General features: G+C 72.1%; 797 protein-coding genes, 8 tRNA genes, 3 rRNA genes, 24 pseudogenes and 3 riboswitches (2 of these 835 only partly in view). Of the genes and pseudogenes, 488 read left to right on the top strand and 344 right to left on the bottom strand.

Annotation, left to right across the window (positions count from 1 at the left end):
- Positions 1-845 carry the 3' end of a BREX-2 system phosphatase PglZ gene (gene pglZ / locus GSY65_RS10105; protein ID WP_159767011.1) on the top strand. Its footprint begins 2,077 nt before the window's first position, so only the last 845 of its 2,922 coding nucleotides appear in the window; its start codon lies off the left edge, out of view; it ends in the stop codon at positions 843-845.
- Positions 846-916: 71 nt separating this feature from the next.
- On the opposite strand, the gene GSY65_RS10100 is transcribed toward pglZ, so the two are convergent.
- Both GSY65_RS10100 and GSY65_RS10095 read right to left on the bottom strand, forming a co-directional pair.
- On the bottom strand, positions 917-1,966 hold the full coding sequence (locus tag GSY65_RS10100) for a CBS domain-containing protein (protein ID WP_159767010.1): 1,050 nt from the start codon (positions 1,964-1,966) through the stop codon (positions 917-919).
- Positions 1,963-3,780, bottom strand: a complete 1,818-nt coding sequence (locus tag GSY65_RS10095) for a DUF262 domain-containing protein (RefSeq protein ID WP_159767009.1) — start codon at positions 3,778-3,780, stop codon at positions 1,963-1,965. Before GSY65_RS10095 ends, GSY65_RS10100 begins: the two co-directional genes overlap by 4 nt.
- Positions 3,781-4,007: 227 nt before the next feature.
- On the opposite strand from GSY65_RS10095, the gene brxD reads away from it, so the two are divergent.
- Complete coding sequence (gene brxD / locus GSY65_RS10090; protein ID WP_159767008.1) at positions 4,008-5,366, top strand: BREX system ATP-binding protein BrxD; 1,359 nt, start codon at positions 4,008-4,010, stop codon at positions 5,364-5,366.
- The gene (locus GSY65_RS10085) at positions 5,366-7,570 is read left to right on the top strand and encodes a DEAD/DEAH box helicase (protein ID WP_159767007.1); all 2,205 of its coding nucleotides are present in this window, start codon (positions 5,366-5,368) and stop codon (positions 7,568-7,570) included. The genes brxD and GSY65_RS10085 overlap by 1 nt, the downstream gene beginning before the upstream one ends.
- A 58-nt stretch (positions 7,571-7,628) precedes the next feature.
- Here GSY65_RS10085 and GSY65_RS10080 read toward each other — a convergent pair whose 3' ends face one another.
- Entirely contained in the window at positions 7,629-8,489 is an 861-nt protein-coding gene (locus tag GSY65_RS10080; RefSeq protein WP_159767006.1) for an LLM class F420-dependent oxidoreductase, read from the bottom strand.
- A gap of 191 nt (positions 8,490-8,680) precedes the next feature.
- On the opposite strand from GSY65_RS10080, the gene GSY65_RS10075 reads away from it, so the two are divergent.
- Positions 8,681-10,192, top strand: a complete 1,512-nt coding sequence (locus GSY65_RS10075; protein ID WP_236579724.1) for a family 43 glycosylhydrolase — start codon at positions 8,681-8,683, stop codon at positions 10,190-10,192.
- Between the two features lie 116 nt (positions 10,193-10,308).
- A complete protein-coding gene (locus GSY65_RS10070; RefSeq protein WP_201452502.1) occupies positions 10,309-11,757 on the top strand; it encodes a family 43 glycosylhydrolase in 1,449 nt (482 codons plus the stop codon).
- Between the two features lie 61 nt (positions 11,758-11,818).
- On the opposite strand, the gene GSY65_RS10065 is transcribed toward GSY65_RS10070, so the two are convergent.
- From GSY65_RS10065 to GSY65_RS10045, 5 genes are all read right to left on the bottom strand, one after another.
- On the bottom strand, positions 11,819-12,496 hold the full coding sequence (locus GSY65_RS10065) for a response regulator transcription factor (protein WP_159767005.1): 678 nt from the start codon (positions 12,494-12,496) through the stop codon (positions 11,819-11,821).
- Positions 12,493-13,761, bottom strand: coding sequence for a sensor histidine kinase (locus tag GSY65_RS10060; RefSeq protein ID WP_159767004.1), 1,269 nt, complete (start codon positions 13,759-13,761; stop codon positions 12,493-12,495). Before GSY65_RS10060 ends, GSY65_RS10065 begins: the two co-directional genes overlap by 4 nt.
- 117 nt (positions 13,762-13,878) lie before the next feature.
- Entirely contained in the window at positions 13,879-16,086 is a 2,208-nt protein-coding gene (locus GSY65_RS10055) for an MMPL family transporter (RefSeq protein ID WP_159767003.1), read from the bottom strand.
- Between the two features lie 301 nt (positions 16,087-16,387).
- Positions 16,388-16,732 carry a MazG-like family protein gene (locus tag GSY65_RS10050; RefSeq protein WP_159767002.1) on the bottom strand — a complete coding sequence of 115 codons (345 nt, stop codon included), beginning with the start codon at positions 16,730-16,732 and terminating at the stop codon, positions 16,388-16,390.
- A gap of 36 nt (positions 16,733-16,768) precedes the next feature.
- The gene (locus GSY65_RS10045) at positions 16,769-17,314 is read right to left on the bottom strand and encodes a DoxX family membrane protein (protein ID WP_159767001.1); all 546 of its coding nucleotides are present in this window, start codon (positions 17,312-17,314) and stop codon (positions 16,769-16,771) included.
- Positions 17,315-17,537: 223 nt separating this feature from the next.
- On the opposite strand from GSY65_RS10045, the gene GSY65_RS10040 reads away from it, so the two are divergent.
- Positions 17,538-17,864: a nuclear transport factor 2 family protein gene (locus GSY65_RS10040; RefSeq protein WP_159767000.1), complete on the top strand. Its 327-nt coding sequence runs from the start codon at positions 17,538-17,540 to the stop codon at positions 17,862-17,864.
- 102 nt (positions 17,865-17,966) lie between these two features.
- On the top strand, positions 17,967-18,962 hold the full coding sequence (locus GSY65_RS10035) for an aldo/keto reductase (protein ID WP_159766999.1): 996 nt from the start codon (positions 17,967-17,969) through the stop codon (positions 18,960-18,962).
- A 309-nt stretch (positions 18,963-19,271) separates the two neighbouring features.
- On the opposite strand, the gene GSY65_RS10030 is transcribed toward GSY65_RS10035, so the two are convergent.
- Positions 19,272-20,024 carry an SDR family oxidoreductase gene (locus tag GSY65_RS10030; RefSeq protein ID WP_159766998.1) on the bottom strand — a complete coding sequence of 251 codons (753 nt, stop codon included), beginning with the start codon at positions 20,022-20,024 and terminating at the stop codon, positions 19,272-19,274.
- Between the two features lie 160 nt (positions 20,025-20,184).
- Here GSY65_RS10030 and GSY65_RS10025 point away from each other — a divergent pair, with 160 nt between their 5' ends.
- Positions 20,185-21,846, top strand: a complete 1,662-nt coding sequence (locus GSY65_RS10025; RefSeq protein ID WP_159766997.1) for an alkaline phosphatase D family protein — start codon at positions 20,185-20,187, stop codon at positions 21,844-21,846.
- On the opposite strand, the gene GSY65_RS10020 is transcribed toward GSY65_RS10025, so the two are convergent.
- On the bottom strand, positions 21,833-22,879 hold the full coding sequence (locus GSY65_RS10020) for a Gfo/Idh/MocA family protein (RefSeq protein ID WP_159766996.1): 1,047 nt from the start codon (positions 22,877-22,879) through the stop codon (positions 21,833-21,835). The two genes, GSY65_RS10025 and GSY65_RS10020, sit on opposite strands and share 14 nt — an antisense overlap.
- A 99-nt stretch (positions 22,880-22,978) precedes the next feature.
- Between GSY65_RS10020 and GSY65_RS10015 the strand changes: the two genes are divergently transcribed.
- The 3 genes from GSY65_RS10015 to GSY65_RS10005 all read left to right on the top strand — a co-directional run bounded on the left by GSY65_RS10015 (position 22,979) and on the right by GSY65_RS10005 (position 26,735).
- A complete protein-coding gene (locus tag GSY65_RS10015) occupies positions 22,979-24,484 on the top strand; it encodes a multidrug effflux MFS transporter (RefSeq protein ID WP_201452501.1) in 1,506 nt (501 codons plus the stop codon).
- Positions 24,397-25,614 carry a serine hydrolase domain-containing protein gene (locus GSY65_RS10010; protein ID WP_443043200.1) on the top strand — a complete coding sequence of 406 codons (1,218 nt, stop codon included), beginning with the start codon at positions 24,397-24,399 and terminating at the stop codon, positions 25,612-25,614. The genes GSY65_RS10015 and GSY65_RS10010 overlap by 88 nt, the downstream gene beginning before the upstream one ends.
- 68 nt (positions 25,615-25,682) lie before the next feature.
- Complete coding sequence (locus GSY65_RS10005) at positions 25,683-26,735, top strand: small ribosomal subunit Rsm22 family protein (RefSeq protein ID WP_159766994.1); 1,053 nt, start codon at positions 25,683-25,685, stop codon at positions 26,733-26,735.
- A 240-nt stretch (positions 26,736-26,975) separates the two neighbouring features.
- On the opposite strand, the gene GSY65_RS10000 is transcribed toward GSY65_RS10005, so the two are convergent.
- Positions 26,976-27,194, bottom strand: a complete 219-nt coding sequence (locus tag GSY65_RS10000) for a DUF6243 family protein (protein WP_201452500.1) — start codon at positions 27,192-27,194, stop codon at positions 26,976-26,978.
- Between the two features lie 114 nt (positions 27,195-27,308).
- Between GSY65_RS10000 and GSY65_RS09995 the strand changes: the two genes are divergently transcribed.
- Positions 27,309-27,944, top strand: coding sequence for a TetR/AcrR family transcriptional regulator (locus tag GSY65_RS09995; RefSeq protein WP_159766993.1), 636 nt, complete (start codon positions 27,309-27,311; stop codon positions 27,942-27,944).
- A 211-nt stretch (positions 27,945-28,155) separates the two neighbouring features.
- Positions 28,156-28,902, top strand: a complete 747-nt coding sequence (locus GSY65_RS09990; RefSeq protein WP_159766992.1) for a bifunctional DNA primase/polymerase — start codon at positions 28,156-28,158, stop codon at positions 28,900-28,902.
- Positions 28,903-28,917: 15 nt separating this feature from the next.
- On the opposite strand, the gene GSY65_RS09985 is transcribed toward GSY65_RS09990, so the two are convergent.
- Genes GSY65_RS09985 through efeO form a run of 4 tightly spaced genes read right to left on the bottom strand, consistent with a single transcriptional unit; the run spans position 28,918 to position 33,331 of the window.
- Positions 28,918-29,976 (bottom strand): hypothetical protein, encoded by a 1,059-nt coding sequence (locus GSY65_RS09985; RefSeq protein WP_159766991.1) that lies wholly within the window; start codon positions 29,974-29,976, stop codon positions 28,918-28,920.
- Positions 29,933-30,808, bottom strand: a complete 876-nt coding sequence (gene efeU / locus GSY65_RS09980; RefSeq protein WP_159766990.1) for an iron uptake transporter permease EfeU — start codon at positions 30,806-30,808, stop codon at positions 29,933-29,935. Before efeU ends, GSY65_RS09985 begins: the two co-directional genes overlap by 44 nt.
- A gap of 4 nt (positions 30,809-30,812) precedes the next feature.
- Positions 30,813-32,156 (bottom strand): iron uptake transporter deferrochelatase/peroxidase subunit, encoded by a 1,344-nt coding sequence (gene efeB / locus GSY65_RS09975; RefSeq protein ID WP_159766989.1) that lies wholly within the window; start codon positions 32,154-32,156, stop codon positions 30,813-30,815.
- Between the two features lie 23 nt (positions 32,157-32,179).
- A complete protein-coding gene (gene efeO, locus GSY65_RS09970) occupies positions 32,180-33,331 on the bottom strand; it encodes an iron uptake system protein EfeO (RefSeq protein ID WP_159766988.1) in 1,152 nt (383 codons plus the stop codon).
- Positions 33,332-33,804: 473 nt separating this feature from the next.
- Here efeO and GSY65_RS09965 point away from each other — a divergent pair, with 473 nt between their 5' ends.
- Positions 33,805-34,449, top strand: a complete 645-nt coding sequence (locus GSY65_RS09965) for a PhzF family phenazine biosynthesis protein (RefSeq protein WP_159766987.1) — start codon at positions 33,805-33,807, stop codon at positions 34,447-34,449.
- 120 nt (positions 34,450-34,569) lie between these two features.
- On the opposite strand, the gene GSY65_RS09960 is transcribed toward GSY65_RS09965, so the two are convergent.
- The gene (locus tag GSY65_RS09960) at positions 34,570-35,238 is read right to left on the bottom strand and encodes a biliverdin-producing heme oxygenase (protein WP_159766986.1); all 669 of its coding nucleotides are present in this window, start codon (positions 35,236-35,238) and stop codon (positions 34,570-34,572) included.
- A 317-nt stretch (positions 35,239-35,555) separates the two neighbouring features.
- Positions 35,556-36,413: a type I methionyl aminopeptidase gene (map, locus tag GSY65_RS09955; protein WP_159766985.1), complete on the bottom strand. Its 858-nt coding sequence runs from the start codon at positions 36,411-36,413 to the stop codon at positions 35,556-35,558.
- Positions 36,414-36,480: 67 nt separating this feature from the next.
- Here map and GSY65_RS09950 point away from each other — a divergent pair, with 67 nt between their 5' ends.
- Positions 36,481-36,708 (top strand): hypothetical protein, encoded by a 228-nt coding sequence (locus GSY65_RS09950; RefSeq protein ID WP_159766984.1) that lies wholly within the window; start codon positions 36,481-36,483, stop codon positions 36,706-36,708.
- A gap of 19 nt (positions 36,709-36,727) precedes the next feature.
- On the opposite strand, the gene GSY65_RS09945 is transcribed toward GSY65_RS09950, so the two are convergent.
- The 3 genes from GSY65_RS09945 to GSY65_RS09935 form a co-directional block, all read right to left on the bottom strand.
- The gene (locus tag GSY65_RS09945; RefSeq protein WP_159766983.1) at positions 36,728-37,591 is read right to left on the bottom strand and encodes an MHYT domain-containing protein; all 864 of its coding nucleotides are present in this window, start codon (positions 37,589-37,591) and stop codon (positions 36,728-36,730) included.
- A gap of 362 nt (positions 37,592-37,953) precedes the next feature.
- Positions 37,954-39,240, bottom strand: coding sequence for an MFS transporter (locus tag GSY65_RS09940; protein WP_159766982.1), 1,287 nt, complete (start codon positions 39,238-39,240; stop codon positions 37,954-37,956).
- Positions 39,241-39,471: 231 nt separating this feature from the next.
- Positions 39,472-40,074, bottom strand: coding sequence for a hypothetical protein (locus GSY65_RS09935; protein WP_159766981.1), 603 nt, complete (start codon positions 40,072-40,074; stop codon positions 39,472-39,474).
- A gap of 119 nt (positions 40,075-40,193) precedes the next feature.
- Between GSY65_RS09935 and GSY65_RS09930 the strand changes: the two are divergent.
- From GSY65_RS09930 to GSY65_RS09920, 3 genes and pseudogenes are all read left to right on the top strand, one after another.
- Positions 40,194-40,559 (top strand): annotated as a pseudogene (locus GSY65_RS09930) (sialidase family protein); the annotation flags it as partial.
- A gap of 94 nt (positions 40,560-40,653) precedes the next feature.
- Positions 40,654-41,400, top strand: coding sequence for an NADPH-dependent F420 reductase (gene npdG, locus GSY65_RS09925; RefSeq protein WP_159766980.1), 747 nt, complete (start codon positions 40,654-40,656; stop codon positions 41,398-41,400).
- A 13-nt stretch (positions 41,401-41,413) separates the two neighbouring features.
- Positions 41,414-41,695: a hypothetical protein gene (locus GSY65_RS09920; RefSeq protein WP_380965957.1), complete on the top strand. Its 282-nt coding sequence runs from the start codon at positions 41,414-41,416 to the stop codon at positions 41,693-41,695.
- A gap of 73 nt (positions 41,696-41,768) precedes the next feature.
- On the opposite strand, the gene GSY65_RS09915 is transcribed toward GSY65_RS09920, so the two are convergent.
- A complete protein-coding gene (locus tag GSY65_RS09915; RefSeq protein ID WP_159766978.1) occupies positions 41,769-42,569 on the bottom strand; it encodes a site-2 protease family protein in 801 nt (266 codons plus the stop codon).
- Positions 42,570-42,769: 200 nt separating this feature from the next.
- Between GSY65_RS09915 and GSY65_RS09910 the strand changes: the two genes are divergently transcribed.
- On the top strand, positions 42,770-46,294 hold the full coding sequence (locus GSY65_RS09910) for an AfsR/SARP family transcriptional regulator (protein WP_159766977.1): 3,525 nt from the start codon (positions 42,770-42,772) through the stop codon (positions 46,292-46,294).
- Positions 46,295-46,392: 98 nt separating this feature from the next.
- Here GSY65_RS09910 and GSY65_RS09905 read toward each other — a convergent pair whose 3' ends face one another.
- From GSY65_RS09905 to panB, 3 genes are all read right to left on the bottom strand, one after another.
- A complete protein-coding gene (locus GSY65_RS09905; RefSeq protein ID WP_159766976.1) occupies positions 46,393-47,211 on the bottom strand; it encodes an ABC transporter permease in 819 nt (272 codons plus the stop codon).
- Entirely contained in the window at positions 47,208-48,233 is a 1,026-nt protein-coding gene (locus GSY65_RS09900; protein ID WP_201452499.1) for an ATP-binding cassette domain-containing protein, read from the bottom strand. The genes GSY65_RS09905 and GSY65_RS09900 overlap by 4 nt, the downstream gene beginning before the upstream one ends.
- Positions 48,234-48,453: 220 nt before the next feature.
- Positions 48,454-49,320 (bottom strand): 3-methyl-2-oxobutanoate hydroxymethyltransferase, encoded by an 867-nt coding sequence (gene panB, locus GSY65_RS09895; RefSeq protein WP_159766974.1) that lies wholly within the window; start codon positions 49,318-49,320, stop codon positions 48,454-48,456.
- Between the two features lie 202 nt (positions 49,321-49,522).
- On the opposite strand from panB, the gene GSY65_RS09890 reads away from it, so the two are divergent.
- The 5 genes from GSY65_RS09890 to GSY65_RS09870 all read left to right on the top strand — a co-directional run bounded on the left by GSY65_RS09890 (position 49,523) and on the right by GSY65_RS09870 (position 55,106).
- A complete protein-coding gene (locus GSY65_RS09890; protein WP_159766973.1) occupies positions 49,523-51,100 on the top strand; it encodes an MFS transporter in 1,578 nt (525 codons plus the stop codon).
- A 92-nt stretch (positions 51,101-51,192) separates the two neighbouring features.
- On the top strand, positions 51,193-51,828 hold the full coding sequence (locus GSY65_RS09885; protein WP_201452498.1) for a TetR/AcrR family transcriptional regulator: 636 nt from the start codon (positions 51,193-51,195) through the stop codon (positions 51,826-51,828).
- A gap of 244 nt (positions 51,829-52,072) precedes the next feature.
- On the top strand, positions 52,073-53,119 hold the full coding sequence (locus GSY65_RS09880; protein WP_159766972.1) for an endonuclease/exonuclease/phosphatase family protein: 1,047 nt from the start codon (positions 52,073-52,075) through the stop codon (positions 53,117-53,119).
- Positions 53,120-53,243: 124 nt separating this feature from the next.
- Positions 53,244-54,479, top strand: a complete 1,236-nt coding sequence (locus GSY65_RS09875; RefSeq protein ID WP_159766971.1) for an MFS transporter — start codon at positions 53,244-53,246, stop codon at positions 54,477-54,479.
- Between the two features lie 180 nt (positions 54,480-54,659).
- Positions 54,660-55,106: a VOC family protein gene (locus GSY65_RS09870; RefSeq protein WP_159766970.1), complete on the top strand. Its 447-nt coding sequence runs from the start codon at positions 54,660-54,662 to the stop codon at positions 55,104-55,106.
- Positions 55,107-55,233: 127 nt separating this feature from the next.
- On the opposite strand, the gene GSY65_RS09865 is transcribed toward GSY65_RS09870, so the two are convergent.
- The gene (locus GSY65_RS09865) at positions 55,234-55,857 is read right to left on the bottom strand and encodes a DUF305 domain-containing protein (protein ID WP_159766969.1); all 624 of its coding nucleotides are present in this window, start codon (positions 55,855-55,857) and stop codon (positions 55,234-55,236) included.
- Between the two features lie 34 nt (positions 55,858-55,891).
- The gene (locus GSY65_RS09860) at positions 55,892-56,557 is read right to left on the bottom strand and encodes a DUF3105 domain-containing protein (RefSeq protein ID WP_159766968.1); all 666 of its coding nucleotides are present in this window, start codon (positions 56,555-56,557) and stop codon (positions 55,892-55,894) included.
- A gap of 415 nt (positions 56,558-56,972) precedes the next feature.
- On the opposite strand from GSY65_RS09860, the gene GSY65_RS09855 reads away from it, so the two are divergent.
- Together GSY65_RS09855 and GSY65_RS09850 are read left to right on the top strand one after the other, a co-directional pair.
- Complete coding sequence (locus tag GSY65_RS09855) at positions 56,973-58,334, top strand: glutamine synthetase family protein (protein WP_159766967.1); 1,362 nt, start codon at positions 56,973-56,975, stop codon at positions 58,332-58,334.
- 260 nt (positions 58,335-58,594) lie between these two features.
- The gene (locus GSY65_RS09850; protein WP_159766966.1) at positions 58,595-61,597 is read left to right on the top strand and encodes a bifunctional [glutamine synthetase] adenylyltransferase/[glutamine synthetase]-adenylyl-L-tyrosine phosphorylase; all 3,003 of its coding nucleotides are present in this window, start codon (positions 58,595-58,597) and stop codon (positions 61,595-61,597) included.
- Positions 61,598-61,860: 263 nt separating this feature from the next.
- Here GSY65_RS09850 and GSY65_RS09845 read toward each other — a convergent pair whose 3' ends face one another.
- Both GSY65_RS09845 and GSY65_RS09840 read right to left on the bottom strand, forming a co-directional pair.
- The gene (locus GSY65_RS09845; RefSeq protein ID WP_159766965.1) at positions 61,861-62,724 is read right to left on the bottom strand and encodes a phosphatase PAP2 family protein; all 864 of its coding nucleotides are present in this window, start codon (positions 62,722-62,724) and stop codon (positions 61,861-61,863) included.
- 133 nt (positions 62,725-62,857) lie between these two features.
- Positions 62,858-63,892: a LacI family DNA-binding transcriptional regulator gene (locus tag GSY65_RS09840; RefSeq protein WP_159766964.1), complete on the bottom strand. Its 1,035-nt coding sequence runs from the start codon at positions 63,890-63,892 to the stop codon at positions 62,858-62,860.
- 462 nt (positions 63,893-64,354) lie between these two features.
- Here GSY65_RS09840 and GSY65_RS09835 point away from each other — a divergent pair, with 462 nt between their 5' ends.
- The 4 genes from GSY65_RS09835 to GSY65_RS09820 all read left to right on the top strand — a co-directional run bounded on the left by GSY65_RS09835 (position 64,355) and on the right by GSY65_RS09820 (position 69,513).
- Entirely contained in the window at positions 64,355-65,626 is a 1,272-nt protein-coding gene (locus GSY65_RS09835; RefSeq protein ID WP_159766963.1) for an extracellular solute-binding protein, read from the top strand.
- Positions 65,627-65,759: 133 nt separating this feature from the next.
- Entirely contained in the window at positions 65,760-66,764 is a 1,005-nt protein-coding gene (locus tag GSY65_RS09830) for a carbohydrate ABC transporter permease (protein ID WP_159766962.1), read from the top strand.
- A 13-nt stretch (positions 66,765-66,777) separates the two neighbouring features.
- Complete coding sequence (locus tag GSY65_RS09825) at positions 66,778-67,689, top strand: sugar ABC transporter permease (protein ID WP_159766961.1); 912 nt, start codon at positions 66,778-66,780, stop codon at positions 67,687-67,689.
- Positions 67,690-67,830: 141 nt separating this feature from the next.
- Entirely contained in the window at positions 67,831-69,513 is a 1,683-nt protein-coding gene (locus tag GSY65_RS09820; RefSeq protein WP_201452497.1) for a glycoside hydrolase family 13 protein, read from the top strand.
- A gap of 72 nt (positions 69,514-69,585) precedes the next feature.
- Here the strand turns inward: GSY65_RS09820 and GSY65_RS09815 are convergent, their stop codons facing one another.
- Positions 69,586-69,990: a hypothetical protein gene (locus GSY65_RS09815; protein ID WP_159766960.1), complete on the bottom strand. Its 405-nt coding sequence runs from the start codon at positions 69,988-69,990 to the stop codon at positions 69,586-69,588.
- 298 nt (positions 69,991-70,288) lie between these two features.
- Between GSY65_RS09815 and GSY65_RS09810 the strand changes: the two genes are divergently transcribed.
- The 3 genes from GSY65_RS09810 to GSY65_RS09800 all read left to right on the top strand — a co-directional run bounded on the left by GSY65_RS09810 (position 70,289) and on the right by GSY65_RS09800 (position 78,013).
- Entirely contained in the window at positions 70,289-71,671 is a 1,383-nt protein-coding gene (locus GSY65_RS09810; protein ID WP_159766959.1) for an alpha-amylase, read from the top strand.
- 157 nt (positions 71,672-71,828) lie between these two features.
- Positions 71,829-77,255: a pullulanase-type alpha-1,6-glucosidase gene (pulA, locus tag GSY65_RS09805; RefSeq protein ID WP_159766958.1), complete on the top strand. Its 5,427-nt coding sequence runs from the start codon at positions 71,829-71,831 to the stop codon at positions 77,253-77,255.
- 401 nt (positions 77,256-77,656) lie between these two features.
- Positions 77,657-78,013 carry a 5-carboxymethyl-2-hydroxymuconate Delta-isomerase gene (locus GSY65_RS09800; RefSeq protein WP_159766957.1) on the top strand — a complete coding sequence of 119 codons (357 nt, stop codon included), beginning with the start codon at positions 77,657-77,659 and terminating at the stop codon, positions 78,011-78,013.
- An 85-nt stretch (positions 78,014-78,098) separates the two neighbouring features.
- Here the strand turns inward: GSY65_RS09800 and GSY65_RS09795 are convergent, their stop codons facing one another.
- The 3 genes from GSY65_RS09795 to GSY65_RS09785 all read right to left on the bottom strand — a co-directional run bounded on the left by GSY65_RS09795 (position 78,099) and on the right by GSY65_RS09785 (position 81,390).
- Positions 78,099-78,791: a TetR/AcrR family transcriptional regulator gene (locus GSY65_RS09795; protein WP_159766956.1), complete on the bottom strand. Its 693-nt coding sequence runs from the start codon at positions 78,789-78,791 to the stop codon at positions 78,099-78,101.
- Positions 78,792-78,946: 155 nt separating this feature from the next.
- On the bottom strand, positions 78,947-80,887 hold the full coding sequence (locus GSY65_RS09790) for a hypothetical protein (RefSeq protein ID WP_159766955.1): 1,941 nt from the start codon (positions 80,885-80,887) through the stop codon (positions 78,947-78,949).
- A gap of 2 nt (positions 80,888-80,889) precedes the next feature.
- Complete coding sequence (locus tag GSY65_RS09785) at positions 80,890-81,390, bottom strand: alpha-N-acetylglucosaminidase N-terminal domain-containing protein (RefSeq protein WP_159766954.1); 501 nt, start codon at positions 81,388-81,390, stop codon at positions 80,890-80,892.
- Between the two features lie 119 nt (positions 81,391-81,509).
- On the opposite strand from GSY65_RS09785, the gene GSY65_RS09780 reads away from it, so the two are divergent.
- Entirely contained in the window at positions 81,510-81,983 is a 474-nt protein-coding gene (locus tag GSY65_RS09780) for a hypothetical protein (RefSeq protein ID WP_201452496.1), read from the top strand.
- 125 nt (positions 81,984-82,108) lie between these two features.
- On the opposite strand, the gene GSY65_RS09775 is transcribed toward GSY65_RS09780, so the two are convergent.
- From GSY65_RS09775 to GSY65_RS09745, 7 genes are all read right to left on the bottom strand, one after another.
- A complete protein-coding gene (locus GSY65_RS09775) occupies positions 82,109-83,683 on the bottom strand; it encodes a DUF1996 domain-containing protein (protein WP_159766953.1) in 1,575 nt (524 codons plus the stop codon).
- Between the two features lie 269 nt (positions 83,684-83,952).
- Complete coding sequence (locus GSY65_RS09770; protein ID WP_236579723.1) at positions 83,953-84,975, bottom strand: NAD-dependent epimerase/dehydratase family protein; 1,023 nt, start codon at positions 84,973-84,975, stop codon at positions 83,953-83,955.
- Between the two features lie 145 nt (positions 84,976-85,120).
- Entirely contained in the window at positions 85,121-85,732 is a 612-nt protein-coding gene (locus GSY65_RS09765) for a winged helix-turn-helix domain-containing protein (protein ID WP_159766952.1), read from the bottom strand.
- A gap of 332 nt (positions 85,733-86,064) precedes the next feature.
- A complete protein-coding gene (locus GSY65_RS09760) occupies positions 86,065-87,009 on the bottom strand; it encodes a DUF6891 domain-containing protein (protein WP_159766951.1) in 945 nt (314 codons plus the stop codon).
- Between the two features lie 93 nt (positions 87,010-87,102).
- Positions 87,103-88,134 (bottom strand): glutamine synthetase, encoded by a 1,032-nt coding sequence (glnII, locus tag GSY65_RS09755; protein WP_159766950.1) that lies wholly within the window; start codon positions 88,132-88,134, stop codon positions 87,103-87,105.
- Between the two features lie 552 nt (positions 88,135-88,686).
- A complete protein-coding gene (locus GSY65_RS09750) occupies positions 88,687-89,373 on the bottom strand; it encodes a hypothetical protein (protein ID WP_159766949.1) in 687 nt (228 codons plus the stop codon).
- Between the two features lie 219 nt (positions 89,374-89,592).
- Positions 89,593-89,952: an arsenate reductase family protein gene (locus GSY65_RS09745; RefSeq protein WP_159766948.1), complete on the bottom strand. Its 360-nt coding sequence runs from the start codon at positions 89,950-89,952 to the stop codon at positions 89,593-89,595.
- 206 nt (positions 89,953-90,158) lie between these two features.
- On the opposite strand from GSY65_RS09745, the gene GSY65_RS09740 reads away from it, so the two are divergent.
- Both GSY65_RS09740 and GSY65_RS09735 read left to right on the top strand, forming a co-directional pair.
- Positions 90,159-90,473, top strand: a complete 315-nt coding sequence (locus GSY65_RS09740; protein ID WP_159766947.1) for a hypothetical protein — start codon at positions 90,159-90,161, stop codon at positions 90,471-90,473.
- A 254-nt stretch (positions 90,474-90,727) separates the two neighbouring features.
- Positions 90,728-91,375 carry a DUF4360 domain-containing protein gene (locus GSY65_RS09735; RefSeq protein WP_159766946.1) on the top strand — a complete coding sequence of 216 codons (648 nt, stop codon included), beginning with the start codon at positions 90,728-90,730 and terminating at the stop codon, positions 91,373-91,375.
- A 224-nt stretch (positions 91,376-91,599) separates the two neighbouring features.
- Here the strand turns inward: GSY65_RS09735 and GSY65_RS09730 are convergent, their stop codons facing one another.
- Positions 91,600-92,817 (bottom strand): winged helix DNA-binding domain-containing protein, encoded by a 1,218-nt coding sequence (locus tag GSY65_RS09730; protein WP_159766945.1) that lies wholly within the window; start codon positions 92,815-92,817, stop codon positions 91,600-91,602.
- 230 nt (positions 92,818-93,047) lie between these two features.
- Here GSY65_RS09730 and GSY65_RS33685 point away from each other — a divergent pair.
- Positions 93,048-93,320 (top strand): annotated as a pseudogene (locus tag GSY65_RS33685) (hypothetical protein); the annotation flags it as partial.
- A gap of 32 nt (positions 93,321-93,352) precedes the next feature.
- Here GSY65_RS33685 and pspAB read toward each other — a convergent pair.
- The 4 genes from pspAB to GSY65_RS09705 form a co-directional block, all read right to left on the bottom strand.
- Complete coding sequence (gene pspAB, locus GSY65_RS09720; protein WP_159766944.1) at positions 93,353-93,985, bottom strand: PspA-associated protein PspAB; 633 nt, start codon at positions 93,983-93,985, stop codon at positions 93,353-93,355.
- Positions 93,986-93,991: 6 nt separating this feature from the next.
- Positions 93,992-94,915, bottom strand: a complete 924-nt coding sequence (gene htpX / locus GSY65_RS09715) for a zinc metalloprotease HtpX (RefSeq protein ID WP_159766943.1) — start codon at positions 94,913-94,915, stop codon at positions 93,992-93,994.
- A gap of 115 nt (positions 94,916-95,030) precedes the next feature.
- Positions 95,031-95,288, bottom strand: a complete 258-nt coding sequence (locus GSY65_RS09710) for an SCO2583/SCO2584 N-terminal domain-containing protein (RefSeq protein ID WP_159766942.1) — start codon at positions 95,286-95,288, stop codon at positions 95,031-95,033.
- Between the two features lie 489 nt (positions 95,289-95,777).
- The gene (locus GSY65_RS09705; protein WP_159766941.1) at positions 95,778-96,908 is read right to left on the bottom strand and encodes an FAD-dependent oxidoreductase; all 1,131 of its coding nucleotides are present in this window, start codon (positions 96,906-96,908) and stop codon (positions 95,778-95,780) included.
- A gap of 269 nt (positions 96,909-97,177) precedes the next feature.
- Between GSY65_RS09705 and GSY65_RS33240 the strand changes: the two genes are divergently transcribed.
- Entirely contained in the window at positions 97,178-97,603 is a 426-nt protein-coding gene (locus GSY65_RS33240; RefSeq protein ID WP_201452495.1) for a hypothetical protein, read from the top strand.
- A 176-nt stretch (positions 97,604-97,779) separates the two neighbouring features.
- On the opposite strand, the gene GSY65_RS09695 is transcribed toward GSY65_RS33240, so the two are convergent.
- Together GSY65_RS09695 and GSY65_RS09690 are read right to left on the bottom strand one after the other, a co-directional pair.
- Complete coding sequence (locus tag GSY65_RS09695) at positions 97,780-98,379, bottom strand: TetR/AcrR family transcriptional regulator (protein WP_159766940.1); 600 nt, start codon at positions 98,377-98,379, stop codon at positions 97,780-97,782.
- A gap of 230 nt (positions 98,380-98,609) precedes the next feature.
- Positions 98,610-99,206 carry a TetR/AcrR family transcriptional regulator gene (locus GSY65_RS09690; RefSeq protein ID WP_159766939.1) on the bottom strand — a complete coding sequence of 199 codons (597 nt, stop codon included), beginning with the start codon at positions 99,204-99,206 and terminating at the stop codon, positions 98,610-98,612.
- Positions 99,207-99,674: 468 nt separating this feature from the next.
- Between GSY65_RS09690 and GSY65_RS09685 the strand changes: the two genes are divergently transcribed.
- Together GSY65_RS09685 and GSY65_RS09680 are read left to right on the top strand one after the other, a co-directional pair.
- Positions 99,675-101,129, top strand: a complete 1,455-nt coding sequence (locus GSY65_RS09685) for an MFS transporter (RefSeq protein WP_201452494.1) — start codon at positions 99,675-99,677, stop codon at positions 101,127-101,129.
- Positions 101,130-101,226: 97 nt separating this feature from the next.
- A complete protein-coding gene (locus GSY65_RS09680; RefSeq protein ID WP_159766937.1) occupies positions 101,227-101,610 on the top strand; it encodes a winged helix-turn-helix transcriptional regulator in 384 nt (127 codons plus the stop codon).
- An 88-nt stretch (positions 101,611-101,698) separates the two neighbouring features.
- Here the strand turns inward: GSY65_RS09680 and glnA are convergent, their stop codons facing one another.
- Positions 101,699-103,108, bottom strand: coding sequence for a type I glutamate--ammonia ligase (glnA, locus tag GSY65_RS09675; RefSeq protein WP_159766936.1), 1,410 nt, complete (start codon positions 103,106-103,108; stop codon positions 101,699-101,701).
- A 197-nt stretch (positions 103,109-103,305) separates the two neighbouring features.
- On the opposite strand from glnA, the gene GSY65_RS09670 reads away from it, so the two are divergent.
- Positions 103,306-103,773 carry an RDD family protein gene (locus GSY65_RS09670; RefSeq protein WP_099963958.1) on the top strand — a complete coding sequence of 156 codons (468 nt, stop codon included), beginning with the start codon at positions 103,306-103,308 and terminating at the stop codon, positions 103,771-103,773.
- Positions 103,774-103,930: 157 nt separating this feature from the next.
- On the opposite strand, the gene GSY65_RS09665 is transcribed toward GSY65_RS09670, so the two are convergent.
- The 4 genes from GSY65_RS09665 to lipB form a co-directional block, all read right to left on the bottom strand.
- The gene (locus tag GSY65_RS09665; RefSeq protein WP_159766935.1) at positions 103,931-104,629 is read right to left on the bottom strand and encodes a DUF4191 domain-containing protein; all 699 of its coding nucleotides are present in this window, start codon (positions 104,627-104,629) and stop codon (positions 103,931-103,933) included.
- A gap of 318 nt (positions 104,630-104,947) precedes the next feature.
- Positions 104,948-105,151 (bottom strand): SCO2195 family GlnR-regulated protein, encoded by a 204-nt coding sequence (locus GSY65_RS09660; protein ID WP_159766934.1) that lies wholly within the window; start codon positions 105,149-105,151, stop codon positions 104,948-104,950.
- 346 nt (positions 105,152-105,497) lie between these two features.
- Positions 105,498-106,463, bottom strand: a complete 966-nt coding sequence (gene lipA, locus GSY65_RS09655) for a lipoyl synthase (protein WP_159766933.1) — start codon at positions 106,461-106,463, stop codon at positions 105,498-105,500.
- 143 nt (positions 106,464-106,606) lie between these two features.
- A complete protein-coding gene (gene lipB / locus GSY65_RS09650; protein WP_159766932.1) occupies positions 106,607-107,398 on the bottom strand; it encodes a lipoyl(octanoyl) transferase LipB in 792 nt (263 codons plus the stop codon).
- Between the two features lie 333 nt (positions 107,399-107,731).
- On the opposite strand from lipB, the gene GSY65_RS09645 reads away from it, so the two are divergent.
- Positions 107,732-109,171, top strand: a complete 1,440-nt coding sequence (locus tag GSY65_RS09645; RefSeq protein ID WP_159766931.1) for a regulator — start codon at positions 107,732-107,734, stop codon at positions 109,169-109,171.
- Between the two features lie 85 nt (positions 109,172-109,256).
- Here the strand turns inward: GSY65_RS09645 and GSY65_RS09640 are convergent, their stop codons facing one another.
- Both GSY65_RS09640 and GSY65_RS09635 read right to left on the bottom strand, forming a co-directional pair.
- Positions 109,257-110,666 carry an NAD(P)/FAD-dependent oxidoreductase gene (locus tag GSY65_RS09640; RefSeq protein ID WP_159766930.1) on the bottom strand — a complete coding sequence of 470 codons (1,410 nt, stop codon included), beginning with the start codon at positions 110,664-110,666 and terminating at the stop codon, positions 109,257-109,259.
- A gap of 262 nt (positions 110,667-110,928) precedes the next feature.
- Positions 110,929-111,852, bottom strand: a complete 924-nt coding sequence (locus GSY65_RS09635; RefSeq protein WP_159766929.1) for a TIGR01777 family oxidoreductase — start codon at positions 111,850-111,852, stop codon at positions 110,929-110,931.
- A 131-nt stretch (positions 111,853-111,983) separates the two neighbouring features.
- On the opposite strand from GSY65_RS09635, the gene GSY65_RS09630 reads away from it, so the two are divergent.
- The gene (locus GSY65_RS09630) at positions 111,984-112,472 is read left to right on the top strand and encodes a GNAT family N-acetyltransferase (protein WP_159766928.1); all 489 of its coding nucleotides are present in this window, start codon (positions 111,984-111,986) and stop codon (positions 112,470-112,472) included.
- Between the two features lie 193 nt (positions 112,473-112,665).
- Here GSY65_RS09630 and GSY65_RS09625 read toward each other — a convergent pair whose 3' ends face one another.
- Positions 112,666-113,850: a MarP family serine protease gene (locus GSY65_RS09625; RefSeq protein ID WP_159766927.1), complete on the bottom strand. Its 1,185-nt coding sequence runs from the start codon at positions 113,848-113,850 to the stop codon at positions 112,666-112,668.
- Positions 113,851-114,260: 410 nt separating this feature from the next.
- Between GSY65_RS09625 and GSY65_RS09620 the strand changes: the two genes are divergently transcribed.
- Positions 114,261-115,022, top strand: a complete 762-nt coding sequence (locus GSY65_RS09620) for a peptidoglycan recognition protein family protein (RefSeq protein ID WP_159775754.1) — start codon at positions 114,261-114,263, stop codon at positions 115,020-115,022.
- Positions 115,023-115,144: 122 nt separating this feature from the next.
- Entirely contained in the window at positions 115,145-115,435 is a 291-nt protein-coding gene (locus GSY65_RS09615; protein ID WP_159766926.1) for a hypothetical protein, read from the top strand.
- Here the strand turns inward: GSY65_RS09615 and GSY65_RS09610 are convergent.
- From GSY65_RS09610 to GSY65_RS09580, 7 genes are all read right to left on the bottom strand, one after another.
- The gene (locus GSY65_RS09610; protein ID WP_159775752.1) at positions 115,425-115,943 is read right to left on the bottom strand and encodes a DUF4240 domain-containing protein; all 519 of its coding nucleotides are present in this window, start codon (positions 115,941-115,943) and stop codon (positions 115,425-115,427) included. The two genes, GSY65_RS09615 and GSY65_RS09610, sit on opposite strands and share 11 nt — an antisense overlap.
- An 89-nt stretch (positions 115,944-116,032) precedes the next feature.
- The gene (locus GSY65_RS09605; protein ID WP_159766925.1) at positions 116,033-117,043 is read right to left on the bottom strand and encodes a helix-turn-helix transcriptional regulator; all 1,011 of its coding nucleotides are present in this window, start codon (positions 117,041-117,043) and stop codon (positions 116,033-116,035) included.
- 143 nt (positions 117,044-117,186) lie between these two features.
- A complete protein-coding gene (aceE, locus tag GSY65_RS09600) occupies positions 117,187-119,889 on the bottom strand; it encodes a pyruvate dehydrogenase (acetyl-transferring), homodimeric type (RefSeq protein WP_159766924.1) in 2,703 nt (900 codons plus the stop codon).
- Positions 119,890-120,493: 604 nt separating this feature from the next.
- Positions 120,494-121,135, bottom strand: coding sequence for a GntR family transcriptional regulator (locus GSY65_RS09595; RefSeq protein WP_159766923.1), 642 nt, complete (start codon positions 121,133-121,135; stop codon positions 120,494-120,496).
- A 248-nt stretch (positions 121,136-121,383) separates the two neighbouring features.
- Positions 121,384-123,195 (bottom strand): 2-oxoglutarate dehydrogenase, E2 component, dihydrolipoamide succinyltransferase, encoded by a 1,812-nt coding sequence (gene sucB / locus GSY65_RS09590; RefSeq protein WP_159766922.1) that lies wholly within the window; start codon positions 123,193-123,195, stop codon positions 121,384-121,386.
- Between the two features lie 67 nt (positions 123,196-123,262).
- Positions 123,263-124,651 carry a dihydrolipoyl dehydrogenase gene (gene lpdA, locus GSY65_RS09585; RefSeq protein ID WP_159766921.1) on the bottom strand — a complete coding sequence of 463 codons (1,389 nt, stop codon included), beginning with the start codon at positions 124,649-124,651 and terminating at the stop codon, positions 123,263-123,265.
- A gap of 289 nt (positions 124,652-124,940) precedes the next feature.
- Entirely contained in the window at positions 124,941-126,479 is a 1,539-nt protein-coding gene (locus GSY65_RS09580) for a leucyl aminopeptidase (protein WP_159766920.1), read from the bottom strand.
- Positions 126,480-126,815: 336 nt separating this feature from the next.
- On the opposite strand from GSY65_RS09580, the gene GSY65_RS09575 reads away from it, so the two are divergent.
- Positions 126,816-127,625 carry an endo alpha-1,4 polygalactosaminidase gene (locus GSY65_RS09575; protein WP_159766919.1) on the top strand — a complete coding sequence of 270 codons (810 nt, stop codon included), beginning with the start codon at positions 126,816-126,818 and terminating at the stop codon, positions 127,623-127,625.
- 36 nt (positions 127,626-127,661) lie between these two features.
- On the opposite strand, the gene GSY65_RS09570 is transcribed toward GSY65_RS09575, so the two are convergent.
- Entirely contained in the window at positions 127,662-128,459 is a 798-nt protein-coding gene (locus tag GSY65_RS09570) for an adenosylcobinamide-GDP ribazoletransferase (protein WP_159766918.1), read from the bottom strand.
- A 113-nt stretch (positions 128,460-128,572) separates the two neighbouring features.
- Between GSY65_RS09570 and GSY65_RS09565 the strand changes: the two genes are divergently transcribed.
- Entirely contained in the window at positions 128,573-129,352 is a 780-nt protein-coding gene (locus GSY65_RS09565; RefSeq protein WP_159766917.1) for a hypothetical protein, read from the top strand.
- On the opposite strand, the gene GSY65_RS33235 is transcribed toward GSY65_RS09565, so the two are convergent.
- The 3 genes from GSY65_RS33235 to cobT (GSY65_RS09550) all read right to left on the bottom strand — a co-directional run bounded on the left by GSY65_RS33235 (position 129,280) and on the right by cobT (GSY65_RS09550) (position 133,236).
- Positions 129,280-129,993 carry a hypothetical protein gene (locus GSY65_RS33235; RefSeq protein WP_201452492.1) on the bottom strand — a complete coding sequence of 238 codons (714 nt, stop codon included), beginning with the start codon at positions 129,991-129,993 and terminating at the stop codon, positions 129,280-129,282. The two genes, GSY65_RS09565 and GSY65_RS33235, sit on opposite strands and share 73 nt — an antisense overlap.
- Positions 129,994-130,111: 118 nt before the next feature.
- The gene (locus GSY65_RS09555) at positions 130,112-131,878 is read right to left on the bottom strand and encodes a phosphatidylglycerol lysyltransferase domain-containing protein (protein ID WP_159766916.1); all 1,767 of its coding nucleotides are present in this window, start codon (positions 131,876-131,878) and stop codon (positions 130,112-130,114) included.
- 236 nt (positions 131,879-132,114) lie between these two features.
- Entirely contained in the window at positions 132,115-133,236 is a 1,122-nt protein-coding gene (gene cobT / locus GSY65_RS09550; RefSeq protein WP_159766915.1) for a nicotinate-nucleotide--dimethylbenzimidazole phosphoribosyltransferase, read from the bottom strand.
- Between the two features lie 422 nt (positions 133,237-133,658).
- On the opposite strand from cobT (GSY65_RS09550), the gene GSY65_RS09545 reads away from it, so the two are divergent.
- A complete protein-coding gene (locus GSY65_RS09545; protein WP_159766914.1) occupies positions 133,659-134,564 on the top strand; it encodes a class I SAM-dependent methyltransferase in 906 nt (301 codons plus the stop codon).
- On the opposite strand, the gene GSY65_RS09540 is transcribed toward GSY65_RS09545, so the two are convergent.
- Positions 134,540-135,745, bottom strand: coding sequence for a bifunctional adenosylcobinamide kinase/adenosylcobinamide-phosphate guanylyltransferase (locus GSY65_RS09540; protein ID WP_159766913.1), 1,206 nt, complete (start codon positions 135,743-135,745; stop codon positions 134,540-134,542). The two genes, GSY65_RS09545 and GSY65_RS09540, sit on opposite strands and share 25 nt — an antisense overlap.
- A 123-nt stretch (positions 135,746-135,868) precedes the next feature.
- Between GSY65_RS09540 and GSY65_RS09535 the strand changes: the two genes are divergently transcribed.
- On the top strand, positions 135,869-136,081 hold the full coding sequence (locus tag GSY65_RS09535; protein WP_055715745.1) for a hypothetical protein: 213 nt from the start codon (positions 135,869-135,871) through the stop codon (positions 136,079-136,081).
- A gap of 121 nt (positions 136,082-136,202) precedes the next feature.
- On the opposite strand, the gene GSY65_RS09530 is transcribed toward GSY65_RS09535, so the two are convergent.
- Entirely contained in the window at positions 136,203-137,000 is a 798-nt protein-coding gene (locus tag GSY65_RS09530; protein ID WP_159775750.1) for a class I SAM-dependent methyltransferase, read from the bottom strand.
- Entirely contained in the window at positions 136,997-137,626 is a 630-nt protein-coding gene (locus GSY65_RS09525; RefSeq protein WP_159766912.1) for a DUF3043 domain-containing protein, read from the bottom strand. The genes GSY65_RS09530 and GSY65_RS09525 overlap by 4 nt, the downstream gene beginning before the upstream one ends.
- Positions 137,627-137,982: 356 nt before the next feature.
- Here GSY65_RS09525 and GSY65_RS09520 point away from each other — a divergent pair, with 356 nt between their 5' ends.
- The 6 genes from GSY65_RS09520 to GSY65_RS09495 all read left to right on the top strand — a co-directional run bounded on the left by GSY65_RS09520 (position 137,983) and on the right by GSY65_RS09495 (position 147,018).
- Entirely contained in the window at positions 137,983-138,759 is a 777-nt protein-coding gene (locus GSY65_RS09520) for a PspA/IM30 family protein (protein ID WP_159775748.1), read from the top strand.
- A gap of 35 nt (positions 138,760-138,794) precedes the next feature.
- On the top strand, positions 138,795-139,073 hold the full coding sequence (pspAA, locus tag GSY65_RS09515) for a PspA-associated protein PspAA (protein ID WP_159766911.1): 279 nt from the start codon (positions 138,795-138,797) through the stop codon (positions 139,071-139,073).
- A gap of 380 nt (positions 139,074-139,453) precedes the next feature.
- The gene (locus GSY65_RS09510; RefSeq protein ID WP_159766910.1) at positions 139,454-140,689 is read left to right on the top strand and encodes a sensor histidine kinase; all 1,236 of its coding nucleotides are present in this window, start codon (positions 139,454-139,456) and stop codon (positions 140,687-140,689) included.
- A 21-nt stretch (positions 140,690-140,710) separates the two neighbouring features.
- Entirely contained in the window at positions 140,711-141,400 is a 690-nt protein-coding gene (locus tag GSY65_RS09505; protein WP_159766909.1) for a response regulator, read from the top strand.
- 156 nt (positions 141,401-141,556) lie between these two features.
- Positions 141,557-144,679, top strand: coding sequence for an efflux RND transporter permease subunit (locus tag GSY65_RS09500; protein ID WP_159766908.1), 3,123 nt, complete (start codon positions 141,557-141,559; stop codon positions 144,677-144,679).
- Positions 144,680-144,822: 143 nt separating this feature from the next.
- Complete coding sequence (locus tag GSY65_RS09495; protein ID WP_159766907.1) at positions 144,823-147,018, top strand: protein kinase domain-containing protein; 2,196 nt, start codon at positions 144,823-144,825, stop codon at positions 147,016-147,018.
- A 197-nt stretch (positions 147,019-147,215) separates the two neighbouring features.
- Here GSY65_RS09495 and nadA read toward each other — a convergent pair whose 3' ends face one another.
- The gene (nadA, locus tag GSY65_RS09490) at positions 147,216-148,400 is read right to left on the bottom strand and encodes a quinolinate synthase NadA (RefSeq protein ID WP_159766906.1); all 1,185 of its coding nucleotides are present in this window, start codon (positions 148,398-148,400) and stop codon (positions 147,216-147,218) included.
- Between the two features lie 317 nt (positions 148,401-148,717).
- Between nadA and GSY65_RS09480 the strand changes: the two genes are divergently transcribed.
- The gene (locus tag GSY65_RS09480) at positions 148,718-149,074 is read left to right on the top strand and encodes a HesB/IscA family protein (protein ID WP_055512670.1); all 357 of its coding nucleotides are present in this window, start codon (positions 148,718-148,720) and stop codon (positions 149,072-149,074) included.
- 99 nt (positions 149,075-149,173) lie between these two features.
- On the opposite strand, the gene GSY65_RS09475 is transcribed toward GSY65_RS09480, so the two are convergent.
- Both GSY65_RS09475 and GSY65_RS09470 read right to left on the bottom strand, forming a co-directional pair.
- Entirely contained in the window at positions 149,174-150,796 is a 1,623-nt protein-coding gene (locus tag GSY65_RS09475) for a hypothetical protein (protein ID WP_159766904.1), read from the bottom strand.
- Between the two features lie 115 nt (positions 150,797-150,911).
- Positions 150,912-151,121: a hypothetical protein gene (locus GSY65_RS09470; protein WP_159766903.1), complete on the bottom strand. Its 210-nt coding sequence runs from the start codon at positions 151,119-151,121 to the stop codon at positions 150,912-150,914.
- A gap of 135 nt (positions 151,122-151,256) precedes the next feature.
- Here GSY65_RS09470 and GSY65_RS09465 point away from each other — a divergent pair, with 135 nt between their 5' ends.
- A complete protein-coding gene (locus GSY65_RS09465; protein ID WP_159766902.1) occupies positions 151,257-152,231 on the top strand; it encodes a carbohydrate kinase family protein in 975 nt (324 codons plus the stop codon).
- Between the two features lie 4 nt (positions 152,232-152,235).
- Here the strand turns inward: GSY65_RS09465 and GSY65_RS09460 are convergent, their stop codons facing one another.
- Positions 152,236-153,612, bottom strand: a complete 1,377-nt coding sequence (locus GSY65_RS09460) for a cysteine desulfurase/sulfurtransferase TusA family protein (RefSeq protein ID WP_159766901.1) — start codon at positions 153,610-153,612, stop codon at positions 152,236-152,238.
- Between the two features lie 283 nt (positions 153,613-153,895).
- Here GSY65_RS09460 and ctaC point away from each other — a divergent pair, with 283 nt between their 5' ends.
- From ctaC to GSY65_RS09440, 4 genes are all read left to right on the top strand, one after another.
- Positions 153,896-154,855: an aa3-type cytochrome oxidase subunit II gene (gene ctaC, locus GSY65_RS09455; RefSeq protein WP_159766900.1), complete on the top strand. Its 960-nt coding sequence runs from the start codon at positions 153,896-153,898 to the stop codon at positions 154,853-154,855.
- Positions 154,852-156,597 (top strand): aa3-type cytochrome oxidase subunit I, encoded by a 1,746-nt coding sequence (gene ctaD, locus GSY65_RS09450; protein ID WP_159766899.1) that lies wholly within the window; start codon positions 154,852-154,854, stop codon positions 156,595-156,597. The genes ctaC and ctaD (GSY65_RS09450) overlap by 4 nt, the downstream gene beginning before the upstream one ends.
- On the top strand, positions 156,594-156,992 hold the full coding sequence (locus GSY65_RS09445) for a cytochrome c oxidase subunit 4 (RefSeq protein ID WP_159766898.1): 399 nt from the start codon (positions 156,594-156,596) through the stop codon (positions 156,990-156,992). The genes ctaD (GSY65_RS09450) and GSY65_RS09445 overlap by 4 nt, the downstream gene beginning before the upstream one ends.
- Positions 156,993-157,121: 129 nt before the next feature.
- The gene (locus GSY65_RS09440; protein WP_159766897.1) at positions 157,122-158,369 is read left to right on the top strand and encodes a L,D-transpeptidase; all 1,248 of its coding nucleotides are present in this window, start codon (positions 157,122-157,124) and stop codon (positions 158,367-158,369) included.
- Between the two features lie 218 nt (positions 158,370-158,587).
- Here the strand turns inward: GSY65_RS09440 and GSY65_RS09435 are convergent, their stop codons facing one another.
- Positions 158,588-158,989, bottom strand: coding sequence for a hypothetical protein (locus GSY65_RS09435; protein ID WP_159766896.1), 402 nt, complete (start codon positions 158,987-158,989; stop codon positions 158,588-158,590).
- 154 nt (positions 158,990-159,143) lie between these two features.
- Here GSY65_RS09435 and ctaE point away from each other — a divergent pair, with 154 nt between their 5' ends.
- From ctaE to GSY65_RS09400, 7 genes are all read left to right on the top strand, one after another.
- Positions 159,144-159,764 (top strand): aa3-type cytochrome oxidase subunit III, encoded by a 621-nt coding sequence (ctaE, locus tag GSY65_RS09430; RefSeq protein ID WP_055715524.1) that lies wholly within the window; start codon positions 159,144-159,146, stop codon positions 159,762-159,764.
- Positions 159,765-159,862: 98 nt separating this feature from the next.
- Complete coding sequence (gene qcrC / locus GSY65_RS09425; protein ID WP_159766895.1) at positions 159,863-160,672, top strand: cytochrome bc1 complex diheme cytochrome c subunit; 810 nt, start codon at positions 159,863-159,865, stop codon at positions 160,670-160,672.
- A complete protein-coding gene (qcrA, locus tag GSY65_RS09420) occupies positions 160,669-161,727 on the top strand; it encodes a cytochrome bc1 complex Rieske iron-sulfur subunit (protein WP_159766894.1) in 1,059 nt (352 codons plus the stop codon). Before qcrC ends, qcrA begins: the two co-directional genes overlap by 4 nt.
- The gene (gene qcrB, locus GSY65_RS09415; RefSeq protein WP_159766893.1) at positions 161,724-163,364 is read left to right on the top strand and encodes a cytochrome bc1 complex cytochrome b subunit; all 1,641 of its coding nucleotides are present in this window, start codon (positions 161,724-161,726) and stop codon (positions 163,362-163,364) included. Before qcrA ends, qcrB begins: the two co-directional genes overlap by 4 nt.
- A 155-nt stretch (positions 163,365-163,519) precedes the next feature.
- On the top strand, positions 163,520-164,584 hold the full coding sequence (gene trpD / locus GSY65_RS09410; protein WP_159766892.1) for an anthranilate phosphoribosyltransferase: 1,065 nt from the start codon (positions 163,520-163,522) through the stop codon (positions 164,582-164,584).
- 295 nt (positions 164,585-164,879) lie between these two features.
- Positions 164,880-164,996, top strand: a riboswitch (SAM riboswitch).
- A gap of 163 nt (positions 164,997-165,159) precedes the next feature.
- Positions 165,160-166,530, top strand: coding sequence for an aminotransferase class V-fold PLP-dependent enzyme (locus GSY65_RS09405; RefSeq protein ID WP_159766891.1), 1,371 nt, complete (start codon positions 165,160-165,162; stop codon positions 166,528-166,530).
- A gap of 109 nt (positions 166,531-166,639) precedes the next feature.
- Positions 166,640-167,047, top strand: a complete 408-nt coding sequence (locus tag GSY65_RS09400; protein WP_159766890.1) for a hypothetical protein — start codon at positions 166,640-166,642, stop codon at positions 167,045-167,047.
- 126 nt (positions 167,048-167,173) lie between these two features.
- On the opposite strand, the gene GSY65_RS09395 is transcribed toward GSY65_RS09400, so the two are convergent.
- Both GSY65_RS09395 and GSY65_RS09390 read right to left on the bottom strand, forming a co-directional pair.
- The gene (locus tag GSY65_RS09395; protein ID WP_055516478.1) at positions 167,174-167,455 is read right to left on the bottom strand and encodes an Lrp/AsnC family transcriptional regulator; all 282 of its coding nucleotides are present in this window, start codon (positions 167,453-167,455) and stop codon (positions 167,174-167,176) included.
- A complete protein-coding gene (locus GSY65_RS09390) occupies positions 167,452-168,228 on the bottom strand; it encodes a rhomboid family intramembrane serine protease (protein WP_236579722.1) in 777 nt (258 codons plus the stop codon). Before GSY65_RS09390 ends, GSY65_RS09395 begins: the two co-directional genes overlap by 4 nt.
- Before the next feature lie 191 nt (positions 168,229-168,419).
- Between GSY65_RS09390 and GSY65_RS09385 the strand changes: the two genes are divergently transcribed.
- From GSY65_RS09385 to GSY65_RS09365, 5 genes are all read left to right on the top strand, one after another.
- Positions 168,420-168,659: a hypothetical protein gene (locus tag GSY65_RS09385; RefSeq protein WP_055541554.1), complete on the top strand. Its 240-nt coding sequence runs from the start codon at positions 168,420-168,422 to the stop codon at positions 168,657-168,659.
- 69 nt (positions 168,660-168,728) lie between these two features.
- The gene (locus tag GSY65_RS09380) at positions 168,729-170,072 is read left to right on the top strand and encodes an NYN domain-containing protein (RefSeq protein WP_159766889.1); all 1,344 of its coding nucleotides are present in this window, start codon (positions 168,729-168,731) and stop codon (positions 170,070-170,072) included.
- Between the two features lie 266 nt (positions 170,073-170,338).
- A complete protein-coding gene (locus GSY65_RS09375; RefSeq protein ID WP_201452491.1) occupies positions 170,339-171,373 on the top strand; it encodes a C40 family peptidase in 1,035 nt (344 codons plus the stop codon).
- Between the two features lie 315 nt (positions 171,374-171,688).
- Positions 171,689-172,726 carry a C40 family peptidase gene (locus GSY65_RS09370; RefSeq protein ID WP_159766887.1) on the top strand — a complete coding sequence of 346 codons (1,038 nt, stop codon included), beginning with the start codon at positions 171,689-171,691 and terminating at the stop codon, positions 172,724-172,726.
- 52 nt (positions 172,727-172,778) lie between these two features.
- Complete coding sequence (locus tag GSY65_RS09365; RefSeq protein WP_201452490.1) at positions 172,779-173,999, top strand: hypothetical protein; 1,221 nt, start codon at positions 172,779-172,781, stop codon at positions 173,997-173,999.
- 126 nt (positions 174,000-174,125) lie between these two features.
- On the opposite strand, the gene GSY65_RS09360 is transcribed toward GSY65_RS09365, so the two are convergent.
- A complete protein-coding gene (locus tag GSY65_RS09360; RefSeq protein ID WP_159766886.1) occupies positions 174,126-175,367 on the bottom strand; it encodes a glycosyltransferase 87 family protein in 1,242 nt (413 codons plus the stop codon).
- Between the two features lie 183 nt (positions 175,368-175,550).
- Between GSY65_RS09360 and GSY65_RS09355 the strand changes: the two genes are divergently transcribed.
- On the top strand, positions 175,551-176,693 hold the full coding sequence (locus GSY65_RS09355) for a glycosyltransferase family 4 protein (RefSeq protein ID WP_159766885.1): 1,143 nt from the start codon (positions 175,551-175,553) through the stop codon (positions 176,691-176,693).
- Between the two features lie 111 nt (positions 176,694-176,804).
- Entirely contained in the window at positions 176,805-178,391 is a 1,587-nt protein-coding gene (locus GSY65_RS09350; RefSeq protein WP_159775742.1) for a GMC oxidoreductase, read from the top strand.
- An 18-nt stretch (positions 178,392-178,409) separates the two neighbouring features.
- Here the strand turns inward: GSY65_RS09350 and GSY65_RS09345 are convergent, their stop codons facing one another.
- Positions 178,410-180,206 (bottom strand): AMP-dependent synthetase/ligase, encoded by a 1,797-nt coding sequence (locus tag GSY65_RS09345; protein WP_159766884.1) that lies wholly within the window; start codon positions 180,204-180,206, stop codon positions 178,410-178,412.
- A 349-nt stretch (positions 180,207-180,555) separates the two neighbouring features.
- On the opposite strand from GSY65_RS09345, the gene GSY65_RS09340 reads away from it, so the two are divergent.
- From GSY65_RS09340 to GSY65_RS09315, 6 genes are all read left to right on the top strand, one after another.
- A complete protein-coding gene (locus tag GSY65_RS09340) occupies positions 180,556-181,311 on the top strand; it encodes a metallophosphoesterase family protein (RefSeq protein ID WP_159775740.1) in 756 nt (251 codons plus the stop codon).
- Positions 181,312-181,394: 83 nt separating this feature from the next.
- Positions 181,395-181,835, top strand: coding sequence for an SRPBCC family protein (locus GSY65_RS09335; RefSeq protein ID WP_159766883.1), 441 nt, complete (start codon positions 181,395-181,397; stop codon positions 181,833-181,835).
- Positions 181,836-181,963: 128 nt separating this feature from the next.
- Positions 181,964-183,133, top strand: a complete 1,170-nt coding sequence (locus GSY65_RS09330) for an ArsA family ATPase (protein WP_159766882.1) — start codon at positions 181,964-181,966, stop codon at positions 183,131-183,133.
- Between the two features lie 57 nt (positions 183,134-183,190).
- Positions 183,191-183,697: a DUF5304 domain-containing protein gene (locus GSY65_RS09325; RefSeq protein ID WP_159766881.1), complete on the top strand. Its 507-nt coding sequence runs from the start codon at positions 183,191-183,193 to the stop codon at positions 183,695-183,697.
- A 95-nt stretch (positions 183,698-183,792) separates the two neighbouring features.
- Positions 183,793-184,746, top strand: a complete 954-nt coding sequence (locus tag GSY65_RS09320; RefSeq protein WP_159766880.1) for an ROK family glucokinase — start codon at positions 183,793-183,795, stop codon at positions 184,744-184,746.
- 158 nt (positions 184,747-184,904) lie between these two features.
- Complete coding sequence (locus tag GSY65_RS09315; protein WP_159766879.1) at positions 184,905-185,663, top strand: endonuclease/exonuclease/phosphatase family protein; 759 nt, start codon at positions 184,905-184,907, stop codon at positions 185,661-185,663.
- A gap of 113 nt (positions 185,664-185,776) precedes the next feature.
- On the opposite strand, the gene GSY65_RS09310 is transcribed toward GSY65_RS09315, so the two are convergent.
- Complete coding sequence (locus GSY65_RS09310; protein ID WP_159766878.1) at positions 185,777-186,496, bottom strand: hypothetical protein; 720 nt, start codon at positions 186,494-186,496, stop codon at positions 185,777-185,779.
- Positions 186,489-187,409 carry an alpha/beta hydrolase gene (locus GSY65_RS09305; RefSeq protein WP_159766877.1) on the bottom strand — a complete coding sequence of 307 codons (921 nt, stop codon included), beginning with the start codon at positions 187,407-187,409 and terminating at the stop codon, positions 186,489-186,491. Before GSY65_RS09305 ends, GSY65_RS09310 begins: the two co-directional genes overlap by 8 nt.
- 197 nt (positions 187,410-187,606) lie before the next feature.
- Between GSY65_RS09305 and GSY65_RS09300 the strand changes: the two genes are divergently transcribed.
- From GSY65_RS09300 to GSY65_RS09285, 4 genes are all read left to right on the top strand, one after another.
- The gene (locus GSY65_RS09300; RefSeq protein WP_159766876.1) at positions 187,607-188,398 is read left to right on the top strand and encodes a lysophospholipid acyltransferase family protein; all 792 of its coding nucleotides are present in this window, start codon (positions 187,607-187,609) and stop codon (positions 188,396-188,398) included.
- Positions 188,399-188,468: 70 nt separating this feature from the next.
- Complete coding sequence (gene macS / locus GSY65_RS09295; RefSeq protein WP_201452489.1) at positions 188,469-189,713, top strand: MacS family sensor histidine kinase; 1,245 nt, start codon at positions 188,469-188,471, stop codon at positions 189,711-189,713.
- A gap of 74 nt (positions 189,714-189,787) precedes the next feature.
- Positions 189,788-190,435 carry a response regulator gene (locus GSY65_RS09290; protein WP_159775738.1) on the top strand — a complete coding sequence of 216 codons (648 nt, stop codon included), beginning with the start codon at positions 189,788-189,790 and terminating at the stop codon, positions 190,433-190,435.
- Positions 190,436-190,621: 186 nt separating this feature from the next.
- Positions 190,622-191,650 carry a 6-phosphofructokinase gene (locus GSY65_RS09285; RefSeq protein WP_159766874.1) on the top strand — a complete coding sequence of 343 codons (1,029 nt, stop codon included), beginning with the start codon at positions 190,622-190,624 and terminating at the stop codon, positions 191,648-191,650.
- A 110-nt stretch (positions 191,651-191,760) separates the two neighbouring features.
- On the opposite strand, the gene GSY65_RS09280 is transcribed toward GSY65_RS09285, so the two are convergent.
- Positions 191,761-193,638: an anthranilate synthase family protein gene (locus GSY65_RS09280; RefSeq protein ID WP_159766873.1), complete on the bottom strand. Its 1,878-nt coding sequence runs from the start codon at positions 193,636-193,638 to the stop codon at positions 191,761-191,763.
- A 133-nt stretch (positions 193,639-193,771) separates the two neighbouring features.
- Entirely contained in the window at positions 193,772-193,828 is a 57-nt protein-coding gene (locus GSY65_RS34660) for a trp operon leader peptide (protein WP_159775736.1), read from the bottom strand.
- 135 nt (positions 193,829-193,963) lie between these two features.
- On the opposite strand from GSY65_RS34660, the gene GSY65_RS09270 reads away from it, so the two are divergent.
- The 3 genes and pseudogenes from GSY65_RS09270 to GSY65_RS09260 all read left to right on the top strand — a co-directional run bounded on the left by GSY65_RS09270 (position 193,964) and on the right by GSY65_RS09260 (position 197,583).
- Entirely contained in the window at positions 193,964-195,313 is a 1,350-nt protein-coding gene (locus GSY65_RS09270) for a class II 3-deoxy-7-phosphoheptulonate synthase (RefSeq protein ID WP_159766872.1), read from the top strand.
- A gap of 141 nt (positions 195,314-195,454) precedes the next feature.
- A pseudogene (locus GSY65_RS09265) lies at positions 195,455-196,960 on the top strand (IS1182 family transposase); the annotation flags it as partial.
- A gap of 389 nt (positions 196,961-197,349) precedes the next feature.
- On the top strand, positions 197,350-197,583 hold the full coding sequence (locus tag GSY65_RS09260) for a (2Fe-2S)-binding protein (protein ID WP_159766871.1): 234 nt from the start codon (positions 197,350-197,352) through the stop codon (positions 197,581-197,583).
- A 61-nt stretch (positions 197,584-197,644) separates the two neighbouring features.
- Here GSY65_RS09260 and bfr read toward each other — a convergent pair whose 3' ends face one another.
- The gene (gene bfr, locus GSY65_RS09255) at positions 197,645-198,124 is read right to left on the bottom strand and encodes a bacterioferritin (protein ID WP_055521109.1); all 480 of its coding nucleotides are present in this window, start codon (positions 198,122-198,124) and stop codon (positions 197,645-197,647) included.
- A 174-nt stretch (positions 198,125-198,298) separates the two neighbouring features.
- On the opposite strand from bfr, the gene GSY65_RS09250 reads away from it, so the two are divergent.
- Entirely contained in the window at positions 198,299-198,946 is a 648-nt protein-coding gene (locus GSY65_RS09250) for a sulfite oxidase-like oxidoreductase (protein ID WP_159766870.1), read from the top strand.
- Positions 198,947-199,002: 56 nt separating this feature from the next.
- Here GSY65_RS09250 and GSY65_RS09245 read toward each other — a convergent pair whose 3' ends face one another.
- The 5 genes from GSY65_RS09245 to thiO all read right to left on the bottom strand — a co-directional run bounded on the left by GSY65_RS09245 (position 199,003) and on the right by thiO (position 204,242).
- Positions 199,003-199,941 carry a deoxyribonuclease IV gene (locus tag GSY65_RS09245; protein WP_201452488.1) on the bottom strand — a complete coding sequence of 313 codons (939 nt, stop codon included), beginning with the start codon at positions 199,939-199,941 and terminating at the stop codon, positions 199,003-199,005.
- Between the two features lie 89 nt (positions 199,942-200,030).
- Complete coding sequence (gene pknB / locus GSY65_RS09240; RefSeq protein ID WP_201452487.1) at positions 200,031-201,938, bottom strand: Stk1 family PASTA domain-containing Ser/Thr kinase; 1,908 nt, start codon at positions 201,936-201,938, stop codon at positions 200,031-200,033.
- A gap of 106 nt (positions 201,939-202,044) precedes the next feature.
- Positions 202,045-202,839, bottom strand: a complete 795-nt coding sequence (locus GSY65_RS09235; RefSeq protein WP_159766868.1) for a thiazole synthase — start codon at positions 202,837-202,839, stop codon at positions 202,045-202,047.
- A 3-nt stretch (positions 202,840-202,842) separates the two neighbouring features.
- A complete protein-coding gene (thiS, locus tag GSY65_RS09230; RefSeq protein WP_159775732.1) occupies positions 202,843-203,043 on the bottom strand; it encodes a sulfur carrier protein ThiS in 201 nt (66 codons plus the stop codon).
- 23 nt (positions 203,044-203,066) lie between these two features.
- Positions 203,067-204,242: a glycine oxidase ThiO gene (gene thiO, locus GSY65_RS09225; RefSeq protein ID WP_159775730.1), complete on the bottom strand. Its 1,176-nt coding sequence runs from the start codon at positions 204,240-204,242 to the stop codon at positions 203,067-203,069.
- Positions 204,240-204,351, bottom strand: a riboswitch (TPP riboswitch). (Overlaps the previous gene by 3 nt.)
- A 52-nt stretch (positions 204,352-204,403) precedes the next feature.
- Between thiO and GSY65_RS09220 the strand changes: the two genes are divergently transcribed.
- The 6 genes from GSY65_RS09220 to GSY65_RS09195 all read left to right on the top strand — a co-directional run bounded on the left by GSY65_RS09220 (position 204,404) and on the right by GSY65_RS09195 (position 209,310).
- Positions 204,404-204,784 (top strand): hypothetical protein, encoded by a 381-nt coding sequence (locus GSY65_RS09220; RefSeq protein WP_159766867.1) that lies wholly within the window; start codon positions 204,404-204,406, stop codon positions 204,782-204,784.
- A gap of 32 nt (positions 204,785-204,816) precedes the next feature.
- Positions 204,817-206,046, top strand: coding sequence for an NAD(P)/FAD-dependent oxidoreductase (locus GSY65_RS09215; protein ID WP_159766866.1), 1,230 nt, complete (start codon positions 204,817-204,819; stop codon positions 206,044-206,046).
- 95 nt (positions 206,047-206,141) lie between these two features.
- Positions 206,142-206,507 carry an Rv2175c family DNA-binding protein gene (locus GSY65_RS09210; protein WP_159766865.1) on the top strand — a complete coding sequence of 122 codons (366 nt, stop codon included), beginning with the start codon at positions 206,142-206,144 and terminating at the stop codon, positions 206,505-206,507.
- 150 nt (positions 206,508-206,657) lie between these two features.
- A complete protein-coding gene (thiE, locus tag GSY65_RS09205) occupies positions 206,658-207,320 on the top strand; it encodes a thiamine phosphate synthase (RefSeq protein ID WP_159766864.1) in 663 nt (220 codons plus the stop codon).
- A gap of 107 nt (positions 207,321-207,427) precedes the next feature.
- On the top strand, positions 207,428-208,351 hold the full coding sequence (gene metF, locus GSY65_RS09200) for a methylenetetrahydrofolate reductase [NAD(P)H] (RefSeq protein ID WP_159766863.1): 924 nt from the start codon (positions 207,428-207,430) through the stop codon (positions 208,349-208,351).
- Positions 208,352-208,407: 56 nt separating this feature from the next.
- Complete coding sequence (locus GSY65_RS09195) at positions 208,408-209,310, top strand: SCO2102 family sporulation regulator (protein WP_159766862.1); 903 nt, start codon at positions 208,408-208,410, stop codon at positions 209,308-209,310.
- A 55-nt stretch (positions 209,311-209,365) separates the two neighbouring features.
- On the opposite strand, the gene GSY65_RS09190 is transcribed toward GSY65_RS09195, so the two are convergent.
- The 4 genes from GSY65_RS09190 to GSY65_RS09175 all read right to left on the bottom strand — a co-directional run bounded on the left by GSY65_RS09190 (position 209,366) and on the right by GSY65_RS09175 (position 215,035).
- Complete coding sequence (locus GSY65_RS09190; RefSeq protein ID WP_159766861.1) at positions 209,366-210,886, bottom strand: phytoene desaturase family protein; 1,521 nt, start codon at positions 210,884-210,886, stop codon at positions 209,366-209,368.
- A 501-nt stretch (positions 210,887-211,387) separates the two neighbouring features.
- Positions 211,388-212,020: a TetR/AcrR family transcriptional regulator gene (locus tag GSY65_RS09185; protein ID WP_159766860.1), complete on the bottom strand. Its 633-nt coding sequence runs from the start codon at positions 212,018-212,020 to the stop codon at positions 211,388-211,390.
- A gap of 35 nt (positions 212,021-212,055) precedes the next feature.
- A complete protein-coding gene (locus tag GSY65_RS09180; RefSeq protein ID WP_159766859.1) occupies positions 212,056-214,140 on the bottom strand; it encodes a YhgE/Pip domain-containing protein in 2,085 nt (694 codons plus the stop codon).
- Positions 214,112-215,035 carry an ATP-binding cassette domain-containing protein gene (locus GSY65_RS09175; RefSeq protein WP_159766858.1) on the bottom strand — a complete coding sequence of 308 codons (924 nt, stop codon included), beginning with the start codon at positions 215,033-215,035 and terminating at the stop codon, positions 214,112-214,114. Before GSY65_RS09175 ends, GSY65_RS09180 begins: the two co-directional genes overlap by 29 nt.
- A 175-nt stretch (positions 215,036-215,210) precedes the next feature.
- On the opposite strand from GSY65_RS09175, the gene GSY65_RS09170 reads away from it, so the two are divergent.
- The 3 genes from GSY65_RS09170 to GSY65_RS09160 all read left to right on the top strand — a co-directional run bounded on the left by GSY65_RS09170 (position 215,211) and on the right by GSY65_RS09160 (position 217,329).
- Positions 215,211-215,747: an SAV_6107 family HEPN domain-containing protein gene (locus GSY65_RS09170; protein WP_159766857.1), complete on the top strand. Its 537-nt coding sequence runs from the start codon at positions 215,211-215,213 to the stop codon at positions 215,745-215,747.
- Between the two features lie 132 nt (positions 215,748-215,879).
- The gene (locus GSY65_RS09165) at positions 215,880-216,650 is read left to right on the top strand and encodes a methyltransferase (protein WP_159766856.1); all 771 of its coding nucleotides are present in this window, start codon (positions 215,880-215,882) and stop codon (positions 216,648-216,650) included.
- 277 nt (positions 216,651-216,927) lie between these two features.
- The gene (locus GSY65_RS09160) at positions 216,928-217,329 is read left to right on the top strand and encodes a DUF3040 domain-containing protein (RefSeq protein ID WP_055716614.1); all 402 of its coding nucleotides are present in this window, start codon (positions 216,928-216,930) and stop codon (positions 217,327-217,329) included.
- A gap of 265 nt (positions 217,330-217,594) precedes the next feature.
- On the opposite strand, the gene GSY65_RS09155 is transcribed toward GSY65_RS09160, so the two are convergent.
- The 4 genes from GSY65_RS09155 to GSY65_RS09140 all read right to left on the bottom strand — a co-directional run bounded on the left by GSY65_RS09155 (position 217,595) and on the right by GSY65_RS09140 (position 223,241).
- The gene (locus tag GSY65_RS09155) at positions 217,595-220,012 is read right to left on the bottom strand and encodes a transglutaminase TgpA family protein (protein WP_159766855.1); all 2,418 of its coding nucleotides are present in this window, start codon (positions 220,010-220,012) and stop codon (positions 217,595-217,597) included.
- Positions 220,009-221,373 carry a DUF58 domain-containing protein gene (locus GSY65_RS09150; protein ID WP_159766854.1) on the bottom strand — a complete coding sequence of 455 codons (1,365 nt, stop codon included), beginning with the start codon at positions 221,371-221,373 and terminating at the stop codon, positions 220,009-220,011. The genes GSY65_RS09155 and GSY65_RS09150 overlap by 4 nt, the downstream gene beginning before the upstream one ends.
- The gene (locus GSY65_RS09145; protein ID WP_159766853.1) at positions 221,370-222,410 is read right to left on the bottom strand and encodes an AAA family ATPase; all 1,041 of its coding nucleotides are present in this window, start codon (positions 222,408-222,410) and stop codon (positions 221,370-221,372) included. Before GSY65_RS09145 ends, GSY65_RS09150 begins: the two co-directional genes overlap by 4 nt.
- A gap of 285 nt (positions 222,411-222,695) precedes the next feature.
- On the bottom strand, positions 222,696-223,241 hold the full coding sequence (locus tag GSY65_RS09140; RefSeq protein WP_159766852.1) for a beta-class carbonic anhydrase: 546 nt from the start codon (positions 223,239-223,241) through the stop codon (positions 222,696-222,698).
- Positions 223,242-223,661: 420 nt separating this feature from the next.
- Here GSY65_RS09140 and rsmH point away from each other — a divergent pair, with 420 nt between their 5' ends.
- The 16 genes from rsmH to GSY65_RS09060 all read left to right on the top strand — a co-directional run bounded on the left by rsmH (position 223,662) and on the right by GSY65_RS09060 (position 241,677).
- Entirely contained in the window at positions 223,662-224,618 is a 957-nt protein-coding gene (gene rsmH / locus GSY65_RS09135; RefSeq protein ID WP_159766851.1) for a 16S rRNA (cytosine(1402)-N(4))-methyltransferase RsmH, read from the top strand.
- A 111-nt stretch (positions 224,619-224,729) separates the two neighbouring features.
- A complete protein-coding gene (locus tag GSY65_RS09130; protein WP_159766850.1) occupies positions 224,730-225,377 on the top strand; it encodes a hypothetical protein in 648 nt (215 codons plus the stop codon).
- 191 nt (positions 225,378-225,568) lie between these two features.
- Positions 225,569-227,350 (top strand): peptidoglycan D,D-transpeptidase FtsI family protein, encoded by a 1,782-nt coding sequence (locus GSY65_RS09125; protein ID WP_328707528.1) that lies wholly within the window; start codon positions 225,569-225,571, stop codon positions 227,348-227,350.
- Between the two features lie 81 nt (positions 227,351-227,431).
- Positions 227,432-229,108 (top strand): UDP-N-acetylmuramoyl-L-alanyl-D-glutamate--2,6-diaminopimelate ligase, encoded by a 1,677-nt coding sequence (locus GSY65_RS09120; RefSeq protein WP_201452486.1) that lies wholly within the window; start codon positions 227,432-227,434, stop codon positions 229,106-229,108.
- Between the two features lie 4 nt (positions 229,109-229,112).
- On the top strand, positions 229,113-230,528 hold the full coding sequence (locus GSY65_RS09115) for a UDP-N-acetylmuramoyl-tripeptide--D-alanyl-D-alanine ligase (protein WP_159766847.1): 1,416 nt from the start codon (positions 229,113-229,115) through the stop codon (positions 230,526-230,528).
- Positions 230,525-231,598 carry a phospho-N-acetylmuramoyl-pentapeptide-transferase gene (gene mraY / locus GSY65_RS09110; protein ID WP_159766846.1) on the top strand — a complete coding sequence of 358 codons (1,074 nt, stop codon included), beginning with the start codon at positions 230,525-230,527 and terminating at the stop codon, positions 231,596-231,598. The genes GSY65_RS09115 and mraY overlap by 4 nt, the downstream gene beginning before the upstream one ends.
- Entirely contained in the window at positions 231,580-233,007 is a 1,428-nt protein-coding gene (gene murD / locus GSY65_RS09105) for a UDP-N-acetylmuramoyl-L-alanine--D-glutamate ligase (RefSeq protein WP_159766845.1), read from the top strand. Before mraY ends, murD begins: the two co-directional genes overlap by 19 nt.
- Positions 233,008-233,101: 94 nt before the next feature.
- On the top strand, positions 233,102-234,427 hold the full coding sequence (gene ftsW, locus GSY65_RS09100; RefSeq protein WP_159766844.1) for a putative lipid II flippase FtsW: 1,326 nt from the start codon (positions 233,102-233,104) through the stop codon (positions 234,425-234,427).
- A 33-nt stretch (positions 234,428-234,460) separates the two neighbouring features.
- Entirely contained in the window at positions 234,461-235,549 is a 1,089-nt protein-coding gene (gene murG, locus GSY65_RS09095) for an undecaprenyldiphospho-muramoylpentapeptide beta-N-acetylglucosaminyltransferase (RefSeq protein WP_159766843.1), read from the top strand.
- A gap of 24 nt (positions 235,550-235,573) precedes the next feature.
- Positions 235,574-236,377: a cell division protein FtsQ/DivIB gene (locus tag GSY65_RS09090; RefSeq protein ID WP_159766842.1), complete on the top strand. Its 804-nt coding sequence runs from the start codon at positions 235,574-235,576 to the stop codon at positions 236,375-236,377.
- Positions 236,378-236,656: 279 nt separating this feature from the next.
- Positions 236,657-237,847, top strand: coding sequence for a cell division protein FtsZ (gene ftsZ, locus GSY65_RS09085; RefSeq protein WP_159766841.1), 1,191 nt, complete (start codon positions 236,657-236,659; stop codon positions 237,845-237,847).
- The gene (pgeF, locus tag GSY65_RS09080; RefSeq protein ID WP_159766840.1) at positions 237,844-238,572 is read left to right on the top strand and encodes a peptidoglycan editing factor PgeF; all 729 of its coding nucleotides are present in this window, start codon (positions 237,844-237,846) and stop codon (positions 238,570-238,572) included. The genes ftsZ and pgeF overlap by 4 nt, the downstream gene beginning before the upstream one ends.
- Before the next feature lie 5 nt (positions 238,573-238,577).
- Positions 238,578-239,297 (top strand): YggS family pyridoxal phosphate-dependent enzyme, encoded by a 720-nt coding sequence (locus tag GSY65_RS09075; RefSeq protein ID WP_159766839.1) that lies wholly within the window; start codon positions 238,578-238,580, stop codon positions 239,295-239,297.
- A gap of 129 nt (positions 239,298-239,426) precedes the next feature.
- A complete protein-coding gene (locus GSY65_RS09070; RefSeq protein WP_159766838.1) occupies positions 239,427-240,068 on the top strand; it encodes a cell division protein SepF in 642 nt (213 codons plus the stop codon).
- A gap of 60 nt (positions 240,069-240,128) precedes the next feature.
- Complete coding sequence (locus tag GSY65_RS09065; protein WP_159766837.1) at positions 240,129-240,425, top strand: YggT family protein; 297 nt, start codon at positions 240,129-240,131, stop codon at positions 240,423-240,425.
- Positions 240,426-240,471: 46 nt separating this feature from the next.
- Positions 240,472-241,677: a DivIVA domain-containing protein gene (locus tag GSY65_RS09060; RefSeq protein WP_159766836.1), complete on the top strand. Its 1,206-nt coding sequence runs from the start codon at positions 240,472-240,474 to the stop codon at positions 241,675-241,677.
- A gap of 265 nt (positions 241,678-241,942) precedes the next feature.
- Here the strand turns inward: GSY65_RS09060 and ileS are convergent, their stop codons facing one another.
- Positions 241,943-245,086 (bottom strand): isoleucine--tRNA ligase, encoded by a 3,144-nt coding sequence (ileS, locus tag GSY65_RS09055; RefSeq protein WP_159766835.1) that lies wholly within the window; start codon positions 245,084-245,086, stop codon positions 241,943-241,945.
- 648 nt (positions 245,087-245,734) lie between these two features.
- On the opposite strand from ileS, the gene GSY65_RS09050 reads away from it, so the two are divergent.
- From GSY65_RS09050 to GSY65_RS09025, 6 genes and pseudogenes are all read left to right on the top strand, one after another.
- Positions 245,735-246,874: a TraR/DksA C4-type zinc finger protein gene (locus GSY65_RS09050; protein ID WP_159766834.1), complete on the top strand. Its 1,140-nt coding sequence runs from the start codon at positions 245,735-245,737 to the stop codon at positions 246,872-246,874.
- An 81-nt stretch (positions 246,875-246,955) separates the two neighbouring features.
- A complete protein-coding gene (gene lspA, locus GSY65_RS09045) occupies positions 246,956-247,567 on the top strand; it encodes a signal peptidase II (protein WP_159766833.1) in 612 nt (203 codons plus the stop codon).
- A gap of 82 nt (positions 247,568-247,649) precedes the next feature.
- Entirely contained in the window at positions 247,650-248,594 is a 945-nt protein-coding gene (locus tag GSY65_RS09040; RefSeq protein WP_159766832.1) for an RluA family pseudouridine synthase, read from the top strand.
- The gene (locus GSY65_RS09035) at positions 248,591-249,067 is read left to right on the top strand and encodes a GNAT family N-acetyltransferase (protein WP_159766831.1); all 477 of its coding nucleotides are present in this window, start codon (positions 248,591-248,593) and stop codon (positions 249,065-249,067) included. The genes GSY65_RS09040 and GSY65_RS09035 overlap by 4 nt, the downstream gene beginning before the upstream one ends.
- Positions 249,068-249,242: 175 nt before the next feature.
- Positions 249,243-250,829 (top strand): Na+/H+ antiporter, encoded by a 1,587-nt coding sequence (locus tag GSY65_RS09030; protein WP_159766830.1) that lies wholly within the window; start codon positions 249,243-249,245, stop codon positions 250,827-250,829.
- Between the two features lie 64 nt (positions 250,830-250,893).
- Positions 250,894-251,233, top strand: a pseudogene (locus tag GSY65_RS09025) (SDR family NAD(P)-dependent oxidoreductase); the annotation flags it as partial.
- A 138-nt stretch (positions 251,234-251,371) separates the two neighbouring features.
- Here the strand turns inward: GSY65_RS09025 and GSY65_RS09020 are convergent.
- A complete protein-coding gene (locus GSY65_RS09020; protein ID WP_159766829.1) occupies positions 251,372-252,487 on the bottom strand; it encodes a mechanosensitive ion channel family protein in 1,116 nt (371 codons plus the stop codon).
- Between the two features lie 106 nt (positions 252,488-252,593).
- Here GSY65_RS09020 and GSY65_RS09015 point away from each other — a divergent pair, with 106 nt between their 5' ends.
- Positions 252,594-253,163 (top strand): dienelactone hydrolase family protein, encoded by a 570-nt coding sequence (locus GSY65_RS09015; RefSeq protein WP_159766828.1) that lies wholly within the window; start codon positions 252,594-252,596, stop codon positions 253,161-253,163.
- Positions 253,164-253,205: 42 nt separating this feature from the next.
- Here GSY65_RS09015 and GSY65_RS09010 read toward each other — a convergent pair whose 3' ends face one another.
- From GSY65_RS09010 to GSY65_RS08995, 4 genes are all read right to left on the bottom strand, one after another.
- A complete protein-coding gene (locus GSY65_RS09010) occupies positions 253,206-254,909 on the bottom strand; it encodes an alkaline phosphatase D family protein (RefSeq protein ID WP_443043199.1) in 1,704 nt (567 codons plus the stop codon).
- A gap of 389 nt (positions 254,910-255,298) precedes the next feature.
- The gene (locus tag GSY65_RS09005; RefSeq protein ID WP_159766827.1) at positions 255,299-256,099 is read right to left on the bottom strand and encodes a DsbA family protein; all 801 of its coding nucleotides are present in this window, start codon (positions 256,097-256,099) and stop codon (positions 255,299-255,301) included.
- 111 nt (positions 256,100-256,210) lie between these two features.
- Positions 256,211-256,897, bottom strand: coding sequence for a hypothetical protein (locus GSY65_RS09000; RefSeq protein ID WP_159766826.1), 687 nt, complete (start codon positions 256,895-256,897; stop codon positions 256,211-256,213).
- Between the two features lie 62 nt (positions 256,898-256,959).
- Complete coding sequence (locus tag GSY65_RS08995; protein WP_159766825.1) at positions 256,960-258,309, bottom strand: DUF2252 domain-containing protein; 1,350 nt, start codon at positions 258,307-258,309, stop codon at positions 256,960-256,962.
- Positions 258,310-258,538: 229 nt separating this feature from the next.
- Here GSY65_RS08995 and dnaE point away from each other — a divergent pair, with 229 nt between their 5' ends.
- Positions 258,539-262,078, top strand: coding sequence for a DNA polymerase III subunit alpha (dnaE, locus tag GSY65_RS08990; protein ID WP_159766824.1), 3,540 nt, complete (start codon positions 258,539-258,541; stop codon positions 262,076-262,078).
- Positions 262,079-262,183: 105 nt separating this feature from the next.
- On the opposite strand, the gene GSY65_RS33230 is transcribed toward dnaE, so the two are convergent.
- Complete coding sequence (locus GSY65_RS33230; RefSeq protein WP_201452485.1) at positions 262,184-262,348, bottom strand: hypothetical protein; 165 nt, start codon at positions 262,346-262,348, stop codon at positions 262,184-262,186.
- 243 nt (positions 262,349-262,591) lie between these two features.
- Between GSY65_RS33230 and GSY65_RS08985 the strand changes: the two genes are divergently transcribed.
- The 4 genes from GSY65_RS08985 to GSY65_RS08970 all read left to right on the top strand — a co-directional run bounded on the left by GSY65_RS08985 (position 262,592) and on the right by GSY65_RS08970 (position 266,578).
- Positions 262,592-263,803, top strand: a complete 1,212-nt coding sequence (locus tag GSY65_RS08985) for an NYN domain-containing protein (RefSeq protein WP_159766823.1) — start codon at positions 262,592-262,594, stop codon at positions 263,801-263,803.
- A 178-nt stretch (positions 263,804-263,981) separates the two neighbouring features.
- Entirely contained in the window at positions 263,982-264,962 is a 981-nt protein-coding gene (locus tag GSY65_RS08980; protein ID WP_159775725.1) for an ABC transporter ATP-binding protein, read from the top strand.
- A 103-nt stretch (positions 264,963-265,065) separates the two neighbouring features.
- On the top strand, positions 265,066-265,890 hold the full coding sequence (locus GSY65_RS08975; RefSeq protein ID WP_201452484.1) for an ABC transporter permease: 825 nt from the start codon (positions 265,066-265,068) through the stop codon (positions 265,888-265,890).
- Between the two features lie 34 nt (positions 265,891-265,924).
- Positions 265,925-266,578 carry a DUF2567 domain-containing protein gene (locus GSY65_RS08970; RefSeq protein ID WP_159766821.1) on the top strand — a complete coding sequence of 218 codons (654 nt, stop codon included), beginning with the start codon at positions 265,925-265,927 and terminating at the stop codon, positions 266,576-266,578.
- Between the two features lie 166 nt (positions 266,579-266,744).
- On the opposite strand, the gene ybaK is transcribed toward GSY65_RS08970, so the two are convergent.
- The 4 genes from ybaK to GSY65_RS08950 form a co-directional block, all read right to left on the bottom strand.
- On the bottom strand, positions 266,745-267,245 hold the full coding sequence (gene ybaK / locus GSY65_RS08965; RefSeq protein WP_159766820.1) for a Cys-tRNA(Pro) deacylase: 501 nt from the start codon (positions 267,243-267,245) through the stop codon (positions 266,745-266,747).
- A gap of 63 nt (positions 267,246-267,308) precedes the next feature.
- Positions 267,309-268,049 carry an LON peptidase substrate-binding domain-containing protein gene (locus GSY65_RS08960; protein ID WP_159766819.1) on the bottom strand — a complete coding sequence of 247 codons (741 nt, stop codon included), beginning with the start codon at positions 268,047-268,049 and terminating at the stop codon, positions 267,309-267,311.
- Positions 268,050-268,060: 11 nt separating this feature from the next.
- On the bottom strand, positions 268,061-269,119 hold the full coding sequence (locus GSY65_RS08955; RefSeq protein ID WP_159766818.1) for a hypothetical protein: 1,059 nt from the start codon (positions 269,117-269,119) through the stop codon (positions 268,061-268,063).
- Between the two features lie 167 nt (positions 269,120-269,286).
- Complete coding sequence (locus tag GSY65_RS08950) at positions 269,287-270,870, bottom strand: oxidoreductase (protein WP_159766817.1); 1,584 nt, start codon at positions 270,868-270,870, stop codon at positions 269,287-269,289.
- Positions 270,871-271,052: 182 nt separating this feature from the next.
- Here GSY65_RS08950 and hisD point away from each other — a divergent pair.
- The 10 genes and pseudogenes from hisD to GSY65_RS08905 all read left to right on the top strand — a co-directional run.
- Positions 271,053-272,351 (top strand): annotated as a pseudogene (gene hisD / locus GSY65_RS08945) (histidinol dehydrogenase); the annotation flags it as partial.
- Between the two features lie 116 nt (positions 272,352-272,467).
- The gene (locus tag GSY65_RS08940) at positions 272,468-273,607 is read left to right on the top strand and encodes a histidinol-phosphate transaminase (protein WP_159766816.1); all 1,140 of its coding nucleotides are present in this window, start codon (positions 272,468-272,470) and stop codon (positions 273,605-273,607) included.
- Complete coding sequence (gene hisB / locus GSY65_RS08935; RefSeq protein ID WP_159766815.1) at positions 273,604-274,197, top strand: imidazoleglycerol-phosphate dehydratase HisB; 594 nt, start codon at positions 273,604-273,606, stop codon at positions 274,195-274,197. Before GSY65_RS08940 ends, hisB begins: the two co-directional genes overlap by 4 nt.
- Complete coding sequence (locus GSY65_RS33225) at positions 274,194-274,358, top strand: hypothetical protein (RefSeq protein WP_055536695.1); 165 nt, start codon at positions 274,194-274,196, stop codon at positions 274,356-274,358. The genes hisB and GSY65_RS33225 overlap by 4 nt, the downstream gene beginning before the upstream one ends.
- Positions 274,355-275,032 (top strand): imidazole glycerol phosphate synthase subunit HisH, encoded by a 678-nt coding sequence (hisH, locus tag GSY65_RS08930; RefSeq protein WP_159766814.1) that lies wholly within the window; start codon positions 274,355-274,357, stop codon positions 275,030-275,032. The genes GSY65_RS33225 and hisH overlap by 4 nt, the downstream gene beginning before the upstream one ends.
- A 3-nt stretch (positions 275,033-275,035) precedes the next feature.
- Positions 275,036-275,761, top strand: coding sequence for a bifunctional 1-(5-phosphoribosyl)-5-((5-phosphoribosylamino)methylideneamino)imidazole-4-carboxamide isomerase/phosphoribosylanthranilate isomerase PriA (priA, locus tag GSY65_RS08925; RefSeq protein ID WP_159766813.1), 726 nt, complete (start codon positions 275,036-275,038; stop codon positions 275,759-275,761).
- Positions 275,758-276,162 carry a RidA family protein gene (locus tag GSY65_RS08920; RefSeq protein ID WP_159766812.1) on the top strand — a complete coding sequence of 135 codons (405 nt, stop codon included), beginning with the start codon at positions 275,758-275,760 and terminating at the stop codon, positions 276,160-276,162. The genes priA and GSY65_RS08920 overlap by 4 nt, the downstream gene beginning before the upstream one ends.
- Positions 276,163-276,177: 15 nt before the next feature.
- Entirely contained in the window at positions 276,178-276,933 is a 756-nt protein-coding gene (gene hisF / locus GSY65_RS08915) for an imidazole glycerol phosphate synthase subunit HisF (RefSeq protein WP_159766811.1), read from the top strand.
- Between the two features lie 123 nt (positions 276,934-277,056).
- Complete coding sequence (locus GSY65_RS08910; protein WP_159766810.1) at positions 277,057-277,647, top strand: winged helix-turn-helix domain-containing protein; 591 nt, start codon at positions 277,057-277,059, stop codon at positions 277,645-277,647.
- A 48-nt stretch (positions 277,648-277,695) separates the two neighbouring features.
- Complete coding sequence (locus GSY65_RS08905) at positions 277,696-278,952, top strand: MFS transporter (protein ID WP_236579721.1); 1,257 nt, start codon at positions 277,696-277,698, stop codon at positions 278,950-278,952.
- 71 nt (positions 278,953-279,023) lie between these two features.
- On the opposite strand, the gene GSY65_RS08900 is transcribed toward GSY65_RS08905, so the two are convergent.
- Complete coding sequence (locus tag GSY65_RS08900; RefSeq protein ID WP_159766809.1) at positions 279,024-279,659, bottom strand: TIGR03085 family metal-binding protein; 636 nt, start codon at positions 279,657-279,659, stop codon at positions 279,024-279,026.
- A gap of 227 nt (positions 279,660-279,886) precedes the next feature.
- Between GSY65_RS08900 and hisI the strand changes: the two genes are divergently transcribed.
- The 11 genes from hisI to lgt all read left to right on the top strand — a co-directional run bounded on the left by hisI (position 279,887) and on the right by lgt (position 289,312).
- Entirely contained in the window at positions 279,887-280,333 is a 447-nt protein-coding gene (hisI, locus tag GSY65_RS08895; RefSeq protein WP_159766808.1) for a phosphoribosyl-AMP cyclohydrolase, read from the top strand.
- A gap of 11 nt (positions 280,334-280,344) precedes the next feature.
- A complete protein-coding gene (locus GSY65_RS08890; RefSeq protein ID WP_159766807.1) occupies positions 280,345-281,832 on the top strand; it encodes an anthranilate synthase component I in 1,488 nt (495 codons plus the stop codon).
- A 52-nt stretch (positions 281,833-281,884) separates the two neighbouring features.
- Positions 281,885-282,529 (top strand): TIGR02234 family membrane protein, encoded by a 645-nt coding sequence (locus GSY65_RS08885; protein WP_159775721.1) that lies wholly within the window; start codon positions 281,885-281,887, stop codon positions 282,527-282,529.
- Between the two features lie 165 nt (positions 282,530-282,694).
- Entirely contained in the window at positions 282,695-282,970 is a 276-nt protein-coding gene (locus GSY65_RS08880; RefSeq protein ID WP_159766806.1) for an HGxxPAAW family protein, read from the top strand.
- Between the two features lie 118 nt (positions 282,971-283,088).
- Positions 283,089-283,559, top strand: a complete 471-nt coding sequence (locus GSY65_RS08875) for a DUF2752 domain-containing protein (protein WP_159766805.1) — start codon at positions 283,089-283,091, stop codon at positions 283,557-283,559.
- Between the two features lie 173 nt (positions 283,560-283,732).
- The gene (gene trpC / locus GSY65_RS08870) at positions 283,733-284,542 is read left to right on the top strand and encodes an indole-3-glycerol phosphate synthase TrpC (RefSeq protein WP_159766804.1); all 810 of its coding nucleotides are present in this window, start codon (positions 283,733-283,735) and stop codon (positions 284,540-284,542) included.
- Between the two features lie 9 nt (positions 284,543-284,551).
- Entirely contained in the window at positions 284,552-284,893 is a 342-nt protein-coding gene (trpM, locus tag GSY65_RS34655; protein ID WP_417159086.1) for a tryptophan biosynthesis modulator TrpM, read from the top strand.
- Between the two features lie 186 nt (positions 284,894-285,079).
- Entirely contained in the window at positions 285,080-286,369 is a 1,290-nt protein-coding gene (trpB, locus tag GSY65_RS08860; protein ID WP_159766802.1) for a tryptophan synthase subunit beta, read from the top strand.
- A complete protein-coding gene (trpA, locus tag GSY65_RS08855; protein WP_159766801.1) occupies positions 286,366-287,184 on the top strand; it encodes a tryptophan synthase subunit alpha in 819 nt (272 codons plus the stop codon). The genes trpB and trpA overlap by 4 nt, the downstream gene beginning before the upstream one ends.
- A gap of 151 nt (positions 287,185-287,335) precedes the next feature.
- On the top strand, positions 287,336-288,112 hold the full coding sequence (locus tag GSY65_RS08850; protein ID WP_201452483.1) for a DsbA family protein: 777 nt from the start codon (positions 287,336-287,338) through the stop codon (positions 288,110-288,112).
- A gap of 126 nt (positions 288,113-288,238) precedes the next feature.
- A complete protein-coding gene (gene lgt / locus GSY65_RS08845) occupies positions 288,239-289,312 on the top strand; it encodes a prolipoprotein diacylglyceryl transferase (RefSeq protein ID WP_159766799.1) in 1,074 nt (357 codons plus the stop codon).
- A gap of 104 nt (positions 289,313-289,416) precedes the next feature.
- On the opposite strand, the gene GSY65_RS08840 is transcribed toward lgt, so the two are convergent.
- The 6 genes from GSY65_RS08840 to GSY65_RS08815 are packed head-to-tail and all read right to left on the bottom strand — an operon-like array spanning position 289,417 to position 296,373.
- The gene (locus GSY65_RS08840; protein ID WP_159766798.1) at positions 289,417-290,283 is read right to left on the bottom strand and encodes an HpcH/HpaI aldolase/citrate lyase family protein; all 867 of its coding nucleotides are present in this window, start codon (positions 290,281-290,283) and stop codon (positions 289,417-289,419) included.
- Positions 290,280-291,479, bottom strand: a complete 1,200-nt coding sequence (locus GSY65_RS08835) for a CaiB/BaiF CoA transferase family protein (RefSeq protein ID WP_159766797.1) — start codon at positions 291,477-291,479, stop codon at positions 290,280-290,282. Before GSY65_RS08835 ends, GSY65_RS08840 begins: the two co-directional genes overlap by 4 nt.
- On the bottom strand, positions 291,476-292,852 hold the full coding sequence (locus tag GSY65_RS08830; protein ID WP_159766796.1) for an ADP-ribosylglycohydrolase family protein: 1,377 nt from the start codon (positions 292,850-292,852) through the stop codon (positions 291,476-291,478). The genes GSY65_RS08835 and GSY65_RS08830 overlap by 4 nt, the downstream gene beginning before the upstream one ends.
- Positions 292,849-294,033 (bottom strand): ADP-ribosylglycohydrolase family protein, encoded by a 1,185-nt coding sequence (locus tag GSY65_RS08825; protein WP_159766795.1) that lies wholly within the window; start codon positions 294,031-294,033, stop codon positions 292,849-292,851. The genes GSY65_RS08830 and GSY65_RS08825 overlap by 4 nt, the downstream gene beginning before the upstream one ends.
- A gap of 7 nt (positions 294,034-294,040) precedes the next feature.
- The gene (locus GSY65_RS08820) at positions 294,041-295,291 is read right to left on the bottom strand and encodes an ADP-ribosylglycohydrolase family protein (protein WP_159766794.1); all 1,251 of its coding nucleotides are present in this window, start codon (positions 295,289-295,291) and stop codon (positions 294,041-294,043) included.
- A complete protein-coding gene (locus GSY65_RS08815; protein ID WP_159766793.1) occupies positions 295,288-296,373 on the bottom strand; it encodes an ADP-ribosylglycohydrolase family protein in 1,086 nt (361 codons plus the stop codon). Before GSY65_RS08815 ends, GSY65_RS08820 begins: the two co-directional genes overlap by 4 nt.
- A 609-nt stretch (positions 296,374-296,982) precedes the next feature.
- Here GSY65_RS08815 and GSY65_RS08810 point away from each other — a divergent pair.
- The 3 genes from GSY65_RS08810 (at position 296,983) to GSY65_RS08800 (ending at position 304,141) form a co-directional block, all read left to right on the top strand.
- Positions 296,983-297,711 carry a VIT1/CCC1 transporter family protein gene (locus GSY65_RS08810; RefSeq protein ID WP_159766792.1) on the top strand — a complete coding sequence of 243 codons (729 nt, stop codon included), beginning with the start codon at positions 296,983-296,985 and terminating at the stop codon, positions 297,709-297,711.
- A gap of 372 nt (positions 297,712-298,083) precedes the next feature.
- A complete protein-coding gene (gene gltB, locus GSY65_RS08805; protein WP_159775719.1) occupies positions 298,084-302,688 on the top strand; it encodes a glutamate synthase large subunit in 4,605 nt (1,534 codons plus the stop codon).
- Positions 302,681-304,141, top strand: a complete 1,461-nt coding sequence (locus GSY65_RS08800) for a glutamate synthase subunit beta (RefSeq protein WP_159766791.1) — start codon at positions 302,681-302,683, stop codon at positions 304,139-304,141. Before gltB ends, GSY65_RS08800 begins: the two co-directional genes overlap by 8 nt.
- 165 nt (positions 304,142-304,306) lie before the next feature.
- Here the strand turns inward: GSY65_RS08800 and GSY65_RS08795 are convergent, their stop codons facing one another.
- Entirely contained in the window at positions 304,307-305,236 is a 930-nt protein-coding gene (locus tag GSY65_RS08795; RefSeq protein WP_159766790.1) for a rhomboid family intramembrane serine protease, read from the bottom strand.
- A 220-nt stretch (positions 305,237-305,456) separates the two neighbouring features.
- Here GSY65_RS08795 and GSY65_RS08790 point away from each other — a divergent pair, with 220 nt between their 5' ends.
- Complete coding sequence (locus GSY65_RS08790) at positions 305,457-306,194, top strand: vWA domain-containing protein (protein ID WP_159766789.1); 738 nt, start codon at positions 305,457-305,459, stop codon at positions 306,192-306,194.
- Between the two features lie 63 nt (positions 306,195-306,257).
- On the opposite strand, the gene GSY65_RS08785 is transcribed toward GSY65_RS08790, so the two are convergent.
- Positions 306,258-307,226, bottom strand: coding sequence for an acyl-CoA dehydrogenase family protein (locus GSY65_RS08785; RefSeq protein WP_159766788.1), 969 nt, complete (start codon positions 307,224-307,226; stop codon positions 306,258-306,260).
- Complete coding sequence (locus GSY65_RS08780) at positions 307,226-308,365, bottom strand: acyl-CoA dehydrogenase family protein (RefSeq protein ID WP_159766787.1); 1,140 nt, start codon at positions 308,363-308,365, stop codon at positions 307,226-307,228. Before GSY65_RS08780 ends, GSY65_RS08785 begins: the two co-directional genes overlap by 1 nt.
- A 68-nt stretch (positions 308,366-308,433) precedes the next feature.
- On the opposite strand from GSY65_RS08780, the gene GSY65_RS08775 reads away from it, so the two are divergent.
- Genes GSY65_RS08775 through GSY65_RS08765 form a run of 3 tightly spaced genes read left to right on the top strand, consistent with a single transcriptional unit; the run spans position 308,434 to position 311,039 of the window.
- Entirely contained in the window at positions 308,434-309,219 is a 786-nt protein-coding gene (locus GSY65_RS08775) for an SDR family oxidoreductase (protein ID WP_159766786.1), read from the top strand.
- Positions 309,220-309,233: 14 nt separating this feature from the next.
- A complete protein-coding gene (locus GSY65_RS08770) occupies positions 309,234-309,848 on the top strand; it encodes a TetR/AcrR family transcriptional regulator (protein ID WP_055540542.1) in 615 nt (204 codons plus the stop codon).
- Between the two features lie 33 nt (positions 309,849-309,881).
- On the top strand, positions 309,882-311,039 hold the full coding sequence (locus GSY65_RS08765) for an acetyl-CoA C-acetyltransferase (protein WP_159766785.1): 1,158 nt from the start codon (positions 309,882-309,884) through the stop codon (positions 311,037-311,039).
- Between the two features lie 87 nt (positions 311,040-311,126).
- On the opposite strand, the gene GSY65_RS08760 is transcribed toward GSY65_RS08765, so the two are convergent.
- Genes GSY65_RS08760 through GSY65_RS08745 form a run of 4 tightly spaced genes read right to left on the bottom strand, consistent with a single transcriptional unit; the run spans position 311,127 to position 314,689 of the window.
- The gene (locus GSY65_RS08760) at positions 311,127-312,194 is read right to left on the bottom strand and encodes an NAD(P)H-dependent flavin oxidoreductase (RefSeq protein WP_159766784.1); all 1,068 of its coding nucleotides are present in this window, start codon (positions 312,192-312,194) and stop codon (positions 311,127-311,129) included.
- Positions 312,194-313,045: a CoA-transferase subunit beta gene (locus GSY65_RS08755; protein ID WP_159766783.1), complete on the bottom strand. Its 852-nt coding sequence runs from the start codon at positions 313,043-313,045 to the stop codon at positions 312,194-312,196. Before GSY65_RS08755 ends, GSY65_RS08760 begins: the two co-directional genes overlap by 1 nt.
- Positions 313,042-313,890, bottom strand: coding sequence for a CoA transferase subunit A (locus GSY65_RS08750; protein WP_159766782.1), 849 nt, complete (start codon positions 313,888-313,890; stop codon positions 313,042-313,044). Before GSY65_RS08750 ends, GSY65_RS08755 begins: the two co-directional genes overlap by 4 nt.
- Positions 313,883-314,689, bottom strand: coding sequence for an enoyl-CoA hydratase family protein (locus GSY65_RS08745; RefSeq protein ID WP_236579720.1), 807 nt, complete (start codon positions 314,687-314,689; stop codon positions 313,883-313,885). Before GSY65_RS08745 ends, GSY65_RS08750 begins: the two co-directional genes overlap by 8 nt.
- A gap of 53 nt (positions 314,690-314,742) precedes the next feature.
- Here GSY65_RS08745 and GSY65_RS08740 point away from each other — a divergent pair.
- Both GSY65_RS08740 and GSY65_RS08735 read left to right on the top strand, forming a co-directional pair.
- Positions 314,743-315,474, top strand: a pseudogene (locus GSY65_RS08740) (SDR family oxidoreductase); the annotation flags it as partial.
- A gap of 188 nt (positions 315,475-315,662) precedes the next feature.
- Complete coding sequence (locus tag GSY65_RS08735; protein WP_159766781.1) at positions 315,663-316,571, top strand: SDR family oxidoreductase; 909 nt, start codon at positions 315,663-315,665, stop codon at positions 316,569-316,571.
- 157 nt (positions 316,572-316,728) lie between these two features.
- On the opposite strand, the gene GSY65_RS08730 is transcribed toward GSY65_RS08735, so the two are convergent.
- Positions 316,729-317,694 (bottom strand): hypothetical protein, encoded by a 966-nt coding sequence (locus tag GSY65_RS08730; RefSeq protein WP_159766780.1) that lies wholly within the window; start codon positions 317,692-317,694, stop codon positions 316,729-316,731.
- Positions 317,695-317,844: 150 nt separating this feature from the next.
- Here GSY65_RS08730 and GSY65_RS08725 point away from each other — a divergent pair, with 150 nt between their 5' ends.
- The 5 genes from GSY65_RS08725 (at position 317,845) to GSY65_RS08705 (ending at position 324,971) form a co-directional block, all read left to right on the top strand.
- Positions 317,845-318,312 (top strand): chorismate mutase, encoded by a 468-nt coding sequence (locus GSY65_RS08725; RefSeq protein WP_159766779.1) that lies wholly within the window; start codon positions 317,845-317,847, stop codon positions 318,310-318,312.
- Between the two features lie 140 nt (positions 318,313-318,452).
- Complete coding sequence (locus GSY65_RS08720; RefSeq protein WP_159766778.1) at positions 318,453-319,088, top strand: response regulator; 636 nt, start codon at positions 318,453-318,455, stop codon at positions 319,086-319,088.
- A gap of 90 nt (positions 319,089-319,178) precedes the next feature.
- Positions 319,179-321,716, top strand: a complete 2,538-nt coding sequence (gene pepN / locus GSY65_RS08715; protein WP_159766777.1) for an aminopeptidase N — start codon at positions 319,179-319,181, stop codon at positions 321,714-321,716.
- A 436-nt stretch (positions 321,717-322,152) separates the two neighbouring features.
- The gene (locus GSY65_RS08710; RefSeq protein WP_159766776.1) at positions 322,153-323,541 is read left to right on the top strand and encodes a pyridoxal phosphate-dependent decarboxylase family protein; all 1,389 of its coding nucleotides are present in this window, start codon (positions 322,153-322,155) and stop codon (positions 323,539-323,541) included.
- Positions 323,538-324,971, top strand: coding sequence for a lysine N(6)-hydroxylase/L-ornithine N(5)-oxygenase family protein (locus GSY65_RS08705; RefSeq protein WP_159766775.1), 1,434 nt, complete (start codon positions 323,538-323,540; stop codon positions 324,969-324,971). The genes GSY65_RS08710 and GSY65_RS08705 overlap by 4 nt, the downstream gene beginning before the upstream one ends.
- Before the next feature lie 121 nt (positions 324,972-325,092).
- On the opposite strand, the gene GSY65_RS08700 is transcribed toward GSY65_RS08705, so the two are convergent.
- Entirely contained in the window at positions 325,093-326,901 is a 1,809-nt protein-coding gene (locus tag GSY65_RS08700) for a bifunctional metallophosphatase/5'-nucleotidase (protein ID WP_159766774.1), read from the bottom strand.
- A 194-nt stretch (positions 326,902-327,095) separates the two neighbouring features.
- On the opposite strand from GSY65_RS08700, the gene GSY65_RS08695 reads away from it, so the two are divergent.
- Together GSY65_RS08695 and pyk are read left to right on the top strand one after the other, a co-directional pair.
- Positions 327,096-327,800 (top strand): SIMPL domain-containing protein, encoded by a 705-nt coding sequence (locus GSY65_RS08695; protein WP_159766773.1) that lies wholly within the window; start codon positions 327,096-327,098, stop codon positions 327,798-327,800.
- A gap of 153 nt (positions 327,801-327,953) precedes the next feature.
- Complete coding sequence (gene pyk / locus GSY65_RS08690; protein ID WP_159766772.1) at positions 327,954-329,393, top strand: pyruvate kinase; 1,440 nt, start codon at positions 327,954-327,956, stop codon at positions 329,391-329,393.
- 13 nt (positions 329,394-329,406) lie between these two features.
- Here pyk and GSY65_RS08685 read toward each other — a convergent pair whose 3' ends face one another.
- The gene (locus GSY65_RS08685; RefSeq protein WP_159766771.1) at positions 329,407-330,192 is read right to left on the bottom strand and encodes a helix-turn-helix domain-containing protein; all 786 of its coding nucleotides are present in this window, start codon (positions 330,190-330,192) and stop codon (positions 329,407-329,409) included.
- 106 nt (positions 330,193-330,298) lie between these two features.
- Positions 330,299-330,373: transfer RNA gene (locus tag GSY65_RS08680), tRNA-Leu, on the bottom strand.
- 100 nt (positions 330,374-330,473) lie between these two features.
- Between GSY65_RS08680 and GSY65_RS08675 the strand changes: the two genes are divergently transcribed.
- Complete coding sequence (locus GSY65_RS08675) at positions 330,474-331,130, top strand: ANTAR domain-containing response regulator (RefSeq protein WP_055520077.1); 657 nt, start codon at positions 330,474-330,476, stop codon at positions 331,128-331,130.
- Between the two features lie 87 nt (positions 331,131-331,217).
- Here GSY65_RS08675 and GSY65_RS08670 read toward each other — a convergent pair whose 3' ends face one another.
- The 9 genes from GSY65_RS08670 to GSY65_RS08630 form a co-directional block, all read right to left on the bottom strand.
- A complete protein-coding gene (locus tag GSY65_RS08670; RefSeq protein WP_159766770.1) occupies positions 331,218-331,934 on the bottom strand; it encodes an ABC transporter ATP-binding protein in 717 nt (238 codons plus the stop codon).
- A complete protein-coding gene (locus tag GSY65_RS08665; protein WP_159766769.1) occupies positions 331,931-332,824 on the bottom strand; it encodes an ABC transporter ATP-binding protein in 894 nt (297 codons plus the stop codon). The genes GSY65_RS08670 and GSY65_RS08665 overlap by 4 nt, the downstream gene beginning before the upstream one ends.
- A 7-nt stretch (positions 332,825-332,831) precedes the next feature.
- Positions 332,832-334,655, bottom strand: coding sequence for a branched-chain amino acid ABC transporter permease (locus GSY65_RS08660; RefSeq protein ID WP_159766768.1), 1,824 nt, complete (start codon positions 334,653-334,655; stop codon positions 332,832-332,834).
- Between the two features lie 5 nt (positions 334,656-334,660).
- Entirely contained in the window at positions 334,661-335,593 is a 933-nt protein-coding gene (locus GSY65_RS08655) for a branched-chain amino acid ABC transporter permease (protein WP_159766767.1), read from the bottom strand.
- 112 nt (positions 335,594-335,705) lie between these two features.
- Positions 335,706-336,941, bottom strand: a complete 1,236-nt coding sequence (locus tag GSY65_RS08650; protein WP_201452482.1) for a branched-chain amino acid ABC transporter substrate-binding protein — start codon at positions 336,939-336,941, stop codon at positions 335,706-335,708.
- Between the two features lie 290 nt (positions 336,942-337,231).
- On the bottom strand, positions 337,232-337,837 hold the full coding sequence (locus tag GSY65_RS08645) for a Tat pathway signal sequence domain protein (RefSeq protein ID WP_159766765.1): 606 nt from the start codon (positions 337,835-337,837) through the stop codon (positions 337,232-337,234).
- A complete protein-coding gene (locus tag GSY65_RS08640; RefSeq protein WP_159766764.1) occupies positions 337,834-338,244 on the bottom strand; it encodes a hypothetical protein in 411 nt (136 codons plus the stop codon). Before GSY65_RS08640 ends, GSY65_RS08645 begins: the two co-directional genes overlap by 4 nt.
- Positions 338,245-338,311: 67 nt before the next feature.
- On the bottom strand, positions 338,312-338,797 hold the full coding sequence (locus GSY65_RS08635; protein ID WP_159766763.1) for a hotdog fold thioesterase: 486 nt from the start codon (positions 338,795-338,797) through the stop codon (positions 338,312-338,314).
- Between the two features lie 72 nt (positions 338,798-338,869).
- On the bottom strand, positions 338,870-341,149 hold the full coding sequence (locus tag GSY65_RS08630; protein ID WP_159766762.1) for an FdhF/YdeP family oxidoreductase: 2,280 nt from the start codon (positions 341,147-341,149) through the stop codon (positions 338,870-338,872).
- 221 nt (positions 341,150-341,370) lie between these two features.
- On the opposite strand from GSY65_RS08630, the gene polA reads away from it, so the two are divergent.
- On the top strand, positions 341,371-344,097 hold the full coding sequence (gene polA / locus GSY65_RS08625) for a DNA polymerase I (RefSeq protein WP_159766761.1): 2,727 nt from the start codon (positions 341,371-341,373) through the stop codon (positions 344,095-344,097).
- A 391-nt stretch (positions 344,098-344,488) separates the two neighbouring features.
- Here polA and GSY65_RS08620 read toward each other — a convergent pair whose 3' ends face one another.
- Entirely contained in the window at positions 344,489-345,337 is an 849-nt protein-coding gene (locus GSY65_RS08620) for a DUF4184 family protein (protein WP_159766760.1), read from the bottom strand.
- A 415-nt stretch (positions 345,338-345,752) separates the two neighbouring features.
- Here GSY65_RS08620 and GSY65_RS08615 point away from each other — a divergent pair, with 415 nt between their 5' ends.
- The 3 genes from GSY65_RS08615 to GSY65_RS08605 all read left to right on the top strand — a co-directional run bounded on the left by GSY65_RS08615 (position 345,753) and on the right by GSY65_RS08605 (position 348,855).
- Positions 345,753-347,507: a lytic transglycosylase domain-containing protein gene (locus tag GSY65_RS08615; RefSeq protein WP_159766759.1), complete on the top strand. Its 1,755-nt coding sequence runs from the start codon at positions 345,753-345,755 to the stop codon at positions 347,505-347,507.
- Positions 347,508-347,673: 166 nt separating this feature from the next.
- A complete protein-coding gene (locus GSY65_RS08610) occupies positions 347,674-347,808 on the top strand; it encodes an SPW_0924 family protein (RefSeq protein ID WP_159766758.1) in 135 nt (44 codons plus the stop codon).
- A 54-nt stretch (positions 347,809-347,862) separates the two neighbouring features.
- Positions 347,863-348,855 carry a DUF3068 domain-containing protein gene (locus GSY65_RS08605; protein WP_159766757.1) on the top strand — a complete coding sequence of 331 codons (993 nt, stop codon included), beginning with the start codon at positions 347,863-347,865 and terminating at the stop codon, positions 348,853-348,855.
- Here GSY65_RS08605 and hrpB read toward each other — a convergent pair.
- Positions 348,845-351,415, bottom strand: a complete 2,571-nt coding sequence (gene hrpB, locus GSY65_RS08600) for an ATP-dependent helicase HrpB (protein ID WP_159766756.1) — start codon at positions 351,413-351,415, stop codon at positions 348,845-348,847. The two genes, GSY65_RS08605 and hrpB, sit on opposite strands and share 11 nt — an antisense overlap.
- Before the next feature lie 104 nt (positions 351,416-351,519).
- Positions 351,520-352,377, bottom strand: a complete 858-nt coding sequence (locus GSY65_RS08595) for a class I SAM-dependent methyltransferase (protein ID WP_201452776.1) — start codon at positions 352,375-352,377, stop codon at positions 351,520-351,522.
- Positions 352,378-352,755: 378 nt separating this feature from the next.
- On the opposite strand from GSY65_RS08595, the gene rpsA reads away from it, so the two are divergent.
- From rpsA to GSY65_RS08575, 4 genes are all read left to right on the top strand, one after another.
- Positions 352,756-354,252, top strand: a complete 1,497-nt coding sequence (gene rpsA / locus GSY65_RS08590; protein WP_159766755.1) for a 30S ribosomal protein S1 — start codon at positions 352,756-352,758, stop codon at positions 354,250-354,252.
- Between the two features lie 160 nt (positions 354,253-354,412).
- The gene (locus GSY65_RS08585) at positions 354,413-355,351 is read left to right on the top strand and encodes a PAC2 family protein (protein ID WP_159766754.1); all 939 of its coding nucleotides are present in this window, start codon (positions 354,413-354,415) and stop codon (positions 355,349-355,351) included.
- 95 nt (positions 355,352-355,446) lie between these two features.
- Entirely contained in the window at positions 355,447-356,076 is a 630-nt protein-coding gene (gene coaE / locus GSY65_RS08580; protein ID WP_159766753.1) for a dephospho-CoA kinase, read from the top strand.
- Between the two features lie 49 nt (positions 356,077-356,125).
- Positions 356,126-356,506 carry a tetratricopeptide repeat protein gene (locus GSY65_RS08575; protein ID WP_055514151.1) on the top strand — a complete coding sequence of 127 codons (381 nt, stop codon included), beginning with the start codon at positions 356,126-356,128 and terminating at the stop codon, positions 356,504-356,506.
- Between the two features lie 82 nt (positions 356,507-356,588).
- Here GSY65_RS08575 and GSY65_RS08570 read toward each other — a convergent pair whose 3' ends face one another.
- Complete coding sequence (locus GSY65_RS08570; RefSeq protein WP_159766752.1) at positions 356,589-356,855, bottom strand: DUF6343 family protein; 267 nt, start codon at positions 356,853-356,855, stop codon at positions 356,589-356,591.
- Positions 356,856-357,039: 184 nt separating this feature from the next.
- Between GSY65_RS08570 and GSY65_RS08565 the strand changes: the two genes are divergently transcribed.
- Entirely contained in the window at positions 357,040-358,053 is a 1,014-nt protein-coding gene (locus tag GSY65_RS08565; RefSeq protein WP_159775715.1) for an acyltransferase domain-containing protein, read from the top strand.
- Between the two features lie 99 nt (positions 358,054-358,152).
- Positions 358,153-358,314 (top strand): annotated as a pseudogene (locus GSY65_RS08555) (DoxX family protein); the annotation flags it as partial.
- Positions 358,315-358,554: 240 nt separating this feature from the next.
- Here GSY65_RS08555 and GSY65_RS08550 read toward each other — a convergent pair.
- Positions 358,555-359,058, bottom strand: a complete 504-nt coding sequence (locus GSY65_RS08550) for an RNA-binding S4 domain-containing protein (protein ID WP_159766751.1) — start codon at positions 359,056-359,058, stop codon at positions 358,555-358,557.
- A gap of 61 nt (positions 359,059-359,119) precedes the next feature.
- Here GSY65_RS08550 and GSY65_RS08545 point away from each other — a divergent pair, with 61 nt between their 5' ends.
- On the top strand, positions 359,120-359,887 hold the full coding sequence (locus GSY65_RS08545; protein ID WP_201452481.1) for a uracil-DNA glycosylase: 768 nt from the start codon (positions 359,120-359,122) through the stop codon (positions 359,885-359,887).
- 81 nt (positions 359,888-359,968) lie between these two features.
- Positions 359,969-360,991: an alpha/beta fold hydrolase gene (locus GSY65_RS08540; protein WP_159766750.1), complete on the top strand. Its 1,023-nt coding sequence runs from the start codon at positions 359,969-359,971 to the stop codon at positions 360,989-360,991.
- Between the two features lie 219 nt (positions 360,992-361,210).
- Here the strand turns inward: GSY65_RS08540 and GSY65_RS08535 are convergent, their stop codons facing one another.
- Positions 361,211-361,615 carry a RidA family protein gene (locus GSY65_RS08535; RefSeq protein WP_159766749.1) on the bottom strand — a complete coding sequence of 135 codons (405 nt, stop codon included), beginning with the start codon at positions 361,613-361,615 and terminating at the stop codon, positions 361,211-361,213.
- On the opposite strand from GSY65_RS08535, the gene GSY65_RS08530 reads away from it, so the two are divergent.
- The 5 genes from GSY65_RS08530 (at position 361,608) to GSY65_RS08505 (ending at position 366,629) form a co-directional block, all read left to right on the top strand.
- The gene (locus GSY65_RS08530) at positions 361,608-361,820 is read left to right on the top strand and encodes a hypothetical protein (protein ID WP_159766748.1); all 213 of its coding nucleotides are present in this window, start codon (positions 361,608-361,610) and stop codon (positions 361,818-361,820) included. The two genes, GSY65_RS08535 and GSY65_RS08530, sit on opposite strands and share 8 nt — an antisense overlap.
- Before the next feature lie 231 nt (positions 361,821-362,051).
- Complete coding sequence (locus GSY65_RS08525; RefSeq protein WP_159766747.1) at positions 362,052-362,435, top strand: hypothetical protein; 384 nt, start codon at positions 362,052-362,054, stop codon at positions 362,433-362,435.
- Between the two features lie 84 nt (positions 362,436-362,519).
- Positions 362,520-363,251 carry a DUF7873 family protein gene (locus tag GSY65_RS08520; RefSeq protein WP_055542127.1) on the top strand — a complete coding sequence of 244 codons (732 nt, stop codon included), beginning with the start codon at positions 362,520-362,522 and terminating at the stop codon, positions 363,249-363,251.
- A gap of 711 nt (positions 363,252-363,962) precedes the next feature.
- Positions 363,963-365,942, top strand: a complete 1,980-nt coding sequence (locus GSY65_RS08515) for an FUSC family protein (RefSeq protein WP_159766746.1) — start codon at positions 363,963-363,965, stop codon at positions 365,940-365,942.
- Between the two features lie 465 nt (positions 365,943-366,407).
- Positions 366,408-366,629: a hypothetical protein gene (locus GSY65_RS08505; protein ID WP_159766744.1), complete on the top strand. Its 222-nt coding sequence runs from the start codon at positions 366,408-366,410 to the stop codon at positions 366,627-366,629.
- 45 nt (positions 366,630-366,674) lie between these two features.
- Here GSY65_RS08505 and GSY65_RS08500 read toward each other — a convergent pair whose 3' ends face one another.
- From GSY65_RS08500 to GSY65_RS08490, 3 genes are all read right to left on the bottom strand, one after another.
- The gene (locus GSY65_RS08500) at positions 366,675-368,633 is read right to left on the bottom strand and encodes an ABC transporter ATP-binding protein (RefSeq protein ID WP_159766743.1); all 1,959 of its coding nucleotides are present in this window, start codon (positions 368,631-368,633) and stop codon (positions 366,675-366,677) included.
- Positions 368,634-368,811: 178 nt separating this feature from the next.
- On the bottom strand, positions 368,812-369,276 hold the full coding sequence (locus GSY65_RS08495; protein WP_201452480.1) for a hypothetical protein: 465 nt from the start codon (positions 369,274-369,276) through the stop codon (positions 368,812-368,814).
- On the bottom strand, positions 369,267-369,944 hold the full coding sequence (locus GSY65_RS08490; RefSeq protein WP_159766741.1) for an ATP-binding protein: 678 nt from the start codon (positions 369,942-369,944) through the stop codon (positions 369,267-369,269). The genes GSY65_RS08495 and GSY65_RS08490 overlap by 10 nt, the downstream gene beginning before the upstream one ends.
- 285 nt (positions 369,945-370,229) lie before the next feature.
- On the opposite strand from GSY65_RS08490, the gene GSY65_RS08485 reads away from it, so the two are divergent.
- The 3 genes from GSY65_RS08485 (at position 370,230) to GSY65_RS08475 (ending at position 372,271) form a co-directional block, all read left to right on the top strand.
- Positions 370,230-371,090 (top strand): helix-turn-helix domain-containing protein, encoded by an 861-nt coding sequence (locus GSY65_RS08485; RefSeq protein WP_159766740.1) that lies wholly within the window; start codon positions 370,230-370,232, stop codon positions 371,088-371,090.
- A gap of 9 nt (positions 371,091-371,099) precedes the next feature.
- Positions 371,100-371,378 (top strand): DUF397 domain-containing protein, encoded by a 279-nt coding sequence (locus tag GSY65_RS08480; RefSeq protein WP_159766739.1) that lies wholly within the window; start codon positions 371,100-371,102, stop codon positions 371,376-371,378.
- Between the two features lie 77 nt (positions 371,379-371,455).
- Positions 371,456-372,271, top strand: a complete 816-nt coding sequence (locus tag GSY65_RS08475; RefSeq protein WP_201452478.1) for an SAM-dependent methyltransferase — start codon at positions 371,456-371,458, stop codon at positions 372,269-372,271.
- A gap of 189 nt (positions 372,272-372,460) precedes the next feature.
- On the opposite strand, the gene pdxR is transcribed toward GSY65_RS08475, so the two are convergent.
- Positions 372,461-373,903: a MocR-like pyridoxine biosynthesis transcription factor PdxR gene (gene pdxR, locus GSY65_RS08470; RefSeq protein WP_159766737.1), complete on the bottom strand. Its 1,443-nt coding sequence runs from the start codon at positions 373,901-373,903 to the stop codon at positions 372,461-372,463.
- Positions 373,904-373,950: 47 nt separating this feature from the next.
- Between pdxR and GSY65_RS08465 the strand changes: the two genes are divergently transcribed.
- Positions 373,951-374,445: a carboxymuconolactone decarboxylase family protein gene (locus GSY65_RS08465; protein WP_201452477.1), complete on the top strand. Its 495-nt coding sequence runs from the start codon at positions 373,951-373,953 to the stop codon at positions 374,443-374,445.
- Between the two features lie 198 nt (positions 374,446-374,643).
- Here the strand turns inward: GSY65_RS08465 and GSY65_RS08460 are convergent, their stop codons facing one another.
- The 3 genes from GSY65_RS08460 to GSY65_RS08450 form a co-directional block, all read right to left on the bottom strand.
- Positions 374,644-376,131 carry a glutamate synthase subunit beta gene (locus GSY65_RS08460; RefSeq protein ID WP_159766735.1) on the bottom strand — a complete coding sequence of 496 codons (1,488 nt, stop codon included), beginning with the start codon at positions 376,129-376,131 and terminating at the stop codon, positions 374,644-374,646.
- Between the two features lie 223 nt (positions 376,132-376,354).
- Entirely contained in the window at positions 376,355-376,834 is a 480-nt protein-coding gene (locus GSY65_RS08455; protein ID WP_159766734.1) for an anthrone oxygenase family protein, read from the bottom strand.
- A gap of 147 nt (positions 376,835-376,981) precedes the next feature.
- Complete coding sequence (locus GSY65_RS08450) at positions 376,982-377,665, bottom strand: DUF2293 domain-containing protein (protein WP_159766733.1); 684 nt, start codon at positions 377,663-377,665, stop codon at positions 376,982-376,984.
- Positions 377,666-377,754: 89 nt separating this feature from the next.
- Here GSY65_RS08450 and GSY65_RS08445 point away from each other — a divergent pair, with 89 nt between their 5' ends.
- Together GSY65_RS08445 and GSY65_RS08440 are read left to right on the top strand one after the other, a co-directional pair.
- The gene (locus tag GSY65_RS08445; protein ID WP_201452476.1) at positions 377,755-378,396 is read left to right on the top strand and encodes a uridine kinase; all 642 of its coding nucleotides are present in this window, start codon (positions 377,755-377,757) and stop codon (positions 378,394-378,396) included.
- A 230-nt stretch (positions 378,397-378,626) separates the two neighbouring features.
- The gene (locus GSY65_RS08440; RefSeq protein ID WP_159766731.1) at positions 378,627-379,055 is read left to right on the top strand and encodes a CBS domain-containing protein; all 429 of its coding nucleotides are present in this window, start codon (positions 378,627-378,629) and stop codon (positions 379,053-379,055) included.
- 107 nt (positions 379,056-379,162) lie between these two features.
- On the opposite strand, the gene GSY65_RS08435 is transcribed toward GSY65_RS08440, so the two are convergent.
- On the bottom strand, positions 379,163-380,290 hold the full coding sequence (locus GSY65_RS08435) for a magnesium and cobalt transport protein CorA (RefSeq protein WP_159766730.1): 1,128 nt from the start codon (positions 380,288-380,290) through the stop codon (positions 379,163-379,165).
- 284 nt (positions 380,291-380,574) lie between these two features.
- On the opposite strand from GSY65_RS08435, the gene GSY65_RS08430 reads away from it, so the two are divergent.
- Positions 380,575-381,372: a methyltransferase domain-containing protein gene (locus GSY65_RS08430; RefSeq protein WP_159766729.1), complete on the top strand. Its 798-nt coding sequence runs from the start codon at positions 380,575-380,577 to the stop codon at positions 381,370-381,372.
- Between the two features lie 158 nt (positions 381,373-381,530).
- On the opposite strand, the gene GSY65_RS08425 is transcribed toward GSY65_RS08430, so the two are convergent.
- Positions 381,531-382,508, bottom strand: a complete 978-nt coding sequence (locus tag GSY65_RS08425) for a carbohydrate kinase family protein (RefSeq protein WP_159766728.1) — start codon at positions 382,506-382,508, stop codon at positions 381,531-381,533.
- 1 nt (position 382,509) lies between these two features.
- Complete coding sequence (locus GSY65_RS08420; RefSeq protein WP_159766727.1) at positions 382,510-383,415, bottom strand: pseudouridine-5'-phosphate glycosidase; 906 nt, start codon at positions 383,413-383,415, stop codon at positions 382,510-382,512.
- A 98-nt stretch (positions 383,416-383,513) separates the two neighbouring features.
- Here GSY65_RS08420 and GSY65_RS08415 point away from each other — a divergent pair, with 98 nt between their 5' ends.
- Entirely contained in the window at positions 383,514-383,957 is a 444-nt protein-coding gene (locus GSY65_RS08415; RefSeq protein ID WP_201452475.1) for a VOC family protein, read from the top strand.
- 184 nt (positions 383,958-384,141) lie between these two features.
- Here GSY65_RS08415 and GSY65_RS08410 read toward each other — a convergent pair whose 3' ends face one another.
- A complete protein-coding gene (locus GSY65_RS08410) occupies positions 384,142-384,696 on the bottom strand; it encodes a methylated-DNA--[protein]-cysteine S-methyltransferase (RefSeq protein WP_159766725.1) in 555 nt (184 codons plus the stop codon).
- A gap of 100 nt (positions 384,697-384,796) precedes the next feature.
- Positions 384,797-385,669 (bottom strand): glycerophosphodiester phosphodiesterase, encoded by an 873-nt coding sequence (locus GSY65_RS08405; protein WP_159766724.1) that lies wholly within the window; start codon positions 385,667-385,669, stop codon positions 384,797-384,799.
- A 281-nt stretch (positions 385,670-385,950) separates the two neighbouring features.
- Between GSY65_RS08405 and GSY65_RS08400 the strand changes: the two genes are divergently transcribed.
- The 6 genes from GSY65_RS08400 to GSY65_RS08375 all read left to right on the top strand — a co-directional run bounded on the left by GSY65_RS08400 (position 385,951) and on the right by GSY65_RS08375 (position 394,300).
- Entirely contained in the window at positions 385,951-386,841 is an 891-nt protein-coding gene (locus GSY65_RS08400) for an MHYT domain-containing protein (RefSeq protein WP_159766723.1), read from the top strand.
- A 39-nt stretch (positions 386,842-386,880) separates the two neighbouring features.
- A complete protein-coding gene (gene uvrB, locus GSY65_RS08395; protein WP_159766722.1) occupies positions 386,881-389,019 on the top strand; it encodes an excinuclease ABC subunit UvrB in 2,139 nt (712 codons plus the stop codon).
- Between the two features lie 170 nt (positions 389,020-389,189).
- Positions 389,190-389,768 (top strand): TerD family protein, encoded by a 579-nt coding sequence (locus GSY65_RS08390; RefSeq protein WP_159766721.1) that lies wholly within the window; start codon positions 389,190-389,192, stop codon positions 389,766-389,768.
- Positions 389,769-389,819: 51 nt separating this feature from the next.
- Positions 389,820-391,796 carry a TerD family protein gene (locus GSY65_RS08385; protein ID WP_159766720.1) on the top strand — a complete coding sequence of 659 codons (1,977 nt, stop codon included), beginning with the start codon at positions 389,820-389,822 and terminating at the stop codon, positions 391,794-391,796.
- Positions 391,797-392,085: 289 nt separating this feature from the next.
- A complete protein-coding gene (locus GSY65_RS08380; protein WP_159766719.1) occupies positions 392,086-393,087 on the top strand; it encodes a TerC family protein in 1,002 nt (333 codons plus the stop codon).
- A 112-nt stretch (positions 393,088-393,199) separates the two neighbouring features.
- Positions 393,200-394,300 carry a calcium:proton antiporter gene (locus GSY65_RS08375; RefSeq protein ID WP_159766718.1) on the top strand — a complete coding sequence of 367 codons (1,101 nt, stop codon included), beginning with the start codon at positions 393,200-393,202 and terminating at the stop codon, positions 394,298-394,300.
- A gap of 91 nt (positions 394,301-394,391) precedes the next feature.
- Here GSY65_RS08375 and GSY65_RS08370 read toward each other — a convergent pair whose 3' ends face one another.
- Together GSY65_RS08370 and GSY65_RS08365 are read right to left on the bottom strand one after the other, a co-directional pair.
- Complete coding sequence (locus GSY65_RS08370; RefSeq protein WP_159766717.1) at positions 394,392-395,669, bottom strand: MFS transporter; 1,278 nt, start codon at positions 395,667-395,669, stop codon at positions 394,392-394,394.
- A gap of 121 nt (positions 395,670-395,790) precedes the next feature.
- Positions 395,791-396,837 carry a S66 family peptidase gene (locus GSY65_RS08365; protein WP_159766716.1) on the bottom strand — a complete coding sequence of 349 codons (1,047 nt, stop codon included), beginning with the start codon at positions 396,835-396,837 and terminating at the stop codon, positions 395,791-395,793.
- A gap of 99 nt (positions 396,838-396,936) precedes the next feature.
- On the opposite strand from GSY65_RS08365, the gene aroQ reads away from it, so the two are divergent.
- On the top strand, positions 396,937-397,410 hold the full coding sequence (gene aroQ / locus GSY65_RS08360) for a type II 3-dehydroquinate dehydratase (protein ID WP_159766715.1): 474 nt from the start codon (positions 396,937-396,939) through the stop codon (positions 397,408-397,410).
- 36 nt (positions 397,411-397,446) lie between these two features.
- Here the strand turns inward: aroQ and GSY65_RS08355 are convergent, their stop codons facing one another.
- The 5 genes from GSY65_RS08355 to GSY65_RS08335 all read right to left on the bottom strand — a co-directional run bounded on the left by GSY65_RS08355 (position 397,447) and on the right by GSY65_RS08335 (position 401,930).
- On the bottom strand, positions 397,447-398,235 hold the full coding sequence (locus tag GSY65_RS08355; RefSeq protein ID WP_159766714.1) for an amino acid ABC transporter ATP-binding protein: 789 nt from the start codon (positions 398,233-398,235) through the stop codon (positions 397,447-397,449).
- Complete coding sequence (locus tag GSY65_RS08350; RefSeq protein WP_159766713.1) at positions 398,232-399,149, bottom strand: amino acid ABC transporter permease; 918 nt, start codon at positions 399,147-399,149, stop codon at positions 398,232-398,234. Before GSY65_RS08350 ends, GSY65_RS08355 begins: the two co-directional genes overlap by 4 nt.
- The gene (locus tag GSY65_RS08345) at positions 399,146-400,045 is read right to left on the bottom strand and encodes an ABC transporter substrate-binding protein (RefSeq protein ID WP_159766712.1); all 900 of its coding nucleotides are present in this window, start codon (positions 400,043-400,045) and stop codon (positions 399,146-399,148) included. Before GSY65_RS08345 ends, GSY65_RS08350 begins: the two co-directional genes overlap by 4 nt.
- 456 nt (positions 400,046-400,501) lie before the next feature.
- Positions 400,502-401,158, bottom strand: a complete 657-nt coding sequence (locus tag GSY65_RS08340; RefSeq protein ID WP_159766711.1) for an MBL fold metallo-hydrolase — start codon at positions 401,156-401,158, stop codon at positions 400,502-400,504.
- A gap of 55 nt (positions 401,159-401,213) precedes the next feature.
- On the bottom strand, positions 401,214-401,930 hold the full coding sequence (locus GSY65_RS08335) for a maleylpyruvate isomerase family mycothiol-dependent enzyme (protein ID WP_159766710.1): 717 nt from the start codon (positions 401,928-401,930) through the stop codon (positions 401,214-401,216).
- A 223-nt stretch (positions 401,931-402,153) separates the two neighbouring features.
- On the opposite strand from GSY65_RS08335, the gene uvrA reads away from it, so the two are divergent.
- Positions 402,154-405,192, top strand: coding sequence for an excinuclease ABC subunit UvrA (uvrA, locus tag GSY65_RS08330; RefSeq protein ID WP_159766709.1), 3,039 nt, complete (start codon positions 402,154-402,156; stop codon positions 405,190-405,192).
- A 92-nt stretch (positions 405,193-405,284) separates the two neighbouring features.
- Here the strand turns inward: uvrA and GSY65_RS08325 are convergent.
- The 3 genes and pseudogenes from GSY65_RS08325 to GSY65_RS08315 all read right to left on the bottom strand — a co-directional run bounded on the left by GSY65_RS08325 (position 405,285) and on the right by GSY65_RS08315 (position 407,826).
- Positions 405,285-406,193, bottom strand: a pseudogene (locus tag GSY65_RS08325) (carbohydrate kinase family protein).
- A 78-nt stretch (positions 406,194-406,271) separates the two neighbouring features.
- Complete coding sequence (locus GSY65_RS08320; RefSeq protein WP_159766708.1) at positions 406,272-407,237, bottom strand: hypothetical protein; 966 nt, start codon at positions 407,235-407,237, stop codon at positions 406,272-406,274.
- 211 nt (positions 407,238-407,448) lie between these two features.
- The gene (locus GSY65_RS08315; protein WP_159766707.1) at positions 407,449-407,826 is read right to left on the bottom strand and encodes a response regulator; all 378 of its coding nucleotides are present in this window, start codon (positions 407,824-407,826) and stop codon (positions 407,449-407,451) included.
- 207 nt (positions 407,827-408,033) lie between these two features.
- Between GSY65_RS08315 and GSY65_RS08310 the strand changes: the two genes are divergently transcribed.
- The 15 genes from GSY65_RS08310 (at position 408,034) to pgi (ending at position 428,522) form a co-directional block, all read left to right on the top strand.
- Positions 408,034-409,422: an ABC transporter substrate-binding protein gene (locus GSY65_RS08310; RefSeq protein WP_159766706.1), complete on the top strand. Its 1,389-nt coding sequence runs from the start codon at positions 408,034-408,036 to the stop codon at positions 409,420-409,422.
- 86 nt (positions 409,423-409,508) lie between these two features.
- On the top strand, positions 409,509-409,688 hold the full coding sequence (locus tag GSY65_RS08305; protein WP_159766705.1) for a hypothetical protein: 180 nt from the start codon (positions 409,509-409,511) through the stop codon (positions 409,686-409,688).
- A 338-nt stretch (positions 409,689-410,026) separates the two neighbouring features.
- Positions 410,027-412,705 (top strand): PAS domain S-box protein, encoded by a 2,679-nt coding sequence (locus GSY65_RS08300; RefSeq protein ID WP_159775711.1) that lies wholly within the window; start codon positions 410,027-410,029, stop codon positions 412,703-412,705.
- Between the two features lie 302 nt (positions 412,706-413,007).
- On the top strand, positions 413,008-413,679 hold the full coding sequence (locus tag GSY65_RS08295; RefSeq protein ID WP_159766704.1) for a response regulator transcription factor: 672 nt from the start codon (positions 413,008-413,010) through the stop codon (positions 413,677-413,679).
- 267 nt (positions 413,680-413,946) lie between these two features.
- Entirely contained in the window at positions 413,947-416,019 is a 2,073-nt protein-coding gene (uvrC, locus tag GSY65_RS08290) for an excinuclease ABC subunit UvrC (protein ID WP_159766703.1), read from the top strand.
- Positions 416,016-417,068: an RNase adapter RapZ gene (gene rapZ, locus GSY65_RS08285; RefSeq protein ID WP_159766702.1), complete on the top strand. Its 1,053-nt coding sequence runs from the start codon at positions 416,016-416,018 to the stop codon at positions 417,066-417,068. The genes uvrC and rapZ overlap by 4 nt, the downstream gene beginning before the upstream one ends.
- Entirely contained in the window at positions 417,065-418,135 is a 1,071-nt protein-coding gene (locus GSY65_RS08280; protein ID WP_159766701.1) for a gluconeogenesis factor YvcK family protein, read from the top strand. Before rapZ ends, GSY65_RS08280 begins: the two co-directional genes overlap by 4 nt.
- The gene (gene whiA, locus GSY65_RS08275; RefSeq protein ID WP_159766700.1) at positions 418,126-419,115 is read left to right on the top strand and encodes a DNA-binding protein WhiA; all 990 of its coding nucleotides are present in this window, start codon (positions 418,126-418,128) and stop codon (positions 419,113-419,115) included. Before GSY65_RS08280 ends, whiA begins: the two co-directional genes overlap by 10 nt.
- A gap of 188 nt (positions 419,116-419,303) precedes the next feature.
- Positions 419,304-422,261: a M14 family metallopeptidase gene (locus GSY65_RS08270; RefSeq protein ID WP_159766699.1), complete on the top strand. Its 2,958-nt coding sequence runs from the start codon at positions 419,304-419,306 to the stop codon at positions 422,259-422,261.
- A gap of 269 nt (positions 422,262-422,530) precedes the next feature.
- Positions 422,531-423,541, top strand: coding sequence for a type I glyceraldehyde-3-phosphate dehydrogenase (gene gap, locus GSY65_RS08265; RefSeq protein WP_159766698.1), 1,011 nt, complete (start codon positions 422,531-422,533; stop codon positions 423,539-423,541).
- A 134-nt stretch (positions 423,542-423,675) separates the two neighbouring features.
- Complete coding sequence (locus tag GSY65_RS08260; protein WP_159766697.1) at positions 423,676-424,887, top strand: phosphoglycerate kinase; 1,212 nt, start codon at positions 423,676-423,678, stop codon at positions 424,885-424,887.
- Between the two features lie 6 nt (positions 424,888-424,893).
- The gene (tpiA, locus tag GSY65_RS08255) at positions 424,894-425,682 is read left to right on the top strand and encodes a triose-phosphate isomerase (RefSeq protein WP_201452474.1); all 789 of its coding nucleotides are present in this window, start codon (positions 424,894-424,896) and stop codon (positions 425,680-425,682) included.
- Positions 425,683-425,835: 153 nt separating this feature from the next.
- Entirely contained in the window at positions 425,836-426,066 is a 231-nt protein-coding gene (gene secG / locus GSY65_RS08250; protein ID WP_055514354.1) for a preprotein translocase subunit SecG, read from the top strand.
- Positions 426,067-426,290: 224 nt separating this feature from the next.
- Complete coding sequence (locus GSY65_RS08245; RefSeq protein WP_003957010.1) at positions 426,291-426,626, top strand: RNA polymerase-binding protein RbpA; 336 nt, start codon at positions 426,291-426,293, stop codon at positions 426,624-426,626.
- Positions 426,627-426,866: 240 nt separating this feature from the next.
- Positions 426,867-428,522 carry a glucose-6-phosphate isomerase gene (gene pgi, locus GSY65_RS08240; RefSeq protein WP_159766696.1) on the top strand — a complete coding sequence of 552 codons (1,656 nt, stop codon included), beginning with the start codon at positions 426,867-426,869 and terminating at the stop codon, positions 428,520-428,522.
- Between the two features lie 66 nt (positions 428,523-428,588).
- Here pgi and GSY65_RS08235 read toward each other — a convergent pair whose 3' ends face one another.
- Both GSY65_RS08235 and GSY65_RS33680 read right to left on the bottom strand, forming a co-directional pair.
- Complete coding sequence (locus GSY65_RS08235) at positions 428,589-428,813, bottom strand: SDR family oxidoreductase (RefSeq protein ID WP_236580192.1); 225 nt, start codon at positions 428,811-428,813, stop codon at positions 428,589-428,591.
- The gene (locus GSY65_RS33680) at positions 428,768-428,938 is read right to left on the bottom strand and encodes a hypothetical protein (RefSeq protein ID WP_236580278.1); all 171 of its coding nucleotides are present in this window, start codon (positions 428,936-428,938) and stop codon (positions 428,768-428,770) included. The genes GSY65_RS08235 and GSY65_RS33680 overlap by 46 nt, the downstream gene beginning before the upstream one ends.
- Here GSY65_RS33680 and GSY65_RS08230 point away from each other — a divergent pair.
- Positions 428,916-429,191: pseudogene (locus GSY65_RS08230) on the top strand (MFS transporter); the annotation flags it as partial. The gene GSY65_RS33680 and the pseudogene GSY65_RS08230 sit on opposite strands and share 23 nt — an antisense overlap.
- Before the next feature lie 107 nt (positions 429,192-429,298).
- On the opposite strand, the gene pgl reads toward GSY65_RS08230, so the two are convergent.
- From pgl to tkt, 5 genes are read right to left on the bottom strand one after another with little or no spacing between them, the layout of a single operon-like run.
- Complete coding sequence (gene pgl / locus GSY65_RS08225) at positions 429,299-430,081, bottom strand: 6-phosphogluconolactonase (RefSeq protein WP_159766695.1); 783 nt, start codon at positions 430,079-430,081, stop codon at positions 429,299-429,301.
- Positions 430,081-431,244 (bottom strand): glucose-6-phosphate dehydrogenase assembly protein OpcA, encoded by a 1,164-nt coding sequence (opcA, locus tag GSY65_RS08220; protein WP_159766694.1) that lies wholly within the window; start codon positions 431,242-431,244, stop codon positions 430,081-430,083. The genes pgl and opcA overlap by 1 nt, the downstream gene beginning before the upstream one ends.
- The gene (zwf, locus tag GSY65_RS08215; protein WP_159766693.1) at positions 431,241-432,779 is read right to left on the bottom strand and encodes a glucose-6-phosphate dehydrogenase; all 1,539 of its coding nucleotides are present in this window, start codon (positions 432,777-432,779) and stop codon (positions 431,241-431,243) included. Before zwf ends, opcA begins: the two co-directional genes overlap by 4 nt.
- 5 nt (positions 432,780-432,784) lie before the next feature.
- On the bottom strand, positions 432,785-433,903 hold the full coding sequence (tal, locus tag GSY65_RS08210; protein WP_159766692.1) for a transaldolase: 1,119 nt from the start codon (positions 433,901-433,903) through the stop codon (positions 432,785-432,787).
- 33 nt (positions 433,904-433,936) lie between these two features.
- Complete coding sequence (gene tkt, locus GSY65_RS08205; protein WP_159766691.1) at positions 433,937-436,024, bottom strand: transketolase; 2,088 nt, start codon at positions 436,022-436,024, stop codon at positions 433,937-433,939.
- Positions 436,025-436,391: 367 nt separating this feature from the next.
- On the opposite strand from tkt, the gene GSY65_RS08200 reads away from it, so the two are divergent.
- The 4 genes from GSY65_RS08200 to GSY65_RS08185 all read left to right on the top strand — a co-directional run bounded on the left by GSY65_RS08200 (position 436,392) and on the right by GSY65_RS08185 (position 439,806).
- Positions 436,392-437,387 carry a heme o synthase gene (locus GSY65_RS08200; RefSeq protein WP_159766690.1) on the top strand — a complete coding sequence of 332 codons (996 nt, stop codon included), beginning with the start codon at positions 436,392-436,394 and terminating at the stop codon, positions 437,385-437,387.
- Positions 437,388-437,464: 77 nt separating this feature from the next.
- The gene (locus tag GSY65_RS08195) at positions 437,465-437,827 is read left to right on the top strand and encodes a hypothetical protein (RefSeq protein WP_159766689.1); all 363 of its coding nucleotides are present in this window, start codon (positions 437,465-437,467) and stop codon (positions 437,825-437,827) included.
- A 58-nt stretch (positions 437,828-437,885) separates the two neighbouring features.
- Positions 437,886-438,992, top strand: a complete 1,107-nt coding sequence (locus tag GSY65_RS08190) for an amidohydrolase family protein (RefSeq protein WP_159766688.1) — start codon at positions 437,886-437,888, stop codon at positions 438,990-438,992.
- Positions 438,993-439,071: 79 nt separating this feature from the next.
- Positions 439,072-439,806 carry a nucleotidyltransferase gene (locus GSY65_RS08185; protein WP_159775707.1) on the top strand — a complete coding sequence of 245 codons (735 nt, stop codon included), beginning with the start codon at positions 439,072-439,074 and terminating at the stop codon, positions 439,804-439,806.
- Positions 439,807-439,830: 24 nt separating this feature from the next.
- Here the strand turns inward: GSY65_RS08185 and GSY65_RS08180 are convergent, their stop codons facing one another.
- From GSY65_RS08180 to GSY65_RS08170, 3 genes are all read right to left on the bottom strand, one after another.
- Positions 439,831-440,844, bottom strand: a complete 1,014-nt coding sequence (locus GSY65_RS08180) for a COX15/CtaA family protein (protein WP_159766687.1) — start codon at positions 440,842-440,844, stop codon at positions 439,831-439,833.
- 70 nt (positions 440,845-440,914) lie between these two features.
- Positions 440,915-441,685 carry an ABC transporter permease gene (locus tag GSY65_RS08175; protein ID WP_159766686.1) on the bottom strand — a complete coding sequence of 257 codons (771 nt, stop codon included), beginning with the start codon at positions 441,683-441,685 and terminating at the stop codon, positions 440,915-440,917.
- A 180-nt stretch (positions 441,686-441,865) separates the two neighbouring features.
- Positions 441,866-442,789 (bottom strand): ABC transporter ATP-binding protein, encoded by a 924-nt coding sequence (locus GSY65_RS08170; RefSeq protein WP_159766685.1) that lies wholly within the window; start codon positions 442,787-442,789, stop codon positions 441,866-441,868.
- A gap of 254 nt (positions 442,790-443,043) precedes the next feature.
- On the opposite strand from GSY65_RS08170, the gene GSY65_RS08165 reads away from it, so the two are divergent.
- The 8 genes from GSY65_RS08165 to GSY65_RS08130 all read left to right on the top strand — a co-directional run bounded on the left by GSY65_RS08165 (position 443,044) and on the right by GSY65_RS08130 (position 449,697).
- Positions 443,044-443,775 (top strand): helix-turn-helix transcriptional regulator, encoded by a 732-nt coding sequence (locus GSY65_RS08165; protein ID WP_159766684.1) that lies wholly within the window; start codon positions 443,044-443,046, stop codon positions 443,773-443,775.
- Entirely contained in the window at positions 443,772-445,196 is a 1,425-nt protein-coding gene (gene sufB / locus GSY65_RS08160; protein WP_159766683.1) for a Fe-S cluster assembly protein SufB, read from the top strand. The genes GSY65_RS08165 and sufB overlap by 4 nt, the downstream gene beginning before the upstream one ends.
- Positions 445,197-445,285: 89 nt before the next feature.
- Positions 445,286-446,518, top strand: coding sequence for a Fe-S cluster assembly protein SufD (sufD, locus tag GSY65_RS08155; protein WP_159766682.1), 1,233 nt, complete (start codon positions 445,286-445,288; stop codon positions 446,516-446,518).
- Entirely contained in the window at positions 446,515-446,835 is a 321-nt protein-coding gene (locus tag GSY65_RS08150) for a non-heme iron oxygenase ferredoxin subunit (RefSeq protein ID WP_159766681.1), read from the top strand. Before sufD ends, GSY65_RS08150 begins: the two co-directional genes overlap by 4 nt.
- Before the next feature lie 7 nt (positions 446,836-446,842).
- Positions 446,843-447,634, top strand: coding sequence for a Fe-S cluster assembly ATPase SufC (sufC, locus tag GSY65_RS08145; RefSeq protein WP_159766680.1), 792 nt, complete (start codon positions 446,843-446,845; stop codon positions 447,632-447,634).
- Positions 447,631-448,887, top strand: a complete 1,257-nt coding sequence (locus GSY65_RS08140) for a cysteine desulfurase (RefSeq protein ID WP_159766679.1) — start codon at positions 447,631-447,633, stop codon at positions 448,885-448,887. Before sufC ends, GSY65_RS08140 begins: the two co-directional genes overlap by 4 nt.
- Positions 448,888-448,903: 16 nt before the next feature.
- The gene (gene sufU, locus GSY65_RS08135; RefSeq protein ID WP_159766678.1) at positions 448,904-449,368 is read left to right on the top strand and encodes a Fe-S cluster assembly sulfur transfer protein SufU; all 465 of its coding nucleotides are present in this window, start codon (positions 448,904-448,906) and stop codon (positions 449,366-449,368) included.
- Positions 449,365-449,697, top strand: coding sequence for a metal-sulfur cluster assembly factor (locus GSY65_RS08130; protein ID WP_055514975.1), 333 nt, complete (start codon positions 449,365-449,367; stop codon positions 449,695-449,697). Before sufU ends, GSY65_RS08130 begins: the two co-directional genes overlap by 4 nt.
- A 70-nt stretch (positions 449,698-449,767) precedes the next feature.
- On the opposite strand, the gene GSY65_RS08125 is transcribed toward GSY65_RS08130, so the two are convergent.
- On the bottom strand, positions 449,768-450,679 hold the full coding sequence (locus tag GSY65_RS08125; RefSeq protein WP_236579718.1) for an AbfB domain-containing protein: 912 nt from the start codon (positions 450,677-450,679) through the stop codon (positions 449,768-449,770).
- 329 nt (positions 450,680-451,008) lie between these two features.
- On the opposite strand from GSY65_RS08125, the gene GSY65_RS08120 reads away from it, so the two are divergent.
- From GSY65_RS08120 to GSY65_RS08095, 6 genes are all read left to right on the top strand, one after another.
- A complete protein-coding gene (locus tag GSY65_RS08120) occupies positions 451,009-451,329 on the top strand; it encodes a DMT family transporter (protein ID WP_159766677.1) in 321 nt (106 codons plus the stop codon).
- Positions 451,329-451,865 (top strand): TetR/AcrR family transcriptional regulator, encoded by a 537-nt coding sequence (locus GSY65_RS08115; RefSeq protein ID WP_159766676.1) that lies wholly within the window; start codon positions 451,329-451,331, stop codon positions 451,863-451,865. The genes GSY65_RS08120 and GSY65_RS08115 overlap by 1 nt, the downstream gene beginning before the upstream one ends.
- 350 nt (positions 451,866-452,215) lie before the next feature.
- On the top strand, positions 452,216-453,205 hold the full coding sequence (dapD, locus tag GSY65_RS08110) for a 2,3,4,5-tetrahydropyridine-2,6-dicarboxylate N-succinyltransferase (protein WP_159766675.1): 990 nt from the start codon (positions 452,216-452,218) through the stop codon (positions 453,203-453,205).
- A 210-nt stretch (positions 453,206-453,415) separates the two neighbouring features.
- Positions 453,416-453,640: a hypothetical protein gene (locus GSY65_RS08105; protein WP_159766674.1), complete on the top strand. Its 225-nt coding sequence runs from the start codon at positions 453,416-453,418 to the stop codon at positions 453,638-453,640.
- A gap of 172 nt (positions 453,641-453,812) precedes the next feature.
- A complete protein-coding gene (locus GSY65_RS08100; protein WP_159766673.1) occupies positions 453,813-454,367 on the top strand; it encodes a SigE family RNA polymerase sigma factor in 555 nt (184 codons plus the stop codon).
- Positions 454,364-455,587, top strand: a complete 1,224-nt coding sequence (locus GSY65_RS08095) for a WD40 repeat domain-containing protein (RefSeq protein WP_159766672.1) — start codon at positions 454,364-454,366, stop codon at positions 455,585-455,587. The genes GSY65_RS08100 and GSY65_RS08095 overlap by 4 nt, the downstream gene beginning before the upstream one ends.
- A 15-nt stretch (positions 455,588-455,602) precedes the next feature.
- Here GSY65_RS08095 and dapA read toward each other — a convergent pair whose 3' ends face one another.
- Entirely contained in the window at positions 455,603-456,505 is a 903-nt protein-coding gene (gene dapA, locus GSY65_RS08090; protein ID WP_201452774.1) for a 4-hydroxy-tetrahydrodipicolinate synthase, read from the bottom strand.
- 283 nt (positions 456,506-456,788) lie between these two features.
- Between dapA and GSY65_RS08085 the strand changes: the two genes are divergently transcribed.
- A complete protein-coding gene (locus GSY65_RS08085; RefSeq protein WP_159766671.1) occupies positions 456,789-457,238 on the top strand; it encodes a phage holin family protein in 450 nt (149 codons plus the stop codon).
- A gap of 8 nt (positions 457,239-457,246) precedes the next feature.
- Positions 457,247-457,522, top strand: a complete 276-nt coding sequence (locus GSY65_RS08080; protein ID WP_159766670.1) for a DUF3618 domain-containing protein — start codon at positions 457,247-457,249, stop codon at positions 457,520-457,522.
- A gap of 51 nt (positions 457,523-457,573) precedes the next feature.
- Here GSY65_RS08080 and GSY65_RS08075 read toward each other — a convergent pair.
- Positions 457,574-457,771 (bottom strand): annotated as a pseudogene (locus GSY65_RS08075) (ribonuclease BN); the annotation flags it as partial.
- A 286-nt stretch (positions 457,772-458,057) separates the two neighbouring features.
- Here GSY65_RS08075 and GSY65_RS08070 point away from each other — a divergent pair.
- A complete protein-coding gene (locus tag GSY65_RS08070) occupies positions 458,058-458,849 on the top strand; it encodes an ArsR/SmtB family transcription factor (protein WP_159766669.1) in 792 nt (263 codons plus the stop codon).
- A 15-nt stretch (positions 458,850-458,864) separates the two neighbouring features.
- A complete protein-coding gene (locus GSY65_RS08065) occupies positions 458,865-459,608 on the top strand; it encodes an SRPBCC family protein (protein ID WP_159766668.1) in 744 nt (247 codons plus the stop codon).
- Between the two features lie 22 nt (positions 459,609-459,630).
- Here the strand turns inward: GSY65_RS08065 and GSY65_RS08060 are convergent, their stop codons facing one another.
- Positions 459,631-461,457 (bottom strand): endonuclease/exonuclease/phosphatase family protein, encoded by a 1,827-nt coding sequence (locus tag GSY65_RS08060; protein WP_159766667.1) that lies wholly within the window; start codon positions 461,455-461,457, stop codon positions 459,631-459,633.
- A gap of 369 nt (positions 461,458-461,826) precedes the next feature.
- Between GSY65_RS08060 and GSY65_RS08055 the strand changes: the two genes are divergently transcribed.
- The 5 genes and pseudogenes from GSY65_RS08055 (at position 461,827) to GSY65_RS08035 (ending at position 468,265) form a co-directional block, all read left to right on the top strand.
- Complete coding sequence (locus tag GSY65_RS08055) at positions 461,827-463,401, top strand: hypothetical protein (protein ID WP_159766666.1); 1,575 nt, start codon at positions 461,827-461,829, stop codon at positions 463,399-463,401.
- Between the two features lie 390 nt (positions 463,402-463,791).
- Complete coding sequence (locus tag GSY65_RS08050) at positions 463,792-465,264, top strand: alkaline phosphatase PhoX (RefSeq protein WP_159766665.1); 1,473 nt, start codon at positions 463,792-463,794, stop codon at positions 465,262-465,264.
- 534 nt (positions 465,265-465,798) lie between these two features.
- A pseudogene (locus GSY65_RS08045) lies at positions 465,799-466,311 on the top strand (TROVE domain-containing protein); the annotation flags it as partial.
- Between the two features lie 122 nt (positions 466,312-466,433).
- Positions 466,434-467,072, top strand: a pseudogene (locus tag GSY65_RS08040) (GntR family transcriptional regulator); the annotation flags it as partial.
- Positions 467,073-467,245: 173 nt separating this feature from the next.
- The gene (locus GSY65_RS08035) at positions 467,246-468,265 is read left to right on the top strand and encodes a 1-aminocyclopropane-1-carboxylate deaminase (RefSeq protein WP_159766664.1); all 1,020 of its coding nucleotides are present in this window, start codon (positions 467,246-467,248) and stop codon (positions 468,263-468,265) included.
- 144 nt (positions 468,266-468,409) lie between these two features.
- On the opposite strand, the gene GSY65_RS08030 is transcribed toward GSY65_RS08035, so the two are convergent.
- The 7 genes from GSY65_RS08030 to GSY65_RS08000 all read right to left on the bottom strand — a co-directional run bounded on the left by GSY65_RS08030 (position 468,410) and on the right by GSY65_RS08000 (position 476,004).
- Positions 468,410-469,615, bottom strand: coding sequence for a TerD family protein (locus GSY65_RS08030; RefSeq protein ID WP_201452773.1), 1,206 nt, complete (start codon positions 469,613-469,615; stop codon positions 468,410-468,412).
- Positions 469,616-469,846: 231 nt separating this feature from the next.
- Positions 469,847-470,836, bottom strand: coding sequence for a zinc-dependent alcohol dehydrogenase family protein (locus GSY65_RS08025; RefSeq protein ID WP_159766662.1), 990 nt, complete (start codon positions 470,834-470,836; stop codon positions 469,847-469,849).
- Entirely contained in the window at positions 470,833-471,657 is an 825-nt protein-coding gene (locus GSY65_RS08020; protein ID WP_159766661.1) for a carbohydrate ABC transporter permease, read from the bottom strand. The genes GSY65_RS08025 and GSY65_RS08020 overlap by 4 nt, the downstream gene beginning before the upstream one ends.
- Entirely contained in the window at positions 471,654-472,592 is a 939-nt protein-coding gene (locus GSY65_RS08015) for a carbohydrate ABC transporter permease (RefSeq protein WP_159766660.1), read from the bottom strand. The genes GSY65_RS08020 and GSY65_RS08015 overlap by 4 nt, the downstream gene beginning before the upstream one ends.
- Positions 472,589-473,959 carry an ABC transporter substrate-binding protein gene (locus GSY65_RS08010; RefSeq protein ID WP_159766659.1) on the bottom strand — a complete coding sequence of 457 codons (1,371 nt, stop codon included), beginning with the start codon at positions 473,957-473,959 and terminating at the stop codon, positions 472,589-472,591. The genes GSY65_RS08015 and GSY65_RS08010 overlap by 4 nt, the downstream gene beginning before the upstream one ends.
- 139 nt (positions 473,960-474,098) lie before the next feature.
- Positions 474,099-474,869 carry a DeoR/GlpR family DNA-binding transcription regulator gene (locus GSY65_RS08005; RefSeq protein WP_159766658.1) on the bottom strand — a complete coding sequence of 257 codons (771 nt, stop codon included), beginning with the start codon at positions 474,867-474,869 and terminating at the stop codon, positions 474,099-474,101.
- 325 nt (positions 474,870-475,194) lie between these two features.
- Positions 475,195-476,004, bottom strand: a complete 810-nt coding sequence (locus tag GSY65_RS08000) for an NAD-dependent epimerase/dehydratase family protein (protein WP_159766657.1) — start codon at positions 476,002-476,004, stop codon at positions 475,195-475,197.
- Between the two features lie 232 nt (positions 476,005-476,236).
- Here GSY65_RS08000 and GSY65_RS07995 point away from each other — a divergent pair, with 232 nt between their 5' ends.
- The 19 genes and pseudogenes from GSY65_RS07995 (at position 476,237) to GSY65_RS07905 (ending at position 498,230) form a co-directional block, all read left to right on the top strand.
- Positions 476,237-477,187, top strand: coding sequence for a 5-dehydro-4-deoxyglucarate dehydratase (locus GSY65_RS07995; RefSeq protein ID WP_159766656.1), 951 nt, complete (start codon positions 476,237-476,239; stop codon positions 477,185-477,187).
- A complete protein-coding gene (locus GSY65_RS07990) occupies positions 477,184-478,359 on the top strand; it encodes a hypothetical protein (protein WP_159766655.1) in 1,176 nt (391 codons plus the stop codon). Before GSY65_RS07995 ends, GSY65_RS07990 begins: the two co-directional genes overlap by 4 nt.
- Before the next feature lie 336 nt (positions 478,360-478,695).
- Positions 478,696-479,301 (top strand): TIGR03086 family metal-binding protein, encoded by a 606-nt coding sequence (locus GSY65_RS07985; RefSeq protein WP_159766654.1) that lies wholly within the window; start codon positions 478,696-478,698, stop codon positions 479,299-479,301.
- Positions 479,302-479,367: 66 nt separating this feature from the next.
- Positions 479,368-480,117, top strand: coding sequence for an MBL fold metallo-hydrolase (locus tag GSY65_RS07980; RefSeq protein ID WP_159766653.1), 750 nt, complete (start codon positions 479,368-479,370; stop codon positions 480,115-480,117).
- Positions 480,118-480,286: 169 nt separating this feature from the next.
- Complete coding sequence (locus GSY65_RS07975) at positions 480,287-480,997, top strand: GntR family transcriptional regulator (RefSeq protein WP_236579716.1); 711 nt, start codon at positions 480,287-480,289, stop codon at positions 480,995-480,997.
- Positions 480,998-481,059: 62 nt separating this feature from the next.
- The gene (locus tag GSY65_RS07970) at positions 481,060-481,971 is read left to right on the top strand and encodes a dihydrodipicolinate synthase family protein (protein ID WP_159766652.1); all 912 of its coding nucleotides are present in this window, start codon (positions 481,060-481,062) and stop codon (positions 481,969-481,971) included.
- Positions 481,968-483,698, top strand: a complete 1,731-nt coding sequence (araD, locus tag GSY65_RS07965; protein ID WP_159766651.1) for an L-arabinonate dehydratase — start codon at positions 481,968-481,970, stop codon at positions 483,696-483,698. The genes GSY65_RS07970 and araD overlap by 4 nt, the downstream gene beginning before the upstream one ends.
- 103 nt (positions 483,699-483,801) lie before the next feature.
- The gene (locus tag GSY65_RS07960; RefSeq protein ID WP_159766650.1) at positions 483,802-484,746 is read left to right on the top strand and encodes a carbohydrate ABC transporter permease; all 945 of its coding nucleotides are present in this window, start codon (positions 483,802-483,804) and stop codon (positions 484,744-484,746) included.
- Positions 484,743-485,645 carry a carbohydrate ABC transporter permease gene (locus tag GSY65_RS07955; protein WP_159766649.1) on the top strand — a complete coding sequence of 301 codons (903 nt, stop codon included), beginning with the start codon at positions 484,743-484,745 and terminating at the stop codon, positions 485,643-485,645. The genes GSY65_RS07960 and GSY65_RS07955 overlap by 4 nt, the downstream gene beginning before the upstream one ends.
- A gap of 202 nt (positions 485,646-485,847) precedes the next feature.
- Complete coding sequence (locus GSY65_RS07950; protein ID WP_159766648.1) at positions 485,848-487,026, top strand: Gfo/Idh/MocA family protein; 1,179 nt, start codon at positions 485,848-485,850, stop codon at positions 487,024-487,026.
- Positions 487,026-487,871 carry a PmoA family protein gene (locus tag GSY65_RS07945; RefSeq protein ID WP_159766647.1) on the top strand — a complete coding sequence of 282 codons (846 nt, stop codon included), beginning with the start codon at positions 487,026-487,028 and terminating at the stop codon, positions 487,869-487,871. Before GSY65_RS07950 ends, GSY65_RS07945 begins: the two co-directional genes overlap by 1 nt.
- Positions 487,868-489,418 (top strand): glycoside hydrolase family 43 protein, encoded by a 1,551-nt coding sequence (locus GSY65_RS07940; RefSeq protein WP_159766646.1) that lies wholly within the window; start codon positions 487,868-487,870, stop codon positions 489,416-489,418. The genes GSY65_RS07945 and GSY65_RS07940 overlap by 4 nt, the downstream gene beginning before the upstream one ends.
- Positions 489,419-490,011: 593 nt before the next feature.
- Positions 490,012-491,360, top strand: a pseudogene (locus GSY65_RS07935) (ABC transporter substrate-binding protein).
- A 141-nt stretch (positions 491,361-491,501) separates the two neighbouring features.
- Positions 491,502-492,317, top strand: a complete 816-nt coding sequence (locus tag GSY65_RS07930) for a rhamnogalacturonan acetylesterase (RefSeq protein ID WP_159766645.1) — start codon at positions 491,502-491,504, stop codon at positions 492,315-492,317.
- An 83-nt stretch (positions 492,318-492,400) separates the two neighbouring features.
- On the top strand, positions 492,401-493,708 hold the full coding sequence (locus GSY65_RS07925; protein WP_159766644.1) for a pectate lyase family protein: 1,308 nt from the start codon (positions 492,401-492,403) through the stop codon (positions 493,706-493,708).
- On the top strand, positions 493,708-494,826 hold the full coding sequence (locus tag GSY65_RS07920) for a pectinesterase family protein (protein ID WP_159766643.1): 1,119 nt from the start codon (positions 493,708-493,710) through the stop codon (positions 494,824-494,826). The genes GSY65_RS07925 and GSY65_RS07920 overlap by 1 nt, the downstream gene beginning before the upstream one ends.
- Before the next feature lies 1 nt (position 494,827).
- Positions 494,828-495,856, top strand: a complete 1,029-nt coding sequence (locus tag GSY65_RS07915; RefSeq protein WP_159766642.1) for a pectinesterase family protein — start codon at positions 494,828-494,830, stop codon at positions 495,854-495,856.
- Complete coding sequence (locus tag GSY65_RS07910; RefSeq protein WP_159766641.1) at positions 495,843-497,084, top strand: dienelactone hydrolase family protein; 1,242 nt, start codon at positions 495,843-495,845, stop codon at positions 497,082-497,084. The genes GSY65_RS07915 and GSY65_RS07910 overlap by 14 nt, the downstream gene beginning before the upstream one ends.
- A 33-nt stretch (positions 497,085-497,117) precedes the next feature.
- Positions 497,118-498,230 (top strand): right-handed parallel beta-helix repeat-containing protein, encoded by a 1,113-nt coding sequence (locus GSY65_RS07905; RefSeq protein ID WP_159766640.1) that lies wholly within the window; start codon positions 497,118-497,120, stop codon positions 498,228-498,230.
- A gap of 201 nt (positions 498,231-498,431) precedes the next feature.
- Here GSY65_RS07905 and GSY65_RS07900 read toward each other — a convergent pair whose 3' ends face one another.
- Together GSY65_RS07900 and GSY65_RS07895 are read right to left on the bottom strand one after the other, a co-directional pair.
- Positions 498,432-499,298 carry a hypothetical protein gene (locus GSY65_RS07900; RefSeq protein ID WP_159766639.1) on the bottom strand — a complete coding sequence of 289 codons (867 nt, stop codon included), beginning with the start codon at positions 499,296-499,298 and terminating at the stop codon, positions 498,432-498,434.
- Entirely contained in the window at positions 499,295-499,897 is a 603-nt protein-coding gene (locus tag GSY65_RS07895) for a SigE family RNA polymerase sigma factor (RefSeq protein ID WP_159766638.1), read from the bottom strand. The genes GSY65_RS07900 and GSY65_RS07895 overlap by 4 nt, the downstream gene beginning before the upstream one ends.
- A 269-nt stretch (positions 499,898-500,166) precedes the next feature.
- Here GSY65_RS07895 and GSY65_RS07890 point away from each other — a divergent pair, with 269 nt between their 5' ends.
- Positions 500,167-501,618, top strand: coding sequence for an NCS2 family permease (locus tag GSY65_RS07890; protein WP_159766637.1), 1,452 nt, complete (start codon positions 500,167-500,169; stop codon positions 501,616-501,618).
- 75 nt (positions 501,619-501,693) lie between these two features.
- Here the strand turns inward: GSY65_RS07890 and GSY65_RS07885 are convergent, their stop codons facing one another.
- Positions 501,694-503,145, bottom strand: coding sequence for a peptidoglycan D,D-transpeptidase FtsI family protein (locus tag GSY65_RS07885; protein WP_159766636.1), 1,452 nt, complete (start codon positions 503,143-503,145; stop codon positions 501,694-501,696).
- Between the two features lie 122 nt (positions 503,146-503,267).
- Positions 503,268-504,041, bottom strand: a complete 774-nt coding sequence (locus tag GSY65_RS07880; RefSeq protein ID WP_055514882.1) for an IclR family transcriptional regulator — start codon at positions 504,039-504,041, stop codon at positions 503,268-503,270.
- A gap of 144 nt (positions 504,042-504,185) precedes the next feature.
- Here GSY65_RS07880 and GSY65_RS07875 point away from each other — a divergent pair, with 144 nt between their 5' ends.
- The 6 genes from GSY65_RS07875 (at position 504,186) to GSY65_RS07850 (ending at position 510,359) form a co-directional block, all read left to right on the top strand.
- Complete coding sequence (locus GSY65_RS07875) at positions 504,186-505,715, top strand: aldehyde dehydrogenase (NADP(+)) (protein WP_159766635.1); 1,530 nt, start codon at positions 504,186-504,188, stop codon at positions 505,713-505,715.
- Between the two features lie 132 nt (positions 505,716-505,847).
- Positions 505,848-506,456, top strand: coding sequence for a DUF1349 domain-containing protein (locus tag GSY65_RS07870; protein WP_159766634.1), 609 nt, complete (start codon positions 505,848-505,850; stop codon positions 506,454-506,456).
- A gap of 176 nt (positions 506,457-506,632) precedes the next feature.
- Positions 506,633-507,349, top strand: a complete 717-nt coding sequence (locus tag GSY65_RS07865) for a DsbA family oxidoreductase (RefSeq protein ID WP_159766633.1) — start codon at positions 506,633-506,635, stop codon at positions 507,347-507,349.
- A gap of 90 nt (positions 507,350-507,439) precedes the next feature.
- Positions 507,440-508,528 carry an aminotransferase class V-fold PLP-dependent enzyme gene (locus tag GSY65_RS07860; RefSeq protein ID WP_236579715.1) on the top strand — a complete coding sequence of 363 codons (1,089 nt, stop codon included), beginning with the start codon at positions 507,440-507,442 and terminating at the stop codon, positions 508,526-508,528.
- A 48-nt stretch (positions 508,529-508,576) separates the two neighbouring features.
- Positions 508,577-509,182 carry a sigma-70 family RNA polymerase sigma factor gene (locus GSY65_RS07855; protein ID WP_159766632.1) on the top strand — a complete coding sequence of 202 codons (606 nt, stop codon included), beginning with the start codon at positions 508,577-508,579 and terminating at the stop codon, positions 509,180-509,182.
- Between the two features lie 79 nt (positions 509,183-509,261).
- A complete protein-coding gene (locus tag GSY65_RS07850) occupies positions 509,262-510,359 on the top strand; it encodes a maleylpyruvate isomerase family mycothiol-dependent enzyme (RefSeq protein ID WP_159766631.1) in 1,098 nt (365 codons plus the stop codon).
- Between the two features lie 149 nt (positions 510,360-510,508).
- Here GSY65_RS07850 and thpD read toward each other — a convergent pair whose 3' ends face one another.
- The 4 genes from thpD to ectA form a co-directional block, all read right to left on the bottom strand.
- Positions 510,509-511,396, bottom strand: a complete 888-nt coding sequence (gene thpD / locus GSY65_RS07845; protein WP_159766630.1) for an ectoine hydroxylase — start codon at positions 511,394-511,396, stop codon at positions 510,509-510,511.
- 5 nt (positions 511,397-511,401) lie between these two features.
- Complete coding sequence (locus GSY65_RS07840) at positions 511,402-511,800, bottom strand: ectoine synthase (RefSeq protein WP_099968708.1); 399 nt, start codon at positions 511,798-511,800, stop codon at positions 511,402-511,404.
- Between the two features lie 68 nt (positions 511,801-511,868).
- Positions 511,869-513,140: a diaminobutyrate--2-oxoglutarate transaminase gene (gene ectB / locus GSY65_RS07835; protein ID WP_159766629.1), complete on the bottom strand. Its 1,272-nt coding sequence runs from the start codon at positions 513,138-513,140 to the stop codon at positions 511,869-511,871.
- Between the two features lie 94 nt (positions 513,141-513,234).
- Positions 513,235-513,786 (bottom strand): diaminobutyrate acetyltransferase, encoded by a 552-nt coding sequence (gene ectA / locus GSY65_RS07830; RefSeq protein ID WP_201452472.1) that lies wholly within the window; start codon positions 513,784-513,786, stop codon positions 513,235-513,237.
- Between the two features lie 487 nt (positions 513,787-514,273).
- Between ectA and GSY65_RS07825 the strand changes: the two genes are divergently transcribed.
- Positions 514,274-514,528 carry a hypothetical protein gene (locus GSY65_RS07825; RefSeq protein ID WP_159766628.1) on the top strand — a complete coding sequence of 85 codons (255 nt, stop codon included), beginning with the start codon at positions 514,274-514,276 and terminating at the stop codon, positions 514,526-514,528.
- 140 nt (positions 514,529-514,668) lie between these two features.
- Here the strand turns inward: GSY65_RS07825 and GSY65_RS07820 are convergent, their stop codons facing one another.
- Positions 514,669-515,772 carry a pyridoxal-phosphate-dependent aminotransferase family protein gene (locus GSY65_RS07820; RefSeq protein WP_159766627.1) on the bottom strand — a complete coding sequence of 368 codons (1,104 nt, stop codon included), beginning with the start codon at positions 515,770-515,772 and terminating at the stop codon, positions 514,669-514,671.
- Between the two features lie 250 nt (positions 515,773-516,022).
- Between GSY65_RS07820 and GSY65_RS07815 the strand changes: the two genes are divergently transcribed.
- The 4 genes from GSY65_RS07815 to GSY65_RS07800 all read left to right on the top strand — a co-directional run bounded on the left by GSY65_RS07815 (position 516,023) and on the right by GSY65_RS07800 (position 519,852).
- A complete protein-coding gene (locus GSY65_RS07815) occupies positions 516,023-516,880 on the top strand; it encodes an ABC transporter substrate-binding protein (RefSeq protein WP_159766626.1) in 858 nt (285 codons plus the stop codon).
- Positions 516,881-516,883: 3 nt separating this feature from the next.
- Complete coding sequence (locus GSY65_RS07810; RefSeq protein ID WP_159766625.1) at positions 516,884-517,717, top strand: amino acid ABC transporter permease; 834 nt, start codon at positions 516,884-516,886, stop codon at positions 517,715-517,717.
- Positions 517,714-518,523 (top strand): amino acid ABC transporter ATP-binding protein, encoded by an 810-nt coding sequence (locus GSY65_RS07805; protein ID WP_159766624.1) that lies wholly within the window; start codon positions 517,714-517,716, stop codon positions 518,521-518,523. The genes GSY65_RS07810 and GSY65_RS07805 overlap by 4 nt, the downstream gene beginning before the upstream one ends.
- A gap of 237 nt (positions 518,524-518,760) precedes the next feature.
- The gene (locus GSY65_RS07800; RefSeq protein ID WP_159766623.1) at positions 518,761-519,852 is read left to right on the top strand and encodes an amidohydrolase family protein; all 1,092 of its coding nucleotides are present in this window, start codon (positions 518,761-518,763) and stop codon (positions 519,850-519,852) included.
- A gap of 15 nt (positions 519,853-519,867) precedes the next feature.
- On the opposite strand, the gene cobC is transcribed toward GSY65_RS07800, so the two are convergent.
- The 5 genes from cobC to cobM all read right to left on the bottom strand — a co-directional run bounded on the left by cobC (position 519,868) and on the right by cobM (position 525,840).
- The gene (cobC, locus tag GSY65_RS07795; RefSeq protein WP_159766622.1) at positions 519,868-520,953 is read right to left on the bottom strand and encodes an Rv2231c family pyridoxal phosphate-dependent protein CobC; all 1,086 of its coding nucleotides are present in this window, start codon (positions 520,951-520,953) and stop codon (positions 519,868-519,870) included.
- Complete coding sequence (locus GSY65_RS07790; RefSeq protein WP_159766621.1) at positions 520,943-521,872, bottom strand: sirohydrochlorin chelatase; 930 nt, start codon at positions 521,870-521,872, stop codon at positions 520,943-520,945. Before GSY65_RS07790 ends, cobC begins: the two co-directional genes overlap by 11 nt.
- Positions 521,873-522,032: 160 nt before the next feature.
- On the bottom strand, positions 522,033-523,778 hold the full coding sequence (cobJ, locus tag GSY65_RS07785; protein ID WP_159766620.1) for a precorrin-3B C(17)-methyltransferase: 1,746 nt from the start codon (positions 523,776-523,778) through the stop codon (positions 522,033-522,035).
- Complete coding sequence (gene cbiE, locus GSY65_RS07780; protein ID WP_159766619.1) at positions 523,775-525,016, bottom strand: precorrin-6y C5,15-methyltransferase (decarboxylating) subunit CbiE; 1,242 nt, start codon at positions 525,014-525,016, stop codon at positions 523,775-523,777. Before cbiE (GSY65_RS07780) ends, cobJ begins: the two co-directional genes overlap by 4 nt.
- A complete protein-coding gene (gene cobM, locus GSY65_RS07775) occupies positions 525,013-525,840 on the bottom strand; it encodes a precorrin-4 C(11)-methyltransferase (protein ID WP_159766618.1) in 828 nt (275 codons plus the stop codon). The genes cbiE (GSY65_RS07780) and cobM overlap by 4 nt, the downstream gene beginning before the upstream one ends.
- Before the next feature lie 398 nt (positions 525,841-526,238).
- Between cobM and GSY65_RS07770 the strand changes: the two genes are divergently transcribed.
- Positions 526,239-526,967, top strand: coding sequence for a ZIP family metal transporter (locus GSY65_RS07770; protein WP_159766617.1), 729 nt, complete (start codon positions 526,239-526,241; stop codon positions 526,965-526,967).
- Between the two features lie 23 nt (positions 526,968-526,990).
- Here the strand turns inward: GSY65_RS07770 and cobI are convergent, their stop codons facing one another.
- The 9 genes from cobI to GSY65_RS07725 form a co-directional block, all read right to left on the bottom strand.
- Entirely contained in the window at positions 526,991-527,722 is a 732-nt protein-coding gene (cobI, locus tag GSY65_RS07765) for a precorrin-2 C(20)-methyltransferase (RefSeq protein ID WP_159766616.1), read from the bottom strand.
- Positions 527,719-529,095, bottom strand: coding sequence for a cobyrinate a,c-diamide synthase (locus GSY65_RS07760; protein WP_159766615.1), 1,377 nt, complete (start codon positions 529,093-529,095; stop codon positions 527,719-527,721). Before GSY65_RS07760 ends, cobI begins: the two co-directional genes overlap by 4 nt.
- 7 nt (positions 529,096-529,102) lie before the next feature.
- Entirely contained in the window at positions 529,103-529,702 is a 600-nt protein-coding gene (cobO, locus tag GSY65_RS07755; protein WP_159766614.1) for a cob(I)yrinic acid a,c-diamide adenosyltransferase, read from the bottom strand.
- Entirely contained in the window at positions 529,702-531,774 is a 2,073-nt protein-coding gene (locus GSY65_RS07750; RefSeq protein ID WP_159766613.1) for a putative cobaltochelatase, read from the bottom strand. The genes cobO and GSY65_RS07750 overlap by 1 nt, the downstream gene beginning before the upstream one ends.
- Before the next feature lie 169 nt (positions 531,775-531,943).
- Positions 531,944-535,603, bottom strand: coding sequence for a cobaltochelatase subunit CobN (gene cobN, locus GSY65_RS07745; protein ID WP_159766612.1), 3,660 nt, complete (start codon positions 535,601-535,603; stop codon positions 531,944-531,946).
- Entirely contained in the window at positions 535,600-537,111 is a 1,512-nt protein-coding gene (locus GSY65_RS07740) for a cobyric acid synthase (protein WP_159766611.1), read from the bottom strand. Before GSY65_RS07740 ends, cobN begins: the two co-directional genes overlap by 4 nt.
- Positions 537,108-538,103 (bottom strand): cobalamin biosynthesis protein, encoded by a 996-nt coding sequence (locus tag GSY65_RS07735; protein ID WP_159766610.1) that lies wholly within the window; start codon positions 538,101-538,103, stop codon positions 537,108-537,110. The genes GSY65_RS07740 and GSY65_RS07735 overlap by 4 nt, the downstream gene beginning before the upstream one ends.
- 100 nt (positions 538,104-538,203) lie before the next feature.
- Positions 538,204-538,346, bottom strand: a riboswitch (cobalamin riboswitch).
- Positions 538,347-538,786: 440 nt separating this feature from the next.
- Positions 538,787-539,008: a hypothetical protein gene (locus GSY65_RS07730; protein WP_159766609.1), complete on the bottom strand. Its 222-nt coding sequence runs from the start codon at positions 539,006-539,008 to the stop codon at positions 538,787-538,789.
- 26 nt (positions 539,009-539,034) lie between these two features.
- A complete protein-coding gene (locus GSY65_RS07725) occupies positions 539,035-540,294 on the bottom strand; it encodes an inorganic phosphate transporter (RefSeq protein ID WP_159766608.1) in 1,260 nt (419 codons plus the stop codon).
- A 586-nt stretch (positions 540,295-540,880) separates the two neighbouring features.
- Between GSY65_RS07725 and GSY65_RS07720 the strand changes: the two genes are divergently transcribed.
- From GSY65_RS07720 to GSY65_RS07710, 3 genes are all read left to right on the top strand, one after another.
- Entirely contained in the window at positions 540,881-541,612 is a 732-nt protein-coding gene (locus GSY65_RS07720) for a class II aldolase/adducin family protein (RefSeq protein ID WP_159766607.1), read from the top strand.
- Between the two features lie 82 nt (positions 541,613-541,694).
- Complete coding sequence (locus GSY65_RS07715; protein WP_159766606.1) at positions 541,695-542,867, top strand: alpha/beta hydrolase family protein; 1,173 nt, start codon at positions 541,695-541,697, stop codon at positions 542,865-542,867.
- Positions 542,868-543,419: 552 nt separating this feature from the next.
- Complete coding sequence (locus GSY65_RS07710; RefSeq protein ID WP_159766605.1) at positions 543,420-544,682, top strand: hypothetical protein; 1,263 nt, start codon at positions 543,420-543,422, stop codon at positions 544,680-544,682.
- 33 nt (positions 544,683-544,715) lie between these two features.
- Here GSY65_RS07710 and GSY65_RS07705 read toward each other — a convergent pair whose 3' ends face one another.
- Positions 544,716-545,129 (bottom strand): VOC family protein, encoded by a 414-nt coding sequence (locus GSY65_RS07705; RefSeq protein ID WP_159775695.1) that lies wholly within the window; start codon positions 545,127-545,129, stop codon positions 544,716-544,718.
- Positions 545,130-545,364: 235 nt separating this feature from the next.
- On the opposite strand from GSY65_RS07705, the gene GSY65_RS07700 reads away from it, so the two are divergent.
- The 3 genes from GSY65_RS07700 (at position 545,365) to GSY65_RS07690 (ending at position 548,454) form a co-directional block, all read left to right on the top strand.
- The gene (locus tag GSY65_RS07700) at positions 545,365-546,963 is read left to right on the top strand and encodes an ABC-F family ATP-binding cassette domain-containing protein (protein WP_159766604.1); all 1,599 of its coding nucleotides are present in this window, start codon (positions 545,365-545,367) and stop codon (positions 546,961-546,963) included.
- A gap of 360 nt (positions 546,964-547,323) precedes the next feature.
- The gene (locus GSY65_RS07695) at positions 547,324-547,545 is read left to right on the top strand and encodes a helix-turn-helix domain-containing protein (RefSeq protein ID WP_006123601.1); all 222 of its coding nucleotides are present in this window, start codon (positions 547,324-547,326) and stop codon (positions 547,543-547,545) included.
- Between the two features lie 117 nt (positions 547,546-547,662).
- Positions 547,663-548,454: an enoyl-CoA hydratase/isomerase family protein gene (locus GSY65_RS07690; protein WP_159766603.1), complete on the top strand. Its 792-nt coding sequence runs from the start codon at positions 547,663-547,665 to the stop codon at positions 548,452-548,454.
- Between the two features lie 54 nt (positions 548,455-548,508).
- On the opposite strand, the gene GSY65_RS07685 is transcribed toward GSY65_RS07690, so the two are convergent.
- The gene (locus GSY65_RS07685; RefSeq protein WP_159766602.1) at positions 548,509-549,270 is read right to left on the bottom strand and encodes a nucleopolyhedrovirus P10 family protein; all 762 of its coding nucleotides are present in this window, start codon (positions 549,268-549,270) and stop codon (positions 548,509-548,511) included.
- A gap of 86 nt (positions 549,271-549,356) precedes the next feature.
- On the opposite strand from GSY65_RS07685, the gene GSY65_RS07680 reads away from it, so the two are divergent.
- Genes GSY65_RS07680 through amaP form a run of 5 tightly spaced genes read left to right on the top strand, consistent with a single transcriptional unit; the run spans position 549,357 to position 551,728 of the window.
- Positions 549,357-549,851: an Asp23/Gls24 family envelope stress response protein gene (locus GSY65_RS07680; RefSeq protein ID WP_159766601.1), complete on the top strand. Its 495-nt coding sequence runs from the start codon at positions 549,357-549,359 to the stop codon at positions 549,849-549,851.
- Positions 549,852-549,883: 32 nt separating this feature from the next.
- Complete coding sequence (locus GSY65_RS07675; protein ID WP_159766600.1) at positions 549,884-550,069, top strand: hypothetical protein; 186 nt, start codon at positions 549,884-549,886, stop codon at positions 550,067-550,069.
- Complete coding sequence (locus GSY65_RS07670; protein ID WP_159766599.1) at positions 550,066-550,440, top strand: hypothetical protein; 375 nt, start codon at positions 550,066-550,068, stop codon at positions 550,438-550,440. The genes GSY65_RS07675 and GSY65_RS07670 overlap by 4 nt, the downstream gene beginning before the upstream one ends.
- Positions 550,437-551,144, top strand: coding sequence for a DUF6286 domain-containing protein (locus GSY65_RS07665; RefSeq protein WP_159766598.1), 708 nt, complete (start codon positions 550,437-550,439; stop codon positions 551,142-551,144). The genes GSY65_RS07670 and GSY65_RS07665 overlap by 4 nt, the downstream gene beginning before the upstream one ends.
- A gap of 5 nt (positions 551,145-551,149) precedes the next feature.
- Complete coding sequence (amaP, locus tag GSY65_RS07660; RefSeq protein WP_159766597.1) at positions 551,150-551,728, top strand: alkaline shock response membrane anchor protein AmaP; 579 nt, start codon at positions 551,150-551,152, stop codon at positions 551,726-551,728.
- Positions 551,729-551,746: 18 nt separating this feature from the next.
- On the opposite strand, the gene GSY65_RS07655 is transcribed toward amaP, so the two are convergent.
- The 5 genes and pseudogenes from GSY65_RS07655 to GSY65_RS33665 all read right to left on the bottom strand — a co-directional run bounded on the left by GSY65_RS07655 (position 551,747) and on the right by GSY65_RS33665 (position 555,022).
- Positions 551,747-552,502, bottom strand: a complete 756-nt coding sequence (locus GSY65_RS07655; protein ID WP_159766596.1) for an SDR family oxidoreductase — start codon at positions 552,500-552,502, stop codon at positions 551,747-551,749.
- A 4-nt stretch (positions 552,503-552,506) separates the two neighbouring features.
- Positions 552,507-554,303 (bottom strand): glycoside hydrolase family 15 protein, encoded by a 1,797-nt coding sequence (locus tag GSY65_RS07650; RefSeq protein WP_159766595.1) that lies wholly within the window; start codon positions 554,301-554,303, stop codon positions 552,507-552,509.
- An 85-nt stretch (positions 554,304-554,388) separates the two neighbouring features.
- The gene (locus GSY65_RS07645) at positions 554,389-554,682 is read right to left on the bottom strand and encodes a hypothetical protein (protein WP_159766594.1); all 294 of its coding nucleotides are present in this window, start codon (positions 554,680-554,682) and stop codon (positions 554,389-554,391) included.
- Positions 554,679-554,798, bottom strand: a pseudogene (locus tag GSY65_RS33670) (sigma factor-like helix-turn-helix DNA-binding protein); the annotation flags it as partial. The gene GSY65_RS07645 and the pseudogene GSY65_RS33670, both read right to left, overlap by 4 nt.
- Positions 554,786-555,022 (bottom strand): hypothetical protein, encoded by a 237-nt coding sequence (locus tag GSY65_RS33665; RefSeq protein ID WP_236579714.1) that lies wholly within the window; start codon positions 555,020-555,022, stop codon positions 554,786-554,788. The gene GSY65_RS33665 and the pseudogene GSY65_RS33670, both read right to left, overlap by 13 nt.
- 27 nt (positions 555,023-555,049) lie before the next feature.
- Here GSY65_RS33665 and GSY65_RS07635 point away from each other — a divergent pair, with 27 nt between their 5' ends.
- Positions 555,050-555,550 (top strand): hypothetical protein, encoded by a 501-nt coding sequence (locus tag GSY65_RS07635; RefSeq protein ID WP_236579713.1) that lies wholly within the window; start codon positions 555,050-555,052, stop codon positions 555,548-555,550.
- An 8-nt stretch (positions 555,551-555,558) separates the two neighbouring features.
- On the opposite strand, the gene GSY65_RS07630 is transcribed toward GSY65_RS07635, so the two are convergent.
- From GSY65_RS07630 to GSY65_RS07620, 3 genes are all read right to left on the bottom strand, one after another.
- Complete coding sequence (locus GSY65_RS07630; RefSeq protein WP_159766593.1) at positions 555,559-556,374, bottom strand: SURF1 family cytochrome oxidase biogenesis protein; 816 nt, start codon at positions 556,372-556,374, stop codon at positions 555,559-555,561.
- Positions 556,375-556,483: 109 nt separating this feature from the next.
- Positions 556,484-556,717 (bottom strand): hypothetical protein, encoded by a 234-nt coding sequence (locus GSY65_RS07625; protein WP_159766592.1) that lies wholly within the window; start codon positions 556,715-556,717, stop codon positions 556,484-556,486.
- An 80-nt stretch (positions 556,718-556,797) separates the two neighbouring features.
- On the bottom strand, positions 556,798-557,793 hold the full coding sequence (locus GSY65_RS07620; protein WP_159766591.1) for a DEDDh family exonuclease: 996 nt from the start codon (positions 557,791-557,793) through the stop codon (positions 556,798-556,800).
- 351 nt (positions 557,794-558,144) lie between these two features.
- Between GSY65_RS07620 and GSY65_RS07615 the strand changes: the two genes are divergently transcribed.
- Positions 558,145-559,026, top strand: a complete 882-nt coding sequence (locus GSY65_RS07615; protein ID WP_159766590.1) for a sterol desaturase family protein — start codon at positions 558,145-558,147, stop codon at positions 559,024-559,026.
- Entirely contained in the window at positions 559,023-559,754 is a 732-nt protein-coding gene (locus tag GSY65_RS07610; protein WP_159766589.1) for a lysoplasmalogenase, read from the top strand. Before GSY65_RS07615 ends, GSY65_RS07610 begins: the two co-directional genes overlap by 4 nt.
- Positions 559,755-559,835: 81 nt before the next feature.
- On the opposite strand, the gene GSY65_RS07605 is transcribed toward GSY65_RS07610, so the two are convergent.
- From GSY65_RS07605 to GSY65_RS07590, 4 genes are all read right to left on the bottom strand, one after another.
- The gene (locus tag GSY65_RS07605) at positions 559,836-560,801 is read right to left on the bottom strand and encodes a CopD family protein (protein WP_236579712.1); all 966 of its coding nucleotides are present in this window, start codon (positions 560,799-560,801) and stop codon (positions 559,836-559,838) included.
- Between the two features lie 336 nt (positions 560,802-561,137).
- On the bottom strand, positions 561,138-562,577 hold the full coding sequence (locus tag GSY65_RS07600; protein ID WP_159766587.1) for a CoA transferase: 1,440 nt from the start codon (positions 562,575-562,577) through the stop codon (positions 561,138-561,140).
- A gap of 275 nt (positions 562,578-562,852) precedes the next feature.
- Entirely contained in the window at positions 562,853-564,370 is a 1,518-nt protein-coding gene (locus GSY65_RS07595; RefSeq protein ID WP_159766586.1) for a S8 family peptidase, read from the bottom strand.
- A gap of 88 nt (positions 564,371-564,458) precedes the next feature.
- The gene (locus GSY65_RS07590; protein ID WP_159766585.1) at positions 564,459-565,994 is read right to left on the bottom strand and encodes a S8 family serine peptidase; all 1,536 of its coding nucleotides are present in this window, start codon (positions 565,992-565,994) and stop codon (positions 564,459-564,461) included.
- A 388-nt stretch (positions 565,995-566,382) separates the two neighbouring features.
- Here GSY65_RS07590 and GSY65_RS07585 point away from each other — a divergent pair, with 388 nt between their 5' ends.
- From GSY65_RS07585 to moaA, 3 genes are all read left to right on the top strand, one after another.
- Positions 566,383-566,739 (top strand): DUF485 domain-containing protein, encoded by a 357-nt coding sequence (locus GSY65_RS07585; protein WP_159766584.1) that lies wholly within the window; start codon positions 566,383-566,385, stop codon positions 566,737-566,739.
- The gene (locus tag GSY65_RS07580) at positions 566,736-568,361 is read left to right on the top strand and encodes a solute symporter family protein (protein ID WP_159766583.1); all 1,626 of its coding nucleotides are present in this window, start codon (positions 566,736-566,738) and stop codon (positions 568,359-568,361) included. The genes GSY65_RS07585 and GSY65_RS07580 overlap by 4 nt, the downstream gene beginning before the upstream one ends.
- A gap of 370 nt (positions 568,362-568,731) precedes the next feature.
- Entirely contained in the window at positions 568,732-569,721 is a 990-nt protein-coding gene (gene moaA / locus GSY65_RS07575; protein WP_236580191.1) for a GTP 3',8-cyclase MoaA, read from the top strand.
- A 136-nt stretch (positions 569,722-569,857) separates the two neighbouring features.
- On the opposite strand, the gene GSY65_RS07570 is transcribed toward moaA, so the two are convergent.
- Entirely contained in the window at positions 569,858-570,097 is a 240-nt protein-coding gene (locus GSY65_RS07570; protein WP_159766581.1) for a hypothetical protein, read from the bottom strand.
- Positions 570,098-570,305: 208 nt separating this feature from the next.
- On the bottom strand, positions 570,306-570,704 hold the full coding sequence (locus GSY65_RS07565; RefSeq protein WP_159766580.1) for a DUF3099 domain-containing protein: 399 nt from the start codon (positions 570,702-570,704) through the stop codon (positions 570,306-570,308).
- A gap of 257 nt (positions 570,705-570,961) precedes the next feature.
- Here GSY65_RS07565 and GSY65_RS07560 point away from each other — a divergent pair, with 257 nt between their 5' ends.
- Positions 570,962-571,240, top strand: a complete 279-nt coding sequence (locus GSY65_RS07560; protein ID WP_159766579.1) for a GlsB/YeaQ/YmgE family stress response membrane protein — start codon at positions 570,962-570,964, stop codon at positions 571,238-571,240.
- A gap of 132 nt (positions 571,241-571,372) precedes the next feature.
- On the opposite strand, the gene tyrS is transcribed toward GSY65_RS07560, so the two are convergent.
- From tyrS to GSY65_RS07545, 3 genes are all read right to left on the bottom strand, one after another.
- Positions 571,373-572,641, bottom strand: coding sequence for a tyrosine--tRNA ligase (gene tyrS, locus GSY65_RS07555; RefSeq protein WP_159766578.1), 1,269 nt, complete (start codon positions 572,639-572,641; stop codon positions 571,373-571,375).
- A gap of 76 nt (positions 572,642-572,717) precedes the next feature.
- A complete protein-coding gene (locus GSY65_RS07550; protein ID WP_159766577.1) occupies positions 572,718-574,121 on the bottom strand; it encodes a TldD/PmbA family protein in 1,404 nt (467 codons plus the stop codon).
- Entirely contained in the window at positions 574,118-575,641 is a 1,524-nt protein-coding gene (locus tag GSY65_RS07545) for a TldD/PmbA family protein (protein ID WP_159766576.1), read from the bottom strand. Before GSY65_RS07545 ends, GSY65_RS07550 begins: the two co-directional genes overlap by 4 nt.
- A 240-nt stretch (positions 575,642-575,881) precedes the next feature.
- Between GSY65_RS07545 and fabG the strand changes: the two genes are divergently transcribed.
- The 3 genes from fabG (at position 575,882) to GSY65_RS07530 (ending at position 577,916) form a co-directional block, all read left to right on the top strand.
- On the top strand, positions 575,882-576,601 hold the full coding sequence (fabG, locus tag GSY65_RS07540) for a 3-oxoacyl-[acyl-carrier-protein] reductase (RefSeq protein WP_159766575.1): 720 nt from the start codon (positions 575,882-575,884) through the stop codon (positions 576,599-576,601).
- Positions 576,602-576,606: 5 nt separating this feature from the next.
- The gene (gene fabI / locus GSY65_RS07535; protein WP_159766574.1) at positions 576,607-577,374 is read left to right on the top strand and encodes an enoyl-ACP reductase FabI; all 768 of its coding nucleotides are present in this window, start codon (positions 576,607-576,609) and stop codon (positions 577,372-577,374) included.
- A gap of 158 nt (positions 577,375-577,532) precedes the next feature.
- On the top strand, positions 577,533-577,916 hold the full coding sequence (locus GSY65_RS07530) for a hypothetical protein (RefSeq protein WP_159766573.1): 384 nt from the start codon (positions 577,533-577,535) through the stop codon (positions 577,914-577,916).
- Here GSY65_RS07530 and GSY65_RS07525 read toward each other — a convergent pair.
- On the bottom strand, positions 577,891-578,586 hold the full coding sequence (locus tag GSY65_RS07525) for a FadR/GntR family transcriptional regulator (protein WP_159766572.1): 696 nt from the start codon (positions 578,584-578,586) through the stop codon (positions 577,891-577,893). The two genes, GSY65_RS07530 and GSY65_RS07525, sit on opposite strands and share 26 nt — an antisense overlap.
- Positions 578,587-578,677: 91 nt before the next feature.
- On the opposite strand from GSY65_RS07525, the gene GSY65_RS07520 reads away from it, so the two are divergent.
- From GSY65_RS07520 to GSY65_RS07505, 4 genes are all read left to right on the top strand, one after another.
- Positions 578,678-580,174: an MFS transporter gene (locus tag GSY65_RS07520; RefSeq protein WP_159766571.1), complete on the top strand. Its 1,497-nt coding sequence runs from the start codon at positions 578,678-578,680 to the stop codon at positions 580,172-580,174.
- Positions 580,175-580,492: 318 nt separating this feature from the next.
- The gene (locus tag GSY65_RS34295; RefSeq protein ID WP_099968646.1) at positions 580,493-580,609 is read left to right on the top strand and encodes an SGM_5486 family transporter-associated protein; all 117 of its coding nucleotides are present in this window, start codon (positions 580,493-580,495) and stop codon (positions 580,607-580,609) included.
- A 239-nt stretch (positions 580,610-580,848) separates the two neighbouring features.
- A complete protein-coding gene (locus tag GSY65_RS07510; RefSeq protein WP_159766570.1) occupies positions 580,849-581,073 on the top strand; it encodes a hypothetical protein in 225 nt (74 codons plus the stop codon).
- A 97-nt stretch (positions 581,074-581,170) separates the two neighbouring features.
- The gene (locus tag GSY65_RS07505) at positions 581,171-581,689 is read left to right on the top strand and encodes a SixA phosphatase family protein (protein WP_159766569.1); all 519 of its coding nucleotides are present in this window, start codon (positions 581,171-581,173) and stop codon (positions 581,687-581,689) included.
- Positions 581,690-581,820: 131 nt separating this feature from the next.
- Here the strand turns inward: GSY65_RS07505 and serB are convergent, their stop codons facing one another.
- Positions 581,821-583,032 carry a phosphoserine phosphatase SerB gene (gene serB, locus GSY65_RS07500; RefSeq protein ID WP_055524299.1) on the bottom strand — a complete coding sequence of 404 codons (1,212 nt, stop codon included), beginning with the start codon at positions 583,030-583,032 and terminating at the stop codon, positions 581,821-581,823.
- 171 nt (positions 583,033-583,203) lie between these two features.
- Positions 583,204-585,195 (bottom strand): streptophobe family protein, encoded by a 1,992-nt coding sequence (locus GSY65_RS07495; protein WP_159766568.1) that lies wholly within the window; start codon positions 585,193-585,195, stop codon positions 583,204-583,206.
- Between the two features lie 241 nt (positions 585,196-585,436).
- Here GSY65_RS07495 and GSY65_RS07490 point away from each other — a divergent pair, with 241 nt between their 5' ends.
- On the top strand, positions 585,437-587,956 hold the full coding sequence (locus GSY65_RS07490; RefSeq protein ID WP_159766567.1) for an ABC transporter ATP-binding protein/permease: 2,520 nt from the start codon (positions 585,437-585,439) through the stop codon (positions 587,954-587,956).
- Positions 587,957-588,050: 94 nt separating this feature from the next.
- On the opposite strand, the gene GSY65_RS07485 is transcribed toward GSY65_RS07490, so the two are convergent.
- Both GSY65_RS07485 and GSY65_RS07480 read right to left on the bottom strand, forming a co-directional pair.
- Positions 588,051-588,719, bottom strand: coding sequence for a transglycosylase SLT domain-containing protein (locus GSY65_RS07485; RefSeq protein WP_159766566.1), 669 nt, complete (start codon positions 588,717-588,719; stop codon positions 588,051-588,053).
- Between the two features lie 297 nt (positions 588,720-589,016).
- Positions 589,017-589,482 (bottom strand): annotated as a pseudogene (locus GSY65_RS07480) (S-adenosylmethionine:tRNA ribosyltransferase-isomerase); the annotation flags it as partial.
- A gap of 291 nt (positions 589,483-589,773) precedes the next feature.
- On the opposite strand from GSY65_RS07480, the gene GSY65_RS07475 reads away from it, so the two are divergent.
- From GSY65_RS07475 to chpE, 3 genes are all read left to right on the top strand, one after another.
- Positions 589,774-590,919, top strand: coding sequence for a GAF domain-containing sensor histidine kinase (locus GSY65_RS07475; protein WP_159766565.1), 1,146 nt, complete (start codon positions 589,774-589,776; stop codon positions 590,917-590,919).
- Complete coding sequence (locus tag GSY65_RS07470; RefSeq protein WP_159766564.1) at positions 590,912-591,553, top strand: response regulator; 642 nt, start codon at positions 590,912-590,914, stop codon at positions 591,551-591,553. Before GSY65_RS07475 ends, GSY65_RS07470 begins: the two co-directional genes overlap by 8 nt.
- A 158-nt stretch (positions 591,554-591,711) precedes the next feature.
- Complete coding sequence (chpE, locus tag GSY65_RS07465) at positions 591,712-591,960, top strand: chaplin ChpE (protein WP_099968636.1); 249 nt, start codon at positions 591,712-591,714, stop codon at positions 591,958-591,960.
- Positions 591,961-592,180: 220 nt separating this feature from the next.
- Here the strand turns inward: chpE and GSY65_RS07460 are convergent, their stop codons facing one another.
- Positions 592,181-592,963, bottom strand: a complete 783-nt coding sequence (locus GSY65_RS07460; protein WP_159766563.1) for a hypothetical protein — start codon at positions 592,961-592,963, stop codon at positions 592,181-592,183.
- Between the two features lie 149 nt (positions 592,964-593,112).
- On the opposite strand from GSY65_RS07460, the gene GSY65_RS07455 reads away from it, so the two are divergent.
- From GSY65_RS07455 to GSY65_RS07445, 3 genes are all read left to right on the top strand, one after another.
- Positions 593,113-593,904: an ABC transporter ATP-binding protein gene (locus tag GSY65_RS07455; protein WP_159766562.1), complete on the top strand. Its 792-nt coding sequence runs from the start codon at positions 593,113-593,115 to the stop codon at positions 593,902-593,904.
- A 145-nt stretch (positions 593,905-594,049) separates the two neighbouring features.
- On the top strand, positions 594,050-594,481 hold the full coding sequence (locus GSY65_RS07450) for an NfeD family protein (protein WP_201452470.1): 432 nt from the start codon (positions 594,050-594,052) through the stop codon (positions 594,479-594,481).
- A gap of 158 nt (positions 594,482-594,639) precedes the next feature.
- On the top strand, positions 594,640-595,587 hold the full coding sequence (locus GSY65_RS07445) for an SPFH domain-containing protein (RefSeq protein WP_159766560.1): 948 nt from the start codon (positions 594,640-594,642) through the stop codon (positions 595,585-595,587).
- A gap of 79 nt (positions 595,588-595,666) precedes the next feature.
- Here the strand turns inward: GSY65_RS07445 and GSY65_RS07440 are convergent, their stop codons facing one another.
- The 3 genes from GSY65_RS07440 to GSY65_RS07430 all read right to left on the bottom strand — a co-directional run bounded on the left by GSY65_RS07440 (position 595,667) and on the right by GSY65_RS07430 (position 597,689).
- On the bottom strand, positions 595,667-596,173 hold the full coding sequence (locus GSY65_RS07440) for an HNH endonuclease (RefSeq protein ID WP_159766559.1): 507 nt from the start codon (positions 596,171-596,173) through the stop codon (positions 595,667-595,669).
- A 153-nt stretch (positions 596,174-596,326) separates the two neighbouring features.
- Positions 596,327-596,866, bottom strand: a complete 540-nt coding sequence (locus GSY65_RS07435; protein ID WP_159766558.1) for a YbhB/YbcL family Raf kinase inhibitor-like protein — start codon at positions 596,864-596,866, stop codon at positions 596,327-596,329.
- 40 nt (positions 596,867-596,906) lie between these two features.
- Positions 596,907-597,689: a sporulation protein gene (locus GSY65_RS07430; RefSeq protein WP_159766557.1), complete on the bottom strand. Its 783-nt coding sequence runs from the start codon at positions 597,687-597,689 to the stop codon at positions 596,907-596,909.
- Between the two features lie 199 nt (positions 597,690-597,888).
- Here GSY65_RS07430 and GSY65_RS07425 point away from each other — a divergent pair, with 199 nt between their 5' ends.
- The 6 genes from GSY65_RS07425 (at position 597,889) to GSY65_RS07400 (ending at position 606,560) form a co-directional block, all read left to right on the top strand.
- On the top strand, positions 597,889-598,530 hold the full coding sequence (locus tag GSY65_RS07425) for a DNA-3-methyladenine glycosylase (protein ID WP_159766556.1): 642 nt from the start codon (positions 597,889-597,891) through the stop codon (positions 598,528-598,530).
- A gap of 537 nt (positions 598,531-599,067) precedes the next feature.
- Positions 599,068-600,594 (top strand): 16S ribosomal RNA (locus GSY65_RS07420).
- Between the two features lie 307 nt (positions 600,595-600,901).
- Positions 600,902-604,025, top strand: a 23S ribosomal RNA gene (locus GSY65_RS07415).
- Between the two features lie 105 nt (positions 604,026-604,130).
- Positions 604,131-604,247 (top strand): 5S ribosomal RNA (gene rrf, locus GSY65_RS07410).
- The 16S, 23S and 5S rRNA genes sit together here, the layout of an rRNA operon.
- Before the next feature lie 205 nt (positions 604,248-604,452).
- Positions 604,453-605,739, top strand: coding sequence for a hypothetical protein (locus GSY65_RS07405; protein WP_236580190.1), 1,287 nt, complete (start codon positions 604,453-604,455; stop codon positions 605,737-605,739).
- Positions 605,631-606,560, top strand: coding sequence for a tetratricopeptide repeat protein (locus GSY65_RS07400; RefSeq protein WP_201452771.1), 930 nt, complete (start codon positions 605,631-605,633; stop codon positions 606,558-606,560). The genes GSY65_RS07405 and GSY65_RS07400 overlap by 109 nt, the downstream gene beginning before the upstream one ends.
- A gap of 75 nt (positions 606,561-606,635) precedes the next feature.
- Here GSY65_RS07400 and GSY65_RS07395 read toward each other — a convergent pair whose 3' ends face one another.
- Positions 606,636-607,925 carry a DUF1015 domain-containing protein gene (locus GSY65_RS07395; protein WP_159766555.1) on the bottom strand — a complete coding sequence of 430 codons (1,290 nt, stop codon included), beginning with the start codon at positions 607,923-607,925 and terminating at the stop codon, positions 606,636-606,638.
- 114 nt (positions 607,926-608,039) lie between these two features.
- Between GSY65_RS07395 and GSY65_RS07390 the strand changes: the two genes are divergently transcribed.
- The 4 genes from GSY65_RS07390 (at position 608,040) to GSY65_RS07375 (ending at position 612,180) form a co-directional block, all read left to right on the top strand.
- A complete protein-coding gene (locus GSY65_RS07390) occupies positions 608,040-609,068 on the top strand; it encodes an HAD hydrolase-like protein (RefSeq protein ID WP_159766554.1) in 1,029 nt (342 codons plus the stop codon).
- An 81-nt stretch (positions 609,069-609,149) separates the two neighbouring features.
- Positions 609,150-610,196, top strand: coding sequence for a FecCD family ABC transporter permease (locus tag GSY65_RS07385; RefSeq protein ID WP_159766553.1), 1,047 nt, complete (start codon positions 609,150-609,152; stop codon positions 610,194-610,196).
- Positions 610,197-610,207: 11 nt separating this feature from the next.
- A complete protein-coding gene (locus tag GSY65_RS07380; RefSeq protein WP_159775687.1) occupies positions 610,208-611,257 on the top strand; it encodes a FecCD family ABC transporter permease in 1,050 nt (349 codons plus the stop codon).
- Positions 611,254-612,180 carry an ABC transporter ATP-binding protein gene (locus tag GSY65_RS07375; protein ID WP_159766552.1) on the top strand — a complete coding sequence of 309 codons (927 nt, stop codon included), beginning with the start codon at positions 611,254-611,256 and terminating at the stop codon, positions 612,178-612,180. The genes GSY65_RS07380 and GSY65_RS07375 overlap by 4 nt, the downstream gene beginning before the upstream one ends.
- Here GSY65_RS07375 and GSY65_RS07370 read toward each other — a convergent pair.
- Positions 612,164-612,511, bottom strand: coding sequence for a sterol-binding protein (locus GSY65_RS07370; RefSeq protein WP_159766551.1), 348 nt, complete (start codon positions 612,509-612,511; stop codon positions 612,164-612,166). The genes GSY65_RS07375 and GSY65_RS07370 overlap by 17 nt on opposite strands.
- A gap of 42 nt (positions 612,512-612,553) precedes the next feature.
- Between GSY65_RS07370 and GSY65_RS07365 the strand changes: the two genes are divergently transcribed.
- The 6 genes from GSY65_RS07365 (at position 612,554) to GSY65_RS07340 (ending at position 619,973) form a co-directional block, all read left to right on the top strand.
- Positions 612,554-612,847, top strand: a complete 294-nt coding sequence (locus GSY65_RS07365) for a hypothetical protein (RefSeq protein ID WP_159766550.1) — start codon at positions 612,554-612,556, stop codon at positions 612,845-612,847.
- Between the two features lie 58 nt (positions 612,848-612,905).
- Positions 612,906-613,721, top strand: a complete 816-nt coding sequence (locus GSY65_RS07360) for a TlyA family RNA methyltransferase (RefSeq protein ID WP_159766549.1) — start codon at positions 612,906-612,908, stop codon at positions 613,719-613,721.
- Entirely contained in the window at positions 613,718-614,623 is a 906-nt protein-coding gene (locus GSY65_RS07355) for an NAD kinase (protein ID WP_099965749.1), read from the top strand. Before GSY65_RS07360 ends, GSY65_RS07355 begins: the two co-directional genes overlap by 4 nt.
- 68 nt (positions 614,624-614,691) lie before the next feature.
- On the top strand, positions 614,692-616,269 hold the full coding sequence (locus tag GSY65_RS07350; RefSeq protein WP_159775663.1) for an IS1182 family transposase: 1,578 nt from the start codon (positions 614,692-614,694) through the stop codon (positions 616,267-616,269).
- 415 nt (positions 616,270-616,684) lie between these two features.
- Positions 616,685-618,427: a DNA repair protein RecN gene (gene recN / locus GSY65_RS07345; RefSeq protein ID WP_201452469.1), complete on the top strand. Its 1,743-nt coding sequence runs from the start codon at positions 616,685-616,687 to the stop codon at positions 618,425-618,427.
- 412 nt (positions 618,428-618,839) lie between these two features.
- The gene (locus GSY65_RS07340; protein ID WP_159766548.1) at positions 618,840-619,973 is read left to right on the top strand and encodes a glycosyltransferase family 4 protein; all 1,134 of its coding nucleotides are present in this window, start codon (positions 618,840-618,842) and stop codon (positions 619,971-619,973) included.
- 56 nt (positions 619,974-620,029) lie between these two features.
- Here GSY65_RS07340 and GSY65_RS07335 read toward each other — a convergent pair whose 3' ends face one another.
- From GSY65_RS07335 to GSY65_RS07325, 3 genes are all read right to left on the bottom strand, one after another.
- On the bottom strand, positions 620,030-621,679 hold the full coding sequence (locus tag GSY65_RS07335) for a PucR family transcriptional regulator (RefSeq protein ID WP_159766547.1): 1,650 nt from the start codon (positions 621,677-621,679) through the stop codon (positions 620,030-620,032).
- Between the two features lie 97 nt (positions 621,680-621,776).
- Positions 621,777-623,186, bottom strand: coding sequence for an FAD-binding oxidoreductase (locus GSY65_RS07330; RefSeq protein WP_159766546.1), 1,410 nt, complete (start codon positions 623,184-623,186; stop codon positions 621,777-621,779).
- 386 nt (positions 623,187-623,572) lie between these two features.
- Positions 623,573-625,375 (bottom strand): glycoside hydrolase family 15 protein, encoded by a 1,803-nt coding sequence (locus tag GSY65_RS07325; RefSeq protein ID WP_159775683.1) that lies wholly within the window; start codon positions 625,373-625,375, stop codon positions 623,573-623,575.
- 562 nt (positions 625,376-625,937) lie between these two features.
- On the opposite strand from GSY65_RS07325, the gene GSY65_RS07320 reads away from it, so the two are divergent.
- The 12 genes from GSY65_RS07320 to GSY65_RS07265 all read left to right on the top strand — a co-directional run bounded on the left by GSY65_RS07320 (position 625,938) and on the right by GSY65_RS07265 (position 639,744).
- The gene (locus GSY65_RS07320; protein WP_159766545.1) at positions 625,938-627,605 is read left to right on the top strand and encodes a CTP synthase; all 1,668 of its coding nucleotides are present in this window, start codon (positions 625,938-625,940) and stop codon (positions 627,603-627,605) included.
- Between the two features lie 119 nt (positions 627,606-627,724).
- Entirely contained in the window at positions 627,725-628,351 is a 627-nt protein-coding gene (locus GSY65_RS07315) for an NUDIX domain-containing protein (protein ID WP_159766544.1), read from the top strand.
- A 165-nt stretch (positions 628,352-628,516) separates the two neighbouring features.
- Positions 628,517-630,616: a tetratricopeptide repeat protein gene (locus tag GSY65_RS07310; protein WP_159766543.1), complete on the top strand. Its 2,100-nt coding sequence runs from the start codon at positions 628,517-628,519 to the stop codon at positions 630,614-630,616.
- Between the two features lie 166 nt (positions 630,617-630,782).
- On the top strand, positions 630,783-631,907 hold the full coding sequence (gene ald / locus GSY65_RS07305; protein WP_201452468.1) for an alanine dehydrogenase: 1,125 nt from the start codon (positions 630,783-630,785) through the stop codon (positions 631,905-631,907).
- Between the two features lie 416 nt (positions 631,908-632,323).
- A complete protein-coding gene (locus GSY65_RS07300; protein WP_079054846.1) occupies positions 632,324-633,460 on the top strand; it encodes a ParA family protein in 1,137 nt (378 codons plus the stop codon).
- Positions 633,445-634,038: a hypothetical protein gene (locus GSY65_RS07295; RefSeq protein ID WP_159766542.1), complete on the top strand. Its 594-nt coding sequence runs from the start codon at positions 633,445-633,447 to the stop codon at positions 634,036-634,038. The genes GSY65_RS07300 and GSY65_RS07295 overlap by 16 nt, the downstream gene beginning before the upstream one ends.
- Before the next feature lie 18 nt (positions 634,039-634,056).
- Entirely contained in the window at positions 634,057-635,256 is a 1,200-nt protein-coding gene (locus GSY65_RS07290) for a segregation and condensation protein A (protein ID WP_159766541.1), read from the top strand.
- Positions 635,253-635,915, top strand: a complete 663-nt coding sequence (gene scpB / locus GSY65_RS07285; protein ID WP_201452467.1) for an SMC-Scp complex subunit ScpB — start codon at positions 635,253-635,255, stop codon at positions 635,913-635,915. Before GSY65_RS07290 ends, scpB begins: the two co-directional genes overlap by 4 nt.
- 21 nt (positions 635,916-635,936) lie before the next feature.
- Positions 635,937-637,010 carry a pseudouridine synthase gene (locus GSY65_RS07280; protein ID WP_159766540.1) on the top strand — a complete coding sequence of 358 codons (1,074 nt, stop codon included), beginning with the start codon at positions 635,937-635,939 and terminating at the stop codon, positions 637,008-637,010.
- A 182-nt stretch (positions 637,011-637,192) separates the two neighbouring features.
- Positions 637,193-637,918, top strand: coding sequence for an NUDIX hydrolase (locus tag GSY65_RS07275; RefSeq protein WP_159766539.1), 726 nt, complete (start codon positions 637,193-637,195; stop codon positions 637,916-637,918).
- The gene (locus GSY65_RS07270; protein WP_159766538.1) at positions 637,918-638,940 is read left to right on the top strand and encodes an ADP-ribosylglycohydrolase family protein; all 1,023 of its coding nucleotides are present in this window, start codon (positions 637,918-637,920) and stop codon (positions 638,938-638,940) included. The genes GSY65_RS07275 and GSY65_RS07270 overlap by 1 nt, the downstream gene beginning before the upstream one ends.
- A 3-nt stretch (positions 638,941-638,943) precedes the next feature.
- A complete protein-coding gene (locus GSY65_RS07265) occupies positions 638,944-639,744 on the top strand; it encodes a nucleotidyltransferase domain-containing protein (RefSeq protein ID WP_159766537.1) in 801 nt (266 codons plus the stop codon).
- On the opposite strand, the gene GSY65_RS07260 is transcribed toward GSY65_RS07265, so the two are convergent.
- Both GSY65_RS07260 and GSY65_RS07255 read right to left on the bottom strand, forming a co-directional pair.
- Complete coding sequence (locus GSY65_RS07260; protein ID WP_159766536.1) at positions 639,661-640,422, bottom strand: nucleotidyltransferase domain-containing protein; 762 nt, start codon at positions 640,420-640,422, stop codon at positions 639,661-639,663. The genes GSY65_RS07265 and GSY65_RS07260 overlap by 84 nt on opposite strands.
- Before the next feature lie 21 nt (positions 640,423-640,443).
- A complete protein-coding gene (locus GSY65_RS07255) occupies positions 640,444-640,863 on the bottom strand; it encodes a Rieske (2Fe-2S) protein (RefSeq protein WP_159766535.1) in 420 nt (139 codons plus the stop codon).
- Positions 640,864-641,030: 167 nt separating this feature from the next.
- Here GSY65_RS07255 and aroH point away from each other — a divergent pair, with 167 nt between their 5' ends.
- From aroH to der, 5 genes are all read left to right on the top strand, one after another.
- Complete coding sequence (aroH, locus tag GSY65_RS07250; protein ID WP_159766534.1) at positions 641,031-641,393, top strand: chorismate mutase; 363 nt, start codon at positions 641,031-641,033, stop codon at positions 641,391-641,393.
- On the top strand, positions 641,390-642,475 hold the full coding sequence (locus tag GSY65_RS07245) for a prephenate dehydrogenase (protein WP_159766533.1): 1,086 nt from the start codon (positions 641,390-641,392) through the stop codon (positions 642,473-642,475). The genes aroH and GSY65_RS07245 overlap by 4 nt, the downstream gene beginning before the upstream one ends.
- Before the next feature lie 155 nt (positions 642,476-642,630).
- Positions 642,631-643,308 (top strand): (d)CMP kinase, encoded by a 678-nt coding sequence (gene cmk / locus GSY65_RS07240; RefSeq protein WP_159766532.1) that lies wholly within the window; start codon positions 642,631-642,633, stop codon positions 643,306-643,308.
- Positions 643,266-644,000, top strand: coding sequence for a lysophospholipid acyltransferase family protein (locus GSY65_RS07235; protein ID WP_236579711.1), 735 nt, complete (start codon positions 643,266-643,268; stop codon positions 643,998-644,000). The genes cmk and GSY65_RS07235 overlap by 43 nt, the downstream gene beginning before the upstream one ends.
- Before the next feature lie 108 nt (positions 644,001-644,108).
- Entirely contained in the window at positions 644,109-645,569 is a 1,461-nt protein-coding gene (der, locus tag GSY65_RS07230) for a ribosome biogenesis GTPase Der (protein WP_159766530.1), read from the top strand.
- A 115-nt stretch (positions 645,570-645,684) separates the two neighbouring features.
- Here the strand turns inward: der and GSY65_RS07225 are convergent, their stop codons facing one another.
- Positions 645,685-646,035, bottom strand: a complete 351-nt coding sequence (locus GSY65_RS07225) for a hypothetical protein (protein ID WP_159766529.1) — start codon at positions 646,033-646,035, stop codon at positions 645,685-645,687.
- A 167-nt stretch (positions 646,036-646,202) separates the two neighbouring features.
- On the bottom strand, positions 646,203-646,973 hold the full coding sequence (locus tag GSY65_RS07220; RefSeq protein WP_159766528.1) for a hypothetical protein: 771 nt from the start codon (positions 646,971-646,973) through the stop codon (positions 646,203-646,205).
- 539 nt (positions 646,974-647,512) lie between these two features.
- Between GSY65_RS07220 and GSY65_RS07215 the strand changes: the two genes are divergently transcribed.
- Positions 647,513-648,223 (top strand): LysM peptidoglycan-binding domain-containing protein, encoded by a 711-nt coding sequence (locus tag GSY65_RS07215; RefSeq protein WP_159766527.1) that lies wholly within the window; start codon positions 647,513-647,515, stop codon positions 648,221-648,223.
- Positions 648,224-648,298: 75 nt separating this feature from the next.
- Here GSY65_RS07215 and GSY65_RS07210 read toward each other — a convergent pair whose 3' ends face one another.
- Both GSY65_RS07210 and GSY65_RS07205 read right to left on the bottom strand, forming a co-directional pair.
- Positions 648,299-648,937 (bottom strand): ABC transporter ATP-binding protein, encoded by a 639-nt coding sequence (locus tag GSY65_RS07210; RefSeq protein WP_159766526.1) that lies wholly within the window; start codon positions 648,935-648,937, stop codon positions 648,299-648,301.
- Positions 648,934-649,257, bottom strand: a pseudogene (locus tag GSY65_RS07205) (ABC transporter permease subunit); the annotation flags it as partial. The gene GSY65_RS07210 and the pseudogene GSY65_RS07205, both read right to left, overlap by 4 nt.
- Here GSY65_RS07205 and GSY65_RS07200 point away from each other — a divergent pair.
- The 4 genes and pseudogenes from GSY65_RS07200 to GSY65_RS07185 form a co-directional block, all read left to right on the top strand.
- Positions 649,252-649,788, top strand: a pseudogene (locus GSY65_RS07200) (ABC transporter substrate-binding protein); the annotation flags it as partial. The pseudogenes GSY65_RS07205 and GSY65_RS07200 overlap by 6 nt on opposite strands.
- A gap of 172 nt (positions 649,789-649,960) precedes the next feature.
- Complete coding sequence (locus tag GSY65_RS07195) at positions 649,961-651,223, top strand: glycosyltransferase family 4 protein (protein ID WP_159766525.1); 1,263 nt, start codon at positions 649,961-649,963, stop codon at positions 651,221-651,223.
- Complete coding sequence (locus tag GSY65_RS07190) at positions 651,220-652,050, top strand: hypothetical protein (protein WP_159766524.1); 831 nt, start codon at positions 651,220-651,222, stop codon at positions 652,048-652,050. The genes GSY65_RS07195 and GSY65_RS07190 overlap by 4 nt, the downstream gene beginning before the upstream one ends.
- 65 nt (positions 652,051-652,115) lie before the next feature.
- Positions 652,116-653,126, top strand: a complete 1,011-nt coding sequence (locus GSY65_RS07185; protein WP_159766523.1) for a helix-turn-helix transcriptional regulator — start codon at positions 652,116-652,118, stop codon at positions 653,124-653,126.
- Here the strand turns inward: GSY65_RS07185 and ctaD (GSY65_RS07180) are convergent.
- Complete coding sequence (ctaD, locus tag GSY65_RS07180; RefSeq protein WP_159766522.1) at positions 653,035-654,768, bottom strand: aa3-type cytochrome oxidase subunit I; 1,734 nt, start codon at positions 654,766-654,768, stop codon at positions 653,035-653,037. The two genes, GSY65_RS07185 and ctaD (GSY65_RS07180), sit on opposite strands and share 92 nt — an antisense overlap.
- A 376-nt stretch (positions 654,769-655,144) precedes the next feature.
- Between ctaD (GSY65_RS07180) and GSY65_RS07175 the strand changes: the two genes are divergently transcribed.
- Positions 655,145-655,360 (top strand): I78 family peptidase inhibitor, encoded by a 216-nt coding sequence (locus GSY65_RS07175; RefSeq protein WP_159766521.1) that lies wholly within the window; start codon positions 655,145-655,147, stop codon positions 655,358-655,360.
- A 105-nt stretch (positions 655,361-655,465) separates the two neighbouring features.
- Here GSY65_RS07175 and GSY65_RS07170 read toward each other — a convergent pair whose 3' ends face one another.
- On the bottom strand, positions 655,466-656,485 hold the full coding sequence (locus GSY65_RS07170; protein WP_159766520.1) for a phosphatase PAP2 family protein: 1,020 nt from the start codon (positions 656,483-656,485) through the stop codon (positions 655,466-655,468).
- A 238-nt stretch (positions 656,486-656,723) separates the two neighbouring features.
- Positions 656,724-657,983: a glycosyltransferase family 39 protein gene (locus tag GSY65_RS07165; RefSeq protein WP_159766519.1), complete on the bottom strand. Its 1,260-nt coding sequence runs from the start codon at positions 657,981-657,983 to the stop codon at positions 656,724-656,726.
- Positions 657,984-658,306: 323 nt separating this feature from the next.
- Here GSY65_RS07165 and GSY65_RS07160 point away from each other — a divergent pair, with 323 nt between their 5' ends.
- Together GSY65_RS07160 and GSY65_RS07155 are read left to right on the top strand one after the other, a co-directional pair.
- On the top strand, positions 658,307-659,917 hold the full coding sequence (locus tag GSY65_RS07160) for an MFS transporter (protein WP_159766518.1): 1,611 nt from the start codon (positions 658,307-658,309) through the stop codon (positions 659,915-659,917).
- 81 nt (positions 659,918-659,998) lie between these two features.
- A complete protein-coding gene (locus tag GSY65_RS07155) occupies positions 659,999-661,186 on the top strand; it encodes an acyl-CoA dehydrogenase family protein (RefSeq protein WP_159766517.1) in 1,188 nt (395 codons plus the stop codon).
- A 39-nt stretch (positions 661,187-661,225) separates the two neighbouring features.
- On the opposite strand, the gene GSY65_RS07150 is transcribed toward GSY65_RS07155, so the two are convergent.
- The gene (locus tag GSY65_RS07150; RefSeq protein WP_159766516.1) at positions 661,226-661,669 is read right to left on the bottom strand and encodes a cell division protein SepF; all 444 of its coding nucleotides are present in this window, start codon (positions 661,667-661,669) and stop codon (positions 661,226-661,228) included.
- 314 nt (positions 661,670-661,983) lie between these two features.
- On the opposite strand from GSY65_RS07150, the gene GSY65_RS07145 reads away from it, so the two are divergent.
- The 3 genes from GSY65_RS07145 (at position 661,984) to GSY65_RS07135 (ending at position 666,112) form a co-directional block, all read left to right on the top strand.
- Positions 661,984-663,216 carry a DUF5685 family protein gene (locus GSY65_RS07145; protein WP_159766515.1) on the top strand — a complete coding sequence of 411 codons (1,233 nt, stop codon included), beginning with the start codon at positions 661,984-661,986 and terminating at the stop codon, positions 663,214-663,216.
- Between the two features lie 376 nt (positions 663,217-663,592).
- Positions 663,593-664,495: a S1 family peptidase gene (locus tag GSY65_RS07140; RefSeq protein ID WP_159766514.1), complete on the top strand. Its 903-nt coding sequence runs from the start codon at positions 663,593-663,595 to the stop codon at positions 664,493-664,495.
- Positions 664,496-665,032: 537 nt separating this feature from the next.
- Complete coding sequence (locus tag GSY65_RS07135; protein WP_159766513.1) at positions 665,033-666,112, top strand: S1 family peptidase; 1,080 nt, start codon at positions 665,033-665,035, stop codon at positions 666,110-666,112.
- 39 nt (positions 666,113-666,151) lie between these two features.
- Here the strand turns inward: GSY65_RS07135 and GSY65_RS07130 are convergent, their stop codons facing one another.
- Complete coding sequence (locus GSY65_RS07130) at positions 666,152-667,225, bottom strand: DUF3533 domain-containing protein (protein WP_159766512.1); 1,074 nt, start codon at positions 667,223-667,225, stop codon at positions 666,152-666,154.
- A 141-nt stretch (positions 667,226-667,366) separates the two neighbouring features.
- Here GSY65_RS07130 and GSY65_RS07125 point away from each other — a divergent pair, with 141 nt between their 5' ends.
- Positions 667,367-671,005, top strand: coding sequence for a DNA polymerase III subunit alpha (locus tag GSY65_RS07125; protein WP_159766511.1), 3,639 nt, complete (start codon positions 667,367-667,369; stop codon positions 671,003-671,005).
- On the top strand, positions 671,002-671,970 hold the full coding sequence (locus GSY65_RS07120; RefSeq protein WP_159766510.1) for a DNA polymerase Y family protein: 969 nt from the start codon (positions 671,002-671,004) through the stop codon (positions 671,968-671,970). Before GSY65_RS07125 ends, GSY65_RS07120 begins: the two co-directional genes overlap by 4 nt.
- A gap of 12 nt (positions 671,971-671,982) precedes the next feature.
- On the opposite strand, the gene GSY65_RS07115 is transcribed toward GSY65_RS07120, so the two are convergent.
- A complete protein-coding gene (locus GSY65_RS07115; RefSeq protein WP_159766509.1) occupies positions 671,983-672,357 on the bottom strand; it encodes a cupin domain-containing protein in 375 nt (124 codons plus the stop codon).
- 94 nt (positions 672,358-672,451) lie between these two features.
- Here GSY65_RS07115 and GSY65_RS34650 point away from each other — a divergent pair, with 94 nt between their 5' ends.
- Positions 672,452-672,898: a MarR family winged helix-turn-helix transcriptional regulator gene (locus tag GSY65_RS34650; RefSeq protein ID WP_159766508.1), complete on the top strand. Its 447-nt coding sequence runs from the start codon at positions 672,452-672,454 to the stop codon at positions 672,896-672,898.
- A 175-nt stretch (positions 672,899-673,073) separates the two neighbouring features.
- A complete protein-coding gene (locus tag GSY65_RS07105) occupies positions 673,074-673,940 on the top strand; it encodes an esterase/lipase family protein (RefSeq protein WP_159766507.1) in 867 nt (288 codons plus the stop codon).
- Between the two features lie 98 nt (positions 673,941-674,038).
- On the opposite strand, the gene GSY65_RS07100 is transcribed toward GSY65_RS07105, so the two are convergent.
- Positions 674,039-675,166, bottom strand: coding sequence for a lytic polysaccharide monooxygenase auxiliary activity family 9 protein (locus GSY65_RS07100; RefSeq protein WP_159766506.1), 1,128 nt, complete (start codon positions 675,164-675,166; stop codon positions 674,039-674,041).
- A 298-nt stretch (positions 675,167-675,464) separates the two neighbouring features.
- Between GSY65_RS07100 and GSY65_RS07095 the strand changes: the two genes are divergently transcribed.
- Positions 675,465-676,265, top strand: a complete 801-nt coding sequence (locus tag GSY65_RS07095) for a dienelactone hydrolase family protein (protein ID WP_159766505.1) — start codon at positions 675,465-675,467, stop codon at positions 676,263-676,265.
- A gap of 31 nt (positions 676,266-676,296) precedes the next feature.
- Here GSY65_RS07095 and GSY65_RS34290 read toward each other — a convergent pair whose 3' ends face one another.
- Positions 676,297-676,431 carry a hypothetical protein gene (locus GSY65_RS34290; RefSeq protein ID WP_258193464.1) on the bottom strand — a complete coding sequence of 45 codons (135 nt, stop codon included), beginning with the start codon at positions 676,429-676,431 and terminating at the stop codon, positions 676,297-676,299.
- Between the two features lie 138 nt (positions 676,432-676,569).
- Between GSY65_RS34290 and GSY65_RS07090 the strand changes: the two genes are divergently transcribed.
- Positions 676,570-677,229: a class I SAM-dependent methyltransferase gene (locus GSY65_RS07090; RefSeq protein ID WP_159766504.1), complete on the top strand. Its 660-nt coding sequence runs from the start codon at positions 676,570-676,572 to the stop codon at positions 677,227-677,229.
- 36 nt (positions 677,230-677,265) lie between these two features.
- Here GSY65_RS07090 and GSY65_RS07085 read toward each other — a convergent pair whose 3' ends face one another.
- Both GSY65_RS07085 and GSY65_RS07080 read right to left on the bottom strand, forming a co-directional pair.
- Positions 677,266-677,766 (bottom strand): DUF402 domain-containing protein, encoded by a 501-nt coding sequence (locus tag GSY65_RS07085; protein WP_159766503.1) that lies wholly within the window; start codon positions 677,764-677,766, stop codon positions 677,266-677,268.
- Positions 677,747-678,676, bottom strand: a complete 930-nt coding sequence (locus tag GSY65_RS07080; RefSeq protein WP_201452466.1) for a GNAT family N-acetyltransferase — start codon at positions 678,674-678,676, stop codon at positions 677,747-677,749. Before GSY65_RS07080 ends, GSY65_RS07085 begins: the two co-directional genes overlap by 20 nt.
- Positions 678,677-678,805: 129 nt before the next feature.
- Between GSY65_RS07080 and GSY65_RS07075 the strand changes: the two genes are divergently transcribed.
- Positions 678,806-679,174: a GntR family transcriptional regulator gene (locus tag GSY65_RS07075; protein ID WP_159766502.1), complete on the top strand. Its 369-nt coding sequence runs from the start codon at positions 678,806-678,808 to the stop codon at positions 679,172-679,174.
- Positions 679,175-679,191: 17 nt separating this feature from the next.
- Here GSY65_RS07075 and GSY65_RS07070 read toward each other — a convergent pair whose 3' ends face one another.
- Positions 679,192-679,959, bottom strand: a complete 768-nt coding sequence (locus tag GSY65_RS07070) for a DUF72 domain-containing protein (RefSeq protein ID WP_159766501.1) — start codon at positions 679,957-679,959, stop codon at positions 679,192-679,194.
- 112 nt (positions 679,960-680,071) lie between these two features.
- The gene (locus GSY65_RS07065; protein ID WP_159766500.1) at positions 680,072-681,166 is read right to left on the bottom strand and encodes a DUF5925 domain-containing protein; all 1,095 of its coding nucleotides are present in this window, start codon (positions 681,164-681,166) and stop codon (positions 680,072-680,074) included.
- Between the two features lie 112 nt (positions 681,167-681,278).
- On the opposite strand from GSY65_RS07065, the gene GSY65_RS07060 reads away from it, so the two are divergent.
- The gene (locus tag GSY65_RS07060; protein WP_159766499.1) at positions 681,279-682,694 is read left to right on the top strand and encodes a GH39 family glycosyl hydrolase; all 1,416 of its coding nucleotides are present in this window, start codon (positions 681,279-681,281) and stop codon (positions 682,692-682,694) included.
- 17 nt (positions 682,695-682,711) lie between these two features.
- Here the strand turns inward: GSY65_RS07060 and GSY65_RS07055 are convergent, their stop codons facing one another.
- The 6 genes from GSY65_RS07055 to GSY65_RS07030 all read right to left on the bottom strand — a co-directional run bounded on the left by GSY65_RS07055 (position 682,712) and on the right by GSY65_RS07030 (position 691,038).
- The gene (locus GSY65_RS07055; protein WP_159766498.1) at positions 682,712-686,521 is read right to left on the bottom strand and encodes a lipopolysaccharide biosynthesis protein; all 3,810 of its coding nucleotides are present in this window, start codon (positions 686,519-686,521) and stop codon (positions 682,712-682,714) included.
- Complete coding sequence (locus GSY65_RS07050) at positions 686,514-687,311, bottom strand: polysaccharide deacetylase family protein (protein WP_159766497.1); 798 nt, start codon at positions 687,309-687,311, stop codon at positions 686,514-686,516. The genes GSY65_RS07055 and GSY65_RS07050 overlap by 8 nt, the downstream gene beginning before the upstream one ends.
- Entirely contained in the window at positions 687,308-688,321 is a 1,014-nt protein-coding gene (locus tag GSY65_RS07045; RefSeq protein WP_159766496.1) for a glycosyltransferase, read from the bottom strand. Before GSY65_RS07045 ends, GSY65_RS07050 begins: the two co-directional genes overlap by 4 nt.
- Positions 688,318-689,163: a glycosyltransferase family 2 protein gene (locus tag GSY65_RS07040; RefSeq protein WP_159766495.1), complete on the bottom strand. Its 846-nt coding sequence runs from the start codon at positions 689,161-689,163 to the stop codon at positions 688,318-688,320. The genes GSY65_RS07045 and GSY65_RS07040 overlap by 4 nt, the downstream gene beginning before the upstream one ends.
- A 387-nt stretch (positions 689,164-689,550) precedes the next feature.
- The gene (locus GSY65_RS07035; protein ID WP_159766494.1) at positions 689,551-690,645 is read right to left on the bottom strand and encodes a GNAT family N-acetyltransferase; all 1,095 of its coding nucleotides are present in this window, start codon (positions 690,643-690,645) and stop codon (positions 689,551-689,553) included.
- A 3-nt stretch (positions 690,646-690,648) separates the two neighbouring features.
- The gene (locus GSY65_RS07030) at positions 690,649-691,038 is read right to left on the bottom strand and encodes a hypothetical protein (RefSeq protein ID WP_159766493.1); all 390 of its coding nucleotides are present in this window, start codon (positions 691,036-691,038) and stop codon (positions 690,649-690,651) included.
- 352 nt (positions 691,039-691,390) lie between these two features.
- On the opposite strand from GSY65_RS07030, the gene GSY65_RS07025 reads away from it, so the two are divergent.
- Entirely contained in the window at positions 691,391-692,197 is an 807-nt protein-coding gene (locus tag GSY65_RS07025) for an SGNH/GDSL hydrolase family protein (RefSeq protein WP_159766492.1), read from the top strand.
- 176 nt (positions 692,198-692,373) lie between these two features.
- On the opposite strand, the gene GSY65_RS07020 is transcribed toward GSY65_RS07025, so the two are convergent.
- The 4 genes from GSY65_RS07020 to GSY65_RS07005 all read right to left on the bottom strand — a co-directional run bounded on the left by GSY65_RS07020 (position 692,374) and on the right by GSY65_RS07005 (position 699,232).
- Positions 692,374-694,086 carry a serine/threonine-protein kinase gene (locus GSY65_RS07020; RefSeq protein WP_159766491.1) on the bottom strand — a complete coding sequence of 571 codons (1,713 nt, stop codon included), beginning with the start codon at positions 694,084-694,086 and terminating at the stop codon, positions 692,374-692,376.
- Between the two features lie 60 nt (positions 694,087-694,146).
- The gene (locus tag GSY65_RS07015) at positions 694,147-695,919 is read right to left on the bottom strand and encodes a HoxN/HupN/NixA family nickel/cobalt transporter (protein WP_159766490.1); all 1,773 of its coding nucleotides are present in this window, start codon (positions 695,917-695,919) and stop codon (positions 694,147-694,149) included.
- Positions 695,916-697,514, bottom strand: coding sequence for a tetratricopeptide repeat protein (locus tag GSY65_RS07010; RefSeq protein WP_159766489.1), 1,599 nt, complete (start codon positions 697,512-697,514; stop codon positions 695,916-695,918). Before GSY65_RS07010 ends, GSY65_RS07015 begins: the two co-directional genes overlap by 4 nt.
- A gap of 194 nt (positions 697,515-697,708) precedes the next feature.
- A complete protein-coding gene (locus GSY65_RS07005; protein WP_159766488.1) occupies positions 697,709-699,232 on the bottom strand; it encodes a DUF4331 domain-containing protein in 1,524 nt (507 codons plus the stop codon).
- A 456-nt stretch (positions 699,233-699,688) separates the two neighbouring features.
- Between GSY65_RS07005 and GSY65_RS07000 the strand changes: the two genes are divergently transcribed.
- From GSY65_RS07000 to GSY65_RS06990, 3 genes are all read left to right on the top strand, one after another.
- Positions 699,689-700,231, top strand: coding sequence for a sigma-70 family RNA polymerase sigma factor (locus GSY65_RS07000; protein ID WP_159766487.1), 543 nt, complete (start codon positions 699,689-699,691; stop codon positions 700,229-700,231).
- Between the two features lie 82 nt (positions 700,232-700,313).
- Positions 700,314-701,117: an anti-sigma factor gene (locus GSY65_RS06995; protein ID WP_159766486.1), complete on the top strand. Its 804-nt coding sequence runs from the start codon at positions 700,314-700,316 to the stop codon at positions 701,115-701,117.
- A 115-nt stretch (positions 701,118-701,232) separates the two neighbouring features.
- A complete protein-coding gene (locus GSY65_RS06990) occupies positions 701,233-701,499 on the top strand; it encodes a hypothetical protein (RefSeq protein WP_055541681.1) in 267 nt (88 codons plus the stop codon).
- Between the two features lie 30 nt (positions 701,500-701,529).
- Here the strand turns inward: GSY65_RS06990 and GSY65_RS06985 are convergent, their stop codons facing one another.
- Complete coding sequence (locus GSY65_RS06985) at positions 701,530-702,753, bottom strand: CaiB/BaiF CoA transferase family protein (protein WP_159766485.1); 1,224 nt, start codon at positions 702,751-702,753, stop codon at positions 701,530-701,532.
- Between the two features lie 109 nt (positions 702,754-702,862).
- Positions 702,863-703,637: pseudogene (locus tag GSY65_RS34475) on the bottom strand (ABC transporter permease).
- Between the two features lie 12 nt (positions 703,638-703,649).
- On the opposite strand from GSY65_RS34475, the pseudogene GSY65_RS06975 reads away from it, so the two are divergent.
- Positions 703,650-703,748, top strand: a pseudogene (locus GSY65_RS06975) (TetR/AcrR family transcriptional regulator); the annotation flags it as partial.
- A gap of 25 nt (positions 703,749-703,773) precedes the next feature.
- On the opposite strand, the gene GSY65_RS06970 reads toward GSY65_RS06975, so the two are convergent.
- From GSY65_RS06970 to hmgA, 3 genes are read right to left on the bottom strand one after another with little or no spacing between them, the layout of a single operon-like run.
- Positions 703,774-704,967 carry a type ISP restriction/modification enzyme gene (locus GSY65_RS06970; protein WP_159766484.1) on the bottom strand — a complete coding sequence of 398 codons (1,194 nt, stop codon included), beginning with the start codon at positions 704,965-704,967 and terminating at the stop codon, positions 703,774-703,776.
- A 12-nt stretch (positions 704,968-704,979) separates the two neighbouring features.
- On the bottom strand, positions 704,980-705,729 hold the full coding sequence (locus tag GSY65_RS06965; protein ID WP_159766483.1) for a GntR family transcriptional regulator: 750 nt from the start codon (positions 705,727-705,729) through the stop codon (positions 704,980-704,982).
- A gap of 28 nt (positions 705,730-705,757) precedes the next feature.
- Positions 705,758-707,083, bottom strand: a complete 1,326-nt coding sequence (gene hmgA / locus GSY65_RS06960) for a homogentisate 1,2-dioxygenase (protein WP_159766482.1) — start codon at positions 707,081-707,083, stop codon at positions 705,758-705,760.
- A 305-nt stretch (positions 707,084-707,388) separates the two neighbouring features.
- On the opposite strand from hmgA, the gene GSY65_RS06955 reads away from it, so the two are divergent.
- The 11 genes and pseudogenes from GSY65_RS06955 (at position 707,389) to GSY65_RS33220 (ending at position 719,304) form a co-directional block, all read left to right on the top strand.
- Positions 707,389-708,009 carry a TetR/AcrR family transcriptional regulator gene (locus tag GSY65_RS06955; protein WP_159766481.1) on the top strand — a complete coding sequence of 207 codons (621 nt, stop codon included), beginning with the start codon at positions 707,389-707,391 and terminating at the stop codon, positions 708,007-708,009.
- A gap of 131 nt (positions 708,010-708,140) precedes the next feature.
- Positions 708,141-710,396 (top strand): molybdopterin oxidoreductase family protein, encoded by a 2,256-nt coding sequence (locus tag GSY65_RS06950; RefSeq protein ID WP_159766480.1) that lies wholly within the window; start codon positions 708,141-708,143, stop codon positions 710,394-710,396.
- An 88-nt stretch (positions 710,397-710,484) separates the two neighbouring features.
- Positions 710,485-711,975 (top strand): CitMHS family transporter, encoded by a 1,491-nt coding sequence (locus GSY65_RS06945; protein WP_268978183.1) that lies wholly within the window; start codon positions 710,485-710,487, stop codon positions 711,973-711,975.
- Positions 711,976-712,015: 40 nt separating this feature from the next.
- A complete protein-coding gene (locus GSY65_RS06940) occupies positions 712,016-713,269 on the top strand; it encodes an MFS transporter (protein ID WP_159766478.1) in 1,254 nt (417 codons plus the stop codon).
- 100 nt (positions 713,270-713,369) lie between these two features.
- The gene (locus GSY65_RS06935) at positions 713,370-713,969 is read left to right on the top strand and encodes a hypothetical protein (protein ID WP_159766477.1); all 600 of its coding nucleotides are present in this window, start codon (positions 713,370-713,372) and stop codon (positions 713,967-713,969) included.
- A complete protein-coding gene (locus GSY65_RS34470) occupies positions 713,956-715,050 on the top strand; it encodes a class F sortase (RefSeq protein WP_328707486.1) in 1,095 nt (364 codons plus the stop codon). Before GSY65_RS06935 ends, GSY65_RS34470 begins: the two co-directional genes overlap by 14 nt.
- A gap of 225 nt (positions 715,051-715,275) precedes the next feature.
- On the top strand, positions 715,276-715,794 hold the full coding sequence (locus GSY65_RS06925) for a DUF3574 domain-containing protein (protein ID WP_159766476.1): 519 nt from the start codon (positions 715,276-715,278) through the stop codon (positions 715,792-715,794).
- 160 nt (positions 715,795-715,954) lie between these two features.
- Positions 715,955-717,343, top strand: coding sequence for an aldehyde dehydrogenase family protein (locus GSY65_RS06920; RefSeq protein ID WP_159766475.1), 1,389 nt, complete (start codon positions 715,955-715,957; stop codon positions 717,341-717,343).
- 114 nt (positions 717,344-717,457) lie between these two features.
- On the top strand, positions 717,458-718,543 hold the full coding sequence (locus GSY65_RS06915; protein WP_159766474.1) for a Zn-dependent alcohol dehydrogenase: 1,086 nt from the start codon (positions 717,458-717,460) through the stop codon (positions 718,541-718,543).
- A gap of 232 nt (positions 718,544-718,775) precedes the next feature.
- Positions 718,776-719,141: pseudogene (locus tag GSY65_RS33660) on the top strand (MFS transporter); the annotation flags it as partial.
- 1 nt (position 719,142) lies between these two features.
- On the top strand, positions 719,143-719,304 hold the full coding sequence (locus GSY65_RS33220; RefSeq protein ID WP_201452465.1) for a hypothetical protein: 162 nt from the start codon (positions 719,143-719,145) through the stop codon (positions 719,302-719,304).
- Between the two features lie 123 nt (positions 719,305-719,427).
- On the opposite strand, the gene GSY65_RS06905 is transcribed toward GSY65_RS33220, so the two are convergent.
- On the bottom strand, positions 719,428-720,420 hold the full coding sequence (locus tag GSY65_RS06905) for a DMT family transporter (RefSeq protein ID WP_159766473.1): 993 nt from the start codon (positions 720,418-720,420) through the stop codon (positions 719,428-719,430).
- Positions 720,421-720,680: 260 nt separating this feature from the next.
- Entirely contained in the window at positions 720,681-721,325 is a 645-nt protein-coding gene (locus tag GSY65_RS06900; RefSeq protein ID WP_159766472.1) for a TetR/AcrR family transcriptional regulator, read from the bottom strand.
- A gap of 63 nt (positions 721,326-721,388) precedes the next feature.
- Between GSY65_RS06900 and GSY65_RS06895 the strand changes: the two genes are divergently transcribed.
- The 5 genes from GSY65_RS06895 (at position 721,389) to GSY65_RS06875 (ending at position 725,507) form a co-directional block, all read left to right on the top strand.
- On the top strand, positions 721,389-722,540 hold the full coding sequence (locus GSY65_RS06895) for an acyl-CoA dehydrogenase family protein (protein WP_159766471.1): 1,152 nt from the start codon (positions 721,389-721,391) through the stop codon (positions 722,538-722,540).
- A gap of 72 nt (positions 722,541-722,612) precedes the next feature.
- The gene (locus GSY65_RS06890) at positions 722,613-722,900 is read left to right on the top strand and encodes a YiaA/YiaB family inner membrane protein (RefSeq protein ID WP_159766470.1); all 288 of its coding nucleotides are present in this window, start codon (positions 722,613-722,615) and stop codon (positions 722,898-722,900) included.
- A gap of 160 nt (positions 722,901-723,060) precedes the next feature.
- On the top strand, positions 723,061-723,687 hold the full coding sequence (locus GSY65_RS06885; protein WP_159766469.1) for a TetR/AcrR family transcriptional regulator: 627 nt from the start codon (positions 723,061-723,063) through the stop codon (positions 723,685-723,687).
- 378 nt (positions 723,688-724,065) lie between these two features.
- Positions 724,066-724,761 carry a glycoside hydrolase family 11 protein gene (locus GSY65_RS06880; RefSeq protein WP_159766468.1) on the top strand — a complete coding sequence of 232 codons (696 nt, stop codon included), beginning with the start codon at positions 724,066-724,068 and terminating at the stop codon, positions 724,759-724,761.
- Between the two features lie 107 nt (positions 724,762-724,868).
- Positions 724,869-725,507, top strand: coding sequence for a polysaccharide deacetylase family protein (locus GSY65_RS06875; protein ID WP_201452767.1), 639 nt, complete (start codon positions 724,869-724,871; stop codon positions 725,505-725,507).
- A gap of 158 nt (positions 725,508-725,665) precedes the next feature.
- Here the strand turns inward: GSY65_RS06875 and GSY65_RS06870 are convergent, their stop codons facing one another.
- Positions 725,666-726,127 (bottom strand): MaoC family dehydratase, encoded by a 462-nt coding sequence (locus GSY65_RS06870; RefSeq protein WP_159766467.1) that lies wholly within the window; start codon positions 726,125-726,127, stop codon positions 725,666-725,668.
- A gap of 139 nt (positions 726,128-726,266) precedes the next feature.
- Here GSY65_RS06870 and soxR point away from each other — a divergent pair, with 139 nt between their 5' ends.
- On the top strand, positions 726,267-726,743 hold the full coding sequence (gene soxR / locus GSY65_RS06865) for a redox-sensitive transcriptional activator SoxR (protein ID WP_159766466.1): 477 nt from the start codon (positions 726,267-726,269) through the stop codon (positions 726,741-726,743).
- A 365-nt stretch (positions 726,744-727,108) separates the two neighbouring features.
- Positions 727,109-727,630 carry a hypothetical protein gene (locus GSY65_RS06860; RefSeq protein WP_159766465.1) on the top strand — a complete coding sequence of 174 codons (522 nt, stop codon included), beginning with the start codon at positions 727,109-727,111 and terminating at the stop codon, positions 727,628-727,630.
- Between the two features lie 111 nt (positions 727,631-727,741).
- Here the strand turns inward: GSY65_RS06860 and GSY65_RS06855 are convergent, their stop codons facing one another.
- Positions 727,742-728,344 carry a hypothetical protein gene (locus GSY65_RS06855; RefSeq protein ID WP_159766464.1) on the bottom strand — a complete coding sequence of 201 codons (603 nt, stop codon included), beginning with the start codon at positions 728,342-728,344 and terminating at the stop codon, positions 727,742-727,744.
- A gap of 346 nt (positions 728,345-728,690) precedes the next feature.
- Between GSY65_RS06855 and GSY65_RS06850 the strand changes: the two genes are divergently transcribed.
- Positions 728,691-731,525 carry a penicillin acylase family protein gene (locus GSY65_RS06850; protein WP_159766463.1) on the top strand — a complete coding sequence of 945 codons (2,835 nt, stop codon included), beginning with the start codon at positions 728,691-728,693 and terminating at the stop codon, positions 731,523-731,525.
- Between the two features lie 42 nt (positions 731,526-731,567).
- On the opposite strand, the gene GSY65_RS06845 is transcribed toward GSY65_RS06850, so the two are convergent.
- On the bottom strand, positions 731,568-732,935 hold the full coding sequence (locus tag GSY65_RS06845) for a serine-threonine protein kinase (RefSeq protein ID WP_159766462.1): 1,368 nt from the start codon (positions 732,933-732,935) through the stop codon (positions 731,568-731,570).
- 154 nt (positions 732,936-733,089) lie between these two features.
- Positions 733,090-734,343: an exo-beta-N-acetylmuramidase NamZ family protein gene (locus tag GSY65_RS06840; RefSeq protein WP_159766461.1), complete on the bottom strand. Its 1,254-nt coding sequence runs from the start codon at positions 734,341-734,343 to the stop codon at positions 733,090-733,092.
- A gap of 224 nt (positions 734,344-734,567) precedes the next feature.
- Here GSY65_RS06840 and GSY65_RS06835 point away from each other — a divergent pair, with 224 nt between their 5' ends.
- Positions 734,568-735,329 (top strand): SDR family oxidoreductase, encoded by a 762-nt coding sequence (locus GSY65_RS06835; protein WP_159766460.1) that lies wholly within the window; start codon positions 734,568-734,570, stop codon positions 735,327-735,329.
- Positions 735,330-735,480: 151 nt separating this feature from the next.
- The gene (locus GSY65_RS06830; RefSeq protein ID WP_159766459.1) at positions 735,481-736,074 is read left to right on the top strand and encodes a TetR/AcrR family transcriptional regulator; all 594 of its coding nucleotides are present in this window, start codon (positions 735,481-735,483) and stop codon (positions 736,072-736,074) included.
- 252 nt (positions 736,075-736,326) lie between these two features.
- Here the strand turns inward: GSY65_RS06830 and GSY65_RS06825 are convergent, their stop codons facing one another.
- The 8 genes from GSY65_RS06825 to GSY65_RS06790 form a co-directional block, all read right to left on the bottom strand.
- On the bottom strand, positions 736,327-737,541 hold the full coding sequence (locus tag GSY65_RS06825) for an acyl-CoA dehydrogenase family protein (protein ID WP_159766458.1): 1,215 nt from the start codon (positions 737,539-737,541) through the stop codon (positions 736,327-736,329).
- A 6-nt stretch (positions 737,542-737,547) separates the two neighbouring features.
- Positions 737,548-738,594, bottom strand: a complete 1,047-nt coding sequence (locus GSY65_RS06820; RefSeq protein ID WP_159775671.1) for a phosphotransferase family protein — start codon at positions 738,592-738,594, stop codon at positions 737,548-737,550.
- A 184-nt stretch (positions 738,595-738,778) separates the two neighbouring features.
- Entirely contained in the window at positions 738,779-739,690 is a 912-nt protein-coding gene (locus GSY65_RS06815) for an MBL fold metallo-hydrolase (RefSeq protein ID WP_159766457.1), read from the bottom strand.
- Positions 739,691-739,995: 305 nt separating this feature from the next.
- The gene (locus GSY65_RS06810; protein WP_159766456.1) at positions 739,996-740,292 is read right to left on the bottom strand and encodes a hypothetical protein; all 297 of its coding nucleotides are present in this window, start codon (positions 740,290-740,292) and stop codon (positions 739,996-739,998) included.
- 135 nt (positions 740,293-740,427) lie between these two features.
- On the bottom strand, positions 740,428-740,751 hold the full coding sequence (locus tag GSY65_RS06805; RefSeq protein WP_159766455.1) for a DUF202 domain-containing protein: 324 nt from the start codon (positions 740,749-740,751) through the stop codon (positions 740,428-740,430).
- Complete coding sequence (locus GSY65_RS06800; protein WP_159766454.1) at positions 740,748-741,140, bottom strand: YidH family protein; 393 nt, start codon at positions 741,138-741,140, stop codon at positions 740,748-740,750. The genes GSY65_RS06805 and GSY65_RS06800 overlap by 4 nt, the downstream gene beginning before the upstream one ends.
- 10 nt (positions 741,141-741,150) lie before the next feature.
- Complete coding sequence (locus GSY65_RS06795; RefSeq protein ID WP_159766453.1) at positions 741,151-741,696, bottom strand: NUDIX hydrolase; 546 nt, start codon at positions 741,694-741,696, stop codon at positions 741,151-741,153.
- Positions 741,697-741,762: 66 nt separating this feature from the next.
- Positions 741,763-742,656 carry a DMT family transporter gene (locus tag GSY65_RS06790; protein WP_159766452.1) on the bottom strand — a complete coding sequence of 298 codons (894 nt, stop codon included), beginning with the start codon at positions 742,654-742,656 and terminating at the stop codon, positions 741,763-741,765.
- 303 nt (positions 742,657-742,959) lie between these two features.
- Between GSY65_RS06790 and GSY65_RS06785 the strand changes: the two genes are divergently transcribed.
- The 3 genes from GSY65_RS06785 to GSY65_RS06775 all read left to right on the top strand — a co-directional run bounded on the left by GSY65_RS06785 (position 742,960) and on the right by GSY65_RS06775 (position 746,197).
- The gene (locus GSY65_RS06785; protein ID WP_159766451.1) at positions 742,960-744,615 is read left to right on the top strand and encodes an FAD-binding dehydrogenase; all 1,656 of its coding nucleotides are present in this window, start codon (positions 742,960-742,962) and stop codon (positions 744,613-744,615) included.
- 255 nt (positions 744,616-744,870) lie between these two features.
- Positions 744,871-745,548: a molybdopterin-dependent oxidoreductase gene (locus GSY65_RS06780; RefSeq protein ID WP_236580188.1), complete on the top strand. Its 678-nt coding sequence runs from the start codon at positions 744,871-744,873 to the stop codon at positions 745,546-745,548.
- Positions 745,532-746,197, top strand: coding sequence for a cytochrome b/b6 domain-containing protein (locus GSY65_RS06775; protein WP_159766449.1), 666 nt, complete (start codon positions 745,532-745,534; stop codon positions 746,195-746,197). The genes GSY65_RS06780 and GSY65_RS06775 overlap by 17 nt, the downstream gene beginning before the upstream one ends.
- A gap of 106 nt (positions 746,198-746,303) precedes the next feature.
- Here GSY65_RS06775 and GSY65_RS06770 read toward each other — a convergent pair whose 3' ends face one another.
- Both GSY65_RS06770 and GSY65_RS06765 read right to left on the bottom strand, forming a co-directional pair.
- Entirely contained in the window at positions 746,304-747,701 is a 1,398-nt protein-coding gene (locus GSY65_RS06770; protein ID WP_159766448.1) for a GntP family permease, read from the bottom strand.
- Positions 747,702-747,809: 108 nt separating this feature from the next.
- Positions 747,810-748,325 carry a gluconokinase gene (locus GSY65_RS06765; RefSeq protein ID WP_159766447.1) on the bottom strand — a complete coding sequence of 172 codons (516 nt, stop codon included), beginning with the start codon at positions 748,323-748,325 and terminating at the stop codon, positions 747,810-747,812.
- Between the two features lie 141 nt (positions 748,326-748,466).
- Between GSY65_RS06765 and GSY65_RS06760 the strand changes: the two genes are divergently transcribed.
- Positions 748,467-749,192: a FadR/GntR family transcriptional regulator gene (locus tag GSY65_RS06760; protein WP_159766446.1), complete on the top strand. Its 726-nt coding sequence runs from the start codon at positions 748,467-748,469 to the stop codon at positions 749,190-749,192.
- Between the two features lie 23 nt (positions 749,193-749,215).
- Here GSY65_RS06760 and GSY65_RS06755 read toward each other — a convergent pair whose 3' ends face one another.
- The 4 genes from GSY65_RS06755 to GSY65_RS06740 all read right to left on the bottom strand — a co-directional run bounded on the left by GSY65_RS06755 (position 749,216) and on the right by GSY65_RS06740 (position 755,409).
- Entirely contained in the window at positions 749,216-749,689 is a 474-nt protein-coding gene (locus GSY65_RS06755) for a YchJ family protein (protein WP_159766445.1), read from the bottom strand.
- A gap of 32 nt (positions 749,690-749,721) precedes the next feature.
- Positions 749,722-751,110, bottom strand: a complete 1,389-nt coding sequence (locus GSY65_RS06750) for a M1 family metallopeptidase (protein WP_201452464.1) — start codon at positions 751,108-751,110, stop codon at positions 749,722-749,724.
- Positions 751,111-751,178: 68 nt separating this feature from the next.
- Positions 751,179-755,042, bottom strand: coding sequence for a Pls/PosA family non-ribosomal peptide synthetase (locus GSY65_RS06745; RefSeq protein WP_159775667.1), 3,864 nt, complete (start codon positions 755,040-755,042; stop codon positions 751,179-751,181).
- Positions 755,043-755,324: 282 nt separating this feature from the next.
- Positions 755,325-755,409 (bottom strand) — tRNA-Leu (locus GSY65_RS06740).
- A gap of 198 nt (positions 755,410-755,607) precedes the next feature.
- Between GSY65_RS06740 and GSY65_RS06735 the strand changes: the two genes are divergently transcribed.
- From GSY65_RS06735 to GSY65_RS34465, 3 genes are all read left to right on the top strand, one after another.
- Positions 755,608-756,933: a M20/M25/M40 family metallo-hydrolase gene (locus GSY65_RS06735; protein WP_159766444.1), complete on the top strand. Its 1,326-nt coding sequence runs from the start codon at positions 755,608-755,610 to the stop codon at positions 756,931-756,933.
- 187 nt (positions 756,934-757,120) lie between these two features.
- Complete coding sequence (gene chpH, locus GSY65_RS06730; RefSeq protein ID WP_055714145.1) at positions 757,121-757,354, top strand: chaplin ChpH; 234 nt, start codon at positions 757,121-757,123, stop codon at positions 757,352-757,354.
- 131 nt (positions 757,355-757,485) lie between these two features.
- Positions 757,486-758,421, top strand: a complete 936-nt coding sequence (locus GSY65_RS34465) for a chaplin (protein WP_159766443.1) — start codon at positions 757,486-757,488, stop codon at positions 758,419-758,421.
- A 71-nt stretch (positions 758,422-758,492) separates the two neighbouring features.
- Here GSY65_RS34465 and GSY65_RS06720 read toward each other — a convergent pair whose 3' ends face one another.
- The gene (locus tag GSY65_RS06720) at positions 758,493-758,681 is read right to left on the bottom strand and encodes a DUF5703 family protein (RefSeq protein WP_005485166.1); all 189 of its coding nucleotides are present in this window, start codon (positions 758,679-758,681) and stop codon (positions 758,493-758,495) included.
- A 48-nt stretch (positions 758,682-758,729) separates the two neighbouring features.
- Between GSY65_RS06720 and GSY65_RS06715 the strand changes: the two genes are divergently transcribed.
- Complete coding sequence (locus GSY65_RS06715) at positions 758,730-759,440, top strand: hypothetical protein (protein ID WP_159766442.1); 711 nt, start codon at positions 758,730-758,732, stop codon at positions 759,438-759,440.
- A 96-nt stretch (positions 759,441-759,536) separates the two neighbouring features.
- On the opposite strand, the gene GSY65_RS06710 is transcribed toward GSY65_RS06715, so the two are convergent.
- Both GSY65_RS06710 and GSY65_RS06705 read right to left on the bottom strand, forming a co-directional pair.
- Positions 759,537-761,864 carry a helix-hairpin-helix domain-containing protein gene (locus GSY65_RS06710; RefSeq protein ID WP_159766441.1) on the bottom strand — a complete coding sequence of 776 codons (2,328 nt, stop codon included), beginning with the start codon at positions 761,862-761,864 and terminating at the stop codon, positions 759,537-759,539.
- Positions 761,861-762,844, bottom strand: a complete 984-nt coding sequence (locus tag GSY65_RS06705) for an aldo/keto reductase (RefSeq protein ID WP_159766440.1) — start codon at positions 762,842-762,844, stop codon at positions 761,861-761,863. Before GSY65_RS06705 ends, GSY65_RS06710 begins: the two co-directional genes overlap by 4 nt.
- Positions 762,845-763,025: 181 nt before the next feature.
- Between GSY65_RS06705 and GSY65_RS06700 the strand changes: the two genes are divergently transcribed.
- Both GSY65_RS06700 and GSY65_RS06695 read left to right on the top strand, forming a co-directional pair.
- Positions 763,026-764,081 (top strand): LLM class F420-dependent oxidoreductase, encoded by a 1,056-nt coding sequence (locus GSY65_RS06700; RefSeq protein ID WP_159766439.1) that lies wholly within the window; start codon positions 763,026-763,028, stop codon positions 764,079-764,081.
- A gap of 233 nt (positions 764,082-764,314) precedes the next feature.
- The gene (locus tag GSY65_RS06695) at positions 764,315-765,103 is read left to right on the top strand and encodes a ferritin-like domain-containing protein (protein WP_159766438.1); all 789 of its coding nucleotides are present in this window, start codon (positions 764,315-764,317) and stop codon (positions 765,101-765,103) included.
- A 71-nt stretch (positions 765,104-765,174) separates the two neighbouring features.
- Here the strand turns inward: GSY65_RS06695 and corA are convergent, their stop codons facing one another.
- Complete coding sequence (gene corA / locus GSY65_RS06690; RefSeq protein ID WP_159766437.1) at positions 765,175-766,170, bottom strand: magnesium/cobalt transporter CorA; 996 nt, start codon at positions 766,168-766,170, stop codon at positions 765,175-765,177.
- A 251-nt stretch (positions 766,171-766,421) separates the two neighbouring features.
- Between corA and GSY65_RS06685 the strand changes: the two genes are divergently transcribed.
- From GSY65_RS06685 to GSY65_RS06665, 5 genes are all read left to right on the top strand, one after another.
- Complete coding sequence (locus GSY65_RS06685; protein WP_159766436.1) at positions 766,422-767,108, top strand: histidine phosphatase family protein; 687 nt, start codon at positions 766,422-766,424, stop codon at positions 767,106-767,108.
- Between the two features lie 96 nt (positions 767,109-767,204).
- Complete coding sequence (locus tag GSY65_RS06680; RefSeq protein ID WP_159766435.1) at positions 767,205-767,795, top strand: DUF3090 domain-containing protein; 591 nt, start codon at positions 767,205-767,207, stop codon at positions 767,793-767,795.
- Positions 767,759-768,595 (top strand): SCO1664 family protein, encoded by an 837-nt coding sequence (locus GSY65_RS06675; protein WP_201452463.1) that lies wholly within the window; start codon positions 767,759-767,761, stop codon positions 768,593-768,595. Before GSY65_RS06680 ends, GSY65_RS06675 begins: the two co-directional genes overlap by 37 nt.
- A 150-nt stretch (positions 768,596-768,745) precedes the next feature.
- Positions 768,746-769,975, top strand: coding sequence for a cysteine--1-D-myo-inosityl 2-amino-2-deoxy-alpha-D-glucopyranoside ligase (gene mshC, locus GSY65_RS06670; protein WP_159766434.1), 1,230 nt, complete (start codon positions 768,746-768,748; stop codon positions 769,973-769,975).
- A 357-nt stretch (positions 769,976-770,332) separates the two neighbouring features.
- A complete protein-coding gene (locus tag GSY65_RS06665; RefSeq protein ID WP_159766433.1) occupies positions 770,333-771,346 on the top strand; it encodes a superoxide dismutase in 1,014 nt (337 codons plus the stop codon).
- Between the two features lie 263 nt (positions 771,347-771,609).
- On the opposite strand, the gene GSY65_RS06660 is transcribed toward GSY65_RS06665, so the two are convergent.
- The 7 genes from GSY65_RS06660 to GSY65_RS06630 form a co-directional block, all read right to left on the bottom strand.
- On the bottom strand, positions 771,610-772,602 hold the full coding sequence (locus GSY65_RS06660) for a PAC2 family protein (protein ID WP_159766432.1): 993 nt from the start codon (positions 772,600-772,602) through the stop codon (positions 771,610-771,612).
- A gap of 156 nt (positions 772,603-772,758) precedes the next feature.
- Positions 772,759-773,430: a FadR/GntR family transcriptional regulator gene (locus tag GSY65_RS06655; RefSeq protein WP_159766431.1), complete on the bottom strand. Its 672-nt coding sequence runs from the start codon at positions 773,428-773,430 to the stop codon at positions 772,759-772,761.
- Positions 773,431-773,488: 58 nt separating this feature from the next.
- The gene (locus GSY65_RS06650; protein WP_159766430.1) at positions 773,489-773,749 is read right to left on the bottom strand and encodes a hypothetical protein; all 261 of its coding nucleotides are present in this window, start codon (positions 773,747-773,749) and stop codon (positions 773,489-773,491) included.
- 288 nt (positions 773,750-774,037) lie between these two features.
- Entirely contained in the window at positions 774,038-775,654 is a 1,617-nt protein-coding gene (locus GSY65_RS06645; RefSeq protein ID WP_159766429.1) for a glycerol-3-phosphate dehydrogenase/oxidase, read from the bottom strand.
- A 53-nt stretch (positions 775,655-775,707) separates the two neighbouring features.
- The gene (glpK, locus tag GSY65_RS06640; protein WP_159766428.1) at positions 775,708-777,246 is read right to left on the bottom strand and encodes a glycerol kinase GlpK; all 1,539 of its coding nucleotides are present in this window, start codon (positions 777,244-777,246) and stop codon (positions 775,708-775,710) included.
- A gap of 97 nt (positions 777,247-777,343) precedes the next feature.
- A complete protein-coding gene (locus tag GSY65_RS06635) occupies positions 777,344-778,144 on the bottom strand; it encodes an MIP/aquaporin family protein (RefSeq protein ID WP_159766427.1) in 801 nt (266 codons plus the stop codon).
- Between the two features lie 391 nt (positions 778,145-778,535).
- Positions 778,536-779,300 (bottom strand): IclR family transcriptional regulator, encoded by a 765-nt coding sequence (locus GSY65_RS06630; protein ID WP_159766426.1) that lies wholly within the window; start codon positions 779,298-779,300, stop codon positions 778,536-778,538.
- Positions 779,301-779,685: 385 nt separating this feature from the next.
- Between GSY65_RS06630 and metH the strand changes: the two genes are divergently transcribed.
- Positions 779,686-783,210, top strand: a complete 3,525-nt coding sequence (metH, locus tag GSY65_RS06625; RefSeq protein ID WP_159766425.1) for a methionine synthase — start codon at positions 779,686-779,688, stop codon at positions 783,208-783,210.
- Between the two features lie 59 nt (positions 783,211-783,269).
- Here metH and GSY65_RS06620 read toward each other — a convergent pair whose 3' ends face one another.
- Positions 783,270-784,847, bottom strand: a complete 1,578-nt coding sequence (locus tag GSY65_RS06620) for an IS1182 family transposase (RefSeq protein ID WP_159775663.1) — start codon at positions 784,845-784,847, stop codon at positions 783,270-783,272.
- A gap of 410 nt (positions 784,848-785,257) precedes the next feature.
- On the opposite strand from GSY65_RS06620, the gene GSY65_RS06615 reads away from it, so the two are divergent.
- The 3 genes from GSY65_RS06615 (at position 785,258) to GSY65_RS06605 (ending at position 789,684) form a co-directional block, all read left to right on the top strand.
- A complete protein-coding gene (locus GSY65_RS06615; RefSeq protein ID WP_159766424.1) occupies positions 785,258-785,953 on the top strand; it encodes an HAD family hydrolase in 696 nt (231 codons plus the stop codon).
- 460 nt (positions 785,954-786,413) lie between these two features.
- Positions 786,414-788,018: an ABC transporter substrate-binding protein gene (locus GSY65_RS06610; protein ID WP_159766423.1), complete on the top strand. Its 1,605-nt coding sequence runs from the start codon at positions 786,414-786,416 to the stop codon at positions 788,016-788,018.
- An 82-nt stretch (positions 788,019-788,100) separates the two neighbouring features.
- A complete protein-coding gene (locus GSY65_RS06605; RefSeq protein WP_159766422.1) occupies positions 788,101-789,684 on the top strand; it encodes an ABC transporter substrate-binding protein in 1,584 nt (527 codons plus the stop codon).
- Between the two features lie 99 nt (positions 789,685-789,783).
- Here the strand turns inward: GSY65_RS06605 and GSY65_RS06600 are convergent, their stop codons facing one another.
- Positions 789,784-790,455, bottom strand: coding sequence for a response regulator (locus GSY65_RS06600; RefSeq protein ID WP_159766421.1), 672 nt, complete (start codon positions 790,453-790,455; stop codon positions 789,784-789,786).
- Positions 790,456-790,469: 14 nt separating this feature from the next.
- Positions 790,470-791,414 carry a RecB family exonuclease gene (locus GSY65_RS06595; protein WP_159766420.1) on the bottom strand — a complete coding sequence of 315 codons (945 nt, stop codon included), beginning with the start codon at positions 791,412-791,414 and terminating at the stop codon, positions 790,470-790,472.
- 242 nt (positions 791,415-791,656) lie between these two features.
- Here GSY65_RS06595 and GSY65_RS06590 point away from each other — a divergent pair, with 242 nt between their 5' ends.
- From GSY65_RS06590 to GSY65_RS06580, 3 genes are all read left to right on the top strand, one after another.
- Positions 791,657-793,462 (top strand): site-2 protease family protein, encoded by a 1,806-nt coding sequence (locus GSY65_RS06590; protein WP_159766419.1) that lies wholly within the window; start codon positions 791,657-791,659, stop codon positions 793,460-793,462.
- Positions 793,463-793,532: 70 nt separating this feature from the next.
- The gene (locus tag GSY65_RS06585) at positions 793,533-794,435 is read left to right on the top strand and encodes a tRNA (adenine-N1)-methyltransferase (protein ID WP_159766418.1); all 903 of its coding nucleotides are present in this window, start codon (positions 793,533-793,535) and stop codon (positions 794,433-794,435) included.
- Between the two features lie 190 nt (positions 794,436-794,625).
- A complete protein-coding gene (locus tag GSY65_RS06580) occupies positions 794,626-795,195 on the top strand; it encodes a hypothetical protein (protein ID WP_159766417.1) in 570 nt (189 codons plus the stop codon).
- Between the two features lie 80 nt (positions 795,196-795,275).
- On the opposite strand, the gene GSY65_RS06575 is transcribed toward GSY65_RS06580, so the two are convergent.
- Positions 795,276-795,581 (bottom strand): ferredoxin, encoded by a 306-nt coding sequence (locus GSY65_RS06575; protein ID WP_159766416.1) that lies wholly within the window; start codon positions 795,579-795,581, stop codon positions 795,276-795,278.
- Positions 795,582-795,825: 244 nt separating this feature from the next.
- On the opposite strand from GSY65_RS06575, the gene arc reads away from it, so the two are divergent.
- The 6 genes from arc (at position 795,826) to prcA (ending at position 801,978) form a co-directional block, all read left to right on the top strand.
- Entirely contained in the window at positions 795,826-797,592 is a 1,767-nt protein-coding gene (arc, locus tag GSY65_RS06565; protein WP_055716078.1) for a proteasome ATPase, read from the top strand.
- A gap of 233 nt (positions 797,593-797,825) precedes the next feature.
- Complete coding sequence (gene dop, locus GSY65_RS06560) at positions 797,826-799,337, top strand: depupylase/deamidase Dop (protein WP_380966819.1); 1,512 nt, start codon at positions 797,826-797,828, stop codon at positions 799,335-799,337.
- 189 nt (positions 799,338-799,526) lie between these two features.
- Positions 799,527-799,742, top strand: coding sequence for a ubiquitin-like protein Pup (locus GSY65_RS06555; protein ID WP_159766413.1), 216 nt, complete (start codon positions 799,527-799,529; stop codon positions 799,740-799,742).
- A 119-nt stretch (positions 799,743-799,861) separates the two neighbouring features.
- Positions 799,862-800,374 (top strand): endonuclease VII domain-containing protein, encoded by a 513-nt coding sequence (locus GSY65_RS06550; RefSeq protein WP_159766412.1) that lies wholly within the window; start codon positions 799,862-799,864, stop codon positions 800,372-800,374.
- Positions 800,326-801,171 carry a proteasome subunit beta gene (gene prcB, locus GSY65_RS06545; RefSeq protein WP_159766411.1) on the top strand — a complete coding sequence of 282 codons (846 nt, stop codon included), beginning with the start codon at positions 800,326-800,328 and terminating at the stop codon, positions 801,169-801,171. Before GSY65_RS06550 ends, prcB begins: the two co-directional genes overlap by 49 nt.
- A 69-nt stretch (positions 801,172-801,240) precedes the next feature.
- Entirely contained in the window at positions 801,241-801,978 is a 738-nt protein-coding gene (gene prcA, locus GSY65_RS06540) for a proteasome subunit alpha (RefSeq protein ID WP_159766410.1), read from the top strand.
- Between the two features lie 114 nt (positions 801,979-802,092).
- On the opposite strand, the gene GSY65_RS06535 is transcribed toward prcA, so the two are convergent.
- The gene (locus tag GSY65_RS06535) at positions 802,093-803,109 is read right to left on the bottom strand and encodes a LacI family DNA-binding transcriptional regulator (RefSeq protein WP_159766409.1); all 1,017 of its coding nucleotides are present in this window, start codon (positions 803,107-803,109) and stop codon (positions 802,093-802,095) included.
- Positions 803,110-803,264: 155 nt separating this feature from the next.
- Between GSY65_RS06535 and GSY65_RS06530 the strand changes: the two genes are divergently transcribed.
- The 16 genes from GSY65_RS06530 to GSY65_RS06450 all read left to right on the top strand — a co-directional run bounded on the left by GSY65_RS06530 (position 803,265) and on the right by GSY65_RS06450 (position 820,459).
- Positions 803,265-804,524, top strand: coding sequence for an MFS transporter (locus GSY65_RS06530; RefSeq protein ID WP_159766408.1), 1,260 nt, complete (start codon positions 803,265-803,267; stop codon positions 804,522-804,524).
- 9 nt (positions 804,525-804,533) lie between these two features.
- Complete coding sequence (pafA, locus tag GSY65_RS06525; RefSeq protein ID WP_055517796.1) at positions 804,534-805,895, top strand: Pup--protein ligase; 1,362 nt, start codon at positions 804,534-804,536, stop codon at positions 805,893-805,895.
- A gap of 166 nt (positions 805,896-806,061) precedes the next feature.
- Positions 806,062-807,054, top strand: coding sequence for an FKBP-type peptidyl-prolyl cis-trans isomerase (locus GSY65_RS06520; RefSeq protein WP_159766407.1), 993 nt, complete (start codon positions 806,062-806,064; stop codon positions 807,052-807,054).
- 61 nt (positions 807,055-807,115) lie between these two features.
- Complete coding sequence (locus GSY65_RS06515; RefSeq protein WP_159766406.1) at positions 807,116-807,487, top strand: FKBP-type peptidyl-prolyl cis-trans isomerase; 372 nt, start codon at positions 807,116-807,118, stop codon at positions 807,485-807,487.
- Between the two features lie 147 nt (positions 807,488-807,634).
- A complete protein-coding gene (locus tag GSY65_RS06510; RefSeq protein ID WP_159766405.1) occupies positions 807,635-808,588 on the top strand; it encodes a helix-turn-helix transcriptional regulator in 954 nt (317 codons plus the stop codon).
- Between the two features lie 14 nt (positions 808,589-808,602).
- Positions 808,603-809,682 (top strand): helix-turn-helix transcriptional regulator, encoded by a 1,080-nt coding sequence (locus GSY65_RS06505; RefSeq protein WP_159766404.1) that lies wholly within the window; start codon positions 808,603-808,605, stop codon positions 809,680-809,682.
- A 77-nt stretch (positions 809,683-809,759) separates the two neighbouring features.
- On the top strand, positions 809,760-810,020 hold the full coding sequence (locus tag GSY65_RS06500) for a hypothetical protein (protein ID WP_159775661.1): 261 nt from the start codon (positions 809,760-809,762) through the stop codon (positions 810,018-810,020).
- A 10-nt stretch (positions 810,021-810,030) separates the two neighbouring features.
- Positions 810,031-810,225: a hypothetical protein gene (locus GSY65_RS06495; RefSeq protein WP_159766403.1), complete on the top strand. Its 195-nt coding sequence runs from the start codon at positions 810,031-810,033 to the stop codon at positions 810,223-810,225.
- 345 nt (positions 810,226-810,570) lie between these two features.
- Positions 810,571-810,858 carry a Sec-independent protein translocase subunit TatA gene (gene tatA / locus GSY65_RS06490; RefSeq protein ID WP_159766402.1) on the top strand — a complete coding sequence of 96 codons (288 nt, stop codon included), beginning with the start codon at positions 810,571-810,573 and terminating at the stop codon, positions 810,856-810,858.
- Positions 810,859-810,908: 50 nt separating this feature from the next.
- Positions 810,909-811,877 (top strand): twin-arginine translocase subunit TatC, encoded by a 969-nt coding sequence (gene tatC / locus GSY65_RS06485; protein ID WP_159766401.1) that lies wholly within the window; start codon positions 810,909-810,911, stop codon positions 811,875-811,877.
- 445 nt (positions 811,878-812,322) lie between these two features.
- On the top strand, positions 812,323-815,172 hold the full coding sequence (locus GSY65_RS06475) for a DEAD/DEAH box helicase (protein WP_159766400.1): 2,850 nt from the start codon (positions 812,323-812,325) through the stop codon (positions 815,170-815,172).
- A gap of 599 nt (positions 815,173-815,771) precedes the next feature.
- Positions 815,772-817,409 (top strand): sensor histidine kinase, encoded by a 1,638-nt coding sequence (locus GSY65_RS06470; protein WP_159766399.1) that lies wholly within the window; start codon positions 815,772-815,774, stop codon positions 817,407-817,409.
- Entirely contained in the window at positions 817,406-817,813 is a 408-nt protein-coding gene (locus tag GSY65_RS06465; RefSeq protein ID WP_055538138.1) for a roadblock/LC7 domain-containing protein, read from the top strand. Before GSY65_RS06470 ends, GSY65_RS06465 begins: the two co-directional genes overlap by 4 nt.
- A complete protein-coding gene (locus GSY65_RS06460; protein ID WP_159766398.1) occupies positions 817,810-818,217 on the top strand; it encodes a DUF742 domain-containing protein in 408 nt (135 codons plus the stop codon). Before GSY65_RS06465 ends, GSY65_RS06460 begins: the two co-directional genes overlap by 4 nt.
- A complete protein-coding gene (locus tag GSY65_RS06455; RefSeq protein WP_159766397.1) occupies positions 818,198-818,818 on the top strand; it encodes a GTP-binding protein in 621 nt (206 codons plus the stop codon). Before GSY65_RS06460 ends, GSY65_RS06455 begins: the two co-directional genes overlap by 20 nt.
- A 150-nt stretch (positions 818,819-818,968) precedes the next feature.
- Positions 818,969-820,459 carry a cytochrome P450 gene (locus tag GSY65_RS06450; RefSeq protein WP_159766396.1) on the top strand — a complete coding sequence of 497 codons (1,491 nt, stop codon included), beginning with the start codon at positions 818,969-818,971 and terminating at the stop codon, positions 820,457-820,459.
- Between the two features lie 27 nt (positions 820,460-820,486).
- Here GSY65_RS06450 and GSY65_RS06445 read toward each other — a convergent pair whose 3' ends face one another.
- Both GSY65_RS06445 and GSY65_RS06440 read right to left on the bottom strand, forming a co-directional pair.
- The gene (locus GSY65_RS06445) at positions 820,487-821,446 is read right to left on the bottom strand and encodes an RluA family pseudouridine synthase (protein ID WP_159766395.1); all 960 of its coding nucleotides are present in this window, start codon (positions 821,444-821,446) and stop codon (positions 820,487-820,489) included.
- A 56-nt stretch (positions 821,447-821,502) separates the two neighbouring features.
- Entirely contained in the window at positions 821,503-822,903 is a 1,401-nt protein-coding gene (locus GSY65_RS06440; RefSeq protein ID WP_236579710.1) for a hypothetical protein, read from the bottom strand.
- A gap of 894 nt (positions 822,904-823,797) precedes the next feature.
- Between GSY65_RS06440 and GSY65_RS06435 the strand changes: the two genes are divergently transcribed.
- Positions 823,798-824,601 (top strand): N-formylglutamate amidohydrolase, encoded by an 804-nt coding sequence (locus GSY65_RS06435; protein ID WP_159766394.1) that lies wholly within the window; start codon positions 823,798-823,800, stop codon positions 824,599-824,601.
- A gap of 33 nt (positions 824,602-824,634) precedes the next feature.
- On the opposite strand, the gene GSY65_RS06430 is transcribed toward GSY65_RS06435, so the two are convergent.
- Together GSY65_RS06430 and GSY65_RS06425 are read right to left on the bottom strand one after the other, a co-directional pair.
- Positions 824,635-825,480 (bottom strand): siderophore-interacting protein, encoded by an 846-nt coding sequence (locus tag GSY65_RS06430; RefSeq protein WP_159766393.1) that lies wholly within the window; start codon positions 825,478-825,480, stop codon positions 824,635-824,637.
- A gap of 218 nt (positions 825,481-825,698) precedes the next feature.
- Positions 825,699-826,628, bottom strand: coding sequence for a 5'-3' exonuclease (locus GSY65_RS06425; RefSeq protein ID WP_236580187.1), 930 nt, complete (start codon positions 826,626-826,628; stop codon positions 825,699-825,701).
- Positions 826,629-826,678: 50 nt separating this feature from the next.
- Here GSY65_RS06425 and GSY65_RS06420 point away from each other — a divergent pair.
- The 3 genes and pseudogenes from GSY65_RS06420 to GSY65_RS06410 all read left to right on the top strand — a co-directional run.
- A pseudogene (locus tag GSY65_RS06420) lies at positions 826,679-827,002 on the top strand (glycine betaine ABC transporter substrate-binding protein); the annotation flags it as partial.
- A 461-nt stretch (positions 827,003-827,463) separates the two neighbouring features.
- On the top strand, positions 827,464-828,042 hold the full coding sequence (locus GSY65_RS06415) for a helix-turn-helix domain-containing protein (RefSeq protein ID WP_159766391.1): 579 nt from the start codon (positions 827,464-827,466) through the stop codon (positions 828,040-828,042).
- 4 nt (positions 828,043-828,046) lie between these two features.
- Positions 828,047-828,769 carry a helical backbone metal receptor gene (locus tag GSY65_RS06410; protein WP_159766390.1) on the top strand — a complete coding sequence of 241 codons (723 nt, stop codon included), beginning with the start codon at positions 828,047-828,049 and terminating at the stop codon, positions 828,767-828,769.
- Here GSY65_RS06410 and GSY65_RS06405 read toward each other — a convergent pair.
- Positions 828,696-829,754 (bottom strand): TDT family transporter, encoded by a 1,059-nt coding sequence (locus GSY65_RS06405; RefSeq protein ID WP_236580186.1) that lies wholly within the window; start codon positions 829,752-829,754, stop codon positions 828,696-828,698. The two genes, GSY65_RS06410 and GSY65_RS06405, sit on opposite strands and share 74 nt — an antisense overlap.
- 287 nt (positions 829,755-830,041) lie before the next feature.
- Between GSY65_RS06405 and GSY65_RS06400 the strand changes: the two genes are divergently transcribed.
- Positions 830,042-830,974, top strand: a complete 933-nt coding sequence (locus GSY65_RS06400) for a LysR family transcriptional regulator (RefSeq protein ID WP_159766388.1) — start codon at positions 830,042-830,044, stop codon at positions 830,972-830,974.
- A gap of 232 nt (positions 830,975-831,206) precedes the next feature.
- On the opposite strand, the gene GSY65_RS06395 is transcribed toward GSY65_RS06400, so the two are convergent.
- From GSY65_RS06395 to GSY65_RS06385, 3 genes are all read right to left on the bottom strand, one after another.
- The gene (locus GSY65_RS06395) at positions 831,207-831,890 is read right to left on the bottom strand and encodes a gamma-glutamyl-gamma-aminobutyrate hydrolase family protein (RefSeq protein ID WP_159766387.1); all 684 of its coding nucleotides are present in this window, start codon (positions 831,888-831,890) and stop codon (positions 831,207-831,209) included.
- 45 nt (positions 831,891-831,935) lie between these two features.
- On the bottom strand, positions 831,936-833,375 hold the full coding sequence (gene eat / locus GSY65_RS06390) for an ethanolamine permease (RefSeq protein WP_159766386.1): 1,440 nt from the start codon (positions 833,373-833,375) through the stop codon (positions 831,936-831,938).
- A gap of 128 nt (positions 833,376-833,503) precedes the next feature.
- Positions 833,504-834,250: a FadR/GntR family transcriptional regulator gene (locus GSY65_RS06385; RefSeq protein ID WP_159766385.1), complete on the bottom strand. Its 747-nt coding sequence runs from the start codon at positions 834,248-834,250 to the stop codon at positions 833,504-833,506.
- Positions 834,251-834,335: 85 nt separating this feature from the next.
- Between GSY65_RS06385 and GSY65_RS06380 the strand changes: the two genes are divergently transcribed.
- The 4 genes from GSY65_RS06380 to GSY65_RS06365 are packed head-to-tail and all read left to right on the top strand — an operon-like array spanning position 834,336 to position 838,878.
- Positions 834,336-835,694: a glutamine synthetase family protein gene (locus GSY65_RS06380; protein ID WP_159766384.1), complete on the top strand. Its 1,359-nt coding sequence runs from the start codon at positions 834,336-834,338 to the stop codon at positions 835,692-835,694.
- A gap of 26 nt (positions 835,695-835,720) precedes the next feature.
- A complete protein-coding gene (locus GSY65_RS06375; RefSeq protein WP_159766383.1) occupies positions 835,721-837,115 on the top strand; it encodes an aldehyde dehydrogenase family protein in 1,395 nt (464 codons plus the stop codon).
- The gene (locus GSY65_RS06370) at positions 837,112-837,900 is read left to right on the top strand and encodes a 3-oxoacyl-ACP reductase (RefSeq protein ID WP_159766382.1); all 789 of its coding nucleotides are present in this window, start codon (positions 837,112-837,114) and stop codon (positions 837,898-837,900) included. Before GSY65_RS06375 ends, GSY65_RS06370 begins: the two co-directional genes overlap by 4 nt.
- Positions 837,901-837,960: 60 nt before the next feature.
- Positions 837,961-838,878: a DUF2510 domain-containing protein gene (locus GSY65_RS06365; RefSeq protein WP_159766381.1), complete on the top strand. Its 918-nt coding sequence runs from the start codon at positions 837,961-837,963 to the stop codon at positions 838,876-838,878.
- Positions 838,879-838,905: 27 nt separating this feature from the next.
- Here the strand turns inward: GSY65_RS06365 and GSY65_RS06360 are convergent, their stop codons facing one another.
- A complete protein-coding gene (locus tag GSY65_RS06360) occupies positions 838,906-840,108 on the bottom strand; it encodes an amino acid deaminase/aldolase (RefSeq protein ID WP_159766380.1) in 1,203 nt (400 codons plus the stop codon).
- Positions 840,109-841,559: 1,451 nt separating this feature from the next.
- Between GSY65_RS06360 and GSY65_RS06355 the strand changes: the two genes are divergently transcribed.
- Positions 841,560-842,588, top strand: coding sequence for a hypothetical protein (locus GSY65_RS06355; RefSeq protein ID WP_236579709.1), 1,029 nt, complete (start codon positions 841,560-841,562; stop codon positions 842,586-842,588).
- 212 nt (positions 842,589-842,800) lie between these two features.
- A complete protein-coding gene (gene mycP, locus GSY65_RS06350) occupies positions 842,801-844,006 on the top strand; it encodes a type VII secretion-associated serine protease mycosin (RefSeq protein WP_159775655.1) in 1,206 nt (401 codons plus the stop codon).
- A 60-nt stretch (positions 844,007-844,066) separates the two neighbouring features.
- Here mycP and GSY65_RS06345 read toward each other — a convergent pair whose 3' ends face one another.
- Positions 844,067-845,098 carry a serine hydrolase gene (locus GSY65_RS06345; protein ID WP_159766379.1) on the bottom strand — a complete coding sequence of 344 codons (1,032 nt, stop codon included), beginning with the start codon at positions 845,096-845,098 and terminating at the stop codon, positions 844,067-844,069.
- A 149-nt stretch (positions 845,099-845,247) separates the two neighbouring features.
- On the opposite strand from GSY65_RS06345, the gene GSY65_RS06340 reads away from it, so the two are divergent.
- On the top strand, positions 845,248-845,979 hold the full coding sequence (locus GSY65_RS06340; RefSeq protein ID WP_159766378.1) for an SseB family protein: 732 nt from the start codon (positions 845,248-845,250) through the stop codon (positions 845,977-845,979).
- A gap of 166 nt (positions 845,980-846,145) precedes the next feature.
- On the opposite strand, the gene GSY65_RS06335 is transcribed toward GSY65_RS06340, so the two are convergent.
- On the bottom strand, positions 846,146-846,529 hold the full coding sequence (locus GSY65_RS06335) for a DUF1844 domain-containing protein (protein WP_201452461.1): 384 nt from the start codon (positions 846,527-846,529) through the stop codon (positions 846,146-846,148).
- Between the two features lie 329 nt (positions 846,530-846,858).
- Between GSY65_RS06335 and infC the strand changes: the two genes are divergently transcribed.
- The 10 genes from infC to GSY65_RS06285 all read left to right on the top strand — a co-directional run bounded on the left by infC (position 846,859) and on the right by GSY65_RS06285 (position 858,114).
- Entirely contained in the window at positions 846,859-847,575 is a 717-nt protein-coding gene (infC, locus tag GSY65_RS06330; protein ID WP_236579708.1) for a translation initiation factor IF-3, read from the top strand.
- Between the two features lie 131 nt (positions 847,576-847,706).
- Positions 847,707-847,901, top strand: a complete 195-nt coding sequence (rpmI, locus tag GSY65_RS06325; protein WP_004933563.1) for a 50S ribosomal protein L35 — start codon at positions 847,707-847,709, stop codon at positions 847,899-847,901.
- Positions 847,902-848,013: 112 nt separating this feature from the next.
- On the top strand, positions 848,014-848,397 hold the full coding sequence (gene rplT, locus GSY65_RS06320) for a 50S ribosomal protein L20 (protein WP_033531708.1): 384 nt from the start codon (positions 848,014-848,016) through the stop codon (positions 848,395-848,397).
- Between the two features lie 295 nt (positions 848,398-848,692).
- Entirely contained in the window at positions 848,693-849,556 is an 864-nt protein-coding gene (locus tag GSY65_RS06315; RefSeq protein ID WP_159766377.1) for a TrmH family RNA methyltransferase, read from the top strand.
- A 52-nt stretch (positions 849,557-849,608) separates the two neighbouring features.
- Positions 849,609-850,754, top strand: a complete 1,146-nt coding sequence (locus GSY65_RS06310; protein ID WP_159766376.1) for a sensor histidine kinase — start codon at positions 849,609-849,611, stop codon at positions 850,752-850,754.
- A 138-nt stretch (positions 850,755-850,892) separates the two neighbouring features.
- On the top strand, positions 850,893-852,014 hold the full coding sequence (pheS, locus tag GSY65_RS06305) for a phenylalanine--tRNA ligase subunit alpha (protein ID WP_159766375.1): 1,122 nt from the start codon (positions 850,893-850,895) through the stop codon (positions 852,012-852,014).
- Complete coding sequence (pheT, locus tag GSY65_RS06300) at positions 852,014-854,533, top strand: phenylalanine--tRNA ligase subunit beta (RefSeq protein WP_159766374.1); 2,520 nt, start codon at positions 852,014-852,016, stop codon at positions 854,531-854,533. Before pheS ends, pheT begins: the two co-directional genes overlap by 1 nt.
- A gap of 377 nt (positions 854,534-854,910) precedes the next feature.
- Positions 854,911-855,906 (top strand): PP2C family protein-serine/threonine phosphatase, encoded by a 996-nt coding sequence (locus tag GSY65_RS06295; RefSeq protein WP_236579707.1) that lies wholly within the window; start codon positions 854,911-854,913, stop codon positions 855,904-855,906.
- A gap of 223 nt (positions 855,907-856,129) precedes the next feature.
- A complete protein-coding gene (locus GSY65_RS06290; RefSeq protein ID WP_159766372.1) occupies positions 856,130-857,470 on the top strand; it encodes a transcriptional regulator in 1,341 nt (446 codons plus the stop codon).
- 98 nt (positions 857,471-857,568) lie between these two features.
- Entirely contained in the window at positions 857,569-858,114 is a 546-nt protein-coding gene (locus GSY65_RS06285) for an NUDIX hydrolase (RefSeq protein WP_159766371.1), read from the top strand.
- A gap of 27 nt (positions 858,115-858,141) precedes the next feature.
- On the opposite strand, the gene GSY65_RS06280 is transcribed toward GSY65_RS06285, so the two are convergent.
- Both GSY65_RS06280 and GSY65_RS06275 read right to left on the bottom strand, forming a co-directional pair.
- On the bottom strand, positions 858,142-858,399 hold the full coding sequence (locus GSY65_RS06280; RefSeq protein ID WP_159766370.1) for a hypothetical protein: 258 nt from the start codon (positions 858,397-858,399) through the stop codon (positions 858,142-858,144).
- A gap of 364 nt (positions 858,400-858,763) precedes the next feature.
- The gene (locus GSY65_RS06275; protein ID WP_159766369.1) at positions 858,764-859,639 is read right to left on the bottom strand and encodes a 3-hydroxybutyryl-CoA dehydrogenase; all 876 of its coding nucleotides are present in this window, start codon (positions 859,637-859,639) and stop codon (positions 858,764-858,766) included.
- A gap of 190 nt (positions 859,640-859,829) precedes the next feature.
- Here GSY65_RS06275 and GSY65_RS06270 point away from each other — a divergent pair, with 190 nt between their 5' ends.
- The gene (locus tag GSY65_RS06270; protein ID WP_159766368.1) at positions 859,830-861,068 is read left to right on the top strand and encodes a glycoside hydrolase family 10 protein; all 1,239 of its coding nucleotides are present in this window, start codon (positions 859,830-859,832) and stop codon (positions 861,066-861,068) included.
- Positions 861,069-861,081: 13 nt separating this feature from the next.
- Here GSY65_RS06270 and GSY65_RS06265 read toward each other — a convergent pair whose 3' ends face one another.
- Positions 861,082-861,276 carry a DUF1918 domain-containing protein gene (locus GSY65_RS06265; protein WP_159766367.1) on the bottom strand — a complete coding sequence of 65 codons (195 nt, stop codon included), beginning with the start codon at positions 861,274-861,276 and terminating at the stop codon, positions 861,082-861,084.
- A gap of 83 nt (positions 861,277-861,359) precedes the next feature.
- Entirely contained in the window at positions 861,360-862,301 is a 942-nt protein-coding gene (locus GSY65_RS06260; RefSeq protein ID WP_159766366.1) for a DMT family transporter, read from the bottom strand.
- On the opposite strand from GSY65_RS06260, the gene GSY65_RS06255 reads away from it, so the two are divergent.
- The 3 genes from GSY65_RS06255 to GSY65_RS06245 all read left to right on the top strand — a co-directional run bounded on the left by GSY65_RS06255 (position 862,300) and on the right by GSY65_RS06245 (position 864,941).
- Positions 862,300-863,775, top strand: a complete 1,476-nt coding sequence (locus GSY65_RS06255; protein WP_159766365.1) for an aminotransferase-like domain-containing protein — start codon at positions 862,300-862,302, stop codon at positions 863,773-863,775. The two genes, GSY65_RS06260 and GSY65_RS06255, sit on opposite strands and share 2 nt — an antisense overlap.
- A 17-nt stretch (positions 863,776-863,792) precedes the next feature.
- Positions 863,793-864,230, top strand: a complete 438-nt coding sequence (locus GSY65_RS06250; protein ID WP_159766364.1) for a GNAT family N-acetyltransferase — start codon at positions 863,793-863,795, stop codon at positions 864,228-864,230.
- Positions 864,231-864,368: 138 nt separating this feature from the next.
- Entirely contained in the window at positions 864,369-864,941 is a 573-nt protein-coding gene (locus tag GSY65_RS06245; RefSeq protein WP_159766363.1) for a histidine phosphatase family protein, read from the top strand.
- 70 nt (positions 864,942-865,011) lie between these two features.
- On the opposite strand, the gene GSY65_RS06240 is transcribed toward GSY65_RS06245, so the two are convergent.
- Positions 865,012-865,794 (bottom strand): LysR family substrate-binding domain-containing protein, encoded by a 783-nt coding sequence (locus GSY65_RS06240; RefSeq protein ID WP_159766362.1) that lies wholly within the window; start codon positions 865,792-865,794, stop codon positions 865,012-865,014.
- Positions 865,795-865,878: 84 nt separating this feature from the next.
- On the opposite strand from GSY65_RS06240, the gene GSY65_RS06235 reads away from it, so the two are divergent.
- Positions 865,879-866,274, top strand: coding sequence for a DUF5997 family protein (locus GSY65_RS06235; protein ID WP_159766361.1), 396 nt, complete (start codon positions 865,879-865,881; stop codon positions 866,272-866,274).
- A gap of 36 nt (positions 866,275-866,310) precedes the next feature.
- Here the strand turns inward: GSY65_RS06235 and GSY65_RS06230 are convergent, their stop codons facing one another.
- Positions 866,311-867,108, bottom strand: coding sequence for a hypothetical protein (locus GSY65_RS06230; protein ID WP_159766360.1), 798 nt, complete (start codon positions 867,106-867,108; stop codon positions 866,311-866,313).
- Between the two features lie 227 nt (positions 867,109-867,335).
- Here GSY65_RS06230 and argC point away from each other — a divergent pair, with 227 nt between their 5' ends.
- From argC to GSY65_RS06205, 5 genes are read left to right on the top strand one after another with little or no spacing between them, the layout of a single operon-like run.
- Positions 867,336-868,364 carry an N-acetyl-gamma-glutamyl-phosphate reductase gene (gene argC / locus GSY65_RS06225; RefSeq protein ID WP_159766359.1) on the top strand — a complete coding sequence of 343 codons (1,029 nt, stop codon included), beginning with the start codon at positions 867,336-867,338 and terminating at the stop codon, positions 868,362-868,364.
- Positions 868,361-869,539 (top strand): bifunctional glutamate N-acetyltransferase/amino-acid acetyltransferase ArgJ, encoded by a 1,179-nt coding sequence (argJ, locus tag GSY65_RS06220; RefSeq protein ID WP_159766358.1) that lies wholly within the window; start codon positions 868,361-868,363, stop codon positions 869,537-869,539. The genes argC and argJ overlap by 4 nt, the downstream gene beginning before the upstream one ends.
- The gene (argB, locus tag GSY65_RS06215) at positions 869,536-870,447 is read left to right on the top strand and encodes an acetylglutamate kinase (RefSeq protein WP_159766357.1); all 912 of its coding nucleotides are present in this window, start codon (positions 869,536-869,538) and stop codon (positions 870,445-870,447) included. The genes argJ and argB overlap by 4 nt, the downstream gene beginning before the upstream one ends.
- On the top strand, positions 870,444-871,640 hold the full coding sequence (locus GSY65_RS06210) for an acetylornithine transaminase (protein WP_201452459.1): 1,197 nt from the start codon (positions 870,444-870,446) through the stop codon (positions 871,638-871,640). Before argB ends, GSY65_RS06210 begins: the two co-directional genes overlap by 4 nt.
- Positions 871,641-871,659: 19 nt before the next feature.
- Positions 871,660-872,196, top strand: coding sequence for an arginine repressor (locus GSY65_RS06205; protein WP_159766355.1), 537 nt, complete (start codon positions 871,660-871,662; stop codon positions 872,194-872,196).
- Between the two features lie 224 nt (positions 872,197-872,420).
- On the opposite strand, the gene GSY65_RS06195 is transcribed toward GSY65_RS06205, so the two are convergent.
- The 6 genes and pseudogenes from GSY65_RS06195 to GSY65_RS06175 form a co-directional block, all read right to left on the bottom strand.
- A complete protein-coding gene (locus GSY65_RS06195; RefSeq protein ID WP_443043287.1) occupies positions 872,421-873,158 on the bottom strand; it encodes an FAD:protein FMN transferase in 738 nt (245 codons plus the stop codon).
- Positions 873,159-873,219: 61 nt separating this feature from the next.
- Positions 873,220-873,798, bottom strand: a pseudogene (locus GSY65_RS34645) (FMN-binding protein); the annotation flags it as partial.
- Positions 873,799-873,882: 84 nt separating this feature from the next.
- Positions 873,883-874,614: pseudogene (locus GSY65_RS34640) on the bottom strand (FMN-binding protein); the annotation flags it as partial.
- A 121-nt stretch (positions 874,615-874,735) separates the two neighbouring features.
- A complete protein-coding gene (locus GSY65_RS06185) occupies positions 874,736-876,073 on the bottom strand; it encodes a ferredoxin reductase family protein (RefSeq protein WP_159775650.1) in 1,338 nt (445 codons plus the stop codon).
- Positions 876,074-876,218: 145 nt separating this feature from the next.
- Positions 876,219-876,806: a pyridoxamine 5'-phosphate oxidase family protein gene (locus tag GSY65_RS06180; protein WP_159766351.1), complete on the bottom strand. Its 588-nt coding sequence runs from the start codon at positions 876,804-876,806 to the stop codon at positions 876,219-876,221.
- Positions 876,807-877,448: 642 nt separating this feature from the next.
- Positions 877,449-878,279 (bottom strand): annotated as a pseudogene (locus GSY65_RS06175) (hypothetical protein); the annotation flags it as partial.
- A 234-nt stretch (positions 878,280-878,513) separates the two neighbouring features.
- Between GSY65_RS06175 and argH the strand changes: the two are divergent.
- The 4 genes from argH (at position 878,514) to GSY65_RS06155 (ending at position 883,169) form a co-directional block, all read left to right on the top strand.
- A complete protein-coding gene (argH, locus tag GSY65_RS06170) occupies positions 878,514-879,944 on the top strand; it encodes an argininosuccinate lyase (RefSeq protein ID WP_159766349.1) in 1,431 nt (476 codons plus the stop codon).
- A 92-nt stretch (positions 879,945-880,036) separates the two neighbouring features.
- A complete protein-coding gene (locus GSY65_RS06165; RefSeq protein WP_159766348.1) occupies positions 880,037-881,008 on the top strand; it encodes an aldo/keto reductase in 972 nt (323 codons plus the stop codon).
- 89 nt (positions 881,009-881,097) lie between these two features.
- Positions 881,098-881,649 carry a TetR/AcrR family transcriptional regulator gene (locus GSY65_RS06160; protein WP_159766347.1) on the top strand — a complete coding sequence of 184 codons (552 nt, stop codon included), beginning with the start codon at positions 881,098-881,100 and terminating at the stop codon, positions 881,647-881,649.
- The gene (locus GSY65_RS06155) at positions 881,646-883,169 is read left to right on the top strand and encodes an MFS transporter (RefSeq protein ID WP_159766346.1); all 1,524 of its coding nucleotides are present in this window, start codon (positions 881,646-881,648) and stop codon (positions 883,167-883,169) included. The genes GSY65_RS06160 and GSY65_RS06155 overlap by 4 nt, the downstream gene beginning before the upstream one ends.
- Before the next feature lie 261 nt (positions 883,170-883,430).
- Here GSY65_RS06155 and GSY65_RS06150 read toward each other — a convergent pair whose 3' ends face one another.
- Entirely contained in the window at positions 883,431-884,168 is a 738-nt protein-coding gene (locus tag GSY65_RS06150; RefSeq protein WP_159766345.1) for a hypothetical protein, read from the bottom strand.
- A 155-nt stretch (positions 884,169-884,323) separates the two neighbouring features.
- Entirely contained in the window at positions 884,324-884,998 is a 675-nt protein-coding gene (locus GSY65_RS06145) for a lysophospholipid acyltransferase family protein (RefSeq protein ID WP_159766344.1), read from the bottom strand.
- 330 nt (positions 884,999-885,328) lie between these two features.
- On the opposite strand from GSY65_RS06145, the gene GSY65_RS06140 reads away from it, so the two are divergent.
- The 3 genes from GSY65_RS06140 to GSY65_RS06130 all read left to right on the top strand — a co-directional run bounded on the left by GSY65_RS06140 (position 885,329) and on the right by GSY65_RS06130 (position 887,702).
- Positions 885,329-886,522, top strand: a complete 1,194-nt coding sequence (locus tag GSY65_RS06140) for a glycerophosphodiester phosphodiesterase (protein ID WP_159766343.1) — start codon at positions 885,329-885,331, stop codon at positions 886,520-886,522.
- A gap of 130 nt (positions 886,523-886,652) precedes the next feature.
- Positions 886,653-887,159 (top strand): RNA polymerase sigma factor, encoded by a 507-nt coding sequence (locus GSY65_RS06135; RefSeq protein ID WP_159766342.1) that lies wholly within the window; start codon positions 886,653-886,655, stop codon positions 887,157-887,159.
- A 45-nt stretch (positions 887,160-887,204) separates the two neighbouring features.
- Positions 887,205-887,702 carry a GNAT family N-acetyltransferase gene (locus tag GSY65_RS06130; RefSeq protein ID WP_159766341.1) on the top strand — a complete coding sequence of 166 codons (498 nt, stop codon included), beginning with the start codon at positions 887,205-887,207 and terminating at the stop codon, positions 887,700-887,702.
- Between the two features lie 82 nt (positions 887,703-887,784).
- Here the strand turns inward: GSY65_RS06130 and GSY65_RS06125 are convergent, their stop codons facing one another.
- Together GSY65_RS06125 and GSY65_RS06120 are read right to left on the bottom strand one after the other, a co-directional pair.
- On the bottom strand, positions 887,785-888,159 hold the full coding sequence (locus tag GSY65_RS06125) for a hypothetical protein (RefSeq protein ID WP_236580183.1): 375 nt from the start codon (positions 888,157-888,159) through the stop codon (positions 887,785-887,787).
- Between the two features lie 124 nt (positions 888,160-888,283).
- On the bottom strand, positions 888,284-888,643 hold the full coding sequence (locus tag GSY65_RS06120; protein WP_159766340.1) for a hypothetical protein: 360 nt from the start codon (positions 888,641-888,643) through the stop codon (positions 888,284-888,286).
- A gap of 489 nt (positions 888,644-889,132) precedes the next feature.
- Between GSY65_RS06120 and GSY65_RS06115 the strand changes: the two genes are divergently transcribed.
- The 8 genes from GSY65_RS06115 to GSY65_RS06080 all read left to right on the top strand — a co-directional run bounded on the left by GSY65_RS06115 (position 889,133) and on the right by GSY65_RS06080 (position 901,094).
- Positions 889,133-890,176: a methionine ABC transporter ATP-binding protein gene (locus GSY65_RS06115; protein ID WP_159766339.1), complete on the top strand. Its 1,044-nt coding sequence runs from the start codon at positions 889,133-889,135 to the stop codon at positions 890,174-890,176.
- Positions 890,173-890,904: a methionine ABC transporter permease gene (locus GSY65_RS06110; RefSeq protein WP_159766338.1), complete on the top strand. Its 732-nt coding sequence runs from the start codon at positions 890,173-890,175 to the stop codon at positions 890,902-890,904. Before GSY65_RS06115 ends, GSY65_RS06110 begins: the two co-directional genes overlap by 4 nt.
- Positions 890,905-890,988: 84 nt before the next feature.
- A complete protein-coding gene (locus GSY65_RS06105; protein WP_159766337.1) occupies positions 890,989-891,822 on the top strand; it encodes a MetQ/NlpA family ABC transporter substrate-binding protein in 834 nt (277 codons plus the stop codon).
- Positions 891,823-891,980: 158 nt separating this feature from the next.
- A complete protein-coding gene (locus GSY65_RS06100) occupies positions 891,981-892,619 on the top strand; it encodes a GNAT family N-acetyltransferase (protein WP_159766336.1) in 639 nt (212 codons plus the stop codon).
- Between the two features lie 122 nt (positions 892,620-892,741).
- Positions 892,742-893,950: a precorrin-6y C5,15-methyltransferase (decarboxylating) subunit CbiE gene (cbiE, locus tag GSY65_RS06095; RefSeq protein WP_159766335.1), complete on the top strand. Its 1,209-nt coding sequence runs from the start codon at positions 892,742-892,744 to the stop codon at positions 893,948-893,950.
- A 347-nt stretch (positions 893,951-894,297) separates the two neighbouring features.
- Positions 894,298-898,668, top strand: a complete 4,371-nt coding sequence (gene cobT, locus GSY65_RS06090) for a nicotinate-nucleotide--dimethylbenzimidazole phosphoribosyltransferase (protein WP_159766334.1) — start codon at positions 894,298-894,300, stop codon at positions 898,666-898,668.
- A gap of 311 nt (positions 898,669-898,979) precedes the next feature.
- Complete coding sequence (gene cobA, locus GSY65_RS06085) at positions 898,980-900,212, top strand: uroporphyrinogen-III C-methyltransferase (protein ID WP_159766333.1); 1,233 nt, start codon at positions 898,980-898,982, stop codon at positions 900,210-900,212.
- Between the two features lie 63 nt (positions 900,213-900,275).
- Entirely contained in the window at positions 900,276-901,094 is an 819-nt protein-coding gene (locus GSY65_RS06080; RefSeq protein WP_159766332.1) for a TrmH family RNA methyltransferase, read from the top strand.
- Between the two features lie 120 nt (positions 901,095-901,214).
- On the opposite strand, the gene GSY65_RS06075 is transcribed toward GSY65_RS06080, so the two are convergent.
- A complete protein-coding gene (locus GSY65_RS06075; protein ID WP_159775646.1) occupies positions 901,215-902,519 on the bottom strand; it encodes a serine/threonine-protein kinase in 1,305 nt (434 codons plus the stop codon).
- 638 nt (positions 902,520-903,157) lie between these two features.
- On the opposite strand from GSY65_RS06075, the gene GSY65_RS06070 reads away from it, so the two are divergent.
- The 3 genes from GSY65_RS06070 (at position 903,158) to GSY65_RS06060 (ending at position 905,068) form a co-directional block, all read left to right on the top strand.
- The gene (locus GSY65_RS06070; protein WP_159766331.1) at positions 903,158-903,358 is read left to right on the top strand and encodes a hypothetical protein; all 201 of its coding nucleotides are present in this window, start codon (positions 903,158-903,160) and stop codon (positions 903,356-903,358) included.
- 388 nt (positions 903,359-903,746) lie between these two features.
- Entirely contained in the window at positions 903,747-904,685 is a 939-nt protein-coding gene (locus GSY65_RS06065; RefSeq protein WP_159766330.1) for a phosphotransferase family protein, read from the top strand.
- 86 nt (positions 904,686-904,771) lie between these two features.
- Positions 904,772-905,068, top strand: a complete 297-nt coding sequence (locus tag GSY65_RS06060) for a TFIIB-type zinc ribbon-containing protein (RefSeq protein ID WP_159775644.1) — start codon at positions 904,772-904,774, stop codon at positions 905,066-905,068.
- 53 nt (positions 905,069-905,121) lie between these two features.
- Here the strand turns inward: GSY65_RS06060 and GSY65_RS06055 are convergent.
- The 5 genes from GSY65_RS06055 to GSY65_RS06035 all read right to left on the bottom strand — a co-directional run bounded on the left by GSY65_RS06055 (position 905,122) and on the right by GSY65_RS06035 (position 905,591).
- A tRNA-Val gene (locus GSY65_RS06055) sits at positions 905,122-905,193 on the bottom strand.
- Between the two features lie 34 nt (positions 905,194-905,227).
- Positions 905,228-905,299 (bottom strand) — tRNA-Val (locus GSY65_RS06050).
- A 34-nt stretch (positions 905,300-905,333) separates the two neighbouring features.
- Positions 905,334-905,405: transfer RNA gene (locus GSY65_RS06045), tRNA-Val, on the bottom strand.
- A 1-nt stretch (position 905,406) separates the two neighbouring features.
- Positions 905,407-905,480: transfer RNA gene (locus tag GSY65_RS06040), tRNA-Cys, on the bottom strand.
- Positions 905,481-905,518: 38 nt separating this feature from the next.
- Positions 905,519-905,591 (bottom strand) — tRNA-Gly (locus GSY65_RS06035).
- Between the two features lie 156 nt (positions 905,592-905,747).
- On the opposite strand from GSY65_RS06035, the gene GSY65_RS06030 reads away from it, so the two are divergent.
- The 3 genes from GSY65_RS06030 to GSY65_RS06020 all read left to right on the top strand — a co-directional run bounded on the left by GSY65_RS06030 (position 905,748) and on the right by GSY65_RS06020 (position 908,500).
- Complete coding sequence (locus tag GSY65_RS06030) at positions 905,748-906,791, top strand: chorismate-binding protein (protein ID WP_159766329.1); 1,044 nt, start codon at positions 905,748-905,750, stop codon at positions 906,789-906,791.
- Positions 906,788-907,609: an aminotransferase class IV gene (locus GSY65_RS06025; RefSeq protein WP_159766328.1), complete on the top strand. Its 822-nt coding sequence runs from the start codon at positions 906,788-906,790 to the stop codon at positions 907,607-907,609. The genes GSY65_RS06030 and GSY65_RS06025 overlap by 4 nt, the downstream gene beginning before the upstream one ends.
- 66 nt (positions 907,610-907,675) lie before the next feature.
- Positions 907,676-908,500, top strand: coding sequence for a GNAT family N-acetyltransferase (locus tag GSY65_RS06020; protein WP_159766327.1), 825 nt, complete (start codon positions 907,676-907,678; stop codon positions 908,498-908,500).
- Positions 908,501-908,651: 151 nt separating this feature from the next.
- Here the strand turns inward: GSY65_RS06020 and GSY65_RS06015 are convergent, their stop codons facing one another.
- Complete coding sequence (locus GSY65_RS06015; RefSeq protein WP_159766326.1) at positions 908,652-909,170, bottom strand: DsbA family protein; 519 nt, start codon at positions 909,168-909,170, stop codon at positions 908,652-908,654.
- A 255-nt stretch (positions 909,171-909,425) separates the two neighbouring features.
- Between GSY65_RS06015 and GSY65_RS06010 the strand changes: the two genes are divergently transcribed.
- The gene (locus GSY65_RS06010; protein WP_159766325.1) at positions 909,426-909,881 is read left to right on the top strand and encodes a hypothetical protein; all 456 of its coding nucleotides are present in this window, start codon (positions 909,426-909,428) and stop codon (positions 909,879-909,881) included.
- A 188-nt stretch (positions 909,882-910,069) separates the two neighbouring features.
- Positions 910,070-910,225, top strand: coding sequence for a hypothetical protein (locus tag GSY65_RS33215; protein ID WP_201452458.1), 156 nt, complete (start codon positions 910,070-910,072; stop codon positions 910,223-910,225).
- A 101-nt stretch (positions 910,226-910,326) separates the two neighbouring features.
- Here GSY65_RS33215 and GSY65_RS06005 read toward each other — a convergent pair whose 3' ends face one another.
- Together GSY65_RS06005 and GSY65_RS06000 are read right to left on the bottom strand one after the other, a co-directional pair.
- Complete coding sequence (locus GSY65_RS06005) at positions 910,327-910,887, bottom strand: CGNR zinc finger domain-containing protein (RefSeq protein WP_159766324.1); 561 nt, start codon at positions 910,885-910,887, stop codon at positions 910,327-910,329.
- Positions 910,888-911,301: 414 nt separating this feature from the next.
- Positions 911,302-911,715, bottom strand: coding sequence for an SsgA family sporulation/cell division regulator (locus GSY65_RS06000; protein ID WP_004002642.1), 414 nt, complete (start codon positions 911,713-911,715; stop codon positions 911,302-911,304).
- Positions 911,716-911,906: 191 nt separating this feature from the next.
- Here GSY65_RS06000 and GSY65_RS05995 point away from each other — a divergent pair, with 191 nt between their 5' ends.
- The 7 genes from GSY65_RS05995 to GSY65_RS05965 all read left to right on the top strand — a co-directional run bounded on the left by GSY65_RS05995 (position 911,907) and on the right by GSY65_RS05965 (position 920,262).
- Complete coding sequence (locus GSY65_RS05995; RefSeq protein ID WP_159766323.1) at positions 911,907-912,386, top strand: TIGR02611 family protein; 480 nt, start codon at positions 911,907-911,909, stop codon at positions 912,384-912,386.
- Between the two features lie 79 nt (positions 912,387-912,465).
- Positions 912,466-912,540 (top strand) — tRNA-Val (locus GSY65_RS05990).
- Between the two features lie 1,071 nt (positions 912,541-913,611).
- Positions 913,612-914,901 carry an ABC transporter substrate-binding protein gene (locus GSY65_RS05985; protein ID WP_159766322.1) on the top strand — a complete coding sequence of 430 codons (1,290 nt, stop codon included), beginning with the start codon at positions 913,612-913,614 and terminating at the stop codon, positions 914,899-914,901.
- Positions 914,901-915,899: a carbohydrate ABC transporter permease gene (locus tag GSY65_RS05980; protein WP_201452457.1), complete on the top strand. Its 999-nt coding sequence runs from the start codon at positions 914,901-914,903 to the stop codon at positions 915,897-915,899. Before GSY65_RS05985 ends, GSY65_RS05980 begins: the two co-directional genes overlap by 1 nt.
- A complete protein-coding gene (locus GSY65_RS05975) occupies positions 915,899-916,792 on the top strand; it encodes a carbohydrate ABC transporter permease (protein WP_159766320.1) in 894 nt (297 codons plus the stop codon). The genes GSY65_RS05980 and GSY65_RS05975 overlap by 1 nt, the downstream gene beginning before the upstream one ends.
- A gap of 13 nt (positions 916,793-916,805) precedes the next feature.
- Positions 916,806-917,408, top strand: coding sequence for a hypothetical protein (locus tag GSY65_RS05970; RefSeq protein WP_159766319.1), 603 nt, complete (start codon positions 916,806-916,808; stop codon positions 917,406-917,408).
- A 106-nt stretch (positions 917,409-917,514) separates the two neighbouring features.
- Positions 917,515-920,262 (top strand): exo-rhamnogalacturonan lyase family protein, encoded by a 2,748-nt coding sequence (locus tag GSY65_RS05965; protein ID WP_159766318.1) that lies wholly within the window; start codon positions 917,515-917,517, stop codon positions 920,260-920,262.
- Between the two features lie 111 nt (positions 920,263-920,373).
- Here the strand turns inward: GSY65_RS05965 and GSY65_RS05960 are convergent, their stop codons facing one another.
- On the bottom strand, positions 920,374-922,746 hold the 3' portion of the coding sequence (locus GSY65_RS05960; RefSeq protein ID WP_159766317.1) for an SCO7613 C-terminal domain-containing membrane protein. It continues 117 nt past the right edge of the window; the window shows 2,373 of its 2,490 coding nt (coding positions 118-2,490); its start codon lies beyond the right edge, outside the window — the gene reads right to left on this strand; its stop codon occupies positions 920,374-920,376.

Raw genomic sequence — 922,746 nt, 5'->3', positions numbered from 1 at the left:
ACCACGGTCACGTCGTCGACCGGCACGGCAGGAAGGTCGACGCCGCCGTCGAGCCCGCGTCCGCCCGGCACCGCCTGCCCGCCGACGGTCCCCTCACCGACCGGGAGATCACCCTTACCGGATCGCGCGTGGTGTGGCCCGCGCCCGGCGCGTCCATCGTGGCGCTGTGGGACGCCGACTCCCGCTACACCGCCCTCAAGGCCGGCTACCACGGCGGGGCCTCGCTCGCGGAGGTCACCGTCCCCGTGCTCGCCTTCCTGCCGTTCGGGGCGGAACCGCCCAAGGAGTGGCGGGAGTTGGGCGACCAGCGGCCCCTGTGGTGGGCTCCGGAGGAGGTGGGGAGGGCACCGCTGCCGGGTGACGCCACCACTCAGCTGCGCGTCGGGGCGACTCCCGCTGTGCCGAAGAAGCCGACGGGGAAGTCCCAGAAGAAGCAGGCGGAACTCGCGCGCACACACGAGGCGCTCTTCGAGGTGGAGCTGACCACCGGGGGAGACGACTCCCTTCTCACCCCGACCCTCGTCTCCCGGACGGAGGCGCTCGTGGCGGCGCTGCTCGACTCGGAGACGTACCAGGGGCAGCTCGGAGGTCTGGCCCGCAAGCCGCCCCAGGAGCAGGTCCACAAGGCGCTCGCCGCCCTGCTCGACGCGGGCGGCACCCTGCCCGTCACCGCGCTCGCCCAGCGCGCCGGCATGCCCGTCACCCGGGGCGACGGCTTCGCGGCCGTCCTGCGGCAACTCCTCAACTACGACGGCGTGCAGGTTCTGGAGACTCTGCCGGACGGCCGTACCCTGCGGCTCCACGAGGCACTGCTGCGCGAGCAGTTCGCCCTCGGAGGCGGCTGAGGACATGCTCGGGGTGCCTCAGCCCTTGGGCCTGAGGCACCCCGAGTGGTCCGTCCGTGTTGCTCGCTACCTCATGACGCGAACGCCCGGAGCACCTTGGCGAAGGTCGTCAGCTCGTCGATCATTTCCGGCGGAAGCGGCTTCTCGTCGAAGTGGGCGATCCGGTTCCGGATGTCCTTCACCCGCTTCAGCAGGCCGATGAACTGCTCCCGCGGCATGTTGGGCCACTTCAGGGCCTCCCAGTTGCGGTCGGCCTGCTCGGCGAAGGACTGCCTTGTCTGGTCGCCGTCCAGGAGTCTCAGGTAGTCGCCGAACATCAGGTCCGACACCTGGCCGGTGCGATGCTCCGGCCTCTTGTTCGTCTGGACCGCCTTGATGGTCTCCGTGTCCAGAGCCGCGCCCAGGCAGCGGCGCAACAGGGACTCGATGTCGCCCACGATGAAGAACGGGCGGGCCGCCCCCTCGAAGCGATCCGTGACGTCCGCGGCGGTGACGATGCCCGAGAGGCAGCCGTCGTCGCCGCGGACGAGCAGGTAGCCGTGCTCACGGATGACGGGGAGGGCGGCGAAGAACTCCTGCCGGGCGTCGGCGACGGGCAGTGAGTCCTTCTCCATCGCGTTGTCGAGGGTGGCCTCCTTGCCCGCCTCGTACATCTTCGCCACGGATCCCCAGGTGACGACGCCGTGGACCTGCGCCATGCCGGTGGTCACCGGGATCTGGGAGATGCCCTTGGTGCGCATCAGAAAGGTCGTCTGCGACAGGGGCGTGCCGGGGCCCACGGAGACCACGCCCCGCCGCGCGGACGGGATGTCGCCGAGCAGCAGCCGCTGGGGCAGGGCGTGCGAGGGCAGGGCCTCGTCCGTGGCGTCGGTCTCGTCCGAGTCGGCCGGCGTGCGCTGCGCGGGCACGGCCGCCAGCGGCACGACGTCGACCGTGGTGCGCAGAGCGCAGACGGCGAAGTCCGGCAGCGTGGTCAGCCCGGCGTCCGTCAGGGCCTGCGAGATCCGGTGCACCGTCCGGTGGTCGCGGACCCTGACCTGGAACAGGTCGAGGATCTCCTGCACGGACACGGTCCTGCCCTTGAGCGAGGCGAGGTCCGGCTCCTGATGCCTGGTCGTCATCGGGCGTCGTCCTCCGGCAGGTCGCGGAGCATCGTCCTCTTGCCCATGGCGGAGTGCACCAGGTCCTGCAACTGCTTGGAGCGGTCGCGGTAGAAGCGCTCGTAGTCGTTCTCGCGCAAGGCGTCCGGATCGATCAGGTGGGTGGTCAGGACGTCGTCGAACCACTCGGGACGCGTGTCGGACGCGGCGATCATCGTGGACACGTACGACGACGGCGCCCCCGTCATGTCCATGGCCGCGCGGTACGACAGGGGGGTCTTGTTCACGATCGAACTCGTGGGCAGACCCTGGCTGTTGCCCCGCCGGAACCACGTCTTGGGGAAGATCTGCCGCACGTCCACGCCGTACTCGTCCAGCCTGCCGGGGCTGAGCGGGGCGTCCGTGTGGTGCCAGTCCACCGCCCCCTGCTTGATCAGCAGGGCGTAGATCCCCTTGTAGGCGGCGCTGTTGCGGGTGGTGAGGGTGTCGAGGCGGTCGGCGAAGAAGAATGCCTCCGTGACCGTCTCGGGTGCCCTCTCATCCTGCGCGATCCAGGGGACGAGCTGCTCGACGTCCTTGGTGAAGCGCGTCTCCGTGGAGCCGCCGTACATCTCACCGAGCACCCCGCACCAGTACCACTGCTCGATCTTCTCCTCCGCCCCCAGACCGTCCATCGCCGTGTCGAGGATGGCGCGGACGGCCGCGAGCGGGACGAGCTGCGTCTTGTACGGCAGGTCGGCCGGGCGGACGATGCACTGCTGTTCCAGGAAGTCGCCCACCCAGGCGAAGGCGTCGGCGAGCTTGGGCGCCAGGCGGACGAAGTCGGCCAGGGGGAGGTCCAGCAGGTCGCGGCGCTTGCAGGACACCGTGGCCCCGAGGCCCGCCTGCTTGCGCTCCCAGGTGCGCACCAGTGCGATGGCCTGCAGGAAGTCGATGCTGCTCAGCCCGTTCTCCAGTCCGCTCTCGATGCGGCCGAAGACCGGGTACTTGCCCGCCAGCGCCTGCTTGATCTCCCGCCACACCTCGGGGAGCTGGTAGTAGTCCCCGGTCCGGTCCACGTAATCGCGGTCCCCGGCGTACGTCGCGGTGAGCAGTTCGAATACGTTCAGGGGCACACCGCCCGTGTTGACCCGCTCGAACACCGCGCAGACCGCGTCCATGGAGGTGGCGGCGCCCAGCCGGATCATCGGGACCTGGAAGGCGCGGACCTGCTGGAGGACCGCTTCGTCGAACTGGCCCCACAGGTCCCAGTTCCGGTCCTCGTCGGCCTTGATGTACGCCTTCTTCCACTCGTTCACGCGCTGGGCGTCGAAGACGAAGTGGAGCGGGAAGAGACCGGCCGCGCACTCGGCCTCGGTGCTGCTCAGATCCAGCACCACGGTGCGGTTGAAGTCCGTCCGGAGCACCTTGTCGGCCGGTACGGACACGACGGCCTCGTCGCGGTCCGCGGACGGTCCGACGGCCTTCGCGATGTCGACGTAGTACCACCGCTGGATGGGCTTGCCCCGGGAGTCCGCCGTCTCCACCGGGGCATCGAGCCACAGGGCCTGGAAGAGGGAGGTGAGGCGCTGCTGTCCGTCCAGCAGCAGGAGATCGGCCGCCGGGTCCCCGTCCGGTCGTGCACCAGTGAGGGTCCGGGACCGGAACCGGGTGGCGCCGCCGGTCTGCAGCGTCATCACGACGCCCAGCGGGTAGTCGAGGGTGACCGTCGCGATGATCGCCCGGATCCGGTCGTCGTCCCACTTCCAGTTCCGCTGGAAGTCGGGCAACTGTAAGGAGCCCGAGGCGACATCCGCCAGAACGTCCTTTAGCTTCACGTTGTCGAGGGCCGCCATGTGACTCCACTTCCCACCCTGATGCCTGTACGGAGAGTGATTCCATCAGCGCTTTCCGGTGACAGTCAACTGGTTCACAGAACAACGAGACAGGCGCGAGCATCGCCCGGACGGAGTTCGGCACCGTGGCCGTGAGGGGGGAGAAAGGGGGTTCTCCAGGTCACGAACCGGACGTCAGGAGACTTCCTCGAGGCCGCGTCGCACGGGGAGATGGAACACTGGTCCCCGTGAGCACCACCGGATCCAAGCGCCCCGCCCCGGTCAGCGCAGCCCGCCGCCGTACCGTCCTTGACGCCCTGCGCCGTGGAGCCGTGCCCGAGAGCGGGCTCGACCTGCTCGCGACCGGCCTCGACCGGTTCGAGACGGCCCTGGACGCCGAGCTGGACGCCGTGGCGTCCGGGGGGTCCGTGTTCAAGGCCGTACGGGGTGAGTACGGGTCCGGCAAGACGTTCTTCACCCGCTGGCTGGGTGAGCGGGCCAAGCGCCGCAACTTCGCCGTGGCCGAGATCCAGATCTCGGAGAACGAGACACCGCTGCACAAGCTGGAGACGGTCTACCGGCGGCTCACCGAGAGGCTCACCACGTCCAGCTTCCCGCCCAGCGCCCTGCGGCCCGTGGTCGACGCCTGGTTCTACGCCCTGGAGGAGGACGCCCTCGCGGCCGGCGCGACCGATGAGGAACTGCCGGGCGAGGTGGAGAGGCTGCTCATGGCGCGGCTCGCCGCGGTGTCCCGGCACGCCCCGTCCTTCGCCACCGCGCTGCGCGGCTACCGGGCCGCCCTCGTGGACGGGGACGAGGCGACCGCCTCGGCCGTCCTGGCGTGGCTCGGCGGCCAGCCGCATGTGGCGGCCGCCGCACGCAGGTCCGCCGGGGTGCGCGGCGACCTCGACCACTTCGGTGCCCTCGGATTCCTGCAGGGACTCCTCACCGTGCTGCGCGACTCCGGGCACACCGGGCTCTTCGTCGTGCTCGACGAGGTGGAGACGCTCCAGCGGGTCCGGTCGGATGCCCGGGACAAGGCGCTCAACTCGCTGCGGCAGCTCATCGACGAGGTGCACTCCGGCCGCTTCCCCGGCCTGTACCTCGTCATCACCGGCACACCCGCCTTCTACGACGGGCAGCAGGGCGTGCAGCGTCTGGCACCACTCGCCCAGAGGCTCGCCACCGACTTCACCACCGACCCGCGCTTCGACAACCCCCGCGCCGTACAGGTCAGGCTCCCCGGCTTCGACCAGGAGTCCCTCATCGGCCTCGGCGCCACCATCCGGGACCTGTACGCGGAGGCAGCGGCGTCGCCCGAGCGTGTGCGTACGGTCGTCGACGACACCTACGTCGCGGACCTCGCGCGGGCCGTCGGCGGGGCGCTGGGCGGGAAGGTCGGGGTGGCTCCCCGCCTGTTCCTGAAGAAGCTGGTCGGGGATGTGCTCGACCGCGTGGACCAGTTCGACGACTTCGATCCCCGGCGGCACTACCGGCTGACGGTCGCGAGCAGCGAACTCACGGACGTGGAGCGAAATCTGGCCGCCACGGTCTCCGACGGCTCCAGCGGTTCCGTGGCGGCCGACGACATCGACCTGGAGCTGTGATGGCGGTGGACGCGAGGAGCCCGGCCGGTGCGGGCCCGGGCGGGGACGGAGCGGACGTGCTCGACCGGCTCGATCCCGTCGTCCTGCACCACATCGTCAACACCCTCGGCTGGCCCGATCTGCGCCCTCTCCAGCGCGCGGCGATCACACCGCTCATGGACGGGCAGGACGCCGTGCTGCTGGCGCCGACGGCGGGCGGCAAGACCGAGGCGGCCTGTTTTCCGCTGCTGTCGGCGATGACCGAACAGAAGTGGACGGGCACGTCCGTCCTGTACCTCTGCCCGCTCAAGGCTCTCCTCAACAACCTGGTCGGCCGGGTCGACTCCTACGCCCAGTGGCTCGGGAGACGCGCGGCGCTCTGGCACGGCGACACCAAGGAGTCGCAGCGGCAACGCATCCGTACCGAGGCACCGGACATCCTGCTCACCACGCCCGAGTCACTCGAAGCGATGCTGATCGGCGTCAAGACCGACCATGCGCGGCTGCTCGGGGGCGTGCGGGCCGTGGTCGTCGACGAGGTGCACGCCTTCGCCGGTGACGACCGGGGATGGCACCTGCTCGCCGTGCTCGAACGGTTGGAGAGGGTCACCGGACGACCCATCCAGCGCGTCGGGCTCTCCGCAACCGTCGGGAACCCGGATCAACTGCTGCGCTGGTTGCAGGGCGCCGGCGCCGGAAGCCGCACGGGGCGGATCGTCGCCCCGGGGGTGCAGCTGCCTGTGCGAACCGGCGGAGCCGGGACGCCCGACCAGGCCGCGGCCGAACGACTCCCCAGGCCCGCCGGCGAGGTGGAACTCGACTACGTGGGCTCCCTGGAGAACGCCGCCAAACTGATCGCGGCCCTGCACCGGGGAGAGAAGCGGCTCGTCTTCTGCGACTCGCGCCGACAGGTCGAGGAACTGGGCGCCGCGCTCCGGGCCCGCGAGGTCACCGTCTTCCTGTCGCACGCCTCGCTCTCCGTCGGTGAACGCGCCCGCTCCGAGCAGGCCTTCGCCGAGGCACGCGACTGCGTCATCGTCTCCACCTCGACCCTGGAACTGGGCATCGACGTGGGTGACCTGGACCGCGTCATCCAGATCGACTCTCCGGCCTCCGTCGCGTCGTTCCTGCAGCGCATCGGCCGCACGGGCAGGCGACCCGACACCGTGCGCAACTGCCTGTTCCTCGCCACCCGCAAGGACACGCTGCTGCAGGCGGCGGGCCTGCTGTTGCTGTGGTCGCGGGGGTGGGTGGAACCGGTCGTCCCGCCGCCCGATCCCCGCCACCTGGTGGCCCAGCAACTCCTCGCAGTCACCTTGCAACAGCACAAGCTGGGCGACCAGTTGTGGGATCGCCAGTGGAACGGCCTGGCCCCCTTCGACGGATCCGCCGCCCCGATCCTGCGTTTCCTCACCGAGGAGGGCTTCCTCGACAGTGACGACGGCCTGCTGTTCGTGGGACCTGAGGCTGAACGCCGTTTCGGCAAGCGGCACTTCATCGAACTCACCGCCTCCTTCACCGCGCCGCCGCAGTTCACCGTCCTGTCGGGGCGCACGGAGATCGGCCGTACCGATCCGAGCGTCCTCACCGAGGAGCGGCCCGGACCGCGGCGGCTCCTGCTCGGGGGACGCAGTTGGCAGGTCACGTACGTCGACTGGCTCCGCAAACGCGTCTTCGTCGAACCTGCCGACGGCGGCGGCGTCGCCAAGTGGATGAACGGCGGCGTGGCCGGACTGTCCTACGCCCTGACGCGTGCCATGCGCGAGGTGCTGCTGGGCGCGGATCCGCCCGTCACCCTGACCCGACGTGCGCAGACCTGCCTGGCCGAGCAGCGTGAACTCGACGCACCCGACACCGTGCACCCTGGTGGCACGCTGGTGACCCGCGTGGGCAAGGACGTGCGCTGGTGGACCTGGGCCGGCTATCGCGCCAACGCGACGCTCGCGGCCACGCTGCAGGCGGTCACCGATCCGCTGCAACGGCCCACGGACAGCTGGCTGCGGTTGCGCGAGGACATCACCCCCGCCGACTGGCGCGCGGCCCGGGAGAACGTCGGGGACACTCTCGTCCTTCCCGACGTCGATCAGAGGGCCGTACGCGGCCTGAAGTTCTCCACCGCCCTCCCGGAACGTCTCGCCGTCGCCACGGTCGCGGCCCGCCTGGCCGACTTCGACAGCGCCCGCGCGGTGCTCGAAGAGCCCGTGCGCTTCCAGCGCACCGGCTGAATCGCGTCGGGGGCCCGTCTCGTACCGAAGGCGCGGGCGAGGGCCGCTTCGGCAGTGATCAGTCCAGCAGCGCCGCGAGCCGCCGCCAACTCTCCCTCGGCAGTGCGTCCCCCGTCGTCCCCTCGTCGAGCACCTGCAACGCCACCTGGTCCGCCCCCGCCGCGTGGAACTCGTCCACCCGTGCCCGGACGCGGTCCTCGTCGCCCCACGCGTACACCGCGTCGATCAGTCGGTCGCTGCCGCCGTCCGACAGGTCGGAGTCGGTGAAACCGAGGCGGAGGAAGGTGTTCGTGTAGTTGGGCAGGCCTAGGTAGAAGGAGAGGTGGGCGCGGGCGGTGGCGCGGGCGCGGGTCGGGTCGGCTTCCAGGACCACCTTCAGCTCCGGGGCCAGGAGCGGTCCGGCCCCCAGCGTCTCGCGTGCCTCCGCCGTGTGCTCCGGCGTCACCAGGTACGGGTGCGCGCCCGCCGCCCGGTCGCGGGAGAGGCGGAGCATCCTCGGGCCGAGGGCGGCGAGGACGCGGCGCTCCGCCGGGACGCCGGCCGCGTCCAGGGCGTCGAGGTAGGCGACCATCGCCGCGTACGGACGCCGGTACCGGTCGGTGAGCTGGGCGTGGCTGACGCCGAGGCCGAGCAGGAAGCGGCCGGGGTGGGCGGCCTCCAGGGCGGCGTACTCCGCGGCGGTGTCGGCGGCCTCGTACCGCCAGATGCTCTGGATGCCGGTGGCCACGGTGAGCCGGGACGTCGCCTCGATCAGCGGGACGGCGTGGCGAACGGTCGTGCTGCCGCCGAGCCATACCGTGTCGAAGCCCAGCTCCTCCAACTCCGCCGCTGCTTCGACCAGTTCGTCGCGCCGGGCCGGGTCCTCCGACCGCAGGCCCGCGCTCCAGATGCCGTAGCGTCCTGTGTGCTGTATCGCCATGAGGTCGCCAACTCGCCGCCCCGGGTGGTGTATTCCGGCGGGACCCCGTCAACGGCCGTACGTCCGGCACGAAAAACCGTCCGATCCATTGACGTCCCTCCTGCCTCACGCTTACCTTCTGGCCGAAGTTACGCACAGCGTTCGTAGTATCGAACACCCCCCCGCTGAGCCGCTCCCGGAAGGGACTTGCCGTGGTCCGCACACGCGTACGCCAGGTACGCCACTGGGTGACCTGGGGGGCCGCTCTGGTGGCCCTCCTCGCGTCGCTCCTCGCCGTCCAGCCCGCCCGCTCAGCCGCCGCGGCGGACGGCAGGCCGTTCACCAACCCGGTCAAGTCGCAGAAGGGCGCCGATCCCTGGCTGGAGTACCACAACGGCAACTACTACCTGGTGACCACCTCGTTCACCGGCGAGCTGACCATGCGGAAGTCGCCCACCCTGGCCGGGCTGAGTACCGCGCCGAGCGTCCAGGTGTGGTCGGACAGCACCTCCACCCGCAACTGGAACATGTGGGCCCCGGAGATCCACTTCTTCGACGGCAAGTGGTACCTCTACTACTCCGCCGGGCCGCGCGGCTCCGTCTGCTGCGACGACCAGCGCACCTACGTGCTGGAGAGCGCCGGGTCCGACCCGATGGGGCCGTACTCCTTCAAGAACCAGCTCGCCGGGTCCAACCTCGACCCGGGCGGCTGGCTGATCGACGCCAGTGTGCTCAAGCACCGCAACAAGCTGTACCTGCTCGGCAGCGGCTCGGCGGGCGGCAGCAAGCAGAGCCTCGTCATCGCGCCGCTCAGCAACCCGTACACCCTGGCCGGTTCCACCTTCACCGTGATCTCCAGCCCGACCCTGAGCTGGGAGACGCAGAGTGGTGAGGTCAACGAGGGGCCCGAGCCGCTGTACCGCAACGGGCGCACCTTCCTCGTCTACTCCGCCAGCGCCTGCTGGGGACCCGACTACAAGCTCGGGCAGCTGGAGCTGACCGGCTCCGACCCGCTGCTCGCCTCCTCCTGGACCAAGAAGCAGACCCCCGTCTTCCAGCGCAGTGACGCGGGCGGGGTCTACGCGCCGGGCCACAACGGGTTCTTCACCTCGCCCGACGGCACCGAGAACTGGATCGTCTACCACGCCAACGACGCGGCGACCGACGGCTGCGACAACGGCCGCACGACCCGCGCGCAGAAGTTCACCTGGAACGCGGACGGCACCCCGAACTTCGGCACCCCGGTCGCCCTCGGCACCACCCTCGCCGGCCCCTCCGGCGAGACGGCGACGACCCCGACCGCGTACACCCTCGTCAACCGCAACAGCGGCAAGTGCCTCGACGTCAAAGGCGGCAACACCGCCGACGGCACCGACATCGTCCAGTGGACCTGCAACGGCGGCGCCAACCAGAAGTGGCGCGTCGAGGACCGCGCCGACGACACCAGCCGACTCGTGAACGTCGCCACCGGCAAGGTCGCCGACGTCGCCGACTGCGCCACCGCCGACGGCACCGACATCCGCCAGTGGTCCTGGCTGGACAACAACTGCCAGAAGTTCCGCATGGTCCACCTCGGCGGCGACCACGTCCGGATCGTCAACGCCGCCACCGGCAAGGTCCTGGACGTCGCCGACTGCGGCACCGCCGACGGCACCGACGTACGCCAGTGGTCCTGGCTGAACAACAACTGCCAGCAGTGGCGGCTCGTCCCCACGACCGCCTGACCCGCCCGATCACCGGACCGCCTGACCGGCGGACTGCTCCGGCCTCGCCGACGCCGAGGCCGTCCGCCGCTCCACCCCGCACTCCCGCACTCCCGAACCCCGAAGGGCCGCACAACATGAGACGACTCGTCAGACGGGCCGTGGTGGCCGCCGCGGCGGCGCTCGCCGTGCTCACCGGCGTGACCACCCCCGCCCAGGCCGCCGCGCCCGCGTCGCCCGCCGTGACGTTCACCAACCCGGTCGCGCTCCAGCGCGCCGACCCGCACATCTACAAGCACACCGACGGCTACTACTACTTCACGGCCACCGTCCCCGCCTACGACAAGATCGTGATGCGCCGGGCCACCACCCTCCAGGGCCTCGCCACGGCCCCGGAGACGACCATCTGGACCAAGCACGCCAGCGGTGACATGGGCGCCCACATCTGGGCACCGGAGATCCACTTCATCGACGGCAAGTGGTACGTGTACTTCGCGGCCGGCGCCTCCAACGACATCTGGAAGATCCGCCCGTACGTCCTGGAGTCCGGTTCCGCCAACCCTCTCACCGGCACCTGGACCGAGAAGGGCCGCATCAGCCTGCCCCTGGACACCTTCTCGCTGGACGCCACCACCTTCACCCACAACGGCACCCGCTACCTCAGCTGGGCGCAGAACGACCCGGCGGTCGGCAGCGGCACCAACCTGTACCTGGCGAGGATGTCCAACCCCTGGACCATCAGCGGCAGCCCGGTGATGATCTCCAAGCCCGAGTACTCCTGGGAGACCGTCGGCCACCGCGTCAACGAGGGCCCGGCCGTCCTGCAGAAGAACGGCAAGGTCTTCATGGCCTACTCGGCCAGCGCCACCGACGCCAACTACTGCCTCGGCCTGCTCACCGCCGACGCCACCGCCGACCTGATGAACCCGGCGTCCTGGGCGAAGACGTCCACGCCGGTCTTCAGGAGCAACGACAGGACCGGCCAGTACGGGCCCGGCCACAACACCTTCACGGTCTCCGAGGACGGCAAGTCGGACATCCTCGTCTACCACGACCGCGACTACAAGGACATCAGCGGCGACCCGCTCAACGACCCCAACCGCCGCACCCGCTACCAGAAGCTGTACTGGAACGCCGACGGCACCCCCAACTTCGGCATCCCCGTCGCCGACGGCGCGACCCCGGTCCGCCTGTCCTCGTACAACTACCCGGACAAGTTCATCCGGCACTGGGAGTACCGCGCGAAGCTGGAGGGCGACGTCACCAACCTCGCCGACTCGCAGTTCCGGATCGTCACCGGCCTGACGGGCAGCGGCACGGTCTCCCTGGAGTCGGCGAACTTCCCCGGCTACTACCTCCGCCACAAGAACAACGAGCTGTGGGTGGAGAAGGACGACGGGACGGCCCTGTTCGACGCCGACGCCTCCTTCCACCAGCGGGCGGGTCTCGCCGACAGCGCGGCCGGGGTGTCGTACGAGTCGTACAACTTCCCCGGCCGCTACATCCGGCACTACAACAACCTGCTCTACACCCAGCCGGTCAGCACGACCATCGACCGGCAGGACGCCACCTTCTACAAGGAGTAGGCGCCGCGAAGGAGCCGAGAAGTGCCGGTGCACCGTGCCCCGACGGGGCACGGTGCACCGGTCATTCCGGCGGCACGACCTGCACCAGACCCGACTGGTACGCCATCACCACCAGCTGGGCCCGGTCGCGGGCGCCCAGTTTCGTCATCGCGCGGTGGACGTGCGTGCGCACGGTCAGCGGGCTGACGTGGAGCTTCTCGGCGATCTCGTCGTTGGACAGGCCCTCCGCCGCCAGGGACATCACCTCGCGTTCCCGGGAGGTGAGCGTGGCGAGCTCCTCGGGCGCGGCCAGCCGGGTGCCGGGGGCGGGCGCCGTGAGGAAGCGGGTGATCAGGGTGCGGGTGGCGGTGGGGGAGAGCAGGGAGTCCCCGGCGGCGACCGTACGGATGCCGTCGAGGAGGGCGTCGGCGGTGACGTCCTTGCCGAGGAAGCCGCTCGCGCCGGCCCGCAGCGCCTGGGCCACGTACTCGTCGATCTCGAAGGTCGTGAGGATCAGTACGCGGGTGTCGGACAGCTCCTCGTCGGCGCAGATCACGGCGGTGGCGGTGAGCCCGTCGGTGCCGGGCATCCGGATGTCCATGAGGACCACGTCGGGGCGGTGGACGCGGACCAGGTCGACCGCCTCCCGGCCGTCGGTGGCCTCGCCGACGACCTCCAGGTCCGGGCAGGAGTCGATGAGGATGCGGAAGGTGGCCCGCAGCAGGGCCTGGTCGTCGGCGAGCAGCACGCGAATGGTCATGGGGTCGGTTCGCCTTCGGGCTGGGGGGTGCGGGGGCGGGGGCGCAGCGGTAGATCGGTGGTGACCTCGAAGCCGCCTTCGGGGCGGTGACCGGCGCTCAGGACGCCGCCGACCGACTGGGCGCGCTCGCGCATCCCGATGAGACCGAAGCCGCGGCAGGAGCCGACCGCACGGCCGGGCGGAGCCATCCCGCTCCCGCTCCCGCTGCCGTTGCCGTCGTCGGTGACCGTGATCGTCAGATGGGAGTCCGCGTAGGCGAGGCGGATGCGCGCCGTGTCCACCCCGGCGTGCTTGCTGACGTTGGTGAGGGCCTCCTGCACGATCCGGTACGCGGTCAGGTCCACCCCCGGGTCGAGCGCGCCCGGGGGCCCCTCGGTGGTCACGGTGACCGTGAGACCGGCGGACGCGCACGCGGCGACCAGGTCGGGGAGCTGGTGCAGGCCGGGGGTGGGGGCGAGGGGCGCCTCCGGGTCGTCGGGCTGGCGCAGCACACCGACGGTGGCCTTCAGCTCGCGCAGCGCCGACGACGTGGTGGCCGTCAGGTCGGTGAGGATCCGGTGGGCCTGTGCGGGATCGGTGCGGGTGAGATGCGCGGCCGTGCCCGCCTGGGCGTTGGCGAGCGCCAGATGGTGGGCCACCACGTCGTGCAGGTCGCGGGCGATGCGCATCCGCTCCTCCGCCACCCGCAGGCGGGCCTCCTCCTCCCGGGTGCGCTCGGCGTGCTCGGCGCGGGCCTGCACCGACTTCAGATAGGCCCGCCGCACCTGGGTCGCCTTGCCCGTGACGAGGGGCAGCAGCAGCCAGAAGACGGGGCCGATCGTCCTGATCAGCAGGGAGAGGTGGTCCATGGAGTCGGCGAACACCGCCGCGAGCGTCGTCGCCGCGATGGTGGTGAGGCCGTAGAGGCGGGTGGTCCTGCGGTCGGTCTGGGTGGCCAGCCAGTACAGGGCGCCCATGACCGGTGCCAGCAGCAGGGGGGTGACCAGATAGCCCCGCGAGACCGCGACGACCGTGCACAGCGCGGTGATGACGAGGGCGGTGCGCGGGTGCGTGCGGTGCTTGAGCAGGGCCAGGCAGGAGGCACCCATGAGCGCGACGCCGATGTTGTCCCGGTCCGGCGGGTCGGCGCCCGGCAGGGTGAGCGCGCTGCCGAGGGTCGCGCAGCCCATCAGCGCCGCCGCCAGTACCAGGTCGATGAGGAAGCGGCTGCGGTCCGTGAACTCCTCCAGGCGGTCGGCGTAGCGCCGGTCCAGGCTGAAACTCATCGTGACTCCGGTCGGTGGGACTCGGGACCATCGTGGTCGACATCGGGGGCGCACGCCCCGGGGGCCGTCCGTGGTTTTCGCCACGGACGGCCCCCGGTGGGGGGTGGTGCGGCGAGGTCAGACCCGGGCCGCCGCGGGTTCGGCGGGCTCCGCGGGGCCGGGCTCCGCCTCGGGGTGGCGGCTGAGCGCCTCGCCCTCCACGTCCACGCGGGGCAGCACGCGGTCCAGCCACTTCGGCAGCCACCAGGCCCGGTCGCCGAGCAGCGCGAGCACGGCCGGCACGATCGCCATCCGGACGACGAACGCGTCGAACAGGACCGCCGAGGCCAGGCCGAAGCCGATCATCTTGATCATGGAGTCGCTCTCGCCGATGAACCCGGCGAACACCGCGATCATGATCAGGGCGGCCGCCGCGACCACCCGGGCGCTGTGCCGGAACCCGCTGGTGATCGCCTCGTCGGGCCGGTCGCCGTGGACGTACGCCTCCCGCATCCGGGAGACGAGGAACACCTCGTAGTCCATGGCGAGACCGAAGACGATGCCCACCAGGAAGATCGGCATCAGGCTCATGATCGGGCCGGTCTGCTCCACGCCCAGCAGCTCCGCGCCGTGGCCCTGCTGGAAGACCAGGACGACCACGCCGAGGGAGGCGAGCACCGACAGCAGGAAGCCGAGGGCGGCCTTGAGCGGCACGAGCAGCGAGCGGAAGACGACGAGCAGCAGCAGGACGGCGAGACCGACCACCACCAGCAGATAGGGGACCAGCGCCGACTGGACCTTGTCGGAGATGTCGATGTTCAGCGCGGTGGTGCCGGTGACCTCGTAGGTCGCGCCCGTCTCCGCCTCGATGCCGGGCCGCTCGTCCCGGATGACCGTCACCAGGTCCTTGGTCTTCTCGTCGGTCGGCGCGGTGGCGGGCACGGCGGAGAAGACGGCGGTGTCGCCGGCCTCGTTGAAGCGCGCGGGGGAGACGGACACGATGCCCTCGGTGGCGCCGATGTCCTTCGCGACCGTCTCGGCGGCGGCCTTGGCGTCGTCGGCGCCCCGGGCGTCCACGACGATCGTCAGCGGCCCGTTGAAGCCGGGCCCGAAGCCCTCGGCGAGCGCGTCGTAGGCGCGGCGCTCGGTGGTGGAGACCGGCTTGGCCTCGTCGCCGGGCATGCCCAGCTGGAGGTCGGTCATCGGTACGGCGAGCGCGCCGAGACCTATGACACCGAGGAGCAGGACGGGCACGGGACGGCGCAGCACGAACCGGGACCAGCGGGTGCCGCCGTTGTCGCCGCTCCTCTCCAGCCGGCCGCTCCTGCGGGCCTTGCGGGCGAGCACCGCGTTCGGCCAGAACCCGAGGACGGCCGGGACCAGGGTCAGCGCGATCAGTACGGCGACGACGACCGCTCCGGCGGCTGCCAGGCCCATCTTCGTCAGCATCGGGATGCCGACCACGGACAGTCCGGCCAGCGCGATGACGACGGTGAGCCCGGCGAACACGACCGCCGATCCCGCGGTGCCGGTGGCCAGCGCGGTCGCCTCCTCGGGCGTACGGCCCCCGGCGCGTTCCTCGCGGTAGCGGGAGACGACGAACAGGGCGTAGTCGATGCCGACCGCGAGGCCCAGCATCATCGCGAGGGTGCCCGTGGTGGTGGACAGGCCGAGCGCGTCGGACAGGGCGACGATGGCGGCCATGCTGATCCCGACGCCGACCAGCGCGGTCAGCAGCGGCAGCCCGGCCGCGGCGAGCGACCCGAAGGTGATCAGCAGGACGACGGCGGCGATGGCGACACCGATGACCTCGGCCGCGCCGCCCGCGCCGCCCCGCTGCGCGACGGCGTCGCCGCCCGCCTCGACGGTCAGCCCGGCGTCCTGGGCCTGGTGGAGGGCGTTCTCCAGGTGGGTCCTGCTCGCGTCGGCGAGTTCGTCGGCGCCGACCTCGTAGGTGACGGTCGCGTACGCCGTGGAGCCGTCCTGGCTGACGGCGCGTGCCTGGAACGGGTCGACGGCGTTCGCGACCTGCGAGCCGTCGGCCAGGTCGGCGACGGTCTCCTCGATCGCCTTCCTGTTCGCGGCGGCGGTGACCTTCTGACCGCCCGGCGCGACGAACACGACCCGGGCGGTGGCGCCGTCGGCGGTCAGACCGGGGAAGCGCTCCTCCATCAGGTCGAACGCCTTCTGGGACTCGATGCCCGGCATGGAGAACTCCTCCGCGGAGGCTCCCGGGGCCTTGACGGCGCCGATACCGACGGCACCGAGGACCGCCACCCACACGAGGGTGACGTACCAGCGTTTACGGAAGGCCAGCCGGCCCAGCCGATAGAGGAAGGTTGCCATGGGGCGCAGGTCTCCACGTCAGATGTCTGGGATACCCGCACAGACTCCCGTGGCGAGGCCCTCCGGGTCGTCGTGCGGCTGCCGACAATCCCGCCTACTCGTCACGCAGTACGAACCGGCCGCCGGATCACCCCCCGGTATGACCGTGCAGCCCGCGCGCCCCTCTCACCCGGCGCGCGGGGCGTCGCGCGACGCCTGACGAAGTCCCTCACGGCCGCCAGGAGGATGGAGCGTCGTCAGCTCACGGCCACGGCGATGCGGCGCGTCGTCGGCCCGGTGACCACGGTGATGCGGCGCGTCGTCAGCCGCGCCGGGCGTCCAGGGAGCGTTCCGCGACCCGGGCGAGGTGGGCGGCGAAGACCGCGCGGGCGTCCGGGGCGAGGGTGCGCAGCGCCACCATCGCCGTGATGATCACATCGCACAGTTCGGAACGTACGTCGTCCCAGCTGTGCGTGGTGCCCTTGCGCGGGTTGGAGCCGGTGACGCCGATCACCGCCTCGGCGACCTCGCCGACCTCCTCCTGGAGCTTCAGCAGCCGCAGCAGCAACAGCTCACGGCCGTCGTGCACACGGTTCGACTCCAGCCAGGAGTGCAGCAGTTCCACGGACTGCCAGGGGTCGCCGGGGGCGTCGTTCCGCTCGCTCATGGGCGCAGCTTGTCACGCCCGCGCCGAGCGGGGAGGTCACTCCTCGGACAACGCCTCCTGCTCGCCCTGCTTCTGCCGCCGCATCCGCCTGGTCCGGCCGCCGATCACCAGCGCCGTGGTGGCGGCCGTGAAGGCGAGCGCCGACGGCACCATCCAGCCCCGGTCGACGACATGGCGGAACGCGTGGTCGAGGGAGAGCCTGCCGGGACCGGCGATCGCCAGCGCCGCGGCGGCCAGGCCCAGGGTCGCGGGGTGCTCGTAGCCGCCGTTCGTGTTGAAGAAGCCGTTGGGGGTGTGCACGGCGGCGGCGCCCGCCATGGCGCCGGCCGCGGCGGTACCGGCGACGGGGGTCGCGAGACCGAGGGCGAGCAGGGTGCCGCCGCCGGTCTCGGCCAGCCCCGACGCGGTGGCGCTCGCCCGGCCCGGCGTGTACCCCACCGACTCCATGAAGGCGCCGGTGCCCTCGATGCCGTGCCCGCCGAACCAGCCGAACAGCTTCTGCGTCCCGTGCGCGGCGAGGACCCCGCCGGTCCCCAGGCGGAGGAGCAGCAGGCCCAGATCACGTCGGTCGAATGCGGTCACGGTGACTCCCGGAACGGACGGTGGCGATCGGACGGTTTCCCCTCCCGCGTCACCACCGTCGCACCGATGACCCGCCTCGGGGCCGCCCGCGCCGCCGTTCGAGTGGTGGGGAAGGGAGGGCCGGAGAGGTCCGGGGAGGTCCGGGGACGGGAGGGAAAGGCGCGGCCACTCCGTCGCGCGCGTCCGGTGGCGGGCGGGTAACGCCGGTGTGAGGCTGGCCGGCATGACGATCGCACCCGCCAGACTCAGTGATCCGACCGTCCGCGCCTTCGTCAACGCCGTGAACGCGCAGGACCGCGACGCCTTCATGGCCCTCCTCGCCGACGACGCGACCATGTCGGACGACGGCTCCGACCGGGACCTCGCGGACTGGACCGACCGGGAGATCTTCTCCTCCCACGGCCACATGGCGGTCCAGCGCGAGTCCGACGGCGGCCGCTCCCTGGTCGCCGACTACCGCAACGACACCTGGGGCGAGATGCGCACCACCTGGCGTTTCACGGTCTCGGACGACGGCAGGATCTCCCACTTCGAGACGGGCCAGGCCTGACTCCGCACCCGTACGCCCGGCACCCGTGACCCCTTCTGCGCGGCGGCTTCTCAGCGTGAGGGCTTGCCTTCGTGCGCGCTCCAACTCCTAGCGTCGCCTGACATGGAGACCACCACGTACACGAGGCCCCTCGGCCGCAGCGGCATCCAGGTCAGCGCTCTCGGCTTCGGCTGTTGGGCGATAGGAGGCGAATGGCGGTCCGCCGACGGGCAGCCGCTCGGCTGGGGCAAGGTCGACGACGAGGAGTCCGTGCGGGCCGTGCGCCGCGCCCTCGACCTCGGCGTCACCTTCTTCGACACGGCGGACGTCTACGGGACGGGCCACAGCGAACGCGTCCTCGGCCGCGCGCTCGGCCGGCGCCGCGCGGACGTCGTCGTGGCCACCAAGTGGGGCAACGTCTTCGACGAGCGCACCCGCACCCTCACCGGCCAGGACGACACCCCGGCCCACGCCCGCCGCGCCCTCACCGCCTCCCTCGACCGCCTCGGCACCGACCACGTCGACCTCTACCAGCTCCACCTGTCGGACGCCGACCCGGAGCGGGCGGCCGAACTGCGGGACATGTGCGAGGAGTTCGTCCGCGAGGGCCTGATCCGGGCGTACGCGTGGAGCACCGACGACGCCGACCGGGCCGCCGTGTTCGCACGGGGGCCGCACTGCACGGCCGTCCAGCACCGGCTGAACATCCTGCAGCCCGCCCCCGAACTCCTGGCCCTGTGCGAGGAGTCGGACCTGGCGAGCATCAACCGCAGCCCCCTCGCCATGGGTCTGCTCACCGGCCGGCACACCCCGGGGCGCCCCCTGGCGGCCGGTGACATCCGCAGCACCCCGCCCGCCTGGCTGCCGGGCTTCACCGCGGACGGCGGGGCGGACCCCGAATGGACCGGCCGGGTGGAGGCGTTGCGGGAGATCCTGACCAGCGGGGGCCGCACGCTCGCGCAGGGAGCCCTCGCCTGGATCTGGGCCCGCAGCCCGCGGACGGTGCCCATTCCCGGCTTCCGCTCGGTCGCCCAGGCCGAGGAGAACGCCGGTGCCCTCGCGAAGGGGCCGCTCACCGCGGACCAACTGGCCGAGGTCGACCGGGTCCTGGGGCGCTGAGCCGCACGGCGGTGGCCGGTGCGGCTTCCCGGCCCGCCCTCGGGGGGCGGGCGGTACGGCGGGGCAGCCGTCCCGTGTCCCGGTGCACACCTCGCGGTCCCACGCGAGGTCCGCCCCCTTCCGGAGCGCGGGACGGCTGCCCCATCCCCCCTCGGTGTGGTGACGGAAGCCATCTCCTCCAACTGTGAAGCCCAGATGTGAAGCTCCGGTGGAGGAGTGATGAGCATATGACATCCCACGTGCTCGAATGGCCTGGAGTAACACCTTCCGTTTGTGCAGGTTGAGTCCTGGACCAGTTCCCGCCAGGGCTCAGCCGCGCCCCACGTACGGCATCGTCGTCGCCAGCACCGTCGCGAACTGCACATTCGCCTCCAGCGGCAGCTCCGCCATGTGCCGCACGGTGCGGGCCACGTCGGCGACGTCCATCACGGGCTCGGCCATGAGCTGCCCGTTCGCCTGCGCAACCCCGTGGCTCATCCGCTCGGTCATGTCGGTCGCCGCGTTGCCGATGTCGATCTGCCCGACCGCGATGCGGTACGGCCGCCCGTCCAGCGACAGCGACCTGGTCAGGCCCGTCAGTGCGTGCTTGGTCGCCGTGTAGGCCACCGAGTGCGGGCGCGGCGCGTGCGCCGAGACGGACCCGTTGTTGATGATCCGGCCGCCGTGGGGGTCCTGCTCCTTCATCTGCCGGTACGCCGCCTGCGCGCACAGGAACGCCCCGTTGAGGTTGGTGTCCACCACGTGCCGCCAGGCCGCGTAGTCCAGTTCCTCCACCGGCACCCCGCCCGGCCCGAACGTCCCCGCGTTGTTGAACAGCAGGTCCAGCCGCCCGAACCGCTCCCGCACGGCGGAGAAGAGGGCCGCCACCTCCTCGGGGCGTGACACGTCCGTCGGGACGCACAGCGCCTCCCGTGTCCCGTCCGCCGTCCCGGTGAGCTTCTCCGCCCGCCGCCCCGCGAGCGCCACCGACCATCCGGCGCCGAGCAGTTCCCGGGCCACGGCCCGCCCGATGCCGGAGCCCGCACCCGTCACGATCGCGATCTTCGTTCCCTCGGTCCTCATGGGGCCGCAGCGTAGGGGAGGCGCCGCGGCGGGCCGGGCAGGAGGGGGCCGGGCATGGGGAACTCACGCGTCCGCCACCTGGCTGTTGTGTACAGGACAGAAGGTCGTCGAACCTGGCCACTCCAATGCTCAAGGACAACTACCTTCAGGAGACGGCCAGATGACCCACGCAGCCCACGGAGCGACCCCGCCGCGCTCGTCCCATTCGGCCGAACTGCGCGCCGCCGCACACCACTTCGACCGCCGCCGGTTCCTCACCCTGACCGGCGCAGCCGCCGCGCTCGCCCTCGCCACCAACCTCCCGACCGCAGGTGCCGCGGCCGCCGCCGAACTGGACCCGCGCCGCATCACCGAGAACCCCTTCACCCTCGGCGTGGCCTCCGGCGACCCGCTGCCCACCTCCGCGCTCCTGTGGACCCGGCTCGCCCCCGAACCGTACGAGCCCGACGGCGGGCTGCCCGCCGAACGCGTCCTCGTCCGCTGGGAGCTGGCCCACGACGAGAACTTCCGACGTGTCGTCAGACGCGGCACCGCCCTCGCCCACCCCGAGTTCCACCACACCGTCCACGTCGAGGTCGCCCACCTCGATCCGGGCCGCGTGTACCACTACCGCTTCCGCGCCGGCTCCTGGATCAGCGACACCGGCCGCACCCGCACCGCCCCCGGCCGCGGCCGGCTGTCCGACACCTCGGGGCTCTCCTTCGCGGCCGTCTCCTGCCAGCGCTACGACCAGGGCTACTACACCGCCTACCGGCACCTCGCGAACGAGGACGTCGATGTCGTCCTCCACCTCGGGGACTACCTCTACGAGTACGCCGTGAACGCCGCCGGAGGCGCCCGCAACTACACCGACCGCGTCCTGCCCGCCCACTTCAACCACGAGACCGTCACCTTGGAGGACTACCGGCTGCGGTACGCCCTCTACAAGACCGACCCCGACCTCCAGGCCGCCCACCGCGCGCACCCCTTCGTCGTCACCTGGGACGACCACGAGACCGAGAACAACTACGCCGGCGACGACGACGAGCACGACAGCCCGCCCGAGGAGTTCCTGCTGCGCCGCGCCGCCGCCTACCGCGCCTACTGGGAGAACCAGCCGCTGCGGCGCCGGCAGCGGCCCGACGGACCCGACATGCGCCTCTACCGCCGCTTCTCCTGGGGCCGCCTCGCCCAGTTCGACATCCTCGACACCCGCCAGTACCGCGACAACCAGGCCCAGGGCGACGGCTGGCAGACCCCCGGCCCGGAGTCCGCCGACCCGGCGCGCTCCATCACGGGCGACGCGCAGGAGCAGTGGCTGCTGGACGGCTGGGCCGACTCCGACGCGATCTGGAACGTCGTGCCCCAGCAGGTCACCTTCTCCCAGCGCCGCAACGCCGTCGGCGAGAACTACAAGGTGTCGATGGACTCCTGGGACGGCTACCGGGCCTCCCGCGAACGCGTCCTCGCCGGCGCGGACGCCGCCGGCATCGAGAACCTGATGGTCCTCACCGGCGACGTCCACGTCGGCTACGCCTTCGACATCAAGCGCGACTTCGACGACCGCTCCTCGCGCACCGTCGGCGCGGAACTCGTCGCCACCTCCGTCAGCAGCGGCGGCAACGGCTCCGACAAGCCCGCCAACTGGGACACCTACATGACCGCCAACCCGCACATGCGCTTCTACCACGGCCGCCGCGGCTACCTGACGGTCTCCCTCGGCCGGACGCAGGCCCGCGCCGACTTCCACGCCCTGCCGTACGTGACGACGCCGGACGCCGGACTCACCACGGTCGCCTCGTTCGCGCTGGAGGCCGGCAACCCGGGCCTCACACCGGTGTAGCGACCAGGTCGCCGTCCCGGTGGCCGTCCCCGTCCTCGCCGGGGTAGCGGACGCCGACGCGTTCCCGGATCGCGTCGAGCGTCCGCATCACCGCGAGGGTGCCGTCCAGCGGGACCAGCGGGGACTCCGTCTCGCCCGCGCGCAGGGCCCGCATCACCTCGGCGGCCTCGTGCCGGAGGCTGTTGCGGGGGCCGTCGGCCGGGTCCGCGGCGACGGTCTGCGGCTCACGGCCGTCGCGGTGCAGCACGAAGTGGTCCGGGAAGAAGAAGCCGTTCGGGATGTCGATACGGCCCTGCGAGCCGGTGACCGACGCCGAGGTGGCCGTACCCCCGACGATGGAGCAGTGCACCGAGGCGATGGCGCCGCTCTCCCAGGAGAGCAGTGCTCCGGTCTGGAGATCGACGCCCTCCTCCGAGAGCACCGCTCTCCCCGTGACGTCCGAGGGCTCCCCGAGCAGCAACTGCGCGAACGAGACCGGGTACACCCCGAGGTCCAGCAGCGCGCCCCCGCCCTGCTCCGGGTCCCGCAGCCGGTGCGACGGCGGGAACGGCCCCGCCAGTCCGAAGTCCGCCTGCACGGTCCGCACGTCACCTATCGCGCCGTCCCCCACCATCTGCGCGAGCCGCCGGACCAGCGGATTGCAGTACATCCACATGGCCTCCATCAGGAACCGCCCGCGCCTCCGCGCCAGGGCCACCAGCTCCTCGGCCTCCCGCACGTTCAGCGTGAACGGCTTCTCGCACAGCACGCCCCGGCCCGCCTCCAGGCACATCCCGGCGGCGACCCGGTGCGCCGAGTGCGGCGTGGCGACGTACACCACGTCGACGTCCTCGTCCTCGGCGAGCGCCCGCCACCCGCCGTACGCCCGCGGTATCCCGAACCGTTCGGCGAACGCCTTCGCCGACTCCTCGCTGCGTGACGCGACCGCCACGACCTCGGCGTCCGGCAGATCGACGAGGTCGGCGGTGAAACTCGCGGCGATCCCCCCGGTCGCCAGAATCCCCCACCGCACCCGTCCGTCGTCCCGCGCCATCGCCACCCCTGTCCTCGGCCCCGTGGCGCGGTCGTGATCCCGCCCACGTCGTACGAGCTGAGAGCATAGGTGGCGGACCGAACGGACTGGGAGGGGCACATGCCCGAGGGGCACATACCGGGCTCGGCGGCGGCCGAGCCGAACCCGCAGGCGGCCGCGCCGGAAACGGTGGCGGCGGCCGGGCACCCGTCGCCGGGCGCCGGCCCGACGGGACGGGAGGGGACCCGGCCCGACCCGGCACCGGCACGACGGGCCGCCGAACGCCCACCGTCGGAACCCGCCCCCGCCCCCTCGACGCCGACGCCGACGCAGCACCCCGGCCCGGCGAAGGCCACCCCCGCCGCCCTGCGCCGCACCGGTCTCCTCGTCACCCTCATCCTCGGTGGGCTCACCGCCACCCCGCCCCTGGCGATGGACATGTACCTCCCGGCGCTGCCGGAGGTAACCACCTCCCTGCACGCCCCGGCCACCACCGTCCAGCTCACCCTCACCGCCTGCCTCGCCGGCATGGCCCTCGGCCAGCTGCTGATCGGCCCCATGAGCGACCGCTGGGGCCGCCGGCGCCCCCTGCTGCTCGGCCTCGCCGTCTACGTGCTGGCCACCGCCCTGTGCGCCCTCGCCCCGACCGTCGAGACCCTCATCGCCGTCCGCCTGGTGCAGGGCCTCGCCGGCTCGGCGGGGATCGTCATCGCCCGCGCCGTCGTACGCGACCTGTACGACGGCGACGCCATGGCCCGCTTCTTCTCCACCCTGATGCTGATCTCCGGGGTGGCCCCGATCGTCGCGCCCCTCGTCGGCGGCCAGATCCTCCGCGTCACCGACTGGCGGGGCGTCTTCGTCGTCCTCACCGTCATCGGCGCCGCCCTCCTCGCGGTCGTGTGGGCGAGGCTCCCCGAGACCCTCGCCCCCGCCGAACGCCACGGCGGCGGTGTCGCCGAGACCCTGCACGCCATGCGCGGCCTGCTCGCCGACCGCGTGTTCATGGGCTACGTCCTCGCCGGCGGCTTCACCTTCGCCGCCCTCTTCGCCTACATCAGCGCCTCCCCGTTCGTGATCCAGGAGATCTACGGCGCCTCCCCGCAGACGTTCAGCATCCTGTTCGGCGTCAACTCGGTCGGCCTCGTCATCGTCGGCCAGATCAACGGCAAGATCCTCGTGGGGCGGGTGAGCCTCGACAAGGTGTTCGCGGTCGGCCTCGGCGTCATCATGCTCGCCGCGACCGCCCTGCTGCTGATGTCGCTGGGCGCCTTCGGCGAGGTCGGTCTCGCGCCGGTCGCCGCGGCGCTGTTCGTGCTGATGTCCGCCATGGGCGTCACCCTTCCCAACACCCAGGCGCTCGCCCTCATGCGGGTCAGGCACGCGGCCGGTTCGGCGTCGGCGCTGCTGGGTACCTCGTCCTTCCTGGTCGGCGCGATAGCGTCCCCCCTGGTCGGCGTCGCGGGCGAGGACACCGCCCTTCCCATGGCCGTCGTCCAACTCGCCGCGACACTGGTGGCCGCGACCTGCTTCGTGGCACTGTGCCGTCCTTGGAACAAGCGTACGAAGGCGGGGGAGGGGGTCATGCCCCTCCCGAGCGCGACCGAGCGGAAGGGGCAGGAGAGCTGAGCGCGCCGAGACTGCGCACGGACACCCCGGAACGGGCCGGACTCGACCCCGAGGAACTGCGCCATCTCGTACGCGAGGTGCGCGCGTTGACGGAAGGCGACCGGCCCCGGGCGCCCGCCGCCGTCGTCCTCGCCGGCCGCGGCCCCGTCGTCGCCGTCGAGGAGGCGGCGGGCTGGGCGGTCCGCTACGCGTCCTACGACGAACGCACCGACAGCGGGGTGGAACTGCCGCCCGGGTCCCGTGTCCCGGCGACCCCCGACACCCCCTTCGACCTGGCCTCCCTCACCAAGCTGTTCACCGCCGTGGCGGCGGTCCAGCAACTGGAGCGCGGCACGCTCGGCATCGACGCGAAGGTCGCCGCGTACCTCCCCGACTTCTCCGGGGCCGCCGCGCACGGCCTCACCGTCCGCCACCTCCTCACCCACACGTCCGGTCTGCGGCCCGAACTCCCGCTGTACGACTGCGGGTCCGCCGGGGCCCGGCTGGCGCTGCTGCGGCGCGAGGAGCCGACGACGCCGCCGGGCACGGTGCACCGCTACTCCGACCTCAACCTCCTGCTCCTCCAGCACGTCCTCGAACGCCTCACGGGCCGCGGCCTGGACGACCTGATCCACGCCGGCATCACCCGCCCCCTCGGCATGACGGCCACGGCCTTCGGGCCCTGCCCCGGCGCGGCGGCGACGGAGGACCAGCGCCGGCCCTGGGGCAAGGCCGAACGGGGCATGCTGCGGGGCGAGGTCCACGACGAGAACGCGTGGGCGCTCGGCGGGGTCGCCGGGCACGCGGGGCTGTTCTCGACGGCCCGGGACCTCGCGGTGTTCTCCCGCACCCTGCTGGCGGGCGGCTCCTACGGCCCCGCCCGCATCCTCGGCCCCGACTTCGTGGAGCTGATGCTGACGCCGCCGGGACTCGGGTTCGCGCTCGACCAGCCCTGGTTCATGGGCGAGCTGGCGGGCCGCGGGGCCGCGGGCCACACCGGCTTCACCGGCACGTCCCTCGTCCTGGACCAGGCCACGGACACGTTCCTCGTCCTGCTGACCAACGCGGTCCACCCCCGCCGGGGGACCTCGCTGAACGTGGCCCGCGCGGCGGCGGGGACACGGATGGCGCGGGCGGTGCGGGGGATGTGAGCGGGGCCGGGGCGAGGTCCGGCTCCGCGGCGGGCAGGCGGGTGGTCCGGTTCTCTTAGAATCCCTTCGTGAACGCCCCCCTCTCCCCGTCCGACACCCTCCGGACCGCCCTCGCCCACCTGCTCGACGGGCTTCCGCCGAAGGCGGCCGCGCAGGCGGTGGAGCGGCTGATCGTGAACTACCGGGGGCGGACCCCCACCGACGCGCCCGTGCTGCGGGACCGGGCGGACGCGGTGGCGTACGCGGCGTACCGGATGCCGGCCACGTTCGAGGCGGTGTGCGCGGCCCTGGAGGCGTTCGCGCGGGCCGTGCCCGACTGGGAACCCGGCAGCCACGTGGACGTCGGCGGAGGGACGGGCGCGGCGACCTGGGCCGTGAACGCGACCTGGACGGGCGGGCGCCCGGTGACGGTGCTCGACTGGGCGGAACCCGCGCTCGCGCTCGGCCGGGAGATCGCCGCCGCCCACCCGGACCTGAAGCCCACCGAGTGGCAGCGCTCTCGTATCGGATCGGCGCTCACCATCGAGAGCACCGATCTCGTCACCGTCTCCTACGTCCTCGGTGAGCTGACGGACGCCGACCGGGCCGCCGTGGTCGACGCCGCCGCGACCGCCGCGCAGGCCGTCGTGGTCATCGAGCCCGGCACCCCCGACGGCTACGCCCGCGTCATCGACGCCCGCGACCGCCTCGTCGCCGCCGGGTTCCACATCGCCGCGCCCTGCCCGCACAGCGCGGCCTGCCCGATCGTCCCCGGCGAGGACTGGTGCCACTTCGCCGCCCGGGTCAGCCGCTCCTCCCTGCACCGGCAGGTCAAGGGCGGCTCCCTGGCGTACGAGGACGAGAAGTTCAGCTACGTCGCCGCGACCCGCTTCGCCCCGGCCCCGGCCGCCTCCCGCGTGGTGCGCAAGCCGCAGATCCGCAAGGGCCAGGTCCTCCTCGACCTCTGCGCCACCGGCACCCCGACCCCCACCGGCACCCCGGGCGAGCCCGGCACCGGCCCTGTTCCCACCCTCGGCCGGACCACCGTCACCAAACGCCACGGCCCGCTCTACAAGGCGGCCCGCGACGCCGACTGGGGCGACGCCTGGCCCCCGCCGACCGGGGACGACGACCGGGACTGAGCCCTCGGTCCCCAGGGGGCCTTGCCCGACGTCAGGGGTGGGCCCGGCGCGTACGGCTGTGCGCCGGGCGGTGTCCGCCACGGGAGTGAGCGGGGCGGGAGCACTGCGGCAGCGCGCTCACCCCGACCGCCCTCTCGCCCGGCCGCCGCCGACCGCACCCCCATGACCCGCGCGCGCCGCCCCGTCGCGCACTCGCACCCCGCCCGCCCGCGAACCACGGCGTGCCGGACCCGCACACGTTCACGACGCCTCGCCGTCCGCTTCCGTCGCCTCCGTCCTTCCGGCGCCCTCCTCCGCGCGTTTCTCCTGGAGCTTGCGCAGCAGCTCCCGCTTCTGGGCCTGCGGGTCGACGCCGCCGCCGACCCGGCCGCCCCGCCCCCCGCCCCGCAGGGCCTCGCGGCCCAGGTTCCGGCGGGCGCCGCCCACTCCCAGCATGTTTCCTGCTCCACCACGGCTCATGACGGTCTCCTTCTCCTCATCGGGCCAACGCGTGACGATACGTTTCGTCTCGTCGTTCGACCGTTCCACTCTCAGGCGAGACGCACCGTCTTGTCAACCTGATAAATTCGGAGCATGGCCAACAAGACCGCCCCTGACTCCACCCGCCGCAGCGAGAAGTCCCGCCGCGCCATCTACGACGCCGCCCTCGCCCTCGTCGGCGAGGTCGGCTACCAGAAGACGACCATCGAGGGCATCGCCGCCCGCGCGGGCGTCGGCAAGCAGACGATCTACCGCTGGTGGTCGTCGAAGGCGGACGTCCTGCTGGAGGCGTTCCTCGACCTGAGCGCCCAGGCGGCGGAGGCGGCGGCCGGGCCCGAGGTCCTCGGGGAGGAGGCCCGGTACGAGATCCCCGACACCGGCGATCTGGAGGCCGACCTCAAGGCCGTGCTGCGCGCCACCGTCGACGAACTGCTCGACCCCAAGTTCGAGATCCCCTCGCGCGCCCTGGCCGCCGAGGGCGTCGTCAACCGGCAGCTCGGCACCGAGTTCGTCGCCAAGCTCCTCGAACCCCAGCTCCAGCTGTATGTGAAGCGCCTGCGCGCGGCACAGGAGCAGGGCGCCGTCTGCCCCGACATCGACCCGCGCATCGCCCTGGAGCTCTTCGTCTCTCCCCTGGCCCAGCGCTGGCTCCAGCACACCGGCCCCATCTCGTACGACTACACGGACGCCCTCGTCGAGTACGCCCTGTACGGCCTCGCCCCCCGCTGACGCCGTCACCCCCGCGCCGGTGTGACCAACCCGACCGAACCGGTCCCCGTGGCGGCCTCCAAATCCCGCTAAAGCGCGCGATAGCACACCATCCCTGTCCGTGCTCCGGCTTTCGCTCCGCCTACCCCGGACGGGCGCTCCGCTCCCCGGCGACGCAGGATGGTGGGACGATGAGGCATGCTGTCCGCACCACAGCGAGGCGAGGGGACAGATGAGCGCGACGTTCGGCGGCCGGACCGGTCGGCAGGGCAGGATCTCCGAGTGGCTGCGCGGCCGACGTGCAGGCCGCCCGCTCGACGAGACCCCCGACGCCGCCGGCCGTGAGGCGCTGCTGCTCGCAGCAGCCGCCGCCGGACTCCCGCTCGCCCCCGCCGCGCACCCCTCGGGCTACCGGTGCTCCTGCGACCGCGTCGGCTGTCCGACGCCCGCCCGCCACCCGGTGTCCTTCGCCTGGCAGACGCAGTCCACCACGGACCGCGCCCAGGTGGAGCGGTGGGCCCGGCACCAGCCGGAGGCCAACTTCATCACCGCGACCGGCATGGTCCACGACGTGCTCGACGTCCCCCTCGCCGCCGGCCGGCGGGCCCTGGAGCGGCTGCTCGCCTCCGGTGTGGAGGTGGGGCCCGTCGCGGAGTCGGAGTCCGAGGCGGAGGACGGACGGCTCCTCTTCTTCACCCACACCCGCGGTACCCCCGAGGACGAGGACGAGTGGTGGCCCTGCGAGCTGGACTGCCATCCGGAGACCATGGACGAGCATCCCGGTCTGCGCTGGCACTGCCGGGGCTCCTACGTCCTCGTGCCGCCCGCCCGGCTCCCCGGTGACGTCGCCGTCCACTGGGTCCGCGGCCCGGAGCACCCGCTGCCCGACCCGCTGAGCCTGCTGGAGATCCTCACCGACGAATGCGCCCGCCACGCGGCCGGGGAACCGGACCGCACGGCCTGGCCGCAGCACGGCTGACCCGTCCGGGCCGCGTCACTCGCCCTTCGCGGACGTGAGACCGCCCACCTGGCCGAGGAACCTCACCTGCTCGTCGGAGGCCGTCCGCGCCGGGTCCAGGACCGCCTGGTTGGAGACGAACTCCAGCGTCAGGGACTGCCGCGGCTCGCCCGTCATCAGCGCCCTGACGGCCGCGTCGTTGACGGGGATGTCCACTCCCTGCGCCGCCGTCTGCTTCTCGTAGTGGCGGGTCGTGAAGAAGACCAACGCACCGCCGTCCGTGGTGCGCAGCCCGACCGGCGCGTAGTCGCCGTTCGTGAGGGGCTCGTCGACGTACTGCCGCACGATGCCCGGCCGTTGCGCGTTCTTCTGGCGCTTCGCGCGCTCCTCCGAGGTGAACGGGCCGTCGGCGAAGAGGGCGCTGTCCTCCTTCAGATACGTCACGTACTTCTCGGGCAGCTCCGCCGGCGCCACCGACAGCTGGGGGTCGTCGGCGGCCACCACCTGCGCGTAGCCGTCCGCGTCCTTCTCGAACTGCGGGACGTCGCCGGCGGGCATGATCGTGAGGAAGGACACCTCCCACAGGTCGTCCAGACCGTCGCGGGTGAACACGAACAGCCAACGGTCGCCGTCCCGGCCCTTGTTGGCGGCCGCGTCGACCACGAACCAGCGGGGCCAGGCCGCCTTCTCGGGGATCGTGTACGTCACGTCGCTCAGCTTCAGCGGCACATGGTCGGGGTTGCCGCCCGGGTTGATCTTCGCGCCCGAGCGGAGCTTGCCGCCGTCGATGTCGGCGAGGGCACCGGTCACCCGCGCGGCGTCCCGGGACTGGTCGTACTCCTTGTCCGCCTCGTTGTACGCGGTGGTGAAGTCCTCCAGCGCGCGGGCCGCCTCGCCCCGGGTCGCCGTCGGGACGATCTCCAGGTCGCCGCGGACCACCACACAGCCGCTCGTCGTCAGCGACAGCACGGCCACCGCCGTGGTCAGCAGCGCCCCGCGGCCGTACGACCGGAGCCCGCGCCGCCCCCCACGCGCACGAACCGGACGAACCTCACGAAGCCTTCGTGTGTTCGGAACCCCGCGAACCCTGCTCATCAGGAACCTTCACCTTCCCCTTCCCGGAGGCGAACCCTACCGGGGCGAGGAACAGCGCGAGCGTCGGGACCAGATACAGGAGCCAGACCGTGACTTGGAGGACCGTCGGGTCGGGCTGGAAGTTGAACACGCCCTTGAGCAGGGTGCCGTACCAGCTGTCCGGCGGGATCGTCCCGGTGATGTCGAACGCCTTGTCCGTCAGGCCCGGCAGGAAGTCCGCCTCCTGGAGGTCGTGGAAGCCGTACGCGAGGACGCCGGCCGCGACCACGACCAGCATGCCGCCGGTCCACGTGAAGAACGTCGACAGGTTGATGCGCAGGGCACCCCGGTAGAACAGCCAGCCGAGGACGACCGCGGTGGCGAGGCCCAGCAGCACACCGATCAGCGGGCCCTCCGTGCCGTCGCTGGACGCCCGCACGGACGTCCACACGAACAGCGAGGTCTCCAGGCCCTCCCGGCCGACCGCCAGGAACGCGGTCGCCACCAGTGCGCCCGTGCCCAGCCGGAGGGCCGCGTCGAGCTTGCCGTGCAGCTCCGACCGCAGGTGCCGGGCCGTGCGCCGCATCCAGAAGACCATCCACGTCACCAGGCCCACCGCGATGATGGACAGCGAGCCCCCGAGCGCCTCCTGCGCCTCGAACGTCATCTCCTGCGAGCCGAACTCCAGGACGCAGCCGAAGCCCAGGGCGAGCGCCACCGCGGCACCGACCCCGATCCAGATGGGCCGCAGGGCGTCCCGGCGTTCCGTCCTCACCAGGTAGGCGATGAGGATGCAGACGACGAGACTGGCCTCCAGGCCCTCGCGCAGTCCGATCAGGTAGTTCGCGAACACGACGTCAGCCCTCCGTCGTCGGGGAGAACAGCGAACGGCCCCACCAGTCGTCCGCGTCACGGACACCCGGCGGCACGGCGAAGATCGCCGAACCCACGTGCTGGATGTACTCGTTGAGCGCGTCCGTGGCCAGGTTGCGCTGGATCGGGATGAACCCCGTGCGCACGTCCCGCTGGTAGGAGATGAAGAACAGGCCCGCGTCCAGCCGGCCCAGACCGTCGGTGCCGTCGGTGAACGAGTAGCCGCGGCGCAGGATCGTCGCCCCGCCGTTGGAGTCGGGGTGCGCGAGCCGTACGTGCGCGTCGGGCTTCATCGCCTTCAGGAACGGCTCGTCCCGCTCCTTCGCCCTGCCGACGGGCGCGCCCTCGCCCTTGTCGCGGCCGAAGATGTCCTCCTGCTCCTGCAGCGAGGTCCGGTCCCAGGTCTCGATGTGCATCCGGATGCGCCGGGCCACCAGGTACGAGCCGCCGGCCATCCAGGCGGGCCCGTCCTTCTCGTCCACCCACACGTGCTTCGTCAGCCGGGCGGTCTCCGTGCCCGCGATGTTGCGAGTGCCGTCCTTGAACCCCATGAGGTTGCGCGGGGTCTGCGCCTCCGGTGTGGTCGAGGAGGTCTTGCCGAAGCCGAGCTGGGACCAGCGCACCGACACCTTGCCGAAGCCGATGCGGGCGAGGTTGCGGATGGCGTGCACCGCGACCTGCGGGTCGTCCGCGCACGCCTGCACGCACAGGTCGCCGCCGCTGCGGGCCCGGTCCAGGTTGTCGCCGGCGAACTGCGGCAGGTCCACCAGGGCCTCGGGCCGCTGCCCCGCCAGACCGAACCGCTCGAACAGGGAGGGCCCGAAGCCGATGGTGAGCGTCAGCCGGGACGGCTTCAGCCCCAGCGCCTCGCCGGTGTCGTCCGGCGGCGCCTCCGCGAGCCCGCCGTACGCGCCGTCCCCGACCGCCTTCCCGGCGGTCATCCGGCGCGCGGCCTCCGTCCAGTCCTTCAGCATCGCCACGAACGCCTCGCGGTCGTCCGTCTCCACGTCGAAGGCGGCGAAGTGCAGCCGGTCCTGCACGGGCGTCGCGATACCGGCCTGGTGCTCGCCGTGGAACGCGATGGGACCGCCGGCCTCGGCCGGCGTCCGCCCGGTGTCCTCGCCGGGCCGGGCCACGGCCACGGCGCCCCCGGCGACGGCGGCGCCAAGCGCCAGCCCGGCACCGCCCCAGCCGATCAGGGCACGCCGCGACGGCGCACGCGAGCCGTCGGCGGCCGTGGTGCCCGTCGCCGTGGCGGGCGTGGTCCCGGTGCTGCCGGTGGCGCTGCCGCCGACGCCGTCCGTGGTGTTCTCGGTGGTGTCCGTCATGACTGCCGACTCTCTTCCGTCGCCTACTTCACGACCGCCGCGGCGAGCTGCGAGAGCGGCTCCGCGAGCGCGTTCACCGCGTCCGACAGCTCGTTCTGCTCGGCCTCGCCGACCTTGTCGTAGGAGACGAAGTCGTAACCCGTCCTGTCCGCGCGGTACTTGTCGAGCAGCGTGTTGAGCGCCGTGAACTGCTTGTCGAGTTCCTTCGTCAGCTCCGGGTCGTTCTCGGCGGCGACGGGCTTCAGCAGTCCGTACGACTCCTCGGCGCCCTCGATGTTCGCCTTGAAGTCGACCAGGTCGGTGTGCGAGTAACGCTCCTCCTCGCCGGTGACCTTGCCGGTGGCGACCTCGTCGAGGAGTTCCTTCGCGCCGTTGGCCATGGAGGTCGGGGTGATCTCCGCCGTGCCGACCCGCTTCTGCCAGTCCACCAGGTCCGCCACCAGCCGGTCCGCCAGCTCGGAGTCACGGTCGGTGAGCTTGCCGTCCTTCCACAGCGAGCGCTCCAGACGGTGCCAGCCGGTCCAGTCCTTCTCCGGGTCCTGGCCCTCCTCCAGCCCGTCCTCGCGGACATCGACCTTCGGGTCGATGTCGCCGAAGGACTCGGCGACCGGCTCGGTGCGCTCCCAGCCGATGCGGGAGGGCGCGTACGCCTTCTTCGCCGCCTCGACGTCGCCGTCCTTGACGGCCTCGGCGAACACCTTCACCAGCGGGATCGTCTCGTCGGCCTGCGTCTGCACGTACTTGCGGTAGGAGGCCACGGCCTCGTCCAGCCGCGGGTCGCGCTTCGCGACCTTGCCGGACCCGGTCGCGGTGACGTCCTGCCGTATGCCGTCGCCCTTCATGCCGGGCTTGCACGCGATCCGGTAGTCGCCCGCCTTCACCTCGGCGGTGACCTTCTGCCTGGTGCCGGGGCCGATGTTCTCGCGCTCGGTGACGACGCGGTCGTCGGGGAAGAGGAGGTAGACCTCGGTGACCTTCGAGCCCTTGTTCTCGATGTCCAGCTCGACGTGCCCCGCCGGGAACTCCTTCTTCGACACCTCGCACTTCGTGTCCGTCGCGGTCACCTCGATGACCCCGTCCGCGCCCGCGCTGCTCTTCTCGGTGCAGCCCGTGACGGCGGTCAGGGCCGCGACAGCCGTGGCGGCGGTGACGAGGGACAGTCTGAGGGGGCGCATTTCGGCTCCAAGGAAGGACACAGGGGACACACAGATAAGGTGAGGCTGCCCCAAGTTATCTGAGGCTTACCTCACCAAATGCCACGCCTCCAGTGAAGCCCGCCCCCCGGTGCCCGTACGAGCACAGCCCGATCACGGTGGCCAAAAACAGACCTCATGGGACGGTCAAGAATGGGTCAACTTTCTCATTAAACGGTCAAGAGTCCCGTTTCGGTGTGATCAAGGCATCATTGGCCGGGGGCTGGGGGAATCCCCGGCCGGCGGCCGACCCGCCTCCGGCGCCCGCCCCTCCTGGGGGCCGGCAGCCGGGCGGCGCGGCCATCGGGGGTGGCGCATGTGCCGCAGGGCGCAGGCCTGACCGACCCGCCCCCAACCGGCCCGACCGGTAGGGGAACTTGGTCCGGAGCTTGGTCCGCCCGCCGCGCGGCGCCCGGAAGCGACCCGGCGGTCCCGGTGGTGCTTCAATTCCGCATGTGACTGACTTCGATGTGCTGCGGGTGTTCTGCGGGCCCGGCGGCGGATACGGCAACGAACTGGGCGTCGTCCGCGAGGGCTCCGTGATGCCCGACCGCGCCGACCGTCAGGCGTTCGCCGCCAAACTCGGCTTCAGCGAGACCGTGTTCGTGGACGACCCCGAGCGCGGGATCATCGACATCTACACCCCCACGCTGCGCCTGCCGTTCGCAGGCCACCCCTGCGTCGGCACGGCCTGGCTCCTCGACGTACCCGAACTGGTCACCCCGGCCGGTGTCGTCGGCGCCCGGCTGGACGGCGAGTTCAGCTGGATCGAGGCCCTGCCGGAGTGGGCCCCGCCCCGCACCTTCCGCCAGTACGGCACCGCCGCCGAGGTCGACGACCTCACGGTCCCGCCGCCCGGCGAGTGGATCTACGCCTGGGCCTGGGAGGACGAGGCCGCCGGCCGGGTCCGCGCCCGCGCCTTCCCCGGCCGCGGCGACGGCGTCGACGAGGATGAGGCCACCGGTGCGGCGGCCCTCCAGCTCACCGCCCGGCTCGGCCGTGCCCTGAACATCACCCAGGGCACGGGCTCCCAGCTCCTGACGGCCCCGCAGCCGCACGGCTGGGTGGAGGTCGGCGGAAGGGTGTTCCTGGAGCGGTGAGCGGTGAGCGGTGAGCGGTGGGCAGGGGGCGGTGAGCGGCGGCGGTGAGGCCGGTCCGTCACGACCGCTCCGCCTCACGCTCAGGCGGTCAGGCCGTCAGGCGCTCGGGCGGTGAGGCGCTCAGGCGCTCAGGGAGAACTCCTCGCCCAGCGCCAGGAACACCGCCGTGTTCAGGGCGAACGCCCGCTTGCACTCGCTCACGATCCGCTGCTTCTCCAGATCGTCCGCCCGCACCCGGTCCAGCAGCTCGCGGTACCCCCGCTTGAACGCGGCCGGGTTCGCGATGTCCTCGAACACGTAGAAACGGACGCCGTCGCCCTTCCGCTCGAAGCCCCACGTCTTCTCGGCCCGGTCCCGGATGATCTGCCCGCCGGAGAGGTCGCCGAGATAGCGGGTGTAGTGGTGGGCCACATAGCCGCCGGGCCAGCTCCGCGCGCACTCGGCGACCCGCTCCGCGTACGCCTCCGTCGCCGGCAGCGCCGAGAGCGTCGAGCGCCAGCGCGGGCCGCGCAGATGCCCCAGGTCCCGTTCCAGCGCGGCCAGCCGCATCAGCTCCGGCTGGATGAACGGCCCGGCGACCGGGTCGTCGGCCAGGGCCCGCGCGCCGCTCTCCAGCGCCTCGTACACGAACCACAGCTGCTCGGTGTAGCGCGCGTACGCCTCGACGCCGAGCCTGCCGCCGAGCATGTCGCCCATGAACGTCGTGGTCTCCGCCTCGGTGTGCTGCTCGTGCGACGCGGTGCGGATGAGCGTGGAGAACGCCGTGTCCGAGACGACCGACGCGTGCATGTGGGCCTCCGATGCCTGGGGGGAGACGAGAAGCTGGCGCTCAGTTTCGGTGGTTAGGCTTACCTAAGTCAACAGGTTCCCGACTCCCTGTCGGTAAAAACGTTACCCCGGATCGTCACGACTCCCACATGGAAATGAGCGAGACGCCGGACACCTGTGAGCGAGTGGGACGCCGGACACCCGGAAGCGAGACGCCGGACACCCGAAGAAGCCCGCCTCGGCCGGGGTGCGGCGGGGCGGGCTCGGGCGGCGGGGCGCCGGGTGGGCGGGGTGGGCGGGGTGGCCGGGTCCGTGGGGCGGGCCGGCGGCCACCGGGGTCACGGGAGGGTGAGGATGTCCGCCCCCGTCTCCGTGACGACCAGGGTGTGCTCGAACTGGGCCGTGCGCTTGCGGTCCTTGGTCACGACCGTCCAGCCGTCGTCCCACATGTCGTAGTCGTGCGAGCCGAGGGTGAGCATCGGCTCGATGGTGAAGGTCATGCCGGGCTGCATCACGGTCGTCGCGTGCGGGGAGTCGTAGTGCGGGATGATCAGCCCGGAGTGGAACGACGAGTTGATCCCGTGCCCCGTGAAGTCGCGCACCACCCCGTAGCCGAACCGCTTGGCGTACGACTCGATGACCCGCCCGATGATGTTGATCTGCCGTCCCGGCTTGACGGCCTTGATGGCGCGGGTGAGGGACTCGCGGGTCCGCTCGACGAGCAGCCTCGACTCCTCGTCGACGTCACCCACGAAGTACGTGGCGTTGTTGTCCCCGTGGACGCCGCCGATGTACGCCGTCACGTCGAGGTTGACGATGTCGCCGTCGCGCAGCACCGTCGAGTCCGGGATGCCGTGGCAGATGACCTCGTTGACGGAGGTGCACAGCGACTTGGGGAAGCCGCGGTAGCCGAGGGTGGAGGGGTAGGCCCCGTGGTCGCACATGTACTCGTGGGCCACGCGGTCCAGCTCGTCGGTGGTGACGCCGGGGGCGATGTGCCGGGCGGCCTCGGCCATGGCACGGGCCGCGATCCGCCCGGCGATCCGCATCGCCTCGATCGTCTCGGGCGTCTGCACCTCGGGTCCGGTGTACGGGGTGGGGGACGGCCTGCCCACGTACTCGGGGCGGCGGATGTGCCCCGGGACGGAGCGGGCGGGGGAGAGCTTCCCCGGTGCGAGCAGCGACTGGCCAGACATGCCAGCGAGTTTAACCAGCGGTGGTGGGGGACCATGTCGGTGACGACTGGTGAAGGGAACTGAGGTCATGCCCCTGTTCAAGCGCCGCACGGCCGGCAAACCCGGTGAGTGGTTCTACTGCCTGGAACACAAGAAAGTGGAAGAGGGCCCGGACTGCCCCGGCAAGGACCGCATGGGCCCCTACGCCAGCCGCGAGGAGGCGACACGGGCCATGGAGACGGCCCGTGAACGCAACGCCGAGTGGGAGAACGACCCGCGCTGGCACGACTCCCCGTCCGGGAGGCCCGACGCCTGACCCCGCCGGGCTGGTCGCGTCACCAGTCCGAGGGAGTGGAGTGGCGGTCGTCGTAGGGGCGGTCGTAGGGGGCCGCCGCCGCGTGCCGGGCCGGGGTGGCCGTGCGGCCCCCGTGCGGCGCGGGCGCGGGTGCGGTCCCGTCCCACTCGTTGTCCCCCAGCACCATGTCGGGGTCGAACATGACGATGACGGCCGCGACCAGGAGGACGACGAGCGGACCGGCGAGCATCGCCAGGAGGAACGACAGCAGGCCGGCGGAGGACTGCGAGACGTCGGACCTGCCGGTGAGGTGCACCGAGACGGAGGCCATGCCCGTGTAGTGCATACCGGTCACGGCCACGCCCATGATCATGCTCGCGCCGAGGCTGGCCCACAGATTGTGGATGGAGACGGCCGCCCACAGGGCCGCGGTCGCGGCGGCGACGGCGACGCCGACGGACAGGCCCACCGTCAGGGTGTCGTAGTGGAGGGTGCCGTTGGTGTGTACCGCGGCCATGCCGAGATAGTGCATGGACGCGACACCGAGCCCGGTGACCGTGCCCGCCGCGGCCAGGGTCGCCGGCGAGCCGCCCCGGTAGCCGACGAGGAACACGCCGATCGCCACGACGCCGATGGCGACGAGCAGGCTGAGCAGGGTCTTGGTGGTGTCGTAGCTGACCAGCGCGCCCTCGACGCTGAAGCCGATCATGGCGATGAAGTGCATGGTCCAGATGCCGCAGCCGATCGACACGGCCCCCAGGGTCAGCCACCCCGCTCTGCGGTGCGGGCGTCTCAGTGACCGGGTCGTGCACCGCAGTCCGAGCGCCGCCCCGAGGCAGGCCATCAGATACGCCGCGACCGGGGTCGCGGCGCCGTAGTAAAAGTTGGAGACGGTGGCGTTCATGCGACTTCCCTTCGCGTGTGAGGACCGGCGGTGCCGCGACGGCGCCGTCCGCCGCACGGTGGGAGCCCGTGCGGTGCGGCTGTGAGCCCGTGTGGCTGTGAGCCTGTGCGGCTGTGGAGCGCAGAACGGGTGCGCTCCCGGTCCCTCCCCCCGGCGCCTACGGGATCCGGACCGGCTCGCTGGAGACGCCCGGAACCCGTGGCCCCCCGTCGGGGGACGGGACGGACAAGGCAGGCTCCGGGCGGCCGATTCAGGCCACGTGGCTGATTGGTGCATGATTCAATCACACAAACGGCATACTTCTCCCCTATCTGAAGAAGTGTTAGCTGAATGCTTTCTCCGGCACTCTTCGCCGCAATGCGTCAGGTGCGGGGTGGGCCGGCCAGAGCCCGGTCCTCGCGCAGACGTACCGCGTGCTCGTTCGTCCGAACGTCGTACGTCATCAGCTTCGGCAGGCACACCGCCAGCACCCCCACCGCCGCCACGCACAGCACCCCACCGGCCCACACGGACGCCCGCACCGAGGTCCACGCGGCCATCGCCCCCGCCCGCACCTGCCCCAACTGGGGCCCCACGGAGTACGACAGCAGCTCGATCCCGGCGAGTCGCCCGCGCAGTTCGTCGGGGATGGTCTGGTTCCACATGGCCGCCCGGAAGATCCCGCTGATCATGTCGAAGCCCCCGCCCAGCACCAGGAACGCCAGCACCAGCCACACGTCACGCGTCAACCCCGCCGCCACCACGGACACCCCCCACAGCGCCGCCGCCAGCACCACCATCCGCCCGTGCCGGTGCACCCGCGAGGTCCACCCGCTCGTCAACGTCACCAGCAACGCCCCGGCGGGCAGCGCCGCGTACATCAGCCCCAGCGACCACTCCGCGTCCAACTCGTCCGCCAGGAAGGGCAGTACGGCCAACGGCATGGCCAGGAACATGGCGGCGAGGTCGACGGCGTACGTCCCGAGCAGCTCCTTGCGGTTCCACGCGTACCGCGCGCCCTCCGCGATGGACCGCCACGACGGCTTCGCCGCCTCGTGCGACGCGGGGGACGGCGCCAGCCCCGCGGCCAGCGCGACGGACACGACGAACGTCGCGAGGCCCGCCGCGTACGCCCAGCCCAGCCCGGCGTACGCCACGACCACGCCGGCCAGGGCGGGCGCGGCGACCCCGCCGACGGTCCACCGCAGCGAGTTGAGGGACGCGGCGGCCGGCAGGTGCTCGTGCGGGACGATCCGGGGGACGAGGGAGTCCAGGGCCGGCCGTTGCACCGCGACGAGCGCGGAGGAGAGGGCGGCGACGAGGTACAGCGGCCACACGAGCGGCTCGGGCAGCAGGGCGTTCACGAGGAGCGCCGCGCACAGCAGCCCCTGCCCGGCCTCGGTCCACAGGATCAGGGCCCGCTTGTCGAGGCCGTCCGCGAGGGCCCCGCCGTAGAGCCCGAACACGATGAGCGGGACGAGTTCGACGGCGCCGATGGCCCCGACCGCCGCGACGGACCCGGTCAGCTCCTTCATCTGCACGGGAAGCGCGACGAAGGTCAGGAAGCTCCCGAAGTTGGTGATCAGGCCGGCCACCCAGAGCCGCCGGAAGTCCACGGAGACCCGCCAGGGCGCGAGATCCGGCAACAACGAGACGAGCCGCGAGGCCACCTTGGAGGGAGAGGGCGGCGGTGCCGCAGCGGCGGGGGAGGCATCCGGAGGGGATGAGGGGGCGGGGGCCGGGGGAGAGGCGTACTCATCGCCGTCGGGTCTGCTCACGCCGCCCCATGCTCAGCCGCGCCACCGCCCGGGGCAACCGGTTTTTCCGGCGGTGCACGAGAACGAGCCTGGTGAGTCGGGCGGGTGGGCCGGGTCGGTGGACCGGGTCGGTGGGACGGCCCGTCACCACCGGGTCGGCGGCGGTGACGTCAGGGCGTCCGCCAGCCGGGACAGGCGGTCACGCAAGCCGCCCCGTCCTCGGCGCCGGGGCACCACGTTCTCCCCGGCCGCCGCGCTGACCAGGTGCTGCACGGTGTCGAGGTCGACCTCCCGCTCGTCCGGCGCCACCAGCGCCTCGTGGGCCATCGCCGACAGCTCCCGGTGCCCGGTGTCCAGCGCGAGGACCGTCGCCCCGGCCCGCCGCGCGTCGTCGACCCGCTCCAGCAGACCGGCCCCCGGCGCGGAGGGCGCCACCACGAGCAGGGTCTCGCCCCGGCGGACCTGCGACAGCCGGCCCAGCCCCACCGCGAGGTGCGCCGGGCCGAAGGGGCGCGCGGCATGCCGTACGAGGGTGGGGGACAGCTCCGGGGTGCCGGACCAGGCCGCCTCGTCGACCAGGTGCGCCGCGAGGTGCCACGGCTCGTACTCCGCGGTGCCGACGAGTAGCAGTCCACCCCCGTACGACTCCACGGACCGCCGCAGTGTCCCCGCGAACCGGCGTGTCGCCCCCAGCCACTCGGTCCCGGCGAGCACCTCGCGCAGCAACGCGACCCGTATGGCGTCCATGCGCCAGCATCCTGCCGCAACCGGCCACTCGTGACCCGGCGTTCACCCCGAATTCGCCCGAGCCGGGCACGCACCGCGAGTCAGCCCCACGCCCACCACGCCTCGTGCCCCATGCCCGGGCCCCCGGCACCCGTGCCGACGCCTGATCCGCCGACGGCGGCGAGAGCCTGATCAAGCCGTTCCGGCCGCAGGCGGGCCTCGTCGGCCCGGTCGTGGAGGGCAGTCTCCTCCAGCTGCGCGACCCCGACCTGCTCCTTTGCTCCGGCCCGGCCGACCCCGGGTTCCGCGCCCTGATGACCATGCGGGCCGGCACCGACCACGGCACGACCTGGCGGGACGCCCACACCGTCGACGGGCTGCCCACCGCGTACTCCGACCTCGTCCGCGTCGACGAGCACACGGTCGGGCTCCTGTACGGGACCGGCGACTTCAGCGCGTACGAGACGGTCACCTTCCGCCGTATCCCCGTCACCGCCCTCCGATGACCGCCCTCAGCCGACCGTCTCCCCCGACCGCCCCCCTCCCGACCTGCGCCCACCTGATCCGACCCCGTCGTGACCGCGCACGTAAAGTCAGCCCATGACCTCTACCGACAGTGCACAGACGGCCCCCGGCACGCCCGAGACCCCCGGCGCGGCGCCCGCCAAGGCCCCGGCCAAGGACCCCTGGGACCTCCCCGACGTCTCCGGGCTCGTCGTCGGAGTGCTCGGGGGCACCGGGCCCCAGGGCAAGGGCCTCGCGTACCGCTTCGCCAAGGCCGGCCAGAAGGTGATCATCGGCTCGCGGGCCGCCGACCGCGCGCGGGCCGCCGCCGAGGAACTCGGCCACGGCGTGGAGGGCGCGGACAACGCCGAGACCGCGCGCCGCAGCGACGTCGTGATCGTCGCGGTGCCGTGGGACGGGCACGCCGAGACCCTGGAGTCCCTGCGCGAGGAGCTGGCGGGCAAGCTCGTCGTCGACTGCGTCAACCCGCTCGGCTTCGACAAGAAGGGCGCCTATGCGCTGAAGCCGGAGGAGGGCAGCGCCGCCGAGCAGGCCGCCGCCCTGCTGCCCGACTCGCGGGTCACCGCCGCCTTCCACCACCTGTCCGCCGTTCTCCTGGAGGACCCGGAGATCGAGGAGATCGACACCGACGTGATGGTGCTCGGCGAGGTCCGGGCCGACGTCGAGATCGTGCAGGCGCTGGCGGGCCGCATCCCCGGCATGCGGGGCGTCTTCGCGGGCCGCCTGCGGGGCGCCCACCAGGTCGAGGCGCTGGTCGCCAACCTGATCTCCGTGAACCGCCGCTACAAGGCGCACGCCGGGATCCGCCTGACCGACGTGTGAGCCGCCGCCGGGCATGGGGGACACTGGAGGCGGTGCGACCCCGTCGTACCGCCTCGTCCGACCGCCCTGTCAGGAGCCGACCCCCATGCCCGCCCTGCCCCCGCCCAGCCCGGCCCGGCGACTCGCCGTCTACGCCCTCGCCGTCTGTCTGCTCGCGACCACCGCGGCCGTGGTGTCCTTCGTCCGGGGCAGCTGGCTGGGTGTGGTGTGGGTGCTGATGGCCGGACTGTCGTCCAACATGGCCTGGTACTACGTGCGCCGGGCGAAGGCCGAGCGGCAGTCCGCCGCGCACTGAGGCCCTTCCCGCCCGGCACGGCTCCGCCCTCCCGTCACGGTCCTGGCCCGCCCTGCACGGCTCCGCCCTCCCGTCACGGACCGGTCAGGCACACGTCGCTGTCCGCGCGCCAGAAGCGGTACAGCCAGTAGCCGCAGTCGGAGAGCCGGCCCTCGATGCCGAGGCCCCGCATGAACGCGTCGATCACGTCCCAGAACACGCCGTTGACCGCCGGGATCCACAGCACCGCGAAGACGAGGAGCAGCCCGAACGGCGCGAGCGGCTCCACCTGGCGGCGGATCTTGTACGACAGCCAGGGCTCGATCACGCCGTAGCCGTCGAGGCCCGGCACCGGCAGGAAGTTCAGGATCGCCGCCGTGACCTGCAGCAACGCCAGGAACGCGAGGGCGAACAGGAACGCCGCCGGTACCCCGTCCGTCACCCCCAGCCAGAACGGCGCCGTGCAGACCGCGGCGAACAGCACGTTCGTCAGCGGGCCCGACGCCGAGATCAGGCTGTGCTTCCAGCGGCCCCGGATGCGGTTCCGCTCGATGAAGACGGCGCCGCCCGGCAGACCGATACCGCCCATGATCACGAACACGACCGGCAGCACGATGCTGAGCAGGGCGTGCGTGTACTTCAGCGGGTTGAGGGTCAGGTAGCCCTTCGCGCCGATGGAGATGTCGCCGCTGTGCAGGGCGGTCCGGGCGTGGGCGTACTCGTGCAGGCACAGCGAGACGATCCACGCCGACGTCACGAACAGGAAGACGGCGAGCCCCGGCTGCTCGGCGAACCCGGTCCAGGTGGCCCAGCCCGTGACCGCCATGACGGCCACGATCCCCACGAAGACGGGGCTGATCCTCCGGTCGCTCCGGCGGGACGCGGCGGTGGTCATGGGGCTCCTCGGGCTCGCGTGGACGTGTCGATCACTCGTACGGACTGCCCGACCGTACCGGGCGCACGACGAAAACGTCTCGCGGTCGCCTCCTGGTTCCTAGGAAGGTGGGGGCATGAAGGCGGGGGGCGTACGGTCGGGGACCGTCCGGGCCGTCCCCCCGCGGCGGACCAGCCACCGGCACCGAACCGACGGAGACAATGGACCCCGTGCGTTACCGCATCCTCGGCACCACCCAGGCGTCGCACGCCGACGGCACCCCCGTCCCGGTCGGCGGCGCCCGCCTGCGCGCCCTGCTGACCGTGCTCGCGCTGCGCCCGGGCCGGACCGTCACCGCGTCCGCGCTGGTCGACGAGGTGTGGGCCGGTGACCCGCCCGCCGACGCGAGCGGCGCGCTCCAGGCGCTGGTGGGCCGGCTGCGCCGGGTGCTCGGCCCGGACGCGATCGTGTCGGCTCACGGCGGCTACCGGCTCGCCGCCGCCGCCGACGACATCGACCTGCACCGCTTCGACCGGCTCGCGGACGAGGGCGCCCGCGCGCTGGCCGACGGCGACCCCGCCAGGGCGGCCGCCGTCCTCGACGACGCCCTCGCCCTGTGGCAGGACCCGCCGCTCGCCGACCTGCCGGACCGGACCGCCGAGGCCGCCCGCTGGGAGACCCGCCGGCTCGACGCCCACCGCGCCCGCCTCACCGCCGCGCTCGCCCTCGGTCGCGCCGGGGCCGCCCTGCCCGAACTCACCGCCCTCTGCGACACGCACCCCCTCGACGAGTCCCTCCAGTGCCTCCGTCTGCGCGCCCTGCGCGACACCGGCCGCCCGGCAAAGGCCCTGGCCGCCTATGACTCCGTACGCCGCCTCCTGGCCGACCGCCTCGGCACCGACCCGGGCCCCGAACTACGGGCCCTGCACGAGGAACTGCTGCACACCGACGGCACGACGGCCGCACCCTCCCCGGCTCCCGGGCGCCCCGCGCGCACGGAACCGGCGGCGACGGCTCCGCCCGCCCCGACCCGTCCGGCGTCCGAGGACGACTCCGGAGGGCGACGGGCCCCTCGACGGCCCGTGGACGGCGGGCCCGTCGGGCGACCCGCCGACGACCTGCCCGTCCCGTCACCCGTGGACGCCCGCCCCGGTCCGCCGTCCCCCGACGGCCGCCCCGGCCTGCCGGGCCTCGGGTGGCGTACGGGGGTGGCCGCTCGCCCGCGGGGCAACCTCCGGGCCCGGCTCACCTCGTTCGTGGGCCGGGACACCGACATCGACACCATCCGCACCGACCTGGCCGCGGCCCGCCTGGTCACCCTCCTCGGGCCCGGCGGCGCGGGGAAGACCCGTCTGTCCCAGGAGGCCGGCGAGGCGGTCGCGGCGTCCGCTCCCGACGGTGTCTGGCTCGCCGAACTCGCCCCCGTCGACGACCCCGCCGACGTCCCGGAGGCCGTCGTCACCGCCCTCGGCGCCCGCGAGACCGTCCTGCGCGGCGCCGGCGCCGAGGAGATGCGCGTGGTCTCCGACCGCCACGACGACCCCCTGGGCCGGCTCACCGAGCACTGCGCCAGACGCCGGATGCTGCTCATCCTCGACAACTGCGAACACGTCGTGGCCGCCGCAGCCCACCTCGCCGAGCATCTCCTCCAGCACTGCCCCGGCCTGACCGTCCTCGCCACCAGCCGTGAACCCCTCGGCGTACCGGGGGAGTTGGTGCGGCCGGTGGAACCCCTCGACCAGCCGCACGCCCTGCGGCTGCTCGCCGACCGCGGCGCCGCCGCCCGGCCCGGCTTCACCGTCGCCGACGACCCGGAGGCAGCCGCCGAGATCTGCCGCCGCCTCGACGGCCTGCCTCTCGCGATCGAACTCGCGGCGGCACGGCTGCGCATGCTGACCCCGCGTCAGATCGCCGACCGGCTCGACGACCGCTTCCGGCTCCTCACCTCCGGCAGCCGCACCGTCCTGCCCCGCCAGCAGACCCTGCGCGCGGTCGTCGACTGGTCCTGGGAACTCCTCGACGAGGAGGAACGCGACGTCCTGCGGCGGCTGTCGGTGTTCGCCGGCGGCTGCGACCTCCCCGCCGCCGAGGCCGTCTGCGGCCCGGCCGCGCTGGGGGCGCTCGGCTCCCTCGTCGACAAGTCCCTCGTCGTCGCGGCCCCCGCCACGGACGGCGAGATGCGCTACCGGCTCCTGGAGACCGTCGCCGAGTACGCGGGCGCCCGCCTCGCCGAGGCCGGCACCCGCCCCGCCGCCGAACGCGCCCACCGCACCTACTACCGCGAACTCGCCCGCACCACCGACCCGTTGCTGCGCGGACCCGACCAACGCCGGGCCAACGAACTGCTGGAGCTGGAGTACGAGAACCTCCGCACCGCCCTGCGGCACGCCATCGCCGAGCGCGACGAGCAGGAGGCGCTCTGCCTGATCCTGTCGCTGGCCTGGTACTGGCAGATGCGCGACCTGAAGACCGAGGCCCGGCACTGGGCCACCCAGGCCATGGCGCTCGGCCCCGACCCGTTCGCCCCGCCGGCGCGCCCGGTCCCCGACGTGCGTGAGGGCCTCACCGACAGCCCGCCGCCGATGCGTCCCGAGGTGCTCGACGAGGCCCGCCGGGCACTCCACCTCATCCATCTCGCCTGCATGGACATGGAGATCTCCGTCTGGGAGACCCCCGGCGGGCGGGAGAAGCTCCAGGTCATCCGGGACACCTACCGCGCGGGTCAGCCGCAGACCTGCCGTTTCCCCGGGTTCATGTGGTTCTACGCCGTCGTGCTCTCCGGCGACATGACGCGTCTGAAGGAGATCCTCGACGCGAGCATCGCCACCGCCCGCGACCTCGGCTTCACCTGGGAGCTGGCCCAGGCCCTGCACATGCGGGCCAACATCCTCGCCAACCGCAGCGACTGGGCCGGAGACGCCACCCGCGACGCCGACGAGGCACTACGGCTGTGCGAACGGCTCGGGGACGCCTGGGTCGCCGCCGAGGCGCTCGCGTCACGCGCCATGAGCCATGAACGCAAGGGCCGGTTCGACCTCGCCGCGGCCGACTACCGGCGGGCCATCGGCTACGCCGAGCGGATCGGCACGAACGCACACTCCGGGGTCCTCGGCGTCCGGCTCGGCAACGTGCTCCTGGAGTGCGGTGAGGCCGAACGCGGCGAGAAGATGCTGCTGGACGTCCTGGCACGGCACGACGGGCCCCGGGAGGCGCTCCCTGCCGCCCGCCTCTACCTCGCCGTCTGGTGCGGCCGTACCGGACGCCCGGACGAGGCGTGGCACCACATCACCCAGCTGCGCGAGGAGTTCGAGGCCGTCGACTTCGTGTTGTTCTCGGGCTACGTCCTCGGTCTTGAGGCATGGCTGATGACGCGGGAAGGACGGCACGCCGAGGCCCGCGAACGCGTCCTGGAGGCGTTCGAGCAGGCCGTGGACCCGCTGGCCCTGACGATCACCCCGCAACTGCCCGCCACCCACCTCGTCACCGCCGCCGCGGCCGTCGCGGGCGGGGACGGGGACGGCGGCGCCCGTGCCCGGGACGCGGCCCGGCTCCTGGGCGCCTCGGACGCTCACCTCCCGCCCGGCCACCGCCCCAGCCCGCTGGAGGCCGAGGGACGCGCCCAGTCGGAGGCCCGGGTCCGGGCGACGCTGGACGACGAGACGTACGAGGCGGCGTACGCCGAGGGCACCGGACTCACCCTGGAGGAGGCCGGCGCCCTGATCCGGCGCCCTGATTCCGCGCTCTGATCCCGCGCCCTGATCCGGCCCGGTGACCCATGCCGTGCCCCGGGGCCGTGGCCCAGCGGCCCGACTCAGCGGCGCGACTCAGTGGCGCGGCGGGCGGCTCAGCTCTTGGTGCGGAACTTGTGGATCGCGATCGGCGCCATGACCGCCGTCAGCGCCACGGACCAGCCGAGCGTGGTCATCGCGTCGTGGGCGACCGGCCCGCCCGTCATCAGACCACGTGCCGCGTCCGCCAGGGAGGACAGCGGGTTGTAGTCGGTGAAGCTCCGCAGCCAGCCCGGCATCGACTGCGTCGGGGCGAAGATCGACGAGCCGAACTGGAGCGGGAACAGCACCAGGAAGCCCATCGCCTGCACGGACTGCGCGTTCTTCAGCGTCACGCCCAGCACCAGGAAGATCCACATCAGGGACGAGCCGAAGACGACGGACAGGCCCACCGCGGCGAACAGGCCCGGCCAGTCCGTGATGTCGAAGCCGATGAGGACGGCGACGGTCAGCAGGATGGTCGTGGCGAGCAGCATCCGCAGCAGCTCGACCGCGATCTTCGCGAGCAGCACCGAGGACCGGCCGATCGGCAGCGACCGGAAGCGGTCCATGACGCCTTTCTGGAAGTCCTCGTTGAAGCCGGTGCCGACGCCCATGGCGATGTTCATGCCGAGCATCGCCATCAGTCCCGGGATCACGTACTGCACGTACTGCTCCTGGCCGCCGCCCAGCGCCTGCCCGATGGAACCGCCGAAGACGTACACGAACAGCAGGGCGAACACGATCGGCATGAGGACCGCGTCGGCGACGGACTGCGGGTCGTTGCGGATCCACAGCAGGTTGCGGCGCACCAGCGCGCCCGTGTGCCGGACCTGCGCACGCAGCCCGATCCGGCCGTCGGCGTCGCCGGTGGTGGGCAGGGTGGTGGTGCTCATACGGCGACCTCCTCGTAGGCGGGGGACGGGGCCGGGTCCTGCGGGGCACTGGCCCTGTGGCCGGTGAGGGACAGGAACACCTCGTCCAGGCTGGGCAGTTCGGTGCTGATCGAGCCGAGGGTGACACCGCGGGCGCTGATCACGCCGACGACGGCGGTGAGCTGCTCGTCGCTGAGCACCGGCACGTGCAGGGTGCCGTTCTCCACGTCGACGGTGGTCGTGGCGAGCCCGGTGATCCCGAGGTCGTCCAGTTCCGCGGCGAGCGGCCGCAGCCGTGCCGGGTCGGCCGGGCGGACCCGCAGGGTACGGCCCCCGACCTGCGCCTTCAGCTCCTCGATGCCGCCCTTGGCGATGACCTTGCCGCGGTCGATCACGGTCAGCTCGGAGGCCAGCTGCTCGGCCTCCTCCATGTACTGGGTGGTCAGCAGCACGGTCACCCCGTCGCCGACCATGCGCTTGACCTCGTTCCACACCTCGTTGCGGGTGCGCGGGTCCAGGCCGGTCGTCGGCTCGTCCAGGTAGAGCACGGCCGGGCGGCCCGTCATCGACGCGGCGAGGTCCAGCCGCCGCCGTATGCCGCCGGAGTACGTGGCCACCGGGCGCCCCGCCGACTCGGTCAGCGAGAACCGTTCCAGCAGCCCGTTCGCCCGGCCCCTGGCGTCCTTGCGGGACAGGTCCAGGAGCCGGCCGATCATGTAGAGGTTCTCGAAGCCGGAGAGCTTCTCGTCCACCGAGGCGTACTGGCCGGTGAGGCCGATCACCCGGCGCAGGGCGCGCGGCTGGCGCACCACGTCGTAGCCGGCCACGGTCGCCTGCCCCGAGTCGGGCGTGACGAGCGTGGACAGGCACCGGACGAGGGTGGTCTTGCCGGCGCCGTTCGGGCCGAGCACGCCCATCACGGTGCCCTCGCGGACGTCCAGATCGACACCGTCCAGCGCCCTGGTCTCGCCGTAGTGCTTGACCAGCCCCCGTACGGTGACAGCGCGGGTCGCGCCGCTGGGTTCCCTGTCGATTCGTGTCATGCGGATGACGGTGTCAGGCGGCACCGACAAACCACCGACAGGTCACCGACAGGCTCCCCGCGCCCCTGAAGGCGAGCGGGGCAGTGCCCGCCCGGCCGCAGCCCACCCCGAGCCGTCAGGTGCTCCCACGCCACAGCCCGCCGACTGGGGGAAGATCGGCGGGCTGCTCCGTACCGCAGTGGCTGTAGAGGCCGAAGGGCCCTGGTGGGGCCCTGGTGGACTAGTGGACCGAGTGCTCCTCCAGCGGGAACGTCCCGCCGACCACGTCCTCCGCGAACGCCTTCGCCGCGTCGGTCATGACGCCCCGCAGGTCCGCGTACTTCTTCACGAACTTCGGCACCCGGCCGCCGGTCAGTCCGAGCATGTCCGTCCACACCAGGACCTGCGCGTCGGTCTGCGCCCCCGCGCCGATCCCCACCGTCGGGATGTGCAGCACCCGGGTGACCTCGGCGGCCAGCTCCGCCGGGACCAGTTCCAGGACCACCGCGAAGGCGCCCGCGTCCTGCACGGCCTTCGCGTCGCGCAGCAGCTGCGCCGCCGCCTCCTCGCCCCGGCCCTGCACCCGGTAGCCCATCGCGTTGACGGACTGCGGGGTGAGGCCGATGTGGGCCATGACGGGGATGCCGGACTCGACCAGCAGCCGGATCTGGTCGTGCGACCGTTCGCCGCCCTCCAGCTTCACGGCGCCGACGCCGGCCTCCTTCACCAGCCGGGTCGCCGAGCGCAGCGCCTGCACCGGGCCCTCCTGGTAGGAGCCGAAGGGCAGGTCGCCGACGATCAGGGCACGGCTGGTGCCCCGTACGACGGCCGCCGACAGCATGGTCATCTCGTCGAGGGTGACGGGCACGGTCGTGTCGTACCCCAGGTGGCAGTTGCCCGCCGAGTCGCCGACGAGCATGACCGGGATGCCGGCCTCGTCGAAGACGGACGCGGTCATCGCGTCGTAGGCGGTGAGCATCGGCCACTTCTCGCCGCGTTCCTTGGCGAGGGCGATGTCGCGGACGGTGATGCGGCGCGTGCCCTTGCCCCCGTACAGCGTCTTGCCGCCGTCGGAGGGCTTCGTCTGGGCAGCCGAAAGCTGCGTCATTGCCACGGCTCCTTCATGTCATCTCGAGGCGCCCTGACGGCGTCCCCGGACCACCTCCATGGTGGCACCTCGTCCGGGCGAGGGCCAGACCAGGTGGGTGTGACCGTCCAGGCACCGGTCCAGGCACCCGGCACGTAAGACCTCGGTAAAAGAATTTCGATACGAGACGGTCCCGTATCGAAAATGGCCTACCCTCGAAGGCATGACCTCCGCAGCTCCTGAATCCCGGATACCGGAAGCGGTGCACCGGCGCCGCTGGGCGATCCTCGGCGTGCTGATGCTGAGCCTGCTGATCGTGGTGCTCGACAACTCGATCCTCAACGTCGCCATCAAGACGATCTCCACCCCCGCGCCGACCGGTCTCGGCGCCACGCAGAGCGAGCTGGAGTGGGCGATCAACGCCTACACGCTCGTCTTCGCGGGACTGCTGTTCAGCGCCGGCCTGCTCGGCGACCGGCTCGGCCGCAAGAAGGTGCTGCTCGGCGGTCTGGTCGTCTTCGGCCTCGGCTCGGCGCTCGCCGCCGGCTCCGGCTCGCCCGCGGAGCTGATCGCGTTCCGCGCGGTCATGGGCCTCGGCGCCGCCTTCGTCATGCCCGCCACCCTCGCCGTCCTGATGAACGTCTTCGACCGCGAGGAGCAGCCGAAGGCCATCGGCGTCTGGGCGGGCGGCGTCGGCCTCGCCATCGCCGTCGGACCCATCACCGGCGGTGTCCTGCTGGACCACTTCTGGTGGGGCTCGGTCTTCCTGGTCAACGTGCCGATCGTCGTCCTCGCGCTCGGCCTGATGCTCTGGCTGGTGCCGGACTCCCGCGACCCGAACCCCGGCCGGATCGACCCCGTCGGCGTGCTGCTCTCCGTCGTCGGTCTCGTGCTGCTCGTCTACGGCATCATCCGGGGCGGCCAGCTCGCCGACTTCACCGACGTCACGGTCCTCGGGACCATCGCCGCCGGACTCGCCGTCCTCGCCGCGTTCGTCGTGGTCGAGAAGCGCAGCGACCACCCGTCCATCGACATGTCGTTCTTCCGGAACAAGGTCTTCTCCGCCGCCATCGGCGTGATCGGCCTGGTCTTCTTCGCCCTGATGGGCGTGACCTTCTTCTCGGTCTTCTACACCCAGACCGTCCGCGGCTACTCCCCGCTCCAGACCGGCCTGCTGATGCTGCCGCTGGCCCTCGCCCAGCTGGTGTTCGCGCCGCGTGCCCGCCTCGTCGTCGACCGCTTCGGCAACAGCGCGGTGTGCACGGCGGGCATGCTGCTGATCGCCGGGATGCTGGCCGCGTTCGCCGTCCTCGACGCGGACACGCCGATCTGGGTCCTGGAGGTCGTCTTCTTCCTCATGGGTGTCGGCATGGCCCACGTCATGACCCCGCTGAGCGTCGTGATCATGCAGGCCCTGCCCCGCGAGAAGGCCGGCTCCGCGTCCGCCCTCAGCAACACCTTCCGCCAGGTCGGCGGCGCCCTCGGCATCGCCGTCCTCGGCTCGGTGCTGTCCACCGCGTACCGCTCGGGGATCGAGGGCGAGCTGCCGCCGGGCGCCCCGCACGCCGCCGCCGAGTCCATCGAGGCCACCCTCGGCTTCGCCGCCCGTCTCGGCGACCGGGGGGCGGCTCTCGTCGGCCCGGCCCACGACGCCTTCCTGCACGCCATGCACGTGACGGCGCTGTGCGGGGCCGCCGTGGCCGTCCTCGGCGCGGTCGCCATGGCCGTCTTCCTGCCGGGCCGGCCGAAGGGCGCTCAACCGGACGAGAAGGAGGCCGAGTTGGTGACGCAGGACCGCTGAGGTTCGGCCAACGGGGGTGGAGGGGGGCGCCCTTCGGGGCCGTGACCGGGAGAGAATCGACCCCGGTGCGACGACTAGAGACGGAGTGGACCGTGAGCCTCGCCGGAAGCCGGGCCCAGGACGGACGGGCCCGGGACGTGAGCCCCGTGCGGGGGCGGCCCCGCAGCGAGGCCGTGGAGCGTTCCATCATCGATGGCGTGATGAAGCTCCTGGAGGACGGTGTGCCCCTCGCGGAGCTGTCCATGGAACGGGTGGCCCGCACCGCCGGTGTCGGCAAGGCCACCATCTACCGCCGGTGGCGCGGCAAGGAGGAGCTGTTCGTCGACGTCCTGCGCGCCGCCGAACCGCCCGACCCGGTGCTGCCCGGCACCTCCGTGCGCGAGGACCTGGTCGTTCTGCTGGAGGCCGTCCGCCGCCGCGGACTCGCCAACCGCTCCTCGGCGATCCTGCACAACGTCTTCGCCCAGATGAAGTCCAGCCCCAGGATCTGGGACGCCTACCACGCGAACGTCGTCACCCCGCGCCGCCTGATCCTCGCCGACGTCCTGCGCCGCGGACAGGACAACGGCGAACTCCGCGCCGACGTCGACCTCGACGTCATCGGCGACCTCGTCCTCGGCCCGATGCTCGTGCGCACCGTCATGCGTCCCGACTCGCCGCTGCCCGAGGGCCTCGCGGAGGTCATGGTCGACACCCTGCTCGAAGGGCTCCGCCCGTCTGCGAGCTGAGTCACAGCGAATGTTCGCATTCCGTCACAGAGCTCACCCGTTCACCGCCGGTCCGGAACTCCGAACAGCGGGTTGCTCGTCCTCGTGCCCGTACGGCCGCCACGCGGCGGCAGGATCGACGGCGATCATCCCCTAGGGTCTAGGGGGTGTCGCGAAGTCCCGCACCCCACCCCGGTGTCGCGGACTTCCCGGCACTCCCCGGGTGCGGGGGGACGAGGTGCACGGCAGGTTGTGAGGCGACGGTATGGCGCAGGCGTACATGACGGAGACGGGCGGCGGCACGGGGCAGGGCCGCGAAGGATCCCGGCTCCGGCGCCTGCTCGGCCGGTGGTTCGGCGGCTGGAGAGGCGACCGCCGGATCTGGCGGCGCGGCATCGTCCTCGCCGTGCTCGCGCTGCTGACCGCGCTGGTGATGGTGCTGCACGCCCAGGTCCCCAACAGCGTGGGCAACCTGGGCAGTCTGACCGAGACGTTCCTGCCCTGGCTGGGCATCGCCATCCCGCTGCTGCTCGTGCTGGCGCTGGTCCGCAGGTCGGCGATCGCGCTGATCGCGGTCCTGGTCCCGACGATCGTCTGGCTGAACCTCTTCGGCGGACTCGTCACCGACAAGAACGGCGGAGGCGGCGACCTCATGGTCGTCACCCACAACGTCAACGCGGACAACGCCGACCCGTCCGGCACCGCCCGTGACGTCGCCGCCTCCGGCGCGGACGTGGTCGCCCTGGAGGAGCTGACGGAGACCGCGGCCCCGGTGTACGAGAAGGCGCTCGCGGCGACGTACCCGCACCACGAGGTCGTCGGCACCGTCGGGCTGTGGAGCAAGTACCCGATGAGCGACACCAGGTCCGTCGACATCAAGCTCGGCTGGGAACGCGCCATGCGCTCCACCGTGACCACCCCCGACGGCCCGGTCGCCGTCTACGTCGCCCATCTGCCCTCGGTGCGGGTGAAGCTGGAGGCCGGGTTCACCGCCCGCCAGCGCGACAAGAGCGCCGACGCGCTCGGCGAGGCCATCGCCGACGAGCCCATCCAGGACGTCGTCCTCCTCGGCGACCTCAACGGCACCATGAACGACCGCGCCCTGAACGCCGTCACCGCCCAGATGCGCTCCACCCAGGGTGCGGCCGGCAGCGGCTTCGGCTTCAGCTGGCCGGCGTCGTTCCCGATGGCCCGCATCGACCAGATCATGGTCCGAGGGCTGGAGCCGATGGCGTCCTGGACCCTACCGGCGACGGGCAGCGACCACCTGCCGGTGGCGGCACGGGTGACGATCACCACGTCGGGCCGCTGATCCCGCAGGTCAGCGGGGTGGGAATGGAGAACCGGGCGAGTTTGTTCCGTCAGTGAACATATGGTGGGAGGGAATCCCGAGGATTCCCTCCCACCGCTCGCCCTCCTCTCCGAAAGGCCTCCCCATGCCCTTGGCCCTGCTCGCCCTCGCCGTAGGCGCCTTCGGCATCGGTACGACCGAGTTCGTCATGATGGGCCTGCTGCCCGACGTCGCGGCCGACCTCGGTGTCTCGATCCCCGCCGCCGGCCACCTCGTCTCCGCGTACGCGCTCGGCGTCGTCGTCGGTGCCCCGCTGCTCGCCGCCGCCACCGCCCGCATGCCCCGCCGCACGGTCCTCATCGCCCTGATGGCCCTGTTCGTGGCCGGCAACGCGCTCTCCGCGCTCGCCCCCGACGAGCACTGGCTGCTCGCCGCCCGCTTCCTCAGCGGCCTGCCGCACGGGGCCTTCTTCGGTGTCGGCGCGGTCGTCGCCACCGGGCTCGTCGCACCGGAGTGCAAGGCCCGCTCGGTCTCGCTGATGTTCCTCGGGCTGACGGTGGCGAACATCGCCGGTGTCCCCGTGGCGACGCTGGCGGGCCAGGAGTTCGGCTGGCGGGTCACGTTCCTCGGGGTGAGCGCCATCGGCCTCGCCGCGATCGGATCGCTGGCCGCGCTGCTCCCGCACGACCACGCCACCGCGCCGGCGACCGGTCTGCGCGGCGAACTGGGCGCCCTGCGCTCCCTGCCCGTCTGGCTGGCCCTCGGCACGACCGTCGCCGGTTTCGCCGCGCTGTTCTCCGCCTACAGCTACATCACCCCGATGCTCACCGGCCCCGCCGGGTACGCCGACGGCAGCGTCACCCTGCTGCTGGCCCTGTTCGGCGTGGGCGCGACCATCGGCAACCTGGCCGGCGGCCGTCTCGCGGACCACTCGATGCGGGGCACCCTCTTTTGCGGCCTGACCTCCCTGGTCGTCGTCCTCGCGCTGTTCCCGGCGCTGATGGCCGCGCAGTGGAGCGCGGCCCTGGCGGTGGTCCTCCTCGGCGTCGCCGCGTTCGTCACCGGCTCGCCCCTCCAGCTGATGGTCATGGAGAAGGCCGCCGCCGCCCCGTCGCTCGCGTCCTCCGCCAACCAGGCCGCGTTCAACCTCGCGAACGCCGGCGGCGCCTGGATCGGCGGCCTCGCCCTCTCCCTGGGCCTCGGCACCACGTCCCCGGCGGTCGTCGGAGCGGGCCTCGCCGTCCTCGGCCTCGGGGTCGCCGCGATCGCCTACGCGGTCGACGCGCGCCGCGCGACCGCGACACGGTCCGCACAGCCGGCCGGTGGCCGCCTGGTGGCCTCGCACGTCCCCGGCCGGGAGTCGGAGGCGGTACGGGGCTGACGGGGCCCGCACCGCCAGGGACCCCCGGGGGCCGGCCCCTCGTCCCGGCGGAGCCCGTCGCCGTACCCGTCCCGCCCTCCGCCTCCGACCCCCGTCCCGCTCCCGCCCCGACCCGGTGGCGGACCGCCGGGTTTTCCGCTTCGGTGGGGGAGAACCGTCGGCGGCGACCCGGAGGACCAGATGGACTTCTCGCTCGAAGTGATCCCGCTGCCCGTGAGCGACATCGACCGGGCCCGGGACTTCTACCGGGACAAGGTCGGCTTCCACGTCGACATCGACCAGGAGGTCATGCCCGGCATGCGCATCGTCCAGCTGACGCCGCCCGGCTCCGGCTGCTCGATCGCGCTGGGCGACGCGATCTGGGAGATGGCCCGCGGCCCGAAGCCGGCCCCCGGCTCCTACCAGGGCCTCCAGCTCTGCGTCGCCGACATCGGGGCGGCCCGCGCCGAACTCGTCGCACGGGGGCTCGACGTCTCCGAACCCGTCCGGTACGCGCCCGACGACGGCGCCACGTTCATGTACTTCACCGACCCCGACGGCAACGGCTGGGCCGTCCAGGAGTACCGCCGACGCGCCACGGAGCCCCTGCACCGCGTCCTGACGGACCTGGCCGCGCGGGAGCGGTGACCACCGCCCTCCGCACGAGCCCCGCACACGGAGACCCGACACGGCCACCGCCGGCCCGCCCGACGTGATGCCGTACGGACCGGCGGGGGCGCGGGTGTCGTACCACGGGCGGGGTGCGGGTGTCGTGCTACGGGCGGGGTGCGGCGCCCCTGGCCTTCAGCAGGTCCGTCATCAGGGCGATCTCGGACTCCTGGGCGTTGACCATGCCCTGTGCCAGCTTCTTCTCCACGCCGACCGTGCACTTGGCGACGCAGCCCTCCGCCATGTGGATGCCGCCCTTGTGGTGGTCGGTCATCAGCTGGAGGAAGAAGATCTCGGCCTGCTTGCCGTTGAGCTTGCCGAGCTTGGCCATCTCGGCGTCGGTCGCCATGCCGGGCATCAGGGAGCCGTCCTCGCCGGAGGCCATGTCACCCATGCCCATCCAGGCCATCGGCTTCTGCGACGAGACCTTCGGCAGACCCCACAGGTCGAGCCAGCCGATCATCATGCCGCGCTGGTTGGCCTGGGTCTGCGCGATGTCGTACGCGAGCCGCCGGATCTCCTCGTCGTCCGTGCGGTCACGGACGACGTACGACATCTCGACGGCCTGCTGGTGGTGGACCGCCATGTCCCGGGCGAACCCCGCGTCCGCGGAGTCCGTGGAGGGGGCCTTCAGCCCGGAGTCGTCGCCGTCGGCGACCGCGTACGTGATCGCCCCGGCCGCGACGAGCACCGCCGCGGCCCCGGAGGCGATCCAACCGATGTGCTTCATCTGCCCCACTGTTCCAGATCGCGTTCGGCCGTCGTCAGGAAACGCCGTTGGTGCAGGCGGCGCCCGGCTCGGGCGTCTGCTCGCCCTGGACGAACTTCTGGAAGAACTTGTCCACGTTCGGGTCGGAGGCGCCGGTCACCGTGCGCTGGTGGCCCCAGGCGCTCAGCATGATCGGGTCCTTCTGGTCCTCTACCGGGCTCATCAGCGTGTACGGGGTCTTCTTGACCTTGGCCGCGAGCGCCTTGACGTCGGCGTCGGAGGCCTTGTCGTTGTACGTCACCCAGACCGCGCCGTGCTCCAGGGAGTGCACGGCGTTCTCGTTCTTGATCGCGTCGTCGTAGACGTCGCCGTTGCAGTTCTGCCAGACCGGGTTGTGGTCGCCGCCGACCGGGGGCGTCATCGGGTAGGCCACCGACTTGGTGACGTGGTTCTGGGTGAGCTTGGTGCTCCACGTCCTGACGCCGTCCGCGTCCGTCGTGAACGTGCCCTTGCCCTTGGCGTCGCTCGCCGTGGTGCTGTCGGCGCCGTCGTCGTCCGCCGAGCGGATCAGGACCGTGCCGCCGACGACGAGGCCGGCGACTATCACCACGCTGGCGCCGATCACGAGGATCCGGTTCCGGCGCTCACGGGAGCGCTCGGCACGACGCATCTCCTCGATGCGCGCCTTGCGCGCCGCGCTGCTGGTGTTCTTGGCGGCCATGGGTTGCGTCCTTAGTGGGGGATGAGGCGGATGGGACAGGGGGACCAGCTGATCGTAATTTGATGGGCTCCCCTTCGTAAACGAGGGACCCCGCCTCCCATGGTCGCCTGCGAGGAGGGTGGGGCGCGCGGTTGTGGCCAGGGCGTTACGGACGGGTGGGGCCGCTGTCGTACACCGGACGCCGCGGGCGTTACGCGGGGGCGCGCGAGCAGGCAAGATGGGCGGCAGAACGGTTGAGTGGCGCAGCGCGCGGTACATCTGCCGTACGCCTGTCGTTCAGCCCGTGGTCGGTCCGCCGATCAAGGTGCGCAACACGCGTGAAATGGTGTTGTGGTGGGATGCTCAGAAGCCCGACCGCATCCCGTCGCTCGGGAGCAGGACGGCCTGACCAGCAAGGAATGGGTGGAAGCGGAAGATGGACAAGCAGCAGGAGTTCGTGCTCCGTACCTTGGAGGAGCGCGACATCCGTTTCGTACGCCTGTGGTTCACGGACGTGCTGGGCTTCCTGAAGTCCGTGGCCGTGGCCCCCGCCGAACTGGAACAGGCGTTTGACGAGGGCATCGGCTTCGACGGCTCCGCCATCGAGGGCTTCGCCCGGGTGTACGAGTCCGACATGATCGCCAAGCCGGACCCGTCGACGTTCCAGGTCCTGCCGTGGCGCGCGGAGGCCCCGGGCACCGCCCGCATGTTCTGCGACATCCTCATGCCGGACGGCTCCCCGTCCTTCGCCGACCCGCGCTATGTCCTCAAGCGCGCCCTGGCCAAGGCCTCCGACCTGGGGTTCACCTTCTACACGCACCCCGAGATCGAGTTCTTCCTGCTGAAGGACAAGCCCCTCGACGGCTCCCGCCCCACCCCGGCCGACAACTCGGGCTACTTCGACCACACCCCCCAGAACGTCGGCATGGACTTCCGCCGCCAGGCGATCACCATGCTGGAGTCGATGGGCATCTCCGTCGAGTTCTCCCACCACGAGGGCGCGCCCGGCCAGCAGGAGATCGACCTGCGCTACGCCGACGCGCTCTCCACGGCGGACAACATCATGACGTTCCGCCTGGTCATGAAGCAGGTGGCGCTGGAGCAGGGCGTCCAGGCGACCTTCATGCCGAAGCCGTTCTCGGAGCACCCGGGCTCGGGCATGCACACGCACCTCTCCCTCTTCGAGGGCGACCGGAACGCGTTCTACGAGTCCGGCGCGGAGTACCAGCTGTCGAAGGTGGGCCGTTCCTTCATCGCGGGCCTGCTGAAGCACGCGGCGGAGATCTCCGCGGTGACCAACCAGTGGGTGAACTCCTACAAGCGGATCTGGGGCGGCACCGAGCGCACCGCCGGCGCCGGCGGCGAGGCCCCCTCGTACATCTGCTGGGGCCACAACAACCGTTCCGCCCTGGTCCGCGTCCCCATGTACAAGCCCGGCAAGACCGGCTCGGCCCGCGTCGAGGTCCGCTCCCTGGACTCGGGCGCCAACCCCTACCTGGCCTACGCGCTCCTGCTGGCCGCAGGTCTCAAGGGCATCGAGGAGGGCTACGAGCTCCCGCCGGGCGCGGAGGACGACGTCTGGGCCCTCTCCGACGCCGAGCGCCGCGCGATGGGCATCGAGCCGCTCCCCCAGAACCTCGGCGAGGGCCTGACGCTGATGGAGCGCAGCGACCTCGTCGCGGAGACCCTCGGCGAGCACGTCTTCGACTTCTTCCTGCGCAACAAGAAGCAGGAGTGGGAGGAGTACCGCTCCGAGGTCACGGCGTTCGAGCTGCGCAAGAACCTGCCGGTGCTGTAGGCGTGGGTCGCGGCGGTTCTCCTCGCTGAGCAGGCAGCCGGGGCCGGCGGTCGGTGACCGCCGGCCCCGCGTCGTGCCGCTCTCTTCTCTTCCCTGACGCTCGCGCGCGGACCGAGCCCCGCGCCCACGCACTCCGGTCGCGTCACCGGGGTGGGTGCCGCGCGTGGCGCCCGACCGGCGCTTCCCCCAGGTACTCCGGTTAGGCTCGGGCCGTACGACCTTGATCCTTGATCGGGCTCGATCGACACGGGAGGCCGGGGATGACGGCGCCGGGGCGCAGGAGCAGCACGTTCTCGCGACTGCTGCGGCACGGTTTCACGGACCCGTCGGCGGCCGAGCGGCTGCTGGAGGGTGCGGAGCTGGCGGCCGTACGCAGTGATCCGGTGCTGCTGGACGCCCTGGGGGCGACCGCCGATCCGGACCTCGCACTCGCGGGGCTCGTCCGGCTGCTGGAGGGGCAGCCGGACGCCACGGAGCGGCGGAAGGTGCTGGACACCCTGACCGCGGCGAAGCCGCTGCGGGACCGGCTGCTGGGCGTGCTCGGCGCGTCCGCCGCGCTGGGCGAGCACCTGGCCCGGCACCCGCACGACTGGCAGGCGCTCGTCACCTACGAACCGCAGGACCTGCATCCGGGGGTGGCGGAGTTCGAGCGGGGCCTCGCCGAGGCCACCGACCCCGTCTCCCTCCGGATCGCCTACCGCCGCTGTCTGCTGTCGATCGCCGCCCGTGACGTGTGCGGCACCACCGATGTCGCCCAGGCCGCCGCCGAACTCGCCGACCTCGCCACCGCCACCCTCCGCGCGGCCCTCACCATGGCGCGCGCGGCCGCGCCCGAGGACGCGGCGCTGTGCCGGCTCGCGGTGATCGCGATGGGCAAGTGCGGCGGCCACGAACTGAACTACGTCTCCGACGTCGACGTCATCTTCGTCGGCGAGACCGCGGACGGCGCCGACGAGCAGCAGGCGATCCGCGCCGCCACCCGGCTCGCCTCGCACATGATGCGGATCTGCTCCGAGACGACCGTCGAGGGCAGCATCTGGCCCGTCGACGCCAATCTGCGGCCGGAGGGCCGCAACGGCCCGCTCGTCCGGACGCTCAGCAGCCACGTCGCGTACTACCAGCGGTGGGCGAAGACCTGGGAGTTCCAGGCCCTGCTGAAGGCCCGCCCGGTGGCCGGGGACATCGGCCTGGGGGAGCAGTACGTCGCCGCGCTCGAACCCCTCGTGTGGAAGGCCGCCGAGCGGGAGAACTTCGTCGCCGACGTGCAGCGCATGCGCCGCCGGGTCGTCGAGAACATCCCGGCCGCCGAGATCGACCGCCAGCTGAAGCTGGGGCCGGGCGGACTGCGGGACGTCGAGTTCGCCGTGCAGCTGCTCCAGCTGGTCCACGGCCGCTCCGACACCTCGCTGCGCAGCGGCACCACCCTCGACGCGCTCGGCGCCCTCGCCGCCGGCGGATACGTGGGCCGCGTCGACGCCGCCCAGCTCGACGCCGCCTACCGCTTCCTCCGCTCCATGGAGCACCGCATCCAGCTCTACCGGCTGCGCCGCACCCACCTTGTCCCCGAGGGCGAGAACGACCTGCGGCGCATCGGCCGCTCGCTGGGCCTGCGCACCGAGCCGGTCGACGGGCTCAACCGAGAGTGGCGGCGCCACGCGGCCGTCGTACGGCGCCTGCACGAGAAGCTGTTCTACCGTCCGCTCCTCGACGCCGTCGCCCAGCTCGCCCCCGGCGAGGCCCGGTTGAGCGCCGACGCGGCCCGTGAACGGCTCGTCGCCCTCGGCTACGCCGACCCGGCCTCGGCCCTGCGCCACCTGGAGGCCCTGGCCTCCGGCGTCACCCGCAAGGCCGCCATCCAACGCACCCTCCTGCCCGTCCTGCTGGGCTGGTTCGCCGACTCCGCCGACCCGGACGCCGGACTCCTCAACTTCCGCAAGGTCTCCGACGCGCTCGGCAAGACCCCCTGGTACCTGCGGCTGCTGCGCGACGAGGGCGCCGCCGCCGAGAACCTCGCCCGGGTCCTGTCCGCGGGCCGTCTCGCCCCCGACCTCCTCATGCGCGCCCCCGAGGCCGTCGCCCTCCTCGGCGACGGCGACGGCGGTTCCGGCGGCCTCGAACCCCGCGGCCGCGCCCACCTCGAACAGGAGATCCTCGCCGCCGTCGGCCGCGCCGACAACGCCGCCCAGGGCGTCACGGCCGCGCGCGGCGTACGGCGCCGCGAACTGTTCCGTACAGCCGCCGCGGACATCGTCGGCTCCTACGGCACCGAGGCGTCCCCGGCCACCGCCGACCAGGGCGCCCTGGTCGATCTGGTCGGCGGCGCGATCTCCGACCTCACCGCGGCGACCCTCGCCGGCACCCTCCGCGCGGTCGTCCGCGAGGGCTGGGGCGACACCCTGCCCACCCGGTTCGCCGTCATCGGCATGGGCCGCTTCGGCGGCCACGAACTGGGCTACGGCTCCGACGCCGACGTCCTGTTCGTCCACGAGCCGTGGGAGGGCGCCGACGAGCAGGAGGCGGCCCGCGCCGCGAACACGGTCGTCGCCGAGATGCGCCGCCTGCTCCAGCTCCCCAGCGCCGACCCGCCGCTCCTCATCGACGCCGACCTGCGCCCCGAGGGCAAGTCGGGGCCCCTCGTACGGACCCTGAAGTCCTACGAGGCGTACTACCGCCGGTGGTCCCTGGTCTGGGAGTCCCACGCCCTGCTGCGGGCCGAGCCGGTGGCCGGGGACGAGGATCTCGGCCGCCGCTTCATCGACCTCGTCGACCCGCTCCGCTACCCGGCGGACGGCCTCGGGGACGAGGCGGTCCGCGAGATCCGGCGGCTCAAGGCCCGCATGGAGTCGGAGCGGCTGCCGCGCGGCGCCGACCCGACCCTCCACACCAAGCTGGGCCGCGGCGGTCTCTCCGACGTGGAGTGGACCGTCCAGCTCCTCCAGCTCCGCCACGGCCGGCGCGAGCCGGGCCTGCGCACCACCCGCACCCGGGCCGCGCTGCGCGCCGCCCGGGAGGCCGGCCTCGTCACGGACGAGGAGGCGGCGACGCTCGACGAGGCGTGGGTCCTCGCGACGCGCGTCCGCAACGCGGTCATGCTGGTCCGGGGGCGGGCCGGCGACACGTTCCCCTCCGACAGCCGTGAGGTGGCCGCGGTGGGCCGTTACCTGGGGTACGGGCCGGGTCATGTGGGCGACATGCTCGACGACTACCGCAGGACGACGCGGCGGGCCCGGGCGGTGGTGGAGGACTTGTTCTACGGCACGTGAGGGCGGGGCCGGGTGCCTGCGGGGGCGGGAGCCTACGGGGTCGGGGGTGCGCGGTGCGCCGGCGGGTGCGGGTGGTTCGTGGCTTCTCGCGCCCACGCGACGGAGCCGTATGTGTCACCGCCCCGCGCCCCTGAAGGCAGGTGCCTGTGGCCCGGTCCTCAGCCGGGGAGCACGGGGCGCGGCCCCGGTCGCTTCTCAGGGGCGCGGGGAACTGCGCGAACAACCACGACGAACCCGCACCCGCCCGCGCACCGGTACCGCTCCTACGCCTTCACCGGCGCCATCATCTCGCCCCCGTCACCCGCGCTCACCCGGCGCGGCAGCGCGTACGGCATCGATCCGTACCAGAGCCACGCCACCCCGTAGCCGAAGGCCAGGCAGAGCAGGCCGCCCACCGCGTCCAGCCAGAAGTGGTTGGCGGTGGCGACGATGACGACGAGGGTCAGCGCGGGGTAGAGGAGGCCCAGCACCCGCACCCACGGCACCGAGGCCAGCGCGAAGATCGTCAGGCCGCACCACAGGGACCAGCCGATGTGCATGGAGGGCATGGCCGCGTACTGGTTGGACATGTTCTTCAGGTCGCCGGACGCCATGGAGCCCCAGGTCTGGTGCACCACGACGGTGTCGATGAAGTGCTCGCCGGTCATCAGGCGCGGCGGGGCCAGCGGATAGAAGTAGTAGCCGACCAGGGCCACCGCGGTCGTCGCGAACAGCACCAGACGTGTCGCCGCGTAACGACCGGGGTGACTACGGTAGAGCCACGTCAGGACACCGAGCGTGACCACGAAGTGCAGCGTCGCGTAGTAGTAGTTCATGCCGACGATCAGCCATGTGACCGAGTTCACCCCGTGGTTGATCGTCTGCTCGACGGCGATCCCGAGGTGGTGCTCGACCTTCCAGATCCAGTCGGCGTTGCTGAGGGCCTGGGCCTTCTGCTCCGGGACCGCGTTGCGGATCAGTGAGTACGTCCAGTAACTCACCGCGATCAGCAGGATCTCGAACCAGAGACGCGGGCGACGCGGAGCCCTCAGCCGGTGCAGAAACCCCTGCTCCGGCGCGTCCGTGACGGAGCGCGGAGCGGCCTGCTCCCGGCCTTCCTCCAGTGTCGTCACGGTCGTCTCACCCATGGGCACAGAGTCTGCCAGATAAGCCATCCCCCACCGATCATCCTCTGGTCGGGTTCTCTCCGCACGTTCTCCGGGGGAGCGCCAGGGGCCGTCTCCTCCGTACGTACTGTCCCCGCCCTCCGTACTCTCCGTCTCAGGTACGACCGCGGTCCCCGGGTGCCGACGCGGTCGAGCCCCGCACCACCAGCTCCGGCATGAACACGAACTCGCTGTGCGGCGCCGGAGTCCCGCCGATCTCCTCCAGCAGCGTGCGCACCGCCGCCTGCCCCATGGCGGGGACCGGCTTGCGGATCGTCGTCAGGGGCGGGTCGGTGAACGCGATCAGCGGGGAGTCGTCGAAGCCGACCACCGAGATGTCCCGGGGGACCTCCAGGCCCCGCTGCCGGGCCGCCCGGATCGCGCCCAGCGCCATCATGTCGCTCGCGCACACCACGGCCGTGCAGTCCCGGTCCATGAGCGCCGTCGCCGCCGCCTGACCGCCCTCCAGCGTGTAGAGGGAGTGCTGGACCAGCTCGGTCTCGATGACCGCGGCGTCCAGCCCCAGCTGCTCCTGCATCGTGCGGACGAACCCCTCGATCTTGCGCTGCACGGGCACGAACCGCTTGGGGCCCAGGGCCAGGCCGATGCGGGTGTGGCCCAGCGACGCCAGATGCGTCACCGCCAGACTCATCGCCGCGCGGTCGTCCGGCGAGATGAAGGGCGCCTGCACCTTGGGGGAGAACCCGTCGACGAGCACGAACGGCACGCCCTGCGCGCGCAGTTGCTCATAGCGCTGCATGTCCGCGGAGGTGTCCGCGTGCAGCCCGGAGACGAAGATGATGCCGGCGACACCGCGGTCGACGAGCATCTCCGTCAGCTCGTCCTCGGTGGACCCGCCGGGGGTCTGGGTGGCGAGGACCGGGGTGTATCCCTGCCGGGTGAGCGCCTGCCCGATGACCTGGGCCAGCGCCGGGAATATCGGGTTCTCCAGCTCCGGGGTTATGAGGCCCACCAGACCCGCGCTGCGCTGCCGCAGCCGCACCGGCCGCTCGTAGCCCAGTACGTCGAGGGCGGCCAGGACGGACTGGCGAGTGGTCGCGGCGACGCCCGGCTTCCCGTTCAGGACGCGGCTGACAGTCGCCTCACTGACCCCCGCCTGGGCTGCGATGTCGGCAAGCCGTGTGGTCACAGCACCGGACTGTACCGGCCGGGCATCCGCTTGCCCACCGGCCCGGCGTCGGGTGCGGGTGGGGGTGCGGCCCACCGTGGGCTGCTGCGTCATCGCGGTCCCTCGTGATTCTGGTCGGTGTCCGTGGGGGCGCCCCTGCGTGAAGAGATGGCTTTCGCAAGAGCTGACGGGCTGATGATTCCCGTCCGCGCCCTGGTGTGGCAAGAGCTTGCAGAGTCTTTCACGGTAGTCCGCACCCTCCTTGATCGGCCTCGATGCCGGGTTGCGGGGCAGTTGAGCGCAGGTCACGGCGGAGTAACCATCACCGCTTCTTGCATTTTTTTGCAGCAAGGTCTTTCGTCCGGCTTACATCGCTGTTACGTTCGGCCACGCCCGGCGGCGGCAACGGCGCGCCGGCACTCGGAGGAAGTGGCGGACGGGGCCCTCCTCCAGCACACGGGCTTTAACCCTCAAGGAGATCTCATGCGGCGTGGCATAGCGGCCACCGCGCTGGTGGCGTCCCTCGCCCTCGCGGCGACGGCCTGCGGCGGAAGTGACAGCGGCGACTCGGCCGGCGGTCCGGTCACCATCACCTGGTGGGACACGTCCAACGCCACCAATGAGGCACCGACGTACAAGGCCTTGGTCAAGGAGTTCGAGGCCGCCAACAAGGACATCAAGGTCAAGTACGTCAACGTGCCCTTCGACCAGGCGCAGAACAAGTTCGACACCGCCGCCGGTTCCAAGGGCGCCCCGGACATCCTGCGCTCCGAGGTCGGCTGGACGCCCGCGTTCGCGAAGAAGGGCTTCTTCCTGCCGCTGGACGGCACCGAGGCCCTCGCGGACCAGGACAAGTTCCAGCCCAACCTGATCAAGCAGGCGCAGTACGACGGCAAGACCTACGGCGTCCCGTTCGTCACCGACACCCTCGCGCTGGTCTACAACAAGGAGCTCTACGCGAAGGCCGGCATCAAGGAGGCCCCCAAGAGCTGGGCCGACCTGAAGAAGGCCGCCGCCACCATCAAGAGCAAGACCGGCGTCGACGGCTACTGGGGCTCCACCCAGGCGTACTACGCCCAGTCCTTCCTCTACGGCGAGGGCGCCGACACCGTCGACGTCGCCGCCAAGAAGATCACGGTCAAGTCCCCCGCGGCCGTGAAGGGCTACGAGACCTGGCTGAGCCTGTTCGACGGCAAGGGCCTGCACAAGGCGGACACCACCGCCGACGCCTACGCCCACATCCAGGACGCCTTCGTCAACGGCAAGGTCGCCTCGATCATCCAGGGCCCCTGGGAGATCACCAACTTCTACAAGGGCGCCGCGTTCAAGGACAAGGCCAACCTCGGCATCGCCACCGTCCCGGCCGGCTCCGCCGGCAAGGCGGGCGCCCCGACCGGCGGCCACAACCTCTCGGTCTACGCCGGCTCCGACAAGGCGCACCAGGAGGCCTCGCTGAAGTTCGTGAAGTTCATGACCTCGGCGAAGTCCCAGGAGACGATCGCCCTGAAGAACTCCACGCTGCCCACGCGGGACGACGCCTACACCACCGAGGTCAAGGCCGACCCGGGCATCGCCGGCTACCAGACGGTCCTCTCCGCCGCCCAGCCGCGTCCCGAGCTGCCCGAGTACAGCTCGCTGTGGGGCCCGCTCGACACCGAGCTGCTCGCCATCGCCGGTGGCAAGAAGTCCCTGGACAAGGGTCTCGACTCCGCAGAGACCGCGATTGCCAAGCTGGTCCCGGACTACAGCAAGTGATCCCGTGTGGCCGCCGCGTCCGTCCGGCCCAGTCGCCGGACGGACGCGGCGGCCACCGGCCCGCGCACAGCCGGAAACGGCCCGCGTACCAGCCAGCCCGATCTTCCAGTGATCTTCCAGAAGGTGTCGAACGATGACAGTCGCCATCGACCGAGCGACCGGCAAGCGCCGCGGTGAGCCGGGCGGGCGCCCAGGTCCCCTGTCGCGTCTGAAGCACTCCTACCAGCGCCACTGGTACGCCTACGCGATGATCGCCCCGGTGGTCGTCGTGCTCGGTGTCCTCGTGGTGTACCCGCTGGTCCGCGGCTTCTACCTCACGCTCACCAACGCCAACAGCCTCAACTCGGCGCGCACCATCGGCGTCAACCACATCGAGGCGACGTACGAGTTCATCGGCTTCGACAACTACGCCGACATCCTGTGGGGCCCGACCGCCTACGACCGCTTCTGGTCGCACTTCATCTGGACGATCGTCTGGACGGCGCTCTGCGTCACTCTGCACTACGTCATCGGACTCGGCCTCGCGCTGCTGCTCAACCAGAAGCTGCGCGGCCGCACCTTCTACCGGCTGATCCTGGTGCTGCCGTGGGCGGTGCCCACCTTCGTCACCGTGTTCGGCTGGCGGTTCATGCTCGCCGACGGCGGCATCATCAACGCAGGCCTCGACGCCCTGCACCTGCCGACGCCGCTGTGGCTGGAGGACACCTTCTGGCAGCGGTTCGCCGCGATCATGGTGAACACCTGGTGCGGTGTGCCGTTCATGATGGTCTCGCTGCTCGGCGGCCTCCAGTCCATCGACTCCTCCCTGTACGAGGCGGCCGAGATGGACGGCGCGAGCGCCTGGCAGCGCTTCCGGTACGTCACCCTGCCGGGTCTGCGCTCGGTCAGCTCCACCGTCGTCCTGCTCGGTGTGATCTGGACCTTCAACCAGTTCGCCGTCATCTTCCTGCTGTTCGGCGACACCGCGCCCGAGGCACAGATCCTCGTGACCTGGGCGTACTACCTCGGCTTCGGTCAGCAGCCGCGTGACTTCGCGCAGTCGGCGGCCTACGGCATCCTGCTGCTGGCCATCCTGATCGTCTTCACCTCCGTCTACCGCCGCTGGCTGAACCGCGATGAGCAGCAGCTCGCGATCTGAGGCAGGAGCCCCCATGAGCACCACGACCGTCAAGACCCCGGCTCCGGCGGCCCCATCGCCCGTGCCGACCGCCGTCCCGCGCGCGTCGCGCGGGCGCGGTGAGCGCGGCCTCGCCGGCTCCCTCACCTCGCACGCCGTCCTCGTCGTGGCGAGCCTGATCGCGCTCTTCCCGATCGCCTGGCTGGTCTTCCTCTCCCTCGGCCCGGACAAGGACGACTACCTGCACCCCGGGCGCATCCCCGGCAAGATGACGTTCGACAACTACGCGTTCGTCCTGCAGAAGACGGCGTTCTTCGACTGGCTGGTCAGCACCCTCGTCGTGTCGCTCGGCACGACCGTCATCGGTGTGCTGATCTCCGCGACCACCGGCTACGCGGTCTCCCGCATGCGGTTCCCGGGTTACCGCAAGTTCATGTGGGTGCTCCTGGTGACCCAGATGTTCCCGGTCGCCGTCCTGATGGTGCCGATGTACGAGATCCTGTCGGAACTCCAGCTCATCGACAGCTACCTTGGTCTCATCCTCGTCTACTGCTCGACGGCCGTGCCGTACTGCGCCTGGCTGCTGAAGGGGTACTTCGACACGATCCCGTTCGAGATCGACGAGGCCGGACGCGTCGACGGGCTGACCCCCTTCGGCACGTTCGCGCGGCTCATCCTGCCGCTCGCCAAACCCGGGCTGGCGGTGGCCGCGTTCTACAGCTTCATCACCGCGTTCGGCGAGGTCGCCTTCGCCTCGACGTTCATGCTGTCGGACTCGAAGTACACCTTCGCGGTCGGCCTGCAGAGCTTCGTCAGCGAGCACGACGCCCAGCAGAACCTCATGTTCGCCACGGCGGTCCTCGTCGCGATCCCCGTGTCCGCGTTCTTCTACCTCGTGCAGAAGAACCTGGTCACGGGTCTGACCGCCGGTGGCACGAAGGGCTGAGCCCGCCACCTCGAAGACTCCCGTACGCCTCGCCGTACGGGTGGCGGCCGCGGTGTCCATCCGACCCCGCTGTCACCGCGGCCGCCTCGTCGACCGATCCGAGACCCGATGCCCCGCACCCCCTTACGTACCAAGGACGTCATGAGCCAGCACTCCGCCATCGACCCGGCCGACAACTCCGCGCTCGCCACGGTCGCCTCCCGCCGCGACTGGTGGCGGGACGCGGTGATCTACCAGGTCTACCCGCGCAGCTTCGCCGACAGCAACGGCGACGGCATGGGGGACCTGGAAGGCGTGCGCTCCCGCCTGCCCTACCTGCGTGACCTCGGTGTGGACGCCGTCTGGCTGTCCCCCTTCTACGCCTCCCCGCAGGCCGACGCCGGCTACGACGTCGCCGACTACCGCGCCGTCGACCCCATGTTCGGCAACCTGTTGGACGCCGACGCCCTCATCCGCGACGCCCACGGGCTGGGTCTGCGGGTCATCGTCGACCTCGTCCCCAACCACTCCTCCGACCAGCACGAATGGTTCAAGCGTGCGGTGGCGGAGGGTCCCGGCTCGCCGCTGCGCGACCGCTACCACTTCCGCCCCGGCAAGGGCACGGACGGCGAACTCCCCCCGAACGACTGGGAGTCGATCTTCGGCGGTCCGGCCTGGACCCGGGTGACGGAGCCCGACGGCACGCCGGGGGAGTGGTACCTGCACCTCTTCGCGCCCGAGCAGCCCGACTTCAACTGGGAGCACCCGGCCGTCGGCGACGAGTTCCGCTCCATCCTGCGCTTCTGGCTCGACATGGGCGTCGACGGCTTCCGCATCGACGTGGCGCACGGCCTGGTGAAGGCCGAGGGACTGCCCGACCTCGGCTCCCACGAGCAGCTCAAACTCCTGGGCAACGATGTCATGCCGTTCTTCGACCAGGACGGCGTGCACGACGTCTACCGCGAGTGGCGTCTGGTGCTCGACGAGTACGCCGGTGAGCGGATCTTCGTCGCCGAGGCGTGGACCCCGACCGTCGAGCGCACGGCGAACTACGTCCGCCCGGACGAGCTCCACCAGGCGTTCAACTTCCAGTACCTCGGCACCGCCTGGGACGCGGCCGAGCTGAAGGTCGTCATCGACCGCACCCTCGACGCGATGCGCCCGGTGGGCGCGCCCGCCACCTGGGTGCTGTCCAACCACGACGTGACCCGCCACGCCACCCGCTTCGCCAACGAGCCCGGCCTCGGCACGCAGATCCGCCTCGCCGGCGACCGCGAACTGGGCCTCAGGCGCGCCCGGGCGGCGACGCTGCTGATGCTGGCACTGCCCGGCTCGGCCTACGTCTACCAGGGCGAGGAACTGGGCCTGCCGGACGTCGTCGACCTGCCCGACGAGGTGCGCCAGGACCCCGCCTACTTCCGGGGCGCCGGCCAGGACGGCTTCCGCGACGGCTGCCGGGTGCCGATCCCGTGGACCCGGACCGGTTCCTCGTACGGCTTCGGCGCGGGCGGCTCCTGGCTGCCGCAGCCCGCCGAGTGGGGCGACCTGAGCGTCGAGGCGCAGACCGGCGTCGCGGGCTCCACCCTGGAGCTGTACCGCACCGCGCTCGCCGTCCGCCGTGAGCAGCCCCACCTCGGCGCGGGCGACTCCGTCGAGTGGCTCAAGGCCCCCGAGGGCGTCCTCGCCTTCCGCCGGGGCGACTTCGTGTGCGTCGCCAACACCACCGGGGAGTCGGTCACGGTCCCCGCGTACGGCCGGGTCCTGGTCGCCAGCGGCGAGCCGACCGTCGCCGGGGACGAGGCGAAGCTGCCGGCCGACACCACGGTGTGGTGGACGACGGCCTGACCGCAGGGACCACCGAGGCCCGCCGCCCCCGTCAGGGGTGGCGGGCCTCGCTGTTGCGCGCGGGCACAGCCGTCACCCCGTGACCCGGCCGCCGTCTCCCCGTGCGGCGGCCGTCACCGCGCAGACCGTCGCGGTCGCCGCGAGGCTCCCCAGCATGACCAGGCCCACACCGATGCCGTAGAGGCCGCTCGCGTCGTCCGACCAGTCGTAGAACGAGGCGACGGTCAGCCCGGCCGTGGTCCCGGCCACCGCGCCCACGAAGTACCGGTGCGACGCCGCCCAGTACACCGCCGCGAGCAGGGTCAGCACCAGCCCGATCACCTGCCACGCCGCGTACGGTCCGGTCGTCGAACCGTCGGGGTGCACGTCCCGCTGCTGGTCCCAGCCCAGCCACGCGGCCCACATCGCCGATGACGCCGCGGCCGACACCGGGACGGTCAACAGCTGTGCGGCGGGCTTGCTCTGTCGTCGAGTCATGCCGTCAGCCTCCCGGCCGCGCGGCACCGCCCGACAGGGCGCACCTACTCAGTTCGCCCCGAGTAGCCGCGCGGAGGGCTCCGCCGTTCCTCAACGCCCGTACCCGTGAGCACATTTCAGAGCGATGAAGAACGTGTGTCGGAAGGGTTGACCGTTCTACGAACTGGCTCGTACCTTCTGGGCGGTTGAAAGTTTTCAGCCGTCTTGCAGCAAGAAACGGCAACGGATCTTGCATGCCCCCTGGCTCCGAACTCCCCTTCGGAGCTCCCCAGGCCCCTTCAACGGAGAAGGACCCCACATGGCCAGCAGAACCCTCTCCGGCGTGCTCGCCCTCGCGGCGGGCGCGTCCCTCGCGCTCGCCGTCCCGACCGGCAGTGCCCAAGCCTCCCCGCCCGGCACCAAGGACGTCACCGCCGTCCTGTTCGAGTGGAAGTTCGCCTCGGTGGCGAAGGAGTGCACCACCACCCTCGGCCCCAACGGCTACGGATACGTGCAGGTCTCGCCGCCCGCCGAGCACATACAGGGCTCGCAGTGGTGGACGTCGTACCAGCCCGTGAGCTACCGGATCGCGGGCCGTCTCGGTGACGCCACCGCGTTCAAGAACATGATCGACACGTGTCACGCCGCCGGGGTGAAGGTCGTCGTCGACACGGTGATCAACCACATGTCGGCGGGCAGCGGCACCGGCACCGGCGGCTCGTCGTACAGCAAGTACACCTACCCCGGTCTGTACTCCTCGTTCGACTTCGACAACTGCACCGCGCAGATCACCAACTACCAGGACCGGGGCAACGTCCAGAACTGCGAACTGGTGGGCCTCGCCGACCTGGACACCGGCGAGGACTACGTCCGCTCCGCCATCGCCGGGTACATGAACACCCTGCTCGGGTACGGCGTCGACGGCTTCCGCATCGACGCGGCCAAGCACATCCCGGCCGGCGACCTCGCCAACATCAAGTCGCGGCTGACCAACCCGTCCGTCTACTGGAAGCAGGAGGCCATCTACGGCGCCGGCGAGGCCGTCCAGCCCACCGAGTACACGGGCAACGGCGACGTCCAGGAGTTCCGCTACGCGTTCGACCTGAAGCGGGTCTTCAACAACGAGAACCTCGCCTACCTCAAGAACTACGGCGAGGGCTGGGGCTACATGAACAGCTCCGTCGCCGGAGTCTTCGTCGACAACCACGACACCGAGCGCAACGGCTCCACGCTCAGCTACAAGGACAACGCCACCTACACCCTCGCCAACGTCTTCATGCTGGCGTACCCGTACGGCGCCCCGGACATCAACTCCGGCTACGAGTTCTCCTCCACGGACGCCGGGCCGCCCAACGGCGGCACCGTCAACGCCTGCTGGCAGGACGGCTGGAAGTGTCAGCACGCCTGGCCGGAGATCATGCGCATGGTGCCCTTCCGCAACGCCACGCGCGGTGAGTCCGTCACCAACTGGTGGGACAACGGGAACGACGCGATCGCCTTCGGGCGCGGCAGCAAGGGCTTCGTGGCCATCAACCACGAGTCGGGCAGCCTGACCCGGACGTACCAGACCTCGCTCCCGGCCGGTACGTACTGCAACGTCCAGAACAACACGACGGTGTCCGTGAACGGCTCCGGCCAGTTCACCGCCACCCTCGGCTCGAACACGGCACTGGCGATCTATGCCGGTAAGTCCAGCTGTTGATCCTCTTGTGCCGAACTGAAAGCACTTACTGGCGCTTTCAAGACTCTTGCTGAAAACCTTTCGGCGGCGATACGGTCGCGCGGGGTCGGACCCACCAGCGGGAGTTGTGCGGGACCTTCACAACGCCCCCCGAGCCGTCATCGCAAGGAGTCCCTCTGTGATACCGAGATGGCCGGCGCCGTCGAGGCGCCGTACCGCCCGTGCCGAACGGGCCGCCGTGGTCAGCGCGGTCACCGTGACCGCGCTGACCGCAGCGTTCGTCCAGCCGCTCGCGGCGGGGGCGGCCACACCGCCGCCGCCCCCGTCCGACGCGAAGCTGGCCGCCGAGCCCGCCCGCCACGACCTGACCCGGGAGCAGTTCTACTTCGTCCTGCCGGACCGGTTCGCCAATGGGGACCGGGCGAACGACAAGGGCGGACTGACCGGCACCCGCCTCGCCACCGGGTACGACCCCACCGACAAGGGCTTCTACCAGGGCGGCGACCTCAAGGGCATCACCCAGCGGCTCGACTACATCAAGGGCCTCGGCACCACCGCCATCTGGCTGGCCCCGATCTTCAAGAACCAGCCCGTCCAGGGCACCGGGGAGAACGCCTCCGCCGGCTACCACGGCTACTGGATCACCGACTTCACCAAGGTCGACCCGCACTTCGGCACCAACAAGGACCTTCAGACCCTCATCTCCAAGGCCCACGCCCAGGGCATGAAGGTCTTCTTCGACGTCATCACCAACCACACGGCCGACGTCGTCGACTACCAGGAGAAGTCCTACGACTACCTCTCCAAGGGCGCCTTCCCCTACCTCACCAAGGACGGTAAGCCCTTCGACGACGCCGACTACGCCGACGGGGCCAAGGCGTTCCCGAAGGTCGACCGGGACTCCTTCCCCCGGACGCCCGTCGTCCCGGCCGCGAAGAAGAACCTCAAGGTCCCGGCCTGGCTCAACGACCCGACGATGTACCACAACCGGGGCGACTCCACCTGGGCCGGCGAGTCCGCCACCTACGGCGACTTCGTCGGGCTCGACGACCTGTGGACCGAGCGTCCCGAGGTCGTCGAGGGCATGGAGAAGATCTACGAGAAGTGGGTCAGGGACTTCAAGATCGACGGCTTCCGCATCGACACCGTGAAGCACGTCAACACCGAGTTCTGGACCCAGTGGGCGACCGCCCTCGACGCGTACGCGGCGAAGAAGGGCCGGGACGACTTCTTCATGTTCGGCGAGGTCTACTCCGCCGACACCTCCGTGACCTCCCCGTACGTTACCCAGGGCCGCCTCGACTCCACCCTCGACTTCCCCTTCCAGGACGCGGCCCGGTCGTACGCCTCCCAGGGCGGCAGCGCCAAGAAGCTCGCCGCCGTCTTCGGTGACGACTACAAGTACACGACCGACAAGGCCAACGCGTACGAGCAGGTCACCTTCCTCGGCAACCACGACATGGGCCGCATCGGGACCTTCCTCAAGCAGGACAACCCGAAGGCCGACGACGCCGAACTGCTCGCCAAGGACCGGCTCGCCAACGAGCTGATGTTCCTCAGCCGCGGCAACCCGGTCGTCTACTACGGCGACGAGCAGGGCTTCACCGGCGCGGGCGGCGACAAGGACGCCCGCCAGACCCTGTTCGCCTCCAAGGTCGCCGACTACCTGGACGACGACCAGCTCGGCACCGACCGCACCCACGCCAAGGACGCCTACGACACGAAGGCGCCGCTCTACCGGCAGATCAGCGCGCTGGCGGGGCTCCGCAAGGCCAACCCGGCGCTCGCCGACGGCGTCCAGACCGAGCGCCACGCCGACGACGGCGCCGGCGTCTACGCCTTCTCCCGCACCGACGCCCGCACCGGCGTCGAGTACGTCGTCGCCTTCAACAACGCGGACGACGCCAGGTCGGCCACCTTCGCGACCGGTTCGGCGCACATGACCTTCAAGGGCATCTACGGGACGAAGGACCACGTCACGAGCGACGCCGACCGCAAGGTCACCGTCACCGTCCCGGCCGGCTCCTCCGTCGTCCTCAAGGCCGCGGGCAAGCTCGGCAAGCCCGCCGCCAAGCCGTCCCTCACCCTCAAGGCCCCGGCCGCCGGCGCCACCGGCACCGTCGAGATCGGCGCCGACGTCGACGGCGGACAGCTCAACCGCGTGGTTTTCGCCGCCCAGACCGGCAACGGCAAGTGGAAGACGCTCGGCTCCGCCGACCACGCCCCCTACAAGGTCACCCACACCATCGGCAAGGACGTCCCCGCCGGAACCGCCCTGCGCTACAAGGCCGTCGTGATCGACTCGGCCGGCCGCACCGCGAGCGCCACGGCGACCTCCACCACCGGCACCCCGCCCGCCCCCGAGATCCCCACCGCCTCCTCCCGCGACTACGCGATCGTCCACTACAAGCGCGCCGACGGCGACTACACCGACTGGCGGCTGTACGCCTGGGGCGACATCGCCGACGGCGAGGCCACGACCTGGCCCGAGGGACACGACTTCGTCGGACGGGACGCCTACGGCGCCTTCGCCTACGTCAAGCTGAAGCCCGGCGCCTCCGGCGTCAGCTACCTCGTCATCGACAAGGACGGCACCAAGGACGTCTCCGCCGACCGCTCCATCGACGTCACCAAGACCGGTGAGATCTGGGTCGAGCAGGGCAAGGAGGCCGTCCGCACGGAGAAGCCGACGGCCGAGTACCCCGAGCAGGACACGTCCAAGGCCGTCCTGCACTACCACCGCGCCGACGGCAAGTACGACGGCTGGGGCCTGCACGTCTGGGCCGGCGCCGCCAACCCCACCGACTGGTCCAAGCCCCTGGAGCCGGTGCGGACCGACGCCTACGGCGCTGTCTACGAGGTGCCCCTCGCCGAGGGCGCCACCAGCCTCAGCTACATCCTCCACAAGGGCGACGAGAAGGACCTCCCCGCCGACCAGGCCCTCGACCTCAAGGCCAACGGCCACGAGGTGTGGCTGCTCAGCGGCCAGGAGAAGTACCTCCTCCCGCAGCCCGCCCGGTCCGCCGCCGCCCTCGACCTGACCACCTCCAAGGCGGTCTGGATCGACCGGAACACCCTCGCCTGGAACGGCAACGACGCCGCCGCCTCCACCCAGCTGCTGTCCTCCCGCACCGGCTCGATCAAGGTGAAGGACGGCACGCTCACCAGCACCGACGAGCGCCGGCTGCGCCTGACCAAGGCGTCCCTCACCGACGCCCAGAAGGCGAAGTTCCCGCACCTGAAGGCGTACACCGCCTGGACCGTCGACCCCCGTGACCGCGACCGGGTCCGCGGGGCCCTGCGCGGCCAGCTCGTCGCCTCCCAGCGGGCCGCCAACGGGGCCGTTCTCGCGGCGACCGGCGTACAGATCGCCGGGGTCCTCGACGACCTCTACGACGGCTCCGGCGCCGACCTCGGCCCGACCTTCCGCAAGGGCCGCCCCACCCTCGCCGTCTGGGCGCCCACCGCCCAGCAGGTCTCCCTCGACCTCGGCGGCAGGACCGTGGCCATGAAGCGGAACGGCGCCACCGGCGTCTGGTCCGTTACCGGCCCGAAGTCCTGGAAGGGCAAGCCCTACCGGTACACCGTCAAGGTGTGGGCGCCCAGCGCCGGCAAGGTCGTCACCAACAAGGTCACCGACCCGTACTCCGTCGCCCTCACCACCGACTCCGAGCGCAGCCTCGTCGTCGACCTCGCCGACCGCTCCCTCGCCCCGCGCGGGTGGACCTCGTACGCCAAGCCGAAGGCGGTGCCGCTGAAGGACGCACAGATCCAGGAGCTGCACATCCGCGACTTCTCGATCGCCGACCGGACGGTCCCCGCCACGGACCAGGGCACCTACCTCGCCTTCACCGACAAGGACAGCGACGGCTCCAGGCACCTGCGGCGGCTGGCGAAGGCCGGCACCTCCCACGTGCACCTGCTGCCCGCCTTCGACATCGCCACCATCCCCGAGAGGAAGGCCGACCGGGCGACCCCCGACTGCGACCTCGCCTCCTACGCCGCCGACTCCGAGCAGCAGCAGGAGTGCGTCGCGAAGACCGCCGCGAAGGACGCCTTCAACTGGGGCTACGACCCGTACCACTACACCGTCCCCGAGGGCTCGTACGCGACCGACCCCAACGGCACGCGGCGCACGGTCGAGTTCCGCAAGATGGTGAAGTCGCTCAACGACGACGGGCTGCGGGTCGTCATGGACGTGGTCTACAACCACACCACCGCGAGCGGCCAGGCGAAGACCAGCGTCCTCGACAAGGTCGTCCCCGGCTACTACCAGCGGCTCCTCGCCGACGGCTCGGTCGCGACCAGCACGTGCTGCGCCAACACCGCGCCCGAGAACACGATGATGGGCAAGCTCGTCGTCGACTCGGTCGTCACCTGGGCCAAGGAGTACAAGGTCGACGGCTTCCGCTTCGACCTCATGGGCCACCACCCCAAGGCCAACATCCTCGCCGTCCGCAAGGCCCTCGACGCCCTGACCCCCGCCAAGGACGGCGTCGACGGCAAGAAGATCATCCTGTACGGGGAGGGCTGGAACTTCGGCGAGGTCGCCGACGACGCCCGCTTCACGCAGGCCACCCAGAAGAACATGGCCGGCACCGGCATCGCCACCTTCTCCGACCGCGCCCGTGACGCGGTCCGCGGCGGCGGCCCCTTCGACGAGGACCCCGGTGTGCAGGGCTTCGCCTCCGGCCTCTACACCGAGCCCAACTCCTCCGGGAGCAACGGCACCCCGGCCGAGCAGAAGTCCCGGCTGCTGCACTACCAGGACCTCGTCAAGGTCGGCCTGAGCGGCAACCTCGCGGACTACCGGTTCACCGACACCAGCGGCAAGGAGGTCAAGGGCTCCGAGGTCGACTACAACGGCAGCCCCGCCGGCTACGCGGACGCGCCCGGCGATGCCCTCGCCTACGTCGACGCCCACGACAACGAGTCCCTGTTCGACGCGCTGGCCTTCAAGCTGCCGAAGTCGACGAGCGCCGCCGACCGGTCGCGCATGCAGGTCCTCGCCATGGCGACGGCCGCCCTCTCCCAGGGCCCCGCCCTCTCCCAGGCGGGCACCGACCTGCTGCGCTCCAAGTCCCTCGACCGCAACTCCTACGACAGCGGCGACTGGTTCAACGCGATCCACTGGGACTGCCGCGACGGCAACGGCTTCGGCCGCGGCCTGCCCCCGGCCACCGACAACAAGGCCAAGTGGCCGTACGCCAAGCCCCTGCTGACCTCGGTCGCCGTCGGCTGCGACCAGATCGAGGGCACCTCGGCCGCGTACCGGGACCTGCTGCGGATCCGCTCGACGGAGGACGCCTTCTCCCTCGACACCACCGCACAGGTCCAGTCGAAGCTCTCCTTCCCGTTGTCGGGCGAGGACGAGACCCCCGGCGTGATCACCATGGAGCTCGGCGACCTCGTCGTCGTCTTCAACGCCACCCCCGAGAAGACGAAGCAGACGGTGACGGACCTCGCCGGTACGGCCTACGCCCTGCACCGGGTGCAGGCGGAGGGCGCGGACCCCACCGTCAGGTCCGCGTCGTACGAGGCGGAATCCGGCACGTTCGCCGTTCCGGGCCGGACCGTGGCGGTATTCGCACGCTCCAACCGGTAGGACGCCGGCTCGGGTGGTGCGGGCGGAAGGCCTGCACCACCCGAACCTCGGGGACGAGCAGCCGTATGAGTCTCACGGCCGACGAAGGACGCACCACCGTTCCGGCGGTGGACGACACGGCCGCCGGCCGTTGCGCCATGGGGGCGGTGCCGCGCGGAGCCGGACCCAGCGCCGTCCCCGTCGCCGACGCCGGCGAGGCCCTCGCCGATCTCGGCGGACCTCCCGCTCGGCACGGTCGCCCAGAGCCACACCCTGCTGCACTGCTTCCGAGCGGCACTGCTTCGGAGCTGCACTGCTTCGGACGGGACCGCGATGACGACATCGCGTTGCCGGCGCTCCGCCTCCGGCTAGGGTGAGCTGATCTTCCCAGCCGTGGGAACACCTTGCCGAGGAGCGCATCGATGCCGCAGATCACCGTGGACTACTCCGCCGTACTCTCCGACGGTTTCGACCGGGCCGCGTTCGCGAAGGCCCTGCACGAGGAGGTCGTACGGACCGCCGCGGCCAAGCCGGAGGCCTGCAAGACGCAGTTCCGGCGGACCGAGGACACGACGGTCGGACCCGACACCGAGGGGCACGGCGTCGTGCACGTCACGCTGGGCCTGCTCGCCGGCCGGACCGACGAGACGAAGGCGACGCTGACGGAGAACGTGCTGGACCTGCTCCGCGCGCACGTGAAGGTGGCCGAGGGCCTGGCCTTCCACGCGTCGGCCGAGGTACGCGACCTCGACCCCTCCTACCGCAAGTACGAGGTCTAGGGCGGATTTCGAAAGTACCGTCTGCCCTGCGGGCAGACGCCGCTCCTTTCGGAACACTCCCCAGCCGACGGGCCCGCGCGCCCTCCTACGGCTGCGCCAGGGTCACCAGGCGCCCCATCAGATCACCGAAGGGGCCGTCCTCCGGCTCGTTCGCGATCACCTGGCGCAATATCGCCGCCATGTCGTCGTCCGACGCCGCGCTCACCGCCATGAGCGCGGCGAAGTCGTGCACGAGCTGGATCTCCAGCTCGTGCCGGGGGATCTCACGGCCGTCCAGCCAGATCAGGGCGGTGGACTCGGCCAGGGATATCCACGAACGGATGAGCAGTTCGAGGCGCGCGGGCGGGTCCTTGATGTCGAGATGCGACAGGATCTGCACGTAGGCGGCCTGGCGAACGCCGTCGATCAGGGCGTTCGTCCGGGAGGAGCCGAAGGACGGGCCGCCGCGCATCAGGGCGGAGAAACCGGGTCCGTGCTCGTCGACGAAGTCGAAGAAGCGGCGCATCACCCGCAGCAGGCGACGTCCGAGCGGGCCCTCGCGGGGCTCCACGAAACGGTTCGCGAGATCCTCCGAGGCCCGCTTCAACGCGGCCTCGTACAGGCTGAGTTTGCCGGGGAAGTAGTGGTAGACGAGCGGCCGCGAGATACCGGCCGCCGTCGCTATCTCGTCGATGGAGACCTCTTCGGGCGAGCGCCGGCTGAAGAGGTCGAGAGCGACGCCGATCAACTGCTGCCGCCGCTCCTCCACACCCATCCTGCGGCGCCCACCGGTTCTCATACGAACACCTTACCGATTCATTCCGGCCTTCGAGCGGCCGGATCCGAGGGATCCCGGGGACCCAGGGTGTTCGGGGGTTCGGGGGGCGGAGGGTTCGGGGGATTCGGAGGGGACGACCGACGCGCGCGCTGATCACCCGTCCCGTGCGGGCCCGTTCACGGGGCGGCCGACGGAAGACCGCTGATCGTCCGCCCGTTGGCCAGCGTGCCCCGCAGCTCCGCCCGGAAGCCGTCCTCGGCCGGTACGGCGAGCACGTTTCCCGGCGCCGAGCCGGTCACCCCGCCGCCGACCTGGACGGAGACGGTGTCCTTCGCGCCGGCGGCGAGGAGGTACGACTCACCCGCCGCGGACTTCCACGGGGCGGCGGCGAGGACATGGGGGTCGGCGGGGCCGCACGCGGGGACCTCGTCGACGGCCGCTGTGACGAAGGCGCCGCCAGGGGTGTCGAACTGGGCCAGCACCCGGGTGCCCGCACCCCGCCAGGTCTCGGCGCGGGTGCAGACCCAGTCGGCGGTGCCGCTGCCGTCGGGCAACGGCTGCCGGGCGAACTGCCAGGCGTTCACGGCCCGCACGCCCTGCGACCGTGCGGCGGCCAGGGAACAGGCGAAGGGCGCCCACGCCTGCGGCGCCCGCGCGGCCTCCCGGGCCGGGGCCGACGAGGGGCGTCCCACGGTGAGGTGCGCGGGGACCACCTCGGACAGGTCGGTCAGCAGCCGGGTCCGCCCCGACGCCTCGGTCAGCTGCAGCACGTCCCAGGACCGGCACCTGCCGGTCCGCAGTGCCGGGCTGGCGAACGGCCCCGTCACCCCGTCCTTCGACAGCGCGAGCGGTGCCACCGCCCGCGAGGGCCGCGCCAGGTCCCGTACGGCGGCCTTCCGCACCCAGGGCGCCGTCAGATAGCGGACGTTGCCGTCGGCCCGGCCCAGGAGCAGCGCGGCGGCCCCGCCCCCGGTCGCCCCGTCGACACGGGAGAGGTCGAGGGCGGCGACGCCGGGGTTGTCGAGCGGCTCGGCGTAGCGGGCGACGCGCAGGCCGTCGTACAGGAGCACCACCCGCAGGGTGTCGACCTCGCCCGCGTACAGCAGCTGCGGCGGACCGGGCGGCGGGCCCGCCTGGGTGCCGGGGGTCACCGAGGTCTGCACGGACTCGCCGGGGCGGGCCCAGACGGCGAGCGCGCGCCGCAGCAGCGCCTTGTCGCCGGTGAGGTCACCGCGCGCCGGCCAGGTGGAGAAGTCCGTGCGGCCCGTCGCCTCCCAGGCGGTGGCCGCCACCTTCGTCAACCGGCCCGGATCGAGGGCGGCCTGCGCGGCGGGGTTCAGCGCGTACGGGGGAGCCGCCGCGCCGTCCGGGCCCCACGCGTCTCCCGGCAGACCCAGCAGCGCCCCGCACACCACCACCGCGCCGGTCGCGGCCAGCGCGGCCCGCACATGGTGACGGCGCCGCACGAGATCGGTCGGCCGGGCGTGCAGCGAGCAGGGGTCGAACTCGGGAGAGGCCAGCAGGTCGTACCGCTCGGCCGGTACGGAGGCGGCCTCCGCCAGCGCGGCCGCCGGGTCCTCGACGTCCGCCTGCTCCAGCAGGGCCCGGACCGCCGGGTCGGGCAGCCGCTCCAGCCCTCGCAGCACGTACGCGGCACGGGCCGCGGCCGACAGGGCCGACAGCTCCTGGTCCAGCGCGAGTTCATCGGCGCCGCCCGGCCGGGGGAACAGCCGCAGCCCCCACACCCGGGGCAGCAGCGGTGGCAGCTGGGACCGCCTGGGCCAGGAGAATCCGCGCAGCGGCGGCAGCCCCGCCTCCAGCGCGAGGCGGACGACCTGGAGGCGGACGTAGGCGTACCCCGGATCACGGTCCCGCCCCGTCGCCTGCGCCGGGATCAGCGAGGTCGAGCGGCGGCCCCTCGGCAGGGCCCGCTGGGTCAGCGAGTGCGCCGTCAGCACCCGCCGGTTGCGGCCCAGGTCCGATGGCAGCGTGAGAAAGGCGAGCCGTACCAGGCGCGGGTAGTGCTCGACGAGGGCGGCCTCCGCCTGGTCGACATCCACCACCGACTCTCGGTCGCGGGAACCTGCGGGGCGCGGGGCGACATCCTGTGACTGCACGTTCAGCAGAACGAGCGAATGGTGAGATGGTCACCTTGCCGCTCCACCGGGGTGGGGCCGGAGCGCCCGGTAGCTGCGGCTGGGGACGGGGGCGGGGGCGTACCGGGGAGTTCTCGGTCGGCCTCTTTCGGGGGCCGGGCGGGTGCGGGCCGGTGCCGTGGGCCGGCGTTCCGGGCGAGGTGGGCCCCGCACACGTACGTGAGGTACCCGTGCACGCCCACGAGCAGGGCGGCCGGTGTGGTGGCCCGTACCCGGACGCGTCCGGTGGCGCCGGTGACCCGGAACCGGTCGACGGTGCCGTCGCGGTCGAGGAGACTGAGCCGGAACTGCCCGGCATGACCGGGCAGCGGCCGATTGAGCGCCGAGCGCGCGGGAGCCGTATCGAAGACGGGGCCCCCGCCGGGGCTCTCCGCGGCGTGGGCCGGGGCCGACCCTTCCAGGAAGGCTCCGAGGCCGATGGCACCGGCCGAGCCCGGCACCGTGCGTCGCGACGGACTGCTCATGTCCGCGTGCCCCCTGCGTCGACAGTGGCGGCACGCTGACGGGGCGACCGTCCGTGAACAACGGTGCGCACGGAGCCGGCGCGTTCACGTCGCCGGAACGGACCCGGAGGTACGTACGAATGAGTGTGACGAGGAAGAGGCTGAGGCCGGCGGGGGGTGCGATCGGCGCGGTCGTGGCCCTGCTGGCGCTGACCGGCTGCGGCTCGGGCGACGACGAGGCCGCGGCGGTTCCCAGGACCGCCACCGGGACCTTGGAGCACATCGCGGGCGAGGTGGGCTGCAAGCCGGACATGCAGACCGACGCCGACACCATCCGCCAGGCCCTGTGCACCAACAAGGACGGCGAGTTCGACGGCAAGTTCGTCCTCGCGACCTTCGCCACCGACCGGGGCCAGGCGGAGTGGCTCGCCGGTGCCAAGGACTACGGCGGCTACTACCTCGTCGGCCGCAAGTGGGTCGCCGTCGGCGAGAAGAAGACGGTCGCGGGGCTCCAGGGCACCCTCGGCGGCGATGTGCAGGAAGGCTCGGAGCACATGAACCCCGGCGGCAGCCACAACGACAGCGGCACCCACGGCGGCGGCCACAGCGGATAGCCCGGGTACCGCTCCCGCCGGGCCCGGCCACGCGGGCCCGGCACACACACGGAAAGCCGGAAGCCGGCGGTGGGAACTCCCACCGCCGGCTCCGGTCGTTCAGGACCGCTTCGGTACTGCTACCGCTACTTGCAGTTCTGGCCGTTGTTGATGCAGTTGACCATCTTGTTCATCGTGTTCTGGTTGAAGAAGTTGATGAAGTCGTTGTGGTCGGTGATCGGCTTGTGCAGGTTCTCCGGGAAGGAGTCGACCGCGTACGCGTTCTTCACCTGTCCGTTCTGGATCTGCGGGGCCGGGACGTTGTAGACCAGGCGGACCTGGAGCTGGGGGATGGCCTTGAAGCCGTTGGCGCAGCTGCCGTCACCCTTGACGAAGCTCACGTGGGTGCGGTGGTTGGCGCTGTCGATGTTCTTGCCGTCCCAGCAGCTCTGGAAGAAGGACGTGCGCACCACGGAGCTGCCCTGCGGGCAGATCGGGTACTTGTCCGTCACCACACGGTTCTCGAAGCCCGTGCAGCTCCAGTTGGTGTTGGCGTTGCCCAGGCCGTTCACGAAGGCCTTCGCGTCACCGGTGATGATGCGCAGGGCCTGCGGCATCGCGACGACGGGGCCGCGCTTGTTGCCGACGAACTTCAGCTGGACCTGGTTCGGCTCGACGATCTTGCCGACGTTCTTGTCCTGGCCACCACCGGGCTTGCCCTGGTCGATGTCCTGCGTACCGTCCTGGATACGGATGACCGGCCAGAAGTACGACGACTTGTCGCCCTGGTTCTGGCAGGACGTCGCCGCGTTGGCCAGCTGCTGGTCGCTCGCGAAGGCGTTGTTGCTCTGGTTGCCGACGTAGTCGTGCTGGTGCTGGGCACCGTTGCTGACGCCGGGGGCCACGATCACGTTGTCCGAGTTGCGGAGCTCGTTCTTGTTGGTTCCGCAGTTCGTGGTGAAGGAGCCACGCGAGCCGCCGTTGCCGTTCGCGGCGAGACCGTTGCCGTTCACGCCCTTCGGGCCACCGTTGGGCTGGACCTGGTTGATGTTGATGAAGTCCCCGGCCACCGGGCCGTTGCCGCCCTGGCCCTGGTTCTGGCCGTTGTTGCCCTGCTGGCCGCCCTGCTGGCCGCCCTGGTTCTGGCCACCCTGGTTCTGGCCGCCCTGCTGACCGCCCTGGTTCTGACCGCCCTGGTTCTGACCGCCCTGCTGACCGCCCTGGTTCTGGCCGCCACCGGCGTTGGTCTGGGCCTGGTCGGTCTTGCTCTGGCAGGCAGCGAGCTGCGCCATGCCCTGCGGGACCTGACCGCCCACGCGCCGGATGTTGATGCCGATCCGGTCGATGGTGGCCGACCGCTTGGACTTCAGCGGGCCGAGGATGGCGTTGTTGACGAAGTTGGCGTCCCGGGACTGGGCCTGACGGGTCTCCGCCAGACGCTTGTAGGCCTCGGTGATCTGCCGGTCCAGCAGCGCCAGCTCCTTGGCGACTCCCGCGCGCGCCTGGCGGGGAACGCTGGTCAGCTTCTGGCCGACATCCGGGCAGGCGATGGTCGCCACCTGGGCAGCGGCCAGCGTGGCGTTCGGCTTGGACTTCGACTCGCCTGCTGAGGCGTAGAAGTTCGCCCAGACCAGACCGCCGCCCGCTACCGCGAGCGCCGCGGATGCGGCAATGGCCCGGACGGCCAGCGGCGAACGTCGTTTCCGTGTGTTGCGTCCCATGGAACTCCTCTGACTTCCTTGCGGGGCATCGAGGCGCCCGACAGGAGTGAAGCGGCTCCCTCACATACGCGGCGAGTCCCAGGAGTGTTCAGCGGACTCACAAATTGATGAGAGATTCGTGTGGAGAACGGGTTTCAACACCCGCCGCGCGACTGCCAGTTGCCACACGCTCACGGCGTGTGGGGCACGGGGGACGCCTGCGCGCAGGCACGGCGGGTGCGGGAGGGCGGAACCGGCGGCCGGCTCCCCGGCCGCCCTCCGCACACCCCCTACCCGCCCAGCACCTCGGCCTCCACCTTCGGGTCGAGACCCACCGCGGGCCGGTCGGGCCGCTGCGGCGCGACCCCGCCGAGGCTCAGCAGCCACTCCCAGGTGTCCCGCACGGTCTCCTCGACACCCCGGCACCGCAGCCCCTCCCGGACGGCACGGGAGACGTCCCTCCCGTGCAGCGCCCCGTGGAGGTCGCTGCCCTCCGGCGCCCACACGGGAAGCTGCGTCCACGGCTCGATCCCCGCCCCGAGCACCGTCTCCGCCGGGGTCCACCGCAGCTCCGCGGGCCCGCCCGTCACCCGCACACACGCGTCGAGGAGTTCCCCCATCGTCGTCGTCCCCGGCGGCCCGACCACGTCGTACGCCCCGCACGCCCCGCGTTCCACGGCGTCGAGGACCCAGCCCGCGAGATCACGGACGTCGATGTACTGGAGGGGGAGGTCACGCGGGCCGGGCGCCAGCACCGGTCCGCCGCGGGCGATCCGGCCCAGCCACCACGGCAGGCGCCCGATGTTCTCGTACGGCCCGAGGATCAGCCCGGCGCGGACCAGCAGCGACCGGTCCGCGCCGAACGCCTCGACGGCGGCCAGCTCGCCGCCCCGCTTGTCGCGGGCGTAGTCCGTCGGCCCGGCGTCCGCCGCCGCGCCCCGCACCAGGGGCGCGCTCTCGTCGGAACCGGGGGCCGGTGGCCACGCGTACACCGAGCAACTCGACACGTACACGTACCGTCCGGTCGTACCGGCCAGCAGGCGGGCCGTGTCCCGGACCGCTCGCGGCGCCGCCGACCAGGTGTCGACGACGGCGTCCCATCCGCCCTCGCCGGAGGCGGCGACGGCGGCCGAGGCGTCGACGAGCGCCGCGAGCCCGTCCGCAGCGGTGCGGTCGCCCAGCAACGACCGCACCCCGGCGGGGGGCTCGTGCCGTCCCCGGTGGAAGACGGTCACCTCCCAGCCGCGGGCCAGCGCCGACTCCACGACGGCGCGACCCACGAACTCCGTACCACCCAGCATCAGAAGTCTCATACCGCCGACTCTGCCCGCCGGGCGCCCGCCACGGAACGGCGCTCTGCTCTCAGAAGATCCGCCTGCCTGCCTGTCCGTCTGCGAGCCCGCCCGCCCGTCTGCCGCCCGTCGCCGGTTTCCGTCGACGGGCCTGGGCGAGTCGCCGTCAACGGGACTGCTGGGGCGCGTACTTGTAGCCGACGCGGCGTACCGTCTGGATCGCCTGGCGGTACTCGGCCCCCAGTTTCCGGCGCAGCCGGGCGATGTGGACGTCGACGGTCCGTCCGTCGCCCACGTGCCCGTAGCCCCATACCGTGGTGACCAACTGGTCGCGGGTGTGGACCCGGTGGGGATGCGCGACGAGGTGCGCGAGCAGCTCGAACTCCAGATAGGTCAGGTCGAGCGGCCGCCCGTTCACGTGGGCGGTGCGCTGCGCGGTGTCGACGCGGACCCCTTCGTGCCCGTCCCCCTCCCCGTCGGCCGGCCCCGCCTCGGCGAGGGCGAACGGCTGCACGGGCGGCTGCCGGTCGGCCGGCACGAGGACCAGGTAGCCGACCATCGGCGGCCGGCCCGGAAGCGTGGGCAGGGCGTGCTGCGGCGCGGGCAGCCAAGTGGTCCCCGGCGGCAGGAGGTCCACGACGTCGGCCACCTCGTCCCGGCCCACGGCACGCAGCCGGTGACGGGGCGAATCGGTGACGGGCGGAGCGCCCGCCGCGGCGGGACCCGGGGCGGCGGTCAGGGCGGTGGCGGCGGTCGAGAGAGAACGGGTGTTCGCCATGAGAGGTCAGCTCTTTCGCGCGAGAGGTTCGTCCGGGAGACCTCGGCGACCGAGTTCGTGGTCGGCCGCATCGAGGGACGTACGTCGTCTCGCGCCGACCGAAGGCCGGGGTGTACGGCTTTAGAGGGCCGGCGCGTTCATCGCGCGGCAACACACCCGGTCGAAGTCGTGGTGCTGACGGGACGGCCAGAAGGGCTCCAGGTCATGGCGACCCGTCGCGCGGCTGTTCCTGAGGCTGGCCATGGCCCCATTGAAGCAGACACCTCCGCGCGAGAGGACCCCGCTCTCACTCCTCGGACGCCCCCCGAGAACCGCCCTGAGGGGCCACCACCTCATCCCACCAGGCGTTTACTCCAGTCCAGGGGCGTGACGGTGATGCCCTGGGAGGGATCGCCGTCCCACTGGACGGACAACCCCTGTGCCGTGAGGGCCGCCACGACCTCGTGCCCGACGGACGTCGTCGTGGCGGCCGACCCGTCGAACCCGCCGTACAGCAGCGTCAATCCGTGTCCGGCGGCCGCGCTCTCGGTGCACTGCCAGTGGAAGAACACGAAGCCCCGGTCGCCGTCGGCGCTCTCGCCGCCCATCTCACCGATGCCGCAGGTGCGGCAGCAGGTGAAGTTCTCCCGGGCGGTGATCCCCGCGGCCCCAAGCGCCGTGAAGGCGCGGGTGATCCGCTCGGGGTCGGTGGTGCCCTCCCAGGTCTCCTGCTCCGCGATCCGCTCCGTCCACAACCGGTCCACGAGCAGGCGGGCCTGCGCGGGGGAGACGGGCCGGTCGTCGCCGTCGACCAGGTACTCCTCGGCGGTCTCGGTGAGCCGCGCCCGGTCGTCGTACCCGCACGCCAGCAGCTCCCGCACCCGCTCCTCGGTCTGTTCCCGCACCGGGTCCGGGAGTTCCGGCACGTCCTCGGGCGGGTCGTGGTCGAGCGGGGTCCAGTCGATGCCGCCGTCCCAGCCGTCCGCCCGCCGCGCCCAGCCGGTCATCGCCTCGGCGACCCGCTCCCGGTCGGCGAGGACCGTCCCGAAGAAACGGTCGCGGCCCTCCCGGTGCTCCAGCTGGTACTCCCCACTGCCGTGCTCGTGCCACACCTGGACGAAGACGTCCGGCACGTCCGGGATCCGCTGCACGACCAGGAACCGGTCGTCCGCGCCGCCGATCCGGTCCACCAGCTCCCGCAGCCCCGGGGCCGTGATCCGGGCGTGTTCCCGCCCGCTCTCCGTCTTCACCTTGATGGCCAGGCCGTCCGCGGCCGTGCCGCCCCCGTCGATCGTCATGCGGTCACCCTCGCACGCCCCACTGACAACGCCGGAGGGCGCCCACCGCGAACGGTGGACGCCCTCCACGACGTGACTCCGGGGCGCGGACGGTCAGACCTGGCCGGCCTTCTCCAGCGCCGAGCAGCAGGTGTCGACGAGGAGCCGCGTCACGACGTACGGGTCGACGTTGGCGTTGGGGCGGCGGTCCTCGATGTAGCCCTTGCCGTCCTTCTCGACCTGCCACGGGATACGGACCGAGGCGCCGCGGTTGGAGACACCGTAGGAGTACTCGTTCCACGGGGCGGTCTCGTGCAGGCCGGTCAGACGGTCGTCGATGCCGGCGCCGTAGTTCTTGACGTGGTCGAGCGGCTTCGAGCCCTCACCGAGCGACTCGCACGCGGTGATGATCGCGTCGTAGCCCTCGCGCATCGCCTTGGTGGAGAAGTTGGTGTGCGCGCCGGCGCCGTTCCAGTCGCCCTTGACCGGCTTGGGGTCGAGGGTCGCGGAGATGCCGAAGTCCTCGGCGGTGCGGTAGAGCAGCCACCGGGCCACCCACAGCTGGTCCGAGACCTCAAGCGGGGCCAGCGGGCCGACCTGGAACTCCCACTGGCCGGGCATGACCTCGGCGTTGATCCCGGACAGCCCCAGACCCGCCGCCAGGCAGTTCTCCAGGTGTGCCTCGACGACCTCACGGCCGAAGATCTCGTCGGCGCCGACACCGCAGTAGTAGCCGCCCTGGGGGGCCGGGAAGCCGCCCTTGGGGAAGCCGAGCGGGTAGCCGTCCTGGAAGAAGGTGTACTCCTGCTCGATGCCGAAGATGGGCTCCTGCGCGGCGAACTTCTCGGCGACCTCACGCAGCGCGGCACGGGTGTTGGACTCGTGCGGGGTGAAGTCGATGTTCAGGACCTCGCACAGGACGAGGACGTCGTCGCCGCCGCGGATCGGGTCGGGGCAGGTGAAGACCGGCTTGAGCACACGGTCCGAGGAGTGCCCCTCGGCCTGGTTCGTGGAGGACCCGTCGAAGCCCCAGATCGGCAGCGCGTCCAGACCGGCGGGCTCACCCGCGATGATCTTGGTCTTGGAGCGGAGCTTGGCCGTCGGCTCGGTGCCGTCGATCCAGATGTACTCAGCCTTGAAGGTCACGGGACACATCCTTCGGGGGTGGGTCACTAGGCGCATGTGCGGGTGCTGCGGCGCTGCGGCACTGAAACGCCGCGCTGATGCCGGGCAGCCTGCCAACACGCGATTTCCCGATCATTGCTCGCACGTGAACCCCGTGTTACCGGGCGTCGCTGTGGTGCGGCTCACGCCCCCGGAGCACCGACGTCGTTCCCGGGACTGTTCGCACCCGCTACGCGGCGACCGCGCGCCGAGCCGTATGCGAAAGAGGTGAGCGGAATGTTACGGGGCAGGGGCCCCGTTGGTCGCGGTCGGTGCCCCTGCCGGAAGCCGCCGGAAGCCGCCGAAGGGCTGGCGGGGGAGTCGTCGGGGAGTCGTCGGGAAGCGGCTGTGAACAGTGGCCGGGAAGTCGCGGGCGCCGGTGAGGTGCGTCCCGTTCCTGTTCGCGAATCAGGCAGGCGGCCGGCCACCCCCTCCGTAAGGTGGCCGACCCCCGGCCCGACCCGGTCCGGCGGGACCCGCTGCGGGCCGGCCCTACCGCTCCTGGCGGGAACGGCGGGGCCGGCGACCGTCGTCCTAGCCGACCTTCTCGATCAGCGCCCGGCGGATCAGGAACTTGCCGGGCTCCCGGACCTGTTCGAACGCGGAGTTGTTCAGCAGGACGCAACTGCCGGACACGGAGGTGACCTCCACGGTCGTGGACCTGCCGTTGTCCAGGTTGGTCACCTTCAGCGTCGTCCCGGCCGGGAACTGGTTGCTGGACGCGGCGGGGGCACCGCCCTCACCGGACAGGGTGACGGTGGACCCGTTGCAGACCTGCCGGCCGCCTCCGGTGGCGCCGTTGCCGCCGGCGTTCCCCGCGCCGCCCGCGTTCCCGGCGGCCTCGTCGCCCTGGGGGTCCTGAGCCGACCCCCCGGTCGCCGCGCCGCCGGGCTGCGCCGGCTGGGCCGCCTGGGAGTCCTGAGCCGACTCCCCGACGACACAACCGGACGCTTCCTGCTGCACCTCGATCTGCTTGATGACGGCCTCGCGGTTGGCGATGCGGGCCTCGGACTGCGCGTCCGGGGCCGCCCGCTGGCCGTCGATGAACTTCTGGTTGTTGCCGAGTGCGGTGGCGAGACCCTGGCAGACGCTGGAATCCGCCGCCGTCTGCGCCGCGTTCGAGGTGGCCGCCATGGTGAAGGCCCCGCCACCCGCCACCGCCGCCGCGCCGACGAACAGCGCGATCTTCTTCTTCGTACCGAGAGTTCTCCTGCGCGACATTCGCGCCTCCTGAGAGGTAGGGGAGCGTACGCCGCTATGTACGAGATACCGAACGAGGTTGCTCAATGGTGACGACGGCCTCCGAAGTAACCCGCGTCACACGCGAGTCGGCCCTGAGTGTGGCGGACCGCGGACCGCGGACCGCGGACCGCGGACCGCGGACTGCGGACTGCGGACCGGGGACCGAGGACCGAGGGCCGTCGGGGAGCGGTGGCGGGTCTACCGCGACAGCACGTCCCGTACGGCCTCCTCCGTGCGGGCCACCACCGCCGTACCGTCGTCCGCGGTGATGATGGGCCGCTGGATCAGCTTCGGGTGCTCGGCGAGGGCCGTGATCCACCGGTCGCGGGTGGCGGCGTCCCGTGCCCACTCCCTGAGGCCGAGTTCCTTCGCGGCGGCTTCCTGGGTGCGGGTGATGTCCCACGGTTCGAGCCCGAGCCGGTCGAGCACCTCGCGGATCTCGTCCTCGCTCGGGACGTCCTCCAGATAACGGCGGACGGTGTAGGCGGCGCCCTCCGCGTCGAGCAGGCCGACGGCGCTGCGGCACTTGGAACAAGCCGGGTTGATCCAGATCTCCATGGGCCCACCGTAGCCAACCGGTCCCGGCCCGCCGGAAGGCGTCCTGAGGCCCACGGAAACCCGTGTTCCACGCCTGTCACAGAGCCCTTCAAGTGCCGTCTGGCCAGGGGTGATTGTCAGTGGTGGGGAGTAAAATAGAAGCAGTGTTCGAGGGTTGCCGACGGGGGGACTTCCGGCGGCGCCCAGACCGCGACAGGAGGATGTCCGTGCCCGCTGCCGCACTGAAGTCGAAGCCGCTGCCCACCCAGTCAACCGCCAAGCATCCCGTCCTGCTCGACCTGCCGTACGAGCCCGTCGTGAAGCACACGCTGCCGCCGGGCCGTCCGCGGGAGTGGTACATCACGCACAACCGGCGTCTGAAGGCGATGCGTCTCGCCATCGCCCTGCTCGACTCCGGTGTCTACCTGCCGAACCAGGCGCGCAACGAGACGATCCGCACCACCGCCGAGGTGATCGGCGTGCATCCGCCGTCGGACACCACGTGCCACATGGTCCGCGCGCTGATGCGGTACTGCCGTTGAGGCCGTGGCGCCGCTGAGCCGGCCTTCCGGTGCCGTCCGCCCCTCGGGGTGGGCGGCACCGGTGCGTTGAGGCGTGGCGCGCGGGAAACGGGGTGATCTCCGGCTGTCAGGGTTGGCCGGAGATCGCCCTAGCCGTGCCCGCCGGGGGTCCATACGATGCGGTCGCCCCGCAGCCTTCACAGCTCTTTCACAGGTGTGCGGGAACGTCGTGCGTGTCTATTGACATGCGCATGTCTATGACAGGAGAACCCCCCATGGTTCGTGGTCTCCTCCTGGGCGGTGCCGTGGCCGCCCTGTTCGCCGGAGCGCTTCCCGCGCACGCGACGGACCCCTTCGACGACCCGCCGCCGGACAAGATCATCATCAAGGTCGCCACGGTGAACGGCTCCGGCTGTCCCGCGGGCACGACGGCGGTCGCCGTCTCCCCGGACAACACCGCGTTCACCGTGACCTACAGCGACTACCTCGCCCAGGTCGGCGGTGGCGCGCCCTCCACCGCGTTCCGCAAGAACTGCCAGCTCAACCTGCGCGTGCACGTGCCGGGCGGCTTCACCTACGCCATCGCGAGCGTCGACTACCGAGGCTTCGCCTCACTGCAGCGCGGGGCCAGCGGCACACAGAAGGCCTCGTACTACTTCCAGGGCTCCCCGGACACGGCCGCCCGGAGCCACGCCTTCAACGGCCCTCTCGAGGACAACTGGCAGGCCACGGACGAGACCGACTGGGCCCAGCTGGTGTGGGCACCGTGTGGTGTCGAACGCAACTTCAACATCAACACGGAACTGCGCGTCAACCGGGGTTCGTCGCCGGCGAGCAGCACGAGCTTCATGACGATGGACTCGACGGACGGGGACATCAGCACGATCTACCACCTGGCGTGGAAGGAGTGCCCGGCGAAGTGATCCGGGGTGCCGGGTGCCCGTGGCCGGGTGCCCGGCACGCCGTAGGCGTTCGGGCCGGTTCGCGGGGGTGCGGTCGCTTTCAGGGGCGGGGGGAACTGCGCGAGAACCCCCGAACCTTCCATGCCTGCCACGACCTTCCGTGCCTGCCACGACCATCCGCACCCGCTACAACCATCCGTGCCAGCCTGAACCATCCGCACTCGCCGCCACTGTCCCCGCCCACCTCAACCACCCGAACTCCCGGAAAACCAGGCGCCCGGCCCGCCCAACTCCTTCTCCAGCGGGGTCCGGAAGCGCGGCGTCACCCGTGTCTCGCCCACCCACGCCCGCAGCCGCTCGGCCTCCTCGGCGATCGCCTGGTGAGCCTCCGTGCCGATCCCGTCCGTGGTGAGCAGGCGCCACACGATCTCGCCGTCCGGCCGCTGGGCCCAACCGCCGACCACGCGGCCGTTCCACCACACCGTCGGCCCCACGTTGCCGCTGCGGTCGAAGAGGGCGGGGAGCAGTTCCGGCGCCAGATACCAGTCGCGTTCCCGCCAGCCCATCGCGGTCGGGTCGAGGGCCGGGAGCAGGGCGGCCCACGGCTCGGCCGGCGCGGCGACCTGGTCCTCGTCCCCGGCGACCACGTACCCCGTGCCCTCGTCCAGCGTCACGGCCCGCGCCCCGATCGCCGTGAGCGCCCGGCGGACCTCGGTGACCCGCCAGCCCGTCCACCACTTCAGGTCGGCCTCGGTCGCCGGACCGCACGCCGCCAGCCACCGCCCGAGGAGCGACGCCTGGGCCTCCGCCACGTCCAGCTCGGGATGGGCGGGGGCCACGGCCCAGCGGAACTGGCTCGACGTCCACGAACCGAGCGGCCGGCCACGCACCACCCTGCCCTCCACGCCGAGGACCCGCAGCAGCCGCGTCGAGACGGTGTGCACGCCCTCGTAGGGCTTGCCCGCCGCGTACACGAACCGTTCCCTCAACCGGGGCTCGTCCTCGGCCAGTTCCGCCGCCGTCGCCTGCCCGCGCCGGGCCAGCGCCGTGAGCGCCGACTCCTCGACCTCCTTCAGCCAGGCCGCGTCCGGCGCCCCGGCCACCGCCATGTCCTTCAGCAGCGAGGCCCGTTCCCTCGCGGCGACCGTGATGCCGGTCGAGCCGTGCACCACGGCGGTGAGACCGGCCGGGAACACGAACACGGTGTGCCGCATGCCGTGCATCCGCACCAACGTCCGGTCCGTGTACAGCGCCCGCTCGGTCTCGGCCACGGTCCGCCCCGGCTCGGCGAGCCGGGCGCCCACCGCGAGGTACACCGTCGCCGGGTCCGAGCCGTGCAGGGCCACCAGCGAGTCGGCGACCTCCTCCGGGCCCGCCGCCCGCGCGGATCCGGACAACCGCTGCCCCGCCCCGAGCCGTGCCCGCCGCTCGGCCGCCCCGACATACCGCCGTGCTTCCCCCATGCCGCCGCCTCCACCCGAACACCCGTCGTCAAGTCCCCCCCATCCTCCCGGACACCACTGACAATCACCCCCGCGAAGGCGCCCGGACCGCCCCACGGACCCCGGTATTCGGATGCGGGCGCATCGGCCCGCCAGCATCCTGGACGGGCACAGCCGAGCGTCCGGCACCGGATCGTGCGGGACGGGTGTCGCTGCCACCACCCACGCACACCCACCCAAGGAGGCCCGCCATGGGCACCTTGATCCTTTCGGCGACCGCGGTCCCGGTCGTCCTCGGTTTCTCGAACGAACTGCTCTGGCTCGCCGCGGTCGGGCTGCTCCACCTGTACATCCGCCACGGCCGCACCCGCGGTGGCTCGGCCGAGTCGTCGCCGTCGTCGGGCGGCGCCGCGCAGCCCGCCTCCTACCGGGCCTACCGTGAGCGCCGGGACCAGCAGGCGAAGTGGGAGCGCCGCTACCGCCGTGAGCGGCCCCTCGAGGGCCGTCGGCAGGAGCGGCAGCGGAGCGTGGACAGCAGGCCCGTGCCCCGGGGCGGTCACAGCCCCGGGGCACCCCACAGGGGGAACCACCGGCCGAGATCCGGTTCGATCCGCAGGTCCTCCGCGAGGACCGCCCTGACCCGCAGCTCCAGCGCGTTGTCGCGGCGGCCCGCCCCGCCCGGCAGCGGCGCGAACGGATAGAAAGTGCCCCGCTTGTAGAGGTAGACGAGCCCCAGCCGCCGCTCCCCGTCCTCGCCGCCCCGGAACCCGACCACCGAACACAGCAGCTGCGGACCGAACCCGCCGCCCTCCAGCGCGCTGTTGACCGTGTGCAGATCACCCACCAGGTCAGGCAGCTCCGACGGTCTCCGCCGGGAGACGAGCCACGAGTACCCGTACTCGTCCCGCACGGCCTCGACACCGGCCGCACCCCGCCCGGCGCCCGCGCCCGTATCGACGTCGCCCGTATCGGCGTCGCCCGTATCGGCGTCGAGCAGCGCCCGCAGCTCCCGCCGTACCTCGTCGAAGGCGGTGCCCTCGACGGACGCGAAGCAGACCGCGCCGGTCCCGGTCGGCGCGAGGGCGGTCGCGGCCTGCAGCGTCACCGCGGCGGACGGCAGGGCGAACAGCCGGTCCAGGTCCGGCGGCACCGGCTTCGTACGGCCGAGGAGCACGTCCAGCAGCCCCATGGCGGATCAGCCCGCCTTCCCCGGTCCGGACGCGGGGGCCTCGCCCAGCTCCACGGAGATCCTGCCCAGCTGGTCGAGCCGCTCCTCCAGGGGCGGGTGGGTGGCGAAGAAGCGCGCCAGGTCCGGCCGGCTGCCCAGGGCGGGGGTGAAGTAGAAGGCGTTGAACGCCTGCGAGGTCCTGAGGTCCCGTGTCGGGATCCGGGCGATGTCCCCGGTGACCTTGGTCAGCGCGGAGGCGAGCGCCGAGGGCCGCCCGGTGAGCAGCGCGCCCGCCCGGTCGGCGGCCAGCTCCCGGTACCGGGACAGGACCCGGATCAGCAGGAAGCTCAGCACGTACACGGCGGCCGAGACCCCCATCACCACGCTGAGGACGACGGCGGTGTTCTGGTCCCGGCGTCCGCCGAACATGTTGGAGTAGAACGCGAACCGTACGACCAGACCCGCCAGCACCCCCAGGAACGAGGCGATCGTCATCACGGCGACATCGCGGTGCGCCACATGCGACAGCTCGTGCGCCAGCACCCCCTCCAGTTCGTCCGTCTCCAGCCTTCTGAGCAGCCCCGTCGTCACGCACACCACTGCGTGATCGGTGTTCCGTCCGGTCGCGAACGCGTTTGGCATATCCATGTCCGCCACCGCGACCCGCGGCTTCGGCATGTCCGCGACCGCGCACAGCCGGTCCACCGCCCCGTGCAGCCGCGGATACTCCTCGGCCTCCACGATCCGCCCGCGCATGGCGAACAGGGCCACCCGGTCCGAGTACCAGTACTGCGCCCCCAGGAGGAGGGCCGCGACCACCACGACCAGCACCCACGACTTCAGCAGCGCGATCAGCGCGGCCACGAACAGCACGTACAGCAGACCGAGCAGGAACAACGTGATCGTCATCCGCGCGGTCAGCCGCGGATCACTCCGGAACCGGTTCGACATCCGTACCACCCCGCACTCAGGCAGGCACCCGTCCCGCCTTCCATTGTGCGCCCGGGAGGCGGCCACGGCCCCGGGAGGCGGCCACGGCCCCGAGGGCCGGCGCCGGGGGGCGGGCTCAGTACGAGGATCGGTAGTTGAGGTATCCGATCACCGCGATGAGCCCCGCCACGCAGCCGAACACCAGGAGCGTCGACACCCACGACGAGCGGCGCGGTGCGCGCGGCCCGGGATCGGCGCGGAAGGGCTGCGGCGCGGGCGGGTTCTCCTTCCAGCGCGCGGCCAGCATCCGGGCCCGCGCGGAGGGCTCCTTGTGCTCGGCGTCGTCCGCCCACCGGAGGTCGAACTCCCGCTCGCTGTCGTCCTGTTCGGGCATCCCCGTGTCTCCCCGTTGTTCATCGAACAGTCGTTCAGAAAACCATACGACGGTGCCCCCACCCAGGAAAGCCGGGACGGTGCGCCGCTCGAACGGTGCGCGCCCGGCCGCCGATCACCCGTCGCCAGTCCGTCGACAGCGCGTCGGCAGTCCGTCGTGCCGTGTCCCCGGCCGCCCGCCTGCGCGGCCAGAAGCCGGACTGGACCCCTGCCCCGAAGGTCCGGCGCTCCGAGGTCCTCGCGGGCCTGGTCTTCGCACGGGCGCTGATGGTGTTCTTCCCGAAGGTCACCACCGTGTTCCCGGCGCCGCCGGTCTCCATCGTGATCCTGACCGTGATCACCGTCGGCGCGGCCATCGCGGTGCCGACCGTCGGTGACAAGGGCGCCGATCGCTTCTTCCGGGGTCGGATGGCATCGTCGTCGGGCCACCGCGTGGCCGCCCCGCGGAACGCGCCGGGACGTCCCGCCGGCCCGGCCGTCGGGCGGCTTCTCAGCGGTAGTTCAGCTCCGCGAGCTCGGTGGCGAGCTTCCGCGGCAGGCCCGTCCTGCCCAGCAGGGGGAGCGCCAGGTTCCGAGCTCCTCTGGCCACGACGTTGCGGGTGGTGGCGATGCGCGTCATGCGGTCGGTGAAGGCCACCACTCGCTCCGCCACGGGGCGGCGACGCGCCTCGTACCCGTCCAGGTCCCCCTCGGCGAACGCCTGCCCCAGCGCGCGACCGTCCTGGATGCCGGTGTTCATTCCCTGTCCCCCCGCGGGACTGTGGACGTGGGCGGCGTCCCCGGCGAGGAGGAGCCGCCCCTCGCGGTACCGCTCGGCGATCCGGTGGTGCACCCGGAACCGCGAGGACCAGACCAGCTGCGTGATCCTCGCCTGGCCGGGTGCCCGCTCGTCCATCAGGTCCTGTAGGTAGGGCAGTCCGGGTGCCGAGGGGGCGTCGTCCACGGTGGCGACGATCCGGTAGCGGTCACCGGGCAGCGGCGCGACCACGGTGAGCCCGGCCGTGCCGAAGGTCAGCGAGACCTCACCCGATCCCGGCACCCAGTCCATCGCCACATCGGCGAGGACGAACGACTCCTCGTACGGGGCGCCCCGGAACCCGATTCCGGCCGCCTCGCGCACGACACTGTGCATCCCGTCGGCGCCCACCGCGTAGTCGGCGAGCAGCCGCGCGCCGCAGGCCGTCGTCAGCGTCACGCCGTCGTCCTCCTGGGAGACCGCCACCACCTCGTACGGGCGGTGCACATCACCGCCCAGGGCACGCAGGCGCGCGAGCAGCACGCTCTCGGTCTCGTACTGGGGAACCATCAGCGTGTACGGGTGGGGGGTGGGCAGCCCGTCGAACGGGACCGTCATGAGGGTGCGGGAGCTCTCGCGTACGGCGAACCGGTTGAGCCTCAGACCACGCGCGATCAGTTCCCGCGAGGCCCCCAACTCGTCCAGGATCTCGAGCGTCCGGGCGTGCACCACGGCCGCCCGTGAGGTGTTGGCGCCCTCCGACAGGCGGTCCAGCAGGACGTGGTCGACGCCGGCGGAGGCGAGTGTCACGGCGAGCGTCAGACCGGTGGGGCCTGCGCCGACGATCGCGACCTTGGTGTGAGCGGGCAGTGCGGGCCTGTTCATCGCGTCTCCCTGTGCCGTCCCGAAAGCCAACACCTGTTGGCCAACGCTTGTTGTCATGATGCCGCTGCCGGACCGGCAAGTCAACGCGTGTTGGCCGTGAGGGCAGGTATCCGGACACGAGGGCGACGCGGCCACCGCCGCGCGTACCGCCCGGCGGTCACGCGACGCCTCCGCCGCTCCGGGCGCGCGCTCCCGCCGTGCGGCCCGCCCGCCGCGCAGTCGCGCAGGGGTGGTTCAAGGGGCCGTTCCCTCATGCCGCGGCCCCGGGGGTGCCGTTCGCTGGACGGGACACTTGCTCCCCCGACCCCGAGCCGCCCCTGCGCTCCTACGCCGCCGGCCGGGTCGCGCGGGTCTGCGACGCCGCGCACGCCATGACCCCCAACCTCGGGCAGGGGGCCTGCCAGGCCCTGGAGGACCCGGTGGTCCTCGCGGACCGCGCCGACGCGAGCGACGGGCTGCACGAGTACGACCTGCTGCGCCGTCCCCGCACGCCGTACGTGGCCCGGAGGTGCCGGCTGGTCGGCAGGGTGGCCCAGTGGTCCTCCCGTGGCGCCGTGGCCCTGCGCGACGGGCTCGTGCGCGCGGCGCCGGCCGACGCCTTCCAGAAGTCCCTGAAGCCCCTGGTGGACTGGAGCCCGCCCGCGTGTGAGGACCGACGCCCGGAGTGGCCGTGTGAGGGTCGAGGGCCGGAGTAGTCGTGTGAGGGCCGACGGCCCGGAGTCGTCGTGTGAGGACCGACGCCCGGAGTGGTGGATGCGGGTCCGGGCCGATCAGGTCGCGTCCGGGCCGCGGGATGCGGAGGCCGCCCGCGGCCCGGTCCGCCTACTTCCCGTGCCGCTTGCCGCCGGTCGTCCCCGGGCCCGCGTCGTGATCAGGCGCCGGAGGTGTCCGGCCCCTGGCCGAGGACGGCGTCGATGGCCGGAGCGAGACCGTTCTCGATCTCCTCGTGCGTGAGGGCGGTCACGGCGGGGAGTCGCAGCAGGTAACGGGTCAGACCCAGGCCGAGAAGCTGGGCGGAGACCAGGCCGGCTCGGCGTGCGGCGAGTTCGGGACCCAGCATCGCGCTGATCGCGGGGGCGATCTGCGTCGCGAAGATCTCGTGCATGCGGCTCGCGGCGTGCTCGTTGGTGACCGCCGAGCGCAGGAGGACCAGGAGCGCGTCGTCGGCCGGGTCACCCTCCCAGCGCTCCAGGAAATGCCGCACCAGTGTCCGTGCCAGCTCGGTACGCGGAACGGCGGTCAGGTCCGGCAGGCGCAGGTCGATGGCGAGCGCGCTGTCGAAGAGCTGCGCCTTGCTGCCGAAGTAGCGCATGACCATGGACGGGTCGATGTCGGCGTCCGCGGCGACGGCCCGGATGGTGGTGCGTTCGTACCCCTGGGCCGCGAATCTCTCCCGTGCGGCGCGCAGGATGGCCGCTCTCGTCCGGTCGGAACGTCGGTCTGTGGTGCTGCTCTGAGCGCCCGAGGTCATGCCAACAAGAGTAGGCCAACAGCGGTTGGCTCTTCCGGGCAGGTGCCAGCCCGGTACCAGCCCGGTACCTGGCCGGCACCGCCGTACCTGGCCGTGCAGATGGCCACGTCCCGCGTTCGGCGCCGCCGCCTCGCCCTCGACGTGGCGTCCCGCCGTTCGCGGCCGGTGCGTCCCGGCGTGCCCCGGCGCGTCCCGGTGCGCCTCGATGCGTCCCGGCGCGTCCCGGCGCGTCACCGCGCTTCACGGCCACGAGGGAGCTGGAAGACGCCGCCGACGGCCGGAACGTAGAGGGCGAGGATCTCGCCGGGTGTCAGTCGCACGACGGCCGGGATCCGCAGCAGGTGGCGGCTGAGCGCGAGGCCGAGGAGCTGGGTGACGATCAGGCCGACCTTCTCCGCGTGCGGTCCCCCGAGTCCGGGGGCGACCTGCGTCGCGAAGATCTCGCGCATGCGCTCCGCGGCCCGGTCGTTGGTGACGGCGGACCGCAGCAGCAACAGAAGCGTGTCGTCGGCGCTTTCGTGCTCCCAGCGCACCATGAAGTGCCGTAGGAGGGCCTCCGCGAGGTGGTCCGCCGGGACGCCGGAGAGATCGGGAAGACGCAGGGTGATGTCGAGCGCGGCGTCGAAGAGCCGGGCCTTGCTCCCGTAGTACCGGATCACCAGTGCCGGGTCGATGCCCGCGTCGGCGGCGACGGCCCGGATCGTCGTGCGCTCGAATCCGTGCGCGGCGAAGTGCCGGCGGGCGACGTCGAGGATGACCGAACGCGTGCGGTCGGAGCGTCGAGGCGGCGGTGCCGACGAGGCGTTCTCGCGGGGTTCCACTTCCATGCCAACGAACGTAGGCCACCAAGTGTTGACTTTTTCAACCGCCCCCGTGCACTCTGTCAACAGATGGTGGCCAACAAGCGTTGGCAACAGCGAGGACCTGCTGAGAGGCGCCCCGCACCGGCGCTCCCGGAGAGGAGAGCGCCGGGAGATGGCGCCCCCTCAGCGGACTCGGTGATCGCCGCTCCCTCGGGCAGGCCGAACGGGCCTCCTGCCAGACGACGACCACCCGACATCCCCACGCCCGCTCGTGCGCGAGCGCGTGCCAGAGAGAAGCCCCCAGCGCTCCGTCGCCCACGCCGGGCAGGCACCTCGACGCCCCGGCCCCGCAACCACGCGAACGGCGCAGCGCAGCAGCCGGAAAGGACGCCTCCCGTGAATCGGAGACTCGTAGACCAAGGCCAAGGAACCGTGCGCCACGGAGCGGTTCTGGCCGTCACATGCCTCGCACTGGCGACCGTCGTGTCCGCCATGGCGTCTCTGAACGTGGCCCTGCCGGGCATCGCCCGCGAAACACACGCCAGCCAGACCCAACTCTCCTGGATCATCGACGCGTACAGCCTGGTCTTCGCCGCCCTGCTGCTGCTCGCCGCGACGCTGGGCGACCGCTTCGGCCGGCGCAGGGCGCTGCTGGGAGGTCTGGCTCTGTTCGCGGGCGGCTCGGTCGCCGCGGCGTTCGCCTCGGAGCCGGAGACCCTGATCGCCCTGCGGGCCGTGCTCGGGTTGGCGGCCGCGTTCGTGATGCCCGCCACCCTGTCCACCATCACGAGCACGTTCCCGCGCGAGCAGAGGACGCGTGCGGTCAGCGTCTGGGCGGCCGTGGCGGGAGCGAGCGCCGTCCTGGGACTGCTCGCGTCGGGCTCCGTGCTCGAACTGTGGTCCTGGCGCTCGGTCTTCTGGCTCAACGTCGTCCTGGCGGTCGTGGCCTTCGTCGGAACCTACGTCTTCGTGCCGGAATCCGCCGAGCCCGGAAAGCGGCGCGTCGACATCGTGGGAGCCACGCTGACGGTGGTGGGCCTGGGCATCCTGGTCTACGCGGTGATCGAGGCGCCGGAGCACGGGTGGGCGAGCACCGAGACCCTGTCGGGCATGGCTCTCGGACTCGTCGTGCTGGCCGGCTTCGTCGCCTGGGAACTGCGCCACCCGGACCCGCTGCTGGACCCGCGCCTGTTCCGCGACAAGCTGTTCGCCGCGGGAACCGTGTCGATCACCCTGCAGTTCTTCGCCTTCTTCGGCTTCATCTTCGTCGCCATGCAGTACCTGCAGCTCGTCCGCGGTTCCAGTGCCCTGGTGGCCGCGCTGAGTGTGCTGCCCATGTCCGCGGCCATGATCCCGAGCGCCCGACTCGCGCCCAAGCTGGCCGCGCGCGCCGGGGCGCGCCGTCCCTGGCTGGTGGGCCTCGTCCTGGTGGCCGTCGGGCTGGCCGTACTGGCCCCACTCGACGGCGGCAGCTCCTACTGGCTCATCCTGGCGGGCCTGGTTCCCCTGGGAGCCGGCATGGGCCTCGCGATGACGCCTGCCACGGCGGCCATCACCGACAGCCTCCCGTCCGACCTGCAGAACGTCGGATCGGCCGTGAACGACCTGTCCCGCGAAATGGGCGGAGCGCTGGGCATCGCCGTTCTCGGCAGCGTCCTCAACGCCGGCTACCGCGACACCCTCGACCTGGACGGCGTCCCCTCCCACATCGCCGAGGCGGCACACTCGTCCCTCGCGGCGGCCAACGTCGTGGGAGCCAGGACGGGCGACACCTCACTGATGGAGAACGCCCGTGACGCCTTCGCCTCCGGAATGCACCTCGCCCTGCTCACCGGGGCCGGGGCGGCGGTCCTCGGAGCCGTCGCGGTGGCCGTTCTTCTGCGCACGGCACACCGGCCGGCGGACACGCCCACCGATGCGGACCTCAGCACGGCCGGACAGCGGTGACTCTCCCCCTCCGGACGCGCGAGCCGCCGAGCCGCCTCACCCACCGCACGCCGCCGGAAGCCCCCGGACCCGCAGCCGAACCCGAAAGGACGCCGCAATGAGCATCTCCCCGCCGGACCGAACCGTCGACCAGCCCGTTCACCTGCCCGTCGACCGGCGCTCGCTCGCCTCCGCGCGGCGACGCGAGGGGGTGCTTGCTCTGAGCAGGGCCTTCGACCTGCTCGGTCCACCCGGAGCCGGACTGATCGTCGCCGTGCTGGGCCAGGGACCATCGGATTCCGCGCAGTTGCGCAACCGCCTCCGGGGGATCAGCGACGTCGAGCTGGCGATACGTCTCCACGACCTGATCGCCGCGGGCCTGGTGAAACGGATCCCGGCGACGGACGCCTCACACGGGGGCCGGTACGCCCTCGACGAGGCAGGCAAGGCCCTCGTCATCCCGTTGGCCGGCCTGCTGGTCTGGGCCGAGGACCACCTCTGAGCGCCCCCGACACCACCGGGAACCGCGCCCGGCACTCGAAACGGGTGTGGCCCCCCTGCACGCAGGGGGGCCACACCCGTTCCACGGATCACACGTCGAAGTACAGCTCGAACTCGTGCGGGTGCGGACGCAGCTGCAGCGGGGCGATCTCGTTCGCGCGCTTGAAGTCGATCCACGTCTCGATCAGGTCCGGGGTGAAGACGTCACCCTGGAGGAGGAACTCGTGGTCGGACTCCAGGCGGTCCAGGACCGCGCCGAGGGAGGTCGGGACCTGCGCGACGTTCGCGTGCTCCTCGGGAGCCAGCTCGTACAGGTCCTTGTCGATCGGCTCGGCCGGCTCGATCTTGTTCTTGATGCCGTCCAGGCCCGCCAGCAGCAGCGCCGAGAAGGCCAGGTACGGGTTGCCGGAGGCGTCGGGCGCGCGGAACTCGACGCGCTTGGCCTTCGGGTTCGAACCCGTGATCGGGATACGCATGGCCGCGGAGCGGTTGCGCTGCGAGTACACCAGGTTGACCGGGGCCTCGAAGCCCGGCACCAGACGGTGGTACGAGTTCACCGTCGGGTTGGTGAAGGCCAGCAGCGACGGGGCGTGCTTGAGGATGCCGCCGATGTAGTAGCGGGCGGTGTCCGACAGGCCCGCGTAACCGGCCTCGTCGTAGAACAGCGGCTGGCCGCCGCTCCACAGCGACTGGTGGACGTGCATGCCCGAGCCGTTGTCACCGAAGATCGGCTTCGGCATGAAGGTCGCGGTCTTGCCGTTCTTCCACGCCACGTTCTTCACGATGTACTTGAAGAGCTGGAGGTCGTCGGCCGCGGCGAGCAGCGTGTTGAACTTGTAGTTGATCTCGGCCTGGCCGGCGGTGCCCACCTCGTGGTGCTGGCGCTCGACCTGGAGGCCGGCCCGCTCCAGCTCCAGGGAGATCTCGGCACGCAGGTCGGCGAAGTGGTCGACCGGCGGGACCGGGAAGTAACCGCCCTTGTAGCGGACCTTGTAACCGCGGTTGTCCTCCAGCGCACCGGTGTTCCAGGCGCCCGCCTCGGAGTCGATGTGGTAGAAGGACTCGTTCGCCGAGGTGGCGAAACGCACGCTGTCGAAGACGTAGAACTCGGCCTCGGGACCGAAGTACGCGGTGTCGGCGATACCGGTGGACGCCAGGTACGCCTCCGCCTTCTTCGCCACGTTCCGCGGGTCACGGGAGTACTGCTCGCCCGTGATCGGGTCGTGGATGAAGAAGTTGATGTTGACCGTCTTGTCGCGGCGGAAGGGGTCCACGCGCGCGGTGGACAGGTCGGCACGCAGCGCCATGTCGGACTCGTGGATGGCCTGGAAGCCGCGGATCGAGGAGCCGTCGAAGGCCAGCTCCTCGGCCGGGTCGAAGGCCTCCGCCGGCACCGTGAAGTGCTGCATCACACCCGGCAGGTCGCAGAAGCGGACGTCGATGAACTTGACGTCCTCGTCCGCGATGAACTTCTTGGCCTCGTCGGCGTTCTGGAACATCCAGCTCCTCCTACTCCCGACCGTGCCGCCGGGGTGGTAGTTCGTTCGTGCGGCCAGTGCGGTGGCACACGCTGCACTCGACCCTAAGGACGGGTGATTTCTCGTACGTGACCCGTTTGTTTCGCACAAGTTAACCGGACATCCCCTACCTGACCCCACCTGTCCGAATGGCAGAACGGTCGCAGTACGGTGTTCGGGTGGACAAGAGGCAAGCAATCGGATCGTGGCTGTCCGGCCCTCGCGCCGCCGCCGAGGACGCGGGTGTCGACTTCGGATACCGGGGCGAGCAGCTCGGTCTGCCGGAGCAGGGGCCGGGCTCCATCGCCCGCCCGGGCCGCCGTCTGGGGGCCCTCGCCGTCGACTGGGGACTCTGCCTCTTGATCGCATACGGCCTGATCACCGACGGCTACGACCAGGCCACCAGCAACTGGGCCCTGCTCATCTTCTTCCTGCTCCACGTCCTCACTCTCGGCACGGTGGGCTTCACCCCCGGCAAGCGACTCTTCGGCCTCCGGGTGATCGCCCAGGACACCGGCACGGTGAACCCCTGGCGCGCCCTCGTCCGCAGCGTCCTGCTCTGCCTCGCCATCCCCGCCCTCGTCTGGGACCGCGACGGCCGCGGCCTCCACGACCGCCTGGCGCGGACCGTGGAGGTGCGGATCTGACGATCCGCACGGGAAGACGATCCGCACGGGAAGACGATCCGCACGAGAAGACGACCCGCACGAGAACGCGACACGCACGAGACACGAGAAGGGGGCGCCCGGAGTAATCCGGGCGCCCCCTTCGTCGTACGAGGAGAGCGGTGTCAGCCGGGGGCGGTCAGCGCATCTTCCCGCCGCGCGGCATCCGCATGCCCTTGGGCATCGGCCCCTTGGGGAGCGGCATGTTGCTCATCAGGTCGCCCATGGCGCGCAGCCGGTCGTTGGTCGCGGTCACCTGGGGGCCGGACAGGACGCGGGGCAGCTTCAGCATGGTCGTGCGCAGCTTCTTCAGCTCGACCTGGCCCTCGCCGGTGCCGACGATCAGGTCGTGCACCGGCACGTCCACCACGATCCGGGCCATCTTCCTCTTCTCGGCGGCCAGCAGGCTCTTCACCCGGTTCGGGTTGCCCTCGGCGACCAGGACGATGCCGGCCTTGCCGACGGCCCGGTGGACCACGTCCTGGTTGCGGTTCATCGCGACCGCCGGGGTGGTCGTCCAGCCTCGGCCCACGTTGTCCAGCACCGCGGCGGCGGCACCCGGCTGGCCCTCCATCTGCCCGAACGCGGCCCGCTCGGCCCGGCGTCCGAAGACGATCGCCGTCGCGAGGAAGGCGAGCAGGAAGCCCAGGATGCCGAGATAGATGGGGTGACCGATCAAGAAACCGATCGCGAGGAAGACACCGAAGGTGATGATTCCGACAGCCGCGAGTACAAGACCGATCTTTTTGTCGGCCCTGCGGGTCATCTTGTACGTCAGAGCGATCTGCTTGAGTCGCCCGGGGTTCGCAGCGTCCGCTGCGGGTTCCTTCCTCGCCATGGCACGAAGTCTACGTGTCCGGGAAAGCGAGGACGACGGCGGTGCCGGTGGGGTCCGGTGACCGGCGACGACGCGGGGGGAGCGGCGCCGGGCGGCGGCGGTGCCTCGGTGGTGCCCGGGTGATGCTGGGTGGTGCCTGGGTCGTGCCGTACGGCCACGGTGCGGTGCCTGAGCGGCCGTGGTGCGGATTGCGGCCGAGCCTTCCGGTGGGTCGGCTCGTACCCCGCTCACGGGCCCGTGGGTGGCCGGGACGGCGCCTTGCGCGGGTGGTGCCTCGTGCCGTGTGCCAGGAGGTGCGGTGGTGCCTCGTGCCGTGTGTCAGGAGGTGCGCGTGGAGACGGCGGCTTCGAGGACGCGCTCGGCCTCGACGCGGTCCTTGGCGCGGCGGCGGTCCTCCAGGACGGAGGTCCAGGCGTTGCGGCGGGCGGTGCGCTGGCCGCCACTGAGGAGCAGCGACTCGACGGCACGGAGTGCATCGGTGAACGACGGGATCGCCGTGGCGCGAACGGGCGCGGCCTGCATGATGAGGTTCCCCCTAAGGGATCGGTGTGCTGGCTGGGGCTGTACCGGGTGTGAAACCAGGGTCACTGATTGGTGTTACCAGGGCGTGACCGACCGGTCAAACGCCCATGAAGCCTGGATTGGCGGCATTCAAACCTCAACGCGGCCCCGACAGTGCCCCCAACTGGGAGAACGGTCAGGACCGCGGGCAACTGGCCATTACCAGCCAGTAGGTTCTTGTGCTCAGGTTCACACGTTTGCCTGGCACTGCGTGCCACTCGACTGGCCGCACACGTCCCGCCGCCCGGCCGCCGGGAAACGCCTCGGGGGGCCCGGAGCCGGGCCCCGGAGCCGGGGGAGGGGGCGGTCAGACGGCCTGCGAGGCGACGTAGGTGCCGCGCTTCTCGACCGCCATCCGGTACAGCCGGCCGGCGCGGTACGAGGAGCGCACCAGCGGGCCGGACATCACGCCGGAGAAGCCGATCTCCTCGGCCTCCTCCTTCAGCTCCACGAACTCGTGCGGCTTCACCCAGCGCTCCACGGGGTGGTGCCGGACACTCGGCCGCAGGTACTGGGTGATGGTCACCAGCTCGCAGCCCGCGTCGTGCAGCTGCTTGAGCGCCTCGCTGACCTCCTCGCGGGTCTCGCCCATGCCGAGGATCAGGTTGGACTTGGTGACCAGGCCGTAGTCGCGGGCCTCGGTGATGACCTTCAGGGAGCGCTCGTAGCGGAAGCCCGGGCGGATGCGCTTGAAGATGCGGGGGACGGTCTCGACGTTGTGCGCGAAGACCTCGGGGCGGGAGGCGAAGACCTCCTCCAGGAGCTCCGGTACGGCGTTGAAGTCCGGGGCGAGCAGCTCGACCTTGGTGTGACCGCCCTCGCGGCCGGCGGTCTGCTGGTGGATCTGGCGGACCGTCTCGGCGTACAGCCAGGCGCCGCCGTCGGGGAGGTCGTCGCGGGCGACGCCGGTGATGGTGGCGTAGTTCAGGTCCATGGTGACCACGGACTCGCCGACGCGGCGGGGCTCGTCACGGTCGAGAGCCTCGGGCTTGCCGGTGTCGATCTGGCAGAAGTCGCAGCGCCGGGTGCACTGGTCGCCGCCGATGAGGAAGGTCGCCTCGCGGTCCTCCCAGCACTCGTAGATGTTGGGACAGCCGGCTTCCTGGCAGACCGTGTGCAGGCCCTCGCTCTTCACGAGCTTCTGCATCGCGGTGTACTCGGGACCCATTTTCGCCCGGGTCTTGATCCACTCGGGCTTGCGCTCGATGGGGGTCTGGCTGTTGCGGACCTCCAGGCGCAGCATCTTGCGTCCGTCGGGTGAGACTGCGGACACATCGGCTCCCTGTAGCTTCGATTCTTCGGCGCACCCCAGGGTACGCCCGTGCGGTTGTCGCTTCCCGAGGTGGGCAACCTTCGGCTCTCGGGTCGCATTCCCCGGGCGTCCCGCCGGCGGCGGGCCCGCGGCCCGCCCGGACCTCACGCCGACGCGCGTTCCACGGCCCTCGGTCTGAGGTCCGCGTTCTCCAGGACGTCGCGCAGGTGCCTCTCGACGACGGGGAGGACCTCGGCGATGGTGATGTCCCGGCCCAGCTCCGTCGCGAGGGACGCGACGCCCGCGTCCCGGATCCCGCAGGGGATGATCCGGTCGAACCAGCGGTTGTCGGGGTTCACGTTGAGTGCGAAGCCGTGCATCGTCACGCCCTTCGCCACCCGGATCCCGATCGCCGCGATCTTGCGGTCCTCGCGCCGCTGCCCCGCGTTGGAGGGCGCGTACTCGGGACCGTTCAGCCGGGGGTCGAACTCGTCGTCGTGCATCCGGGGGTCGAGGTCCAGGGAGAGGCCGCCGAGCCGCTGCTCGACCGGGTCGCCCAGCACCCACACCCCGCTGCGGCCCTCCACCCGCGTCGTCTCCACGCCGAACTCGGCGCACGTGCGGATCAGGGCCTCCTCCAGGCGGCGCACATGGGCGACGACGTCCACCGGGCGCGGCAGCTTCTGGATCGGGTACCCGACCAGCTGGCCCGGTCCGTGCCAGGTGATCTTGCCGCCGCGGTCCACGTCGATGACGGGTGTGCCGTCCAGGGGGCGTTCGTTGTCGGCCGTGCGCCGGCCGGCCGTGTAGACGGGCGGGTGCTCCAGGAGCAGCACGGTGTCGGGGACCTCGTCGACGAAGCGCGCCGCGTGCACCCGGCGCTGCTCGTCCCATGCCTCCTGGTACTCGACTGCCTCCGTGCCGAACCCCATGCGGACGAACCGCAACCCACTCACGGCAAGCGCCTCCCTCGGCGGTACGGCCGTGCGGCGGTACCGCGATAGCTCTGTCAGGCGCGTGACGCGCCCACGCCACTGTACGACCGTAGGACCGCGTGATGTTCGACGGCCGTTCCACCGGCGTACGGGACGGACCGCCGGCGTACACCGCGAACCCGGACCGTCAGCCCATGCGGCCAATCCTCACACGATCGGATGAACCGACGCGGAAGTGTGCGATCGAGTGCTTACTCTCCGCTACATTCACGCCGTTCACAAGGCCGCAAAGGCTTCTCACCAGGCAATCCGGGCACCGCGCCGACACCCGGAAGGCAGGAGACCGCACCGCAGATGACGGAACGACCCGCGCAGCGCACCCCCAACCGCCAGCTCGCCGCCCTCATCGCAGAAGCGGGGTTCTCCAACGCGGGACTAGCGCGTCGTGTGGACCAGCTCGGTCTCGAACACGGCCTCGATCTCAGATACGACAAGACGTCGGTCACCCGCTGGCTGCGAGGCCAGCAGCCGAGGGGCACCACGCCCGCGCTCATCGCCGAGGTGTTCACCCGCCGCCTGGGCCGCAGGCTCACCGCACAGGACCTCGGTCTCGACGCCTGCGCCCCCGTGTACGCGGGGCTGGAGTTCGCCGCGACCCCCGAGGAGGCCATCGACATCGTCAGCGGTCTGTGGCGCAAGGACTCCGGCAGCCACGCCGAACTGCGCAAGATCGCGTTCACCCCGGCCGGACTCGTCGTCCCCAGCCGGGACTGGCTGATCGGCCGCGCCGACGACCGGGTGGGCCGGGGCGACCCGGCCGCCACCCGCGTCCCCCCGCAGGGCCGCCCCGCCGTCCCCCGGCAGCGCACCCAGACCGAGCGCGGCCCCGGCCAGAAGGTCACCCCCGGGGACATCGCCGCCCTCCGCTCGGTCGGCGAACTCTTCCGCGCCCTCGACAACGCCTATGGCGGCGGCCACGCCCGCCAGGCTCTCGTGCGCTACCTGGAGCACGAGGCCGAGCCGATGCTGCGCGGCGCCTACGGCGAACAGGTCGGCCGGCGGCTCTTCGCGGCCGCCGCCGACCTCACCCGCCTCGCCGGCTGGACCTCGTACGACATCGGAGCCCACGGCCTCGCCCAGCGGTACTTCGTGCAGGCGCTGCGCCTGGCGCAGGCGGCGGGCGACCGGGCGTACGGGGCGTACGTCCTCATCACGATGAGCCGTCAGGCGGTCTACCTGGGGCACGGACGGGAGGCCGTGCAGCTCGCGCGCGTCGCCCAGCAGGGCGTCGGGTCCGCCGTGCCGCCGGTCGTGCAGTCGCTGCTGCACGCCGTCGAGGCGCGCGGGCACGCGGTCCTCGGCGAGGTACGGGCCTCCACCGCCGCGCTGGTCCGCGCCGAGCGGGCCCTGGAGGCCGCCCGTCCCGGCGACGAGGTCCCCTACTGGGCGCGGTTCTTCGACGAGGCCCAGCTCGCCGACGAGTTCGGGCACAGCCACCGCGACCTCCAGCAGTACCGCGCCGCCGCCCAGCACGCCGAGCGGTCGCTGCAGCTGAGGGCGCCCGCCTTCGCCCGCAGCCGCCTCTTCTGCCGGGTGGTGCTCGCTTCCGCCCGCCTCGGACTCGGCGAGCTGGACCAGGCCTGCCAGTTGGGGGCGGAGGCCGCCGGGCAGGCCGCGGAGATGCGGTCGGTGCGCGCCGTGGAGTACGTCCGGGACTTCGAGCGCCGCCTGGAGCCGTACCGGGACGCCGCCCCGGTGAGGGGCTACCGGGACAAGGTGGCCGCCCTGCACTAGAGAAGCGCGCGGAGGTTCCAGCCGCACGTTCAGGGGCGCCCGGAGACGAGCCGGGCGCCCCTCGTCCTGCGTCGTCGTGCGTCGCTCAGGCGGCCGTCCTGAGCGCCTCCTCCACGGGGGTCGGGTGGGCGTCCAGATCTGTGAGGACGGCGTGGGCGGCCCGGCGGGCCGAGTGGAGGGCGCCCTGGACGGTGCTGGTGTCGCGGTGGTCGCCGCACACGTACAGGCCGGCCAGCAGCCGCACCGGGCGCCGCAGGTCGTACGGCGCCGGCATCGCGGGCACGGCCTCGGGCTCGTGACGCACCGCCAGCAGCTCCCACCGGGCCGTGGACGTCCGGTACAGGCGGGCCAGCTGGGCGCGGACGGTGGCGTCCAGGTGGGCCGCGTCCGGCGGTGTGCCGAGCACCGTGGAGCTGATGAGGGCGCGGCCCGCCGGTGCCCGGGTCGGGTCGACCCGGCTGACGACCGCCGTGTGCGAGACGGGCCCGCCGCGGTCCGCGTCGAGGAGCAACGCCCCCTCGCCCGGCGGGAGTTCGTCGGTGGCGTGGTGCAGAACGGTCACCGGGTGGAAGTCCGGAACGCGCAGCCCCGGCAGCAGTTCGGCTGCGGACCGGGCGTCCGTGGCCAGGACCACGGCACGGCAGGGCAGTTGGCCGTGGTCGGCCGTCGTCACCGAGGTCGTGCTGATCGCGGTGGCCCTGACCCCGGTACGGACGGTACCCGGCGGCAGGGCCGCGGCGAGCAGTTCCGGGACGGTGTCCGCGCCGCCCTCCGGCAGGCACAACCGGCCCGTCGCGAAGGCGTGCAGGGCCAGATCTGCACAGCGGCTGGAGGTCCGCAGGTCCGGGTCGGCGAGCAGGGCGGCCAGCAGGGGCCGGACGAAACCGTCGATCGTCCGCGGCGGGAAGCCGCGGGTCGCGAGGGCCTCGGAGACCGGCACCTCCGCGCGGGTGGCGAGCCGTTCCGGCGCGGTCGCGGCGAGCCGGGCCAGCGCCATGGCCAGCCGGGACTGGTCGGCGGGGGCGCCCAGCCGGCCCGTCCGGGTCCCCGCCGGCCGGCCCGGGAGACGGCCCTGCGCGCGGCCCGCGTTCCGGGGCAGCCTGGGGGCGCTTGCGAGGGCGCGCGCGGCTGTGAGTGCGCCCCTTGCGCTCCGCAGGGGCGGGGTGGCGCCGGCCCGGTGGTGGTGTCCGTCGGTGTACAGCAGGACACCCGGGGCGAACGGGCGCAGGGGCAGGGTGTCCAGGCCCGGCGTGCGGCGCAGTTCGGGGTAGGACGTGGAGAGCAACTGGGCGGTGCGGTCGAGGCGGAAGCCGTCGATCTTCTCGGTCGACATCCGGCCGCCGATGGCGGGCGCGGCCTCCAGGACGGTGGTCGTCAGACCCGCCCTGGTCAGATGTCCGGCCGCGGCGAGGCCGGCCACGCCGGCTCCGACGACGATGACGTCCACGGTCTGCGTGTCCGCTGAGTACGTCGATTGGTACACCGACTCAAGCACGTGCCCCTCCCGAGGTCGCGCGGCTGCTGGGGACGTCATGCCCTCAACAGCCTTCTGGAATACCTGAGTTCGGGACGAGGGTGCGGCTCTCGGGGCTGACCGGGGAAGTCGCGCGCGACCCTCGCACGGGGGCATGCCGGGCGGGTGCGTGCGCCCGGCGTCCCCACGGCGCCCCCGCGGGAGGGCGGGGGCGTGTGCGGACCGTCCGAGGGCGCCGGATGGCGCGCGGGGCCGACGGGCGTCGCGGCCGGCCGGCGGTGCGTCAGTCCGTCAGGGCCGCGCGGATCGCCGCCTCGATGTCGGGGTGCGTGAACACGAACCCCGACTCCAGCAGCCGGGTCGGCACGGCGCGCGTGCTGCCGAGGACGTCGGACGACATCTCGCCGAGGGCGAGCCGGAGGGCGGCGGCGGGCACGGGGAGGAGCGTGGGCCGGTGCAGCACCTTGCCCATCGCCTCCGTGATCTCCGCGTTGGTCCGCGGGGTCGGCGCCGTCAGATTGAACGGCCCGGACAGCGACGGCGTCTGCATCAGGTGGCGCAGCGCGGCGACCTCGTCATGGAGGGAGATGAAGCTCCAGTACTGCCGCCCGTCGCCCATCCGTCCGCCCGCCCCGGCCTTGAACAGCGGGAACAGCCGTCCCCAGGCGCCCCCGCCGTGTGCCACGACCAGCCCGGTCCGCGCGAACACCGTCCGCACCCCGGCGTCCTGCGCGGGCTTCGCCGCCCCCTCCCACTCCACGCACACCGACGGCAGGAACCCCGTCCCGGCCGGCGCCGACTCGTCCACCACCCGGTCGCCCGTGTCGCCGTAGAACCCGATCGCGCTGCCGCCGACGAAGACGCTCGGCGGCGCGTCCAGGGAGGCGACGGCCTCGGCGAGCACCGTCGTGCCGAGCACCCGGCTGCGCCGGATCGTCTCCTTGTACGCGTCGGTCCAGCGGCGCGCGGCGACTCCCGCGCCCGCGAGGTTCACGAGGGCCGCGCACCCCTCCAGTCCGGCCGCGTCGACCTGCCGGGTCTCCGGGTCCCAGCGGACCTCGTCCGCCGAGCGCGGCGCGCGCCGCACGAGCCGGCGCACCTCGTACCCGTCGGCGGTGAGGGACCGGGCCAACGCCGTACCGATCAGGCCGGACGCCCCGGCGATCACCACACGGGAACCGGGTGTCACGGGCGTATCTGTGTCCATGCCCCCATCCTGCCCCTTCGCGCGGCGAATCAACGGACCGGGCCCGCCGTCGGCCCGTCGTACCGCCGCGGGCGTGCCGCCTCCGGGTCGTGGCATTCGGGTCGCCGTGGTGCCCCCGTACAGTTGTCCGTATGCCGCTTCCGCACATAAGGGTCGCGACCTCCGACGACGAGGACCCGCTCGCCCGGCTCGACCGGGTCACCTGGTCGACGCTGCACTCGGTGCAGGAACGCCCCCGCCGGCCGTACAAGCCGTTCTTCGACGACCGGTTCGGTCCCCGGGACCACCTCGTCGCGGAACTCGGCGGCACCGTCGTCGGCTTTCTCCGGCTGGGCCGGCCCACCTCGCTGGACTGCAACGCGCACGTCCGCCAGATCCAGGGGCTCGCCGTCGCGGACGAGGCGCGCGGGGCCGGGGTGGCGCGGGCGCTGGTGCGGGCCGCGAAGGAGGAGGCACGCAGCCGGGGCGCACGTCGGCTCACCCTGCGGGTCCTCGGGCACAACACCCCGGCCCGGAAGCTGTACGAGTCCGAGGGGTTCGTGGTGGAGGGCGTCCTGCCCGAGGAGTTCCTGCTCGACGGGGCCTACGTGGACGACGTGCTGATGGGCGTTCGCCTCTGACGCGACGGTACCGCGACGCACCGGGCCGACGGCGTGCCACCGCCCTGATCCGGCGTCACGGCGGCGTGCCACCGTGCGCCGCGCATGACGGCGGGAAACCGCCACCCTCCCGCACGGCCCCACGCTCTCCTCGGCACCCTCTCCGGGTATGCCGTGACGCCGTGCTCGCGACACCGTCCCGTGACGCCGTGCCTCACGACGTCACGAGATCCCCGGTGTCCACCGCCTTCGTCGCGTTCGCCGCGCTGTTCGCCTCGGGGGCCACCTCGTCGACCGTCAGGACGTACCCCGTCTCCGCGTCGGACGTGGAGCGCGCGAAGACCACGCCGTAGACCTGGCCCTCGGGGGTGAGGAGGGGGCCCCCGGAGTTGCCGGGGCGGACGGTCGAGCGGATCGAGTAGATCTCGCGGGTGACCGCCTCCGTGTTGTAGATGTTGCGGCCGGTGGCGTCGATGCGGCTGGCGACCGTGGCCGCCTGGAGGTCGAGTCCGCCGTCCTCCGGGTAACCGGCGACGACCGCCGCGTCACCCCGCGAGGCCGTGTCGTCGAAGCGAAGGACCGGCGCCTCCAGGCCCGGTACGTAGAGCACGGCGACGTCCTTCTCCGGATCGAACAGCACGACCCGCCCCTCGAACGCCCGGCCCACGCCGCCCACCCGCACGCTCGGGTCGTCGATGCCCGCCACCACGTGCGCGTTGGTCATCACGTGCTCGCGCGCGTACACGAAGCCGCTGCCCTCGCGGCCCTGTGTCCCCGCGACGCCCTCGATCTTGACCGTGCTGCGCTTGGCGGCGTTCGTCGCCGCGGCCGTCACACTGTCCCCGGAGGGCTTGGCGACCTCGGCCGTCGCCTCGTTCTCGAAGGGGTTGAAGACCTGCGGGAAACCGGCCTCGGTCAGCGCGGACGTGGCGTTGGAGAACCAGGCCGGAGTGGTCTCCGGCATGGTGTTCTGCACGGCGCCCAGCAGCGCGGAGTTACGGATCGAGTTGGTCACCAGCGCAGACGACGAGGCCCCGAGGACGCTCGCGGCCACCCACGCCACGATGAGCACGGCGATCGAGTTGGCCGCCGCCCCTCCTATGCCGTCGGCCACGCGCAGCGGGCTGCGGTCTATCTCGCGGCGCAGCCGCAGCGCCAGCCGGCCGGCCAGCTCGTGCCCGATCACCCCCGGCACCAGCACGGTCAGCACCGCCGTGACCGTCGCCGCCGGGGTGCCCGGTTCCACCAGCTCCATCATCCACGGCAGCATCCAGACACCCACCACCGCGCCGCCCACGAAACCGGCGAGGGACACACATCCCGCGACCAGGCCGCGACGGTAACCGGACGCCGCGTAGGCCAGGATCACCAGCATCAGCAGGATGTCGAGCACGTCCACTCCAGCGCCTCTCTCTTTCGGGACCCAGTAGTACGCGTGGGGTGGGCGCAGTGATCAGTCACCCCCGCACGGCACGCCGCTGGCGTGCGGGAATCGGCCACCGGTACGCCCGTCCGCCTGAATCGTGAAAACGTCCCGGACCGGGACGATGGTTCCGATCCGTTCACCCGGGTGGCGCACTCCACAGGGCGGCGGGGGCGCACCGGGGTGAGGCTCGGTGCATGCGTGTGTTCCGGAAGTCGCGGGGATCGCCACGACGTCGGCCGCTCCGTGCGGGGCGGCGCCGAACACGGACTCCGCGCGGCCTCGCGGCCGTGCGAATACGGGGTCCGCACGGTGCCACCGCCGTGCGGACCCCGTCCGATCCCCGGCCCGCCCGTCACCGGGGCGCCCGGCACGGGCACCGACGCCTGCCGCGCCCCGTCCTCCTCGCGCTGGCCTGCCTGCCCGGCGTCGCCGCCGTCCTCGCGCTGGTGCTGTGCGCGATCGGCATCGACGGCACGGGCGGCCGGGCCCCGAGCCCCGTGGCGGCCCGGCCCTCCCAGTCGCACCAGGCGCATCACGCGCCCCGGCCGCCCATCGTCCCGAGGAGCCGCTGGCTCGCCGGGGACGGCCGCAGCCAGCCGCCCGCACGCTACGACGACCGGGTCGCCGCCGTCTTCATCCACCACACGGACTCACCGAACGGCTACGACTGCGCCGACGCGCCCCGCATCATCCGTTACCTGTACGCCGGCCAGACAGGCACCCGGGAGTGGGACGACATCGGCTACAACTTCGTCGTCGACCGCTGCGGCACCATCTACGAGGGCCGAGCGGGCGGCGTCGACCGCCCCGTCACCGGCGCCCACACCCAGGGCTTCAACCACCGCACCGCCGGTATCGCCGCCCTGGGCACCTTCACCGCCGGTGTCCCCGTGCCCCGGGCCATGACCGACGCGATCGCCGCCCTCGTCGCCTGGAAGCTCGGCCTCTCCGGCAGCGACCCCCGCGGCAGCGTGCGCCTGACCTCAAGCAACAGCCGCAGCCGCTACGCCGCCGGGACCACCGTCCTGCTGCCCACCCTCGCGGGCCACAGCGACGGCTACATGACCAGCTGTCCGGGCGCGGCCCTCGCCGAACGACTGCCCGCCATCAGGGAGCTGGCGGCCCGTCTCCAGGGCCGGTCGTGACCCCCCGGCCGGCCGCCGGTCCCGATCTCATGAGGTTCACAGACAGCCCGCCGGGCTCTCACAGACTTCTCCCAGATGCCCGCCCTACCGTCGTCGTGTCACGTCGACCGGAGGTGGGGAACATGATCGGCAACCGTACGAAGAGCCCGGCGCGCGCCGCGCGCCGCGCCTGGTCCGCGGCCCTGCGCAGCCCTTGGACGGTGGCCTGCGCGGCCGCCGTGGTCGTGCTCGGCCCGTCCGCCGTCACGGCCTCCGCGCTGGAGCGCGCCAACTCGGCCCCGCTGCACGGGGCGTCCGCGCCCGGACACCCGGCACACGGCGACGAGGGGGAGCGTCACGCGTCCCGGACGTACACCGCAGAGCCGGCCCAGGCGTATCTGCCGCGCGGCCACAGCAGGGGCGTCAGGGTCTGAAGCGCTCCCAGAGCTTCGGGTAGCGCTCGGCGAGCGCGGACTCGTCCTCGAAGTCGACCGGGGTGCCCTCCGGCTCGCCGGGCGCGGGCGGAATGCCGAGGTCCGGCGCGACGAGGCCGGTGAGCTGCTCGTACGCCTCGTCGGCGGCGTACCCCAGCTCCTCGCCGTCCCCGTCGATCTCCTCGTCGAAGTCGCCCAGCAGATCGGCGAGCGTGTCCGGGTCGTGCACCGCGCCCTCGAAGACCTCCCGGCCCTGGCCGATCAGCCAGCACCGGAAGAAGTCGAACGCGTCGTCGCTGGCGCCGTCGAGCAGCACCCAGGCGGCGCCCCACAGGTCCCAGGTGTAGGCGCGGTTGTAGCGGGACTCGAAGTGGCGGGCGAAGTCGAGCACCGCCTCCGGGTCCAGTCGGCCGAGCCGTTCCACGAGCAGGTCGGCCTGGTCCTCCGGGTCGCCCTCGGCGTCCTCCCGGGTCGTGTCCACCAGCTCCCAGAACTCCGTCTCGTCCATCACGGGTCCAGCATCGGGCCTCAGGGGGCCGGATGCACGTGGAGGACCACGGATCGGACACGCGCCGGGAACGGCCCGTGCGGCCCTTCTCAGTCCCGCGCCGCTTCCCGGTACAGCTCGGCGAGCCGTCGCGCGTCCTGTGCGAAGCGGTTCCGCAGGCCCTCGGGCGCCAGTACCTCGACCTCGGCACCCAGCGCCATGAGCTGGGCGTGGGCCACGTCCTCCGACTCGACCCGGAGCGTCACGGTCGTCCAGCCCCGTGCGTCGGGGGCGTCGTCCAGCGCCGCGAGGGCGTCCCGTGCCGACACGGGATCGACGACGTGCGGCAGCCTCCGCACGCCCTCCGGTGACAGCCGCAGGACGACCTCGGCATGCAGGATCGAGCGGGCGAAACGTTCCGCCTGATGGTCCCAGTACGCCGGCAGGTCGAAGTCCTCGTCGCGGGTGAAGCGCGCGTCCTCGGTCTCGACGGCGCTGAACCGGTCGATGCGGTACGTACGGAACGGAGCGGAACGGGTGCCGGGGCCCCCGGGGTCGGCGACGCGGGCGCACAGGTACCAGACGCCGGCCTTGAGGACGAGGCCGTACGGCTCCAGCCGCCGCTCGACCTCGGTGTCGCCCCTGCGGTAGCGGGCGGTGATCCGCCGGTCGTCCCACACGGCGTCCGCGACGGCGGGCAGCAGCTCCGGGGTCTTCGGCTCCTTGAACCAGCTCGGCGCGTCCAGGTGGAACCGCTGGGACGCCGTGCGCGAGGCGTCGCGCAGGGAGGGCAGGAGGGCCGCCGACACCTTCAGGCGGGCGGCGGAGGCGGCGTCCTCCAGACCCATCTCACGGAGGGCCCCCGGAACGCCGCTGAGGAACAGGGCCTCGGCCTCGCTGCGGGCGAGGCCGGTCAGCCGGGTGCGGTAACCGCCGCTCAGGCGGTAGCCACCGGCCCGCCCACGATCCGCGTACACGGGGACACCGGCCTCCGAGAGGGCCTGGGCGTCCCGGGTGACCGTGCGCTCGGACACCTCCAGCTCACGGGCCAGCTCGGCGGCGGTCATGGAGGGGCGGGACTGGAGAAGCAGCACCATCTTGATGAGCCGGGCAGCACGCATGGGTTCATCATGCCGGGCGCGGTGGGGGGAGGGACGTGGGGGTGCGTCGTCGGGTGCGGGTGGTGCGTGGTCGCGAACAGCCCCCACGCACCCGCACCCGACGACGCACCCCGCACTCCCCGTTCAGAAGGCGCCCGGCACTCTCACAGCCCGTACTTCTCGCGGGCCTCCTTCACCGCCGCCGCCCTCGTCTCCCCCCGCTTCGCCAGCTGCGCGAGCGCCGCCACGACGATGGACTGCGCGTCGACACCGAAGTGCCGGCGGGCCGCCTCGCGGGTGTCGGAGAGACCGAAGCCGTCGGCGCCGAGGGAGGAGTAGTCCTGCTCGACCCACTGGGCGATCTGGTCGGGAACCTGACGCATGTAGTCGGAGACCGCCAGCACCGGACCCTCGGCGCCCTGCAGCGCCTGACGGACGTACGGGACGCGCTCCTCGCCGCGCAGCAGCGCCGCGTCGGCCTCCAGGGCGTCCCGGCGCAGCTCGCTCCAGGACGTCGCGGACCACACGTCGGCCGCCACACCCCACTCCTCGGCGAGGAGTTTCTGCGCCTCGAGGGCCCAGTGGATGGCCGTACCGGAACCCAGCAGCTGGATGCGCGGGGCGTTCGCCGGGACGGTCACGCCCGCGGACTCGGCCGTGTTGAAGCGGTACAGGCCCTTGACGATGCCCTCGTCGACACCGAGACCGGCCGGCTTCGCGGGCTGCGGGAGCGGCTCGTTGTAGACGGTCAGGTAGTAGAAGACGTCCGGGTCCTCACCGGGCGCGGCCTCGCCGTACATCCGGCGCAGACCGTCCTTCACGATCGTCGCGACCTCGTACGCGAACGCCGGGTCGTAGGTGAGGGCGGCCGGGTTGGTCGCCGCGATGACCGGCGAGTGGCCGTCCGCGTGCTGCAGGCCCTCGCCCGTCAGCGTCGTACGGCCGGCGGTCGCGCCGACGAGGAAGCCGCGGCCGAGCTGGTCGCCGAGCTGCCACATCTGGTCGGCCGTGCGCTGCCAGCCGAACATCGAGTAGAAGATGTAGAACGGGATCATCGCTTCGCCGTGCGTGGAGTACGCGGTCGACGCGGCGATGAAGTCGGCCATCGAACCGGCCTCGGTGATCCCCTCGTTGAGGATCTGGCCGTTCTCGGCCTCCTTGTAGTACATCAGCTGGTCGCGGTCGACCGGTTCGTACGTCTGGCCCTTCGGGGAGTAGATCCCGAGGGACGGGAACAGCGACTCCATGCCGAAGGTGCGCGCCTCGTCGGGGACGATCGGCACCCAGCGCCTGCCCGTCTCCTTGTCGCGGACCAGGTCCTTGATCAGGCGGACGAAGGCCATGGTGGTGGCCACCTTCTGGGAGCCGGAGCCCTTGTCGAAGGAGGCGAAGGCCTTCTCTGCGGGGGCGGGCAGCGGAGCCACCGGGTGGACGCGGCGGGCCGGGGCGGGACCGCCGAGGGCGGCGCGGCGCTCCTGGAGGTAGCGGACCTCGGCGGAGTCGGCCCCCGGGTGGCCGTAGGGCACGACGCCGTCGACGAAGTCGCTGTCCCTGATCGGCAGGTCGAGCAGGTCCCGCATCGTCTTGAACTCGTCCACCGAGAGCTTCTTCATCTGGTGGTTGGCGTTCTTCGACGCGAAGCCCTCGCCGAGGGTGTGGCCCTTGACGGTCTGGGCCAGGATCACGGTCGGCGCGCCCTTGAACTCGACGGCCGCCTTGTACGCGGCGTACACCTTGCGGGCCTCGTGACCACCGCGGGAGAGGTGGAAGCACTCCAGGATCTTGTCGTCGCTCAGCAGCCTCGCCATCTCGACGAGCGCCGGGTCCTTGCCGAAGAAGTCCTGGCGGATGTAGGCGGCGTCGCGGGTCTGGTACGTCTGGACCTGGGCGTCGGGGACCTCGCGCAGCCGGCGGACGAGCGCGCCGGTGGTGTCGAGGGCGAACAGCTCGTCCCAGGCCGTGCCCCACAGGGTCTTGATCACGTTCCAGCCGGCGCCGCGGAACTGGGCCTCCAGCTCCTGCACGATCTTGAAGTTGGCGCGGACCGGGCCGTCGAGACGCTGCAGGTTGCAGTTGATGACGAAGGTCAGGTTGTCGAGGCCCTCGCGGGAGGCGAGCGCGAGCGCCGCCGTCGACTCGGGCTCGTCCATCTCGCCGTCGCCGAGGAACGCCCAGACGTGGGAGGCGGAGACGTCCTTGATGCCGCGGTTGGTGAGATAGCGGTTGAAGCGCGCCTGGTAGATGGCGGAGAGGGGGCCGAGACCCATGCTCACCGTCGGGAACTCCCACAGCCAGGGCAGGCGCCGCGGGTGCGGGTACGACGGGAGGCCGTTGCCGCCGGACTCACGGCGGAAGTTGTCGAGGTGGGCCTCGTTCAGCCGGCCGTCGAGGAAGGCGCGGGCGTAGATGCCGGGGGAGGCGTGGCCCTGGATGTAGAGCTGGTCGCCGGAACCGTCGGCTTCCTTGCCCTTGAAGAAGTGGTTGAAGCCCGTCTCGTAGAGCCAGGCCGCGGAGGCGAAGGTGGCGATGTGGCCGCCGACGCCGTACTTGGCGCCGCGGGTCACCATCGCGGCCGCGTTCCAGCGGTTCCACGCGGTGATGCGGCGCTCCATCGCCTCGTCACCGGGTACGTCCGGCTCGGCGGCGGTGGGGATGGTGTTGACGTAGTCCGTCTCGAGCAGCTTGGGCAGCGCGACGCCGTTGCCCTCGGCGCGCTCCAGGGTGCGACGCATCAGGTACGCGGCACGGTGCGGGCCGGCCGCCTTGGTGACGGCGTCCAGCGAGGCCTGCCATTCGGCGGTCTCCTCCGGATCCCGGTCGGGGAGCTGGTCGAGCGCGCTCGGCCGGATGGCGTTGGAGTCGGTCATTGCGCCGCCTTCCTCGGTCGAAGGGGGTTCCCTCATCGGCAAGGGTTCGGGGGTGCCCTTGGTCTTTGGCAGGACAGGGCTGGGGCCTGGGTGTGGTGTCGATGTGTGACTCCGTCGCATGGCCCGTCGGCGACTGTAACCCGCTGATCGATGATCGATCAAAGGGTTCCGGGGCAAAACCTCTTGATCACGAGAAAGTCGGCACGGGGTGCCTTCGGCAGAGACACCGGGTGCCGTTGCGGGGTGGGGTTTTCGCAGGTGGGGCGGCGTTTGAGCGGGGGTGCGCCCAATAGATCGGGGGTGGAGTGCGGTGGCGGGTGCGGGTGGGTGGAGTTTGTTCGAGCAGTTCCCCGCGCCCCTGAAAAGCGACCAGGGCTGCGCCAAGTGCTTTCCGACGGCGCCCATCCGATCGCGACGGCGACACGCGCGTGAAGGCCGGGCCGCATGCCCAGGCCTTCAGGGGCGCGGGGAACTGCGCGACAAGCCCTCACCCACCCGCGGCCGAGAGCGGACCCGAAGCCCTCACCCACCCGCGGCCGAGAGCGGACCCGAAGCCCTCACCCGCCGGCGGCCGAAAACACACCCCCCGGCCGCCCCCGGACCGCTACGCCGGGTCGTCGTCGGTGTGCGGGGCGCAGCCCAGCACGTGGGCCTTGACCAGGTCCGCGATGCGCGGGTCCCGGCGGCGGAACGCGGCGACCAACTCCTCGTGCTCCTCCGCGTAGGACTGCTGGACCGTGCCGAGCCAGCGGATGGACAGGGCCGTGAAGACCTCGATGCCGAGACCTTCCCAGGTGTGCAGCAGCACGGAGTTGCCGGCGGCCCGGACCAGCTCGCGGTGGAATGCGACGGTGTGCCGTACCTGCGACGTGCCGTCGGAGTTGCGGTCCGCCTCGTAGAGCGCGGCGACGTGCGGCTCCAGCGCCGAGCAGTCCTCCGCCAGCCGCTCGGCCGCCAGCTCCGCCGCGATCGCCTCCAGACCCGCCCTGACCGGGTAACTCTCCTCCAGATCCGCCGCCGTGAGGTTCCGCACCCGTACGCCCTTGTTCGGCGCGGACTCGATCAGCCGCAGCGACTCCAGCTCGCGCAGCGCCTCCCGCACCGGCGTCTGGCTGACCTCCAGCTCCGTCGCGATGCGCCGCTCCACGATCCGCTCACCCGGCTTCCAGCGCCCGCTCACGATCCCCTCCACGATGTGCTCGCGGATCTGTTCGCGCAGCGAGTGGACGACGGGCGCGGTGGTCATGCGGGCTCCTTCGGCGGGGGACTGAGCCCCAAGGGCGTTGACCCCTAGACAATAAAGCCGCCCTGCCGCCCGTGAGGGGCGCACGGGGGCGCTTTCTCCCAGGTGAGACGAGACTTACACGCTCCCATGATGGCCCCGTCTGTAAAGACCCTTACCGGCCGAGCCGCGCAGTCGTCAGGGCCGCGCAAAGACAGCGGTGCCCGTCCGGAAGCTCCGGACGGGCACCGTCGTACCGCGGTGGCGGACCCTTACAGGCCGAGCTCGACCTCGAACTCGCCCGCCTCCAGGATCGCCTTGACCGCCGTCAGGTAACGGGCCGCGTCGGCGCCGTCGACCAGGCGGTGGTCGTAGGAGAGGGTCAGGTACGTCATGTCGCGGACGCCGATGACCGTGCCCTCCTCCGTCTCGATCACGGCGGGGCGCTTGACCGTGGCGCCGATGCCGAGGATCGCGACCTGGTTCGGCGGCACGATGATCGTGTCGAAGAGCGCGCCGCGCGAGCCGGTGTTGGAGATGGTGAAGGTCGCCCCGGACAGCTCGTCCGGAGTGATCTTGTTGGCCCGGACCTTGCCCGCCAGGTCGGCGGTGGCCTTGGCGATGCCGGCGATGTTGAGGTCGCCCGCGTTCTTGATGACCGGGGTCATCAGGCCCTTCTCGGAGTCCACGGCGATGCCGACGTTCTCCGTGTCGAAGTACGTGATGGTGCCCTCGTCGACGTTGATCCGGGCGTTGATGGCCGGGTGGCCCTTCAGCGCCTGGGCCGCCGCCTTCACGAAGAACGGCATCGGGGAGAGCTTCACGCCCTCGCGGGCCGCGAAGGAGTCCTTCGCCTTGGCACGCAGCTTCATCAGCCGGGTCACGTCGACCTCGACGACCGAGGACAGCTGCGCCTGCTCGTGCAGCGCCTTGACCATGTTGTCGCCGATGACCTTGCGGATGCGCGGCATCTTGATGGTCTGGCCGCGGAGCGGGGAGACCTCCAGCACCGGGGCCTTCTTCGACGCGGCGGCGGGGACCGCGGCGGCCGGGGCCGGGGCGGCGGCAGCGGCCTTCGCGGCCTCGGCGGCGGCGATGACGTCCTGCTTGCGGATACGGCCGCCGACACCGGTGCCCTTGACGGACGCCAGGTCGACACTGTTCTCCGCGGCGAGCTTGCGGACCAGCGGGGTCACGTACGCACCCTCGTCCGTCGCCTTGGCGGCGGCCGGGGCGGCGGCCGGAGCCGGGGTCACCGGGGCGGGCGCCGGAGCCGGAGCGGCCGGAGCGGCAGCGGCGGGCGCAGGCGCCGGGGCGGCAGGGGCAGGCGCCGGGGCGGCGGGGGCGGCCGGCGCGGGGGCCGGAGCCGGAGCCGCGGGGGCGGCCGGCGCGGGCGCGGGAGCAGCCGGGGCCGGGGCCGGGGCGGCGGGCGCGGGCGCCGGGGCGGCGGCCGGGGCGGCACCGGGAGCGCCGATGACGGCCAGCTTGGCGCCGACCTCGGCGGTCTCGTCCTCGCCGACCACGATCTCCAGCAGCACACCGGAGGTGGGCGCCGGGATCTCGGTGTCGACCTTGTCCGTGGAGACCTCCAGCAGCGGCTCATCGGCCTCGACGCTGTCGCCGACCTCCTTGAGCCAGCGGGTGACGGTGCCCTCGGTGACGGACTCGCCGAGCGCGGGCAGGACCACGTCGGTGCCCTCGGCGGAACCGGCGCCGGCGGCGGCCTCGGCGGTCGGGGCGGGCGCGGGCGCGGCCTGCTCGGTGGAGGGCGCGGCAGCGGCGGGCTCGGGGGCCGGGGCCGGAGCCTCCTCGGCGGCCGGGGCGGGGGCGGCGGCGGGCGCGCCCGTGCCGTCGTCGATCACGGCCAGCTCGGCGCCGACCTCGACCGTCTCGTCCTCGGCGACCTTGATGGACGCGAGGACACCGGCGGCGGGGGAGGGGATCTCGGTGTCGACCTTGTCGGTCGAGACCTCGAGCAGCGGCTCGTCGGCCTCGACACGCTCACCCTCGGCCTTCAGCCAGCGGGTGACGGTGCCCTCGGTGACGCTCTCGCCGAGCGCCGGAAGGGTTACGGAAACCGCCATGGTTTCGGTTGCTCCTTAACGAATTGCGGAAGTCTGGATCGTCGCTTCGACGGGGTTCGACCGAGGGTCAGTCGTGCGAGTGCAGCGGCTTGCCCGCGAGGGCCAGGTGGGCCTCGCCGAGCGCCTCGTTCTGCGTCGGGTGGGCGTGGATGAGCTGGGCGACCTCGGCGGGGAGGGCCTCCCAGTTGTAGATCAGCTGGGCCTCGCCGACCTGCTCGCCCATGCGGTCGCCGACCATGTGGACGCCGACCACGGCACCGTCCTTGACCTGGACGAGCTTGATCTCGCCCGCGGTCTGCAGGATCTTGCTCTTGCCGTTGCCCGCGAGGTTGTACTTCAGAGCGACGACCTTGTCCGCGCCGTAGATCTCCTTGGCCTTGGCCTCGGTGATGCCCACGGAGGCGACCTCCGGGTGGCAGTACGTCACCCGCGGGACGCCGTCGTAGTCGATCGGGACGGTCTTCAGACCGGCCAGCCGCTCCGCCACCAGGATGCCCTCGGCGAAGCCGACATGCGCGAGCTGGAGCGTCGGGACCAGGTCACCGACGGCGGAGATGGTCGGCACGTTCGTCCGCATGTACTCGTCGACGAGGACGTAGCCGCGGTCCATGGCGACCCCGGCCTCCTCGTAGCCCAGGCCCTGCGAGACCGGGCCGCGGCCGACGGCGACCAGCAGCACCTCGGCCTCGAACTCCTTGCCGTCGGCGAGGGTGACCTTGACACCGTCCTGGGTGTACTCGGCCTTCGAGAAGAAGGTGCCCAGGTTGAACTTGATGCCGCGCTTGCGGAACGCGCGCTCAAGAAGCTTGGAGGAGTTCTCGTCCTCGACGGGGACGAGGTGCTTCAGGCCCTCGATGACGGTCACGTCGGAGCCGAAGGACTTCCACGCCGAGGCGAACTCGACGCCGATGACACCGCCGCCCAGGATGATCGCGGACTTCGGCACGCGGTCCAGGACCAGGGCGTGGTCGGAGGAGATGATCCGGTTGCCGTCGATCTCCAGGCCCGGCAGCGACTTCGGCACGGAGCCGGTCGCGAGGAGCACGTGGCGGCCCTGGACGCGCTGGCCGTTCACGTCGACGGAGGTGGGGGAGGACAGCCGGCCCTCACCCTCGATGTACGTGACCTTGCGGGAGGCGATCAGCCCCTGAAGGCCCTTGTACAGACCGGAGATGACACCGTCCTTGTACTTGTGGACGGCCGGTACGTCGATGCCCTCGAAGGTGGCCTTCACACCGAACTGCTCGCTCTCGCGGGCCTGGTCGGCGATCTCGCCCGCGTGCAGCAGGGCCTTGGTGGGAATGCATCCCCGGTGCAGGCAGGTGCCGCCGACCTTGTCCTTCTCGATCAGGGCGACGTCCAGGCCCAGCTGCGCCCCGCGCAGGGCCGCGGCGTAACCACCGCTACCACCGCCGAGGATCACTAGGTCGAAAACGGTGCTGGCGTCGTTCGCCACGTCACGTCCTCCATGCATGTGCGCCGTACGCCGGTCTCCAGTGACCGGGCGGCGGCTGGTGTCCGGCCGCTCTTCTTCGGCCCTGTGGTGGGGGCCCTGTCCTGCCGTGCCCCATCTTCGCACTTGTCGGGAGGGAACGAGACGCCGGGCCGGGGTGTGAGACACCACACGCTCACTTGTGAACCGGGCCGGGAATCCGGGGAACCCGAAGGGGCGCGGACGGCCGCGCGACCGGCAGCAGCCGGCCCGCGGTCGCCCGCGCCCCCGGGTGTCGCTCAGCCGCCGGGCGTCAGCCCAGGTCACCCGCGGCGGCCCGCTCGGCCAGCCGCACCAGCGTGCGCACCGCGGAGCCCGTACCGCCCTTCGGCGTGTAGCCGAAGGGGCCGCCCTCGTTGAAGGCCGGCCCCGCGATGTCGAGGTGCGCCCACGTGATGCCCTCGCCCACGAACTCCTTCAGGAACAGACCGGCGACGAGCCCGCCGCCGTAGCGCTCACCCATGTTCGCGATATCGGCGGTGGGGGAGTCCATGCCCTTGCGCAGGTGGTCCGGGAGCGGCATCGGCCAGGCGGCCTCGCCGACCTCCTCGGCCGCCTCGTGCACCACGGAGCGGAACGCGTCGTCGTTGGCCATGATGCCGAACGTCCGGTTGCCCAGCGCCAGCATCATCGCCCCGGTCAGCGTCGCCACGTCGACGATCGCGTCCGGCGCGTCCTCCGACGCCTTGGCGATCGCGTCGGCCAGCACCAGCCGGCCCTCGGCGTCGGTGTTCAGCACCTCCACCGTCTTGCCGCTGTACATGCGCAGCACGTCACCCGGCCGGGTGGCGGTGCCGGACGGCATGTTCTCGGCGAGGGCCAGCCAGCCGGTGACGTTGACCTCCAGACCGAGGCGCGCGGCGGCGACGACCGCGGCGAACACGGCGGCGGCACCGCTCATGTCGCACTTCATCGTCTCGTTGTGCCCGGCGGGCTTGAGGGAGATGCCGCCCGAGTCGTAGGTGATGCCCTTGCCGACGAACGCCAGGTGCTTGGTGGCCTTCGCGTGGGTGTAGGTCAGCTGCACCAGCCGGGGGGTGGCGGCGGAGCCCGCGCCGACGCCGAGGATGCCGCCGTAGCCGCCCTTGGCGAGCGCCTTCTCGTCGAGCACGGTCACCTTGATGCCGTGTTCCTTGCCCGCGCCCTGCGCGATCGCGGCGAACGCCGCCGGGTCGAGGTCGTTCGGCGGGGTGTTGATCAGGTCGCGGGCGCGGTTCAGTTCCTCGGAGACCGCGACGGCGCGCTCGGCGGCGGCCTTGTGGGCGCGGTCGCGCGGCTTGGCGCCGAGCAGGGCCACCTCGGCGAGCGGGCCCTTCGCGGCCTTCGCCTTGGCGGCGTCCTTGGCCTGACGGCCGTTCTCCTTGTAGGTGTCGAACGAGTACGCGCCGAGCAGCGCGCCCTCGGCGACGGCACCCACGGCGTCGGTGTCGGCGAGCGGCAGGGCGAACGCCGCCTTCTTCGAGCCGGCCAGGGCGCGGGCCGCGGCACCGGCCGCCCGGCGCAGCGTCTCCGCGCCGAACGAGCCGTCCGTGTCGGGCTGCGCTCCCAGGCCCACCGCCACCACGAGCGGCGCCTTGAAGCCGGAGGGGGCGGGCAGCTTCGTCACCTCGCCCTCGGCGCCCGAGGCGCCCAGGGTCTCCAGGAGGCCGGCCAGCCTGCCGTCGTACGCCTTGTCCACGGTCTCGGCACCCGGGGCAACGACCGGGCCCTTGGCGCCCTTCGCGACACCGACCACGATCGCGTCGGCGCGGAGGCCGGACGCGGCGGCGGTGCTGAGAGTGAGAGCAGTCACGGTGGTGAAATCTCGCTTCCGATTGAGTTCTGGGTAGCCGAACGGATGGGGTCGACGTGCCGGGCACGAGCCTAGGCCCTTGTTCGGTCCGTCGGATGTGGGGCGCGGGGCCGGCTCCGCACCGGCCGGCCGGACGGCGTTCGCTGCCACCAGCCTCCCTGACTTTCCGTCCCGCCCAAGCAGGGAGATCCCCATGACTTCGGGATAGGGGGAACCCTTGTCGCCCCGAGCCGTTGCCCCCCGCGGGCGGGTGTCGGTCGCGGCGGGTGTCGGCGCCCGCGCGGTGTCCGCGATCATCCTTGGGGTACCCCGCCGCCCGCCCTGGAGTCCTCGCGCATGAGACACGCCCCCGCCCGCAGCGCCCTGCTCACCCTGCTCCTGCTGGTCGGGGGTTGCGCCGCCGCCCCCGACGACGAGCCGGGCGGGAACACCGGCCCGGCGGCGGGCGACCGCTGGCGGCCGAAGCCCGGCACGGACTGGCAGTGGCAGCTGAGCGGGCGCCTGGACACCTCCGTCGACGTCCCCGTGTACGACATCGACGGCTTCGACCACTCCGCGGACACCGTCGCCGCGCTCCACGACGACGGCCGCAAGGTCATCTGCTACCTGTCCACCGGCGCCTGGGAGGACTGGCGCCCGGACGCCGACGCGTTCCCCCGGTCGGTGATCGGCGGGGGCAACGGCTGGGACGGGGAGCGCTGGCTCGACATCCGCCGTCTCGACGTCCTCGAACCGCTGATGGCCGCCCGGCTCGACATGTGCGTGGAGAAGGGCTTCGACGCGGTCGAGCCCGACAACATGGACGGCTACCGCAACCGGACCGGCTTCCCCCTGAAGGCCGCCGACCAGCTCCGCTACAACCGTCTCGTCGCCCGCCTCGCCCACGAACGGGGCCTGGCGGTGGGCCTGAAGAACGACCTCGACCAGATCCCCGCCCTCGTCGACGACTTCGACTTCGCGGTCAACGAACAGTGCGCCCAGTACGAGGAGTGCGACACCCTCACCCCCTTCGTCGACGCGGGCAAGGCCGTCTTCCACGTCGAGTACGAGAGGGAGACGGGCGACTTCTGCCCCGAGTCACGGCGGCTGGGGCTCAGTTCCCTGCAGAAGAAGTGGGAGCTGGGGCCGTGGCGGAAGGCCTGCTGAGCCGGGTGCGCGGCCGGCCGGCCACCGGTCCCGGGCTCACCCCAGGGTGAACACGACCAGTGCCGCCGTCGCCGCCGTCTCCGCGAGCCCTCCGAACACGTCGCCGGTCACCCCGCCGAACCGCCGGACGCAGTGCCGCAGCAGCGACTCGGCGGCGGCGATCCCGAGGACGACCGCGAGCACCGTACGGGCGAGGTCGTACGGCCCGAGGAGCGCGCCCGCGCCCGCCGCCGCGCACCCCACGACCGCGGCCACCAGCACCGCGCCCCGTACGGGCACCGCCCCCGCCACCGCCGCCCCCAGCCCCTCGGGCCGGGCGGCCGGGACGCCGGTGCGGGCGGCCAGGGTCAGGGCCAGCCGGGCGGTGGCCGCCGAGACGACGGCCGCGACCGTGCCGAGGGCCCAGGACTCCCCGTACGCCTCGGTGAGCGCGGCGACCTGGGCGAACAGGGCCAGCACGAGGGCGATGACGCCGAACGGCCCGATGTCCGACTGCTTCATGATCCGCAGCGCGTCCTCGGCGGGCCTGCCGCTGCCCAGCCCGTCGGCGGTGTCCGCGAGCCCGTCCAGATGCAGTCCCCGGGTGAGCACGGCGGGTACGGCGACCGCGGCCACGGCGGCGAGCAGCGGCCCCGCGCCCAGGAACAGCAGCAGCCCGCCGAGCGCCGCCGCGGCGGCGCCGACCACCAGTCCGGCGGCGGGCGCGCACAGCATCCCCACCCGCGCGGCGTCGCGGTCCCACCGGGACACCCGCACCGGCAGCACGGTCAGGGTGCCGAAGGCGAAGCGCAGGCCGTCGGAGAGGGTGGGCGCGGGAGCCGGGGTCGTGGACACCGGCGCAGGCTACCCGGCGCCCCGGACGGCGGGAACGGCGCCCGGGAGGCCGCGAGGGCCCGAACGGCAGCACTGCGCGGGGCGGCCGTGACGGATCGGAATAAAGTGCCCATATGGGTCACTGGTGGGAACGGAACATCATCGAGCCGGGCAAACTGCCGTTGCTCCTCGCGCTCACCGCGTTCGTCCTGACCTTCCTGATCACCCGTCTCATCACCCGTCTCATCCGGGCGGGCAAGGGCCCCTTCCGCAACATCAGCGGCAGCGGCGGCGTCCACATCCACCACGTCGTCCCCGGTGTCCTCCTCACCGTCGCCGGCGGCTTCGGCTCGGTGGCCTCCGACGGGCACGGCTTCGGCGCGCTGTTCTCCGCCGTGATCTTCGGCATGGGCGCCGGGCTGGTGCTGGACGAGTTCGCGCTGATCCTGCACCTCGACGACGTGTACTGGTCGGAGGAGGGCCGCAAGAGCGTCGAGGTCGTGGTGGTGACGGCGGCCCTGGTCGGCCTCGTCCTCAGCGGTTTCCTGCCGTTCGGCGTCAACGACCTCAGCGAGGCGGAACTCCAGGACCGTGGCGCCGCCATGCTCACCATCGGCACCAACTTCCTCGTCGCCCTGGTCGCCCTCAGCAAGGGCAAGGCCCGCACCGCGATCTTCGGGGTGATCATCCCGCTCGTCGCCGTCGTCGGAGCCGTCCGCCTGGCCCGCCCGACCTCCGCCTGGGCCCGCCGTTTCTACCGCCGCCGCCCGCGCGCCCGCGCCAGGGCCCTGCTGCGGTCCTACCACCACGACCGCCGCTGGTCGGGTCCGAGCCGCCGCTTTCAGGACTGGATCGGCGGCACCCCGGACCTGCCCTCCCCACCGCCCGCCCCCGACCGGGCGGAACGCCGCTGACGCACGGCCCGCAGCCCGCACAGCACCAGCACGGCCGCGATCGCCGCCAGGTGCTCCTTGCCCGCGAGGTTCTCCTTGACCAGCACCTCGACGATCATCGCCACGACGACCACGCCCGCCGTGGCGTACGCCCGCAGCCGCCACCCGAGGTAGACGGCGAGCCCCACCACCGCCGCCGACGGTCCGGTGTCGACGACCCGGGCATCCGAGCAGGGCAACCCCACGAGGGGCACGTCGGGGCCCAGCGCGACGCCCACGCGCGCGTACAGCGTGCCGGCCAGCGTCGCCAGGTACGCCACGGCCAGCGTCCGCCTCTTCCCGAGGCAGATCTCCGCGATCCCGAACACGAGCAGGATCTGCGCGAGCGCACCCCACACCGGCAGGTCCAGCGCCGGGACGAACAGGGAGAGCGGGGTGCGCAGCAGCGCCGCCCACAGCGGGTCCTCGGCCCGTACGGCGCCCACCTCCTCGATGAACCCGTAGCCCCAGGTCCGGCGGTGCACCAGGTGGACGACGGTCGCCAGGGCGACGGCGGTGACGGTCATCGGGACGGCCCGCAGCCGCCGGCGCGCCAGTGCCGGGCGCACGGCGGCGTACAACGGCCCCCACTCGGCGCGGGCCGCCCGCGTGACCCGGTTCATCCGCCGGCCCGTATCCGTGTCCGTCCTCGTCCCCATGTCCCGTGTGTCTGTTCCGTACGCCTCTTCCCGACGCGGGCGTCCGGCGCGTCCGTCGCCGGACGCCCGTGCTCCTACGCGGTCACCGGCGTGACTCAAGGTGTCTGCGGTGCAGCCACTTCGGCAGTCCCGGCGCCTCCAGGAAGCCCTCCGCGCGGGCCGCGGCGACGGCGATGCGCGGCAGGTCCGCGCTCTTCTCGAAGAGCAGGAACCGCGGCTCCCAGACGGGCCGGTACTTGGCGTTGGCCCGGTACAGCGACTCGATCTGCCACCAGCGGGAGAAGAAGCCGAGCAGCGACCGCCACAGCCGCAGGACCGGACCCGCGCCGAGGCGCGCGCCACGTTCGAAGACCGAGCGGAACATCGCGAAGTTCAGTGAGACCTGCGTGATCCCGATCTCCTCGGCCCGCTGGAGGAGCTCGATGACCATGAACTCCATCAGCCCGTTGTCGGCGTCGCGGTCCCGTCGCATCAGGTCGAGGGAGAGCCCGTGCCGCCCCCACGGCACGAACGACAGCAGGGCCCGCAGCTCACCGTGCCCGTCGGCGCACTCCAGCATCACGCACTGCCCGTCCGCCGGGTCGCCGAGCCGTCCGAGCGCCATGCTGAACCCGCGCTCGGTGGCCCCGTCCCGCCAGTCGTCGGCCCGCCGCAGGAGAACGGCCATCTCGCCGTCCGGGATGTCCGCGTGCCGCCGGATCCGCACGGTGTACCCGGCCCGCCGGACCCGGTTGTACGCCTGCCGCACGCTCCGCATGGCCCGTCCGTCGAGGGTGAACTCGGCGGTCTCGACGACGGCCTCGTCCCCGAGTTCCAGTGCGTCGAGCCCGTGCCGCGCGTACACGGTGCCGGCCTCTTCCCCCGCGCCCATCACCGCCGGGATCCACCCGTGCACCCGTGCCTCGACCAGCCACGGCCCGATGGCACCGGGCCACGCCTCCGGGTCGCCGATCGGGTCGCCGGAGGCCAGCGAGACACCGCCCAGCACCCGGTAGGCGATGCCGGCCTTGCCCGTCGGCGACCAGAGGACGCTCTTCTCCCGCCGCAGCGCGAAGTACCCGAGGGAGTCCCGGTCGCCGTGCCGCTCCAGCAGGGCCCGCAGCCTGTCCTCGTCCTCCTCGGTGATCGGGTCGACGGCCCTGCGGGAGCGGAAGGCGGCGTAGAACACGGCGAGGACCAGCAGGGTGCTGAGCACGTTGATGGTGACGTCCACCCAGGTGGGGGCGGTGATCCCCGCGAAGTCGGAGTCGTCGGAGGCGACCGAGACCAGCCGCAGGGCCCCGTACGCCCAGCGGTCCCAGAACGTCGACAGGTGCTCGTCGGCCGACTCGTTGGTGACGGTGACGAGGAGCGCCGCGAGCAGCGAGCAGCCCAGCAGGCCGCCGATCGCGACGGCCGCCGCGAGTCGGGGGTTCGACCGGTCGCCCTTGGCGTAGAACTCCCGCCGCCCCACGACCAGGGACGCCACGAACGCCGCGGTCAGGGTGAGCGACACCCAGTTCTGCGGGTGCCGCCTGATGTCCTCGAAGGTCATCGCGAAGACGAACAGCAGCAGGAACAGCGTGCCCAGGACGATGTTCAGGATCCACGCGGCCCGCTTCCGGCGCCGCATGGTGATCGCCAGGAACGTGGTGAACACGCCGGTCGCGAACCCCGCCGTCAGCAGGTAGGGCGTGAAGTAGTCGTTCGTGTTGTGCCGCCGCAGGTCCTGCCCCAGCGACACCCACACGGCGCCCAGGAAGTTGACGCACGCGACGACCCGCAGGTACCAGACCGCGCCCCCGGCGGCCCGCCGGGAGGCGACACCACCCCCGGGCTGCGCGGGTGTCGAAACCGGGACATTGGTCATGTTCGGGATCTTAGGGGCGCTCGGCCGGTCACCCCCGGGCTCTGCAGTGCCCTTCGGGTGACCGGGCGGCCGGGTGACCGGGTGACCGAGGGTGCAGGGGAGCGGTTGATCGGGCCGGACCGGCGCGGCCGGGCGTGGCCCGGTGGTGCCGAGCCGGCCCTGCGTCGCGCCGGCCCTTGCTGCGTCGCGCCGGCCCTTGCGTCGCGCCCCCGGTGGCGGACGCGCGCCGGCGGTGGCTACGTCGCGTCGTACTCCTCCGCGAGGTTCTTCTCCTCGGCCCCGCTGTCGCCGGCCGTCTTCTCCGGCTCCGCCGGCTCCCGCTCCGGCAGCTCCGCGGCCAGCGCCGCCGCGGCCTGCACCAGGGGCAGCGCGAGCAGCGCCCCCGCGCCCTCCCCGATCCTCACCCCGTGGTCCAGCAGCGGCTCGATCGCCATCCGGTCCAGCGCCTTGGCCTGCGCCGGCTCGCCGCTGCTCTGCCCGGCGAGCCACCAGTCCGGCGCCCGGAAGGCCACCCGCTGGGCGACCAGGGCGCACGCCGCGGACACCACTCCGTCGAGGATCACCGGCATCTTCCGCACCGCGCTCTGCAGCAGGAACCCGGTCATGGCCGCGAGATCGGCCCCGCCGACCGTCGCCAGCAGCTGCAACTGCTCCCCGAGCACGGGCCGGGCCCGCCGCAGGGCGTCCCGTACGGCCGCGCACTTGCGCATCCACGCCAGGTCGTCGATCGCCCGGCCGCCCCGCCCGGTCACCACCGACGCGTCGGTCCCGCACAGCGCGGCGACGAGGACGGCCGCGGCCGTGGTCCCGCCGACGCTGAGGTCCCCGAGCACGACCAGATCCGTCCCGGAGTCGGCCTCCTCGTCCGCGACGGCGACGCCCGCCCGGAACGCGGCCTCCGCCTGCTGGAGGGTCAGCGCGTCCTCGATGTCGATGCGGCCGGAGCCGCGCCGCACCCGGTGCCGTACGACGTCCTCGGGCAGCGAGCCTGGGTCGCAGTCCAGCGCCAGGTCGACCACCCGGACCGGCACGTCGAGCCGCCGGGCCAGCACCGCCACCGGGCTGCTGCCGTCGAGCACGCCCCGCACCAACTGGTCCGCCGTGCCCGCGGGCCGGGCGGAGACGCCCAGTTCGGCGACGCCGTGGTCGCCCGCGAACAGCACCACGCGGGCCCGGCCGATCGGCCGCACCGGCACGGCGGACTGCGCCGCCGCCAGCCACTCGCCGAGGTCGTCCAACCGGCCCAGCGCCCCGGGCGGCACGATCTGCCTCTCTCGCCGCGCCTCGGCGTCGCGGCGCACCCCGCCGTCGGGGCGCTCGATCAGATCGGTGAAGTCGTCGAGATTAAGCGAGCTCATTCGCCGAACAGTACCGGCAGCGATCGAACACGACCGCGCCATACCGGAACCCACCGCACACGAACCCACCCCGCCGCACCCGCGCTGCCGCGCCCGGACCGCTGCGCCCGGATTGCTGCGCCTGAATTGCTGCGCCCGGACCGCTGCGCCCGGATTGCCGCGCCCGGATTGCCGCGCCCGGATTGCCGCGCCCGCGTTGCTGCGCCCGCCCCGCCCCGCCCCGTCGCGCCCGCCCCGCCGCACCCGGACCGCCGTGCTCATCGCCCCGTCGCCCCCGTCACCGGCTCCCCGTCCGCGGGGTCGCCCCGGTGCCTCACCCCGCCGTGGGCACGTCGTTGCGCCCAGGACCGCGATCGGCTACGTACCGTTTTGGGGCGAATGCAGGCATATTCACGCACCCTTCCTCGTCCTCAGGAGCCGTCATGCCCCCCACCCCCCGGCCGGACCCCGGCCCGCCCGTCCCGGCTGCCGACCCCTTCCACGAAGAGCGCCGGGACGACTGCCCCTGGTGCGGATCGCGGTGGCTGCGCACCCGGCTGCGGGTGCCGGAGCGGCCCCGGCCCACACCGGGAACCTTCGTGGTGGACGAGTGCCGGGACTGCTCCCACGCCTTCCGGAACCCCCGGCCCACCGGCGACGCGCCGCTCCTTCGCCCCCACCGCCGCCCCGCCGAGGAGTACGGCGGCTCCGATCTCGCCGGCCGGCTGCGCCGCCTGCACCACCGCACCGCCGCCCGCGCGATGCTGCCGTACCCCGAGCCGGAGAGCTGGCTCGACGTCGGCACCGGGCACGGCCACTTCCCGGAGGTCGCGCGCGAGGTGCACCCGTACACCGCGTTCGACGGCGTCGACCCGACCCCGCGCGTCGAAGCCGCGCGGGCGGCCGGGCGGATCGAGGAGGCGTACCAGGGCCTCCTCGCCGACCCGGAGATCACCGCCCGGCTGCGCGCCCGCTACGACGTGGTCAGCATGGTCCACCACCTGGAGCACACCGCCGACCCCCGCGCGGAACTCCGCGCCGCCCGCACGGTCCTGCGCCCCGGTGGCCACCTCCTCGTCGACGTCGCGGCCCCCGCCCGCCCGTTCGGCACCCTGCCCCCGGGCCTCCGGTGGCCGGGCAGGGCGTACGACCGGCCCCGCCCGCTCCATCTGATCCCCCTGCGCAACCTCCTCGCCGAACTGCGGTCGCTGGGCTACGAGGTGGTCGCCACCCGCATCTGCGCCCCCTTCCCGCCCCGCGCGCACCGGATTGTCGCGCGCCGCACCGAACTTCCACCCGCCCCCGTGGCCCCGCCGCCCGACCCTCAGCCCCGCAGTGACAGCGCCTGACCCGCCACGACCAGCAGCACGTGCTCGCACTCCGTCGCGAACGCCGTGTTCAGCCGCCCGAGTTCGTCCCGGTAGCGGCGCCCGGAGGCGGTGGCCGGCACGATCCCCGACCCGACCTCGTTGGAGACGGCGACGACGGTCCGACGGGTCCGCCGCACGGCCTCCGCCAGCTCGGTCACCCGCGCCCGGAGCGCGCGTTCCCCACCGCCCGCCCACTCCGCGTCGTCCCACGCCCCCACCTCGTCCATGACGTCGGTCAGCCACAGGGACAGGCAGTCGATGAGCAGCGGCGGCCCGTCCTCGTCCTTCAGCAGGGGGACGAGGTCGCAGGTCTCGACGGTGCGCCAGGAACCGGGCCGCCGCTCCCGGTGCGCGGTGACCCGCGCCGCCCACTCGCCGTCCCCGTCGCGCGTGCCGCCCGTCGCCACGTACAGCACGTCCGGGAACGCCTCCAGCCGCCGCTCCGCCTCGACGGACTTCCCGGACCGCGCCCCGCCCAGTACGAGCGTGCGGCGCGGCACGTCCGGCACGTCCTCGTAGGCGCCCACCGCCAGCGTCGTCCCGTCCGGCACGGCGCGCGCGCCCGCCGCCGCGAGCCGGCGCGGCAACTCCCCGCCCGGCGGCACGTCGTGGTCCAGGTGGACGGCGACGACATCGGTGGTCGGCCCCACGGCGCCCGCCGCCCGCAGCCGCGCCAGCGCGTCCGGGCGCCCCAGGACGTCGGCGAGCACCATGTCGTACGGCTCCACCGCCTCCCCCTCCAGCCCGGCGGGCGCGCTCCCCGGCGGCAGATACAGCAGCCGCTGCCCGCCCGGCCCGGTCACCGCGTACCCGGTGCCCGGCGAGTCCAGCGGCTGCGCCCGCACCCGGTGCCCGGTCAGCAGCGCCAGTTCCCGCCCGTCCGGCACCCGCCCCGGCTGCGGCAGCCCCGCCGGCACCTCCACGGCGGGCCCGGCCTGCGGATGCGACAGCAGCACCTGCCGTACGCCGGTCAGCGAGCGCCCGGCGCGCGCGGCCGCGAGGGCGGCGCCGGGCGTGAGGTCGAGCAGCAGCGCGCCGTCCACGAGCAGCGCGGTCGCCCCGCGCGCGGCATCGCCGAGCGCGGTCGCGCACGTCGCGCAGGGACAGTCGGGGCGGGGCAGGCCCGCGGGGGCGCCGGTGCCGAGCAGTGTCAGTTCCACGCCCCGATCTTCCCGCGTCCCGGTGAACACCCGCAGGTCTTGTGCGTCCGACTAGGCTCAGGGGGAACCGGATCTTGCCCGGCGCCGGTGAGCGGTGCCGGGCCGGTACTTACGGAGGCTCACATGGCGGCATGGACGTGGCGGTTCGAGAAGGCCGACGGGACGGAGGTCCAGCCCGCGGTCCAGCCCGAGGAGTTCACGACCCAGGGGGATGCCGAGTCATGGATCGGCGAACAGTGGAAGGCCCTCCTCGAGGGCGGCGCCGACCAGGTCCGCCTCTTCGAGGACACGACTGAGATCTACGGTCCGATGAGCCTGCACGCACAGGAGGCCTGACAGCCCGGCGCACCTCCGCGCCCCCGCGCCCCTCGCCGGGGCGCGGGGGCGCGCTCGAACGACCACGGCGCAGCCGCGCAGGCCGGGCACCGCGCCCCGGGCGCGATCCGGACGTCAGGTCCTAGCCGCGCACCCCGCACAGGTGCAGCAGCGCCGCGACCTGCCGATAAGGGTCCGTGCGCCCGGCCCGTTCCTCCGCGGCGAGCAGCGCCTCCAGGGCCTGTGGGCTCTCCGGCACCACCGCGTCGTCGGCCGCGAGGTCCGTGAAGACCCGCACCCCGTACCAGGCGCGCAGTGGCGCCCCGATCCCCCCGAGCGTGTCCGTCAGCGCGTCCCGCCGGTCCGCCCGGACGTCGAGCCCCAGCCGGTTCCGGTACGCGGTCGTGTCGAACGCCGCCAGCGCGCCGGCCCAGTCCCCGGCGAGTCCCGCCCGCATCGCGAGCGCGTCGCCGTTGCGCACCAGCAGCGACAGCAGCCCTCCTGGCGCCAGCATCCGGGCCAGCCCCGCCAGCAGGGCGTCCGGCTCCTCGACGTACATCAGCACGCCATGGCAGAGCACCACGTCGAAGCCGCCCGGCAGGAAGTGCACACCGGTGTCCCGGCCGTCCCCCTCGACGATGCGCATCCGGCCGCGAATGCCCTCGGGCTCCGCCGCCAGCGCCTGGCGCGCCACGGCGATCAGCCGCGGCTCACGCTCGATCCCGGTCACCTCGTGCCCGGCCCGCGCCAGCCGCAGCGCCTGCGTGCCCTGCCCCATCCCGACGTCGAGCACCCGCAGCCGCTGCCCCACCGGGAAACGGGCGGCTATCTGCTCGTCGACCTGGCGGGCCACCAGCTCCTGTCGTACGACCTCACGCAGCGTCCCCAGCCGGTTGAGCCAGGCCTCGGCGGCGTCCCCGGAGAAAGCCGTCGTGCTCAGGGCCGCTCTCCGCGCTTGACCTGCGGCTTCGGCAACCTCAGGCGACGCATCTGCAGGGTGCGCATCAGGGCGTAGGCGACGACGCCCTTCTTGTTCTGGTCGGGGTAGCGGGTGTTCAGCTGCTTCTTCAGGCGGATCGCGAGACCGACCGAGTCGACCACGATCAGGATGATCACGAACAGCCACAGCAGCAGCGCGATGTTCTGCAGCGCCGGCACCCGCACCATGCTCAGCACGAGGATGAGGACGGCCAGCGGCAGGAAGAACTCGGCGATGTGGAAGCGCGAGTCCACGTAGTCGCGGGCGAACCGGCGGACCGGGCCCTTGTCCCGGGCGGGCAGATAGCGCTCGTCGCCGGTTGCCAGCGCCTGGCGCTGCTTCTCCAGCGCGGCGCGCCGCTCGTCACGGGAACGCTTGGCTGCCTCCTTGCGCGTCGTCGGCGTGTTGGCGACGCTGCGACGCTGGGACTGGGCCTCACTCCGCTTCGGAGTGGGCCGCCCCTTGGGGGCCTGCGGGTCACGGGTCTGCTTGGAGTCGGTCACCGACGCCTTCTCGGCGACCGCTTCCTTCTCGCTCTTGGCGCGGCTACGAAACACAAAACCCAAGGGTACGGGGTGCCGGGGCATGGACCCCAGCGCCGTGGGGAACGATCCGGCAACACCCGGCGTCTGTGCTGGGGACAGAACGGGACCGAAAGTGGACCGGGGAACCGGGGAAGACGGGAACGGGGGAGGTGCGGTGCGGATCCGTCCGTGCGGGAGCTGAGGAAAACCCGGGGTCCGCCCGTACTGGACCCCGGGGGCCACCTACTCCCTACGCCGGATCGGAGCCGTCCACAGTCGTCCTTGGGGAGGAGCGCATCCGCCCCCGAACAGTGCGGTAATGGATGTAGGGCCCGTACTGTGGGTTCTGTCGAGAGACCGGTGAGCTGGAGTCCGTCAGAAGGGGGCGCGCGAAGCCCATGAGCGGTGTCATGAAGCGTATGGGGATGATCTTCCGCGCGAAGGCGAACAAGGCCCTTGACCGGGCCGAGGACCCGCGCGAGACCCTCGATTACTCGTATCAGAAGCAGCTGGAGCTGCTCCAGAAGGTGCGGCGCGGTGTGGCCGACGTGGCCACGTCCCGCAAGCGCCTGGAACTCCAGCTCAACCAGCTCCAGTCCCAGTCCTCCAAGCTGGAGGACCAGGGCCGCAAGGCGCTCGCGCTGGGCCGCGAGGACCTGGCCCGCGAGGCGCTCTCCCGGCGTGCCGCGCTCCAGCAGCAGGTGACGGACCTGGAGACCCAGCACTCCACCCTCCAGGGCGAGGAGGAGAAGCTGACACTCGCCGCGCAGCGGCTCCAGGCCAAGGTCGACGCCTTCCGCACGAAGAAGGAGACGATCAAGGCCACCTACACCGCGGCCCAGGCCCAGACCCGGATCGGGGAGGCGTTCTCCGGCATCTCCGAGGAGATGGGCGACGTCGGTCTCGCCATCCAGCGCGCCGAGGACAAGACGGCGCAGCTCCAGGCCCGCGCCGGTGCCATCGACGAACTGCTCGCCTCCGGTGCCCTCGACGACCCGTCCGGTATGCACAAGGACGACATCCAGGCCGAGCTGGACCGCCTCTCCGGCGGGACGGACGTCGAGCTGGAGCTCCAGCGCATGAAGGCGGAGCTGGCGGGAGGCACGTCCGGGCAGCAGCAGGCCATCGAGGGCGGCCAGGGCTCCGCCCAGCAGCAGTCCCAGCGCCAGGACACCCCGCGCTTCGACAAGCAGTAGTCATCCCACGCAGTCCCGTGCCTGAGGAGGGCGACATGATCGTACGGATCATGGGGGAGGGGCAGGTGGAGCTGGCCGACAGCCACTTCGCCGAGCTGAACAAGCTGGACGACGAACTACTGGCCGAGATGGAGAGCGGCGACGGCCCCGGCTTCCGCCGCACCCTCCACGCCCTGCTGTCCAGGGTCAGGGAACTGGGCACCGCCCTGCCCGACGCTTCGCTGGAGCCCTCGGAACTGATCCTCCCGTCCCCCGACGCGACCCTGGAGGACGTCAGGGAGATGCTGAGTGACGACGGCCTGATCCCGGGCTAGGCCGTGTCGCGAAAGTCCCGTCTGCCCGGCGGCGTCCGGCACGCACGCTCGCCGCGTTGTCGGGATCGCCCCGATACCACCAGTGCCGGGGCGACCCTCCGCGGTGCGATCGCACGCACCGGACGCCGCTGGGCCTGCCCTTCGGGCAGACGACGCCACTTTCGGAACACGCTCTAGCCCACGGCCACGGGGGTGAAGGGGGCGCAGTCCTCCTTCAGGGGCGCCGGGGCACTGCGCGACGAGCCCTCACCGCCCCGCACCCGCCGACGCACCCGCCCTCCCGAGCCGGACGCCGCCCCGGCGGGGGCGAACCCACGGCCACCGCCTGGGGTGAACCCGTGGCTACCGCCCCCCGCAGGCGCCCCGTACCGTAAACGTTCGTGAGCACTCTCCCGCGCACCAGGACCTGGCTGACGGCGCACCCCCTCGCGCTGGACGCGGCCCTCGCACTCGGTGTCCTGACCTGCATGCTCGCCGGCTCCTTCGTCGACCCCCACGCCGAGCACCCCGACAAGTGGGGCACCCGCACCCCCGACGCCGTCGGCGTCACCCTCATGGTGCTCGCCGCCGCGGCCCTCGTCGCCCGCCGCCGCTCCCCCCTGCCCGTCCTGGCGGCGACCTCCGCGCTCACCCTCACCGAACTCGTCACCGGCGACCCCCGCGCCCCCGTCGCGATGGCCGCCGTCATCGCCCTCTACACCGTCGCCTCCGCCACCGACCGCCCCACCACCTGGCGCGTCGGCCTCCTCACCATGACCGTCCTGACGGCCACGGCCATGCTCGTCGGCCCCGCCCCCTGGTACGACCAGGAGAACATCGGCATCTTCGCCTGGACCGGCATGGCCGCCACCGCGGGCGACGCGGTCCGCAGCCGCCGGGCCTTCGTGGCGGCGATCAGGGAACGCGCCGAACGCGCCGAACGCACCCGCGAGGAGGAGGCCCGCCGCCGGGTCGCCGAGGAACGCCTGCGGATCGCCCGCGACCTGCACGACGTCGTCGCCCACCACATCGCCCTCGTCAACGTCCAGGCCGGCGTCGCCGCGCACGTCATGGACAAGCGGCCCGACCAGGCCAAGGAGGCACTCGCCCACGTCCGTGAGGCCAGCCGCTCCGCGCTGGGCGAACTCCGCGCCACGGTCGGCCTGCTCCGCCAGTCCGGCGACCCCGAGGCCCCCACCGAACCCGCCCCCGGCCTGGCCAGGCTCGACGAACTCGTCGGCACCTTCCACAGCGCGGGCCTCGCCGTCGACGTGGTCCGCGCCGACGAGGACAGCACTCTGCCCGCCGCCGTCGACCTCGCCGCGTACCGGATCATCCAGGAAGCCCTCACCAATGTGCAGAAGCACGCGGGGACGCAGGCGAAGGCCGAGGTCAGCGTCGTCCGTGTGGGACCGAACGTGGAGGTCACGGTCCTCGACGACGGTGCCCGCGGCCCCGCCGTCCCCGGCTCCGGCGGCGCGGGCGGCGGACACGGCCTCCTCGGCATGCGGGAACGCGTCACCGCCCTCGGCGGCACCCTGACCACCGGCCCCCGCTACGGAGGCGGCTTCCGCGTCCATGCGATCCTGCCGCTCACCAGCCGCACGGTCCGCGCGGAAGCGCCCGCGCGACCCTGACCACCGCACCGGGGGCCCCGTATGACCATCCGCGTCCTGCTCGCCGACGACCAGGCCCTGCTGCGCAGCGCCTTCCGGGTGCTCGTGGACTCGGAACCGGACATGGAGGTCGTGGGGGAGGCGTCGGACGGCGCGGAGGCGGCCCGTCTGGCCAAGGAGGAGCGGGCCGACGTCGTCCTGATGGACATCCGCATGCCCGGTACCGACGGCCTCGCCGCCACCCGGATGATCAGCGCCGACCCGGAGCTGGCCCACGTCCGGGTCGTCATCCTCACCACCTTCGAGGTCGACGACTACGTCGTGCGGTCCCTGCGGGCCGGCGCCTCCGGCTTCCTCGGCAAGGGCGCCGAACCGGACGAGCTGCTCAACGCCATCCGGGTCGCCGCCGGCGGGGACGCGCTGCTGTCGCCGTCCGCGACCAAGGGCCTGATCGCCCGCTTCCTCGCGCAGTCGGACGACCCCGCCGCGGACGGCGACACCGACACCGCCCGCTCCGAACGCCTCGCCACCCTCACCGTCCGGGAGCGCGAGGTCCTCGTGCACGTCGCCGCGGGCCTGTCCAACGACGAGATCGCCGAGCGCCTCGAAGTGAGCCCGCTGACCGTGAAGACCCACGTCAACCGGGCCATGGCCAAGCTCGGCGCCCGCGACCGGGCCCAGCTGGTGGTCTTCGCGTACGAGTCGGGCCTGGTACGCCCGAGGGTGGAGTGAACCCCACCCCGTAGTACTGCGGCCGGAGTATGCGCGGGATAAGGAAATGGACCTGCGGAGCGACGGAACGGAGTCCTCCATGGCCCAGGGTGTGGGGTGAGCGCACAGCGCCGCTCGTTTTCCGCTCCTGCCACAAGAAAAGAGATCCGGTCACCCATGTCCTGGCTGTCTCGGTTCAGCCTCGCGCAACGGGCCCTCGTCGGTCTGGTGTCGATCATCGCGCTCGTCTTCGGGGCGATCGCGATACCCCAGCTCAAACAGCAACTGCTGCCCACCATCGAACTGCCGATGGTGTCCGTGCTCGCGCCGTACCAGGGCGCCTCCCCGGACGTGGTCGAGAAGCAGGTCGTCGAACCCATCGAGGACAGCCTCGAGTCCGTCGACGGCATCACGGGCGTCACATCCACCGCCAGCGAGGGCAACGCCCTGGTCATGGCGTCCTTCGACTACGGCCCCGGCACCGATCAGCTCGTCGCCGACGTGCAGCAGGCCGTCAACCGGGTCCGCGCGCGGCTCCCGGACGACGTGGACCCGCAGGTGATCGCCGGTTCGACGGACGACATGCCGACCGTCGTCCTCGCCGTCACCTCCGACCAGGACCAGCAGGCCCTCGCCGACCGGATCGACCGTACGGTCGTCCCCACGCTGGAGGCCATCGACGGCGTCGGCCAGGTCACCGTCGACGGCGTGCGCGACGTCCAGGTCACCGTCACCCCCGACGACGCGAAGCTCGCCAAGGCGGGCCTGACCACGATGGCCCTCTCCCAGGCACTCCAGGCCGGCGGCGTCACCATGCCCGCGGGCTCCTTCGACGAGGACGGCAGCAACCGCACCGTCCAGGTCGGCGGCGGCTACACCTCGCTCGGGCAGATCGAGGACCTGCGGGTGCGCGGCGAGGGCGGCGGGAAGCCCGTCCGGCTCGCCGACGTCGCCACCGTCAAGGAGGAGGAGGCCAGGGCCGTCTCCCTCACCCGGACCAACGGCGAGCCCAGCCTCGCGGTCATGGTCACCATGGACCGCGACGGCAGCGCGGTCGCGATCTCCGAGGCCGTCGAGGACAAGCTGGCCGACATGCGCCGGGACCTCGGGTCGGGCGCCACCGTCACCGTGGTCAGCGACCAGGGCCCGGCGGTCTCCAAGTCCATCGACGGCCTGACCACCGAGGGCGCGCTCGGTCTGCTCTTCGCGGTCCTCGTCATCCTGGTCTTCCTCGCGTCGGTCCGCTCCACCCTCGTCACGGCCGTGTCCATCCCGCTGTCGGTGGTCCTCGCCCTGATCGTGCTGTGGACCCGCGACCTCTCCCTCAACATGCTCACCCTCGGCGCCCTGACCATCGCCATCGGCCGCGTCGTCGACGACTCGATCGTGGTGCTGGAGAACATCAAGCGCCACCTCGGCTACGGCGAGGAGCGCCAGGAGGCCATCCTCAAGGCGGTCCGCGAGGTCGCCGGCGCGGTCACCTCCTCCACCCTGACGACGGTCGCGGTGTTCCTCCCGATCGGCCTCACCGGCGGCATGGTCGGCGAGTTGTTCGGCAGCTTCTCCCTGACGGTGACGGCAGCCCTGCTGGCCTCCCTGCTGGTCTCGCTGACGGTCGTCCCCGTCCTGTCGTACTGGTTCCTGCGCGCCCCCAAGGGCACGCCGGAGGACGCCGACGAGGCGCGCCGAAAGGCCGAGGAGAAGGAGGCCAGGAGCCGCCTCCAGCGCTTCTACGTGCCCGTCCTGCGCTTCGCGACCCGGCGCCGGCTCACCAGTGTGGTCATCGCGGTGGTCGTGCTGCTCGGCACGTTCGGCATGGCCCCGCTGCTGAAGACCAACTTCTTCGACCCGGGCGACCAGGAAGTCCTCAGCATCAAGCAGGAGCTGAAGCCCGGCACCAGCCTCGCCGCGACGGACGAGCAGACGAAGAAGGTCGAGAAGCTGCTCGCCGGCACCGACGGTGTGAAGGACTACCAGGTCACCATCGGCTCCTCCGGCTTCCTGGCGGCCTTCGGCGGCGGCACCGACTCCAACCAGGCCTCGTACAGCGTGATGCTGGAGGACTCGGCGACCGCCGAGGACGTCCAGGAGCGCATCGAGGACGGGCTGAAGGACCTGTCCGGCGTCGGTACGACGACCATCGCGGCCGGTGACGCCTTCGGCAGCCAGGACCTGAGCGTGGTCGTGAAGGCCGCCGACGCGGACGTCCTGCGCAAGGCGTCCGAGCAGGTCCGGGACGCGGTCGCCACGCTGGACAACGTCTCCGACGTCACCAGCGACCTCTCCCAGAGCGTGCCCCGCATCTCGGTCCGGGCCACCGACAAGGCCGCCGCGGCGGGCTTCGACGACCAGAGCCTCGGCGCCGCCGTCGCCCAGGCCGTCCGCGGGACGACCAGTGGCCGGGCGATCCTCGACGACACCGAGCGGGACATCGTCATCAAGTCGGCGAAGCCCGCCGACACGCTGGACGAGCTGAAGAAGCTGCGGCTCGGCCCGGTGAAGCTCGGCGACATCGCGGACGTCGAACTGGTGGACGGCCCCGTCTCCATGACCCGGATCGACGGCCAGCGGGCCGCCACGATCACCGCGAAGCCGAAGGGCGACAACACGGGCGCGGTCAGCGCGGACCTCACCGCCAAGCTGAACGGCCTGACGCTCCCCGCGGGCGCCACCGCCGACATCGGCGGTGTCTCCCAGGACCAGGACGAGGCGTTCGCCTCGCTGGGCCTGGCGATGCTCGCGGCGATCGCCATCGTCTTCATGCTGCTGGTGGCGACCTTCCGGTCCCTGGTCCAGCCGCTGATCCTGCTGGTGTCCATCCCGTTCGCCGCCACCGGCGCCATCGGACTGCTGATCGCGACCGGCACCCCGATGGGCGTCCCGGCGATGATCGGCATGCTGATGCTGATCGGCATCGTGGTCACCAACGCGATCGTGCTGATCGACCTGATCAACCAGTACCGGCGACAGGGCTACGGCACCGTCGAGGCGGTCATCGAGGGCGGCCGCCACCGCCTCCGCCCGATCCTGATGACGGCCCTGGCGACGATCTTCGCCCTGCTGCCCATGGCCCTGGGCATCACCGGCGAGGGCGGCTTCATCGCCCAGCCGCTGGCGGTGGTGGTGATCGGCGGTCTGATCACCTCGACCCTGCTCACCCTGCTGCTGGTCCCGACCCTCTACACGATGGTCGAGATCCGCAAGGAACGCCGGGCGAAGAAGAAGGCCCTCAAGCGCGCGGGCGCCCCGTCCGCCGCGACGGAGCCCCGCTCCGAGCAGACGGAGACCGCTGGGGTGTGACATCCCGTTCCCGGCGCGGCCGGGCACCGGACCTGACGCGGTCCGGTGCCCGGCCGCCGCGCTTCCCCGGGTTACGTATCCTGACGCTTCACGGCTTCACGGCTTCACGGCCTGCACTGGGCGCACGGGGGAGGTATGCGGGCGTGCCGCTGCACAGCGACGACCCGAGATCGGTCGGCGGCTACCGGCTGGTCGACCGGCTCGGCACCGGAGGCATGGGCGTCGTCTACCGGGCGAGAACCCGGTCGGGCCGCGAGGTCGCCGTGAAGGTGGTGCACGCCCAGTACGCCGAGGACGCCATCTTCCGCACCCGGTTCCGGCAGGAGATCGACGCCGTGCGCAGGGTCAGCGGGGCCTTCACGGCGTCCGTCGTGGACGCCGACCCGGAGGCCGTGCGCCCCTGGATGGCCACCCAGTACGTGCCCGGCTCCTCGCTCGCCCAGCGGATCCGCGACGGGGGCCCGCTGCGGGACGGCGAACTGCGCCGCCTGGCCCTCGGCCTGGTCGAGGCGCTCCGCGAGATCCACCGGGCCGGTGTCGTGCACCGCGACCTGAAGCCGGCGAACGTCCTGATCGCCGAGGACGGCCCCCGCGTCATCGACTTCGGCATCTCCCGCGCCGCCGAGAACCACACCCTGACCGAGACGGGCCAGATGATCGGCACTCCGCCGTTCATGTCGCCGGAACAGCTCACCGACGCCCGCACGGTAGGCCCCGCCTCGGACGTCTTCTCCCTCGGCAGCCTGCTGGTGTTCACCCTCACCGCCCGGGGGCCGTTCGACGCCGACGGCCCTTATCTGACGGCGTACCGGGTGGTTCACGACGAGCCCGTCCTGGACGAGGTGCCGCAGCCGCTGCGCCCCGTCCTGGAGCGGTGCCTGGCGAAGCACCCCGCCGACCGTCCCGGCCTCGACGAGCTGGCCGAGGCGTTCGCGGCCGTCCTGCCCGAGGGCGACCCGCAGGAGACCGCGACCGTGACGCCGGCCGCGGACGTCCCCGCGGTGGCCCGGCCCGGCCGCCGGCCGCGGCCCGTGCCGGCCGCGGCCGGCACCGTCGGCGCGCTGGTCCTCGGGCTGACGGCGTATCTGCTGGGGCCCGGTTGGGCGGAGAGCAGTGGGACGAAGCCCTCCGAACCGCCCCCCGCCAGTCGCTGGGTGTCGCCGCCCGACGGCTGGAAGCCCTGGCAGACGACGGTGTTCGAGACCGCGGCGTCCGGCGCCCGGAAGCCGCTGCAGCAGGACGACGGCGTCATGACGGGCAGCGACCCCGAGTGCGTGGTCGAGGGGGACGCCGTCTACTGCGGGGGCAGTGGGATCCTGCCGGTCCGGGTGGACGGCCGCACCGGCAGGACTCTGTGGCGTGCCGACACCGCACCGACCGGTACGGAGCGCAGCGCGTACTCCTCCTCCGTCCTCGGCGTCCGGGACGGCACGGTGCTGGTGCGCCAGACGCTCAGCTCGGGGGCCCCGGTCCAGGACCCCTCGTACCTCCTCGCCCTCGACGCCGGGACGGGCGAGCGGCTGTGGACCCGTGAGATCACCAACGTCGACATCCCCCTCGTGCTCGCCGGCGGCCTCGTCCTCGCCCCGGAGACCGGCGGCCGCACGGCGACGGCCCGGTCGCCGCGCACGGGTGCCGCGCGCTGGAGGGTGGAGTACCCCGCCGACCACTACTGCGAGCAGACCGCGGCGGCGGGCACGCGGCTGTACGTGTACTGCATCCCCGGCACCCGGGCGGCGCGGACCGCGATCGGCAGCGCCCTGCTCGTGGCGGTGGACACCACCGACGGATCGGCCCGGCGGCTGAAGGTCCCGCTCGACGCCACCGTCCTCGGGGAGGACGGCGGTCGGGTGGTCCTGGCGATGGAGCGGGCCCCCGACACCTCGACGGACAGCGGCTTCACCGCGTTCGTGCTCGTCGACCCGGACACCGGGGACCGCACCACCACCAAGCTGTCCGAGCCGTACGGGGGAAGGCCGGCGCCTGCCGACGGGAAGGTGCTGTTCACCGAGTCCAGCGGCCGGGTCACCGCCGTCTCCCCGCGGACCGGCAGGCGGCTGTGGCGGGTCAGGACCAGCCTGGAGAAGCCGGGCACCCCGGTGTACGACCGGCGCACGGGCACCGTCTACCTCGTCAGTTCCAGCGGCCGGATCGCGGCCCTCGACCAGCGCGAGGGCACCCGGCTCTGGGAGACGCTGCCCCGCACGGCGCCCGCCCACCTCGGCTCGTCCCGGCAGCGGGCCGGGCTCTACGGGGGCGCGCTGGTCGTGGCGATCTCCGACGGCACCCTCTGCTCACTGGACCCGGCCCACCCCGAGCGGAAACCCGCCACGGGGTGAGCGCGCGGTCCCGGTGGGCCCAGGGCGTGTGTCGAAAGTCCCGTCTGCCCGGCGGCGTCCGGCACGCACGCTCGCCGCGTCGTCGGGATCGCCCTGGTACCGCCAGGAATCGGGGCAAACCTCCGCCGTGCGGTCGCACGCACCGGACGCCGCCGGGCCTGCCCTCCGGGCAGACGACGCTCCTTTCGGAACACGCCCTACGGCAGCGCCAGCATCCGCTCCAGCGCCAGCTTCGCGAACGCCTCGGTCTCCTTGTCGACCTGGATCCGGTTGACGAGGGTGCCCTCCGCCAGCGACTCCAGCGTCCACACCAGGTGGGGCAGGTCGATGCGGTTCATGGTCGAGCAGAAGCAGACCGTCTTGTCGAGGAAGACGACCTCCTTGCCCTCCGGCGCGAAACGGTTCGCCAGTCGGCGTACGAGGTTCAGCTCGGTGCCGATGGCCCACTTGGAACCGGCGGGGGCCGCCTCCAGTGTCCTGATGATGTACTCGGTGGACCCGACGTGGTCCGCCGCCGCCACGACCTCGTGCTTGCACTCGGGGTGGACGAGGACGTTGACCCCGGGTATGCGGGCGCGCACGTCGTTCACGGAGTCCAGGCTGAAGCGGCCGTGCACCGAGCAGTGGCCCCGCCACAGGATCATCTTCGCGGCCCGCAGCTGCTCGACCGTGACGCCGCCGCCCGGCTTGTGCGGGTTGTAGACGACGCAGTCCTCCAGCGACATGCCCATGTCCCGCACGGCGGTGTTGCGGCCCAGGTGCTGGTCGGGCAGGAACAGCACCTTCTCACCCTGCTCGAAGGCCCAGTCCAGGGCCCGCTTCGCGTTCGACGAGGTGCAGATGAGCCCGCCGTGCTTGCCCGTGAACGCCTTGATGTCGGCGGAGGAGTTCATGTACGACACCGGCACGACCTGCTCGGCCACCCCGGCCTCGGTCAGCACGTCCCAGCACTCGGCGACCTGCTCGGCGGTGGCCATGTCGGCCATCGAGCACCCGGCGGCGAGGTCGGGCAGGACCACCTTCTGGTCGTCGGAGGTCAGGATGTCCGCCGACTCGGCCATGAAGTGCACACCGCAGAAGACGATGTACTCCGCCTCGGGCCGCGCCGCCGCGTCCCGGGCCAGCTTGAAGGAGTCGCCCGTGACGTCCGCGAACTGGATGACCTCGTCGCGCTGGTAGTGGTGGCCGAGCACGAAGACCTTGTCGCCGAGCTTCGCCTTGGCCGCCCGGGCGCGCTCCACCAGGTCGGGGTCGGAGGGGGAGGGGAGGTCGCCGGGGCAGTCGACACCGCGCTCGCTCCTCGGGTCGGCCTCGCGGCCGAGCAGCAGCAGGGCGAGGGGCGTCGGCTGTACGTCGAGCTCCGGGGTCTGGGCGGTGGTCACGACACGCACCCTTTCTGTTCTGCGGCTCGCCGGCCCGGGGGAGCCGGCGGGACATGCGGGCTAGCCTTTTCGTCGAAATGACGCTATCTATCATAACCGCTTCACGTCACGTTGACGATGCCCATAGCGTCGATGTGACATGAATCCCGGTGGCCGGACCGGACGGCTGTGCTGCGGCCGGTGCCCACCGCGCGGGCCATGTGCGAGCATGAAGAAGGACGCGGTGGAAACCCGCTCGCCCCGGACGGAATGAATCCGGGACCCCGGCGGTTGCACTCGTCGGCAAGCAGTCTCCGTACAACCCGGGAGAGATGTAGATGTCCGTATCGGACGAGACCACCACCGTCACCGACGGCATCATCCTGACCGACGCCGCCGCGGCCAAGGTCAAGGCCCTGCTCGACCAGGAAGGCCGTGACGACCTGTCGCTGCGCGTCGCCGTCCAGCCCGGCGGCTGCTCCGGCCTGCGCTACCAGCTCTTCTTCGACGAGCGCTCGCTCGACGGTGACGTGGTCAAGGACTTCGACGGTGTGAAGGTCACCACCGACCGCATGAGCGCCCCCTACCTGGGCGGCGCCACCATCGACTTCGTCGACACCATCGAGAAGCAGGGCTTCACCATCGACAACCCGAACGCCACCGGCTCCTGCGCCTGCGGCGACTCCTTCAGCTGAGCACCCCCGCACGCCCGCACGGCGCGCGCCGAGCACGACGAAGGCGGCGCCCCCTTCCGAGGGGGCGCCGCCTTCGTCCGTTGCCGGCGCGGTGCGGCCCTACCGCGGCTGCATCTCCTGGACCTTGCCCTCGGGGATCTCCTCGCCGCCCGGCCCGACCACCTCGCGGACGCCCAGCGGCTCGTCCAGCCGCACGGTGCGCTCCATCGCCTTGGCGATCATGACGCAGACCCTGCCGGGCTGGGAGGTGCCGGTCACGGTGACCGTCACCTCGCCCGACTCCTCGGTCGCGGTGGCCTCGTACGTGCTGCACACCCCGCCCCAGAAGCTGACGGTCAGCTCCCGGCCGTCGACGGTGTAGCCCTGGACCGGGACGTTCCGCGACGCCGGGTCGGCCGGCGGCCGGTCACCGGGGACGTTCGGGTCCTCGGGCCCCTCGGTCGGCTCCCCCCGCGACGCGGAGGGGACCAGGTACCTCGGGTCGACGGCCGGGTGCGTCACCGTGAAGCCGGCCGCGGCCTTCTGCGGCCGCACCTCGAACAGCCAGGACGGCACCAGCGCCGGCCGGCCGCCGACCTGGTGGGAGGCCAGCCCGAACACCGCGCCCACCACCGGCACCGGCAGGGACCGCGACGGCGACGGCGCGACCTCCTCGCGGGCGGGACCCGCGCCCTTCTCCGAGTCGTTCAGCAGCTTCAGGGCCCGCTCCGCGTCGACCACCGGGTACGTGTCGCCCTTCACGGGCGCCTTCACCTGGCCGCTGCCGCCGACCACCGTGCCGTCGCCGCCCACCTGGAGGTTGGTCGCCCAGCCGTATGTGGGCAGCCCGCCGACCTCCGGGTCGGCGTTCACCACGCGGACGGTGCCGAGGAGCTGGGACACGTCGAGCTTGGCGTCGTCCTGGCCGACGGCCTTGAGGATCGGCGCCGCCGCCTTCCGCGCCGCCGCCTCGCCCACCGGGTCGGCGCCGCCGCCCGACGGCTCGACGGCGCAGACGTCCACCTTCCGGCAGTTGTCGGTGCCGGGCGTGAACCGGCTGAACGTCCAGGCGCCCGGCGCCTGCCTGCCGACGTTCAGGGTGGGGCCCGACCCGTCGCCCGTGGTGCCGACCCGCCAGTTCTCGCCCTCGGCTCGCGGCTCCCCCTCGACGCCCAGCGCCTTCGCGAGCCGCGCCACCTCGGCGGCCGTGACCTTGCCCTCGGCCCGGTAGACGGGTGCCGACTCCGGGCCGTCGGGCAGCTCGCCGTCGGCGCGGTAGGTCACCCCGTTGGGGTCGGGTTCACCAGGGGCGATGCCGTTCGGGCCGCTGCCGCCGTACCCGTCCAGCGCCAGTGGCGCAGGAGTGCCGTCGGACCCGGCCGAGCGCCCGGAGCCACCGCCGGACCCACCGGACGCGGTCGTCGCGAGGAGGGCCCCGCCACCGCCGACGAGCAGCACCGCCGCGGCCACGGAGGCCATGACCGCACGGGACCGGCGCCGCCCGGACCGTCCGGCGTCCTCGCTCCCGCCGGCACCGGCCTGCCCGACCTCGGCGACCTCGGGCACGTCGGCCGCGCGGGCCTCCCGCGCCTCGTCCTCACCGGCACCCGTGGTGCGGGCCTCCTCGGCCCCGGCCGGGGCGCTCTCCTCGACCTCTTCGGCCCGGTCCCCGGCGGCCCCGGTCTCCTCGGGCCGGGTGCCCTCGTCCGGGTTCTCGGGGTGGTCGGGTCGCTCGGCGTTCACCGCATCGCTCCTTCGGCTGGTCGTACACCGCCTCCCCCGTACGGGGGACAGCGATGGGACGCGGCGGAGGAGCCGACGGTTCCCCGTCCGCCGAGCGGACGCGCGGGCGGATCCCTCAGTCGCCGTAGACCGGCATCGCGTCCACCACCCGCGCGGAGGCCGCGGGGACCCGCACGCCGTGGATGAGCGAAGGGGACACCGGAGCCGTAATGACCTTCGCCGGAGCCGCCCAGTGCGGGGCCATCCGGGCGCAGTCGCCGCGCAGCGCCGCGAGGCCGCCGTCCGGGTCGAACGGGACGGTGCCGTGGATCTTGGGGTTCGTCATACCGGCACCGTATGCACCGTGAACCCCACGAAGAAAGACCTACTATCGGGTAGTTTTGCCTGCTTCTGAGGGCGTGGGCGACCCGGTAGCGTGAACTGTCAACCCCCTCTCCCTCCGCAGGAGTGTGTCCTCGCCGTGCGTATCGCAGTCTCCGGCTCCATCGCCACCGACCATCTGATGACCTTCCCGGGCCGCTTCGCCGACCAGTTCGTCGCGGACCAGCTGCACACGGTCTCCCTCTCCTTCCTCGTCGACCAGCTCGACGTCCGCCGGGGCGGTGTCGGCGCGAACATCGCGTTCGGCATGGGACAGCTCGGCACGAGGCCGATCCTCGTCGGCGCGGCCGGCTCCGACTTCGTCGAGTACCGCGCCTGGCTCGACCGGCACGGCGTCGACACGGCCTCCGTGCGCATCTCCGAGACCCTGCACACGGCCCGCTTCGTCTGCACCACCGACGCCGACCACAACCAGATCGGCTCCTTCTACACCGGCGCCATGAGCGAGGCCCGCCTCATCGAGCTGAAGACCGTCGCCGACCGCGTCGACGGCCTCGACCTGGTCCTCATCGGTGCCGACGACCCGGAGGCGATGCTCCGCCACACCGAGGAGTGCCGTTCGCGCGGCATCCCCTTCGCCGCCGACTTCTCCCAGCAGATCGCCCGCATGGAGGGCGAGGAGATCCGGATACTGCTGGACGGCGCGACCTACCTCTTCTCCAACGAGTACGAGAAGGGCCTCATCGAGTCCAAGACCGGCTGGACGGACGCGGAGATCCTCGGCCGGGTCGGCCACCGGGTGACCACCCTCGGCGCGCAGGGCGTCCGCATCGAGCGCGTCGGCCACGACCCGATCGAGGTCGGCTGCCCGGAGGAGGAGCGCAAGGCCGACCCCACCGGCGTCGGCGACGCGTTCCGCGCCGGCTTCCTCTCCGGGCTCGCCTGGGGCGTCTGCCTGGAGCGCGCCGCCCAGGTCGGCTGCATGCTCGCCACGCTGGTCATCGAGACCGTGGGCACGCAGGAGTACCAGCTGCGCCGGGCCCACTTCATGGAGCGGTTCACCAAGGCGTACGGCGACGACGCCGCCACCGAGGTGCGGGCCCACCTCGCGTGACGGCTCAGTCCACCCGGCGCACCACGTAGGCCGAGCCCCGCTCCGCCGCTTCCTCTCCGACGTACTCCTGGCCCCGCATCTCGCACCACGCCGGGATGTCCAGACGGGCCGCCTCGTCGTCGGAGAGGACGCGGACGGTGCCGCCGACGGGGACGTCCGCGATCACCTTCGCCAGCTCGATGACGGGGATGGGGCACCGCTTGCCGAGGGCGTCCACCACGAGGGCGTCCTCGCGCACCACGGCGGCCGGCGCCGGCGCGCCCAGCTTCTCCCGCACCGCCGCGACCGCCCCCGGCAGTGCCGCCAGGAACCGCTCCACGTCCTCCTCCGCCGTGCCCGGCGGCAGCGACACCCGCACGTTGCCCTCGCTCAGCACCCCCATGGCGCGCAGCACATGGCTCGGCGTGAGCGTGCTGCTCGTGCAGGAGGACCCGGACGACACGGAGAACCCCTCGCGGTCCAGCTCGTGCAGCAAGGTCTCCCCGTCGACATAGAGACAGGAGAAGGTGACGACACCCGGCAGCCTCCGCACCGGATGACCGACCACCTCCACGTCCGGCACCAGCGCCGGCACCCGGGTCCGGATCCGCTCCGTCAACTCCCGCAGCCGCACCGCCTCCGCGGCGGCCTCCGCCCGGACCGCGCGCAGCGAGGCCGCCGCGGCCACGATCGCCGGGATGTTCTCGAACCCGGCGGCCCGCCCCGACTCCCGCTCGTCCACAGGCCCTTGGGCCGCGAACCGCACCCCCTTGCGCACGACGAGCAGTCCCACCCCGGACGGACCGCCCCATTTGTGGGCGCTCCCGGTCAGCACCGACCAGGTCCCCTCGACCCGGCCCCACCCCAGCGACTGCGCGGCGTCCACCAGCAGCGGCACCCCGGCCTCCCGGCACACCGCCGCCACCTCGGCCACCGGCTGCTCCGTCCCCACCTCGTGGTTGGCCGACTGCAGGCACAGCAGCGCGGTGTCGTCCCGCAGGGCACCGGCGCAGGCGTCGACGGCCACCGCGCCGGAGCGGTCCGCGCCCACGCGGGTGACCGTCCCGCCCGCGGCCTCGTGGGCCTCCGCCGCGTGCAGCACCGAAGAGTGTTCGACGGACGACACGATCAGGTGGCGTCCCGCGCGCCGCCGCCCCGCGAGCACCCCCGCGATCCCGGAGTGCACCGCCCGCGTACCGGACGAGGTGAACACCAACTCGTCGGCCCGGCACCCCACCGCCTCGGCCGCCGCCTCGCGGGCGGCGTCCAGCAGCATCCGCGCCCGCCGCCCCTCCCGGTGGAGACGGGCGGGATCGGCCCACCCCTCGTCCAGGGAGGCCAGCAACGCCTGCCGTGCGACGGGGTGGAGGGGAGCGGAGGAAGCGGAGTCGAAGTAGGCCACAGGCCAACGCTAAAGCCTCGGGGAGGGGGAAACGGGGGCGCGGGGAGCCGGGCGAACACCCGCAATCCGCGTACACCCGCCAAACCCCCCGAACTGTCGAGCTATTACGTGCACGGCATGACCCGCGGAGTGTTGGGCCCCCCTCCCCGCGCGACCCCAAATCGCGTCCAGTAGGGTTTGGTCCGCATAAACATCCAAACCCCTGCCCGCCGCAGGGCGGCGACCGACCAGCGAGAAGGCCGCAGCCTGACCTGCGCGGGCGAGACTCTCGGGAAGGCGCTACGTGAGTCCCAACGGCTCCGACCGCTCGCCGCGGCGCCCGATGCGGCGGAAGCTGCTGCAGGCACTGACTGCGGGCCTGGTCCTGGCGACCGCCACCGGTTGCACATACAAGGACTTCCCTCGCCTTGGTATGCCCACCCCGACCACGGAAGAGGCTCCGCGGATCCTCTCCCTGTGGCAGGGATCCTGGGCGGCCGCGCTCGCCACGGGCGTACTGGTCTGGGGCCTGATCCTGTGGAGTGCTTTCTTCCACCGGCGCAGCCGCACCAAGGTCGAGGTTCCCCCACAGACCCGTTACAACATGCCCATCGAGGCGCTGTACACGGTCGTTCCGCTGATCATCGTCTCGGTGCTGTTCTACTTCACCGCCCGCGACGAGTCGAAGCTCCTCGACACGTCCAAGAAGCCCGACGTCACGGTCAACGTGGTCGGCTTCCAGTGGAGCTGGTGCTTCAACTACATCGCGAACGTCGAAGGCTCCACCGGCGACGCCGCCACGGACGCCAACCTCGCCGCGATCCCGGACCGGTACAAGAAGGACTTCCCGGCGAACGCCGGCGGCGTCTACACCTGCGGTATCCCCGGTGACAAGAACCCGCAGACCGGTAACCCCGGCCCGACCCTCTGGCTCCCCAAGGGCAAGACGGTCCGCTTCGTCCTCACCTCGCGTGACGTCATCCACTCCTTCTGGGTGGTGCCGTTCCTGATGAAGCAGGACGTCATCCCGGGCCACACCAACGCCTTCCAGGTGACCCCCAACCAGGAGGGCACCTTCCTGGGCAAGTGCGCCGAGCTGTGCGGTGTGGACCACTCGCGGATGCTCTTCAACGTCAAGGTCGTCTCCCCCGAGCGCTACGAGCAGCACCTCAAGGAGCTCGCGGAGCAGGGCCAGACCGGTTACGTCCCGGCCGGTATTGAGCAGACGAAGCACGAGAAGAACCGGGAGACGAACGTACTGTGAGCATCCTCAACGAACCTCAGGGTGCCGCGGCGGCGGGGTCCCACTACGAGGACGAGCTGCCCGTCCGGCGCCAGCGCCGCGGTGAGGTCGTCGTGAAGTGGCTGACGACCACCGACCACAAGACGATCGGCACGCTCTACCTGGTCACGTCGTTCGCGTTCTTCTGCATCGGCGGCGTGATGGCGCTCCTCATGCGCGCCGAGCTGGCCCGCCCGGGCACGCAGATCATGTCGAACGAGCAGTTCAACCAGGCGTTCACGATGCACGGCACGATCATGCTGCTGATGTTCGCGACGCCGCTGTTCGCCGGATTCGCCAACTGGATCATGCCGCTGCAGATCGGCGCGCCCGACGTGGCGTTCCCGCGGCTGAACATGTTCGCGTACTGGCTGTACCTCTTCGGCTCGCTGATCGCGGTGGCCGGCTTCCTCACCCCGCAGGGTGCGGCCGACTTCGGCTGGTTCGCCTACTCCCCGCTGTCGGACGCGGTCCGCAGCCCGGGTGTCGGCGCCGACATGTGGATCATGGGTCTGGCCTTCTCCGGCTTCGGCACGATCCTCGGCTCGGTCAACTTCATCACCACGATCATCTGCATGCGCGCACCGGGCATGACCATGTTCCGCATGCCGATCTTCACCTGGAACGTGCTGCTGACCGGTGTCCTGGTCCTGCTCGCCTTCCCGGTCCTCGCGGCCGCGCTGTTCGCCCTGGAGGCGGACCGCAAGTTCGGGGCCCACGTCTTCGACGCGGCCAACGGCGGAGCGCTGCTCTGGCAGCACCTCTTCTGGTTCTTCGGCCACCCCGAGGTGTACATCATCGCGCTGCCGTTCTTCGGCATCATCTCCGAGGTCATCCCGGTCTTCTCCCGCAAGCCGATGTTCGGCTACATGGGCCTGATCGGCGCGACCATCGCGATCGCCGGCCTCTCCGTCACGGTGTGGGCGCACCACATGTACGTCACCGGCGGCGTGCTCCTGCCGTTCTTCTCCTTCATGACGTTCCTCATCGCCGTACCGACCGGCGTGAAGTTCTTCAACTGGATCGGCACGATGTGGAAGGGCTCGCTGTCCTTCGAGACCCCGATGCTCTGGGCGACCGGCTTCCTGATCACCTTCACCTTCGGTGGTCTGACCGGTGTCATCCTGGCCTCGCCCCCGATGGACTTCCACGTCTCCGACTCGTACTTCGTGGTGGCGCACTTCCACTACGTGGTGTTCGGCACCGTCGTCTTCGCGATGTTCTCCGGCTTCCACTTCTGGTGGCCGAAGTGGACGGGCAAGATGCTCGACGAGCGCCTCGGCAAGATCACGTTCTGGACGCTGTTCGTCGGCTTCCACGGCACGTTCCTCGTCCAGCACTGGCTGGGCGCCGAGGGCATGCCGCGTCGTTACGCCGACTACCTGGCGGCCGACGGCTTCACCGCCCTGAACACGATCTCGACGATCAGCTCGTTCGTGCTCGGCCTGTCGATCCTGCCGTTCCTGTACAACGTGTGGAAGACGGCGAAGTACGGCAAGCCCGTCGGCGTCGACGACCCGTGGGGCTACGGCCGTTCCCTGGAGTGGGCGACCTCCTGCCCGCCGCCGCGGCACAACTTCCTCACCCTGCCGCGGATCCGCAGCGAATCCCCGGCGTTCGACCTGCACCACCCGGAGATCGCCGCGCTCGAACAGCTGGCGCAGGGCGCTCCCCGCGCCGACGAGCTCGCGGGCAGCGGCAGCGGCAAGGAGGCCGGCAAGTGAAGATCCAGGGCAAGATGTTCATCTGGCTGAGCGTCTTCGTCCTCGCCATGGCGATCGTCTATGGCGTGTGGTCGAAGGAGCCGGCCGGTACCACGGCGCTCTTCCTGGCCTTCGGCCTGTGCATCATGGTCGGCTACTACCTGGCCTTCACGGCCCGGCGGGTCGACGTGGGCGCGCAGGACAACAAGGAGGCCGACGTCGCGGACGACGCGGGCGAGCTGGGCTTCTTCAGCCCGCACAGCTGGCAGCCGCTCTCCCTCGGCATCGGTGGCGCGCTCGCCTTCATGGGCGTCATCTTCGGCTGGTGGCTGCTGTACTTCTCCCTGCCGGTCATCCTGATCGGCCTGTGGGGCTGGGTCTTCGAGTACTACCGCGGAGAGAACCAGAACCAGTAACACGCGCCTGGCGAGGGAAGCCCGGACACTCCGACAGGAGGTCCGGGCTTCCCTCTTTTGCCACGCCGCACGTCCCTCACTCGGCCCACTCGGCGCGCCGCACCGGACGGCCGTTCCTACGTTGAAGCCATGAGCACTACACCGCGAAACCGCACGGTCGTCAGCTGCATCCTGCTGGTCGTCTCGCTGGGAGCGGGCGTCACCGCCTGCGGTTCCGGCGGACACCCGCTCTCGGGCAAGCCGTACGACGCGGCCGACCAGGTCTCCTTCAGCACCCCCTCCGGCGACGGCGAGAAGGCCGACCCGGACAAGCCCCTGGAAGTCACCGCCGAGGACGACGCACGCATCACCGACGTCACCGCCGTGGACGCCGCAGGACGCTACGTGGCGGGCGAACTCTCCGCCGACGGCAGCCGCTGGCACTCCACCTCACCGCTCGCCGCCAACGCCCGCTACACGGTCCGGGTGAGCACCGAGGACGACGACGGCGCCCCCGGCCGCGAGGAGAGGACCTTCGACACCGGCCGACCGCTCGCCAAGAAGCGCCTGAGCGTCACCTTCGGACCCAAGGGCGGCAAGTACGGCGTCGGCCAGCCCGTCACCGCCGAACTCAGCAGCGCGGTCAAGGACAAGGCGGCCAGGGCCGTCGTCGAACGGGCGCTCAAGGTGGAGTCCACCCCCGCCGCGGAGGGCGCCTGGCACTGGGTCGACGACAAGAAGCTCCACTACCGGCCGAAGGAGTACTGGCCCGCCGGCGCCACCATCAAGGTCCGCAGCAACCTGGAGGGCATAAAGATCGGGGACCGTCTCTGGGGCGGCAAGGCCGAACCCCTGACGCTCACCACCGGCGACAAGATCGTCGCCGTCACGGACGCCGCCGCGCACCAGATGACCGTCTACAAGAACGACGAGGTGATCAAGGAGATACCGGTCACCACCGGGATGCCCGGCTACGACACCCGCAACGGCGTCAAGGTCGTCCTGGCCAAGGAAGGCACCGTGCGCATGACCAGCGCGAGCATAGGTGCGTCGGACTTCTACGACCTGATCGTCCACAACTCCGTCAGGGTCACCAACAGCGGCGAGTACGTCCACGCCGCCCCCTGGTCCACCGGCTCCCAGGGCTACGCCAACGTCAGCCACGGCTGCACCGGCATGAGCAGCGCCAACGCCGAGTGGTTCTACGACACGATCAACGAGGGCGACATCGTCAAGGTCGTCAACTCCGCCGGCGACACCATGGCCCCCTTCGGCAACGGCTTCGGCGACTGGAACCTCGACTGGCAGAAGTGGCGCGAGGGCAGCGCCCTGACGGCCGGCACCAAGCAGGCACCCCGCTCCGAGGTCCAGGCCCGCCTGCGCCCCGAATCGGCGTGAGGCGGGGGCCTCGCCCCGTCAGGGGCGCGGGCGGGTACCGCCCAGGGCGGGTTCCGAAAGGACCGTCGTCTGCCCGAAGGGCGGGCCCGGCGGCCTCTGGTGCGGGCGATCGCAAGGCGGAGGGTCGCCCCGATACCGGTGGTATCGGGGCGATCCCGACAACGCGGCGAGCGTGCGTGCCGGACGCCGCCGGGCAGACGGGACTTTCGCAACACGCGCTAGGCGCTCAGCGCCCGCTTCTCACGGAGCAGGGAGGCGAGCGCCGAGGCGAACTCCACCGGGTCCACCGGCAGCGTCACCGCCCCGTCCGCGCGGCTCCACGTCGCCAGCCACGCGTCCTGCGGCCGGCCGATCAGCAGCAGCACCGGCGGGCACGCGAAGATCTCGTCCTTGATCTGCCGGCACAGGCCCATACCTCCCATGGGTACGGCCTCGCCGTCGAGGACGCAGACGTCGATCCCGCCCTTGTCCAGCTCCTTCACGACGGCCGCGGGCGTCGCGCACTCGAGGAACTCCACGAACGGGACGTCCGGGGCGGGGCGCCGGCCGGTCGCCAGCCGTACTTGTTCACGGGTGTTGGAGTCGTCGCTGTACACCAGCACCGTGGCGGTCGGGCGCATTGTTCCTCCGTTACGCAGAAGATTCAGACGTCGTACGGACAGGGACCGATGCGCGGATGCTACTCCCTCGAAGACCACGTCAGCACCGGTGCGGAAGGCAGCAACACTCCGAACGGCACCCCCCGGAGTGAGGGCGGGATAAGCGACCGACATAATGTCGGTCGTGGCGACAGCAACGACAGTAGATACCGGGCACGCGCACCCGTCGGTCAACCGGCCGAACCTCACCAGCGTCGGAACCATCATCTGGCTGAGTTCCGAGCTGATGTTCTTCGCGGCCCTCTTCGCGATGTACTTCACCCTGCGATCGGTGACCGGTCCGGAGTTCTGGTCGGAGAAGGCCGACACCCTGAACTTCCCGTTCTCGGCGACCAACACCACGATCCTGGTGCTCTCCTCCCTGACCTGCCAGCTCGGCGTGTTCGCCGCCGAGCGCGGGGACGTGAAGAAGCTCCGGATGTGGTTCATCGTCACGTTCGTGATGGGTGCGATCTTCATCGGCGGTCAGGTCTTCGAGTACACCGAGCTGGTCAAGCACGAGGGCCTGTCGCTCTCGTCGGACCCGTACGGCTCGGTCTTCTACCTGACCACCGGCTTCCACGGCCTGCACGTGACGGGCGGCCTCATCGCCTTCCTGCTGGTCCTCGGGCGCACCTACGCGGCCAAGAGGTTCACCCACGAGCAGGCGACCGCGGCCATCGTCGTGTCCTACTACTGGCACTTCGTCGATGTCGTCTGGATCGGCCTCTTCGCCACGATCTACATGATCAAGTAATCGGGCGGACGAGCCGGGCGGACCGTACGCCCTTCTCGATCCCGAGAACGACCCTTCCAGAAGCACCGACGCAGAAGATCCTGACACCGGGGTAATCCGTGAAAAAGCTCTCCGCACGACGACGCCATCCGCTGGCGGCGGTCGTCGTCCTATTCATCGCGCTGGCGGCCTGCGCGGGGCTGTACACCGCCTTGGCGCCCGCGGACAAGGCGGTGGCCGAAGAAACCGCGCAGACCCTCACCATCGAGGAGGGCAAGAAGCTCTACGCCGTGGGCTGCGCGAGCTGCCACGGCACCGGCGGTCAGGGCACCTCCGACGGGCCGAGCCTGGTGGGCGTGGGCGCGGCCGCCGTCGACTTCCAGGTCGGCACGGGCCGTATGCCGGCGCAGCAGCCCGGCGCGCAGGTCCCGAAGAAGAAGAACATCTACTCGCAGGCCGAGATCGACCAGCTCGCGGCGTACATCGCCTCGCTGGGCGCGGGTCCCGAGATCCCGACCGAGAACGCGTACAACCCCGAGGGCGCGGACATCGCCGAGGGCGGTGAGCTCTTCCGGACGAACTGCGCTCAGTGCCACAACTTCACCGGCAAGGGCGGTGCGCTGTCCAAGGGCAAGTACGCGCCGAGCCTTGAGGGTGTCGACCCGAAGCACATCTACGAGGCCATGCAGACGGGCCCGCAGAACATGCCGTCCTTCCCCGACACCACGATGTCGGAGGAGAACAAGAAGGACATCATCGCGTACCTCGAAGCGGTCAACAGCAGCGACACCGTGGAGCCCGGTGGCCTCAGCCTCGGCGGACTCGGTCCGGTCAGCGAGGGCCTGTTCGGCTGGGTCTTCGGACTCGGCACGCTGATCGCTGTCGCCGTGTGGGTCGCCGCTCGGACCGCAAAGGCCAAGAAGTCATGAGTAGCCAAGACATTCCAGAAGAGAACCTGCCCGCTGAGCAGGGCGACGCGCACGGCGCGGTGAAGGTCGCGGACGAGGAGAACCCCTTCTCGGACCCCGGCCTCCCGCCCCACGAGCACCGGATCCAGGACATCGACGAGCGGGCCGCCAAGCGGTCCGAGCGCACCGTCGCCCTGCTGTTCACGGTGTCGATGCTCTCCACCATCGCGTTCATCGCCTCGTATGTCGCGATCCCCGTCGACAAGGCGATCTACGTCTGGCCGATCGGGCACATCAGCGCGCTGAACTTCGCGCTGGGCGTCACCCTGGGCCTGGCCCTGTTCTGCATCGGCGCGGGCGCGGTCCACTGGGCCCGCACCCTGATGTCCGACGTGGAGGTCGCCGACGAGCGTCACCCGATCGAGGCCTCGCCCGAGGTCAAGGCCAAGGTCCTGGCCGACTTCAAGCAGGGCGCCAAGGAGTCCGCGATCGGCCGCCGCAAGCTGATCCGCAACACGATGCTGGGCGCGGTGGCCATGGTCCCCCTCTCCGGTGTCGTCCTGCTGCGTGACCTCGGTCCGCTGCCCGGAACCAAGCTGCGGCACACCACGTGGGCCAAGGGCAAGAAGCTCGTCAACATGAACACGGGTGAGCCGCTGCGTCCCGCGGACGTCGCGGTCGGGTCGCTGACCTTCGCCATGCCGGACGGCCTGAGCGAGGAAGACCACGACTTCCAGAAGAACATCGCCAAGGACGCCCTGATGATCGTCCGGATCCAGCCGGACAACATCAAGTCCAAGAAGTCACTGGAGTGGGGTCACGAGGGCATCCTGGCCTACTCGAAGATCTGCACCCACGTCGGTTGCCCGATCTCCCTGTACGAGCAGCAGACGCACCACGTGCTCTGCCCCTGCCACCAGTCCACCTTCGACCTCGCCGACGCGGGTCAGGTGATCTTCGGCCCCGCGGGTCACGCCCTGCCGCAGCTGCGGATCACCGTCGGCGAAGACGGTTACCTCGAAGCCCTGAGTGACTTCGAAGAGCCCGTCGGTCCTGCCTTCTGGGAGCGCGGATGAGTACTGCAAGCACCACGGACGCGCGCGACAAGCGCGGGAAGGCACCGGCCGGCGAGCGCGTCGCCGACTGGGCCGACGGCCGGCTCGGGATCTACTCCCTGGCCAAGGCCAACATGCGCAAGATCTTCCCCGACCACTGGTCGTTCATGTTGGGCGAAGTGTGCATGTACAGCTTCATCATCATCATCCTCACGGGTGTGTACCTGACGTTGTTCTTCCACCCGTCGATGAACGAGGTGGAGTACCACGGCCCGTACGTCCCGCTGCAGGGCCAGCTGATGTCCGAGGCGTTCAACTCGACCATGCACATCTCGTTCGAGGTGCGCGGTGGTCTGCTGATCCGGCAGATCCACCACTGGGCCGCGTTGGTCTTCCTCGCCGGCATGTTCGTGCACATGATGCGCGTGTTCTTCACCGGCGCGTTCCGCAAGCCGCGTGAGGTCAACTGGCTGTTCGGCTTCCTGCTGTTCGTCCTGGGCATGTTCACCGGCTTCACCGGCTACTCGCTCCCGGACGACCTGCTCTCCGGTACCGGTGTCCGCTTCATGGAGGGCGCGGTCCTGTCCGTGCCGATCGTCGGCACGTACCTGTCGTTCTTCCTCTTCGGCGGGGAGTTCCCCGGCGGCGACTTCGTGGCCCGGTTCTACTCGGTGCACATCCTGCTGCTGCCCGGCATCATGCTCGGCCTGATGGTGGCGCACCTGATCCTGGTCTTCTACCACAAGCACACGCAGTTCGCGGGCCCCGGAAAGACGAACAACAACGTCGTCGGCATGCCGCTGCTGCCCGTGTACATGGCCAAGGCCGGAGGCTTCTTCTTCCTGGTCTTCGGTGTCATCGCGATCATCTCGGCGATCGCCACGATCAACCCGATCTGGACGATCGGCCCCTACCGTCCGGACCAGGTGTCGACCGGCGCCCAGCCCGACTGGTACATGGGCTTCTCCGAGGGCCTGATCCGTGTGATGCCGGGCTGGGAGATCAACTTCTGGGGTCACACGCTCGTCCTGGGTGTGTTCATCCCGCTGGTGATCTTCCCGCTGGTCCTGGTCGCGATCGCGGTCTACCCGTTCATCGAGTCCTGGGTCACCGGCGACAAGCGCGAGCACCACATCCTGGACCGCCCGCGCAACGCCCCGACCCGTACGGCCTTCGGCGTCGCGTGGATCACCTGGTACATGGTCCTGCTGATCGGTGGTGGAAACGACCTCTGGGCGACCCACTTCCACCTGTCGATCAACGCCATCACCTGGTTCGTCCGGATCGCGTTCTTCGTGGCTCCGGTCGTCGCGTTCATCATCACCAAGCGCATCTGCCTCGGCCTCCAGCGCCGCGACAGGGACAAGATCCTGCACGGTCGCGAGACCGGCATCATCAAGCGCCTGCCGCACGGTGAGTTCATCGAGGTCCACGAGCCGCTCAGCCAGGAGCAGCTGCACACGCTCACGGCGCACGAGCAGTACAAGCCGGCCGAGATCGGTCCCGCGGTCGACGAGAACGGCGTCGCCCGCAAGATCACGCGTCGCGAGAAGCTGCGGGCCAAGCTGAGCAAGGGCTACTACAGCGAGGACAACCAGATCCTCAAGCCCACCGTCGAGGAGTACAAGGAGATCACGAGCGGCCACGGCCACCACTGATCCCCCGCTTCGCCACACACGGTCGAAGGGCCCCCGTCCGATCTTCGGACGGGGGCCCTTCGCCGTGCCCGGAGCTGGATAGGGTGAGAGCTACCGATGACCTCGCGTCCGCGGGCGGTGACCGTCCCCGCGGCTACGACCACCAGGAGCGGCTGATGAGCGCTGTGACCCCCGCCGGAGGCGACACCGCGGCGGACCGTTCCTGGCCCCAGGTGCTGAACGCGCTTCTCGCCGGGCAGGACCAGGACGCCGGCGCCACCTTCTGGGCGATGGACCAGATCATGCGCGGTGAGGCGACGGACGCGCAGATCGCAGGGTTCGTGGTGGCGCTCCGGGCCAAGGGCGAGACGGTCGCGGAGATCACCGGGCTGGTGCGGGCGCTCTACGAGCACGCCAAGGTGATCGAGGTGTCGGGCCGGACCGTCGACATCGTCGGTACGGGCGGCGACGGCGCCAGGACGGTCAACATCTCCACGATGTCGTCGATCGTCGTCGCCGGTACGGGCGCCAAGGTCGTCAAGCACGGCAACCGGGCCGCGTCCTCGGCCTCCGGCGCGTCCGACGTGCTGGAGAAGCTCGGCGTCAATCTGGAGCTGACGCCGCAGCGGGTCGCGGAGGTCGCCGAGGAGGCGGGCATCACCTTCTGCTTCGCGGTGAAGTTCCATCCGGCGCTGCGTCATGTGGCCGCCGCGCGCGGGCAGTTGGGCATCCGTACGGTGTTCAACGCGCTCGGGCCGCTGGCGAACCCGGCGCAGGTGCGGGCCCAGGCGGTCGGCGTGGCCGATCTGCGGATGGCACCCATCATGGCGGGCGTCTTCGCCGAGCGCGGCAACTCGTCGCTGGTGTTCCGCGGCGACGACGGGCTGGACGAGTTGACGACCACGGCGACGTCGCGGGTGTGGGTCGTCCGCGACGGCAAGGTGACCGAGGAGGCGTTCGACCCCCGGGACGTGGGCCTGGAGCTGGTGCCGGTGTCCGCGCTGCGGGGCGCCGACGCGTCCTACAACGCGGACGTCGCACGGCGTCTGCTGGCGGGTGAGACGGGGCCGGTGCGGGACGCGGTGCTGCTGAACTCGGCGGCGGCACTGGTGGCGCTGGACCCGGGCAGCGGATCGCTGGCGGAGCAGCTGCGCGGCGGGATGGAGCGGGCCGCGGAGTCGATCGACTCGGGGGCGGCGCGGAAGGTACTCGACCGCTGGGTCGCGGCGACGAATCGGTAGGGCCGGACGCGGCAGGGTGAGGGCCGAGGGGTACGTCGGCGTGTGCGCGTCCGTTGTGGCGTGTCGCGCAGTTCCCCGCGCCCCTGAAGGGGATCGGCCCTGCGGCCCGCCCTTCATCCGGAAGAGCACGGGGCGTAGCCCCGGTCGCTTTTCAGGGGCGCGGCGAACTGCGTGAACAACCCTCACCCACCCGCACCCGCCGGCGAACCCGTACCCCCGAGTGACCAGGCGCTCTCATCCCGCTATCCGGACACGAGTTGCGGCGCGGCGATCACTTCGCGTACGTTCCTGGGCAGGTCATGAGTGACAGCCACAAGGCCCCGGCCGGCTGTCCGGCAACCCTCCGTCCGTGGCGGGGTGCCCCGGGTGAAGACCAGGTCGTAGGCAGCGAGGTCTACGGCAAGCGCGGACCCCTCGCACACTCGTGAGAAGTGTGGGGCCAGGGGTCCTGGTCGATCGAGGGAGCCTTCCGTGAGCAAGCGAATGCGATAGGGCCGCCGAGCCCCGCCTCCGCGCACCCCTTTTCCTTCCTCCGGCGTGCCCTTCTTCGGCATGCCCTCTCACGGGAGTTCCCCATGTCTGTCTCCAGCGTCTCCAGCCTTGCCGCCGACCCGTCCGTTTGTGCCCCGCTGTCCGTTCTCGGCCGCGATGTCACCGTCCCCCTCGTCACCGGCGGCGAGGTCACCTACGCCGCGCTCGACTACGCCGCCAGCGCCCCCGCCCTCCAGCGGGTCTGGGACGACGTGGCGGCGTACGCGCCGTACTACGGCAGCGTGCACCGGGGCGCCGGGTATCTGTCGCAGCTGTCGACGGACCTCTTCGAGAACGCCCGCCGCACCGTCGCCGCGTTCCTCGACTGCCGGGAGGACGACCAACTGGTCTTCACCCGGTCCACCACCGACTCGCTGAACCTCCTCGCCGCCGCGCTCCCCGCCGGCTGCCAGGTCTTCGTGTTCGAGACCGAGCACCACGCCTCGCTGCTGCCCTGGCGGGAGGCCCACGTGACGTACCTGGACGCGCCCCGGACGCCCGCCGAGGCCGTCGCCACGCTGGAGCGCGCCCTCGCCGACCGGGACCCTCACGGGCCCGCGCTGGTCTGCGTCACCGGCGCCTCCAACGTCACCGGGGAGATCTGGCCGGTGCGGGAGCTGGCCGCCGCCGCGCACGCGCACGGCGCGCGCATCGTGCTCGACGCCGCGCAGCTCGCGCCCCACCACCCCGTCTCCGTGCAGGACCTGGACGTCGACTGGGTCGCCTTCTCCGGGCACAAGCTGTACGCGCCGTTCGGCTCCGGCGTCCTCGCCGGGCGCGCCGACTGGCTGCGGCAGGCGGACCCGTACCTCGCGGGCGGCGGAGCCTCCCACAAGGTCACCCGGCGGACGGACGGGGGCGTGGACGTCGAGTGGCACGAGACCGCCGCCCGCCACGAGGCCGGCTCGCCCAACGTCATCGGCGCGTACGCCGTCGCCTCCGCCTGCCAGGCCCTCACCGAGGCCGGGTTCGACACCCTCGTCGCCCGTGAGCAGCATCTGATCGACACGGTCCGCGCCGGGCTCGCCGAGGTGCCCGAGGTGCGGGTGCTGTCCCTGTTCGGGGACGACGCCCCGCGGGTCGGTGTCATTTCCTTCGTCGTCGAGGGCTGGAACAGCTCCCACTTCGCCGCCGCCCTCTCCGCCGAGTACGGCATCGGCGTCCGCGACGGCCTCTTCTGCGCCCACCCACTGGTCCGCACCCTGCTCGGCAGCGACCCGCAGACCCAGGGGGAGTGCGGCGCGCCCGAGGCGGCGCCGGGCGAGAAGTCCCTCAACGCGATCCGGGTGAGCTTCGGCGCGGGCACGCCCGACGAGCACGTGGAGCGGTTCGTGCGCGCGGTCGGGGAGCTCGTCCGCGACGGCGCCCGGTGGAACTACCGCACCGTGGACGGCCGGTGCGTCCCCGTCACCTGACGCCGCCCGCGGCCACCCTGCCCCAAAGGACAACTGTTCGCAGGTGAAGAGGGCTGCCTAAGGTGGGTGGGCGGCCGGTCTTCGCGGCCGCTCACCACGGGGAGTTCGGATGAAGCACGGGATGAAGGGGCTCGCGGTCGCCTCCGCCATGACGGTGGGCATGGTGCTCGCGGGCGGGATCCAGGCGGGCCCGGCCGAGGCCGCCATGGGCGACTGCAAGCCGAAGGGCTCGCTCTGCCTCTGGGACGCCAAGAACTACCAGCACACCATGTCGTACTACATGGTGAAGGCGGTGCCCGACTACAAGTGCGGCAGGGGCGCGTGGAAGCCGCCGTACGCCGACCACCCCACCCACAAGCGGCTGCCGCGTTCGACGTGGAACCGGACCACCAAGACGTGGTACGGCAAGGACAGCCGGGGCAAGGACCGTCAGATCGTGCGCAAGACCGGGATGCGCGGGTCGACCGATCCGGACATCAGCGCCTACAAGTCGATCAAGAAGTGGTGCTGGAAGTGACATCGGAAGACGTCTTCCGGGCGGTCGCCGGACCGGTGTAGCGCTCCTTCGGCAGTTCGACGCGGCGGGCCCCCTCCTCGGAGGGGGCCCGCCGCGTGGTGTCCGTGCGACCGCCTCCGGCCCTGGTCAGCCGTCCAGGCCGATCGCGAACGCGGCCTCCAGGTCGTGCTGCGAGTAGGTCCGGAACGCCACGTGCGTGTCCGTTCCCTGCACCCCCGGGATCTTGCTGATGCGCCCGGGGATCACCTCGGCGAGGTCCTCGTGCGCCTTGACCCGGACCATGGCGACCAGATCGTACGTACCGGTCACCGAGAACACCTCGGTCACCGACTCGATCGCGGCGATCGACTCCGCGATCTCCGGGATCCGGTCCACGCTGGTCTTGATGAGCACGATCGCGGTGATCACGGCTGGTGTTCTCCCTCGGGGGCCGGAGCAGGGGCGTTCGCTGTCACTCTAGTCCTCCGTCCATAACGCCCCCACGCGTAGACGAACCCCAGTCCGAACCCGACGAGGTGCGCCAGATAGGCGACCCCCGGCCCGGACGTCTCCCGGCGCGCGGCCAGCCACTGCAGGGTCACCCAGAACGGCAGGGTCACCCAGGCGGGGAAGCGCAGCGGCAGGAAGAACAGGAACGGGAACAGGCTCGTCACGCGCGCCGCCGGGAACAGGAAGAGGAACGCGCCGAGGACGGCGGAGATCGCCCCTGACGCGCCCACCAGGGACTGCTCCGAGCCGGCGTGCGCGACCGCGTACGCCACCAGGGCGAGATACCCGCAGCCCACGTAGAACAGGGCGAACTCCACATGGCCCATGCGTTCCTCGGCCATCGCCCCGAAGACGAAGAGGAACAGCATGTTGCCCAGCAGGTGCAGCCAGCTGCCGTGCACGAAGAGGGCCGTGAGGGGCGTGAGGACCGCCCGGGGCGTGCCGGCGAAGAGTTCGACCGGTACGACACCCCAGCGGCGGAAGTAGGCCCGCTGCGCGGCGAGCAGCTCGTCACCGGCGCCGTACACGGGGTTCAGGCCCGCCGCCGGACCGATCAGGAAGACCAGGCAGCAGGCGACGATCAGTCCGTACGTCACCGGTGCCGCCTCGTTCCGTACGGGCCGGTCGAGCGGTCGCCGCGTCCCGGCGGCGGACCGGCGCCCGTATGCATGTGCGCTCCACTTGCCGATCATGAGCAGAGCATGACGTAACGGGACCCACCGGCACAGACCGCCTCGCCGCCGAAAGGGTTCGTCGTCACCGCCGGAGGCACTCCCCGGGCGGGCGGGCGGCGAGTACCGGTCAGGCCGTAGGGTTACGAGCCACACGCACCGGGAGTCCGGCGCGCGCATCACGGAGACTGGAAGAAGGAAGAGCAGCCACGATGACGGTTCCCCTGCCGACGGCCACGACCCGCTGGCGCTGCACCCTGTGCGGCAATCTCACGCGGTTCGACGTGACCCGCTCGTCCAAGGTCGTCGAGTACGTTCACCTGGACCTTGCCGGGGAGCCGAAGGTCGAGGAGCGCGAGGTGGTCAGTGAGACCATCGAGTCGGTCCGCTGCCGCTGGTGCAACGCCGTGGACCAGGTGGAACTGGTGGACAGGCCGGGCGCCGGCTCCTGAGGACGGGGTCCCCCGCTCGCGCGCGTCGGGAGCGGCGGAAGGGGCCCGCACGGAAATGGGGTGTGACGGATGGTGGAGACCGCAGGCGGGGGGCCGGGCGACGGCGCCGCTGAGGTGCTCGACCGTCCGCTGCCCGAAGGCGTGCGCCGGCGTGTCGTGCAGATCGTGTCGGACGGGTTCGGCGGCCTGACCGTCGCCGAACTGCCCGCACAGCTCCGGCAGTACGCCCGGTTCGCCCCGAACCGCCGGGTGAAGTTCGCGGGCAACGCCATGGCGGCCGCGGTCGAGAGCGACACGCTTTTCAGACAGCGGATCGGGGAGCGGTTCCGGGAGGCCCACCCGGAGCTGGCCGGCGCCCTCGACACCGGCGCGCCGCCCCCCGCCGCCGACCCGCTGGACGTGGCGGCCGCCGCGTACGTCCTGCGCCCCACGGGCTGGGTGAAGCTGGTCGCGGCGGCCGGCGAGGAGGCCCAGCGGGCGGACGCCGAGCGGGCCGACGAGGAGAGCCGCGCCGAACTGGAGCGGCTGCGCGAGCAGCTCGCCGAGGCCCGCGACCACACGAAGGCCGAGACCGAACGGCTGCGCCAGGAGCTGGAATCGGCCAAGAAGGACGCCGACTCCCTGCACCGCAAGCTCCGCGCGGCCGTCAGCGACGTCAAGCGCGGCGAGGCCGCCCTGCGCAAGCTGACCGCCGAGATGGAGACCCTGCGCGCCGAGAGCCACGCCCAGGTGTCCACCGCCGAGAGCGAGACCCGGCGGCTCAAGGCCCGGCTCGGTGAGGCGGAGGCCGCCCTGGAGGCCACCCGGCGGGCGGCGCGTGAGGGACGCAGCGTCGAGGACATGCGCGTCCGGCTGCTGCTGGACACCGTGCTGGACGCGGCCCAGGGGCTCAGACGGGAGCTGGCGCTGCCCCCGGTGTCCGTACGGCCCGCCGAGACCGTCGACGCGGTCGAGCCGGGACGGATGACCCCGAAGGACATCGCCGCCCGCGCCCTGTCCGAGCACGACCCGGCGATCCTGGACCAGTTGCTCGCCCTGCCGCAGGCCCACCTCGTGGTGGACGGCTACAACGTCACCAAGACCGGCTATCCCCAGATGCCCCTGGAGAAGCAGCGGTTGCGGCTCCTCGGGCAGCTGTCGCAGCTCGCCGCGCAGACCGGCGCCGAGGTCACCTGTGTCTTCGACGGGGCGGAGCTGGCCGCGCCCGTGCTGCTCGCCCCGCCGCGCGGGGTGCGGGTGCTGTTCTCCAAGCCCGGCGTCACCGCCGACGAGCTGATCCGCCAGCTGGTGCGTGCCGAACCGCCGGGCCGGCCGGTTATCGTCGCCTCCACCGACCGCGAAGTGGCCGACGGCGTCGCCAGGGCGGGCGCGCGGCCGGTGGCGTCGGCGATGCTCCTGAAGCGGCTTTCCTGACTTTTCGATCGCTTCCGCGCCAGCCGTAACGTACAGGTGGAATGACCGAATTGACGGAAGTGTTGCGCAACGTAGCGTCAATCGAGCATTACTGCATGTGTGTTGAGTGTAAATAGTGCGCCGAGGGATGCGATTTTTGCTGTGCGGGATTTGAAGTGATCACCGTTGGGTCACTAGGGTCTGGGCTCAAACCTCTGGACGGGTGATCGTTGCCGCCGGTCCCCCTTCGGGCGGGCGATCGCTCAGCAAGAAGGAGTTCACCTACCGTGGCGTCCCACCGTCGACCGAAGCAGCCGAGCCGTGCACGAGTGAGCGTGCTCACCACCGCCGCCGCCGCTGCCGTGGCACTGACCTCGCAGGCGGCCAACGCCGCCCCCAGCGACAAGCCGAGCAAGGAAGAGGTCAAGGCCAAGGTCGACGCGCTCTACGAGGACGCGGGCCGGGCCACCGACAAGTACAACGGGGCCAAGGAGAAGCAGGAGAAGCTCCAGAAGGAGATCTCCACCATCCAGGACAACGTCGCCCGCGGCCAGGAGGAGCTCAACGAGCTGCGCGAGGGCATAGGCCAGGCGGCCAGCGCCCAGTACCGCACCGGCGGCATCGACTCCTCGATCCAGCTGTTCCTCTCCGCCGACCCCGACGACTACCTGGACAAGGCCGCCACCCTGGACCAGTTGAGCGGCCAGCAGGTCGAGCAGCTGAAGAAGATCCAGGAGAAGCAGCGGGCGCTCGCCCAGCAGCGCCAGGAGGCGGCCGAGAAGCTGGAGGACCTCGCCGAGACCCGCGAGACCCTGGGCAAGAAGAAGAAGGAGTACCAGAGCAAGCTCGCCGCGGCGCAGAAGCTCCTCAACAGCCTCACGGCCCAGGAGCGGGCCGCGCTCGCCGAGGACGAGCAGCGCGCCAGCCGCGATGCCGGCGAACGCGTCGAGCTCGGCAAGGACGTCCCGGCCTCCGACCGCGCCGCCGCCGCGCTCGCCGCCGCCGACACCCAGCTCGGCAAGCCGTACGTCTCCGGTGGCAGCGGCCCTAACTCCTACGACTGCTCCGGGCTCACCCAGTGGGCGTACGCCCAGGCCGGTGTGTCGATCTCCCGGACCACGTACACCCAGCAGAACGACGGCACGAAGATCGGCCGTGACCAGCTCATGCCGGGCGACCTGGTGTTCTTCAACAACCTGGGCCACGTCGGCCTCTACGCCGGCAACAACACGGTCATCCACGCCCCCTACCCGGGCAAGGTCGTCCGCTACGAGTCGATGGACACCATCGGGTCCTTCCAGTTCGGCGTCCGCGTCGTCTGACGCCCCCACGGCTCGAACGAGGCCGGTTGTCACCCACCGTGACAACCGGCCTCGTTCTGCTTCAAGATCAGGACACAGCGCCGCCCGAACGGGCGAATTCCCGCACCTTTCCCTGACCCCGCGCCCCGCTGGTGACCTGCGCACCGGGCAGGGCGTCACGCTCCGTGCACGCGGAGGTCTTTGGGTGTGACCGGGTCGCGCGGCTACTGTCGGCCGCGCCTGCCTCACCCGCCGTGAGAACGCCCCCGTCAGGGGCCACCTCGACGCCGTACCGGGGGAGGGTCCTGTCCGCCGTCGAAGGGAGTGCGGCTTCCCGTGGGGTCCCACAGTCGTCTTGTACCGTCCGGGTTCGACCGGGGCGCGGCCGCCGCCCTGGGCGCGCTGTCCGCCGCGGCCGCCGCGCTCGGCGCCATCCCCGTCCAGCAGGCCGCCGCGGCGCCGCAGGACCACTCCACCCGTGCCGAGGTGGACCGGCTGTACGAGCAGGCCGAACGAGCCACCGAGGCGTACAACAAGGCCGACGAACGCGCCGACGAGCTGCGCGACCAGGTCGGCGCCGCCCAGGACGCCATCGCCCGCAAGCAGGACAGCGTCAACACCATGCGGGAGTCCCTCGGTTCGCTCGCCGGCGCGCAGTACCGCTCGGGCGCCTTCGACCCGTCGCTCGCCCTGCTGTTCTCCGCCGACCCGGACGACTACCTCGCCAGGGCCTCCGCGCTCGACCGGATCAGCACCCACCAGGCGGGCGAACTCCACGACCTCCAGCAGGCCCTGCGGGAGCTCGCCCAGAAGCGCCAGGAGGCCACCGGGAAGCTCGCCGAGCTGGAGAAGAGCCGCAAGGCCGTCGCCACGCACAAGCGGACCGTCGAACGGAAGCTCGCCCGGGCCCGCGCGCTCCTCGACTCCCTGCCCGACGAGGAGCGCGCGGAGTACGGCCGCGCCTCCCGCTCCGGCCGCGCCGCGATGGACCAGGAGATCCCCGGCCTCTCCGGGGCCGGCGCGCCGAACGCCCGCGCCGCCACCGCCGTCTCCGCGGCCCGCTCCGCCCTCGGCAGGCCCTACGTCTGGGGTTCCACCGGCCCGCACGGCTTCGACTGCTCGGGCCTGATGGTCTGGTCGTACGCCCAGGCGGGCGTGGCGCTCCCGCGGACCTCGCAGGCCCAGCGGTACGCGGGCACCCAGGTCCCGCTCTCCCAGGCCCGGCCCGGAGACCTGGTCACCTACCGCTCCGACGCCAGCCACGTCGGTATGTACGTGGGCAACGGCCAGGTCATTCACGCCCCCTACCCGGGCGCCCCCGTGCGCTACGACCCCGTCGGCATGATGCCCATCGCGTCGGTCACCCGGCCCTGACGCGGTCCCCCGCCGCGGCCGGGCCCGGCCGGGCCGCCGTACGATCGGGAACGTGGCTGGCCGACGGCGTGCGCTCGCGGGAGGCGCGGGAGTGTGTCTCGCGCTGACCCTGCTCGCCGGCTGCGGCGGCCCGGCACCCGACTCCGCGCGCGCCGATGTCGAGGCCATGCTCGACCGGCGGGCGGCGGCGGTCCTGCGGCGGGACGCGGCGGCCTACCGGGCCACCGAGGAGCCCCTCGCCACCACGCGCGGCCAACGGGCCACCGGGGCCGCCGAGTTCGCGAACCTCCACGAACTGCCGCTGGCCTCCTGGTCCTACGACCTCACCGGCTTCCGGCGCAACGGCGACCGGGCGACGGCCGAGGCGGCCCTGCGCTACCGGATCCGCGGCTACGACCGGGCGCCCCTCACCGCCGTACGGACGCTGACGCTCACGCGGGACGACGACGGCCGCTGGCGGGTCGCCTCCGACGAGCCTTCCGAGCGGGGCACCGAACAGCTCTGGGAGCAGGGGCCGGTACGGGCCGTCCGCGGCGAGCGGAGCCTGGTGCTCGGGGTGGGCAGGTCGGAGGCGAACCTGCGGGAGTACACGCGGCTGGCGGACCGGGCCGTGCCCGCCGTGACCGAGGCGTGGGGCGAGGACTGGGCGCGGCGGGTCGTCGTCCTCGTACCGAAGTCGCTGGAGGAGATGGCGGGGCTCCTCGGGGCGCCCGCGTCCGGCTACCAGGGGATCGCCGCCGTCACCACCGGTGAGGCCACAGGTGCGGCCGGGGCGCCCGCGGACCGGATCATCGTCAACCCCGACGCCTACGCGGTGCTCGGCGCGTCCGGCAAGCAGGTCGTCCTCACCCACGAGACGACCCATGTCGCCACCCGCGCCCACACCAACGCCGCCACGCCCCTGTGGCTCTCCGAGGGCTACGCCGACTGGGCCGGCTACCGGGCGACCGCCCGCACCGCGCCGGAGGTCGCCCCGGAGCTGCGCAGGGCGGTCCTGGCGGGGCGGGTCCCCGACGCGCTGCCCGCGGACGCCGACTTCGGCTTCACCGGCGACGGGGACCGGCTCGCCCGCGCCTACGAGGGCGGCTGGCTCGCCTGCCGGCTCATCGCGGACCGCTGGGGCGAGGAGCGGCTCGACGCGTTCTACCGCGCCGTCGGAGCCCACGGCAAGCGCCCCGGGGCCGTGGAGGGCGCCCTGAAGGACGTCCTGGGCACGGACCTCGCCGCCTTCACCGCCCAGTGGCGGGCGTACCTCCGGGACCAGCTCGGCTGAGCGCCGGGCTCCCGCGGGTGGCGCGCGCCGGGACTCACCTCCGCACGCGGCCCGGTGGGCGGCGCGCCCGTCCGTGCGCTGTGGTCCCGGCGGCGTCGACCGTCTCGGCCGTCGCGCCGGGCACGCTCAGGAGTTCAGCGACTCCCTGCTGCGCGCCGCCCGCCCCGGGACCGCGGCCCGGCGCGGGCGCGGCACCGAGCTCCGCCACAGTTCCAGGGCGGCGGCGAGGGCGGCCAGCACGAGGAGCCCGTTGCGGACGAAGAGAAGCGTGATGCCCAGCCCGTCGCTCATGACGACATGGGCGAACCAGATCGGGAACTCCAGCACCGTCACGAAGGACGCCATCAGGACCAGGACGGCCGGCCCCAGCATGCGCCCGGCCCGGAAGCACAGGCACACGGCCGCCAGGCCGACCAGCCACACCATGTACTGAGGGCTGATCACCCTGCTGGTCGCCGTGAACAGCAGCACCGCCGTGAACGCGGCGTCCGCGAGGGTGTGCGGGGCGAACAGCCGGGCCCGCACCCGCCACAGCAGCAGCCAGGCGAACGCCACCCCGCTGAGCGCCAGGGCCGCGTTGCTCACGACGTCGACATGGTCGCCGAGGAACTCCACGGAGCCGTAGTTCAGCAGCACCCGGCCCTCCCAGCCGAAGTGCCGGGCGACGTGGAGGACGAGGGCGCCCAGCGACTCCACCTCGGTGCCCCGGTCGCGCTGGAAGGTCAAGAAGGCGAACGCGCCGGGCATCCAGACGGCGAGGACCAGCGACAGGCCGGCCGCCGTGCCCGCCGCCCAGAGCCACGCCGTACGGCCGCGGGCACCCAGGAGCAGCAGGACCGGCCACACCTTCAGCAGGGCCGCGAAGGCCGTCAGCGCCCCCATCACGGCCGGACGGCGGCTTCCGGCGAGGAGCGCGGCGACGGCGACCGCGGTCACCATCACGTCGTAGCGGGCGTACACCGTCGGGCCGATCAGCGGCAGGCCCACCGCCCACACCCAGGCGCCGCGCCGGGACCGGCCCGGCCGGCCGCCGGTGTACAGGAGCAGGGCGAGCACCGCCAGGTCGGCGAGGAAGGCGAGGACGAAGAACGCGGAGGCGTACTCCAGGAAGGGCAGCAGCGCGGGGGAGAGGATCGCGAGGGCGGCGGCGGGCGGGTACTGCCACGTCACGTCGTCCAGCGGGTAGGTGCCGGTGCGCAGGGTGCCGTACCAGCCCTGGTAGATGACCGAGACGTCGGTGGTGACGTCCGGGCCCGGGAACACCCACACCTTGAAGACGAACAGCAGCAGCACCAGCCTGGTCGCGCCCCAGACCGCGAGCAGGCCGAACGGGGGCCGCCGTGTGCCCGTCATGTCCAGCTGAGCCATCCGATGCCCCTGTCCGCAGTGCCGCCGCGCCCGGCGTGTCGTATCCGCGCGGGTTCCCCACGATTGTGCGGGTGGGGGACATGATCTCCCGTCCGGCTGTGAGGCGGCGGTGAAGCCGGGGCGGATCCTGTGCGGGATGCCTCGCGGCGGCCGGCGCGGCCCCGTTCGGTAGGGTCGGCGGCGATGCACAAGACCCTGATCGTGACCAACGACTTCCCGCCCAGGCCCGGCGGCATCCAGGCGTTCCTGCACAACATGGCGCTGCGTCTGGATCCCGAGAAGGTCGTCGTCCACGCCTCGACCTGGAAGCGGAGCCGGGAGGGCGTCCGGGCGACGGCCGCCTTCGACGCCGAGCAGCCCTTCACCGTCGTGCGCGACCGCACGACCATGCTGCTGCCGACGCCCGGCGCCACGCGGACGGCCGTGCGGCTGCTGCGGGAGCACGGCTGCACGTCCGTGTGGTTCGGGGCTGCGGCCCCCCTCGGCCTGATGGCCCCCGCGCTGCGCAGGGCGGGCGCCCGGCGGCTGGTGGCCACCACCCACGGCCACGAGGCGGGCTGGGCGCAGCTGCCCGCCGCCCGGCAGCTGCTGCGGCGGATCGGCGAGGGCACGGACACGATCACCTACCTCGGCGAGTACACCCGCTCCCGGATCGCCACGGCCCTCACCCCCGAGGCGGCCGGGCGCATGGTCCAGCTGCCGCCGGGCGTGGACGAGAAGACCTTCCACCCGGACTCCGGCGGCGACGAGGTCCGCGCGCGGCTCGGGCTCACCGACCGGCCCGTGGTCGTGTGTGTCTCCCGGCTCGTCCCCCGCAAGGGCCAGGACACCCTGATCCGGGCGATGCCGGCCGTCCTCGCCAAGGAGCCGGACGCGGTCCTGCTGATCGTCGGCGGCGGGCCGTACGAGAAGGAGCTGCGCCGCCTCGCCGAGGAGACCGGCGTCGCCGGGTCGGTCCGCTTCACCGGGGCCGTGCCCTGGTCCGAACTGCCCGCCCACTACGGTGCGGGCGACGTCTTCGCCATGCCGTGCCGCACCCGGCGGGGCGGGCTGGACGTGGAGGGCCTCGGCATCGTCTACCTGGAGGCGTCCGCCACGGGCCTGCCGGTCATCGCCGGTGACTCCGGCGGCGCCCCCGACGCGGTGCTCGACGGCGAGACCGGCTGGGTCGTGCGGGGCGGTCACCCTGAGGAGGCCGCGGAACGCGTCGTCACCCTGCTCGGCGATCCCGAGCTGCGCCGCCGTATGGGGGAGCGGGGGCGGGCGTGGGTGGAGGAACGGTGGCGGTGGGACACGTTGGCCGAGAAGTTGGAGCTGTTGCTGTAGCGACAAAAGGGGCATCCAGTATCCCTGGTGGGAACGGGGGCGTCCGCCCATCCTGTGTGCATGACAGAGAAACTGACGCAGCATCAGCTTTCCCGCCGTCGCGTCGTCGGCATGGCCGCCCTCCAGGCGGCCGCCGCCCTCGGCCTCACCCGAGTCGGCCTCCAGTCGGCGCACGCCGTCGAGCCCGACGCCGTCGACACCTCCCCGGCCCTCGTGGTCGGCTCGGGGTACGGCGCCGCCGTGGCCGCCCTCCGCCTCGGACAGGCCGGCATCCGCACCGTCGTCCTGGAGATGGGCCGCCTGTGGAACACCGCCGGCCCGGACGGCAAGGTCTTCTGCTCGACCAGGGAACCGGACAGCAGGGCCATGTGGTTCAAGACCCGCACGGAGGCCCCGCTCGCCACCTTCCTGTGGCTGGACGTCGTCAACCGGGACATCGGCCCCTACCCCGGCGTCCTGGACCGGGTCCGCTACGCCGACATGTCGGTCTTCCTGGGCCGCGGCGTGGGCGGCGGCTCCCTCGTCAACGGCGGCATGGCCGTCACCCCGCTCCGGTCCTACTTCGCCGAGCAGTTCCCCACCGTCGACACCGACGAGATGTACGGCACGTACTTCCCGCGCGCCCGCGCCATGCTCGGCGTCAACACCATCGACCCGGCGTGGTTCGAGTCCACCGAGTGGTACCGCTTCAGCCGTGTCTCCCGCGCCCACGCCCAGAAGGCCGGCCTGCGGACCACCTTCGTGCCGAGCGTCTACGACTTCGGGTACATGCAGCGCGAGGCGGCCGGCACGGCGACGAAGTCGGCCCTCGCCGGAGAGGTCATCTACGGCAACAACCACGGCAAGCGGAGCCTCGACAAGACGTATCTGGCCGCCGCCCTCGGCACCGGCAACGTCACCATCCACACCATGGAGCGGGCCCGGGGCATCCGCAGGGAGAAGGACGGGACGTACGTCGTCACCGTCGACCGCGTCGACGGCACGGGCGCGGTCGTCGCGACCAAGGAGTACGGCTGCACGTACCTCTTCCTCGGTGCCGGGAGCGTCGGCACCTCCGAACTCCTCGTCCGGGCACGGGCCAAGGGCACCCTGCCCGCGCTGAACGCCGGCGTCGGCGCGGGCTGGGGCCCCAACGGCAACGTGATGCTCGGCCGGGCCAACCACCTGTGGGACACGGTCGGGGCGAACCAGTCGACCATGCCGGTGCTGGGCATCGACGACTGGGCCAACACCGCCAACCCCGTCTTCGCCGAGATAGCTCCGCTGCCCACCGGGCTGGAGCACTGGGTCAGCCTCTATCTCGCCCTCACCAAGAACCCCGAGCGCGCCTCGTTCACCTACGACGCCGCGAGCGACTCGGCGAGGCTCGGCTGGAGCGCCGCCCAGAGCGCGGTCTCCGTCTCCATGGCCAAGCAGCTCTTCGACCGGATCAACTCGGCCAACGGCACGATCTACCGGTACGACCTGTTCGGCTCGCCCAGCAAGGTGTTCGCCGACGACTTCACCTACCACCCGCTGGGCGGCTGCGTGCTGGGCAGGGCGACCGACGACTACGGGAGGGTCAAGGGCTACTCGAAGCTCTACGTCACCGACGGCTCGCTGGTGCCCGGCTCGATCGGCGTCAACCCGTTCGTCACCATCACCGCGCTCGCCGAACGCACGATGGCGCGGGTCCTCGCCGAGGACACCGCGCCGTAGTCGTGCTTCCGGGGCGTGCTACTTCGCGTAGATCGCCTCGATCTCGTCCGCGAAGTCCTTCGCCACCACGTTCCGCTTGAGCTTCAGGGACGGCGTCAGGTGGCCCGAGTCCTCCGTGAACTGGGAGGAGAGAATGCGGAACTTCCGCACCGATTCCGCCTTCGACACCGCGGCGTTGCCGTCGTCGATCGCGGCCTGGATGGCCGCGTTCAGGTCGGCGTCCGCGCTCAGCGACGCCGCGGTGGACCCCGCGGGCTTGCCGTGCTCGGCGGCCCAACGGCCCAGGAACTCCTCGTCGATGGTGACCAGCGCGCCCACGAACGGCCGTCCGTCGCCGACCACCATGCACTCCGCGACCAGCGCGTGCGCCCGGATGCGGTCCTCGATCACGGCCGGGGCGACGTTCTTGCCGCCCGCGGTGACGATGATCTCCTTCTTGCGGCCGGTGATCCTGAGGTAGCCGTCCTCGTCGAGGGTGCCGATGTCACCGGTGTGGAACCAGCCGTCGGCCAGCGCCTGCGCGGTCGCGCCCGGGTTGTTCCAGTACTCCTTGAACAGGTGGTCGCCGTGCAGGAGCACCTCGCCGTCGTCCGCGATGCGCACCACGGAGCCAGGCAGCGGCTGTCCGACCGTACCGATCTTCTGCCGGTCCCACGGGTTGAACGCCGTCGCCGCACAGGACTCCGTCAGGCCGTAGCCCTCCAGGACCGTGAAGCCGATGCCGCGGAAGAAGTGCCCGAGCCGCTCGCCCAGCGGAGCGCCGCCGGAGATCGCGTACTCGCCCCTGCCGCCGAGCACCGCCCGCAGCTTGCTGTAGACGAGCCGGTCGAACACCTTGTGCTTGATCTTCAGCCCGAGGGCCGGGCCCGACGGGGTGTCCAGCGCCCTGCTGTACGCGATCGCCGTGTCCGCGGCCTTGTCGAAGATCTTGCCCTTGCCGTCGGCCTGCGCCTTGGCCCGCGCGGAGTTGTAGACCTTCTCGAACACCCGCGGCACACCGAGGATCAGCGTCGGCCGGAAGGAGGCCAGCTCGTCCGTGAGGTTCTTGATGTCCGGCACGGTGCCCAGCTTGATCGGCGCCATCATCGGCGCGACCTGCACGAGCCGGCCGAAGACGTGCGCCAGCGGGAGGAAGAGCAGCACGCTGCACTCGCCCGTGCGGAACAGCGGCCGCAGCCGCTCCACCACGTTGCCGCACTCGGCGAAGAAGCTGCGGTGGGTGAGGACGCACCCCTTCGGGCGGCCCGTCGTGCCGGACGTGTAGACGATCGTCGCCGGGTCGTCGGCCTTCGCCAGCGAGCTGCGCTCCTCGACGGCCTGGTCGGTGACGTCCTGACCGAGGCGCCCCAGCTCCTCCACCCCGCCGCCCTCGATCTGCCAGACGTGCTTGAGCGCGGGCAGCCGGTCGCGCACCGACTCGACGGCGGCCGTGTGGGAGTCCAGCTCCACGATCACGGCGGTGGCGCCCGAGTCGGAGAGGATCCACTCCACCTGCTCCGGCGAACTGGTCTCGTACACCGGCACGGTGACCGCGCCGGCCGACCAGATCGCGAAGTCCAGCAGCGTCCACTCGTACCGGGTGCGCGACATCAGTCCGACCCGGTCGCCCGGCTGGACACCGGCGGCGATGAGCCCCTTCGCGGCCGCCCGCACCTCGGTGAGGAACCGGACCGCGTCGACGTCCTGCCAGACACCGTCCACCTTGCGGGCGATGACGGCGACATCGGGATGCTGCGCGGCGTTTCTGCGGACGATGTCGGTCAGATTGCCGTCCGCGGGGACCTCGTACAAAGCCGGAAGGCTGAACTCGCGCAAGACTGCTGCTCCTCATAGGGCGCCGGCGCCACGACGTACGCGTGTGATGCGACGGTGCGGTCCAAGGCTGGGGCTAGCGCTCAGGTCCCACTGGGTTCCTCACTGGTTGAAAACCTGAGCACGACTGGACTGCCCGGACGTTACCCGTCGGTATGGCTTCTCCGCGAGGGGGGTGCGGGGAGATGTTTTCCGCGTCACACGTACGGATTCTCCGGGAACAATAATCCCCACACTTAATGACTGACCAGTAACCGCAGGTTCGGTCGACTCTGTTCACCCCTGCCGCACCCGCCTACGCTTGATCGTCATGGCACCCACACCAGGCGGTAACCGCAGGACACGTATTCATGTGGTCAGTGACGTGCACGGCAACGCGCGCGACCTGGCCAGAGCCGGCGAGGGTGCCGACGCCCTGGTGTGCCTCGGCGACCTGGTCCTCTTCCTCGACTACGCCGACCACTCGCGCGGGATCTTCCCCGACCTGTTCGGCGCCGAGAACGCCACCCGGCTCGTCGAGCTGCGCACCGCCCGGCGCTTCGAGGAGGCCCGCGAACTCGGCGCCCGCCTCTGGTCGGGCATCGGCCAGGACCGCTCCGCCGTGATCGAGAAGGCCGTGCGCAAGCAGTACGCCGAGCTGTTCGCGGCGTTCCCGGAGCCGACGTACGCCACCTACGGCAACGTCGACATGCCGAGGCTGTGGCCCGAGTACGCGGGGCGCGGGACGACCGTGCTGGACGGGGACCGGGTCGAGATCGGGGGCTGGGTCTTCGGGTTCGTGGGCGGCGGACTGCGCACCCCCATGCGCACGCCGTACGAGATCAGCGACGAGGAGTACGCGGCGAAGATCGAGGCGGTGGGGGAGGTGGACGTGCTGTGCACGCACATCCCGCCGGAGGTGCCCGAGCTGGTGTACGACACGGTCGCGCGCCGGTTCGAGCGGGGGAGCCGCGCGCTGCTGGAGGCGATCCGCCGGACCCGGCCGCGGTACTCGCTGTTCGGGCACGTCCACCAGCCGCTGGCACGGCGGATGCGGATCGGGGCCACCGAGTGCGTGAACGTGGGGCACTTCGCCGGGAGCGGCAGGCCCTGGGCGTTGGAGTGGTGACCCCGCACGCGCGGTAGCCTTCACGCTGCACATACGTGCGCACCCACCTCCCTCACCGGAACGTCTCTGGAGGAGCCACGGCGATGGCGGAATTCACCAGTTCGAGCATCACGATCGAGGCTGCGGCGGCCGACGTCATGGGAGTGATCGCCGACTTCGCCCGCTACCCGGACTGGACGGGTGAGGTGAAGGAGGCCGAGGTCCTGAAGACCGACGACGAGGGGCGCGCCGAGCAGGTGCGGCTCGTCATGGACGCCGGGGCGATCAAGGACGACCAGACGCTGGCGTACACCTGGTCCGGGGCGAACGAGGTGTCCTGGACGCTGGTCAGGTCGCAGATGCTGCGGTCGCTCGACGGCTCCTACATCCTCAAGCCGGTGAGCGACACGGCGACCGAGGTGACGTACCAGCTGACCGTGGACGTGAAGATCCCGATGCTCGGGATGATCAAGCGCAAGGCGGAGAAGGTGATCATCGACCGGGCGCTGGCCGGGCTGAAGAAGCGCGTGGAGTCCGGGGCGTAGGTCCGTCCAGCGGGCCGCCCGCCCGACTCGCCCTGGTGACACGGGTGCCGTTCGAGTCCGCCCGCGGCACCCCGTTCGGGCGCTGGGTGGAACCCCCGCCCCCACCCGGTGGGTTACCGTTCAGCCCCATGCGCACCATCCTGATCACCGGGCAAGGCGGCAGTGGCCGTACGACGGTCGCCGCGGCCACGGCGGTGGCGGCGGCTCGGGAGGGCCGCCGCACGCTCGTGCTGAGCGCCGACCGGACGGACGGTCTCGGGGCGGTGCTGGGCACCCCGACCGGCGCCGAGCCCGTACGGGTCGGCCCCGGCCTCACCGCGTGGCGGCCCGACGCCGCCGCCGGCTTCCGCGCGGACCTCGTCGCGTTCCAGGAGCGCGCCGCCTCCGTGCTCGACCTGCTGGGCGCAGGCCGGCTGGACGCCGAGGAACTCACCCCGCTGCCCGGCGCCGAGGAGCTGGCCCTCCTGCGTGCCCTCCGCGACGCCGCGCTGTCCGAGGCGTACGACCTGCTCGTCGTCGATCTGCCGCCCCTGCCGCAGACGCTCGCCCTGCTCGGCCTCCCGGAGGAACTCCGCCGCTACCTGCGGAGGTTGCTGCCCGCCGAACGCCAGGCGGCCCGTGCCCTGCGGCCCGTGCTCGGCCGGCTGGCCGGGGTGCCGATGCCCGCGGAGTGGCTGTACGAGACGGCGGCCCGCTGGGACGTCGAGCTGGCCGCCGTCGCCGGGGTCGTCGACGACCCCGGCACGACCGTACGGCTGGTCGCCGAGCCCGGACCCGCCGCCGCCGACCACGTCCGGGTCGCGGGCGTCGGCCTCGCCCTGCGCGGCCTGTCCGTGGACGCCCTGGTCGCCAACCGGGTCCTGCCCGCCGACACCTCCGACACCTGGCTCGCGGGGCTCGTCGCCCAGCAGGACAAGACGCTGTCGGAATGGCGCGCCACCCACCCCGTGCGGGAGGTCGCCCACCTCGGCCGTGACCCGCGCGGCACCGACGACCTCACCGCTCTCGACGTACCCCCTGCGGGTGACAGGCCCGCCCGGGTCGAGTGGCCCGTCACCGACCGGCTCGCCGACGACGGCGTGCTCGTCTGGCACCTCCCGCTGCCCGGCGCCCTGCGCGACGAGCTGGACCTCGTACGGCGCGGCGACGAGCTGGTCGTCACCGCCGGGCAGTTCCGGCGCATCGTGCCGCTGCCCTCGGCCCTGCGCCGCTGCACGGTCGACGGTGCCGCCCTGCGCGACGGCGAGCTGAGGATCCGCTTCGCGCCCGACCCCCGGTTCTGGCCCCGCACCCGGTGAACCGCATACCCCCGTTCGGGTAACGTCGACGGTACGAACCGTAGGCAGGAGTCCGCCATGAGCGAAGAGCGCCCCCCGTCCGACGCCGCCCGTCAGGACGCGGCCGGCCAGGCCGCCGCGGACGAGTACGAGGTGCGGGCGGCGGACGCCGACGCCTGGGCCACCGCGTGCGAGGAGGACCTCGCCGCGGAGAAGGCCCGCCGCCGGGCGCGGTACGGGCCGCCGCCGGGCTCGGCCGCCGAGGAACTGCGCAAGCTCGTCGACACCGTCGCCGACAAGCTGTCCGGTCTCCAGTCGCCGCTGCTCGGCGCGGTGGCCGGCGGAGCGGCCCAGCAGATGGTCAGCCAGGTCGTCCAGCAGGCCAGGGCCGCCGTCGAACCCGTCATCGAACGCAACCCGGACGTCTTCGACCACCTCGCCGCCGCGGGCAGCGAACTCCTCGCCGCGTACCGCTCCGCCGTGGAGGCCCAGGAACGTCGCTGGACCACCCGCGACCCCGCCCACCGGGAACGCGGCGACGAGGACGGCGACCAGGGCCCCGGCGAACGCATCGACCTCGACTGACGCCGGCCTGTCCGCCCGGCGGACGACGGGAGCCCCGGCGCCGGGCCCTCGGGTACGGTTGGCCGTAGCGGGGCTCGACCGAAACTGAGGGATTCATGGGACTCACCATCGGCGTCGACATCGGCGGTACCAAGATCGCGGCCGGTGTGGTCGACGAGGAAGGCAACATCCTCTCGACCCACAAGGTGCCGACCCCGGGCACGCCCGAGGAGATCGTGGACGCCATCGCCGCCGCCGTCGAGGGCGCGCGAGCCGGACACGAGATCGTCGGCGTCGGCATCGGCGCTGCCGGTTACGTCGACCGTCAGCGCTCCACGGTCTACTTCGCCCCCAACATCGACTGGCGCAACGAGCCGTTGAAGGAGAAGGTCGAGGCCCGCGTGGGCCTGCCCGTCGTCGTCGAGAACGACGCCAACGCGGCGGCCTGGGGCGAGTACAAGTTCGGCGCGGGCAAGGGCCACCGGAACGTCATCTGCATCACCCTCGGCACGGGCCTCGGCGGCGGCATCATCATCGGCAACAAGCTGCGCCGCGGGCACTTCGGCGTGGCCGCCGAGTTCGGCCACATCCGGATGGTGCCCGACGGTCTGCTGTGCGGCTGCGGCAGCCAGGGCTGCTGGGAGCAGTACGCGTCGGGGCGCGCGCTGGTGAGGTACGCCAAGCAGCGCGCCAACGCGACCCCCGAGAACGCCGAGATCCTGCTCGGCCTCGGCGACGGCACGCCCGACGGCATCGAGGGCAAGCACATCTCCATGGCCGCCCGCCAGGGCGACCCCGTCGCCGTCGATTCCTACCGCGAGCTGGCCCGCTGGGCCGGCGCCGGTCTCGCCGACCTCGCCTCCCTCTTCGACCCGTCGGCGTTCATCGTGGGCGGCGGCCTGTCCGACGAGGGCGAGTTGGTCCTCGACCCCATCCGCAAGTCGTACAAGCGGTGGCTGGTCGGCGGCAACTGGCGCCCGGTCGCCCAGGTCATCGCCGCCCGGCTGGGCAACGAGGCCGGGCTGGTGGGCGCGGCCGACCTGGCGAGAGAGCCCGACCCGATCATGTGACACTCCGTCGGACACGGCCCCGCGCCCCCGGAAGCATCCCGGAAGGGGCACGGGGCCGTGTCCATGGGCGGCCGAGCCACGCGGTCACACCGAGCCACGCACCGCCCCCCGGCGCAAACGGACAAATACCCCCGGGCTCGGGGCGTATCTTGATCCCCATGGCGACGAACCCGCTGCCCAACTCCCGCACGAACCCCGACGGTTCGGCGACCATCCGCGTCCTCAGCTACAACATCCGCTCCCTGCGGGACGACACCGACGCACTCGCCCGGGTGATCAAGGGCTGCGCCCCCGACCTCGTCCTCGTCCAGGAGGCGCCCCGCTTCTTCCGCTGGCGCAAGAAACTCGCGCGGCTGGCCGCGGCCTGTGACCTCGTCACCCTCTCCGGCGGCGCCACCGCCTCCGGCCCGGCCCTGCTGTGCGGCCTGCGCGCCACCGTCGAGCACACCGAGGACGTCCTGCTGCCGCTCACCCCCGGCCTGCACCGGCGCGGCTTCGCCACGGCCGTGGTCCGCTTCGGCCGCGCCCGCCTCGGCGTCCTGTCGTGCCACCTCTCCCTGCAGAAGGACGAACGGTACGAGCAGGGCGGCATGCTCCTCGACCGTCTTGCCGCACTGGGCGTGGAGCACGCCGTCGCGGGCGGCGACCTCAACGAACGCCCCGACGGCCGCACCTTCCGGCGGCTGGCCGGCGCGCTCCAGGACTGCTGGGCGACCGCGCCCTGGGGCAGCGAGTACACCTCCACCCCCGCCGACCCCCACCAGCGCATCGACGCAGTCCTCGCCACCCCCGGCATCGAGGTCCTCGGCTGCGGTGTCCCCCTCGACCAGCCGGGGATCAGCCGGGACGACCTGCGGGCGGCCACGGACCACCTGCCGGTCCTGGCCGCCCTCAGAGTGCCCGCCGCGTCGTCCTGAGGGCCGTCCCGGCCCGCCGGACCCGGATCCGCTGCGGTGGACGCCGGCGCCGCGCACCACGACGAGGGCCCGTCCGGAACACGTCCGGACGGGCCCGCGTACGGCGGCGGGGGTCAGACGACCGCGCCCCGCCCCGGATCGTCGTCGTCCTCGTCGTCGTTCTTCATCCGCATCACCAGCGTGGCGAAGCCGCCGAGGAAGCCGCCGATGCCGAGGGTGGTCAGCCACCAGGTCATGTCCCAGCCCAGCAGCACCGCGAGCAGGAGCAGCACAGGGCCGCCGACCACGCCCAGCCAGGCGAACTTGGCCGTCGCGTCGGCCTCCGGCAGCGGCGGCGGCTCCGGCGGCACGAAGTGGCCCTCGCCGTCGTCGTCCTCGTCGTCGTCCTCACCGGTGTCCTCGCCCACCGGGTCGGGCACCGTGTAGTCCCGTGGACCGGAGCCGACACCGGGCGCGAACGCGACGGAGCTGCCCAGCGGCTTGGGAGCGGTGGGCCCGGCACCGTCCGCGGCGCCGGCCGCGGGCGCGTCGGAGCCCTCCCCCTCCTCCGGGTCGGCCTCCAGCAGCGCCAGGTCCTCCACCGAACGGAACGGCTTGGCACCCGGCGGGTCCGGTGGCTCCTCGCCGAACCCGGCGACGATGGCCCGCCAGGCGGCGTCCTCGTCGAACGGCACCTGCTGCTCCTCGCCCGGAGTGTCGCCGGAGGGGGCACCCGAGCCGCCCGAGCCACCGGAACCCGAGCCGCCCGAGCCCGGTCCGCGCGCGTCACCGTGGCGCTCGCCGAGGGGCGCGCCCTTCTCCTCCGGGTCACGCTCGGAGTCGTGCTCAGCCACCAGTGGCCGTCCCTTCCCTCTGCTCCATGGATCCCGCACCGAACCGCTCCGCGGACCCCGACCCGGACTGCTGTACGGATTCCGTCCCGGAGTCCTTCAGCGCCTCCGTCCCGGAGTCCTCCGGGGACTCCTCCCCGTCGGTCGCCTTCGCGGTGTCGGGCGCGGTGTCCCGCACGACACGGGTCATGAACGCCAGGCTCTCCTCGAAGACACGGTCCGCGTCGTGGTCCAACGTCGCGACGTGGTAGCTGTGTTCCAGCAGGATCTCCGTGACGTCCGTGGACGACACCCGGCTCAGCACGCGCGCGGAGTCGGCGGCCGGCACCACATGGTCCCGGGTGCTGCGCAACAGCAGCAGCGGCTGTGTCACCTGGGGCAGTTCACCGTCGACCAGCCGCAGGAAGGTCCGCAGGGAGTGCGCCGCGTGCAGCGGCACCCTGTCGTACCCCAGCTCCGTGACGCCTTCCTTGGCGATGTCGTCGGTGATCCCCCTGGTGCTGGGGACGAAGTGGCGGAGCACGGGCAGGGCGCGGGCCGCCAGGCCGTGCACCTCGTTGGCCGGGTTGACGACGACCACGCCGTCGACCGCGTCCCCGTGCTTCGCGGCCAGCCGCAGGGCCAGCGCGCCGCCCATGGACAGCCCGGCCACGAAGACCCGCGCACAGCGCTCGCGCAGGGCGCGCAGCTCACGGTCCACCTCCGCGTACCAGTCCTGCCAGCCGGTGATCCGCAGGTCCTCCCAGCGGGTGCCGTGACCCGGCAGCTGGGGCAGGACGACGGTCAGGTCGTGCCCGGCGAGGTACTCCGCCCAGGGGCGCAGCGACCGCGGGGAACCGGTGAAGCCGTGACAGAGGAGGACCCCGACCCGTCCGCCCTCGTGGCGGTAGGGCTCGGCTCCAGGAAGGACCGGCACGGTTCGGTCTCCTGTTCGTGAGAAGGGTGTGAAACGAGTCCCGGTGTGGTTCACCGTACGCGACCGCACTGACACCGACCAGGGGCTTCGGCCGGGGCAGGAGAGACGGGGGGCGGGGCGCCGGGCCGTTCGTCAGCCGTCCGGGTTAAGGTCTGATCCTCAGAACACAGAGAGGCACTCGGTTGTTGTACGGCGCGATGAAGGTCGCCATCGGGGGACCGCTCAAGGTCACCTTCCGGCCCTGGGTGGAGGGCCTGGAGAACATTCCGGCCGAGGGCGCGGCGATCCTGGCGAGCAACCACCTCTCGTTCTCCGACTCGTTCTTCCTGCCCGCGGTCCTCGACCGCAAGGTCACCTTCATCGCGAAGGCGGAGTACTTCACGACGCCCGGCGTGAAGGGCAAGCTCACGGCGGCCTTCTTCAAGGGCGTCGGCCAGCTCCCCGTGGACCGCTCCGGCGCGCGCGGCGCGGGCGAGGCCGCCATCAGGAGCGGCATCCAGGTCCTGGAGCGGGGCGAGCTGTTCGGCATCTACCCCGAGGGCACCCGCTCGCCCGACGGCCGCCTCTACCGGGGCAAGCCCGGCGGCCTCGCCCGCGTGGCCCTCGCCACCGGCGCGCCCGTCATCCCCGTGGCGATGATCGACACCGAGAAGATCCAGCCGCCCGGCAAGGTCCTGCCGAAGGTGATGCGGCCCGGCATCCGCATCGGCAGGCCCCTCGACTTCAGCCGCTACCAGGGCATGGAGCACGACCGCTTCGTCCTGCGGGCGCTGACCGACGAGGTCATGTACGAGATCATGAAGCTCTCGGGCCAGGAGTACGTCGACATCTACGCGACCGCCGCCAAGCGGCAGATCGCGGAGGCGGCCAAGGCGGAGAAGGACGCCGACAAGGCCGCGAGGGCCGCCCTCGCCAAGGCCGAGAAGGACCAGGCGGCCAAGGAGCGGTCCGATGAGGCCACGGACGACCGGGACAAGCCGGCTTCGTAGCGGTCGCGTTCGGCGGATACGGTCGCGTGCGGACCACGCGTCCGTCGTGGGTGGGGTGGGGGTCGGGCACATGCCGAGGCGCGAGAGAGTCATGAGGATGTCGGTCGAGCTGCCGCTGTGGCGCGCGCTCACCGGCTACCGCGTCCTGACGACGATCTACGCCGTCGGCCTGTTCGTCAGCGCGTACGGCACGTTCCCGCGCCCCTGGCTCGCGATCGCCTACTTCGTGGTGCTGGCCGGCTGGACCCTGGCGACCCTGCCCAAGGTCGCCAACGCGGCCAGCTGCACCAAACGGTTCCTCGCCGCCGACCTCACCATCGCGGTCGTCGGCATCCTGCTCACCCGGCTCGCCGACTCGCCGGAGCGGATCGAGGCCGGCGGCCCCACCCTGCCGTCGATATGGACCGCGGGCGCCGTCCTGGCCTTCGCCATCAAGGGCGGCTGGCGGTGGGCGGCCTTCGCCTCCACCCTCGTCGCCGCCGCCAACCTGGTCCACCGCGGCGCGCCCACCCGCGACACCGTCCACAACGTGCTGCTCGTGTGGGTCGCCGCCATCGCCATCGGCTACGTCGTCGAGGTGGCCCGCGCCTCCGAGCGCACCCTCGCCCGCGCCCTGGAGATCGAGGCCGCCACCCGCGAACGGGAGCGCCTCGCCCGCGACATCCACGACGGCGTGCTCCAGGTCCTCGCCATGGTGCAGCGGCGCGGCACCGCCCTCGGCGGCGAGGCCGCGGAGCTGGGCCGGATGGCCGGCGAGCAGGAGGTCGCGCTGCGCACCCTGGTCTCCGGCGGCCTCGTACCGGTCTCCCGGATCTCGGAGGACGCGGCCGAGGGGGCGTTCGTCCGGTTGGTCGACGAGCCGGACGCCGCGGAGTCCGGCGACGGCCCCGTCGACCTGCGCTCCCTGCTCGCCCCCTACGCCGGGGCGAAGGTCACCCTGTCCGAGCCGGGCGCCCCGGTGGAGCTGCCCGCGCCCGCCGCACGGGAGCTGGCCGCCGCCGTCGGCGCCGCCCTGGACAACGTGCGCCGGCACGCCGGTGAGCGGGCACGGGCCTGGATCCTGGTCGAGGACTGGACGGACGAGGTCGTCGTGACCGTACGGGACGACGGGCCCGGCATCCCCGAGGGGCGGCTCGCCCAGGCCGAGGGCGAGGGACGGCTCGGGGTGGCCCTGTCCATCCGGGGCAGGCTGCGCGACATCGGCGGCACGGCCGAGCTGATCTCGGTGCCGGGACAGGGCACGGAAGTCGAACTGAAGGTACCCAGGGCCTCGGAAGCACCGAAGGACACACGGGGGAAGGCGGAGAAGCGGTGACGGACAACGTGCTGGACGGACAGGAGCCCTCGGGCGTCGACGGGCGGGAACGGCCGGGCGACCCGATCAAGGTCATGGTGGTCGACGACCACCCCATGTGGCGCGACGCCGTCGCCCGCGACCTGACCGAGTCCGGCTTCGACGTGGTCGCCACGGCGGGCGACGGCGACCAGGCGGTGCGCCGCGCCAAGGCCGCCGCACCGGACGTCCTCGTGCTGGACCTCAACCTGCCCGCGAAGCCCGGCGTCCAGGTCTGCAAGGAACTGGTCGGCGCCAACCCGGCCCTGCGCGTCCTCGTGCTGTCGGCGAGCGGCGAGCACGCGGACGTGCTGGAGGCGGTGAAGTCCGGCGCCACCGGCTACCTGCTGAAGTCCGCCTCGACCGAGGAACTGATCGACGCCGTGCGCCGCACCGCCGTCGGTGACCCCGTCTTCACCCCCGGACTCGCCGGCCTCGTCCTCGGCGAGTACCGCCGTCTCGCCTCCGAGCCGACGCCCGCCGCGGGTGCCGACGAGCCGAAGGCGCCGCAGCTCACCGACCGTGAGACGGAGGTGCTCCGGCTCGTCGCCAAGGGCCTGAGCTACAAGCAGATCGCCGAACGCCTCGTCATCTCGCACCGCACCGTCCAGAACCACGTGCAGAACACCCTCGGCAAGCTGCAGCTTCACAACCGGGTGGAACTGGTCCGCTACGCCATCGAACGCGGTCTCGACGACGCGTAGCCGGCCGCCGGCCCTGCCGCCCCGGCCCGCGCGGATCGACAAATGCGCCCATAGATCAATCCGAGGAGTAAACCAACCGCCCGACAGTTCACCGGAATTGCCTCTACCCGGTCATGTCGAAGTGACCTGCGTCACCATTACGGTGCTGCGGAAGGCTTACGGCAACCGCGGTGAAGGGATATTTCCATGCGGGTCGGAGTACTGACCGGTGGCGGCGACTGCCCCGGGCTCAACGCCGTCATCCGGGCCATCGTCCGCAAGGGCGTTCAGGAGTACGGCTATGACTTCGTAGGCTTCCGGGACGGCTGGCGGGGTCCGCTCGAGAACGACACCGTCCGCCTCGACATCCCCGCCGTACGCGGCATCCTGCCGCGCGGCGGCACCATCCTCGGCTCCTCGCGCACCAACCCGCTCAAGGAGGAGAGCGGCATCCGCCGCATCAAGGACAACCTCGCCAAGCAGGAGGTCGAGGCGCTCGTCGCCATCGGCGGCGAGGACACGCTGGGCGTGGCCGGGCGCCTGTCGGACGAGTACGGCGTGCCCTGCGTGGGCGTCCCGAAGACCATCGACAACGACCTGTCGGCCACGGACTACACCTTCGGTTTCGACACGGCCGTGGGCATCGCGACCGAGGCGATCGACCGGCTGCACACCACGGCCGAGTCCCACATGCGGGTCCTGGTGGTGGAGGTGATGGGCCGCCACGCCGGGTGGATCGCCATCCACTCCGGCCTGGCCGGCGGCGCCAACGTCATCCTCATCCCCGAGCAGCGCTTCGACGTCGAGAAGGTGTGCGCCTGGGTGGCGTCCCGCTTCAGGGCCTCCTACGCGCCGATCGTGGTCGTGGCGGAGGGCGCGATGCCCAAGGACGGCCAGATGGTCCTGAAGGACGAGTCCCTGGACTCCTTCGGGCACGTCCGGCTCTCCGGGGTCGGCGAATGGCTGGCCAAGGAGATCGAGAGGCGCACGGGCAAGGAGGCCCGTACGACCGTCCTCGGCCACGTCCAGCGCGGCGGCACGCCGAGCGCGTTCGACCGCTGGCTCGCCACGCGGTTCGGGCTCCACGCGATCGACGCGGTCCGCGACGGGGACTTCGGCACGATGGTCGCGCTGCGCGGCACGGACATCGTCCGCGTCCCCATCGCCGACGCCACGGCCAAGCTGAAGACGGTGGACCCCGCGCTGTACGACGAGGTCGGCGTCTTCTTCGGCTGACCGGGGGAGGGGCCCGCGCGCGTTGCCGGGTGCGGGTGGTGCGTGGTCTCCCGCTCCGTTCCCCTCAGGGGCGCGACCAGCCTCCACCCACCCGCACCCGGCACCCGGGCCTACCGGGCCCGAAGGACCCGCAACCCGGCCACCAGCTCCCGCACCACGGTCACCCCGTCCAGCGTCAGCACCGACTCCGGATGGAACTGCACCCCCGCGAACCCGGGCCCGCGCAGTGCGTGCACCTCCCCGCCGCCGCTGCGGCTGACCTCCACCCCGCGCGCGGCCAGCTCCCCGGCCGCCGCGTCGTCGCAGCGCGCCACGAAGCTGTTGTAGAAGCCGACGACCTCCTCGCGCCCGAACAGGTCGACCGAGGTCTGCGCCCCCTGGTAGGGCACCTCCTTGCGCACGATCTCCAGCCCCAGCTCCGCCGCGATCAGCTCGTGCCCGAGACACACCCCGAGCACCCCGTGCCGATGGTCCCGGAGTACCTCGGCGGTCAGCCCCCGCAGGAACCGCATCTTCGGGTCGTCCGCGTCCCCCGGGTCACCGGGCCCCGGCCCCAGGACGACCACCCCGGCGTGCCCGAGCACGGCCTCCCGCAGCCCCGGCTCGTCGTAGCGCCGTACCGTCACCTCCAGCCCCGAGGACCGCAGCAGGTGCGCGAGCATCGCGGTGAACGTGTCCTCCGCGTCCACCACCAGCGCGTGCCCGGTCAGCTCCGCCGTGCGGTCCTGCATCCGCAGCCAGAACGGCGCCAGCGACGCGCGCCGCCCGTCCAGCGCCGCCCGCACCCGGGGGTCCTCCGCGAGCCCCGGCCGCGCCCGCTCCCGCTCCGGCCGTCCGGGCCGCACCCCGAGCGCCGCCAGCACCCCGGCCGCCTTGGCGTGGGTCTCGGCGACCTCGCCCGCCGGGTCGGAGCCCCGGACGAGCGTGGCGCCGACGGGCACCCGCAGCCTGCCGTCGGCCGCGATGTCGGCCGTCCGGATCAGGATCGGCGAGTCCAGGGTCTGCGCCCCGCCCTCGTCCCGGCCCAGCAGCGCGAGCGCCCCCGCGTAGTAGCCGCGCGCGACACCGTCCCGCCCGACGGGCTCGTACCGTTCGATGACCCGGCAGGCGTTCTGCACGGGCGACCCGGTGACGGTCGCCGCGAACATGGTCTCGCGCAGGACGTCGCGCACGTCCAGCGAGGAACGTCCGCGCAGCTCGTACTCGGTGTGCGCGAGGTGTGCCATCTCCTTCAGCCGGGGCCCGATCACCACCCCGCCCATGTCGCCGACCGTGCACATCATCTTGAGCTCCTCGTCGACGACCATCGACAGCTCCTCGATCTCCTTGCCGTCGGCGAGGAAGGCCAGCAGGTCCTCCGGCGTCGGCCCGCCGGCCGGATAGCGGTAGGTGCCGCTGATCGGGTTCATCACGACGGTCCCGCCGGACATCCGGACGTGCACCTCGGGGCTCGCCCCGACGAGGGTCCGGTCCCCGGTGTGCACCACGAACGTCCAGTACGCGCCCCGCTCGCCCTCCAGCAGCCGCCGGAACAGCGCCAGCGCGTCGGCCCGGCCGAAGCCCGGGATGCCGCCCTCGTACGTCCGCCGGATCACGAAGTTCGCGCCCTCGCCCCGCCCGATCTCCTCGCGCAGCACCCGGTCGACGATCCGCGCGTACTCCTCGTCGTCGACGTCGAAGCCCCCGCCCTCGACCTGCACGTCGTGCGCGGGCAGCCCGGCCAGCGCCCGCTCCAGCGGCAGCGCGTACGACTCCTCCGGCACGAGCACCGACAGGGGCGTGCCGTCGTCACGGACGTCGAAGCCCCGTTCGCGGATCTGCCGGAACGGGACGAGGGCCAGCCCTTCGTCGGGGAGGTCGGCGAGCCGCTCGCAGGTGGTGACCGGGCCGATCAGCACCTCCACGGTGTCGTGGTCGTGCAGGCCGGGGGTGCGGCGGCGCAGCAGCGCGAACGGTCGGGGGTCGTGCCGGAGCCGAGCCAGGTCCATGGGGTTCTCCTCGTGGCTGATCGGTGCGTGATCGGTGCGTGACCAGTGCGGTGGTCGAGGAGGGACGGCCCGGTGGTGGAAACACGGAAGGCCGCCCCTCGGGCGGCCTTCGCGAAGTCGTGCGTACGCGCAGTCAGTGGGCCGCCGGATGAGCGGTCCACCACCAGTTCTGGTTCGAGTGCGCGACCATGCGCCGCACCCTACCGGAGACGGTCCCGCGGACGCCACGAGCCGCGCCCGCGGGTCCCGTCCCGATCGAGCGGGGTCCGTCTCACTTGATGAGCAGGGGAATGGACGCCCGACATGACCCCGTAATGTGGACGTCGTGACCGTGAACGCTAAGTCCAGCGCGAGCGCTGGCAACACCTGGCGAGACCTGCCCGCGGCGCAGCAGCCCGAGTACCCCGACCCCGAGGCTCTGCGCGCAGTCGTTGCGGAGCTCGAGTCGTATCCGCCGCTCGTCTTCGCGGGCGAGTGCGACCAGCTGCGCGCCCGGATGGCGTCCGTCGCCAAGGGAGAGGCGTTCCTCCTCCAGGGCGGCGACTGCGCCGAGGCCTTCGACGCCGTCTCGGCGGACCACATCCGCAACAAGCTGAAGACGCTGCTCCAGATGGGTGCCGTCCTCACGTACGCGGCGTCCGTCCCCGTCGTGAAGGTGGGCCGCATCGCCGGCCAGTACTCCAAGCCGCGCTCCAAGCCGACCGAGACCCGCGACGGCGTGACCCTGCCCACCTACCGGGGCGACTCCGTCAACGGCTTCGACTTCACCGAGGCGGCCCGCGTACCGGACCCCGAGCGCCTGAAGCGGATGTACCATGCCTCCGCCTCCACGCTGAACCTCGTGCGCGCCTTCACCACCGGCGGCTACGCCGACCTGCGCCAGGTCCACGCCTGGAACCAGGACTTCGTGAAGTCGTCCCCGTCCGGCCAGCGCTACGAGCAGCTCGCCCGTGAGATCGACAACGCGCTGAACTTCATGCACGCCTGCGGGGCCGACCCGGAGGAGTTCCGCACCGTCGAGTTCTTCTCCTCGCACGAGGCGCTGCTGCTGGACTACGAGTCGGCGCTGACCCGCGTCGACTCGCGCACGGGGCACCTGTACGACGTCTCCGCGCACATGGTGTGGATCGGTGAGCGCACCCGGCAGCTGGACCACGCGCACATCGAGTTCGCGTCCAGGATCCGCAACCCGATCGGCATCAAGCTCGGCCCGACGACCACCGCCGAGGACGCGCTGCAGTACATCGATCGCCTCGACCCGGAGCGCGAGCCCGGCCGTCTCACCTTCATCGTGCGCATGGGCGCGGACAAGGTCCGCGACAAGCTGCCCGAGCTGGTCGAGAAGGTCACGGCCTCCGGGGCGACCGTCGCCTGGGTGACGGACCCGATGCACGGCAACACCTTCGAAGCGGCCTCCGGCCACAAGACCCGCCGCTTCGACGACGTGCTCGACGAGGTCAAGGGCTTCTTCGAGGTCCACAAGGCGCTGGGCACCCACCCCGGCGGCATCCACGTCGAGCTCACCGGTGACGACGTCACCGAGTGCGTGGGCGGCGGCGACGAGATCTTCGTCGACGACCTGCACCAGCGCTACGAGACCGCCTGCGACCCCCGGCTCAACCGCAGCCAGTCCCTCGACCTGGCCTTCCTGGTCGCGGAGCTGTACCGCGACTAGAAGGCTGATGAAGATCTTGGGTTCTGGCCCTGCCGTGTCAGCGGCAGGGCCAGACTCGTCATGTGGCGATGGGTGAGTGGGTCGGCGAGACGGTCGGGCCGGACGTGTGGGAGACCTGCCGGGAACTGATTCCGGCGGGGGAGTGTGTTCGCGTTCCTGGCCGAGCATCGTGGCGAGCTGTTCCCGGCTGAGATGTTCACGGACATGTACCCGTCGGCGAACGGACGGCCGAGCATGCCGCCGCAGATCCTGGCCGCCGCGATCACCTTGCAGGCCCTGCACGGGCTGTCGGACTTCGAGACGGTGCAGGAACTGCGGTGCGACCTGCGGTGGAAGGCCGCATGCGGGCTGGGACTTCACGACATGGCGTTCGATCCGTCGCTGCTGGCCTACTTCCGCCGCCGGCTGGCCCGTTCCGCCCGCCCGAACCGGATCTTCGAGGCCGTGCGCGAGGTCGTGAAGGCCACCGGCGTCCTCAAGGGCAGGCACCGCCGGGCGCTGGACTCCACCGTGCTGGACGACGCGGTCGCCACCCAGGACACCGTCACCCAGATCATCGCCGCCGTCCGCGCGGTGATCCGCGAGGTCCCCGGCGCCGAAGCGGTCGCCTCTGCGCGATGCACCGCGCACGACTACACCGGCCCGGGCAAGCCCCGCATCGCCTGGAACGACGAGCAGGCCCGCGCCGAGCTGGTCGACGCACTGGTCACAGATGCCCTGCGGCTGCTGGGCCACCTGCCCGACCAGCAGCTCGGCGACAAAGCCGCGAACGCGGTGGGCATCCTGGCCCTGGTCGCCGGCCAGGACGTCGAGCCCGCCGAGGACTCCGACGGCCGCGACGGACGCTGGCGCATCACCCAAGGCACCGCCCCGAACCGGATGGTCTCCACCGCCGATCCGGAAGCCCGGCACGTGCACAAGACCCGCTCCCACCGGCAGGACGGCTTCAAGGCCCACCTGGCCGTCGAGCCCGAGACCGGCTTGTACACCGCCGTCGCCCTGCGGCCCGGCGCCGGGCCCGAACACCACGAGGCCGCCGTCGGACTGGACCTGCTTGCCGAGGAGGACACACCGGTGGACGCCTTCGGTGATACCGCCTACTCCACCGGCGACGCCCGCCAGGCCCTGCACCGGGCAGGGCACCGGCTGTTCCTCAAGCCCGCACCGCTGCGGCCCGCCGTCCCCGGCGGCTTCACCCTCGACGACTTCGCCATCGACACCACCACCGCCACCGTGACCTGCCCGGCCGGACACACCGTGGCCCTGTCCGACCCCGGCGGGCAGCACCGCCAACGCAAAGCCATCTTCGGCAACTTATGCACCGGCTGCCACCTGCGCGAGCAGTGCACCAAAGCCAGGGCCGGACGCATCCTGACCATCCGCCCGCACCACGACCTCCAGACAGCCGCCCGCCACCAGGCCACCGACCCCGCCCGGCAGGCCGACTACCGCCGCTGGCGGCCACCGGTCGAACGCGCCGTCGCCTGGCTCGTCCACCACGGCAACCGGCGCCTGCGCTACCGCGGCACCATCAAGAACGACACCTGGCTCCACACCCGGGCCGCCGCCCTCAACCTCCGCCGACTGATCAACCTCGGACTCACCCACACCAGTGGCACCTGGCACATCGCACCAGCCGGTACATGACCGGAGGCCTGTCCGGCCTGACGGCCGGACAGCCCCTCACCAAGATCTTCATCAGCCTTCTAGTGCCCCGTCAGGCAACGTTCGCCCCGTCGCGACGCCTGGCACGCACTCCCGCCGCACCGGGCACAAGCCCGAGTACATCCCGTACGAGGACGTGCGCCCGGCACGCCGGGAGCACGCACCAAACGCCGCTCCTCGACGCGGGCAGAACGCCGCCTGCCGCGGCACCAGTACGGGCGTGACGACACAGTGGAGTGGGGCGCGGATCACATACGATCCGCGCCCCACTCCACTTTTGCGCTCCCTGGCCGCCGGGTAAGGTTAGGTTAGCCTCACCGATCATCGTTCGGGGTGGCGTGACGTATCGATCCCGGCGGGAGGTGGACCGCGTGTTCGTCTGCAGTTGCTTCGGTGTGACCGAGCAGCAGGTCAAGAAGCACGCGGCGGACGGCGCCTGCACCCCTCGCCAGATCGCGTCGGCCTGCAAGGCGGGCACGGACTGCGGTTCGTGCGTCCGCCGCATCCAGGCGATCCTCGGGAGGGGTGCCTGCCCGCGCCGTGAGTCGGCCGACCAGGGGCAGCCCGCCCTCTCCGAGGTGCGGCAACTCGAGGAAGCCGCCTAGGCCGCCCGAGCCGCCCGGCCCGTCCGGCGCGGTCTCTCGGACCGTCCCTCGACCCGAGGAATCAGCTCTCCGGCTGTTCGATCAGCTGTGCGATGTACAGCGCCTCGCCGAGCTTCTCCAGCAGCTCCAGCTGGGTGTCCAGGTAGTCGATGTGGTGCTCCTCGTCGGCGAGGATCGACTCGAAGATGTTCGCGGACGTCACGTCGCCCTTGGCCCGCATCACCTCGATGCCGCGCTTGAGGCGGTCGATCGCCTCGACCTCGATCTGCCGGTCCGCCTCGAACATCTCCTTCACCGTCTGGCCCACCCGGACGTGGAACAGCCGCTGGTAGTTCGGCAGGCCGTCCAGGAACAGGATCCGGTCGGTGAGGACCTCGGCGTGCTTCATCTCGTCGAACGACTCGTGCCGGGTGTACTTGGCGAGCTTCGTCCAGCCGAAGTTCTCCTGCATCTTCGCGTGCAGGAAGTACTGGTTGATCGCGGTCAGCTCGGCGGTCAGCTGCTCGTTGAGGAATTCGATGACCTCGGGGTCGCCCTGCATCGCAAAGGCTCCTTCCAAGCGGGGAACTGGGAGGTTGCGCCGCGATGATTGCACCGGCGTTGAAGATCGTCCAGTAAGTGCAAGCTTAGTAAGTTAGCCCAGCCTTAGTTTGTTTTGTCCGAGTCGGGCGGCCCCTGGTCATGTGCACGAGCCGGGGTCTGTCAGGATGGAGTCATGGGTCAGCCGGTGGGACGCGAGTCGGGAGATCGCGCATCTGAGAACGCGGCACAGCCGCAGCTTCCGCCGGGACAGCGACTCCAGCGCGGCTGGCCGGTGACGCACTACGGCCCCGTCCCCAAGTTCCGGCCCGAGCGCTGGGACTTCCGGGTCTTCGGCGCCACCGCCGACGGCGAGAAGCGGAGCTGGACCCACGACGAGTTCACCGCACTGCCGTACGCCTCCGTCGTGGCCGACCTGCACTGCGTGACGAAGTTCAGCATGGTCGGCGCGGAGTGGGGCGGCATCCCCGCCCGGACGATCCTGCGGACCGTGCCTCCGGCCGCCGAGGTCACCCATGTGATGGTGTGGGCCGAGTACGGCTTCAGCTCCAACCTCCGGCTCAGCGACTTCGCCTCGGACCGCACGATCTTCGCCACCCACAAGGACGGCGAGCTGCTCACCGCCGAGCACGGTTTCCCCCTGCGCCTCATCGTGCCCCACCTCTACGCCTGGAAGGGCCCCAAGTGGGTCCGCGGCATCGAGTACATGACCGCCGACCGGCGGGGCTTCTGGGAGGAGCGGGGCTACCACAACATCGGCGACCCCTGGCGCGAGCAGCGCTACTCCTACCAGGAGGAACCGGGGGAGGGCCCCGAACTCTGACCGGGGCCGGCCCGCTCCGGCCAGGGGCAGTAGTCCGAGCAGGTCCGGCCCGCTCCTCAGCCGTCGCGGAGCTTCTTCAGACGCTCCACGTCCGCCGCGTGCCCCTCCTTGCCGCCGGGGGTCTCGATGATCAGGGGGACGCCCTCGGTGGCCGGGTGGGTCATCAGCGCGCGGAACGGGTCCTCGCCGATGTGGCCGGAGCCGATGTTCTCGTGGCGGTCCTTGTGCGCGCCGACGACGTCCTTGGAGTCGTTGGCGTGGATCAGCCTCAGCCGGCCCTCGCCGACCGTGTCCACCAGCAGGTCCAGAGTCCGGTGCATGCCGTCGGGACCGGTCAGGTCGTGGCCCGCCGCGAAGATGTGGCAGGTGTCCAGGCAGACGCCGAGCTTCGGGTGGGCGTCGAGCGCCTCGAAGTACGGGCCGAAGTCCCACGTCCGCGAGCACAGGGAGGCGCCCTGGCCGGCGGTCGACTCCAGCAGCAGGTACGGGTCGTCGTCGTGGGTCAGCTCGTCCAGCAGCGGCAGGAGGTGTGCGCGCACCTGCTCCAGCGCGACCGAACGGTCCCGGCCGCCCGTCGCGCTCCCGGTGTGCACGACCACGCCCAGGGCGCCGATCTCCCGGCCCCGGCGCAACGAGTGCCGCAGCGACTCCACGGACTTCTCGACCGTCGCCTCGGTGTGCGAGCCGAAGTTGATCAGGTACGGGGCGTGGACGTACGCGGGGATCGACTCGGCCGCGCAGGCCGCCCGGAACTCCTCGTCCTGCCGCGGGTTGCCGACGGGGGTGGCCCAGCCCCGCGGGTTCGCGACGAAGACCTGCACGGTCTCGGCCCCCAGCTCCCTGGCGTACGCCAGGCCGACGGAGTTCAGCCCGCCGGCGACGGGCACATGCCCGCCGACGGGGTTGCGCGCGGCCCCGGGCACGGGGGCGAGGGGCGAGACGGGAGCGGACGCGGGGGAGGAGGGGCTGCGGCCGGGGGACTGCTCAGTACTCACCGCACAAGGGTGTCATGCGGCGGAAGCCACCCGGACGGCGGAGGGTTCCCCGGGGCCCCGCGCGGGGCCCCGGCCGCCGTGGACCGGGGTCAGCCGATCTCGATGGTGATCGTCGAGCCCTTGGGAGCCGTCTCGCCGCCGTCCACCGACTGTCCCTTGACCTCGTCGGCGAAGAGGCCGAGAAGCCCCCGGTCCTCGTCGACCTCGAAGCCCGCGTCCTCCAGCTTCCGCGTGGCGTCGTCGACGCTGTCGCCCACGACGTCCGGCACCTCGATCATCTCGGGACCCTTGGAGAGCGTCAGCGTGACCGTGTCACCCGCGCCGGCCTGCTTGCCCACGCCCGGGGAGATCTCGGCGACCAGGCCCTTGTCGAACTCGGAGTTGACCCGCCCCGGGGCGACCTTCACCTTCAGGCCCTCGCCCTCCAGCGTGGCGGTGGCGTCCTCGACCGAGGCGCCGGACACGTCCGGGATCTCCACCGGGGCGCCCCGGCTGACCACGAGCGCGACCGCCGAACCCGAGGACGCCTTGGTCCCGGCGCCGGGCTCGGTGCGGATCACCTGACCCCTGACGACCTCGTCGCTGAACTCACGCGTCACCAGACCCGGTTCCAGCCCGTCGCTCTTGAGCCGGTCCCTCGCCTTGTCCAGCCGGTAGCCCTTCAGGTCGGGCAGGGCCACGGTCTCGGGGCCCTTGGAGACCGTCAGCGTGACCGTGTCGTTGTCCCGGATGCGGTCGCCCGGCTCCGGGTCGGTGCGGATCACCTCGCCGCGCGTGACGGTGTCGCTGAACGCGCGCTCGACCGTGACGCCGAGCCCGGCACCCACGATCCGCTCCCTCGCGACGGCCTCCGGCTGGGCCAGCACCGCCGGGACCTTGGTGAACTGGCCCGAGTTGATGTACCAGATGCCCCCGCCCACGCCGAGGACGAGCAGCACGGCCGCGACGACCGCGAGCATCCCCCGCCGGGCCGGGGTGCCGCCTCCGCGCCGGGCGGGCGGCGGGGGCGTCTCGAACCGGCTCGTCCGGTTCATCCCGTCGAGCCCCGCCGAGCGGGACACCGTCAGCGACCGCGGGATGACGCTCGTGCGGTCCTCCGCGTTGTCGTGCCCGGCGGTCCTCGCCTGCGGCGGCACCGCGTCCAGCTGCTCGACGCTCAGCGCCGACCGCGCCTCGATCGTCTGCGCGAGCAGCGCGACCGCGTCGTACGGCCGCAGCTCCGGACCGCGGGCGGTCGCCGAGGCGACCAGCTCGTCCAGCTCGTACGGCAGGCCGGGCACGGCGGCCGACGGCGGCGGCACGTCGTCGTGCAGCGCGTGGTAGAGCACCTGGGCCGGCGTGTCCCCGCCGTGGGGTTTGCCGCCGGTGAGCATCTCGTAGAGCATCACGCCGCACGCGTACACGTCCACGCGGGTGTCGGTCGTGCCGTGCTCCAGCTGCTCCGGGGCCAGGTAGGCCACCGTGCCGAGCACGGTGCCCGTGGTGCTGGTGACGGTGTCCACGGCACGGACCAGCCCGAAGTCGGCGACCTTGACCCGGCCGTCGTCCCCGATCAGCACGTTCTCCGGCTTCATGTCGCGGTGCACGAAACCGGCGCGGTGGGCGGCGCCCAGGGCGGCGAGGATCGGCTCCAGGATGTCCAGCGCGGCCCGCGGCTGCAGGGCGCCCCGCTCGCGCAGCACGTCACGCAGGGTGCACCCGGCGACGTACTCCATGGCCAGGTACACGTACGACCCGTCGGTGCCCTGGTCGAAGACCCCCACCACGTTCGGGTGGGAGAGCCGCGCCACCGACTTGGCCTCGCGGATGAACCGCTCCACGAACGAACCGTCCGCGGCCAGCGTCGGATGCATCACCTTGAGCGCGAGCACCCGGTCCAGGCGGGTGTCCACGGCCCGGTAGACCGTGGCCATCCCGCCGACCGCGATCCGCGCCTCGACTCGATACCGGCCGTCGAGCACCTGGCCGACAAGCGGGTCCTGAAGGGTCGTGTCCACGCGGCTGAGTCTACGAGCCGCCGCGGACACCCCCACGCGTTCCGTGGCGGTGGGGGCGTACTGCAGCAGAGCTGTGACCGTCCCGCACCCGGCCGGGGGACCGCCCTCAGAACGCCGGCCGCTCCGGGTCCAGGCGGGCCAGGCCCTCGCCGGGGGACGACGCGCGGGCGAAGTGGCGCCGGGGGATGCGGCCCGCCCGACGGGCGAGGCGGCCCGCCTCCACCGCGTTGCGCATCGCCGTCGCCATCAGCACCGGCTCCTGCGCCCGCGTCACCGCCGAGGCGAGCATGACACCCGCGCACCCCAGCTCCATCGCGAGCGCCGCGTCCGACGCCGTACCGGCACCCGCGTCCAGGATCACCGGTACGCGCGCCTGCTCCACGATCAGCTGGAAGTTGTGCGGGTTGCGGATCCCGAGCCCGGACCCGATCGGCGACCCGAGCGGCATGATCGCGGCGCAGCCGACGTCCTCCAGCCTCCGCGCGAGCACCGGGTCGTCGTTGGTGTACGGCAGCACGGTGAAACCGTCGTCGACCAGGGTCTCCGCGGCGTCCAGCAGCTCGATCGGGTCCGGCAGCAGGGTCCGCTCGTCGGCGATGACCTCCAGCTTCACCAGGTCCGTGCCGAGCGCCTCCCGTGCGAGCCGTGCGGTGAGCACGGCCTCGCCCGCCGTGAAGCAGCCGGCGGTGTTGGGCAGCACCCGGATGCCCAGCCTGTCGAGCACCGAGAGCACCGAGCCGTGCACGGCGGCGTTCACCCGGCGCATCGCGACCGTCGTCAGCTCCGTGCCGGAGGCCACCAGCGCCCGCTCCAGCACGTCCAGGCTGGGCGCGCCGCCAGTGCCCATGATCAGGCGGGACGCGTAGGTCGTACCGCCGAGGACGAAGGGGTCGTCTGCCACGGGTCAGCCTCCTTGGACGGCGGTCAGGACCTCGACGCGGTCCCCCTCGCGCAGGAGCGTCGACGGCCACTGCGCGCGCGGGACGACGGTCTCGTTGAGCGCGGCGGCGACCCCGGACGGGGACGCGCCGAGCGTGTGGACCAGCGTGTCGAGGGCGGTGCCGGGCGCGACACGCCGGCGCTCCCCGTTGACGAGGACGGTCAGGGCGTCGGTACGGTCCGCGGCGCTCATACGGTCTGCTCCGAGAGTTCCCGGCGCGCGCCGGTCCTGAAGCGCAGCGGTGTGAAGTCCCGTGCCACCTCGGGCAGTTCACCACTGACCAGGACATGGGCCAGCACGTCGCCGGTGACCGGGGCGAGGAGGACGCCGTTGCGGTGGTGGCCCGTCGCGAGGAGCAGGCCGTCGAGTGCGGTGGGGCCGAGGAGGGGGGCGTTGTCAGGGGAGCCGGGGCGCAGTCCCGCGCGGGTCTCGGTGAGCGGCAGCTCGGTGATGCCGGGGACGAGTTCGTGGGCGTCCCGCAGCAGCTCGTACACCCCTCCCGCGGTGACCGTGGTGTCCCAGCCCAGCTCCTCGCTGGTGGCGCCGACGACGAGTTCGCCGTCCTCGCGCGGCACCAGGTAGACGTGGCTGCCGCGGACCACCGCCCGCACGGTCCGGGTCAGGAAGGGCGCGTACCGCTCCGGCACGGTCAGTCGCAGCACCTGCCCCTTCACGGGACGCACCGGCGGCAGCACGTCGTCCGGGACGCCCGCGAGCCGCCCGCTGTGGCTGCCCCCGGCCAGGACGACACGCCCCGCGGTCAGTCCGGTGCCGTCGTCGGCCCTGACCCCGGCGGCCCGCCCCCGGACCACGGACAGCTCCTCGGCCCAGGCCCGGTGGAACACGACCCCGGCCCGCTCGCAGGCCGCGACGAGGGCCCTGGAGAGCCGCCTCGGGTCGATCTGGTGGTCCCCGTCGACCCGCAGCCCGCCGCGGACGCCCGGTGCCAGCATCGGCTCCAGGCGGCGGCACTCGCGCCCGTTCAGCCACTCCGACTCCAGGCCCGAACGGCGTTGCAGGGCGTGCAGTTCACGCAGATGGGCCCGGTCGTCGGCGTCGAGGGCGACGGCGAGCGTCCCGGAGCGGCGGTAGCCGAGGTCGAGGCCGGTCGCCTCGGTCAGCTCGGCGGCGAAGTCGGGGTAGCGGCGCGCGGACTCCAGGTTGAGCCCCAGCAGGGTCTGCTCGCCGTGGTGCAGTTCCGTGACCGCGGCGAGCATCCCCGCCGCGACCTGGCCCGCCCCGCCGCCGGGCCCGGGATCCACGACGGTGGTGGTGAACCCGCGCTGGGCGGCCCGCCAGGCCGTCACCAGCCCGATGATCCCGCCCCCCACGACGAGGACGTCTGAGGTGTGCGTACGCGACATGGGCATCCAGCCCCTCCCTTCGCCGGCATGACCCGGATCAGGTTCGTACGGTCGGAGGCCGCCAGCCTCCCTCTCAGCCCGGTGCGCCCGGGCTCCCGCGAGTGCTCTACGGTGGCCCACCCTAGCCCGTGCCGTATCGCCCAGTAAGGGAGCCTCCCGCCATGGCCCGCTCGCTCGACGGACTCGTCCTCGCCCCCGTGGCCGACCAGGCCCCAGGTCAGGTCGGCACCCGCACACGGTTCGCGTACCACGAGAAGGACGGTCAGATCTGGGCCGACTACGCGGGCGGCGACGTCGTACGCGGCCATCTTCTGGGTACCCGTGAGGGTGACCGGCTGGACTTCCGCTACATCCAGTTGCGGACCGACGGGACGACCGCGTCGGGGCACTGCGTGTCCCGGGTGGTGGAACTGCCCGACGGGCGAGTGCGGCTGAAGGAGACCTGGGAGTGGGAGTCGCGGCCGGGCAGCGGGACGAGCACGGTGGAGCAGATCGAGGCGGCGGACGGCGCTGTGGAGCAGGGCACGGCACACGACCGCTGACTGACGGATCGTCAGGTGTCTATGGTGATCAGGTGAACGAGCAGACACGGGCAGCGGGAGGGACGACGGCACGCCGGGTCGTCGTCGTGGGTGCGGGCATGGCCGGGGTGCAGACCGCGGTCGCCCTGCGTGAACAGGGCTTCCCCGGCGAGGTGACACTGATCGGCGCCGAGCCGCACCAGCCGTACGACCGGCCGCCGCTGTCCAAGGCCGTGCTGCTCGGCAAGGCCGAGCACTCCGCGTTCGACGTCGACTTCGAGGCGCTCGGCATCGAACTCCGGCTGGGCCGCGAGGTCCTGGGCGTCCGCCCCGCCGCGCGCGAACTGGACACCGCCGCGGGGCCCGTCCCGTACGACGTGCTGGTCCTGGCCACCGGCGCCGAACCCGTCCGGCTGCCGGGCGTGCAGGGCGTGCCCGGCGTGCACCTGCTGCGCACGCTGGACGACGCCGAGCGGCTGCGCCCCGTCCTGGCCGAGCAGCGCGACATCGTCGTCGTGGGCGCCGGCTGGATCGGCGCGGAGTTCGCGACCGCCGCGCGGGAGGCGGGCTGCGCGGTGACCGTCGTGGAGGCCGCCGACCGGCCGCTGGCCGGGGCGCTGCCCGCCGAGGTGGCCGCGCCGATGACCGCCTGGTACGCCGACAGCGGCACCACGCTGCGGACCCACGCGCGCGTGGAGCGTGTCGAGCCGGGGACGGTCGTCCTGGACGACGGCTCCCGGATCCCGGCCGGTGCCGTGGTCGTCGGCATCGGGGCACGCCCCGCGACGGCCTGGCTGCGGGACTCCGGCATCGAGCTGGGTCCCCACGGCGACGTGATCGCCGACGACCACCTGCGCACCTCGGCGCCGGACGTCTACGCGGTCGGCGACTGCGCCTCCTTCCCTTCGGGCCGCTACGGCGAGCGCCTGCTGGTCCACCACTGGGACAACGCCCTCCAGGGCCCCCGCACGGTCGCCGCGAACATCGTCGGCGAGACGCCCGAGCCCTACGACCCCGTCCCGTACTTCTGGTCCGAGCAGTTCGGCCGGTTCGTCCAGTACGCGGGGCACCACCCCGCCGGCGACACCCTGGTCCGGCGCGGGGACCCCGCGGGCGCGGCCTGGACGGTGTGCTGGCTGCGCGAGGGGCGCCTGGTCGCCCTGCTCGCCGTCGGCCGGCCGAGGGACCTCGCCCAGGGCCGCCGCCTCATCGAGTCGGGCACCCCGATGGACCCCGCCCTGCTCGCGGACCCGGCCCGGCCCCTGAAGGCGGCGACAACGTAGCGCGACCGCCGCGCCCCGCCTCCACCTCGGCGTCCGCCCCCCGGAGGGCCCCACCCGGCTACCCACTGTCAGTCCCAGATGGCAGTCTTGGTGACGTGACCGAGATTGACGCAAAGATCGATGCTCTCGTCCCCGCGTGGCTGACGCTCCCCGACATCGCCGAGATGCTCGGCGTCGAGGTGACGCGTGTGCGGCAGCTGGTCAAGGAGGGCCAGCTCATCGCCGTACGCCGTGGTGAGAACCGCGCGCTGCACGTCCCCGCCGCCTTCATCGACGGGGACCGGGTCGTCAAGGGCCTGTCCGGCACCCTGACGCTGCTCAAGGACGACGGCTTCACCGACGAAGAGATGCTGGAGTGGCTCTTCACCCCCGACCCGAGCCTGCCCGGCACCCCGGCCCAGGCCCTCAGCGAGAATCGCGGCACGGAGGTGAAGCGCCGCGCGCAGGCGCTCGCCGTGTGATCACCGAAGGCTGAGAAGCCGCACCACCGGCAGGACCCGTACCACCGCACCACCTGAACAGCACCGTGCGGCGTGCGGCGGCCGGGCCCGCCTCGGCGCCCGGCCGCCGCACGCCGCACCGACACGGCACCGCCCACGGGGGACTCATCCATGACCGACGCCGCTGCCCGGCTCGCCGACGCCCGGCTCTACCTCTGCGTGGACGCCCGCGAGCGCCAGGGAGACCTCCCGGAGTTCCTCGACGCGGTCCTCGGCGCCGGCGTGGACATCGTCCAGCTGCGCGACAAGGGCATCGAGGCGGCACGGGAGCTGGAGCTCCTGGAGCTGTTCGCCGAGACGTGCCGCCGCCACGGCAAGCTGCTCGCCGTGAACGACCGGGCCGACGTGGCGCACGCCTCACGGGCCGCGCACCCGGGCGGCGCCGATGTCCTGCACCTCGGCCAGGGCGACCTCCCCGTGCCCGCCGCCCGCGCGATCCTCGGTGACGACGTCCTCGTCGGCCGCTCCACACACTCCGAGCAGGAGGCCGCGGCGGCCGCCGTCCAGGAGGGCGTGGACTACTTCTGCACGGGCCCCTGCTGGCCCACGCCCACCAAGCCCGGCCGGCCCGCCCCCGGCCTCGACCTCGTGCGGTACACCGCCGCGCTGGGCACCGACCGCCCCTGGTTCGCCATCGGGGGGATCGACCTCGGCAACCTCGACGAGGTCGTCGCGGCGGGCGCCCGACGGGTCGTCGTCGTCCGCGCCGTCACCGAGGCCGACGATCCCGCGGCCGCGACGGCACAGTTCGCCGCACGCCTGCGCGCCCTGTGACACCGCATGCCGTCCGGGTGTCCAAGGCGTGGACATCCCGACCGATAAAGCGGACAAAACGGGGTTCTCTGGTTGGGGGACGGGCCCGACCTGACTAACCTGCGGTTATGGCCCTAGGAACCGCCTCCACCAGGACTGACCGCGCACGGACGGTGCGGGACATGCTCGCCACGGGCAGGACCACGTACTCCTTCGAGTTCTGGGCCCCCAAGACCGAGAAGGGCGAGCGGAACCTGTGGAACGCCCTCCGCAGGGTCGAGGCGGTGGCCCCCAGCTTCGTCTCCGTGACCTACGGGGCGGGCGGTTCCACACGAGCCGGCACCGTCCGGGCGACCGAGCAGATCGCCGCGGACACCACGCTCACCCCGGTCGCGCACCTCACCGCCGTCGACCACTCGATCGCCGAACTGCGCAACATCATCGGCCAGTACGCGGACGCCGGTATCCGCAACATGCTCGCGGTCCGCGGCGACCCGCCCGGCGATCCCATGGCCGACTGGGTGCCGCACCCCCAGGGCCTGACGTACGCCGCCGAACTCGTCCACCTCATCAAGGAGTCGGGTGACTTCTGCGTGGGCGTCGCGGCCTTCCCGGAGATGCACCCCCGGTCCCCCGACTGGGACTCCGACGTGGCCCACTTCGTGGACAAGTGCCGGGCCGGCGCCGACTACGCGATCACCCAGATGTTCTTCCACCCGGAGTCGTACCTGCGTCTGAGGGACGCGGTCGCGAAGGCCGGCTGCGAGACCCCGGTCATCCCTGAGGTCATGCCCGTCACCAGCGTGAAGATGTTGGAAAGGCTGCCCCAACTCAGCAACGCGGCCATCCCGGACGCCCTGAAAGAGCGGATCGTCACAGCCAAAGACGATCCGGCCGCTGTACGCTCCATTGGCATCGAGTTCGCCACGGAGTTCTGCGCGAGGCTGCTGGACGAGGGAGTCCCAGGACTTCACTTCATCACCCTGAACAACTCCACCGCGACTCTGGAAATCTACGAGAACCTGGGCCTGCACCACCCACCGAGGGCCTAGACCGGTCGCACTCGCGTACGACACACTGCGTAGCGGCCACAGGGAGAGGGGCGTACATGGGCTGGACGGTCCTCTACATCGCGTTCGGCGTCGTAGCGTTGTGGCTGCTGGGCGAGGTGTTGCTGCAGTACAAGGCGCGGTTGCGGTGGAGGCTGCTCGCCTTCGTCGGGTTCCTCTGTGTCGTCCTCGGCGTCCTGATGCCCAACGTGATCGTCATCGGGGTCGGCGCGATCACCTTCGCGGTCGGCCAGACGTACGTGACCCTGTCGTTCCGCCGGGGCTTCGAGGCGGGGTGGGCCGTCCGCCCACGCTCCGGTGAGGGCGCGGAGGCCCCCGCGGGCAAGCCCGGCAAGAAGCGGCGCCGGGGCGAGCCGGAGCGTCAGGACCCGGGCCTGGAGGTCTCCGACCTGCAGACCTCGACTGCCGGAACGTACCAGCAGGACGACGACCCGCTGGACCAGGACGACGACGTCTTCGTACGCCCGAAGTCCGCCCCCTCCGGCGCGGCCACCGTGTACTCGCCGGAGCCCATGCCCGACGACACCAGCACCTACGGCGTCTACCGCGACGACGACACCGCGTACGCCGCGGCACCGGGCCAGCCCTACGCGAACGCCGACCAGGCCCAGGACGAGGCCTTCGCCTACTACGGCTACGACCAGCAGGGTTACGGCTACGACCAGTCCCAGCAGCAGTACGCCGCCTACTCCGACCCGTACATCGGCACTCAGACCTACGACGCCACCGCCTCTTACGGCCAGCAGGGGTACGGCCAGCAGGGGTACGGGCAGGACCATTACGGCGACGGCGGGTACGCCGGCGAGACCCCGCCCGGCGGGGTCTGGGTCCCGCAACAGCGCAACACCGACGACCCGTTCGGGTCGGATCTCCCGTCGGACCAGTCGTACCCGTACCAGGGCAACGGCAACGGGTACGACGAGCAGCAGTACCGTTTCTGACCGGCTGTTCCCGGCCGGCACGGCGTACCCGGCCGGTTGCGGCGGCCGCCCGCCGTCACTGTGAGCCGCGGAAGCCCGGTCCTTCCACGATCAGGCCCGCCACCAGGGAGCCGGACATGCCGGCGTGCGGCAGACCGCCGCCGGGGTGCGACCAGCCGCCGACCGTGAACAGGCCCGGCAGGGCCGTGGTGTTGGACGGCTGCAGGAGACTGCCGTCGCCCGCGGCCAGTGCCGGGGCCGGGACCGCGCCGCCCGTCGCGCCGGTCGCCCGCTCGATGTCCGCGGGGGTGCGCACCTCGTGCCAGAGGAGCCGGTCGCGCAGACCCGGCACCGCCCGCTCGGCTGCGTCGATCACCGCCTGCGCGTACTGCTCGAAGAACTCCGACCCGGCCGTGGGTCCGTCCCCGCCGGATCGGGCGGGCACCACCGCGCCGAGCACGATCGCCTCGTGCCCGGGGTCCGGCACCCAGGCCGGATCGTCCGGGCGCACCACCGTCACCGTGGGCCGCGCGAGCGTCCCGGACGAGGTGCCGAACAGCAGGTCGAGCTCGCCGTCGCGGTCCTCCGCGTGCACCACCGTGCGGTGCGCAGTGCCCTCGGGCCGGCCCCCGCGCAGTGCCAGCAGCACGGTCAGCCGACTCGTCCGCACCCGCTGCGCCGGCACCTCGCCGGGGCCCCGGACGACGGACTGCCGTACCGCGCGGTCCAGGACCTCGGGCGCGACCCCGGCGACCACGAAGTCCGCCTCGGCCACCGTCCCGTCCGCCCACTCCACCCCGGCCGCCCGGCCGTCCTTCTCCACGATCCCGGTGATCTCGGTGTCGAAGACGAACTCGACCCTGCGGGCCAGGCACCGCTCGTACACGGCCCGCGCCAGCTCCCGGAGCCCGCCCCGGACGTACCAGACGCCGAAGGCGTGCTCCATGTACGGCAGGACAGCGGCGCTCGCGGGGGTGGTGCGCGGGTCCAGTCCGTACGCCAGGGCGTGGCTCTCCAGCAGGGCCGTCAGCCGGGGGTCTCGCAACTCCAGGGCGCCGACCTCGGCGAGGGTGCCGGCACGGCGGGTGCGCAGCAGCCGCTTGTGGGGCACCGCCGGGTAGGGCTCGCGTTCGGCGAGGACCTGCCAGTCCGGCCACAGCGGCTCCTCCAGGAGGGGCCGCCGGGTGCGGTCCCAGGCCTCGCGGGCCCGGACCAGGAAGTCGCCCCAGCGGTCGCCCGCCCCGGGGCCGAGCGCCGTGTTCAGCGCGGCGACCACGCCCGCGCGGGAGGCGTTCGGCAGTCGCAGGTCCGTGCTGTCGGCGAAGACGTGCCGTGCGGCCGGGTCCACCTGGACCAGCTCGACGCACTTCTCCAGCGGCTCCTTGCCGGTCTTCAGGAACAGGTCGCGGTAGACGGCGGGCAGGGGCAGCAGCGCCGGGCCCGTGTCGAACGCGAAGCCGTCGCGTTCGTACCGGCCCACCGCACCGCCGTAGGTCGTCGTGCGCTCGTACACCACCACCCGGTGGCCCGCGACGGCCAGCCGGGCGGCTGCCGCCATGGCGCCGAGACCGGCGCCGATCACCGCAATCCTTGCCATGCCTGCGACCTTAGCGGGCGCCGCCGACAACCGGTCCCCGGCCCGTGCGCAGGCCGCACAGGGCGCACCGGCACCGGGCGAGTATCCGCGCGGACGTCGCCGGGCCCAGAGGGGCACCGGGCGGTGTGGGGGTGAGTGCGCAGGGCTGAGTACGCGTACCTACGGGGGGAGATGAGTAGCCGCGCGGATGGGCTCACTTCCGCGTGGAGGGGAGAGTTGAGGCACGGGACGGGCGTGGTTCCGGAACCGCCGGCACGGGGCGGCGGAACGGACCCCGCGCTCCGACCGCTCCTTCCGCGGGCGGGGTCGAGGCTTCGACGGTCGGCGGGAGCGAGACACGGGGGAAAGGGGAGCGGGGGACGCGGGGGAACGAGGGGGAACGGGGACGCGCCGGTTCGAGGTGGCCCGCGGGGGACGCGGCCACTGCGCACCGGCGCTCTCGTTCGTTCGCGTACGGGCGGGCGCCCCGGTGCACGGCGCGGGCGCCCGCCCCGGTGGCGGCTACCGGTTGCCGCCGACCCGGCCCTGCAGCAGCCGCGACAGCGCCGCGTGCACGTCGTCCAGGGAGCGCTCCGGCTGGAAGGCCTTCCAGTCCAGGGCGGCCACCAGGACCATGCCGACCAGGGCCGACGCCGTGAGACCGATGTCGATCTCGTCGCTCAGCTCGCCCTCCTCGACGCCCTCGCGGAGCACCTTCTCCACGACCGCGACGGCCTCCTGCCGGACGACCATGAGCGTGGACTGCCACGCCCGGTTGGTCCGCCACAGCTCGGCCACGTACAACTGCGTGAACGACGGGTAGCGGTCGATGAAGACCAGTCCGGCCCGGATCATCGCGTCCAGGGCGTCGACCCTGCTGCCGCCGCCCTCGGCGCTGCGGTCGGCCGCGTCCCGCAGCGACGCGGTGAGGAGCCCCACGCCGTGCCGCAACAGCTCCTCGAAGAGGACCGACTTGCTGGCGAAGTTGTAGTAGACGGTGCCCTTGGCCACGCCGGCGCGTTCGGCGATCTCGTCGACCGTCGTGGCGGAGAACCCCTGCTCCGCGATGAGCGTGACGGCCGCCTCGTAGAGCTTCTGCCGGGTCGCCTCGCGGCGGCCCCCGCCTGCGCCGCCGGGGGCGTTGCTGCTTTCCATGGCCCTGATTGTCACAGGAACCGTGCGGTGCGCGGTCACAGCGTCAGCTCCGGGTGCAGTCGGTCGAGGGTCCACACCTGCTTGCGGCGGGCCGACACGGCGGTCAGGGCGAGCGCGCCCGCGGTGAAGGCCACCAGCACGGCGCACGCCTGCCAGACCGGGCCCAGACCGCCGCCGGTGATCAGCCGCCGCAGGGCGTCCACGACGTGGCTCATCGGCAGGAACGGGTGGACGGCGTTGAAGAAGTCCGGGCTGGTCTGCACGGGGTACGTGCCGCCCGCGGACGTCAACTGGAGCATCAGGAACGCGAGGACGAGGATCCGGCCCGCGGCCCCGAAGCGCGCGTTCAGCCACTGCACGATCGCCGCGAAGCACGCCGTCACCAGGAACAGGAAGCCCACCGTCCCGGCCGCCCGCGCCATCTGCAGGCCCACCGCCCAGTGCAGCACCGCCATGAGCGCGACCGTCTGCAGCACACCGAGGGCGGCGACGGGCAGCCAGCCCGCCAGCGCGATCCGCCAGGCCGGGGAACCCGCCGCGAGGGCCCGCCGGTTGAGCGGCGGGATCAGCATGTACGCCACCATCGCGCCCACCCACAGCGACAGCGGGATGAAGTACGGGGCGAACCCGGTGCCGTAGTTGGGCGCCTTGTGGAGGTCCTGGGCGGCCAGGCGGACCGGGTCGGCCATCACCTCGGTGCGCCGGTCGCGGTCCTGCTCGTCGTAGTCCGGGATCCGGTCGGCCCCGTCGTGCAGCCCGCCCGCGAGCTTGCCGGAGCCGTCGGCCAGCTTGTACATGCCGCCCTTGAGGTCGTTCGCGCCGGTCTTCAGGTCGCCGACGCCGGTGTCGAGGTCCTCGGCGCCCGTCCTGGCGGCGCCCAGACCCGTGTGCAGCGTCCTGGCGCCCTTGGCGACCTTCGTGGCGCCCTTGTTGAGGGCGTTCACCTTGGTCACGGCGTCGTCGAGGTCCCCGGACAGGTTCGGCGCGGCCTTCGCCAGGGCGCGGGCCTGCCGCTCCAGGGTCGTCAGGTCCTTCTTGAAGGCCTTCAGGTCACCGTCGTAGTTCTTCACCACGGTGTTGACGTCCTCGGCGAGACGGGCGGCCTCCCCGGCCGCCTCCTTCGCCTTCTTCAGGTCCGCGCAGGCCGCGTCCGGCAGCGCCGGGTCCTCGCAGCGCCGCTGGTAGACGTCGTCGAGCGTGTCGGAGGCGGTCCGGGTGCCGGTCGCGGCGGCCGGGGCCGTGGTCACGAACGCGGAGAGGTGGTTGCGGATCGTCGCCGCCGAGTCGGCGACCAGGGTGGCGGTGTCGGCGATCGTGTCGCTGTTCTCGTCGAGGAAGGGCCGGACCTGGTCGGCGGACTTGTTGACCTTGTCGGCCAGGCTCCGGGTGCCGTTCGCGACCTGCTGGGCGCCGTCCTGGAGGTCGCCCGCGCCCTGGTCCAGGTCGGAGAGGCCACCGGACAGCTTGCCGCTGCCGTCCTTGGCGGCCTTCAGCCCGTCGGCGAGGTCCTTGGAGCCCTTCTCGGCCTTGTCGATGCCGCCCTTGAGATCGTCGGCCCCGTCCGCGGCCTTCTGCGTCTTGTCGTGGATGTCGGAGAAGGAGATGAAGATGCGGTCCAGGAACGACCGCGACGTCTTCGTCGACGCCGCCGTCCGCACCTCGGAGAACACGGTCCGGGAGATCTGCCCGACGATGTAGTTGTTCGCGTCGTTCGTGCGGACCTGGAGGGCGCCCGTCTCCGGCGCGTCACCGGAGCTGGACGCGATGCGCCGGCTGAAGTCCGACGGCATGGTCAGCGACAGGTAGTACGTGCCGTCCTCGACGCCCGCGCGGGCCTGCTCGGCGCTCACCTCGTGCCACTCGAAGGTGTCGCTGTCCCGCAGGCCCCGGGCGATGTCGTCGCCGGCCCTGAGCTTCTGCTTGCCGACCGACGCCCCCGTGTCGTCGTTCACCAGCGCCACCGGGACGCGGTCCAGCCGGTCGTAGGGGTCCCAGAAGGACCACAGGTACAGCGCGCCGTACAGCAGCGGCAGCAGCATGAGCGAGGCCAGCGCGGCGCGCGGGAGCTTCCCGCGCCCGAACCGCCTGAGCTCAAGCGAGGCGAGTCTCGGCGAACGCATCGCCCATCTCCTTGTCGTCGTCGCCGCGGTCGCTCTCGGTGCCGGCCTCCGTGCCGGCCTCGGCGCCGGCCCCGGTCGCGGCGGCTGCCTCGGTGTCGGTCGTGGCGCCGGTCTCGGTCTCCGCGTCGGTCGTGGCCCCGGTGCGGGCCCCCGTCCCGGTCTCCTTCTTCTTCGCCGTGGACACGACGAGCGCGTCCTGTGGGGCCTCGCTGCACACCGCCACGACCGTGGTCCCGGCCTCGGTGAGGGAGCGCAACAGGGCCCACACCCCGGTCCGTTCGGCCTCGGAGAGTTTCAGGTCGGTGTCGTCGACGCCGAGCAGGCGGGGCCGGCCGATGAGGGCCAGGGCGAGCGAGAGCCGCAGTGCCTCCACCCGGTCCAGGTCGCGCACGGCGGTCCGGTCCCCCTTGGGCAGCGAGGCCCGGTCGAGCCCGGCGGCGGCCAGCGCGGCGTCGATCCGGTGCTCTGCCTCGGCCGCCCGCTCACGGCGGGGCCGCAGCAGTCCGCGCAGGGAGCCGTCGAACCGCCGCCGCAGCAGCGCGCGTTCCCGCAGGTGCTCCCCGACCGTGAGCGCCGGGTCGAGGTCAGTGACACCGGGGACGTGCGCGAGGGCACTGACCCGGCGGACGGCGGCCATCTGCTTCGGCAGCCGCAGGGCGCCCACCGTGGCGTGCCCCTCGCTCGGTTTCATCCGCCCGGTGAGGGCGAGCAGCAGACAGGTCCGGCCCGACCCCGAGGGACCCTCGACGGCGATCAACGAACCCGGCTCGGCCTCGAACCCCACCCCTCGGAACACCCACCCGCGCGGGCCCTTCATGCCGAAGCCCTCGGCGCCGACGGCGACGCCGCCGCCCTCCCCGGTGGGCGCCGCGGCCGTCGTGGGCGGCTCGTCCATGTGCTCCGGACCCCCTCGTGCCTTTTGAACTGACTGGTCAGTGCAAAAGTACCCCGAACCTTCGATCGAGGCAAAAGCCCAGGTCGGTTCGGATTGTCAGTGGCATACCGCACGATGGGCACATACGGCACCCCGTGTCGGGGCATGCCGTCACGCAGACGACAGGAGGTTCGTCATGGCCACGTACCACGCAGCAGCCGGCAACCGGCGCCGTGCCACCGGCCCTGCCCCCTCACTGACCGGCCCGGCGAGCGACGTGCACCCCGTGCTGCGCCGGGCGACCGCCCCGCCCGCCGCCCTCGACCTGCTCGCCCAGGCCCGCGCCGGCCTCGACGAGGCGTCCGCCCTCCAGGCCCCCAACGAGCGGTACGCGACGGCCCACCTGGCCGCCCTGCGCACCGCGGCCGCCGTGCTCGCCGCCCGTGGCCGCCCCGAGCCCACCCCGAAACGGCGGGCGAAGATCCGCAGCGCCTGGGAGGTGCTTCCCGAGATCGCACCCGAACTCGCCGAGTGGAGCGCCCTGTTCGCCTCCGGCGCCGCCCGCCGGGCGCGGGCCGAGGCGGGCATACGGGGCGCGGCGAGCGCGCGCGAAGCCGACGACCTGATACGCGACGTGGCGATGTTCCTGCGCCTGGTCGAGCGGACACTGGTGCTCCAGCCGGTCCTGCCCCAGCCCCGGGACGGCGGAGGAGGCGTCCCGGACGCGGGCTGACCGACTGTCCCGGCGCCGCCCATTAGGGTTGGGGGCACCCGCGTCTCCGTCACGGCCCCGGCCGCCGACGGAACCAGCAAGCCCACCGCTCCGCCGCACACCAGGCGGTGCCGCGCCGAGGAGTCAACTGCCGTGTCGGACCCGTCGCGCCCCCGCGCCTCCCTCCGTACCGCCGTGGTCTGGGACGTTCTCCAGGACGCCCTCGAGCGCCGTGTGAAGGCCACCGGGCGGGAGTCGCTCGACGTGCTCGACACCGGCGGCGGCAGCGGCAGGTTCGCGGTGCCCGCGGCCCGCCTCGGTCACCGTGTCACCGTCGTCGACCCCAGCCCCAACGCGCTGTTCGCACTGGAGCGCCGGGCCGCCGAGGCCGGCGTCGCCGACCGGGTGCGGGGGGTCCAGGGCGACGCCCACGGCCTCTTCGACGTCGTCGAGCGCGGCGGCTACGACGCGGTGCTGTGCCACGGCGTCCTGGAGTACGTCGACGACCCCGCCGAGGGCCTCGGCAACGCGGTCGCCGCGCTGCGCCCCGACGGCATCCTCAGCCTGCTCGCCGCCGGACTGGGCGGCGCGGTGCTCGCCCGCGCCCTCGCCGGGCACTTCAAGGAGGCCAGGCAGGCACTCGACGACCCGAACGGACGCTGGGGCGAGGGTGATCCCGTACCCCACCGTTTTACCGCCGAGCAGCTGACCGCGCTCGTCGAGAACGCGGGCCTCGCGGTGACCGCCGTCCACGGCGTCCGGGTCTTCGCCGACCTCGTCCCCGGTGTCCTCGTCGACACGGAACCGGGCGCCCTGGACGCCCTCCTCAAGCTGGAGGCCGCGGCCGCGGAACTGCCCGCGTTCCACTCCGTGGCCACGCAACTGCACGTGCTCGGAGAGGCCCGGGGGGCCGCCGAGGCGTGAGCGTCTGCGGTGCCGTGCCCCCTGATCAGGGGCGCGGCGGCGGATGGAGTACGCCACAGGCCCCCCGATCGGGCGCTCGGAGCCGTATGATCGAGGGAGACCGTCCGGCATGACGGGCCGTTCGCTGGGGAATCCACACCTCAGCGAGTCGGGGTGCCATGGCGGGTTCCGGTTGGCGAATTGGCGTAGAGGGGCGGGTTTCAAGGGGGCGATTCCCTGCCTATCCTGAAGAGGACCCCCCGGGTCGCCCCGGCGACCGCACGATGAGGAGGACTCCGTGCCGCTCTCAGAGCACGAGCAGCGCATGCTCGAGCAGATGGAGCGAGCGCTGTACGCCGAAGATCCCAAGTTCGCGTCAGCGCTTGAGGGAAGCGGGCTGCGTACGTACACCCGGCGGCGGGTCTACCAGGCGGTCGCTGGCTTTCTGGTGGGTATCGCGCTCCTCATGGCCGGAATGGTCGCACAGCAGATCTGGGTCAGCGTGGTGGGATTCCTCGTCATGCTGGGCTGCGCCGTGCTCGCCGTCACCGGTTGGCGCAAGGCCCCCAAGCCGGGTGAGCAGCCCACCGGTCCCACAGGCTCCGCCGGTGCTCGTCGTCAGACACGACAGCGCCGCTCCATGATGGATCGAATCGAACAGCGCTGGCAGCGCCGCCGCGACGAACAGGGTGGCCACTGAGCCCCCCGGGTCGCCGGGACCTCCGCCAGACCTGAGGACAGACGAAGGGTGACCTCCCCGAGGGAGGTCACCCTTCCTGTACGCCCACCATCGAACACCGGGCGCCTCGCGCCGCCGCGTGCCCGTTCCCCGCATCACCGCTCGCCGGCCCCCGCGCTCCGGTCCCCGGTACGAACCCGCTGCCCCGGGTCCCCGACATGAGTCTGCCCCCACCGGGCGAACCCGGTGGGGGCGGACTCCTGCGGACCTTGGTCGGAGCAGGCGCTCAGTTGTTCTGGCCGGTCGGGGCCGACGGCCGGCGCAGGGTCGGGCGGCGGGCCGCCAGTTCGCTCGTGAAAGCCGACCAGCGGGCCGAGACCCCCCAGAGCACGCGCACGGTGGAGCGGGGCAGGAAGAGCGCCCGCAGGCGGGGCCAGCGGCCCACCTGGGCCCGCAGCCCGGCCGCCACCTCGTGCGCGTCCTGAGCGAGCCCCGCCGGCACCTGCGGCCGCGGAGCGTAGAGCACCTGTTCTATGGCCGCCGCCAGCCGGTGTACCGCCGCCTCGGCCCCCGGTTCGAGCCGACCCAGCCGGACGATCCGCGCGGCGGCCTTGCGGGGCGTCTGCGACTCGTCCGGCGCGATCCCGTAGTCCCACGCCGTGTCGGTCACCTCCTGCCAGACCCCCAGGGCATGCGCCGCGGCCTCCTCGGGCGTCCGTCCGTGCGCGCCCAGCCGCACGGACCGCATCCGCATCCGCCACAGCATCGGCAGCAACGGAAGGGCGAGCAGCGCGAGCGCCCCCGGCACGATCAGCAGCGTCCAGGGGGAGAAGAACACCAGCCCCCAGAACCCACGCTCCTCGTCGTCGGAACCCGGCAGGGCCGCCGCCGACTCGGACGAGCAACCGCCCTCCAGACGCACCTGCTGCGCCGTGCAGCTCTCGCTCTCCGACGGCGCCGCGGACGGCGCCGTGGACGCCGAATCCGACGGCCGCGGCACATCGGGCAGGCCGTTGTCACCGGACGACTCGGGCTGGGTGTACTCGGGCGTCGTGCCCCGGTTCGGGGTCGGCTCGAAACGGGTCCAGCCCACACCCTCGAAGTACAGCTCCGGCCAGGCGTGCGCGTCCCGCAGCCCCACCGACATCGAACCGTTCGCCTCCGGCGTGCCCGGCGTGAAGCCCACCGCGACCCGGGCCGGAATGCCCAGCGTGCGGGCCATCGAGGCCATCGCGAAGGAGAAGTGGACGCAGAAGCCCTCCTTGTCCTCCAGGAACCGGGCGATCGCCCGCGAGCCGGTGCCGCTCTGCACCTCGGTGTCGTAGGTGAACTCGCCGCTGAACGCGAACCAGTCCTGGAGCTTCACCGCCCGCTCGTAGTCGTTCGCCGAGCCCGCCGTGATCTCACGGGCGGTCCGCGCCACCACCGGCGGCAGCGACGGAGGCACCTCGGTGTACTCCCGCTTCAGGGCGGGCGGCGGCTCCGGCGCAGCGGCCAACTGCTTGGCGGTCGGCCGCACGATCAGGCTCCTGACCGTGTACTGCACGCCCTTGGTGTCCTGGCCGTGGTCGCCGACGAGCGTGCGTCCCACCGGCTCGTACCGCCAGTCGCCGTCGATGTCCACCGACGTCACCGGATACGGCATCGGCAGCCAGTTCTGCGCGTAGTCCTTCGCCGCCGCTATCCGCGTCTCGATCTCGTTCCGCTTGACGTCCGGAACCAGGCCGTTCGGGGTGCCGAAGTCGTCCGGGACGCCGGTGATGGACCGCTCCGTCGGCTTCCACGAGGTGCCGTCGAAGTCGTCCAGGGAGACGATCCGCAGATACATCTCCTGGATGTTGTCGGTGTTCGTGCGGTACGACAGGACCTGGCGGTCCTGGTCCACGTTCAGGCTCTCGCTCAGCTGGACCAGCGGGTTCACCGCGGAGATCGTGCCGCCGCCCCCCGAGCCCGCGCCGATCCCGGAGCCCGCGCCGCCCAGCAGCCCGCCGTCCAGAGCGGGCAGCCCCAGCGGCGCCACCAGGGCGATGCCCAGCGCCACCGCGCCGATCCGGCGCCCGGTGCGCACCGGGGCGACGGCGCCGCCGGTCTCCGTACCGGGCGGGCGCGCGGCGCCCCCGAAGACCCGGCCCCACTGCGAGAGCCGGTCACGGCTCTCGGCCAGCAGCAGCATCAGATAGCCGACGGAGGCGATCAGGAAGAACAGCCACGCGGCGCCGTCCGACAGCCCCGCCGCCACCGAGTAGAGCGCCAGCAGCGGCAGACCGGCCGGGGCCGCGCTGCGGAACGTCACCGCGAGCGCGTCGACCATGAGGCCGATGAGCAGGACACCGCCGATCACCATCAGCTGGATGCCGTCGGTCAGCGGTGCCGGGATCGCGTACCGGCCGACGTCGTCGGCGCCGCTCCGCAGCAGCGAACCGAGGTGCTGGAACGCCTCCGGGCCCGGGAGCAGTCCGGCGACGGCCTGCTCCCGGGCGAAGACCAGGGTGAGCATCACCAGCATGACCAGGGCCTGCGCGGCCACCGTCAGCGTCCGGGCCAGCGGCACCCGCCGGGCGAGCGCTCCCACGCCGCTCTGCACGGCCAGCATCACGGCCGCCTGGACGATCCACGTCTCCGGGTCCACCAGCGGCAGCAGGGCGCACGCCGCCATGATCGTGGCGGCCCAGGCGCACAGCGCCAGCCTCGCCCGACCGCTCATGACCGTCCCTCCGTCCCGATCCCGGACACCAGACCGCCCCGCTGCCGGTCCGCCTGGCGCCACAGGTCCGTCAGCGAGGCGCCGCGCGGCACGCTCAACGCCGTCCAGCCCGCCTCGTGCAGCAGGCGCAGCGACTCCTCGCCCGCGCTCTCGCCGCCCGCGGGCGGCAGCTCGCCCGACTCACGGGCCCAGACGTCGCTGTCCAGCAGGAAGGCGATCGCCCCGCCGCTGCGCCGCCGCATCCTGCCGATCAGCCCCGCCTGCTCCTCGTCGAGGTCGCCGAGGAAGGCCACCAGCAGCCCCTCGTTCCCGCCGCGCAGCACGTCGTACGCGGGGGAGAGGCCCGTGCCGTCGGAGTGGTCGATCACCGCGAGCGTGTCCATCATCAGCCCGGCCGCGTCGGCGGACTCCTGGCTGGAGCCGGCGAACCCGTCGGCCCCCTCGCCCGGCACCGAACTGCCGGTGTCCGTCAACAGCCTGACGGAGTAACCCCGTTCGAGCATGTGCACCAGCATGGACGCGGCGCCCGAGACGGCCCACTCGAAGGCCGAGTCGGGGCCCGCGCCCAGATAGCCCACGGCCCGGGTGTCCAGCAGGACGGTGCAGCGGGCGCGCTGCGGCTGCTCCTCGCGGCGCACCATCAGCTCGCCGTAGCGGGCGGTGGAGCGCCAGTGCACCCGGCGCAGGTCGTCGCCGCGCCGGTAGCCGCGCGGGATCACGTCGTCCTCGCCGGCCAGCGCCAGCGAACGCTGCCGCCCGTCGCCGTACCCCTTCGCCTCACCGCCCAGCCGCACCGGCGGCAGCGCCTCCACGCGCGGGATCACCGTCAGGGTGTCGAACGTCGAGAAGGACCGGGTCAGCTCGCACATCCCGAACGGGTCGGTCAGCCGCAGCTGGAGCGGCCCCAGGGGGTAGCGGCCGCGCAGATCGGAGCGGACGCGGTACGACACCTCGCGCCGGCCGCCCGCCTCGACCCGGTCCAGCACGAACCGGGGACGCGGGCCGAGTACGTACGGCACCCGGTCCTGCAGCATCAGCAGCCCGGTGGGCAGCCGCGAGACGTTGTCCATCCGCAGATGGACCCGGGCCTCGCTGCCGGCGGGCACCCGCGCGGGGGAGAGGCGCCGGCTTCCCGCGACCCGGTAGCGGGTGCGGTACAGCACGGTCGCGCAGACCAGCGGGAGGACGGCGAGCAGCAGCCCGACCCGGAGCAGATCGCTCTGCCCGAGGACGTAGGCGCATATCGCGGCCGCCACTCCGGCGGCGAGAAAGGAGCGCCCCCGCGTGGTGAGCCCGGCGAGAGCCGTGCGCAGCCCGCCCTTGTCCTGCTCCGGGGCGGGAGCGGGCCCCGCGGTGGTCATCCAAGCCTCCGCGGCGGCTGCTGCGGATACGCGGGCGCCGAGCGGACGGAACCGAGACCGCCCTGCGCCGGCGCGGCCTGCGGCACGGGTGTGCGCTGCAGGATCTCCTGGACGACCTGCTCGGGCGTCCGGCGGTTGAGCTGGGCCTGCGCGGTCGGCAGCAGCCGGTGCGCGAGGACCGCCACCGCGAGGGACTGGACGTCGTCCGGCAGCGCGTACTCCCGGCCGCTCAGGGCGGCGGTCGCCTTCGCCGCGCGCAGCAGATGCAGCGTGGCGCGCGGCGAGGCGCCGAGTCTGAGGTCGGGATGGGTGCGGGTGGCGCCGACCAGGTCCACCGCGTAGCGCCGGACCGTTTCCGCGACGTGCACACCGCGGACGGCCTCGATCAGCTTCACGATGTCATGGGCGTGGGCCACCGGCTGCATGTCCTCCAGCGGCGAGACGCCGCCGTGGACGTCGAGCATCTGGAGCTCGGCCTCCGGGCTGGGGTAGCCGACGGAGACCCGGGCCATGAAGCGGTCCCGCTGGGCCTCGGGGAGCGGGTAGGTGCCCTCCATCTCGACGGGGTTCTGCGTGGCCACCACCATGAAGGGGTGGGGCAGTTCGTACGTCTGTCCGTCGATCGTGACCTGGCGTTCCTCCAGGGACTCCAGCAGCGCCGACTGCGTCTTCGGCGACGCGCGGTTGATCTCGTCGCCGATCACGATCTGCGAGAAGATCGCGCCCGGCTTGAACTCGAACTCCTTGCGCTGCTGGTCCCAGATGGACACACCCGTGATGTCCGACGGCAGCAGGTCCGGCGTGAACTGGATACGCCGTACCGAACAGTCGATGGACCGTGCCAGTGCCTTGGCCAGCATGGTCTTGCCGACGCCGGGGACATCCTCGATCAGAAGATGTCCCTCGGCGAGCAGCACTGTCAGCGAAAGCCGTACGACCTCAGGCTTGCCCTCGATCACCGCCTCGACCGAACTGCGGACTCGCTCCACAGTGCTGGTCAGATCAGTGAGGCTCGCTCGATCGTCATAGGTCGTCACCCGGCCCTCCTCGGCCCGTTCTTTCTCCGGGCCGACGCTCTGCGATGCGGACCGGCCCACCCCGAAACACGGGCATCACGCGCGAACAGTTCCGCGTGTTGCCACACGTGCATTCTTGCTGCCGTTACCGATTCGTGTCACTCGCCTGTGGACAACGGCCGGCGATTTGCCGGGCTTGCACCGTCTCGCACGCCAGGATGCCAGGAGATTGACAGGAACCCGGGACGGCGGAAACCCGTCCGGGGGTGGGGGAGGGGCCGGTGCGAGGGGCCGGTTCGACGCCGCTCAGGCGCCGTCGACCTCCCGCAGCAGACCGGTCTTCACGTCGAAGACGAAACCGCGCACGTCGTCCGTGTGCAGCAGGAACGGGTTGGTCCGCACCCGCTGCATGGACTGCCGTACGTCCTGGTCGACGTCCCGGAAGGACTCCACGGCCCAGGCCGGGCGCTGGCCGACCTCGACCTCCAGCTCGGTGCGGAAGTCCTCGGTGAGGGCCTCCAGGCCGCAGCCGGTGTGGTGGATCAGGACGACGCTGCGGGTGCCCAGCTTGCGCTGGCTGATGGTGAGGGAGCGGATCACGTCGTCGGTGACCACGCCGCCGGCGTTGCGGATGGTGTGGCAGTCGCCCAGGTCGAGGCCGAGGGCGGCGTGCAGGTCGAGGCGGGCGTCCATGCAGGCCACGACGGCGACGCGCAGAACGGGGCGGGCGTCCATGCCGGGGTCGGTGAACGCGGCGGCGTACCGCCCGTTGGCCGCGACCAGCCGGTCGGTGACGGTGTCGCCGCCTATGGCGCCTTCGGATGCGGTGGGAACTGATGCGGAGGTCGTCATAGGCATGACGTTACTGGCCACGGGCGCCGATGGCGCTTTGTGAGAGGGGACAAAGAACGTCATTGAGGGTTGTTGTGAGGTAACCCACAGGGGTGGCGGGATTGCACCACTCCGAGTGATTTCTCGGCTTTCCGGGCTTCACCTCGGGAGCGGCGTCGCGACGCGCAGGCCGGTTGATTGACCGCGAGGAGCCGTGGACTAAAGTGACGCGGAGCGGGAGGCGAGGACCCCCTGCTGGACTGACATCCCCGAGAGATCCGGCCACTGCCCGGCATCTCCCCGCGTGCGCGGCGCGTACGTACGGCTCGGCCTCCTCCCGCTCCCGGTCGGCCGGCACTCTCCGGCGCCGGCGGACCTCCCCTTCCTGAGCGGGCGGGGACCCGGCGGTGCGTACGGGCCCGCCGGACCTGAGAGGGCCCCTTGACCGAGAGTCGACACGTTCCCGTCATGCTCCAGCGGTGCCTGGACATGCTGGCCCCGGCCCTCACGGAGCCCGGCGCCGTCGTGGTCGACTGCACCCTCGGGCTCGGCGGCCACAGCGAGGCGCTCCTCACCCGGTTCCCCGAGGCCCGGCTCGTGGCCCTTGACCGGGACAAGGAGGCGCTGCGCCTGTCCGGGGAACGGCTCGCCCCCTACGGCGACCGCGCCACCCTGGTGCACGCCGTCTACGACGAACTCCCCGACGTGCTCGCCCGCCTGGGCATCTCCCACGTCCAGGGCGTCCTGTTCGACCTCGGCGTCTCCTCCATGCAACTCGACGAGGCCGACCGCGGCTTCGCCTACGCCCAGGACGCCCCGCTCGACATGCGCATGGACCAGACGACCGGCATCAGCGCCGCCGAGGTCCTCAACACCTACCCGCCCGGCGAACTCGTCCGGATCCTCAGGGCGTACGGCGAGGAGAAGCAGGCCAAGCGGATCGTCTCCGCGATCGTGCGCGAGCGCGAGAAGGAGCCCTTCAGCAACAGCGCGCGCCTGGTCGAGCTGATCCGCGACGCCCTGCCGCAGGCCGCCAAGCGCACCGGCGGCAACCCCGCCAAGCGCACCTTCCAGGCCCTGCGCATCGAGGTCAACGGCGAACTCACCGTGCTGGAGCGGTCGATCCCCGCCGCGGTCAAGGCCCTCGCGGTCGGCGGCCGGATCGCCGTGCTGTCGTACCACTCGCTCGAAGACCGCCTCGTCAAGCAGGTGTTCGCGGCGGGCGCCGCCTCCACCGCGCCCCCCGGACTGCCCGTCGTCCCCGAGCGCTACCAGCCGCGGCTCAAGCTCCTGACCCGTGGTGCCGAACTTCCCACCGAGGAAGAGGTCGCCGAGAACCGGCGTGCCGCCCCCGCACGGCTGCGCGGGGCGGAGCGCATCCGGGAGGACGTCGAGTGAGTCGTACGACGCGGCCGGAACACAGTGCGTGAAGGGGACGGTGGTGGGTCCGAGAACCGAACTCGCCGGCGCCGGAAGTGAGTCCGAGAAACGAACGGACGGGGAGGGTGCGTGAGCAGGAAACCCGAACTGAGGGGGCGGGCCGCACGACTCGCGCGGCTCCTGCCCGCCGGCTCCGGCCGGGCCGCCCGCACCCCGTTCGTCCTCCTCGTCGTCGTGCTCCTGGGCGGCGGCCTCATCGGCCTCCTCGTCCTGAACTCCGCGCTGAGCGAGGGGTCGTTCCAGCTCGACGACCTCCAGGACGACGTCAAGAGCTACACCGACGAGGAACAGGCGCTCCAGCGGGACGTCGACGCCTACTCCGCCCCGCAGGCGCTCCAGCGCCGCGCCCGCGAGCTGGGCATGGTGCCCGGCGGCGACCCCGCCTTCCTGGAGCCCGACGGCCGCGTCAAGGGCGTCCCGAGCCCCGCGGCCCCGCAGTCACCGGCGAGCCTGCCCCTGGTCCTCGCGCCCGAGGCACTCGCCCCCGCGTCCGGCGGTCCGGCCCCCACGCCCACACCGACCCCCACACCGCCCCCCACGCCCACGTCCACGCCGACCTCCTCGCCGTCGGACTCGCCGGCGCCCCCCGGGACGGTCCCCGGAGCCGCGCCGGGCACCGGCCCCGACGCCGCGCGCGGCGTCGCGCCCGGAGCCGTACCCACCCCCACCGGCCCGTCCGCACGGTCCACCCCGCTCTCGACGAACCCCGGCAGGTGACGGAAGTGGTCGATTCAGGCAGGCAGCCGCCCCGCCGCCGCGTACCCGGCCCCGCCCGGCCGGTGCGTCCGGGCGGCCAGCAGCGCCGCCCCGGCCCCGGCGCCCGGCCCGCGGGCCAGCGGCGTCCGGGCACCCCTCGGCCGCCGGCCCGGCGCACCATCCGCCTGGGCAGCCCCCGCCCCCGGCTGCGCATGGTCAGCCTCGCGCTCACCCTGGTGATGATCGCCTTCGTGGTCCGGCTGCTCCAGGTGCAGGCCGTCGACGCCGGCGAGTACGCGGCCAAGGCCGACCGGAACCGCTACGTCGGCCGGGTCCTCGCCGCCGAGCGCGGCGGGATCACCGACCGCAACGGCGTCGACCTAGCGATCAGCGCGGACGCCAACGACATCACCGCCGACCCGACGATGTTCACGCGCGACCAGCTCAAGGTCGGTGACGGCCCCGAGCAGGCGGCCGCGCTCCTCGCACCGATCCTCGGTGCCGACCAGGACACCATCGCCGGGAAGCTGCGCACCGAGAACACCCGGTACGTGCTCCTCGCCCGCCGCCAGACCCCCCAGGTCTGGAACCAGATCACCGATCTGAAGGCAGCCCTCGTCAAGAAGGCCAAGGACGACCCGGGCACCGTCAACGTGCTGGCCGGCGTCTTCCAGGAGCCCAGCAGCAAGCGCGTGTACCCCAACGGCGACCTCGCCGCCGGGATACTGGGCTGGGTCAACGCCGAGGGCAAGGGCGGCGGCGGCATCGAGCAGCAGCTGAACCGCGACCTGTCCGGCAAGAACGGCAAGATCCGCTACGCCCAGTCCGGTGGACGCCTCGTGCCCACCGCGGGCTCCACCGAGACGCCAGCCGTGGCCGGCTCCGACGTCGAGCTGACCATCGACCGCGACATCCAGTGGGCCGCGCAGAGGGCCATCGCCGAGCAGGTGAAGAAGTCCAAGGCGGACCGTGGCTATGTGATGGTGCAGGACACCCGCACCGGCGAGATCCTCGCCATGGCCAACGCGCCCGGCTTCGACCCCAACGACCTCACCAGGGCGAACCCGGACGCCCTGGGCAACGCGGCCCTCCAGGACGCCTACGAGCCCGGCTCCACCGCCAAGGTCATGTCGATGGCCGCCGTACTGGAGGAGAACGTCGCCACCCCCGAGACGCATGTCACCGTGCCCAACCGGCTGCACCGCGGCGACCGCCTCTTCAAGGACGACATCGACCACCCGACCTGGTACCTGACGCTCAACGGCGTGCTCGCCAAGTCCAGCAACATCGGCACGATCCTCGCCACCGGCGAACTCGGCAGGAACCAGCGGGAGTCCAACCGGATCCTCTACTCCTACCTGCGCAAGTTCGGCATCGGCAGCTACACCGGGCTCGGCTTCCCCGGTGAGACGAAGGGCATCCTGGCCGACCCCGAGGACTGGTCGACGTCACAGCAGTACACGATCCCCTTCGGCCAGGGCGTCTCGATAAACGCCATGCAGGCGACCTCCGTCTACTCGACGATCGCCAACGGCGGCGTCCGCGTGGCGCCCACCCTCGTCCGGGGCACCAAGGGGCCCGACGGCCGCTTCACCCCCGCACCGAAGCCGAAGAAGACCCGGGTGGTGAGCGAGAAGACGGCGAGGACCCTGGCCAGGATGCTGGAGTCCGTCGTGGACGACGAGGAGGGCACCGGCACCAAGGCGCGCATCCCCGGCTACCGGGTCGCGGGCAAGACGGGCACCGCGAACCGCGTGGATCCGGCCACCGGCAGGTACCGCGGCTACACCTCGTCGTTCGCCGGCTTCGCACCCGCCGACAAGCCGCGGATCACCGTGTACTGCGCCATCCAGAACGCCACCAAGGGCAACTACTTCGGCGGCCAGATCTGCGGACCCATCTACAAGGAGGTCATGGAGTTCGCCCTGAAGACCCTCCAGGTCCCGCCGACCGGCGCCGGGCCCGCGAACCTGCCCGTCAGCTTCACCCCGTGACCCGCCGCCCGGGCGACCCCCGACCCTCCTGACCCTCCCTGATCCACCCACTGATCAGCGCAACCAGCCAGGAACGCACTCGTGACCATGATCACTCCCGATCCCGGGAACCACGCCTTGCCACCGCCCTCGCCCAAACCCTCGCTTCGCTCCGGCGGGGGTGTGCCCGGTACGCTCACCGCCGTGCCACACGCTGATCAGTCCCAAACCACCCAGAAGGGCGTTTCCGTGACATACCCCGGACCGCCCAGGCCGGCCCAGGTCTCCGCCACACCCCTCGCGGAACTCGCCGGACACCTGGGTGCCGCACGGCCGGAGACCGGGGAGGCCGCCACCGGGGTCACGGGCATCACCCACGACTCCCGCGCCGTCCGCCCCGGCGACCTGTACGCCGCCCTGCCCGGCGCCCGGCTGCACGGCGCCGACTTCGTGAACCAGGCGGCCGGCCTCGGCGCCGCCGCGGTCCTCACCGACCCGACCGGGGCCGAGCGCGCCGCCGCCACCGGGCTCCCGGTCCTCGTCGTCGACGACCCGCGCGGACGGATGGGCGAACTGGCGGCCACGATCTACGGCCGGCCCGGCCGCGACCTGCTCCAGATCGGCATCACCGGCACCTCCGGCAAGACCACCACCGCGTACCTCGTCGAGGGCGGTCTGCGCACGGTCCGCTCCACCGGCCTCATCGGCACCGTCGAGATGCGCATCGGCGACGAGCGCATCAAGTCCGAGCGCACCACCCCCGAGGCCACCGACCTCCAGGCCCTCTTCGCCGTCATGCGCGAACGCGGCGTGGACGCGGTCGTCATGGAGGTGTCCAGCCACGCCCTGGTCCTCGGCCGGGTCGACGGCTGCGTCTTCGACGTGGCGGTGTTCAACAACCTCAGCCCGGAGCACATGGAGTTCCACTCCGACATGGAGGACTACTTCCAGGCCAAGGCGAGGCTGTTCACCCCGGAGCGCAGCAAGCTCGGTGTCGTCAACCTCGACGACGAGTACGGCCGCCGGCTCACCAAGGAGGCCTCGGTCCCGGTCGTCACGTTCTCCGCCGACGGCCACCCCGACGCCGACTGGCGCGCCGTGGACGTCGAGGTCGGCCCGATGGACTCGACGTTCACCGTGCTCGGCCCGAAGAACGAGCGGATCACCGCGAGGTCGCCGCTGCCGGGCCCGTTCAACGTCGCCAACACCCTCGCCGCCATCGTCGCCCTGGCCGTCGCCGGGATCGACCCGCAGACCGCCGCCGACGGCGTCGCCGCCGTGCCGGGGGTGCCGGGCCGCCTGGAGCGCGTGGACGCCGGGCAGCCCTACCTCGCCGTCGTCGACTACGCCCACAAGACGGACGCCGTCGAGTCGGTTCTCAAGGCGCTGCGCAAGGTCACCGAGGGCAGGCTGCACGTGGTGCTCGGCTGCGGCGGCGACCGGGACCGCACCAAGCGCGCGCCGATGGGCGCCGCCATCGCCCGCTTCTCCGACACGGCCGTACTGACCTCCGACAACCCCCGCTCCGAGGACCCCCTCGCGATCCTCGCCACCATGCTCCAGGGCGCGGCCTCCGTGCCGGTCCACGAGCGCGGCGAGGTCCTCCTCTTCGAGGACCGGGCCGCCGCGATCGCCGCGGCCGTGGCCCGCGCGCGGCCCGGCGACACCGTGCTGGTCGCGGGCAAGGGCCACGAGCAGGGCCAGGACATCGCCGGCGTGGTCCGTCCCTTCGACGACCGCCAGGTGCTTCGCGCAGCTATCCAGCAGACCCAGGGATGAACTTGTGATCGCCCTCTCTCTCGCCGAGATCGCAGAAGTCGTCGGCGGGCAGACGCACGACATACCGGATCCGTCGGTACGTGTCACCGGACCCGTCGTCCGGGACTCCCGTGAGGTGGAGCCCGGCAGCCTCTTCGTCGCCTTCGTCGGCGAGCGCGTGGACGGCCACGACTACGCGGCCGCGGTCGTCGAGGCGGGCGCCGCCGCGGTGCTGGCGTCCCGCCCCGTCGGTGTGCCCGCGATCGTCGTGACCGACGTCCAGGCCGCGCTCGGCGCTCTCGCCCGCCACGTGGTGCGCGCACTCGGCACCACGCTCATCGCCCTCACCGGCTCCGCCGGCAAGACCAGCACCAAGGACCTGATCGCCCAGGTCCTGCGGCGCAAGGCGCCGACGGTGTTCACACCCGGCTCCCTCAACAACGAGATCGGCCTGCCCCTCACCGCGCTCAGCGCCACCGAGGAGACCCGTTTCCTCGTCCTGGAGATGGGCGCCCGGGGCATCGGCCACATCCGCTACCTCACCGGTCTCACCCCGCCCGAGGTCGGCCTCGTGCTCAACGTCGGCACCGCCCACATCGGCGAGTTCGGCGGCCGCGAGCAGATCGCGCAGGCCAAGGGCGAGCTGGTCGAGGCCCTGCCGCCGGCGAGCGAGGGCGGCATCGCGATCCTCAACGCCGACGACCCCCTCGTCCGCGCGATGGCCTCCCGCACGAAGGCCAAGGTGGTCCTGTTCGGAGAGTCCGGCGAAGCGGACGTACGCGCAGAGAACGTACGGCTCACGGACGCGGGACGGCCCGCGTTCCGCCTTCACACACCCTCCGGTGCAAGTGATGTGACCATGCGCCTGTACGGTGAGCATCACGTGTCGAACGCGCTCGCCGCGGCCGCCGTCGCCCATGAGCTGGGCATGTCCGCGGAAGAGATCGCCACCGCGCTCTCCGAGGCGGGCTCCCTCTCCCGTTGGCGGATGGAGGTCACCGAGCGCCCGGACGGCGTGACGGTCGTCAACGACGCCTACAACGCGAACCCCGAGTCCATGCGGGCCGCTCTGCGCGCGCTCGCGGCCATGGGCCAGGGGCGGCGGACCTGGGCGGTGCTCGGCAAGATGGCCGAGCTCGGGGACGAATCGCTCGCCGAGCACGACGCGGTCGGACGGCTCGCCGTCCGGCTCAATGTCGGCAAGCTCGTCGCGGTCGGGGGCAGGGAGGCCTCGTGGCTGCAACTGGGCGCATACAACGAGGGTTCGTGGGGTGAGGAGTCGGTGCACGTGTCCGACGCACAGGCGGCGATCGACCTGTTGCGCAGTCAGTTGCGCCCGGGGGACGTCGTACTCGTGAAGGCGTCCCGGTCGGTCGGGCTGGAGAGTGTGGCGCAGGCGCTGCTCGACGGCGGCAACGAGGGTGAGGTTGCCGCGCGATGATGAATCAGATCCTGTTCGCAGGAGTCATCGGTCTCTTCCTGACCCTGGTCGGCACTCCGCTGCTGATCAAGCTGCTGGCCCGCAAGGGCTACGGCCAGTACATCCGTGACGACGGCCCGCGCGAGCACGCCAGCAAGCGCGGTACGCCGACCATGGGTGGTATCGCCTTCATCCTGGCGACGATCGTCGCGTACTTCCTGGCCAAGGTGATCTCGGGCCAGCCGCCGACCTTCTCCGGTCTGCTGGTGCTCGGCCTGATGGCCGGCATGGGCCTCGTCGGCTTCCTCGACGACTACATCAAGATCGTCAAGCGCCGTTCGCTCGGTCTGCGCGCCAAGGCCAAGATGGCCGGCCAGCTGATCGTCGGTATCGCCTTCGCGGTCCTCGCGCTGCAGTTCCCGGACGCCCGCGACCAGACGCCGGCCTCCACCAAGCTCTCCTTCGTGCAGGACTTCGGCTGGTCCATCGGCCCGGTGCTGTTCGTGATCTGGGCGCTGTTCATGATCCTCGCGATGTCGAACGGCGTGAACCTCACCGACGGCCTCGACGGCCTCGCCACCGGCGCCTCCGTGCTCGTCTTCGGCGCGTACACCTTCATCGGCGTCTGGCAGTTCCAGGAGTCCTGCGCCAACACGCAGACCCTGACCAACCCGGCCGCCTGCTACGAGGTGCGCGACCCCCTCGACCTCGCGATCGTCGCCTCCGCCCTGATGGGCGCCTGCCTCGGCTTCCTGTGGTGGAACACCTCGCCCGCGAAGATCTTCATGGGCGACACCGGTTCGCTCGCCCTCGGCGGCGCCCTCGCCGGTCTCGCGATCTGCTCCCGCACCGAGCTGCTCCTCGCGCTCCTCGGCGGCCTGTTCGTCCTCATCACCATGTCGGTCGTCATCCAGGTCGGCTCGTTCCGCCTGACCGGCAAGCGTGTCTTCCGCATGGCACCGCTCCAGCACCACTTCGAACTCAAGGGCTGGTCCGAGGTCCTCGTCGTGGTGCGCTTCTGGATCATCCAGGGCATCTGCGTGATCGTCGGACTCGGCATCTTCTACGCGGGATGGGCGGCCGACAAGTGACCGACTGGCAGGGCAAGCACGTCACCGTCGCCGGGCTCGGCGTCTCCGGCATCCCCGCGGCCAAGGCCCTGCACGGCCTCGGCGCCACCGTCACGGTCGTCAACGACGGCGACGACGAACGCGCCCGCGCCCAGGCCGCCGAGCTGGAGGCGCTCGGCATCACCGTGCGCCTCGGAGACGGCGCCACCCTGCCCGAGAGCACCGACCTCGTCGTCACCGCGCCCGGCTGGCGGCCCGACAAGCCGCTGTTCACCGCCGCCCGCGAGGCGGGCCTGGAGATCTGGGGGGACGTCGAGCTGGCCTGGCGCCTGCGCGGCCCCGACGCGGCGCCCTGGCTGGCCGTCACGGGCACCAACGGCAAGACCACGACCGTCCAGATGCTCGCCTCGATCCTGAAGGCGGCGGGGCTGCGCACGGCGGCCGTCGGCAACATCGGGGTCTCGCTCCTGGACGCGGTCCTCGGCGACGAGGAGTACGACGTCCTCGCCGTGGAGCTGTCCAGCTACCAGCTCCACTGGGCGCCCTCCCTGCGCGCCCACTCCGCCGTCGTCCTGAACCTCGCCCCCGACCACCTCGACTGGCACGGCTCCATGGAGGCGTACGCCAAGGACAAGGGCCGCGTCTACGAGGGCAACCGGATCGCCTGCGTCTACAACGTCGCCGACAAGGCCACCGAGGACCTGGTGCGCGAGGCGGACGTCGAAGAGGGCTGCCGCGCCGTCGGGTTCACGCTCGGCACCCCGGGCCCCTCCCAACTCGGCGTCGTGGACGGCATCCTGGTCGACCGCGCCTTCGTCGAGAACCGGCAGAAGAACGCGCAGGAACTCGCCGAGGTCACCGACATCGACCCGCCGGCCCCGCACAACGTCGCCAACGCCCTCGCCGCGGCCGCCCTCGCCCGCGCCTTCGGCGTGCCCGCCAAGGCCGTACGGGACGGCCTGCGGGCCTTCACCCCGGACGCGCACCGCATCGCGCACGTGGCCGACGTGGACGGCGTCACGTACGTCGACGACTCCAAGGCCACCAACACGCACGCCGCGCAGGCCTCGTTGGCGGCCTACGAGCCGATCGTGTGGATCGCGGGCGGACTCGCCAAGGGCGCGACGTTCGACGAGCTGGTCGCCGGGGCGGCGAAGCGGCTGAGAGGCGTCGTGCTGATCGGCGCGGACCGCGCGCTGATCCGCGAAGCGCTCGCGCGACACGCCCCGGAAGTGCCGGTCGTGGACCTCGACCGGACAGACACTGGGGCGATGCTCGCGGCTGTCCGCGAGGCACGGGCGCTCGCACAGCCGGGCGACACGGTGCTGTTGGCACCGGCCTGCGCGTCGATGGACATGTTCGTCAACTACAACAGGCGCGGGGACGCGTTCGCGCAGGCAGTGCGCGAACTCGCCGCCGCGGACGGCTGACCGGCCCGCCCGTGCCTGGCGGGGGAGCTGGGCGAACCTGGGAGGGAACGCGTGACACGGATGTCGTCGGTGCGCCGCGGGAAGGGCGCCCCCGATGCCCAGTAGCCGTACCGGCCGTCCTCCCGTCCAGCGCCTCACCCGCAGGCCGCCCGTCCCCCGCCCGTCCCGCGAGAACCCCGTACGCCGGCTCCACACGCGGGCGCGGCGGGCCTGGGACCGTCCGCTCACCGCGTACTACCTGATCCTCGGCGGCAGCCTGCTGATCACCGTGCTCGGCCTGGTGATGGTCTACTCGGCCTCGCAGATCACGGCGCTGCAGAAGTCGCTGCCGGGGACCTTCTTCTTCCGCAAGCAGTTCCTCGCGGCCTCGATCGGCGCCCTGCTGCTGCTCGCGGCCTCGCGCATGCCGGTGAAGCTGCACCGGGCGCTGGCCTACCCGATCCTGGCCGGCTGCGTCTTCCTGATGGCCCTGGTCCAGGTGCCGGGGATAGGGCAGTCGATCAACGGCAACCAGAACTGGATCGCCGTCGGCGGCTCGTTCCAGATCCAGCCCAGCGAGTTCGGCAAGCTGGCGCTGGTGCTGTGGGGAGCCGACCTGCTCGCCCGCAAGGAGGACAAGCGGCTGCTGACCCAGTGGAAGCACATGCTGGTGCCGCTGGTGCCGGTGGCCTTCATGCTCCTCGGGCTGATCATGCTCGGCGGCGACATGGGCACCGCGATCATCCTCACGGCCATCCTGTTCGGCCTGCTGTGGCTGGCCGGGGCGCCGACCAGGCTGTTCGTCGGCGTGCTGTCCGTCGCCGGACTGATCGGCTTCGTCCTGATCAGGACCAGCGAGAACCGTATGGCCCGGCTCGCGTGCATCGGTGCCACGGAACCGGGGCAGGGGGACACCTGCTGGCAGGCCGTGCACGGCATCTACGCCCTCGCCTCGGGCGGAATCTTCGGCTCCGGGCTCGGCGCCAGTGTGGAAAAATGGGGCCAACTCCCGGAAGCGCACACCGACTTCATCTTCGCCGTCACCGGTGAGGAACTGGGCCTCGCGGGGACGCTGTCGGTGCTCGCCCTCTTCGCGGCTCTAGGCTATGCGGGTATCCGCGTGGCCGGACGCACGGAGGACCCCTTCGTCAGGTATGCCGCGGGAGGCGTGACCACCTGGATCACCGCTCAGGCAGTGATCAACATCGGTGCGGTGCTCGGTCTGCTGCCGATCGCCGGAGTCCCGCTCCCGCTGTTCTCCTACGGGGGTTCCGCCCTGCTGCCGACCATGTTCGCCATCGGGCTGCTGATCGCCTTCGCACGCGACGAGCCCGCTGCGCGGGCGGCGCTTGCGATGCGGCAACCCCGCTTTGGTAGAAAGCGGGGCGGCGGCCCTTCGGGGCGGCCCGGGAGATGGAACACGATGCGACGGCGCGCCTGAACGGCGCGTCCGTCCGGAGAGCGGTGAATTTCGGTGCATGTCGTCCTCGCCGGTGGCGGAACCGCCGGTCACATCGAGCCCGCGCTCGCCCTCGCGGACGCCCTGCGCAGGCAGGACCCGACCGTGGGCATCACGGCCCTGGGCACGGAGCGCGGCCTTGAGACACGCCTCGTCCCCGAGCGCGGCTACGAACTCGCGCTGATCCCCGCCGTGCCCCTGCCACGCAAGCCCACGCCCGAGCTGATCACCGTGCCCGGCCGGCTGCGCGGCACGATCAAGGCGACCGAGCAGATCCTGGAGCGCACCAAGGCGGACTGCGTCGTCGGCTTCGGCGGCTATGTCGCCCTGCCCGGCTACCTCGCCGCCAAGCGCCTCGGCGTGCCGATCGTCGTCCACGAGGCCAACGCCCGCCCCGGCCTCGCCAACAAGATCGGCTCCCGGTACGCGGCCCAGGTGGCCGTCTCCACCCCGGACAGCAAGCTGCGCGACTCCCGCTACATCGGCATCCCGCTGCGCCGCTCCATCGCCACCCTCGACCGCGCCGCGGCGCGCCCCGAGGCCCGCGCCCTGTTCGGCCTCGACCCGAACCTGCCGACGCTGCTGGTCTCCGGCGGCTCGCAGGGCGCCCGCCGCCTCAACGAGGTGGTCCAGCAGGTCGCGCCCTACCTCCAGCAGGCCGGGATCCAGATCCTGCACGCGGTCGGCCCGAAGAACGAACTGCCGCAGGTGCAGCAGATGCCGGGGATGCCCCCGTACATCCCGGTACCGTACGTGGACCGGATGGACCTCGCGTACGCCGCTGCCGACATGATGCTCTGCCGTGCGGGCGCGATGACCGTCGCCGAGCTCTCCGCCGTCGGGCTCCCCGCCGCCTACGTCCCGCTGCCCATCGGCAACGGCGAACAGCGGCTGAACGCCCAGCCGGTGGTCAAGGCCGGCGGCGGACTGCTGGTCGACGACGCGGAACTGACCCCCCAGTGGGTCCAGCAGAACGTCCTGCCCGTGCTCGCCGACCCGCACCGGCTGTACGAGATGTCCCGCGCCGCCAGCGAGTTCGGCCGCCGGGACGCCGACGACCTGCTCGTCGGGATGGTGTACGAGGCGATCGCGTCGCGCCGCTAGGGGCGCGGCAGAAGGCAGGGGAGCGTGGCCGGACCGACCACCGCCGAACGCGGCGCGGACGACGATCTGGACTCCGGCCCGCTTCCACGACGCCGTCCGCGGCTGCCCGGCCCCCGGGTGCTGATCGCCGTCGCGGTCGCCCTGGTGCTGCTCGGCGGGGTCTCGCTCTGGGCCCTGTACGGCTCGTCGTGGCTGCGGGTCGAGCAGGTCTCGGTGTCGGGCACCCGGGTCCTCACCGAGGACCGGGTGCGCGAGGTGGCCGAGGTGCCCCTCGGCGAGCCGCTGATTTCCGTGGACACCGACGCGATCGAGTCGCGATTGACGGAGAAATTGCCCCGAATCGACGTGGTTGAGGTCATTCGTTCCTGGCCTCACGGAATCGGGCTGAAAGTCGCTGAACGCACTCCGGTCCTGATTGTCGAGGCCGCCGGAAATTCGGGCAAGTACGTCGAAGTCGATGCGAAGGGTGTTCGTTTCGCCACCGTTTCGCGCGCTCCGAAGGGCGTTCCCGTGCTGGAAATGGCGCTGTCCCGTCCGGGTTCCTCCGCCGCGAGTCTGCGGCGGTTCGGCGAGGAGCGGCTCGTGCGCGAGGCGGTGCGGGTCGCGGGCGACATTCCGGCCGCGGTCGCGCGGGACACCCGGGTCGTCAGGGTCCGCTCCTACGACTCCATCTCGCTGGAGCTGGACGGGGACCGCACCGTCGCCTGGGGGAGCGCGGAGAAGGGGCGTGCGAAGGCGCGTGCGCTCAGTGCTCTGATGGAAGCCGCCCCCGACGCGGGGCACTTCGACGTGAGCGTCCCCACGGCCCCTGCGTCATCCGGGAGTTGACGCATATCCGTGCAGGCCAGCACCCTGGTTGGGCACCGCTACGGCTGATCACATAGGGTGAAAAGAAAAACGGGAGGTTCGGCGTGTTCGTTGAACGTGCGCCACTTGTCGACTTAGTGTCCTGTTCGGAAGAGTCCAAGGAACAGACACACTGGTAACCCTAAACTTCAGCGTTAGGGTTCGGGTCGGCGTTCGGACCGTCCCACTTCGGCATCAGTCGTCGGATCGCGGGTACCCCGCGAGGCGGCGACACGTAACTCGAGGCGAGAGGCCTTCGACGTGGCAGCACCGCAGAACTACCTCGCAGTCATCAAAGTCATCGGTGTCGGCGGCGGTGGTGTCAATGCCATCAACCGGATGATCGAGGTCGGTCTCAAGGGCGTCGAGTTCATCGCCATCAACACCGACGCGCAAGCTCTGTTGATGAGCGACGCCGACGTCAAGCTCGACGTCGGCCGTGAACTCACCCGCGGACTCGGCGCCGGCGCCAACCCGGCGGTCGGCCGCAAGGCCGCCGAGGACCACCGCGAGGAGATCGAGGAGGTCCTCAAGGGGGCCGACATGGTCTTCGTGACCGCCGGCGAGGGCGGCGGCACCGGCACCGGCGGCGCGCCCGTCGTGGCCAACATCGCCCGCTCGCTGGGCGCCCTCACCATCGGCGTGGTCACCCGCCCCTTCACCTTCGAGGGCCGCCGCCGCGCCAACCAGGCCGAGGACGGCATCGCCGAGCTCCGTGAAGAGGTCGACACCCTCATCGTCATCCCGAACGACCGGCTGCTGTCCATCTCGGACCGCCAGGTCTCGGTGCTCGACGCCTTCAAGTCGGCCGACCAGGTCCTGCTCTCCGGCGTCCAGGGCATCACCGACCTCATCACCACCCCCGGTCTCATCAACCTCGACTTCGCCGACGTCAAGTCCGTCATGTCCGAGGCCGGCTCCGCCCTCATGGGCATCGGCTCGGCCCGCGGCGACGACCGCGCGGTGGCCGCGGCCGAGATGGCGATCTCCTCGCCGCTGCTGGAGGCATCCATCGACGGCGCCCGCGGGGTGCTGCTCTCCATCTCCGGCGGGTCCGACCTCGGTCTCTTCGAGATCAACGAGGCCGCCCAGCTGGTCAGCGAGGCCGCCCACCCCGAGGCCAACATCATCTTCGGCGCGGTCATCGACGACGCCCTCGGCGACGAGGTCCGCGTCACGGTCATCGCGGCCGGCTTCGACGGCGGACAGCCGCCGGCCAAGCGGGACAACATCCTCGGCTCGGCCGCGGCCAAGCGGGAGGAACCCGCCCCGGTACGCGCCGCCGAGGCCCGCCCGTCCTTCGGCTCGCTCGGCAGCGTCAAGCCGAAGGAGGAGCCGGCGCCCGCCCCCGAGCCGGTGAGCGAGGTGCCCGTCGCCCCGCCGGTCCCGCCGTCCCGGTCCTACATGGACAGCGCGGCGGAGGAGCTGGACGTACCGGACTTCCTCAAGTGATAGGACAGCGCGAGGACGTGAGCGGCGCGCACTTCGCCTTCACCGACAGGTGGGGCGGGGTGAGCGCCGCTCCGTATGAGGAGCTCAACCTCGGCGGGGCGGTCGGGGACCACGCCGCCGCCGTGACGGCCAACCGGGAGCGGTCCGCGAGGTCGCTGGGCCTCGACCCCGGCCGGGTCGTCTGGATGAACCAGGTGCACGGCGCGGAGGTGGCGGTGGTCGACGGACCGTGGGGCGCCGCCGACATCCCCTCCGTCGACGCGATCGTCACCACCGGGCGCGGTCTCGCGCTCGCCGTGCTCACCGCCGACTGCGTGCCCGTGCTGTTGGCCGACCCCGTCGCCGGGGTCGCGGCCGCCGCCCACGCGGGTCGCCCCGGCCTGGTCGCCGGGGTCGTCCCCGCCGCCGTCAAGGCCATGATCGGACTCGGCGCCGACCCCGCGCGGATCGTCGCCCGCACCGGCCCCGCCGTCTGCGGCCGCTGCTACGAAGTGCCCGAGGCGATGCGCGCCGACGTGGCCGCCGTGGAGCCGACGGCGTACGCCGAGACCAGTTGGGGCACGCCCTCCGTGGATGTGAGCGCCGGAGTGCACTCCCAGCTGGAGCGACTGGGGGTGCACGACCGGAAGCAGTCACCGGTGTGCACGCTGGAGTCGCGTGACCACTTCTCGTACCGCCGCGACCGCACCACAGGGCGACTCGCGGGATATGTCTGGCTGGACTGATGGGCATGACCGACCGTAAGGCACAACTCGCCGCGAACCTGGCGAAGGTGGAGCGTCGCATCGCGGAGGCGTGCGCGGCCGCGGGGCGCGAGCGCGAAGAGGTGACCCTGATCGTGGTCACCAAGACCTACCCCGCGAGCGATGTGCGGATCCTGTCGGAACTCGGTGTGCGTCACGTCGCCGAGAACAAGGACCAGGACGCGGCCCCCAAGGCGGCGGAGTGCTCGGATCTGCCCCTTGTGTGGCACTTCGTGGGGCAACTGCAGACCAACAAGGTCCGTTCTGTGGTGCGTTATGCGGATCTCGTGCAGTCCGTCGACCGCTCCCGGCTCGTCACGGCGCTGTCGAAGGAGGCGGTCCGGGCCGGACGCGAGGTGGGCTGCCTCATCCAGGTCGCCCTCGACGCGGACGACAGCGGTCGCGGGGCGCGCGGCGGCGTCGGGCCGGACGGGATCGAGGAGTTGGCCGACCTCCTCGCCGCCTCCCCGGGGGTGCGGCTCGACGGTCTGATGACCGTGGCGCCGCTCACCGGTGAGTACGCGGGGCGCCGACGCGAGGCGTTCGGGCGGTTGATGGATTTGTCGACCGACCTGCGCCGCGCCCATCCGGCTGCGAACATGGTCTCCGCGGGGATGAGTGCGGACCTCGAGGAGGCCGTGGCGGCGGGAGCGACACATGTGCGCGTCGGCACTGCGGTACTCGGAGTCCGTCCCGGGCTCGGGTAACGTCGCCAAGAAGTCGGACCACAGCAGAAAATATGGTCATTCCGTCGAAGGGCGGGCGCAACGACCTCGTGGATCGCGGGCACTTGGGAAGTCGTCAGTCGATCCACCACAGAGCGGAGGACTCAGAGCATGGCCGGCGCGATGCGCAAGATGGCGGTCTACCTCGGCCTCGTGGAGGACGATGGGTACGACGGCAGGGGATTCGACCCCGATGACGACTTCGAGCCCGAGCTCGACCCCGAGCCCGAGCGGGACCACCGGCGCCATGAACCGGCGCACCAGTCACACCAGTCACATCAGTCCCAAAGGGACGAACCGGTGCGAGTGGTGCAGCCCCCGGCGCAGCGCGAGCCGGTGTCGCACGCCACTTCGCTCCCCGCGGAATCGGTGCGACCCGCCCGGATCGCGCCCGTGGCGTCCATCACACAAGACCGTTCCAGTCTGGAGAAGAACGCACCGGTGATCATGCCCAAGGTCGTGTCCGAGCGGGAGCCGTATCGGATCACGACGTTGCACCCGCGGACCTACAACGAGGCCCGTACCATCGGGGAACACTTCCGTGAGGGCACCCCGGTGATCATGAATCTGACTGAGATGGACGACACAGATGCGAAGCGACTTGTCGACTTTGCGGCAGGTCTGGTGTTTGGTCTTCACGGCAGCATCGAGCGGGTGACGCAGAAGGTGTTCCTGTTGTCGCCTGCTAACGTCGATGTCACGGCGGAGGACAAGGCCCGCATCGCAGAGGGCGGGTTCTTCAACCAGAGCTGAGACGCACCACCGGAAACAGCAGTACAGGCAGCACGGAACGGGGAGAGGGAAACACCGGACATGAGCGTGGTCTTGACGATCCTCTACATCGCGCTGACGGTGTTCTTCATCGTGCTGATCTTCCGGTTGGTCATGGACTACGTCTTCCAGTTCGCCCGCTCATGGCAACCCGGCAAGGCGATGGTGGTCGTTCTGGAGGCCACCTACACTGTCACTGATCCACCGCTCAAGCTTCTGCGGCGGTTCATTCCGCCGCTGCGTCTCGGGGGCGTGGCGCTCGACCTGTCCTTCTTCGTGCTGATGATCATCGTTTTTATCCTGCGCACGGTAGTGGCCGGCGCGATGGGAACGATGTGAGAGATGCGGTCTTGCCGAATGCCGACGACTACGTTGAGGTGAAGAGATGCCGTTGACCCCCGAGGACGTGCGGAACAAGCAGTTCACGACCGTCCGCCTCCGAGAAGGCTATGACGAGGACGAGGTCGATGCCTTCCTCGATGAGGTCGAAGCCGAACTGACGCGCTTGCTTCGTGAGAACGAGGACCTGCGCGCCAAACTCGCCGCGGCCACGCGCGCTGCTGCCCAGAATCAGCAGAACATGCGCAAGCCCCCCGAGCCGCAGGACCAGCAGCAGGGTGGCATGCAGCAGGGCGGTATGCAGCAAGGTGGCATGCAGCAGGGTGGCATGCAGCAGCAGGGCATGCGGGGTCCCGGCGCTCCCGTACCCGCCGGGATATCGGGCCCGCCGCAGCAGATGGGGGGCCCCATGGGTGGCCCGCCCCAGCTGCCGAGCGGTGCGCCGCAGCTGCCCGCCGGCCCCGGTGGCCAGGGTCAGCAGGGTCCCGGACCGATGGGTCAGGGGCCGATGGGCCAAGGCCCCATGGGCCAGGGCCAGATGGGTCAGCCCCAGATGGGGCAGGGCCCGATGGGCGGCCAGCCGCCCATGCAGCAGATGGGTGGCCCGATGGGCGGCCCCATGGGTGGTCCCATGGGCGGCCCCGGTCAGGGCCCGGGCGGCGACAGTGCCGCGCGTGTGCTCTCGCTGGCCCAGCAGACCGCCGACCAGGCGATCGCCGAGGCCCGTTCCGAGGCCAACAAGATCGTCGGTGAGGCCCGCAGCCGCGCCGAGGGTCTGGAGCGGGATGCCCGCGCCAAGGCCGACGCACTGGAGCGGGACGCGCAGGAGAAGCACCGCGTCGCGATGGGCTCGCTGGAGTCGGCCCGCGCCACGCTGGAGCGCAAGGTCGAGGACCTGCGCGGCTTCGAGCGCGAGTACCGCACGCGGCTGAAGTCCTACCTGGAGTCGCAGCTGCGTCAGCTGGAGACCCAGGCGGACGACTCGCTGGCCCCGCCGCGCACCCCGGCGACCGCGTCGCTGCCGCCGTCCCCGTCGCCGTCCATGGCGCCGGCCGGTGCGAGCGCGCCGTCGTACGGCGGTCAGGGCATGGGTGGCGCCCCGGCGCCGGCTGCGCCCTCCTACGGCGGTCAGCAGCAGATGTCCCCGGCCATGACCCAGCCGATGGCTCCGGTCCGGCCGCAGGGTCCGTCGCCGATGGGGCAGGCCCCCTCGCCGATGCGCGGGTTCCTCATCGACGAGGACGACAACTGATCATCACCGGCACGCCATAGGCGTCGACGGCATTCAGGGCGGGGCCCCGGATCACTTCGGTCCGGGGCCCCGCCCTTGTGCTACGCGCGTTCGGGGGGTTATAGGGCGTTTGTTCGCGGATGGGCCGGATGTCCCGCGCGCTGCGCACTCCACGCGGGAAGGCCCGGCGACACCGTCCGTGCGGTGTCACCGGGCCTTCGGTCCTGCTCGGTGGAGCGGCGCGGCGCGGAGCGGTCTGCTCCGAGCCGCCTTCAGCGGGGCGGCGTCACGCCTTGCGGAGGCGGAACGTAAGGGTGAGGGCCTCGTCCGTGAACGGGGTGCCGTAGGTGTCGTCGGCGTCCCCGGTGGCGAAGTCCGTCGCGAGGACCTCGTCGGCGATCAGCCCGGCGTGCTCGGTGAGCGCGTCGACCACCGCCTCGTCGGTCGCGGTCCAGCGCAGCGCGATGCGGTCGGCCACGTCGAGGCCGCTGTTCTTACGAGCCTCCTGGATCAGGCGGATCGCGTCGCGGGCGAGGCCCGCCCGGCGGAGCTCCTCCGTGATCTCCAGGTCCAGGGCCACCGTCGCACCCGAGTCGGAGGCGACCGACCAGCCCTCGCGGGGGGTCTCCGTGATGATCACCTCGTCCTGCGCCAGGGTGATCGTCTCACCGTCGACCTCCACCGACGCCGTGCCCTCGCGCAGGGCGAGGGAGAGGGCGGCGGCGTCCGCGTTCGCCACGGCCTTGGCCACGTCCTGGACGCGCTTGCCGAACCGCTTGCCGAGGGCGCGGAAGTTCGCCTTGGCGGTGGTGTCCACCAGGCTGCCTCCGACCTCGCTCAGCGAGGCGAGGGAGCTCACGTTCAGCTCCTCGGTGATCTGGGTGTGCAGCTCGGGGTCCAGGGCGCCGAACCCGGTGGCGGCCACCAGGGCGCGGGACAGCGGCTGTCGGGTCTTGACGCCCGACTCCGCGCGCGTGGCGCGGCCCAGCTCCACGAGGCGGCGGACGAGCACCATCTGCTTCGACAGCTCCGGGTCGATGGCGGTGAGGTCCGCCTCCGGCCAGGACGCCAGGTGCACGGACTCCGGGGCGCCCGGGGACACCGGCACGATCAGGTCCTGCCAGACCCGCTCGGTGATGAACGGGGTCAGCGGGGCCATCAGCTTGGTGACCGTCTCGACGACCTCGTGCAGGGTGCGCAGCGCGGCCTTGTCGCCCTGCCAGAAGCGGCGGCGGGAGCGGCGGACGTACCAGTTGGACAGGTCGTCCACGAACGCGGAGAGCAGCTTGCCGGCGCGCTGGGTGTCGTACGCCTCCAGCGACTGCGTCACCTGGTCGACCAGGGCGTGCAGTTCGCTCAGCAGCCAGCGGTCCAGCACGGGGCGGTCGGCGGGGGCCGGGTCCGCCGCGGACGGCGCCCAGTTCGACGTGCGGGCGTACAGGGCCTGGAAGGCGACCGTGTTCCAGTACGTCAGGAGGGTCTTGCGCACGACCTCCTGGATCGTGCCGTGGCCGACGCGGCGGGCCGCCCAGGGGGAGCCGCCGGCCGCCATGAACCAGCGGACCGCGTCGGCGCCGTGCTGGTCCATGAGCGGGATGGGCTGCAGGATGTTGCCGAGGTGCTTGGACATCTTGCGGCCGTCCTCGGCGAGGATGTGGCCGAGGCAGACGACGTTCTCGTACGACGACTTGTCGAAGACCAGGGTGCCGACGGCCATCAGCGTGTAGAACCAGCCGCGGGTCTGGTCGATGGCCTCGCTGATGAACTGGGCGGGGTAGCGGCTCTCGAAGAGTTCCTTGTTCTTGTACGGGTAGCCCCACTGCGCGAACGGCATCGAGCCCGAGTCGTACCAGGCGTCGATGACCTCCGGGACGCGTGTGGCGGTGGCGGCGCAGCCGCCTTCGGGGCACGGGAAGGTGACCGCGTCGATGTACGGGCGGTGCGGGTCCAGCTCCGACTGGTCGGTGCCGGAGAGCCGGGTCAGCTCCTCGCGGGAGCCCACGCAGGTGAGGTGGCCCTCCTCGCAGCGCCAGATCGGCAGCGGGGTGCCCCAGTAGCGGTTGCGGGACAGCGCCCAGTCGATGTTGTTGTTCAGCCAGTCGCCGAAGCGGCCGTGCTTGACCGTGTCGGGGAACCAGTTGGTCTTCTCGTTCTCCTGGAGGAGGCGGTCCTTGACGGCGGTGGTGCGGATGTACCAGGACGGCTGCGCGTAGTAGAGGAGCGCGGTGTGGCAGCGCCAGCAGTGCGGGTAGCTGTGCTCGTACGGGATGTGCTTGAACAGCAGGCCCCGGGTCTGGAGGTCCTCGGTGAGCTTTTCGTCCGCCTTCTTGAAGAAGACGCCGCCGACCAGCGGGACGTCCTCCTCGAACGTGCCGTCCGGGCGGACCGGGTTGATCACCGGCAGGCCGTACGCCCGGCACACCTTGAGGTCGTCCTCACCGAAGGCGGGGGACTGGTGGACCAGACCCGTGCCGTCCTCGGTGGTCACGTACTCGGCGTTCACCACGAAATGGGCGGGCTCGGGGAACTCCACGAGCTCGAAGGGTCGTTGATAGGTCCAGCGCTCCATCTCGGCGCCGGTGAAGGACTGGCCGGTGGTCTCCCAGCCCTCGCCGAGCGCCTTGGCGACGAGCGGCTCGGCGACGACGAGCTTCTCGGTGCCGTCCGTGGCGACCACGTAGGTGACCTCGGGGTGGGCGGCGACCGCGGTGTTGGACACCAGCGTCCACGGCGTGGTCGTCCACACCAGGAGCGCGGCCTCGCCCGCGAGCGGACCGGAGGTGAGCGGGAAACGGACGTACACCGAGGGGTCGACGACCGTCTCGTAGCCCTGCGCCAGCTCGTGGTCCGACAGGCCGGTGCCGCAGCGGGGGCACCAGGGGGCCACGCGGTGGTCCTGGACCAGCAGGCCCTTGTTGAAGATCTCCTTCAGCGACCACCAGACGGACTCGATGTACTCGGGCTCCATGGTCACGTACGCGTCGTCGAGGTCGACCCAGTAGCCCATGCGGGTCGTCAGGTCGGAGAACGCGTCGGTGTGGCGGAGCACGGACTCACGGCACTTGGCGTTGAACTCGGCGATGCCGTACGCCTCGATGTCCTTCTTGCCGTTGAAGCCGAGCTCCTTCTCGACCGCGAGCTCCACCGGCAGGCCGTGGCAGTCCCAGCCTGCCTTGCGGGCCACGTGGTAGCCGCGCATGGTGCGGAAGCGGGGGAAGACGTCCTTGAAGACGCGGGCCTCGATGTGGTGGGCGCCCGGCATGCCGTTGGCGGTGGGCGGGCCCTCGTAGAACACCCATTCGGGGCGCCCCTCGGACTGCTCCAGGGTCTTGGCGAAGATCTTCTGCTCGCGCCAGAAGTCGAGCACCGCGTGCTCGAGCGCGGGCAGGTCGACCTGGGCGGGCACCTGGCGGTATGTCGGCTCTGTCATGAGCGAGCTTCCTCCAACGGACTTGCTGCCTTCCGTCGGAGGGACGAGAGCCTTCATCCTGCGTACGCCGTGTGCGGCGCGCTCCCGCGGTACCACCCTCCTTGGCCCGTCGTCGCGTCGTACGCCGTGACGAACCCCCTCATTGAGGTCGCGATGCCGGGTCTACTGGCCGTGCCCCGAAGGTCTCGGCGTTCTTCCGGCGGCTCCGGGGTGATCTTCGCGTCGCGCTCGCCCCCGGGCTTCCACCGTCCCCGGGTCGCTCTTGGCTGCGTACGGCGCTACTCGTCCCCATCCACGCTTTTCGCTGGGCCCAGTGTACGGCGCCGGGCGGACAGCGGCCGACCGGTTTCCGTGGCGCCCGAGGCGGGGCCGGCGGGGGCCTTCGGCGGGCTCGGCGTGCTCGGCGGGCGGACGGTGCGGTGACCTGCGGGGTGACCCGAATGGAGCGGCCCGGCCGTCCGGAACCCGGGACCCGCGACGGGACGGAATACCCGGCGGGGAGCTGGGCACAACGCTTGCAGGCTCGCCGTGCGACGGTCGCGCGGTGACCGGAATGGGTGGTGTGCCCCGTTGCCGCGCGACTCTGGCCGTTTTATCGTCCCAGCACGATTCGCGTGCAAGATCACAATATGTGAAGGGGCCGCGGCCATGGTGGCGAAGGACGTGAGCGGCAAGAAGCGGGTCCCCGCGACCGCGGGAGCGAAGGCGGCCACCAGGAAGGCGAGCGGCCGGAGGACGGACGCCGAGGGAACGACCGCGGAGAAGGGAGCCACGAAGGCCGCCGAGGTCGGTCCGAGGTCCGGTGCCGGTGCCGGGGACGAGGGCACGCAGGGTGCCGGGACTGTGCGGGTGACGAAGAAGAAGGCGGCCGGCGCGAGCGCCTCGAAGCGGGCTTCGGGTGGGGGGACCGGGGCGGAGAAGGCCCCGACGAGGGAGACCGCCGCCAGGAAGACAGCGGCCAGGAAGACAGCGGCCAGGAAGGCCGCTGCCGGGAAGGCCGGAGAGAAGGAAGCCGGGGCGAAGGAGAGCCGGGCGAAGGAGACCGGGGGGAAGGAGACCACGGCCAAGAAGGCCGCGGTGCGGAAGACAGCGGCGCGGAAGACCGCGGCGAAGGACAGTGCCACCGCACGGACGGTGGCCGGGAAGAGCGCGGCCACGACCACGGTGGCCGGCAGGGGTGCCGCCCCGAGGACGGCTCCCGCCAAGAGCAGCACATCCAAGAAGAGCACCGCCCGGAACACCCCCGCGACCAGCGGGGCCGAGAAGGCGGGCGCGGCCGAGGCCGCCGAGACGACGGGAGCCACGACGGTGGTTGCGAAGAACACTCCTGGTACGGCTACGGCGGCGAAGCAGCCCGGCGCCGTCCCCAAGGCACGGCCCGCCGCGGCGGACCCCGGAGAGCTGGCGGTACGGCCCGGTGAGGAACCCTGGAGCCCGGAGGAGGTCGCCGAGGCCCGCACGGAGCTGCAGTCCGAGGCGATGCGGCTGCGGGCCGAACTGGACGCCTCCGAGAAGTCGCTCACCGGTCTCATGCGGGACTCCGGCGACGGCGCGGGCGACGACCAGGCCGACACCGGCGCCAAGAACATCACGCGCGAGCACGAGATGGCGCTGGCCCACAACGCGCGCGAGATGCTCGACCAGACCGAGCGCGCCCTCGAACGGCTCGCCACGGGCACGTACGGCCTCTGCGAGAGCTGCGGCAACCCGATCGGCAAGGCGCGCATGCAGGCCTTCCCGAGGGCCACGCTGTGCGTCGAGTGCAAGCAGAAGCAGGAACGCCGGTAGCGATCCCCGCCTGAGCCCCTGGTCCCCGCGGGTCGTGTCGTACCTTTGTCCTCAGTCAAGGACCTAGGTTGAGGGACTCACGTGGCAGAGGCGGAGCGCATCATCGGTACGCCGGACATCCCAGAGGCGGCGGGCACGGACCCGGAGCAGGCCGACAGCGGGAACGGCGCGGACGCGGCGTCGGCCGACGCGTCCGCGCGTCCGCGCGGCAAGCGCCGGATCGCCGTGCTGTTCGGGGTCGCCGGGCTGGCGTACGCGCTCGACCTGGTCAGCAAGATGATCGTGGTCGCGAAGCTGGAGCACCACGAGCCGATCGAGATCATCGGGGACTGGCTGAAGTTCGAGGCGATCCGCAACGCGGGCGCGGCCTTCGGCTTCGGCGAGGCCTTCACCATCATCTTCACGATGATCGCGGCGATCGTGATCGTGGTGATCGCCCGGCTCGCGCGCAAGCTCTACAGCCTGCCCTGGGCGATCGCGCTCGGGCTGCTGCTGGGCGGCGCGCTGGGCAACCTCACCGACCGGATCTTCCGCTCGCCGGGCGTCTTCGAGGGCGCGGTCGTCGACTTCATCGCGCCCAAGGGCTTCGCCGTGTTCAACCTGGCGGACTCGGCGATCGTGTGCGGCGGCATCCTGATCGTGCTGCTGTCCTTCCGGGGGCTCGACCCGGACGGCACCGTCCACAAGGACTGAGCGCCCCGGCGCACGGCCGGGGGCGCGGGAGTTTTCCACAGGCGCGGTCGGGCGTGTCGTGGCGGTCCGGCATACTCGACGGGTGAGCACGCTTCCCGAGATCCGTACCCTGCCCGTGCCCGACGGCCTGGAGGGCGAGCGCGTCGACGCCGCCATCTCCCGCATGTTCGGCTTCTCCCGTACCAAGGCCGCGGAGCTCGCCGCCGCGGGGAAGGTCGCGGTCGACGGGTCGGTGGTCGGCAAGTCGGAGCGGGTGCGCGGCGGGGCCTGGCTGGAGGTCGAGATGCCGCAGGCGCCCGCGCCGGTGCAGGTGGTGGCCGAGCCGGTCGAGGGCATGGAGATCGTGCACGACGACGATGACGTGGTCGTGATCGTCAAGCCGGTCGGGGTGGCCGCGCACCCCAGCCCCGGCTGGTCCGGGCCGACCGTGATCGGCGGGCTGGCCGCCGCCGGGTACCGCATCTCGACGTCCGGCGCCGCCGAGCGCCAGGGCATCGTCCACCGGCTCGACGTCGGCACGTCGGGCCTGATGGTGGTCGCCAAGTCCGAGTACGCGTACACGTTCCTGAAGCGTCAGTTCAAGGAGCGGACCGTCGACAAGCGGTACCACGCGCTGGTCCAGGGCCACCCCGACCCGACCAGCGGCACCATCGACGCGCCCATCGGCCGGCACCCGAACCACGACTACAAGTGGGCGGTCACCGCGGAGGGCAAGCCGTCGGTCACGCACTACGACCTGGTGGAGGCGTTCCGCGCGGCCTCCCTGCTCGACATCAAGCTGGAGACCGGGCGCACGCACCAGATCCGTGTGCACATGTCCGCACACCGGCACCCGTGCGTCGGCGACCTGACGTACGGCGCCGACCCGACGCTCGCCAAGCGCCTCGGTCTCACCCGCCAGTGGCTGCACGCGGTCCGGCTGGGCTTCGAGCACCCCGGGGACGGGCGGTGGGTCGAGTTCGAGAGCGACTATCCCGCCGATCTGCAGAAGGCCCTCGACAAGGTGCGGGAGGAGACGTACGCGTGAGCCCGGAGCCGGTGGCGTACGCCGTGCGTGTGGCCGACGACCCCGCCGACCGCGCGGCCTGCTTCGCGGTGCGCAGGGAGGTCTTCGTCGTCGAGCAGGGCGTGCCGGAGGACATCGAGTACGACGCGTACGACGAGGTGGCCGTGCATGTGCTCGCCGTGCGGGACGACGGGGAGCCCCTCGGCGCCGGACGGCTGCTCCACGGGGCGGCCGCCGCCGGCAAGACCGGCGGGGAGCCGGGCGTCGGCTCCCTGGGGCGGCTGGCGGTCGTGCGGGCGGCCCGGGGGCTGGGCGTGGGCGTCGCGCTCGTGCGGGCCGTCGAGGACGCGGCACGCGCGCTCGGCCTGACCGCGGTGCAGCTGGGTGCGCAGACGCATGCGCTGGGCTTCTACGAGCGGCTGGGGTACGAGGCGTACGGGCCGGAGTTCCCGGACGCGGGGATACCGCACCGGGCGATGCGGCGGTCGCTGTAGGGCTGCGGCCTGGCGGCCGACCGCCGACCGCCGAGGGCCCAGGACGGACGGCCGGTGCCTGGCGGCGCGTGCCGGGTTCGCCGGGCGGCGGGGGACCGGACGGGGTGGGATGCGGGGTGCGTGGCACTCTGGGGGCTGTTGAGGTAATCGTCTAGACCTCGTCGGGGTGCTCAGCGTGGATCAGTTGGCCCTGTTGTTCGTCCTGTTGCTGGGGGCCGTGCTGAGCGTGCCGCTGGGGGAGCGGCTCGGGCTTCCGGCGCCGGTGCTGATGACGCTGCTGGGGATCTCCCTCGCCCTTCCGGGCTTCGTGCCCAACGTCGACATCCCCCCGGAGTTCATCCTGCCCCTGCTGCTGCCGCCGTTGCTGTACGCGGCGGTGCGGCGGACGTCCTGGCGGCAGTTCGCGGCCAACCGGCGGCCGATCTTCCTGCTGGCCGTGGCGCTGGTGTTCGTGACCACCGCCGCGGTGGCCGCCGTCGCCCAGGCGATCGTGCCGGGGCTGCCCATCGCCGCCGCCGTGGCCCTCGGCGCGCTGGTCGCGCCGCCCGACCCGGTGGCGGCGACGGCCGTGGCCGGTCAACTCGGGCTGCCGCGGAGACTGGTGTCGATCCTGGAGGGCGAGGGCCTCTTCAACGACGTGACCGCCATCGTGCTCTACCACGTGGCGATCGCGGCGGCCGTCAGCGGCTCCTTCTCGCTGCCCCACGCCGCGCTCCAGCTCGTGCTCTCCGGTGTCGTGGCCGTCGCCGTGGGGCTCGCCCTCGGCTGGGCGGCCCACAAGCTGATGGACTTCCTCGACGACGCCACGCTGCAGATCGGACTGTCCCTCCTCGTGCCGTACGCCTCGTACGTGATGGCCGAGGAACTGCACGGGTCCGGGGTGCTCGCCGTGCTCACCACCGCGCTGTTCCTCGCGGAGTACGCGCTCGGCGCCGACGACGTCATGACGCGGTTCGCCGGGCACACCGTCTGGGACGTCGTGGACACGCTGGTCACGGGTGTCGCGTTCGGGCTGATCGGGCTGGAGCTGCACAACGCGGTCAGGACGGCGTCCGGGCGGTGGGCGGACATGCTGGGCTGGGCGGCTGCGGTCGTGGCCGTCGTGGTCCTCGTCCGGCTGCTGTGGCTGCTGCCGGCCACCTGGCTCGCGCGACGGCTGCACGCGAAACGCGACTACGACGAGGAGATCCCGATGTCGTGGCGCGAGACCGTGGTGATGTGGTGGTCGGGGATGCGGGGGGTGGCGTCCGTGGCACTGGCGCTGGCGATTCCGCTGGAGACCTCGGACGGGGGGCCCTTTCCCGACCGGGATGAGATCGTGTTCATCGCGTTCGGCGTGATCATGGCGACGCTGGTGCTGCAGGGGCTGACGCTGCCGTGGCTCGTACGGCGCTTGGGGGTGCGGGCCGACGACAGCGCCGGGAAGGAGTTCGAGAAGGCGCTGGCCGTGCGGGCCGCGAAGGCGGCGAAGCAGCGGCTGAAGGAGATCGAGGACGAGGAGGAACTCCCGGAGGAGATGGCCGAGCGACTGCTGCGGCGGGCCTTCGAGATCGGGGTGCGGATCAGTCCCGAGGTGGCGGAGGACGAACGCCGGGAAGGGCATGAGCAGCGGGTGCGGCGGCTGCGCAGGATGCGGCGGATCCAGGGGGAGATGCTGAGCGCCGCCCGGCACGAGGTGCTGGCCGCGCGCAGTGAGCCGGGCGCGGATCCGGAGGTCGTGGATCGCGTGCTGCGGCACCTGGATGTGCGGAGCCTGCGGTGACCGGGTGGTCCGTTCCGTAGCGGCGGGGCATGGCACGCGATGTGGAGCGGCTCGCCTCGCCCGGCGGGTGCTGTTCCTGTCGTCCATCGCCGCGTACCGGGGGTCGGGGAGCGTGGCGTACGCCGCCTCCAAGGCGGCGCTGCGTCGGTACGCGTTCGACCTGGCAAGGGAGTTGGGGCCCCGGGGGATCACGGTGAACGTCGTGGCGCCGGGATACGTCAGGGACACCGAGTTCTTCGGCGGGCCGGTCGAGGAGGCCCGGCAGGCCCGGCTCGTCGCCGAGACCTCCACGGGCCGGCACACCGGCCGACGTGGCCGGCACCCTGCACTGGCCGGCCTCCCCCGGCGCCGGCCGCATCACGGCGCAGGTCCTCCAGGTCAACGGGGCTGCGGAGAGGGGGCACCGAGGGGCAGGGCGACGGCGGACGGGAACGGCACGCCGAACGCCGAACGCCGAACGCCGACCGCCGAGCGGCGAACACCGGACCCCGAAACGCACACCGCGGGTGCCCGCGCCGGCCGCGCGGGCACCCACCGTGCCGTCACCTTCCCGTCGACCTGGGCGGTTCGTGGACGCGGGGGCGGCTGGGGCGGGGGAAATGGGTGTCGGGACGGGGGTGGCTCGGCGGCAGGACCGCGTCCGCGGTGTTGACCCGCGGGAGGGCGTACGGGTGGTTCTCCGTCAGCCAGCGGATCAGCTGCTCGCGGACCGTGACCCGGACCGTCCACAGGTCGTCCGGGTCCTTGGCGGTGACCAGGGCGCGGACCTCCATCGTCGACGGAGTGGAGTCGGTGACGGTCAGGTTGTAGAGGCGGCCGTCCCACGCGGGGCACTCCCGCAGGACGTCGCGGAGCTTCTCCCGCATCGCGGGCAGCGGAGCGGTGTGGTCGACGTGCAGGAAGACCGTGCCGGTCATCTGGGCACCGCCGCGCGACCAGTTCTCGAACGGCTTCGCGGTGAAGTACGAGACAGGCATCGTGATCCGGCGCTCGTCCCAGGTCCGCACGGTCAGGAACGTGAGGGTGATCTCGTCGACCGTCCCCCACTCGCCCTCCACGACGACCACGTCCCCGAGGCGGACCATGTCACCGAAGGCGATCTGGAGCCCTGCGAACAGGTTGCTCAGTGTGGACTGCGCGGCGATACCGGCGACGATGCCCAGGAGGCCCGCCGAGGCCAGCAGTGAGGCGCCCGCGGCCCGCATCGCCGGGAAGGTCAGCAGCATCGCGGCCACCGCGACCACACCGACGATCGCGGAGACCACCCGCATGATGAGCGTCACCTGGGTCCGCACCCGGCGCACCCGCGCCGGATCCCGGTGGACACGGGCGTACCTGCTGTACGAGGTCTCCACCACCGCCGCCGCGATGCGGATCACCAGCCAGGCCGTGGCCCCGATCAGCACCAGCGTCAGGGCGCGGCCGATCGCGGTCCGGTGCTGATCCAGCAGTTGCGCCTCGCCGTACGTCGCTCTGAGGAAGGCCGCGCACAGCACCAGCTGGTAGGGGATGCGGCCGCGGCGCAGCAGGCCCCACAGAGGTGTCTCGTGGTGCCGCTGGTCCGCCTTGCGCAGCAGGAGGTCGGTGGTCCAGCCGATGACGAGCGTCAAGACGGCCGAACCACCGATGACGATCAGTGGGCGGAGTAGGTTCTCCATGCCTTCGAACGTAACCGCCGTCGCGGGGTCATGAACATGTGACTTCGGCCGCGCTCGGGGTACGGGGCCGCCCGCCGCAGTCGTACCCGGCTGGCACCATGGCCCCATGAACATCATGCTGTTCCACTCGACCTACGGCCTGCGACCCGCGGTCCACCGGGCCGCGGACCGGTTGCGGGCCGCCGGGCACGAGGTGTGGACCCCCGACCTCTTCGACGGACGGACCTTCGACACGGTCGAGGAGGGCATGGCCTTCAACCAGGAGCTGGGCAAGGAGGAGTTGCTCAAGCGGGCCGTCCTGGCCGCCGCGCCCTACTCCGAGCGAGGGCTCGTCTACGCCGGGTTCTCCCTCGGCGCGGCCACCGCGCAGACCCTGGCCCTGGGCGACGCCAACGCCCGCGGGCTGCTGCTCCTGCACGGCACGTCGGACATCGCGGCCACCGCGTCCGTCGACGACCTGCCGGTGCAGCTCCACGTGGCCGAGCCGGACGCGTTCGAGACGGACGACTGGCTGAGCGCCTGGTACCTCCAGATGCGCAAGGCGGGCGCCGACGTGGAGGTCCACCGCTACCCCGGCGCGGGCCACCTCTACACCGACTCCGACCTGCCCGACTACGACGAGGAGGCGGCCGAGGCCACCTGGCGGGTGGCGCTCGGCTTCCTCGAGACCCTCTGACCGTCGGAGCGGGCCCGCCCGCGTGCGAGCGGGCCGCTGCGGCTACACCGGGTCGTACGTCCGCTCCACCTTCTGCGTCCCGCTGCGCGTCCGGTACGAGCGCGCCCACGACGACCTCGCGTCGGGCTTCGTCCGGTCGGACAGGACGTAGAAGTCCATCTGCGCCCGCGCGGCGGTGATGTCGAGGACGCCGTAGCCGTGCCGGTCGGTGTCGACCCAGTGGACGTGGCGGTTGGCCGCGCGGATCAGGGGCGAGGCCACCGCGGAGACGGTGCCCTCGGGGACCTTGACGAGGTCGTCGAGGTTGTCCGAGGTCACCGAGGTGACGACGAACTCCGTTGCGGCGGACGCCGACAGCGGGTACGTACCGGCGTTGACCGGCACGTCGTTGGCCCAGGCCATGTGGATGTCGCCGGTGAGGAAGACCGTGTTGCGGATGGCGTTCTCCCGTAGATGCGCCAGGAGTTCACGCCGGTCGTCGGTGTAGCCGTCCCACTGGTCGGGGTTGAGGGCCAGGCCCTCCTTCGGCAGACCGAGCAGCTCGGTCAGCGGCCCGAGCAGATCGGCGGTGAGGTTGCCGAGGGCGAACGGGGCGATCATCACGGAGTTGCCGACCAGCCGCCACGTCGTGTCGGAGGACTTCAGCCCCGACTTCAGCCAGTCGAGCTGCGCCCGGCCGGTCAGCGACCGGTTCGGGTCGTCGACCTCGCCGTCGCCGACGCCCACCTGCTGGGAGCGGTAGGAGCGCAGGTCGAGCAGCGACAGGTCGGCGAGCCTGCCGAAGCGCAGCCGCCGGTAGGTGGTGCCCGCGATCGCCGGGCGCACCGGCATCCACTCGAAGTACGCCCGCTTGGCCGCAGACTGACGGGCCGCCCAGGAGCCCTCCGCGCCCTCGGTGTGGTTCTCCGCCCCGCCCGACCAGGCGTCGTTGGCGAACTCGTGGTCGTCCCAGATGGCGATGACCGGCGCGACCGCGTGCAGTGCCTGCAGGTCGGGGTCAGTCTTGTAACGGGCGTGCCGGACGCGGTAGTCGGCCAGGGACACGATCTCGTGGACCGGCGCGTGCGGCCGCACCACCTTGCCGCGCGTGCCGTACTGGCCGGTGCCGTACTCGTAGATGTAGTCGCCCAGGTGGATCCAGGCGTCCAGGTCGCCGCGCGCGGCCAGATGGCGGTAGGCGGCGAAGTGGCCGCCCTCCCAGTTGGCGCAGGAGACCACGCCGAAGCGCAGGCCCGCCGGGGCTGCGTCGGCGGCGGGGGCCGTGCGGGTGCGGGCGGCGGGCGAGTCGGTGCCGCCGGCCGAGAAGCGGAACCAGTGGTCGGTGGCCGGGGCGAGGCCGCGGACGTCCGCCTTCACGGTGTGGTCGGAGTCGGCGGTCGCGGTGACCGAGCCCTTGGCCACGATGTTCGTGAAGCCCCTGTCCAGGGCGACGGTCCAGCCGACCTCGATGTCCGGACCCAGCCCAGAGCCGGGCACGGCCTCCGGGGTGGGCGTCACGCGGGTCCACAGCAGGACACCGTCGGGCAGCGGGTCGCCGGAGGCGACACCGTGCAGGAACGCGGGGGCGTCGGCGGCGCTCGCGGGGAACGCGGCGGTCAGCGGGGCCGCGAGGACCGCGCCCGCGGCGGCCGCCTTGACGACCGTACGGCGGCGCGGGGCGGAGGAGATGAGGCCCGGCTCGGCGGGCGAGGTGCCTCTGGGGTCGGCGGGAACACCGGAGGGGGAGTGAGATCTGCGACTGGTCACGGCGGACGAGATTACTGATCAGTAGCCGTTCGGGTAAGGCGTATGACGTGAAATCCGCACAATGTTCAGACTGCGGTGCCCTGTTGGTCGATGTCGGTGGGCGGTCCACCCCGGGGGCGCCCCGCCCGTCGGCGTCCCTTTGTGCGGGGACGTTCAGCGCGCTCCGGTCGCCGGGAGCCGAGGAGGGCGACCGTGCCCAGGGCACCGCACGCACCGGGGTCGGGGGGCGGCGCCGGGCAGTTCTGCGGATGTTCGGCTCGGGTGCGCAGGGCGGCCGACCGCGCCCGCCGGCCACCGGCGCCGCACCACTCGGCCGTGCGGGCGGGGTGTTCCCGGCGGTCTCCGGGAACACCCCGCCCGTCACACGGTGAACGGCGCGGGCGGGCGCGCTACTTGGTGACGCCCGCGTCCTTCAGGGACTTCTCCCAGTCGGCGACCGAGGACGGGTTGTCGATCGTCTTGTCGTTGATCTTGATGGTGGGGGTCGACTGGACGCCCTTGGCGTCGTCGAAGGACTTGCTCATCCGCATCGCCCAGGCGTCGTAGGTGCCCTTCTCCACGGCGTCCTGGAACTTCTTGTTGCCCTTCAGCGCGTCCACCGTGTTCGCCACCTTGATCAGGTAGCTGTCGTCGGCGAACTTGTCGGTCGACTCCTGCGGGTGGTACTTCGCGGAGTACAGCGCGGCCTTGTAGTCGAGGAACGCCTCGGGGCTGACGTTCAGGGCGGCGCCCAGCGCGCTCAGCGCGTTCTTGGAGCCCTCGCCGCTGAGGTTGCCGTCGAGGAAGGTGCCCATCGTGAAGGACAGCTTGTAGTCGCCGTTCTCCATGCCCTTGTCGACCGTCTCGCCGACGGTCTGCTCGAACTGGGCGCAGGCGGGGCAGCGCGGGTCCTCGTACAGGTGGACCACGTTGTCGGTCTTGGAGTCGCCGATCACGACGGTGGTGCCGTTCTCGCCCGAGGTGTTGGCGGGCTTGACCACCGTGGCCTCGGCGGCGGCCTCCCACTTGGTGGGCTTGTTGGTCTGCACGACGGCGTAGCCGATACCGCCGGCCGCCGCGAGGACCGCGACGACCGAGGCGGCCACGATCGCCTGCCGCCTGACCTTCGCGCGCTTGGCCTGACGCTCGCGCTCCAGCCGCAGCCGCTCGCGCGCCGCCGACTTCGCCGCCTGGCTGTTCCGCTTGCTCATGTGGGTGAACTCCCTGGGAAACGCGCACACGTGGGTGTGCGGGATACGTGGGTGGACTGCTCGTGCTCGGCGTCGCTCGGGAGCCCGTGGCTCAGCGAACGCCCGGAGGGGTCACGCGAAGGTGACCCGGCACGGCGGTCCGCGCCGCCCCAGGGAGTGGGCGAGGAGAAGGGCGCGGGCGGTCGTCCCGCGGTGCGCGGTGCGCGTCGGCCGCTGCTGCGCCGGGGCGCGCCGCGGCGTGAGCGCGGCTACCGCGAGGAGCAGCGGCCGGAAACCGGCGGCGACGGCGGCACCGAGGAGCTGGGCCAGCGCCCGCTCGCCGCGGCGCAGCCAGGCGGCTGCCAGCAGCCCCACGCCGACGTGCGCGGCGAGCAGCAGCCAGGCGGTGGCCGGTCCCGCGCCCGGCAGCAGCGCGGCCGCCCGGTCGGAGTCACCGGTGACGCGCGCCAGCGGGCCGCCGACGCCGCCCCCGCACAGCACGTCCAGACCGACCTGGCGCAGCGGACCCGTGACCGGGCCGCCCGCCTCGCCGTAACACGCGTGCTGACCGGCCGTGAACACGGTGTCCGCCGCCAGCTCCAGCGGGATCAGCACGGCGGCGATCCGGCCGAAGCCGCGCTCACGGCGGCCCGCCAGCGCGTACGCGACGACGTAGACGGCGGCGGTGATCGCGGCCACGGTGACCAGCGGCAGCGGGGCCCGGGACAACAGGACGTGCGACGCGGTGCTGAGCGTCACGACGAGTGCCGTGAACAGCGCCGCGCGCACGGCTCTGAGATGCGTCCCGGATATGTCCATACCGCTGGAGAGTGTCCCACGGACCCCTGTAAGAGAGCCTTAAAGGATGGCTGTGGACTGCCTTACAGGCCCGGGATCCGGCCGTTGCGGAACAGGTCCACGAAGATCTGGTGGTCCGTGCGCGCGCGGGCGCCGTAGCGGTGCGCGAAGTCCACCAGCAGGGGCGCGAAGCCCGCCTCGTCGGCGGCGATCGCCGCGTCGATGGCCCGCTCCGTGGAGAACGGCACCAGGGACTGGCCGGTGAGGTCGTCCGCCGCCGCGTGCATCGTCGCCGTGGCCCGGCCGAGGTCGGCGACGACCGCCGCGATCTCCTCCGGGTCGTCGATGTCACCCCAGTCCAGGTCCACCGCGTACGGCGACACCTCGGCTACCAGCTGGCCCGCGCCGTCCAGTTCGGTCCAGCCGAGCCACGGGTCGGCGTGCGCCTGGAGGGCGCGCTGCGAGATCACCGTGCGGTGGCCCTCGTGCTGGAAGTAGTCCTGGATGCGCTCGTCGGTGACGTGGCGGGAGACGGCCGGGGTCTGGGCCTGCTTGATGTAGATCACCACATCGTTCTCCAGGGCGTCCGTGGCGCCCTCCAGCAGGATGTTGTACGACGGCAGCCCCGCCGAGCCGATGCCGATGCCGCGGCGGCCCACGACGTCCTTCACCCGGTACGAGTCGGGGCGGGTCAGGGAGGACTCCGGGAGCGTCTCCAGATAGCCGTCGAAGGCGGCCAGCACCTTGTAGCGGGTGGCCGCGTCCAGCTCGATGGAGCCGCCGCCCGGCGCGAAACGGCGCTCGAAGTCACGGATCTCGGTCATCGAGTCGAGCAGCCCGAAACGCGTCAGCGAACGTGCGTCGCGCAGTGCCCCCAGCAGCGGGCCCTGCGCGGTGTCCAGGGTGAACGGCGGCACCTCGTCCCGCTTGGCGCCCGCCGCGACCGCGTGGATCCGCTCGCGGTAGGCGGCCGCGTACACGTTCACCAGTTCGGTGATCTGCTCGTCGCTGAGCGCCTTCGCGTACCCGATGAGCGCCACGGATGCGGCGAAGCGCTTCAGGTCCCAGGTGAACGGGCCGACATACGCCTCGTCGAAGTCGTTCACGTTGAAGATCAGGCGGCCCGTGGAGTCCATGTACGTGCCGAAGTTCTCCGCGTGCAGGTCGCCGTGGATCCACACGCGCGAGGTGCGCTCGTCCAGGTACGGACCGGAGCCCGTGTCGTCGCCGCCCCAACCCGAGGCCGTCTCGCTCAGGTCGTGGTAGAAGAGGCACGCCGTGCCCCGGTAGAACGCGAAGGCCGAGGCCGCCATCTTCCGGAACTTCACGCGGAACGCGGCCGGGTCGGCGGCCAGCAGCCGGCCGAAGGCGGTGTCGAAGACGGCGAGGATCTCCTCGCCGCGTCGCTCGTCGCTGAGCTGCGGAACCGACATCGCTGGGTGCCTCCTGGTGCATGACGAATGGGACGGCTGGTCCGTCCCCGGGTCAACGTCCGGGGGTGCGCGGGAGTGCCCGCGACTCCTTCGACGAAAGGTACGGGGGAGAGCCCTCACGGTGTCAGTGCCGAGGCATAGACTTCGACGCTGTCCCCCAGACTGTCCGCAGCCCGTCGGGGACCCGTCGTCGACCTGTCGTCCGCAGTTCTCCCTGGAGGCCGAAGCCGTGTCAAAGCCGCCGTTCACGCACCTGCACGTCCACACCCAGTACTCGCTGCTGGACGGTGCCGCGCGGCTCAAGGACATGTTCAACGCGTGCAACGAGATGGGCATGACCCACATCGCGATGTCCGACCACGGCAACCTCCACGGCGCGTACGACTTCTTCCACTCCGCGCAGAAGGCCGGGATCACCCCGATCATCGGCATCGAGGCGTACGTCGCCCCCGAGTCCCGGCGGAACAAGCGGAAGATCCAGTGGGGCCAGCCCCACCAGAAGCGGGACGACGTCTCCGGTTCCGGTGGTTACACCCACAAGACCATGTGGGCGGTGAACGCGACGGGCCTGCACAACCTCTTCCGCCTCTCCTCCGACGCCTACGCCGAGGGCTGGCTGCAGAAGTGGCCCCGGATGGACAAGGAGACCATCGCCAAGTGGTCCGACGGGATCGTCGCCTCAACCGGCTGCCCCTCCGGTGAGCTGCAGACCCGGCTGCGCCTCGGCCAGTACGACGAGGCGTTGAAGGCGGCCGCCGAGTACCAGGACATCTTCGGCAAGGACAAGTACTTCCTGGAGCTGATGGACCACGGCATCGAGATCGAGCACCGGGTCCGCGACGGTCTGCTGGAGATCGGCAAGAAGCTCGGCATCCCCCCGCTGGTCACCAACGACTCGCACTACACCTACGCCCACGAGGCGACCGCGCACGACGCCCTGCTGTGCATCCAGACCGGCAAGAACCTCTCCGACCCGGACCGCTTCAAGTTCGACGGCACCGGCTACTACCTGAAGTCCACGGACGAGATGTACGCCATCGACTCCTCGGACGCCTGGCAGGAGGGGTGCGCCAACACCCTGCTGATCGCCGAGATGGTCGACACCAAGGGCATGTTCGAAAAGCGCGACCTGATGCCCAAGTTCGACATCCCCGAGGGGTACACGGAGGTCAGCTGGTTCCGCGAGGAGACCATGCGCGGCATGCACCGCCGGTTCCCGGACGGCATCCCGGACGACCGCATGAAGCAGGTCGAGTACGAGATGGACACCATCATCTCGATGGGCTTCCCGGGCTACTTCCTCGTGGTCGCCGACTTCATCATGTGGGCCAAGAAGCAGGGCATCGCGGTCGGCCCCGGCCGAGGCTCCGCGGCCGGCTCGATCGTCGCGTACGCCCTCGGCATCACCGACCTCGACCCCATCCCGCACGGCCTGATCTTCGAGCGGTTCCTCAACCCCGAGCGCATCTCGATGCCCGACGTCGACATCGACTTCGACGAGCGCAGGCGCGTCGAGGTGATCCGGTACGTGACCGAGAAGTACGGCGCCGACAAGGTCGCCATGATCGGCACGTACGGCACCATCAAGGCCAAGAACGCCATCAAGGACTCCGCGCGCGTGCTGGGCTACCCGTACGCGATGGGCGACCGCATCACCAAGGCCATGCCCGCCGACGTCCTCGGCAAGGGCATCCCGCTCTCCGGCATCACCGACCCCAGCCACCCCCGCTACTCGGAGGCGGGAGAGGTCCGGTCGATGTACGAGAACGAACCCGATGTGAAGAAGGTCATCGACACCGCCCGCGGTGTGGAGGGCCTGGTCCGGCAGATGGGTGTGCACGCCGCCGGCGTGATCATGTCCAGCGAGACCATCACCGAGCACGTCCCCGTCTGGGTCAGGCACACCGACGGCGTGACCATCACCCAGTGGGACTACCCGAGCTGCGAGTCGCTCGGCCTGCTGAAGATGGACTTCCTCGGCCTGCGCAACCTCACGATCATGGACGACGCCGTCAAGATGGTGAAGTCCAACAAGGGCATCGACATCGACCTGCTGTCGCTGCCGCTGGACGACCCCACGACCTTCGAACTGCTCCAGCGCGGCGACACCCTCGGCGTGTTCCAGTTCGACGGCGGCCCCATGCGCTCCCTGCTGCGCCTGATGAAGCCCGACAACTTCGAAGACATCTCCGCCGTGTCGGCCCTGTACCGTCCGGGCCCGATGGGCATGAACTCCCACACGAACTACGCGCTGCGCAAGAACGGGCAGCAGGAGATCACGCCGATCCACCCCGAGCTGGAGGCGCCGCTCAAGGAGGTCCTGGACGTCACCTACGGCCTGATCGTCTACCAGGAGCAGGTGCAGAAGGCCGCCCAGATCATCGCCGGCTACTCGCTCGGCGAGGCCGACATCCTCCGCCGCGTCATGGGCAAGAAGAAGCCCGACGAACTGGCGAAGAACTTCACCATCTTCCAGGCCGGCGCCCAGAAGAACGGCTACAGCGACGAGGCGATCCAGGCCCTGTGGGACGTGCTGGTCCCCTTCGCCGGCTACGCCTTCAACAAGGCGCACTCCGCCGCGTACGGACTGGTCTCGTACTGGACCGCCTACCTCAAGGCCAACCACCCGGCCGAGTACATGGCCGCGCTCCTCACCTCGGTCAAGGACGACAAGGACAAGTCCGCGATCTACCTGAACGAGTGCCGCCGCATGGGCATCAAGGTGCTCCCGCCGAACGTCAACGAGTCGGTGCACAACTTCGCCGCCCAGGGCGACGACGTGATCCTGTTCGGTCTGGAGGCCGTCCGCAACGTCGGCACCAACGTGGTCGACGCGATCATCCGGTCCCGCAAGGCGAAGGGGAAGTACGCCTCCTTCCCCGACTACCTGGACAAGGTCGAGGCCGCCGCCTGCAACAAGCGCACGACGGAATCGCTGATCAAGGCCGGCGCCTTCGACACCCTGGGCCACACCCGCAAGGGCCTCACCGCCCAGTTCGAACCCATGATCGACAACGTGGTGGCGGTCAAGCGCAAGGAGGCCGAGGGGCAGTTCGACCTCTTCGGCGGCATGGGCGAGGAGCAGAGCAGCGAGCCCGGCTTCGGACTCGACGTCCAGTTCACCGACGACGAGTGGGACAAGGCCTACCTCCTCGCCCAGGAGCGGGAGATGCTCGGCCTCTACGTCTCCGACCACCCGCTGTTCGGCCTGGAGCACGTGCTGTCCGACAAGGCCGACGCGGGCATCGCCCAGCTCACCGGCGGTGAGCACGCGGACGGAGCGGTCGTCACCATCGGCGGCATCATCTCCGGCCTCCAGCGCAAGATGACCAAGCAGGGCAACGCCTGGGCGATCGCCACCGTCGAGGACCTCGCCGGCTCCATCGAATGCATGTTCTTCCCGGCGACGTACCAGCTCGTCTCGACCCAGCTCGTCGAGGACGCCGTCGTCTTCGTCAAGGGCCGTCTCGACAAGCGCGAGGACGTCCCCCGGCTCGTCGCGATGGAGCTCCAGGTCCCCGACCTGTCCAACGCCGGCACCAACGCGCCCGTGATCCTCACCATCCCCGCCACCCGGGTCACCCCGCCCATGGTCAGCCGGCTCGGCGAGATCCTCACCCACCACAGGGGCGAGAGCGAGGTCCGCATCCGGCTCCAGGGGCCCACCAAGACCACGGTGCTGCGCCTCGACCGGCACCGGGTGAAGCCCGACCCGGCCCTCTTCGGCGACCTGAAGGTGCTGCTCGGCCCGTCCTGCCTGGCCGGCTGAGACCCGCCCGGCGGACCGGGGGCGCGATCGCGCGAGGGGCGCATCCGGAGTTCCGGATGCGCCCCTCGGTGCCATGGGGCTGCGATCAGCCCGTCACACGGACGTTCAGTTGTGGCCGAAGCGCTTCTGCCGGCCCTTGCGGGCCATGTCGCCGGGGGTCACCGAGGCGGCACGCTGGTCGGCGCCCGGCTCCATGGAGGACGGCTGTACCTCCTGCTGACCACGCGCGGACTGGGGCTGCTTACGGTCCTGCTTCTTGTTCTTGGCCATGGTGATCTGCCTCCTGTGGGGGATCTAGGGGCCAGGGCCGCGACCAGATTCACATAGCCCGACACGCCGCGCATGTCGGGGAATCACCGTCCGTGACGACCGTTGTCGCGACCTGCGGCGCGATGCGCGGCGCGACCGGCCGCTACGCCACGCCGATGATCCAGTTCCGGCCGTTAACCTCCGCGAGGTCGGGCAGACTCGAAGGAAGCCCTAAGCACACCTCCCGGAAAGAGGGTGGATCGCGTGGACCGCTGCATCGTCCTGGTGGACGCCGGGTATCTGCTCGGCGCGGCCGCCAGCCTCCTCGCCGGGGAACCCTCCCGCTCCCGCATCACCGTCGACCACACGGCCCTCATCCAGGGCCTGCGTGAACGCGCCGAGGCCGACACCGAACGCCCCCTGCTGCGCATCTACTGGTTCGACGGCGCCCCCGACCGCGTACCGCAGCCCGAACACCGCAGGCTGCGCGTGATGCCCCGGGTGACCGTCCGGCTCGGCGCGCTGACCCGCAGCGACGGCCGCTGGGCGCAGAAGGGCGTGGACGCCGCCATGCACGCCGAGCTGACCGAACTGGCCCGCAACCGGGCCTGCTCCGACGTGGTCCTCGTCACCGGCGACGGGGATCTGCTGCCCGGCATGATGGCGGCCAAGGAGCACGGCGTCGCCGTGCACCTGTGGGCGGTGCAGGCCGCCGACGGGGACTACAACCAGTCCGAGGACCTGGTCGCCGAGGCCGACGAGCGCCGCGTCCTCGACCGGGCGTGGATCACCAAGGCCGTTCGGGCCAAGGACCTCGGCGGGGTCTGCGCGCCGCCTCCCGCGCCCCGCCCGGAGATCGCCGCGATCCTGTCGGCGCCGCTGCCCGAGTCCGCCCTCGCCGCGACGGAGCGGGCCGCCCCCGAACCCGAACGCGCCCCCGCGGGACGCAACGGTGCCGCCGAGCGGGTGCCGGCCGCCGCCAAGGGCGTACCGACACCGAAGGACCTCGCCGCCATGCGAGGGCCCGGCACGCACCCCGTGCAGCACCCGGCGACCGCCACGCTGCGCTGGTCCTCCGACAAGGGATGGGTGGACCGGCCCGGTGCCGCGGCGGAGCCGCCGGAGGCGGCGGCGATGCCGACCCTGGCGCAGCTGACCACGGCGGAGCAGCGGTGGGCCGACCGCGAGGAGGACATCACCACGGTCGGCGGCGACCCCTTCGAGGTGGGACAGGTGTTCGCCCGTCGCTGGATCTCACGCCTGACCGACCAGTCCCACCTGCAGAAGCTGTCGGCGATGTACCCGAGGGTGCCGCACCGCGTGGACGGCGAGCTGCTGCGGTACGCGGCCCGGTTCGGGCTGCTGGCGCACAAGGACGACCAGATCGACGAGCACGACCGGTACGCCATCCGGGCCGGGTTCTGGCGCGAGATCGATACGCGGACGGCCGCGGAGCACGCACCGGCCGGGGAGTGAGCGCGGCACCGCCCGGGCCTGCGCGTTCGTCGGCGGCGACGGGCTCGCCACGGCGTGTCGCGCGGCTCCCCGCGCCCCGGCGTGGGTGCCCCGGAGGCGATTCCGTCCCCGGGACCCCGTAGGCTCGTCCCTCGTGAGTACGCGTTCGGCACAGGCGGTTCGGCACGACAGGGACGTCGTGTGTGCCGTGCGGGGCCTCACCAAGACGTATCCGGCGACCCGGGGACGGCGCGGGACGCCGGGAACCGCCGAGGTGCGGGCCAACGACGCCGTCGCACTGGAGGTCCGGCGCGGCGAGATCTTCGGACTGCTCGGCCCCAACGGCGCCGGCAAGACCACCCTCGTCCGGCAGCTGACCGGGCTCATGCGGCCCGACGACGGCACCGTCGAGATCCTCGGTCACGACATCGTGCGCCACCCGGAGCGGGCCGCCCGCATCCTCGCCTACCTGGGCCAGGAGTCGACCGCGCTCGACGAGCTGACCGTGGCGCTGGCCGCCGAGACCACCGGACGCCTGCGGGGCCTCGACGTGCGGCGGGCACGCGCCGAACGGGACGCCGTCCTCGACGAACTCGGGCTGAGCGGCCTCGCCTCACGGCCCCTGAAGAAGCTGTCCGGGGGACAGCGCCGGCTCGCCTGCTTCGCCACCGCGCTGGTCGGCGAGCGGCCCCTGCTCGTGCTGGACGAGCCGACCAGCGGCATGGACCCGGTGGCCCGGCGGTCCGTGTGGGCGGCCGTGGACCGGCGGCGCGCCGAGTCCGGCACCACCGTCCTGCTGGTCACCCACAACGTCATCGAGGCCGAGACCGTCCTCGACCGGGTCGCCGTCCTCGACCAGGGGCGGGTCATCGCCTGCGACACCCCGGCCGGGCTGAAGGAGAAGGTCGCCGGCGAGGTCCGCGTCGAGCTGGTGTGGCGCGAGCGGCCCCCGCTGGAGGTGCCCGAGGTCGCCGCGCTGCTGCCCCGGGCCGTGGAGTCCGGCCGCCGCTGGACGCTGCGGCTCGCCCCCGAGGAGGCGCGGGCGGTGGTGGCCACCGTCACCGGCGGCGCCGCCTTCGTCGCACTCGACGACTTCACGCTCGCCACCCCGAGCCTGGAGGACGTCTACCTGGCGCTCGGCGGCAGCGAGGGCCACGCACAGGGGCTGGTCAAGGCGTGAGGGGCGCGGGCATGGACCGGACGGCGGCCGGTACGGGCGTGAACGGCAGGGCTGCCGCAGCCGTACGAGAATGGGCAGCCCAAGCGCGAAGGAGCAGCTCGACGTGAGTGTCGTACCCGCCGAGGCACTGCCGGGCAGCGCCCTGGCAGCCGAGGAGCGTGCCGAGCGGGAGGCCGCCGAGCTGGGGCCCCGCGCCCGGCTGTGGCCCTCCCTCGCCGCCGTGTACCGGGCGCAGCTCTCCCGGGCGCGGGTCGCGCGGATCCCGCTGCTGTTCGTCGCCACCTTCCAGTCGATCGGGATCATGATCCTGATGCGCGGGGTGGTGGACGGCGGGGCCGAGGCGCGGGCCGTCGTCGCCGGCTCGTCCGTGCTCGTCGTGGCGTTCGTGGCCCTGAACCTGCTGGCGCAGTACTTCGGGCAGCTGCGCTCCAGCGGCGGGCTCGACCACTACGCGACCCTGCCGGTGCCGCCGGCCGCCGTCGTGCTCGGGGCGGCCGGCGCGTACGCGTCGTTCACCGTGCCGGGGACCGTGGTCACCGCGGTCTTCGGATGTGTGCTGTTCGGCCTGCCGCTGGCCCATCTGTGGGTGCTCGCCGCGGTGATCCCGCTCGCCGGGGCCGCCCTCGCCGGGCTCGGCGCGGCGCTGGGCCTGCTCGCCCCGCGCCCCGAACTCGCCACCGTCCTCGGCCAGCTCGGCATGTCGGCGGCGCTGCTGCTGGGCGTGCTCCCGGCCGACCGGATGCCGGCCGTGATCCAGTTCGCCCGCGACCTGCTGCCCTCCACCTACGGCGTCGAGGCCTTCGCACGGACCTTCGGGCCGCACCCCGACTGGGCGTTCGTCCTCGGCGACCTCGCCGTGTGCGCGGGCGTCGGTGTCGTCTCCCTCGCCGTCGCCACCTGGGCGTACCGCAGGGCCGCCGTCCGGTGACGCGCCGCACGGCCGCGCCTGGCACGATGTCAGAGTGACCGCACCGTTTTCTTCGCCTTCGCCGCAGCCCCACCGTCAGCCGCCGACCGACCCCTGGGCCGCGCCGCCCACCGGTGGACAGGGCGAGGGACACGTGCGGCAGGAGCCGGAGGAGCCGTCCGGACCCGGGCTGGGAAGAGAACTGCTGGAGGCCGCCGTCGTCACGGCGGTCATGACGCTGGTCGGCGGGGCGCTGCTCGGGGTGCTGTGGTGGTGGCTCGCACCGCACGTGCCGCTCGTCTCCGACGGGTCGGCGGTCTACTTCAAGGACACCGAGGGCGAGCAGGCCGTCGGCGTCGACGGAACGTTCACCCTGCTCGCCCTGGGCATGGGCGCGCTGAGCGGGCTCCTCGTCTTCCTGCTGCGCCGGCGCGGCGGTGTGCCGCTGGTCGTGGCGCTCGCCGTGGGCGGGCTGCTGGGTGCCGTCGTGGCATGGCGGCTCGGGGTGTGGCTCGGCCCCGGCACGGACGTGGTGGCACGGGCGAAGGAGGCGGGGCGGGGGGTGACGTTCTCGGCACCGCTGAAGCTGGCGGCGAAGGGGGCGTTGCTGGCGTGGCCGCTGGCGGGGCTGCTGGTGCACCTCGCGTTGACGGGGTTGTTCGGGCCGCGGGATCCGGAGCGGTTCGAGGAGTACGAGGACGCGAAATAGCTCGGCGCCGGGGGTGTGCCGGCGGGTGCGGGTGGGTGGGGGCTGGTCGCGCAGTTCCCCGCGCTCCTGAGAAGCGGCCGGGGCTGCGCCCCGTGCTTCTCAGGAGAGGGGTGGGCCGCAGGCCCGCAGTCGCCCGACCGCACGCGCCCCGAGCCACCAGGTCGCCCTACCCCCTCGCGATCGGCGCCGTCGTCGCCCCCGTCAGCGCCGCCAGATCCGACGGCGCCAGCTCGACCTCCAGACCCCGGCGCCCGGCCGAGACGCAGATCGTGCCGTGGCCGGAGGCCGACTCGTCCAGGACGGTGCGGAGCTTCTTGCGCTGGCCCAGCGGGGAGATGCCCCCGCGGACGTACCCCGTCGTGCGCTCGGCCAGCGTGGGGTCCGCCATCGCCGCACGCTTCCCGCCGACCGCCGTCGCCAGCGCCTTCAGGTCGAGCTGGCCCGCGACCGGCACCACGGCCACCACGAGCGCGCCGTCGACGTCCGCGACGAGGGTCTTGAAGACGCGGTCGGGCGAGACGCCCATCGCCTCCGCCGCCTCCTCGCCGTAGGAGGGGTGGGAGGGATCGTGCTCGTAGGCGTGGATGGTGAACTCCACGCCCGCCGCAGTCAGCGCCACCGTCGCCGGTGTGCCTCCCGCCTGCTGTTTCTTCGACTTCTTCGCCATGCCAGCCTGTTCCTGGTGATCGTCTCCGCAAGCCGCGTCCCGGAGCGTGCCCTCGGGCCGTCCTCAGTTGAGGCTCGTCGGCCCCCGCGTCAGCTCCGACGCGGGCAACGACGGCAGACTACGGATGATCGCGGTCTCGGCGCGCAGCAGTTTCAGCTCGTCACGCAGCCGGGACGCGGTGTCGGGCGCCTGGAGGAGCCGCTGCTTGGTCGGGGTGTCGAGCATCATCGCCGCGGCGACCAGATACGACACCACTGCCGGCTCGTCGGGCAGGTCCGCGCCCGTCGACAGCGAGCGCTCCCGCGCCCCCGCCAGACGCTTCTGGTACTGCCGGAAGGCCCGCAGCACGCCCTCCGCGAGCGCGCCCGCCTCGTCGCCGGGGGCCTCCGGCAGCTCCTCCAGGTCCGCCACGAGGAACGGCCCGGTCGTGTCGAGGGAGAGCAGCCGGACCCGGTTCGTGCCGGTGGCGAGGACCTCGAACGTGCCGTTGTCGCGCTCCCGGATGGTGGCCGCGTCGGCGATGCAGCCCACGGAGTGGAACGCCTTGGTCGGGTCGTCGCCGAACCCGGCGGTCGGACCGCGCTCCGGCAGAGCGGTCGGATCCGGCATGCCGGGCGCGCTCGGCGCGACCTCGTGGCCGTCGCGGATGGCGACGACGGCGAAGCGGCGGGGTTCGTCCTCGGGGGTCTTCAGCAACTCGCGCATCATGGCGCGGTAGCGCTCCTCGAAGATGTTCAGAGGAAGCACGAGCCCCGGGTACAACACCGAGTTCAGGGGGAAGAGCGGCAGCCGGACGGTGGTCACGAGGCCAGAGCCTAGTCGCCGTCGGGGCGCGCGCGTTCGCTCGTACTGGTTTGTGACCTTGCCGGGGGTCTCCCGGCGCGCCTGGCGGACCGCGTCAGCAGCGGCATCGAGGACGCCACCTCCAGCCGTACCCCGTCCCGCAGCTGGAGGAACTGGCCCAGCGGATCGCCGGAGACCCGGTCCCAGGGGAACGAGGTGGCGTACGGACCGATCCTGCGCAGTTGCTCCAGGGCGTCCGGCCAGCGTTCGAGGCGGACCAGGACGTAGGCGAGGAGGTTGCGGACCTCGGCGGGCCAGGGGTCGCCGGGCGCGTACGCGGCCGAGAGCGCGATCGCGCGGTCCGCCGCCTCGTGCAGCCGGGCGCGCCGCACCTCGGGGCCGCCGCCGTCGACGAGATGGGCGAAGGCTGCCCGGACCGGGAGGGCCTGGACGAGGGAGCCGGGCAGGGCGTCCTCGGCGGCCCGTTCGGCGAAGTCGAAGCACTCGGCGGGCGAGCCGTACCAGGCGGCGGAGAGGTACTTCAGGGCCGAGACATGACAGCCGTAGTGGTGCGGGGAGCGGCGGACGGCCTCGCCCCACAGCCGCTCGAAGCCGGCACGGCCGACGCCCGTGCCCCGCGCGTGGTCCAGGGCGATCCGCCACGGCACCGGGTCGCGCGGCGCACGCTCGGCGGCTGCCGTGATCAACGGGCCCGCCTCGCGCAGCAGTTCCCCCCTGGCGGGGGAGTACCAGCCGCGGGACACCGCCAGTTCGGCCCTGACCAGCAGGACGTCCGGGGCGTGCGGGGCGGCGCGCCGCCAGTCGCGCAGCCAGTGGTCCTGTGCGCGGCCGCAGGCGGCGAGCCGCAGCGTGTACCGGTCGCGGCTCTCCCACTCCGCCGCCTCCCGCGTCGTCGCGAGGAGCCGGGCCGCGGGCGCGTACTCACCGCGGCCGGCCGCGGCCAGCGCGGGCCCGAGCCGTTCGTCGGGCGCGTCGAGCAGCACGTCGTCGTCGGCCGGCAGACCGTCGGCGAGGCCCGAGGTGTGCCGCGCCATCCGGGCCGTGCGCACGAGCGCACGCAGCAGATCCATGTGGCGCCCCCTCTGCGCCCGGCCGGTCCGCTCGGCGGGACCGGTGCTCACCGTTCGGTACAACGCCTGAGCGGTGATGTCGTGGTCGGTGGTACGAGGGGAAGACGGAGCACGGGCGACTCGGGTTGTGCCCCTTCACCACCCTTTTCCGTTCCTGCTCAACAGCTTCAGTTCCTGCTCAACAGCCGTGTGGCACCCGCCGCGACCGTCGTCGCGAGGATCCAGCCCAGCAGGATCACCACCACGGCCAGCCACTGCCAGCCGCCCCGCAGCTGCCAGGCGCCGACCTGGCCGAAATCGATCACCGGGAGCAGCAGGTCCAGGGCGAACAGGGACGGACTCCACTGCGGGTGCTCACCGCTCTTCATCGGCGGGTGGTCCGCGTGCGAGAAGGCGTACGAGGTGAGCGCCCACAGCAGCGCCATCCACACGGCGGCCCGGCCCGGCCGGTACCCGTACGCGACCGTCCAGTCCTGCGCGTACCCCCACAGCTTGGCCGCGAGCGGCAGGTTCTCCCGCCGGTGGCGCTGCTTGGCGAGGAGCACCTCGCGGGCGCCCTCGTCGTCGCCGCTGGCCCGCAGCACGGTCGCCAGCCGCTCGTACGGCTCCGGCTGGTACTCGGGGGTCGCCGCCGCCACCCACTCCAGCCGTCCGGCCAGCGGGAACCGGTCGCGGGGCACGAGGTTCTCGTACTGGAAGCCGCCCATCTGGAGGTTGCCGGGGCCCGGCCAGCTGTCCGCCCGGTCGATGAGGACGCCGACCCGGGCGCCCGACAGCACCACCTTGCCGCGCTCGGGCCGCTCGCCGAGGAAGCGCAGCTCGGGCACCTGGACCCGGCGCAGGGACAGTTCCTGTTCGTCCGTGAAGGTGAACCTGGCCCGCTCCAGGTCGACGGCGTCCCCGAAACGCCCGTCGTCCAGCCGTATCCCGCCCTGGCACTCGAAACGCTGGACGCGGGTGCCCCGCGCGGGCGTGCTGCCGCTGGTGTACAGCGGATTGCCGACACCGGCGGGGGTCAGATAGAGGGTGCGCTCGACGGTCAGCTGGGGCGCGTTCAGGGCGAGGCGGCCGTAGGGGTTGGCGAGCCGGCTGCCGCGCAGGCTGAGTGAGGCGCCGACGGTCGCCCCGCGCAGGCTCAGCTCGCCGTGCGACTCCAGCATCTCCGCCTGCACGTCCTGGGCGACGCTGAGACCGTCGGCGGACAGCGAGCGGCCGTGCCGGTCGCGGTAGACGACCGCCTGGTTGAGCAGCAGATCGGTGCCGATGTGCGCGTCGGCCAGCCGCACCCCGTTGTGGAAGCGGCAGCGCGGCAGATGCAGATCGCCCTCCGTGTGCAGCCGGGCCGCCTCCAGCCGCGGCACCGAGCAGTCCACCAGCCGCACGGTGGTGAACCGGGCCTCCGGCAGCAGGATCTCCTTCTCGAAGCGGCAGCCCTTCAGCTCCACGTACGGCACCACCTGGCCGCCAGCCAGCTCCAGGACACCCTTGACCTGTAAGCCGACCAGCTTGAGCGCGGACACCCGGCCGGCCAGGGCGGGCGGCCCGTCCAGCAGCAGCCAGGCCACGATCCGGGCCCGTACCGTCCGCTCCGGACCCCACGGGTGGCCGCCGTGCGGATCGTCCTCGGCGGTGTCGCCGCTGCGGAGGTCGTACACACTGCCGTTGCGGAACGCCTGCCACATACCGGCCTCGGCGGCGGTGAGGTCGTCCGGGAGGTCCCCGTCGTCCCGGATGGCGGCACCCTCGGTCACGGCTGTTCCTCCCTCCTTCTCCGTCACTGCGTGTATCGAGCAACAGTTCATGCTGGTGATGCCCGCTGAGTGACGCCCCGAACGCTAGACGTGAAGAGGATCTTCCGGGTTCTGCCCCCGACGCGTATCAGCCAATGGAACGCGCGGACAGCCGCCGACCGCGGTCTGAGAGAATTGGGCGTGTGATCTCCCGAATCGATCTGCGCGGCGACGCCCTCCCGAAGGGCCCCGCCCTGCGCGACCTGCTGCCCCGAGCCGACTTCGACGTCTCGGCCGCCCTGGAGAAGGTGCGTCCGATCTGCGAGGCCGTGCATCATCGCGGGGACGCGGCGCTGATCGACTTCGCCGAGAAGTTCGACGGCGTACGCCTCACCTCCGTGCGGGTCCCGGCCGAGGCCCTCACGGACGCGCTGGACCGGCTCGACCCGGCCGTCCGCGCGGCCCTGGAGGAGTCCATCCGCCGCGCCCGCCTCGTCCACCGCGAGCAGCGCCGCGCCACGCACACCACCCAGGTCGTGCCCGGCGGCACCGTCACCGAGAAGTGGGTGCCGGTCGAGCGCGTCGGCCTCTACGCCCCCGGCGGCCGCTCGGTCTACCCCTCCTCCGTGATCATGAACGTGGTCCCGGCGCAGGAGGCGGGCGTCCCCTCGATCGCCCTGGCCTCACCCGCGCAGGCCGACTTCGACGGCCTGCCGCACCCCACGATCCTCGCCGCGTGCGCCCTGCTCGGCGTCGACGAGGTGTACGCGGCCGGCGGCGCCACCGCCGTCGCGATGTTCGCCCACGGCACCGAGTCCTGCCCGCCGGCCAACATGGTCACCGGGCCGGGCAACATCTGGGTGGCCGCCGCCAAGCGCTACTTCACCGGCGTCATCGGCATCGACTCCGAGGCCGGCCCCACCGAGATCGCGGTCCTCGCGGACGACACCGCCGACCCGGCGCACGTCGCCGCCGACCTGATCAGCCAGGCCGAGCACGACCCGCTCGCCGCCGCCGTCCTCGTCACCGACTCCGTCGCCCTCGCCGACGCCGTCGAGAAGGAGCTGGGCCCGCAGGTCGAGGCCACCAAGCACATTGAGGACCGGATCCGCCCCGCCCTCGCGGGCCGGCAGTCCGCGATCGTCCTCGTCGACGGCATCGACGAGGGCCTGCGGGTCGTCAACGCCTACGGCGCCGAACACCTGGAGATCCAGACCGCGGACGCCGCGGCCGTCGCCGAGCGCGTCGTCAACGCGGGCGCGATCTTCCTCGGACCGTGGGCGCCGGTCTCGCTCGGCGACTACGCGGCGGGCTCCAACCACGTGCTCCCGACCGGCGGCTGCGCCTGCCACTCCTCCGGTCTGTCCGTCCAGTCCTTCCTGCGCGGCATCCACATCGTCGACTACACACAGGAGGCGCTGGCCGAGGTCGCGCACCACGTGGTCACGCTGGCGGAGGCGGAGGACCTGCCGGCCCACGGCGCGGCGATCAAGGCACGTTTTGGCGGAGCCGAACAGTGGGCTCGCGGCGGAGCCGGACAGTGGGCTCGCGGCGGAGCCGGACAGTGGGCTCGCGGCGGAGCCGAACAGGGGACACGCGGCTGGAAGGTACCTGGTCAGTGAGCTTCGGAATCGACGATCTCCCCGTCCGGGACGAACTGCGCGGCAAGAGCCCCTACGGCGCGCCCCAGCTCGACGTCCCGGTCCGGCTGAACACCAACGAGAACCCCTACCCCCTGCCCGAGCCGCTGGTGGAGCGGATCGCGGAGCGGGTGCGCGAGGCGGCACGGAACCTCAACCGCTACCCCGACCGGGACGCGGTGGAGCTGCGGACCCGGCTCGCCGAGTACCTGACGCGGACCTCCGGGTACACCGTGGACGTCACGAACGTCTGGGCCGCCAACGGTTCCAACGAGGTGATCCAGCAGCTGCTGCAGACCTTCGGCGGACCCGGCCGCACGGCCATCGGTTTCGAGCCGTCGTACTCGATGCACGGACTCATCGCGCGCGGCACGGGCACGGGCTGGATCTCCGGCCCCCGCCACGACGACTTCACCATCGACCTCGCGGCGGCCGAGCGCGCCGTCGCCGAGCACCGCCCCGACGTCGTCTTCGTCACCACCCCCAACAACCCCACCGGCAACGCGGTCCCCCGGGAGACGGTCCTCGCCCTGTACGAGGCCGCCCAGGCGGCCAAGCCGTCCATGGTGGTCGTCGACGAGGCCTACATCGAGTTCAGCCACGGCGACTCCCTGCTGCCGCTGCTCGAAGGACGGCCGAATCTCGTCGTCTCCCGCACCATGTCCAAGGCGTTCGGCGCCGCCGGACTGCGCCTCGGCTACCTCGCCGCCCACCCGGCGGTCGTGGACGCCGTCCAGCTCGTGCGGCTGCCCTACCACCTCTCCGCCGTCACCCAGGCGACCGCCCTGGCCGCCCTGGAGCACACCGACACCCTCCTCGGCTACGTCGAGCAGCTGAAGGCCGAACGGGACCGGCTGGTCGCCGAGCTGCGCGCCATCGGCTACGAGGTCACCGAGTCCGACGCCAACTTCGTGCAGTTCGGAAGGTTCGACGACGCGCACAAGATGTGGCGGAAGATCCTCGACCGGGGCGTCCTGGTCCGGGACAACGGCGTACCGGGGTGGCTGCGGGTGACCGCCGGAACCCCGGCCGAGAACGACGCGTTCCTCGACGCGGTACGTGAACTACAGAGCAATGTGGGGGACACCCCCACACCCCCGGAGGAGCAGAGCGCATGAACCGCGTAGGACGCGTGGAGCGGGTCACCAAGGAGACGTCGGTCGTCGTCGAGATCAACCTCGACGGCACCGGCCGCACCGAGATCTCCACCGGGGTCGGCTTCTACGACCACATGCTCGACCAGCTCGGCCGCCACGGACTGTTCGACCTCACCGTGAAGACCGACGGCGACCTGCACATCGACTCCCACCACACCATCGAGGACACCGCCCTCGCCCTGGGCGCCGCCTTCAGGCAGGCCCTCGGCGACAAGGTGGGCATCTACCGCTTCGGCAACTGCACGGTCCCGCTGGACGAGTCCCTCGCCCAGGTCACCGTCGACCTCTCCGGCCGCCCCTACCTCGTGCACACCGAGCCCGAGAAGATGGCACCGATGATCGGCGAGTACGACACCACGATGACCCGGCACATCCTGGAGTCCTTCGTCGCCCAGGCACAGATCGCGCTGCACGTGCACGTGCCCTACGGGCGCAACGCCCACCACATCGTCGAGTGCCAGTTCAAGGCGCTGGCCCGCGCCCTGCGCTACGCCTCCGAGCGCGACCCGCGCGCGGCCGGGATCCTGCCCTCCACGAAGGGTGCGCTGTGAACAGCCTGTCGACCATCCTGATCGTCGTCGGTCTGTTCCTGGTCGGCGGGATCATCTCGTTCGTCAAGCAGCAGATGCCGAAGGGCCTCATCGTGCTGCTGTCCCTCGCCGCCGCGATGTGCCTCGTCGCGGGCGTCATGAGGCTGGAGGTGTGGAATTGAGCACCGAGAACGCGGGAGCGAGGACCACCGCGACCTCTCCCGCCAAGCGCGTCGTCGTCTTCGACTACGGCTTCGGCAACGTCCGCTCCGCCGAGCGCGCCCTCGCGCGCGCCGGAGCGGACGTCGAGATCACCCGTGACTTCGACACCGCGATGAACGCGGACGGACTGCTGGTGCCCGGCGTCGGCGCCTTCGCCGCCTGCATGAAGGGCCTCAAGGAGGCGCGCGGCGACTGGATCATCGACCGCAGGCTCGCCGGCGGGCGCCCCGTCATGGGCATCTGCGTCGGCATGCAGATCCTCTTCGCGCGCGGCATCGAGCACGGCGTGGAGACCGAGGGCCTCGACGAGTGGCCCGGCGCGGTCGAGCCGCTGCAGGCCGAGATCGTGCCGCACATGGGCTGGAACACCGTCGACGCCCCGGCCGGCTCCGCGCTCTTCGCCGGCCTCGACACCGACGCCCGCTTCTACTTCGTGCACTCCTACGCCGTCCACGACTGGTCCCTGGAGACGCACAACCCGAACATCACCGCGCCCAAGGTCACCTGGGCGACACACGGCAAGCCCTTCGTGGCGGCCGTCGAGAACGGCGCCCTGTGGGCCACGCAGTTCCACCCCGAGAAGTCCGGCGACGCCGGAGCCCAGCTGCTGACCAACTGGATCGGAACCCTGTAGACCATGGCAAAGCTCGAACTCCTCCCCGCCGTCGACGTCCGTGACGGCCAGGCCGTCCGCCTCGTGCACGGCGAGTCCGGCACGGAGACCTCCTACGGCTCCCCGCTGGAGGCCGCCCTGTCCTGGCAGCGGGCGGGCGCCGAGTGGCTGCATCTGGTCGACCTGGACGCCGCGTTCGGCACCGGCGACAACCGTGAGCTGGTCGCCGAGGTCACCCGGGCCATGGACATCAAGGTCGAGCTCTCCGGCGGCATCCGGGACGACGCCTCCCTGGAGAAGGCCCTCGCCACCGGCTGCACCCGCGTCAACCTCGGCACCGCCGCCCTGGAGAGCCCCGAGTGGGTCGCCAAGGTCATCGCCGAGCACGGCGACCGGATCGCGGTCGGCCTGGACGTCCGCGGCACGACCCTGAAGGGCCGCGGCTGGACGCGCGACGGCGGCGACCTCTACGAGACGCTGGCGCGCCTCGACCAGGAGGGCTGCGCCCGCTACGTCGTCACCGACATCGCCAAGGACGGCACGCTCCAGGGCCCCAACCTGGAACTGCTGCGCAACGTCTGCGCGGTCACCGACCGCCCGGTCGTGGCGTCCGGCGGCGTGTCGTCCCTCGACGACCTCCGCGCCATCGCCGAGCTGGTACCCCTCGGTGTCGAGGGCTCCATCGTCGGGAAGGCCCTCTACGCGAAGGCGTTCACCCTGGAAGAGGCCCTGGAGGCTGTGTCGTCATGACGTCCGATGCCGTGCGGCGGGTGCACAGCGGGAGTTCCTGGGAGGAGTCCTTCGGCTCCGCGCGTGCCGTCGCGGCGGGCGACCGCGTGCTGGTGGCGGGCACCACGTCCTTCAAGGGCGACGTGCTGTACGGGGAGGGCGACCCGTACGAGCAGGCCAGGGTGGCCTTCACCAGCGCGGTCGAGGCGCTCGGCGAGTTCGGGCTCGGCGCCGAGTCCGTGATCCGGACGAGGATGTACCTGGCGCACCTGCGGGACGTCGACGCGGTCGGGCGGGCCCACCGGGAACTGTTCGAGCCCGTGCGCCCCGCCGCGACTCTGCTGGTCGTGGACGGTTTCTTCGACCCGCGCATCCTCGTCGAAGTCGAAATCGAAGCATTCAAGGGCCAAAGGCCCTCCTGAAGGAGCCGTGGATTCATGACCCTGGCGGTCCGAGTCATCCCCTGCCTGGACGTGGACAACGGCCGGGTCGTCAAGGGAGTCAACTTCCAGAACCTGCGTGACGCGGGCGACCCGGTCGAGATGGCCAAGGTGTACGACGCCGAGGGCGCCGACGAGCTGACGTTCCTCGACATCACCGCGTCCTCCGGCAACCGCGAGACCACCTACGACGTGGTGCGCCGCACCGCCGAGCAGGTCTTCATCCCGCTGACCGTCGGCGGCGGCGTCCGCACCGCCGAGGACGTCGACAAGCTGCTGCGGGCGGGCGCGGACAAGGTCGGCGTGAACACCGCGGCGATCGCCCGCCCCGACCTGATCCGCGAGATCGCCGAGCGCTTCGGCCGCCAGGTCCTGGTGCTGTCCGTGGACGCGCGGCGCACGGAGTCCGGCTCCTTCGAGGTCACCACCCACGGCGGCCGCAAGGGCACGGGCATCGACGCCGTCGAGTGGGCCCACCGGGCCGCCGAGCTGGGCGCCGGGGAGATCCTGCTCAACTCGATGGACGCGGACGGCACGAAGGACGGCTACGACCTGGAGATGATCACCGCGGTCCGCAAGCACGTCTCGGTCCCCGTCATCGCCTCCGGCGGCGCGGGCAGGCTCACGGACTTCCCCCCGGCCGTCGAGGCGGGCGCCGACGCCGTTCTCGCCGCCTCGGTCTTCCACTTCGGCGACCTGCGCATCGGCGAGGTCAAGAACGCGCTGCGCGAGGCGGGTCACCCGGTCCGCTGACATCCTTCGACCCGTCGGGCAGCCCCGGTCACCTGGTGGCCGGGGCTCATTGGTGAGCAGATACGAAAGAGAAGTTGCGCAAATAATGTTGCGCAACTTCTCTTTCGTATCTACGCTGAGGGCATGACCAAAGGCGAGGAGAACCTCCGCATCACCGATCTCGGCACGCTGAAGGCGCTCGCGCATCCCCTGCGCATGCAGCTGTACCGGGGACTGTTCGTCTGCGGGGCCGCGACCGCCTCCATGCTCGCCGAGCAGGTGGACGAGGCGGTGTCACTCGTCAGCTACCACCTGCGCAAGCTCGCCGAGCACGGGCTGATCGAGCAGGCGGAACCCCGGAGCGGGGACGCCCGGGAACGCTGGTGGCAGCCCGCCGCCGGGGGCGTCACGGTCAGCGGAGAGCACTTCCGGGACGAGCCGGAGAAGCGCGCCGCGCACCTGGCGGCGGCACGGCTCTTCCAGGAGCAGCGGTCCGAGATGTACCGCGTCTACCTGGACGAACGCCCGGCGTGGGGGGCGGAGTGGAACGAGGCCGCCCACGACTCGGAGTCGTTGCTGAGGCTGACGGCCGCGGAACTGGGCGACCTCAGGAGGGACATGCTCGAGTTGATCAAGAAGTACGACGCCCGGGGGCGCGACCGGGAGGCAGCCGGCGAGACCGAGGGACGGGAGCACGTGGCCGTGCACACGTACGCCTTCCCGTTCCGCGTCTGATCACCGTCCGATCGCCGTCTGATCCCGCGTCCGAGAGGAGCCACGTCCGTGGCCGTCACCCCTGCCGTGCCCACCGAACGACCCGCCCCGGAAAGCGCCGCCCACCGCGATCCGAACGTCCTGCGCTGGCTGGGGGCCTATGCCGCCTCGGCGCTCGGGGACAACGTCTACTACCTCGCCCTGTCCTGGGCGGCTGTCCAGTCCGGCACCCCCGCACAGGCCGGAATGGTGGCGGCCGTGAGCGCCGTCCCGCGGCTGCTGCTGATGCTGGGGGGAGGCGTGGTCGCCGACCGGTTCGGCCCCCGGCGGGTCGTCATCGGCAGCGACGCGGTGCGCTGTGCCGCCGTCCTCGCGGTCGCCGCGCTGCTGTTCGCCACCACTCCCGGACTGTGGCCGCTGACGGTGCTCGCTCTGGTCTTCGGCGCCGTCGACGCGGTGTTCATGCCCGCCGTGGGGGCCATGCCGGCGCGCATCACGAGCCGGGATCAGCTCGTCCGCGTACAGGGCATGCGCGGCCTCGCGGTCCGGTTCGCCAACGTCGTGGGAGCCCCGGTCGGTGGTCTGGGGGTCGCGCTCGGGGGCCCGGCGGCGGCCTTCGCGCTGGCCGGGCTGTTCATCGCCGTGTCGCTGCCGCTGCTGATATCCGTCCGAGTGCGTCGGCTGCCCCCGGACGATGCGGCCGCCGCACACGGCCTGAGCCCTTGGCAGGACCTGCGCGCGGGGCTGGCGCACATCCGCCGCCACCGTGTCCTCGCCCCGTTGATGCTGGCCATCGCCCTCGGGGACCTCGGGTTCGTCGGCCCCCTCAACGTGGGTCTTGTCCTGCTGGCGGACGAGCGCGGTTGGGGTGCGTCGGGAGCGGGCTGGGTGCTCGCCGGTTTCGGGGTCGGCGGCGGAGCGGCAGCGTTGCTGCTGACCGTGCGAGGCCGCCTGCCGTCGGCCGGGCGCACCGCCGGATTCGCGATCCTCGTCGGCTCGGCGGCCATGGGGGCTCTCGCGTTCGTGCCCGGCGTGCTCGGCGGCGCGGCGCTGGGTGTGCTGGTGGGGCTGTTCACGGGACTGAGCGGAGCCCTCTGCGGCGCGCTGCTCCAGACCCACGCCGCTCCCGCCTACCTCGGCCGGGTCACCTCGGTGGGAGGCGTCGTCAGCCTCGGTCTGGCCCCGTTGAGCATGCCGCTCACCGCGGCGGCCATCGGTGTGTGGGGAACGGGGCCCGTCTTCGTCGCCAGCGCGGCGGTGTGCGGGCTCGGCGGGGTCATCGCACTGGGGGTGCGGGACCTCCGCCGAGCCGAGCTGCCGGGCTGAGACACACCGTGGCCGGGGCCGACGGGCCCGCGCCGGGCGTCGTCATGGGCGGCGGGTCGGATGCCCAGTGGTCAGATGCCCAGTTGCTTGCTCTCGTGGAGCTTGGTGACCGCCTCCTTGTCGCCCTCCATCTCCACGTCGGCGACCTGCTGGCGGCCGTAGAGGAACAGGAGCAGCTCCGCCGGCTCGCCGGTGACCGTGACGACCGGCGCGCCGCGGCGGGCCACCACGGTCCGGCCGTCCGGGCGGCGCAGCACCAGGCCGGTGGGGGAGCCGCGGCCCATCAGACGGCCGGTCCGCTCCAGACGGGACCAGAGGGCGTCCTGGAAGACGTGGTCGAGTTCGCGCGGCGACCAGTCGGGCCGGGCGCGGCGGATGTCCTCGGCGTGGACGTAGAACTCGATCGTGTTGGACGCCTCGTCGATCTGCTTGAGGGAGAAGGGCGAGAAGCGCGGCGGGCCGGTGCGGACGAGCTGGATCAGCTCCTCGTACGGCTTCGCGGCGAACTCCGCCATCACCCGGTCCAGCCGGGAGGCCAGCTGCTTGATGAGGATGCCCCCGGCGGCGTCGGGGCGACGCTCGCGCACCACCACGTGCGCGGCCAGGTCCCGGGTCGTCCAGCCCTCGCACAGGGTGGGGGCGTCGGGGCCCGAGGTCTCCAACAGGTCGGCGAAGAGGAGCCGTTCACGCTTGGCATGGGTCGACATGCCGCCAGCCTACGACCGGCGCCCCCGACAGCGCAGGGCAGGCCCCGCCGACGCGCGAGGCCCCGGACGGCGAAACGGGGCGGTTGCCCGTGCGGCCGTGCGTCCGTGCGGCCGTGGGGCCGCTCGGTCGGACGCGAGTTGTTCGTACGACGATCTCGTACGACGATACGGTCCGGCCTGTGGACAACGGGCGGGGCCGATCGCCGCGGCGCGGCACAATGGCACGCATGACCAGCACGCCGTCCCCCAGCAGCCCCAGCGGTCCCGGAGCCCCGAGCGGCCCCGGCGCCCCCAGCGCTCTGGACCCCGAGATCGCCGCGCGCCTCAAGCGCAGCGCCGACGGGCTCCTGCCCGCCATCGCCCAGCAGTACGACACCGGCGAGGTGCTCATGCTCGGCTGGATGGACGACGAGGCACTCCACCGCACCCTCACCACGGGACGCTGCACCTACTGGTCCCGCAGCCGCCGCGAGTACTGGGTGAAGGGCGACACGTCCGGCCATTTCCAGTGGGTGAAATCGGTCGCCCTCGACTGCGACGCCGACACGGTCCTCGTCAAGGTCGACCAGGTCGGGGCCGCCTGCCACACCGGCGCCCGCACCTGCTTCGACGAGGACGTCCTCAAGCCCGTCGAGGGCGGCGCCGATTCCGGCGTACCGCCGCTCGATCAGTAAGGTCAGCCGCCATGGACCTCGAGACGTTCCGCAAGCTGGCCTCCGACCGCCGTGTCATCCCCGTCAGCCGCAAACTCCTCGCCGACGGCGACACCCCGGTCGCGCTCTACCGCAAGCTCGCCGCCGAGCGCACCGGCACCTTCCTGCTGGAGTCTGCGGAGAACGGCCGCACTGCGTTCCAATGGTCCCGCTACTCCTTCGTGGGCGTCCGCAGCCACGCCACCCTCACCGTGCGGGACGGCCGGGCGCACTGGCTCGGCACCCCGCCGGTCGGCGTCCCGGTCGACGGCGACCCCCTCGCCGCCCTGCGCGCCACCATCGAGGCGCTCCACACCCCGCACCAGGAGGGCCTGCCCCCCTTCACCGGCGGCATGGTCGGCTACCTCGGCTACGACATCGTGCGCCGCCTGGAGAAGATCGGCCCCGGCGAGCAGGACGACCTGCGACTGCCCGAGCTGACCATGCTGCTGACGAGCGACCTGGCGGTCATGGACCACTGGGAGGGCTCGGTCCTGCTCATCGCCAACGCCATCAACCACAACGACCTCGACACGGGCGTCGACGAGGCCTACGCCGACGCCGTCGCCCGCCTCGACGCCATGGAGGCCGACCTCTCCCGGCCCGTCGCCCAGCCCCCGGCGGTCCTCCCGCCCTCCGAGCTGCCCGACTACACCGCGCGCTGGGGCGGCCCCGACTTCCAGGAGGCCGTCGAGGACATCAAGGAGCGCATCCGCGCCGGCGAGGCCTTCCAGGTCGTGCCCTCCCAGCGCTTCGAGACCCCGTGCACGGCGAGCGCCCTCGACGTCTACCGCGTCCTCAGGGCCACCAACCCCTCCCCGTACATGTACCTCTTCCGGTTCGACGGCTTCGACGTCGTCGGCTCCTCGCCCGAGGCCCTGGTCAAGGTCGAGGACGGACAGGCCATGGTCCACCCCATCGCCGGCACCCGGCACCGGGGCGCCACCCCGCAGGAGGACCAGGCCCTCGCCGACGAACTGCTCGCCGACCCCAAGGAGCGCGCCGAGCACCTCATGCTCGTGGACCTGGGCCGCAACGACCTGGGCCGGGTCTGCGAACCGGGCTCGGTCGAGGTCGTCGACTTCATGTCCATCGAGCGGTACTCGCACGTCATGCACATCGTGTCCACCGTCACCGGCCGCGTTGCCGCCGACCGCACCGCGTTCGACGTGCTCACCGCCTGCTTCCCCGCCGGCACCCTCTCCGGCGCCCCCAAGCCGCGCGCGATGCAGATCATCGACGAACTGGAGCCCTCCCGCCGCGGCCTGTACGGCGGCTGCGTCGGCTATCTGGACTTCGCCGGCGACTCGGACACCGCCATCGCCATCCGCACCGCCCTGCTGCGCGACGGCACGGCGTACGTCCAGGCCGGCGCCGGCATCGTCGCCGACTCCGACCCCGTCGCCGAGGACACCGAGTGCCGCAACAAGGCGGCGGCCGTGCTGCGCGCCGTGCACACGGCGAACCGGCTCGGACAATAGGGCGCTTCTCACGTCGGACCCGGGTGACAACCCACCCGTGGCTCAGGCGATAGTGGAGTACGTGACCGCAGTACCTCACCCCCGTTCCGAGCCCGCGTTCGTCCGTTCCGGCCGGCGCAGCCTCGCCCTGGCGCTGCTGAGCGGCGCGCTCGGCGCCGCCGTCGCGCTGCTCGCCACCCGCCAGCGCTGGTCGGAGGGCACGGCGTCGGTGGCCGGCGGCGCCTTCCCGCTGACCGCCAAGGGCAGCGACGTCACGGGCGTGCCCGCGGCCCTCGCCGTCGTGGGCCTCGCCGCGCTCGTCGCCGTGTTCGCCGTGCGCCGTTCCGGACGCGTCCTGGTCGCCGTGGTGCTCGCCCTCTCCGGCGCGGGCACCGTCGCCGCCGCGCTGATCGGCGCCTACGACAGCTCGGCCCTCGACGACAAGGCCGCCGAGGCATCCGGCGACACCTCCGCCACCGTCGACGCGCTCAGCCACACCGGCTGGCCGTACGTCGCGGCGGTCGGCGGCGCCCTCATCCTGCTCGCCGGGCTCCTGGCCCTGCGGTACGGGCGCCTGTGGCCCGGTATGTCCGGCCGCTACGAGCGCGACGGCACGCCCCGGCAGCGCCGGGTCAAGCCGGTGGACCCCGACCGGCCCGAGGACATGTGGAAGGCCCTGGACCGGGGCGAGGACCCCACGGGACGGGACCCGGCATAGCCGGGAGCGGCGGGGGTCGACCCCCGCTCAAGGCACGCGCGGGCGTACGGGACAATGGACGCCGAGCGTCCGACCCACAGGCATCGAGCGCCGCGCGTCGAGCGACACGCACGAGCATTCACTCGCATTGAGCAACTGAGCCACTGAGCAACGAGGAGCAACGTCATGGCGGGCAGCAGCCACGGCCACACCCCGGCCGCCTGGACCGGCGTCACCATCGCCTTCATCGGTTTCTGCGTCTCGGGCGCCTACATGGTCATGGCCGAACCGCTGGGATTCTGGGCGGGCATGGTCATCGTCCTCCTCGGTGGTGTCGTGGGCCTGATCATGCGGTCGATGGGTCTCGGCCAGGCGAAGTCGCATCACGGCGACGACTGGTCCGGCGCCGCGAAGGCGGAGGCCAAGGCCATCAGCGGCGAGCCCGTCCCCGCCAAGGGCTGACGTTCCGCACGGGCGGCCCGGTCCCCCTCGGGGCACCCGGCCGCCCGGCTCGCCTCCGGGCGCCGCGCCCGGGACGGTCGGCCGCCCGCATGCGCGCGTGCGGCGCGCGCCGGGCACAATGCGGGGTGTGAACGCCGAGCCCCGGCCAGCCGCGCCGTCCCCGCACCCCGTTCAGGCCGCCCCGGCACCGGGCGGGCCGGCCCGTCGGCTCTGGATCCCCGCCGCCGCGCTCGCGGCCGTCGGCGGGGCCTTCGCGTACGTCGCGGCCGTGGACCCGAACGAACCCGGCCACTACCCCGTCTGCCCGCTCTGGCGGTTCACCGGCCTGTACTGCCCCGGCTGCGGCGGGCTGCGCAGCGCCCACGCCTTCGCCCACGGCGACCTCGCCACCGCTTTCCAGGACAACGCGCTGGCGGTGGCCGCCTTCCTGGCCCTGGCGGCGCTGTGGACCGTATGGGTGGTCCGGACGGTCCGCGGTCGGCCGATGCGACTCGAACTCCCGTCCGTGGCCCGGTGGGCGCTCGGCGCGTCCGTGCTGGTCTTCACGGTTGTCCGGAACCTGCCGTTCGGCGCCTGGCTTCATCCTTGATCGAACAGGGAAGGTCCAGGTCGTGGGACCGCCGTCAACCGGATGCGGGAGCTGTGCCCCGGTCCGGCTACCATCGCAGAGAACTGCCAGGACCCTGTGAAGCGCCCGTCAGCCGAAAAGCGACTGTCGAACGTTGTCACCGACCGCAACCGTCTGGAAGGGGGGCCGCTCGCGTGAGTGTGCTCGACGAGATCATCGACGGAGTCCGTGCCGACCTTTCGGAGCGGCAGGCCCGCGTCAGCCTCGAAGAGCTCAAGGAGCGCGCGGCGAAGGCTCCGGCAGCCAAGGACGGCGCGGCCGCCCTGCGCGGCGACGGCGTCAAGGTCATCTGCGAGGTCAAGCGCTCCAGCCCCTCCAAGGGCGCGCTGGCCGCGATCGCCGACCCGGCCGGCCTCGCCGCCGACTACGAGGCGGGCGGCGCCGCGGTCATCTCCGTCCTCACCGAACAGCGCCGCTTCGGCGGTTCGCTCGCCGACCTGGAGGCCGTGCGGGCCCGCGTGGACATCCCTGTGCTGCGCAAGGACTTCATCGTCACCTCCTACCAGCTGTGGGAGGCCCGCGCGTACGGCGCCGATCTGGCCCTGCTGATCGTCGCCGCCCTCGACCAGCCCGCCCTGGAGTCCCTGATCGAGCGCGCCGAGTCCATCGGGCTCACCCCGCTCGTCGAGGTGCACGACGAGGACGAGGTCGACCGGGCGGTCGACGCGGGCGCCCGGGTGATCGGCGTCAACGCGCGCAACCTCAAGACCCTCGAAGTGGACCGCTCCACCTTCGAGCGCGTCGCCCCCGAGATCCCCGACCACATCGTCAAGGTCGCCGAGTCCGGTATCCGCGGCCCCCACGACCTCATCGCCTACGCCAACGCCGGCGCGGACGCGGTCCTGGTGGGCGAGTCGCTCGTCACCGGCAAGGACCCGAAGACCGCCGTCGCCGACCTCGTCGCCGCCGGCGAGCACCCGGCGCTGCGCCACGGCCGGAGCTGACCGAGCGCCATGACCCACCGCACCACCGCCGCCGACCGGTCCGGGCACGCCCCGGCCGGGGCCGCGGGATGCGTACGGGCGGTCACGACGGCCCCGCCCACGGCCGGTGCGGCCGAGCCCGCCATCCCTCACCCGGGTGAGGCCGGGCCGGTAGGCTGTGCCCCGATGTTCCCGCTCACCATGACCGCCAGGGACCCCTACGCCCGCCTCGCGCGCGGGTGCCGTCCCCGTGGCTGCCGGGCGCCCGCGCGCCGGGTCCACGGGCGCCGGGTCCGCTACGTCATCGGTGACGAGCCGGGCCAGGTGAACGGCATGCGATGGCCCCGACCCGTGTCACCCGCGGTGAGCTGAGCCGGTCTCCGCCGCGCACCGGGTGACGCCTGTCCACCGGAGGACGAGTACCGCCGCGCCTTGCCCGGCGGTTCCGCACGAGCGGCCGCCCGCGGCGGCCCCGCGGCCCTCGTCCCCGGTGACGTCCCGTTCCGGGCCTCTCATCGTCCGTTCGACATCGGGGCCGTGCCCCTGTGAGGTAGACGCATGTCCAGCGAGTTCTTCATTCCCGACCCGGAGGGTCAGGTCCCCAGCGCCGAGGGGTACTTCGGCGCGTACGGCGGCAAGTTCATCCCGGAGGCGCTGGTCGCCGCCGTGGACGAGGTCGCCGTCGCGTACGACAAGGCGAAGGCCGACCCCGAGTTCGCGCGCGAGCTCGACGACCTGCTCGTCCACTACACCGGCCGGCCCAGCGCGCTCACCGAGGTGCCCCGGTTCGCCGAGCACGCCGGTGGCGCCCGGGTCTTCCTCAAGCGGGAGGACCTCAACCACACCGGCTCCCACAAGATCAACAACGTGCTGGGGCAGGCCCTGCTGACCAAGCGGATGGGCAAGACCCGGGTCATCGCCGAGACCGGCGCGGGCCAGCACGGCGTCGCCACCGCCACCGCCTGCGCGCTGTTCGGCCTCGACTGCACCATCTACATGGGGGAGATCGACACCCAGCGGCAGGCCCTCAACGTGGCCCGCATGCGCATGCTGGGCGCCGAGGTCGTCGCCGTGAAGTCCGGCTCCCGCACCCTCAAGGACGCCATCAACGAAGCGTTCCGCGACTGGGTCGCCAACGTCGACCGCACCCATTACCTGTTCGGCACGGTCGCCGGCCCGCACCCCTTCCCCGCCATGGTCCGCGACTTCCACCGGGTCATCGGCGTCGAGGCACGGCGGCAGCTGCTGGAGCGCGCCGGGCGGCTGCCCGACGCCGCCGTCGCCTGCGTGGGCGGCGGCTCCAACGCCATCGGTCTCTTCCACGCCTTCATCCCCGACGCCTCCGTCCGGCTGATCGGCTGCGAGCCCGCGGGCCACGGTGTCGAGACCGGCGAGCACGCGGCGACCCTGACCGCCGGTGAGCCGGGCATCCTGCACGGCTCGCGGTCGTACGTCCTCCAGGACGAGGAGGGGCAGATCACCGAGCCGTACTCGATCTCGGCCGGTCTGGACTACCCGGGCATCGGCCCCGAGCACGCCTACCTCAAGGACAGCGGCCGCGGGGAGTACCGCGCGGTCACCGACGACGCGGCCATGCAGGCGCTGCGTCTGCTGTCGCGCACCGAGGGCATCATCCCGGCGATCGAGAGCGCCCACGCGCTCGCCGGCGCCCTGGAGGTCGGCAGGGAGCTGGGCCGGGACGGGCTGATCGTGGTCAACCTGTCCGGGCGCGGCGACAAGGACATGGACACCGCGGCCCGCTACTTCGGTCTCTACGACGAGGGCACCGACGCCGAGGTCGCCGCCAACGCCGCCGACACCGCGGAGATCGAGGGGGACGCCAAGTGAGCGGGAACATCCAGCTGTTGAGTGACACCCTCGCCGCCGCCAGGGCGGAGGGGCGGTCCGCGCTCATCGCCTACCTGCCGGCCGGGTTCCCGACCGTCGACGGCGGTATCGCGGCCGTCAAGGCCGTCTTCGAGGGCGGCGCCGACATCGTCGAGGTCGGCCTGCCGCACAGCGACCCGGTCCTCGACGGGCCCGTCATCCAGACCGCCGACGACATCGCCCTGCGCGGCGGCGTGCGCATCGCGGACGTGATGCGCACGGTGCGCGAGGCCCACGAGGCCACCGGCAAGCCCGTCCTCGTCATGACGTACTGGAACCCCATCGACCGCTACGGCGTCGAGCGGTTCACCGCCGAGCTGGCGGAGGCCGGCGGCGCGGGCTGCATCCTGCCCGACCTGCCCGTCCAGGAGTCGGCGCTGTGGAGGGAGCACGCCGAGAAGCACGGCCTCGGCACGGTCTTCGTCGTCGCGCCCAGCAGCAAGGACGCCCGTCTCGCCGAGATCACCGCGGCGGGCAGCGGCTTCGTCTACGCCGCCTCGCTGATGGGCGTCACGGGCACCCGGGAGTCGGTCGGCGAGCAGGCCCAGGACCTGGTGCGGCGCACCCGGGCCACCGGCACCGGGCTGCCGGTCTGCGTCGGCCTCGGTGTCTCCAACGCCGAGCAGGCCGCCGAGGTCGCCGGGTTCGCCGACGGCGTGATCGTCGGCTCCGCGTTCGTGAAGCGGATGCTGGACGCCCCGGACGAGGCGGCCGGCCTGGACGCCGTGCGGGAGCTGGCCGGCGCCCTCGCCAAGGGCGTGCGCCGGAGCGCGTGACGGAAGCGTCCGCCCCGGCGGACGAGGGGAGCGTGACGTTCACCCGTTTGTCGTACGGGGACTGCGGGACGTTACGGTCATCCGCTCACTCGAAGGGGTGGATGTGGGACCGGGGAGGCGCGGTGCGCCTCCCCGGTTCGTTCTGCGGGATGTGAGCGAGAAGAACCGTGAGGGAAAGCGCACCGCCCGTGAGCGGCTGGCGGAGGAGCGCGAGAAGCAGAAGGCCGCCGAGAAGCGCCGTCGGGCGTTGATCGTGGGCGCCTCGGTGGTGGGTGTCCTGGGGCTGGCCGCCGTGATCGGCGTCGTCGCGGCGAACGCGGGCAAGGACGACGGCGGCGGCGCCTCGGGCCCGGTCGTGGCGCCCTCGGGGGCCAACGGCGAGAACAGCCTCGCGCTCCCCGTCGGGGCCGCCGGCGCCAGGTCCACCCTCACGGTCTGGGAGGACTTCCGCTGCCCGGCCTGCAAGTCCTTCGAGGACGCGTACCGCTCGACGATCCACGAACTGACCGACGCGGGCCTGCTGAAGGTGGAGTACCGCCTCGTCACGCTGATCGACGGGAACATGGGCGGCAGCGGCTCCCGCAAGGCCGCCAACGCCGCCGCGTGCGCGCAGAACGCCGGCAGGTTCCCCGCCTACCACGACGTGCTCTACCAGAACCAGCCGCCCGAGACCGACGACGCCTTCTCGCGGAACAGCAGGCTCATCGACCTGGCGAAGAAGGTCGACGGCCTGGACACCGAAACGTTCCGCACCTGCGTGCGGAACGGCACACACGACGCCTGGGTCGCGAAGTCGAACGAGGCATTCCAGAAGGGCGGCTACGGCGGCACCCCGAGCGTCTTCCTCAACGGCACCAACATCTACGCCGACCAGTCGATGACCCCGGCCAAGCTGAAGCAGATGGTGGAGAAGAACGCTCAGGGGTGAGACCGCGGGACGCCCGGGAGCCACGGGAACCCCTGTGGCGTCCGGGAGTTCGCGGTGCGGCGTTATGGACCCGTTGCCAGGCCGCCCGCCGTCGGCCGGGCCCGGCAGGGTAGCGTCGACCCTGTCATGGAACTTGCCTACATTCCCAGCCCGTCGCGCGGGGTGCTGTACCTCGGCCCGGTCCCGCTGCGCGGCTACGCCTTCTGCATCATCATCGGTGTCTTCGTAGCCGTCTGGCTCGGCAACAAACGCTGGGTCGCGCGGGGCGGGCGCGCCGGCACGGTCGCCGACATCGCGGTCTGGGCCGTTCCCTTCGGCCTGGTCGGCGGCCGGCTCTACCACGTGATCACGGACTACGAGCTGTACTTCAGCGAGGGCCGTGACTGGGTGGACGCCTTCAAGGTCTGGGAGGGCGGCCTCGGCATCTGGGGCGCGATCGCCCTCGGCGCCGTCGGCGCGTGGATCGGATGCCGCCGCCGTGGCATCCCGCTGCCCGCGTACGCCGACGCCATCGCGCCGGGCATCGCCCTCGCCCAGGCGATCGGGCGATGGGGCAACTGGTTCAACCAGGAGCTGTACGGCAGGCCGACGGATCTGCCGTGGGCCCTGGAGATCACGTCCTCCACGGACGGCCGGATCCCGGGCACCTACCACCCGACCTTCCTGTACGAGTCGCTGTGGTGCATCGGCGTCGCGGTGCTGGTCATCTGGGCCGACCGGCGCTTCCGGCTCGGGCACGGGCGGGCGTTCGCGCTGTACGTCGCCGCGTACTGCGCGGGGCGGTTCTGGATCGAGTACATGCGGGTCGACGAGGCGCACCACATCCTGGGCCTGCGGCTCAACAACTGGACCGCGCTGCTCGTGTTCGTGCTCGCCGTGGTCTACATCGTGCTGTCGGCCCGTAAGCGGCCGGGACGCGAGGAGATCGTCGAGCCGGGCGCCGGTGACGGCGACGACGACTCCACCGCCGGGGTGAAGGACACGGACACGCAGTCCGAGAAGACCGAGTCCGAGAAGACCGAGTCCGAGAAGCCCACGAAGACCGTGGGTGAGGCGTCCGACTCCGGTGAGCCCGCGGACAAGGCGTCCGGGACGGCCGAGGCGAAGGCGGACACGAAGGTCGAGACGGGCAAGAAGGTCGAGACCGAGGCCAAGCAACCGAAGGTCTCGGACGCGCCGCAGGCCGCCGAGAAGAGCTGACGCCTCGCTCCGAGCGCGATGATCCGCCGCCTCGCGACGGACGTTCCCCGCCCACCCGCCTCGTCAGGCGGGTGGGCGTTCGGCTTTCCGGGGCCCGCGACCGCTCAGGGGCGCGTGGCGCGCTGGGCGAGGGTCAGGGTCCGGCGGGCCTGCGCCAGGATCGCCGGGTCGATGAAGTGCCCCGTGGGCAGCGCCTGGGCACCGGGCCGCGCTGCGGCGGCCTCGACGATGCGCTCGGCCGACTCGATCTCCGCCGGGGTCGGCGCGTAGGCGCGTTCGATGACCGGGAGCTGGCGGGGATGGATCGCGGCCCGGCCGAGGAACCCCAGGGCACGGCCGTGCGCGCAGGAGCGGGCCAGGCCGTCGAGGTCCCTGATGTCCGGGTGGATGGACTGCGCGGGCGGGGGCAGCCCCGCCGCGCGGGCCGCGACGATCACCCGGGAGCGGGGCCAGTCGAGCGCCCGGTCGTCGCGGACGCCGAGGTCGGCGCGGAGGTCCGCCTCACCGAGCGCGACGCCCCGCACCGACGGGTGCGCGGCGGCGATCTCGTACGCCCGCTCCACGCCGATCGCCGACTCCAGCAGGGGGTGGAGGGGCAGCGCCCCACCGTCCGCGGGCGCGGCGTGCTCCGCGACGCGCACCACGTCGGCGGCGGCCGAGATCTTCGGCAGACGGAGGGCGCCCAGGCCGCGGAGCGGCGCCAGCGCCTTGAGGTCGTCCACGGCGTGCACGGTGTCCAGGGCGTTCACCCGGACGTGGACGGGGACCTGCAGGGGCTCCGACAGCAGCTCGGCGGTGGCGGACCGGGCGTACTCCTTGCGGTCGGGCGCGACCGCGTCCTCCAGGTCGACGATCACGACGTCCGCGCCCGAGGCCAGCGCCTTGGCCACCACCTCGGGGCGGTCACCGGGGACGTACAGCCAGGTCAGCGGGACGGAGGTGACGGAGGCGCCGGAGGGCCGGGCGGTCACAGGGCGCCCTCCTCGCGGAGGGCCGCGATGTCCGTGCCGGTCAGACCCAGCTCGGTGAGGACCGAGTCCGTGTCCGCGCCGTGCGGGCGGCCCGTCCAGCGGATGGCGCCCGGTGTCGCGGAGAGCCGGAACAGGACGTTCTGCATGCGCAGCGGGCCCAGCTCGGGGTCGTCGACGGTGGTGATGGTGTCGAGTGCCCGGTACTGGGGATCGGTCATCACCTCCCGTACGTCCTGGATGGGGGCGACCGCCGCCTCCGCCTTCTCGAAGGACTCGACGACCTCCTCGCGGGTGTGGCGGGCGATCCACGCGCCGACCGCCTCGTCGAGGACGTCCGCGTGGCGGGCCCGCTCCGCACCCGAACCGAACCACGGCTCGTCGATCAGCTCCGGGCGTCCGACCAGGCACATCACCCGCTCCGCGACGGACTGGGCGGAGGTCGACACGGCCACCCAGGAGCCGTCCGCGGTGCGGTAGGTGTTGCGGGGCGCGTTGTTCGCGGAGCGGTTGCCCGTGCGGGGCTGGACGTGGCCCAGCTGGTCGTACCAGAGGGGCTGGGGACCGAGGAGGGTGAGGATCGGCTCGATGATCGCCATGTCCACGGTCTGCCCCTCGCCCGTACGGTCGCGCGCGGCGAGCGCCGTCATCACCGCGTACGCCGTCGCCAGGCCCGCGATGGAGTCGGCGAGGCCGAACGGTGGCAGCACCGGCGGGGCGTCCGGCTCCCCGGTGATCGCGGCGAACCCGCTCATCGCCTCGGCGAGCGTGCCGAAGCCGGGGCGGCGCGCGTACGGGCCGAACTGGCCGAAGCCGGTCACGCGGGCCAGCACCAGACGCGGGTTGACGGCGGACAGCTCCGGCCAGCCGAGGCCCCATCGCTCCAGGGTGCCGGGGCGGAAGTTCTCGATGATCACGTCGGAGGTGGCGGCGAGCCGCAGGAGGGTGTCCCGGCCGCCCGGCGTCGACAGGTTCAGCGTCAGGGTGCGCTTGTTGCGGCCGAGGAGTTTCCACCACAGGCCCACGCCGTCCTTGGAGGGGCCGTGGCCACGGGACGGGTCGGGCTTGGTGGGGTGCTCGACCTTGATGACCTCCGCGCCGAAGTCGCCGAGCATCGTGGCGGCGAGGGGGCCGGCGAAGAGAGTGGCGAGGTCGAGGACGCGCAGATCGCGCAGCGGGGGGTCGTACGCCTGGGTCATGAGCGGCGGATCTCCCGGTGGGTGAGGTGGGCGAGGGCGTCGAAGCCGATGCCGTCGAAGTCGGCGACCGAGGTGGCCAGACGGTTCTTGAGGGGCGCCGTCCACCGGTCGGGGAGCGCCCGCGGGGAACCGGCCAGGAGGCCGGCGACGCTGCCCGCCGTGGCGCCGTTGGAGTCGGTGTCCCAGCCGCCCGACACCGCGCGGCAGACGGAGGCGGTGAAGTCGCCGTCCGCGTGGGCGAGGGCGGCGGTCAGCAGGGCCGTGTTGGGGAGGGCGTGGACCCAGTGGTGGTCGGCGTAGGTGGTGTGGAGTGCGTCGACGACCCGGTCGAAGTCCCGCTCCTCGGCGGCCAGGCTCAGGGCGTGGCGGACCGCTCCGGCGAGACGGGACCGCTCGGGGACCACCGTGAGTCCGGTCCGCAGGCAGTGGTGGACGTCGTGGGCGCCGGTGGCGGCCTCGGCGATCACGGCGGCCACGAACATCGCCGCGTACACGCCGTTCGCGGTGTGGGTGAGGGTGGCGTCGCGGTGGGCCTGTTCGGCTGCTGCCGCCGGGTCGCCCGGGTGGGTCCAGCCGTGGACGTCGGCGCGGATCAGGGCGCCGATCCACTCGCGGAACGGGTTGCGGTGGCGGGCGGTGCGGGGTGGCTCGACGCCGCTGAGCAGGTTGCGGTAGGCGACGCGTTCGGCGGTGAAGACACGACCCGCGGGGAGTTCGTCGAGCCACAGGGCCGCCACGTCGGCGGTGGTGAAGCCGGGGCCGTGCCGCTGGAGCAGGAGCAGGTTGAGGAGCGGGTAGTTGAGGTCGTCGTCCTCGGGCATCCCGTCGATGTTCTCGGCGAGGGAGGTGTGCGCCGAGCGGCGGTTCCACGGGTGGGCGCGCAGCAGGTCGTCGGGGACGCCCCGGGCGGTGAAGTACGTGTGCAGCGGCCAGTTCCCGGCGGCCCCGGCGAGCTGCCGGATCGCGGTGAGGGGCAGCTTCTCGACCGGTTTGCCGAGGAGGCAGCCCACGGCCCGGCCCAGCCAGGCTGCCTCCAGGGCCGCCGGATCCCCGGCCGCCGCGTCGGCGGCGCTGCCGCGCGCGGTGGGCCAGTCGGGGCACAGGGCCTTGATCCGGTCGAGTTCCGTCGGCTCCCGGTCGCCCGACTCGCTCGGCAGGTCCGCCAGTTCGTCCAGTAGGTCCTCGGCCAGCAACCGCAGGTAACGGGAGGCCGGTTGGGGGGAGGCGCCGGCGCGGGGCGGGGCCGGGGGGCCGCCCGCGTTCTTCCAGCGGGTGGCGATCGCGCCGGCCGCCCGGCCGTCCTGGGCGGCCTGCTGGAGTTCGTGGCCGAGGAGGTCCTCGGGCTGCACCCAGGTGAGGCGGAGGGCGGTCACCGGGTGCCCGCCAGGGCGGTGAACGCGGCCTCGTGGGCGCGGCGGCGGCGTACGTCCCGCTCGTGGACCTCCAGGGCGACCTCCGTCAACGCCGCCGCGGGGGCGTGCAGATCCAGGCGGCTCGCCTCGGCGACCGTCTTCGCCCAGTCCGCCGGCACGTCCGAGCCCAGCGCCCCGGCCAGGGCGCCCGTCATCGTGGCGATGGAGTCGCAGTCGCGGCCGTAGTTCACCGCACCCAGTACCGCGTGGCGGTAGTCGCCGCGCGCCACCAGCAACATGCCGAGCGCGACGGGGAGTTCCTCGATGGCGTGGAGCCGGGAGGGGCGGCGGGCGCCGAGGGAGGGGGCGCGGTAGTCCGGGCCGACCGTGTCGAAGGGCGTCACCGCCTCCCGCAGCGGCCTCAGCGCCGACTCGAAGTCCGCGTACCGGGACGCCACCTCGCACACCGCCTCGATCGCGGCGCGCGTGCCGTCCTTCGCCAGCCGCACGCAGGCGTCGACCACCGACCGCGCGGTGGCGCCCGGCGCGCACGCCGCCGCGACGGCCGCCGCGAACACGCCCGCCGCCTCCCTGCCGTACGACGACTGGTGGGCGCCCGCGACGTCGAGGGCCTCGGCGTACGCGCCCCTCGGGTCGGCCGCGTTGACCAGGCCGACGGGTGCCATGTACATCGCGGCACCGCAGTTGACGATGTTTCCGGTGCCGGCCTCGCGGGGGTCGACATGGCCGTAGTGCAGCCGGGCCACCAGCCACTTCTCGGCGAGGAAGACCCGCTGCAGGGGGAGGGCCTCCGCCTCCAGCTCCGGGATCCAGCGCGGGGTGGTCATCAGGTCGTGGACCAGGTGCTCGGCGATCGCGTACGCGTCGAGGTGGTCGCGGACCCGCTCGTACACCCGCACCAGCGCGTGGGTCATCAAGGTGTCGTCGGTGACGTGGCCGTCGCCCTTGTGGTACGGGGCGATGGGGCGTGCGGTGCGCCAGTCGTCGCCGTTCCAGGGGCCGACGATGCCGTGGACGCGGCCGCCGTGGCGTTCGAGGATCTGCTCCGGGGTGTAGCCCTCGACGGGGCCGCCGAGGGCGTCGCCGACGGCGGCACCGACCAGAGCGCCGGTGATGCGTTCCTCCAGACCCGCGGCGGAATGCGGTACTGCGTGGCGATGAGGTTCGATGGGGGGCGTCATGCCCGAATCATCCTCCAGGGACGGCGAGTTCCGTGGCTGCGAGGAGTTCGGCGAGGTGTACGAGATCCGTACCGGTGAGGCGGGGGAGCGCGCAGCCGGAGAGGGTGCGGCAGGCGTCCCGCCAGGTGTCGGGGACGGTGGTGGCGCCGCCGAGCGCGCCGGTCAGGGCGCCGGCGAGCGCGGGGGCGGAGTCGGCGACCCGGGAGAGGCAGGCGGCGGCGGGAACGGCCTCGGCGATCCGGCCGCGGGCGGCGGTGGCGAGGGCGAGGGCGACGGGGACCGTCTCGGCGGCGGCGATGCCGTAGCTGTAGACGTGGTCGACGATCTGGTGCTCCAGCAGCGGCACGAGAGCGAACGTTCCTTCTCCCCGGTGGCGGTGGGCCAGGTCCAGGGCGTGGCGGGCGTTTCGGCCGATCTCCGTCGCCGCGGGGAGCTCGGCGAGGGCCGCCTCGGCGCACGCGCCGACGTCGGCGCCGGCGAGTGCGAGCGCGAGGGCCGCGGCCATCGCGCGGGCGCCGTGCACGCCGTCGCCGTCCTGGGTGTAGCGGGCGTCGAACTCGGCGAGTCCGGCGGCGCCCTCGGGGTCGCCCGGGTGGGCCACCGCCAGCACGCAGGCGCGTACGCAGGCCGCGTCGTCGAAGTAGTGCGGGTTGTCGTGGCCGGTGGCGGGCGGCCGCAGGCCGGCGGCGAGGTTGCCGAGTCCGGCGCGTACGGAGATGCGGGCGCGCAGCGGGAGCACGGCGGACTCGACCTCGGGAGCGCGCTCCGCCGCCGCGGCGATCTCGCTGGCGACGGTGTTCCAGGACAGGTCGATGGAGGCGCGGGTACGGCGCTCCAGACTCAGGTCGCCGAGCGCGGCGGCGTCCCCGGCGCGCAGCAGCGCCTCGGCGGCGAACGCCGCCCACTCCGCGTCGTCGGAGGGGCCGAGGCGGAGCGGCTCGGGGGGCTGGTTGAGGGCGATCGGGACGGGGAGGGTGGTCGTCGCGTTCTGCTCCGCGAAGGTGTCGAGTTCGCGGGTGAGGCGGCGGGTCCACTCGGGCATACGGGCGGCGCGGTGCCGGGCGGCGGGCCAGCCGGCGGCGTCGCCCGCGGCGAGACCGAGCAGGAGGCCCTCGATCCGGGACCGGGGCGCGGCGGGGCGTGTCGCCTCCGAGGTCTCCACCGTCGGCGTCGGCGTCGCGGCCGGTGTCGGGCCGGCCGCGGTGAGGGTGAGGGGCGCGCCGGTCGGGCCCTCGTCCCAGGGGCTCGGGGGGTTCATGGCTGGGGCTCCTCCTCGGGCGCCGCGGCGTGGGCGGACGGGGTGGGCCGGCTCGCGAGGAGGGGGCCGGTGATCCACTTGGCGCAGTCGTCCGGGGTGAGCAGCTCGGCCACGTCCAGGACGTGGTGGCCGGCCATGGAGGGCAGGCAACTGCCCCGTGCGGGGCCGATGGGCGTCGTCCACTCCGCGGGGATGGACGAGGCGCCGCGCGTGGCGCCGGCCAGAGCGCCCGCCACGGCCGCGGTGGTGTCCGCGTCGCGTCCCATGTTGACCGCGGTGAGCACGGACTCCGTGAAGTCGCCGTCGGCCGCCGCGTACGCGCCGAACGCGAGCGCGACCGCCTCCGGGGCCAGGTCCGTCCACGGGTAACCGCCGATGACCACGGCGGAACGCACCGCGCGCTCCCCCCGGTGGGCGACGGCGACGGCGCGGCGCAGCGAGCGCGCGGTCCAGGAGTCGTCCGGGACGACGGCCAGCGCGCAGGCCACGACCGAGATGGTCGGCGCGCCCGCCATCGCCGCCGCCACACCCGCCGCGACCGCCTGGCCCCCGTAGATGCCCTCCCCGTCGTGACTGACCGAGCCGTCGATGGCGACCAGCCGGGCCGCCTCGGCGGGGCGGCCCGCCGCGAAGACGCCGAAGGGGGCCGCGCGCATCGCCAGACCGTCGCTCCAGGCGTGCCGGTGCTGTGCGGAGATGGGGGCGGCCAGGCCCCGGCGGAGGTTCTCCAGGGTGCCGCGCTCGCTGAAGCCGGCGCCCCGGAACGGGCCCTCGTCCCGGTCCGCGATCCACTGGTGCCAGGCCGTCTCCACATGGCTGACGGTGAGCGCGGAGCCGTGCCGGGCCAGCAGCAGCCCGGAGAAGATGGCGTACTCGGTGTCGTCCGTGCCCGCGGGGTTCTCGGCGACGTACCCCGTGATGCGGCCCCAGCGGGCGCGGATCTCGGAGGGCTTCATGTTCTCCGCGGGCGCCCCCAGCGCGTCCCCGACGGCGAGCCCGAGCATGGCGCCGCGCGCCCGCTCACGGAGACCGGTGGCGTCACCCGGCAGCGGGGCCGGGGGGACGCAGGCGATCGAAGGCATGGGACGCCTCTCTGGCCCGAGGGCCGGTCCAGCGGAACATGTCGAGGGGTGTCGAGGGGTGTCTACGAAGGTCGAGGGATGTCGAGGGGGTCCGCGGGGTTCCGTGGGTGGGGCTCCGAGGGGGTGAGGGGTTGGTGCGGCTGCTCGGTGGTGGGGGTGGGGCGGCGGTGTCCGGGCCGTTGCGGCCGGTGCGTCGCCGGGTGGTACGGCCACCCGGGGTGCCCGGACCGGTGTGCCGGTGGCCCCGGTGGTGTCGGGGTGCGGCGCCCGCGGCGATCCCGTGGTGCCGGTGGCGCCCCGGTGCCCCGTGCGTGCTCCGACCGGTGGGTCCCGCGGCACTGCGGGCAGGTGATCCGTTCTGAAGATCTCGCTGTGAGGATCTCTGCCACATCGCGTGCCCGACCGGGTCAGGGAAGGCTCCGGTATCACCCGGTCGACATCTGTGCGGGGTCTTGTACGAATGAGCGGCGCTGATTCCTCGAACAGTCGCGAGGGCCCGCCCGGACGTCACCGGCCCGCCCGCCCGGTGGCCCCGAACTCCCCCTCAAGCGCGGGTAAGTACGGCCTTCCTTGCTGGCAGAAGCGATTTTCCGAGCCTATGTTCGACGTATGGCGATCATTGACACCGAAGCAGCGCTCCATGTGGCGCACCGTGACAACCACACCCACCGTGACGTGAACGGCGGCTGGCTGCGGCCCGCCGTGTTCGGGGCGATGGACGGACTCGTGTCCAACCTGGCGCTGATGACCGGTGTCGCCGGCGGGACGGCCGGCCGGGAGGCGGTCGTCGTCGCCGGGCTCGCGGGGCTGGCCGCCGGCGCCTTCTCGATGGCGGCCGGCGAGTACACCTCCGTGGCCTCGCAGCGCGAACTCGTCGAGGCGGAACTGGACGTCGAACGGAGCGAGTTGCGCAAGCACCCCAAGGACGAGGAGCGGGAGCTGGCCGCCCTCTACGAGGCCCGCGGCGTCGAGCCCGACCTGGCCCGCGAGGTCGCGAGACAACTCTCCCGCGACCCCGAGCAGGCCCTGGAGATCCACGCCCGCGAGGAGCTGGGCATCGACCCCGGTGACCTACCCTCGCCCACCGTCGCCGCCGTGTCGAGCTTCGGCTCCTTCGCCCTCGGCGCCCTGCTGCCCGTGCTCCCGTACCTGCTCGGCGCCCACGTGCTGTGGCCCGCGGTGCTGGTGGCGTTGCTGGGACTGTTCGCCTGTGGTGCCCTGGTGGCGAAGGTGACGGCGCGGAGCTGGTGGTTCAGCGGGCTGCGCCAGCTGGCTCTCGGTGGTGCCGCGGCCGGTGTGACGTACGCCCTGGGCACGTTGTTCGGTGCGGCCGTATGATGAATCGGATGGCTACGTATGCGAGGGGCCGCATAAGTAGTCGTTACCGGGCGGTTTCGAATGCTTAACCACTGGGCATGAGCCGTAAGCGCCGCCGGCAATGACGCCTGCACCGCACCCTGCCGCAGGGAGCGACGACGCCCCCCGCACATCGAGTCGAAGGACATGGATCTGTCCGGCTGGCTCCCCCTGCCTCCCGCCACCGCGTGCCGCACCCGCTCAGCGCCCCGGCGTCCGCATGGTGGAACGAACTATCCCGGTTCCCGAGAACCGCTCCATCATGTAACCTGCACGAAATTTTGCACTCCGCGCAGAGGGCCAACGTCGTCCCTCGGCAACTGCACATGCCACATGACGACGACGGGAGAGCCGATGCGTACGCCGCGCCAGCCGTCCCAGCACTCCGCGAATGGCCAGAAGTGGTCTTTCATGGATGCTCGCCCTGCTGCGCAGGGTATGTACGACCCCCGCAACGAGCGCGACGCCTGTGGCGTCGGCTTCGTGGCCACCCTCACCGGCGAGGCGAGCCATGCGCTGGTCGAGCAGGCGCTCACCGTTCTGCGCAACCTGGAACACCGCGGGGCCACCGGCTCCGAGCCGGACTCCGGCGACGGCGCCGGCATCCTCTCCCAGGTGCCCGACGGCTTCTTCCGTGAGGTGGCCGGATTCGAGCTGCCCGAGGCCGGCGCTTACGCGGTCGGCATCGCCTTCCTGCCGCAGGACGGAGCCGACGACGCGGCCGCCCGCATCGAGGCCATCGCCGCCGAGGAGGGCCTGACCGTCCTCGGCTGGCGCGAGGTGCCCGTCGCGCCCGAGCTGCTCGGCGCCACGGCCCGCTCGACGATGCCCGCCTTCCGTCAGGTCTTCGTCACCGACGGCGCCGCGGTGCCCGCCACCGACATCGACCTCGACCGCAAGACGTTCGTGCTGCGCAAGCGCGCCGAGCGCGAGGTCGACGTCTACTTCCCGTCGCTGTCCGCGCGGACCATCGTCTACAAGGGCATGCTGACCACCGGCCAGCTGGAGCCCTTCTTCCCGGACCTGTCCGACCGCCGCTTCGCCTCCGCGATCGCGCTCGTGCACTCCCGGTTCTCCACGAACACCTTCCCGTCGTGGCCGCTCGCCCACCCGTACCGTTTCGTCGCGCACAACGGCGAGATCAACACGGTCAAGGGCAACCGCAACTGGATGGTCGCCCGCGAGTCCCAGCTCGCCTCCGACCTGTTCGGCCCGCAGGACAAGCTGGAGCGGATCTTCCCGATCTGTACGCCGGACGCCTCCGACTCGGCGTCCTTCGACGAGGTGCTGGAACTGCTCCACCTCGGTGGCCGTTCCCTGCCGCACTCCGTGCTGATGATGATCCCGGAGGCGTGGGAGAACCACGACTCCATGGACCCGGCCCGCCGCGCCTTCTACCAGTTCCACTCCACGATGATGGAGCCCTGGGACGGCCCGGCCTGCGTCACCTTCACCGACGGCCGTCAGGTCGGCGCGGTCCTCGACCGCAACGGACTGCGCCCCGGCCGCTACTGGGTCACCGACGACGGCCTCGTCGTCCTCGGCTCCGAGGTCGGCGTCCTCGACATCGACCCCGCGAAGGTCGTCCGCAAGGGCCGCCTGCAGCCCGGCCGCATGTTCCTCGTCGACACCGTCGAGCACCGCATCATCGAGGACGACGAGATCAAGGCCGGCCTCGCCGCCGAGCACCCGTACGCGGAGTGGCTGGAGGCCGGCGAGATCGAGCTGTCCGACCTGCCCGAGCGCGAGCACATCGTGCACACCCACGCCTCGGTCACCCGCCGCCAGCAGACCTTCGGGTACACCGAGGAGGAGCTGCGCGTCATCCTCGCGCCGATGGCCAAGGCCGGCGCCGAGCCGATCGGCTCCATGGGCACCGACTCGCCCATCGCCGCGCTGTCCTCCCGCCCCCGGCTGCTGTTCGACTACTTCACCCAGCTGTTCGCGCAGGTCACCAACCCGCCGCTGGACGCCATCCGCGAGGAGCTCGTCACCTCGCTGCGCTCCTCGCTGGGCCCCGAGGGCAACATCCTGGAGCCGAGCGCCGCGTCGTGCCGCAGCGTCACCCTGCCCTTCCCGGTGATCGACAACGACGAGCTGGCCAAGCTCATCCACATCAACGCCGACGGCGACATGCCCGGCATGAAGGCCGCCACGCTCTCCGGCCTGTACCGGGTCTCCGGCGGCGGTGACGCCCTCGCCGCGCGTATCGAGGAGATCTGCGCCGAGGCCGACGCCGCCATCGAGAACGGCGCCCGGCTGATCGTCCTGTCGGACCGCCACTCGGACGCCGAGCACGCGCCGATCCCGTCGCTGCTGCTCACCGCGGCCGTCCACCACCACCTCATCCGCACCAAGCAGCGCACCCAGGTGGGCCTGCTGGTCGAGGCCGGCGACGTCCGCGAGGTCCACCACGTCGCCCTGCTGATCGGCTACGGCGCCGCCGCCGTCAACCCGTACCTGGCGATGGAGTCCGTCGAGGACCTCGTCCGCGCCGGGACGTTCCTGTCCGGTATCGAGCCCGAGCAGGCCATCCGCAACCTGATCTACGCCCTCGGCAAGGGCGTCCTGAAGGTCATGTCGAAGATGGGCATCTCCACCGTGGCCTCCTACCGCGGCGCCCAGGTCTTCGAGGCCGTCGGCCTCGCCGACGACTTCGTCGAGAAGTACTTCAACGGCACCGCCACCAAGATCGGCGGCGTCGGCATCGACGTCATCGCCAAGGAGGTCGCCGCCCGCCACGCCAAGGCGTACCCCGCCTCCGGCATCGCCCCGGCGCACCGCGCCCTGGAGATCGGCGGCGAGTACCAGTGGCGCCGCGAGGGCGAGCCGCACCTGTTCGACCCGGAGACGGTCTTCCGCCTCCAGCACTCCACGCGCGCGGGCCGCTACGACATCTTCAAGAAGTACACCGAGCGGGTGAACGAGCAGTCCGAGCGGCTGATGACGCTGCGCGGCCTGTTCGGCTTCCGGTCGGACCGGCAGCCGATCCCCCTCGACGAGGTCGAGCCGGTCTCCGAGATCGTCAAGCGGTTCTCGACCGGCGCCATGTCGTACGGCTCCATCTCCCAGGAGGCGCACGAGACCCTCGCCATCGCCATGAACCAGTTGGGCGGCAAGTCCAACACCGGTGAGGGCGGCGAGGACCCCGAGCGCCTGTACGACCCGGCGCGCCGGTCGTCCATCAAGCAGGTCGCCTCCGGCCGCTTCGGTGTGACCTCCGAGTACCTGGTCAACGCGGACGACATCCAGATCAAGATGGCCCAGGGCGCCAAGCCCGGTGAGGGCGGCCAGCTGCCCGGCCACAAGGTGTACCCGTGGGTCGCGAAGACGCGTCACTCGACGCCGGGCGTGGGCCTCATCTCCCCGCCGCCGCACCACGACATCTACTCCATCGAGGACCTTGCGCAGCTGATCCACGACCTCAAGAACGCCAACCCGCAGGCCCGCATCCACGTGAAGCTGGTCTCCGAGGTCGGCGTCGGCACGGTCGCGGCCGGTGTGTCCAAGGCCCACGCGGACGTCGTGCTCATCTCCGGTCACGACGGCGGCACCGGCGCCTCCCCGCTGACCTCCCTGAAGCACGCGGGCGGCCCCTGGGAGCTCGGCCTCGCCGAGACCCAGCAGACCCTGCTGCTCAACGGCCTGCGCGACCGCATCGTCGTGCAGACCGACGGCCAGCTGAAGACCGGCCGTGACGTGGTCGTCGCCGCTCTGCTCGGCGCCGAGGAGTTCGGCTTCGCGACCGCGCCGCTCGTCGTGTCCGGCTGCGTCATGATGCGCGTCTGCCACCTCGACACCTGCCCCGTCGGCATCGCCACCCAGAACCCGGTCCTGCGCGACCGGTTCTCCGGCAAGGCCGAGTACGTCGTGAACTTCTTCCGGTTCATCGCCGAGGAGGTCCGCGAACTCCTGGCCGAGCTGGGCTTCCGCTCCATCGAGGAGGCCGTCGGCCACGCCGAGGTCCTCGACGTGGAGCGGGCCGTCGACCACTGGAAGGCGCAGGGCCTGGACCTGGAGCCGCTGTTCCACGTGCCCGAGCTGCCCGAGGGCGCGGTGCGCCACCAGCTGATCGAGCAGGACCACGGCCTGGAGAAGGCGCTCGACAACGAGCTGATCAAGCTCGCCGCGGACGCCCTGGCCGCCTCCGACGCGACCGAGGCCCAGCCCGTGCGCGCCCAGGTCAAGGTCCGCAACATCAACCGCACGGTCGGCACCATGCTCGGCCACGAGGTGACGAAGAAGTTCGGCGGCGCGGGCCTGCCCGACGACACCATCGACATCACCTTCACCGGTTCCGCGGGCCAGTCCTTCGGCGCCTTCCTCCCGCGCGGTGTCACGCTGCGCCTGGAGGGCGACGCCAACGACTACGTCGGCAAGGGCCTCTCCGGCGGCCGGGTCATCGTCCGCCCGGACCGCGGCGCCGACCACCTCGCCGAGTACTCGACGATCGCCGGCAACACCATCGCCTACGGCGCGACCGGCGGCGAGCTGTTCCTGCGCGGCCGTACCGGTGAGCGGTTCTGCGTCCGCAACTCCGGCGCGCTGGTCGTCTCCGAGGGCGTGGGCGACCACGGCTGCGAGTACATGACCGGCGGTCACGCGGTCGTCCTCGGCGAGACGGGCCGCAACTTCGCGGCCGGTATGTCCGGCGGCGTCGCGTACGTCATCGACCTCGACCGCGACAACGTCAACGTCGGCAACGTGGACGCCGTCGAGGCGCTCGACGACACCGACAAGCAGTGGCTGCACGACGTGGTGCGCCGCCACGCCGAGGAGACCGGCTCCACGGTCGCCGGGAAGCTGCTCGCGGAGTGGGACGAGGCCGTGACCCGCTTCAGCAAGATCATCCCCAGCACGTACAAGGCAGTGCTCGCCGCCAAGGACGCCGCCGAGCGAGCCGGTCTCTCCGAGACCGAGATCACCGAGAAGATGATGGAGGCGGCGACCAATGGCTGATCCCAAGGGCTTTCTCAACCACGGCCGCGAGGTCGCCAAGTCCCGGCCCGTCGACGTCCGCCTGAAGGACTGGAACGAGGTCTACGTCCCGGGTTCGCTGCTGCCGATCATCTCGAAGCAGGCGTCCCGCTGCATGGACTGCGGCATCCCCTTCTGCCACAACGGCTGTCCGCTGGGGAACCTCATCCCCGAGTGGAACGACTACGCCTACCGCGAGGACTGGGCGGCCGCCTCCGAGCGCCTGCACGCCACCAACAACTTCCCGGAGTTCACGGGCCGCCTCTGCCCGGCCCCGTGCGAGTCGGCGTGTGTGCTCGGCATCAACCAGCCGGCCGTCACCATCAAGAACGTCGAGGTCTCGATCATCGACAAGGCGTGGGACAGCGGCGACGTCGCGCCCCAGGCCCCGGAGCGCCTGTCCGGCAAGACGGTCGCGGTCATCGGCTCCGGCCCGGCGGGTCTCGCGGCGGCGCAGCAGCTGACGCGGGCCGGTCACACGGTCGCCGTGTACGAGCGTGCCGACCGCGTGGGCGGTCTGCTCCGCTACGGCATCCCCGAGTTCAAGATGGAGAAGCGGCACATCAACCGCCGCATCGAGCAGATGCGCGCGGAGGGCACCCGCTTCCGCACGGGCATCGAGATCGGCCGCGATCTGAAGGCGACCGACCTGAAGAAGCGGTACGACGCCGTCGTGATCGCCGCCGGCGCCACGACCGCGCGCGACCTGCCGGTGCCCGGCCGTGAGCTGAACGGCATCCACCAGGCCATGGAGTACCTGCCGCTGGCCAACAAGGTGCAGGAGGGCGACTTCGTGGCGCCCCCCATCACGGCCGAGGGCAAGCACGTCGTGGTCATCGGCGGCGGCGACACCGGCGCGGACTGCGTGGGCACCGCCCACCGCCAGGGCGCGGCCTCCGTCACCCAGCTGGAGATCATGCCGAAGCCGGGCGAGGAGCGTGCCCCGCACCAGCCGTGGCCGACCTTCCCGATGCTCTACAAGGTCACCTCCGCGCACGAGGAGGGCGGCGAGCGGGTCTACTCCGTCTCCACCACCCACTTCGAGGGCGACGAGGACGGCAACGTCCAGTGGCTGCACCTCGTCGAGGTCGAGTTCGTCGACGGCAAGCTGACGCAGAAGCCGGGCACGGAGCGGAAGATCCCCGCCCAGCTGGTCACCCTCGCGATGGGCTTCACCGGCACCGACCGGGAGAACGGCCTGGTCGAGCAGTTCGGCCTGGAGCTCGACGAGCGCGGCAACATCGCCCGCGACGCCGACTTCCAGACCAACGTGCCGGGCGTCTTCGTCGCCGGTGACGCGGGCCGCGGCCAGTCGCTCATCGTGTGGGCGATCGCGGAGGGCCGCTCGGCCGCCCGCGGCTGCGACCGCTTCCTGACGGGCGCGAGCGACCTGCCGGCCCCGATCCGCCCGACGGACCGCGCTCTGACGGTCTGACCACCGCACCGACCGCACCCACCGGGTGACCTCCGGGTCACCCCCCATACGTCCCGTACAACGGCGTACGGAACACCTGATGGCGCCTGCCCGCCAGTCCCCGACCGGACGACTGGGCAGGCGCTGTCGCATGTGCGGACGCGCCGGGGCGGCGCGCCCGCGCGCTCAGCCCGTCATCGCCGCGACCTTGCCCACCGCCAGCACCAGCAGGAGCGTGAGGACCACCGCGCAGGCGCTCGCCTGGACGAGGACACGGCGGCGGTCGCGGGGGGCGTAGGCGTAGGCGAGGGCGATGAGGCCGCCGGTGAGGAGGCCGCCGAGGTGCCCCTGCCAGGAGGTGACGACCGCCGAGAGCACCAGCCAGATCAGCAGGCCCGCCATGAAGCGGTTGATGCCGCGGGGGTCGGCGCCGAGGCGGCGGGCGAGGACGTAGTACGCGGTGCAGACACCGAAGAGCGCGCCGGAGGCGCCGACCGTACGGGCGTCCGGGGCGAGGAGGAGGACCAGCACCGAACCGCCGAGCGCGGACAGGAGGTAGAGGGCGAGGTAGCGGACGCCTCCCAGCTGGGCCTCGACGATCCGGCCGACGTTCCACAGCGTGACCATGTTCATCACGATGTGGAGGACGCCGAACGTGCCCTCGGCGGGCGGGAGATGGAGGAACGCCCCGGTGAGGAGGCGGTACCACTCGCCGTCGACGACGCCCTCGGGATGGAAGCCGGACGGGTAGACGGCCTGCCACACGTAGTGCAGGCCGTCCGGCCCGGCGAGGCCCCGCCCCAGCACCGCGAAGTCGTCCACGACCGACGGGCGGACCACCTCCGCGAGGTAGGCGAGGACGTTGAGGCCGATGAGGACGTACGTCACCAGCGGCACCGCGGAGATCCGGCCGCCGAAGGCGGTGCGGGCCTGACGGACGCTCCGGGCGCCGTCCCTCACGCACTCGGGGCACTGGTGGCCCACGGCCGCCTCGTGCATGCAGTCGGGGCAGATGAAGCGGTCGCAGCGTGTGCAGCGGACGTACGCCTCCACCTTGGGGTGGCGGTAGCAGGTGGTGACGGTGGGCTCGGACGACGACGGGGACTCGGGTTCCACGGCCGGCTCCTTGGGGGTGCGGACTGATGACGAGCCGGTGAGGACGGCGGCGAACAAAATAGCGAACGATCGGGGGTGAAGGATGGCGGGGAGGCGCATGGGGGCGCGTGCAGGGGCGTTGGAGGGCATCAGGGGGGTGTTCGGGACGATCCCGTCGCTCACGGCCTGCTCACGCCGTAGCCTCGGGGGCCCGTCGACCCCGTACGCCAGGAGGGCCCGCATGCCCGCGATCAGTCTCAGCAAGGTGCGGGAGACCGCCCCCGCGCTCGTGGACCTCTACAAGGCCGCCGGGGCCTCCCTCGACCGGCACGGGCTGCGCGGACAGCGGGCCGCCGTGTACCTCGTCGTCGACCACAGCGGCTCCATGCGGCCGTACTACAAGGACGGCAGCGTGCAGGCCCTCGCCGACCGGGTGCTCGGGCTGTCCGCGCAGCTCGACGACGACGGGATCGTGCCGGTCGTCTTCTTCTCCACCGGCGTCGACGCCGTCACGGAGATCGGGCTCGCCGACCACCGCGGCCGGATCGAGCGGATCGTGTCCGGGCTCGGGCACATGGGGAGGACCGACTACCACGTGGCCATGGACGCGGTCATCGACCACTACCTCGACTGCGGCGCCGAGGACCCCGCCCTCGTGGTGTTCCAGACGGACGGCGGCCCCACCAGCAGGCTCGCCGCCGAACGGTACGTGTGCAAGGCCGCGCGGCTGCCCCTGTTCTGGCAGTTCATCGGCTTCGGGGACCCGGACAGCCGGCAGTTCGACTTCCTGCGCCGGCTCGACGAGTTGGCCGTGCCCGGCAAGCGGGTCGTCGACAACGCCGGTTTCTTCCACGCCGGTTCGGATCCCGGCGCGCTGTCCGACGCGGACCTGTACGACCGGCTGCTGGGCGAGTTCCCGAAGTGGCTGGTGCAGGCGCGGGCGCGGGGGATCGTCGCCCAGCGGTCCGCCGGGACGTGACACCGGGTGCCTCACGGCCGTGCGACCGGCGTCATCAACCGGCCCCGCAGGAGCGCCCGCGGCTCACCGGCGGCGCCCACCGCTGAGCACCGTCTCCCGGCAGGCGTCCGGCGACCCCCACGCCGACCGCAGCGCACGGGCCCTGGTCAGCCACAGCGACAGGTCGTACTCCGCGGTGTAGCCGATCGCGCCGTGCGACTGCAGCGCCGTGCGCGCGGCCCGGTACGCCGCCTCGCAGGCCATGACCTTGGCGGCGGCCACGTCCGCCGGGTCCAGGGTGACCGCCGCGCCGAACACCAGCGGGCGCGCGAACTCCAGGGCCACCTTCGCGTCGGCCAGCCGGTGCTTCACCGCCTGGAACGAGCCGACGGGCACCCCGAACTGGGTGCGCTGCCGCACGTACGCCACCGTCCTGTCCAGGAGGGCGAGGCCGACGCCGAGGGCCTGCGCGGCGACCGCGAGCCGCGCCCACAGGACCGCTCGGGCGACGGGCGCATCGGTGGCGAGGAGTTCACCGCCGGGGGAGAGGGGCGTCGGGCGGCGCGCCGGGTCCAGGGACGGGCGGACCGGGCCGTGACCGGGGCACAGCCGCAGCCCGGACCCGCTCAGGGACAGCCGGGTGGTCGCCGCGTCACCGTCCAGCGCGTACGACGACCCCGGCGGCGTGACCGTGGCCATCGCCTCCCCCGACACCAGAGCCGGGAGCAGCCGCTTCGCCGGGCCCGGATCGTCCAGCCCGGCGAGGAGCACCGTGGCCGCCACCGTCTCCACGAGCGGGCCCGGTACCACGTGCCGCCCCAACTCCACGAAAGCGACCGCCAGTTCGACGGGCAGCGGGCCCACCCCCTCGTACGCCTCGGGCGCCGCCAGCGCGAACACGCCGGCCCCCGCGACCCGCGCCCACAACGCCCGCCCCGCCGCACGCTCCCCACGGGCCCAGGCCCGCACGACCGCCGGGGTGTCCGCGGCCGTCAGCATCGCGTCCAGCGAGGCGGCGAACGCCCGCTGCTCGGCGTCGAGGAGGAAACGCATCAGCGACGCCCCCTCGGCAGCCCCAGCAGGCGCTCGGCGACGATGTCCCGCTGGATCTCGTTGGTGCCGGCGTAGATCGGGCCCGCCAGGGAGAAGACATAGCCCTCGGACCAGTCGGTGTCCGCGAACTCGCCCTCCTCGCCCAGCAGTTCCAGCGCCGTCTCGTGCAGGCCGATGTCGTACTCCGACCAGAACACCTTGTTGAGACTGGACTCCGGGCCCAGGGACCCGCCGTCGAGGAAGCGGGAGGCGCTCGCCCAGGTGAACAGCTCGTAGGCGCGGGCACCGATCAGCGCGTCGGCCACCCGGTCACGGGCCGCCGCCGGGCGGCCCCGGGCCTCCCACAGGTCGCGCAACCGCTCCGCGGAGGCGAGGAAACGGCCGGGGGAGCGCAACGTCAGCCCGCGCTCGTTGCCGGCCGTCGACATCGCGATCCGCCAGCCCTGCCCCGGCTCGCCGACGACGTCCTCGTCCGGGACGAACACATCGTCCAGGAACAGCTCCGCGAAGGCCGGCTTCCCGTCGAGGCGGCCGATCGGGCGGACCGTCACCCCGGGCGCACGCAGGTCGAACATCAGGTACGTCAGCCCCTGATGCGGCTTCGCGGTGCCCGGCTCGCTGCGGAACAGCCCGAACGCGCGGTCCGCGAAGGCCGCGCGCGACGACCAGGTCTTCTGGCCCCGGAGCAGCCAGCCGCCGTCCGTGCGCACCGCACGCGAGGTCAGCGAGGCAAGATCCGAACCGGCCTCCGGCTCCGACCACGCCTGAGCCCACACCACCTCACCCGACGCCATCGGCGGCAGCACGCGCGCCCGCTGCTCCTGCGTACCGTGGTCGAACAGGGTCGGAGCGAGCAGGTTGACGCCGTTCTGCCCGACCCGGCCGGGGGCGCCCGCCGCGTGGTACTCCTCCTCGAAGATCAGCCAGCGCGCCAGACCCGCGTCCCGGCCCCCGTAGGCGGCCGGCCAGTTCACCACCGACCAGCGGTCGGCGGCCAGTTCGGCCTCCCACGCGCGGTGGGCGGCGAAGCCCTCCTCGGTCTCCAGGGAGGGCAGCGGAACGGACGGCACGTGCGCCCGCAGCCAGGCACGGGCCTCGGCACGGAACGCCTCGTCGGCGGGGGAACGGGTGAGGTCCACGGGGTCACCTCTCTCCGGGCAAGCACCCAACCTTCCCTAACAAGTGTTTGGTAGGTTAGCGTGCCCTCATGACGAACGTCGAGCCTGCGGCCTACGTACCCGCCCATGGCCTCCTGCGCGGCCGTACCGCCGTCGTCACCGCGGCGGCCGGCACGGGCATCGGCGGGGCGACCGCGCGTCGCTTCCTGGAGGAGGGCGCCCGCGTCCTGATCAGCGACGCGCACCCCCGCCGGCTCAAGGAGCACGAGGCCCGGCTGGCCGGGGAGTTCGGCGCGGACGCGGTCGCCGCGACGGCGTGCGACGTGACCGACGAGGACCAGGTGCGGGCCCTGTTCGACACGGCCGTCCACCTGCACGGACGCCTCGACGTCGTCGTCAACAACGCCGGCCTCGGCGGCACCTGCGACCTCGTCGACATGACCGACGAGCAGTGGTCCAAGGTGCTCGACGTGACCCTCAACGGCACGTTCCGCTGCACCCGGGCCGCCCTGCGGCACCTGCGGGGGACCGGCGGCGTGATCGTCAACAACGCCTCCGTCGTCGGCTGGCGCGCCCAGGCCGGGCAGGCGCACTACGCGGCGGCGAAGGCCGGCGTGATGGCGCTGACCCGCTGCGCGGCCGTCGAGGCCGCCGCGTACGGGGTGCGCGTCAACGCCGTGTCGCCCAGCCTCGCCATGCACCCGCACCTCGCGAAGGTGACCACCCCCGACCTGCTCGCGGAACTCACCGCACGCGAGGCCCTCGGGCGGTACGCCGAACCCTGGGAGGTGGCCAACGTGATCGTGTTCCTCGCGTCCGGCTACTCCTCCTACCTGACGGGCGAGGTCGTGTCCGTCAGCAGCCAGCACCCTTGAGGACAATGAACAGCGTGCCGACCAAGAAGAAGCCCCAGGTGACCGCCGCCCCCGCCCGCCGTCGTGAACTCCTCGACAGGGCGGCCGAGGTCTTCGCCGAGCAGGGGTACAACGCCACCACCGTCCGCAGGATCGCGGACGACGCGGGCATGCTCGCGGGCAGCCTCTACTACTACTTCGACTCCAAGGACGCGATGCTCGAGGAGATCCTGCGGACCTTCCTCGACGAGCTCTGGGAGCAGTACGACACCGTCCTGGCCGCCGGACTGGGGCCCAGCGAGACCTTCCGGTCCCTGGTCACCGAGTCGTTCCTGGCCATCGACCGGCACCGCGCCGCCGTCGAGATCTACCAGAACGAGGCCAAGCAACTGATCGCGCAGGAACGCCGGTTCGGGTTCCTGGAGGTGTCACAGCGCAAGTTCGAACAGACCTGGCTGTCCACGCTGGAACGCGGGGTCGCCGAGGGGGAGTTCCGGGCCGACCTGGACACGAAGGTCACCTACCGGTTCGTGCGCGACACCGTCTGGGTCGCCGCCTCCTGGTACCGGCCCGGCGGGCAGTACAGCCCGGAGCAGATCGCCCGGCAGTACCTGTCGATGGTGCTGGACGGGATCGCCGTACGTACCTGACCACCAACTCAAGCCCAGAGTCCGGGAGTCGCCATGGCCGAGGCCTATATCGTCGAAGCGGTCCGTACACCCGTCGGGCGGCGCGGAGGAGGGCTCGGCACGGTGCACCCGGCCGACCTCGGCGCGCATGTGCTGACGGCGCTCGTCGCGCGGGCGGGCGTGGACCCCGCCGCCGTGGAGGACGTCGTCTTCGGCTGCCTGGACACCGTGGGACCCCAGGCCGGCGACATCGCCCGCACCAGCTGGCTGGCCGCCGGACTGCCCGAGGAGGTGCCGGGCACCACCGTCGACCGGCAGTGCGGCTCCTCCCAGCAGGCCGTGCACTTCGCCGCCCAGGCCGTCCTGTCCGGCACCCAGGACCTCGTCGTCGCCGGCGGCGTCCAGAACATGACGATGGTCCCCATCGCCTTCGCCTCCCGCCAGGCCGCCGTGCCCCTCGGCCTCACCGAGGGCCCGTTCGCCGGCAGCGAGGGCTGGCGCGCCCGCTACGGGGACCGGCCCGTCAACCAGTTCGCCGGCGCCGAGATGATCGCCGCCACATGGGGCATCACCCGCCGCGACCAGGAGGAGTACGCCCTGCGCTCCCACCGGCGGGCCGTACGGGCCCTCGACGAGGGCCGCTTCGAGCGGGAGACCGTGCCCTACGGGGACGTGAGCGTCGACGAGGGGCCGCGCCGCGACACCTCCCTGGAGAAGATGGCCGCGCTGAAACCCGTCATCGACGGGGGCACCGTCACCGCCGCCTGCTCCTCCCAGGTCTCCGACGGCGCCGCCGCGCTGCTGCTGGCCTCCGAGCGGGCCGTCGAGGAGCACGGGCTCACCCCGCGCGCCCGCGTCCACCACCTGTCCGTGCGCGGCGAGGACCCCATCCGGATGCTGACCGCGCCGATACCGGCGACCGCGTACGCCCTGAAGAAGGCCGGCCTCCGCCTCGACGCGATCGACCTCGTCGAGATCAACGAGGCGTTCGCACCCGTCGTCCTCGCCTGGCTGAAGGAGACGGGCGCCGACCCGGAGAAGGTCAACGTCAACGGCGGCGCCATCGCCCTCGGACATCCGCTGGGCGCGACCGGCGCCAGGCTCATGACGACCCTCCTGCACGAACTGGAGCGCACCGGGGGCCGCTACGGCCTGCAGACCATGTGCGAGGGCGGCGGCCAGGCGAACGTGACCGTCATCGAACGGTTGTGAGACACGCGGGCCCGGCCTTCCGTCGCGGCCCGTCGCGGCCCGTCGCGGCCCGTCGCGGGGCGGCCGGGCGGCGGCCCGCGACCCCGGTCACCGGTCGGGCCCGGACCGCCCCGCTGCGGCCAGCCTCGTCAGGGTCTCCTCCGCCTCCTCCATGATCCGGCCCACCAGCTCCGCGCACGACGGCAGGTCGCCGATGACCCCGGCGACCTGCCCGGAGGCCATGACACCGAGGTCCGTCCGGCCGTCGACCATCGCGGCCCTCAGCAGCATCGGGGTGTTCGCGGCGAGCAGGACCTGGCTCCAGGTGAGGTCCTTGCCGCGCCGCATCGCGAGCCCGTCCCGGATCATGCCGCGCCAGGTCAGCCCCGAGACCCGGCGGAAGCCGGCCGCGTGGCGCACCGCGTGCAGCAGGGCCCGGGCCCGGCCGGACCGCTCCAGGGCCGCCACGAACTCCGTGCGGAGCATGCGGTGCGGCAACCCGTCCACGGCCCGGGTGACGGTGACGTCCCTGACGGTCGCCGCGAGATAGCGGGCCTTCACCGCGTCGGGCACCGTCGAGTCCGAGGTCAGCAGGAACCGCGTGCCCATCGCGACGCCGGCCGCCCCGTACGCGAGCGCGGCGACCAGCCCCCGCCCGTCGTGGAAGCCGCCCGCGGCGACGACGGGGATCCCCACCGCGTCCACGACCTGCGGCAGGAGCACGGTCGTCGCCACGTCACCGGTGTGCCCGCCGCCCTCCCCGCCCTGCACGACCACCGCGTCCGCGCCCCACGCCGCCACCTTCTCGGCGTGCCGCCGGGCCCCCACCGACGGGATGACGACCACCCCCGCGTCCTTCAGCTCGGCGATCAGCTCCCTGGACGGCGCGAGCGCGAACGACGCCACCCGGACGCCCTCCTCGACGATGATCCGCACCCGTTCCCGGGCGTCCCCGGCGTCGGCCCGCAGATTCACCCCGAACGGCGCCTGCGTGCGGGACCTCACCTCCCGTACGGCGTCCCGCAGCCGCCGCGGGCTCATCGTCGCGGACGCCAGGACGCCGAGGGCGCCCGCCTCGGCCGCGGCGGACACCAGGCGGGGCCCGGCGACCCAGCCCATCCCGGTCTGCACGATCGGATGGCGGACGCCCACGAGCCGGGTCAGGGCGGTGTCCATCACCCCCGGACCTCCCCCGCGCGGGCGTTCCCCGGGTCGAGCACCTCACGGATCAACCGCAGCTCCTCCGCCGACGGCTCCCGCGTGTACGGCACCTCCTCCGGTACGACCAGCGCGAACCCGGTGGCCTCCGCCACCTGCTCGACGGTGACCCCCGGGTGCAGCGAGGCCAGCCGCATCGCGTGGTCGGGGGTGGCGAAGTCGAACACCCCGAGGTCGGACACGACGCGGGGCAGCCGGTGGAAGCGGGCGGTCGCGGGATGCGCGGCGGCCCGGTCGTACCCCACCCCGCACACCATGTCGACCTTCTCCACGAACACCCGCCGGGAGTGCCGGGGGATCCAGTAACTGGTCGCGTTGTTCAAGGTGTTGACCGGTGCGCCGCGCACCCCGAGGAGCTGGCGCCGCGGGCGGGCCCAGTCGCCGACGCAGGAGATGTTCTGGTTGCCGTACCGGTCGATCTGGCTCGCGCCCATCATCACGTGCCGCCGGCCGCCGGTGACCAGGGCCAGGTGCTGCCGGTAGGGCAGCCACCCCTCGACGGTGCCGTCCGGGCCGACGAGCAGCGCCTCGCCGTCGGTGAGCAGCAGGTCCGGTGCGAACGTCCGCCGGGCGAGGCGGGCGCCCAGCGACGGGACGAGCCCCATGGGGCTGGCGAGGATCTCCCCGGCCCCGCGCCACGCCTCGGCGCACGCGATCACGCAGTACTCGGCCCGGGTCACCCCGCTCGTGCCGGCCCCGACCGCGTCGGCCCCGCTCGTGCCTGACCTGACCGCGTCGGCCCCGCTCGTGCCTGACCTGAGCGTGCCCCCTCCGCCCCCGGTGTCTCCGCCGGTGCCGTCTCCGCTCATGCCTCCTCCTCGCGCCAGGTGCGCACGGCCGCCTGGTAGGCGTGTTCGTCGCCGGTGAGGAACCGTGCGGCGAACTCCGGCCACGCCGTGCCCGCGTACCGCTTCTGGAACGGCTCGTCCCGCCCGTAGTCCGGCGCGCAGGACGTGAAGTGCGCCCCGTTCGGCGCCTCCACCACGCCCGTCACCACATGCCGCTTGATCAGCAGCGACTGCGGCGCCGCCTCCTTGGTCAGCTCGGCCGTGTCCACGATCCGCTCGCAGGAGACGTACGCGGTGTCGGCCGCCTCGCAGAACAGGTCGTCGAAGTAGGGGTCCGGGCCGAGGTACTGGCCGTCGCCGAGCCGGTCGGCCCGGTTGACGTGCACGAACGCGGCGTCCAGGCGCAGGGCGGGCATCGCGACGAAGGTCTCCCCGTCGGCGTAGGGCGAGGTGACGGTCCGCAGGGAGGGATTGACCCGCATCACGTCCGAGCCGATGCCCGCCCGCACCGGCAGGAAGGGCAGACGGTTCGCGGCGGCGTGCAGGCCCCACATGAACATCGCCTCGTCGACCTCCGTCAGCGCGAACGTCCCGCGTTCGCGCGCCGCGCGGACATGAGGCTCCAGCGGGATGGAGTCGAGCGTGGCGAACGCGGCGACCAGCTTCCGGATCCGTCCGGCGGCGGCGAGCATCCCCACGTCCGGACCGCCGTACGAGACGACCGTGAGATCGGTGATCTCCGTACGGAGCAGTGCTCGCACCAGAGCCATCGGCTTGCGCCGGGACCCCCACCCTCCGATCCCCAGGGTCATCCCGCTCTCCAGCCGTGCCACGGCCTCCTCGGCGGTCATGGTCTTGTCACTCATCCGCGCCCCCCTTCCCGCTCTCTCCGCTCCGCCTGCTCTCCCTGCGCTGACTGCTCCGCCTGCTCCCCTTGCCGAAGGCGCCGCGGACCTCGTCGGCGACCCCGCTGAGGTTCGCCTCGAAGGTGAAGCCCTGCTCGAAGCGGTAACTGCGCCGCACGTCGACGGGGTCGATGCCGTTGAGGGCGGCCTTGGCCAGCCGGATCAGCCCCCCGTCCTTCGCGGCGATCTCCGCCGCCAGCTCCAGCGCGGCCGCGCGCAGACCGTCCCGCGGCACCACCCGCCACACCGAGCCGTGCGCCCGCAGCTCCGCCGCGGTCGCCGTGCGCGCGGTGTAGAACAGCGCCCGCATCAGGTGCTGCGGCACCAGCCGCGCCAGATGCGTCGCCGCCCCGAGCGCCCCCCGGTCCAGCTCGGGCAGCCCGAACGTCGCGTCCTCGCTCGCCACGATCGCGTCCGCGTTCCCGACCAGACCGATCCCGCCGCCCAGGCAGAACCCCTGCACCGCCGCCACCACGGGCACCTCGCACTCGTACACCGCCGCGAAGGCCGCCGCGCAGCCCTGGTTGGCGCCGATCAGCGCGCCCCGCCCCGCCGTCTGGATCTCCTTGATGTCGACGCCCGCGTTGAACCCGCGTCCCTCCGCCGCGAGCACCACACACCCGACCGCCGGATCACGCCCCGCCGCGCGCACCGCCTCGGCCAGCTCGAACCACCCCCGCACCGGCAGGGCGTTCACCGGCGGGAAGTCGACCGTGACGAGAACCGTCCCCTTTTCCGGGGACGAGGTGGAGACACCCATGGGAGCATCAGCTACCTTCCACCTAACGTTTGTTTGGTGGAAGGTAGCAGCGGATGGAGCTCAACGGGAAGCTCGCCGTCGTCACCGGCGGCACACGCGGCGTCGGCGCCGGCATCGCCCGCGCCTTCGCCGAGGCGGGCGCCGACGTCGTGATCTGCGCCCGCCGCCCGCCCGAGGCACCGCTCAAGGGCGCCGAGTTCCTGCCGGTCGACGTCCGCGACCCGGACGCCGTCCAGGCCCTCTTCGACGGCCTGCCCCGCCTCGACGTCCTCGTCAACAACGCGGGCGGCACACCCCACCGGCCGCTCACCGGCACCGACGCCCGCCGCCACGCCCGCGTCATCGACCTCAACCTCACCGCGCCCCTGACCGTTTCCCTCGCCGCGCACGCGCACCTGAGGCGGTCGCGGGGCTCGATCGTGATGATCGGCAGCGTCAGCGGCAGCCGCCCCTCGCCCGGCTCCGCCGCGTACGGCGCCGCCAAGGCCGGACTGGAACACCTCGCCCGCTCCATGGCCGTGGAGTGGGCCCCGGACATCCGCGTCAACACCCTCGTCCTCGGCATGGTCCGCACCGCGCTGTCCCACCTCCACTACGGCGACGAGCACGGCGTCGCGGCCGTCGCCCGCACGGTCCCCCTCGGCCGCCTCGCCGACCCCTCGGACGTCGGAGGGGCGGCCGTCTTCCTCGCGTCCGACGCGGCGGCGTACATCACCGGGGCGTCCCTGCTGCTCCACGGCGGCGGAGAAAGCCCGGCGTTCCTGGCGGCGGCGACCCCGGACCGGGGCGGCGGCACCGACCCGCACGCGCCGCGCGACCCCCGCGGGGCGACACCCGACGACGACAGGCCCGACGACGGCAGTGCCGACGACGGCAGGCCCGACGACGGCAGTGCCGACGACGGCAGTGCCGACGACGGCAGGCCCGACGGTGACAGTGCCGACGACAGCGACAGAACCCGAGGAGGCGGACGATGAGCGGAGGGCGACTCTGCGAGGGGCGCGTGGTGATCGTGACCGGCGCGGGGCGCGGACTGGGCCGCGCACACGCCCTCGCGTACGCCGCGGAAGGCGCCCGTGTCGTCGTCAACGACCTCGGCGTGGGCCTGGACGGCACCCCGGACCCCGACAGCCCCGCCGCCCGGGTCGTCGACGAGATCCGCGCCGCCGGAGGGGAGGCGACCGCCCACGGCGGGGACGTCGCCACCACCGACGGGGCCGCGTCCCTCGTCCGCACCGCCCTGGACACGTACGGACGCCTCGACACACTGGTCAACAACGCCGGTTTCCTGCGCGACCGCATGCTCGTCAACCTCGACGAGGACGACTGGGACGCCGTCCTCCGCGTCCACCTCAAGGGCCACTTCCTCCCCCTGAAGCACGCCGCCCTGCACTGGCGGGCCGAGGCGAAGCAGGGCCGCCGGCCCGAGGCGCGTGTCATCAACACGAGCAGCGGCGCCGGCCTCCTCGGCTCCGTCGGCCAGGGCAACTACAGCGCGGCCAAGGCGGGCGTCATCGGCCTCACCCTGGTCGCGGCGGCGGAACTGGGCCGCTACGGCGTCCTCGTCAACGCGATCGCCCCCGCGGCCCGCACGCGGATGACGGAACGGGTCTTCGCCGAGACGATGGCCGCGCCCGGCACCGGCTTCGACGCGATGGCCCCGGAGAACGTGTCCCCCCTGGTGGTGTGGCTGGGCTCCACCGCCGCCGGGGTCACCGGCCGTGTCTTCGAGACGGAGGGCGGCCGCATCACGGTCATGGAGGGCTGGCACCCCGGTCCCACGGCCACCCGCCCCTCCCGCTGGACCCCCAGGGAGGCAGGCGAGACCACCCTGAAACTCCTGTCGGAGTCCAGGACCCCGGGCCGGACCTACGGCACGTGACCACCAGAGGGCTCCCAGGTCGACGGGGTACCACCCGAGGCGTGTTCACGGCACGCAACTGCGAGAGGGCTCCCGGAGGCGCGGTGACCCGCGCGACCAGCCCCCGCCCCCACCGACGCACCTCACCCCCGCACCCGCTCGCGCCCGCCCCCAGTACCTACGTGTCGCACTCCAGAACCGTCCGGCACAACCCGCACCGAGCCCGCACCCGCCCCCGAACAGGCACCCGGATCCGCTGATGACACGTCGGACAGGGGAACGACACCCGCAACCCCCCGCTCCCACTCCCGGCGCCGCCCCCGCCCCGAGCACCGGCCCCCGCACCCCCGCCCCCACCGGCTCCCGGCACCCCCTCCGCCGAGAAGACGTACGGCACCCCCCGCTCCACCCCACCCGCCCGCGGCTCCCGCGCCCGGCGCCGGTCCCGCGCGTACCGGCGCCGCCCCGCCCACCCCGCCGCGGACAGCGGCGGCTGCTCCTCGTCCCGCCGGGCCCGCGCCCGCCCCCGCGTGTACGCCGTGTACGCCTGCGCGCTCGTGAACCACACCGAGGGGTCCTCCCCGAAGACCCGCGCCCGCTTGGCCAGCACGTACCCGAACTCCTCCGGCGTCAGATACCCCAGCTTCTGCGACGACGCCCCGTCCTCCCGGTAGGCGTCGAGCAGCAGCCAGCCCGCCCCCAGATACGTCGCCGCCGTGTCCGTGAGGACCTCGTTGTCGCGGACACCGGGGAACGACAGCCCCAGCCGGTGCAGATAGACGTGCGTCACCTCGTGCGCGAGGGCCGCCCCGATGTCCCGCCGGTGCGTGCGGAACCGGTCGTTGAGCTCGACGAAGTACTCGGGCCCGGCGGCCAGTTCGACGTTCGCCGCATGGGTCATCTCCCGGAATCCGACGATCAGCCGGGCGTCCGGCAGCCGGTAGTGCCGCACCAGCTCGCGGGCGACCCGCTGGGCGCCCAGATGGAGGTCGTCGGTGTCGTGGAACGCCACGTCGACGGGGGCGACACTGGTGTCGAACGTGTGGATCGTGTCGTACGAGAGCCGCCTGTACAGCGCGGTGATCGACGCCCGCACGATCTCCAGGTGCGGGTAGCCGTGCTCGACGGGTCCGCCGCTCGCCACGTCCGCACCCCCAAAGACGCCTCGACACGTTCCACTCTAAGCCGACGCGCACCCGTGCCCGAGGGTTGTCCGCCGGTGCCGTTCCCGGTGGCCGCGGGGCCGCCGGGCGCGGCGTGGGGCGGTGGACCGGGCCGACGTAGGCTGACGGCCATGACCACCAGCGACACCAACGAGGCGAACAGCGGCGCGGCGGCCGACGAGGTCGACGCCGAGGTGCGGGCGGAGCTGACCCGGCTGCGGGACAGCATCGACAACATCGACGCCGCCGTCGTCCACATGCTCGCCGAACGCTTCAAGTGCACCCAGCGGGTCGGCCACCTCAAGGCCGCGCACCAGCTGCCCGCCGCCGACCCGGCCCGCGAGGCCCAGCAGATCAACCGGCTGCGCGGGCTCGCCGAAAGCGCCAAGCTGGACCCGGCGTTCGCGGAGAAGCTCCTCAACTTCATCATCGCCGAAGTCATCCGGCACCACGAACGCATCGCGGACGACGCACTGAACGGCACGGCGGGCCCGGCAGGCAGCCACGGCACGCCCCACAGCAACGGCACGACCGGCACCACCGGCGGCAACGGCACGACCGGCACCACCGGCGACGTCGCCGGCGCGGGACGGCGGTGACCACGGGGGAGTGACATCCCGTCCTCCAGCGGGCATCCTGCGTGAGCACTCTTCGTCAGAAAACGACTACGCGCAGTGAGAAAGTCGGATCAAGGCGACGCCGACCGCGAGCCGCCGACCCGAGCGAGGGGACACGGGCCATGCCGTCGGAAGCCAAGATCCTCCTCGTGGACGACCACGAGGACACGCTCTACGCCCTGGAGAGCGCCCTGGCCCCGCTGGGCTACCACCTGACCCGCGCCACCAGCGGCGAGGCGGCACTCAAGGAGGTCCTGCGCGGCCAGGTCGGCCTGCTTCTCCTCGACGTCCGGATGCCCGGCGTCAGCGGCCTCGACGTCGTCCGCTACATGCGCGGCGTCGAACAGACCCAGCACATCCCGGTCATCCTCCTCACCGGCTTCGGCCTCGACGCCGAACTGACCGCCGCCGCCTTCCGCCTCGGCGTCGCCGACCTCGTCATGAAGCCCATCGACCCCTGGTCGCTGCGCACCAAGGTCCGCTACCTCTTCGACGCCCACGAACGCGCCCACGCCCTGGAACGCGAGGTCCGCGAACTGCGCGCCCGCCTCAAGGACCGCGACGACCGCGACGACCGCGGGGCCCGCGGGCACGGCCACACCGGCGGTCGCGTCGTCCCCGCCCAGCGCGAGCGCACGGACGACGACGCGCTGGACGACGCGCTGGACGACGTGAAGCACGACGTGAAGGGCGACGTGGGCGACGCCAGGGACGACGCGCGGCATGACGCGCGGGACGGCGCGAACGACCGGGCATAGGCCGCATACGACCGGGCACGCGGCGCATACGACCGGACATAGGTGGCGTACCCGGCCCGCCCCTGTCCCGTGCCCTGGGCATCAGGCAGCATGTCCCTCATGTCCGTACTGACGCGCGACGAAGCGCAAGCCCGTGCCCGGCTCCTCGACGTCCACCGCTACGAGATCACCCTCGACCTCACGCGCGGCGACGAGACCTTCGACTCCCGTACCGTCATCCGCTTCACCGTACGGGGAAAGAAAAAGGCCGCGGACACCTTCGTCGAGCTCAAGCCCGCCGACCTGCGCTCCGTCACCCTCGACGGCAAGCCCCTCGACCCCGGGGCGCTCGACGGCAACCGCCTGCCGCTCACCGGCCTCACCCCCGGCGAACACGAACTGTGCGTCGACGCCGCCATGCGCTACTCCCGCACCGGCGAGGGCATGCACCGCTTCACCGACCCCACCGACGGTGAGACCTACGTCTACACCCAGCTGTTCCTGGACGACGTCCAACGCGTCTTCGCCGCGTTCGACCAACCCGACCTCAAGGCCGTCTTCGACCTGACCGTCACGGCCCCCGAGGGCTGGACCGTCCTCGCCAACGGCATCACCGCCCAGCAGGACGACGGCACCTGGCGCGCCGCCACCACCCCCCTCATCTCCACCTATCTCGTCGCCGTCGCCGCCGGCCCCTGGCACTCCGTGCGCACCGAACACCGCGGCCTGCCCTTCGGCATCCACTGCCGCCGCTCCCTGGCCCCCTACCTCGACACCGACGCCGACGAGATCCTCGACGTCACCCGCGCCTGCTTCGACCGCTACCACGAGAAGTTCGAGGAGCCGTACCCCTTCGACTCCTACGACCAGGCGTTCGTCCCCGAGTTCAACGCGGGCGCCATGGAGAACCCCGGACTCGTCACCTTCCGCGACGAGTTCGTCTACCGCTCCGCCGTCACCGACACCGAACGCCAGACCCGCGCCATGGTCATCGCCCACGAGATGGCCCACATGTGGTTCGGCGACCTCGTCACCCTCAAGTGGTGGGACGACATCTGGCTCAACGAGTCCTTCGCCGAGTACATGGGCTACCAGACCCTCACCGAGGCCACCCTTGGGGGGTCTGGGGGGACTCCCCCCAGAAAGTGGGGCACCGACACCTGGGTCGACTTCGGCGTCGCCCGCAAGGCCTGGGGCTACGACGCCGACCAGCGCCCCTCCACCCACCCCGTCGCCCCCGAGAACGTCGACGACACCGCCGCCGCCCTCCTCAACTTCGACGGCATCTCCTACGCCAAGGGCGCCTCCGCGCTGCGCCAGCTCGTCGCCTGGCTCGGCGAGAAGGACTTCCTCGCCGGCATCAACGCCCACTTCACCCGCCACCGCTTCGGCAACGCCACCCTCGCCGACTTCATCGACAACCTCGCCGGCGCCACCGAACGCGACGTCCACGCCTGGGCCGACGCCTGGCTGCGCACCACCGGCGTCGACACCCTCACCCCCAAGGTCACCCGCGGCACCGACAGCACCTACACCCTCACCGTCGACCACGCCGGCAGCCGACCCCACCACATCACCGTCGGCGTCTACGACCGCGACCCCGGCGACGACCAGGGCCACCTGACCCTCCGCGAGAGCCTCGCCCTCGACATCCCGCAGACCGGCGAACAGCCCATCGGCAAACGCCCCGCCCTGCTCCTGCTCAACGACGGCGACCTCACCTACGCCAAGGTCCGCTTCGACCCCGACTCCTTCACCACCGTCACCGGCCACCTCAGCGGACTCCCCGACCCGCTCACCCGCGCCGTCGTCTGGAACGCCCTGCGCGACGCCGTACGCGACGCCGAACTCCCGCCCACCGCCTACCTGGACGCCGCCCGCACCCACCTGCCCCGCGAGACCGACCTCGCCATCGTCCAGGGCGTCCTCACCTTCGCCACCACCCAGGTCGCCGACCGCTTCCTCACCCCCGACCAGCGCCCCGCCGGCCTGACCACCCTCGCCGCCCTGTGCCGCGACCTCATCCGCCGCACCGAGGACGGCGACAACCCCGGCCTGCGCCTGACCGCCGTACGCCACTTCATCGACGTCGCCGCCCACCCCGACACCATCGCCGCCTGGCTCGCCGACGGCACGGTCCCCGGCGGCCCCGAACTCGACCCCGAGCTGCGCTGGCGCGTCCTCGGCCGGCTCGCCGTCCTCGGCGCGGTCGACGCCGACGCGATCAGCGAGGAGCTGGCCCGCGACCCCAGCGCCACCGGCCAGGAAGGCGCCGCCCGCTGCCGGGCCGCCCTCCCCGACCCGGAGGCCAAGCAGGCCGCCTGGGAGGCGATGTTCACCACCGACGACCTCTCCAACTACCTCTTCACCGCCACCGCCCAGGGCTTCTGGCAGCCCGAACAGACGGAACTCCTCAAGGAGTACGTCGACCGCTACTGGACCGACGCGGTCGAGCTGGCCGCCCGGCGGGGCCCGGCCATCGCGGAGGCCGCCGGACGCTGGGCCTTCCCCGTCCACACGGTGGACGCGGAAACCCTCGCCCTGGGCGAACGCTGCCTGACCGAAGCCGCCCCCATCCCGGCCCTGCGCCGCAAGCTGGTCGACCAACTCGACGACCTGAGCCGCGCCCTGAAGGTCAGGAACGCGTAACCGCCACCGAAGAACACCGGCGGTCCGGCACGGGGCGGGCGTCGCACCGAGGCCAGCCGCCGGCGAGCACCACTCCGCGGCCGCGCGCTCGGGGACCGGCCGGACGAACCGACCCACAGGCCCGGCCGGTCGCGGTCTTCGGGCCGCGCGTTGCCGGTCGTGGTTCCCCGGACCGTGCGTTGCCGGTCGCGGTCTTCGGGCCGTCCTATGCCGGTCTTGGTCCTCGGGTCGCGTGAAGCCGTCGGTGGTCCTCGGGCCGTGCGAGGCCCGGCGCCCGCGGGCCCACGGGCGCCGGGTGACCGGCGTGACCGGGGCCCGTGTACCGGCGGCGGCCCGGGGCGCCGCCGTACGCTCTTTCGGTGGTATTCGGCGGCAGTTCCGGGTCCGAGCACCCGATCGGCGTACAAAATGGGACCCCCGCGCCCCGGAGGACCCCATGACCCGCCCGCCCCTCGCCTCAGGCCCCCAAGGCCCCGACGCGCTGCGGCCGTTGCTCGACACCGTGCTCGGCGCGCTGCGGGACGGGGCCCACGCGAGGGGCGGCCCGCTGCCCGCCGGCGGGCCGGAAGCGGTCGCCGCGGCCGTACGGGACGCGCTCGGCGACCCACTGCCCGACGAAGGGGACCCGGGGGCGCTACGGCGGCTGGTCCACGCCCTCGCCGCCGGCACCGCCGACCCCGCCGACCCCCTGTGCGCGGCCCACCTCCACACCCCGCCCCTGGCGGTCGCCACCGCCGCCGACCTCGCCGCCTCCGTACTGAACCCGTCGCTGGACTCCTGGGACCAGGCCCCCGCCGCCTCCGCCCTCGAAGCCCTCGTCACCCGCGCCCTCGCCGCCGAGACCGGCGCCGCCGACGCCCTCGTCACCACCGGCGGCACCGAGTCCAACCAACTCGCCGTCCTCCTCGCCCGCGAGGCCCACACCGGCACACGACTCGTCCACGGCGCCAACGCCCACCACTCCCTGCCCCGCGCCGCCTGGCTCCTCGGCCTGCCCGAACCCGTCGTCGTCCCCACCCCGGCCGGCACCCTCGACCCCGCCGCCCTCGACCACACCCTCAGCCGCCTCCGCGGCCCCCTGCTCGTCGCCGCGACCGCCGGCACCACCGACGCCGGACTCATCGACCCGCTCCCCGCCGTCGCCGACCTCTGCGCCGCCCACGGTGCCCGCCTCCACATCGACGCCGCCTACGGCGGAGGACTCCTCTTCAGCACCCGCCACCGCCCCCGGCTCACCGCCCTGGACCGCGCCCACACCGTCACCCTCGACCTGCACAAACTCGGCTGGCAGCCCGTCGCCGCCGGACTCCTCACCGTCCGCGACACCGCCGACCTCGCCGCACTCGGCCACCGCGCCGACTACCTCAACGCCGACGACGACACCGAAGCCGGCCTGCCCGACCTCCTCGGCCGCTCTCTGCGCACCACCCGCCGCCCCGACATCCTCAAGATCGCGGCCACCCTCAAGACCCTCGGCCGCACGGGACTCGGCACCCTCGTCGACCAGGTCTGCGACCTCGCCCACGAGTTCGCCGCACTCATCGACGCCCACCCCGGCTTCGAGCTGTACGACCACCCCACCATCAGCACGGTCCTGTTCCGGCCCACCCACGCCGCCGACGACACCGTCGCCGCCCTACGACGAACACTCCTGCACGACGGCCGGGCCGTCCTCGGCCGCGCCACCCTCGACGGCCGGCTCTGGCTCAAGACCACCCTGCTCAACCCTCACACCCGGCCCGGCGACCTCACCGCCCTCCTCACACTCGTGGAACACGCGAACACCGCCGCCGCGGACCTCCCCGAAGGACACACCCCGACATGAGCACGCCCCCACCCACCCCGCACCCCGCACCCGAAGCCCCCCGCGACGTCGTCGGCGTGGGCATCGGCCCCGCCAACCTCTCCCTCGCCGCCCTCGCCCACCCCCTCACCGAACTCGACGCCGTCTTCTACGAACAACGCCCCCGCTTCGACTGGCACCCCGGCCAGCTCATCGAGGGCACCACCCTCCAGGTCCCCTTCCTCGCCGACCTCGTGACCCTCGCCGACCCCGCCAGCCCCTGGTCGTTCCTCAACTACCTCAAGGCCCAAGACCGGCTCTTCCCCTTCTACTTCGCCGAACGGTTCCACATCCAGCGCGCCGAGTACGACGCCTACTGCCGCTGGGTCAGCGACAACCTCCCCGGCCTCCACTTCGGCCACCAGGTCGACTCCGTCCGGTGGAACCCCGAACACGACCTCTTCGAGGTCGACTTCACCCGCCTCGACACCGACGGCGACACGGCACTCGGCCGCACCTACACCCGCAACGTCGTCCTCGGCGTCGGCACCGAACCCTTCGTACCCGAACCCCTCAAGCCACTCGCCGAAGCCCCCGGCGTCCCCGTCCTCCACGCCGCCGACTACCTGGACGCCCGCGACCACCTCCTCACCGCCGGACACGTCACCGTCATCGGCGCCGGCCAGTCCGGCGCCGAGATCTTCCTCGACCTGCTGCGCCACCGGCCCGCCGGCCGCGAACGCCTCCACTGGCTGGGCCGCACCGAGGCGTTCGCCCCCATGGAGTACTCCAAGCTGGGCCTGGAACACTTCACCCCCGACTACACCCACTACTTCCACGCCCTCGCCGAAACCACCCGCGACCGGCTCGTCGCCGGCCAGTGGCGCCTCCACAAGGGCATCGGCACCGACACCATCGCCGCCATCCACGACGAGCTCTACCGCCGCACCCTCGACGGAGGCTGGCCCGACACCGTCCTCACCCCCGGCGTCCACGTCCGCACCGCCGGCCGCCTCGCCACCACCAAGGTCGAACTCCACCTCGAACACACCGAGCAGGGCACCCGCTCGCGCCTCACCACCGACGCCGTCGTCCTCGCCACCGGCTACCGCGAACGCCCCCTCGACCGCCTCCTCGCCGGCCTCGACCCCTACATCCGCCGCGACAGCCACGACCGCCCCAAGGTCGACGCACACTTCCGCATGGTCCTCGACCCGTCGGTCACCGCCTCCGGCTGCCACCTCCACGTCCAGAACGCCGAACTCCACACCCACGGCGTCGGCACCCCCGACCTGGGCCTCGCCGCCTGGCGCAGCGCCACCATCCTCAACACCCTCACCGGCAAGGAGCCCTACCCCCTGCCCAGCCGCACCGCCTTCACCACCTTCGGCCTCGAACCCCGGCCCCACATCCCCCACGCCCGGGACGAGAAGAGCACGGGCCCCCTGACCCCGCTGGCCGACGTGCGCTGACCGCCACCGGCACGGCCACCGCACACACGCCGACGGCGCCGACGCACCCACCGGGCGCCGACGCCGTCGACCTGTCACTCCCGCCAGGCGGGAACCGGACCCGCCAGGCGGGAACCGCACCCTAGAAGACCGGCGTACCGTTCCGCGTCAGCACCCAGTCCACCGACGCGAACGCCGCCGGGTCGATCGACCCCTTCGCCTTCACCCACGCGATCATCGTGTTGCGGATCTCGTCCGAGTTCGACCACAGCACCGGCGCCGCCGCCACATGCGGGAAGTTGCCGCCGCCGTTGGCCCGGTAGTTGTTCACCGCGAACACGAACTTCCGGTCGTCCGCCAGCGGCGCACCCTCGAACCGCACGTTCCTGATCCGCGAACCCGCCGGCTGCGCGATGTCGATCTCGTACGACAGACCACTCACCGCGTCGTAGTTGTAGTCCGGCGTACCGTTCGCGTTCGTCAGCTTCGCCGGGTCCACCACCGCGTCCGGCCCCGTCTGCACGAAATAGTTCGCCGAGAACTCCAGATACGCCTTCATCTGCGCACCTGTCATCAGACGCGCCTCCAGCGTGTTCTCGAAGACGTACAGACCCGCGACATCACGGATCGTGACGTTCCCCGCCGGGATCACCGCGCTACGGGAGAACGCGGCGGCCTGCGACAGCACCGGCAGCGACGCGTACTCCGACGACGCCAGCGCCTGCCTCACCGTGTCCGCCTGAATGTGGTTGATCAGATCGATGATCGGGACGTCCTTGTACGGCGCCTCCACCGACGTCATCTCCGCGGCGTTCGTACCGATCACCTGGTTGACGTACGTCACGACCTTCGCGTGCTCGTCCGACAACAGCCTCACGATCTTCGGGTCCTCCTCCACCGCGTTGGAGTTGAGAACCTTCGAGCCGACCTTCTCGACCTTCCAGCAGCCCCGGCTCCACACCATCTCGAAGTCGAACAGCGTCAGCCGCTGACCCCACTTGAGCGGCTCCGACAGCACCACCTGCTTGCCGGTCTTCCTGTTGGTGACGAAGTACTCCGGGATCTCCGTGTGCGCGTGCCCCACCAGGATCGCGTCGATCCCCGGCACCTGCTCCGCCACCAGCCCCGCCGCGTTCTCCACGTACGGCAGCTGGTCACCGTACGACGACGTCCCCGACGAACCGCTGTGCGCCGACACGATGACGACGTCCGCGCCCATCGACCGGAGCTTCGGCACCCACTTCGCCGCCTGCTCCTCCAGACCCGGGAACGTCATCTTCCCCTGCACGTTCGCCTTGTCCCAGATCGCGATCCCCGGGTTCGTCAGACCCAGCACCGCCACCTTCACATCACGCCCGAACGGCGTCCGCAGCCGGTGCATGCTGAACGGCGGGAACGCCGGACGCAACGTCTTCGCGTCCAGCGCGTTCGCACCCAGCAGCGGGAAACGACACTGCTCCTGGAACTTCCGCAGCACCGGAATGCCGTAGTTGAACTCATGGTTCCCGAGCGCCGCCGCGTCGTAGTCGATCGCGTTCATGGCCTGCGCCATCGGGTGGACCGGACCACCCTTGGCCGTGATCGGGTCCACCTTCGCGTAGTAGTACGACAACTGCGTGCCCTGAATGGTGTCACCGGCGTCGATGAGGAGCGTATTGCCGCGCCCCTTCTCCTTGCGGACCTGGTTCACCAGAGTCGAGATCTTCGCGAGGCCGACATCGTTGTGCGCCTTGTCGTCGAACTCCTTGTCCGTGAAGTAGTCCCAGTTGAAGACGTTGCCGTGCAGGTCCGTCGTCCCCATCACGGTGAACCGGTACCGCTTCGGGGTCTTCTCCCTCCCGCCGGTCGCCTCGGCCGCCTGCGCGCTCGGCGCCAGAGCCGAACCGGCGATGGCCACGCCGGCACCGGTCACGGCTGACTTCTTCAGGAACTTCCGGCGGTTCAAGGCCATATCGGTACTCCTCGGGAGGAACGGGATCTCGACGCGCGTAGAACAGCGAACAAGAAAAAAGGCCACACGCGACAACGCGCGTAGATTCTGACCCGTACATTCCACACGGCAACAGACCCCCCAGGTTGCGATCTGATGACCGGCACCCCACAGCACCCCACCCCAACCGGACCCCCGGTGACAGAGTGGGACGTATGACCGACACCCCCGCACCCCACCCCACCGCCGCCCCCTACGGCACCCCCGACGCCCCCCGCCTCGCCGTCCGCGGCGAAGCCCACCTGGTCGTCGACCCCGAGATCGCCCGCATCGGCATCACCGTCACCGCCCGCGGCAAGGACCGCCGCACCGCCCTCGACGACCTCACCCGCCGCAACACCACCGCCCTCGACCTCGTCAGAAGCTACGGCGACGCCGTCGAACGCCTGCAGACCGGCACCTTCTCCCTCACCCCCGAACTCAAGGAGAAAGGCCGCGGCGAACGCGTCCACGCCTACCACGGACGCATCCACCTCACCGCCGACCTCACCGACTTCACCGCCCTCGGCGAACTCACCACCCAGCTCGCCGACCTCGACCTCACCCACGTCGACGGCCCCACCTGGACCCTCCGCCCCGACTCACCCGCCCACCGCCAAGCCCGCCGACAAGCCGTCCACGAAGCCGTCCGACGCGCCCGCGAATACGCCGAAGCACTCGGCACCACCCTCGCCGCCCTCGTCGAACTCGCCGACCTCGGCACCGAAACCCCCGAACCCCTCCACCCCGCCGCCCACACCCGCACCCTCACCCACCCCAAGACGGACGCCGCCCCAGCCCCCCTCGACCTCGAACCCGAACGCCAGCACATCCACGCCCAGGTCGACGCCCGCTTCACCCTGCACCCACCCACCCTGTGAACACCCCCGCCACGCCCGCCCACACGGCCCCACCACATAACGACAACAAGCCGAACCCCCCATGACGCCTTGTCAAATACCTTTCAACCACAAGCCGTTGAGTCGTCACGTGCCTCCACATGCCTACCAGCGGGTAAGCCCTAGGGTCGAACCATGCGCCGAGCAAAGATCGTCTGCACCCTCGGGCCCGCCACCCACGCGTACGACCAGATCAAGGCACTGGTCGACGCCGGAATGGACGTCGCCCGCCTCAACCTCAGCCACGGCGACCACGCCGACCACGAGGAGCGCTACCGCCACGTCCGCAAGGCCGCCGACGAGACCGGCCGCAGCATCGGCCTCCTCGCCGACCTCCAGGGCCCGAAGATCCGCCTCGGCCGCTTCACCGAAGGCCCCGTACTCCTCGAACGCGGCGACACCTTCACCCTCACCGCCGAACCCGGCACCCAGGGCACCCACGAGATCTGCGGCACCACCCACGCCGGCCTCCCCGCCGACGTCACCCCCGGCGAACACATCCTCATCGACGACGGCAAAGTGACCCTCCACGTCACCGCCGTCGACGGGCCCCGCATCCACACCGAGGTCATCGAAGGCGGCATCGTCTCCGACCACAAGGGACTCAACCTCCCCGGCGCCGCCCTCTCCGTCCCCACCCTCACCGCCAAGGACGAGCACGACCTCCGCTGGGCCCTGCGCACCGGCTTCGACCTCATCGCCCTGTCCTTCGTCAGATCCGGCAGGGACATCGACGCCGTCCACCGCATCATGGACGAGGAAGGCCGCCGCGTCCCCGTCATCGCCAAGATCGAGAAACCCCAGGCCGTCGACGCCCTCGACGACATCGTCGCCACCTTCGACGGCATCATGGTCGCGCGCGGCGACCTCGGCGTCGAAATGCCCCTCGAACAGGTCCCCCTCGTCCAGAAGCGCGCCATCGCCCTCGCCCGACGCAACGCCAAACCAGTCATCGTCGCCACCCAGATGCTCGACTCGATGATCCACCACCCCCGCCCCACCCGCGCAGAGGCCAGCGACGTCGCCAACGCCGTCCTCGACGGCACCGACGCCGTGATGCTCTCCGGCGAGACCAGCATCGGCAAACACCCCGCCGAAACCGTCCGCACCATGAGCCGCATCATCGCCGCCGCCGAGGAGGACACGCTCGCCCACGGCCTCCCACCCCTCACCGAGCACAACAAACCCCGCACCCAGGGCGGCGCCGTCGCCCGCGCCGCCGCCGAGATCGGCGACTTCCTCGGCGCCCGCTTCCTCGTGGCCTTCAGCCAGTCCGGCGACACCGCCCGCCGCCTGTCCCGCTACCGCTCCCCGATCCCCCTCCTCGCCTTCACCCCCGACCCCGCCACCCGCTCCCAACTCAGCCTCACCTGGGGCGTCGAGACGTACCTCGGACCACACGTCGACTCCACGGACGCGATGACCGCCCAGGCCGACGAACTCCTGCTGCGCCACGCCCGCTGCGCCAAGGGAGACACCGTCGTCATCACCGCCGGCTCCCCACCGGGCGTCGCGGGCACCACGAACCTGGTCCACGTCCACCACATCGCCGAGGACGACGCGTCGGAGCGGTAGGGGCCCGGGGCGGTCAGTGCTTGGGTCCGACGTGGGCGTCCATCAGAGCGACGGAGGCCTTGCGGGCGACGGAGATGTTGAAAGGGTTGCCGTGGCGCGTGCACTGCGTCCACTCCAGGCCCAGCTTGTCGAGGGTGTCGGTGTAGAGCCGCCGGATGTCGTCCGACCTGTTGGTGAAGAAGTACCGGGGATACTCGTAGCGCTTGCGCTCACCACCGACGACGCGGGTGGTCCAGTTGGTGATGCGACACCCGTCGGAGTGGACAAGCCCACGCACGAACTCCCAGGGATGGGCATCGACGATGTCCTGCTGCCAGGCCGCGAGCACGATCGCACGCTCGTGCTTCCTGCCGGGGCCGTGCTGGGGGAAGAGGCACCAGAGGTGCCTGGAGTAGAGCTTCACCTCTCGACAGCCCTTGCGCCTGACTCTGCATACGGAGTTGCCCGGAAAGACTGAGCGCATGGCCCTCTCACACTCATCCATGAGCCCTGGATACGCCTCATCGCAGGTGACCGACAGGCTGGGTGTCCGCATCGATCGATTCTGGATGATGTGCCCGTCGCCGAGGTAGAGGCCGAGTAAGTAGGCGTATGACGACGGGTGCAGCTCACCGTCGCAACGTGGGCAAGGCGGTTGAGAGCGGCCTGGGCACTCGCCGCGCTTGGCGCGATCCATGTGCTTCCAGTAGCTGATCGTGCCCAGGGGAATGTTGAGTTGCCGGGCAACGTCGGCGTTCTTCGACCCGCCCCTCAGAAGCGTAAGCGCCCGCTGTCGTACTTCTGTGCCGTGAAAGTTCATGCGGCTACTCTGTGTCACTGATCGCAACGGGTGCAGCAAAAAAGCGGATGTTCACGAGAATGTGGACATCCGCTTCTGATCGGTGACCTTGGAATCGAAGGAAAAGTGCCCCGGGTCGGACTCGAACCGACACTGTATGGGTTTTGAATCCATTGCCTGCTGCCAATTGGGCTACCGGGGCCCGGTGAATCGAAGGTTTACCTCGACCCGCTGCCAGACCACCTTACCGCAGCTAGGTACCCTCTTGTCAGCAGTACCCCTGCCCTGAACAAGGAGCCCACGTGACCGCCCCCGAGTCGCCCCAGCCCCTCGACGCGCCCGACGACGACAAGTCGCACGTGCCTCCGCTCACGACCCGTGTCGTCATCGCCGAGGACGAGGCACTGATCCGCCTCGACCTCAAGGAGATGCTCGAAGAGGAGGGCTACTCCGTCGTGGGCGAGGCCGGTGACGGAGAGCAGGCCATCGAGTTGGCCCGGGAGCACCAGCCGGACCTGGTGATCCTGGACGTGAAGATGCCGAAGATGGACGGTATCTCGGCCGCTGAGAAGATCGCCGAGGAGCGTATCGCCCCGGTGCTGATGCTGACCGCGTTCTCGCAGCGTGACCTGGTGGAGCGGGCGCGGGACGCCGGTGCGATGGCGTACCTGGTGAAGCCGTTCAGCAAGAGTGATGTCGTGCCGGCGATCGAGATGGCGGTGTCGCGGTTCACGGAGCTGAAGGAGTTGGAGAAGGAGGTCGCGGACCTCACGCTGCGGCTGGAGACCCGCAAGCTGGTGGATCGGGCGAAGTCGATCCTGCAGACGGAGTACGGGTTGACGGAGCCGGCGGCGTTCCGGTGGATCCAGAAGACGTCGATGGATCGCCGGATGTCGATGCAGCAGGTCGCGGAGGCGGTCATTCAGGACGCCGACGAGAAGAAGGCGGCGAAGGGCTGACCGAGGTCCCGCGTCGTCGTAGGTGCGAGGAGGCCCGCACCCCCTGGAGCAGGGGGTGCGGGCCTCCTCGTGTGCTGGTCTGCCGGGCTAGTCCTCGCCGAGGTATGCCTTGCGGACCGATTCGTCGTGCAGCAGGTCGGAGCCCGAGCCGGAGAGGACGATCTTGCCGATCTCCATGACGTGTCCCTGGTCGGCGAGGGAGAGCGCCGCCTGGGCGTTCTGCTCGACGAGCAGGATGGTGGTGCCCTGGGACTTCAGCTCGGCGATCGTCGCCATGATCTTCTGCATCATGATCGGGGAGAGGCCCATGGAGGGTTCGTCGAGCATGAGCAGTTTCGGCTGGGACATGAGTGCGCGGCCCATGGCGAGCATCTGCTGTTCGCCGCCGGAGAGGGTGCCGGCGGCCTGCTTGCGACGTTCGCCCAGGATGGGGAAGAGGTCGTAGGCGCGCTGGATGTCCTTTTCGATGCCGGGCTTGTCGCTGCGCAGGAAGGCGCCGAGGCGGAGGTTGTCCTCGATGCTCATGCGCGGGAAGATGTGCCGTCCCTCGGGGGAGTGGGCGAGTCCCAGCGAGACGATGTCGTGTGCGGGGACCTTCTTCAGCGACTTGCCGTTGAACTTGATCTGGCCGCCGACGGGCTTGAGGAGGCCGGAGAGGGTGCGGAGTGTCGTGGTCTTGCCGGCGCCGTTGGTGCCGACGAGGGTGACGACTTCGCCTGCGTTGACCTTGAAGGAGATGCCTTTGACGGCTTCGATCTTGCCGTAGGCGACCCGGAGGTCCTCGACTTCGAGCAGTGCGGTCATCGGTCGTTCTCCTTGCCGGGCGCGGCGTCGGTGGCGGCGTCGGCGTGTGCTTCGGCGGCTTCGACTTCGGCGACTTCGTCCTTGCCGGGCGCGTCTTCGAAGGGTTCGCCGAGGTAGGCGGCGACGACGCGTTCGTCTCCCTGGACGGTGGCGCTGTCGCCCTCGACGAGTTTTTCGCCCTGGACGAGGACGGCGACGCGGTCGCAGAGGTTGAAGATGAACCGCATGTCGTGCTCGATGACGAGTACGGCGATGCCCTTGTCGCGGATGGCGAAGACGAGTTCTTCGGTGGCGCGGGTCTCCTGGGGGTTCATGCCGGCTGTGGGCTCGTCGAGGAGCAGGAGGCCGGGTTCGCTGGCGAGGGCGCGTGCGATTTCCAGCTTGCGTTGTTCGCCGTAGGGGAGGTTGCGGGCGAGGTGGTCGGCTTTGTTCTCCAGGCCGACGAATTCCAGGAGTTCCATGGCGCGTTCGCGGGACTTGGCTTCGGCCTTGTGGAAGCTGGGCAGGCGCAGGACGGCTGACCAGAAGCCTTCCTTGGTGCGGGTGTGGCGGCCGACGAGGACGTTCTCCAGGACCGTCATGTTCGCGAACAGGCGGATGTTCTGGAAGGTGCGGGCGATGCCGGCGGCGGTGACCTTGAAGGACTTGGGTGGGAGGACGGTGCCCTTGTAGCGGACTTCGCCCTCGGTGGGGATGTACAGGCCGGTGAGGCAGTTGAAGAAGGTCGTCTTGCCGGCGCCGTTGGGGCCGATGAGTCCGACGATTTCGCCGGCGTTGACGGTGAAGTCGACGTTGCGTACGGCGGTGAGGCCGCCGAAGCGCATGGTGACGCCGCGTGCGTCGAGGACGGTCTCGCCCGTGGTGCTGGGGGTGATGGTGTCAGTCGTCATGGTGGTGTCAGGCCCCCGTCTTGGTGAGCACTGTGGGCGGTTCCGCGTCTTCGTGGAACTCGAGCTGGCGGCGCCGGTTGGGGATCAGTCCCTCCGGGCGGAAGCGCATCAGCAGGATGAGTGCGAGGCCGAAGGCGAGGAGCTGGTAGTCGCCGAGGAACTGGAGTTTGTTGGGGATGAGGAACAGCAGGGCTGCGCCGATGAGGGGTCCGCTGATGGTGCCCATGCCGCCGAGGACGACGGCGGCGAGCAGGAAGGCGGAGTTGGGGGGGATCACACCGGCGAAGAGGTACTGCTCGGGTGTCACGGTGTAGGTGACGTGGGCCTGGACGGTTCCGGCGAGGCCGGCGAGGGAGGCGCCGACGGCGAAGGCGATGAGCTTGACGCGGAAGCCGTTGATGCCCATGGCGAGCGCGGCGGTCTCGTCCTCGCGGATGGCGACCCAGGCGCGGCCGATGCGGGAGTCACCGCTGCGCCGGAAGACGAGCACGACGACGGCGGTGATGAGCAGCATCAGGAAGAAGTAGTTGGCGAAGCGGCCGATGGTGAAGCCGCCGATGGTGTGCTGGAGGCCGAAGTCGAATCCGAGGATGTTGAGGTTCGGGATCGAGGAGATGCCGTTGGAGCCGTTGGTGAGGTCGGGTCCGGAGGTGCCGTCGAGGTTGTTGGCGGTGATGCGGAAGATCTCACCGAAGCCGAGGGTCACGATGGCGAGGTAGTCGCCGCGCAGTCGCAGGGTCGGGGCGCCGATGAGGACGCCGAAGACGAGGGAGGCGAGGGCGCCGACGAGGACGGCGGCCCAGAAGGGGAAGTGCACGTCGAAGGGTGAGCTGGGGGAGCCGGAGACCAGGGCGGCGGCGTAGGCGCCGACGCCGAGGAAGGCGACGTAGCCGAGGTCGAGGAGGCCGGCGAGGCCGACGACGATGTTGAGGCCGAGGGCGACGGTGGCGAAGATCAGGATGTAGACGCCGATGGTCGCGTACTGGTCGTCGGTCTGGGTGAAGGGGAACATCGCTGCGGCGACGAAGGCGCCGCAGATGGTGATGTTCTGGTGTCGGGCGGTGATCTGGGAGGCCTGGGCGATGAGGCCGGCCTTGTTGAGGGCGGCGAAGCCGAAGCCGGCGGTGATCAGGAAGCCGATGAACAGTTCGTCGTACTCGGTGCCGATGCCGTAGGTGAAGACGGTGAGGCCGAATGCGAGGACGGCGACGATGATCAGGATCTCGACGTAGGAGGGGAGCGTGCCGAGGCGGCGGGGGGTGCCGGTGGCGAAGGCCGCCTTGACGGTGGCCCATTTGTCGGCTGCCTGGTGCTTGAAGAGTTCCCAGCCGGTGTCGTCGGGGTCGTGCGGGTCGGGCGCGGGGCGCTCGAAGGGCAGGGCCAGGGCGCCGATGAGGGCGGCGAGGCTGGCGAGGGCGACGAGGTAGCCGCCGGGTTCGAGGTTGACGAGGCCGCCGAGGTCGACGCTGATGGCGAGGACGGTGTACCAGCTGGTGGCGAAGGTGGCGAGGGTGGCGAGCTTGATGGCGGGGTCGGCGCCGGCGGGGACGAGCCAGCCGAGGCCCTTGACGCCGTAGCGGGCCAGGCAGAGGAGGGTGGCCAGGGCGCCGCCGATGAGGACGAGGACCTGCAGGCCGCCGGGGTAGCCGTAGACGGTGAGGTCGCCGGGGAAGGCGGAGGTCCAGGTCCAGGCGAGGAAGGTGGAGAGGATGGTGAGGACGCTGCCGCCGAGGGCGAGCGCGAGACCGGTGGCCTCGGGGAGGCCGATGAGGCCGGTGGGCTTGCCGGAGGAGGGTGTGGGGGTTTCGGGTGCGGTGGTCTGTGTGGTCATCGGTGTCACGCCCTGTCCGCGACGCGCTCGCCGAGCAGACCTTGTGGCCTGAACAGCAGTACGAGGATGAGGAGTACGAAGGCCCAGACGTCGGCCCAGGACTGGCTGCCGAACTTGTCCATGCCGGGGATGTCGGCGATGTAGGCGGTGGCCAGGGTTTCGGCGATGCCGAGGACCACGCCGCCGATCATGGCTCCGTAGATGTTGCCGATGCCGCCGAGGACGGCTGCGGTGAAGGCCTTCAGGCCGAGGATGAAGCCCATGCGGAAGTCGATCTGGCCGTACTTCAGGCCGTAGGCGACGCCGCCGACCGCGGCGAAGATCGCGCCGAGGGCGAAGGCGACCACGATGATGCGGTCGGTGTTGATGCCCATGAGTTTGGCGGTGTCCGGGTCCTGCGCGGTGGCCTGCATGCCGCGGCCGGTGCGGGTCTTCATGACGAAGTAGGCGAGGACGGCCATGCTGATGGGGGCCGCGATCAGGAGGAAGACGTCACCGGTCTGGATGGTGACGCTGCCGATCTCGAAGGGGCCGCCGGGGATCTCGGGGAAGGTCCGGGCGGACTTGGCCTCGGGGTACCAGGCCCACACCGCCTGCTGCAGGGCGAGGGAGAGGCCGATGGCGGTGATGAGGGGGGCGAGGCGTGGGGCGCCGCGAAGGGGCCGGTAGGCGAATCGTTCCGCTCCCACGGCGATGGTGGTGGACACCAGGGCGGCGCCGATGAGCATGAGCGGAAGGGCGATCCACATGGAGGTGCCGTCGGGCAGGACGTACACGTAGATCGTCAGAGCGCCGAACGCTCCGGTCATGAAGATCTCGCCGTGGGCGAAGTTGATGAGCTGGACGATGCCATAGACCATTGTGTAGCCGATGGCGACCAGCCCGTACATGGATCCCAGTAGCAGGCCGTTGACCAGCTGCTGCGGCAGTTCGTTCACCGCATGTCCTCCGAGAGGTTTCGGATGTTTCGACGGGGGGGCTGGATGCGAGTCCGCGCGGGGCGCCAGTGGAACAGCGCCCCGCGCGGCTCAGGAGTGGTGCGGTGGTGGATCAGCCGGTGTAGGTACCGGACTTGACCGCCTTCCAGGCACCGTTCTCGACGGCGTAGACGGTGAGCTGCTTGTTGGTGGCGTCACCGTACTCGTCGAAGGAGACCTTGCCGGTCACCCCGTCGAACGAGACGTTCTGCATCGCGGCCGTGACCTTGGCGCGGGCGTCGCTGGGGAGCTTGCCGTCGTTGTCCTCGACGACCTTCTTCACGGCTTCGATGATCGCCCAGGCGGAGTCGTAGGAGTAGCCGCCGTAGGCCTCGAAGGCCTCCTTGTAGCCCGCGGCCTTGTAGTTGGCCACGAACTCCTTGGCCGAGGGGAGTTCCTCGACCGGGGCGCCGACCGAGGTGGCCAGGTCGCCGGTGCCGCTGGCGCCGGCCAGCTTGATGAAGTCGGCGCTGTAGATGCCGTCGCCGCCGACCACGGGGATCTTGGCGCCGGCGGCCTTGATCTGCTTGCTGAGCGGGCCGGCCTGCGGGTACTCGCCGCCGTAGTAGACGACGTCCGCGCCGGAGTTCTTCACCTTGGTGGCGATCGCGGAGAAGTCCTTGGTGTCGGGGTTGATGTGCTCGGTGCCGGCGATCTTGCCGCCGAGCTTCTTGAACTCCTCGGTGAAGGTGGCGGCCAGGCCGGCGCCGTAGGTCTTCTTGTCGTCGATGACGAAGACCTTCTTCTTCTTGGCGTCGTTGAAGACGTACTGCGCGGCGAACGGGCCCTGGATGGCGTCCGTGGTCGCGGTGCGGAAGTACGACTTGTACGGGCGGGTCTTGGTCTTCTGCCAGTCCGTGCCCTGGGTCAGGGCCGGGTTGGTGTTGGCCGGGGAGACCTCGACGAGCTTGGCGTCGTCGAAGACCTTCTGCATCGACTCGGCGACCGAGGAGTTCAGCGGGCCGACGACGCCGAGGACGTCCTTGTTGGCGACGAACTTGGTGGCGTTCTGCTGGCCCGAGGAGGGCTGCGCCTGGTCGTCGAGGGCCTCGACCTTGAAGGTCACGCCGTCGACGGTCTTCTCCTTGTTGGCCGTCTTGGCTGCCAGGTCTACGGAGTTCTTGATACCGAGACCCAGGGCGGACAGGTCGCCGGTCAGCGGTGCGTCGACACCGATGACGACAGTGGTGCCGCCACCGCTTCCTTCGGAGTCCGAGCCGGCGCTGTCGTCGCGCGAGCCGCAGGCGGTGAGGGTGAGAGCTCCCGCCGCCAGCGCGGCGGTGATGGCGATGAGCGAGCGTTGACGCACGATCAGTCCTTTCCGTGGCACGGCCCCTCCTGGTTGAGCGGGCCGAGTCGAGCGCTGGGACGAAAATGACTTCGAATCCGGTGGCGCGGTGACTGGGCGTGACTCTAAGCGTGTGATGGGAACGTGGAGGAGGGTCTGACGGAGGCTGTGACGCTCTTGTTATGACACGACGTAATGCAGAGCGGTACTCCGTGGGTGGATGCGAGGAATTAGGGCCGATTCGCCCTGTCCACATAGTGAGAAGCCGCAGGAAGTGTGCTGGCGTTTCCAGGAGTGTTCTTGAGTTTAGGTCATGACGCCGTGTCGTTGCTGCATGCGACCTCAACCGCTTCGGAGAGGTCGTGGGCATAGCCTCCGCCGAGGATGAAACTGTGGTCTTCCATTGCGCGCTTATTACGCAGAGTTACGTCCAGGAAAGGAAGTCCGGCATTCTTGGGGACTCTTCCGCAATCCGTCACCCGCAGGGTGATCACGACGGTGCGGGCGCCGTCGGCCGGGCCCCGGAAGGGCGGGCGCGGCCTGGACGAGAGGGCGAGGCCGGGGAGCGGCTGGGCGATCCGGGTCACGGTGACCGGGGGCCCGTCGCGGGTGGTGACCGCGATGCCGAAGCTGAAGGCCCCCGCCGGGAGGCCGGCGGGCGGGGTCCGGGGCCCGAGGTAGGTGAACTCCACCGCCTGGGACGGGTACGGCGGCGGGGCCGGGGGCTCCGGCCGGGGACGGGTCGCGTACAGGAGGCCGCCCGCGAGGACCAGGGCGACCGCGCCGGCGGCGAGCGCGGCGCGGCGGTGCCGGGCGTACAGCGGGGCGAGACGTCCCCGCGGTGGCGTGGCGTGCCCGTCGGGGGCGTCCTCGACGTGGGTCCCCTCGCCCGGTTCGACGGGCCCGATGCCACTCAACTCCACGGCCCCTCGGTCGGGTTGCCGTCCTGGTACAGCCGCGCGCAGCGTGTGCGCGCCTCCACGTCGACGAGCCGCTCGGCGGCCCTTCGGCCGACGCGCTCCCGCTCGGCGCGGGCGGCGTCGACGACCTCGCGCAGGATGTCGTACTGCCCGTTCGACATCCCCATGGACTGGTAGTCGCCGTAGCCGTCGCCGTCCAGTGCCTCCCGCGACCAGTGGGAGACGATCCGCGCGCACAGCTCCTCGGGCGGTGTGGCCGCCGGCGACGGCGACGCCGGGCCGTCGGCCGCCGGTCCGCCCGGTCCGCTGTCTTCCTGCGACCCGCCGCACCCGGTGACCAGGACGCCGATCAGCAGCGCCGGTGCCAGGGCCGCCCCCCACCCGAGGGCTCTTCCCGTTCCCATGACCCGAAAGCTAGACCCGCTCGCCCGCCGCCCGCCAGCGTCCGGTGCCGGCGGGCCGGCCGACGGGTCAGCCCTCCGTGGCCCGCTGGGCGTCGGCCGGCAGGACGTCGCGCAGCAGACAGGTCAGCCGGGCCGTGCACACCCGCTTGCCCGCCTCGTCGCTGATGACGATCTCGTACGTGGCGGTCGAGCGGCCCCGGTGCACGGGGGTGGCCACGCCGGTGACCAGCCCGGACCGTACGCCGCGGTGGTGGGTGCAGTTCAGGTCGACGCCCACCGCGATCTTGGAGCTGCCCGCGTGCAGCATGGAGCCGACCGAGCCGAGGGTCTCCGCGAGCACCGCGGACGCCCCGCCGTGCAGCAGCCCGTACGGCTGGGTGTTGCCCTCGACCGGCATGGTGCCGACGACGCGGTCCGCTGAGGCCTCCACGATCTGCACACCCATGCGGGTGCCCAGGTGCCCCGCGGAGAACATCGCGACCAGGTCGACGCCGAGTGCCGCGTACTCGTCGATGACCTCTTGCGGGAACGTGGCGTGGTGCTGCTCGCCCATGGTGCTCCGTTCGTCGTCGACCGCCGCGGGCCGGCGGCGGTCGTATACCGGCCTGACTCGCTGAGCGAACGCTCAGTCGGTGGCCGATTGTTCCAGACGGACCACGACGGACTTGCTGGCCGGGGTGTTGCTGGTGTCCGCGGTGGCGTCCAGCGGCACCAGGACGTTGGTCTCCGGGTAGTAGGCGGCGGCGCAGCCGCGCGCCGTCGGATAGTGCACGACGCGGAAACCGGGCGCCCGGCGCTCGACACCGTCCTTCCACTCGCTCACCAGGTCCACGTAGGAACCGTCGGCGACCTTCAGCGCGGCCGCGTCCTCGGGGTGGACCAGGACGACCCGGCGGCCGCCCGTGATGCCCCGGTAGCGGTCGTCCAGGCCGTAGATCGTGGTGTTGTACTGGTCGTGCGAGCGCAGCGTCTGCAGCAGCAGGCGCCCCTCGGGCAGCTCCGGGAACTCCACCGGGGCGGCGGTGAAGTTGGCCTTGCCGGTGGCCGTGGGGAAGCGGCGCTCGTCGCGCGGGGCGTGCGGCAGCGCGAAGCCGTTCGGGTCGGCCACGCGCGCGTTGAAGTCCTCGAAACCGGGCACCACGCGTGCGATGCGGTCGCGGATCGTCGCGTAGTCCTTCTCGAACTCCTCCCACGGCGTGCGGCTGTCCTCGCCGAGGACCCGGCGGGCGAGGCGGCACACGATGGCCGGCTCGGACAGCAGGTGCCGGCTCGCGGGCTCCAGACGGCCGCGGGAGGCGTGGACCATGCCCATGGAGTCCTCGACGGTGACGAACTGCTCGCCGCCGCCCTGCAGATCACGCTCGGTGCGGCCCAGGGTGGGCAGGATCAGCGCCCGCGCGCCGGTGACCGCGTGCGAGCGGTTCAGCTTCGTCGACACGTGCACCGTCAGACGGGCGCGGCGCATCGCCGCCTCCGTGACCTCCGTGTCGGGGGACGCCGACACGAAGTTGCCGCCCATCGCGAAGAACACCTTCGCCTTGTCGTCGCGCATGGCCCGGATGGCCCGCACGACGTCGTAGCCGTGCTCGCGGGGCGGCGCGAAGCCGAACTCCTTCTCGAGCGCGTCCAGGAACGCGGGGGCGGGCCGCTCGAAGATGCCCATCGTGCGGTCGCCCTGCACGTTGGAGTGGCCGCGCACCGGGCACACGCCCGCGCCGGGACGGCCGATGTTGCCGCGCAGCAGCAGGAAGTTGACGACCTCGCGGATGGTGGGCACCGCGTGCTTGTGCTGGGTCAGGCCCATGGCCCAGCAGACGATCGTCCGCTTCGAGGCGAGGACCATGCGCAGCGCCTCGTCGATCTGCTCACGCGTCAGACCGGTCGCGGTGAGCGTCTCCTCCCAGTCGGCGTCGCGGGCCGCAGCCGCGAACTCCTCGAAGCCGTGCGTGTGCTCGCGCACGAACTCCTCGTCGACCGCGCCCTCGGTCTCCAGGATCAGCTTGTTGAGCAGCCGGAACAGGGCCTGGTCGCCGCCGATGCGGATCTGCAGGAACAGATCGGTGAGGGCGGCGCCCTTGAGCATGCCCTGCGGGGTCTGCGGGTTCTTGAACCGCTCCAGACCCGCCTCGGGCAGCGGGTTGACCGTGATGATCCGCGCGCCGCCCGCCTTCGCCTTCTCCAGGGCCGACAGCATGCGCGGGTGGTTGGTGCCCGGGTTCTGCCCGGCGACGACGATCAGGTCCGCCTGGTACAGGTCCTCCAGCAGGACACTGCCCTTGCCGATGCCGATCGTCTCGGACAGCGCGGAGCCCGACGACTCGTGGCACATGTTGGAACAGTCCGGCAGGTTGTTCGTGCCGAACTCGCGGGCGAACAGCTGGTACAGGAACGCGGCCTCGTTGCTGGTGCGCCCGGAGGTGTAGAAGAGGGCCTCGTCGGGGGAGTCGAGGGCGTTCAGCTCCTCGGCGACGATGTCGAAGGCCCGCTCCCAGGACACCGGCTCGTACCGGTCGCCGCCCTCGGGCAGGTACACGGGGTGGGTGAGCCGGCCCTGCTGGCCCAGCCAGTAGCCGCTGCGGGTGGCCAGGTCCGCCACGGTGTGCGCGGCGAAGAACTCCGGGGTGACCCGGCGCAGGGTGGCCTCCTCGGCGACCGCCTTCGCGCCGTTCTCGCAGAACTCCGCCGTGTGCCGGTGCTCGGGCTCCGGCCAGGCGCAGCCGGGGCAGTCGAAGCCGTCCTTCTGGTTGACCCGCAGCAGCGTCAGGGCGGTCCGCCGCACCCCCATCTGCTGCTGCGCGATCCGCAGGGTGTGCCCGATCGCGGGGAGCCCCGCCGCCGCGTGCTTCGGCTGCGCGACCTGCGGCGCGTCCTGAACCGGATCACTCTTGGGCGCCTTGCCGGCCATCGCTGCTCCCCATTCGCGTGCGTGTGCGTGTTCGGGCGTGAGGTACGGCTTCGATCCTCGCACGTGTCAGTGGCCGCGATCGAGATCGGTGCACGAGGACGGTCCGCCGTGACCGGGGACGGCGACGGGTGCGGGCACGGGTCCGCGTCGATGCCCGCCCATGGGGGCGGCGGGCGGCGGGCGTGGTCCGAGTGTCAGTGGCACGTGGCAGGATCGGGTGCGTGGCAGAGACAGCATCGAAGAAGACCGACACGACCACCGGCGGCAGCCGTCCCCGGCTCATGCTCATGGACGGGCATTCGCTGGCCTACCGCGCGTTCTTCGCGCTCCCCGCGGAGAACTTCACGACCGCGACGGGCCAGCCGACGAACGCGATCTACGGCTTCGCGTCGATGCTGGCGAACACGCTGCGCGACGAGGCGCCCACCCACTTCGCGGTGGCGTTCGACGTCTCCCGCAAGACCTGGCGCTCCGAGGAGTTCACCGAGTACAAGGCGAACCGCTCGAAGACCCCCGACGAGTTCAAGGGGCAGGTCGAGCTGATCGGCGAGCTGCTCGACGCCATGCACGCCGTGCGTTTCGCCGTCGACGGCTTCGAGGCCGACGACATCATCGCCACCCTCGCCACCCAGGCCGAGGCGGAGGGCTTCGAGGTCCTCGTCGTCACCGGCGACCGGGACTCCTTCCAGCTGGTCTCCGAGCACACCACCGTGCTCTACCCGACGAAGGGCGTCTCGGAGCTGACCCGGTTCACCCCGGAGAAGGTGTTCGAGAAGTACGGCCTGACCCCCGCCCAGTACCCGGACTTCGCGGCCCTGCGCGGTGACCCGTCGGACAACCTGCCCGGCATCCCCGGTGTCGGCGAGAAGACCGCCGCGAAGTGGATCAACCAGTTCGGTTCGTTCGCGGAGCTGGTGGAGCGCGTCGACGAGGTCAAGGGCAAGGCCGGGCAGAACCTCCGCGACCACCTGGAGGCCGTCAAGCTCAACCGCCGCCTCACCGAGATGGTGCGCACGGTCGACCTGCCCCGCACGGTCACCGAACTGGAGCGGGCCCCGTACGACCGCAAGGCCGTCGCGATGGTCCTGGACACCCTGGAGATCCGCAACCCGTCGCTGCGCGAGCGGCTGCTGGCCGTCGATCCGGGGGCGGAGGAGGCCGACGCCGGGCCGCAGCCCGCCGCGGGCGTCGCCGTGGACGGCACGGTCCTCGGCTCCGGCGAGCTGACCGGCTGGCTCACCGAGCACGGCGGGCAGCCCCTCGGGGTCGCCACCGTCGACACCTGGGCGCTCGGCACCGGCTCGGTCACCGAGATCGCGCTCGCCGCCGCGGGCGGGGCGGCCGCCTGGTTCGACCCGACCCAGCTCGACCAGAGCGACGAGACCACGTGGGTGGCCTGGCTCGCCGACCCCGCGAAGCCCAAGGTGTTCCACAACGCCAAGGGCGCGATGCGGGTCTTCGCCGAGCACGGCTGGACCGTCGAAGGCGTCACCATGGACACCGCCCTCGCCGCCTACCTGGTCAAGCCGGGCCGCCGCTCCTTCGACCTGGACGCGCTGTCCCTGGAGTACCTCGGTCGGGAGCTGGCCCCCGCCGCCACCGCCGACGGCCAGCTGGCCTTCGGCGCGGACGACGGCGCCGAGGCCGAGGCCCTCATGGTGCAGGCCCGCGCCATCCTCGACCTGGGCGAGGCGTTCGGGCAGCGCCTGGAGGAGGTCGGCGCCGCCGAGCTGCTGCGGGACGTGGAACTGCCGACGTCCGCGCTGCTGGCCCGCATGGAGCGCCACGGCATCGCCGCGGACCGCGCCCACCTCGAAGCCATGGAGCAGATGTTCGCCGGAGCCGTGCAGCAGGCGGTGAAGGAGGCGCACGCGGCGGCCGGGCACGAGTTCAACCTCGGCTCGCCCAAGCAGCTCCAGGAGGTCCTCTTCGGCGAGCTGGCCCTGCCCAAGACCAAGCGCACCAAGACGGGGTACACCACCGACGCGGACGCCCTCGCCTGGCTGGCCACCCAGACCGACAACGAACTGCCGGTCATCATGCTCCGCCACCGCGAGCAGGCGAAGCTCCGGGTCACCGTCGAGGGCCTGATCAAGACCATCGCGACGGACGGCCGCATCCACACCACCTTCAACCAGACCGTCGCCGCCACGGGCCGCCTCTCCTCGGTCGACCCGAACCTGCAGAACATCCCGGTCCGCACCGACGAGGGCCGGGCCATCCGCCGCGGCTTCGTCGTCGGCGAGGGCTTCGAGTCGCTGATGACGGCCGACTACAGCCAGATCGAGCTGCGTGTGATGGCGCACCTCTCCGAGGACGAGGGCCTCATCGAGGCGTTCACCTCCGGCGAGGACCTCCACACCACGGCCGCCGCGCAGGTGTTCGGGGTCGAGCCCGGCGCGGTCGACGCGGAGATGCGCCGCAAGATCAAGGCGATGTCGTACGGCCTGGCGTACGGCCTGTCGGCGTTCGGCCTGTCCCAGCAGCTGAACATCGACGCGGGGGAGGCCCGCGCCCTGATGGACGCGTACTTCGAGCGCTTCGGCGGGGTGCGGGACTATCTGCGCCGCGCGGTCGACGAGGCGCGCGCGACGGGGTACACGGCGACGCTCTTCGGCCGCCGCCGCTATCTGCCCGACCTCAACAGCGACAACCGGCAGCGCCGTGAGGCGGCCGAGCGGATGGCGCTGAACGCGCCGATCCAGGGCACCGCCGCGGACATCGTCAAGATCGCCATGCTGAACGTGGGCCGCGCCCTGGAGGACGCCGGCCTCACCTCGCGGATGCTCCTCCAGGTCCACGACGAAATCGTCCTGGAGATCGCCCCCGGCGAGGGCGCCCGCGTCGAGGAGCTCGTCCGCCACGAGATGTCCACCGCGGTCCACCTCCGCGCCCCCCTGGATGTCTCCGTGGGCCACGGCCCGGACTGGGAGTCGGCGGCTCACTGACGCCCCAGGTGTACTGAACCGTGAGGTCGGGGGCCCGGCCGGACACCGGGCCCCTCCTCAGGGGGGCGGCGTTTCTCCGCCGTCGTCGTCACCCGGCTGGACCCCGTCGGGGGGCCCGGCGGGGAGGCGGGGCGTCAGGATGCCCGCATGGGCATACGCACGCTCCGCCGCCGTACCGCGACAGCTGCCGGCCGCCTGCCACAGGCGCTCACCCGCCTCTCCAGGGCGCAGCCCCCCTTCCCGTGGTCGCCCCACCGCCGCTGGGCGCACACACTGATCCCCTGGCGGCTCACCCACCCCCTGCCGGCCCTGCTGGGTCACGTCCCGCCGTACGCCCCCGGCGCGGCCCGGCCCCGTGTCCCCCGCGGAGCCCCCGCGCGCCGCCCCGTGCTCAGTGGCGGACCGAGCTGTCCACCTCCGCTTCGGCTGCGGTCACCGCAGCGGGAGCCGGACGCCAGATCCTGACGCCCACGCCGTACAGCAGCACGCCCAGCATCAGCCCGGCCCCGGCCCCGAAGCACACCGTCGGGATCACCTCGTACGGCTTGGCGACCGAACCCCAGTACGCCCACCAGCGGGCCACCCGCTGCACCGCCGCGATCAGCGCGCACCCCCCGATCACGACGCCCGCCACCCACCGGTCGGCCGGCGAGAGCACCGGCACACCCGTGGGCTCGACCCTCGGCTGCCGGCGCAGCGCCAGCGTCAGGAACACGGCGATCACCACCGCCGCGACCGCCGAACCGCCGTACTGGAGGTACCAGTACAGCGGTGACCCCGCGATCTCCTCGCCCAGTACCGGCAGCAGCCGCATCCCCCACCGGTCGAGGTGCGTGAACGCGTCCCAGACGACATGGGTGAGCGCGCCGAGCACGGCGGAGACGTACCACCACAGCACCAGCGGCGGACTCACCCGCCGTACCCCCGCCCCGCACCGCACCAGCGAGGCCACCCGCGCCCGCCGCCGCCTCGGCAGCAGCGCGACGAGCGGTTCACGGAGCACCAGCCACACCCCCACCGACGCCCAGGTGAGCAGCACGTCGACGGTGAAGACCCCGGTGAAGGAGTGCGTGACGTCGCCGAATTCCATCGCCCCGGGCAGCGCACTCGCCGCGTAATAGGTCAGATCGGGTGCGAACGAACCGGCGACGAGCACCGACGGCACGAGTCGTCCCCGCGCGCTGCCGTCGCCGCGCAACGCGGGCAGCACGGCGGCCGCATGGCTCAGTGTGAAAGGCAAGTCGTCCCCCTGGAGCGGATCGTGTGGCGTCGTGTGCGACGGGCCCGCGCGGCGGACCTCCGTCGCGGCCGGCCGGCCCGTGATCGCCTGCGCCAGTATGCGCGACGCCCGCCGACCCCGGCGTGCGCCCGCGTGACAGCGAACCGACAGGGGCAACCGGCGGAAACCGGGCACGAACGGGTGTCCGGGCGACGGAAGTTGTCGTAGGGTCGCCTGGGCCGTCGCGTCGACGCGTGCGGGGGCCACCGGAGATCCGGACAGCGAAACGCGGGAACAGGGCAACCAAATCCGGAACTCCGGAGTCGGTGTAGCAGAACGGGAAAGCTGATCCGGAAGAAGAACCGGAGAAGCCTCCCGAGACAGTGTCAAAAAGGCAGAACGCCAAAGCGATCGACCACCGGGGAGGGTTCACTCAATGGCGGCGCAGTTCGGATTGAGGCTCCGCAAGGGGGCGGCCACCACCGCCCTGGCCGCGGCCACGGTAGCGGCACTGGCCGCGTCCCAGGCCCCGGGAGTGACCACCGACAGCGCCGGGAGACAGACCACCGGGTCTCCCTCGCCCGAGACGACCACCTACTCCGAGGACACCGCGTCGGGTGACGGGCGCTACTACACGGACCTCCCGCCCCTCGACAGCCCCAACCCCTCACCCGGCACGGGCGGCGGCTCGACCACGGCCGGCGGTGGCGAGCGCGGCATCCCCGCGACCGTCCTCGACGCCTACAAGAAGGCCGAGGCGTCCCTGCGCGACTCCAAGCCCGGCTGCAACCTGCCCTGGCAACTGCTCGCCGCCATCGGCAAGGTCGAGTCCGGCCAGGCCCGCGGCGGCCGCGTGGACGCGAGCGGCACGACGATAGGCAAGATCCTCGGCCCCCAGCTCAACGGCAACGGCTTCGCGAACATCACCGACACCGACGACGGCGCGTACGACGACGACGTCAAGCACGACCGGGCGGTCGGCCCCATGCAGTTCATCCCCTCCACCTGGGAGTGGGCGGGCCGCGACGGCAACGGCGACGGCGCCAAGGACCCCAACAACATCTACGACGCCGCCCTGGCCGCGGGCCACTACCTGTGCCGCTTCGACTGGGACCTGTCCGACAGCGCGAACCTGCGCAGCGCGATCCTCAGCTACAACAACTCGACGGCCTACTACAACACCGTCATGTCGTGGCTGGAGTACTACCGCAAGGGCACCCACGAGATCCCCGACGGCACCGGCTCGCTGCCCCGCACCCCCAGCGACAACGGGGGCGCAGCCACCGGGAGCGGGAGCACCGGCGACAAGGGCGGCTCGGGTGGCGCGACGCCCAGCCCCAGCCCGACCCCGCCGGCCAAGGACAAGCCCGGTGGTGGCACGCCCGGCGGCGGCTCCACACCCAAGCCGCCGACCCCGCCCACTCCGCCGACCAAGCCGCCCACCAAAACCGACACGGTGCACCACCTGGAGGCCGCCGGTCCGGCGAAGCTCACCGCGACGGCCGGCGACACCTTCACCGACCGGATCGCCGCCCGTACGGAGACCAAGGCGGGCAAGGCCGTCGCGAAGGTCCGGGTCCGCTTCACCGTCGTCGGCGACACCGACACCACCTTCACCGGCGGTGAGAAGGTCGCCACGGTCGTCACGGACAGCACCGGCAAGGCCACCGCCCCCAGCCTCGTGGCCGGTGAGAGGACCGGCGCCGTCACCGTCCGCGCCACCGTCGTGGGCCGTACCGTGGCCGCCCTCGACTACACGGCCACCGTCACCGCACGCCGGGCCGACACCGTCGCCCGCACCACGGCCACCGAACTGACCTGCGTCGTGAACGGCGAGTTCGCCGAACAGGTCGCGGTGAAGGCCACCTACAAGGGGGCGGTCGCCGGCAAGGTCGCCGTCACGGCCACCCTCGTCACGTCGTCCACCGACGCCGCCGAGAACGACAAGGGCCCCTACTTCAAGAACCCCGCCGACGGCAAGCCGCAGCGCACCCTGACGGGCCTGCAGACCGACAAGGACGGCCTGCTCACCCTGCCGAAGCTGTACGCGGACGACGCCACCGGCACCTTCCTGCTCCGCATCGAGACCGAGGGCGGCGCGACCCTCACCGTCGAGCTGACGGTGGAGGCCGCCCCGGTGGAGGCGACCCCCACGGAGTCCGCCTCCCCGAGCGCCGACGCCGCGCGGTAACCACCGCGCACCCACCGCGCACCCGCCACGACGGCGCCCCTCCTCCGCAGGGGCGCCGTCGTTGTGTGTGCAACGTGTTCTCATCTCGCCCGGCCGTTGCTACGGTGCCGGACCTGACGATGTATCAGTTCCCGCCGCCGGCGGGCTCACCGGTCGGGAGGTCCGCATGCGTGCCCTGATCGCCGCCGTGACCGGTCTCGCCCTGGCGTTCGCGCTGGTCCTCGCGCTCACCGAGCTGGGCACGCCGACGGGGGAGACGTCCCCGAAACCCCTGCTGACGACGGTGCCCCCGCATCCGTAGCCGGACGGCCGACGCCAGGCCGCACATCCACAACCGCCCGGGAGGGAGGCCGAGATGCACCGCAGGGCCGCTCTGATCCTGCTCGCGCTCGCCGTGTTCTTCGCCGCGCTGTCCCCGCTGACCCGCTGGTACGCCTTCCCGCGCCTGGCCAAGATCCCCGCCGACCAGTACCAGGACATGGTCCTCGTCGCGAAGGACGCCACCCTCCTCGACTACGGCACCATGACCGAACGCGAGGTCCCCGAGGTCACCATCGTGCAGACCCTCAAGGGCAACGTGGAGGCCTCGGAGAAGATCGAGCGGACGACGGACCGCGACGTGGTCGTCTGGGACGGCCTGTCCTACGTCCAGGGCCCCGACGGGGAGATGGTCTCCAAGATCCCCGAGCGCTACATCTTCGACGCCCACACCCAGGAACCCGTCCACGCCCGGGGCGAGATGGTCGACGGCGACCCCGTCCGCCGCGAGGGCCTGGAGTTCAAGTGGCCCTTCCTCACCGAACCCCGCGACTACGCGTACTTCGACGCCCAGGCCCGCATCACCGCCCCCATCCACTACAAGGGCACCCGGGACTTCCGCGGCGTGGAGGTCTACTACTTCGAGCAGACCATCCCCTGGACCGAGGTCCCCTTCCCCCGCACCATGCCCGTCGAGGGCATCACCCGGGAGACGGTCGCGAAGACCGGCACGACCCGCTGGTACACCACGGTCCGCAAGTTCTGGGTCGAGCCGGTCACCGGGGCCCCCGTGTACGGCGAGGAGATCCACAAGGAGGAACTCCGCGGCGGCACCCTCCTCGGCGACCGCGAGAAGGTGACCGCGTTCGCCGGCCACGTGAAGATGCGCGAGGACTACATCGACCACACCGTCGACCTCGTCAGCTCCCAGCGCGTCGTCGTCCTCCTCATGACCTCCTACCTGCCCTGGGGCTTCCTCGGCCTGGGCGTCCTCCTCCTGGCCCTCGCGCTCTGCGTGGAGGCCCGCGGCCGAGCGGCGGACGGGCCCGGCACCGGGGAAGCGGTCACCTCCGAGCCGGTCACCGCCTGAGCCGCGCGTTGGTGAACCGGGTCGGCTCGGCCGCCGCCGGGTCCTGTGGCCACGGATGCTTCGGATACCGGCCGCGCAGCTCCGCCCGCACGGCCCGGTACCCGTCCCTCCAGAACGAGGCCAGATCTGCGGTCACGGCGGCGGGCCGCCCGGCCGGCGACAGCAGATGCACGAGCACCGGCACCCCGGCGAGCACCGGCGACTCCTGGAGCCCGAACATCTCCTGCAGTTTCACCGCCAGCACCGGCTGCTCGGGCCGCGTGTAGTCGACGCGCACCCGCGACCCGCTCGGCACCTCGATCCGCTCGGGCGCCAGCTCGTCCAGCCGTACGGCGTCCCCGGTCGCCCATGGCAGCAGCCGCCGCAGCGCCTCCCCGGCGTCGATCCGCCCGAGATCCGCCCGCCGCCGGGCACGGCTCAGCTCGGGCTCCAGCCAGTCGTCCACGCGCGCGTGGAGCGCGTCGTCGCGGACATCGGGCCAGGGCTCACCGAGACGCGCGTGCAGGAAGGCGAGCCGCTGCCGCAGCGACACGGCGCCCTCCGGCCACCGCAGCAGCCCCAGCCCCTCGGTCCGCAGCCCCTCCAGCAGCGCCGCCCGTACGAGCCCGGGCCCCGGTTCCCGGAGCGGCCGTACCGCCAACTCCACCGCCCCGAGCCGCTCCACCCGCCGCGCCACGACGTCCCCGTCGTGCCAGCGGACCTCCTCGGCCTCGCCGTACAGTGCGGCGGCCGCCGACCGCGCCACCTCCTCGTCGACGACGGCCCCGAGCCGCACACGCGCGTGCCCGGCACCCACCGGCCGGTCCGCCACGGCCACGGCCAGCCACGGGGCGTTCCGCAACCCGGATCCCTCCCCGACCTGCGCCCGGGTCCCGTTGACCATCAGATGGGCCCCCTGCACCGCCTTCGCGACCCGCTCGGGGAACGCCGACGCCACCACCGTCCCCACGAGCCGCTCGTCCGAGTCGGCGGGGCGCTGGTCCCGGTCGTCGGCGGACCGCGCGGGACGGCCGTCGGCGGGCGGACGGGACGCGGACGCCTCCCGGGCCGGGGGCGGCGCCGCGGCCGCCCGCAGCCGCCGTACCTCCGCGCGCCAGCGGCCGGCGTAGGCGTCACCCCCGCGCCGGGCCGCCCGCAGCGCCGCCGACAGGTCGTCGCCGTACTCCCGCGGCGGCTCCTCGCTCAGCAGCGCCACGACCTCCGCGGCCCGGTCCGCCCCCACCAGGGGCGCCACGTCCAGCAGGGCCCGACCCAACCGGGGATGCAGACCCAGCCGCGCCAGGCGCGCACCGCGCGACGTCGCTCGCCCGGCGGCGTCCACCGCGCCGATCGCCGACAGCACCTCCCGCGCCGCCGCCATCGCCCCGCCCGGCGGCGGGTCCAGCAGCGCGAGACCGGAAGCCTCCGGATCGCCCCAGCAGGCCGTCTGGAGGGCGAACGCCGTGAGGTCGGCCACCTTGATCTCCGGCGCCGGGAACCGGGGCAGCCGGCCGTCCTCGGCCTCCGCCCAGCACCGGTACACCGTCCCCGGCGCCTCACGCCCGGCGCGCCCCGCCCGCTGCCGCCCCGCCGCCTGCGACGCCCGCACGGTCGTCAGGGCGCTCAGCCCGCGCGCGTGGTCCACCCGCGGCTCCCGGGCCAGCCCGGAGTCGACGACCACCCGGACCCCCGGAACCGTCAGCGACGACTCCGCCACCGCCGTCGCCAGCACCACCCGCCGCCGCTCCCGGCCGCCGGCCAGCACCGCGTCCTGCACGGCGGCCGGCGCCCGCCCGTGCACCTGGAGGACGTCGACGCCGTCCAGACCGCCCAGCAATCCCGCCACCCGCGCGATCTCGCCCACGCCCGGCAGGAAGCACAGCACGTCCCCCGACCGCTCGGCGAGCGCCCGCCGCACCACCGCGGCCACATGCGCCAGCAGCGCCGGATCGACCCGCGTCCCGTGCGGCGGCCGCACCGGACGCGACGGCGGCGCCCACACCACCTCGACGGGATACGACACCCCTCGCGCCGCGACGACCGGCGCGCCGCCCAGCAGCCCCGCCCAGCCCTCCGCGTCCGTCGTCGCCGACGCCGCCACCAGCCGCAGCTCGGGCCGCAGCGCCTCCCGCACGTCCAGCAGGAACGCCGCCACCGTGTCCGCGTCCAGATGCCGCTCGTGGCACTCGTCGAGCACCACCACGTCGACCCCGGCGAGTTCCTGGTCCCGCTGCAACCGCTGCAGCAGCACACCGGTCGTGACGACCTCCACGCGCGTGTGCCGCCCCACGACCCGCTCGCCGCGCACCGTGTGGCCGACGCTCCCGCCGGGCTCCTCGCCGAGCAGCCACGCCATCCGCCGCGCCGCCGCCCGCGCGGCGATCCGCCGGGGCTCGGCGACGACCACCCGCCGCGCCGGACCCCCGCCCAGCAGCCCGGCCAGCGCCAGCGGCACCAGCGTCGTCTTGCCGGTGCCGGGCGGCGCGACGAGAACGGCGGCGCCGCGCCCCTCCAGGGCGTCGTTCAGACCGGGCAGGGCACCGCGCACGGGCAGCGCGTCCAGAGCGTCGTAACGGATCACGCCCTTCAGTGTCGTACGTCCGGGACGGCACCCCACGCGCGCGTACGCCGACCTCCGCGCGGCTCACCCGCCCCGCGCGGGAGCCGACGTGGCTTCCGTGTGCCTCAGTCCCGCCCGCACACGAAGATCGCGGTGCCCGGGATCAGGTTCCCGCGCAGCGGCGACCAGCCGCCCCACTCCGAGCTGTTCCAGGCCGGCCACTCCGGCTCGACCAGGTCGACCAGACGGAAGCCCGCCGCGACGATGTCCCGCACCCGGTCGCCGAGCGTCCTGTGGTGCTCCACGTACACGGCCCGCCCCTCCTCGTCCTGCTCGACGTAGGGCGTGCGGTCGAAGTACGACGCGGAGACCGACAGACCCTCCGGACCGGGCTCGTCCGGGAACGCCCAGCGGATCGGATGGGTCACCGAGAACACGAAGCGGCCCCCGGGCCGCAGGACCCGGCGGACCTCCCGCAGCACCCGCACCGGGTCCGCGACGAAGGGCAGCGCCCCGTACGCCGAGCACGCCAGGTCGAAGGAGGCGTCCGCGAAGGGCAGGTCGCCCGCGTCGGCGCACACGAGGGGGAACGCCCCGCCGATCCGCAGCGCGTGCTGGAGCTGGCGGTGCGAGAGGTCCAGGGCTACGGGCCGGGCGCCCTGCGCGGCGAGCCAGCGGGAGCACTGCGCGGCCCCCGCGCCGATCTCCAGGACGTCCTGGCCCTTCAGCTCCTCCGGCGGCCCGAGCAGCTCCGCCTCGATCTCGTCGAGCCCTTCAGGGCCCCAGACGAACCGGTCGTCCCCGAGGAACGTGCCGTGCTCCACCTGGTAGTCGTCCGCGTTCCGGTCCCACCAGCCCCGGTTGGCGCGGGAACTCTCGGCCACCCCGGCCTCGCGCCGGGTGGCCTCGGGCTCGTCGGCGTCGGGCGGGCCGACGGCCTCGGGGGCGGTGGAGATCTCGTGGACATCGCGCTCTTGGATGATCGGCTCCCTCGTCGTACTCTTCCGTAACCCGAGTGGCGCGACGGCCTCAGAATCGCGTCACGGAAGGTGTGTCCCAGGCCTGCGTGGCCTCTTGGGACGCGATGTGTGCCGGGTATGCGGCGTTCCGCCCCGGGTGGTGCGCCTTCGCGCATTGACCCTGCCTGGCTGCCCCCGTATGCTACAAGTTGCGCTGCGGGCCTGCGCACCTCAGACGTAGCAGGCTGCGCTCGCATCTGTTGTATGTCCCCTCGGTTGTCGAGGCGCCACCAGCGGTTTTGTGTGGCGCTTCCTTGGCTGTCCGGCTTCTTCAGAGCGAAACGGGCTCCCGGCGTAAGCAGTACCTACGACTTCAATGTCCGTACCGGAGCCCTTTCCCACATGACGAGCAGCACCGAGACCACCGCCACCACCCCGCAGGTAGCGGTCAACGACATCGGTAACGAGGAAGCCTTCCTCGCCGCGATCGACGAGACGATCAAGTACTTCAACGACGGCGACATCGTCGACGGCGTCATCGTGAAGGTCGACCGGGACGAGGTCCTGCTCGACATCGGTTACAAGACCGAAGGCGTTATCCCGAGCCGCGAGCTCTCGATCAAGCACGACGTCGACCCCAACGAGGTCGTCGCCGTCGGTGACGAGATCGAGGCCCTCGTCCTCCAGAAGGAGGACAAGGAAGGCCGCCTGATCCTCTCGAAGAAGCGCGCCCAGTACGAGCGTGCCTGGGGCACCATCGAGAAGATCAAGGAAGAGGACGGGATCGTCACCGGTACCGTCATCGAGGTCGTCAAGGGTGGTCTCATCCTCGACATCGGCCTCCGCGGCTTCCTCCCGGCCTCTCTCGTCGAGATGCGCCGCGTCCGCGACCTCCAGCCCTACGTGGGCAAGGAGCTCGAGGCCAAGATCATCGAGCTGGACAAGAACCGCAACAACGTGGTCCTGTCCCGCCGCGCCTGGCTGGAGCAGACCCAGTCCGAGGTCCGCCAGACGTTCCTCACGACCCTCCAGAAGGGTCAGGTCCGCTCCGGTGTGGTCTCCTCGATCGTCAACTTCGGTGCCTTCGTGGACCTGGGTGGCGTCGACGGTCTGGTCCACGTCTCCGAGCTGTCCTGGAAGCACATCGACCACCCCTCCGAGGTCGTCGAGGTCGGCCAGGAGGTCACGGTCGAGGTCCTCGACGTCGACATGGACCGCGAGCGCGTCTCCCTGTCGCTGAAGGCGACCCAGGAAGACCCGTGGCAGCAGTTCGCCCGCACCCACCAGATCGGCCAGGTCGTGCCCGGCAAGGTCACGAAGCTGGTTCCGTTCGGCGCGTTCGTCCGTGTGGACGAGGGCATCGAGGGTCTGGTCCACATCTCCGAGCTGGCCGAGCGCCACGTGGAGATCCCGGAGCAGGTCGTCCAGGTCAACGACGAGATCTTCGTCAAGGTCATCGACATCGACCTCGAGCGCCGTCGCATCAGCCTCTCGCTGAAGCAGGCCAACGAGTCCTTCGGTGCCGACCCGGCCTCGGTCGAGTTCGACCCGACCCTGTACGGCATGGCCGCGTCGTACGACGACCAGGGCAACTACATCTACCCCGAGGGCTTCGACCCCGAGACCAACGACTGGCTCGAGGGCTACGAGAAGCAGCGCGAGGAGTGGGAGCGCCAGTACGCCGAGGCGCAGAACCGCTTCGAGCAGCACCAGCAGCAGGTCATCAAGAGCCGCGAGGCCGACGCTGCCGCTGCCGCCGAGGGTGGCGACGCCGCCGGTGCGGCTCCGGCCGCGGGTGGCGGTTCGTACTCCTCCGAGGGTGCGGACACCTCCGGTGCGCTGGCCTCGGACGAGGCGCTCGCCGCTCTGCGCGAGAAGCTCGCCGGCGGCCAGAGCTGACCGCTCGCCGCTGAGGCACTGCCGACAACACGCCGGGCCCGCATCCCCCTCGGGGGGTGCGGGCCCGACGTGTGTGCGAACCGCACTTCTTCAGGAACTCCGGGAATGCCGTGCCCCCGTACGGCGTTGGGACGTACGAACACGAGGAGGAGCGGTCACAGTGCTTGATCCGCAGGGTTTGTACGCATGGGAGCCGAAGGGCCTGGCAGTCGTCGACATGGCGCTGGCCCAGGAGTCGGCGGGCCTTGTCATGCTCTACCACTTCGACGGATACATCGACGCGGGCGAGACCGGCGACCAGATCGTCGACCGGCTCCTCGGCTCGCTGCCCCACCAGGTCGTCGCCCGCTTCGACCACGACCGCCTCGTGGACTACCGGGCGCGGCGCCCGCTGCTGACGTTCAAGCGGGACCGCTGGACCGACTACGAGGAGCCGAGCCTGGACGTGCGACTCGTCCAGGACGCCACGGGCGCCCCGTTCCTGCTGCTGTCCGGCCCCGAGCCCGACGTCGAGTGGGAGCGTTTCGCGAAGGCCGTCCAGCAGATCGTGGAACGGCTCGGCGTCCGCCTCTCGGTGAACTTCCACGGCATCCCCATGGGCGTGCCCCACACCCGCCCCGTCGGCCTCACCCCGCACGGCAACCGGGCCGAACTGGTCCCCGGGCACCGCAGCCCCTTCGAGGAGGCCCAGGTCCCCGGCAGCGCCGAGTCCCTAGTGGAGTACCGCCTCATGGAGGCCGGGCACGACGTGCTGGGCGTCGCCGCGCACGTCCCGCACTACATCGCCCGCTCGCCGTACCCGGACGCCGCCCTCACCGTCCTGGAGGCCGTCACCTCCGCCACCGGACTGGTCCTGCCGAGCGTCGCGCACGCCCTGCGCACGGAGGCCCACCGCACGCAGAACGAGATCGACCGGCAGATCCGCGAGGGCGACGACGAGCTGGTCGCCCTCGTCCAGGGCCTTGAGCACCAGTACGACGCCGCCGCCGGGGCCGAGACCCGCGGCAACATGCTCGCCGAGCCCGTCGACATCCCCTCCGCCGACGAGATCGGCCTGGAGTTCGAGAAGTTCCTGGCGGAGCGAGAGGGCGAGGGCTGACGCGCCCGCCGTCCCGACGACCGTGGGAGGCCCGCGCGGACGGGGCCTCCCACCACGCTGTGCGGGGCCTTCGCCCACCCCCTAAGCTGCCGGGCATGCTGAAAGTGGGCCTGACCGGCGGTATCGGCGCCGGCAAGAGCGAGGTGTCCCGGCTGCTCGTGGAGCACGGGGCCGTGCTGATCGACGCGGACCGGATCGCGCGCGAGGTCGTCGCCCCCGGTACCCCCGGCCTCGCGGCGGTCGTGGACGCCTTCGGGGCGGACGTGCTCACACCGGACGGCAGCCTGGACCGCCCCAAGCTGGGCTCCCTGGTGTTCGCCGACCCGGACAAGCTCGCCGCGCTCAACGCCATCGTGCACCCGCTCGTCGGCGCCCGCTCCCGGCAACTGGAACAGGAGGCCGCGCCCGACGCGGTCGTCGTCCACGACGTCCCGCTCCTCGCCGAGAACGGCCTCGCCCCCCTGTACGACCTGGTCGTCGTCGTGGACGCGCCCCCGCGGACCCAGCTCGACCGCCTCGTCCGGCTGCGCGGCATGACGGAGGAGGACGCCCGCGCGCGGATGGCCGCCCAGGCCACACGCGACCAGCGCCTGGAGATCGCCGACATCGTCATCGACAACGACGTCCCCCTCGACGACCTGCGGCGACGCGTCCGGGACGTCTGGGCCGACCTGGAGGGCAGGGCGCACCGGCCGCCGGAGCGATCCGAACAGGTGCAGGAATAGCGCGCCCCCGGGGTGCGTTGAACCGTGCCAGCAAGGGAAGGACTCAGCCGTGCCCGAGACCAGCGGTTCCACCGGACGTACCCCGGAGACGCACGTCATCGACTTCCGCGCGGCCGAGCGGCTCCTCACCGCGAACGACCCGCAGGGTGCCGTCAAGCTGCTCGACCGGGTCATCGCCGAACACCCGGAGAACACGGCGGCCCGTCTGCTGCGCGCCCGTGCCTTCTTCGCCGCCGCCCAACTGCGTCCGGCCGAACTGGAGTTCACGATCGTCCTGGAGCGTGAGCCGGACAACGCGTACGCGCACTACGCGCTCGCCCGCACCTACCAGCGGCAGGCCCGACCCGACCAGGCCAAACGCCACTTCCGGCTGGCCGCGGCGCTCGACCCGAACCCGCGGTACCTGGAAGCCGCCCGGTTCGACTCCTGACGGCCGCCGCCCTCCCCGCACCGCGGATCTTGGGAGTGCGGCCCCGTGCTCCCGTAGGGCGGTCCCGGAAGGCGCCGCGCCCCTACGGGTGGCGTGGGTCCGGCGGCTGGTAGGGAGGGACGTCGCGGCCCGGCTGGTAGTGCGCGCCCTCATGCATGTGGTGCACGATCACCATGGCGTCGACGGTGGCGACCAGGAACACCGCACCGCAGACGGCCGCCCAGCCGGGCCGGCCCACGAGTGCGAACACCGCGGTCCCGAAGGCCGCCCAGATCGCTCCCCACGCGCTCAGCCAGAGCCGCATCCGCAGCGGACTGCGCGCCGTCGTCGGTTCACTGCCCGTACGCATAGGAACCACCGCTCCCGCTCACTCGGTCGTCCTTCTCGCCCTGCCGGCGCTTCTGCCCCCGGTACGCCCTCCTGGTCACGCGCGTCCTGTTGGTCCTGTTCGTCATTCTCGTCCTACTGGGAAACGTACTCTTCGACTCGTGCGTTCTCCAGGAGACGGTGTGGAGCGACGGGGGAGGCCGAAGGTGCTGTGGGACGCGGTGCGGGCGGACGGCAGGCTCGTCGGGTGGCTCGAGGAGCTGCGGGAGGGCGACGAGGAGGGGGCGGCCGCGCCCCGGGTCCCGCTGCCCGACGCCGAGGAGTTCCTGGACGTCCTGCAGGACCTGGCCGTGCCGTACGAGGACGTCAACGACCTGCTCGCGCTGCGTCGGACGCTGCTGGAGGACGAGGAGGCGACCGCGCTCCTCGGGCGGTGCTTCCGGGGGGTCGTACGGGACATGGGGAAGATCGGCAAAGGGCTGGGACTGCGGCCGTTTCCCCTGGAGTCCGGTCCGCTGGGCCGCTACTTCCCCGTGTACGTCTTCGTCGCCGCCCTGCCCCACGTGCGCGCGTACCACCGTGAGCGGGGCATCCCCGAGGACGTCTCCCGGCGCACCCTCGCGGACCTGGGCCGGGGCCTCGTCCTGCACCGCCGGAGGTACGGGGTGGGCGGGCTCGTGGCGCCCGGCTGGTTCTCGCTGCACTTCCACGGGGAGCTGTTCCAGCTCGGGCGGCTGCAGTTCCAGCGGACCCGGCTGGGCGGCCGGGAGGGCGTCGCGCTCGCGGCGGCCGGCCTGCCGCTGCGGCCCGGCGACCACTGCCTCGACCTGCACATACCCGACTACGCCGGGCCTCTGACGCCGGAGGCGTGCGACCGGTCGCTGGCGCTCGCCCGGGAGTTCTTCCCGCGGTACTTCCCGACGGAGCGCTACACCGCCGCCTGCTGCCACTCGTGGCTCCTCGACCCGCAGCTGAAGCGGTACCTGCCCGCGGACTCCAACATCGTCCGCTTCCAGGAGCGGTTCGACATCTCCAGCGGGAACGGCGAACCGGAGGACGCCCTGCCGCTCCGTTTCGTGTTCGGCGACCCGGACCTGCCGGTGGAGACACTGCCGCGCAGGACACGTCTCGAACGGGTCGTCGCGGACCATCTGCGGGCCGGGGGGCACTGGTACAGCGGACACGGCTGGTTCAGGTTCACCCCATCGGGTGAGGGATGAGCGGAACGGGCCGCGGCCGCACGGCCGTTGGACGGATATGAGCATCCAGACGCGTGAGGGATCTCAGGGGACCGGGCCGGGGGCGATCACCCCGGACGGCTGCGCGCGCTGATGGTGGGCGCGTTCATCACCCAGGTCGCCGTCTTCGACGGGGAGTACGCGGCGACCCCGCTGATCCTGATGGTTCCGTTGCTCGTCATCGCCTGGGCACGACGGGAGGACGTGGCCGGACTGAAGCGGCTGCTGCGACGGGCGGCGTGATCGCCGGGCCGCGGCGCGCCGCGCAGGGCCGTGCAGGGCCGTGCGGCAGGACCTGCGCACGGTCGGAGAAGGGCAGCGGCGAGGGGCCCTCGCAGTGCTCTGGGAGCGCCTCGCTCCTGCCTGGCGACGGGCTCGTCGCCCGGCGCCAGCATGCGGACTCGATGGTGCGGCCGCGGAGGGACGGAGACGGGCGGTCCTTGCCGCTCGGGTGGTGCCGCCCGGGGCGTCGCTCGGCTGCCGTCAGGGGTCGCGGCGGGTGCGGGCGGCGTTCGCGGAGTCGGCGAGCCCGCGAAGACGTTCGAGGTCCCGGCGGTCGCGCTTGGTGGGGCGGCCGGCGCCCCGGTCGCGGATGCCGGCGGGGGCGACGGCCTCGCGGGGCGGGGGCGGCGGGGAGTTGTCCACGTAGCACTCGGCGGCGACAGGCGCGCCGACCCGCTTGCGGATCAGACGCTTGACCACCACGATCCGCTCGTGCCCACCGGCCTGGCGGAGCCGTACCTCGTCGCCGACGCGCACCGCGTACGCGGGCTTGACCCGCTCGCCGTTGACGCGGACGTGCCCGCCCCGGCAGGCCGTCGCTCCCATGGAGCGGGTCTTGACCAGGCGGACGGACCAGATCCAGCTGTCGATGCGCACGGTCTCGCCGCTCGTGGGCCGCGCGGCCTCGGCGGCGGCCGCCGCGCCGGGGTCCCGGTGCGTGGTGCCCGAGCCGCCCGTCCGCACACCCGTACCTTCAGAAGCCATGCGTCGACCTTAGCTCCCCGGTGCCGACGGGGGAGGAGATCACCGGTCGTACCGTGGAGACATGCGCAGCGGTGACGGCGACGGTGGCCGGGAAGGCGGTGGCGTGCACGGAGGGCACACCGGTTTCGGCGGGGGCAGCGGCCTGGACGCGCTCGACGCCCGGATCACCGGGTGCCGTGCCTGCCCCCGGCTGGTCGCCTGGCGGGAGGAGGCGGCGCGGACGAAGCGGGCCGCGTTCGCCGACCAGGAGTACTGGGGCCGTCCGGTGCCCGGTTTCGGACCGTCCGACGCGGCGCTGCTGATCGTCGGGCTCGCCCCCGCCGCGCACGGGGGGAACCGCACCGGGCGCATGTTCACCGGCGACCGCTCGGGCGACGTGCTGTACGCGGCGCTGCGCGAGGTGGGCCTCGCCTCGCGCGGCACCGCGGTCGGCGTCGACGACGGCCTGGAACTCCGCGGCGTACGGATCACCTCGCCCGTGCACTGCGCGCCGCCCGCCAACAAGCCGACCCCCGAGGAACGCGACACGTGCCGACCGTGGCTGGTCAGCGAGCTGGAGCTGCTGCGGCCCACGTTGCGGGCCGTGCTCGTCCTCGGCGCGTTCGGCTGGCAGGCCGCGCTGCCGGCGCTCGCCGCGGCGGGCTGGCGGGTGCCTCGGCCCCGACCGGTCTTCGGCCACGGCACGCGCGTACCGCTCGACGGGCTCGACCTCTTCGGCTGCTTCCACGTCAGCCAGCGCAACACGTTCACCGGCCGGCTGACCCCGGCCATGCTCCGGGACGTCCTGCGCACCGCCGCGGGGGCGGCCGGGCTGAGGGCCACCTCGTAGGGGCGCGAGGGCGGCGACCACGTCACGGGGGCGGCGGAAAAGCGGCTGCCCATGGTGTCGCGCGCCCTCTAGGGTCGCGGAATGCCTCTCCACCCCGAGAGCGAACCGTACGACCACGGCATGCTCGACGTCGGTGACGGCAACCGCGTGTACTGGGAGGTCTGCGGGAACCCGCGGGGCAAACCCGCGTTGGTGCTGCACGGCGGGCCCGGATCCCGGGCAAGCCCCTGGTTCCGTCGCCTGTTCGACCCCGACGTGTACCGGATCGTCCTGCTGGACCAGCGTGGCTGCGGGCGTTCGACGCCGCCGGCGAGCGCGTACGGGACGGACATGAGCGTCAACACGACGCCTCACCTCCTCGCCGATCTGGAGCTCCTGCGACGCCGCCTCGGGATCGGGCGCTGGCTGGTGTGGGGCGTGTCGTGGGGGTCCGTGCTCGGGCTGCGGTACGCGCAGACGCATCCGGGTGCCGTGTCGGAGCTGGTGCTGACGGGGGTCGCGTCGGGTTCGGACGCCGAGGTCGCGCTGCTGACCCGAGGGCTCGGCCGGTTCTTCCCGGAGGCGTTCGAGCGGTTCCTCGCGGAGCTGCCCGAGAGCGAGCGGTCCGGCAACATCGCCGCCGCCTACCACCGGCTGCTCGAGTCGCCCGACGCGGAGGTACGGGCGAGGGCGGCGAGGGCCTGGACCGACTGGGAGACGGCCATCGCGGCCCTGCCGCCCCGCTCCGTGCCGCGCTACGAGGACCCCGTGTTCCGCTACGGCTTCGCCCGCACCGTCACCCACTACTGGGGCAACGGCCACTTCCTCGACGAGGGCGTCGAGGGCGTCGCGGGCGGTGGGGGCGGTGGGGGCGGTGCGCCGGACGACGGCGGTGTGGGCGACGACGGCGTGGTGCTGCGCGACGCGCGACTGCTCACCGGCGTCCCCGGCACCCTCGTACAGGGCAGCCTGGACCCCGGCAACCTCCTCGGCATCGTCTGGCGCCTCCACCACGCCTGGCCCGGCAGTGAGTTGGTCCTCATCGACGACGTGGGCCACGACGCGGGCGCGCCGGACATGACCAAGGCGCTGCTGGACGCGACGGACAAGTACGCCAAGGGGTGAACCATCCTCGTCCCCGCACGGGCCCGGCACCGCGCACACCGTTGCCGTACCGGCCCTCCCGTCCCCCCCCGCTGCCGTCGTCCCTCGCCTCGTCCTCGCCGAGGGGTGCCGCACGATCGATCGGCCTGGTCCTCGCGGGGGCGCGTCCGCGGTCCCGGCGCTCGTCAGGTCGTATGCCGGGCCCTGCTCCTGACCTCGCCGTCGCCCCGCCCCCACCCCCTACGGTTCGGGCACCACGGCGGTCGCCGTGATCTCCACCAACTGGCCGGTGTAGCCCAGGCAGGCCACGCCGAGGAGGGTCGACGAGTGGGGGCCGGTGCTGAGACCGGAGGCCGCGACGACGTCCCAGACAGAGGAGAGGACCTGGGGCTCACTGCTCACCACATAGACGTCGGTCGCCACGACATGGGTGAAGTCGCTGCCCACGGCGCGCAGTTGCTCCCCGAGATTCGCCAGCACCTGCTGGGCCTGCCGCACCGGATCCCCCTCACCCACCAGCTTCCCGTCGGCGTCCAGCGGGACGGAGCCGGCGAGGAACGCGAGCCGCGTACCGGCCTCGACGACCGAGGCGTGCGAGTAGACCGGCGGCCGGAAGAGACTCGGGACGGTCACGCGCTTGATCATGAACGGCTCCGTTGCGGTGTGGTGGTGTGAGTCGGCACTGCTGGGCAACCCGTCGATGATGCGCAGCGCGGGACACGAACGCACGCGAATTCCGCGCGACGGCCGCACCCCGCGCGACGGCGCCACCCCGCGCGACCTCGGCACCGCGCGACCGCTACGCCGTGCGATCGCCACTGCCTCGCTCGACCGCCACGGCACCGGGTGACCGCCGCTCCGTGTGCGATCTGTCCGGCCGTCGGGTGCCGAGCCCGCGTCGATAATCGTTCGACATCTCACCGCCGCGCACCCCATGCTCCGTCCATGTCCGTACGCATGCGCGCGAAGCCCTTGGGGCGCTTCACGGCGGCTGACTCCTAGTGCCGCGACGGGCAAACGTTGCCTGCCGCGGCACTAGCGGGCCGAGCCGGAGATTCCGGCGAGCCCCAGGAGGTCAGCCATGTCCCGCACCGTCCACCACGTCCGCAGCCGGCACCGGAAGGTCCCGGCGTACTGGGCGGCGGGCCTGCCGGCACCCTGGACCGCGCACACCCTCACCGGGCTCCGCTACAGCGGGGGCGAGTTGAGCCGCGCGCGCCGGGAGGGCCGCCGTCCCCGGCCGACCCGCGTCGTCCGGACCTTCACGTCCTACCGGTACGCCCGCGCCGTGAACGCACACTTCTGGGACCCCTACGAGTCCCGGGCACGGGCCGCCCTGCGCGCCTTCCGTACTGCGGCCCGCACACACCTGCGCGCAGCTCCGCCCGGCGGCCTCCTCACCGCGGCCGACCTCCTCGACCATCCCCCGACCCGCCACCGCCACCGCAACCTCGGGGAGGCGTGACGCGGGACGGCGCGGGAAGGGAGGTGTCCCCTCGGGAGGAATAACCCTTCGAAGAGGCCCGTACCCGGCTGCTACCTTCCAGGCGTGGCGAAACTCAATCAGATCATCGCAGTCGAGAAGGGCGTCAAGGCCAAGTCCCAGCAGGACCTGACGGCCGCTCATCACGGGCTGCAGAAGCCTGCCCTGCTGGCCGGCATCGCGCGTACGTACCAGCCGAAGGACGAGGAGGGCGAGCAGTTGCCGCCCGAGTCGACCCGCGTGCAGGTGCGGGCCGAGGACGTGCTGCGGGAGACGGCCGGGATCCTCACGCGGCTGTTCGACGTGACCGCCACGAAGGACTGGGCCAACTGCACGGCGCGCGCGGACGTGACCGTCGACGGGCGGGTGCTCGTCGCCGAGGTGCCGGTGGCCTACCTGCTCTTCCTGGAGAAGCAGCTCGGCGAGATCAACGCGCTCGTGCGGAAGCTGCCCGTGCTCGACGCCTCCGAGGCGTGGGTGCAGGACCCCTCCACCGACGCCTGGAAGACCGAGCCCGTGCGCACGGTGCGGACCAAGAAGGTGCCCCGCAACCACGTGAAGGCCGAGGCGACCGACAAGCACCCCGCACAGGTCGAGGTGTACTACGAGGACATACCTGTCGGGTACTGGACCACGGTGAAGTTCTCCGGTGCGCTGCCCGCCCGCCGGGTCCGGGAGATCCTCGACCGCGTCGAGAAGCTGCAGCAGGCCGTGAAGTTCGCGCGCGAGGAGGCGAACGGCGTGGACGTCGTCGACCAGCGGGTCGGTGACGCGGTGTTCGGCTACCTGTTCGGGTAGCCTCACAGACTCCCCGTCCGATGTCTCGGGCGGGGTGCGCGAGGAGCGCAAGCTGAAGCTGAGGCTTGTCGTGACGGAGCGGACCGTACCCGCTGAGGATGTCCAGGGACGGGCCGCGCTCAATCTCAGACTCTCGCTCCAGACTCAGCATGCGCCGCCGATCGCCGCAACGACCGGACCCAGGCCCCGGGACGTCGAAATGCCGGTTCAAGTCCGGCCCGCACAGCTCGATGTGCGGTGGTCCAAAGGCAGGACGCGACGACATGACGACTGACCTGGGTTCTCCACCGTCGCGGCGTGCCGAACGGGCGGCATCACAGGGCCCGGGGGCCGGCTACGCCCCCGGGCCCGCTCCCTTTCCCGCAGGCATACGGCGCGGGGCCGTGCGCTGATTCGTACGCGGTGCCATACACAGGTTCGTACGCGGGGCCGTGCGCAGTCTCGTACGCCGGGCCGTGCACGGGTCCTGCGCCTTCACGCGGCACTTGCGTCCACAAAGAACGTGGCCTTTCCACGTATCGTCACATCGCGGTAATACGAGCGTTCCACAACCTCCGGATCCGGGACCTACCGTGGACACCACGGCCGCGGCGCCACCCCGCCGACCGGCCCCAACCGGCCCCCCGGCCCTCACCGCCACCACGCACCGTTCGCGCCCCGGCCACCGTCGCCCGTAGGCACACCTCCGCCTCCCCCGACGACAGGAGCCCCGTGTCCCGCCCCGCACTCCGCACCGCCCTGCCGCCCTGGCTCGCTCATACCCTGCGTGCGCAAAGGGGACCGGTGCCCTGGAACGCGGTGGTACGCGGAGCGCTGGCCGGAGGACCGCTGCTCACCCTTGCCCTGCTCACCGGACACCCCACCCTCGGCGTCGTCGCCGCGCTCGGCGCCATGCTCGCCGGGATCAACGACCGGCCCGGCAGCCGCCGGGTCTCGGTGAAGCGGCTCGGCGTGCCCGCCCTCGCCGGCGCCCTGGGCCTGCTCATCGGGACGTACGCCGGGCAGTACGCCTCCGCCTACGCGGACCGTCACGCCCCCGCCGACACCGGGCCGTACGCCGGTGCGGTGGCCCTCACCCTGCTGCTCACCTCGCTCGGGCTGCTCGCCGGCGGCATGAGCGCCGTCGGAGCCGTCGCCTCCGGTGCCGGCACCCAACTGCTCGTCGCCACCGCCATCGGGGCCGGGATGCCGTTGCCGGAGACCGGCTGGGAGCGCGCGCTCGGCTATCTCGCCGGAGCCGGATGGCTGCTCGCCCTGCGCCTCGTCCTGCCCACCCCGAGCGCGTTGACCGGCGGCGACTACCGGTTCGACGGGGAACGGGAGGCCGTCGCCGCCGTCTACGACGCGATCGCCGCACTCCTCGACGCCGTCGGCACCCCCGACGCGACCGCCCGCCGCGCCGCGCTCACCGCCGCCCTCGACCACGCCCAGGACGCGCTCTCCGGACCCCGGCTGCGGCGGCGGGCCAGTTCGTCGACCGAACGGCGGCTGCACGCCCAGTACACGGCCGCCCTGCCGCTCGCCGAGGCCGCGACCGCGCTCGCCTGGACCGGTGACCACATCGACGGCCGGGCCTCCGCGGGACCCCGGCGGCTCGCCCACGCCGTACGCGGCAACACCGCCACCGGACCGCTGCCCGCGCCCGCCCGCTCCGCGCCCGCGCTGCGCGCCCTCGACGACGCCCTCCTGCACGCCGCCGAGACCTTCGACCGGGGCGACGCGCGCACCCTCCCGAACCGGCGCCGCACTGTCGGATCGCTCCTGCGCCTCGCCCTCGGCACCGGTGGCCGCGAGTACGGGCTCCGCGTCGCGCTCTCCTTCGGCGCCGCCGCGGCCGTCGCGCAGGCACTGCGCCACGAGCACTGGTACTGGCTGCCCGCGACCGCCGTGTTCCTGGTCAAGCCCGACCTCGGGCCGCTCGTGTCCCGCGTGCTGTGCCGGGCCGCGGGAACCGTCCTGGGCGCCGTGGTCTTCGCGGGCTGCGCCGCCGTGCTGCCCCGGCCGGAGGGCCTCGTCGCCCTGGTCGCGGTCAGTGGCGCGCTCATCCCCGTCGCCACCCGGCACTTCGCCGCCCAGACCGCCGTCGTCACCGTGCTCGTCCTCGCCCTCGTCATGGTCGGCGGCGAACCCCAGGCCTCCTGGAGCCGGATCGGGGAGACACTGCTGGCCTGCGCCATCGTCCTCATCGTCGGCCATCTGCCCATACCGCGGGGCCAGCGCGGCGGAGGCGTCCGCGCCCGCCTCCACGAAGCGACCGCTGCCGCCCACCTCTACCTCGCCCATGTGCTGGAGTCCGACGACCGCGCCGCCCGCTGGACCCTGCGCCGCGAGGCCTACCGCACCCTCGCCGGGGCCCGTACCGCGATCGCCCTCGCCGGAGCCGAACACCCCGCCCTCGCCCGGCACAGCGAGGGCGCCGACGAGATCGCCGCCGTGCTCGAACAACTCGTCGACACCAGCACCGCCTGCGCGGTCCACCTCGACGACACCGGACACCTCGGCCGCCACCACACCGAGCGGCTGACCGCCCTCCTGGACCAGCTCGCCCGCCGCCAACGGGACACCGGCATCAGCCTTCCCGAAGCGGCGCCGGTACGGGACGTACTGGATGCGGCGGCTGCGGCGAGTGGGGCCGGTGCGGCGAGTGGGGCGGAGGGACGCGGGAGTGTGGGGCCCCGGCTCACAGCTTGAGCCGGGGAGCGTAACCCTGAGCGCCGCGCCGCCCGCCGCCGGTCGCGCCTCGGTCGGCGCACTGCTCACCGTGGACGTGGCGGAGACCGTGCGTGAACTGGAGGGCCACCTGATCGCCCTCGCCGACCGCAGCCACGGCGGCCGCATCCAGGACTACGACACACCTCCCGCGTGAACGTCCGCGCGAATCCACCCGGAAACGCCGCATGAGGCGGGCCGGTTCCGGTACCCGACGTGCACGTTGACCATGAGTGAACCCTTCTCCACGCACGGCGAGAGGAGCCGCTGTCACGACGCGTACGGGAGATGGTACGGAAAGTCACCGGAACGTGTGGTTTCTGCGAGGTATCTCTCGCTCCGGCGTTGACCCCGTGTCAACTACGTCTCAGTAGCGTCACCGGAAGAGTCGTTCAGGCCATGGTTGGCGTTTAACTCTACGAGGACAGCGCTACACGGAGGTGCAAGGTGGACGTGCGAACGGTGCTGGGACGCTTTCCCGCCGGTGGTCCGCGCGGCTCGTGGCCGGCGGAGGAACTGGCGCACGCTGCCCGCCAGGAGGGACAGCAGGCGGAAGTCGTGATGGACATAGCGACGGACATGTTCCTGGTCATCGTGCGCGGCGCCACCCCGGCCGCGCCTGCACCTGCCCCGGCCGTGCCTGCCCCGGCCACGCCCGCCCCCGCCTGAGCCGGTCGATCCACCGGGTCACGCCACCGGGTCGCGCCGCCCCGGTCACCCCGCCTTCGGGGCGGGTACCTCCGCCGTCGGGACCTCGACCGCGAACTGCTCCGCCTGGAGCGCGTACAGCTCCGCGTACACCCCGCCCCTGGCCAGCAGTTCCCGCGGTGTGCCGGACTCCACGAGACGGCCCTGGTCGAGGACGTGCACCAGGTCGGCGTGGCGCACCGACGCCAGCCGGTGCGTGATGAGGACGACGGTCTGCCCGGTCCCGGCCAGCGCGCGGATCTTCTCGAAGACCTCCAGCTCGGCCCGCGCGTCCAGGGCGGCGGTCGGTTCGTCCACGATGAGGATGTGCCCGCGCCGGTACGCGGCCCGCGCGATCCCCAGGCGCTGCCACTGTCCGCCCGACAGTTCGTGCCCGCCGCTGAACCCGCGCCCCAGCAGGGTGTCGAGGCCCCGTGGCAGGTCCTCCAGCACGTCCTGCGCCCCCGCCTCCGCGACCGACCTGGCGAGCCGTTCCTCGGTGAGCGGCGCGGAGGGGCGGCCGATCGCCAGGTTGACGCGGGCGGTGAACGGCCACCGCTTGAAGTCCTGTGCGACCATCGCGATGCGCTCGGCGAGCTGGTGCCGGTCGGCGGCCGCCGCGTCCACGCCGTCCCACAGGATCTTGCCGCGGTCGGGGGTGTAGAGCCCGGCCAGCAGCTTGACCAGCGTCGTCTTGCCCGAACCGTTCTCGCCGACGAGCGCCACGATCTTGCCGAGCGGCACGGTCAGCGTCACGTCGTCGAGCGCGGGCCGGGTGGACTTGCCGGGATAGGCGAACGTCACGTTCTCCAGGCGGATCTCCCGCGGGTCCTCGGGCAGCGGGTCGCCGCCCACCGGGATCGCCCGCTTGGCGGCCTCGACGTACAGGCGTTCCATGTCGCCGACGAAGAGGGCCTCCTCGTGCAGGGAGTTCACCTCCAGGACGAGCGTGTCGAGGCTGGCGGAACCGGTGCGGATCGCGATGACCGCCGTACCGGCCACGGACAGCGCCATCGCCCCACCGAGCAGCAGAGCGCCCAGCGTCGCGTACGTCGCCACGGTGGCCAGCCCGGTCCACACGGCCGCGTACAGCCCCGTCCGGGCCGCCAGCCCGGCCAGGCGCGCCTGCTCGGCCTCCGCGGTCTCCGACATGGAACGGAAGTGGCGCAGCAGGAACGGGCCCACTCCGTGCACCCGGATCTCCGGCGCCGCCGCCGGTTCGATCAGCAGGGAGCCGATCAGATAGCCGGCGCGCGCGTGCTGCACCCAGGCGTGGAACGACGTGTAGCGGCGGCGCGCGATCGTCAGGGCGCTCCACGCGCTCGGCAGCGTCATCGTGACGAGCAGTGGCAGCAGGGCCGGATGCAGCACCGTCAGCACACCGGCCGCGGCGACCAGGGAGATCAGCGCGTTCACCACGCGCGCGGAGTAGCTGATCATGCGGCGCGCCGACTGGGCGCCGTACTTGGCGGTGTCGAGCAGTTTGTGGAAACCGTCGTCCTCGATCGCGGACAGTTCCACCGACGCCGCCCGCTCCAGGTACAGCTCGGTCGCGACCCGCTCCACCTTGGGCTCCAGCCGGCCCGTGGCGTACGTCGAGGCGGCCCGCAGCAGGGTGGCCACGAGGGTCACGGCGGCGATGGTGATCAGCGCGGGAGCGGCTCCCCGTAACCGCTGCTCGACCGTGCCGTCCGCCATCAGCCGGGCGAGGATCGTGTTCACCGCGAGGAGGCTCACCGCCTGGGCGAGGCCGCGGCCCGTCTCGGCGGCCAGCACCGTACGGGCCGCCCGCCGGTCCGCACGCCAGGCCAGCCGGAAGCTCGACGCCAGCAGCGACGGCAGTCGGCGCACCATCCCGCGGAAGTTCAGCTCCAGGAACGCGTCCGCGTGCTGCGACCAGCCCATGTCGTAGCGCAGCGGTCCCCCGAACAGCAGCTGCTCCGACTCCGACGTCTCCGGCTTCGCCCTGTTCCGCGCCTTGCGCACCCGTGCCCTCCCCGGAGTCGTCGCCGACGGCCACTATGGCCGCCGGCCACGCCCGGAACCAGGGCGCACGGGAGCTACCTGCGGCCCAGCCGGAGCACGCAGGGCGCTCGGAATCAGAAGGAGGTGCGCCACCCGGGAAGCGGAGGCCGTGGACCCGACGAGGCCCGGAGGCCCTCGGTCAGGCCGTCATGGTCCGCGACCACGCCGGTGTGGTCCCGGTCACCCGGCACACCGCCAGGTACAGCGGTATCGGCGGCGTGTAGGGAATCGTCCCCTCCGGCCGGTGGATCAGCGCGGCCGAACCGTCGCAGACCAGCGCTCCGGTGGTGTAGCGCGACGGCTCCGGCCACTCCAGCGCGTAGTCGGAGTCGGCCGGAACGAGCCACCACCAGTGGTCCCGGTCGGCGTAGACGCAGCCGACGCGGGGCAGCCGGGGCAGCACCAGCGGGCCGATGTCCGCCGGGACGGCGACGGCGTCGCAGCCCATGGGCGTGGTCATGCCCTCGGGCAGGCGGATGGGGCGGGGCGTCGCGGCGGGCCGCTGGGCGCGGCGCAGGCGGGTCAGGGTGTCGAGGCTCACCACGCGGGCCACTCTGCCCCCACCGAAGCCACCGGTGGGGCCGATCGACGCGCTCACACCCATTCGGCCCCCGTCCTGCCCCGTTCGGCCATCGAACTGCCCCGATCAGCCATCGAACTGCCCCGATCGGCCATCGAACGGCCCTCGGTCCGTGTCCCCGCGCGGTGGCGGGCGTCCGCCTCGCCGCGGGCGTCGTTCGGCGGCTTCTTCGCGCCCCAGCCCAGGTCGGCGCGGGCCGCGGTGGCCGCGTCCAGCACGCCGCGGGGGACGTCGGCCCAGACCAGCAGGCCCATCCCGACGGGCTGGGCGCCCCAGGAACGGCAGAGGGACTCGATGAGCAGCAGCCCCCGGCCGTGTTCCTCCTCGGGGCGCTGCGGCGAGGGGTGCGGCTCGCCGGGAGCGCAGCCCTCGTCGCGTACCGCTATGCGCACCAGGTCGTCGCCGTCCTGCAGCTCGCAGACGATCTCGGTGCTCGCGGTGTGCACGATCGCGTTGGTCACCAGCTCGGACACGACCAGGGCCGCCGTGTCGCAGGTGTCCTGGCACAGGGCCCAGCCGGTGAGCTGGGCGCGCGTCACGCGCCGGGCCTGTGCCACGGCACCCGGGTGCGCGGCCAGCTCGAAGCGGAACCGGCGGTCGGCGGTGGTGTCGGGGCGCACCCCGGCGGCCGGACCGGGACCGAGGCGGTCGCCGGCGGCGTCTGTTCCTAACGGCGCAGGGGGCGGAATCACGCTTGCCACTATCGCCGTGCCATGAACACTTGGCAAGTGTCACTCTGAAAATTGCAGAGTGCCGTACGACTCTCTGAACGGCCATGGCACACTGCACGCAACAGCACGTGTAGCGGCGCCAGTTGGAAATCCCTCGCACAACGTTCACATGTACGCACAGTGTTCGTATGTGCGCGGAAACGCATGTGAGCTGCGGAGTTCCCTCTTCCGTGGGCGCCGCCGCGTCGCGGGGGCCAGGAGTACGGGGTTCGTGTCGGGCTTTTCACGTTCGGATGGAGTTGCGAGATGAGCGAGCCGCGGTCCGCGCCGACGGTCGGCCAGGTGGTGCTCGGCCGGCGTCTGCTGGATCTGCGCGAGCGCGCGGGTATCCGGCGGGAGGACGCCGCGCGCATCCTGCACGTCGCGCCGGCCACCGTCCGCCGGATGGAGACCGCCGAGGTCGCCCTCAAGATCCCCTACCTCCAGCTCCTGCTGAAGGCGTACGGCGTCGGCGACGAGGAGGCGGAGACCTTCGTCCGGCTGGCGGAGGAGGCGAACAAACCCGGCTGGTGGCAGCGGTTCCACGACATCCTGCCGAACTGGTTCTCCATGTACGTCAGCCTGGAGGGCGCGGCCGCCCTCATCCGCAGCTACGACCCGCACTTCGTCCCCGGCCTGCTGCAGACCGAGTGCTACGCGCGCGCGGTGATGGTCTCGGGCGCCATCGGCCAGACCAGACCCGACGACATCGAACGTCATGTCGCGCTGCGCATGCAGCGGCAGGAACTGCTCACCCGTGAGGACGCCCCCCGGCTCTGGTTCGTCATGGACGAGACCGCGCTGCGCCGCCCCGTCGGCGGACCGGACGTCATGCGCGGCCAGCTCGACCGGCTGCTGGAGGTCACGGAGCTGTCCCATGTGACCGTGCAGATCTCCACCTTCGACACAGGACCCCACCCCGGTACGTACGGGCCGTTCGTCCTGTTCCGGTTCGCCATGCCCGAACTCCCGGACATGGTCTACAGCGAGTACCTGACCGGCGCCGTCTACCTGGACGACCGCTCCGAGGTGGCGACCCACCTCGAGGTCATGGACCGCATGGCGGCGCAGGCCGCCACGGCACAACGCACGAAGGAGATCCTCCGGGATCTCCGCAAGGAGCTCTGAAGACACCGAATGGATCGCATCAAGCCGCAGTCGCGCACGCACACGCAGTCGCACAACCGCGTCTACAACGGAATGCCCGCCAGGGAGCTGGGCAGCGAGGGCTGGCACAAGCCCTGGAGCGGCGGCAACGGCGGCAACTGCCTGGAGGCGATGAAGCTCGCCGACGGCCGGATCGCCGTACGGCAGTCCACCGACCCCGACGGGCCGGCCCTCATCTACACGCCCGACGAGATGAACGCCTTCATCCAGGGGGCCAAGGCGGGGGTGGCCGACTTCCTGCTCTCCTGACCTGTTGCACACTCCCTGTTGTTCAGCCGATCCCCCTATGTTGGCCCTGAATTGATCATCAACTGCTGCAGAACCTTATGGAGTTCGTCATGAGCGGGCGGCCCCCCGTCGAGATCGACACGAGCAAGCCCCATCCGGCGCGGATGTACGACTGGTACCTCGGTGGCAAGGACAACTACCCGGTGGACGAGGCGATGGGCCGGCAGATGCTGGCCCTCGACCCTCGTGTGCCGGTGATGGCACGCGTCAACCGCGCCTTCATGCAGCGGTCCACGCGGTGGCTGGCCCGGAGCGGTGTACGGCAGTTCCTCGACATCGGCACCGGTATCCCCACCGAGCCGAACCTCCACCAGATCGCCCAGGAGGTCGCCCCCGACGCGAGAGTCGTCTACTGCGACAACGACCCCATCGTGCTGGCCCACGCGGCGGCCCTGCTGCGCGGCACCCCGGAGGGGCGGACCGAGTACCTCCAGGCCGACGTGCGGGATCCGGACGCCGTCATGGAGGGCGCCAGGAAGGTGCTGGACCTCAGCCGGCCCGTGGCGCTCTCCCTGATCGCGCTGCTGCACTTCGTGTCCGACCAGGACGGCGCACACGACCTGGTCCGGCGGCTGATGGCCGAACTGCCGTCCGGCAGCTATCTGGTCGTCACGCATGCGACCGCCGACTTCACTCCGGAGGAGTCGAAGGCGGCCACGGAGAAACTCAAGGCCGCGGGCGTCACCCTGGCCCTGCGCTCCCGCGAGGAGTTCACCCGCTTCTTCGACGGCTTCGAGCTGGTCGAGCCCGGCGTCGAGGTCCCGCACCGGTGGCACCCCGAACTGGGCGAGCCGGTCCCCGGCCAGGAGGACGGGATCATTCCCGGGTACGGGGCGGTGGCCCGCAAGGTCTGAGACGGGCGCGCGGCCGGATGCCGCGTGGCGGTCGCGTCGCGGACGCCGCGTGGCTGTGCAAGGGGCGGTCGCCGTGGGCGGCCGCCCCTTGCCCGACCCGCAGGAGACCGGAGGAGACCCCGAAGCAGCGTGGCGCGTGCCGGCGCTTCCTCAGGAGGGGCCGGGCGCGGTGCGTGCGGCCGGCTCCCCTCACGCGGGTGGCAGCACGCCGCACAGCGCCTCCACCGCCGCCGCGTAGGCATGCTCCGGGGGCGTCGCGTACCCCACGACCAGTCCGTCCGGCGCGTCCCCGCCGGTCGCCCGCGGATGCCGGAACCCGGCCAGCCCGTCGAGCGCGATGCCCCGCCAGGCCGCCGCCCGCACCACGGACCGTTCGGTGCCCGGCGGCAGCCGCAGCACCGCGTGCAGCCCGGCCGCGATCCCGGTGACCTCGATGTGCGGCGCGTGCGCGGCGAGCGCGGCCACCAGCCGGTCCCGCCGCGCCCGGTACCGCTGCCGCATCCGCCGCACATGGCGGTCGTACGACCCCGATGAGATGAAGTCCGCCAGCGCCAGCTGGTCCGGGACGCTCGCCCAGGCCTCCCGCTCGCCCTTCGCCTCCAGCGCGGCGTCGACGTACCGCTCCGGCAGGACCATCCACCCCAGCCGCAACGCCGGCGACAGGCTCTTGCTGACCGAACCGATGTGCACGACCCGCTCGGGATCCAGTCCCTGCACGGCCCCGACGGGCTTGCGGTCGTAGCGGAACTCCCCGTCGTAGTCGTCCTCGAGCACCACCCCGCCACGCACGCGTGCCCAGTCGACGACGGCGGCCCTGCGGGAAGGATGCAGCGGCCCGCCGGTCGGGAACTGGTGTGCGGGCGTGAGCAGCACGGCCCGCTCCCGGTCGAGTCCCTCGACCCGCGCCCCGTCCTCGTCCAGCGGCAGCGGAACCGTCCGTACGGACGCAGCGGCCAGCAGCTCCCGGTGGAAACCGAGCCCGTACGACTCGACGGCCAGCGGGCCCCGCAGCACCCGCCCGTGCCGCGGGCCACCCACGTCGCTGTGGAAGAGCAGCCGCAGGGCGTGGGCGAAGCCCGAACAGATCACGATCCGTGCGGGCTCGGTGCGCACCCCACGCGCGCGTGCCAGATACGCGGCGAGCGCCTCGCGCAGCTCGATCCGGCCCGCCGGATCACCCGGTCCGAACGCGTCGTTGGGCGCCTGCTCCACGGCCCTGCGGTACGACGCCGCCCAGGCCGCCCGCGGGAACGACGACGGGTCCGCAGTGCCCTGCCGCAGATCGTGCCGAGGCCCCCGCGCGCGTACGGGCACCGTCTTCGCGACGCGGGCGGACGACACGTTCAGCGGCTCCGCCCGCTGCGCGACCCGGGTGCCCGACCCCTGCCGTGCCGTCAGCCATCCCTCGGCGACCAGCTCCGCGTACGCGTCGGCGACCGTGTTCCGCGCGACCCCGAGATCCGCCGCGAGCGACCGGTACGGCGGCAGGCGGGTGCCCGGCGCCAGCCGGCCGCCGCGCACCGCGTCCCGCAGGGCCCGGATGAGCGCGGCGCGCCGTCCTCCCGTGGCGGACAGCTCCAGATGCAGGTCCACACCGATCCGCTCAGCGGAATTGACCCACGAATCCCCCATGGAAATGCACCCTACGGGAGGTCTTTCCGGCCCGTAGATTCATGGTCATGACGACGAACACGAGCGCGGACACGCCGGTCAGCACCGCCCCGCAGCCCCACCGCGTCGACTTCGCCAAAGCCGCCCGGCCCGTCTTCCGCGCCCTCATGGGCTTCGACGCGGCGGCCCGCGAGGGCCTCGACCCCGCCCTCGTCGAACTGATCCACATCCGCGCCTCCCAGCTCAACCACTGCGCCTACTGCCTGCACATGCACACCAACGACGCCCGCAAGGCCGGCGAGAGCGAGGACCGCCTCCACATGGTCCCGGTCTGGCGCGAGGCCCGGCACTTCTTCACCCGGCGTGAGCAGGCGGCCCTCGCCCTCACCGAAGCGGTCACCCTCGTCGCCGACCGGGGCGTCCCCGACGACGTCCACGCCGAGGCCGCCGCCCATTTCGACGACACCGAACTGGCCCACGTCCTGTCCGTGATCCTCACCATCAACACGTGGAACCGGATCGCCCTGGCCACGGGAAAGGTCGCGGGCACGGACGAACGCTAGTGCCGCGACGGGCAGCGTTTGCCCCGTCGCGACGCCCGGCACGCACTCTCGGCGCACCGGGCACAAGCCCGAGTACATCCCGTACGAGGACGCGCGCCCGGCACGCCGGGAGCACGCACCGGACGCCCCTCCTCGACGGGCAAACGTTGCCTGCCGCGGCACCAGAACCGGCGGCGGCACCCCCGCGGAGCCGCCCGCTCACGCCGTCATCGGCCGGTCGTACGGGCCTATCGGCCTCGGCAGTCGCTCCGCGCCGGTGAGCCGACGGTCCACCGCGGCGGCCACCGCCCTTCCCTCGGCGATCGCCCAGACGATCAGGGACTGCCCGCGGGCGGCGTCCCCGGCCGCGTACACGCCGGGCACGTTGGTCTCGAAGTCCGGACCGCGGGCGATCGTGCCCCGCGGTTCGACCGCCAGCCCCAACTGGTCGATCAGCCCGTCGTGGCGGTCGGGCCCGGAGAAACCGAGGGCGAGCAGGACGAGGTCGGCGGGCAGCGTCCGCCCGGTGCCCGGCCGCGGCCGGCGCCGCGCGTCCACCTCGACCAGGTGCAGCGCGCGTACCCGCCCCGCCTCGTCCCCCGTGAAGCGGAGTGTGGATGCCGCGAACAGTCGCGCGTCCGCGTCCGCCGCCGGCGCGGTGCGCAGGTCACGCGCCTCCTCGTGCGCCGCCGAGAGCCGGTAGATCCTCGGATACGTCGGCCACGGCTCGGCGTCCTCGTCCCGCTCCGCCTCCGGCAGCGGATAGATGTCCAGCTGGGTCACCGACGCGGCCCCCTCCCGCACCGCCGTCCCCAGGCAGTCCGCGCCCGTGTCTCCGCCCCCGACGATCACCACGTGCTTCCCCGCCGCCGACAGCGGCGAGACCTCCAGATCCCCCTCGCAGACCCGGTCGGCCAGCGGCAGATACTCCATCGCCTGATGGATACCGGCCAACTCCCGCCCCGGCACGTCCAGTTCACGCCAGGCCGTGGCACCCGTGGCGATCACCACGGCGTCGTAGCGGGCCCGCAGCTCCTCCGCCCCGACGTCCTCGCCGACGCTCGTCGACGTTCGGAACTTCGTGCCCTCCGCCCGCATCTGTTCCAGCCGCCGGTCCAGATGCCGCTTCTCCATCTTGAACGCCGGGATCCCGTACCGCAGCAGACCCCCCACGCGGTCCGCCCGTTCGTACACGGCGACCGTGTGCCCTGCCCGGGTCAACTGCTGGGCGGCCGCCAGACCCGTGGGCCCGGAGCCGATGACGGCCACCGTCCTCCCGGTCAGCCGGTCGGGCGGGCGCGGCGGGGTGAGACCGTCCTCCCAGGCCCGGTCGGCGATCGCCACCTCGACGTTCTTGATGGTGACCGCGGGCTGGATGATCGCCAGCACGCAGCCCGCCTCGCAGGGCGCGGGGCACAACCGCCCCGTGAACTCGGGGAAGTTGTTCGTCGCGTGCAGCCGGTCGCTCGCCGCGCGCCAGTCCTCCCGCGAGACGAGGTCGTTCCACTCCGGGATGAGATTCCCCAAGGGGCAGGCGTCGTGGCAGAACGGGATTCCGCAGTCCATGCAGCGGCCGGCCTGCCTGCTGATGATCGGCAGCAGTGCCCCCGGCACGTACACCTCGTTCCAGTCCCGCACCCGTTCCCGCACGGGCCGACGGGGCCACTCCTCGCGCGGGGTGGTCAGAAAACCCTTGGGATCGGCCATCGCCGTCTCCCTCACGTATCGCAAGCGGGTACGGGCACGGCCGTACACCGGCGGACTCGGTTTCGACTACGACGAACAGTGCTGGGCGGACGGGGTCGGCGGAGGTGTTCGGCGGACGTGGCCACGGGACGACGGGCGCGGAACGGTGGAGCGGTGTGAGGCCGCCGTTCTCCGAACGGCACAGGTCTCCCCGCCACGATACGACGCGCCCCGCGCGTATGCCTCAGGCGAGCGCCAGGAGATAGCACAGCGCCGCGCCGACCGAGGCGGCCGTCCTCACGTGGTTCCACATGGTCCACTCGCTCACGTACCGCGGCCAGTAGATCGCCGCCTCCGAAGTGCCCGGGTCGAGCGTGGCCAGCGTGTCGTTGCGCGGGACGTTCGCCACCATCGTCACGCCGAAGCAGCCCACCAGGTACAGCGCGCTGCCCAGCAGCAACGCGACCGTGCCCTCGTCCGGCCACAGCACGAACGTCACCACCGCCAGCACGGCGCACAGCACCGCCGTGCCCACGAAGACGAGCATGAACGCCGGTGTCACGGCACTGACGTTGATCGCCTGCATCGCGGCGGCCCCCTGCGCCGGCGGCAACGAGGCCAGTCCCTTCATGACGAAGGTCGAGAACCCGCAGAACACGCCCGCCACGACCGCGGTACCGAGCAGCCCCAGCACCACCAACACGAAATACGGCCCGTCGATCATGTCCGCTCCCACCTCGTTCCCCCGAATCCGAAGAGCCTGCCCCGGCCCTCGCCGCCACCACAAGAGAACGCCCGCACGGACCGCGTCACCATGGCCGAGAAGCGCACCCCCATCGGCGAACGTCCAAGGCGGGGCCGCGTGGGACATTCACCCCGTACCCCGCCACTCCCGCAGCCTCCTGTCGACTGTTCCGGCGATCCGGCGCCGCGCCTCGTGGCGTGCGACCCCGTCCATCAGGAAGCGGTCGTACGGCGTGTCCACGTGCCGTACGGACGCGACGACCGCCGAGGTCACCGCCACCTCCGACAGGGCCCGCCCCGCCGCGCTGCGCCCGACGCGCCCGCTTCCGCGCACGGAGGCGTGGGCGGCGATCTCCCGTGCCCGCTCGGCCGGACACGCGGGGAACAGCCGCCGTATCTCCGCCGCGAACGCGTCGGTGAACCGCACGTCCTCCGCGGCCCGCCGCCGTGCGTCCCGCACCCGGCGGCGCCTTCGCGCCTCGGCGTCGGCCAGGCACCGCTCCTCCGCGCGGGCGAGCGCCGCCTCCTCGACCAGGACGCCCTGCCGCTCGTACCGGCTCCTGCGCCGGTTGAACCGCACGACCACCGCCGACAGCGAACTCTCCTCCCTGGCCCGGCGGGTGAGCGCGGTGTCGCCGCGCGGCAGGAACACCAGATGCCCCAGGTCGGCGCAGTCGAGGCAGCGCGGAGCCCCGTTGTCCGGCACGAGCAGTGGCACCGGACCGCCGCGGCACTCGGCGCAGTGCTTCCTCCTGAGTGCCTGCACGACGACAAGTCCGGTACGCGGTGGGGGAGCGGCGAGCGTTGCCATACGCGGTTCCTTCCCCCTGCCGGCCGCGTGGTCACGTGGCGGGTGCCGGTCCCACGGCCGGTCCGGGCGGGGTGCGCGGGCGCGGCATCATGGAGCGCGTGCGATTCGAAGCGATCACCTGGGAGCGGCTCGGCGACCTCCTCGCCGACCGTCTCCTCGACCTGAAGCCGGACGACGGTTCCCCCTGGCCGCGCATCGCCTTCGACGGTGCCCCCGCCGGCCGGCCGGGCGACCTCGCGGCGCGGGTGTCGGACGCGTTGCGCGTACGCGGCCGCTCCTCGCTCGTGGTGGGAACCGGGGGTTTCCTCCGGCCGGCGTCGCTCCGCTTCGAGTTCGGGCACCAGGACGTGGAGGCGTACTACAGCGGCTGGTTCGACACGGCTGCCTTGTGGCGTGAAGTCTTCGGTCCACTCGAACCCGGTGGCACGGGGCGGGTCCTGCCCGACCTCTGGGACCCCGACACGGACCGCGCGACCCGCAGCCCCTACGCACAGCTCCCTGCCGGTGCCCTGCTGTTGATGCACGGTCCCCTCCTCCTGAAGAACTGGTTCCCCTTCGACCTCACCGTCCACGTCCTCCTCTCCCCGGGCGCACTGCGCCGCCGCACCCCGCAGAGCGAGCACTGGACCCTGCCCGCCTTCCAGCGCTACGAGGCCGAGGCGGACCCGGTCGGCACGGCCGATGTCGTGGTCCGCGCCGACGACCCACGGCATCCGGCCTGGGGCGGCTGACGGCAGGCCGCCGGCTCGGCACCGGGCGCTCCGGCCCTCGACGGGGCGGCACGTGGGCGCCTACGCCGTCAACCGGGGGCGGGCCCGTCCGCGGCGCCCTCCTCCGGGTGCGACCGCCGCCGGGCGCGGCAAGAATGAGCAGCGCCGGGACCAGCGGTGCCGTCCGCGCCGCGTCGGGACCAGCGGCGCCTCCCGCGCCGCTCCGGGCACCCGGCCCTAGGAGGTATGGCATGACCACCGCCGGAGACATCATGCACCGGGGCGCCCAGTGGATCCCCGCCCACGAGACCCTGGACCGTGCCGCCCAGCTGATGCGTCAGCTGAACGTGGGGGCGCTCCCCATCAGCGACGAGAACGAACGCCTCTGCGGCATCCTCACCGACCGCGACATCGTCGTGGGCTGTGTCGCCATGGGACACGACCCGTCCCGCATCACGGCGGGCGACCTCGCGAAGGGAACACCGCGCTGGATCGACGCCGACGCCGACGTCAGCGAGGTGCTGGAGGAGATGAAGGAGCACCAGATCCGCCGGCTTCCGGTGATCCACAACAAGCGCCTCGTCGGCATGATCAGCGAGGCCGACCTCGCCCGGCATCTCCCCGAGGACCAGATCGCCGACTGGGCCGAGAGCGTCTACGCCCGGACCGCGAAGCACTGACCCGGTCGCGAGGCGCCGACGCGGTAACGAGACGCGGACCCGACCGCGACCGGTCCGACCCCGTCCTCTTCCTCCACCCTTCCGCCCCGTGTCCCGCCGGTGCCGGGTCAGAGCCAGCCGTTGCGCTTGAAGCCCCGGTACAGGGTGACGCAGGCCGCGGCTATGACCCCCAGGACCAGCGGGTAGCCGAATCTCCAGGTCAGCTCCGGCATGTACTGGAAGTTCATGCCGTACACCCCGCAGACCATGGTCGGCACGGCGATCAGCGCCGCCCACGCGGTGATCTTCCGCATGTCCTCGTTCTGCGCGACGCTGACCTGCGCCAGGTGTGCCTGAAGGATCGAGTTGAGCAGTTCGTCGAACGCGGCGATCTGCTCGGTCGCCCGCAGCAGATGGTCGCAGACATCGCGGAAGTAGGCCTGTATCTCCGGCTCCACGACCCGGATGGGCCGGGTGGTCAGCTCCAGCAGCGGCCGGGCGAGCGGGGCCACCGCCCGCTTCAGTTCGAGCAGCTCCCGCTTGAGCTGGTAGATCCGGCCGGGGTCGACGCGCGCGCCGTTCGCCGCGAACACGTCGGTCTCCACCTGGTCGATGTCGGCCTGCACCGAGTCCGTGACCGTCAGGTAGTCGTCCACGACATGGTCGGCGATCGCGTGCAGGACGGCGGCCGGGCCCTTGGCGAGCTGCTCCGGGTCGGCCTCCAGTTCCTCGCGCAGCGGGCCGAGCGAGCCGTGGCGTCCGTGCCGCACGGAGATCACGAAGTCGGGACCGACGAACACCATGATCTCGCCGGTGTTCACCACCTCGCTCGTCGCGGTCAGCTCCGTGTGCTCGACGTAGCAGACGGTCTTGAACACCGCGAACAGCGTGTCGCCGTACCGCTCCAGCTTGGGGCGCTGATGGGCCTCGACCGCGTCCTCGACCGCCAGCGGGTGCAGGTCGAAGAGCTCGGCGATGCCGGCGAACTCCCGTTCCGTCGGCTCGTGCAGCCCGAGCCAGACGAAGCCGTGGTCGGCCCTGCGCACCTGCCGGAGGGCCTCCACGACATCGCGGCCGCCGGGGGCGCGGACGCCCTTGTGGTAGGTCACGCAGTTCACCACGGAGGTGCCCAGGGGGGAGCGGGCGGGGTGGCTGAGGTCGACGCGGGCGCGACGCCGTGCCAGCCGTGCCACCTTGCGCAGGCCGCCGGCCTTGCCGAGGCCGGTGACCTTCCGCAGATTCCCTGCCATGGACATCTGGATCTCCTCGGGTGGTCCCCTCGCACCGCACTTCGTGCCTTGTCGCGTCAGTGTGCCAGGCGTCCTTGAGCTGCGGGTAAGGCTGTGGGAACGGAACGTTCCACTTCGTTTGCGGTCGCTCCGGGCGCCTCCGTCCGAGGGGTTCGGGCGTGGTTCCGTCGTGGTTCGGGTGGCCCTGGGTGGCGGTCGCGGTACCCGTCTCGGCCGCCACCGGTGCGGTCCTGACGGACTGTTGGAGCGTCGTGAAGAGTGATAAGTCAGTCAAATGGGATGATCTGGGCATGATGCGAACCGACGGACATCTCCTCGACCACCGGCAGGGCGAGACGGGGCAGCGCTCCGACGCCTTCGCCACCCTCTTCGACCGCACGACGTTCCGGCACATGGAGGGCTTCGGCCTCGGATCCGGCTGGCGCTGCTGGGAGGTCGGCGCGAGCGGGGCCTCGGTCGTCTCCTGGCTGGCCAAGAAGGTCGGACCCACGGGGAAGGTCATCGCCACCGGCATCGACCTCTCCTGGGCGGTCCCCTCGGTCACCCGCCCACCGGTCGAGGTCCTCGTCCACCACGTGGGCGTCGACCAGCCGCCGGGCGACGGATTCGACCTCGTCCACGCCCGCCTGGCCCTGGTCCACGCCCCGGACCGCGCGCGTGCCGTGGTGTCGATGATCAAGGCCCTGCGGCCCGGCGGGCGCCTGCTGATCGAGGACGCCGACCCCGCGCTCCAGCCCTTGGCCTGCCTGGAGGAGACCGGTCCCGACCAGCAGGCGGCCAACCGGCTCCGGCAGGCCATCCGTGCCCTCCTCGACGAGCGTGGGGTGGACCCGGCGCACGGCCGCAGGCTCCCGCGGCTGCTGCGCGAGGCGGGGCTGCGCGGTGTGGAGGCCGACGTGTACTTTCCCATCGCCTCGCCCGACTGCGCCGCCCTGGAGTCCTCCACGATCCAGCGGCTCCGCCCGGCTCTCGTCACCGCCGGTCTCGCCACGGACGAGGAGATCGACCGCCATCTGGCCAACCTGTCCTCCGGGACGATGGACATCGCCGCCACACCGCTCGTCTCGGCGTGGGGGAGGAGGCCGTAGGGCGTGGCGCGCGACCGTCCGCGCGGGCCGACCGCGGCGAACGGGAACGGGGCGGCTTCCGCGGGGCCGCGACGGCACGGCGACGACGACGGCAGGACCGCGGTCCGATCCCCGTCCACCGGTGACGCGTGCCGACGAGTCCCCGCCGCCCCGTCCCCTCAGCCCATCGGTGGTCGTCCGCCCACCTTCCCCACGGCCAGCGCACCCGCGGCGCAGCCCCGTGCCGCCGCGTCCTCGGGCTCCGCGCCCGCGATCAGGGCGGCCAGGAACGCCCCGGTGAACGCGTCGCCGGCGCCGGTCGTGTCCCGGGGCACGGCGGGGGCCGCCGGAACCCGAGCCCGTACGCCGCCGCCCTCGGCGATCAGGGCGCCCTCGGCCCCCTGCTTGGCCACCACCAGCGGGAAGAAGCGGCTCAACTTGGCCGCCGCGTCGGCCGGATCGGGCAGCCCGGTGAGCAGACCAGCCTCGTCCCGGCTGGGCAGCAGCACGTCCACCCCTGCGACGAGTGCGAGGAAGCGGTCCACACCCAGCTCCGTCAGGAACCCCGCCGAGGCCGGATCCACGCTCACCGGCACTCCACGCGCGCGTGCCGACGCCAGAGCCACCGACACCAGCGCCCGGCTCGGCTCCGAGAAGAACAGGTAGCCCGACAGATGCAGCCGGGCCACCCCGTCGAGCAGACCCGGTGACCAGTCGTCCGGATCCAGCCGCAGCGAGGCACCGCTGTCCGTGAGGAACGTGCGTTCGGCGGCGGCCTCCGTGTCCACCAGGCAGATCACCGTGCCCGTCGCGGCCTCCGGGTCGACGACGAGGCGGGGGAGTACCCCCGCCTCGCGCAGCTCCCGCTCGTGCCACCCGGCCGCGTCCGCGCCCACCCGCCCGAGCAGCCGCACGTCCGCACAGCCCTGACGGGCCGCCCAGCAGGCCACATTGGCGCCCGCGCCGCCGGGCAGCGTACGGATCGCGGAGGCCGTGTCGGTGCCCGGCGCGAGCGCACCGCGATGCCGGGCGACGACATCCGTGACGACGTCGCCCACGACGAGCAGCGCCCCACCCGCTCTCCCGTCGGCGCCCGTCTCGTGGGTGCCCGGTGGGTTCACCGCGCCGCCGGGCAGCGGCCCGTCACGCCCGGCCATCTCACGCCCCGGTCCACGCCGCCGCGATCCGCGCGGCGAGCCGTACGTTCCCGCGGACCGCCGCCAGGTTGGCGCTCAGCGAGGCGCCGTCCGTGTGCCGCACGAGATGGCTCAGCAGGAACGGGGTGACCGCCTGCCCTGTGATCCCCTCCTCCTCGGCCGCCCGCAACGCGTCGGCGAGCACCCGCGCGTGGAGGTCGGGATCGAGCTGCTCCGCCTCCGGCACCGGGTTGGCGACGATCAGCGCCGACTCCGGCCCGTCGAGCGCGTCCTGGGCCCGCATGACCTCGGCGACCTCGCCGGGCGACCGCAGCGTCCACTCCACGGGGTGCCCGGAGTCGGAGAGGTAGAAGCCGGGGAAGCGGTCCGTGCCGTACCCGGCGACCGCGACACCCAGTGTCTCCAGCCGCTGCAGGGTCGCCGGCACGTCCAGGATCGATTTCACGCCCGCGCACACCACCGTGATCCGGGTGCGCGCCAGCAGCCCCAGGTCGGCGGACTCGTCCTGTGTCGTCGTCCACTCCCGGTGCACCCCGCCGAGACCGCCCGTCGCGAACACCCGTACGCCCGCCAGGGACGCCAGCAGGGCGGTCGCCGACACCGTCGTCGCGCCGCTCATCCCGGAGGCCACCGCGAGCGGCAGGTCCCGATGGCCGAGCTTGCGGATGCCGTCCTCGTTCGCGACCCGCTCCAGCTGCTCCTTGTCGAGGCCGATGTGCGGCCGCCCGTCGAGCACGGCGATGGTCGCCGGTACGGCACCCTCCTGCCGTACGACGTCCTCCAGCTCCAGGGCGACCCGCAGGTTGCGCGGCCGGGGCAGGCCGTGCGCGATGATCGTGGACTCGAGCGCCACCACGGGGCGACGCGCGTCAACCGCGTCCCGCACCTCTTCCGACACCACCAGCACGCGCTTGCCTCCTGTCAGTCGTTCCCTCTCATCACTGGCGGCCGACGCGTCCGGCCAAACCCTTGCGACCTGTGGTGAGGGACACCAGCCTGGGGAGCATGACGGACAACACGACACGTCTCGACCACGTCGTCCTCTGGGTACGGGAACCTGTGGCCGCGGCCGACTTCTACGAGACGGCCGTCGGCCTGGCACCCGTACGCCTGACCGAGTACTCCGAGGGAAAGGTGCCCTTTCCCTCCATGCGCGTCAACGACGAGACCATCCTCGACCTCATGCCGGTCGGCTCGGCGGAGCGCATGAGGATGCTGCCCGGCGCCGCCGACAGCGCCGGCCATCCCGTCAACCACGTGTGCCTGGCCCTGCCCGGCGACCGCTTCGAGCACCTGCGAACCCGGCTGGAGGAACGGGAGGTCCCGGTCTCCGACCTGTCGTACGACTCCTTCGGCGCCCGAGGAGCGGCCCGGCGCAGCTTCTACTTCCGGGACCCGGACGGCAACATCTTCGAGGTCCGGCACTACGACCCGTACGACCACGACTAGTGCCGCGGCAGGCACCGTTTGCCCGTCGAGGAGCGGCGTCCGGTGCGTGCTCCCGGCGTGCCGGGCGTACGTCCTCGTACGGGATGCACTCGGGCTTGTGCCCGGTGCGCCGAGAGTGCGTGCTAGTGCCGCGACGGGCAACGTTTGCCCCGTCGCGGCACTAGCACGCACAGCCGCACACGGGTCAGAACAGCGGCTCGGGCAGCACTCCCTCCAGCGCCAGCAGCTTCCGCTTGGCCTCCAGCCCGCCGCCGAACCCGCCGATGCCCCCGTCGCTCTCCACCACCCGGTGGCACGGCACGACCACCGGCAGCGGATTCGACCCCATCGCCACGCCCACCGCCTGGGCCGCGCCCGGTTGCCCGACCCGGCGGGCCAGGTCGCCGTAGCCCACGACCGAGCCGTAGGGCACACCGGAGGCCAGCTCCCGCAGCACCTGGCGGTTGAAGCCGGAGACCAGCGACCAGTCCAGGGGCAGTTCGAAGACCTGCCGGTCACCCGCGAAGTACGCCTCGACCTGGCCTATCGCCTCGGCCAGCGGCGGGGCGAGCGGGGCCTCGACGGGCCGGGTGCCCAGCCGGGACGCGAGGCGGTCGAGCGCCGTGTCGCGGACCGTGTCCGTGGCGTGGAACACGACGTTCACCAAGCCGTCGTCCGTCGCGGCCAGCAGCAGCGGACCGATGTCCGTGCCCACGACGGCCCACACGACCTGATGCCCGTCCTGCCCGTGGTTGTTCATGCGACCACGGTACGGCCCGCCACCGACAACGCCCGCGGCGTGCGCCGGCTCACCGGACGCACGCCGCCGGAGGAGCATCACCCCTCCCGGTCGTGAGCGGTCAGTCCCGTGTGGCCTCCTCGACCACGTCCGGCTTGTTCGTGATGATGCCGTCCACGCCGTACTGCGCGACCTTGCGGGCGTTCTCCGCGTCGTTGACGGTCCAGGTGAGCATCTCCAACGGCTTGCCGTGCGGACCCTCGAAGGCGTGGATCGTGGCGACGTAGGAGCGTGAGATCGTCGTGTAGGAGGAGTTGATCTGGTCGGCGAAGGTCGCGTACTCCGGCAGGTCCGCGACGGCCGGGGTGCCGAGGAAGGCGGTCCTCACGCCCGGGCTCAGCTCGTGCACCCGCCGCACCGTGTCCGGACTGAAGCTCTGCACCACCAGGCGGTCCCGGAGGTGCTGGGGCGTCAGCCAGCCCTCGTCGGCGAGCACCTTCAGGGTCTGCTGTTCGATGCCCGGATACAGTTGGGGGTTCTTGATCTCCAGGACGAGCTTCTGATGATTGCGTGTCACCCGCCTCATGTACTGCTGCAGCGTCGGCACGCGCGCGCCCGCGTAGCGCGTGTCGAACCAGCTGCCCGCGTCCAGACGGGCGATCTCGGCGGCGGTGAAGTCGCGTACGTTCCACGGCGCGCGGTCCGGAAACACCTGCTCGACATCGGTGGTGCGGGCCAGCGTCGCGTCGTGGACGACGACGAGCGCGCCGTCCTTGGTGCGCTGGACGTCGTTCTCGACCCAGCTGAAGCCCATCTCGTCGGCCCTGTCGACGGCGGCCAGGGTGTTCTCGGGCGCGTAGGCGGAGGCCCCGCGATGCGCCACGACCATCAGGGTGTCTGCGTGCGTGGCCGCCTGGGCGGCCGAAGTGGGGAGCAGGAGGCCGGCGGCCCCCATGAACGCGGCGGCCGCGGCGGCAACTGCGCGCACATGCATGCGTACTCCTCGCGTCGATCGGTCACGGTCAGCTCAAGAGTGACAGCAGCGAGTCAACGGGAGAGGGGGTACAGGATGGCCATGAATTGAATGGAGTTGCCCAAGTCCGCACACGGGCGCCGCACAAGTGGGGCAAGGCCGTGTTTCTTTGCCGGAAAATCGTTCGACCATTCCGGTGGGGGCCATACTCTCTGCGACAACCCTGACCGTCGTGGCGGACCCGGGGGCGGGGGCAGTACGGCACATCCAGGGACGCGACAGGGCGGGAAAGGCAGCCGCGGATGCAGGGCACCGTCGACGGCTTCAGCTACGGACTCGTGACACCGGTGGCGGCCTACCTCATGGCCTGCCTCGGAGGCGCGCTCGGCCTGCGCTGCACCACCAGATCGATGCTGGCCGACGGACGCCTGCGGATCGGCTGGCTGACGCTGGGCTCGGCCGCCATCGGCTCCGGGATATGGACCATGCACTTCGTCGCCATGATGGGGTTCAAGGTCCTGCAGACCCCGGTCCACTACGACCCGCTGACCACGTTCGCGAGCCTCGCCGTCGCGATCGTCATGGTCGGCATCGGCATCTTCATGGTCGGCTCCGAAGGAGCGACCGGGGCCGCGCTCTTCACCGGCGGCACGATCACCGGCCTCGGCATCGCCTCCATGCACTACCTCGGCATGGCCGGCATGCGCCTCAACGGCACCCTCGAGTACAACACCGTCACCGTTGCCGCCTCCGTCGTCATCGCCGTGGTGGCCGCGATCGCCGCGCTGTGGGCCGCCGGACAGGTCCGCGGCTTCCTGTGGAGCGTCGGCGCGAGCCTCGTCATGGGCATCGCGGTCAGCGGCATGCACTACACCGGCATGGCCGCCCTCAGCGTCCACCTGCACGGCGCGGCCGACGCCGCCCCCGCCGACGGCTCGTCGTCCGCGGCCCTCCTCGCCCCGCTGATGATCGGCCCGCTGGTCTTCCTGCTCCTGGCGGGCGTCGTGGTGATGTTCGACCCGTTCATGATCATGGGCAGGCTCCACGGCACCCCCGCCGAACGGCGGCCCGGAGTCCCCACCCACGCCTGCGCGCACACCGACCGGCGCCCCCTCGCCGGCACCGGCCGCCCCCTCCGGCCCGCCGAGCACGAACACCGCGCACCAGGCCTGCGCACCCCGCAGAACCGCTGACCCGACCCCGTTGTCAGTGCGGGGTCGTACGGTGGATTCATGCGGCCCGTTTCCAAGATCGAACGCACGGTGGCGCCCTTCGAGGTCGTCAGCCCCTACCAGCCGAGCGGCGACCAGCCCACCGCCATCGCCGACCTTGCCCGGCGCATCGAAGCCGGTGAGAAGGACGTCGTCCTGCTCGGCGCGACCGGCACCGGCAAGTCCGCCACCACCGCGTGGATGATCGAGAAGCTCCAGCGTCCCACCCTGGTGATGGCGCCGAACAAGACGCTGGCCGCCCAGCTGGCCAACGAGTTCCGCGAGCTCCTGCCGAACAACGCGGTCGAATACTTCGTCTCGTACTACGACTACTACCAGCCCGAGGCGTACGTCCCGCAGTCGGACACCTACATCGAGAAGGACTCCTCGATCAACGAGGAGGTGGAGCGGCTGCGCCACTCCGCGACCAACTCTCTGCTCACCCGCCGGGACGTCGTCGTGGTCGCCTCCGTGTCCTGCATCTACGGCCTCGGCACGCCCCAGGAGTACGTGGACCGCATGGTCCCCCTCAAGGTCGGCGAGGAGATCGACCGGGACGAGCTGCTGCGCCGCTTCGTCGACATCCAGTACACCCGCAACGACCTGGCGTTCACCCGCGGCACCTTCCGCGTCCGCGGCGACACCATCGAGATCTTCCCGGTCTACGAGGAGCTCGCGGTCCGCATCGAGATGTTCGGCGACGAGATCGAGGCCCTCTCCACCCTGCACCCCCTGACCGGCGAGATCGTCAGCGACGACGAGCAGCTGTACGTCTTCCCCGCCTCCCACTACGTCGCCGGACCGGAACGCATGGAGCGGGCCGTCAACGACATCGAGAAGGAACTGGGGGAGCGCCTCGCGGAGCTGGAGAAGCAGGGCAAGCTCCTGGAGGCCCAGCGCCTGCGCATGCGCACCACGTACGACATCGAGATGCTCCGCCAGATCGGCTCCTGCTCCGGCGTGGAGAACTACTCGATGCACTTCGACGGCCGTGAGCCCGGCTCCCCGCCGAACACCCTCCTCGACTACTTCCCGGACGACTTCCTCCTCGTCATCGACGAGTCCCATGTGACCGTCCCGCAGATCGGCGCCATGTACGAGGGCGACGCCTCCCGCAAGCGCACCCTCGTCGACCACGGCTTCCGGCTGCCGTCCGCCCTCGACAACCGCCCGCTGAAGTGGGAGGAGTTCCAGGAGCGCGTCGGCCAGACGGTCTACCTCTCGGCCACCCCGGGCCAGTACGAGCTGTCCCGCTCCGACGGCCAGGTCGAGCAGATCATCCGCCCCACCGGCCTCGTCGACCCCGAGGTGGTCGTCAAGCCCACCGAGGGACAGATCGACGACCTGGTGCACGAGATCCGGGTGCGCACCGAGAAGGACGAGCGGGTCCTCGTCACCACGCTCACCAAGAAGATGGCCGAGGACCTCACCGACTACTTCCTGGAACTCGGCATCCAGGTCCGCTACCTGCACAGCGACGTCGACACCCTGCGCCGGGTCGAGCTGCTGCGCGAGCTGCGCGCCGGCGAGTACGACGTCCTGGTCGGCATCAACCTCCTCAGAGAGGGCCTCGACCTGCCCGAGGTCTCCCTGGTCGCGATTCTCGACGCCGACAAGGAGGGCTTCCTGCGTTCGGGGACCTCCCTCATCCAGACCATCGGCCGCGCCGCGCGCAACGTGTCCGGCCAGGTCCACATGTACGCCGACAAGATCACCCCGGCGATGGAGAAGGCCATCGACGAGACCAACCGCCGCCGGGAGAAGCAGGTCGCGTACAACAAGGCCAACGGCATCGACCCGCAGCCGCTCCGCAAGAAGATCAACGACATCGTCGCCCAGATCGCCCGCGAGGACGTCGACACCGAACAGCTGCTCGGCACGGGCTACCGCAAGGGCGGCAAGGACGGCAAGGGAGCCAAGGCCCCGGTGCCCTCCCTCGGCGGCAAGGCGGCCAAGTCCACCGCCGGCAAGGGCAGGGCCAAGGAGACCGTCCCCACCGACCGCCCGGCGGCCGACCTCGCCCAGCAGATCGAGGACATGACGGAGCGGATGCGCGCGGCAGCCGCCGACCTGCAGTTCGAGATCGCCGCCCGGCTGCGCGACGAGGTGTCCGAGATGAAGAAGGAGCTGCGGCACATGAAGGAGGCGGGCCTGGCCTGACGGGCCCGAGGGGCGCCGGGTGAGAAGAGGTCCCCCGGCGCGGCGCACTGTGTTGCAAGACCGACACAAAGTGCGACACAGGCTGCGGCGATGTCAGTGCCGCTGCGTAAGGTGCTGCACATCCGCGGAGTCCGCGGCAACAGGGGACAGTTCGAGAGGGGAATCTGCACGTGACCGTCAACATGACCAAGGGTCAGGCCATCAGTCTGCAGAAGAACGACGGAGGCAGCCTGACCGCGGTCCGTATGGGTCTCGGCTGGCAGGCTGCCCCCCGGCGCGGCCTGTTCGGGTCCCGTACCCGTGAGATCGACCTCGACGCCTCCGCCGTGCTGTTCGCGGACAAGCAGCCCGTCGACGTCGTCTTCTTCCGCCACCTGGTGAGCGACGACGGCTCCGTCCGTCACACCGGTGACAACCTGGTCGGCGGTGTCGGCGCGGGCGGCGACGACGAGGCGATCCTCGTCGACCTGGCCAGGGTCCCGGTCCACATCGACCAGATCGTCTTCACCGTCAACTCGTTCACCGGCCAGACCTTCCAGGAGGTGCAGAACGCGTTCTGCCGTCTGGTGGACGAGACCAACGGCCAGGAGCTGGCCCGCTACACGCTCGCGGGTGGCGGCCAGTACACGGCCCAGATCATGGCCAAGGTGCACCGTGCGGGTAGCGGCTGGCAGATGACGGCCATCGGCGCGCCCGCCAACGGCCGCACCTTCCAGGACCTGATGCCGGCGATCCTGCCGGTCCTGTAGGCAGGGCAGCCCGACGCATCACGCAGCAAGCGACACAGGGGGACGAAGTCGATGACGGCCGAGCTGGTCCGGGGGCAGAACCATCCACTGCCCGAGGCCCGACTGGAGATCCGCGTCTCGGCCGGCACGCCGATCGTCGCCGGGGCCACCCTCGGCGACGAGCACGGCAAGGTGCACGGCGTGGAATGGGTGGCCCACCCGGGCGCGCCCACCCTGCCCGGCCTGGAGGTCTCGAAACAGGCGGCGGCCGACCACCGCCTCGCGGTGGACCTCGACGCGCTGGCGCCGTCCGTGCACCGGGTGACCGTGCTGCTCGCGCTGCCGACGACAACGGGCGGCCCGGCCCGCTTCGGCGCGGTCGCCGCCCCGTTCCTCGCGGTCACCGGCCTCGACGGCACCGAGGTCGCCACATACACCATCACCGGCCTGCAGACGGAGACCGCCGTCGTCGCCCTGGAGCTCTACCGCAGGCAGGGCGCCTGGAAGGTCCGGGCGGTCGGCCAGGGCTACGCGGGCGGCCTCGCGGAACTGCTCACCGACCAGGACCTCCCCGAGGCCCGACAGCTCGCGGCCGGCATCCACGAGGCCGTCGCCCACGGCCTCGCCCGCTCGGTGGCGGCACCCCCGCCCCGGGTGCCGGACGCCGAGCGCCCGCGGCAGACTCCCGCCCCGGCGCTGGGCCCCGACCAGACCCACGGCACGGGCACCGCCCCCCAGGGCGCTCCGCCCCACCTCGTCGGGCAGCACGCCGGCACCGCGCCGCACGACCCGTCCGCCGACACCCAGCCCACCGCCCCCATGGCCGGCGGGCCCGTCAACTACACCCACCCCGGCCGGCAGACCACCGCACCGCCCCCGCCCCCGCCGACCGCGCCCCCGGCGGAGCCCGGCCGGCCCGCGCAGCCCGTCGCCGGGGACGCGACCGGCTGGTCGATGGACGAGCGGCTCTACAACCAGGTGTGGGGCATGTTCGAGGACCTGGCCCGCACCACCGCCGCCTACCGCAGCGCCGTCGACTTCGCCGAGTCGCGCATGGAGCAGGAGCTGGACCGGGTCCTGTCCGACCCGCGCAGCCGCATCAGCGGTCAGGGCGACGCCGCGCGCGAGGCCGCCCGTGCCAAGCACGCTCAGCTCGTCGACCAGGCGCGGGCCGCCCTCGACCGTGACCTCGCCCAGCTGCGGGCCGAGGCCGACGTCGTGGAGCCCGCGCTGCCCACGGCGTACGCCCGCTGGGACAACCCGGTGTGGCACGGCTACCAAGTGCCGATGGAGGTCCCGATGGCCCTGCGCCTGGGCGACCTGCACCTGCCGGAGAGCGACGGACTGCGCATCCCCATGCTGGTCCGGCTGCCGCTGGAGCGGGGCCTGTGGATCGACGCCAGCCGTTCCGGCTCCGGTGACTCCTTCGCCGACCCCGGCGAACTGCGCCGTCTCGCCCTGGACACCGCCGTGGCACTCGCCGCCCGGCTCCTCGCGGTGTACCCGCCGGGTGAGTTCAGCGTCCACGTCCTCGATCCGGCCGGCGCCGGAGCGACCGCGCTGGCACCGCTGACCCAGCCGGGCGTCCTCGCCGGACCGCCCGCCGTCGGCGCCGCGGGCGTCGCGGACGTCCTGGGGCGGCTCACCCAGCGGGTGGACCTCGTGCAGATGGCGGTCCGCGGCGGAGCCGCCGACGCGCTGCCGCCCGGCTTCGACACGGCCGAGCAGCTCCTGATCGTCAACGACTTCCCGCACGGCTTCGACGACCGGGCTGTGACCCAGCTGCGCTACCTCGCGGACGAGGGTCCCGCCGTCGGCGTCCATCTGATGATGGTCGCCGACCGGCAGGACGCCGTCGCCTACGGCCCGTTGCTCGACCCGCTGTGGCGTTCGCTGCTGCGACTCACTCCCACCCCGGACGACCACCTGGCCGACCCCTGGGTCGGGCACGCCTGGACGTACGAGCCGTCGCTCGTCCCGCCGGGCAGCCGCGTCCTCCAGCAGGTACTCACCCAGGTTGCGGACGCCCGCCGCTCCTGGAACCGGTGAGCGGAGTCCGGCCCGATCTCCATCAAGACCTAGTAAAGCCGCCCTGAACTGCGGTTTTGATGCTTTCTTTGCTTACCCCTTTACCTATTCTTGGTGAATAGGTATGCTCTTCTGAGCGGAGGGGAGTACTCCCTGCTTACTGCGGCGTACCCGTCAATACGGATCAGACAGATCCCGGGGCGTCGGCCCGGCGGCACCAGGCGTTGTGGAAGGCCCTGGAGGACCGGGTGGAAGAGACCTCCGGTAGCGATGACGCTGCAATTTGCCGTTACGTACTGCCGGAGGCGCAGTGGATGTTTCCACGACCCTGTGGGTCCTGACAGTGGTGGGCCTTGCCGCCCTCATCGCGGTCGACTTCTTCATCGGCCGCAAGCCACATGACGTGTCGATCAAGGAAGCCGGAATCTGGACGGTCGTCTGGATCGTCCTGGCCGCCCTGTTCGGACTCGGACTGTTCGTCTTCGCCGGCGGCCAGCCGGCCGGAGAGTTCTTCGCCGGCTTCATCACCGAGAAGTCGCTGAGCGTCGACAACCTCTTCGTCTTCGTCCTGATCATGGCGAAGTTCGCGGTGCCGTCGCAGTACCAGCAGCGGGTGCTGCTGATCGGTGTGCTGATCGCCCTGGTGCTCCGCGCGATCTTCATCGCCGCCGGCGCGGCGATCCTCGCAAGCTTCGCCTGGGTCTTCTACATCTTCGGCGCGTTCCTGATCTACACCGCCTGGAAGCTGATCCAGGAGGCCAGGGCCGGCGAGGAGGACGAGGACTGGGAGGAGAACAAGCTCCTCAAGGCCGCCGAGAAGCGCTTCGGTGTCGCCGACCGCTACCACGGCACCAAACTGTGGATCGAGCAGAACGGCAAGCGCGTCATGACGCCGATGCTCGTCGTGATGCTCGCGATCGGCACCACCGACGTCCTCTTCGCCCTGGACTCGATCCCGGCCATCTTCGGTCTGACCCAGGACCCGTACATCGTCTTCACGGCCAACGCGTTCGCGCTGATGGGTCTGAGGCAGCTGTACTTCCTCATCGGCGGGCTGCTGAAGAAGCTGGTCCACCTGTCCTACGGTCTGTCGGTCATCCTCGGCTTCATCGGCGTCAAGCTGGTCCTGCACGCGCTGCACGAGTCCGGCGTCCACGTCCCCGAGATCTCCATCCCGGTCTCCCTCGGCGTGATCTGCTCGGTCCTGATCATCACCACGATCACCAGCCTCAGGGCCTCCAGGAAGCAGTCGGCGGCCGAGGCGGAGCAGCAGAAGACCGAAGGCGCCGAGAAGGACAGCGTCGAGGCCTGACGGCGGCCGCCGCACAGCACAGCCACGATCGAAGGGGCCCCGCCCACCGAAGACGCGGATCCACGGCGTCGACCGGAGTGCGGGGCCCCTTCACGTCTGAAAGGATCACCGTATGCTCGCTCGACTCCGGTCGCTCACGGCGCGATGGACCGCCGCCGTCCCGGTGGCCGCGGTCGTCCTGCTCGCTCTGACCTGGGGGCGTGATCTGCCCGGGGTGCTCGTCGCCCTGGTCACGCTGGTGCTCGCGGGGGCGGTGCTGTCCGCCGTCCACCACGCCGAGGTCGTCGCCCACCGGGTCGGCGAACCGTTCGGCTCGCTGGTCCTCGCGGTCGCGGTGACGATCATCGAGGTCGCGCTGATCGTCACGCTCATGGCGGACGGCGGCGACAAGAGTTCCACGCTCGCCCGGGACACCGTCTTCGCGGCGGTGATGATCACCTGCAACGGCATCCTCGGCCTGTGTCTGCTCGTCGGCTCACTGCGCCACGGACTCGCCGTCTTCAACCCGGAGGGCACCGGCGCGGCCCTCGCCACGGTCGCGACCCTGGCGACCCTCAGCCTGGTGCTGCCCACCTTCACCACGAGCAAGCCGGGCCCGGAGTTCTCCACGGCCCAACTCACCTTCGCGGCACTGGCGTCACTGCTGCTCTACGGACTCTTCGTGGCGACCCAGACCGTACGCCACCGCGACTACTTCCTGCCGATCACCCGACAGGGTGAGGTGATCACCGCCGACGACCACGCCGAGGCGCCGACCTCCCGCACCGCCGCCATCAGCCTCGGACTGCTCGGCCTCGCGCTCGTCGGCGTGGTCGGCCTCGCCAAGGGCGTCTCCCCGACCATCGAGTCCGGTGTACAGGCCGCGGGACTGCCGCACGCCGTCGTCGGTGTGGTCATCGCCCTGCTCGTGCTGCTCCCCGAGACCATCGCCGCCCTGCGCGCCGCCCGTCGCGACCGCGTCCAGACCAGCCTCAACCTCGCCCTCGGGTCCGCGATGGCGAGCATCGGCCTCACCATCCCGGCGGTGGCCCTGGCCTCGCTCTGGCTCTCCGGTCCCCTCGTCCTCGGTCTCGGCGCGACCCATATGGTGCTGCTCGCCCTGACCGTCGTGGTGGCCTCGCTGACGGTGGTGCCGGGACGGGCGACGCCGCTCCAGGGCGGGGTGCACCTCGTCCTGTTCGCGGCGTACCTGGAACTCGCGGTGACCCCGTAGCGGAAGCCCGCCCGACAGGCTGCGGGCAGGCTGCGGTGCCGCGCCCGACCCGTTGCGGGCGCTCCCGACCTGCCCGCGGGGCCCGGCCCGCTCACCCCGCCGTGGCTTCCGCCGCCTCCGGGGTGGCCCTCGGTACCGGCCGGGTCTCCGGCAGCAGGGCGAAGCAACCGAGGCTCAGCAGGGCGATCCCCGTCAGATAGGCGCCGACACCCCAGGGCACCCGGCCGCCCTGGGACAGGGCGGTGGCCACGACCGGGGTCAGGGCGCCGCCGAGGACCCCGCCGAGGTTGTAGCCCACGGCGGCTCCCGTGCAGCGCACCCGTGGCTCGTACAGCTCCGGCAGGTACGCGGCGATGACGGCGAACATCGTGACGAACGCGAGCATCGCCACCAGGAAGCCGAGGAACATGAGCAGGGGTTCACCCGTCGACAACAGCGCTACCAGCGGGAACATCCACAGCACGGTGGCGGCGCAGCCGGCCAGGCACAGGGTGCGCCGTCCGTACCGGTCGCCGAGCACGGCCGCCAGCGGGGTGAGAGCGCCCTTCACCACCACGGCACCCATGACACACGTCAGCATGACGGTACGGCTCATCCCGAGCCGCTCGGTGCCGTAGGCGAGGGACCAGGTCGTCACCGTGTAGAACACCGCGTACCCGACGGAGAGCGCTCCGGCGGTCAGCAGGACCAGCCGCCAGTGGTCGCGCACCACCTCGGCGAGCGGTACGCGCGCGTGGTAGTCGAGTTCCAGGAACCGCGGGCTCTCCACGAGCGACGTGCGCAGCCACAGCCCGGCCACGGCCGGCACGGCCGCCGCCCAGAACGGCACCCGCCATCCCCAGGAGGCGAACTGCGTGTCCGTCAGGGCCGTCGCCAGCGCCAGCAGCACCCCGTTGGCCAGCAGGAAGCCCACCGCGGGACCGATCTGCGGGAAGCTCGACCACAGTCCGCGCCGGTCGGCCGGCGCGTGCTCCGCCGTCAGCAGCACCGCCCCGCCCCACTCCCCGCCCAGCCCGAGGCCCTGCAGGAAGCGCAGGACGAGCAGCAGGAAGGGGGCGGTGACACCGATCGAGTCGAAGGTGGGGACGCAGCCGACGGCGACGGTCGCACCGCCGGTCAGCAGCAGGGACGCGACGAGGACCGGGCGCCGCCCGTGCCGGTCCCCGATGTGCCCGAAGAGCACCGAGCCCAGCGGCCGGGCCACGAAGCCGACCCCGAACGTCGCGAAGGCCGCGAGGGTGCCCGCCAGCGGCGAGAACGTCGGGAAGAACAGCGGCCCGAGGACGAGGGCCGCCGCCGTCCCGTAGACGAAGAAGTCGTAGAACTCGATGGCCGTCCCGGCGAGCGAGGCGGCCGCGAGTCGCGGCATGGAGGGCGGGTCACCGTCGCGTGCACTGTGCATGCAGTGCCAACCACCCGCCGTGACACGTGGTTACGGGGCGCGCGGAGGCCCGCCCGAGGCGTTGTGTCCCGGGCGGCGTCAACCGTCGTCAGTAGGTGACGGTGATGCGCCGGGCGGGACCGTCCACCCGGACCGTGCCGCCGTAGGGCATGACGACCTGCGGATCGGTGTGTCCGAGGTCCACGTCGAAGACGATCGTGGTGTCCGGGGCGTACACCCGCAGCGCGCGCAGCACCGCCTCCCGCTGGCCGGCGGCGTAACGCTCCGCCTCTCCAGGGCTGTTGGGCTTCTCGAAGGACCAGCTCTTGGGGCGGCCCATCAGCAGTGCGGAGAAGCGCCCGAGCAGCCCGCGCTCACCCATGTTCCGCAACGTCCGGAAGACCTCCTCGCCGCCGGGCAGTTCCTCCGAGGTCTCCAGGAAGAGCACGCCCCCGTCGAAGACGGACAGGTCGCGCGGCACCTCGCGGTCGGCCATCAGCAGCCGGCCCACGATCTCCAGACAGCCGCCCCAGGCGCGGCCCTCCACCACGCGGTCGGCGTTCACCCAGGTCCATCCGGCGCCGGGCCGGCTCTGCGGCTCCGCGTCGAAGGTCGCCGGGTCCGCCCAGTCGCGCTCGATGTCGTTGAAGCGCTCGGCGGGCCGCAGTTCGTACGGCCCCGGGGTGAACAGCGCGGCGCGCAGCGACTCGGCGGTCACCGGGTTCATGGCGCCTGGCCGGCCCAGCGAGGTCATCACGGTCCCGCCGTGGTAGCCGACGATCCCGGTGCCGTACAGGAAGGCCAGCAGGTTGGTGTTGTCACTGACCCCGAAGAACGGCTTGGGGTTGGCCCGGATCAACTCCCGGTCCAGCAGCGGCAGGACGGTGATCTGGTCGTCGCCGCCGATGGAGGTGAACACCGCCTTCACGTCCGGGTCCGCGAAGGCCGCGTGGACGTCGTCGGCCCGCTCCCGGGGCGTCGACCCCATCCTCCGGGTCGCCGGGTACTCGACCGGTTCGAGCCCGTACTCCTTCCGCAGCCGCTCCAGGCCGAGTTCGAAGGGGCGGGGGAACAGTCCGGGCAGACCGGCGCCGGGTGAGACGACGGCCACGCGGTCGCCGGGCGACGGCTTCGGGGGATACACGGGCATGGTCATGGCGGGAGGCTAGGGCCTCTCACCAGCGCGTCGCATCGTGATAAACCGGGTCCCAGCAGCGGCCCCGCGGGCCGCCCACCCGAACGGACCGGAGGAACCGTGCCCCGCAGCCTCGCCAACGCCCCGATCATGATCCTCAACGGGCCCAACCTGAACCTGCTGGGCCAGCGGCAGCCCGAGATCTACGGTTCCGACACGCTCGCCGACGTGGAGGCCATGTGCGCCAAGGCCGCCGCCGCGCACGGCGGCACGGTCGACCTCAGGCAGTCCAACCACGAGGGCGAACTGGTCGACTGGATCCACGAGGCACGGCTGCACCACTGCGGGATCGTCATCAACCCCGGCGCCTACTCGCACACCTCCGTGGCGATCCTGGACGCCCTCAACACCTGTGACGGCCTGCCCGTGCTGGAGGTGCACATCTCCAACATCCACCAGAGGGAGACGTTCCGGCACCACTCGTACGTCTCGCTGCGCGCCGACGGCGTCATCGCCGGGTGCGGGGTGCAGGGTTATGTGTTCGGCGTGCAGCGGGTGGCCGCGCTGGTGGGCGCGGCCACGGCCGACGCCTGACGGCCGCGCGTCCGTCGACGACGCGCGGCCACCGCCTCACAGACGGCCCGACTCCACGATCCGCCGCAGGAAGCGCCGGGTGCGCTCCTGCCGCGGCTCGCCGAAGACCTCCTCGGCGGTCCCGCGCTCCAGCACCACCCCGCCGTCCAGGAAGCAGACCTGGTCGGCGACATCGCGGGCGAAGCCCATCTCGTGCGTGGCGAGGACCATGGTCATGCCCTCGTCCTTCAGGTCCCGGACCACGGTGAGCACCTCGCCCACCAGCTCCGGGTCGAGGGCGGCGGTGATCTCGTCGAGGAGCAGCAGCCGGGGCCGCACGGCCAACGCGCGAGCGATCGCCACGCGTTGCTGCTGTCCGCCGCTCAGCCGGTCCGGGTACTCCCCGGCCCTCGTGCCGAGCCCCAGCCGGTCGAGCAGCTCACGGGCCCGTTCCTCCGCCTCCGCCCGGCCCACGCCGTGCACCCGGCGCGGGGCGAGGGTGATGTTCTCCAGGACGGTCATGTGCGGGAACAGGTTGTACGACTGGAAGACCACGCCGATACGGCGCCGTACGGCGTCCTGGTCGACCCGCGGGTCGGTGATCTCCTCGCCGTCCAGCCAGATCGCCCCGTCGTCGATCTCCTCCAGCAGGTTGGCGCAGCGCAGCAGCGTCGACTTGCCGGACCCGGAGGCGCCGATCAGCGCGGTGACGGTGTGCGGGGCGACCTCCAGGTCGACGTCCCGCAGGACGGGCGAGGCGCCGAAGGCCTTGCGCACGGACTCCATCCGCAGCACGGGGGCGCCGGACACCTCGGACGCCTCGGCCGCCTTGGGAGCGTCGCTCATATCGTGCCTCCCTGGGCCCGCCGCCGGTCCATCCGGGCCGTGACCCAGTCGGTGAGGCGGGTCATCGGGATGGTGAGGGCGACGAAGACCAGTCCCGCGACGACGTACGGCGTGTAGTTGAGGCTGCGGCCCACGATGATGTCGGCGGCGCGCACCGCGTCGACCGCGCCGCCGATCGAGACCAGACCGGTGTCCTTCTGCAGCGACACCAGGTCGTTGAGGAGCGGCGGCACCTGACGGCGCACCGCCTGGGGCAGGACGACGTGCCGCAGCGCCTGCCGGTTGGTGAGGCCCAGCGAGCGGGCCGCCGCGCGCTGCGAGGGGTGCACGGACTCGATGCCGGCGCGGAACACCTCGGCGACGTACGCCGAGTAGGTCAGCGTCAGCGCGGTGCCGCCGAGCAGGACCGGGTCGACGGTCACGCCCTGGAGGCGGAGCGCAGGGACTCCCAGGACCACGATCATCAGGTTGATGATCAGCGGGAGACCGCGGAAGAAGTCGGTGTACGCGGCGGCCAGCGCCCGCACCGGGAAGAACACCGGGCCGCGCAGGGTCCGCGCGACGGCGACGAGCATGCCGAGGACGAGCACGGCGGCACCGCACACCAGCAGCAGCCGCACGTTGAGCCAGAGCCCTTCGAGCACCTCGGGCAGTGCCTCGCGCGCGTACGCGGCGCTGAAGAACGTCTCCTTGGTGCGCGGCCAGCCGGGCGCGTTGACCACGACCACGTAGAGGACGACGGCCGTGACGAGGGTCGACAGGGCGGCGATGCCGGTGGCGCGACGGGACCGGGCGCGCTTGTAGCGCTCCCGTTCGAGCCGCCGCGCGGAGGGGACGTAGCCGTCGTCCCCGTCGGGCATGCCGCCGTCCTCGTCCGCGCCGTCCCGGCCCGGCTCCTCCTTCACGACGGTCACGTGAGCACCGGGGCGTCGACGGCGTCGGAGAGCCACTTCTGCTCGATCCTCGCCAGGGTGCCGTCCTCGCGCAGCGCGTCCACGGCCGCCGTCACGCACGGCGTCAGGGCGCTGCCCTTGTCGAGGACCAGGCCGAACTGCTCCGGCGTGCCGCCCTTGTTCTCGAACTGGCCGACGATCGTCGCGTCCGTCACCTCGGCCGCGGTGATGTAGAACGCGGTCGGCAGGTCGACGACGATCGCGTCGATCTGGCCGTTCTTCAGCGCGGACTTGGCCTGGTCGTTCTTGGCGTAGGCGGCGGGGTCCTGGGCGGGCTTCACCACGTCGTCGATGTAGTCGAGGCTGGTCGTGCCGACCTGGGCGCCCAGGTGGAGGCCCTTGAGGTCGGCGATGCTCTTCGCCTTCGCGGCCTGGGAACCCTTCAGCGCGATGACGGCCTGGCGCACGTCGTAGTACCCGGACGAGAAGTCCACGGCCTTCTTGCGCTCGTCGCTGACGGACACCTGGTTGATGTCGAAGTCGAAGGTCTTCTCACCCGGCGCGAACGCCTTGTTGAAGGGCACGGACTGCCAGACGACGTCCGCCTCGTCGTAGCCGAGCTGCTTCGCCACGGCGTACGCGACGGCCGACTCGAAGCCCTCGCCGTTCTTCGGGTCGTCGTCCTTGAACCAGGGCTCGTAGGCGGGGGAGTCGGTGGCGACGGTCAGCTTCCCGGACGTCTCGGTGCGCAACTCGCCCTTGGCGCAGGACGCCCCGGTCGCCGGGGCGGAGGCTTTGCCGGAGGTGTCCTCCTCCGGCTGCGGGGCGCACCCGACCGCGACCGCGGCGAACAGGGCGACGGTGGCGGCGGAGACGGCACGACGGGAAGGGCGCGGGGCTCGGAGGGCAGGACGCATGGCGGGAGACTGACAGCGTCACGTCTCGTTTGTCGAGGTCACGTCGGCAATTGTCCGCATAGTGGGAACGTGTGTTGCCATTCCGTGAACCCGTGCGAACAGGCTGCGCCGAGCGCCTGCGCACGGGCCTGGGCGACGCTCGCGTGCGCACGGCGGAGAACGCTGCGCGGGGTGGGTGCGGACGGTGCGCGGTGCGCGGGCGGGGCCGCCGGCCGAGGGCGGGGTTGGGAAGGCCGGCGGCCCGTCCGCGTGGGAGCCGTCATCCCGTGCGGACCTGTCCTCCAGTGGACTACGCCTGGGCGTGCGCCGGGAGCGCGCGCGTCACACCGGCGTGTGCGTTGTCTTCACACGGGGTGCGTGTGGGTGGGCTCAGCGCTCGCGTGCTCCCGCGCTCCCGCGCTCCCGCTCCACGGGGCGGCTCCACGCCTCGGCAACCTCCCTGCGGCGCGGGGGTGTTCACCAGCCCCGCGCGCGCCACTCCGGCAGATGCGGGCGCTCCGCGCCGAGCGTCGTGTCGTTGCCGTGGCCGGGGTAGACCCAGGTCTCGTCGGGCAGGGTGCCGAAGATCTTCGTCTCCACGTCGTGGAGGAGGCTGGCGAACGCCTCGGGGTCCTTGCGGGTGTTGCCCACGCCGCCCGGGAAGAGGCAGTCCCCGGTGAACACATGGGGATGTCCGTGCGGGTCGTCGTAGACGAGGGCGATCGAACCCGGCGTGTGGCCCACCAGGTGGCGCGCGGTCAGCTCCACGCGCCCGACCCGGATGGTGTCGCCGTCGTCGACGAGCACGTCGGTCGGCACCGGGATGCCCTCGGCGTCGTCCCGTCCCGCGTACGTACGGGCGCCCGTGGCCGCCACCACCTCGGCCAGGGCCTGCCAGTGGTCGCCGTGCTGATGCGTGGTGACGACGGACGCGATGCCGTCGTCACCGATCAGCGTGAGGAGGGTGCCCGCGTCGTTCGCGGCGTCGATCAGCAACTGCTCGTCCGTGGCCCGGCAGCGCAACAGATAGGCGTTGTTGTCCATCGGGCCCACGGCGACCTTGGAGATCATCAGGTCCGGCAGCTCGTGCACATCCGCAGGGCCGCCGACCTTCACCGCTCCGCTGTACGTCATGGCCGTCAGTCTAGGGCCCGCGCGAGGGCCCGAGGGCGCGAGCACCCCGCGCCCGCTACAGCGCGGGCAGGGACGGCAGGGTGCCGCCCCCGACGCGCAGCGCGCTGCCGTCGCGCCGCCCGGCGAGCCAGCCGAGGAGGTCGGCCTGGCGGCCGGTGACCACGAGCGTGTGGCCGCCGCTCTCCAGCTGCTCCGGCGTGAGGCCCTTGACGGCTCCGGTGAACAGGAGCCGCCCGTCGTCCTGCTCGACCGTCACCGCGGGGACGGCGGGGTGGTCGCGGAACCGCTCGGTCAGGAAGGTGATCTCGCGCTGGGTGAACTCCTCCGGCAGGTCCTCCAGCTCGTACCCGATGTCGAGGTCCACGTGGTGCAGCTCCACCTCGATCCAGCGCCGGAACGGCACCCGCGACGCCGAGTCGGTGACGCCGTTGCGCAGCTCGACCGTGCGCGACCAGTCCGCCGGGGCGGCTGCGGCCTCCTGGAAGCGGTGCGCGCTCTCCCGCAGGTCCGTGAGCTGGGCCTCCAGTGGCCGGGGCGCGTCCCGCTCGATGTCGGCGTCCCGGGCCTCGGCGGACACGTACATGGGACGCCCCTCCAGGACGTTCACGATCGCGTCCGCGTTGCGGGCGAGGTGGGCGAGGACATGGCCGCGGGTCCAGCCGGGCAGCCGTGACGGCTGGGTCACAGCCGCGTTGTCCATCGTGGCGACTGCGGTGAGGAGCCGCTCGGTCGCCTCCCGTACAGAGTCCAGGTCACGCACGTGAATCGTCATGGCGCCGACCCTAGCTCCGCCACACCTTCGGGTGAAGCCGGTGGACCTCGGACCAAAATCGAATGCACGTGCTATATGGTCGAGTCCTGCGTCGGGCATGCTGGAAGGCCCGGGATTGTTGTGGAACGGGGAAACAGGACCGGCGCTGTCAGTGGCTCCCCCTAGTCTGAGAAGGACGGGGGCTCCGCTCCTGTCACTTCACTCAAGAAAGGTGCGGACCGGCGTGGCCGACCGTCTCATCGTCCGTGGCGCGCGCGAGCACAATCTGAAGAACGTCTCGCTCGACCTCCCACGCGACTCGCTCATCGTCTTCACGGGCCTGTCGGGGTCGGGCAAGTCCTCGCTGGCCTTCGACACGATCTTCGCGGAGGGCCAGCGCCGGTACGTCGAGTCGCTGTCCTCCTACGCCCGGCAGTTCCTCGGGCAGATGGACAAGCCGGACGTCGACTTCATCGAGGGTCTGTCCCCGGCGGTCTCCATCGACCAGAAGTCGACCTCGCGCAACCCGCGCTCGACGGTCGGCACGATCACCGAGGTCTACGACTACCTCCGGCTGCTCTTCGCGCGCATCGGCAAACCGCACTGCCCCCAGTGCCGCCGCCCCATCTCCCGCCAGTCGCCGCAGGCCATCGTGGACCGCGTGCTGGAGCTGCCCGAGGGCAGCCGCTTCCAGGTGCTGTCCCCGCTGGTGAGGGAGCGCAAGGGCGAGTTCGTCGACCTGTTCGCGGACCTCCAGACCAAGGGCTACAGCCGCGCGCGGGTGGACGGCGAGACCGTCCAGCTCTCCAGCCCGCCCACCCTGAAGAAGCAGGAGAAGCACACCATCGAGGTGGTCGTCGACCGCCTCACGGTGAAGGACTCCGCCAAGCGCCGCCTCACCGACTCCGTGGAGACCGCCCTCGGCCTGTCCGGCGGCATGGTCGTGCTCGACTTCGTCGACCTCCCCGAGGACGACCCCGAGCGCGAGCGCATGTTCTCGGAGCACCTGTACTGCCCGTACGACGACCTGTCCTTCGAGGAGCTGGAGCCCCGTTCCTTCTCCTTCAACTCGCCCTTCGGCGCCTGCCCCGACTGCACCGGCATCGGCACGCGCATGGAGGTCGACCCGGAGCTGATCGTCCCGGACGAGGACAAGTCGCTCGACGAGGGCGCCATCCACCCCTGGTCGCACGGCCACACCAAGGACTACTTCGGCCGCCTCATCGGCGCCCTCGCCGACGCGCTGGGCTTCCGGACCGACATCCCCTTCGCCGGCCTGCCGCAGCGCGCGAGGAAGGCCCTGCTGTACGGCCACAAGACGCAGATCGAGGTCCGCTACCGCAACCGCTACGGCCGCGAGCGGGTGTACACCACGGCCTTCGAGGGCGCCGTCCCCTTCGTGAAGCGGCGGCACGGCGAGGCCGAGAGCGACGCCAGCCGGGAGCGCTTCGAGGGCTACATGCGCGAGGTGCCCTGCCCCACCTGTGAGGGCACCCGGCTGAAGCCGATCGTCCTCGCGGTCACGATCATGGAGAAGTCGATCGCCGAGGTCTCGGCGATGTCCATCAGCGACTGCGCGGACTTCCTGGGCGAGCTGAAGCTCACCGCCCGCGACAAGAAGATCGCCGAGCGGGTGCTGAAGGAGGTCAACGAACGGCTGCGCTTCCTGGTCGACGTCGGCCTGGACTACCTCTCGCTGAACCGCGCGGCCGGCACCCTCTCCGGCGGTGAGGCCCAGCGCATCCGCCTCGCCACCCAGATCGGCTCGGGACTCGTCGGCGTGCTCTACGTCCTCGACGAGCCCTCCATCGGTCTGCACCAGCGCGACAACCACCGGCTCATCGAGACCCTGGTCCGGCTCCGCGACATGGGCAACACGCTCATCGTCGTCGAGCACGACGAGGACACCATCAAGACCGCCGACTGGGTCGTCGACATCGGCCCCGGCGCCGGTGAGCACGGCGGCAAGGTCGTGCACAGCGGCTCCCTGAAGGAGCTGCTGGCGAACACCGAGTCGCAGACCGGGCAGTACCTCTCGGGCAGGAAGGCCATCCCGCTGCCCGACGTCCGCCGCCCGCACGACCCGACCCGCCGGCTCACCGTGCACGGCGCCCGGGAGAACAACCTCCAGGACATCGACGTGTCCTTCCCGCTCGGCGTCTTCACGGCCGTCACGGGCGTCTCGGGTTCCGGCAAGTCCACGCTGGTCAACGACATCCTGTACACCCACCTCGCCCGCGAGCTGAACGGCGCGAGGAACGTACCGGGACGGCACACGCGCGTGGACGGCGACGACCTCGTCGACAAGGTCGTCCACGTCGACCAGTCGCCCATCGGGCGCACCCCCCGGTCCAACCCGGCGACCTACACCGGCGTCTTCGACCACATCCGCAAGCTGTTCGCCGAGACCACCGAGGCGAAGGTCCGCGGCTACCTGCCCGGCCGCTTCTCCTTCAACGTCAAGGGCGGCCGCTGCGAGAACTGCGCGGGCGACGGCACCATCAAGATCGAGATGAACTTCCTCCCGGACGTCTACGTCCCGTGCGAGGTCTGCCACGGCGCCCGGTACAACCGGGAGACCCTGGAGGTCCACTACAAGGGCAAGTCCATCGCCGAGGTCCTGAACATGCCGATCGAGGAGGCGACGGACTTCTTCGAGGCCGTCCCCGCGATCGCCCGCCACCTCAACACCCTGAAGGACGTAGGCCTCGGCTACGTCCGCCTCGGCCAGGCGGCGACCACCCTGTCCGGCGGTGAGGCGCAGCGCGTGAAGCTCGCCAGCGAGCTGCAGAAGCGCTCCACCGGCCGCACGGTCTACGTCCTGGACGAGCCGACCACCGGTCTCCACTTCGAGGACATCAGCAAGCTCCTCAAGGTGCTCTCCGGCCTCGTCGACAAGGGCAACACGGTCATCGTCATCGAGCACAACCTCGACGTCATCAAGACCGCCGACTGGATCGTCGACATGGGTCCCGAGGGCGGCGCGGGCGGTGGTCTCGTCGTCGCCGAGGGCACGCCCGAGCAGATCGCCGGGGTCCCGGCCAGCCACACCGGCAAGTTCCTGCGGGAGATCCTCGGCGCCGACCGGATCAGCGACGCCTCACCGGTGAAGGCGCCGCGCGGGACCGCAGCCAAGAAGGCGGTCGCCGCCGGGGCGACGGCCAAGAAGTCCGCCACCACCCGCACGACCAAGACCGCCGGCGGCACAGCGGCCAGGAAGACGGCCTCGGCCACGAAGAAGGCGGCTCCCGCGAAGAAGACCACGCGGACCCGCAAGTCCTGACAGCGGAGGGCGACCGCCCGCCCCGGAAGAACGGCGTGCCCCGCGGGAACCTCCCCGCGGGGCACGCCGTTCTTCCGGCCTGCGGGGACGTGTCAGTCCCCGGCCACCTCGGACGCGTACGGCGGTTCCGCGCCCGCCCGGGAGCAGGTGACCGCGGCCGCGCGGGCGGCGAAGCGGAGCAGCCCGCCCCAGTCCTCGGCGGTCAGGGCCGCGAGCGAGGCCGCGGACAGGGCGTCCCGTGCGGACAGGCCGTGCAGGAGCGCCGCGTTCACCGTGTCACCGGCGCCGATCGTGTCGACGACGTCGACCTTCTCGCCCGGCACGCGGTACTCCGCCCCGTCGCGGGTGTAGGCGGTCAGCCCCTCCCCGCCGCGCGTCACCACGACCGCCGAGGGCCCGGAGGACAACCACTGGTCAGGGGTGCCGCCCAGCCACTCGGCGTCCTCCTCGGACAGCTTCAGCAGCGACACCGAGGGCAGCCAGCTCCTGAAGCGGGCGCGATGGGCGGCCGCGTCGGGGACGACCCGGCCGGATGTTGGGGTCGAGGGCGGTGAAGACGCCGCGCGCGGCCGCCCCGTGCAGCAGTTCCTCGTACGCGCTCGCCCCCGGCTCCAGGACCAGCGAGCAGGTGCCGAAGGAGACGGCACGGGTGCCCGCGGGGAGCCGCTCGGGGGCCTCGAACAGACGGTCGGCGCTGCCCTCCACGTAGAAGGAGTACCGGGCGGAGCCGTCCTCGCCGATCGAGGCCAGCGCCAGCGTCGTCGGCTCCGGGCCGCGCTGCACCGACGCCACGTCCACACCGGCCTCCCGCAACCCGGTCAGCAGGGCCTGGCCGTAGACGTCGTACGACACGCGGGAGCAGAACGCCGTGGGGGAGCCGAGGCGACCGAGCGCCACCGCCGTGTTGTACGGCCCGCCACCGCGCGCCGGCCGCAGGTCCACGAGCGGACCCGACCCCCTGGGACCAGGTCGATCAGGGCTTCACCGGCGACGACGATCACTGAGGGGTCCTTTCCGGGGAGTCTCCGCCGGAAGGTACCCCGGAGGTTTCCGCCCCGCGACGGGCGGCCCCGTCCCCCTCAGTCCCAGTCCCAGCCGATCCCGAGGAGGCCCGTGCGCACCCGGGGCTCCACCAGGTGCACGCAACGGTGCAGGCCGCTCAGGGGGAGGGCCTGCCGCCCTCCGCGCGGCGCGGCCGGCGAGTGCTGGCTGAACCGGTGGCAGCGCACCGGCAGCGCCCGCTCGTCGAAGCGCACCTGGAGGGCGTACTGCCCGCCCCCCGACCGGAAACCGCGGACGTACTCGGTGCTCACCCCGGCCGTCCCGTCGTCGACGCCGTAACGGAACAGGAAGGTGTCGCCGCTGCGCAGCCGGGTGTCGAAGAGGAACTCGGCGACCAGCAGCCCCGTGTCGTCGTCCCAGCGCACCCGGCCCCGACGGCAGTTCTCCAGGGCGCGCACCGCCATCCGCTCCGGGGCACAGCCCGGGTCACCGTGGTGGACCGCCACATAGCGGTCCACACCGTCCCGGTGCGCCCGCACGATGTGCTGCGACTCGCGACCCAGCAGCTCCCGGTGCGCGCCGACGCGTACCCGCTCGTGATGGCCGACGGTGTGCACCCCGCCGTCCGGTGGCGACCCCAGCTCGCCGAGGAGCCGCTCCAGCACACCCGAGGCCGCCACCAGGGAGCGGTACGAACGGCCCGTGGACCGGCCCCGCCCGGACGGCTCCGCGGACCGGGCCAGCAGACGGATCAGCGACTCGTCCGGCAGTCGGAGGATCTCCTCCAGGGCCCGCACCGCCCGCAGCGACTCGGGGCGCTGCGGGCGCCGGGCGCCCTGCTGCCAGTAACTCAGGCTGGTCACCCCGACCTTGACCCCGTGCCGCGACAGATGGTGCTGCACCCGCTGCAACGGCAGTCCGCGCGCGGCGATCGCGGCACGCAGCGCCACATGGAAGGGCCCACCCCGCAGGGCCGACTCCAGCTCCGCGGTGGCGACGTTCGCGATCGCCGCGACGTCGGCGTGCTCTGTGGCGTGCCGCATGGAGGAGCCTTTCTGTGAGGTGCGCGTCGGCTGGTCGGACCACGCGTGGGCCGGTCGGGGTGCCCCGCGGACGCGCGGGGCTCTCGGCGACCGTCCACTTCACATCCGTACGACGGCGTTCCCCGCCCTGAGTTCCCCCGCATTGAAGCGTGTCGGCAAAGCCCCGACAACACCCGCGACGGGACATGGCCGGACACCGACGGCAAGATCCTCAGTGCTCCGGGGCCCCCGGACCGGACCCCAGCAGGTCGCGCAGTGCCTGTCCCGAGAGCCCCGCCTTGTGAAGGAATCCGCGCACCGGAGCGGCCTCGACCAGTTCCCGGACGTCCTCCAGGGGATGTGCGGACGTCAGGACGATCGCGGCCGACGGTGCCGTGCGCGCCAGCGCCGGCGCGACGTCCAGTCCGCTCTCCCCGGCGAGGTCGAGGTCCAGCAGGACGACGTCCGGCGCCAGTTCCGCGGTCCGCGCGAGAGCCTCCGCGCCGGTCGAGGCCACTCCGACCACCCGGATCCCCTCACGTTCGAGGAGAGGCCGGGCGGCCTCCAGGAAGCGGGCACTGTCGTCGACGATGAGACAGCGCGTGGACATGCTGACAGCCTCCCGGGCCGGTGACGGAACCACATCCCGGTCAGCCGGAAAGTGTCCCCCCGACGCGTACCCCGTGACGTGGAATGTGCTGATGTCCCTTGCCGGTTCGATCCGTTCCCACTCACCGAGGGAATCGAACAAGCCACGGGGAGTAGCATGTCGCTGCCCTGGGGGCCGAACGGCCCGGTCGAATGGGAGTAATACGCGATGAACGCGTCGCACAACGGCGTCGGAAGACGTCAGATCCGTCGTGCCCTCGTGGCGGGAGTCTCGGCGGCGGCACTGTTGCTGGCCGGATGCAGCGCCGGTGGCGAGGAGCGCCGGACGGGCGCGGACGGCAAACCCGCGGGCGACACGACCTGCGACGGCAGGATCGACGGCACCGCGCACATCACCCTGTGGTTCCACGCCGGGCAGAGCGGTGAACAGCGCACCCTGCGCAGCCAGGTCAAGGAGTTCAACAAGGCCCAACGGCAGGTGCGGGTCGAGCTGGTGACCCTGCCCGAGCAGCGCCCGTACACCGAGCTCGTCCTGTCCGCGGCGGCCAGCGGAGACCTCCCGGACCTCCTCGACTTCGACGGCCCCAACCTCTACAGCTACGCCTGGTCCGGCAAGCTGAAGCCGATCGACTCCTGTGTGCCCGCCGGGGTCCGCGAGGACCTGCTGCCCTCGCTCCGTCAACAGGGCACCTACGACGGCCGGTTGTGGGGGGTCGGAACCTTCGACTCCGGGCTCGGCCTGTACGTGCGGCCCTCGGTGCTCCGCGAGGCCGGGATCCGGATCCCGAAGGGCACCGGGGACGCTTGGACCGCCGACGAGCTGACCCGGATCCTGCGCAGGTTGCGGGCCGAGGGGTACCAGGCGCCCCTCGACCTCAACTTCGTCGACTCGGCGGTCCCCGACGAGTGGAACACCTACGCGTTCGCACCGGCCGTGTGGTCGGCCGGTGGCGACCTCATCGACCCCAGGGGCTTCCGTACGGCGGACGGCTTCCTCAACGGCCCGGAGGCGGTGAAGGCGCTCACCACCCTGCAGAGCTGGGTCAAGGAGGGCTACGTCGACCGGGACCGGGACAAGAACGCGTTCGTGAAGGGACGCACCCCCATCTCCTGGATGGGGCACTGGAAGTACGGCGAGTTCAGCGCGGCGCACCCCGGGGACGTGGCGATCGTGCCGCTGCCCGACTTCGGCGCCGGCACCGCCACCGGGATGGGCTCCTGGCAGTGGGGCATCCCCTCCGGCGGCGCGGACGGCGACGCGGTGTGGCGGTTCCTGGAGTACCTGCTGCGACCGGAGCAGGTGGTGCGGATGAGCGAGGCCAACGGGGCGATCCCCGGGACGGAACGGGCGGTCGGCCGCTCCGCGAAGTTCGACGAGAACGGCCCGGAGCGGCTGTTCATCGAGCAGCTGCGCGGCGGTGTCGCCCGGCCCCGGCCGCAGACCCCCGCGTACCCGGCGATCACCAAGGCGTTCTCCCGTGCGGTCGCCGACAGCGTCTTCGCGGGCGCCCCGGTCGACAGGACGCTGGACGCGGCGGTCGAGGACATCAACAAGGACCTGGCCGCGCACGACGGTTACCCGCAGAGCGAGCCGTGACGGCGGGGGCGCCGAGGGCGCCTGGACCGGCGCCCCGATCAGCGGGATGCTGAGGCCACCGCGTTCCCCCTCACGGGGACCGCGCGGTGGCGGGCGGCGACCTGGTCGAACGCCTCCCCGCCGAGCGGCCGACGGGGGTGCGTCGGGTCGCGGACGGCCCGAGCACGGACGACGCCGCCGAGCCGGCAAAGGCGGACCACATGCACGTGACCCACGAATCCGCGCCGGCCCACCGGGACAGCGCCCCCACCCCCCAGCACCCGTGAGCCCCACCATGCGCCGTACCCCCTCCCCGAACCGGCCCCCGGACACCCCCGGCCCGGACTCGCCGTCCACGGACCGCGCACCCGACGCCCACCCCACGATCCCCGCGGACCGTTCCCCGGCGGGCCGCGCCCCGGAACAGCGCCCCGAGGCGCGGGTGCCGAGCCCGCGTCGGCCCGCGCGCCCCGCCGATCCCTCCGCTCCCGCCTCCCGTCCGGCGCCGGAGCGCTCCGGGCGCGAGGGCCCCGTGGTGTCCCCGCACGCCCGGCCGGGCCGGGGGCGGGGCCGCGGGGTGCCCGGGGTGCCGTTCCTCGCCCGGCTGCGGGTCGGCGCCAAGCTGATGCTGCTCGTGCTGCTGCCGGTGACCGTACTGCTGGCGTTCACGGTGTTCGCCGCCGTGTCGCACGGGGAGAAGGCGCGGACGCTGCGCGACTTCGACACCGCGATCGGGGTGTCGTTCGCGACCGGCGAGGTCTCCGACGCCGTCGCACGGGAGCGGCTGGCCGCCGTGAAGGCCCGGCTGCGCGTTGAACCGGGCACCGCCCGCGAGCGCGCCGACGCCCAGCGGGCCACCGACGCCGCGCTGCGCCGGGCCGTCCGGCGGGCCACCGGCCGGCCGGTGCCCGACGTCGCCGGCGACCTCGAATCCGTCCACCGGCAACTGCACGCGCTGCGCGTGGAGACGGGCACGGCCTCCCTGGACGCGCCGACCGTCGCCCAGCGGTACGACGCCATCGAGGACATCCTGCTCGACACCGTCGCCGCACTGGAGTCCGGCCGCCCCACACGGGCCGCGGGCCGTGCCGCCGACGCCCACGTGGCCCTGCGGAAGGCCATCGCCGCCGCCGAACGGGAACGGGCCGAGCTCGCCATCCTGTTCGGCGTCCCCGCCGGCCGGCGTCCCACCGCGGCCGGCCGCTGGACCGAACTGGAGAAGGCCCAGCTCCGCGCCTTCGAGCAGAACACCTCCGCGGAACGCCGGACCCAACTGCACCGCACCATGTTCCAGGCCCCCGGCCGCGCCGTCCGCAAGGTCCGCGACATGCTCGACGACTCCGCCACCCGGCCCGCCGACTGGCCCACGTACGACGCCTGGCTCACCGACTCCGGGCAGTACGTCGACGACCTGAGGAAGGTCCAGGACCGGACCGTGCGCGACCTCGCCGACACCGCCGACGACGAACTGCGCGCCACCCGCACCCGCGCCTACAGCGACCTGGCCCTCTTCCTGGCCGTCCTGTGCGCCGTCACCGCCCTCGCGCTGGCCCTGCGCCGCTCGATCACCCGCCCCCTCGGACAGGTCGCCGCGGGCGCGCGGGCGCTGTCGCGGGGCGACCTGTCGCACGACATCCACTACGCCGGACACGACGAACTCGGCGACGTGGCCGACACGTTCCGGGAACTGCGGGTGACCACGGAACGGCTGGCCGGGCAGATCCGGGCCATGAACACGGCGATCGACGCCGGCCGCCTCGGACACCGGGCCGACGTCGACGCCTTCGACGGCACCTGGGCCCAGCTGCTGGGCGGCATGAACGACACCATGGCGTCGTTCGCCGCCGCCCACGGCCGCCGCCGACGCGCCGAACAGGAACTGGAGGGCATCTTCAACCTCTCCCTGGACCTGCTCTGCATCTGCGGACTCGACGGCTACTTCAAACGCGTCAACCCGGCCTTCGAACGCACCCTCGGACACCCGGCCGAGACCCTGACCGCCAGACCGTTCGTCGAGTTCGTCCACGAGGAGGACCGCGACAGCACCCGCGAGACGATCGCGCTGCTGGCGAGCGGCGTCGACGTCGCCGAGTTCGAGAACCGCTACGTCCGCGCGGACGGCACCGAGTGCTGGCTCCAGTGGAGCGCCCGGCCCGTCCCCGAGGAGGGCCTCATCTACGCCGCCGCCCGCGACGTCACCGAGAGCCGCCGCGCCGCCCGGGAACAGGCCGCGCTGCGCCGCGTCGCCACCGAGGTGGCCCGCGGGGTCCCGCCGTCCGACGTGTTCGCGAAAGTGGCGGAGGAGGTGGGCGCCCTGCTGTGCACGGCCGCGGCCGTGCTGCGCCACGAGAGCGACGGGGACTTCACGGTCCTCGGCATCGCGCGCGAACCGGCCGACGACAGCGGCGCGGCGCCGTGCCTGACCCGGCGTGAGCCGGCGCGCACCGTGATGCGGGAGGTGGCCCGCACGCGCGGCGCCGCCCGCTCGGGCACCGCCGCGGGCGCCCCCATCGTCGTCGAGGGCCGGCTGTGGGGCGTCGTCGTCGCGGCCTCGCTGCTCGACGCGCTGCCCGACGGCACGGAGTCCCGGCTCGCCGACTTCACCGAACTCATCGCCACCGCGATCGCCAACGCCGACAGCCGCGCCCAGCTGACCGCCTCACGCGCGCGTGTCGTGGCCGCGGGCGACGCCTCCCGGCGCCGTATCGAACGCGACCTGCACGACGGTGTGCAGCAGCGGCTGATCTCCCTCCAGCTGGAGCTGCGGATGGCGCAGACCCTCGTCGACGAGCACGGCTCGGAGCTCGGCAGGCAACTCGCCCACCTGGGCAAGGGCCTCGACGACACGTTCCAGGACCTGATCCAGGTGGCCCGCGGCATCCACCCGGCCATCCTCTCCCAGGGCGGCCTGGGCCCCGCCCTGCGCTCCCTGGCCCGCCGCTCGGCGATCCCCGTCGAACTCGACCTGCGGCTCTCCACGCCCCGCTTCCCGGAGGCGGTCGAGGTGGCCGCGTACTACGTGACGTCGGAGTGCCTGACCAACGCCGTCAAGCACGCGCGCGCGAACGTGGTGACCGTCACGGCCGAGGACACCGGCGGCTTGCTGGAGGTGGTCATCCGCGACGACGGGGCCGGGGGAGCGGAACCGGGCGGGGGTTCGGGACTGATCGGTCTCATCGACCGGGTGGAGGCGATCGGCGGGCGGCTGACCGTGACCAGCCCGCCGGGCAGCGGGACGACACTGGACGTCCGCCTGCCGCTGGCACCGCCCCCGGAGGCCGGGGAGACCGCACCCCGTTCATGACCGCCCGAAGCGTACGCGGCGAGCCCCTTCAGGGGGGAGTACGAGACTCGTCGAGCGTACGTTCGGGCGGCCGTGCCGGACGGTGAAGACGGCCGTCCGGCCCAGTACGCGGGAGAACGGCCGATCCTTCTCCGCCGAGACAACCGGCCACCCGCGACTGCACTCTTTCGAGCATGACGTGCCGCCCTCACGGTGTCGCCCCGGCTCTCCCCCAACTAGGCTTCCAGCTAGCCGTAAGACCGTGTTCGGGCAGGCTGTCGTGGAAGAAGAGAACAGGTCGGGCAGGGGGAGGCCGAGACCACATGCACGCCGATCAGCATCCGGCGCTCGGACGGGTGGTGCTCGCGGACGACGACGTGCTCCTGCGCGAGGGACTGGCCAGTCTGTGCGAGCGCGTCGGATACGAGGTGGTGGGCCAGGCCGGCGACGGCACCGGCCTCATGGACCTCGTCGAGTCGCAGGTGCCGGACATCGCGATCATCGACATCAGGATGCCGCCGACCCAGTCCACCGAGGGCCTGAAGGCGGCTCGCGCCATCCGTGAGCGGTACCCGTCGGTCGGGATCCTCGTCCTGTCGGCGTTCGTCGAGGTCGAGGACGCGCTGGAGCTGCTGGCCGGCGGGCGCAGCATCGGCTACCTCCTCAAGAGCCGGATCACGGTCGTCGACGAGTTCCTGGAGACCCTCGACCGCATCCGCCGGGGCGGCTGTGTGGTGGATCCCTCACTCGTGCGGGAGCTGGTCGCCGCGCAGCGCCGCGACGATCCGCTGGCCATGCTCAGCAACCGCGAGCGCGAGGTGCTCGGCCTCATGGCCGAGGGGCGCTCCAACGCGGGCATCGGCAAGCGGCTGTGGGTGACCGAGGGCACCGTCGAGAAGCACGTGCGCAGCATCCTGGGCAAACTGCGGCTCCCCGAGGAACCGGACGACCACCGCCGGGTCCTGGCGGTGCTGACGTTCCTGGAGACCCGCTAGCTAGTGCTGTGACCGGAAAGGTTCGCCGGCTCGCGACGCCCGGCACGGCTCCCCCGCTCTCGGCTTCGCTCGAGCGGGAGGGGCCCCACCGCGGCGGTGTCGCATGACCCGCGTACATCCGGTACGCCGGTCATGCTCCGCCTTGCGATGCACCGCACCGGACGCCGCGAGCCTCCCGGCAAACCTTTCCGGTCCCAGCACGAGGGACGGGCGTCCGCCCTCCCCGGGCGCCCCGCGCTGTCACTCCCCGCCAGTAGGGTGTGGAGCATGGCCGATCCCTCCAGCTACCGCCCCAGTCCGGGACAGATCCCGGACTCTCCCGGGGTGTACAAGTTCCGTGACGAGCACCGCCGGGTGATCTACGTCGGGAAGGCGAAGAGCCTGCGCCAGCGCCTGGCCAACTACTTCCAGGACCTGGCCGGCCTCCACCCGCGCACCCGCTCCATGGTCACCACGGCCGCCTCCGTGGAGTGGACGGTGGTGTCGACGGAGGTGGAGGCGCTCCAGCTGGAGTACTCCTGGATCAAGGAGTTCGACCCCCGGTTCAACGTCAAGTACCGCGACGACAAGAGCTACCCGTACCTCGCGGTCACGATGAACGAGCAGTACCCCCGCGTGCAGGTGATGCGCGGTCACAAGAAGAAGGGCGTCAAGTACTTCGGCCCGTACGCGCACGCGTGGGCGATCCGCGACACCGTGGACCTGCTGCTGCGCGTCTTCCCCGTGCGCACCTGCTCGGCCGGCGTCTTCAAGAACGCGGCCCGCACCGGCCGCCCCTGCCTGCTCGGCTACATCGGCAAGTGCTCCGCCCCCTGCGTCGAGCGCATCACCGCCGAGGACCACCGGGAACTGGCCGAGGAGTTCAGCGACTTCATGGCCGGCCGCACCGGCACCTACCTCCGCCGTCTGGAACGGCAGATGGCGGACGCGGCCGAGGAGATGGAGTACGAGCGGGCCGCCCGGCTGCGCGACGACATCGAGGCCCTGAAGAAGGCCATGGAGAAGAACGCCGTCGTCCTCGCCGACGCGACCGACGCCGACCTGATCGCGGTCGCCGAGGACGAGCTGGAGGCCGCCGTCCAGATCTTCCACGTCCGCGGCGGACGCGTGCGCGGCCAGCGCGGCTGGGTCACCGACAAGGTCGAGGCCGTCACCACCGGTGACCTCGTCGAGCACGCCCTGCAGCAGCTCTACGGCGAGGAGACCGGCGACTCGGTGCCCAAGGAGGTCCTCGTCCCGGCGCTGCCCGACCCCGTCGAACCCGTCCAGGAGTGGCTCACCGGGCGCCGCGGCTCCAACGTCTCCCTGCGCGTCCCGCAGCGCGGCGACAAGAAGGCCCTCATGGAGACCGTCCAGCGCAACGCCCAGCAGTCGCTGGTGCTGCACAAGACCAAGCGCGCCTCCGACCTCACCACCCGCTCGCGGGCCCTGGAGGAGATCGCCGAGGCCCTCGACCTCGACAGCGCCCCCCTCCGGATCGAGTGCTACGACATCTCCCACCTCCAGGGCGACGACGTCGTGGCGTCCATGGTCGTCTTCGAGGACGGCCTGGCCCGCAAGAGCGAGTACCGCCGCTTCCAGATCAAGGGCCGGGTCGGGGACACACAGGTCTGGCACGGTGAGGGCCAGGACGACGTCCGCTCCATGCACGAGGTCATCGCCCGCCGCTTCCGGCGCTACCTCGCCGAGAAGGAGAAGACCGGCGAGTGGGCCGAGGGCGAGGACACCCTCACCGACGACGACGGCCGCCCCAGGCGCTTCGCCTACCCGCCGCAGCTCGTCGTCGTCGACGGCGGACAGCCGCAGGTCGCCGCCGCCCGCCGGGCCCTGGACGAGCTGGGCATCGACGACATCGCCGTGTGCGGCCTGGCCAAGCGCCTGGAGGAGGTCTGGCTGCCCGGTGAGGACGACCCGGTGGTCCTGCCCCGCACCAGCGAGGGGCTGTACCTCCTGCAGCGGGTGCGGGACGAGGCCCACCGCTTCGCCCTCACCTACCAGCGCACCAAGCGGGCCAAGCGGCTGCGGACCAGCCCCCTGGACGACGTGCCCGGCCTCGGCGACACCCGCAAGCAGGCCCTGCTCAAGCACTTCGGCTCGCTGAGGAAGCTGCGCGCCGCGACGATCGACCAGATCTGCGAGGTCCCCGGCATAGGCCGCAAGACGGCCGAGACCATCGCCGCCGCCCTCGCCCAGGCGGCCCCGGCGGCACCCGCCGTGAACACCGCCACCGGAGAGATCCTGGAGGAAGAGGGGCCCGGCACGACGGTGGACACCTCCGGGGAGCCCGTGGCGGTGTCCACCGCGGGTCCCCCGGACCGGCGACGAGGGCAGGAGACATGACCGAGCACGAAAAGCGCCCAGAACCCCATGAGCGCCCCGAGCGTCCAGAAGAACAGCACCGAGAGCACACGGCGGAGCGCGGGCAGGCCCCCAGCGCGGTGGGCGACCACGCCTCCCAGCACCCAGCGCCACAGGAAGACGGAGCACACGTGAGTACGGGCATCGAAACAGCCGGGGTCCCCGAGGCGGCCATCCCCGAGCTGGTGATCATCTCCGGCATGTCCGGGGCCGGCCGGTCCACGGCCGCCAAGTGCCTGGAGGACCTCGGCTGGTTCGTCGTGGACAACCTGCCGCCCGCACTGATCCCCACCATGGTGGAGCTCGGCGCCCGCTCCCAGGGCAACGTGGCGCGGATCGCGGTCGTCGTCGACGTCCGCGGCCGCCGCTTCTTCGACAACCTGCGCGACTCCCTCGCCGACCTGGAGACGAAGAACGTCACCCGCCGGATCGTCTTCCTGGAGTCCTCCGACGACGCCCTCGTGCGCCGCTTCGAGTCGGTGCGCCGCCCGCACCCCCTCCAGGGCGACGGCCGCATCGTCGACGGCATCGCCGCCGAGCGGGAGCTGCTGCGCGAGCTGCGCGGCGACGCCGACCTGGTGATCGACACCTCCAGCCTGAACGTGCACGAGCTGCGCGCCAAGATGGACGCCCAGTTCGCCGGCGAGGAGGAGCCCGAGCTGCGGGCCACCGTCATGTCCTTCGGCTTCAAGTACGGCCTCCCCGTCGACGCCGACCTGGTCGTGGACATGCGCTTCCTGCCCAACCCGCACTGGGTCCCGGAGCTGCGCCCCTACACCGGCCTCAACGAGGAGGTCTCCGCGTACGTCTTCAACCAGCCCGGCGCCAAGGAGTTCCTCGACCGCTACGCCGAACTGCTCCAGCTGATCGCCGCCGGGTACCGCCGCGAGGGCAAGCGGTACGTGACCATCGCGGTCGGCTGCACCGGCGGCAAGCACCGCTCGGTCGCCACCTCAGAGAAGCTCGCCGCCCGCCTCGCCTCCCAGGGCGTCGAGACCGTCGTCGTGCACCGCGACATGGGCCGCGAATGACCGGACGTACTGCTCTGCGGCTGAGCAGACTGCGCCGGAACACCCCGGAAGGACGCGCCGCCGGACCCGCCGAGGCCCGTGGCGGCCGGCCGCGCCGCCGCGGCGCCCAGCCCAAGGTCGTCGCGCTCGGCGGCGGCATGGGCCTGTCCGCCTCGCTCGCCGCCCTGCGCCGGATCACCGGCGACCTCACCGCCGTCGTCACCGTGGCCGACGACGGCGGCTCCAGCGGACGCCTGCGTGACGAGCTGGGCGTGCTCCCGCCCGGCGACCTGCGCAAGGCGCTGGCCGCGCTGTGCGGCGACGACGACTGGGGCCAGACCTGGTCCCGCGTCATCCAGCACCGCTTCACCTCCCAGGGCGACCTGCACGACCACGCCGTCGGGAACCTGCTGATCGTCGCCCTGTGGGAGCAGCTCGGCGACCACGTCCAGGCGCTGGACCTGGTCGGCAGGCTCCTCGGCGCACAGGGCCGCGTGCTGCCCATGTCCGCGGTGCCCCTGGAGCTCCAGGCCCTGGTCAAGGGGCACGACCCGGCGCGCCCCGACGACGTCGACACCGTCCGCGGCCAGGCGACCGTCGCGCTCACCCCCGGCGAGGTGCAGTCCGTGCACGTCGTGCCGCCCGACCCGCCCGCCGTGCCCGAGGCGGTGGAGGCCGTCCTCGACGCCGACTGGGTGGTGCTCGGCCCCGGCTCCTGGTTCTCGTCGGTCATCCCGCACCTGCTCGTGCCCGAGCTGCTCGACGCCCTCACCGAGACCAAGGCCCGGCTCGTGCTGTCGCTGAACCTCGCCCCGCAGCCGGGAGAAACCGATGGCTTCTCCCCGCAGCGTCATTTGGAGGTTTTGGCACGACACGCCCCTAAACTCGCCCTGGACGTGGTGCTGGCCGACGAGGCCGCCGTGCCCGACCGTGATGTGCTCACCGAGGCCGCCAAGCGGCTCGGCGCCGCGGTCGAGCTGGCGCCGGTGGCCCGGCCCGATGGATCTCCGCGGCATGATCCGGAGCTGCTGGCCGCCGCGTACGACCGTATTTTTCGGATGCATGGAAGGATCGGCCCATGGCGATGACGGCAGCGGTGAAGGACGAGATCTCCCGGCTACCCGTCACCCGGACCTGCTGCAGAAAGGCGGAGGTCTCGGCGATCCTGCGGTTCGCGGGTGGGCTGCACCTGGTGAGCGGCCGCATCGTGATCGAGGCGGAGCTGGACACCGCGATGGCGGCGCGCCGCCTCAAGCGGGACATCCTGGAGATCTTCGGCCACAGCTCCGAACTGATCGTGATGGCACCCGGCGGACTGCGCCGGGGCTCTCGTTATGTGGTGCGGGTCGTCGCGGGCGGCGATCAGCTGGCCCGGCAGACGGGACTGGTCGACGGTCGCGGCCGGCCCATCCGCGGACTGCCGCCGCAGGTGGTCTCGGGGGCCACCTGCGATGCCGAGGCCGCCTGGCGCGGCGCGTTCCTGGCACACGGCTCGCTCACCGAGCCCGGCCGGTCGTCCTCCCTGGAGGTGACCTGCCCGGGTCCGGAGGCGGCCCTCGCGCTGGTCGGCGCGGCCCGCCGGCTGTCGATCGCCGCGAAGGCCCGTGAGGTGCGCAGCGTCGACCGGGTCGTCGTACGCGACGGCGACGCGATCGGCGCGCTGCTGACCCGGCTCGGCGCCCACGAGTCCGTGCTGGCCTGGGAGGAGCGGCGGATGCGCCGCGAGGTCCGGGCGACGGCCAACCGGCTCGCCAACTTCGACGACGCCAACCTGCGCCGCTCGGCCCGCGCCGCCGTCGCCGCCGGTGCGCGGGTGGGCCGCGCCCTGGAGATCCTCGGCGACGACGTGCCCGAGCACCTCGCCGCCGCCGGACGGCTGCGCATGGAGCACAAGCAGGCGTCGCTGGAGGAGCTGGGCGCGCTCGCCGACCCGCCGCTCACCAAGGACGCCGTCGCGGGCCGCATCCGCCGGCTGCTGGCCATGGCGGACAAGCGCGCACAGGACCTGGGCATCCCGGGGACCGAGTCGAGCCTCACCGAGGAGATGGCCGATAACCTCGCGGGGTGACCACCCGTCACCCGAGCGCCGTAGCGACGAACGCGCCGGTGCCGACGCCCTGTTGGGCTGTCGGCGCCGGCTTCTCGGTGACGGGGTGAAATCCTCGTGCGGCGTGTGCGGCACCCTTGACGTGACCCCGATCTGACATGAGCCTGGCGTCTGTTCGCCGCTGTGGCGAACCCACGCAAGGGGGGCTCATGAGACGAAGAGCGAGATCGATCCTCGCTGCCGGCGTGCTCCTGCTGGGCGGTGGCGCGGGGCTCGCGCCGTTCGCCCAGGCGGCCGAGAACGACGGTTCCGGCGACGCGGAAGAGGTCAAGGTCTTCCGCGCCGAGGTCACGAAGGAGCAGGTACCCCTGCTTCTGGCGGCCGGGCAGGACGGTCACGAACTCAGCGAGCAGGCACCGGAGAAGGGCACCGCGTCGGTCGAGGTCTACCTCACCGACAAGCAGGCCGAGGCCCTGGAGGAGCAGGGCGTCGATCTCGAGGAGCACCGGCTCAGCCGCACGGCGCAGGCGCGGGTGGACGCCGCGGGCGACGGGGTCTACCGCCCGTACAGCGGAGCGGGCGGCATCAAGGAGGAGATCCTCCGGACCGGCCAGGAGAACCCCTCCCTGACCAAGGTGGTCTCCATCGGCAAGTCCCTGCGGGGACAGGACATCCTCGCGCTCAAGCTGACCAAGAACGCGAAGAAGACCAAGGACGGCGCCAAGCCCTCCGTCCTGTACATGTCCAACCAGCACGCCCGTGAGTGGATCACCCCGGAGATGACCCGGCGGCTGATGCACCACTACCTGGACAACTACCGGACCGACAAGCGGATCAAGAAGATCGTCGACACCACCGAGCTGTGGTTCGTGATCTCCGCCAACCCGGACGGCTACGACTTCACCCACCAGGCCGACGGCAACCGCCAGTGGCGCAAGAACCTGCGCGACATCAACGGCGACAACGCCGTCACCGTCGGCGACGGTGTCGACCTCAACCGCAACTTCGCCTACAAGTGGGGCTACGACAACGAGGGTTCGTCCCCGTTCCCCACCAGCGAGACCTACCGCGGCGCGAGCCCCGGCTCCGAGCCCGAGACCAAGGCCCTGGACGCCTTCGAGAAGCGCATCGGCTTCGAGTACGGCATCAACTACCACTCCGCCGCCGAACTGATCCTCTACGGCGTCGGCTGGCAGGTGGCCACCCCCACCCCGGACGACGTGCTCTACAAGGCGCTGGCCGGCACCCCGGAGAACCCCGCCGTCCCCGGGTACCACCCCCAGGTCTCCTCGGAGCTGTACACCACCAACGGCGAGGCGGACGGCCACGCGGCCAACGTCAACGGCACGGCGATGTTCACCCCCGAGATGTCGACGTGCCAGACCGCGTCGAACATCGACCCGGCCGACGCCTGGAAGCCGGAGGACTGCGCCTCCGTCTTCACGTTCCCGGACGACGAGAAGCTGATCAAGCAGGAGTTCGAGAAGAACATCCCGTTCGCGCTCTCCGTCGCCGAGTCCGCGGCCGGGCCCGACCAGCCGAAGTCCTCGGTCGGCCTCGACGCCCCCGACTTCACCCCGGCGCCCTTCACCACGTCGTACTCGCGCGGCGCCGACCAGGTGATCTCCGTCGTCGCCCGCAAGTCCGTGCGCGACAAGGAACTGAAGTACCGGATCAACGGCCGCGGCCGGACCTACGACCAGACGCTCAGGCCCTGGAAGGGCGGCGAGACGTACGGCGGTGAGGACAACCTCTGGTTCGACGAGTACCGGGCCGAGGTCCAGGACGGCGAACCCGGTGACAAGGTCGAGGTCTGGTTCACCGGTGAGACCAGGAACGGCAAGCCCACCCGCAGCGACCGCTTCACCTACACGATCGCCGAGCGGCCCAAGGCCGACACCCTCGTCGTCGCCGAGGAGGGCGCGCCCGCGACCCAGACCAAGACCTACGTCGACGCGCTGAAGGCCAACGGCAAGAAGGCGCTCGTCTGGGACGTCGCGACCCAGGGCGCTCCCGACGCGCTGGGCGTACTGAAGCACTTCAAGCAGGTCGTCCACTACACGGGCGCCGTGCGCCCCGGTGTCGCCACCCAACTCGCCCTGCGCGCCTACCTCAACGAGGGCGGCAAGCTGATCGAGGCGGGCGAGAGCGCCGGCGGCTCCGTCGACCTCGGCGGCGGCACCCTGTCCAACGACTTCAGCCAGTACTACCTGGGCGCCTACAGCCGCACGTCCCTGCCCGACGCCACGTCCTTCGCGGGCAGCGGCAGGCTGGCGGGCTTCACGGGAACACTCGGCGACGCGCCCGGCAACCCGCTCAACACCGCGGGATCGTTCGGCCTCACCTCCGACGCCCTGCCGGCGGACGCCTTCCCGCAGTTCGCGAGCGCCGGGGCGGGCCAGTACCCCGGCACCGTCAACCCGTACGGCCCGTACGAGGGCGCGTCCATGGCGGCCGTCACGCACTCCGACTACGCCTGGAACCGGCTCACCCGCACCATCGACCTCACCTCGGTGAGCGCGGCCGACCGGCCGACGCTGCGCACCCGGATGCTGTGGAACACCGAGGAGGGCTACGACCACGCGGTCCTGGAGGCGCACACCGCCGGGGCGGACGACTGGACGACGCTGCCCGAGGCGGGCGGCGCCACCTCCACCGCCGTGCCCGTCGAGTGCGAGGCCGGCTACTTCATCCAGGCCCACCCGGCGCTGAAGCGGTACCTGACCCCGGGCTCCGGCGGTTGCGCCCCGACCGGCACCAGCGGGGCCTGGAACAGCTTCACCGGGGCCTCCGACGGCTGGAAGCAGGTCGAGTTCGATCTGTCCGCCTACGCCGGGAAGTCGGTCGAGGTGTCGTTCAGCTACATCACCGACCCGGGTTCCGGCGGCCGCGGCGTGCTGCTCGACAACACCACGGTCGTCACCGGCGCGGCGGCCGGTGCGACCGAGGGCTTCGAGACGTCGCTCGGCGCGTGGAAGACCCCCGGCCCGCCCGCGGGCAGCCCGGCGGTCGTGCGGGACTGGGGTCTGTCCGGCGAACTGTTCAAGACGTTCGGCGCGGTCACCACGAACGACACCGTGCTGCTGGGCTTCGGCCTGGAGCAGGTGCCCGCGGCGGCCGACCGGACGGCACTGCTCGGCAAAGCGCTCGCGGCGCTGAGGAAGTGAGCGCCGACTGCGCCGAAGGGCTGACGACAGGCCCTGGAGAGGCCACCCCGAACGTCTGAAATCAGATGATCGGGAGGCCGCTCAAAAGGTAATCAGCTTGTAAAACCCGGGCGGTCCGTACCCCTACTGGCGGGTACGGACCGCACCGGCATGTATAGGGCATCTCGATGTCACTCGACGGGTCCCGGGGAGGTAGGGTCGTAGGCGGTCGGGGACATCCCATACAGCTCGCCGGCACTGAGCCGGCGTACCAACGAGGAGATCGGTTCGTGACGATCCGCGTAGGCATCAACGGCTTTGGCCGCATCGGTCGTAACTACTTCCGCGCGCTGCTGGAGCAGGGTGCAGACATCGAGATCGTGGCTGTCAACGACCTGGGTGACACCGCGACCACCGCACACCTCCTGAAGTACGACACCATCCTGGGCCGTCTCAAGGCCGAGGTGTCGCACACCGCCGACACGATCACCGTGGACGGCCACACCATCAAGGTCCTCTCCGAGCGCAACCCCGCCGACATCCCGTGGGGCGAGCTGGGCGTCGACATCGTCATCGAGTCCACCGGCATCTTCACGAAGAAGGCCGACGCCGAGAAGCACCTCGCCGGCGGTGCCAAGAAGGTCCTCATCTCGGCTCCGGCCAAGGACGAGGACATCACCGTGGTGATGGGCGTCAACCAGGACAAGTACGACCCGGCGAACCACCACGTCATCTCCAACGCCTCCTGCACCACCAACTGTGTGGCGCCGATGGCGAAGGTCCTCGACGAGAACTTCGGCATCGTCAAGGGTCTGATGACGACGGTCCACGCGTACACCAACGACCAGCGCATCCTGGACTTCCCGCACTCGGACCTGCGTCGCGCCCGCGCCGCCGCCGAGAACATCATCCCGACCACCACCGGTGCCGCGAAGGCCACCGCGCTGGTCCTGCCGCAGCTCAAGGGCAAGCTCGACGGCATCGCCATGCGTGTCCCGGTCCCGACCGGCTCCGCCACCGACCTGGTCGTGCAGCTGCAGCGCGAGGTCACCAAGGACGAGGTCAACGCCGCCTTCAAGAAGGCCTCCGAGGACGGCGACCTCAAGGGCATCCTGTTCTACACCGAGGACCCGATCGTGTCCTCGGACATCGTCAGCGACCCGGCCTCCTGCACCTTCGACGCCTCCCTGACCATGGTCCAGGAAGGCACGTCGGTGAAGATCCTCGGCTGGTACGACAACGAGTGGGGCTACTCCAACCGCCTCGTCGACCTGACGGTGTTCGTCGGCAACCAGCTCTGATCGACGGAGACAGGCACTTGATGTGACGGCAGGGCTCGGGCAGCGCAGCGACGCGCCGCCCGGGCCCTGACTCACGTGCGAAACGGCCCTCTTACGATCACGAGCACCACAAGTCCTCTCCGGGAGTCCCCTCAATGAAGACGATCGACGAACTGCTCGCCGGCCCGGTCGCCGGGAAGCGGGTCTTCGTCCGCGCCGACCTGAACGTGCCGCTGTCCGGCACGACCATCACCGACGACGGCCGCATCCGCGCCGTCCTGCCCACCGTGAAGGCCCTCGCCGAGGCGGGCGCCCGGGTGGTCGTCGCCTCGCACCTGGGCCGCCCCAAGGGCGCCCCGGACCCGGCCTTCTCGCTCGCCCCGGCCGCCGCCCGCCTCGGTGAACTCCTCGGCGCCGACGTGGCGTTCGCGACGGACACGGTCGGCGAGTCCGCCGGTGCCACCGTCGCGCAACTCGCCGACGGCCAGGTCGCGGTGCTGGAGAACCTGCGCTTCAACGCCGGTGAGACCTCGAAGGACGACGCCGAGCGCGCCGCCTTCGCGGACCTGCTCGCCGGCCTCGCCGACATCTACGTGGGTGACGGCTTCGGGGCGGTGCACCGGGGGCACGCCTCCGTCTTCGACCTCCCGGCCCGGCTGCCGCACTACGCCGGTCATCTGATCGCCACCGAGGTCGGCGTCCTCAAGAAGCTCACCGAGGACGTCAAGCGCCCCTACGTGGTCGCGCTCGGCGGCGCCAAAGTCTCCGACAAGCTCGCCGTCATCGACCAGCTGCTCGGGAAGGCCGACCGCATCCTCATCGGCGGCGGCATGGCGTACACCTTCCTCAAGGCCAAGGGGTACGAGATCGGCAGCTCCCTCCTTCAGGAGGACCAGCTCGCGGCCGTCGCAGAGTACCTGGAGCGCGCCGAGAAGACCGGTGTCGAGCTGGTCCTGCCGGTCGACGCCCTCGTCTCGTCCGCGTTCCCGGACCTTAAGGCCAAGGCCCCGGCCGACCCCACCGCCGTCGCCGCGGACGCCATCCCGGCCGATCAGATGGGTCTGGACATCGGTCCGGAGACCCGCAAGCTGTACGCCTCGAAGATCGCCGACGCGGCCACCGTCTTCTGGAACGGTCCGATGGGCGTCTTCGAGCACCCCGATTTCGCCGAGGGCACCAAAGCGGTCGCCCAGGCTCTCCTCGACTCCGAGGCGTTCACGGTCGTCGGCGGGGGAGACTCCGCCGCCGCCGTGCGCATCCTGGGCTTCGACGAGAACGCATTCGGCCACATCTCGACCGGTGGCGGCGCCTCCCTCGAATACCTCGAGGGCAAGACGCTCCCCGGACTCGCCGCACTGGAGGACTGACCCTCGATGACTGCTGTGGAAAACGGCCGCCTGCCCCTGATGGCAGGCAACTGGAAGATGAACCTCAACCACCTCGAGGCCATCGCCCACGTCCAGAAGCTCGCCTTCGCGCTGGCCGACAAGGACTACGAGGCCTGCGAGGTCGCGGTCCTGCCGCCCTTCACCGACCTGCGGTCCGTGCAGACCCTCGTCGACGGCGACAAGCTCAAGATCAAGTACGGTGCCCAGGACCTCTCGGCGCACGACTCCGGCGCCTACACCGGCGAGATCTCCGGCCCGATGCTGGCCAAGCTCAAGTGCACGTTCGTCGCGGTCGGCCACTCCGAGCGCCGCCAGTACCACGACGAGACCGACGAGATCGTCAACGCCAAGGTCAAGGCCGCCTTCAAGCACGGCCTCACCCCGATCCTCTGCGTCGGTGAGGAGCTGGAGGTCCGCGAGGCGGGCGACCACGTCTCCCACACCCTCGCCCAGGTCGAGGGCGGTCTGAAGGACGTTCCCGCCGAGCACGCCGAGACCGTCGTCATCGCCTACGAGCCCGTGTGGGCCATCGGCACCGGCAAGGTCTGCGGTGCCGAGGACGCCCAGGAAGTCTGCGCGGCCATCCGTGCCAAGCTGGCCGAGCTGTACAGCCAGGAGCTGGCCGACCGGGTCCGCATCCAGTACGGCGGCTCCGTCAAGGCCGGCAACGTCGCCGAGATCATGGCCCAGGCCGACATCGACGGCGCCCTCGTCGGCGGTGCCTCCCTGGACGCGGACGAGTTCGTCAAGATCGTGCGCTTCCGTGACCAGTGAGCCGTCGCGACACCGGATCAGAGCGTCCCGACGGCGATCCGGGAAAGGTGAGTAGGCGGTAGCGGCGTAACGTCGTAGTCTTGCGGGGGCATGGCCCGGCGCCATGCCCCCTGTCGTCCATCCAGATCCGAGGAAGTTGGTCCAGCCGTGGTTATGGGGTTCTCGATCGCCCTGATCGTCTTCAGCGGGTTGCTGATGCTGCTGGTGCTGATGCACAAGGGCAAGGGCGGCGGCCTCTCCGACATGTTCGGTGGCGGCATGCAGTCGTCCGTCGGCGGCTCCTCGGTCGCCGAGCGCAACCTCGACCGGATCACCGTGGTGGTCGGTCTGCTGTGGTTCGCGTGCATCGTCGTACTCGGCATCCTCATGAAGGTCAACAACTGACCCTCGGGTCCCCGCACGACAACGCGTCACGGACGCACCGATCCGCACGTAAAGCCCCATGCCGGGTACGCGACTTCGAGCGCGGCCTATCATGGGGCTTGCGTCTGTGATGAGAGGTAACTCCCATCACTGGACGCGCGTTGGGCCTTACGTAGACTGAGGCGCTCGCAGCGAAGCGAAACGCCGACTCGCTTCGCCGCACCATCACGCAGGGAGTTACGACCGTGGCAAGTGGCAACGCGATCCGAGGAAGCCGGGTCGGGGCGGGGCCGATGGGCGAAGCCGAGCGCGGCGAGTCCGCACCCCGGCTTCGCATCTCCTTCTGGTGCTCCAACGGACACGAGACCCAGCCGAGCTTCGCAAGCGACGCGCAGGTCCCCGACACCTGGGACTGCCCGCGCTGCGGCTTCCCGGCCGGACAGGACCGGGACAACCCGCCGGACCCACCGCGCACCGAGCCCTACAAGACGCACCTCGCCTATGTGCGGGAGCGGCGCAGCGACGCGGACGGCGAGGCGATCCTCGCCGAGGCGCTCGCCAAACTGCGGGGCGAGATCTGAGAACCGGGTACGGCCGGACACCCCGGGGTGTCCGGCCGTACGCGTTCGCCGGGCACCGCTTTCCCCCCTGTTCTCCTTCTGTCCCCCGACACGCTGACACCGGGGCGCACGGCCGACGTATGTGTGGTCGAGCCCGACCACGGCGGGACGACCGCTCGTGTCGCCTCGTGCTCCATTAGGTTGGGACCGGCAGCGGGGCAAGGCACGCAGGACCAGTAGGAAAGAAGGCTGAAGTCCGAGATGAACGCAGAAAGCCGTACCAGGCTCGACCAGACGCCCGAGTGGACCGCGCTGGCCGAGCACCGGGAGCAACTGCGCGACGTACAGCTGCGGGAGCTGTTCGCGGCCGACCCCGGGCGCGGCACCGGGTACACGCTGGAGGTCGGCGATCTGCACGTCGACTACTCCAAGCACCTGGTCACCGACGAGACGCTGCGGCTGCTGCGGGAGCTGGCCGCCACGACCGACGTGTTCGGACTGCGGGACGCGATGTTCCGTGGTGAGAAGATCAACACCACCGAGGACCGCGCCGTCCTGCACACCGCGCTGCGCGCCCCGCGGGACGCGGTGATCGAGGTCGACGGCGAGAACGTGGTGCCGGCCGTGCACGCCGTCCTCGACAAGATGGCCGGCTTCGCCGAGCGGATCCGCTCCGGCGAGTGGACCGGGCACACCGGCAGGCGCATCAAGAACATCGTCAACGTCGGCATCGGCGGCTCCGACCTGGGCCCCGCCATGGCGTACGAGGTGCTGCGCTCCTACACCGACCGCGACCTGGTCGTCCGCTTCGTGTCGAACGTCGACGGGGCCGACCTGCACGAGGCCGTACGGGACCTGGACGCGGCGGAGACGCTGTTCGTCATCGCCTCCAAGACGTTCACCACGATCGAGACGATCACCAACGCGACCTCCGCCCGCGACTGGCTGCTGACCGAGCTGAAGGCGGGCCCCGAGGCCGTCGCCAAGCACTTCGTCGCGCTCTCGACGAACGCCGGGAAGGTGTCGGACTTCGGTATCGACACCGCCAACATGTTCGAGTTCTGGGACTGGGTCGGCGGCCGCTACTCGTACGACTCGGCGATCGGCCTGTCCCTGATGATCGCGATCGGCCCGGACCGCTTCCGGGAGATGCTCGACGGCTTCCGGATCGTCGACGAGCACTTCCGCACCGCGCCCGCCGAGTCCAACGTGCCGCTCCTGCTGGGCCTGCTCGGCATCTGGTACGGCAACTTCCACGACGCCCAGTCCCACGCGGTCCTGCCGTACAGCCACTACCTGTCCAAGTTCACGGCGTACCTCCAGCAGTTGGACATGGAGTCCAACGGCAAGTACGTGGGCCGTGACGGCCGGGAGGTCGACTGGCAGACCGGGCCGGTGGTGTGGGGCACCCCCGGCACGAACGGGCAGCACGCCTACTACCAGCTGATCCACCAGGGCACGAAGCTGATCCCGGCGGACTTCATCGGCTTCGCCGAGCCGGTCGCCGACCTCGGTGAGCGGTTCCGGGCCCAGCACGACCTGCTGATGGCGAACTTCTTCGCCCAGACGCAGGCGCTGGCCTTCGGCAAGACACCGGACGAGGTGCGGGCCGAGGGCGTCGCCGAGGAACTGGTGCCGCACAAGACGTTCAAGGGCAACCACCCCACGACCACGATCCTGGCGAAGGAGCTGACCCCGTCGGTCCTCGGCCAGCTGATCGCGCTGTACGAGCACAAGGTGTTCGTCCAGGGCGCCGTCTGGAACATCGACTCGTTCGACCAGTGGGGCGTCGAGCTGGGCAAGGTCCTCGCCAAGCGGGTGGAGCCCGCGCTGACCGAGGGCGCCGAGGTGCCCGGCCTCGACGCCTCCACGCGGGCCCTGGTCGCCAAGTACCGGGAACTGCGCGGCCGTCGCTAGTGGATCGGGTGGGGAGGGGGAGGCACTCCCAGCCCTCTCCCCACCCCGCTCTCGGGCCCCGCGGCCTCAGTGCCCGGGGCCCGCGCCCCCGTCGACCGGGATCACGGCGCCGCGCGCATATCCGGCGCCGGCCAGGAAGGCCACCGCGTCGGCGACCTCCTCGGGCCGGCCCAGCCGGCAGGCCGGGGGGCGCGGCAGCTCACGGCGCTGCGCCGGGGTGAGGGCGCGGCTCATGTCCGTCTCCGTCAGGCCCGGCGCGACGACGTTGCAGGTGACGTCGCGGGCACCCAGCGCCTGGGTGAGGGCGCGGGCGAAGCCGACGAGGCCCCCTTGGCCGCCGCGTGGTTGGTCTGGCCGGGGGCGCCGTGCAGGGCGGCCGTGGTCGAGATCAGGACGGTACGGCTGATGCTGCTCACGCTGATGTTCTCGCCGACGGCGGCGTTCCTCGCGGAGCTGTTCCCGGCAGGGCTGCGGTACACCGGGGCGTCCGCGGCGTTCATCCTCGCCAACACGCTCGGGGGCGGGTTCGCGCCGCGCGTCGCGACCTGGCTGGACAGCCAGTCGTCGTCGCCGCTGGTCCTCGGCCTCTACACGGGCGGGCTGTGCCTCGTGAGCCTGGCCTGTGTCGTGGCCCTGCCGGAGACCCGGGAGGGGGACTTCTCCGTCTGACGGCCGTCCGCGGCTGCTCGCGCGGGGAACCGCGCCCTCGGGCCACAGGCCCGTTCCTCCAGCGCGGGGAACCGCGCGAGCAGCCGCCCCTCCGGTCGGCGCGTCCCTCAGGGAGACGCCGGGGGGTACAGGGAACGGGGCAGCCGGGACGCCGCCGCCGAGTCCAGGAGCCACAGCGTGCGGGCCCTGCCACGCGCGCCCGCGACCGGCGCCTGGATCTCACCGGCGCCGGACAGACCGATCGCCGCGGCCTGCGCCTTGTCCTCGCCGGCCGCCAGCAGCCACACCTCCCGAGCCGCCCGGATCGCCGGCAGCGTCAGGGTGACCCGCGTGGGCGGGGGCTTCGGCGCGCCCCGCACCCCGACCACCGTCCGCTCGGTCTCCCGTACGGCCGGCAGTTCCGGGAACAGCGACGCGACATGCGTGTCCGGACCGACGCCCAGCATCAGCACGTCGAACGTCGGCACCGAGCCGTGGTTCTCCGGCCCGGAGGCCCGTGCCAGCTCCTCCGCGTACGCGGCGGCCGCCGCGTCCACGTCGGAGCCCCACGGCCCGTCCGACGCGGGCATCGCGTGCACCCGCTTCGGGTCCAGCGGCACCGAGTCCAGCAGCGCCTCCCTGGCCTGGGTGACGTTCCGCTCGGGGTCGCCCTCGGGCAGGAACCGCTCGTCACCCCACCACAGGTCCAGCCGGCCCCAGTCGACGGCGTCCCGTGCGGGCGCCGCCGCCAGCGCGGCGAGCAGGCCGTTGCCGTTGCGACCGCCGGTGAGGACCACGGAGGCGTAGCCGCGCGATGCCTGCGCGTCCACGACCTTGGTGATCAGCCGGGCGGCCGCCGCCTGCGCCATCAGCTCCTTGTCGCGGTGCACGACCAGCTGGGGAGTGCTCACTACGAGGCCGCCTTCTTCACGGGCGGCATCTGCGCGGGCGTGGGCCGCTCGTCCTCGCCCTCCCCGTCAACGCCGGCCGCCGACGCGGGCAGGGCCGACGCCGCGGACGCGGAAGCAGCCGAACCGGAAGCCGCCGTCGAAGCCGAACCGGAAGCGGAGGTCGACGCCGCGCCCCCGGTCGAAGCCGAGGCCGAGGCCGTCTCGGACATCGTCCCGCCCGGCAGCGCGCTCCCCGGGGAGCCACCCAGCCGGTCCACCCCGAACCGCAGCGCCGAGGCGTACGTGTCGTCCGGGTCCAGACGGCGCAGTTCCTCCGCCAGCAGTTCGGACGTCTCGCGGCGCTTCAGCGCCACCGCCCGGTCCGGCTGGTCCTCCAGCGTGAGCAGGGCGAGACCGCCGGAGGGCCGGTACAGCCGGATCGGGCCGTTGCTGGTCAGCATCCGCACCTCGTTCAGGCCGGGGCCCGCCGACACGCCGCGCCGCACATGGACGTGCAGCCGGTCCGCGAGCCACATCGCCAGCAGCTCCACGCTCGGGTTGTACTGCTCGCCCTGCACCTCCGCGGAGATGACCTCGCAGTCCACCTGGTCGAGCGCGGCCGCCAGCATGGAACGCCACGGGGTGATCCGCGTCCAGGCGAGGTCCGTGTCGCCGGGCTCGTAGTTGTCGGCGCGGGCCCGCAGCTCCTCGATCGGCTTTTCGGCGGAGTAGCTGTCGGTGACCCGCCGCTGGGCGAGCGCGCCCAGCGGATCGCGGGCCGGGTCGAGCGGCGCGTTGACCGGCCACCACACCACGACCGGCGCGTCCGGCAGCAGCAGCGGCAGCACCACCGACTGGGCGTGGTCCGCGACCTCGCCGTACAGCCGGAGCACGACCGTCTCGCCGGCCCCCGCGTCCGCGCCCACCCGCACCTCGGCGTCGAGGCGCGACTTCGTCCGGTCCCGGGGGCCGCGCGAGACGCGCTTGATGACCACGAGCGTGCGCGAGGGGTGCTCGCGGGACGCGTCGTTCGCGGCCTTCAGCGCGTCGTACGCGTTCTCCTCGTCCGTGACGAGGACCAGCGTGAGCACCATGCCGACGGCCGGGGTGCCGATCGCGCGGCGCGCCTTGACGAGCGCCTTGTTGATCTTGCTGGCCGTGGTGTCCGTGAGGTCTGTCTTCATGGCCGGCGCCAGCTCCGTCCGTCTCGTTCGAGCATCTCGTCCGCCTCGACGGGGCCCCAGGTACCGGCCTGGTACTGGGCGGGCCTGCCGTGCTTGTCCCAGTACTCCTCGATCGGGTCGAGGATCTTCCAGGACAGCTCGACCTCCTCCGTGCGCGGGAAGAGGTTCGAGTCACCGAGCAGGACGTCGAGGATCAGCCGCTCGTACGCCTCGGGGCTGGACTCCGTGAAGGACTCGCCGTACGCGAAGTCCATCGACACGTCCCGGATCTCCATCGAGGTGCCCGGCACCTTGGAACCGAAGCGGACGGTGACGCCCTCGTCGGGCTGGACGCGGATGACGATCGCGTTCTGGCCTAGTTCCTCGGTGGCGGTGGAGTCGAAGGGGGAGTGGGGCGCCCGCTGGAACACCACGGCGATCTCGGTCACCCGGCGGCCCAGGCGCTTGCCGGTCCGCAGATAGAACGGCACACCCGCCCAGCGGCGGTTGTCGACCTCCACCTTGATCGCGGCGTACGTGTCGGTCTTCGACTTGCGGTCGATGCCGTCCTCTTCGAGGTAGCCGATGACCTTCTCGCCGCCCTGCCAGCCGGCCGCGTACTGCGCGAACACCGTGTCCCGGCCGAGGTCCCGCGGCAGCCGTACCGCGCCGAGGACCTTCGTCTTCTCCGCGGCGAGCGCGTCCGCGTCGAAGGAGGCGGGCTCCTCCATCGCGGTGAGCGCCATCAGTTGCAGCAGGTGGTTCTGGATGACGTCACGGGCGGCGCCGATGCCGTCGTAGTACCCGGCGCGGCCGCCGATGCCGATGTCCTCGGCCATGGTGATCTGCACGTGGTCCACGAAGGACCGGTTCCAGATCGGCTCGAACATCGTGTTGGCGAAGCGGAGCGCCAGGATGTTCTGGACGGTCTCCTTGCCCAGGTAGTGGTCGATGCGGAAGACCTGGTCCGGGGCGAAGACCTCGTGGACGATCGCGTTGAGCTCCTCGGCCGACTTCAGGTCGTGACCGAAGGGCTTCTCGATGACCGCGCGCCGCCAGGAACCGCTCGACTGGTCCGCCAGCCCGTGCTTCTTCAGCTGCTGGATCACGACCGGGAACGCGGACGGCGGCACGGAGAGGTAGAAGGCGAAGTTGCCGCCCGTGCCCTGCGCCTTGTCCAGCTCCTGGATCGTGTCGCGCAGCCGCTCGAACGACACGTCGTCGTCGAAGGTGCCCTGGACGAACCGCATGCCCTGGATGAGCTGCTGCCAGACCTCCTCGCGGAAGGGGGTGCGGGCATGCTCCTTGACCGCGTCGTGGACCTCCTGCGCGAAGTCCTCGTGCGCCCACTCACGGCGCGCGAAACCGACGAGCGAGAAGCCCGGCGGCAGCAGTCCGCGGTTGGCGAGGTCGTACACGGCAGGCATCAGCTTCTTGCGTGACAAGTCGCCTGTGACGCCGAAGATGACCAGGCCCGACGGCCCCGCGATACGCGGGAGCCGTCGGTCCGCGGCGTCACGAAGCGGATTCGCCCCGGTGACGGAAAGAGGCGCCAAGGTGCTCAGCCCTCCGAGGGTGCGAGGCGCTTGAGCTCCGCCTCGGTCGACTTGAGCAGGTCGTTCCAGGACGCCTCGAACTTCTCGACGCCCTCGTCCTCCAGCAGCTGGACGACCTCGTCGTACGAGATGCCGAGCTTCTCGACCGCGTCCAGCTCGGCACGGGCCTGCTCGTACGTCCCGGCGATCGCGTCACCGCGGATCCCACCGCTCTCGGCGGTGGCCTCCAGCGTGGCCTCCGGCATGGTGTTCACCGTGTTCGGCGCCACCAGCTCGTCGACGTACAGGGTGGGCTTGTACGCCGGGTCCTTGACGCCGGTCGAGGCCCACAGCGGACGCTGCTTGTTCGCGCCCGCGCTCTCCAGGGACGCCCAGCGCTCGCCCCGGAAGACCTCCTCGTACGCCTGGTAGGCGAGGCGCGCGTTGGCGACACCGGCCTTGCCGCGCGCGGCCTTGGCCTCGGGCGTGCCCTGTGCGTCGAGGCGCTTGTCGATCTCGGTGTCCACGCGGGACACGAAGAACGACGCCACCGAGTGGATCTTGGACAGGTCGAGGCCGCGCTCCTTGGCCTTCTCCAGACCGGCCAGGTAGGCGTCCATCACCTGGCGGTAGCGCTCCAGCGAGAAGATCAGCGTGACGTTGACGCTGATACCGAGGCCGATGACCTCGGTGATGGCCGGCAGGCCGCCCAGCGTCGCCGGGATCTTGATCAGGGTGTTGGGGCGGTCCACCAGCCAGGCGAGCTGCTTGGCCTCGGCGACCGTCGCCTTGGTGTTGTGCGCCAGCCGCGGGTCGACCTCGATGGAGACCCGGCCGTCCTGGCCGTCGGTCGCGTCGAAGACGGGGCGCAGGATGTCGGCGGCGTCACGGACGTCCGCCGTCGTGATCATGCGGATGGCCTCCTCGACGGTCACCTTGCGCGCCGCGAGGTCCGACAGCTGCTGGTCGTAGCCGTCACCCTGGGAGATCGCCTTCTGGAAGATCGAAGGGTTGGTGGTGACGCCCACGACGTGCTGCTGGTCGATCAGCTCGGCGAGGTTGCCGGACGTGATGCGCTTGCGCGACAGGTCGTCCAGCCAGATCGCCACGCCTTCCTCGGAGAGGCGCTTGAGTGCGTCTGTCATGGGATTACATCTCCTACGTGTCGTGTGTGAGCGTCAGCGCTGGGCGGCCGCGAGTGATTCCTGCGCGGCGGCGGCCACGTTCTCCGCGGTGAAGCCGAACTCCTTGAACAGCACCTTGCCGTCGGCCGAAGCGCCGAAGTGCTCCAGCGAGACGATGCGACCGGCGTCCCCGACGTACTTGTGCCAGGTCAGGCCGATGCCGGCCTCGACGGCGACGCGCGCCTTGACGGACGGCGGCAGGACGCTGTCCCGGTACCCCTGGTCCTGCTCCTCGAACCACTCGACGGAGGGCATCGACACCACACGGGTGGGCACGCCCTGCGCCTGCAGCTGCTCGCGGGCCTCCACGGCGACGTGCACCTCGGAGCCGGTCGCGATCAGAATGACCTGGGCGTCGCCGCCGTCGGCCTCGAAGAGCACGTAACCGCCCTTGGCCGCGCCCTCGTTGGGCTCGTACGTCGGTACGCCCTGACGGGTCAGCGCGAGGCCGTGCGGGGCGCCCTTGCCCCACTCCTTCGTCCAGCGCTTGAGGATCTCGCGCCAGGCGATCGCGGTCTCGTTGGCGTCGGCCGGACGGACGACGTTCAGGCCGGGGATGGCGCGCAGCGAGGCCAGGTGCTCGACCGGCTGGTGGGTGGGGCCGTCCTCGCCGAGACCGATGGAGTCGTGCGTCCACACGTACGTCACCGGCAGGTGCATCAGGGCCGACAGCCGGACCGCGTTGCGCATGTAGTCGGAGAACACCAGGAAGGTGCCGCCGAAGACACGGGTGTTGCCGTGCAGCGCGATGCCGTTCATCTCGGCGGCCATGGCGTGCTCGCGGATGCCGAAGTGGATGGTGCGGCCGTACGGGTTCGCCTCGGGCAGCGGGTTGTCGGCCGGGAGGAACGACGACGTCTTGTCGATGGTGGTGTTGTTCGAACCGGCGAGGTCGGCGGAGCCGCCCCACAGTTCGGGGATCACGGCGCCGAGTGCCTGGAGGACCTTGCCGGACGCGGCACGGGTGGCGACACCCTTGCCCGCCTCGAACACCGGCAGGTGCTCCTCCCAGCCCTCGGGCAGGTCACCGGCGGCGACGCGGTCGTACTCGCCGGCGCGCTCGGGGTTGTTGTCCCGCCACTGCTGGAACGACTTCTCCCACACGGCACGGGCCGCCTGGCCGCGCTCGCCCAGGCCACGCGTGTGCGTGATGACCTCGTCGGTGACCTCGAAGTCCTTCTCCGGGTCGAAGCCCAGGACCCGCTTGGTGGCCGCGACCTCGTCCGCGCCGAGCGCCGAGCCGTGCGCGGCCTCGGTGTTCTGCGCGTTCGGGGCGGGCCAGGCGATGATGGAGCGCATCGCGATGAACGACGGCTTGTCGGTGACGGCCTTCGCGGCCTCGATCGCCTCGTACAGCGCGGCCGGGTCGAGGTCGCCGTCCTCCTTGGGCTCCACCCGCTGCACGTGCCAGCCGTACGCCTCGTACCGCTTGACCGTGTCCTCGGAGACGGCCGTCTCCGTGTCGCCCTCGATCGAGATGTGGTTGTCGTCCCACAGCATGATCAGGTTGCCGAGCTTCTGGTGCCCGGCCAGCGACGACGCCTCGGCGGAGATGCCCTCCTGGAGGCACCCGTCACCGGCGATCACGAAGATGTGGTGGTCGAACGGCGACTCGCCTTCGGCGGCCTCCGGGTCGAACAGGCCACGCTCGTAGCGGGCGGCCATCGCCATGCCGACGGCGTTGGCGACACCCTGGCCGAGCGGCCCGGTCGTCGTCTCCACCCCCTTGGTGTGCCCGTACTCGGGGTGGCCCGGCGTCTTCGAACCCCAGGTGCGGAAGGACTGCAGGTCCTCCAGCTCCAGGCCGAAGCCGCCCAGGTACAGCTGGATGTACAGGGTCAGGGACGAGTGGCCGGCCGACAGGACGAACCGGTCACGGCCCACCCAGTCGGGGTCGGCGGGGTCGTGGCGCATCACCTTCTGGAAGAGGGTGTACGCGGCGGGCGCGAGACTCATGGCCGTACCCGGATGGCCGTTGCCGACCTTCTGTACGGCGTCGGCGGCCAGGACGCGGGCGGTGTCGACGGCCCGCTGGTCCAACTCGGTCCACGCGAGGTCTGTAGTGGTCGGCTTGATGCTCACCCTGGGTCAGGGCTCCTCTCACATGTCCGGTGCCGGCGTTCTCGGGGCGCCGGCCGAAGTCGAGCCTACCCCTGTGACAACGCGCATTTTTTCGAGTCATTCCAGACTGCCGGGACCCTCCCGGGTCCGCCTCCCGACCGGTTGTTCCGCATGCTGAGACCAGCGGGTTCGGTCGTTCGACATCTGAATACGCAGCCGCTCATCCGGTTGCTCAACCGAAACGTGTTCGGCTCGTCCGGCCGCGCCGCCCAACACGACCCGACCCCGTTGAAAGGTCGGCTCTGGGCAACGTCTACAGTGGCGTGGTACGCGCGAGCCGTTACGGGGAGTTCACGTCCGTGGTGCTCGCTGGGAGTCTCTGTCAGGGGTGTGCGTGACGGCCGTCGAATCCCGTCCATCGGGTGGGGGCACCGCCCAGGCCCTCAAGGCGCCGGGGGAGCCGGGCGCGAGCAGCGCGAGCAGCAGCCGGGGTCAGCGGCCGTTCGGGGCGCGCGTCAAGGCGTTCGTGGCCCTCACCAAGCCGAGGATCATCGAACTGCTGCTGATCACCACCGTTCCGGTGATGTTCCTCGCGGAGCAGGGCGTGCCCGACCTCTGGCTGGTGCTGGCCACCTGTGTCGGCGGCTACCTCTCCGCGGGCGGCGCCAACGCGCTCAACATGTACATCGACCGTGACATCGACGCCCTCATGGAGCGCACCTCGCAGCGCCCCCTCGTCACCGGCATGGTCACCCCGCGTGAGGGCCTGGTCTTCGGCATCACCCTCGCCGTGGTCTCCACCGCCTGGTTCGGCGTCCTGGTCAACTGGCTGTCCGCGTGGCTGTCGCTCGGAGCGCTCCTTTTCTACGTCGTCGTCTACACGATGATCCTCAAGCGGCGTACGGCGCAGAACATCGTGTGGGGCGGCATCGCCGGCTGCATGCCGGTCCTCATCGGGTGGTCCGCCGTGACGGACTCGATGTCCTGGGCCGCGGTGATCCTCTTCCTGGTCATCTTCTTCTGGACCCCGCCGCACTACTGGCCGCTGTCCATGAAGGTGAAGGACGACTACGCCCGCGTCGGCGTCCCCATGCTCCCGGTCGTCGCCTCGAACAAGGTCGTCGCCCGCCAGATCGTCCTCTACAGCTGGGTGATGGTCGCCGTCTCCCTGCTGCTCACCCCGCTCGGCTACACCGGCTGGTTCTACACGGCGGTCGCCCTGGTGACCGGCGGATGGTGGCTCTGGGAGGCCCACGCCCTGCAGAACCGGGCGAAGAGCGGGGTCACCGGCGCCAAGCTCAAGGAAATGCGCCTGTTCCACTGGTCGATCACCTATGTCTCCCTGCTCTTCGTGGCGGTGGCGGTGGACCCCTTCCTGCGCTGAGACGCGGCGCCGGCGAGTGGTCAACCCCACTGCCCCCGCCGTCGCAGCCCCGCCCTACTGATCGGTAGCATCCAGCCATGGCAGACACGAAGCAGGTCGACGAGGCCAAGGACACCAAGGCCGCAGCCAAGGCGGAGCGCCGGGCGGCCAGGCTCGCCAAGCAGATCGGCGCCTTCGCGAAGGCGCACGGGGGCGCCGAGGCCCAGGTCGCCTACATCGGCGAGCGCGGCTCCCGCATCGTCCTCGTGGGCGAGGACGGCGGCTGGGGCGACCTCGTCGCCCCCACCCACGCCATCGCCGAGGAAGCCGTGCGCAGGGCCGGCGTCACCGTGCACGAGGACTTCGACGGCGAGTTCGCCGCCAAGGTCCGCACCGGCCCGTACGAATGGTCCCGGATGGCCGGAATCCAGGTCGGGGGACCGGCCAACAGCAACACCTGAGCCCGACTCACCCGTTAGGACCTGTGGGAGCACACCGGTCCAGCGACGGGGAGTCCGGATGATCGAAACGCCGTCCCTCGTGGACCAGTACTGCCACGGCGTACTGAGAACGGAGCTGGGCCTCGGCACGTTCGAGGCCCACCTGGCCCGCGGTGAGGGACCACCGGCGCCCGGCACCACCTTCTTCGACACCCAGACCGGCTTCGCCGTGCGCCGCTGGTGCCCGCCCCTGCTGGGCCTCGAACCGCACTGCCCACCGGCCCGCTATCTCGCCCGCCGCCGTGAACTGGGCGTCCTGGAGGCGGGCCGCAGACTGCTGCGGGGCAGCGGCATCACCACCTACCTCGTCGACACGGGGCTGCCCGGCGACCTCACGGGTCCCGGCGAGATGGCCTCCACGGGCGACGCGGACGCCCACGAGATCGTCCGCCTCGAACTCCTGGCCGAACAGGTCGCCGACACCTCCGGCACCGTGGAGTCGTTCCTCGCCAATCTCGCCGAGTCGGTGCACGGCGCCGCCGCGCACGCCGTGGCCTTCGCGTCGGTGGCGGGCGTACGGCACGGTCTGGCGCTGGCGCCCGAACCGCCCGGCCCCGGGGAGGTGCGGGGGGCCGCCGGACGCTGGCTCGCGCACCGGCCCGTCGGCGGGCCCCTCACCGACCCGGTGCTCCTGCGCCACCTGCTGTGGATCGCCGTCGCCTCCGGGCGCCCCCTCCAGCTCCACGCCGGCTTCGGCGAGCCCGGCCTGCGCATCGACCGCACGGACCCGGTCCTGCTCACCGACTTCGTCCGCGCCACGGCCGGCCTCGGCACCGCCCTGGTCCTGCTGCACGGCTACCCGTACCACCGCCACGCCGCCCACCTCGCCGCGGTCTTCCCGCACGTCTACGCCGACCTGGGCGCCGAACTCGTCCGCACCGGGGCGCGGGCCACCGCCGTGCTCGCCGAGGTCCTCGAACTCGCCCCCTTCGGCAAGCTCCTCTTCTCCAGCGGCGCCCACGGTCTGCCCGAGCTGCACGTCGTCGGCGCCCGTCTGTTCAGCGAGGCGCTGGCCCGGGTCCTGGGCACCTGGGTCGCGGAGGGCGCCTGGTCCCTGACGGACGCGCAGCGCGTGGCCGCGCTGATCGCGGAGGGCAACGCGCGACGCGTGTACGGCCTGGAGTGACCCGGCGGCGGGCCGGACGGACTGGCCCGTATGACCCGCAGCGACCCACCCCGAACCGCCGGCACCACCGCCGCGCGCGCTGCCCGAGGCCACGGCCGCTCTCCTGCGCCGTTTCGTCGACGGGCTGCGGGACGGCCCGGACCCGGTCGCCGTCTGGGCGCACGGTTCGCTGGGCGGGGGCGACTACCAGGAGGGCCGCAGCGATCTGGACCTGATCGCCGTCCTCGACGGGCCGATCACGGCGGGGACGGTCTGGCGGGTGGCCCGGCTGCACGCGCGGCTGCGCCGCGAGCTGCTCGCCGACCTCCTCCACTGCGCATGTCTGACCCCCGGCACGGCGTCCGACCCCACCCGCAGGCACCTCACCCGGGCGCACGGACAGCTGTTCCGGCGGACGGTCACCCCGGTCACCCGCCGTGAACTGCACACCTTCGGGGTGCTGCTGCACGGTGTGCCGCCCAGGGCCCTGCTGCCCCCGGTCCCGGCCGTCGACCTGGCCGCCTTCGTCGTGGGCGACCAGCGGGACTTCTGGCGCCCGGCGGTCGACAGGGCCGACCTGTGGCAGCGGGACGTCTGGGTCGACCTGGGCCCGCTCACCCACGCGCGGGCCGCCGCCACGCTGCGGGACGGCCGGCTGATCTCCAAGCGCGAGGCGCTGGACCTGCTGCCGGCGCTGGGCGCGCCCGGCGAGGTGGTCGAGGACGTCCGGCGGCGCCGCTACGGGCAGCCGGGCCCCGTGGTGCCGCGGCGGGGCGAGCTGGCCAGGGAGTTCCTGGGACCGGCCATCGACGACCTGGTCCGCGTGTACGGCTGACCCGGCCGCGGACGCCCGGCCCGCTCAGCCGTGAGCGGCGACCGGGCGCTCGGCCCCGGCCGGGCGCGGCACGTCCGTCGCGTCCGCCGGACGCTCCCGCAGGGAGAGCAGGACCCGCAGGGTCGCGATCCACACCAGGCAGGAGCCGAGCATGTGGGCGCCGACCAGGACCTCGGGCAGCTCGGTGAAGTACTGGACGTAGCCGATGACGCCCTGCGCGAGCAGGACCAGGAACAGGTCCCGGGTGCGGCGCAGCGGGTCGCGGGGCGCGTCGACCGCCTTGAGGACGAACCACAGGGCGAAAGTCAGCGTCACCGTGATCCACGCGAGCACCGCGTGCAGCTTGGTGACGGTCTCCCAGTTCAGCGGGATGCGCTCGACCTCGCTGGAGTCACCGGCGTGCGGACCCGCGCCGGTGACGACGGTGCCGACCGCGATCAGCAGCACCGTGACGCCCACCAGGATCCACACCAGCTGCCGCACCGCCGTGCCGACCAGCGGACGCGGGGCCGTGTCACCCTCACCGGTGCGGTGCCACATCACGGCGGCGACGGCGATGAGGGCGGTCGACAGCAGGAAGTGCGCGGCCACCGTGTACGGGTTGAGTCCGACCAGGACGACGATCCCGCCGAGGACCGCGTTGCCCATGACCACCCAGAACTGTGTCCAGCCCAGCCGGGTCAGATCGCGCCGGTACGGCTTCTGGGCGCGGGCGGCGACGATCGCCCAGCCGACCGCCGCGCACAGCACGTACGTCAGCATGCGGTTGCCGAACTCGATGACACCGTGGACGCCCATCTCGCGCGTCGCGGTGAGCGAGTCGTCGGTGCACTTGGGCCAGGTCGGGCAGCCGAGGCCCGAGCCGGTCAGGCGCACGGCGCCGCCGGTCACCACGATGACCACCGCCATGACGAGGGCGGCCAGGGCCGCGCGCCGGACCGTCCGGGGATCGGGGGTCCAGCGTTCGGCGATGAAGGCGAGCGGGTTGCGCGCTGCGGAGACGAGGTCGTCGCGGGTCACGTTCGGCACGCGCACCATGGTAGGCCGCCGCTTGTGCACGCGTTCACGAGGGGCCGTACCGCTCCCGGTCCACCGCTGTGACCTGGCGTTACTCCCAGCGGAAGAACCGGGCGGCCGCGCCGAGCCCGAGCACCGCCCACACCGCGAGGATCCCGAGGTCCGCCCACGGCGTCCCGGCGCCGTGCTGGAGGACGTCACGCAGGCCGTCGGAGAGCGCGGCGATCGGCAGCAGGCCGAGCGCGTTCTGCGCCGCGTCGGGGAACTTGTCGAGCGGTACCACGACGCCGCCGCCCACGAGCAGCAGCAGGAAGACCAGGTTCGCCGCGGCGAGCGTCGCCTCCGCCTTCAAGGTGCCTGCCATCAGCAGGCCGAGTCCCGAGAAGGCCGCCGTGCCGAGGACCAGGAGCAGTACGACGGCGAACGGGTTGCCGTGCGGGGACCAGCCCATCGCGAAGGCGATCACCGTGAGCAGGGCGACCTGGAGGGCCTCGGTGACCAGCACGGACAGCGTCTTCGCGGTCATCAGGCCCCAGCGGGGGAGCGGGGAGACCGCCAGCCGCTTCAGGACGCCGTAGCGGCGTTCGAAGCCGGTGGCGATGGCCTGCCCGGTGAACGCCGTCGACATCACGGCGAGGGCGAGGACACCGGGCGCCAGGAAGTCGACGGCCTTGCCCTCGCCGGTGTCGACGATGTCCACGGACCCGAACAGCACCAGCAGCAGGGTGGGGATCACCACGGTCAGCAGCAGCTGCTCGCCGTTGCGCAGCAGCATCTTCGTCTCCAGGACCGCCTGCGCCGCGATCATGCGCGGGAGCGGGGCGGCGCCGGGCCGGGGCGCGTAGGTACCGGCGGTGGTCATGAACGCGGCTCCTTGCCGGTCGGTTCCAGGCTGTGCCGTCCCGGGGGGCGACCCCCGGACCCCCGGCCGGTGGATGTGTGGGCCCGGGTCATGAACGCAGCTCCCTGCCGGTCGGTTCCAGGCTGTGCTGTCCCGGGGGGCGACCCCCGGACCCCCGGCCGGTGGATGCGTGGGCCCGGGTCATGAACGCAGCTCCCTGCCGGTCAGTTCCAGAAAGACGTCTTCGAGGGTGTGCCGTTCCACCGAGATGCGGTCCGGCATCACGCCGTGCTGGGCGCACCAGGACGTGACGGTCGCGAGGAGTTGCGGGTCGACCTTGCCGGTGACCCGGTAGACGCCCGGGGTCAGCTCGACGGCCGTGGAGTCGGCGGGCAGCGCCTTCAGCAGGGAGCCGACGTCGAGCGCGGGGCGCCCGGTGAAGCGGAGGGTGTTCTCGGCGCCGCCGCGGCACAGCTCCTCGGGGGTGCCCTGGGCTATGACCCGGCCGGCGTCGATGATCGCGACGTCGTCGGCGAGCTGCTCGGCCTCGTCCATGTAGTGCGTGGTCAGGATGACGGAGACCCCGTCGGCGCGCAGGTCCCGGACCAGGTCCCAGGTGGCGCGGCGGGCCTGCGGGTCGAGGCCGGCGGTCGGCTCGTCGAGGAAGACCAGCTCGGGGCGACCGACCACGGCCATCGCCAGGGCCAGCCGCTGCTGCTGCCCGCCGGACAGGCGGCGGTACGTCGTGCGGCCGCAGCCGCCGAGCCCCAGGCGCTCGATGAGGGCGTCCACGTCGAGCGGGTGGGCGTGCAGCTTCGCCACGTGGCGCAGCATTTCGTCGGCGCGGGCGCCCGAGTAGACGCCGCCGGACTGGAGCATGACCCCGATCCGGGGGCGCAGCGCGGCGGCCTCGCGGACCGGGTCGAGGCCGAGGACGCGCACGGTGCCGGAGTCCGGCCTCCGGTAGCCCTCGCAGCTCTCCACGGTGGTGGTCTTGCCGGCGCCGTTCGGGCCGAGCACGGCGGTGACGCCGGGCGACGCCTCCAGGTCGAGGCCGTCCACCGCGGTCTTCTCGCCGTACCTCTTCACCAGGTCCCGGACCTGGACCACGGGGTCGCTTCGCATGGCCCCGAGTCTAGGGATGAGGGGTGGGCGCGGGAGAGCTCGGGGGGGTGGCGTTCGAGGGCCGCCGCGGCTCGTTCGCGCGGTGCCCCGCGCCGCGGGAGAGCACCCGCTCGCGCCCCGTTCCGCGCCGCCGTGTCGATCGATCAAAGATCGTTCCCGCAGGTCAGGCGAGGCTTACCTAAGTGACGCACGGCACCGTTGGGCCGTCCGGGCGTGGCTTGCCCCCCTCCGAGGAATTACGCAACAATGGCGTTGTGAAAAACGTGGGCGTAGCTCCGCAGGAGGAACTCGCGACCGGTGAGCGATCGACTCGCAACCGGGTCGCGCGCTCCATCCTGGACCACGGGCCGTCCACCGTGGCCGACCTGGCGGGCCGTCTCGGCCTGACCCAGGCCGCCGTCCGCCGCCACCTCGACGCGCTGGTCGCCGACGACGTCGTGCAGCCCCGTGAGCAGCGCGTCTACGGCGCCCGCACCCGCGGACGCCCGGCCAAGGTGTTCGCCCTGACGGACTGCGGCCGGGACGCCTTCGACCAGTCCTACGACAAGCTCGCCGCGGACGCCCTCCGCTGGATCGCGGACCGGGAGGGCGGGGAGCAGGCCGTCGCCGCCTTCGCCCGCGCCCGGGTCGCCGCGCAGGCCGGTGAGTACCGCAAGGCGGTCGACGCGGCCGCCCCCGAGGACCGGGCCGAAGCCCTGGCCAAGGCCTTGAGCGCGGACGGGTACGCTGCTACGGCACGCAGTGCCCCCCACCCCCACCAGGGTGAGCAGCTCTGCCAGCACCACTGCCCGGTAGCCCATGTGGCCGAGCAGTTCCCGCAGCTCTGCGAGGCCGAGACCGAGCTCTTCGCCGAACTGCTCGGTACGCACGTCCAGCGGCTGGCCACCATCGCCCACGGCGACGGCGTCTGCACGACGTTCATCCCCAGAGTTTCCAAGACAGCCACCAACGCATCCGCTAGCACGGCCGGGAGGAACCCCGCATGACTCTCCCCATCGAGGAGACCGCCCACCCTGAGCTCGAGGGCCTGGGTAAGTACGAATACGGCTGGGCGGACTCCGACGAGGCCGGTGCCGCAGCGAAGCGCGGTCTGAGCGAGGACGTCGTCCTCGACATCTCCGGCAAGAAGTCCGAGCCGGAGTGGATGACGAAGCTGCGTCTCAAGGGCCTGAAGCTCTTCGAGAAGAAGCCCATGCCGAACTGGGGCTCGGACCTCTCCGGCATCGACTTCGACAACATCAAGTACTTCGTGCGCTCCACGGAGAAGCAGGCGGAGTCCTGGGAGGACCTGCCCGAGGACATCAAGAACACCTACGACAAGCTGGGCATCCCCGAGGCGGAGAAGCAGCGCCTCGTCGCCGGTGTCGCCGCCCAGTACGAGTCCGAGGTCGTCTACCACCAGATCCGCGAGGACCTGGAGGAGCAGGGCGTCATCTTCCTCGACACCGACACCGCCCTGAAGGAGCACCCGGAGCTCTTCAAGGAGTACTTCGGCACCGTCATCCCGGCCGGCGACAACAAGTTCGCCGCGCTGAACACCGCCGTGTGGTCCGGCGGCTCCTTCATCTACGTGCCGAAGGGCGTGCACGTCGAGATCCCGCTCCAGGCCTACTTCCGGATCAACACCGAGAACATGGGGCAGTTCGAGCGGACCCTGATCATCGTCGACGAGGGCGCCTACGTGCACTACGTCGAGGGTTGCACGGCCCCGATCTACAAGTCGGACTCGCTGCACTCCGCGGTCGTCGAGATCATCGTCAAGAAGAACGCCCGCTGCCGCTACACGACCATCCAGAACTGGTCGAACAACGTCTACAACCTGGTCACCAAGCGCGCCGTCGCCTACGAGGGCGCCACCATGGAGTGGATCGACGGCAACATCGGCTCCAAGGTGACGATGAAGTACCCGGCCGTCTACCTGATGGGCGAGCACGCCAAGGGCGAGACCCTGTCCATCGCCTTCGCGGGCGAGGGCCAGCACCAGGACGCCGGCGCCAAGATGGTCCACATGGCCCCGAACACGTCCTCGAACATCGTCTCGAAGTCCGTGGCGCGCGGCGGTGGCCGCACCTCCTACCGCGGTCTGATCGAGATCGGCGAGGGCGCCCCCGGCTCCAAGTCGAACGTGCTGTGCGACGCCCTGCTCGTCGACACCATCTCCCGTTCGGACACGTACCCGTACGTCGACGTCCGCGAGGACGACGTGTCCATGGGCCACGAGGCGACCGTCTCCAAGGTCTCCGAGGACCAGCTCTTCTACCTGATGAGCCGCGGTCTGTCGGAGGACGAGGCCATGGCGATGATCGTGCGCGGTTTCGTCGAGCCGATCGCCAAGGAGCTGCCCATGGAGTACGCGCTGGAGCTCAACCGGCTGATCGAGCTGCAGATGGAAGGCGCGGTCGGCTGACCCCAGACCTTCCGGTCCAGCAGCAGGCGGCCCGCCTCTCCGGGGCGGGCCGAAGATCGTAAACGTAGGAAGAGAGCAGACCGACAGCCATGGCTGAGGCTCAGAACTCCCCCAAGTCCTCGACTTCGCTCGGACAGGGGGGACCCCCACCGGTGGGCTCCACCACCGCCGGCTCGATCGCGGTGGTCGCCGAGTCGACCGTCGTCTCGCGCATGAGCGCGCCCCCGTCCTTCGACGTGGCCGACTTCCCCGTGCCGCACGGCCGCGAGGAGGAATGGCGGTTCACCCCGCTGGAGCGGCTGCGCGGGCTGCACGACGGCACCGCCGTCGCCACCGGTGACGGCCTGAAGGTCGACGTGCAGGCCCCCGAGGGCGTCACCGTCGAGGCCGTCGGCCGCGACGACGCCCGCCTCGGCAAGGCCGGCACCCCGGTGGACCGCATCGCCGCCCAGGCCTACTCGGCGTTCGAGAAGGCCGGTGTGATCACCGTCCCCAAGGAGACGGTCCTCACCGAGCCGATCCGCATCGCCGTGCACGGAGAGGGCGGCACCGCCTTCGCCCACCAGGTCATCGAACTGGGCGCGTTCGCCGAGGCCGTCGTCGTCATCGACCACACCGGTGACGCCGTCCTCGCCGCGGGCGTCGACTACGTCCTCGGGGACGGCGCCAAGCTGACCGTCGTCTCCGTGCAGGACTGGGACGACAAGGCCGTGCACATCGCCCAGCACAACGCCCTCGTCGGCCGGGACGCCTCCTTCAAGTCGGTCGTCGTCACCTTCGGCGGCGACGTCGTACGCCTCCACCCGCGCGTGACGTACGCCGGCCCCGGCGGCGAGGCCGAGCTGTTCGGGCTGTACTTCACCGACGCCGGCCAGCACCAGGAGCACCGCCTGCTGGTCACGCACAACGTGCCGCACTGCAAGTCCAACGTGGTCTACAAGGGCGCCCTCCAAGGCGACGGAGCCCACGCGGTGTGGATCGGCGACGTCCTCATCGAGGCCGCGGCCGAGGGCACCGACACCTACGAGATGAACCGCAACCTCGTCCTCACGGACGGCGCCCGCGTCGACTCGGTGCCGAACCTGGAGATCGAGACCGGCGAGATCGTCGGCGCCGGCCACGCCTCGGCGACCGGCCGCTTCGACGACGAGCAGCTCTTCTACCTGATGGCCCGTGGCATCCCCGCCGAGGAGGCCCGCCGCCTCGTCGTCCGCGGCTTCTTCGCCGAGCTGGTCCAGCAGATCGGCGTCGACGACATCGAGCAGCGCCTTCTCGAGAAGATCGACGAGGAGCTCGAGACCGTGTCCGGACCGGGCCGATGACCATCTTCGTACGCGCCTGCGGGCTCAGCGAGCTGGAGGAGGACACCCCCAAGCGGGTGGAACTCGACGGCACGCCGGTCTCCGTCGTGCGGACCGAGGGAGAGGTGTTCGCCATCTACGACATCTGCTCCCACGCGAACGTCTCGCTCTCCGAGGGCGAGGTGGAGGACTGCCAGATCGAGTGCTGGCTGCACGGCTCCGCCTTCGACCTCCGTACCGGCAAGCCGTCCGGCCTTCCCGCGACGCGCCCCGTCCCCGTATACCCCGTAAAGATCGAAGGGGACGACGTGCTCGTCTCCCTCACCCAGGAGTCCTGAGGCACCCATGGCAACGCTTGAAATCCGAGACCTGCACGTCACCGTCGAGGCCGACAACGCCACGAAGGAGATCCTCAAGGGCGTCGACCTCACCGTGAAGCAGGGCGAGACGCACGCCATCATGGGCCCCAACGGCTCCGGCAAGTCGACCCTCGCCTACTCCCTCGCGGGTCACCCGAAGTACACGATCACCGGCGGCACCGTGCTGCTCGACGGCGAGGACGTCCTGGAGATGTCCGTCGACGAGCGCGCCCGCGCGGGCCTGTTCCTGGCGATGCAGTACCCGGTCGAGGTCCCCGGCGTCTCGGTCTCCAACTTCCTGCGGACCTCCGCCACCGCCATCCGCGGCGAGGCCCCCAAGCTGCGCACCTGGGTCAAGGAGGTCAAGGAGGCCATGCAGCGCCTCAACATGGACCCCTCCTTCGCCGAGCGCAACGTCAACGAGGGCTTCTCGGGCGGTGAGAAGAAGCGCCACGAGATCCTCCAGCTCGAACTGCTCAAGCCGAAGATCGCGATCCTCGACGAGACGGACTCCGGTCTGGACGTCGACGCCCTTCGCGTCGTCTCCGAGGGCGTCAACCGCGTCCGGGAGACCGGCGAGGTCGGCACCCTGCTGATCACGCACTACACGCGCATCCTGCGCTACATCAAGCCCGACCACGTCCATGTCTTCGCGGGCGGCCGGATCGTCGAGTCCGGTGGCCCCGAGCTCGCCGACAAGCTGGAGAACGAGGGCTACGAGGCATACACGAAGGGTGGCCCCGTGACCGGAGGGAACTCAGAGGAGGAAGTCGCGTGACACAGCTGCCGGGCCTCCTCGACACCGAGGCGATCCGCAAGGACTTCCCCATCCTGGACCGTCAGGTCCACGACGGCCGGAAGCTGGTGTACCTGGACAACGCGGCGACCTCGCAGAAGCCGCGCCAGGTGCTGGACGCCCTGAGCGAGTACTACGAGCGCTACAACGCCAACGTCCACCGCGGTGTGCATGTGCTCGCCGAGGAGGCCACGGCGCTGTACGAGGGCGCGCGTGACAAGGTCGCCGCGTTCGTCAACGCGCCCAGCCGCGACGAGGTGATCTTCACCAAGAACGCCTCCGAGTCGCTGAACCTCGTGGCGAACATGCTGGGCTGGGCCGACGAGCCCTACCGCGTGGACCACGAGACCGAGATCGTCATCACGGAGATGGAGCACCACTCCAACATCGTGCCGTGGCAGCTGCTGGCGCAGCGCACGGGCGCGAAGCTGAAGTGGTTCGGCCTCACCGACGACGGCCGCCTCGACCTGTCGAACATCGACGAGATCATCACCGAGAAGACGAAGATCGTCTCCTTCGTGCTGGTGTCCAACATCCTGGGCACGGTCAACCCGGTCGAGGCGATCGTGCGCCGGGCACAGGAGGTCGGCGCCCTGGTCTGCGTCGACGCCTCGCAGGCCGCGCCGCACATGCCGCTGGACGTCCAGGCCCTCCAGGCCGACTTCGTGGCCTTCACCGGCCACAAGATGTGCGGTCCGACCGGCATCGGCGTGCTCTGGGGCCGTCAGGAGCTCCTGGAGGACCTGCCCCCGTTCCTCGGCGGTGGCGAGATGATCGAGACGGTGTCGATGCACTCGTCGACGTACGCCCCCGCCCCGCACAAGTTCGAGGCGGGCACCCCCCCGATCGCGCAGGCGGTCGGTATGGGCGCGGCGATCGACTACCTCACCTCGATCGGCATGGACAAGATCCTCGCCCATGAGCACGCGCTCACCGAGTACGCGGTGAAGCGGCTCACGGAGGTCCCCGACCTCAGGATCATCGGCCCCACCACGGCCGAGGACCGGGGCGCGGCGATCTCCTTCACGCTCGGCGACATCCACCCGCACGACGTGGGCCAGGTCCTCGACGAGCAGGGCATCGCGGTCCGGGTCGGCCACCACTGCGCCCGTCCCGTCTGCCTGCGGTACGGAATTCCCGCGACCACGCGAGCGTCGTTCTATCTGTACTCCACGCCGGCGGAGATCGACGCGCTGGTCGACGGCCTGGAGCACGTACGGAACTTCTTCGGCTGATGGGACGAGCGATCGCATGAAGCTGGACTCGATGTACCAGGAAGTCATCCTGGACCACTACAAGAACCCGCACGGGCGGGGCTTGCGGGATGGCGACGCCGAGGTGCACCACGTGAACCCCACGTGCGGCGACGAGATCACCCTGCGCGTGAAGTACGACGGCACGACCATCGAGGACGTCTCGTACGAGGGCCAGGGCTGCTCGATCAGCCAGGCCAGCGCCTCCGTGCTGAACGACCTCCTCGTCGGCAAGGAGCTGCGGGACGCGCAGCGGATCCAGGAGACCTTCCTGGAGCTCATGCAGTCCAAGGGGAGGATCGAGCCGGACGACGCGATGGAGGAGGTCCTGGAGGACGCGGTCGCGTTCGCCGGGGTCTCCAAGTACCCGGCCCGGGTCAAGTGCGCCCTCCTGAGCTGGATGGCGTGGAAGGACGCGACGGCCCAGGCGCTGGGCGCCGACGCCGAAAGGAAGACGGCATGAGCGACACCGTGGAGATGAAGCCGGCCTCCGAGGAGGAGATCCGCGAGGCCCTGTACGACGTCGTCGACCCCGAACTGGGCATCGACGTCGTCAACCTGGGCCTGATCTACGGCATCCACATCGACGACGCGAACATCGCGACGATCGACATGACCCTGACCTCGGCGGCCTGCCCGCTGACCGATGTCATCGAGGACCAGGCCAAGTCCGCCACGGACGGTCTCGTCAACGAGCTGCGCATCAACTGGGTCTGGATGCCCCCGTGGGGCCCGGACAAGATCACGGACGACGGCCGCGAGCAGCTTCGGGCGCTCGGGTTCAACGTCTGAGACGGACCACATGGGTGTGGCCCCCGGCGAAAGTCGCCGGGGGCCACACCCATGTCCGGGTGCCGTGCCGTCAGTCGAGGCCCTTCACCAGGCGGAAGAGGAAGTCCTGCCGGTTGCCGCTGTTGTAGCCGTACGGGTCCAGGACCAGCTCGAAGTTCCGGTGGCGCAGCACGCGGTCGGGGTAGTTCACCGACTGGAGCATCACGGCGTCCGAGTACTGCGACCGCACCGCGCAGAAGGTCGCGTCCTGCTTGAACAGGTTCGAGCCGTCGTCGTCGCCGACCCGGAGCCGGAAGTTCTGGTGCCTGACGTACCGTCCGTCCGCCATGCGGAAGGAGTAGCAGTCGGACCGGGCGAGGCCGGAGACCACCTTGAAGGTGGAGTCCTCGCGCGTCTCGCTCCCGCTGTAGGTGCCCACCGGGTCGAGGCGGATGACACCACCGCTCGCGTGCCAGTACCGGTCGGGGTAGTTGACGGCCTGTACGGACTTCCGGTTCACGGACGTCGACGGCGGCTTCTTCCCGGGCGACGACGACGTGGAGGGCTCGGGGTCCGGCTTCGCGCCGCCCTGCTGCTTCTCGTCCGATCCCGAGTCCTCGGAGCCGGAGGCGTCCTTGCCCTTGCCCTCGCCCCTGGTGCCCTCCTTGGCGCCCTGCGGCTCGGACAGCCCGCTCTTCCCGTCGGGCGCCGTGGTCGGCGACGCCGGGGGGAGGGAGAGCGGGGCGATCGGGTCGTCGGCCAGCGTGGTGCGGTCGGTGCGGGTCTGTGACGTGTCGTCAGAACCGGAGTCCTGAAGGGCGATCGCGGTCACGCACGACGACACGACGGCCAGGGCGAGCGCTCCGGCCAGCCAGAGACGGCGGGTGCCCGGTATTCGCGTGTCGTCGGGGGCGACACCGGTCTCCCACACCTTCGCGGATCTCAGCACCGGGAGGTTGGGGGTGTTCTGGTCCGGATCAGGTCCGGGCTTCGTTGGCGGCATGCGCGGTTCCCTCGGCGTCGCACAGGCGGACGCGAATTCGTCATGCGGGTCAGGGGAGGTGGTACGTGTCAACGGTGTGTGCGAACACTTGCGGTCGTCACACAATCAGGAGATTGACCGTTGAAACAGTAGTGGACCAAGGGGGGTCCGGGGAGCCCTTTCGGAGAGCGCTTCCATAACGGAACGGCCCCGAAACGGCGGCCTCTTGGGGAGACAATTCCGCGCGGGTGCGCCCGATCGGGGACGGACGGGGGCACCCGTGCCGACCCCCCGGCTCCGTGCCGACCTCGATATGTACGCCCGTACGCATCATGTGTACGCTGGTACGCATGGGATACGTGCTGCTCGGCTTCGCCATCGCCGCCGAGGTCGTCGCCACCACCGCGATGAAGTACAGCGTGGGCTTCAGCCGGGTGGGTCCGTCGCTGATCACCGTGATCGGCTACCTGATCTCCTTCGGGCTGCTCGCCCAGGCGCTCAAGTCGATGTCGATCGGCACCGCGTACGCCATCTGGGCCGGCGTCGGCACCGCCAGCGTGGCCGCGCTCGGCCTCGTTCTGTTCGGGGAGGGAATGAGCCCGGCCAAGGCCGCCGGGATCGCGCTGATCGTGGCGGGGGTCGTCGTCCTCAACCTGGGAGGCGCCCACTGATGGCCCGGCGCTACGACCCCGAGCGGCGGCAGCGGATCATCGACGCGGCGATCCGCGTCGTGGGGGAGAAGGGCATCGCCGGGCTGAGCCACCGGAGCGTGGCCGCCGAGGCGGACGTACCGCTCGGCTCCACGACGTACCACTTCAAGACCCTCGACGATCTCATGGTCGCGGCGCTGCGGCAGGCCAACGCGGGGTACGCGCGCACGGTCCTGGCCCGCGGCGCCCTCCAGGACCCGGAGGCCGACCTGGCCGCCGAACTCGCCGCGCTCGGCGGCGAATGGCTGGCCGGCGACCGTTCGGGCCTGGAGGTCGAGTACGAGCTCTACCTGGCCGCCCTGCGTCGCCCCGCCCTCCGCCCCGTCGCCGCGGAGTGGGCGGAGGGCTTCGCCGACTGCCTCGCCCTGCGCACGGATCCGGCGACCGCGCGGGCCCTGGTCGCCCTGATCGACGGGATCTGCCTCCAGGCGCTGCTGACGGGGGCGCCGTACGACGAGGCGTACGCGAGGGAGATGCTGGCGCGGGTGATCGGCTGAGCGGGAGGGCGGCCGGGCGGGAGGGTGGGAGGCTGGGCGGCGCGGTTCCACCGTCGGGGGTGCGCCGGTGGGGTGCCCGGTGGGACCTGTCCGGGTGGGGCGGCGACGCCGTGCGCGCGGTGGTTGCTGTCCGGGCCGGTCCGGCGGCTGGCACGGTTGTCCTCTCCGCGCTGTCCGCCCGCGCGGCGATGCTGTTCCCTCCCGGCCGGACGCCGCCGGGTGCCCGGCCGTCTGCCGCTCCGGAGGCTGCCCGGCTCCTGAGACGGCTGTGTGCCGGAGGGCTGCCCGGCTCCTGAGACGGCCGTGGGGCGGGTTGGCCTGGGCCGCCCCCGGGCGGTTAGGTTTCCCTCATGACCGACACGACTGCTCCTCGCACCACCGGCGCCGTGGCCGCCGGCCTCGCCACGATCGCCGCGGACGGCACTGTTCTCGACACCTGGTACCCCGCGCCCGAGCTCGCCGCCGAGCCGGGCCCGTCCGGCACCGAGCGGCTCGACGCCGAGCGGGCGGCCGAACTGCTGGGCAGCGGCGCGACGGCGGCGATCGGTCAGGACACCCGCCGCGGCGTCGAGGTCGTCGCGGTCCGTACGGTCATCTCCTCGCTCGACGAGAAGCCGGTCGACACGCACGACGCCTACCTGCGTCTCCACCTGCTCTCCCACCGCCTGGTGAAGCCGCACGGCCAGAGCCTCGACGGCATCTTCGGCCTCCTCGCCAACGTCGCCTGGACCTCGCTCGGCCCGGTCGCCGTCGACGACCTGGAGAAGGTCCGCCTCAACGCCCGCGTCGAGGGCCTGCACCTCCAGGTCACCTCCGTCGACAAGTTCCCGCGGATGACGGACTACGTGGCCCCCAAGGGCGTCCGTATCGCCGACGCCGACCGGGTCCGGCTGGGCGCGCACCTCGCCGAGGGCACCACGGTCATGCACGAGGGCTTCGTCAACTTCAACGCCGGCACCCTCGGCACGTCGATGGTCGAGGGCCGTATCTCCGCCGGCGTCGTCGTCGGCGACGGCTCCGACATCGGCGGCGGTGCCTCCACGATGGGCACGCTGTCCGGCGGCGGCAACGTCATCATCTCCATCGGCGAGCGCTGCCTGGTCGGCGCCGAGGCGGGCGTCGGCATCGCCCTCGGCGACGAGTGCGTGGTGGAGGCGGGCCTGTACGTCACCGCGGGCACCCGCGTCACGATGCCCGACGGCCAGGTCGTCAAAGCCCGCGAGCTCTCCGGCGCCTCGAACATCCTCTTCCGCCGCAACTCGGTCACCGGAACGGTCGAGGCCCGCCCGAACAACGCGGTCTGGGGCGGCCTGAACGAGATCCTGCACAGCCACAACTGATCATCGGCGGCTGGTCGGCGTCGGCCGTCCGCAGAGCGCCCTTCCCCGGCCCGAGGCCGGTCGGGAGGGCGCTCTGCGTTCGTGCTGCGGTTCGACCCGGACGATCTCGTACGGGTTGATCGGCGTGACCTTCCGGTGGGGGCGGCAGATGAACCGGTGGGACGCACAGTCCTATCAGCGGCCGAACCGACGAGATGAGGAGCCGGACAGATGAGGATCGACCGGGCGAGGACCGTGGCACGAGTACTGACCGGGGTGGTCGGCGCGGCCATGGTGTGCGGGCTGCCCGCCGGTGTCGCGCACGCCGACGAGACCAACAGGGCCTCGCACAACGGCCCCCGCATCGGGCTCGTCAACGTCGGCCAGGTCGACGACCCGATGGAGGACGTGCTGGAGCACACCCTGCTGTTCGGCGACGGCTACCGCTGGAGCTGAGTCCGCCGCCCCCACCGGAAGGCCGGGGCCCGCACCGCGTTCGCGCGCCGTGCGGGCCCCGGCCCTCGTCCGGGAACTTCTTTCGGCGCATCGGCATAGCGGGGGGCGGATCCACGCGTCACACAGAGCACAGGGGCGGGACACAGGGCCCGCCGGGGAAGAGAAGGTGACGATGGATGCCGCAGGTCAGGAGAGTTTCCGCGCGTTCGTGGCCGGGCGGTCGTCGGTACTGCTGAAGACCGCCGTCCTGCTCAGCGGCGGCGACCGGCACGCCGCCGAGGACCTGCTGCAGAACGCGCTCATCAAGGCGGCCGGCCGCTGGCAGCGGATCGACGAACCCGAGGCGTACGTGCGGCAGATCCTGTACCGGCAGCAGATCAGCCGCTGGCGGCTGAAATGGCGCCGCCGGGAGGTCACCGTCGCCGAGCTGCCCGAGAGCGGCGCCGCCGACGGGGCGGCCGGAGTGGAGCTGCGGCTGGTGATGCGCGGCGCGCTCGCCCGGCTGACCGCACGGCAGCGGGCCATGCTCGTGCTGCGCTACTTCGAGGACCTGCCCGAGGCCGACGTGGCCCGCATCCTCGGCTGCTCCGTCGGGACGGTCCGCTCCACCACCCACCGCTCCCTCGCCCGGCTGCGGGAACTCGCGCCCGAACTGGCCGGTCTCGGCCAGGCCCCGGCAGAGCAGCTGCCTTCCCGTGACTTCTCGCCCGTGGAGGTGCGTCCATGAACGTCGACGAACTGGTACGCGACTCCCTGCGGGAGCAGGCCGCCGAACAACCGCCCCTGGCCCCCGGCTTCGCCGACCGTGTGCTGGACGTGCGGCGCCGGCGCCGCACCCGCAGGATCGCCACCGTCGCCGCGACGACCGCCGCCGTGGTCGCCCTCGCGGTCGCCGTGCCGTTGCTGGAGACCGGCAAGGACGAGGTGCGGCTCGCCAGCGAGATGAACAAGAGCGACATCATCGCCCACCCCGACCAGTCGCCGCCGCGCGACCTGATCGCCGCCGGGGACGTGGCGCTGGCCGCGTACTTCACGTACTCCACCGTCAGGACGTCGAAGGACACCGCGGTCCGGCAGCGCACGTACCGGATCCTCGACCAGCGGACCGGCAAGTACGTGGAGGACGACCGCTGGTCCATGGTCTCGGTCGCCCCCGGCATGCGGACCGCCGCCGTCCTGGAGCGGGACCTGCCGGTCAAGCGGATCGGGCTGCTCGACCTGCTCACCGGCGAGGTGGACCGCTGGATCCCGGTCGAGCGGGGCGTCGCGGGCGTCGCGTTCTCGTCCGACGGCGGCAAGCTCGTCGCGACCACGTACAACGCGAACCCCGACCTGCTGACCAGGCAGGACTACGACTCCAACGGTGACGGCAAGAAGAACGACTACGAACCCGACCATACGACGTCCCACCGGACCGGGTTCTCCGTCGTGGACGTCGGCTCAGGGAAGGCCGACTGGCGCAAGGTCGTCTCCGAGGACCGGCAGGGGATCGTCAACGCCCGCCAGGACTTCGCCTTCAGCGGAGACGGCACGTCGGTGTACACCGGGCTCACCATGGAACCGCACCAGCAGTTCTACGACCTCAAGGGCAGGAAGGTCCCCACGCCGCCGGACGAGAGGTATTTGCACTGGTCGGTGGACGCGCGGCTCTCCCCGGACGGCAGGCTCGCGGCCGGCGACTTCGCGGGCGACGCCAGGACCACCGCCTCGTGGATCCTCGACCCCCGCACCGGCAAGCACCTCCACAAGGTGCGCGGACAGCAACTGCTCGCCTGGGTCGACAACAAGCGGCTCATCGCGTGGGACATCACGCCCGGGGACAACGAGTTCCACAACGCCCTGGTGCTCGTCACCATCGGCAGCGACAGGACGCTCCCGCTCAGCGGCGCCCGCAAGGGCAACGACGGTGCCGCCGGACGCTGGACCCCGGTCTTCGCCACCCGCTGACCGCCGGGGCGCGCCTCAGGGGGCGGTCAGTTCCTCGTACGACCGCAGCAGCCCGTCGGCCACCTCCCGGCCGGCGGGCCGCAGCGGTGCCCGGACCGGGCCCGCGGGCAGGCCGAGCCGCCCGAGCAGTGCCTTCGCCGTGACGGCGCCGGGCAGCCCCGACGCCATCATCGCCTCCGTGAGCGGGATCGCCGCCCGCTGCAGGCGCGCCGCCGCCGCGGTGTCGCCCGCGTCGAACGCGTCGACGATCGACCGGAAGTGACGGGGCACCACGCCCGCGACCGTGCCGATGTAGCCGGCGCCGCCGAGCGCGTACAGCGCCAGGACGTACTCGTCGCAGCCCGTGTAGTACGCCAACTCCGTCTCCGCCAGCACCTTCTGGGTGCCGAGCAGGTCGTACGCGCAGTCCTTCACCGCCACGATCCGGGGGTGGGCCGCGAGCCGGATCATGGTCGCCGGCTCGATCCGGGTGCCCGTGCGGCCGGGAATGTCGTACAGGGCGAGCGGGAGGCCGCAGCGGTCGGCGAGTTCACGGAAGTGTGCCTCGACGGCGTCCTGCGGGGGCCTGCTGTAGTACGGGGTGACCGCCAACAGGCCGTCCGCGCCCGCCTTCTCGGCGGCCAGGGCCAGTTCCACGGTGTGCCGGGTGTCGTAGGTGCCGACGCCCGCCACGATCGCGGCCCGGTCCCCGACCGCCGCCCGGACCGCGCGGATCAGCTCCGCCTTCTCCGCGTCCGTCGTCGTCGGCGCCTCACCCGTCGTACCGGACAGGACCAGGCCCTCGCAGCCCTCCGCCACCAGCCGGTCGGCGAGCCGCTGCGCCCCGTCGAGGTCGAGCGCTCCGCTCGCGGTGAACGGGGTGATCATCGCGCAGAGGGCGCGGCCGAAGGGGGCGGGGCGGTGCGTCGTGGTGGTCATGGGGGTCGTGCCGGTCATGGGGGTAGAGGTCGTCATGGGGGTAGAGGTCGTCATGGGGGTAGTGGCGGTCATGGGGGTAGTGTCGGCGTGCACATGGTGAAGCTCCACTTAATTCTTCTACGGTGCATGCGTAAGCGTTGCTACGAGGAGGAGGTGTGCGGCCTCGGTGCACCCGTGCGGCGGGCTCACATCGCCGCGCGAGCCGGCGAACCTTTCCGGTCACAGCACTAGCGTGGGTCGGTCCGGGTACTCGGGGTCTCCCGAGATGTGAGGAGGCGGAACTGTGACCGGGACCCTTGAAACCAGGCCGGACCGAGCCGCGCGATCCGGGGCGCGGGCGCGCACGCAGGATCACCACTCCGTGAGCGAACTGGTGGGACAGGCCACCGAACAGCTCTCCCTGCTCGTACGCCAGGAGATGGCGCTGGCGAAGAAGGAGCTGGCCGAGAAGGGGCGGCGCGCGGCGCGCGGCGGCGGGCTGCTGGGCGCGGCCGGAGCCGTCGCCTACGTCGGGTTCATGACGATGGCCGGCGCCGCCGTCGCGGCGTTCTCCCTGGTCGTGGACGTGTGGGCCGCCGCGCTCATCGTGATGGGCGTGCTGTTCGTGATCGCGGCGGTACTGGCCGTGGTCGGGCGCGTCCAGCTCAGGCGGGCGACCCCGCCCAAACCGGAACGGGCGCTCGACAGCGTCAAGGCGGACGTCGACGAGATCAAGGGAAGGGCACGGCGATGATGATGGCCATGGGTGCGTCCGGGGGTGCGAAGGGGTGGGCGGAAACCAAGGAGAGCATCGGGGCGAAGGGCCCCGATGAACTCCGCCGGCAGATCGAGCTGACCCGGTCCCGGCTCGGCGACACGGTCGAGGAACTCGCGGGCAAGGCCGATGTGAAGGCGCGCGCCCGGGCGCGTATGCACTCCGTGCGGGAGCGTCTGCCGCGGGAGGCGGTCATCGTGGGCGGGGCGGGGGCGGCCGTCGTGGCGACCGGCGTCTTCGTGTGGCGCCATTACCACCACTAGGACCACCACCGGCCACCACCAGGACCACCACCGGCCCGTCGCACGCCGCCCTCAGCCGGTCGGCTCGACGTCCCGCGACGGCGTCGTCCGGGCCCGCGCCGCCCGCAGGGCCCGGAGGCGCGGGGGCCAGGTGCGGGTGTCGCGGGGCTCGACGTACGGCTCCTCCGAGGGTGGACGGCCCTGGACGATGGCGCGTTCGCGGGCCAGCTCGGCGTCGAACTCCAGGCCGAGGAGGATCGCGAGATTCGTTGCCCCCGACTCCGGCGTCGTCCCCTTCCCCGTTCCCGCCCCCCTGTTCGCCTGCGCGGCGTCGGACCGCTTCTCGTCCATGACCGTGCGGGTCTCCCGAAATCGGGCCGCGAATCGCCGAGTTGAGCCGGATCACGCGCAGGGGGCCGACGAGCAGGTCCGCGAGGCCACCGGGGCGCGCCGTCATCGTCGCCGTCACGTCGACATCGAGTTCGCCTGAAAGGCGGCACCCGCCGAACATTCGATCCGTCTGGACAAAAAAAGTTTTCGGTGGGACCGTGGAGTCATGTGGGACGTCACCGTGATCGAGGACCCGGAAGCCGCCGCCGTGTCGCTGGACCCCGTACGGGCCCGGCTGCTGGCGGAGCTGGCGGCCGGCCCGGCGAGCGCCGCGATGCTGGCCGGAAAGGTCGGGCTGCCCCGCCAGAAGGTGAACTACCACCTCAAGGCGCTGGAGCAGCACGGCCTGGTCGAGCTGGCGGAGGAGCGCCGCAAGGGCAATGTGACCGAGCGGCTGATGCGGGCGACCGCCGCGTCGTACGTGATCTCGCCGCTCGCGCTCGCCGCCGTGCAGCCGGACCCGGACCGCTTCCGGGACCAGCTCTCGGCGCGCTGGCTGCTCGCCCTCGGCGCCCGGCTCGTCCGTGACGTCGGGTCGCTGATCACCGGCGCGGCCAAGGCGCGCCGGCGGCTCGCGACCTACGCGCTCGACGGCGAGGTCACCTTCGCCTCGGCCGCCGACCGCGCCGCGTTCGTACGGGAGCTGACGGCCGGGGTGAGCGCCCTCATCCGCAAGTACGACGCCCCCGACGCCGAGGGCGGCCGGGCGCACCGCGTCGTCGTCGCCGTCCACCCCACGATCACGCGTCCGCCAGGGACCGCGGCGGAGGGTGCGGCCGACGTCGAGGCAGGCACCGGGGCCGAGGTTGGACGCCTGGCCGATCCTCCGGCCGACCGCCCGGCCCGGCCCTCCACGGACCTTTCGATCGAACCCCCGACCGAGCCCCCGGCCGAGCCCCTGACCGAGCCCCCGGCCGAACCCCCGGCCGGGAAGCCCGCCCCCGAATCGCACCAGTAGTACTCAGGAGCCACCATGTCCAAGGAATTCGAGATCGCCCGCGAGTTCGAGGTCGATGCCACGCCCGAGCAGGTGTGGGACGCCGTCACCAGTGGAACCGGTGGTTGGCTGTGGCCGACCGAGGCGCCCGAGCCGCGGGCCGGCGGCGCGGGGCCCTTCGGGTCCGAGGTCGTCGCCTGGGAGCCGCCGCACCGCTACACCAACCGGGTGGAGGACGTCGAGGGCATCTCCCAGCAGACCCTCAACCAGCTCGACTACACGATCGAGCCGCGCGACGAGGGCCGCCGCGCCTGGGTGCGGTACGTGCACAGCGGCATCTTCGTCGACGACTGGGACAACCAGTACGACGCCGCCGGCCGGCACACCGACTTCTATCTGCACACCCTGCGCCAGTACCTGACGCGCTTCGCGGGCCGCCCGGTCACCGCCTTCGCCACCTTCGACGGACCCGAGGCGTCCTCGGCCGCCGACGCGTTCACCGCCGTCGCACGGGCGCTCGGCCTGGCCGACGACACCGCCGAGGGCGCGCGCGTCCAGGTGGAGGGGCCCGACGGGAAGCCCCTGGACGCGGTGGTCGACTACCGCAACCCCTACTTCCTCGGGCTGCGCACCGACGACGCCCTCATCCGCTTCTTCGGCCGCAACCACTGGGGCCACCCCGTCGGCATCAGCGTCCACGACTTCGCGCCGGGTGCCGACGCCGAGGCCGACGAGACCGCGTGGAAGGGCTGGCTGAACGGCGTGTTCAGCCAGCCCTGAAAGCCCCGGAACCCTCAGCGGGTCACGGGCGGAACCGCAGCACCGACGGGTCGTGGTCGCTGATCTGGTCGTGGAACTCGGCGTTGATGTGCACGCTGTCGTACGTGAACGCGCAGGAGCGGCGGATCGACGGGCTGACCAGGATCTGGTCGAGGACCTGCGCGTTGCCCTGGTAGACGTAGGAGTAACGCTCGCTCTTCGGCAGCGACTTGACCGCCGACCACAGCACGCCGCCGTCCTCCAGCAGCTTGGCGGTGTCGGAGAACTCGAAGTCGTTGATGTCGCCGAGGGCGATCACGTTCGCGTTCCGCTGCTTCGCCAGGATCTCCTTGACGAACGTGTTCACCGCGGTCGCCTGGAGGTGGCGCTGCGCCTCCGAGCTGCGCGCCGGCGGCTGGAACTGCGAGTGCAGCGCCTGGTCCCCGCCCTTGGACGCGAAGTGGTTCGCGATGACGAACACCGACTCGCCGCGGAAGGAGAACTCGCCGACGAGCGGCTTGCGGCTGTCGGTCCAGGCGGCGTTCGCCGGGTCGACACGACCGGGCGAGACCGTCAGCCGGGCCTTGCCGTACGCCTTCGTCACCCCGGCCGCGGTGGTGGCGTCGCCGCCCGCTCGGTCGGTGAAGGAAACCCGCTCGGGGTTGAACAGGAACACCTGGCGGATGTTGCCGCCGGGCTGGCCGCCGTCCGCGAGGTCGACCGGGTCGATGGAACGCCAGTCGTACGTCGGGCCGCCCGCCGCCGCGATGGCGTCGATCAGCTTGCCCACCGTCTGGTCGGCGGCGACCGTGCCGTCGTTCGTCGCTCCGTTGTTGTCCTGGATCTCCTCCAGGGCCACGATGTCGGGCGACCTCAGGTGGTTCACGATCGCGGCCGCGTGGGCGGCGAACGTGGTGTCGGAGGGGTCCAGGTTCTCGACGTTGTACGTCGCCACCGCCAGCTCGCCGCGCGCCTGCTTGCGGGTCGTCTCGCGCTCCAGGCCGCCCTGCTCCAGGGTGCCGAGCTTGTCGGCGACGAGCGTGTAGCCGCCGAACTGGTTGTAGTCCAGCGGGCCCGCGGTGGCGCCCTTCAGCACGTCGCCCACGTCCGCCGTCGGGAAGTCGGCGGCCGAGCCCAGCGACTGGATCTTCAGCCTTCCCGTGTTCTGCGAGGTGTAGGAGCCGTAGACGGTGCCGCCGCGCCTGCTGGCGTTCTCCCGCGGCTTGACCGTGACCCACAGCTCGGTGAAGGAGTTGCTGGCGGTGACCACCCGGGCGTCGGAGACCTGGACGTTCATGCCCTCCAGGGACTCGTAGTAGTCCAGGGCGTAGGCCGCGGGGTCGAGGGTGAGCCCGTTGACCGAGCCGTTCGCGGCGGTGTCGCCGGCCGGGGTGTACGCCTTCGGCACGGACGCGGCGTCGATCACGGTCGCGGCCGGGACGTCGTTGCCGCTGGAGACCACGGTGACGGTGGGGCGGGAGAGCTGGGTGACCGACTGGTTTCCGGACGAAGTCCCACCCGGCACGAACTCGCCGACCGTGCCCGACACCGTGACCGCGTCGCCCACGGAGACCTTCGGCGTGGAACTGGTGAAGACGAAGATGCCCTCGCTCGTGGCCGGGCTGTCGTCCGCCCGGGTGTCCTGCATCCAGAAGCCGCGCGACGAACCGTAGGTCCGGACGCCGGTGACGATGCCCTCGACACCGGTGACCTGTCGGCCGACGAGCGGCGAGGTTCGCGTGGTGCCCTGGATGTCGTGGATGCGTATGGTGTCCGCCGCCGCGGGCGAGGTCAGGGCCACGGTGGAGACCGTGGAGCAAAGGGCGGCGACGGTCAGCGCGCCGATGCGCGCGGTTCTCTTGCTCGGCAAGGGGATCCCTCCGGGGACGTACATGGGCGCCGGGACGAGGGTGGACGGGGGTGGCCAGGTACCGGTGGGGCGGTGTGACGCGCGTAGAACGCCGGAGCGCCCGAGGGGGCGCCCAGGGGAGGCCGGGGTCTCGCCCCCGTAGCTACCCGTGAGTTTCTACGCGCGTCAATCTCCAGCCTGGTCAGGCCACTTGTCAAGGTTTCGGCCACGTCCGACTCCTGGCGGTTACATGAACCGGGCGGCATGGGTGGAAATCCGTCTAGGCTGAGCGGCTGCCGAGGTGGTGCGCGGACCGGCCCCGCCTCGCCATCGTTGATGCTTGTTCCGCACACCGCTCACCGTCGTTCGTCCCCGAGGAGAACCCCGCCGATGTCAGACAGCTCGCCACTGCCGCCGGTGCGGCTCCGCTCCGAGGCGGAACTGGCGCGGGACGCGCTCGCCACCCCGCTGCTCTCGCGCGCCGCGCGACTCGCCCGCTGGGCCGGGCCGGAGACGCGGGTGGGCGCCGGGGGCGAACTCGTCGACGAACAACTGCCCGCCGCGGCCGAGGCGCTCGGGCTCACCGGCGGGGCAGCCGCCGCCGGGGGCGCCACCGGGACCGTGGCCGGGGGCGGCGCGGAGGGCGTCACCGCCGAGGAGGCGGCGGCGCTGGCGAGCGAGGCGTGGCGGGTGGCCGTCGACACCGGACTCGTCGAGATCGTGGACCACGACCACGACCAGGACCAGGACGAGGGCCAGGACCAGGGCGAGGAGGGGAGCGCGGTCAGGACTGGTGACGCGCTCGCGCTCCTCACCTCCGGCGCGCCCCGCGACGTCCTCACCGTGTGGCTCGGCGCACTGGACGCCGCGCTGGCCGATGCGAGCGTGCCCGAACTCGACGGCCTCGTCGACGCCATGGAGTCCGGCGGCGAGATCGGTTTCGCCGAACTGGACTGGGACCCCGACGCCGAGGCGGAGTTCCTCGACGGGGTGCTCGGCAACCTCTACCTCCTCACCGTCAGCGAGGACGGACCCGGCGACGGGCCGGTGCCGCTGCCCGCCCTCGCCGCGTCGATGATCGTGCCTGACGACATGGGGGAGCCCACCAACGACGTCCTGGAGCAGGTGTCGGACGCGATGATGCGGCTCGACGACCAGTTCCGGGTGCTGGAGCCGGTCGGTCTGGTGGAGTACCAGCCGGTGGACGAGGCTCTCATGAGGGACACCGAGGAGGACGCGGCCGCGGGCGACACCGCGACCGCCGAGGGCACCGGGGACGCTCCGGTCGTCGACGACACCGATGTCACCCGGTACGGCATGGTGCGGCTCACCCCGCTCGGGCTGTACGGGATGCGGGCGCGCCTCCAGGAGGCGGGGCTCGTGGCCCCCGCCGTGGGGGACCTCGCCGACAAGGGCGCGGACGTCCTGCTCGACGGCACCGCCGAGTACCCGCCGGGGGCGGCCCTCGCCGAGACCGAGCAGTGGCTGGCCCGCCATGAACCGCTGGCCGCCGCACGCGAGTTGCTCGCCGCCGCCCGGGGGGCCGACCAGGGGGCGCCGTTGCGGCGGCTGCGCTGCCAGCAGGCGCTGTCCCTGGTGGGCGCCGCCGCGGAGCCCGCGCTGCGGGAGGTGCTCGACGACGCGGAACTGGGCGGGCTCGCCCGGGTGTGGCTCACCGAGCGGGGAGCGGCCGAGGTGCCGCCACCGTCCGAGGAGATGGTGTTCTGGCTGACCATCGACACGGTGGCCGCGCAACTGGCGGCCGAGGGGAACTCGGCGGAGCTGCGGGGGCTGGTGGAGGGGCTCGCCCAGCAGCACCGGGGGTTCTTCGACGCGGCGTGGCGGGTGGGGCATCCGGCCACGGCGGATGTGCTGGAGGCGATGGGGCGGATCCATCCCGACAAGCGGGTGGCGAAGGAGGCACGGAAGGCGGCGTTCAAGGCGCGGTCGCAGAAGGGGGAGTGACGGCTGCCGGGCGCCGTGTGGCCCGGGGACGCGGGTTCGTCGGGTGAGTGCGGGCGGATGGGGGCGCGTGCGGGCGGACGGGGGCTGATCGCGCCCCCGCGGCGGAGCCGCGTGTGTCACCACCCCGCGCCTCTGGAGTGGGCCCGCGGCCCGCCCTCCCCCCGAAAAGCACGAGGCGCAGCGCCCGTCGCTTCTCAGGGGCGCGGGGAACTGCGCGAACGACCCCCGCCCGCCCCCACCGGTACTCACCCGACAACCCCGGTCCTCCGACTCCTCCCGCGGTGTTCAACGCGCGTTCAGGCGAGGGCGGGACAGTGCGGCGCGAAGCTTCGGTCCGCCCCCCTCCACGGTCCTCCCCTCGCACGCCTCCCACCGCACGCAGGAGACAGCATGTCGCTCACCCGCAGGGACTTCGCCAGTCGATCCGCGGCCACCGGCGCCGGTGTCGCGCTGGCCGGCACCGTGGGCGCCCTCGCCACCGCGCCGAACGCCCTCGCGGCGACGGACACCGCCGCGCACCACACGGACGGCGCCGACCCCGACGCCTCCGACGGCCGGGGGGCGCACCGGCACGGCGGGGTCGGCTACGGGCCCCTCGTCCCCGACCCCGAGGGGATCCTCGCGCTGCCGGCCGGGTTCACGTACCGGATCCTCACCCACAGCGGGCGGACCCGACTGGAGTCCGGGGAGTTCACCCCGGGCAAGCACGACGGCACCGCCGCGTTCCCCGGCCCCCGGGGCACCACCCTGCTCGTCAACAACCACGAACTGAAGGGACCCCGCGCCAACTGGCCGTACCCGGTGCCGCTCACCGAGGGGCTCGTGTACGACCCCGCCGCGTCCGGCGGCTGCACGGTCGTGGAGGTCCGCCCCGACGGCCGGGTCGCCGAGTGGGTGGGCATCGCGGGCACCTCCACCAACTGCGCGGGCGGCAGCACCCCGTGGGGCACCTGGCTCACCTGCGAGGAGAACTCCGACCGGGCCGGCGTCAACGGCATGACCAAGGACCACGGCTACGTCTTCGAGGTCGATCCCTGCGACCGGCGCGCCAACCGCGACCCGAAGCCCCTGAAGTTCTTCGGCCGTTACGACCACGAGGCCGTCGTCATCGACCCCCGGCGCGGCCACGCCTACCTCACCGAGGACGCCTCCGGCCCCAACGGCCTCCTCTACCGCTGGACCCCGCCGAAGGGCTTCACCTACGGTCCCCGCAGGTTCCGGACCCTCGCCGACGACGCGGGAGTCCTCCAGGCACCCAAGTGCTACGACTCCGGCGGCCGTTTCGTCGACGACCTCTCCCGCGCCACCAGGGTCGGCACCGTCTACGGCGTCGACTGGGTCGACGTCCCCGACCGGGACGCGCGGACCGTCGCCGTGCGCAAGCAGTTCGACGAGATCACCCGTGCCCGCAAGCTGGAGGGCATGTGGTGGGGCGACGGCGGCGCCTACATCGTCTCCTCGTACGCCCGCGCGGAGAGCCCCGGTGCCGCGCACGACGGCCAGGTCTGGTTCTACGACCCCAAACGCCGCACCCTCACCCTGAAGGTCCTGCTCGGCGTGAACCCGGCCCCGTCCGCCGACGGCGCCCTCGACGGCCCCGACAACATCACCGTCTCCCCCTACGGCGGCATCGTCATCGCCGAGGACGGCGAGGGCGTCCAGCACCTGTTCGGCGCCACCGACAGCGGCCGTACGTATCCGATCGCCCGCAACGACCTGAACATCGGCACCGAGGAGGAGCCGGAGTACAGCGAGTTCGCCGGCGTCACCTTCTCGCCCGACGGAAAGACCCTGTACGCCAACATCCAGACGCCGGGCATCCTGCTGGCCATCACCGGCCCCTGGAAGCGGCAGAAGCGGTAATCGAACAATTCGTTCGCCCACCCGCGACCGTCCTCCTAGAGTGATGCACTTCCAGGTGCGAAGGCAGGACCTGCTTCCACTCATAATGGGGCGGTCGCGGGTTCGAGTCCCGCCGCCGGCACAACACGCCGGTGTAGCTCAGGGGTTAGAGCACCTACGTCGGTTCCGCCGAACTCGATCTCTGGACACCCACAACTTCATGCACCTCCCGGTGCGCGGGCTGCGGCTCCTTCTTCTGCCAAGAGAATCCAAGCCGCCGCCACCTTGATCTCGGGAGGCGCGGCACACGGTGGATGCCCGGTGCGCAGGCAGCGGATACTTCGGGAACCGGTGAGGGAATTCCCTCGTGCGGGTTCGAATCCCGTCATCGGTCCAGGGCCGATGTGGCGGAAAGGAAGACGCGCCGGTCTACAGCGCCCGCCGCCGACCCGGACCTCGGGCATCTTCCATCTGTCGCGCCTCCCTCCGAAAAACAATCACGCACCACGTGCGAAGGAATTCGGGGGAATTCACCATGGCGCGGTTCAACACCAGCTGCCCGGCCGGACCCTGGTCCTGGTCGACCGCTCGGGCTCGATGTTCTTCTCGCGCCTGACCGACCGCTCGTCCCTCACCTACGCGGACGCCGCGGCGATCTTCGGTACGGCGCTCGCGCTGCGGGCGGCGGACGCGGATCTCGTCGAGTTCGGCACCACGAGCCGGCCGGTGTCGCTCCGCAAGGGCGAGTCGGTGCTGAAGATCCTGGAGCGCTTCGGCGACCTCGGCGGCACCGACACCACCGAGGCGGTGCGGCGGCACTACCGCAAGCACGACCGGGTGCTGATCGTCACCGACGAGCAGGCCACGTACAGCCACTACGGCGACCCGACCGCCCGGATCCCGGCCCACGTGCCGGTCTACACCTGGAACCTCGCCGGTCACCGGGCGGGCCACGGCCCCTCCGGCACGGCGAACCGCCACACCTTCGGCGGCCTCTCGGACGCGGCGTTCCGGATGGTCCCGCTGCTGGAGGCGGCACGGGACGCCGACTGGCCGTGGAACCGCTGACGACAGGAAGACCGACCACGGGGGACAGGGCGGGACGACGCCCCGAGTGTGGCCCGTGTCCCAGCAGGGCCACGGGCCACACTCTTGTTCGGCCCCCGAACTGACATCTAACATTTCAGTTCATGGACGCCATACGACCGGTGAGCCGCACCCTGCTGAGGGACCGCGCCTACCGCGCCATCCGGGACGCCATCGTGGCCGGGGAGATCGAACCCGGCGCGGTGGTGCGGGACGCCGAGTTCGCGGAGCGGCTGGGGCTGTCCCGCGCGCCGGTGCGGGAGGCGTTCTCGCGGCTGGTGGACGAGGGACTGCTGGAGAGCAAACCGCAGAGCTACACACGGGTGACGCCGGTCGTGGCCGCCGAGGTGCGCGACGCCGCCGCCGTGGTCGGCGCGATGCACGAGCTGGCCACCCGGGTCGCCGTGCCCCGGTTGTTCGCCGCGGACGTGGAGACGATGCGCTCCGCCAACGCGCGGTTCGCCGCGGCGGTCCGCGCGGGTGACGTCGACGCGGCCCTGGACGCCGACGACGAACTCCACGACGTCCTCGTCCGGGTGAGCGGCAACCGCGCCGCCGCCGCCACTGTCGCCCGCTACACCCCGCTCATCCGCCGGCTGGAGCGACGCCGCTTCGGCGAGGGCGGCAACTGCCGCTCGGCCGGACTGCACGACCGGCTGATCGACGCCTGCGCGGCCGGTGACACGGACGAGGCGGTCATCGTCACCGCCGAGATCTGGCGCGGCCTCGCGGCCCTCGCCGACGAACCGGACGAACCCGGGGCCCGCCCCGCCACCGGCGCCGGGTCCCCGCCCGCCGCCGGGCCCCAGGCGCCACCCGCCACCGAACCCGACGGCGGACTTCCCGCCGAAGCCGCCGCCGGCTACGCAGAGCCCGCCACCGGCGTGGACCACCGACCCTGACCCCGGGAGGACCCGTGTCCCTTGCTTCCTACGAGCGCTACCCGCTCCTCTTCGGGCCCTCGCCCGTGCACCGGCTGGAACGCCTGACCGCCCACCTCGGCGGCGCCTCCCTGTGGGCCAAGCGGGAGGACTGCAACTCCGGCATCGCTTATGGCGGCAACAAGACCCGCAAGCTGGAGTACCTGGTCGCCGACGCGCTAGCCCAGGGCTGCGACACCCTGGTGTCCATCGGCGGGGTGCAGTCCAACCACACCCGCCAGGTCGCGGCCGTCGCCGCCCGCGCCGGACTCAGGTGCGTGCTCGTGCAGGAGAGCTGGGTGGAGTGGCCCGACGCCGTGTACGACAAGGTCGGCAACATCCTGATCAGCAGGCTCGCCGGCGCGGACGTACGGCTGGTCCAGGCCGGGTTCGGCATCGGCTTCAAGGAGAGCTGGGAGCTGGCTCTCCGGGAGGTCGAGGAGTCGGGCGGCAAGCCGTACGCGATCCCGGCCGGCGCCTCCGACCACCCCCTCGGCGGTCTCGGCTTCGCCTCCTGGGCCCACGAGGTCGCCGAACAGGAGCGGGAGCTGGGCGTCTTCTTCGACACGATCGTCGTCTGCTCGGTCACCGGATCCACCCAGGCCGGCATGGTCGCCGGGTTCGCGGCGCTGGAGGAGGCCGGGGGACGGCCCCGCCGGGTCCTCGGCATCGACGCCTCCGCCAAGCCGGACACCACCCGCGCCCAGATCGCGCGCATCGCCCACCGCACCGGCCGGCTCATCGGCGTCAAGCGCGAGCTGACCGAGGCGGACGTGGAACTGGACGAGCGCTACCATGCCGGGATCTACGGTGTCCCCGACGACGCCACCCTCGTCGCCATGCAGCTCGCCGCCCGCACCGAGGGCATGATCACCGACCCGGTCTACGAGGGGAAGTCGATGGCCGGGATGATCGACCTCGTCGAACGCGGCGAGATCCCCGAGGACTCGACCGTCCTCTACGCCCATCTCGGCGGCCAGCCCGCGCTGAACGCGTACAGCGGCGTCATCCAGTGACGCGGTGACGGGACGGGGGGCGGATCCGGTCAGTCCGGATCCGCCCTTGTGACGTTCCCGCCCTTCTGACGTTCCCGTCCCTCGGCGTCCCGCCCTCGACGTCCCTCGACGTTCCTCGGCGTCCCGCTCCTCGTCTCCGCCGGGTCAGAGCGCCTGGGCCGCCGGCTTCACCATGCCCCGGACCGTGCGGGACTTCACGAAGTCACCCATGGCCGTCATCTCCCACTCGCCGGAGAACTGGCGGATCAGCTTGGCCATCATCACGCCCGTCTGCGCCTCGGCGTTGGTGAGGTCGAAGCGGACGAGTTCCTCGCCGCTGGCGGCGTCCAGCAGGCGGCAGTAGGCCTTGGCGACCTCGGTGAACTTCTGGCCGGAGAAGGAGTTGACCGTGAAGACCAGGCCGGTGACCTCCTGGGGGAGCCGGCCGAGGTCGACCACGATCACCTCGTCGTCCCCGCCGCCCTCGCCCGTGAGGTTGTCGCCGGAGTGCTTGATCGCGCCGTTCACGATCGAGAGCTTGCCGAAGTAGCAGCTGTCGATGTGGTTGCGCTGCGGGCCGTACGCGATCACCGACGCGTCCAGGTCGATGTCCTTGCCCCGGTACGCGGGCTCCCAGCCGAGGCCCATCTTGACCTGGGAGAGCAGCGGGCGGCCGCCCTTGACCAGGGAGACCGTCTGGTTCTTCTGGAGGCTGACCCGGCCCTTGTCCAGGTTGATCTTCCCGGCGCCCGGAACGGGAGGGGCCGGCGGGGCGGGCGGCGCCATGGCGGGCGGGGCCGGCGGGGTCACCGGGGTCTGCAGGGTGGGAGTGGGCGGAGCCACCGGCCGGGCCGGGGCCGCGGGCTGGGCGGGGGCGGGCTCCTCCACCGTGACGCCGAAGTCCGTCGCGATGCCGGCCAGGCCGTCGGCGTACCCCTGGCCGACGGCGCGGGCCTTCCAGGCGCCGTTGCGCCGGTAGATCTCCACGATCACCAGGGCCGTCTCCGTGCCGAGCTGCGGCGGGGTGAACGTGGCGATCACCGAGCCGCTCGCGGCGTCCCGGACGGTGGCGGTGGGCTCGATGCCCTGGAAGGTCTGGCCGGCCGCGTCCGGGCTCGCCGTGACGACGATCTTCTCGATGCCCGGGGGGAGGGCCGTGGTGTCGACCGTGATCGAGTCGGGGGTCGCACCGCCGCCCGAGCGGTACGTCACGCCCGGACCGCTCGGCTGGTTGTAGAAGATGAAGTCGTCGTCCGAGCGCACCTTGCCGTCGGCGGTGAGCAGCAGGCCCGATACGTCGAGCCGCACGGGGGCGGAGACGTCCACCGCGACACGGGGAACGGGCAGCGGGATGTTCGAGCCGGGGGTCATAGCTGTCATGCGTGGTGAACGATTCAAGCCGCTTTACCGTTCCCTTACCCAGCGGGCCGGGCCGCCGTTCGGGTCAGCGGCGGTCGCGGGGGGTGCTCCCGGGGCCCGCCGCGGCCTCGGCGAGGAGGCGGCCGGCGCGTGTGCGGCCCCGGGGACGCGGCATGCCCAGGACCGCGGGGCGGGCAGGGGCGGGCACCCCGGTGCGTACCGGCCGGGGTGCCCGCCCCGGTCCTACGGCACCACGACGATCTTCCGGCCCGCGCCCGACGCGAACCGGTCCAGCGCCTCGGGGTAGCGGTCCAGCGGCACCCGGTCGCTGATGAGGACATCCGGGTCGAGCACCCCGTTCGCGAACAGTTCCGCCGCGCGTTCGAAGCTGTGGAGGACCGCCATCGAGCCGGTGATGGTGATCTCCTGGTTGTAGATCCGGTACGGGTCGATCGTGACTCGCGTCGCGTAGTCGGCCACGCCGAACTGGAGGAACGTGCCCGCCTTGGCGACCCGGTCCAGGCCGTCCTGGATCGCGGCGGCGTTGCCGGTGGCGTCCACCACCAGGTCCCAGCCCTGCGGCCGGTCCAGCTCGTCGGGGTTCGCGGCCGCCCCCGAGACCCCCAGGCGGCGCGCCGTCTCCAGCCGCGCGGGGTTCACGTCCACGACGTCCACGCTCGCCGCGCCGGTCCGCTTGGCCAGCTCCAGCATCATCAGGCCCATCGTTCCCGAGCCGTAGATCAGCACATGGGCGCCGAGGCGGGACCTGAGCACGTCGTAGCCGCGTACCGCGCAGGACAGGGGCTCCACCAGTGCCGCGTCCTGGGTGCGGACGTGGTCCGGCAGCTTCACGCAGTTCGCCACGGGCGCCACCGCGTACTCCGCGGCGCCGCCCGCCGTGGTGACACCGATCGCGGCCCACCGCTCGCAGAGGTTGTTGTGACCGGTGCGGCAGTAGCGGCACTCGTGGCAGTACAGGGACGGGTCCACCGCCACCCGGTCGCCGGTGGTCAGCTCGGTGACCCCGCCGCCCACGGCCACGACCTCGCCCGCGAACTCGTGGCCCGGCACGATGGGCAGCTCGGGCGCGAACTCGCCCTGGAGGATGTGCAGGTCGGTGCCGCACAGGCCGCACGCGGCGACCCGGACGACGACGTCGCGGGGGCCCGGCGCCGGGTCCGGGACCTCGGTGACGACGGCCTTGCCCACGGACTCGATGACGGCGGCCTTCATTTGACGGCTCCCAAGGACAGGCCCTGGACCAGTTTGTCCTGGGCGGCGAACCCCGCGGCGAGCACCGGCAGGGAGATGACGAGGGACGCGGCGCACACCTTCGCCAGGAACAGGCCCTGGCTGGTGATGAAGCCGGTGAGGAAGACGGGCGCGGTCTCGGCCACGACACCCGTCAGCACCCGCGCGAACAGCAGCTCGTTCCAGCTGAAGATGAAGCAGATCAGCGCGGTCGCGGCGATCCCCGGAGCGGCGATCGGCGCCACCACCCGCCTCAGCACCGTCGGCAGACGGGCGCCGTCCAGCTGGGCCGCCTCGATCACCGCGACCGGCACCTCCGCGAGGAAGGACCGCATCATCCACACGGCGATCGGCAGGTTCATGGAGGTGTGGAGGACGACGAGCAGCCAGATGTTGTCGAGCAGGCCCGCGTTCTTCGCGAAGAGGTAGATCGGGAGGAGGCCCGCCACCACCGGCAGCATCTTGGTGGAGAGGAAGAAGAACAGCACGTCCGTCCACTTGCGGACCGGGCGGATCGACAGGGCGTACGCCGCGGGGAGCGCCAGCAGCAGGACGAGCAGGGTCGACACCAGGGACGCCACCGTCGAGTTGATGAGGGCGGGCCAGGGGCTCGCGCCGCCGTCCACGCCGAAGAACTCGCGGTAGCCGTCCAGGGTCAGGGCGGCGGCGAAGGACGGCGGGTTGGTCGCCGCGTCCGACTCCGAGTGGAAGGACGTCAGCGCCATCCACGCGATGGGCAGGAAGAAGACGATCCCGGCGAACCAGGCCAGCAGACCGGGAGCGTTGCGTCGTACGGCGTTCATGAGCGCCCCGCCTCCTCGCGGAACAGCGACGAGACCACGCGCAGCGCGAACGTCGCGATGATGATCGAGCCGATGACGACCAGCACGCCGGCCGCCGAGGCGAGGCCGTTCTCGTGGGCCTGGTAGAAGGTCTGGTAGACGGTGTACGGCAGGTTCGCCGTGCCCAGGCCGCCGGAGGTGATCGTGAAGACGGCGTCGAAGTTCTGGACGATGTAGATGGAGCCCAGCAGGGCGCCGAGTTCGAGGTAGCGGCGCAGGTGCGGCAGGGTCAGGTGGCGGAAGATCTGCCAGTCGCTCGCGCCGTCGACGCGGGCCGCCTCGATCTGCTGGTGGTCGCGGGACTGCAGGCCCGCCAGCAGGATCAGCATCATGAACGGCGTCCACTGCCACACCAGCGAGGCCTCCACCGCGAGCAGCGGCGTCGCGGAGATCCAGTCGGGCTGCGGGCCGCCGACGTAGTGGAGCAGACCGTTGAACAGGCCGTACTCCGGGTTGTAGAGGACGTGCTTCCACAGCAGGGCCGCCGCCACCGGGACCACCAGGAACGGGGCGATGAGCAGGGTGCGGACCAGGCCCCGGCCGGGGAACCTCCGGTCCAGCAGCAGGGCCAGCAGCAGGCCCAGGACCAGGCTGGCCAGGACCACCGCGACCGTCAGCAGGACCGTCGTCCACACCGAGCGGCGCAGGTCGGGGTCGGTGAGGACCTCGCCGTAGTTGGCGAGGCCGGCGAAGCTCCGGGCGTCTGGGTAGAGGGAGTTCCAGTCGAAGAAGGAGATCACCAGCGTGGCCACGAACGGCAGTTGGGTCACGATGATCAGGAAGACGAGGGCGGGCAGGAGCGGGGCGCGGGTCGCCCAGGCCCGCAGCCGCTCGCCGGACCCGCTCCGGGCGCGTACGGGTGTCGCCGTCCTCGGCGCTGTCGTGGTCGCGGTCATCGTCCCTCGTACTCCTCGGATATCTGCTCGGCGAGCGCCTGTGCCTTGCGCAGGGCCGACTTCACGGACTGGCGTCCGGCGATGGCCGCGCTGATCTCCTGGGAGACCTTGGTGCCGAGGTCGGTGAACTCGGGGATGCCGACGAACTGGATGCCGGGCGCGGGCCGCGGCTGCACGCCCGGATCGGTGGGCCGGGCGCCCTCGATGGCCTCGCGGGTCATCTCCTGGAAGGCGGCGGCCTCCGCGCGGTAGTCGGGGTTCGCGTACGTCGACTTCCGTTTGCCGGCGGGCACGTTGGACCAGCCGATCTCGTCGCCGACCAGTTCCTCGTACTCCTTGCCGGACGCCCAGGAGACGAACGTCCAGGCCTTGTCGGGGTTGCGGGAGGCCTTCTGGATGCCCCAGGCCCAGGTGTAGAGCCAGCCGGAGGACTCGGTCCGCTCGACCGGCGCCGGTACGTAGCCGATGTCCCCCTTCACGGGGGAGCCGTCGGCCTCCAGGGAACCGGCGGCGGAGGTGGCGTCGTACCACATGGCGACCTTGCCCTGGGTCATGTTGTTCAGGCACTCGGCGAAGCCGGACTGGGCGGCCCCGGCCTCGCCGTGCTCGCGGACGAGGTCGACGTAGAACCGGGTGGCCCGCTCGAACTCGGGAGAGTCCAGGCGCGCCTTCCAGTCCTTGTCGAACCAGGTGCCGCCGAAGGTGTTCACGACCGTGGTCAGGGGAGCCATGACCTCGCCCCAACCGGGCAGGCCGCGCAGACAGATGCCCTTCATGCCGGGTTCGGCGCCGTCCGCCTTCGCGGCGAGGTCGGCGACCTGCCGCCAGGTGGGGCGCTCCGGCATGGTGAGCCCCCGCTCGGCGAACACGTCCTTGCGGTACATCAGGAAGGACGACTCGCCGTAGAAGGGCTGCCCGTAGAGCCTGCCGTCGTCGCCCGTCAGGGACTGGCGCATCGGCTTGAGGATGTCCCCCTGGTCGAACGCGCGGTCCTGCGCGACGTACGGGTCCATCTCCTCCAGCCAGCCGTTCCTGGCGTAGATCGGTATCTCGTAGTTGCTGAGTGTCGCCACGTCGTACTGGCCGGCCTGGTTGGCGAAGTCCTGGCTGATCTTGTCGCGGACGTCGTTCTCCGGCAGGACGGTGAAGTTCACCTCGATGCCGGTCCGCTTCGTGAAGTGCGCGGCCGTGAGCTTGCGCAGCTCCTGCATCTGCGGGTTGTTGACCATCAGTACGTTGATCGAGTCGCCGCCGGATCCCGCCCCGCCCGCTCCGGTCCAGCAACCGGAGAGAAGCGGGGCGAGCAGCGTCCCTGCGGCGACCGCGGCGAGTGCTGCGCGCGGCCTCCGTCGGCTCGGGGTTCGCATGTGATCGCTCCTGGACATAGGGGGGAGACGGAGGGTCATAACGGGAGATAAAGGGTGCGTGGAGGCATGGAGGGGCCGGGGATCGGTCTGGGGAGGCCGGGGATCGGCCGGGTGAGGTCGGTGGATCGGGCGGGGGAGGTCAGACGCGGATGACCTGGGGGCCCAGCAGGGCGTACCGGTGGGCCTCCGCCGCGGGCAGGGAGGTGCTGGTGACGATCGCGTCCACGTCGCCCACCGCGGCGAACCGGCAGAAGCTGACGGCGCCGAACTTGGTGTGCACGCCCGTGAAGACGGTGCGCCGGGAGGCGCGGACGGCCTGGGCCTTGACCTCGCTGACGGCCGGGTCGGGGGTGGTGAGCCCGTGGTCGCGGGCGATGCCGTTGGCGCCGATGTAGGCGAGGTCGACGACGAAGCCGGCGAGCATCTTCGTCGTCCAGTGGTCGACGGTGGCGAGGGTGCCGGGCCGCACCCGGCCGCCGAGCAGCAGCACGGTCGTGTTGCCGGCCTCGGCGAGCGCGCCCGCGGTGGCGAGGGAGGCGGTGACCACCGTCAGCGGCCGGTCCCGGGGGAGGGCCTCTGCGATGAGCTGCGGGGTGAAGCCCTCGTCGAGGAAGACCGTCTCCGCGTCCCCGAGCAACTCGGCCGCGGCGGCGGCGATCCGCCGCTTCTCCGGGACGTGACGGGTCGCGCGGAACGCGAGCGTCGTCTCGAACCCGGCGCTCTCCACGGGATACGCGCCGCCGTGCGTGCGCCGCACGAGCCCGTGCTCCTCCAGGGCGCGCAGATCACGCCGTACGGTCTCCTTCGCCACGCCCAGGTCGGCGGCGAGCGCGGCGACGTCGACGGAGCCCGCGCGGCGGGCGATCCGGACGATCTCGCGCTGCCTCTCCTCCGCGCTCATGGCCGACATCCGCTCTCCCTCGCCGTCGCACTGCCCGTTCGGGCCCGTTCGGGGCCCGGTGCCAGTTCTACAGCGGGTGCGTGGCGCTGACCAGGTCTGTTGCGAGCCCGATGATGCCCGTCCCTGCCCGTTTCGACGGTGGCCGCCCGCCGGGGACCTGGGGCGGACGGCGGATCGGGCAGCGGGCGTGCCCGAATGCGGCGGCGGGCGGGCCCGTTCGGTGCCCGCCCGCCGCTCTCGTCCGCCGCACGGCCCTCGTTTTCCGCACGGCGGGCGATCCCGGTCCCCGTGAGGAGTCGGCGGCCGGAGGACCGGCCGGCCGACGGTCGTCCGGTCAGTACGGCCAGATCGGCGGATCGCTCACGAAGTGGCCGCCCAGGCAGGCGTGCGCCTCGTTGCCGGGGTCGAGTTCGCCCTGCTCGGCGATGAGCTTCTCGGCGTACGGCTCGGAGTCGTCCTGCGGCGCGTAGCCCAGCGCGCGGGCGGAGGACAGGTCCCACCACAGGCGGGTGTTGGCGGAGGAGCCGTAGACCACGGTGTGGCCGACGTCCTTCGCGGTCAGGGCCGCGTGGAGGAGGCGGGCGCCGTCGGCCGGGCTCATCCAGACCGAGAGCATGCGCACGCTGGTCGGCTCGGGGAAGCAGGAGCCGATCCGCACGGACACCGTCTCCAGGCCGTGCTTGTCCCAGTAGAACTGGGCGAGGTCCTCGCCGAAGGACTTGGACAGGCCGTAGAAGGTGTCGGGCCGGTGCGGGGTGTCGACCGGGATCAGCGGGTCGTCGCCCTGCGGGCGGGGCGTGAAGCCGACGGCGTGGTTGGAGGAGGCGAAGACGATGCGCGGGACGCCCTCCTGGCGGGCGGCCTCGTACAGGTTGTACGTGCCCTCGATGTTGGCCCGGAGGATCTTCTCGAAGGGGGCTTCCAGGGAGATGCCCGCGAGGTGGATGATCGCGTCGACGCCCCGTACGGCTTCCCGCAGGGCCTCCCTGTCGGCGAGGTCGGCGGTGATCGCGTCCGGCTCGCCCTCGACGGGGAGCAGGTCGAGCAGACGCAGCTCGTAGCCGTACGCCGGGAGGAGCTCCCGCATCAGGGTGCCGAGGCCACCGGCGGCGCCGGTGAGCAGAACGGTGCGGGGAGCGGGCATCCTCGGGTCTCCTTGCATCGCCATTCGTGCATATGGGCGTCCAGCATTCACATTCGTGGACACGCTAGGGAGTGTGGGTCCGGTGCGTCAAGTGTGCCGCGGGTGCGCGCCGGACGGGTGAATCGGCAGGTGCGGAGCGGGTGGGTGACCTTGACCGCCCCGGCGGGGGCGTCCTAGCGTGACATCGTTCAGAAATGTAGACAGTGATCAGCGACATGGACTGGGAGAGCCCGTGACGTCAGCCTCGCTCGCCGCTCGACTCCGTGTCCCCACCGGGCCGTTGTTCTTCCCCGTCACCGCCTACGGCCCGGACGGCCGGATCGACCTCGACGCCTGCCGCGCGCATGTGCGCCGGGGCGTCGAGGCCGGGGCCGCCGCCGTCTTCGCCTGCTGCGGGACCGGGGAGTTCCACGCGCTCACGCCCGAGGAGTTCCAGGAGTGCGTGCGGGCGGCGGTGGCGGAGACCGCAGGGCGGGTGCCCGTCGTCGCCGGCACCGGCTACGGCACCGCGCTCGCCGAGCGCTACGCGCGGCTCGCCGCCGACGCCGGTGCCGACGGGCTGCTCGCCCTGCCGCCCTACCTCGTCGTCGCCGCACAGGAAGGACTCCTGCGGCACTACCGCCGGCTGGCCGCCGCGACCCCGCTGCCGGTGATCGTGTACCAGCGCGACAACGCCGTCCTCACGCCCGCCACGGTCGTCGAACTCGCCCGCACCGAGGGCGTCGTCGGCCTCAAGGACGGGGTGGGCGACCTCGACCTGATGCAGCGCATCGTGAGCACGGTGCGCGGCGAGGCGCCGGGCGACTTCCTGTACTTCAACGGGCTGCCGACCGCCGAACTGACGCAGCCCGCCTACCGGGGCGTCGGTGTCACCCTGTACTCGTCGGCCGTGTTCTGCTTCGCCCCGGAGATCGCCCTGGCCTTCCACCGGGCGCTGCGCACGGGCGACGACCCGACCGTGCGACGGCTCCTGGACGGTTTCTACCGCCCCTTCGTCGACCTGCGGGCCAAAGGGCGCGGCTATGCCGTGTCACTGGTGAAGGCCGGGGTACGGCTACGGGGGCTGGACGTGGGAGAGGTACGGCCGCCGCTGCACGAGCCGGCGGAGGAACACGTCAAACAGCTGGGCCAGTTGATCGAGCGCGGATACGCGCTGCTGGAGGAGTGCCAGGAGGGCAAGTGAAGGCGTCTACGTTCGTCTACCCGTGGGACGTCAACGGGGATCCGGCCGCCGCGGAGCGCATCGCGGAACTCGGTGTGCGGCAGGTGACGCTCGCCTCCGCGTACCACTCCACCCGCGCGCTCACCCCGCGACATCCCCGGCACCGCGTCGTCACCGCCGAGTACGCGGCCGTGCTGTACCCGCCGGGCGACCGGTGGCGGGGGCGGACCCTTCGGCCGTACCCGGCGGGGGAGTGGGCGCCCGGCGACGCCTTCGGTGAGGCCTCCGGGGCCCTGGAGGCCGCCGGTCTGGAGGTGCACAGCTGGGTGGTCCTCGCCCACAGCTCCCGGCTCGGCGCGGAGCACCCGTCGACCTCCGTGGTCAACGCCTACGGCGACCGCTACCCGTGGGCGCCGTGCATCGCCCAGGCGGAGACCCGTGGGTACCTCGTCGACCTGGCGGCGGAGGCCGCGGTACGGCCGGGCGCGCGCGGCACCGAACTGGAGTCCCTCGGCTGGTACGGCTTCCAGCACCTGCACGCCCACGACAAGACCGGCGGCGTCGCGCTCGGGGACGCCGGGCAGTACCTGATGGCGCTCTGCTTCTGCCCGGCCTGCCGGGACGGGTACGCCGACGCCGGGCTGGACCCCGACGACCTGGCCGCCGCCGTGCGCGACGCGCTGGAACCGCTGTGGCGGGGCGAGCCGGTCGACGAGGGGTGGCCGGCGGTCGAGAAGCTCCTCGGCGCGGAGCGGGCGGCGGGCACCCGGCTGTGGCGCGACACCGTCGCCCGCTCCCTCCAGGAGGACGCCGTCACGGCGGTCCGGGCCGCCGCGCCCGAGGGGTTCCAGGTGCTGCTGCACGCGGACCCCGTGACGTACCACTGCGGGGCGAACGCGGGCGTCGACCCCGCGCACATCCTCGGCGTGGCGGACGGCGTCGTCGTGCCGTGCGCGGGCGGGCCGGGGCTGCTTCCGGCGTTCGCGGAGGCCGGCGTGGAGGGGGCGGTGCTGGCCGCCAACCTCGGCGTCGTGTCCGGGATGGGCGGCAGCCCCGGAACCCTGGGCGCGGACGCCCGGCGGGCGGCCGAACTGGGGGCGACGGAGATCCGGCTCTACCACGCGGGTCTGGCGTCGGACCAGGACCTGACGGCGGTGCGGGAGGGACTGACGGCGGTGCCGTTCGCCCAGTAGTCCGTGGCCGGGGGGCGCGTGGGCGGCTGCGGGTGCGTCGTGGTTCTCGCGCGGTTCCCCGCGCCCCTGGAGGGACGGGCCTGCGGCCCGCCCTCCCCCGGAAGGCGTGGGGCTGCGGCTGGAGGGCGCTGCGGAAAGGCACGGGGCGCGGCCCCGGTCGCCCTTCAGGGGCGCGGGGCGCTGGCACATGCGGCTCCGCCGCGCGTGCGCGAACGGCCCCCACCTGCCCGCTCTCGCCGACGCGCCACAGGGCCCCTCCCATCGGCGATGAGTTCTCCCCACCGAGTCGGTCTACCGAGAAAGGCACGCGCCCCGACCGACCCGAAGGAGCCCCGGATGACCGTCGACGACGCCGGCCCTCTCACCGCCCCCCTCGATCTCACCGCGCAGACCCGTGTCGTGGCCGCGCTCGCGCGGGCCGTCGCGGACGAGGAACTCTCCGCCGCGACCCCCTGCCCCGCGTACGCCGTGCGGCACCTCCTCGGGCATCTGCTCGGTCTCTGCGTCGCCTTCCGGGACGCCGCCCGCAAGGACCTGGGGCCCACGACGGACACCGACCCCGGCGCAGCCCTCCCCGACATCGGCCCCGACTGGCGCGAGGCCCTGCCCCGGACGCTCGGCGAACTCGCGGAGGCGTGGCGCGACCCGGCCGCCTGGACCGGCGACACCAGGGCGGGCGGGGTGCCGCTGCCGGGGGCCGTCGCCGGTGCCGTCGCCGTGAACGAACTCGTCGTGCACGGCTGGGACCTCGCCCGCGCCACCGGACAGGCGTACGAGCCCGACCCGGACGCCCTGGCCGCGTCCCACGCCTTCCTCGCCGCCTCGGTCGGCGCCCCGGGGCGGGACCGCATTTTCGGCCCCGTCGTCCCCGTGCCGGACGACGCGCCCCTCCTGGACCGCGCCATCGGCCTGAGCGGACGCGACCCGAACGGGAAGCCGTAGGCGTTCCCCAGACAGAACACGCGAAATCCGGCGCGGGCCCCCGCCCGCGTCCGTACGCTCCCCCACATGCCCCTGAGCCTCACCGTCCTCGGTACCGCCTCCGCGCACCCCCGGCCGGGCCGGCCCGCCTCCGGATATCTGCTGCGCGGCGGGGGCGCGGAGATATGGGTGGACGCCGGGTTCGGCACCTTCGCGGAGTTGCAGCGGCACACGGACCCCACGAGGCTCACGGCGATCTGGCTGTCCCATCTGCACGCCGACCACAGCGCCGATCTGCTCGCCGCCGCGTACGGCTTCGCGTACGGCGGGCTCACCCCGCCCGCCCCGATCCCCGTCTACGCGCCCGACGGCTGCGCCCGGCGGGTCGCCGGCTTCCTCGGCCGGCCCGACACCGCCTTCCTGACCGGCGTGTTCGACTTCCGTCCGCTGTACGACGGGCACACCGCCCGGCACTGGAACCTCACCCTCACCGCGCGTGCCGTCGTCCACGACGCGGAGGCGTACGGGCTGCGCGCCGAGTGCCAGGGGCGGGTGTTCGCGTACTCCGGGGACAGCGGGCCGTGCGACGCGCTCACCCGGCTCGCGGGCAGCGCCGACCTCTTCCTGTGCGAGGCGCACGTCGCCGCACATCGCGATGGCGAACCCCGGGTGCATCTCACGCCGGAGGAGGCGGGAACGTGCGCCAAGGGGGCGAGCCGGCTGCTCGTCACCCATGTGGGACCCGCGCTGACCAGGGAGGAAGCCGCCGGACGCGCGGCCGTGGCGTTCGGTGGGCCGACCGAGAGCGCGCGTGAGGGCGACACCCGCGTCGTCTGACGGCAACCGCGGATTCTTTTGCCGGAAGCATTGACGAAACACGCGCCCCCTCCTACCTTCAACGCGTCGTACTTCGTACGTCATATATGAGACGCGATACGCGAGATCAGATACGGGAGATGCCGTGACGGGCAGCTCGTGGGATCTCCGTGACATCGAGAGGCCGCGCATGACCTCTGTGCCCACGCCTATTCCGTCCCGCACGCAGTTCGTGCTGGAGGGGATCAAGCACCGCATCCTCACCGGACGGTTGACACCGGGTCAGGCCCTGGTCGAGACCGAGCTGGCCGCGCAGTTCGGGGTGTCCAAGACGCCCGTGCGCGAGGCGCTGAAGACGCTGGCCGGTACCGGACTCGTCGTGATGAGCCAGTACAAGGGCGTCACGGTGCGCATGGTCGACGCGGACATGGCGCGCGAGGTCTACGACGTACGGCTCCTCCTGGAGCCGGAGGCCCTGCGGCGCTCGGTGCGGCGCGGTGCCTCGTGGGACGCGGCGAGCGACGCGCTGACCAGGGCCGACGAGGCCACGGACACCGCCGAACGGTCGCTCGCCAACCGGGAGTTCCACCGCGCGCTCTACGTGCCCTGCGGCAACCCGCTGCTCGGCCGGATGCTCGACGAGGTGCGCGACCAGGCCGCCCTGGTCTCCGCCGTCGCCTGGGCCGCCGACCCCTCGTGGGAGCGGGAGGCCGCCGAGCACCGGGAGATCCTGCGGCTCGCCCTCGACGGCGACGCCGACGGCGCCGCAGCCGCCCTGCACGCACACATCGCCTCGTTCGTCGAGCGGGCCTTCCCCGGCGCCCACGACGGCGACGAGGGCCCGCACGTCGGCCGGATCCCGGGCGACCACGACACCCCCCGGCCCCGTACCGCTCCGTAAGCCCCCGAGACCGCGGCCGCACCGGCGGCGGCCTCCGCAGTCCTCGCAGAGGAAGGTCATCCATGAGCAGCGTGACGTTCGAGACCCAACGGACGGCTCTGGCCGACGTGGTCGCGATCCCGGTGACTCCGTTCGCCGAGGACGGCACCGTCGACCAGGGCGCCCACCGGGCCCTGCTGCGTCGGCTGCTCGACGGCGGGATCACCACCCTCACCCCCAACGGCAACACCGGCGAGTTCTACGCCCTCACCCCCGAGGAGCGGCGCCTGGTCACCGAGCTGACCATGGACGAGGTCGGCGACCGCGCCGTGGTCCTGGTCGGCGTCGGACACGACATCCCGACCGCCGTCGCCTCCGCCGAGCACGCCCGCGCGGTCGGCGCCCAGATGGTGATGGTCCACCAGCCGGTCCACCCCTACGTCTCGCAGGGCGGCTGGGTCGACTACCACCGGGCGATCGCCGAGGCCGTGCCGGAGCTGGGCGTCGTGCCCTACATCCGCAACGCGCAGCTGTCCGGCGCCCGGCTCGCCGAACTCGCCGACGACTGCCCGAACGTGATCGGTGTGAAGTACGCGGTCCCCGACGCGGCGCGCTTCGCCGCCTTCGCCCGCGACGCCGGCCTGGACCGCTTCGTCTGGGTGGCCGGACTCGCCGAGCCGTACGCGCCCTCGTACTTCTCGGCGGGCGCCACCGGCTTCACCTCGGGCCTGGTCAACGTCGCCCCGGCCGTCTCGACGAACATGCTCGAAGCGCTCCGCTCAGGTGACTACCCGGCCGCCATGAAGGTCTGGGAGCAGATCCGCCGCTTCGAGGAACTGCGCGCCGCGAACGGCTCCGCCAACAACGTGACCGTGGTCAAGGAGGCCCTCGCCTCGCTCGGTCTGTGCCGCAGGGACGTCCGGGCACCCAGCAGGCGACTGCCCGAGGCCGAGCGGGCCGAGGTCGCGTCCATCGCCGCGGGGTGGTCGATATGAGGAAGCCGGAAGAACTCCGCAGCCACCAGTGGTACGGCAGCGGCATCTCGGCGGGACTGCGCTCCTTCAGCCACCGCGCCCGCACCCGCCAGCTCGGCTACCTGCCCGAGGAGCACCTGGGCAAGCCGGTCATCGCGATCCTGAACACCTGGTCCGACATCAACCCCTGCCACGTCCACCTCCGCGACCGCGCGCAGGCCGTCAAGCGGGGCGTGTGGCAGGCGGGCGGCTTCCCGCTGGAGTTCCCGGTCTCCACCCTCTCGGAGACCTTCCAGAAGCCGACCCCCATGCTCTACCGCAACATGCTCGCGATGGAGACCGAGGAGCTGCTGCGCTCTTACCCGGTCGACGGGGCCGTGCTGATGGGCGGCTGCGACAAGTCCACGCCCGCGCTGCTGATGGGTGCCGCGAGCGTCGACCTGCCGACGGTGTTCGTGCCCGCCGGACCCATGCTGCCGGGCCACTGGCGCAACGAGGTCCTCGGCTCCGGCACCGACATGTGGAAGTACTGGGACGACCGGCGCGCCGGCCTCATCGGCGACTGCGAGATGACCGAACTGGAGTCCGGCCTCGCCCGGTCGCCCGGTCACTGCATGACGATGGGCACGGCCTCCACGCTCACCGCCGCCGCCGAGGCCCTCGGGGTCACCGTCCCCGGCGCGTCGAGCATCCCGGCCGTCGACTCCGGGCACGACCGGATGGCCGCCAGGTCCGGCCTGCGGATCGTCGAGCTGGTCCGCCAGGACCGCAGGCTCAGCGACATCCTCACCGCCGACGCCTTCGAGGACGCCGTCACCACCGTCCTCGGCCTGGGCGGCTCCACCAACGCGGTCATCCACCTCATCGCCATGGCCGGCCGCGCGGGCGTCAAGCTCACCCTGGACGACTTCGACCGCATCGCCCGTACCGTCCCGGTCCTGGCCGACGTCCGGCCCGGTGGCCGGCGGTACCTGATGGAGGACTTCCACTTCGCGGGAGGGCTGCCCGGGTTCCTCTCCCGGATCACCGACCTGCTGCACCTGGACCGGCCGACCGTCTCGTACGACACGCTGCGCGAGCAGCTCGACGGCGCGCTCGTCCACAACGACGCCGTCATCCGCACCCGCGAGAACCCGGTCGCCGCCGAGGGCGGGGTCGCCGTCCTGCGCGGCAACCTCTGCCCGGACGGCGCGGTCATCAAGCACATCGCCGCCGAGCCCCGCCTGCTCAAGCACACCGGTCCCGCGGTCGTCTTCGACGACTACCGGACCCTGCAGCGCACCATCAACGACCCGTCGCTCGGCATCACCGCCGACAGCGTCCTCGTCCTGCGCAACTCCGGCCCCAAGGGCGGCCCCGGCATGCCCGAGTACGGGATGCTGCCCATCCCCGACCACCTGCTGAAGCAGGGCGTACGGGACATGGTGCGGATCTCCGACGCCCGGATGAGCGGCACGAGCTACGGCGCCTGCGTCCTGCACGTCGCGCCGGAGTCGTACGTCGGCGGCCCGCTCGCCCTGGTCCGCACCGGCGACCCGATCACCCTCGACGTCGCGGCGCGCACCCTCCACCTCCACGTGGACGACGAGGAGCTGGAGCGCCGCCGGGCCGAGTGGACACCCCCGCCCACCCGCTACGAACGCGGCTACGGCGCCCTCTACAACGACCAGATCACCCAGGCCGACACCGGCTGCGACTTCGAGTTCCTGGCCCGACCGGGCAAGGTCCCGGACCCGTACGCGGGCTGACCCGAGCCGCACCCCGTACCGCGAACACCACCACCATGCACAGCGAGAAAGCGCTTCCTGCACCACGACGCACCACGACCCACCCAGAAACGGAGCCCCAGTCATGGCCCAAGCCGCAGCCGTGGCGAAACCGCCCGCGCCACCCCGGCGGAGCCGTGCGCGCCGTGTCTCCGCGACCCCGCGCAGGCTGCCCTACCTGCTGATCGCCCCGGCCGCCCTGCTGATGCTGGGCTTCATCGCCTACCCGGTCGTCAGCGTCTTCTACTACAGCCTGCAGCACTACAACCCCACCAAGCCCTGGCGCAACGGATACGCCGGCTTCGACAACTTCGTCCACGCCTTCACCGAGGACCCGCTGTTCTGGGACACCCTCGTCTTCAGCGCCAAGTGGGTCTTCGTCGAGGTCGGGCTCCAGCTGCTGTTCGGTCTCGCGCTCGCGCTGATCGTCAACCAGACGTTCGTCGGCCGGTCCCTCGGCCGCGCCCTCGTCTTCTCGCCCTGGGCCGTCTCCGGCGTCCTCACCTCCGCCATCTGGGTGCTGCTCTACAACTCCCAGACCGGCATCACCCGTTACCTGGCGGACCTCGGCATCGGCGAGTACGGCACCAGCTGGCTCTCCGACACCTCCACCGTCTTCTCGGCGGTGGTCGTCGCCGACCTCTGGCGCGGCGTCCCCTTCTTCGCGATCCTCATCCTCGCCGACCTCCAGTCCATCTCGAAGGACCTCTACGAGGCCGCCGAGGTCGACGGCGCGAGCCGCGTCCGGCAGTTCCTCCACATCACGCTGCCGCACCTGAAGGACGCGATCATCCTCTCCACGCTGCTGCGCGCCGTGTGGGAGTTCAACAACGTCGACCTCCTCTACACCCTGACCGGCGGCGGACCCGCGGGGGAGACCACCACCCTCCCGCTGTACATCGCCAACACCTCGGTCGACGCCCACAACTTCGGCTACGCGTCCGCCCTGACCACGGTCGCGTTCGTGATCCTGCTCTTCTGCTCGATGGTCTATCTGCGGCTGAGCAAGTTCGGAGGCGAATCCAAGTGATCACCAAGGACGCCGAGAAGGTCGCTCCGGTGACGCCCGCGCCCGCGGCCCCCGAGCCCCCGCAGCGGCCCCGCAAGCAGCAGCGCGCCTGGGACGAGGTGCCCCGCTGGCAGATCTACCTGCCCCTGTCGGTCTACCTCGTCTTCACCCTCGTCCCCTTCTACTGGATCCTGCTGTTCGCGCTCCGCAAGCCCGGCTCGACCTCGCTCGTGCCCTGGCCCGTCACCTTCGAGCACTTCGAGAAGGTGTGGAACGAGCGCAGCTTCGGGACCTACTTCCAGAACAGCGTGCTCGTCGGGGTCGTCACCCTGCTGATGACCACCCTGGTCGCCCTCGCCGGCGGCTACGCCCTCGCCCGTTTCGACTTCAAGATCAAGCGCGGGTTCATGCTGGCGCTGCTGTGCTCCCAGTTCGTCCCGGGCGCGCTGCTCCTCGTGCCGCTGTTCCAGATCTTCGCCGAGCTGCGGATGATCAACTCGCTCGGCAGTGTCATCCTCGCCGAGACGGTCTTCCAGCTGCCGCTGTCGATCATCCTGATCAGCACCTTCATCAAGAACGTGCCGTACTCGCTGGAGGAGGCCGCCTGGGTCGACGGCTGCAACCGGTTCACCGCGTTCCGGGTGGTCGTGCTGCCGCTGCTGAGGCCCGGTCTGATCGCGGTGGGGTCCTTCGCCTTCGTCCACTCCTGGAACCACTTCCTGTTCGCGCTGATGTTCCTCAGCAACCAGGAGAAGCAGACCATCCCGGTCGGCCTGAACACCCTGCTCAGCGCCGACAGCGTCGACCTGGGCGCGCTCGCCGCGGGCGGCATCATCGCCGCCGTCCCGGTCGTCATCGTCTTCGCCTTCATCCAGAAGTGGCTGATCACCGGCTTCAGCGCGGGGGCGGTGAAGGGGTGAGCGACCGCAGGAGAGGTCTCTCCGGCGTCGCGCCCGCCGGGACGCCGGGCCCGGGGGCCGTGGCGGGGATCCCGCACACCGCCCGGCTCCCACGACACGCCCCGGACGGCTGCCGCGACACCCCTAACCTGCACCAGAAGACCGACAGTGCCGCAAGGGCCGGCCGGGAGCCGGCCCGCGGCGCGGGCGCAGGGAGGACCCGATGAACCACACCACCGCACACGACACCCCGGTCCCGCTCGTCCTCGCGGGGGCCCGCGGCCACGGCCGCTGGCACCTGGAGAACATCCGCCGCCTGGCGGACAAGGGGATCGTCCGCCTCGCCGGCGTCTGCGAGCTGACCCCGCTGGGCGCGGACGAGATCCCGGACGGCCTCGGCACCCCCGAGCAGTCCGCCGACTTCGGCGCGCTCCTCGACTCCACCGGCGCCGCGATCGCCGTGATCTGCACCCCGATCCCCACCCACACCGACCTGGCGCTCGCGGCGGCCGAGCGGGGCGTGCACCTCCTGCTGGAGAAGCCCCCGGCCCCGTCGTACGCCGAGTTCCGCCGGATGGCGGACGGGGTGGCCGCCGCCGGGGTCGTCTGCCAGATCGGCTTCCAGTCGCTGGGCTCCCACGCGGTGCCCGCGATCCGGAAGATGATCGCGGACGGACTGATCGGCGAGGTCACCGGCATCGGCGGCGCCGGCGCCTGGGCCCGCGCCGAGGGGTACTACCGGCGGGCGCCCTGGGCGGGCAAGCGCCGCCTGAACGGTGTCGACGTGATCGACGGGGCGCTCACCAACCCCCTCGCGCACGCCGTCGCCACCGGCCTCGCACTCGGCGACGCGGGCCGCGCCGAGGACGTCGCCGCCATCGAGACCGAGCTGCTGCGCGCCAACGACATCGAGTCCGACGACACCTCCTGCGTCCGGATCACCACCGCCCACGGCGGCCGGATCACCGTCGCCGCCACGCTGTGCGCGGAGAACCCCGACGAGCCGTACAACGTCGTCCACGGCACCAGCGGACGGATCACCTTCTGGTACAAGCAGGACCGCGTGCTCGTCCAGCGGGCCGGACACGGCCCCGAGGAGATCGAGTACGGCCGCACCGACCTGCTGGAGAACCTGGTCGACCATCTCGTCGACGGCGCCGACCTGCTGGTCCCGCCGGACGCCACCGGCGCGTTCATGAAGGTCGTCGAGGCCGTCCGCACCGCCCCCGACCCCCTCGCGCTCCCGGCCGGCACCTGGCACCGGCTGCCCGAGGAGGACCGCCGGGTCGTCGACGGCGTCGACGCCCTGGTCACGGCCGCCGCCGACACCCTCGCCCTCTACTCCGAACTGGGCGCCCCCTGGGCGCTCCCCGACGCTCCGGCGAAAGAGGTGGGCACCTGATGACGACCGACGAGTCCCTCGTCCTGCGGGTGGCGGGACGTCCGGTGGGCCGCTACCTCGCCCGGCCCGAAGTGCCGGCCCGCCTCTCGCCCCGCCCCTACCTCCACCCCGTCACCACCCTGTCCGGTACGGCGGTCACCGAGCTGAGCCCCGCCGACCACCTCCACCACCTCGGCGTCGGTGTCGCCGTTCCCGACGTCGAGGGGCACAACTTCTGGGGCGGGCGGACCTACGTCCGCGACCGGGGCCCGACCGAGCTCGACAACCACGGCTCCCAGCGCCACGTCGGCTTCCAGCTGCGCGACCCCGACGGCTTCGTCGAGGAGCTGCGCTGGGTGGCGTCCGGCGCCGAGCTGCTGCGCGAACGCCGGACCGTCGCGGCCAGCGAGCTGACCGAGAGCGCCTGGGCGCTGGACTTCACCTTCTCGCTGACCAACGCCACCGACGCGCCCGTCTCGATCGGCAGCCCCGCCACCAACGGGCGCCCCGGCGCCGCGTACGGCGGCTTCTTCTGGCGGGCCCGAAAGGAGGACCGGCCCCCGCGGGTGTTCACCGCCGACGCCGAGGGCGAGGCCGAGGTGCACGGCACCCGCGCCGACTGGCTCGCCCTCGCCGGCGACTCCTGGACGCTGGTCTTCGCGGGCGCCACCGCCACCACCCGCAGCGACCCCTGGTTCGTCCGCGCCGACGAGTACCCCGGCGTCGGCTCGTCGCTCGCCCACACCGAACGCCTGACCGTCGAGCCCGGCGGGACCGCCGTACGCCGGATCGTCACCGTCGTCGCCGACGGCACCCTCGACCGCGGCGAGGCGGCGGCCCTGGTCCGCAAGGCGGTGAGCCCGTGACGACCTCCGTGAGCGCGCCCGCCTTCTCCGCCGACCGGGGCGACGGCACCTACCGCAACCCCGTCCTCGACGCCGACTGGTCCGACCCCGACGTCCTGCGCGTGGCCGACGACTTCTACCTGACAGCCTCCAGCTTCGGCCGGGTCCCGGGCCTTCCCCTGCTCCACTCCCGGGACCTGGTCAACTGGACGCTCGTCGGCCACGCGCTGGAACTCCTCGAACCCGCGAGCGAGTTCCGGGCGCCCCGCCACGACTGCGGGGTGTGGGCGCCCTCGCTGCGCCACTTCGACGACCGGTTCTGGATCTTCTGGGGCGACCCCGACCAGGGTGTCTTCCAGGTCAACGCCCCCGAGATCCGCGGCCCGTGGACCCGGCCCCACCTGGTCAAGGAGGGCAAGGGGCTCATCGACCCGTGCCCGCTGTGGGACGAGGAGACCGGCGAGGCGTACCTCGTGCACGCCTGGGCCAGGTCCCGCTCCGGGATCAAGAACCGGCTCACCGGACACCGGATGCGGCCCGACGGCACGGGACTGCTCGACGAGGGCAAGGTGATCGTCGACGCGGACCGGCTGCCCGGCTGGTTCACCCTGGAGGGCCCCAAGCTCTACCGGCACGACGGCTGGTTCTGGATCCTCGCCCCGGCCGGGGGAGTGGAGACGGGCTGGCAGGGCGCCTTCCGCTCCCGCGACTTCTTCGGCCCCTACGAGGAACGCGTCGTGCTGGAGCAGCACGACACCGACGTGAACGGCCCCCACCAGGGCGGCTGGGTGCGCACGGCGGCCGGCGAGGACTGGTTCCTGCACTTCCAGCAGCGGGGCGCGTACGGCAGGGTCGTCCACCTCCAGCCGATGCGCTGGGACGCGGACGGCTGGCCCGTGCTCGGTGACGAGGGCGCCCCCGTGGCCGTGCACCCCAAGCCGGCGCTGCCCGCGCAGCCGCCCGCCGCGCCGGCCACCGACGACGACTTCCCCGGCGGCCGCTTCGGACGTCAGTGGCAGTGGACCGCGAACCCCGAGGACGGCTGGGCCACCCAGCACTCCGGCGACGGGCTGCGGCTCACGTGCGTGCGCTCCGTGCACGCGCACGACCTGCGGAAACTGGCGAATGTGCTCACACAGCGGCTGCCGGGGACCCCTTCCGTGACCGAGGTGGAGCTGCGCCTCGACAGCGAGGAGCCGGGGGCGCGCGCCGGGCTCGCCGTGCTCGGGGACGCCTTTTGCTGGATCGGACTGCAGCGGGACGCCGACGGAGGCGTGCACCTCGTGCACCGGTTCGCGGAGACGGTGGCCGAGCGGGAGCGGGACGCGGCACCGCCGTGCCCGGCGCCCGACGGGCGGGCCCGGCTGCGGATCGAGACCCGCGCCGGGGCACGCTGCCACTTCTCCTACGACGTGGGGGAGGGCCGGCAGTCCTCGGGCCAGGTCTTCGCCGCCACGCCCTGGCGCTGGGTCGGCGCCCTGCTCGGCCTCTTCGCGGTCGCGCCCACCGGCGGGGGACATGCCGGGGCGGCCACCTTCACCACGTTCAGGATCACCCCCTCCTCGTAACCCGTACGCCTGTTGGGAGCCGCAATGACGCATCTCCGTAGCAAGCGCTTGCCGACCTGGTCGGGGGCGAGTCCGGGCGCCGGCCGGACGCTGGTGGTGGTCCCTGCACTGCCGGGCTCGCCGGGGCTCGGAGCCGCCGGCGGGGCCGGGGCCGCGCCCGCCACGGGGGTGCGTGGCGCGCCCGGTGGCTGGAGCGACCGGCCCCACGGCTTCGCCTCCGGGTCCCACCACCCGGGCCGGCGGCCCTGGCATCCGGGCGGCGAACCCGACGCCGTCGCCCGGCTGCTGTTCGGCGACACCGACCTGCCCACCGCGGTCAGGTCGTCGCCGTGGACCGACATGAGCGGCTTCTCGTGGAAGGACGTGCGGTTCACGGAGTACCGCACCCACGGGCCGGGCGCCGGGGTCACCGCCGACCGCCCGCAGCTCCCGGCGGCCGAGGCCCCACCCGCACGGTCGCCAGGTACCTCGCCGGGACGGACGACCGGGCGCCGCACCTGCGGCGCGCCGGCCGCTGAACCGCCTCCCGGCGGCAGCACCAGACCCCCCACAACGTCATCACCCTCGTTGGATCCAGAAGAGAGAGCCGTTCAATGAAGATCAGCAATCACAGAAGCAGGCGCGCCGCCCTGGCCGTCGCCCTGGGTTCCGTCCTCGCCCTGACCGCCACCGCCTGCGGTGACGACGGCAGCGGGACCGGCGGCGACAAGGGCTCCGAGGGCAGCGGCAAGGGCGAGATCGTCTTCTGGGACAACAACGGCGGTGTCCGCACCGACATGACATCTGGAAGGAGATCATCGCCGACTTCGAGAAGGCCAACCCGGACATCAAGGTCGAGTACGTCGGCATCGCGGCCACCGAGTACCAGTCCAAGGTCGACACCGCCATCCAGGGCGGCGGTCTGCCGGACGTCGGCGGTGTCGGTGCCGCCATGGCCGCCGGGTTCGCCGCGCAGGGCGCGCTGGAACCGCTGGACGGCCGGCTCGCCAAGTCCTCGCTGAACGGCAAGCTCAACGAGGCGATGACCGAGTCGCTGAAGTCGGCGGGCGGCGGCGACGCCCTGTACTCGATCCCGACCTCCGCGAACAACGGTGTCCTCTACTACCGCACCGACCTGTTCAAGGCGGCCGGCCTCGACGCGCCGACCACCTGGGACAAGTTCTACAAGGCCGCCGAGAAGCTCACCGACAAGGACAAGAACAAGTTCGGCTACACCATCCGCGGTGGCGCCGGCTCCATCGCCCAGGCGCTGGACGCGATGTACGGGCAGTCGGGCATCACCTCGTTCTGGGACTCCAGCGGTGAGAAGACCACCGTGAACGACCCGAAGAACGTGGCGGCGCTGGAGAAGTACGTCGGCCTCTACAAGAAGGTCACGCCCGCGGCCGACCTCAACAACGACTTCACCAAGATGGTCGCTCAGTTCGACTCCGGCACCATCGGCATGCTCAACCACAACCTGGGCTCCTACCAGGACCACGTCAAGGCGTTCGGCGACAAGTTCCGGGGCATTCCGCAGCCGACCGGCCCCGGCGGCAAGCGGGTCCAGGTCTCCAACCCGGTCGACGGGCTCGGCGTGTTCAAGAGCTCGAAGAACAAGGAGGCCGCCTGGAAGTTCATCGAGTTCGCCATGTCGCACGAGCAGAACTCCAAGTTCAACGAGTCGGCGGGCCAGGTGCCGGCGAACAACGACGCGGCCCAGGACGAGTGGATCCAGAAGGCGGAGCCGACGAAGCTGGCCGCCGCCGCGCTGACCGACGGGTCGACCTCGATCGTGCAGCTGCCGTACTACCTGCCGGACTGGAACACCATCTCGAAGGCCGACAACGAGCCGGCCTTCCAGAAGGTGATGGACGGGCAGACCAGCGCGAAGGAGTTCCTCGACTCGCTGGCCGACCAGCTGAACACGGCGCAGGCCGAATGGAACGAGCAGAAGGGCTGACACTCCGTCACGACCGCCGGTCCGCTCCGGCCGGTCACGAAGTTCCCCGCGCTCCCGGACGAGGGGGCGCGGGGGCACCCCCCGCGTGAAAGGCACCGCACCCCGTACCTCCCGTAAGCCTGTTGAGAAAGGCACCCGCACGTGTCCCTCACCCGCAGACAGGTCACCACCGCGGCGCTCGCCGCCGTTCCGCTCGCCGTCGCCGCCACCGGGCCCGCTTCCGCCGCCTCCGCCGCCGTCTCCTCCGGCCGGGTCCGCCGTGAGCCCACGGTCTACCTCGCCGGCGACTCCACCGCTGCCCAGAAGTACGCCGACGCCCGGCCCGAGACCGGGTGGGGCATGGCACTGCCGTTCTTCCTCCGGTCGGGGCTGAAGGTCTCCAACCACGCCGTGAACGGCCGGAGTTCGAAGAGCTTCATCGACGAGGGACGACTGGACGCCATCCTGGGGGCCGTCCGCCCCGGCGACTTCCTGATCGTCCAGTTCGGCCACAACGACTCCAAGGCCGCCGACCCCGCCCGGTACACCGAGCCCTGGACCACTTACCAGGACTACCTGCGCCAGTACGTCGACGGGGCGCGCGCCCGGGGCGCGCGGCCGGTGCTCGCCACCTCCGTGGAGCGCCGGAGGTTCGACGCGGGCGGGGTGGCGCAGCCGACCCACGGTGAGTACCCGGCGGCCATGCGCGCCCTCGCCCAGGAGGAGGGGGTCGCGCTCCTCGACATCCAGGCGCTGTCCCTCGCGCTCTGGCAGAAGCTGGGGGTCGAGGAGACCAAGAAGTACTTCAACTGGACCGAGAACGAGCAGGACAACACGCACTTCAATCCGCCGGGGGCCATCGCCGTGGCACGGCTGGTCGCCTCCGAGCTGCTGAAGCGCCGGGTCCTCGCGCACCGCGACGTGCGCCGGCTGGACGAGACGGTCCCCGAGTCCTGGATCACCTGGCCGCAGGCGTAGCTCCCCGCCCCTTGGGGGCGCCCCTCTTCTCCTCTCTTCCCCCTTCTTCTCCCTTGTTCTGTTCTGGAAAGGAACCCGCACCCATGCGTGCTCATGCCTGGCATGCCCATGCCATTACTGCCTTCGTCGGTTGCACCGCCCTCGTCCTCGGGGTCGCCGGGACCGGCGTCGCCCAGGCGGGTGAACGCGACCTCGGCCGTCAGGTGCTCGGGGCCGGGGACGGCTGGGGCTCCGCCGAAGGCGGGACCACCGGCGGCTCCGCGGCCGACGCCGAGCACGTCTACACCGTCACCACCTGGGCGGAGTTCAAGGCCGCGCTCAGGGACGGCGGCGACGCGCCGAAGATCATCAAGATCAAGGGGATGATCGACGCCGTCTCCCAGGGCTGCGAGGCCTTCGTCACCGGCGGCTACGACCTCCAGCAGTACCTGAAGGACTACGACCCGGCCGTGTACGGCAACGACAAGGTCGCCATGGGCCCGCAGGAGGACGCCCGGGTCGCCTCCGCCGCCCGGCAGGACGCGGAGATCAAGGCCAACATCCCCAGCAACACCACCATCGTCGGCGTCGGCCGGAACTCCGGCATCCTCGGCGGCAGCCTCCAGATCAGGGGCGTCTCCAACGTCATCGTGCGCAACCTCACCGTCGAGGCGCCGCTGGACTGCTTCCCCGAGTGGGACCCCACCGACGACGGCAACACCGGCAACTGGAACTCCGAGTACGACGCCGTCGTGGTCTACGGCACCGACCACGTGTGGCTCGACCACAACACGTTCACCGACGGGCGCTACCCGGACAGCGAACGCCCGGTCTACTTCGGCAAGGTCTTCCAGCAGCACGACGGCCTCACCGACATCGTGCGCGGCGCCAACCACGTCACCGTGTCCTGGAACCGCTTCGAGAACCACGACAAGAACATGCTGATCGGCAACAGCGACGGCTCCGCCGCGCAGGACGCCGGCAAGCTCAAGGTCACCCTGCACCACAACCGCTTCGAGGGGATCCTCCAGCGCTCCCCGCGCGTGCGCTTCGGACAGGTCGACGTCTACAACAACCACTACGTGGTGAACGAGGAGCAGAAGGACGACTACTACGTCTTCGGCGTCGGCATCTCCTCGCAGCTGTACGCCACCGACAACGCCGTCACACTGCCCGCCGGGGCCAAGGTCGGCAAGGTCCTCAAGAAGTGGAGCGAGTCCCCGCTGACCGCCGAGAACAACTACGTCAACGGCAGGCTCACCGACCTCATCGCCGTCCACAACGCCGAGATCCCTGCCGAGACGCTCCAGTCCGGTGCCGGCTGGACACCGACCCTGCGGGGGAAGGTCGACCACCCGCGCGCCCTGCCCGGGATCCTCAAGGCCCGGGCCGGCGCGGGGAAGGTGTGCTGATGACCGGTCACCGGACCGCCCTGAGCAGACGGTCGTTCGTCCTCGCGAGCGCCGGCGCCGCGCTCGCGCTCGGGACGGCGGCACCGGCCCACGCCTCCCACGGCCGGTCGCCCTTCGGCCGGTACGGCTCACCGGCCGCCCGGCTCGACGAGCGGACCCTGTACGTGCACGCCGGGGGCGCCGGGGACTTCACCACGGTGCAGGCGGCCGTCACCGCCGCGACCGGCAGCGGGTACACCCTGGTCCTCGCTCCCGGTGTCTACCGGGAGACCGTCGCCGTCAGCGCCGCCCGCACCGACATGACCTGGATCGGTGCCTCCGGCGACGCCCGCGACGTCACCGTCGTGTACGACAACGCCGCCGGCACCCCCAAACCCGGCGGCGGCACCTACGGCACGACCGGCTCGGCGACCACCCTCGTCCAGGGCGACGGGTTCACCGCGCGGGACATCACCTTCGCCAACGACTGGCTGCGCGCCGACCACCCCGGCATCACCGGCACCCAGGCCGTCGCCCTCAAGGTGCAGGGCGACCGCTCGGCGTTCGTGCGGTGCCGGTTCCTCGGACACCAGGACACCCTGTACGCCGACTCGATGGCGCTCGGCACGTTCGCCCGCCAGTACTTCCGGGACTGCTACGCCGAAGGGGACGTGGACTTCGTCTTCGGCCGGGCCACCGCGGTGTTCGAACGCTGCCGCTTCCACGCCCTGACCCGGACCGACCTGGCCTCCGCCCCGTACGGCTTCGTCTTCGCGCCGTCCACCGCGGGCGCCAACCCGCGCGGCTACCTGGTGACCCGCGCCACGGTCACCAGCGGGGCCCCGGACGGCCACTACAAACTGGCCCGGCCGTGGGTGCCCAGCTCCGACACCACCGCCCGGCCCATGCTGACCGTCCGGGAGACCCGCCTCGGGGCCGGTATCGACGCGGTGGCCCCGTACACCGACATGTCCTCCGGTTTCCCCTGGCAGGACCAGCGGTTCGCGGAGTACCGGAACACCGGCCCCGGCGCCCGGATCACCGTCCCGGAGAACCGGCCCCAGCTCACCGCCGCGGAGGCCGCCGACCACACCCGCGAGGCGTACCTCGGCGACTGGACCCCCTGGAAGGGGTGCTGACATGCGCCGGCGCACCCTGCTCAGCGGGATCGCCGGCGGCCTCGTGGCCGCCGGCGCCGCCCCCGCGTTCGCCGCCACCCGCCGGGTCCTGCACGTCCGGCGCGGCGGCTCCGTCCAGGCCGCCGTCGACGCGGTGGACGGTCCTGGCTGGACCATCGTGGTCCATCCCGGGACCTACCGCGAGGTCGTCGCCGTCCCCGCCGACAAGGCGGAGCTGACGCTGCGCGGCGCCTCCCGCGACCCGCGCGCCGCAGTGATCGTCTTCGACCGCGCCAACGGCACGCCCCGGCCCGAGGGCGGCACGTACGGCACCGCGGGCTCGGCCACCTTCACCTCCGCCGCGCCCGGACTGACCGTGCGCGACCTGACCCTCGCCAACGACTGGCTGCGCGCCGACCACCCCGACATCACCGGCACCCAGGCCGTGGCCGCGTACGTCACCGGGGACCGCAGCCACTTCGAGAACGTCCGGCTCCTCGCCCACCAGGACACCCTCTTCGCGGACACCACCGCGCTCGACGCCTTCGACCGGCAGTACTACCGGAACTGCCACATCGAGGGCGACGTCGACTTCGTCTTCGGCCGGGCGCGCGCGGTCTTCGAGTCCTGCCGTTTCCACACTCTCCGGCGCGACGTCTCCTTCACCCCCAAGGGCATGGTCTTCGCGCCCTCCACCGCCCGTGCCAACCCCTACGGGTTCCTCGCCCTGCGGGGCCGGATCACCTCCGGCGCCGAGGACGGGGCGTACAAGATCGCCCGCCCCTGGGTCCCGTCGTACGAGACGACCGCCTGGCCCTCCCTGGTCGTCCGGGACACCTGGATCGGCCCCGGCATCGACGCCGCCGCCCCGTACACCAACATGCGCGAGGCGTACCCCTGGCAGACCATGCGCTTCCGCGAGTACCGCAACTCCGGTCCGGGCGCGGCCGTCACGGTGCCCGAGAACCGGCCGCGGCTCACCGACGCCGAGGCCGCCCTGCACACCCGGCGGACGTATCTCGGGGACTGGAGGCCCGATGGATGCCCGTGAGCCGGGCACCGACGCCGGTCCGCCCCCGGCCCGCCGCCCCGGACGGACCGGTGAACGGCTCGGGCGCCGGGCCTTCGTGACGGCCGCGTCGGCCGCCGCGGTGTTCGCCGGGACCGGCACCGCCGCCGGCGCGGCCACCGGGCCGGCCGCGCCCCCGGCCCTCACCGGTCTCGACGGCGCCCTGCCCGCCTTCCACTCCCTCCTCAAGGAGGAACTCCGCTTCCCGCTCGCCTGGGGCACCTCCCCGATCCGTGACCCCCGGGCCTGGCGGCGCGCGGCCCGCGCCAAGGTCGAGGAGCACCTGTTCGTCGCCCCGGACCACACCCCGTTCGCCCCCGAGTTCGGCGAGCGGCGCTCCGAGCGGGACGGCTTCACCCGTGAGCTGGTCACCTTCTCCCTCACCCGGTACGAGCGGGTCCGCGGCGCCCTGCTCACCCCCCACGGCAGGGGGCCGTTCCCCGCGGTGCTGCTGCTCCACGACCACGGCGCCCGCTTCGACATCGGCAAGGAGAAGCTGGTCCGGCCCTGGTACGACGACACCCGGCTCGCCTCCGCGCAGGAGTGGGCCGAGCGCTACTTCAGCGGGCGGTTCGTCGGCGACGAACTGGCCCGGCGCGGATACGCGGTCCTCGCCGTGGACGCGCTCGGCTGGGGCGACCGGGGCCCGGTCACCTACGAGCAGCAGCAGGCCCTCGCGAGCAACCTCTACCACCTGGGCTCGTCGCTCGCCGGGCTCATGGCCCGGGAGGACGTGCGCGCGGCGGCCTTCCTGGCGGGGCTCGACCGGGTCGACCGGCGCCGGGTGGCGGCCCTCGGCTTCTCGATGGGCGCGTTCCGCGCCTGGCAGACGGCGGCCCTCAGCGACGACGTCGCCGCCGCGGCGAGCGTCTGCTGGATGACCGGGCTCAAGGAGGTCATGGTCCCCGGCAACAACATCCTTCGCGGCCAGTCCTCCTACTACATGCTCCACCCCGGGCTCGCCCGGTACCTCGACTTCCCCGACGTGGCGGGCATCGGCGCCCCCAAGCCGATGTTCTTTCTGAACGGCGGCCTCGACCCGCTGTTCCCCGCCGACGGCGTCCGCGTGGCCCACGACAAGCTGCGCGCCGTCTGGCGGTCCCACCGCGCCGAGGAGCGGTTGCGGCTGACGACCTGGCCCGACCTCGGCCATGTGTTCACCGCGCCCCAGCAGGACGACGTCGTCGCCTGGCTCGACTCCGTCCTGTGACCCCCCACCCGCACGAGAAAGGAACCGCTCTCCATGTCTCGTCGTACCTCTCTCGCCCTGGGCACCGCCCTCGCCCTCGGCGCCGGACTGGCCGTGCTCCCCACCCAGGCGCACGCCGCGACCGTCGTCGTCAACACCACGACCGCCCTGTCCAACGCCCTGAAGAACGCCACACCCGGCACGGTCATCCAGGTGCGCGGCGGCACGTACTACCCCACGGCCACCCTCCAGTCCACGGCGAACGGCACCTCCTCCAGCCGCATCCAGCTCCAGCCGTACGGATCGGAGACCGTGAAGATCGACGGTTCGAACCTCCCCGACGGCGACTGGATCTTCAAGCTCACCGCGGACTACTGGACCGTCTCCGGGATCACCTTCCAGAACTCCCCGGACAGCGCGGTCGTCTGCCAGTCCTGCGCCTCCACGGTCTGGGACAACGTCAAGACCATCAACGGCGGCGACTCCGGCTTCACGCTCACCGGCGACGGCACCACCGGCAACACCGTCCGCAACCTCGACTCCTACGGCCACTACGACGCGGCCAACCACGGGGAGAACGCCGACGGCATCGCCGTGAAGTTCGGCTCCGGGTCGGGCAACCTCATCACCGGGGCCCGCCTCTACAACAACTCCGACGACGGCCTGGACTTCTGGTCGTTCTCCTCGCCCGTGACGGTGGAGCACACCTGGGCGATGGGCAACGGCAAGAACCGCTGGGGCGACTCCGCGTTCGCGGGCGACGGCAACGGCTACAAGCTGGGCGGCGACGGCGAGACCGTGGCCCACGTCATCAACAACTCGGCGGCCTGGGACAACGCCGGCAACGGCTTCACCGAGAACAGCAACAAGGGCGCCATCGTCATCAACCGCACCACCGCCTACGCCAACGCCAAGTGGGGCTACTACTTCGCGACCGGCGCGGCCCGCCTCGGCAAGAACCTCGCCGTCGGCAACGGCTCCGGCTCGGTCAACAAGGGCTCCTCGGTCGTCTCGTCCGGCAACAACTGGGACGCCGGCCTCGCCACGCCCGCGTTCCGCTCCACCAACGCCTCGACGACGTACAACGCCCGGCAGTCCAACGGCGCGCTGCCCGCCACCACGTTCTTGACCACGGGCAGCACGACGATCGGGGCGACGATGGACTGAGCCGGACCCCCGAAGGTTTCCGGGCGGGCGCGGCAACCTTTCCCGGCGGGGCGGCGACCAGTGACAGAGGCGGGCCGGGGCGGCCCCTCCGGCCCGTCTCGTTCCCACGCCGACGGCGCCCCGCCCGTCCCGGTTCCCTCGCGCTCTCCCGTCCCCCGGCCGCCACCGGCGGGCGACGGGTCGCCGCTCCCGCGGGGTCCCCTACGAGCCGTCGTCCGACGAGTCGCCCTCGTCGTGGCCCTCGAAGCCGCCCGCCACCACGAACTCCTCACCGCCCGCCCTCGCGGTCATCGCGTAGCGGTCGTCGCTCGCGTCCCGGCCGCCGCGCTGGTGGTTGTACTGCCCGGCGAAGACGAACTCGCCCTTCGGGACCGTACGGCCGTCCTTCAGCACCCAGGTGTAGACCAGGAAGCCGTCGTCCTGTGCGACCGTCAGGTCGAAGTCCTGATCCGGCAGCGAGCGCCAGGCGCCGGACGAGGAGACCCCGCCGGTCTCCGCGATCCGCAGCTGGACGGTGAGCGCGGTGAGCTGCCGGTCCGTCCTCAGGGTCAGATTGCTCTGCGCCCAGAAGTCGTTGCTGTGCGGGTCGACCGAACCGTCCGACCAGAGCGGGCCGTCCTCCTCGTCCCCCGAGGAGGGCAGCTTCGGGACGGGGGACTTCCGGGCGGGCGGCGCGCTCGACGGCTCGGAGCTGGGCTCGCGCTCCTGCTTCGACCCGCCGCGGGTCGGCTCCGGGGCCGGCGGGGACGGGGCCCGGCTCGTCGCGGCCGGAGACTCCACCGGCGTCGGCGACACCGCGACCGTCTGGTCGTTCAACCGCTCCTCGCCCTTCACCGCCGACGCGACGGCGTACCCGCCCACCGCGAGGACCCCCGCGACACCGGCCGTCGCGCTGACCACGCGCACCCAGCCCCACAGCGGCGGCCGGGTGGCCCTCCGGCTGCGGCGCCGCTCCTCGGGGGCCGCCATGCCGCGCTCGATCCGGGCCAGGATGCGGGCGCGGTCGGGCTCGTGCGCCTCGGCCGACTCGCGCAGCCGGGCACGCAGGTCCTCGTGCACGTCCCTCATCGGTCCCTTCCTCCGCTGCCCGGCGCACCCGCGCCCGTCACCCGCGCTCCGGTGACACCCGCGCCCGTGATGCCGGCGCGCATCCGCTTCGGGGCGTCCCCGCTGCCGAGCAGCTTCTGCAACTCGGCCATCCCTTTGGACGTCTGGCTCTTCACGGTACCGACCGAGACACCGAGGGCGAGCGCCGTGTCCTTCTCCGAGAGGTCGAACGCGTGCCGCAGCACCACGCACGCCCGCTTGCGGAACGGCAGCCGGCGCAGCGCCGACTGCACGTCGACCGCCCCGGCCACATCGGGATTCTCGGTCCTCTCCTCGCGCTGCGACCAGAACAGCGTGATCCGGCGGCGCTCCCGCACCGCGCTGCGGATCCGGGTACGGGCCAGGTTGGCGACCACACCGCGCGCGTACGCCACCGGGTGCTCCGCCGCGCGGACCCGGTCCCAGCGGTGCCACAGCGCGAGCAGCGCGTCCGCGGCGAGGTCGTCGGCCGCGTCCGCCTCACCGGTCAGCAGGTGGGCCAGACGGGACAGTTCGGCGTAGTGCCGTTCGAAGAAGTCGTGGAACTCCACGGAGGCTGCGTCGTCGACGACCGTGCCCACGGGCGACCTCTCTCCTCGCATCGGCTGGCGGCACCGGGACCGGGTGCCGGCGCGTGTCGTGTGAAGGACACGTGACCGTCCGGGGGTTCCCCGACGAGATCCGGAAGAGTAGCAGTGATCGTGAACGAAGTTCGTACGGGCCTTCGAGCGCCGTCTTGCAGGGCGAACCCCGATTCCGTAACACGGAGAAAACCTGAACAGGGTTCAACGGCGGAACAATCCAGCCAGCATCCGCGCGTAGCACGCACTCGTCACTAGGAGCACCGCCCATGTCCGACGCACTGAAGTCGGCCGACCGGCCGAGCACCCCGCCCACCGGGGTGAACAGCGTCGATCGCTTCTTCGGGATCACCGAACGGGGATCCACCCTCGCCCGTGAGACACGCGGCGGCCTCGCCACGTTCTTCACGATGGCATACATCCTTGTCCTGAACCCCATCATCCTGGGCAGCGCCAAGGACAAGTACGGCCACACCCTCGACGGCGCCGAACTCGTCACCGCCACCGCCCTCGTGGCGGCCGTGATGACCGTCATCATGGGCGTCGGCGGCAACCTGCCGCTCGCCCTCGCCGCGGGCCTCGGACTCAACGCGGTCGTCGCCTTCCAGATAGCCCCGCTGATGAGCTGGCCCGACGCGATGGGCCTGGTCGTCCTCGAAGGTCTGCTGATCTGCGTCCTGGTGGTCACCGGCCTGCGCGAGGCCGTCATGCACGCCATCCCGCAGCCCCTCAAGCAGGCCATCAGCGTCGGCATCGGCCTGTTCATCGCGTTCATCGGCTTCGTCGACGCCGGGTTCGTCACCCGGATCCCCGACGTCGCCAACACCACCGTGCCGGTCCAGCTCGGCGGCTCCGGAACGCTGTCCGGCTGGCCCGTCCTGGTCTTCTGCGCCGGCGTCCTGCTGACGATCGCGCTGCTCGCCCGGAAGGTGAAGGGCGCGATCCTGATCAGCATCCTGACGATGACCGTCATCGCGATCGTGATCAACGCGGTCGCCGACGTGAAGAGTTGGGGCCTGACCACCCCGAAGGTCCCCGACGACCTCGTGGCCGCCCCCGAGTTCGGGCTGATCGGCGACTTCAGCCTCTTCGGCTCCTTCGGCGAGACCACCGTCATCACGGTCGTCCTGCTGGTCTTCACCCTGCTGCTCTCGGACTTCTTCGACACCATGGGCACCGTGGTGGGCGTCAGCGCCGAGGCCGGGCTGCTCGACGAGGAGGGCAAGGTCCCGAACCTCGGCCGGGTCCTGCTCATCGACGGCGCCGCGGCCGTCGCCGGCGGCGCCTCCTCCTCGTCGTCCGCGACCTCCTACATCGAGTCCGCGGCGGGCGTCGGCGAGGGCGCCCGCACCGGCTTCGCCAGCCTGATCACCGGCGGGCTCTTCGCGGTCGCCCTCTTCCTGACCCCGCTGCTGACCATCGTCCCGATGCAGGCCGCCGCCCCCGCACTGGTCGCCGTGGGCTTCCTGATGATGGTCCAGGTCAAGAACATCGACTGGGACAGGTACGACATCGCCATCCCCGCGTTCCTCACGATCGCCGTGATGCCGTTCACGTACTCCATCACCAACGGCATCGGCGCGGGCTTCCTCGCCTACGTCCTCATCAGGACGGTCCTCGGCCGGGCCAGGGAGATCCACTGGCTGCTGTGGGGCACCTCGGCGCTGTTCCTGGTGTACTTCGCGATCGACCCGGTCCAGCAGCTGTTCGGCGTGCGGTAGCCGGTCGGGGAAGGGCCGCTGGAAACCGCCGGAAAGGGGCGGCCCTTCGCCTGTGGAGGGTCCGCGGGCGGGCCCTCAGTCCCCGAGCGCCGCCTCCATCGCGGCCTTCGCGACCGGCGCCGCCAGCCCGTTGCCGCTGACCTCGGAACGGGCCGCGTCCGACTGCTCCACGACCACCGCGACGGCGACCTCCTTGCCGCCCGCCTTCCCGTACGACGTGAACCAGGCGTACGGCGTCTTGCTGTTCTTCTCGCCGTGCTGGGCGGTACCGGTCTTGCCGCCGACGGTCGCGCCGTCGATCCGCGCGTTCGTGCCCGTGCCGTCCTCGACGACTGTCTCCATCGCCGACCGCAGTTGCTTCGCGGTCGAGGCGCTCACCACCCGCTCGGTGCCCGCCCTCGCGTCGTAGTCCTCCAGCACGTCGCCGCCGCCGTCGGTGATCTGCGCCACCATGTGCGGTGCCACCAGCTTGCCGTCGTTGGCGATGGCCGCCGACACCATGGCCATCTGCAGCGGCGTCGCGGTGACGTCGTACTGCCCGATCCCGGTCAGCGCGGTGGACGACTCGTCCATGCCGGTCGGGTACACGCTGGTGTACGCCCGCACCGGCACGTCCTGCTCCGTGTCGTCGAAGCCGAACTTCTCCGCCATCGCCCGGACCTTGTCCTGGCCCAGCTTGACGGCCATCCGCGCGAACACGTTGTTGCACGAGTACTGCAGCGCCGTACGGATGGAGGCGTTCTCGCAGGGCGCGCCGGGGTTCTCGTTGGTCAACTCGGTCGTCGTGCCCGGCAGGGTGTACGGGTCGGGGCTGTCCGTCCGCACGTCCACCGAGGAGTACAGCCCGTCCTCCAGCGCGGCCGCCGCCACGACCAGCTTGAACGTCGACCCCGGCGGCAGCGGCTGCCGCAGCGCCCGGTTCGTCAGCGGCTTGTCGGGATCCGCGGTGAGCTTCTTCCAGGCCGCGCCCGCCGTGTTGGCGTCCGTGAGCGCCGACGGGTCGTACGACGGCGTCGACACCACCGCGAGGATCCTCCCGGTCGCCGGGTCGATCGCGACGGCCGCGCCCTTCTTGTCGCCGAGCGCCTCGTACGCCGCCTTCTGCACGTCCGGGTCGATCGTCGTGATCACGTCGCCCGGGTCGGCCCGCTCGTGGGTGAGGGTGTCCAGCACCGTCTTCAGCCGGGTGTCCGTGCCGTTGAGCAGGTCCTGGTAGATGCCCTCCAGCTGCGTCGGCGCGTAGCTCTGCGAGGCGTACCCCGTGACCGCCGCGTACAGCTCACCGTCCTTGTACGTGCGCTTGTAGGCGAGGTCGCCGCTCTCCGTCCGCGCGGAGCCGGTGACCGCGTCACCGCCCACGACGATGTTCCCGAGCGGCGCCGCGTACGTCGCGATCGCGTTCCGCCGGTTGTCCTTGTCGTCCGCGAGCGCCGTGCCCTCGTAGAACTGCACCCAGGTCGCCCGCACCAGCAGGGCGAACACGAGGAGCAGGGTGAAGACGGCGCTGCGCCTGATCGTCTTGTTCATCGCACCCGGACAGACGAGCGGAACGCGGTCGGTCGTTCCGTTCCGTCCCGGTTCTCATGAGGTCTTCATGTGCCCGGAAGAGGGGTCCGCGCGTGGTGTGCCGAGGCGCCCGTGGGCCCTGGTCAGAGTCTTCGGGTGGCCAGCGTCAGCCGGTCGCGGGCGTCGAACAGGGCGTCCTTCACCAACTGCTCGTGCGCCGGGGTGAGCCGGGCCACCGGCACGGAGCAGCTGATCGCGTCGCGGGCCGGGGTGCGGTACGGGATCGCCACGCCGAAGCAGCGCAGACCGAGGGTGTTCTCCTCCCGGTCGACGGCGAAGCCCTGCTCCCGGACCTGGTGGAGCTCCTCGATGAGCTGCTCCCGGTCGGTGATCGTGTTCTCGGTGAGCGCGGGGAGGGTCTCCGGGAGCATCTTGCGGACCTGCTCGTCGGTGTGGGTGGCGAGCAGCGCCTTGCCGAGCGAGGTGGAGTGGGCGGGCAGCCGCCGGCCGACCCGGGTGAAGGGCCGCAGATAGTGCTGCGACTGCCGGGTGGCCAGATAGACGACGTTGGTGCCGTCGAGGCGGGCCAGGTGGATGGTCTCGGTGGTGTCGTCCGAGAGCCGGTCGAGGGTGGGGCGGGCCAGCGCCACCACCTCGTCGCCGTCGATGTACGAGGTGCCGACGAGCAGGGCGCGCACCCCGATGCCGTACCGCGTGCCCGTCGCGTCCGTCTCGACCCAGCCGAGCTCCACCAGGGTGCGGAGCAACATGTAGAGGCTGGACTTGGGATAGCCGACGGCCTCCTGCACCGCCGCGAGGGAGTGCATTCCGGGGCGCCCGGCGAAGTATTCGAGCAGTTCGACGGTCCGTACCGCCGACTTGACCTGCGCTCCGCCGCCCGTCTCGACTGCCGACATCGCCCTTGACCCCTTCGTTCGACGGGAAATAGTCTCCAACACCATATTCATCATGGAAGACGGCGTTCAGCATATCGAACGACCTGGTGAATGACCCAGACAATACCCCTGGGAATGACTCAGAAATACGTGGAGGGACCCGCGGTGGCAGCAGCACCAGTCTGGAGTGTCGACCCCCGAACCGGGAAGCAGCGCGAGCAGGTTGCGGTGGAGGCCACAGCCCAGGAGGTGGACGCCGCCGTCCGCGCGGCCCACGCGGCCCGCGGCGCCCTCGCCGACCGCACCGTCCGCTCGGCGTTCCTGCGCACGGCGGCCGACCAGCTCCATGCGGCCAAGGACCAGCTCGTCGAGGTCGCCGACGCGGAGACCGCGCTCGGCCCTGTCCGGCTCACCGGTGAACTCGCCCGCACCTGCTACCAGTTGCGGGCCTTCGCCGACATCGTCGACGAGGGCGCCTTCCTCGACGTGGTGATCAACCACCCCGACGACACCGCGACCCCGCCCATCCCCGACCTGCGCCGCTACAAGGTCCCGCTCGGTGTCGTCGCCGTCTACTCGGCCTCCAACTTCCCCTTCGCCTTCTCTGTCCCCGGCGGCGACACGGCGAGCGCCCTGGCCGCCGGGTGCCCGGTGGTCGTCAAGGCCCACCCCGACCACCCGGCGCTGTCCGAGCTGGTCGCGATCGTGCTGCGCCGGGCGGCCGCCGAGCACGGCATCCCCGAGGGCGTCCTCGGCCTCGTCCACGGCTTCGAGGCGGGCGTCGAGCTGGTCAAGCACCCGCTGGTGACCGCCGCCGGCTTCACCGGCTCCGTGCGCGGCGGCCGGGCCCTGTTCGACGCGGCGGCGGCGCGGCCGGTGCCGATCCCGTTCCACGGCGAGCTGGGCTCCCTGAACCCCGTCCTGATCACGGAGGCCGCGGCGGCCGAGCGCGCCGAGGCGATCGGCACGGGACTGGCGGGTTCCATGACCCTCGGTGTCGGCCAGTTCTGCGTGAAGCCGGGCCTGGTGCTGGCGCCGGCGGGCGACGCCGGTGACCGGCTGCTCAAGTCGCTCACCGACGCGGTCAGCGACGTCGACGCGGGTGTCCTGCTCGACCACCGGATGCGCGACAACTTCCTCGCCGGTGTCGCCGAGCGTGCGGAGCTGCCGGACGTCGAGTCGCCGGTGACGGCGGGCGCGGGCGGCGAGCACACCGTCAGCCCCGGCTTCCTCACCGTCCCCGCCGCCAAGCTGGCCGCCGAGGGCGAGCACGACCTGCTGCTGGAGGAGTGCTTCGGGCCGCTCACGGTCGTGGCGCGCTACGAGGACGAGGACGAGGCCAGGTCCGTGCTGTCCCGGCTGCCGGGCAACCTCACCGCGACCGTGCACCTGTCCGGCGCGGAGGCCGCCGGTGAGGGGCGCGGCCCCGAGCTGCTCGCGGAGCTGACCCCGCTGGCCGGACGTGTGCTGGTCAACGGCTGGCCGACGGGCGTGGCCGTGGCCCCGGCCCAGCACCACGGCGGGCCCTACCCGGCGACGACGTCGACCTCCACCTCGGTGGGCGGCACGGCCATCGAGCGGTGGCTGCGGCCGGTCGCGTACCAGGGGGCGCCCGAGGCGCTGCTGCCGCCGGAGCTGCGGGACGACAACCCGCTGGGGCTGCCGCGGCGCTTCAACGGCGTGCTGGAGCGGTAGGCCGTCTCCGCGACCCGACCCGCGGGCTTGTGCCGGCCGGACACGGCCGGCGGTCGGTCGGGCCCGTTCGTGCGGTTCCCCGCGCCCCGTACAGGGGCGCGGGTGCCGACCGGGGGCTGCGAGAATCCCCCAATGGATCTCGAACTTCCCGAACTCCCCTTCCCTCTTCGCACATACGGGCCCGACGGGCACTGGTCCTACGAGGACGGGGTGCTCACCGGGTGGGCCGGCGCCCGGCAGGACCGGTTCGTGCCGCCCACGGACGAGGGGCTGGACCCCGCCACGGACGCGCCCAGGCTGCTGGGGGCGCCGGAGGGAGACTTCCAGCTGATCGCCCGCGTCACCGTCGGCTTCGCCGCCGGGTTCGACGCGGGCGTGCTGTACGTGCACGTGGGGGAGCGGGCCTGGGCGAAGCTGTGCCTGGAGTACTCGCCGGACGTCCCCACCGTCTGCACGGTGGTCACCCGGGGGCACTCTGACGACGCCAACTCCTTTACGGTGGAAGGGAGTTCGGTGTGGCTGCGGGTCAGCCGCACGGGCCGGGCGTTCGCCTTCCACGCCTCCCGCGACGGCAAGCACTGGACGTTCGTCCGGCTGTTCACGCTCGCCGGGGAGCGGGAGAGCGGTGCCGCCCTGGTCGGGTTCATGACGCAGTCCCCGATGGGGGAGGGCTGCGTGGTGACGTACGACCACATCGAGTTCCGCCCGAGCTGGCCCGAGGACCTGAGGAACGGCGGCTGAGGACCGGCCCGGGGCGGCCCGCCCGGTGCCGCCCCGCCCCCGGCGCCCGGTGTCACCCCCGGCCCGGGCCGCCGCGGCGCGGCGCGGGAATGAGCCGGGCTGCTTGAACGTTCATTCATCGCAGCGGCGGAGTGCGGCTCCGCCCCCTACCCGCACGACTGAAGAGAGCTGACACCATGCGCGTCGAGATCTGGAGCGACATCGCCTGCCCCTGGTGCTACGTGGGCAAGGCCCGCTTCGAGAAGGCGCTCGCGGCCTTTCCCCACCGCGACGACGTCGAGGTGGTGCACCGCTCCTTCGAGCTCGACCCCGGCCGCGCCAAGGACGACATCCAGCCGGTCCTCACCATGCTGAGCAGGAAGTACGGGATGAGCGAGGCGCAGGCCCAGGCCGGTGAGCACAACCTCCGGGCCCAGGCCGGCGCCGAGGGCCTCGACTACCGCGCCGAGGGCCGCGACCACGGCAGCACCTTCGACATGCACCGGCTGCTGCACCTCGCCAAGGAGCACGGCCGGCAGGGCGAGCTGCTCCAGCTGCTGTACCGGGCGAACTTCGCCGAGGAGCGGTCCGTGTACGCCGACGCGGACGAGTTCCTGATCGAGCTGGCCGTCGAGGCGGGGCTCGACGAGGGCGCCGCCCGTCAGGTGCTGGCCGACCCCGACGCGTACGCGGACGCCGTGCGCGCGGACGAGCGGGAGGCGGCCGAGCTGGGCGCGAACGGCGTGCCGTTCTTCGTGCTGGACCGCAAGTACGGGGTGTCCGGCGCGCAGCCCGCCGAGGTGTTCGAGCGGGCGCTCACGCAGGCGTGGGGCGAGCGGTCGCCCCTCCAGGTGATCCAGCAGGACGGCGCGGAGGCGTGCGGCCCCGACGGGTGCGCGGTCCCCGCCACGTGACGGGGCGCGGCGGCGCCGCGGGCGGGCGCTGAGGCGCAGGTCGGGCGGGATGTATAAGCGATGCTTTGGTCCGTCGCGTACATACTCTCCATGGACGAGGAGGTCCTGGGGCCGCACAGTGGTGGCATGGAGACCTTCGAGAGCCTCGTCCGGGCCGAGTTCGCGCCGAAGAACACCTACCTGAACACCGCCGGCAGCGGGCTGCTGCCCGCCCGGACGGTCGCCGCGCTGGCGCGGGCGGCGCTGCTGCGGGCCGAGGGCCGGGCCCTGGACCCCCTCTTCGACGACGTGGAGGCCGCACGGGCCGCGTTCGCCCGGCTGGCCGGAGTGCCGGCCGGGCGGGTGGCGGCCGGGGCGTCGGTGGCCGCGCACACCGGGGTGGTCGCCGCGTCGCTGCAGCCCGGCGCCGAGGTGCTGACCGCCGAGCACGACTTCACCTCCGTCCTCAACCCGTTCCACGTCCGGGGTGACCTCAAGGTGCGGGCCGTGCCGCTGGAGCGGCTCGCCGAGTCCGTCCGCCCCGGCACCGCGCTCGTCGCGGTCAGCGCCGTCCAGTCCGCCGACGGCCGGATCGCCGACCTGCCCGCCCTGCGCGAGGCGGCACGGGACCACGGGGCGCGGACCTACGTCGACTTCTCCCAGGCCGCCGGATGGCTGCCGATGGAGGCCGACACGTACGACTTCACCGTCTGCACGACCTTCAAGTGGCTGCTCGGCCCGCACGGCGCGGCCTTCCTCGTCGTGCCCGAGGACTTCGGCGGGCTGACCCCGGTCCTGGCCGGCTGGACCGCGGGGGAGAACCCCTGGGACAGCTGCTACGGCCCCGTCACCGAACTCGCCGGCTCCGCCCGCCGCTTCGACCTGACCCCGGCCCTGTTCACGTACGCCGGGCTGCGTCACTCCCTCGCCCTCGTCGAGGAACTCGGCGTGGCCGCCGTGCACGCCCACGACCTCGCGCTCGCGGACCGTTTCCGCGCGGGGCTCGCCGCCCTCGGCCACGAGCCCGTACCGGCGCCCGGTTCGGCGATCGTCTCCGTGCCCGGACTGGGCGCGCGGCAGCCCGAGCTGAGCGCCGCCGGCATCCAGGTCTCCGACCGCGCCGGCCACCTGCGGGTCGCCTTCCATCTCTACAACACGGCGGCGGACGTCGACCGGGTCCTGGACGCCCTGTCTCCCTGAACCAGTGGCGCGAGCCCGGCGGGGACGCTAGGAAGGGCGTCAGGGAGGGTGGTGCCGGTGGAGCCGACGCTCGAACAGCCGCCCATCGATGTGGAGTTGCATCGACGGCTGGTGTACGGGGACGAGTCCGCGCTGCGCGACGCCTACGCGGCGTACGGGGCACTCGTGCGCCGGGTGGCCGTCCGGGTCACGCAGAGTCAGACGGCGGCCGAGGACGTGGCCCAGGAGGTCTTCGCCCAGCTGTGGACCCGCCCGTACGGCTTCGACGCCCGCCGCGGCTCCCTGCGCACCTGGCTGTCGATGCTGGCCCACCGGCGGGCCGTGGACTGGGTGCGCAGCGAGGCCCGGCACCGCAGGGACGCCCGGGCGGACGACTCGGCGCTGCACGCCATCCCCGACGCCGGGCCCGGCCCGCACGAGACGGTCGTCGACCGCGAGCGCTCCCTGCTGCTGCACACCGCCCTCGCCGAACTCCCGCGCTCCCAGCGGGAGGTGGTCCATCTCGCCTACTTCGCGGGCCGCACCTATCGGCAGGCCGCCGTGGAGCTGGGCATTCCCGAGGGCACCGCGAAGACCCGGCTCCGCTCGGCCCTGCGCAAGCTGGCGGAGTCCCTCGCGGACCCGCCGGACCCGGCCACGGCGAGGGGCGCGTGATGGCGGCCTCTCACCGCACCGCCGGGGCCGCGCGGGCCCTGCGTATCGTGGCAGCGGCACGGCGAAAGGGCGGCGCGCGATGACCAACGACCACGACGGCGTACGGGAGCTGCTGGCCGCCTGGGCGGTCGGCGCGCTGCCACCCGCCGACGCCGGGGCCGTCCCGCGCCACCTCGCCGGCTGCGAGAGCTGCGCGGCGGAGGCCGAGCGGCTCCGGACGACCGTACGCCTGCTGGACGGCGCCCCCGGTGACGCGCGCGACGGGGGCGCGCGGGTCGGGGGCGCGCGGGTCGGCGCGGGGCCGGCCGGTCAGGGGCGCGGTGGGCAGGCGCGCGCCGGTGAACGGGGCGGGGGCGCGGACGGGGTGCTCGCGTCGGCCCTGCGCGGGCGCCGGCCCCGTACGCCGGACGTCGCCCCGCACGCGCGGCCGTACGCCGCCGCGGTCGCCGGGCTCCACGCGCTGGTCCGGGAGCTGCCGGGCCGCTGGGGCACGCCGGTGGTGCACGACTGGGACGCGCACGCCACCGTCGCCCACCTCGTCGCCGCCGACGAACACCTCGCCGTGGCGCTCGGGATCGGCGCCCGGCTGCCGGCCTCCCGCATCCCGGCCGGGACACCCGCCGCGCGCGCCTGGGAGCTGCGCACCGCCGACGCCATCGCCCACGAGCACGCGCGCACGCCCGAGGAGACCGTCGCCACCTGGGCCGCGCAGGCCGCCGACCTGCTGGCGACCCCCGAGGCCCGCGACCCCGGTGCAGCCGCCCGCGCGGCGACGGTGATGGGTCTCGGGCTGCCCGTCGCCGACCACTTCGTCATCCGCGCCTTCGAGGCGTGGATCCACACCGACGACATCGGCCGGGCGCTCGGCATCGACGTGCCACCGCCGCCCGCCGAGCACCTGGAGCAGTTGGTCCGGCTCGCCGTCCGCATCCTCGGCCTGGCCCTGCACGACGCGCCGCCCGTCCTCGTCGAGGTCATCGGGACCGCTCACGGCACCGGCTGGGTGCTCGGCGCGGACGCCGAGCCCGTGGCCGCCGAACTGACCCTGGACCCGGTCGACTTCTGTCTCCTCGTGGGCGGGCGCTACGCCCCGGACGAGGTGCCGAGGGGCCTCGCGGGCGACGAGCGGGCCGCACGGAACGTGCTGGCCGCGGCGGCGTCGCTGGCCTGGCTGTGAACCACCTGTGCCGGACCGCACGCCGACGGCGGTGCGCCGCACCCACGCGCACCCACGCGCGCACACCCGCACACACGGGCGGACCGGGCGGTCCCCCGGAGACAGGGACCGCCCGGTCCGCCCGTGTGACGCGGAGGCCGGCGCCGAGGTCACCGCACGGGGGTGAAGTCCCGCGCGCCGATGAACTCCGGCCGCCGTACGGGAGCCGCGAACGGCTCGACCGCCGCGTTCTCCACGCTGTTGAAGACGATGAAGACGTTGCTGCGCGGGAACGGCGTGATGTTGTCGCCGGAGCCGTGCATGCAGTTGCAGTCGAACCAGGTCGCCGAACCGGCCTTGCCCGTGAACAGCTTGATGCCGTACTCGGAGGCCATCGCCGTCAGCGCCTCGTCCGACGGGGTGCCCGCGTCCTGCATCTGCAGCGACTTCTTGTAGTTGTCCTTCGGGGTGGCGCCCGCGCAGCCGAGGAACGTCCGGTGCGACCCCGGCATGATCATCAGACCGCCGTTGGTGTCGTGGTTCTCGGTCAGCGCGATCGAGACGGACACCGTCCGCATGTTCGGCAGCCCGTCCTCGGCGTGCCAGGTCTCGAAGTCGGAGTGCCAGTAGAACCCGGAGGCGCCGAAGCCCGGCTTCACGTTGATCCGCGACTGGTGCACGTAGACGTCGGAGCCGAGGATCTGCCGGGCCCGGCCGACGACCCGCTCGTCGCGCACGAGGCGCGCGAACACCTCGCTGATGCGGTGCACCTCGAAGACGGACCGGATCTCCTTCGACTTCGGCTCGATGATCGAGCGTTCGTCGGCGCGGACCGCGGGATCGCTGACGAGCCGCTCCAGCTCCTGCCGGTACACGGCGACCTCGTCCGGCGTGATCAGCTCCTCGACGGCGAGGAAGCCGTCCCGCTCGTACGTCTGCAGGTCGGTGAGGGAGATCGGGCCGGGGGTGCCGGGGGCGCCCCAGACGACCGGGTCCTGACGCGGGACCGACACCTCGGTGGCGCCGCGGCTGGGGTAGAGATCGGTGAGCGTGGTCATGATGGTCAGCCCTCCTCCGTCAGCAGGGGATAGACGCCGTTCTCGTCGTGGTCCTCCCGTCCCGTCACGGGCGGGTTGAACACACAGATGCAGCGGAAGTCCTCCTTGATCCGCATCGTGTGCCGCTCGTGGCCGTCGAGGAGGTACATGGTCCCGGGCGTGATCGTGTACGTCCGCCCGGTCTCGTCGTCGGTCAGTTCGGCCTCGCCCTCGACGCACACCACGGCCTCGATGTGGTTCGCGTACCACATCGACGTCTCCGTGCCCGCGTAGAGGATCGTCTCGTGCAGGGAGAAGCCGACCTTCTCCTTGGCGAGGACGATGCGTTTGCTCTCCCACGTGCCGGACGCTGCTTTGACGTGCCGGTCGGTGCCTTCCAGATCCTTGAAAGAACGGACGATCACGGTGGCTCCATGCCTCCTGGCGGTGGTTTCCTCGGACGGTTGTTCAGACGGTTGTCCGGAGACGGTGGTCAGACGGTCTCCCGGACGGCGCGGGCGAGGACGCGCAGGCCCTCGTCCAGCTCGTCGGGGGTGATGGTGAGGGCGGGCAGCAGCTTCACGACCTCGCTCTCCGGGCCGGACGTCTCGATCAGCAGCCCGAGTTCGAAGGCCCGCTTGGCGACCCGGCCCGCGCGGGCCTTCTCGTGGAACTCCAGGCCCCACACCAGTCCGCGGCCCCGGTACTCCTTCACGTCGGCGAGGTTCTCCTCGGTGATGGAGATCAGCGCCTGCTCGACCTGCTCGCCGCGCGCACGGGTCTGCTTCTCCATGGCGGAGCCGTCCGACCAGTACGCCTCCAGGGCGGCGGTCGCGGTGACGAAGGCGGGGTTGTTGCCGCGGAAGGTGCCGTTGTGCTCGCCCGGCTCCCAGATGTCCAGCTCGGGCTTGAACAGGCACAGCGACATCGGCAGCCCGTAGCCGCTGATGGACTTGGAGACGGTGACGATGTCGGGGGTGATGCCGGCCTCCTCGAACGAGAAGAAGGCCCCCGTGCGGCCGCAGCCCATCTGGATGTCGTCGACGATCAGCAGCATGTCCTGCCGCTCGCACAGCTCGGCGAGGGCGCGCAGCCACTCCGGGCGGGCGACGTTGATGCCGCCCTCGCCCTGGACCGTCTCCACGATCACGGCGGCGGGCTTGTTCAGCCCGGACCCCTGGTCCTCCAGGATCCGTTCGAACCACAGGAAGTCGGGGACCTGGCCCTCGAAGTAGTTGTCGAACGGCATCGGCGTCCCGTGCACCAGCGGGACGCCCGCCCCGGCCCGCTTGAAGGCGTTGCCGGTGACGGCGAGGGAGCCCAGCGACATGCCGTGGAAGGCGTTGGTGAACGACACGATGGCCTCGCGCCCCTTCACCTTCCGCGCCAGTTTCAGCGCGGACTCCACGGCGTTGGTGCCGGTCGGGCCCGGGAACATGACCTTGTACGGCAGGTCGCGGGGGCGCAGCACCAGGTTCTGGAAGGACTCCAGGAACGCCCGCTTGGCGCTCGTCGACATGTCGAGGCCGTGCGTGACGCCGTCCCGCTCCAGGTAGTCGATCAGAGCCCGTTTGAGCACCGGGTTGTTGTGGCCGTAGTTGAGCGAACCGGCTCCGGCGAAGAAGTCCAGGTAGCTGTGGCCGTCCTCGTCACGCATCCGGCTGCCCTGCGCGGTGTCGAACACGGTGGGCCAGCCGCGGCAGTAGCTGCGCACCTCGGACTCCAGGGTCTCGAAGACGCTCAGGTCGGGCTGGGTGATGGTCACGGCGAATCGCTCCTCGATGCGTGGGGGCGGGTGTGCGAGTGTGCGGGAGTGAGGGTGAGGGAGAGGGGACGGCCCGGTGGTGGGCCGGCGGTGCTCAGGGGGACAGCGGGCCGATGCGGTGCAGCACCTCGGGCTCGTGCGGGCCGTCGGGGAAGTCCCCCGCCTCGAACAGGACCGTGCGCTCGACGGTCGCGCCGTGGCGTTCGGCGAACGCGGCGAACAGCCGCTCCGAGGCGGTGTTGCCCGGGGTGATGGTGGTCTCGACCGCGGTCAGCGCGTGCCGGCGCGCGACCCGCGCGGTGAGTCCGTCCAGCAGCGCCCCGGCGAGCCCGCGCCCACGGTGCGCCTCGTCGACGGCCACCTGCCACACGAGGAGGGTGTCCGGCCGGTCCGGCCGCACGTACCCGGTCACGAAACCGACCGGCTCCCCCGTCTCGTCCCGGGCCACCGCCGAGGTGTCCGCGAAGTCCCGGCACCACAGCAGATAGCTGTACGAGGAGTTCAGGTCGAGGGTCTTGGAGTCCCCGGCGATACGCCACAACGCGCTGCCGTCCGCCACGTCCGGGCGGTCGATCCGAATCCCCTCGGCGATTTCCGGTTGTGATTCCACGGGTGCGATGTGCAGGTCTGCGTGTGCGGCGGTCATACGGCTTGAATTTACCCAGCGGAATTTCGAATTGCATCGCCGCTCGGGGTTACGAATGGGCGCCCCCTGTGTTATCACGCGGGCGCGAGCGGGCGCGTGAACAGGCGGTTGATCTGTGTAATCTTGCCCGGAAATAACCATGCAAAAAGGGCGCGATGTGGAGTCCGTCACATGTGTGCAACCCTCACGGAACCCGCCCGGATCGCGCCCCTTGTCGTTCGCGAAACCTTTGCGTTTAGGGAAGGTCTTAGCGGGCAGAAGAATACGGGGTTCTACCCATGGAATTGTAGGAGCCGTTTTTCTGCGAAAGCGACCCTCTTTTCGGTCGGTCCGCCGGTTCCGGCCCCTTTTTCCCGTGCATGGAATCCCTTCCGTGCGGGCCGTTCTCCACCGATACCGCTGCGCGGCCCCGGAGCGGGTCGTACGGCTCTGGCGAGGCCGGCGGCCGGGGGAGGGGACGAGGCCGTAGGAACAGTCGTGGACGGCGGTGACCGCGGCCGGGGGTGACCGTCGTACCGGCCGCAGGCTCGGGTGCGGCCTCGGGTACCGGCTCGTGCTCGGGCTCGGGTGCGCCACGGACGCCTGGGCCGGACTGCGGGGTTCCGTGGACGCGTGGTTCGCCCACGGTGACGCCGCACGGGGACGGGCCGAACCGGACCGCCTGATCTGGTGCCGCCGGGCCGTGCTCGACCTCGGCGCCCTACTCGCCTGCCGGGGCCGGGTGGAGGAGGCGGAGGCATGACCGGCGACGGCGGTGGCGAGGCGACTCGACGACGCGGCCGAACCCCCCCCGTGCCCAGGTCCGGGACCTCCTCACCCGCCAGGAGACTCCCTGAGGGCCGCCCCGCGCCGGGATCCTCCCGGCCGGCGGGCCCCGTCGGCCTACTCCCCCCAGGCCCCCTCCGCCGCCCTCCGTCCCGCCTCCAGGTCCACCCCCACCCCGAACTCCGCCAGCGCCGCGCCCAGGCCCGCGAGGCTCGCGTGCACCGCGCCCGGCGTCGCGTCGGGGCCGTAGTGGTTGACGCGGACCATCTCGTGGGCGAGGGCGCCGCCGCCCGCGGCCAGCGGCAGCGCGGGGTCCGTGGTGAGGGCCTTGGCGACGAGTGCGGCCGCGTCGACCCCGTCCGGCACCCGGAGGGTCGTCGCGACCGGCGCCGCGTCGCGCGCCTCGCGCACATACGGCTCCAGGCCGCCGCCCAGCGCGAGCGCCCCCGCCCGGGTGGCCGCGGCGGCCGAGGCGTGGCGGGCCATCACCGTGTCGAGGCCCGCCGACTCGATGCGCTCCAGGCACGCCTCCAGGGCGAGCATCTCCAGCTGGGCGGGGGCGTGCAGCAGGGCGCGGCGGCCACCGTCGATCCAGCGCTCCTTCCAGTCGAGGAGCGACAGGTAGGAGCGGCGCGGGGCGCGCGGGTTCGCGGCCATCCGGGCCCACGCCCGCTCGCTCACCGAGATCGCGGAGACCCCGGCCGGACCGCCCATCGCCTTCTGCGCCCCGATGACGCACAGGTCGACCCCCCACGCGTCCGGCAGCACCGGCTCCGCGCCGACGGAGGCCACCGCGTCCAGGTAGAAGAGCGCGCCGTGCGCACGGACCACCTCGCCGATCGCCGCGACGGGGTTGGTGTTGCCGGTCGCCGCCTCCGCGTGCACCAGGGAGACGAAGTCGATGGCCGGGTGTGCGGCGAGGGCGTCCCGGATCTGCTCGGCGGTGACCGCCGTGTGGAAGGGCACGGCCAGGTCGACGACGGTCGCCCCGCAGTCGCGCAGCCAGTCGCCGAAGGTCTGCCCGTACGGGCCGGTGATCACGTTCAGGGCGGTCGTGCCGGGCCCGGCGGCCCCGCGGATCGCTCCCTCCAGCGGCAGCAGTGCCTCACCCTGGGTGATCACCACGTCCTGCTCCGTGGAGAGCAGCCGGGCCACCCGGTCCTCGATCGACGCGAAACGCGCCGCGGTCAACGGGGCCAGATCCAGAAACGGGTGCGTCACAGGGTGCTCTCTTCGCTCACTGGGGTAGATGGTGTCCGGGACGGGCCGGTACAGGTCGACGTACGTCGAGCGTAATCGGCGCGCCCGGCAGCGCCGTCCGGCGATCCCCCGCTCTCGGACATCGACCCCATCAGCCGCCCCGCACCGATGACTTCTGAGGCCGAACGGCTCCGTGACCATCGGATTGGTTTGAGAGAGTCAAACATCTCCTTATAATCGGAAGCCTATGTTCCCCACAGGAGGTCTCCCCGTGAACTCGGTCCCCGTACGCCGGACCCGCATCCTGGCCGCCACCACCGCCGCGGCCGGACTGCTGCTCGCGGCCGGTTGCACCTCGACCGACGACGGCGGCAGCGGCGGCAAGACGGCCGCCGGCGGGGTCGAGCTGGTCAAGGCGGGACAGCTCACGACCTGCACCCACCTCCCGTACCCGCCGTTCCAGTCGGAGATCGACGGCAAGGTGCAGGGCTTCGACGTCGCCCTCGTCGACCTCGTCGCCAAGGACCTCGGCGTGAAGCAGCAGATCCGCGACACCCCGTTCGAGAACTTCAAGACGGGCGCGTTCCTGAACTCCGGTGAGTGCGACCTCGCCGCCGCCGGTATGACGATCACCGAGGAGCGCAAGAAGAACGTCGACTTCTCCGACCCGTACTTCGACGCCACCCAGGCCGTCCTCGCCGACAAGGACGCCAAGATCGGCTCCTTCGCGGACCTCAAGGGCAGGAAGGTCGGCGCCCAGGCGCAGACCACCGGCGAGGACTACGCCAAGAGCCAGGGCCTCGACCCGGTCTCCTTCGAGTCCTCCGACGCCGTCCTCAACGGGCTGCGCACCGGTCAGGTCGACGCCGTCGTCATCGACTACCCGGTCGTCCAGGGCTGGCTGAAGGACAAGGCCAACGCCGACGCCTTCGCGGTCGCGGACAACATCAACACCGGTGAGCAGTACGGCTTCACGGTCAAGAAGGGCAACACCGAGCTCCTCGCCGCCATCAACAAGGCGCTCGCCGAGGCCAGGTCCGACGGGACGTACCGCGAGCTGTACGAGAAGTGGATCGGTCCGTACGACGAGAGCGCGGCCTCCGCCTCCCCGTCCGCGTCCGCCTCCTGACCCATGGCACACACGGACAAGCTGGTCCGGCCCAGGAGGAAGGGCCTGACCCGGCGGCAGCGGCGCAGCCTGTCGCGCGGCGCTCAGTACGCGCTCTTCGTCGCCGCCGTCATCGCCTTCGCGGTCTCGGCGGACTGGGGCCGGCTGAAGAACCAGTTCGCGCAGGCGGACATCGCCGAGCAGATGTTCCCCGACGTCATCACGCTGGCGCTGAAGAACACCGTGCTCTACACCCTGTCCGGCTTCGCCGTCGGTCTGGTGCTCGGCATGCTGATCGCCCTGATGCGGCTGTCGTCGGTCGGCCCGTACCGCTGGTTCGCCGGCGTGTACATCGAGATCTTCCGCGGACTGCCCGCCCTGCTGATCTTCATCTTCATCGGGGTCGCCGTCCCGCTGGCCTTCCCCGGCACGGAGATCGTCGGCGGTACCTACGGCAAGGTCGCCCTGGCGCTGGGCCTGGTCGCGGCGGCGTACATGGCGGAGACCATCCGCGCGGGCATCCAGGCCGTCCCCAAGGGGCAGATGGAGGCGGCGCGTTCGCTGGGCTTCTCGCCCGCCCGCGCGATGGTCTCGATCATCGTCCCGCAGGCGTTCCGGATCATCCTCCCGCCGCTCACCAACGAACTCGTCCTGCTCTTCAAGGACTCCTCGCTGGTGCTGTTCCTCGGGGTCACCCTGGAGGAGCGCGAACTGTCCAAGTACGGCCGTGACCTGGCCAGCACCACCGCCAACTCCACCCCGATCCTGGTCGCCGGCCTGTGCTACCTGCTGGTGACGATCCCGCTCGGCTTCGTCGTGCGCCGGATGGAGTCGAAGGCCCAGGAGGCCGTGAAATGACCGGGAAGACGCCGGGCGGACCCGCCGAGATCCAGGTCCGCGCCCTGCACAAGTCGTTCGGCGACAACGAGGTCCTCAAGGGCATCGACCTGGAGATCGGCCGCGGCGAGGTCGTCTGCGTCATCGGCCCGTCCGGCTCCGGCAAGTCGACCCTGCTGCGCTGCGTGAACCTCCTGGAGGAACCCACCAAGGGACAGGTCTTCGTCGGCGGGACCGAACTGACGGACCCGGACGTCGACATCGACGCCGTGCGCCGCCGCATCGGCATGGTCTTCCAGCAGTTCAACCTGTTCCCGCACCTCACGGTCACCGAGAACCTCACGCTGCCGCAGCGCCGGGTCCTCAGGCGGGGCAAGGCGGAGGCGGCGCGGGTGGCCGCCGAGAACCTGGCACGGGTCGGTCTCGCCGAGAAGGCGGACGCCTACCCCTCCTCCCTCTCCGGCGGCCAGCAGCAGCGCGTGGCGATCGCCCGCTCCCTGTCCATGGGCCCCGACGTCATGCTCTTCGACGAGCCGACGTCCGCCCTGGACCCGGAACTGGTGGGCGACGTCCTCGCGGTGATGCGGGGACTCGCGCAGGAGGGCATGACGATGATGGTCGTCACCCACGAGATGACCTTCGCCCGCGAGGTCGCCGACCGCGTCGTCTTCATGGACGGCGGCCTGATCGTCGAGGAGGGCGCCCCCGCCCAGGTCATCGGCGCGCCCCGGCACGCCCGCACCCGCCACTTCCTGTCCCGTCTCCTCGACCCCGCGATGGCCGAGGTGGAGGAGGAGACGTCGGACCGGGTGGGCGGAAGCGACTGAGAGGTCCGTACGCGCGCTTCGGCCACCCGCACCCTACGGGGACCTGACCAAGCCCTACCAGTGCCGCGACAGGCAACGTTCGCCCCGTCGCGGCGTCCGGCACGCACTCTCGGCGCACCGGGCACGAGCCCGAGTACGTCCAAGTACGAGGACGTGCGCCCGGCACGCCGAGAGCACGCACCTCACGCCGCTCCTCGACGGGCGGACGTCACCTGCCGCGGCACTAGGGTGCGGGGTATGAACGAGCGTGCGGTGCTGCGGGTGAAGGGGCGGGTCCTCGTCGGGCCCGACGACGTCCGGGACGAGCTGTGGGTCGTGGACGGGCGGGTCTCCTACGACCGTCCCGCCGCCGCGCGGGACGTACGGACGGTGGAGGGCTGGGCGCTGCCCGGTCTGGTCGACGCCCACTGCCACGTCGGCCTCGGCGCGCACGGTCCGGTCGACGCCGGCACCGCGGAGAAGCAGGCCCTCGCCGACCGGGACGCCGGCACCCTCCTGATCCGCGACGCGGGCTCCCCGTCCGACACCCGCTGGGTCGACGACCGCGACGACCTCCCGAAGATCATCCGCGCCGGCCGGCACATCGCCCGTACCCGCCGCTACCTGCGTGGCTACGCCCACGAGATCGAGCCGGACGACCTCGTCGCGTACGTCGGCCGGGAGGCCCGGCGCGGTGACGGCTGGGTGAAGCTGGTCGGCGACTGGATCGACCGCGAGGCGGGCGACCTCGCGGCGTGCTGGCCGCGCGGCGCGGTCGAGGCGGCGATCGCGCAGGCGCACCGCCTGGGCGCCCGCGTGACGGCCCACTGCTTCGCCGAGTCCTCCCTGCGCGACCTCGTCGAGGCGGGCATCGACTGCGTCGAACACGCCACCGGCCTCACCGAGGACCTGATCCCCCTGTTCGCCTCCCGCGGCGTCGCGATCGTCCCCACCCTGGTCAACATCGCCACGTTCCCGAAGCTGGCCGAGAGCGGCGAGGCCCGGTTCCCCGTCTGGTCCGCGCACATGAGGGACCTGTACGACCGCCGCTACGACACCGTCCGCGACGCCTACGACGCGGGGATCCCCGTCTACGTCGGCACCGACGCCGGCGGCAGCCTGCCGCACGGTCTGGTCGCGGACGAGGTGGCCGAACTGGTCAAGGCCGGCATCCCCCCGCTCCGGGCCCTCGCCGCGACCACCTGGGACGCCCGCGCCTGGCTCGGCCGCCCCGGTCTGGACGAAGGCGCCCCGGCGGACCTGGTCGTCTACGCCGAGGACCCCCGCGCCGACGTCCGCGCCCTGGCGGCGCCCCTGCGGGTCGTGCTGAACGGCACGATCACCGCCTGACCGTCCCGAGCCGGCTCAACGGTCCGCCAGCGTCATCGCCCGGTCCAGCGCCTGGAGGAAGCCGTTGACCGTCGCACGGTCGCGCACCGCCAGCCGCAGCCAGTTCTCGTCCAGACCGGGAAAGGTGTCGCCCCGGCGCACCGCGAAGCCCAGGGTCCGCAGATGACGGCGCACGGCCGGCGCGCGCGGCAGGCCGACGAGGACGAACGGGCCCTCGGCGGGCTCGGCGACGGTCAGCCCGTCCGGGGCGAACTCCTTCAGCCCCGCCACCAGATGGGCCCGGTCGGCGGCGACGCGGTACGCCGCGTCGGCCGCCTCCGCCAGCGCCCGGTCGGACACGCACGCCTCGGCCGCCGCGAGCGCCGGCGTCGACACCGGCCACAGCGGCTGCGCCCGCTCCAGCTCCTCGATCGTCTCCGCCGCGGCGAGGACGTAGCCGATCCGCAGCCCGGCCAGGCCCCACGTCTTGGTGAGGCTGCGCAGTACCACCAGACCGGGCACGTCCGTCCGGCCGGCCAGCGCGTGCCGTTCACCCGGCACCGCGTCCATGAACGCCTCGTCCACGACCAGCGTCCGTCCCGGCCGGGCCAGCCGCGTGATCGCCCCGGCCGGGTGCAGCACCGACGTCGGGTTGGTGGGATTGCCGACGACGACCAGGTCCGCGTCCTCGGGCACGGCCTCCGGGTCCAGCCGGAAGCCGTCCGCCGCCCGCAGCAGCACCCGGTCCACGCTGTGCCCGGCGTCCCGCAGCGCCGCCTCCGGCTCCGTGAACTGCGGGTGCACCACCACCGGCCGACGGACCCTCAGGGCCCGCGCCAGCAGTACGAACGCCTCGGCGGCGCCCGCCGTGAGCAGCACCCGCTCGGCGGGCAGCCCGTGCCGGGCGGCCACCGCCGCCCGCGCGGACCGCCCGTCGGGGTAGGCGGCCAGCCCGGTCAGCGACCCGGCGATCCGCTCCCGCAGCCAGGCGGGCGGCGTGCCGGCCCGCACGTTCACGGCGAGGTCTACGAGTCCGGCCCCGTCGTCGCGCACCTCGGCGTCACCGTGATGCCGCAGGTCGTGCCCCGCGCGCGGGGCACCGGCCCGGTGTTCAGTGTGCATGGGAGTGCGTGTGTCCCCCGTGATGGTGGTGGCCGTGGTGGTGCCCGTCGTCGTCCGGGTGGAAGTGCGGCTGCTGCGGCATCCCCACCTTGTCCTCGAAGCCGGGCAGCGCGATCCGGTAGACGCAGGTGTCGCAGTTCATGCGCAGATCACCCTCCAGTGCCTCCCGGTAGCGCTCCATGACCAGATCGAGCAACTCCGGTTCCGGACCGATGACATCGGCCGACCGTACCTCGATCTCCGGGTGCGCGGCAGCCCAGCCCTCGGTCTGCTGCCGCACCCGGTCCGGCAGGATCCCGGTGAACAGGAAGTACGGCAGCACCACGATCCGCCGGGCGCCCAGCCGCGCGCACCGGTCGAGTCCGCTCGGCACGTCCGGCGCCGCCAGCGACACGAACGCCGTCTCCACGCCCGCGCAGCCGCGTCCCTCCCACAGCAGCCGGGCCGCCTTGAACACCTCGGCGTTGGCGTCCGGGTCGGTCGAGCCGCGCCCCACCAGCAGGACGGTCACGTCGGCACGGTCCTCGGGGCTGCGGCCCGCACCGCCGAGCGCCTCGTCCAGCCGCCGCTCCAGCACGCTCAGCAGCGCCGGGTGCGGGCCGAGCGGACGACCGTAGGTGTACGAGATCCCCGGGTGCCGCTCCTTCTCGCGGGCCAGCGCCGCCGGGATGTCGCCCTTGGCGTGCCCGGCGGACACCAGCATCAGCGGGACGGCGGCGAACCGCCGCACACCCCGCTCCACCAGGTCGGCCACGGCCTCGCCCAGCGGCGGCGGGGACAGCTCGATGAAGCCGCCCGCGACGGGCAGTTCGGGGTGGCGGCGCCCCAGTTCCCGGACGAAGTCGCGGAACGCCTCGGCTCCGGCCTCGTCCCGGGTGCCATGACCGGCGATGAGCAGGGCGGGCGGCGGGGTGGTCACGATTTCTCCTCGGAGTCTCGAACGGGGTGGTACTGCGGGGTGGCGGGCGCGGCGGCACGGGCCGGCCCGCCCGTCACGGTCGCCCCGGCGTACGGGGCGCGGCGACGGGCGGCGGCAGGTCGCCGCAGCGGGTCCCGGCCGGTCGGGTGGACCACGTGGTTCACTCGGCGCCCTCCGGGTTCTCCTGCCAGCGGTAGCCGCGGGGCGTCACCATGCGGCCCGCGATCGCACGGGTCGCCGTGTTGCCCACGGTCACGACGGTCATCATGTCGACCGTCGCCGGGTCGAGCGCGGCCAGGGTCGTCAACCGGTGCGACCCGTCCGGCCGGGAGGCGTTCCGTACGACCCCGACGGGCGTCGTCGGCTCCCGGTGCCCGGCCAGGATGGCGAGGGCCTTCGGCAGTTGCCAGTCCCGGCCCCGGCTGCGGGGGTTGTAGAACGTCACCACGATGTCGGCCTCGGCCGCCGCCCGCACCCGCCGCTCGATGACCTCCCACGGCGTGTGCAGGTCGGACAGGCTGATCGACACATGGTCGTGCCCGAGCGGCGCCCCGAGGATCGCGGCGGCCGCGAGCGCGGCGGTCACCCCGGGCACACCGATCACGTCGATGTCGTCGGACGCCTCGGCGAGCGCCGGCGAGGCCATGGCGTACACACCGGCGTCACCGCTGCCGATCAGCGCGACGGCCTGCCCCCGGCGGGCCTGTGCCACCGCCGTCCGCGCCCGCTCCTCCTCCGCGCCCAGCCCGGACTCCATGATCCGGGTGCCGGGCCGCAGCAGATCGCGGATCTGGTCGACGTACTGGTCCAGCCCGACGAGCACGGAGGCCCGCCGCAGTTCGGCCTTCGCGCGCGGCGTCAGCAGGTCCCGGGCGCCCGGCCCGAGGCCCACCACCGCGAGCCGCCCCCGCGGCGGCCGCCGTACGACGGCGCAGGTCGCCATCGCGGGCCTGCCGTCCGCCCGCTCCGACTTCCGCTTGGGGACGAGGAGTTCACCCCCGCCGACGAGCGCGGCGGCCTCCGCGACGGAGGGGGTGCCCACGGCGGCGAGCGGCGCGTCCGACGGGTTCGGCACCTCGACGGCGGCCAACTCCTCGGCGGAGTGCGTGACCAGCGGGACACCGAGCCGCGCGGCGGCCTCGACGAGACCCGGTTCGTCGGCCTTGGCGTCGACGGTGGCGAGCTGGGCGAGGGACCGGGGGGAGAGGCCGGCGTCGCGCAGGGCGCTCTCGACCAGGCCCGACACCTCGTCGGCGGGAGCGCCCTTGGACGCCCCGACGCCCACCACGAGGGAGGGCGGGCGGAGCACCACCCGTGCGTCACCAGTGCGATGACCGCCGGCGTCGAGCACGCGGTCGGTCACCACGATCGCCGGTCCCCCGCGCCCGGCGGGCGCGTCCGGTGCCGGGCGCCGCACGTTCGGCGGGAGCGCGGGCAACGGCCAGGCGGTCTCCAGGTCCAGCTCCACGGCCTCCCCGTCGAGCAGGGCCCGGGAGACCCCGGCCACGTCCCCCTCGACCGGCAACCCGAGCGTGTCCAGGCCGGGCACCCCGACCGCGTCGGTGGCCGTGGTCACGACCGGCTCGGCGCCCAGCACCTCGCCCACCTCGACGGCGAGCGCGTTGGCGCCCCCCGCGTGCCCGCCGACCAGCGACACGGCGAACCGTCCGGCCTCGTCGACGCACACGACACCCGGATCGGTGCCCTTGTCCGCCAGCAGCGGCGCGATCAGCCGCACCACGGCCCCCGTCGCGAGGAAGCACACCACCTGCGCGCACTCGCCGAACGCGCGCCCCACCGCGTCCCGTACGGGCCCCTCGTACACGCGGGTCCGCTCGGGCCACGCCGAGGCGAGCCGCTGGGCGGCAACGGCCCCCGCGGCGGTCGCGGAGATCAGGCCGATCACCGGTCAACTCCTTCACAGTGCGCCGGGGGCCTCACGCCCCACAGCAGGAAAACGGGATTGGTCGCCGCGAGCCGGGTCACGTCCCCCGGCAGCGGCGCGAGCCGGGACGCCTGCAGCAGGACGCCGTCACAGGTCAGGCCCGCCGCGACCAGCGCCGCACGGGTTGCGGGGACGCGGTCGAGCGCGGCCATCGCGACCACCACGGTCCGCCGGGCGCGCCGCGCGCACGCGGTGACGATCGCGGGCAGTTCGCGCCCCCCGCCACCGACGAACACGGCGTCGGGGTCGTCCGGGAGCCCGGCCAGCGCCTCCGGCGCGGCCCCGTGCACCACGTGCACGTCGACGCCGTGCGCGGCGGCGTTGGCGCGGACCCGTTCGGCCCCGTCCGCCGTCCGCTCGACGGCGGTGACGGCCGCGCCGAGCCGCGCGCACTCCACGGCCACCGAGCCGGAGCCCGCGCCGACGTCCCAGACCAGGTCGCCGAGCCGGGGGCCGAGCCGGGCCAGCGCGAGGGCCCGCACCTCGAACTTGGTGATCATCGAGTCGCGGTGCGCGAACGCGTCCTCGTCCAGCGCCCAGCCGTCCGGAGCGGCCGGGACCCCGGCGACGGTCCGCACGTCGGACACGGCGTGCGCCTCGTCCAGGCACAGCACGACGCTGACCTCGGCACCCCAGTCGCGCGCGGCGGCCTCGGCCGGTGTCACCCGCTCCACCCGCTCCCGCTCCGGGGCGCCCAGCGCGGACGCCACCACGAGCGTCCGCCCGCTGTCCAGCAGCCCCGCCCCCAGCTCGGCGGGCCCGCAGCCGGGCCCGGTCAGCACCGCCGTCTTCGGGCGGGCCCGGCACACGTTCAGCGCGGTCCGCAGCGCACGCCCATGGGCGCTCACCACGACCGCGTCGTCCCAGGGCAGCCCCAGCCGGGCGAACGCGGCGGCCACCGAGGACACCCCCGGGCGGACGTCCAGCTCCCCGGCGCCGAAGCGTTCGGCGAGCGCCCGCACGATCCCGAAGAACCCCGGGTCACCGGAGGCCAGCACGACGACCCGCCGGTCCCGGTACTCCTCGATCACCCGGAGGGCGGGTGCCAGCGGCCCGAGGACGACCCGCTCGGCCGTCGCCGGGAGCGGGGCCGCCGCCAGATGCCGGCGTCCGCCCACCACGAGCGCCGCCTCGGCCAGCACGGCCTCCGCGTCCGCGGGCAGGGGCGCCCCGGTGCCCGTACCGATGACGGTGATCACGGCGTGCCGGCCCGGCCGCGGGCCTCCCGCAGCGCCTTGCGCGCCTCGGGGTCGGCCTTGCGGTACCCGTGGAAGTGACCGGGGTGGTACAGGTGCGAGCGGGTGCCCCGCGCGTCGAGCGCCGGGCCCACCAGGAACAGGGTGTGCTTCCAGAGCTTGTGTTCCTTGACGGTCTCCTCCAGCGTCCCGACGGTGCACCGCACGACCAGCTCCTCCGGCCAGGTCGCCTGGTGGGCGATGACCACCGGGGTGCCGGTCGGATAGCCGCCCTCGAGCAGCTCCCGCACCAGCTGGCCGCTGCGCGCGGCCGACAGGAAGATCGCCATGGTCGTGCCGTGCCGCGCGAACTCCCGTACCTCCTCACCCGGCGGCATGGGCGTCTTGCCCCCGCCGAGCCGGGTCAGGATCACCGACTGCGCGACCTCCGGGATCGTCAGCTCCCGCTGGGCGAGCGCGGCGACGGCGGAGAACGACGACACGCCCGGCACGACCTCGGTCTCGATGCCCAGCGCCCGGCACCGGTCGAGCTGCTCCTGGGTGCCGCCCCACAGCGCCGGGTCACCGGAGTGGATCCGGGCGACCTTCAGCCCTTCGGCGAGGGCCCGCTCGTACACGGCGACGACGTCCTCCAGGGACATGACGGCCGAGTCGAGGATCTCCGCCTCCGCGCGGGCGTGGTCCAGCACCTCGGCCTGCACCAGGCTCGCCGCCCAGATCACGACGTCGGCCTCCGCGATCGCCCGCGCGGCCCGGAACGTCAGAAGATCGGCGGCGCCGGGGCCGGCACCGACGAAGGTCACCTTGCCGGTGGGGGCATCGGCCATGGAAGTCATCGTTCCTCTCTCAAGGGCTGTACGGGGCGCGAAGGTGGTACGGGGCGCGAACGTGGTACGGGGCGTGCGGACAGTCCGGCGCGCCCCGGCTGGACGCGGCGCACCGGCGGTACGGCACGCGCCGGCCGTGCGACGGCACGCACGGGTGATGCGGGGCGGTGCCCCTTCGGGCGTGAAGGCCGGGCCGAAGGCCCGAAGCCTTCGGGGGCGCGGGGCGGTGACCCATGCGGCTCCGCCGCATGTGCGCGAACGGCCCCCACCCACTCCCAGCCGCCGAACAAACGCCCCTTCGGGCCCGTGCCCGCCGGAGCGGTGCCGGACCCCGGAACCCGGCCGGGGTCTCGGGGTGCCGCCCGGAAGAGGACCCGCTCATCCGGTAGCAAGGACCCATGGCGGTGTTCGTGGCGCTCGGCGCGTTCCTCATGACGCTCGTCGGCGGCTGGACGGCACAGCGCGTCACCGACCGCCGCCACCTGGTGCTGGGCCTGGCCGGCGGTCTGATGCTCGGCGTGGTCGGCCTCGACCTGCTGCCGGAGGCGCTGCGGGTGGCCGGCGACGAGGTCTTCGGCGTACCGGCGGCGCTGCTGCTGTTCGTCGCCGGCTTCCTCGTGGCCCACCTGACGGAACGCCTGCTGGCGGTCCGTCAGGCCGCGCACGGCGCGCAGGAGCACGACGGGCGCACCCCGCAGGTCGGTCTCACAGCGGCCGCCGCGATGGTCGGCCACAGCGCCATGGACGGCATCGCCATCGGCGCGGCCTTCCAGGTCGGCGAGGGCATGGGCCTCGCCGTGGCACTCGCGGTGATCGCCCACGACTTCGCGGACGGCTTCAACACGTACACCCTGACGAGCGTGTACGGAAACGCCCGCCGCCGGGCGGTCCTCATGCTCGTCGCGGACGCGGCGGCGCCGGTCCTGGGCGCCGCCTCCACGCTGCTGTTCACCATCCCCGAGGGCCCGCTCGGCTGCTACCTCGGCTTCTTCGGCGGCGCCCTGCTGTACCTGGCGGCCGCCGAGATCCTCCCCGAGGCCCATCACGCGCACCCGGCGCGCTCGACCCTGCTGTGCACGATCGCCGGGGCGGCCTTCATCTGGCTGGTGGTGGGCGTGGCCGGGTGAACGGCCGGACCCGAGGGCTCCGCTCACAGCTTGCCGCCGCGGCCGCCGTCGCGCGGGGCGGGCGCGATGAGCGTGGACAGGTACGGCAGGGGGCCGCCGTCGAGCGCGGCGGCGGACCGGATGGACTCCTCGGCCAGGCCCAGCGCGGACCCCCACACGGCGTCCTGGAGGCGCCCGGTCTCCCGCAGCGCCTCGACGACGGCCTGCGCCTGCCGCCCGAACTTGTAGGCCACCACGGTCCCCGGCCCGCCGAGCGCGTCCTTCAGCACGGCCGTCCCCGCCGTCACCGGCACCAGCGTGAGCGGCTCCGTCCCCTCCGTCAGCACGGCACCGGAGCGCGCGGCGAGGTCCTGCATCGCGGTGATCCCGGGCACCGTCTCGATGACGGTCCCCGGCACCAGCTCGCCGATGGTGTGGGCGAGATAGGTGAACGTCGAGTAGACGTTGGGGTCGCCGATGGTGGCGAACGCGACGGCGGAGTGCGCCCTCAGCAGCTCGGCCACCCGCTCACCGGCGGCGTCCCAGGCGGCCTCGCGCCGACCTCGGTCGGTCCGCTCGTTGAGGGCGAACACGACCCGGACGATCTTCTCCGCGCCCACGTAGTGCAGCACGGTCGCCTCGGCGCGCCCCCGCTCCCCGGTGTCCATGACGGGGACGACGACGACGTCGGCGGCCCGCAGCGCGCCCACGCCCTTGACGGTCACCAGCTCCGGGTCACCGGGGCCGACCCCCACTCCGATCAGCCTGCTGCTCATGACGTCCGGCACCTCTCCACGAACCGACGGGCGACACCGGGCTCGGACGCCCAGTGCGTGTGCAGATAGCTCGCGTGCACACCGCGCTGTACAAAACCTTCGACCCGCCTTCGGGGCCCGAGGACCCCCCAGGCGGGAGCCGCCCCGGCGCCCGGTTCGACGACCGTCCGGTGGAACTCGTGCCCGCGCATCCGCGTCCCCGCGGGCGCCAGCACGCTGTCGCTCACGGCCACCGCGTCCCTGTACCCGAGGGTGAGCCGCGCGTCCATGCGGGCCGTGGCGTCGAGCACCCCGCACATGGGCCGCCCGTCCAGCTCCCGGCACAGGTACAGCAGCCCCGCGCACTCGGCCGCCACCGGCGCCCCGCCCAGCGCCAGGTCGGCCACGTCCCTGCGCAGCGTCTCGTTGGCGGACAGCTCGGCGCCGTACACCTCGGGGAACCCGCCCCCGACGACCAGCCCCCGGGTCCCCTCGGGCAGCCGCTCGTCGCGCAGCGGGTCGAAGGTCACGACCTCGGCCCCGGCGTCGGTGAGCAGCTCGGCCTGCTCGGCGTAGGAGAAGGTGAACGCGGGCCCGCCGGCGACGGCGACGACCGGCGCCGAGGACGGGCCGGGCGGGGGCGAGGAAGCCAGGGCCTCCGCCGGGTCCCACGCCCGGCCCGGCAGCGCCCCCGCGCTCCGCGCCAGCGCCACCAACGCCTCCAGGTCGCACCCGGCGGCCACCTGCGCCGCCATCGCCGCGACCGCCTCCACGGCCTCCGCCCGCCGCTCGGCGACCGGCACCAGCCCCAGATGGCGGGACGGCGTGTCCACGAGGGCCACCCGCCGCAGCACACCGAGCACCGGCACCCCGGCCGGGTCGAGCGCCTCCCGCAGCAGCTCCTCGTGCCGGTCGGAGGCGACCTTGTTGAGGATCACGCCCCCGACCCGCACCTCCGGGTCCCAGGACGCGAACCCGTGCACCAGCGCCGCCACCGACCGCGACTGCGACGACGCGTCCACGACCAGCACCACCGGCGCCCGCAGCAGCTTCGCCACGTGCGCGGTGGACGCCAGCTCGCCCTCGCCCGCGGCCCCGTCGTACATCCCCATCACGCCTTCGACGACGGCGAGGTCGCAGCCCCGCGCCCCGTGGACGAACAGCGGCGCGATCAGCTCCGGCCCGCACAGGTAAGCGTCGAGGTTGCGCCCCACCCGCCCGCTCGCGAGCGCGTGGTACCCGGGGTCGATGTAGTCCGGCCCCACCTTGTGCGGGGACACGGCGAGCCCCCGCGCGGTGAGCGCGGCCATCAACCCCGTGGCGACGGTGGTCTTGCCGCTGCCCGAGGAGGGCGCGGCGACCACCAGCCGGGGGACGGACGACGAGGAGTTCACGACGGCATCACCACTCGATGCCCCGCTGGCCCTTCTGGCCCGCGTCCATGGGGTGCTTCACCTTCGACATGTCGGTCACGAGGTCCGCGAGGTCGACCAGCTTCTCGGGCGCGTTGCGCCCGGTGACGACCACGTGCTGGGTCCCCGGCCGGCCGCGCAGCACCTCGACGACCTCGTCGGTGTCGATCCACCCCCAGTGCAGGGGGTACGCGAACTCGTCGAGCACGTACAGCTTGTACGTCTCGGCCGCCAGATCCCGCTTGACCTGCTCCCAGCCCTCGCGGGCCTTCTCCTCGTTGTCCATCTGCGCGTCGCGCTGGACCCAGGACCAGCCCTCGCCCATCTTGTGCCAGGCGACGGTGCCGCCCTCACCGCTGGCGCCCAGCACCCGCAGCGCGTTCTCCTCGCCGACCTTCCACTTCGCCGACTTGACGAACTGGAACACCCCGATCGGCCAGCCCTGGTTCCAGGCCCGCAGCGCCAGCCCGAACGCGGCCGTGGACTTGCCCTTGCCGATGCCGGTGTGCACGACGACGAGCGGCCGGTTACGCCGCTGCCGTGTCGTCAGCCCGTCGTCCGGCACCACACTCGGCTGTCCCTGCGGCATTACGCGGCCCTCCTCGACGTCCCCTGCACATCCCTGACCAGCCCGGCGATGGAGTCCGCCCGCAGCTCGTCCAGCGTCACGGCCGTACCGCCCAGCTCACCCGCGAGCTGTCCGGCGAGCCCCAGCCGCACGGGCCCCGACTCGCAGTCCACCACCACGCAGGCGACGCCCTCCGCCGCGAACAGCCGGGCCGCGCGCCCCGCGAGCGCCACCGGCTCCGTCCCGCCCGCCGCCCGGCCACCACCCCGGCCGGAGGCGCCTCGCGCCGCCCCTCCACCCGTGGCCCGCCCGTCGGTCACCACGACGACGAGAGCCCGTCGCGCCGGGTCCCGCAGCCGCTCCACCCGCAGCACCTCGTGCGCCCTCAACAGCCCGGCGGCGAGCGGCGTGCGCCCACCCGTGGGCAGCGACTCCAACCGGGCCGCGGCCGCGTCCACCGACGACGTCGGAGGCAGCGCCACCTCCGCCGCCGCCCCCCGGAACGTCACCAGACCCACCTTGTCCCGCCGCTGGTACGCGTCCAGCAGCAGCGACAGCACGGCGCCCTTCACGGCACTCATCCGCTGCCGCGCCGCCATCGACCCCGAGGCGTCCACCACGAACAGCACGAGGTTGCCCTCCCGCCCCTCGCGGGTCGCCTGCCGCAGATCGTCACGCCGGACGACCAGCCCCGGCCCGGACCGCCCGCGCGCCCGCTGGTGCGGCGCGGCGGCCTGGACCGTGGCCGCCAGGTGCAGCTTGGTCAGCGCGCCGCGCGGACGGCGCGCGCCGGTGGTGCGCCCGTGCTCTGTCCTGGCCCGCGAACGCCGCCCGGCGGCGCCCTCACCCAGCCCCGGCACACTCAGCACCTTCGTCCGGAACGGCTCGGCGGCCCGCACGGCGGACTGCTCGCCCGCACCCGCGCCGGACGGCTGCGGATCCCCGCCCTCCCCGGCCTCGGGCCGTGCGGCGGTGTCCCCGCCCTGGGGCCCCTCCGGGTCGCAGGACGGCGGCTGCCCGCCACCGCCCGGCCCGTCCGGGCCGGGGTCGGGATCGGTGTCCGGGTCCTCGTCCTCGGACGATCCGCCGAACTCCTCCAGCGTCTCGTCGAGCTTGTCCTCGTCCAGGCCCGGCGCGTCGAACGGGTTGCGGCGCCGCCGGTGCGGCAGCGCGAGCAGCGCCGCCTGCCGGACGTCCTCCGCGAGCACGTCGGTCCGCCCCGCCCACGCGGCCAGCGCGGTCGCCGTCCGGGCCATGACGATGTCGGCCCGCATGCCGTCCACCTCGAAGGCCGCGCAGGTCGCCGCGATCTGCCGGAGTGCCCCGTCGCCCAGCCGCACCGACGGCAGCAGCTCCCGCGCCGCGACGATGCGCTGACGTACCACGGCCTCCTCGCCCGCCCAGCGCGCGGCGAACCCGGCCGGGTCGTCGTCGTAGGCGAGCCGTCGCCGGACGACCTCCACCCGCTGGTCCGGCTCCCGCGAGGCGGCCACCTCGACGGTCAGCCCGAACCGGTCGAGGAGCTGCGGCCGCAGCTCGCCCTCCTCCGGGTTCATGGTCCCGACGAGCAGGAAACGCGCCGCGTGCCGTACGGAGACACCCTCGCGCTCCACGTACGAGGCACCCATCGCCGCCGCGTCCAGCAGCAGGTCGACGAGGTGGTCGTGGAGGAGGTTGACCTCGTCGACGTAGAGGATGCCGCGGTGGGCGTCGGCCAGCAGGCCCGGCTCGAACGCCTTCACGCCCTCCGCGAGCGCCCGCTCGATGTCGAGGGCGCCGACCAGCCGGTCCTCGGAGGCGCCGACGGGCAGCTCCACCATCCGGGAGGGACGGCTGGTGCCCGGCCCCGGCTCGTGCGGCCCGTCCGGGCACGCCGGGTCCGGCTTCGCGGGGTCGCACGAGAATCGGCACCCGGCGACGACGTCCACCTCCGGCAGCAGCGCCGACAGCGCCCGCACGGCGGTGCTCTTCGCGGTGCCCTTCTCGCCGCGTACGAGCACGCCGCCGACCGCCGGCGACACGGCGTTCAGCAGCAGCGCGAGCCGCAGGTCGTCCTGGCCGACGACGGCCGTGAACGGAAACGGTGTAGTCACGCCGCGATCACTCCTTCGCCTGCTTCAGGAGCCAGGTGCAGGCGCCGCAGCTGCCCAGCTGTCACCGTCAAAGCCTGCTCCCCGCTGACGCGGGGGTGGTCCGAGGTCAAACCCGTGGGCACTGCGCGGGATGACGTGCTCCCCGCAGACGCGGGGGTTCGGCGGGGCCTCATGCGTCTCCCTCCAGATCGCCCTCGAGTTCGAGGTAGGTCGCGCGGAGCCGTTCGAGGGTCTCCTGCTCCGGCTCCGCCCAGAGGCCGCGGTCTGCCGCCTCAAGGAGTCGCTCGGTGATGCCCCTGAGCGCCCAAGGGTTGGACTTGCGCATGAAGTCCCGGTTCTCCGCGTCGAAGACGTACTCCGCGCTGAGCTTCTCGTACATCCAGTCGTCGACCACGCCCGCCGTCGCGTCGTACCCGAAGAGGTAGTCGACGGTCGCCGCCATCTCGAAGGCGCCCTTGTAGCCGTGGCGCCGCATGGCCGCCATCCAGCGCGGGTTGACCACGCGGGCGCGGAACACCCGGTGCGTCTCCTCGCCGAGCGTGCGCGTCCTGACCTGGTCCGGTGTCGCGGAGTCGCCCACGTACGCCTCGGGGGAGGCGCCCGTCAGATGCCGCACCATGGCGACCATGCCGCCGTGGTACTGGAAGTAGTCGTCGGCATCCGCGATGTCATGCTCCCTCGTGTCGACGTTCTTCGCCGCCACCGCGATCCGCTTGAACGCCGTCTCCATGTCGCCGCGTGCCGCCCGCCCGTCGAGCCCGCGTCCGTACGCGTAGCCGCCCCAGACGGCGTACACCTCGGCGAGGTCGGCGTCGGAGCGCCAGTTGCGGGCGTCGATCAGCGGCAGCAGCCCCGCGCCGTACGCGCCCGGCTTGGAGCCGAACACCCGGGCCGTGGCCCGCCGCCGGTCGCCGTGCGCGGCGGTGTCCTCGTCGGCGTGCGCCTTGACGAAGTTCTGCTCGGCGGGCTCGTCCAGCTCGGCCACGGCCCGCACCGCGTCGTCGATCAGCCCGACGACGTGCGGGAACGCGTCCCGGAAGAACCCGGAGATGCGCACCGTGACGTCGATGCGAGGCCGCCCCAGTTCCGCGAGCGGCACGACGTCGAACCCGGTCACGCGGCGGGAGGCGTCGTCCCACACCGGACGGCAGCCCAGCAGCGCCAGGATCTCGGCGATGTCGTCGCCCTGGGTGCGCATCGCGGACGTGCCCCACACCGTCAGCCCGACGGACTTCGGGTACTCACCGGTGTCGGCCAGGTAGCGCTGCACCAGCGAGTCGGCGAGCGACTGCCCGACCTCCCAACTCAGCCGCGACGGGATGGCCTTGGGGTCGACGGAGTAGAAGTTGCGGCCCGTCGGCAGGACGTTGACCAGACCGCGCGTCGGCGAACCGGACGGGCCCGCCGGGACGTAACCGCCGTCGAGCGCCTTGAGGATGTGCTCGATCTCGTCGGTGGTCCGCGCGAGCCGCGGCACGACCTCGTGGCACGCGAACTCCAGCACCGCGACGGCGTCCGGCAGTTCGCTACCCAGCACGCCGCGCACGAGCGCCGGGACGAGGGTCACGTCCCAGTCACGTGCCTCCATGCCCTCCGCGACCCGCCGGCACAGCTGCTCCAGGAGGTCGATGGCGTCCGCCGCCGTGCGGGCGGGGCCCTCCACCAGGTCGCTCAGCTCGGCCGGCACCTTCACCGGCGCGCCCGGCTCCGCCAGCAACTCCTTCTCGACCAGGCCGAAGTGGGTCGCCAGCGCCGCCCGCAGGCCCGGCAGCGCGTTCGCCTTCCCGCCCCACACCTGCGAGGCGCGCAGCACCGCCAGCACCAGGTTGACGCGCGGCTCACCGACCGGCCCGCCGCCGAGGACGTGCAGACCGTCACGGATCTGCACGTCCTTGATCTCGCACAGGTAGCCGTCGATGTGCATGACGAACTCGTCGAAGTCGTCGTCGCCCGGCTGCTCGTCCACATGCAGGTCGTGGTGGAGCTCGGCCGCCTTCACCAGCGTCCAGATCTGCGCCCGCACGGCCGGAGCCTTCGCCGGGTCCAGGTCGGACACCAGCGCGTACTCGTCGAGCAGCTGCTCCAGCTTCGCCAGGTCGCCGTAGGTGTCGGCGCGCGCCATCGGCGGCACGAGGTGGTCGACGACCGTGGCGTGCCCGCGCCGCTTGGCCTGGGTGCCCTCGCCGGGGTCGTTGACGATGAACGGGTACACCAGGGGGAGGTCGCCGAGGACGGCGTCCGGCGCACAGCCGCCGCTGAGCCCGAGGCCCTTGCCCGGCAGCCACTCCATCGTGCCGTGCTTGCCCATGTGCACGATCGCGTCGGCGCCGAAACTGTTCTCCAGCCACCGGTAGGCGGCCATGTAGTGGTGCGACGGCGGCATGTCCGGGTCGTGGTAGATCGCGATCGGGTTCTCCCCGAAGCCGCGCGGCGGCTGGATCATCACGACGACGTTCCCGAACCGGAGGGAGGCGAGCACGATGTCGTCGCCGTCCACGTACAGCGAGCCCGGCGGCTCGCCCCACGCCTGGAGCATGCCGTCCCGCAGCTCCGGGTCCAGCGTGTCGAACCAGGCCCGGTAGTCGGCGAGCGGCACCCGCGCGGGCGCGGACGCCAGCTGCTCCTCCGTCAGCCACTCCACGTCGTGCCCGCCGGCCTCGATGAGCCGGTGGATCAGCTCGTCGCCGTTGTCGGGGTACGCGGTGACGCCGTACCCGGCCGCCTTGAGGGCGTCGAGGACCCGTACCGCCGAGGCGGGCGTGTCGAGGCCCACCGCGTTGCCGACCCGCGAGTGCTTGGTCGGGTAGGCGGTGAAGACCAGCGCGAGCTTCTTCTCCGCGTTCGGCTTGTGCTTCAGCGCCGCGTGCCGCACGGCGATCCCGGCGACCCGCGCGGCCCGCTCCGGGTCGGCGACGTACACCGGCACGTCGTCCGGGCCCTGCTCCTTGAACGAGAACGGCACCGTGATGAGCCGTCCGTCGAACTCGGGGATCGCGACCTGCATCGCCGCGTCCATGGGGGACAGGGCGGCGTCCGACTCGTCCCACGCGGCGTGCGACGACGTCAGGCACAGCCCCTGCAGGACGGGGACGTTCAGCTCGGCGAGCGCGCCGATGTCCCACGCCTCCTCGTCCCCGCCGGCCGACGCCTCGGAGGCGTGCGTCCCGCCGGCGGCGAGGACGGTGGCGACCAGCGCGTCCGCCTTCGCGAGCAGCTCGTACAGCCCGGCGTCGGCGCCGCGCAGCGAACCGCAGTACACGGGCAGGGCGTTGGCGCCCTTCGCCTCGATCGCGTCGCACAGGGTGTCCACGAACGCGGTGTTGCCGCTCAGTTCGTGCGCCCGGTAGAAGAGCACCCCGACCGTGGGCCGCCCCTCGACGAGCGGGCGTTCCCCGTGCAGTCCGTACTCGGGCATCTTCCGCGGCTCGACGAACCCCTCGCCGGTCAGCAGCACGGTGTCGGACAGGAACCGGGCCAGCTCGGTGAGGTTCTCGGGCCCGCCCTCCACGAGGTACTTCAGCGCCTCCGCGACCACACCGGCCGGCACCGACGACTCCGCCATCAGCTCGGCGTCCGGCACGGCCTCACCGCCCAGCAGCACGGTCGGGATCCCCGCTGCCCTCAGCGCGGCGAGCCCGTCCTCCCAGGCCCGCTTGCCGCCCAGCAGCCGTACGACGGCGATGTCCGCACCGTCGAGGAGACCCGGTAGCTCCTCTCCCACGTCGACGCGGGTCGGGTTGCCGATCCGGTACGAGGCGCCGGAGGCGGCCCGGGCCGCCAGCAGATCCGTGTCGGCGGTCGACAACAACAACACAGTGCCAGTGCTCATGCGGGCGCTCCCGGTGGAATGAAAGGCAGTCCTCGCGGCGCGCCCGACTCGATGAGCCGCCACAGCGCGTCCGTGTCCGCGTGTTCCTCGATCAGATCGCCGAGCCGGTCCAGCTGCTCCTCGCGCAGCGCGGCGAACGACGTGTCGGCGGCCGGCACGAAACGGCGGCCCGCGGCGGCCGCCACCTCGCGCAGGAAGGCCCGCCGGAACCCGTCCGACTCCAGCGACCCGTGCCAGTGCGTGCCCCAGGTCTGGCCGACCCGGCAGCCGTCCAAGAAGGGGCTGCCCCCGGACACTTCGGCGACCCCGTGATGGATCTCGTACCCCGTGACGTGCTCCCCGAGGGCCTCGCCCTCCGGGCGCGTGAGCGTCTTCTCCCGCGCGAACCGCACCCGTACGGGCAGGATCCCGAGCCCGTCCACGTGACCCCGACGGCTCTCGACGTCGTCCTCGATGTGCTCGCCGAGGAGCTGGAAGCCGCCGCAGATGCCGAGCACCGGCCGCTGTTCTGCGGCCCTGCGGCGCAGCGCGTCCGCGAGGCCCCGCTCGCGCAGCCAGTCCAGCGCCCGCACGGTGCCGCGGGTGCCGGGGACGACGACGAGGTCCGCGTCGGCCAGTTCCTCCGGCCGGTCCACGAACCGCACCACGACACCGGGTTCGGCGGCGAGCGCGTCCACGTCGGTGAAGTTCGACATGAGCGGGATCGCGCAGACCGCGACCCGCAGCACGTCCTCCCCGACGGGCGGCGACACGTTCGACTCGCGGACCGTCCCGCGCAGCGACACCCGCAGTCCGTCCTCCTCGTCGATGCCGAGGCCGTGCCGGAACGGCAGCACCCCGTACGTCCGACGCCCCGTCAGCCCGTGCAGCATGTCGAGCCCCGGCTCCAGCAGGGAGACGTCCCCGCGGAACTTGTTGACGAGGAACCCCGCGACCAGCGCCTGGTCCTCGGGCGACAGCAGCGCCACCGTCCCGAAGAACGAGGCGAACACCCCGCCGCGGTCGATGTCGCCGACGACGAGCACGGGGAGCCCGGCGTTGCGGGCGATCCCCATGTTGACGATGTCGGTCCGCCGGAGATTGATCTCGGCGGGACTCCCGGCCCCTTCACAGATCACCGCGTCATACGTGCCCCGCAACTCGGCGAGACAGTCGAGCACGGTGCCCAGCAGCCGCTGCTGCCGTCCCCCGTGGTAGCCCCGCGCGCTCAACTCCCCGACCGGCTTGCCGAGCAGCACGACCTGACTGCTCTGCTCCCCGCCTGGCTTGAGCAGCACCGGGTTCATCAGCGCCGTCGGCTCCACCCGGCAGGCCTGCGCCTGCATGGCCTGGGCCCGCCCGATCTCGGCGCCCTCCCGCGTCACGAACGAGTTGAGGGACATGTTCTGCGCCTTGAACGGCGCGACCTTGACGCCCCGCCGCACCAGCCACCGGCAGATCCCGGCGGTGACGACGCTCTTGCCCGCGTCGGAGGTGGTGCCGGCGACCAGCAGCCCCCCGCCCGTCATGACGCCCTCCTCGACCGCCGGACGCGACCCTTCGTCAACTCCCGTGCCGGGCCCCGCGCGACGCGGTCCCGCAGCAGCGACGCGCCCGCGCTGACGCCGAGCGCCAGCCAGCCCACGCGCCGCGACAGCCGCACGGCCCGTTCGATGTCCCCCACGGTCACGGCCCGCCCTTCCGTGTTCAGCACGGGCCGGTGCTCGACCCGTCCTCCGTACGACAACGTGCCTCCCAGCCGGACGCCGAGCGCCCCGGCGAACGACGCCTCCACGGGCCCCGCGTTGGGGCTCGGATGCTTGCCCGCGTCCGCCCGCCAGGCCCGTACGGCCCCCCGGGCGTCCCCGCCGGCCGCCGCGGCCAGCAGCGCGGTGAGCCGGGCCCCTGGCCAGCCCGCCACGTCGTCGAGCCGGGCGGACGCCCACCCGAACCGCCGATGACGAGGGGACTTGTGCCCGACCATGGCGTCCAGCGTGTTGACGGCGCGGAACCCGAGGAGGCCGGGCACCCCGCCCAACGCCCCCCACACCAGTGCCCCGACCACGGCGTCCGAGGTGTTCTCGGCGACGGACTCGACCACGGCCCGCGCGATCCCGTCCGCGTCCAGTGCCTGGGGGTCCCGTCCGCACAGATGCGGCAGCCGCCGCCGCGCGGCCTCGACGTCCCCGGTCTCCAACGCCCGCCCTACGGCGCGCGCTTCCCGCGCGAGGGAGGTGCCCCCGACGACGGCCCAGGTGGCGGCGCCGGTCAGCGCGACGGACGCCGTACGGGAGGGTCGTGCCGCCGCCGCGGCCACCGCCCCCAGCGCCACGGCGCCTCCGGCGCACACCATGGTGTGCAGCGCGCCCCACCCGCGGTGGTCCCGCCACAGCACCCGCTCCACGGCGCCCGCGGCCCGTCCGAACACGGCGACGGGATGCCCCCGGCGGGGATCGCCGAGCAGCAGGTCACCGAGGAGTCCGGCGGTGGCGCCGTACGCGAAGACGCGATCGGCACGCACGCCCTCAGCCGATCGCGGGGTCGGGCAGGGGCCGGGTGCTGGGTCTCACATGGCAGCCGCGCATGGCGATATGTCCTCACTCAGGGTGTCCACGCCCTGGTTCGACGAGACCGACGACGAGAGTTCCTGGCTCCCGGGGAAGGTTCTTCCCCGGTGACAGTGGCGGGACCGCGCCGGACTCGCACCGGCTTCCTCTCCTGCCGTCGTGGATGGCCCCGGCAGTCCACCACGGCCCCGGAAGACCCGTCAACTTGCTGTTGACCTGCGGTGCAGCGGTGTGCTGAGCCCCACATCGCCGAAACGGCGCCAGTCGCCCGAAAGGGCGCTTTCCGTGCTCTTTCCCGGTGCCCCGACCCGGTGCCCCGCCCCGCTGGTGCTGTGCAGCACGGTGGCTGGGGTGCTCGCCGTCCTCGTCGCCACCGGGGCGGCCCTCTGGTGGGGCCCCAACCCCGGTCACCGGACGCCGTGAACGCGGAAGCGACCGAAGGCGACCGAAGGCGACGGAAGACGGCCGAAGGCGACGGAAGACGACCGAAGGCCACGCAAGACGACGAACCCCTTGCGTCGAGGTGACCGGCGCAAGGGGTTCGTCGGGGTGTCCCACCGGAGGGGCGGGACCGGTGTTCTTCCGGCCCCGGAACCGCGGGTGACCGCGGTCCGGGGGCAGCGGGATGGCCGTGGACTCAGGCCATGATCAGGTAGATGCCGTAGCCCACCGCCGCCACGCACGCCGCGAAGCAGGCGTACGCCGCTGTCGTGGCGAGGGCGGCCGAGCCGCCGGAGGCGGTCGCCGTCTCCCGCTTGGAGAGGCCGACGATCCCCAGGGTGAACAGGCCGACGAGGGCCACGGTGACCACGAGGCTGACTCCGAAGACGGAGCCGAGTGCTGCCCAGTCGATGTGCATGGTGGTGTCTTCCTAGGGACGCCGGCTCAGACGGCCGGTGTGGGGGCGGAGGGGCCGGCCGGGGTCTCGGCGGTGGCCGTCGCGGCCACGGGGGCCGGGATCGTCGCCGCGAGGTCCTCGGTCACGGTGCCGGTCGGCGGCGGGGTCACCGCGGCCATGGCCGTGGTCACCACGCCGGGGGGCTCCTCGGTGTCGTTCACGTTGGTGTGGTCGACCACCTCGCGGCGCGAGATCACCCAGATCGCGGCGCTGGAGGCGACGAGGAAGACCGCGACGACGGCCGTGCCCCAGGTGCCGTGGGACGTCACCCACTCGGCGAGCGCGGCGACGAGCGCCGCGGCCGGCAGGGTCAGACCCCACGCCACGAACATCCGGGTGGCGGTGGACCAGCGCACCACGCCGCCCTTGCGGCCCAGGCCCGCGCCCATGACCGCGCCGGAGACCGAGTGCGTGGTGGAGAGGGAGAAGCCCAGGTGCGAGGAGGCGAGGATGACCGTCGCCGCGCTGGTCTGGGCGGCGAAGCCCTGCTGCGGCTGGAGGTCGGTCAGGCCCTTGCCCATGGTGCGGATGATGCGCCAGCCGCCCAGGTAGGTGCCGAGGGCGATGGCCATGCCGGCGGAGACGATGACCCAGACCGGCGGGTCGGAGTCCGGCGCGAGAGCGCCGCCGGCGACCAGGGCCAGGGTGATGATGCCCATCGTCTTCTGGGCGTCGTTCGTGCCGTGGGCCAGCGAGACCAGACCGGCGGAGGCGATCTGACCGGCGCGGTAGCCCTTGCCGGCGGACTTCTCACTGGTGTGCTGCCCGAGCTTGTACGTCAACCGCGTGGCGAACATCGCCGCGATGCCGGCGACCAGCGGGGCCGCGACGGCGGGGATCAGCACCTTGGTGACGAGCACGTCCCCGTGCACGGCGCCCGTGCCGACCGAGGCGATCGTGGCACCGATCAGGCCGCCCATCAGGGCGTGCGAGGAACTGGAGGGGAGTCCCACCAGCCAGGTCAGCAGGTTCCAGAGGATGGCGCCCACGAGCGCCGCGAAGATGACCTCTGGCTGGATCCCGGACTCGTCGACGAGTCCCTTGGAGATGGTGTTGGCGACCTCGATGGAAAGGAACGCGCCGACAAGGTTGAGCACGGCGGACATGGCCACCGCGACCTTGGGCTTCATGGCGCCGGTCGAGATGGTGGTGGCCATCGCGTTGGCGGTGTCGTGGAAACCGTTCGTAAAATCGAACGCGAGCGCGGTGATCACCACGATCGCGAGGATCAGCGAGAAGTTTTCCATTTACCCGAGCTTCTTTTGGATGTCAGTGGCACATGGACCGTAGGCAACCTGGGTGAACGGAAGATGAACTGGGGAGTACCGGTGGGTGTAGCGATCGGGTTGCCGAGGTTCCGTTTGTGTCCACGAGGGCGCCCTCGGGCGGGCCGGCGGCCCGGGTTCCCCGATTGCCTCGCACCGAAACGGAGCACCGGCCTCCGACCGTGATCCGGCCCGGCGCCGGGCGAACTCCCCGGCGAACCTCCGCGTCCGGCCCTCGGGGGCGGGGGCGGATTCCGGTCACGCGGCCCGACCCGCCGCCCGCGGCCTCCCAGCCGGCCGGGCGCGGCTGTGTGACGTCCTCCACTTGTCGTGGGCGGCGGGTTGTATGCGATGGCGGTCGGCAGTGCCGGCAGGATCGGCCGTGAGCCGTGAGCCGTGAGCCGTGAGCCGTGAGCCGTGAGCCGTGAGCCGTGAGCCGTGAGCCGTGAGCCGTGAGCCGTGAGCCGTGAGCCGTGAGCCGTGAGCCGTGTGGCGCGTGCCGCGCGGCCCCGCGTCGTCGGCCGCCGCCCCGGTCCCGTCCGGGCGGCCCTCCTGGCAGGATCGCGGCATGGCTGAGCAGAGGTGGAACACGCGGGACCCGCGGGACGCGGGTGGGGACCGGCCGCGGACGGGGGGCGCCCCGCACCCGGAGGCTCCCGACGACATCGCGCGGGCCTGGGACGAGCTGGTCGCCACGGCCCGCCGGACGGTCGCCGACGGTCTGGTCGTCGGCACCTCCGGCAACGTCTCCGTACGCGTCGGCGACACCGTCCTGGTCACCCCGACCGGCGTCCCCTACGACCGCCTCACCCCCGACGACGTGACCGGCGTCGACCTCGCGGGCCGCCAGACCCTCGGAACCCTCCGGCCGACCAGCGAACTGCCCATGCACCTGGCGATCCACAGCACGACCGACGCCCGCGCCGTGGTCCACACCCACGCGGTCCACGCGACCGCCGTCTCGACCCTCGTCGACGAGCTGCCCCTGATCCACTACATGTCCGGCGCCCTCGGCGGACCGGTCCGCGTCGCCCCGTACGCGACCTACGGCACCCCCGAGCTGGCCGCCAACATGCTCGAAGCCCTGACGGGACGCACGGCCTGTCTGCTCCAGAACCACGGCACGATCGCCTACGGGCGGAGCCTCTCCCAGGCCTTCGACCGCACCGCCCAGCTGGAGTGGATGTGCAGGGTCTGGCTGACGGCCTCCTCGCTGCCCGGCCTGTCCCCGCACCTGCTGACCCCGGCCCAGCTGGCGGAGGCGGGGGAGCGGCTCCGGGGCTACGGCCAGCCGACGTAGCCGCCGGTCGGTGACCACCCGGCCGGTGGCTCCGAAAGCCCGCCCACTGGCCGGGGACGGAGCGGGCCAGGACACTGGACGCGTGCGTGCAGTGAGAGCAGCAGCCGCGGCCGTCGGGGTCGCGTTCGCGGCCGGGGCGGCCAGTGTCGCCGCCGGCCGACTGGCCAGCGACGCCGCGCTGAAGGCCACGTCGGGCAGACCGCTGCCCACCGAGCCCCGGCTGACCGTGCACTCCACAGCGGCCGGCCGGATCACCCTGACCAGGGCCTTCGCCTCGCAGCGCCCTGGCGTCTACGGCCTCACCGGTGCCGGTGCCGGTGCCGGTGCCGGTGGCGGTGCCCACGCCGTCGTCGGCTCGGTGGTGAGCGGCGTCCCGCACGCCCCCGACACCGTCGTGCGCCGTCTGGAACGCGTCAGCCGCGGCACCCTGGAGCCGGGCGACAAGGTGTGGTTCACCCCCAGCACCCACATCGGTGACCCGCGCACCGCCCTCGGCCTCGACCACACCGACGTCGAGGTGCCCGGCGAACTGGGCACCCTGCCCGCCTGGTTCGTGCCCGGCGTCCGCAGCACCTGGGTGATCACCGTGCACGGCCTGGGCACCACCCGCGAGCACCCCATGAACGTCATGGGGTTCCTGCACCGCCACGGCTTCCCGGTGCTCGACGTCGCCTACCGCGGCGACGCCGGCGCGCCCCGCGCCCCGGACGGCCTGAGCCACCTCGGCGAGACGGAGTGGCGCGACGTCGACGCGGCCATCCACCACGCCGTCCGGTTCGGCGCCGAGAAGGTCGTCCTGTACGGCTGGTCCACCGGCGCCACCATGGCGCTGCGCGCCGCCTCCCGCTCCGGGCTCCGCGACCGCGTCACCGGGCTCGTCCTGGACTCACCGGTCCTGGACTGGACGGCCGCCCTGCGCGCCCTCGCCACGGCCTGCCGCACCCCGGGCGTACTGCTGCCCCTCGCGGTCCGCGCCGCACAGGGCCGCACAGGGCTGGGCCGCACGGGGCTGGGCCGCACGGGGCTGGGCGGCGCGGCGGCGGTCGAGCCGGCGCGGATCCCGGTCCCGGCACTGATCTTCCACGGCCCGGACGACCTCGTCGCCCCCTGGGACGCCTCCCGCCGGCTCGCCGCCCACCACCCCGGCCTCATCACCCTGAGCACCGTGCGCCAGGCCCCCCACGGCGCCATGTGGAACGCCGACCCGGCGCACTACGAGGAGACCCTGCGCCGCTTCCTGACACCGCTGATGTAGCGGGGGAGGGGGAGAAGGGAGAGAGGCGGCAGAGGAGGAGAGCGAAGGCGGAGGGAGCCGAGCGGGCAGCTCTCCTCGCCCCCCTGACGCTCACCTGCCCCCGTACGCCAGCCTCACCCTCCGTTCGCCCGCCTGCCCCCGTACGCCCGCCTCGTCCCCCGTACGCCCGCCTCGCCTCGCCCCCCGAGCCCCCGCCTCACCGCACCCCGCGCCCCGTCCCCGCGCCCCCTCGCGAAGCCCGCCGGAGGGGACTCCGCAGACAGGTGCCCCACATTCCGTTTAGTGCCCGACGATGGCGCTCCCCACCGGTTTCACGCCCCCGGAGAGCTCGTGCGTTGGCCACTCCTGTCGCCCGCTGTGACATTCCGTTTGGGTTTTCGGACCGTCAACCGGAAGACTGCCCCCGTGACGTCCCGTAATCCGCGCGACTCCAGGCTCCGACTCGTCAGCCCGCGAACCCTGGCCGCCGCTCCCCGAGCAGCAGTGACCCAGCGCCGCCGACCCGCCCCCCGGCCCCCGGAGGGCACCCCACCGCCCGCGGAACTGGCCCGGATGGCCCGCACCGTCCTGGCGGACGCGGCCCGCGTCGCCCGCTGGGCCGACGCCGCCCTCCGCCCCGGCCGCGAGGGCGCCGGCTCCGACGGCAAGGGCACCCTCTCCGACCCGACCGCCGAACGAGCCGCCGCCGACCTCGGGCTGACCCCGGATCAGGTCCGCCACGACTGGGACACGGCACGCCTGGCCGGTCTCGTCGAGGTGCACGGCGACAGCGCCCGCCCCGGCTGGCGGCTGCGCGCCTGGCACCGCGACGACAGCGCCGTACTGCGCGGCTGGGTGGCCCTCTTCGACGCCTGGTCCCTCGCCCACCCCGAGCCCGGGGTCCGCGAGCCCGCCGCCGTCGCCGAGGTCGTCTCGGCGATGCCGCAGGTGCTGTCGTTCCTCCAGCTGTCAGCCGGGCCCGTTCCCGTGGAGCAGCTCCTCGACCTCCTCGAACAGCGCGTCACGGAGCTGCGCACCGAGCGCTGCGAGATCCCCTACGGCCCGCAGCCCGAGCCGGGTGCCGAACCCGCCGCGGAGACCGGTGCGGAGGACACCCCGCTCGCCCCGCTCCTCGACTGGGCCCTGCGGGCCATCGCCTCCGTCGGCGCCCTCACCTACGGCGACGGCCAGGCGACGCTCACCCCGCTCGGCAGCTGGGCGGTGTGGGTGAAGCTGGAGCAGATCTGCGTGGCCGCGCAGAGCCCCGCCGGGAACATCGAGGTCTCCGCCGAGGACATGCTCCGCGGCTGCGCCCAGCTCCGCCCGAACGCGGCCCGCGCCGAGTACCGCGCCTGGCTCGCCGCCCGCACGGTGGGCGCCGCCGTCACCGAGCTCATCGACGCCGCCCGCGGCGAGGACGCCCTCATCCGGGGCCTCGCCTTCGAGGCGCTGCGCGTGGTCGGCGCCCCCGCCGAGCCCGATGTGCGCACCGTCGTCGACGAGACACCGCTGCGGCCCTACGCCCTGCTCTGGCTCGCCGAGCACGACGGCGCCGACCCCGAGGACGCACACGAGGTGCTCACCCGCGAGGAGGCGACCTGGCTCTGGGTGGACACCGCGGCCGCCGTCGCCGACCACGGCGAGGCCCCGCTGCTCGTCCGGCACCTGGAGTCCGCCGTGCAGGCCACCGTCCCCGCGCTGCTCGACGAGGTCCGCGCGGTCGGTCACCCCCGCACCGTCCAGGTCCTGGTCGCCCTCGCCGCCGCGCACCCCGACCCGGCGCTCGCCAAGGCCGTCCGCCGCGCCGCCTTCCAGGTGCACACCGGACGCAGCTGAGCCGAGGCCGGACCCCGCGGGCCGGGCGGGGTGTCAGCCGCCCAGCTCGGGGGCGTACGTGCCGAAGCTCCACACGTTGCCCTCGATGTCCCGGGCCATGTAGTCCCGTGAGCCGTAGTCCTGGTCCGTCGGGGGCATCAGGATCTCCACCCCGTGCTCCACGGCCCGGCGGTGGTGGGCGTCCACGTCGTCCACCACGACGTACACCCCGGCGGGGCCCGCGCCCTTCATCGCCGTGTCGAAGGCGCTGCCGGTGCCCCGGGAGCCCAGCATCACCACACCGTCGCCCTGCGCCAGCTCGGCGTGGTGGACCGTGCCGTCCTCGCCCTCGTACACCGACAGCTCGGTGAAGCCCAGCCCCGCCGTGAGCTGCGCGACGGCTGCCTTCGCGTCCGCGTACAGCAGTGTCGGACAGATGCTGGGACGTCCCTCGCCCTTGCCCGTCATACCGATCACGACCTCTCTGTCGCCCGGAACGCACACCGCTGACCAGTTTCGCACCCGGCACCGACAACGCCCCGCCGTGCGGTGACCGAGACCACCCGATCCCTCGGGACGCGGGCGGAAAACCGCTTGCCGCCCCCCGTTAGAATCGGCCCATGGCCATTCTCCTCGCGCATTAGACGGCGGGAACGTCCTCAGCCGCCCACCCGCCACCCCAAGTCCGCCCTGGAGTCTGTCCGTGATCTCCGCCTCCGGTATCGAGCTGCGCGCCGGTGCCCGCGTCCTCATCGAGTCCGCCACCTTCCGCGTCGCCAAGGGCGACCGCATCGGGCTGGTCGGCCGCAACGGCGCCGGCAAGACCACCCTCACCAAGGTCCTCGCCGGTGACGGCATCCCCGCCGCCGGCACCGTCACCCGCTCCGGCGAGGTCGGCTACCTCCCGCAGGACCCCCGCACCGGCGACCTCGACATCCTGGCCCGCGACCGCATCCTGTCCGCCCGCGGCCTCGACGTCCTCATCCGCAAGATGCGCGACAACGAGCAGCGCATCGCCAGCGGCAAGGGCTCCACCCGGGAGAAGGCCCTCAAGCAGTACGAGCGCCAGGAGACGGAGTTCCTCACCAAGGGCGGGTACGCCGCCGAGGCCGAGGCCGCCACCATCGCCGCCGCGCTCAACCTGCCCGACCGGGTGCTGGGCCAGCCCCTGCACACCCTCTCCGGCGGTCAGCGCCGCCGTATCGAGCTGGCCCGCATCCTGTTCTCCGACGCGGACACCCTGCTGCTCGACGAGCCGACCAACCACCTCGACGCCGACTCGATCGTCTGGCTGCGGGACTACCTCAAGAGCTACCGCGGCGGCTTCATCGTCATCAGCCACGACGTCGACCTGGTCGAGACCGTCGTGAACAAGGTGTTCTACCTGGACGCCAACCGCGCCCAGATCGACGTCTACAACATGGGCTGGAAGCTCTACCAGCAGCAGCGCGAGGCCGACGAGAAGCGCCGCAAGCGCGAACGCGCCAACGCCGAGAAGAAGGCCGCCGCGCTCAACGCGCAGGCCGACAAGATGCGCGCCAAGGCCACCAAGACCGTCGCCGCGCAGAACATGGCGCGGCGCGCCGACAAGCTGCTCGCCGGTCTGGAGGCGGTCCGCCAGAGCGACAAGGTCGCCAAGCTCCGCTTCCCCGAGCCCGCGCCCTGCGGCAGGACGCCGCTCACCGCCGAGGGCCTGTCGAAGTCGTACGGCTCGCTGGAGATCTTCACCGATGTCGACCTCGCCATCGACAAGGGCTCCCGCGTCGTCATCCTCGGCCTGAACGGCGCCGGCAAGACGACACTGCTGCGGCTGCTCGGGGGCGTCGAGAAGCCCGACACCGGCAAGGTCGTCGAGGGCCACGGCCTCAAGCTCGGGTACTACGCCCAGGAGCACGAGACCCTCGACCCGGACCGCACGGTCCTGGAGAACATGCGCTCCGCCGCCCCCGACATGGACCTCGTCGAGGTCCGCAAGGTGCTCGGCTCGTTCCTGTTCTCCGGCGACGACGTCGACAAGCCCGCCGGTGTCCTCTCCGGCGGCGAGAAGACCCGGCTCGCCCTCGCCACGCTGGTGGTGTCGTCCGCGAACGTCCTCCTGCTCGACGAGCCCACCAACAACCTCGACCCGGCCAGCCGCGAGGAGATCCTCGGCGCGCTGCGCACCTACAAGGGCGCCGTCGTCCTCGTCACCCACGACGAGGGCGCGGTGGAGGCGCTCCAGCCGGAGCGGATCATCCTCCTGCCGGACGGTGTCGAGGACCTGTGGGGCGCCGACTACGCCGACCTGGTGGCACTCGCCTGACCGGCCGACGGCGCCGAAGGACGGGCCGAACCCTTGATCAACGGGTGATGGATCATTCGGCCCACTCGTGATCCACCATCTGTGTGAGATCTCCTCGTACCGAGGTGTGTCGTACACGAATTTCGCGGCCGAGCCCCGCTGTGCGCAGGGCTCGGCCGTCGCGCGTCTCTGACCTGCCGCTTCGTGAATCCACTCGTTCGGCCGTACGGACAAGCCAGTGCGGAACGACGGGTTCCGGTCGTGGGGACGGACTCCGGTCGTCACAAGCTTGTCCCACGGACCTTGCCGAATGGGTGGCCATCACGCCCCGGAGGGGTGATCATGAGGAGACCAGAGCGCACTTCCCATGAGGAGGACCGGGTGGCCGAGACTCTGAAGAAGGGCAGCCGGGTGACCGGCGCCGCGCGCGACAAGCTCGCGGCAGACCTGAAGAAGAAATACGACTCCGGTGCGAGCATTCGGGCGCTGGCCGAGGAAACCGGCCGCTCGTATGGCTTCGTGCACCGGATGCTCAGCGAGTCGGGCGTCACGCTTCGAGGGCGTGGCGGTGCGACGCGCGGCAAGAAGGCCGCGTCGGCCTGACGCCGGGCGGCCCATCGGCTTCGATGGTGGCCACCCGGTCGGTCGTCTGATCGGCCGGGTGGTTACTGTGCAGTCACTTAGCTCTGCTCTGCTGACCGCACCCATCGGAGGCGCCCCATGGCTTCGCTCGAACCGCTGCTCGACAAGGACGGCGTACGGCTCACCGTCGACGATGCGATCGCCACGGTGACCCTGACCAACCCGGCCAAGCGCAACGCGCAGAGCCCCGCTCTGTGGCGGGCGCTCGCCGAGGCCGGGCGGTCGGTGCCGGGCTCCGTCCGGGTCGTCGTGCTGCGTGCCGAGGGCAAGTCGTTCTCCGCCGGCCTCAACCGGCAGATGTTCACGCCCGAGGGCATCGAGGGCGAACCGTCGTTCATCGACCTCGCACGTCGTGACGACGACGCACTCGACGCGACCATCGCCGCATACCAGGAGGCGTTCACCTGGTGGCGGCGGAACGACATCGTGTCCGTCGCCGCCGTGCAAGGGCATGCCGTCGGCGCGGGTTTCCAGCTCGCGCTCGCCTGTGACCTGCGCGTCGTCGCCGACGACGTGCAGTTCGCCATGCTCGAGACGAGCCTCGGTCTCGTGCCCGACCTCACCGGCACCCATCCCCTCGTGAGCCTCGTCGGCTACGGCCGCGCCCTGGAGATCTGCCTCACCGGGCGCTTCGTCCAGGCCGAGGAGGCCCAGCGCATCGGCCTGGCCAACCTCGCCGTGCCCGCCGGCCAACTGGACGACGCGGTACGCGACCTCGTCGCCGCGCTCGTGGCCGCGCCGCGCGACGCGGTCGTCGAGACCAAGGCGCTGCTGCGCGGCGCCGGTGGCCGGGACTACGAGCAGCAGCGCGCCGCGGAGCGGGCCGCCCAGGCCCGCCGCCTGCGGGACCTCGCCGGTATCGCGGAGTGACGAACGGCGGCACACCCCCGAGACTGCTGCCGCCTCGGTCGAGGGGAGAGCGGCTCACTCGACCGCGGTGACGAGGACCGCCACCGACGGGTGGTCGGGGAGTGCCGCGCCCACCGCCGCACGGACGTCACGAGCGACGTCCACGGCGCGTCTGCTCTCCGCCACCGCCAGTTCGACGCGGACATGACGGCGGGGTAGCGCGGGCCCGACACCGATCCCGGTGCCGATGTGGACCGCGCGCCCCGGACCGCCGAGAGCGCCGGTCAGACGGCTCACCCCGGCGACGCCCAGGGCGGCGGCGGTCACCTGTGACTCCTCGCCCTCACCCGCATCCGGCCGGGCGGGGGCGTGGTCCACGGGCGGCCCGGCCGTTCCGGGCGCATCCCGCGGGGGCCGGCCGTCGGGCTCGTCGGGCCCCAGCAGGTCCGTCATCCGCAGATCGATCTCCGCCACCGCGAGACCCAGCCGGTCCGCCGCGGCCTCGGCGAGACCGGCCCGCAGCCGGGCCGCCGTCGCGGGGAACGGCTCGACCGGCGCCACCGTCGAGGCGCGGAAGTCCGCGGTGACCCGCAGGGGGCCCGGCGGCAGGGCGCTCGGCGGAGCGGGAACGGCCGGAGCCCGCGCACCCGCCGTCGAGGCGAGCCCGATCCGCAGGGTCCCGATGCGCACCCCGCGCATCGCGGCCGTCGCGCGCCGGAGCACCGCCTCGGCCGCCGACTCCGTGATCCACGCGCCGTCGTGCGGGCCGCCCAGGGGGAGCACCCGGCCGAGGCCCAGTTGCTGTCGTACCGCGTTGGTCCAGCCGTCAGCCGTCATTCCTCCAGACTGCCGCATCCCGCACGCATGATGCGGTAACTCGACTTAATGTGGGCAAAGGGGGACAACCGGAAGGAACGTGCGCCATGAGTGAGATGACGGAGCGGAACCGGACGGACGGCCCCGACACCACCAAGGACGTGGCACCCGGGCAGACCGGTGGCCGCAAGGCCGTCCGGCGTGGCGGCGGCGATCCTGCGACCCGGGGACGCACGACCATCGCCGACGGCGTGGTCGAGAAGATCGCCGGGCTCGCGGCACGCGACGTGCTCGGTGTGCACACCATGGGCAGCGGGCTGTCCCGGACCTTCGGCGCCATGCGCGACCGGGTGCCCGGCGGCTCGAAGGCCGTCACCCGGGGTGTGAACGCCGAGGTCGGCGAGGTGCAGACCGCCCTGGACCTGGAGATCGTCGTCGACTACGGCGTGTCCATCTCCGACGTCACCCACGCCGTGCGCGAGAACGTCATCGCCGCCGTCGAGCGGATGACGGGCCTGGAGGTCGTCGAGGTCAACATCGCCGTCAGCGACGTGAAGCTGCCGGAGGACGAGGAGGAGGAGCCGGAGACCCGGCTGCAGTGACAGGAGCGCTCGATCCCCCTGAGGAGCACAGCATGAGTCTGGCCGTGATCGGCATGATCGCCGGGATGGCGCTGGGCTTCGCCGGATACTTCGGCGGATTCGGTGCCTTCCTGCTGGTGGCGGCGCTGGGCGCCGTCGGTTTCTTCGTCGGCCGGTTCCTGGAGGGGGACCTGCACTTCGACGACCTCTTCCGTCCCCGTGACGAACGACGCCGATGACCGTCGCCCACAGTGACCGTGGCACGCAGGCGCGGTCCGTCGCGCCCGGAGACCGCGGCGCGACCCGTATCGCCGACCGCGTCGTCGCGAAGATCGCGGGCCAGGCGGCGCGCGAGGCCCTGGGCGCACCATTGCCGGACTCCGCGCCCCCGAACGCGACGGTCGTCGTCCACCGCGACACCGCGCGTGTCCGCGTCGCCGTCGAACTCCCTTACCCCTCCGACATCGGTGGCCAATGCGCTGCGGTGCGTCGCCGCGTCATGGAGCGGGTAGGGACGTTGGCGGGAATGCACGTGTCGGACGTGGCCGTCCAGGTCGAACGGCTGCTCCTGACGCACGCACGCGACGTGGCACAGGGGAGGACGCGATGAGCGAGCCCCAGCGCTCCGAAGGCAGCACGCAACGCCTGCCCGTCATCGAGAAGACCGACGAGACGCTCCCCGGCAAGGGACCGGGCGGGCCGGGCGGGCCGGACCGGTCCGCGTCGGCCGCCGCCTACGACCCGCCGCCCGCCGTCGAGGACGGGCACGGGGCCGAGCGGCGCTTCTGGTCCGCGCGCCGCGTCCCCGCCGGCGTCCTCGCCCTGCTGCTCCTCGCGGGCGCGGGCCTCCTCCTGTACGACATCGTCGCCGTCCGCGCCGACCGGCCCGCCATGGCCTGGCGCCGCTCCCTGGCCCGGGAACTCGCCCAGCGCCCCCTCGACGACGTCTGGGTGCTGACCGGCGCCGGCATCGCCGCCGCCCTCGGTCTCTGGCTCCTCGTGCTGGCCGCCACCCCCGGGCTGCGGGACGTGCTGCCGATGCGCCGCCTCCACCCCGACGTCCGGGCGGGCCTACACCGGGCCGCCGCCGCACTGGTGCTGCGCGACCGGGCGATGGAGGTGTCCGGCGTGCAGTCCGTACGGGTCCGCGTCGGCCGGAAGAAGGTCGACGCCCGCGCGGTGTCCCACTTCCGCGAACTCGACGAGGTCCGGGCCGACCTCGACGCCACGCTCACCGACGGGATCCGGCGCCTGGGCCTCGCGCGGCCGCCCGCCCTGTCCGTGCGCGTACGGCGGCCCGGCCGGAAGGAGTGACGTTCATGCTGCGGATCGTGAACAGGGTGCTGCTCGGGCTCGTCGGCCTGGTGCTCCTCGTGCTCGGCGGCGCCGTGCTCGCCGTGGGGCTCGGCCTCGAGCCGCCCTCCTGGTGGATCCACGACGGGCGGCACGACGTGCTGCTCAGCCAGGCCGAACGCACCCGCTGGCGCGACGACGGCTGGTGGTGGCCCACCGTCATCGCCGTGCTCGCCGTGCTGGTGCTGCTCGCCCTGTGGTGGCTGACCGCCGTGCTGCGCCGGCACCGGCTCAGCGAGGTCCTCGTCGACACCGGCGACGGCGAGGGAGCGCTGCTGCGGGGCCGCGCCCTGGAGGGCGTCCTGACCGCGGAGGCCGCCGGGCTGGACGGCGTCGACCGGGCCTACGCCCGGCTCATCGGCCGCCGCAACGCCCCCGAGGCCCGGCTCCGCGTCCGCCTCCAGCCCCACGCGCACCCCGCCGACACCCTGCACCGCCTCACCGCCGAGGCCGTGGCCCACGCCAGGGACTCGGCGGGCCTGGCGGCGCTGCCGGCGGAGGTCGGACTGCGCGGGGTCAGACACCGCGCGGAACGCGTGACCTGACCAGGCACCCGTCGGGGGTCAGAAGCCGTGGCGCATCCCGCCGTCCACCGGCAGCATGAGGCCCGTGAGATAGGACGCGGCCGGGGACAGCAGGAACGCCGCCGTCCGCCCGAACTCCTCCGGCCTGCCGTACCGCCGCAGCGGGATCCGCGACTCGTGCGCGGCGCGTGTGGCCTCCGGGTCGGCCGACATCCCGTCCAGCTCCCGCACCCGGTCGGTGTCGATGCGGGCCGGCAGCAGACCCACGACCCGGATCCCGCGCGGCCCCAGCTCGTCGGAGAGCGACTTGGCGAACCCGGCCAGACCGGGCCGCAGGCCGTTGGAGATCGTCAGACCGGGGATCGGCTCGTGCACCGACCCGGACAGCACGAACCCGATGACACCGCCCTCGCCCAGCTCCGCGGCGGCGGCCCGCGCCAGCCGGACCGCGCCCAGGAACACCGACTCGAACGCCGCGGTCCACTGCTCGTCCGTGGTGTCCGCGACGAACCCGGGCGCGGGCCCGCCCACGCTGACGAGCACGCCGTCGAACCGCCCGAACCGCTCGCGGGCGACGGCGATGAGACGGCCGGCGGTCTCCGGGTCGGCGTTGTCGGCGGCCACCCCCACCGCGTTCGGCCCGAGCGCGGCCGCCGCCTCGGCCACGCTCTCCTCCTCCCGGCCGGTCACGACCACCTTCGCGCCGTCGGCGACGAGTTCCCGCGCCGCCGCGTTGCCCAGCCCGCGGGTGGCGCCGGTGACGATGTAGACACGGTCCTTCAGCCCAAGATCCATGGCCCTATCCTGCCTCGTCGCCGTCGAACAGGGCGAGGGCGGTCCCCACCAGACCGACATGGCTGAACGCCTGCGGGAAGTTCCCCAGCTGCCGCCCCGCGACCGGGTCGTACTCCTCGGCGAGCAGCCCCACGTCGTTGGTCAGTTCCAGCAGCCGTTCGAACAGTTCGCGGGCCTCCTTCGTGCGGCCCGTCAGATGCAGGGCGTCGGCGAGCCAGAACGAACACACGAGGAACGTGCCCTCGCTGCCCGGCAGCCCGTCCACGGACTCGGTCGAGGAGAGGCGGTCGGCGCTGTAGCGGCGCACGAACCCGTCGTGGCTCAGTTCCTCACGGATCGCGTCGACGGTGCCGACGACCCGGGGGTCGTCCGGCGGCAGGAAGCCCGTCCGGGGGATGAGCAGCAGCGACGCGTCGAGTTCGCGGGAGCCGTACGACTGGGTGAACGTGTTGCGTTCGGCGTCGTAGCCGCGGTCGCAGACCTCGCGGTGGATCTCGTCCCGCAGTGCGCGCCAGCCGTCGAGGTCGCCGGACAGCTCGGGTTCGTCCTCCAGGGTGCGCACAGCCCGGTCGGCCGCGGCCCAGGACATCACCTTCGAGTGGGTGAAGTGCCGGCGCGGCCCCCGCACCTCCCACAGCCCCTCGTCGGGCTCCCGCCACACCGACCGCAGGTACTCCATCAGGGTGCGCTGCAACCGCCACGTCTGGGGCTTCGTGGGCAGGCCCGCGCTCCGGGCCAGGGACAGGGAGTCCATGACCTCGCCGTACACGTCGAGCTGTCTCTGCCGTATGGCGTCGTTGCCGATGCGGACGGGGCGGGAGTTCTCGTAGCCGGCCAGCCACGGCAGTTCGTACTCGGGCAGCCGCCGCTCACCGGCCAGGCCGTACATGATCCGCAGGTCCGCGGGGTCGCCGGCGACCGCCCGCAGCAGCCAGTCACGCCACGCCTCGGCCTCCTGCTGGTACCCGCAGGCGAGCAGGGCGCCGAGGGTGAGGGTGGAGTCGCGCAGCCAGCAGTGGCGGTAGTCCCAGTTGCGCACCCCGCCGAGTTCCTCGGGGAGCGAGGTGGTGGCGGCCGCGACGATCCCGCCGGTGGGTTCGTAGGTGAGGGCCTTGAGGGTGATCAGGGAGCGGACCACCTCGTCGCGGTACGGCCCGTCGTACCGGCAGTGCGCCGCCCAGGCCCGCCAGTCGTGCACGCTCGTGCGCAGCGAGTCGTACGGGTCGACCAGGCGGGGGCGCGGCTCGTGCGAGGGGTGCCAGGTGAGGACGAACGCGATCTTCTCGCCCGGCTCCACGGTGAACTCGGCGTAGGTGGCGCGGTCCTCGCTCCAGGTGCGCACCTCGGGCTCGCTGCGCAGCCAGACCGCGTCCGGGCCCGCGACCGCGACCCGGTGGCCGTCCGACCGGCGCATCCAGGGGACGGCCGAGCCGTAGTCGAAGCGGAGGCGGATCGTGGAGCGGACGGTCACCCGGCCCGCCAGGCCCTCGACGACGCGGACGACGTCGGGGGCACGGTCGCGCTGCGGCATCAGGTCGGTCACGCGGACCGCGCCGTCGTCCGTCTCCCACTCGGTGTCCAGGACCAGTGTGTCCTTGCGGTACGCGCGCCGGGTACAGGTCCCGGCGCCGGCCGGCGCGATCCGCCAGTGCCCGTTCTCCTCGGTGCCCAGCAGCGCGGCGAAGCAGGCCGCCGAGTCGAACCGGGGCAGACACAGCCAGTCGATCGAGCCCCGGTTGCTCACCAGGGCGGCCGTCTGGTGGTCACCTATCAGCGCGTAATCCTCTATTCGGGGGTGCACGGATGTCGGGTTCCCTGAGCCGGGGATGATCAGTCCCCCGGAAAGCGGAGCGCCGGGCACCCGGCGGTGTCGCCGGCCCCTCCGGTCAGCCCGGTCCGGTGCCCGCCGTCGTGCCGCCCACCCCCGAGAAGATCACGCCGGGGCTCGACGGGGTCTGGTTGAGGACCCAGAGGCCGATCAGGATGGCCAGCGCGAACACCACCATCATGAGTACGGCCAGGACGAGCCGGCGGCGTCGCTCGCGGCGCAGCCAGTCGCCGCGCGCCGTGCGGTAGGCGTCGGGGGCCGCGTGCACGCCGCCCGCGAGCGCGGCGAGCGCCTCCTCCAGCTCCCGCTCGGTGCGGTCCCGGCCGGTGTCGTTGCCGGTGGTGTCGTTCATCGCCGGGCCTCCATCGCCTGGGTCGGGGCGGCGAGGCCGCGCGCGGTGTGGGTCTTGACGGAGCCGCAGGAGATCCCCATCGCGGCGGCGATCTCGCTCTCCTTCAGCCCACCGGATCGCCGTACTGGCCCGGCGTCTGCCCGCCGCCGTCTCGCAACGCCGGATCGCCGACCGCCCGGCCGACCGCGACGCCCTCGTCCTGCGGGCCTTCGTCGAGGCGGACCGGGCGCCGGCCGACGACCACGCCGCCGTCCGGGGCGCCGAACGCCTCTGCCTCCGCGCCACCGAGGCGTGCCCCGAGGACCCCGCCCCCTGGCTGGCCCTGCTGTCCCTGACGCACTCCTGCGCCGTACCGGTCAGGGACGCGGTGCCCGTGTGGACGGAGGCGGTCAACCGGGCCCCGTGGCTGCGCACGTCCCACCACCGGCTGCTGCGCTACCTCTCCCCGCGCGGGCACGGCACCGTCCCCGACATGATGGACTTCGCCTGGCAGGCCGCCGTCCGCGCCCCGCACGGCTCGCCGCTCGCCCTTCTCCCCCTCGCCGCCCGCGTGGAACCCATGGCCCACCGCCGCGGGGAGACACCGATCGAGGCGCTGGGAGCGGGCGGCAACTGGAACGAGCCGCGGGCGGTCCGCGAGTTCGACCTGGCGCTGCGGGGCTGGTTCGACGTCGGTACCCCGCCCCACGCGGAGGCCGTCACCGACCTCAACGTCCTGGCCTTCGCGCTGACCCGTGCCCACCGCCCCGACGAGGCCGCCCCCGTCCTCCGCCGCCTGGGCCGCCACATGACCCCCCACCCCTGGAGCCTGCTGCCCGAGCCGGAGCGAACGTTCACGTACTGGCGGGACAGGGCGACGGCGCGATGACGCGGCGGTCAGGCCGGGGAGGAGGTCGTCTCCTTCTCCTCGGCGTCCGCCTGCCCGGCGGCTGAGGTGGCCGTGGCCGCCGCACGGTCGCGGCGTTCGCGGCGGGCGAGGATGACGTAGCCGACGGGCACGGCCGCGGCGAACAGCCACCACTGGAGGGCGTACGCGTAGTTCAGCGCGGCGTTCTCGTCGCCAGGGCTGCCGAGGGGTTCCGGGGTGTCGCCCTTCGGCTCGGGCGCCGTCTGGGCGACGTAGCCGCCGAGCACCGGGGCGTCGAGGCGCTTCGCCTCCTGCCCGCTGTTGATCAGCATGATCTGCCGGTCGGGCAGCCCTTGGAGGTCCTTGATCCCGCTGGCCTCGGTCGTCTCGTCGGGCATCAGCCGCCCGGTGACGGTGATGTCACCGGCGGGCGGCGCGGGGATCTTCGGGAACGCGGTCTGGCTGGGCCCGTCCGCGGGGATCCAGCCGCGGTTGACGAGCAGCACCTTCCCGTCGTCGAGGACGAACGGCGTCAGGACGTGGAAGCCGACCTCGTCGTCGGCGTTGGTGCGGCGGCGGACGACGACCTCGTCGTCGGTGTCGAACCGGCCCTGCGCGGTCACGGTGCGGTAGCGCTCGGCGCTGGTGACCGTGTGCCCGGGGGACGTCAGCCGCTCCACGGGCACCGGCTTCGCGGCCAGCGCGTCGGCGACGAGCTGGTTCCGCGCGGAGCGCTCCTCGTACCGATGCATCTGCCAGAAGCCCAGCCTGACCATCGTCGGGATCAGGACGAGCGCGAGCAGCGTGAGGATCACCCACTGCCGGGACAACAGGAAGCGGTACACCCACTGACCGTACCTCGCACGGTCCGGCCCCCGACGGGAGGGTCCCGCCGGGGGCCGGCAGCTGCCTTCGGTGCGACGGCGGGTCGGCCCGGCTGCACACGGGGCGGGCTCAGACCTTGTCGACGATCCCGGCCCTCCCCTCGGCGCGCGCGCAATGGGCGCCGCAGTACCAGTGGCCCTCGACCTCGACGCCCTGGCCGATGATCTGCACCCGGCAGTGCTCGCAGATCGGGGCCATCCGGTGGATCGCGCAGGCGAAACAGTCGAAGACGTGCACCGCGCCCTGCGCGTGCACCTCGAACGTCATGCCGTAGTCGTTTCCGCAGACTTCGCAACGTGCCATGCGCCACAGGGTGCGGCGCCGACGCGGCACGGGCGAGCGGACGGCGGGCGAGTCGCCCGCCAATCACCCGTACGCCCGTCTCACTCCTCGGCGGCGGGCTCCACGTCCCGCAGCAGCTGCCCGAACGCCGCCTCGTCGATCACGGGCGTCCCGTACTGCCGTGCCTTGACCGTCTTGGACGTGCCCGAGTCCGGGTCGTTGGTGACGAGCAGACTCGTCACCCGCGACAGGCTCGTCGCCACGTGCAGCCCCGCCTCCACCGCGCGGTCCTCCAGCAGCTCCCGCTCGACCGAGGTGTCGCCCGAGAACGCCACCCGCATGCCCTGCTTGAGTGGTTTGCCCTCTTCGTACCGGCCGGGGTTGGGGTACGGGCACGGGGGCCGCTTGCGCGACGGGCGCCAACTGCCCGCCCGGTAGCCGCCGGAGGAGGAGTGGCCGCCGGACGCCTGCCGCCCGATCGTCGGCGAGGCCGACCACTCGGTCAGCGGTCGGCACTCCAGCAGCGGCAACCGCACGCCCCGGCTCGCGGCGGCGTGCAGACTCGGCCGGAACGCCTCCGCCAGCACCCGCGCGTCGTCCAACGCGTGGTGGGCGCGCTGCTGGACGACGCCGAAGTGCGCCGCGAGCGACTCCAGCTTGTGGTTGGGCAGCGGCAGTCCCAGCTCCTTCGACAGCGCGATCGTGCACAGCCGCTGGCGCACCGGCGCCTCGGTCTGCGCGCGCGCGTACTCCCGCGCGAGCATCGACCAGTCGAACACCGCGTTGTGCGCGACGAGTACACGGTCCGCGAGCCGCGCGGACAACTCCCCGGCGATCTCCCGGAACAGCGGCGCCCCTTCGAGCACGTCGCTCGTCAGCCCGTGGATCCACACCGGTCCGGGGTCCCGTTCCGGATTGACCAGGGTGTACCAGTGGTCCTCGACCTCGCCGCGCGCGTCCAGTCTGTACACAGCCGCGGAGATTATCCGGTCGTCCCGGGCCAGCCCGGTCGTCTCCACGTCAACAACCGCGTATCCCTGCGGATACGCGACCGGCCAGGGAGCTTGCGACGCCGCGGTCGAAAGGTCATCAAGCATGGTCCCTGAGGATACGGGCCACGACTGACAGCTCGTTACTCGACGGTGGGACGGTCCGCGGGGAGGAGGGGGAGGAGAGGGAGGAGAGGCCGGCGCCGCGGAGGCCGCAGTGGTGCGGTACGAGCCGTGCGGCACGAGCCGCGCGAGAGCCGGTGGTTGGTGGGTGCCCCGAGGAAGTCCCGCTCCTGGCGCTCCCCGCACGAAGGGGGCAGCGTCTCCCTTTTCCCGGGGCCGCACCTGACCGTGCCCGCCGGATTGGCGGAGGGCGCCAAGAAGCAAGCGCGTACCACCGGGAATACTTGTCAGTAACAACGTCTAGCCCCAGCTCACCAGCGGTTCTACGGTGCCCTCATGCCGAACCTGCCCGATGTCGTGCTGTGGTCGATACCCGCGTTCGTGCTGCTCACCGTGATCGAGGTGATCAGCTACCGCCTCCATCCGGACGAGGACGCCGCCGGGTACGAGGCGAAGGACGCCGCGACGAGCGTCGGCATGGGACTCGGAAGTCTCGTGTTCGACTTCCTGTGGAAGATCCCGATCGTCGCCCTCTACACGGCGGTCCACGAGCTGACCCCGCTGCGCGTGCCCGTCCTGTGGTGGACGGTCCCGTTGATGCTGCTCGCCCAGGACTTCTTCTACTACTGGTCGCACCGGGGCCACCACGTCGTGCGGATCCTGTGGGCCTGCCACGTGGTGCACCACTCCAGCCGCAAGTTCAACCTCACCACCGCGCTGCGGCAGCCCTGGACCACCTGGACCGTGTGGCCCTTCTACGTCCCGCTCGTCGCCCTGGGCGTGCACCCGGCGGCGCTCGCGTTCTGCTCGTCGGCCAACCTCGTGTACCAGTTCTGGATCCACACCGAGCGGATCGGCAAGCTGCACCCGGCGTTCGAGTTCGTGTTCAACACGCCGTCGCACCACCGGGTCCACCACGCCTCCCAGGGCGGCTACCTCGACCGCAACTTCGGCGGCATCCTCATCGTCTGGGACCGGCTGTTCGGTTCCTTCGTCGCGGAGACCGAGCGGCCCGTCTACGGCCTGACCAAGAACATCGCGACCTACAACCCGCTGCGGGTCGCCACCCACGAGTACGTCGCCATCGCCAGGGACCTGAGGGCGGCGAAGAGTTGGACCGAGCGGGCCGGGCGGGTCTTCCGCGGGCCCGGCTGGGGGCCGGCGGCGCGGCGCGCGTCCGTCGAGGAGAAGCCTGCGGTCACGGAGACCACCGCGTGAGGGGGCCGGGCGGACGGACCGCCCTCGTCGCCCTCGGGCTCGCCACCGCCGTCGACCTCGGCTCCCTCGCCGCCGGGTTCACCCCCGGGCACGTCGTCGCCAAGCCGCTGCTGATGCCGTCGCTCGCCGCGTACGTCCACGCGCGCGGCGGCCCGCGGCTGCTGATCGCCGCCCTCCTCTGCGGCTGGGGCGGGGACGTCCTCCTCCTCTCCGACGCCGATCCGGCCTTCCCCGCCGGGATGGGCTGCTTCGCCGCCGGACACGTCTGCTACCTCGTGCTCTTCGGCAGACGGACACGGCGGACGGGCATCGCGCACGACACCCTGGACGCCGGCGCGCGCCCGGCGGGGGAGAGCAGGGCACGCAAGCGTGCCCTGCTGCTGCCCGCCGCCTACGCGCTCGCCCTCGTCGTCGCGGTGGCGAGCCTGTGGCCCGGCCTGCCGGCCGACCTGCGGTTGCCGGTCGCCGGGTACAGCGCGCTGCTGACCGCGATGGCGTGCTCCGCCGCCCGGCTGGGTGCCGTCGCCGGCGCCGGGGGTGCGCTCTTCGTGCTGTCGGACATGCTCATCGCCACCGGGGTCGCCCAGTGGCCGCAACTCCCGCGCCCCGACCTGTGGATCATGCTCACCTACATCGCCGCCCAGTACCTGCTCGCCCGGGGCGTCCTGCGGACCCTGGAGGCCGGAACGCCCGCACCCACCGGCGGCCCGGTCCCCGCGACGTCCTGAACGACGCGGGGACCGGGCCGCCGGACCGCACCCGTCGTCGGCCGACGCAGGAACACGCCTGCCGCCGCCCGCCCCCGGAACTCACCAGCGGATCGGCACCGGTAGCGCGGTGAGCAGGCCGGAGACCGCCACGACCGCACCCAGGACCACCAGTTCCGCGCGGGCGGGGGCGCAGGCGTCCAGCGGGTCGGCCACGTGGCGCAGCCGCAGCCGGGCCCGCAGGGCGAGCACGGCGACGGCGGCCATCAGGAGCACCTTGGCGAGCAGGACCCGCCCGTACGCCGTCTCCGCCAGCTGGTCGAGGACCGTGCCCGGCGGCATCCGCCGGAGCGTGCTCCACGACCCGGTGACGGTCACGGCGGCCAGCAGGACGGCTGCCACGCGCGCGTACAGGCCCAGCAGCGCCGCCCCCGCGCCCGGCGCCGCACGCCACGGGCGCGCGGCAAGGGTGCGCAGGACGGACAGCAGTCCGCCCACCCACAGGGCCGCGCACAGCAGATGGACGAACGTCAGGGCCGTGCCGACGAGCGGGCCGTCCTCGACGGTGGGGTGCGCCCGCAACGCCTCCGCGACGACGACCGCCGTCAGCGGCACCACCTGGGTGAGCGGACGGCGGGACAGGGCGCACAGGGCCGCCGCCGCGAACGCGTTGACCTCCAGCAGGGCGATCCGCCCGTCCCGCGTCGCGTAGAGGCCGCCCACGTCGATGTCGGCGGGGGAGTCCGGCACGAGGTTGCCGGTCGCCACCACCGAGGCCAGCCCCAGCGCGGCCACACAACCGACGGCCGCCGCCCCCGCCGCCCACCCGCGGGGTGTCCGCCGGGGAGCGCCGGGCACCCGCCGGGCCAGCCGCACGACGAACAACTCGCCCACCGGCACGCACAGCGCGGCCAGCAGCACGGTCCGCAGGAGGGCGATCCCGCCCGCCCCGGGAGGCCCTGCCTCTCCGGTGCCGTCCAGGGCGACGCGCGGCCCGAACAGCGGGATCAGCGCGCCCGCGGCCACCAGCAGGAGCAGCCCGACGGCCCGGCCGGCACCCGACGGCACCCACCCCGCGGACCTCGGCCGCGAAGCTCGTCCCCCGGCACCCCCGAAACGCAGTCGATCGCTCTCCTCCGCACCGGTCTCCGGTGCCCCGCTGCCCTCCGCCCCGCTCTCCTCCGTCGTCCGTCCCGCCAGGCTCATCCCGAAAAGTCCACTCGTCGTACCGGAGTCGGCAAGTGCCGGAAAGCATCCGGCAGTTCGACATTCCACCCACCCGTACGACCTCGGGGGGCCGCTCCCTCAGGACGGCCCCCGCGCAGAGAAGCGCGAGAACGGCGCATGCCTCACACACGCGCCGCCTCGCGCGCCCTCACACCATCGCTGTCCGCGCCGGGCGCCTCACCGCCACCTCGCCTCGTCCACCCCCCAGGGCCCCGGCGGCCGGGCCCAGTCACCCGGTCCGCCGTCGAACGACACCGGCGGCAGCGCGTACCGCAGCCGCCCGACGGGGCTGTCCCGCTCGGCGAGCCGGCCCTCCGCCCCGTCGAACGCCTCGACCCCACCGCCACCGGCTCGGTACGCCTCCCCACCCCGCGCGGCGCCCTCCAGGAGCCACGCCGCCGTCCGCGCCAACGACAGCCTCACGACCCGTCCGTGACCGTCCGCCGCCCCCTCGGTGAGCGACCGCAGTACGGCCGCCGCCAGCAGGTACCCCGTTCCGTGGTCGAGGGCCTGCGCGGGCAGCGCGCCCGGCCGCTCCGCCGACCCCTCGACCACGGCGATCCCGGTCGCCACCTGGACGAGGCTGTCGAAGCCCCGCCGTCCGGCCCACGGCCCGTACGGGCCCCACGCCGACAACTGCGCCACGACGAGGCCGGGCCGCCGGGCGAGCAGGTCCTCGGGGGAGAGGCCGAAGCGGTCCAGCGCGCCCGGCCGGTACCCGGTGACGACGACGTCCGCGCCGGCCAGCAGTTCCCCGAAGACGCGCCGGTCGGCGGCGCGGGTCAGGTCCAGTGCCGTCGACCGCTTCCCGAAACCTGTGTCGATGTGCTGGTCGGGGAGTTCGGGCGTGCCCGGCGGGTCGACGCGCAGCACGTCCGCTCCCAGCAGGGCGAGGGTGCGGGTGGCCACCGGTCCGGCGATCACCCGGGTGAGGTCGAGGACCCGGACTCCGGCGGCGGGCAGCAGCGGGCCCCCGCCCGACGGGACCGGGCCCGCAGCCGCCGCGGCCCCCGCCGCACCCGGACGCGGCGTCACGCGCGCGTGCGCGGTGTCCGTCCGGTCGTGCTCGACGAGCGGTCCGGCCGTCACCGCCGCGGCCTGGTCGTGCGCCGCCCACTGCTGCGGCGTCCGCAGCGCGACCGCGAGACCCCCGGCCGCGTACACCGCCTCCTCCACCTCCAGCGACGACCGTTCGGCGAGCGCCGCCCCGACGGCGGTCGCGTCCCCCTCGGGCAGCCCGAGCGCGGACAGCAACCGCTCCCGGTGGTGCGGGTAGTTGGCGTGCGTCCGCACCCAGCCGTCCGTCGTGCGCCAGAAGCGCGACAGCGGTGCGAACGTGACCGGCGCCCGCCCGTCGATCAGCAGATGCCGCTCGCTGACGAAGGCCGCGGCCACCGCCCCGTCGTCCACCCGTACACGGGGCACCTGAGCGAGCCCGGCCCGCCGCGCGGCCCACTCGGCGGCGGCCAGCGCGCAGACGCCCACACAGGCCCGCGCCAGCTCCCGCACCGGGAGCCGGGCGGGCAGCGCCCCCTCCCGTACGACCGTCGAGACCCGTCGCAGCAGGCCGGGCTCGCCGCCCAGCGCCGCCCACGCCGACGCCAGGCTCACGTCCATGCCCGCACCCCGGCCCCCGCTCGCACCCGCGTCCCCGTGCCTGTCTCCGTGCCCGTCCCCGTGCCTGTCCCCGTGCCTGTCCCCGTGCCCGTCCCCGTGCCTGCCCCCGTCCCTGCCCCCGTGCCTGTCTCCGTGCCTGTCCGCGCCCGTGTCCGCGTTCCTGTCCGTCATGGGTCCACTGTGCGGTGCGGACGGGACCGACACGGGTACCGGGGCAGCGGAAGGGCCGGGCGGTACCCGACCGCCCGGCCCTGACGCTCCCCGCGGGAGAGCTCCTACTTGGTGACCGCGTCCAGCGCGTCCGCCGTGCCGAAGCCGTAGAAGCCGTTGTAGTTCTTCGGCCCCTCGCACACGGCGTCGGCCTTGCCGTCACCGTCGAGGTCGTACGGGTCCGTGCACGGCGTCGCGTCGGCCTGCGCGTACAGCAGGGCCTTCACGAGCGGTGCCGGCGCGTGCGGGTGCGTCGACTTGATGAGGGCGGCGACACCCGCGACGTGCGGCGACGCCATCGACGTGCCCGCCATGTACCCCCACCGGCCGCCGGGCAGCGGGCCCAGGATGAGACCGCTGGTGGCGGGCGGGGCCGGGGTCTGCAGACGGGTCGAGTCACCGCCGGGCGCGGCGATGTCGATGACGCCCAGACCGTGGTTGGAGAACGACGACTTGACGCCCTTGGCGCCGGTCGCGGCGACCGTGACGACACCGGGCAGTTGGGTCGGGACGTCCAGGCACTTCGACGGGTCGATCACCCGGTCCGACGGCGTCGAGTCGTTCGGCGACGTCGGGTCGGTGATCTCGTCGGCCGCGAGGTCGTAGTTCTCGTTGCCGGCCGCCGCGACGTTGACCGTGCCCTTCTTCTCCGCGTACCGCGACGCCCGGGTGATCGCCTCGACGAGCGCCTTCTGGTCCGGGTCGTTCTTGCAGTTGAAGTACCACGGGTCGGTGTAATAGCTGTTGTTCGTGACGTCCACGCCGTGCTCGGCCGCCCACATGAAGCCGCAGACCACGGCCTCCGTGTAGAAGAAGCCGGCCGTCGTGGACACCTTGATGCCGGACACCTTCACGCCCGGTGCCACCCCGGTGACGCCGACGCCGTTCCTGGCGGCGGCGATCTCCCCGGCCACGTGCGTGCCGTGAGGGCTCTCCGTGGGCCCCGGCCGCCAGGCGCCGTCGGTCGTGTCGGGCTTGCCCGAGACACAGTTGACCGACGCCTTCCGGTCGAAGTTCGGCGCGATGTCCGGGTGGGTGTCGTCGACGCCGGTGTCGATGACGGCGACCGTGACGTCCGGGCTGCCCAGGGACACCTCGTGTGCCTTGTCCGCCTTGATGGCCGGCAGGTCCCACTGCAACGGCTCCAGCGGGTCCTGGCCCTCCGCCGCGTCGGCCGCCGCGATCTCCTCGGCGGTCAGCACCTTGGGGGTGCCGACGTCGGTGGTGGACTGCGCGGGCAGCGGCGCGGTGCGCGTGGCACCGGCCGACTCCACGCCGCGCACCCGCCGGATCGCGGAGGCGAAGTCGGCGTTCGCCGCGTGGACGACGACGACGCCGATCCTGTCGTACGACGTCACGATCGTGCCGCCCGCCTCGGTGATGGCCTTCTTCACCTTGGCGGACGGGCCGTGACCGGGGCGGACGTTGACCACGTAGCTGAGCTGTGTGGCGTCGGCCGCGGCCCGGGCGGTCTCCTCCGCCGCCGAGGCCGTGGCACCGGGTATGACGACCACCGCCGTCGCCAGGGCCATCCCCAGGGGGATCGCCGCCAGGCGACGCGCGCGCAGATGAGGCGCTGTCATGCTGTCTCCAGTTCGTTTCGCGTGATGAGCGGTACGAGCTGTGCGGGAACCCGTTCCCCTCGGGGTGTCGGTCCGCCCCGCCGGTGGGTTACTTGACGGCCTTCAGGGCGTTGACGATGCCGTGCCCGTAGAAGCCGTTGGCGCGGGGACCGCCCTCGCAGACGGCGTCCTGCGTGCCGTCGTCGTTCTGGTCGTAGCTCTCCGGGCAGGTCTGCTTGTCGGCCTGGGCCTTCATCAGCCACTGCAGCTGCTTCGGGGACGCCCACGGGTGGGTGGACTTCAGCAGCGCGGCCACGGCGGAGGCGTGCGGCGCCGCCATCGACGTGCCCTGCAGGAAGCCGTACTTGCCGTCCGGCATCGTGGACAGGATGCGGCCGTCCTTCGACGGGGTGTCCGGCAGCTGGTAGCGGCGGTCGCCGCCCGGCGCCGCGATGTCGACCACGCCGTTGCCGTACGTCGAGTAGTACGACTTCTCGTTCTTCACGCCCGTCGCGCTCACCGTGACGACACCCGGCAGCTGGGTGGGCACGTCGAAGCACTCGCTCGGGTCGATGGTGCGCTCGACCGGAGTGGTGTCGTTGGGGCTGGAGGCGTCCGCGATCGCGTCGGAGGCGAGGTCGTGGTTGGAGTTGCCCGCCGACGCCAGGTTCAGCGTGCCCTTCTTCTGGGCGTACAGCTGGGCCCGGTTGACCGCGTCGACGATGGCCTTCTGGTCCGGGTCCTCCATGCAGTTGTAGAGCCACGGGTCGACGTAGTAGCTGTTGTTCGTGATCTCCACGCCGTGGTCGGCGGCGAACACGAACGCGCAGACGACGCTCTCCGCGTAGAACAGACCGCTCTTCTTGTCGGTCACGTTGATGCTGGAGACCTTGACGCCGGGTGCCACACCGGCGACGCCTATGCCGTTGCGGGCCGCGGCTATCTCGCCGGCGACGTGCGTGCCGTGGTAGTCGTCCACGGTGTAGGGCCGCCAGGCGCCCTCACTGGTGTCCGCGACACCGCCGTCGCAGTTCGCCGACTGGGACTTGGAGAAGTTCGGCGCGAGGTCCGGGTGGGTGTCGTCGACGCCGGTGTCGATGACGGCGACCGTGACCCTCCTGCTGCCGTCGTTGATCTTCGCGGCCTTGTCGGCGCCGATCGAACGCAGGTCCCACTGGTCGGCCTCGAGCGGCTCGGCGTCGGGGATGTCGGCCGAGGCGGCCTTCACCTTCGCGGCCTCCGCGTCCGTCAGGAAGTCGACGGCGCCCTCGTCCGTCGTCCCCGCGGGCGCCAGCGGCGCGGTACGGGTGAGACCGGCCGACTGCACACCGCGCACGGCACGCATCGTCGCACCGAACTCGGGGTTGGCCGAGTGGACGACGATCACACCGATCCGGTCGTAGGTGATGACGACCTTGCCGCCCGCCGCGGCGATCGCCTTCTGCACCGAGGCGATGGTGCGCCGGTCGGTGCGGGTGTTCACGACGTACGAGAGGTTCGGGCCCTCCGCTGTGGCGGTCGCGGTGGCGGGTGCGGCGACCGGCGCCGCCGAGGCGACACCCGGCAGGAAACCGAGTGAGGCGGTCAGCGAGAGAGCGACCGGTACCGCGAGCGCGAGCCGTCGGCTGGAGCGCAGATGAGCCATGGGATCTCCACATCGTCCTCAAAGAAACCGGCCCGGGACACACGAGTGCCTGGGCAGGTACATGACTTGGTGGTGCGCCCCGAAGCTATCCCCCGCCGTCGCTGGCCAGCAATGACTTGGGGGGACCGGGAGCGAAGTAGAGGGGTATCCCTTATCGACACGCCTGTGTCGATCCGTCGCCGAATCGATTCCTGAAACAGCGACACACGGTTGAACCGGTCCTGTCGTGCCGCCGTGACGTTGAGCAGGGAGCCCGAGCACGATCGTGCGCCCCGTCACCGCAAGGAACAGAGCCGACCAGATGTCCGTAAACGACCCGTCCCCCGATCCGACGGCGAAATCGTCCCCATCCACCGTCGCGCACGCGGCGGATACGCGAGGAGACTCCGTGGCAACCGACGCACCGCCCCCCGCGAAGGCAGAACACCATCTCCCCTCGGCCGAGGAGTTCACCGCGGTCCAGGAGAGCGCCGAGTTCGGTGAACTGCGCCGCTCCTACCGGTCGTTCGCCTTCCCGCTGACCGTCGCCTTCATCGCCTGGTACCTGCTGTACGTCCTGCTGTCCAACTACGCGGGCGACTTCATGGGGACCAAGCTCCTCGGCAACGTCAACGTCGCCTTCGTCCTCGGCGTCGCCCAGTTCGTCACCACGTTCCTCATCGCCTGGTGGTACTCGCGGCACGCAGCCGCGCAGCTCGACCCCAAGGCCGAGGCCATCAAGTCCCGGATGGAGGGCGGCGCATGAGCCCCGTTCAGCAGACAGTCCTCGCGGCCAACGAGGCCAGCGAGCACCGGCCGCTCATCATCACCCTCTTCGGGCTGTTCGTCCTCGCGACGCTCGCCATCACCGTCTGGGCCGGCCGCCAGACCAAGGACGCCGCCGACTTCTACGCGGGCGGCCGCCAGTTCAGCGCCTTCCAGAACGGCCTCGCCGTCTCCGGCGACTACATGTCGGCCGCGTCGTTCCTCGGCATCGCGGGCGCGATCGCCCTCTTCGGCTACGACGGCTTCCTCTACTCCATCGGCTTCCTCGTCGCCTGGCTGGTCGCCCTGCTCCTGGTCGCGGAACCCCTGCGCAACTCCGGTCGCTACACCATGGGCGACGTCCTCGCGTACCGCATGCGCCAGCGCCCCGTGCGCACTGCCGCGGGCACGTCCACGATCGTCGTGTCGATCTTCTACCTGCTGGCCCAGATGGCGGGCGCGGGCGTCCTCGTCTCCCTGCTCCTCGGCATCACCTCCGACGCCGGCAAGATCCTGATCGTCGCCCTCGTCGGCGTCCTGATGATCGTCTACGTCTCCATCGGCGGCATGAAGGGCACCACCTGGGTCCAGATGGTGAAGGCCGTGCTGCTGATCGGCGGCACGCTCCTCATCACGTTCCTGGTGCTGCTGAAGTTCAACTTCAACATCTCCGATCTGCTCGGCACCGCCGCCGAGAACAGCGGCAAGGGTGCCGCCTTCCTGGAGCCCGGCCTGCAGTACGGCGCCACCGGCACATCCAAGCTGGACTTCATCTCCCTCGGCATCGCCCTGGTCCTCGGCACCGCCGGCCTGCCGCACATCCTGATCCGCTTCTACACGGTGCCCAACGCCAAGGCCGCCCGGAAGTCCGTCAACTGGGCCATCGGCATCATCGGCGGCTTCTACCTGATGACCATCGCCCTCGGCTTCGGCGCCGCCGCGCTGATCTCCCAGGAGGAGATCATCGCCTCCAACCCGTCCGGCAACACGGCCGCACCACTGCTCGCCCTGCACCTGGGCGGCGTCGACTCGGCCTGGGGCGCGATCCTGCTCGCCACCATCTCGGCGGTGGCGTTCGCGACCATCCTCGCCGTGGTCGCCGGCCTCACCCTCGCCTCGTCGTCGTCCTTCGCGCACGACATCTACGCCAACGTCATCCGCAAGGGGAAGGCGTCCGGCGCCGAGGAGGTCCGCGCGGCCCGCTGGGCGACCGTCTTCATCGGCATCGTCTCCATCGGCCTCGGCGCCCTCGCCCGCGACCTGAACGTGGCCGGCCTGGTCGCCCTCGCCTTCGCCGTCGCGGCCTCCGCCAACCTGCCGACCATCCTCTACAGCCTCTTCTGGAAGCGGTTCACCACCCAGGGCGCGCTGTGGTCGATCTACGGTGGTCTGATCGTCGCCGTCGGCCTGGTGCTGTTCTCGCCCGTCGTCTCCGGCGACCCGAAGGCGATGTTCCCCGACGTCGACTTCCACTGGTTCCCGCTGAAGAACCCGGGCATCATCTCCATCCCGTTCGGCTTCCTCATGGGCTTCCTCGGCACCGTCCTGTCCAAGGAGAAGCCCGACGAGGCCAAGTACGCCGAGCTGGAGGTCCGCTCCCTCACCGGCACCGGCGCGCACTAGCTAGGGCGGATTTCGAAAGTAGCGTCCTCTGCCCGAAGGGCGGGCCCGGCGGCGTCTGGTGCGTGCGATCGCAAGGCGGAGGGGCGCCCCGATACTGGCGGTACAGGGCGATCCCGACAACGCGGCGAGCGGCGGCGAGCGTGCGTGCCGGACGCCGCCGGGCAGACGGGACTTTCGAAACCCGTCCTGGCCCGCAGGCAGTCACCACGCGCGCGTGTGAGTGCCGCGTCCGCGTCGCGAAGGGGTCGTCGTAGGGAACTACGGCGGCCCCTCGCCGCGTCTCGTGCGATCGGGCCTGTGAGGGCGTCACCGGTGTCACGTAGGCTCACAGATGTCAGGCAACAGTGATCCGGCGCGGGAGGGGGCCCACGTGCTCATCGACACCTACGGCCGAGTGGCCACCGACCTCAGGGTCTCGCTCACCGACCGCTGCAACCTGCGCTGCACCTACTGCATGCCCGAGGAGGGTCTGCAGTGGCTGGCCAAGCCCGACCTGCTCACCGACGACGAGATCGTCCGCCTCATCGGCATGGCCGTCACCACCCTCGGCATCACCGAGGTCCGCTTCACCGGCGGTGAGCCGCTGCTGCGCCCCGGCCTGGTCGGCATCGTGGAGCGCGTGGCGGCGCTGGAGCCCCGCCCCCAGATGTCCCTCACCACCAACGGCATCGGCCTGAAGCGCACGGCGACGGCCCTGAAGGCGGCGGGTCTGAACCGGGTGAACGTCTCCCTGGACACCCTGCGCCCCGACGTCTTCAAGACCCTCACCCGGCGCGACCGCCACCACGACGTCCTGGAGGGCCTCGAAGCGGCCCGCGAGGCCGGTCTGACCCCCGTCAAGGTCAACTCGGTCCTGATGCCCGGCCTCAACGACGACGAGGCCCCCGACCTCCTCGCCTGGGCCGTCGAGCACGACTACGAGCTGCGCTTCATCGAGCAGATGCCGCTGGACGCCCAGCACGGCTGGAAGCGCGACGGCATGGTCACCGCCGGCGACATCCTCACCTCCCTGCGCACCCGCTTCGACCTCAGCCCCGAGGGCCAGGACGAGCGCGGCTCGGCGCCCGCGGAGCGGTGGCTCGTCGACGGCGGCCCGCACCGGGTGGGCGTCATCGCCTCCGTCACCCGCCCCTTCTGCTCCGCCTGCGACCGCACCCGCCTCACCGCCGACGGCCAGGTCCGCACCTGTCTGTTCGCCCGTGAGGAGACCGACCTCAGAGCGGCCCTGCGCTCGGGCGCCCCCGACGAGGAGATCGCCCGTCTCTGGCGGCTCGCCATGTGGGGCAAGAAGGCGGGCGCCGGCCTCGACGACCCGTCGTTCGTCCAGCCCGACCGGCCGATGTCCGCGATCGGAGGATGAGCCGCCGCACGACGGCCGCCGCACGGCGCGGCAGCGGTCCGCGCGGCGGCGCCCCAACTGCGCGCGAGGCTGCGCGGCAGCGGCGCGTGAGGCCGCGCGGCAGCGGGCCCGGCCCGTGAGGCCGCGCCGCAGCGGTCTACGAGGCGCGGTCCTCCCACTCCTCCAGTGCGACGACGTCCTTGAGGAACCCGCGCACCCCGAGGAACTGGGACAGGTGCTCCCGGTGCTCCTCGCACGCGAGCCAGGTCTTGCGCCGCTCCGGCGTGTGCAGCTTGGGGTTGTTCCAGGCGAGCACCCACACCGCGTCGGCACGGCAGCCCTTGGCGGAGCAGACGGGGGAGGCGGGATCGGAACCGGGGACGTCGAGAATGTTCACGCGTCGACCCTAGCCGCACAAAAGGCGACGCCGAGCAGCCACGGGGGGAGCTGCCCGGCGTCGGTCTGTCGCTCCGACGGGGGATGCGGAGCGCGTACGAAGTATGTCACGGGTAACCCTCTGCCCGGCACAGGAACTACACGATTGATCTGAGCTTTTCTTGAGGTTGGTGGCCGGAGGGATTCCGCTTCGAGCGGTCCGCCGGTACTCAGGCCCGCTCGCGCGGCTCACTGCGGTGACGGCCCGCGGCGTCCGCCGGGTCGTCCGCCGGGTTGTCCTTCGGGGAGGAATCCGCGGACCCTCCGGCAGGCGGCGGCGTGATCATCGGCCGCACCGGCGGGGCGACGAACGTCGACGGCAGCGAGGGCGCGTTCTCCCGGCCCGCGTTGGCGATCACCACGGCGATGTACGGCAGAACCATTCCCAGCACCAGGGCGACGACCGCGACGTGCCGTTCGACGTTCCACAGGACCGCCGCGGCGATCACCGCGAGCGTACGGACCGACATCGAGATGACATAGCGCCGCTGTCTGCCCCGGACGTCGTCGGCGAGCCCCTGGCGGGCGCCGGTGATCCGGAAGACCTCGACATTGCTCCGCTTCCGCATCGCGCTCCACCACCCGCCTGTCTCGGACTCCCGGCCCGTACCCCTGCCGGTCCCGCTCGGTGAACGGCGGGCCGGTCCCTGCCCACGTTACGCCGCGCCTGCGCCGCCTGGGAGACCGGGTCACCTCCCACCGGGACGGGACGAAACGCGCCGCCCCGCGCAGGGCACCGCCCGACATGCGGCGTGGAGGAGGTGGGCCGACACTGGCCCTACAGCTCACGTCGAGCCGTCACGTCGAGCCGTACGAGGAGGCAGCCATGGGCTGGTTGTGGGCGATCATCGTGGGCCTGGTGCTCGGTCTGCTGGCCAAGGCGATCATTCCTGGCAAGCAGCACAGCCCGCTCTGGCTGACGACGATCTTCGGCATGCTGGGCGCCGTCCTCGGCAACGCCATCGCGCGGGGTTTCGGCGTCGAGGAGACCGCGGGCATCGACTGGAGCCGGCACATCTTCCAGGTGATCGCCGCGGTGGCCGTCGTGTACCTGGGCGACAGCCTCTACGTGTCGACGGTGGGCAAGCGAAAGCACCGGGCCTGAGCGTCGCCGCGCGGCGACGAGGCGGAGCGAAGCCCGCCGCGACCGGGCCGAGAGCCGCCCGGTGGCACACCAAGGGGCGTGCGGGCCGGGCGACCCCGCGGTCGCCGCGCCCCCACGCCCCCGGCCCCTGCCCTAGGCCCCGGTCACCTCGACGGCGGCCAGGTTCTTCTTGCCGCGCCGCAGCACCAGCCACCGCCCGTGGATCAGGTCCTCCGCCGCCGGTACGGCGTCCTCGGCGGTGACCTTCACGTTGTTCACGTACGCCCCGCCCTCCTTCACCGTGCGCCGCCCCGCGGACTTGCTGGGCACCAGCCCGACCTCGGCGAACAGGTCCACGACCGGCGCCAGCTGAGCCACCGCGGCGTGCGGCACCTCGGACAGGGCCGCGGCCAGCGTCCGCTCGTCCAGCTCCGCCAGCTCACCCTGGCCGAACAGCGCCTTCGACGCGGCGATCACCGCGGCCGTCTGGTCGGCGCCGTGCACCAGCGTCGTCAGCTCCTCGGCCAGCGCGCGCTGCGCGGCACGGGCCTGCGGCCGCTCCTCGGTCTGCTTCTCCAACTCCTCCAGCTCCGCACGGGACTTGAAGGACAGGATGCGCATGTAGCGGGTGATGTCCCGGTCGTCCACGTTCAGCCAGAACTGGTAGAACGCGTACGGCGTCGTCATCTCCGGGTCGAGCCAGACGGCGCCGCCCTCGGTCTTGCCGAACTTGGTGCCGTCCGCCTTCGTCATCAGCGGGGTCGCCAGCGCGTGGACCTCGGCGCCCGGCTCCAGCCGGTGGATCAGGTCCAGGCCGGCCGTGAGGTTGCCCCACTGGTCGCTGCCGCCCTGCTGGAGCGTGCAGCCGTACCTCCGGTAGAGCTGGAGGAAGTCCATGCCCTGGAGGATCTGGTAGCTGAACTCGGTGTAGCTGATGCCCTGGTCGGACTCCAGGCGGCGGGCCACGGAGTCCTTCGTCAGCATCTTGTTGACGCGGAAGTGCTTGCCGATGTCCCGCAGGAACTCGATCGCGGACAGGCCCTCGGTCCAGTCGAGGTTGTTGACCATGACGGCCGCGTTCTGGCCCTCGAAGGACAGGAACGGCTCGATCTGGGAGCGCAGCTTCCCGACCCAGCCGGCGACCGTCTCCGGGTCGTTCAGCGTGCGCTCCGCCGTGGGGCGGGGGTCGCCGATCAGACCCGTCGCACCGCCCACCAGCGCCAGCGGCCGGTGGCCGGCCTGCTGGAGCCGGCGCACCGTGAGCACCTGTACCAGGTGCCCGACGTGGAGGGACGGCGCGGTCGGGTCGAAACCGCAATAGAACGTGACGGGACCGTCCGCGAGAGCCTTGCGCAAAGCGTCCTCGTCGGTGGACAGGGAGAACAGCCCCCGCCACTTCAGCTCGTCGACGATGTCCGTCACGGTTCTCGTGTCTCCTCGATGATCTTCGGATGGTGGTCGGCAGCCGAGCGGTGGCCGACCACGAACGCCTACGAGGTTATACGCCCTGGCTGACAGAGCTCATGTTGAAATCGGGCACCCGCAGCGCGGGGGTGGCCGCCCTGGTGAAGTAGTCGCTCCACTCCCTCGGCAGGGTCTTCTCCGTGCGTCCCGCCTCGGTGGCCCGCCCCAGCAGGTCCACCGGGGACTCGTTGAACCGGAAGTTGTTGACCTCGCCCGTCACCTCGCCGTTCTCCACGAGGTAGACGCCGTCGCGGGTCAGCCCGGTCAGCAGCAGCGTCGCCGGGTCGACCTCGCGGATGTACCACAGGCAGGTCAGCAGCAGCCCGCGCTCGGTGTCCGCGACCATCTCCTCCAGCGAGCGGTCCTCGCCGCCGTCGAGGATGAGGTTGCCGATGGCGGGGACCACCGGCAGACCGGTCAGGCCCGCGCTGTGCCGGGTGGTGGGCAGGTGCGCGATCTCGCCCTCGCGGATCCAGTCGGTCGCCGTCAGCGGCAGCCCGTTGTCGAACACCGAGCTGTCGCCGCCGGAGGAGTGCGCGAGCACGAAGGGCGCCGACTCCAGCCCCGGCTCGTGGGGGTCGCTGCGCAGCGTCAGCGGCAGGTCGGTGAGCCGCTCGCCGATGCGGGTGCCGCCACCGGGCTTGCTGAACACGGTCCGGCCCTCGGCGGCGTCCCGCGCGGAGGCCGACCACATCTGGTAGATCAGCAGGTCGGCCACGGCCGTCGGCGGCAGCAGCGTCTCGTACCGCCCGGCGGGCAGCTCGATCCGCCGCTCGGCCCACCCGAGCCGTACGGCCAGCTCCGCGTCCAGGGCCGCCGGGTCGACGTCCTTGAAGTCCCGGGTGGAGCGGCCCGCCCACGCCGAGCGCGTACGGTCCGGGGACTTGGCGTTGAGTTCCAGCGTGCCGTTCGGCTGGTCGTGCCGCAGGCGCAGCCCCGTCGACGTGCCCAGATAGCTGGTGACCAGCTCGTGGTTGGCGAAGCCGTACAGCTCGCGGCCGCCCGCACGCGCGCGTGCGAAGGACTCGCCGAGCGCCGGGGCGAAGTCGGCGAACACGGCGGAGGAGGTCTCGGCGGGCGGCTCCGTGAAGTCGGGGGACGGCTGCACCCCCGTGACCAGCGGCTGGGCGTCCTCGGCGGGACCGGCCCCGCGTGCCGCCTCCTCGGCGGCCCGGACCAGCGGCTCCAGTTCCCCGGCGGTGACGGCCGAGCGGGACACGACACCGGAGGCGGTGCCCTCCTTGCCGTCGACCGTGGCGACGATGGTCACCGACCGCCCGCGCGTGACCCCGTTCGTGGTCAGCGCGTTGCCCGCCCAGCGCAGGTTGGCCGTCGAGTACTCGTCGGCGATCACCACGCAGCCGTCGGCGCGGGACAGTTCGAGGGCCCGCTCGACGATCTCGTGGGGCTTGTGTGCCTTGTTGACGGGCGCGCTCATCGACCGGCCTCCTGCGTGGTGTTCAGAATGTTGACGCCCTTGAACAGGGCGGAGGGGCAGCCGTGCGAGACCGCGGCGACCTGACCCGGCTGGGCCTTGCCGCAGTTGAACGCACCGCCGAGGACGTAGGTCTGCGGCCCGCCCACGGCCGCCAGGGAACCCCAGAAGTCGGTCGTCGTCGCCTGGTACGCGACGTCCCGCAGCTGCCCGGTGATCCGCCCGTTCTCGATCCTGAAGAACCGCTGCCCGGTGAACTGGAAGTTGTAGCGCTGCATGTCGATGGACCACGAGCGGTCCCCGACGACGTAGATGCCGCGGTCGACACCGCCGATCAGGTCCTCCGTGGACAGCCCCGCAGGGTCCGGCTGGAGCGACACGTTGGCCATGCGCTGCACGGGGACGTGCGCCGGGGAATCGGCGTACGCGCACCCGTTCGAGCGGCCGAGGCCGGTGAGCCTGGCGATACGTCGGTCGAGCTGGTAGCCGACGAGGGTGCCGTCCTTGACGAGGTCCCAGCTCTGGCACTCCACCCCCTCGTCGTCGTACCCGACGGTCGCGAGGCCGTGTTCGGCGGTGCGGTCGCCGGTGACGTTCATCAGCTCCGAGCCGTACCGGAGCTTGCCGAGCTTGTCGAAGGTGGCGAACGACGTGCCGGCGTAGGCGGCCTCGTAGCCGAGCGCGCGGTCCAGTTCGGTGGCGTGGCCGATGGACTCGTGGATGGTCAGCCACAGGTTCGACGGGTCGACGACGAGGTCGTACAGGCCCGCCTCGACGCTGGGCGCCCGCATCTTCTCGGCGAGCAGCTCGGGCATCCGCGCCAGCTCGTCGTCCCAGTCCCAGCCGGTGCCCGTCAGATACTCCCAGCCCCGGCCGACCGGCGGCGCCAGGGTCCGCATCGAGTCGAACTCACCGCTGGACTCGTCGACGGACACGGCGGTCAGCGACGGGTGCAGCCGGACCCGCTGCTGCGTGGTCACGGTCCCCGCGGTGTCCGCGTAGAACTTGTTCTCGTGCACGGTGAGCAGCGAGGCGTCGACGTGGTTCACCCCGGGGGCCGCCAGCAGCCGCGCGCTCCAGTCCGTGAGCAGCGCGGTCTTCTCCTCGTCGGGGACGGTGAACGGATCGATCCCGTACGAGGAGATCCAGGTCTTCTCCGCGTGCACGGGCTCGTCCGCCAGCTCGACCCTCTCGTCCGACCCCGCGGCCTTGATCACCTGCGCCGACAGCTTGGCCATCGCCACCGCCTGCGAGGCGACCTTCGCGGCGGCGTCCATCGTCAGATCCACCCCGGAGGCGAACCCCCAGGTCCCGCCGTGCACCACACGCACCGCGTACCCGAGGTCGGTCGTGTCCGACGACCCGGCGGGCTTGGCGTCCCGCAGCCGCCAGGACGCGCTGCGCACCCGCTCGAACCGGAAGTCCGCGTGCTCGGCGCCGAGGGCACGGGCGCGGGCTAGCGCGGCGTCGGCCAGGGCCCGTAGGGGCAGTGCCGTGAAGGCTTCGTCGATGGAATGAGGCACCGAGGTCTCCCTGCTGTCGTGGCCTGTCGGGTCCGATCATGTCGCGCCCGCCGCCATCCGGACCACATCTTTGCGCGTCGGCCCCCCTGGCTTTCTGTAGGGACCCCACAGTGAGTCCCCCATGCCACTGTCGCTGCCCGAATGCCCGCGCGACGGGCCCGACCGATAGGTTTTCGAGGAAGGCGCCTGCCGTCCAGGCATTCGGGCAGGTGTGCAGACCGCTATGGAAAGGGTGATCCGTTGAGCCGCTCGGTTCTCGTCACCGGAGGCAACCGGGGCATCGGCCTCGCCATCGCCCGCGCGTTCGCCGAGAACGGCGACAAGGTCGCCTACACGTACCGCTCGGGTGAGCCGCCGGCCGCCCTCACGGAGCTGGGCTGCCTCGCGGTCAGGTGCGACATCACCGACTCCGAGCAGGTGGAGCAGGCCTACAAGGAGATCGAGACCCAGCACGGTCCCGTCCAGGTCCTCGTCGCCAACGCCGGCGTCACCAAGGACCAGCTCCTGATGCGGATGTCCGAGGAGGACTTCACCTCGGTCATCGACACCAACCTCACCGGCACCTTCCGTGTCGTCAAGCGCGCCAACCGTGGCATGCTGCGGGCCAAGAAGGGTCGCGTCGTGCTGATCTCGTCGGTCGTGGGCCTGTACGGCTCGCCCGGCCAGGCCAACTACGCCGCCTCCAAGGCCGCCCTGGTCGGTTTCGCGCGCTCCCTCGCCCGTGAGCTGGGCTCCCGCGACATCACCTTCAACGTCGTCGCGCCCGGTTTCGTCGACACCGACATGACCAAGGTCCTCACCGACGAGCAGCGCGCGGGCATCGTCTCGCAGGTGCCGCTCGGCCGGTACGCGCAGCCCGAGGAGATCGCCGCGACGGTGCGGTTCCTCGCCTCGGACGACGCCTCGTACATCACTGGAGCCGTCATCCCCGTTGACGGCGGACTGGGAATGGGTCACTGATCACCATGAGCGGAATCCTCGAGGGCAAGCGCGTCCTGATCACCGGTGTGCTGATGGAGTCCTCCATCGCCTTCCACACCGCCAAGCTGGCCCAGGAGCAGGGCGCGGAGATCATTCTCACCGCCTTCCCCCGGCCCACGCTGACCGAGCGCATCGCCAAGAAGCTCCCGAAGCCCACCAAGGTCATCGAGCTCGACGTCACCAACGAGGAGCACCTCGGGCGCCTGGCCGACGTCGTCGGTGAGGAGCTCGGCGGCCTCGACGGCGTCGTCCACTCCATCGGCTTCGCCCCGCAGGACGCGCTCGGCGGCAACTTCCTCAACACGCCGTTCGAGTCCGTCGCAACCGCCATGCACGTCTCGGCGTACTCCCTGAAGTCGCTGACCATGGCCTGCCTGCCGCTGATGCAGAACGGCGGCTCGGTCGTCGGCCTCACCTTCGACGCGCAGTACGCCTGGCCGCAGTACGACTGGATGGGTCCGGCCAAGGCCGCCCTGGAGGCCACCAGCCGCTACATGGCCCGTGACCTGGGCAAGCAGAACATCCGCTGCAACCTCATCTCCGCCGGCCCCATCGGCTCCATGGCCGCCAAGTCCATCCCGGGCTTCGGCGAGCTGGCCTCCGTGTGGGACCACCGTTCGCCCCTGGAGTGGGACCTCAAGGACCCCGAGCCGGCCGGCCGCGGTGTCGTCGCCCTGCTCAGCGACTGGTTCCCGAAGACCACCGGCGAGATCATCCACGTCGACGGCGGGCTGCACGCGATCGGCGCGTGACGCCACGCTCGGCCTGACAGCCGGCCGAGGGCCCGTGTCCACCCGGACACGGGCCCTTCGCACGTCCCCCGTTCGGCCCATCCGACGGGCCGCCCCGGCCGGATGCCGCGCACGCTGGACGTACACCGCCCAGCCGCTCGGCCGAGGAGGTCTCCCTTGTGCGTCTGTCCCGCAGCTTCGCCCCCGTGGCTGTCGCCCTGGCTCTCGTACTGTTCCTTCCGTACGAAGCCGTCCCGCACACGCGCGGGGAGACCCGGAACCCGGCCGGACCAGGGCACACGCGTGTGACGGCCGACCGTCCCGAACCCTTCGGGGCGTCCTGCAACCACACGATCGTCGGCTCCCGGGTGGTCGGGTACTGCTTCAACCCCTACCCGGACCCCGACCGCGTCCGCCTGCACATCGAGTGCGCGCGCTGGTGGGACATCGACAGCGACGGCGCCCCCGTCGAGACTGGTCCCGCGCAGACGGTGCGGTTCACCGGGCGCTGCTGGAAGGAGGTCCGCGCCGTGTGGTTCAGCCACCAGCGGCCGGACGACTGACCTCGCCGGGGCGGCAGTGGAACGGATAGCCGGCCGCCTCCGCCGCCGCGGACTGCGCGTCGCCCGCGCGGATCGCGTCCACGAGCCGGGTGTGGTCCATGTAGGTCTCCGGCGTCAGCTCCGCGCCGACGTCGTCGCGCAGCCAGTCCCGCAGGACCTCGCCCAGATCCGCGTAGACGGCCGTGACGACGTCGTTGTGGGAGGCGGCCACCACCGCCAGGTGGAAGGTCGCGTCGGCCGACACGAAGCTCTCCGCGTCGCCGGACGCCCATGCCTCCTCACGCCGGGCGAGGAGCGCGTCCAGCTGCTTCAGGTCCTTCTCGGTGCGCCGCTCGGCGGCCAGCTTCGCGGCGCTCGACTCCAGCGCGGAACGCAGCTCGGCGATGTGCCGGGGGTCGGCGTCCGCGAAGCGGCGGTGCATGACCCCCGCCAGCTCGCTGGTCGCGACGACGAAGGTGCCGGAGCCCTGGCGGATGTCCAGCAGACCGTTGTGCGCGAGGGCCCGAACGGCCTCGCGGACCGTGTTCCGGGCGACGCCCAGCTGCTCGACCAGCTCGGGCTCGGTCGGGATGCGGGAGCCGACCGGCCACTCGCCCGACGTGATCTGGTTCCGCAGCGCCGCGATGACCTGCTCCGACAGCGCCGAACGGCGGGGATGACTCAGGGGCATGGCACACCTTCGCACGGCCGGGGGAGGAGTGCGGGGCCGCCCCGTCGGGAGACTCGACAACCAATCATCCTATGATTCTATGATGTAAGGCATGGCGAGCGAGGAAACCCTGAGGACTGCGTCCGTGTCCACCCCCGTCCCCGACCGGATCGAGCCCCCCGGCGGACGCATGCGACCGGGCACGCGCGCGTGGACGACCCGGCTGATGGTCCTGGGCATCGCCCTGACCGCCCTCAACCTCCGGCCCGCCATCACCAGCCTCGGTGCCCTCCTCGAAGAGGTCCGCGACGGTCTCGGCATGAGCGGCAGCGTCGCCGGACTCCTCACCTCCGTACCGCCCCTCTGCTTCGCCGTGTTCGGGAGCCTCGCCCCACGGCTGGCCCGCCGCTTCGGTCCGGCCGCCGTGGTGTGCGCCGGCATGGCCGCGATCGCCACCGGACTGGTCGTCCGGCCCTACACCGGCACCACCGCCGGATTCGTGGCCGCGAGCGCCCTCGCCCTCATGGGCATCGCCGTCAGCAACGTCCTGATGCCGGTCATCGTCAAGAGCTGGTTCCCCGACCGGGTGGGCTCCATGACCGGCCTGTACTCCATGGCCCTGGCCCTCGGCACCTCCGCCGCCGCGGCCGTCACCGTCCCCCTGACCGAGGCCCTCGGCGGCAGCTGGCAGACCGGCCTCACCGCCTGGGCGACCCTCGCGGCGGTCGCGGTCCTGCCGTGGCTGCCGTTCGTACGGAACGGGAGCGGGCGGGGCACGGGGCGTGCCGCCGAAGGCGCCGCCGTGGCCCCGGCCGTCACCTCGGGGGCCGTGCGCAGGGACCCGGCCGTCACCTCGGGGGCCGTGCGCAGGGACCCGGCCGTCACCTCGGGGGCCGTGCGCAGAGAGGCGGTGGCCGGTTCGGGGTCCGTGCGCAAGGACGGGACGACCAGGTCAGGGTCCGCGCGCCGGGACGCACCCCGGGGGGCCGGGGCCGTGCCGGACGACGTCGCCGCGCCGCGCATCACCCGGAGCCGTACCGCCTGGGCGCTCGCCGTGTTCTTCGGGCTCCAGGCCACCGCCGCCTACATCACGATGGGCTGGATGCCGCAGATCTTCCGGGACGCCGGGGTCCCCGCGGACACGGCCGGTGTCCTGCTCGCCGTGACGATGGTGATGGGCGTGCCGCTGGCCCTCGTCATCCCCCGGCTCGCCACCCGGCTGCCCCACCAGGGGCCCATCGCGGTCGCCCTCGGCCTCTGCGGACTCCTCTCGTACGCCGGTCTGTACCTCGCCCCGGCCGGCGGCGCCTGGGTGTGGGCGCTGCTGCTCGGTGTCTCCAACTGCTCCTTCCCGCTCGCGCTCACCCTGGTCGGCATGCGGGCCCGGACCGGAGAGGGCGTCGCCAAGCTGTCCGCGTTCGCGCAGAGCACGGGCTACCTGATCTCCATCCCCGGCCCGCTCCTCGTCGGCGTCCTCTACCAGCACAGCGGCGGCTGGGGCCTGCCCCTGGCCCTCATGGCGGCCCTGATGGTCCCGCAGATCGCGGTGGGCGCCCTGGCCGGCCGCGACCGCATGATCGAGGACGAGACCGCCGTGACGGCCCGCTGAGGCGGTGCCCCACGCACGGCTGTCGACCGCCGACTGCCGCCCGCGGCCCACGGTCGCGGCCCACGGCCCACGGCCCACGGTCGCGGCCCACGGCCGCCGGCTTCCGCCCACGGCCGTGGGGCACAGGCCGTGGGGCATGGTGCATGGGGCACGGAACGTGGGCATGGGCCGTGAGGCGCGGCGCGCGGCGCGCGGCGCACGGCGCACAGGGCACGGGGCTCGGGGCTGGGCCCGGGACTGCGGACGCCGAGGGCGTCCGGCGGGTGTCCGGGGCGACCCCGTGGGCAGCGCGGCGGGGCGGGGTGCGAGACTGGGCGCATGCCCGTGCTCGACCCGAACCCCCAGAACGGCCAGAAGAAGATGCTCGTGGTCTTCGGCTCGTTCCTCGCCATCTTCATCGTCATCGGCATCATCGCGGCGATCGCCTCCCCGTGACCCCGGGGCGCACGCCCCGGCGCGTGCCGCGGTGCACGCACCCGTGAACGGCTCCGCGCCCCACCTCCATGGTGGGGTTAACCCCCCATCCCCTAGGGGGTGAGACTCAGGGTGAAGTGGGTGGATCACCGGATGGGCCGTGCCGCCCGGATTCCGTAGCTTCGAGGTGTGGCCGCGGGGGACTCGCGAGGACCCTACGGAGGAGCGGCCACCGACGACGCGAAGACCTCGGAGGCGGCATGTCGGCCCGTACGCACACGCGACCCCACCCGGTGGCCCCGGTACCCACGGGCGGCGTGGACATCCGCCTCCCCTGGTGGGCCCTCGCCCTGCCCGCCCTCGGCTTCGTCACGCTCCTGCTGCTGATCCTCAACCCCGCGGACGCCCACGCGGCGAGCGGTGACCCCCTGCTCGCCCATGTCGTCGAGCGCATCCAGCGGCTCCTGACGGCCCTGGTCCCGTGACGGTCTGCCGGGCCCCCGGCGGCACCGACACAGCCCGCGGATATCCGCACTTCAACTCCCTGCGCCCCATGGCCTGTTTCGTGCGAAGCTGGGACCCATGAGCGTCGCAGAACCCCGCAGGATTGTCCTCTTCCGGCATGCGAAAGCCGACTGGCCACAGGTGTCCGACCATGAGCGGCCCCTCGCCGACCGGGGCCGTATGGACGCCGCCGTCGCCGGACGCAAGCTCGCCGACAGCGGCATCTCCTTCGACCTTGCCCTCTGCTCCACCGCCGTCCGGACCCGTGAGACCTGGAAGCTGGCCGTCCACGAGCTGCCCGAGCGACCGAAAACCGTCTACGAGGAGCGGATCTACGAGGCCTCTCCCGGCGACCTGATCGCCCTGCTCAACGAGACCCCGGACGACGCGCAGACCGTCCTCCTGGTCGGTCACAACCCCGGCGTCCAAGCGCTCGCCGAGATCCTCGCCGGCCACTCCGAGGGCAACGCCCGCGAGCGCATGAGCCGCCGCGACTTCCCGGCCGCCGCCTACGCCGTGATCACCTTCGAGGGGTCCTGGAAGAGCCTGGAACCCGGCGTCGGCACCCTCGTCGACTACTGGGCGCCCACGGAGTAACCGGCCCGGGGGCACCCCGGCACCCCGGTGTCCCGCCGCACGGCACAGCGCACACGGCACACGGCACGGCGAAGGCCCGGCAGCACTGCGCTGCCGGGCCTTCCCGCATCGTCACACGCTGTCGACGACGCTCACTGCTCGTCGTGCGTGTCCGCCGCCTCGACCTCTTCCCGCGTCACGCCGAGGAGGTAGAGCACGGTGTCGAGGAACGGGAAGTTCACCGCGGTGTGCGCGGCCTCCCGTACGACCGGCTTGGCGTTGAAGGCGACGCCCAGACCGGCCGCGTTGAGCATGTCGAGGTCGTTCGCGCCGTCGCCGATCGCCACGGTCTGCGCCAGCGGCACCCCCGCCTCCGCGGCGAACCGGCGCAGCAGCCGCGCCTTGCCCGCGCGGTCCACGATCTCCCCGACGACCCGGCCGGTCAGCTTGCCGTCGACGATCTCCAAGGTGTTGGCCTGCGCGAAGTCCAGCCCCAGCCGGTCCTTCAGATCGTCCGTGACCTGGGTGAAGCCGCCCGAGACGACACCGACCTGGAAACCGAGCCGCTTCAGTGTGCGGATCAGCGTGCGCGCGCCCGGCGTGAGCCGTACCTCGCTGCGCACCTTGTCCACCACCGACGCGTCGAGCCCCTCCAGCAGCGCCACACGCGCGTGCAGCGACTGCTCGAAGTCCAGCTCGCCGCGCATCGCGGCCGCCGTCACCTCGGCGACCTCCTTCTCGCATCCGGCGTGCGCCGCGAAGAGCTCGATCACCTCGTCCTGGATGAGCGTGGAGTCGACGTCCATGACCACCAGCCGCTGGGCCCGCCGGTGCAGCCCCGCCGCGACCACCGCCACATCCACCCCGAGTGCCACCGACTCGGTCACCAGGGCCGTGCGCAGCGTCTCCGGCTCGGTGCCCGACACGGCGAACTCCACCGCCGTCACCGGATACTTGGCGAGCCGGAAGATACGGTCGATGTTGCCGCCGGTCGCGGTGATCCGCGCGGCGATCCGGGCCGTGGACTCGGCGGTCAGGGGGTGCCCCAGCACGGTGACGTGCGAGCGGCCGAGACCGCGGGGCCGGTTGTCGCCCAGGCCGGAGATGATCTCCGCCTGCATCTTCATGGACTCCGCCCAGCCGTGGACGGTGGCCCGCAGATCGCCCTCCTGACCGGCCGGCGGCACGGTCACCAGGGCGCAGAGCACGATCCGGCCACGGGTGACGACCTGCTCGATGTCGACCACGTCGACGGAGTACGCGGCAAGGGTGTCGAACAGTCCGGCGGTGATGCCCGGCCTGTCCTTGCCGAAGATCTTGACGAGGAGAGTGGGGACGTCAGAGGAGGTCTGCGAAGCGCTCATGATGCTCCAACCGTATCCGGCACCCCGCACCCTGCGCCCCTGAGGTCCGCCCAGCGGACGGAGAACTCCGGGTTTACCAGTGACCGACGGGGAACCGGATCGTGTACGAAGCGCCGGGGCACCCCCGGAATCCCCCCTCCCACCGTCGCCGGTCACTCCGCGCCCGGCCCGTCAACGACCCCGCGGCCCCGGTCCCGGCGGCGCCGGTGAGGGCGGTGGGGGCGGCGGAGGCGGAGGCGGCCCCTCGTCCGGCGGCGGAGGCGGAGCAGGCCACCGCCCGGCCCCGGCCCTCGACCCGCCACCAGCACCTGACCCGCCACCGGCCCCCGACCCCGACCCCGCGCCCGGCCCCGGCCGCTGCCCCGGTCGGCGAGGCGGCTTCGTGAACCGCCGCGCCACCGTGGGCGCGTCGTACACATCAGGCGGCCGCCGCCCCTCGGGCCCCGGCCCACCGCCACGTCCCGCCGCCTGGTCCTCCCCGGCCACCTCTCGCTCGCTGCCCGCCCCCCGGTCCTCCCCGGCCGCCCTGCGCCCGCTCCCACCACGCTCCGCCCCGGCCGCCCCGGCCCCTCCGGCCTCCCCGTCCTGCCCCGGTCGCAGCAGCCCCTCCGGCACCCGCAGATAGGGGTTGGTGTCCGGGTTCGGGGGCCGGTACGGCGTCCCCGGCGTGTACGGACCCGAGGGCGAGCCCGCCGAGGCGGACACCCCGGCGGCCGGCGCCGGGCCGAGGGCACCGAGGGCCAGGGGAGCGACCCGGCGGCCGGCCGCCCCGGTGGCGCACGCCAGCAGCGTCCCGGCGGCGCCCGCACCCGCACCCCACACCGCGCCCAGCACGAGAGCCGTAGCCGCCCGCCCGTGCAGCTCGATGCCCGCGTCGAACGCGTCGATGCCGAGCACGGCCAGCGACGCGTCCACCGACACCTCCGTCAGCAGGACAAGAAGAGGCAGCGCCACCGCCGTCGCCACACCCAGCCGAAGTGCGCAGCGCCCCGCGAACCCGAGCGCGCCCCCGCCCCGTGCGCCCGCACCATCCGCACCCCCGTCGGCCGGGGGAGACCCCCGCCCGGCGAAAGGCGTACGCACGGCGGTCAGGGCCCCCGCGCACAGCATCATCAGGGCGGCCGCCACACCCAACAGCCACACCCTGGAGTCCAGTTCGGCCAGGCGGCCCAGCGTGACGGGTTCGTCGGCGTCGACCCGCAGCAGTGCGTCGAGCGGGTCGGGCAGCAGGTTCGCGAGCGCTCCCGTGGCCCTGCCGTCCCAGGGGACGAACAGGCCGAGGGGGACACCGAGCCAGACGCCGTTGGGCGCTCCGAGCAGGGCCGCCCCGACGATCCGCCGCGGATGGGGGTCACCGACCGCCGCGTACGCCGCCGCCGCGAGCCCCGCCGCGACCGCCACCAGCAGTACGGCGACCACGGAGGACACCGCGGGCCGTACCACCCGGTGCACGGCGTCGAGGCCGCGCGGCAGGGGGGTGCGGCGCGAGGCCAGCAGGGCGACCAGCAGCACCCCGAGGCACCACAGCAGGCCGCCCAGCACCGTGGGCGCCGCGTCGACGGTGAAGCCCACCCTCGCGTCGGCCCCGACGAGGCCGCCGAGCCGGTCCGGGAGCAGGCCGCCGAGGTCCCCGATGTCGCCGAGCCCGGGGATCCCGACACCGCCCAGGTCACCCCCGCCGGGCAGCTCGTCGAGACCCAGGTCGCCGCCGTCCAGGGTGATCACGGTCTGCCCGGCATACGCCAGGCCGCCCATCAGCGCCGCGAAGAGGACGACCACCGTGCCCACCCGGGCGAGGAGTTCGGCCGCGGTGACGACAACTCCCGCGCCGCGCAGCGAGCGCAGGAAGAGCCAGGCCAGCAGGAGCGCCCCCACGAGGCCGACCCCCAGTGGCGTGATCTCGATGGCGGTCGTGGCCCGGGCTCCTTCCAGCCCGAAGACGGACACATCGCCGGACGGGGTCACCGACCCGCCCGCACCGAGCGCCACGAGCGCCGCGGTCATCGGCCCGAGTTCGCCCGCCGCGTCGGCCTCCAGCAGATGCAGACCGAGCGCCGCCGTGCCCGCCATCCCGATCAACGACCAGCTCACGGTGGCGACCGCGGAGAACAGGACGTCCCCCCACCGCACGCTCCCGCCCTGGCCGGCACTCCGGTTGCTCATGGTCGGACCCCCCGATCCGCATCGCGGCGTTGCACCGCCGATGTCCCCCTCGCGTGGGATTACCACTCTCCGGCCCGGTTTCAACCCCGTCAACGGGATCGGCCGGCGCCCGCCTGCCTTCTCTTCACAAGGCCCGACTTTCGGTCAAGGGGTCGAGCCTGAAATAGTTCCCCCCGATGTTCGACATCCCTAGACTCCCTGCGACGGGGGTAACTCGGGGGACAACTCAGTGGGGCATGGAGTGCCGGAACTCGTACTGGAATTGAACGGACAAACCTGGACGCTCGATCCGTCCAGGGCATACACCCTCGGACGTGATCCGCAGGGGGACATCGTGTTCGACGACGCCAGGGTCTCCTGGCGCCACGCCACGATCAGCTTCAGCGGCCGTAGTTGGGTGATCGAGGACCACGGCAGCACCAACGGCACATTCGTGCAGGGGCAGCGGATCCACCAGCTGGAGGTCGGCCCCGGCTCGGCCGTGCACCTGGGCAACGCGACCGACGGTCCGAGAGTCAGCCTCTCCGGCACGGCCGCGGCGGTGTCCCAGCCGCAGCAGCAGCCGTACGCCGCGCAGGGCGCGAGCGCCGGATACGCCGCCCAGCAGGCACCGCAGCAGCAGGCGCCGCAGGCGGGCTGGCAGCAGCCGCAGCAGGCACAGGTCCCGCAGCAGCAGGGCCACCCGCAGCAGAGCCCCGGTGGTGGCGCGGGGGCGCCGCCGGTGTACGGCGACCGCAGCCCGACCACGTTCCACCAGCTGGCCCTCGGCCGGGTGATGCGCATCGGTCGTGCCCTGGAGAACGACCTGGTCGTCTCCGACCTGCAGGTCTCCCGGAACCACGCCGAGTTCCACGCGACGCCCGACGGCCGCTTCGAGATCCGCGACCTCGGGTCCCACAACGGCACGTTCGTCAACGGCATGCCGATCGCCAAGGGCGGCACCGCACTCCTCGGCCCGAACGACATCGTCGGCGTCGGCCACTCGACGTTCCGCATCATCGGGGACCGCCTCGAGGAGTTCGTCGACACCGGTGAGGTCTCCTTCTCCGCCCGCCATCTGACCGTCACCGTCGACGGCGGCAAGCAGATCCTCAAGGACGTCTCCTTCGGCGTCCCCGAGAAGTCCCTCATCGCGGTCATCGGCCCCTCCGGCTCCGGAAAGTCCACCCTGCTCAAGGCGCTCACGGGCTACCGCCCCGCCAACCAGGGCGACGTCCTCTACGACAACCGGAACCTGTACAAGCAGTTCGCCGAGCTGCGCCAGCGCATCGGTCTGGTCCCGCAGGACGACATCCTGCACAAGGAGCTGACCGTCAAGAAGGCCCTCAAGTACGCGGCCAAGCTCCGCTTCCCGGCCGACACCACGGCCACCGAGCGCGAGGCCCGCATCGACGAGGTGCTGCGCGAGCTGAAGCTCGACATCCACAAGGACAAGAAGGTCACGTCCCTCTCCGGCGGCCAGCGCAAGCGTGTCTCGGTCGCCCTGGAGCTGCTGACCAAGCCGTCGCTGATCTTCCTGGACGAGCCGACCTCCGGTCTCGACCCGGGCATGGACCGCGACGTCATGCAGCTGCTGCGCGGCCTCGCCGACGACGGCCGCACGGTCCTCGTGGTCACCCACTCGGTGGCCGAGCTGGCGATCTGCGACAAGCTGCTGGTGATGGCGCCGGGCGGCTCGGTGGCGTACTTCGGCCCGCCCGAGGAGGCCCTGAACTTCTTCGGCTACGAGACCTGGGCCGACGTGTTCTCCGCCTTCGAGAACTACCGCGACTACGACTGGGCGGGCCGCTGGAAGGGCTCGCAGCATTACCAGATGTACGCCGCGGACATCGACGCCGTCGCCCCGCAGTCGGTGCACATGCCGCCGCCGCAGTCGATGCGCCCGCCGAAGCCGCAGAGCTGGTTCTCCCAGCTCGGCACCCTCGTCCGCCGCTACCTCGCGGTGATCGTGTCGGACAAGGGCTTCCTGGCGCTGACGGTGGTGCTGCCGGCCGTGCTCGGCGCGGTGAGCCTGCTGATCGACCCGGACAGGGACCTGCTGGTCCGGGGCATCAACAAGGCGACCGGCCTGCCCGTCCCGAACGGCACCGCCACCACGGTGCTGCTGATCCTCGCGGTCGGCGCGTGCTTCGCGGGCGCCGCCAACTCCGTCCGTGAGCTGATCAAGGAACGGGTGATCTACGAGCGGGAGCGGGCGACCGGTCTGTCGCGCTCGGCGTACCTGATGTCGAAGGTCATCGTCCTCGGCACGGTCACCGTGCTCCAGGGCGCCATGGTCGGCGCGATCGGCTTCGCCAGCCGGACCATTCCCGACGAGGCCCTGATCTTCGGTGACGGCAAGGTCGCGGTGATGCTCGAACTCTCCATCCCGATCATGGGCCTCGGCTTCACGTCGATGATGTTCGGCCTGGTCATCTCCTCGCTGGTGAAGACCGCCGAGAAGACCATGCCGCTGCTGGTCATGTTCGCGATCGTCCAGGTGGTCTTCACCGGCTGCCTGTTCGCGCTGCACGGCAGCCCCGGCGTCAACGAGTTCTCGTACCTGATGCCGTCGCGCTGGGCGGTCGCCGCCGCCGGCGCCACGCTGGACTTCAACAACATCAGCCCGCCCAAGGAGGCCGGCGACACCGACCCGCTGTGGGACCACGCGGCCGGCGTCTACGCCTTCGACATGGTCGCCCTGGTCCTGATCGGCGTCGTCTGCGGCATCCTCGTGGCCCGCTTCCTGCGCCGCCACGAGCCCGAGGTCATGCGGAAGTGACCTAGTCCTACCAGCACACCGGCACCCACGTCGAAGGGCGGCACCCCACCAGGGGGTGCCGCCCTTCGACGCTTCACCGGGGTCCGCGCCGACCTCAGTAAGCGCTGTTGACGTTGTCGATCGACCCGTAGCGGTCGGCCGCGTAGTTCGCGGCGGCCGTCAGGTTGGCGACCGGGTCGTACTGGCTCCACGCGGTGCCCGGGACGTGGTAGGCGTCGAAGGTCGGCTTGATGACCTGGAGCAGACCGATCGAGGGGACGCCGTTCTTGGCGTTGATGTCCCAGTTGTTGATGGCGTTCGGGTTGCCCGACGACTCCCGCATGATGTTCTTGTGCAGGCCGTGGTACGTGCCCGGGATCTTGTGCTTCTTCATGATGTCGAGCGCCTCGCGGATCCACCCGTCGAGGTTGTCCGGGTAGCTCTTGGCCGCGGCGGCCTTGACCTGCGCGGCTCGCTTGGCGGACCGGCTCGCGGCCTCCTTCTTCGCACGCTCCTGCGCGGCCTTCTGCTGCGCGGCGACCACGGCGGCCTTCTTCTCGGCGTCGGCCGCCTGGTCGACGACGCTCGCCTTGACCGCGTGGACCGGGCTCTGGCTGAACGCCACCGGCGCCGCGGAAACCGTCTTCGTGGTGGTCTGAGCCTCGGCGGGCACCAGCGAGAACGCGACGGCGGCGGCGCCGACGGCGGCCACTCCGGCGAACGAGAGCTTGTGGGCCTTGGACAGCACGCGACTGTGACCGGGGTTCTTGGCGTTCTGCGACATGAGTGATGGACCTCTTCGAGTAGCGCGGAGGTCGCTCTCGGCCGGGTGGGGACCTTGCTTTCCAGCACAAGCGCCGTGGGCGGAAACCCACGGCGCCGAGCGACGGAAGCAATTCTTAGCGGCCGCAAAATCGCGTGGCAAAGGTGTGACGTACGATGCCGCTTAGTGGACGCGGAAGCGGCAAAACGGGACAGAACAACACGTCTGTCCCGTTCAAACCGGGCTTATCCCTCTCCTAGAGAGCTTCGTACGTGATGTGGGCCCTATGCCCGGCCTCACATCGGGAGCGCCACCGTTTCACATGCGGTTGCTGGAGCAATGCGCAGGGTGAGCTGTCTGAGGGGGCAGGACGAGATGCGCGTCGCCGAACTCGTGCCACACGCAGCACCCCGCCGCCGCCTCCTCGTACGCCCGCTGAACCGCCGCCCGCCCCGCGACCGCCTCCAGCATCAGCAGATGCGACGCCTGTGGTTCGTGCAGCCCGGTCACCAGCACGTCGACCATCCGCACCCCCCGCTCCGGAGTGACCACCAGATCCGTCCACCCGCCACCGGCTCGTACGACACCGTCGGCACCGGCCGCGGACTCCACAGCCCGCACCGCCGTCGTTCCCACGGCGACCACTCGCCCGTCACCCGCCCTGACCGCGTTGATCAGCCGCGCCGACGCCTCCGGCACAGCGAACCGCTCCGGGTACGGCGGCTCGCGGCGCCTCCGCCGACGCGACCCCCGTGTGCAGGGTGACGGGCGCGAACTGCCCCCCAGCGCCCGTCCCAGGTCCTTGGAAGCCCTCGTGATGATCGCCACCGGCATGACATCGTCCCCTCGTCGCCCGCCGCCGCCCGCTCCGGCCGGCGGTGATCCCACCGTAGGAACCCGGCCCTCCCCACCGCCTCGTACGCGGGCCCCGGTCCGCCAAGGTCCTTCTCCCTGGGCCACCGGTCGGGGCCCCGGGTCCTAGGCCCGGTCGTAGGCCCAGAACCTAGGTCCGGGGGCCCAGGGAAGCCGCCGGTGGTCCGATCCGCGCTCTCGGCCCCGCCGGTACGGTGATCCCATGAGTCAAGGTCCCCGCTCGGGTCTCGCGGCGGTCAGTTCCGCGTTGCTGGCCATGAGCAGACACCTGGAGGTCCGGGACGTCCTGAAGACGATCGTCGCCTCCGCCCGCGAGCTGCTCGACGCCGAGTACGCGGCCCTCGGCGTCCCCGACGACCACGGCGGCTTCGCCCAGTTCGTCGTCGACGGCGTCACCGAAGCGCAGTGGAAGGCCATCGGCCCCCTCCCGCGCCAGCACGGCATCCTCGCCGCGATGCTCCAGGAGGCCACCCCGGAGCGTCTCGCCGACGTCCGCGAGGACCCGCGCTTCGAGGGCTGGCCCACCGCCCACCCCGACCTGGTGGACTTCCTCGGCCTGCCCATCCGCGACGGCGACGAGGTCATCGGCGCCCTCTTCCTCGCCAACAAGCGCTGCGCCCCACCGGGGGGCGGCTGCGGCTTCACCGAGGACGACGAGGAACTGCTGTCGATCCTCTCCCAGCACGCGGCGATCGCCCTGACCAACGCCCGCCTCTACGAGCGCAGCCGCGAGCTGACCATCGCCGAGGAGCGCTCCCGCCTCGCCCACGAGCTGCACGACGCCGTCAGCCAGAAGCTGTTCTCCCTTCGGCTGACCGCCCAGGCGGCGGCCGCCCTGGTCGACCGCGACCCCTCCCGCGCCAAGGGCGAGCTGCAGCAGGTGGCCGCCCTCGCCGCCGAGGCCGCGGACGAGCTGCGCGCCGCCGTCGTCGAACTGCGCCCCGCCGGACTCGACGAGGACGGGCTGGCCGCCACCCTGCGCACCCAGGTCCACGTCCTCGACCGCGCCCACAGCGCCCGCGTCACCTTCTCCGCGCGCGGCGCCCGCGCGCTGCCGGCGGCCCAGGAGGAGGCCATGCTCCGCGTCGCCCAGGAGGCCCTGCACAACGCCCTGCGCCACGCGGACGCCGCGCACGTCGACGTCGCCCTGGAACGCCGGGGCCCCGGCGCGGTGCTGCGGGTCACGGACGACGGCAGCGGCTTCGACCCGCAGGCCGTCCGCCGTGCGGGACGCCACCTCGGCCTCGTCTCCATGCGGGACCGGGCGAGCGGGGTCGGCGGCTCGCTGACCGTGGAATCGGCGCCCGGCAAGGGCACCACGATCGAGATGGAGGTCCCCGGTGGCTGACGCGATCAAAGTGCTGCTCGTCGACGACCACCAGGTGGTCCGCCGCGGCCTGCGCACCTTCCTGGAGGTGCAGGACGACATCGAGGTCGTGGGGGAGGCCGCCGACGGCGCCGAGGGCGTCGCCCGCGCCGAGGAACTCCGCCCCGACGTCGTCCTCATGGACGTCAAGATGCCGGGCATGGACGGCATCGACGCGCTCCGCAGACTCCGCGAACTCGACAACCCCGCGCGCGTGCTCATCGTCACCAGCTTCACCGAGCAGCGCACCGTCGTCCCGGCCCTGCGCGCGGGCGCCGCCGGGTACGTCTACAAGGACGTGGACCCCGACGCCCTCGCCGGCGCCATCCGCTCCGTGCACGCCGGACACATCCTGCTCCAGCCGGAGGTCGCAGGGGTGCTCCTCTCCCAGGAGGAGGCCGGCTCCGGTCAGGGCAGAGGCGGTTCGCTCACCGAGCGGGAGCGCGAGGTGCTCGGCCTGATCGCCGACGGCCGCTCCAACCGGGAGATCGCCCGCGCCCTGGTCCTGTCCGAGAAGACGGTCAAGACCCACGTCTCCAACATCCTCATGAAGCTCGACCTGACGGACCGGACCCAGGCCGCGCTGTGGGCGGTGCGCCACGGTGTGACCGGATGATCTGCCGATCGTCGGCCAACCCGGAAGGTTCCCCTCCGGTGTGAGATTCATACCGTCGGGTGTATGTCCTCCGAATGGCGCATCCTCGGTGGAGCCCCGCCGTTCTTCAGTGCGTGCTGCGAGCGACCGCCGCAGTGATCGCGAAGAAGGGCTCAGAAGTGAAGAACCTGAAGAAGGCCGCCGCTGTCACGATGGTGGCCGGTGGCCTCGTCGCCGCCGGTGCCGGCATGGCCTCCGCCACCGACGGCGGGGCGCACGCGGGCGGCAAGGCCGTCGGCTCGCCGGGCGTCATCTCGGGGAACGTCATCCAGGCCCCGATCGACATCCCGGTCAACGTGGTCGGCAACAGCGTCAGCGTGGTGGGCATCCTGAACCCGGCCTTCGGCAACCTGGGCGTCAACCACTGACGTTCCCCCCCGGAGCACCAGTGACCACCGGCCTTCCAGACCTCTCCGGAAGGCCGGTCAGTCATGTCCGCGGCGCCGGAGCCTCCCGGTCGGCGCTTCCCGTCGGCGGCCGGTGAACCCGGAGGCTCGGCCGACCGGTCCGACCTGTCCCCGATGGTCGACTTCCTCGACCGGTGCGCCGGTGCGCCAGCGCGTTGATGCGCAGGGGCGCCGGGGCGCACTACCCCCGCTCCCGCTCCTCCACGAACGCGTTGTACGCCGCCACCTGCGCCCGCCGGGCCGTCCGCTCCACCGGCCGCAGCGCGGCCCCCCGGGACGCCATCTCGGACGCGCTCACCGCAGCCCCGTGCCCGTTCTCGTACGCCAGCGAGATCAGCAAACCCACCCGCTGCGCCAGCTCCAGCACCCGGACGGCCCGCGGCGGATAACCCGGCGCGAGCACCTCACGCCCCCGCTCGGCCCGCGCCCGGTACGCGTCGATCGCCGCCTCCGCCACGGGGCCCGACGCCGCCACGTCCAACCGGGACAGCACGGCCGTCGCGTCCCGCAGCGCTTCCGCCAGCTCCCGCTCCGCCTCCCCGAGGGACGGCACGTCGGCGGGCGGCGCCTCCCGCACCTCCAGACAGTGCCAGACCACGTCGACGTGCTCGTCGCCCGAGGGGCCCGCCGCGTACACCTCCGGGACCAGCCCCAGCGCGCCCCCGCGGCACACCACGGCCTCCTCCGCCTCCAGCGCCCGCTTGTTGAACTCCGGCGGCCCACTGAGACCCAACGGATGCCCCGGCGCCGGCAGCGCCACCCGCAACCCCGTCACCCCCAGCGCCCGCAGTCGCCCGAGCGCGAGCGTCAGCCCGACCGGCCGCGACTCGCCGGGAAGCCCTTCCACCCGATGCACCGCGTCCTCCCCGACGATCGCGAGCACCGCGTCATCCGGAGAGACAAGTCCGGCAAGAAGTGCATTTCCCCATGCGGCAAGGCGTCCTGAACGCGGTTCCGAGAGCATGCCCCCACCCTAAGGACCGACCGATGGAATGGACGGCCCGGCCGGTGGCGTAGATTTCCCTGAGGGCTGCGCCCACCCGGCGGTGGCTCCAACCGAGGCGTACGCGACAGCCGAGACAGGCCGACACTGCAAGGGGAGACAGCGCGCTCATGAGCGATGTTCTGGAGCTGGAGGACGTATCCGTGGTCCGCGAGGGCCGGGCTCTGGTGGACCAGGTCTCCTGGTCGGTCAAGGAGGGCGAGCGCTGGGCCATCCTCGGCCCGAACGGCGCCGGCAAGACCACCCTCCTCAACGTCGCGTCCAGCTACGTCTACCCCAGCAAGGGCAGCGCCACGATCCTCGGCGAGACCCTCGGCCGGGTCGACGTCTTCGAACTGCGCCCGCGTATCGGCATGGCCGGCATCGCCATGGCGGAGAAGCTCCCCAAGCGTCAGACCGTCCTGCAGACCGTGCTGACCGCCGCGTACGGCATGACGGCCACCTGGAACGAGGACTACGAGGAGATCGACGAGCTCCGCGCCCGCGCCTTCCTCGACCGCCTCGGCATGACCGAGTTCGTCGACCGCAAGTTCGGCACCCTCTCGGAGGGCGAGCGCAAGCGCACCCTCATCGCCCGCGCCCTGATGGCCGACCCCGAGCTCCTCCTCCTCGACGAGCCCGCCGCCGGCCTCGACCTCGGTGGCCGCGAGGACCTCGTCCGCCGCCTCGGCCGCCTCGCCCGCGACCCCATCGCCCCCTCCATGATCATGGTCACGCACCATGTCGAGGAGATCCCCCCGGGCTTCACCCACGTCCTGATGATCCGTCAGGGCAAGGTCCTCGCCGCGGGCCCCCTGGAGCTGGAACTGACCTCCCGCAACCTCTCCCTCTGCTTCGGTCTCCCGCTCGTCGTCGAGCAGGTCGGCGAGCGCTGGACGGCCCAGGGCCTGCCCCTCACCTGACCTCCGACTTCTCCCGCCGATCCGCCAGTCGGGCGTCCTGGCCCCACAACCAGGGCCGGACGCAACCGACTTGGCGGATCCGCTGTAAGCGATCTTTGACCCTGCGCTCTGTCGGCGGGGCGATCCCGGTCCTACCATGGACGTTGTGGACAGCATCGACGCGTGGGTGTGGTGGCTGATAGGCGCGGCCGGGCTCGGGGTCGCCCTCGTCGTGACCGCGATGCCCGAACTGGGCATGCTCGCCCTGGGCGCCGTCGCCGGCGCCGTGACCGCAGGGCTGGGCGGCGGGGTCGTCCTCCAAGTGGTCGTGTTCGCCGTCGTGTCCGTGGCGCTCGTCGCCGTCGTACGGCCCGTGGCCGCCCGCCACAGAGCCGGGCGGCCCGAACTCGCCACGGGCATCGACGCCCTGAAGGGCAAGCAGGCCGTCGTCCTGGAACGGGTCGACGGCTCCGGTGGCCGCATCAAGCTCGGCGGCGAGATCTGGTCCGCCCGCTCGCTCGACTCCGGACTCACCTTCGAGGTGGGCCAGGAAGTCGACGTGGTGGAGATCGAAGGGGCCACCGCGATCGTCATGTGACCTCGTACGACACGGTCACGACGTGACCACGCAATGCACCGAACGCCCCACCTGGCAGCCGCTGTTCTGCCAGACTCGACGAGCAAGATCCTCAACAGGCAAACAGGCATAAGATCTTCCACAGGCGCCACGGCGGAGAAGGGCACGGGGAGCGAACGATGGAACCGATCATCATCGTCCTGATCATTCTGGTGGTGTTGGTCTTCATCGCCCTGATCAAGACCATCCAGGTCATCCCACAGGCGAGCGCCGCCATCGTCGAGCGCTTCGGCCGCTACACCCGCACCCTCAACGCGGGACTCAACATCGTGGTCCCGTTCATCGACTCCATCCGCAACCGCATCGACCTCCGCGAACAGGTCGTGCCGTTCCCGCCCCAGCCGGTGATCACCCAGGACAACCTGGTCGTGAACATCGACACGGTCATCTACTACCAGGTCACCGACGCACGCGCCGCGACCTACGAGGTCGCCAGCTACATCCAGGCGATCGAGCAGCTCACCGTCACCACGCTCCGCAACATCATCGGCGGCATGGACCTGGAGCGGACCCTGACCTCCCGCGAGGAGATCAACGCGGCCCTGCGCGGCGTCCTCGACGAGGCGACCGGCAAGTGGGGCATCCGCGTCAACCGCGTCGAGCTGAAGGCGATCGAGCCGCCGACCTCCATCCAGGACTCGATGGAGAAGCAGATGCGCGCCGACCGTGACAAGCGTGCCGCGATCCTCACCGCCGAAGGTACGCGCCAGGCGGCGATCCTGACCGCCGAGGGCGAGAAGCAGTCCCAGATCCTGCGCGCCGAGGGTGAGGCCAAGGCCGCCGCCCTGCGCGCCGAGGGCGAAGCCCAGGCCGTGCGCACGGTCTTCGAGGCCATCCACGCCGGTGACCCGGACCAGAAGCTCCTCTCCTACCAGTACCTCCAGATGCTCCCGAAGATCGCCGAGGGCGACGCCAACAAGCTCTGGATCGTCCCCAGCGAGATCGGTGACGCACTGAAGGGCCTCTCCGGCGCCATGGGCAACTTCGGCAACCTGGGCGGCGGTCCCACCGTCCCCAAGCCGGCCGACGGCAGCGCCGACCGCCGCGAGAAGCCCGCCATCGACTAGAGACATGGCGACGGGCCCGCCCTTCCCCGAGGAAGAGCGGGCCCGTCGCCGTACGTACGACAGTGCTGCGTGATGCCGGTTACGCGGCGCCCTGCGACAGCCAGTCCGGCAGCGCGTCGAAGTCGTCATGTCCCAGGGACAGCAGCATCGCGTCCGCGGGCGTCGGCTCGAACGGCTGCCGCAGCAGCGGCATGCCCGCCTCGTCCGGAGTCCGGTTCGCCTTGCGGTGGTTGTCCTCCGCGCACGACGCGACCGTGTTCAGCCAGCTGTCCGATCCGCCCTTGGACCGCGGCACCACATGGTCCACGGTCGTCGCCCGTCTGCCGCAGTACGCGCACCTGTGCCTGTCCCGGACCAGCACACCCCGCCGCGACCACGGCGCTTGTCTTCGGAACGGCACCCTGACGTACCGGCAGAGCCTGATCACCCGGGGCGCCGGTATGTCGACCGCGGCTCCGCGCATGCGCAGTTCGGGGTGGGTCTGCTCGACGACGGCCTTGTCCTGCAGCACCAGAACGACGGCCCGGTTGAGCGTCACCGTCGACAGCGGCTCGAAGCTCGCGTTCAGTACCAGCGTGTCCCGCATCCCAGCCCACCTCCTGTGCACCAGCCCACCCCCCGGCAGGCTTGGATCAACTGTGGCCGGGCACGCCGAGATGGACAACGCAATAAAAAATGCCCGCCTCTGATCACTTCCAAGACCAGAGGCGGGCAAACGTTCAATGAACGTCCGACTTCGCTACTTTTCCGCCACCGCGGCGTACTCCCCGATGAGCTGGGCACGCGCCAGCGTGTGGAAACGGAGGTTGAATCCCACCACGGCGGGCGAGGCGTCGGAATCCGGACCGAGCTTCTCCTGGTCCACGGCGTACACCGTGAACACATAACGGTGTGCCGGGTCACCGGGCGGCGGGGCGGCCCCACCGAAGTCACGCGTCCCGTAGTCGTTGCGCACCTGCACCGCGCCCTCGGGCAGCCCTTCGAACTTCCCCGATCCCGCACCGGTCGGCAACTCCGTCACCGACACCGGGATGTCGAACACGACCCAGTGCCAGAACCCGCTGCCCGTGGGGGCGTCCGGGTCGTAGCAGGTCACGGCGAAGCTCTTGGTCTCCGGCGGGAAGCCCTCCCAGCGAAGCTGCGGAGAGGTGTTCCCGGCCGCGTAGACCTGAGCGTCCTTGAGGGTCGCCCCCGGCTCGACGTCCTCACTCGTGACCGTGAAGGACGGCACGACCGGATGGAAATCGTGGGGGAGGGGCGGCCTCTTCGGCTCGGTCACCTCGGTACCTCCTGGTGGATCCTGTGGGTTGGTTCAGAGCCTAGAACCAGCTCCGCTTGCTGCCGACCTCCGACAGCCACTGGTTCAGGTAGGCGGCCCAGTCCGTGTTCCCGTAGTCCTGCAGTCCCACCCGGAACGAACGGAACGAGTCGCTGCCCTCACTGAACAGACCCGGCTTCTTGTCCATCTCCAGCACGACGTCCATCTCGCGCTCGTCGGCGACGAAGCTCAGCTCGACCTGGTTGAGACCGTGGTACTGCTGCGGCGGGTAGAACTCGATCTCCTGGTAGAACGGCAGCTTCTGCCGCGTGCCCCGGATGTGGCCGCGCTCCATGTCCGCGTTCTTGAAGCGGAAGCCCAACTGGATGAAGGCGTCCAGGATCGCCTGCTGCGCCGGCAGCGGGTGCACGTTGATCGGGTCCAGGTCACCGGAGTCGACCGCACGCGCGATCTCCAGCTCGGTCGTCACGCCGATGTGCATCCCCGGCAGTGTCTGGCCCTGGATGGTCGTGACGGGCGTCTCCCAGGGGATCTCCAGCCCGAACGGCACCACGTGCACGGCCTGTGCCTTCAGCTCGAAGGCACCCCCGAGCCGCTGCTTCAGGAACTCGATGTCCTGCTTGTACTCGGCGTCCTGGCCCTCGACCTCGACCCGGGCCTGAAGCCCGACCGACAGTCCTTCGATCTGCTGGTCGACCGAGCCGCCCTGGATCCGCACCTCACCCTGGACGACACCGCCCGGCACCACGTTGATCTCGGTCAGCACCGTCTCGACCGAAGCGCCACCGGCCCCCAGGCTCGCGAGCAGTCGCTTGAACCCCATGTCTGTTCCTCCCGTCAGGCAACGCCTGTGTATCTGTGTGGCTCTGTAGTTCTGTGTGGGTGGATCGCTCTGCGCGGCGTGGACCCTTGATCCCTACAAACGCGAACCGGCGGTGACCGGTTCCGTGTCCCCACACTTCCAAGGAGGACGCTTCCTCGCCACCCATCGGCCCCACCCGTCTGGACTACGCTCGTACGCCATGATCGCGACCCCCGACCGTACGCCCCTGGCCCGCGACTTCTTCGACCGCCCCGTCCTGGAGGTCGCCCCCGACCTCCTGGGACGTGTCCTCGTGCGCACGACGCCGGACGGTCCGATCGCCCTCCGCCTCACCGAAGTCGAGGCCTACGACGGGGAGAACGACCCCGGCTCGCACGCGTTCCGCGGCCGCACCGCCCGCAACGGCGTGATGTTCGGTCCACCCGGCCACGTGTACGTGTACTTCACGTACGGCATGTGGCACTGCATGAACCTGGTCTGCGGTCCGGAGGGTCGAGCGAGCGCGGTCCTGCTGCGCGCCGGCGAGGTCGTCGAGGGCGCAGAGCTGGCCCGCAAACGTCGAATCTCGGCCCGAAACGACAAGGAACTCGCCAAAGGGCCGGCCCGTCTGGCCACGGCCCTGGACGTGGACCGGGCCCTCGACGGCACGGACGCCTGTTCCCCCGACGACCCCCCTCTCACGATCCTGACCGGCACACCTGTCCGTTCCGAACAGGTACGCAACGGCCCCCGTACCGGCGTCGCGGGCGACGGGGGCGTCCACCCGTGGCGCTTCTGGATCGCCGACGACCCCACGGTGAGCCCCTACCGGGCCCACGTCCCCCGCCACCGCCGAACTTGACTCACCTCCGGGCGGTCCGTAACGTAGCCCGAGCCGCTTGAACCGGGTACTGCAGTCAGTCAGCAGCCGGAAGCGGCCACCCACTACCTACGACACCCCCTCGGCGGGGGCGAATCAGGCATGCCTTGATTCAAGTCCGCAGAACTCAATTATGAGTTGCCGAGGGAATCGGCTAACGTAGTGAATGTCGAAAGGCCGCGAGGGAAACCGAGGGGCCCCAAGACAACCGAAAGGCAAATCCCGCCGACAGGGAATCGGATCGGAAAAGGATCTGATAGAGTCGGAAACGCAAGACCGAAGGGAAGCGCCCGGAGGAAAGTCCGAGAAGTTGCTCGGGTGAGTACAAAGGAAGTGTCCGTTCCTTGAGAACTCAACAGCGTGCCAAAAATCAACGCCAGATATGTTGATACCCCGTCTCCGGCCGGTTGGTCGGGGCGAGGTTCCTTTGAAATAAACACAGCGAGGACGCTGTGAACCATCGGATCATTCCTCCGGTGGTTCCGCTCTCGTGTGTGTGCACCGGATGACCGGTAAACATTCACGGAGAGTTTGATCCTGGCTCAGGACGAACGCTGGCGGCGTGCTTAACACATGCAAGTCGAACGATGAAGCCCTTCGGGGTGGATTAGTGGCGAACGGGTGAGTAACACGTGGGCAATCTGCCCTTCACTCTGGGACAAGCCCTGGAAACGGGGTCTAATACCGGATACGACGCGCTCGGGCATCCGATGTGCGTGGAAAGCTCCGGCGGTGAAGGATGAGCCCGCGGCCTATCAGCTTGTTGGTGAGGTAACGGCTCACCAAGGCGACGACGGGTAGCCGGCCTGAGAGGGCGACCGGCCACACTGGGACTGAGACACGGCCCAGACTCCTACGGGAGGCAGCAGTGGGGAATATTGCACAATGGGCGAAAGCCTGATGCAGCGACGCCGCGTGAGGGATGACGGCCTTCGGGTTGTAAACCTCTTTCAGCAGGGAAGAAGCGAGAGTGACGGTACCTGCAGAAGAAGCGCCGGCTAACTACGTGCCAGCAGCCGCGGTAATACGTAGGGCGCGAGCGTTGTCCGGAATTATTGGGCGTAAAGAGCTCGTAGGCGGTCTGTCGCGTCGGATGTGAAAGCCCGGGGCTTAACCCCGGGTCTGCATTCGATACGGGCAGACTAGAGTGTGGTAGGGGAGATCGGAATTCCTGGTGTAGCGGTGAAATGCGCAGATATCAGGAGGAACACCGGTGGCGAAGGCGGATCTCTGGGCCATTACTGACGCTGAGGAGCGAAAGCGTGGGGAGCGAACAGGATTAGATACCCTGGTAGTCCACGCCGTAAACGGTGGGAACTAGGTGTTGGCGACATTCCACGTCGTCGGTGCCGCAGCTAACGCATTAAGTTCCCCGCCTGGGGAGTACGGCCGCAAGGCTAAAACTCAAAGGAATTGACGGGGGCCCGCACAAGCAGCGGAGCATGTGGCTTAATTCGACGCAACGCGAAGAACCTTACCAAGGCTTGACATACACCGGAAACATCCAGAGATGGGTGCCCCCTTGTGGTCGGTGTACAGGTGGTGCATGGCTGTCGTCAGCTCGTGTCGTGAGATGTTGGGTTAAGTCCCGCAACGAGCGCAACCCTTGTTCTGTGTTGCCAGCATGCCTTTCGGGGTGATGGGGACTCACAGGAGACTGCCGGGGTCAACTCGGAGGAAGGTGGGGACGACGTCAAGTCATCATGCCCCTTATGTCTTGGGCTGCACACGTGCTACAATGGCAGGTACAATGAGCTGCGAAGCCGTGAGGCGGAGCGAATCTCAAAAAGCCTGTCTCAGTTCGGATTGGGGTCTGCAACTCGACCCCATGAAGTCGGAGTTGCTAGTAATCGCAGATCAGCAGTGCTGCGGTGAATACGTTCCCGGGCCTTGTACACACCGCCCGTCACGTCACGAAAGTCGGTAACACCCGAAGCCGGTGGCCCAACCCCTTGTGGGAGGGAGCTGTCGAAGGTGGGACTGGCGATTGGGACGAAGTCGTAACAAGGTAGCCGTACCGGAAGGTGCGGCTGGATCACCTCCTTTCTAAGGAGCACCTGGCCTCTTTCGGGGGGTCCAGACGCCAGAACATCAGCGAATGTCTGATGCTGGACGCTCATGGGTGGAACGTTGATTATTCGGCACGGTCGGGATGGATGAGAGCGCTAGTACTGCTTCGGCGTGGAACGCGAAGCTCATCGACTGATCGTGTCGGGCACGCTGTTGGGTGTCTGAGGGTGCGGCCGTGATGGTCGCCCTTCGGTGCCGGCCCCAGTGAACTCGAACCGGGTGGTTCGGGGTGGTGGGTGGTTGGTCGTTGTTTGAGAACTGCACAGTGGACGCGAGCATCTGTGGCCAAGTTTTTAAGGGCGCACGGTGGATGCCTTGGCACCAGGAACCGATGAAGGACGTGGGAGGCCACGATAGGCCCCGGGGAGTCGTCAACCAGGCTTTGATCCGGGGGTGTCCGAATGGGGAAACCCGGCAGTCGTCATGGGCTGTCACCCTTGCCTGAACACATAGGGCAAGTGGAGGGAACGCGGGGAAGTGAAACATCTCAGTACCCGCAGGAAGAGAAAACAACCGTGATTCCGGGAGTAGTGGCGAGCGAAACTGGATGAGGCCAAACCGTATGCGTGTGAGACCCGGCAGGGGTTGCGTATACGGGGTTGTGGGATCTCTCTTTCACAGTCTGCCGGCTGTGAGGCGAGTCAGAAACCGTTGATGTAGGCGAAGGACATGCGAAAGGTCCGGCGTAGAGGGTAAGACCCCCGTAGCTGAAACATCAGCGGCTCGTTTGAGAGACACCCAAGTAGCACGGGGCCCGAGAAATCCCGTGTGAATCTGGCGGGACCACCCGCTAAGCCTAAATATTCCCTGGTGACCGATAGCGGATAGTACCGTGAGGGAATGGTGAAAAGTACCCCGGGAGGGGAGTGAAATAGTACCTGAAACCGTGTGCCTACAAGCCGTGGGAGCGTCGCGTTGAGTGCTTGCACTCAACGTCGTGACTGCGTGCCTTTTGAAGAATGAGCCTGCGAGTTTGCGGTGTGTTGCGAGGTTAACCCGGGTGGGGTAGCCGTAGCGAAAGCGAGTCCGAACAGGGCGTTTGAGTAGCACGCTCAAGACCCGAAGCGGAGTGATCTAGCCATGGGCAGGTTGAAGCGGAGGTAAGACTTCGTGGAGGACCGAACCCACCAGGGTTGAAAACCTGGGGGATGACCTGTGGTTAGGGGTGAAAGGCCAATCAAACTCCGTGATAGCTGGTTCTCCCCGAAATGCATTTAGGTGCAGCGTCGTGTGTTTCTTGCCGGAGGTAGAGCACTGGATAGGCGATGGGCCCTACCGGGTTACTGACCTTAGCCAAACTCCGAATGCCGGTAAGTGAGAGCGCGGCAGTGAGACTGTGGGGGATAAGCTCCATGGTCGAGAGGGAAACAGCCCAGAGCATCGACTAAGGCCCCTAAGCGTACGCTAAGTGGGAAAGGATGTGGAGTCGCAGAGACAACCAGGAGGTTGGCTTAGAAGCAGCCACCCTTGAAAGAGTGCGTAATAGCTCACTGGTCTAGTGATTCCGCGCCGACAATGTAGCGGGGCTCAAGCGTACCGCCGAAGTCGTGTCATTGCGATATGTACCCCCAACGGGGATCGTGATGGGTAGGGGAGCGTCGTCTGCCGGGTGAAGCAGCCGTGTAAGCGAGTTGTGGACGGTTGACGAGTGAGAATGCAGGCATGAGTAGCGATACAAACGTGAGAAACGTTTGCGCCGATTGACCAAGGGTTCCTGGGTCAAGCTGATCTGCCCAGGGTAAGTCGGGACCTAAGGCGAGGCCGACAGGCGTAGTCGATGGATAACCGGTTGATATTCCGGTACCCGCTGTGAAGCGTCAAACATCGAACCAGGCGATGCTAAGTCCGTGAAGCCGCCCCGGAGCCTTCGGGTGAAGGGGAGTGGTGGAGCCGACGAACCAGACTTGTAGTAGGTGAGTGATGGGGTGACGCAGGAAGGTAGTCCATCCCGGGCGGTGGTTGTCCCGGGGTAAGGGTGTAGGACGTCGGGTAGGTAAATCCGCCTGGCATGTAGTCTGAGACCTGATGCCGAGCCGATTGTGGTGAAGTGGATGATCCTATGCTGTCGAGAAAAGCCTCTAGCGAGTTTCATGGCGGCCCGTACCCTAAACCGACTCAGGTGGTCTGGTAGAGAATACCGAGGCGTTCGGGTGAACTATGGTTAAGGAACTCGGCAAAATGCCCCCGTAACTTCGGGAGAAGGGGGGCCACGCTTGGTGATCCGATTTACTCGGTGAGCTGGGGGTGGCCGCAGAGACCAGCGAGAAGCGACTGTTTACTAAAAACACAGGTCCGTGCGAAGCCGTAAGGCGATGTATACGGACTGACGCCTGCCCGGTGCTGGAACGTTAAGGGGACCGGTTAGCTCACTTTCGGGTGGGCGAAGCTGAGAACTTAAGCGCCAGTAAACGGCGGTGGTAACTATAACCATCCTAAGGTAGCGAAATTCCTTGTCGGGTAAGTTCCGACCTGCACGAATGGCGTAACGACTTCTCGACTGTCTCAACCATAGGCCCGGTGAAATTGCACTACGAGTAAAGATGCTCGTTTCGCGCAGCAGGACGGAAAGACCCCGGGACCTTTACTACAGTTTGATATTGGTGTTCGGTTCGGCTTGTGTAGGATAGCTGGGAGACTGTGAACTCTGGACGCCAGTTCAGGGGGAGTCGTCGTTGAAATACCAGTCTGGTCGTGCTGGATGTCTAACCCGGGTCCGTGATCCGGATCGGGGACAGTGTCTGATGGGTAGTTTAACTGGGGCGGTTGCCTCCTAAAGGGTAACGGAGGCGCCCAAAGGTTCCCTCAGCCTGGTTGGCAATCAGGTGGTGAGTGTAAGTGCACAAGGGAGCTTGACTGTGAGACCGACGGGTCGAGCAGGGACGAAAGTCGGGACTAGTGATCCGGCGGTGGCTTGTGGAAGCGCCGTCGCTCAACGGATAAAAGGTACCCCGGGGATAACAGGCTGATCTTCCCCAAGAGTCCATATCGACGGGATGGTTTGGCACCTCGATGTCGGCTCGTCGCATCCTGGGGCTGGAGTCGGTCCCAAGGGTTGGGCTGTTCGCCCATTAAAGCGGTACGCGAGCTGGGTTTAGAACGTCGTGAGACAGTTCGGTCCCTATCCGCTGTGCGCGTAGGAGTCTTGAGAAGGGCTGTCCCTAGTACGAGAGGACCGGGACGGACGAACCTCTGGTGTGCCAGTTGTTCTGCCAAGGGCATGGCTGGTTGGCTACGTTCGGGAGGGATAACCGCTGAAAGCATCTAAGCGGGAAGCCTGCTTCGAGATGAGGACTCCCACCCACTTGATGGGGTAAGGCTCCCAGTAGACGACTGGGTTGATAGGCCGGATCTGGAAGCACGGTAACGTGTGGAGGTGACCGGTACTAATAGGCCGAGGGCTTGTCCTCAGTTGCTCGCGTCCACTGTGTCAGTTCTGAGACAACGAACAGTTGTCGGCTTTGAGCTGAGCATTTAACTGAAAAGTGTGCTTGTTCGCTCGAAACCAATAGGGTTTCGGTGGTCATAGCGTGAGGGAAACGCCCGGTTACATTTCGAACCCGGAAGCTAAGCCTCACAGCGCCGATGGTACTGCAGGGGGGACCCTGTGGGAGAGTAGGACGCCGCCGAACAATCTTTGACAGGACCCCTGGTCACCAGCGTTCAGCTGGGACCAGGGGTCCTTTTTGTTGTTCCTGAACAAGCACAGCCCGGAGCGCGTCGGCTACCCGGCTGCGCGAGAATGACTTGCGGTACCGAAGACAGGAGTCACCATGTCCACCAACTCTCCCGACGATCGACCGGAGCGCGACCAGCGGCGACGGGACAGTGGTGATCGTGGTGGCTACCGCGGTGGCCCGCGTCGCGACAACGACCGACGCGACAACGACCGCGGTGGCTACGGCCGGCGAGACGACGGACGCGGCGGATTCCGCCGTGGCGATGACCGCAACGACCGCAACGACCGTAACGACCGCGGCGATCGGGGAGACCGAGGCGATCGCGGCGGCTTCCGCCGTGACGACCGTGGCGGCGACCGCAGTGGCGACCGCGGTGGTTTCCGTGGCGGGCGCGACGACCGTCGCGAAGGCGACCGTGGGCCTCGGACCGGCTTCCGTCGCGACGACCGTCCCGGTGCCGGTGGCCCGCGTCGCGACGACCGTCGTGGCGACGACCGCGACCGTGGCTTCCGCCGCGACGGCGACCGTCCGGCCTTCCGCCGTGACGACCGACGCGACGACGACCGAGGCGGCTACGTCCGCCGCGACGACCGCCCTGCCTTCCGCCGTGACGACCGCAGGGACGACCGCAGGGACGACCGCCCCGCCTTCCGTCGCGACGATCGGCGGGACGACCGACGTGACAGCGGTGACCGTGGCGGCTTCCGCCGTGACGACCGCAGGGACGGCGACAGGCCGCCCTTCCGCCGTGACGACCGCCGGGACGACCGTGGTGAGCGGCGTGAGGGTGACCGTCCCTCCTACCGTCGTGACGACGACCGTGGTGGCTTCCGTCGCGATGACCGGCGTGACGACCGTGGTGACAGCCGTGGCGGTGACCGTGGTGGGTTCCGCGGCGGGCGTGACGACCGGGGACGCGACGACCGGGGTGGTCGCCCGCCGTTTCGCCGGGACGACCGCCGTGACGACTTCCGCCGTGACGACCGCAGGGACGGCGACAGGCCGCCCTTCCGCCGTGACGACCGCCGGGACGACCGTGGTGAGCGGCGTGAGGGTGACCGTCCCTCCTACCGTCGTGACGACGACCGTGGTGGCTTCCGTCGCGATGACCGGCGTGACGACCGGCGTGACGACCGTGGTGACAGCCGTGGCGGTGACCGTGGCGGTTTCCGCGGCGGGCGCGACGACCGCGGGCGCGGACCCCGGCGTGACGACCGGGGCGGTCGGCCCGGTGGCTTCCGGGGGCGCGACGACCGTGGGCGTGACGATCGGCGCGGCGGCGGGCGTTTCCGTGACGATCGGGACCGTGACCGGGAGCGCGAGCCCATCAAGCGGCTGCCGATCCCCGAGGACGTCACCGGCGAGGAGATCGACAAGGACGTACGGCAGGAGCTGCAGAGCCTGCCCAAGACGCTCGCGGACGATGTCGCCAGGAACCTGGTGATGGTCGCCCGGCTCATCGACGAGGACCCCGAGGGCGCGTACGACTACTCCAGGGTCGCCCTGCGGCTGGCGTCGCGCGTCGCCGCCGTGCGGGAGGCGGCCGGCTTCGCCGCGTACGCCACCCAGAAGTACAGCGAGGCGCTCGCCGAGTTCCGGGCCGCGCGGCGGATGACCGGCAGCGTGGACCTGTGGCCCGTCATGGCGGACTGCGAGCGAGGGCTCGGGCGGCCCGAGAAGGCGCTCGACATGGCCGGGGCGCCCGAGGTGCACAAGCTGGACAAGGCCGGCCAGGTCGAGATGCGGCTCGTGGCGGCCGGCGCTCGCCGGGACATGGGGCAGCTCGACGCGGCCATCGTGACCCTGCAGAGCCCCGAGCTGGCCTCCCACTCCGTACAGCCGTGGACCGCGCGACTGCGGTACGCGTACGCCGACGCCCTGCTCGCCGCGGGGCGTGAGGGCGAGGCGCGGGAGTGGTTCGCCAAGGCCGTCGAGGCAGACAAGGACGGCAGCACCGACGCCTCCGACCGGCTCGCGGAGATGGACGGCGTCGAGTTCGTCGACGCACTCATCGAGGTCGACGACCAGGACGAGCAGCAGGACGAGCGGCAGGACGTGCGTGAGGACGACGGCGACAGCCTGCCCGTGGAGGACGCCGAGCCTCGTGATCTGACGACGGCCGTGGACGAGGACGTCGTGGCCGTGGAGGAGAACCACACCGTCGCAGACGACACGGACGACGACACGGACGACGACGAGGGCAAGGACGGCGTGGACGCCGAAGGCTCCGCGGGCGGGTCCGGCCGGGAGACCGGCCAGGGCTGACCTCGGTTCGTGGGCACCGGAAGGGGGCGGGATCCCGTTGTGGATCCCGCCCCCTTTCCGTATGCGGGCCGGTGCCTAGAGGTGCAGGGCGCGCAGGACCAGGCCCGAGGCCGGCTTCGGGCCGAACGACGTGGACTTGCGGGGCATGGTGACGCCCTGGCGGGCCAGGTCGCGGACGACCTCCTCGCGGACCGGGTGCATCAGGACGGCCGTGCCGCCGTCGCGTTCCGCCTTCTCGACCGTCGCGGCCGTGTCGTGGATGTACGCGACGTGCGCGGGTGAGTCCTCGGGGATCCGCCAGACATGGCGCAGGAGCGTGGCGTGCAGGACCGTCGCGTCCAGGGTGCGCCAGGCCGGCGGGCGGTCGGCGGGGATCGTACGGGCGAGGAGGTCCGCGTCCGGGCGGTCCACGAGGTGGAAGGCGCCGTCGCCGGCGAGGAGGAACGCGTTGCCGGCGCATGCCGCGTCCGCCAGGACCGCCAGGGCCTCCGGCAGCGGGACGTCCAGGCGCCGTACGCGGAAACGGCCGTCCAGGGCGGTCAGCGCCTCGGATACCGGCAGGCCGTGCAGAAGGCGGTGGATCGCCCTCACCCGCAAGGGGTAGCGGGCCGTGTCCACCAGCAGGACCAGGCCGTAGTCCCAGGGGCTGGGGGAGGGATGCTCGGCGCGCAGGCGCAGATAGGTGGCCCAGCGGTGGTGGCCGTCGGCTATGAGGGCCTGGTGACGGGCGAGATCCGCCTGGATCTCGGTGAGGTCGCCGGGGTCGGTGACCGCCCACAGGCGGTGGTTGAAGCCGTCCTCGGTGGTCGTGGAGAGGAGCGGGGGGCCCTCCACGGTCCGCTCGACCACGGCGGTCGCGCCGGTGGAACCGTTGCCCCGGTAGGTCAGGAGCAGGGGCTCCATGTTGGCGGACGTCGCCCGCATCAGAGCCGCGCGGTCCGCGATGACGTGCGGTATGACGTCCTCGTGGGGGAGGACCACGCCGTCGGCGGGCTCCGAGAGGCGCAGCGCACCGATGAGACCGCGCTGGAGGATGCTGCCGTCAGCCTGCTCGTAGACGTACAGGCCGGGCACGGAGTCGGCGGCCAGGACACCGTCGGCGAGCCAGCGGCGCAGCGTCTCGGCCGCCTGCTCGTTCCTGGCGGCCGGAGTGCCGGCCTGGGGAAGTATCAGGCGGACGATGTTGTACGGGTCGGCGGACTCCAGATGGAGCAGACCGTCCGGCCGCACGACCACGTCGTACGGCGGGGACGTCACCGCGGCCAGGCTGCCGACCCGGTCGGGGTCGTAGCGAAGGCCCCGGAACGGGGTCAGTTCGAGGCCGCTGCGCGCCGGGGTCTCCTCCGCGGGACCTGCGTTCTTCATTGGTGCATCGTATGTGTGTCAGTGCCATGCGCGATGATCGGGGGAAGCGATCGGACCGATGGACGACCGGGTGGGTACGTGCGCGTACCGGTGTCGAGCGAGGAGCGGTGTGCAATGAGCCAGGCAGTCAGGACGCGGCCCGACGGCAGCGGGCAGGCCCTGCACGAGGCGTACGACACGGCGCTGCTCGATCTGGACGGGGTGGTGTACGCGGGCGGGACCGCGATCGCGCACGCCGTCGAGTCCCTCGGTACCGCCCGCGCGGGCGGAATGCACCTCGCGTACGTCACGAACAACGCGCTGCGGACACCGGACGCCGTGGCCGAGCACCTCACCGAACTGGGCATACCGGCCGAGGGCGGTGACGTCATCACGTCGGCGCAGGCCGTGGCCCGGCTGATGAGCGAACAGTTGCCGGCCGGTGCGCGTGTACTCGTCATCGGCGGTGAGGGGCTGCGGGTCGCGCTGCGTGAGCGGGGTCTGGAACCCGTCGAGTCCGCCGACGACGATCCGGCGGCCGTCGTACAGGGGTACGGCGGGCCCGACCTGCCCTGGGGGCGGTTCGCGGAGGCGAGTTACGCCATCGCGCGCGGGCTTCCGTGGTTCGCGTCCAACACCGACCTGACGATCCCGAGCGCGCGGGGCATCGCGCCGGGGAACGGGGCGGCGGTCCAGGTGGTCCGGATCGCCACGGGAGCCGAGCCGCAGGTGGCGGGCAAGCCGCTCCCGCCGATGCACAAGGAGACCATCCTGCGGACCGGCGCCCGGCGGCCGTTGGTGGTCGGCGACCGGCTCGACACGGACATCGAGGGCGCGTTCAACGGCGAGGTCGACTCGCTGCTCGTCCTCACCGGAGTCACCGACGGCGCCCGCCTCCTCGCCGCACCGCCGCAGCACCGGCCCACCTACGTCGACGCCGACCTGCGCGGGCTGCTCACCGGGCAGCCCGAAGTCGCCGCCGACGGCACGGGCTTCGGGTGCGGCGGCTGGACGGCGACCGCCGACAGCGAGCGGCTGCTGCTGGACGGCGAGGGCGAGCCCCTCGACGGACTGCGGGCACTGTGCGCGGCGGCGTGGACGGCGGCAGGCGAGGGCTCCTGCGAGCTGGACGCCGAGAAGGCGCTGGCGCGGCTCGGGTGGTGAGAGGTGCGAGGGCACGGTGATTCCTCACCGGTGTGCGAGGGCAGGATCGAGTCGCAAGGGAGGATAGGCTAACCTAACCGGGTGTTGGTCGAGAGTCCCCCCGAACCGCGCGCGGAGACCGCCCCCGCGCCCCCGAACCGCAGGGCGGCGACGCGTGCCGCCGGCCTCCTCGTATCCGTCGGCCTGCTGACCCTGGTCGCGCTGGCGAGCATCGCGATCGGCGCGAAGGAGCTGTCCCTCGCGCAGGTCTGGCACGGCCTGTTCGCGGACACGGGGACGTACGGCGACGTCGTCGTGGGCGAGCGCGTCTCGCGCACCCTGCTCGGACTGCTCGCCGGTGCCGCGCTCGGCCTGGCCGGGGCCGTCCTCCAGGCGCTCACCCGGAACCCGCTGGCCGACCCGGGCCTGCTCGGCATCAACGCGGGCGCGTCCGCGTCCGTCGTCACCGCCATCACCTACTTCGGCGTCACCTCGCTGACGGGGTACGTGTGGTTCGCGTTCCTCGGGTCGGCGGCCGTCGGGGCACTGGTGTGGTTCCTCGGCGGCAGCCGGGGCGCGACGCCCGTACGGCTCGCGCTGGCCGGTACGGCGATCAGCGCCGCCCTGTACGGCTACCTCCAAGCCGTGATGATCATGGACGGGGCGGCGCTGGCCAAGATGCGCTTCTGGACGGTGGGTTCCCTGGCCTCGGCGACCGGCGAGACGATCGAGCAGGTGCTGCCGTTCCTCGTGGCCGGTACGGTCGTCGCGCTCCTGCTCGCCCGCCCGCTGAACGCGGTGGCCATGGGCGACGACACCGCCCGCGCCCTCGGCGCCGACCTCAACCGCACCAGGGCGCTGTCCATGGCCGCCGCCACCGTGCTGTGCGGGGCCGCCACCGCCGCCTGCGGACCCATCGTGTTCATCGGACTGATGGTCCCGCACGTCGTCCGCTCCTTCACCGGACCCGACCTGCGCTGGATCCTGCCGTACGCGACCGTCCTGTCGCCGGTGCTGCTGCTCGGCGCGGATGTCATCGGCCGCGTGGTGGCCCGGCCCGCGGAACTCCAGGTCGGCATCGTCACCGCCGTCCTCGGCGGGCCGGTCTTCATCTTTCTCGTACGACGGCGGAGGACGGCGCAGCTGTGAAGACGCAGGTCATGAGCAAGCCCGCCGTGCGCAACCGCGCGCTCCGCTCACCCGGCGGCCTCTCGGTGCGCCTCGACGTACGGGCGTTCGTCGTCGTCGTGGTGCTGCTGTTCGCGGCCCTCGCCGCGAGTGTCGTGCTCATCGGCACCGGCGACTTCCCGATCCCCGCCGCCGACGTCGTCAGGACGCTGCTCGGCGACGGCGACCCGAGCCAGGAGCTGATCATCAACGACCTGCGGCTGCCGCGGGTCCTGGTCGGACTGCTCGTCGGGGCCTCGCTCGGGCTGGGCGGGGCGCTGTTCCAGTCCATCTCCCGCAACCCGCTGGGCAGCCCCGACGTCCTCGGCCTCTCGCAGGGCGCCACAGCCGGCGCGCTGGTCGTGATCGTGCTGTTCTCGGGGGACGCCGACCAGGTCGCCCTCGGCGCGCTCGGCGGCGGCCTGTTCACCGGCCTCGCGATCTACCTGCTGGCCTGGAAGCGGGGCGTGCACGGGTACCGGCTGGTGCTCGTCGGCATCGGTGTCTCCGCGGTCGCCACGGCCGTCAACAGCTATCTGATCACCAAGGCCGACATCGTCGACGCGGCCCGCGCGGTCGTGTGGATGACCGGATCGCTCAACGGGCGTGACTGGGAGCAGGTCCGGCCCCTGCTGATCATGTGCGCGATCCTCGTGCCCGTCATCCTCGCCAACGCGCGCGGGCTGCGGATGACGGAGATGGGCGACGACGTGTCGTACGGCCTCGGCGTGCGGGTCGAGCGGGTGCGCATGCTGCTGATGGTGTCCGCCGTCCTGCTCACCGCCGGGGCCACCGCCGCCGCCGGACCCGTCAGCTTCGTCGCCCTCACCGCGCCCCAGCTCGCCAAGCGGCTCACCCGGTCCCCCGGCCCCAACCTGGTGCCCTCGCTGTGCATGGGCGCCACGCTGCTCGTCGTCGCGGACTGGGCCTCCCAGCGGGCGTTCGGCGCCGACCAGCTGCCCGTGGGGGTCGTCACCGGTGTCCTCGGCGGCGTCTATCTGCTGTGGCTGCTGGTCACGGAGCGCAAGGCCGGGCGGATATGAGCCGCCCCGACCCGAACGCGTCGGTGCGGCCGGCGGGCCCGGTGAACGAGAACAACCAGAGGAGCACTGTGAACCGCCTGTCCGCCGAGAACGTCACCCTCGCCTATGACCAGCGGGTCATCGCCGAGCAGCTGTCGGTGGAGATCCCCGACCACTCGTTCACCGTGATCGTCGGCCCCAACGCCTGCGGCAAGTCCACGCTGCTGCGGGCTCTGTCCCGGATGCTGAAGCCGTCCCGGGGGCGGGTGCTCCTCGACGGGCAGGCCATCCAGTCGATGCCCGCGAAGCAGGTCGCGCGGACCCTCGGCCTGCTGCCCCAGTCGTCGATCGCGCCCGACGGCATCACCGTCGGCGACCTGGTCGGCCGCGGACGCTATCCGCACCAAGGGCTGCTGCGGCAGTGGTCGGCGCAGGACGAGCGGGTCGTCCGGGAGTCCATGGAGGCCACCGGCGTCGCCGAGCTGGCCGACCGCTACGTCGACGAGCTCTCCGGCGGGCAGCGCCAGCGGGTGTGGATCGCCATGGCCCTCGCCCAGCAGACCCCGCTGCTGCTCCTCGACGAGCCGACGACCTACCTCGACATCCAGCACCAGATCGACGTGCTCGACCTGTGCGCCGAGCTGCACGAGGAACAGGGCCGCACCCTCGTCGCCGTGCTGCACGACCTCAACCACGCCGCCCGGTACGCCACCCATCTCATCGCCCTGCGCGGCGGCGAGGTCATCGCCGAGGGCGCGCCCGGCGACATCGTCACCGCGGAGCTGGTCGAGGAGGTCTTCGGGCTGCGCTGCCAGGTCATCGACGACCCGGAGACGGGCACACCGCTGGTGGTGCCGGCGGCCCGCAGAGCACGGAGCGGCGCCGAGGGTCGCGCGCGGGCCCGCGGCCGGGAGGCGAAGGCCGTCGCTACAGAAGCTTCCTGAGCTGGAGCAGGTCCCGGAAGCCCGCCTCCAGCTTCACCCGGCCCGAACCCCAGGCCTTGGCGAAGTGCAGGTCCCCGTGGACGAGGGCCACCAGGTCGTCGCCCGTCATGGCGAGGCGGATCTGGGCCTTCTCGGACGGCGGGCCCTGAAGGGTGTCGTGCACCTCGATCCGGCCGTCGCGCATCCGGCCCACGAAGGTGACGTCGAGGTCCCTGATGTGGCAGCTGACCGAACGGTCGAGGGCCGTCGCCTCGCGCACGTGTCCGTCGGCGCCTGCCATGTTGTCCGAGAGTTTCTCGAGCGCCGCGCGGCACTCCTCAATCGTTGCCATCGTGATCGACGGTACCCCAGGGCTTCGGGGTAGCGTCGGGGCATGAACGACTCTGTGTCCGAGGCCACCGCGGGGGAGGAGACGGCCGACGCGGTCGTCGGGGCGGAGGACGACCCCGCCGCCCCGGCCCCGCTGAACGTGGCCCGCACCGCCACCGGCCACCCGGACGTCGACGCCGCCCTCGACCGGCTGGCCGACGCCGACCACCTCGCCACCGACGGGCATGTCGAGGTGTACGAGGAAGCGCACCGGGGGCTGCGCGACGCGCTCACCGCGCTCGACACCCGCCCGGGTCCGCCGGCCCCCTCCCGTCACCCGTCACCGGGCGCCGAATGAGACCCTGTGGATCGCATCATGGTGATCCAGAAGCATGGCACGAGGAGCTGAACCGAACGTGGCAGGTGTGGCACGACGCCGTCTCGACGCCGAGCTGGTCCGGCGGAAGCTCGCGCGGTCGCGTGAGCACGCGAGCCAGCTGATCGCCGCCGGGCGGGTCACGGTCGGCAAGACCGTCGCGACCAAGCCCGCCACCCAGGTGGAGACCGCGGCCGCCATCGTCGTCGCGAGCGACGACGGCGATCCCGAGTACGTGTCCCGAGGGGGCCACAAGCTCGCCGGGGCGCTGGAGGTGTTCGTCCCGGAGGGCCTGGCCGTCAAGGGGCGGCGGGCGCTGGACGCCGGGGCCTCCACCGGCGGCTTCACCGACGTCCTGCTGCGGGCCGGGGCCGCCCACGTCGTCGCCGTCGACGTCGGATACGGACAACTCGCCTGGACTCTGCGCAGCGATGAACGCGTCACCGTCAAGGACCGTACGAACGTACGGGAGTTGACGCTCGAAGCGATCGATGGGGAGCCTGTGGATCTTGTCGTGGGGGATCTGTCCTTCATCCCGCTCGGCCTGGTACTGCCCGCCCTGGTGCGGTGCGTGAAGCCGGACGCCGATCTGGTGATGATGGTCAAGCCGCAGTTCGAGGTGGGGAAGGAGCGGCTGGGCAGCGGAGGAGTCGTGCGGAGCCCGCAACTGCGCGCCGAGGCGGTGTGCGGGGTGGCCCGCCGGGCCGGTGAGCTGGGACTCGGGGTGAAGGGCGTGACGGCGAGTCCGCTGCCCGGACCCTCGGGGAACGTCGAATACTTTCTGTGGCTGCGTGCCGGGGCACCCGCACTGGACCCGGCCGACGTCGACCGAGCAGTTGCGGAGGGGCCGCGGTGACTCTGGACCGAACTCGAACCGTCTTCCTGCTGACCCACACCGGGCGGCCGGCGGCCATCCGCAGCGCGGAACTCGTGGTGAAGGGACTCCTCCACCACGGGCTGGGCGTACGCGTCCTGGAGGCCGAGGCGGAGGACATCCCGCTGCCCGAGGAGGTGGAGCTGGTCAAGGAGGCCACCCCGCAGTGCCTCGACGGGTGCGAGCTGCTCATCGTCCTCGGCGGTGACGGCACCCTGCTGCGCGGAGCGGAGTTCGCCCGTGCCTCCGGGGTGCCGATGCTCGGCGTCAACCTCGGCAGCGTCGGCTTCCTCGCGGAGGCGGAGCGCGACGACCTCGACAAGGTCGTCGACCGCGTCGTGACCAAGGCGTACGAGGTCGAGGAGCGGATGACCGTCGACGTCGTCGTTCACCGGAACGGGGACATCGTCCACACGGACTGGGCGCTCAACGAGGCGGCCGTGCAGAAGGCCGGCGCCGAGAAGCTCCTGGAGGTCGTCCTGGAGATCGACGGCCGGCCGGTGACCGGGTTCGGGTGCGACGGCATCGTGCTGTCCACGCCGACCGGGTCGACCGCGTACGCCTTCTCCGCCGGTGGGCCGGTCGTGTGGCCCGAGGTCGAGGCGCTGCTGATGGTCCCGATCAGCGCCCACGCGCTGTTCGCGAAGCCGCTGGTGACGTCGCCGGACTCGGTGCTCGCGGTGGAGGTGCTGCCGCACATCCCGCCCGGGGTCCTGTGGTGCGACGGACGCCGGACGGTCGAGTTGCCGCCGGGCGCCCGCGTGGAGGTCCGGCGGGGCGCCGTACCGGTACGGCTGGCCCGGCTGCACCACGCCTCGTTCACGGACCGCCTCGTGGCCAAGTTCGCCCTGCCCGTCGCAGGGTGGCGCGGGGCACGGCACTAGAAGGCTCATGAAGATCTTGGGTTCTGGCCCTGCCGTGTCAGCGGCAGGGCCAGACTCGTCATGTGGCGATGGGTGAGTGGGTCGGCGAGACGGTCGGGCCGGACGTGTGGGAGACCTGCCGGGAACTGATTCCGGCGGGGAGTGTGTTCGCGTTCCTGGCCGAGCATCGTGGCGAGCTGTTCCCGGCTGAGATGTTCACGGACATGTACCCGTCGGCGAACGGACGGCCGAGCATGCCGCCGCAGATCCTGGCCGCCGCGATCACCTTGCAGGCCCTGCACGGGCTGTCGGACTTCGAGACGGTGCAGGAACTGCGGTGCGACCTGCGGTGGAAGGCCGCATGCGGGCTGGGACTTCACGACATGGCGTTCGATCCGTCGCTGCTGGCCTACTTCCGCCGCCGGCTGGCCCGTTCCGCCCGCCCGAACCGGATCTTCGAGGCCGTGCGCGAGGTCGTGAAGGCCACCGGCGTCCTCAAGGGCAGGCACCGCCGGGCGCTGGACTCCACCGTGCTGGACGACGCGGTCGCCACCCAGGACACCGTCACCCAGATCATCGCCGCCGTCCGCGCGGTGATCCGCGAGGTCCCCGGCGCCGAAGCGGTCGCCTCTGCGCGATGCACCGCGCACGACTACACCGGCCCGGGCAAGCCCCGCATCGCCTGGAACGACGAGCAGGCCCGCGCCGAGCTGGTCGACGCACTGGTCACAGATGCCCTGCGGCTGCTGGGCCACCTGCCCGACCAGCAGCTCGGCGACAAAGCCGCGAACGCGGTGGGCATCCTGGCCCTGGTCGCCGGCCAGGACGTCGAGCCCGCCGAGGACTCCGACGGCCGCGACGGACGCTGGCGCATCACCCAAGGCACCGCCCCGAACCGGATGGTCTCCACCGCCGATCCGGAAGCCCGGCACGTGCACAAGACCCGCTCCCACCGGCAGGACGGCTTCAAGGCCCACCTGGCCGTCGAGCCCGAGACCGGCTTGTACACCGCCGTCGCCCTGCGGCCCGGCGCCGGGCCCGAACACCACGAGGCCGCCGTCGGACTGGACCTGCTTGCCGAGGAGGACACACCGGTGGACGCCTTCGGTGATACCGCCTACTCCACCGGCGACGCCCGCCAGGCCCTGCACCGGGCAGGGCACCGGCTGTTCCTCAAGCCCGCACCGCTGCGGCCCGCCGTCCCCGGCGGCTTCACCCTCGACGACTTCGCCATCGACACCACCACCGCCACCGTGACCTGCCCGGCCGGACACACCGTGGCCCTGTCCGACCCCGGCGGGCAGCACCGCCAACGCAAAGCCATCTTCGGCAACTTATGCACCGGCTGCCACCTGCGCGAGCAGTGCACCAAAGCCAGGGCCGGACGCATCCTGACCATCCGCCCGCACCACGACCTCCAGACAGCCGCCCGCCACCAGGCCACCGACCCCGCCCGGCAGGCCGACTACCGCCGCTGGCGGCCACCGGTCGAACGCGCCGTCGCCTGGCTCGTCCACCACGGCAACCGGCGCCTGCGCTACCGCGGCACCATCAAGAACGACACCTGGCTCCACACCCGGGCCGCCGCCCTCAACCTCCGCCGACTGATCAACCTCGGACTCACCCACACCAGTGGCACCTGGCACATCGCACCAGCCGGTACATGACCGGAGGGCTGTCCGGCCTGACGGCCGGACAGCCCCTCACCAAGATCTTCATCAGCCTTCTAGGGCGTGTTTCGAGCATAGCGTCGTCTGCCCGAAGGGCAGGCCCGGCGGCGTGCCGTGCGTGCGCTCGCACGGCGGAGGGTCGCCCCGATACCGGTGGTATCGGGGCGGTCCCGACAACGTGGCGAACGTGCGTGCCGGACGCCACCGGGCAGACGGGACTTTCGAAACACGCCCAGGGGCGCAGAGGGTGGCGGGCGGCTCCGCGCGGTCGGTCGGTGCGGTCGGAGTCGCTCGCGCGGCGTCCGGCGCCCCATAGCGGGACCGGGGCGCTCGCGGGGTCACGGGGCGCCTTGTACCTCCCCGGAGTGACATCGGGGACGGGGGGCGTCGCACTTCCCTCCCTCGACCTCGTATGGTCTTGTCCGTGTTGGAGGAGATGCGGATACGGTCGCTCGGAGTCATCGACGACGCGGTCGTGGAGCTGTCACCCGGCTTCACCGCCGTGACGGGCGAGACGGGCGCGGGCAAGACCATGGTCGTCACCAGTCTCGGGCTGCTGCTCGGGGGCCGGGCGGACCCGGCGCTCGTGCGGATCGGCGCGAAGAACGCGGTCGTCGAGGGCCGGATCGCCGTGCCCGACGGCGCCTCGGCGGTCGTCCGGGCCGAGGAGGCCGGGGCCGAGCTCGACGACGGGGCGCTGCTGATCAGCCGTACCGTTTCCGCCGAGGGACGGTCGCGTGCGCACCTCGGCGGCAGGTCCGTACCCGTGGGTGTCCTCGCGGAGCTGGCGGACGAACTGGTGGCCGTGCACGGGCAGACCGACCAGCAGGGCCTGCTGAAGCTGTCCCGGCAGCGGGCGGCCCTCGACCGGTACGCGGGGGACGCGGTGGCCGTGCCGCTCGCCAAGTACGGCGAGGCGTACCGGCGGCTGCGGGCCGTCGCCGTCGAACTCGACGAGATCGTCACCCGTGCGCGTGAGCGGGCCCAGGAGGCCGACCTGCTGCGCTACGGGCTCGACGAGATCGCCGCCGTCGAGCCGCGTGCCGGCGAGGACGTGGAGCTGGCCGAGGAGGCCGAGCGGCTCGGGCACGCGGAGGCGCTGGCGTCCGCCGCGACGGCCGCGCACGCCGCGCTCGCGGGCAACCCCGAGGACCCCGAGGGCGTGGACGCCTCCACGCTCGTCGCGGGCGCCCACCGGGCGCTGGAGGCCGTGCGCTCGCACGACCCGGCGCTGGCCGCGCTCGCCGACCGGATCGGCGAGATCGGCATCCTGCTCGGCGACGTCGCGGGCGAGCTGGCGGGATACGCCGACGACCTGGACGCCGACCCGCTGCGGCTCGCGGCCGTGGAGGAGCGGCGGGCCGCCCTGACCGCCCTCACCCGCAAGTACGGCGAGGACATCGCCTCCGTGCTCGCCTGGGCCGAGCAGGGCGCCCAGCGGCTCACCGAACTCGACGGCGACGACGAACGCATCGAGGAGCTGACCGCCGAGCGGGACGCGCTGCGCGGCGAACTGGGCGGTCTCGCGCAGGCCCTGACGGACGCCCGGCAGGAGGCAGCGGAGCGGTTCGCCGCCGCCGTGACCGCCGAGCTGGGCTCGCTCGCCATGCCGCACGCGCGCGTGTCGTTCGAGATCCGCCAGACCGAGGACCCCGAGGGCGTCGAGGTCGGTGGCCGCACGGTCGCCTACGGGCCGTCCGGTGTCGACGAGGTGGAGCTGTTGCTCGCTCCCCACCCGGGGGCGCCGCCGCGGCCCATCGCCAAGGGCGCCTCGGGCGGTGAGCTGTCGCGGGTCATGCTCGCCGTCGAGGTCGTGTTCGCCGGTACGGACCCCGTGCCGACGTACCTCTTCGACGAGGTCGACGCCGGTGTCGGCGGCAAGGCGGCCGTGGAGATCGGCCGCCGGCTCGCTCGGCTCGCCCGGTCGGCGCAGGTCGTCGTCGTCACGCACCTGCCGCAGGTCGCCGCCTTCGCCGACCGGCAGCTGCTGGTGGAGAAGACCAACGACGGCTCGGTGACCCGGTCCGGCGTCAAGGTCCTGGAGGGCGAGGACCGGGTGCGGGAGCTGTCACGCATGCTCGCCGGCCAGGAGGACTCCGAGACGGCCCGCGCACACGCCGAGGAACTCCTGGCGGCGGCCCGCGCGGACGCCTGAGCCACGTCCGGGCCGCCCGCGCTCGCCCTCGCGCCGCCCGGCGCGCTCCGTGAGGAGCCCGCCGGGGGGCGCACGGGTGGGGCGACGGCGGCACGGGTCGGCGGAACGTCTCGTACCGGAGTGCGGAACGCCCCGCGCAGCACCGGGGCGGAAGGGGCGCAGAGTGGCCCCGGCGTGCGAGAGTTCACTCGTGTGAGTGATGCTGGGCGTCGCGTTGCCCACAGCCGCGCCGCTCGCGTGGTCCGTCGGTCCCGGAACACCCGTACGGCCTGGCATCCTTGGACAGGTACGACGTAGCCAGACGTGCTACGCAGACCACGCAGAAGGGGCCTCGCGCGGTCCACCCTCGCCGCTCGATCCTTCTGTACGTTTCTTCGTGACCGTCCGACCCCGAACCAGGAGCCCCGGCCACGTGAGCCACGTGAGCAGCCACTCACCGCACGGCCAGTCGCCGCTGCGAACCGTGCAAGTGCTCGGCGGCGGCAGCGCGGTGAGCAGCGCGCATGTGCGGTCGCTGACCTCGGGACTCGTCGCCCGCGGGGTACGGGTCACCGTGTGCGCCCCCCACGAGACCGACGGCGTCCACGACTTCACCGGCGTCGGCGCCCGCCACGTCCATGTGCCTCGCAGCAGCGACCCCGCCTCGGTGGCCATCCTGCGCAACGTCTGCGCGGACGCCGACCTGGTCCACGCGCACGGCCTCCACGCAGGCTTCCGCGCCACCCTCGCGCTCGGCGGGCGGCGCACCCCGCTCGTGGTCACCTGGCACACCCGGCCCTACGCCGAGGGCGCGCGGGCCCACCTGCTGCGGCTGCTGGAGCGGCGAGTCGCCAAGGCCGCGGCCGTGGTGCTCGGGACGTCCTCCGAACTCGTCGACCGCGCCCGCCGCCGGGGCGCCCGTGACGCCCGGCTCGCCGCCGTCTCCGTACCCGTGCTCCGCCGGAACGGCGACGACGACACCGACCGGCACCGCTCCAAGACCCGGGCCGAACTCGGCGCGACCGACCGGCCGTTGCTCATGGCCGCCGGCTCTCTCGACCGGCACCGGGGCTACGACACGCTGCTCGACGCGGCCCGGGAGTGGCGGGGGCTCGACCCCGAGCCGCTCGTCGTGATCGTGGGCGAGGGGCCGCAGTGGAGCGCCTTCCAGCGGCGTATCGAGGGCGAGGGGCTGCCCGTTCGGCTCGTCGGGCAGTGCGACGACATCGGCGAACTGGTCGCGGCCGCCGACCTGGCGCTGCTGCCCGGCGGACCCGAGGCGCGCTCGGTCCTCGCCCAGGAGGCGCTGCACGCGCGCGTACCGCTCGTCGCGGCCGCGGCCGGATCGGTGCCCGAACTCGTGGGCGACGCCGCCGTGCTCGTCCCGTTCGGGGACGCCGGGGCCTTCGCCGAGGCCGTGCTGCGCCTGCTGAAGGACCCCGGGCTCCAGGACGAGCTGCGCGACAGGGGCACCCGGCAGGCCGCGACCTGGCCGACCGAGGACGAGACGGTGGCCCAGGTGCTCAGCGTCTACGACGAGTTGACCGACCTGCGGCCCCTGATGTGACGCCCCGCGCGCGTGTCCGGGGGCGCGCGTGTCCGGGGCCCTGACGCCGGCGTGCGCTACGGCACGAGTCTGCGGGCCCTGAGCGCCAGGCTCAGGGCCAGGACCGTCTGCGGGTCGTCGAGGTCCGTGCCGAGCAGCTCGCCGATGCGGGCGAGGCGGTTGTAGAGGGTCTGCCGGTTCAGATGCAGCTCGCGGGCCGTCTCCGCCTTGCGGCCGGCGTGGGCGAGGTACGTCTGCAGGGTCGGCAGCAGCGGCGGCCGGGAGCGGCTGTCGTGGTCGAGGAGGGGCCCGAGCGCGCGGTCCACGAAGGCGGCCAGGTCGGGATGGTCGCGCAGCCGCCACAGCAGCAGGTCGATGTCCAGGCGCCGGGCGTCGTACCAGAGGCGGTCGCCCAGCCCCTGCGCGGCCGTCGCCGTCTCCGCCGCGTGCCTGAGCCCCGCCGAGGCGGCCGCCCAGCCGCCGGGCACCCCGACCACCACCACGGGCGGCCGGCCGCCCGGCCGCCGCATCCCGGCCCGCTCCACGCCCGCCCGCAGCGCCGCCGCCACCTTGTCCGCCACCGCCGGACGCTCCGCCTCCTCCCGCAGGCCCACCAGCAGGGGAACGCGGCCCTCGACCGGCCGGACCCCCAGCAGGACGGGGACCCCCACCAGGGTCAGCTCCTCGCCGACCGCGCGGGCCAGCACCGCCCAGCCACCGCCCGGCGACAGGCCGTCGGCGAGTTTCATCACCACCGGCAGCAGCGGCCCGCCACCCGGTCGGAAACCCAGCACCCGGGCCTGGGCGGGGGCGTCCTCCGCCGCGACACGGCCCTCGGCGAGGTCGGTGAGGAAGTCGCCGCGCCCGCGCGCCGCCAGCTCCTCCTCCTGGCGGGCCTGCATCAGGACGACGGCGAGGACGCCGGCCGCCCGCTCGGCGGCCATACGGTGCACCGGGGCCAGCGGCGCGACCACGGGCAGGAGGACCAGCCGGGCCCGTACCGAGCCCGTGCCCGGTCCGCCGCCCGGTACGTCGACGATGGTCGTCCCGGCCGGCGGCTCGTCCTGGTGCCGGTCCCGCAGCCCCTCCCACACCTGGAGCGGATCGGTGTCGGCGGGCCCGGCCCCGGCGGCGTACAGGAGCCGGCCGTCGGCGGTCTCCAGGAAGACCGGGTTGCCGCTGAAGTCGGCCAGGATGCCGAGGACCTGGGGCACCCCACCGCCGCCGAGCAGCGCCTCGGTGCAGCGGCGGTGGACCTCCTCGGCCTGCTGGAGGAGCGCGTAGTGGCCGTTGACGATCTCGGTGTGGATCTCCTCGGTGACCGTCACGAACGCCACCTCGCGGTGCAGCTGGACCAGCGGGAGACCGGCCGAGCGCGCGGTCTCCACCAGGGCCGGGGGCAGGCGCGTGAACCGCGGGCCCAGCTCGACGACGAGCGCCGCGATACCGCGCTCGGCCAGCGTCCGCACGAACGCCCGCTGGTCGGCGGGGCGTGTGCCGAGCCCGTAGCCCGTGGTCAGCAGCAGCTCGCCGCCCTTGAGGAGCGAGGCGATGTTGGGGACCTCGCCCGCGTGCACCCAGCGCACGGTGCGGTCCAGCCGGTCGGCGCCGGCCAGGACCTCCGGCAGCCCGCCGCGCAACCCGGGCAGCTCCAGCGCCCGCCGCACGGTGATACCGCCCGGTACCTCACGACCGTCGGCGGGCGGGCGGCTGTCACGGGTGTCCATGGACCGGACGGTACCCGTGCACGGCCCGACCGGGCATCTTCGCGCCGGAAGCCGCTCTCGGGAGCGCCCGCCGGGGGAGCGCGCGGCGGGGGCGCTTTCAGTGGGTGACGGGTCGGCCCCTCGGGTCGCGCGGCGGGATGTTGTGGTTGAAGCGGAAGACGTTGTCGGGGTCGTACTCGGCCTTCACCGCCATCAGCCGCCGGGCGTTCCGGGCGCCCAGACCCGCCAGGACCCGGCCCTCGCCCTCGTCGCCGATGAAGTTCAGATAGACCGCGCCGGTGCTCCACGGCCGGACCTGCTCGCGGACGTCCCGGACCCACCGGATGGTCCGCTCGTCGTCCGCCGGGTCCTGCCAGACGCCGAAGGGGTGCACGGCCCATGGGGCGTCCCGGTACGGCACCGGGTACTCGGCGGGCCCGTCGGCGACCGCGCCGCCATAGGGGAAGAGGATGTGCTGCGAGTTGGTCGGCACCGGCATCGACCGGGCCTGGGCGCAGAAGACGTCGACCACGTCGTCCGGCAGGCCGGTCAGGTACTCAGCCGACCAGTAGTTCCGCAGACCGGGCGGGTCGTCGATCATGCACTGCACGTCCGCGTACGGCATCGTGCCGACGACCTCGGCCCCGTGCGGCAGGGCCAGCAGGGGCTGGGCGATCTTGCGCATGTCGTCCTCGGTGCCGACGTAGGTCAGGAGCGTCCCGCACACCAGCCTGCCCACCATGTGCGCGGGGACGAACTCCTCGGGCGGGCCGGTGAAGTACAGGACGCCCCCGCCGGCCTCGCGCGGGCCGTTCTCGACGACCTCGCGGAAGACGCGGACGACCTCCGGGCCGTGCTCCGGTTCGTACAGCAGCAGGGCGATCGAGAAGGCGGGCAGCTCGTGCAGACGCAGGGTGAGGGCGGTGGCGACGCCGAAGTTGCCGCCGCCGCCGTGCAGGGCCCAGAACAGCTCCGGGTTCTCCTCGGCGGTCACGTGGACCGTGCGGCCGTCGGCGGTCACCAGTTCCACGCCGAGGAGGTTGTCGACGGCGAGACCGAAGGCCCGTTCCAGCCAGCCGCTGCCGCCGCCGAGGACGAAGCCGCCGACGCCGGTGGTCGAGGCCCGGCCGCCGGTGGTGGCGAGACCGTACGGCTCGGTGGCCCGGTCGAGGTGGCTCATGGTGGCGCCGCCCTCGACACGGACGCTGCGCGCGGCGGGGTCGACCTTGACGGCGTGCATCCGGCGCAGGTCGACGACCAGGCCGTTGTCGTTGACGGCCGACCCGGCGACGCTGTGGCCGCCGCCGCGCACCGCGATGTTGAGGTCGAGGTCGCGGCCGAAGCGCACGGCCCGGACGACATCGGTCGGGTTCTCGCACTGGGCGATCACTGCTGGATGCCGGTCGATCATCCCGTTGAACACCGCCCGGGCGTCGTCGTACCCGGGGTCCCCCGGGGCGAGCACCTCGCCGGTCAGATCCTCGCGGAGTTCGATCAGCGCCGTGTGTGCCTTGGAAAGGGGAGCCATGACCGGCCCCTTTCAGCCAGGGGACAGGACTTCTTCCAGGCTAGTGCCGTGACCGGAAAGGTTCACCGGCTCGCGCCGCCCGGCACGGCTCCCCCACTCTCGGCGTCGCTCGAGCGGGAGGGCCGCGCCGCGGCGTTGTCGCATGACCCGCGTACATCCGGTACGCGGGTCATGCTCCGCCGTGCGCGGCACCGCACCGGACGCCGCGAGCTTTCCGGCGAACCTTGCCGGTCACGGCACTGGGCCGGTACGCCCGTTCGGTCCTGCTCGACTGAGAGGGCGCCCTCCGGGGTGGTCGCGAGCCCCGAACCAGGCGCAAGCGCTTGCTGCGTGCGCCTGGTCGTGCGCCGGTCCGCCGCCGTGCGCGGCGGACCGGGAGGCGTGCGTCAGCCCCCGTACGCCCCCGATGCGGTCAGCCGGAGCGCCGTGTCGATGAGGGGGACATGGCTGAACGCCTGGGGGAAGTTGCCGACCTGGCGCTTGAGCACGGGGTCCCACTCCTCGGCCAGGAGGCCCAGGTCGTTGCGGAGGGACAGCAGCTTCTCGAAGAGCTTGCGGGCCTCGTCGACGCGGCCGATCATCGCCAGGTCGTCCGCCATCCAGAACGAGCAGGCGAGGAAGGCGCCCTCGTCGCCCGGCAGCCCGTCCACGCCCTCGTCCTCACCGGCGGTCGGGTAGCGCAGGATGAAGCCGTCCGGTGTCGACAGTTCCCGCTGGATCGCCTCGATGGTGCCGATGACGCGCTTGTCGTCCGGCGGCAGGAAGCCCATCTGGGGGATCAGCAGCAGCGACGCGTCCAGCTCCTTCGAGCCGTACGACTGCGTGAAGGTGTTGCGCTCCTTGTCGTAGCCCTTCTCGCACACGTCCCGGTGGATGTCGTCGCGCAGCTCGCGCCACTTCTCCAGCGGGCCGTCCGCGTCACCGGACTCGATGAGCTTGATCGTGCGGTCCACCGCGACCCAGGCCATCACCTTGGAGTGCACGAAGTGGCGGCGCGGACCGCGCACCTCCCAGATGCCCTCGTCCGGCTCGTCCCAGTGGTCCTCCAGGTAGCGGATCAGCTTCAGCTGGAGCAGGGAGGCGTAGTCGTTGCGGGCCAGCCCCGTCATGTGGGCCAGGTGCAGGGCCTCGGTGACCTCGCCGTACACGTCCAGCTGGAGCTGGTGCGCGGCGCCGTTGCCGACCCGGACGGGCGCGGAGTTCTCGTAGCCGGGCAGCCACTCCAGCTCGGCCTCGCCCAGTTCCCGCTCACCGGCGATGCCGTACATGATCTGCAGGTTCTCCGGGTCGCCGGCGACCGCCCGCAGCAGCCACTCGCGCCAGGCGCGGGCCTCGTCCCGGTACCCGGTGCGCAGCAGCGAGGAGAGGGTGATCGCCGCGTCGCGCAGCCAGGTGTAGCGGTAGTCCCAGTTGCGGACGCCGCCGATGTGCTCGGGCAGGGAGGTCGTCGGCGCGGCGACGATGCCACCGGTCGGGGCGTACGTCAGGGCCTTCAGCGTGATCAGGGAGCGGACCACCGCCTCGCGGTACGGGCCGTGGTACGTGCAGTGCTCCACCCACTCCCGCCAGAACTCCTCCGTGGCCTGCAGCGACGGCTCGGGCTCGGGCAGCGGCGGCGGCTCCTTGTGGGAAGGCTGCCACGAGATGGTGAAGGCGATGCGGTCGCCCGGAGTCACCGTGAAGTCGGCGTAGGTGGTCAGCGCCTTGCCGTACGTCTCGCACTCGGTGTCGAACCACACCGAGTCCGGGCCGGCGACGGCCACCGTGCGCCCCTCGTGCTTGTGCACCCACGGCACGACCCGGCCGTAGGAGAAGCGCATCCGCAGCGCGGAGCGCATCGGGACCCGGCCGCTGACGCCCTCGACGATCCGGATCACCTGCGGGGCGCCGTCACGCGGCGGCATGAAGTCGGTCACACGGACCGTGCCGCGCGGGGTGTCCCACTCGGACTCCAGGATCAGCGAGTCGCCGCGGTACCGGCGGCGGGAGGCCGTCGGCGGCTCCGCGTCGGCGGCGTGGGCGGGACCCAGCCGCCAGAAGCCGTGCTCCTCGGTGCCGAGGAGGCCCGCGAAGACGGCATGGGAATCGAAGCGGGGCAGGCACAGCCAGTCGACCGTCCCGTCCCGGCAGACCAGGGCAGCGGTCTGCATGTCTCCGATGAGTGCGTAGTCTTCGATGCGCCCGGCCACGTGCAACTCCAGTCGAACGGCCACGTCGCCCCCCGAGGGGCGGTCGCTGTGCGGTGTGCGGTCTAGGGACCCAAGGGATCGACAAAGGATGGATGTTTCCAGAGTGATCCAAGGGACGGTGTCATGCGATGTCGCTCAACGATCCTCAACGCATATGAGGCCATCGTTGCTCAACGGACTGACGAGCTCGCGTGTTTCCGGAGACGGGCTGGGGTGGTGCCGTTTCCCCGGCCGGGCTCGGCAGCGAGTGTCCGAAGAGGATACGACGCACCGGGGGGCTGCGCGTGCCGCTCCAGGCAACGCGAGTGGGCCGAACGAGTGAGCCAGGGGTGACCCGCGGCCGGTATTCGCCGACTGTCGTACGAAGTCCGTGGCGGCCCGTGCGCGGAGAGTGGCCGGAAGCGATCGTGGCCGGTCGCTGATACCCTGGTAGCCCGTGGACCGGTGGGCGCCCCGACTCGCAAGGGACCCCCGAACCGCAGCGACGGCACCCCCCGGCGACCCCATCGGGCGGCGGCCGATCCGCACCCAGAACCGCGACCACGGGAGCCCCCTCTTGGCCATGCCGCCCGCTGCTTTCCGAAACAGCACCACGACGACCAAGCACATCTTCGTCACCGGGGGTGTCGCCTCCTCGCTCGGCAAGGGGCTGACCGCCTCCAGCCTCGGCATGCTGCTCAAGGCCCGCGGCCTGCGCGTGGTGATGCAGAAGCTCGACCCGTACTTGAACGTCGACCCCGGCACGATGAACCCCTTCCAGCACGGTGAGGTGTTCGTCACCAACGACGGCGCCGAGACCGACCTCGACATCGGACACTACGAGCGCTTCCTAGACCGCGACTTGGACGGCTCTGCCAATGTCACTACAGGCCAGGTCTACAACACCGTCATCGCCAAGGAGCGGCGCGGCGAGTACCTGGGTGACACCGTGCAGGTCATCCCGCACATCACCAACGAGATCAAGCACCGCATCCGGCGCATGGCGTCCGACGAGGTCGACGTCGTCATCACGGAGGTCGGCGGAACGGTCGGCGACATCGAGTCGCTGCCGTTCCTGGAGACCGTCCGCCAGGTCCGTCACGAGGTCGGCCGTGACAACGTCTTCGTCGTCCACATCTCGCTCCTGCCGTACATCGGCCCCTCCGGGGAGCTGAAGACGAAGCCGACGCAGCACTCCGTCGCCGCGCTGCGCAACATCGGTATTCAGCCAGATGCGATCGTGCTGCGCTGCGACCGCGAGGTGCCCGCCGCGATCAAGCGGAAGATCTCCCTGATGTGCGACGTCGACGAGGCCGCCGTCGTCGCCTGCCCCGACGCCCGCTCGATCTACGACATCCCGAAGACCGTGCACGGTGAGGGCCTCGACGCCTATGTCGTCCGCAAGCTGGACCTGCCGTTCCGCGACGTGGACTGGACGACCTGGGACGACCTGCTCGACCGCGTCCACAACCCGCAGCACGAGATCAACCTGGCGCTCGTCGGCAAGTACATCGACCTGCCCGACGCCTACCTCTCGGTCACCGAGGCGCTGCGCGCGGGCGGATTCGCCAACCGGGCGCGGGTGAAGATCAAGTGGGTCACCTCGGACGACTGCAGGACCCCGGCCGGCGCCGCGGCACAGCTCGCCGACGTCGACGCCGTCTGCATCCCCGGCGGCTTCGGCGACCGCGGTGTCTCCGGCAAGGTCGGCGCCATCCAGTACGCCCGTGAGAACCGCATCCCCCTGCTGGGCCTCTGCCTCGGTCTGCAGTGCATCGTGATCGAGGCCGCGCGCAACCTCGCCGACATCCCGGACGCCAACTCCACCGAGTTCGACTCCGCCACCGCCCACCCGGTGATCTCCACCATGGCCGAGCAGCTCGACATCGTCGCCGGTGAGGGCGACATGGGCGGCACGATGCGCCTGGGCATGTACCCGGCCAAGCTCGCCGAGGGCTCGATCGTGCGCGAGGTGTACGACGGCAAGGAGTACGTCGAGGAGCGCCACCGCCACCGCTACGAGGTGAACAACGCCTACCGCGCGGAACTGGAGAAGAAGGCGGGCCTGCAGTTCACCGGCACCTCGCCCGACGGCAAGCTCGTCGAGTACGTCGAGTACCCGCGCGAGGTCCACCCCTACCTGGTCGCGACCCAGGCGCACCCCGAGCTGCGCTCCCGTCCGACCCGCCCGCACCCGCTCTTCGCGGGCCTGGTCAAGGCCGCCGTGGAGCGGAAGACCGCCGGTAAGTGACGGCAAGTCGCGACTGGTGACGGCCAGTTGCGCGACGCAGGAGTTGTACGGTGACCGGGGTGCGTCTCTTTCGGGAGGTGCGCCCCGGTTGCGTGGCACGTGTGGGAGGACGAGTCGACATGACGATCAAGGACACCGCCGAGGAGTGGGAGGTCCGGGCGAGCGAGACGCCGTTCACCGGCAACAAGACCTCCGTGCGCACCGACGACGTGGTCATGCCCGACGGTTCGGTCGTCCGGCGGGACTACCAGGTCCACCCCGGTTCCGTCGCCGTTCTCGCCCTCGACGACCAGGACCGGGTCCTGGTGCTCCGCCAGTACCGCCACCCCGTGCGCCAGAAGCTGTGGGAGATCCCGGCGGGCCTCCTGGACGTGCCGGGCGAGAACCCGCTGCACGCCGCCCAGCGCGAGCTGTACGAGGAGGCGCACGTCAAGGCGGAGGACTGGCGGGTGCTGACCGACGTCTACACCACCCCCGGCGGCTGCGACGAGGCCGTCCGCGTCTTCCTCGCCCGCGACCTCTCCGAGGCCGACGGACGGCGCTTCGCGGTGGAGGACGAGGAGGCCGACATGGAGCTGGCCCGGGTGCCCCTCGACGAACTGGTCCGCGGTGTCCTCGCCGGGGAGCTGCACAACAACTGCCTGGTGGTGGGCGCGCTGTCGCTGGTGGCGGCGCGCAGCGGCGACGGGGAGGACGCCCTGCGTCCGGCCGAGGCGCCGTGGCCCGCGCGCCCGTTCGAGTCGTAGGGGTCGCTCCCCCCGACGGTTCCAGTCGTAAGATCTGCTGATCCGATCGGGGGATCCGTCCGCCCCGCTCCGCCGAGATCGTCGCAGAGCGTGAACTAGGCTCGGGAAACGCCCGCATCGGAGTCCCGGCGGGCTGGCTCGTGCGGTGGGACGGGAGTGTGGCCCGTGGCGGATCAGGCGGTGGACACCGGGGGAGCCCCGGCGTCCGGAACAGGGCGGCCCCCGGCTGTCGAGGCCGCCCCCACGGACAGTCAGTTCCTCGGCAGGACACGGGAGTTGAAGGAGCTGCGGGCCGACATCGACCGCGCCGGGCTCAACACCCTCGCCGGCCGCAAGGCACCGCACGCGCGTGTGCTGCTCATCGCCGGGCGGCCCGGCTTCGGCCGTACGGCGCTCGCCGAGGAGCTCGTCCGGCAGGTCGCCCACGGTTACCCCGACGGCGTGCTGCGGACCCGCCTCGCCGAGCCGGACGGCACCCGCGTCCCGGTCGAGCGGGCCGTCGGCCACCTGCTCGGCGGACTCGGCCTCCCGGTGCCCGCCGGGGCCGACGAGGACGACCTCAGCGAGGCGCTGCGCGAGGCACTGGCCGACCGCCGGGTGGTGCTGTTGCTGGACGACGCGGTCGACGCCGAACAGGTCGACGCCCTGCTGCCGGACACACCCGATTCCCTGGTCGTCGCGGTCTCCGGAGGCCCGCTGACGGGCATCTCCGACGTCCGCCCGTGCACCCTGGGCGGACTGGACACCAAGTCCGCGGTGGCCCTGCTGGAACGCTTCACCGGCTCGGTGCGCATCACCGTCGACCCGCGCTCCGCCGAGATCCTCGCCGAGGCGTGCGCGGCGCAGCCCGCCGCGCTCCGGCTCGCCGGCGGATGGCTCGCCGCCCGGCCCACGGCCGCCGTCTCCGACCTCGCCAAGCAGCTGCGCGCCGAGGACGACGAGGGCCCGGTCCTCGCCAGGGTCTTCCGGTTCGCGTACGCGGCGCTGCCCGGCCCCGCCGCCCGGACCCTGCGCCTGCTGGCCCTCGCCCCGGCCGGCCTGGTCGACCCGCACGTCGCCTCCGGGCTCGCCGGATGCTCGGTCGGCGCGGCCCGCACCGTGCTGGACGACCTCGTCGCCCTGGGGTTCCTGCACCGGGCCGACTCGGCGATGCCGCAGTACGAGGTCCCCGGCTGCCTCCAGCCGCTGCTGCGGGCCGCCGCCGAGAGCCTGGAGAAGCCGGGCGAGCTCGAGCTGGCACGGGCGCGGATGCTGGAGCGGACGGTACGGCTGCTCCAGTCCTGCCGGGCCATCACCGAGACCGACAGGCCGCTCGCCCGCGAGAAGCTTCTGGAGATGCCCAAGGCACTGCGGTTCCCGAGCCCTCGGGCCGCCGAGGAGTGGCTGCGGGTCCGCCGGCCCGCGCTGCTCGCCGCCGCCCGGCTCGCCGTCGCCGACGGCCGGCTGGACACCCTCGCCCGGCGGCTGATGTCCCAGCTCGTCCGGGCCCTGGTGGCGCACTTCGGCACCCAGGCCGTGGCCGCCGACCTGTACGGCGTCCACCGGCTCGTCCTCGATGTCGCCGAGCGCCGCGACCTGCCCCGTGAGAAGGCCGCGGCCCTGCTGAACCTGGGGGACCTCGACGCCCGCACCGGCCGGACGAGGGCGGCGCTGGCCCGCTACCGGGCCGCCCTCGACGCCGGACGGCAGGCGAACGACCCCTACGCGACCGGCCGCGCGATGGAATCCGTAGGCGGCGCCCACCAGGAGCTGGAGGACTACGAACGGGCCGCCGACTGGTACGGCAGGGCGCTGGCCCAGCGGCTCGCCCGGGACGAGCGCGAGGACGCCGCCCGGCTGTACGGCCGCATCGCCACCGCGTACACCTACGCGGGCCGCTACGGCGAGGCGCTGCGCAACTGGCGCTCGGCCCTCACCGGCCACCGCCGGCTCGGCGATGTGGGAGCCCAGGCGAGGGCGTTGAGCGAGATGGCCCGTGTCCAGGAGTACGCCGGGCGTCCCGAGGAGGCGCTGGCCACCTGCCAGGAGGCGGTGGAGTGGGCGCGGCGCGCCGAGGACGTCCGGCTGCAGGCCGCGCTGCAGATCCGGCTCGCCGACACCCTGGAACGGCTCGGCGACCCGGCGGCCGCCCGGCTGCACCGCGGGGTCGCCGAACGGCTGCTCGACGACGAGACCACGCCGCCCGAAACCGGTGCCACCGGAGAGACCGAGCCGGAACACGGCCCTAACGCCTACGAAATCCGCAGTGCATCCGCGAAAGATTGATGCATTGAAAGGCTAGACAGCGGGGATACCTTCATTAGACTGGCTGAGCCGCCGGTTCTCCTGCGGTGTCTCCCGGTGCGCTCCGATGTGCACGGGTATGTCCTGCATCGTGCGGGCATGTACCGATTGTGCGTGCGAGCCCCCACACCCCTCCGATCCAAGGACCGTGATCGACGTGAAGGTCGGCATCCCCCGCGAGGTCAAGAACAACGAGTTCCGAGTGGCGATCACCCCGGCCGGTGTCCACGAGCTGGTGCGCCACGGCCACCAGGTCGTCATCGAGCAGGGCGCCGGTGTCGGTTCCTCGATCCCGGACACCGAGTACGTCGCCGCCGGCGCCGAGATCCTGGCCACGGCCGACGAGGTGTGGGCCGCCGCCGACCTGCTGCTCAAGGTCAAGGAGCCCATCGCCGAGGAGTACCACCGCCTCCGCAAGGACCAGACGCTCTTCACCTATCTGCACCTGGCCGCCTCCAAGGAGTGCACCGACGCGCTCGTCGAGTCGGGCACCACCGCGATCGCCTACGAGACCGTCGAGCTCCCGAACCGCGCGCTGCCGCTGCTCGCCCCGATGTCCGAGGTCGCGGGCCGACTCGCCCCCCAGGTCGGCGCCTACCACCTGATGCGGGCCAACGGCGGCCGCGGTGTCCTCCCCGGCGGTGTGCCGGGCGTGCTGGCCGGGCGGGCCGTCGTCATCGGCGGCGGTGTCTCCGGCTGGAACGCCGCGCAGATCGCCATCGGCATGGGCTTCCACGTGACCCTGCTCGACAAGGACATCAACAAGCTCAAGGAAGCCGACAAGATCTTCGGCACGAGGATCCAGACGGTCGTCTCCAACGCCTTCGAACTGGAGAAGGCGTGCCTGGAGGCCGACCTCGTCATCGGCGCCGTCCTCATCCCGGGCGCCAAGGCGCCGAAGCTGGTCACCAACGAGCTGGTGTCGCGCATGAAGCCGGGAAGTGTCCTTGTCGACATCGCGATCGACCAGGGCGGCTGCTTCGAGGACTCGCGGCCCACCACGCACGCCGAACCGACCTTCCCGGTCCACGAGTCGGTGTTCTACTGCGTCGCCAACATGCCCGGCGCGGTGCCCAACACCTCCACCTACGCGCTGACCAACGCCACGCTGCCGTACATCGTGGAGCTCGCGAACCACGGCTGGGTCGAGGCGCTGCGCCGTGACCCCGCGCTGGCCAAGGGCCTCAACACGCATGACGGGGCCGTGGTTTACCGCGAGGTCGCGGAGGCGCACGGACTGGAGCACACCGAACTGGCCTCGCTCCTGGGCTGACCGACGGGCCGCCGACGGACGGCTTTGAGTCACCTTTCAGCAAAAGGCGATACGTCAACACAGGTCGTCAACAGCGGTTTCCCGGCCGGATCTTGCCCGACAAGATCCGGCCGGATGTGTGTATGGTCACTTTGCGGCACTCGCGCAACTCGCCTCGAACGTAACGCTTCGGATGTTTCACGCACCGGTGAAACCTGCTGTGCGACGCCCCTACGCCCTTGACAGCCGCATGTTTCATTGCCGACACATCGGGCCGGGTCCGGCGGATTGTGTTGCTGCGGACCGCCGACACGCCATAGAGTCGCCAACCGTCGGCATGGTGCCACGCTGACCTATCTAGAAGTTTCCTGGTCACCAAGGAGGTAAGACGACTTGTGAATGAGTCGACATTTACTCCCGGGGGTGGTCAACCAGGAATGCCTGCGCGGGTCTCGGGACCCACGGGGTTCGCGGCTGTCGGCTCCGTCGCAGTCCGCACCTTCGCAGCCCACCAGGGTCACCAGTCCTCAGGGGTGACTCAGCCAGCACACCAGAGCATGGATGGCCAACACGTGAACGCCATGGCCGGCGACGGAAGTGGCGGGGTCCACAACCACTTCGCCGACTACGACGAGCTGCCCGACGGGCACTTCTACGACCCCGACGCCGAGTACGAGCCCGATCCGGAGTACGCGGCCACGCTCGCGCCCGACGCGGCCCGTCAGCGCCGCGAGCGCATCGGCCCGACCGGGCGCCCGCTCCCGTACTTCCCGATCCCGGGCCCGCTGACCGACCACGGCCCCGCGAAGATCATCGCGATGTGCAACCAGAAGGGCGGCGTCGGCAAGACCACGTCGACCATCAACCTGGGTGCCGCGCTCGCGGAGTACGGACGCCGGGTCCTCCTCGTCGACTTCGACCCGCAGGGCGCCCTCTCGGTCGGCCTCGGGGTGAACCCGATGGAGCTCGACCTCACGGTCTACAACCTGCTCATGGAGCGGGGCATGTCGGCCGACGAGGTCCTGCTGAAGACCGCGGTCCCGAACATGGACCTGCTGCCGAGCAACATCGACCTCTCGGCGGCCGAGGTCCAGCTGGTCTCCGAGGTCGCGCGCGAGTCCACGCTCCAGCGGGCGCTGAAGCCGCTGATGGCCGACTACGACTACATCGTGATCGACTGCCAGCCCTCGCTCGGCCTGCTCACCGTGAACGCCCTGACGGCCGCGCACAAGGTGATCGTGCCGCTGGAGTGCGAGTTCTTCGCGCTGCGCGGTGTCGCACTGCTGACGGAGACCATCGAGAAGGTCCAGGAGCGGCTCAACCCGGAGCTGGAGCTCGACGGCATCCTCGCCACCATGTACGACTCCCGCACGGTGCACAGCCGTGAGGTGCTCGCGCGCGTCGTCGAGGCCTTCGACGACCACGTCTACCACACGGTCATCGGGCGCACGGTCCGCTTCCCGGAGACCACGGTCGCCGGTGAGCCGATCACCACGTACGCCTCCAACTCCGTCGGTGCCGCCGCCTATCGTCAGCTCGCCAGGGAGGTGCTCGCCCGGTGTCACGCCGAGTGAGTCTGCCGGGGGCCGACGAACTCTTCCGTACGACAGGGGGAATGGCGCTTCAGCCGTCCACTCCCCGACGGGGGGCCAACGGAGAAGCCCGTGTGCCCGCTCCCGCCGGGGAGAGCGACGTCGGCGCGGCCGTGGAGGACGCGCCGCCGTCGGTGCCCGTGCAGGGCGGGGACGGTGAGGGGTCCGAGCATGTGGCCGCGGACGCCGAGTCCGACGGGGACCAGCCGCGCAGCCGGTCCGCCGCCGCGGGGGCCGAGCGGGTCGCCGCCGGGCGCCAGCCGAAGCCGCAGGAAGGTTCTGCCACGCCGGGTGCCGCCGCCGGGGCCGCGCCGCGCAAGCGGGGACGGGCCGCCGGGCGCCGACCCAGCGGACGTGAGCGGCACGACGAGAAGATCACCGTGTATGTCTCCGCCGAGGAACTGATGGACCTCGAACACGCGCGGCTGGTGCTGCGCGGGGAACACGGGCTGGCCGTCGACCGAGGGCGGATCGTCCGGGAGGCCGTCGCCGTGGTGCTGGCGGATCTGGAGTCCCGCGGGGACGCGAGCATCCTCGTACGACGGCTGCGTGGGCGATAGGGGTAGCCTGCGGGGGCTATGACCTCGTATGACCCCTCGTCGTCGGCGACGCCCCCCGGCGGTTTCGCCGGCCGTCGGCGTGCGCTGGGGAGAGGGCCGACCGCACCGCGGGTGGCTCCGCCGGAGGAACCGGAGGCGGAGAGCGGACCCCCGGCAGGGGAGCCCTCCGCCGCCGGGCGTGCCCAGGCCGAAGCCGCGCGGGAGACGCGGGCCGCCGGGGTCGGCGCCGAGGACGCCCCGGTCGTCGGGGAACCCCGGCCGACGCCGGACGGGCCGGGCCCGGAGGCCGACGCGTCGCGGATGCCGGCCGGTGAGGCCGGGTCACCGGGCGAGTCGGTGTCGCGGGACGGCACGAGCCCCGCCCTTGGTGGCGTCGGGGGGTCCGACCCCGGTGCTTCGGACGGGGGCGACGACGGCGTCTTCACGGTGCGGCTCGCCAACTTCGAGGGACCGTTCGACCTGCTGCTCCAGCTGATCTCCAAGCACAAGCTGGACGTCACCGAGGTCGCGCTGTCCAAGGTCACCGACGAGTTCATGGCGCACATCCGTGGCATGGGGGCGGACTGGGACCTCGACGAGACGACCGAGTTCCTCGTCGTCGCCGCGACGCTGCTCGACCTGAAGGCGGCCAGGCTGCTGCCCGCCGCCGAGGTGGAGGACGAGGGCGACCTCGCGCTCCTCGAAGCCCGTGACCTGCTGTTCGCCCGGCTGCTGCAGTACCGGGCGTACAAGCGGATCGCGGAGATCTTCAACGGGCGGCTGGAGGAGGAGGCCCGGCGCTACCCCCGTACCGTCGGTCTGGAGCCGCAGCACGCGGAACTGCTGCCTGAGGTGGTCATCAGCATCGGGGCGGACGGATTCGCCAGGCTGGCCGTGAAGGCCATGCAGCCGAAGCCCAGGCCGCAGGTGTACGTCGACCACATCCACGCGCCGCTGGTGAGCGTGCATGAGCAGGCCGGGATCGTCGTCGCGCGGCTTCGGGAGCTGGGCGAGGCCAGTTTCCGCACGCTCGTCGAGGACACCGACGACACCCTGACCGTCGTGGCCCGCTTCCTGGCGCTGCTGGAGCTGTACCGGGAGAAGGCCGTGGCCCTGGACCAGGAGACCGCCCTCGGCGATCTGGTCGTCCGCTGGACGGGCGGGGACGGGGACGCGGAGCCCGTGGTCACGGACGAGTTCGACCGCCCGCCCGAGCGCCCCGAGGAGGAGAAGGCGTGAGCGAGGAGACGACCGGGGTGTCCGGGGGGACCGGGGGTGTGCGTACCGTCGCCGACCTCGACCTCAAGCCCGCTCTGGAGGCCGTCCTCATGGTCGTGGACGAGCCCGCGACCGAGGAGCACCTGAGCCGGATCCTGGAGCGCCCCAAGCGGCAGATCGCCCGGGCGCTCAGGGAACTGGCCGACGACTACACCGCGCAGGGGCGCGGCTTCGAGCTGCGGGTGATCGCCGGGGGATGGCGGTTCTACACCCGCCCCGCGTACGCGGCGGCCGTGGAGCGGTTCGTGCTCGACGGGCAGCAGGCCCGGCTCACCCAGGCGGCGCTGGAGACGCTGGCCGTGGTCGCCTACCGGCAGCCGGTCAGCCGCAGCCGGGTCTCGGCGGTGCGCGGGGTGAACTGTGACGGGGTCATGCGGACCCTGCTCCAGCGCGGGTTGGTCGAGGAGGCGGGCACGGAACCCGAATCAGGTGCGATCCTGTACAGGACGACGAACTACTTCCTGGAGCGGATGGGCCTGCGCGGCCTGGACGAGCTACCGGAACTCGCGCCCTTCCTCCCGGAGGCCGAGGCGATCGAGGCCGAGACCCAGGAAGCCGTACCGTCGTTCGATCCGGATGCCCCGGACGCGGACGACGGGCCCACGTCGGGCCATGACTGACACGACGACGACGGAACTTTGATGCGAAGCAGCGGTAGCGGCAAGAGCGGCGGGCGCGGTAACCACCGCGGTGCCGGCAACAACAGGGACCAGAAGCAGGGCGGCCAGGGCCGTCCCCGCAAGCCCCGCCCCGAGGAGCGCCGCTACGACGTGGGCCCCGGCGGGACGCAGGACGGTCCGAAGTCCGGGCGGGGCGCCTCCGCGCGCGGCGGCGCCAAGGGCGGCCCCAAGCAGGCGCAGCAGCCCCGCGGGCGAGGCCGTTCGGCCCCGGCGACCTCGCGCGAGTACGACGCGCGCGCCGAGGAGCGCAACCGGGAGCGGTACGCGGGCAAGAAGGACATCAAGCTGCCCAAGACCTTCCCCGGCGCCGAGCAGGAGGGTGAGCGGCTGCAGAAGGTGCTCGCCCGCGCGGGCTACGGCTCCCGGCGCGCCTGCGAGGAGCTGATCGAGCAGGCCCGCGTCGAGGTCAACGGCGAGATCGTCACCGAGCAGGGCCGGCGGGTCGACCCGGAGAAGGACGAGGTCAAGGTCGACGGCCTGACCGTGGCGACGCAGTCGTACCAGTTCTTCTCCCTCAACAAGCCCGCCGGTGTCGTGTCGACCATGGAGGACCCGGAGGGCCGGCAGTGCCTCGGTGACTACGTCACCAACCGCGAGACCCGGCTGTTCCACGTGGGCCGCCTGGACACCGAGACCGAGGGTGTCATCCTGCTCACCAACCACGGCGAACTGGCGCACCGGCTGACCCACCCCAAGTACGGCGTGAAGAAGACCTACGTCGCGCACATCGTCGGCCCGATCCCGCGGGACCTGGGCAAGCGGCTGAAGGACGGCATCCAGCTGGAGGACGGGTACGCGCGCGCGGACCACTTCCGGGTCGTCGAGCAGACCGGCAAGAACTACCTCGTCGAGGTCACCCTCCACGAGGGACGCAAGCACATCGTGCGCCGGATGCTGGCCGAGGCCGGCTTCCCCGTCGACAAGCTCGTCCGCACCGCCTTCGGGCCGATCACCCTCGGCGACCAGAAGTCGGGCTGGCTGCGCCGACTGTCGAACACCGAGGTCGGGATGCTGATGGCGGAGGTCGACCTCTAGGTCTCCTTCCCTGTTCGGCAGCAGTGGGCCGGTCCCGGGTCTCGTTCCCGGGGGCGGCCCGTTGCCGTTTCCGCTCCCGGTCCTGGCGTTCCTCTCCCCGGAAAAGGGTTGCGCCCCCCACCGACGCGCATTTATAGTCGGGATGACTATTAGTCAGAGTGACCATAAAGGGGGCGACGGGAATGACCTCACCCGAGGGTTACGACAAATACGCCTTCGAGCCCTTCGCCGTCACCGTCGACCTCGCCGTCTTCACCCTCCGCGCGGGCACCCTTCAGGTCCTGCTCGTCGAGCGCGGCCAGGAGCCCTACGCCGGGCGCTGGGCGCTGCCCGGCGGGTTCGTGCTGCCGGAGGAGTCCGCCGAGCAGGCCGCCTGGCGGGAGCTCGCGGAGGAGACCGGCGTCACGGACGGCTCCGGGCTCCACCTGGAGCAGTTGCGGACCTACAGCGAACCCGGCAGGGACCCCCGGATGCGGGTCGTCACCGTCGCGTTCGCCGCCCTGCTCCCGGATCCGCCCGCCCCGCACGGCGGCGGCGACGCCGCCCAGGCCCAGTGGCTGCGCTTCGACGCCGTCGGACCGCTCGCCTTCGATCACGACCGCATCCTCGCCGACGCCCACGAACGCGTCGGTGCCAAGCTCGAGTACACCTGTCTCGCCACCGCCTTCTGTCCCCCCGAGTTCACGCTCGGCGAGTTGCAGCAGGTCTACGAGACCGTGTGGGGCACTCCGCTCGACCGGCCCAACTTCCGGCGCAAGGTGCTCGCCACGCCGGGCTTCGTCGAACAGGTGCCCGGCGCCGCCCGCCTGACCGGCGGCCGCGGCAAGCCCGCCGCGCTGTACCGGGCGGGTGGGGCCACCGCCCTGCACCCGCCCCTGCTGCGACCCACCACGGAAGGACGGCCCTGATGGCCATGACGCTGCTCGACAAGCGCGCCGCCACCGGATGCCTGCTCGGCCTCGCCCTCGGGGACGCGCTCGGCTTCCCCACGGAGTTCAACGACGTACCGTCGATCCTCGCCAAGTGCGGCCCCTGGCGCCAGATGGAGCTGCCGAAGCCGGCGATCGTCACCGACGACACCCAGATGACGCTGGCGCTGGCCCACGGACTGCGGGCGGCCATGGACCGCGGAGTGCTCGGCCCCGAGGCGCTGGAGCGGTCCGTCCGCAAGGAGTTCGTCGAGTGGTCCCGCTCCCCGGAGAACAACCGCGCCCCCGGCCACACCTGCCTGGTCGCCTGCGACCTCCTCGCGCGGGAGCGTCACCCCTGGCAGCTCGCGAGCCAGCTCCACTCCAAGGGGTGCGGCGCCAACATGCGGGTCGCGCCGCTCGGCCTCATCGGCCCGCTCAGCGACGAACAGCGCGCGGGCGCCGCCCAGTTGCAGGCCGCGCTCACCCACGGCCACCCCACGGCGCTCGCCGCCGCCGACCTCACCGCACACGCGATACGGCTGCTCGCCCAGGGCGCGGAACCGCTCGGCCTGGTCGGCCGGCTCCGCTCGTACGCCTACGAGAACCGCTCCCGCTACCACGCGCGCTGGCTCGGCGACCTGTGGACCTACGGCCAGGACCCCTCGCCCGAGCACTACATCGCCCGCGGCTGGGACGAGTGCCTCGACGCCCTGGACCGCGTCCGGCAGGCCCTGCGCGACCCGTCGCCCGAGACCGACCCCTGCCTCGCCACGGGGGAGGGCTGGATCGCCGAGGAGGCCCTCGCCACCGGTCTGCTGTGCTTCCTCCTCTTCGTCGACGAACCCGTCACCGCGCTGCGCCGCGCCGCCTGCACCGCCGGCGACTCGGACTCCATCGCCTGCCTCACCGGGGCCTTCGCGGGCGCCCACCACGGCCCGGCCGCCTGGCCCGTCGAGTGGGCCGACCGGATCGAGTACCAGGGCGACCTCGTGTCGCTGGGGGCCCTCTGGGACGCTTGAGGGATGACCGACGCCCTCGACATCGCCCTGGCCCCGGACAAGGGCGCCTCCTGCGCGAACCTGGTGGAGAGCCTGGAGGACGCCGAACAGCCCGGCCCCCTGCTGTTCGCCACCGTCTCCGGAGCCCACCTGTACGGCTTCCCCTCCCGCGACTCCGACGTCGACCTGCGCGGGGTGCACCTGCTGCCCGCGGCCGACCTGGTGGGGCCGCGGGAGCCGGAGGAGACCCGGTCGAGGATGTGGGTCAGGGACGGCGTCGAGATGGACCTCGTCACCCACGACCTGCGCAAGTTCGTACGGCTGATGCTGCGCCGCAACGGCTACGTGCTGGAGCAGGTGCTCTCCCCGCTCGTCGTGCGCACCGGCGATGCGCACCGCGAACTGGTCTCCCTCGCGCCGGGCGTCCTCACCCGGCACCACGCCCACCACTACCGCGGCTTCGCGATCACCCAGTGGCGGCTGTTCGAGAAGACCGGTGAACTCAAGCCGCTGCTCTACACGTTCCGGGTGCTGCTCACCGGTATCCACCTCATGCGCGCCGGCGAGGTGCGGGCCCATCTGCCCAGCCTGCTGCCGCTGGTCGAGGAGGCCCCCGCGTATCTGCCGGACCTCGTCGCCGCGAAGGCGGAGCGCGAGCACGGCAGGGCCGCCGTCGACCAGGACCGCGTGGCGCGGGACGTGGAGCGGCTGCACAGGACGCTCGACGAGGAGCAGGCCCTGTCAGCGCTGCCGGAGACCCCCTCCGCGTACGACGCCCTGCACGACTTCGTGGTCCGGGTCCGCCTCGACGGCCCGAAGGGCTGACGCGCGCCGGGTGCGGACGACGAAGTCCTCGACCCGGGCCCGGTCCGGCTCCGCCGGCAGCGGGGAGCGGGCCGCCGCCTCCTCGGTCTCGGCGGCCAGCCGGACCATCCACGACTCGACCCGGTCCCAGGCCACCTCGCCGCGCTTGACCGCCAGCAGGGGCTCGCGCTGCTCGCCCACGTCGACGGTGAGCGTCCCCGTGCGCAGCAGGTCGCGGCAGCTCATCAGCAGGCGCAGCAGATGCATGGCGTGCTTCCAGCGGGGCGCGCCGCGCGTGCGGAGGTCCGCCTCCAGCTTCCTGCGCTGGCCGAGGGCGTAGCGGGCGAACGTCTCACGGGCCTGCCGCGACAGGAACGCCTCGCGCAGGGACAGCAGTTCGCGGCCCGTGTCGTCGAGGCGTTCCACCAGGGGGGAGTGCAGGCACTCCAGGATGTTCGGGTTGGCGCGCAGGGCCAGCTCGCAAAAGCGCTCCAGCTCCCAGCCGAACTGCTCCTCGGCCGGCCCCTCCACATGCGTCGGCGGCTTCTCGAAGCGCCAGAACAGCGCGGTCGGCGCCAGGAACACCCCCCGGAGGTCCGTGTCGCTGTCGTCCGTCGCGAGTCCGAAGGCGCGCGAACCCATCACACAGGCGTAGATCGTGTGGTCGCGGACCAGGGCGTGGGCGTACGAGGGCTCCATGCCGGGAGCGTACGGGCGGGCTCAGCCCAGTTGAATCGAGTTTCCCGAGATGGTGATCTGCTCGGCGGGCAGCGGCACCTGGGCGGGGCCGTGCTCCACCGCGCCGTCGGTGATGCTGAACCTGCTCCCGTGACAGGGGCAGTTGATCGTGCCGTCCGCGACCGCGCTCACGAGGCAGGCGCGGTGGGTGCAGACCGCCGAGAACGCCTTGAACTCGCCCTCCTGGGGCTGGGTGACGACGACCTTCCGGTCCTTGAAGATCCTGCCGCCGCCGACCGGGATGTCGGCCGTGGCGGCCAGTGCCTCGCCCGCGCCGCGGGTGCCCTCCGAGGCCGAGGTCCCGTCCGCGCCGTCACCGCCCCCGCCGCAGCCCGTGAACAGCGCTGCCGCGCCCGTCGCGCCGGTCGCCAGCACCGTGCGCCGTGATGTACCCGTCGTCATGTCGTCACCCCGAAGAAAACCGCAGAAGATGCAATTCAGAACAGAGTGTCACAAAGAGAGGTACATGCAGGTGTCTCGGCAGGCGGGCGCCGCGCGCCCGGTCAGGGCGGGCTCACTAGGCTGGACGGGCAAGGAGCCGTGACGCACAGCAGGTAAGGAGCCGAACCGTGGCGGTACGAGCGGTCCGGGGCGCCGTCCAACTCGACGAGGACCAGGCGGCCCACATGGACGAGCGGGTGGCTGAACTGCTCACCGCCGTCCTGGAGCGCAACGGGCTCACCCAGGAGGACCTGATCAGCATCTGGTTCACGGCCACGCCCGACCTGCACAGCGACTTCCCGGCCGCCGCCGCCCGAGGGCTCGGCATCGTCGACGTACCGCTGATCTGCGCGCAGGAACTCGACATCGAGGGCGCGATGCCCCGCGTCGTACGGATCCTCGCGCACATCGAGTCCGACCTGCCCCGCTCCGAGATCGCGCACGTCTACCTGGGCGCCGCGGCCGCACTCCGCAAGGACATCGCCCAGTGAGAACCGCCCTCGTCATCGGCACCGGCCTCATCGGCACCTCCGCCGCGCTCGCCCTCGCCCAGCGCGGGGTGACCGTCCACCTCACCGACCACGACCCCGAGCAGGCCCGCACGGCCGCCGCGCTCGGCGCCGGCACCGACGAGGCGCCCGACGGACCCGTGGACCTCGCGGTCGTCGCCGCCCCGCCCGCGCACGTGGCCGCGACCCTCGCCGACGCGATGCGCCGGGGCCTGGCCCGCGGCTACCTCGACGTGGCCTCCGTCAAGGGCGGCCCCCGGCGCGAGCTGGAGGAACTGGGCCTGGACCTCTCCTCCTACATCGGCACCCACCCCATGTCGGGCCGGGAGAAGTCCGGCCCGCTGGCCGCCACCGCCGACCTCTTCGAGGGCCGCCCCTGGGTGCTCACCCCGACCCGTGACACGGACACCGAGGTCCTGAACCTCGCCCTGGAACTGGTCTCGCACTGCCGGGCCGTGCCCGTCGTCATGGACGCCGACGCCCACGACCGGGCGGTCGCCCTGGTCTCGCACATGCCGCACCTGGTGTCCAGCCTGGTCGCCGCGCGGCTGGAGCACGCCGAGGAGGCCGCCGTACGGCTGTGCGGGCAGGGCATCCGGGACGTGACCCGTGTCGCGGCCTCCGACCCGCGCATGTGGATCGACATCCTCTCCGCCAACCCCGGACCCGTCGCCGACCTCCTCACCGACGTCGCCGCCGACCTCGACGAGACGGTCCGGGCCCTGCGCGCCCTCCAGACGTCCGACGAGGCCAAACGCCGTGAGGGCACCACCGGCATCGAGGACGTCCTGCGCCGCGGCAACGCCGGCCAGGTCCGCGTCCCCGGCAAGCACGGCTCCGCGCCCCGCGTCTACGAGACCGTGGCCGTCCTCATCGACGACCAGCCCGGCCAGCTCGCCCGGATCTTCGCCGACGCCGGCGCGGCCGGCGTCAACATCGAGGACGTCCGCATCGAGCACGCCACCGGCCAGCAGGCCGGCCTGGTCCAGTTGATGGTGGAGCCGAAGGCGGTGCCGGTGCTGACCGGCGCCCTGCGCAACCGCGGGTGGGCGCTGCGGCAGTGACCGCCGCCCGTTCGCCCGCCGGACCGCCCGGCACGCGACCGGGGACGGCGGGCGCCGCCGCGGGCTGGGCCGGACGGGCTACGCACACCCAGTACCCTTGTCCGGGGCGCCTTCCGTCTCGCCCCGCCACCTCGGAACAGGAAAGGTGCCCCCCAGTGGAACGCGCCACAGTGATCGTTGCCATCGACGGCCCCTCCGGCACGGGCAAGTCGAGCACCTCGAAGGCCGTGGCCGCACAGCTCGGGCTGAGCTACCTCGACACGGGCGCCCAGTACCGGGCGATCACATGGTGGATGGTCACCAACGGCATCGACATAGACGACCCGTCGGCCATCGCCGCCGTGGCCGGCAAGCCGGAGATCATCTCGGGCACCGACCCGTCCGCGCCGACCATCACGGTCGACGGCACGGACGTCGCCGCCGCGATCCGCACCCAGGACGTCACCTCCAAGGTCAGCGCGGTCAGCGCCGTACCGGAGGTCCGCGCGCGGATCACCGAGCTGCAGCGCTCCATCGCCGCCGACGCCGGGAACGGCATCGTCGTCGAGGGCCGCGACATCGGCACGACCGTGCTGCCGGACGCCGACCTGAAGATCTTCCTCACCGCCTCCCCGGAGGCCCGCGCGGCCCGCCGCAGCGGCGAGCTGAAGAACGCCGACGTCCAGGCCACCCGCGAGGCCCTCCTGAAGCGGGACGCCGCCGACTCCAGCCGCAAGACCTCGCCGCTCGCCAAGGCGGACGACGCGGTCGAGGTGGACACCTCGGACCTCACGCTCCAGCAGGTCATCGAGTGCGTCGTCACCCTCGTCGAGGAGAAGCGGGCGGGGAAGTGAGCGAGGCGTCCCCCGACCGCGCCCCCTCGGGCCGCGCCCCGTCCGCCGAGGCCCCCTCGCTGCGGGGCGCCGAGGTCGGCCGGCGCATCGGCGTCGGGCTGATGTACGGGCTGTGGAAGCCGCGCGTGCTGGGCGCCTGGAAGGTCCCCACGGCCGGCCCGGTGATCCTCGCCGTCAACCACTCCCACAACATTGACGGCCCCATGGTCATGGGCGTGGCACCCCGGCCGACGCACTTCCTCATCAAGAAGGAGGCGTTCGTCGGTCCCCTCGACCCCTTCCTGCTCGGCATCGGGCAGGTCAAGGTGGACCGCTCGACCGCCGACCGCACCGCCATCACCCAGGCGCTCGCCGTCCTGGAGCACGGCGGTGTACTGGGCATATTCCCCGAGGGCACCCGGGGCGAGGGCGACTTCGCCTCGCTGCGCGCCGGGCTCTCCTACTTCGCCGTCCGCAGTGGCGCGCCGATCGTCCCGGTGGCCGTCCTGGGAAGCACGGAGCGGCGCGGACGGCTGGTCAAGGGGCTGCCCCCGCTGCGCTCCCGCGTCGACGTCGTCTTCGGCGACCCGTTCGACGCGGGCGACGGCAGCGGCCGCCGGACGCGCAAGGCCCTCGACGAGGCGACCGAGCGCATCCAGAAGCAGCTCGGCGCCCACCTGGACCACGCGCGGCGGCTCACCGGCCGCGGATAAAACGCCGGGCGTCCGATCGGGCGCTGGGCGACACTGAGTAGTGGATCAGCCGGTCGACCGGCCGGGTGCTCCACCGATCACCACGATGAACGACGAGGTACGCACTTCATGAACGACCAGTTTCCCTCCGAGCACGAGCACGGAGAGCTTGGCGACGCCGAGTACGCGGAGTTCATGGAGCTCGCCGCGGAAGAGGGCTTCGACCTGGAGGACGTCGAGGGGGCCCTCGACGAGGCGGGCCACGGCCCGCTGCCCGTCCTCGCCGTCGTCGGCCGCCCGAACGTCGGCAAGTCGACGCTCGTGAACCGCATCATCGGCCGCCGTGAGGCGGTCGTCGAGGACAAGCCCGGTGTCACCCGCGACCGCGTCACCTACGAGGCCGAGTGGGCGGGCCGCCGCTTCAAGGTCGTCGACACCGGCGGCTGGGAGCAGGACGTCCTCGGCATCGACGCCTCCGTCGCCGCCCAGGCCGAGTACGCCATCGAGGCCGCCGACGCCGTCGTCTTCGTCGTCGACGCCAAGGTCGGCGCCACCGACACCGACGAGGCCGTCGTACGGCTGCTGCGCAAGGCCGGCAAGCCCGTGGTGCTGTGCGCCAACAAGGTCGACGGCCCGAGCGGCGAGGCCGACGCGGCGTACCTGTGGTCGCTGGGCCTCGGCGAGCCGTACCCGGTGTCCGCGCTGCACGGCCGGGGCACCGGCGACATGCTGGACGCGGTCCTTCAGGCCCTGCCCGAGGCGCCCGCGCAGAGCTTCGGCACGGCCGTCGGCGGGCCCCGCCGGGTCGCCCTGATCGGCCGCCCGAACGTCGGCAAGTCCTCCCTCCTCAACAAGGTGGCGGGCGAGGAGCGCGTCGTCGTCAACGAAATCGCGGGCACCACCCGCGACCCGGTCGACGAGCTGATCGAACTGGGCGGCGTCACCTGGAAGTTCGTCGACACGGCGGGCATCCGCAAGCGGGTCCACCTCCAGCAGGGCGCCGACTACTACGCCTCGCTGCGCACCGCGGCCGCCGTCGAGAAGGCGGAGGTGGCGGTCATCCTGATCGACGCCTCCGAGTCGATCTCGGTCCAGGACCAGCGCATCGTCACGATGGCCGTCGAGGCGGGCCGCGCCATGGTCATCGCCTACAACAAGTGGGACACCCTCGACGAGGAGCGCCGCTACTACCTGGAGCGGGAGATCGAGACCGAGTTCGGCCAGGTCGCCTGGGCGCCCCGGGTCAATGTCTCGGCGCGTACCGGCCGGCACATGGAGAAGCTGGTCCCCGCGATCGAGACGGCCCTCGCGGGCTGGGAGACCCGGGTGCCGACGGGCCGCCTCAACGCCTTCCTCGGCGAGCTGGTCTCCGCCCACCCGCACCCGATCCGCGGCGGCAAGCAGCCCCGTATCCTCTTCGGCACCCAGGCGGGCACCAAGCCCCCGCGTTTCGTGCTCTTCGCCTCCGGCTTCATCGAGGCGGGCTACCGCCGCTTCGTCGAGCGCCGGCTGCGTGAGGAGTTCGGCTTCGAGGGCACCCCGATCCACATCTCCGTCCGCGTGCGCGAGAAGCGCGGCAGGAAGAAGTGACGGCGGCGGGCCCCGCCCGCGGGCTCACCTGACGGGACATGTACGAGGAGGGCGGCTCCCCCCAGGTCATCCGGCCTCGGGGGAGCCGCCCTCCTCGTACGTGCCGGTCACAGCACTAGTGGCCCCGGCGCGGGTTGGGCGGCAGCGGGGACGGGATGTGGTGCATCCCCGTGTGGCCGGTGGGAATGCGGCCGACCGCCTGCCAGACGGTGGTCGTCGCGCTGGTCTGTCCGGGCTGGCTGTCGCGCTGGGTCGCGAGGTGTCCGGCCGAGTGCCGGGAACCGTACGAGCCGGTGTGCTGGCCGCCCGAGCCGTGGTGGAGGTTCCCGAACCCGGTGAACCCCAGCCCCTCCTCGCCGTGCCGGTCGCCCGGCAGGGCCCGATAGGACCTGACCCACTCCGCGTAGAGCGTGTCGTAGATCGGTGTGGTCGATGGGCCGCCCGAAGGGTCCTGTGTCGGCCGCATGGACGGGATCGACGAGTAGGACTGGCGGTGGGGAACGTCAAATGCGTGCACGTCTGTGCCAACGACCCCGCGGGGCAAGGGATGCGGGCCGTACACCATTCAGCCCCCGGGCCGGGGCCGCGTCCCGTGCGGGGATCCGCGGGGCACGGCCCCGGCCGGGGCGGCTCTCAGGTCCCGGCGAGCGGCAGCGTCGCCGCCACCAACTGGCCGTTCGCCGCGGCCTTGTCGAGCGCGTCCCGCAGCAGGTCCTCCCGCGGCTGCCGCCCGATCGACCCGACCGGCGCCGCGAACAGCAGGACCTGCTGGTGCTTGTTGGCCGCGGCCCGCCAGCTGTCGGCCACCTGGAGCGCCTGGTGCGCCTGCCACCAGGCGACCGGGGTGCCGCCGGCGGGGCCCGGCTGCAGGATGGCGTGCAGCCGGCCCATCGCGAGCAGGACCGACCAGCCGTGCAGCACGGGCGGCACGGAGTCGATCTGGGGGAGCGGCATGAAGCCCTGCTCGATGAGCAGCGGCAGGAAGTCGTCGCCGGCGCCGGTGGTGCCCGGGCGGGCGATCGGCGCGGTCGGCTCGACGACCAGCGCCGGGTGCAACTCCCCGCTGAGCAGGATCAGTCCGCTGGTGACGCCGAGCACGGCCTGCTCGGGCGCGGCCTGCGGCGCGGCCGACCCGGCGATGGAGCGGGCGGCGCCCTGCAGCTGCTCCTCGGTGACCTGGACGACCTGGGAGGGCAGGCAGGTGGCGTGGGCGAAGGCGAGCACGGCGGTCTCGTCGCCGACGAACAGGACGGTGCTGGTGCGCTCCTGCTCGGAGTCCCCCGGGGTACGGCAGGACGTGCAGTCGTAGCCGCCGGGGGCGTTCTCTCCGGCGAGCAGCCGGTCGGCTTCTTCGTCGCCGATCTCGGCGCGTACCTCGTCGCTGACCTCGAGCATGCGCGGCACGGGTGGCTCCTCGGGATGCGGTGCGTGTCGGATGCCGGGTGGCGCCCGGCCCGTGAGCACGGAGGTTCCGGCTCATGAAGGAGACAACGGGCTATCTGTGGCCGGAGTCACGCTTGAGGACGAATGGAATCGAACCATCCGGCGCGCAGGGTGAATCCGCTCGCTGAATCGGTTACTCCGCGTCAACTCGACGAAGTGTGCTGCCACTTGTCGGGGTGAGGTGGCTCACAGGGTGTCGGGGACCCTGGCCGACAAATCCGGAAATCAGGGAATGAAGTGGGTGGCCGGAATTGGCCGCTACTGGCGGTAACGGTGAACTGGCCTCGGAGGACGGGCGATCAGTTGCTGACAACCAGTCAAGTTCCTTAGATTCCCCGCCGTGTGCAACGAGCACCGCTCGGGTACGTCCGCCGGCCGCACCACAGCCAGCTCGACCGCACCACCCCGCCGGCGGACGGGGCTGAGCGCGTCCCCGCGTCCTGTGCGACGCGGAGCGCGCCCCGCCTTGGGGGACCCCGGGTCCGTCGAGAGGGAACTACATGTCCGCATGTGCCGACAACACACGCGAGAGCCTTCGCACCACGCGGAACGCCCGTAGGGCGAAGGCGCAGGACGCCCGCAGGACACGCACGACGGCGGTCGTCGCCGGGGCCGTGCTGCTCGCCCCGCTGGGACTGCTCTCGGCCGCGGGCAACGCCGCCGCGGCCGACAGCGGAGTGTGGGACCGCATCGCCGCGTGCGAGAGCGGCGGCAACTGGCGCATCAACACCGGCAACGGCTACTACGGCGGACTCCAGTTCGCCCCCACGACCTGGCGTGCCTACGGCGGCACGGCCTACGCGCCCACCGCCGACAAGGCGTCCAAGGCCCAGCAGATCGCGATCGCCACGAAGGTCCAGCGAGCCCAGGGCTGGGGCGCCTGGCCCGTCTGCGCCGCGCGCGCCGGAGCGTCCGGCAGCGCGCCCGCCGCGCCCACGAACGGCTCGGCGACCACCGGGTCCACCCCGGCCGGCAGCGCCGGGAACGCCACCGAGGCCCCCGGCAGCGCCCCGTCGACGACGCCGTCGCGCTCCACCGGCCACCCCGACCGCAGCGCCTCCCGAGGCGACTACACCGTCCGCCGGGGCGACACCCTGAGCGGCATCGCCGCCCGGCAGGGCACCACCTGGCGGAAGATCTACGCCGCCAACAGGGCCGTCATCGGGGCCGACCCCGGTCTGATCGTCCCCGGTCAGCGCCTCGACCTCTGAGCACCCTCACCGCACCGTGCCCGCGGGTCCCGTCCGGCGCGCCGCTCGGACGGGACCCGCGTCCTCCTCCCGCGCTCAGGGCAGTTCGGCGGCCTCGCCGCAGAACGCAACCGTGCCGCGCCGTAGTTCGTAGACGAGCGCGGACGCCTCCCGCAGTGCCGGCGGCAGGCGCTGCTCGGCGACGACGACACAGGCGTCCAGACCGCTCAGCAGGGCGTACGTGCGGGCCGCGACCGCCGGTGACATGCCCTGGGCCGGCTCGTCGACGAGGACGACACGCGCGCGTGCCAGCAGGGCGCGGGAGAGCGCGAGCATGCGCTGCTCACCGCCGGAGAGGGTGCCGGCGCGGCGGGGGAGCAGCGGTTCGAGCGCCGGGTACGCCTCCAGGGCGGGGGCGACGTCCCACGCGGCGAGTTCGAGGTTCTCGCGCACGGTGAGCGAGCCGAAGACCGCGCGCCGCTCGGGGACGAGGACGAGGCCCCGCCCGGCCCGCTGGTGGGCCGACAGCCGTGTGATGTCGACGCCGTCCCACACCACGGCCCCGCCGGTCAGCGGCACCGTGCCCGCGAGTGCCCCGAGAGCGGTCGTACGACCGGAGCCGTTGCGGCCCAGCAGGACGGTCACGCCGGGGCCGGGCGCGGCGACGGTGATGCCGTGCAGGGCCTCCAGGGGGCCGTAGCGGACGCGGGCGCGCCGGAGCGCGATGAGGGTCATCGTCCGGCCGCCGGGTCGAGGGGGTCGCGCGGATCGGCGGGACCGCGTGGATCGGTGGAGGCGAGGGCGCGCAGGACCTCGGTGGCGGGGCCCGAGGCCACGATCCGGCCGGCCGCCATGACGTGCACGACGTCCGCGAGACCGGCGACGAGGTCCAGGTCGTGCTCGACGACCAGCAGGGCCGTGCCGTCGTCGGCGAGGGCGCGCAGGATCCGGGCGAGGGCGGCGGCCTCGGCGGTGTCGAGCCCGGCGGCGGGTTCGTCGAGCAGCAGCACGCGGGGGGACCCGGCCAGGGCCCGTGCCAGTTCGACGCGGCGATCGACGGCCACGGCAACGCCCGGCTCTGCGCGGCGCTGGACGCGGCGGGCGCCCGGATGACGGCCAAGGTCACCAACGTGCAGAACTGGACCTCCTCCGTCGCCGAGGACTACGCCGACGCCCCGCGCTGCCGCAACGCCCTGTGGGTCACCGGCTCCAGCCGCAACTACGAGGACACCGGCCGCCCCGCCGTGGCGGAGTTCAGGGAGGCCACCCGGGGCCTCGGGACGCACTCCCAGTGGCAGCTGGAGGGCTGGGCCGCCGCCAAGTGGTTCACGGACGCGGCGCGCTCCTGCGCCCGCACCGAACAGGGCGTCACGCGCACGTGCGTCGACCGGTTCATGAACCGCGAGGAGCCCTACACCGCCGACGGACTCCTGCTGCCCGTCCGCTTCGAGCGGCTCGCCGCGCCGCCGGCCACCCGCAGGACCTGTCTGTCCGTCGCCCGCTGGCAGGACGGCCGCGGCTGGGTGAGCCAGGGGGACATGGACCGGAACTGCTTCGTGGTTCCGCAGTTGCCCTACCGACCCTGATGCGAAACGGCCCCGACGGGTTCCCCGAAACGGTTACCGATCGCGCAACCGTTCCATGACAAGTTGATGTGGCGGCCCAACCATCCCCAACGAACCCGGGTCTAACCGTACGGCGGTGGACCAGCACCGCCAAACACCATCCGACCAGGAAGAAAAGGGCTCCGGGGGACCAATGCACATCTCTTTCCTGATACACAACGCGTACGGGATCGGGGGCACGATCCGCACGACGTACAACCTCGCGAACACCCTGGCCGAGCAGCACGACATCGAGATCGTCTCCGTCTTCCGCCACCGCGACGAGCCGGTCTTCCGGCACGACCCGCGCGTCCGGCTCCGCGCCCTCGTCGACGTCCGCGACGGCGGCGCCGACCGCGACCACGCCGAACTGCGGCGCCCCGCCCAGGTGTTCCCGCGCGCCGAGGGCCGCTACGAGCAGTACAGCGCCCTGACCGACCGGCGCATCGCCGAGCACCTCTCCTCGATCGACGCCGACGTCGTCGTCGGCACCCGGCCGGGCCTGAACGTCCACCTGGCCCGGCAGACCCGCCGCGGGCCGGTCCGCGTCGGCCAGGAGCACCTCACCCTGGACAGCCACTCCCCGGCCCTGCGCGCCACCCTGCGCGGCGCCTACCCGCGGCTCGACGGGTTCACCACGACCACCGAGGCCGACGCGCGCGCGTACGGCACGAAGATGCGGCTGCCCGGAGTCCGGTTCGCAGCCGTGCCCAACCCGGTGCCCGCGCCCGGCGTCGACCCGGCCGACGGCAGCGGCAAGTGGGTCGTCGCCGCCGGGCGGCTCGCCCCCGTCAAGCGCTACGACCTGCTGGTGCGGGCCTTCGACACGGTGCGCGCGGAGCGGCCCGACTGGCGGCTGCGGATCTACGGCAGCGGCAGGCAGAAGGACGGACTGCGTTCCCTCATCGACCAGTTGGGCCTCTACAACCACGTCTACCTGATGGGCCCCGCCCACCCCATCGAACCCGAGTGGGCCAAGGGCTCCATCGCCGCCGTCACCTCCAGCCTGGAGTCCTTCGGCATGACGATCGTCGAGGCCATGCGGTGCGGACTGCCCGTGGTCTCCACCGACTGCCCGCACGGCCCCGGCGAGATCATCGAGGACGGCGTCGACGGCCGCCTGGTGAAGGTCGGCGACGTCGACGCCATCGCCGCCGGACTGCTCGAACTCATCAACGACGACACCAAGCGGCAGCAGATGGCGCACGCGGCGCTCAAGGACTCCGAGCGCTTCGACCCGGCCCGGATCGCCGAACGCCACGAGGCGCTCTTCACCGGCCTGACGGCCCGCGGCGGGACCTCACGGGCCGGCCGGGTGCGCGGCTCACTGCACCGCACCCGCGGCGCGCTGCTCGGCGGCGCGTACGCCGTTCGCGATGCCGGACGTTCGGTGCTCGGGAAGGGGCGCGCCGCATGACGCCACCGGCCCGCCGCCCCCCGGTCCCCGGCGGCGCCGACGAGCCCGCCACCACCCCGCGCGCCGACTGCGTCGCCGACGTCGCAGGCGGCCTGACCTTCGACGTCACCGACGAGGGCGGACCCTGCCCGGCCCAGCTGCTCCTGCGCCGTCGGGGCGGCCAGGAGGAGGTGCGCCTGCCCCTCACCCCGGCCGGCGGCCACCACCTGCGGGCGGCCCTGCCCGCCGGCGTGGCCCTCCCCGAGGGCCGCTGGGACGCCTATCTGCGCGCGGCGGGCGCCGAACCGCGCCGGCTCGCCCCCGGCCTCAACGACCTGCGCTCCCTGGTCGACCGGGCCCCCACCGCGACCGCCGAGCGGATCGCCGTCCGCATCCCCTACGCCACCAAGCACGGCAACCTCTCGGTCCGCAGCTGGGAGCGCGCTCCGCACGCCGAGGCCGGCGCCCTCCACATCGGCGACGGCGAACTGACCGTCAGCGCCCGCCTCTACGGCACCGGACCCGCCCCGGACGCCTACGCCGAGGCCGCCGACCGGCACGGCACGTTCCCGCCCGTGCGGGCCGACGTCGCCCCGGCCCCCGGCGGTCTCCGCTTCACCGTCTCCTACGGCGCCCTGCGGCCCGGCCTCTGGGACCTGTGGCTGCGCCCCGGCGGCGCGGCCGGGCCACGGGTGCGGATCGCGCGGCTGCTCGACGACATCGTCGACAAGAAGCCCGTCTACGTGTACCCCACGGTCGGCGTCGACACGGAACACGGCCCCGTGGAGGCCACCCCGTACTACACGGCCGACAACGATCTGTCGGTCACGGTCGCCGCCGTTGGCTGAGCCGCACCCGAGGCGGCGGCGGTCGAGGACAGCAACTGTCCTCGACCGCTGGCAGACTCGCCCCCATGTTGGAGACATCGGCACGTCTGCTGCGGCTGCTCTCGCTCCTGCAGGCCCACCGCGAGTGGTCCGGCTCCGAGCTGGCCGACCGCCTCGGCGTCACCCCCCGCACGGTGCGCCGCGACGTGGACCGGCTGCGGGAACTCGGCTACCCGGTCAACGCCAGCCCCGGCACCGGCGGCGGCTACCAGCTCGGCGCCGGCGCCCAGCTGCCGCCGCTGCTGCTGGACGACGACGAGGCGGTCGCCGTCGCCGTCGGGCTGCGCACGGCCGCGGGCCAGGGCGTCGAGGGCATCGGCGAGTCCTCCGTACGGGCCCTCGCCAAGCTCGAACAGGTGCTGCCGAACCGGCTGCGCCGCCGGGTCGGCGCCCTCAACGCCTTCACCGTGCCGCTGCTGCGCGGCCCTCAGCCCTCCGCCGTCGACCCGGCGGTCCTCACCGACCTCGCGCACGCCTGCCGGGACGCGGAGCGCCTGCGCTTCGAGTACCGCGACCACGGTGGCGCCACCACCCGCCGTACGGTCGAGCCGCACCGCCTCGTGTGCACCGAGCGGCGCTGGTACCTCGTCGCCTGGGACGTCGACCGCGGCGACTGGCGCACCTTCCGCGTCGACCGCGTCACGCCCAGGCCGCCGCACGGGCCGCGCTTCACCCCCCGCGAGGCCCCGGCCGCCGACCTCGCCGCGTACGTCTCCGAGGGGATCTCCACGCGTGCGTACGCCGCCCGCGCCGCCGTGCGGCTGCTCGTCCCCGTGGAGGAGGCCGCCGCCCGGCTGTCTGCCGCCGCCGGCACCCTGGAGCCCTTCGACGACGACAGCTGTCTGCTGCGCACCGGGGCGGCGGACCTCGATGTGATGGCCATCCACGTGATGATGACCGGCATCGCGTTCGAGGTCGTCGAGCCCGCGGCGCTGACCGAGACGATCAGGACCCTTCGCGACCGTCTGACGGCCGCTCTTGACCGAAGCGCGGATGCGGCGTCCCCTCCTGGCCCTCCCGGGTCTGGGGCGGCGTGAGCGCGGCGAACCGCGGATGGTGCAGGTCGAACGCCGGGGACTCGGAGCGGACCCGGGGCAGCGTCACGAAGTTGTGCCGCGGCGGCGGACACGACGTCGCCCACTCCAGGGACCGCCCGAAGCCCCAGGGGTCGTCGACGTGGACCCGTACGCCGTACCGGGAGGTCCTCCAGACGTTGTAGAGGAACGGCAGCGTCGACAGGCCCAGCAGGAACGCGCCGATCGTCGAGACCGTGTTGAGGGCGGTGAAGCCGTCGGCGGCCAGATAGTCCGCGTACCGCCGCGGCATGCCCTCCGCGCCCAGCCAGTGCTGCACCAGGAACGTGGTGTGGAAGCCGACGAACAACGTCCAGAACTGGATCTTGCCGAGCCGCTCGTCCAGCATCCTCCCGGTGAACTTCGGCCACCAGAAGAACAGCCCCGCGAACGTCGCGAAGACGACCGTGCCGAACACCACGTAGTGGAAGTGCGCCACCACGAAGTACGAGTCCGTGACGTGGAAGTCCAGGGGCGGCGAGGCCAGGATCACTCCCGTCAGACCACCGAACAGGAACGACACCAGGAACCCGGTCGCCCACAGCATCGGCGTCTCGAAGGAGAGCGAGCCCCTCAGCATCGTCCCCGTCCAGTTGAAGAACTTCACCCCCGTCGGTACGGCGATCAGGAAGCTCATGAAGGAGAAGAACGGCAGCAGCACCGCCCCGGTGGCGAACATGTGGTGCGCCCACACGACCACCGACAGCCCGGTGATCGCCATCGTCGCGCCCACCAGGGTGAGGTAGCCGAAGATCGGCTTCCGGCTGAAGACCGGGATGATCTCCGTGATGATCCCGAAGAACGGCAGCGCGATGATGTAGACCTCGGGATGCCCGAAGAACCAGAACAGGTGCTGCCACAGCAGGGCGCCGCCGTTCGCCGAGTCGAAGACCTGCGCGCCGAACCGCCGGTCGGCCTCCAGACAGAGCAGCGCCGCGGCCAGCACCGGGAACGCCATCAGGATCAGGATCGACGTGAACAGCGTGTTCCAGGTGAAGATCGGCATCCGGAACATCGTCATACCGGGCGCGCGCATCGCGATGATCGTGGTCAGGAAGTTCACCGCGCCGAGGATCGTGCCGAACCCGGACAGCGCCAGCCCCATGATCCACATGTCGGGCCCGACGCCCGGTGACCGCTCCAGGCTGTTCAGCGGCGCGTAGGCGAACCAGCCGAAGGCGGCGGGACCGGACGGCACCAGCAGCGACGCCGTCACGATCAGCCCGCCGAAGAGGAACAGCCAGTACGACAGCATGTTCAGCCGGGGGAACGCGACATCGGGCGCGCCGATCTGCAGCGGCATGATCTCGTTGGCGAACCCGGCGAAGGTCGGGGTCGCGAAGAGAAGCAGCATGATCGTGCCGTGCAGGGTGAACAACTGGTTGAACTGGTTGTTGTCCACGATCTGCAGGCCCGGCCGGGCCAGTTCGGCCCGCATCACCAGCGCCATCAGCCCGGCCGCCAGGAAGAACAGGAACGACGTCATCAGGTAGAGATGGCCGATCTTCTTGTGGTCCGTGGTGGTCAGCCAGTCGACCACCACGCGGCCCGGCCGCCTGTCCCTCCGTACGGCTCGTACCGACGCCGGTACGGTCTCGGTCTTCATCGCTCGCCCCTTCGCTGCCGCGTCCCGGGCCCGTGATGCACGCCATGATGCGCGTACCCCGGCCGCCGACCGGGGGCGTACGGGGGAAGTGTGCGGGAACCGTGTATTTCCCATGAGGTCCCCGCTTCCCGGAGCCGTCCGGGAATCGGTGGGAAAAGGCCGGACATGCACCGGACACGCGGCCCCGGACCTGCTTTGCCACGGGCTATTCGAGAGGGTGCCGAAGTGCTCCGCAATTGTGTTCGCCAGCGCGGGCAAGGCCCGCGGAACCGCTCGTACGTGTGACGAAGTTGGGCCGAAACGCGTGTCGTGGTTCTGTGACAGAAGCGTGACTACGGGAGGACAGCGCCCCCTCGGGCCGCCTAACGTGGCGGTCATGGCACCGATTCCGCACTCGCCCGAAGAGCCCCGGGACAACCCCGACTCCTACGTCGGACTGGAGGCGCCGCGCGCCGAGCGACGCGCCCTGGAACACGGCTGGTCCACCGTCAGGAAGCTGCCGCCGGGCGCCGTCATCACCATGGAGTACCGCTTCGGCCGGCTCAACCTGGAGGTCGAGGACGGCCGGGTGAGGCGCGCCTGGAAGGGGTGATCGGGGCGCGGCCGGAGGCAGGAACGGGCGAAGGCCCGGCTCGTGACGAGCCGGGCCTTCGCGGTGCGGGGCGTGGAGTGTGCGTACCTGCCCCGCTGTCTCGTGTCAGCCGCCCGCGACCGGCCGGGCCGAGGAGGTCCCTCGCGTCATGCGGTCCGCGTGGGGCGGCCGACGGTGGCCGAGCGGGGTGACCGGCGACCGCTCCGACCTGGTCAGGTGCGGGGTGGAGGGCAGGTGCAGCGGCACGATCGGGGCATGGGGGGCGCGGGCCGCGATGCCCGTGTCGCGGACGCTCGCCGCCTCCTCGCCGGGTGTGCGCAGCGTGCTCGTCCCCACCGGGGCCGGGGCGGGAGCGGGAGCCGTCGTACGGCGGTCGCGCCAGGCGTCCCGCAGCGAGAAGATCCAGGCCTCGGCGCGGGAGATCAGCGGCTCGAACCAGGGCAGCGCCAGCAGGATCAGCAGACCCGCGGCCCAGCCCAGCAGCACGTCGCTGAGCCAGTGCGTGCCCAGGTACACGGTGGTGAGGCCGACACCGAGCGACGTCACGGCGGACAGCGCGGACAGCCAGCGCCTGGCCCGCGGGGTCGACGCCAGGTACGCCAGGATGCCCCAGGTCACCACGGCGTTCGCGGTGTGGCCCGAGGGAAATATGTCGCCGCCCAGCCACATCTCGTTGGAGCCGATCTCGGTCGCGTAGTGCGGGCCGAGTCTGCCCATGCCGAGCTTGGCAGCGCCGACCGTGATGTTGAGCAGCAGCAGCGAGACACCGAGCGCGAGCAGCGGGCGCAGGGTGTGCTGCCGCCAGGAGCGCCAGCCCAGCCAGGCCGCGACCATCACGGCGGTGGGGCCGCGCTGGCCCAGCACGACGTAGTAGTCGAGGAAGGCGTGGATCTCCGGCCACTGCTGGTACGGCCGGAAGAACATGATCTGCCAGTCGAGCCGCACGAGCCACGAGGTGATGATCACGGCCCACACGATGGCCAGGTAGAAGGCGAGGGTCGAGGAGAACAGCACCACGCGGTGCCGCGTCATCACCGGCACGTCGATGTGGGCCGGTCGCTCAGGCTCACGGTCCAGCCTGGAGAAGACCCGGTCCAGACGGGTCGGCTTTAGTTCGGTACGCACTCAATCGACGTTACAGCGAGTGAGCTCCGGTGCGGTGTGAATCACCGGCTTTGTGATGACGCCGTGATGTGGGATTGCTCTCAGATTGATGCTTATTTCTGCTGAATGTTGAATGGATGAGCTGTTCAGCCTTCAATTCCATGGCCGAATGAGGGGCGGTCGTTTTGACGCTCTTTTGAATTCGTTCACCGTGCGCTTGCGCCGAATTACGCAACCGCTTCCCGCGGTCGGGGGACGCTCAGGGCGGACCGGAGCCGTTCAGCCAGAACGCCCCGTACGCCGCCGACACGGCCGCGACGCCGCCCAGCACCGCCGCCGACCTCGGGGTGCGGACCCGGGCCAGGGTCAGCGCGAGGGGGAGGAGCAGCGGGAAGGCGGGCATCAGCAGGCGCGGCTTCGAGCCGAAGTAACTCGACGCGCACAGCGCCAGCGCGGTCACGACCCCCGCGTAGACCAGCAGCGGGAGCGGCTGGCTCTGCCGGACACAGAGGACGTACAGCCAGACGACCGCCGCCACACCGGCGATCAGGCCGGCGCCCGCCAGGGCCGAGGGGAACGACGTGAACTTGTCGGCGACGAACCGGGCGAAGGCGTACCCCCCGTCGAAGCCGTTGCGCCAGCCCGCCTGGACGTCGAGATAGCCGAGCGGCCCCTGGCCGGTGCGCCGGCCGACCCACAGTACGTAACCGGCCACCCCCAGGGGGGCGAGGAGCATGCCGAGGGCGCGCGGCCACCAGGACGTGCCCCCCGACGCCTCCGGACTCCGGTTCCGTACGAACGAGTGAGCGGGGTCGGAGGTGCCTGGAGGCGAGGGGGCCGGGACCGGGATGCCGGCAGGCGACGGGGCGGTGGTCGGACCGCGTCGCCGTTCCCGTACGTACGACGAGATCGCCGCCGCCCACACCGCCGCGACCACCGCCAGGCCCACCGGGCGGGTGAGGCCCGCGAGGGAGGCCAGGACGCCCGCGGTCACCCAGCGGCCGGTCAGGACGCCGTACAGGGACCAGGCGGCCAGCGCGGTGAACAGCGCCTCCGTGTACGCCATCGACTGCACGATCCCCACCGGCAGCACCGCCCACAGCAGCACCGCGCACACCCCCGCCCTCCGGCCGTACAGCAGGTCGGCGACGGCGAAGATCCCCCAGGCCGCCCCGAGCGAGGCCGGCGTGCCGACGGCCAGCCCGGCGTGCGCGTGGGACAGCGGCGTCACCGCCGACACCGCCCGCTCCAGCCACGGCAGCAGCGGGAAGAAGGCCAGGTTCGAGTGGACGTCGCCGTTGGGCAGCCGTACCTCGTAGCCGTACCCCAGCTCGGCCACCCGTGTGTACCAGAGCGCGTCCCAGCGGGCCGACAGCAGTGTCAGGGCGCTCTTGTCGCGCGCCGCGCTCCACACGATGAGCACGACGACCCCCAGCGCGCGCACGGCGGCGTACCCGAGGACTGCGGGGGCGGCCCGCCGCAGGCGGGGCGGCGCCGGGCGCGTAGCAAGGTCGGTCACGCGCTCGATTATCGGCGCTGCCCGGAACCGGCCGGGCGACCCGCACGTGAGGGTCGGTGAGCGACCGTGACGGACGGCCCACGGACGGGTGATGGAGGAGTCATGGAGAACCCGTGGACGCCCGGCGGGGTGTCGCACGCCACACACCGCCGAAGCGGTCCATGAGACACCCACCACGTTTCACCGGCCGGAACTCGCGTACCCTGACGGCTCACTCGCCTTTCGTCGCGCGGGTCCGGGCCGCCGCTCTCCCGGGCCGCAGCCGCCGGGCAGTCCCCGCCCCGCGGCCCCGCCGAACGCGAGAGCATCTGGGAGGTACGTACATGTCCGGGACGCCCACGGCCGCCGAGCGATGCCGTAGGGAGGCCGGGGCCGGTGCACACCGATGGGTCGTCCTCGTCGTCCTCTGCGTCAGCCTGTTGCTCGTCGCCGTGGACGCCACCGTGCTGCACGTGGCGGTGCCCGCGGTCACCGAGGACATCAAGCCCGGCGCCATGCAGCTGCTCTGGATCGTCGACGTCTACCCGCTGGTCTGCGCCTCGCTGCTGATCCTCTTCGGCACCCTCGGCGACCGCGTCGGCCGCAGGCGCGTCCTGCTCCTCGGCTACGCCCTGTTCGGCGTCGCCTCCGCTCTGGCCGCCTTCGCCGAGAACCCCGAGGTCCTGATCGCGGCCCGCGCGCTGCTCGGCGTCGGCGGCGCGATGATCATGCCGGCGACGCTGTCGATCCTGCGCCAGGTGTTCCCCGACCGGCGCGAGCGGGCCCTCGCCATCGGGGTCTGGAGCGCCGTCGCCGCGGTCGGCGCGGCCGTCGGACCGCTGCTCGGCGGGTTCCTGCTGGAGCACTTCTGGTGGGGCTCCGTCTTCCTCGTCAACATCCCCCTGATGCTCGTCAGCCTGCCCGTCGGACGTCTGCTGCTGCCGGAGTCGACAGGCGACCGCGACGGACCGTGGGACGTCGTGGGCGCGCTGATGGCCGCCGTCGGACTCTTCGGTGTCGTTCTCGGCGTGAAGCGGCTCGGCGGCGGGCACCCGCCGTTCGACCCGGGCACGGCACTCGCGCTGCTCGTGGGTGGCGTCCTGCTGGCCGCGTTCGTGCGCCGGCAGCGGCGCCGGACGCATCCGCTGGTCGACCTGCGGATGTTCGCGCGGCCCGCGTTCAGCACCTCCGTCGGCTGCATCGTCCTCGCCATGCTCGCGCTGGTGGGCCTCGAACTGATCGCCGCGCAGTATCTGCAACTGGTCCTCGGGCTGTCCCCGCTGGAGACCGGGCTGCGGCTGCTGCCACTGACCGTCGCGGCGATGGCGGCCGGGCTCGTCGGCTCCCATCTGCTGCACCGCTTCGGCCCGCGCCGCATGGTGTCAGTGGGCTTCTGCCTGACAGCGTTCGCGGTGGTGCTGCTCACGGCGATGGGCCGCCACGACAACGCGGCCCTGCTGCTCACCGGGTTCGTCCTGCTGGGCTTCGGCCTGGAGACGACCCTGTTCGGGGCGTACGAGTCGATGCTGAGCGAGGCGCCCGCGTCGTCCGCCGGCGGGGCGGCGGCGATCGGTGAGACCTCCTACCAGCTGGGCGCCGGCATCGGCATCGCGCTCCTCGGCAGTGTGATGAACGCGGCGTACGCGCCCGGGTTGTCGGCGGTGCCGGGGGTGCCGTCGTCGGCGTCCGCGGCGGCGGGGCACTCGCTCGGTGAGGCGTACGAGGTCGCCGGACGGTTGGGCGGGCCCTCCGGGGACGCGCTGCGGCACGCGGCCCGTGACTCCTTCGTGCACGGACTGCATGTGACGTTGCTGGTCAGTGCGGGGTTGCTGGTGCTGGGCGCGGTCATGGCGCTGCGGCTGCCGCGGGCGATGGAGTGCGCGGCGGACGTGCCGGGTGTACCGGGGCCGAGGGAGGCGACGACGACGCCCGTGCGGGCGGAGTCCGTGCGCTGAGGCGTCGGGCACTGGGCGCGGCCGGGGCGTGTGAGTACGCTGCCTAGCGTTGCTAGTTTTAGTGAGCCGGAGGTTGCCCTCATGTCCGTGCCCCGGAAGCCGTCCTTCGACCCCGTCGACCCGCTCGGCCTCGACGACCTGCTCGAACCCGAGGACCTCGCCGTACGGGACACCGTGCGTGACTGGGCCGCGGACCGGGTGCTGCCGTACGTCGCCGAGTGGTACGAGCGGGGCGAGCTGCCGGAGATCCGCGAGCTCGCCCGGGAGCTGGGTGCGATCGGGGCGCTGGGCATGTCGCTCGACGGGTACGGGTGCGCGGGGGCGAGTGCCGTGCAGTACGGGCTCGCCTGTCTGGAGCTGGAGGCCGCGGACTCCGGGATCCGCTCCCTCGTGTCCGTGCAGGGCTCCCTCGCGATGTACGCCCTCCACCGGTTCGGCAGTGAGGAGCAGAAGGAGACCTGGCTGCCGCGGATGGCGGCCGGCGAGGTCATCGGGTGCTTCGGGCTGACCGAGCCGGACCACGGGTCCGACCCGGCCTCGATGCGGACATACGCCAAGCGCGACGGCGCCGACTGGGTTCTCAACGGGCGCAAGATGTGGATCACGAACGGGTCCGTCGCCGGGGTCGCCGTCGTGTGGGCCCAGACGGACGAGGGCATCCGGGGGTTCGCCGTGCCGACGGACACCGCCGGGTTCTCGGCACCGGAGATCAAGCACAAGTGGTCCCTGCGGGCCTCCGTCACCAGCGAACTCGTCCTCGACGACGTCCGGTTGCCCGCCGACGCCGTGCTGCCGGAGGTCATGGGGCTCAAGGGACCGCTCAGTTGTCTGTCGCACGCCCGGTACGGGATCGTGTGGGGCTCGATGGGGGCGGCGCGGTCCAGTTTCGAGGCCGCCCTCGACTACGCGAGGACCAGGGAGCAGTTCGGGCGGCCGATCGGCGGTTTCCAGCTCACCCAGGCCAAACTCGCCGACATGGCGGTCGAGTTGCACAAGGGGATTCTGCTCGCCCACCATCTGGGGCGGCGGATGGACGCGGGACGACTCCGTCCCGAGCAGATCAGCTTCGGCAAGCTGAACAACGTACGGGAGGCGATCGAGATCTGCCGTACCGCCCGCACGATCCTCGGTGCGAACGGGATCTCCCTGGAGTACCCGGTGATGCGGCACGCGACCAACCTGGAGTCCGTGCTCACCTACGAGGGCACCGTCGAGATGCACCAGCTCGTGCTGGGCAAGGCGCTCACCGGACTCGATGCCTTCCGGTGACCTGGGGCTCCGGAAGGCTGGGCGGTGAGCCGCCCTGCCTCAGCTCTGGTTGAAGAAGCCGTCGGCGGGGCGGCCGACGGCCTCGCCGCTGACGATCTCCGTGTCGGCGGGGGTCAGCAGGAACACGCGGTTGGACACCCGCTCGATCGAGCCGCGCAGACCGAAGATCAGGCCGGCCGCGAAGTCGACGACACGCTTGGCGTCGCCGGGCTCCATGTTCGTGAGGTTCATGATGACCGGGACGCCGTCCCGGAAGAGCTCGCCGATGTGGCGTGCGTCGCGGAAGCTGTCCGGGGTGACCGTGCCGATCCGGCGGCCCTGCTCGTGGGCGGACTCGGACGCGACCTTCACGCGAGGGTCGGTGACCCATGCCTCGCCGGACCCGGACTCCCGCTCATCGGCGTAGTCGTCGTCGTAGTAACGCTCGTCATCGTTGTCGTCGACGAGGCCAAGCCAGGCACTCGCCTTGCGCACCGATCCCATGGACGCCTCCTCTCACAGCGGTCTCTTTCTCTTTCCGCATCCCTATCGTCGTCCATGATGCGGATGTCTCGCCAAGTGGATAGACGCCGCACGGGGGTTTCGTGACGGTACTGGTGCAGAACGAATTCGTCGAGAGTCCGTGTGCCCCAAGGGCTGCGCCGTACACGTCTGCTGACTGAGAGTGAAATAATATTGTTCGCGGCGTTTGGGTGAGTGTCGGGCGTCCGGGTGAACGTTCCGGCGGCTACGATGCGGCGCAGTTTCAGGCACGTGCGCGTGGCAGTCCGGGACGCGCGACAGACACGGGGGATGTCGTGTTCGGAATCGTGAGGCCCTGCGGCCATCGGCTCGGTGAAGGGCTGAAGACGCAGTGGATGGCGCACCTGTGCGGGCTCTGCCTCGCGCTGCGCGGGGACCACGGGCAGTTCGCCCGCGTCGTGACCAACTACGACGGCCTGCTGGTCTCGGTCCTGACGGAGGCTCAGGCCGAGCGGACCACCGACTGGCGGCGCACCGCCGGGCCCTGCCCGCTGCGCGGGATGCGCACCGCGTCCGTCGCGCGGGGCGAGGGCGCGCGGCTCGCCGCCGCCGTCTCGCTGGTCCTCGCCTCGGCCAAGGTGCGCGACCACATCGCCGACGGTGACGGACTACTGGCGCGCAAGCCGGTCGCGTCCGCCGCGCGCCGGCTCGCGACGAGCTGGGGGCGCGCGGGCGCACGCACCGGCTCGGACCTCGGCTTCGACACGGCGGTACTGGTCGACGCCGTGGACCGGCAGCTCGGCATCGAGGCGCTCGCCGGTCCGGGCACTCCGCTGCTGACGGTGACCGAGCCGACCGAGACGGCGACCGCGGCGGCCTTCGCCCACACCGCGGTGCTCGCCGGACGACCGGGCAACATCGAGCCGCTCGCCGAGGCTGGCCGGCTCTTCGGGCGGCTCGCCCATCTGCTCGACGCGGTCGAGGACCGGGCCGACGACGAAGCCTCGGGCGCGTGGAACCCGCTGACCGCGACCGGGACGTCCCTGCCCGAGGCGCGGCGGCTAGCCGAGGATGCCCTGCACGGCATCCGGCTCGCCCTGCGCGAGGTCGACTTCGTCGACGGCAAGCTGGCCCGTCTGCTGCTCGTGCACGAACTCCGGCGCTCCGTCGACCGGGCGTTCGGCACGGTGCCGGTGTGCGCGGCGCACCAGCACGGCGGGCCCCCGCAGCAGGGCAACCGGTACGGGGGCGGCGCCGGGAACCCGTACGGAGGGGCGGGCGGGAACCCCTACGGCGGCGGGAACCCGTTCGGTGGCGGTGGCGGTGGCGGGGCGTACGGCGGCAGCGGGGGCGGGCCCGGCGGCTTCGGCGGAGTGCCGCAGCCGCAGCCGCCGAGGCGGCGGGGGTTCTGGGCCGGCTGCGGGATGTTCTGGTTGCTGTGCTGCACCTGCCAGTTGTGCTGTGCGAAGGAGTACGAGGGGCCGTGGTCCCGGAAGAAGCGGGAGGGCTGCTGCCGGGACTGCGACTGCTGCGATGCGTGTGACTGCTGTGACTGCTGCGACTGCTGACACGAGGCCGGGCCGCCCCCTTGCGGCTGCGCCGGCGCTCTCAACTGCCCGTTTCCGCAGGCGGGCACCGGCTTGGCCGGTGCCGGGGAGGCCGGGGGCCCGTCCCCGCGCCGGGGCGAGGGCTTGGGGCCGTCCGGGATTCACACAGAATCCCCACAACTCCGCCGTTGAGATCAACTGCCTTGCCCACTGGGCCGGTTGGTGTTCGAGCGGCCGAAAGGCACCCTTGCGGGGATCGGTGGTGCGGCCGAATACTTCCCCGCAGCGCCTTGTCAGGAGCACGGCATGTTCGGAATCCGGACACGTGCCCTGATTCGCGCCTCACGGGCCCAAACCCCACGCGGGCCCCCGACTTCCCTTTAGGAGGGAACGAACAGTGAGGATCAAGCGCACCACTCCCCGCAGCGGAATCGCGAGACGGACCCGGCTGATCGCCGTGACCACCGGACTCGTGGCCGCGGCAGCCGCCACCGTCCCCACCGCCAGTGCGGCAGACGCCCGTACCTTCAGCGCGGCGGAGCTCAAGAGCGCCAGCGCGTCGGTGCTCAAGGCGGACATCCCCGGTACCGCCTGGGCCATCGACGAGAAGACGGACAAGCTCGTCGTCACCGTCGACAGCACGGTCTCCCAGGCCGAACTGCTGAAGATCAAGGAAGCGGCGGGCGACAAGGCCGGCGCTCTGACGATCAAGCGGACGCCGGGCAAGTTCAACAAGCTCATCAAGGGCGGCGACGCCATCTACGCGACCAGCTGGCGCTGCTCGCTCGGCTTCAACGTCCGCAGTGGGAGCACCTACTACTTCCTGACCGCCGGTCACTGCACCGACGGCGCGGGCACGTGGTACTCCAACTCCGGTCGTACGACGGTCCTCGGCCCGACCACCGGGTCGAGCTTCCCGACCAACGACTACGGCATCGTGCGCTACAGCAACACGTCCATCGCCAAGGACGGCACCGCCGGCAGCGTCGACATCACCAGCGCCGCCACCCCGAGCGTGGGCACCAACGTCATCCGTACCGGCTCCACCACCGGGACCCACACCGGACGCGTGACCGCTCTCAACGCGACCGTGAACTACGGTGGCGGCGACATCGTCTACGGCATGATCCAGACCACGGTCTGTGCCGAGCCCGGCGACTCCGGCGGCCCGCTCTACGGCAGCAACGGCGTAGCGTACGGTCTGACCTCCGGCGGCAGTGGCAACTGCACCTCCGGTGGTACGACCTTCTTCCAGCCGGTCACCGAGGCCCTGAGCGCCTACGGCGTCAGCGTCTACTAGCCCGGCCGGACCACCGGTCGGGCGGGCCGGCCCCGAGCGGGTGCTCTTCCCCCCGGCACCCGCATCCAACCGTCTGGCGCATCGAGGTCGGTAGTCAGTAGTTCGAGCCCCCGCACGTGACGACGTGCGGGGGCTCGTCCTGTTCGTGGCGGCCGGGCCGCCGTCGGGACGGTGCGGTGATCGGTGCGGGAGCAACTTCCGTCGCGGGACGCCGCGTAGGCAATCGGGTCTCGCGTAGGTGATTTTCGGACAGGGCTAGTCCTCACCCGTTGCGCAGGAGATCGTTGTCTCCTGTGTTTGCAGTGTGAATTCCTGTGGGGCGTTACCGGACGGTAATGACATAGGGGGCGTGGACCCACGGTGTGTGCTCGTCCTGAAGTCGACCTTGTGTGCTCCCTGTGCGTCTCGGAATAGTTGGCGCCGCACAGTTGGCATGGACGCGGCGTTTTGTAGTCCGTCGCCTCCTTGTCCGTATTCCTTACGGTCGAACGGGGTCCCCACAACCTCTTCGGCCGTCCCCCCACAGGAGGACGTGAGTTGAAGCACCGACGCATGGCCCGGCGCCGTACCGTCGTGACCGGGGCGGGCATCGCCGCGCTCGTCGCGGCGGGAGTGACCTTCCAGACTGCGAACGCGAGCGAGACCGCCCCGACCGCCCAGCCGAAAGCGCTCTCCGTGCTGGCGGCCGGAAAGCTCGCCTCGACCCTCGGCGAGGACCTCGGCGCCGACGCGGCGGGAACGTACTACGACGCGAAGAGCAGGCTCCTCGTCGTGAACGTGCTCGACGAGGCCGCCGCCGAGACCGTCGAGGCGGCCGGCGCCAAGGCCCGGATCGTCGAGAACTCCCTCGCCGAGCTGAAGAGCGCGCGGACGACCCTCAAGGAGGACGCCACCATCCCCGGCACCTCCTGGGCCACCGACCCCACCACCAACAAGGTCGTCGTCACCGCCGACCGCACCGTCTCCAAGGCCGAGCTGACGAGACTGACCGAGGTCGTGGACGGCCTCGGCGCCACGGCCGAACTGAAGCGCACGAAGGGTGAGTTCCGGACCTTCGTCGCGGGCGGCGACGCCATCACCGGCGGCAGCGGGCGCTGCTCCCTCGGCTTCAACGTGATCAAGGGCGGCGAGCCGTTCTTCCTGACGGCGGGTCACTGCACCGAGGGCATCTCCACCTGGTCGGCCGGCGGTCGGGTCATCGGCCAGAACGCGGACTCCAGCTTCCCGGGCGACGACTACGGCCTGGTCAAGTACACGGCGGACGTCGACCACCCCAGCGAGGTCAACCTCTACGACGGCTCGACCCAGGCCATCAACGGCGCCGCCGAGGCGACCGTGGGCATGAAGGTGACCCGCAGCGGCTCGACCACCCAGGTCCACAGCGGCACGGTCACCGGCCTCGACGCCACCGTGAACTACGGCAACGGCGACATCGTCAACGGCCTCATCCAGACCGACGTCTGCGCCGAGCCCGGCGACAGCGGCGGTTCCCTCTTCTCGGGTGACAAGGCGATCGGCCTCACCTCGGGCGGCAGCGGCGACTGCACCTCGGGCGGCGAGACGTTCTTCCAGCCGGTCACCGAGGCGCTGTCGGCGACGGGCACGCAGATCGGCTGAGGCCGCGCGCCGGACCGCCGGCTCGGCCGGGCCGACCGCTCACGCCTCGGAGGGCCGGGGTTCCGGTGTCCTCCTCAGGGCCGCCATCACCAGGGTGATGGCGGCCCCCGCCGTTGCCCAGGCGGAGAGCACCAGCAGGGCGACGGTGACGTCGTTGCCCTCGAAGTACGCGATCGAGCGGGCCACCCAGACGCCCGCGCCCGGTGGCAGCGCCGGGCCGATCGCCGCCCAGAACGGGGGCAGCAGTGGCAGCGGCAGCGCGCCGCCCGCGCTCGGGTTGCCGGCGATCACCACCAGCAGGACGGCGACCCCGATACCGGCGATCCCGAAGAGGCACTGGAGCGCGAGCGTGGCCGCGCCCACCGCGAAGACGACCAGTGTCCCGAGCCCCCACAGTGCCGCCACGCTTCCGGGCAGGGCGCCCAGGACCGGCCCGGCGATGACCGCGCCGCCGAGCCCGCCGAGGGCCGAGAACACCGCCAGGGCGGCGAGCCGGATCGCGCCGCGCCGCAGATCGGTGGGCCGCGCCCCCGCGCTCACCGCCAGCGCCGACGCGCACAGATAGCCACCGACGCACCAGCCCACGACCAGGTAGAAGGACGTGAGCCCGTTGGCGTCCCCGAGGTCGGCCGGGGACACGTCCACCGTCCGCAGCGTGCGTCCCTCGGACCGCTCCAGCGTGCCGACGAGAGTGGTCAGCGCGGTGGCGAGGGAGCGGCCGCCGCCGGAGGCGACCAGCAGGGTGTCGGTGGTCCGGGCCGGGTCGACGAGCAGGGCGCCGTCGATCTCCCGGTTGAGGATCAGCTCGCGCGCCGCCGCCGCGTCGGCCACCTTGCGCGGGTCCAGCGGCTCACCCGGCAGGCGTTCCAGCCGGGCCACCGTCTGCTCGGCGACCGCCGGCGGCGCGACCACGCCGAACGGCGCGTCCCGGAGCTTCGGATGGTGCAGCGCCCCCACGTACGAGGCGATGAAGAGCAGCTGGAGGGCGAGCACGCCGACGACCAGCAGGGTGGCGTGCGGAGTGATCGCGTCTCTCAGCTCGGCGAGGAGGGACGGCGGCGGGTCCGAGTCCTGGGCGGGGGACCGGCGAGGGCTGTCGGCCTGCTGGGTCATGTCCTCACGGTCCGAGGCGCCGCGCGTTTGCGCAGGTGGGACGGGGCCGAACGGATGTCGTACAGAGGTTCGAGAAGTGGTCTATGGTGGAGACGGGCAGGCTGTGAACTGATGTTCGATTGATCGAGTGCGGGAGGTGCGATGCCAGGCTTCACGCATCTGCACACCGCCTCCGGGTTCTCCCTGCGGTACGGCGCCTCGCACCCGGAGCGGCTGGCCGAGCGCGCCTCCGAGCGCGGCATGGACGCCCTCGCGCTCACCGACCGGGACACCCTCGCGGGCGCGGTCCGGTTCGCCAAGGCCTGCGCGGCGGCGGGCGTCCGTCCGCTGTTCGGGGCCGAGCTGGCCGTGGGGGCACCCGAGCCCTCCGCGCGGCAGGCGCGACGTCGGGCCCCTGTCCGGGGCGGTGCCTTTGTCGATGAGTCGACCCCGCGGGTGACGTTCCTCGCCCGCGAGGGGGCCAAAGGGTGGGCCGAGCTGTGCGGAATCGTTTCTGCGTCGCATGCCGGGAGCGATGAGGGCGGCATCCGAAGCGCCGGCGCCGCCGGTGGCCGGGGTGCGGCAGCCGGTCGAGGAGAGGGCCCGCCCCTGCTGCCCTGGGCGGAGTGCGCCGGCGACGGCCTGACCGTGCTGCTCGGCCCCGCCTCCGACGTGGGCCGCGCGCTCGCCGCCGGGCGCCCCGACCGCGCCGCGAAGCTCCTCGGCCCCTGGCGGGAGCGGTTCGGTGACGCCCTGCGGCTGGAGGCGGTGTGGCACGGCCGTCAGGGCACCGGCCCCGGCTCGCTGCGGCTGGCCGCCCGGACCGTGGGCTTCGCCGCCGAGCAGCGGATCCGCCCGGTGCTCAGCAACGCCGTCCGGTACGCCGACCCCGGCATGGGGCCCGTCGCCGACGTGCTGGACGCGGCCCGCCGGCTGGTCCCGGTCGACCCCCGGGGCGAGCTGGACTCCGGCGAGGCATGGCTCAAGGACGCCGGTGCCATGCTGGCCGCCGCCGAACGGATCGTCGAGGCCGCGGGCTACCGCCGGGACACCGCCTGCCGGCTGCTGGAGCAGACCCGCGCCACCGCCGCCGAGTGCCTGGTCGACCCGGAGGACGACCTCGGCCTCGGCACCGTCCACTTCCCCGAGCCGCACCTCGTCGGCGCCGGCCGCCGCACCGCCCAGCGCGTCCTCGCCTCGCGGGCGGCGGCGGGCATGCTGCGGCTCGGCTACGACACCCGGCGCGACTACTGGGAGCGCGTGCACCAGGAACTGGACGTGATCGCCCACCACGGCTTCGCCTCCTACTTCCTCACCGTCGCCCAGGTCGTCGACGACGTACGGCGGATGGGCATCCGGGTCGCCGCGCGGGGCTCCGGCGCGGGCTCCCTCGTCAACCACCTCCTCGGGATCGCGCACGCCGACCCCGTCGAGCACGGGCTGCTGATGGAGCGGTTCCTGTCCAAGCGCCGGGTGGTGCTGCCCGACATCGACATCGACGTGGAGTCCGCGCGCCGGCTGGAGGTCTACCGCGCGATCATCGGCCGCTTCGGCGCCGAGCGGGTCGCGACGGTGGCGATGCCGGAGACGTACCGTGTCCGCCACGCCGTCCGTGACGTGGGCGCTGCCCTGTCCATGGACCCCGCCGACGTCGACCGGATCGCCAAGTCCTTCCCGCACATCCGGGCCCGTGACGCCCGCGCGGCGCTGGAGGAACTGCCCGAGCTGAGGAAACTGGCGGGGGAGAAGGAGCGGTACGGCAGGCTGTGGGACCTGGTCGAGTCCCTCGACGCCCTCCCGCGCGGCGTCGCCATGCACCCCTGCGGGGTCCTCCTGTCCGACTCCTCCCTCCTCGCCCGTACGCCGGTGATGCCGACCAGCGGCGAGGGGTTCCCCATGTCGCAGTTCGACAAGGACGACGTCGAGGACCTCGGGCTGCTCAAACTCGATGTGCTGGGCGTGCGGATGCAGTCGGCGATGGCGCACGCGGTGGCCGAGGTGGAACGGGCGACGGGGGAGCGGGTCGACCTGGACGCCCTCGACTTCGAGCGCGGCGCGGGCGACCCGGCCACGTACCGGCTGATCCGGTCCGCCGAGACGCTGGGCTGCTTCCAGATCGAGTCGCCCGGCCAGCGGGACCTGGTGGGGCGGCTCCAGCCGTCGACCTTCCACGACCTCGTGGTCGACATCTCCCTGTTCCGGCCCGGTCCGGTCGCCGCCGACATGGTGCGGCCGTTCATCGCGGCCCGGCACGGACGGGCACCGGTCCGCTACCCGCACCCCGATCTGGAGGCGCCGCTGCGGGAGACGTACGGCGTCGTCGTCTTCCACGAACAGGTCATCGACATCGTGCACCTCATGACCGGCTGCGGCCGGGACGAGGCGGACCGGGTGCGCCGCGGGCTCTCCGACCCCGAGTCGCAGGGGCGGATCCGGGTGTGGTTCGCGCAGCACGCCGCCGCGAAGGGGTACGACGCGGAGACGATCGCCCGGACCTGGGAGATCGTCGAGGCCTTCGGCTCGTACGGCTTCTGCAAGGCGCACGCGGTGGCCTTCGCGGTGCCGACGTACCAGTCGGCGTGGCTGAAGACCCATCATCCGGCGGCGTTCTACGCGGGGTTGCTCACCCACGACCCCGGGATGTACCCGAAGCGGCTGCTGCTGGCGGACGCGCGGCGGAGGGGGGTGCCGATCCTGCCGGTGGACGTGAACCGGTCGGCGGCCACCCATCGTATCGAACTGGTGTCTGAATCAAGGGAGTCGGAGGGATCCTCCCCGGAGGGACCCGCCCCGGAGGGATCCGCCCCGAAAGGGCCGGAAGCCCTCTCCCCGGCCGGACCCGGGCCGGCCGGACCCGGGTCGGTGGCGCCCGGAGCGGCGGGAACGGGCGGACCCGTGCGCTGGGGGCTGCGGCTGGCCCTGTCCGACGTGCACGGCATCAGCGAGGCCGAGGCGGCGCGGATCGCGGCCGGCCGGCCGTACGCCTCGCTGCTGGACTTCTGGGAGCGGGCGCGGCCGAGCCGTCCGCTCGCCCAGCGGCTGGCCCGGGTCGGCGCGCTGGACGCCTTCGGCGCCAACCGGCGCGACCTGCAACTGCACCTCACCGAACTGCACCGGGGCGCCCGGGGCATGGGCGGCGGAGGGGGACAGCTCCCGCTGTCCGGCGGCCGCGGGACCGCCTCGGCCGGGCTGCCCGACCTCTCCCCGGCGGAGCGGCTCAGCGCCGAGCTGGGCGTGCTGTCGATGGACGTCTCCCGCAACCTGATGGACGACCACCGCGCGTTCCTCGACGAGTTGGGCGTGGTGTCGGCGCGGCGCCTGCGCGAGGCGCGTCACGGGGAGACGGTCCTGGTCGCGGGCGCCAAGGCGGCGACCCAGACCCCGCCGATCCGCTCCGGCAAGCGGGTCGTCTTCACCACTCTCGACGACGGCACCGGCCTGGTCGACCTCGCCTTCTTCGACGACTCCCACGAGGCGTGCGCCCACACCGTCTTCCACTCCTGGCTGCTGCTGGTGCGCGGTGTGGTGCAGCGGCGCGGCCCGCGCAGCCTCAGCGTGGTCGGCTCGGCCGCCTGGAACCTCGCCGAGCTGGTGGAACTGCGGCGCGAGGGTGGCCTCGACGCGGTCGCGCCGCGGCTGGCGGAGCCGGTGCCCACGAGCGGCGGCGACCCGACGCACGGCCGCCGCATCCAACTGCCCACCGGCTACGAGATGCACCCGTGGGCCGATCTGCGGCCCGCGGGCGAAGAGCCCTCGAAGGTACGGAAGTTGTGGCACCAGAGTCCAGGGAGTGCGGGATGACCATCCTCTGCGTACGTTTCCAGCTGCCGCCCAAGTACGAGGCCGCCCTGCCCGGGCTGCTCGGTCTGCTCGAGGACTTCACCCCGGTCGTCCAGGCGCTGCCGCCCGACGGCGCGCTGGCCGATCTGCGGGGCGCCGAACGGTACTTCGGCCGGGGCGCCGAGGAACTGGCCCGGCTGATCCGGGTCCGTGCCCTCGCGCTGTACGGCATCGACTGCGCGATCGGCGCCGGGCCCGGACCGTTGCTCGCCCGGATGGCCCTGGGTCGGGCCGAACCCGGCGAACCGTGCGCGGTCCCCGAGGACCTGGTCGTGGACTTCCTCGCCGAGCGGCCCGTCGCCGCGCTGCCCGGTGTCGGCACCGCGACCGCCCGCACCCTGTGCGAGTACGGCCTCGACACCCTCGGCCGGGTCGCCGCCGCGCCCCTGTCCACGCTCCAGCGCCTGGTCGGCGCGCGGACCGGCCGCGAACTCCACGAGAAGGCGAACGGCATCGACCGCGGCCGGGTCGTCCCCAACGCCGTCTCCCGGTCCCTCGCCGCCGAACACCCCTTCGCGCACGACGAGCTGAACCCGGACCGGCACCGCCGTGCCCTGCTCGCCACCGCCGAGGAGCTGGGCTCCCGGCTGCGCGCCCTGGACACGGTGTGCCGCACCCTCACCCTCACCGTCCGCTACGCCGACCGGTCCTCGACGACCCGCACCCGCACCCTCCCGGAGCCGACCGCCCACTCGCCGGAACTCACCCGCACCGCCTACGGGATGTACGCCGCCCTCGGTCTCCAGCGCGCCCGTGTCCGGGCGATCGCCCTGCGCGCCGAGGGCCTCACCCCCGCCGAGGAGGCCGCCCACCAGCTCGCCTTCGACCCCACGGACGACAAGCTCCGCCGGATCGAGGAGGTCGCTGACCGGGCGCGGGCGAAGTTCGGCCCGCGCGCGATCGTGCCGGGGACGCTGGCGGCGTGACGCCCAGGGGTGTCAGTTGGCCCACGGCGGCACGATCCGCGTGCCGTCGGCCAGCTCGGCCTCCAGGCCCAGGGAGGTGGTGACCCAGGTGACGGCGGTCTCCGCCGTCGGGTTCTCCACGGCGAGGGTCGCCCCCGCGTTGATGATCAGGGTGTCGCCCGCCCCGACGCGCTCGGTGCGGCCGTCGAGGGTGATCAGCAGTTCGCCGTGGAGCAGATGGAAGATCTCCTCCTTGGTGACGGTGTGGGCGGGCGCCGTGGTGCCGGCGGGGATCTCCCCCCGCCAGGCCGCCAGTTCCCTGCTGCCGGTGCGGGGCGTGGCGTACGAGACGAAGCGGGCGCCGTGGATCTCGTGGGTGACGGCGTCGGACGAACGGACCACGGGCATGCGGGCCTCCTGGAGAAGATGGTCAAGCTGGTTGACTATATGGAACTATGGTCAAGCAGCTTGACCAATTCGTCAAGGGTGTTTCAATGCGGGCATGCAGAACTCCGAGGCCCTCGGGCTGACCGCCGCCCTGCTCGCCGTCGCGGGCGATCTGACGCAGCGCATCCATGACGGGGTCGTCGCCCGCGGCTTCGAGGGGCGGCCCGCCTACGGCTTCGCGTTCACCCGGCTCGCTCCGGACGGCGCGACGGTCACCGAACTCGCCCGTCATCTCGGAGTGACCAAGCAGGGCGCCAGTCAGCTCGTCGACGAACTGGTCGCCAAGGGGTACGTCGAGCGCCGGCCGCACCCTCGGGACGCCCGTGCCCGGCTGATCGTGCTGACCGACCGGGGGTGGGCCTGCACCCGGGCGGCGGAGGAGGCGGCGGCCGAGGTGATCCGGGGGTGGAGCGGTGCGCTCGGCGGGGAGGCGGAAGTGCGGGCACTGCGCGAACAGTTGGCGCGCATCGCCCCCTATGGCCCCATCAGGCCGGCCTGGTGACGGTTTCGCCGCGTGATATCAGCGTCCACAGGCATCACTTGAAGTTTTTACTGACGCGTAACTTCCCAGTTTCCCTACCCGCCCGTAACTTGGCTGGATAAGAACAGCATCCTCGTGATCCGGATCACAGGGCGAACGCCGTCGCATGTCCCTTGAGCCGCAAGGAGATCACTTGATGCTGCCCTGGAAGCGCCTGATCAGACCGCTGGCCGCCCTGCTCCTCGCCGCCGCGGCGACCACCGTCCCCGCCACCTCCGCGGCCGCCGACACGGCCGCCACTTCCAGCCGTGGCTGGAACGACTACGCGTGCAAGCCGTCCAGTGCCCACCCCCGCCCCGTCGTCCTCGTGCACGGGACGTTCGCCAACTCCGTCGACAACTGGCTGGGCCTCGCCCCGTACCTGGTCAACCGCGGGTACTGCGTCTACTCCCTCGACTACGGGCAGCTCCCCGGCGTCCCCTTCTTCAACGGCCTCGGCCCGATCGAGAAGTCGGCACAGCAGCTCGACACCTTCGTCGACCGGGTGCTCGCCTCGACCGGCGCCGCCGAGGTCGACCTCGTCGGCCACTCGCAGGGCGGCATGATGCCCCGCTACTACCTCAAGTTCCTCGGCGGGGCGGCGGAGGTGAACGCCCTCGTCGGCATCGCCCCCTCCAACCACGGCACCACCCTGGGCGGCCTCACCCAGCTCCTCGACTACTTCCCCGGCGCGGCCGATCTGCTGTCCACCGCCACCCCCGCCCTCGCCGACCAGGTCGTCGGCTCCCCGTTCCTGAAGAAGCTCAACGCGGGCGGCGACACCGTCCCCGGCGTCACCTACACGGTCATCGCCACCAAGTACGACGAGGTCGTCACGCCCTACCGGTCCCAGTTCCTCACCGGTCCGAACGTGCGCAACGTCGTCGTCCAGGACCTGTGCGCCGCCGACCTCTCCGAGCACGCGGCGATCGGCATCATCGACCGCATCGCCTTCCACGAGGTCACCAACGCCCTCGACCCGGCCCACGCCACCCCGACGACCTGTCTGTCGGTCATCGGCTGACACGTGCCCGCACGCCGGGTCACCCGTGGCGCGGGTGACCCGGACGCACACCACCGGGGCCTGTCCGGCCTGAGCCGCCGGGCAGGCCCCGGAGTCCGTCAGCCGCCCTGCCTGCCCCGGCCGGCCGCGCGGCGGCGGGCCGCGGCGAACAGCAGCGAGGAGCCCGCCGCCAGGACCGCCGCGCCGCCGATCGCCACATACGGGGTCACGCCGGCGCCGCCCGTCTCGGCGAGGTTCTCCCGGGCGCCTGCGGACTCCGCCGTGCCCGGGGCGTCACCGCCGTCGACCGGTCCGCCGGCCGGCTCTGCGGCCGTGTCCCCCGCGTCGGTCCCGGTGCCGGTCCCGCCGGAGGACGTCGCGGACCCCGCCGGGTCCGGGTCCGTCGTCGTCGCCGCGTCGTCGTCACCGTGGCCGCCGTGCTCGACGGTCGACCTGCCCGCGCCGTCCGCGATCTGCTCGTCGGAGGGCGCGCTCGGCGGCGCGGACGTCTCACCGCCGGAGCCGGAGCCGGAGCCGGAGCCGGAGTCCGTCCCCGTCCCCGTGCCCGTGCCCGTGCCCGCGCCTGCGCCTGCGCCTGCTCCGCCGAAGGTGACGTCCGAGCAGGAGTAGAACGCCTCCGGGCTGTCCGAGCGCTGCCAGACCGTGTACAGCAGATGCCTGCCCGAGCGCTGCGGAAGCGTCCCGGAGAACGCGTAGAAACCGCCTGACGCGGCCGGGTCGGTGGACGTCGCCACCGGGTGCGCGAGATCCAGGTCGTCCCACGCGAGCGGCCGGGAGGGGGAGTACCCGGGCCTGGTGACGTACACCGTGAACGTGCCCTTGTGCGGCGCGGTCACCCGGTACCTGAACGGGTACGAACCGCGGCGCACGCTCGTCGCCGGCCAGTCGGCGCGGGCCAGGTCGAGGCCCTTGAACGCCGCGTTGCCCGCGCTGCACAGCTCCCCGTCCGGGACGCGCTCCCGGTGCCGGCCGGCGACATCGCCGATCCGTACGCCGTTCCAGTCGTACAGCGCCTGGGTACCCCCGGCCGCGACCGCCGCCCGGCACGCCGCCGAGCGCGGGTTCTCGGGGCCCTCCGCGTAGCACTGCGCCACCCGGCTCACCGGGTCGCCCAGCGAACCGTGCGCCGCGGCGGGCCCGGCGGCGGACACGGTCAGGGCGAACGGGGCGGCACCGACGACACCGGCGGTGACGAACGCGGCGGCCCTGCGGCGGGCAGCGGGCATGGCGGTACTCCTCGAAGCGGTTCCGGGTTTCCGGGTTCTCCCGCCGAGCCGGGGCTCCGGCCGGGCCGGGTTTTCCGGTCGATCAGCAAGCTAGCCCCACGGAACCGCGATCTCGCCTGCTGAGGGCGGGTGCGGGAGATCCTTATGGTCGCGTTAAGGAAGGGCTAACCGAGGGCTCAGGAACACCGGCCGCCGAGCCGTCGGTGATCCCGTTCTCACCCGGACGCGGAACAATGCGACCGGCCACGACAGTTGACGACCGGTTGACGACCTGCCGGAGTGAAGAAGAGGAGCATCCATGACCGCCGTACGCGGAACGACCGTGGACATCACCACCCAGGACGGCGCCGTCGACGCCTACTTCGTCCGCCCCGACGGCGACGGCCCGTATCCCGCGGTGCTGTTCTACATGGACGCGTTCGGACCGCGGCCGCACCTGAGGGCGATGGCCGACCGGCTGGCCGGGGCCGGCTACGCGGTCCTCCTGCCCAACGTCTTCCACCGCGAGGGACGCGCCCCGCTCTTCGACCTGCCCGACTTCATCGACCCCGGGGCGCGCCCCGAACTGTGGGACCGGATCCTCCCCGTGATGCTGGCGCTGACACCGGACCTGGCGGTGCGGGACGCCGCGGCCTACCTGACGTGGCTGGCGGACAGCCCGCACACCACGGACGGGCCCGTCGGCGTCACCGGCTACTGCATGGGCGCCGCACTCGCGCTGCGTACCGCGAGCGCCTTCCCGGAGCGGGTCGCGGCCGTGGGCGGGTTCCACGGCGGCCGGCTGGCGACCGACGCCCCGGACAGCCCGCACCTGACCGTGGAGCGCATCACGGCCGAGGTGTACCTCGGGTTCGCCGACAACGACTCGTCCATGCCGCCGGAGCAGATCGAACTGCTCGACAGGACGCTCACGGAGGCGGGTGTCACCCACCGCACCGAGGTGTACCCGGGCGCCTCCCACGGCTACACCCAGGCCGACACCGCCGCCTACGACGCCGAGGCGGCGGAACGCCACTGGACGGCCCTGCTCGACCTGCTGGACCGCACGCTCGTGCGTCCTGTGGCGGACTCCGGGACTCCCGGACGCCCGGAGTCCTGAGCGGCCCGGCCGACGGGCCGGACCGGCGGGGTCAGCCGTCCGGCCACCAGGTGCGCGCGATGTCCTTCCGCACTTCCCGGCGCTCGACGGGGCGCTCGTCGGCCTCTTCCCGCACCCGGCGGGAGTCGGACTTCCTCAGGGGCTTCTGCACGGTCGTACGGCGCATGGCTGCCTCCTTGCGTCTACCGTGTCCCGCGGTGTCACGGAGGTAGACCTCTTCCGGGAGCGTTACTCATCGGGTCGTGCTGTGTCAGTGGCGGCTGTCACCCTCTGGACTGTCAGTGGCAGGTGTCACTCTGGCGGCATGACCAACATCGACGACGGCGAAACCTCCGGGAGCCCCGAAACCGCGAAGAAGTCCGTACCGAACGACCCGTCCCCGCCCGTCGACTGGGACGCGCAGGCCGCCGTTTTCGACGACGAACCCGATCACGGCCTGCGGGATCCCGTCGTCCGGGAGGCGTGGGCGGCCCGCCTGCGGGACTGGCTGCCGCGCCGCCCCGCCGATGTCCTGGACGTCGGCTGCGGCACCGGCAGCCTGTCGCTCCTCGCGACCGAGCAGGGGCACCGGGTGACCGGCGTCGACTCCTCCCCGGCCATGGTCGGCCGCGCCCGCGCCAAACTCGCCGGGCACCCGGCCGTGTTCCTCGTCGGTGACGCGACGGCGCCGCCCGTCGGCGAGGAGCGCTTCGACGTCGTCCTCGTCCGGCACGTCCTGTGGGCCCTGCCCGACCCCGCCCGTGCCCTGCGTCACTGGTGCGGGCTGCTGCGGCCCGCGGGCCGCCTCGTGCTCGTCGAGGGCGTGTGGGGGACGGTCGGCCCGGTCGGCATACCCGCGGCGCGGCTGCGCGGGCTCCTCGCGCCGCTCGTCCCCGACGCGGCGGTGGTCCGGCTCGACGACGACGCGCGGCTGTGGGGGAAGCGGGTCGAGGACGAGCGGTACGCGGTGGTGGCGGACCTCTGATGCGCCGTGCACGACCCGCCGCCGCGGGTCTCCCGGTCAGCCCAGCAGGGCCGTGAAGCCGCCGTCCCTCGCGAGGAGTTCCAGCTCGTCCAGGGCGGCCAGGGCCGCCGCGGCGGCCTCCGGGTCGCTGGTCAGGAGGCCGCTGTCCGCGAACTCGTCCTCGTCCAGCCGCAGTACGGCCGTGCCGTCCGCGGAGCGCCACAGGTCCAGGTCGAGGTCCTCGACGACGAGTTCCCCGCCGGACCGCACGGCGGGACGGGTGATGTCGCAGTACCAGCCCTTCAGACCGCCCCGCGCGTCGCGGACCTCCTTCACGGCGTACCACCGGTCGCGCCAGTAGTGCTCCGTGAAGACGTCACCGGGCTCGAACCGTACGAAGCCGAAGTCCCGCACCCCCGGGCTCGCCCAGTCGGCGTGGACGACGACCCGGACACCGTCGTCGTCCAGCAGCCGCGCGGGATACCGGATCTTCGTCCGCCCCGCCTTCCGCAGGACGACCTCCAACCCGCCGGTCGAGTCAGCCGAGTTCCCGGACATGGCGCACCTCCGTCGCGCACACTGCGTAACCGAACCACTTGTTGATCGCGATCATCGGCCCGTTCCCGGCGTCGTTGCCGGTGAACGCCTCCGTGTATCCGGCGGCACGGGCGCGGTGCAGGGAGTCGTTCTTGGCGAGTTTCGCCAGGCCCCGGCCGCGGAAGGCGCGGGCCGTGCCCGTCATCCCGGTGAAGTAGCGGGACACGCCGTCCGTGCGGGCCGCGGTGAACGCGGCCGGTGTGCCGTCCACCACGACCACCGTGCTCAGCGCGTGGTCGAGCAGCGGATGGCGGAAGGTCTCGGCGAGCCACTGCTCGTAGTCGTCGAACTCGGCGCCGACATCGCCCGGTTCGTCCGCCGTGGTCTCCGCGTCCAGCGCGAACAGCGGGCGCGGGTCGTCGGCGAAGTCGGCGACCGTCCGCAGCTCGACACCGTCCGGCGGCTCCCGCAGCGGGGGCAGGCTGCCGGTCGCGAGGTCCAGCCGCAGGAAGTGGGCGGACCTGCTGCCCGTGTAGCCGCGCCGCTCGGCGAACGCCCGGTCGTCCGGGGTGTCCAGCACCCACGCGAACAGCCGCCGCGCGCCCGCCGCCGCGAGCTGCTCCTCGGCGGCGCGCACCAGCAGGGAGCCCGCGCCCCGGCGCACGCGCTCCGGGTGTACGTACACGTTGAGGTAGCCCTGACCCGGTACCGGGCTGTCGTGGGCGATGCCCAGCTGCGCGGTCCCGATCACCTCGCCGTCCGCCTCGGCCACGAGGCGCCCGAGGCGGGCCTCCGCCGGCGCGTGGGTGACCTCGTGGAGCACGGACTCCGGGGTGCTGACCAGGAAGGGGAGGGCGCGCCCGCGCACCTCGGCGAAGGCCGCGGTGTCCGCCGGGTCCGCGGTCCGCAGGTCGCGCACGATCAGTGTCATGTGGTCGCACGGTACGCGGACGGTGTCGCCGGACGCCTCCGAATTTCCGGCGGGCCTGCTACGACATGACCGGCGGGCGTCCGGCGCGAGTGCGGCGACCGCGGCCGGTGCGTACGGGACAATCGCCGCGTGACCTTGAACATTCGCATCGTGGAGGGGAGCGCGCCCTACGAGCAGGTGCGCGCCCAGATCTCGGAGCAGGCCCGGTCCGGGGCGCTGCCCGTGGGGTACCGGCTGCCGACCGTGCGGGGGCTCGCCGAGGAGCTCGGGCTCGCCGCCAACACCGTCGCCAAGGCGTACCGCGCGCTGGAGACGGACGGGGTGATCGAGACGCGCGGGCGCAACGGCACGTTCGTGGCCGCCGCCGGGTCGGCCGCGGAGAAGGAGGCGGCGACGGCCGCCGCGGGGTACGCGGAGCGGGCGCGGCGCCTGGGCCTCGGTGAGGCGGAGGCCCTCGCGGCGGTCCGGGACGCCCTGCGGGCGGTCTACGGCGACTGACGGGCCCGGCGCGGGCGTCAGCCGGGCAGCCGCTCCGGGGTCCTCGTCACCGTCAGACCCGCTCTGCGGGCCGCCCGGGCGAAGGTCATGGCGTCCAGCACGGCCGCCGCGTGGGGGTCGTTGTTGAAGTAGGCGTGGACGTCGGCGCTGTCGGGCCAGGTGGCGGCGACGCGGTGGACCCAGGTGGTGAGGGCCTGACGGCCGTAATGGGGCCAGGTGTGGGCGCGGCCGACGTGGAAGCGGACGTAGCCCCAGTCGGTGGTGCGCCACAGCGGCGTCGCGGGGCGGGAGCGGACGTCGGCCCAGCACAGGGCGGCGGAGCGGGCCTCCAGGACCCGGCGCACCTCGTCGGTCCACCACGACGCGTGGCGGGGCTCCACGGCGACCCGTGTCCCGGCGGGGAACCGCGCGAGGCACGCGTCGAGCAGGGGCGGGTCGGCGCGGAGGGTGGGCGGCAGCTGGAGGAGGACCGGACCCAGCCGGTCCCCGAGGCCCTCGGCGTGGCTCATCAGGCGCTCCACGGGTTCCTCGGGGTCCCTGAGCCGCTTGATGTGGGTCAGGAAGCGGCTCGCCTTCACCGCGACGACGAAGCCCGGCGGGGTCCGGTCGTGCCAGGCCTCGAAGGTCTCGCGGGACGGCAGCCGGTAGAAGGCGTTGTTGTTCTCCACCGTGGCGAAACGCGCCGCGTACTCCTCCAGCCAGAGACGGGTGGGGCAGCCCTCCGGGTAGAGGGCGCCCCGCCAGTCCTTGTACTGCCACCCCGACGTGCCGACGAGCAGGGTCATATCTCCATCAAAGCACCCGGGCGCCGCACCGACACCCAGGACCCCGCGGCACCGGGCGGGGCGGACCGGCCGCCCCCTCACGTCCCCGTGGCAGCCGGCCGCCGGGGCGCGGCTACAGGTACAGGCCCGCGTCCGCGCCGCCGCGCGGCTCCGGCAGGGACGTGGGCGAGGTGCCCCGGCGCAGGGCGTACAGCTCGGCCAGGGTCGCGCCCTCGCGGCCGACGCCCTCGTCCATGCCGAGCCAGTTCACCGCCTCCTGCCGGGTCAGCGGACCGACCTCGATCCGGGCGAGGCAGCGGCCGGGGCGGACGACCGCCGGGTGCAGGCGCTCCAGGTCCTCGTTGGTGGTGACACCGACCAGGACGTTGCGGCCCTGCCCGAGGAGGCCGTCGGTGAGGTTGAGCAGCCGGGACAGCGCCTGCCCGGCCGTGTGCTTGGCCTCGCCGCGGATCAGCTCGTCGCAGTCCTCCAGCAGGAGCAGCCGCCAGCGGCCCTTGCCGGTGGCGTCCTCCTCGCCGATCGCGATGTCCATCAGATAGCCGACGTCGGAGAAGAGACGCTCGGGGTCCAGGACGCAGTCGACCTGGCACCAGTCCCGCCAGGAACGGGCCAGCGTGCGCAGGGCGGAGGTCTTGCCGGTGCCGGGCGGACCGTGCAGCAGCAGGAGCCGGCCCGCGATGTCCTCCGGGGTCGTCTTCATCAGACGGTCCATCGCGTCCGCCACCGGCGCCGTGTAGTTGGGCCGCACCTCCTCCCAGGTGCCCGCCGAGATCTGCCGCGTCGTACGGTGCGGGCCCCGGCGCGGCGAGACGTACCAGAAGCCCATCGTCACGTTCTCCGGCTGCGGTTCGGGCTCGTCGGCCGCGCCGTCCGTGGCCTGGCCCAGCACCTTCTCCGCCAGTTCGGCGGTGGTCGCCGTCACGGTGACGTCGGCGCCCCGGTTCCAGCGGGAGACCAGCAGCGTCCAGCCGTCGCCCTCGGCGAGGGTCGCGCTGCGGTCGTCGTCGCGCGCCACGCGCAGGACGCGCGCGCCCGGCGGCAGCAGGGTCACACCGGTGCGCACCCGGTCGATGTTCGCCGCGTGCGCGTACGGCTGCTCGCCCGTCGCGAAGCGGCCGAGGAACAGCGCGTCGACGACGTCGGACGGGGAGTCGCTGTCGTCGACGTTGAGCCGGACCGGCAGAGCGTCGTAAGGGTTCGCAGACATGCCGTCATGATCCGTCACGGAGGGCTCGCCGTGCATCCGCTTTGCGTGGCGAGTCGGTCGTCGGTGACGGAACCTCCCCCACCGGCGTCCCACGCCGTTACTGTTGCCCTTGATGCGACGGCAGGGGTGGAACGCGGGGGACCGGCGGTGGCGGCTCACCGCGCTCCTCGGCGTGGGGGCGGCCGTTCTGGCCCTGGTCGTGACCCTGCTGGGCACCCTGCCCGGCGACGGCGGCACCGCCGGTACCTCACGCGACGGCGACAAGGTGCACGGCACGCCCGCCGTCCCGCCCGACGACCTCGGGCCCGAGGTCGGCTGGGGCTTCACCCACACCCAGTTCAGCGCGGACGACGGCAGCCGGGCCGCCGTCGAACGCGTCGAGAAACGCCTCGGCGAGCGGCCCCTGCCCCAGATCCAGCACATCATGGGCTGGGGCGCCGGCAACCCCGAACCGGTCGAGGGGCGGTACGACTTCGAGGAGATGGACCGGCGCGTCGACTTCGTCCGCGCCACCGGCGGCACGCCCGTCGTCACCCTGTGCTGCGCCCCCGACTGGATGAAGGGCGGGGAGTCCGGCGCCGACCGGACGGACTGGAGCCAGGCCGCGCTGGAGACCGCCCCCGAGCCCGAGCACTTCCAGGACTTCGCGGACCTCGCCGCCACCGTCGCTCGGCGCTACCCGGACGTGCGGCACTTCATCGTCTGGAACGAGTTCAAGGGCTTCTGGAACGACGACGAGGCCCGCTGGGACTACGAGGGCTACACCCGCCTGTACAACCTCGTGTACACGGCCCTGAAGAAGGTCGACGAGGACATCATGGTCGGCGGGCCCTACCTCGTCATGGACAGCCTGGACCCCCGGCAGGAGCAGGACGCGTCGACGTCCCTGAAGGGCCCCTGGGGCAGCATGGACCAGCGGGTCCTCGACGCCTTCGACTACTGGAACGACAACCGGGCGGGCGCGGACTTCGTGGTCGTCGACGGCTCCAGCTACACCGCGGACGACGAGCTGCTGCCCGACGAGTTCGCGGCCACGGAGAAGTTCACGGCGGTGAGCGCGTGGGTGCGAAAGCGCGCGCCGGGGCTGCCGCTGTGGTGGGCCGAGTACTACGTGGAGCCCGCCGACGCGAACGACGACCGCCACGGCTGGTCCGAGACCCGGCGGGTCGCCGTGCAGGCCGCCGGGCTGATCGGCATGGCGAAGGGCGGCGCGACCTCCGCGTTCTACTGGAACCCGGAGGAACGCAGCGGGGAGTGCCCCGGATGCCTGTGGACCCCGACCGACACCGGTGACGGCGGCAGGGCGCTGCCCATGTACGACCTGCTGGCCCGGTTCGGTGCGGAGTTCCCGCCGGGCACGCGGTACGAGTCGGTGGCGGTGGCCGCCGACGACCGGCCGAACGTGCGGGTGCTGGCCGACGACGACGCCGTGCTCGTGGTCAACACCCTCGACCGGCGGATCAGCGCGAAGATCGACGGGCGGCGGTTCGGCATGGGGGCGTACGAGGTGAGGTGGCTCGGACGATGAGCCCCGCCCGACATCCCCTACAGGCCGCCCCCCATTGTCAGGAACCGCTGCACCAGTGACGCCAGCAGCAGGGCCAGCAGCGGCAGACCGAACCAGAAGCCGCCCTGCAGCAGGCGGAGTCGGCGGACGCTCGGGCGGGCCGCCACGCGGACGAACTCTCGGGTGGTCAGCAGCACGATCAGGGCGATCGTCGCCAGCCCCCCGGCCACCGACCACGGGGTCCAGGTCACCTGCGGGCCGATCGGGCCGGGGTCGGGCGCGGGGGCCCTGCCGGTCTGCTCGCGCAGGGCGAAGAGCGTCGCGTCCTCGTCGGCGAAGACCGTCTTGAGTTCCTTGCGCGCGTCGAGGTTGCGGATGAGTCGGGTGTCCCACCGCGCGGGGTAGCCGGAGTCCATCTGGAGGGACGTGGCCTGGCCGCGGTTGACGATGAGGTAGGAGTGGGGGCCCGCGTCCCTGAGCGCCTTGACCAGCCCCGACACCAGCACCGGATCGACCGGGGCGAGCGTCGGCACGTACTCCACCCTCTCCATGTCCCGGGCGCCCCACGGCAGCGCGGGCGTCACCGACTCGACCGGGTCGTCGCTGAGCCAGAGCAGCCGTACGGTGGGCTCGTCGTGGGCGTACACGTACTCCATGGCGGCGACCTCGCCGGTGCGGACGCGCTCGAAGGGCTCGTTGCCCCAGCGGGCGACGAGGAAGCCGCCGACGAGGACGAGACCGGCCACGAGGGCGGCCGCCGGGGCGAGGCTGCGCCGGTCCCGGGCGCGTTCCTCGGCGCTCGCGCCGGAGCGCGGGAACAGCGCGAGCGCGGCGAGCAGCGCGGCACCGGGCAGCGCGAACATGAAGACCCGCAGGGCCATCTCGCCGCCGTAGGACTGCATCCCGAAACCGAGGAACGGCACGAAGGTCAGCACCAGCAGGGAGCGTTCGCGGTACCTGTGCGCGCGTCGGCGCAGGAAGCCGTAGCAGGCCAGGAGCATGACCAGGCCGGCGAGGGCCACGCGCGCGTACAGCACGAGCTTGTGTGTGGAACTCCCCTCGCCGATACGGCCGGAGACCGAGGACGTGACGTTCCCGCCGACGCCGCCGACCCCGCCGAAGAGTTCGTCGAAGTGGCCCGACCAGTACGGCTCGGCGAGGAAGCCCACCCAGGCGGCGACCAGGACGGCGAACAGCAGGGGCAGGCCGCGCAGTTCGCAGCGGCCGACCAGGACGAGGGCGGCGAGGACGCCCAGCATCACGAACGGGGTGAGCTGGTGGGCCGGGACGGTCGCCGCGTACAGGGCGAGCAGGACCGCCAGCAGCACCGCCCGCTGCCGTCGGTCGGTCGGCTCCACCTCGGCCTCGCCGGGCCGGACCGTGGCCCACAGCATGCGCGGGGCGCGGAACCACACCAGGAGGATGGCCACGAACGCCAGATAGAGGAGGTAGGTGAGGCCCTGCGGGGAGAAGTAGTCCTGGCCCACCCAGCCGCTCAGCACGAAGATCCACACGCCCGTCCATCTGGCGCGCCAGTTCGCGCGCACATGGCGGGCGAGGAGGAACATCGGGGCCAGGTAAAGCAGTTGCATGGCGGTCGGCCACCAGCGGATGACCTCGGTCAGGTCGTCGATCCCGCAGGCCCCGGCCACGAACGCGGCCGCCGCGAAGAAGCCCGGCCAGCTCCAGCGGGCGTCCAGGTCGGGGACCGCCGAGCCGGTGCGGTCGATGTGGTCGAGGAAGCCGAGATGCTGCCAGGCCGTCGCGAAACGCGGCTCGGCCTCGATCACGGCGGGCAGCGCGTGCAGCGACACCACCGTGGCCAGCAGTGTGACCAGCAGCAGAAGCCGGTGTTCGCGGCCGAGCCACAGCAGCCCGGCGAACACGACGGCCAGCAGCGCCGCCCCGGCCAGCGTCGGCTGCGGCAGCACCGAGACCAGGCCGAGGCCGTCCATGCCGTCCAGCACGGAGTCGTCCAGCGCGAGCGCGGGCACCCAGTACAGCAGCAGCGCCGCGATCAGGAGGCAGCCGAGGACCAGACCGGCGCGGGTGGGGCGCGGCAGCCGTTCCCGGCGCGGCCCGGACGGTGCCGTGTCGGCGGGCGGCGGTGCCGGTTCCCGTACGCCCGGCTCCACGGTGGCCGCGTCCCGCGCGGTGCCCGCGGTCCCCTCGGCCGGGACGGCCTCCCCGTCCGCGGGCCGTACGGGCACCGGTGGCCGGTTGAGGTGGAGCGGCCGGGTCGGCCGGTCCTGGGCCCAGGCCGGCCGGTGGTCCCCGCGGACGGCCGGGGTGCCGGCGGGCGGGGTGCCGGGGCCGGGGCGGACGTCGGGGCGGCGTTCCATGTGGTCGAAGTCGAGGTGCAGGCCGAGGGCGAGGGTGTCGGAGTCGAGGTGCCGGGACCGGACGCCGCTCTCCTTCCTCGCGGTGGACGCCACCCGGCCCAGGTCGGCGAGGTCGCCGTCCGGTGCCGTGTCCTCGGGGACCGCGGGGGGCGGTGCGGTGCGGACGATCCGCCAGAGCCGGGGCGCGGCGATCAGCACGATCACCGCGAGGCTGGAGACCTCGGCGACGCCCGCGCCGATCAGCCCCATGCGGGGGAGCAGCAGCAGTGTCAGGCCGAGGACCAGGGCGCACAGCAGGCCCTGCAGCCAGGCCAGTCCGGCGGTACGGCTCTGGGCGCGCAGCACCGCGAAGTACGTCTCCATCACCACCCGCAGCGCGGCGCCGACCGCGAACCAGCGCAGCAGCCCGGTCGCCGCGTCCGCGTAGCCCTGCCCGAACACGGCGAGGATCCAGGGCGCCCCGAAGAACAGCGCCCCGCACACCGGCAGCATGAGCCGCGTCATCCGCCGCAGCGCGGCCCGGGTGTTCGCCGCGAGCCGCGCCGGGTCGTGGGCGCCCTCCACGGTCAGCGAGGCACCCATGTTGATGGCGAGGAGGTTGACCGTGCCGCCGATCGTGGTGGTGATGTAGAAGTACGCGTTGTCGGTGGAGCTGACCTGGGCGGCGACGATCACCGGGACCAGGTAGACCACCGCGAGGGAGAACAGCGAGCCGGTGTAGTCGCCCGCGAGGAAGCGGCCGATCTCCCGCAGCGTCGGCGGACGGGCCCGGCCCTCGGTCGCCCGCACGTGCCGGGGGACGAGCCGCCGGAACACCAGCCAGCCCAGCGGCAGCACCGACACCGCGATGGCCGCGACCCAGGACACGAACACACCCATGGTCGGGACCGCCGTGGCGAGCACCACCAGCAGCACCAGCTTCACCGCGGAGAACACCGTGTTGCCGACGGGCACCCACAGGGCGCTGCGCAGCCCGGTCAGCACCCCGTCCTGAAGGGTCAGCAGCGACCAGGCGACCACCGCGAGCACGAAGGACACGGCGTTCACCGGGTCGTGCAGGAAGCGGTACGAGGACCCCCACAGCCCGAGCGTCAGCAGGAACCCCCCGGCGGCGAGCGCCACGGCCACCGAACTGCCCGCGTACGTGCGGAAGACCAGCCGTCCGGTGCCGCGTCCCGCGACCGGGATGAACCGGGCGAGGGCCCCCGTCAGCGTGAGCGCGGCCAGCCCCGCCAGCAGCTTCATCGCGGCGATCGCGGCGGAGCCCTGCCCGACCGCGGCCTCGGTGTAGTAGCGGGCCGCGGCCAGCCAGAAGCCGAGGCCGAGCACGGCCGAGATCCCGGTGTTCAGCATCAGCGCGTAGGCGTTGCGGAACAGCTGGTTGCCGCCGGCCCCCCTGCCGAGGCCGGGCAGCCGCAGCCGGCGGGCGGAGCCGGACCGCGGCCCTGGGGTCCCCGCCGTGCCGCTCCCGGTCCGCCCGGCCGTGGTGGTCGTCGTGTCAGACACGGGAACGGACGGCCCTTCCCACCTGTCGTGCTCTTCGGACCATGGCGTACCCCTTGGTCAGGGCACGGTCCCGGGCGAACCCGCGGGCGAGGGCGCGGCCCTCGACCAGCCGCTCGAACTCCGCGACCCCGGTGGAGCGCCGCACGGTGACCCGGCGCAGCGCGTACGGTCCCTGCCGGCGCCGGGCGAGCGCGTTGCCGACGGCGAGCGCCTGCGCGAACCCCGTCTCCCGCACCGCGACCCGCACCCGGCGGCTGGAGTAGCCGTACGGGTAGGCGAAGGAGACGGGCGGGGTGCCCAGTTCGTCGGCGACGATCCTCCGGCAGCGCCGCAGCTCGTACCGGAGGCGGTCCTCGTCGAGCATGTCGAGCTGCGGATGGGTGTGGCTGTGGCCGCCGATCTCCACGCCGTGTTCGGCGAGTTCGCGGACCTGGTCCCAGTCGAGCATGGTGCCGAGGGCGCCGCCGTCGTCGTACGGGCCCCTGATCCAGGCCGTGGAGACGAACAGGGAGGCCGTGAAGCCGTGCTGGGCGAGGACGGGCAGGGCGTGGCGGTGCACGCCCTCGTAGCCGTCGTCGAAGGTGATCAGCACGGGCCGGGCGGGCAGCGGGCGACCTGAACGCCAGCTGTCCGCCAGGGTGGCCGTGTCGACCGGGGTGAGACCGAGGTCCCCGATCACCGCCATCTGCTGCGCGAACGCCTCCGGTGCCACGGACAGCGCACGGGTGGCGTCGCCCGGCGCGGTGGCGACCGCGTGGTACATCAGGACCGGTACGGCGTCCTCCGTCATGACGAGCCTCCCTCGCCCCCCTGACCGGCCGGGATCCCGTCGACGGAGAACGTGACACCGCCCCTGCGGGCCCGGACGCTCCCCACGACGTACCCACCGGCCGCCGCCGTGACCCCCGCGACGATGGCACCGGCGCGGCCCGCGCCGCCCCGGCGGCCGAGCAGCGCGTCCCGCAGCCCGCGCGCCACCCCGGCGGGCAGGACACGCGTGGTGTAGCGGCGCTCCGACTCCAGGCCCTTGCCTGCGCCGACGCTCCGCGCGACCAGCGCCTTCGACAGGCCCTCGGCGTAGGTGCGTGCGCGGAAGTACCCGAATCCCTCGCGCACGCGGGGCACCCGGTGGTGGATGACCGCCCGGTCGTCGAGGAGCAGGACCGCGTCCGGCCGGGCGCGGGTCAGCCGGATGCACAGCTCCGTCTCCTCGCAGCCGAGGGGGTGTTCGTCCCCGTCGCGGCCGATCCCGGTGGCGAAGCCGCCGGCCGCGTCGAAGGCGGTGCGGCGGAACGAGGCGTTGCCGCCGAGCACGTTGCGCACCCGGGCGACCCCGCCGGGCAGGCCCTTGTAGGCGCAGCCCACGACCCAGTCGAACTCCTCGGGAAACCAGGACGGGCGGCGTCCGGAGGCCCAGACGGGCACCGTACGGCCGCCGACGGCCATCACGCGGGGGTCGGCGTACCCCTCGGCGAACCAGCGCAGCCAGTCGCGTTCGGCGACGGCGTCGTCGTCGAGGAAGGCGATGATCTCGCCGGACGCGGCGGCGATGCCCGTGTTGCGCCCGGCGGACAGGCCGCGGGGGCCCGCGTTGGCGAGCACCCGGACCTCGCCGGTCTCCCGGTGTTCCTTGTACTCCCTGGTCAGACGCTCCAGCAGGGCCTGGTTGTGGTCCACCACCAGGAGCGTCTCCAGGGCCGGCCGGGTCTGCGCGCGGACCGAGGCGACCGCCGCGAGGATGTCCTCCCAGCGGTCCTCGGTGTACGCGCAGATCACGACCGAGACGGCCGGTCCGTTCAAGACGACTCTCCTCGGCCGGAGACCGGCATCGTGGCGTGGGAACGGCGCCGCAGCGCACGCCGGTTGGAGCGCTCCCTGAGGATCACCCGCAGGACGCGCAGCCCGTCGCGCACGGCCCGCAGATTGCTCGCGCCGTGGATGCGGAGGTACTCGTGGCTCGGTATCTCCTGCACCCGCAGACCGGCCTTGACGACTCGTATGTTCATCAGGGTCTCGACCTCGAACCCGGTGCAGTCGAGGTCGATCTTGTCCAGGCAGTGCCGCCAGAACGCGTTGTAGCCGTAGCAGAGGTCGGTGTAGCGGGCGCCGAACTTGCGGTTGACGACCGTGCACAGCGCCCAGTTGCCGACCTTGCGGATCAGCGTCATGTCGTCGGTGGCACCGCCGTTGGCGAAGCGCGACCCCTTGGCGAAGTCCGCGCCCGAGACCAGGGCCGAGACGTACGACAGGATCTCGTGGCCGTCGGCCGAGCCGTCCGCGTCGACCATCACGATGATGTCGCCGGTGCACGCCTCGAACCCGGTGATGAGGGCGTCCCCCTTGCCCTTGCCGCGCTGCGGCACGATCTTGACGCCGGGCCACACCTCGCGGGCCACCTCGACGGTGCCGTCGGTGGAGTTGCCGTCGACGAGGACCACTTCGTGGATCCAGTCCGGCAGTGTCTTGAAGACGTACGGGAGGTTCTCCGCCTCGTTCATGGCGGGGATGACCACGCTCACGGGGGGAGCGATGGCCAGATGGGTGGAGACCGGCCGGTACCGGCCCGAGGCGACCGCGCGGGTCCCGTCGGGCTCCTCGGCCGGGTCGGTATCGGATATCGCCGGGCGCAGAACTGAGCTCATGAGTCTGGTCCCTCTCGTCCGGTGGACCGCCCGCCCCTGGGCGGTCCGGCTGTGTGTCCGGTTCGAAAGGGGGGTTCTCACCCACGGCACGCGACATCGATCTCCGTATCGACCCCTTGGTGCATGCATGACAGGGTGAGCTGGTGAAGCCGGCCGACTGTCGCGACTCGGCAGTCGGTCGCGCGGCACGACTCGGCGACCGGTGCGGTCACCGAGCACGGCACCCCCCTACCGCGCCCCGCGCCGGGACCGTCACGCCCCTCGAGCCCTCCCCTTGGGACCACTGTCGACGGACCGATGCGGGTGGATGTAAGACGGTATTGATGATTGAGCCGGTATGGCAAGACCTACTGCGAGCCCTCACTTTTTGGTTGTTGTGTCCGTTACTTACGTTCCTGAACGGATTTTTCCCATCCGCTTCAACGCCCTGTCCGCCGACGCGAACAGCTCCGGCCTGGCCAGCACGGCGTTCCGCAGCGCCCGGACGGGTGCGCGACGGGCCCGGTGCCCGAGCGCCACGGGGTGGCGCCGGGTGACCCACCCCTCGGACACGGAGATCTCCCGTGTCTTGAGGGAGTCCTTGTACTGCTTCTGGCCCCGGCCGAGATCCAGGTAGGCGATCCCGTCCGCGGCGCCCTCCTCCGCCATGTGCAGATGCAGCAGCAGTCCGGGCGAGAACCTCGCGAACGCCGGGTCGTACGCCGGGAACCAGCAGGTCAGCACCCGCTCGGAGCGGAGTCCGAAATGGGCCGCGACCGGCTTGCCGTCCGCGTACAGCACGGACAGCTGGCCGGCGAAGGAGTCGGAGCGGGTGTGGAACAGCTGCCGCACGAGCCGGATGATCCACGGGTGGGCGAAGCGGTCGCTGCGCCCGGTCCTGCGGTACTGGGCGGACTTCCAGGCCATCAGGGTGCGCAGGATCCCGGGGTCGCGCTCGTCGTGCACATAGCGGACCTCGCGCACCGCGCGGCCGAGCCTGCGCTCCTTGGCGAGCGTCGAGCGGACGAACTTCGGTGAGCCGGCCCGCAGTCGGCCCAGATAGGCCTCGTACCCCTCGTCGAGGTCCATGACCGGTGACGGGAAGGTCCCGGTGACGTGGTCCGCGAACGGCGTCTGGCCCTCCGCCAGGTGGTCGAACTCCCAGACGGCGAGTCCGCAGGCCCGCAGCAGCGCCTCGGCGTCCCAGGTGAATCCGGGGCGGTGGACGACGCCCTGGCAGTCGGACAGCCCCAGGCCGACGGCCCGGCCCACCCCGACGGCCGTTCTCTGGAACGGGAAGAACGCCGCCGGCTCGCCGCCCTCGCGCAGGACCGCGATCCGCACCCCGCGCCGGCACCGGCCGACGGCGAGGGCGAACTCGGGGGACAGGAACGGGTTCGCCAGCTCGGGCGCGCCGTGGAGGTGCGCCTTCGACTGCAGGGCGGTCCACGCCGCCCGGTCGGCGCCGCTCAGTTCGCCTGGGCGGTACACGCTGATGTCCACGTCTCAGGTCCGTCTTCTCTCCGTACGGCCGCGCACGCGCCGTACCAGGCTCAGCAGGAGAACGAGCGAGCTGATCACGGTCACGGCCGCGATCCCGCCGGACACCGACCAGGAGTGGGTGGCGATCATGGCCTGGGCGACGAGGAGGTTCACCGCGATCGCACCCGCGACGGAGGCCACGACGCGGCCGAAGGGCTCCAGTCCGCGCAGCCCGGCCCCGATGGCGGCCCCGGGTGCGACGAGGAGGAAGAACAGCGTGAACGGGCCGCGCAGGACCGAGTCCGCGTCGGCGAACGCGAGCACCGCGCCGGTCCCCGCCACGGCCGTGGCCACGCCCGCGAGCAGTGGCCCGCCGCTGTCGGACAGGGATGGCTTGGTACTCAAGGTCTGCATGTGGCGACTTTGCCCCCCGAAGCGCCGGATGCCGGGCTTCAATGTCGCTCAGCGGGCGCGGGGCAGTCAAGACGCGGAACCCGACGGCACGCGCTCGTGCGGGAGGCCGGCGCGGATGCGGCGGCGGGGGTCGCCGGCCCGCGGCCCGTGGCCTCCGGTCGCCGGATGCGCAAGCGCGGCACAAGGGGGTTGGGGTCTTGTCATGCGTATGCCAGACGTACGCGATTCAACGGGAGTTGAACGAGGTGGCTTCGGGGCGGTTGGGACCCGAAAGTATTGACATGAACACTTCCGTTCAACCCGCGTAGTTGCTACGACGGTTGACACAGAGATCCTGCTAAAGGGAGGTTCCATGAGACGTTCCCGATTCGCGGTCTTCACGACCTCGCTCCTCCTCGCCCTCGCCGCCACCCTGACCGGGACCGCGGCTGCCCAGACGTCCGAACAGGCCGCCGCCACCGGCTATGTGGCCCTCGGCGACTCCTACTCCTCCGGTGTCGGCGCCGGGAGCTACATCTCCTCCAGCGGCGACTGCAAGCGCAGCACGAAGGCCTACCCCTACCTCTGGGCCGCCGCCAACTCCCCCTCCTCCTTCGACTTCACGGCCTGCTCCGGCGCCCGTACGGGTGATGTTCTGGCGAGTCAGCTCGGCCCGCTGGGCGCCGGAACCGGGCTCGTGTCCCTCTCCGTCGGCGGCAACGACGCCGGGTTCGCCGACGTGATGACCACGTGCGTGCTCCAGTCCGACAGCTCCTGCCTATCCCGGATCAACACGGCCAAGGCGTACGTCGACTCGACGCTGCCCGCCCAGCTCGACAAGGTGTACTCGGCCATCCGCGCCAAGGCGCCGGCCGCCCACGTGGTGGTGCTCGGCTACCCCCGCTTCTACCAGTTGGGCGGCACCTGCCCCGGGCTGTCCCAGACGAAGCGCTCCGCCATCAACAACGCGGCCGACTACCTCAACACCGCGGTCGCCAAGCGCGCCGCCGACCACGGATTCACCTTCGGCGACGTCCGCTCCGCCTTCACCGGGCACGAACTGTGCTCCGGCGACCCCTGGTTGAACAGCCTCAACCTGCTGAACATCAGCGACTCGTACCACCCGAAGGCCGCGGGGCAGTCTGGCGGCTACCTGCCGGTGTTCAGGAACGCGGCCTGACACCGGCCGACGGCCCGCACGGACAGGCCCTGAGCACGTCCTGAGCCGGTACTGCATGTCCTGCATGTCCTGCACGCCCTGAGCACGCCCGACCGGCCCGGCCCCCCGCTCCCCGGGGCCGGCCCGGTCGGGCCCGGTCCCACGTCCGGGCCGGGCCGTGATCCGCACGCCGGGCGCTACGCCCCCGGCTCCACCCCGCTGCCGGGGGCCCCGGCCCCGTCGCCCGAGCCGCCGGGGTCCCCCGAAACCGAGGGGGTGCCGCCCGTGGCCGGGGGCTCGCCCTCGCACGTCACGGAGAACGCCACGGAGTTGGACTTCGTCCGCACCGGTCCGCGCACCTCGACGCTGATCTCGTCCTCGTACGTCGTGTCCGCCGCGTACGTCGTGACGACGATCCGGTCCTGCTCGGTCCTCCCGCCGCCCTCCGGGAACGACAGCGTCTTCCACTCGGTGTCCGGCGCCTTGCTGCTCGCGGTCACCCAGCGGTACTCGACCTCCACGGGCACCCGGCCCACCGTGAACGTCGCCGTGAAGCGCGGGGCGTCGCTCTCGGACGGCGGACAGGCCCCCGTGTAGTGGGTGGCCTCGCCCGCGACCACCACCTTCACGGACTGGGCCGGCGGCCGGCTGGTCGTCGGCCTGTCGTCCGGTGTGTCCGAGGTCCCCTCGTCCTCGGTGGTGGGCTCGTCGCTCGGCTCCCCGGACGTCCCGCCGCCGCTCGCCCGCCCCTGGTCGTCCCCCGAGGTGGCCGCCCCGGTGGTGGTGTTGCCGTCGGCCCCGCCGTCGTCCCGGTTGGCCCAGGCGTACGTGAGTCCCGCGACGGCGAGGGCGAGCGCCGCGATGCCCGCGATCAGGAACACCAGGGACCGCCGGTCACGGGCCTGCGCACCGGCGGGCACCGCCGAGGGGCCCGTCGCCGCGGCCGCGCCGCCCGTGTACGGCGGCGGGGCCCCGAACCCCGCCGTCTCCCGCCGGGTCCGTCCGTCCGCCGCCGGGGACGTGGTCACCGTCGGGGCGTAGGGGGCCGCCCCGACCGTGTCGGCCCCGGAGGGGGTGCCCCCCGCGCCGATGATCCGCAGGTCCCGCTCGGCCCGCTCGGCCGGCATGCGCTCCGCCGGGTCCTTGCGCAGCAGCCCCTCGATCACCGGCGCCAGCGGGCCCGCCCGGCGCGGCGGCGGCAACTCCTCGTCGACGACCGCCCGCAGCGTGCTCAGCGGAGTGTCCTGCCGGAAGGGGGAGTTGCCCTCGACCGCGGCGTACAGCAGCACGCCCAGCGACCAGAGGTCCGACTCGGGCCCCGGCGTCCGGCCGAGCGCCCGCTCGGGGGCGAGGAACTCCGGCGAGCCGATCACCTCGCCGGTCATCGTCAGCGCGGAACTGCCCTCCACGGTGGCGATGCCGAAGTCGGTGAGGACCACACGACCGTCGTTGGACATCAGCACGTTGGCCGGTTTGACGTCCCGGTGCAGGACCCCCGCCTCGTGCGCGGCGCGCAGCGCGGCCAGCACCTCGGCGCCGATCTGCGCGGTGCGCTGCGGGGTGAGCGGGCCCTCGGCGTCCAGGAGATCGGCGAGCGACAGGCCGCGCACCAGCTCCATCACGATCCAGGGGCGGCCGTCCTCCAGGGCCACGTCGTACACCGTGACCACGTTGCGGTTGGCGACCCGCGCGGCCGCCCACGCCTCCCGCTCCAGCCGGGCGTACATCCGCTCGACGTCGGACGTCGGGATTCCGGCCGGGGCCCGCACCTCCTTGACCGCGACCTCGCGGTGCAGGACCTCGTCACGGGCCCGCCACACCGTCCCCATGCCGCCCTGGCCGAGCGGGGTCAGCAGGCGGTAGCGGCCCGCGATCACACGTTCACTGCCCGGTACTTCGGACACGGACATCCCCCATCGTTCGCCACCGCGCGACGTCTGCACTCCGTGCGATTTCTCCCCAAAAGTAGCTCAGAGGAACGCGGATGCCGCCCCCTTGAACACCAGAGCCGCGCCCAGGACGACGACCAGCAGCGCCGACGCCAGCGGGACGGTGCGGCGGACCAGCGCCGCGGTGGGACCGCCGAGCCGGCCCTGGCCCCTGTCCAGCACCCGCGCCGCCCAGCCGCCCGCCTTCACCACGGCGTACCCGGCCGCGGTCAGCGTGAGCGCCAGACCGATGCCGTACGCCAGCACCAGCAGCAACCCGAACCACGCCTTGCCCAGCGCCGCCGCGCCGACCAGCACGACCACCGCGGAAGGGCTCGGCACCATGCCGCCCGCGAAACCGAGCAGGATCGTGCCGCGCAGGGTGGGGGCGGTGGGGTGGGTGTGGGTGACACCACCGTGGGTGTGGGTCAGACCACCGCCGAGGAGCGAGCGCTTGGGGGCGGGGGTGTGGTCGTGGTCGTGGTCGTGCGGGTGGGTGTGGGCACCGTCGTGTGCGTGCTCGTGACCGGGTGCGTGGCGGTGTCCGTGGTCGTGGGTGTGGGCTTCCCCGTGCGCGCGTGGGTGCGCGTGGGCGAGGGCGAGTTGCTTCCGGGGCTCGGGCTCGGCCGCGTGGTGGTGCGTGGGGGAGTGCCCGCCTCCGTGGCCGTGGTCGTGGCTGTGGTGCCCGTGTCCGTGTCCGTGCCCATGGGTGTGGCCGTGGCCGTGATCGTGGCCGTGCGTGTGGTCGTGATCGTGGCCGTGTGTGTGCCCCGGCGTCAGCGCGAGTCTGCGGTTCAGCCAGGCGCGGCGGGCCAGGGTCACGCCCGCCGTCATCACGAGGAGGCCGCTCGCGATGCCGAGCCAGGTGATGACGGACGGGGCCGCGGCGGAACCGGCGAGGACCAGGAGGCCGAGGGCGACCACGCCCAGCGTGTGGGTGATCGTCACCGACGCGGCCATGGGGAGCACGTCGCGCATCCGGGCCCGGTCGCGGGCGGCGGCGGTCGCGGCCATGAGCGTCTTGCCGTGGCCCGGCGCGAGCGCGTGCATCGCGCCGAGGAACAGGGCGATGCCGAAGGCCAGCGCGCCGAAGCCGAGGGTGAGGTCGTGGCTGGAGACCAGGTCGTCCAGGGCCCGGGTCCAGCGGTCCGCCCCGCGCGGGAGGATCGAGGCCCCCGGTGCGTCGCCCTCGCGCTGCGCCAGCGCGGGACCGCCGGGCCGCACCTGGAGAGACGCGACGGCGGTGTCCTCGGGGGACTGGAGCAGTTCCTGGGGGTAGTCGGTGAGCCGGTCCGACACCGACTCCTCCGGCACGTCCGACCCGGTCAGGGTCATCCGGTCGCCCTGGGCGGTGACCTCGCGCCAGCCGGGGCCGGAGTCCACGGCGGCGTGGAAGCGCACGTCGACGGCCCGGTCCGGCAGGGGGGCCCGCAGCCGGCACTCCACACGCAGCGTCTTCAGCCCGGCCTGGCCCGGCCGCTCCTGGGCCCGGCTCGATACGACGGTCACCTCGACGGTCCGGCCGTCGACGGTCACCTCGGTGTCCCCGGCGGCCGTCGCGCACCGCTCGCGGGCCCACCCCGCCCTGCCCTGCCGCTCGATGGCGGGGCCGGCCTGGGTGGCGGGGATCTCCGCCAGGTCCTCCACATGGTGGATCCCGAGCTGTCCCGGTGCGGCGACCAGCCCGTCGTACCGGTTGACGGTGAAGTTGCCGAGCGGGTGCGCGCTCGCGGTCCCGCTGGGCACGAGCACCAGGGCGCAGGCGGCGGTGAGGACCGCCGCGCAGGAGGCGAACAGGCGCCGAGGGGCGATCACTTGGCCTCCAGAGCCTTCAGGGTCGTACGGGCCTCGGCGGCGCCGCGCGGTGCGAAGCCGGGGTTCAGATCGAGCGCCGCCCTGAGCGAGGCCCTCGCGGCCTTCTTCTCGCCGGCGCCGTACTCGACCATCCCGCGGTGGTACAGGAACGTGGCGTCCTCGTAGCCGGGAGCGGTGGCCCGCCTGGCGTACGGCAGGGCCTCCTCGTCGCGGCCGTTGACGTGCAGCGCCCAGGCGAGGGCGTCCGCCGTGTGGACCGTCTCACGGCGCTTCCACTCGGCCTCGGCCGCGCGCAGGGCCGCCTTCCGGTCACCGTGGTCGGCGGCGGCGAGCGCCGTGTCCAGGTCGGCGTTGACGCCGTTGGCGCGGGCGATCGCGGTGTAGGCGTTCACCAGCGCGTACTGCTCGCGGGCCGCCGACGTGTCGCCCTTCTGCTCGTACAGCTCGCCCAGCAGGACCAGCGGGCCCGGCAACGGGTAGGCGGACACGACCTGTTCGAGTCCGCGGACGGCGCCGGTGGTGTCGCCGCTCGCGGCCTGGGCGCGGGCGCGGCCCTCCAGCGCGGGCAGGTAGGTGTCGTCGGCGCCCAGGGCGCGCGCGTAGTGGTCGAGCGCCGTCCTGACGTCGCCCTGCTTCCAGGCGAGCTGGCCGAGCTGGGTGGCCACGTAGGCGATGTCGCCCCGCGTCACGGCCGAGTCGAGCGCCTGCCGCAGGACGCGGCGGGCGGTCCGCACGTCGCCGCGCAGCTCGTGCACATAGGCGTAGCGGGTGAACACGGGGATGCCGGGGCGGCGGGTGTCGGCGAGCTTCGCCGCCTTCAACGCCTCGTCGTAGCGTCCCAGTTCGACGAGGGCATCGATCCGGCTGCACAACGCCCGCTCGCTGTACGGGTTCTCCTTCAGCGCCCGGTCCGCGTAGCGCAGTGCGTCCTCGAACTCGTGCCGGGCCGCGGCGAGCGCGGCGAGACCGGCCAGCGCCGGGTCGTTGTCCGGGCGCAGCTTCAGGGAACGGTTCAGGGCCTTCTCGGCCTGCGGGTAGCGGGAGGGGTCGCCCTTGGTGCGGGCCTGCTCCACATAGGCGAGGCCGAGCGTCGACCAGGAACCGAAGTCCTTCGGCTGCGCCTTGAGATGGGCCTGCAACGCCTTGACGGACGTGTCGAGGTCCCCGCCGGCGAGCTGTGCCGCCGGGAGCCCCGCCGAGGAGGAGAGAGCCACCGTACGGTCGTCGTCCCGGGCGCCCAGCGCGACGGCGAACCCGGTGAACGCGACGGCCAGCGCGGCCGCGCACGCCGTGAGCCGCAGCAGCCGCCCCCGGGCGGGCTCACGAACGGGCTCACGGACCGGCGCCATGCCGCCGGAACCGGCAGCCGACCCGGCGCCGGACTCGGCGGCGGACACGGCATGCGTCGTGCCGGCGGACTCCGCACCGCTCGCGGCATGCGACGCGCTCGCGGACTCCGCACCGCTCGCGGTACCGGACCGGGCACCGGACTCCGCGGCGGATTCGACGCTCTCGTGCCCGTCGGCCTCGGGAGCCCCCTCGTCGGGGCGCGGACGTCCGTCCTGCGACGCGTTGTCGTTCGTACGCGGGGACATGCCCTCTCCTCAAAGTCCTTGCCGAGCAACGGTGGTGACGTCGGGGGCGCGGCCCGCGCCGTGGGGGATGGATACGAGCGGACCGCGCCGGTCGGTGGACCGGGCCCCGTGGGGCCCGGCCGGGACGGGCCCAGGGCGTGTTTCGAAAGGAGCGTCGTCTGCCCGAAGGGCAGACGGGACTTTCGAAATACGTCCTAGTAGTAGGCGCGGTCGTTCCGGCGGCGCCACCACAGCAGGCCCGAGCCGATCAGCAGGACACCGACCGCGCCGGCGCCCGCGGAGGCCGCGATCAGCGCGGTGTCGTCCGTGCCGGTCTCGACGCCACCGCCCAGCGCGCTGCGCACGTTGTTGGTGGTGTTGCCCTTCACCGTCTTGCCCCGCGAACCGGCCGTGGGCAGACCGACGTACGGGAAGGACTTGCCGAACTTCTTGTCGTTCTTGTCGACCGCGTCGCCCAGGTCGTTCTTGGCGCCGACCAGCTCGCCCTCGACCACCTGGAGCGCGATGTCGATCACGTCGTCGGTGAGCCGGCGCCCGTTCGGGAAGCCCTGGTTGTCACCGTCGAGGACACCGAGCCGCTTCGGCTTCGCGGTGGGCCTGATGGAGGTGTTGAGGCGCAGCTGCTCCGACGGGGTCACGTGCGGCGGCTGGTTGAGGCCCTCGACACCCTTCAGGAAGACGTCGACGAGGTCGTTGCGCGGCGTCTTCGGCGCGGGGATCTTGTAGATCGCCTCGATCAGCTTCGGCAGCTCCGGCTCGGTGACGTTCTTCAGGAACTGGGCGTCCTCCGTGGGCGAGGACGCGTTGAACCGGTCCTTGTCCTTCAGCGGGTTGACGACCTCGTTCACCAGCGGCATGCCGAGGCGCGACACCTGGTGGAAGCGGCCGTTGGCGCCCTTGCGCTGCGTCGTCGACCATATGCCGACGATCGGCTGGTCCTTGGAGTAGGCGAGCGCCTGACTCGGCACCTGGAGCGCGATCGAGTTGACGTTGTAGCCCTTGAGGGTGTCCCGCCCGACCTCGGAGAGGTCACCGCCGTACAGCAGGTCGAAGACGCGCAGGTCCAGGAAGAACGGGTCGTCGGCCTGGCCGGCGAACGTCGTGACCCCGCTCGCGGTCTTGTAGACGGCCTCGTCGCGCAGCTTCTTGAAGTTCGGCATCGACGCCTTGCCGACGTTGGAGGGCGCCACCCGCACGTCGTCGGCGAGCTTCGTCCGGGACACCGCGCGGCGGTCCCGCAGCTTGATCAGCTCGATGTCGTACGTCTGCGTGATGTTGAGGTCCGGGTCGTCCAGGCTCTCCACGACCCCCGTGTTGTACAGGAACGTCCGGTCGTTCTTCGTCCTGGTGTCGAACGTGTAGCGGAAGATGAGGTCTTCCTTCGCGTCTCCGTCCTGGTCGACGCGGATGTCGTACTGGGCGTCCTCGGAGAACGGGAAGAAGTTCGGACCGCCCGCCGGCTCCTCGAAGGGGATCCAGTTCGCGATGATCGTCGTCGTGTCCGGGCGGTCCGGGCTGACGAACGCGTACACGTCGGTGTTGTCGAACTGCGGCTCCCCCGAGATCAGCGGGGCCTCGCGGTGGCTGGAGGCGGACGCGGCCCCCGGCTCCAGCACGGTGACGCCGGCGGCCGCGAGCCCTCCGGCGGCCAGCGAAGCACAGATGAGGGACGCGATGCTCCGCCGCCCCGCGCCGCTCTTGGAAGTAGGTGTCGTCATGCCGTCCGTCCTCTGTCCCAACTTGCCTGACGAACGCCATTCGGAGCGATCGGCAGGGTGGATTGGTCGAATCCCAAACGTTCTTACGGCGCGTTTGAAGGGTTGTCTCAGCGGACAGCGCGATTCCTCGATCGAGATCACGTCCTGACCCGTTCGCCCCGGTCCGGGCCCCTTCCCGACCCGGTCCGGGCCTCGTCCCGACCCGGTCCGGGCCCCTTCCCGACCCCGTCCGGGCCCCTTCCCGACCCCGTCCGGGCCTCGTCCCGACTTGGTTTGGGTCTTGTCCCGACGCGGTCCGGAGCCGTCAGGGCCCGGTCCGGCCGGATCGGATCGGATTCGTCGACGGCGGACCCGCGTTTTCGGCACGCTGATCCGTAACCCCATGCGGAGGTGGGTCGGTTGCGAATGCCTTACGCGCGGGGATGGCCGTGCTCGGCCGGAGACGAGGGGGAGCGAGTGGAGGCGGACGAACTCCTGGTCCGGGTGGCCGGCGGTGACCAGCGTGCCTTCGAGGAGCTGTACACCCTGGTGTCCGGGCCGGTGTTCGGTCTGGTGCGCCGCGTCGTGCGCGACCCCGCGCAGTCCGAGGAGGTGGCCCAGGAGGTCCTCCTCGAACTCTGGCGTTCCGCCGGCCGCTTCGACCCCGCCCGGGGCAGCGCCCTGTCCTGGGTCCTCACCCTCGCCCACCGGCGCGCGGTGGACCGGGTGCGCAGCGCCCGCGCCGCCACCGAGCGCGAGCAGCGCGAGGGCCGCCGGGCCTACGACACCGCCTTCGACCAGGTCGCGGAGGAGGTCGAGGCGGGCCTCGAACGCCAGTGGGTGCGCCACTGCCTGGGACGGCTCACCGTGCGCCAGCGCGAGTCGGTCACCCTCGCCTACTACGACGGCTACACCTACCGAGAAGTGGCCGAGCGGCTCTCCCTGCCCCTCGGCACGGTCAAGACCCGTATGCGCGACGGACTCACACGGCTGCGCGAATGCCTGGGAGGAGTCGCATGAGCGCCCTGACCCGCCTCACGGCACATGAGGCCCCGTTCGCTTCCACCGCGCCCCGCGCCCGGGTGTCCGAGGGGGGCGCGGCATGAACCTGTTCCGCCGCGAGGACCTCCACTCGCTCGCCGCCCCCTACGCCCTCGACGCACTGGAGCCCGACGAGCGCCGCCGCTTCGAGAAGCACCTGGAGCGCTGCGACCGCTGCCCCGCCGAGGTGCGCGCCCTGGCGGAGGACGCGGTCCGCCTCGCCTGGTCGACGGCCGTCCCCGCGCCGGCCGCGCTGCGCGACCGGGTGCTCGCCGCCGTACGGAGCACTCCCCAGGAAGCCCCGGCGCGGGCGAGGCCCCAGCAGCATCTGCCGCAGCACGTCTGGGGCACCGCGCCGCCGCCGAAGGCACGCGCCCGTGCGCCCCGGATGCGCCCTTTGTTCGTGCCGTTCGCCACCGTGACGGCCGCCGGCGCGCTCGTCGTGGCGTCGCTCTTCGCCGTCGAGGCGAACCGGACACAGGACCAACTGGACGCGGAGCGCGCGCAGTCACGTGAGATCGCCCACGTTCTCACCGCGCCGGACGCCCGGGCGACCCGCGAGCAGGACGCGGACGGCCAGGGAATCGGAGTGATCGCCTCCGCCAAGGAGGGGGCCGCGATCGTGACGCTCACCGGATTCGACGACCTCCCGCGCGACCGGGTGCACCAGCTCTGGCTCATGCGCCCCGACGTGCAACCACGCTCCCTGGGTCTCTTCGACGGCGACACGCCCTTGGTCACGAACGGATTGGACACCGACGCGACGTCACTCGCCGTGACTGTCGAACCCGACGGGGGGTCACCGCAGCCCACCAGCCAGCCAATTGTCCAACTCGCCCTGGAATCAGTTGGATTCGGAGAGTAATCGACAACGCCCTTACGGGGTAGGTGAATACCCAGACCGTGATTCCCGAGTGCCCGGATGGGGCGATATGGTTACGCTGCCCGGGCCGGGTGGACTCGAACGGGTGGGGAGTGACATGGAACAGATAACAGTCCGCAGGGCGCGCGTGCCTGCGATCACCTGCGGGAGCAGCGCGACCAGTTCGCGCCTCGACCGCCATCTCTCGGTGCTGAGCGGCCCCGCCGTGCCGCAGCGCGAGACGGCCGAGGCGACCTCGCTGATGCGCGAGATAACGGCGCGTTCCCCGCACGAGAAGCGTGCCGCCAAGGACACCCGCGTCGGCCGTGTCTCGCTGTTCGCACCCCTGAGGCGGTTGCGCCGGTCGCTCTTCGGCAGCCGCTGACGCCAAGGACCTCCAGCAGGAAACCCGCGCTCAGGCGACCACACCGTCCCGGCGCAGCGCTGCGATCTCGTCGCCCGTCATCCCCACGGCGCGCAGCAGCGACTCGGTGTGCTCACCGAGCGCGGGTACCGCCCCCATCCGTGCCTCGTCCCCGCCCGGCAGCGTGATGGGAGGCAGCAGCGCCCTGAGCGGCCCCACCGGTGACCCCACTTCCCGCCACCGGTCCCGGGCCGCCAGTTGCGGATGCTCCGCCAGTTCGCGCACGTCCCGCAGGCGTGCGCACGCGATCCCGGCCGCCTCCAGCCGCGCCATCGCCTCGTCCGCGTCCAGGACCCCCAGCGCCTTCGCCACCACCTCGTCCGTTCGGTCCCGGTGCGCGACCCGGGCCGGGTTCGTCGCGAACGCCGGATCACCGGCCAACTCCGGACGCCCCAGCACCTGTTCGGCGAGGCGCCGCCACTCGCGGTCGTTCTGCACCGACAGCAGCACCCGGCCGCCGTCCGCCGTCGGATAGGCGTCGTAGGGCGCGATCACCGCGTGGGCGAGACCCGTCCGCACCGGGGGAGTGCCGCCGTGCAGGGTGTGGTGCAGCGGATGCCCCATCCACTCGGCGAGCGCCTCCAGCATCGACACCTCCACCGGCCCGCCGCGCCCGGTGGTGCCCCGCCGGACGAGCGCCGCGAGGACCCCCGAGAACGCGTACATCCCGGCGGCGATGTCCGCTGCCGGGACGCCCGCCTTCACCGGCTGCTCCGGGGTGCCCGTCACCGACACCAGCCCCGCCTCGCACTGCACGAGCATGTCGTACGCCCGCTTGTCCGCGTACGGCCCCGACGCCCCGTAGCCCGAGATGTCCACCGCGACCAGCCGGGGGTGCGCGGCGCACAGCGTCGCGGCGTCCAGACCGAGCCGGGCCGCGGCGCCGTGCGCGAGGTTCTGCACGAACACGTCCGCGTCCGCCACCAGCCGCCGCACGACGTCCAGGCCGCGCGGGTCCTTCAGGTCGAGGGCGAGGGACTCCTTGCCCCGGTTGCACCACACGAAGTGGGAGGCGAGGCCCCCGGCTGCGGTGTCGTAGCCGCGCGCGAAGTCACCGCCGTCCACCCGCTCGACCTTGATCACACGGGCGCCGAGGTCGGCGAGCTGCCGGGTGGCGAAGGGGGCCGCCACGGCCTGCTCGACGGCGACGACGGTGAGGCCGTCGAGGGGCAGGGGGTCGCCGTTGCCGGTCGGTGAGCGCATGCCGTGGATCATGTCCCCGGCGGGGTGCCGTTGTCAGCAGGGCGTGCCGAGCGTCACGTGCCCCGCCGGCGCGGGTCCGGGGGCCACCCGGGTCCGGCCCGTCCCCCGAACGGGCCGGAGGTCATCGGGGTCCGGCCGCGTAGGTCCGCACCGCGAGCGGCACGAACACCGCGACCAGGACGGCGCACCAGGCCAGCGAACCCGCGACCGGATGGGCCACCGGCCAGGCGGCGCCCTCGGGCACGGGCGCGTTCCCGAACAGGTCGCGCAGCGCCGTGGTGACCGCGCTGATCGGGTTCCACTCGGCGGCGGTCCGCAGCCAGCCCGGCAGGCCCGAGGTCGGGATGTACGCACTGGACAGCATCGGCAACAGGAAGGTGGCCCGGCCCAGTCGGCCGGCCGCCTCCTCGCTGCGGGTGAGCAGGCCCAGGAAGACACCGATCCGTGCACCGGAACAGCAGCAGCAGGGCGAACGCGCCGGCCGCGGCGAGCGCACCGCCCTCGATCCGCCAGCCCACCGCCAGTCCGACCAGCAGGAACGGCACCGTCCCCGCGGCCGTGAGCACCAGATCCGCCGCCACCTGGCCGAGCGGTACCGCCGCCCGGCTCATCGGCAGGGTGCGGAAGCGGTCCATCACGCCCCGGTGGGTGGCCTGGGCAGCCTGGAACATACCGGTCATGATCCCGCCGGCCGCCGTCGCGACCAGCAGACCGGGCACCAGGAACCGCCGGTACTCCTCGCCCGGCACGGCCAGGGCGCTGCCGAAGACGTACCCGAAGAACAGCAGCATCGAGACCGGCATCGTCTGGGTGAGCACCAGCAGCCCCGGATTGTTCCGGGCCCGCCGCAACTGGCGGCCGAGCATCGCCGCGCCGTCGTACGCCAACGCGCTCACGCGGCACGCTCCTCGACCGCGGCGGCGTTCACGGAGGACGCGGGGCCGATCGACCTGGAGGCCGTGTTCGCGTGGATGCTGGACCGGGTGCTGGACTCGTTCGCGCCCTGACGCCGGGCCCTGGCGGCGGGTTCGCTCACAGCAGGGTGAACTGGCCCTCCGGGCCCTCCTCGTCGTGGTCCAGCACCGACGCCGGCCTGCGCGCCGACTCCGCGACGGGCAGGACGCCCGCCGTGCGCAGGTCCTCCGCCGTGAGCGGGTCCGTCACCGTCAGTGCGGCCTGCCGCGGCCGCAGTTCGGCGAGCAGCGCCAGGACCGTGATCAGCTCCAGGAGTTCCGAGGTCCAGGTCTGGGGCCAGGTCGCCGGGCGTACGGCCTCCAGGGTGCCCGGTTCCGCGGGCTCCGTGCGGCGCGCGAACCACGCGTCGAGGACGCGGACACCGCCGACATGGAAGTCCCAGGACTCCGCGGGCACCGGGGAGACCCGGCCCTCGTCGAGCAGGAGCGCCTCCTCGTCGGGGTCGTAGCGCAGCTCCACGGGGCGGGCCGGCAACGGGGCGCGGACGTAGGGGCGCCGGCCTCCGGGGAGCTTGGGGCGGTCGCCGTCGCGGCGCATCAGCCAGAGGGCGCGGCGGCCCAGCCCGACGCCCCGGGACCAGACGTCGGGGTCCGCGGTGAGCGGGACCTCGATGCCCCGCGGGCCCGGATGCGCCGTCACCAGGATCCAGCCGAGGATGTCCACGGGGTCGACCAGGTCGGCGCCGACGCGGTCGGCGAGGAACTCCGTGAGGCCCGGTGCCAGGTTCGGTTCCCGGCCGTCGGGCCGCCGGTACAGGGGGCGGACCCGGCCTGCGCGCGGACCGTGCGGGGGAGCCAGCGGCAGCACCGCCGTGGCGAGGAGCGGCGGCCCGGACGGTTCGGGCGCGGGCGTCTGCTCCACCACGAACACCTGGCGCTCGTCCGCGACCCGCCACAGCTCGGGGCGGGCCGCGTCGATCAGGCGGTGGTCGGCAAGGAGCCACTGCTCGTCGAAGGGTGCGGCAAGCACCCGTACCGGCTCCGGGCAGGGGCCCGACTCGCGGACCAGCCGGCCGGTGCCGCCGGACCGGCCCGGCAGCCCCGGGACCGCGGAGGTGAGGGTGCGGGAGCGGGTCGGGACGAACAGGGCCTCGCGGTCCGGGCCCTCCGCCTTCGTCAACGCGTCCCAGCGGGCCCTGAGGGACGCCGCGTCGGGCGCCGCCGGCCACGCCCGGCCCAGCCGGGGCGGTGCGACGGACCACGGCATGAGGTCCGCCAGGAGCGGAGCGTCGTCGTGCGTCACGCTGGGCATCGTACGGCCTCGTCAGTGGGCGTCGAGGGTGACCGTGAAGGAGAAGCGGTCGCCGCGGTAGTGGATGACCGCGACGTCCAGGACGCGGCCCGCCTCGTCGTAGGTGACGCCCGTGTAGTGCAGGATCGGGCTGAGCAGGGGGATCTGGAGCAGGCGGGCGGTCTCCGGGTCCGCGAGGCGTGCCTCGACGGTGTCGGTGATCCGGCCGATGGCCACGCCGACGGCGTCCCGGAGCACCTTGGTCATCGGCCAGCGCAGCAGGTCCTCCCGGCCGATGCGTTCGGCCAGCTCGGGACGGACGTAGTTGCGGGCGTGGTTGGTCGGTTCGCCCGTCCGCTCGTCGCCGCGCAGCCGGTGGTAGGTGGCCACCTCCGTCAAGTCGGGGAAGTAGTCCGAGAGTTCACCCGACAGGGGGGTGCTGCCCTGGTCCAGCAGCTCGGTCGTCATACCGGACTGCTGGGCCACGATCGCGTCCACCGAGCCGAGCAGCCGCACGGGCGTGCCCCGTCGCGCACTCGGCTCGATGAAGGTGCCGCGCCGCCGGTGCCGGCTGATCAGCCCCTCGTCCTCCAGCTCCTTCAGCGCCTGCCGCATGGTCAGCACGCTCACCCCGTAGTGCCCGGCCAACTGCTCCTCGGTGGGCAGGCGCAGCGGATCGTGGGGCGACCGGCCCAGTATCGAGGCGCGCAGGGACTGCGAGACCTGATACCAGAGAGGCAGCTTGCGGTTCAGGACGATCGAGTCCGGGGCGAAGGAGGTCACGACGCTATCCGTACCCGGCCCGGCGCGTTCAGCGCAACGGACCGAAGTGCCGGTGGAGGCCCGACCACACGTCGTCGTACCCCTGCTGGAGATGGTCCGCCCCGGCCGCCTGCGCGGTCGTCAGGATCGGCCACCGCGTCTCGAACATGAAGGCAAGCCCGTCGTCGACCTTCTGCGGCACCAGCTCGGCGGCGCTCGCCCGGTCGAAGGTCTCCCGGTCGGGGCCGTGCGCGGACATCATCGGGTGCAGGGAGCCGCCACCGGGCACGAAGCCCCCCTCTCCGGCCGTCTTGGCGTCGTACGCGCCCTCGATGAGGCCCATGTACTCGCTCATCACGTTCCGGTGGAAGTACGGCGGCCGGAAGGTGTCCTCGCCCACCAGCCAGCGCGGCGCGAACACCACGAAGTCCACACCGGCCAGCCCCGGGGTGTCCGACGGCGAGGTCAGCACGGTGAAGATCGACGGGTCCGGGTGGTCGTACGAGATCGAGCCGATGACGTTGAACCGGCGCAGATCGTAGACGTACGGCGTGTAGGTGCCGTGCCAGGCGACCACGTCCAGCGGTGAGTGGTCGTAGGTGGCCGTCCAGAGGTTCCCGCAGAACTTGTTCACCACCTCCACCGGCCCCTCCGCGTCCTCGAACGCCGCCACCGGCGCCCGGAAGTCGCGCGGGTTCGCGAGGCCGTTGGCGCCGATCGGGCCGAGGTCCGGCAGCCGGAAGGCGGCGCCGTAGTTCTCGCAGACGTAGCCGCGGGCGGTGGCGTCGAGGAGCTCGACCCGGAAGCGGACCCCGCGCGGGACCAGGGCGACCTCGCCGGGCTCCGCGTGGAGGAGACCGAACTCGGTGCGCAGGAGCAGGCCGCCGCGCTCCGGCACGATCAGCAGCTCGCCGTCGGCGTCGCTGAAGACCCGCTCCATGGAGGACGTGGCGTGGTACAGGTGCACGGCCATGCCGGAGCGCTGGGCCGCGTCGCCGTTCCCACCGAGCGTCCACAGGCCGGCGAGGAAGTCCGTGCCGGCCGGGGGCTCCGGCAGGGGGTTCCAGCGCAGCCGGTTGGGGTCGGGGACCGTCTCGGTGAAGGGGGCCGTGCGCAGTGTGCCGTTGTCCGCGCGGGTGAAGGCCGGGTGCGCGGCCGACGGGCGGACGCGGTAGAGCCAGGAGCGGCGGTTGTGCGCCCGCGGCTCGGTGAAGGCGGTCCCGCTGAGCTGCTCCGCGTACAGGCCGAGCGGGGCGCGCTGGGGCGAGTTGCGGCCCTGGGGCAGCGCGCCCGGGACCGCCTCCGAGGCGTGCTCGTTGCCGAAACCGGAGAGGTACTCCAGCCCTTCGGCCGTCTTCCTCGCGTCCCCGCTCATGATCGCTCCCTCGCGCTCCTGATTCCTATGCATCACCGTAGGATTCGGGCCGGGCGGGCGCAAGAGGGTCGTGGCCGGGGAGCGGCAAGCCGCGGTGTCTCGTGTCGCCCCATCGGGTGCCGTCGGGTCGCGGCGGAGAACCGGACCCGGGGTGGCTCCGTCTTGTCGGTGCGGTGCTCTACGCTCCCGGCAGGGCCCGGACGTGCGGATGTTCGTCGTCCGCCGCGTTCGACCGCTGAGGGGGGAGTGGCGGTACCGGCCGTACCTGTATCCGGAAGCTCATCGGACCTCGGCGGAAAGGCATCATGAAGCCCGTGTCCCAGGCGGCCTCCTTGCGCCGCGCACCCGTGCAGCGGCGCAGTGCCGAACGACTGACCAGGATCCTCGACGCCTGCGCCGAACTCCTCGACGAGGTGGGCTACGACGCGCTGAGCACCCGTGCCGTGGCGCTGCGCGCCGGTGTGCCCATCGGCTCCGTCTACCGCTTCTTCGGCAACAAGCGCGCGATGGCCGACGCGCTCGCCGAACGCAACCTCGCCCGCTTCACCGAACGCGTCGGACGCCGGCTGGAGGGCGCGGACGGCGGCCGGGACTGGCGCACCGCCATGGACGCCGTCCTCGACGAGTACCTCGACATGAAGCGCCACGCCCCCGGCTTCGCTCTCATCGACTTCGGCAACCAGATCCCCGTCGGCGGCAGCCGGCAGGAACCCAACACCCGTGTCGCCGACCGCCTCTCGGAGCTGCTCTCCGACTACATCGGCCGCACCCCCGACGAGGACCTCCGGCGCACCTTCCTCATCGCCGTCGAGACCGCCGACACCCTCGTCCATCTCTCCTTCCGGGTCTCCCCCGAGGGCGACCCGCGGATCATCGAGGAGACGCGGCAGCTGCTGCGGGCCTATCTCGCGCGCGTCCTGGACTGACCCGGTCCGACCCGGCCCCGCTCGCCCCTCCCGCTGATGCATACCGGTCGGTATGCTCGGCTGCGGCGCCGCGCCCCCGTGGGCGCGGCGCCCGTCCGAGCGTCATCGCCGTCGCCCTCCGGGAGGGACCCGTGTCCACCACCCCCGACTCCCGCACCGCCCTGCGGATCTGCCCGCTCTGCGAGGCCACCTGCGGGCTCACCCTCACCATCGAGGGCACCCGGGTCACCCGGGCCCGCGGCGACCGGGACGACGTGTTCAGCAAGGGGTTCATCTGCCCGAAGGGCGCCTCCTTCGGCGCGGCCGACGGCGACCCCGACCGGCTGCGCACCCCCCTGGTCCGCGAGGACGGGGAACTGCGGGAGGCCACCTGGTCGGAGGCCTTCGACGCCGTCGCCGCCGGACTGCGACCGGTCGTCGAGGCGCACGGCCCGCACGCCGTCGGCGTCGTCCTCGGCAACCCCAACGTGCACACCATGGCCGGCGCCCTCTACCCGCCCGTCCTCCTCGCCGGGCTCGGCACCCGCAGCCTGTTCACCGCCTCCACGGTCGACCAGATGCCCAAGCACGTCTCCAGCGGACTGCTGTACGGCGACGCCCACGCCATCCCCGTACCGGACCTCGACCGCACCGACCACCTGCTGCTCCTCGGCGCCAACCCGCTGGAGTCCAACGGCAGCCTGTGCACCGCCCCCGACTTCCCCGGCAGGCTCAAGGCGCTCAAGGCCCGCGGCGGCACCCTCACCGTCGTCGACCCGCGACGGACGCGCACCGCCAAGCTCGCCGACCGGCACGTGGCGATCCGCCCCGGCACGGACGCGCTGCTCCTCGCTGCGATGGCCCAGGTCCTGTTCGAGGAGGACCTCGTCGACCTCGGCGACCTCGCACCCGTCGTCCTGGGCGTCGAGGAACTCGCCGAGGCCGTCCGGGAGTTCACCCCCGAGGCCGTCGCCGGGGCCTGCGACGTGGAGGCCGGCACGATCCGGGCGATGGCCCGCGACCTCGCCGCCGCGCCCACCGCCGCCGTCTACGGCCGCATCGGCAGCTGCACCGTCCCGCACGGCACTCTCGCCAGCTGGCTGGTCGACGTCCTCACCATCCTCACCGGCAACCTCGACCGGCCCGGCGGCGCCCTCTTCCCCCACTCCGCCACGGACAGGACACCCCGGCCCGCCGGACCCGGCCGCGGTTTCGCCCTCGGCCGGTGGCGCAGCCGGGTGAGCGGTCACCCCGAGGCCAAGGGCGAACTGCCGCTGTCCGCGCTCGCCGAGGAGATCGACACCGCCACCCCCGAAGGCAGCCCCGTCCGCGCCCTCGTCGTCGTCGCCGCCAACCCCGTGCTCTCCGCGCCCGACGGCGACCGCCTCGACAAGGCCCTCGACTCGCTCGACTTCATGGTCAGCGTCGACCCCTATCTCAACGAGACCGCCCGCCACGCCGACGTGGTCCTGCCGCCGCCCCCGCCCTCGCAGGCCCCGCACTTCGACTTCGCCTTCAACGCGTTCGCCGTCCGCAACCAGGTCCGCTACAACCGCGCCGCCGTGCCCCTGGAGGACGGCCGCATGGCGGAGACCGAGATCCTCGCGCGCCTGACCCTCGCCGCCACCGGCATGCACGGCGCGGACCGCTCCGCCGTCGACGACCTGGTCGTCCGGCAGACCCTCGGCAAGGCCGTCAAGGAGACCCACTCGCCCGTCCACGGCCGGGACCCCGAGGAACTGTCCGCCCTGCTCACCGGTGAGAGCGGCCCCGAACGGCGGCTCGACATGATGCTGCGCCTCGGCCCGTACGGCGACGGCTTCGGCGCCCGCCCCGACGGCCTGAACCTGGAGCGGCTGCTCGCCCACCCGCACGGCATCGACCTCGGGCCCCTCCGGCCCCGGCTGCCCCAGCCGCTCAAGACGGTCAGCGGCAGCATCGAACTGCTGCCGGGCCCGATCGCCGGCGACCTGCCGAGGCTCCGCGCGGCCCTCGGGGAGCGCCCGGACGGCCTCGTCCTCATCGGCAGGCGCCATCTGCGGTCCAACAACAGCTGGCTCCACAACGTCCCCGCCCTCACCGGCGGCACCAACCGCTGCACCCTGCACATCCACCCCGAGGACGCCGCACGCCTCGACATCGCCGACGGGGACGCCGTACGGATCAAGGGCGCCGGGGGAGAGGTCACCGCCCCCGCCGAGGTCACCGACGGCGTACGCCGGGGCGTGGTGAGCCTTCCGCACGGCTGGGGACACGACCGGCCGGGCACCCGGATGAGCCACGCCGCGCTCGACCCCGGCGTCAACGTCAACCAGCTCCTCGACGGCTCGCTCCTTGATCCCCTGTCGGGCAACGCGGTCCTCAACGGGGTGCCCGTGGAGCTGGTGCGAGCAGGTGCAGCGCTGTGACCTGGAGTTTTGCTCTTATTGCTCGCATGTCAACGTCTTGTTAACGCTTGTGGAGCCGCCCTAACGTCGTCGCACCGCCGGTGCCCTGGTGGGAGTTCAAGGGCGAACGTTAGGTAGCCACATGTTGACCATCCTCGGCTTCGCCATGATCGCGACCTTCCTGGTCCTGATCATGATGAAGAAGATGTCGCCGATCGCGGCGCTCGTGCTGATCCCCGCTCTCTTCTGCGTCTTCGTAGGGAAGGGAGCCAAGCTCGGCGACTACGTCATCGAGGGGGTGGGCAACCTCGCGCCCACCGCCGCGATGCTCATGTTCGCCATCGTGTACTTCGGCCTCATGATCGACGTCGGTCTCTTCGACCCGATCGTCCGAGGCATCCTGAAGTTCTGCAAGGCCGACCCGCTGCGCATCGTCATCGGCACGGCCCTGCTCGCCGCGATCGTCTCGCTCGACGGCGACGGCTCGACCACCTTCATGATCACCGTCTCTGCGATGTACCCGCTGTACAAGCGCCTGAAGATGAGCCTGGTCGTGATGACGGGTGTCGCCGCGACCGCCAACGGCGTGATGAACACGCTGCCCTGGGGCGGTCCGACCGCCCGCGCCGCCACCGCGCTCAAGCTCGACGCGGGCGACATCTTCGTCCCGATGATCCCGGCGCTCGCCGTCGGCCTCCTCTTCGTCTTCGTCCTCGCCTACTTCCTCGGTCTGCGCGAGCGCAAGCGCCTCGGTGTACTGAGCCTCGACGAGGTCCTGGAACAGGAGAAGATCGTCAAGGACGAGGAGAAGGAGCAGTCCGAGGAGACCGTGCTCGTCGGCGCGGGCGCCGTCGCCGCCGGCTCCGGTGACGACAAGGTCCGCACGGCGAAGACCACCGGCGGCGCCGGATCCGGCACCGACGCCGACCCCGAGGACGACGACGTCGACGACGTCCGCCTCCAGGGCCTCGACCCCGACCGCCCGACGCTGCGTCCCAAGCTGTACTGGTTCAACGCGCTGCTGACGGTCACGCTGCTCACCGCCATGATCATGGAGTGGCTGCCGATCCCGGTGCTGTTCCTCCTCGGCGCCGCGCTCGCCCTGACGGTCAACTTCCCCCACATCCCCGACCAGAAGGCCCGGCTCGCCGCCCACGCCGACAACGTCCTCAACGTCTCCGGCATGGTCTTCGCCGCCGCCGTCTTCACCGGCGTCCTCCAGGGCACCGGCATGGTCGACTCCATGGCCAAGTGGATCGTCGACGGCATCCCCGAGGGCATGGGCCCGCACATGGCCCTCGTCACCGGCTTCCTGAGCCTGCCGCTCACGTACTTCATGTCCAACGACGGCTTCTACTTCGGCGTCCTGCCGGTCCTCGCCGAGGCCGGTGCCGCGCACGGCGTCTCGCCCCTGGAGATCGCCCGCGCCTCCCTCGTCGGCCAGCCGCTGCACATGTCCAGCCCGCTCGTGCCCGCCGTCTACGTCCTCGTGGGCATGGCGAAGGTCGAGTTCGGCGACCACACCAGGTTCGTCGTGAAGTGGGCGGCGCTCACCTCGCTGGTGGTCCTGGGCGCCGGGATCCTGATGGGCATCATCTGAGCCGACGGGCACCGTCGACCGAGTCGAGGAGGATCGTCACGTGGGGCCCGGCAGGAACCGCGGCTGGCTGCTTCGTCTCGTCATCGCCTTCAGCTTCGCGCAGGGGGCGGTGTCGATGGCGCGGCCCGCCGTCTCCTACCGGGCCCTCGCGCTGGGCGCAGACGAGCGGGCCATCGGTGTGATCGCGGGGGTCTACGCCCTGCTCCCGCTGTTCGCCGCGGTCCCGCTCGGCCGCAGGACCGACCGGGGGCGCTGCGCGCCGCTGCTGCCCGTCGGCGTCGTCCTCATCGCCGGGGGCTGCGCGCTGAGCGGTCTGGCGGACTCCCTGGTGGCGATGGCCGTCTGGAGCGGGGTGATGGGCCTCGGCCACCTCTCCTTCGTCATCGGCGCCCAGTCGCTGGTCGCCCGGCAGTCCGCGCCGCACGAACACGACCGCAACTTCGGCCACTTCACCATCGGCGCCTCCCTCGGCCAACTGATCGGCCCCGTCGCCGCGGGCGCCCTCATCGGCGGCCCGGACATGGCGCGGACGAGTGCCCTGGCGCTGGTGGTGGCGGGCGCGGGGGCGGCGGTCGCGTTCACCTCGCTGTGGCGCATCGAGCGGCCCGTGGACCCAGAGTCCCGTACCGAGCGGGGCGAACGGGTCCCCGTGCACCGCATCCTGCGCACCAGGGGGGTGCCCGGCGGCATCCTCATCAGCCTCGCGGTGCTGTCGGCGACCGACATCCTCACCGCCTACCTCCCGGTCGTCGGGGAGGACCGCGGGATCGCGCCGTCCGTCATCGGCCTCCTGCTGAGCCTGCGGGCCGCCGCGACCATCGCCTGCCGTCTGGTGATGACGCCCATGCTGCGGTGGCTCGGCCGGACCGCCCTGCTCACCGTGACGTGTGTGCTCGGTGCCGTGCTGTGCGCGGGGATCGCGGTGCCGGTGCCCGTGTGGGCGCTGGCCCTGATGCTCGCCGCGCTCGGTTTCTGCCTCGGGGTCGGGCAGCCGCTGTCCATGACGACGGTCGTCCACGCCGCCCCGGACGACGCCCGCTCCACCGCCCTCGCGCTCCGGCTCACGGGCAACCGGCTCGGACAGGTCGCGGCCCCCGCCGCCGCGGGTCTGGTCGCCGGTGTCGCGGGGGTGGCCGCGCCGTTCGTGATGCTCGGCGCGCTGCTGCTGGTGTCGTCGGGGATCGCCCTGCGTTCCCCGGTCGCAGCGGCACCGGAGGGCGGTGGGAAGAAGGGTTCCGCAGGGCGGCGCGGTTCCCGGATCGGGGCGGTATTGAGCCGGAAGAGGGATCTCTGACGGCGTGTGAGGCGCGGCTCCCGCCGCCGCCCCCGTGATGTGACAGAGAGTCAGGTGAAAGCGTGATTTGTATGACAATCACCTGACTCGGAGGTCGTGCATGTCCACCTCGTCCCGCCCCCGCCGCGCCGGAGCACGCGCGAGTGCCGCCGTCCTCGCGACGCTCGCCGCCACGGGAGCCACCATGATCTCGGCACCGGCCGCCGTCGCGGCGCCGGGCGACCCCGACGTCAAGATCCACCGGGTGGGCCTCCCGTTCAGCAGCCAGCGCAGCCAGCCGAACGTCTGCGACTTCTACCTGGCCGCGTTCAACTTCCGTGCGGGACAGAGCATCGCCTGGACCATCGACAAGCTGCCGCCCGCCGCGGTCCCCGCCCCCGTCGCCGAGGGCGCCATCGTGCTCGGCGTCGACGGCACCGGTCACACCCCGCCGGTGACACCCGAGGGAGCCGTCCGGTTCCAGGAGGGCGACTACCGGCTGACCTGGCGGATCGTCGGTGAGACGGCCGCGCCCAAGTTCAAGGACTTCAACGTCGACTGCCCCGTCGCCCCCAACGGCGGCCCCCCGGCCGGCGGCGGCGGTCTCGCCATGACGCAGGACTTCTCTCCGGTCGCCGGGGCCGCCGCGGTGGGTGTCGCCGCGGTCGGCGGGGTCGCCTATCTGCGACTGCGCCGCCGTCGCGCCGATGGCGCCGCGTAGACGCGCCCCGCGGCCCTGGCACCGGACGCGCGCCTACCGCCTCACACGGACGATCGTGCTGACCGTCGTGCTGGTGGTGAGCGTCGCGAACTGGGCGAAGGACGAGGAGCGGGGCGGCCCCCACGAGGCCGACCTCGCCGGGGCCCGGCAGGGGGCGCGCGATGCGGGGACATCGCGCACCCCGGCGCCCCGCCACTCCCCATCCCCACGGCTCACGCGCTCGCCCGCGGCGCGCCCCGGGACGGCGCCCCCGCCCCGCACACCACCGGACGCGACCGCGGCGCCCGGGGCCGCGTCGGCGGCGGAGGGAGCGGCGGCCTCCGGGCCGACGGGTGGGACGGGCGGGGCGGGTGGGTCCGGTCGGCCCGGCGGACCCGGCGCGTTCTCCGGTGTGCCGGGGGCGCCCGGACCGCCTTCGCCAGGGGCGGCTTCCGGAGGGGGGCGCGTCGCCGGGCGTGCGGGGCCCGCGGGATCTGCGGGGTCCGCCCCCGCCGAGAGCTCCGGCCCGGCGGCCGGCCGGCCGGCACGTCCCGGCCCCACCGGGCCCGCCCGCCCCACCGCCGAGCGGCCGGCGAAGCCGCGTGGGCCCGCGGGGCCCCGTACGCTCCCGCCCTCGCCGGCGAAGACCGTCAGCGTCCCCTCCCTGGGCATCAGGGCCCCGGTCATGGAACTCCGCCTCGACCGTGAGGGACGGCTGCCCGCGCCGCCGGACGACCGGCCGAAGCTCGTCGGCTGGTACGCGGAGGGCCCCGCACCCGGCGGTCCCGGCACGGCGGTCGTGGTCGGCCATCGCGACACCCGGACGGGTCCCGCCGTGTTCGCCGCGCTGGACATGGTCCAACGCGGTCGTGTCGTCGAGGTCCGGCGCGCCGACGGCCGTACCGCCGTCTACACGGTGGACGCCGTGAAGACGTACGAGAAGGCCCACTTCCCCAACGAGCTGGTCTACGGCACCCGGAACCGTCCCGAGCTGCGCCTGATCACCTGCGGCGGGGCGTACGACCGGAGGAAGGGCTACACGAGCAACGTCGTCGTCTTCGCCCACCTGACCGGCGTCCGGGGCGTCGCGGGGAGGGGGTGACCGGGGCGACGCGGCAGGGAGGGGAGGGCCGGGGACGGTGCGGAGCCGGCCAGCGGAGCCGCCGGCTGTGGACGGGGAAGCGGCACCCCGCGGCAGGGAGCGAACCAGCGCGCGGGGAGCGGGAGCCGGCTCATCGGTCGCTCCGGGGGCGTATCGGCGCACGCGCCGCCCGGCCCCGGCGCGGCCGTCGCCCCGGAGCAGGGGATTCCGTTAGAGGTGTGGGGCATGACCTCGCACCCCGCCGCCCCCCGGCGCGCTGCCGTCCCCCGGCGCCCCGCCCTCGCCCGGCACCTCACCCGCAGCCGCGTCGCTCTCGCGGCGGCCGCCTGTCTGCTCGCCGCGGGAGCCCCGACGGCGTACGCCACCCTCGCCGCCGACGTCTCCTCCGGTCCCGCCCTCGCCCCCGGCCGCGGTGCCCCGTACATCGAGACCCGGCTGCTCTTCGGCACGGAGCGGCCGGACGGCGAAGCGGCCGTCACCGACGAGGAGTTCATGGCCTTCGCCGACCTGGAGGTCACCCCCGGCTTCCCGGCGGGGCTCACCGTGCAGCAGGGGCGCGGGCAGTGGCGGGACGCGCGCGGCGTCATCGAGACGGAGCGGTCGTACGAGCTGACGCTGCTGTACCCGGTGTCGGCCGCCGTCGCGAGCGACCGCAGGATCGAGGAGATCCGCGTCGACCACCGGAGGGCCTTCGGCCAGGAGGCGGTGGCGAGGGTGGACGACCGTACGCGCGTCGACTTCTGAGGAGGCTCCCTCCGGGGCCCTTGCGGTCACCGGCCCGCCTCGCGCCGGGGCGTCGGCCCGCGGACGGGGCGGTCGTCACAGCCCTCCGCTCTGGTGCCGGAAAACTATCAGAGCTAGTTTTTGGTGCGGACCACTCGGCGGCGCGGCGGAAGGCACCACGATGAAGGCACACGACGGCATGTACATCGGCGGCGCCTGGCGGCCCCCCGCCGGCACCGACACGATCGAGGTGGTCGACCCGGTCGACGAGCGGGTGATCGGCCGGGTCCCGGCCGGCACCGCCGCCGACATCGACGCCGCCGTACACGCCGCACGGGCGGCCCTGCCGGGCTGGGCCGCCACACCGCCCGCGGAGCGCGGCGCGGTGATCGGCGCGCTGCGGGACGTGCTCGCCGCGCGCCGGGAGGAGATCGCCGAGACGGTGACGGCGGAGCTGGGCACGCCGCTGCCGTTCTCCCGGAAGGTGCACGCCGACCTGCCGATCACGGTCGCGGGCTCGTACGCCGAACTGGCCGCGACGCACACCTTCGAGGAGCGGGTCGGCAACTCGACCGTGCTCCACGAGCGCATCGGCGTCGTCGGCGCGATCACCCCCTGGAACTACCCGCTCCACCAGATCGTCGCCAAGGTCGCCCCGGCTCTCGCGGCGGGCTGCACGGTCGTCCTGAAGCCCGCCGAGGACACCCCGCTCGTCGCCCAGCTGTTCGCGGAGGCCGTGCACGAGGCGGGGGTGCCCGCAGGGGTGTTCAACCTGGTCACCGGTCTCGGCGTGGTCGCCGGACAGGCGCTCGCCGCGCACGACGGTGTCGACATGGTGTCCTTCACCGGCTCGACCGCGGTCGGCCGCGGCATCGGCGCCACCGCCGGCGCGGCGATCAAGAGGGTGGCGCTCGAACTCGGCGGCAAGTCGGCCAACGTCGTCCTCCCGAGCGCCGACCTCACCAAGGCGGTCACCGTGGGCGTCGCCAACGTCATGTCCAACTCGGGCCAGACGTGCAGCGCCTGGACCCGGATGCTGGTGCACGCCTCCCACTACGACGAGGCGGTCGAGCTGGCCGCGGCCACTGCCGCGAAGTACGCCGAGCGCCTCGGCCCGCTGGTCAACGCCAGGCAGCGGGACCGGGTACGCGGATACATCGAGAAGGGCATCGCCGAGGGCGCCCGGTTGGTCGCGGGCGGCCCCGAATCGCCGCGGGAGAAGGGCTACTTCGTGAGCCCCACCGTCCTGGCCGACGTCACCCCCGGGATGACCGTCGCGCAGGAGGAGATCTTCGGCCCGGTGCTGTCCGTCCTGCGGTACGAGGACGAGGAGGACGCGCTGCGCATCGCCAACGGCACGGTGTACGGGCTCGCCGGTGCCGTCTGGGCCGCCGACGAGGCCGAGGCGGTCGCCTTCGCCCGCCGCATGGACACCGGCCAGGTCGACATCAACGGCGGCCGCTTCAACCCGCGGGCGCCGTTCGGCGGTTACAAGCAGTCGGGGGTGGGCCGTGAACTGGGCGCCCACGGCCTGGCCGAGTACCTCCAGACCAAGTCCCTCCAGTTCTAGGGCGTGTTGTGAAAGTCCCGTCTGCCCTGGACCGCCGTTCCCTGCGCCGCCCCTCCCAGCCGCCCCTGCCCGTTGCCGCCGCCGTCGCCTCTGCCGTAGGAGAGTCGTTCCGTCATGACCGTTCGAGCCGCCGTACTGCCCGCCGTCGGGGCGCCGTTGGAGATCGCCGGGATCGAGCTGCCGGAGCCCGGGCCCGGCCAGGTCAGGGTGCGGCTCGCCGCCGCCGGGGTCTGTCACTCCGACCTGTCGCTGTCCGACGGGACGATGCGGGTGCCGGTGCCCGCCGTGCTGGGCCACGAGGGCGCGGGGACGGTGCTGGCCGTGGGGGAGGGGGTCACCCATGTCGCGCCCGGCGCCGGAGTGGTCCTCAACTGGGCCCCCTCCTGCGGGAGGTGCCACGCCTGCTCGCTCGGCGAGGTGTGGCTGTGCGCGAACGCGCTGTCCGGTGTGGGCGACGTGTACGCCCGGCGCGCCGATGACGGCTCCGACCTCCACCCCGGCCTGAACGTTGCCGCGTTCGCGCAGGAGACGGTGGTGGCCGCCGGGTGCGTGCTCCCCGCCCCGGACGGCGTCCCACTCACCGACGCGGCGCTCCTCGGCTGCGCCGTCCTGACCGGGTACGGGGCGGTGCACCACTCGGCGCGGGTGCGGGAGGGTGAGACCGTCGCGGTGTTCGGCGTGGGCGGGGTGGGGCTCGCGGCGCTCCAGGCGGCGCGGATCGCGGGCGCGTCACGCATCGTGGCGGTGGACGTCTCCCCGGCGAAGGAGGAACTGGCGCGGACGGCCGGGGCCACGGAGTTCGTCGTCGCCTCCGCGGACACCGCCCGCGAGATCCGGGCGCTGACCGGGAAGCAGGGCGTGGACGTCGCCGTGGAGTGCGTCGGACGCGCGGTCACGATCCGTACGGCCTGGGAGTCCACGCGGCGGGGCGGGCGCACGACGGTCGTGGGCATCGGCGGCAAGGAGCAGCAGGTCACCTTCAACGCGCTGGAGATCTTCCACTGGGGGCGCACGCTGTCCGGCTGCGTGTACGGCAACTCCGATCCGGCGCGGGACCTGCCGGTCCTCGCCGACCACGTCCGGGCCGGCCGTCTCGACCTCGGCGCGCTGGTCACGGACCGCATCTCGTTGGACGACATCCCGGCGGCCTTCGACGCCATGCGCGCGGGCAGGGGCGGCCGGGCGGTGGTGACGTTCTGACCCTGACCCGCACACGTATCCGCAGATGAGGAGCGCCGGGCGCGGCCGCAGGGCGCTTTCCCGGGGGCGCGGGCACTGCGCGAGCGCTCGCGCCGCACCCGCGCCCGCCGACGAACCCCCACCCCCTCGGCCGCCCGGCCCCCAGAACCCACCCCTGCACACCCGCTGACCGACATACCGCCCGGTCAACGCGTTCCCAGGAGCGTCCCCGCACCCACCGGAGTGTGCACGCATGGACACCGCTCCCTCTCCCCGTCCCCAGCAGCCCGACCCCCGCCACCGCCGCAAGGTCGCCACGGCCGCGGCCCTCGCCTAGGCGGTCGAGTGGTACGACTGCTTCGTCTTCGGCATCGCCGCGGCCCTCGTCCCCGGCGATCTCTACTTCCCCGCCGGCAGCTCCTCCGCGGGCGTCCTCGCCACGTTCGCCACCTTCGCCGTCGGCTTCCTCGCCCGCCCCCTCGGCGGCATCGTCGCCGGTCACCTCGGCGACAAGCGCGGCCGCAAGCCGATGCTGGTCCTGGCCCTCACCCTGATGGGCCTCGCCACCACCGGCATCGGCCGCCTCCCCACGTACGAGACGATCGGGATCGCCGCTCCTGATGGTGCTGCTCCTGGAGGCCACCGGCACGTCGATGGCGGTGTCGGCGTACATCATCGCGCTCTCGGTGGTGGCGCTCCTGTCGATCAGGGTGCTCGCCCGCCCGGCGGGCGAGCGTACCGAACCGGCGCCACGGGAGGAGCCGGCGGAACAGGTCGGTTAGCCGGGGCGCCGGCCGTGTGACGAACCGCTCCGCGAACGGCCCGTCGGACGGCCCCGCGAACGGCCCGTCCAACGGCCTGTCGGACCGCCTCCCGCGCGGCCGGGCGGTTCCCCCGCCGCCCCGTCAGGCGGTCTGATCGCGCTCGGGCCGTGGCTCCGCAACCGTGTCCGGGGCCACGGCCACCGCCACGCCCGCCGCCGCGTCCGGGGCGCCCGCCGCTGCCCGCGGCCGGGACCGTGACACCGCCACACCCGCCAGGCACAGCCCGCCACCGGCCAGGGTGAGCGGCCCCGGTACCTCGCCGAGCGCCAGCCATGACATGAGGACGACCAGCGCGGGCACGGCGTACGTGGTGGCGCCCATCCGGCTCGCGGTCGTACGGGACAGGGCGTACGCCCACGTCGTGAACGCCAGCGCGGTCGGGAAGACGCCCAGGTAGACCATGTTGAGCGTCGCGGAGAGCGGGGCGTCGGCCGCGTCCCGCACCAGTTGCCCGGCGAACGGCAGGCACAGCACCGCGCCGACGAGACAGCCGAAGGTGGTCACCTGCAGGGCGCTCGCCGAGCCCAGCGGGGGCTTCTGCGCGACCACGCCGCCCGCGTACGCCACCGCCGCGAGCACGCACAGCACGACGCCCAGCACCGACGCGCCGCCCTCGCCGGACATCGACAGACCGACGGCGACGGCGCCCGCGAACGACACCGCCATGCCCGCGAGCAGCCGGGGAGGCATGGGATCGCCCAGCAGCCGGGCGCCGAGCAGGGCGATCAGGAGGGGGCCGATGTTGACCACCAGCGCCGCCGTACCCGCGTCGACCTGCTGCTCGCCCCAGTTCAGGGCGACCATGTAGAACCCGAACCAGAGCGCCCCGGACACCGCGATCCCCCGCCAGGCGGTCCGCGGCGGCAGGCCCTCCCGGCGCACCGCCCAGATCAGCCCGAGCGCCACCGCTCCCGACGCGAGCCGGCCCAGCGCCAGCGCCCCCGGCGAGTACGCCTGCCCGGCGCTGCGGATGGACACGAAGGCCGACGCCCACAGCACGACGGTCACCAGGGCGGCACCGCCGGCGAGCAGCTCGGCACGACGGGCGGGACGGACCCGGGAGTTCTCAGCCATGCCCCGACCCTAGGCGGGCGCCCCCACAGAGGGCTCGCGATTTTCGGACACGGGGATCCCGGCCTCGGGCACCCTTCCCGCTGCCAGGGCGTGTTTCGAAAGTCCCGTCTGCCCGGCGGCGTCCGGCACGCTCGCTCGTCGCGTTGTCGGGGTCGCCCCGATGCCACCAGTGCCGGGGCGACCCTCCGCGGTGCGATCGCACGCACCGGACGCCGCCGGGCCTGCCCTTCGGGCAGACGACGCTCCTTTCGGATCCAGCCCTAGGACCCCGGCCGCACGACCCGCTCGTACTGCGCCGCCAGCCCCTCCAGCAGCGCGTTCAGGCCCGTTTCGAACGCCCGCTCGTCCACCTTCTCCTGCTGCTCGGCCAGCAGATGCGCCTGACCGAGATGCGGGTAGTCCGCCGGGTCGTACGCACTCTCGTCGTCCACGAACCCCCCGGCGAACGACCCGAGGGCGGACCCCATGATGAAGTACCGCATCAGCGCCCCGATGGACGTGGCCTGCGCCGCCGGCCACCCCGCGTCGACCATGGCGCCGAAGACCGCGTCCGCGACCCGCAGCCCGGCGGGCCGCCGTCCGGGCCCCCGCGCGAGGACGGGCACGATGTTCGGATGGTCGCGCAGGGCGCTCCGGTAGGAGAGCGCCCAGTCGTGCAGCGCGGTGCGCCAGTCGCGTCCGTCCTCGAACATCGACAGGTCGACCTGGGCGCTCACCGAGTCCGCCACCGCCTCCAGGATCTGGTCCTTGGTGCGGAAGTGGTTGTACAGCGACGGCCCGCTCACTCCCAGCTCGGCCGCGAGCCGCCGGGTGGAGAGGGCGGCCAGCCCCTCCGCGTCGACCAGGTGCCGTGCCGTCTCCACGATGCGGTCGGTGCTCAGCAAGGGCTTGCGCGGTCGGGCCATGGCGCACATAGTAGGGGTGCGTCATTAAACTAGCAGTGATAATTAAAGGAGGGGTGAGCCGTCGTGAACCTGGAGCTCAGCGAGGAGCAGACCGCCGTCCGCCGACTCGCCCGGGACTTCGTGGAGCGCGAGATCGCCCCGCACGTCGTGGAGTGGGACCGCGCCGAGAGCGTCGACCGTTCGCTCGTGAAGAAGCTCGGCGAGGTCGGCTTCCTGGGGCTCACCGTCGACGAGGAGTACGGCGGCTGTGGCGGCGACCACCTCGCGTACTGCCTGGTCACCGAGGAACTGGGCCGCGGCGACTCCTCCGTGCGCGGCATCGTCTCCGTCTCCCTCGGCCTGGTCGCCAAGACGATCGCGGCCTGGGGGAGCGACGAGCAGAAACGGCGCTGGCTGCCGGGGCTGACGTCCGGCGAGTACGTCGGCTGCTTCGGCCTGACCGAGCCCGGCACCGGCTCCGACGCCGGCAACCTCGCCACCCGCGCGGTCCGCGACGGCGACGACTTCGTCCTCGACGGCACCAAGATGTTCATCACCAACGGCACCTGGGCCGATGTCGTCCTCCTCTTCGCCCGCTCCACCGACGCCCCCGGCCATCAGGGCGTCACCGCGTTCCTCGTCCCCGCCGACACCCCCGGTCTCACCCGCCGCACCGTCCACGGCAAGCTGGGCCTGCGTGGCCAGGCCACCGCCGAACTGGTCCTGGAGGGCGTCCGCGTCCCCGCCGCCGCGATACTCGGCCCGGAGGGCAAGGGGTTCACCGTCGCCATGTCGGCGCTCGCCAAGGGGCGGATGTCGGTCGCCGCGGGCTGCGTCGGCATCGCCCAGGCCGCCCTGGACGCGGCCGTCCGGTACGCGGGTGAGCGCGAGCAGTTCGGCCGGCCGATCGCCCACCACCAGCTCGTCCAGGAACTCCTCAGCGACATCGCGGTCGACGTGGACGCCGCCCGGCTGCTGACCTGGCGCGTCGCCGACCTCGTCGACCGGGGCCTGCCCTTCGCCACCGAGGCGAGCAAGGCCAAGCTCTTCGCCTCCGAGGCCGCCGTCCGCGCCGCGAACAACGCCCTCCAGGTTTTCGGCGGCTACGGCTACATCGACGAGTACCCGGTCGGCAAACTCCTGCGCGACGCCCGCGTGATGACCCTGTATGAGGGCACCAGCCAGATACAGAAGCTCCTCATCGGGCGGGCGCTGACCGGGGTGTCCGCGTTCTGAGTACCGGGAGCGGTCCCCGACTGAGTATCCGCGCGGATGTGGCGCGCCCCACATCCGCCGACCCTGGTCCCCATGAGTGAGACACCGGTCAAGCAGCAGAACACGGCCGCCTTCTACGGGCAGGCCGTCGCGTCGTTCGCCGTCGCCATGGCGGCCACCGGCATCGGCATCTACCAACTGGACGCCGACGTCTGGGTCCGCGCCTTCCTCGCCATCGCGGTCCTGTACCTCGTGACCTCGGCCTTCACCCTCGCCAAGGTGATCCGCGACCGGCAGGAGGCCGGGCAGATCGTCAGCCGGGTCGACCAGGCCAGGCTGGAGAAGCTCCTCGCCGAGCACGACCCCTTCGAGAAGCTCTGACGCCCTTTCCCGCCGTGTGCGAGGCGCGCCCGGCCCCGCGCCCCCGCCCGGCGGCGTACCCCGCGCCCCCACTCACGCACCCCGCTGAGCGGGCACTCTAAGCGCTCGCTCACCCTCGGCGGTATGGTGGTGCCCGGCCATGGGAAGGGGCGAACGATCGATGAGTACGGCGGAGGAGACGGCGGGCGGCGAGCCGCAGCCGTGGGGCGAGGTCAGCCCGGACGCGGCCCGGCGGCTGCTGGTGGCCGCCGTGGAGGCCTTCGCCGAGCGCGGGTACCACGCCACGACGACCCGTGACATCGCGGGCCGCGCCGGCATGAGCCCGGCCGCGCTCTACATCCACTACAAGACCAAGGAAGAGCTGCTCCACCGGATCAGCCGCATCGGCCACGAGAAGGCCCTCGACGTACTGCGCAGCGCCGCCGACTCCGAGGGGACCCCGGCCGACCGCCTCGCGGAGGCCGTGCGCTCCTTCGTCCGCTGGCACGCCGGGCAGCACACCGTCGCCCGTGTCGTGCAGTACGAACTCGACGCGCTCGGGCCCGACGCCCGCGCCGAGATCGTCGCCCTGCGCCGCCAGAACGACGCGGCCGTCCGCGGCATCATCGAGGACGGAGTCGCCGCAGGCGACTTCGACGTGCCCGACGTCAAGGGCACCACGGTGGCCGTGCTCTCCCTGTGCATCGACGTGGCCCGCTGGTTCAACGTCAACGGCCCGCGCACCCCCGACGAGGTGGGCGCCCTCTACGCCGACCTCGTGCTGCGCATGGTGGGCGCCACCCAGTAGGCGTGCGGGCCGGCGCGCCCGTACCCGCACCCCCGTACCCCTACCCCCGTACGTCCGCGCGTCCGGCGCGTTCTGGTCTTGCGCTCCTGCGGTCTTGCGGTCCTGCTGCCAAGGCCCGATGGCCGCACGGCATGGTTCGGGAGAGTCTTCGAAACATTCGAAGATGGTGGACGGGCTTTTGATCTTCACATTCCGGGGTCTCGCGGGGCATGTTTCTTCATGGTGGCGCAAACGGCAGCTGAACAGGCAGAAGGCCGCTTCTTCGGTCCGCTTTCCCCGGCGAATGTTTCGGGATCATTGCCGAAACCATTGACAGTTGACAGGGTCAGCTCAACACTCCCCGTGACAGTGCCCCACGAGAGGGAGGAAGCACGCCAGATGAACGACGCACCCGCACCCGTGCCCGGCACCCCCAGCCGCAGGCTGTTCCTCGGCGGCGTCGGCGCCACCGCGCTGGCCGCCGCGACCACGCTCGCTCTGCCCGGCTCCGCCCACGCCGACACGGTCGTCACCAGCAACCAGACCGGAACGAACAGCGGTTTCTACTACTCGTTCTGGACCGACGCCCCGGGCAGCGTCTCCATGACGCTCGCCAGTGGCGGCACCTACCGCACCTCCTGGCGCAACACCGGCAACTTCGTCTGCGGCAAGGGCTGGAGCAACGGATCCCGCCGGACGGTGACCTACTCCGGCAGCTTCAGTCCGTCGGGCAACGCCTACCTCTGCCTCTACGGCTGGACCTCGAACCCGCTGGTCGAGTACTACATCGTCGACAACTGGGGCAACTACCGGCCCACGGGGACCTACCGCGGCACGGTCAACAGCGACGGCGGCACGTACGACATCTACCGGACCACGCGGTACAACGCCCCGTCCGTCGAGGGCACCCGCACCTTCGACCAGTACTGGAGCGTCCGCCAGCAGAGGCGGACCGGCGGCAGCATCACCACCGGCAACCACTTCGACGCCTGGGGCCGCGCCGGCATGCCCCTGGGCAGCTTCCGCTACTACATGATCATGGCGACCGAGGGCTACCAGAGCAGCGGCAGCTCCAGCATCACGGTCGGCGGTTGACGATGACCGTTCCCTTCCAGGCACCTTCGTCGGCACGTCCCCCGGCGCGGCCCTCCTCCCGGCGCCGTTCCCTGCGCTCCCTGGTGGCGCTCCCGGCCGCCGTCGTGATGGCCGCCGTGGGCGCCCTCACCGCCGGCACCGTCACGCCCGCAGGGGCCGCCGGGGCCGCCGCCTGCAACGGGTACGTCGGGCTCACCTTCGACGACGGCCCGACCGGCAACACCCCGGCCCTGCTCAACGCGCTGCGCCAGAACGGGCTGCGGGCCACGATGTTCAACACGGGCCAGAACGCGGCGGCCAACCCGGGCCAGGTCCGCGCCCAGGTCGCCGCCGGGATGTGGGTGGCCAACCACAGCTACTCCCACCCGTATCTGACCCGGCTCTCCACGGCGCAGATCGACTCGGAGATCGTCCGTGCCCAGCAGGCCATCGCGAACGCGGGCGGCGGCACCCCGCAGTTGTTCCGGCCGCCGTACGGGGACACCAACGCGACGGTGAAGTCCGTCGCGGCCCAGCGAGGGCTGACCGAGATCCTGTGGAACGTCGACTCGCAGGACTGGAACAACGCGAGCGCGGACGCGATCGTGCAGTCCGTCGGCCGGCTCACCAACGGGCAGGTCATCCTCATGCACGACGGGCCCGCGAACACGCGGGCGGCGATCCCGCGCATCGCGCAGACGCTCGCCGCCCGCGGGCTGTGCGCCGGGCGGATCTCGCCGCAGACCGGACGCGCCGTGGCCCCCTGAGGCCCCGTAGCGGGGTCACGCCCCGGCGGGCGAAGCCCGCCGGGGCTCACCGCGGCACCCGTGGCGCGGCGGTTCCTCATCTCCGCCGCGCCACACCACCGGTTCGGCCGGGCCCCGTCACCGGCCCGGTCGGTACTCGGTGGGGCCCCGTCGCCGGCTCAGAAGTAGTAGCGCGACACGGACTCCGCCACGCACACCGGCTTGTCCCCGCCCTCGCGCTCCACGACCACCGCGGCGGTCACCTGTACGCCGCCGCCGGCCTCCGTGACCTGCTGGAGGGTCGCCGTGGCCCGCAGTCGGGACCCCACGGGGACGGTTGCCGGGAACCGGACCTTGTTGGTGCCGTAGTTGACGCCCATCTTCACGTTGTCGACCTTGAGCACCTGGGGCACGAGCAGCGGAAGCAGGGACAGGGTCAGATAGCCGTGGGCGATGGTCGTCCCGAAGGGGCCCGCGGCCGCCTTCTCCGGGTCGACGTGGATCCACTGGTGGTCGCCGGTGGCCTCCGCGAACAGGTCGATCCGCTTCTGGTCGACCTCCAGCCAGTCGCTGTACCCCAACTGCTCGCCGACCGCCGCCCTCAGCTCCTCGGCGGACGTGAAGATCCTCGGCTCTGCCATGTCCCTGCCTCCCGCATCCCGGATGCCACCGCATCCGCGTCAACCCTGCCCCATGTGGCTAAGCAACTGCTTAGCATGGTCGGGTGGGCGAGTCCTGTCAACGCGCGGCGACACCGCCCGGGTGGGTAGGCTCGGAGGGGTGCCCCAGATTCCTGAGAAGATCCACGAGTTGACCGTCGGCCAGCTGTCCGCCCGTAGCGGTGCCGCCGTCTCGGCCCTGCACTTCTACGAGTCCAAGGGGCTGATCCGCAGCCGCCGCACCACGGGCAACCAGCGCCGCTACAGCCGTGACACCCTGCGCCGCGTCGCCTTCATCCGGGCCGCGCAACGGGTCGGCATCCCGCTCGCCACGATCCGTGAGGCGCTCGCCGAACTCCCCGAGGAGCGCACACCCACCCGGGAGGACTGGGCGCATCTGTCCGAGGCCTGGCGCTCCGAGCTCGACGAGCGGATCAAGCAGCTCAGCCGGCTCCGCGACCACCTCGCCGACTGCATCGGCTGCGGCTGCCTGTCCCTGGCCACCTGTGTGCTGTCCAACCCCGACGACGCCTTCGGCGAACGGCGGACCGGCTCCCGGCTCATGGTCGAGCACCGGACCACCCCACCGGCCGAGTAGCGCTCAACGCCCCCTGGCAGCCCGTGGCGACCCCCGGCATCCGGTCGACGGCGTACGGGCCCTCGTGCAGCTCTGGTGCGAGGGGCGGTTCGCCGTCGGGCAGGTCGGTCGGCCCCGCGGTGTCCAGCCGGCGCACCCGGCCGCCGATCTCCGCGGAGACGTCGTCGTGGACCAGACGGCCGGGACCGGCGCGGGTTCAGCGCCTCCGCGGTGACGCGCGGCGTCGACCTCCGGAACCCCTGGGGCGCTCAGCTCGGTTTCATCGGCCCCAACTGGCCTTACGGGGAAGGGGGCGAGCGACGTAATTTGGCACTGGTGAGGTCACGCGCCCCGGAGCGCCGGGCCCGGTACGAAGAGGAACGCCGATGAGCGTCGTCATATGTTCGCTGAAGTGGGAGAGTGCGCGCTCGGGGGCCCAGCGGGTCAGCTACGACCCGGACGGCTACCACCTGGTGCGCTTCCCCTACGGCGAGTCGGAGGAGTCGTACGACCCGTGGGGGATGCACGACCCGGCCAACGGCGGTGACACCCCGTCGGAGTTCCCCGACCCGCGTTCCGGGCTGATCTGGCCCAGCCACGACGGCTGGGGGGTGCTCTCCGCGATGGTGTTCTGGGCGGCGGACCCGAAGACGCTGGAGTACCGGGCCCGCTTCGTGCGCGACCCGCTCGACATGACCGACAGGAGATACGACTCCACGGCCACCACCGACAGCGCGCTGACCCGGGGCGGACAGTTCCGCACCTACCTGTGGCAGATGTTCGTCAGCACGGGCACACCGGTCGGCCTGAAAGTCTCCGCGCGCGGGCCGGGGGACACCAGGCGCTCCACGTCGCTCACCCTCGCCGAGTTCAAGCTCGCCATCCACACGGACGTCCAGGAGCCGTAGCCGACGGCACCGGCCCGCAGAGGCCGCGATCCCCGGCGCGGGGCGCGGACGCGGTCGCCGACACGCCGTACCGGCACGGGGGTGCGGCATCCCCGGCGCACCCCCGCCGTGCTACGCCGACACCAGCATCCGTACGCGCCTGGTCCCGGCCAGGGCCTCGGGTGTCAGCACCGGTCGGGGCACCACGATTCCGCACTCCGTGCAGACCGGGCCCGCGGACGGTTCGTGGGCCAGGTCGTACCTCCAGACGAGGCGCTCGCCGTCGCACACCGGGCAGGTCGAGCCCGGTTCGCGCTCCAGCGCGGCGATCAGCCGGCGCAGCACCTCCGCGAGGGGTCCGTCGGGGTGGACCGTCGGGTCGTCGCACCAGGCGACACCGAACCCGCCCCAGGTCAGCCGGTGCCAGTCGTCGACACTGCCCGGCCTGCGCAGCCCGTCGTGCTTCTCCTTCTTGCGGCGCTGCGCGAACTGCACCTCGTAGTCGAGCCAGACGGAGCGGGCCTCCTCCAACTCGTCCAGTGCGGCCACGAGCCGCGCTGGATCGGGGTTGCGGTCCTCGGGACCGAACCCGGCCCGGGAGCACAAGTGGTCCCAGGTCGCCCGATGCCCATAAGGGGCGAACCTCTCCAGGCACTTGCGCAGCGAATAACGCCGCAGTGCCAGATCACACCGCGGATCGCGCACCTGTCTTGCCAGACTCCGGAAACCGGCCATCGCCCTGCACCTCCGTCACACCTGCACTTGTACTTCGGTCACTTCGGCGTCGTCCTCGGAACGTCGCGCGACGTCGCCGAATAGACGTATCGACACACGATTCGGCTCCATCCGATTTCCGATGACCTCCAAAAGCCGTCCACTGAGCCGTTCATGGACCGTTCCTGCCTGTGTCTGACTGCTGTCGACTTCTTCTTCCTGCTTACGACTCCTTTTGCGTACCTGTTCACGCTGTCCCTCGCCTGTGCGGTGGTGGACGGCTCCGAAAACATGACGCATGTTCACTTTCGAAGCGGGGGATACCGGCGGTAACATCCGGCCCCACCCCCCTTCGGGAGGAGCTGCCATGCCCTGGCACACCCCACGCACCTCACGCAACGCACCGGACAGAGTGAGAACTCCCCGTCGATTCCCGGAGTTCCTCAAGGCCGCCTCCGTATGTGCACTCGTTGCCGGTCTTCTGTCCCCTCTTTCCCCGGCTGCCCAGGCTGCGGCCGCCGACACCGGCACCACCCCGACCGCCGGCACCCGAGCCGCCGCGGCCGCCGCGAACGACTACTGCGGCGGCCAGTGCTCGGACATCCTGCCGCCGGGCCAGAACGGCAACGCCACCCTCGCCCAGATCCTCCTCAACCAGGCCTTCGGCAGCATGCCGGAGAACGCGAGCAACCAGCTCGGGCCCTACAACAACCTCGCCAAGGGGTACACCGGGCTCACCAACGCCACCATCAACACCTTCTTCAACGACGCCTCCTTCGGCGTCGCCTCCGACCAGGTCGCCTCCACCCTGAAGCCCGCCGGGCGCACCGACGTCACGATCGTCCGCGACAAGAAGACCGGTGTGCCGCACATCACGGGCACCACCCGCTACGGCACCGAGTTCGGCGCCGGGTACGCCGCCGCCCAGGACCGGCTGTGGCTGATGGACGTCTTCCGCCACGTGGGCCGCGGCAAGCTCACCCCGTTCGCCGGCGGTGCTCCCTCCAACCAGGGCCTTGAACAGGAGTTCTGGCGGCACGCGCCGTACACCGAGGCCGATCTGCAGGCCCAGATCGACAAGGCCGTCGCCTCCAACGGCGACCGCGGCCGCCAGGCCCTCGCCGACGTCAACGCCTACATCGACGGCATCAACGCCTACATCGACGCCTCCGACAGCGGCCGCTACTTCCCCGGCGAGTACGTCCTGACCGGCCACAAGGACTCCATCACCAACGCCGGCACCATCGAGAAGTTCAAGCCCACCGACCTGGTCGCCCTGGCCTCCGTCATCGGCGCCCTCTTCGGCTCGGGCGGCGGCGGCGAGGTCAACAACGCCCTCTCCCTGCTCGCCGCACAGGAGAAGTACGGCGTCACCGAGGGCACCAAGGTCTGGGAGTCCTTCCGCGAACGCAACGACCCCGAGGCCGCCCTGACCGTCCACGACGGCAGCTTCCCCTACGCCGTCAAGCCGGCCGACCCGCAGGGCATGGCGCTGCCCGACAACGGCGCCGTCACCGAGGAACCCCTGGTGTACGACCGCACCGGCAGCGCGGCCGGCGCCACCGCCAAGGGCGTCTCGTCCACGGCCACCGACAGCGCCCTCAGCTCCGCCCGGCGCGGCATGTCCAACGCGCTCGTCGTCGGCGGCAAGCACACCGCGAGCGGCAACCCCATCGCCGTGTTCGGCCCCCAGACCGGCTACTTCGCCCCGCAGTTGCTGATGCTGCAGGAGATCCAGGGCCCCGGACTCAGCGCCCGCGGCGCCTCCTTCGCCGGCCTGAGCATGTACGTCGAACTCGGCCGCGGCCAGGACTACGCCTGGAGCGCCACCACCTCGGGCCAGGACATCATCGACGCCTACGCCGTCGAGCTGTGCCAGGACGACGTCCACTACCTGTACCACGGCACCTGCACGCCGATGGAGAAGATCGAGCAGACCAACGCCTGGAAGCCCACCACCGCCGACTCCACGCCGGCCGGCTCGTACCGCATGCAGGTCTGGCGCACCAAGTACGGCCCCGTCACCCACCGCGCCACGGTCGGCGGCAAGAAGGTCGCCTACACCACACTGCGCTCCTCGTACATGAACGAGGCCGAGTCGATCATCGGCTTCCAGATGCTGAACGACCCGGACTACGTGAAGGGCCCCGAGACCTTCCAGAAGGCCGTCCAGAACATCAACTACACCTTCAACTGGTTCTACGCCGACTCCCGGCACACCGCGTACTACAACAGCGGCGACAACCCGGTGCGCGCCGCGGGCGTCGACGCCGAGTTCCCCGCGTGGGCGCGGGCCCCGTACGAGTGGCGGGGCTGGGACCCGGCCACCAACACCGCCGACTACACCCCGCCCTCCGAGCACCCCCACTCCATCGACCAGGACTACTACATCTCCTGGAACAACAAGCAGGCCAAGGACTACCCCTCCGCTCCCTGGGGCAACGGCTCGGTCCACCGCGGCAATCTGCTCGACGACCGGGTGAAGCGGCTCGTCGCGGCCGGCGGGGTCACCCGGGCCTCCCTCACCAAGGCCATGGCCGAGGCGGCCCTCGTCGACCTGCGCGCCGAGGACGTCCTCCCCGACCTGTTGAAGGTCGTCAACAGCAGCCCCGTCACCGACTCCGCCGCCGCGGCGGCCGTCGGCAAGCTGCAGAGCTGGGTCGCCTCCGGCTCGAAGCGCACGGAGACGTCCGCGGGTTCGAAGAAGTACGCCGACGCCGACGCGATCCGCATCCTGGACGCCTGGTGGCCGCTTCTGGTGAAGGCCGAGTTCGAACCCGGCCTCGGCACGAAGCTGTACGACGCGATGACCGTCAACCTCCCCGTCGACGAGGCCCCGTCGGCCGCGCACGGCCCGACCGGCTCCCACGCCGGCAGCTCCTTCCAGTACGGCTGGTGGAGCTACGTCGACAAGGACATGCGCGCGGTGCTCGGTGAGTCCGTCCAGGGTCCGCTCGGCCGCACGTACTGCGGCGACGGCAGCCTCAGCGCCTGCCGCACCCTCCTGATCGACACCCTCAAGGAGGCGGCCGGCAAGACCGCCGCCCAGGTCTACCCAGGCGACGAGTCCTGCTCGGCGGGCGACCAGTGGTGCGCCGACGCGATCATCCACCGCACCCTGGGAGGCATCAAGCACGGCAGGATCAGCTGGCAGAACCGGCCGACCTTCCAGCAGGTCGTGGAGTTCACCTCGCACCGGTGACCACCACCGGCGGCGAGTGACTCCCGTGCGGCGGCGGGCCGGTCAGACGACCTGGCCCGCCGCCAGCACGATCCGCGCCAGCTCCTGGTGACAGATGTCGCTGTGCGCGCCGGACGGCGCACCACCGCGCCGGACGACCGCCGACGCGTCGACGTTCACGCACCCGGACGTCGGCAGCCGTCCGGCGAGCGCGGCCGACAGCGGGAACGAGCGGGTGCCCGGCACCGCCCGGATCCCGCCGTAACCGAGCGCGCCCCACTTCGCGCCCAGCAGACCGTCCACGCTCAGGCCCCGCACCGTCCGCGCGTCGCCCGCCAGCCGGGACGCCAGCGGATAGATCGTCCCGAGCGCCGAGTCGTGCCGGGAGTGGCAGCACACCAGGGGGCCGTCGATCCGCTTCTGCTGCCCGTTCAGCACCCCGCTCGCCCGGGGGTCGTGCGGCAGCCGCGCCGCGAACGCGTAGTGGGAGAAAGCCGCCTGAAGGAGCGTCACCGACTTCACCGTCCGCACCCCGCGCGGCAGCCCCCGCAGGGCGAACGACACCAGGCGCGCGCCGAAGCTGTGCCCCACGAGATGGACCCGTACGTCGGGCGCCTCCTCCGCCAGCCGCCCGAGCAGCCGCCCCAGCCCGCGCTCCCCGACCGTCCCGGCCCGCCGCTTCATCGCGAAGTACGTGGCCTGGCGCAGCAGTTCACGGGCGCCGTCCCAGACCTGAGGTCCCGGAACGGCCGCACCGGTCATGACGCCGGGGGGACCGGCCGCGGACACGTCGGCGGGTGCTTCGGCCGCCGCTCCGGCCGCCTCGACCTCCGCCAGCGCCGCGGCGAACTCCGCGCACACCCCCGCCGTGTCCCCGCACAGCATCCCGGGCGTGTCCTCCGGCACCCCCTCGGCCAGCGTGTCCGCCGTGAACGCGCCCTGCGGCCCCTGCGGCGGCGCCTCCACCAGCAGCCGTACGAGCCTGCCGAACTCCTCCAACGAGGCGTCCTCGTCCGGCCGCAGCTCCAGCAGCCGTGCGATCCGCTCCACGAGTGCGGCCCGGCCCGGGAACACCTCCAGCAGCGCGTTCCTGGTGCGCTTGTCGAGCGCGGGACGCGCGGCGGCCAGCGCGGGCACCGGCGTGAAGTCCGGGATCGGCTCGTCGGAGAACCGCATCGAGGGCCACAGCACCCCGGCGTACCCGAGCCGCGCCGACGGGGCGAGCGCCGGGAACGGGGCGAAGAACCTGCTGTACAGGCCGGTGGCCCCGGACCGGTCGCTGTTCCAGCCGTGGGCGAAGACGACCAGGTCCGCCACCCCCCGCCGCACCACCCCGTCGAGCAGGCGGTCCCGCTGACCCGTGTCGACGTCACCGTCCGCGTCGAAGGTCACTTCCCAGTAAGGCGTCACACTCACGTCCGAAGCCGCCATGACGAGCCCCCTTCGACCCCGTTGGTGCGCTCAGGCGCATGGTCCTGCCAACGGCGGGGGATGGCCATACGTCACGTACGGCTCTTTCGCGCGGACGTCCCGGGTGTCGCGGAAGGCCTCGGCCTCGCGGACATCGCGAACGTCCCCGCGCGGGTCACCGGTAGAGCAGGTACTCCTCGCGCACCTTCCGGAACGCGGCGAGCTCCTCCTGCCAGCCGGCCACGACCTCGTCGGTGTCCGCCCCGGCGTCGATCATCGTGCGCACCCGCGTCGACCCGGTCAGCTTGTCGATCCACCGGTCCGGACGCCAGGCGAAGCCGCTCCACACCTTCTTCGCGGTGACGAGCAGACCGATCCCGGTGCGCACCGGGTCGTACGCCGTCCGGTCGTGGACGTGGATCTGCACGCCGCCGACGGTCTTCCCCTGGAACTTGGAGAACGTGGGCGTGAAGTACGCCTCCCTGAAGTGGGCGCCCGGCAGCCCCAGGTCGTTCGCCGCGGCCGCCCACCGCCGGTCGACGCCCTCCGCGCCGAGCAGTTCGAACGGGCGGGTGGTGCCGCGCCCCTCGGAGAGGTTCGTCCCCTCGAACAGGCCGGTCCCCGCGTACACGAGCGCCGTGTCCGGGGTCGGCATGTTGGGGCTCGGCGGCACCCAGGGCAGCCCCGAGGAGTCGTAGAACCGCGACCGTCTCCACCCGGACATCAGGACGGTCTCCAGCGGTACGGGCTCCTCCAGGAACTCCCCGTTGAACAGCCGCGCCAGCTCCGCCACCGTCATGCCGTGCGCCTGCGAGATCGGCTGCCGCCCGACGAACGTCGCGAACTCCTTGTGCAGGACGGGTCCCTGCGCCGACCGCCCGGTCACCGGGTTGGGCCGGTCCAGGACGACGAACCGCTTGCCCGCGAGCCGGGCCGCCTCCATGCAGTCGTACAGCGTCCAGATGTAGGTGTAGAAGCGGGCGCCCACGTCCTGGATGTCGAAGACGACCGTGTCCACCCCGGAGGCGGTGAAGACGTCCGCCAGGGCTCGGCCGCTCTTCTGGTACGTGTCGAACACGGGCAGTCCCGTCGCCGGGTCGTCCTGGCGGCCCTCGGAACCGCCGGCCTGGGCCGTGCCCCGGAAACCGTGCTCGGGACCGAAGACCGCCGTGAGGTCCACGCGGTCGTCGGCGTGCATGACGTCGACGATGTGGCGGGCGTCGCGGGTCACGCCGGTGGGGTTGGTGACGACGCCGATCCGGCGGCCGTCGAGGAGCCGGTAGCCGTCGGCCGCCAGGCGCTCGAAGCCGGTGCGCGGCCGGGTGGAGGCCGTTTCCCCCGCGGCCGGCGGGCCGCCGGCCGGGGCGCAGGCGGTGCCGGCCGCGGCGGCGGTGGAGGCGGCGAGGAAGGTGCGGCGGGAGAGGCGCATGGGGGTGACCTCCGGGGCGCGGGTGGGGGAAGCGGCGTCCCTGCAAGCTAAGCGCTTCCGCGGCCGGTGTGCAGACCCCCCGTCCGGCACGGCCGCTCGGGCGTTTCCCCGCATACCCGGGCGGCGGCGTCCCGGCACCCCTTCCTCAGCACATACCGACCGGTTAGTCTGACGGCGGACGATGAGCCGTTCGTGGTCGTGAGCCTCGCGTAAGGAGATCCGGAGTGGGTGTCGTGCAGGGTGCGGGAGTGGTGGTCACGGGGGCCGGGAGCGGGATCGGCGCCGCGCTGGCCCGGCGGTTCGCGGCGGAGGGCGCCCGCGTCGTCGTGAACGACCTCGACGGGGACCGGGCCAGGGCCGTGGCCGACGAGATCGGCGGCATCGCCGTGCCCGGGGACGCGTCGGAGATCGTCGCCCCGGCGCGCGAGGCGCTCGGCGGCACGGTCGACGTGTACTGCGCCAACGCGGGCGTCGCCAGCGGCGGCACCGAAGCCGCCGACGACAAGGTCTGGGCGCTCGCCTGGGACGTGAACGTGATGGCGCACGTCCGCGCGGCCCACGCGCTGCTCCCGCAGTGGCTGGAGCGCGGCAGCGGCCGTTTCGTCTCCACCGTCTCGGCGGCCGGGCTGCTCACGATGATCGGCGCGGCGCCCTACAGCGTCACCAAGCACGGGGCGTACGCCTTCGCCGAGTGGCTGTCCCTCACCTACCGCCACCGGGGCCTCAAGGTGCACGCCATCTGCCCCCAGGGGGTGCGCACCGACATGCTGACGGCCTCCGGCAGCGCGGGCGACCTGGTGCTCGCGCCGACGGCGATCGAACCGGAGGACGTCGCCGACGCGCTCCTCGACGGCATCGAGAGCGACCGCTTCCTCATCCTGCCGCACCCCGAGGTGGCCGGCTTCTACCAGGCGCGCGCGACCGACCCGGAGCGCTGGCTGACGAACATGAACCACATCCAGCGGAAGTGGGAGGCCACGGGCTGACCCGTGCTCCACCTGCCCGGCGGGCCGGACGCGGGGAGTGGGATGATCTGCGACGGGATCGTCCCCTTCCGGCCCGCCCGGCCGGGAACCGTTCGACGGTCGAGGGACGACCTGTAGGCGACGACATGACTCCGAAAGGCAGGTGGCGGAAGTGCCCAGGACGACGGACGGAGACGGTACCCCCGTCCCGCAGCGGCTGCTGGCCGCCGCCACCCGGCTCTTCGCCGAGCGGGGCTACGACCGCACGTCCGTGCAGGAGATCGTGGAGGCGGCGGGCGTCACCAAGGGCGCGCTGTACCACTACTTCGGTTCCAAGGACGACCTGCTGCACGAGGTGTACGCGCGCGTGCTGCGCATCCAGCAGGAGCGGCTCGACGCGTTCGCGGGCGCCGACGCGCCGGTGGAGGAGCGCCTGCGGGGCGCCGCCGCCGACGTCGTCGTCACCACCATCGACAACCTCGACGACGCGATGATCTTCTTCCGCTCGATGCACCACCTGAGCCCCGAGAAGAACAAGCAGGTCCGCGCCGAGCGCCGCCGCTACCACGAGCGGTTCCGCGCGCTGATCGAGGAGGGGCAGGAGTCGGGCGTCTTCTCCCGGGCCACCCCCGCGGACCTGGTCGTCGACTACCACTTCGGCTCCGTCCACCACCTGTCCACGTGGTACCGCCCGGACGGCCCGATGACCCCGCAGGAGGTCGCCGACCACCTGGCCGACCTGCTGCTGCGAGCGCTGCGGCCGTAGGGGGCGGGGCGCCTACCGGGTCGGGGGTGCGGGGTCGTCGGCGGGTGCGTGTGGGTCGTGGTTTCTCGCGCCGTTCCCCGCGCCCCTGAAAAGCCACCGGGGCTGCGCCCCGCGCTTTTCAGGACGAAGGGCGGGCCGCAGGCCCGTCGCCTTCAGGGGCGCGGGGAACGGCGCGAACCACCCCCACGCACCCGCACCCGCGGACGACCCCGCACCCCCGAGACCCGATAGGCGCCCGGCAATCACCGGAGGTCACACGTACCGCTTCAGCTCCCGCCGTGCCAGCGACCGCTGGTGCACCTCGTCCGGCCCGTCCGCGATCATCAGTGTCCGCGCCCCCGCGTACAGCTCGGCCAGCGGGAAGTCCTGGCTGACACCGCCCGCCCCGTGCAGCTGGATCGCCCGGTCGATGATGTCGACGACGGTCCGCGGCGTCGCGATCTTGATCGCCTGGATCTCGGTGTGCGCCCCCCGGTTGCCGACCGTGTCCATCATCCACGCGGTCTTCAGCACCAGCAGCCGCAGCTGTTCCACGGCGACCCGCGCGTCCGCGATCCAGTTGTGCACCACGCCCTGCTGGGCCAGCGCCTTGCCGAACGCCTCGCGGGCCACCGCCCGGCGGCACATCAGCTCGATCGCCCGCTCGGCCATCCCGATGAGCCGCATGCAGTGGTGGATGCGGCCGGGGCCGAGCCGGGCCTGGGCGATGGCGAAGCCGCCGCCCTCCTCGCCGATCAGGTTCGACACCGGCACCCGCACCCGGTCGAAGACCACCTCGGCGTGGCCGCCGTGGTAGTGGTCCTCGTACCCGAAGACCCGCATGGCCCGCTTCACGGTGACGCCCGGGGTGTCGCGGGGCACCAGCACCATCGACTGCTGGCGGCGGATGTCGGCCCCGTCCGGGTCCGTCTTGCCCATCACGATGAAGATCCTGCAGTCGGGGTTCATCGCCCCGGAGATGTACCACTTGCGTCCGCTGATGACGTAGTCGTCGCCGTCCCGCTCGATGAGCGTGGTGATGTTGGTGGCGTCGGACGAGGCCACGTCCGGCTCGGTCATCGCGAAGGCGGACCGGATCTCACCGGCCAGCAGCGGCTCCAGCCACTGCTTCTTCTGCGCGTCGTCGCCGAACTGCGCCAGCACCTCCATGTTGCCGGTGTCCGGCGCCGCGCAGTTCAGCGCGGTCGGCGCCAGCTGCGGCGAACGCCCGGTGATCTCGGCGAGCGGCGCGTACTGCAGGTTGGTCAGGCCGGCCCCGTACGTGGAGTCCGGCAGGAAGAGGTTCCACAGGCCCTGCCTGCGGGCCTCGGCCTTCAGCTCCTCCACCACGGCCGGGGTGTCCCACGGCGACGACAGCTCGGCCCGCTGCTCCTCCGCGACGGCCTCGGCCGGGTACACGTACGCGTCCATGAAGGCGAGGAGCCTGGCACGCAGCTCCTCCGTACGGGCGTCGAATGCGAAGTCCATGGTGGATCAGCCCTCCTGGGAGCCGGAACCGGAGCCGGTACGAAGAGTCGTCAGGCCGTGTTCGATGAAGACGGGGACCAGGTCGCCGATGCGGTCGAAGCCGCGGCCGACCGTCTGGCCGAGGGTGTACCGGTAGTGGATGCCCTCCAGGATCACCGCGAGCTTGAACCACGCGAACGCCGTGTACCAGGCCACGGACGACACGTCCCGGCCGGAGCGCTCGGCGTAGCGGGCCACGATCTCCGCGGGGTCGGGGTGCCCGGCGGCCGTCGCGGTCGTCGAGACGGGGGAGTCGGGCAGCCCGATCGGCACGCTGTACATCACCAGCAGACCCAGATCGGTCAGCGGGTCGCCGAGCGTGGACATCTCCCAGTCGAGGATCGCCCTGATCCGGTCGTCCTCGCCGAGCAGGACGTTGTCCAGCCGGTAGTCGCCGTGGACGATCGCCGGGGCGGGGGAGTGCGGGAGCCGGCGGCCGAGCGCCGCGTGCAGTTCGTCGATGCCGGCCAGGTCGCGGTTGCGGGACGCGTCGAGCTGCTTGCCCCAGCGCCGCAGCTGCCGGTCCAGAAAGCCCTCCGGGCGCCCGAAGTCGGCGAGGCCCACCCCGGCGGGGTCCACCGCGTGCAGCTCCACGAGGGTGTCGACCAGGCCCAGCACGGCGGCCCGGGTGCGGTCGGCGCCGAGCGGCGCGAGCTGCTCGGCGGTGCGGTACGGGGTGCCCTCGACGAAGTCCATGACGTAGAAGGGCGCGCCGAGTACCTCCGCGTCCTCGCACAGCAGCACCGGACGCGGCACGGGGACGTCCGTCGGGTGCAGCGCGCTGATCACACGGTGCTCGCGCCGCATGTCGTGCGCGGTCGCGAGGACGTGGCCGAGCGGCGGACGCCGGACGACCCACCGGGTGACGCCGTCCGTGACCTCGTACGTCAGGTTCGACCGCCCGCCCTCGATCAGCCGGCCCGTGAGGGGACCGGCCACCAGTCCGGGCCGCTCCGCGTCGAGCAGGGCGCGGAGCCGGTCGGGGTCGAGACCTGGCGGGTCGTCTGGGCGCATCATTGCTCCTACACGCGGGGACAGGGTAACCAGACACATGATGCCGACCGGTCGGTATGTCGTCCAGTGGGTGAGGCGAAAGTGATCGGTGTCTCCACGGGATCCGGCCGCGCGAGCCGGATCCCGAAACCGGTGCCGCCACCCCGGGTGCGGGCCCCTTGGGCGCCCGCGAGCCGGCCGGGCGTCACGCGTGGCAGGTCATCATCTCCCCGCCGTTGACGGCCGCCATGTCCATGAACCCGGCGAACGGGTCCACGCCCTCGCCTTCGGGCAGCCCGTCCAGCTCGGCGTAGGCCCGGTGCAGGTTCGCCACCAGCCGCTCGCTCTCGGGGAGCGCGGCGAACTCGCCGAGATCCGTGGTCCGGGCCGCCTCCAGAGGGGTGAGCCCCGCCGCACGGGACCTCTCGGCGACCTCCGCCACGAACCGCGTGTACCGCTCGGCCCGGTCGAACGCCGACGGGTCCGTCACCGGCCCGTGCCCCGGTACGACGGTCTCGGCACCCAGCTCCCGCATCAGCGCCAGGGCCCGCAGCGAGCCGCTCAGCGACCCCATCAGGAAGAACGGCGTACCGCCCTCGAACACCAGGTCCCCGGCGAACAGGATCCTCCGGTGCGGCAGCCAGACCAGCGAGTCGCCGACCGTGTGCGAGACGCCGGGATGGATCACCTGCGCCTCGATGTCCCCGACGTGCACGGTCATCCGGTCGTCGTACGTCAGGTCCGCGCCCCGGACGCCGACGTCGCCGAAGTCGGTCTGCGGCCACAGCAGATGCAGGTGCTGCCCACTGGCCAGGGCCTCCCGGCGGCAGGCGGAGTGCGAGACGAGGGTGGCGGCCGGTGTGAAGAACCCGTTGCCGTAGGTGTGGTCGCCGTGGTGGTGGGTGTTGACCAGGAGGCGCGGAGCGGGGGCGCCGGTCGCGTCGAGCGCGGCGCCCAGCGCCCGGGTCCGGCGTTCCGTCGCGGCGGTGTCCACCAGCAGGGTGGTCGTCCCGTCGCTCACGAACCCGGAGTTGTTGAGACACCATCCGCCGTCCGGCTGCACATACGCGTACACGTCGCTCGCCAGCTCGACGGTGTACGGCTCCGCTGCGGTCATCGTGCTCCCCTTCATCCCCCCGAAAGGTCCAACTGGTGCTCAGAGCCTGCCAGTCGGCGACGACCCACCGGAATCCGGGGTACGGGGGGACATCGGGTGGCCGCTCGGGGCACCGCCCCGAGCGGCCACCCGGGCCCTCGCTGGTGCCGCGTCAGGCAACGTTCGCCCCGTCGCGACGCCCGGCACGCACTCTCGCCGCACCGGGCACAAGCCCGAGTACATCCCGTACGAGGACGTACGCCCGGCACGCCGGGAGCACGCACCGGACGCCGCTCCTTGAGGGGCGAACGTTGCCTGCCGCGGCACTAGTGGTCGTCCCAGTGCCCGTCGTGCGGCGCGTGGCGGTGGCCGTCGTGGACGTAGTCCACGTGGTCCCCGTGCGCGACCGCCGGGTGCCCGCATCCTTCGCCGTGCTCGTGGGGGTGCCCGGCGTGCTCCGTGTGACCGCTCGGCTCGCACTCGTCCCAGTGCCCGCCGTGCTCGCGGTGCAGATGCCCGTCGTGCGCGTAGTCGGTGTGGTCGCCGTGCGGCACGGCCGTGTGTCCGCATGCGGGGCCGTGGGCGTGGTCGTGGAGGGGGTGTTCCCGGTGCACGGTGGTCATGGTGCTGCTCACCTTCAGTGGTGCGGGGGTGACCGGACCAACGTAGGCACACAAGTCCCTGTTCTTCCTCCGCGAAACCTCATGCGCACCCCGAGCCTCGGCCACGGTTCACCCTCCCGCCGGGCAGTCCCGCGCTCAGAGCACCAGGGCCACACCGCACACCGCGAGGGCGACCGCGCACAGCACGGCCGTGACGGCCGCACGGGGCGCGAGAGCGACGGGCCGGGGGGCCGCCAGGGCGCCGATCCGGCGGTGGGCGAGCCCCAGGAGCCCCAGCCACACTCCCGTGCACAGGGCGGCCGCCACGATCCCGGACGGCGGGGCGCCGCCGTGCAGCGCGGACTTCACGGCGAGCACCGCGATCACCGCTCCGGTGAGGGTGGTACGCCGCCACGCCAGCCGGGTCCGCTCCGGCTGGAGCCCCGGATCGCGCTCGGCGGCCGCGCGGGGAGGGGTCACCCCTCCCACCCCAGCAGCACCAGGGCCACCATCGCGATCGCGACGACGGCGACGACGAGGCCCAGCGCGGCCGGGAAGCGGGACACCGGCAGATCCTCGCCGCGCCGCATCGCCCGTTCGCACCGCACCCAGTGGTTCACCGCCCGCAGCGCGCACAGCACCCCGGCACCGAGGAGGGCGAGCGCGAGTCCCACCCGCCACCCCCAGCGCAGGTCCGGCAGGAACTGGTCCACCGCGAACCCGCCGCCGATCAGTGCCAGCGCGGTGCGCAGCCACGCCAGGAACGTCCGCTCGTTGGCCAGCGAGAACCGGTAGTCCGGCGTCCCGCCCTCCTCGCGGATCTCCTCCGGCGCGAACCAGAGCCGGACGTTCCGCACGAATTCGATCACCCGAGGGACCCTACCCGTCGCCCCCGCCGGCCCCGGTCCCCGCCCCCGTGCCCCCGGACCGCCGCAGCCGCTCCCACGCGGCCAGCCCGTCCGGCACCCACTCCCACTCCCGCAGCCGCCGTTCGATCTCGGCCTCGGTCAGGAAGCCGTACCAGTCGACCTCCTCGGCCTGCGGGTCCACCGGCAGCTCGCACCGCACCTCGTACACGGCCGACCACCAGGACCGCCCGGCCCCGTCGTCGTACAGGAACGTGAACAGCGGCACCGGCCGGGGCAGGCCACGGACCCCCAGCTCCTCCTCGGCCTCGCGCAGCGCCGCCTCGTCGTAGGACTCGCCGGCGCCTACCACCCCGCCCACGAACATGTCGTACAGGGAGGGGAAGACCAGCTTGGTGGCCGTCCGGCGGTGGACGAAGATCCGTCCCTCGGCGTCCCGTGCCCGTACGAACACCGCCCGGTGCCGCATCCCGCGCGCGTACACCTCCCCGCGCGGGGCCTGTCCGATGACCTGGTCGTTCTCGTCCACGATGTCGAGGATCTCGTCGGCGGCGCTCATGTCCCCATCCAACCAGGCCGGCCCGCGCGCCGCGGGCGCCCGCCGGGACGCGCGGCCCCGGCGCGGTCAGCCCTGCTGGAACTCCCGCACCCGCGCGCTGCCGGAGTGGTTGCACGGCATCGCCGGATGCATCCCGAGCAGCACGACCCCGACGACGATGCCGACGAGCCCGGCCGCCTCCCAGGCCAGCGCCCCCGCGTCGGTACGGAGCCGGTCGCCGAGGAAGCCCACCCCGCACGCGATACCGGCGAGCGGCTGCGCGGCGGTGAGCGCGGGCAGCGACATCCGCAGCGGCGCCGCCTCGAAGGCGCTCTGCACCAGCAGCAGCCCCGTCACCCCGAGCATCAGCACCCCGTACGGTTCCCAGGTCGTGAACAGCCCGCCCCAGCCACCGTCGGCGAACAACTGCCCGCTGACCCGGGTGAGCGCGTCCTGGACGCCGTACAGCAGGCCCGCGGCCACCGCCAGCAGCACCGGCGCGGCGGCGAGGCGCAGCCGCTTCGCGTACGCCGTCAGCAGCAGCGCCGCCCCCACCATCACGCCGATGATCACCCACTGCCGCAACGCCCCGTCGGGAGCCGTGCCGCCCTGCGGCTGACCGGCCACGATGAACGCCGTCACCCCGCCCGCGAGCAGGACGAGGCCCGCCCAGCCCTGGCGGCCCAGCGACTGCCGGCTCCGGCGGCGGGACAGGGCGAGCGCGAAGAGCAGGTTGGTCGCGAGGAGAGGCTCCACCAGCGTCACCTCGCCCTGGCCCAGCGCGATCGCCCCGAGCGCCATCCCGCACACCATCAGCCCGATCCCGCCGAGCCAGCGGGGCACGCGGACCAGGTCGAGGAGCAGCCGGGGGGAGAGGAAGTCACCGATCGGCGCGTGCGCGGCGGCCTGCTGCTGGAGCACGAAGCCGAAGCCCAGACAGCAGGCGGCACACACGGACAGGAGGAGAACGAGAACCGACACGCGGAGTACCTAGGGTCGTCGGACGAGCCGCCGCGACCGTCCCGGGGGACGTGCCGCTCTGATTTCCGCACGAGGGCGATTCATGCCTCGACGGGCGACTCGGTATGTATTCGTACGACTGTAGCCGCCGGGCCGTGGGCTGTCCGTAAGGGGAGACACATCCGGACAGTTGACTAGGTCAGGTGTTCTGCCGAAGGATCAGACCCCAAGATGCTGACCGGCCAGTAACAAAGCGCCCGGCGGCGCCTGGCCCGCCACGCCCGCCCCCGCTTGACCGCGCCCGTTCCCGAGAGGACGTCCTCCATGTCGTACGACGCAGATGTGATCGTGATCGGGGCGGGCCTCGCCGGGCTCGCGGCGACCGCGGAGCTCGTCGACGCGGGTCGCAAGGTGATCCTCCTCGACCAGGAGCCGGAGCAGTCGATCGGCGGGCAGGCCCACTGGTCCTTCGGCGGTCTCTTCTTCGTCGACTCGCCCGAGCAGCGCCGTCTGCGGATCAAGGACAGCCACGCCCTCGCCCTCCAGGACTGGATGGGAACGGCCGGCTTCGACCGCGAGGAGGACCACTGGCCGCGCCGGTGGGCGCAGGCGTACGTCGACTTCGCGGCCGGCGAGAAACGCTCCTGGCTGCACGCGCAGGGCGTCCGCTTCTTCCCCGTCGTCGGCTGGGCCGAGCGCGGCGGCTACGACGCGAACGGGCACGGCAACTCCGTCCCCCGCTTCCACATCACCTGGGGCACCGGCCCCGGTCTCGTGGAGCCGTTCGAGCGCCGGGTCCGCGAGGGCGTGGCCCGGGGCCTGGTCCAGCTGAAGTTCCGCCACCGGGTCACCGGGCTCGGGCGCAGCGCCGGCGCCGTGGACACCGTGACCGGCGAGGTCCTCGAACCGTCCTCGATCGAGCGCGGGCAGCCCAGCTCCCGCACCGTCACCGGTGCCTTCGAGTTCAAGGCCCAGGCGGTGATCGTCACCTCCGGCGGCATCGGCGGCAACCACGACCTCGTCCGCGCCAACTGGCCGCGGCGCCTCGGCAGCCCTCCGGAGAAGATGATCTCCGGTGTGCCCGCGCACGTCGACGGCCGGATGCTCGGCATCGCCGAGGAGGCGGGCGCCCGCCTGATCAACCGCGACCGCATGTGGCACTACACCGAGGGCATCCAGAACTGGAACCCCATCTGGGACAACCACGGCATCCGCATCCTGCCCGGACCGTCGTCGCTGTGGCTGGACGCCCGTGGCAAGCGCCTGCCGGTGCCGCTGTTCCCCGGCTTCGACACCCTCGGCACGCTCGAACACATCATGAGCACCGGCTACGACTACACGTGGTTCGTGCTCGACCAGAAGATCATCGGCAAGGAGTTCGCGCTCTCCGGCTCCGAGCAGAACCCCGACCTCACCGGCAAGTCGATCAAGGACGTCTTCGTCCGGGCCCGTGCGGACGTGCCCGGTCCGGTCAAGGCGTTCATGGACCACGGCGTCGACTTCGTCGTGGAGAAGGACCTCGGCTCCCTGGTCCGCGGCATGAACGCGCTCACCAAGGACCCCCTCATCGACGAGGCGGAACTGCGCCGCGAGATCGTGGCCCGTGACCGGGAGATCGCCAACCCGTTCACCAAGGATCTCCAGGTCATGGCGATCCGCGGCGCCCGCAACTACCTCGGCGACAAGCTGATCCGCACCGCGGCCCCGCACCGCGTCCTCGACCCCAAGGCGGGCCCGCTGATCGCCGTCCGCCTCAACATCCTCACCCGCAAGACCCTCGGCGGCCTGGAGACGGACCTGTCGTCCCGCGTCCTCACCGAGGGCGGCGACCCCCTGGAGGGCGTGTACGCGGCGGGCGAGGCCGCCGGCTTCGGCGGCGGCGGTGTGCACGGCTACCGCTCCCTGGAGGGCACGTTCCTCGGCGGCTGCCTGTTCTCGGGCCGCACCGCGGGCCGCGCGGCGGCGAAGGCGACGGCCTGATCCCTCGGCGGATGTGACATCCCTCGGCGGATGTGACGGAATGCTGACGGACCCCCGCCGTCCCTGGCATCCAGGGACGGCGGATGGTCGAATCGGTGTGTGAACCCTGAACATCCCGAGGCGCGGGAAGCACCGACGGACCACCCGCAAGAACGCGAGAGCCACGGCGACCGGGACCGCGCCCACGGCCGGGACCGCGACCACGAACACGACCACGGCCGGGACCCGGAGCAGGGCAAGCCCGTCGGCCGGCGGATCTTCCTCGGCACCCTCGGCCTGGGCGCCCTCGGCGTGGTCTCCGCGCCCGTCCTCCAGCGCGGTCTGGAGGGGTTCCTCGGCGACGCCGCCCAGAAGGACCCCACGGGCCTGACCGGACTGCTCCCCAACGGCGGAGGCTTCCGCTACTACTCGGTGACCGCGTCCGTCCCCCGCAGGACCGCCCGGAACTACCGCCTCACCGTCGACGGCCTGGTCGACCGGCCGACCTCCTACACCCTCGCCGACCTGCGGGCCCTGCCCCAGACCCGGATGGTGAAGGACGTCCAGTGCGTGACCGGCTGGCGCGTCCCCGACACCCCGTTCGAGGGCGTACGGCTCTCCGTACTGCTCGACGCGGCCGGGGTGCGCTCCTCGGCCGGCGCGGTCCGGTTCACCTGCTTCGACGGTGCGTACAGCGAGAGCCTCACCCTGGCGCAGGCCCGCCGCGCGGACGTCCTCGTGGCGCTGCGCATGCAGGACGAGGACATCAGCCACAACCACGGCGGCCCCGTGCGTCTCTATGCCGCTCCGATGTACTTCTACAAGTCGGCCAAGTGGCTCTCCGGCATCGAGGTCACGGAGGACGTCGAGCCGGGCTACTGGGAGAAGCGCGGCTACGACATCGACGCCTGGGTCGGCCGGTCGAACGGGCGGGACGATGAACCGACGACCTGAGACACCGCCCGCCGGGACCGGGACCGGGGCCGGGACCAGGGAAGAGGCCGGGGCGGGCGCGTCCGCCCGCGTCCGGCGCTTCACGACCGCCGAACGCTGGATCCACCGCACCACGGCCGCCCTGATGGGGGTCTGCGTCGTGACGGCGGCCTGCCTCTACCTCCCCTCCCTCGCCGCGCTGGTGGGACGGCGGGCCCTCGTGGTGACCGTGCACCAGTGGGCGGGCCTGCTGCTGCCCCTGCCGGTCCTCGCCGGCCTGGCCTCCCGCGCGTTCCGCGCCGACCTGGGTCGGCTGAACCGCTGGGGGCCGCACGACCGGGTCTGGCTGCGCGCCGTCCGCCGCCGTACGCCGGGCCCGCGGCCCGCCGCCAAGTTCAACGCCGGCCAGAAGGTCTACGCCGCGTGGATCGCCGGCGCCACGCTCGTCATGCTCGCCACCGGTCTGATCATGTGGTTCACCCACCTCACCCCGCTGGCGTGGCGCACCAGCGCGACCTTCGTCCACGACTGGCTGGCCCTCACGGTCGGGATCGTCCTGGCCGGCCACATCGGCATGGCCCTCGGCGACCCGGAGGCCCGCCGGGGCCTGCGTACGGGCCTGGTCACCAAGGAGTGGGCTGACCGGGAGCACCCCCTGTGGCGGCCGTAGCGAGCCGGAACCGGTAGCCGGCCCCCGGCTCGCGCGACAAGAGCCCTTGCCGCGCAACGGGCGCCCGGCCGCGCAACAGACGCCCGGCCGGGCGCCCGCCTGGGCACTAGATCACCAGCGACAGCAGCAGCACCAGTGCCCCCGCCACCACCGAGATGATCGTCTCCATCACCGACCAGCTCTTGATGGTCTGGCCGACGGTCATCCCGAAGTACTCCTTGACCATCCAGAAGCCGGCGTCGTTGACATGGCTGAAGAACAGGGAGCCCGCGCCGATGGCGAGGACGAGCAGCGCCGTGTGGGTCGTCGACATGTCGGCGGCCAGCGGCGCCACGAGCCCGGCCGCCGAGATGGTCGCGACGGTGGCCGAGCCCGTCGCGAGCCGGATGCACACCGCGATCAGCCAGGCCAGCAGCAGCGCGGGGACGGACCAGTCCTCGGAGATCTCCAGGATCATCCGCCCGACCCCGGAGTCGATCAGCGTCTGCTTGAAGCCGCCGCCGGCGCCGACGATCAGCAGGATGCCCGCGATCGGCGCGAGGGACGTCTCCACGGTCGACGACAGCCGCTCCCTGGTGAACCCGGCCGCCCGCCCCAGCGTGAACATGCCCACGATCACCGACGCGAGCAGCGCGATCAGCGGCGAGCCGACGACGTCGAAGACCCGTTGCACCATCTGCTCGGGATCGTCGACCACGATGTCCACCAGGGCCTTGGCGAGCATGAGCACGACGGGCAGCAGCATCGTGGCGATGGTCGCCCCGAACCCGGGCCGCTTCTCCAGGTCCTCCGACGCCCGTGCCGGGATCATGCGCTCGGGCACCGGGACGTCGACCCAGCGCGCCGCGTACTTCGAGAACAGCGGCCCGGCGACGATCACGGTCGGCACGGCGACGAGGAGCCCCAGCGCCAGCGTGACGCCCAGATCGGCCTTGACGGCGTCGATCGCGACCAGCGGCCCGGGGTGCGGCGGGATCAAGCCGTGCATGACGGACAGGCCCGCGAGGGCGGGGACGCCGATCCGCATCAGTGAGTAGCCGCCGCGCCTGGCGACCATCAGCACCACCGGGATCAGCAGCACGATCCCGACCTCGAAGAACAGCGGCAGCCCGATCACCGAGGCGATCAGCACCATCGCCCACGGCATCGCGCGCCCGCCGGCCTTCGCGAGGATCGTGTCCACGATCTGGTCGGCGCCTCCGGAGTCGGCGAGCAGCTTGCCGAGGATCGCGCCCAGCGCGATGAGCACGCCCACACCGGCCACGGTCGTCCCGAGCCCGGTGGTGAAGCTGACGATCGCCTTGTCCAGCGGTGCCCCGGCGAACGCGCCGAGCGCGAGCGAACCGATGGTCAGGGCCAGGAAGGCGTGCACCTTCAACCTGGTGATGAGCAGCACGATGACGGCGATGCCCGCCAGGACGGCTATGCCCAGCTGCGCGTGGCCCGCCGAGGTGATCGGCTCGACGGTGTCCGCTGCCAGCATCTCGGCGCTGAGTCCGGTCACGGTGATTCCTTGAAGGGGTAAGGGGAGAGCAGAGGAAGGGGAGGCGAAGGCAGGAAAGGGGAGCGGAGGAAGCGGACAGTGGAGGGGGCGTGGGACCGGGGCGGCGGGTCACGACGCCGGGGCGAGCCCCCGCAGCGCGGCGACCGCCCGGTCGGTGATCTCTTCGGGGTCGCCCGAGACGTCGACCTCGACACCCGCCTCGTCCGCCCCCAGCGGTTGCAGCGTGGCGAACTGCGAGTCGAGCAGCGCGGTCGGCATGAAATGCCCCCGCCGGTGCGCCATGCGGTCCTCGACGAGCGCCCGGTCACCGGCGAGGTGCACGAAGACCAGGCCGGGCGCGGAGGACCGCAGCCGGTCCCGGTAGGCGCGCTTCAGCGCCGAGCAGCTGACCACCCCGCCGAGCCCGGCCCGGCCGCGCGCCCAGTCGCCGATCGCGTCCAGCCACGGCCACCGGTCCGCGTCGTCCAGCGGTGTCCCGGCCGACATCTTCGCGATGTTGGACTCGGGGTGGAAGTCGTCGCCCTCGGCGTACGGAACGCCGAGCCGGGTCGCGAGCAGGGGACCGATCGTCGTCTTGCCGGTCCCGGCCACGCCCATCACCACGACGACGGGAGGGGTACGCATCGCTACCTCGCTGTCCTCGTCGACTCTGGGACGTCATCGACGTCGACGACACTGAAGCTCATTACATAGGACTAATTCAAGCCCTCGCGGCAAATAAACCTGACTTTTTCTCCGCCCTGTCTTCCTCGTACCCTGATCCCCATGAGCACACCGGGCCGGGGGCTGCACGGCCGAGTACTGGACACGCTCGGCCCGGCGATCACGGCGGGTGAGTACCCGCCGGGCAGCGTCCTGCGCACCGACGAACTCGCTCAGCGGTTCGAGGTGTCGCGCTCCGTGATGCGGGAGGCGGTGCGGGTGCTGGAGTCGATGCACCTGGTCGAGTCCCGCCGCCGGGTGGGTGTGATCGTCCGTCCGGCCGCCGCCTGGAACGTCTACGACCCGCAGGTCATCCGCTGGCGTCTCGCGGGCGCCGACCGCCCCCGCCAGCTGCGTTCGCTGACCGTCCTGCGGTCGGCGGTCGAACCGGTCGCCGCGGGCCTGGCCGCGACCCACGCCACCGCCGAGCAGTGCGCCGCGCTCACCGAGTGCGCGATCGGCATGGTCGCCCACTCACGCGGCCACAGACTGGACGGCTACCTCCTCCACGACGTCGCCTTCCACCGGCTGATCCTCGACGCCTCCGGCAACGAGATGTTCGCCCGCCTCGGCGACGTCGTCGAGGAGGTCCTCGCGGGCCGTACCCACCACGAGGTCATGTTCCACGACCCGGACCCCGCCGCCGTCACCCTCCACGTCCGGGTCGCCGAGGCCATCCGTGAGGGCGACGCCGCCCGCGCCGAACACCTCACCCGCGAGATCACCGAGGGCGCACTGAAGGAACTCGACATCCTGGCCCCCAACGGCCGCCCGGCGACCACCGGTTGACCGGCACGGGCCGCCAGGGCCCCTTACGACGGACCCTGCTCCGGGAACTCCCCGTCCACGTACACCCACGCCCCGTCCACCCGCTCGAACCGGCTGCGTTCGTGCAGGGCGCCGCCGCGGAACGAGGCGCGGAAGGTGACCGTGCCGGTGGTGTGGAAGGCCGACCCCTCGCTCGTGCCGAGGATCTCCAGGCCGGTCCAGCGCAGGCCCGGATCGAAGTCGACGCGCCCCGGACGGGTGCGCGGATGCCAGGTCCGCAGGAGGTACGCCTCGTCCCGGACGACGAACGCGCTGTACCGGGACCGCATCAGCGCCTCGGCGGTCGGGGCCCCCGCCGGCCCGGCGTGGAAACGGCCGCAGCAGCCCTCGTACGTCCCCGGCAGACCGCACGGGCACGGGCCGCCCGCCCCCGACGGCACCCCGCCGGGCGCCGAGGACCTGGCGGCGGACCGGGACGAGGACTGCGAACGGGCCTTGGGGCTGCGACGCGACGACATGACCACCATTCTGCCCGCCCCGGCACCCGCCCCTACGCGGAGCCCGTGCTCGTGGGCGGGTACGGCGGCCGCGCCGGCACCGCACCACCCGCCGACGGCGCCCGCGGCAGCGGCGGCAGCGCCGGCTCGTGCAGCCACGCCGCGAACAGGTCGTCCAGCGGCCCGTCCGCGTACCGCCCGGCGTGCGCGGTGAACGACGCCGTCGTCACGGCACCCCCGCGGTGCACCGTCGCCCAGCCGCGCAGCATCCGGAAGAACGCCGCGTCACCGAGGGCGCACCGCACCGCGTGCACGGTCAGACCGCCACGCTCGTAGAGCCGGTCGTCGAACATCAGCTTGCGGCCCGGGTCCGCCAGCCGCAGATCCTGCGGGAGCGCCGCGAGCTTCCGGTGCGCGGCGGCGGCCGACTGCTCCGCCGTACGCCCGCCGGAGCGCTCCGACCACAGCCACTCCGCGTACTTGGCGAACCCCTCGTTCAGCCAGATGTGCCGCCAGTCCGCGATGGACACGCTGTTGCCGAACCACTGGTGGGCCAGCTCGTGCGCGACCAGCCGCTCCGAACCCCGCGCCCCGTCCACATGGTTGGCGCCGAACAGCGACAACCCCTGTGCCTCCACCGGGACGTCGAGCTCCTCCTCGGTCACCACCACCGCGTACTCACCGAACGGATACGGCCCGAAGAGCTCCTCGAACAGCTCCATCATGGCGGGCTGCCGCGCGAAGTCCCGTGAGAACTCGGTGAGCATGTGCGCCGGGATGTGCCCGTGCTGCGGCACCCCGCCCGGCCCCGGATCGCCCAGCAGCACCGTCTGGTACTTCCCGATCGACAGCCCCACGAGATAGCTCGACGTCGGCGCCGACTGCTCGTACACCCACGTCGTCGTCGACGCCTTCGTCGTCCGCGTCAGCAACCGGCCGCCCGCGACCACCTGGTACGCCGACGGCGTGGTGATCGAGATCTGGTACGACGCCTTGTCCGCCGGCCGGTCGTTGCACGGGTACCACGACGGAGCCCCCACCGGCTGGCTCGCCACCAGCGCCCCGTCCGCCAGCTCCTCCCAACCGAGCCCGCCCCACGGGCTGTTGACCGGCCTCGGATTGCCCGACCACTGCACCTCGACCGTGAACGCGGCCCCGGCCCGGACGGGCTTCGCGGGCCGGATGCGCAACCTGCCGCCCCGGTGCGTGTAGTGCGGCGCCCGCCCGTCGACGCGGACCCGCCCGATCTTGAAGTCGGCCAGGTTCAGCTGGAACTCGGTGAGCGCCGCGCGGCCCGCTATGGCGTTCAGCCGCGCGGTGCCGGACAGCCGGTTGGGCCCCGGCCGGTAGTCCACACCCAGCTCGTACCGGTGCACCCGGTAACGGGCGTCACCGTTCGCCGGGAAGTACGGGTCCGGACCCATCGCCTGCTGAACCGCCACTGCCGCTTCTGCTCCCCGCTCCGCTGTCGTACGACGTCCATCGTCCCCCGGCGTCGCGGACACGGCACTCAGGGCCGCCACACCTCGATCGGGTTGCCCAGCCACCGGGTGTCGTCCGGGACGGACTCCGCCGCCATGACCAGCGACGCCGGACCCAGCGTGGTACGGGCCCCGACCACACTGCCGGGCAGGACGATCCCGCCCGGGCCCAACGTGGCGCCCTCACGGAGTTCCACAGTATCCGTCCGCAAGATCCGGTCGTGGAAGAGGTGCGTCTGCAGCACGCATCCCCGGTTCACCGTGGCGCCGTCGCCGAGCGTCACCAGATCGGTCTCGGGCAGCCAGTAGCTCTCCACCCACACCCCCCTGCCGATCCGCGCCCCGAGCCCGCGCAGCCACACGTTCATCAGCGGCGTACCGGGCACCGACCCGGCCAGCCACGGCACGGCCACCACCTCCACGAAGGTGTCCGCCAGCTCGTTGCGCCACACGAACCCGCTCCACAGCGGATGCTCGCCACCGCGGTGCCGCCCCACCAGCAGCCACTTCGCCACCACCGACAGCGCGCACCCCACCGCGCCCGCGCCCAGCAGCACCGGCCCGCCGAGCAGCCACCCCCAGCCCCCCAGCGCGCTCAGCACCGCCACGGTCAGCAGCGCCAGCCCCGCCGAGCAGAACACCGGCACGATCCGGCACAGTTCCACCAGCGCCCGCGCCCACAGCAGCCGCGCCGCCGGCTCGTACGTCCGGCTCTGGTCACCGGCGGCCGCCGCCCGCGGCAGCTTCATCGGCGGCAGCCCCAGGTACGAGCTGCCCTTCTTCGCCTTCTTCGGTGTCGCCGACAGCACCCCGACCAGCCCGCCCTCCGGCACGGAACGCCCCGGCGCGGTCATCCCCGAGTTCCCGAGGAACGCCCGCCGCCCGATCTCCGCCCGCCCGATCCGCATCCAGCCGCCCCCCAGCTCGTACGGCGCCGTCAGCGTGTCGTCCGCGAGGAACGCCCCGTCGCCGACCGTCGTCAGACTCGGCAGCGCCAGCACCGTGGACACCTCCGCGCCCTTCCCGATCCGCATCCCGAGCAGCCGCAGCCACACCGGCGTCACCAGCCCGGCGTACAGCGGGAACAGCGTCTCCCGCGACCGGTCCATCAGCTGCGTCACCGTCCACGCCTGCCAGCCGACCCGGCTGTGCGTCGGATGCGTGCCCTCCCGCAGCCCCAGGCTCAGCACCCGCACGGCCACGAGCAGCAACAGCGCGTACGCCGCCCCGAACGCCAGCGTCGCGGGCACCAGACCCACCGCCGCGCCCCGCACGGCCCGTCCGAGCCCGGCCCCCGGCGCCACGAACAGCGCCAGGACCATCAGCGCGGCGACCCCGGCGAGCACCGGCAGCGCGGTCAGCCCGACACCGGTCGCCCCGTACGCGGCCCGCCAGACCGGGCCCCGCCGCGGACGCTCCTTCGGCCAGTTCCGCTTCGCCCTGCCCAGCTTGACCGCCGGGGCCCCGGCCCAGCGCTGCCCGGTGGGGATCTGCCCGGCCACCGCGGACCCCGGCGCCACCTCGGCCCGCTTGCCGACCCGCGCCCCCGGCAGCAGCATGCTCCGCGTCCCGACCACCGCGCCGGCGCCCACCTTCACGGCGCCGATCTCCAGCCGGTCCCCGTCCAGCCAGTACCCGGACAGGTCCACCTCCGACTCCACGGCCGCGCCCCGCCCGAGCTTCAGCAGCCCGGTCACCGGCGGCAGCGTGTGCAGATCGACCTCGGCGCCCACCTTGGCGCCCAGGGCCCGCGCGTACCGCTCCAGCCACACCCCGGTCAGCGACGTCGCCCCGCTGAACTCGGCCAGCCGCTCCGCTGCCCACAGCCGCAGATGCACGCTCCCGCCCCGCGCGTACCGCCCCGGACGGACCCCGCGCAGCAGCAGCCGCGCCCCGCCCGCGGCGACCGCGAGCCGCCCCGGCGGCGTGAAGAGCACCAGCGCCCCCGCCACCACGGCCCACCAGGGCGCCGTCGGCAGCCACGCGTACGACCCGAGCAGATTCCCCAGCGCCGCCAGCGGGACCACCCACCGCAGCCCCAGCAGCGTGAACAGCGGCACCAGCAGCAGCAACTGCAGGACCCGCGCCCGCACGGGCACGGGCACCACGGCCCGCCGCGCACCGTCCCCCTGCGCCGACTCCTCCAGGTACCGGGCCAGCTTCCGCAGCGTCGGCCGCTGGTAGACGTCCAGCACCGCCACGCTCGGATACCGGCTCCGCAGCCGCGTCGTCAGCTGCGCGGCCGCCAGACTGCCGCCGCCGATCGCGAAGAAGTCGTCGTCGGCGCCGCCCACCGGCGCACCCAGCACCTCGGCCCACTGCTCGGCGAGCCACGCCTCGGTGCCGTACAACTGCTCGGCCGGCCCGCCGTCCAGCTCCGGCAGCGGCCACGGCAGCGCGTCCCGGTCGACCTTCCCCGACGTCCGGGTCGGCAGGTCCCCGACCTGCGCCAGCAGCGGCACCAGCGCCGCCGGCAGCTCCGCGCGCAGCCGCTCCACGGCCGCCGCCCGGTCCCACCCGTCCTGGGTGACCACATAGCCGACCAGCAGCTGGTTCCCGCTCCGCGCGGTCCGTACGGCGGCCGCGGCGCCCGCGACCCCGGGCAGGCCCCGCAGCGAGGCGTCCACCTCGCCCAGCTCGATCCGGCGCCCGCCCAGCTTGATCTGCTCGTCGGCCCGCCCGAGGAAGACCAGCCCCTGCGGCTCGGCCCGCACCAGGTCACCGCTGCGGTAGGCGCGCTCCCAGCCCAGCGAGGGAAGCGGCGCGTACTTCTCCGCGTCCTTCTCGGGGTCCAGGTACCGCGCGAGCCCCACCCCGCCGATCACCAGCTGCCCACTGCCGCCCATCGGCACCGGCTCCCCGGCCTCGTCGACGACGGCCAGCTCCCAGCCGTTGAGCGGCAGCCCGATCCGGACCGGCTCCGCACCGTTCATCAGCGACGCGCACGCGACGACGGTCGCCTCGGTCGGCCCGTACGTGTTCCAGACCTCGCGCCCCTCCGTCACCAGCCGCTGCGCCAGCTCCGGCGGGCAGGCCTCCCCGCCGAAGATCAGCAGCCGGACGTCGTCGAGGGTCTCCGGTTCCCACAGCGCCGCGAGCGTGGGCACCGTCGACACCACGCTGATCTCCTGCTCGACCAGCCACGGCCCCAGATCGGCACCGCTCCTGACCTGCGCGCGCGGCACCGGCACCAGGCAGGCCCCGTACCGCCAGGCCAGCCACATCTCCTCGCAGGACGCGTCGAACGCCACCGAGAGCCCGGCCATGACCCGGTCACCGGGCCCGATCGGCTCCTCGGCCAGGAACAGCTCCGCCTCGGCGTCCACGAACGCGGCGGCGCTGCGGTGGCTCACGGCGACGCCCTTGGGCCTCCCGGTCGACCCGGAGGTGAAAATGATCCACGCGTCGTGCTCGACCCCGGGCCGCGCGGCGGGTGAGCCGGACACGCCGTGGACGGTCAGCTCGTGCCGGGCGCCGACGACGGCCCGCACCCCGGCCTCGCCGAACACCAGCTCGGCGCGCTCGTCGGGGTCCTCGGCGTCCACCGGGACGTACGCGGCCCCGGCGGCCAGCACCGCGAGGATCGCCACGTACAGGTCGTTGGTGCCCGACGGCACCCGCACCCCGACCCGGTCCCCGAGCCCGACGCCCGCCGCGCCCAGTCGCCGGCGCAGCCGCTCCACCTCCATGGCCAGCGCCCGGTAGGTGAGCCGCCGTGTGCCGTCGTCCAGCGCGGGCTCGTCGGGGAACGACCGCACGGACGCCTCGAAGACGTCGACGAGGGTGCGGGGGGAGGCGGCGGGCCCCGCCGAGAACCGGGCCGGCCCGTCGAGTACCTCCGCCGGTTCCCCCTCCAACAGGGTCAGCTCGGGACTGTCGTACACGGCGGCCATCGGATCCTCGCCTTTCACACCCGGACGATCCGGGGGGCGCCGGCGGGCCCGCAGGTCTGCCTGGGGATGTTTCCGTCCCGGCGCCGAACAAGCCCCATACTCTAGTGCTCACGTGACCACGGCCTGTCGTATCGGCCAAGAGGGCGCATCCGGGAAGCAACCCGCAGACCTCGGGCATCCGTCGTGAGCTGGTGTTTTCCCGGCGAGAGGAGACATCTCCCACACTGCCCGCACCACACGCACGAAGGCCGCGACCTGACGGTCGCGGCCTTCGCCCCTGTGTGTCCGAGGGGGGACTTGAACCCCCACGCCCGATAAAGGGCACTAGCACCTCAAGCTAGCGCGTCTGCCATTCCGCCACCCGGACAAGGTGTCTGTCGTGCGGGGCTTCCCCCGCGGCGACAGAGGAAACATTACCAGGCTTTCGAGGGCCTTCGATCACCCCCGTTCCCTGAGGTCCCCGGCGTGAACGGCGTGTGACGGGCCGCTCCCGCTCTTGGGGCGGGAGCCCGGGCAGGAGGAGGATGAGGGGGAACCACCAGCAGCGACAGCGGGAGGAAGCAGCGTGAGCGAGACGGACACGGCCAGGCGCGTGACCGGCGAGGACGAGGTCGTGGACCTCTGCCGCGAGCTGATCCAGATCGACACCAGCAACTTCGGCGACCACTCGGGGCCGGGCGAACGCAAGGCCGCCGAGTACGTCGCGGAGAAGCTCTCCGAGGTGGGTCTCGAACCGAGGATCTTCGAGTCGCACCCGGGGCGCGCCTCGACGGTGGCCCGTATCGAGGGCGAGGACCCGTCCCGGCCCGCGCTGCTCATCCACGGCCACACCGACGTCGTTCCGGCCAACGCCGACGACTGGACCCACCACCCCTTCTCCGGTGAGATCGCCGACGGCTGCGTGTGGGGCCGGGGCGCGGTCGACATGAAGGACATGGACGCGATGACCCTCGCGGTCGTCCGGGACCGGCTGCGCAGCGGCCGCAAGCCCCCGCGCGACATCGTCCTCGCCTTCCTTGCCGACGAGGAGGCCGGCGGCACGTACGGCGCCAAGTACCTGGTCGAGAACCACCCCGACCTCTTCGAGGGCGTCACCGAGGCGATCAGCGAGGTCGGCGGGTTCTCCTTCACCGTCAGCGAGCAGCGGCGGCTGTACCTGATCCAGACGGCCGAGAAGGGCATGCACTGGATGAAGCTGACGGTGGCCGGCACCGCGGGCCACGGCTCGATGATCCACCGCGACAACGCCATCACCGAGCTGTCCGAGGCCGTCGCCCGCCTCGGCCGCCACACGTTCCCGGTACGCGTCACCAAGACCACGCGCGCCTTCCTCGACGAACTCGGCGACGCGCTGGGCACCGAGCTGGACCCGGAGAACATGGAGGGCACCCTCGCCAGGCTCGGCGGCATCGCCAAGCTCATCGGCGCCACCCTCAGCAACACCGCCAACCCCACCCAGCTCGGCGCCGGCTACAAGGTCAACGTCATCCCCGGCGAGGCCACCGCGCACGTCGACGGGCGGTTCCTGCCCGGCTTCGAGGAGGAGTTCCTCGCCGACCTCGACAAGATCCTCGGGCCCAAGGTGCGGCGCGAGGACGTGCACTCCGACAAGGCGCTGGAGACGTCCTTCGACGGAGCCCTCGTGGACGCCATGCAGTCGGCGCTGGTCGCCGAGGACCCGGCCGCGAAGGCCGTGCCGTACATGCTCTCCGGCGGTACGGACGCCAAGTCCTTCGACGACCTCGGGATCCGCGGCTTCGGCTTCGCCCCGCTGAAGCTGCCGCCGGAGCTGGACTTCGCGGGCATGTTCCACGGCGTCGACGAGCGGGTGCCCGTGGAGGGCCTGAAGTTCGGTGTGCGCGTGCTCGACCGTTTCATCGACGCGTCCTGACCTTCTTCCGCAGCCTCTTCCGTGCCTTCTACCGCGCCTTCCTCCGCGACGCCGTTTATTCGGCAGCGCGTACGACGATCAACCGGGACGGGTGAATCGAAACATAAGCTCGTAGCTCCATTCATCCCTCCTCGTTACACGTGATGCGGCTCGCTACTCGGGGTCGCTTTGCCAACAAGGAGGAATAATGATCAAGAAGGTCGTCGCTGCTGCGGCTGCCACCGGTGGTCTCGTGCTCGCGGGTGCGGGTCTGGCTGTTGCCGACGCCGGCGCCCAGGGTGCCGCTGTCGGTTCCCCGGGTGTCGCGTCCGGCAACGTCGTCCAGGTGCCCGTTCACGTGCCCGTGAACGTGTGCGGCAACACGATCAACGTGATCGGGCTGCTGAACCCCGCCTTCGGCAACACCTGCATCAACAAGTGACGTTGTGCCTCACCCGGTGAGGGTCCGATAACCGTTGGCCCCGGAGTGCGCGCCATGCACTCCGGGGCCGACCGGTTCCCCGGACAAGGTGAAGAAGATCAGACCATACGGCTAAGGCAGGTAATTCAGAGATGCGACAGGTCACCCGCAAGGGCCTGATGACGATGGCGGCCGCGTCCGGCGTCCTCGCCGCGGCCGGCGGTTACGCGCACGCCGACTCCGCCGCCCAGGGTTCCGCGACCAACTCGCCCGGCGTCCTCTCCGGCAACACCGTGCAGGCCCCGGTGGAGGCCGAGGTCAACGTCTGCGGCAACACCGTCAGTGCAGTCGGGCTGCTGAACCCCGCGTCCGGCAACAAGTGCTCCAACGGCGTCAAGACCGGCAAGCACGCCGGTGGTTCCGGATCGTCGCACGGCGGCTCCCGCGCCCAGGGGCACGCCGGTGGCTCGCCCGGCGTCGCCTCGGGCAACCATGTCCAGGCCCCGGTGCACGTACCGGTCAACGCCTGCGGCAACAGCGTCAACGTGGTCGGCGTCGGCAACCCGGCCACGGGCAACGACTGTTCCAACGGCGGGGGCGGCCACCATGGCGGCGGCCACGGCTCCTCCCACGGCGGCGGATCCCACGCGGGCGGACACACCGACGGCTCCCCGGGCGTCGGCTCCGGCAACCACGTGCAGATCCCCATCGACATCCCGGTCAACGCCTGCGGCAACAGCGTCAGCGTCATCGGCCTCGGCAACGGCACGACCGGCAACGACTGCGGGAACCCCGGCGGTGGAGGGTCGCCCGAGAACCCCGGCGGCCCGCAGAACCCGCCCGGCCCGGAGCAGCCCGGCGAGCCGGGACAGCCCGGTGAGCCCGGCAACCCCGGCAACCCCGGTGGCCCCGGCCCCGGTGGTGAGCCGAACACGCCGGGTACCCGTACGGTCACCCAGCCCGGTCCGGTCGGGCAGCTCGCCCAGACCGGCGCCGAGGTTCCGCTCGGTCTCGCCCTGTCGGTGGGCGCCGGCACGCTCCTCGGGGGCGCGCTGATCTACCGCAAGGCCCGGGCCACCGTCCGGTAGACCGGACCCGAGCCCACGAAACGGAGCGGGCCCCGCACCAGCGGGGCCCGCTCCGTTTCGGTCTGCTCACATCACCACGTGGCCCGCACCTGGCGGATGATCCGTCGGCGCAACCGCACCCGGCGGCTGCCGTCGCGCAGCAGACTCAGTCGGTCCAACTCCCAGTGTCCGTACTCGGCATGGTCCGTCAGCAGGCGTGTGGCGTCCTTGCGGGAGACCCCGCGCGGTACGTACACGTCGACAAATTCGTATTCCGGCATCGGTATCTATTGTGCGGGCTGGGGCCCGGTACGGATAGCGTCTGCACTATGTCTGATGCTGCGCAGCCCACCGCTGCCGAGGTACGCGCCGCCGCCGAGGCGGTCAAGACCGCGCTCGACCGCCACCTGGCCGCGGTCGAACGCCGGTCGGGTGAGGACGACCCGGCCGTCTACGAGGCGTTCAACGAGCTGGCCGCGGCCGCCGAGGAGTACGACGAACTGCTCTACGACCGCTACGACGAGGTCACTCCCTTCGAGATCCCCGGCACCGAGGACATGCCGCCGTACACCGGCCCCGAGGAGCCGAGCGCGCTGAGCGTGCTGATCCGGCGGGACTACACGGTGGTGGAGCCGCAGCGTTTGCGGGCGCAGGCGCAGCGGGTGGAGGCGGCCGACGAGCCGTCCGCCGTCGGCGTCGGCGACGACGCGGCGTCGGCCACCGTCCACGGCGCCCTGGGTGTGCTGTTCGGCGAGTTCGAAGCGGACGAGATCGCCTCCCGGCACAAGGAGTTCGGCCTGGAGGAGGGCGACTCCACCCTCTGGGTCACCGCCGGGGACGACACGGCCGATCCAGGGGAGTGGCTGGAGGCCCCGTTCGAGAACGTCGACCCCCAGCGGGTCGTCTGCCGCTTCGACGTCAGCGCGGTCTTCGACGAGGACGAGGACGACGCCGAGGGTGACGTCGAGGAACTCGACGACGAGCTCGACCTCGACGAGGATCCGGACGACGAGTTGGAGCCGCTGGACACGGACCGGTAGCGCGGACGGGACCGGACCGCCGGGTGCCCGCGGGATCGGGCCCCCGGCGGGAGCGCGACCGCGGGTCGCCCCCGGCCGATCGGGCTGCTCCCCGGCTCAGCCTGCAGTGGGTACCTGTGCCTTGAGCAGGGCCGGCAGGCGGGTCGTCCGGGGCTTCGGGGGGACCTCGGCGACCGCGCGGGGCAGCGTCTGCTCCACCCCGTGGACCACGGACAGGTGCCGCTCCGCACGGGAGAACGCGGTGTAGACCCAGGGACGGCTGAGCGCCGCGCCCGCGTCACCCGGCAGGACCACCACCGCAGCCTGCCACCGATGCCCCACCGCCTGGTGCGCCGTGAGCGCCCACCCGTGCCGTACGGCCGTCTCGACCCGCTCCTTCGGCACGACGACGGCGCCCTCCGCGCACTCCAGGTGCAGCCCCTCCGCGTCGGCCCTGACGACGCGCCCCGGCGTCGCACGGCCCGGCACGGGGGAGTGGACGACACGGTCACCGGGGTCGAACCCGCCGAAGCGGCCCTGCCCGGGGTTCAGCCGCTCCTTCAGCGCCGCGTTCAGCGCACGGGTGCCCGCCGCGCCCCCGTGCCCGGGGGTGATCACCTGCACCTGCGCGGCCGGGACGCCGAAGGCCCTCGGCACGGAGTCGACGACGAGCTGCACGGTCCGGTGCACGGCCTCCCCGGCGTCCCGCACCGGCACGATCACGACCTCCTTGCCGGGCGCCGCCACCTGGTTCAGCTCTCCGATCCCGATCCCGGAGACCAGCTCACCGAGAGGGCCGGGGTCCGGGGTCCGTGAGGAGACCTGCGGGCAGGCCCGGGCGGCGAGGAGGTCCGCGAACACCCGCCCCGGTCCCGCGGACCACAGCACCCCCGGATCACCGCTGAGCACCAGCCGAGCCCCGTCGGGCAGCGACTCGGCCAGGACGGCGGCGGTCTCCACGTCGAGCTGCGGCGCGTCCAGCACCACGAGCAGATCGAGGGCGAACGCGCCCTCGCCGTCCCTGCCGGGCCCCTCGACCCCGGCCAGCAGCCCGCCCACCGTGACCACCGGGGAACCGCTCTCCCCGGCGTCCGCGGGGGTGTTGGCGTCGGCGGGGGCCGCGCCGCCCGTCCCGGCGGCGTCCAGCAGCGCGGCGAACCGCCGTCTGCCGTCCGTGCTGTGCGTGGCCGCCCACGCCCGCAGCCCGAGGGCCCGCGCGGCGGCGACCAGCGCGGCGGGTTCGGCGCGGGCCGCCTCGCCGCCGGTGTGCAGGACGAGCCCGTGCCCGGCGACGGCGCGGATCAGCTCGGCGGCGGGCCGGGGCGCCGACCCGGCCGCGGACGCCCAGTCCGCGGTGTCGTCCTTGGGCGGGGAGTTCACGATCCGGGCGAGGCCGTCGGCGAGGCTCTCCTCGGCGAGGGCATAACGCTCCAGACCGACCAGGACGCGCACGGGGCGCTCCCGGTCCTCCTCGTCGTCCTCGGCGTCGGTGGCCGCCGTGACGGCCGGGGCGTCGTCGAGCGCGTCCTGGAAGATCAGTGCCTCGCCCTCGGCGACGGCGCTCTGCACGGCCTCGTCCGGGTCCGGCACCGCGCGCTGGGCGAGCGCGGCGGTGAGCGCCGGGACCTCCAGCGCGGTGTGTCCCGCGACGGCGGCCTGCTCCAGCAGCCATACGGTGACCGCCCGGCCGCGCCGCTCGTCGTCCGGTCCGCACTCCGCGCCGAGCAGCGCCCGCGCGAACCCGTCGGCCTGTTCGGGCCGGACCCCGGGGACCCGCAGCAACTGCCAGGGGTCCTCGCGCAGCAGGTCGCCGGCGCCCTCGCCGAGCGTCTCGGCGACCTGCGGAGCCAGCGTCTGCGGGGCACCGCCCTCGGTCAGCACCGCCCGCACCGACTCGACGGTCTCGCCGGACGGAGCGGCGGCGACGGGGGCGGCCACCGGCTGCGGGCGCCTCACCGGTTCCGGCGCGGGCCGCCGGGGCGCGGGCTCCGGTTCCGCGAAGACGGTGGCCGAGGGCTTCTGCCCGCCCTCCACGGCCCGTACGGCCGCCAGCAGGTCGGCCGCCGTGCCGCTGAGCTTGGCGCCCGCCGTGATGGGCCCTTTCTTCTCGGCCTTGCGCCGTTCGATCCGCTCCCGCTCCAGCTTCTGCGCCGCCAACTCGGCCTGCGCCTCGGACAGGTCGGACGCGCCGGCGCCGGTCTCCGCGGCAGCCGCCGCGTCGGCCACGTCCTCCGGGCCGCCCGTGGCACCGGTCGTCCCCCCGGCCCCCTCGGCGTCCCCGCTCTCCGTGACCCCGGGGCTTCCGTCGTCCGTCGTCGGCGCCGTCGCGGGTGGCGTGCCGTGGTCGTCGGGTGTGCCCTCGGCCTCCGGTGCCCCGGCGTCGGGGGCTCGGTCGGCCCGGCCCCCCGGCTCGTCCGGCTCCGTGGTCGCGGGCTCCGTGCTCACAGCGTGCTCCAGTCGTGATCGGGATAGCGGTGCACGGGCGCCGACACGTCGTCGAGCGCCCGGCAGATCTCGTCAGGAAGACTAAGGGTCTCCACTGACAACGCCGCCGTGAGCTGGAGGGCGTTGCGCGCGCCGACGATGGGCGCGGCCACGCCCGGCCGGTCCCGCACCCAGGCGAGGGCGACCTGCAGCGGCGTCACGGCGAGCCCGTCCGCGGCGGTCTGCACCGCGTCGACGATGCTGCTCGCCGTGTCGTCGAGGTACGGCGCGACGAACCGGGCCATGTGCTCCGAGCCGCCCCGCGAGTCCGGCGGTGTGGCGTGCCGGTACTTGCCGGTCAGGACCCCCCGGCCCAGCGGCGAGGACGGGAGCAGCCCCACCCCGAGGTCCAGCGCGGCCGGCAGCACCTCGCGCTCGACGCCGCGCTGGAGCAGGGAGTACTCCATCTGCGTACTGGCCAGCCGGGTGCGTATGCCCGGAGCGGCGAGCTGCCAGGTGGCCGCCTTCGCGAGCTGCCAGCCGCAGAAGTTGGAGACCCCGGCGTAGCGGGCGCGGCCGCTGCTGACGGCCAGGTCGAGGGCGTGGAGCGTCTCCTCCAGCGGGGTCTCGGGGTCGAAGGCGTGGAGGTGCCAGAGGTCGACGTGGTCGGTGCCGAGGCGGGCCAGGGAGGCGTCGAGGGCGGCGAGGAGATGACCGCGGGAGCCGTCGAAGCGGCGGTCGGGGTCGGGGACGCTGCCGGCCTTGGTGGAGATGACCAGGTCACGGCGGGGTACGAGGCCGTCCATCAGCTGGCCGAGCAGATACTCGGCCTCGCCGTCGCCGTACACGTCCGCCGTGTCGACGAGGGTGCCGCCCGCCTCCCAGAACACCTTCAACATGTCCGCGGCGTCATGCTCGTCCGTGTCACGGCCCCACGTCAGGGTGCCGAGCCCGATCCGGGACACACGCAGGCCGGTACGGCCGAGATGCCTCTGCTCCATGGACGCCGACACTACTGTCCGGAGTTCGCCGTGTGGGGGCCTGTGGACAACCGATTTCCCCAGGGACCGGGCAACCGTGCGACCAGCCCCGACGCACCCGCGCGCGCCCCACGGCCGCCTCCCCCCGGTATGGTCGGCGGGACAAGCACGTTACTGATCGGTAAGGGGAAGGCGGGTCTACATGAAGCTCGGCATCAACCTCGGTTACTGGGGCGCCGGAATGGACGGGGACAACCTGGCCGTGGCCCAGGAGGCCGACCGCCTCGGCTACGCGGTGTGCTGGGCGGCGGAGGCGTACGGCTCGGACGCCGCCACCGTGCTCAGCTGGGTCGCCGCCAAGACCGAACGCATCGACGTGGGCTCGGCCATCTTCCAGATCCCGGCCCGCCAGCCGGCCATGACCGCCATGACGGCCGCGACCCTGGACTCGCTCTCCGGCGGCCGGTTCCGCCTCGGCCTCGGGGTCTCCGGGCCGCAGGTCTCCGAGGGCTGGTACGGCGTGAAGTTCGACAAGCCGCTCGCCCGCACCCGCGAGTACGTCGAGATCATCCGCAAGGCGATGACCCGCGAGCGCCTGTCGCACGAGGGCGAGCACTGGACGCTGCCCCTGCCCGGCGGCCCCGGCAAGCCCCTCAAGCTGACCGTGCATCCCACGCGCGAGCACATCCCGCTGTACATCGCGGCGATCGGTCCGAAGAACCTGGAACAGACCGGTGAGATCGCCGACGGCGCGCTGCTGATCTTCCCGTCGGCCGCGCACCTGGAGGACACGGCCGTCACGCACCTGCGCGCGGGACGCGAGAAGGCCGGCAAGACCCTCGACGGCTTCGACGTGTGCCCGACGCTGCCGATCGCCGTCGGCGACGACAAGGACGTCACGACGCTCGCCGACACCTTCCGCCCGTACACCGCGCTGTACGTCGGCGGCATGGGCAGCCGCAAGCAGAACTTCTACAACCAGCTCGCCCGCCGCATGGGCTACGAGAAGGAGGCCGCCGAGATCCAGGACAAGTACCTCGGCGGCGACAAGGCGGGCGCCGCGGCCGCGATCCCGCACGAGCTGATCGACCAGACGACCCTCCTCGGCTCCGTGGAGCGCATCGCCGACCGTATGAAGGCCTACGCGGCGGCCGGCGTCACCACCCTCACGCTGGCGCCCGCGGGCTTCACCCTGGACGAGCGGATCGCCTCGCTGCGGGCCGGCACCGAGGCCCTGGAGCGGGCCGGGCTCGCGTAACGGGAGCGGCCGGCGCGCACGCCGGCCCGGAGAAGTTCTACGGCCGTGGTGGGGGCTCGGGGGTCTTCCCCGCCACGGCCGTCATGGAACACAACGCGCCACCGTCCCTCCCGGTTACGCGTTCTCGCGGCCCTGTCGTCCTTCGTTCGGCGGATTTGTCCGACACTGCTGTTGCCCGACCGCTGGTACCCCATTTGACTCGGTTCTCAGGGTCCTGCAGAGAGGTGCCTCAGATGCTTTCGGCCAAGAGCCTGTTCCAGGAGATCATCGACGACGACGAGTCGTTCCGGCTGTTCTGCTCCATCGCCGCCAGCGGCGAGTCGCAGGGCGGCTGGGAGAACGCGCGCATCGCCGCGCTCGTCCCGGAGAGCCAGCGCGCGCTCGCCCCCAGGATCACCCGTCACGGCGCGGACGAGGACAAGCACGGACGGATCTTCAACGCCCTGATGAGGAAACGCGGCCTCGAACCGGTGGAGGTCCCGCCGGACACCGACTACACGATGCTCCTGGAGCGCAGGGGCATCGGTCTGGCCCACGAGAAACTCAAGGCCGACCAGGCCCTCACGGTGCGGGACATCATCGTCTACCTGTCCCACAGCCGCGTCACCGAACAGCGTGCCTCCGAGCAGATGGTGCTGCTGCGCAAGCACTTCGCCGACCACCCGGAGATCGGCAAGGCCGTCCGGATGATCTCCGACGACGAGGACAACCACCTCGCGTACACCCACGAGGAACTCCTGCGGTTCGCCGCCGCCGGACACGGCCGCCTCATCCAGCGGACGCTGCGCGAGTGCGCCCTCGCCGAGATCGCCGTGTACCGCGACGTCAGCCTTGCCGTCATGGCCCACATGGGGCGCGTCCTCGGCTGGCCGAAGGCCAAGTCCGCCGTGCTCGCGGCGGGCATCCACGCGGTCTACGCCTACGAGCGGGTCCTCGGCTGGCGCCGCATGGTCACCCTGCAGATGCCGGCGCGCCGCGACGCGCTCGGCGGACCGGCGACGGCGGCACCCGAGTTCGCCTGAGCCCCCGGGCACGGCCGGCCGCTCGCGTGCGTGGCGCAGCCCCGCCCGCCCCGCGCGCGGCGGCCCGGCCGTCACAGCCAGCCCCGCCGCTTGAAGAGCCGGTACACCAGCACCTCCAGCGCGGCCGTCACCGCGATCACCACCGGGTACGACCACACCCAGCGCAGCTCGGGCATGTGCTCGAAGTTCATGCCGTAGACCCCGGCGACCATCGTGGGGATCGCCGCCATGGCCGCCCAGGCGGAGATCTTCCGCATGTCGTCGTTCTGCTGGACGCTCATCTGCGCGAGGTGCGCCGAGAGGATGTCGGACACCAGCCGGTCGAGGCCCTCGACGGACTCGTTCACCCGGGTGAGGTGGTCGCTGACGTCACGGAAGAAGGGCCGGGCCCCCTCGTTCACGAAGGGCACCGCGGCACCGGCGGCGCCCTGGCCGGAGAGGCGGGTCAGGGGCGCGGCGAGCGGGCCGGTGGCGCGGCGGAACTCCAGCACCTGACGCTTGAAGGTGTAGATCCGCGACGCCGTGTTCCGGGAGCCGCCGACGTCGGGGGAGAAGACCTCCGTCTCCAGTTCCTCCAGGTCCGTCTGGAGCTCGGTCGCCACCTCCAGGTAGTGGTCGACCGTGGCGTCCGTGATCGCGTACAGCACCGACGTGGGCCCCTCGCCCAGCAGTTCCGGCTCCTGCTCCAGCCGCCGCCGTACGGCGTTCAGGGGCGAGCCGCCGCCGTGGCGGACGGTCACCACGAAGGCGTCACCGAGGAACACCATGATCTCGTCGGTGCTCACCGTGTCCTCGGCCGGCTCGTACACGACCGGCTTCAGCACGACGAACAGCGAGTCGTCGTACACCTCGAGCTTCGGCCGCTGGTGTGCCTTCAGAGCGTCCTCGACGGCCAGCGGATGCAGCGCGAACTCCTCACTGACGAGGGCGAACTCCTTCTCCGTCGGCTCGTGCAGACCGATCCACACGAAGCCGCCCGAGGCACGCGCGGCGGCCAGTGCCTCGGAGAGGTCGCCGGGTCCCTCGGTACGGTGGCCGTCCCGATAGACGGCGCAGTCGACGATCACGGGGAGTTCCTTTCTCGACGGGGGGAGCCACCTAAGGGGCGTCGCGGGGCAGGCGGGAGTTTGACGCCAGCACGTAAGGGCTGTCCGGTGATCCGCGGTGGATCAGCGCACGGCGTGGGATGCGGTGCATCGCAGGGCGGAGGGGCGTCCGCGTACTGGATGTATGCGGGAGTTCCGACAACGCGGCGAGGTGCCGTAGCCGGCGTCGTGCGCCCGCCGGGGATCACGGGACAGCCCTTAGGCTGGGCCGCATGCCCACGTTGATCCTTGTCCGGCACGGCCGGTCCACCGCCAACACCGATGGGGTGCTCGCCGGGTGGACGCCCGGCGTCGCCCTCGACGAGCGCGGCACCGCGCAGGCCGCGGCGCTGCCCGGCCGACTCGCCGGGCTGCCGATCTCCGAGGTCGTCACCAGTCCCCTCCAGCGCTGCCAGGAGACGATCCGTCCCCTCCTGGGGGCCCGGCCCGAGCTGACGCCGCACACCGACGACCGCATCGGCGAGTGCCACTACGGCGACTGGTCCGGCCGCAAGCTCGCCGAACTCGCCGACGAGCCGCTGATGCAGGTCGTCCAGTCGCACCCGACCGCCGTGCAGTTCCCCGGCGGGGAGTCGATGCGGGAGATGCAGCACCGCGCCGCGGAGGCGGTACGGGAGTGGAACGCGCGCGTGGAGCGCGACCACGGAGCGGACGCCGTGTACGTGATGTGCTCCCACGGCGACATCATCAAGTCGCTCGTCGCGGACGCACTCGGACTTCATCTGGACCTCTTCCAGCGGATTTCTGTCGAACCGTGTTCCATCACCGCGATCCGTTACACACGACTGCGGCCGTTTCTCGTCCGTCTCGGCGACACCGGGGACTTCGCGTCCCTGGCGCCGCGCGAGGAACCCCCGCACGGCGACGCCGCCGTCGGGGGCGGCGCGGGAGCACCGTGATCGTCAACCGCAGTAGGGTGAAGCGGTCGCGACGGAGCTGAACCCGTCAGCAGCCGGAGCGACCGGTCCCGACGTCGATTCCAATGGAGACAGGACGTGTCCCGTCAGGTGTTCCTCTACGACCCCCCGGACCGCTTCGTGGCCGGTACGGTCGGGCTGCCCGGGCGCCGGACCTTCTTCCTGCAGGCCTCCTCAGGGCAGCGGGTCACCAGCGTGTCCCTGGAGAAGACCCAGGTTGCGGCGCTCGCCGAGCGCATGGACGAGTTGCTCGACGAGGTCGTGCGGCGCAGCGGCGGCAGTGCCCCGGTACCCGCCGTCGCTCCCACCGAGGTCTCGGACACGGCACCGCTGGAGACCCCCATCGAGGAGGAGTTCCGCGTCGGCACCATGGCCCTGGCCTGGGACGGCGACGAACAGCGCATGATCGTCGAGGCCCAGGCCCTGGTGGAGCTGGACGCCGAATCCGAGGAGGACCTCGCCGAGGCGGAGGAGCGACTCCTCCAGGACGAGGAGAACGGCCCGCCGATGCTCCGCGTCCGCCTCACCGGCGCGCAGGCCAGGGCCTTCGCCAAGCGCGCCCTCGACGTCGTCAACGCGGGCCGGCCGCCGTGCCCGCTGTGCAGTCTGCCGCTCGACCCGGAGGGACACGTATGTCCGCGCCAGAACGGATACCGCCGCGGGGCGTGACCTCCGACGGGCGGATCTCGGCCGCCGAGCTGCTGGCCGAGGGCGAGCTGACCGTGCGCGGCCAGGTGCGCGAGGCGTCCAACGCGGTCCTGTACTGCTCGGTGTCGTACGAGGGACGCGAGGCTGCCTGCGTCTACAAACCCGTCGCCGGGGAGCGCCCGCTGTGGGACTTCCCCGACGGGACGCTCGCGCAGCGCGAGGTCGCCGCGTACGAGGTGTCCGAGGCGACCGGGTGGGGCCTCGTACCGCCCACGGTGCTGCGTGACGGCCCGTACGGGCAGGGCATGTGCCAGCTGTGGATCGAGGGCGTGCCCGGATCGGAGCTGCTCGCCCTCGTGGACGGCGAGGAGGCGGGCGAGGGCTGGAAGGCCGTCGGGTTCGCCGAGGTCGGCGACGGCGGGACCGCGCTCCTCGTGCACGCCGACGACCGGCGACTGCGCCGCCTCGCCGTCCTCGACGCCGTCATCAACAACGCCGACCGCAAGGGCGGCCATCTCCTGCCCGCGGCCGAGGACCGGCTCTACGGCATCGACCACGGGGTGACCTTCAACGTCGAGAACAAGTTGCGGACCCTGCTGTGGGGATGGGCGGGGGAGCCCCTCACGGACGAGGCCGTCGACGTGCTGAGGCGACTGCGGGACGCGCTCGGCGACGGCGGCGCGCTGGCGGCGAAGCTGTCGTGCCTGATCACGGCCGCCGAACTGGACGCCACCAGGGAGCGGGTCGCCGCGCTGCTGCGGACCGGCCGTCACCCGGAACCGAGCGGGCAATGGCCGGCGATCCCCTGGCCGCCGGTGTGAGCGAACCCGCGGCGAAACCCCGGACGGGCGCGGCGGACAGCGCGGTCCGCCGCACCGTCCGCCCCGCCCTCCGGGCCCGGCGTCCCCCGCGCAGCCTCGCGCCGTCGGGCGCCCCGCTTAACCCGGCACGGATCGGGTTAGGCTCGTGGCATGTATGCCTGGCCCGCTTCTGAGGTCCCCGTCCTGCCCGGCAAGGGCCGCGACCTGAGGATCCACGACACCGCGACCGGCGGTCTGGTCACCCTTGACCCCGGTCCCGTCGCCCGTATCTACGTCTGCGGCATCACCCCGTACGACGCGACCCACCTGGGTCACGCGGCGACCTACAACGCGTTCGACCTCGTTCAGCGCGTGTGGCTCGACACCAAGCGGCAGGTTCACTACGTCCAGAACGTCACCGACGTCGACGACCCGCTGCTGGAGCGGGCCGAGCGCGACGGCATCGACTGGGCGGCCCTCGCCGAGAAGGAGACCGCCCTCTTCCGCGAGGACATGACCGCCCTGCGGATGCTGCCGCCGCAGGACTACATCGGCGCCGTCGAGGCCATCCCCGGCATCGTCCCGCTCGTCGAGCGGCTCCGCGACGCGGGCGCCGCGTACGAACTCGACGGCGACGTCTACTTCTCCGTCGAGTCCGACCCCCACTTCGGCGAGGTCTCCGGCCTCGACGCCGCGGCGATGCGGCTGCTGTCCGCCGAGCGCGGCGGCGACCCGGACCGGCCCGGCAAGAAGAACCCCCTCGACCCGATGCTGTGGATGGCCGCGCGCGAGGGCGAGCCCAGCTGGGACGGCGGCTCCCTCGGCCGCGGCCGGCCCGGCTGGCACATCGAGTGCGTCGCCATCGCCCTGGACCACCTCGGCATGGGCTTCGACGTGCAGGGCGGCGGCTCCGACCTCGCCTTCCCGCACCATGAGATGGGTGCCTCGCACGCCCAGGTGCTGACCGGCGAGTTCCCCATGGCGAAGGCGTACGTCCACGCCGGCATGGTGGCGCTGCACGGCGAGAAGATGTCGAAGTCCAGGGGCAACCTCGTCTTCGTCTCCCGGCTGCGCCAGGACGGGGTCGACCCGGCGGCCATACGGCTCGCGCTCCTCGCCCACCACTACCGGGCCGACTGGGAGTGGACCGACCAGGTCCTGGAGGATGCCGTGGCCCGGCTGGGCCGGTGGCGTGCCGCCGTCTCCCGGCCCGACGGGCCGCCCGCCGAGGCCCTCGTCGAGGAGATCCGCGAGGCCCTCGCCGACGACCTGGACGCCCCCGCCGCGCTCGCTGCGGTCGACCGCTGGGCCGCGCTGCAGCAGGAGCAGGGCGGTACGGACGAGGGGGCGCCCGGCGTCGTCTCCCGCGCCGTGGACGCCCTGCTCGGCGTGGCCCTGTGAAGTAACGACTCTGCACAGGCGGCACGGCTGTGCGCCGTCGGCACGACTCCGCACGGGCGGCACAGGCGTGAGCCGCCGTCACACGTGACGCTCTCAGGGCGGCGTGGCGGAGTCGCCGTGAGGGGCGCCCTCTCCGGACGGAGGGGGCGCCCCTTTCCCGTTGGATCGGGCCCCGCGCACGCGCGCGGCCCGCTCCCCGCGCGTACGCGGGGGTGTCGAGGAGGCCGGCGTGGGGCTGTCGAGACCCTGTCGGTCGGTCGGCGAGGGCTGCGGGGCGGGGCGGCATGTGATGGGGTGACAGACGTCAGTCGAAGCCGGACCGGCCAGCCGCCGGTCCCTTCGTGGAAGGGACGCACAGTGGTACCCCCGCACTCCTCATCCCGCTCCTCCCTCTCCCCGTTCTCCCCCCTCTCCGCCCGACACCCCGTCAGCCGACGCCAACTGCTCACGGCATCGGCCGCCACCGCGGGCGCCCTGCTCGTCGGCACGTCGGCCGCCGGGACCGCCGCGGCGGCCGGGAAGACCTGGCCGGACGTCATCCCGCTCCCCAACGGCTTCCGCCCCGAGGGCATCACCATCGGCGGCGGCCCCTACGCCTACCTCGGCTCCCTCGGCGACGGCTCCATCTACCGCGCCGACCTGCGCACCGGACAGGGCCGCATCATCTCCACCGGGCCCGGCACCCCCTCCGTCGGTCTCGAACTCGACGGACGGGGGCGGCTGTTCGTCGCCGGACGCGCCCAGGGCGCCCGTGTGGTGGACGTACGCACCGGCGCGGTCCTCGCCTCGTACCGGCTCACCACGAGCACGCCCACCTTCGCCAACGACGTCTTCCTCACCCCGCGCGCCGCCTGGTTCACCGACTCGTTCCAGCCGGCCCTCCACGCGCTGCCGCTCGGCAGGAACGGCGGGCTGCCGCACGCGGACGACGTCGTCACGCTCACCCTGCGCGGCGACTGGACCCAGGCGCCCGGCGAGACGGTCAACGCCAACGGCATCACCGGGACCCCGGACGGCAAGGCCCTGCTCGTCGTGCAGTCCGGCGCCGGGGGACTGCACCGGGTCGACCCGCGCACCGGCGTCACCCGGCTCGTCGACCTCGGGGACTCCGCGCCCCTCACCAACGGCGACGGCCTGCTGCTCCTCGGACGGCGGCTGTACGTCGTGCAGAACCGTCAGAACGCGATCGACGTGTTCAAGCTCGCCGCGGACGGCCGCACCGGCGTCTTCGAGGGCCGGCTCACGGACCCGGACTTCGACGTCCCGACGACCGTCGCCGCCCACAAGAACCGCCTGTACCTGCCCAACGCCCGCTTCACCACGACCCCGACGCCGGACACGACGTACACGGTCGTCGCCGTGGAGCGCTGACCGGCGGCTGACGCCCGACGGACCGGCACGGAGGAGGGAGTCCGCCGCGCTCCCCGCGCGCCCGGCGCCCCGCGTCAGGGGACGGGGGGCGCGGTGACACGTCCTCACACCGGGGCACCGGTCACGGGGGCCACGGTCACCGGCCACGGTCACCGGCCACGGGACCAGGTCTCGGGTCACGGCCACGGGAACGGGGCCAGCTCGCGGGTCACGGTCACGGTCACGGCACCAGGTCTCGGGTCACGGCCATGGGACCGCGCCGATCAGTCCTCCGACGACTCCTCGTCGTCGCCGGCGCCCGGCCGCGGCGGCTTCGGCGGTCGCGCCCGGCCACCGGGGTTGTCCTTCGGGTTCCACGCGCCGGGGCTGTCGCCCCCGTCGGCCGTGGCGTGCCCGCCGGCCGCACCGGTGGGTCCGCCGTCGCGGCGCCGCAGATACCGTTCGAACTCGCGGGCGATCGCCTCACCCGACGCCTCGGGCAGTTCCGCGGTGTCCCGCGCCTCCTCCAGCGTCTGCACGTACTCCGCGACCTCGCTGTCCTCGGCGGCCAGCTGGTCCACGCCCACCTGCCAGGCGCGCGCGTCCTCGGGCAGCTCGCCCAGCGGGATACGCACGTCGATCAGGTCCTCCAGGCGGTTGAGGAGGGCCAGCGTCGCCTTCGGGTTCGGCGGCTGCGACACGTAGTGCGGCACCGCGGCCCACAGCGACACCGCCGGGACCCCGGCGTGCGTGCACGCCTCCTGGAGGATGCCGACGATGCCCGTCGGGCCCTCGTACTTGGTCTCCTCCAGGTCCATCCGCTGCGCGAGATCCGGGTCCGACGTGACCCCGCTGACCGGGACCGGACGGGTGTGCGGGGTGTCGCCGAGCAGGGCGCCCAGGATCACCACCAGCTCCACGCCCAGTTCGTGGGCGAAGCCCAGCAGCTCGTTGCAGAACGAGCGCCACCGCATCGACGGCTCGATCCCCCGGACCAGCACGAGATCGCGGGGCTTCTCGCCGCCGACCCGCACCACCGACAACCTTGTCGTCGGCCAGGTGATCTTGCGTACGCCGCCGTCCAGCCACACCGTGGGCCGGTTGACCTGGAAGTCGTAGTAGTCCTCGGCGTCCAGCGCCGCGAACACCTCGCCCTTCCACTCCCGGTCCAGGTGCGCGACCGCGGTGGAGGCGGCGTCGCCGGCGTCGTTCCAGCCTTCGAACGCGGCCACCATGACTGGGTCGATCAGCTCGGGAACCCCCTCCAGCTCGATCACCCAGCGCCTCCTTCCGACGTGCCCTCGCGTACGCCCCAACCTTACGGCGTGCCCAGGGGGCCTTCGCAGCCCCCTTGCACGGGGGAGTGAACGGATCAATGCCCCGTTCGCGCGGCGGAAACACGCGCCGCCCGCCGGGCGCGGGCGATCACCGCCTCACAGCGACGACCGCAGCCACTGCTCGACGCTCGCGATGTGGACCGTCGCCCAGGAGCGGGCGGCCTCGGCGTCGCGGTCACGCAGGGCGGCGAGGATGGCGCGGTGTTCGTGGAGGGTGCGGCTGACGGCGTCCTCCTGGGTCAGGCCGCGCCAGACACGGGCCCGGGTGGTGGGGCCGGACAGGCCGTCCAGGAGGGAGCAGAGCACGGAGTTGCCGGAACTCTGTACGATGCCCTTGTGGAACTCCAGGTCGCAGGCGACCAGTTCCTCCACCGACGGATCGTCGCCCAGCTTGTCCAACTGGGCTCCCAGCGCGTCCAGTTGCTGCTCGCTGATGCGCTGGGCGGCCATCGCGGTGGCCGCCGGCTCCAGAATGCGGCGCACCGCGAGGAACTCCAGCACCGTGTCGTCGCGGTGGAAGTCGACCACGAAGCTCAGCGCCTCCAGCAGGAGCTGGGGGTCGAGACTCGTCACATACGTGCCGTCGCCCTGCCGTACGTCCAGGATGCGGATCAGCGACAGCGCGCGCACCGCCTCGCGCAGCGAGTTGCGGGACAGCCCCAGGTCGGCGGCGAGCTCGCTCTCCTTGGGCAGCCGGTCGCCCGGGCGCAGCGCGCCGGAGACGATCATGTCCTTGATCTTCTCGATCGCCTCGTCGGTGACTGCCATGGCGACCGCCCTCCCTGTCGTTCCCTGCCTGATCAGACATCCGATGTCTCAGAGGTCATTATGGGCCACCCGCGGGTGAGCGTTCCGGTCCCCGCGTCACGTACACCGCCGCCGCGACCATCAGCGGCACGTTGAAGGCGTACACCAGCGCCGCCCGCCGTTCCCAGGCGTGCTTCGCCGCCAGCCGGTAGAAGTTGTCCTGCGGCCACCAGGAGACCAGCAGCCACACCACGGCCGGATGGGCCGCCGTCGTCAGTCCCCCGGACCGGCCCTGGCGGCATGCCTCGGACAACCGATGGAGTTCGTTTGCCCCGTTCATGACCCTTGATCAGGGCAGTGGCAGGGCCCACAGGGAAGAAGCCCCGATCGCGGGGCGCACTGACCGGAAGAAGCCCCGATCGCGGAGGCGCACTGACCGGAAGAAGCCCTGACCGGTGAGAAGCTCCGGCACATGCCGAAGGGGCGGTCCCACCGATGCGGTGGAACCGCCCCCTCGCGGTCCGGCCCCGGAGCGGCGGGGGCCGTTTCCCGGCCGTCCGGCCCCGGTCAGGGGAGAGGCCGGAGGGCGGGCGGGCCTTTTTCTCGTCAACTTCTTGCCGAGCAGGTGCTACTTCTTGTCGAGCAGGTCCTGGACCTTGGCGCGGACCTCGTCCGTCGCCAGACCCCGGATCGTCAGCGTCGTACGGCGGCGCAGCACGTCGTCGGCCGTCTCGGCCCACTCGGTGTCACGGGCGTACACGACCTGCGCCCAGATCTCCGGCGCGTCGGGGTGGACCCGCTCGGCCAGATCGGGGTTCTCGTTGGCGAGACGGGCGATGTCGAAGGCCAGCGAACCGTAGTGCGTGGCCAGGTGGCGCGCGGTGTCCGCGCCCATGCGGGGGCCCGGCGCCGGGCGGTCGGTGAGCAGCCGGTGCGCGACCGCCCGCGGGTTGGCGATGCCCGGCAGCGGCAGCTTCCTCGGCAGCGTGGACACCGACTCGAAGTCCTCGCCCAGCGGGTGGCCGGGCAGGGTCTCCAGCTTCTTCATGATGGTGCGGCCGATGTGCCGGAACGTCGTCCACTTGCCGCCCGCGATGGACAGCATGCCGCCCCGGCCCTCGGTGACGACCGTCTCCCGCTTGGCCTTGGCGGTGTCGCCGGGGCCACCCGGCAGCACCCGCAGCCCCGCGAAGGCGTACGTGATCAGATCACGGTCGAGCTGCTGGTCCCGGACGGAGAACGCGGCCTCGTCCAGGATCTGGGCTATGTCCTTGTCGTTGACGGCGACGTCCGCGGGGTCGCCCTCGTACATCTCGTCCGTGGTGCCCAGCAGGAGCATGTCCTCCCAGGGCAGCGCGAACGTGATGCGGTACTTGTCGATCGGGGTGGCGAGCGCGGCCTTCCACGGGGAGGTCCGCTTCAGCACCAGGTGCGCGCCCTTGGACAGCCGTATCGAGGGGGCCGCGTTCGGGTCCTCCATACGGCGCAGGTGGTCGACCCAGGGGCCGGTCGCGTTCAGCACCAGCCGGGCGCTCACACCGAACTCGTCGCCGGAGAGCCGGTCGCGCAGCTCGGCGCCGGTCACCCGGCCCTTGGTGAAGCGCAGCCCGGTGACCTCGGCGTGGTTCAGCACCACCGCGCCGGACTCGACGGCCGCGCGGACCGTCATCAGCGCCATCCGGGAGTCGTTCATCTGGCCGTCGCCGTACACGGCCACGGCCTTCAGGTTCTCGGTGCGCAGCTCGGGCACGTCCTGCGCGGCCCTCGCCGGCGACAGCAGATGGCCGACGCCGTCACCGAAGGCCGACAGCGCGGAGTAGGCGAACACGCCCGCCCCGAGCTTCGCCGCGCCGTGCGGCCCGCCCTTGTACACGGGGAGGTAGAACGTGAGCGGGTTCGCGAGGTGGGGGGCCACCTGGCGGGAGACCGCACGGCGCTCGAAGTGGTTCTCCGCGACCAGCTTCACCGCGCCGGTCTGCAGGTAGCGCAGACCGCCGTGGAGCAGCTTGGAGGAGGCGGAGGAGGTGGCTCCGGCGAAGTCACCGGCGTCGACCAGCGCCACCCTGAGCCCGGACTGCGCGGCGTGCCAGGCGGTGGAGATGCCCAGGATGCCGCCGCCGATCACGAGGAGGTCGTACGACGCCTTGGAGAGCTGCTCCCGGGTCTCGGCTCGGCTCGGGTTCGAGCCGGACGCCGGGCGCGTCCCCAGGGCAGGCAGGGCTTGCAGGGTGGGCTGACTGGTCATGTCGGGTTCTTACTCCTCATCAGAGCCGGTACCGGAGCCTTCGGGGCCCCGGCTCAGCTCTCGTCCTCGAGCCAGCCCATGGTCCGCTCGACGGCCTTGAGCCAGCTCTTGTACTCACGGTCGCGGGTCTCCGCGTCCATGCGGGGGGTCCACTCGGCGGCCCGCCGCCAGTTGGCGCGCAGGTCGTCGGTGCTGGTCCAGAAGCCGACGGCGAGGCCGGCGGCGTAGGCGGCACCGAGGCAGGTCGTCTCGGCGACCATCGGGCGCACCACGGGGGCGTCCAGGAAGTCCGAGAGGGTCTGCATCAGCAGGTTGTTGGAGGTCATGCCGCCGTCGACCTTCAGGGCCGCGAGCTCCACGCCCGAGTCCTTGGTCATGGCGTCCGTGATCTCACGGGTCTGCCAGGCGGTGGCCTCCAGGACGGCGCGCGCGAGGTGCGCCTTGGTGACGTACCGGGTGAGGCCGGCGATCACACCGCGGGCGTCGGAGCGCCAGTACGGGGCGAACAGACCGGAGAAGGCCGGCACGAAGTACGCGCCGCCGTTGTCCTCGACCGAGAGCGCGAGGGTCTCGATCTCGGCGGCGGTGGAGATGAGGCCCATCTGGTCGCGCATCCACTGCACCAGCGAGCCGGTGACGGCGATCGAGCCCTCCAGCGCGTACACCGGGGCCTCGTCGCCGATGCGGTAGCCGACGGTGGTCAGCAGGCCCGAGTACGAGTTGATGATCTTCTCGCCGGTGTTCATCAGCATGAACGTGCCGGTGCCGTAGGTGGACTTCGCCTCGCCCTCGGCGAAGCAGGTCTGGCCGAACAGCGCCGCCTGCTGGTCGCCGAGCGCCGAGGCGACCGGGATGCCGCCGAGCAGGTCGCCGAGCTTGCCACCGGTGACCTCGCCGTACACCTCGGCGGAGGAGCGGATCTCCGGGAGCATCGACAGCGGCACGCCGATGGACTCGGCGATCTTCGCGTCCCACTGCAGCGTGTGCAGGTTCATCAGCATGGTGCGGGAGGCATTGGTGACGTCGGTGTAGTGCTTGCCGCCGTTGACGCCGCCGGTCAGGTTCCAGATGACCCAGGTGTCCATGGTGCCGAAGAGGATGTCGCCGGCCTCGGCGCGCTCGCGCAGGCCCTCGACGTTGTCCAGCAGCCACCGGGCCTTCGGACCGGCGAAGTAGGAGGCCAGCGGCAGACCGGTCTCACGGCGGAAACGGTCCTGCCCGACGTTGCGGCCGAGTTCCTTGCACAGGGCGTCGGTGCGGGTGTCCTGCCAGACGATGGCGTTGTGGACGGGCTCACCGGTGTTCTTGTCCCAGAGCAGCGTGGTCTCGCGCTGGTTGGTGATGCCGATGGCCTTGATGTCGTCGCGGGTGATGCCGGCCTTCTGGATGGCTCCGGCGACGACTTCCTGGACGTTGGTCCAGATCTCGTTGGCGTCGTGCTCGACCCAGCCCGGCTTCGGGAAGATCTGCTCGTGCTCCTTCTGGTCGACGGAGACGATGCGGCCGTCCCGGTCGAACACGATGCAGCGGCTGGAGGTGGTGCCCTGGTCGATGGCGGCGACGAAGGGGCCGGCGGTGTGGGCGTCGGTCACGGTGTGCTCCTGAAGGTCAACTGGTCGAAGGGCGGTACGTACGGCGCGTGCCGGGTGTCGGGCGACACCTGCGGCTCGTCGCGCGCAGGCGGGGCTGTCAGGCGAACGCGACGTTGTAGATGCCCGCGGCGACGGCGGCGCCGAGCAGCGGACCGATCACCGGGACCCAGGCGTAGCTCCAGTCGGAGCCGCCCTTGTTGGGCAGGGGCAGAAGGGCGTGCACGATGCGCGGACCGAGGTCACGGGCCGGGTTGATGGCGTAACCGGTCGGACCGCCGAGGGACAGACCGATCGAGACCACGACAAGTGCGGTGATCAGGGCGCCGAGGGTGCCGAGACCCTTGCCGCTGTCGTTGAGGCCCTGGGTGAGGACCGCGAGGACCAGCACGAAGGTGCCGATGACCTCGGTGGCGACGTTCTGCACCGCGTTGCGGATCTCGGGACCGGTGGAGAAGATGCCGAGCACCGGGCCGGCGCCGGACTCACGGGCCTCGACGGCCTTCGCCTTGGTGGTCTCCGCGCCCGGACCGCCGACGATCTCCTTGTCGGTGAGGTGGGCGTGGAACTGGCCGTAGTAGGCGACCCAGACCAGAGCGGCACCGATCATCGCGCCGAGGAGCTGCCCGCCCCAGTAGGTGGGGACCTGGCTCCACGGGATGCCGTTGTCCTTCAGCGCGAGCGCGAGGGTCACGGCCGGGTTCAGGTGCGCGCCGGAGAGCGGCGCGGAGGTGTAGACGGCCGTCAGAACGGCAAAACCCCACCCGAAGGTGATGGCGAGCCAACCGGCGTTACGGGCTTTGGAGGCCTTCAGTGTGACGGCGGCGCAGACGCCACCGCCGAGCAGGATGAGTATGGCGGTACCTATGGTCTCGCCGATGAAGATGTCGGAGCTGGACACCCGCGACTCCTTTGTCCTTCGTCCAGGGGAAGGCGGACCACGGGTCCCATTCCGGAGGTCCGCGCCCTCGGGGGTGAGAGCTGCACCGGCCCTTGGCGTTGTCACACTCTAGCGCGTATTGCCGGTAAGTGTTCGACAATGCCGACCGATGGACGGGAGTCTTGCTGTGGCGTGCGCGACTCGTCAAGGGTCCCGTTATCGAAAACCCGATCGTTACTGATCGAACTGTCTTATCGATCGTGCGTCCGCTGCCGTGCGCGCGCACGCCGAGACCGCCGCGACCGCATACGGCGAGGGCCGGGACACGGTCGGTGTCCCGGCCCTCGAAGGCGCGGCGGCCGCCGCACGGCACGCTCGCGGCGGCCCGGCGGTGGCGGTGGGGGGAGCGGGGTCAGAAGCGGGCGGCGCCCAGGTCCCGCGAGACGGCGCGGGCGCAGTCCCGCACCGCCGCGATCAGCTCGGGCCGCAGCTCGCCGTCCCGGCGCAGCCGTTCCACGGCGCCCGTGATGCCGACCGCACCGACGGGCATGCGCCGCCGGTCGTGGATGGGGGCCGCGATCGAGGCGACGCCCTCCCAGGTCTCCTCGACGTCGTCCGCGTACCCGCGCGCGCGGGTACGGTCCAGGACGTGCTCGAAGGCGTCCGGCTCGCACACGGTCCGCTCGGTGAACGCCTTGCGGTCGGTCTCCAGGACCTCGCTGTGCGCCACCGGGTCGTAGGCCGCGAGGACCTTGCCGAGGGCCGTGGAGTGCAGCGGCTGCATGGCCCCTATCTCCAGCACCTGCCGGCTGTCGTCGGGCCGGAAGACGTGGTGCACGATCAGCACGCCCTGCTGGTGCAGCACTCCCAGGTGGACGCTCTCGCCGCTGGAGCGGGCCAGGTCGTCCGTCCACACCAGGGCCCGCGCCCGCAGTTCGTGGACGTCGAGGTAGGTGGTGCCCAGGCGCAGCAGCTCGGCGCCCAGCTGGTAGCGCCCGGAGGCGTCGTCCTGCTCGACGAAGCCCTCCTGCTGGAGGGTGCGCAGTATGCCGTGGGCGGTGCCTTTCGCGAGGCCCAGCGACGAGGCGATGTCCGACAGGCCGAGTCGTCGCTCGCCGCCCGCGAGCAGCCGCAGCATCGCGGCCGCCCGTTCGAGCGACTGGATGTTCCGTGCCATCGCCGTCCTGCCTCCGTCCCCTTCGACCGCCGCCCGCGCATGAACTTCCGCCGTTCGGCAATGTCGAACACTACCGGTCGTTGCCGACCTCTCGCTAATAGCCGTCAACACCTTTTCGGCCGAACCTGCCCAGGCGGCGCCCGTCCGGTGCCGTTCCCGTGCCCGTCCCGTGCACGTCCGGTGCACGTCCCCTGGACACCAGGTGCCCGAGCGGTGTCCGCCGTTCGTCCGTCGAGGGAGTAAACCGCACTCGACCGCTCACGCCACGCCGGTCCGTCCCGTGGACGCCCCTGACCCTCACCGGCTCTCCGGGCTACCCTGACGGCGTGCGCCTTCCGCGGGAAGACGCAAAGCCGACAGCCGTCGCACTCCAGGGAGCACCTTCATGGCCTCGTCGCCGAATCCGTCCCCTTCGTCCGCCGCCGCAGGCCGGGCCCGTTCCGACGCCCTGCGCGAGGCCCTCGCCACCCGCGTCGTGGTGGCCGACGGCGCGATGGGCACGATGCTCCAGGCCCAGGACCCCACCCTGGACGACTTCCAGCAGCTGGAGGGCTGCAACGAGGTCCTGAACGTGACCCGCCCCGACATCGTCCGCTCGGTGCACGCCGCCTACTTCGAGGCGGGCGTCGACTGCGTCGAGACCAACACCTTCGGCGCGAACCTCACCGCCCTCGGCGAGTACGACATCCCCGAGCGCACCGCCGAGCTGTCCGAGGCCGGCGCCCGCATCGCCCGCGAGACCGCCGACGAGTTCGCCGCCCGCGACGGCCGGCAGCGCTGGGTCCTCGGCTCGATCGGCCCCGGCACCAAGCTGCCCACCCTCGGCCACACCACCTTCACCGCGATCCGCGACGCCTACCAGCAGAACGCCGAGGGCCTCCTCGCCGGCGGCGCCGACGCCCTGCTCGTGGAGACCACCCAGGACCTGCTGCAGACCAAGGCGTCCGTCCTCGCCGCCCGCCGCGCCATGGCCACCGCCGGCTACGACGTCCCGCTGATCGTGTCGGTCACCGTCGAGACCACCGGCACCATGCTCCTCGGCTCCGAGATCGGCGCCGCGCTGACCGCGCTGGAACCGCTGGGCATCGACATGATCGGCCTGAACTGTGCCACCGGCCCCGCCGAGATGAGCGAACACCTGCGCTACCTCTCGCGGCACTCCCGCGTCCGGCTCTCCTGCATGCCGAACGCCGGCCTGCCCGTGCTCACCAAGGACGGCGCCCACTACCCGCTGACCGCCCCCGAGCTGGCCAGCGCCCAGGAGAACTTCGTCCGCGAGTACGGCCTGTCCCTCATCGGCGGCTGCTGCGGCACCACCCCCGAGCACCTGCGCCAGGTCGTCGAACGCGTCCGCGACCTCACCCCGGCCGAGCGCCACCCCCGCCCCGAGCCCGGCGCCGCATCCCTCTACCAGACCGTGCCGTTCCGCCAGGACACCTCGTACCTGGCCATCGGCGAGCGCACCAACGCCAACGGCTCGAAGAAGTTCCGCGAGGCCATGCTGGAGGGCCGCTGGGACGACTGTGTGGAGATGGCCCGCGACCAGATCCGCGAGGGCGCCCACATGCTCGACCTGTGCGTCGACTACGTGGGCCGCGACGGCGTCGCCGACATGGCCGAACTCGCCGGCCGTTTCGCCACCGCCTCCACCCTGCCCATCGTCCTCGACTCCACCGAGGTCGACGTCATCCAGGCCGGCCTGGAGAAGCTCGGCGGACGCGCGGTCATCAACTCCGTCAACTACGAGGACGGCGACGGCCCCGAGTCCCGCTTCGCGAAGGTCACCCGGCTCGCCCAGGAGCACGGCGCCGCGCTGATCGCCCTCACCATCGACGAGGAGGGCCAGGCCCGCACCCCGGAGAAGAAGGTCGAGATCGCCGAACGGCTCATCGACGACCTCACCGGCAACTGGGGCATCCACGAGTCGGACATCCTCATCGACACCCTGACCTTCACCATCTGCACCGGTCAGGAGGAGTCCCGGCGGGACGGCATCGCCACCATCGAGGCGATCCGCGAACTCAAGCGCCGCCACCCGGACGTGCAGACCACCCTCGGCCTGTCCAACATCTCCTTCGGCCTCAACCCGGCCGCCCGCATCCTGCTCAACTCGGTCTTCCTCGACGAGTGCGTCAAGGCCGGCCTCGACTCGGCGATCGTGCACGCCAGCAAGATCCTGCCCATCGCCCGCTTCGACGAGGAGCAGGTGCAGACGGCCCTCGACCTCATCTACGACCGCCGACGCGAAGGCTACGACCCCCTCCAGAAGCTCATGCAGCTCTTCGAGGGCGCCACCGCGAAGTCCCTGAAGGCGGGCAAGGCCGAGGAACTGGCCGCCCTGCCGCTGGAGGAGCGCCTCAAGCGCCGCATCATCGACGGCGAACGCAACGGCCTGGAGGCCGACCTCGACGAGGCCCTGCTCACCCGCCCGGCCCTCGACATCGTCAACGACACCCTCCTCGACGGCATGAAGGTCGTCGGTGAGCTCTTCGGCTCCGGCCAGATGCAGCTGCCGTTCGTCCTGCAGTCCGCCGAGGTCATGAAGGCCGCCGTCGCGCACCTCGAACCCCACATGGAGAAGTCGGACGCCGAGGGCAAGGGCACCATCGTCCTCGCCACCGTCCGCGGCGACGTCCACGACATCGGCAAGAACCTCGTCGACATCATCCTGTCCAACAACGGCTACAACGTCGTCAACCTCGGCATCAAGCAGCCGGTCTCCGCGATCCTCGACGCCGCCGAGGAACACCGCGCCGACGTCATCGGCATGTCCGGACTCCTGGTCAAGTCCACGGTGATCATGAAGGAGAACCTGGAGGAGCTGAACCAGCGGGGCCTCGCCGCGAACTACCCCGTCATCCTCGGCGGCGCCGCCCTCACCCGCGCCTACGTCGAGCAGGACCTGCACGAGATCTACGAGGGCGAGGTCCGCTACGCCCGCGACGCCTTCGAGGGCCTGCGCCTGATGGACGCCCTCATCGGCGTCAAGCGCGGCGTGCCCGGCGCCAGGCTGCCCGAGCTGAAGCAGCGCCGGGTCCGCGCCGCCACCGCCACGGTCGTCGAGGAGCGCCCCGAGGAGGGCCACGTCCGCTCCGACGTCGCCATCGACAACCCCGTGCCCACCCCGCCGTTCTGGGGCACCCGCGTCAGCAAGGGCATCCAGCTCAAGGAGTACGCCACCTGGCTGGACGAGGGCGCCCTCTTCAAGGGCCAGTGGGGACTCAAGCAGGCCCGCACCGGCGAGGGCCCCAGCTACGAGGAGCTCGTGGAGAGCGAGGGCCGGCCCCGGCTGCGCGGCCTGCTGGACCGCCTCCAGACCGAGAACCTCCTCGAAGCGGCCGTCGTCCACGGCTACTTCCCCTGCGTCTCCAAGGACGACGACCTGATCATCCTCGACGACGCCGGCAACGAGCGCACCCGCTTCTCCTTCCCCCGCCAGCGCCGCGGCCGCCGCCTGTGTCTCGCCGACTTCTTCCGCCCGGAGGAGTCCGGCGAGACCGACGTCGTCGGACTCCAGGTCGTCACCGTCGGCTCCCGCATCGGCGAGGAGACCGCCAGGCTCTTCGAGTCCAACTCCTACCGCGACTACCTCGAACTCCACGGCCTGTCCGTGCAGCTGGCCGAGGCCCTCGCCGAGTACTGGCACGCCCGGGTGCGCGCCGAACTCGGCTTCTCCGGTGAGGACCCGGCGGCCATCGAGGACATGTTCGACCTCAAGTACCGAGGCGCCCGCTTCTCCCTCGGCTACGGCGCCTGCCCCGACCTCGAGGACCGCGCCAAGATCGCCGAACTCCTGGAGCCCGAGCGCATCGGCGTCCAGCTCTCGGAGGAGTTCCAGCTCCACCCCGAGCAGTCCACGGACGCCATCGTGATCCACCACCCCGAGGCGAAGTACTTCAACGCCCGCTAGAAGGCTGATGAAGATCTTGGTGAGGGGCTGTCCGGCCGTCAGGCCGGACAGGCCTCCGGTCATGTACCGGCTGGTGCGATGTGCCAGGTGCCACTGGTGTGGGTGAGTCCGAGGTTGATCAGTCGGCGGAGGTTGAGGGCGGCGGCCCGGGTGTGGAGCCAGGTGTCGTTCTTGATGGTGCCGCGGTAGCGCAGGCGCCGGTTGCCGTGGTGGACGAGCCAGGCGACGGCGCGTTCGACCGGTGGCCGCCAGCGGCGGTAGTCGGCCTGCCGGGCGGGGTCGGTGGCCTGGTGGCGGGCGGCTGTCTGGAGGTCGTGGTGCGGGCGGATGGTCAGGATGCGTCCGGCCCTGGCTTTGGTGCACTGCTCGCGCAGGTGGCAGCCGGTGCATAAGTTGCCGAAGATGGCTTTGCGTTGGCGGTGCTGCCCGCCGGGGTCGGACAGGGCCACGGTGTGTCCGGCCGGGCAGGTCACGGTGGCGGTGGTGGTGTCGATGGCGAAGTCGTCGAGGGTGAAGCCGCCGGGGACGGCGGGCCGCAGCGGTGCGGGCTTGAGGAACAGCCGGTGCCCTGCCCGGTGCAGGGCCTGGCGGGCGTCGCCGGTGGAGTAGGCGGTATCACCGAAGGCGTCCACCGGTGTGTCCTCCTCGGCAAGCAGGTCCAGTCCGACGGCGGCCTCGTGGTGTTCGGGCCCGGCGCCGGGCCGCAGGGCGACGGCGGTGTACAAGCCGGTCTCGGGCTCGACGGCCAGGTGGGCCTTGAAGCCGTCCTGCCGGTGGGAGCGGGTCTTGTGCACGTGCCGGGCTTCCGGATCGGCGGTGGAGACCATCCGGTTCGGGGCGGTGCCTTGGGTGATGCGCCAGCGTCCGTCGCGGCCGTCGGAGTCCTCGGCGGGCTCGACGTCCTGGCCGGCGACCAGGGCCAGGATGCCCACCGCGTTCGCGGCTTTGTCGCCGAGCTGCTGGTCGGGCAGGTGGCCCAGCAGCCGCAGGGCATCTGTGACCAGTGCGTCGACCAGCTCGGCGCGGGCCTGCTCGTCGTTCCAGGCGATGCGGGGCTTGCCCGGGCCGGTGTAGTCGTGCGCGGTGCATCGCGCAGAGGCGACCGCTTCGGCGCCGGGGACCTCGCGGATCACCGCGCGGACGGCGGCGATGATCTGGGTGACGGTGTCCTGGGTGGCGACCGCGTCGTCCAGCACGGTGGAGTCCAGCGCCCGGCGGTGCCTGCCCTTGAGGACGCCGGTGGCCTTCACGACCTCGCGCACGGCCTCGAAGATCCGGTTCGGGCGGGCGGAACGGGCCAGCCGGCGGCGGAAGTAGGCCAGCAGCGACGGATCGAACGCCATGTCGTGAAGTCCCAGCCCGCATGCGGCCTTCCACCGCAGGTCGCACCGCAGTTCCTGCACCGTCTCGAAGTCCGACAGCCCGTGCAGGGCCTGCAAGGTGATCGCGGCGGCCAGGATCTGCGGCGGCATGCTCGGCCGTCCGTTCGCCGACGGGTACATGTCCGTGAACATCTCAGCCGGGAACAGCTCGCCACGATGCTCGGCCAGGAACGCGAACACACTCCCCGCCGGAATCAGTTCCCGGCAGGTCTCCCACACGTCCGGCCCGACCGTCTCGCCGACCCACTCACCCATCGCCACATGACGAGTCTGGCCCTGCCGCTGACACGGCAGGGCCAGAACCCAAGATCTTCATGAGCCTTCTAGAGCGTGTTGCGAAAGTCCCGTCTGCCCGGCGGCGTCCGGCACGCACGCTCGCCGTGTTGTCGGGACCGCCCCGATACCACCGGTATCGGGGCGACCCTCCGCCGTGCGATCGCCCGCACCACACGCCGCCGGGCCCGCCCTTCGGGCAGACGACGCTACTTTCGAAACACGCTCCAGCCACCGTCACCCCTGGCAGGCAGCCCCGGCCCGTCGAGGAGCCTCCTCGGATCCGTCGGCGAAAGGCGCTTCGCCGCGCGGCGTCGTACACTGGTCGGTCCACCGCAGGCCGGTTCCCCATCCGGGAACCGGCCTGCTCGTCCCCCAAGGAGGTGCGCCGGATGACCACGACGATCCCCGCGCTAGGAACCCGGACGGCCGAAGGCTCCGCCCTGCAGGCCGTGCTCCTCGACATGGACGGAACCCTGGTGGACACCGAGGGCTTCTGGTGGGACGTGGAGGTCGAGGTCTTCCGGTCCCTCGGCCACACCCTCGACGAGTCCTGGCGCCATGTCGTGGTCGGCGGCCCCATGAGCCGCAGCGCGGGCTTCCTCATCGAGGCCACCGGCGCCGACATCACCCTCGCCGAGCTGTCCGTGCTGCTCAACGACGGTTTCGAGGCCATGATCGGGCAGGCCCTGCCGCTGATGCCGGGTGCGGCGCGCCTCCTCGGCGAACTCGCCGCGCACGGCGTGCCCACCGCCCTGGTCTCGGCGTCCCACCGGCGCATCATCGACCGCGTCCTGACCTCCCTCGGCCCCCAGCACTTCGCCCTGACCGTCGCCGGCGACGAGGTGGAACGCACCAAGCCGTTCCCCGACCCCTACCTCCTGGCGGCCGCCGGGCTGGGCGCCGACCCGGGCCGGTGCGCGGTCGTCGAGGACACCGCGACCGGTGTCGCGGCCGCGGAGGCGGCGGGCTGCCACGTCGTCGCCGTGCCGTCCGTGGCCCCCATCGCCCCCGCCGTGCGGCGGACCGTCGTGACCTCGCTGGAAGAGGTCGACCTGCCATTCCTGCACGGCCTGGTGACGTTCTGACGGCGACGGAACGAGCCCCGTCCGCGCACCCAGCGTGAACAATTGAACGCACAATAAAACGCAAGATCATTCACGGGCTTCCGCGGGCCGAATTCGGGCCGGGAGAAACAGGCCGGGAGAAACCGAATTCCCGTCGGCGGGAAGCCCTTTCGGTCTGTGACGTTTACCACTCGGACCCGGTCCCCACGGCCGGCTCCGTCCTGGCCAAACCCCGCTTTCAGGGGCGATTGGCGCGCCCATGTGTCCTGATTGGTGCAGGGTGCACCAAACATTCCGCCCCCATCCCCGTCCGTCCGTCCGCACGCGGTTCCACAGCGTGAGGGGAACTCAACTCCGGTGCGCGGGCGCCCTGCACGGGGCGGGCTAATCTCGACGCGGAAACATCGCCGTACCGCCCGGGACCCGCCCGCACCACCCCGCAGGCACCCGCCCCGGAATTGAGCTCTGGAGAAACTCGAGCATGAACCGCAAGACCCTGGTGCTGCCGGCCGTCCTCGGCCTGCTCGCCCCGGTGCTCGCCGCCTGCGGCGCCACCGACGGCGCGAGCAGCGACGGCGACGCGATCGTCGTCGGCACCACCGACCGGTTCACCGCCTCGAAGGAGGCCCCGGCCCCGATCGACCCGGCCTACGCCTACGACGTCGGCACCTGGAACATCCTCCGCCAGACCGTCCAGACCCTCCTGGTCCAGCCCAGCGGCGACGGCGAACCCGAGCCCGAGGCCGCCTCCCGCTGCGGCTTCACCGACACCGGCAGCGAGCGCTACGTCTGCACCCTGCGCGACGGCCTCAAGTTCGCCGACGGCAGCCCGATCACCGCCGACGACGTCAAGTTCTCCATCGACCGCGCCCGCTCCATCAAGGCCGACAGCGGCGTCTTCGCCCTGCTGTCCACCATCGACCTCGTCGAGACCAAGGGCGACAAGCAGGTCATCTTCCACCTGAACAGCCCCGACGCCACCCTCCCGTACAAGCTGTCCACCCCCGTCGCCGGCATCGTCAACCCCGCCGACTACGACAAGGACAAGCTCCGCGACGGCTTCAAGGTCGACGGCTCCGGCCCCTACACCCTGGACGCCGAGGTCGAGAACAACGAACTCGTCAAGGCCGTCTTCACCAAGAACCCCCACTACCGGGGCCACTTGGACCCGAAGAACGACCAGATCGAACTGCGTTCCTTCGCCGACCCCGACGCCATGGGCAGTGCGCTCGAGAGCGGCGACATCGACCTGATGACCCGGACCATGACACCGGCCCAGATCGACAAGTACGCCAAGTCCGAGGACGAGAACATCGACCTCATCGAATCCTCCGGGCTGGAGATCCGCTACCTCGCCTTCAACACCGACGCGTCCCCCGTCAAGAGCACGGCCGTCCGCCGGGCGATCGCCCAGCTCGTCGACCGCGGCGCGCTCGTCTCCAAGGTCTACGGCTCCCAGTCCGAGCCCCTCTTCTCGATCGTCCCGGCGGGCATCACCGGCCACTCCAACTCGTTCTTCAACGAGTACGGCGACCCCAGCGTCTCCAAGGCCACCGAGACCCTGAAGCAGGCCGGCATCACCACCCCGGTCAAGCTGACCCTGCACTACACGACCGACCACTACGGCGCCGCCACGAAGACCGAGTTCGAGGTCCTGAAGAAGCAGCTCGACGCCAGCGGCCTGTTCGACGTCACCATCAAGGGCGCGCCCTGGTCCACGTTCCGCCCCGCCGAGCAGAAGGGCGAGTACGCCGTCTACGGCATGGGCTGGTTCCCTGACTTCCCGGACGCCGACAACTACCTCGCGCCCTTCCTCGACAAGGACAACTTCCTCAACTCGCCGTACGACAACAGCGAGATCCGCAGCAAGCTGATCCCCGAGTCCCGCCGCGAGGCCGACCGGCTCACGGCCTCCGAGAGCCTCACCGGCATCCAGGACATCGTCGCCGACGAGGTACCGATCCTCCCGCTGTGGCAGGGCAACCAGTACGTCGCCGCTCGCGACGACGTCACCGGCGCCGAGTACGCCCTCAACTCCGCCTCCACGCTCCAGCTGTGGCAGCTCGGCCGCGGCATCGGCGGCTGACCGTCCCCTCACCCCGCGCGCCGGGAAACCGGGGGAGCACGGCGCGTCCACGACACCCGACGACGACACAAGGCACTCACACGTGAACATGCGCACCCAGTGGTCCGTCCTGACCATCGCGACAGGGCTGGCCGCCGGCCTGCTGACCGGCTGCGGCTCCGAATCCGGGGGGACCGGGGACACCGGCTCCAACGTGGTGCTGGGCATGACCGACGACGTCCTGGCCACCGACCCCGCCTCCGGCTACGACCCGGGTTCCTGGCTCCTCTTCAACAACGTCTTCCAGTCGCTGCTGAGCTTCCCCAACGGCGCCACCGAACCCGAGCCCGACCTCGCCGAGGAGTGCTCCTTCGCCGGCCCCGGGACCACCGTCTACGAGTGCACCCTGAAGACGGGCCTGAAGTTCAGCAACGGTGAGGCCCTCACCGCCAAGGACGTCAAGTTCTCCTTCGACCGCATGCTCAAGATCAACGACGACGCCGGCCCGGCGATCATGTTCCCCATGCTCGACACCGTCGAGACGCCGAACGACACCACCGTCCGCTTCAACCTGAAGTACGCCGACGCCACCTTCCCCAGCAAGATCGCCTCCGGCGCCGGCGCCATCGTCGACGAGAGCTCCTACGACGCCGACGGCCTCCGCAAGGACGGAGAAGCGGTCGGCTCCGGCCCCTACAAGCTGGAGTCCTTCGGCGAGGACCAGGCCGTCTTCACCGTAAACGACCACTACGAGGGCCCCGCCGAGATCGACAACCAGGGCATCACCCTCAAGTTCTTCCACGGCGACCAGAGCGCCCTGAAGCAGGCCCTGCTGGAGGGCGAGGTCGACGTCGCCTTCCGCGGTCTCAGCGCCGGAGCCATCTCCGACATCGAGACCGACACCTCCACCGCCAGCGGCGTCGAACTCGTCGACGGCACCGGCGCCGAGGTCCAGCACCTCGTCTTCAACATGAAGGACCCGGTCACGGGCAAGATCGGCGTCCGCCGCGCCATCGCCCACCTCCTCGACCGCGAGGCCCTCGTCAACGACGTCTACCAGGGCACCGCCACCCCGCTGTACTCGATCATCCCGGCGGGCATCACCGGCCACAACACCGCCTTCTTCGACACCTACGGCGCCCGTCCCTCGAAGGCCAAGGCAGAGGCCGCCCTGCGCGCCGACGGCATCACCGACAAGGTCGCGCTCACCCTCTGGTCCACGCCGTCCCGATACGGCCCCTCCACCGACCAGGAGCTGGAGGCGATCGCCAAGCAGCTCAACGCCTCCGGCCTGTTCGACGCCAAGGTCAAGTCCGTCGAGTTCGCCCAGTACGAGAAGGACATAGCCGCCGGCAAGTACGGCCTCTACGTCAAGGGCTGGGTCCCGGACTACCCGGACCCCGACAACTTCACCAGCCCTTTCTTCGGCAAGGGCAACGTCCTCGACAACAACTACACCAACAAGACCATCACCGGTGACCTCCTGCCGAGCACGGCCGCCCAGAGCGACCGCTCCGCCACCGAGCAGGAGTACGCCGAGCTGCAGAACATCGTCGCCGAGGAGGTCCCCGTCCTCCCCGTCTGGCAGGCCAAGCAGTACGCCGTCATCCGCGACAACGTCTACGGCCTCGACTACTGCCTCGACGCGTCCACCGTCTTCCGCTTCTGGGAGATCAGCAAGGACTGACCGCGGGCCCGTACACCCCCGTCGACACCCGAGGGCGCCCTCTTCACCACGAAGAGGGCGCCCTCGGCGCGTCAACGACCCCGGCGGGCCCCGCGTCCCCTACTGCGCGCCGGGACGCACCAGCCCGCTCTCGTACGCGTACACCGCGGCCTGCACCCGGTCCCGCAGCCCCAACTTGGTGAGCACATGCCCCACATGCGTCTTCACCGTCGTCTCGCTCACGAACAGATCGGCAGCGATCTCCGCGTTCGACAGACCCCGCGCCACCAGCTTCAGCACCTCGACCTCACGGTCGGTGAGCGTGTGCAACGTGTCCGGCACCGGCTCCTCCCCCGACGGCAGATGCACCGCGTACTTGTCCAGGAGCCGACGCGTGATGCTCGGCGCCAGCATCGCCTCACCCCCCGCGACCACCCGGATCGCCTGCACCAGCTCGTGCGCCGGAGCGTCCTTCAACAGGAACCCGCTGGCCCCCGCCCGCAACGCCTCCACCACGTACTCGTCCAGATCGAACGTGGTCAGCACCAGCACTTTCGCCGGACCGTCCCGCCCGGGACCGGTGATCTGACGGGTCGCCTCCACCCCGTCCATACGGGGCATACGAATGTCCATCAGAACCACATCGGGCTGCAACGCCCGCACCTGGTCGAGCGCCTGCAGGCCGTCTCCGGCCTCCCCGACGACCGCGAGATCCTGCTCCGCCTCCAGAATCATCCGGAAGCCGGTACGCAGCAGCGGCTGGTCGTCGACCAGTAGGACGCGGATGGCCACGAAAATCTCCTTCGCTAGTCCGGGCCCATTCTGCCCTGCACCCGAGCGGGGGACTCCGGCGACCTCACCTGCAGCGGATACGGCGGGGGAGTACCACCGAACTCCGGACACACCGCCCGGTGGTCGCACCAGCCGCACAGCTTCGTCGGCCGGGGCCGCCACTCACCGGTCTCCGTGGCCAGCCGGATCGCCTCCCACAGCGCGAGCAGCTTGCGCTCCACCCGTTCCAGGTCCGCCATCACCGGGTCGTACGTCACCACGTCACCACTGCCCAGGTACACCAACTGCAGCCGGCGCGGCACCACCCGCTTCAGCCGCCACACCACCAGAGCGTAGAACTTCATCTGGAACAGGGCGCCCTCCGCGTACTCGGGCCGCGGTGCCTTCCCCGTCTTGTAGTCGACGATCCGCACCTCTCCCGTCGGCGCCACATCCACCCGGTCGATGATCCCGCGCAGCCGGAGCCCCGATTCCAGCTCCGCCTCCACGAACAGCTCCCGCTCGACCGGCTCCAACCGGGTGGGGTCCTCCAGCGTGAACCAACGCTCCACCAGCCGCTCGGCCTCCGCCAGCCAGCCCGCGAGCCGCTCGCCCTCCGGGTCGTCCGCGAAGAGCCCCACGACCTCCGGCCGCGACTCCCGCAGCCGGTCCCACTGCGCCGGCACCAGCGACCTCGCCCGCGGCGCCGTCCGCTCCGCCGCCGGCGCGTCGAACAGCCGCTCAAGCACCGCGTGCACCAGGGTGCCCCGCGTGGCCGCCTCGCTCGGCTTCTCCGGCAGCCGGTCGATCACCCGGAACCGGTACAGCAGCGGACACTGCATGAAGTCACTGGCCCGCGAGGGCGACAGCGAGGCCGGGGGCGCCGCCTCCCGCGCAGGGCGCGCGCCCTCCTCGCCGGTATCGTCCACCCCGCCGGAGGGAGCGGTGTCGGCGCCGGTGCCGTCGGTGCTGGTTTCCATGACCACAGACCCTACGGCCCACCACTGACAGTGACCGCCACGGGGCCGTCGGCCACCGCCCCGGCGCGCCCGCCTGCCCCCGCGCCGCCCCCGCCCGCGGAGGGGCCCGTGTGCCTCGTGCGACCCGGGGAAAACTGAGGGGGTGCCGGGGCGGAAGCCGTGGCGGCGACCGCATAGCATCGACCACAGACCCTTCCGCCCCTAGACACGGGCGCGGAAGACGCTTCGAACGAGGGGACATCGTGGAGACGAGCGGCGGGAGCGGGCAGCCGCGGTCGGGCAACGACGACGCGACCGAACACACGAACGGCGACAGGACCCACACCGCCGACACCGCCCCCACCGAACCCACCGCCCCGACACCCGAGGGCACCCCCACCCCCCCTCGGCAACCGCAGGCCACCGGGGACACCGAACCCTCGGACCCCACCGACGAGGCCGGGCCGGGCGCGCACACCACCGGGGAGACCGAGGAGCAGGACACCGCCGAGAACGCCCGGCCGCCCCAGCCCGCCACCGGCGCGGCCGAGCCCCGCGAGCCAGAGACCCCCGAGGACTACCAGGACCGCGAGAACCACGGGGACACGGACCGACCCGGCGGCACCGAGCACCCCTCACCCTCCGCCGAAGCACGGCCGGCCGAGCCACCCCACCCGGCCGACGCCCCCCAGCGGACCGCGGGCGCCCTCCCGCCCGAGGACCACCGTCCGACCGCCGACACCCCCGCCGAGAACGCTGACGAGGAGGCCGGGCGACCCGACGCCCCCCACCCGGAGGCCGCCCCCACCTCGCTGCACAAGGGCCCCTCGACCGGGTCCTCACCCGGCTCCCAGCACACCACCGGCACCGCACGGCCCCACGCCCACGGCGGACCCAAGCCCCCCGAGCGCCCCAAGGAACCCGGCGGCGGCATCCTCATGGGACGCCCCTTCGGCGTCCCCGTGTACGTCGCGCCCAGCTGGTTCCTCGTCGCCGCCCTCATCACCTGGGTCTTCGGCGGCCAACTCGACCGCGTCCTGCCCGAACTCGGCGCCCTGCGCTACCTCGTCTCCCTCTTCTTCGCGGTCGCCTTCTACGCCTCCGTGCTCGTCCACGAACTCGCCCACACCATCGCCGCCCTCCGCTTCAAACTCCCCGTACGCCGCATCCAGCTCCAGTTCTTCGGCGGCGTCTCCGAGATCGAGAAGGAGTCCGAGACCCCCGGCCGCGAGTTCGTCCTCGCCTTCGTCGGCCCCCTCCTCTCCCTCGTCCTCGCAGGCGTCTTCTACCTCGCCCTCCTCGCCGTGGAACCCGGCACCGTCCCCGGCGTCCTGCTGGCCGGCCTGATGATCTCCAACCTCATCGTCGCCGCCTTCAACCTCCTCCCCGGCCTCCCCCTCGACGGCGGCCGCATGCTCCGCGCCGTCGTCTGGAAGATCACCGGCAAGCCCATGAGCGGCACCATCGCCGCCGCCTGGGTCGGCCGCGCCCTCGCCCTGTCCGTCCTCATCGGACTGCCCTGGCTCACCCAGTCCGGCCTCCTCGGCGCCGACGCCACCGACAGCGTCGGCATGGACACCGTCCTCGACGCACTGCTCGCCGCGATCCTCGCCGCCATCATCTGGACCGGCGCCGGCAACAGCCTCCGCATGGCCCGGCTGCGCGAACACCTCCCCGAACTCCGCGCCCGCGCCCTCACCCGCCGCGCCGTCCCCGTCCAGACCGACACCCCCCTCTCCGAAGCCCTCCGCCGCGCCAACGACGCCGGAGCCCGCGCCCTCGTCGTCGTCGACGCCGACGGCGAACCCCTCTCCCTCGTCCGCGAGGCCGCCATCGTCGGCGTCCCCGAACACCGCCGCCCCTGGGTCGCCGTCAGCGGCCTCGCCCAGGACCTCACCGACGGCATGCGGGTCTCCGCGGAACTCGCCGGCGAGGAACTCCTCGACGCCCTGCGCGCCACCCCCGCCACCGAGTACCTCGTCGTCGAGGACACCGGCGAGATCTACGGCGTCCTCTCCGCCGCCGACGTGGAACGCGCCTTCGTCAAGGCCATGGCCAGGCCCTCCTGACCCGCACACCGCCCACCACCCGCCCACGCCCGTGGTCCGCGGCCCGTGCCGGGACCGGTAGGCTGGTCACATGTCCGAACCGACCGGTGCCGCCCGCCGTCGCGGGCCCTTCAAGGTCGGGGACCAGGTTCAGCTGACCGACCCCAAGGGCCGCCACTACACGTTCACGCTCGAAGAGGGAAAGAACTTCCACACCCACAAGGGTTCCTTCCCCCACGACGAGCTGATCGGCGCACCCGAGGGCAGCGTTGTCCGCACCACCGGTAACGTCGCCTACCTCGCGCTGCGCCCCCTGCTCCCCGACTACGTCCTGTCCATGCCCCGCGGCGCCGCCGTGGTCTACCCCAAGGACGCGGGGCAGATCCTCGCCTTCGCCGACATCTTCCCCGGCGCCCGCGTCGTGGAGGCAGGCGTCGGCTCCGGCTCGCTCAGCAGCTTCCTGCTGCGCGCCATCGGCGACCAGGGCATGCTCCACTCCTACGAGCGCCGCGCCGACTTCGCCGAGATCGCGCAGGCGAACGTGGAACGTTACTTCGGCGGCCCCCACCCCGCCTGGCAGCTCACCGTCGGCGACCTCCAGGACAACCTGTCCGACACCGACGTCGACCGCGTCATCCTCGACATGCTCGCCCCCTGGGAATGCCTGGAGGCCGTCTCCAAGGCACTCGTCCCCGGCGGCATCCTCTGCTGCTACGTCGCCACCACCACCCAGCTCGCCCGGACCGTCGAGTCCATCCGCGAGATCGGCTCCTTCAACGAGCCGACCGCCTGGGAGACGATGATCCGCAACTGGCACATCGAGGGCCTCGCCGTCCGCCCGGACCACCGCATGATCGGCCACACCGGCTTCCTGCTCACCGCCCGCCGCCTCGCCGACGGCGTCGAGCCCCCCATGCGCCGCCGCCGCCCCGCCAAGGGCGCCTACGGCGAGGACTACGCCGGCCCGAACGCCGACGGCGGCACCGCCCGCTGAGCCCACCGGCAACCCAGCCCCGACGCGGCCGAGTTCCCCGCAGCGCCCGGGAACTCGGCCACGGCGCTCTCCCGTTGACGCGCCACCAGAAGACCAAGAGAACCCCGCACCCCGCCGTTCCACCCCGCTGTCACGTGTGGCACCATGCGGGACACCCCCACCGCCACAGCCCTCTCAGGAGACGCTCCTAGTGCAGCAGACCGCGGTCCCGGAACTGGCACACGCGCACACCCGCCCGATCCACTGGCTCGCCACGGCCACCGCCCTCGCCGGAGTCGTGGCCCTGTCGTCGGCCCTCCAACCGGACGCGGCGAGAGCCGCCCAGCCCGGCCCCAAGCCCGCCCCCGCCGTGGTCGCCGCCCCCGACCCCGCCGACGTCGACCTGCCCCTGGACTGCGGCCCCGTCGACGTCGTCGTCAAGGAGCGGGCCTCCGGAGACCTCGACGGGGACCACCGCCCCGAGACCGTGGCCGTCGTCCACTGCGACGCCGCCATGGGCACCCCGCCCGACGCCGTCTACGTCCTCACCCGCTCCACCGACGCCGCACGGCCCCGCGTCGTCGCCACCCTTGTCGCCCCCAAGGACCGCAACACCGTCACCGACTTCGCCGTCCGTGACGGAGCCGTCACGGCCACTCTGCACGGCTACTCCTCCCGCAAGGTGCCCAATTGCTGCCCCGACGTCACCGACGACGTCGAATGGCAGTGGCGCGACGGGGCGTTCGTACGCTCGACCCCTGCGGGCTCCCGCAGCGTCTGACACCCGCCCGACGGGACACGATCACCCGGCGGGCCAGGTGTGAGAAAGCAGACACGGCATGGCGCCGAGTGGCCGCCCGGTCACTCCGCGTCCGGCCCGTACACCTCGACCCCGTCCGAAACCCGACGCACGTGGATGCACTCACCCGGACACTCCTTCGCCGAGTCCACCACGTCCGTCACCAGCGGCAGCGGAACCGGCGTCGTGGCCCCCGGAGCCTGCAGCAACTCGTCGTCCACGCTCTTCACATACGCCAGCCCGTCGATGTCCAACTCGAACACCTCGGGCGCGTACTGCGCGCAAATACCGTCACCGGTGCACAGGTCCTGATCGATCCAGACCTCGAGCCCCTCGCCCGCGGTCCCGGACTCCTGTCGCACGGTCATCTCTCCTGCCGTTCCTCTCGTCAACCGGTCGGGAACCACGCAGGCCCTGACGGGTGTTGAACACTTCGACCCTACCCGGACCGGCTTCCCAACCATGTTCCGTGGGTATTCCCCTGGCGTGAGGGAGAGCGCAAGGGTGAAGATCGGACACACCCCGACCGTCTTTGTGATCTAGGGGTTTCAATCGACACCCACCCAGGTAGGGTCTGGAAGCGTCCAGCTCCCCTTGGAGGAGGTGAGGACCGTGGCAGCCCACGACGACGACATGAACCGCGGCATCCGCCCGGGACGAGGGTCCGACGACCCGGCCGGGCAGATTGCCTACCTTGAGCAGGAGATCGCCGTCCTGCGACGCAAGCTCGCCGACTCTCCGCGACACACGAGGATTCTCGAGGAGCGGATCGTCGAGCTGCAGACCAACCTGGCCGGCGTGTCCGCGCAGAACGAGCGGCTCGCCAACACGCTCCGTGAGGCCCGCGACCAGATCGTGGCCCTCAAGGAAGAAGTCGACCGGCTCGCACAGCCCCCGGCCGGCTTCGGTGTCTTCCTCACGGCGAACGAGGACGGCACGGCCGACATCTTCACCGGAGGCCGGAAGCTCCGTGTGAACGTCAGCCCGAGCGTCGACCTGGAAGAGCTCCGGCGCGGCCAGGAAGTCATGCTCAACGAAGCGCTCAACGTGGTCGAAGCCATGGAGTTCGAGCGCGTCGGGGACATCGTCACCCTCAAGGAGATCCTCGAGGACGGCGAACGCGCCCTGGTGCTCGGGCACACCGACGAGGAACGGGTGGTACGGCTCGCCGAGCCGCTGCTGGACGTCACCATCCGCCCCGGCGACGCCCTGCTGCTCGAACCCCGCTCCGGCTACGTGTACGAGATCGTCCCCAAGAGCGAGGTCGAGGAACTCGTCCTCGAAGAGGTCCCGGACATCGGCTACGAACAGATCGGCGGCCTCGGCGGCCAGATCGAGGCCATCCGCGACGCGGTCGAGCTCCCGTACCTCTACCCCGACCTCTTCAAGGAGCACGAGCTGAGGCCGCCCAAGGGCGTCCTCCTCTACGGGCCCCCCGGATGCGGCAAGACGCTCATCGCCAAGGCCGTGGCCAACTCACTGGCCAAGAAGGTCGCCGAAGTGACCGGCCAGGCCGCCGGCAAGAGCTTCTTCCTCAACATCAAGGGCCCCGAGCTCCTCAACAAGTACGTCGGCGAGACCGAGCGGCAGATCCGCCTCGTCTTCCAGCGTGCGAGGGAGAAGGCCAGCGAGGGCACCCCCGTCATCGTCTTCTTCGACGAAATGGAATCCCTCTTCCGCACCCGCGGATCCGGTGTCAGCTCGGACGTGGAGAACACCATCGTCCCCCAGCTGCTCGCCGAGATCGACGGCGTGGAAGGCCTGCAGAACGTGGTCGTGATCGGCGCCTCCAACCGCGAGGATATGATCGACCCCGCCATCCTGCGTCCCGGCCGGCTCGACGTGAAGATCAAGATCGAGCGTCCCGACGCCGAGGCCGCCAAGGACATCTTCGGCAAGTACCTCACCGAGCGCCTCCCCCTGCACTCCGACGACCTCGGCGAGCACGGCGGCAGCAAGGCCACCACCGTCCAGAGCATGATCCAGACGGCAGTGGAACACATGTACGCCGAATCCGAGGAGAACCGCTTCCTGGAGGTCACCTACGCCAACGGCGACAAGGAAGTCCTCTACTTCAAGGACTTCAACAGCGGCGCCATGATCGAGAACATCGTCGGCCGCGCCAAGAAGATGGCGATCAAGGACTTCCTCGAGAAGAACCAGAAGGGCCTTCGCGTCTCCCACCTCCTCCAGGCCTGCGTGGACGAGTTCAAGGAGAACGAGGACCTGCCGAACACCACCAACCCGGACGACTGGGCCCGCATCTCCGGAAAGAAGGGCGAACGGATCGTCTACATCCGTACCCTGATCACCGGAAAGCAGGGTGCCGACACCGGACGCTCCATCGACACGGTGGCGAACACCGGACAGTACCTGTAAAAGACAGGGCGGCTGCGGGTGCCCTCGACGGGTACCCGCAGCCGACTGTTTTTCGGGTCACGGCTGGAGCAGTCAATGACGCAAATGATCTCCCCACCAGCGCGAAGCCGTTCTAGGCTCGTTCGTACCGCCGAGTCGCGCAGTGCGGGGACGGGCACCGCACACGCACCGGAGCGCCAGCGGTACTTGAGCAGCGTCCCCGACCGAGGACGCCGCCGGGCAAGGAGGGCCGCATGACCGTACGGCGAGTAATGGGCATCGAGACGGAGTACGGGATCTCCGTCCCCGGCCACCCCAATGCCAATGCCATGCTCACCTCGTCCCAGATCGTCAACGCCTACGCAGCGGCGATGCACCGGGCCCGCCGGGCGCGCTGGGACTTCGAGGAGGAGAATCCGCTGAGGGACGCGCGAGGCTTCGACCTCGCCCGCGAGGCGGCCGACTCCAGCCAGCTCACGGACGAGGACATCGGCCTGGCCAACGTGATCCTCACCAACGGCGCACGGCTCTACGTCGACCACGCACACCCCGAATACAGCGCCCCCGAGGTCACCAACCCCCGGGACGCCGTCCTCTGGGACAAGGCCGGCGAACGGATCATGGCCGAAGCCGCCGAACGGGCGGCCCAGCTCCCCGGCGCCCAGCCGATCCACCTCTACAAGAACAACACCGACAACAAGGGCGCCTCCTACGGCACGCACGAGAACTACCTGATGAAGCGGGAGACCCCCTTCTCGGACATCGTGCGCCACCTCACGCCGTTCTTCGTCTCCCGCCAGGTCTTCGCCGGCGCCGGACGCGTCGGCATCGGCCAGGACGGCCACGAACACGGATTCCAGCTCAGCCAGCGAGCCGACTACTTCGAGGTCGAGGTCGGGCTGGAGACCACCCTCAAGCGCCCCATCATCAACACCCGCGACGAACCCCACGCGGACGCCGAGAAATACCGCCGACTCCACGTGATCATCGGCGACGCGAACCTCTCGGAGATCTCCACCTACCTGAAGCTGGGCACCACCGCCCTGGTCCTCTCCATGATCGAGGACGGCTTCATCGCCGTCGACCTCGCCGTCGACCAGCCCGTACGCACCCTCCACCGGGTCTCCCACGACCCGACGCTGCAACGCCTCATCACGCTCCGCAGCGGACGCACGCTGACCGCCGTGCAGCTCCAGATGGAGTACTACGAGCTGTCGCGCAAATACGTGGAGGAGCGGTTCGGGGCCGACGCCGACGACCAGACCAAGGACGTCCTCAGCCGTTGGGAGGACACCCTGAACCGCCTGGAGCACGACCCCATGAGCCTCTCCGGGGAGCTCGACTGGGTCGCCAAGCGGGAACTCATGGAGGGCTACCGGCGCCGTGACGGCCTGGACTGGGACGCCGCCCGGCTGCACCTGGTCGACCTCCAGTACGCCGACGTACGGGCCGAGAAGGGCCTGTACAACCGTCTCGTGGCCCGCGGCAAGATGAAGCGGCTCCTCGACGAGTCGGAGGTCGAGCGGGCCCGTACGAAGCCGCCGGAGGACACCCGCGCGTACTTCCGCGGCCGTTGCCTGGAGCAGTACGCCGACGACGTCGCGGCCGCCTCCTGGGACTCCGTGATCTTCGACCTCCCGGGCCGGGACTCGCTCCAGCGCGTTCCAACCCTCGAACCCCTTCGCGGAACGCGAAATCACGTCAAGGAGCTCCTGGACCGCTGCCGCACGGCAGAAGACCTGGTCAGGGTCCTGTCCGGCAACTGAAACAGGGTTCGAACCCGATCAGCCGGGCAGGGTGGAAACACCGCAGTCCGGGAATCATCGAGGTGGTTCCCGGACGTTGTCGAAACAACGGGGCCAATGTCAGACCGGGCTTGTAGGGTCTGATCATGACCGATCGGCAGGAAAGCCGACCTGCCGACCATGTCGGGCGAACTGAGCGGGGTGAGGGTTATGGCGACCAAGGACACCGGCGGCGGACAGCAGAAGGCCACCCGTTCCACCGAAGAGGTCGAAGAGGCTCCCGAGGTGCAGGCTTCGGACGACCTCAAGGAACGGCAGGAGAAGCTGAGCGACGACGTCGACTCGGTTCTCGACGAAATCGATGATGTGCTCGAAGAGAACGCCGAGGATTTCGTGAGGTCCTTCGTTCAGAAAGGTGGGGAGTAGTTTCACCTTTGATTCAAAGGTGAAGCGGGGGTCGTTCGGTGGAGCAGCAGTCGGAGTCGCGGCGCTGTTCGCGGTGCAAGGGGTACTTACCGCGGGCGGCGTTCGCCAGTAACAAAGCCATGCCTGACGGCCTTCAGGCGTACTGCCGGGAGTGCTCGGCCGAGTACTACCGGCAGCGCCAGGAGGCCAAGGGTGAAACGGTCCGGCCCAAGGTGCCGGTTCCTCGCGGGCACAAGCGGTGCCCCCAGTGCGAACAGGTCAAGCCGCATTCCGAATGGGAGCCGAACAAGTCCGCGTCGGATGGATGGGCGAGCTACTGCCGGAAGTGCCGCGCGGAGCGCAATCGGATCAGCTATTTCAAGCGCAAGTACGGCCTCACGCCAGCCGAGTTGGACGCCACAATCGCCGAGCAGCACGGCATCTGTTGTATCTGCCTCGCTGCTCCGGCCGAGCATGTGGATCACTGCCACGAGACGGGTAGGGTCCGAGGCGTACTGTGCTTCAGCTGCAACGCGGCGCTGGGGCAGTTCAAGGATCGGCCCGACGTCATGAGGCGGGCTACGACATACGTGGAAGGAAACGCGTGGAAGCCAACACTCGTAGCACCGGGCGTCTACCAGCTGCCTTCCTGACGCCTGGGTCGTCCTCCTTCATGGACTTCCTGTCGGAGCACCAGCCGGAGCTGCTGCCCGGCAAGCGGCAGCTGCCGCCGACCCAGGGCGTGATCGAGGCCCCGCACGGCACGACGATCGTGGCCGTGACGTTCCCCGGCGGCGTGGTGCTCGCCGGTGACCGGCGGGCCACGATGGGGAACATGATCGCGCAGCGGGACATCGAGAAGGTGTTCCCCGCGGACGAGTACTCGGCGGTGGGTATCGCCGGTACGGCCGGTCTGGCCGTGGAGATGGTCAAGCTGTTCCAGCTGGAGCTGGAGCACTTCGAGAAGGTCGAGGGGGCGCAGCTCTCGCTGGAGGGCAAGGCGAACCGTCTGTCGACCATGATCCGTTCCAACCTCGGCATGGCGATGCAGGGGCTTGCGGTGGTCCCGCTGTTCGCGGGCTACGACGTGGACCGGGACAGGGGTCGCATCTTCTCCTACGACGTGACGGGCGGCCGTTCCGAGGAGACCGGTTACGCGGCCACGGGTTCCGGCTCGATCTTCGCGCGCGGTGCCATGAAGAAGCTCTTCCGTGAGGACCTGACCGAGGAGCAGGCCACGACGCTCGTGGTGCAGGCTCTGTATGACGCGGCTGACGACGACTCGGCGACCGGTGGTCCCGATGTCGCCCGCCGGATCTACCCGATCGTCACCGTGATCACCGAGGACGGCTTCCGCCGGCTGACCGACGAGGAGTCCTCCGGGATCGCCCGCTCGATCCTGGAGCGGCGCCTGGAGCAGCCCGACGGTCCGCGGGCCGCGCTGCTCTAGCCGGTCCGGCGCGGACGGCCCTCTTATCAAGGTGATCCAGTGACTTCGACAGAAAGGGACGGATAACCGGTGTCGACGCCGTTCTATGTCTCACCCCAGCAGGCCATGGCCGACCGGGCGGAGTACGCCCGCAAGGGCATCGCCCGTGGCCGCAGCCTGGTCGTGCTGCAGTATGCCGACGGCATCGTGTTCGTCGGCGAGAACCCGTCCCGTGCGCTGCACAAGTTCAGCGAGATCTACGACCGGATCGGTTTCGCCGCCGCCGGCAAGTACAACGAGTACGAGAACCTGCGGATCGGTGGTGTGCGCTACGCGGACCTGCGGGGGTACACCTACGACCGTGACGACGTGACCGCGCGTGGTCTGGCGAACGTCTACGCCCAGACGCTGGGCACGATCTTCTCCTCGGCGGCCGAGAAGCCGTACGAGGTGGAGCTGGTCGTGGCCGAGGTGGGGGAGACGCCCGAGGGCGATCAGATCTACCGTCTGCCGCACGACGGCTCGATCGTCGACGAGCACGGCTCGGTCGCGGTGGGGGGTAACGCCGAGCAGATCAGCAGTTACCTGGATCAGCGCCACCAGGACGGCATGTCGCTTGCGGAGGCGCTGAAGCTCGCGGTCCAGGCGCTGTCCCGGGACACCAGCGGTACGCAGCGGGAGATTCCCGCCGAGCGTCTGGAGGTGGCGGTTCTCGACCGTACGCGTCCGCAGAAGCGCAAGTTCAAGCGTATCGTCGGCCGTCAGCTGGACCGTCTCCTGGAGACGGACGGCGCATCCACGGAGGCCGAGAGCTCCGAGGAGGAGTAGCTCGCGCGTCAGGTTCCAGTCCGCCCGTAGTGCGCCCCGGCCGACCATGGCCGGGGCGCGCGGCGTTGGTGGCCGGCGGACTGTCACCGCTCACCCGGATGGCGGACTCGGCGTTCAGGGCGTTGCCGGCGCGGTGGAGCCGCGTACGACGAGTTCGACGGGGATGTCCCCCTCTTCGGGTGTGCGGCCCTCCAGGACGGCGAGGAGGGCTGCCATGCCGCGTTCCCCGAAGGTTTCCGCGTCGAGGCGGATCGTGGTGAGTTCGGGGTCGAGTGCGGTGGCGAGGCCGAGGTCGTCGACGCCGGTGACGGAGATGTCGTCGGGGACTCTGAGGCCGAGGCGGCGCAGTGCCTTGTAGGCGCCGGCGGCGAGTTTGTCGTCGTCGCAGACGAGGGCGGTGGGGCGGCGGCCTTGGGGTGCGGTGAGCGCGGCCTCCGTGGCGGTCAGGGCGCCCTCGATGGAGATGGGTGCGGCCGCTGTCCGCAGGGTGGTTCCGGCGACCGTGGCGAGGCGTGCGGCGAGTTCCTGTGCGCGTACCTCGAAGGTCCAGGAGGGGACGTCGGCGGCGAGGTGCAGGAAGTGGCGGTGGCCCAGGGCGAGGAGGTGGTCGGCGACCTGTCGTGCGCCGTCGCCGATGTCGAGGTTGACGGTGACGGCGCCGTGGCTGCCTCGGGGGTCGCTGTCGAGCATCACCAGGGGGAGCTGGTCGCCGCGGATGGCGCTGAGGGCGTCGGCGGCCATGGAGGAGGCGATGACGCCGTCGAGGGCGGCCTGTGCGGAGGCGAAGGGGTCGCGTGCGGGGCCGACGCCCTCGGGGGAGGGGTAGAGGACGACGCCGAAGCCGTGGCGGGCGGCGACGCGGGCTGCTCCGGTGTAGACACCGCCGAAGAACTCGGTGGTGAGGGCGGGGACGACGAGGAGGACGGTGCGGGTGCGGCCGAGGCGGAGGTTGCGTGCGGCGAGGTTGGGCCGGTAGCCGAGTTCGCGTGCGGCTTCGCGCACGCGTTCGGCGGTGGTCTCGGAGACGCGGCCGCGCCATTTGTCGCCGAGGACGAGGGAGACGGCGGCCTGGGAGACTCCGGCGGCCTGGGCGACGTCACGGCTCGTGGGCCGTGTACCTGCTCGTGCCACCGTGTGCGCGCTCCTTCGTCGGACTCGTGCGTATGGACTCGTCGTCCGGGCTCATGGTACGTATGGCAGAAGACGTTATACGTAACACTTCCCCTGTCGGTCTCTTCGGACCGGTGGGGCCGACGAGCCGACGAGAGTCGTCCGAGGGGCGGAACATGGCAGCCGGATACCTGGAGATCCTCAGGGCGCGGCACGCGGCGCGTCTGCTGGCGGGCACGCTGGTGGGGCGGTTGCCGAACGCGACGGCCGCGATCGCGATCGTGCTGTTCGTGCGCGCGGAGGGCGGGACGTACAGCCTGGCGGGGGCGCTGGCCGCCGTGTACGGCGTGGCGAACGCGGTGGGGCAGCCGCTGCTGGGCCGTCTGGTGGATCTGCGCGGGCAGCCGCGGGTGCAGCTGCCCGCGGCGCTGGTATCGGCGCTCGGGATGACGGTCTTCGCCCTGTCGGGTCTGGAGCCGCTGCCGGTCGCGTATCTCTCCATGGCGGTCGCGGGGCTGTTCACGCCTCCGCTGGAGGGCGGGCTGCGGGCCCTGTGGGCGACGGTCCTGCGCCGGGAGGAGCAGGTGCACACGGCGTATGCGATGGACGCGGTGGCTCAGGAGATCATGTTCACCGTGGGACCGCTGCTGGTGACGCTGTGCGTGTCGCTGTGGTCCGCGGCGGCGGCGCTGATCGTGCTCAACGTCATCGGGGTGTTCGGCGCGCTGTGGGTGGTGGTGTCACCGCCGTCGCGGGCCTGGCGGTCCGCGCCGCGGGAGGCGCACTGGCTGGGCGCGTTGCGCTCGCCGGGGATGCTGGCGCTGCTGGGCGCGTTCCTGTTCGTGGGGATCGCGCTGGGGTCGATCACGGTCGCCGCGGTGTCGTACGCGGACGGCCACGGCGGGGACGCGGTGTACGGCTGGCTGATGGCGGGGGTGGGGCTGGGCGCGCTCGTGGGCGGTACGGCGTACGGGGCGCGGCGGTGGAGCGGGCCGCCGGAGCGGCGGCTGCGGGTGCTGGTGGGGCTCCTGGCGGTCTGTTACGTGCCGCTGACGCTGGTGCCGGGTCCGGTCGGGATGACGGGGCTGGCGGTGCTCGCGGGGGTGTTCCTGGCGCCGGCGATCGCGTGCGGGTTCGTGCTGGTGGACGGCCACGCGCCGCGGGGGACGGTGACGGAGGCGTTCTCGTGGATCGTGACGACGTTCACGGTGGGCCAGTCGGTGGGTACGGCGGTGGCGGGGCCGGTCGTGGAGTGGGGCGGGACGCGGTGGGGCTTCGTGGTGCCGGGCGCCGCGGGGGCCGTGTCGTTGCTGGTTCTGCTGGCGACGGGACGGGTTCTGGCTGCTCCCTCGGGGGGTGCGGTGGTGGCGGTCTCCTCGGAAAATGATCCGAACCGTGCTGCCGAACCCCGTTTCAGGTCGGTGGATCGGGCGTAATGTTCAGTCATGGACCGCCGCATTTTCGGGCTGGAGAACGAGTACGGCGTCACGTGCACGTTCAGGGGACAGCGCCGTCTGTCTCCTGACGAGGTGGCGCGGTACCTCTTCCGCCGTGTCGTGTCATGGGGCCGCAGCAGCAATGTGTTTCTGCGGAACGGGGCCCGCCTCTATCTCGACGTGGGCTCACATCCGGAATACGCGACACCCGAATGTGACAACGTGACCGAGCTGGTCACTCACGACAAGGCCGGCGAGCGCATTCTGGAAGGACTGCTGGTCGACGCCGAACGCCGCCTGCACGAGGAGGGAATCGCGGGCGACGTCTACCTCTTCAAGAACAACACGGACTCGGCGGGCAACTCCTACGGTTGCCACGAGAACTATCTGGTCGCGCGGCACGGGGAGTTCTCCCGGCTCGCGGACATCCTCATTCCTTTCCTGGTCACGCGGCAGTTGCTGTGCGGCGCGGGGAAGGTGCTGCAGACCCCGCGTGGTGCCGTGTACTGCGTGAGTCAGCGCGCGGAGCACATCTGGGAGGGTGTCAGCTCGGCGACGACGCGCTCCCGTCCGATCATCAACACGCGTGACGAGCCGCACGCGGACGCGGAGCGGTACCGTCGCCTCCATGTGATCGTGGGCGACTCGAACATGTCCGAGACGACCATGCTGCTGAAGGTCGGTGCGACCGATCTGGTGCTGCGCATGATCGAGGCGGGCACGGTGATGCGGGACCTGACGCTGGAGAACCCGATCCGGGCGATCCGCGAGGTCAGCCATGACATCACGGGCCGGCGCAAGGTGCGGCTGGCCAGTGGCCGGGAGGCGTCCGCGCTGGAGGTGCAGCGCGAGTACTTCGAGAAGGCCGTGGACTTCTGTGAGCGGCGCGGTATCCGCACGGGCACCGTGGAGCAGGTCCTGGAGCTGTGGGGTCGCACGCTGGACGCGATCGAGGCCGAGGACCTCGACCGGATCGGTACCGAAATCGACTGGGTGATGAAGTACAAGCTCATCGAGCGGTACCGGGCCAAGCACAACATGACCATGTCGCATCCGCGGGTCGCGCAGATAGACCTCGCGTATCACGACATCCACCGTCGTCGTGGGTTGTACTACCTCCTGGAGAGGAAAGGTCAAGCCGCCCGGATCTGCAATGACTTGAAGATCTTCGAGGGCAAGTCGGTTCCGCCGCAGACCACTCGGGCGCGGCTGCGTGGTGACTTCATCCGGCGGGCGCAGGAACAGCGCCGGGATTTCACGGTCGACTGGGTGCATCTGAAGCTCAACGACCAGGCACAGCGCACGGTGTTGTGCAAGGACCCGTTCCGTTCGGTGGACGACCGGGTGGAGAAGCTGATCGCCGGAATGTGAGCCGGATTGTTCCCGGTGCGCCTCCCGTGCTCGAATTCACCCGAGTGGGACGCGTCACCGTCGGAACGCAACGCGGGGCGCCGTACGTTTGCCGTACGGCGCCCTTCTCACGCCGTAGAGTTGCGCGCACGCATCCGACAAGATCGACCGATACGAGGCCCTCACCGTGCGCCGACGCTCACTCCTCATCGCTGTCCCCGCTGGACTGGTCACGCTCGCCGCCTGTGGTGACGACAAGTCCGACTCGGCCAAGGCCAGCAGCAGCCCGTCCGCGTCGGCGAGTGCGGCCAAGCCGCCGAAGATCGTGGACGGTCCGCTGCCCGCGATCACGGCCGGGGTGAAGTTCGACGAGAAGCCGACCGTCGCGAAGGGCAATGGGGAGCCGTCGAAGAACCTGGCGGTGAAGACGGTGATCGCGGGCACCGGCAGGACGGTCGCCGAGGGCGACTACATCCAGGCGAACTACCTGGGGCAGATCTGGGACACGGCGAAGGTCTTCGACAATTCCTACGACCGCAAGACGCCGCTGGTCCTACAGTTGACGCCGCGGGGCATCATCGACGGCTGGCGCTATGCGCTGACCGGGAAGAAGGCCGGCAGTCGGGTGGAGATGGCCGTGCCGCCGACCTGGGGCTACGGCACCCAGGGGAACGCCCAGGCGGGCATCAAGGGCGACGACACGCTGGTCTTCGTCGTGGACATCCAGGACACGTTCAACGCCAAGAGCTCCGCCAAGGGCAAGAACGTCCCGCAGAACGACGCGAAGCTGCCGAAGGTGAGCACGAACACCGACGGCAAGGCCCCCACCATCGACATCCCGAAGACGGACCCGCCGGCCGGCCTGTCCTCGACGTACATCATCGAGGGTGACGGTCCGGAGGTCGCCGCCGACGACAGCCTGCTGGTGCAGTACAAGGGCGTCATCTGGGACACCGGCAAGGAGTTCGACTCCTCGTACAGCCGGGACGCGCTCAGCTCGTTCGGGATGCAGCAGGTCGTCAAGGGCTGGCAGCAGGGGATGGCGGGCAAGAAGGTGGGCAGCCGTCTGCTGATCGTGATCCCGCCGAAGCTGGGTTACGGCGACACGCCGCCGAGTGGCAGCGACATCAAGAAGGACTCCACGATGGTCTTCACCGTGGACATCCTCGCGAAGATGTGAGTCTGCGGGATGCGAGACTGTCCCGCGTTGTCTTTTCGTACAAGAGCAGGAGCCTGAAGACGTGAGCATTGAGAAGCCCGAGATCGACTTCCCCGGTGGCGAGCCCCCGAAGGACCTTGAGATCAAGGACATCTGGGAGGGCGAGGGCGAGGTCGCGCAGGCGGGCCAGACCGTCACCGTGCACTACGTGGGCGTGGCCTTCAGTACCGGCGAGGAGTTCGACGCCAGCTGGAACCGTGGTACGCCGTTCCGCTTCCCGCTCGGCGGTGGCCGGGTCATCAAGGGCTGGGACCAGGGCGTCCAGGGCATGAAGGTCGGCGGCCGCCGCCAGCTGACCATCCCGGCGCACCTCGCCTACGGCAACCAGAGCCCGACCCCGGCGATCAAGCCGGGCGAGACGCTGATCTTCGTGGTCGACCTGCTCGGGGTCTGATCACCGTACGACCGGAGCGGCCCGGTCCTGGGACCGGAGCCGACCACCTGGGGTCCATGCCTGTCCGGGCGTGGGCCCTCGGCTTTTGCCGCGACGCTCGGTAGCGGTACGGTCGTGCCGCAGAAGCACCCATAGGGAAGGGCGTCGATGGCCATTGCCAAGGCCGAGCGGTTGATGAACCTGGCGCTGTGTCTGCTGGGGACGCGCCGACCGCTCAGCAAGCGCGAGCTGCGGGAGTCCATCGAGGCCTATCTGGAAGCCGGGTCCGACGACTCCTTCAACCGCATGTTCGAGCGCGACAAGGACGATCTGCGCGAACTCGGCCTGGTCATCGAGACGGTGGAGAACCTCGACGGCGAGGTCGGCTATCAGGCCCGCCGCGACAGCAACAGCCTTCCGCCCATCACCCTCGACGCCGAGGAGGCCGCCGCCCTGGGGCTCGCCGCCAAGGTGTGGCAGCAGGCCCGGCTCGCCGGTGCCGCGAGCGGCGCCCTGCAGAAGCTGCGCGCGGCCGGCCTTCCGGAGGACGTCGACCCCTACGAGGCCCACGGGGCGCTGGAGCCGCGCATCCCGGTGCACGAGGCCGCCTTCGAGCCGCTGATGCTGGCCTGCCGGGACCGCCGCCCGGTGGTGTTCGAGTACCGCAAGGCCACCGCCGCCCGCCCCGAGCCCCGCCATGTGGAGCCGTGGGCGCTGGAGTGCTGGCGCGGCCACTGGTACCTCGCCGGATTCGACCGGGACCGGGGTGCCGAGCGGGTCTTCCGGCTGTCGCGGATCACCGGCAAGGTGCGCAGCCGGGGCGGCGCCTTCACCGCCGAGGTCCCGGACGTCGTCACGGTACGGGAGACCGTCGCGAGCTGGGCGGGGGAGACCGCCGACCGCTCGGCGCGGATCCGGCTCCGCGCGGGCGCCGGTTACCCGCTGCGGGCCAGGGCCACCGCCGTGCGGGAACTCGGTGACGGCTGGGACGAGTTGGAGATTCCGTACGGGCACGGTCTGGATGCCTGGCTGGTCGAGTTCGGGCCCGACGTGGTCGTCCTGGACCCCGCCGAGCTGCGGGCCGACGTGGTGGACCGGCTGCGTGCCGTGGCCAAGGGTTGAGGGGACGTAAGAACGTGGTGGGAAAACCGGCCCGGCCGGCGAACGCCATCGACCAGACCCGGCGGATGCTCTCCCTGGTGACGTACCTGCGCGAGCGCCCCGGCGCCCGTATCGAGGACGTGGCGCGCGCCTTCGGGATCAGCGAGGACGAGCTGGTGTCGGACCTCGACGTGCTGCCCATGTGCGGGACCAGCTTCCGCGGCGGTGACCTGCTCGACATCGACACCGACGGCGAGCGGATCTGGTGGCACAACCCGGCCGCGCTCGGGGCGGAGGCCGCCGAGCCGCTGCGGCTGGCCGCCGACGAGGCCACCGCCCTGCTCGTGGCCGCCCGCGCGGTCGCCACGCTGCCCGGGCTGCGCGAGAGCGACCGGCAGGCGCTGCTGCGGGCCACCGCCAAGGTGGAGGCGGCCGCGGGTGAGGCCGCCGGTGCCAGTTCCCGGCTGTCGGTGACCTTCGAGTCGGAGGGCGGTGTCTTCGCCGACGTCGACCGGGCCATCTCGGAGCGCCGACGGCTGTGGATCCGCTACTACTCGCCGGCCCGCGACGAGGTCACCGAGCGGGAGATCGACCCGATCCGCCTGGTCAGCGTGGGGCACACCTACGTCGAGGCGTGGTGCCGCCGCTCGGAGGCGCGCCGGACGTTCCGCCTGGACCGGGTCGCCGAGATCAAGATCCTCGACGAGCCGTCCGCGCCGCCCGAGATCGAGTTGCGGGACCTGTCGGAGGCGCTGGTGCAGCCCGCCGCCGAGGACCCGGAGGTCGTCGTCGAGGTCGGACCCGGCGGGCGGTGGGTCGCCGAGTACTACCCGCACGACAGCGCCGAGGAGCTCCCGGACGGCGGTCTGCGCATCACCCTGCGCACCCCCGACCCCGCCTCGCTGCGGCGGCTGGCGCTGCGGCTCGGACCGGACGGCCGGATCGTCTCGCCCCGGGACCTGGCCGACAGCGCCCGCCGGGCGGCGCGCGAGGCCCTGGCGGCCTACGACGAGGTCATGGCGGCGTACGACGGGCTCGACGCCCCGTTCGGTGCGTCGGGTGTGCCCGGTGGAGCGGGGGAGCGGCAGGACGACAGACAGGAGCGAGGGCTGTGAACGGCGGGTCGGTTGTGTCTGGTGTGCAGGGTCTGCAGGGTGTTCAGGGCCTGCAGACCCTGCAGGGTGTGCAGGAGATGACTGCGGCGGTCGCGTTCGCGGGCATGAAGCGGGTGGCCGACGTGGTGTTCAGGGCCGGGTGCCCCGACTGCCGGGCGAACGTCGAGCTCGGCGCGAGCGCGCTGCGGCTGGCCATCGGCGCCACCAGCAAGACCACGTTCTACTCCTTCACCTGCCCCGAGTGTGGTGTCGCCGTCCGCAAACCGGCCGGCGAGCGCATCGTCGAGCTGCTGACCGGGGGCGGCGTGCGGACGCTGCGGCTGCATTCGCCGGGCTAGGGTCGTCGCTATGTTCTGGCCGATGTTCGCCGTCGCTATGGGTTTTCTGGGGCTCGCCGTGCTGGGGGTGCTCGCCGTCCGGGTCTTCGTCGAGGCCCAGCGTCTGGGCAGGCAGGTCGCCGAGTCGACGCGGCGGATCAACCGGGCGGCGGAGGACCTGGAGCGGGCGACGGCGAGCGCGGCCCGCTCCGTGGACGCGCTGTGAGCGCTCCGCCCGCCCCCGTGAGCGCGCTGTGCGCGGTCGGCTCGTTCCGCGAGCGCGCTGTGCGGTATGAGCGTGTCCGCTGTGAGGTACGTGCGTGCCTGCTGTGAGTCGGTGAGCCTGTGCGGTTTGCGCCACTTCGCCCTGTCACCCTCATACCTTCGGCAGGTACGCTGCCTGTCGCGGCCCGGTGAACGAGGCCCTGGTCGCGCGAATCGGGAGTACGCACAGGGATTGCCTCTGATTCACCCCTGAGCGTTACGATCGCTGCCAGTACGATCGTTCGGACATGTGTCCGACCGGTCGGACAGCCCCCACCCGCCGCCTCGGTGAAGAAGGTAGACAGCTATGGGTAGGCTCGGCCCCACCGAGATCATTCTGATCCTCGTCGTCATCATCCTGCTGTTCGGTGCGAAGAAGCTCCCGGACATGGCGCGCTCCCTCGGCAAGTCCGCCCGCATCCTCAAGAGCGAGGCGAAGGCCATGAAGAGCGACGGCCAGGAGGACGCCACCACCTCGGCCGCGCCGCCGCACGCGAACGGCGAGACCCCCGCTCAGCGCACCATCCAGGCTGCCCCCGGTGACGTGACCAGCTCCCGCCCGGTGGCGGAGCCGACGGACACGACCAAGCGCTGACGCAGGGCCGGACGAGACATCCGGCCTGCCGCACGAGATGAGGACGTGGGTTGCTCAAGTCTGCCCGCAAGACGGAGAAGAACAAGGATCCGGAGGGGCGAATGCCCCTCGCGGAGCACCTGCGCGAGCTACGGAACCGCCTTGTCAAGAGCCTTCTGGCCATCGTCGTCACGACGGTTCTCGCGGCGATGTTCTACAAGGACATCATCCAGTTCTTCACAGATCCCATTCTCCAAGCGGTGGGATGCCAGTACAGCTTCGCCGAACTCGCGAAGGACAGTAGCCAGACCAGTTGTGCCCGCATCGTTCAGAACGGTCTGCTGAGCCCGTTCACGCTCGCTCTGACGGTCTCGCTGTCGTCGGGTGTCGTGCTCGCCACCCCGGTCTGGCTCTACCAGCTCTGGGCTTTCGTAGCACCGGGCCTGCACCGGAACGAGAAGAAGTACGGCCTCAGTTTCGTGGCGGCGGGTTTCCCGCTGTTCCTCGCTGGCTCGTACTTCGCCTACTGGTCGCTGCCCAAGATGGCGTCGGTCATGCTGGAGTTCTCGATCATCGGAAGCGACAACCAGCTGCCGCTCGATGATCTGCTGAACCTGATCATGCGGATGATCGTCGTCTTCGGCCTTTCCTTCGAGCTGCCGCTGCTGCTCGTGATGCTGAACTTCGGTGGGGTGCTCTCCGGCAAGAGGATGGCCGGCTGGTGGCGCGGCATGATCCTCGGCATCACGCTCTTCGCGGCGATCGCCACCCCCAGCACCGACCCCATCTCCATGCTCGCGCTGGCGGGTCCCATCTGGGTGCTGTACTTCATCGCCACGGGCATCGCGCTGACCAACGACAGGCGCCGGGCCCGCGTCGAAGCCATGAAGCCTGGGGACGACGAGGCCTCCGAGCTCGATCTCACTCCGGAAGAAGTGGGTGAGGTCGAGGCTGTCTCGGCGAGCCGGGCACTGCCGTCGCCCTCGCCCTCGCCGGAAGCCGAGCGCGAACGGATCAACGGCTACGACGACGTCACATAGACCTCGGCAGGCGTTCTGACGAAAACGGCCGGGGGCCTACTGCGCAACGGTAGGCCCCCAGTGATATAGGCGCGCAACTGCTGTCCAGTGCCCCGAGCCCTGCAGCTGGGTCGTGCCGCCCCCGTTCCGTCGTTGTTGATGTCCCAGTCGATGGTGCCGTCGGGCGTCCAGCCACCGGTCGTGGTGCTGTGGAAGGTCGTGGTCGAGAAACCGCGGTTCCCCGGCAAACGCTTCGAGCGAAACTCCCCGAAGAAAATGAACGACATGCGACAGAGTGGTCACCGCCTGTCGCGCGCAGATGATCATTGCTTCGTGAACGTAACCGGTCAACGTTGAATCACGTAAGCGATCAAGCGCGAGGCGCCGCGGCCGGGGCACCCGATGTGACGCGGCAGCAGGGGGTCAGCTGCACGTTTCCCGTGTTCAGTGCGATCTGATCCGGATAATGATCGTCCCGTTGTCAGTGGGGCCCGGTACGCTCGAAAGCACGATGACAGAGGATCTCTCACCGGCCGAGCGGTATGCGGCAGCACGTAGGCGCGCTGCCGAGCAGGCCACCGCGCTCGCGTCCTTCCGCGAGATGTACGACTTCGGCCTCGACCCCTTCCAGATCGAGGCCTGCCAGGCGCTCGAGGGCGGCAAGGGCGTCCTGGTGGCCGCCCCCACCGGCTCGGGCAAGACGATCGTCGGCGAGTTCGCCGTCCACCTCGCCCTGAAACAGGGCAAGAAGTGCTTCTACACGACCCCCATCAAGGCCCTGTCGAACCAGAAGTACGCCGACCTGTGCCGCCGTTACGGCGCCGACCGGGTCGGACTCCTCACCGGCGACAACAGTGTCAACTCCGACGCCCCGGTGGTCGTGATGACGACCGAGGTCCTGCGGAACATGCTGTACGCGGGCTCCCAGACCCTCCGCGGCCTCGGTTACGTGGTCATGGACGAGGTGCACTACCTCTCCGACCGCTTCCGCGGCGCCGTCTGGGAAGAGGTGATCATCCACCTCCCCGAGTCGGTCACCCTGGTCTCCCTCTCGGCGACCGTGTCGAACGCCGAGGAGTTCGGCGACTGGCTGGACACCGTGCGCGGCGACACCGAGGTGATCGTCTCCGAGCACCGGCCCGTGCCGCTGTTCCAGCACGTGCTCGCCGGCCGGCGGATGTACGACCTCTTCGAGGAGGGCGAGGGCCACCGCAAGGCCGTCAACCCCGACCTCACGCGCATGGCCCGCATGGAGGCCAGCCGCCCCTCCTACCAGGACCGCAGACGGGGCCGCGCCATGCGCGAGGCCGACCGTGAGCGCGAGCGCCGCCAGCGCTCCCGCGTGTGGATCCCGAGCCGGCCGGAAGTCATCGAACGGCTCGACTCCGAGGGTCTGTTGCCGGCCATCACCTTCATCTTCAGCCGCGCCGCCTGCGAGGCCGCCGTCCAGCAGTGCCTGCACGCCGGCCTGCGACTGAACGACGACGACGCCCGCCTGCGGGTGCGGGCCCTCGTCGAGGAGCGCACCGCGTCCATCCCCTCCGAGGACCTCCATGTCCTCGGCTACTTCGAGTGGCTGGAGGGCCTGGAGCGCGGTATAGCGGCCCATCACGCGGGCATGCTGCCGACCTTCAAGGAGGTCGTCGAGGAACTGTTCGTACGGGGCCTGGTCAAGGCCGTGTTCGCCACCGAGACCCTCGCCCTCGGCATCAACATGCCCGCCCGCTCGGTGGTGCTGGAGAAGCTCGTCAAGTGGAACGGCGAGCAGCACGCCGACATCACCCCCGGCGAGTACACCCAGTTGACCGGCCGCGCCGGACGCCGCGGCATCGATGTCGAGGGACACGCCGTCGTGCTGTGGCAGCGCGGCATGAACCCCGACCACCTCGCCGGACTCGCGGGCACCCGCACCTATCCGCTGCGTTCCAGCTTCAAGCCGTCGTACAACATGGCGGTCAACCTGGTCGAACAGTTCGGCCGGCACCGCTCGCGGGAGCTGTTGGAGACGTCCTTCGCGCAGTTCCAGGCCGACAAGTCCGTCGTGGGCATCTCCCGGCAGGTGCAGCGCAACGAGGAGGGGCTGGAGGGCTACAAGGAGTCCATGACCTGCCACCTCGGGGACTTCGAGGAGTACGCCCGCCTCCGGCGCGAGTTGAAGGACCGCGAGACCGAACTGGCCAAGCAGGGCGCGGCCCAGCGGCGTGCCGAGGCCGCCGTGGCGCTGGAGAAGCTCAAGCCGGGCGACGTCATCCACGTCCCGACCGGGAAGTACGCGGGGCTCGCCCTGGTGCTGGACCCCGGACTGCCCGCCGGGCGGTCCAACGGCCACCGCGGCTTCGAGTACCACGACGGGCCGCGCCCGCTGGTGCTCACCGCCGAGCGGCAGGTCAAGCGGCTGGCGTCGATGGACTTCCCGGTGCCCGTCGAGGCGCTGGAGCGGATGCGGATCCCGAAGTCCTTCAACCCCCGCTCGCCGCAGTCCCGCCGCGATCTGGCGTCCGCGCTGCGCACGAAGGCCGGCCACCTGGTGCCCGACCGGCACCGCAAGCGGCGCTCCGCCGCCGCCGACGACCGTGAGATCGCCCGGCTGCGCGCCGACCTGCGGGCCCACCCCTGCCACGGGTGCAGCGACCGAGAGGACCACGCCCGCTGGGCGGAGCGCTACCACCGGCTCAAGCGGGACACCACGCAGCTGGAGCGGCGCATCGAGGGCCGCACCAACACGATCGCCCGCACCTTCGACCGGATCGTCGCGCTCCTGACCGAGCTGGACTACCTGCGGGGCGACGAGGTCACCGAGCACGGCAAGCGGCTCGCCCGGCTCTACGGCGAGCTGGATCTGCTGGCGAGTGAATGCCTGCGCGCCGGCGTCTGGGAGGGCCTGGGACCCGCGGAACTCGCCGCCTGTGTCTCCGCGCTCGTCTACGAGGCCCGCGTCGGCGACGACGCGATGGCGCCGAAGCTGCCGTCCGGCGCCGCGAAGGCGGCGCTCGGCGAGATGGTGCGGATCTGGGGGCGGCTGGACGCGCTGGAGGAGGAGTTCCGGATCACCCAGAGCGAAGGGGTGGGACAGCGCGAGCCGGACCTCGGCTTCGCCTGGGCCGCGTACATGTGGGCCTCGGGGAAGGGGCTCGACGAGGTGCTGCGGGAGGCGGACATGCCGGCCGGTGACTTCGTGCGGTGGTGCAAGCAGGTGATCGACGTCCTGGGGCAGATCTCGGCGGCGGCCCCCTCGGGGTCGACCGTGGGGAAGAGCGCGCGCAAGGCGGTCGACGAGCTGTTGCGGGGGGTTGTGGCCTACTCCTCGGTGGGGTGACGCCCACGGGGTGCGGTGGCGTCCATCGGGGGTGAGGGGCGCGGGGTGTTCGGCGAGCGCGGGTGATCCGCGGCTGGTCGCGCGGTTCCCCGCGCCCCTCACGGCGTTTCGGGCTGCGCCGCGCCCCCGGTGTTCTGCTCCGTGGAACAGATGCCGCCGACCGTGTCGTGCCGGCCTGTGTGGTCCGAGGTCCGCGGCCTGATGTCTCGGGGTGCCCGACCGCCCGACCGCCCTTCCCCACCGAGGACCCCTTGTCCTCGCCCCTGCCCTCGCGGTCCGTGCCTTCGCACGCCCGTACTTCGTCACGCTGTGCGTTCGACCGGCGTCTGAGCGTGTAAACGACCAGAGCGTACTCCTGTCATGGGGGTGATTTCAGGTGGTTGCTGAATATGACACAGCGATGATCCGGTCGGACTAAGCTCGCCCGCAGCGCACCGAGTTGAGGTGTATTCGTGCGCTTGTTCCAAAAAATACCGAAGTTCCAGTTTGATTCACGGATGAACCCCCAGCACGTCCCAGTAGTTCCACAAGCTCCAGCAGTTCCAGAAGTCCCAGCAAGTCCCCCCGACCTCCAGCCGATTTGTCGTTAGAGGGCATACATGGTGAGTGTTCAATCGCCCCCCGGTGGCCGTGACCTCCCCCACGGACGCGTACTCCTGCTGCCGGCGATACTGATGGCCACGGCAACCGGCATCACCGTCCTCCTGGTGACGGGTCCGCTCCGGCTCGCCGTCGGCGTGTCCGGAGCCGTCGCGACACTGCTGCTGATCGCCGTCGCCGCCCTGGCCGTGCGCGGCACTCGCCGCCTCGTCGGCGACCTGCGTGCCGCACACGAGCGGCGCACCCTCGCCCTGGAGCAGCGGATCGCCGCCCACGACCAGGAGTTCATCCGGCTGGGCAAGGAGATCCTGCCCGCCGCGTTGTACCGGCTGCGTCGTGGAGCATCCCCCACAGAGGTGATTCGCCACGTCGTCGACGGTGACGCCGAGTGGCGTGAACTCCCCGCGTCGCAGCGCGACCTGCTGCACGCGGTGCTCGACATCGTGGACCGCGAGGAGGCGATCCGCGACTCCGCGCAGCGTTCCTTCGTCAACATCGCCCGCCGCGTCCAGGCGATCGTCCACCAGCAGAACAAGGAACTCCGGGAGATGGAGGAGGACCACGGGCGCAACCCCGAGGTCTTCGACGACCTGCTGCGCATCGACCACGGCACCGCGCTGATCGGCCGCCTCGCCGACTCCATCGCCGTCCTCGGCGGCAGCCGCCCCGGCCGTGTCTGGCCCAAGCCCGTCCCGCTGTACAGCTGTCTGCGCGGCGCGATGTCCCGCATCCTGGAGTACCGCCGCATCGAGCTGCACTCCATCGCCAAGGTCAACGTCAACGGCGTCTCCGTCGAGCCCGTCATCCACGCCTGCGCCGAACTCCTCGACAACGCGACCCGCTACTCCCCGCCCCACACCAAGGTGCACGTCACCGCGGTCGAGGTGCAGACCGGCGTCGCCATCGAGATCGAGGACGGCGGCATCAGCCTCAGCGAGGAGGCGCGGGCCAAGGTCGAGGACCTGCTGGCGAAGGCCCAGCAGGGCATGGACATGAACGACCTGGGCGGCAGCCCGCGCCTCGGCCTCGCCGTCGTGGGCCGGCTGTCGACGATGTACAACATGCAGGTCTCGCTGCGGCCGTCCGCCTACGGCGGTGTCCGGGCCGTCGTCGTCGTCCCTCGTGACATGCTCACCGAGGAAGCCGCCCCGGGTCTCGCCCACGGCATCGGCATCGGTGCCGTCCCCACCATGGACACCGGCGGTGTCGAAGGCCCCAACCGCAAGCCGAAGCGGCGTCGTCCGACCACCGGCCCGCGGATCCCGAGCTCGGCGGAGGAGATGGGCCGGGGCATGGAGGACGACGTGCCCGTCGTCACCGAGTGGACCCCCAACGGCCTGCCGCAGCGCCGCAGCCGGAACAAGATCCCGCTCAGCCAGCGCTACGCCGAGGCCGCCGCCGCCGAGGCCGCCGCGGAGGCCGCGATGGCCGCCGCTCCCGTGTGGCAGCCGGAACCTGAGCCGAAGAAGGAGCTGCCCCCGCCCGGTATGTGGGTGGAGGCCTTCATGGCCGGGCTCAAGGGCGATCCCGACCCGAACGCATTCAGGAACCCGGACGACTCGACGACGTCCACCGCTCTCACCGCGAACACCGAGCCGGCCCGCACGGAGGCCGACGACGAGGGGGACCTCAAGTGATCCAGCAACGAGCCAACTTCGACTGGATGCTGAAGGATCTGGCCGACGGCGTACCCGGCATCCAGCAGATCGTCGTGCTGTCCGCCGACGGCCTGCGGATCGCCCGCCACGGCGGCGACCCGGACGCCGCCGACCGGGTCGCCGCCGCCTGCGCGGGACTGCAGAGCCTGGCCGGTGCCGTCGCGGGGGAGATCCCGCAGAGCGACGGTCACATGCGGATGGTCATCATCGAGATCAACGGCGGCTACTTCTATCTGATGGCCGCCGGTTCCAACGCCTACCTCGCGGTCCTCGCCAACGAGATCGCGGAGCCGGGCCTGATGAGCAACCGCATGCGGGACCTCGTGGACCGGATCGGCGCCCATCTGACCAGTCCGCCCCGTCGGAACGGGCAGACCGTATGACGCCTCCGCAGCGCCAGCGGCGCCAACCCACCCACGAGCCGTCCCCCCCGATCCCCGAGGACCTTCCGGGCGCGGCGGGGGAGCGGCCCCCCGAGCGCCTCTACATCCTCACCGGAGAGGACGGCGAACGAGCCCCGATCGACCTCGTCACGTTGATCGTCGCGCGGGCCGAGCCACCGCCGTCCGCCGCACCGGAGCAGTCGGCACTGATCCGCATCTGCCAGGCCCCCCTGTCCGTGGCCGAGATCTCGGCCTATCTCAACCTGCCGATCAGCGTGGTGACCGTCCTGCTCACCGAGCTGCTGACGGCCGAACTGGTCCAGGCGCGCGCACCCGTCGTTCGACAGGCGCGGGCCGACCGTTCCCTCCTCGAAGCGGTGATGCATGGACTTCAAAAGCTCTGACACCATCACGGGTCCACGGACCGAGGACCACCTGCCGCACACCGCGCAGGCCGCCGCGAAGATCGTGATCGTCGGCGGGTTCGGGGTCGGCAAGACGACCATGGTGGGCTCCGTCAGCGAGATCAGACCGCTGACGACCGAGGAGACCATGACCCAGGCCGGCATCGGGGTCGACGACAACTACGGGTCCAAGTCCAAGACCGCCACCACCGTGGCCATGGACTTCGGCCGCATCAGCATCACGGACCAGCTGGTGCTCTACCTGTTCGGAACCCCCGGCCAGGAGCGCTTCTGGTTCCTGTGGAACGGACTGTTCGAGGGAGCGCTCGGCGCCGTCGTCCTCGTCGACACCCGCAGGCTGGAGGTCAGCTTCGACGTCATGGGCCGTCTGGAGGAGCGCAACGTGCCCTTCGTGGTCGCCGTCAACGACTTCCCGGACGCCCCCCGTTACGCGATCGAGGAACTGCGCCAGGCGCTCGACCTGGCCGAGGAGATCCCGATCATCCGGTGCGACGCGCGCCGCCGCGCGTCCAGCCGTGACGTCCTGCTGACCCTCATGCGCTTCCTGCACTCCCTGGCGATATCAGGGCCGTCGGCCTGACCCCGGAACCTCTCCGGGCCGTCGAGCCGCTACTGCCCCGAGCCGCCCGCCACGCCCGTCCCGACCGGGAGCCGTGTCGTCCCGCACGCTTTCCCCTCCCGGTCCCCGCGCACCCCCTACCGGATCCACTGCCGTTCGAAAGCGATCGCTGTGACGCCTGAACCCCGCTCCCTGACCGACACGGACGACCCCTCGGCCGCGCCGCCCCCGGGCTGCCCCGCGCACGACCTCGGTCCCGGCGGACTGCGCCGCCTCTACGGCCCCGCCGCGGAAGACCTGGGAGCCGTGTACGAGAAGCTCCGCGCCGAGCACGGCCCGGTGGCCCCCGCCCTCCTCCACGGGGACCTGCCGATCTGGGTGGTGCTCGGCCACAGCGAGAACATGCACATGGTGAGCACGCCCTCCCACTTCTGCCGCGACACCCGCCTGTGGACCCCCATGCGGGACGGCACGGCCAAGCCGGACAACCCGCTCATGCCCCACCTCGCCTGGCAGCCCCTGTGCTCGCACGCCGAGGGCGACGAGCACCAGCGGCTGCGCGGCGCGGTCAGCGGCGCCATGGCGACCATCGACTACCGGGCGATCCGCCGGCACATCAACCGTGCCACCCAGCACCTGGTCAACAAGTTCTGCGAGGAGGGCAGGGCCGACCTGGTCAGCCAGTTCGCGGAGCGCCTGCCCATGCTGGTCCTGTGCGAGATCTTCGGCATGCCCGAGGAGTACAACGACCGGCTCGTGGAGGCCGCCCGCGACCTGCCCAAGGGCACGGCGACCGCCCTCGCCAGCAACGCGTACATCATGGACGTCCTGATGCGGCTCACCGTCCGGCGGCGGGCCGAGCCCAGGGACGACTTCACCAGCCACCTCATCAACCACCAGGCGCGGCTCACCGACGAGGAGGTCGCCCAGCACCTGCGGCTCGTCCTGATCGTCGCCGCGGAGAGCTGCGCCAACCTGCTCGCCAACGTGCTGCGCGTGGTGCTCACCGACCCCGGCTTCCGCGCCCAGCTCAACGGCGGTCAGATGACCGTGCCCGAGGCGGTGGAACAGACCCTGTGGGACGAACCGCCGTTCAGCACCATCATCGCCTACTTCGCCAAGCAGGACACCGAGCTGGCCGGTCAGCGCATCCGCCAGGGCGACGGCCTCCTCCTCGGCATCGCCCCCGGCAACGTCGACCCGCGGGTGCGCCCCGACCTCAAGGCCAACATGCAGGGCAACCGCTCCCATCTCGCCTTCAGCGGCGGCCCCCACGAGTGCCCCGGCCAGGACATCGGCCGTGCCATCGCCGACGTCGGTGTCGACGCGCTGCTGAACCGGGTGCCCGACATCCAGCTCGCCTGCGACGAGCACGAACTGCGGTGGCGGGAGACCATCTCGAACCGGCATCTGGTGGAGCTGCCGGTGAAGTTCGCTCCTTCGCCCCGGCAGGAGGTCACCCTGAGCGCGTCGGCGGAGTCGGTCCCTTCCCAGCGCTCGGGCGCCCAGGCCGCCGAACAGCCCCGGCCCGCGGCCCCGCACCCCGTCGACACGCTCGGCGCGTCCCCGTCCCCGTCCCTGTCGCCGTCCCCGTCCGCGCCGGAAGAGACCGGCCGCGGGGGCGTGTTCCACCGCCTCCTGCGCTGGCTCGTGGGCAAGTGAAACGCCCCCCGCCGCGGGCCCGTGGCGTCACGGTGCCCCCGCGTCGGCCGCGTCGGCCGCGGCTTGCGAGGGCCAGGCTCCCAGCTCACGGCGGCTGACGAAGCGGTGCGTGCGTCCGGTGACCGGGTCGGTGAACTCCATCTCCCGCGCCAGCAGTTGGAGGGGGCGGCGGAAATCGCCGACGGCCACGGGGCCGGTCACCACGGGATAGAGGGGGTCGCCCAGGATCGGCAGCCCCAACGCGCTCATGTGCACGCGCAGTTGATGCGTCTGCCCGGTACGTGGCAGCAGCCGGTACCGGGCAATGCCCTCGCGCCGCGCCAGCAACTCGATCCGTGTCTCGGCGTTCGGTTCGCCGTCGACCTCCTGGGCGGCCAGCTGCCCGCGCGGCTTCACGATCCGGCTCCGCACGGTGCGCGGCAGGTCCACGCGCGGGTCGTACGGAGCCACCGCCTCGTACACCTTCTCCACGCGCCGGTCGCGGAACAGCGACTGGTACGCGCCGCGTTCCTCGGGGCGCACCGTGAACAGGACCAGGCCCGCCGTCAGCCGGTCCAGGCGGTGGGCCGCACTCAGCGCCGGTGTCCCCAGCTGCCGCCGCAGGCGCGCCAGGGCCGTCTCGGCGACATGGCTGCCGCGCGGCGTGGTGGCCAGGAAGTGCGGCTTGTCGGCCACCACCACGTGCTCGTCCCGGTACACGACGTCGACCGGGAACGGCACACGTTCCTCGTCCGGCAGCTCCCGGTGGAACCAGACGAACATCCCGGGCGCGTACGCCATGTCCCGCGGCACCGGCCGCCCGTCGGCGTCCACGATCAGACCCGCGTCGAGCATCCCGTCGATCACGCCCGCGCCGGCCGCGAGCCGCTCCACGAGATGGTCGCGGACCGTCGCCCAGGTGTTCCCGGCCGGAAGCCGCACACGGACCGGGTCCACTCCCTCGCACTGGGGCAGGGGGGAGGGCGGTGGCGGGGTGCGGCGTCTCATCGGTGTCCAGCCTACGGCCTCGCCCCGAGACGCCGCCCCGCGCGCCGGACCCCGCGTCAGGGGATCACTTCCGCTCCGTTCCGGCCGGCGAACAGCGAGCTGCCGCTCCGCACGGCCGACGCACAGGCGAGTGCGAGCCGCTGCAGATCCACCACGTCGACATGCGCGTCCCAGCGGCCCTGCAGCCAGCCGCGGACGATGGTCGAGCTGTCCGCGTAGAGCCGGTCCAGCGCGGGGCCGACGTCCACCTGACCGGTCTGCTCCCCGCAGTCGCAGGCGGCCCGCGAGAAGTGGTCCGCCAGCCGGGGCGCGTACGTCCACTCCACGCTCGGGCGGAGCTTGCCGCGTACCGCGGTCCGGGTGCCGTCGTGCAGGCGTTCCCGGCCCCCGCGCGCGTAGAGGCAGGTGCCCACGACGAAGCCGGCGACGACGCGCTGCCACTGCTCGCCCCCGACAGCGCAGGTGTGGCTCAGGCAGACCTCCAGGATGTCCCAGAGCTGGTCCCGCTCCGACAGCCGCAGACCGAGGTTGTTGCGGTTGCCGTTGTCGGCGTCGCGCCCCTGGTCGATCAGGTCGTGGGCGAGCACGGCGACCATCGTGGCCTCTTCGGCGATCTCCCGGTAGCGGCCCGACAGGTCGTCCTGGACGGTGTAGATGTGCACCCCTATGTCGGCGCCCCTGATCCGGATGTACTCCTCGGTCGTGAAGAGGTAGGGCAGTTGCAGGATCCCGGTCAGGTTGTCGAGGAGCTGGACCGAGCCGCACTCCGCCTGGGCGGCGACCACGAGTTCACCCTCCTCCCCGTGCTCCCGCACGCATTCCCGGGACGCGGCTGTCGCTTCCTGGGTGAGGCGCCCGATCTCCCGCTCGTCCACCGTCGTGCCCGCGTAGTACTCGCTGATCCCGGCCAGGACGCCCCAGAGGTAGGTGGTCCTGGCCTGGAGGGCGCTGCTCGACTCGGGAGCGGTGCACAGAGCGGTGAAGAGACCGGACATCTCCCGTGCGAACGAGTAGGAGGGCGTACCGCCCACTGCCCTTCGGCACCACTCCTCGGCCCGGGCGACCAGCAGTTCCTCCCGCACCCCGACGGTCGGCGGCCCTGACGGCGTCCGCATCAGCCGGTCACAGGCGGCGGTCAGCAGCCCTCCGGTGTCCCTGCCGAGCAGGGCCTGCCAGTTCACCTGCCACTGCTCACGGCGCAGCAGGGCGCGTACCGCGTTCAGATCGGGGGACCGCAGCGCGTCCAGGGGCGAGCTGGGTGCTCGCAACGCGGCGCGGCTGGCATTGGCGGCGTCGGCGTCGATCGCGTGGCAGAGCATCCGGGACAGGGCGACGGCATCGGGGTCGGACAGGAGCCACGTGACCGAGTTGCGCCAGCCCGTGTGGTCGTAGGTCGGCGCGGTCCGGCGTGGAAGGCCGGGGCTCACCGTGGTCGTCGGACTCGGCAGCTCAACCACTGGCTGCTCCCCCCTCATATGGCCTGCCTCCTCTTGAGCCCTTGTGCGGCCGGCGGCCCGTGGCCGTCGTCGCAGCAGGCGCGGGATGGTGCTGAACCGTCGGGCGACTGATCTCCCGTCGCGTGTCCAAGACCTGGCAGGAACGGTCGTCTTCAGGCCTTTCGGCTTGAGTGGAACACTGCGTCGACGGCTCCGGAGCTAAACTTGAGCCGCCCCTGGGCGCGCGAGACGGTTTCGGGGTCACCGAGGCCCCGAGTGACTGAACCTGAGCAGAGCCTTTCACGATGCCTCCGGATGGCGGAGTCGATCAACGTACGTGAACTACACGCTGTGCTCGATGTGTTGCTGTCGGCGGCGGGGCGGATCCGGGAGAGGATCCGCGTGTTGACAAGGTGGTCGCCACCGTGACGACCGCGCCGCGGGCGGTCAGGTCATGGATCGCCTCCACCTTCCAGTGGCTGAATGGGTTTCGTCAACTGTTCGAAGTTGGAACATGTTGGGCGGACGCGGATCGGCGCCGCCCCCGCGTCTGACCGCTTCGGTACGCTCTCGGGGCCCGTGGTGGCCGCCGGCCGCAGTGGGCATCGGGACACCCCCTCCGGCGGGTCGTGTTGCGGCACCGTCTCGTGCCGCAACGCACGCCCAAATCCCGCCACTTGGCACCATGCGATGGTTCCCGGGCGCACAAAAGGGCGTACGGCCCGGCGCACGGAGCGGATCCCACGGCGGCCGGATGCGCGGTGTCACGCCGTCCGGCTCCGCGCGCCGCCGTTACGGACCCCGTCCGTGTCAGCCGCACCCGGTCGTTCGGGCGGATGGGTGGGTGAGGGCGGTGGCCGGGTCGGCTCTATGCTGAGCGGCCTCCGTGCACCATCCCACCGCGAGGAGCCGTGGATGAACGACGCGTCGCCCGCGCACCGGCTGCTTCCGGGCGCGCCGGAGTCCCCCCTGCTCCTGCACGTCCCGCACGGCTCACGGGTGGTACCGGCGGCCGTACGGGAGGGGATCGTCCTCGACGACGCCGCGCTGGAGCGGGAGTTGGACCACATCACCGACGCGTACACGGACCGGATCGCCGAGCGGGCCGCCGCCCGCGCGGCCACGACGCCCTGGAGGTTCGTCAACCGGCTCTCGCGGCTGGTCGTCGACCCCGAGCGGTTCCCCGACGAGCGGGAGGAGATGCTGGCCGTCGGGATGGGCGCCGTCTACACGAGGACCACCCACGGGGAGGCCCTCCGCCCGGACGGCCACGACGGACGCCCCCTCGTCGACGCGTACTTCGTGCCGTACGCCGCCGCGATGACCGACGCGGTGGCGCGGCGCCTGGGAGCCACCGGACGGGCCGTGGTCGTCGACGTCCACTCGTACCCGAGCGAGCGCCTCCCCTATGAACTGCACGGCGACGGGCCCCGGCCGCCGATCTGCCTGGGGAGCGACCCCTTCCACACGCCGCCCGAGCTTCTCGCCCTCGCGCGGAAGACGTTCGCGGGGTTCGGCGGGACGTGCGTCAACAGTCCGTTCGGTGGCGCGTACGTCCCGCTGGAGTACTACGGGAAGGACCCACGGGTCACCGCTCTGATGATCGAGATCCGCCGCGACGTCTACATGACCGAACCGGGCGGCCCGGCGGGCCCCTGCCTGGAGGAACTCGCGGCCGCGTTGGCCCGGTTCGCCGACGCGGCGACGAACGGCGCCTGAAGGGGCCTGTCGCCCCCCGTCGCCCCTCGTCGCTCAGGCCGACGCGGTCGTGCCGTCCTGTTCCGCCTCCACGCGGGCGTTCCACTCCTTCTTCGTGGCCTGCCAGCCGTCCTCGTTGTGGCCGAGGCGCCAGTACCCGGAGACGGACAGGTCCTCGCGGGGGATCTGGTGCTCGACGCGGAGCAGTCGGCGCAGCTCCCTGACGAAGCCCGCCTCGCCGTGGACGAAGGCGTGCAGTCGGCCCTCGGGGAACTCCAGCGCGCGCACCGCCTCGACGAGCAGCGAGCCGACGGGGCGGTCACCGCGGTGCAGCCAGACCACGTCCACGTCGGAGTCGATCTTCTGCTCCTCCTCGGGGCCGGCGACCTCGATGAACGCGTGGGCGCGGGCACCGTCGGGCAGGGCCTCCAGGGAGGCGCCGATCGCGGGCAGGGCGCTCTCGTCCCCGGCGAGCAGATGCCAGTCGGCCTCGGGGTTCGGCGCGTACGCGCCGCCCGGGCCCAGGAGCCGTACTGTTTCGCCCGGCTGGACGCGGGTCGCCCAGGGGCCGGCGAGGCCCTCGTCGCCGTGGAGCACGAAGTCGACGGTCAGCTCGCGCAGTTCGGCGTCCCAGGCGCGCACGGTGTACGTCCGGGTCACGGGCCACTGCTCCCGCGGCATCTCCGCACGGATGCGCTCCAGATCGAACGGCTCCGGGTACGTCACGCCGTCCGGGCCGAAGAGGAGCTTCACGTAGTGGTCGGTGCTGCCCCGCGTGGCGAAACCGGCGAGACCGTCGCCCCCGAGGACGACGCGCTGCATGTGCGGGGTGAGCCGCTCGGTGCGGACGACTCGCGCGGAGTGGGGCTTGGGGCTCCTGCGTACCGGACGCTCTGCCATGACGGCCTCCCGAATACCTAGTAAGGCTTACCTAAGTTACCATCTCCCCCCGGAAATCACCCCATCCTCGACCATGGGGCGAGCACTTCGCGAGGTGAGTCGCGCCTCAGACGCCTCACCACTCCAGTGTCGCCCCGCCCACGGCGCACGCCCCGCCCCGTCAGGAGCGGCCCCCGCCCGCACCGGTCACCGCCGTCCCGCGGCACGACCCGCGGCCGTCACCCCCGCAGCGTGGTGAGCAGCCGCTGCAACGATCCTCCCAGGCCCCAGCGGGCGGCCAGGGCCTCCAGCGCCGCCGCGTCCCGCGGCGCCTTCGGCAGGGCGGTGTCGACATCGGGGAGCGGCACGTCCGAGGCGACCCGCACCACCTTCGGTGCGACCGCCACGTACGCGCGCGCCCCGTCCAGCCGTGTGCGCTGCGACGGCGTGAGTCCCGCCGCCGGATCGTCGACCGCGGCCATGATCCCGGCCAGGTCGCCGAAGTGAGCGAGCAGCTTCGCGGCCGTCTTCTCACCGATGCCGGGCACCCCCGGCAGACCGTCGCTCGGGTCCCCGCGCAGCAGCGCCAGATCCGCGTACCCCCGGCCGGTCACTCCATACTTCTCGCGCAGCACCGCCTCATCGGTGAGCTGGAGGGTGCCCACGCCCTTGAGCGGGTACAGCACGCGGACGCCGCGCTCGTCGTCGACCAGCTGGTACAGGTCCCGGTCGCCGGTGACGATGTCCACCGGGGTCTTCGCGAGCGCCGTGAACGTGCCGATCACGTCGTCCGCCTCGTACCCGGCGACGCCGACGCGCGCGATGCCCAGCGCGTCCAGCACCTCCTCGATCACCGGTACCTGCGGCGACAGGGTGTCCGGCACCTCCTCCTCGTCGGGCCCCGCCTCGTGCTCCTCGGCCACGCGGTGCGCCTTGTAGGAGGGGATGAGGTCGACCCGCCACCGGGGCCGCCAGTCCGCGTCCATGCACGCCACCAGATCCGTCGGCCGGTGGTCCTTCACCAGGCGGTCGATGAACTCCAGCAGCCCGCGCACCGCGTTCACCGGGGTGCCGTCCGGGGCCTTCACGGACTCCGGCACGCCGAAGTAGGCGCGGAAGTACAGGGAGGCGGTGTCGAGAAGCATCAGGCGTCCAGTCACGTCCCGCATCATGCCGTACGGCGCCGACGGCGGGCCCCCGACGCAACCGCCGCGCCCCGTGCGCGGTCACCCCGTGGTCGCCGCACCGGGCGTACGACACGTACCGTCCGACCAAGCCGGCCGACCCCGGGAAGGCCTTCGGCTCGGGCGACGGGATCCACGTCCTCGGCCGCGAGGGCTGCCCGGCGAAGGAGCCCCGGGTCGCCCGGTGGCTGAAGGACTTCAAGCTCACCGAGGCACAGCTCACCGCGCTGGAGGGCGCCATCGAGGACACCGGCAAGGGCCACCAGGAGGGCGTCAGCGCCTGGCTGAAGGAGAGCCCGGGCATCGTCGACAAGCTCGCCCCGGTCGCCGGGACCCGCTGGCCGGGCAACGCGACGTGATCGCCCCGACACCCGTGCCGAACGGGCGGGGCGGTCACGTACTGGCGTACGGGAAAGATCCGGACAACCGCTCCGCCCCGCGCGCCTGGGCCGGGCTCGAACTCGTCGGCCGGTACCGGCACTCGTACGCGACCCAGCGTCAACTGCGGTCCGGCCGGCCGCCCGGACCGGTGACGGAACGTACCGACGGGATCACGCCAAGCGCCCGGCTGGGCGGCCGGAGCGGCTCTCTCGCTGGCGTGAACCCTGAGCATCACTCCCCGACGGGTTCACGGGGATGTGACGGCCACGTGAAACGGTTTGCCGAACATGCGTAGGGTGCAGAGAACTCATCAGGAGAACCGCGCCGGATGAGTGCCGGGCCGTCGACCCTCCGTACGTGGAGCCGTGGGCGCTCCCGGTCCCGTCCGCGGACGAAGACCCCGGACCAAGAGCGACGAGCGAAGGAGGGAGCCGGAGCTATGGGCGACCACAAAGAGCAGCCCCTTCGGGTGGGCGCGGCCGTCCGGCGGCGGCGCCGGACACTGGAGCTCACGCTCTCGGCCGTGGCCGAGCGCAGCGGCCTGTCGGTTCCCTTCCTCAGCCAGGTCGAGAACGAGCGCGCCCGCCCCAGCAAGCCCTCCCTGGAACGCATCGCGGACGCCCTCGGCACCACGGCCGTCGAACTGCTCGCCGCGGCCGACCCGGCGTGCAGCGTCGATGTCGTGCGCGCCGAGGACGACTGCCTCGCGCCCCCCGTCTCCCGCGCGCGCTCCCTCGTGCGTGGTCACCACCAGTTGCACGCCATGGAGTTCACCGGCGACCACGACGAGGGCCGCGAGGTCCAGCACCGCAACGACGAGCTGATGTACGTCGTCGAGGGCGCCGTCGAGGTCGAGGCCGAGGGCCGCGCCCACCGCCTGGGGCGCGGCGACACGCTGTACATGTCCGGTGGCGTTCGGCACCGCTGGCGGGCCACCGTCCCCGACACGCGCGTCGTCGTGGTCGCCGTCGCCGACCACATCGAGGCGCTGGAGGACCGGCACCGCAGGGGGACGTGACGCCGTGCCGCGTGTCGTCTCCCTCGTCCCGTCCCTGACCGAGGCCGTCGCGGTCACGCTGCCGGGCGCGCTGGTCGGCGCCACCGACTGGTGCGACCACCCGCGTGATCTCGACGTCGTACGGATCGGCGGCACCAAGAACCCCGTGATCGACGCGATCGTGCGGCTCGCCCCCGACCTGGTGGTCGCCAACGAGGAGGAGAACCGCGCCGTCGACGTGGCCGCCCTGCGCGAGGCGGGCGTCGAGGTCCTCGTCACCGAGGTGCGCGGCGTCCCCGCGGCCTTCACCGAACTGGAGCGCGTCCTGCGGGCCTGCGGCGCCCGGTCGCGGCCCGGCTGGCTCGACGAGGCCGAGTCGGCGTGGACCGGGCTGCCGGACCCGGACCGCCGGTCGAGGGCCGTGGTGCCCATCTGGCGGCGGCCCTGGATGGTGCTCGGCCGGGACACTTTCGCCGGGGACGTCCTTGCCCGGCTCGGCGTGGACAACCTGTACGGCGGACACGCCGAGCGCTACCCCAAGGTGCGCGTCGAGGAGTTGCGCGCCGCCGCCCCCGACGTCGTGGTCCTCCCCGACGAGCCGTACCGCTTCACCGCCGACGACGGCCCCGAGGCGTTCCCCGGCCTGCCGTGCGCGTTGCTGAGCGGACGCCATCTCACCTGGTACGGGCCGTCGCTGGTCGAGGCGCCGCGGGTGCTCGGCGAGGCCCTGCGAGCAGCTCTCCGCTGACCAGCCCCCGCACGGTACGGGCGGCGGCCGTCGTCCAGGCCGCCAGCAGCAGCGTGTACAGCGCGACGGCGAGGACGTCGAGGGCGACCAGCCCCGTGTGCCGGGCGAGGCCCTCCGCGCCGGTCACACACGTGCCCACCGGGAAGGTGAACGCCCACCAGCCCATCGAGAACCTCATGCCCCGCCTCCGCGCCCGCACGGCCATGGCCCCGGCGAGGGCGAACCACAGCAGCGCGAAACCCATGACCGGCACCCCGTACAGCACGGCGAGGGCGGACCCGTACGGCGATGACGCGGGCAGGGCGGCGGGCGCGGCGTCCGCGAGGTTGCCGGCTGCGGTGGCCGACTGGCCGAGCGGGCCCAGCACCAGGAACAGGCTCGGCGTCACCGCGAGCGGCAGCGGCCCCACCGTCACCAGGCGCGCCACGACCAGCGGCAGCACCAGCAGTGTCGCCAGCAGGCTCAGCCCGAACAGCGCGAGACAGCCGAACAGGAGGGTCTGCCGGGCCTGACCGTGCGGCAGGTGCGGGACGAGGAGCGGACCCAGCGCGGCCGACACCATCGGCGCCACCAGGGGGAGCAGCAGGACGGGGGTGACCCGGCCGGGCTCCACACGGTGCCGGACGATCAGCAGATACGGCACGACGACCGCCGCGCCGACCCCGACGAGCGTGCCGGCGCCGAACAGCACGGCATCCAGCACGACGGCCGCTCGCAGGCCGATCCAGTCCCGGCCGATCACGAGGGCGCCGCCGCCAACGGCGAGCAGGGCCATGGAGAGGCAGCCGTAGAAGGGGGCCACGGCGGGGTCGAGGAGATGGGCCCGGGCCTGGTCGCGGTGGTGACGCCAGTGCAGGGCGCGGGCGCCGAGCGCGGCGACCAGGGCGAGCAGCGCGAGGGCCCACACCGCCGCGCAGACCGTCCGGACGCCCGCGAGGTCCCCGGGGAGTCCGGCACCGGCCGTGGCGACGATGGCGGTGCCCATGACGGGGGCGTACCACTGGGGGCCGAGGTGGCGCAAGGACGCGGCCCGGACGGCGGGGGCGAAGGGTGCTGGGGAGGCGGAGTCGGTGGCGGGGGAGGGGGTGCCCGTGGGGCGAGCCGGGGTGGCCGGCGGGGCCTGTGGGGACGGCGGGGTGCCCGTGGTGCGGGTCGGCGGGGCCTGTGGGGACGGCGGGGCGGGGCGGACCGGGGTGACCATGCAACCGAGCCTCTCGCCGCTCAGGCGGGGCCACCAGGGAGTCCGTGTGTATGGGGACATAAGCTGGCGTTATGAGTGAGCTGGAGGAGCCGCGGGGCGGGCTGGCCCATCGGGTGCCGGATCTGGGAGCCCTCGAACTGCTGCTGGCGGTCGCCCGGCTCGGCTCGCTCGGGCGCGCGGCGCGGGAGCTGGGGATCACCCAGCCCGCCGCGAGCAGCCGGATCCGCTCCATGGAGCGGCAGCTCGGCGTGGCCCTGGTCGACCGGTCGCCGCGCGGCTCCCGGCTCACCGACGCGGGGGCGCTGGTCACCGACTGGGCGCGGCGGATCGTGGAGGCGGCCGAGGCGTTCGACGTGGGCGCGCAGGCGCTGCGGGACCGGCGGGACTCACGGCTCCGGGTCGCCGCGAGCATGACGATCGCCGAGTATCTGCTGCCGGGGTGGCTGATCGCCCTGCGGGCCGCGCGGCCGGACACCGCGGTGTCACTGCTCGCGGGCAACTCCACGACCGTCGCGGAGCGGCTGCTGGCGGACGAGGCGGACCTGGGGTTCGTGGAGGGGCCGACGGTGCCGGCCGGGCTCGACGCGGTCGTGATAGCGCACGACCACCTGATCGTGGTGACGGCGCCCGGACACCCGTGGGCCCGTCGGCGCCGGCCGCTGGAGGCGGCTGAGCTGGCGTCGACGCCGCTGATCCTGCGGGAGAAGGGGTCCGGGACGCGGCAGGTGCTGGAGTCGGCGCTGGGGGGACTCGCCCGGCCGCTGATCGAGCTGTCGTCCACCACGGCGGTGAAGTCGTCCGCGCTCAGCGGGGCCGGTCCGGCCGTCCTCAGCGAACTGGCTCTGGGGGAGGAGCTGTCCGCCCGCCGGCTCGTCCGGATCCCCGTCGACGGGGTCCGCCTCCGCCGCGCGCTGCGGGCGGTCTGGCCGACGGGCCACCGGCCGGCGGGCCCGGCGCGGGACCTGTTGGGGCTGACCCGGGGCGGCACGCCGGCCGCCGACTGAACGGTGGGATGCCGGGGATCAGCTCCCGGCATCCCAGGGGCGCGATCCCCTCGCCCCAGTGGGTCCGGCCCGGTGGCGCGCCGCAGGTGCGTCGTGGCTGGTCGCGCGGTTCCCCGCGCCCCTGGATGCCCGGGACTCAGCCCTGGGACATCCAGCCCGGCGTCCAGCCTCCTGGCGTCCAGCCCTCCGTGTCCGAGCGCTGGGACACCCAGCCCTCCGGCCGTGCCCGCCGTCACGACGCTGCCCGTACGAGCGCCCGCATCACCCCCAGGTCCTCGCCCATCTCGGGATGCCACTGCACGCCCAGGACCCACGCGGGGGCCGGCAGTTCGATCGCCTCCACCGTGCCGTCGTCCGTCGCGAACGCCGACGCCACCAGGTCCTGACCGAGGCGGTCGACGGCCTGGTGGTGGTACGTCGGCACGTCGGCCGCCTCGGGCGCGATCTCGGCGTACCGGGTTCCCGGCACCGGCTTCACGGAGTGACGGCCGAAGACCCCCACCTCGGCCACGTGCCCGTCGATGTGCTGGACGAGCGTGCCGCCGAGTGCCACGTTCAGCAGCTGCATGCCCCGGCAGATGCCCAGCAGCGGCGTCCCGGATTCCAGCGCCGCCCGGATCAGCGCCAGCTCCCAGGCGTCGCGCTCGGGCGTGGGAGGCCCACAGCGCGGGGAGCGCTCGGCGCCGTAGTGGACGGGGTCCACGTCGGGGCCGCCCGCGATGACCAGGCCGTCGACACGTGCCACCGCCGCGGAGGCGTGCGACGGGTCGTCCGGCGGGAGCATCGCGGCGACACCGCCCGCCGCCTGCACGAGCCGGGGGTAGCCGACCGGCAGCAACGCGGCCTCCAGCTCCCAGACGCCCCAGCGCGCGCCCGCCTCCAGATACGTACTCACACCGATCAACGGCCTGGTCACACGTGCTCCTGACTGATGACTCGCAGAGGACTTCGGGACAACGGTTCAGTCCCGTGCCAACTCTGCCTCGGCTGCGGCCAGCGCCGCGAATTCCTCCTCCGGTGCCTTCGCCACCAGGTGCTTGCGGCTGTAGAGCCCGAAGTAGACCGCCGCGGCCGCGTAGACGCCGAGCGCGATGAGCGCGGCCGTCACGTCCACCAGGAACGTCGCCACCAGCGCCGAGCAGGCGAGGACCAGGGCCACCGACGAGGTCAGGATGCCGCCCGGCGTGCGGTACGGCCGTTCCAGCTGCGGCTCCCGGCGCCGCAGGACGATGTGCGAGAGGGACATCAGCGCGTAACTGATGGTCGCGCCGAAGACGGCGATGTTCAGCATCCGTCCGCCGTTGCCCGTGGCCGCGGCCAGTGCGAAGCCGATCGCACCCGGTACCAGCAGACCCAGGTACGGGGCCTTGCGGCTGCTGGTGAGGGAGAGGACCCGGGGGAGGTAGCCGGCCCGGGACAGGGCGAACAGCTGCCGGGAACCGGCGTAGATCAGGGAGAAGAAGGAGGCCACGAGGCCGGCCAGACCGGCGTAGTTCACGAACCGGCTCAGCGGTGTGGCCCTGCCGTCCGGCTGGAGCGCCTCGACCAGGGGGTTGCCGGCCGCCTGGATGGCGCTGGAGCCGCGCGCCCCGGCCGCGGCGAAGAAGGTCATCACCGCGAGCACCACGAGGATGCCCATCGACCAGCGGATCGCCTTCGGCAGCGTACGGGCCGGGTTCCTCGTCTCCTCGGCGGCGAGCGGCACGCCCTCCACGCCCAGGAAGAACCACATGCCGAAGGGGAACGCGGCCCAGATGCCGAGCAGCCCCATGGGCAGCCAGGAGTTCGCGCCGAACGCGGAGGTCTCGACCGGGATGTCGTCGAGGGCGGACACGCTGAAGTCGGGCAGCGCGCCCAGGGCGAACACGATCAGGGCGAGGACCGCGATACCGGTGACGACGAAGCTGGCGATCAGCGCCTCGCCCACGCCCCACAGGTGGATGCCGATGAACACGGCGAAGCAGAACAGGTACACCGGCCAGCCGGACGTCAGGCCGAACAGGCCCAGCGACTCGACGTAGTCACCGATGAAGATCACGATCGCGGCGGGTGCGAGCACGTACTCGATCAGGATCGCCGTGCCGGTCAGGAAGCCGCCCCACGGGCCGAGCGCCCGGCGGGCGAAGCCGTAGCCACCGCCCGCCGTGGGCAGGATCGCGGAGAGTTCGGCGAGGGCGAAGACCATGCAGGCGTACATGGTGCCCATGAGCACCGTGGCGATCGCCAGACCGCCGAAGCCGCCCTTCGCCAGGCCGAGGTTCCAGCCGGAGTAGTCGCCGGAGACGACATAGGCGACGCCGAGGCCGGTCAGCAACACCCAGCCGGCGCTTCCCCGGCGGAGCGTCCTGCGCTCCAGGTAGTCGTCCGCCGCTTCGGCGGTGTCCGAGGCTCTCAGGGACATGGGCACTCTCCCCACTCAAAGGAATGGATCCATACCTTTGTGGGGCGGGTGACCGAAAAGCAATACCCCTGCGTTAAGCCGTCGTAAATCCGTCGCCGTCCGGGCGGGCCCCGCCGGGCCTGTCGGTCTCACCCGAGGAAGCCGCGCAGCAGGGCCGCCGTGCCCGCGCAGTGCTCCCGCATGATCTCCCGCGCCGCCTCGGCGTCCTCGTCGAGCACGGCCTCCACCAGCGTCGTGTGCTGCTGCTGCGAGTGCTCCAGGTTGCGCACCAGCAGGGGGATGCAGTCGAGGAGGTCGTTCACCGCGGCGCGCACACCGGCGTACTGGGCGGCGAGCGAGGGGGAGCCGGACAGTTCGGCGAGGGTCAGGTGGAGCAGGGTGTCCTGGCGGCGGTACTCCGCGAGCGGCGCGTCACGGGTGCGGGCCAGCGCCGTGCGCAGTCGCTCGGCCTGCTCGTCGGTCAGGCTGTGCGCCGCGCACAGCCCGGCGGCGCCCACCTCCAGCACCTCGCGGAAGCGCAGCGTGTCCTCGACGTCGATGTCCTTCAGCCGCCTGCGCAGTTCGTCCTCGCCCGGGGACTCGGCGCGCGGCAGCACGAACGTTCCTCCGTAGCGTCCGCGGCGCGCCTCGACCAGGCCCTGCTCCTGCAGCACCTTCAGCACCTCGCGCAGCGTCACCCGGCTGATCCCGAGCCGTTCGGCCAGGTCGCGCTCGGCCGGCAGGCGCTCGCCGCCCGGCACCAGGCCGAGCCGGACCACCTGGAGGATCTGCTCCAGGGCCTCCTCGAAGCCGTTGCCCGCCCGCACCGGACGCAGTACGGACGCCAGCCGGTCGTCCGCCCACGGACTGTCTGGTCCCGCCCCTGTCCGCGACATGCGACGGTACCCCCTTCCCATAAATGGTTCCGGGTAATACCTTATGGCTCCCGGATGGCCGAAGAAGCCCCTAGGAGGCTTTCCCGTGGCAGACCGCACACCCCCGCTCTCCGTCGAGGAACTGCACGCCCTCGTCGCGGGCGGCGAGATCGACACTGTCGTCCTGGCCTTCCCCGACATGCAAGGGCGACTCCAGGGCAAGCGGTTCGCCGCCCGCTTCTTCCTCGACGAGGTCCTCGACCACGGCACCGAGGGCTGCAACTACCTCCTCGCCGTCGACACCGAGATGAACACCGTCGACGGCTACGCGATGTCCTCCTGGGACCGCGGCTACGGAGACTTCGCCATGCACCCGGACCTGTCCACCCTGCGCCGGGTGCCGTGGAACGAGGGCACGGCCCTGCTGATCGCCGACCTCGCCTGGAGCGACGGCTCCCCGGTCGTCGCCGCGCCCCGCCAGATCCTCCGCCGCCAGCTGGAGCGCCTCGCCGAACTGGGCTGGACCGCCAAGGTCGGCACGGAGCTGGAGTTCATCGTCTTCAAGGACACCTACGAGCAGGCATGGGACGCCGGGTACCAGGGCCTCACCCCGGCCAACCAGTACAACATCGACTACTCGGTCCTCGGCACCGGCCGCATCGAGCCCCTCCTCAGGCGGATCCGCAACGAGATGGCGGGCGCCGGGCTGACCGTCGAGTCCGCCAAGGGCGAGTGCAACCCCGGCCAGCACGAGATCGCCTTCAAGTACGACGACGCCCTGGTCACCTGCGACCAGCACGCCATCTACAAGACCGGCGCCAAGGAGATCGCCTCCCAGGAGGGCGTCTCCCTCACCTTCATGGCCAAGTACAACGAGCGCGAGGGCAACTCCTGCCACATCCACCTGTCCCTCGCGGACGCCGACGGCACCAACGTGATGGCCGACGGCCACGGGATGTCCCAGGTCATGCGGTACTTCCTCGCCGGGCAGCTCGCCGCGCTCCGCGACTTCTCGCTGCTGTACGCGCCCAACATCAACTCCTACAAGCGGTTCCAGCCCGGCTCCTTCGCCCCCACCGCCGTCGCCTGGGGCCACGACAACCGGACCTGCGCCCTGCGGGTCGTCGGCCACGGCCGCTCCATGCGGTTCGAGAACCGGCTCCCCGGCGGCGACGTCAACCCGCACCTCGCCGTCGCCGGACTCGTCGCGGCCGGGCTGTACGGCATCGAGCAGAAGCTGGAACTCCCCGAGGTGTGCGAGGGCAACGCGTACGCCGGCGCGTACGCCCATGTGCCGACCACCCTGCGCGAGGCCGCCGAACTGTGGGGCAACAGCCCCATCGCCAAGGCCGCCTTCGGTGACGAGGTCGTCGCCCACTACCTCAACATGGCGCGGGTCGAACTGGCCGCGTTCGACGCCGCCGTCACCGACTGGGAGCTGCGCCGCTCCTTCGAACGCCTGTGAACCACTCCCCGCGGAAGGGCCCTTACGTGTCCGGACAGTCCCCGCAGTACGAGCAGCAGCTCCAGGTACTGAACCCCGCCACCGAGGAGGTCGTCGCCACCGTCCCCGCCGCCGGCCCGGCGGACGTCGACGCGGCCGTCTCCCTGGCCACGAAGGCCCAGCGGGCCTGGGCCGCGCTCGCGCCCGCCGACCGGGCCCGGCTGCTGCGCCGCTTCGCCGTCACCGTGGACGAGCACCGCGAGGAACTGGCCCTCCTGGAGGTCCGCGAGGCCGGGCACACCATCGGCAACGCCCGCTGGGAGGCCGGCAACGTCCGCGACCTGCTCGACTACGCGGCCGGCGGCGTCGAACGGCTCACCGGACGCCAGATCCCCGTCCCCGGCGGCCTGGACGTCACCCTCCTCGAACCCCTCGGTGTGGTCGGCGTGATCGCACCCTGGAACTTCCCCATGCCCATCGCCGCGTGGGGTGTCGCCCCCGCGCTCGCGGCGGGCAACGCGGTGATCCTCAAGCCCGCCGAGACCACCCCGCTCACCGCCCTGCGCCTCGCGGAGCTGGCACACGAGGCGGGACTCCCCGAGGGGCTGTTCCAGGTCCTGCCCGGACACGGCGCCGTCGCGGGCAACGCCCTCGTCGAACACCCCGGCGTCGCGAAGATCGTCTTCACCGGGTCGACCGCCGTCGGCAAGCAGGTGCTGGCCAAGGGCTCCGCGCTCCTCAAGCGCGTCACCCTCGAACTCGGCGGCAAGAGCCCCAACATCGTCTTCGCCGACTCCGACCTCGAAGCCGCGGCGGCCGCCGCCCCCATGTCGTTCCTCGACAACTCCGGCCAGGACTGCTGCGCCCGCACCCGCATCCTCGTGCAGGCCTCCGTCCACGACCGCTTCCTCGAACTCCTCGCCCCCGGCATCGAGTCGGTCCGCGTCGGCGACCCGGCCGACGAGCAGACCCAGATGGGCCCGCTGATCTCCGCCGTCCAGCGCGACCGCGTCCGCGCCTACGTCGACCCGGACGCGCCCGGCATCCGCGGCAAGGCCCCCGAGGGCCCCGGCTTCTGGTTCCCGCCGACCGTCCTCACCGGCGTCGAACCGCACGCGCGCGTGGCCGCCGAGGAGGTCTTCGGCCCGGTCGCCGTCGTCCTCCCCTTCGCCGACGAGGCCGACGCGATCCGCCTCGCCAACGACACCCCGTACGGCCTCTCCGGCTCCATCTGGACCCGGGACGTCGGCCGCGCCCTGCGCGTCTCCCAGGCCGTCCGCGCGGGCAACCTGTCCGTCAACTCCCACTCCAGCGTCCGCTACTGGACGCCCTTCGGCGGCTTCAAGCAGTCCGGCATCGGCCGCGAGCTCGGCCCGGACGCCCTGACCGCCTTCACCGAAACCAAGAACGTCTTCATCAGCACGGAGGGCCCCGCACTGTGACCCAGCCCCAGGACACCATCTGCCGCCGACTCGTCGGCCGCACCGCCGTCATCACCGGTGCCGGCAGCGGCATCGGCCTCGCCGCCGCCCGCCGACTCGCCTCCGAGGGCGCCCACGTCGTCTGCGGCGACGTGGACGAGGCGCGCGGCAAGGCGGCCGCCGAGGAGGTCGGCGGGATCTTCGTGAAGGTCGACGTCACCGACGCCGAGCAGGTGGAGGCGCTGTTCAAGGCCGCGTACGACACCTACGGCAGCGTCGACATCGCCTTCAACAACGCGGGCATCTCCCCGCCCGACGACGACTCCATCCTGGAGACCGGGCTGGAGGCGTGGAAGCGCGTCCAGGAGGTCAACCTCACCTCCGTGTACCTGTGCTGCAAGGCGGCCATCCCGTACATGCGGCGCCAGGGCCGGGGCTCCATCATCAACACCGCCTCCTTCGTGGCCCGGATGGGCGCGGCGACCTCCCAGATCTCGTACACGGCCTCCAAGGGCGGTGTGCTGGCCATGTCCCGCGAGCTGGGCGTGCAGTTCGCGCGGGAGGGCATCCGCGTCAACGCCCTGTGCCCCGGCCCGGTCAACACCCCGCTGCTGCAGGAGCTGTTCGCCAAGGACCCCGAGCGGGCCGCGCGCCGGCTGGTGCACATCCCGCTCGGGCGGTTCGCGGAGGCCGACGAGATCGCCGCCGCCGTGGCCTTCCTCGCGAGCGACGACTCGTCCTTCGTCAACGCCACCGACTTCCTCGTCGACGGCGGCATCTCGGGCGCCTACGTCACTCCCCTCTAGAAGGCTCGGTCCGTCAGGGCACGCCGAACGCCGACCCGTCGGTGTGATTAGAGTGCCGGGATGAGCAGTTCGCCGCCGCCCGGCTGGTACCGCGACCCGTCCTACCCGCTCACCGAACGCTGGTGGGACGGGTCCGCGTGGACCGACCACCGGCGCCAGCCGGAGCAGCCGCCCGTCCCGCCGCCGGTCCGGCCCCGGCCCGCCCAGGGCCTCGGACGCACCAAGGCGGTCGCGCTCGCCGCCGCCGGGGCCGTACTGGTCGCGGGCGCGGTCACCGGCGTCCTCGTCCTGGGCGGCGACGGCGACGGGGGTCGCACGACGCGGACGGCCCCCTCCGCCCCCTCCTCCGGCGACGACCGCAGCCCGTCCCCGGCCGCTCCCTCCTCGTCCCCCTCCGGGACCAGCGGCGACGACGCCTCCGTCGTCGTGGACGACCTCAACGGCATCACCTTCCCGGTCCTCGACGGCTGGACCGACGGCCAGGACGCCGACGAGGACGCCGTCCTCGTCACCGACGGCACCTACGACTGCCCCGGTGACGACGGCCTGTGCCGCAGCGGCTGGGTCTACTCGCGCACCGTCACCCAGAGCGACGAGACGTCCCCCAAGGTCCTCGCCGAGAACGACATCGAGGACGCCGCGAACGACGCGTACGACCGCGACGATTTGGACCGGCGCCCGTACAACGGCATCACCGGACACGAGGTCGTCGGCTCCGGATCGGTCGCCGTCGCGGGCCGCGCCGGCTACTTCGTGCGCTGGCGGGTCACCACCGACGCCGGGCCCGGCGGGTACGTCCAGTCCCTCGTCTTCCCGTCCGGCGTCGGCTCCGAGGCACCCGTCCTCGTCCGGTTCGCCGTCGACGCGGGCGACGACGGCCCGCCGGTCGGCGACATCGACCGGATCGTCCGCGGCATCCGGACGCTCGGCGACGAGGAGACCGGCGGGGGAGTGGGCAGCAGCCTGGGCCCGCGCTGACGCGCCGGGCCCCGCCGCGCCCGGGACCTACAGGAAGGTGTGCCCCTCGCCCCGGTACGTCGGGACCGTCGCCGTCACCTCGTCGCCCTCCACCAGGTGCAGCACGTCGAACCGCTCGCACAGCTCACCGGCCTTGGCGTGCCGGAACCACACCTTGTCGCCGAGCAGCAGATCGTCCGCGGCCGCGCCGAGCAACGGGGTCTGCACCTCGCCCGGCCCCTCCTGCGGGTCGTACTTCAGCCCCTCCGGCAGATACGGCACCGGCAGCCGGTCCGGTCCCGCGGCACCGGAGGCCGGGTAGCCGCCACCGAGCACGGTCACCACGCCCACCCCCGGCCGCCGGACCACGGGCATCGCGAACAGCGCGGCCGGACGCCCACTGAACGACGTGTAGTTGTCGAAGAGGCGGGGCACGTAGAGCCCGGACCCGGCACCGATCTCGGTGACCGCGTCCTCCGCCGCCGTGTGCTGCACGCTGCCCGTGCCGCCGCCGTTGACGAACTCCAGGTCGGGCGCCACCCGCCGTACGGCACGGACGACCTCGGCCCGGCGGGCGGCCAGCTCCCTCCGCGCGGTGGCCTGCATCAACCGCACCGCCCGCGAACGCAGGGGCCGCCCGGCCACCGAGTCGCCCACACCGGCGATGTGACCCTCGTAGGCCATGATCCCCACCAGCTTGAACCCGGGCCGCTCGGCCACGGCCCGCGCCACCTCGGCGACCTGCTCGGGGGAGTGCAGCGGCGAACGCCGCGCCCCGACCCGCACCCGGCCCCCGAGGAACTTCAGCGAGGTGTCCAACTCCAGGCAGACGCGCACCACTTCGGTGCCGCCGCGCCGGGAGTTCTCGATCAGCTGCAGGTGGGCGGGGTCGTCGACCATCACCGTGACGGCGGCGGCGAGCTTGGGGTCGCCCGCCAGTTCCGCGAAGGCGTCCTGGTCGGCGGACGGGTAGGCGAGGAGGATGTCGTCGAACCCCGAACGGGCCAGCCACAAGGACTCGGCGAGGGTGAACGACATGATGCCCTGGAAGCCCTCCCGGGCCAGGACTCTCTCCAACAGCGCCCGGCAGCGAACGGACTTGCTCGCGACGCGGATCGGCTTGCCGCCGGCCCTGCGGACGAGGTCGTCGGCGTTCGCGTCGAAGGCGTCGAGGTCGACGATCGCCAGAGGTGCGTCGAGATGAGCGGTGGCCCGGTCGTAGCGGGCCCGGTCGGCGGCGCGCGCAGTCATGAACGAAGCCTGCCAGACATGATTACCGCAGGGTAGGGGGACGTTCCGGGCTAAAGCCCCGGTGCCGCCGACTGGTTCCCGCTGGACCCCGGGCAACCCGTAGAGTGACGCGAACGCAGGGGACGACCTCGACGGGGATGCCGATCCGCTGCCACGGGTATGGCTTGCGTGTGGTGTGACCACGGGTGCGGTCGGCCCGTGGTGTGGCGCATGTCCAGGGGAGCGGTCCCGTCGCATGCGTGCCGGTCGCCCCCACGGGCGACCGGGGCCCGGACGGCTCCGGGTCGGCCCGGGCTCGAGGAAACGGGGGGTGCATGAGCACGGAAGCGCGTCGCGCCTCCATCCCCCCACGCCCACCGAGGCGCCCCTCGACACCGCCGCGCGTCCCCGCGCCGCCGAACACCCCACCCCAGAGCGCCGTGCCCCCCACCGACACCCCGTCGCCGCGCCGCGAGCCCGCCCCTTCCCCCGACACCCCGAGGGACGAACGCCCGTCCGACGAGGGCGACTTCGGCACCCAGGCACCCAGCGGTGGCGCGCCGGGGGCACGCCCCTTCCTCGGCAGCGGCTCCGGCGCACGCAGCACGGGCGACAGCGTCTCCGACGCGCGCGCGAACGGCGGACGGCCGCCCCGCGCGCCCAAGACGGGTGAGAACGTGTTCGGACCGCGCCCGTTCTTCGGGGGCGCTCCCGGCGGTCGGCCGTCCGCCGGGAACCTCGCCTCCGGTTCCGGCGGTGCCCGCGCGTCGGCCGGGAACGCCTCCGCGGGGGGCACCTCCGAGGGGTGGGCCTCCGACGGGCCGCCGTCGGGGCGCTCCGACGGATCGTTGCCCGCCGCCCCGCACAGGGGCGGGTCGGGGACGGGGCCCTCGCACGGCTCCTCGTCGGCCCCGCCGCCGCGACCGGGCCGGACGCCGTCCACCGGCGAGACGCCGGCCGTGCCACGGCGTCCCGAGCGACCGCCCACGACCGGAGTGCCCGCGCGGCCCACGGCTCCTCCCCGCCCTTCCTCGGCACCCTCCACGCCCCAGGGCGCGCCCGGGGACGACCGGCGGCGGGAGCGGGGAGACGGGCAGCGCGTCCCGCACGGCTCGGACGCCGCCCGGACGTCACGGGAGCACCGCGGTTCCGGCGAGCGGGCCGGCTCGGCGCCCGTACCCGCGCAGGGGGCCGGCCCGATCCCCGGCCGGCGGCCCGCGCAGGGCTCCACGTCGGACGGCGGCCCGGCCTCACGCAACCGTGCCGAACACCCGCGCTTCTCCGACTTCCGCAGGACCGCCGCGGCCGGCGGCGCGACCCCACCACCTCCTGCGGCCTCGGCCCGCTTCCCCGACGCCCCGCCCACCCCCGCACCCCGCCCTACGGGCCGCCCCACGAGGCTCACGACACCGACACCGACACCGACACCGACACCGCGCCGCGTCGCACCTGCCGCCCCCGCGGAGCCGGGCATGCCCGAAGCACGCTCCGACACCACCCCGCCCCGCCGGGCCGACCGACCGGCGGACCAGGACGGCGGTACCGGGGCCGGCCTGCGGATGCGCCCCGGGGACCCCGGTCATCCGGGAGCGTGGCAGCCGCCCTCCGGGCCTTCCCGGCGGTCCGCCGACGCCCTCGACGACGCGCTCGGCGGCAGCTCCGGGCGGCCCTACGTGACGTTCGCCGAGCCCGACACCTCGCCGTGGACCCCGGCCGAGTCGGATGGCGACGTACGGCGCAGGCCGCGCCCCACCGGCGCCCGCGCCGCGGCGATGGCCGCCTGCGTGGTGCTCGGCTTCGGACTCATCGGCGGCGCGGCGGCGGGCAGTTGGCTCACCGGCGACTCGGGCCCGGACGGCACCCGCGTCGGCTTCGCCGCGGCCGGCGCACTCTGGCACGGCGTACCCGTCGACCAACTGTTCCCGCCCACCGTCCAGGGAGAGGGCGCCGGACCCGGCGGCACCGACCGCACCTGGACCCGCGTCGCCGTCGCCCCCGACAGCGACTGCGCCGACGCCTTCGACCCTCTGCTGCGCCAGGCCCTCGCCCCCGTCGGCTGCCTGCGGCTGCTGCGCGCCACCTACACCGACGCGACCCGCAGCAGCGTCACCACCGTCGGCCTGATGTTCACCAAGGCCGACGCCACCGGCATGGCCACCCTGAAGACCCACTTCGCACGGGACGGCCTCGACCGGCGCACCGACCTGATGCCCCGCCCGTACGCGACGGAGGGCACCGTCGCCGCCGGCTTCGGCGACGACCAGCGGGCCTCCTGGACCATCTCCGTCCTCACCGACGTCCCCGTCGTCGTGTACGCGGTCTCCGGCTTCGCCGACGGCCGCACCGTCACCGAGCCCCAGCCCGCCGACGACGCGATGCGGTCCGACGCCACCACCGCCCCCGCCCAGGCCGGTCTCGGCCACGAGGCCCAGGGCCTCGCCGACCGTATCGAACGCGGCCTGCGCAGGACCGCCGCATCGGCCTCGGAGCAGCCTTCGTGACCGCCGAGAAGGCCGCGAGCGCCCGCGGCGCCGACCGCGTCGACGAGACCGGCCGCATCGACGGAACGGCACCCGTCCACGGCCGCCGGGACCGCCGCTCCCCGACCGCCGCGCACCCGCAGGAGGCCCCGACCCCCGTGACGTCGTACCCCGAGACGGAGAAACCGGCACCGACGACGGCCGGCGCCCCGGCGACGGACCAAGCGCGCGCCGTGTCCGCCCCGGCGCGGACCCGCCGTGTCCCGCGCCCCCGGCGCGCCGCCCTCCTCGCGCTCCCCCTCGCCTTCTCCCTGGTCCTCCTGCCCTCCACCACCGCCCACGCCGACGGCATCCGGGACCAGCAGTGGGCGCTCGACGCGATGCACACCGAGGAGGCGTGGCGGACGACCAAGGGGGAGGGGATCACCGTCGCGGTGCTCGACACCGGCGTCGACGACGAACACCCCGACCTCGTCGGGAACGTCCTCCCGACCCGGGACCTCGTCGGCTTCGGGGCCTCGCGTGGCGACCGCTCCTGGGCCCGGCACGGCACCGCCATGGCCGGCATCATCGCCGGTCACGGCCACGGAGTGAACAACGGCGACGGCGTCCTCGGCATCGCCCCCGAGGCGAGGATCCTGCCCGTCCGCGTCATCCTCGAGGACGGCGACTCCGCCCGCTCCAAGGCCCGCAGCACCCGCGGCAACGCCCTCGCCGAAGGCATCCGCTGGGCCGCAGACCAGGGCGCCGACGTCATCAACCTCTCCCTCGGCGACGACTCCGAGTCCGCACACCCCGAGCCCTCCGAGGACGCGGCCGTCCAGTACGCCCTCAGGAAGGGCTCGGTCGTCGTCGCCTCCGCGGGCAACGGCGGCAAGAAGGGCGACCACGTCTCGTACCCGGCGGCCTACCCGGGCGTCATCGCGGTGACCGCCGTCGACGAGGACGGCGAGCGCGCCCCGTTCTCCACCCGCCGCTGGTACGCCACCGTCAGCGCGCCCGGCGTCGACGTCGTCATCGCCGACCCCGACCGCAAGTACTACGAGGGCTGGGGCACCAGCGCCGCCGCGGCCTTCGTCTCCGGCGCCGCCGCCCTCGTCAAGGCGGCCCACCCCCGCCTGACCCCGGCCCAGGTGAAACGGCTCCTGGAGGACACCGCCCGCGACGCCCCCGTCGGCGGCCGCGACGACGCCCGCGGGTTCGGCTTCGTCGACCCGGCCGCCGCCATCCGGGAGGGCGGCAGACTCAGGCCCGACGACCTGACGTCCGCGGCGTACGGCCGCAAGTACTTCGGCCCCGGCCCCGACCCGGTGGAGGAGGAGGACACCGCCTCCGGCTGGGCAGCTCCCGCCGCGGGCGGCCTCGGTGTCGCCCTCCTCATCACGGCCTTCGTCATCTGGCGCGGCGACCGCCGGCGGCCGGACGAGTTCCTGATCTGAGCGCACCGGGGGCGTCCGGTCCGCCGCGACGCCCCGCGGACGTCCCACCCCGAGCGGCCGCTACGACGAGAACACCGACACCCCGGCCCTGGCCGCCGCCTCGACCAGCGCGATCCCCTTCGCCTTCGTCGTGTTGCCGTGCGACACCACCGCGACCAGGCGGTCCCGCCCGTCCACGGTGACCCGGCCGATGCTGTTGATCACCCACAGCCCGGTGGCCGTCCGCGGCAGCCACCCGTTCTTCAATGCGAACCCGGCGCCGGTCGAGGAACCCGCGGAGCCGTCCGCCGCAGCCGCCGACACCCCCCAGTCCTGGCCCGCCGCGATCTGTCCCATCAGCCGCCGCACATACGTTCGCGAGGCCGCGTTCAGCTCCGACTCGTCGTCGTCCCCGAACACCTGGCCGAGCAGCACGAGCTGGTCGGCGGCGGTGGTGCGGGTCAGGCCCCAGTACAGGCCGTCGCCGCCCTCCGTCCGCGTCAGACCGAACCGCTCGTTCGCCGCGTCCAGACCCTGCGCCCGGCCTATGGCCTCCCACAGCGCCGTCGCGGCCGTGTTGTCGCTGTCGCGGATCATCGTGGCGGCGTACGCCTTCTCCCGCGCCGTGAGCGCCCGGTCCGCGTCCTGCGCCCGGAGCAGCAGCGCGGCCAGGATGTCGACCTTCACGATGCTCGCGGTCTCGAACAACCCGTCCCCGTGCACCGCCGTGGCCCCGGACTCCATGTCCAGCACGGCCACCGAGAACGCGGCCCCGTCCTCGACCGGCACCTCCGCCAGCGCTGTCGCGAGCCGTGCGTCGTGATCCGCCCCCGGCGCCGCCACCTTCTCCACCGAGCCCCCCGCCGAGTCCTTCTCCGAGTCCTTCTCCGCGACCGCGTCCGCACCCGGCACGCTGGACACGGAGGCCGAGGGCGACACCGGCGCCGCCGCCGACGATACGGCCGCACCCCCGCCATCCTGGGTCCGGGCCGTCACGTACAGCGTGCCGACGGCGGCCGTACCGCACACGAGGACGGCGGCGGCCAGGGCCGCGCGGAGGCGGGGGCGGCGCACCGCCGGGCGGGCCCGGCGACGGGCTCTGCGAGAAGGCATGCCGCGAGGGTCGTGGCCCGTGCTGTGCGGGGAGTGGGGCACGGATGAGAGCCACGTCAGGACACCCTGAGAAAACCGTGAACGACGCCACCACCCCGTGTCCGGCCCGGCCACGGCCCGGGAGACCTCCCCCGATAGGGTCGACCACCGTGGCGAACAAGAACATCCCCGACCCCGGCTACTCCGACGACGACGGCTCCGCCGACCCCCGGCTGAGCGCCGCGCTCAACGCCTGGGCCGAGGACCGCACCGCCGTCGGCCCCGTCCTCGAAGCGCTCAAGGACGCCCGGCTGCTCGTGCCCGTCGTGGCCGTGCTCGGTGAGGTCGAGGAGGACGAGAACGGACTGCGCCGCGAGAAGACCAGCGACATGGCCGTCCCCACCCTGAAGGCCGGGCACCGCACCGCCCTGCCCGCCTTCACCTCCACCGACTCCCTCGCCCGCTGGGACCCCGCCGCCCGCCCCGTCGCCGTACCGACCCACCAGGCCCTGCAGGCCGTCGCGCACGAGAAGGCCGACACGCTCGTCCTGGACCTGGCGGGGCCCGTACCGTTCGAACTGACCGGACCCGCGCTGCTCGCGCTCGCCGAGGGACGCACCACGGCCGATCCGCTCGCCGACCCCGCCGTCGTCGCGGCGGTGCGCGCGGCCGTGGCCGCCGAGCCCTCCGTGCTCCGCGCCCACCTCGGGCCCGGCCGGTCCGACGGCACTCTCGCCCTGGTCCTCGACCCGGCCGCCGCGCCCGCCGAGGCCGCCCGCGCGGTCGCCGCACGGCTCGCCGCCGACGAAACACTGAGGGCCCGCCTGGTGCGCGGTCTCGACCTGGCACTCCTGCCGGCCGGGACCACGCCTCCGGGCGAGCCCCTGTATGTGAAGAGCTAGTGCCACGACAGGCAGCGTTGGCCCCGTCGCGACGCCTGGCACGCACTCTCGGCGCACCGGGCACAGGCCCGAGTACATCCCGTACGAGGGCGTGCGCCCGGCATGCCGAGAGCACGCACCGGACGCCGCTCCTCGACGGGCAAACGGTGCCTGCCGCGGCACCAGCTCAGCCGTAGATCGGGCCGGTGTACTTCTCGCCCGGACCCTGACCCGGGTCGTCCGGCACGACCGACGCCTCGCGGAACGCCAGCTGCAGCGACTTCAGACCGTCGCGCAGCGGCGCCGCGTGGAACGAGCTGATCTCCGTCGTGGACGCGTCGAGCAGACCCGCGAGGGCGTGCACCAGCTTCCTGGCCTCGTCCAGGTCCTTGTACGTGTCGCCCTCCTCGGTCAGACCCAGCTTCACCGCGGCGGCGCTCATCAGATTGACGGCGACCGTCACGATCACCTCGACCGCGGGGACCTCGGCGATGTCACGGGTCATCGACTCGAAGTCGGGGGACTCAGGGGACCCGGTGGACCCGGGGGACTCAGGAGGGGTGTCACTCATGCCCCACACGATAGGCCCCGGCGCGTACGCTCCCACCTGCGGGAGTCCGCCGCGCTCCGATTGGCACCCCAGGTTTGAACCCGGTATGGTGGTCTTCACGACCGGCTGGACATCTGTGTGCCCGGCCCGCAAGTGGAGGCTCCGACTTCCCACCTGACCATCCTCCGGGACGGCAGGTCACCGGTCAGACGGCCACCACCGTTCCGTACGGACGGTGGAGTCGTCCGAAATCGCGCCCCGCGGTCACCGCGGCGGTGCTCCGGCAGTCATTGGAGCCCCGCCTGTGTCCCGTCCGGGGCATTTTTCATGCCTCTCGGCGGTTGGTCCTTATGTCAACCAGACATGACACGGCGGTCCGCCAGACCGTCGTGGGGTGCTACCGAGGAGGATCCATCAGCGCCGAGCCCCGCATCAACGACCGGATTCGCGTTCCCGAGGTGCGACTTGTCGGTCCCAGCGGCGAGCAGGTCGGAATTGTTCCGCTTGCCAAGGCCCTGGAGCTTGCGCAGGAGTACGACCTCGACCTGGTCGAGGTGGCCGCGAACGCGCGTCCGCCGGTCTGCAAGCTCATGGACTACGGGAAGTTCAAGTACGAGTCGGCCATGAAGGCCCGTGAGGCGCGCAAGAACCAGGCGCACACGGTCATCAAGGAGATGAAGCTCCGGCCGAAGATCGACCCGCACGACTATGACACCAAGAAGGGTCACGTCGTCCGGTTCCTCAAGCAGGGCGACAAGGTCAAGATCACGATCATGTTCCGTGGTCGCGAGCAGTCCCGGCCCGAGCTGGGCTACCGACTGCTGCAGCGTCTCGCGGAGGACGTCCAGGACCTCGGGTTCGTCGAGTCGAACCCGAAGCAGGACGGCCGCAACATGATCATGGTCCTCGGTCCGCACAAGAAGAAGACCGAGGCGATGGCCGAGGCCCGCCAGGCTCAGGAAGCGCGGAAGGCGGAAGCGAAGGCCAACCCCGGCAAGTCGCAGAACGCCGCCGACGCCGAGCCCGTCGAGGCCGAGGCGCCTGCCGAGGAGCCCGCCGAGGCGTAAGTCCCCTGGACGCGAGTCCGGGGGAAGCCCTGGACGCGAGTCCGGGGTGTCAACCGATAGAAATGACGTTCCGTCGTGCCCGGTTCAAGGACCGGGCACCGGAGCGCCACTGACGAGGAGAGAACGGCGCTATGCCGAAGAACAAGTCGCACAGCGGTGCCAGCAAGCGCTTCAAGGTCACCGGCTCCGGCAAGGTGCTCCGTGAGCGCGCCGGCAAGCGCCACCTGCTCGAGCACAAGTCGTCCCGCGTGACGCGTCGCCTCACCGGCAACGCCGAGATGGCCCCGGGCGACGCCGCGAAGATCAAGAAGCTTCTCGGCAAGTGACGCCGCGGCGCTGATCGTCCGTCGATCACCCAGCGCCGTACGTCAGGACCGGGACCCCATCGATTTCGGGTCGTGTGACGACAACCACGGCCCCGCTACAAGGAGTTAAAAAGTGGCACGCGTCAAGCGGGCAGTCAACGCCCACAAGAAGCGCCGGGCGATCCTCGAGCAGGCCTCCGGCTACCGCGGTCAGCGTTCGCGCCTGTACCGCAAGGCCAAGGAGCAGGTCACCCACTCGCTGGTCTACAACTACAACGACCGCAAGAAGCGCAAGGGCGACTTCCGTCAGCTGTGGATCCAGCGCATCAACGCCGCTGCCCGCGCCAACGGCATCACCTACAACCGCTTCATCCAGGGTCTGAAGGCCGCGAACATCGAGGTCGACCGCAAGATCCTCGCCGAGCTGGCCGTCAACGACGCCACCGCGTTCGCCGCGCTGGTCGAGGTCGCGCAGAAGGCGCTCCCGGCGGACGTCAACGCGCCGAAGGCCGCGTGACGCCGCGCTGGCCTTGAGCCGGATGTGATGTGAACCCCGGACCCGTGGGCCTGTCGAGGCCCGCGGGTCCGGGTGTTTGTTCCGCCCGACAGCTCGGGGGTGCTGGGTTCGTCGGCGGGTGCGGGTGCGTCATGGTTTCTCGCGCCCCTGAGACATGGGCCTGGCGGCCCGGCCTTCATCCTGGAAGCGGCCGGGGCCGCGCGAACTGCCCCCACCCACCCGCACCCGCCGAGGAACCCGCGGCCCCGAGCTCCACGGCGCCCCTCCGTCCCCCCGCCCCACCCGAAGGTGATCCATGTCCGCCGCCCCCGAGTTGATCTCCCCCCGCTCCGCACGGGTCTCGGCCGCCCGACGCCTCGCCAGGCGGAACTTCCGGGGCAAGGACCGCCTGTTCCTCGCCGAGGGCCCCCAGGCGGTGCGGGAGGCGGCCGCGCACCGGGCACCCGCCGACGGCACGCCCACCCTCGTCGAACTGTTCGCCACGGTCGACGCCGCGGACCGGTACGCCGACATCGTCGGCGAGGCCCGCGCCGCGGGCGCCCGCGTCCACCTCGCCGACGAGAGCGTCATCGCCGACATCTCCACCACGGTCACCCCGCAGGGCCTCGTCGGGATCTGCCGCTTCCTCGACACCCCGTTCGAGGAGATCCTCGCCGCCCGGCCCCGGCTCGTCGCCGTCCTCGCCCACGTCCGCGACCCCGGCAACGCCGGAACCGTCCTGCGCTGCGCGGACGCCGCAGGCGCCGAGGCGGTCGTCCTCACCGACGCCTCCGTCGACCTCTACAACCCCAAAACCGTCCGGGCCTCCGTCGGATCGCTGTTCCACCTGCCCGTCGCCGTCGGCGTACCTGTCGAACAGGCCGTCGCCGGGCTCAGGGACACCGGCGTACGCGTCCTCGCCGCGGACGGCGCCGGGCAGGACGACCTCGACGACGAACTGGACAAGGGCACCATGGGCGGTCCCACGGCCTGGGTGTTCGGCAACGAGGCATGGGGGCTCCCCGAGGAGACCCGGGCGCTCACCGACGCCGTCGTACGGGTTCCCCTCCACGGAAAGGCGGAAAGCCTGAACCTCGCGACCGCCGCCGCCGTATGTCTCTACGCGTCCGCCCGTGCACAGCGCGCCTTCGGAGGGTGCCGCACCGTCACGTCCGGCTAGTAGGGTGACGGGCTCGGGGGCCCACTGCACAACGGAGAGGTGGGGTACGGGGATGAGGGTCGGCACGAGCAGCACACTGCGGGGCCGCGAGGAGCGCGTCACACCCACGGCGCCCCACACCGGGACCGCCGGACTCGGCATCGACCCCGACGACCTCCCCGACGGACTCGTCGTCGCCGACGAACAGGGCCGCGTGATCTGCTTCAACGCCGCCGCCGCCCGCATCACCGCCGTCCCCGCCGCCGACGCCCTCGGTCTGCCCCTGGAGCGGGCGCTGCCCCTGGAGGACCTCGAAGGCCGTCGCTGGTGGCAGCTGACCGACCCGTACGGCGGCCTCGCCATCCGCGTCGGCCAGCCCGAGCGGAACCTGCTGCTGCCCGGCGCCCGCGAGGTCCTCGTGTCCGCCCGCTACGTCCGCACCGAACCCACCGGGCCCGTCCGCCGCGTCGTCGTCTCCCTCCGCGACACCGAGGCCCGGCGCCGCACCGAACGCAGCCACGCCGAACTGATCGCCACGGTCGCCCACGAACTGCGCTCGCCGCTCACCTCCGTCAAGGGCTTCACCGCGACCCTGCTCGCCAAGTGGGAGCGGTTCACCGACGACCAGAAGAAACTGATGCTGGAGACCGTCGACGCCGACGCCAACCGCGTCACCCGGCTGATCGCCGAGCTGCTCGACATCTCCCGCATCGACTCCGGCCGGCTGGAGGTGCGCAGGCAGCCCGTCGACATAGGCGCGGCCGTCGGCCGGCACATCCAGGCGTACGTCGCGGCGGGACAGCCCGCCGACCGGTTCCTGCTCCGCATCGAGCAGCCGCTGCCCGACCTGTGGGCCGACCCCGACAAGATCGATCAGGTGCTCAGCAACCTGCTGGAAAATGCCGTGCGGCACGGCGAGGGAACCGTCACGATTGACGTCACGCCCACGGCGTCCCCCCGGGAAGGGGACGGCCGTCAAGCTGCTGCCACGTCGGTCACGGTGAGCGACGAGGGCACCGGTATCCCGGAGGAGTCCATGAACCGCGTCTTCACCCGCTTCTGGCGGGGCAGCAAGCGCGGTGGCACCGGCCTCGGGCTGTACATCGTCAAGGGCATCGTCGAGGCCCACGGCGGCACCATCACCGTCGGACGCGCCCCGAGCGGCGGCGCCGAGTTCCGATTTACGTTGCCCGTGGCGGCCCCGGCCTATCTGGTCTAGCCGCCCGCGGGCGCGTTCGCACACCTCAACCCCGTTAGACTCGGCCTTTGGCACCTTTGCGTCCCATGACGGAGACGATTCGTCCACGAGTCGGTGTGACGGGGACCTTCAGCCAGCCAACCGGAAGCACGGGAAGAGATGTCGGCACCGAATAAGTCGTACGACCCTGTAGAGGTCGAGGCGTTGAAACCGGAAGAGATCGAGCGCATGCGGGACGAGGCGCTCGCCGCCTTCGCCGCCGCGGACTCCCTCGACGCGCTCCAGGAGGCCAAGGTCGCCCACACCGGCGGCACCTCCCCGCTGTCGCTCGCCAACCGCGAGATCGGCGCCCTGCCCCCGCACGCCAAGGCCGCCGCCGGAAAGCTCGTCGGCCAGGCCCGCGGCGCGGTGAACAAGGGCCTCGCCGCCCGCCAGGCCGAGCTGGAGGCCGAGCGTGACGCGCGCGTCCTGGTCGAGGAGGCCGTGGACGTCACGCTGCCCCACGACCGCGTCCCGGCCGGCGCCCGCCACCCCCTCACCACGCTCTCCGAGCGCATCGAGGACGTCTTCGTCGCCATGGGCTACGAGGTCGCCGAGGGCCCCCAGGTCGAGGCCGAGTGGTTCAACTTCGACGCCCTCAACATCGGCCCGGACCACCCGGCCCGCGGCGAGGCCGACACCTTCTTCGTGCAGGGGCCGGACGGCGGCACCGAGTCCGGTGTCGTCCTGCGCACCCACACCTCGCCCGTCCAGATCCGCTCCCTGCTCGACCGTGAGCTGCCGGTGTACGTGATCTGCCCCGGCCGGGTGTACCGCACCGACGAGCTGGACGCCACGCACACCCCGGTCTTCCACCAGGTGGAGCTGCTCGCCGTCGACGAGGGCCTGACCATGGCCGACCTCAAGGGCACCCTCGACCACATGGTCCAGGCGCTGTTCGGCGAGGGCATGAAGACCCGGCTGCGGCCGAACTTCTTCCCGTTCACCGAGCCGTCCGCCGAGATGGACATGGTCTGCTACGTCTGCCGCGGCGAGTCCGTCGGCAACCCCGACCGGCCCTGCCGCACCTGTTCCAGCGAGGGCTGGATCGAGCTCGGCGGCTGCGGCATGGTCAACCCCAAGGTGCTCACCGCGTGCGGTGTCGACCCGGAGAAGTACAGCGGCTTCGCCTTCGGGTTCGGCATCGAGCGGATGCTGATGTTCCGCCACAACGTCGAAGACATGCGAGACATGGTCGAGGGTGACGTCCGGTTCACCCGGCCGTTCGGGATGGAGATCTGATGCGGGTCCCGCTTTCCTGGCTGCGGGAGTACGTCGACCTGCCGGCCACCGAGACCGGCCGTGACGTGCAGGCCAAGCTCGTGTCGGCCGGTCTGGAGGTCGAGACCGTCGAGCAGCTCGGAGCCGACCTCAAGGGCCCCCTCGTCGTGGGCCAGGTGCTGACCATCGAGGAGCTGGAGGGCTTCAAGAAGCCCATCCGCTTCTGCACCGTCGACGTCGGCACCGCCAACGGCACCGGCGAGCCCCAGGAGATCGTCTGCGGCGCCCGCAACTTCGCCGTCGGCGACAAGGTCGTCGTGGTCCTCCCGGGCGCCGTGCTGCCCGGCGGCTTCGCGATCTCCGCCCGCAAGACCTACGGCCGCAACTCGCACGGCATGATCTGCTCCAGCGACGAGCTGGGCATGGGCGACGACGGCACCAAGGGCATCATCGTGCTGCCGCCGGAGACCGAGGTCGGCAAGGACGCGATCGAGCTGCTGGAGCTGGTCGACGAGGTCCTCGACATCGCCGTCACCGCCAACCGCGGTGACTGCCTGTCGATCCGCGGCGTCGCCCGCGAGACCGCCATCGCCTACGGCCTGCCGCTGCGCGACCCGGCGCTCCTCGACGTGCCCGGCCCGAACGCCTTCGGCCACCCCGTCCAGGTCTCCGACCCGTTCGGCTGCGACCGCTTCACCGCCCGCACCGTCACCGGTCTCGACCCCGAGGCGCGCTCCCCGATCTGGCTCAAGCGCCGGCTGCAGAAGGTCGGCATGCGCCCGATCTCGCTCGCCGTCGACATCACCAACTACGTGATGATGGAGCTCGGCCAGCCGCTGCACGCCTACGACCGCAACCTGGTCCAGGGCACCATCGGGGTCCGCCGGGCCACCGAGGGCGAGAAGATCGTCACCCTCGACGGTGTCACCCGCAAGCTGCACGCCGAGGACCTCGTCATCACCGACGACCGCGGCCCCATCGGCCTCGCGGGCGTCATGGGCGGTGCCGACACCGAGATCGCCGACCACGACGCCGAGGACGGGGCGAACGCCTCCACCGAGGTCGTCATCGAGGCCGCCCACTTCGACCAGGTCTCCATCGCCCGCACCGCCCGCCGGCACAAGCTGTCGTCGGAGGCGTCCCGCCGCTTCGAGCGCGGCGTCGACCCGCTGGCCGCGTCCGCCGCCGCCCAGCGCACCGTCGACCTGCTGGTCCTTCTCGCGGGCGGCACGGCCGACGCGGGCGTCACCGAGGTCATCGCCCCGTCCGCGCCGCACACCATCGCGGTCCCGGCGGACCACCCCGACAAGGTCGCGGGTGTCGTCTACGGCCGCGAGACCGTCGTACGCCGCCTCCAGGAGGTCGGCTGCGACGTCTACGGCCAGGACGAGCTGATCGTCACGGTGCCGTCGTGGCGGCCCGACCTCGCCGACATCAACGACCTGGCGGAGGAGGTCATCCGCCTGGAGGGCTACGAGAACCTGCCCTCCACGCTGCCCAAGCCCCCCTCGGGCCGCGGCCTGACCCACCGGCAGCGGCTGCACCGCCGGGTCGGCCGGGCGCTCGCCGGCGCCGGGTACGTCGAGGCGCCGAACTACCCGTTCATCAGCGAGCAGGTCTTCGACCAGCTCGGGCTGGACGCCGACGACCCGGCCCGCCGCGTCGTCCGGCTCACCAACCCGCTGAGCGACGAGGAGCCCGCGCTCCGCACGTCCCTGCTCCCGGGCCTGCTCGGCGCGCTGCGGCGCAACGACGGCCGGGGCTCGCACGACCTGGCCCTCTTCGAGACCGGGCTGGTCTTCCAGCCGCGCGCCGAGCAGGGCGTCGCCGTCGCGCTGCCGGTCGACCGCCGGCCCACCGACGAGGAGATCGCGACGCTGGACGCCGCGCTGCCCGAGCAGCCGCGCCATGTCGCCGTCGTCCTCGCCGGAGCCCGCGAGCAGGCCGGCTGGTGGGGCAAGGGCCGTCCGGCCGACTGGGCCGACGCGGTCGAGGCCGGCCGCGTCGTCGCCCGCGAGGCCGGCGCGGAGCTGATCGTCCGCAAGGGCCAGTACGGGCCCTGGCACCCGGGCCGCTGCGCCGAGTTCGTGGTCGTCGTCGACGGCGCCGAGCGCGTCGTCGGCCACGCCGGTGAACTGCACCCGCGCGTCGTGAAGGCCCTGGGGCTGCCCGCCCGCACCTGCGCCGCCGAGCTGGACCTGGATGTGCTGGAGCAGGTCGGGGACGACACCCCGCAGGCGCCGAGCATCTCCTCGTTCCCGGTCGCCACGCAGGACGTCGCGCTGGTCGTCGACGAGTTCGTGCCGCACACCGAGGTCGAGGCCGCGCTGCGCGAGGGCGCCGGTGAACTGCTGGAGGGCATCCGGCTGTTCGACGTCTACGAGAACGCGGAGCAGCTCGGTGAGGGACGCAAGTCGCTCGCGTACGCGCTCCGCTTCCGGGCCGGGGACCGGACGCTGACCGTGGACGAGGCGTCCGCGGCCCGCGACGCGGCGGTCGCCCTCGCGGGCGAGCGCACGGGAGCGGTTCTGCGGAGCTAGGGCGCGCTACGGCGCCGAGAGTGCCGAAGAGGGCGGGGAGCTGCGGATGCTTCGGCGGCTGCGGGTTGTCCGTGGCTCGTCCCGCGGTTCCCCGCGCCCCTTCAGGGGCTTCGCCCCGTGATGTGGCGCGGCCCTCTCCACCCCCTGACCTCATCTCACTCATTCGAGTGAGATCTCCGGGCGATCTGGCCCGAACGGGGCATTCGGTCGACAGAATCGGACCGGCCTCTCTGGGCCGTACCGCTGTCAGGGCCTGATGGGGGGCCAACGGCATGATTCGAATCAGGACCGGGGCACCTCCACGGGCATGGGTCCGCAGGCGCCGCCCGTCCGACCGGCGGACTGTACGACGGGCGCTCGCGCTGGGGCTGCCGGCGGTGTGGGGAGCGACAGCCGTCACCTACAAGTGGGCCTGCCCGGTGGCGCACAGCAACCGGGCCGGCGCCCGGCTCGCCAACAGCGCCGTGTTCCTCGCGGTCGGCGCCGGACTCGTCCTGCAGGTCAGACAACTGATGCTGCGGGACCTGCGGCAGGCGCGCCGGGTCGCCGGAGCCGCACAGAGCGTACTGCTGCGGCCCCTGCCCGCCCGGATCGACGGACTGGCCACCGCCGCCGCCCAGCTCTCCGCCGACCACGGCGCGACCGTCGGCGGCGACCTCTACGAGGTGATCGCCACCGAACACGGCGTACGCGTCGTGATGGGCGACGTCCGCGGCCACGGCCTCTCCGCCATCGGCACCGTCGCCGCCGTGCTCGGCAGCTTCCGCGAGGCCGTCCACGACGAGGCCGAACTCACCGGCGTCCTCACCCGCCTCGACCGGGCTCTCGCCCGTCACCTGCGGGACCGCGCCCGCGCCGAGGACACCGAGGAGTTCGTGACCGTACTCCTGCTGGAGATCGCCCCGGACGGCGAGGTCCACGCCCTCAACTGCGGACACCCCTGGCCGTATCTGCTGAGCGGCGGCCGGGCGGAACCGATGGCCGGCGCCGATCCGCTGCCCCCGCTGGGGGCGTTCCCGCTGCCGGCGGAACTGCCGGCCACCGCGTTCGGACGGCTCCTCCCCGGAGAGGCGCTGTTCCTCCACACGGACGGGGTGGAGGACGCCCGGGACGGCGACGGCCGCTTCTTCCCGTTGCCCGCGGCCCTGGCGGAAGCCGTGCGGGGCCGACCCCTCTCGCCGCACTCCGTCCTGCGCGCCGTCTTCGCCCAGCTCCTGCGCCACACCGGGGGACGGCCCAAGGACGACATCGCGATACTGGTCATCCGCAACGACCGGCTCATCAGGGCCGCCGCATGCCGAGGCGCGGGCAGCTGCCCGATCGGTCCGCCCGGCCCCGCGGCCGACACCCCACCCGTCGTCCCCGGACCGTAGCCGCCGAGCACCCTCGACGCACTCGTCCCGACGGGGCCACCGCGCTGTACGAGGGGGAGCCGGTGGCCCAGTCGGCCTCTGACGAGGCATTCCAGTCAAGCGTTCCGAAACTCTCCGCAACAGCGCGCGTACAACCCGAATTCGGGCATTCCCTTCACACCCCGTGTGAAGACGGAAGCGCTACGCTGCCACACGCCGGCACCGAGCCACCGGAGGGGCCTCCATGCAGCCCAACACCCTGCTCGACGCGATCCTCGACGAAGCCGGTATCTCGCACGCCGGACTCGCCGCACATGTCAACCAGGCAGGGCGAGCGCGAGGTCTGGCGCTGAGATACGAACACACCGCCGTGGCCCGGTGGTTGAAGGGGCAGCGCCCCCGCGGCCAGGTGCCCGACCTGATCTGCGACGTGCTCGCCGGGCGGCTGCAGCGGACCGTCACCCTCGACGACATCGGTCTCGGCGTGCCGGGCGAGGCGACCTCCCAGCACGGCGCCGGACTCTCCGGGTTCGTGGAGCGCGCCACCGCCCTGTGGCGCTCCGACGAACAACAGCGCCCCCACGTCCTCGGCGCCCCCGCCGTCACCGGGACACCCGCCGTGATGCCGGTGTGGGAGTGGGAGAACCCGCCGGAGGACGTCGACGTCTCCCGCGGGGGACGCCATCGCGTCAGCATGGCCGACATCGAGATGCTGCGCGCCGCCCGATCGCACTACGAGCAGCTGTACCGCAAGGCGGGCGGCATCGCGACCCGCGCCCGCATCGTCGGATTCCTCAACGCCGAGGCGGCGCCCCTGCTGCGCGGCAGCTACACCGACGCCACCGGACGCCAACTCCACCGGGCCACCGGCGGACTGGTCGCCATCGCCGGCATCTGCGCCTACGACTCCGACGCGCACGGCCTCGCCCAGCGCTACTTCCACCAGGCGCTGCGGCTCGCCAAGGCCAGCGGGGACCAGGGACTCGGCGCCTACGTGATCGCGCTGCTCGTCAACCAGTCGCTGTTCATGCGGGAGTACCGGCAGGCCGTCGCCTTCGCCGAGGCCGCGCTGCGTGCCGCGGGCAAGCACATCACCCCGGCGCTCGCCGCGGACCTGTACGCCATGCAGGCCAAGGCGTACGCGCACCTCGGCGACGGCACGAGCGCGCTGTCCTGCATCCGGCGGGCGGAACAGGCCGCCGAACGCATCCGGCGCGGCCACGAACCCGACGAGACCGGCTATGTCCAACCCGGCCTGGTCAACGTGCAGGTGGCGGAGGCGCTGCTCAGCCTCGGCGACCTGACGGCCGCGGCGGAGCACGCGGCGGCGGCCGTCGACACCCCGGCGCACGACCGGGGCCGCGTCCACCGGCTCGCCATGCTCAGCCAGATCGAACTACGGCAGGGCAACGCCGACAAGGCGGTGCACACCGCCGTCGAAATGGCCGAGCGGTCGCGCGGAATGGAGTCCATGCGCCTGCGCGACAGACTGCGGGCGGTACGCGAACATCTCGTACGAAACGGCTGCGCGGGGACCCGGGAGGCCGCCGAACTCATCGACGGCGCACTGCGCGTACCGCTCTGACAGCGCGTCCACGGCCCTGCCGTGCACCGCCTGTGCGCCTGCTGTCACCACGCTCCTGCTGCGATATTGCCACTTACTCGGCGAAAGGTGGCAGAACCGTGCAGTGGACGAAACAGAGCGAACAGACTGTGTACTCAAACCGCTGGTTCAGCGTCAATCTCGCAGATGTCGCGTTGCCGGACGGGCGGCACCTCGATCACTTCCTGATCCGGCTGCGGCCCGTCGCCGTGGCCACCGTCGTCAACGAGGCCAACGAGGTGCTGCTGCTGTGGCGGCACCGTTTCATCACCGACAGCTGGGGCTGGGAGCTGGCGGCCGGCGTCGTCGAGGACGGCGAGGGCATCGTCGACGCGGCCGCCCGGGAACTGGAGGAGGAGACCGGATGGCGGCCGGGACCACTGCACCATCTGATGAGCGTCGAGCCCTCCAACGGGCTCACCGACGCCCGGCACCACATCTACTGGGCCGACGAGGGCGCGTACGTCGGTCACCCGGTGGACGACTTCGAGTCGGACCGCAGGGAATGGGTACCCCTCAAGCTGGTGCCCGACATGGTCGCCCGCGGCGAGGTCCCGGCCGCCAACATGGCGGCCGCACTGCTCCTCCTGCACCACCTGAGGCTCGGACAGGACGCGGGGCGCTGATCCCTCCGGGCGTCCCACCCGTGCCGGTCAGCGGCCCACGGCCTGCCAGACGGCCACCACCAGTGCTCCCACGGCCGTGAGGGCCGCGACCGCGGGCAGTGGCCAGCGGGAGTGCTCCAGGGTGACGACCCGTGTGCTCAGCTCGTCCAGCTCCTTGGCGGTGTGTTCGGCACGGTGGCTCAGCAGGGTGAGCCCTCCCTCGACGCGTGCCTGCGCCACGTCCAGGCGGCGGCGTAACTCTGCGAGTTCACCGTGGACCACGGGATGCTCGGGGTCGATGGCCACGAGTCCGCTCCTTTCTGTAGTCGTCTCGGTAGTCGTCACATCCCTTGCATGCGCATCGCAAGTCAACTCCCCTGGTGGACGCGTGGGGAGCGTGTGCGAACGGCATATGCGTGTCCGCCGCGCACACGGCGTGTGAAGACGACGGGCCCGGCACTCGTTCCGGTGCCGGGCCCGTCCACCAGGTCACTTCTCACGTTCCGTGGTCGCGGACGTAGGGCTGGATTCCCGGACGACGCAAAGACCCGCTCCCCGGGGTGTCGGGAAGCGGGTCTCACTCGGGTCCCCGCGGTGCGTGCGCGTGACCGGCCGTCCGCAGGTCGTGCAGGTCAGCCGTCCGTGTCCGGCCCGTCTCCGTCGTGACGGGTCAGGCGTACGTGTAGAAGCCCGAGCCCGTCTTGCGGCCGAGGCGGCCCGCGTCGACCATGCGCTGGAGCAGCGGGGGAGCGGCGTACAGCGGCTCCTTGTACTCCTGGTACATCGAGTTGGCGATCGAGACGATCGTGTCCAGGCCGATCAGGTCGGACAGCTTCAGCGGGCCCATCGGGTGGGCGCAGCCCAGCTCCATGCCGTTGTCGATGTCCTCGCGGCCGGCGATGCCCGACTCGAACATCCGGATGGCGGACAGCAGATACGGCACCAGCAGCGCGTTGACCACGAAGCCCGAGCGGTCCTGCGCGCGGACCGCGTGCTTGCCCAGGACCTTCTCGGCGAACAGCTGCGCCCGGCTGAGCGTGCCCTCGGAGGTCGTGAGGGCCGGGATCAGCTCGACGAGCTTCTGCACGGGCGCCGGGTTGAAGAAGTGGATGCCGATGACCTGGTCCGGACGCGAGGTCGCGACCGCCAGCTTCACCAGGGGGATGGAGGAGGTGTTGGAGGCGAGGATCGCGTCGGGGCGGGTCAGCACCTGGTCGAGCACCTGGAAGATCTCCGTCTTCACCTGCTCGTTCTCCACGACGGCCTCGATGACGAGATCGCGGTCGGCGAACTCCCCGAGGTCGGTGGTGAAGCTCAGACGTGCCTGTGTGGCGTCCCGCTCAGCCTCGCTGATCTTGCCGCGCTCGGCCGCCTTGGACAGGGAGTTGAACAGCCGGGTACGGCCGATCTCCAGGGCTTCGCCGGTGGTTTCGGCGACCTTGACGTCCAGTCCGGCGCGGGCGCACACCTCGGCGATACCCGCTCCCATCTGGCCGCAGCCCACGACTCCGACTCGCGTGAGATCTCCCGTTGGGAAGTCCGTCACATCGTCCCTTTCACTGGTCTGTGTGCCTGGCAGATACCCCGGGTGCGGTCCTGCGCCAAACCTGCACGTTACCCCGGCCGCTACCGATCAGTATCGCGGGTACCACATGGAAGGCTGGCTCCACGAACGGTCCGCGACGTGGCGGACACGAAGCGGTACCGGAGGTACGAGGATGCATCGGAAGCCATGGATGTCACGAAGGGCGTTCTGGGCGGCCGCGGTCACCACACTCGCGGCGGCCGGCGGGGTGGCGGCCGGTACCGCCGTCGCCGGTCAGGGTTCCGACCGCCGCCGGCAGGTCCCCGGCGAGCTGCGCGGCGTGTGGCTGGCCACCGTCGCGGGCCGGGACTGGCCCTCCAGGGCGGGCCTCACCGCCGACGAGCAGCGCGCCGAGCTGCTCGCCCACCTCGACACCGCCGTGGAGCGCCGCCTCAACGCGGTGATCTTCCAGGTCCGTCCCACGGCCGACGCGCTCTGGCCCTCCCCGTACGAGCCCTGGTCGCAGTACCTCACCGGCACCCAGGGCAAGGACCCCGGCTGGGACCCGCTGGGCACGGCGGTCGAGGAGGCCCACGCCCGTGGGCTGGAGCTGCACGCCTGGTTCAACCCGTACCGCGTCGCCAACCACACCGACCCGAGCCGCCTGGCGGCCGGCCACCCGGCCCGCGAGAACCCCGACTGGGTCGTCCCCTACGGCGGCAAGCTGTACTACAACCCGGGCGTCCCCGCCGTGCGCGCCTTCGTCCAGAAGGCCATGCTCGACGCCGTACGGAAGTACCCGGTCGACGCGGTGCACTTCGACGACTACTTCTACCCGTACCCGGTCGCCGGCCAGGTCTTCGACGACGACGCGGCGTACGACGCCCACGGCGGGGGCTTTTCCAACCGGGCCGACTGGCGGCGAGACAACATCGACAAGCTGGTCCGGGAGATGGCGGCGCAGATCAAGGCGGTCCGGCCCGGCACCCGGTTCGGCATCAGCCCCTTCGGGGTGTGGCGCAACGCCGCCACCGACGCGCGCGGCTCGGACACCCGGGCCGGTGTGCAGACGTACGACGACCTGTACGCCGACACCCGTACGTGGGTCCGTGAGAACTGGATCGACTACATCGTCCCGCAGCTGTACTGGAACGTCGGCTTCGCCGCCGCCGACTACGCGAAGCTGCTGCCCTGGTGGGCGCGGACGGCGCGGGACTCCGGGACACGCCTCTACATCGGGGAGGCCCTCTACAAGGCCGGCGACCCGGCGCAGCCCGCGGCCTGGCAGGACCCGGCGGAACTCTCCGGGCACCTGTCACTGGCCCGTGACGTCCCGGAGGTGGACGGGCACGTGTTCTTCGCGGCCAAGGAGGTGACCGTCGACCGGATCGGGGCGATGGCGCGCGTGGTCGCCGACCACTACCAGCAGCCGGCGGAGCCGCCGCGCTGATCCACCGTCGTGTCTACGGGCGCGTTTCCCTGTGCCGGATCTCCGTGTCCGGGCCGGGCGAGCACACGCCCTCGTGCCCGTCCTCGAACCGGACGCGGTACGGAGGGTTCCCCTCCTCGCCCATGACTTCCACGATCTCGCCGACCTTGTCGTGTTGCCCGACCACCCTGCCGTGCTGGACAAGCTGGTCGCCCACGGTTGCACGCATCTTCGGGGCCTCCTCACCAGGTGCGGGAGCATCGGTCCGTGGCCTGTCCACGGCGGGCCGGTCCGACCGGAACCTGCCCGGACTCAGCCCCGAGCCCGTTGGGTGACGGCGATGCACACGAGCACCGCCGCGGCCGTCAGGGGGGCGGCCACTGTCAGGTGCTCGCCCAGCAGCAGCACCGACCACACCAGTGTGAGCAGCGGCTGCGCGAGCTGCAACTGGCTGGCCCGGGGTATGCCGATGGCCGCCATGCCCCGGTACCAGACGACGAGGCCGAGGAACTGTGACCCGGCCGCCACCCACAGCAGCCCCGTCACACTGTGCGCGGTCAGCTGGACCGGCTCGTACGACAGGGCCAGCAGCGCGCCCGGCACGCTGAACGGCAGGCAGAGCACCAGCGCCCAGCCGATGACCTGCCAGCCGGGCATCACCCGGGCCAGCCGACCGCCCTCGGTGTAGCCGGCCGCGCACACCAGCAGCGCCGCGAAGAGATAGAGGTCGGCGGTGCCGAGGGCACCACCGCTCTGCGTCGCCGTGAACGCCAGCACTGCGGCGGCCCCGACGAGCGCCGCGCACCAGAACGTGCGCGAGGGCCGTGACCCCATGCGCAGCGCCGACAGCAGTGCGGTGGTCAGCGGGAGCAGTCCGACGACCACGGCGGCGTGCGCGGTGGTCGAGGTCTGCAGGGCGAGCGTGGTGAGGAGCGGGAAGCCGACGACCACTCCCGCGGCGACCACCGCCAGGCCCGCCCAGTGCCGACGGCCCGGCAGCGGCACCCGCAGGGCCAACAGGCAGCCGCCCGCGATGACGGCGGCGAGGACACTGCGCACCGCGACCAGGGACCAGGGGCCGAAGCCTTCGAGGCCCCAGGCGGTGGCCGGGAACGTGAGGGAGAAGGCGACCACTCCGAGGGCCGCCTGGAGGGTGCCGCCGCTCGTGCCGCCGCTCCGGGAATGGCGTTCCCCGGCGGGAGGGGCTTCCACCGCTACTGTGCGCTGGTCGATAGCGCTACTCTGTGCTCTCATGCAAGAGCGTAGCAGCGTCGCGGAACTGGTGGAACAGCTCAGGAAGGAGCTGGACCGCTACTCGCCGGGTGGAAAGCTGCCATCGAGTCGGGCCCTGGTGGAGCGCTTCCGGGTGAGCCCTGTGACCGTCTCGCGGGCCCTGGCCCTCCTGGCCGCTGAGGGCCTGGTGGTGACCCGGCCCGGTGCGGGCGCGTTCCGGGCGCGGCCGCGCGAGAGCGGGGCGGCGGCCGTGGGCGACACCTCCTGGCAGGAGGTCGCGCTGAGCGCGGACGGCACCGCCGAGCCGACACCGCGCACGGTCGACGCCTCGGGCGTGCTGGTCTCCCTCGCCTCCCCACCGCCCGGCGTGATCGAGTTCAACGGCGGCTATCTGCATCCGGCACTGCAACCGGAACAGGCCATGGGCGCCGCCCTGTCACGGGCCGGGCGGCGCCCCGGCGTCTGGGCGCGGCCCCCGGTCGAGGGTGTGACGGAGCTGCGCGAGTGGTTCGCCCGGAGCATCGGCGGGGGCATCACGGCGGCCGAGGTGATCGTGGCGGCGGGCGGCCAGTCCGCGCTGACCACGGCCCTGCGCGCGCTGGCGTCGCCCGGCGCGCCGGTGCTGGTCGAGTCCCCCACGTACCCGGGCATGCTGGCCATCGCGCGGGCCGCCGGTCTGCGCCCCGTCCCCGTGCCGGTGGACCCCGACGGGGTGCGGCCTGCGCTCCTCGCCGACGCGTTCAGGGCGTCCGGCGCCCGGGTCTTCGTCTGCCAGCCCCTCTTCCAGAACCCCACGGGTGCCGCCCTGTCCGTCGAGCGGCGGGGCGAGGTGCTGCGGATCGCACGCGAGGCGGGGGCCTTCGTGATCGAGGACGACTTCGTGCGCCGGCTCGTGCACGAGGACGCCGGGCCGCTGCCGCCACCGCTGGCCGCCGACGACCCGGACGGCGTCGTCGTGCACGTGTCCTCCCTGACCAAGGCGACCTCGCCCAGCTTCCGGGTGGGCGCGCTGGCCGCCCGCGGACCGGTCCTGGAACGGCTGCGCGCCATCCAGGTCGTCGACACCTTCTTCGTGCCGCGCCCCCTCCAGGAGGCGGCCCTCGAACTCGTCGGCTCTCCCGCCTGGCCCCGCCATCTACGTTCGGTGTCCAGGGAGTTGAAGATCCGTCGGGACGCGATGACCTCCGCGCTGCGGCTGCACCTGCCCGAACTCGCCCTGCCCCACATCCCCTCCGGCGGCTACCACCTGTGGCTGCGCCTCCCCGACGGCACCGGGGGCACCGGCCGGGCCGTCGGCTCCGGCGGAGAGTCCGCGCTGGTCGCCGCCGCCCTCCGCGCGGGTGTCGCCGTCACCCCCGGCCGCCCCTACTTCAGCGCCGAACCCCCGGCCGCGCACCTGCGGTTGAGCTTCGCCGGGGTCAGCGGGGCGGGGGAGATCGTCGAGGGCGTCCGACGGCTGAGGGCGGCCGTAAAGGGTTCGACAGCGGGACTCTGACCTGCGAACGTCCAGCCATGAACGCCGCATTCCCCCTGCCCGGGGGCTACGAGGTCTCCACCGACCCGACCCGACTCGACGTCGGACGCGTCCACCGCTGGCTGTCGTCCGACGCGTACTGGGCCCTCGGCCGACCTTTCGACAAGCAGGAACGCGCTATCGCCGGGTCGCTCAACTTCGGTGTGTACGACACGACTTCGGGCGAGCAGGTGGCGTACGCGCGGGTGGTGACCGACCGGGCGACGTTCGCGTGGCTGTGCGACGTGTACGTGGATCCGGCCCTGCGGGGCAAGGGGATCGGGAAGGCTCTGGTGGGCGCCGCACGCGCCACCCTGGAACCGCTCGGGCTGCGCCGCGTCCTGCTCGCCACCCACGACGCACACGCCGTCTACGAGCAGCTCGGCTTCCGTCCCCTCGTGGACCCCGACCAGTGGATGGCGCTCGTTTTCGAGTGAGACGGCGGGTGGCCCCGGCGGAACAGTGCGGGAAGGTGCGGGAGGGCGCGGGCCGTGGCCCGTGAGGGGCCGACGGCCTGCCGTAACCTCTGGGTAACACCCCTTGACCTGCCCAGTTCCGGCCACCACCATCTCCGCATGCATCTTCGGGTCACGTTCGTCGCCGCGGCGCGCTGCTCCTCGCTGCTCGCTGAGCGCTTCGAGGACGACCGGCCGCTGGACCAGGCCGGCTGGGACGCGGTGCAGTGCGCCGCCCACGAACTGGTGCCGTTGGCGGCGGCCGAGCTGCGCTACTGCTCGCCGACGCCCCGCAGCCGGGCCACCGGCGACGCCCTCGGGTACGCGCCGCTGGCCCAGCCCGCGCTGCGCGACTGCGACATGGGCCGTTGGCGCGGCTTCACCCTCGGCGAGGCCATGGCCCGGGAGCCCTCGGCGGTGGACGCCTGGCTCGCCGACCCGCGCTGCACCCCGCACGGCGGTGAGTCCCTGCTGTCCTTCATCACCCGGATAGGGAGCTGGCTCGACACCCGGCCGAAGGACGACGGCGGCCGTATCGTCGCCGTGGCCGAGCCCTCCGTGCTCCGCGCCGCCCTCGTCCACGCGCTCCAGGCGCCGCCGTCGACGTACTGGCACCTGGACGTCCGCCCCCTGTCGACGCTCACCGTCGCGGGCCGGCCGGGCCACTGGAACCTGCGGCTGGGCGCCGCCTAGCCAAACCCGCCCGCGGGCCGGACGCCATCCGCCCGCGGGGCCGAGGTGTGGTCCGGCCGCGGGGCATGGTTCACGAGCGGCGGCGGGGCTTTCCCGGCCTGCCGCCGCTCTTCGATGTTCTGGTGCCGCCCGAGCCGGATCGGGGGGTGCGGGCCGTCGGCTTTCCGGTGGTGGGCTGGCGGCGGGTGCCGCCGCCGGGCTGGCGTTTCGGCTTCTGCTGCTGCTTCTCCTCGGTGGGCCTGGGGCGGCCCCGGGAGCTGTTGACCGTGCGGCCCCGGACGATGCCGATGAAGTCCTCCACCATGTCCGTGGTCGCGTCCTGCGGCCAGGACAGAGCGACCCGGGACTCGGGGGCGTCGGTCAGCGGGCGGTACGTGAGGTCCTTGCGATGGTGCAGGCGGGCCAGCGACTGCGGGACGACGAGGAGTCCGATCCCGGCCGCCACCAGCTCGATCGCGTCCGCCGTGGTGGCGGGACGCTCGAACGCCGGCTGCCCCGGCGGGCGCTCCCAGCCGAGGGTGTCGTCGAGGGGGTGCAGCACGACCTCGTCCGCCAGATCCTCCGCGGACACCTCGTCGACGGCCGCGACGACATGGTCCTTCGGGGCCACGACCACCGTGGTCTCGGTGTAGAGGGGGATCGCGCTGAGGTCGGTCCCGTCCACCGGCAGCCGCACGAAACCCGCGTCCGCCGCACCGCCCCGCAGCGCGCCGAGCGCCTCGACGGCGGACACCGGGACGAGGGTGAGGGGAACGTCGGGCAACCGCTCGTTCCAGATCCGCACCCACTTCGTGGGCGTCACTCCCGGGACGTACGCGAGCCGGAACGAGGGCGATGCATCCGAGCCAGTCACACGACCAGGCTAGCGGGCCGGGCCGTCGCCCCCGCTCTCCGGGCGTGGTCAGCGGTGGCGCACATGCTCGATACCCTGGACACCATGACGTCGCACCAGACCGCACCCCAGACCATGAAGCCCGCGACCGCGGCGAAGAAGCTGGGTGTGTACCTCGAAGCCACCCCCGCCGAGTTCCGGGAGGGCGTCGTCTCGCGCGCCGAACTGAACGCGCTCCAGGCGGATCCGCCGGCCTGGCTGCAGGAGCTGCGCCGCAACGGCCCGCACCCCCGCCCGGTCGTCGCCGCCAAGCTGGGCGTCTCCATCGCGGGTCTGGCCCGCGGCGGCGTCACCGAGGCCCTCACCACCGAGCAGATCGAGGCTCTGAAGGACGAGAGCCCCGAGTGGCTCCAGCGGGAGCGTGCCACGCAGGCCGAGGTCCGCAAGGAGGGCGCCCGCATCAAGAAGCGCAACGCGGAGCGGGCGGCGGAACGCTCCTGAAGGCCGTCGTCGGCCGGTCCGGCGCACGGGCCGCCCTCAGAGCGCCAGCACCGGCCGTACGGTGAAGTCCTCGTAGAGGTCCTCGCCGTCCTCCCCGTACGCGAACTCCGCCATCGCCGGGTTGACGTTCGCCGTGGCCAGGGGCAGCCAGCCGAGCAGGGTGCCGTAGCCGCCGCACACGGACTCGCCGCCGTCGCCGCCGCGCACCACCGACGGGTCGCTCGTCAGCTCCGTCGTGTACGTGTCGTACGCGATGCGCAGGCCGAAGGCGTTCGGCGTGTGCTGCGGGCCGGTGGGGTCGTCGTACGGGACACGGTCGAGGGGGCAGTCGTCGCCCCAGCGGAACAGGGTGCGTGCCCCGGCGCCGCAGGCGTGCTCCCACTCGTCCGAGGTGGGCATGCGCAGTCCGCGCGCCGCCAGGGCGGACGGGGTCCGGGCGGGCGGCTCCGTCAGGTGCTCGCCCTCCACCGCCATGAGCACGGCGGCCAGGGTCACCTCACGACGTGGGCTGAGCACCTGTGCGAGATGCCCTTTCAGGTCGGTGGCGTACCCGTATCCCCGGGCCGCGCTCCTGGCGTAGTCCGCCGACTGCGCGGGCGTCGGCCGCCAGGCGGCGGCGTCGAAACCGAGCGTGACCCGGCCGCCCGGTATCAGCGCGAACTCCTGCCCGTCCCGCTCGATCAGCGCACGGTGCAGCTGAGCACCGAGATGCTCGACGGCGTCGACGCGGACCACCCGGCCGCCCACCCGGGCGGCGGCGTCGCGGGCGACCCGTACGGCGGTGGCCGGCGCGAGGCCGCGCCATGCGTCGAGAGTGAGACCGGCGAGAGACATGCGACGCAGTGTGACACGGGGGTCTGACAGTGATGCCGGCACTCGGGTTCCGGCGGCCGTGGCTCGGGGTCTGACTGACGCCCTGCCGGGGCACGGGCGGACACGGGTCACGGACGAGCGGTCCGCCGGTCACGGTCGGCCCCGTCGATGCGGAAGACGCCCCCGATCCATGATTGCATAAACGTGCAGCGAAACGTATAGTCATGCCATCCAGGAGGAGGGTTTCCATGGCGGTACGTGCAGCGGTGGCGGGAGCGAGTGGTTACGCGGGCGGCGAAGTGCTGCGCCTGCTGCTCGCGCACCCCGAGGTCGAGATCGGTGCCCTGACCGGCAACTCGAACGTCGGCCAGCCCCTCGGCTCCCTCCAGCCGCACCTGCTGCCGCTGGCCGACCGGGTCCTCCAGGAGACCACGGCCGAGGTCCTCGCCGGCCACGACGTCGTGTTCCTCGCGCTGCCGCACGGGCAGTCCGCCGCCGTGGCCGAGCAGCTCGGACCGGACGTGCTCGTCGTCGACATGGGCGCCGACTTCCGGCTGAAGGACGCCGCCGACTGGGAGAGGTTCTACGGCTCCCCGCACGCCGGGACCTGGCCCTACGGCCTCCCCGAACTGCCGGGCGCCCGCGCCGCGCTGGAGGGGTCCAAGCGCGTCGCGGTGCCCGGTTGCTACCCCACGGCCGTCACCCTGGCCCTGTTCCCCGCGTACGCGGCCGGCATCGCCGAGAACGAGGCCGTGATCGTCGCCGCGTCCGGGACGTCCGGCGCGGGCAAGGCCCCCAAGACGCACCTGCTCGGCAGCGAGGTCATGGGCTCGATGAGCCCGTACGGCGTCGGTGGCGGCCACCGGCACACCCCCGAGATGATCCAGAACCTCGGCGGGGTCGCCGGCGAGCGGGTCTCCGTGTCCTTCACCCCGACCCTCGCGCCGATGTCCCGCGGCATCCTCGCCACGTGCAGCGCCAAGGCGCGGGCGGGCGTCACCGCCGAGTCCGTGCGCGCCGCGTACGAGAAGGCCTTCGTCGACGAGCCGTTCGTCCACCTCCTCCCGGAGGGTCAGTGGCCCGCCACGGCGTCCGTCCACGGTTCCAACGCCGTCCAGGTGCAGGTCGCGTACGACGAGGCGGCGGGCCGCGTCATCGCGATCAGCGCCATCGACAACCTCACCAAGGGCACCGCCGGCGGTGCCGTCCAGAGCATGAACATCGCCCTCGGGCTCCCCGAGTCCACCGGGCTGACGACGATCGGAGTTGCGCCGTGAGCGTGACGGCAGCACAGGGATTCAGGGCGGCCGGGATCGCCGCCGGGATCAAGGAGAACGGCAACCCGGACCTGGCCCTCGTGGTCAACGACGGGCCCCGCCTCGCCGCCGCGGGCGTCTTCACCTCCAACCGGGTCAAGGCCGCGCCGGTGCTCTGGTCCGAGCAGGTCCTCAAGAGCGGCCGGATCTCGGCCGTCGTTCTCAACTCCGGCGGCGCCAACGCCTGCACGGGCCCCAAGGGCTTCCAGGACACGCACGCGACCGCCGAGAAGGTCGCCGAATCCCTCAACACGGCCGGGTTCGACGAGACGGGCGGTCACGCGGCCGGCATGGTCGCGGTGTGCTCCACCGGTCTCATCGGCGTCCTCCTGCCCATGGACAAGCTGCTGCCGGGCGTCGACCAGGCCGTCGCCCAGCTCAGCCCGCACGGCGGCGAGAAGGCCGCCATCGCCATCAAGACCACCGACACCGTCCACAAGACGTCCGTCGCCCAGGGCGAGGGCTGGACCGTCGGCGGCATGGCCAAGGGCGCGGGCATGCTCGCCCCCGGCCTCGCCACCATGCTCGTGGTCCTCACCACCGACGCCGACGTCGACGCCGAGACCCTCGACAAGGCCCTGCGGGCGGCCACCCGGGTCACGTTCGACCGGGTCGACTCCGACGGCTGCATGTCCACCAACGACACCGTGCTGCTGCTCGCCTCGGGGGCCTCCGGGATCACCCCGGAGTACGCGGAGTTCGCCGAGGCCGTCCGCACCGTCTGCGACGACCTCGGACAGCAGCTCGTCCGGGACGCCGAGGGCGCCAGCAAGGACATCAGGATCGAGGTGGTCAACGCCGCGACCGAGGACGACGCCGTCGAGGTGGGCCGCTCCATCGCCCGCAACAACCTCCTCAAGTGCGCCATCCACGGCGAGGACCCCAACTGGGGCCGTGTGCTGTCCGCGATCGGCACCACGCAGGCCGCGTTCGAGCCGGACCGGCTGAACGTCGCCATCAACGGAGTCTGGGTCTGCAAGAACGGCGGCGTCGGCGAGGACCGCGACACCGTCGACATGCGCTACCGCGAGGTCCACATCGTCGCCGACCTCGCCGCCGGGTCCGAGACCGCCACCGTCTGGACCAACGACCTGACCGCCGACTACGTCCACGAGAACAGCGCCTACTCCTCATGAGCACCACGCGGAAGCACACCGCCCTCCCCAAGGCCCAGATCCTCATCGAGGCGCTGCCCTGGCTCACCCGCCACAACGGCAAGACGGTCGTCATCAAGTTCGGCGGCAACGCCATGGTCGACGAGGAGCTGAAGGCCGCCTTCGCCCAGGACGTCGTCTTCCTGCGGCACGCCGGCCTCGACGTCGTCGTCGTACACGGCGGCGGTCCGCAGATCAGCGCAGCCCTCGACCGGCACGGCATCGTCAGCGAGTTCAAGGCCGGACTGCGCGTCACCACCGAGGAGGCCATGGACGTCGTCCGCATGGTGCTCGCCGGACAGGTGCAGCGCGAACTGGTCGGCCTGCTCAACCAGCACGGACCGCTCGCCGTCGGTCTGACCGGCGAGGACGCGCACACCATCACCGCCACCAAGCACCAGCCGGAGATCGACGGCGAACGCGTCGACATCGGGCGGGTGGGCGAGATCACCGACATCGACACGGGCGCGATCGAGGCCCTGCTCGCCGACGGCCGCATCCCGGTCGTCTCGTCGATCGCCCGGAGCGAGGACGACGGACATGTCTACAACGTCAATGCTGATACGGCGGCTGCGGCACTCGCTGCTGCTCTGGGCGCCGAGACCCTCATGGTCCTCACCGACGTCGAGGGCCTCTACGAGGACTGGCCGAACAGCGACGAGGTGATCAGCCGCCTCACCGCCTCCCAGCTGGAGAAACTCCTGCCGGAGCTGTCCTCCGGCATGGTGCCGAAGATGGAGGGCTGTCTGCACGCCGTACGCAACGGCGTCAACACCGCCCGCGTCATCGACGGCCGGGTCCAGCACTCGATCCTGCTGGAGATCTTCACCGACGAGGGCATCGGCACGATGGTCGTGCCCGACGCCGTGACCGAGGGGGACGCCGGATGACCGGGACCGTGAGCAACGCAGAGCTGACCCAGCGGTGGCAGGGCTCGCTCATGAACAACTACGGCACCCCGAGGCTGCCCCTCGTCCGCGGTGAGGGCAGCCGGCTGTGGGACGCCGACGGCAGGCAGTACCTGGACTTCGTCGGCGGTATCGCGGTCAACGCCCTCGGTCACGCCCACCCGGCGGTCGTCGAGGCCGTCAGCACGCAGATCGCCTCCCTCGGCCATGTCTCCAACCTGTTCGTCGCCGAGCCGCCCGTCGCGCTCGCCGAACGGCTCCTGGAGGTCTTCGGCCGCGACGGCAAGGTCTTCTTCTGCAACTCCGGCGCCGAGGCCAACGAAGGCGCCTTCAAGATCGGCCGGCTGACCGGGCGGACCCACATGGTCGCCACCACGGGCGGCTTCCACGGCCGGACCATGGGCGCCCTCGCCCTCACCGGCCAGCCCGGCAAGCAGACCGGCTTCCACCCGCTGCCCGGCGACGTCACCCACGTTCCCTACGGCGACGCGAAGGCCCTGGCCGCCGCGGTCACCGAGGAGACGGCACTCGTCGTCATCGAGCCGATCCAGGGGGAGAACGGCGTCGTCGTCCCGCCCCCCGGCTATCTGAAGGCCGCCCGCGCGATCACCGCGGCCACCGGGTCCCTGCTGGTCCTCGACGAGGTGCAGACCGGCGTCGGCCGGACCGGGCACTGGTTCGAGTACCAGGCCCACGAAGGCGTCCTGCCCGACGTCGTCACCCTCGCCAAGGGCCTCGGCGGCGGACTCCCGCTGGGCGCGACCGTCGCCTTCGGCCGGGCCGCGGAGTTCCTGCAGCCCGGTCAGCACGGCACCACCTTCGGCGGGAACCCCGTGGCCTGCGCCGCCGGGCTCGCCGTGCTGGAGACCATCAGGTCCGAGGGCCTGCTGGAGAACGTCAAGCGGCAGAGCGAGCGGCTGCGGGAGGGAATCGAGTCCCTCGGCCACCCGTTGATCGCCCGCGTCCGTGGCGCGGGCCTCCTGCTGGGTATCGTGCTCACCGAGCCGCTCGCGCCCGAGGCGCAGCAGGCGGCTCAGGACGCCGGTCTCCTGGTGAACGCGCCCGCCCCCGATGTCGTCCGGCTCATGCCGGCGCTGAACATCGGCGACGCCGAGGTGGACGCCTTCCTCCGGGCGCTGCCCGGTGTCCTGGACGTGGCCAAGGGGGAGGGATGATCCGGGGAATGGGACGACGATGAGCCAGGCGCAGGAGCACGACCAGGCGGGGCCCGCGGTGCCGCAGACCCGTACCGCACGGCACCGGCGGATCGTGGACATCCTCAACCGGCAACCGGTGCGCTCGCAGAGCCAGTTGGCGAAGCTGCTGTCCGACGACGGGCTGAGCGTCACCCAGGCGACGCTCTCCCGGGACCTGGACGAGCTGAACGCGGTGAAGATCCGCAACACCGACGGCGACCTCATCTACGCGGTGCCGAGCGAGGGCGGGTTCCGTACGCCCCGGGCGCCGCTCGGCGAGTCGGCGAAGGAGGAGCGGATGCGGCGGCTCTCCGCGGAACTGCTGATCTCCGCCGAGGCGTCCGCGAACCTGGTGGTGCTCCGCACGCCGCCGGGTGCCGCCCAGTTCCTGGCCTCGTCCATCGACCAGGCGGAACTGCACGACGTGCTCGGCACGATCGCCGGGGACGACACGCTGCTGCTGATCAGCCGTGATCCGGTGGGTGGCCAGGCCCTCGCGGACCACCTGCTGCGGCTGGCCCAGAACGGCCACTGACAGCGACGGCACGCTGCGCGGGGAGGCCGGCCGTGAGGTGAACGGCTGTGGGCGGCACGCGGCCGGTCGAGCGGCTCCGCGCGTCCTCGACCGGCCTGCCCGGAGCGACCGGCCTGCCCGGAGCGACCGGCCCGCCCGGAGCGACCGGCCCGCCCGGAGCGACCGGACCGCCCGGAGCGACCGGACCGGCCAGGCGGCCCTCGGTCGCTCCGGGCGGGCCGAGGTCACCCCAGGCGTGAGGCCAGCCCTCCCGTGCACCGCACCTCGTCGCCGGCCGTGATGAGCAGGGCCTCCACGTCCGGCAGTGACTCCAGCCAGGCCAGGCCCTCCCGCGAGCCCATCGCGAACGCCGCAGTCGCCCAGCAGTCCGCCCAGGTCAGCCGGGGAGCGACCACCGTCACCGACACCAGGTCGGTGACCGCGGACTTCCCGGTGCGCGGGTCGACGATATGGGTGCCCCGCTCCGCCGTGCCCGAGGTGGCCACGGCCAACCGGTCCGCACCCGCCGCGGTGACGACCGCGGCCAGCCCGCCCGGCCGCAGCGGATCGGCCACGCCCACCCGCCAGGGCCGGTCGGGGCCGGGCACACCGCACAGCTGGACGTCGCCGCCGCCGTTGACGCTCACCCCGGCCGCGCCCGCCTCGACCAGACGCAGGGCCGCCTGTTCGGTCGCCCACCCCTTCACCAGGCCGGTCGGGTCGAAGCGCCCCTCGTAGGTGGCGCTGAACCAGCCGTTGCTCACCCGCTCCGCCTCGGCACACAGCCCGAGCACCTCGGCGACCTCCGGGTCGCACTCCTCGATGGTGGTCTCGCCCCGGGCGAGGCGGGAGATCTGGCTCTGCTCGCGGTAGGTGCTGAACACCTCGTTCACGCGGTGCAGCCCGGCCACCGCCTCGTCGAGCGCGGCCCTGACCGCCGCCGGTTCTCCTCCGCGCACGTCGAAGGAGAAGACGGTGCCCATGACCTCCTCGGCGTGCCGCAACGGGGCGGGCGCGGCGGACCCGGCGGGATCGGTCACCGGATCAGCCCGCCTGGTCCAGCGCGGACTGCACGGACTTGCGGTACCCCTCGCTGGTGTAGGTGGCGCCGGAGACGGCGTCGATGTCGGCGGAACCGGCGGTCACGGCGGCCTGGTTGAGCTTGGGGATCGCGTTGCCGCTGACCTGGGTGGAACGTCCGCCGCTGGGCTGCTGGAGCGCCTCGGCGTTGGTGATCTTGCCGTCGGTGACGGTGATCCGGACCTGGACCGGCCCGTACTCCGTCTTGACGGCCGAGCCCGTGAGCACCTGGGTGCCCGTCGACTTCCCGGCCCCGGAGTCCGCCGCGCCGCCGCCCGCGTCCTGCGAGCCGCCCGCCTCGGCCCCGGGGCCCGAGCCCTGCGCGCTGCCTGCCTGGTCGAGGGCGGACTGCAGGGACTTCTTGTAGCCGTCGCTGGTGTAGGTGGCGCCCGACACCGCGTCGATGTCGGCGTTGCCGGCGGTCACGGCGGCCTGGTTGAGCTTGGGGATGGCGGTGTCGCTGATCTGGGTGGACCGGCCGCCGCTGGGCTTCTGGACGGCCTCGGCCTGGGTGATCTTGCCGCCGTCGACGGTGATACGGACCTGGACGGGGCCGTAGTCGGTCTGCACGGCCGTACCCGTGAGCGTCTGCGCCCCCGAGCCCTGGCCGCCCGAGCCCTGCGCGCTGCCTGCCTGGTCGAGGGCGGACTGCAGGGACTTCTTGTAGCCGTCGCTGGTGTAGGTGGCGCCCGACACCGCGTCGATGTCGGCGTTGCCGGCGGTCACGGCGGCCTGGTTGAGCTTGGGGATGGCGGTGTCGCTGATCTGGGTGGACCGGCCGCCGCTGGGCTTCTGGACGGCCTCGGCCTGGGTGATCTTGCCGCCGTCGACGGTGATACGGACCTGGACGGGGCCGTAGTCGGTCTGCACGGCCGTACCCGTGAGCGTCTGCGCCCCCGAGCCCTGGCCGCCCGAGCCCTGCGCGCTGCCTGCCTGGTCGAGGGCGGACTGCAGGGACTTCTTGTAGCCGTCGCTGGTGTAGGTGGCGCCCGACACCGCGTCGATGTCGGCGTTGCCGGCGGTCACGGCGGCCTGGTTGAGCTTGGGGATGGCGGTGTCGCTGATCTGGGTGGACCGGCCGCCGCTGGGCTTCTGGACGGCCTCGGCCTGGGTGATCTTGCCGCCGTCGACGGTGATACGGACCTGGACCGGCCCGTAGTCGGTCTGCACCGCGGTGCCCGTGAGGGTCTGCGCGCCCGCCACCACCCCGCCCTGGGCCGACGGAGCGCCCCCGGCGGCTCCGGCCTGTACCGATCCGGCCGGGTCCGAGGCGGGCTTCAGCGACAGCAGCAGCACGATGCCGGACACGGTGGCGGCGGTCGCGAGCAGGGTCCGCCGGATGGGGTGGCTCTTCTTCATCGCTCCTTCAGCTCCTGAAGTGAGAAGTCTAGTAGGGGGCAGCCCCGCGGGCGTTCCCATGGGCAGGGGGCGGTGAGGGACGGCCCCGTGGTGCGTGCGCGGCGGCCCGAGGGCCCGCCGCTCACATCTCGAACGACTCGTGGTGGATACGGCGGGTGGGAACGCCCGCCCCGCGCAGCGCCTCGTACACGCCCTGGGCGAACCCGGGCGGACCGCACAGGAAGACGTCGTGGCGCTCGATGTCCGGGATCTTCCGGCGCAGGGAGTCCGCCGAGATGTCGGGGCGCTCGCCCTCCGGGCTGTTCACCGCGTACATCAGCCGGGCCCCGCGCTCCTCCGCGATCTGCGCCAGCTCGTCCCACAGCGCCAGGTCCTGGGTGCTGTTGGCCCGGTAGAGCAGGGTCAGGTCACCGGCCGCGCCGGGCAGCGTCTCGAACAGGGCCCGCATCGGCGTGATGCCCACCCCGCCGGCCACCAGCAGCACCTTGCCCCGGCTGCGCCTGGCGGCCGTGAGCGCCCCGTACGGGCCCTCGGCCCACACCCGGGTGCCGGGCTCCAGGTCGCGCAGGGCGGAGCTGTGGTCGCCGATCGCCTTGACGGTGATGCGCAGCATGTTGGGGCGCGGCGCCGCCGACAGCGAGTACGGGTGCGAACTGAACCGCATGCCGGGGGCCAGGAACCGCCAGCGGAAGAACTGTCCGGCCTCCGCGCCCATCCGGTGCAGCTTGCGCCCGCTCATCAGTACCGAGACGATGCCGGGCGACTCCTCGATGACGGCCTCGACGCGCAGCCGGTGCCTCATGTTCAGCCGGATCGGGGTGAGGATCCGGTACCAGACCACCAGCGCGGTCACCGACCCGTACAGCGCGTACCAGCCCGTCTTCGCCTCGGGGGTGGCGGCGAACTCGTTGCCGGTGGTGATCTGGTGCCAGAACGTCAGGAACGTCGCCGCGTACGTCAGCAGGTGGGTGTGGTACCAGAGGTCGTACGGGATCCGCTTGCGGACCGGGCCGATCGAGATCAGCCCGATGAACACCAGCAGGCCCGTGCCGATGGCGGCCTTGCCCATGTCCGGCAGCTGGTTGATGGAGTCGATGGTCTGCTGGAGGATCGCGGTGTGGGTCAGACCGGCCTGGAGGGCGTACCCGTACATCGTGAGGACGACGTGCGCCACGACCAGGCAGAGCGTGTAGCGGCCGGTCATCGCGTGCCACCGGGCGACCCGGTCGGAGCCGACCCGGCGCTCCAGCGCGGGCACCCGCGCCATCTGGAGCACCACCAGCGCCATCAGGTACCCGCCCAGCAGGCCCGTGATCCGGCCGGCGTTGACCATCTGGCTGCCCTGGTCCGCGATGGAGGGCGTGTTGTCCCACCACAGCCACACCACCGCCGCCGCGCCCGCCCAGAAGGCGATCAGCAGCGGGACGGCGGGGGAGCGGCGAGGTCTGATGCGGCGCATCGTCTGGCGTCGCGCGGCGCGACCTCCGGCGATCGTGGTCACGGTTCCTCCGTGGTGGGCTGGACCCTTGGCCCACACGTACGTGCTGGGAGTGCCGTGTGTTCAACGTGGTGGGGAAACCACCGGGCGAACGGGACGTTCTGTTTCAGCCGGCCGAGGGCGGCAGCGGCAACGGCAGTCCGGGCAGTCCGTCCAGGCTGGTCTCGATGTGCTCCTTGGAGCGGAAGTACGCGGTGAGCGAGTCGTCGTCCTCACGTGCGAAGCGGCGCCCGTGCAGGTCCCGGTCCTCCTCGTACGCCATGAAGGGCACCGCGTAGCCGCAGCTGTCCCGGACGAGTTCCGCCCGCACGACGATGACCGCCCGCAGACCGTGCCGGCCGGGGTCGATGTCGGGGAAGCGGGCCAGGAGCTCCGGGAAGCGCGGGTCGTCACGGAAGACGGCCTCACCCCTGCCGTGGACGCGCACGATGGTGGGCGGGCCCTGGAAGGCGCACCACATGAGGGTGATCCGGCCGTTCTCCCGCAGGTGCGCGATGGTCTCCGCGTTGGATCCCGCGAAGTCCAGGTAGGCCACGGTCAGTTCGTCGAGGATGGCGAACGAGCCCCGCAGGCCCTTGGGGGAGAGGTTGACCGTGCCGTCGGCGGACAGGGGGGCGGTCGCGGTGAAGAAGAGGGGCTGGGCCTCGATGAAGGTGCGCAGGCGGCCGTCTATGCGCGCGTAGGTCTTTCCCATGGCTCATGATTCTCGGCGCATGTCGTTCGCCTGTCCGAGGAAAAACGAAGTCCGGGTGGATCGCCATCGCTGGGATCCACCCGGAATCGGAGCCGGTCCTCCATGGCCGCCCCGGCCGGCGCTCGGGGCGGCCACGGCCCCTGTCGCCCGCGAGGGGCGCAGGAGGTCACTCGCCGGGCGAGCGGGTCGTCATGAGCGGCCGACCCGAGCGGTGCCCACCCGGTGAGTCCGTGGTACGGCTCACTGGTTGAGCTGGCAGGGGGCGAGCTTCTCCAGGCCCTCGGGCTTGGCGGCGGCGCGGCCGATGGCGGTCTCGATGCGGTTCAGCGTCGCGACGCGCTTGTCCTCCAGGGGGCCGAGGATGGCGTTGTTGACGAAGTTGGGGCCGCCCTGGCCGACGGTGTCGACGAGGCGCTTGTTGGCCTCCTGGATCTGGGTGTCGAGGAGTTCCAGGTTGCGGGTGACCTCGGCCTGCGCGGAGGCGGGGATCGCGGGCAGGCTGCCCTCGACCGCCGGGCAGGAGATGGTGCCCGGGGCACCCGCGTTGGTCTCGGCACCGGCGTTGCCCGCGTTGCTCGCGTCCTCGCCCGCGCCGGCCTCCTCGCCCGCGCCCGCCTGGTCACCGGCGGCCGCTGCGCCGCCCTGGTCGAGCTGGCAGGGGGCGAGCTTCTCCAGGCCCTCGGGCTTGGCGGCGGCGCGGCCGATGGCGGTCTCGATGCGGTTCAGCGTCGCGACGCGCTTGTCCTCGAGGGGGCCGAGGATGGCGTTGTTGACGAAGTTGGGGCCGCCCTGGCCGACGGTGTCGACGAGGCGCTTGTTGGCCTCCTGGATCTGGGTGTCGAGGAGTTCCAGGTTGCGGGTGACCTCGGCCTGCGCGGAGGCGGGGATCGCGGGCAGGCTGCCCTCGACCGCCGGGCAGGAGATGGTGCCCGGGCCGCCCGCGGCGTTCCCCGCACCGGAGTCGCCCGCTCCGGCCCCGGCGTCCGCACCGGCACCTGCTCCGGCGCCCGCCTGGTCACCGGCGGCCGCTGCGCCGCCCTGGTCGAGCTGGCAGGGGGCGAGCTTCTCCAGGCCCTCGGGCTTGGCGGCGGCGCGGCCGATGGCGGTCTCGATGCGGTTCAGCGCGGCGACGCGCTTGTCCTCCAGGGGGCCGAGGATGGCGTTCTGGACGAAGTTGGGGCCGCCCTGGCCGACCGTGTCGATCAGGCGCTGGTTGGCCTCCTGGATCTGGGTCTGCAGCTGGGCGAGGTTGCGGTCGACCTCGGCCTTGGCGGACGCGGGGATCGCGGGCAGGCTGCCCTCGACCGCCGGGCACGAGATGGTGCCGGGGGACGCGGCGTCCTGGCCCTCGTTGTTGGCACCCTCACCGGCGAGAGCGGAACCCGCGATGACCGCTCCGGAGAGCACGACCGCGGCGGCGCCGCCGATGATCCCTACGCGACGCTTGTTGTACTTCGGAAGAGCCCTGGACATGCGGATGCCTCACTCGGGTCTGGTGTGGTCGGTGTGAACTAACGCGGCGCCTGCGTTCGGGGGTAGGTACGCGAAAGCGGTTTCGAGTGTTCAAGGCTTCTTGCTTTTCTCTTGAAGTTCTCTCACATTGACGATTCATGCAGAACTCTGCATAATCATGCATTGCAACGGTCGGTCGCCCAAGGTCGCGGCAGACGCACGTGGAAGACCCACACCCCTCTAGGAGCAGCGCAAGTGAGCAGCAACAGCGGTGACGTTCGGCTCTGGGGCGGCCGTTTCGCCGACGGTCCCGCCGAGGCCCTGGCGAAGCTGTCCGCGTCCGTCCACTTCGACTGGCGGCTCGCGCCCTACGACATCGCGGGCTCCCGCGCCCACGCGCGCGTGCTGCACAAGGCGGGACTGCTCACGGACGGCGAGCTGACCGACATGCTGGCCGGCCTCGACCGGCTGGAGGCGGACGTCGCCGACGGCTCCTTCGTCGGCACCATCGCCGACGAGGACGTGCACACCGCCCTGGAGCGGGGCCTGCTGGAGCGCCTCGGCCCCGACCTCGGCGGCAAGCTGCGCGCCGGCCGCTCCCGCAACGACCAGGTCGCGACCCTCTTCCGCATGTACCTGCGGGACCACGCCCGTATCCTCGGCGGCCTGATCGCCGAACTCCAGGACGCGCTGGTCGGCCTGGCCGAGGCCCACCCGGACGTGGCGATGCCCGGCCGCACCCACCTCCAGCACGCCCAGCCGGTGCTGTTCGCCCACCACGTCCTGGCGCACGTGCAGTCCCTGTCCCGGGACGCCGAGCGGCTGCGTCAGTGGGACGCGCGCACGGCGGTCTCGCCGTACGGCTCCGGCGCCCTCGCCGGCTCCTCCCTCGGTCTCGACCCGGAGGCGGTCGCGAGGGACCTCGGCTTCGAGCACGGCAGCTCGGGCAACTCCATCGACGGCACGGCCTCCCGCGACTTCGTCGCCGAGTTCGCCTTCATCACCGCGATGATCGGGGTGAACCTCTCCCGGATCGCCGAGGAGGTCATCATCTGGAACACGAAGGAGTTCTCCTTCGTCACGCTCCACGACGCGTTCTCCACCGGCTCGTCGATCATGCCGCAGAAGAAGAACCCCGACATCGCCGAGCTGGCCCGCGGCAAGTCCGGCCGCCTCATCGGCAACCTGACCGGTCTCATGGCGACCCTGAAGGCCCTCCCGCTCGCCTACAACCGGGACCTCCAGGAGGACAAGGAGCCGGTCTTCGACTCCATCGACCAGCTGGAGGTCCTCCTGCCCGCCTTCACCGGCATGATGGCCACCCTCACCGTCCACCGCGAGCGCATGGAGGAACTGGCCCCCGCCGGGTTCTCCCTCGCCACCGACATCGCCGAGTGGCTGGTCAAGCAGGGCGTGCCGTTCCGGGTCGCGCACGAGGTCGCCGGCGAGTGCGTCAAGGTCGCCGAGGCCGACGGCAAGGAGCTGGACGAGCTGACGGACGAACAGTTCGCCAAGATCTCCGCCCACCTCACCCCCGAGGTCCGCACGGTCCTCAACGTCCCCGGCGCCCTCGCCTCCCGCAACGGCCGCGGTGGCACGGCCCCCTCCGCGGTCGCCGTCCAGCTGGCGGAGGTCAAGCAGGACCTGGCCGTCCAGCACGCCTGGGCCACGGCGAAGAAGGGCTGACGCCGACGCCGGTCCACCCACTCCCCGCAACCAAGGTCATCGCGGGTTACGTTGGTCGCAAGCCGTAAGGAGCCGACCGAACGGAGCCCGCGATGCCCTTCGCCCGACTGGCCTCAGCGACCACCCCCACCTGCCACATCGGATTCGGCCTCGCCGCCGTCGGCCGCCCCGGCTACATCAACCTCGGCCGGGACCGGGACCTCGGCCCCGACCGCGGCGTCGACGCGCTGCGCACCCGCACCCATGAACTCCTCGACGCCGCCTACGCGCAGGGCGTCCGCTACGTCGACGCGGCCCGCTCCTACGGCCGCTCCGAGGAGTTCCTCGCCGACTGGCTGAAGGTCCGCCCCGAGATCGACGACATCGTCGTGGGCAGTAAATGGGGCTACACCTACACCGCCGACTGGACCACGGACGCCGAGCATCACGAGGTCAAGGACCACGGCGTCGCCACGTACGAGCGGCAGCGCGCGGAGACCGCAGCCCTGCTCGGCGACCGGCTCGACCTCTACCAGATCCACTCCGTCACCCCGGACAGCCCGGCCCTCACCGACAAGGAACTCCACACCAGGCTGGCGGAAGCGGCCGGCCAGGGCGTCACGATCGGCTTCTCCACGAGCGGCCCCGCGCAGGCCGACGCCATCCGGGCCGCCCTCGCCGTGACGGTCGACGGCGAGCCCCTCTTCCGCACCGTCCAGTCGACGTACAACGCGCTGGAGACCTCCGCCGCCCCCGCCCTCGCCGAGGCGCACGACGCCGGGCTCACCGTGATCGTCAAGGAGGGCATGGCCAACGGCAGGCTCGCCGAGCCGCACGCGCCGCAGGAGCTGCGCGCCGTGGCCGCGGAGACGTCCCATGGCTGCGACGCGGTCGCCCTGGCGCTGATCCTCCGCCAGCCGTGGACGGGTGTCGTGCTCTCCGGCGCCGCCACCGTCCACCAGCTCGCCTCCAACCTGCACGCGGCGGTCGTGGATCTGGACGACGACCAGCTGACCCGGCTCGCGGCACTCGCCGAGGAGCCCCGCGCCTACTGGGACAAGCGCGGCAGCCTGCCCTGGCACTGAGAGGCGCCGCCTGAGACACAAGACATGAGACATGAGACACATATGCCCGCAGTGAGACAATGTTGTCTCATGTGGTCTATGGTTGTCTCATGGCTGTCGACCGTGACCATGTGCTGCGCAGTGCCGCGGCCCTGCTGACCCGCAAATCCACCGCGACCATGGACGAGGTCGCCAAAGCCGCCGGGATCAGCCGGGCCACGCTGCACCGCCACTTCGCGGGGCGGGACGCGCTCGTCCTGGCCCTGGAGGCGCTGTGCATCGCGGAGTGCGAGACCGCGCTCGACGCGGCCCGCCTGGACGACGGCCCGGCGCACGACGCCGTACGACGCCTCGTGCGCGAGATCGAACCAGCCGCGGGCCTGCTCGCCTTCCTCTACACCGAGAGCCAGTTGTTCGAGGGGGACGGGCAGAACGCGGGCTGGACCCGGATCGACGACCGCGTCGCGGCCGTCTTCAGACGCGGCCAGGCGGCCGGCGAGTTCCGCATCGACCTGACCCCCGCCTGGCTCACCGAGGCGCTGTACGGCCTGCTGGCCTCCGGCGCCTGGGCGGTGTCGGAGGGACGGGTCGCCGGCAAGGACTTCACCCACATGATCGCCGAGCTGCTGCTCGGCGGAGCAGTACGGAGAGAGGAATCATGACCAGCACCCTGCAGCCGGCGTCCACGACCGAGGCGGTGAAGCGACCGGGCCGTTGGCTCGCGCTCGGCGTCCTCGTGCTCGCCGTGCTGCTGGTGGCCGTCGACGCGACCGTCCTCGGTCTCGCGACCCCCTACATCAGCGAGGACCTCAAGCCCTCGGGCACCCAGCTGCTCTGGATCGGTGACGTCTACTCGTTCGTCATCGCGGGCCTGCTGGTCTCCGCCGGCAGCCTCGGCGACCGCATCGGCCGCAAGAGGCTGCTGCTGATCGGCGCCACCGCGTTCGGCGCGATATCCGTCCTGAACGCCTACGCGACGACACCCGAGATGATGATCGTCGCGCGGGCGCTGCTCGGTGTCGCGGGCGCGACGCTGATGCCCGCCACCCTCGCCCTGATCCGCAACCTCTTCCACGACCCGCGCGAACGCAGTCTCGCCATCGGCATCTGGGGTGCCACCGCCTCCGCCGGTACGGCGGTCGGCCCGGTCGTCGGCGGTTTCCTGCTGGAGCACTTCTGGTGGGGCTCCGTCTTCCTGATCAACCTGCCGGTGATGATCGTGCTGGTCGTCGTCGGCAGCAAGCTGCTCCCCGAGTCCCGCCACCCGAACCCGGGCCCGTGGGACCTGCCCAGCGTGGGCCTGTCCCTCGTCGGCATGATCGCCGTGGTGTACGCCGTGAAGGAGACCGCCAGCCACGGCATCGACGGCAACGCGCTCGCCGCCGGTCTGCTCGGTGTCACCGCCCTGTTCTTCTTCATACGCCGCCAACTGGCCCTTCCGCAGCCGCTGCTGGACATGCGTCTCTTCCGTGACCGGGGGTTCTCGGGTGCCGTCCTCGCCGACCTGCTGACCGTCTTCGGGCTGTCCGGCCTGGTCTTCTTCCTCTCCCAGTACCTGCAGCTCGTCCAGGGCAGACGGCCCTTCGAGGCGGGCCTCGCGGAACTCCCCGCCGCCGTGGGCGCGGTCGTCGCAGGCCTCGTCGCCGGCCGGGCCGCCCGGCGTTTCTCGGTACGGTCCGTCGTCGCCGGTGGTCTGGCCGCGATCGGCCTGGCCCTGGGCGTCCTGACCGTGATCGACGAGTCGACCGGCTATCCGCTGCTGGGCGCCGCTCTCCTGGTCGTCGGCGTCGGCGCGGGCTTCTCCTTCACGGTGACCGCCGACGTCATCCTCTCCTCGGTCCCCAAGGAGCAGGCCGGGGCCGCCTCGGCGGTCTCCGAGACGGCGTACGAACTCGGCGCGGCCCTCGGCATCGCTCTGCTCGGCTCGATCGTGACCGGGGTCTACCGGGGGTTCGCCGACCCCGAGGGCACCCCGGCGGGGGCGCACGAGTCGCTGGGCGGAGCGGTGGAGGCGGCCGCCGGTCTGCCCGCGGACGGCGCCCAGGCCCTGCTCGCGTCCGCCCGTGCGTCCTTCGTCGACGGCCTGACCCTGGCGTCCGGTGTCGGGGCGGCGGTCCTGCTGGCGACGGCGGTCGCGGCCTGGTTCATGCTGCGCGGGCAACGGCTGGAGAGCCGGAGCTAGCGCCGCATCAGGCAACGTCCGTCCCGTCGCGCCGCCCGGCACGCACTCTCGCCGCACCGGGCACAAGCCCGAGTACATCCCGTACGAGGACGTGCGCCCGGCACGCCGAGAGCACGCACCAAACGCCGCTCCTCGACGGGCAAAACGGCACCTGCCGCGGCACTAGTGCCGTGCCGGGCGTCGCGAGCTGGTGAACCTTTCCGGTCACGGCACCAGACCGGCGCGGCCCCCGGGCCCCGCCTGGGGCCGCGGACCGGTCGCTCATCGCGGGCGCATGAGGGCGAGGTCCGCGCCCCACGCGTCCAGCACGTCACCGAGCCCGGCGTCCCGCGCCACCGCCTCGACGCCGGCGAAGAGCCGCCGCTGCGGGGCCACGTCGCCGGTCGCCGCGACACGTCCCACGGCGTCCAGCAACCCGGCGGTGTCCCAGCCCGGCAGCGGGTGCCGGACGAGTTCCCACTCCAGGTACTTGTTGTACGGGCGGGGCCGACGGTCGAGTGCGAAGAGCAGTTCGAGGAGGAACCGCACGCTGTCGGCGGCGTCGAGCCGCGCGGCGAGCGCCTGGCCGTCCCGGTGGTTCTTGACCGAGCGGTAGAGGGAGTTGGCGTAGGCGTCGAGCCACTCGCCGGCGGCCCGGAACGCCTCGGCGGCCTCCAGTCGCGCCTTGGCGGCGAGGATCCGGGCGATGCCTCCGTCGAGGCGGTCGAGCACGACGCGTGCGCGGGCCAGGGCGTAGCGCTCGAAACCGGGCATGCCCGCCGCCCGGAACGCGTCGAGGGAGAGGACGACGAGGTCCAGCTCGGGCGTGCGGTGGCCCGCGAACCAGGTGAGACCGGTCCTCGCCCCGTCGGCGAGGACCACGTACAGGTCGTGGTCGGACTGCTCGGTGCTCATGCCGTCATGGGCCCGTGAGCCCTTGAGGACGAGACCGACGACGGCCGGATCGGCGGTGGCGAGACGGACGAAGGCGTCGTAGGTGAGCGGCTGCTGCGCGGTCATGGCGCGGATCTCCGGTGGTGTGACGACGGGTATGCCCGAGGGCGGCCCCGTCCGGGAGCCGCCCCGCATCGTCCGCGGCAGCGCACACGGCTGCCGCCCGGAGGATCAACGCACACGGAGACCCTAGCGCCCGGCCGGGCGCCAGGGCTCGCGGATTACGCCGCTTCCTTCGCCTTGGAGGCGTACATGTCCACGTACTCCTGGCCCGACAGCCGCATGACCTCGGTCATCACCGAGTCGGTCACGGCCCGCAGCACATAGCGGTCCCGGTCCATGCCCTCGTACCGGGAGAACTCCATCGCCTCACCGAAGCGCACGGTCACCCGGTGCGGCCGGGGCAGACCCGCGCCGCCCGGCTGGATCTTGTCCGTGCCGATCATGGCGAACGGCACGACCGGCGCGCCGGTCATCAGGGTCAGCCGGGCGATGCCCGTACGGCCCCGGTAGAGGCGCCCGTCGGGCGACCTCGTGCCCTCGGGGTAGATGCCGAACACCTTGCCCTCGTCGAGGACGCGCCGCCCGGTCATCAGGGCGGCGACACCGCCGCGTCCGCCGTCGCGGTCGACGGGGATCATGCCGACGCCGGTGAAGAACCATGCCATCAGCCGCCCCTTGAGGCCCTTGCCGGTGACGTACTCGTCCTTGCCGATGAAGAAGACCTGCCGGTCGCAGACCAGCGGCAGGATCATCGAGTCGATGAAGGTCAGATGGTTGCCGGCGAGGATCACCGGGCCGTCCCCCGGAATGTGCTCCGCACCCTCCACCCGGGGGCGGAACATCAGGCGCATGATCGGTCCGAGCACTGCCTTGATGAGCGCGAAGCGGGACAACGGGCCCTCCCATGTCTAGCGTTCCGGAACAAGTCTGTGCAGGTGAGGACGATACTCCCGCGTACCGGGCCCGCGCACGCCGGGTTCACCGAGTGGATACGCACTGTTGACATACCTTTACCTGCGGTATCGCCCGGATGGCGGGTCGTCACGGCCCCGGAACATGTGACGGACGTCGCGCCCCCCGTCCGACGCTCCGTCACATTCCGCCACTCGTACGACACGAGGCATCACCCGTGTGTTCGGTCCCAGGTCTCCCGACGGTCACCTCGCGGCACCTACGATCAACCCGGTTCGACAGGTGCAGGGGACACGGTGGGAGGAGCCGGCATGGGGACGCAGGAGTCGCGTCAGTCGCAGAACCCGAACGGGCAGGGGCGCGCAACGGGCAGGCGGACGCTGCTCGGGGCAGCGGTGCTCGGCGCGGGCGGAGCCGTCCTCGGGCTGCCGGGCACGGCGGGGGCCGAGGAGGCGAAGGCCGCAGGCACGTCGTCGCACGGCGACTACCGCGGCCTGCCGGTGCCGACGATCATCGCCCACCGCGGGGCCAGCGGCTACCGCCCGGAGCACACACTCGGCTCGTACCAGCTGGCCCTCGACATGGGTGCGCACGTCATCGAACAGGACCTCGTGCCCACCAAGGACGGCCACCTGGTGTGCCGTCACGAGAACGACATCACCGGCACCACCGACGTGGCGTCCCACGCCGAGTTCGCCGGCCGGAAGACCACGAAGGTCGTCGACGGCGTCTCCTACACCGGCTGGTTCACCGAGGACTTCACCCTCGCCGAGCTGAAGACCCTGCGCGCCAAGGAGCGCATCCCCGGCACCCGGCAGGAGAACACGCTCTACGACGGCCGCTGGGAGGTCCCCACCTTCGAGGAGGTCCTGCGCTGGGCCGAGAAGGAGGGCAGGAAGCGCGGCCGGCGGATCTGGCTGCACGTCGAGACCAAGCACCCCACCTACTTCCGCAAGCTGGGCCTCGGCCTGGAGGAGCCGCTCGCCCGGCTGCTGCGCAAGTACGACCGCCACCGGAAGAACTCGCCGGTCTTCCTCCAGTCGTTCGAGCCGAGCAGCATCCAGCGCCTCAACCGCCTGGTGGACAGCCCTCTCGTCGTCCTGCTGTCCGGCGCCGCCACCCGCCCCTGGGACTTCGTCGAGGCCGGTGACCCGCGCACCGTCGCCGACCTGGTCAAGCCGGAGGGCCTGGCCTGGATCGCCTCCTACGCCAACGGCATCGGTCCCACCCTCGACCTGATCATCCCGCGCGACTCCGGCGGCCGGCTCACCACGCCGACCACCCTCGTCGCGGACGCGCACGCCAAGGGCCTGATCCTGCACCCCTACACCATGCGCAACGAGAACACCTTCCTGCCCGCCGAGTTCCGCAGGGGCACCGACGCCAACGCCTACGGCGACGCATTCGGCGCGTTCAAGGTGTACTTCGAGACCGGCATCGACGGCATCTTCACCGACAACGCGGACACGGGCCTGCTGGCCCACGCGGACTTCGTCGGCGACTGACCCGCGCCCCCATGCCCCCGCGCCTCCCTCCCGAGGCACCCCGCGTCAACGGATCGGGCGCATGCCCCGATGGGGGTGACACCCCGCCGCCCCGGCAACCCACCGCCGGGGCGGCGGCGTCCCGGCGCATATGACACCCGACATGCTCACCACCCTCCGCCCCCTGCTCGTCGCGGAGGCGTCGGCCGAGGCGTACGCCGCCGGCGCCGAGGCGGGGGACCTGGAGCAGGCGGTCTGGCTGCGTCTGCTGGAACGGCTCGACGCCGACGGCCCGCCCACCGATCCCGAGAGCTGGCTGCGCAGCGCCGTCCGCTTCGAGGCGCGCCTCAGCCGCCGGACGGCCAGGGTCGAACGGCCGTATGAGGCGGAGCCCGTCGACGCCCATGCCCCCGGTCCCGAACAGCAGGCGCTCACCGCCGCCCGCCGCCGGGCCCTGCATGCCGCCGTCCGCCGGCTTCCCGGGCGCTGCCCCCGGCTGCTCGCGGCCCTGCTCTCACCGCACGACCTCACCTATCGCGAGATCGCGGGCGAGTTGGGTATCTCACAGGGCAGTCTCGGCCCGGAACGTTCCAGATGCCTGGGATGTCTCCGGCGAATGCTGACGACGGAGGTTGCGGCACGCGAACCGCGGGGATAGGAGTGGGGGACAACAGGTGAGCAGGTGAGCGGGAGGCGTGCACACATGGGCATGAGCGTGACCATCTCGGTGGCGACCGAGCAGGACGCCGAGCAGATCTTCAGGCTGCAGTACCTGTGCTTCCAGAGCGAGGCGGCGCTGTACGGCAACTACCGCATCGATCCGCTCGTCCAGAGCCTCGACTCGGTCCGCGCGGAGGTCGCCTCGGACTGTGTGTTCGTGGCCCGCCTCGGTGACGAGGTGGTCGGCTCGGTACGCGGCGCCCTCGACGAGGACGGCGCCGCCGCCATCGGCAAACTCTGTGTCCACCCCCGGCTCCAGGGCCACGGCATCGGCGCCCGCCTGCTCCGCGCGGCCGAGTCGGCGCTCGCGGAGGAGCGCGGCGCCACCAAGTTCCGCCTCAGTGCCGGTCACCGCAGCGAGGGCAGCCTCCGGCTGTACCGCCGCGTGGGCTACGAGGCGGTCGGCACCAGCCAGGGACGCGACGGCGTACCGATGGTGATCCTGGAGAAGCCGGCCCAGGCGTACGCCGCCACGGCCTGACACACGCCCCGCCGAAGGGCGTGGCGTACCGCTGCCCCGGACGGCGCCGAGCCGTCCGGCACGCCGAGCCGCCTGACACTCGTCAGGCGGCGTCCTTCTGCCGCGCGCTCTTGCGCAGCCAGTACATCGCGGTGATCGGCAGGATCACCGGGATGAACAGATAGCCGATCCCGTAGTCCGACCACACCGTCTTGTCCGGGAACGCCGACGGCTCGACCAGCGTCCACGTCCCCACGACCAGCACACCCGCCAGCTCGACGGCGCAGCACACCCGCGCCGCCTTCCGGGCGAACTCCCCGCCCCGCACCAGCGAGTACGTGATGAACCCGTACACCAGGCCCGCGACCGCGGAGAGCGAGTAGGCGAGCGGCGCGTGCTCGAACTCGGTGGAGATCTGGACGGCGGACCGCGACACCGCGCCGACGACCATCACGCCGTACAGCCAGACGAGCAGCATCCCGGGCCCGCCGATGAGACGGGTCCGCTTCTTCTCCCGCGGCGCGTCGTCCCGCTCCCGCGGCGCGTCGTTCTGCCGCGGGGTGTCGTCCGTGCCGTGCGGGGCGCCGTCCGTGGTCGTCACCTCAGCCTCCCCAGATGTCGTAGAGCCGTACCTGCAGCACCGCGAGCACCACACCGCCGGCCGCGACGGTCACGCTGCCCCATCGGGTGCGCTCCGCCAGGGACATGAACCCCGCCACCGGAACGCAGGCGAACGAGCCGAGCAGATAGGAGACGAAGATCGTGGTGCCCTGCTCGGGCTTCTCGCCGCGGGCCAGCAGCACGATCCCGACCACCAGCTGCACCAGGGTCAGCGCCGTCACCACGGCCATCCCGATGAAGTGCCAGTCCTTGGTCGGCTGGTCCCGGTACGCGGCCCAGCCGCACCACGCGGCGAGCAGAAGCGCGGCGACGGCGGTCGCCACCGTCAGGGCAACAAGCATGCCGCGACCCTATTACGGCGGAAAACACCCGCCGCGCCCGGCCCCGGGCGAGAACGCGCCCCCGCCGGGCGTCGTGGCCTTCACCACAGTCACCGGCGCCCAGAGAGTGGACGGCACGCCTCTGACCTGCTGCTCCGCCGCCCTGCGCTGTCCACGATACGGACAGCCGTCTCTCGCCCCGGGGATACGTCTGCTTTACTGCTCTCATGACCACGACGAGCTGCCGCATCTGTGCGACCGAGGCGACCATGACGCCCGGTGCTCGTTGTATGTGTCGAATGTGCGCCTTCTAGAGGGCCCCCGCACCACCCCCTGAGTCATGGGGGTGCCCCCGCTCGAGCGAAGCCGAGAGTGGGGGAGCCCCGAAGCGAGCAGCTGTGGCACGTCCGTACGCCGAACGCCGTACGTGACCTCCATGCCCCGCGCACACCTTTGTCTCCCGTACCCGGGCACATCCACGCCCGCGTACTCGACAGTGATGGAAACCCAGTGATCACCACATCGGGCCTCACCAAGGTCTACCGCGGCCGTGGCCGCGAGGTCACCGCCCTCGACGGAGTCGACCTGCACGTACGCGAGGGCGAGGTGTACGGCGTCATCGGCCAGTCCGGCGCCGGCAAGTCCTCGCTGATCCGCTGCGTCAACCTCCTCGAACGCCCCACCTCCGGCACCGTCACGGTCGCCGGTCAGGACCTCACCGCCCTCGCGGGCCGCGGGCCCCGCGCCGGCCGGGAGCTGCGCCGGGCGCGCAGCCGCATCGGCATGGTCTTCCAGCACTTCAACCTGCTTTCCACGCGCACCGTCCAGGACAACGTCGAACTGCCGCTGGAGATCCTCGGCACCTCCGGCAAGGAGCGCTCCCGCAAGGCGCTGGAACTGCTCGACCTCGTCGGCCTCGCCGACAAGGCCAGGGCGTACCCGGCCCAGCTCTCCGGCGGTCAGAAGCAGCGCGTCGGCATCGCCCGCGCGCTGGCCGGCGATCCCGAGGTGCTCCTCTCCGACGAGGCCACCAGCGCCCTCGACCCCGAGACGACCCGCTCGATCCTGACGCTGCTGCGCGACCTCAACCGGCAGCTGGGTCTGACCGTCCTGCTCATCACGCACGAGATGGACGTCGTCAAGTCCATCTGCGACTCGGCCGCGCTCATGGAGAAGGGACGCGTCGTCGAGTCCGGCACCGTCAGCGAACTCCTCGCCACCCCCGGCTCCGAACTGGCCTCCGCCCTCTTCCCCGTCACCGGCGAGACGTCCGGCGCCGACCGCACCGTCCTCGACGTCACCTTCCAGGGCGAGGCGGCCACCCGGCCGGTCATCTCGCAGCTGTCCCGCACCTACAACATCGACATCTCGATCCTCGGCGCCGCCATCGACACCGTCGGCGGGCTCCAGATCGGCCGGATGCGCATCGAACTGCCCGGCCGCTACGAGGACAACGTCGTACCCATCGGGTTCCTGCGCGAGCAGGGCCTGCAGATCGACGTTGTCGGCCGTACCGGCCCCGAGGCCGTGCTCGCGAAGGAGGCTGCCAAGTGAACTGGACCGAGATGCGGCCCCTGCTGGAGCAGGCCTGTGGGGACACCTTCTACATGGTCGGCTGGTCCACGCTGATCGCGGTCGTCGGCGGACTACCGCTCGGTCTGCTGCTCGTCCTCACCGAGCGCGGCGGGCTGCTGCAGAACGTCCTCGCCAACAAGGTCGTCGGGCAGGTCGTGAACATCGCCCGCTCCATGCCCTTCATCATCCTCATGGTCGCCCTGATGGGCTTCACCCGCTGGGTCACCGGTTCCACCATCGGCCGTGACGCGGCGATCGTGCCGCTCGCCATCGGCGCCATCCCCTTCTTCGCGCGCCTGGTCGAGACCGCCGTCCGCGAAGTGGACCACGGGCTCGTCGAAGCCGTGCAGGCCATGGGCGGCACCACCTGGACCGTCGTCCGCAAGGTCCTCGTCCCGGAGGCCCTGCCCTCGCTGATCTCCTCGGCGACCACCACCGTCGTCGCCCTCATCGGCTACTCCGCCATGGCCGGCACCGTCGGCGCGGGCGGCCTCGGCGACATCGCCATCCGGTACGGCTACCAGCGCTTCGAGACCGACCTCATGTGGATCACCGTGGCGGTCCTGGCCGTGGTCATCTCCGTCATCCAGTTCGCCGGCGACTACGCGGCCCGCGCCCTGCACCGCCGCGGCGGCCGCTCGGGAGCCGCCCCGAGGCTCCGGCTGCTGAAGGCCGAGGCCGCCGCCCCCGAGGTCACCAAGGTCTGACCTCCGCGCACCTCTCCCGGCACCCGCAGACTTCCCGTCCCACCCACGACGGGACAGCTCCACCCAAAAGGAAAGGCACTTTTCGTGCGTAACACCGTCAAGCTCACCACCGCCGTCCTCGCCGCCGGAGCCCTCGCCCTCGGGCTCACCGCCTGCGGCTCCGGCGCGGCCGACACCGCGTCCGACACCAGCGGACCGCTGGTCGTCGCCGCCAGCCCCACCCCGCACGCGGAGATCCTCACCTTCGTCAAGGACAACCTGGCGAAGAAGGCCGGGCTGGACCTGGAGGTCAAGGAGTTCACCGACTACGTCCTGCCGAACACGGCCACCGAGGACGGCTCCGTGGACGCCAACTACTTCCAGAACCAGCCCTACCTCGACGACTTCAACAAGAAGCAGGGCACCCACATCGTGCCCGTCGTCACCGTGCACCTGGAGCCGCTCGGCCTCTACTCCGACAAGGTCAAGAGCAAGGACGACCTGAAGACGGGCGCCACCGTCGCCGTCCCCAACGACACCGTCAACGAGGCGCGGGCCCTCAAGCTGCTCGACGCCGCCGGCATCATCACGCTCAAGGACGGCGCCGACAACGCGGCGACCCCCGCCGACATCGCCGACAACCCCAAGAAGCTGAAGTTCAAGGAGCTGGAGGCGGCACAGACCCCGCGTTCCCTGGAGGACGTCGACGCGGCCGTCATCAACGGCAACTACGCCCTCGACGCCGACCTGTCGCCCGCCGACGACGCCCTCGCCCTGGAACCCGCCAAGGACAACCCGAACGGCAACTTCCTCGCCGTGAAGGAGGGCAACGAGGACGACCCGCGCGTGAAGAAGCTCGCGAAGCTCCTCACCTCCCCCGAGGTGAAGAAGTTCATCGAGGAGAAGTGGAGCAACGGCTCGGTCATCCCGTCCTTCTGAGCCGTCCCGCCGGATCGGCGGCACGTATACGGCGTATCGCCACGCATGGGGTCCGCTCCCTCACAGGGAGTGGGCCCCGTGGTGCGATTCAGTGCTTTCATGCTGCATGCTGGGCAGTTCAGCAGCCCCCAACGGTTTCGAAGGTTACGGAGCGGCGCATGACGAGCACCTTTCCCGACATCTCCATCAGCACGGAGCGGTTGGTCCTGCGCCCGTTCGACGAGGACGACGTCCAGGCGCTCACCGAGATGATGAACGACGAGCAGGTGATGGCCTGGACCGACGTCCAGCAGCCCTTCACCGAGGCCGGCGCCCGCACCTGGATCACCGAGCACGCCCCCGCCGAACGCACCTCAGGCCGTGGTCTCGACCTCGCCGTCACCGAGTTCCTCACCCAGCGCCTCGTCGGCGTCATCCAGCTGACCGGCACGGACTGGCACGTCCGGTCCACCGAACTCTCGTACGTCGTCGCCCCCTGGGCGCGGGGCGAGGGCTACGCCTCCGAAGCCGCCCTCGCCACCGCCCAATGGCTGTTCCGCGAGCAGAAGTTCGAACGGATCGAGCTGCGCACCGCTGCCGACAACACCGCCTCCCAGCAGGTCGCGCAGAAGATCGGCTGTATCAGCGAAGGCGTCCTGCGCAACGCCTGCATAGCGCGCGCCCGCACCCCCGAGGACGGCTGGACCGAGGTCCGCACCGACTACATCGTGTGGAGCCTCCTCCCGGAGGACATCGAGGGCGTCAGCGAGGAACTGGCCGACAGCGGCGGTTTCGGCGCGTACTCGGACTGGAACTGAACGACCCTCGGGCGCAAGGCCGCCGCCCGGCCACCGGACCCCGCCCCGTCACCAGGTACGCTCACGGGACCCCGTGCGGGCTTCCCTGACGAGCTGCGAAAACCCTCTGGAGACTGACGACGATGGCCGACCGGGTCACGGTGATCGGCTGGGACGGCTCCCCCCTGACCGCCGCGGCGCGCTCCGCCCTCGCCGCCGCCACACTCGTCGCCGGCGCCGCCCACCATCTGGCCCTGCCCGAAGTGCCCCCGGCCGCCGAACGCATCCGGCTCGGCAGCGTCGCCCTCGCCGCCCGCCGCATCGCCGCCCACCGCGGCACCGCCGTGGTCCTCGCCGACGGCGATCCCGGTTTCTTCGGAGTCGTCCGCACGCTCCGAGCCCCCGAGTTCGGCCTGGAGGTCGAGGTCGTCCCCGGTGTGTCCTCGGTGGCCGCCGCCTTCGCCCGCGCCGGAATGCCCTGGGACGACGCACAGGTGGTCGTCGCGCACCGCCGTACGCTCAGGCGCGCCGTGAACGTCTGCCGCGCCCACGCCAAGGTCGCCGTCCTCACCTCGCCCGGCGCCGGCCCCGCCGAACTCGGCCTGCTCCTCGAAGGAGTGCACCGCACCTTCGTGATCTGCGAGGAACTCGGCACCGACCGCGAACGCGTCACCGTCGTCACCTCCGACAAGGCCGCCGACCACACCTGGCGCGACCCCAACCTCGTCATCGTCATCGGCCCCACGGGCACCGGTGAGGACGGCGGCTGGATCGCCGGCCGCGACCCGAGCGCCGGACCCCGCGGCTGGTCCCTGCCCGACGACGTCTACGGCGGCGGTCTGGGCGAAGGGGAGGGCGAACTGCTGCGCTCGGCCCAACTGGCCCGCCTCGGACCGCGCGTGGGCGACCTCGTGTGGGACATCGGCTGCGGCAGCGGGGCCTTCGCCACCGAGGCGGCCCGCTGCGGTGCCGGTGTCATCGCCGTCGACCGGGACCCCGAGGCATGCGGCCGTACGACCCTCGCCGCCCGCCGCTTCGGCGTGCAACTCCAAGTGGTCCACGGCATCGCCCCGCACATCCTGGAGAACCTCCCCGAACCCGACGTCGTCCGCGTCGGCGGCGGGGGAGCGGCGGTGGTCTCCGCCGTCGCCGACCGGCGCCCGAGGCGCATCGTCACCCACGCCCTCACCCGGCCCGCCGCCGAGCGCGTCGGACGCGACCTGAGCGAGCACGGATACGACGTCCGGTGCGAGTTCGTCCAGTCCGTCGAACTCGACACGAGGGCCTGGACGGAGCGCGAACGGAGCGTCGCGTTCCTGCTCAGCGGGACTTTGCCCGATCGTTCCCAGTGATCCGGTTGTCGTACCGGCGCGGTAGGCTGGCCGACTGTCGTACCGCACTCCGGCACCCGACACTTCGTCGGTCAATGTCCGGAAAGCGCGCCCGTTTTGAGGGCGTGTGTGGTACGGCGGTACCGGAGGGCGCGCAACGTGGCGCAGTCCACAGCGGACCGTCGCCGATCAAGCTGTCGCGATGGCGGGACGACCGCGACAATGGCCATCGAATGGCTTTGTCGACTTGCAGGTGGGTCGTCACGTGCCGCTGGGCACGCACGCTCGTTCTCCATGTGTGGAACGGTCGGTGCGCCGTTCCGGGCCAGCTGGCACAGAGGCACTAACCGATGGGCGAGGGGTTACGCATGACCGACACCGGCCAGGTCCCGGGCGAGGGGCAGCCGGAGAGCGCAGGCATGGTGGAACAGCCGGGCGTCGCCGCGCCGGGCGCGTACACCTACCTCTCCGAGACCCCCGTCGAGGACGACGAGCTGCTGCTGCCGGGCGCCCAGGGCGCATGGGGCAACGAAGTGCCGCCACCCGCCCCCGAACCCGTCGTCCAGGTCGTGCACGAGCCCGGCCCGCACGAGACGGCCGGCCGGGACAGCGGCTCGATCGACCTCGGAGCCGTACGCCACCCTGTCGCGACCCCGGTCCCGCAGCCGCCGGTGGCCCGTCGGCCGCTGCACCTCGGCCCGCCCACCCCGGACGCCTCCGCCAGCCCGGTCCGCTCCCTCGCCGACCGCGGCCCCGCCGGCGCCCCCGTCCCGCCCGCCGCCGTACGCCACTCCGGCCCGCCCACCACCGGACCCGAATACCTCGACGTGCCCCCGCAGGGTGTGGCTCCCTGGAGCGCCCCCGTGTCCGCGGCCGTGGCGGCCCCGCCCGCGCAGGCCGCCCGGGGGCAGGCTGCAGAAACGGTCGTTCCGCAGGAGGCGCCGCCCGTCGCCGTCGTCGCCGAGACGCCACAGGTGCCGGAGTCCGCGCAGGTCACACAGGCCGAGCAGGACCCCGAGGCCCTCCATGACGCCCAGGACGCGGCCTACGCGCAGGCCCAGGAAGCCGCGGTCGCCCAGTTCGCCACCGGCCATGTGCAGGTCACGGAGGCCGTCGCCCCGGCCACCGCCCCGCAGCCCGCCGAGGCACCGGTCGTTCCCGAGGCCACCGAGGCCCAGCCGGTCGGTGAGGCTCAGCCGGTCGAGGCGGTGGCGGTCCCGGAGGCCGCCGAAGCCCAGATCCCCGGGGAGGCCGCCGAGTCCCAGCCGGTCGCCGTGGCCCAGACCGTCGTGGAGGAGGCGCCCGCCGCCGAGCCGGTGACGGGCGCCAACGTCGCCGACGCCCAGCCGGTGGCGGAGCCCGCGTCCGACGGCTCGCAGAGCCCGGAGTCCGCGGAGACGGCCCCGGACGCGCAGGCGCCGGAGGAGGGCGCGGCCGTCGCTCCGGGGGCTCCCGAGCCGCCCGCCACCGGGACCCCCACCGAGTCGGCCCTCGACGCCCTCGTCGCCCGCGAGGCCCAGGTGCCGGAGGCCACGCCGTTCCCGCCCGCCGCGGAGGGTCCGGAGCCCATCCAGGCCCAGGTGCCCGCGGACGCCCAGGACGTCTCCCCGGTTCCGCAGCAGAACGAGGACGCCGCCCTGCCGGCCGACGCCCCCGTCCCGCCGCAGGCCGACGCCGCGCCCGTTGCCCCCGAGGCACAGCCGGCGCCCGAGGCCGCGGTCGACGAGACGGCAGCCCCCGTCGAGGAGCAGCCGGCGCCCGCCGCCGAGGACGGGCAGCCCGCGGCCGGCGCCTCGGCCGAGCCCGCCGCCGGTGAGGCTCCGCCCGCCGAGGACAGGCAATCGCTGCCCGAGGCTCCGAATGCCGTAGCCGCCCAGGACGCCCAGCAACCTGGGGAGCCGCAGGAAGGGCCGGAGCCGCAGGCCGCCGAGACTCCTGCCGCGGAGCCCGCGGAGCCGCAGGCGGCCGGCGGCGCTGAACCGGTCGCCGCCGAGGCCGCAGCCGCAGAGGCCCAGCCGACCGAGCCCGCCCCGGCGGAGTCCGCCCCGGCCGAGCCGCGGGCCCCCGCCGGTGAGGAGACCGCCGCCGACGAGCCCGTCGCTGAGGAAGCCGTCACCGAGGAGGCGCCGACCTCGAAGCCGGAGCCGGAGCAGCCGCAGCCCTCCCCGCAGGGCCCCGAGGCCCCCGAGCCCGGCGCCCCCGCCGCGGACTTTGCCGAGCAGACCCCCCAGGCACCCGAGAACGCCGCCTCTCCGGCGCGGGTCGCCGACATGCCCGTGGCGGCGCAGGCGCCGGACCAGCCCGGCGACGCCGTTCCCGCCGAGCCCGTCGCGACCGCCGAGGAGCCGCCCGCCGGTGAGGCCGCCGTCGCGCAGCCCGCCGAGCCGGTCGACTCCCCGGGCCCCGGGGCCCTCGCACAGCCCGCCGAGCCGGTCGCCGCCGACGTCGTGGCCGCCGAGGCCCCCGCGACCGTGACGGGCTCCCCGCTCGACGCGCCCCAGGGCGCCGTCCTCCAGCCCTCGGCGGCCTCCCCGACCGGTGTTGCACCCGCGGACGCGGCCCTGGGGGCCGGGACCGAGCCGCCGCGGCCGATGGGTGAGTTCGTGCCGGTGGAAGGCTCGGTGCCGACCACCCCGCCCCTCGCTCCGACACCGCCCCAGGGCATGGTCGTACCGCCGCCCGCCGACGACCGGTCGGTGCCCGCCGCCGCGGCGCCCGGCGAGACCGCTGACGAGGCACCGGAGCAGGAGTCGGCGGCGGAACCCCTCGCCCCCGTTCCCGCCCCCCGCGACCCCGAGGCCGGGGTCGAGACGATCGTCGAACCGCAGCCGGTCGCCACCGCGGCCGAGGCGCAGCCCGACGTCGTCCAGAACGCGGAGGACCTGGACACCAGGGCCGCCGACCAGGAGGACGGCGAGGAGGCCGAGACAGTGGAAGCAGCCGACGCGAGCGTGCCCCCGGCGGACGAGGCGTCCGAAGAGGCGGACGCGGGGCAGCAGCCCGCCGGCCCGGCCGCGCCGCCCTACGACGACGCCGAGCGCGAGGCCGTCCTCAAGGTCATGCGCGAGCGCCGCGACATCCGCAACGGCTTCCGCAGCGACCCCATCCCGCACGACGTACTGCTCCGTGTCCTGGAGGCCGCCCACACGGCACCGTCCGTGGGCCACTCCCAGCCGTGGGACTTCGTCGTCATCCGCTCCGCCGAGACCCGCCGCACCATGCACGAACTGGCCCAGCGCCAGCGCGAGGCCTACGCCAAGTCGCTGCCGAAGGGCCGGGCGAAGCAGTTCAAGGAACTGAAGATCGAGGCCATCCTCGACACCCCGGTGAACATCGTGGTCACCGCCGACCCGACGCGCGGCGGCCGGCACACCCTGGGCCGCCACACCCAGCCGCAGATGGCCCCGTACTCCTCGGCCCTCGCCGTCGAGAACCTGTGGCTCGCCGCCCGCGCCGAGGGCCTCGGCGTCGGCTGGGTCAGCTTCTTCGACGAGCGCGAGATGGTCCGCGCCCTCGGCCTGCCCGAGCACCTGGAGGTCGTGGCCTACCTGTGCGTCGGGTACGTCGACGAGTTCCCGGAGGAACCCGAGCTGATGCAGGCGGGCTGGGCCAAGCGCCGCCCGCTGTCCTGGGTCGTCCACGAGGAGACGTACGGCCGCCGCGCCCTGCCCGGGGCCGAGCCGCACGACCTGCTCGCCGAGACCGTCGCCGGGATCCGCCCGCTCGACGCCAAGGCGCTCGGCGAGGCGTGGGAGCGGCAGAAGCGCATGACCAAGCCGGCCGGCGCGCTCGGCATGCTGGAGATCATCTCCGCGCAGTTGTCGGGCCTGTCCCGCCAGTGCCCGCCGCCCATCCCGGAGCCCGCAGCCGTCGCGATCTTCGCCGGCGACCACGGCGTCCACGCCCAGGGCGTGACCCCCTGGCCGCAGGAGGTCACCGGTCAGATGGTGGCCAACTTCCTCGGCGGGGGAGCGGTCTGCAACGCCTTCGCCAACCAGGTGGGCGCCGAGGTCTGCGTCGTGGACGTGGGTGTGGCGAGCGACCTCCCGGCGACCCCCGGTCTGCTGCCGCGCAAGGTGCGCGCCGGAACGTCCGACATGACCACCGGTCCCGCGATGACCCGCGAGGAGGCCAAGAAGGCCATCGAGGTCGGCATCGAGACGGCCCGCGATCTGGTCGCCGCCGGGAACAAGGCCCTCCTCACGGGTGAGATGGGCATCGCCAACACCACGGCGTCCGCCGCGCTCATCTCGGTCTTCACGGGAGCCGACCCCGCCGAGGTCACCGGCCGGGGCACCGGGATCAACGACGAGACCCTCGCCCGCAAGACCGACGTCGTCCGCCGGGCCATCGAGCTGCACCAGCCGGATCCGGCCGACCCCATCGGTGTCCTGGCCGCGATCGGCGGCTTCGAACACGCCGCGATCGTCGGTCTCCTCCTCGGCGGCGCATCCCTGCGCACGCCGGTGATCCTCGACGGCGTCAGCGCCGGCGCCGCCGCCCTGGTCGCCCGCGCCATCGCCCCCGAGGTCCTCGCCGCGTGCATCGCGGGCCACCGCAGCGCCGAACCCGGCCATGTGGCGGCCCTGAAGAAGCTCGGTCTCCGGCCCCTGGTCGACCTCGACCTCCGCCTCGGCGAGGGCACCGGCGCCCTCCTGGCCCTGCCGGTCGTCCAGAGCGCGGCGAGGGCGATGCACGAGGTGGCGACCTTCGACTCGGCGGGCGTCACCGAGAAGTAGAGGCGCCGGAGACGCAGGAGTGCCAGAGACGCAGGAATGGCGCCAGAGAAGAAGCGGGGCCGCCACCGAGAGACAGTGGTGTCACCGAGAGAGAGTGGTGTCACCGAGAAGCCGAGGGGAAGCGGGCGGCGGAGACCTTCGCCCCTGCCCCTGCCGCCGGGGCTGACCGGAAACGGGCGGGGGCGGGGAGACAAATCCCACCCCGCCCCCGCCACACCCTCGTCCGCGCCTTAAAATCCGCACGTCAGGGGCCGCTCCAACGCCGCAGGGGCTCCGTCCCGCACTGCTGCCGCTAGAGGAGCCGCACCCTCATGGCCGAACATCCCGCCTACCCCGTGGGCCTCCGCCTCTCCGGCCGCAAGGTCGTCGTCCTCGGCGGCGGCCAGGTGGCCCAGCGCCGCCTGCCCGCCCTGATCGCCGCGGGCGGCGACATCCTCCTCGTCTCCCCGACGGCCACCCCCTCGGTGGAGGCCATGGTCGACGCCGGCGAACTGATCTGGGAGAAGCGGCCCTACGCGGAGGGTGACCTCGCCGACGCCTGGTACGCCCTCATCGCGACCGACGACACCGAGGCGAACATCCGTGCGTCGGCGGAGGGGGAGCGGCACCGCGTGTGGTGCGTCCGCGCCGACGACGCCGACGCGGCCACCGCCTGGACCCCGGCCACCGGGACCAGCGAGGGTGTCACCGTCGCCGTCCTCACCAGCGACGCCAAGGGCCGCGACCCCCGCCACACCGCCGCGATCCGCGACGCCGTGGTCGAGGGGCTCCGCGACGGCACCCTGGTCGCCCCGCACCATCGCACCCGTACCCCCGGCGTCGCCCTGGTCGGCGGCGGACCCGGAGACCCGGACCTGATCACCGTGCGGGGCCGCCGCCTCCTCGCCGAGGCCGACGTGGTCATCACCGACCACCTCGGCCCGCGCGACCTGCTCGCTGAACTGCCGCAGGGCGTCGAGGTGATCGACGCGGCGAAGCTGCCGTACGGCCGGTTCATGGCCCAGGAGGCCATCAACAGCGCCCTGATCGAGCACGCCCGGCAAGGCAGGTCGGTCGTCCGCCTCAAGGGCGGCGACCCCTTCGTCTACGGCCGCGGCATGGAGGAGGTCCAGGCGCTGGCCGAGGCGGGCATCCCCTGCACGGTCGTGCCCGGCATCTCCAGCTCGATCTCGGTCCCGGGCGCCGCCGGCATCCCCGTCACCCACCGGGGAGTGGCGCATGAGTTCACCGTGGTCAGCGGCCATATCGCCCCCGACGACGAGCGTTCCCTGGTCGACTGGCCGGCCCTGGCCCGGCTCACCGGAACGCTGGTGATCCTCATGGGCGTCGGCACGATCGGCAAGGTCGCCGAGACCCTGATCGCGCACGGCAAGTCCCCCGACACCCCCGTGGCCCTGGTGCAGGAAGGCACCACGGCGGCCCAGCGCCGGGTCGACGCCACGCTCGCCACGGTCGCCGAGACGGTCGTCTCGGCCGAGATCAAGCCGCCGGCGGTCATCGTCGTCGGCGAGGTCGTGACCGTAGGCCCTCACCCCGCCAAGTAACCGCGGGTAACCCACCCGTGCCGAGCCGTTGGCACCACACCCAGGACAAGGCAGTATCACTCTGTGGCCGAACTCATCACCGTCGAGGACCCCGCCGACCCGCGCCTGCGTGACTACACGGGCCTGACCGACGTCGAACTGCGCCGCAGACGTGAACCCGCCGAGGGCCTGTTCATCGCCGAGGGCGAGAAGGTCATCCGCCGGGCCAAGGACGCCGGGTACGAGATGCGCTCGATGCTGCTCTCCGCCAAGTGGGTCGACGTCATGCGCGACGTCATCGACGAACTGCCGGCCCCCGTCTACGCGGTCAGCCCGGAGCTGGCGGAACAGGTCACCGGCTACCACGTGCACCGCGGCGCCCTCGCCTCCATGCAGCGCAGGCCCCTGCCGTCGGCGGTCGACCTGCTGGGCTCCGCCCGCCGGGTCGTGATCATGGAGTCGGTCAACGACCACACCAATATCGGTGCGATCTTCCGCTCGGCCGCCGCTCTGGGCATGGACGCGGTCCTGATCTCGCCGGACTGCGCGGACCCGCTCTACCGCCGCAGCGTCAAGGTCTCCATGGGTGCCGTCTTCTCCGTGCCGTACGCCCGCCTGGATGTCTGGCCGAAGGGCCTCGACGCGGTGCGCGACGCCGGCTTCGCCCTTCTCGCCCTCACCCCGGACGAGAAGGCGAAGTCCCTCGACGAGGCGGCCCCGCACACGATGGACCGTGTCGCGCTGATGCTCGGCGCCGAGGGCGACGGTCTCTCCACCAAGGCGCTGATGGCCGCCGACGAATGGGTCCGCATCCCCATGGCGCACGGCGTCGACTCCCTCAACGTGGGCGCGGCGGCGGCCGTTGCGTTCTACGCGGTGGCGACGGGGCGACCGCAGGCGTGACGTCGCGGCCGAGAGGCCGCGGCGGCGAGCTGCCCGTACGCGGGGCCGCGATGCACCAAGCGATCACGACCCCGGTCCGGCCTGCACCTGGGCACCCGGGACCCGGCACCCGCGCGACGGTCAGTCGTCGTCCGGCTCCAGGACCGTCCGCTCGTGCCGCACCTCGTCCGCGCCGAGTCCACGCGCCGGACCCTGACATCCCTGGGCCGCGGCGATGCCGAGTGCGGCCAGCAGCGTCACCACGACGAACACGACGAGCCGCTGACGCAGCAGCCGCGGGTTGGCGGGCCTGCGTCCGGTGCCGTTGGTACGGGGGCCTGGGCGCCCGGCGCCGCTACGAGGTGCGGGCCGCTTCCCGGAGCCGGTGGCGCCGCGACCCGACGCGGACCCGCCCCGGGGCCGGGAGCCACCCCCGGTCCGTGCGTCCCCGCCGGGCCAGGAGCCTCCTCCGGGGCGGGGCAGCGGCGTCCTCTGCTGCGTCGTCCGGGTCTCGGGCGGCTGCCGCAGCGTGCGCTGCTCGACGTACTGCTCGGCGAGCCGTCCCGAGGGCCGGTCCGGGTCGCTGCGCGGTGCGGGCGGCCGGATGTCCGACAGCCCCTGCGCCTCGCGGGCCGCGATCTCCTTGAGTCGCAACGACAGTTGCAGGGTGCTGGGCCGCTCCTCCGGGTCCTTCGCCAGGCAGGCCCTCACAAGCGGGGCGAGCGCGTCCGGCACCCCGCGCAGCTGCGGCTCCTCGTGCACGACCCGGTAGAGCATGACCTCCGAACTGCCGTGGCCGAAGGGGGAGTCGGAGGTCGCCGCGTAGGCGAGCGTGGCCCCGAGGGAGAAGACGTCGGTGGCCGGGGTGACGGCGGCACCGCGCACCTGCTCGGGGGCGAGGAAGCCGGGCGACCCCACGGCCGTGCCGACGTGCGTCAGCGTCGAGGCGCCGGTCGCCCACGCGATGCCGAAGTCGATGATCCGCGGCCCCTTCGGGGACAGCAGGATGTTGGACGGCTTGAGGTCGCGGTGGACGACACCGGCCTCGTGCACCGCCACCAGTCCCTCGGAGAGTGCGGCACCGACCGCGGCCACCTCGGCGGCCGTGAGCGGCCCCTCCTCGTTGACCTTGTCGTGCAGCGAGGGCCCCGGTACGTACTGGGTGGCGAACCAGGGCCGCTCCGCATCCAGATCCGCGGCGACCAGCCGGGCCGTGCACCCGCCTCTGATCCGTCGCGCGGCCGACACCTCGCGTGCGAACCGCGACCGGAACTCCTGATCCTCCGCCAGGTCCGGCCGGATCACTTTCAACGCGACTCGCTGTCCACGCCGGTCGGAGCCCAGGTAGACGACGCCCATCCCGCCCGCGCCGAGCCGTCTGTGGATCCTGAACGAGCCGACGACGCGCGGGTCCTCGCGCCTCAGGCGCATCATCGCCATGTTCATCCCCGCTGCCCGTTCCGTCTGACGAGCCACAGCTTACGTTTCCACGGCCGGGCGTGCGCAGAGGCCGCGCCCTCGCGCCCCGATCGATTGTCGGCCCCGCGCGCACGGCATGAAAGGCAGTCAGGGAACAGCAGTTCGGGCAGGTGTTGAGTCCCGTGTCGACTCAACGCCCGGACGGAAAAGGGGGATTGGTGAACTGGCAGGAGGGTCGGTGAAGGGGGTGGGGGACGTCGGGAACATGACATGCAGAGGTGAGGTGATCGTCCTTGCCGTGGACCGCCGGACGCGTTCGGCGGCCCGCCGGGGCGGGGTGGAAGTGAGCGAAGTCACCCTCCCGTGCACCCCTCCCGTCCGCGCGGCGTGACCACCGACAGAAGGGACACTCCAGGCATCTCCCGGCCGTTCCCTCCGGGAAGACCCCGAGATCCAGGACCTCGTCTCCACCCTGGGGAGTACGCCGCAGGTCATCGCTCATCCTCCGGGAGGCCCGCCAATCGGTACGAGGGCATGACGACCCTTTCCCGCCGCGCGCCTAGATTTGAGGTCAAGCGGCGGGTGCAGCACTCGTCCCCCGAGGTCAGGCACCCGCCGCTGCCCACGACAAGCACCACAGACAAGATCGGTCAGGAGGAGGGATCATGGCCCACACGGCACCGCGGACGGCACTCCGCCCGCGAGAGCGCAGCGTGTTCACCGCCGAACGCCGGGCGGGCCGCCGCCACCCCTTGGTGGCGACCGCGATGGTCCTCCCCCTGGCGGCCCTGCTCGTGTACGCCTTCGGCGGCTGGGAGGCAGTGGTCACACAGGCGTCGTCCGTGGGTGTGATGCTGGGGCGCTGAGCGGCGACTCCAGGCCCGGAAGAGCGGTCCGGGCGGGGACATCCATCCATGAAACCCCGTGGGGACGGGGGTGCGGCGGACGGCAAAGAGACGCCCGCGCAGCTGGGGAGCTGCGCGGGCGTTGCCTTTCGCCCCGAGAACCTGCGGCCCCGACTCAGCCGCTCCGGACTCCGTGGCCCGGACCCCGAGGCGACTGCTGACCCCTCCGGCGTCGCGCCCACGTCCACCTTGGACATGGCGGGCCTCATGGCGTCCGCCGTCGCCGTCCGCCCGCGCCGGCCCGCGGAGTCCGCCGTCGCCGTCCGCCCCCGCGACGGGCGGTCGTCGCGTCGGCACCCGACTGCGTAGGCTCAGCGCCAGTGTGCCGTACCTTCCGCAGGGGGAGCCCATGACCACCACGGACGTCCTGCCCGCCCTCAGGGCAACGGTGCGGGGCGCGGCCCACCCGCAGGCGGCCCGCTGCTCCCACCCCGACGCCGTTCTCGCGGAACGGGAGGACGGCACGGTCGTCCGCCACGCCGACACGGTCGCCAAGGCCCACGCCCCCGACACGGACCCCGCCCACCTCGCGCTCCGTCTGGCGGTCGCCACCGCCCACCCCGACATCCTCCTGGCTCCCCTCCGCCCCGACCCGGCAGCCCTCCACGGCCGACTGATCACGTTCTGGCCGTACGGCACCCCGGTCGACCCCGAGGCCCCCGAGGACGCTCCCTGGGAGGAGGCGGCCACCCTCCTCGCCCGCCTCCACCGGCGCCGGCCACACCCGGGTCTCCCCCCGATGCGGGGTCCCGTGAAGGCGGCTCGAGCCGTCGCGCGGCTCACCGGGACCGCGGTGGACCACCCCGCCGCACCACCCGTCCTCGGCGCCTGGCGCGCGCTCCCCGCCTGGGCGAGGGCCGAGGTCCCCATGTCCGCCCCGACCGCCCTCTGCCACGGTGACCTGCACCTGGGCCAGCTCGTCCGTCACCCGGTGTCCGGCGGCGCCTGGCGCCTGATAGACGTCGACGACCTCGGCGTCGGCGTCCCCGCCTGGGACCTCGCCCGCCCGGCCGCCTGGTACGCCTGCGGCCTGCTCCCGCCCGACGTCTGGGCCTGTTTCCTGGACGCCTATCAGCGGGCCGGCGGCCCCGCGGTCCCCGCCGACGCCGATCCCTGGCCGGTACTGGACGTATCGGCCCGCGCACTCACCGTGCAGACTGCCGCGCTGGCCATCGCCAAGGCCACGGCGGCCGACCGCCCGCTCGACGACGTGGAGGGGGCCGTTATCGACGCATGTGACCGAATGAGTACCGTCCCGCCGGAGTTGGCGAGCGATTTCCCGAAGTAGGGTGCAACCGACCACCGCCGGGCAGTGTCTGTCCTGGCGTAACGCGAAGCAGCACCAACGGCGAGGAGTTGAGCCGAACCATGCACATGCAGTGTCCGAAGTGCCATGCGTCGATGCACACGTACAACCGCAACGGTGTCCAGATCGAGCAGTGCAGCGGCTGCCGCGGGATCTTTCTCGACTACGGCGAGCTGGAGGCGCTGACCCGGCTGGAGTCCCAGTGGGGCGGCCCGGCCGTTCCGCCGCCCCCCGCCGCCCCGCAGTACCCGGCCGGCGGCCACCACTCCGCCCCCGCCTGGGGCGCCCCGCACGGCGGCCACCACGGGGGGCACCACGGCGGCCACCACAACCGCGGCTTCGGTCACATGCTGTTCTCCAGCTGACCCCACGCACGCCGAAGCCCCCGGACGCGGATACCGCCGGGGGCTTCGAGATGTGGACGATACTGGGATTGAACCAGTGACCTCTTCCGTGTCAGGGAAGCGCTCTCCCGCTGAGCTAATCGTCCTCGGGCGTGATCCGAAGATCACGGTGATACCGCGTGCGCGATACTGGGATTGAACCAGTGACCTCTTCCGTGTCAGGGAAGCGCTCTCCCGCTGAGCTAATCGCGCGGGACAGATCTTCGATGATCCGTCGAAGATCCAGTGGACGATACTGGGATTGAACCAGTGACCTCTTCCGTGTCAGGGAAGCGCTCTCCCGCTGAGCTAATCGTCCTTGGAGGTGGAGACGGGATTTGAACCCGTGTAGACGGCTTTGCAGGCCGTTGCCTCGCCTCTCGGCCACTCCACCAGGAGTGAGGGGTTCGGGAAGATCCCCTTGTTCCTTCGAGCGGACGACGAGGCTCGAACTCGCGACCTCAACCTTGGCAAGGTTGCGCTCTACCAACTGAGCTACGTCCGCCTGTCGTTTCGGTCCGCTCTCGCGTCCCGGCGACGAGTTGAACTCTAGCGGATTCCGGGGCCAGTACAAAAACGCGTTTGTGCAGCGTGCTGCGGTGCGCCCTCTCCGCCACCCGGCCGGGGCCGCCCGGCGGGTGCCCGTCCTAGACTCGACCGCGTGTCCGAACTGCCTCCTCTCGCCCGCTTCGGCAACCGCGTCGCCACCGGTCTCGTCGATGTGACCAGCGATCCCGCCGCCCTGGGCTCGTCCGGGTTCTGGGCCGTCCGCGCCGATTTCGAGGGCGGTGTGGTGTGCGCGCGCTTCCGTGACGTACGGCACGAGCCGGTCCCGCGGCCGGTGCCGGGGCGATGGCGCGGTCCGGCCGTCGAGGACTGGACGTCGTCGCTCGACCGCGCCGCGTACACGGCGGGCGTGCGCCGCATCCGGGAGCACATCGCCGCCGGCGAGGTCTACCAGGCGAACCTCTGCCGCGTGCTGTCGGCGCCCGTCGCGCCGGACGCGGACGTGGACGCGCTGACCGCGCTGCTGGCCCGCGGCAACCCGGCACCGTTTGCCGGAACGATTCGCCTGCCTGACCACGGCGTGGAGATAGCCACCGCCTCGCCCGAGCTGTTCCTGCGGGTCGACGGCCGGGTCGTCGAGTCCGGCCCGATCAAGGGGACCGGACGGACCGAGGCCGACCTCCTGGAGAAGGACTACGCCGAGAACGTGATGATCGTCGACCTCGTCCGCAACGACATCGGCCGGGTCTGCGCCACCGGTTCCGTGACCGTCCCGGACCTCTGCGTCGTCGAGAAGCACCCCGGGCTCGTCCACCTCGTCTCGACCGTGCGGGGCGAGCTCGGCGCGGACGCCGGCTGGCCGGAGCTGCTCGCCGCGACCTTCCCGCCGGGCTCGGTCACCGGCGCGCCGAAGTCCAGCGCCCTGCGGATCATCGACGCGTTGGAGACGGCGCCCCGCGGCCCGTACTGCGGCGGCATCGGCTGGGTCGACGCCGACCGGGGCGCCGGAGAGCTGGCCGTCGGCATCCGCACCTTCTGGATCGACCGGCCGTCGGGCGAGCTGCGGTTCGGTACCGGCGCGGGCATCACCTGGGGGTCGGACCCCGAGGCGGAGTGGCGGGAGACCGAGCTGAAGGCCGCCCGGCTGCTCGCGGTAGCGTCGGGAACGTACGAGGCGAGTGGGAGGACCCCTACGTGAAGATCTGGCTCGACGGCGGACTGCAGGACATCGACTCCGCCCGTGTCTCCGTCCTCGACCACGGGCTGACCGTGGGCGACGGCATCTTCGAGACCGTCAAGACGGTCGACGGGCGGCCGTTCGCGCTCACCCGGCATCTCGACCGGCTCACGCGGTCGGCGCGCGGCCTCGGCCTGCCCGAGCCCGACCACGACGAGGTGCGCCGTGCCTGCTCCGCCGTCCTCGACGCCAACCCGATGCCTCTCGGCCGGCTGCGCGTCACGTACACCGGCGGTGTCTCCCCGCTCGGATCCGACCGCGGCGACCTGGGACCCACCCTCGTCGTCGCCCTCGGAGAGACCTCCCGGCGCGCCGACTCCACCGCAGTGATCACCGTCCCGTGGACCCGCAACGAGCGCGGCGCCCTCACCGGCCTGAAGACCACCTCGTACGCGGAGAACGTCGTCGCGCTCGCCCGCGCCCACGAACAGGGCGCCAGCGAGGCCCTGTTCGCCAACACGGTGGGGCGGCTCTGCGAGGGCACCGGCTCCAACGTCTTCGTCGTCCTCGACGGCGAGATCCACACCCCGCCGGTCGCCTCCGGCTGCCTGGCGGGCATCACCCGCGCGCTCGTCGTCGAATGGACCGGCGCCCGCGAGACGGACCTGCCGATGGACGTCCTGGAGAGCGCCGACGAGGTCTTCCTGACGTCGAGCCTGCGGGACGTGCAGGCCGTGCACCGCGTCGACGCCCGCGAGCTGCCGGGCGCGTCCGGCCCGGTCACCGCCAAGGCCATGCGGATCTTCGACGAGCGGTCCGGGAACGACCTCGATCCGTAGGGCCGATCCGTAGAGCCTGTCGATATTCGGCAGACAGAGGGCGGTGAGGCGGGTAGAACACCCGTGATGACCACCACCCTGCGGCCCATCGAGCCGCTCCAGTACGCAGCCGACGGGTCCCGTTCGCGCCGCTACCAGGTGTGCGTGAACAGCCGTCCCGTCGGCGCCATCCACCTCGGCACCCGGCCCGCCCCCGCGTCCTCGGCCGCCCGGATCCTTGACCTGCGGATCGACGAACCGGACCGTCGGCGCGGCCGGGCCACGGTGGCCGCGCTGGCCGCCGAGGAAGTCGCCCGCGGCTGGGGCTGCCGACGGATCGAGATGTCCGTCCCGGCCGGTACGGAGCCCGCCCTGCGGCTGGCGGAGACGCTCGGCTACGTCCTGCGCAACCGCCACATGCGCAAACCCCTCGACGGGGCCCCGCCCGAACTGCCGGAGGGCAGCCGGGCCCGCCCCATGAGCGACGCCGAGTTCGGCCCCTGGAAGGAGGCCGGGCTCGACGGCTACGCCCAGGACCTGATCGCCCACGGGGTGCCCGAGGAGGAGGCGTACGCGCGCGCCGCCGAGGGCTACGCACAGTGCCTGCCCCACGGACCGGCCTCCCCGAACAACGTGTGCAGCGTGCTGGAGCACGAGGGCGCGAGGGTCGGCACCCTGTGGGTGTGGCTGACGGCCGACGCCGCCTGGGTCTACGACGTGGAGGCGGACGCCGCGCACCGGGGACGGGGCCACGGCCGTTCGCTGATGCTGCTGGCCGAGACCCAGGCCCGGGCGGCCGGCCGAAGCGTCCTGATGCTCAACGTCTTCGCGGGGAACGTCCGCGCCGAGTGCCTCTATGAGTCCCTCCGCTACGAGACGACCACCTACCACTTGTCCAAACCGCTGCTCTGACGGCGATGCGGGGGCGGCGGCGTGGGGGCCGCGATGTGCCGGGCGGCGGTGCGCGTGGGCGACCTCCGCCGGGGCGCACGAACAGGGCTCGCGCCGGCGAGGACTGCGGGTGTGCCTCCGCCGGGGGGCGCGGGAGGACGGTGCCGGGCTGTCAGGCGCTCCCGGCCAGCAGGCGGTCGGCGATCTCCTCGATGCGCTCGCGCAGTCCTTCCTGGCTCTTGCCGCCGTCGAGGCGCTCGCCGCCGATGACGTACGTCGGGGTGCCGGTCACGCCGATCGCCTTGCCCTCGGCCTGGTCGGCGTCCACGATCAGGATGTGCCGGCCGTCGATCAGCGCGGTGTCGAACTCCTCGGCGTCCAGGCCCAGTTCACGGGCCACCTCCACCAGGAACGGCTCACCCGCGCTGTCCAGCCGCTCCACCCGGCCCAGTACGGCCTCGACGTACGGCCACGCCTGCCCCTGCTCCGCGGCCTCCTCGGCGGCCTGGGCGGCGGCGAAGGCGTGCTTGTGCTTCTCCAGCGGGAAGTGCCGAAGCCGGATGTCGAGCCGGTCGCCGTAGCGGGCCCGCAATGCCCGGAGGTCGTCGAGGGCCTGGCGGCAGTCGGGACACTGGAGTTCGCACCAGACGTCCAGGACGACGGCCGACGGTGCGGGGGAGGAGTCGCTCATGCGATCAGTCTTCCAGCCCACGACCGCACCGGCCCAATCGGCCGCCGTCGTACCTGCCCCAGTTGCCTGCCGCGTGCCGACCCGTCCTGCGTAGGGACGGTCCTTCCGGACCGCCTCGGAACCTGGCGACCCCGAGACGACCCGGAGATCTCCCTGAGGTCTCCCCGGACCATGGCATATCGGGCGCGGGGCGGTGCAGGATGGAAGGGACGGATCGACCCGCCCGACCGACCGCGCTGTGCCTTGGAGGACCGGATGATTGCCGAGACAGTTTGCGCCGCCGTCTCCGCGGCCGGCCTGGGCCTCGCCGCGATCACGGCGTACCGGAAGCGGTTTCTCAGGGCGACCCGCATCGCCGCCTACGCGCTCGTGCCCATCGGCCTGGTGATGACCGGAGTCGTCGAGTGGGCGGCGGACACCGCGTTCAGCCCGACCGCGTGGGCCGGCTTCGGGATGCTGGGCGCCGCCTGGTTCCTCTTCATGACCACCCGCGCCGTGGAGCGGCGCCGGGGCGACACCGGCAAGGACCGCAAGGCGGCCAAGGCGTCCCGCACGGAGGCGATAGCCCCGGCCGCCTCGGCGCCCTCGCTGGGCGGCAGCGCCCGCCCGGCGGGCCGCCCTACCACCGGCTCCCGGCCGACGAGCCCCGGTGCGTCCGCCGCGGACGACTTCAGCGACATCGAGGCGATCCTGAAGAAGCACGGCATCTGACCACACATCCGCCGATCAGCCGTCCTGCACCGGTGGCGCATCGAACGGACTGAAACGACACAGTAGGTCGACCCGCGACGCCGAAGTGATCACGATCGCTCCGGACGTTGTGGATATTGGCGAACTCTCCGTCATTCGCGGTTGGTTGATCGCGCGGAGGGTCCCCGCTGCGTCATCATCGCCGCGAGATGCTGGATACAACAGAACAGAGAGACACCACCGCCCCGCCCGAGGAGCGGCGAGGTTGTCTCTTCGCGCTTTCCCAGCCGCCGCTGATGATCTTCCTAGCGGTGATCGGCTGCCTGCTGCTCATGGCGTCACTGCACGACCTGCTGATGCTCTGAGCCGTAAACGGAGCCCCTGACGTCACCCGTCGAGGGCTCCGTCAGTCCCCAGCATCATCCGCCACGGCCCGTTGCTGTCATCGGTCGCGCGCGGCGGTCCCTCAGCCCGCGGCTTCCTTGCGGCGCGCCCGGTACGCGGCCACGTGCAGGCGGTTGCCGCAGGTGCGGCTGTCGCAGTAGCGGCGCGAGCGGTTGCGGGAGAGATCCACGAAGGCGCGCCGGCAGTCCGGTGCCTCGCAGCGGCGCAGCCGCTCCTGTTCCCCCGCGACGACGAAGAAGGCGAGGGCCATGCCGCAGTCGGCCGCGAGATGGTCGGCGACGGACGCGCCGGGCGCGAAGTAGTGCACATGCCAGTCGTAGCCGTCGTGGTTCGTGAGCCGGGGCGTGGTGCCCGCCGCGGCGACGAGGTCGTTGATGACCGAGGCGGCCGAGCCGGGGTCCGGCGCCGAGAAGACCTCGGCGAACCTGCCGCGTACCTTGCGCACAGCGGCGAGATCGAACTCCGACAGCGTGCCGACATCGCTGATGTCGTGCTCCTGTACGAAGGCGTCGAGCGACGCGACATCAGCGAGCCCGTCCGTCGCCGTGTCGTTCTCCGGTGCGGTGTTCACCAGATCCACCACGGTGTCGAGGGCACACCGGGTGTCGTGGGTGATCAACACGTTTCGCTCCCTGGCCTGCGAGGGTCGGGCAGCCGCCCGCCGATGCTGGCCGATGGTAACGGCTCCCCGGACCGCGCGGACCGGCCCAGAGCCCGGGAAACCGCCGGGGGCGTGGTCAGAGGGGGTGCGGGTGCCCGAATGATCGGACGGGGCCCGTTCCGCGACCGGACCGGACGCACTCTGTCACGGGCACGCGCTCTGTCATGGGCACGCGCTCTGTCATGGGCACGCGCTCTGTCACGGGCACGCGCTCCGTCACGAGGGCGTGCTCCGTCACGGAGCGCGCATACGGACGCCGCCGCGCGGAGAACCGCAGCGACGGCGTCGATCGGTCGGCCTGAGCCGTATGCGGTTGTCCTGGCCCGAGCCGTCTCCCCGAGTGGACGGCGCCGGGCGGCTCTGTGGGGTCTCGGTCTAGCTCTCCGCCAGGATGTGCGAGAGCTCCTGATCGAGGTCGAAGTGCCGATGTTCCGTGCCGGGTGGCACGGCGGCGTCTGTGCGCTTCAGGAAGGACTCCAGAGCCCGCGCCGGGGCTTCGAGCAGCGCCTCGCCCTCCGGAGAGCTCAGGGCGATGCAGACGACGCCCTGACCGTGACTGCGCGACGGCCAGACTCGGACGTCGCCGGTGCCGGTGGGCCGGTGAAGCCCTTCGGCGAGGAGGTCGCGGGCGAACACCCATTCGACCGTTTCCTCGGCTCCGGTGTGGAAGGTGGCGTGCACGGCGTAGGGATCGGCCGTGTCATACCGCAGTCCCGCGGGAACAGGCAGTGAGGACTCGCTCGACACAACGAGGCGCAGGTGCAGCTCGCAGCTGACCGTGGTGTTCATAAGCGCCAAGGCCTTTCGCTCAGTGTGCGCTCGGGGATTCGCACGTCGGCGAAATCGACATGCCACCTACGGTGCCGTTGTAAACCCCTCTGGGAGTTTTGCGTCGCTTTTGGTAGCTCATCCGGCCGAGGTCGACTTCGTCCGGTACGACCATTCCGGTGACGGGTTTCTCTCCGGTAGGGTTTGGCTGTATGGACACGGGGAGTGACGGAACGGGGGAGGTCGCGGTGGCGGCCGACAGGACGAACGCCGAGACGGGTGTAGCGAACAGCGGGGCCGATGTGGCGAAGGAGGAAGCGCCGCTCGGATCGCGTGCGCCGGAATTCGTCAAGGCGCGCCGGATGCTGCACCTGAGCTGGCAGGTCGCTGTCTTCGTCATCGGCCTCGCGGTGGTCGTGACCGGTGTGATCATGCTTCCCCTCCCGGGCCCCGGCTGGGTCGTGATCTTCGGCGGCATGGCGATCTGGGCGACCGAGTTCGTGTGGGCTCAGCTGGTGCTCCGCTGGACCAAGCGGAAGGTCACGGAGGCGACCCAGCGTGCCCTCGATCCCCGGGTCCGGCGCCGGAACCTCATCCTCACGACGATCGGCCTGGTCATCGTGGCCGTCCTCGTCGGGGTCTACCTCTGGAAGTTCGGCTTCGAGATGCCCTGGAACATCGAGAACCAGTAGCCGCGGCCCGGACCGCCGCCAAGCCTCCGCACCGTGTCCGAGGCACCCCCTGACATGGGGTAATGTTCTTCCTGCGCCCGGGCGATTAGCTCAGTGGGAGAGCGCTTCGTTCACACCGAAGAGGTCACTGGTTCGAACCCAGTATCGCCCACCACTCGAAACGACCTGGTCCACGGACTCCGTGGACCAGGTCGTTTCGCATGTAAGGACAGCGGGACGGCATGCGCTCGCGACGGCCTCGGGAGGCTGCGTGGGGCGGAGTTCCGGCAGGTGGCAGGCGGCGGGGCCAGGGGTGGGCGGCCCGAGGGTAGAAGCTCTGCATCAGGGACCGTATGCGGCCCAGACCCCACCTTCAGGTGCCGAGCGATCCCGACATCGTAGGGGCGAAGACCGGACATGGAAGTGGCCGGAATCAGCCGTCGGGCCGTGACTGTCGACGGGCGCGTTCGCTGGCCTCAGGCCGTGCACGCACGCCTCGCAGGCGGCCCACCCGTATGCCCTCCCCGACCCTTGACCCCGGCCTCCGCGCATAACCTCACGCTCCACGCCGCAGACGTGTCCCGTCCCCCGGAAGCACCCGCAGTCTGCTGGCCGGCTCCCATGAACCCCCTGCTCGGAGTCGTGTCAAGCAGTCCGCATTCACCTGCCGCCCGCCCTCGTCCGCCCCGAACAATCCCACGCCAAGACCCCCACCCTTGCTGTCATCCCCCCGCCTGCCCCGCCCGTCCGTCGCCCTCCCCTCGGCCCCCACCGCAGCTCCGCGCACCCCCACCTCAAGGTCCTCGCCTACCCCGAGGTCCTGGCCCCGCCCCACCCTCAGTCCTCCCCTGTGCGTCTGCATGTGGCCATTTTCGACCCCTCGTCACCCCTCGCCCCTGTCGCCGACACCCACCCGAAGGCCCTCACTCAGAGTCAGTCTCCGGAGCCGGATGGTGCGGGTCCGCCTCGCGCCGTGCGGCGGGACCTGACTCCTTTCGGTCTCGCCGAGGCTCCGGCCAACGGCCTGTCCAGCGTTCGGCGGGTCGGACATAACTCTCCCACCTGCAGGTTTACTTGACGGCCGGTCATCCGCGCGGCCGTGTGACCGCGCGCGGCGTCCCCTCCGCTTTCCATCAATTCCTGTCCGAATCATTGACGTCTCCTGAGGGGCTCCGTACCTTGTGCCAGCAAGCGCTTACTTGAAACGATTCATGAGGCGGACGCAACGTCGCGGGGAGGCCTGACCATGCACCAGGACAAGAATGTTGAGAGGCGGACTGTCCTCAAGGCGGCCGGAGCCTCACTGGCCGTCGCGGGGCTCGGAGCGACGGCCACGGCCTGCGGCGGCGGCAGCGGGTCGGGGGACGGGACGGTGACGATCCGTTACGCCTGGTGGGGTGCCGAGGACCGGGCGGAGCGCATCAAGAAGACCATCGCGCTTTTCGAGAAGAAGTACCCGAAGATCAAGGTGAAGACCGACTTCCAGGTCTATCCGGACTTCTGGAAGAAGTTCAACACGCAGGCCTCCGGTGGAAATCCGCCGGACGTCTTCCAGAATGCCATCGGTTTTCTGCGGAAATACGATGCGAAGAACGTGCTGCTCGATCTCAACGCACAGGTCGAGGCGGGCAACCTCTCCCTGGACGGCTTCCGGGCGGGCCTGGAGAAGTTCGGCGAGGTCGACGGGAAGCTGCTCGGTATCCCCGTGGGCTCCAACTCGATGGCCCTGGTGATCGACAAGCCCGTCTACACCAAGTCCGGGGTCAAGCCGGAACAGGGCTGGACCTGGGACGACTTCGACGCGGCGATGAAGAAGATCCGCGACAAGGCGGGGCGGGCCGGCGACAGCGGCATGTACGGCGTCATGTACCTCTACGACCTCTACCTGCGCCAGAACGGCAAGGCGTTCTTCACCGAGGACGGGCTCGGCTTCACCGAGGCGGACCTCAAGGAGTGGTGGACGAAGGCGGAGAAGGGCATCAAGCAGGGCATCTACGCCGACCCCAAGAAGGTCGCCCAGACCAAGCCCAAGTCGGCGGTCGCCGCGGAACTCGCCGCGGGTGAGTTCACCTGGGACAACTTCACCGTCCGCTACACCTCCGAGGGCAAGAGCGAGTACGGTCTGGCCCCCATCCCGACCACCGACGGCAAGAAGACCGGCCAGTACCTGGGCTCCCTCATGCTCAGCGCGTCCAGGCGCACCCAGCACCCCAAGGAAGTCGCGCAGTTCATCAACTTCATGGTGCACGAGCCCGAGGTCGCCAAGATCATGGGCTACGACCGGGGTGTGCCCGCCACACAGGCCCAGTACGACGCGTTCAAGCCGACCGACCCGGTCAACAAGGCCATCGCCGAGTACGAGGAGTCCCTCGTCGCGGCCGGTGTCCTGGAGCCCATCACCCCGCACCCGAACGGCGCGGACATCTGCGAGGCCGGGTTCATGCGCATCGCCGAGGAGCTCGCGCTGGGCAAGCGGTCGGTCGACGACGCCGTCAAGCAGTTCTTCACCGAGTCGAAGACGGCTCTCGGCAGCTGATGGGAACCGCCGTGACACACGCCCCTGCGACGGAGGACCTGACCAAGGACTCCGAGCCGCGGCACCGTCCGGCCAAGTCTCCCCGCCCCGCCGCCCTCAAGCGGCGGGGCCGCCGGGAGACCCTGGCCGGCTACCTCTTCATGTCGCCGTGGATCGCCGGGTTCCTGCTGCTGACAGCGGGCCCGATGGTCGCCTCGCTCTACTTCGCCTTCACCGACTACAACCTGTTCGACGCGCCACGCTGGATCGGCCTCGACAACTTCTCCGAGATGTTCGCCGATCCGCGCTGGCAGAACTCGGTGAAGGTGACGCTCTGGTACGTCGCCGTCGGCACGCCGATCAAGCTGATCGCCGCCCTCGGGGTGGCGCTGCTGCTCGCCCAGAAGCGGCGCGGTCAGGCGTTCTACCGGGCCGCCTTCTACGCGCCGTCGCTGATCGGCGCGAGCGTCTCCATCGCGATCGTGTGGAAGGCGATCTTCTCTGACGACGCCATCGTCGACCGTACGCAGAAGCTGTTCGGGATCGACGTCGGCGGCTGGACCGGTGACCCGGACCTGATCATCTACAGCCTCGTGGCGCTCACCGTCTGGCAGTTCGGCGCTCCGATGGTGATCTTCCTCGCCGGTCTCAAGCAGGTCCCGCGCGAGCTGTACGAGGCGGCCGAGGTCGACGGGGCGGGGACGTTCCGCCGGTTCTGGAACATCACCCTGCCGATGATTTCCCCGGTCCTGTTCTTCAACGTCCTGCTGGAGACGATCCACTCCTTCCAGATCTTCAGCTCGGCGTACATCGTCGGCGGCGGTGCCGGCGGCAACGCCTGCGGTCCGGCCGACGGTTCGATGGTCTACACCTGTTATCTGTACGTCCAGGGCTTCGAGAACAGCCGGATGGGCCTGGCCTCCGCCATGGCCTGGGTGCTGCTCGTCGCGGTCGCCCTGGTGACGGCGGTGCTGTTCTGGTCCCAGAAGCGCTGGGTGCACTACGAGGAGGGTGCCTGATGAGTGCACAGGCCACCGAGATCACCCCGGCGCCCACGGTGAAGGGCGGCGCCCTCCGGCGCAGGCTGCCCGGCTCCCTCGCCTGGCACATCGGGTCCCTGCTGATCCTCGCGGTGATCCTCTACCCGGTGATCTGGGTCGTGGGGGGCTCGTTCAAGAAGAGCGACGACATCGTCGGCAGCCTGGACCTCTTCCCGAGCGACCCGATCATCTCCAACTACACACGGCTCTCCGACGGCATCGCCGACATCCCCATCTCCACGTTCTTCGTGAACTCGCTCACGCTCGCGGTGGGTTCGGTGATCGGGATCCTGGTGTCCTGCTCGCTGACCGCGTACGCCTTCGCGAAGATCAAGTTCGCGGGCCGGAACCTGCTGTTCACGCTGATGATCGGCACGCTCCTGCTGCCTTACCACGTGCTGCTCATCCCGCAGTACGTGCTGTTCCGCAACATGGACATGATCAACACCAACACTCCGCTGCTGCTGCCGAAGTACCTGGCGACTGAGGCGTTCTTCGTCTTCCTGATGGTGCAGTTCATGCGGAACCTGCCCCGCGAACTCGACGAGGCCGCCCGGCTCGACGGCTGCGGGCACTTCCGGATCTACTGGTCGATCGTGCTGCCGCTGTCCCGGCCCGCCCTCATCACCAGCGCGATCTTCACCTTCATCAACGCCTGGAACGACTTCATGGGCCCGCTGATCTATCTGAACGACCCCGAGAAGTACACCGTCTCGCTCGGTCTGAAGATGTTCGTGGACCAGGACGCCGTGGCCAACTACGGAGGCATGATCGCGATGTCGCTGGTGGCCCTGCTGCCGGTGCTCGCCTTCTTCCTCGCCTTCCAGCGCTATCTCATCGACGGCATGGCCACGTCCGGCCTGAAGGGCTGAGGTGAAACGGATCATGGCCCAGGCCCGGGTGGGGACCGCGAAGCCCCGAGGGGAGTCGCCGCTCGCCGAACGGTTCGCGCTGTTCGCCGAGTGCCTGCTCGCCGGGGTGTGGATCGCGGTGGCCGCGCTGCCGCTCGTGACGTACCCGGCGGCGTTCGCCGCCGGTTCCCGGCATCTCCGCCGCCGTACCGCCCACGTGGGCGGCGGACTGCGCGAGTTCGTGGTGGACTTCCGGGCGGCGCTGCGCGGCGGGTGGCTCGTCGGGCTCGCCGGCTGGGCCGCGCTCGCGGCGGTGTGGGTCGACGTCCAGGCCGTGCGCGCCGGCATCCCGGGCGGGCCGCTGGTCGGCGCCGTCGGCGTCCTCGCCCTGATCGGCGCCGCCGTCACGATGCTGCGCGCGGCGGCGGTCTGGGAGCCCGGTGCCGCCTGGCGGGCCCTGCTGGGGGCGGCCGGGCGCCGGACGGTGCTCGACCCCGCCGGGTCCTTCCTCGTCGTCGGCGGACTTGCCGTGGTCGCCTGCTCCGCCTGGTTCACCGCCCCGCTGGCCGTTCCGGTCCTCGGGGCCGTCGCCGCGGCGGCCCTCGCCGTGGAGGAGCGGTACCGGCGCCGCCGCTGACCGGCCGCGGTGCCTCGCACCAGGTCGGCGCCCCCGGCGCCGCACCTCTCTCTGTCATGCCCCTGACCACCCCGCACGCAAGACCCCCGTACGGAAAGGAAAGGCCATGTCCCCCATCGACCGCAGGTCCCTGCTCAAGGCGGCCGCCGTCGCCGGAGCCGCCACGCAGTTCAGCTGGGCGCTAGGGAGTACGGCCGCCCAGGCGGCACCGAGAGCCGAGGCCGCCGAGGCGGACCCGGTCACCCTGGACTGGCTGGAGGACGGCGGCCTCGGCGCCGCGCCCGGCTCCACCGTGGGTGTTCCCTGGCCGAAGGGCGCGTACGAGAAGGAACAGTCGTTCTCCCTGAAGGACGAGGACGGCAAGGACATCCCCGTCCAGTCCTGGCCCATCGGCTACTGGCCCGACGGCTCCCTGAAGTGGACCGCCCACGCGGTCGGCGCGGGCGCCGGCTCCGGCAAGCTCACCCTGACCGCGGGCACTCCCGCCGCCCCGGCGAAGAAGGTCACCGTCGACCAGCGCGGCGGCACGATCGACGTGTCGACCGGCGTCATCACCGCGAGGATCGGCAAGAGCGGCTCCACCCTCGTCAAGTCGGTGCTGCGCGGCTCCACCGAGGTCGCCCGCAGCGGCCGCCTCGTCCTGCTGCGCCAGCCCGAGATCGAGGACGGCGACCAGGGCACGGTGAAGTACGAGCGTTTCGAGAGCGTCATCGACGAGGTCGAGGTCGAGCAGGAGGGTCCCGTCCGCGCCGTGGTCCGCGTCGACGGCAAGCACCGCAAGGGCGGCCGCAGCTGGCTGCCCTTCTCGATCCGCCTCTACTTCTACGCCGGCGCTGAATCGTTCCGCATGGTCCACACCATCACCTTCGACGGGACCCAGGAGCCCGGGAAGGCGAGCGGCGACTTCATCCGCGGCATCGGCGTCCGCTTCAAGGTCCCGATGCGCGACGCCGCCTACGACCGGCACATCCGCATCGGCGGCGAGGGCACCGGTCTGCTCCGCGAGGCCGTCAAGGGCGTCACCGGACTGCGCCGCGACCCCGGCTCCGCCGTGCGCACCGCACAGTTCGAGGGGAAGAAGCTGCCGGACCCGTCGACCTGGGACCAGCGGGTCACCACACGCCTGCAGTACATCCCCGAGTGGGGCGACTACACGCTCTCCCAGCTCTCCGCCGACGGCTTCTCCGTCCGCAAGCGGACGAAGAAGGGGCACGGCTGGATCCCGGCGGGCGGCGGCCGGCGGGCGAGCGGCTTCGCGTACGTCGGCGGGGCGAGCGGGGGATTCGCCGTGGGACTCCGGGACTTCTGGGAGAAGTTCCCCGCGCAGCTCGACATCCGGGACGCCCACACCGACGAGGCCGAGGTCACCATGTGGCTCTGGTCCCCCGAGGCGCAGCCCATGGACCTGCGCTTCTACCACGACGGCATGGGCCAGGACACCTACCCCGAGCAGCTCGAAGGTCTCAACATCACCTACGAGGACTACGAGCCCGGCTTCGGCACCCCCTACGGCATCGCCCGCACCAGCGAACTCCTTTTCTGGGCCCACGAGTCGACGCCCGCCGCCGACGACATGGCCCGGCAGGTGGAGGCGGTCCGCACGCCCCCGCAGCTTGCCGCGCCGCCCAAGCAGCTCATCAAGGCCGGTGTCTTCGGCAAGCTGTTCTCCCAGCCGGACCGCTCCACCGCCGCCAAGGCGAAGATCGAGGACCACCTCGACTTCCTCTTCACCTACTACAAGGACCAGGTGGAGATGCGCCGTTGGTACGGCTTCTGGGACTACGGCGACATCATGCACAGCTACGACCCGAGCCGTCACCAGTGGTGCTACGACGTCGGCGGCTACGCCTGGGACAACTCCGAGCTCTCGCCCGACCTGTGGCTGTGGTTCGCGTACATGCGATCCGGCCGCGCCGACATCTTCCGCTTCGCCGAGGCCATGACCCGCCACACCGGCGAGGTCGACGTCTACCACCTCGGCAAGTGGGCCGGTCTCGGCACCCGGCACGGCGTCCAGCACTACGCCGACAGCGCCAAGCAGCAGCGCATCGCCAACACCACCTACCGCCGCTACTACTACTTCCTCACCGCCGACGAACGCGTCGGCGACCTCATGCACGCCAACGTCGACTCCGACGAGACGTTCCTCGTCCTCGACCCCATCCGCAAGATCCGCACCGAGCCGTACACACCCGACCGCAACGCCCTGTCGATCGGCTTCGGCACGGACTGGTCGGGCCTGGTCTCCGCGTGGCTGACCGAGTGGGAGCGGCGCGGCCCCAAGTGGGAGAAGGCCAAGGCACGCGTGCTGTCGACCATGGAGACCATCGCCGCGCAGCCCAACGGCTTCGTCCAGGGCACCGGGCTGTACGACCTGGACACGGGGAAGTTCGCCGTCGCGGACAAGCCCGTCGTCGGGGTGTCGCACCTGTCGGCGATGTTCGGCCTGGTCGAGATGTGCGCGGAACTCATCGACCAGATCGACATGCCGAAGTTCAAGGAGGCATGGCTGGACTACTGCCGCTACTTCAACGCCACGAAGGCCGAGCAGGCCGCCCGCTACGGCTCCAACTTCGGGACGCTGCTGCTCTTCCAGGGGCACTCGCGGCAGGACGCCTACGCGGCCGTGCAGTTGGGCGACGACAAACTCGCCGCCCGCGCCTGGCGGCAGTTCTACAACAGCGCCGACACCTGGGACTACAAGGAGTCCACCGACTGGTCCACGAAGAAGGTCGAGGGCCCGACCGGGCTCGTCCCCGGCAGCGAGGCCGCGTGGGTGTCCACCAACGCGACCGCGCTGTACGGACTGGCCGCCATTCAGAACCTGGCGCTCGTCGGCGACAAGATGCCGTGACGCTCCGCTGAGGGAACAGAGGGCGTCACGGAGGTGGGGAGCTGCGGGTCCGCTCTGGCCGGGCGCGCAGTTCCCCGCGCCCCTGAGGAGGGCGCGGGGACTTGGGGACCGTCAGGTCATCTTCCCGAAGACGTCCCGCACCCGGCGCGCGTCGCGCAGGCGCTGCTCGTAGGTGGCGCCCGCCGCCAGCAGGACCAGGCCGGCCAGGGCCGGAGGCGCCCAGCGGGGGAGGGCGTCGACCACCTGGGCGATGTACGGAGCCAGTTCGTGCAGGGTCACCAGCGTGAGGGTGGCACCACCCAGCAGGAGCGGGGCCTGGAGACGGTGGCGGGCCCCGACGAGGGTGACGGCCAGCGCCGCCGTGCCGAGCAGCAGCGGGCGCAGCCAGTGCGCGTCGCCCCAGGCCGCCGCGAGGCTCGGCAGGAAGGTGGCCGCGAGGCCCGGACCGTACGCCGTCCAGGACGAGGCCGCCGGGTCACGGCGTCGCCGCAGGAGGCCGACGGCCAGCGCCAGGACGGTCACCGGGAGCGTGTACGCCTCCGGGGACCCGACCTCCCAGGCGGCCAGCCGCACCCAGCTCGCCAGCACCAGGAGCGCTGCCGCCGCGTAGCCGACGTTCCGCCGGTCCGGGCGGACGGCGGTGCCCGCCGCGACGACCCCGCAGAGCGCGAGGGTCAGGGCCAGCATCGGCGCGTCGGTGACGGAGAGGGCGATGGCCGCCAGACCCGCCGCGGCTCCGGTCACCTCGACCGGAACGGTCGCGGGGGAGGCGCCGAGCCGCGCCGCGACCAGGGCGGCCACGGCCGGTACCACCAGGACCAGCAGGGCGGTGTGCGCCGTCTCCCAGTCGGCGGACGCGCCGACCGCGCAGGTCAGGGCGGTGCCGTGGACGAGCGCGGCGGGCGCGGTGAGCGGGCCGAGGTCGGTGCGCCAGGCAGCCAGGGCGAACAGGGCCGCGGCACCGGCGAGCACGGTGAGCGTCGCGGCTTCGGCCGCGAGCGCCGCCAGCGCCAGGTGCACCGAGGTGACGAGGGCCAGCAGGACGGCGGTGAGGGACAGCGGAACCCGCAGACCCGGGCCGGACGCGGGCCGCACCCGCGCTGCCACCACCAGCAGGGCCACCACCACGGCTCCCTGGGCCGACAGCCCGGCCGGGTAGGGGATCTCCAGCACCGCCGGGACCACCAGGGCCGTCGCCCAGCCCAGGACGAGTGCGCCGACCAGGGCGGGGGTCCGCCACGCGGCCGTCCGCCCGGCCAGGGCCGACGCCCCGGCGACCACGGTCAGGACGAGGGGGACCGTCGCGGTGAGCGGCGGCCAGGGCGCGCCCACCGTCACGGCGGCACGGGCGTCGGCCGGCGTACCGGACCAGAGGTGCTCGACCCAGCCGACCGGGCCCAGCAGGGTGACGGCGACCGCCGGGAGCGCGGTGACCACGGCGACGGCCTGGACCACCACGGAGGACAGGACGAGACCACGCCGTACCGCGTCGGGCAGGCCGGTCCGGACGACCGCCAACAGGGCGACGCCGCACAGCAGGTAGCCGGGCACCGTCCACACGTCCGGCAGCACGGCGCGCAGGACCCCGCCGAGCGCCGCGACCGCGAGCAGGCCGCCGGTCAGCGCCGTACCGAGAGCCGGGCCCGGCCGCGGGGACAGCCGGGCGACGGCCAGCGCGGTCGCGGCGGCCAGGGCGAGGAGCGCCGCCGCACGGGCGGCGGAGCCCGGGCCCGTGGCGGCCCACGAGAGCCAGCCTGCCGCCAGAACACCCCAGGCACCCCAGCCGAACGCGCCCACCAGGGCGACGACCCGGACCGGCGTCACCCGCGCCCGGAGCGCGACCGCGCTGTCGGCCGCGGCCGTCACCAGCACCACGGCCGTGACCGTCTCCACGCCCGCGCCCAGCGCCGACACCCACAGCAGCAGCGGAAGTTGCGCGGCGACCAGGGCGAAGGGCAAGGGCAGACGCAGGGCGACACGCGCACGCCCCGCCCCGGCGTCCGCGGAAGGGCTGCCCTCGGCATCACCCGCGGACGCACGGTCCCGCGAGTCGCCGACGGCCTGCGGGGCCGTTCTGCCCACGGCCAGGCCGTACGCCGCCCAGGTCGCCGCCAGCACCGCCGACGCGGCCGCCGCGAACCCCGTACCGTCGGTTCCCGGGAGGGCGACCTCGTGCAGGGCGTACGCGTCGAGCACGGTCAGGGCCATGCCGAGGCCGGCCACCGCCTCCGCGGTGGAGCGCAGCCCTCGGCGCAGGAGCGCCACGGGTGTGGCGAGGGCGGTGAGGGTGACGCCGCCGAGGACCAGCGAACGGCCGGCGATCCCCAGGTGTCCCCAGCTGACCAGCGTGAACGCGAGCGCCGCGACGGTCAGCAGGACACCACCGAGGATCAGCAGCACGTTCTGGACACCGGGCGCCGTCGCCTCGGGATCCCGGGCCGTCGGACGCGCGGACGGGTGGGACTGCCCGGCGGCCTGGGCGTA

The organism is Streptomyces sp. HM190, assembly GCF_009857135.1.
In the GTDB taxonomy this organism is placed as follows: Bacteria; Actinomycetota; Actinomycetes; order Streptomycetales; family Streptomycetaceae; genus Streptomyces; species Streptomyces heilongjiangensis.
The sequence above is the reverse complement of the archived record's forward strand: the minus strand, read 5'-3'. Positions and strand labels throughout refer to the sequence as shown.

Excerpts from the sequence above, each read along its gene's own strand:
- GSY65_RS10100 (WP_159767010.1), bottom strand. The coding sequence starts at position 1,966 with ATGACGACCAGGCATCAGGAGCCGGACCTCGCCTCGCTCAAGGGCAGG.
- GSY65_RS10095 (WP_159767009.1), bottom strand. The coding sequence starts at position 3,780 with ATGGCGGCCCTCGACAACGTGAAGCTAAAGGACGTTCTGGCGGATGTC.
- GSY65_RS10085 (WP_159767007.1), top strand. The coding sequence starts at position 5,366 with ATGGCGGTGGACGCGAGGAGCCCGGCCGGTGCGGGCCCGGGCGGGGAC.
- GSY65_RS10080 (WP_159767006.1), bottom strand. The coding sequence starts at position 8,489 with ATGGCGATACAGCACACAGGACGCTACGGCATCTGGAGCGCGGGCCTG.
- GSY65_RS10070 (WP_201452502.1), top strand. The coding sequence starts at position 10,309 with ATGAGACGACTCGTCAGACGGGCCGTGGTGGCCGCCGCGGCGGCGCTC.
- GSY65_RS10065 (WP_159767005.1), bottom strand. The coding sequence starts at position 12,496 with ATGACCATTCGCGTGCTGCTCGCCGACGACCAGGCCCTGCTGCGGGCC.
- GSY65_RS10060 (WP_159767004.1), bottom strand. The coding sequence starts at position 13,761 with ATGAGTTTCAGCCTGGACCGGCGCTACGCCGACCGCCTGGAGGAGTTC.
- GSY65_RS10055 (WP_159767003.1), bottom strand. The coding sequence starts at position 16,086 with ATGGCAACCTTCCTCTATCGGCTGGGCCGGCTGGCCTTCCGTAAACGC.
- GSY65_RS10050 (WP_159767002.1), bottom strand. The coding sequence starts at position 16,732 with ATGAGCGAGCGGAACGACGCCCCCGGCGACCCCTGGCAGTCCGTGGAA.
- GSY65_RS10040 (WP_159767000.1), top strand. The coding sequence starts at position 17,538 with ATGACGATCGCACCCGCCAGACTCAGTGATCCGACCGTCCGCGCCTTC.
- GSY65_RS10035 (WP_159766999.1), top strand. The coding sequence starts at position 17,967 with ATGGAGACCACCACGTACACGAGGCCCCTCGGCCGCAGCGGCATCCAG.
- GSY65_RS10030 (WP_159766998.1), bottom strand. The coding sequence starts at position 20,024 with ATGAGGACCGAGGGAACGAAGATCGCGATCGTGACGGGTGCGGGCTCC.
- GSY65_RS10025 (WP_159766997.1), top strand. The coding sequence starts at position 20,185 with ATGACCCACGCAGCCCACGGAGCGACCCCGCCGCGCTCGTCCCATTCG.
- GSY65_RS10020 (WP_159766996.1), bottom strand. The coding sequence starts at position 22,879 with ATGGCGCGGGACGACGGACGGGTGCGGTGGGGGATTCTGGCGACCGGG.
- GSY65_RS10015 (WP_201452501.1), top strand. The coding sequence starts at position 22,979 with ATGCCCGAGGGGCACATACCGGGCTCGGCGGCGGCCGAGCCGAACCCG.
- GSY65_RS10000 (WP_201452500.1), bottom strand. The coding sequence starts at position 27,194 with ATGAGCCGTGGTGGAGCAGGAAACATGCTGGGAGTGGGCGGCGCCCGC.
- GSY65_RS09995 (WP_159766993.1), top strand. The coding sequence starts at position 27,309 with ATGGCCAACAAGACCGCCCCTGACTCCACCCGCCGCAGCGAGAAGTCC.
- GSY65_RS09990 (WP_159766992.1), top strand. The coding sequence starts at position 28,156 with ATGAGCGCGACGTTCGGCGGCCGGACCGGTCGGCAGGGCAGGATCTCC.
- GSY65_RS09985 (WP_159766991.1), bottom strand. The coding sequence starts at position 29,976 with ATGAGCAGGGTTCGCGGGGTTCCGAACACACGAAGGCTTCGTGAGGTT.
- efeB (WP_159766989.1), bottom strand. The coding sequence starts at position 32,156 with ATGACGGACACCACCGAGAACACCACGGACGGCGTCGGCGGCAGCGCC.
- efeO (WP_159766988.1), bottom strand. The coding sequence starts at position 33,331 with ATGCGCCCCCTCAGACTGTCCCTCGTCACCGCCGCCACGGCTGTCGCG.
- GSY65_RS09960 (WP_159766986.1), bottom strand. The coding sequence starts at position 35,238 with ATGCACGCGTCGGTCGTCTCGGACACGGCGTTCTCCACGCTCATCCGC.
- map (WP_159766985.1), bottom strand. The coding sequence starts at position 36,413 with ATGTCTGGCCAGTCGCTGCTCGCACCGGGGAAGCTCTCCCCCGCCCGC.
- GSY65_RS09950 (WP_159766984.1), top strand. The coding sequence starts at position 36,481 with ATGCCCCTGTTCAAGCGCCGCACGGCCGGCAAACCCGGTGAGTGGTTC.
- GSY65_RS09945 (WP_159766983.1), bottom strand. The coding sequence starts at position 37,591 with ATGAACGCCACCGTCTCCAACTTTTACTACGGCGCCGCGACCCCGGTC.
- GSY65_RS09935 (WP_159766981.1), bottom strand. The coding sequence starts at position 40,074 with ATGGACGCCATACGGGTCGCGTTGCTGCGCGAGGTGCTCGCCGGGACC.
- npdG (WP_159766980.1), top strand. The coding sequence starts at position 40,654 with ATGACCTCTACCGACAGTGCACAGACGGCCCCCGGCACGCCCGAGACC.
- GSY65_RS09920 (WP_380965957.1), top strand. The coding sequence starts at position 41,414 with ATGGGGGACACTGGAGGCGGTGCGACCCCGTCGTACCGCCTCGTCCGA.
- GSY65_RS09915 (WP_159766978.1), bottom strand. The coding sequence starts at position 42,569 with ATGACCACCGCCGCGTCCCGCCGGAGCGACCGGAGGATCAGCCCCGTC.
- GSY65_RS09910 (WP_159766977.1), top strand. The coding sequence starts at position 42,770 with ATGGACCCCGTGCGTTACCGCATCCTCGGCACCACCCAGGCGTCGCAC.
- GSY65_RS09905 (WP_159766976.1), bottom strand. The coding sequence starts at position 47,211 with ATGAGCACCACCACCCTGCCCACCACCGGCGACGCCGACGGCCGGATC.
- GSY65_RS09900 (WP_201452499.1), bottom strand. The coding sequence starts at position 48,233 with ATGACACGAATCGACAGGGAACCCAGCGGCGCGACCCGCGCTGTCACC.
- panB (WP_159766974.1), bottom strand. The coding sequence starts at position 49,320 with ATGACGCAGCTTTCGGCTGCCCAGACGAAGCCCTCCGACGGCGGCAAG.
- GSY65_RS09890 (WP_159766973.1), top strand. The coding sequence starts at position 49,523 with ATGACCTCCGCAGCTCCTGAATCCCGGATACCGGAAGCGGTGCACCGG.
- GSY65_RS09880 (WP_159766972.1), top strand. The coding sequence starts at position 52,073 with ATGGCGCAGGCGTACATGACGGAGACGGGCGGCGGCACGGGGCAGGGC.
- GSY65_RS09875 (WP_159766971.1), top strand. The coding sequence starts at position 53,244 with ATGCCCTTGGCCCTGCTCGCCCTCGCCGTAGGCGCCTTCGGCATCGGT.
- GSY65_RS09870 (WP_159766970.1), top strand. The coding sequence starts at position 54,660 with ATGGACTTCTCGCTCGAAGTGATCCCGCTGCCCGTGAGCGACATCGAC.
- GSY65_RS09865 (WP_159766969.1), bottom strand. The coding sequence starts at position 55,857 with ATGAAGCACATCGGTTGGATCGCCTCCGGGGCCGCGGCGGTGCTCGTC.
- GSY65_RS09860 (WP_159766968.1), bottom strand. The coding sequence starts at position 56,557 with ATGGCCGCCAAGAACACCAGCAGCGCGGCGCGCAAGGCGCGCATCGAG.
- GSY65_RS09855 (WP_159766967.1), top strand. The coding sequence starts at position 56,973 with ATGGACAAGCAGCAGGAGTTCGTGCTCCGTACCTTGGAGGAGCGCGAC.
- GSY65_RS09850 (WP_159766966.1), top strand. The coding sequence starts at position 58,595 with ATGACGGCGCCGGGGCGCAGGAGCAGCACGTTCTCGCGACTGCTGCGG.
- GSY65_RS09845 (WP_159766965.1), bottom strand. The coding sequence starts at position 62,724 with ATGGGTGAGACGACCGTGACGACACTGGAGGAAGGCCGGGAGCAGGCC.
- GSY65_RS09835 (WP_159766963.1), top strand. The coding sequence starts at position 64,355 with ATGCGGCGTGGCATAGCGGCCACCGCGCTGGTGGCGTCCCTCGCCCTC.
- GSY65_RS09830 (WP_159766962.1), top strand. The coding sequence starts at position 65,760 with ATGACAGTCGCCATCGACCGAGCGACCGGCAAGCGCCGCGGTGAGCCG.
- GSY65_RS09825 (WP_159766961.1), top strand. The coding sequence starts at position 66,778 with ATGAGCACCACGACCGTCAAGACCCCGGCTCCGGCGGCCCCATCGCCC.
- GSY65_RS09820 (WP_201452497.1), top strand. The coding sequence starts at position 67,831 with ATGAGCCAGCACTCCGCCATCGACCCGGCCGACAACTCCGCGCTCGCC.
- GSY65_RS09815 (WP_159766960.1), bottom strand. The coding sequence starts at position 69,990 with ATGACTCGACGACAGAGCAAGCCCGCCGCACAGCTGTTGACCGTCCCG.
- GSY65_RS09810 (WP_159766959.1), top strand. The coding sequence starts at position 70,289 with ATGGCCAGCAGAACCCTCTCCGGCGTGCTCGCCCTCGCGGCGGGCGCG.
- GSY65_RS09800 (WP_159766957.1), top strand. The coding sequence starts at position 77,657 with ATGCCGCAGATCACCGTGGACTACTCCGCCGTACTCTCCGACGGTTTC.
- GSY65_RS09795 (WP_159766956.1), bottom strand. The coding sequence starts at position 78,791 with ATGAGAACCGGTGGGCGCCGCAGGATGGGTGTGGAGGAGCGGCGGCAG.
- GSY65_RS09785 (WP_159766954.1), bottom strand. The coding sequence starts at position 81,390 with ATGAGCAGTCCGTCGCGACGCACGGTGCCGGGCTCGGCCGGTGCCATC.
- GSY65_RS09780 (WP_201452496.1), top strand. The coding sequence starts at position 81,510 with ATGAGTGTGACGAGGAAGAGGCTGAGGCCGGCGGGGGGTGCGATCGGC.
- GSY65_RS09775 (WP_159766953.1), bottom strand. The coding sequence starts at position 83,683 with ATGGGACGCAACACACGGAAACGACGTTCGCCGCTGGCCGTCCGGGCC.
- GSY65_RS09770 (WP_236579723.1), bottom strand. The coding sequence starts at position 84,975 with ATGAGACTTCTGATGCTGGGTGGTACGGAGTTCGTGGGTCGCGCCGTC.
- GSY65_RS09765 (WP_159766952.1), bottom strand. The coding sequence starts at position 85,732 with ATGGCGAACACCCGTTCTCTCTCGACCGCCGCCACCGCCCTGACCGCC.
- GSY65_RS09760 (WP_159766951.1), bottom strand. The coding sequence starts at position 87,009 with ATGACGATCGACGGGGGCGGCACGGCCGCGGACGGCCTGGCCATCAAG.
- GSY65_RS09750 (WP_159766949.1), bottom strand. The coding sequence starts at position 89,373 with ATGTCGCGCAGGAGAACTCTCGGTACGAAGAAGAAGATCGCGCTGTTC.
- GSY65_RS09745 (WP_159766948.1), bottom strand. The coding sequence starts at position 89,952 with ATGGAGATCTGGATCAACCCGGCTTGTTCCAAGTGCCGCAGCGCCGTC.
- GSY65_RS09735 (WP_159766946.1), top strand. The coding sequence starts at position 90,728 with ATGGTTCGTGGTCTCCTCCTGGGCGGTGCCGTGGCCGCCCTGTTCGCC.
- GSY65_RS09730 (WP_159766945.1), bottom strand. The coding sequence starts at position 92,817 with ATGGGGGAAGCACGGCGGTATGTCGGGGCGGCCGAGCGGCGGGCACGG.
- pspAB (WP_159766944.1), bottom strand. The coding sequence starts at position 93,985 with ATGGGGCTGCTGGACGTGCTCCTCGGCCGTACGAAGCCGGTGCCGCCG.
- htpX (WP_159766943.1), bottom strand. The coding sequence starts at position 94,915 with ATGTCGAACCGGTTCCGGAGTGATCCGCGGCTGACCGCGCGGATGACG.
- GSY65_RS09710 (WP_159766942.1), bottom strand. The coding sequence starts at position 95,288 with ATGCCCGAACAGGACGACAGCGAGCGGGAGTTCGACCTCCGGTGGGCG.
- GSY65_RS09705 (WP_159766941.1), bottom strand. The coding sequence starts at position 96,908 with ATGAACAGGCCCGCACTGCCCGCTCACACCAAGGTCGCGATCGTCGGC.
- GSY65_RS09695 (WP_159766940.1), bottom strand. The coding sequence starts at position 98,379 with ATGACCTCGGGCGCTCAGAGCAGCACCACAGACCGACGTTCCGACCGG.
- GSY65_RS09690 (WP_159766939.1), bottom strand. The coding sequence starts at position 99,206 with ATGGAAGTGGAACCCCGCGAGAACGCCTCGTCGGCACCGCCGCCTCGA.
- GSY65_RS09685 (WP_201452494.1), top strand. The coding sequence starts at position 99,675 with ATGGCGTCTCTGAACGTGGCCCTGCCGGGCATCGCCCGCGAAACACAC.
- GSY65_RS09680 (WP_159766937.1), top strand. The coding sequence starts at position 101,227 with ATGAGCATCTCCCCGCCGGACCGAACCGTCGACCAGCCCGTTCACCTG.
- glnA (WP_159766936.1), bottom strand. The coding sequence starts at position 103,108 with ATGTTCCAGAACGCCGACGAGGCCAAGAAGTTCATCGCGGACGAGGAC.
- GSY65_RS09665 (WP_159766935.1), bottom strand. The coding sequence starts at position 104,629 with ATGGCGAGGAAGGAACCCGCAGCGGACGCTGCGAACCCCGGGCGACTC.
- GSY65_RS09660 (WP_159766934.1), bottom strand. The coding sequence starts at position 105,151 with ATGCAGGCCGCGCCCGTTCGCGCCACGGCGATCCCGTCGTTCACCGAT.
- GSY65_RS09645 (WP_159766931.1), top strand. The coding sequence starts at position 107,732 with ATGACGGAACGACCCGCGCAGCGCACCCCCAACCGCCAGCTCGCCGCC.
- GSY65_RS09635 (WP_159766929.1), bottom strand. The coding sequence starts at position 111,852 with ATGGACACAGATACGCCCGTGACACCCGGTTCCCGTGTGGTGATCGCC.
- GSY65_RS09630 (WP_159766928.1), top strand. The coding sequence starts at position 111,984 with ATGCCGCTTCCGCACATAAGGGTCGCGACCTCCGACGACGAGGACCCG.
- GSY65_RS09615 (WP_159766926.1), top strand. The coding sequence starts at position 115,145 with ATGATCGGCAACCGTACGAAGAGCCCGGCGCGCGCCGCGCGCCGCGCC.
- GSY65_RS09610 (WP_159775752.1), bottom strand. The coding sequence starts at position 115,943 with ATGGACGAGACGGAGTTCTGGGAGCTGGTGGACACGACCCGGGAGGAC.
- GSY65_RS09605 (WP_159766925.1), bottom strand. The coding sequence starts at position 117,043 with ATGCGTGCTGCCCGGCTCATCAAGATGGTGCTGCTTCTCCAGTCCCGC.
- aceE (WP_159766924.1), bottom strand. The coding sequence starts at position 119,889 with ATGACCGACTCCAACGCCATCCGGCCGAGCGCGCTCGACCAGCTCCCC.
- GSY65_RS09595 (WP_159766923.1), bottom strand. The coding sequence starts at position 121,135 with ATGACCACCGCGCCCGTCGTCCACTCGCTGCGCGAACAGATCCGCGAG.
- sucB (WP_159766922.1), bottom strand. The coding sequence starts at position 123,195 with ATGGCGGTTTCCGTAACCCTTCCGGCGCTCGGCGAGAGCGTCACCGAG.
- GSY65_RS09575 (WP_159766919.1), top strand. The coding sequence starts at position 126,816 with ATGAGACACGCCCCCGCCCGCAGCGCCCTGCTCACCCTGCTCCTGCTG.
- GSY65_RS09565 (WP_159766917.1), top strand. The coding sequence starts at position 128,573 with ATGGGTCACTGGTGGGAACGGAACATCATCGAGCCGGGCAAACTGCCG.
- GSY65_RS33235 (WP_201452492.1), bottom strand. The coding sequence starts at position 129,993 with ATGAACCGGGTCACGCGGGCGGCCCGCGCCGAGTGGGGGCCGTTGTAC.
- GSY65_RS09555 (WP_159766916.1), bottom strand. The coding sequence starts at position 131,878 with ATGACCAATGTCCCGGTTTCGACACCCGCGCAGCCCGGGGGTGGTGTC.
- cobT (WP_159766915.1), bottom strand. The coding sequence starts at position 133,236 with ATGAGCTCGCTTAATCTCGACGACTTCACCGATCTGATCGAGCGCCCC.
- GSY65_RS09545 (WP_159766914.1), top strand. The coding sequence starts at position 133,659 with ATGCCCCCCACCCCCCGGCCGGACCCCGGCCCGCCCGTCCCGGCTGCC.
- GSY65_RS09535 (WP_055715745.1), top strand. The coding sequence starts at position 135,869 with ATGGCGGCATGGACGTGGCGGTTCGAGAAGGCCGACGGGACGGAGGTC.
- GSY65_RS09525 (WP_159766912.1), bottom strand. The coding sequence starts at position 137,626 with ATGCCCCGGCACCCCGTACCCTTGGGTTTTGTGTTTCGTAGCCGCGCC.
- GSY65_RS09520 (WP_159775748.1), top strand. The coding sequence starts at position 137,983 with ATGGGGATGATCTTCCGCGCGAAGGCGAACAAGGCCCTTGACCGGGCC.
- pspAA (WP_159766911.1), top strand. The coding sequence starts at position 138,795 with ATGATCGTACGGATCATGGGGGAGGGGCAGGTGGAGCTGGCCGACAGC.
- GSY65_RS09505 (WP_159766909.1), top strand. The coding sequence starts at position 140,711 with ATGACCATCCGCGTCCTGCTCGCCGACGACCAGGCCCTGCTGCGCAGC.
- GSY65_RS09500 (WP_159766908.1), top strand. The coding sequence starts at position 141,557 with ATGTCCTGGCTGTCTCGGTTCAGCCTCGCGCAACGGGCCCTCGTCGGT.
- GSY65_RS09480 (WP_055512670.1), top strand. The coding sequence starts at position 148,718 with ATGTCCGTATCGGACGAGACCACCACCGTCACCGACGGCATCATCCTG.
- GSY65_RS09470 (WP_159766903.1), bottom strand. The coding sequence starts at position 151,121 with ATGACGAACCCCAAGATCCACGGCACCGTCCCGTTCGACCCGGACGGC.
- GSY65_RS09440 (WP_159766897.1), top strand. The coding sequence starts at position 157,122 with ATGAGCACTACACCGCGAAACCGCACGGTCGTCAGCTGCATCCTGCTG.
- GSY65_RS09435 (WP_159766896.1), bottom strand. The coding sequence starts at position 158,989 with ATGCGCCCGACCGCCACGGTGCTGGTGTACAGCGACGACTCCAACACC.
- ctaE (WP_055715524.1), top strand. The coding sequence starts at position 159,144 with ATGTCGGTCGTGGCGACAGCAACGACAGTAGATACCGGGCACGCGCAC.
- qcrA (WP_159766894.1), top strand. The coding sequence starts at position 160,669 with ATGAGTAGCCAAGACATTCCAGAAGAGAACCTGCCCGCTGAGCAGGGC.
- qcrB (WP_159766893.1), top strand. The coding sequence starts at position 161,724 with ATGAGTACTGCAAGCACCACGGACGCGCGCGACAAGCGCGGGAAGGCA.
- trpD (WP_159766892.1), top strand. The coding sequence starts at position 163,520 with ATGAGCGCTGTGACCCCCGCCGGAGGCGACACCGCGGCGGACCGTTCC.
- GSY65_RS09405 (WP_159766891.1), top strand. The coding sequence starts at position 165,160 with ATGTCTGTCTCCAGCGTCTCCAGCCTTGCCGCCGACCCGTCCGTTTGT.
- GSY65_RS09400 (WP_159766890.1), top strand. The coding sequence starts at position 166,640 with ATGAAGCACGGGATGAAGGGGCTCGCGGTCGCCTCCGCCATGACGGTG.
- GSY65_RS09390 (WP_236579722.1), bottom strand. The coding sequence starts at position 168,228 with ATGATCGGCAAGTGGAGCGCACATGCATACGGGCGCCGGTCCGCCGCC.
- GSY65_RS09385 (WP_055541554.1), top strand. The coding sequence starts at position 168,420 with ATGACGGTTCCCCTGCCGACGGCCACGACCCGCTGGCGCTGCACCCTG.
- GSY65_RS09380 (WP_159766889.1), top strand. The coding sequence starts at position 168,729 with ATGGTGGAGACCGCAGGCGGGGGGCCGGGCGACGGCGCCGCTGAGGTG.
- GSY65_RS09360 (WP_159766886.1), bottom strand. The coding sequence starts at position 175,367 with ATGGCTCAGCTGGACATGACGGGCACACGGCGGCCCCCGTTCGGCCTG.
- GSY65_RS09355 (WP_159766885.1), top strand. The coding sequence starts at position 175,551 with ATGCACAAGACCCTGATCGTGACCAACGACTTCCCGCCCAGGCCCGGC.
- GSY65_RS09350 (WP_159775742.1), top strand. The coding sequence starts at position 176,805 with ATGGCCGCCCTCCAGGCGGCCGCCGCCCTCGGCCTCACCCGAGTCGGC.
- GSY65_RS09335 (WP_159766883.1), top strand. The coding sequence starts at position 181,395 with ATGGCGGAATTCACCAGTTCGAGCATCACGATCGAGGCTGCGGCGGCC.
- GSY65_RS09330 (WP_159766882.1), top strand. The coding sequence starts at position 181,964 with ATGCGCACCATCCTGATCACCGGGCAAGGCGGCAGTGGCCGTACGACG.
- GSY65_RS09325 (WP_159766881.1), top strand. The coding sequence starts at position 183,191 with ATGAGCGAAGAGCGCCCCCCGTCCGACGCCGCCCGTCAGGACGCGGCC.
- GSY65_RS09320 (WP_159766880.1), top strand. The coding sequence starts at position 183,793 with ATGGGACTCACCATCGGCGTCGACATCGGCGGTACCAAGATCGCGGCC.
- GSY65_RS09315 (WP_159766879.1), top strand. The coding sequence starts at position 184,905 with ATGGCGACGAACCCGCTGCCCAACTCCCGCACGAACCCCGACGGTTCG.
- GSY65_RS09300 (WP_159766876.1), top strand. The coding sequence starts at position 187,607 with ATGAAGGTCGCCATCGGGGGACCGCTCAAGGTCACCTTCCGGCCCTGG.
- macS (WP_201452489.1), top strand. The coding sequence starts at position 188,469 with ATGCCGAGGCGCGAGAGAGTCATGAGGATGTCGGTCGAGCTGCCGCTG.
- GSY65_RS09290 (WP_159775738.1), top strand. The coding sequence starts at position 189,788 with ATGGTGGTCGACGACCACCCCATGTGGCGCGACGCCGTCGCCCGCGAC.
- GSY65_RS09285 (WP_159766874.1), top strand. The coding sequence starts at position 190,622 with ATGCGGGTCGGAGTACTGACCGGTGGCGGCGACTGCCCCGGGCTCAAC.
- GSY65_RS09280 (WP_159766873.1), bottom strand. The coding sequence starts at position 193,638 with ATGGACCTGGCTCGGCTCCGGCACGACCCCCGACCGTTCGCGCTGCTG.
- bfr (WP_055521109.1), bottom strand. The coding sequence starts at position 198,124 with ATGCAGGGCGACCCCGAGGTCATCGAATTCCTCAACGAGCAGCTGACC.
- GSY65_RS09250 (WP_159766870.1), top strand. The coding sequence starts at position 198,299 with ATGGGTCAGCCGGTGGGACGCGAGTCGGGAGATCGCGCATCTGAGAAC.
- thiO (WP_159775730.1), bottom strand. The coding sequence starts at position 204,242 with ATGTCGCGTACGCACACCTCAGACGTCCTCGTCGTGGGGGGCGGGATC.
- GSY65_RS09220 (WP_159766867.1), top strand. The coding sequence starts at position 204,404 with ATGGCCCGCTCGCTCGACGGACTCGTCCTCGCCCCCGTGGCCGACCAG.
- thiE (WP_159766864.1), top strand. The coding sequence starts at position 206,658 with ATGACCGACGCCGCTGCCCGGCTCGCCGACGCCCGGCTCTACCTCTGC.
- metF (WP_159766863.1), top strand. The coding sequence starts at position 207,428 with ATGGCCCTAGGAACCGCCTCCACCAGGACTGACCGCGCACGGACGGTG.
- GSY65_RS09195 (WP_159766862.1), top strand. The coding sequence starts at position 208,408 with ATGGGCTGGACGGTCCTCTACATCGCGTTCGGCGTCGTAGCGTTGTGG.
- GSY65_RS09190 (WP_159766861.1), bottom strand. The coding sequence starts at position 210,886 with ATGGCAAGGATTGCGGTGATCGGCGCCGGTCTCGGCGCCATGGCGGCA.
- GSY65_RS09185 (WP_159766860.1), bottom strand. The coding sequence starts at position 212,020 with ATGGAAAGCAGCAACGCCCCCGGCGGCGCAGGCGGGGGCCGCCGCGAG.
- GSY65_RS09180 (WP_159766859.1), bottom strand. The coding sequence starts at position 214,140 with ATGCGTTCGCCGAGACTCGCCTCGCTTGAGCTCAGGCGGTTCGGGCGC.
- GSY65_RS09175 (WP_159766858.1), bottom strand. The coding sequence starts at position 215,035 with ATGGACGAGCCGCCCACGACGGCCGCGGCGCCCACCGGGGAGGGCGGC.
- GSY65_RS09170 (WP_159766857.1), top strand. The coding sequence starts at position 215,211 with ATGGCCACGTACCACGCAGCAGCCGGCAACCGGCGCCGTGCCACCGGC.
- GSY65_RS09155 (WP_159766855.1), bottom strand. The coding sequence starts at position 220,012 with ATGAGCGGTCGGGCGAGGCTGGCGCTGTGCGCCTGGGCCGCCACGATC.
- GSY65_RS09150 (WP_159766854.1), bottom strand. The coding sequence starts at position 221,373 with ATGACCACCGCGGGGCCCGCTCCCGCCCCGGAGCAGGACAAGGGCGGG.
- GSY65_RS09140 (WP_159766852.1), bottom strand. The coding sequence starts at position 223,241 with ATGACGACCTCCGCATCAGTTCCCACCGCATCCGAAGGCGCCATAGGC.
- GSY65_RS09125 (WP_328707528.1), top strand. The coding sequence starts at position 225,569 with ATGGTCAGCCTCGCGCTCACCCTGGTGATGATCGCCTTCGTGGTCCGG.
- mraY (WP_159766846.1), top strand. The coding sequence starts at position 230,525 with ATGATGAATCAGATCCTGTTCGCAGGAGTCATCGGTCTCTTCCTGACC.
- murD (WP_159766845.1), top strand. The coding sequence starts at position 231,580 with ATGGGCGGCCGACAAGTGACCGACTGGCAGGGCAAGCACGTCACCGTC.
- ftsW (WP_159766844.1), top strand. The coding sequence starts at position 233,102 with ATGCCCAGTAGCCGTACCGGCCGTCCTCCCGTCCAGCGCCTCACCCGC.
- GSY65_RS09075 (WP_159766839.1), top strand. The coding sequence starts at position 238,578 with ATGACCGACCGTAAGGCACAACTCGCCGCGAACCTGGCGAAGGTGGAG.
- GSY65_RS09070 (WP_159766838.1), top strand. The coding sequence starts at position 239,427 with ATGGCCGGCGCGATGCGCAAGATGGCGGTCTACCTCGGCCTCGTGGAG.
- GSY65_RS09065 (WP_159766837.1), top strand. The coding sequence starts at position 240,129 with ATGAGCGTGGTCTTGACGATCCTCTACATCGCGCTGACGGTGTTCTTC.
- GSY65_RS09060 (WP_159766836.1), top strand. The coding sequence starts at position 240,472 with ATGCCGTTGACCCCCGAGGACGTGCGGAACAAGCAGTTCACGACCGTC.
- ileS (WP_159766835.1), bottom strand. The coding sequence starts at position 245,086 with ATGACAGAGCCGACATACCGCCAGGTGCCCGCCCAGGTCGACCTGCCC.
- GSY65_RS09050 (WP_159766834.1), top strand. The coding sequence starts at position 245,735 with ATGGTGGCGAAGGACGTGAGCGGCAAGAAGCGGGTCCCCGCGACCGCG.
- GSY65_RS09020 (WP_159766829.1), bottom strand. The coding sequence starts at position 252,487 with ATGGAGAACCTACTCCGCCCACTGATCGTCATCGGTGGTTCGGCCGTC.
- GSY65_RS09015 (WP_159766828.1), top strand. The coding sequence starts at position 252,594 with ATGAACATCATGCTGTTCCACTCGACCTACGGCCTGCGACCCGCGGTC.
- GSY65_RS09005 (WP_159766827.1), bottom strand. The coding sequence starts at position 256,099 with ATGAGCAAGCGGAACAGCCAGGCGGCGAAGTCGGCGGCGCGCGAGCGG.
- GSY65_RS09000 (WP_159766826.1), bottom strand. The coding sequence starts at position 256,897 with ATGGACATATCCGGGACGCATCTCAGAGCCGTGCGCGCGGCGCTGTTC.
- GSY65_RS08995 (WP_159766825.1), bottom strand. The coding sequence starts at position 258,309 with ATGTCGGTTCCGCAGCTCAGCGACGAGCGACGCGGCGAGGAGATCCTC.
- GSY65_RS33230 (WP_201452485.1), bottom strand. The coding sequence starts at position 262,348 with ATGGCCAAGAACAAGAAGCAGGACCGTAAGCAGCCCCAGTCCGCGCGT.
- ybaK (WP_159766820.1), bottom strand. The coding sequence starts at position 267,245 with ATGGCGAAGAAGTCGAAGAAACAGCAGGCGGGAGGCACACCGGCGACG.
- GSY65_RS08955 (WP_159766818.1), bottom strand. The coding sequence starts at position 269,119 with ATGGATCTGCTGCGTGCGCTCGTGCGCACGGCCCGGATGGCGCGGCAC.
- hisB (WP_159766815.1), top strand. The coding sequence starts at position 273,604 with ATGAACCGCGTAGGACGCGTGGAGCGGGTCACCAAGGAGACGTCGGTC.
- priA (WP_159766813.1), top strand. The coding sequence starts at position 275,036 with ATGGCAAAGCTCGAACTCCTCCCCGCCGTCGACGTCCGTGACGGCCAG.
- GSY65_RS08920 (WP_159766812.1), top strand. The coding sequence starts at position 275,758 with ATGACGTCCGATGCCGTGCGGCGGGTGCACAGCGGGAGTTCCTGGGAG.
- hisF (WP_159766811.1), top strand. The coding sequence starts at position 276,178 with ATGACCCTGGCGGTCCGAGTCATCCCCTGCCTGGACGTGGACAACGGC.
- GSY65_RS08910 (WP_159766810.1), top strand. The coding sequence starts at position 277,057 with ATGACCAAAGGCGAGGAGAACCTCCGCATCACCGATCTCGGCACGCTG.
- GSY65_RS08900 (WP_159766809.1), bottom strand. The coding sequence starts at position 279,659 with ATGTCGACCCATGCCAAGCGTGAACGGCTCCTCTTCGCCGACCTGTTG.
- hisI (WP_159766808.1), top strand. The coding sequence starts at position 279,887 with ATGACCAGCACGCCGTCCCCCAGCAGCCCCAGCGGTCCCGGAGCCCCG.
- GSY65_RS08890 (WP_159766807.1), top strand. The coding sequence starts at position 280,345 with ATGGACCTCGAGACGTTCCGCAAGCTGGCCTCCGACCGCCGTGTCATC.
- GSY65_RS08880 (WP_159766806.1), top strand. The coding sequence starts at position 282,695 with ATGGCGGGCAGCAGCCACGGCCACACCCCGGCCGCCTGGACCGGCGTC.
- GSY65_RS08875 (WP_159766805.1), top strand. The coding sequence starts at position 283,089 with ATGCGGGGTGTGAACGCCGAGCCCCGGCCAGCCGCGCCGTCCCCGCAC.
- trpM (WP_417159086.1), top strand. The coding sequence starts at position 284,552 with ATGACCCACCGCACCACCGCCGCCGACCGGTCCGGGCACGCCCCGGCC.
- trpB (WP_159766802.1), top strand. The coding sequence starts at position 285,080 with ATGTCCAGCGAGTTCTTCATTCCCGACCCGGAGGGTCAGGTCCCCAGC.
- lgt (WP_159766799.1), top strand. The coding sequence starts at position 288,239 with ATGGAACTTGCCTACATTCCCAGCCCGTCGCGCGGGGTGCTGTACCTC.
- GSY65_RS08835 (WP_159766797.1), bottom strand. The coding sequence starts at position 291,479 with ATGACCCAGGCGTACGACCCCCCGCTGCGCGATCTGCGCGTCCTCGAC.
- GSY65_RS08825 (WP_159766795.1), bottom strand. The coding sequence starts at position 294,033 with ATGACGCCCCCCATCGAACCTCATCGCCACGCAGTACCGCATTCCGCC.
- GSY65_RS08820 (WP_159766794.1), bottom strand. The coding sequence starts at position 295,291 with ATGAACCCCCCGAGCCCCTGGGACGAGGGCCCGACCGGCGCGCCCCTC.
- GSY65_RS08815 (WP_159766793.1), bottom strand. The coding sequence starts at position 296,373 with ATGCCTTCGATCGCCTGCGTCCCCCCGGCCCCGCTGCCGGGTGACGCC.
- GSY65_RS08810 (WP_159766792.1), top strand. The coding sequence starts at position 296,983 with ATGGCGATCATTGACACCGAAGCAGCGCTCCATGTGGCGCACCGTGAC.
- gltB (WP_159775719.1), top strand. The coding sequence starts at position 298,084 with ATGCGTACGCCGCGCCAGCCGTCCCAGCACTCCGCGAATGGCCAGAAG.
- GSY65_RS08800 (WP_159766791.1), top strand. The coding sequence starts at position 302,681 with ATGGCTGATCCCAAGGGCTTTCTCAACCACGGCCGCGAGGTCGCCAAG.
- GSY65_RS08790 (WP_159766789.1), top strand. The coding sequence starts at position 305,457 with ATGCCCGCGATCAGTCTCAGCAAGGTGCGGGAGACCGCCCCCGCGCTC.
- GSY65_RS08785 (WP_159766788.1), bottom strand. The coding sequence starts at position 307,226 with ATGCGTTTCCTCCTCGACGCCGAGCAGCGGGCGTTCGCCGCCTCGCTG.
- GSY65_RS08775 (WP_159766786.1), top strand. The coding sequence starts at position 308,434 with ATGACGAACGTCGAGCCTGCGGCCTACGTACCCGCCCATGGCCTCCTG.
- GSY65_RS08765 (WP_159766785.1), top strand. The coding sequence starts at position 309,882 with ATGGCCGAGGCCTATATCGTCGAAGCGGTCCGTACACCCGTCGGGCGG.
- GSY65_RS08760 (WP_159766784.1), bottom strand. The coding sequence starts at position 312,194 with ATGGACACCGCCCTGACCCGGCTCGTGGGCGTCCGCCATCCGATCGTG.
- GSY65_RS08755 (WP_159766783.1), bottom strand. The coding sequence starts at position 313,045 with ATGAGCGGAGACGGCACCGGCGGAGACACCGGGGGCGGAGGGGGCACG.
- GSY65_RS08750 (WP_159766782.1), bottom strand. The coding sequence starts at position 313,890 with ATGAGTGACAAGACCATGACCGCCGAGGAGGCCGTGGCACGGCTGGAG.
- GSY65_RS08745 (WP_236579720.1), bottom strand. The coding sequence starts at position 314,689 with ATGGGTGTCTCCACCTCGTCCCCGGAAAAGGGGACGGTTCTCGTCACG.
- GSY65_RS08735 (WP_159766781.1), top strand. The coding sequence starts at position 315,663 with ATGAGCGGAGGGCGACTCTGCGAGGGGCGCGTGGTGATCGTGACCGGC.
- GSY65_RS08725 (WP_159766779.1), top strand. The coding sequence starts at position 317,845 with ATGACCACCAGCGACACCAACGAGGCGAACAGCGGCGCGGCGGCCGAC.
- GSY65_RS08720 (WP_159766778.1), top strand. The coding sequence starts at position 318,453 with ATGCCGTCGGAAGCCAAGATCCTCCTCGTGGACGACCACGAGGACACG.
- pepN (WP_159766777.1), top strand. The coding sequence starts at position 319,179 with ATGTCCCTCATGTCCGTACTGACGCGCGACGAAGCGCAAGCCCGTGCC.
- GSY65_RS08710 (WP_159766776.1), top strand. The coding sequence starts at position 322,153 with ATGACCCGCCCGCCCCTCGCCTCAGGCCCCCAAGGCCCCGACGCGCTG.
- GSY65_RS08705 (WP_159766775.1), top strand. The coding sequence starts at position 323,538 with ATGAGCACGCCCCCACCCACCCCGCACCCCGCACCCGAAGCCCCCCGC.
- GSY65_RS08700 (WP_159766774.1), bottom strand. The coding sequence starts at position 326,901 with ATGGCCTTGAACCGCCGGAAGTTCCTGAAGAAGTCAGCCGTGACCGGT.
- GSY65_RS08695 (WP_159766773.1), top strand. The coding sequence starts at position 327,096 with ATGACCGACACCCCCGCACCCCACCCCACCGCCGCCCCCTACGGCACC.
- pyk (WP_159766772.1), top strand. The coding sequence starts at position 327,954 with ATGCGCCGAGCAAAGATCGTCTGCACCCTCGGGCCCGCCACCCACGCG.
- GSY65_RS08685 (WP_159766771.1), bottom strand. The coding sequence starts at position 330,192 with ATGAACTTTCACGGCACAGAAGTACGACAGCGGGCGCTTACGCTTCTG.
- GSY65_RS08670 (WP_159766770.1), bottom strand. The coding sequence starts at position 331,934 with ATGACCGCACTGCTCGAAGTCGAGGACCTCCGGGTCGCCTACGGCAAG.
- GSY65_RS08665 (WP_159766769.1), bottom strand. The coding sequence starts at position 332,824 with ATGACGACTGACACCATCACCCCCAGCACCACGGGCGAGACCGTCCTC.
- GSY65_RS08660 (WP_159766768.1), bottom strand. The coding sequence starts at position 334,655 with ATGACCACACAGACCACCGCACCCGAAACCCCCACACCCTCCTCCGGC.
- GSY65_RS08640 (WP_159766764.1), bottom strand. The coding sequence starts at position 338,244 with ATGGGAACGGGAAGAGCCCTCGGGTGGGGGGCGGCCCTGGCACCGGCG.
- GSY65_RS08635 (WP_159766763.1), bottom strand. The coding sequence starts at position 338,797 with ATGGGCGAGCAGCACCACGCCACGTTCCCGCAAGAGGTCATCGACGAG.
- GSY65_RS08630 (WP_159766762.1), bottom strand. The coding sequence starts at position 341,149 with ATGGCCGGCAAGGCGCCCAAGAGTGATCCGGTTCAGGACGCGCCGCAG.
- GSY65_RS08615 (WP_159766759.1), top strand. The coding sequence starts at position 345,753 with ATGGCGGCGCAGTTCGGATTGAGGCTCCGCAAGGGGGCGGCCACCACC.
- GSY65_RS08610 (WP_159766758.1), top strand. The coding sequence starts at position 347,674 with ATGCGTGCCCTGATCGCCGCCGTGACCGGTCTCGCCCTGGCGTTCGCG.
- GSY65_RS08605 (WP_159766757.1), top strand. The coding sequence starts at position 347,863 with ATGCACCGCAGGGCCGCTCTGATCCTGCTCGCGCTCGCCGTGTTCTTC.
- rpsA (WP_159766755.1), top strand. The coding sequence starts at position 352,756 with ATGACGAGCAGCACCGAGACCACCGCCACCACCCCGCAGGTAGCGGTC.
- coaE (WP_159766753.1), top strand. The coding sequence starts at position 355,447 with ATGCTGAAAGTGGGCCTGACCGGCGGTATCGGCGCCGGCAAGAGCGAG.
- GSY65_RS08570 (WP_159766752.1), bottom strand. The coding sequence starts at position 356,855 with ATGCGTACGGGCAGTGAACCGACGACGGCGCGCAGTCCGCTGCGGATG.
- GSY65_RS08550 (WP_159766751.1), bottom strand. The coding sequence starts at position 359,058 with ATGGCTTCTGAAGGTACGGGTGTGCGGACGGGCGGCTCGGGCACCACG.
- GSY65_RS08545 (WP_201452481.1), top strand. The coding sequence starts at position 359,120 with ATGCGCAGCGGTGACGGCGACGGTGGCCGGGAAGGCGGTGGCGTGCAC.
- GSY65_RS08540 (WP_159766750.1), top strand. The coding sequence starts at position 359,969 with ATGCCTCTCCACCCCGAGAGCGAACCGTACGACCACGGCATGCTCGAC.
- GSY65_RS08535 (WP_159766749.1), bottom strand. The coding sequence starts at position 361,615 with ATGATCAAGCGCGTGACCGTCCCGAGTCTCTTCCGGCCGCCGGTCTAC.
- GSY65_RS08525 (WP_159766747.1), top strand. The coding sequence starts at position 362,052 with ATGTCCCGCACCGTCCACCACGTCCGCAGCCGGCACCGGAAGGTCCCG.
- GSY65_RS08495 (WP_201452480.1), bottom strand. The coding sequence starts at position 369,276 with ATGGGTGTGAGCGCGTCGATCGGCCCCACCGGTGGCTTCGGTGGGGGC.
- GSY65_RS08485 (WP_159766740.1), top strand. The coding sequence starts at position 370,230 with ATGAGCGAGCCGCGGTCCGCGCCGACGGTCGGCCAGGTGGTGCTCGGC.
- GSY65_RS08480 (WP_159766739.1), top strand. The coding sequence starts at position 371,100 with ATGGATCGCATCAAGCCGCAGTCGCGCACGCACACGCAGTCGCACAAC.
- GSY65_RS08475 (WP_201452478.1), top strand. The coding sequence starts at position 371,456 with ATGGAGTTCGTCATGAGCGGGCGGCCCCCCGTCGAGATCGACACGAGC.
- pdxR (WP_159766737.1), bottom strand. The coding sequence starts at position 373,903 with ATGGGGGATTCGTGGGTCAATTCCGCTGAGCGGATCGGTGTGGACCTG.
- GSY65_RS08465 (WP_201452477.1), top strand. The coding sequence starts at position 373,951 with ATGACGACGAACACGAGCGCGGACACGCCGGTCAGCACCGCCCCGCAG.
- GSY65_RS08460 (WP_159766735.1), bottom strand. The coding sequence starts at position 376,131 with ATGGCCGATCCCAAGGGTTTTCTGACCACCCCGCGCGAGGAGTGGCCC.
- GSY65_RS08455 (WP_159766734.1), bottom strand. The coding sequence starts at position 376,834 with ATGATCGACGGGCCGTATTTCGTGTTGGTGGTGCTGGGGCTGCTCGGT.
- GSY65_RS08450 (WP_159766733.1), bottom strand. The coding sequence starts at position 377,665 with ATGGCAACGCTCGCCGCTCCCCCACCGCGTACCGGACTTGTCGTCGTG.
- GSY65_RS08445 (WP_201452476.1), top strand. The coding sequence starts at position 377,755 with ATGGAGCGCGTGCGATTCGAAGCGATCACCTGGGAGCGGCTCGGCGAC.
- GSY65_RS08440 (WP_159766731.1), top strand. The coding sequence starts at position 378,627 with ATGACCACCGCCGGAGACATCATGCACCGGGGCGCCCAGTGGATCCCC.
- GSY65_RS08435 (WP_159766730.1), bottom strand. The coding sequence starts at position 380,290 with ATGTCCATGGCAGGGAATCTGCGGAAGGTCACCGGCCTCGGCAAGGCC.
- GSY65_RS08430 (WP_159766729.1), top strand. The coding sequence starts at position 380,575 with ATGATGCGAACCGACGGACATCTCCTCGACCACCGGCAGGGCGAGACG.
- GSY65_RS08425 (WP_159766728.1), bottom strand. The coding sequence starts at position 382,508 with ATGGCCGGGCGTGACGGGCCGCTGCCCGGCGGCGCGGTGAACCCACCG.
- GSY65_RS08415 (WP_201452475.1), top strand. The coding sequence starts at position 383,514 with ATGACGGACAACACGACACGTCTCGACCACGTCGTCCTCTGGGTACGG.
- GSY65_RS08410 (WP_159766725.1), bottom strand. The coding sequence starts at position 384,696 with ATGAACAACCACGGGCAGGACGGGCATCAGGTCGTGTGGGCCGTCGTG.
- GSY65_RS08405 (WP_159766724.1), bottom strand. The coding sequence starts at position 385,669 with ATGCATGTGCGCGCAGTTGCCGCCGCGGCCGCCGCGTTCATGGGGGCC.
- GSY65_RS08400 (WP_159766723.1), top strand. The coding sequence starts at position 385,951 with ATGCAGGGCACCGTCGACGGCTTCAGCTACGGACTCGTGACACCGGTG.
- uvrB (WP_159766722.1), top strand. The coding sequence starts at position 386,881 with ATGCGGCCCGTTTCCAAGATCGAACGCACGGTGGCGCCCTTCGAGGTC.
- GSY65_RS08385 (WP_159766720.1), top strand. The coding sequence starts at position 389,820 with ATGACGGCCGAGCTGGTCCGGGGGCAGAACCATCCACTGCCCGAGGCC.
- GSY65_RS08375 (WP_159766718.1), top strand. The coding sequence starts at position 393,200 with ATGCTCGCTCGACTCCGGTCGCTCACGGCGCGATGGACCGCCGCCGTC.
- GSY65_RS08370 (WP_159766717.1), bottom strand. The coding sequence starts at position 395,669 with ATGCCGCGACTCGCGGCCGCCTCGCTCGCCGGGACGGCCATCGAGTTC.
- GSY65_RS08365 (WP_159766716.1), bottom strand. The coding sequence starts at position 396,837 with ATGACCATGCCCGTGTATCCCCCGAAGCCGTCGCCCGGCGACCGCGTG.
- GSY65_RS08355 (WP_159766714.1), bottom strand. The coding sequence starts at position 398,235 with ATGAGCGACGCTCCCAAGGCGGCCGAGGCGTCCGAGGTGTCCGGCGCC.
- GSY65_RS08345 (WP_159766712.1), bottom strand. The coding sequence starts at position 400,045 with ATGCGTCCTGCCCTCCGAGCCCCGCGCCCTTCCCGTCGTGCCGTCTCC.
- GSY65_RS08340 (WP_159766711.1), bottom strand. The coding sequence starts at position 401,158 with ATGACGTACAGCGGAGCGGTGAAGGTCGGCGGCCCTGCGGATGTGCAC.
- GSY65_RS08335 (WP_159766710.1), bottom strand. The coding sequence starts at position 401,930 with ATGACGATTCACGTGCGTGACCTGGACTCTGTACGGGAGGCGACCGAG.
- GSY65_RS08320 (WP_159766708.1), bottom strand. The coding sequence starts at position 407,237 with ATGCGGCACGCCACAGAGCACGCCGACGTCGCGGCGATCGCGAACGTC.
- GSY65_RS08315 (WP_159766707.1), bottom strand. The coding sequence starts at position 407,826 with ATGTCCACGCGCTGTCTCATCGTCGACGACAGTGCCCGCTTCCTGGAG.
- GSY65_RS08310 (WP_159766706.1), top strand. The coding sequence starts at position 408,034 with ATGAACGCGTCGCACAACGGCGTCGGAAGACGTCAGATCCGTCGTGCC.
- GSY65_RS08300 (WP_159775711.1), top strand. The coding sequence starts at position 410,027 with ATGCTGCTCGTGCTGCTGCCGGTGACCGTACTGCTGGCGTTCACGGTG.
- GSY65_RS08295 (WP_159766704.1), top strand. The coding sequence starts at position 413,008 with ATGCACGCCGATCAGCATCCGGCGCTCGGACGGGTGGTGCTCGCGGAC.
- uvrC (WP_159766703.1), top strand. The coding sequence starts at position 413,947 with ATGGCCGATCCCTCCAGCTACCGCCCCAGTCCGGGACAGATCCCGGAC.
- rapZ (WP_159766702.1), top strand. The coding sequence starts at position 416,016 with ATGACCGAGCACGAAAAGCGCCCAGAACCCCATGAGCGCCCCGAGCGT.
- GSY65_RS08280 (WP_159766701.1), top strand. The coding sequence starts at position 417,065 with ATGACCGGACGTACTGCTCTGCGGCTGAGCAGACTGCGCCGGAACACC.
- whiA (WP_159766700.1), top strand. The coding sequence starts at position 418,126 with ATGGCGATGACGGCAGCGGTGAAGGACGAGATCTCCCGGCTACCCGTC.
- GSY65_RS08270 (WP_159766699.1), top strand. The coding sequence starts at position 419,304 with ATGAGACGAAGAGCGAGATCGATCCTCGCTGCCGGCGTGCTCCTGCTG.
- GSY65_RS08260 (WP_159766697.1), top strand. The coding sequence starts at position 423,676 with ATGAAGACGATCGACGAACTGCTCGCCGGCCCGGTCGCCGGGAAGCGG.
- tpiA (WP_201452474.1), top strand. The coding sequence starts at position 424,894 with ATGACTGCTGTGGAAAACGGCCGCCTGCCCCTGATGGCAGGCAACTGG.
- secG (WP_055514354.1), top strand. The coding sequence starts at position 425,836 with ATGGGGTTCTCGATCGCCCTGATCGTCTTCAGCGGGTTGCTGATGCTG.
- pgi (WP_159766696.1), top strand. The coding sequence starts at position 426,867 with ATGAACGCAGAAAGCCGTACCAGGCTCGACCAGACGCCCGAGTGGACC.
- opcA (WP_159766694.1), bottom strand. The coding sequence starts at position 431,244 with ATGAAGACAGACCTCACGGACACCACGGCCAGCAAGATCAACAAGGCG.
- tal (WP_159766692.1), bottom strand. The coding sequence starts at position 433,903 with ATGACAGACGCACTCAAGCGCCTCTCCGAGGAAGGCGTGGCGATCTGG.
- GSY65_RS08195 (WP_159766689.1), top strand. The coding sequence starts at position 437,465 with ATGGCAGACACGAAGCAGGTCGACGAGGCCAAGGACACCAAGGCCGCA.
- GSY65_RS08190 (WP_159766688.1), top strand. The coding sequence starts at position 437,886 with ATGATCGAAACGCCGTCCCTCGTGGACCAGTACTGCCACGGCGTACTG.
- GSY65_RS08180 (WP_159766687.1), bottom strand. The coding sequence starts at position 440,844 with ATGGTGCGCGTGCCGAACGTGACCCGCGACGACCTCGTCTCCGCAGCG.
- GSY65_RS08175 (WP_159766686.1), bottom strand. The coding sequence starts at position 441,685 with ATGACCACCGCCGGTACCTACGCGCCCCGGCCCGGCGCCGCCCCGCTC.
- GSY65_RS08170 (WP_159766685.1), bottom strand. The coding sequence starts at position 442,789 with ATGCGAAGCGACCCCGTGGTCCAGGTCCGGGACCTGGTGAAGAGGTAC.
- sufB (WP_159766683.1), top strand. The coding sequence starts at position 443,772 with ATGACTCTCCCCATCGAGGAGACCGCCCACCCTGAGCTCGAGGGCCTG.
- sufD (WP_159766682.1), top strand. The coding sequence starts at position 445,286 with ATGGCTGAGGCTCAGAACTCCCCCAAGTCCTCGACTTCGCTCGGACAG.
- GSY65_RS08150 (WP_159766681.1), top strand. The coding sequence starts at position 446,515 with ATGACCATCTTCGTACGCGCCTGCGGGCTCAGCGAGCTGGAGGAGGAC.
- sufC (WP_159766680.1), top strand. The coding sequence starts at position 446,843 with ATGGCAACGCTTGAAATCCGAGACCTGCACGTCACCGTCGAGGCCGAC.
- sufU (WP_159766678.1), top strand. The coding sequence starts at position 448,904 with ATGAAGCTGGACTCGATGTACCAGGAAGTCATCCTGGACCACTACAAG.
- GSY65_RS08130 (WP_055514975.1), top strand. The coding sequence starts at position 449,365 with ATGAGCGACACCGTGGAGATGAAGCCGGCCTCCGAGGAGGAGATCCGC.
- GSY65_RS08125 (WP_236579718.1), bottom strand. The coding sequence starts at position 450,679 with ATGCCGCCAACGAAGCCCGGACCTGATCCGGACCAGAACACCCCCAAC.
- GSY65_RS08120 (WP_159766677.1), top strand. The coding sequence starts at position 451,009 with ATGGGATACGTGCTGCTCGGCTTCGCCATCGCCGCCGAGGTCGTCGCC.
- GSY65_RS08115 (WP_159766676.1), top strand. The coding sequence starts at position 451,329 with ATGGCCCGGCGCTACGACCCCGAGCGGCGGCAGCGGATCATCGACGCG.
- dapD (WP_159766675.1), top strand. The coding sequence starts at position 452,216 with ATGACCGACACGACTGCTCCTCGCACCACCGGCGCCGTGGCCGCCGGC.
- GSY65_RS08105 (WP_159766674.1), top strand. The coding sequence starts at position 453,416 with ATGAGGATCGACCGGGCGAGGACCGTGGCACGAGTACTGACCGGGGTG.
- GSY65_RS08100 (WP_159766673.1), top strand. The coding sequence starts at position 453,813 with ATGGATGCCGCAGGTCAGGAGAGTTTCCGCGCGTTCGTGGCCGGGCGG.
- GSY65_RS08095 (WP_159766672.1), top strand. The coding sequence starts at position 454,364 with ATGAACGTCGACGAACTGGTACGCGACTCCCTGCGGGAGCAGGCCGCC.
- dapA (WP_201452774.1), bottom strand. The coding sequence starts at position 456,505 with ATGACCACCACGACGCACCGCCCCGCCCCCTTCGGCCGCGCCCTCTGC.
- GSY65_RS08080 (WP_159766670.1), top strand. The coding sequence starts at position 457,247 with ATGGGTGCGTCCGGGGGTGCGAAGGGGTGGGCGGAAACCAAGGAGAGC.
- GSY65_RS08070 (WP_159766669.1), top strand. The coding sequence starts at position 458,058 with ATGTGGGACGTCACCGTGATCGAGGACCCGGAAGCCGCCGCCGTGTCG.
- GSY65_RS08065 (WP_159766668.1), top strand. The coding sequence starts at position 458,865 with ATGTCCAAGGAATTCGAGATCGCCCGCGAGTTCGAGGTCGATGCCACG.
- GSY65_RS08055 (WP_159766666.1), top strand. The coding sequence starts at position 461,827 with ATGTCAGACAGCTCGCCACTGCCGCCGGTGCGGCTCCGCTCCGAGGCG.
- GSY65_RS08050 (WP_159766665.1), top strand. The coding sequence starts at position 463,792 with ATGTCGCTCACCCGCAGGGACTTCGCCAGTCGATCCGCGGCCACCGGC.
- GSY65_RS08030 (WP_201452773.1), bottom strand. The coding sequence starts at position 469,615 with ATGACCCCCGGCTCGAACATCCCGCTGCCCGTTCCCCGTGTCGCGGTG.
- GSY65_RS08025 (WP_159766662.1), bottom strand. The coding sequence starts at position 470,836 with ATGAAGGCCGCCGTCATCGAGTCCGTGGGCAAGGCCGTCGTCACCGAG.
- GSY65_RS08020 (WP_159766661.1), bottom strand. The coding sequence starts at position 471,657 with ATGAACGCCGTACGACGCAACGCTCCCGGTCTGCTGGCCTGGTTCGCC.
- GSY65_RS08015 (WP_159766660.1), bottom strand. The coding sequence starts at position 472,592 with ATGACCGCGACCACGACAGCGCCGAGGACGGCGACACCCGTACGCGCC.
- GSY65_RS08010 (WP_159766659.1), bottom strand. The coding sequence starts at position 473,959 with ATGCGAACCCCGAGCCGACGGAGGCCGCGCGCAGCACTCGCCGCGGTC.
- GSY65_RS08005 (WP_159766658.1), bottom strand. The coding sequence starts at position 474,869 with ATGTCGGCCATGAGCGCGGAGGAGAGGCAGCGCGAGATCGTCCGGATC.
- GSY65_RS08000 (WP_159766657.1), bottom strand. The coding sequence starts at position 476,004 with ATGCCCGCTCCCCGCACCGTTCTGCTCACCGGCGCCGCCGGTGGCCTC.
- GSY65_RS07985 (WP_159766654.1), top strand. The coding sequence starts at position 478,696 with ATGACCGTCGACGACGCCGGCCCTCTCACCGCCCCCCTCGATCTCACC.
- GSY65_RS07980 (WP_159766653.1), top strand. The coding sequence starts at position 479,368 with ATGCCCCTGAGCCTCACCGTCCTCGGTACCGCCTCCGCGCACCCCCGG.
- GSY65_RS07975 (WP_236579716.1), top strand. The coding sequence starts at position 480,287 with ATGACCTCTGTGCCCACGCCTATTCCGTCCCGCACGCAGTTCGTGCTG.
- GSY65_RS07970 (WP_159766652.1), top strand. The coding sequence starts at position 481,060 with ATGAGCAGCGTGACGTTCGAGACCCAACGGACGGCTCTGGCCGACGTG.
- araD (WP_159766651.1), top strand. The coding sequence starts at position 481,968 with ATGAGGAAGCCGGAAGAACTCCGCAGCCACCAGTGGTACGGCAGCGGC.
- GSY65_RS07960 (WP_159766650.1), top strand. The coding sequence starts at position 483,802 with ATGGCCCAAGCCGCAGCCGTGGCGAAACCGCCCGCGCCACCCCGGCGG.
- GSY65_RS07950 (WP_159766648.1), top strand. The coding sequence starts at position 485,848 with ATGAACCACACCACCGCACACGACACCCCGGTCCCGCTCGTCCTCGCG.
- GSY65_RS07945 (WP_159766647.1), top strand. The coding sequence starts at position 487,026 with ATGACGACCGACGAGTCCCTCGTCCTGCGGGTGGCGGGACGTCCGGTG.
- GSY65_RS07925 (WP_159766644.1), top strand. The coding sequence starts at position 492,401 with ATGCGTGCTCATGCCTGGCATGCCCATGCCATTACTGCCTTCGTCGGT.
- GSY65_RS07920 (WP_159766643.1), top strand. The coding sequence starts at position 493,708 with ATGACCGGTCACCGGACCGCCCTGAGCAGACGGTCGTTCGTCCTCGCG.
- GSY65_RS07915 (WP_159766642.1), top strand. The coding sequence starts at position 494,828 with ATGCGCCGGCGCACCCTGCTCAGCGGGATCGCCGGCGGCCTCGTGGCC.
- GSY65_RS07910 (WP_159766641.1), top strand. The coding sequence starts at position 495,843 with ATGGATGCCCGTGAGCCGGGCACCGACGCCGGTCCGCCCCCGGCCCGC.
- GSY65_RS07905 (WP_159766640.1), top strand. The coding sequence starts at position 497,118 with ATGTCTCGTCGTACCTCTCTCGCCCTGGGCACCGCCCTCGCCCTCGGC.
- GSY65_RS07900 (WP_159766639.1), bottom strand. The coding sequence starts at position 499,298 with ATGAGGGACGTGCACGAGGACCTGCGTGCCCGGCTGCGCGAGTCGGCC.
- GSY65_RS07890 (WP_159766637.1), top strand. The coding sequence starts at position 500,167 with ATGTCCGACGCACTGAAGTCGGCCGACCGGCCGAGCACCCCGCCCACC.
- GSY65_RS07885 (WP_159766636.1), bottom strand. The coding sequence starts at position 503,145 with ATGAACAAGACGATCAGGCGCAGCGCCGTCTTCACCCTGCTCCTCGTG.
- GSY65_RS07880 (WP_055514882.1), bottom strand. The coding sequence starts at position 504,041 with ATGTCGGCAGTCGAGACGGGCGGCGGAGCGCAGGTCAAGTCGGCGGTA.
- GSY65_RS07870 (WP_159766634.1), top strand. The coding sequence starts at position 505,848 with ATGGATCTCGAACTTCCCGAACTCCCCTTCCCTCTTCGCACATACGGG.
- GSY65_RS07865 (WP_159766633.1), top strand. The coding sequence starts at position 506,633 with ATGCGCGTCGAGATCTGGAGCGACATCGCCTGCCCCTGGTGCTACGTG.
- GSY65_RS07860 (WP_236579715.1), top strand. The coding sequence starts at position 507,440 with ATGGACGAGGAGGTCCTGGGGCCGCACAGTGGTGGCATGGAGACCTTC.
- GSY65_RS07850 (WP_159766631.1), top strand. The coding sequence starts at position 509,262 with ATGACCAACGACCACGACGGCGTACGGGAGCTGCTGGCCGCCTGGGCG.
- thpD (WP_159766630.1), bottom strand. The coding sequence starts at position 511,396 with ATGACCACGCTCACCGATCTCTACCCCAGCCGCGGCGCCACCGAGGTG.
- ectA (WP_201452472.1), bottom strand. The coding sequence starts at position 513,786 with ATGACCGCCGCACACGCAGACCTGCACATCGCACCCGTGGAATCACAA.
- GSY65_RS07810 (WP_159766625.1), top strand. The coding sequence starts at position 516,884 with ATGGCACACACGGACAAGCTGGTCCGGCCCAGGAGGAAGGGCCTGACC.
- GSY65_RS07805 (WP_159766624.1), top strand. The coding sequence starts at position 517,714 with ATGACCGGGAAGACGCCGGGCGGACCCGCCGAGATCCAGGTCCGCGCC.
- GSY65_RS07800 (WP_159766623.1), top strand. The coding sequence starts at position 518,761 with ATGAACGAGCGTGCGGTGCTGCGGGTGAAGGGGCGGGTCCTCGTCGGG.
- cobC (WP_159766622.1), bottom strand. The coding sequence starts at position 520,953 with ATGCACACTGAACACCGGGCCGGTGCCCCGCGCGCGGGGCACGACCTG.
- cobM (WP_159766618.1), bottom strand. The coding sequence starts at position 525,840 with ATGGCCGATGCCCCCACCGGCAAGGTGACCTTCGTCGGTGCCGGCCCC.
- GSY65_RS07770 (WP_159766617.1), top strand. The coding sequence starts at position 526,239 with ATGGCGGTGTTCGTGGCGCTCGGCGCGTTCCTCATGACGCTCGTCGGC.
- cobI (WP_159766616.1), bottom strand. The coding sequence starts at position 527,722 with ATGAGCAGCAGGCTGATCGGAGTGGGGGTCGGCCCCGGTGACCCGGAG.
- cobO (WP_159766614.1), bottom strand. The coding sequence starts at position 529,702 with ATGCCGCAGGGACAGCCGAGTGTGGTGCCGGACGACGGGCTGACGACA.
- cobN (WP_159766612.1), bottom strand. The coding sequence starts at position 535,603 with ATGAGCACTGGCACTGTGTTGTTGTTGTCGACCGCCGACACGGATCTG.
- GSY65_RS07740 (WP_159766611.1), bottom strand. The coding sequence starts at position 537,111 with ATGACGGGCGGGGGGCTGCTGGTCGCCGGCACCACCTCCGACGCGGGC.
- GSY65_RS07730 (WP_159766609.1), bottom strand. The coding sequence starts at position 539,008 with ATGCACATCGACTGGGCAGCACTCGGCTCCGTCTTCGGAGTCAGCCTC.
- GSY65_RS07725 (WP_159766608.1), bottom strand. The coding sequence starts at position 540,294 with ATGGAAAACTTCTCGCTGATCCTCGCGATCGTGGTGATCACCGCGCTC.
- GSY65_RS07720 (WP_159766607.1), top strand. The coding sequence starts at position 540,881 with ATGGCTGAGCAGAGGTGGAACACGCGGGACCCGCGGGACGCGGGTGGG.
- GSY65_RS07710 (WP_159766605.1), top strand. The coding sequence starts at position 543,420 with ATGGCCCGCACCGTCCTGGCGGACGCGGCCCGCGTCGCCCGCTGGGCC.
- GSY65_RS07705 (WP_159775695.1), bottom strand. The coding sequence starts at position 545,129 with ATGACGGGCAAGGGCGAGGGACGTCCCAGCATCTGTCCGACACTGCTG.
- GSY65_RS07690 (WP_159766603.1), top strand. The coding sequence starts at position 547,663 with ATGGCTTCGCTCGAACCGCTGCTCGACAAGGACGGCGTACGGCTCACC.
- GSY65_RS07685 (WP_159766602.1), bottom strand. The coding sequence starts at position 549,270 with ATGACGGCTGACGGCTGGACCAACGCGGTACGACAGCAACTGGGCCTC.
- GSY65_RS07680 (WP_159766601.1), top strand. The coding sequence starts at position 549,357 with ATGAGTGAGATGACGGAGCGGAACCGGACGGACGGCCCCGACACCACC.
- GSY65_RS07675 (WP_159766600.1), top strand. The coding sequence starts at position 549,884 with ATGAGTCTGGCCGTGATCGGCATGATCGCCGGGATGGCGCTGGGCTTC.
- GSY65_RS07670 (WP_159766599.1), top strand. The coding sequence starts at position 550,066 with ATGACCGTCGCCCACAGTGACCGTGGCACGCAGGCGCGGTCCGTCGCG.
- GSY65_RS07665 (WP_159766598.1), top strand. The coding sequence starts at position 550,437 with ATGAGCGAGCCCCAGCGCTCCGAAGGCAGCACGCAACGCCTGCCCGTC.
- amaP (WP_159766597.1), top strand. The coding sequence starts at position 551,150 with ATGCTGCGGATCGTGAACAGGGTGCTGCTCGGGCTCGTCGGCCTGGTG.
- GSY65_RS07655 (WP_159766596.1), bottom strand. The coding sequence starts at position 552,502 with ATGGATCTTGGGCTGAAGGACCGTGTCTACATCGTCACCGGCGCCACC.
- GSY65_RS07645 (WP_159766594.1), bottom strand. The coding sequence starts at position 554,682 with ATGAACGACACCACCGGCAACGACACCGGCCGGGACCGCACCGAGCGG.
- GSY65_RS07625 (WP_159766592.1), bottom strand. The coding sequence starts at position 556,717 with ATGGCACGTTGCGAAGTCTGCGGAAACGACTACGGCATGACGTTCGAG.
- GSY65_RS07620 (WP_159766591.1), bottom strand. The coding sequence starts at position 557,793 with ATGCTTGATGACCTTTCGACCGCGGCGTCGCAAGCTCCCTGGCCGGTC.
- GSY65_RS07615 (WP_159766590.1), top strand. The coding sequence starts at position 558,145 with ATGCCGAACCTGCCCGATGTCGTGCTGTGGTCGATACCCGCGTTCGTG.
- GSY65_RS07600 (WP_159766587.1), bottom strand. The coding sequence starts at position 562,577 with ATGGACGTGAGCCTGGCGTCGGCGTGGGCGGCGCTGGGCGGCGAGCCC.
- GSY65_RS07595 (WP_159766586.1), bottom strand. The coding sequence starts at position 564,370 with ATGACAGCGCCTCATCTGCGCGCGCGTCGCCTGGCGGCGATCCCCCTG.
- GSY65_RS07590 (WP_159766585.1), bottom strand. The coding sequence starts at position 565,994 with ATGGCTCATCTGCGCTCCAGCCGACGGCTCGCGCTCGCGGTACCGGTC.
- GSY65_RS07580 (WP_159766583.1), top strand. The coding sequence starts at position 566,736 with ATGAGCCCCGTTCAGCAGACAGTCCTCGCGGCCAACGAGGCCAGCGAG.
- GSY65_RS07565 (WP_159766580.1), bottom strand. The coding sequence starts at position 570,704 with ATGCGGAAGCGGAGCAATGTCGAGGTCTTCCGGATCACCGGCGCCCGC.
- GSY65_RS07560 (WP_159766579.1), top strand. The coding sequence starts at position 570,962 with ATGGGCTGGTTGTGGGCGATCATCGTGGGCCTGGTGCTCGGTCTGCTG.
- GSY65_RS07550 (WP_159766577.1), bottom strand. The coding sequence starts at position 574,121 with ATGAGCGCGCCCGTCAACAAGGCACACAAGCCCCACGAGATCGTCGAG.
- fabI (WP_159766574.1), top strand. The coding sequence starts at position 576,607 with ATGAGCGGAATCCTCGAGGGCAAGCGCGTCCTGATCACCGGTGTGCTG.
- GSY65_RS07525 (WP_159766572.1), bottom strand. The coding sequence starts at position 578,586 with ATGCCCCTGAGTCATCCCCGCCGTTCGGCGCTGTCGGAGCAGGTCATC.
- GSY65_RS07520 (WP_159766571.1), top strand. The coding sequence starts at position 578,678 with ATGGCGAGCGAGGAAACCCTGAGGACTGCGTCCGTGTCCACCCCCGTC.
- GSY65_RS34295 (WP_099968646.1), top strand. The coding sequence starts at position 580,493 with ATGCCCGTGCTCGACCCGAACCCCCAGAACGGCCAGAAGAAGATGCTC.
- GSY65_RS07510 (WP_159766570.1), top strand. The coding sequence starts at position 580,849 with ATGTCGGCCCGTACGCACACGCGACCCCACCCGGTGGCCCCGGTACCC.
- GSY65_RS07505 (WP_159766569.1), top strand. The coding sequence starts at position 581,171 with ATGAGCGTCGCAGAACCCCGCAGGATTGTCCTCTTCCGGCATGCGAAA.
- serB (WP_055524299.1), bottom strand. The coding sequence starts at position 583,032 with ATGAGCGCTTCGCAGACCTCCTCTGACGTCCCCACTCTCCTCGTCAAG.
- GSY65_RS07495 (WP_159766568.1), bottom strand. The coding sequence starts at position 585,195 with ATGAGCAACCGGAGTGCCGGCCAGGGCGGGAGCGTGCGGTGGGGGGAC.
- GSY65_RS07485 (WP_159766566.1), bottom strand. The coding sequence starts at position 588,719 with ATGTCGCAGAACGCCAAGAACCCCGGTCACAGTCGCGTGCTGTCCAAG.
- GSY65_RS07475 (WP_159766565.1), top strand. The coding sequence starts at position 589,774 with ATGAGTCAAGGTCCCCGCTCGGGTCTCGCGGCGGTCAGTTCCGCGTTG.
- GSY65_RS07460 (WP_159766563.1), bottom strand. The coding sequence starts at position 592,963 with ATGCTCTCGGAACCGCGTTCAGGACGCCTTGCCGCATGGGGAAATGCA.
- GSY65_RS07455 (WP_159766562.1), top strand. The coding sequence starts at position 593,113 with ATGAGCGATGTTCTGGAGCTGGAGGACGTATCCGTGGTCCGCGAGGGC.
- GSY65_RS07445 (WP_159766560.1), top strand. The coding sequence starts at position 594,640 with ATGGAACCGATCATCATCGTCCTGATCATTCTGGTGGTGTTGGTCTTC.
- GSY65_RS07440 (WP_159766559.1), bottom strand. The coding sequence starts at position 596,173 with ATGCGGGACACGCTGGTACTGAACGCGAGCTTCGAGCCGCTGTCGACG.
- GSY65_RS07430 (WP_159766557.1), bottom strand. The coding sequence starts at position 597,689 with ATGGGGTTCAAGCGACTGCTCGCGAGCCTGGGGGCCGGTGGCGCTTCG.
- GSY65_RS07425 (WP_159766556.1), top strand. The coding sequence starts at position 597,889 with ATGATCGCGACCCCCGACCGTACGCCCCTGGCCCGCGACTTCTTCGAC.
- GSY65_RS07395 (WP_159766555.1), bottom strand. The coding sequence starts at position 607,925 with ATGAAGAACGCAGGTCCCGCGGAGGAGACCCCGGCGCGCAGCGGCCTC.
- GSY65_RS07390 (WP_159766554.1), top strand. The coding sequence starts at position 608,040 with ATGAGCCAGGCAGTCAGGACGCGGCCCGACGGCAGCGGGCAGGCCCTG.
- GSY65_RS07380 (WP_159775687.1), top strand. The coding sequence starts at position 610,208 with ATGAGCAAGCCCGCCGTGCGCAACCGCGCGCTCCGCTCACCCGGCGGC.
- GSY65_RS07375 (WP_159766552.1), top strand. The coding sequence starts at position 611,254 with ATGAGCCGCCCCGACCCGAACGCGTCGGTGCGGCCGGCGGGCCCGGTG.
- GSY65_RS07370 (WP_159766551.1), bottom strand. The coding sequence starts at position 612,511 with ATGGCAACGATTGAGGAGTGCCGCGCGGCGCTCGAGAAACTCTCGGAC.
- GSY65_RS07365 (WP_159766550.1), top strand. The coding sequence starts at position 612,554 with ATGAACGACTCTGTGTCCGAGGCCACCGCGGGGGAGGAGACGGCCGAC.
- GSY65_RS07350 (WP_159775663.1), top strand. The coding sequence starts at position 614,692 with ATGGGTGAGTGGGTCGGCGAGACGGTCGGGCCGGACGTGTGGGAGACC.
- recN (WP_201452469.1), top strand. The coding sequence starts at position 616,685 with ATGGTCTTGTCCGTGTTGGAGGAGATGCGGATACGGTCGCTCGGAGTC.
- GSY65_RS07335 (WP_159766547.1), bottom strand. The coding sequence starts at position 621,679 with ATGGACACCCGTGACAGCCGCCCGCCCGCCGACGGTCGTGAGGTACCG.
- GSY65_RS07330 (WP_159766546.1), bottom strand. The coding sequence starts at position 623,186 with ATGGCTCCCCTTTCCAAGGCACACACGGCGCTGATCGAACTCCGCGAG.
- GSY65_RS07320 (WP_159766545.1), top strand. The coding sequence starts at position 625,938 with ATGCCGCCCGCTGCTTTCCGAAACAGCACCACGACGACCAAGCACATC.
- GSY65_RS07315 (WP_159766544.1), top strand. The coding sequence starts at position 627,725 with ATGACGATCAAGGACACCGCCGAGGAGTGGGAGGTCCGGGCGAGCGAG.
- GSY65_RS07300 (WP_079054846.1), top strand. The coding sequence starts at position 632,324 with ATGCCTGCGCGGGTCTCGGGACCCACGGGGTTCGCGGCTGTCGGCTCC.
- GSY65_RS07290 (WP_159766541.1), top strand. The coding sequence starts at position 634,057 with ATGACCTCGTATGACCCCTCGTCGTCGGCGACGCCCCCCGGCGGTTTC.
- GSY65_RS07280 (WP_159766540.1), top strand. The coding sequence starts at position 635,937 with ATGCGAAGCAGCGGTAGCGGCAAGAGCGGCGGGCGCGGTAACCACCGC.
- GSY65_RS07275 (WP_159766539.1), top strand. The coding sequence starts at position 637,193 with ATGACCTCACCCGAGGGTTACGACAAATACGCCTTCGAGCCCTTCGCC.
- GSY65_RS07270 (WP_159766538.1), top strand. The coding sequence starts at position 637,918 with ATGGCCATGACGCTGCTCGACAAGCGCGCCGCCACCGGATGCCTGCTC.
- GSY65_RS07265 (WP_159766537.1), top strand. The coding sequence starts at position 638,944 with ATGACCGACGCCCTCGACATCGCCCTGGCCCCGGACAAGGGCGCCTCC.
- GSY65_RS07260 (WP_159766536.1), bottom strand. The coding sequence starts at position 640,422 with ATGGAGCCCTCGTACGCCCACGCCCTGGTCCGCGACCACACGATCTAC.
- GSY65_RS07255 (WP_159766535.1), bottom strand. The coding sequence starts at position 640,863 with ATGACGACGGGTACATCACGGCGCACGGTGCTGGCGACCGGCGCGACG.
- der (WP_159766530.1), top strand. The coding sequence starts at position 644,109 with ATGAACGACCAGTTTCCCTCCGAGCACGAGCACGGAGAGCTTGGCGAC.
- GSY65_RS07225 (WP_159766529.1), bottom strand. The coding sequence starts at position 646,035 with ATGCGGCCGACACAGGACCCTTCGGGCGGCCCATCGACCACACCGATC.
- GSY65_RS07215 (WP_159766527.1), top strand. The coding sequence starts at position 647,513 with ATGTCCGCATGTGCCGACAACACACGCGAGAGCCTTCGCACCACGCGG.
- GSY65_RS07210 (WP_159766526.1), bottom strand. The coding sequence starts at position 648,937 with ATGACCCTCATCGCGCTCCGGCGCGCCCGCGTCCGCTACGGCCCCCTG.
- GSY65_RS07195 (WP_159766525.1), top strand. The coding sequence starts at position 649,961 with ATGCACATCTCTTTCCTGATACACAACGCGTACGGGATCGGGGGCACG.
- GSY65_RS07190 (WP_159766524.1), top strand. The coding sequence starts at position 651,220 with ATGACGCCACCGGCCCGCCGCCCCCCGGTCCCCGGCGGCGCCGACGAG.
- GSY65_RS07185 (WP_159766523.1), top strand. The coding sequence starts at position 652,116 with ATGTTGGAGACATCGGCACGTCTGCTGCGGCTGCTCTCGCTCCTGCAG.
- ctaD (WP_159766522.1), bottom strand. The coding sequence starts at position 654,768 with ATGAAGACCGAGACCGTACCGGCGTCGGTACGAGCCGTACGGAGGGAC.
- GSY65_RS07175 (WP_159766521.1), top strand. The coding sequence starts at position 655,145 with ATGGCACCGATTCCGCACTCGCCCGAAGAGCCCCGGGACAACCCCGAC.
- GSY65_RS07160 (WP_159766518.1), top strand. The coding sequence starts at position 658,307 with ATGTCCGGGACGCCCACGGCCGCCGAGCGATGCCGTAGGGAGGCCGGG.
- GSY65_RS07155 (WP_159766517.1), top strand. The coding sequence starts at position 659,999 with ATGTCCGTGCCCCGGAAGCCGTCCTTCGACCCCGTCGACCCGCTCGGC.
- GSY65_RS07150 (WP_159766516.1), bottom strand. The coding sequence starts at position 661,669 with ATGGGATCGGTGCGCAAGGCGAGTGCCTGGCTTGGCCTCGTCGACGAC.
- GSY65_RS07130 (WP_159766512.1), bottom strand. The coding sequence starts at position 667,225 with ATGACCCAGCAGGCCGACAGCCCTCGCCGGTCCCCCGCCCAGGACTCG.
- GSY65_RS07125 (WP_159766511.1), top strand. The coding sequence starts at position 667,367 with ATGCCAGGCTTCACGCATCTGCACACCGCCTCCGGGTTCTCCCTGCGG.
- GSY65_RS07120 (WP_159766510.1), top strand. The coding sequence starts at position 671,002 with ATGACCATCCTCTGCGTACGTTTCCAGCTGCCGCCCAAGTACGAGGCC.
- GSY65_RS07115 (WP_159766509.1), bottom strand. The coding sequence starts at position 672,357 with ATGCCCGTGGTCCGTTCGTCCGACGCCGTCACCCACGAGATCCACGGC.
- GSY65_RS34650 (WP_159766508.1), top strand. The coding sequence starts at position 672,452 with ATGCAGAACTCCGAGGCCCTCGGGCTGACCGCCGCCCTGCTCGCCGTC.
- GSY65_RS07105 (WP_159766507.1), top strand. The coding sequence starts at position 673,074 with ATGCTGCCCTGGAAGCGCCTGATCAGACCGCTGGCCGCCCTGCTCCTC.
- GSY65_RS07100 (WP_159766506.1), bottom strand. The coding sequence starts at position 675,166 with ATGCCCGCTGCCCGCCGCAGGGCCGCCGCGTTCGTCACCGCCGGTGTC.
- GSY65_RS07095 (WP_159766505.1), top strand. The coding sequence starts at position 675,465 with ATGACCGCCGTACGCGGAACGACCGTGGACATCACCACCCAGGACGGC.
- GSY65_RS34290 (WP_258193464.1), bottom strand. The coding sequence starts at position 676,431 with ATGCGCCGTACGACCGTGCAGAAGCCCCTGAGGAAGTCCGACTCCCGC.
- GSY65_RS07090 (WP_159766504.1), top strand. The coding sequence starts at position 676,570 with ATGACCAACATCGACGACGGCGAAACCTCCGGGAGCCCCGAAACCGCG.
- GSY65_RS07085 (WP_159766503.1), bottom strand. The coding sequence starts at position 677,766 with ATGTCCGGGAACTCGGCTGACTCGACCGGCGGGTTGGAGGTCGTCCTG.
- GSY65_RS07080 (WP_201452466.1), bottom strand. The coding sequence starts at position 678,676 with ATGACACTGATCGTGCGCGACCTGCGGACCGCGGACCCGGCGGACACC.
- GSY65_RS07070 (WP_159766501.1), bottom strand. The coding sequence starts at position 679,959 with ATGACCCTGCTCGTCGGCACGTCGGGGTGGCAGTACAAGGACTGGCGG.
- GSY65_RS07065 (WP_159766500.1), bottom strand. The coding sequence starts at position 681,166 with ATGTCTGCGAACCCTTACGACGCTCTGCCGGTCCGGCTCAACGTCGAC.
- GSY65_RS07060 (WP_159766499.1), top strand. The coding sequence starts at position 681,279 with ATGCGACGGCAGGGGTGGAACGCGGGGGACCGGCGGTGGCGGCTCACC.
- GSY65_RS07050 (WP_159766497.1), bottom strand. The coding sequence starts at position 687,311 with ATGACGGAGGACGCCGTACCGGTCCTGATGTACCACGCGGTCGCCACC.
- GSY65_RS07040 (WP_159766495.1), bottom strand. The coding sequence starts at position 689,163 with ATGAGCTCAGTTCTGCGCCCGGCGATATCCGATACCGACCCGGCCGAG.
- GSY65_RS07030 (WP_159766493.1), bottom strand. The coding sequence starts at position 691,038 with ATGCAGACCTTGAGTACCAAGCCATCCCTGTCCGACAGCGGCGGGCCA.
- GSY65_RS07025 (WP_159766492.1), top strand. The coding sequence starts at position 691,391 with ATGAGACGTTCCCGATTCGCGGTCTTCACGACCTCGCTCCTCCTCGCC.
- GSY65_RS07020 (WP_159766491.1), bottom strand. The coding sequence starts at position 694,086 with ATGTCCGTGTCCGAAGTACCGGGCAGTGAACGTGTGATCGCGGGCCGC.
- GSY65_RS07010 (WP_159766489.1), bottom strand. The coding sequence starts at position 697,514 with ATGTCCCCGCGTACGAACGACAACGCGTCGCAGGACGGACGTCCGCGC.
- GSY65_RS07005 (WP_159766488.1), bottom strand. The coding sequence starts at position 699,232 with ATGACGACACCTACTTCCAAGAGCGGCGCGGGGCGGCGGAGCATCGCG.
- GSY65_RS06995 (WP_159766486.1), top strand. The coding sequence starts at position 700,314 with ATGAACCTGTTCCGCCGCGAGGACCTCCACTCGCTCGCCGCCCCCTAC.
- GSY65_RS06990 (WP_055541681.1), top strand. The coding sequence starts at position 701,233 with ATGGAACAGATAACAGTCCGCAGGGCGCGCGTGCCTGCGATCACCTGC.
- GSY65_RS06985 (WP_159766485.1), bottom strand. The coding sequence starts at position 702,753 with ATGATCCACGGCATGCGCTCACCGACCGGCAACGGCGACCCCCTGCCC.
- GSY65_RS06970 (WP_159766484.1), bottom strand. The coding sequence starts at position 704,967 with ATGCCCAGCGTGACGCACGACGACGCTCCGCTCCTGGCGGACCTCATG.
- hmgA (WP_159766482.1), bottom strand. The coding sequence starts at position 707,083 with ATGAGCGGGGACGCGAGGAAGACGGCCGAAGGGCTGGAGTACCTCTCC.
- GSY65_RS06955 (WP_159766481.1), top strand. The coding sequence starts at position 707,389 with ATGAAGCCCGTGTCCCAGGCGGCCTCCTTGCGCCGCGCACCCGTGCAG.
- GSY65_RS06935 (WP_159766477.1), top strand. The coding sequence starts at position 713,370 with ATGTCCACCTCGTCCCGCCCCCGCCGCGCCGGAGCACGCGCGAGTGCC.
- GSY65_RS34470 (WP_328707486.1), top strand. The coding sequence starts at position 713,956 with ATGGCGCCGCGTAGACGCGCCCCGCGGCCCTGGCACCGGACGCGCGCC.
- GSY65_RS06925 (WP_159766476.1), top strand. The coding sequence starts at position 715,276 with ATGACCTCGCACCCCGCCGCCCCCCGGCGCGCTGCCGTCCCCCGGCGC.
- GSY65_RS06920 (WP_159766475.1), top strand. The coding sequence starts at position 715,955 with ATGAAGGCACACGACGGCATGTACATCGGCGGCGCCTGGCGGCCCCCC.
- GSY65_RS06915 (WP_159766474.1), top strand. The coding sequence starts at position 717,458 with ATGACCGTTCGAGCCGCCGTACTGCCCGCCGTCGGGGCGCCGTTGGAG.
- GSY65_RS33220 (WP_201452465.1), top strand. The coding sequence starts at position 719,143 with ATGGTGCTGCTCCTGGAGGCCACCGGCACGTCGATGGCGGTGTCGGCG.
- GSY65_RS06905 (WP_159766473.1), bottom strand. The coding sequence starts at position 720,420 with ATGGCTGAGAACTCCCGGGTCCGTCCCGCCCGTCGTGCCGAGCTGCTC.
- GSY65_RS06900 (WP_159766472.1), bottom strand. The coding sequence starts at position 721,325 with ATGGCCCGACCGCGCAAGCCCTTGCTGAGCACCGACCGCATCGTGGAG.
- GSY65_RS06890 (WP_159766470.1), top strand. The coding sequence starts at position 722,613 with ATGAGTGAGACACCGGTCAAGCAGCAGAACACGGCCGCCTTCTACGGG.
- GSY65_RS06885 (WP_159766469.1), top strand. The coding sequence starts at position 723,061 with ATGAGTACGGCGGAGGAGACGGCGGGCGGCGAGCCGCAGCCGTGGGGC.
- GSY65_RS06880 (WP_159766468.1), top strand. The coding sequence starts at position 724,066 with ATGAACGACGCACCCGCACCCGTGCCCGGCACCCCCAGCCGCAGGCTG.
- GSY65_RS06875 (WP_201452767.1), top strand. The coding sequence starts at position 724,869 with ATGGCCGCCGTGGGCGCCCTCACCGCCGGCACCGTCACGCCCGCAGGG.
- GSY65_RS06870 (WP_159766467.1), bottom strand. The coding sequence starts at position 726,127 with ATGGCAGAGCCGAGGATCTTCACGTCCGCCGAGGAGCTGAGGGCGGCG.
- GSY65_RS06860 (WP_159766465.1), top strand. The coding sequence starts at position 727,109 with ATGAGCGTCGTCATATGTTCGCTGAAGTGGGAGAGTGCGCGCTCGGGG.
- GSY65_RS06855 (WP_159766464.1), bottom strand. The coding sequence starts at position 728,344 with ATGGCCGGTTTCCGGAGTCTGGCAAGACAGGTGCGCGATCCGCGGTGT.
- GSY65_RS06850 (WP_159766463.1), top strand. The coding sequence starts at position 728,691 with ATGCCCTGGCACACCCCACGCACCTCACGCAACGCACCGGACAGAGTG.
- GSY65_RS06845 (WP_159766462.1), bottom strand. The coding sequence starts at position 732,935 with ATGGCGGCTTCGGACGTGAGTGTGACGCCTTACTGGGAAGTGACCTTC.
- GSY65_RS06840 (WP_159766461.1), bottom strand. The coding sequence starts at position 734,343 with ATGCGCCTCTCCCGCCGCACCTTCCTCGCCGCCTCCACCGCCGCCGCG.
- GSY65_RS06825 (WP_159766458.1), bottom strand. The coding sequence starts at position 737,541 with ATGGACTTCGCATTCGACGCCCGTACGGAGGAGCTGCGTGCCAGGCTC.
- GSY65_RS06820 (WP_159775671.1), bottom strand. The coding sequence starts at position 738,594 with ATGCGCCCAGACGACCCGCCAGGTCTCGACCCCGACCGGCTCCGCGCC.
- GSY65_RS06815 (WP_159766457.1), bottom strand. The coding sequence starts at position 739,690 with ATGACCGCAGCGGAGCCGTACACCGTCGAGCTGGCGAGCGACGTGTAC.
- GSY65_RS06810 (WP_159766456.1), bottom strand. The coding sequence starts at position 740,292 with ATGACCACCGTGCACCGGGAACACCCCCTCCACGACCACGCCCACGGC.
- GSY65_RS06795 (WP_159766453.1), bottom strand. The coding sequence starts at position 741,696 with ATGAGCGCCGCCGACGAGATCCTCGACATCGTGGACGAGAACGACCAG.
- GSY65_RS06785 (WP_159766451.1), top strand. The coding sequence starts at position 742,960 with ATGTCGTACGACGCAGATGTGATCGTGATCGGGGCGGGCCTCGCCGGG.
- GSY65_RS06775 (WP_159766449.1), top strand. The coding sequence starts at position 745,532 with ATGAACCGACGACCTGAGACACCGCCCGCCGGGACCGGGACCGGGGCC.
- GSY65_RS06765 (WP_159766447.1), bottom strand. The coding sequence starts at position 748,325 with ATGCGTACCCCTCCCGTCGTCGTGGTGATGGGCGTGGCCGGGACCGGC.
- GSY65_RS06760 (WP_159766446.1), top strand. The coding sequence starts at position 748,467 with ATGAGCACACCGGGCCGGGGGCTGCACGGCCGAGTACTGGACACGCTC.
- GSY65_RS06755 (WP_159766445.1), bottom strand. The coding sequence starts at position 749,689 with ATGTCGTCGCGTCGCAGCCCCAAGGCCCGTTCGCAGTCCTCGTCCCGG.
- GSY65_RS06745 (WP_159775667.1), bottom strand. The coding sequence starts at position 755,042 with ATGGCCGCCGTGTACGACAGTCCCGAGCTGACCCTGTTGGAGGGGGAA.
- chpH (WP_055714145.1), top strand. The coding sequence starts at position 757,121 with ATGATCAAGAAGGTCGTCGCTGCTGCGGCTGCCACCGGTGGTCTCGTG.
- GSY65_RS34465 (WP_159766443.1), top strand. The coding sequence starts at position 757,486 with ATGCGACAGGTCACCCGCAAGGGCCTGATGACGATGGCGGCCGCGTCC.
- GSY65_RS06720 (WP_005485166.1), bottom strand. The coding sequence starts at position 758,681 with ATGCCGGAATACGAATTTGTCGACGTGTACGTACCGCGCGGGGTCTCC.
- GSY65_RS06715 (WP_159766442.1), top strand. The coding sequence starts at position 758,730 with ATGTCTGATGCTGCGCAGCCCACCGCTGCCGAGGTACGCGCCGCCGCC.
- GSY65_RS06705 (WP_159766440.1), bottom strand. The coding sequence starts at position 762,844 with ATGGAGCAGAGGCATCTCGGCCGTACCGGCCTGCGTGTGTCCCGGATC.
- GSY65_RS06700 (WP_159766439.1), top strand. The coding sequence starts at position 763,026 with ATGAAGCTCGGCATCAACCTCGGTTACTGGGGCGCCGGAATGGACGGG.
- GSY65_RS06695 (WP_159766438.1), top strand. The coding sequence starts at position 764,315 with ATGCTTTCGGCCAAGAGCCTGTTCCAGGAGATCATCGACGACGACGAG.
- GSY65_RS06685 (WP_159766436.1), top strand. The coding sequence starts at position 766,422 with ATGCCCACGTTGATCCTTGTCCGGCACGGCCGGTCCACCGCCAACACC.
- GSY65_RS06675 (WP_201452463.1), top strand. The coding sequence starts at position 767,759 with ATGTCCGCGCCAGAACGGATACCGCCGCGGGGCGTGACCTCCGACGGG.
- mshC (WP_159766434.1), top strand. The coding sequence starts at position 768,746 with ATGTATGCCTGGCCCGCTTCTGAGGTCCCCGTCCTGCCCGGCAAGGGC.
- GSY65_RS06655 (WP_159766431.1), bottom strand. The coding sequence starts at position 773,430 with ATGGCAGTCACCGACGAGGCGATCGAGAAGATCAAGGACATGATCGTC.
- GSY65_RS06650 (WP_159766430.1), bottom strand. The coding sequence starts at position 773,749 with ATGAACGGGGCAAACGAACTCCATCGGTTGTCCGAGGCATGCCGCCAG.
- GSY65_RS06645 (WP_159766429.1), bottom strand. The coding sequence starts at position 775,654 with ATGACCAGTCAGCCCACCCTGCAAGCCCTGCCTGCCCTGGGGACGCGC.
- GSY65_RS06630 (WP_159766426.1), bottom strand. The coding sequence starts at position 779,300 with ATGGCACGGAACATCCAGTCGCTCGAACGGGCGGCCGCGATGCTGCGG.
- metH (WP_159766425.1), top strand. The coding sequence starts at position 779,686 with ATGGCCTCGTCGCCGAATCCGTCCCCTTCGTCCGCCGCCGCAGGCCGG.
- GSY65_RS06620 (WP_159775663.1), bottom strand. The coding sequence starts at position 784,847 with ATGGGTGAGTGGGTCGGCGAGACGGTCGGGCCGGACGTGTGGGAGACC.
- GSY65_RS06615 (WP_159766424.1), top strand. The coding sequence starts at position 785,258 with ATGACCACGACGATCCCCGCGCTAGGAACCCGGACGGCCGAAGGCTCC.
- GSY65_RS06610 (WP_159766423.1), top strand. The coding sequence starts at position 786,414 with ATGAACCGCAAGACCCTGGTGCTGCCGGCCGTCCTCGGCCTGCTCGCC.
- GSY65_RS06595 (WP_159766420.1), bottom strand. The coding sequence starts at position 791,414 with ATGGAAACCAGCACCGACGGCACCGGCGCCGACACCGCTCCCTCCGGC.
- GSY65_RS06585 (WP_159766418.1), top strand. The coding sequence starts at position 793,533 with ATGTCCGAACCGACCGGTGCCGCCCGCCGTCGCGGGCCCTTCAAGGTC.
- GSY65_RS06575 (WP_159766416.1), bottom strand. The coding sequence starts at position 795,581 with ATGACCGTGCGACAGGAGTCCGGGACCGCGGGCGAGGGGCTCGAGGTC.
- dop (WP_380966819.1), top strand. The coding sequence starts at position 797,826 with ATGACCGTACGGCGAGTAATGGGCATCGAGACGGAGTACGGGATCTCC.
- GSY65_RS06555 (WP_159766413.1), top strand. The coding sequence starts at position 799,527 with ATGGCGACCAAGGACACCGGCGGCGGACAGCAGAAGGCCACCCGTTCC.
- GSY65_RS06550 (WP_159766412.1), top strand. The coding sequence starts at position 799,862 with ATGCCTGACGGCCTTCAGGCGTACTGCCGGGAGTGCTCGGCCGAGTAC.
- GSY65_RS06530 (WP_159766408.1), top strand. The coding sequence starts at position 803,265 with ATGGCAGCCGGATACCTGGAGATCCTCAGGGCGCGGCACGCGGCGCGT.
- pafA (WP_055517796.1), top strand. The coding sequence starts at position 804,534 with ATGGACCGCCGCATTTTCGGGCTGGAGAACGAGTACGGCGTCACGTGC.
- GSY65_RS06510 (WP_159766405.1), top strand. The coding sequence starts at position 807,635 with ATGGCCATTGCCAAGGCCGAGCGGTTGATGAACCTGGCGCTGTGTCTG.
- GSY65_RS06500 (WP_159775661.1), top strand. The coding sequence starts at position 809,760 with ATGACTGCGGCGGTCGCGTTCGCGGGCATGAAGCGGGTGGCCGACGTG.
- GSY65_RS06495 (WP_159766403.1), top strand. The coding sequence starts at position 810,031 with ATGTTCTGGCCGATGTTCGCCGTCGCTATGGGTTTTCTGGGGCTCGCC.
- tatA (WP_159766402.1), top strand. The coding sequence starts at position 810,571 with ATGGGTAGGCTCGGCCCCACCGAGATCATTCTGATCCTCGTCGTCATC.
- GSY65_RS06475 (WP_159766400.1), top strand. The coding sequence starts at position 812,323 with ATGATCGTCCCGTTGTCAGTGGGGCCCGGTACGCTCGAAAGCACGATG.
- GSY65_RS06470 (WP_159766399.1), top strand. The coding sequence starts at position 815,772 with ATGGTGAGTGTTCAATCGCCCCCCGGTGGCCGTGACCTCCCCCACGGA.
- GSY65_RS06460 (WP_159766398.1), top strand. The coding sequence starts at position 817,810 with ATGACGCCTCCGCAGCGCCAGCGGCGCCAACCCACCCACGAGCCGTCC.
- GSY65_RS06455 (WP_159766397.1), top strand. The coding sequence starts at position 818,198 with ATGGACTTCAAAAGCTCTGACACCATCACGGGTCCACGGACCGAGGAC.
- GSY65_RS06445 (WP_159766395.1), bottom strand. The coding sequence starts at position 821,446 with ATGAGACGCCGCACCCCGCCACCGCCCTCCCCCCTGCCCCAGTGCGAG.
- GSY65_RS06435 (WP_159766394.1), top strand. The coding sequence starts at position 823,798 with ATGAACGACGCGTCGCCCGCGCACCGGCTGCTTCCGGGCGCGCCGGAG.
- GSY65_RS06430 (WP_159766393.1), bottom strand. The coding sequence starts at position 825,480 with ATGGCAGAGCGTCCGGTACGCAGGAGCCCCAAGCCCCACTCCGCGCGA.
- GSY65_RS06425 (WP_236580187.1), bottom strand. The coding sequence starts at position 826,628 with ATGCGGGACGTGACTGGACGCCTGATGCTTCTCGACACCGCCTCCCTG.
- GSY65_RS06415 (WP_159766391.1), top strand. The coding sequence starts at position 827,464 with ATGGGCGACCACAAAGAGCAGCCCCTTCGGGTGGGCGCGGCCGTCCGG.
- GSY65_RS06405 (WP_236580186.1), bottom strand. The coding sequence starts at position 829,754 with ATGGGCACCGCCATCGTCGCCACGGCCGGTGCCGGACTCCCCGGGGAC.
- GSY65_RS06400 (WP_159766388.1), top strand. The coding sequence starts at position 830,042 with ATGAGTGAGCTGGAGGAGCCGCGGGGCGGGCTGGCCCATCGGGTGCCG.
- eat (WP_159766386.1), bottom strand. The coding sequence starts at position 833,375 with ATGTCCCTGAGAGCCTCGGACACCGCCGAAGCGGCGGACGACTACCTG.
- GSY65_RS06385 (WP_159766385.1), bottom strand. The coding sequence starts at position 834,250 with ATGTCGCGGACAGGGGCGGGACCAGACAGTCCGTGGGCGGACGACCGG.
- GSY65_RS06365 (WP_159766381.1), top strand. The coding sequence starts at position 837,961 with ATGAGCAGTTCGCCGCCGCCCGGCTGGTACCGCGACCCGTCCTACCCG.
- GSY65_RS06360 (WP_159766380.1), bottom strand. The coding sequence starts at position 840,108 with ATGACTGCGCGCGCCGCCGACCGGGCCCGCTACGACCGGGCCACCGCT.
- GSY65_RS06355 (WP_236579709.1), top strand. The coding sequence starts at position 841,560 with ATGCCCGAAGCACGCTCCGACACCACCCCGCCCCGCCGGGCCGACCGA.
- GSY65_RS06345 (WP_159766379.1), bottom strand. The coding sequence starts at position 845,098 with ATGCCTTCTCGCAGAGCCCGTCGCCGGGCCCGCCCGGCGGTGCGCCGC.
- GSY65_RS06335 (WP_201452461.1), bottom strand. The coding sequence starts at position 846,529 with ATGAGTGACACCCCTCCTGAGTCCCCCGGGTCCACCGGGTCCCCTGAG.
- infC (WP_236579708.1), top strand. The coding sequence starts at position 846,859 with ATGTCAACCAGACATGACACGGCGGTCCGCCAGACCGTCGTGGGGTGC.
- rpmI (WP_004933563.1), top strand. The coding sequence starts at position 847,707 with ATGCCGAAGAACAAGTCGCACAGCGGTGCCAGCAAGCGCTTCAAGGTC.
- GSY65_RS06315 (WP_159766377.1), top strand. The coding sequence starts at position 848,693 with ATGTCCGCCGCCCCCGAGTTGATCTCCCCCCGCTCCGCACGGGTCTCG.
- GSY65_RS06310 (WP_159766376.1), top strand. The coding sequence starts at position 849,609 with ATGAGGGTCGGCACGAGCAGCACACTGCGGGGCCGCGAGGAGCGCGTC.
- pheS (WP_159766375.1), top strand. The coding sequence starts at position 850,893 with ATGTCGGCACCGAATAAGTCGTACGACCCTGTAGAGGTCGAGGCGTTG.
- pheT (WP_159766374.1), top strand. The coding sequence starts at position 852,014 with ATGCGGGTCCCGCTTTCCTGGCTGCGGGAGTACGTCGACCTGCCGGCC.
- GSY65_RS06290 (WP_159766372.1), top strand. The coding sequence starts at position 856,130 with ATGCAGCCCAACACCCTGCTCGACGCGATCCTCGACGAAGCCGGTATC.
- GSY65_RS06270 (WP_159766368.1), top strand. The coding sequence starts at position 859,830 with ATGTCACGAAGGGCGTTCTGGGCGGCCGCGGTCACCACACTCGCGGCG.
- GSY65_RS06265 (WP_159766367.1), bottom strand. The coding sequence starts at position 861,276 with ATGCGTGCAACCGTGGGCGACCAGCTTGTCCAGCACGGCAGGGTGGTC.
- GSY65_RS06255 (WP_159766365.1), top strand. The coding sequence starts at position 862,300 with ATGCAAGAGCGTAGCAGCGTCGCGGAACTGGTGGAACAGCTCAGGAAG.
- GSY65_RS06260 (WP_159766366.1), bottom strand. The coding sequence starts at position 862,301 with ATGAGAGCACAGAGTAGCGCTATCGACCAGCGCACAGTAGCGGTGGAA.
- GSY65_RS06250 (WP_159766364.1), top strand. The coding sequence starts at position 863,793 with ATGAACGCCGCATTCCCCCTGCCCGGGGGCTACGAGGTCTCCACCGAC.
- GSY65_RS06245 (WP_159766363.1), top strand. The coding sequence starts at position 864,369 with ATGCATCTTCGGGTCACGTTCGTCGCCGCGGCGCGCTGCTCCTCGCTG.
- GSY65_RS06235 (WP_159766361.1), top strand. The coding sequence starts at position 865,879 with ATGACGTCGCACCAGACCGCACCCCAGACCATGAAGCCCGCGACCGCG.
- GSY65_RS06230 (WP_159766360.1), bottom strand. The coding sequence starts at position 867,108 with ATGTCTCTCGCCGGTCTCACTCTCGACGCATGGCGCGGCCTCGCGCCG.
- argC (WP_159766359.1), top strand. The coding sequence starts at position 867,336 with ATGGCGGTACGTGCAGCGGTGGCGGGAGCGAGTGGTTACGCGGGCGGC.
- argB (WP_159766357.1), top strand. The coding sequence starts at position 869,536 with ATGAGCACCACGCGGAAGCACACCGCCCTCCCCAAGGCCCAGATCCTC.
- GSY65_RS06210 (WP_201452459.1), top strand. The coding sequence starts at position 870,444 with ATGACCGGGACCGTGAGCAACGCAGAGCTGACCCAGCGGTGGCAGGGC.
- GSY65_RS06205 (WP_159766355.1), top strand. The coding sequence starts at position 871,660 with ATGAGCCAGGCGCAGGAGCACGACCAGGCGGGGCCCGCGGTGCCGCAG.
- GSY65_RS06195 (WP_443043287.1), bottom strand. The coding sequence starts at position 873,158 with ATGGGCACCGTCTTCTCCTTCGACGTGCGCGGAGGAGAACCGGCGGCG.
- GSY65_RS06185 (WP_159775650.1), bottom strand. The coding sequence starts at position 876,073 with ATGCGCCGCATCAGACCTCGCCGCTCCCCCGCCGTCCCGCTGCTGATC.
- GSY65_RS06180 (WP_159766351.1), bottom strand. The coding sequence starts at position 876,806 with ATGGGAAAGACCTACGCGCGCATAGACGGCCGCCTGCGCACCTTCATC.
- GSY65_RS06165 (WP_159766348.1), top strand. The coding sequence starts at position 880,037 with ATGCCCTTCGCCCGACTGGCCTCAGCGACCACCCCCACCTGCCACATC.
- GSY65_RS06160 (WP_159766347.1), top strand. The coding sequence starts at position 881,098 with ATGGCTGTCGACCGTGACCATGTGCTGCGCAGTGCCGCGGCCCTGCTG.
- GSY65_RS06155 (WP_159766346.1), top strand. The coding sequence starts at position 881,646 with ATGACCAGCACCCTGCAGCCGGCGTCCACGACCGAGGCGGTGAAGCGA.
- GSY65_RS06150 (WP_159766345.1), bottom strand. The coding sequence starts at position 884,168 with ATGACCGCGCAGCAGCCGCTCACCTACGACGCCTTCGTCCGTCTCGCC.
- GSY65_RS06140 (WP_159766343.1), top strand. The coding sequence starts at position 885,329 with ATGGGGACGCAGGAGTCGCGTCAGTCGCAGAACCCGAACGGGCAGGGG.
- GSY65_RS06135 (WP_159766342.1), top strand. The coding sequence starts at position 886,653 with ATGACACCCGACATGCTCACCACCCTCCGCCCCCTGCTCGTCGCGGAG.
- GSY65_RS06130 (WP_159766341.1), top strand. The coding sequence starts at position 887,205 with ATGGGCATGAGCGTGACCATCTCGGTGGCGACCGAGCAGGACGCCGAG.
- GSY65_RS06125 (WP_236580183.1), bottom strand. The coding sequence starts at position 888,159 with ATGCTGCTCGTCTGGCTGTACGGCGTGATGGTCGTCGGCGCGGTGTCG.
- GSY65_RS06120 (WP_159766340.1), bottom strand. The coding sequence starts at position 888,643 with ATGCTTGTTGCCCTGACGGTGGCGACCGCCGTCGCCGCGCTTCTGCTC.
- GSY65_RS06100 (WP_159766336.1), top strand. The coding sequence starts at position 891,981 with ATGACGAGCACCTTTCCCGACATCTCCATCAGCACGGAGCGGTTGGTC.
- cbiE (WP_159766335.1), top strand. The coding sequence starts at position 892,742 with ATGGCCGACCGGGTCACGGTGATCGGCTGGGACGGCTCCCCCCTGACC.
- cobT (WP_159766334.1), top strand. The coding sequence starts at position 894,298 with ATGACCGACACCGGCCAGGTCCCGGGCGAGGGGCAGCCGGAGAGCGCA.
- cobA (WP_159766333.1), top strand. The coding sequence starts at position 898,980 with ATGGCCGAACATCCCGCCTACCCCGTGGGCCTCCGCCTCTCCGGCCGC.
- GSY65_RS06075 (WP_159775646.1), bottom strand. The coding sequence starts at position 902,519 with ATGAACATGGCGATGATGCGCCTGAGGCGCGAGGACCCGCGCGTCGTC.
- GSY65_RS06070 (WP_159766331.1), top strand. The coding sequence starts at position 903,158 with ATGGCCCACACGGCACCGCGGACGGCACTCCGCCCGCGAGAGCGCAGC.
- GSY65_RS06065 (WP_159766330.1), top strand. The coding sequence starts at position 903,747 with ATGACCACCACGGACGTCCTGCCCGCCCTCAGGGCAACGGTGCGGGGC.
- GSY65_RS06060 (WP_159775644.1), top strand. The coding sequence starts at position 904,772 with ATGCAGTGTCCGAAGTGCCATGCGTCGATGCACACGTACAACCGCAAC.
- GSY65_RS06020 (WP_159766327.1), top strand. The coding sequence starts at position 907,676 with ATGACCACCACCCTGCGGCCCATCGAGCCGCTCCAGTACGCAGCCGAC.
- GSY65_RS06015 (WP_159766326.1), bottom strand. The coding sequence starts at position 909,170 with ATGAGCGACTCCTCCCCCGCACCGTCGGCCGTCGTCCTGGACGTCTGG.
- GSY65_RS06010 (WP_159766325.1), top strand. The coding sequence starts at position 909,426 with ATGATTGCCGAGACAGTTTGCGCCGCCGTCTCCGCGGCCGGCCTGGGC.
- GSY65_RS33215 (WP_201452458.1), top strand. The coding sequence starts at position 910,070 with ATGCTGGATACAACAGAACAGAGAGACACCACCGCCCCGCCCGAGGAG.
- GSY65_RS06000 (WP_004002642.1), bottom strand. The coding sequence starts at position 911,715 with ATGAACACCACGGTCAGCTGCGAGCTGCACCTGCGCCTCGTTGTGTCG.
- GSY65_RS05995 (WP_159766323.1), top strand. The coding sequence starts at position 911,907 with ATGGACACGGGGAGTGACGGAACGGGGGAGGTCGCGGTGGCGGCCGAC.
- GSY65_RS05985 (WP_159766322.1), top strand. The coding sequence starts at position 913,612 with ATGCACCAGGACAAGAATGTTGAGAGGCGGACTGTCCTCAAGGCGGCC.
- GSY65_RS05980 (WP_201452457.1), top strand. The coding sequence starts at position 914,901 with ATGGGAACCGCCGTGACACACGCCCCTGCGACGGAGGACCTGACCAAG.
- GSY65_RS05975 (WP_159766320.1), top strand. The coding sequence starts at position 915,899 with ATGAGTGCACAGGCCACCGAGATCACCCCGGCGCCCACGGTGAAGGGC.
- GSY65_RS05970 (WP_159766319.1), top strand. The coding sequence starts at position 916,806 with ATGGCCCAGGCCCGGGTGGGGACCGCGAAGCCCCGAGGGGAGTCGCCG.
- GSY65_RS05965 (WP_159766318.1), top strand. The coding sequence starts at position 917,515 with ATGTCCCCCATCGACCGCAGGTCCCTGCTCAAGGCGGCCGCCGTCGCC.